724 protein-coding genes, 7 tRNA genes, 4 pseudogenes and 1 riboswitch (2 of these 736 only partly in view) are annotated in these 922,746 nt (G+C 36.0%); of the genes and pseudogenes, 425 read left to right on the top strand and 310 right to left on the bottom strand.

The window, feature by feature from the left end; translation table 11 throughout:
• The 6 genes from ccoG to ALGA_RS06175 all read right to left on the bottom strand — a co-directional run.
• Nucleotides 1–1,205, bottom strand: the 5' portion of a protein-coding gene (gene ccoG, locus ALGA_RS06200) for a cytochrome c oxidase accessory protein CcoG (RefSeq protein ID WP_096428503.1). It extends 196 nt beyond the left edge of the window; only the first 1,205 of its 1,401 coding nucleotides appear in the window; it begins with the start codon at nt 1,203–1,205; its stop codon lies beyond the left edge, outside the window.
• Nucleotides 1,206–1,285: 80 nt separating this feature from the next.
• Complete coding sequence (locus tag ALGA_RS06195; RefSeq protein WP_096428502.1) at nt 1,286–1,852, bottom strand: cbb3-type cytochrome c oxidase N-terminal domain-containing protein; 567 nt, start codon at nt 1,850–1,852, stop codon at nt 1,286–1,288.
• Between the two features lie 22 nt (nt 1,853–1,874).
• Nucleotides 1,875–2,075, bottom strand: coding sequence for a cbb3-type cytochrome oxidase subunit 3 (locus tag ALGA_RS06190; protein ID WP_096428501.1), 201 nt, complete (start codon nt 2,073–2,075; stop codon nt 1,875–1,877).
• 209 nt (nt 2,076–2,284) lie between these two features.
• Complete coding sequence (gene ccoN, locus ALGA_RS06185; protein ID WP_096428500.1) at nt 2,285–4,414, bottom strand: cytochrome-c oxidase, cbb3-type subunit I; 2,130 nt, start codon at nt 4,412–4,414, stop codon at nt 2,285–2,287.
• Between the two features lie 4 nt (nt 4,415–4,418).
• Complete coding sequence (ccoS, locus tag ALGA_RS06180; protein WP_096428499.1) at nt 4,419–4,631, bottom strand: cbb3-type cytochrome oxidase assembly protein CcoS; 213 nt, start codon at nt 4,629–4,631, stop codon at nt 4,419–4,421.
• A gap of 7 nt (nt 4,632–4,638) precedes the next feature.
• Nucleotides 4,639–7,125: a heavy metal translocating P-type ATPase gene (locus tag ALGA_RS06175; RefSeq protein ID WP_096428498.1), complete on the bottom strand. Its 2,487-nt coding sequence runs from the start codon at nt 7,123–7,125 to the stop codon at nt 4,639–4,641.
• A gap of 32 nt (nt 7,126–7,157) precedes the next feature.
• Here ALGA_RS06175 and ALGA_RS23450 point away from each other — a divergent pair, with 32 nt between their 5' ends.
• Nucleotides 7,158–7,289, top strand: coding sequence for a hypothetical protein (locus ALGA_RS23450; RefSeq protein ID WP_262496458.1), 132 nt, complete (start codon nt 7,158–7,160; stop codon nt 7,287–7,289).
• A gap of 3 nt (nt 7,290–7,292) precedes the next feature.
• Here ALGA_RS23450 and ALGA_RS06170 read toward each other — a convergent pair whose 3' ends face one another.
• The 3 genes from ALGA_RS06170 to ALGA_RS06160 form a co-directional block, all read right to left on the bottom strand.
• Complete coding sequence (locus ALGA_RS06170; RefSeq protein ID WP_096428497.1) at nt 7,293–8,213, bottom strand: c-type cytochrome; 921 nt, start codon at nt 8,211–8,213, stop codon at nt 7,293–7,295.
• A gap of 12 nt (nt 8,214–8,225) precedes the next feature.
• Nucleotides 8,226–9,566, bottom strand: a complete 1,341-nt coding sequence (gene nrfD, locus ALGA_RS06165) for an NrfD/PsrC family molybdoenzyme membrane anchor subunit (RefSeq protein ID WP_096428496.1) — start codon at nt 9,564–9,566, stop codon at nt 8,226–8,228.
• A 68-nt stretch (nt 9,567–9,634) separates the two neighbouring features.
• The gene (locus tag ALGA_RS06160) at nt 9,635–10,570 is read right to left on the bottom strand and encodes a 4Fe-4S dicluster domain-containing protein (protein WP_096428495.1); all 936 of its coding nucleotides are present in this window, start codon (nt 10,568–10,570) and stop codon (nt 9,635–9,637) included.
• A gap of 652 nt (nt 10,571–11,222) precedes the next feature.
• Here ALGA_RS06160 and ALGA_RS06155 point away from each other — a divergent pair.
• From ALGA_RS06155 to ALGA_RS06140, 4 genes are all read left to right on the top strand, one after another.
• The gene (locus tag ALGA_RS06155; RefSeq protein WP_162845393.1) at nt 11,223–11,582 is read left to right on the top strand and encodes a two-component regulator propeller domain-containing protein; all 360 of its coding nucleotides are present in this window, start codon (nt 11,223–11,225) and stop codon (nt 11,580–11,582) included.
• Nucleotides 11,583–11,691: 109 nt separating this feature from the next.
• Nucleotides 11,692–12,780 (top strand): chorismate mutase, encoded by a 1,089-nt coding sequence (locus tag ALGA_RS06150; RefSeq protein WP_231706069.1) that lies wholly within the window; start codon nt 11,692–11,694, stop codon nt 12,778–12,780.
• Nucleotides 12,781–13,184: 404 nt separating this feature from the next.
• On the top strand, nt 13,185–15,128 hold the full coding sequence (locus tag ALGA_RS06145; RefSeq protein WP_096428493.1) for a DUF3857 and transglutaminase domain-containing protein: 1,944 nt from the start codon (nt 13,185–13,187) through the stop codon (nt 15,126–15,128).
• On the top strand, nt 15,125–15,964 hold the full coding sequence (locus ALGA_RS06140) for a CPBP family intramembrane glutamic endopeptidase (protein ID WP_096428492.1): 840 nt from the start codon (nt 15,125–15,127) through the stop codon (nt 15,962–15,964). Before ALGA_RS06145 ends, ALGA_RS06140 begins: the two co-directional genes overlap by 4 nt.
• Before the next feature lie 72 nt (nt 15,965–16,036).
• Here ALGA_RS06140 and ALGA_RS06135 read toward each other — a convergent pair whose 3' ends face one another.
• The gene (locus ALGA_RS06135) at nt 16,037–16,792 is read right to left on the bottom strand and encodes a CDP-alcohol phosphatidyltransferase family protein (RefSeq protein WP_096433458.1); all 756 of its coding nucleotides are present in this window, start codon (nt 16,790–16,792) and stop codon (nt 16,037–16,039) included.
• A 126-nt stretch (nt 16,793–16,918) separates the two neighbouring features.
• Between ALGA_RS06135 and ALGA_RS06130 the strand changes: the two genes are divergently transcribed.
• On the top strand, nt 16,919–17,983 hold the full coding sequence (locus ALGA_RS06130) for a putative type IX sorting system protein PorV2 (RefSeq protein ID WP_096433456.1): 1,065 nt from the start codon (nt 16,919–16,921) through the stop codon (nt 17,981–17,983).
• Between the two features lie 25 nt (nt 17,984–18,008).
• On the opposite strand, the gene ALGA_RS06125 is transcribed toward ALGA_RS06130, so the two are convergent.
• The gene (locus tag ALGA_RS06125) at nt 18,009–18,815 is read right to left on the bottom strand and encodes a mechanosensitive ion channel family protein (RefSeq protein ID WP_096428491.1); all 807 of its coding nucleotides are present in this window, start codon (nt 18,813–18,815) and stop codon (nt 18,009–18,011) included.
• Between the two features lie 97 nt (nt 18,816–18,912).
• On the opposite strand from ALGA_RS06125, the gene ALGA_RS06120 reads away from it, so the two are divergent.
• The 4 genes from ALGA_RS06120 to ALGA_RS06105 all read left to right on the top strand — a co-directional run bounded on the left by ALGA_RS06120 (nt 18,913) and on the right by ALGA_RS06105 (nt 22,629).
• Nucleotides 18,913–19,677, top strand: coding sequence for a glycerophosphodiester phosphodiesterase family protein (locus ALGA_RS06120; protein ID WP_162845392.1), 765 nt, complete (start codon nt 18,913–18,915; stop codon nt 19,675–19,677).
• 20 nt (nt 19,678–19,697) lie between these two features.
• Nucleotides 19,698–20,726: a PGAP1-like alpha/beta domain-containing protein gene (locus ALGA_RS06115; protein ID WP_096428489.1), complete on the top strand. Its 1,029-nt coding sequence runs from the start codon at nt 19,698–19,700 to the stop codon at nt 20,724–20,726.
• A 498-nt stretch (nt 20,727–21,224) separates the two neighbouring features.
• Entirely contained in the window at nt 21,225–21,770 is a 546-nt protein-coding gene (locus ALGA_RS06110) for a hypothetical protein (protein ID WP_096428488.1), read from the top strand.
• A 19-nt stretch (nt 21,771–21,789) separates the two neighbouring features.
• On the top strand, nt 21,790–22,629 hold the full coding sequence (locus ALGA_RS06105) for a DUF4349 domain-containing protein (protein WP_162845391.1): 840 nt from the start codon (nt 21,790–21,792) through the stop codon (nt 22,627–22,629).
• A gap of 46 nt (nt 22,630–22,675) precedes the next feature.
• On the opposite strand, the gene ALGA_RS06100 is transcribed toward ALGA_RS06105, so the two are convergent.
• The 6 genes from ALGA_RS06100 to rsfS form a co-directional block, all read right to left on the bottom strand.
• A complete protein-coding gene (locus ALGA_RS06100) occupies nt 22,676–23,452 on the bottom strand; it encodes an SDR family oxidoreductase (protein WP_096428486.1) in 777 nt (258 codons plus the stop codon).
• A gap of 4 nt (nt 23,453–23,456) precedes the next feature.
• A complete protein-coding gene (locus tag ALGA_RS06095; protein WP_096428485.1) occupies nt 23,457–24,326 on the bottom strand; it encodes a YncE family protein in 870 nt (289 codons plus the stop codon).
• Between the two features lie 95 nt (nt 24,327–24,421).
• On the bottom strand, nt 24,422–25,081 hold the full coding sequence (locus ALGA_RS06090) for a phosphatidylserine decarboxylase family protein (protein ID WP_096428484.1): 660 nt from the start codon (nt 25,079–25,081) through the stop codon (nt 24,422–24,424).
• A gap of 27 nt (nt 25,082–25,108) precedes the next feature.
• Nucleotides 25,109–25,930 (bottom strand): phosphatidate cytidylyltransferase, encoded by an 822-nt coding sequence (locus tag ALGA_RS06085; RefSeq protein ID WP_162845390.1) that lies wholly within the window; start codon nt 25,928–25,930, stop codon nt 25,109–25,111.
• A 214-nt stretch (nt 25,931–26,144) separates the two neighbouring features.
• Nucleotides 26,145–28,181, bottom strand: a complete 2,037-nt coding sequence (gene ftsH, locus ALGA_RS06080) for an ATP-dependent zinc metalloprotease FtsH (protein ID WP_096428482.1) — start codon at nt 28,179–28,181, stop codon at nt 26,145–26,147.
• Between the two features lie 28 nt (nt 28,182–28,209).
• The gene (gene rsfS, locus ALGA_RS06075; RefSeq protein WP_096428481.1) at nt 28,210–28,581 is read right to left on the bottom strand and encodes a ribosome silencing factor; all 372 of its coding nucleotides are present in this window, start codon (nt 28,579–28,581) and stop codon (nt 28,210–28,212) included.
• Nucleotides 28,582–28,914: 333 nt separating this feature from the next.
• Between rsfS and ALGA_RS06070 the strand changes: the two genes are divergently transcribed.
• Nucleotides 28,915–29,664, top strand: coding sequence for a biotin--[acetyl-CoA-carboxylase] ligase (locus ALGA_RS06070; protein ID WP_096428480.1), 750 nt, complete (start codon nt 28,915–28,917; stop codon nt 29,662–29,664).
• A gap of 20 nt (nt 29,665–29,684) precedes the next feature.
• Here ALGA_RS06070 and ALGA_RS06065 read toward each other — a convergent pair whose 3' ends face one another.
• From ALGA_RS06065 to pyrE, 4 genes are all read right to left on the bottom strand, one after another.
• Nucleotides 29,685–31,955, bottom strand: coding sequence for a TonB-dependent receptor (locus tag ALGA_RS06065; RefSeq protein WP_096428479.1), 2,271 nt, complete (start codon nt 31,953–31,955; stop codon nt 29,685–29,687).
• Between the two features lie 121 nt (nt 31,956–32,076).
• Complete coding sequence (locus ALGA_RS22735; protein ID WP_145957576.1) at nt 32,077–32,400, bottom strand: hypothetical protein; 324 nt, start codon at nt 32,398–32,400, stop codon at nt 32,077–32,079.
• A gap of 77 nt (nt 32,401–32,477) precedes the next feature.
• Complete coding sequence (locus tag ALGA_RS06060) at nt 32,478–32,978, bottom strand: hypothetical protein (protein ID WP_096428478.1); 501 nt, start codon at nt 32,976–32,978, stop codon at nt 32,478–32,480.
• An 87-nt stretch (nt 32,979–33,065) separates the two neighbouring features.
• Complete coding sequence (gene pyrE / locus ALGA_RS06055; RefSeq protein WP_096428477.1) at nt 33,066–33,698, bottom strand: orotate phosphoribosyltransferase; 633 nt, start codon at nt 33,696–33,698, stop codon at nt 33,066–33,068.
• Nucleotides 33,699–33,790: 92 nt separating this feature from the next.
• Here pyrE and ALGA_RS06050 point away from each other — a divergent pair, with 92 nt between their 5' ends.
• Entirely contained in the window at nt 33,791–34,390 is a 600-nt protein-coding gene (locus ALGA_RS06050) for an NUDIX domain-containing protein (RefSeq protein WP_096428476.1), read from the top strand.
• Nucleotides 34,391–34,409: 19 nt separating this feature from the next.
• On the opposite strand, the gene ALGA_RS06045 is transcribed toward ALGA_RS06050, so the two are convergent.
• Nucleotides 34,410–35,108, bottom strand: coding sequence for a Crp/Fnr family transcriptional regulator (locus ALGA_RS06045; protein WP_096428475.1), 699 nt, complete (start codon nt 35,106–35,108; stop codon nt 34,410–34,412).
• A 154-nt stretch (nt 35,109–35,262) separates the two neighbouring features.
• Here ALGA_RS06045 and ALGA_RS06040 point away from each other — a divergent pair, with 154 nt between their 5' ends.
• Nucleotides 35,263–35,727 carry an OsmC family protein gene (locus ALGA_RS06040; RefSeq protein WP_096428474.1) on the top strand — a complete coding sequence of 155 codons (465 nt, stop codon included), beginning with the start codon at nt 35,263–35,265 and terminating at the stop codon, nt 35,725–35,727.
• Nucleotides 35,728–35,772: 45 nt separating this feature from the next.
• On the opposite strand, the gene ALGA_RS06035 is transcribed toward ALGA_RS06040, so the two are convergent.
• The 15 genes from ALGA_RS06035 to ALGA_RS05965 all read right to left on the bottom strand — a co-directional run bounded on the left by ALGA_RS06035 (nt 35,773) and on the right by ALGA_RS05965 (nt 52,955).
• A complete protein-coding gene (locus tag ALGA_RS06035) occupies nt 35,773–37,176 on the bottom strand; it encodes a TlpA family protein disulfide reductase (RefSeq protein ID WP_096428473.1) in 1,404 nt (467 codons plus the stop codon).
• Between the two features lie 24 nt (nt 37,177–37,200).
• Nucleotides 37,201–38,337 carry a serine hydrolase domain-containing protein gene (locus ALGA_RS06030; protein ID WP_096428472.1) on the bottom strand — a complete coding sequence of 379 codons (1,137 nt, stop codon included), beginning with the start codon at nt 38,335–38,337 and terminating at the stop codon, nt 37,201–37,203.
• Nucleotides 38,338–38,344: 7 nt separating this feature from the next.
• Complete coding sequence (coaD, locus tag ALGA_RS06025) at nt 38,345–38,821, bottom strand: pantetheine-phosphate adenylyltransferase (protein ID WP_096428471.1); 477 nt, start codon at nt 38,819–38,821, stop codon at nt 38,345–38,347.
• Between the two features lie 61 nt (nt 38,822–38,882).
• Nucleotides 38,883–39,683 (bottom strand): helical backbone metal receptor, encoded by an 801-nt coding sequence (locus ALGA_RS06020; protein ID WP_096428470.1) that lies wholly within the window; start codon nt 39,681–39,683, stop codon nt 38,883–38,885.
• Nucleotides 39,683–41,905 (bottom strand): APC family permease, encoded by a 2,223-nt coding sequence (locus ALGA_RS06015; protein WP_096428469.1) that lies wholly within the window; start codon nt 41,903–41,905, stop codon nt 39,683–39,685. Before ALGA_RS06015 ends, ALGA_RS06020 begins: the two co-directional genes overlap by 1 nt.
• 67 nt (nt 41,906–41,972) lie before the next feature.
• Nucleotides 41,973–43,109: a DUF4369 domain-containing protein gene (locus ALGA_RS06010; RefSeq protein ID WP_096428468.1), complete on the bottom strand. Its 1,137-nt coding sequence runs from the start codon at nt 43,107–43,109 to the stop codon at nt 41,973–41,975.
• A 47-nt stretch (nt 43,110–43,156) separates the two neighbouring features.
• A complete protein-coding gene (hydF, locus tag ALGA_RS06005; RefSeq protein ID WP_096428467.1) occupies nt 43,157–44,377 on the bottom strand; it encodes a [FeFe] hydrogenase H-cluster maturation GTPase HydF in 1,221 nt (406 codons plus the stop codon).
• Between the two features lie 37 nt (nt 44,378–44,414).
• The gene (locus ALGA_RS06000; RefSeq protein WP_096428466.1) at nt 44,415–45,860 is read right to left on the bottom strand and encodes a lyase family protein; all 1,446 of its coding nucleotides are present in this window, start codon (nt 45,858–45,860) and stop codon (nt 44,415–44,417) included.
• Between the two features lie 2 nt (nt 45,861–45,862).
• Nucleotides 45,863–47,026 (bottom strand): sigma-54-dependent transcriptional regulator, encoded by a 1,164-nt coding sequence (locus tag ALGA_RS05995; RefSeq protein ID WP_096428465.1) that lies wholly within the window; start codon nt 47,024–47,026, stop codon nt 45,863–45,865.
• Between the two features lie 2 nt (nt 47,027–47,028).
• Nucleotides 47,029–47,997, bottom strand: coding sequence for a Ppx/GppA phosphatase family protein (locus tag ALGA_RS05990; RefSeq protein ID WP_096428464.1), 969 nt, complete (start codon nt 47,995–47,997; stop codon nt 47,029–47,031).
• Between the two features lie 250 nt (nt 47,998–48,247).
• Nucleotides 48,248–49,588, bottom strand: a complete 1,341-nt coding sequence (locus ALGA_RS05985) for an ABC transporter permease (RefSeq protein WP_096428463.1) — start codon at nt 49,586–49,588, stop codon at nt 48,248–48,250.
• Nucleotides 49,589–49,606: 18 nt separating this feature from the next.
• Nucleotides 49,607–50,530: an ABC transporter ATP-binding protein gene (locus ALGA_RS05980; RefSeq protein WP_096428462.1), complete on the bottom strand. Its 924-nt coding sequence runs from the start codon at nt 50,528–50,530 to the stop codon at nt 49,607–49,609.
• A gap of 33 nt (nt 50,531–50,563) precedes the next feature.
• Nucleotides 50,564–50,776 (bottom strand): hypothetical protein, encoded by a 213-nt coding sequence (locus ALGA_RS05975; protein WP_096428461.1) that lies wholly within the window; start codon nt 50,774–50,776, stop codon nt 50,564–50,566.
• Between the two features lie 384 nt (nt 50,777–51,160).
• Entirely contained in the window at nt 51,161–52,312 is a 1,152-nt protein-coding gene (dnaJ, locus tag ALGA_RS05970) for a molecular chaperone DnaJ (protein ID WP_096428460.1), read from the bottom strand.
• A gap of 28 nt (nt 52,313–52,340) precedes the next feature.
• Nucleotides 52,341–52,955: a nucleotide exchange factor GrpE gene (locus tag ALGA_RS05965; RefSeq protein WP_096428459.1), complete on the bottom strand. Its 615-nt coding sequence runs from the start codon at nt 52,953–52,955 to the stop codon at nt 52,341–52,343.
• Nucleotides 52,956–53,275: 320 nt separating this feature from the next.
• On the opposite strand from ALGA_RS05965, the gene ALGA_RS05960 reads away from it, so the two are divergent.
• The gene (locus ALGA_RS05960) at nt 53,276–53,719 is read left to right on the top strand and encodes a hypothetical protein (protein ID WP_096428458.1); all 444 of its coding nucleotides are present in this window, start codon (nt 53,276–53,278) and stop codon (nt 53,717–53,719) included.
• 47 nt (nt 53,720–53,766) lie between these two features.
• Here the strand turns inward: ALGA_RS05960 and ALGA_RS05955 are convergent, their stop codons facing one another.
• The 4 genes from ALGA_RS05955 to ALGA_RS05940 form a co-directional block, all read right to left on the bottom strand.
• Nucleotides 53,767–54,315 (bottom strand): TlpA family protein disulfide reductase, encoded by a 549-nt coding sequence (locus ALGA_RS05955; protein ID WP_096428457.1) that lies wholly within the window; start codon nt 54,313–54,315, stop codon nt 53,767–53,769.
• 81 nt (nt 54,316–54,396) lie between these two features.
• Complete coding sequence (gene murA, locus ALGA_RS05950) at nt 54,397–55,707, bottom strand: UDP-N-acetylglucosamine 1-carboxyvinyltransferase (protein WP_096428456.1); 1,311 nt, start codon at nt 55,705–55,707, stop codon at nt 54,397–54,399.
• Between the two features lie 117 nt (nt 55,708–55,824).
• Entirely contained in the window at nt 55,825–56,469 is a 645-nt protein-coding gene (locus ALGA_RS05945) for a DUF4290 domain-containing protein (RefSeq protein WP_096428455.1), read from the bottom strand.
• A 267-nt stretch (nt 56,470–56,736) separates the two neighbouring features.
• Nucleotides 56,737–59,055, bottom strand: a complete 2,319-nt coding sequence (locus tag ALGA_RS05940; protein ID WP_096433454.1) for an ATP-dependent helicase — start codon at nt 59,053–59,055, stop codon at nt 56,737–56,739.
• A gap of 288 nt (nt 59,056–59,343) precedes the next feature.
• Here ALGA_RS05940 and ALGA_RS05935 point away from each other — a divergent pair, with 288 nt between their 5' ends.
• A complete protein-coding gene (locus ALGA_RS05935) occupies nt 59,344–60,705 on the top strand; it encodes a gliding motility-associated C-terminal domain-containing protein (protein WP_096428454.1) in 1,362 nt (453 codons plus the stop codon).
• 62 nt (nt 60,706–60,767) lie between these two features.
• On the opposite strand, the gene ALGA_RS05930 is transcribed toward ALGA_RS05935, so the two are convergent.
• Entirely contained in the window at nt 60,768–62,924 is a 2,157-nt protein-coding gene (locus ALGA_RS05930; protein WP_096428453.1) for an elongation factor G, read from the bottom strand.
• Between the two features lie 402 nt (nt 62,925–63,326).
• On the opposite strand from ALGA_RS05930, the gene rpsL reads away from it, so the two are divergent.
• The 34 genes from rpsL (at nt 63,327) to eno (ending at nt 82,811) form a co-directional block, all read left to right on the top strand.
• A complete protein-coding gene (gene rpsL / locus ALGA_RS05925; protein ID WP_096428452.1) occupies nt 63,327–63,707 on the top strand; it encodes a 30S ribosomal protein S12 in 381 nt (126 codons plus the stop codon).
• A 129-nt stretch (nt 63,708–63,836) separates the two neighbouring features.
• Entirely contained in the window at nt 63,837–64,313 is a 477-nt protein-coding gene (gene rpsG / locus ALGA_RS05920) for a 30S ribosomal protein S7 (RefSeq protein WP_096428451.1), read from the top strand.
• A 25-nt stretch (nt 64,314–64,338) separates the two neighbouring features.
• Nucleotides 64,339–66,453, top strand: coding sequence for an elongation factor G (gene fusA, locus ALGA_RS05915; protein WP_096428450.1), 2,115 nt, complete (start codon nt 64,339–64,341; stop codon nt 66,451–66,453).
• A gap of 25 nt (nt 66,454–66,478) precedes the next feature.
• Complete coding sequence (gene rpsJ, locus ALGA_RS05910; RefSeq protein WP_096428449.1) at nt 66,479–66,784, top strand: 30S ribosomal protein S10; 306 nt, start codon at nt 66,479–66,481, stop codon at nt 66,782–66,784.
• Between the two features lie 35 nt (nt 66,785–66,819).
• On the top strand, nt 66,820–67,437 hold the full coding sequence (rplC, locus tag ALGA_RS05905; protein WP_096428448.1) for a 50S ribosomal protein L3: 618 nt from the start codon (nt 66,820–66,822) through the stop codon (nt 67,435–67,437).
• Nucleotides 67,437–68,069 (top strand): 50S ribosomal protein L4, encoded by a 633-nt coding sequence (gene rplD / locus ALGA_RS05900; protein WP_096428447.1) that lies wholly within the window; start codon nt 67,437–67,439, stop codon nt 68,067–68,069. The genes rplC and rplD overlap by 1 nt, the downstream gene beginning before the upstream one ends.
• 9 nt (nt 68,070–68,078) lie before the next feature.
• On the top strand, nt 68,079–68,369 hold the full coding sequence (gene rplW, locus ALGA_RS05895; protein ID WP_096428446.1) for a 50S ribosomal protein L23: 291 nt from the start codon (nt 68,079–68,081) through the stop codon (nt 68,367–68,369).
• Between the two features lie 7 nt (nt 68,370–68,376).
• Entirely contained in the window at nt 68,377–69,201 is an 825-nt protein-coding gene (rplB, locus tag ALGA_RS05890; protein ID WP_096428445.1) for a 50S ribosomal protein L2, read from the top strand.
• Nucleotides 69,202–69,219: 18 nt separating this feature from the next.
• Nucleotides 69,220–69,489, top strand: a complete 270-nt coding sequence (gene rpsS / locus ALGA_RS05885; RefSeq protein WP_096428444.1) for a 30S ribosomal protein S19 — start codon at nt 69,220–69,222, stop codon at nt 69,487–69,489.
• 41 nt (nt 69,490–69,530) lie between these two features.
• Nucleotides 69,531–69,950, top strand: coding sequence for a 50S ribosomal protein L22 (gene rplV, locus ALGA_RS05880; protein WP_096428443.1), 420 nt, complete (start codon nt 69,531–69,533; stop codon nt 69,948–69,950).
• Between the two features lie 5 nt (nt 69,951–69,955).
• Complete coding sequence (gene rpsC / locus ALGA_RS05875; protein ID WP_096428442.1) at nt 69,956–70,666, top strand: 30S ribosomal protein S3; 711 nt, start codon at nt 69,956–69,958, stop codon at nt 70,664–70,666.
• 26 nt (nt 70,667–70,692) lie between these two features.
• A complete protein-coding gene (gene rplP, locus ALGA_RS05870) occupies nt 70,693–71,124 on the top strand; it encodes a 50S ribosomal protein L16 (protein WP_096428441.1) in 432 nt (143 codons plus the stop codon).
• Nucleotides 71,125–71,126: 2 nt separating this feature from the next.
• Nucleotides 71,127–71,324, top strand: coding sequence for a 50S ribosomal protein L29 (gene rpmC, locus ALGA_RS05865; RefSeq protein WP_096428440.1), 198 nt, complete (start codon nt 71,127–71,129; stop codon nt 71,322–71,324).
• A 5-nt stretch (nt 71,325–71,329) separates the two neighbouring features.
• Entirely contained in the window at nt 71,330–71,584 is a 255-nt protein-coding gene (rpsQ, locus tag ALGA_RS05860; RefSeq protein ID WP_096428439.1) for a 30S ribosomal protein S17, read from the top strand.
• A gap of 2 nt (nt 71,585–71,586) precedes the next feature.
• Nucleotides 71,587–71,952 carry a 50S ribosomal protein L14 gene (gene rplN, locus ALGA_RS05855; RefSeq protein WP_096428438.1) on the top strand — a complete coding sequence of 122 codons (366 nt, stop codon included), beginning with the start codon at nt 71,587–71,589 and terminating at the stop codon, nt 71,950–71,952.
• A 19-nt stretch (nt 71,953–71,971) separates the two neighbouring features.
• Nucleotides 71,972–72,295: a 50S ribosomal protein L24 gene (gene rplX, locus ALGA_RS05850; protein ID WP_096428437.1), complete on the top strand. Its 324-nt coding sequence runs from the start codon at nt 71,972–71,974 to the stop codon at nt 72,293–72,295.
• Nucleotides 72,295–72,849 carry a 50S ribosomal protein L5 gene (rplE, locus tag ALGA_RS05845; protein WP_096428436.1) on the top strand — a complete coding sequence of 185 codons (555 nt, stop codon included), beginning with the start codon at nt 72,295–72,297 and terminating at the stop codon, nt 72,847–72,849. The genes rplX and rplE overlap by 1 nt, the downstream gene beginning before the upstream one ends.
• Before the next feature lie 4 nt (nt 72,850–72,853).
• The gene (gene rpsN / locus ALGA_RS05840) at nt 72,854–73,123 is read left to right on the top strand and encodes a 30S ribosomal protein S14 (RefSeq protein WP_096428435.1); all 270 of its coding nucleotides are present in this window, start codon (nt 72,854–72,856) and stop codon (nt 73,121–73,123) included.
• A 75-nt stretch (nt 73,124–73,198) separates the two neighbouring features.
• A complete protein-coding gene (rpsH, locus tag ALGA_RS05835) occupies nt 73,199–73,594 on the top strand; it encodes a 30S ribosomal protein S8 (protein ID WP_096428434.1) in 396 nt (131 codons plus the stop codon).
• A gap of 15 nt (nt 73,595–73,609) precedes the next feature.
• Nucleotides 73,610–74,164, top strand: coding sequence for a 50S ribosomal protein L6 (rplF, locus tag ALGA_RS05830; protein WP_096428433.1), 555 nt, complete (start codon nt 73,610–73,612; stop codon nt 74,162–74,164).
• 19 nt (nt 74,165–74,183) lie between these two features.
• A complete protein-coding gene (rplR, locus tag ALGA_RS05825) occupies nt 74,184–74,540 on the top strand; it encodes a 50S ribosomal protein L18 (protein WP_096428432.1) in 357 nt (118 codons plus the stop codon).
• A gap of 5 nt (nt 74,541–74,545) precedes the next feature.
• The gene (gene rpsE / locus ALGA_RS05820) at nt 74,546–75,058 is read left to right on the top strand and encodes a 30S ribosomal protein S5 (protein ID WP_096428431.1); all 513 of its coding nucleotides are present in this window, start codon (nt 74,546–74,548) and stop codon (nt 75,056–75,058) included.
• 11 nt (nt 75,059–75,069) lie between these two features.
• Nucleotides 75,070–75,246, top strand: a complete 177-nt coding sequence (gene rpmD, locus ALGA_RS05815; RefSeq protein ID WP_096428430.1) for a 50S ribosomal protein L30 — start codon at nt 75,070–75,072, stop codon at nt 75,244–75,246.
• 29 nt (nt 75,247–75,275) lie between these two features.
• The gene (rplO, locus tag ALGA_RS05810) at nt 75,276–75,722 is read left to right on the top strand and encodes a 50S ribosomal protein L15 (RefSeq protein WP_096428429.1); all 447 of its coding nucleotides are present in this window, start codon (nt 75,276–75,278) and stop codon (nt 75,720–75,722) included.
• An 8-nt stretch (nt 75,723–75,730) separates the two neighbouring features.
• Nucleotides 75,731–77,074, top strand: coding sequence for a preprotein translocase subunit SecY (secY, locus tag ALGA_RS05805; protein WP_096428428.1), 1,344 nt, complete (start codon nt 75,731–75,733; stop codon nt 77,072–77,074).
• A 21-nt stretch (nt 77,075–77,095) separates the two neighbouring features.
• Nucleotides 77,096–77,863, top strand: a complete 768-nt coding sequence (gene map, locus ALGA_RS05800; protein WP_096428427.1) for a type I methionyl aminopeptidase — start codon at nt 77,096–77,098, stop codon at nt 77,861–77,863.
• 17 nt (nt 77,864–77,880) lie between these two features.
• A complete protein-coding gene (infA, locus tag ALGA_RS05795) occupies nt 77,881–78,102 on the top strand; it encodes a translation initiation factor IF-1 (protein ID WP_054714084.1) in 222 nt (73 codons plus the stop codon).
• A gap of 11 nt (nt 78,103–78,113) precedes the next feature.
• A complete protein-coding gene (ykgO, locus tag ALGA_RS05790; RefSeq protein WP_054714088.1) occupies nt 78,114–78,230 on the top strand; it encodes a type B 50S ribosomal protein L36 in 117 nt (38 codons plus the stop codon).
• A gap of 37 nt (nt 78,231–78,267) precedes the next feature.
• On the top strand, nt 78,268–78,645 hold the full coding sequence (gene rpsM, locus ALGA_RS05785) for a 30S ribosomal protein S13 (RefSeq protein ID WP_096428426.1): 378 nt from the start codon (nt 78,268–78,270) through the stop codon (nt 78,643–78,645).
• A gap of 10 nt (nt 78,646–78,655) precedes the next feature.
• Nucleotides 78,656–79,045, top strand: coding sequence for a 30S ribosomal protein S11 (gene rpsK / locus ALGA_RS05780; protein WP_096428425.1), 390 nt, complete (start codon nt 78,656–78,658; stop codon nt 79,043–79,045).
• Between the two features lie 125 nt (nt 79,046–79,170).
• Entirely contained in the window at nt 79,171–79,779 is a 609-nt protein-coding gene (gene rpsD / locus ALGA_RS05775) for a 30S ribosomal protein S4 (RefSeq protein WP_096428424.1), read from the top strand.
• A gap of 20 nt (nt 79,780–79,799) precedes the next feature.
• Nucleotides 79,800–80,792 carry a DNA-directed RNA polymerase subunit alpha gene (locus ALGA_RS05770; RefSeq protein WP_096428423.1) on the top strand — a complete coding sequence of 331 codons (993 nt, stop codon included), beginning with the start codon at nt 79,800–79,802 and terminating at the stop codon, nt 80,790–80,792.
• A 6-nt stretch (nt 80,793–80,798) separates the two neighbouring features.
• Nucleotides 80,799–81,332 (top strand): 50S ribosomal protein L17, encoded by a 534-nt coding sequence (gene rplQ, locus ALGA_RS05765; protein ID WP_096428422.1) that lies wholly within the window; start codon nt 80,799–80,801, stop codon nt 81,330–81,332.
• Between the two features lie 195 nt (nt 81,333–81,527).
• Nucleotides 81,528–82,811, top strand: coding sequence for a phosphopyruvate hydratase (gene eno, locus ALGA_RS05760; protein ID WP_096428421.1), 1,284 nt, complete (start codon nt 81,528–81,530; stop codon nt 82,809–82,811).
• Between the two features lie 71 nt (nt 82,812–82,882).
• Here the strand turns inward: eno and ALGA_RS05755 are convergent, their stop codons facing one another.
• Nucleotides 82,883–83,392 carry a response regulator gene (locus ALGA_RS05755; RefSeq protein WP_096428420.1) on the bottom strand — a complete coding sequence of 170 codons (510 nt, stop codon included), beginning with the start codon at nt 83,390–83,392 and terminating at the stop codon, nt 82,883–82,885.
• A 206-nt stretch (nt 83,393–83,598) separates the two neighbouring features.
• Between ALGA_RS05755 and ettA the strand changes: the two genes are divergently transcribed.
• From ettA to hisS, 3 genes are all read left to right on the top strand, one after another.
• Nucleotides 83,599–85,287, top strand: coding sequence for an energy-dependent translational throttle protein EttA (gene ettA, locus ALGA_RS05750; protein WP_096433452.1), 1,689 nt, complete (start codon nt 83,599–83,601; stop codon nt 85,285–85,287).
• An 811-nt stretch (nt 85,288–86,098) separates the two neighbouring features.
• On the top strand, nt 86,099–86,452 hold the full coding sequence (locus ALGA_RS05745) for a DUF4870 domain-containing protein (RefSeq protein WP_096428419.1): 354 nt from the start codon (nt 86,099–86,101) through the stop codon (nt 86,450–86,452).
• Between the two features lie 648 nt (nt 86,453–87,100).
• Nucleotides 87,101–88,468 (top strand): histidine--tRNA ligase, encoded by a 1,368-nt coding sequence (hisS, locus tag ALGA_RS05735; protein ID WP_096428417.1) that lies wholly within the window; start codon nt 87,101–87,103, stop codon nt 88,466–88,468.
• Nucleotides 88,469–88,533: 65 nt separating this feature from the next.
• On the opposite strand, the gene ALGA_RS05730 is transcribed toward hisS, so the two are convergent.
• From ALGA_RS05730 to ALGA_RS05705, 6 genes are all read right to left on the bottom strand, one after another.
• Nucleotides 88,534–89,004 carry a hypothetical protein gene (locus tag ALGA_RS05730; protein ID WP_096428416.1) on the bottom strand — a complete coding sequence of 157 codons (471 nt, stop codon included), beginning with the start codon at nt 89,002–89,004 and terminating at the stop codon, nt 88,534–88,536.
• Between the two features lie 10 nt (nt 89,005–89,014).
• Nucleotides 89,015–89,395 (bottom strand): hypothetical protein, encoded by a 381-nt coding sequence (locus ALGA_RS05725; protein WP_145957575.1) that lies wholly within the window; start codon nt 89,393–89,395, stop codon nt 89,015–89,017.
• A gap of 62 nt (nt 89,396–89,457) precedes the next feature.
• Entirely contained in the window at nt 89,458–90,015 is a 558-nt protein-coding gene (locus ALGA_RS05720; protein WP_096428414.1) for an RNA polymerase sigma factor, read from the bottom strand.
• A 150-nt stretch (nt 90,016–90,165) separates the two neighbouring features.
• Nucleotides 90,166–92,226 carry a transketolase family protein gene (locus ALGA_RS05715; protein ID WP_096428413.1) on the bottom strand — a complete coding sequence of 687 codons (2,061 nt, stop codon included), beginning with the start codon at nt 92,224–92,226 and terminating at the stop codon, nt 90,166–90,168.
• A gap of 156 nt (nt 92,227–92,382) precedes the next feature.
• A complete protein-coding gene (locus ALGA_RS05710; protein ID WP_145957574.1) occupies nt 92,383–93,702 on the bottom strand; it encodes a vWA domain-containing protein in 1,320 nt (439 codons plus the stop codon).
• 296 nt (nt 93,703–93,998) lie between these two features.
• The gene (locus tag ALGA_RS05705; RefSeq protein WP_096428411.1) at nt 93,999–95,042 is read right to left on the bottom strand and encodes a transglutaminase domain-containing protein; all 1,044 of its coding nucleotides are present in this window, start codon (nt 95,040–95,042) and stop codon (nt 93,999–94,001) included.
• 178 nt (nt 95,043–95,220) lie between these two features.
• On the opposite strand from ALGA_RS05705, the gene ychF reads away from it, so the two are divergent.
• The 4 genes from ychF to ALGA_RS05685 all read left to right on the top strand — a co-directional run bounded on the left by ychF (nt 95,221) and on the right by ALGA_RS05685 (nt 98,960).
• Entirely contained in the window at nt 95,221–96,321 is a 1,101-nt protein-coding gene (gene ychF, locus ALGA_RS05700) for a redox-regulated ATPase YchF (protein ID WP_096428410.1), read from the top strand.
• Between the two features lie 147 nt (nt 96,322–96,468).
• On the top strand, nt 96,469–96,846 hold the full coding sequence (gene crcB, locus ALGA_RS05695) for a fluoride efflux transporter CrcB (RefSeq protein WP_096428409.1): 378 nt from the start codon (nt 96,469–96,471) through the stop codon (nt 96,844–96,846).
• A 12-nt stretch (nt 96,847–96,858) separates the two neighbouring features.
• On the top strand, nt 96,859–97,209 hold the full coding sequence (locus ALGA_RS05690; RefSeq protein WP_096428408.1) for a DUF190 domain-containing protein: 351 nt from the start codon (nt 96,859–96,861) through the stop codon (nt 97,207–97,209).
• A gap of 125 nt (nt 97,210–97,334) precedes the next feature.
• Entirely contained in the window at nt 97,335–98,960 is a 1,626-nt protein-coding gene (locus tag ALGA_RS05685) for an alkaline phosphatase family protein (RefSeq protein ID WP_162845389.1), read from the top strand.
• A gap of 43 nt (nt 98,961–99,003) precedes the next feature.
• On the opposite strand, the gene ALGA_RS05680 is transcribed toward ALGA_RS05685, so the two are convergent.
• From ALGA_RS05680 to mutY, 5 genes are all read right to left on the bottom strand, one after another.
• Nucleotides 99,004–99,654: a 4'-phosphopantetheinyl transferase family protein gene (locus tag ALGA_RS05680; protein ID WP_096428406.1), complete on the bottom strand. Its 651-nt coding sequence runs from the start codon at nt 99,652–99,654 to the stop codon at nt 99,004–99,006.
• Nucleotides 99,655–99,670: 16 nt separating this feature from the next.
• Nucleotides 99,671–100,252 carry a gliding motility lipoprotein GldD gene (gene gldD / locus ALGA_RS05675; RefSeq protein ID WP_096428405.1) on the bottom strand — a complete coding sequence of 194 codons (582 nt, stop codon included), beginning with the start codon at nt 100,250–100,252 and terminating at the stop codon, nt 99,671–99,673.
• Nucleotides 100,253–100,311: 59 nt separating this feature from the next.
• Nucleotides 100,312–101,550 (bottom strand): gliding motility-associated protein GldE, encoded by a 1,239-nt coding sequence (gldE, locus tag ALGA_RS05670; protein WP_096433450.1) that lies wholly within the window; start codon nt 101,548–101,550, stop codon nt 100,312–100,314.
• A gap of 124 nt (nt 101,551–101,674) precedes the next feature.
• Nucleotides 101,675–102,100: a single-stranded DNA-binding protein gene (locus ALGA_RS05665; protein WP_096428404.1), complete on the bottom strand. Its 426-nt coding sequence runs from the start codon at nt 102,098–102,100 to the stop codon at nt 101,675–101,677.
• Between the two features lie 63 nt (nt 102,101–102,163).
• Nucleotides 102,164–103,222: an A/G-specific adenine glycosylase gene (mutY, locus tag ALGA_RS05660; RefSeq protein WP_096428403.1), complete on the bottom strand. Its 1,059-nt coding sequence runs from the start codon at nt 103,220–103,222 to the stop codon at nt 102,164–102,166.
• Nucleotides 103,223–103,372: 150 nt separating this feature from the next.
• Here mutY and ALGA_RS05655 point away from each other — a divergent pair, with 150 nt between their 5' ends.
• The 4 genes from ALGA_RS05655 (at nt 103,373) to ALGA_RS05640 (ending at nt 109,168) form a co-directional block, all read left to right on the top strand.
• Nucleotides 103,373–103,657 carry an HU family DNA-binding protein gene (locus ALGA_RS05655; RefSeq protein WP_096428402.1) on the top strand — a complete coding sequence of 95 codons (285 nt, stop codon included), beginning with the start codon at nt 103,373–103,375 and terminating at the stop codon, nt 103,655–103,657.
• Between the two features lie 248 nt (nt 103,658–103,905).
• The gene (locus ALGA_RS05650; RefSeq protein ID WP_096428401.1) at nt 103,906–105,462 is read left to right on the top strand and encodes an Rne/Rng family ribonuclease; all 1,557 of its coding nucleotides are present in this window, start codon (nt 103,906–103,908) and stop codon (nt 105,460–105,462) included.
• Nucleotides 105,463–105,582: 120 nt separating this feature from the next.
• The gene (locus tag ALGA_RS05645) at nt 105,583–107,562 is read left to right on the top strand and encodes a protein-disulfide reductase DsbD family protein (protein WP_096428400.1); all 1,980 of its coding nucleotides are present in this window, start codon (nt 105,583–105,585) and stop codon (nt 107,560–107,562) included.
• A gap of 214 nt (nt 107,563–107,776) precedes the next feature.
• Complete coding sequence (locus ALGA_RS05640) at nt 107,777–109,168, top strand: NAD(P)/FAD-dependent oxidoreductase (protein WP_096428399.1); 1,392 nt, start codon at nt 107,777–107,779, stop codon at nt 109,166–109,168.
• 58 nt (nt 109,169–109,226) lie between these two features.
• On the opposite strand, the gene ALGA_RS05635 is transcribed toward ALGA_RS05640, so the two are convergent.
• The 6 genes from ALGA_RS05635 to ALGA_RS05610 all read right to left on the bottom strand — a co-directional run bounded on the left by ALGA_RS05635 (nt 109,227) and on the right by ALGA_RS05610 (nt 113,005).
• Nucleotides 109,227–110,321, bottom strand: a complete 1,095-nt coding sequence (locus tag ALGA_RS05635; RefSeq protein ID WP_162845388.1) for a sensor histidine kinase — start codon at nt 110,319–110,321, stop codon at nt 109,227–109,229.
• A 145-nt stretch (nt 110,322–110,466) separates the two neighbouring features.
• Entirely contained in the window at nt 110,467–110,766 is a 300-nt protein-coding gene (locus tag ALGA_RS05630; RefSeq protein WP_096428397.1) for a substrate-binding domain-containing protein, read from the bottom strand.
• Nucleotides 110,767–110,929: 163 nt separating this feature from the next.
• Entirely contained in the window at nt 110,930–111,229 is a 300-nt protein-coding gene (locus ALGA_RS05625) for a two-CW domain-containing protein (protein ID WP_096428396.1), read from the bottom strand.
• A 180-nt stretch (nt 111,230–111,409) separates the two neighbouring features.
• Nucleotides 111,410–111,970 carry a DUF4269 domain-containing protein gene (locus tag ALGA_RS05620; protein WP_096428395.1) on the bottom strand — a complete coding sequence of 187 codons (561 nt, stop codon included), beginning with the start codon at nt 111,968–111,970 and terminating at the stop codon, nt 111,410–111,412.
• Nucleotides 111,971–112,375, bottom strand: a complete 405-nt coding sequence (locus tag ALGA_RS05615) for a nucleoside 2-deoxyribosyltransferase (RefSeq protein WP_096433448.1) — start codon at nt 112,373–112,375, stop codon at nt 111,971–111,973.
• Between the two features lie 60 nt (nt 112,376–112,435).
• Complete coding sequence (locus ALGA_RS05610; RefSeq protein ID WP_096428394.1) at nt 112,436–113,005, bottom strand: hypothetical protein; 570 nt, start codon at nt 113,003–113,005, stop codon at nt 112,436–112,438.
• Between the two features lie 928 nt (nt 113,006–113,933).
• Here ALGA_RS05610 and ALGA_RS05600 point away from each other — a divergent pair.
• Both ALGA_RS05600 and ALGA_RS05595 read left to right on the top strand, forming a co-directional pair.
• Nucleotides 113,934–114,638, top strand: a complete 705-nt coding sequence (locus ALGA_RS05600; RefSeq protein ID WP_096428392.1) for a VIT1/CCC1 transporter family protein — start codon at nt 113,934–113,936, stop codon at nt 114,636–114,638.
• 21 nt (nt 114,639–114,659) lie between these two features.
• The gene (locus ALGA_RS05595; RefSeq protein ID WP_096428391.1) at nt 114,660–115,160 is read left to right on the top strand and encodes a hypothetical protein; all 501 of its coding nucleotides are present in this window, start codon (nt 114,660–114,662) and stop codon (nt 115,158–115,160) included.
• A 479-nt stretch (nt 115,161–115,639) separates the two neighbouring features.
• Here the strand turns inward: ALGA_RS05595 and ALGA_RS05590 are convergent, their stop codons facing one another.
• The 11 genes from ALGA_RS05590 to ALGA_RS05540 all read right to left on the bottom strand — a co-directional run bounded on the left by ALGA_RS05590 (nt 115,640) and on the right by ALGA_RS05540 (nt 124,845).
• On the bottom strand, nt 115,640–116,686 hold the full coding sequence (locus tag ALGA_RS05590) for a hypothetical protein (RefSeq protein ID WP_096428390.1): 1,047 nt from the start codon (nt 116,684–116,686) through the stop codon (nt 115,640–115,642).
• 62 nt (nt 116,687–116,748) lie between these two features.
• The gene (gene lnt, locus ALGA_RS05585; RefSeq protein ID WP_096428389.1) at nt 116,749–118,272 is read right to left on the bottom strand and encodes an apolipoprotein N-acyltransferase; all 1,524 of its coding nucleotides are present in this window, start codon (nt 118,270–118,272) and stop codon (nt 116,749–116,751) included.
• A gap of 1 nt (nt 118,273) precedes the next feature.
• Complete coding sequence (locus ALGA_RS05580; protein WP_096428388.1) at nt 118,274–119,140, bottom strand: DMT family transporter; 867 nt, start codon at nt 119,138–119,140, stop codon at nt 118,274–118,276.
• A gap of 21 nt (nt 119,141–119,161) precedes the next feature.
• Nucleotides 119,162–119,701: a DUF4924 family protein gene (locus ALGA_RS05575; RefSeq protein WP_096428387.1), complete on the bottom strand. Its 540-nt coding sequence runs from the start codon at nt 119,699–119,701 to the stop codon at nt 119,162–119,164.
• Nucleotides 119,702–119,727: 26 nt separating this feature from the next.
• Nucleotides 119,728–120,105, bottom strand: coding sequence for an RNA-binding S4 domain-containing protein (locus tag ALGA_RS05570; protein ID WP_096428386.1), 378 nt, complete (start codon nt 120,103–120,105; stop codon nt 119,728–119,730).
• 27 nt (nt 120,106–120,132) lie between these two features.
• The gene (gene pth, locus ALGA_RS05565) at nt 120,133–120,786 is read right to left on the bottom strand and encodes an aminoacyl-tRNA hydrolase (protein ID WP_231706066.1); all 654 of its coding nucleotides are present in this window, start codon (nt 120,784–120,786) and stop codon (nt 120,133–120,135) included.
• 164 nt (nt 120,787–120,950) lie between these two features.
• Nucleotides 120,951–121,523 carry a 50S ribosomal protein L25/general stress protein Ctc gene (locus ALGA_RS05560; RefSeq protein ID WP_096428385.1) on the bottom strand — a complete coding sequence of 191 codons (573 nt, stop codon included), beginning with the start codon at nt 121,521–121,523 and terminating at the stop codon, nt 120,951–120,953.
• A 119-nt stretch (nt 121,524–121,642) separates the two neighbouring features.
• Nucleotides 121,643–122,575: a ribose-phosphate pyrophosphokinase gene (locus ALGA_RS05555; RefSeq protein WP_096428384.1), complete on the bottom strand. Its 933-nt coding sequence runs from the start codon at nt 122,573–122,575 to the stop codon at nt 121,643–121,645.
• Between the two features lie 174 nt (nt 122,576–122,749).
• Nucleotides 122,750–123,364, bottom strand: coding sequence for a ribosome biogenesis GTP-binding protein YihA/YsxC (gene yihA / locus ALGA_RS05550; RefSeq protein ID WP_096428383.1), 615 nt, complete (start codon nt 123,362–123,364; stop codon nt 122,750–122,752).
• Between the two features lie 152 nt (nt 123,365–123,516).
• Nucleotides 123,517–124,494: a type I phosphomannose isomerase catalytic subunit gene (locus ALGA_RS05545; RefSeq protein ID WP_096428382.1), complete on the bottom strand. Its 978-nt coding sequence runs from the start codon at nt 124,492–124,494 to the stop codon at nt 123,517–123,519.
• Between the two features lie 48 nt (nt 124,495–124,542).
• Nucleotides 124,543–124,845 carry a Dabb family protein gene (locus ALGA_RS05540; protein WP_096428381.1) on the bottom strand — a complete coding sequence of 101 codons (303 nt, stop codon included), beginning with the start codon at nt 124,843–124,845 and terminating at the stop codon, nt 124,543–124,545.
• 90 nt (nt 124,846–124,935) lie between these two features.
• On the opposite strand from ALGA_RS05540, the gene udk reads away from it, so the two are divergent.
• The 3 genes from udk to ALGA_RS05525 all read left to right on the top strand — a co-directional run bounded on the left by udk (nt 124,936) and on the right by ALGA_RS05525 (nt 127,603).
• Nucleotides 124,936–125,550, top strand: coding sequence for a uridine kinase (udk, locus tag ALGA_RS05535; protein WP_096428380.1), 615 nt, complete (start codon nt 124,936–124,938; stop codon nt 125,548–125,550).
• A 105-nt stretch (nt 125,551–125,655) separates the two neighbouring features.
• Nucleotides 125,656–126,378: a 3'-5' exonuclease gene (locus ALGA_RS05530; RefSeq protein WP_096433444.1), complete on the top strand. Its 723-nt coding sequence runs from the start codon at nt 125,656–125,658 to the stop codon at nt 126,376–126,378.
• A 106-nt stretch (nt 126,379–126,484) separates the two neighbouring features.
• Entirely contained in the window at nt 126,485–127,603 is a 1,119-nt protein-coding gene (locus tag ALGA_RS05525) for a hypothetical protein (protein WP_096428379.1), read from the top strand.
• A gap of 55 nt (nt 127,604–127,658) precedes the next feature.
• Here the strand turns inward: ALGA_RS05525 and ALGA_RS05520 are convergent, their stop codons facing one another.
• Together ALGA_RS05520 and ALGA_RS05515 are read right to left on the bottom strand one after the other, a co-directional pair.
• Entirely contained in the window at nt 127,659–128,468 is an 810-nt protein-coding gene (locus ALGA_RS05520) for an alpha/beta fold hydrolase (protein ID WP_096428378.1), read from the bottom strand.
• A 138-nt stretch (nt 128,469–128,606) separates the two neighbouring features.
• On the bottom strand, nt 128,607–129,320 hold the full coding sequence (locus ALGA_RS05515; RefSeq protein WP_096428377.1) for a pyridoxine 5'-phosphate synthase: 714 nt from the start codon (nt 129,318–129,320) through the stop codon (nt 128,607–128,609).
• A 112-nt stretch (nt 129,321–129,432) separates the two neighbouring features.
• Here ALGA_RS05515 and ALGA_RS05510 point away from each other — a divergent pair, with 112 nt between their 5' ends.
• The 8 genes from ALGA_RS05510 to murI all read left to right on the top strand — a co-directional run bounded on the left by ALGA_RS05510 (nt 129,433) and on the right by murI (nt 137,393).
• Nucleotides 129,433–130,098 (top strand): CBS domain-containing protein, encoded by a 666-nt coding sequence (locus ALGA_RS05510; protein WP_096433442.1) that lies wholly within the window; start codon nt 129,433–129,435, stop codon nt 130,096–130,098.
• A 197-nt stretch (nt 130,099–130,295) separates the two neighbouring features.
• The gene (locus tag ALGA_RS05505) at nt 130,296–131,180 is read left to right on the top strand and encodes an NAD kinase (protein WP_096428376.1); all 885 of its coding nucleotides are present in this window, start codon (nt 130,296–130,298) and stop codon (nt 131,178–131,180) included.
• A 211-nt stretch (nt 131,181–131,391) separates the two neighbouring features.
• On the top strand, nt 131,392–132,057 hold the full coding sequence (gene porG, locus ALGA_RS05500) for a type IX secretion system protein PorG (protein ID WP_096428375.1): 666 nt from the start codon (nt 131,392–131,394) through the stop codon (nt 132,055–132,057).
• 3 nt (nt 132,058–132,060) lie between these two features.
• On the top strand, nt 132,061–132,807 hold the full coding sequence (locus tag ALGA_RS05495; RefSeq protein ID WP_096428374.1) for an isoprenyl transferase: 747 nt from the start codon (nt 132,061–132,063) through the stop codon (nt 132,805–132,807).
• A 24-nt stretch (nt 132,808–132,831) separates the two neighbouring features.
• Complete coding sequence (gene bamA, locus ALGA_RS05490; protein WP_096428373.1) at nt 132,832–135,357, top strand: outer membrane protein assembly factor BamA; 2,526 nt, start codon at nt 132,832–132,834, stop codon at nt 135,355–135,357.
• Nucleotides 135,358–135,433: 76 nt separating this feature from the next.
• Nucleotides 135,434–135,955 carry an OmpH family outer membrane protein gene (locus ALGA_RS05485; RefSeq protein WP_096428372.1) on the top strand — a complete coding sequence of 174 codons (522 nt, stop codon included), beginning with the start codon at nt 135,434–135,436 and terminating at the stop codon, nt 135,953–135,955.
• Nucleotides 135,956–135,985: 30 nt separating this feature from the next.
• On the top strand, nt 135,986–136,501 hold the full coding sequence (locus tag ALGA_RS05480; RefSeq protein WP_096428371.1) for an OmpH family outer membrane protein: 516 nt from the start codon (nt 135,986–135,988) through the stop codon (nt 136,499–136,501).
• Nucleotides 136,502–136,565: 64 nt separating this feature from the next.
• The gene (murI, locus tag ALGA_RS05475; RefSeq protein ID WP_096428370.1) at nt 136,566–137,393 is read left to right on the top strand and encodes a glutamate racemase; all 828 of its coding nucleotides are present in this window, start codon (nt 136,566–136,568) and stop codon (nt 137,391–137,393) included.
• Between the two features lie 79 nt (nt 137,394–137,472).
• On the opposite strand, the gene ALGA_RS05470 is transcribed toward murI, so the two are convergent.
• Nucleotides 137,473–138,009 (bottom strand): gamma carbonic anhydrase family protein, encoded by a 537-nt coding sequence (locus ALGA_RS05470; protein ID WP_096428369.1) that lies wholly within the window; start codon nt 138,007–138,009, stop codon nt 137,473–137,475.
• A gap of 446 nt (nt 138,010–138,455) precedes the next feature.
• On the opposite strand from ALGA_RS05470, the gene ALGA_RS05465 reads away from it, so the two are divergent.
• The 10 genes from ALGA_RS05465 to ALGA_RS05420 all read left to right on the top strand — a co-directional run bounded on the left by ALGA_RS05465 (nt 138,456) and on the right by ALGA_RS05420 (nt 158,204).
• Nucleotides 138,456–141,623, top strand: coding sequence for a SusC/RagA family TonB-linked outer membrane protein (locus tag ALGA_RS05465; protein ID WP_096428368.1), 3,168 nt, complete (start codon nt 138,456–138,458; stop codon nt 141,621–141,623).
• Nucleotides 141,624–141,641: 18 nt separating this feature from the next.
• The gene (locus ALGA_RS05460; RefSeq protein WP_096428367.1) at nt 141,642–143,234 is read left to right on the top strand and encodes a RagB/SusD family nutrient uptake outer membrane protein; all 1,593 of its coding nucleotides are present in this window, start codon (nt 141,642–141,644) and stop codon (nt 143,232–143,234) included.
• Nucleotides 143,235–144,061: 827 nt separating this feature from the next.
• Nucleotides 144,062–147,235 (top strand): SusC/RagA family TonB-linked outer membrane protein, encoded by a 3,174-nt coding sequence (locus ALGA_RS05455; protein WP_096428366.1) that lies wholly within the window; start codon nt 144,062–144,064, stop codon nt 147,233–147,235.
• Between the two features lie 12 nt (nt 147,236–147,247).
• The gene (locus ALGA_RS05450; RefSeq protein ID WP_096428365.1) at nt 147,248–148,819 is read left to right on the top strand and encodes a SusD/RagB family nutrient-binding outer membrane lipoprotein; all 1,572 of its coding nucleotides are present in this window, start codon (nt 147,248–147,250) and stop codon (nt 148,817–148,819) included.
• 27 nt (nt 148,820–148,846) lie between these two features.
• Nucleotides 148,847–149,545, top strand: a complete 699-nt coding sequence (locus ALGA_RS05445) for a BT_2262 family domain-containing protein (protein WP_096428364.1) — start codon at nt 148,847–148,849, stop codon at nt 149,543–149,545.
• Between the two features lies 1 nt (nt 149,546).
• Nucleotides 149,547–150,212 carry a lipid-binding protein gene (locus tag ALGA_RS05440; protein ID WP_096428363.1) on the top strand — a complete coding sequence of 222 codons (666 nt, stop codon included), beginning with the start codon at nt 149,547–149,549 and terminating at the stop codon, nt 150,210–150,212.
• Nucleotides 150,213–150,974: 762 nt separating this feature from the next.
• Nucleotides 150,975–151,715, top strand: a complete 741-nt coding sequence (locus ALGA_RS05435) for a DUF6261 family protein (RefSeq protein ID WP_096428362.1) — start codon at nt 150,975–150,977, stop codon at nt 151,713–151,715.
• A gap of 370 nt (nt 151,716–152,085) precedes the next feature.
• Nucleotides 152,086–153,930, top strand: a complete 1,845-nt coding sequence (locus tag ALGA_RS05430) for a 2-oxoacid:acceptor oxidoreductase subunit alpha (protein WP_096428361.1) — start codon at nt 152,086–152,088, stop codon at nt 153,928–153,930.
• 2 nt (nt 153,931–153,932) lie between these two features.
• Nucleotides 153,933–154,973 (top strand): 2-oxoacid:ferredoxin oxidoreductase subunit beta, encoded by a 1,041-nt coding sequence (locus tag ALGA_RS05425; RefSeq protein WP_096428360.1) that lies wholly within the window; start codon nt 153,933–153,935, stop codon nt 154,971–154,973.
• A gap of 255 nt (nt 154,974–155,228) precedes the next feature.
• Entirely contained in the window at nt 155,229–158,204 is a 2,976-nt protein-coding gene (locus tag ALGA_RS05420; protein WP_096428359.1) for a PEP/pyruvate-binding domain-containing protein, read from the top strand.
• 52 nt (nt 158,205–158,256) lie between these two features.
• Here ALGA_RS05420 and fabD read toward each other — a convergent pair whose 3' ends face one another.
• Both fabD and folE read right to left on the bottom strand, forming a co-directional pair.
• Nucleotides 158,257–159,147: an ACP S-malonyltransferase gene (gene fabD, locus ALGA_RS05415; protein WP_096428358.1), complete on the bottom strand. Its 891-nt coding sequence runs from the start codon at nt 159,145–159,147 to the stop codon at nt 158,257–158,259.
• A 177-nt stretch (nt 159,148–159,324) separates the two neighbouring features.
• Nucleotides 159,325–159,954, bottom strand: coding sequence for a GTP cyclohydrolase I FolE (folE, locus tag ALGA_RS05410; RefSeq protein ID WP_096428357.1), 630 nt, complete (start codon nt 159,952–159,954; stop codon nt 159,325–159,327).
• Between the two features lie 112 nt (nt 159,955–160,066).
• On the opposite strand from folE, the gene ALGA_RS05405 reads away from it, so the two are divergent.
• Nucleotides 160,067–160,756 (top strand): hypothetical protein, encoded by a 690-nt coding sequence (locus tag ALGA_RS05405; protein ID WP_096428356.1) that lies wholly within the window; start codon nt 160,067–160,069, stop codon nt 160,754–160,756.
• Here the strand turns inward: ALGA_RS05405 and ALGA_RS05400 are convergent.
• Nucleotides 160,753–162,054 carry an MATE family efflux transporter gene (locus tag ALGA_RS05400; RefSeq protein ID WP_096428355.1) on the bottom strand — a complete coding sequence of 434 codons (1,302 nt, stop codon included), beginning with the start codon at nt 162,052–162,054 and terminating at the stop codon, nt 160,753–160,755. The two genes, ALGA_RS05405 and ALGA_RS05400, sit on opposite strands and share 4 nt — an antisense overlap.
• A gap of 188 nt (nt 162,055–162,242) precedes the next feature.
• Here ALGA_RS05400 and ALGA_RS05395 point away from each other — a divergent pair, with 188 nt between their 5' ends.
• Both ALGA_RS05395 and ALGA_RS05390 read left to right on the top strand, forming a co-directional pair.
• Nucleotides 162,243–162,845, top strand: a complete 603-nt coding sequence (locus ALGA_RS05395) for a superoxide dismutase (protein WP_096428354.1) — start codon at nt 162,243–162,245, stop codon at nt 162,843–162,845.
• A gap of 127 nt (nt 162,846–162,972) precedes the next feature.
• Nucleotides 162,973–163,554, top strand: coding sequence for a superoxide dismutase (locus ALGA_RS05390; protein WP_096428353.1), 582 nt, complete (start codon nt 162,973–162,975; stop codon nt 163,552–163,554).
• Between the two features lie 104 nt (nt 163,555–163,658).
• Here the strand turns inward: ALGA_RS05390 and ALGA_RS05385 are convergent, their stop codons facing one another.
• Genes ALGA_RS05385 through ALGA_RS05370 form a run of 4 tightly spaced genes read right to left on the bottom strand, consistent with a single transcriptional unit; the run spans nt 163,659 to nt 166,766 of the window.
• A complete protein-coding gene (locus ALGA_RS05385) occupies nt 163,659–164,102 on the bottom strand; it encodes a GNAT family N-acetyltransferase (protein ID WP_096428352.1) in 444 nt (147 codons plus the stop codon).
• Nucleotides 164,103–164,106: 4 nt separating this feature from the next.
• On the bottom strand, nt 164,107–165,063 hold the full coding sequence (locus tag ALGA_RS05380; RefSeq protein ID WP_096428351.1) for a glycoside hydrolase family protein: 957 nt from the start codon (nt 165,061–165,063) through the stop codon (nt 164,107–164,109).
• A 12-nt stretch (nt 165,064–165,075) separates the two neighbouring features.
• Nucleotides 165,076–166,044 (bottom strand): glycoside hydrolase family protein, encoded by a 969-nt coding sequence (locus ALGA_RS05375; RefSeq protein WP_197705715.1) that lies wholly within the window; start codon nt 166,042–166,044, stop codon nt 165,076–165,078.
• Nucleotides 166,041–166,766 (bottom strand): WbqC family protein, encoded by a 726-nt coding sequence (locus tag ALGA_RS05370; RefSeq protein WP_096428349.1) that lies wholly within the window; start codon nt 166,764–166,766, stop codon nt 166,041–166,043. Before ALGA_RS05370 ends, ALGA_RS05375 begins: the two co-directional genes overlap by 4 nt.
• A 594-nt stretch (nt 166,767–167,360) precedes the next feature.
• Here ALGA_RS05370 and ALGA_RS05365 point away from each other — a divergent pair.
• A complete protein-coding gene (locus ALGA_RS05365) occupies nt 167,361–167,933 on the top strand; it encodes a nitroreductase family protein (protein ID WP_096428348.1) in 573 nt (190 codons plus the stop codon).
• An 18-nt stretch (nt 167,934–167,951) separates the two neighbouring features.
• Nucleotides 167,952–168,665 carry a peptidase associated/transthyretin-like domain-containing protein gene (locus ALGA_RS05360; RefSeq protein ID WP_096428347.1) on the top strand — a complete coding sequence of 238 codons (714 nt, stop codon included), beginning with the start codon at nt 167,952–167,954 and terminating at the stop codon, nt 168,663–168,665.
• A 51-nt stretch (nt 168,666–168,716) separates the two neighbouring features.
• On the opposite strand, the gene ALGA_RS05355 is transcribed toward ALGA_RS05360, so the two are convergent.
• Entirely contained in the window at nt 168,717–169,628 is a 912-nt protein-coding gene (locus ALGA_RS05355; protein WP_096428346.1) for a proline dehydrogenase family protein, read from the bottom strand.
• 315 nt (nt 169,629–169,943) lie between these two features.
• Between ALGA_RS05355 and ALGA_RS05350 the strand changes: the two genes are divergently transcribed.
• Together ALGA_RS05350 and ALGA_RS05345 are read left to right on the top strand one after the other, a co-directional pair.
• Complete coding sequence (locus ALGA_RS05350) at nt 169,944–170,534, top strand: OmpH family outer membrane protein (protein WP_096428345.1); 591 nt, start codon at nt 169,944–169,946, stop codon at nt 170,532–170,534.
• Between the two features lie 220 nt (nt 170,535–170,754).
• Nucleotides 170,755–172,020, top strand: coding sequence for a family 2 glycosyl transferase (locus ALGA_RS05345; RefSeq protein ID WP_096428344.1), 1,266 nt, complete (start codon nt 170,755–170,757; stop codon nt 172,018–172,020).
• A 30-nt stretch (nt 172,021–172,050) separates the two neighbouring features.
• Here the strand turns inward: ALGA_RS05345 and ALGA_RS05340 are convergent, their stop codons facing one another.
• The 6 genes from ALGA_RS05340 to ALGA_RS05315 all read right to left on the bottom strand — a co-directional run bounded on the left by ALGA_RS05340 (nt 172,051) and on the right by ALGA_RS05315 (nt 179,273).
• Nucleotides 172,051–172,356, bottom strand: a complete 306-nt coding sequence (locus ALGA_RS05340) for an FtsB family cell division protein (protein WP_096428343.1) — start codon at nt 172,354–172,356, stop codon at nt 172,051–172,053.
• Nucleotides 172,357–172,627: 271 nt separating this feature from the next.
• Nucleotides 172,628–174,259, bottom strand: a complete 1,632-nt coding sequence (gene pruA / locus ALGA_RS05335; RefSeq protein ID WP_096428342.1) for an L-glutamate gamma-semialdehyde dehydrogenase — start codon at nt 174,257–174,259, stop codon at nt 172,628–172,630.
• A gap of 165 nt (nt 174,260–174,424) precedes the next feature.
• Entirely contained in the window at nt 174,425–175,879 is a 1,455-nt protein-coding gene (gene nhaC / locus ALGA_RS05330; RefSeq protein WP_096428341.1) for a Na+/H+ antiporter NhaC, read from the bottom strand.
• A 493-nt stretch (nt 175,880–176,372) separates the two neighbouring features.
• Nucleotides 176,373–177,347, bottom strand: a complete 975-nt coding sequence (gene bioB / locus ALGA_RS05325; RefSeq protein WP_096428340.1) for a biotin synthase BioB — start codon at nt 177,345–177,347, stop codon at nt 176,373–176,375.
• 17 nt (nt 177,348–177,364) lie between these two features.
• Nucleotides 177,365–177,724: a hypothetical protein gene (locus ALGA_RS05320; protein WP_096428339.1), complete on the bottom strand. Its 360-nt coding sequence runs from the start codon at nt 177,722–177,724 to the stop codon at nt 177,365–177,367.
• Between the two features lie 259 nt (nt 177,725–177,983).
• Nucleotides 177,984–179,273 carry a type IX secretion system plug protein gene (locus tag ALGA_RS05315; RefSeq protein ID WP_096428338.1) on the bottom strand — a complete coding sequence of 430 codons (1,290 nt, stop codon included), beginning with the start codon at nt 179,271–179,273 and terminating at the stop codon, nt 177,984–177,986.
• A 207-nt stretch (nt 179,274–179,480) separates the two neighbouring features.
• Between ALGA_RS05315 and ALGA_RS05310 the strand changes: the two genes are divergently transcribed.
• From ALGA_RS05310 to ALGA_RS05280, 7 genes are all read left to right on the top strand, one after another.
• Nucleotides 179,481–180,836, top strand: coding sequence for a Na(+)-translocating NADH-quinone reductase subunit A (locus tag ALGA_RS05310; protein ID WP_096428337.1), 1,356 nt, complete (start codon nt 179,481–179,483; stop codon nt 180,834–180,836).
• Nucleotides 180,837–180,859: 23 nt separating this feature from the next.
• On the top strand, nt 180,860–182,044 hold the full coding sequence (locus ALGA_RS05305; protein ID WP_096428336.1) for an NADH:ubiquinone reductase (Na(+)-transporting) subunit B: 1,185 nt from the start codon (nt 180,860–180,862) through the stop codon (nt 182,042–182,044).
• 19 nt (nt 182,045–182,063) lie between these two features.
• Nucleotides 182,064–182,774, top strand: coding sequence for an NADH:ubiquinone reductase (Na(+)-transporting) subunit C (gene nqrC, locus ALGA_RS05300; RefSeq protein ID WP_096428335.1), 711 nt, complete (start codon nt 182,064–182,066; stop codon nt 182,772–182,774).
• A gap of 7 nt (nt 182,775–182,781) precedes the next feature.
• Nucleotides 182,782–183,426 carry an NADH:ubiquinone reductase (Na(+)-transporting) subunit D gene (locus ALGA_RS05295; protein WP_096428334.1) on the top strand — a complete coding sequence of 215 codons (645 nt, stop codon included), beginning with the start codon at nt 182,782–182,784 and terminating at the stop codon, nt 183,424–183,426.
• 20 nt (nt 183,427–183,446) lie between these two features.
• Nucleotides 183,447–184,064, top strand: a complete 618-nt coding sequence (gene nqrE, locus ALGA_RS05290) for an NADH:ubiquinone reductase (Na(+)-transporting) subunit E (protein ID WP_096428333.1) — start codon at nt 183,447–183,449, stop codon at nt 184,062–184,064.
• A gap of 55 nt (nt 184,065–184,119) precedes the next feature.
• The gene (gene nqrF, locus ALGA_RS05285) at nt 184,120–185,379 is read left to right on the top strand and encodes an NADH:ubiquinone reductase (Na(+)-transporting) subunit F (RefSeq protein ID WP_096428332.1); all 1,260 of its coding nucleotides are present in this window, start codon (nt 184,120–184,122) and stop codon (nt 185,377–185,379) included.
• Nucleotides 185,380–185,476: 97 nt separating this feature from the next.
• Complete coding sequence (locus tag ALGA_RS05280; RefSeq protein ID WP_096428331.1) at nt 185,477–186,484, top strand: FAD:protein FMN transferase; 1,008 nt, start codon at nt 185,477–185,479, stop codon at nt 186,482–186,484.
• 124 nt (nt 186,485–186,608) lie between these two features.
• Here the strand turns inward: ALGA_RS05280 and ALGA_RS22920 are convergent, their stop codons facing one another.
• Together ALGA_RS22920 and ALGA_RS05275 are read right to left on the bottom strand one after the other, a co-directional pair.
• Complete coding sequence (locus ALGA_RS22920) at nt 186,609–186,770, bottom strand: hypothetical protein (protein WP_153244839.1); 162 nt, start codon at nt 186,768–186,770, stop codon at nt 186,609–186,611.
• 99 nt (nt 186,771–186,869) lie between these two features.
• Nucleotides 186,870–187,112, bottom strand: coding sequence for a hypothetical protein (locus ALGA_RS05275; RefSeq protein WP_096428330.1), 243 nt, complete (start codon nt 187,110–187,112; stop codon nt 186,870–186,872).
• Between the two features lie 362 nt (nt 187,113–187,474).
• Here ALGA_RS05275 and ALGA_RS05270 point away from each other — a divergent pair, with 362 nt between their 5' ends.
• Together ALGA_RS05270 and ALGA_RS05265 are read left to right on the top strand one after the other, a co-directional pair.
• Nucleotides 187,475–189,919, top strand: a complete 2,445-nt coding sequence (locus tag ALGA_RS05270; RefSeq protein WP_197705714.1) for an alpha-ketoacid dehydrogenase subunit alpha/beta — start codon at nt 187,475–187,477, stop codon at nt 189,917–189,919.
• 322 nt (nt 189,920–190,241) lie between these two features.
• Nucleotides 190,242–190,725: pseudogene (locus tag ALGA_RS05265) on the top strand (N-acetyltransferase family protein).
• A gap of 197 nt (nt 190,726–190,922) precedes the next feature.
• Here ALGA_RS05265 and ALGA_RS05260 read toward each other — a convergent pair.
• Nucleotides 190,923–192,869: a Na+/H+ antiporter NhaC family protein gene (locus tag ALGA_RS05260; protein ID WP_096428329.1), complete on the bottom strand. Its 1,947-nt coding sequence runs from the start codon at nt 192,867–192,869 to the stop codon at nt 190,923–190,925.
• Between the two features lie 147 nt (nt 192,870–193,016).
• On the opposite strand from ALGA_RS05260, the gene ALGA_RS05255 reads away from it, so the two are divergent.
• Nucleotides 193,017–193,610 carry a YqgE/AlgH family protein gene (locus ALGA_RS05255; RefSeq protein ID WP_096428328.1) on the top strand — a complete coding sequence of 198 codons (594 nt, stop codon included), beginning with the start codon at nt 193,017–193,019 and terminating at the stop codon, nt 193,608–193,610.
• Nucleotides 193,611–193,626: 16 nt separating this feature from the next.
• On the opposite strand, the gene ALGA_RS05250 is transcribed toward ALGA_RS05255, so the two are convergent.
• The 8 genes from ALGA_RS05250 to ALGA_RS05215 are packed head-to-tail and all read right to left on the bottom strand — an operon-like array spanning nt 193,627 to nt 201,153.
• Nucleotides 193,627–194,478, bottom strand: a complete 852-nt coding sequence (locus tag ALGA_RS05250) for an aminotransferase class IV (protein WP_096428327.1) — start codon at nt 194,476–194,478, stop codon at nt 193,627–193,629.
• A gap of 2 nt (nt 194,479–194,480) precedes the next feature.
• Complete coding sequence (locus tag ALGA_RS05245) at nt 194,481–194,978, bottom strand: D-glycero-alpha-D-manno-heptose-1,7-bisphosphate 7-phosphatase (RefSeq protein WP_096428326.1); 498 nt, start codon at nt 194,976–194,978, stop codon at nt 194,481–194,483.
• Between the two features lie 3 nt (nt 194,979–194,981).
• The gene (locus tag ALGA_RS05240) at nt 194,982–195,587 is read right to left on the bottom strand and encodes a rhomboid family intramembrane serine protease (protein WP_096428325.1); all 606 of its coding nucleotides are present in this window, start codon (nt 195,585–195,587) and stop codon (nt 194,982–194,984) included.
• A 9-nt stretch (nt 195,588–195,596) separates the two neighbouring features.
• A complete protein-coding gene (locus ALGA_RS05235) occupies nt 195,597–197,681 on the bottom strand; it encodes an OmpA family protein (protein ID WP_096428324.1) in 2,085 nt (694 codons plus the stop codon).
• Between the two features lie 4 nt (nt 197,682–197,685).
• Nucleotides 197,686–198,648: a PorP/SprF family type IX secretion system membrane protein gene (locus ALGA_RS05230; RefSeq protein WP_096428323.1), complete on the bottom strand. Its 963-nt coding sequence runs from the start codon at nt 198,646–198,648 to the stop codon at nt 197,686–197,688.
• A 2-nt stretch (nt 198,649–198,650) separates the two neighbouring features.
• Nucleotides 198,651–199,325 carry a T9SS type B sorting domain-containing protein gene (locus tag ALGA_RS05225; protein WP_096428322.1) on the bottom strand — a complete coding sequence of 225 codons (675 nt, stop codon included), beginning with the start codon at nt 199,323–199,325 and terminating at the stop codon, nt 198,651–198,653.
• Between the two features lie 45 nt (nt 199,326–199,370).
• Complete coding sequence (holA, locus tag ALGA_RS05220; RefSeq protein ID WP_096428321.1) at nt 199,371–200,372, bottom strand: DNA polymerase III subunit delta; 1,002 nt, start codon at nt 200,370–200,372, stop codon at nt 199,371–199,373.
• A gap of 10 nt (nt 200,373–200,382) precedes the next feature.
• A complete protein-coding gene (locus ALGA_RS05215; protein ID WP_096428320.1) occupies nt 200,383–201,153 on the bottom strand; it encodes an AMP nucleosidase in 771 nt (256 codons plus the stop codon).
• 64 nt (nt 201,154–201,217) lie between these two features.
• Here ALGA_RS05215 and ALGA_RS05210 point away from each other — a divergent pair, with 64 nt between their 5' ends.
• Complete coding sequence (locus tag ALGA_RS05210) at nt 201,218–201,682, top strand: type I restriction enzyme HsdR N-terminal domain-containing protein (RefSeq protein ID WP_173803992.1); 465 nt, start codon at nt 201,218–201,220, stop codon at nt 201,680–201,682.
• On the opposite strand, the gene ALGA_RS05205 is transcribed toward ALGA_RS05210, so the two are convergent.
• The 4 genes from ALGA_RS05205 to recR form a co-directional block, all read right to left on the bottom strand.
• Nucleotides 201,663–202,244, bottom strand: a complete 582-nt coding sequence (locus ALGA_RS05205) for a GNAT family N-acetyltransferase (protein WP_197705711.1) — start codon at nt 202,242–202,244, stop codon at nt 201,663–201,665. The genes ALGA_RS05210 and ALGA_RS05205 overlap by 20 nt on opposite strands.
• Complete coding sequence (locus tag ALGA_RS05200; RefSeq protein ID WP_096428318.1) at nt 202,201–205,206, bottom strand: PD40 domain-containing protein; 3,006 nt, start codon at nt 205,204–205,206, stop codon at nt 202,201–202,203. The genes ALGA_RS05205 and ALGA_RS05200 overlap by 44 nt, the downstream gene beginning before the upstream one ends.
• A gap of 324 nt (nt 205,207–205,530) precedes the next feature.
• Nucleotides 205,531–206,850: a dihydrolipoamide acetyltransferase family protein gene (locus ALGA_RS05195; RefSeq protein ID WP_096428317.1), complete on the bottom strand. Its 1,320-nt coding sequence runs from the start codon at nt 206,848–206,850 to the stop codon at nt 205,531–205,533.
• Between the two features lie 343 nt (nt 206,851–207,193).
• Complete coding sequence (recR, locus tag ALGA_RS05190; protein ID WP_096428316.1) at nt 207,194–207,817, bottom strand: recombination mediator RecR; 624 nt, start codon at nt 207,815–207,817, stop codon at nt 207,194–207,196.
• Nucleotides 207,818–207,957: 140 nt separating this feature from the next.
• On the opposite strand from recR, the gene ALGA_RS05185 reads away from it, so the two are divergent.
• Complete coding sequence (locus tag ALGA_RS05185; RefSeq protein ID WP_096428315.1) at nt 207,958–209,394, top strand: sodium:solute symporter; 1,437 nt, start codon at nt 207,958–207,960, stop codon at nt 209,392–209,394.
• A 1,145-nt stretch (nt 209,395–210,539) separates the two neighbouring features.
• Here ALGA_RS05185 and ALGA_RS05175 read toward each other — a convergent pair.
• The 5 genes from ALGA_RS05175 to ALGA_RS05155 all read right to left on the bottom strand — a co-directional run bounded on the left by ALGA_RS05175 (nt 210,540) and on the right by ALGA_RS05155 (nt 217,906).
• Nucleotides 210,540–212,147 carry a TonB-dependent receptor gene (locus ALGA_RS05175; RefSeq protein WP_096428313.1) on the bottom strand — a complete coding sequence of 536 codons (1,608 nt, stop codon included), beginning with the start codon at nt 212,145–212,147 and terminating at the stop codon, nt 210,540–210,542.
• A 75-nt stretch (nt 212,148–212,222) separates the two neighbouring features.
• Entirely contained in the window at nt 212,223–213,605 is a 1,383-nt protein-coding gene (locus tag ALGA_RS05170) for a hypothetical protein (RefSeq protein WP_145957573.1), read from the bottom strand.
• Between the two features lie 56 nt (nt 213,606–213,661).
• The gene (locus ALGA_RS05165; protein ID WP_096428311.1) at nt 213,662–215,245 is read right to left on the bottom strand and encodes a cytochrome c3 family protein; all 1,584 of its coding nucleotides are present in this window, start codon (nt 215,243–215,245) and stop codon (nt 213,662–213,664) included.
• A 353-nt stretch (nt 215,246–215,598) separates the two neighbouring features.
• A complete protein-coding gene (locus ALGA_RS05160) occupies nt 215,599–216,930 on the bottom strand; it encodes an NAD(P)-binding domain-containing protein (protein ID WP_096428310.1) in 1,332 nt (443 codons plus the stop codon).
• A gap of 106 nt (nt 216,931–217,036) precedes the next feature.
• Complete coding sequence (locus tag ALGA_RS05155; RefSeq protein ID WP_096428309.1) at nt 217,037–217,906, bottom strand: hypothetical protein; 870 nt, start codon at nt 217,904–217,906, stop codon at nt 217,037–217,039.
• 239 nt (nt 217,907–218,145) lie between these two features.
• On the opposite strand from ALGA_RS05155, the gene ALGA_RS05150 reads away from it, so the two are divergent.
• The 4 genes from ALGA_RS05150 to ALGA_RS05130 are packed head-to-tail and all read left to right on the top strand — an operon-like array spanning nt 218,146 to nt 220,496.
• Nucleotides 218,146–218,625: an FKBP-type peptidyl-prolyl cis-trans isomerase gene (locus ALGA_RS05150; RefSeq protein WP_096428308.1), complete on the top strand. Its 480-nt coding sequence runs from the start codon at nt 218,146–218,148 to the stop codon at nt 218,623–218,625.
• 43 nt (nt 218,626–218,668) lie between these two features.
• Nucleotides 218,669–219,511 carry an FKBP-type peptidyl-prolyl cis-trans isomerase gene (locus tag ALGA_RS23150; RefSeq protein ID WP_197705710.1) on the top strand — a complete coding sequence of 281 codons (843 nt, stop codon included), beginning with the start codon at nt 218,669–218,671 and terminating at the stop codon, nt 219,509–219,511.
• A 43-nt stretch (nt 219,512–219,554) separates the two neighbouring features.
• Nucleotides 219,555–220,004, top strand: a complete 450-nt coding sequence (locus tag ALGA_RS05135) for an FKBP-type peptidyl-prolyl cis-trans isomerase (RefSeq protein WP_096428307.1) — start codon at nt 219,555–219,557, stop codon at nt 220,002–220,004.
• A 33-nt stretch (nt 220,005–220,037) separates the two neighbouring features.
• Nucleotides 220,038–220,496, top strand: coding sequence for a cupin domain-containing protein (locus ALGA_RS05130; RefSeq protein WP_197705709.1), 459 nt, complete (start codon nt 220,038–220,040; stop codon nt 220,494–220,496).
• Between the two features lie 218 nt (nt 220,497–220,714).
• On the opposite strand, the gene ccsA (ALGA_RS05125) is transcribed toward ALGA_RS05130, so the two are convergent.
• Nucleotides 220,715–223,792, bottom strand: a complete 3,078-nt coding sequence (ccsA, locus tag ALGA_RS05125; protein ID WP_096428306.1) for a cytochrome c biogenesis protein — start codon at nt 223,790–223,792, stop codon at nt 220,715–220,717.
• A 522-nt stretch (nt 223,793–224,314) separates the two neighbouring features.
• Here ccsA (ALGA_RS05125) and ALGA_RS05120 point away from each other — a divergent pair.
• The 5 genes from ALGA_RS05120 (at nt 224,315) to ccsA (ALGA_RS05100) (ending at nt 229,972) form a co-directional block, all read left to right on the top strand.
• Nucleotides 224,315–225,571 carry an alginate export family protein gene (locus tag ALGA_RS05120; RefSeq protein ID WP_096428305.1) on the top strand — a complete coding sequence of 419 codons (1,257 nt, stop codon included), beginning with the start codon at nt 224,315–224,317 and terminating at the stop codon, nt 225,569–225,571.
• A gap of 37 nt (nt 225,572–225,608) precedes the next feature.
• The gene (nrfH, locus tag ALGA_RS05115; protein WP_096428304.1) at nt 225,609–226,208 is read left to right on the top strand and encodes a cytochrome c nitrite reductase small subunit; all 600 of its coding nucleotides are present in this window, start codon (nt 225,609–225,611) and stop codon (nt 226,206–226,208) included.
• A 19-nt stretch (nt 226,209–226,227) separates the two neighbouring features.
• Entirely contained in the window at nt 226,228–227,739 is a 1,512-nt protein-coding gene (gene nrfA, locus ALGA_RS05110) for an ammonia-forming cytochrome c nitrite reductase (RefSeq protein ID WP_096428303.1), read from the top strand.
• Nucleotides 227,740–227,887: 148 nt separating this feature from the next.
• Entirely contained in the window at nt 227,888–229,144 is a 1,257-nt protein-coding gene (locus ALGA_RS05105) for a cytochrome c biogenesis protein ResB (RefSeq protein WP_096428302.1), read from the top strand.
• A 42-nt stretch (nt 229,145–229,186) separates the two neighbouring features.
• Nucleotides 229,187–229,972, top strand: coding sequence for a cytochrome c biogenesis protein CcsA (ccsA, locus tag ALGA_RS05100; RefSeq protein ID WP_162845386.1), 786 nt, complete (start codon nt 229,187–229,189; stop codon nt 229,970–229,972).
• A 925-nt stretch (nt 229,973–230,897) separates the two neighbouring features.
• Here ccsA (ALGA_RS05100) and alaS read toward each other — a convergent pair.
• Entirely contained in the window at nt 230,898–233,531 is a 2,634-nt protein-coding gene (gene alaS, locus ALGA_RS05095) for an alanine--tRNA ligase (RefSeq protein ID WP_096428301.1), read from the bottom strand.
• Between the two features lie 130 nt (nt 233,532–233,661).
• Here alaS and ALGA_RS05090 point away from each other — a divergent pair, with 130 nt between their 5' ends.
• From ALGA_RS05090 to ALGA_RS05070, 5 genes are all read left to right on the top strand, one after another.
• Nucleotides 233,662–234,630 (top strand): M23 family metallopeptidase, encoded by a 969-nt coding sequence (locus ALGA_RS05090; protein WP_096428300.1) that lies wholly within the window; start codon nt 233,662–233,664, stop codon nt 234,628–234,630.
• 150 nt (nt 234,631–234,780) lie between these two features.
• Nucleotides 234,781–235,116, top strand: coding sequence for a MerR family transcriptional regulator (locus ALGA_RS05085; protein ID WP_096428299.1), 336 nt, complete (start codon nt 234,781–234,783; stop codon nt 235,114–235,116).
• Nucleotides 235,117–235,129: 13 nt separating this feature from the next.
• Nucleotides 235,130–236,230 (top strand): Nif3-like dinuclear metal center hexameric protein, encoded by a 1,101-nt coding sequence (locus ALGA_RS05080; RefSeq protein ID WP_231706064.1) that lies wholly within the window; start codon nt 235,130–235,132, stop codon nt 236,228–236,230.
• Nucleotides 236,231–236,235: 5 nt separating this feature from the next.
• The gene (locus ALGA_RS05075; RefSeq protein ID WP_096428298.1) at nt 236,236–237,072 is read left to right on the top strand and encodes a zinc ribbon domain-containing protein; all 837 of its coding nucleotides are present in this window, start codon (nt 236,236–236,238) and stop codon (nt 237,070–237,072) included.
• A gap of 140 nt (nt 237,073–237,212) precedes the next feature.
• Nucleotides 237,213–237,536 carry a thioredoxin family protein gene (locus ALGA_RS05070; protein ID WP_096428297.1) on the top strand — a complete coding sequence of 108 codons (324 nt, stop codon included), beginning with the start codon at nt 237,213–237,215 and terminating at the stop codon, nt 237,534–237,536.
• A 37-nt stretch (nt 237,537–237,573) separates the two neighbouring features.
• Here the strand turns inward: ALGA_RS05070 and ALGA_RS05065 are convergent, their stop codons facing one another.
• The 4 genes from ALGA_RS05065 to porU all read right to left on the bottom strand — a co-directional run bounded on the left by ALGA_RS05065 (nt 237,574) and on the right by porU (nt 243,592).
• Nucleotides 237,574–237,933 (bottom strand): CoA-binding protein, encoded by a 360-nt coding sequence (locus ALGA_RS05065; RefSeq protein ID WP_096428296.1) that lies wholly within the window; start codon nt 237,931–237,933, stop codon nt 237,574–237,576.
• 162 nt (nt 237,934–238,095) lie between these two features.
• The gene (gene ispF / locus ALGA_RS05060; protein WP_096428295.1) at nt 238,096–238,575 is read right to left on the bottom strand and encodes a 2-C-methyl-D-erythritol 2,4-cyclodiphosphate synthase; all 480 of its coding nucleotides are present in this window, start codon (nt 238,573–238,575) and stop codon (nt 238,096–238,098) included.
• 1 nt (nt 238,576) lies between these two features.
• Nucleotides 238,577–239,755, bottom strand: coding sequence for a type IX secretion system outer membrane channel protein PorV (gene porV / locus ALGA_RS05055; protein ID WP_231706063.1), 1,179 nt, complete (start codon nt 239,753–239,755; stop codon nt 238,577–238,579).
• Nucleotides 239,756–239,812: 57 nt separating this feature from the next.
• A complete protein-coding gene (gene porU / locus ALGA_RS05050; RefSeq protein ID WP_096428294.1) occupies nt 239,813–243,592 on the bottom strand; it encodes a type IX secretion system sortase PorU in 3,780 nt (1,259 codons plus the stop codon).
• A gap of 362 nt (nt 243,593–243,954) precedes the next feature.
• Here porU and gldJ point away from each other — a divergent pair, with 362 nt between their 5' ends.
• The 3 genes from gldJ (at nt 243,955) to sugE (ending at nt 247,188) form a co-directional block, all read left to right on the top strand.
• Nucleotides 243,955–245,472, top strand: a complete 1,518-nt coding sequence (gene gldJ / locus ALGA_RS05045; protein ID WP_096428293.1) for a gliding motility lipoprotein GldJ — start codon at nt 243,955–243,957, stop codon at nt 245,470–245,472.
• 97 nt (nt 245,473–245,569) lie between these two features.
• Nucleotides 245,570–246,859: a UDP-N-acetylmuramoyl-tripeptide--D-alanyl-D-alanine ligase gene (locus ALGA_RS05040; RefSeq protein ID WP_096428292.1), complete on the top strand. Its 1,290-nt coding sequence runs from the start codon at nt 245,570–245,572 to the stop codon at nt 246,857–246,859.
• Between the two features lie 2 nt (nt 246,860–246,861).
• A complete protein-coding gene (sugE, locus tag ALGA_RS05035; protein WP_317044268.1) occupies nt 246,862–247,188 on the top strand; it encodes a quaternary ammonium compound efflux SMR transporter SugE in 327 nt (108 codons plus the stop codon).
• Between the two features lie 15 nt (nt 247,189–247,203).
• On the opposite strand, the gene ALGA_RS05030 is transcribed toward sugE, so the two are convergent.
• From ALGA_RS05030 to ALGA_RS05005, 6 genes are all read right to left on the bottom strand, one after another.
• A complete protein-coding gene (locus ALGA_RS05030) occupies nt 247,204–248,226 on the bottom strand; it encodes a glycosyltransferase family 2 protein (protein ID WP_096428291.1) in 1,023 nt (340 codons plus the stop codon).
• Between the two features lie 31 nt (nt 248,227–248,257).
• Nucleotides 248,258–249,142, bottom strand: coding sequence for a lysophospholipid acyltransferase family protein (locus ALGA_RS05025; RefSeq protein WP_096428290.1), 885 nt, complete (start codon nt 249,140–249,142; stop codon nt 248,258–248,260).
• Between the two features lie 54 nt (nt 249,143–249,196).
• Nucleotides 249,197–249,997, bottom strand: coding sequence for an inositol monophosphatase family protein (locus ALGA_RS05020; RefSeq protein WP_096428289.1), 801 nt, complete (start codon nt 249,995–249,997; stop codon nt 249,197–249,199).
• A gap of 11 nt (nt 249,998–250,008) precedes the next feature.
• A complete protein-coding gene (gene mtaB, locus ALGA_RS05015) occupies nt 250,009–251,343 on the bottom strand; it encodes a tRNA (N(6)-L-threonylcarbamoyladenosine(37)-C(2))-methylthiotransferase MtaB (protein ID WP_096428288.1) in 1,335 nt (444 codons plus the stop codon).
• A 141-nt stretch (nt 251,344–251,484) separates the two neighbouring features.
• Entirely contained in the window at nt 251,485–252,390 is a 906-nt protein-coding gene (locus tag ALGA_RS05010) for a Ppx/GppA phosphatase family protein (RefSeq protein ID WP_197705708.1), read from the bottom strand.
• A 152-nt stretch (nt 252,391–252,542) separates the two neighbouring features.
• Nucleotides 252,543–253,874 (bottom strand): PhoH family protein, encoded by a 1,332-nt coding sequence (locus ALGA_RS05005; RefSeq protein ID WP_096428287.1) that lies wholly within the window; start codon nt 253,872–253,874, stop codon nt 252,543–252,545.
• A gap of 267 nt (nt 253,875–254,141) precedes the next feature.
• Between ALGA_RS05005 and ALGA_RS05000 the strand changes: the two genes are divergently transcribed.
• From ALGA_RS05000 to ALGA_RS04990, 3 genes are all read left to right on the top strand, one after another.
• Nucleotides 254,142–255,428: a bifunctional folylpolyglutamate synthase/dihydrofolate synthase gene (locus ALGA_RS05000; RefSeq protein WP_096428286.1), complete on the top strand. Its 1,287-nt coding sequence runs from the start codon at nt 254,142–254,144 to the stop codon at nt 255,426–255,428.
• Between the two features lie 58 nt (nt 255,429–255,486).
• Nucleotides 255,487–255,561: transfer RNA gene (locus ALGA_RS04995), tRNA-Val, on the top strand.
• Nucleotides 255,562–255,714: 153 nt separating this feature from the next.
• The gene (locus ALGA_RS04990; protein WP_096428285.1) at nt 255,715–256,371 is read left to right on the top strand and encodes a redox-sensing transcriptional repressor Rex; all 657 of its coding nucleotides are present in this window, start codon (nt 255,715–255,717) and stop codon (nt 256,369–256,371) included.
• Between the two features lie 73 nt (nt 256,372–256,444).
• Here ALGA_RS04990 and ALGA_RS04985 read toward each other — a convergent pair whose 3' ends face one another.
• The 3 genes from ALGA_RS04985 to ALGA_RS04975 form a co-directional block, all read right to left on the bottom strand.
• Nucleotides 256,445–256,696: a DNA-binding protein gene (locus ALGA_RS04985; RefSeq protein ID WP_096428284.1), complete on the bottom strand. Its 252-nt coding sequence runs from the start codon at nt 256,694–256,696 to the stop codon at nt 256,445–256,447.
• 97 nt (nt 256,697–256,793) lie between these two features.
• Nucleotides 256,794–257,990, bottom strand: coding sequence for a sensor histidine kinase (locus tag ALGA_RS04980; protein WP_231706060.1), 1,197 nt, complete (start codon nt 257,988–257,990; stop codon nt 256,794–256,796).
• Nucleotides 257,991–258,141: 151 nt separating this feature from the next.
• Nucleotides 258,142–259,521, bottom strand: coding sequence for a sigma-54-dependent transcriptional regulator (locus ALGA_RS04975; RefSeq protein ID WP_096428282.1), 1,380 nt, complete (start codon nt 259,519–259,521; stop codon nt 258,142–258,144).
• 247 nt (nt 259,522–259,768) lie between these two features.
• On the opposite strand from ALGA_RS04975, the gene ALGA_RS04970 reads away from it, so the two are divergent.
• The 11 genes from ALGA_RS04970 to ALGA_RS04920 all read left to right on the top strand — a co-directional run bounded on the left by ALGA_RS04970 (nt 259,769) and on the right by ALGA_RS04920 (nt 286,505).
• Nucleotides 259,769–261,019 carry an efflux RND transporter periplasmic adaptor subunit gene (locus tag ALGA_RS04970; protein ID WP_096428281.1) on the top strand — a complete coding sequence of 417 codons (1,251 nt, stop codon included), beginning with the start codon at nt 259,769–259,771 and terminating at the stop codon, nt 261,017–261,019.
• A gap of 4 nt (nt 261,020–261,023) precedes the next feature.
• Nucleotides 261,024–263,372 (top strand): ABC transporter permease, encoded by a 2,349-nt coding sequence (locus ALGA_RS04965; protein ID WP_096428280.1) that lies wholly within the window; start codon nt 261,024–261,026, stop codon nt 263,370–263,372.
• 24 nt (nt 263,373–263,396) lie between these two features.
• On the top strand, nt 263,397–264,080 hold the full coding sequence (locus ALGA_RS04960) for an ABC transporter ATP-binding protein (protein ID WP_096428279.1): 684 nt from the start codon (nt 263,397–263,399) through the stop codon (nt 264,078–264,080).
• A gap of 85 nt (nt 264,081–264,165) precedes the next feature.
• The gene (locus ALGA_RS04955; protein WP_096428278.1) at nt 264,166–266,604 is read left to right on the top strand and encodes an ABC transporter permease; all 2,439 of its coding nucleotides are present in this window, start codon (nt 264,166–264,168) and stop codon (nt 266,602–266,604) included.
• 36 nt (nt 266,605–266,640) lie between these two features.
• Nucleotides 266,641–266,928, top strand: a complete 288-nt coding sequence (locus ALGA_RS04950) for a hypothetical protein (RefSeq protein WP_096428277.1) — start codon at nt 266,641–266,643, stop codon at nt 266,926–266,928.
• Nucleotides 266,929–267,015: 87 nt separating this feature from the next.
• Complete coding sequence (locus tag ALGA_RS04945) at nt 267,016–268,272, top strand: hypothetical protein (protein WP_096428276.1); 1,257 nt, start codon at nt 267,016–267,018, stop codon at nt 268,270–268,272.
• Between the two features lie 312 nt (nt 268,273–268,584).
• Nucleotides 268,585–278,109, top strand: a complete 9,525-nt coding sequence (locus tag ALGA_RS04940) for a T9SS type B sorting domain-containing protein (RefSeq protein ID WP_096428275.1) — start codon at nt 268,585–268,587, stop codon at nt 278,107–278,109.
• Between the two features lie 32 nt (nt 278,110–278,141).
• A complete protein-coding gene (locus ALGA_RS04935) occupies nt 278,142–279,197 on the top strand; it encodes a PorP/SprF family type IX secretion system membrane protein (protein ID WP_096428274.1) in 1,056 nt (351 codons plus the stop codon).
• A gap of 154 nt (nt 279,198–279,351) precedes the next feature.
• The gene (locus ALGA_RS04930; RefSeq protein ID WP_096428273.1) at nt 279,352–283,341 is read left to right on the top strand and encodes a BspA family leucine-rich repeat surface protein; all 3,990 of its coding nucleotides are present in this window, start codon (nt 279,352–279,354) and stop codon (nt 283,339–283,341) included.
• A gap of 754 nt (nt 283,342–284,095) precedes the next feature.
• Nucleotides 284,096–285,451 carry a choice-of-anchor Q domain-containing protein gene (locus tag ALGA_RS04925; protein ID WP_096428272.1) on the top strand — a complete coding sequence of 452 codons (1,356 nt, stop codon included), beginning with the start codon at nt 284,096–284,098 and terminating at the stop codon, nt 285,449–285,451.
• Between the two features lies 1 nt (nt 285,452).
• Nucleotides 285,453–286,505, top strand: a complete 1,053-nt coding sequence (locus ALGA_RS04920) for an endonuclease/exonuclease/phosphatase family protein (protein ID WP_096428271.1) — start codon at nt 285,453–285,455, stop codon at nt 286,503–286,505.
• Between the two features lie 42 nt (nt 286,506–286,547).
• Here ALGA_RS04920 and ALGA_RS04915 read toward each other — a convergent pair whose 3' ends face one another.
• Both ALGA_RS04915 and ALGA_RS04910 read right to left on the bottom strand, forming a co-directional pair.
• The gene (locus tag ALGA_RS04915) at nt 286,548–287,996 is read right to left on the bottom strand and encodes a monomeric [FeFe] hydrogenase (RefSeq protein WP_096428270.1); all 1,449 of its coding nucleotides are present in this window, start codon (nt 287,994–287,996) and stop codon (nt 286,548–286,550) included.
• A 126-nt stretch (nt 287,997–288,122) separates the two neighbouring features.
• Entirely contained in the window at nt 288,123–289,571 is a 1,449-nt protein-coding gene (locus ALGA_RS04910; protein ID WP_231706059.1) for a CCA tRNA nucleotidyltransferase, read from the bottom strand.
• A gap of 189 nt (nt 289,572–289,760) precedes the next feature.
• On the opposite strand from ALGA_RS04910, the gene trxA (ALGA_RS04905) reads away from it, so the two are divergent.
• The 6 genes from trxA (ALGA_RS04905) (at nt 289,761) to ALGA_RS04880 (ending at nt 296,158) form a co-directional block, all read left to right on the top strand.
• Nucleotides 289,761–290,120 (top strand): thioredoxin, encoded by a 360-nt coding sequence (gene trxA / locus ALGA_RS04905; RefSeq protein WP_096433422.1) that lies wholly within the window; start codon nt 289,761–289,763, stop codon nt 290,118–290,120.
• Between the two features lie 164 nt (nt 290,121–290,284).
• Nucleotides 290,285–290,728: a thioredoxin gene (gene trxA, locus ALGA_RS04900; protein WP_096428268.1), complete on the top strand. Its 444-nt coding sequence runs from the start codon at nt 290,285–290,287 to the stop codon at nt 290,726–290,728.
• 89 nt (nt 290,729–290,817) lie between these two features.
• Nucleotides 290,818–290,914: riboswitch (TPP riboswitch) on the top strand.
• A 61-nt stretch (nt 290,915–290,975) separates the two neighbouring features.
• On the top strand, nt 290,976–293,441 hold the full coding sequence (locus ALGA_RS04895) for a TonB-dependent receptor (RefSeq protein ID WP_096428267.1): 2,466 nt from the start codon (nt 290,976–290,978) through the stop codon (nt 293,439–293,441).
• 54 nt (nt 293,442–293,495) lie between these two features.
• A complete protein-coding gene (gene pnuC, locus ALGA_RS04890) occupies nt 293,496–294,086 on the top strand; it encodes a nicotinamide riboside transporter PnuC (protein ID WP_096428266.1) in 591 nt (196 codons plus the stop codon).
• 51 nt (nt 294,087–294,137) lie between these two features.
• Complete coding sequence (locus ALGA_RS04885) at nt 294,138–294,755, top strand: thiamine diphosphokinase (RefSeq protein WP_096428265.1); 618 nt, start codon at nt 294,138–294,140, stop codon at nt 294,753–294,755.
• Nucleotides 294,756–294,898: 143 nt separating this feature from the next.
• Nucleotides 294,899–296,158 carry a DcaP family trimeric outer membrane transporter gene (locus ALGA_RS04880; RefSeq protein WP_096428264.1) on the top strand — a complete coding sequence of 420 codons (1,260 nt, stop codon included), beginning with the start codon at nt 294,899–294,901 and terminating at the stop codon, nt 296,156–296,158.
• Nucleotides 296,159–296,412: 254 nt separating this feature from the next.
• On the opposite strand, the gene ALGA_RS04875 is transcribed toward ALGA_RS04880, so the two are convergent.
• The 5 genes from ALGA_RS04875 to ALGA_RS04855 are packed head-to-tail and all read right to left on the bottom strand — an operon-like array spanning nt 296,413 to nt 302,185.
• Nucleotides 296,413–298,278 (bottom strand): sensor histidine kinase, encoded by a 1,866-nt coding sequence (locus tag ALGA_RS04875; protein WP_096428263.1) that lies wholly within the window; start codon nt 298,276–298,278, stop codon nt 296,413–296,415.
• Nucleotides 298,279–298,319: 41 nt separating this feature from the next.
• Complete coding sequence (dacB, locus tag ALGA_RS04870; protein ID WP_162845384.1) at nt 298,320–299,744, bottom strand: D-alanyl-D-alanine carboxypeptidase/D-alanyl-D-alanine endopeptidase; 1,425 nt, start codon at nt 299,742–299,744, stop codon at nt 298,320–298,322.
• Nucleotides 299,737–299,937, bottom strand: a complete 201-nt coding sequence (xseB, locus tag ALGA_RS04865; RefSeq protein WP_096428261.1) for an exodeoxyribonuclease VII small subunit — start codon at nt 299,935–299,937, stop codon at nt 299,737–299,739. Before xseB ends, dacB begins: the two co-directional genes overlap by 8 nt.
• Entirely contained in the window at nt 299,930–301,348 is a 1,419-nt protein-coding gene (gene xseA / locus ALGA_RS04860) for an exodeoxyribonuclease VII large subunit (protein WP_096428260.1), read from the bottom strand. The genes xseB and xseA overlap by 8 nt, the downstream gene beginning before the upstream one ends.
• 36 nt (nt 301,349–301,384) lie before the next feature.
• A complete protein-coding gene (locus ALGA_RS04855; protein ID WP_096428259.1) occupies nt 301,385–302,185 on the bottom strand; it encodes a toxin-antitoxin system YwqK family antitoxin in 801 nt (266 codons plus the stop codon).
• A 328-nt stretch (nt 302,186–302,513) separates the two neighbouring features.
• Between ALGA_RS04855 and ALGA_RS04850 the strand changes: the two genes are divergently transcribed.
• The 5 genes from ALGA_RS04850 to ALGA_RS04825 all read left to right on the top strand — a co-directional run bounded on the left by ALGA_RS04850 (nt 302,514) and on the right by ALGA_RS04825 (nt 308,109).
• A complete protein-coding gene (locus tag ALGA_RS04850) occupies nt 302,514–303,200 on the top strand; it encodes a hypothetical protein (protein ID WP_096428258.1) in 687 nt (228 codons plus the stop codon).
• A 1,072-nt stretch (nt 303,201–304,272) separates the two neighbouring features.
• On the top strand, nt 304,273–305,835 hold the full coding sequence (locus tag ALGA_RS04840) for a carboxypeptidase-like regulatory domain-containing protein (RefSeq protein WP_096428256.1): 1,563 nt from the start codon (nt 304,273–304,275) through the stop codon (nt 305,833–305,835).
• A 258-nt stretch (nt 305,836–306,093) separates the two neighbouring features.
• Nucleotides 306,094–307,002 carry a hypothetical protein gene (locus tag ALGA_RS04835; protein WP_096428255.1) on the top strand — a complete coding sequence of 303 codons (909 nt, stop codon included), beginning with the start codon at nt 306,094–306,096 and terminating at the stop codon, nt 307,000–307,002.
• Nucleotides 307,003–307,217: 215 nt separating this feature from the next.
• Nucleotides 307,218–307,727, top strand: coding sequence for a hypothetical protein (locus ALGA_RS04830; protein ID WP_096428254.1), 510 nt, complete (start codon nt 307,218–307,220; stop codon nt 307,725–307,727).
• The gene (locus ALGA_RS04825) at nt 307,714–308,109 is read left to right on the top strand and encodes a hypothetical protein (RefSeq protein ID WP_096428253.1); all 396 of its coding nucleotides are present in this window, start codon (nt 307,714–307,716) and stop codon (nt 308,107–308,109) included. The genes ALGA_RS04830 and ALGA_RS04825 overlap by 14 nt, the downstream gene beginning before the upstream one ends.
• A 295-nt stretch (nt 308,110–308,404) precedes the next feature.
• Here ALGA_RS04825 and ALGA_RS04820 read toward each other — a convergent pair whose 3' ends face one another.
• The 3 genes from ALGA_RS04820 to ALGA_RS04810 all read right to left on the bottom strand — a co-directional run bounded on the left by ALGA_RS04820 (nt 308,405) and on the right by ALGA_RS04810 (nt 316,680).
• Nucleotides 308,405–313,858: a leucine-rich repeat protein gene (locus tag ALGA_RS04820; protein ID WP_096428252.1), complete on the bottom strand. Its 5,454-nt coding sequence runs from the start codon at nt 313,856–313,858 to the stop codon at nt 308,405–308,407.
• Between the two features lie 158 nt (nt 313,859–314,016).
• Nucleotides 314,017–314,667 carry a response regulator gene (locus ALGA_RS04815; RefSeq protein ID WP_197705707.1) on the bottom strand — a complete coding sequence of 217 codons (651 nt, stop codon included), beginning with the start codon at nt 314,665–314,667 and terminating at the stop codon, nt 314,017–314,019.
• 6 nt (nt 314,668–314,673) lie between these two features.
• Nucleotides 314,674–316,680, bottom strand: coding sequence for a tetratricopeptide repeat-containing sensor histidine kinase (locus ALGA_RS04810; RefSeq protein WP_096428251.1), 2,007 nt, complete (start codon nt 316,678–316,680; stop codon nt 314,674–314,676).
• Between the two features lie 208 nt (nt 316,681–316,888).
• Between ALGA_RS04810 and ALGA_RS04805 the strand changes: the two genes are divergently transcribed.
• From ALGA_RS04805 to ALGA_RS23055, 10 genes are all read left to right on the top strand, one after another.
• Nucleotides 316,889–317,314: a hypothetical protein gene (locus ALGA_RS04805; RefSeq protein ID WP_096428250.1), complete on the top strand. Its 426-nt coding sequence runs from the start codon at nt 316,889–316,891 to the stop codon at nt 317,312–317,314.
• A 649-nt stretch (nt 317,315–317,963) separates the two neighbouring features.
• A complete protein-coding gene (locus tag ALGA_RS04800) occupies nt 317,964–318,401 on the top strand; it encodes an Hsp20/alpha crystallin family protein (protein WP_096433418.1) in 438 nt (145 codons plus the stop codon).
• A 79-nt stretch (nt 318,402–318,480) separates the two neighbouring features.
• Complete coding sequence (locus ALGA_RS04795) at nt 318,481–318,921, top strand: Hsp20/alpha crystallin family protein (RefSeq protein WP_096428249.1); 441 nt, start codon at nt 318,481–318,483, stop codon at nt 318,919–318,921.
• Between the two features lie 31 nt (nt 318,922–318,952).
• Entirely contained in the window at nt 318,953–319,405 is a 453-nt protein-coding gene (locus ALGA_RS04790; protein ID WP_096428248.1) for a hypothetical protein, read from the top strand.
• Between the two features lie 7 nt (nt 319,406–319,412).
• The gene (locus tag ALGA_RS04785; RefSeq protein ID WP_096428247.1) at nt 319,413–319,658 is read left to right on the top strand and encodes a hypothetical protein; all 246 of its coding nucleotides are present in this window, start codon (nt 319,413–319,415) and stop codon (nt 319,656–319,658) included.
• Nucleotides 319,659–319,901: 243 nt separating this feature from the next.
• Complete coding sequence (locus ALGA_RS04780; RefSeq protein ID WP_096428246.1) at nt 319,902–320,834, top strand: DnaJ C-terminal domain-containing protein; 933 nt, start codon at nt 319,902–319,904, stop codon at nt 320,832–320,834.
• A 33-nt stretch (nt 320,835–320,867) separates the two neighbouring features.
• The gene (gene trxA / locus ALGA_RS04775; RefSeq protein ID WP_096428245.1) at nt 320,868–321,167 is read left to right on the top strand and encodes a thioredoxin; all 300 of its coding nucleotides are present in this window, start codon (nt 320,868–320,870) and stop codon (nt 321,165–321,167) included.
• A gap of 233 nt (nt 321,168–321,400) precedes the next feature.
• Nucleotides 321,401–322,087, top strand: a complete 687-nt coding sequence (locus tag ALGA_RS04770; RefSeq protein WP_096428244.1) for a CPBP family intramembrane glutamic endopeptidase — start codon at nt 321,401–321,403, stop codon at nt 322,085–322,087.
• Between the two features lie 599 nt (nt 322,088–322,686).
• Nucleotides 322,687–323,076 (top strand): hypothetical protein, encoded by a 390-nt coding sequence (locus ALGA_RS04765; RefSeq protein ID WP_096428243.1) that lies wholly within the window; start codon nt 322,687–322,689, stop codon nt 323,074–323,076.
• Between the two features lie 354 nt (nt 323,077–323,430).
• Nucleotides 323,431–323,679: a hypothetical protein gene (locus tag ALGA_RS23055; protein ID WP_162845347.1), complete on the top strand. Its 249-nt coding sequence runs from the start codon at nt 323,431–323,433 to the stop codon at nt 323,677–323,679.
• On the opposite strand, the pseudogene ALGA_RS04760 reads toward ALGA_RS23055, so the two are convergent.
• Both ALGA_RS04760 and ALGA_RS04755 read right to left on the bottom strand, forming a co-directional pair.
• Nucleotides 323,606–324,184, bottom strand: a pseudogene (locus tag ALGA_RS04760) (IS1595 family transposase); the annotation flags it as partial. The gene ALGA_RS23055 and the pseudogene ALGA_RS04760 overlap by 74 nt on opposite strands.
• A 155-nt stretch (nt 324,185–324,339) precedes the next feature.
• A complete protein-coding gene (locus ALGA_RS04755) occupies nt 324,340–325,218 on the bottom strand; it encodes a helix-turn-helix domain-containing protein (RefSeq protein ID WP_096428242.1) in 879 nt (292 codons plus the stop codon).
• A gap of 364 nt (nt 325,219–325,582) precedes the next feature.
• Between ALGA_RS04755 and ALGA_RS04750 the strand changes: the two genes are divergently transcribed.
• The 16 genes from ALGA_RS04750 (at nt 325,583) to ALGA_RS23445 (ending at nt 352,890) form a co-directional block, all read left to right on the top strand.
• Complete coding sequence (locus ALGA_RS04750) at nt 325,583–328,525, top strand: SusC/RagA family TonB-linked outer membrane protein (protein ID WP_096428241.1); 2,943 nt, start codon at nt 325,583–325,585, stop codon at nt 328,523–328,525.
• Nucleotides 328,526–328,541: 16 nt separating this feature from the next.
• The gene (locus tag ALGA_RS04745; RefSeq protein ID WP_096428240.1) at nt 328,542–330,008 is read left to right on the top strand and encodes a RagB/SusD family nutrient uptake outer membrane protein; all 1,467 of its coding nucleotides are present in this window, start codon (nt 328,542–328,544) and stop codon (nt 330,006–330,008) included.
• Nucleotides 330,009–330,175: 167 nt separating this feature from the next.
• Nucleotides 330,176–331,003: a LamG domain-containing protein gene (locus tag ALGA_RS04740; protein WP_197705706.1), complete on the top strand. Its 828-nt coding sequence runs from the start codon at nt 330,176–330,178 to the stop codon at nt 331,001–331,003.
• A gap of 33 nt (nt 331,004–331,036) precedes the next feature.
• On the top strand, nt 331,037–332,575 hold the full coding sequence (locus ALGA_RS04735) for an arylsulfatase (RefSeq protein WP_197705705.1): 1,539 nt from the start codon (nt 331,037–331,039) through the stop codon (nt 332,573–332,575).
• A 332-nt stretch (nt 332,576–332,907) separates the two neighbouring features.
• Nucleotides 332,908–334,074 carry a glycoside hydrolase family 130 protein gene (locus ALGA_RS04725; protein ID WP_096428238.1) on the top strand — a complete coding sequence of 389 codons (1,167 nt, stop codon included), beginning with the start codon at nt 332,908–332,910 and terminating at the stop codon, nt 334,072–334,074.
• A complete protein-coding gene (locus ALGA_RS04720; RefSeq protein WP_162845383.1) occupies nt 334,074–335,279 on the top strand; it encodes an AGE family epimerase/isomerase in 1,206 nt (401 codons plus the stop codon). Before ALGA_RS04725 ends, ALGA_RS04720 begins: the two co-directional genes overlap by 1 nt.
• Nucleotides 335,280–335,336: 57 nt before the next feature.
• Nucleotides 335,337–337,133, top strand: coding sequence for a glycoside hydrolase 5 family protein (locus ALGA_RS04715; protein ID WP_096428236.1), 1,797 nt, complete (start codon nt 335,337–335,339; stop codon nt 337,131–337,133).
• Nucleotides 337,134–337,226: 93 nt separating this feature from the next.
• Nucleotides 337,227–338,609, top strand: a complete 1,383-nt coding sequence (locus tag ALGA_RS04710; RefSeq protein ID WP_096428235.1) for an MFS transporter — start codon at nt 337,227–337,229, stop codon at nt 338,607–338,609.
• A 108-nt stretch (nt 338,610–338,717) separates the two neighbouring features.
• Nucleotides 338,718–341,936 (top strand): glycoside hydrolase family 2 TIM barrel-domain containing protein, encoded by a 3,219-nt coding sequence (locus tag ALGA_RS04705; RefSeq protein WP_096428234.1) that lies wholly within the window; start codon nt 338,718–338,720, stop codon nt 341,934–341,936.
• Nucleotides 341,937–341,947: 11 nt separating this feature from the next.
• Nucleotides 341,948–343,783 carry a sulfatase family protein gene (locus ALGA_RS04700; RefSeq protein ID WP_096428233.1) on the top strand — a complete coding sequence of 612 codons (1,836 nt, stop codon included), beginning with the start codon at nt 341,948–341,950 and terminating at the stop codon, nt 343,781–343,783.
• Nucleotides 343,784–343,826: 43 nt separating this feature from the next.
• Nucleotides 343,827–346,283 (top strand): glycoside hydrolase family 3 N-terminal domain-containing protein, encoded by a 2,457-nt coding sequence (locus ALGA_RS04695; RefSeq protein ID WP_197705704.1) that lies wholly within the window; start codon nt 343,827–343,829, stop codon nt 346,281–346,283.
• Between the two features lie 86 nt (nt 346,284–346,369).
• The gene (locus ALGA_RS04690; RefSeq protein ID WP_096428232.1) at nt 346,370–347,833 is read left to right on the top strand and encodes a carbon starvation CstA family protein; all 1,464 of its coding nucleotides are present in this window, start codon (nt 346,370–346,372) and stop codon (nt 347,831–347,833) included.
• Nucleotides 347,834–347,845: 12 nt separating this feature from the next.
• Nucleotides 347,846–349,414 carry a sulfatase family protein gene (locus tag ALGA_RS04685; protein WP_096428231.1) on the top strand — a complete coding sequence of 523 codons (1,569 nt, stop codon included), beginning with the start codon at nt 347,846–347,848 and terminating at the stop codon, nt 349,412–349,414.
• 75 nt (nt 349,415–349,489) lie between these two features.
• On the top strand, nt 349,490–351,613 hold the full coding sequence (locus ALGA_RS04680; protein ID WP_096428230.1) for a beta-glucosidase: 2,124 nt from the start codon (nt 349,490–349,492) through the stop codon (nt 351,611–351,613).
• A gap of 738 nt (nt 351,614–352,351) precedes the next feature.
• Entirely contained in the window at nt 352,352–352,603 is a 252-nt protein-coding gene (locus ALGA_RS04675) for a hypothetical protein (protein ID WP_096428229.1), read from the top strand.
• A 161-nt stretch (nt 352,604–352,764) separates the two neighbouring features.
• Nucleotides 352,765–352,890: a hypothetical protein gene (locus ALGA_RS23445; RefSeq protein ID WP_262496452.1), complete on the top strand. Its 126-nt coding sequence runs from the start codon at nt 352,765–352,767 to the stop codon at nt 352,888–352,890.
• A 380-nt stretch (nt 352,891–353,270) separates the two neighbouring features.
• On the opposite strand, the gene ALGA_RS22915 is transcribed toward ALGA_RS23445, so the two are convergent.
• Nucleotides 353,271–353,429 (bottom strand): hypothetical protein, encoded by a 159-nt coding sequence (locus ALGA_RS22915; protein ID WP_153244838.1) that lies wholly within the window; start codon nt 353,427–353,429, stop codon nt 353,271–353,273.
• Nucleotides 353,430–353,474: 45 nt separating this feature from the next.
• On the opposite strand from ALGA_RS22915, the gene ALGA_RS04670 reads away from it, so the two are divergent.
• Nucleotides 353,475–353,900 (top strand): VF530 family protein, encoded by a 426-nt coding sequence (locus ALGA_RS04670; RefSeq protein WP_096428228.1) that lies wholly within the window; start codon nt 353,475–353,477, stop codon nt 353,898–353,900.
• A 206-nt stretch (nt 353,901–354,106) separates the two neighbouring features.
• Here the strand turns inward: ALGA_RS04670 and ALGA_RS04665 are convergent, their stop codons facing one another.
• From ALGA_RS04665 to ALGA_RS04600, 14 genes and pseudogenes are all read right to left on the bottom strand, one after another.
• On the bottom strand, nt 354,107–356,146 hold the full coding sequence (locus ALGA_RS04665; protein WP_096428227.1) for an MGH1-like glycoside hydrolase domain-containing protein: 2,040 nt from the start codon (nt 356,144–356,146) through the stop codon (nt 354,107–354,109).
• 5 nt (nt 356,147–356,151) lie between these two features.
• On the bottom strand, nt 356,152–359,304 hold the full coding sequence (locus ALGA_RS04660; protein ID WP_096428226.1) for a glycoside hydrolase family 2 TIM barrel-domain containing protein: 3,153 nt from the start codon (nt 359,302–359,304) through the stop codon (nt 356,152–356,154).
• 94 nt (nt 359,305–359,398) lie between these two features.
• Nucleotides 359,399–361,030 carry a dipeptidase gene (locus ALGA_RS04655; protein WP_096428225.1) on the bottom strand — a complete coding sequence of 544 codons (1,632 nt, stop codon included), beginning with the start codon at nt 361,028–361,030 and terminating at the stop codon, nt 359,399–359,401.
• Nucleotides 361,031–361,087: 57 nt separating this feature from the next.
• Nucleotides 361,088–362,395 (bottom strand): S28 family serine protease, encoded by a 1,308-nt coding sequence (locus tag ALGA_RS04650; protein ID WP_096428224.1) that lies wholly within the window; start codon nt 362,393–362,395, stop codon nt 361,088–361,090.
• Between the two features lie 61 nt (nt 362,396–362,456).
• On the bottom strand, nt 362,457–363,839 hold the full coding sequence (locus ALGA_RS04645) for an aminopeptidase P family protein (protein WP_096428223.1): 1,383 nt from the start codon (nt 363,837–363,839) through the stop codon (nt 362,457–362,459).
• A 397-nt stretch (nt 363,840–364,236) separates the two neighbouring features.
• Nucleotides 364,237–366,435 (bottom strand): alpha-N-acetylglucosaminidase, encoded by a 2,199-nt coding sequence (locus ALGA_RS04640; protein ID WP_096433410.1) that lies wholly within the window; start codon nt 366,433–366,435, stop codon nt 364,237–364,239.
• An 83-nt stretch (nt 366,436–366,518) separates the two neighbouring features.
• Nucleotides 366,519–366,596, bottom strand: a pseudogene (locus ALGA_RS23550) (hypothetical protein); the annotation flags it as partial.
• 62 nt (nt 366,597–366,658) lie between these two features.
• On the bottom strand, nt 366,659–369,394 hold the full coding sequence (locus tag ALGA_RS04630; RefSeq protein WP_096428222.1) for an alpha-amylase family protein: 2,736 nt from the start codon (nt 369,392–369,394) through the stop codon (nt 366,659–366,661).
• A gap of 71 nt (nt 369,395–369,465) precedes the next feature.
• Nucleotides 369,466–370,071, bottom strand: coding sequence for a lysine exporter LysO family protein (locus ALGA_RS04625; RefSeq protein WP_096428221.1), 606 nt, complete (start codon nt 370,069–370,071; stop codon nt 369,466–369,468).
• Between the two features lie 57 nt (nt 370,072–370,128).
• Nucleotides 370,129–370,422 carry a LysO family transporter gene (locus ALGA_RS04620; RefSeq protein ID WP_197705703.1) on the bottom strand — a complete coding sequence of 98 codons (294 nt, stop codon included), beginning with the start codon at nt 370,420–370,422 and terminating at the stop codon, nt 370,129–370,131.
• Nucleotides 370,423–370,612: 190 nt separating this feature from the next.
• The gene (locus ALGA_RS04615) at nt 370,613–372,139 is read right to left on the bottom strand and encodes a RagB/SusD family nutrient uptake outer membrane protein (protein ID WP_197705702.1); all 1,527 of its coding nucleotides are present in this window, start codon (nt 372,137–372,139) and stop codon (nt 370,613–370,615) included.
• 16 nt (nt 372,140–372,155) lie between these two features.
• Nucleotides 372,156–375,590: a SusC/RagA family TonB-linked outer membrane protein gene (locus ALGA_RS04610; protein WP_096428219.1), complete on the bottom strand. Its 3,435-nt coding sequence runs from the start codon at nt 375,588–375,590 to the stop codon at nt 372,156–372,158.
• 123 nt (nt 375,591–375,713) lie between these two features.
• The gene (locus ALGA_RS04605; protein ID WP_096428218.1) at nt 375,714–376,886 is read right to left on the bottom strand and encodes a FecR family protein; all 1,173 of its coding nucleotides are present in this window, start codon (nt 376,884–376,886) and stop codon (nt 375,714–375,716) included.
• A gap of 71 nt (nt 376,887–376,957) precedes the next feature.
• A complete protein-coding gene (locus ALGA_RS04600; protein ID WP_096428217.1) occupies nt 376,958–377,533 on the bottom strand; it encodes an RNA polymerase sigma-70 factor in 576 nt (191 codons plus the stop codon).
• A gap of 62 nt (nt 377,534–377,595) precedes the next feature.
• On the opposite strand from ALGA_RS04600, the gene ALGA_RS23730 reads away from it, so the two are divergent.
• Both ALGA_RS23730 and ALGA_RS23335 read left to right on the top strand, forming a co-directional pair.
• Nucleotides 377,596–378,024 (top strand): ISAon1 family transposase N-terminal region protein, encoded by a 429-nt coding sequence (locus tag ALGA_RS23730; protein WP_449405338.1) that lies wholly within the window; start codon nt 377,596–377,598, stop codon nt 378,022–378,024.
• Nucleotides 377,999–378,967, top strand: a pseudogene (locus ALGA_RS23335) (ISAon1 family transposase). Before ALGA_RS23730 ends, ALGA_RS23335 begins: the two are co-directional and overlap by 26 nt.
• Nucleotides 378,968–379,596: 629 nt before the next feature.
• Here ALGA_RS23335 and ALGA_RS04580 read toward each other — a convergent pair.
• The 10 genes from ALGA_RS04580 to dnaK form a co-directional block, all read right to left on the bottom strand.
• Nucleotides 379,597–380,220 (bottom strand): hypothetical protein, encoded by a 624-nt coding sequence (locus ALGA_RS04580; RefSeq protein ID WP_096428214.1) that lies wholly within the window; start codon nt 380,218–380,220, stop codon nt 379,597–379,599.
• Nucleotides 380,221–380,296: 76 nt separating this feature from the next.
• A complete protein-coding gene (locus ALGA_RS04575) occupies nt 380,297–381,202 on the bottom strand; it encodes a relaxase/mobilization nuclease domain-containing protein (RefSeq protein ID WP_096428213.1) in 906 nt (301 codons plus the stop codon).
• Nucleotides 381,192–381,554: a plasmid mobilization protein gene (locus tag ALGA_RS04570; protein ID WP_096428212.1), complete on the bottom strand. Its 363-nt coding sequence runs from the start codon at nt 381,552–381,554 to the stop codon at nt 381,192–381,194. Before ALGA_RS04570 ends, ALGA_RS04575 begins: the two co-directional genes overlap by 11 nt.
• A gap of 107 nt (nt 381,555–381,661) precedes the next feature.
• On the bottom strand, nt 381,662–382,387 hold the full coding sequence (locus tag ALGA_RS04565; RefSeq protein WP_096428211.1) for a hypothetical protein: 726 nt from the start codon (nt 382,385–382,387) through the stop codon (nt 381,662–381,664).
• Nucleotides 382,341–382,733 (bottom strand): hypothetical protein, encoded by a 393-nt coding sequence (locus ALGA_RS04560; protein WP_096428210.1) that lies wholly within the window; start codon nt 382,731–382,733, stop codon nt 382,341–382,343. Before ALGA_RS04560 ends, ALGA_RS04565 begins: the two co-directional genes overlap by 47 nt.
• Nucleotides 382,730–383,083 carry a helix-turn-helix domain-containing protein gene (locus ALGA_RS04555; RefSeq protein ID WP_096428209.1) on the bottom strand — a complete coding sequence of 118 codons (354 nt, stop codon included), beginning with the start codon at nt 383,081–383,083 and terminating at the stop codon, nt 382,730–382,732. The genes ALGA_RS04560 and ALGA_RS04555 overlap by 4 nt, the downstream gene beginning before the upstream one ends.
• A gap of 111 nt (nt 383,084–383,194) precedes the next feature.
• Nucleotides 383,195–383,872 carry a mobilization protein gene (locus ALGA_RS04550; protein ID WP_096428208.1) on the bottom strand — a complete coding sequence of 226 codons (678 nt, stop codon included), beginning with the start codon at nt 383,870–383,872 and terminating at the stop codon, nt 383,195–383,197.
• Nucleotides 383,873–383,922: 50 nt separating this feature from the next.
• Complete coding sequence (locus tag ALGA_RS04545; RefSeq protein ID WP_096428207.1) at nt 383,923–385,182, bottom strand: site-specific integrase; 1,260 nt, start codon at nt 385,180–385,182, stop codon at nt 383,923–383,925.
• 11 nt (nt 385,183–385,193) lie between these two features.
• Entirely contained in the window at nt 385,194–385,763 is a 570-nt protein-coding gene (locus ALGA_RS04540) for a helix-turn-helix domain-containing protein (protein ID WP_096428206.1), read from the bottom strand.
• Between the two features lie 220 nt (nt 385,764–385,983).
• A complete protein-coding gene (dnaK, locus tag ALGA_RS04535; protein WP_096428205.1) occupies nt 385,984–387,882 on the bottom strand; it encodes a molecular chaperone DnaK in 1,899 nt (632 codons plus the stop codon).
• A 353-nt stretch (nt 387,883–388,235) separates the two neighbouring features.
• On the opposite strand from dnaK, the gene panB reads away from it, so the two are divergent.
• Both panB and ALGA_RS04525 read left to right on the top strand, forming a co-directional pair.
• Nucleotides 388,236–389,054, top strand: a complete 819-nt coding sequence (panB, locus tag ALGA_RS04530) for a 3-methyl-2-oxobutanoate hydroxymethyltransferase (RefSeq protein ID WP_096428204.1) — start codon at nt 388,236–388,238, stop codon at nt 389,052–389,054.
• Between the two features lie 119 nt (nt 389,055–389,173).
• Nucleotides 389,174–389,872, top strand: coding sequence for an RluA family pseudouridine synthase (locus tag ALGA_RS04525; RefSeq protein WP_096428203.1), 699 nt, complete (start codon nt 389,174–389,176; stop codon nt 389,870–389,872).
• 73 nt (nt 389,873–389,945) lie between these two features.
• Here ALGA_RS04525 and ALGA_RS04520 read toward each other — a convergent pair whose 3' ends face one another.
• Nucleotides 389,946–390,431 (bottom strand): cytidine deaminase, encoded by a 486-nt coding sequence (locus tag ALGA_RS04520; RefSeq protein WP_096428202.1) that lies wholly within the window; start codon nt 390,429–390,431, stop codon nt 389,946–389,948.
• 313 nt (nt 390,432–390,744) lie between these two features.
• Here ALGA_RS04520 and ALGA_RS04515 point away from each other — a divergent pair, with 313 nt between their 5' ends.
• Nucleotides 390,745–391,680, top strand: a complete 936-nt coding sequence (locus ALGA_RS04515) for a glucosaminidase domain-containing protein (RefSeq protein WP_096428201.1) — start codon at nt 390,745–390,747, stop codon at nt 391,678–391,680.
• A 688-nt stretch (nt 391,681–392,368) separates the two neighbouring features.
• Nucleotides 392,369–395,662: a WD40/YVTN/BNR-like repeat-containing protein gene (locus tag ALGA_RS04510; protein WP_096428200.1), complete on the top strand. Its 3,294-nt coding sequence runs from the start codon at nt 392,369–392,371 to the stop codon at nt 395,660–395,662.
• Nucleotides 395,663–396,193: 531 nt separating this feature from the next.
• On the opposite strand, the gene ALGA_RS04505 is transcribed toward ALGA_RS04510, so the two are convergent.
• Complete coding sequence (locus tag ALGA_RS04505) at nt 396,194–396,574, bottom strand: hypothetical protein (RefSeq protein ID WP_145957572.1); 381 nt, start codon at nt 396,572–396,574, stop codon at nt 396,194–396,196.
• 33 nt (nt 396,575–396,607) lie between these two features.
• Nucleotides 396,608–397,168 carry an RNA polymerase sigma factor gene (locus ALGA_RS04500; RefSeq protein ID WP_096428198.1) on the bottom strand — a complete coding sequence of 187 codons (561 nt, stop codon included), beginning with the start codon at nt 397,166–397,168 and terminating at the stop codon, nt 396,608–396,610.
• 535 nt (nt 397,169–397,703) lie between these two features.
• Here ALGA_RS04500 and ALGA_RS04495 point away from each other — a divergent pair.
• A complete protein-coding gene (locus ALGA_RS04495) occupies nt 397,704–398,075 on the top strand; it encodes a DUF6249 domain-containing protein (protein WP_096428197.1) in 372 nt (123 codons plus the stop codon).
• Nucleotides 398,076–398,380: 305 nt separating this feature from the next.
• Here the strand turns inward: ALGA_RS04495 and ALGA_RS04485 are convergent, their stop codons facing one another.
• The 9 genes from ALGA_RS04485 to ALGA_RS04450 all read right to left on the bottom strand — a co-directional run bounded on the left by ALGA_RS04485 (nt 398,381) and on the right by ALGA_RS04450 (nt 409,565).
• Entirely contained in the window at nt 398,381–400,165 is a 1,785-nt protein-coding gene (locus ALGA_RS04485) for an acyl-CoA dehydrogenase family protein (protein ID WP_096428195.1), read from the bottom strand.
• Nucleotides 400,166–400,253: 88 nt separating this feature from the next.
• Entirely contained in the window at nt 400,254–401,429 is a 1,176-nt protein-coding gene (locus ALGA_RS04480; protein WP_096428194.1) for an acetyl-CoA C-acyltransferase, read from the bottom strand.
• Nucleotides 401,430–401,460: 31 nt separating this feature from the next.
• Nucleotides 401,461–403,863 carry a 3-hydroxyacyl-CoA dehydrogenase/enoyl-CoA hydratase family protein gene (locus ALGA_RS04475; RefSeq protein ID WP_096428193.1) on the bottom strand — a complete coding sequence of 801 codons (2,403 nt, stop codon included), beginning with the start codon at nt 403,861–403,863 and terminating at the stop codon, nt 401,461–401,463.
• Between the two features lie 23 nt (nt 403,864–403,886).
• Entirely contained in the window at nt 403,887–405,656 is a 1,770-nt protein-coding gene (locus tag ALGA_RS04470; protein ID WP_096428192.1) for an AMP-dependent synthetase/ligase, read from the bottom strand.
• 287 nt (nt 405,657–405,943) lie between these two features.
• Entirely contained in the window at nt 405,944–406,909 is a 966-nt protein-coding gene (gene fmt, locus ALGA_RS04465) for a methionyl-tRNA formyltransferase (protein WP_096428191.1), read from the bottom strand.
• Between the two features lie 6 nt (nt 406,910–406,915).
• Nucleotides 406,916–407,083, bottom strand: a complete 168-nt coding sequence (locus ALGA_RS23050; protein WP_162845382.1) for a DUF5522 domain-containing protein — start codon at nt 407,081–407,083, stop codon at nt 406,916–406,918.
• A gap of 1 nt (nt 407,084) precedes the next feature.
• Entirely contained in the window at nt 407,085–407,555 is a 471-nt protein-coding gene (locus ALGA_RS04460) for a nuclear transport factor 2 family protein (RefSeq protein WP_096428190.1), read from the bottom strand.
• On the bottom strand, nt 407,548–409,005 hold the full coding sequence (locus tag ALGA_RS04455) for an LptF/LptG family permease (protein WP_096428189.1): 1,458 nt from the start codon (nt 409,003–409,005) through the stop codon (nt 407,548–407,550). The genes ALGA_RS04460 and ALGA_RS04455 overlap by 8 nt, the downstream gene beginning before the upstream one ends.
• 185 nt (nt 409,006–409,190) lie before the next feature.
• Complete coding sequence (locus ALGA_RS04450) at nt 409,191–409,565, bottom strand: START-like domain-containing protein (RefSeq protein ID WP_096428188.1); 375 nt, start codon at nt 409,563–409,565, stop codon at nt 409,191–409,193.
• A 333-nt stretch (nt 409,566–409,898) separates the two neighbouring features.
• On the opposite strand from ALGA_RS04450, the gene ALGA_RS04445 reads away from it, so the two are divergent.
• From ALGA_RS04445 to tsaA, 4 genes are all read left to right on the top strand, one after another.
• Nucleotides 409,899–409,972 (top strand) — tRNA-Met (locus tag ALGA_RS04445).
• Between the two features lie 399 nt (nt 409,973–410,371).
• Nucleotides 410,372–410,445 (top strand) — tRNA-Met (locus tag ALGA_RS04440).
• Nucleotides 410,446–410,672: 227 nt separating this feature from the next.
• Nucleotides 410,673–411,185: a DUF4494 domain-containing protein gene (locus tag ALGA_RS04435; RefSeq protein WP_231706057.1), complete on the top strand. Its 513-nt coding sequence runs from the start codon at nt 410,673–410,675 to the stop codon at nt 411,183–411,185.
• 166 nt (nt 411,186–411,351) lie between these two features.
• Entirely contained in the window at nt 411,352–411,849 is a 498-nt protein-coding gene (tsaA, locus tag ALGA_RS04430; RefSeq protein ID WP_096428186.1) for a tRNA (N6-threonylcarbamoyladenosine(37)-N6)-methyltransferase TrmO, read from the top strand.
• Between the two features lie 137 nt (nt 411,850–411,986).
• On the opposite strand, the gene ALGA_RS04425 is transcribed toward tsaA, so the two are convergent.
• The 10 genes from ALGA_RS04425 to nifH all read right to left on the bottom strand — a co-directional run bounded on the left by ALGA_RS04425 (nt 411,987) and on the right by nifH (nt 422,389).
• Complete coding sequence (locus tag ALGA_RS04425) at nt 411,987–413,105, bottom strand: homocitrate synthase/isopropylmalate synthase family protein (RefSeq protein WP_096428185.1); 1,119 nt, start codon at nt 413,103–413,105, stop codon at nt 411,987–411,989.
• Between the two features lie 35 nt (nt 413,106–413,140).
• Nucleotides 413,141–413,446 carry a (2Fe-2S) ferredoxin domain-containing protein gene (locus ALGA_RS04420; protein WP_096433404.1) on the bottom strand — a complete coding sequence of 102 codons (306 nt, stop codon included), beginning with the start codon at nt 413,444–413,446 and terminating at the stop codon, nt 413,141–413,143.
• 44 nt (nt 413,447–413,490) lie between these two features.
• Nucleotides 413,491–414,750 carry a radical SAM protein gene (locus tag ALGA_RS04415; RefSeq protein ID WP_096428184.1) on the bottom strand — a complete coding sequence of 420 codons (1,260 nt, stop codon included), beginning with the start codon at nt 414,748–414,750 and terminating at the stop codon, nt 413,491–413,493.
• Nucleotides 414,751–414,822: 72 nt separating this feature from the next.
• Entirely contained in the window at nt 414,823–416,220 is a 1,398-nt protein-coding gene (locus ALGA_RS04410; protein ID WP_096428183.1) for a nitrogenase component 1, read from the bottom strand.
• 5 nt (nt 416,221–416,225) lie between these two features.
• Nucleotides 416,226–417,557 (bottom strand): nitrogenase iron-molybdenum cofactor biosynthesis protein NifE, encoded by a 1,332-nt coding sequence (gene nifE, locus ALGA_RS04405; RefSeq protein WP_096428182.1) that lies wholly within the window; start codon nt 417,555–417,557, stop codon nt 416,226–416,228.
• A 184-nt stretch (nt 417,558–417,741) separates the two neighbouring features.
• A complete protein-coding gene (gene nifK, locus ALGA_RS04400; protein ID WP_096428181.1) occupies nt 417,742–419,124 on the bottom strand; it encodes a nitrogenase molybdenum-iron protein subunit beta in 1,383 nt (460 codons plus the stop codon).
• 14 nt (nt 419,125–419,138) lie between these two features.
• The gene (gene nifD, locus ALGA_RS04395) at nt 419,139–420,770 is read right to left on the bottom strand and encodes a nitrogenase molybdenum-iron protein alpha chain (RefSeq protein WP_096428180.1); all 1,632 of its coding nucleotides are present in this window, start codon (nt 420,768–420,770) and stop codon (nt 419,139–419,141) included.
• A gap of 10 nt (nt 420,771–420,780) precedes the next feature.
• Entirely contained in the window at nt 420,781–421,149 is a 369-nt protein-coding gene (locus tag ALGA_RS04390; protein WP_262496494.1) for a P-II family nitrogen regulator, read from the bottom strand.
• A gap of 30 nt (nt 421,150–421,179) precedes the next feature.
• Nucleotides 421,180–421,506, bottom strand: a complete 327-nt coding sequence (locus ALGA_RS04385; protein ID WP_096428178.1) for a P-II family nitrogen regulator — start codon at nt 421,504–421,506, stop codon at nt 421,180–421,182.
• Between the two features lie 58 nt (nt 421,507–421,564).
• A complete protein-coding gene (gene nifH, locus ALGA_RS04380) occupies nt 421,565–422,389 on the bottom strand; it encodes a nitrogenase iron protein (protein WP_096433402.1) in 825 nt (274 codons plus the stop codon).
• A 515-nt stretch (nt 422,390–422,904) separates the two neighbouring features.
• Between nifH and ALGA_RS04375 the strand changes: the two genes are divergently transcribed.
• Nucleotides 422,905–424,461, top strand: a complete 1,557-nt coding sequence (locus ALGA_RS04375) for a sigma-54 interaction domain-containing protein (RefSeq protein WP_096428177.1) — start codon at nt 422,905–422,907, stop codon at nt 424,459–424,461.
• Nucleotides 424,462–424,509: 48 nt separating this feature from the next.
• Nucleotides 424,510–424,989, top strand: coding sequence for a GNAT family N-acetyltransferase (locus ALGA_RS04370; RefSeq protein ID WP_096428176.1), 480 nt, complete (start codon nt 424,510–424,512; stop codon nt 424,987–424,989).
• Nucleotides 424,990–425,044: 55 nt separating this feature from the next.
• Here ALGA_RS04370 and hemH read toward each other — a convergent pair whose 3' ends face one another.
• The 4 genes from hemH to ALGA_RS04350 all read right to left on the bottom strand — a co-directional run bounded on the left by hemH (nt 425,045) and on the right by ALGA_RS04350 (nt 429,187).
• Nucleotides 425,045–426,058 carry a ferrochelatase gene (hemH, locus tag ALGA_RS04365; RefSeq protein WP_096428175.1) on the bottom strand — a complete coding sequence of 338 codons (1,014 nt, stop codon included), beginning with the start codon at nt 426,056–426,058 and terminating at the stop codon, nt 425,045–425,047.
• Nucleotides 426,059–426,195: 137 nt separating this feature from the next.
• Complete coding sequence (hemF, locus tag ALGA_RS04360; protein ID WP_096428174.1) at nt 426,196–427,089, bottom strand: oxygen-dependent coproporphyrinogen oxidase; 894 nt, start codon at nt 427,087–427,089, stop codon at nt 426,196–426,198.
• A gap of 36 nt (nt 427,090–427,125) precedes the next feature.
• Entirely contained in the window at nt 427,126–427,437 is a 312-nt protein-coding gene (locus tag ALGA_RS04355) for a DUF6787 family protein (RefSeq protein WP_096428173.1), read from the bottom strand.
• 217 nt (nt 427,438–427,654) lie between these two features.
• Nucleotides 427,655–429,187 (bottom strand): peptide MFS transporter, encoded by a 1,533-nt coding sequence (locus ALGA_RS04350; protein ID WP_096428172.1) that lies wholly within the window; start codon nt 429,185–429,187, stop codon nt 427,655–427,657.
• Nucleotides 429,188–429,497: 310 nt separating this feature from the next.
• Between ALGA_RS04350 and ALGA_RS04345 the strand changes: the two genes are divergently transcribed.
• Both ALGA_RS04345 and ALGA_RS04340 read left to right on the top strand, forming a co-directional pair.
• Nucleotides 429,498–431,009, top strand: a complete 1,512-nt coding sequence (locus ALGA_RS04345) for an NAD(P)H-hydrate dehydratase (RefSeq protein ID WP_096433400.1) — start codon at nt 429,498–429,500, stop codon at nt 431,007–431,009.
• A 79-nt stretch (nt 431,010–431,088) separates the two neighbouring features.
• Nucleotides 431,089–432,231, top strand: a complete 1,143-nt coding sequence (locus ALGA_RS04340; protein WP_096428171.1) for a DUF4831 family protein — start codon at nt 431,089–431,091, stop codon at nt 432,229–432,231.
• Between the two features lie 88 nt (nt 432,232–432,319).
• Here the strand turns inward: ALGA_RS04340 and ALGA_RS04335 are convergent, their stop codons facing one another.
• The 6 genes from ALGA_RS04335 to ALGA_RS04310 all read right to left on the bottom strand — a co-directional run bounded on the left by ALGA_RS04335 (nt 432,320) and on the right by ALGA_RS04310 (nt 440,368).
• Nucleotides 432,320–433,591, bottom strand: a complete 1,272-nt coding sequence (locus ALGA_RS04335; RefSeq protein WP_096428170.1) for an adenylosuccinate synthase — start codon at nt 433,589–433,591, stop codon at nt 432,320–432,322.
• A 243-nt stretch (nt 433,592–433,834) separates the two neighbouring features.
• Nucleotides 433,835–434,293: a Fur family transcriptional regulator gene (locus tag ALGA_RS04330; protein ID WP_096428169.1), complete on the bottom strand. Its 459-nt coding sequence runs from the start codon at nt 434,291–434,293 to the stop codon at nt 433,835–433,837.
• A 100-nt stretch (nt 434,294–434,393) separates the two neighbouring features.
• Nucleotides 434,394–436,640 carry a RelA/SpoT family protein gene (locus tag ALGA_RS04325; protein ID WP_096428168.1) on the bottom strand — a complete coding sequence of 749 codons (2,247 nt, stop codon included), beginning with the start codon at nt 436,638–436,640 and terminating at the stop codon, nt 434,394–434,396.
• A gap of 182 nt (nt 436,641–436,822) precedes the next feature.
• Complete coding sequence (locus tag ALGA_RS04320; RefSeq protein ID WP_096428167.1) at nt 436,823–438,139, bottom strand: M16 family metallopeptidase; 1,317 nt, start codon at nt 438,137–438,139, stop codon at nt 436,823–436,825.
• Nucleotides 438,140–438,141: 2 nt separating this feature from the next.
• Nucleotides 438,142–439,380, bottom strand: a complete 1,239-nt coding sequence (locus ALGA_RS04315) for a M16 family metallopeptidase (RefSeq protein WP_096428166.1) — start codon at nt 439,378–439,380, stop codon at nt 438,142–438,144.
• 34 nt (nt 439,381–439,414) lie between these two features.
• Entirely contained in the window at nt 439,415–440,368 is a 954-nt protein-coding gene (locus tag ALGA_RS04310) for an NAD(P)H-dependent flavin oxidoreductase (RefSeq protein WP_096428165.1), read from the bottom strand.
• A gap of 371 nt (nt 440,369–440,739) precedes the next feature.
• On the opposite strand from ALGA_RS04310, the gene ALGA_RS04305 reads away from it, so the two are divergent.
• From ALGA_RS04305 to ALGA_RS04295, 3 genes are all read left to right on the top strand, one after another.
• Nucleotides 440,740–442,515: a chloride channel protein gene (locus ALGA_RS04305; RefSeq protein ID WP_231706055.1), complete on the top strand. Its 1,776-nt coding sequence runs from the start codon at nt 440,740–440,742 to the stop codon at nt 442,513–442,515.
• 341 nt (nt 442,516–442,856) lie between these two features.
• Nucleotides 442,857–444,632, top strand: coding sequence for a chloride channel protein (locus tag ALGA_RS04300; protein WP_096428163.1), 1,776 nt, complete (start codon nt 442,857–442,859; stop codon nt 444,630–444,632).
• A 159-nt stretch (nt 444,633–444,791) separates the two neighbouring features.
• Nucleotides 444,792–446,567 carry a chloride channel protein gene (locus ALGA_RS04295; protein ID WP_096428162.1) on the top strand — a complete coding sequence of 592 codons (1,776 nt, stop codon included), beginning with the start codon at nt 444,792–444,794 and terminating at the stop codon, nt 446,565–446,567.
• A gap of 147 nt (nt 446,568–446,714) precedes the next feature.
• Here ALGA_RS04295 and ALGA_RS04290 read toward each other — a convergent pair whose 3' ends face one another.
• Both ALGA_RS04290 and ALGA_RS04285 read right to left on the bottom strand, forming a co-directional pair.
• On the bottom strand, nt 446,715–447,221 hold the full coding sequence (locus ALGA_RS04290; RefSeq protein WP_096428161.1) for a hypothetical protein: 507 nt from the start codon (nt 447,219–447,221) through the stop codon (nt 446,715–446,717).
• 36 nt (nt 447,222–447,257) lie between these two features.
• The gene (locus tag ALGA_RS04285; protein WP_096428160.1) at nt 447,258–447,740 is read right to left on the bottom strand and encodes a hypothetical protein; all 483 of its coding nucleotides are present in this window, start codon (nt 447,738–447,740) and stop codon (nt 447,258–447,260) included.
• Between the two features lie 432 nt (nt 447,741–448,172).
• Here ALGA_RS04285 and glyA point away from each other — a divergent pair, with 432 nt between their 5' ends.
• Nucleotides 448,173–449,453 (top strand): serine hydroxymethyltransferase, encoded by a 1,281-nt coding sequence (glyA, locus tag ALGA_RS04280; protein WP_096428159.1) that lies wholly within the window; start codon nt 448,173–448,175, stop codon nt 449,451–449,453.
• A gap of 206 nt (nt 449,454–449,659) precedes the next feature.
• Nucleotides 449,660–450,430 carry a sulfite exporter TauE/SafE family protein gene (locus ALGA_RS04275; protein WP_096428158.1) on the top strand — a complete coding sequence of 257 codons (771 nt, stop codon included), beginning with the start codon at nt 449,660–449,662 and terminating at the stop codon, nt 450,428–450,430.
• 1 nt (nt 450,431) lies between these two features.
• Here ALGA_RS04275 and ALGA_RS04270 read toward each other — a convergent pair whose 3' ends face one another.
• The 5 genes from ALGA_RS04270 to ALGA_RS04250 all read right to left on the bottom strand — a co-directional run bounded on the left by ALGA_RS04270 (nt 450,432) and on the right by ALGA_RS04250 (nt 458,583).
• Nucleotides 450,432–451,385, bottom strand: coding sequence for a cell envelope integrity protein TolA (locus ALGA_RS04270; RefSeq protein ID WP_096428157.1), 954 nt, complete (start codon nt 451,383–451,385; stop codon nt 450,432–450,434).
• Between the two features lie 9 nt (nt 451,386–451,394).
• Nucleotides 451,395–451,787, bottom strand: a complete 393-nt coding sequence (locus ALGA_RS04265) for an ExbD/TolR family protein (protein ID WP_096428156.1) — start codon at nt 451,785–451,787, stop codon at nt 451,395–451,397.
• 7 nt (nt 451,788–451,794) lie between these two features.
• The gene (locus ALGA_RS04260; protein WP_096428155.1) at nt 451,795–452,505 is read right to left on the bottom strand and encodes a MotA/TolQ/ExbB proton channel family protein; all 711 of its coding nucleotides are present in this window, start codon (nt 452,503–452,505) and stop codon (nt 451,795–451,797) included.
• A gap of 121 nt (nt 452,506–452,626) precedes the next feature.
• The gene (gene nhaD / locus ALGA_RS04255; protein WP_096428154.1) at nt 452,627–454,015 is read right to left on the bottom strand and encodes a sodium:proton antiporter NhaD; all 1,389 of its coding nucleotides are present in this window, start codon (nt 454,013–454,015) and stop codon (nt 452,627–452,629) included.
• Nucleotides 454,016–454,182: 167 nt separating this feature from the next.
• Complete coding sequence (locus ALGA_RS04250) at nt 454,183–458,583, bottom strand: translocation/assembly module TamB domain-containing protein (RefSeq protein ID WP_096428153.1); 4,401 nt, start codon at nt 458,581–458,583, stop codon at nt 454,183–454,185.
• A gap of 190 nt (nt 458,584–458,773) precedes the next feature.
• On the opposite strand from ALGA_RS04250, the gene tsaD reads away from it, so the two are divergent.
• Nucleotides 458,774–459,796: a tRNA (adenosine(37)-N6)-threonylcarbamoyltransferase complex transferase subunit TsaD gene (gene tsaD / locus ALGA_RS04245; protein ID WP_096428152.1), complete on the top strand. Its 1,023-nt coding sequence runs from the start codon at nt 458,774–458,776 to the stop codon at nt 459,794–459,796.
• Nucleotides 459,797–460,355: 559 nt separating this feature from the next.
• Here tsaD and ALGA_RS04235 read toward each other — a convergent pair.
• The 5 genes from ALGA_RS04235 to ALGA_RS04215 all read right to left on the bottom strand — a co-directional run bounded on the left by ALGA_RS04235 (nt 460,356) and on the right by ALGA_RS04215 (nt 467,856).
• Nucleotides 460,356–460,898: a class IV adenylate cyclase gene (locus tag ALGA_RS04235; RefSeq protein ID WP_096428150.1), complete on the bottom strand. Its 543-nt coding sequence runs from the start codon at nt 460,896–460,898 to the stop codon at nt 460,356–460,358.
• Between the two features lie 123 nt (nt 460,899–461,021).
• Nucleotides 461,022–461,588: a chemotaxis protein CheB gene (locus ALGA_RS04230; protein WP_096428149.1), complete on the bottom strand. Its 567-nt coding sequence runs from the start codon at nt 461,586–461,588 to the stop codon at nt 461,022–461,024.
• Nucleotides 461,588–462,430: a CheR family methyltransferase gene (locus ALGA_RS04225; RefSeq protein WP_096428148.1), complete on the bottom strand. Its 843-nt coding sequence runs from the start codon at nt 462,428–462,430 to the stop codon at nt 461,588–461,590. The genes ALGA_RS04230 and ALGA_RS04225 overlap by 1 nt, the downstream gene beginning before the upstream one ends.
• 9 nt (nt 462,431–462,439) lie before the next feature.
• A complete protein-coding gene (locus tag ALGA_RS04220; RefSeq protein ID WP_096428147.1) occupies nt 462,440–464,035 on the bottom strand; it encodes a response regulator in 1,596 nt (531 codons plus the stop codon).
• A 77-nt stretch (nt 464,036–464,112) separates the two neighbouring features.
• Nucleotides 464,113–467,856 (bottom strand): response regulator, encoded by a 3,744-nt coding sequence (locus ALGA_RS04215; RefSeq protein ID WP_096428146.1) that lies wholly within the window; start codon nt 467,854–467,856, stop codon nt 464,113–464,115.
• Between the two features lie 310 nt (nt 467,857–468,166).
• Between ALGA_RS04215 and ALGA_RS04210 the strand changes: the two genes are divergently transcribed.
• From ALGA_RS04210 to ALGA_RS04170, 9 genes are all read left to right on the top strand, one after another.
• Nucleotides 468,167–468,703: a hypothetical protein gene (locus tag ALGA_RS04210; protein WP_145957571.1), complete on the top strand. Its 537-nt coding sequence runs from the start codon at nt 468,167–468,169 to the stop codon at nt 468,701–468,703.
• On the top strand, nt 468,675–469,232 hold the full coding sequence (locus ALGA_RS04205) for a PepSY-associated TM helix domain-containing protein (RefSeq protein ID WP_096428144.1): 558 nt from the start codon (nt 468,675–468,677) through the stop codon (nt 469,230–469,232). The genes ALGA_RS04210 and ALGA_RS04205 overlap by 29 nt, the downstream gene beginning before the upstream one ends.
• Nucleotides 469,233–469,417: 185 nt before the next feature.
• Nucleotides 469,418–470,461, top strand: coding sequence for a tetratricopeptide repeat protein (locus tag ALGA_RS04200; protein WP_096428143.1), 1,044 nt, complete (start codon nt 469,418–469,420; stop codon nt 470,459–470,461).
• Between the two features lie 247 nt (nt 470,462–470,708).
• Entirely contained in the window at nt 470,709–471,287 is a 579-nt protein-coding gene (locus ALGA_RS04195) for a TetR/AcrR family transcriptional regulator (RefSeq protein WP_096428142.1), read from the top strand.
• Between the two features lie 130 nt (nt 471,288–471,417).
• Complete coding sequence (locus ALGA_RS04190; protein WP_096428141.1) at nt 471,418–472,497, top strand: efflux RND transporter periplasmic adaptor subunit; 1,080 nt, start codon at nt 471,418–471,420, stop codon at nt 472,495–472,497.
• Nucleotides 472,494–475,547: an efflux RND transporter permease subunit gene (locus tag ALGA_RS04185; RefSeq protein WP_096428140.1), complete on the top strand. Its 3,054-nt coding sequence runs from the start codon at nt 472,494–472,496 to the stop codon at nt 475,545–475,547. The genes ALGA_RS04190 and ALGA_RS04185 overlap by 4 nt, the downstream gene beginning before the upstream one ends.
• Before the next feature lie 12 nt (nt 475,548–475,559).
• Nucleotides 475,560–476,924 carry a TolC family protein gene (locus ALGA_RS04180; protein ID WP_096428139.1) on the top strand — a complete coding sequence of 455 codons (1,365 nt, stop codon included), beginning with the start codon at nt 475,560–475,562 and terminating at the stop codon, nt 476,922–476,924.
• A 90-nt stretch (nt 476,925–477,014) separates the two neighbouring features.
• Entirely contained in the window at nt 477,015–477,209 is a 195-nt protein-coding gene (locus ALGA_RS04175) for a hypothetical protein (RefSeq protein WP_096428138.1), read from the top strand.
• A 130-nt stretch (nt 477,210–477,339) separates the two neighbouring features.
• Nucleotides 477,340–478,281 (top strand): adenylate/guanylate cyclase domain-containing protein, encoded by a 942-nt coding sequence (locus ALGA_RS04170; RefSeq protein ID WP_162845381.1) that lies wholly within the window; start codon nt 477,340–477,342, stop codon nt 478,279–478,281.
• Here the strand turns inward: ALGA_RS04170 and ALGA_RS04165 are convergent.
• The 10 genes from ALGA_RS04165 to recG form a co-directional block, all read right to left on the bottom strand.
• Entirely contained in the window at nt 478,250–481,105 is a 2,856-nt protein-coding gene (locus ALGA_RS04165) for an ATP-binding protein (RefSeq protein ID WP_096428136.1), read from the bottom strand. The genes ALGA_RS04170 and ALGA_RS04165 overlap by 32 nt on opposite strands.
• Nucleotides 481,106–481,309: 204 nt before the next feature.
• A complete protein-coding gene (gene rsxA / locus ALGA_RS04160) occupies nt 481,310–481,882 on the bottom strand; it encodes an electron transport complex subunit RsxA (protein WP_096428135.1) in 573 nt (190 codons plus the stop codon).
• A 12-nt stretch (nt 481,883–481,894) separates the two neighbouring features.
• Nucleotides 481,895–482,470, bottom strand: a complete 576-nt coding sequence (locus tag ALGA_RS04155) for an RnfABCDGE type electron transport complex subunit E (protein WP_231706053.1) — start codon at nt 482,468–482,470, stop codon at nt 481,895–481,897.
• 1 nt (nt 482,471) lies between these two features.
• Nucleotides 482,472–483,089, bottom strand: coding sequence for an RnfABCDGE type electron transport complex subunit G (locus ALGA_RS04150; protein ID WP_096428133.1), 618 nt, complete (start codon nt 483,087–483,089; stop codon nt 482,472–482,474).
• A 2-nt stretch (nt 483,090–483,091) separates the two neighbouring features.
• Nucleotides 483,092–484,087, bottom strand: a complete 996-nt coding sequence (locus tag ALGA_RS04145) for an RnfABCDGE type electron transport complex subunit D (protein ID WP_096428132.1) — start codon at nt 484,085–484,087, stop codon at nt 483,092–483,094.
• 94 nt (nt 484,088–484,181) lie between these two features.
• Nucleotides 484,182–485,510 carry an electron transport complex subunit RsxC gene (gene rsxC, locus ALGA_RS04140; protein WP_096428131.1) on the bottom strand — a complete coding sequence of 443 codons (1,329 nt, stop codon included), beginning with the start codon at nt 485,508–485,510 and terminating at the stop codon, nt 484,182–484,184.
• A gap of 15 nt (nt 485,511–485,525) precedes the next feature.
• A complete protein-coding gene (locus tag ALGA_RS04135) occupies nt 485,526–486,476 on the bottom strand; it encodes a Fe-S cluster domain-containing protein (protein WP_096428130.1) in 951 nt (316 codons plus the stop codon).
• Between the two features lie 3 nt (nt 486,477–486,479).
• Complete coding sequence (locus ALGA_RS04130; RefSeq protein WP_096428129.1) at nt 486,480–486,908, bottom strand: SoxR reducing system RseC family protein; 429 nt, start codon at nt 486,906–486,908, stop codon at nt 486,480–486,482.
• Between the two features lie 832 nt (nt 486,909–487,740).
• Nucleotides 487,741–489,135 carry a hypothetical protein gene (locus ALGA_RS04125; RefSeq protein WP_145957570.1) on the bottom strand — a complete coding sequence of 465 codons (1,395 nt, stop codon included), beginning with the start codon at nt 489,133–489,135 and terminating at the stop codon, nt 487,741–487,743.
• A gap of 134 nt (nt 489,136–489,269) precedes the next feature.
• Nucleotides 489,270–491,375, bottom strand: coding sequence for an ATP-dependent DNA helicase RecG (gene recG, locus ALGA_RS04120; RefSeq protein ID WP_096428127.1), 2,106 nt, complete (start codon nt 491,373–491,375; stop codon nt 489,270–489,272).
• Between the two features lie 249 nt (nt 491,376–491,624).
• Here recG and ALGA_RS04115 point away from each other — a divergent pair, with 249 nt between their 5' ends.
• The 3 genes from ALGA_RS04115 (at nt 491,625) to ALGA_RS04105 (ending at nt 493,340) form a co-directional block, all read left to right on the top strand.
• Complete coding sequence (locus tag ALGA_RS04115; RefSeq protein ID WP_096428126.1) at nt 491,625–492,392, top strand: hypothetical protein; 768 nt, start codon at nt 491,625–491,627, stop codon at nt 492,390–492,392.
• A gap of 96 nt (nt 492,393–492,488) precedes the next feature.
• The gene (locus ALGA_RS04110) at nt 492,489–493,049 is read left to right on the top strand and encodes a cob(I)yrinic acid a,c-diamide adenosyltransferase (protein WP_096428125.1); all 561 of its coding nucleotides are present in this window, start codon (nt 492,489–492,491) and stop codon (nt 493,047–493,049) included.
• A gap of 69 nt (nt 493,050–493,118) precedes the next feature.
• A complete protein-coding gene (locus ALGA_RS04105; RefSeq protein ID WP_096428124.1) occupies nt 493,119–493,340 on the top strand; it encodes a DUF2795 domain-containing protein in 222 nt (73 codons plus the stop codon).
• A gap of 13 nt (nt 493,341–493,353) precedes the next feature.
• On the opposite strand, the gene ALGA_RS04100 is transcribed toward ALGA_RS04105, so the two are convergent.
• The 5 genes from ALGA_RS04100 to ALGA_RS04080 form a co-directional block, all read right to left on the bottom strand.
• Nucleotides 493,354–494,946, bottom strand: a complete 1,593-nt coding sequence (locus tag ALGA_RS04100) for an OstA-like protein (protein WP_096428123.1) — start codon at nt 494,944–494,946, stop codon at nt 493,354–493,356.
• A 6-nt stretch (nt 494,947–494,952) separates the two neighbouring features.
• On the bottom strand, nt 494,953–495,918 hold the full coding sequence (locus ALGA_RS04095; RefSeq protein ID WP_096433398.1) for an AAA family ATPase: 966 nt from the start codon (nt 495,916–495,918) through the stop codon (nt 494,953–494,955).
• Between the two features lie 78 nt (nt 495,919–495,996).
• Entirely contained in the window at nt 495,997–497,349 is a 1,353-nt protein-coding gene (locus tag ALGA_RS04090) for a peptidylprolyl isomerase (RefSeq protein ID WP_096428122.1), read from the bottom strand.
• Nucleotides 497,350–497,359: 10 nt separating this feature from the next.
• Nucleotides 497,360–498,202: a hypothetical protein gene (locus ALGA_RS04085; protein WP_096428121.1), complete on the bottom strand. Its 843-nt coding sequence runs from the start codon at nt 498,200–498,202 to the stop codon at nt 497,360–497,362.
• Between the two features lies 1 nt (nt 498,203).
• Nucleotides 498,204–499,835, bottom strand: a complete 1,632-nt coding sequence (locus ALGA_RS04080) for a peptidylprolyl isomerase (RefSeq protein ID WP_096428120.1) — start codon at nt 499,833–499,835, stop codon at nt 498,204–498,206.
• Nucleotides 499,836–500,233: 398 nt separating this feature from the next.
• On the opposite strand from ALGA_RS04080, the gene ALGA_RS04075 reads away from it, so the two are divergent.
• The 8 genes from ALGA_RS04075 (at nt 500,234) to ALGA_RS04040 (ending at nt 510,590) form a co-directional block, all read left to right on the top strand.
• A complete protein-coding gene (locus tag ALGA_RS04075; RefSeq protein WP_096428119.1) occupies nt 500,234–502,141 on the top strand; it encodes a RecQ family ATP-dependent DNA helicase in 1,908 nt (635 codons plus the stop codon).
• 100 nt (nt 502,142–502,241) lie between these two features.
• Nucleotides 502,242–502,871, top strand: a complete 630-nt coding sequence (locus tag ALGA_RS04070) for a DUF5063 domain-containing protein (protein ID WP_096428118.1) — start codon at nt 502,242–502,244, stop codon at nt 502,869–502,871.
• A 44-nt stretch (nt 502,872–502,915) separates the two neighbouring features.
• Nucleotides 502,916–503,500, top strand: a complete 585-nt coding sequence (locus tag ALGA_RS04065; protein WP_096428117.1) for a 3'-5' exonuclease — start codon at nt 502,916–502,918, stop codon at nt 503,498–503,500.
• A 145-nt stretch (nt 503,501–503,645) separates the two neighbouring features.
• Nucleotides 503,646–504,833 (top strand): class I SAM-dependent rRNA methyltransferase, encoded by a 1,188-nt coding sequence (locus ALGA_RS04060; RefSeq protein WP_231706051.1) that lies wholly within the window; start codon nt 503,646–503,648, stop codon nt 504,831–504,833.
• Between the two features lie 123 nt (nt 504,834–504,956).
• Nucleotides 504,957–506,150 carry a DEAD/DEAH box helicase gene (locus ALGA_RS04055; protein ID WP_096428116.1) on the top strand — a complete coding sequence of 398 codons (1,194 nt, stop codon included), beginning with the start codon at nt 504,957–504,959 and terminating at the stop codon, nt 506,148–506,150.
• Between the two features lie 29 nt (nt 506,151–506,179).
• Nucleotides 506,180–507,382, top strand: a complete 1,203-nt coding sequence (locus tag ALGA_RS04050; protein WP_096428115.1) for a protoporphyrinogen/coproporphyrinogen oxidase — start codon at nt 506,180–506,182, stop codon at nt 507,380–507,382.
• A 27-nt stretch (nt 507,383–507,409) separates the two neighbouring features.
• Nucleotides 507,410–509,542, top strand: coding sequence for a Tex family protein (locus tag ALGA_RS04045; RefSeq protein WP_096428114.1), 2,133 nt, complete (start codon nt 507,410–507,412; stop codon nt 509,540–509,542).
• Between the two features lie 811 nt (nt 509,543–510,353).
• A complete protein-coding gene (locus ALGA_RS04040) occupies nt 510,354–510,590 on the top strand; it encodes a hypothetical protein (RefSeq protein ID WP_096428113.1) in 237 nt (78 codons plus the stop codon).
• Between the two features lie 142 nt (nt 510,591–510,732).
• Here ALGA_RS04040 and ALGA_RS04035 read toward each other — a convergent pair whose 3' ends face one another.
• The 6 genes from ALGA_RS04035 to ALGA_RS04010 form a co-directional block, all read right to left on the bottom strand.
• Nucleotides 510,733–511,458 (bottom strand): head GIN domain-containing protein, encoded by a 726-nt coding sequence (locus ALGA_RS04035; RefSeq protein WP_096428112.1) that lies wholly within the window; start codon nt 511,456–511,458, stop codon nt 510,733–510,735.
• A gap of 194 nt (nt 511,459–511,652) precedes the next feature.
• Entirely contained in the window at nt 511,653–512,471 is an 819-nt protein-coding gene (cobA, locus tag ALGA_RS04030) for a uroporphyrinogen-III C-methyltransferase (protein WP_096428111.1), read from the bottom strand.
• 364 nt (nt 512,472–512,835) lie between these two features.
• Nucleotides 512,836–514,539, bottom strand: coding sequence for an NADPH-dependent assimilatory sulfite reductase hemoprotein subunit (locus tag ALGA_RS04025; protein ID WP_096428110.1), 1,704 nt, complete (start codon nt 514,537–514,539; stop codon nt 512,836–512,838).
• Nucleotides 514,540–514,598: 59 nt separating this feature from the next.
• Complete coding sequence (locus ALGA_RS04020; RefSeq protein ID WP_096428109.1) at nt 514,599–516,374, bottom strand: assimilatory sulfite reductase (NADPH) flavoprotein subunit; 1,776 nt, start codon at nt 516,372–516,374, stop codon at nt 514,599–514,601.
• A gap of 33 nt (nt 516,375–516,407) precedes the next feature.
• On the bottom strand, nt 516,408–516,890 hold the full coding sequence (locus ALGA_RS04015; protein WP_096428108.1) for a precorrin-2 dehydrogenase/sirohydrochlorin ferrochelatase family protein: 483 nt from the start codon (nt 516,888–516,890) through the stop codon (nt 516,408–516,410).
• Nucleotides 516,891–516,901: 11 nt separating this feature from the next.
• A complete protein-coding gene (locus ALGA_RS04010; RefSeq protein ID WP_096433394.1) occupies nt 516,902–517,132 on the bottom strand; it encodes a DUF2061 domain-containing protein in 231 nt (76 codons plus the stop codon).
• Nucleotides 517,133–517,854: 722 nt separating this feature from the next.
• Between ALGA_RS04010 and ALGA_RS04005 the strand changes: the two genes are divergently transcribed.
• The 5 genes from ALGA_RS04005 to ALGA_RS03985 all read left to right on the top strand — a co-directional run bounded on the left by ALGA_RS04005 (nt 517,855) and on the right by ALGA_RS03985 (nt 520,081).
• Nucleotides 517,855–518,091, top strand: a complete 237-nt coding sequence (locus tag ALGA_RS04005) for a hypothetical protein (RefSeq protein ID WP_096428107.1) — start codon at nt 517,855–517,857, stop codon at nt 518,089–518,091.
• 124 nt (nt 518,092–518,215) lie between these two features.
• Nucleotides 518,216–518,470: a hypothetical protein gene (locus tag ALGA_RS04000; protein WP_096428106.1), complete on the top strand. Its 255-nt coding sequence runs from the start codon at nt 518,216–518,218 to the stop codon at nt 518,468–518,470.
• A gap of 76 nt (nt 518,471–518,546) precedes the next feature.
• The gene (locus tag ALGA_RS03995; RefSeq protein ID WP_096428105.1) at nt 518,547–518,735 is read left to right on the top strand and encodes a PspC domain-containing protein; all 189 of its coding nucleotides are present in this window, start codon (nt 518,547–518,549) and stop codon (nt 518,733–518,735) included.
• A 306-nt stretch (nt 518,736–519,041) separates the two neighbouring features.
• Entirely contained in the window at nt 519,042–519,422 is a 381-nt protein-coding gene (locus ALGA_RS03990) for a pyrophosphohydrolase domain-containing protein (protein ID WP_096428104.1), read from the top strand.
• Nucleotides 519,423–519,508: 86 nt separating this feature from the next.
• Nucleotides 519,509–520,081, top strand: coding sequence for a pentapeptide repeat-containing protein (locus tag ALGA_RS03985; RefSeq protein ID WP_096428103.1), 573 nt, complete (start codon nt 519,509–519,511; stop codon nt 520,079–520,081).
• Between the two features lie 68 nt (nt 520,082–520,149).
• Here ALGA_RS03985 and ALGA_RS03980 read toward each other — a convergent pair whose 3' ends face one another.
• The 3 genes from ALGA_RS03980 to ALGA_RS03970 all read right to left on the bottom strand — a co-directional run bounded on the left by ALGA_RS03980 (nt 520,150) and on the right by ALGA_RS03970 (nt 523,446).
• Nucleotides 520,150–520,701 (bottom strand): carboxymuconolactone decarboxylase family protein, encoded by a 552-nt coding sequence (locus tag ALGA_RS03980; RefSeq protein WP_096428102.1) that lies wholly within the window; start codon nt 520,699–520,701, stop codon nt 520,150–520,152.
• Nucleotides 520,702–520,844: 143 nt separating this feature from the next.
• Nucleotides 520,845–521,684 (bottom strand): helix-turn-helix domain-containing protein, encoded by an 840-nt coding sequence (locus ALGA_RS03975; protein ID WP_096428101.1) that lies wholly within the window; start codon nt 521,682–521,684, stop codon nt 520,845–520,847.
• 91 nt (nt 521,685–521,775) lie between these two features.
• A complete protein-coding gene (locus tag ALGA_RS03970; RefSeq protein ID WP_096428100.1) occupies nt 521,776–523,446 on the bottom strand; it encodes an alanine/glycine:cation symporter family protein in 1,671 nt (556 codons plus the stop codon).
• 253 nt (nt 523,447–523,699) lie between these two features.
• Here ALGA_RS03970 and ALGA_RS03965 point away from each other — a divergent pair, with 253 nt between their 5' ends.
• From ALGA_RS03965 to ALGA_RS22730, 4 genes are all read left to right on the top strand, one after another.
• On the top strand, nt 523,700–524,581 hold the full coding sequence (locus ALGA_RS03965; RefSeq protein WP_096428099.1) for a M90 family metallopeptidase: 882 nt from the start codon (nt 523,700–523,702) through the stop codon (nt 524,579–524,581).
• A gap of 58 nt (nt 524,582–524,639) precedes the next feature.
• Nucleotides 524,640–525,314, top strand: coding sequence for a hypothetical protein (locus tag ALGA_RS03960; protein ID WP_096428098.1), 675 nt, complete (start codon nt 524,640–524,642; stop codon nt 525,312–525,314).
• A gap of 122 nt (nt 525,315–525,436) precedes the next feature.
• Nucleotides 525,437–527,944: an endonuclease MutS2 gene (locus tag ALGA_RS03955; protein ID WP_096428097.1), complete on the top strand. Its 2,508-nt coding sequence runs from the start codon at nt 525,437–525,439 to the stop codon at nt 527,942–527,944.
• Between the two features lie 198 nt (nt 527,945–528,142).
• The gene (locus tag ALGA_RS22730) at nt 528,143–528,346 is read left to right on the top strand and encodes a hypothetical protein (RefSeq protein ID WP_145957569.1); all 204 of its coding nucleotides are present in this window, start codon (nt 528,143–528,145) and stop codon (nt 528,344–528,346) included.
• Nucleotides 528,347–528,505: 159 nt separating this feature from the next.
• Here the strand turns inward: ALGA_RS22730 and ALGA_RS03950 are convergent, their stop codons facing one another.
• Nucleotides 528,506–529,441, bottom strand: a complete 936-nt coding sequence (locus ALGA_RS03950) for a lysyl endopeptidase (protein WP_096428096.1) — start codon at nt 529,439–529,441, stop codon at nt 528,506–528,508.
• 164 nt (nt 529,442–529,605) lie between these two features.
• On the bottom strand, nt 529,606–530,784 hold the full coding sequence (locus tag ALGA_RS03945) for a CD0519/CD1768 family membrane protein (protein WP_096428095.1): 1,179 nt from the start codon (nt 530,782–530,784) through the stop codon (nt 529,606–529,608).
• Between the two features lie 243 nt (nt 530,785–531,027).
• On the opposite strand from ALGA_RS03945, the gene recQ reads away from it, so the two are divergent.
• The 6 genes from recQ to ALGA_RS03915 all read left to right on the top strand — a co-directional run bounded on the left by recQ (nt 531,028) and on the right by ALGA_RS03915 (nt 540,153).
• Nucleotides 531,028–533,142 (top strand): DNA helicase RecQ, encoded by a 2,115-nt coding sequence (gene recQ / locus ALGA_RS03940; RefSeq protein WP_096428094.1) that lies wholly within the window; start codon nt 531,028–531,030, stop codon nt 533,140–533,142.
• Between the two features lie 159 nt (nt 533,143–533,301).
• A complete protein-coding gene (locus ALGA_RS03935) occupies nt 533,302–535,419 on the top strand; it encodes a S9 family peptidase (protein ID WP_096428093.1) in 2,118 nt (705 codons plus the stop codon).
• 83 nt (nt 535,420–535,502) lie between these two features.
• A complete protein-coding gene (locus tag ALGA_RS03930; RefSeq protein WP_096428092.1) occupies nt 535,503–536,270 on the top strand; it encodes a LytR/AlgR family response regulator transcription factor in 768 nt (255 codons plus the stop codon).
• A 400-nt stretch (nt 536,271–536,670) separates the two neighbouring features.
• A complete protein-coding gene (locus ALGA_RS03925) occupies nt 536,671–538,380 on the top strand; it encodes an efflux RND transporter periplasmic adaptor subunit (protein WP_096428091.1) in 1,710 nt (569 codons plus the stop codon).
• 70 nt (nt 538,381–538,450) lie between these two features.
• The gene (locus ALGA_RS03920) at nt 538,451–539,311 is read left to right on the top strand and encodes a BT1926 family outer membrane beta-barrel protein (RefSeq protein WP_096428090.1); all 861 of its coding nucleotides are present in this window, start codon (nt 538,451–538,453) and stop codon (nt 539,309–539,311) included.
• A 71-nt stretch (nt 539,312–539,382) separates the two neighbouring features.
• The gene (locus ALGA_RS03915) at nt 539,383–540,153 is read left to right on the top strand and encodes a LytR/AlgR family response regulator transcription factor (protein ID WP_096428089.1); all 771 of its coding nucleotides are present in this window, start codon (nt 539,383–539,385) and stop codon (nt 540,151–540,153) included.
• 725 nt (nt 540,154–540,878) lie between these two features.
• Here the strand turns inward: ALGA_RS03915 and metG are convergent.
• Nucleotides 540,879–542,921, bottom strand: a complete 2,043-nt coding sequence (gene metG, locus ALGA_RS03910) for a methionine--tRNA ligase (protein WP_262496493.1) — start codon at nt 542,919–542,921, stop codon at nt 540,879–540,881.
• Nucleotides 542,922–543,111: 190 nt separating this feature from the next.
• Between metG and ALGA_RS03905 the strand changes: the two genes are divergently transcribed.
• Both ALGA_RS03905 and ALGA_RS03900 read left to right on the top strand, forming a co-directional pair.
• The gene (locus ALGA_RS03905; protein WP_096428087.1) at nt 543,112–544,035 is read left to right on the top strand and encodes a S66 peptidase family protein; all 924 of its coding nucleotides are present in this window, start codon (nt 543,112–543,114) and stop codon (nt 544,033–544,035) included.
• A 2-nt stretch (nt 544,036–544,037) separates the two neighbouring features.
• Nucleotides 544,038–544,403 (top strand): YraN family protein, encoded by a 366-nt coding sequence (locus ALGA_RS03900; RefSeq protein ID WP_096428086.1) that lies wholly within the window; start codon nt 544,038–544,040, stop codon nt 544,401–544,403.
• Here ALGA_RS03900 and ALGA_RS03895 read toward each other — a convergent pair.
• Nucleotides 544,400–544,804, bottom strand: a complete 405-nt coding sequence (locus ALGA_RS03895) for a response regulator (RefSeq protein WP_096433392.1) — start codon at nt 544,802–544,804, stop codon at nt 544,400–544,402. The two genes, ALGA_RS03900 and ALGA_RS03895, sit on opposite strands and share 4 nt — an antisense overlap.
• Before the next feature lie 1,155 nt (nt 544,805–545,959).
• On the opposite strand from ALGA_RS03895, the gene ALGA_RS03885 reads away from it, so the two are divergent.
• The 12 genes from ALGA_RS03885 (at nt 545,960) to ALGA_RS03830 (ending at nt 566,324) form a co-directional block, all read left to right on the top strand.
• On the top strand, nt 545,960–546,322 hold the full coding sequence (locus tag ALGA_RS03885; protein WP_096428084.1) for an MmcQ/YjbR family DNA-binding protein: 363 nt from the start codon (nt 545,960–545,962) through the stop codon (nt 546,320–546,322).
• Nucleotides 546,323–546,374: 52 nt separating this feature from the next.
• Nucleotides 546,375–547,556 carry a C1 family peptidase gene (locus ALGA_RS03880; protein WP_096428083.1) on the top strand — a complete coding sequence of 394 codons (1,182 nt, stop codon included), beginning with the start codon at nt 546,375–546,377 and terminating at the stop codon, nt 547,554–547,556.
• A gap of 217 nt (nt 547,557–547,773) precedes the next feature.
• A complete protein-coding gene (locus ALGA_RS03875; RefSeq protein WP_096428082.1) occupies nt 547,774–548,328 on the top strand; it encodes an RNA polymerase sigma-70 factor in 555 nt (184 codons plus the stop codon).
• 112 nt (nt 548,329–548,440) lie between these two features.
• Nucleotides 548,441–549,619: a FecR family protein gene (locus ALGA_RS03870; RefSeq protein ID WP_162845380.1), complete on the top strand. Its 1,179-nt coding sequence runs from the start codon at nt 548,441–548,443 to the stop codon at nt 549,617–549,619.
• 96 nt (nt 549,620–549,715) lie between these two features.
• Nucleotides 549,716–553,423: a SusC/RagA family TonB-linked outer membrane protein gene (locus tag ALGA_RS03865; RefSeq protein ID WP_096428080.1), complete on the top strand. Its 3,708-nt coding sequence runs from the start codon at nt 549,716–549,718 to the stop codon at nt 553,421–553,423.
• Between the two features lie 11 nt (nt 553,424–553,434).
• Nucleotides 553,435–554,910 (top strand): RagB/SusD family nutrient uptake outer membrane protein, encoded by a 1,476-nt coding sequence (locus ALGA_RS03860; RefSeq protein ID WP_096428079.1) that lies wholly within the window; start codon nt 553,435–553,437, stop codon nt 554,908–554,910.
• 17 nt (nt 554,911–554,927) lie between these two features.
• Nucleotides 554,928–555,833, top strand: coding sequence for a substrate import-associated zinc metallohydrolase lipoprotein (locus tag ALGA_RS03855; protein ID WP_096428078.1), 906 nt, complete (start codon nt 554,928–554,930; stop codon nt 555,831–555,833).
• Between the two features lie 97 nt (nt 555,834–555,930).
• Nucleotides 555,931–557,199, top strand: a complete 1,269-nt coding sequence (locus ALGA_RS03850; protein ID WP_096428077.1) for a DUF4302 domain-containing protein — start codon at nt 555,931–555,933, stop codon at nt 557,197–557,199.
• A gap of 828 nt (nt 557,200–558,027) precedes the next feature.
• A complete protein-coding gene (locus ALGA_RS03845; protein ID WP_096428076.1) occupies nt 558,028–560,580 on the top strand; it encodes an NACHT domain-containing protein in 2,553 nt (850 codons plus the stop codon).
• A gap of 184 nt (nt 560,581–560,764) precedes the next feature.
• On the top strand, nt 560,765–564,769 hold the full coding sequence (locus ALGA_RS03840) for a tetratricopeptide repeat protein (protein ID WP_096428075.1): 4,005 nt from the start codon (nt 560,765–560,767) through the stop codon (nt 564,767–564,769).
• Nucleotides 564,770–564,809: 40 nt separating this feature from the next.
• Nucleotides 564,810–566,042 carry a nucleoside recognition domain-containing protein gene (locus tag ALGA_RS03835; protein WP_096428074.1) on the top strand — a complete coding sequence of 411 codons (1,233 nt, stop codon included), beginning with the start codon at nt 564,810–564,812 and terminating at the stop codon, nt 566,040–566,042.
• Nucleotides 566,043–566,117: 75 nt separating this feature from the next.
• Nucleotides 566,118–566,324 (top strand): RNA-binding S4 domain-containing protein, encoded by a 207-nt coding sequence (locus ALGA_RS03830; protein ID WP_173803989.1) that lies wholly within the window; start codon nt 566,118–566,120, stop codon nt 566,322–566,324.
• Nucleotides 566,325–566,413: 89 nt separating this feature from the next.
• Here ALGA_RS03830 and ALGA_RS03825 read toward each other — a convergent pair whose 3' ends face one another.
• Nucleotides 566,414–566,797: an SRPBCC domain-containing protein gene (locus ALGA_RS03825; RefSeq protein ID WP_096428073.1), complete on the bottom strand. Its 384-nt coding sequence runs from the start codon at nt 566,795–566,797 to the stop codon at nt 566,414–566,416.
• Nucleotides 566,798–567,015: 218 nt separating this feature from the next.
• Here ALGA_RS03825 and ALGA_RS03820 point away from each other — a divergent pair, with 218 nt between their 5' ends.
• The 8 genes from ALGA_RS03820 to ALGA_RS03780 all read left to right on the top strand — a co-directional run bounded on the left by ALGA_RS03820 (nt 567,016) and on the right by ALGA_RS03780 (nt 581,983).
• Nucleotides 567,016–568,320 carry a dihydrolipoamide acetyltransferase family protein gene (locus tag ALGA_RS03820; protein WP_096428072.1) on the top strand — a complete coding sequence of 435 codons (1,305 nt, stop codon included), beginning with the start codon at nt 567,016–567,018 and terminating at the stop codon, nt 568,318–568,320.
• A gap of 3 nt (nt 568,321–568,323) precedes the next feature.
• On the top strand, nt 568,324–570,420 hold the full coding sequence (locus ALGA_RS03815) for an alpha-ketoacid dehydrogenase subunit alpha/beta (protein WP_231706050.1): 2,097 nt from the start codon (nt 568,324–568,326) through the stop codon (nt 570,418–570,420).
• Nucleotides 570,421–570,445: 25 nt separating this feature from the next.
• Nucleotides 570,446–570,955, top strand: a complete 510-nt coding sequence (locus tag ALGA_RS03810; protein WP_096428071.1) for a flavodoxin — start codon at nt 570,446–570,448, stop codon at nt 570,953–570,955.
• Between the two features lie 675 nt (nt 570,956–571,630).
• Complete coding sequence (locus ALGA_RS03800; RefSeq protein WP_096428069.1) at nt 571,631–572,425, top strand: glycyl-radical enzyme activating protein; 795 nt, start codon at nt 571,631–571,633, stop codon at nt 572,423–572,425.
• 129 nt (nt 572,426–572,554) lie between these two features.
• Entirely contained in the window at nt 572,555–574,918 is a 2,364-nt protein-coding gene (gene hypD, locus ALGA_RS03795) for a trans-4-hydroxy-L-proline dehydratase (protein WP_096428068.1), read from the top strand.
• Between the two features lie 168 nt (nt 574,919–575,086).
• On the top strand, nt 575,087–577,267 hold the full coding sequence (locus ALGA_RS03790; protein WP_096428067.1) for a S9 family peptidase: 2,181 nt from the start codon (nt 575,087–575,089) through the stop codon (nt 577,265–577,267).
• Nucleotides 577,268–577,609: 342 nt separating this feature from the next.
• Entirely contained in the window at nt 577,610–580,408 is a 2,799-nt protein-coding gene (locus tag ALGA_RS03785) for a hypothetical protein (protein ID WP_096428066.1), read from the top strand.
• Between the two features lie 609 nt (nt 580,409–581,017).
• Entirely contained in the window at nt 581,018–581,983 is a 966-nt protein-coding gene (locus ALGA_RS03780; protein ID WP_096428065.1) for an L-lactate dehydrogenase, read from the top strand.
• 177 nt (nt 581,984–582,160) lie between these two features.
• Here the strand turns inward: ALGA_RS03780 and ALGA_RS03775 are convergent, their stop codons facing one another.
• Nucleotides 582,161–582,706, bottom strand: coding sequence for a DUF2179 domain-containing protein (locus ALGA_RS03775; RefSeq protein ID WP_096428064.1), 546 nt, complete (start codon nt 582,704–582,706; stop codon nt 582,161–582,163).
• Nucleotides 582,707–582,941: 235 nt separating this feature from the next.
• Between ALGA_RS03775 and ALGA_RS03770 the strand changes: the two genes are divergently transcribed.
• The 14 genes from ALGA_RS03770 to ilvA all read left to right on the top strand — a co-directional run bounded on the left by ALGA_RS03770 (nt 582,942) and on the right by ilvA (nt 601,258).
• A complete protein-coding gene (locus tag ALGA_RS03770; RefSeq protein ID WP_096428063.1) occupies nt 582,942–583,316 on the top strand; it encodes a NifB/NifX family molybdenum-iron cluster-binding protein in 375 nt (124 codons plus the stop codon).
• Nucleotides 583,317–583,664: 348 nt separating this feature from the next.
• A complete protein-coding gene (locus ALGA_RS03765) occupies nt 583,665–585,644 on the top strand; it encodes a GNAT family N-acetyltransferase (RefSeq protein WP_197705699.1) in 1,980 nt (659 codons plus the stop codon).
• 291 nt (nt 585,645–585,935) lie between these two features.
• Nucleotides 585,936–586,202, top strand: a complete 267-nt coding sequence (locus ALGA_RS03760) for a YtxH domain-containing protein (protein ID WP_096428062.1) — start codon at nt 585,936–585,938, stop codon at nt 586,200–586,202.
• Nucleotides 586,203–586,272: 70 nt separating this feature from the next.
• Nucleotides 586,273–586,641: a hypothetical protein gene (locus tag ALGA_RS03755; RefSeq protein WP_096428061.1), complete on the top strand. Its 369-nt coding sequence runs from the start codon at nt 586,273–586,275 to the stop codon at nt 586,639–586,641.
• Nucleotides 586,642–587,729: 1,088 nt separating this feature from the next.
• A complete protein-coding gene (ilvD, locus tag ALGA_RS03745) occupies nt 587,730–589,565 on the top strand; it encodes a dihydroxy-acid dehydratase (RefSeq protein ID WP_096428059.1) in 1,836 nt (611 codons plus the stop codon).
• A 93-nt stretch (nt 589,566–589,658) separates the two neighbouring features.
• Nucleotides 589,659–591,395, top strand: coding sequence for a biosynthetic-type acetolactate synthase large subunit (ilvB, locus tag ALGA_RS03740; RefSeq protein WP_096428058.1), 1,737 nt, complete (start codon nt 589,659–589,661; stop codon nt 591,393–591,395).
• Between the two features lie 28 nt (nt 591,396–591,423).
• The gene (ilvN, locus tag ALGA_RS03735; protein ID WP_096428057.1) at nt 591,424–591,942 is read left to right on the top strand and encodes an acetolactate synthase small subunit; all 519 of its coding nucleotides are present in this window, start codon (nt 591,424–591,426) and stop codon (nt 591,940–591,942) included.
• A 113-nt stretch (nt 591,943–592,055) separates the two neighbouring features.
• Complete coding sequence (gene ilvC / locus ALGA_RS03730) at nt 592,056–593,102, top strand: ketol-acid reductoisomerase (protein ID WP_096428056.1); 1,047 nt, start codon at nt 592,056–592,058, stop codon at nt 593,100–593,102.
• Nucleotides 593,103–593,588: 486 nt separating this feature from the next.
• Nucleotides 593,589–595,082: a 2-isopropylmalate synthase gene (locus ALGA_RS03725; RefSeq protein WP_096428055.1), complete on the top strand. Its 1,494-nt coding sequence runs from the start codon at nt 593,589–593,591 to the stop codon at nt 595,080–595,082.
• 51 nt (nt 595,083–595,133) lie between these two features.
• Nucleotides 595,134–596,534: a 3-isopropylmalate dehydratase large subunit gene (gene leuC, locus ALGA_RS03720; RefSeq protein WP_096428054.1), complete on the top strand. Its 1,401-nt coding sequence runs from the start codon at nt 595,134–595,136 to the stop codon at nt 596,532–596,534.
• A gap of 69 nt (nt 596,535–596,603) precedes the next feature.
• Nucleotides 596,604–597,191, top strand: coding sequence for a 3-isopropylmalate dehydratase small subunit (leuD, locus tag ALGA_RS03715; protein WP_173803987.1), 588 nt, complete (start codon nt 596,604–596,606; stop codon nt 597,189–597,191).
• Between the two features lie 11 nt (nt 597,192–597,202).
• Nucleotides 597,203–598,768 carry an alpha-isopropylmalate synthase regulatory domain-containing protein gene (locus ALGA_RS03710; RefSeq protein ID WP_197705698.1) on the top strand — a complete coding sequence of 522 codons (1,566 nt, stop codon included), beginning with the start codon at nt 597,203–597,205 and terminating at the stop codon, nt 598,766–598,768.
• A gap of 75 nt (nt 598,769–598,843) precedes the next feature.
• Nucleotides 598,844–599,914, top strand: a complete 1,071-nt coding sequence (gene leuB, locus ALGA_RS03705) for a 3-isopropylmalate dehydrogenase (RefSeq protein WP_096428053.1) — start codon at nt 598,844–598,846, stop codon at nt 599,912–599,914.
• Nucleotides 599,915–599,998: 84 nt separating this feature from the next.
• The gene (gene ilvA, locus ALGA_RS03700) at nt 599,999–601,258 is read left to right on the top strand and encodes a threonine ammonia-lyase IlvA (protein ID WP_096428052.1); all 1,260 of its coding nucleotides are present in this window, start codon (nt 599,999–600,001) and stop codon (nt 601,256–601,258) included.
• A 211-nt stretch (nt 601,259–601,469) separates the two neighbouring features.
• Here the strand turns inward: ilvA and ALGA_RS03695 are convergent, their stop codons facing one another.
• The 8 genes from ALGA_RS03695 to ALGA_RS03660 form a co-directional block, all read right to left on the bottom strand.
• On the bottom strand, nt 601,470–602,195 hold the full coding sequence (locus ALGA_RS03695) for a LytR/AlgR family response regulator transcription factor (protein ID WP_096428051.1): 726 nt from the start codon (nt 602,193–602,195) through the stop codon (nt 601,470–601,472).
• On the bottom strand, nt 602,192–603,262 hold the full coding sequence (locus tag ALGA_RS03690) for a sensor histidine kinase (protein ID WP_096428050.1): 1,071 nt from the start codon (nt 603,260–603,262) through the stop codon (nt 602,192–602,194). Before ALGA_RS03690 ends, ALGA_RS03695 begins: the two co-directional genes overlap by 4 nt.
• A gap of 167 nt (nt 603,263–603,429) precedes the next feature.
• Nucleotides 603,430–603,762, bottom strand: a complete 333-nt coding sequence (locus ALGA_RS03685; RefSeq protein ID WP_096428049.1) for a hypothetical protein — start codon at nt 603,760–603,762, stop codon at nt 603,430–603,432.
• A gap of 55 nt (nt 603,763–603,817) precedes the next feature.
• A complete protein-coding gene (locus ALGA_RS03680; RefSeq protein WP_096428048.1) occupies nt 603,818–605,038 on the bottom strand; it encodes an ABC transporter permease in 1,221 nt (406 codons plus the stop codon).
• Between the two features lie 26 nt (nt 605,039–605,064).
• The gene (locus ALGA_RS03675; protein WP_096428047.1) at nt 605,065–605,823 is read right to left on the bottom strand and encodes an ABC transporter ATP-binding protein; all 759 of its coding nucleotides are present in this window, start codon (nt 605,821–605,823) and stop codon (nt 605,065–605,067) included.
• Nucleotides 605,824–606,064: 241 nt separating this feature from the next.
• Complete coding sequence (locus ALGA_RS03670; RefSeq protein WP_197705697.1) at nt 606,065–606,901, bottom strand: YbhB/YbcL family Raf kinase inhibitor-like protein; 837 nt, start codon at nt 606,899–606,901, stop codon at nt 606,065–606,067.
• 57 nt (nt 606,902–606,958) lie between these two features.
• Nucleotides 606,959–608,269 carry an efflux RND transporter periplasmic adaptor subunit gene (locus tag ALGA_RS03665; protein WP_162845379.1) on the bottom strand — a complete coding sequence of 437 codons (1,311 nt, stop codon included), beginning with the start codon at nt 608,267–608,269 and terminating at the stop codon, nt 606,959–606,961.
• Between the two features lie 11 nt (nt 608,270–608,280).
• Complete coding sequence (locus tag ALGA_RS03660) at nt 608,281–609,612, bottom strand: TolC family protein (protein WP_096428044.1); 1,332 nt, start codon at nt 609,610–609,612, stop codon at nt 608,281–608,283.
• A 334-nt stretch (nt 609,613–609,946) separates the two neighbouring features.
• Here ALGA_RS03660 and ALGA_RS03655 point away from each other — a divergent pair, with 334 nt between their 5' ends.
• Nucleotides 609,947–611,647 carry a DUF6377 domain-containing protein gene (locus ALGA_RS03655; RefSeq protein WP_096428043.1) on the top strand — a complete coding sequence of 567 codons (1,701 nt, stop codon included), beginning with the start codon at nt 609,947–609,949 and terminating at the stop codon, nt 611,645–611,647.
• A 139-nt stretch (nt 611,648–611,786) separates the two neighbouring features.
• On the opposite strand, the gene ALGA_RS03650 is transcribed toward ALGA_RS03655, so the two are convergent.
• Complete coding sequence (locus tag ALGA_RS03650; RefSeq protein WP_096428042.1) at nt 611,787–613,862, bottom strand: prolyl oligopeptidase family serine peptidase; 2,076 nt, start codon at nt 613,860–613,862, stop codon at nt 611,787–611,789.
• A gap of 597 nt (nt 613,863–614,459) precedes the next feature.
• Here ALGA_RS03650 and ALGA_RS03645 point away from each other — a divergent pair.
• From ALGA_RS03645 to ALGA_RS03625, 4 genes are all read left to right on the top strand, one after another.
• Nucleotides 614,460–616,574 (top strand): glycoside hydrolase family 97 protein, encoded by a 2,115-nt coding sequence (locus ALGA_RS03645; protein ID WP_096428041.1) that lies wholly within the window; start codon nt 614,460–614,462, stop codon nt 616,572–616,574.
• 770 nt (nt 616,575–617,344) lie between these two features.
• Nucleotides 617,345–620,620, top strand: coding sequence for a S41 family peptidase (locus tag ALGA_RS03640; protein WP_096428040.1), 3,276 nt, complete (start codon nt 617,345–617,347; stop codon nt 620,618–620,620).
• A 500-nt stretch (nt 620,621–621,120) separates the two neighbouring features.
• Nucleotides 621,121–621,708: a hypothetical protein gene (locus ALGA_RS03630; RefSeq protein WP_197705696.1), complete on the top strand. Its 588-nt coding sequence runs from the start codon at nt 621,121–621,123 to the stop codon at nt 621,706–621,708.
• A gap of 24 nt (nt 621,709–621,732) precedes the next feature.
• Nucleotides 621,733–623,151, top strand: coding sequence for a flotillin family protein (locus ALGA_RS03625; protein WP_096428038.1), 1,419 nt, complete (start codon nt 621,733–621,735; stop codon nt 623,149–623,151).
• A 246-nt stretch (nt 623,152–623,397) separates the two neighbouring features.
• Here the strand turns inward: ALGA_RS03625 and tnpA are convergent, their stop codons facing one another.
• Nucleotides 623,398–623,850: an IS200/IS605 family transposase gene (gene tnpA / locus ALGA_RS03620; RefSeq protein ID WP_096428037.1), complete on the bottom strand. Its 453-nt coding sequence runs from the start codon at nt 623,848–623,850 to the stop codon at nt 623,398–623,400.
• 630 nt (nt 623,851–624,480) lie between these two features.
• On the opposite strand from tnpA, the gene ALGA_RS03615 reads away from it, so the two are divergent.
• Nucleotides 624,481–627,312, top strand: a complete 2,832-nt coding sequence (locus ALGA_RS03615; RefSeq protein WP_096428036.1) for a M16 family metallopeptidase — start codon at nt 624,481–624,483, stop codon at nt 627,310–627,312.
• A gap of 176 nt (nt 627,313–627,488) precedes the next feature.
• On the opposite strand, the gene ALGA_RS03610 is transcribed toward ALGA_RS03615, so the two are convergent.
• From ALGA_RS03610 to ALGA_RS03585, 6 genes are all read right to left on the bottom strand, one after another.
• Nucleotides 627,489–628,790, bottom strand: a complete 1,302-nt coding sequence (locus tag ALGA_RS03610) for a S28 family serine protease (RefSeq protein ID WP_096428035.1) — start codon at nt 628,788–628,790, stop codon at nt 627,489–627,491.
• A 57-nt stretch (nt 628,791–628,847) separates the two neighbouring features.
• Complete coding sequence (locus ALGA_RS03605; protein ID WP_096428034.1) at nt 628,848–630,230, bottom strand: aminopeptidase P family protein; 1,383 nt, start codon at nt 630,228–630,230, stop codon at nt 628,848–628,850.
• Nucleotides 630,231–630,630: 400 nt separating this feature from the next.
• Nucleotides 630,631–631,236 carry a lysine exporter LysO family protein gene (locus ALGA_RS03600; RefSeq protein WP_096428033.1) on the bottom strand — a complete coding sequence of 202 codons (606 nt, stop codon included), beginning with the start codon at nt 631,234–631,236 and terminating at the stop codon, nt 630,631–630,633.
• Nucleotides 631,237–631,358: 122 nt separating this feature from the next.
• Nucleotides 631,359–631,643 carry a LysO family transporter gene (locus tag ALGA_RS03595; RefSeq protein WP_197705695.1) on the bottom strand — a complete coding sequence of 95 codons (285 nt, stop codon included), beginning with the start codon at nt 631,641–631,643 and terminating at the stop codon, nt 631,359–631,361.
• 183 nt (nt 631,644–631,826) lie between these two features.
• Complete coding sequence (locus ALGA_RS03590; RefSeq protein ID WP_096428032.1) at nt 631,827–632,837, bottom strand: aldose epimerase family protein; 1,011 nt, start codon at nt 632,835–632,837, stop codon at nt 631,827–631,829.
• 177 nt (nt 632,838–633,014) lie between these two features.
• Nucleotides 633,015–633,287 (bottom strand): hypothetical protein, encoded by a 273-nt coding sequence (locus ALGA_RS03585; protein WP_096428031.1) that lies wholly within the window; start codon nt 633,285–633,287, stop codon nt 633,015–633,017.
• A 257-nt stretch (nt 633,288–633,544) separates the two neighbouring features.
• On the opposite strand from ALGA_RS03585, the gene ALGA_RS03580 reads away from it, so the two are divergent.
• The 3 genes from ALGA_RS03580 to ALGA_RS03570 all read left to right on the top strand — a co-directional run bounded on the left by ALGA_RS03580 (nt 633,545) and on the right by ALGA_RS03570 (nt 639,194).
• Nucleotides 633,545–634,666: an efflux RND transporter periplasmic adaptor subunit gene (locus tag ALGA_RS03580; protein ID WP_096428030.1), complete on the top strand. Its 1,122-nt coding sequence runs from the start codon at nt 633,545–633,547 to the stop codon at nt 634,664–634,666.
• A gap of 6 nt (nt 634,667–634,672) precedes the next feature.
• Nucleotides 634,673–637,837 carry an efflux RND transporter permease subunit gene (locus ALGA_RS03575; RefSeq protein ID WP_096428029.1) on the top strand — a complete coding sequence of 1,055 codons (3,165 nt, stop codon included), beginning with the start codon at nt 634,673–634,675 and terminating at the stop codon, nt 637,835–637,837.
• Between the two features lie 73 nt (nt 637,838–637,910).
• Nucleotides 637,911–639,194 carry a TolC family protein gene (locus ALGA_RS03570; RefSeq protein ID WP_096428028.1) on the top strand — a complete coding sequence of 428 codons (1,284 nt, stop codon included), beginning with the start codon at nt 637,911–637,913 and terminating at the stop codon, nt 639,192–639,194.
• Between the two features lie 57 nt (nt 639,195–639,251).
• Here the strand turns inward: ALGA_RS03570 and ALGA_RS03565 are convergent, their stop codons facing one another.
• On the bottom strand, nt 639,252–639,713 hold the full coding sequence (locus tag ALGA_RS03565; RefSeq protein ID WP_096428027.1) for a PaaI family thioesterase: 462 nt from the start codon (nt 639,711–639,713) through the stop codon (nt 639,252–639,254).
• Between the two features lie 146 nt (nt 639,714–639,859).
• On the opposite strand from ALGA_RS03565, the gene ALGA_RS03560 reads away from it, so the two are divergent.
• The 26 genes from ALGA_RS03560 to ALGA_RS03430 all read left to right on the top strand — a co-directional run bounded on the left by ALGA_RS03560 (nt 639,860) and on the right by ALGA_RS03430 (nt 691,401).
• Nucleotides 639,860–643,990 carry a hybrid sensor histidine kinase/response regulator transcription factor gene (locus ALGA_RS03560; RefSeq protein ID WP_096428026.1) on the top strand — a complete coding sequence of 1,377 codons (4,131 nt, stop codon included), beginning with the start codon at nt 639,860–639,862 and terminating at the stop codon, nt 643,988–643,990.
• A gap of 269 nt (nt 643,991–644,259) precedes the next feature.
• Entirely contained in the window at nt 644,260–646,083 is a 1,824-nt protein-coding gene (locus tag ALGA_RS03555) for a right-handed parallel beta-helix repeat-containing protein (protein WP_197705694.1), read from the top strand.
• Nucleotides 646,084–646,114: 31 nt separating this feature from the next.
• Nucleotides 646,115–647,698, top strand: coding sequence for a sulfatase family protein (locus ALGA_RS03550; RefSeq protein ID WP_096428024.1), 1,584 nt, complete (start codon nt 646,115–646,117; stop codon nt 647,696–647,698).
• A gap of 2 nt (nt 647,699–647,700) precedes the next feature.
• Entirely contained in the window at nt 647,701–649,089 is a 1,389-nt protein-coding gene (locus ALGA_RS03545) for a sialate O-acetylesterase (RefSeq protein ID WP_096428023.1), read from the top strand.
• 58 nt (nt 649,090–649,147) lie between these two features.
• Nucleotides 649,148–650,089, top strand: a complete 942-nt coding sequence (locus tag ALGA_RS03540) for a glycoside hydrolase family protein (RefSeq protein WP_096428022.1) — start codon at nt 649,148–649,150, stop codon at nt 650,087–650,089.
• 83 nt (nt 650,090–650,172) lie between these two features.
• Nucleotides 650,173–653,640: a sialate O-acetylesterase gene (locus ALGA_RS03535; RefSeq protein ID WP_197705693.1), complete on the top strand. Its 3,468-nt coding sequence runs from the start codon at nt 650,173–650,175 to the stop codon at nt 653,638–653,640.
• A gap of 48 nt (nt 653,641–653,688) precedes the next feature.
• On the top strand, nt 653,689–655,146 hold the full coding sequence (locus ALGA_RS03530) for a twin-arginine translocation signal domain-containing protein (RefSeq protein ID WP_096428021.1): 1,458 nt from the start codon (nt 653,689–653,691) through the stop codon (nt 655,144–655,146).
• A gap of 21 nt (nt 655,147–655,167) precedes the next feature.
• Nucleotides 655,168–657,606: a beta-galactosidase GalB gene (gene galB / locus ALGA_RS03525; RefSeq protein WP_096428020.1), complete on the top strand. Its 2,439-nt coding sequence runs from the start codon at nt 655,168–655,170 to the stop codon at nt 657,604–657,606.
• A 29-nt stretch (nt 657,607–657,635) separates the two neighbouring features.
• Nucleotides 657,636–659,189 carry a sulfatase gene (locus ALGA_RS03520; RefSeq protein WP_197705692.1) on the top strand — a complete coding sequence of 518 codons (1,554 nt, stop codon included), beginning with the start codon at nt 657,636–657,638 and terminating at the stop codon, nt 659,187–659,189.
• Nucleotides 659,190–659,213: 24 nt separating this feature from the next.
• Nucleotides 659,214–661,706 carry a glycoside hydrolase family 2 TIM barrel-domain containing protein gene (locus tag ALGA_RS03515; RefSeq protein ID WP_096428019.1) on the top strand — a complete coding sequence of 831 codons (2,493 nt, stop codon included), beginning with the start codon at nt 659,214–659,216 and terminating at the stop codon, nt 661,704–661,706.
• Between the two features lie 267 nt (nt 661,707–661,973).
• Nucleotides 661,974–663,497 carry a sulfatase family protein gene (locus tag ALGA_RS03510; protein WP_096428018.1) on the top strand — a complete coding sequence of 508 codons (1,524 nt, stop codon included), beginning with the start codon at nt 661,974–661,976 and terminating at the stop codon, nt 663,495–663,497.
• A gap of 696 nt (nt 663,498–664,193) precedes the next feature.
• Entirely contained in the window at nt 664,194–667,226 is a 3,033-nt protein-coding gene (locus ALGA_RS03505; RefSeq protein ID WP_096428017.1) for a glycoside hydrolase family 2 TIM barrel-domain containing protein, read from the top strand.
• 14 nt (nt 667,227–667,240) lie between these two features.
• On the top strand, nt 667,241–668,425 hold the full coding sequence (locus ALGA_RS03500) for a glycoside hydrolase family protein (protein WP_145957567.1): 1,185 nt from the start codon (nt 667,241–667,243) through the stop codon (nt 668,423–668,425).
• 43 nt (nt 668,426–668,468) lie between these two features.
• Nucleotides 668,469–670,391, top strand: coding sequence for an FAD-dependent oxidoreductase (locus ALGA_RS03495; RefSeq protein ID WP_096428015.1), 1,923 nt, complete (start codon nt 668,469–668,471; stop codon nt 670,389–670,391).
• Nucleotides 670,392–670,504: 113 nt separating this feature from the next.
• Nucleotides 670,505–671,521 (top strand): hypothetical protein, encoded by a 1,017-nt coding sequence (locus ALGA_RS03490; protein ID WP_145957566.1) that lies wholly within the window; start codon nt 670,505–670,507, stop codon nt 671,519–671,521.
• A gap of 183 nt (nt 671,522–671,704) precedes the next feature.
• A complete protein-coding gene (locus tag ALGA_RS03485; protein WP_096428013.1) occupies nt 671,705–673,051 on the top strand; it encodes a sulfatase in 1,347 nt (448 codons plus the stop codon).
• Between the two features lie 14 nt (nt 673,052–673,065).
• Nucleotides 673,066–674,541: a sulfatase family protein gene (locus ALGA_RS03480; RefSeq protein ID WP_096428012.1), complete on the top strand. Its 1,476-nt coding sequence runs from the start codon at nt 673,066–673,068 to the stop codon at nt 674,539–674,541.
• A 24-nt stretch (nt 674,542–674,565) separates the two neighbouring features.
• On the top strand, nt 674,566–676,905 hold the full coding sequence (locus tag ALGA_RS03475) for a glycoside hydrolase family 2 TIM barrel-domain containing protein (RefSeq protein WP_096428011.1): 2,340 nt from the start codon (nt 674,566–674,568) through the stop codon (nt 676,903–676,905).
• 559 nt (nt 676,906–677,464) lie between these two features.
• Nucleotides 677,465–679,354, top strand: coding sequence for an alpha-1,3-galactosidase-related protein (locus ALGA_RS03465; RefSeq protein ID WP_096428009.1), 1,890 nt, complete (start codon nt 677,465–677,467; stop codon nt 679,352–679,354).
• A 284-nt stretch (nt 679,355–679,638) separates the two neighbouring features.
• Nucleotides 679,639–682,728, top strand: coding sequence for a SusC/RagA family TonB-linked outer membrane protein (locus ALGA_RS03460; RefSeq protein WP_162845378.1), 3,090 nt, complete (start codon nt 679,639–679,641; stop codon nt 682,726–682,728).
• Nucleotides 682,729–682,743: 15 nt separating this feature from the next.
• On the top strand, nt 682,744–684,543 hold the full coding sequence (locus ALGA_RS03455; protein WP_096428007.1) for a RagB/SusD family nutrient uptake outer membrane protein: 1,800 nt from the start codon (nt 682,744–682,746) through the stop codon (nt 684,541–684,543).
• A gap of 17 nt (nt 684,544–684,560) precedes the next feature.
• Complete coding sequence (locus ALGA_RS03450; protein WP_197705691.1) at nt 684,561–685,046, top strand: DUF5018-related domain-containing protein; 486 nt, start codon at nt 684,561–684,563, stop codon at nt 685,044–685,046.
• Between the two features lie 329 nt (nt 685,047–685,375).
• Nucleotides 685,376–686,578, top strand: coding sequence for a glycoside hydrolase family 27 protein (locus ALGA_RS03445; RefSeq protein WP_096428006.1), 1,203 nt, complete (start codon nt 685,376–685,378; stop codon nt 686,576–686,578).
• A 367-nt stretch (nt 686,579–686,945) separates the two neighbouring features.
• Nucleotides 686,946–688,490: a sulfatase family protein gene (locus ALGA_RS03440; RefSeq protein WP_197705690.1), complete on the top strand. Its 1,545-nt coding sequence runs from the start codon at nt 686,946–686,948 to the stop codon at nt 688,488–688,490.
• Nucleotides 688,491–688,523: 33 nt separating this feature from the next.
• Nucleotides 688,524–689,957, top strand: coding sequence for an arylsulfatase (locus tag ALGA_RS03435; RefSeq protein WP_096428004.1), 1,434 nt, complete (start codon nt 688,524–688,526; stop codon nt 689,955–689,957).
• A 25-nt stretch (nt 689,958–689,982) separates the two neighbouring features.
• Complete coding sequence (locus tag ALGA_RS03430) at nt 689,983–691,401, top strand: arylsulfatase (protein ID WP_096428003.1); 1,419 nt, start codon at nt 689,983–689,985, stop codon at nt 691,399–691,401.
• Nucleotides 691,402–691,983: 582 nt separating this feature from the next.
• Here the strand turns inward: ALGA_RS03430 and ALGA_RS03425 are convergent.
• The 3 genes from ALGA_RS03425 to ALGA_RS03415 form a co-directional block, all read right to left on the bottom strand.
• A complete protein-coding gene (locus ALGA_RS03425) occupies nt 691,984–692,598 on the bottom strand; it encodes an ankyrin repeat domain-containing protein (protein WP_096428002.1) in 615 nt (204 codons plus the stop codon).
• A 249-nt stretch (nt 692,599–692,847) separates the two neighbouring features.
• Nucleotides 692,848–693,318: a PPC domain-containing DNA-binding protein gene (locus ALGA_RS03420; RefSeq protein WP_096428001.1), complete on the bottom strand. Its 471-nt coding sequence runs from the start codon at nt 693,316–693,318 to the stop codon at nt 692,848–692,850.
• A gap of 306 nt (nt 693,319–693,624) precedes the next feature.
• Nucleotides 693,625–694,812 carry a class I SAM-dependent methyltransferase gene (locus ALGA_RS03415; RefSeq protein ID WP_145957565.1) on the bottom strand — a complete coding sequence of 396 codons (1,188 nt, stop codon included), beginning with the start codon at nt 694,810–694,812 and terminating at the stop codon, nt 693,625–693,627.
• A gap of 470 nt (nt 694,813–695,282) precedes the next feature.
• Between ALGA_RS03415 and ALGA_RS03410 the strand changes: the two genes are divergently transcribed.
• Nucleotides 695,283–696,104 carry a hypothetical protein gene (locus ALGA_RS03410; RefSeq protein ID WP_145957564.1) on the top strand — a complete coding sequence of 274 codons (822 nt, stop codon included), beginning with the start codon at nt 695,283–695,285 and terminating at the stop codon, nt 696,102–696,104.
• A 281-nt stretch (nt 696,105–696,385) separates the two neighbouring features.
• Here ALGA_RS03410 and ALGA_RS03405 read toward each other — a convergent pair whose 3' ends face one another.
• The 5 genes from ALGA_RS03405 to ALGA_RS03385 form a co-directional block, all read right to left on the bottom strand.
• Nucleotides 696,386–696,736: a PPC domain-containing DNA-binding protein gene (locus tag ALGA_RS03405; RefSeq protein WP_096427998.1), complete on the bottom strand. Its 351-nt coding sequence runs from the start codon at nt 696,734–696,736 to the stop codon at nt 696,386–696,388.
• Nucleotides 696,737–697,126: 390 nt separating this feature from the next.
• Nucleotides 697,127–698,188, bottom strand: a complete 1,062-nt coding sequence (locus ALGA_RS03400; protein WP_096427997.1) for a restriction endonuclease subunit S — start codon at nt 698,186–698,188, stop codon at nt 697,127–697,129.
• A 20-nt stretch (nt 698,189–698,208) separates the two neighbouring features.
• Nucleotides 698,209–700,257, bottom strand: coding sequence for an HsdM family class I SAM-dependent methyltransferase (locus ALGA_RS03395; RefSeq protein ID WP_197705689.1), 2,049 nt, complete (start codon nt 700,255–700,257; stop codon nt 698,209–698,211).
• 259 nt (nt 700,258–700,516) lie between these two features.
• Nucleotides 700,517–701,476 (bottom strand): HTH domain-containing protein, encoded by a 960-nt coding sequence (locus ALGA_RS03390; RefSeq protein WP_096427996.1) that lies wholly within the window; start codon nt 701,474–701,476, stop codon nt 700,517–700,519.
• Nucleotides 701,477–701,639: 163 nt separating this feature from the next.
• On the bottom strand, nt 701,640–702,299 hold the full coding sequence (locus tag ALGA_RS03385; protein ID WP_096427995.1) for a S24 family peptidase: 660 nt from the start codon (nt 702,297–702,299) through the stop codon (nt 701,640–701,642).
• A 95-nt stretch (nt 702,300–702,394) separates the two neighbouring features.
• On the opposite strand from ALGA_RS03385, the gene ALGA_RS03380 reads away from it, so the two are divergent.
• From ALGA_RS03380 to ALGA_RS03330, 10 genes are all read left to right on the top strand, one after another.
• Nucleotides 702,395–702,589 (top strand): hypothetical protein, encoded by a 195-nt coding sequence (locus ALGA_RS03380; protein WP_096427994.1) that lies wholly within the window; start codon nt 702,395–702,397, stop codon nt 702,587–702,589.
• Nucleotides 702,590–702,602: 13 nt separating this feature from the next.
• Nucleotides 702,603–702,860, top strand: a complete 258-nt coding sequence (locus tag ALGA_RS03375) for a MerR family transcriptional regulator (protein ID WP_096427993.1) — start codon at nt 702,603–702,605, stop codon at nt 702,858–702,860.
• Nucleotides 702,861–703,372: 512 nt separating this feature from the next.
• On the top strand, nt 703,373–703,624 hold the full coding sequence (locus tag ALGA_RS03365) for an ASCH/PUA domain-containing protein (RefSeq protein WP_096427991.1): 252 nt from the start codon (nt 703,373–703,375) through the stop codon (nt 703,622–703,624).
• A 196-nt stretch (nt 703,625–703,820) separates the two neighbouring features.
• Nucleotides 703,821–705,191: a hypothetical protein gene (locus tag ALGA_RS03360; RefSeq protein WP_096427990.1), complete on the top strand. Its 1,371-nt coding sequence runs from the start codon at nt 703,821–703,823 to the stop codon at nt 705,189–705,191.
• Nucleotides 705,188–705,391 carry a hypothetical protein gene (locus tag ALGA_RS03355; RefSeq protein ID WP_096427989.1) on the top strand — a complete coding sequence of 68 codons (204 nt, stop codon included), beginning with the start codon at nt 705,188–705,190 and terminating at the stop codon, nt 705,389–705,391. Before ALGA_RS03360 ends, ALGA_RS03355 begins: the two co-directional genes overlap by 4 nt.
• A gap of 5 nt (nt 705,392–705,396) precedes the next feature.
• Nucleotides 705,397–705,603, top strand: a complete 207-nt coding sequence (locus ALGA_RS03350; protein ID WP_096427988.1) for a hypothetical protein — start codon at nt 705,397–705,399, stop codon at nt 705,601–705,603.
• Between the two features lie 114 nt (nt 705,604–705,717).
• The gene (locus ALGA_RS03345; RefSeq protein ID WP_096427986.1) at nt 705,718–705,915 is read left to right on the top strand and encodes a hypothetical protein; all 198 of its coding nucleotides are present in this window, start codon (nt 705,718–705,720) and stop codon (nt 705,913–705,915) included.
• 112 nt (nt 705,916–706,027) lie between these two features.
• Nucleotides 706,028–706,672, top strand: a complete 645-nt coding sequence (locus tag ALGA_RS03340) for a recombinase family protein (protein ID WP_096427985.1) — start codon at nt 706,028–706,030, stop codon at nt 706,670–706,672.
• Nucleotides 706,673–706,676: 4 nt separating this feature from the next.
• Nucleotides 706,677–707,075, top strand: coding sequence for a hypothetical protein (locus ALGA_RS03335; RefSeq protein ID WP_096427983.1), 399 nt, complete (start codon nt 706,677–706,679; stop codon nt 707,073–707,075).
• An 84-nt stretch (nt 707,076–707,159) separates the two neighbouring features.
• Entirely contained in the window at nt 707,160–707,606 is a 447-nt protein-coding gene (locus ALGA_RS03330; RefSeq protein WP_096427981.1) for a hypothetical protein, read from the top strand.
• A 211-nt stretch (nt 707,607–707,817) separates the two neighbouring features.
• Here ALGA_RS03330 and ALGA_RS03325 read toward each other — a convergent pair whose 3' ends face one another.
• Nucleotides 707,818–708,495, bottom strand: a complete 678-nt coding sequence (locus tag ALGA_RS03325; RefSeq protein ID WP_096427979.1) for a hypothetical protein — start codon at nt 708,493–708,495, stop codon at nt 707,818–707,820.
• A 409-nt stretch (nt 708,496–708,904) separates the two neighbouring features.
• Here ALGA_RS03325 and ALGA_RS03320 point away from each other — a divergent pair, with 409 nt between their 5' ends.
• The 13 genes from ALGA_RS03320 (at nt 708,905) to ALGA_RS03260 (ending at nt 719,236) form a co-directional block, all read left to right on the top strand.
• The gene (locus ALGA_RS03320) at nt 708,905–709,480 is read left to right on the top strand and encodes a hypothetical protein (protein WP_096427977.1); all 576 of its coding nucleotides are present in this window, start codon (nt 708,905–708,907) and stop codon (nt 709,478–709,480) included.
• Nucleotide 709,481: 1 nt separating this feature from the next.
• Nucleotides 709,482–711,632 (top strand): hypothetical protein, encoded by a 2,151-nt coding sequence (locus ALGA_RS03315; protein WP_145957563.1) that lies wholly within the window; start codon nt 709,482–709,484, stop codon nt 711,630–711,632.
• A 33-nt stretch (nt 711,633–711,665) separates the two neighbouring features.
• The gene (locus tag ALGA_RS03310; protein WP_096427974.1) at nt 711,666–712,166 is read left to right on the top strand and encodes a hypothetical protein; all 501 of its coding nucleotides are present in this window, start codon (nt 711,666–711,668) and stop codon (nt 712,164–712,166) included.
• Between the two features lie 63 nt (nt 712,167–712,229).
• Complete coding sequence (locus ALGA_RS03305) at nt 712,230–712,826, top strand: hypothetical protein (RefSeq protein WP_096427972.1); 597 nt, start codon at nt 712,230–712,232, stop codon at nt 712,824–712,826.
• A gap of 7 nt (nt 712,827–712,833) precedes the next feature.
• A complete protein-coding gene (locus ALGA_RS03300; protein ID WP_096427970.1) occupies nt 712,834–713,163 on the top strand; it encodes a hypothetical protein in 330 nt (109 codons plus the stop codon).
• A gap of 4 nt (nt 713,164–713,167) precedes the next feature.
• Nucleotides 713,168–713,497, top strand: coding sequence for a hypothetical protein (locus tag ALGA_RS03295; protein WP_096427969.1), 330 nt, complete (start codon nt 713,168–713,170; stop codon nt 713,495–713,497).
• Nucleotide 713,498: 1 nt separating this feature from the next.
• Nucleotides 713,499–713,681 (top strand): hypothetical protein, encoded by a 183-nt coding sequence (locus ALGA_RS03290; protein ID WP_096427967.1) that lies wholly within the window; start codon nt 713,499–713,501, stop codon nt 713,679–713,681.
• A complete protein-coding gene (locus ALGA_RS03285) occupies nt 713,675–714,232 on the top strand; it encodes a hypothetical protein (RefSeq protein ID WP_096427965.1) in 558 nt (185 codons plus the stop codon). The genes ALGA_RS03290 and ALGA_RS03285 overlap by 7 nt, the downstream gene beginning before the upstream one ends.
• Nucleotides 714,233–714,235: 3 nt before the next feature.
• On the top strand, nt 714,236–714,853 hold the full coding sequence (locus tag ALGA_RS03280) for a glycoside hydrolase family 108 protein (protein ID WP_096427963.1): 618 nt from the start codon (nt 714,236–714,238) through the stop codon (nt 714,851–714,853).
• Complete coding sequence (locus ALGA_RS03275) at nt 714,850–715,245, top strand: hypothetical protein (RefSeq protein WP_096427961.1); 396 nt, start codon at nt 714,850–714,852, stop codon at nt 715,243–715,245. The genes ALGA_RS03280 and ALGA_RS03275 overlap by 4 nt, the downstream gene beginning before the upstream one ends.
• A gap of 84 nt (nt 715,246–715,329) precedes the next feature.
• On the top strand, nt 715,330–715,572 hold the full coding sequence (locus tag ALGA_RS03270; protein ID WP_096427959.1) for a hypothetical protein: 243 nt from the start codon (nt 715,330–715,332) through the stop codon (nt 715,570–715,572).
• Between the two features lie 3 nt (nt 715,573–715,575).
• Entirely contained in the window at nt 715,576–717,414 is a 1,839-nt protein-coding gene (locus tag ALGA_RS03265) for a zincin-like metallopeptidase domain-containing protein (RefSeq protein WP_096427957.1), read from the top strand.
• Nucleotides 717,401–719,236 (top strand): hypothetical protein, encoded by a 1,836-nt coding sequence (locus ALGA_RS03260; RefSeq protein WP_096427956.1) that lies wholly within the window; start codon nt 717,401–717,403, stop codon nt 719,234–719,236. Before ALGA_RS03265 ends, ALGA_RS03260 begins: the two co-directional genes overlap by 14 nt.
• A gap of 222 nt (nt 719,237–719,458) precedes the next feature.
• Here the strand turns inward: ALGA_RS03260 and ALGA_RS03255 are convergent, their stop codons facing one another.
• Both ALGA_RS03255 and ALGA_RS03250 read right to left on the bottom strand, forming a co-directional pair.
• Nucleotides 719,459–720,655 (bottom strand): site-specific integrase, encoded by a 1,197-nt coding sequence (locus ALGA_RS03255; protein WP_096427955.1) that lies wholly within the window; start codon nt 720,653–720,655, stop codon nt 719,459–719,461.
• 151 nt (nt 720,656–720,806) lie between these two features.
• Nucleotides 720,807–720,882 (bottom strand) — tRNA-Pro (locus tag ALGA_RS03250).
• Between the two features lie 177 nt (nt 720,883–721,059).
• Between ALGA_RS03250 and trxB the strand changes: the two genes are divergently transcribed.
• Nucleotides 721,060–722,052 (top strand): thioredoxin-disulfide reductase, encoded by a 993-nt coding sequence (trxB, locus tag ALGA_RS03245; RefSeq protein ID WP_096427953.1) that lies wholly within the window; start codon nt 721,060–721,062, stop codon nt 722,050–722,052.
• Between the two features lie 109 nt (nt 722,053–722,161).
• On the opposite strand, the gene ALGA_RS03240 is transcribed toward trxB, so the two are convergent.
• A complete protein-coding gene (locus ALGA_RS03240) occupies nt 722,162–723,412 on the bottom strand; it encodes an aminotransferase class I/II-fold pyridoxal phosphate-dependent enzyme (RefSeq protein ID WP_096427951.1) in 1,251 nt (416 codons plus the stop codon).
• 171 nt (nt 723,413–723,583) lie between these two features.
• Here ALGA_RS03240 and ALGA_RS03235 point away from each other — a divergent pair, with 171 nt between their 5' ends.
• From ALGA_RS03235 to ALGA_RS03195, 10 genes are all read left to right on the top strand, one after another.
• Entirely contained in the window at nt 723,584–724,387 is an 804-nt protein-coding gene (locus tag ALGA_RS03235; RefSeq protein WP_096433368.1) for an outer membrane protein assembly factor BamD, read from the top strand.
• A gap of 23 nt (nt 724,388–724,410) precedes the next feature.
• Nucleotides 724,411–724,746, top strand: coding sequence for a DNA-directed RNA polymerase subunit omega (locus ALGA_RS03230; RefSeq protein ID WP_096427949.1), 336 nt, complete (start codon nt 724,411–724,413; stop codon nt 724,744–724,746).
• 64 nt (nt 724,747–724,810) lie between these two features.
• Nucleotides 724,811–725,368 (top strand): flavoprotein, encoded by a 558-nt coding sequence (locus tag ALGA_RS23330; protein WP_231706049.1) that lies wholly within the window; start codon nt 724,811–724,813, stop codon nt 725,366–725,368.
• Nucleotides 725,369–725,382: 14 nt separating this feature from the next.
• On the top strand, nt 725,383–726,015 hold the full coding sequence (locus ALGA_RS23325) for a phosphopantothenoylcysteine decarboxylase (protein ID WP_317044272.1): 633 nt from the start codon (nt 725,383–725,385) through the stop codon (nt 726,013–726,015).
• 59 nt (nt 726,016–726,074) lie between these two features.
• Nucleotides 726,075–726,977 carry a type IX secretion system protein PorD gene (gene porD / locus ALGA_RS03220; RefSeq protein ID WP_096427947.1) on the top strand — a complete coding sequence of 301 codons (903 nt, stop codon included), beginning with the start codon at nt 726,075–726,077 and terminating at the stop codon, nt 726,975–726,977.
• Nucleotides 726,978–727,037: 60 nt separating this feature from the next.
• Nucleotides 727,038–728,693, top strand: a complete 1,656-nt coding sequence (recN, locus tag ALGA_RS03215; protein ID WP_096427945.1) for a DNA repair protein RecN — start codon at nt 727,038–727,040, stop codon at nt 728,691–728,693.
• Nucleotides 728,694–728,811: 118 nt separating this feature from the next.
• The gene (locus ALGA_RS03210) at nt 728,812–729,651 is read left to right on the top strand and encodes an enoyl-ACP reductase FabI (protein WP_096427944.1); all 840 of its coding nucleotides are present in this window, start codon (nt 728,812–728,814) and stop codon (nt 729,649–729,651) included.
• A gap of 172 nt (nt 729,652–729,823) precedes the next feature.
• Nucleotides 729,824–730,432 (top strand): adenylyl-sulfate kinase, encoded by a 609-nt coding sequence (cysC, locus tag ALGA_RS03205; protein ID WP_096427942.1) that lies wholly within the window; start codon nt 729,824–729,826, stop codon nt 730,430–730,432.
• Between the two features lie 82 nt (nt 730,433–730,514).
• Nucleotides 730,515–731,420 carry a sulfate adenylyltransferase subunit CysD gene (gene cysD / locus ALGA_RS03200; RefSeq protein ID WP_096427940.1) on the top strand — a complete coding sequence of 302 codons (906 nt, stop codon included), beginning with the start codon at nt 730,515–730,517 and terminating at the stop codon, nt 731,418–731,420.
• 50 nt (nt 731,421–731,470) lie between these two features.
• Nucleotides 731,471–732,745 carry a sulfate adenylyltransferase subunit 1 gene (locus tag ALGA_RS03195; RefSeq protein WP_096427939.1) on the top strand — a complete coding sequence of 425 codons (1,275 nt, stop codon included), beginning with the start codon at nt 731,471–731,473 and terminating at the stop codon, nt 732,743–732,745.
• Between the two features lie 114 nt (nt 732,746–732,859).
• Here the strand turns inward: ALGA_RS03195 and ALGA_RS03190 are convergent, their stop codons facing one another.
• Nucleotides 732,860–734,335: an OmpP1/FadL family transporter gene (locus ALGA_RS03190; RefSeq protein WP_096427937.1), complete on the bottom strand. Its 1,476-nt coding sequence runs from the start codon at nt 734,333–734,335 to the stop codon at nt 732,860–732,862.
• 170 nt (nt 734,336–734,505) lie between these two features.
• Entirely contained in the window at nt 734,506–736,035 is a 1,530-nt protein-coding gene (locus ALGA_RS03185; RefSeq protein WP_145957562.1) for a hypothetical protein, read from the bottom strand.
• Nucleotides 736,036–736,136: 101 nt separating this feature from the next.
• On the opposite strand from ALGA_RS03185, the gene proS reads away from it, so the two are divergent.
• From proS to pepT, 3 genes are all read left to right on the top strand, one after another.
• Complete coding sequence (gene proS, locus ALGA_RS03180) at nt 736,137–737,612, top strand: proline--tRNA ligase (protein ID WP_096427934.1); 1,476 nt, start codon at nt 736,137–736,139, stop codon at nt 737,610–737,612.
• 96 nt (nt 737,613–737,708) lie between these two features.
• Entirely contained in the window at nt 737,709–738,392 is a 684-nt protein-coding gene (locus ALGA_RS03175) for a hypothetical protein (protein WP_096433366.1), read from the top strand.
• Between the two features lie 140 nt (nt 738,393–738,532).
• Complete coding sequence (gene pepT, locus ALGA_RS03170) at nt 738,533–739,759, top strand: peptidase T (protein ID WP_096427932.1); 1,227 nt, start codon at nt 738,533–738,535, stop codon at nt 739,757–739,759.
• A 215-nt stretch (nt 739,760–739,974) separates the two neighbouring features.
• On the opposite strand, the gene ALGA_RS03165 is transcribed toward pepT, so the two are convergent.
• Nucleotides 739,975–740,292 carry a winged helix-turn-helix transcriptional regulator gene (locus ALGA_RS03165; protein ID WP_096433364.1) on the bottom strand — a complete coding sequence of 106 codons (318 nt, stop codon included), beginning with the start codon at nt 740,290–740,292 and terminating at the stop codon, nt 739,975–739,977.
• A gap of 137 nt (nt 740,293–740,429) precedes the next feature.
• On the opposite strand from ALGA_RS03165, the gene ALGA_RS03160 reads away from it, so the two are divergent.
• From ALGA_RS03160 to tilS, 5 genes are all read left to right on the top strand, one after another.
• Nucleotides 740,430–741,428 (top strand): YhdH/YhfP family quinone oxidoreductase, encoded by a 999-nt coding sequence (locus tag ALGA_RS03160; protein WP_096427930.1) that lies wholly within the window; start codon nt 740,430–740,432, stop codon nt 741,426–741,428.
• Between the two features lie 338 nt (nt 741,429–741,766).
• Entirely contained in the window at nt 741,767–742,285 is a 519-nt protein-coding gene (locus tag ALGA_RS03155) for a hypothetical protein (protein ID WP_096427929.1), read from the top strand.
• 736 nt (nt 742,286–743,021) lie between these two features.
• Nucleotides 743,022–743,429 (top strand): DUF6265 family protein, encoded by a 408-nt coding sequence (locus ALGA_RS03150; RefSeq protein WP_317044271.1) that lies wholly within the window; start codon nt 743,022–743,024, stop codon nt 743,427–743,429.
• Nucleotides 743,430–743,660: 231 nt separating this feature from the next.
• A complete protein-coding gene (pabB, locus tag ALGA_RS03145; protein ID WP_096427925.1) occupies nt 743,661–744,971 on the top strand; it encodes an aminodeoxychorismate synthase component I in 1,311 nt (436 codons plus the stop codon).
• Between the two features lie 63 nt (nt 744,972–745,034).
• Entirely contained in the window at nt 745,035–746,357 is a 1,323-nt protein-coding gene (gene tilS / locus ALGA_RS03140; protein ID WP_096427923.1) for a tRNA lysidine(34) synthetase TilS, read from the top strand.
• Nucleotides 746,358–746,892: 535 nt separating this feature from the next.
• On the opposite strand, the gene ALGA_RS03135 is transcribed toward tilS, so the two are convergent.
• From ALGA_RS03135 to ALGA_RS03115, 5 genes are all read right to left on the bottom strand, one after another.
• Nucleotides 746,893–747,165, bottom strand: coding sequence for a hypothetical protein (locus tag ALGA_RS03135; RefSeq protein WP_096427921.1), 273 nt, complete (start codon nt 747,163–747,165; stop codon nt 746,893–746,895).
• A 383-nt stretch (nt 747,166–747,548) separates the two neighbouring features.
• Nucleotides 747,549–749,084 (bottom strand): acyl-CoA carboxylase subunit beta, encoded by a 1,536-nt coding sequence (locus tag ALGA_RS03130; protein WP_197705688.1) that lies wholly within the window; start codon nt 749,082–749,084, stop codon nt 747,549–747,551.
• A gap of 86 nt (nt 749,085–749,170) precedes the next feature.
• Nucleotides 749,171–749,680: a biotin/lipoyl-containing protein gene (locus ALGA_RS03125; RefSeq protein ID WP_096427920.1), complete on the bottom strand. Its 510-nt coding sequence runs from the start codon at nt 749,678–749,680 to the stop codon at nt 749,171–749,173.
• 23 nt (nt 749,681–749,703) lie between these two features.
• Nucleotides 749,704–751,227 (bottom strand): acetyl-CoA carboxylase biotin carboxylase subunit, encoded by a 1,524-nt coding sequence (gene accC / locus ALGA_RS03120; RefSeq protein ID WP_096427918.1) that lies wholly within the window; start codon nt 751,225–751,227, stop codon nt 749,704–749,706.
• 456 nt (nt 751,228–751,683) lie between these two features.
• The gene (locus ALGA_RS03115) at nt 751,684–753,012 is read right to left on the bottom strand and encodes an SO_0444 family Cu/Zn efflux transporter (RefSeq protein WP_096427916.1); all 1,329 of its coding nucleotides are present in this window, start codon (nt 753,010–753,012) and stop codon (nt 751,684–751,686) included.
• 240 nt (nt 753,013–753,252) lie between these two features.
• On the opposite strand from ALGA_RS03115, the gene ALGA_RS03110 reads away from it, so the two are divergent.
• Together ALGA_RS03110 and ALGA_RS03105 are read left to right on the top strand one after the other, a co-directional pair.
• Complete coding sequence (locus ALGA_RS03110) at nt 753,253–754,425, top strand: hypothetical protein (protein ID WP_096427914.1); 1,173 nt, start codon at nt 753,253–753,255, stop codon at nt 754,423–754,425.
• A gap of 85 nt (nt 754,426–754,510) precedes the next feature.
• Entirely contained in the window at nt 754,511–755,059 is a 549-nt protein-coding gene (locus tag ALGA_RS03105) for an FMN-binding protein (RefSeq protein WP_096427912.1), read from the top strand.
• On the opposite strand, the gene ALGA_RS03100 is transcribed toward ALGA_RS03105, so the two are convergent.
• From ALGA_RS03100 to ALGA_RS03075, 6 genes are all read right to left on the bottom strand, one after another.
• The gene (locus tag ALGA_RS03100) at nt 755,056–755,622 is read right to left on the bottom strand and encodes a manganese efflux pump MntP (RefSeq protein WP_096427910.1); all 567 of its coding nucleotides are present in this window, start codon (nt 755,620–755,622) and stop codon (nt 755,056–755,058) included. The two genes, ALGA_RS03105 and ALGA_RS03100, sit on opposite strands and share 4 nt — an antisense overlap.
• 105 nt (nt 755,623–755,727) lie before the next feature.
• Nucleotides 755,728–757,842: a tetratricopeptide repeat-containing sensor histidine kinase gene (locus ALGA_RS03095; RefSeq protein WP_162845377.1), complete on the bottom strand. Its 2,115-nt coding sequence runs from the start codon at nt 757,840–757,842 to the stop codon at nt 755,728–755,730.
• Nucleotides 757,843–758,308: 466 nt separating this feature from the next.
• The gene (locus ALGA_RS03090; RefSeq protein ID WP_096427908.1) at nt 758,309–760,456 is read right to left on the bottom strand and encodes a tetratricopeptide repeat-containing sensor histidine kinase; all 2,148 of its coding nucleotides are present in this window, start codon (nt 760,454–760,456) and stop codon (nt 758,309–758,311) included.
• 389 nt (nt 760,457–760,845) lie between these two features.
• Nucleotides 760,846–761,697: a carboxylating nicotinate-nucleotide diphosphorylase gene (gene nadC, locus ALGA_RS03085; protein WP_096427907.1), complete on the bottom strand. Its 852-nt coding sequence runs from the start codon at nt 761,695–761,697 to the stop codon at nt 760,846–760,848.
• 12 nt (nt 761,698–761,709) lie between these two features.
• The gene (gene nadB, locus ALGA_RS03080; RefSeq protein WP_096427906.1) at nt 761,710–763,293 is read right to left on the bottom strand and encodes an L-aspartate oxidase; all 1,584 of its coding nucleotides are present in this window, start codon (nt 763,291–763,293) and stop codon (nt 761,710–761,712) included.
• Between the two features lie 178 nt (nt 763,294–763,471).
• Nucleotides 763,472–765,679, bottom strand: a complete 2,208-nt coding sequence (locus ALGA_RS03075) for a bifunctional alpha,alpha-trehalose-phosphate synthase (UDP-forming)/trehalose-phosphatase (RefSeq protein ID WP_096427905.1) — start codon at nt 765,677–765,679, stop codon at nt 763,472–763,474.
• Nucleotides 765,680–765,780: 101 nt separating this feature from the next.
• On the opposite strand from ALGA_RS03075, the gene ALGA_RS03070 reads away from it, so the two are divergent.
• Nucleotides 765,781–767,592 carry a glycoside hydrolase family 15 protein gene (locus ALGA_RS03070; protein WP_096427904.1) on the top strand — a complete coding sequence of 604 codons (1,812 nt, stop codon included), beginning with the start codon at nt 765,781–765,783 and terminating at the stop codon, nt 767,590–767,592.
• A 74-nt stretch (nt 767,593–767,666) separates the two neighbouring features.
• Here the strand turns inward: ALGA_RS03070 and ALGA_RS03065 are convergent, their stop codons facing one another.
• The 4 genes from ALGA_RS03065 to purL all read right to left on the bottom strand — a co-directional run bounded on the left by ALGA_RS03065 (nt 767,667) and on the right by purL (nt 776,890).
• On the bottom strand, nt 767,667–768,038 hold the full coding sequence (locus ALGA_RS03065; protein ID WP_096427903.1) for a hypothetical protein: 372 nt from the start codon (nt 768,036–768,038) through the stop codon (nt 767,667–767,669).
• A gap of 501 nt (nt 768,039–768,539) precedes the next feature.
• Nucleotides 768,540–772,469, bottom strand: coding sequence for a PKD domain-containing protein (locus ALGA_RS03060; RefSeq protein WP_096427902.1), 3,930 nt, complete (start codon nt 772,467–772,469; stop codon nt 768,540–768,542).
• A 196-nt stretch (nt 772,470–772,665) separates the two neighbouring features.
• Complete coding sequence (locus ALGA_RS03055) at nt 772,666–773,079, bottom strand: hypothetical protein (protein ID WP_096427901.1); 414 nt, start codon at nt 773,077–773,079, stop codon at nt 772,666–772,668.
• Nucleotides 773,080–773,200: 121 nt separating this feature from the next.
• Nucleotides 773,201–776,890: a phosphoribosylformylglycinamidine synthase gene (gene purL, locus ALGA_RS03050; protein ID WP_096427900.1), complete on the bottom strand. Its 3,690-nt coding sequence runs from the start codon at nt 776,888–776,890 to the stop codon at nt 773,201–773,203.
• A 529-nt stretch (nt 776,891–777,419) separates the two neighbouring features.
• On the opposite strand from purL, the gene mce reads away from it, so the two are divergent.
• The 7 genes from mce to ALGA_RS03015 all read left to right on the top strand — a co-directional run bounded on the left by mce (nt 777,420) and on the right by ALGA_RS03015 (nt 784,874).
• Complete coding sequence (mce, locus tag ALGA_RS03045) at nt 777,420–777,824, top strand: methylmalonyl-CoA epimerase (protein ID WP_096427899.1); 405 nt, start codon at nt 777,420–777,422, stop codon at nt 777,822–777,824.
• 34 nt (nt 777,825–777,858) lie between these two features.
• Complete coding sequence (locus ALGA_RS03040) at nt 777,859–779,415, top strand: acyl-CoA carboxylase subunit beta (RefSeq protein ID WP_096427898.1); 1,557 nt, start codon at nt 777,859–777,861, stop codon at nt 779,413–779,415.
• A gap of 11 nt (nt 779,416–779,426) precedes the next feature.
• Nucleotides 779,427–779,780 (top strand): OadG family protein, encoded by a 354-nt coding sequence (locus ALGA_RS03035; RefSeq protein ID WP_096427897.1) that lies wholly within the window; start codon nt 779,427–779,429, stop codon nt 779,778–779,780.
• 5 nt (nt 779,781–779,785) lie between these two features.
• Nucleotides 779,786–780,208: a biotin/lipoyl-containing protein gene (locus tag ALGA_RS03030; RefSeq protein WP_096427896.1), complete on the top strand. Its 423-nt coding sequence runs from the start codon at nt 779,786–779,788 to the stop codon at nt 780,206–780,208.
• Between the two features lie 31 nt (nt 780,209–780,239).
• The gene (locus tag ALGA_RS03025; RefSeq protein ID WP_231706048.1) at nt 780,240–781,874 is read left to right on the top strand and encodes a sodium ion-translocating decarboxylase subunit beta; all 1,635 of its coding nucleotides are present in this window, start codon (nt 780,240–780,242) and stop codon (nt 781,872–781,874) included.
• Between the two features lie 230 nt (nt 781,875–782,104).
• On the top strand, nt 782,105–783,331 hold the full coding sequence (locus tag ALGA_RS03020) for an aldolase/citrate lyase family protein (protein ID WP_096427895.1): 1,227 nt from the start codon (nt 782,105–782,107) through the stop codon (nt 783,329–783,331).
• Nucleotides 783,288–784,874, top strand: coding sequence for a citrate lyase subunit alpha (locus ALGA_RS03015; protein ID WP_197705687.1), 1,587 nt, complete (start codon nt 783,288–783,290; stop codon nt 784,872–784,874). Before ALGA_RS03020 ends, ALGA_RS03015 begins: the two co-directional genes overlap by 44 nt.
• Before the next feature lie 50 nt (nt 784,875–784,924).
• Here ALGA_RS03015 and ALGA_RS03010 read toward each other — a convergent pair whose 3' ends face one another.
• From ALGA_RS03010 to ALGA_RS02995, 4 genes are all read right to left on the bottom strand, one after another.
• Nucleotides 784,925–785,149, bottom strand: coding sequence for a (2Fe-2S)-binding protein (locus ALGA_RS03010; RefSeq protein WP_096427893.1), 225 nt, complete (start codon nt 785,147–785,149; stop codon nt 784,925–784,927).
• A 115-nt stretch (nt 785,150–785,264) separates the two neighbouring features.
• Nucleotides 785,265–786,044, bottom strand: a complete 780-nt coding sequence (locus tag ALGA_RS03005; protein WP_096427892.1) for an HD domain-containing protein — start codon at nt 786,042–786,044, stop codon at nt 785,265–785,267.
• 143 nt (nt 786,045–786,187) lie between these two features.
• Nucleotides 786,188–786,985: a sulfite exporter TauE/SafE family protein gene (locus tag ALGA_RS03000; protein ID WP_096427891.1), complete on the bottom strand. Its 798-nt coding sequence runs from the start codon at nt 786,983–786,985 to the stop codon at nt 786,188–786,190.
• Between the two features lie 105 nt (nt 786,986–787,090).
• Nucleotides 787,091–788,554, bottom strand: a complete 1,464-nt coding sequence (locus ALGA_RS02995) for an aminoacyl-histidine dipeptidase (RefSeq protein WP_096427890.1) — start codon at nt 788,552–788,554, stop codon at nt 787,091–787,093.
• 518 nt (nt 788,555–789,072) lie between these two features.
• Here ALGA_RS02995 and ALGA_RS02990 point away from each other — a divergent pair.
• From ALGA_RS02990 to ALGA_RS02980, 3 genes are read left to right on the top strand one after another with little or no spacing between them, the layout of a single operon-like run.
• A complete protein-coding gene (locus ALGA_RS02990; RefSeq protein WP_096427889.1) occupies nt 789,073–792,267 on the top strand; it encodes a SusC/RagA family TonB-linked outer membrane protein in 3,195 nt (1,064 codons plus the stop codon).
• Nucleotides 792,268–792,284: 17 nt separating this feature from the next.
• On the top strand, nt 792,285–793,724 hold the full coding sequence (locus ALGA_RS02985; protein ID WP_096427888.1) for a SusD/RagB family nutrient-binding outer membrane lipoprotein: 1,440 nt from the start codon (nt 792,285–792,287) through the stop codon (nt 793,722–793,724).
• 14 nt (nt 793,725–793,738) lie between these two features.
• Nucleotides 793,739–794,872, top strand: a complete 1,134-nt coding sequence (locus ALGA_RS02980) for a hypothetical protein (protein ID WP_096427887.1) — start codon at nt 793,739–793,741, stop codon at nt 794,870–794,872.
• A gap of 270 nt (nt 794,873–795,142) precedes the next feature.
• Here the strand turns inward: ALGA_RS02980 and ALGA_RS02975 are convergent, their stop codons facing one another.
• The 3 genes from ALGA_RS02975 to ALGA_RS02965 form a co-directional block, all read right to left on the bottom strand.
• Entirely contained in the window at nt 795,143–797,533 is a 2,391-nt protein-coding gene (locus ALGA_RS02975) for a TonB-dependent receptor plug domain-containing protein (RefSeq protein ID WP_096427886.1), read from the bottom strand.
• A gap of 116 nt (nt 797,534–797,649) precedes the next feature.
• Nucleotides 797,650–799,302, bottom strand: a complete 1,653-nt coding sequence (locus ALGA_RS02970) for a Zn-dependent hydrolase (protein WP_096427885.1) — start codon at nt 799,300–799,302, stop codon at nt 797,650–797,652.
• A 299-nt stretch (nt 799,303–799,601) separates the two neighbouring features.
• Nucleotides 799,602–801,725, bottom strand: coding sequence for an HD family phosphohydrolase (locus tag ALGA_RS02965; protein ID WP_096427884.1), 2,124 nt, complete (start codon nt 801,723–801,725; stop codon nt 799,602–799,604).
• Nucleotides 801,726–801,914: 189 nt separating this feature from the next.
• Between ALGA_RS02965 and ALGA_RS02960 the strand changes: the two genes are divergently transcribed.
• On the top strand, nt 801,915–802,709 hold the full coding sequence (locus ALGA_RS02960; protein WP_096427883.1) for a C40 family peptidase: 795 nt from the start codon (nt 801,915–801,917) through the stop codon (nt 802,707–802,709).
• A 32-nt stretch (nt 802,710–802,741) separates the two neighbouring features.
• A complete protein-coding gene (locus ALGA_RS02955) occupies nt 802,742–803,185 on the top strand; it encodes an NUDIX domain-containing protein (protein WP_096427882.1) in 444 nt (147 codons plus the stop codon).
• On the opposite strand, the gene ALGA_RS02950 is transcribed toward ALGA_RS02955, so the two are convergent.
• From ALGA_RS02950 to thrS, 7 genes are all read right to left on the bottom strand, one after another.
• Nucleotides 803,165–803,812, bottom strand: a complete 648-nt coding sequence (locus ALGA_RS02950; RefSeq protein WP_096427881.1) for a WbqC family protein — start codon at nt 803,810–803,812, stop codon at nt 803,165–803,167. The two genes, ALGA_RS02955 and ALGA_RS02950, sit on opposite strands and share 21 nt — an antisense overlap.
• Before the next feature lie 103 nt (nt 803,813–803,915).
• Nucleotides 803,916–805,304 (bottom strand): signal peptidase I, encoded by a 1,389-nt coding sequence (gene lepB, locus ALGA_RS02945; RefSeq protein WP_096427880.1) that lies wholly within the window; start codon nt 805,302–805,304, stop codon nt 803,916–803,918.
• Nucleotides 805,305–805,363: 59 nt separating this feature from the next.
• The gene (gene dapB, locus ALGA_RS02940) at nt 805,364–806,077 is read right to left on the bottom strand and encodes a 4-hydroxy-tetrahydrodipicolinate reductase (protein ID WP_096427879.1); all 714 of its coding nucleotides are present in this window, start codon (nt 806,075–806,077) and stop codon (nt 805,364–805,366) included.
• A 231-nt stretch (nt 806,078–806,308) separates the two neighbouring features.
• Complete coding sequence (gene rplT / locus ALGA_RS02935) at nt 806,309–806,662, bottom strand: 50S ribosomal protein L20 (protein ID WP_096427878.1); 354 nt, start codon at nt 806,660–806,662, stop codon at nt 806,309–806,311.
• Nucleotides 806,663–806,755: 93 nt separating this feature from the next.
• Nucleotides 806,756–806,944 carry a 50S ribosomal protein L35 gene (gene rpmI / locus ALGA_RS02930; RefSeq protein WP_449405337.1) on the bottom strand — a complete coding sequence of 63 codons (189 nt, stop codon included), beginning with the start codon at nt 806,942–806,944 and terminating at the stop codon, nt 806,756–806,758.
• A gap of 43 nt (nt 806,945–806,987) precedes the next feature.
• On the bottom strand, nt 806,988–807,542 hold the full coding sequence (gene infC / locus ALGA_RS02925; RefSeq protein ID WP_096427876.1) for a translation initiation factor IF-3: 555 nt from the start codon (nt 807,540–807,542) through the stop codon (nt 806,988–806,990).
• A 22-nt stretch (nt 807,543–807,564) separates the two neighbouring features.
• A complete protein-coding gene (gene thrS, locus ALGA_RS02920; RefSeq protein WP_096427875.1) occupies nt 807,565–809,517 on the bottom strand; it encodes a threonine--tRNA ligase in 1,953 nt (650 codons plus the stop codon).
• 255 nt (nt 809,518–809,772) lie between these two features.
• Here thrS and ALGA_RS02915 point away from each other — a divergent pair, with 255 nt between their 5' ends.
• The 3 genes from ALGA_RS02915 (at nt 809,773) to ALGA_RS02905 (ending at nt 812,382) form a co-directional block, all read left to right on the top strand.
• Nucleotides 809,773–811,986: a S9 family peptidase gene (locus tag ALGA_RS02915; RefSeq protein WP_231706039.1), complete on the top strand. Its 2,214-nt coding sequence runs from the start codon at nt 809,773–809,775 to the stop codon at nt 811,984–811,986.
• Nucleotides 811,987–812,178: 192 nt separating this feature from the next.
• Nucleotides 812,179–812,254: transfer RNA gene (locus ALGA_RS02910), tRNA-Gly, on the top strand.
• 55 nt (nt 812,255–812,309) lie between these two features.
• A tRNA-Gly gene (locus ALGA_RS02905) sits at nt 812,310–812,382 on the top strand.
• 833 nt (nt 812,383–813,215) lie between these two features.
• Here the strand turns inward: ALGA_RS02905 and ALGA_RS02900 are convergent.
• From ALGA_RS02900 to ALGA_RS02880, 5 genes are all read right to left on the bottom strand, one after another.
• Nucleotides 813,216–814,499, bottom strand: a complete 1,284-nt coding sequence (locus ALGA_RS02900) for a DUF3570 domain-containing protein (RefSeq protein ID WP_096427873.1) — start codon at nt 814,497–814,499, stop codon at nt 813,216–813,218.
• Nucleotides 814,484–814,678 (bottom strand): DUF4266 domain-containing protein, encoded by a 195-nt coding sequence (locus ALGA_RS02895; RefSeq protein ID WP_231706037.1) that lies wholly within the window; start codon nt 814,676–814,678, stop codon nt 814,484–814,486. The genes ALGA_RS02900 and ALGA_RS02895 overlap by 16 nt, the downstream gene beginning before the upstream one ends.
• Before the next feature lie 10 nt (nt 814,679–814,688).
• A complete protein-coding gene (locus ALGA_RS02890; RefSeq protein WP_096427871.1) occupies nt 814,689–815,744 on the bottom strand; it encodes an FAD:protein FMN transferase in 1,056 nt (351 codons plus the stop codon).
• Nucleotides 815,741–816,187 carry a thioredoxin family protein gene (locus ALGA_RS02885; RefSeq protein WP_162845376.1) on the bottom strand — a complete coding sequence of 149 codons (447 nt, stop codon included), beginning with the start codon at nt 816,185–816,187 and terminating at the stop codon, nt 815,741–815,743. Before ALGA_RS02885 ends, ALGA_RS02890 begins: the two co-directional genes overlap by 4 nt.
• A 582-nt stretch (nt 816,188–816,769) precedes the next feature.
• Nucleotides 816,770–817,318, bottom strand: a complete 549-nt coding sequence (locus tag ALGA_RS02880) for a hypothetical protein (RefSeq protein WP_096427869.1) — start codon at nt 817,316–817,318, stop codon at nt 816,770–816,772.
• A gap of 148 nt (nt 817,319–817,466) precedes the next feature.
• Here ALGA_RS02880 and ALGA_RS02875 point away from each other — a divergent pair.
• The 10 genes from ALGA_RS02875 (at nt 817,467) to galE (ending at nt 829,888) form a co-directional block, all read left to right on the top strand.
• Nucleotides 817,467–817,550 (top strand) — tRNA-Leu (locus ALGA_RS02875).
• Nucleotides 817,551–817,910: 360 nt separating this feature from the next.
• Nucleotides 817,911–819,137 carry an ROK family protein gene (locus tag ALGA_RS02870; RefSeq protein ID WP_096427868.1) on the top strand — a complete coding sequence of 409 codons (1,227 nt, stop codon included), beginning with the start codon at nt 817,911–817,913 and terminating at the stop codon, nt 819,135–819,137.
• Nucleotides 819,138–819,486: 349 nt separating this feature from the next.
• Nucleotides 819,487–820,386: a nucleotidyltransferase family protein gene (locus ALGA_RS02865; RefSeq protein WP_096427867.1), complete on the top strand. Its 900-nt coding sequence runs from the start codon at nt 819,487–819,489 to the stop codon at nt 820,384–820,386.
• A gap of 234 nt (nt 820,387–820,620) precedes the next feature.
• Nucleotides 820,621–821,889 carry a sugar MFS transporter gene (locus ALGA_RS02860; protein WP_096427866.1) on the top strand — a complete coding sequence of 423 codons (1,269 nt, stop codon included), beginning with the start codon at nt 820,621–820,623 and terminating at the stop codon, nt 821,887–821,889.
• A gap of 269 nt (nt 821,890–822,158) precedes the next feature.
• Entirely contained in the window at nt 822,159–822,332 is a 174-nt protein-coding gene (locus ALGA_RS22910) for a hypothetical protein (protein ID WP_153244837.1), read from the top strand.
• Nucleotides 822,333–822,518: 186 nt separating this feature from the next.
• A complete protein-coding gene (locus ALGA_RS02855; RefSeq protein ID WP_096427865.1) occupies nt 822,519–824,846 on the top strand; it encodes a glucosamine-6-phosphate isomerase in 2,328 nt (775 codons plus the stop codon).
• Between the two features lie 63 nt (nt 824,847–824,909).
• The gene (locus ALGA_RS02850; protein ID WP_096427864.1) at nt 824,910–825,593 is read left to right on the top strand and encodes a carbohydrate-binding family 9-like protein; all 684 of its coding nucleotides are present in this window, start codon (nt 824,910–824,912) and stop codon (nt 825,591–825,593) included.
• A 143-nt stretch (nt 825,594–825,736) separates the two neighbouring features.
• A complete protein-coding gene (locus tag ALGA_RS02845) occupies nt 825,737–826,696 on the top strand; it encodes an ROK family protein (RefSeq protein WP_096427863.1) in 960 nt (319 codons plus the stop codon).
• A gap of 61 nt (nt 826,697–826,757) precedes the next feature.
• Complete coding sequence (locus tag ALGA_RS02840; protein ID WP_096427862.1) at nt 826,758–828,344, top strand: beta-N-acetylhexosaminidase; 1,587 nt, start codon at nt 826,758–826,760, stop codon at nt 828,342–828,344.
• 518 nt (nt 828,345–828,862) lie between these two features.
• Entirely contained in the window at nt 828,863–829,888 is a 1,026-nt protein-coding gene (gene galE, locus ALGA_RS02835; RefSeq protein ID WP_096427861.1) for a UDP-glucose 4-epimerase GalE, read from the top strand.
• A gap of 182 nt (nt 829,889–830,070) precedes the next feature.
• On the opposite strand, the gene ALGA_RS02830 is transcribed toward galE, so the two are convergent.
• A complete protein-coding gene (locus ALGA_RS02830) occupies nt 830,071–831,480 on the bottom strand; it encodes a M64 family metallopeptidase (RefSeq protein ID WP_096427860.1) in 1,410 nt (469 codons plus the stop codon).
• A 475-nt stretch (nt 831,481–831,955) separates the two neighbouring features.
• Between ALGA_RS02830 and ALGA_RS02825 the strand changes: the two genes are divergently transcribed.
• From ALGA_RS02825 to ALGA_RS02810, 5 genes are all read left to right on the top strand, one after another.
• Nucleotides 831,956–833,506 (top strand): sulfatase family protein, encoded by a 1,551-nt coding sequence (locus tag ALGA_RS02825; RefSeq protein WP_096427859.1) that lies wholly within the window; start codon nt 831,956–831,958, stop codon nt 833,504–833,506.
• A gap of 445 nt (nt 833,507–833,951) precedes the next feature.
• A complete protein-coding gene (locus ALGA_RS02820; RefSeq protein ID WP_197705686.1) occupies nt 833,952–835,160 on the top strand; it encodes a glycoside hydrolase family 117 protein in 1,209 nt (402 codons plus the stop codon).
• A gap of 75 nt (nt 835,161–835,235) precedes the next feature.
• Entirely contained in the window at nt 835,236–837,779 is a 2,544-nt protein-coding gene (locus tag ALGA_RS02815) for a glycoside hydrolase family 2 protein (protein WP_197705685.1), read from the top strand.
• 88 nt (nt 837,780–837,867) lie between these two features.
• Nucleotides 837,868–838,005 (top strand): hypothetical protein, encoded by a 138-nt coding sequence (locus ALGA_RS22905; protein ID WP_153244836.1) that lies wholly within the window; start codon nt 837,868–837,870, stop codon nt 838,003–838,005.
• A gap of 126 nt (nt 838,006–838,131) precedes the next feature.
• Nucleotides 838,132–840,096: a T9SS type A sorting domain-containing protein gene (locus ALGA_RS02810; protein ID WP_096427858.1), complete on the top strand. Its 1,965-nt coding sequence runs from the start codon at nt 838,132–838,134 to the stop codon at nt 840,094–840,096.
• A gap of 75 nt (nt 840,097–840,171) precedes the next feature.
• On the opposite strand, the gene ALGA_RS02805 is transcribed toward ALGA_RS02810, so the two are convergent.
• Nucleotides 840,172–844,362, bottom strand: a complete 4,191-nt coding sequence (locus tag ALGA_RS02805) for a hybrid sensor histidine kinase/response regulator (RefSeq protein WP_096427857.1) — start codon at nt 844,360–844,362, stop codon at nt 840,172–840,174.
• 268 nt (nt 844,363–844,630) lie between these two features.
• Here ALGA_RS02805 and ALGA_RS02800 point away from each other — a divergent pair, with 268 nt between their 5' ends.
• The 15 genes from ALGA_RS02800 to ALGA_RS02730 all read left to right on the top strand — a co-directional run bounded on the left by ALGA_RS02800 (nt 844,631) and on the right by ALGA_RS02730 (nt 864,167).
• Nucleotides 844,631–847,750 (top strand): SusC/RagA family TonB-linked outer membrane protein, encoded by a 3,120-nt coding sequence (locus ALGA_RS02800; protein ID WP_096427856.1) that lies wholly within the window; start codon nt 844,631–844,633, stop codon nt 847,748–847,750.
• An 18-nt stretch (nt 847,751–847,768) separates the two neighbouring features.
• Nucleotides 847,769–849,541 (top strand): RagB/SusD family nutrient uptake outer membrane protein, encoded by a 1,773-nt coding sequence (locus tag ALGA_RS02795; RefSeq protein ID WP_096427855.1) that lies wholly within the window; start codon nt 847,769–847,771, stop codon nt 849,539–849,541.
• Nucleotides 849,542–849,570: 29 nt separating this feature from the next.
• Entirely contained in the window at nt 849,571–851,130 is a 1,560-nt protein-coding gene (locus ALGA_RS02790; protein ID WP_096427854.1) for a hypothetical protein, read from the top strand.
• A 447-nt stretch (nt 851,131–851,577) separates the two neighbouring features.
• Nucleotides 851,578–852,591, top strand: coding sequence for a zinc-dependent alcohol dehydrogenase (locus ALGA_RS02785; RefSeq protein ID WP_096427853.1), 1,014 nt, complete (start codon nt 851,578–851,580; stop codon nt 852,589–852,591).
• Nucleotides 852,592–852,656: 65 nt separating this feature from the next.
• Nucleotides 852,657–853,427 (top strand): SDR family NAD(P)-dependent oxidoreductase, encoded by a 771-nt coding sequence (locus tag ALGA_RS02780; RefSeq protein WP_096427852.1) that lies wholly within the window; start codon nt 852,657–852,659, stop codon nt 853,425–853,427.
• A 44-nt stretch (nt 853,428–853,471) separates the two neighbouring features.
• Nucleotides 853,472–854,929: an aldehyde dehydrogenase gene (gene aldA / locus ALGA_RS02775; RefSeq protein ID WP_096427851.1), complete on the top strand. Its 1,458-nt coding sequence runs from the start codon at nt 853,472–853,474 to the stop codon at nt 854,927–854,929.
• 102 nt (nt 854,930–855,031) lie between these two features.
• Complete coding sequence (locus ALGA_RS02770; RefSeq protein WP_096427850.1) at nt 855,032–856,123, top strand: mandelate racemase/muconate lactonizing enzyme family protein; 1,092 nt, start codon at nt 855,032–855,034, stop codon at nt 856,121–856,123.
• 144 nt (nt 856,124–856,267) lie between these two features.
• A complete protein-coding gene (locus ALGA_RS02765; RefSeq protein ID WP_096427849.1) occupies nt 856,268–857,317 on the top strand; it encodes an aldose epimerase family protein in 1,050 nt (349 codons plus the stop codon).
• Nucleotides 857,318–857,363: 46 nt separating this feature from the next.
• Nucleotides 857,364–858,377, top strand: coding sequence for an L-rhamnose/proton symporter RhaT (locus ALGA_RS02760; protein WP_096427848.1), 1,014 nt, complete (start codon nt 857,364–857,366; stop codon nt 858,375–858,377).
• A gap of 126 nt (nt 858,378–858,503) precedes the next feature.
• Complete coding sequence (locus ALGA_RS02755) at nt 858,504–859,184, top strand: DUF554 domain-containing protein (protein WP_096427847.1); 681 nt, start codon at nt 858,504–858,506, stop codon at nt 859,182–859,184.
• Nucleotides 859,185–859,427: 243 nt separating this feature from the next.
• Entirely contained in the window at nt 859,428–860,867 is a 1,440-nt protein-coding gene (locus ALGA_RS02750) for a RapZ C-terminal domain-containing protein (protein ID WP_096433354.1), read from the top strand.
• 205 nt (nt 860,868–861,072) lie between these two features.
• Nucleotides 861,073–861,795, top strand: a complete 723-nt coding sequence (locus tag ALGA_RS02745; RefSeq protein ID WP_197705684.1) for a nucleotidyltransferase family protein — start codon at nt 861,073–861,075, stop codon at nt 861,793–861,795.
• An 85-nt stretch (nt 861,796–861,880) separates the two neighbouring features.
• Nucleotides 861,881–862,753 carry a diacylglycerol/lipid kinase family protein gene (locus ALGA_RS02740; RefSeq protein WP_162845375.1) on the top strand — a complete coding sequence of 291 codons (873 nt, stop codon included), beginning with the start codon at nt 861,881–861,883 and terminating at the stop codon, nt 862,751–862,753.
• A 22-nt stretch (nt 862,754–862,775) separates the two neighbouring features.
• On the top strand, nt 862,776–863,453 hold the full coding sequence (locus tag ALGA_RS02735; protein ID WP_096427845.1) for a phosphatase PAP2 family protein: 678 nt from the start codon (nt 862,776–862,778) through the stop codon (nt 863,451–863,453).
• A gap of 84 nt (nt 863,454–863,537) precedes the next feature.
• Nucleotides 863,538–864,167 (top strand): transporter, encoded by a 630-nt coding sequence (locus ALGA_RS02730; RefSeq protein ID WP_096427844.1) that lies wholly within the window; start codon nt 863,538–863,540, stop codon nt 864,165–864,167.
• 125 nt (nt 864,168–864,292) lie between these two features.
• Here the strand turns inward: ALGA_RS02730 and mnmA are convergent, their stop codons facing one another.
• Nucleotides 864,293–865,489 carry a tRNA 2-thiouridine(34) synthase MnmA gene (mnmA, locus tag ALGA_RS02725; protein ID WP_231706035.1) on the bottom strand — a complete coding sequence of 399 codons (1,197 nt, stop codon included), beginning with the start codon at nt 865,487–865,489 and terminating at the stop codon, nt 864,293–864,295.
• Between the two features lie 181 nt (nt 865,490–865,670).
• Between mnmA and ALGA_RS02720 the strand changes: the two genes are divergently transcribed.
• The gene (locus tag ALGA_RS02720) at nt 865,671–866,552 is read left to right on the top strand and encodes a DUF3078 domain-containing protein (protein WP_096427842.1); all 882 of its coding nucleotides are present in this window, start codon (nt 865,671–865,673) and stop codon (nt 866,550–866,552) included.
• Nucleotides 866,553–866,630: 78 nt separating this feature from the next.
• Here ALGA_RS02720 and ALGA_RS02715 read toward each other — a convergent pair whose 3' ends face one another.
• Nucleotides 866,631–867,029 (bottom strand): DUF6146 family protein, encoded by a 399-nt coding sequence (locus tag ALGA_RS02715; protein WP_096427841.1) that lies wholly within the window; start codon nt 867,027–867,029, stop codon nt 866,631–866,633.
• Between the two features lie 262 nt (nt 867,030–867,291).
• On the opposite strand from ALGA_RS02715, the gene ALGA_RS02710 reads away from it, so the two are divergent.
• The 4 genes from ALGA_RS02710 (at nt 867,292) to ALGA_RS02695 (ending at nt 873,379) form a co-directional block, all read left to right on the top strand.
• On the top strand, nt 867,292–870,618 hold the full coding sequence (locus tag ALGA_RS02710) for a UvrD-helicase domain-containing protein (protein WP_096427840.1): 3,327 nt from the start codon (nt 867,292–867,294) through the stop codon (nt 870,616–870,618).
• A 58-nt stretch (nt 870,619–870,676) separates the two neighbouring features.
• Nucleotides 870,677–871,459, top strand: a complete 783-nt coding sequence (locus ALGA_RS02705) for a toxin-antitoxin system YwqK family antitoxin (protein ID WP_096427839.1) — start codon at nt 870,677–870,679, stop codon at nt 871,457–871,459.
• A gap of 143 nt (nt 871,460–871,602) precedes the next feature.
• The gene (locus ALGA_RS02700) at nt 871,603–872,844 is read left to right on the top strand and encodes an isocitrate/isopropylmalate dehydrogenase family protein (protein WP_096427838.1); all 1,242 of its coding nucleotides are present in this window, start codon (nt 871,603–871,605) and stop codon (nt 872,842–872,844) included.
• Nucleotides 872,822–873,379 (top strand): HDIG domain-containing metalloprotein, encoded by a 558-nt coding sequence (locus ALGA_RS02695; protein ID WP_197705683.1) that lies wholly within the window; start codon nt 872,822–872,824, stop codon nt 873,377–873,379. The genes ALGA_RS02700 and ALGA_RS02695 overlap by 23 nt, the downstream gene beginning before the upstream one ends.
• Nucleotides 873,380–873,434: 55 nt before the next feature.
• Here the strand turns inward: ALGA_RS02695 and ALGA_RS02690 are convergent, their stop codons facing one another.
• The gene (locus ALGA_RS02690; RefSeq protein ID WP_096427837.1) at nt 873,435–874,004 is read right to left on the bottom strand and encodes a DUF2284 domain-containing protein; all 570 of its coding nucleotides are present in this window, start codon (nt 874,002–874,004) and stop codon (nt 873,435–873,437) included.
• 186 nt (nt 874,005–874,190) lie between these two features.
• Here ALGA_RS02690 and ALGA_RS02685 point away from each other — a divergent pair, with 186 nt between their 5' ends.
• From ALGA_RS02685 to ALGA_RS02675, 3 genes are read left to right on the top strand one after another with little or no spacing between them, the layout of a single operon-like run.
• Complete coding sequence (locus ALGA_RS02685; protein WP_096427836.1) at nt 874,191–875,972, top strand: SLC13 family permease; 1,782 nt, start codon at nt 874,191–874,193, stop codon at nt 875,970–875,972.
• Between the two features lie 44 nt (nt 875,973–876,016).
• The gene (gene cysQ, locus ALGA_RS02680) at nt 876,017–876,829 is read left to right on the top strand and encodes a 3'(2'),5'-bisphosphate nucleotidase CysQ (RefSeq protein WP_096427835.1); all 813 of its coding nucleotides are present in this window, start codon (nt 876,017–876,019) and stop codon (nt 876,827–876,829) included.
• 36 nt (nt 876,830–876,865) lie between these two features.
• On the top strand, nt 876,866–879,685 hold the full coding sequence (locus tag ALGA_RS02675; protein ID WP_096427834.1) for an alpha/beta hydrolase family protein: 2,820 nt from the start codon (nt 876,866–876,868) through the stop codon (nt 879,683–879,685).
• A gap of 160 nt (nt 879,686–879,845) precedes the next feature.
• On the opposite strand, the gene ALGA_RS02670 is transcribed toward ALGA_RS02675, so the two are convergent.
• Nucleotides 879,846–880,820: an NAD-dependent epimerase/dehydratase family protein gene (locus ALGA_RS02670; RefSeq protein ID WP_096427833.1), complete on the bottom strand. Its 975-nt coding sequence runs from the start codon at nt 880,818–880,820 to the stop codon at nt 879,846–879,848.
• A 189-nt stretch (nt 880,821–881,009) separates the two neighbouring features.
• Here ALGA_RS02670 and ALGA_RS02665 point away from each other — a divergent pair, with 189 nt between their 5' ends.
• From ALGA_RS02665 to ALGA_RS02655, 3 genes are all read left to right on the top strand, one after another.
• The gene (locus ALGA_RS02665; RefSeq protein WP_096427832.1) at nt 881,010–881,471 is read left to right on the top strand and encodes an Lrp/AsnC family transcriptional regulator; all 462 of its coding nucleotides are present in this window, start codon (nt 881,010–881,012) and stop codon (nt 881,469–881,471) included.
• A gap of 110 nt (nt 881,472–881,581) precedes the next feature.
• Entirely contained in the window at nt 881,582–884,956 is a 3,375-nt protein-coding gene (locus ALGA_RS02660) for a PAS domain S-box protein (RefSeq protein ID WP_096427831.1), read from the top strand.
• 155 nt (nt 884,957–885,111) lie between these two features.
• Nucleotides 885,112–886,005 (top strand): hypothetical protein, encoded by an 894-nt coding sequence (locus tag ALGA_RS02655; protein WP_145957561.1) that lies wholly within the window; start codon nt 885,112–885,114, stop codon nt 886,003–886,005.
• A 7-nt stretch (nt 886,006–886,012) separates the two neighbouring features.
• Here ALGA_RS02655 and ALGA_RS02650 read toward each other — a convergent pair whose 3' ends face one another.
• Nucleotides 886,013–887,443, bottom strand: coding sequence for an ATP-binding protein (locus ALGA_RS02650; protein ID WP_096427829.1), 1,431 nt, complete (start codon nt 887,441–887,443; stop codon nt 886,013–886,015).
• Nucleotides 887,444–887,458: 15 nt separating this feature from the next.
• Nucleotides 887,459–888,904 carry a bifunctional metallophosphatase/5'-nucleotidase gene (locus tag ALGA_RS02645; RefSeq protein ID WP_096427828.1) on the bottom strand — a complete coding sequence of 482 codons (1,446 nt, stop codon included), beginning with the start codon at nt 888,902–888,904 and terminating at the stop codon, nt 887,459–887,461.
• A gap of 238 nt (nt 888,905–889,142) precedes the next feature.
• On the opposite strand from ALGA_RS02645, the gene ALGA_RS02640 reads away from it, so the two are divergent.
• Entirely contained in the window at nt 889,143–889,778 is a 636-nt protein-coding gene (locus ALGA_RS02640; protein WP_096433348.1) for a 7-carboxy-7-deazaguanine synthase QueE, read from the top strand.
• A 158-nt stretch (nt 889,779–889,936) separates the two neighbouring features.
• On the opposite strand, the gene ALGA_RS02635 is transcribed toward ALGA_RS02640, so the two are convergent.
• Nucleotides 889,937–890,689 (bottom strand): TorF family putative porin, encoded by a 753-nt coding sequence (locus ALGA_RS02635; RefSeq protein WP_096427827.1) that lies wholly within the window; start codon nt 890,687–890,689, stop codon nt 889,937–889,939.
• Nucleotides 890,690–891,237: 548 nt separating this feature from the next.
• On the opposite strand from ALGA_RS02635, the gene rbr reads away from it, so the two are divergent.
• Nucleotides 891,238–891,816: a rubrerythrin gene (gene rbr, locus ALGA_RS02630; RefSeq protein WP_096427826.1), complete on the top strand. Its 579-nt coding sequence runs from the start codon at nt 891,238–891,240 to the stop codon at nt 891,814–891,816.
• A 44-nt stretch (nt 891,817–891,860) separates the two neighbouring features.
• Here the strand turns inward: rbr and trmD are convergent, their stop codons facing one another.
• Nucleotides 891,861–892,538, bottom strand: a complete 678-nt coding sequence (trmD, locus tag ALGA_RS02625; RefSeq protein WP_096427825.1) for a tRNA (guanosine(37)-N1)-methyltransferase TrmD — start codon at nt 892,536–892,538, stop codon at nt 891,861–891,863.
• 269 nt (nt 892,539–892,807) lie between these two features.
• Here trmD and ALGA_RS02620 point away from each other — a divergent pair, with 269 nt between their 5' ends.
• From ALGA_RS02620 to ALGA_RS02510, 23 genes are all read left to right on the top strand, one after another.
• Nucleotides 892,808–893,242: an Hsp20/alpha crystallin family protein gene (locus tag ALGA_RS02620; RefSeq protein ID WP_096427824.1), complete on the top strand. Its 435-nt coding sequence runs from the start codon at nt 892,808–892,810 to the stop codon at nt 893,240–893,242.
• A gap of 317 nt (nt 893,243–893,559) precedes the next feature.
• Complete coding sequence (locus ALGA_RS02615; RefSeq protein WP_162845374.1) at nt 893,560–895,623, top strand: DUF349 domain-containing protein; 2,064 nt, start codon at nt 893,560–893,562, stop codon at nt 895,621–895,623.
• A 258-nt stretch (nt 895,624–895,881) separates the two neighbouring features.
• On the top strand, nt 895,882–897,480 hold the full coding sequence (locus tag ALGA_RS02610; protein WP_096427822.1) for a CTP synthase: 1,599 nt from the start codon (nt 895,882–895,884) through the stop codon (nt 897,478–897,480).
• Between the two features lie 93 nt (nt 897,481–897,573).
• The gene (yidC, locus tag ALGA_RS02605; RefSeq protein ID WP_096427821.1) at nt 897,574–899,427 is read left to right on the top strand and encodes a membrane protein insertase YidC; all 1,854 of its coding nucleotides are present in this window, start codon (nt 897,574–897,576) and stop codon (nt 899,425–899,427) included.
• 433 nt (nt 899,428–899,860) lie between these two features.
• The gene (locus ALGA_RS23725) at nt 899,861–902,125 is read left to right on the top strand and encodes an NADP-dependent malic enzyme (RefSeq protein WP_096427820.1); all 2,265 of its coding nucleotides are present in this window, start codon (nt 899,861–899,863) and stop codon (nt 902,123–902,125) included.
• 786 nt (nt 902,126–902,911) lie between these two features.
• Nucleotides 902,912–903,439, top strand: a complete 528-nt coding sequence (locus ALGA_RS02595; RefSeq protein WP_096427819.1) for a UpxY family transcription antiterminator — start codon at nt 902,912–902,914, stop codon at nt 903,437–903,439.
• A gap of 15 nt (nt 903,440–903,454) precedes the next feature.
• Nucleotides 903,455–904,750 (top strand): UDP-N-acetyl-D-mannosamine dehydrogenase, encoded by a 1,296-nt coding sequence (gene wecC / locus ALGA_RS02590; RefSeq protein ID WP_096427818.1) that lies wholly within the window; start codon nt 903,455–903,457, stop codon nt 904,748–904,750.
• Between the two features lie 119 nt (nt 904,751–904,869).
• Nucleotides 904,870–906,093 (top strand): non-hydrolyzing UDP-N-acetylglucosamine 2-epimerase, encoded by a 1,224-nt coding sequence (gene wecB, locus ALGA_RS02585; protein ID WP_096427817.1) that lies wholly within the window; start codon nt 904,870–904,872, stop codon nt 906,091–906,093.
• A 10-nt stretch (nt 906,094–906,103) separates the two neighbouring features.
• Nucleotides 906,104–907,564 carry an MOP flippase family protein gene (locus ALGA_RS02580; protein ID WP_096427816.1) on the top strand — a complete coding sequence of 487 codons (1,461 nt, stop codon included), beginning with the start codon at nt 906,104–906,106 and terminating at the stop codon, nt 907,562–907,564.
• Nucleotides 907,543–908,712 carry a DegT/DnrJ/EryC1/StrS family aminotransferase gene (locus ALGA_RS02575; RefSeq protein WP_096427815.1) on the top strand — a complete coding sequence of 390 codons (1,170 nt, stop codon included), beginning with the start codon at nt 907,543–907,545 and terminating at the stop codon, nt 908,710–908,712. The genes ALGA_RS02580 and ALGA_RS02575 overlap by 22 nt, the downstream gene beginning before the upstream one ends.
• A gap of 4 nt (nt 908,713–908,716) precedes the next feature.
• Nucleotides 908,717–909,964, top strand: coding sequence for an ATP-grasp domain-containing protein (locus tag ALGA_RS02570; protein WP_096427814.1), 1,248 nt, complete (start codon nt 908,717–908,719; stop codon nt 909,962–909,964).
• A gap of 1 nt (nt 909,965) precedes the next feature.
• The gene (locus ALGA_RS02565) at nt 909,966–910,940 is read left to right on the top strand and encodes an aspartate aminotransferase family protein (RefSeq protein WP_096427813.1); all 975 of its coding nucleotides are present in this window, start codon (nt 909,966–909,968) and stop codon (nt 910,938–910,940) included.
• A gap of 4 nt (nt 910,941–910,944) precedes the next feature.
• Entirely contained in the window at nt 910,945–911,907 is a 963-nt protein-coding gene (locus ALGA_RS02560) for a glycosyltransferase (RefSeq protein WP_096427812.1), read from the top strand.
• 21 nt (nt 911,908–911,928) lie between these two features.
• Nucleotides 911,929–912,702: a WbqC family protein gene (locus ALGA_RS02555; protein ID WP_096427811.1), complete on the top strand. Its 774-nt coding sequence runs from the start codon at nt 911,929–911,931 to the stop codon at nt 912,700–912,702.
• Between the two features lie 85 nt (nt 912,703–912,787).
• Nucleotides 912,788–913,993 (top strand): ATP-grasp domain-containing protein, encoded by a 1,206-nt coding sequence (locus ALGA_RS02550; RefSeq protein WP_096427810.1) that lies wholly within the window; start codon nt 912,788–912,790, stop codon nt 913,991–913,993.
• Nucleotides 913,994–913,996: 3 nt separating this feature from the next.
• A complete protein-coding gene (locus ALGA_RS02545; RefSeq protein WP_096427809.1) occupies nt 913,997–914,953 on the top strand; it encodes a hypothetical protein in 957 nt (318 codons plus the stop codon).
• Between the two features lie 2 nt (nt 914,954–914,955).
• Nucleotides 914,956–916,215, top strand: a complete 1,260-nt coding sequence (locus ALGA_RS02540; protein WP_096427808.1) for an O-antigen ligase family protein — start codon at nt 914,956–914,958, stop codon at nt 916,213–916,215.
• Nucleotides 916,216–916,218: 3 nt separating this feature from the next.
• Entirely contained in the window at nt 916,219–917,292 is a 1,074-nt protein-coding gene (locus ALGA_RS02535; protein ID WP_096427807.1) for a GNAT family N-acetyltransferase, read from the top strand.
• Nucleotides 917,293–917,453: 161 nt separating this feature from the next.
• On the top strand, nt 917,454–918,443 hold the full coding sequence (locus ALGA_RS02530) for a GNAT family N-acetyltransferase (protein ID WP_162845373.1): 990 nt from the start codon (nt 917,454–917,456) through the stop codon (nt 918,441–918,443).
• Between the two features lie 60 nt (nt 918,444–918,503).
• Nucleotides 918,504–919,586 carry a GNAT family N-acetyltransferase gene (locus ALGA_RS02525; RefSeq protein ID WP_096427805.1) on the top strand — a complete coding sequence of 361 codons (1,083 nt, stop codon included), beginning with the start codon at nt 918,504–918,506 and terminating at the stop codon, nt 919,584–919,586.
• Nucleotides 919,573–920,508, top strand: coding sequence for a polysaccharide deacetylase family protein (locus tag ALGA_RS02520; RefSeq protein ID WP_096427804.1), 936 nt, complete (start codon nt 919,573–919,575; stop codon nt 920,506–920,508). Before ALGA_RS02525 ends, ALGA_RS02520 begins: the two co-directional genes overlap by 14 nt.
• A gap of 31 nt (nt 920,509–920,539) precedes the next feature.
• On the top strand, nt 920,540–921,622 hold the full coding sequence (locus ALGA_RS02515) for a glycosyltransferase family 4 protein (RefSeq protein WP_096427803.1): 1,083 nt from the start codon (nt 920,540–920,542) through the stop codon (nt 921,620–921,622).
• On the top strand, nt 921,579–922,746 hold the 5' portion of the coding sequence (locus ALGA_RS02510) for a phenylacetate--CoA ligase family protein (RefSeq protein ID WP_096427802.1). 152 nt of this gene lie beyond the right edge of the window; 1,168 of the gene's 1,320 nt are visible here — the first part of the coding sequence; the start codon lies at nt 921,579–921,581; the stop codon falls past the right edge of the window. Before ALGA_RS02515 ends, ALGA_RS02510 begins: the two co-directional genes overlap by 44 nt.

Below are 922,746 nucleotides of genomic sequence, written 5' to 3'. Positions count from 1 at the left end.
ATTTTAAAATGAATAGGAATATCAACAGAAGTTTTATTAACGACTTTGAAGTTGTACATATTACTAATTTTGCCATTATCCTGATCTTGATACATCAAACCAGGAGCTCGTAATATGATTGCTTCTAAATCACTTCGGGAAGCAAAAAGTGCTGCAACAATTCCCAATAAAATGCAAAGAACGACTGTGTATGCAATCTTACGGGCCGGCCATTTTTGTTTTTTGCCTTCGGCTATATTTTTTTCAGAATCGAATCGAATTAAGCCTTTCGGTTTTCCGACCCATTCCATAACAGAATTGCATTCATCTATGCAGGCAGTACAGTTGATGCATTCCAATTGAGTGCCATCACGAACATCAATCCCCGTAGGACAAACATTAACACATTGATAACAGTCAATACAATCTCCTTTGCCATCTTCTTTTCGATCTTCACCAGCCTCAAGGGGAGCTCTTTCTTCCCCTCGTTTGTAGTCGTAAGCAACAACAATCGAATTGGAATCTAATAGTACACCTTGCAGTCGTCCGTAAGGGCAAATCATCGAGCATACTTGCTCGCGCAATTTGGTGAAAACAAAGAACATAACGACTGAAAATAAAACCGACACAGTAAATCCAACACTGTGTTCAGAGATCGGAGCTTTCATTATTTCCAATAGCTGATCAATGCCAATGATATAAGATAAAAAGGCATTGGTAATTAAAAAGCATATTGTGTAAAACAGAATTAGTTTTAGACTTTTCTTCCAAAACTTTTCGAAATTCATTGATTGGGAATTTAACTTACGTTGTTGGCTTGGATTTCCTTCAATTAAGTACTCAATTCTTCTGAAAATAAATTCTAAAAACACAGTTTGCGGACAAGTCCAACCACACCATATTCGCCCATAGCTAACAGTAAACAGTACCACAAATACAAAAAGTGTAATCATGGAATACAGAAAGAGATGAAAATCCTGAGGCCAAAATTGAACCCCAAACAAAATAAATTTACGCTCCAGAATATTCAATAATAAAAATGGCTCACCATTTAGCTTTACAAACGGAATTGCAAAGAGCAGAAACAGCAGGGTATAGCTAACGAGATTCCGATAGTTGTATAATTTTCCTTTTGGTTTTTGTGCGTATACCCATCTGCGATTTCCCGACTCACTTAGAGTAGCAAGTTGGTCGCGATAGCCAGTATATGGATTTTTTGGCGCCATTATTGTTTTATTTATGAATTGGTTATAAGCTCCAAGTTGAATTACTCGAAGCTTGTAACTAATAGCTTGAAGCTTACATATTATTCTGCCAATTCACCTTGAGCCTCTTTTCCGTTTGCCGGATTTGTTCCTTGCAAGCTCAAAGTATAGCTGGTAACTTGAAGCATCTGTTCAGGCGATAATTGGTTTTGCCAGGCTAACATACCCTTCATAGGTTTTCCTATTTTAATGATTTGGTAAACATCTTTAAGACTGCCACCATTCAACCAATATTTGTCGGTAAGGTTTGGTCCAATTGCATTTCCTTCACCTACAGTTCCATGGCAGGCAATGCAGTTTTTGTCGTAAATGGCTTTTCCTTTTCCAAGATTTCCTGCATCTGTCATTAGAACAAGTGCGTTTTCATCAAAGGAAGCCTTCGGTTTATTAGCTTCGGCAAGAGCCATTTCTTTATTGTATTCATCTATTTGTAAATCGTCACCAAACACATGATAACGAAACATGTATACTGCTGAAAAAATGATTGTGATATAGAATAAGTAACGCCACCATGTTGGCATTGGGTTGTTTAATTCTCTAATTCCATCATAATCATGATCGCTCATTAGATGCTCGTTTTCTTCTAAGAATTTATCTTTTTTCTCCATTTTATCTCGATTTTGGGCCAATTTATTCTTTTGCTTCCGATGATGGATTTACACCATCCTCGTCAAGGGCATAACTTTCCATTTTTGTAAAGAATTCTTTGTTGCTTTTTCTAAAAACCCACCAAAGCATTCCTATAAAAAACAGGAAGAAAATCAGTAAAGAGATGCTTGGGAAAAATCCTACATCTGCAATTCCCTGTAAATAATGACTAACTATTTTCATCTGTTTATATTTTTTATTTTATGGTCAGATAGCCTGTCCCGATTTATCGGGAGAACTTTCTATGAGTAAATAATCATTCTCGTATGTGAGTTAATAATTATTTAATCATTGACGTTCCATATTTATTCGTTTTAGATGAGAGATATGAGAAGTGAGATAAAATAATTATAAGAGTATTTTTCTCAATTCTCATATTTTAAATCTCATATCTAGTTTCCAACTGAAATATCCCGACCCAAACGTTGCAAATAGGCAATTATAGCGAGTATTTCTTTGTCACTTGCTACTTCAACACCTGAATTTTTAAGATCGGCAGCAATTTCCTCTGCTTGTTTTTGTAAATCATCATTTGCAAGCTGATCGTAACCTGGCGCATAAGGAACACCTAAGGTAGTCATCGCTCGAATTTTTGCAGGAGTCGATGAAATATCCAACTTATCTTTTATCAGCCAAGGATATTTTGGCATGATGGATTGAGCATTCATTTTTTGTGGATCCAACATGTGGTTATAGTGCCAAACATTAGTCTTGTACATTTTTCCACCAGGAACCCCCTCGCGAGCCAAATCGGGTCCGGTACGTTTCGATCCCCACAAGTGTGGATGATTGTAAACTGATTCCCCAGCTTTGGAATACTCACCATATCGTTCTGTTTCCGAACGGAATGGTCGAACCATTTGAGAGTGACAAGTGTTACAGCCTTCGCGGATATAGATGTCCCGCCCCTGTAACTCCAGAGGAGTGTATGGTTTTACGCTCTCGATTGTCGGAATATTTGATTTGATTAAATAAGTAGGAATAATTTCGAATGCACCACCAATTAAGATCGCAACAGTAGCTAAAATCATAAATTGAATAGGCTTTCTTTCTAACCAACGGTGTAAACCTTCGCTTTGACCACGTTTTGTGTCGGTAACAATCGCAGGAGCCGAAGCTTCTTCATTATCTACACATTTACCTGATGCTGCAGTTTTCAATAGATTGTAAACCATTAAGAATAATCCGGAGAAATAAAGAAGTCCGCCAAACACCCTTGCATGATACATAGGTAAAATCTGTGTGAGAGTCTCTAAGAAATTAGGATAAGCCAGTAATCCATCGGGAGTAAATTCTTTCCACATTAAGGTTTGAACAATAGCTCCCCAGTATAAAGGAAGAGCATAAAAAATCATTCCTAATGTGCCAATCCAGAAGTGTGCATTGGCTAATTTTTCTGAATACAATTTTGTATTCCACATTTTTGGGAATAGGTAGTACAACATTCCGAATGTTAGGAATCCATTCCAGCCCATTGCGCCAATGTGAACGTGAGCAATTGTCCAGTCGGTATAGTGAGTTAATGAGTTTACCCATTTAAGAGCCATCATTGGTCCCTCGAAAGTGGACATACCGTAACAGGTTACTGCTACAACCATAAATTTTAAGGTTGCGCTATCGCGAACTTTATCCCAGGCGCCACGAAGTGTTAGCAACCCGTTAAACATACCTCCCCACGATGGAGCAAGAAGCATAATTGAGAAAACAACACCCAATGATTGTGCCCAATCTGGTAAAGCAGTATAAAGTAAGTGATGAGGACCAGCCCAGATATATAGGAATATTAATGCCCAGAAGTGAATGATCGATAAGCGATACGAATATATGGGACGATTAGCAGCTTTAGGTAAGAAATAGTACATCAATCCTAAATATGGAGTGGTCAGAAAGAAGGCAACCGCATTGTGTCCGTACCACCATTGTACCAAGGCATCCTGAACACCTGCGTAAACCGGATAAGATTGAATCCAACTATATGGCAAGGCAATAGAATTACCAATATGAAGAACGGCAACGGTAACAAAAGTGGCTATATAGAACCAAATGGCCACATACAAGTGATCGGCTCTTCTTCTTAAAATGGTACCAAACATGTTCCAACCAAAAACAACCCAAATTATAGTCAGAGCAATATCGATTGGCCATTCCAGCTCAGCGTATTCTTTACTTGTTGTGATCCCTAAAACAAAGGTTACTGCAGCCGAAACGATAATGGCTTGCCAACCCCAAAAATGGATCCAACTCAGTCTGTCATTAAACATTCTGGCTTTAAGCAAGCGCTGAAGAGAATAATATACTGCGGTAAATATTCCATTCCCTACAAATGCGAAAATTACCGCATTGGTATGAACTGGACGAATTCTACCAAAAGAAGTGTAGGCGAAGTTGAAATTGAAAATCGGGAATGCCAATTGTAAGGCTGCCAAAAGCCCTACCGACATTCCAACTACTCCCCAAATAATGGTTGCGTAGGCGAAAAATTTCACGATTTTGTTATCGTACGAAAAATGTTGTGTTTCCATTAAATTAAGATTTATGGTTTTTCTTAGTTGTTTCCTTTTCTATTTGTTGTTCTTTTTCTTTTTTTTGTGCTTCTTTTTCCTGATCGTCGAATAAAATCCGAACAGATGGAGAATAAGTATCATCATATTGTCCTTTTTTCACAGCCCAAAGAAATGCGATCAGAAATCCTCCGGCCACGAGCATGCTAGCACCAATTAAAACGAACAATACACTCATTTTCTATTTAATTTAGTTGAACCGGTTTTCTCGATGAAGAGATTGTTTTAGCAAACTCTACTACTGATTCGTTATTTGATTTATTGTTAGTCTCTTTTGATCTTGCAATATAATTGGTTGTAAAAGTTGCAAATGCCACTACCGAAATGGAACTAATTGGCATCAACAATGCTGCAACAATTGGAGATAATACACCTTGTACTGCGAAATACAAGCCAAATAAATTGTAAAGAAAAGAGAGTACAAAACTTAGTTTTACGACTAAAACACTTTTCCTTGATATTTTTAGGAAGTACTTTAATTGTTGAAATTTTGAAGCTTCCAGAATGGCATCGCAAGCAGGTGAAAAATGGTAAATGTCATCTGCTATTGAAATTCCTACATCACTTGTTTTTAAAGCGCCGGCATCATTTAATCCATCACCAATCATCAGAACACGCTTATTTTCTTTCTTTAAATTATTGATGTATTCTAATTTATCGTTTGGCGACTGATTGAAGCGAATAATTGATTTGCTAGGAAATATCTGCTTCAAGTTTTCCATCTCCGAATCATTGTCTCCCGAAAGAACGTGCAAATCATACTTGAGTGCTAATCCATTTATGAGTTCCGATAAACCAGATCTGTATTGATTACTCAACGCGAAATGTCCTTTGATTTTTCCATCTACCGAAAGGTAAACTTCTGTATTTAGCGAACTGGTTTCGGTATTCCCCTCATGAATAAATTTAGCGGAGCCCAGTTTGATTTTTCGGCCATTAATTGTGCCTGAAATTCCCATTGAAGGCAATTCTTTATAGTCTACAACGGTTTCAGGTGGAATGCTTTTGTAATACTCATACAAGGTGGAACTTAGCGTATGTGTAGAATGTCTTGTTAACGATTTTACTGCGATTTTATCAGTATCACTTAATGCATCTCCATGAAAATTAACTTTTACTTCGTCGGCTTGTGTTATCGTTCCGGTTTTGTCAAACACAATGCTTGTAATTGAATTCAATTTTTCAACTACGTCGGAGCTTTTTAGATAGATGCCCATTCTTCCCATTAATCGCATGGTATTTCCTAAAGCGAACGGAGCTGAAAGAGCCAAAGCGCAAGGGCAGGCAACAATTAAAACTGATGTGAAAGCAAAAAGTGCTTTTGTAGAATCATTCAACAACCAATAAATACCAGCAAACATTCCAATGGCAATAATCGCTATGGTGAAATATTTACTAATTTGATCAATTAATGAGTTAAGCTTGGTGCTTGAAGATTCTGTCCCTTCAAATTGATTCCACAATTGAGTCAATCGACTTTGAATTACATCTTTTTCAATTGTTAATTCAATGGCACTTCCCATTTGCTTACCACCAGCAAAGATATGATCTCCGCTTTCTTTAAATACTGGTTTCGATTCACCGGTTACAAAGCTGTAATCAATTTGGGCTTCTCCCTTAATTAATACACTATCAGCAGGAATCAATTCCTGATTTCGGATTAATATGATATCGCCTTTTTGTAACTTTTCGATTGGAGTGCTTACCTCAATGCCTTTATTCAATTTACTAACCGCAACCGGAAAATAGGAACGGTAATCCCGTTCGAATGAAAGAGCTTGATAGGTTCTGTTCTGATACCATTTTCCAATTAAAAGGAAAAAGATTAATCCGGTAAGGGAATCCATGTAGCCCGAACCAGTTTGTGTAAAAATCTCTATGCTACTTTGAATAAATAGCATCAATATTCCCATTGAAATAGGAACATCAATATTAATGAATTTGTGTTTTATTGCTTTACCGGCAGATAATAGATAATCACTTCCGCTGTAAAAGAAAACAGGTAAAACGAGAAAGAAATTCATCATGCCAAAGAATTCTTTGAAATGAGCTTCCAAATACTCGTGGCCTGGTACATATTCAGGCAGGCTCAAAAGCATGATGTTTCCAAAACAAAATCCAGCAATACCAATTTTATATAGAAGCTTTTTGTTTACACCTTCATTTTGTTTTTCCTGCAGTTTATCCAATGTGATTTCAGGAATATAATGAATTGAAGATAGCAGTTCAGCCAATTCCCGAATGGAAATCTCATCGGAATTGAAAGTAATGGATACTTCCTTTTTAACGAAATTAACCATCGATTTAATAACTCCCTGATTCAAAATACTAAGATGTTCGAGCAACCAAATACAGGAACTACAATGTATGCTTGGGATATAAAAGCTTAGTTTACGGATATTTCCTTCAGAGAATTCATAAAGTTGATCAGCAATTTCATCATCGTCTAAAAAAGCAAATTTCTCCTTGTATTTTCCTGATTCAATCTTAATTCCTGGGTTGGATTCAAAATCGTAATAGGTACAAAGTTCATTTTCGTGCAGAATTTGATATACAGTAGAACAGCCATTGCAACAAAATGGCTTCTCATCCCAAATAACGGGATGTGAACCACAGTCATCGCCGCAGTGCACACAAATGTGTTTTTTTGTTTCTTCCTGTATTTTAGCCATCTTGCAGACCTCTCAGTCTTAAATTATTAGATATGAATAACGATTCAACTCTTATTTACATTGTTGCTGGAATTACAGCTTTACACTTTTTAGTGGGAATGGGATACCTGCTATATAAGTTAGGGCGTTCACCAAAATCAAAGAAAGATGAGGGTGCCAAGTAAACTTTACTCCTCGGTTTTTGCCAACTTAGGTAATTTCATCAGTTGAAAAAGTACAAGGAATATAACACCCCAAATGCTGATTACTCCACCCACATAGCTTAAAACAATCCAAATAGGAGCATTCGCTCTGGTTCCCCACATAGCTCTTTCGTCTAACGGATTTACCGGGTCGGTTGGTAATCCCAGACTAGCAATCCTGTCAACATTCACTTCTCCGTAATAGGCATCATCGGTAACTTTAACTAAAAGATCTACATGTCCTTCACGATCGCCTGGTAAATCTTCTGGAAATTGAACATTAACTTCACCTTTTTCGTTGGTGTATGCATCGTCGCCCGAGATATCTAAATATCCAAAGCTTCTTTTAACTTTTATGCTTAGTTCAATGCCCTGCAAGGCTACGCGATCTCCTTTTTTCGTAAGTCCCGAGAGGTTTGCGATAATTCGTTTATCCTCTTTATTAATGTCCAAAAGAATTCTAACATCGTTTACTTCAGGGTTTATTACTTCAGCAATTTTCTTACTTGCCTTTTTGTTTTGGTCGAAAGATCGCAGATAGGTAATTACCATCCATTTGTCCTCGTCGCTTAAGGTTTTTTCGAAAGTTGGCATTGCTCCATTGCCTTTGTTTACCTTGTAATATATTTCTCCATCAGTCTGTATTAAAAAAGCTTGCGATCCTAAATCGGAAGGAGCAACTGGTTGAAGAGGCAACATGTTTCCTAGGGTAGCATCACCATGACAGGACTTGCAATTAATATTGTAAATCTTTTTACCTGAGCTTATATTTTTAGTGCTGGCCTCGTATGGGTTTTGCTTCTTTTTTGCAGATGCCGGAACCGACCATTCTTCGGCCTTTACAACAGCAGTTGTGAAGGTGAAAACTAGAAATAGGCAGGCAATTATTTTGATAGCATTTTTCATTGTCTTTGTCTTTTAAGCATCAATTTTGTAATCAATTCCATTATTGTCGGCAGTTTCGCAAATTGGTACAATCGGGAAAATTTTAGATAAAACTGTGATAATCAAGAGTGCCAAGGCAAAACTTAAAACAGTTACCGAAATTTCTATTGCGGAAGGATAGTAGTGTACAAAATTATCGGGTACATTCTGAATGGGTAAATGTGGATGAAGTAATGTTGGAATAACAATTACATATCTTTTAATCCAGGCTCCAGCCAAAATGAAAAGTGAAATAATCATTAGCGGTAATGGCTTCCTGAATTTTTTTGTAACCAATAGCATAACTGGAATGATATTTCCTAATAATTGTGAAGACCAGAACATTATGGCCCAATGACCTGTAAACAATTCTTTTAGGTGAATGTCATCTCCGGTTTTCATCTTATAACCCGGAACTAAAAATTCATTCAGGTTAAAGTACAAGTACACCAAACAAACAGCTACCATTAGCTTGCCCATTTTATCAAATTGTAAATCAGTAATATAATCCTGAAGCTTATAACTAACCCGGAAAAAATACATGGCAACGACTAAGGCTGCAGAACCAGCTACAAATGCACCTGCAACGAAATAAGGTCCAAAAATTGTTGTATCCCAGCCGTTACGCAAAGTTGCCGCAAACAGCCAGGAAGTTACTGTGTGAATTGCCAAACCTACCGGAACAATTATTACCATTAATGTTCTAATCATTTTGTGTAAATGCTTGTGCTGACTAGGTGTGTTAATGTAACCAAATGATAGAATATTGTACAGCTTTTTCAGAACAGGAGAAGTTTTCTTCAACTCATTCTTACAGATCGCCAAATCGGGAATCATGGGTAGAATCAGTAGTAAGACACTTATTACCAAGTATGTTGTTACTACGGTTATATCCCAAAGAATTGGAGATTGGAAGCGACCATGGATGAGTACGTTAACGACTCTGTCGGGGCGTCCCATATCCATTATAATTACTAAACCAGCAACTGCAACAAAAGCTACGGCTATTATTTCAGCAATTCTTGATATCGGCGTGATCCATTCTATTCGGAGCAAACCCAGAATCGACGAAATAAGCATTCCAACCAAACTTACGGCAACAAAAAACACAAAGTTGGCAATGTAAAGTCCCCAGGATACGTAATCACGCATACCGGTAACTCCCAATCCATCGCGTAATTGTACGTAGTACGCCCAGGCGCAGACACTAATTACTGTTATTAGGAACGCAATCCAAAGTTCTAATCCTTTGTGGTTTTGCATTGGACGTAGAATGTCTTCTTTGATCTTTTCAAACGAAAGAGTTGTTTCTTTCTGTTTTGGTAAGTCATTCATAAGATTAAATTATTTAGGGCAAATAAAATCTGTTTATTAGTTGTTTTTTGAAAGTGAAATCAATGTTTTCAATGAAGATTTTCTTCATTTAGAAGATCACCATTAAACTCAAAAGCTCTGTTTTTAGGAGGCAGGTAGTAAACGCGAGGTTTCGTTCCTAACTCCGGCAACAGCGTATATCCTGCATTTTCTTCTATCAATTGAGAAAAACGAACGGTTTCGTGAGTCGTTCCGTTTGTAACAGCATCTTCATTTTGATCACCAAAATAGTAAACGCCATTCGGACAGGAAGATACGCAAGAAGGAAGTTTGTTTTCGCGAAGTCTGTCGGCGCTAAACAAACACTTGCTTATGGTACCTTTCTTTTGAGGAACGTTAGCTTCGATATTGTAGGTGAGGTCTTTATATTTTTCAGCATCCTTAGGTTCTGTCCATTGGAAAATACGCGCTGAGTATGGGCAAGCTGCAATACAGAATCTGCAACCAATACATCTTTCATTATCGATCAAAACAATTCCATCCTGACGTTTAAAAGTTGCATCAACAGGGCAAACTTTGGTACAAGGAGGATTATCGCAATGTTGACAAGGTTTTGGCATGAAATAAGGAGCAGTGTGTTCTGCATCCTGCATTTGAAGAACATTAATATGGTGTTGATCGGGTCTTAGCTGGTGATGATTTTGACATGCATCCATACATTTTCTTGCATTTCGACATTTACTAAGATCAATTACCATTACAAAAGATTTTCCAGCAATGCCTTCACGGCCTCTTTTTTGCAATTCAGTAAGAGGTTCGCTTACTGTTGGGCGCAATTGATTTTTATCAACTTGAACAAGTTGTCCATCTTGTGTTAACAGATTTACAGTTTCTCCTGGTTCTTGTGCTACAGCCTTTGCTGCGCCAAGAAGAGAAAATCCACTAACAACACCGGCAGCACCAACGGTAAGTCCAACACTTTTTAGGAACTTTCGTCTGCTGTTGTTTGATGTTTCTTCTTTCATTATGCAATTAGGTTAGTTTTCTGTTTTAGTATATCCATTTTACCGAACGGAAAGAAATTAAAATGAGAATAAAAACACTCTTTTAAATGATTCTAAATAAGCATTTAAGATCATCGGGTTCAGGCCATTTAACCTGTGATTGTTTAATCCTTTTATGTTTCACATACGATTGCGTGGTAACTCAAATATAAATAAATAATTCCATTTTACAGGTCTCTCAAAATGGGCCGGTAATTGACTGATTTTAATGTGTTTCTACTATTGTTAGGAGTAGGTAGTGTTAATGCATTGATTAAGTGGATCTTAATTAATGTAAAGTGGTGGTGGCTGGTGATTTTAGATATTACGTGAAATAAAACACATGAATTAGCAATAAGCAGCTGCATATTATTGGAGACCTTTAAAATCAATGAGTTTGAAGATTATTTGTTTTCTTATTGGTGCATCAACTGGTTGTGAATTAAATATTTATTGATTTTCTATATGACTGTATAAAATATATCTATAGGGATGATGTTTTTCTTATTGCAATTTTTTCACCTATGTTATCTGGAAGATTTTGTCAAACAATTCATTTTAATTCTAAGCTGATGAATTATAGCTGTTTAGTGTAAAATAAATATCTTTAAGTAAATATTGAATGACCCTTGACATGAAAAAAACTTTACTTCTTCTTTTATTAGGTTTTATAAACCTTTTTAGCATTTCAGCTCAGGATAAGTGGATCAATTTGGATTATGCAACAACTAACACTGGGGACAATGGTTTGATTGGTTCTTGGGTTCAAGTTATTTTTGAGGATAGTAAAAATAACTTATGGATAGGAACAGAGTCAGGGATTAGTATAAAGAAAGGTGGAGAATGGAGTTCCTTGACGGAAAAGGACGGACTAGTCGTTAATGAAGTAGGAGATATAGAAGAAGATAGAAATGGATTAATCTGGCTTGCTACAAATGAAAGTATTCTTAAATATGATGGAGTGGATTTTATAAGCTGGATTTTTTCACTTTAATAAGTCACAGATGTTAATTCTCTTTTGTGCATTTCCCGATGTCATTTAAAAGTGTATTTTTGTGGTGATTACTATCAGCTTTGATATTAATCAGCCTTAAAATGAAGATATGAGTGGATTGGAGAATTGTAAACCAATGAATACTTGGTTTAAAAAATTGGATACAAGACCAATAGTGATAAGTGGTCCCTCGATTGTCGAGTCAGAAGAACAATTATTGAATACTGCCAGAGAACTTAAAAAAGTAGATCAGGTTAAAATATTTCGAGCGGGTGTATGGAAGCCGCAAACCGCAACTAAAACTTATGGAGATAGAGGTTTAGATATTTTACAATGGTTGAATCAAGTAAAGCAGGAAACAGGTTTGCTTACAATGGTTGAGGTGGCATCACCAAAGCATGTTGAAATGTGTTTAAGGCATAATGTTGATATTTTATGGATTGGCGCAAGAACGAGCTCCAACCCTTTCTCTGTTCAGGAACTGGCTAGTGCTATGCAGGGAATGAGTGTTCCGGTAATGGTAAAGAATCCAATAAATCCTGATATTAATTTATGGATTGAGGCTTTGGAAACAATTAATAAAGCAGGTATTTCCAGATTAGCTGCTATTCACAGAGGATTTTATCCATTCGAAAAAACAAGACTTCGTAACATTCCTAAATGGGAAATTCCTATCGAATTAAAATCACGATTTCATAATCTTCCTATTATCTGTGATCCCAGTCATATTGCTGGAGCAAACAAATATGTTCAGGAAATGGCGCAAAAGGCAATGGACTTGAATATGGATGGTTTGATGATTGATAGCCATTTTAACACTGCTGATGTGATAAGGGATCAAGACCAATTAACACCTGCGGATTTAGATCTGATAGTAAGGAGTTTGGTTTGCCGACTGCCTTCTGTTGATGATATTACAGAAAACCGACTTGAAAAGTATCGCGACCAAATAGATTCTGTGGATTCTCAGTTGATAGAATTACTTGCACAACGGATGAATATTGTTGAGGGAATTGGCGAATATAAGGCTGAGAAGAATATGACAATTCTTCAACTTCAACGATGGGAAAAGGTACGTGAAAAGGGAGTTGAATTGGGAAAATCCTTAGGGCTGTCAGAACCGTTCCTGACGCAATTATTGCGAATGATTCATAAGGAAGCCATCTTGAAACAAAATGAAGTAATGAATCGAAAATAATTAATCTATTGAAATTATACAATGGATAGGAAAGAGTATAACGAAGGTTGTTCCCTTTTTTTGCGCAGTCAAACCAAATCTCACCTTTGTTTTTTCTTTAAAGCATGCAGAAATAGCCAGGAATAAATAAAACAAAACAATATTTTTAATTATGGTTTATTCTATTAGAGGTTTTTCGCAGTACTGGGCTAATCAGTAAAAACGATTAGTCATATGCCGTTTATTACGCATTGATTCATGGAAAGTTCTTGATTTAATTTGTTCTGAATTGTTATGTTCTGTGGTTTTTGTAATTTTTAATAATTCTATATTACTGATATTGAGTAGATTTTGAGAAGAAAGAGGATTAGATAGGTGAGAAGTATAAATATTCTGTTTATTTTGAATCCTCTAAATCATTTCTTATGAAAACTATTTTAAGATTAGTATTACTCTTGATTTTTTCACAGCTTACTATCTGTACGTTAAATGCACAAAAAATTAGATATGGTAAAATATCTAAAGATGAATTTGCCTTAGAAGAGTGTTCTTATGAAAAAGATGCTTCTGCGGTTATTCTCAGTAGAACTTGTACCGTTGATTTGAGTTACACAGCAATCCGTTATTTTTATCATGTGCGAATAAAAATATTAAAGGAGGAAGGATTTGATCAGGCGAATATTAAATTGTCCTACTATCGAAAAGATCAATTGGAAAATATTTCTGGAGTAAAAGGACAAACAATTAATTTGAGTGATCGGGGTAAATCTGAAGTTAGTGAGATTTCGAAAAAATCAATATTCGATGTAGATGTAAATGAGAATTATGGAGAAGTGAGATTTACAATGCCTAATGTGAAAGTGGGATCCATAATTGAATACCAATACAAAACGAGCTCTCATTTCTATTCTTATTTAGACACGTGGTATTTTCAAGATGAAATACCGACCTTTTATAGCTCTTTGAAAGTAAATATGCCTGAGACATTTCGATATAATTTGGTAATGTTTGGGAGTAGAATTCAGGGGAAATATCCCGATTCCAAAGAAAATGAATGGATTTTGACTAATTTGTTGTCGATAAAGGAAGAGGCTTATGTGAATGGTTATCATGATTTTGTTGAGCAGATACGTTTTCAGTTGGCAGGTTATTATACACGAGAAGAAAGTATCAGAGGTGGTTCTCCAAAATTTGTAAACTCGATGATGACATATGAAAACTTGGCCAAAGAATATATCGAAAGGATTCAGTTTTTAGGAAGAAAGGGTTTTGCAAAAAAACAATTGGAAACTATTTTGGATGGAAATGAGAACAATTGGGAGAAAATTGAAAAGATCTATGATTTTGTTCGCACTAAGGTAAAATGGAATGGTGAGTATCGAATTTATCCTGTAAAATCAGCACCCAATATATTGGAAGAGAAGGAAGGGACTAATTCTGAAATTAATTTTTTACTTGTACTGCTCTTGCGTGAAGCAGGATTGGAGTGTAATCCTGCCTTGGCCAGAACCAATACCCGTGGATTAATTCAAAAAGATTATCCGTTGTTAAGTCAGTTCGATCAGGTTTTTGCGTGCGTAGAGCTATATGGCAAACAACATTTTCTGAATGCTACATCTTCATATCGCCCTTATGGATTGCTTGCAGAAGAAGACTTAAATTTTCATGCTTTTGTATTGCGGAAAGAAAAACCATATTGGGCTAAAATTGTTCCCAATGATAAGAATCATGAGGATATAATTATAACCTATGATTATTCTGATTTATTGAAACCTACTTGTAGTTTAAAATTACGGGAAACAGGTTATTTTGCGGCAAATAGCCGAAAAGAATTGGCTGAATCTGGTTCTGAAACATGGATGTCTGATTTGTTTGATCTTGAAAAGTTTGACTTTCAAGTAGATTCGCTTCAATTTAAAAATGAAGAGAACGTGAATCTCTCATTGCAAATGGAGTGTAATTTAAAATTGGAGGATGGTTTGGATGAAGATACTGAGTTTAAATATATCAGTCTGTTTAAAAATAAGGATTTAAAAAACCCATTCTTAAAAGAAACAAGGCAATACCGAATCGATTACAATTATCCTAGAACCAAAACTTATATGGTGAAGTTTATTCTTCCAGATGGATATCAGTTTGAGGATTATCCAAAAGGCAAGAGTATTGCTTTACCGGAAGATTCAGGAAGTTTTAAGCTTAGCTCTCAATTATTGGGTAAGGAACTAACGGTACGAACGTCATTCTCCATAAATGTGGTGGCGTTTACGAAAGAGTATTACGAGGTTTTAAGAGAATTTTACAGTAAAATGATTGATACAATGGGCGCTCAGGTTATAATCAGAAAAAGTGATAATATATCAGAAAAATGAATGGAATTATAAAAGAAACTAAAGTTGAAGAAGTACAGTTTGAAGCAGAAATGGCTTATCCAACAATTAAACAGGGATGGGGGATTCTTGGATTATTTTTAGCAATTACCTTTGCTTACTTTATTCCATTAACAATGATTAGCCTTTTCGGCATTGATATTCAGCACGGTCCTTTTTTGGTGTTAAATTATGCCGTACCTGTTATTATTCTAATTTTTATCACAGGAAGATGGTGGAAAAAGAATCCTCGGAATACTGAGGTTCTCAAGCTTCAATCTTTTCCGTCGGTCCTTTTGCCTGTCGTAATTGTTATGACATTGGCAATCGTCATTATCGATTCTGAAATTGGCAGTTGGATACCCATGCCCGATATTCTGATGGAGATGTTTAAAGAAATGCTACAGCCAAATATCTGGGGATTTTTGACCGTTGTGGTAGCTGCTCCCATTTTGGAAGAACTCTTGATGCGCGGCATAGTGCTAGATGGCTTATTGCGCAACTATTCGCCATGGAAAGCCATTATTTGGTCTTCAGTATTTTTTGGTGTGATACACTTAAATCCATGGCAATTTATTACCGCCATGATTGCGGGAATTGCAATTGGCTACCTCTATTGGAAAACTAAATCGTTGTTTTTATGCATGTTCATTCACTCTTTGAACAATGGCATTGCCTTTTATTTAATGGTTCGTTATAGCGATACGTTCGATCTTGTTGAGCTTTTTGACATAGGAATCCTTGAACGAATAGGATTGTTTGTTGTTGCTTCGGCAATTCTTTGGGGTTCGTACCGCTACTTCGAGAATTTTTTTAGTAAAAGCAAACAGGTGGAATAGGCAAAGAAAAAAGACTAAAATGAAATCATCATTTTAGTCTTCTTTTTATCTTGTATCTGCAAAAAGCTTTGTTTATTTTTTACTGATCATGTTGTTAATCAATGAGAAGATAATGTAAACGAATAAGATCATCGGAATCACTAACCATTTTAAAAGTATTGCTAAAATTAGCAAGCTGATTAGAAACAAGTATTGTATTTTATTTTCTTTCCAGGCAAGGTTTTTTACTTTAAGTGCAAACATTGGAATTTCAGCAACCAATAAGTAAGATGTTATTAGTACAGCTCCAATTATAATGAACTCATTAGATAATAATTCTTTAATTAATGGATAATCTCCATAGAACATTACCAGTGGGAGAGAAGCCCAAAACATAGCATTTGCTGGAGTTGGGACGCCAACAAAAGAGGAGGTTTGTCTGGTGTCTACATTAAATTTAGCCAATCGTAAGGCTGAAAATATTGGGATAATAAATGCGGATAATAAGATTACTATTTGCAAAGAACTTAAATCAGCGGGAATAAAATCTGCTGAAACACTGCCAAGAACAGCACCTTTTAGGTAAGCCAAGGCAATAACTCCAGGAGCAAAACCAAAGCTAACCATGTCAGCGAGTGAGTCGAGCTCTTTTCCCATAGGAGAATACGCTTTTAGTGTGCGAGCAGCTAAGCCGTCAAAAAAATCGAATACTGCCGCTAAAAGAATTAGAAAAGACGCATAAATCAGATAGCCTTCCATAGCCATAAGGCTTGCTGTACATCCTGATAGTAAGTTCAAACAAGTAATTGAGTTTGGAATGTGTTTGATAATCCCTTTTGCTTCTGACATGAAATAGAATTTTGTAAAGTACCGCACAAAAATAATGGATTTTTTTCGAAACTCATGATTTTTTTCATCTCTATGCATGAGTTAAAAAAAAGCATAGTATTTTTACCTGTCAATGAAATTAAATATATGTTCAGAATAATTGCATTTTTTGTTTGCTTATGTGTTGCTGGTTCAGTGTATAGTCAGACTTCAGCTCCTACATATAGTAATGAATTCCTGTCAATTGGAGTTGGTGCAAGGTCTTTTGGAATGGGAAATGCGACAGTCGCTTCTCAAAAAGGTATTGAATCGTCTTATTGGAATCCTGCTAATTTAGTAGATTTAAGAACAAAATTCGATGTTTCGGCAATGCATGCGGAGTATTTTGGGGGATTGTCGGCATATGATTATTTGGGATTTGGCATGAAAATCAATGAGAAAAGTGCGGTCGGATTAAGTCTGATTCGTTACGGTGTTGATGATATTCCGAATACTTTGGAATTGATTGATAAAGATGGAAACATTCGATACGATTTAGTGACAACCTTCTCGGCCGCTGATTATGCATTCCTTTTTTCCTATTCGCGAAAAACTCGGGTTGAAGGATTAAGCATAGGGGGAAATGTGAAATTGATTTATCGACATACTGGTGATTTTGCTTCGGCCTACGGTTTTGGGTTTGATATTGCAGGAACTTATCGAAAAGGAAAATGGCGAGCAGGAGCAGTTCTGAGAGATGCAACGAGTACCTTTAATGCCTGGGTATTTAAAACTGGTAATTTAGAAGAGGTGTTTGAGTTAACGGGCAACGAAATACCTGAGAATTCAACTGAAATTACCCTGCCAAGATTGATTCTTGCCCTAAGTAGAGAATTTTCTATTTCAGATAAATTCTCATTACTGGCCGAGCTCGATATGGATATGACTTTTGATGGACAAAGAAATGTGTTGATTCAAGGAGATCCAATCAGTATAGATCCTCACATTGGAATGGAAGCTTCCTACAAACAATTCATATTTCTTCGCGCCGGAATAAGTAATTTTCAGGAAGAAACAGATTTTGATCAAACTAATTCGTGGACTTTTCAACCAAATTTGGGATTAGGCATTCGGTATAAAAATTTCCAACTCGATTATGCTTTAACAGATATAGGAGATCGATCCATAGCAAAATATTCTAATGTGTTTTCAGTGTCCTACGCTTTCGAATAAGTATTTAAACGAAATAGTTTCTTATTTATTCGCCGCTTATTTCGGCCGCACAGGTAATCATCCAGTCAGGAAAGGAAGAGTCATGTTCCTTAATTCGAGCTACTAGTTCCTGCTTAAAATTTGTTTCAATTAAAGTGTATCGCGATGGCCAAAGCTTGAATACGATTCTGATGATTTCTTTTTTATTATTGGTTTTTATTGGTTCCAGAATACTAGTTTTACCAATAAAGTAGGAAGGGTATTGTTCTTCAAAATCCCCAACCATCTCAACTATTATTTGAGATGTAATGGCTTTCTTATTTTGCTCTTGAGGCAAGCGAACATCTACATAGTAATTAATTTTGCCGTATGAATAGTTAGTCACATTGCTTATGGTTCTATTGGGAATATAAATAGTTGCCTTATGGGCATTTTTTATGGTGATAAATCTCATTGTAATATTTTCTACATAGCCAGTTTGTCCGCCTATCTCCACCAAATCCCCTATATCAAGAAGATCTGAAAAAACCAGTGTCATGCCAGTTACCACATCCTGAACTACACCTTGCGAGCCAAATGCAACGGCCAAACCAATTACCGATGCGCTTGCAAAGTAAGTGGTTAGAGAGACATCAAATTCTTTTAAAATCTGACCAAAAGCAATAAAATAAATCGTGAAAACAAGAATGCTCAGGCCCAAGCTGGTGAAGCTAAGCCATTTAGTTTTCTTGCGGTTGTGAGATTTTTTAATGACTTTGCGATGGATAAATTTCACTAAAAGAGCAATTGCATGGCCACAAATGGCTATAACTAGAATGAAAAGAATTTTTTTTAATTCAAATGTAAGATCCATATAGTGAATTTTTAAAATTTTAATTCTTATAAAAATAGAAAATTAAATATCTAAATGATAAACAATTCTTATTTTCACCATGGATTTAAGGAATTGTATGAAAAATGTGAACGATATAATTATAGCTCATCGGGGTGAATCTTTTGATGCTCCGGAAAATACTTTAGCGGCAATCAATTTAGCATGGGAACGTGGAGCATCTGCGGTTGAAATTGATGTTCATATGACCAAAGATAAGCAGATTGTAGTGATTCACGATGAGGATACGGCTAGGGTTTCCAATAGGAAGATGATTATAAAAAAATCCTTTTTCAAAGAACTTAAAGAACTGGATACTGGTTCTTTTAAGAATGAGAAATGGAAGGGTGAGCACATTTCTTCATTACAGGAAGTCTTAAAAACGGTTCCCGGTTATGGAAGATTGATTATAGAAATCAAAAGTAATTCAGATTTATTGGATCGCTTAAAGATTGAATTGGCTAAGTCGAAGCTTAAAAATTCACAGATAGAAATCATCGCTTTTGACAGTAGTACCTTAGCTAAAGCGAAAAGAATAATGCCGGAATATAGAATGCTATGGTTGCTGGATCTTGATTACTATTTGCCATGGTGGCTTATTTGGAAGTCTAAAAATAGTCTCATCAAAAAGGCGAAACAATTAAATTTTGATGGCGTAGATGTGTGGGCAGGAAAACTGCTGACTAAAGATTTTATTACAGCGTTTAAAAATTCTGATTTGTTGGTTTACACCTGGACTGTTAATAGTCCGCAAAAATCAGAATTACTAATTAGGCAAGGGATTGATGGGATTACAACCGATCGGGCCGCATGGATTACTGAGCAAATAAACAAGAATTTATAAACAGAATAGGATAGTTCGTAATGGCAAATGTTATCATTCAAATTCATGGTTTAGGGAATAAACCACCAAAAGACTTATTGGAACGTTGGTGGGAACGAGCCATGATTGAAGGCTTAAAAAAATATAATTATAAAACGGATTTACCGAAACATGAAATGGTTTATTGGGCTGACATTTTGCACGATAAACCATTAAATCAGTTCGAAAAGGATAAAGAAAGTCCTTATTATTTGGATGAAATTTATGAAAAACCAAGTAAAGAACACTTGCCGGAGAATCATGATACAAGAAAAAAGATCATTGGTTTTTTAAACCGACAACTAAAACGAATTTTTCTAAATGAAGATTTTACTTTAAACTATTCTTTTATAACTGATAGTATTTTAAGCAATTACTTTAAGGATTTGGAGACCTACTACAAAGTAGAAAGCATTGTTGAGACAGGATCTACCACCAAAATAAAAGATCTGATAAGAGAGAGATTATTAACGGTGCTCGAAAAGTATAAGAATGATAATATCATGTTAATCGCTCATTCAATGGGATCGATTATTGCCTTTGATGTATTGACATTTTTAAACGATCACATCAATATTCATACCTTGTTAACAATAGGTTCTCCTCTGGGATTACCAATAGTTGTCAGTAAAATTGCAGCAGAGCAAAGGCGAAAGTTAAATGGACAAAGTTTTATGATTACGCCTAGTGGAGTGAAGAATAATTGGTACAATTTTTCAGATATTCTAGATAAAGTGGCTTTAAACTATGAATTAGCTGATGATTTTTCTGAGAATGAATTTGGTGTAAAACCTGTCGATTTTTTAGTTGTAAACAACTACGAAATTAATGGAATTCCCAATCCTCATAAATCCTATGGCTACTTACGAACCGCTGAATTCGCTAAAATCTTAAATGAGTTTAATATTTCGGAACGATTAACATTCCAAGAAAAAATGACTCGAAGAACTGATAAATACTTCAAAATAACAAAATTGAAACTTTCCATTCAAAAAAGAAAAGTGCAAACATGGTTGCGCCGAAAGAGATAAGATACATTTTAATAGGTCAATATTGCTGGCGCTGATAAATTTGCTGACTTCATGGTATATCCGGATTATACCAGATTTAGCACTTCGCAAATACTATCAAATTCAGGAATAAGTAATAATTTCAGTTCTTGGGAATGTGATTATTGGTTTTGGGTGTGAAAATGCAACTCAAAACACTCCAAATGCAGCTTCTGGAAATCTGTCTGTAGTGCAAGTTTGTGCGAATGTAGCTAAAGGGAATTCGTATGTAGGTTGAGGGACTGGAAATGTAATTGTAGAGATTTTGTATGAGTTTGTAAAGTTTACCGCACATTGGTTAAATTATTGCAGCAGAAAAAGGGGCTCGTAAAATTTTCCGTAGAGGATAAATACATCAATTTATTTGGAATTTTGTTTTATTCTAAACTAAACAGATATGATCATGGTTAGAAGCATTATAAATGCATATAAGGATTAAATTGATTAAATTCATGTAGTAATAGTAAATTACTGAGCGTCATGAAAAATTTAATCGTAAACATTCTGTTTCTGATTAGCAGTCTTTCTGCTTTTGCCCAAAAACAAGTTATAATTCTTCATCCCGTTGTGGGAGATACTATCGATTTAGCTGAGAAACAAACTTATTTGTTGTTTGCTAATGTTGAGGATTCCTCTTTTGAGTTTGCTCAAATTATGAAAGAGGGAGACAACTATTTTTTGAATGTGCATTCTCAATCTGGTAATCAACTAATGGAAGTAGATCAGTCGAAATTGCAGGAATATCATACCAACATCCAAAAATTATTGGCTTACTATTCTTATTTGGAGAATCCCGACAAATTAAAAGTGGCACCGCTTGTAGTTTTAAATCAGAAAGATACCTGTGCCTTAGAAATGGATATTGAGTATCTAAGTCCGAAAATGCGAAAGAAACTAAAATATGATTCTTACCAATATCAAACTAAAAAATCTACAGCTGAGGAAATGGAGTTTTGGTTTACCGATAAAAGCAATTATATCCACACTTCCGGCTATTTTGAAATTTTAGAATCCAAAAACAAATAGTTTTATTAAGATGATGAATATGAAACAGATACTATTACTTGTTTTCACCATTCTTTGTGTGACTTCCTGTGATTTGGGAAGTACAGATTCTCTTAGGATGGAGATGGCAGAAGAAGAAATGACTCCGATGACAAGGCAGGCAGTGAATGCTTCTTTACTGCCATTGCCCGAACTTAAAAATGTAGAAATTAGCAAAAAGAAAATCATCAAAGATGGTCGTATTGTTGTTGATGTTGCTAACCTGAAAGAAGCAAAACATCAGGTGGATAGCTTACTAAAGATTTATGATGCATATTATGCAAATGAAAGTTACAACGATGGTTATAAAGAATTGTCGTACGAATTAACAATTAGGGTTCCTTTTGTAAATTTTGAAAGTTTGATTGCTAATATTGAAATGGGAAGCGGCAAGCTAACCAGTAAAGAAATTGAAGCTCGAGACGTTACAGATCAGTTTATTGATTTGGAAAGTCGATTGGTAAACAAATTGAAGTACTTGGAGAGATACCGTGATCTTTTAAAATCAGCTAAAACAGTAACTGATATTATTGAAATCGAGGAGAAGATACGAGTTATTGAAGAAGAAATAGATAGTACCGAAGGACGTTTGAAATACTTGAGTGATTTAGTAGGTTACAGTACTCTTCGTTTGCGTTTAAATAAAGAAAAGACGATTCAATTAAGAACTAAGAAACAAGCCAAATTTGCTTTACGATTTAAGCATGCAATATCTAATGGATGGTTTGGGTTTGTTGATTTTTTTATAGGGATAATTCACTTGTGGCCTTTTGCTATTGTAATTGGGATATTGTACCCTTTGCTAAGATGGTTTAGAAAAAGAAGGAAAGGAAATAAATAGTTAATAAAACAAACTCCCAAAGAATTAATTTCTTTGGGAGTTTGTTTTATCCGTGTATACCTAATATTTGCCCGCCATCAACGCTAATTGTTTGGCCAGTGATGTAGCCGGAGGAAGGGGAGAGAAGCCATGTTGCTAATTGTCCCAAATCCTCAGGGTTTCCCATTCGTTTCATTCTGATGCCCGAGGCAATTTTATTTTTTGCTTCCTGAGAAGTAATATTTTCCTGTTCAGCTTTTTTGTCTAATAAACGATTGATTGCCGGGGTTTCATGATATCCAGGCCCAATAATATTTAGTGTTACTCCCGATTCTGCAATTTCCTGCGAAAGAGTTTTTACAAAACCGACAACCGAAAGGCGCAGGGAAGTACTTAAAACCAAATTATCAATGGGTTGTTTTACCGAAGAGCTTTCCAAAAAAACCATTCTGCCGTAACTCTCTTTTATCATCAAAGGAACAAGAGTCTGGGTCAATTCTACTTTCCATCGTAATAGCTGATGATAGGCATTGTCCCAATCTGCTAGTTTTGTCTCCATAGTCTTCATCGCAGGCGGACCACTAGCGTTCACAAAAGCACCAGAGAGCTTTCTCTTGCCAATTTTCTCCATCAACAAGCAAATGGTCTCCGATTGAGTGATGTCGCCACAAAAGGCTTCTATTTGATCTGTATTCGATTTTTGCAATTCATCCAGTTTTTCCTGTCCGCGAGCAATTGCAATCACTTTAGCACCATCGGTAAGTAAATTTTTCAGCACGGCATTCCCAAATCCCGAAGTGGCACCGCAAACTACAAATAGCTGATCTTTAATATGTAAATCCATAAATTTATAATTTCAATTGATAGGCAATTACCCGATTGTTGTGAAATGTAGGAACTAAAATAATTTTTTGTTCGGGAATAAAGCCCAGATCGGCTGCATTTATTTGCTGTTCGGCTGAACTAAGCAGTAGTTTAATTTCTCCGTGGTCAATCATTTGGATGTTACCAACCCAATCGGAAGTAATCCAGCTATTGTCACCAATACTCAGCAAACCATCAATGCTTTTTGTGTTATTAACAAGAGTGTTGATAAGTTTCGTGTCAGTCTCAATTTTGAGAATTTTGTTGAGAACACCTGCATAAAGAAAATCATCTTTAAAGGTTAATCCATTTACATGATCCAGTTGATCGTCTTTTAACCAGACTGAAAAATTTCCATTTTTAAGACGGTGAATACTTCCTGTCATATTATCGGAAACATAAACAGTACCAGTTTTCGGATTAATTGTTACATCATTTAGGAAGATGGCTGTTGGGGCAGGATATTTCTTTACGATTTCACCTTTCGCAATATCAACCACCACTAAATCGTTAATATCGCTAACAAAAAGGAAATTGCCGTATTTGGCCATTCCTTTCGGAGCATCAAGTCCGGTAACCCATTTGTGACTGGTAATTTCTCCTTTTAGATTGAGCTTTGAAATATAGCCATTTGCATCCTGATTGCTAGGAGTGCCTTTAATATTGGAAACATATATACAGGCATTATCAGCATCGTAAAATACCGATTCAGGAATTTCAAGAGATTTTTCGCTCTCCCAAACAAATTCAAGTTTTGTGCAAAGATATGCAGGAACGTCTGTTTGTTGTCCGAAACTTGCAAAGGATGATATGCAAATTAAGATAATCGCAATAAATCGAATAATTTTTGTCATGATATTGATCATTAAAAGTTCGCAGTTTTGAAGTTACGACTTTTTACAGATCAGACCTGAAAAATTATTACCAATAAAGAAATACTTATTGCAAGTTAATCGGAAAAACGACCAATTATGGTTTGAGAACCAGTTACTTTCTGTCTTAATTTTACATCAATTTTTGTTCCTAAGGGAAGATACAAGTCAACTCTTGAACCAAATTTAATGAAACCTTCCTGCTTGCTCTGATCTACTTTTTCTCCCTCTACCGAGTAAGAAACAATTCTGCGGGCAAGCGCACCGGCAATTTGTCTCATTAAAACAGTAATCTTTTCATCTTTCTCAATCACGATTGTTGTTCTTTCGTTTTCTGTAGATGATTTTGGCAACCAGGCTTTTAAAAATAAACCGCTATGGTGTTTGACATATTTTACCAATCCTTGCACAGGATACCAGTTGATATGTACGTTTAGCGGGGACATAAAAATAGAAACCTGAAGTCTTCTGTCTTTAAAATATTCCAATTCTTCAGTTTCTTCAATAACAACCACTGTTCCATCTGCCGGAGCAATAATCAAATTATCTCCAACTACAGGAATACGTTTTGGAACCCTGAAAAAGGAAACAATTAATAAGAAAAATACGATAGTTACAACTAAAAAGCTATTGAGTAAAAGACCGGAACCAGCGGTAAAATAAATTAGTGCATCAATTGCAGCCAGTATTAAAAAAAACACTGTAATGATTCCGTATCCTTCCTTATGAATTGTCATGTTTTGATTTTAATTTTTGCAAATTTACTAAAAAAATTCTTTTATTGCTTGTAAGAATACAAAAACCATTGGAGATACTAATAAAATGGCATCAAAACGGTCCAGAATTCCACCGTGCCCCGGAAGAATATTTCCCGAGTCTTTAATGTTAATACTTCGTTTGAAAAGGGATTCAACTAAATCCCCAATTGATCCAAACACAAAAATGATAACAGCAACAATAAGCCATTGTATTAGCGTTAAATCGCTAAGGTAAGTGGAACAAAGCCAGGCAATTCCTATCGTTGTAATCGCTCCGCCAATACTTCCTTCCCATGATTTTTTAGGGGAAATTCGTTCAAATAATCTGTGTTTTCCAAAATTAACACCAACTAAATAAGCTCCCGTGTCATTAGCCCAGATCATCACAAAAACACCTAGAAGAATTTCATAGTGAAATTGTTGATCATTAAATGGGAAAACCATGTAATTTAATAAAGAGAAAGGAAGTGCGACGTATAGTAAGCCTAAAAATGTAAAGGCAATATTTGCAAATGGATTCTCTTTTTTTCGATACAATTCTATTATTGGGATCATCACAAGCGTTACTGAGAACACTAGAAAAACACTTGAGCTATTTAAATAGGTGTTTGCAAAACAGGCTAAAAATAAAATTCCCGCAGCAATCATACCAGTAATACATTGTGGTGAGCTGTTTGCTTTTTTAGCCAACTTATAAAATTCAAAGGTTCCCATTAGGGTAATTCCAAGAAAGACAGCTAAAAAGCCAATTGGATGCAGGGTAATTCCCGCTAGTAAAACAATTGCAAAAATGGCAGCTGATAATGTTCTCTTGATAAAGTTCCCCACTTGATATATTTTAATAATTGAAATTGATCCTAACCTGCAAATTTTGCTTCTTTTAATAAGCGATTCCAAAAATAGTGTTTTTTCAGCACTTATAAGAATCGAATCGCCCGAGCCGCTAATTTGGGATGAATCAAGAAAAAAGGATTAAAAAAAAGCTAAATTACTGAGCAGTTCCCAGTAATTTAGCTTTTTGATTTATTAGGATGAAAGCTACTTAAACAGCTTTACTCTCATTTTCTTCACTTGTTTTTTCTGCTTCAGGTGTTGGAGTTATTTTTTTTCCTTCAAAATCTTCAGGCTGACCAAATTTTCGTTTACCAAAGATTTCTTCTAAATCTTCACTGAAAATAACTTCACGTTCCAACAGTAATTCTGCAAGTTTACAGTGTTTTTTACTGTTATCTTTAAGAACTTGTTTGGCTCTCTTGTAGCTGGTTTCAATTAATATTTTCACTTCGGCATCGATTAATTCTGCAGTTTTTTCACTGTAGGGTTTTGAAAAACCATAATCCGATTGTCCAGAAGAATCGTAATAACTTACATTTCCAACTTTTTCACTCATGCCGAAAATTGAAACCATCGCCATTGCTTGCTTGGTAACCTTTTCCAAATCGTTTTGAGCACCAGTTGAAATTTTAGCAAAAGTTATTTCTTCAGCAGCACGTCCTCCCAATGCAGAACACATTTCGTCCAACATTTGTTCTTTGGTTGTAATGCTTCTTTCTTCAGGTAAATACCAAGCTGCACCTAATGCTTTTCCACGTGGTACAATGGTCACCTTTACTAATGGATGAGCATGTTCCAGCATCCACGAAATAGTGGCGTGTCCAGCTTCATGATAAGCAATGGTTTTCTTTTCCTGAAGAGATATAATTTTATTTTTCTTTTCCAATCCTCCAATAATACGGTCAATTGCATCTAAGAAATCTTGTTTCTCAATAACTTCTTTCTTCTTTCTTGCTGCAATCAGCGCCGATTCATTACACACATTTGCAATATCAGCACCCGAAAATCCTGGAGTTTGCTTAGCCAGAAATTCTTTATCAAGATTTGGATCTAATTTTAGAGGACGTAAGTGAACATCAAAAATTTCTCTACGCTCATTTAAATCAGGTAACTCAACATGAATCTGACGATCGAAACGACCGGCACGCATTAAGGCGCGGTCCAAAATATCAGCACGGTTTGTTGCCGCTAAAATAATTACTCCCGAGTTGGTGTCGAAACCATCCATCTCAGTTAGTAACTGATTCAATGTATTCTCACGCTCGTCGTTCGAGCCCATGTTAGGGTTCTTGCCACGTGCTCTACCAATTGCATCAATCTCATCGATAAATACAATACATGGAGCTTTTTCTTTAGCCTGCTTAAACAAATCTCGAACACGACTTGCTCCAACACCAACAAACATCTCAACAAAATCGGAACCCGACATGCTAAAGAAAGGAACGTTTGCTTCACCGGCAACTGCTTTTGCCAATAATGTTTTACCCGTTCCAGGAGGTCCTACAAGTAATGCACCTTTAGGAATTTTACCTCCCAATTTAGTATATCTTAGTGGATGTTTAAGAAATTCTACAATTTCCTCAACTTCCTGTTTTGCCTCTGCTAAGCCAGCAACGTCTTTAAAGTTAGTATTGACATTCGATTCTTTATCGAATACTTTGGCTTTTGATTTACCAACGTTAAAAATGTTTCCTCCACCGCCGCCTCCGCCGGAACCTTTACTCATTCTTCGGAATACATAAAACCAAATACCAATAATTAAGGCGAATGGAAGTATCCAGCCAATAAAATCACCGAAATAATTTTCTTCAGTAGTGTACTCAGGTTCAATTCGGTCAAGATCAGAGACATTCTCCTGAGCTTCGCTTAATTGCTCTGCAAATTGTTCGATGGTTCCAATTGGGAAAGTGTAATGAGGACCTGCTTTTGAAGGGGAATCAAAACTGCTTTCGAAAAGAGATGGATATTTGTCAAGGCTTTCCGATTTGAGGAAAACATTTACTTCAAGAAGATTACGAACGACCACAATTCTGTCAACATCCGAGTTGTGAAGCATTTCATTTTTCACCTTTTGCCAGGAGGTATCCTGTGGTTTTTGCCCAATGTTTAGAAGATTAAGAGCAATGAATGCTACGGCAATTAATCCGTAAACCCAATATGCGTTAAATTTTGGTGGCTTAAGCATGCTATTGCCATTCTTTCCTTTTTGGTAAGGAGATTTATTTTGATTATTATTCTCTGTCATTCTTTTTAGTTAACGGTTATAGTATTGGCTATGCGTTCTTAATTTTTGTAACAGTAGCATCTGCCCATAAACTTTCTAGTCGATAAAATTCTCTGTATTCTTTCTGGAAAATATGTACAACAACATCAGCATAATCTAATAAAATCCATTGCGAATTCTGTTGCCCTTCTATTCTCCACATCCTTTCATTAATTTTTTCTCTCACATACTCTTCTGCCGATACGGCTATTCCGTTAACATGAGTTGATGATGTTCCATGGCAAATAAGGAAATACTTGCAAACAGAACTTTCAATTTTTCTTAAGTCAATCTTAACTATATCTACTGCTTTATTTTCATGCAATCCTTCAATTAAGGTCTTAACGAGTTCTTCTGTTGTGTTCCCCTTTTTATCTGTCATACTTATATTTTAATTACAAAGATAATTTTTTTTCAAACGAATAAAATTTCTTTTTAAAATAGATTTGAATTAGATCTAAATTTTATTGCATTTAGAAGTAATTCATTAGAAGTCAACTTTTTGATCTTATTCTTGTTTCTCGTTGAATTTAACTTTCTCGTTAGAAACCCCTTTTTAAGCTTTATTGCTTGATAACTTCTTAAAAAGTTGAACGAAATCTAAATTTCATATTTAAGGTTCATAATGCAAGGTAATGATTAATTTTACCAAAGTTTCCAATTCAACATTTGTTAACAGAATACCTAATCTATTTGAAATTAATAATTTTTATTCATGAATCGATGTTTATTTTATCCCAATCTATTGATACGCAAAAGCGAATTGCATTCAACCAATGATTTTGCATTAGGCTTAATTAAAACGCAAAAGCCGTCAGGCGGGACTGTCGTTTTGACATTAAGTCAGACAAAAGGCCGCGGACAACGCACAAATGTTTGGGAAAGTGAAAGTGGCAAAAACCTTACCATAAGTATCATCCTTACTCCTGAATTTCTTCCAATACCACATCAATTTCAAATTTCTTGTGTGATTTCCTTGGGAGTATACGATTATTTGAGTGAATATTTAGAGGATGTCTCAATTAAATGGCCAAATGATATTTATGTTGGAAATGAGAAGATTGCAGGGATTTTAATCGAGCATTCAATAATGGGATCTACCTTAAGTCATAGTATTTGTGGTTTGGGTTTAAATATAAATCAGATCAAATTTATCTCTGATGCTCCTAATCCAACCTCATTGGCAATTAAAACCCATAAGGAGTATGATTTGGACAAAGAACTGACAAAATTGTTGAGATGCATAGAAAACCGATATTTTCAATTGGAGGATGAGAAATCAGAAGAACAAGAGAGGGATTATTTGAAAGCGATGTATTGGATGAACGAGACACATCTGTTTTCGGATGAACTTGGAGAGTTTGAGGGTGAAATTGTAGGTATTACTGAATACGGACAATTGCGGGTTAGGGCCAATAAAGGAGAGCGCATTTATAATTTCAAAGAGGTGAGCTTTATTCGTTAGCCCACCTCTTTGTTGCCTGTTTAGAATTTTACAGAAAATTTAATACTAACGTTTCTTCCTGGATTGTAGTAATTTAAGGGCTTCAAACTCGATAAATGATCGATATATGTCTCATTGAAAAGGTTATTTGCACTAAGGACTAAACTCGTTTGATACTTCGCTAATTGAAAATCTGTTCCTGTCTGAATTGCAATTAAGTCGTAAGCAGATGTTTCACTTTTAAATTGTGAAGGATGATTCTGTTTAAATGCATGTTTCCAGCTTAAGCTGATGAAAGGAGATGTAAATGTTTGATTTCCTTTAGCAAATAATCGAACAGAAGTATTTAGCTTGTGCTGAGGAATAAAAGGCAAATGGCCATTATCATTTTGTTTTGCAATCACCATGGCGTAGTCCGAATGTAATTTTAAAAAAGATGTTGGTGCTACATTAATAGACAGTTCACCACCATACAATTTGGCATCTTGTTGTTGGTATGAATATACAAAACCGCTTCCTTCAGGCGCAAGTTCATTGGTTAGTGCCATATAAATGTAATCGTATACCTTGTTGTAAAAAAGCGAAAAATCGATATTGTGACTATTGGTATGATAGTGAACTCCCAAATCGGATTCCAAACTTTTTTGAGGATACAGCTCAGGATTCCCTTCTTCAAATCGATTTCCGTGTAAACCATGCTGCGTTAATTCTGCCAAATTTGGTGCACGATAACCTGTTGCTAAATTGGCGCGCATAAGCAAATCATTTGTAATCTGAAATGTAGCTCCTAGTGATGCATTTAAGTTGTCGAAATTTCGATTGATATGAACGACCTCTTCTTCATGTTCACCATTCACTACCGCTTCATCGTGAGAATGTCCTGCGGCAACTTGTTCGGGTACATATAATGCCCGATGGTCATATCTTAGTCCTAATTGAAGATTTACAATATTTATTTCTTTCTTTAAAAGGGAAAAAACGGAGAAATCATCTGTTTGAGCATTTGGAATAATATGGTTTGGAGCTTCATGATTTGTGTTGGATTGATGCATTCCCTGAATTCCTATTAGATATTCGCTCGATTCAGAGCTTGGGAAATACAATTTACCATCGTATGTAAAAGTATTTAAATCCATATCTACTAACCTGAAAATAGCGTTTTCAGGATTACCGTTTAATCTTCTTTGATTGAACTGGTAAGCTGCATTTAATTCAAGTTTATAGTTACCGATAAATAGCCGGTTTCTCGACGAAATTAAATGTTGAGTCAAATTTTGATACCAATAATAATTTTTCCGATTGCCAGGATTTACCACTTCTATTGATTCCTCATTGGTCATGCCAAGTTTGGGTTGAATGTAGTCGTAGTAAATTTTAAAACTCCCAAAATTATTTTGTAGGCCTAAACCCAATTGCACTCCATTTGAATTAAAACGGGTATTGGGAACGTAATCACCTTTTCCATCTTTATAGTCTTTGTGTGATTGTTGATTCATACGCAACATCCAAAACCAGTTTTTTTGAGAAGATTTCACCCCTATGTTGGTCGAATATCCATGAGTTGCACTGTGGTATTCGCTTGAGATATCTGCTTTTAAAGTGTTGGCAGGTGCTGGTTTCTCGCGCACGATATTTATCACACCTCCCATGGCATCCGATCCATAAAGCAGAGATGCCGGACCTTTAATTACTTCGATATGATCAGCTCCCTCTTCGTTAATCAAAAATGGATGATCAGTCGAAAACTGAAAATTCTCCAAACGCACACCGTTATTTAAGAATAGGATATTGTTCAAGGAAAGCCCGCGAATTACCGGAGTGCTAACGCCAGGACTTCGGGAGATTACATCAACCCCTGGTATACTTGCTAATTTTTCACCCAAAGATGGTGTTGACAGCATTTCCAATTCTTTGTTGGAAAGCACTGAAATTTTAACGGTGTTTTCGTGTTGTGATGAAGGAAAACCGCCCGAAACAACAACGTCTTGTGTAGTAACCGAAGTGAAAGGCAAGCTAATGTTCAATTCCGTATTTTCTTTTGCTATCGAGACCGTATTAATAGAACTTTCGTAACCAATGGAGGAAAACTGAACGGTGATTTTGCCATTGGGCAAATTTTCAAGTTGGTAGGAACCATTAGTATCACTAACTGTTCCTTTTTGCAGTTCGGGAATAAATATACTAACCCCTGGAAGTCCTATTCCATTATCTTGATCAGTGATTTTTCCATTCAGTTTATTGTTTTTTAGTTCACCCAAACCATAGGTGAATTGAGGCAATAGAATAAATATTGCCAAGATATATCGTATCATGATATCGTAGAGTTATATTGATTTTTATAGTGAAATTTAAAACACATAGATTTACTAGATGAGCTTTTGAAAAACTCATCCACAGTATATCTTCTGATATTTTTCAATCAGATCAATAAATTTAACCTACGATAATCGGTGGAGCTCTTAAACTATAGGGAAGCTTTGATGCGTAATACGGTTTTTGGGTTGATTCGACTCTTGGATTTTCGAATTTTAAAACTACAGAGACAGGAATAATTGCAATATCTGCCGGTGTAAAGAAGAAATAATCGAACGCTAGAATCTCACAAATATCCTCAATCGCAGTCGTGTTGTTTGAACACGAATGAAAGTGATGTTCGTGATTTGGGAACAGTACATGTTGGGTTTTTATCAGTATTGGCAATGCAAAAGCCAATGATAAAAACCAAGCCAAAATTCGATGTCTTCTATTTAGAATCATTTAAAACAAAGCTATCTAAAAAAATGAAATGCACAAAAAAGCTGTTGAGATTTTCAACAGCTTTAGAAAGAGATTTCTTACGATTCAATATTTTGAAGCATATTGTACGGTATTCGTGTAAGACCTTCAACCAATTGATCAATTCCTTTTTCCAGTTTCTTTTTTAGCATCATTTTCATCATGGCATTCAACTCCGCATGAACGGTCAGTTTGATTCTGGTATCGTAAGCATCTTTTTCAACCAATTGAATCCAAATATAGAATTCGAAAGGACTTCTGCCATATCCAGTCATTTTCAGCATTTTGTTTTCTTCCTTCTCAACAAATTCCAGTCCGGCCTCACCAAAACCTTTAATCACGAAAGTGCAGTTGTTTTCAGTAGCTTCCCAATGCTCAATGTATTCTTTGAAATCTACCTTTTTCTTTGCCTGAGTTTCGATTTGTTCCTGAACCTGAGGGTTGTTGGCAGCCAGTTCGAATATATTGGCAATTTTTCTGAAATCAGAAAAGAAACCGTATACATCAGTTACTGTATGTGGAATCTTTTTTACTTCACTAATTATTTTTGTTGTCGACATTTATCTTTTTCTCCTTTAGAGTGCAAAAGAGGGTATTCGCGAAGAAATACTCTCTTTTAGCTATTGTTTTTTATAAAAAATGGGCGCCTATTTTCTCCAGTTTGCCGGATCTTTTCTCCATTCTTTTAACTGATCTACATCTTCTGCTTTAATGTATCCTATTTCCTGAGCACGATCGATCATCACGTTGTAATTACTCAATGTGTCTAATTTACAGTTTGCTGCGGTGAAATTATCCGTTGCGGTTTTAAAACCGTAAGTGAAAATAGCTAGCATCCCCAACACTTCGCAATTTGCTTCGCGCAATGCTTCCACAGCTTTTAAACTGCTGCCGCCGGTCGAAATTAAATCCTCAATAACTACAACTTTTTGTCCTGCCTTAATTTCACCTTCAATTAGGTTGGTCATTCCGTGGGCTTTCGCGGATGAACGAATGTAAACCATTGGTAGATTCATTTCTTCAGCCACCAAAGCACCTAGTGCAATTGCTCCTGTTGCAACACCTGCAATAACTTCCACGTCAGGATATTTTGCCAATACTGCTTCTGCAAAAGCTTTTTTAATGTAGGTTCTAACTTCAGGATACGAAAGTGTTTTACGGTTATCGCAATAAATTGGCGACTTCCATCCCGAAGCCCATGTAAAAGGGTTTGTCGGTTCTAGTTTAATTGCTTTTATTTGCAGCAAATATTCAGCGACTTGTTTGGCAGTGTCTTGCATTCTTTCAATGGATTTATGGATTGTTAAACGAATTCAAAAAGCGGAAATTCAGTTGATTGTGTTTTTCTGCGTTTTTTAAAAATCTACCGCAAATGTATAAAGTATTTTTTAAAGATCGAATCATTTTTTTAGGAGATAAAAGTGAGAGTGTAAATTTCGAGGGAATGGTTTATGCCTGGATCGAAGACCAGTCTTTGGAAGGTCTCATTCTTGAGTTTGATGAAGATGAAAGTAAGGAAGCCATTTTTATTGTTGCTGAAGATTTGGATCTTCTTTTTCAGCACTTTGTATCCTGTTTTAAATACATCGAAGCCGCCGGTGGAAAAGTGTTCAATCCTAATCAGCAAATTCTTGCAATTTACCGACTCGAAAAATGGGATTTACCCAAAGGGAAGGTAGAAAAAGGCGAGTCGGTTCGCGAGGCCGCAGTGCGCGAAGTAGAGGAGGAGTGTGGTGTTACTGATTTGAAAATTGAAAAGGAACTAAATTCCACCTATCATACTTATTGGATGAAGGATAAACACATTCTGAAACGCACCTATTGGTACCAAATGAGCTACTCAGGTTCAGAAACTCCGGTTCCTCAAACCGAAGAGGACATACAGGAAGTAAAATGGCTTTCGCCGGATAAATTGGACGAATTCAAAGCAAATACCTATGCCTCTATTTTAGAGGTTGTGAATGAGAAATAGGAAGTTCACTTCACCGGGATTATCCATTTTTGATAATCAATTTTAAATTTTCGGGGTTTAGAATTTTGATGTGTTTGTCTTTTATTTCGATAATTAAATCAGTGTGAAATTTAGCAAGAGTGTTTATTGTGCTTTCTTTTGAGCAGCCTGCCAATGAGGCAAGACCAATTCTGGTGACTGGTAAGGTAAATTCGGCACTGTGATAAATTTCACTTAATTCGAGCAATATTAACGCAAGAGAACCCTCAACATTCTTGTTGTACAACCGACTCGTACGATGAACCATACTATTTGTGTTTGAAGACATGTGCCGAATTAGTTTAAGTGCAAATTCGCCATTCTCTTTTATCAGACTTAAAAACACATCCATATTTATCATTTTTATGCTTGTGTCCTCAAGTGCTACAGCCGAAAAATCAAGACTTTTACAGGCAAAACTGCAAACAATCCCAATAAATGAATCATCACCCAATAGTTTTAGTGTCGAAATTTTAGAATCATTAGTGACATCGAGTTTTACCAAACCTTTTTCGAGATACAAAATGTGAGATGCCACAAAACCTTGCTTAATGATTGTTTCTCCTTTTGTAAATTGAAGTAGAGTGGTGGAGTTTTCCACCATTATTTTTTGATCAGGAGTTAAGGCCTTGAAACAATCGTGCGCACTAATTAACTCTTGGTCTGTGTGATACCTTTCGGCTTGATATTCAAAATTCATTAATAGAAATTAATTTGTTTCAAAAAGTATTCGGAAATGATGCTAAATTCCACCAAATATAGTGATTCTATACTTCGTCTAATAGTTTTATCCTTACTGAAGTTGTGGCATTTTTAAAGTGATTAATAGGTTTGAATAATAAAATTATAAAGAAATGTCTGATTTAAAATTTAGAGTACAAGCGCATAGCGAAAACCCAACCAAAACAGTTGTTAAAGCAAGAGGGTTTGAAATTATTATTGATGAGCCCGCAGACTTGGGAGGTACAAATGAAGGAGCTAGTCCTGTTGAATATATTCTTGCTGCTTTTTGTGGTTGTATTAATGTGATGGCTCATGTAATTGCCAAGGAAATGGATATAGAATTACGATCGGTTAAAATAAAGATGGCCGGAGATCTAAACCCTAACCGTCTTTTTGGAACTTCATTCGATGAGAGAGCAGGTTATAAGGGAATTGAAGTAGCTATTGAGCCTGATTGTGATGCCAGTAAAGAGCAACTAACTAAATGGTTAGAGGCAATTGAGGATAGATGTCCTGTGTCCGACAATTTAAAAAATATTACGCCTGTGAATTTAAAACTGAAATTTAAAAAAGTAGCAATTTCTCAGGTGGAGTAAAGCCGTTTTTCACCACAATTTAATGGATCTCGGAACTCCCGACCATTATTTTTTGTAAGCCTTTCTAACTGCATCTCTGGCAATCTTGATGAATTCCAATTGAATATTTTCCTTTGGACCTTGAGCAGGAGCTTTCATTATTTTGCCTTCAGGATTGATAAGAATGTAAGTCGGAAAGGCTTTCACATTGTACTCTTCAAGCAAATGTTGTTGATCTCCAATATGAATAATTGGCCAGTCAAGATTCTTTTTTGATTCAAAATCAAGATACTTGATTACATCCCAATCGCAGGCAATACTTAAAAATTCGATGTGCTCACCAAATTGTTTTTTCAGTTTTGTTATTTCTTTAAAATCCTGTAAACAAGGATAACTTTCAGTGTTGCAGAAATTCAGATACAGATATTTCCCTTTGTAATTTTCCAGTTTGTATTCCCCAATCGAGAAATCAGGAGCAGGGTAATTTATTTGCAGATGAGTGATTTTTCTGATGTAGTTTTCGCACAAATCATGATTGTATTGGTTCGTACTATGCTCCTTTATTTGAGATAGAATTTCGATAGTTTTGTTTCGTCCATAAAATTTTCGGGTATATGCATCAAATACAGATGTTGCAATAATTAATTCTCTAAATTGTGTGTTTTTATAAGCGGGATAGTTCCGCATTAGTTCATAAATATCCCGATAAGTATTTTCTGATTTTAACGCATTGGATAGTTCTGAACTTTCCAATTGACTAAAATATCCAGTAAGAAAATTACCATATTGCTTTTTGTACAAACTAGTATAGGCCGAATTGTTTAGTTTCACCTCTTGATTTTCAAAATACTTTTCTTCAATTTTAACAAACGAACTTGGATAGGCAAGGTATTCTATAAATCCCAAACGATATCTTAGATAATCTTCAAAAAAGCTGTTCTTTACATCCTTGTATTCCGATTTTAGTTCTTCTGTGAAAGCAATACCTACAGAATTCTCTTTTTTTCTGTAAATCTTGTTAAAGTTCTGATTAATAAAAGAATCTATTTTGTCATCCAGTTCACGAATTAGGATGTTAATGTCTTTTGAGTCGGTATTCGCAACACCAATGAGAAGCTCTTCCTGTTCAAAAAAAGGATTTAGTTTTTGAACGGGGGATAAATCTTTTTTAGGAGGTAATTTGATTTCGTACTCCTTGCCTGGCTCTAAATATAGATATCCTTTGTAAACACCTAGAGGTAGAAATACTAAGGTAACTTCGTTCAAATCGAAATTAATCGAAAAGCTTCCATCAGCCTGAACTTCAAATTCTGCAACTATTTTTTCTGAGTAGGTAAATACATCAGCATGATACTTAATCTCAATTTTTGATCCTGCATAACTTGTATTTGTACCATATATTCGCACATTATCTGCCAAAGAGACAGAAATTAAGCTGAGCGACAAAAACAATAGTAGAAGTGTTCTCATTTAGGCAAATGATTTGTGATGTATTTACTTGATTATCTTCAGTGCGATGTCTATATATTTGGGAATATCCAAAGTGATCTGTCCTTGTTTAATTTTGTCTTTTTGTTTTCCTAAACGAACAACAACTGCATTTTTTTCAGCAATACTATAAATGTACTGACCGCGATGTCCTCTCATGTATGGAATATTCATTCTCGAATAAGGAAGAACCCAATATTGAAAGCCATAAAAATTTAAAGCTTCGGTTTTATCTTCATTTAAAAGATAAGATGCAGGTTTTGTTGCTTCCTGAATATAAGCCTCCGAAACTAACTGTACTCCATTCCAGCTTCCCTTGTTTAAGATCAGTTGTCCAAAACGAGCCACATCTCTGGCATTGGAGTTGAAGCAACAAAACGCTTTTTCATCTCCATCTTTTTTATCCACACTCCAAAGTGCTGCTTGAGTTGCTTGCATTGGCTTCCAAAGCATCCGTTCGGCATATTTGGAAATGGTTTCACCTGTTGCTTCTTCAACAATAAAAGCTAAAAGTTGGGTGTTGCCACTTTGGTATCTAAACCGAACTCCAGGTTTTTCAACTAATTGCTGATCGGTTGAAACTTCTCTTAGATTTTTACCATAATAGGCTTTAGTTGTGATTGATGTTGGGCTGCTGTATGCTTCATCCCAGTCTAAACCAGAGCTCATGGTAAGCAAATTTTTAATTGTTATATCACCTCGTTTATCTCCTGAAAATTCGTTAAGATATTTGCCGATGGGATCATTTATCGAATTAATTTTTCCTTGATCAATAGCAATACCAATTAGTAAACTAACGATACTTTTTGTAGCTGAAAAAATATTCGAAAGTGATTCTGTACCGTATTCATCCCAATATTCTTCATATAATACTTTGCCATCCTGAATTACCAAATAGGCTACCGTTTCGTGATCTTCAAGATAAGCCCGATCAACAGAGTCAAGCTTATACTCGTTATAGGCTGAATCTTCCGGCCAGTCTTCACCATTTTCGACTGATACTTCTTTATTTTCAAAAATGGTGTAATCATCAATATTGGCATACCAGTAAATCAGACTTGTTCTAAGGTAATTTGGAGCAATAAGCATCCAAGCACCAGCTAAAATAGAAATAATGACGAGTATCTTGATGAATTTAGACATAAGGCTATTATTTTATTTGGTAGGCTTCAGGATCTTTCACTTTGGGTAAAAACTGCAAGGCATCTCCACCATGGCGGATGATATCCCTTACAATGGTTGAAGTAATAGGAGTATGCTCAGAAGTGGTTAACAGAAATATGGATTCCAATTCGTGAACCATTTTTTTATTGATTTGAGCAATGGCTCTTTCGTATTCAAAATCGGCAGCAGTTCTAAGTCCGCGCAGTATAAATTTTGCATTTTTAGATTGGCAATATTCGACCGTTAATCCGCAAAATGATTCTACCTCAATCTTTGGATTGTTCCCAAATGCCTCTTTTATCCACTGAATTCGCTTTTCAATAGGGAAAAACTGTTCCTTTTCTGAATTGTATCCGATGCATATGATGATTTTATCAAATAAAGGCAATGCTCTGGTTACAATTGATTCGTGGCCTATGGTAAAAGGGTCAAATGAACCCGGGAATATGGCAATGTGTTTCATTAAATAGATTTTAAGTACTAGGCAAAAATAGTAAGAATTATTGTAATGAGTTTTGCTTTGACTAAGAGTTTATTTTTTGATTTAAATCATTAAAATACGTTCCTGCTTTAAGTAGATGAGATTCAAACCAGGAGAACATTTCCCCATCAACCAGTTCAATTTTGGTGTTTGGTAACAAGTTTTGAATATCTTGTATATGTTTCTTAGTAAAAGGAAATGGCTCTGATGATAAAAAGATCAGGTCAGGATTAAGATCAATAATTTCTTCCTTACTTAGTTTTGGATATCTTGAATCAATATCTTCAATGGCATTTCTAAATCCACATTTTTCAATCATCGAATTAATGAATGTGTCTTTCCCAACTGCCATATATGGGTCTTTCCACACCAAGTAAAGTACAGAACATGAATTCGAATTGATCGGTAATTGGTTAAACCTGGCATGAATTTTATTGGCTATTTCATGTGATTTTGGCTCAGCGCCAACTATTTTACCTGTATTCAATATATTTTGAAGAGCTTCATCGTAATTGCGAACTTTGCATACATAAACTGGAAATTCTTTAGCTAACTCTTCTATTTGAATCCTGCTGTTTTCCTCCTCGTTGGCCAATATTAAGTCGGGATCGAGTAACCTGATTTTATCAAAGTATAAGTCTTTAGGGCCACCAATATTAGGAAGTTTAGCTATTTTATCTGCTGGGTATTTGCAAAATTTGGTTCTGGAAATGACTCTGTCGCCTATGCCTAAATCAAACAAAAATTCGGTTGTTGATGGCACTGTAGATATTATTCTTTTAGGAGGGAAAGGAATATTTATTTCACGCCCTAAATCATCTGTTGCTTTTAAAAAATCAGCCATTATTTAATATTTTTTTCCTTATATGAACTTACAAAGAGAATATTTCCCATGTCTTCGAAGCCAGTGAATAATTCGGCTCCTTCTTTTTCAACATCTTCATGATTAAATCCAAGAATACTTAAATCAGCATCCATCGAATGTTTCATAATTACTTGTTTCTTATTCGCATCGTTGGCATTAATTAGCTCAACGTTGCTTGGCGAAATCGGTAATCGTCCAGATTTGATTAATCCCAGCAATATTTCCTTCTGAGTATCTAGTTGATCTTCGGGGTATATTGCAAAAATCTTGATTGTTCCTTTTTTCCAATCGGGATGTCCCTGAATGATGTAAGCGAGTAATATCATCAAATTTGCATTTTCAAGATCTTCGGCTCCAATCCAAACATGAACTTCCTTGTGATAACCAAATCCTTTGTATGATGTATTTAGAATGCAAACATCAAAATCGGTAGATTTAAGCAGATTGTAATTGTCTATTACATAGTTTAATCGCTGAGCTTTAGTTCTCGAAAATTCAAATAAGATGGTGTTGTATCCTGTGCCCGAAATTCCAGATAATTGCATAACCTGTGCAATAGCTGATGTCATCGAAGGACTGATGATTGTGTCGAGGTAAACTTTGTTTTTGCTTCCCGACGCCAGATTAATCAGTCGATTCATTACTTTTTTCGATTCAAGATTGGTTTCTTCGTTTAAGTAGCCTTCCAAATAATGAATGTAGGTTCCAAATCCGTATTTGTAAGATATCCATCGAAGCAAATCGAAGGCTGAACGACGTTTAAAGGAGTCTTCGGAGATGCAGATGGCGAAAGGTCGCCAACTTAATTCTCTATCACCTCTCTCTGCCCTTTGAGCAAATATTTGCAGATATCTGCTCAACTGAAAAACAACGCCTCTAAATAGTTTGGCAAGTCCTCTTTGACCTTTCGATGTAACGTTAAATCCGTAATAGATACCTCCCATTATCAATAATGATAAAATAGCATAGCCCATGTTCATTTGAAACATGATCCAAAAGGACAGAATTGCACCCAATAAAGATAAGTACCATTTTGATCGGAATGTTGGACGATAAGAAGGATCTGCAGCAAAATGCTCTAAAAAAGAGATCAAGCAAATGGCGCCATAGGTAACCATGAAGAACATCGATATAATTTGAGCAACAAAATTCACATCACCAATAAAAACAAACACAAAGGCAATAATTATTGATATTACAGATGCATTAATTGGTTCATTGTTCTTTCTGTTTTCGGATTTTAACCATTTATTCAAACCTTGTTGAGGGAAGATATCATCCATGCCAATTGCTTGTAAGGTTCGGGGGGCTACTATTATAGAACCTAATGCAGAGGAGATTGAAGCCGCAGCCAAACCTATTGGGATAATTGGTCCCCAGATGGCAATTCTACGCATAATAAGCTGGTCGCTTACCAAATCTTCCGGACTGGCAGATACCGTAAATTTATAGGCGGCAAACAGATAAATAACAAGCCCGGCAACGGTTGCCCAGATGGTTCCTTGAGGTATCGATTTTCGTGGGTTCTTTAAATCTCCTGAGAGCCCTAATCCTGCTGCTAAGCCTGTAAATGCTGGGAAAATAATGGTAAATACATAGAAGAAACTTTTGGGATTATCAATGGTTGCATCCATGACCATTTCCTTTGGAGCAGCATCTGGTGATCCAAGAAAAAATAGGGCTAAGGCCACTCCTAAGATTCCCACAACCACATACAATGCTTTCATCCCCAAATTCGCACCTCGGCTAAGAAATAGTCCGGATAAGAGCGCCATGGTTGGAATACTAATTGCTCTTTTATCGTAGATTAACCAACCGTAATTATCAGCAATCCATTGAATAAGCGGGTCGAATGCCTCTGCGAATGCGATCACATAAAAGGCAACAGATATGGCTTGTGAAAGGTAAAGTGTTATACCAATGGCGGCGCCAATATTCAAACCAAAAGATCGCGAAATAATATAGTAAGCTCCACCTCCTAATACTTTCTGATTGGTTGCAATTTCGGCTACAGCCATTGCAGTAGGGATGGTAACCAAATGTCCCAAAATAATAATTCCAATCATGCCAATAAAGCCTACATTTCCCACAGCCCAGCCGAAACGAAGGAATAAAATAGCACCTAAAATAGTTGATATTGCAGTTAAGAAAACAGGAAAAGTACCAAAATTAGCCTTGGCTTTAAGTAGTTTATTGGGCATAGATGGTTAGTGTTTATTTCTGGTATCAATCTTATAAATATAGTTAATCAGAACTAAAATATAATCTTTAAGGCATTGAAACAAACTTCGCAAGTTCAGATATCAGTAAATTGGTATCAAAAGTAGTTTGATGATAAAGGATTTTACCTTCGGAATTTACTATGAATGCATGAAAATTACGATCCAGATATTTAATAAGATCAACACTGTTGTCTATGCTTTCTATTTCGATATATTCATGCGATGGATCAAGCGTTGGTCGCCATTGTTTCCACTTTTTGGCCCCCTCTGCAGGAATCATGTTGTAAGATGAATTCCGAATCAGACTAACCAATTCAATACCAGTTGTCTTACAGTTAATCTGCAATTGATTCAAAGCCTGATAATGCGATTTGTTCTTATCAGGTGTCCAGGCTCTCCAGATATAAAACAAGTGATATTTTGCTTTTCGATCTGCAAAATTAAATTCTTTTCCTTTAAGCGTAATTGAACGAAGATCAGGGAATTCATTTTTCATGAAAATTTGTTCTATTGTTTCAACACGTTTATTTAAATTTTTTACATACATGCCGTTTGGGTTGGCTATGTTAAGAGTTTTGAGGTACTCCTTTACGTCATCTAGACTACACTTGGCCCCAAAATATTCCTGGAAAATTAAATAAGAAACAACCGGTGAAGATGCGTAATTGTGAAAATATTCTTTCTTGAATTTGTTCAGTCTTTTGTACTTCGCAAGTAAGGTGTTTTTTTTAATTGAATCGGAATAAACTTCGCGCAGTTCAAGATCATTGGCTATTTTTAATTTTTCATGATTGTTTGTTTGCAGTTTAAATTCATAATCTTCGTATCTGTTTTGAGTTTCAGAACCAGTAAGTTTTTTGCTTAAAAAATCATCTTTTAATTCATCTTTATGAACTAAAAGATTCATTTTTGATGGGGATAAGAAAATCTTAGCCCGCCTGCTTTTAGCCAATCCGATTTGAGCAACAAAAGGGTGTTCCATTTTTCCTGAAAATTGAAATTCACCGTTTTTAGTCATTACAGAATCAAGCAATATTACGTTTTCTCCGGTTTCCTGATAAAGAAATAATGTTTCATCCTGAATGCCACCTATCATTCCTGATAGAACAAATTCTTTTTCTTGTGAATTAGCCTTGAAAATACTGATTGAGATGAAAAGAGATACTAAAAATAAATTTTTCATGTTCTTATTGTTTGGGCTTTCGGTTTGTCTTTTTATCTAGAATACTGCTAAAGATAGTCTGTATTTGATTCCCTTGTTTTGGCAAAAGGAGCAACTGCACGATTGTAAATTCCCTGAACGTAAGCAATTGCCATTCCGTAATTTGTCACGGGTATTCCTGCATCAATGGCAGGTTGAAGTCGGTTACCCAACTGTTTTGGTGTAATCATGCATCCGCCACATTGAATCAAAAGAGCGTAATCTGATATTTCTCCCGGAATTTCATCAAGTCCGGCAGTTACAACAAACTCTAGTTTCTTGCCAGTGAAGTTCGAAATCCAGCGAGGGATTTTTACCCTGCCAATATCATCACAAGAGCTGTGATGAGTGCAACTTTCTAACAATAAAACCTTATCACCATCAACCAGTTCCGATATTTTTGGTGTTCCTTTTAAATAGGCATTAAAGTTTCCTTTAAAGTGTGCCAGCATGATACTGAAACTTGTTAAAGCAATATCCGATGGAATCGAAGCTCCCGCTTTTAAAAATACCTGACTATCGGTAACGACCAGTTTTGGTTTAATTCCTGTTTTTCGTAAAAAAGCATCAACTTCCCGCTCTTTTAAAACAATGCATACTGCATCATTATCCAGTATGTCTCTTATTGCCTGAACCTGTGGCAGAATTAATCTTCCTTCAGGAGCTTCAATATCAATGGGCGTAATTAAAAGAACAATATCACCGTAGGATATCAAATCGCCCAAGAGGGAAGGAGTGGTATATGCGGATTCAGGAATCGTTGTTTTTATACTTTTTACAATGGGTTCTATGTTGGCTCTGGAATTGGAAAAATGAAGAATGTCTTTCGTGCCATTCTGTTTCAACAAATTAGTTGTTTGCTGATTTAATAGTTCAAGATCTTCTTTGTTGTGTACCGCTATGAATGGAACATCTTGTTTATTGAACTTCTCGATAAGACCCAATTCAAAATCGCCAAAGGTATTTTGAGCGATAACCAGAATAGCGAGATCTATAATTTTTATGGTTTGATTGGTTTTTGTAATTCGTTTCTCACCCAACTCACCTGTATCATCAATTCCTGCGGTATCAATCAAAATAACAGGGCCGAATCCTGTGATTTCGAAAGATTTTTTAACAGGATCGGTAGTTGTTCCGGCAACATCCGAAACAATGGCAATATCTTGTCCTGCAAGAAAATTAATTAAAGTACTTTTCCCGTTGTTTCTTCTTCCAAAAATTCCAATATGAGGACGTCTTTCTCTTCCCATGTTTTTCAGTTAACAGTTATCAATGAGGAGTAATCAGTTATTTGTTCAAAATTTCCCCAATTCGAAATCCCATTTTCAGTAATTCTTCTGGTTGAATTAGTTTGCTCAGTAATTCTTCCGTAACTAAATTTAGTTTGGCATTGGCTTCACGTATAGAGAATTGATTCATTTTCATTTCTTTGGCAAGCTTGGCTGCCTGATGATATCCAATATATGGCGATAATGCAGTTGCTACAGAAGGATTTTTTAAAATACCTTCCTCAATTGGCTTGGATATTATTTCCAATTTGTGAAATAAATTTTCAGCAAGACTATTGTTGGCCGCAATTAGTAATTTAATGCTGTCGAGCAAAGCATGGCCAATAGAAGGTAAATAAGCATTTAGTTCCAAACATCCTTGTCCGCAAAGGCTGCTAATCATCACATCATTGGCGTAAACCTTATGAGCAACACTAATTACAAACTCAGGAATTACCGGATTTATTTTTCCAGGCATTATAGAACTACCGACCTGTTTTTGTGGTAAATGCACTTCGCGGTTCACAAATAAATCAGATCCTAGTAAACGAAGATCAGCAACCATTTTTTCCAAATTTACAGCGTGTGCTTTTAAAGTTGCGTGAACCTCAACAAAAGAATCCTGATTTGCAGTTGCATCAGATAGGTTTTCTGATCGGGTTATGGGTAGTCCTGTTAATTTTTGAAGGTTTGGAACGACTTCCATGATAAAAAATCGAGGAATTGATAATCCCGTTCCGATTGCACCACCACCTAAATTAACTTCTTTAATTCGTTCGAAACACTTTGATACTCTCCACCAATCTCTCGAAAGAGCATTGTTGTAGGTACTGAATAATTTATCGTAAGAGGAAGGAACAGCCGCTTGCATTTGAGTATAGCCTTGTCGCAATACATTTCGGTATTTGCTTTCAGTCTTTTCCACCTCCATGCGAAGACTGTTGATCGACTCTTCCAGTTCTTGTAACAGACGGATAGCCGCGACCTTTAAGGACGTTGGAATAACATCGTTGGTAGACTGAAATACATTTGCATGCTCGAAAGGATCAATATCTTGATATGAACCGGCAGGTTTCCCAAGTTTTTGAAGTGTGCGATTGGAAATTATCTCGTTTACATTCATGTTGATGCTTGTGCCGGCACCACCTTGAATTGCCGGTACAATAAAATGTTCGAAATGTTTTCCTTCATTAATTTCAATAGAGACCTTTTCCAATTCTTCAATTAAATTGGATTCGATCAATTTAAAAGGAAATTTTTCATTCGGAAATTTGTCTTGAATCGCCTTTAGAAAACTGGAATAAGTTTGGTAACAGGCCTGCTTTACGATACCAATTGCCATAAACCACTCTTTATGAAAGGCAGTTTGGTCTGGAAAATTTTCTTTAGCCCGAAGAGAATGAATTCCCCAAAGAGCATCCTTTGGAATTTCCCTTTGTCCTATAAAATCAGATTCGGTTCTCATAATCAGCTTGAAGATTTGGTATAGGATTTTACATCCTGTACCGAAATACTTTCTTGGCCCAGAATGATCAATCGTTCAATAATATTTCTGAATTCACGTATATTTCCAGTATAATTGATTTTTTGCAATTCGCTTATTGCTTCTTCATCAATACTTTTTTGTGGTACTCCCATTTCTCCGCAAATCGTTTCAATAAAATGATTTGCTAACATAGGAATATCTTCTGTTCTCTCGTTTAATGTAGGAACAGAAATTAAGATTACACTTAATCGATGATATAAATCTTCACGGAAATTATTGTTTTCAATTTCTTCTGCCAGATTTTTATTGGTAGCCGCAATAACTCTAACGTTTACCTTTATTTCTTTGTCTCCTCCAACACGGGTAATTGTATTTTCCTGCAAGGCTCGTAAAACTTTTGCCTGTGCAGATAAACTCATGTCTCCAATTTCATCCAAAAAAAGAGTTCCTCCATCAGCAAGTTCAAATTTTCCTTTACGCTGCTTTATTGCCGAGGTAAAAGATCCTTTTTCATGACCGAAAAGTTCACTTTCTATTAATTCCGAAGGAATGGCAGCACAGTTAACTTCAATAAACGGACATTTAGAACGGTTACTTTGCTCGTGAATGCGATGAGCAACCAGTTCTTTCCCAGTTCCGTTAGGACCTGTAATTAGAACTCTTGCATCAGTAGGAGCAACTTTGTCAATCATTTGATTAACCGATTCCAATACACCCGAAGAGCCAATCATTTCATATTTCTTACTAACCTTTCGTTTCAGAACTTTGGTTTCTGTGATTAGCTTCGATTTATCCATGGCATTTCGGATCGTAATCAAAATACGATTCAAATCCAGAGGTTTCTCAAGAAAATCAAAGGCTCCTTTTTTTATGGCATCAACGGCAGTGTCAATATTTCCATGTCCCGAAATCATGATAACAGGAGTATCTAATTGAAGTTCTTGGGTTTTTTCAAGAACTTCGATTCCATCCATTTGTGGCATTTTTATGTCGCACAAAATAACATCAAACTCATCTGTTTTCGCTAATTCTATGCCTTCAAGACCGTTCTCGGCAAGACTTACTTCATAATCTTCGTAACTCAATATTTCTTTAAGGGTATTACGAATACTTTTTTCGTCGTCGATGATTAGAATTTTGGACATGCTTACTTTTTTGTTTCAACAGATAGATTTTTATCTGTTGGATGGGTACTTTTTTCAATAAATTCAAAAAGAGCTCCCTCTTTAAGAGAAAAAGAAGATTGGAATAATTTACTAAATCCGGCTTCTTTAAACAGATAATTAATGAAAATACTGGCAATAACTATTAATTCAACACGAACAGGATCCATTCCTGGCATTTGTTTCCTTTCTTCAAGACTTGAAGCCAAAAATACCTGATGTAATTTGAAAAAATCTTTTAGTTTAATTTCAAAATGGCTTGTTGGAAAACCATTTATTCCTGGAGTGTTAGCTACCAATACTTGTTTGAATGTGTCGAATGAACCCGAGGATCCAATTAATGTTTTAACAGAGTGAATGTCTAAAGCTTCAAATAAATCGGACATTTCTTCTTTTAGAAACAGTTCAATATCCTTCACCATATTTTTATTAATAGGATCAGTAGGATTGAATTTCTCCAATAAACGAGTCATTCCCAAAGGATAACTGTTTTTCCAAAATACCTTTTCGTTATTTGCTATGATTATCTCGTTACTACCGCCACCAATATCAAGTATTGCAACAACTTCATGATTTAATTCAATGGCCTTTTTTGTTCCGGTAAAAATCAAATCGGCTTCTCTGTCTCCCGAAATAATTTCAATATCGATATGGTATTTTTCTTCTATCATTTCCACAAAAGCGGCCCCATTCTCTGCTGATCTTATAGCCGAAGTTGCGAATGCAATTGTTTTAGATACCTCAAATTGATTTGATATTTCTGTTATCGTATCAAAGGCATTTTGCGCTCTTATGATGGCTTCATCGGTGATGATGTTGTTGTTGATTCCGCCTTGCCCTATTTTTGTTGCATATTTTGAACGGTTCAGAATTTTTGGGATTCCTGTTTCATCCCACTCGGCAACAAGCAAATTAAATGTATTCGTTCCTAAATCTATTACAGAAATTCGCATGAATTACTATTTGAGTTGAGTTAATTGTCTGATTGATTTGTGTTTCTTGAAAAAGCTATTTAACTTTAACAAGTGTCAATGCAAAACCGAAGATACTAAAAACTTTGTTCTCGATTTATAATTTTTGACCAGGATATTCCGATGATAGTATTTTTTAACTTTTAAAGTTCTCTTAAAAATTATTTCAGATCGTAATTTGTGAAAAATGCCTCATAAAATGAGGCATTTACAATGTTTATGCTGTTTATTTTTAATTGTGATAACGCAACCACTTCCAAATTTCTTTGTAAGAAACTTTTTTACCATACATCAAAATTCCGGTTCGGTATATTTTGGCAGCGATCCAGGTAATTAGTAAGAATGTACCAATTAGTATAGTCATTGATAACAATAATTCCCAAATTGGAACTCCAAAAGGAATTCTTACCAACATTACAATTGGCGAGGTAAAAGGAATCATTGATCCCCAAAAAGCCAAGCTGCTTTCTGGATTTCGGGCGACTGCAAAACCAATGTACAAAGCCAACACCAGAGGTATGGTTATTGGTATCATAAATTGCTGTGTTTCTGTTTCATTATCAACAGCACTGCCAACAGCGGCAAAAAGAGCTGCGTATAATAAATAGCCACCAAGGAAAAAGAAGACAAAAGCACCAAGAATTCCTGCAATATATCCGAGATCAAAAGTACCTAGTATTTCTTGAGCCATCTTAAATTGATTGGCATCTAAAGAAGTTGAGCCTTGAGGTAATTCGGAAAGAGTTTTAGCTTGTTGTAAAGAATCCATATCAATGCCGGGAAGTACTAGTGCAGAACCCACCGTGATGATTACGCCTGATAGGATTATCCACATAATAAACTGTGTTAATCCAACCATAGCAACACCAACTATTTTTCCCATCATTAATTGAAATGGTTTCACCGATGAGATGATAACTTCTACAATGCGATTAGTCTTTTCTTCGATTACACCACGCATTACTTGAACTCCATACAAGAAAATGAACATGTAAATTATAAAGCTGGCTACAAAACCAATTCCCATTGCAATCTCTGTGGAACTTTGTTTCACCTCTCCATCTTCACCAAATTTGATGGTTTTCATGGAAATTGGAGTTTCTGTTGCGGCAAGCTTCTCTTCCAAATCGGGCATTCCGGCTTGAGCGATTATTTTAGATCGTTTTATTTTCTCAATATGATTTCTAATTTGCGAGCCAGCCTCCGATTTCACTTCTATTGTTACCTGTTTGTCCGAGAATAATTCGGCCATTTTACTATCCAGAATATTCTCAGGAATTACAAGAATGGCATAGTAATCCATTTCTTCCATTTGTGATTTCGCATCTTCAAAACTGGTGTCGTTTAAGTATTTGAAAGTCGTGAAATCCGCGCTTTTAACAGGCTCTACCAATTGCGACTCATTAATAACAGCAATGGTTCTTTTCTCGGTATCGTCTTTAAGCATCATCCAAATCATGAATGCATAAATACCAGCGATTAAAACAGGAGTTAAAAAAGTTAATATTAGGAATGATCTTTTTTTAACTCGAGAGAGATATTCTCTTTTTATAATGATGAAAATTTTGTTCATTTTAAATGGTGTTTCGGGTTAAATCTTTTTGTTTTCATTCACAACTCGAATGAATATATCATTCATGCTTGGAATGATTTCACTATAGGAAATTATATTTAAATAGGGAAGTAGTTGCTCCAATAATTCATTGGATGTAGCACCATTATTCAATCTTATTTTAAGAGTATTGTATTCAAGACTTTTGTTTTTCTCAATAATCTCAAAATCTGAGTTAAGAATTTTTTCCAGCTTGTCGAATTCGCCGGTATAGGTTACCTGATAGGTATTCGTTCTGTATTTTTTCTTTATTTGATCAACCGGCCCGTCAAGAATTTTTTCTGATTTGTTGATCAAAGCAATGTGATCGCAAATCTCTTCAACCGATCCCATATTGTGAGTTGAGAAAATAATCGTTGCTCCTTTGTCTCTAAGTTCAAGGATTTCCTTTTTTAACAGGTTTGCATTGATAGGATCAAAACCACTAAATGGTTCATCGAAAATCAGCAATTCCGGTTCGTGCAGAACGGTAACAATAAATTGTATTTTTTGCTGCATTCCTTTCGAAAGCTCTTCTACTTTGTTATCCCACCATTGAAGAATGTCAAACTTATCGAACCAAACTTTTAATTTTTTAGTCGCTTCCTTTTGTCCCATCCCTTTCAGCTGAGCCAGGTAAACAGCCTGTTCTCCAATCTTCATTTTTTTATACAAACCTCTTTCTTCTGGAAGATATCCAATGCGGGCAGTATCGTTTGGAATTAATGGTTTTCCATCAAAGAAAATTTCACCAGAATCAGGACCAGTTATTTGGTTTATTATTCTGATTAGGGTGGTTTTACCTGCCCCATTTGGGCCAAGGAGACCAAATATACTTCCTTTGGGAACAGAGATACTCACTTTATTTAAAGCTTTGTGTCCTGCGTATTGTTTAACTATGTCTTTTGCTTCGAAAAATGCCATGTATAATTTTGTTTGGTGACACTAAAATTTCAACTAAAAACTAAAGTAATCAATTTTAAGAATCTCAACATAAAAAATCGATGTAAAGTAGATTGAACCTGTTTTTAATTTGGTTTCGTACGATGTAAATTTATAATCGATTTCTTTAAACAGAGCACATGAATATTTCGATGAATCAGAATCATTTGTATTTAACTCATAGGTTTCCTTCTGTGGATAGGAAATTCCCTGTTTATTAAGGATCATCCTCGCTTTTTAAGGGATACGTGCCTCTTTAATACAGCAGCTTGCCTATGGCGAAGGGAATATCCCCTGGCCGAGTGGGAATCATGCTTCTGATTCGGAGAAACTTGCCTGTTTGGACCGGAAACTTGCTGTTATTTCGGGTAAATTTCCTGCATGGGTAAGGAAGTTTGCCTTACAGGATAGAAAGAATGCTTTAACATGTTGAATGCTTGCTTTGGCAAGAGGGGCATCGCACTCTCAAAACAGGATGCCCGCAACTTGAAGTGGGTAATTTGCTGTTTTGTTCAGGAATTTGGTCTCCTGATTGGCTGTTTAGACAGATGCAAAAAGAGATCACCCGGTATGGATGATCTCTTTCTGTATAGATTCTATAATCTTGTCTTCTTAGTCGAAGAAGTTCTTCACTTTTTTGAAGAAGCTTTTTTCCTGAGCTGTAGGATTAGGTGTAAAGCTTTCAGATGTCTGTAATTTCTCTAAGATTTTCTTTTCATCTTTCGATACATTGTTTGGCACCCAAATATTAATTTTCACCAGTAAATCTCCTCTGCCATATCCGTTAATATCAGGTAAACCTTTTCCTCTTAAACGAAGAATTTTTCCAGATTGAGTTCCTGCATCAATTTTCACTTTTACCTTATTTTGGATGGTAGGAATTTCAACAGCAGTACCTAAAATTGAATCAGGAATGCTAACGAATAAATTGTATAAAAGATCATTTTCATCACGAATTAATTCCGGATGTTCTTCCTCATGAACAAGAATCAATAAATCACCATTTACTCCACCGCGACGGGCAGCATTACCTCTTCCGCTAACCGACAGTTGCATTCCTTCGGCTACTCCGGCAGGTATATTAATGGTAATTACCTCTTCGTCCTGAACAGTTCCTTCTCCCGAACAACTGGTACATTTATTTGTGATAATTTTCCCTTCGCCACCGCAGGAAGGACAGGTGGAAGCTGTTTGCATCTGACCCAGAATCGTATTCTGAATACGGGTTATCTGACCAGAACCATGACAAGTTGAGCAAGAGGAGAAAGATGATCCGTCTTTTGCTCCTGATCCATTACAGGATTTACACTCAATATGCTTTTTTACCTTTATTTTCTTTTCAACGCCTTCCGAAATTTCTTGCAATGTTAGCTTAACCTTAACTCTAAGGTTGCTGCCGCGATTTACTCTTCTCGAGCTACGTCCGCCGCCACCGCCAAAACCGCCGCCAAAACCACCACCACCAAAGATGTCACCAAAATGAGAAAAGATATCCTCCATGTTCATTCCGCCACCACTGTAACCACCTCCTGCAGAGCCGCTCATTCCAGCATGACCATATTGATCGAATCGCTGACGTTTTTCTGGGTTACTCAATACTTCGTATGCCTCTGCTGCTTCTTTAAAGTTCTCTTCAGCTTGCTTGTCATCCGGATTTTTATCAGGGTGATACTGTATTGCTTTTTTACGGTATGCTTTTTTTATTTCGGTCTCCGAGGCTGACTTGGCAACTCCCAACACTTCATAATAATCTCTTTTCGACATCTTTTTTTCAGCTTAGATTTTGAATTCTTTATTCTCCAACAACAACTTTGGCAAAACGAATTACCTTGTCGTGAAGGAAATAACCTTTCTCAACACAGTCAACAACTTTACCTTTCATCTTCTTGGTTGGAGCAGGTATTTTTGTTATCGCTTCGTGGATGTCAGTATCAAAAGCTTGATTCACAGCTTCAATTTCTTTCACTCCATTTTGAGTAATAAATTCTTTGAAATTGCCATAAATCAAATGGACACCTTCTTTAATTGCGTCAACATCTTTTGTTGCATCAATTGATTGTAAAGCGCGTTCGAAGTTATCCATCACAGGAAGAACGTTAATGAGAATTTTTTCTCCAGCTGATTTTGTCAACTCCATTTTTTCCTTTAGAGTTCTTTTGCGATAGTTGTCAAATTCAGCTGACAAACGTACATACTTGTCATTCATTTCCTGAAGTTTGATTCCTAATTCTTCCAATTCATCAACCTCTTTTTCCTCTGGAGATTTCTGGTTTTGTTCACTGTCGGCAGTTTCGTTAGCCTCTGGTTCTTCCTTTTTACAAGTTTCTTCTACTGTTTGGTTTTCAGTAGTTTCAATATCTTTTTCTTCCAATTTTTCTTTTTTTGATTTGTTCTTATCTTTTGTCATTTTTCAATGATTTTTTAGCGTTCGCTTTTTATAACAGGGTACTAATTTACAAATAGTCTGCCAATGTACTGTCTCCCGACAAATTGGCACAAAGATAGAAGTTGTAATGGTAAGTTTTTCAGTTTTATCTTTTTTTGGAAAATGAGGATGCCCTATTAATGATGTATTTATTTATAGACAAGCCTTTGTCGTAAGCTTCGATTGCTATACCTTGAAATGTGGCATGATTCAAATAAATTGTTGGATATTCTTCTGTAAATCTTATATTTAGTTTTAATCTTGTTGAACAAGTATGCTATTATAACCTAAAATTTACGGGGATGAAAATTGCAATTGATAATGATGATTTTTCCATTCGAGTATACTCTAATGTAGCGTATCTTAAAGTTGTTGGAATGCAAAATGAGGAGGCGGCTAATTTTTTCTCTGATGCGATTGATCAAATGTTAGAAGAGTATTCGTACAAAGATTTGGCGTCTATCTGCGATCTGAGCGATTTAATTATATCGTCACCTGCAATTGCTCGAATAATAAATAATGCAATTCGAAAACTCACCTATCAATTAAAGTTTAAATATAATGCGGTTATCGTTAACCCCAAGTTTGGGCAAATTGTAAAAGCGTATCTCTTTGCTTTTTATTTAAGGGATACAAATTTAAGTACACATGTATTTAGTCGGGATGATAAAGCTATTGAATGGATTGAAAGTAAAGGCTTCTGTGTAGAAGAGATTAAGCAGTTTTTAAAGAATTATCAGGATTGAGAAAACCACTCCCAATCAGGAGTGGTTTAAATACATATTTCGAACAATTACTTTTTTTCGTAGTGCTGAAGAATTAATTCTAATTTCTCACCTCTAAGGTTTTTAGCTAAAATAATTCCATTGCCATCAATTAAGAAATTGGATGGGATAGAACTGATGCCAAATTTATTCGAAGTTGGAGATTTCCATCCCTTTAATTCACTTACGTGATAATCCCAATTGAGTTTATCTTTAGCAATTGCTGCTTTCCAGTTTGCTTGTTTGGTGTCGAGTGAAAAACTATAAATGGTAAACCCTTTTCCATTTTTAAAATTTACGTTTTTAAATTTATTGTAGGCATTTACTATTCTTGGGTTTTCTGCACGACAAGGAGGACACCACGAAGCCCAAAAATCAACTAAAACCAATTTGCCTTCCAATGAGCTTAACTTAATATCGTTTCCTGCAATCGACTTTGCCTTAATATCTGGCAGTCTGTCTCCTATTTCATAACCTTCTTTCACGTCTTTTCCATCAGCAGGATTTGAAGCTCCTGCAAAAAAGGATAATGAAAAAAGAAAAGAGAATAATATCAAGCTTAATTTTATATTTTTCATATTACAAAAATTTAACTATTACTAAGAATTTCTATTTGTCTAAAGTAATTAGATATCCTTACTTAAAATGTTAATAAATAGTTAATTACTGATTCTTTTGATGTTAGCGCCAATTGCATTCAAGCGAAGGTCAATGTTTTCGTACCCTCGGTCGATTTGATCTATGTTGTGAATTATACTTTTCCCATCCGCAGAAAGTGCTGCTATTAAAAGTGCAACACCGGCTCTAATATCCGGAGAAACCATTGTGGTTGGCCGTAAACCCTGCTCTTGATTTAAACCAATAACTGTAGCTCTATGTGGATCACAAAGAATAATTTGAGCTCCCATATCAATTAGTTTATCCGTAAAGAACAAACGACTTTCAAACATTTTTTGATGGATAAGCACACTTCCTTTAGCTTGAGTTGCTAATACAAGAAAAACACTGAGTAAATCAGGAGTTAGTCCTGGCCAGGGAGCATCTGCAACGGTTAGAATAGATCCGTCGATGAAGGTTTCAATTTGATAATTTTCTTGCTTTGGAATATAAATATCATCACCTCTTAATTCCATTTTTACACCCATACGTTTAAATGCATCGGGAATCATACCCAATTCATGGTAGGCGACATCTTTTATGGTAATTTCTGATTTAGTCATTACTGCAAGCCCAATAAAACTTCCTATTTCAATCATGTCTGGAAGAACTCGGTGCTCACATCCCGATAGGGATTTAACTCCTTCAATCGATAATAGATTAGAGCCAATACCACTTATTTTTGCACCCATCGATATCAACATCCTACACAATTGTTGTATGTAAGGTTCGCAGGCTGCATTGTAGAGTGTTGTTGTTCCTTTGGCCATAACTGCGGCCATAATAATGTTCGCAGTTCCTGTAACCGATGCTTCATCAAGTAACATATAGCATCCTTTTAGCTCACTGGCCTCAACACGGTAAAAATTTTCACCAGGATTAAAATTGAACTTTGCGCCCAGTTTTTGAAATCCTAAAAAGTGAGTATCCAAACGTCTTCTTCCAATTTTATCTCCTCCCGGGCGAGGAATATATCCTTTGCCAAATCGAGCTAGCAAGGGGCCGATAATCATTATTGAACCTCTTAACGATGATCCTTTACTTGCGAATTCAGGGGAATTTAGATAGTCAAGATTAATGTTTTTTGCTTCGAAAGAATAAGTGTTTTTTGATTCTTGGCAAACGCTGACTCCAAGCTCAGACAGTAATTCAATTAATTTATTAACATCAAGTATGTTCGGGATATTATGAATTGTTACCTTTTCTTCAGTTAAAAGAGTGGCACATAAAATCTGAAGGGCTTCATTTTTTGCCCCTTGTGGAGTTAATTCTCCCTTTAACGATTTGCCCCCAATAATTTCGAAAGTGCTCATTAGCTAATTATTTTTGGTGTGTATCAGATTTTAAAGATAATTATAAAAAGCGTTCGAGAAAGTGAAATTTGGATTGGTTTTGACACAAAAAAAACCGGTTTGGAACCGGTTTTTGTTTTATATTCTTGGTTTATTGAACTTTCGATGATCGTTTTTGTTGTCGTTGCGATTATCAGTTCTGGGATTTTTTTTCTTTTTAATTTTCTGAACGTATTCCCTTTCTTTCACCTCGGCTAATTTTAAATTCTCCGGAATTTCAAGTTTACCTTTCGATAATGCAGTTATATCTTTAAATATTTTTTCGTCAGGCACACTATCTTTATTCCAAGTAAGGAATGACTTTTTCATGTGATTGGCAATCATTAAAATGAGTGCATCTTTTTCCTTCGGATCTTCAATTTCAATGGCTTTTCCAATTAAAGCTTCTACTGTGCGACCATAATGACGATACTTAATTCTTTCATTATGGTAGGGTAATTTATCAGGCTTTTCAGCTAGCTTTTCCCTGGTAGGAGCTTCGTAAGGTGAGTCTATGTCTAATTGAAAATCAGACATAATAGTAATATGATCCCAAAGTTTGTGTCTGAAATCACTTACATCCCTAAGGTGAGGATACATATTCCCCATAATTGCAATAATACTTTTTACTACACGGTTTCTTTCGTCCTTATCCTCAACAGTTAGGGCGAAATCTACCATTTTGTGAACATTTCGTCCATATTCAGGAAGAATAAGATGTTTCCTGCTTGAATTATAATCCATTTATTTTATTGTTGTTTTTATCTGGTAATAACAATTTTTTATGCGATAGGCAATTTAGCGAACTTGTAAGAATGTAACGCAATAGCACTAAAAAATTGAAGATAGTTATTAATATAATTGGGTGATCTAAGATTTCATCGGTTTTACTAAACGAAGTAGAAAAGAAGCTTTTATGAATTGTTTTAATGATTCAAACAGTTACAGAAAATCTTAGAACTAATCACAAATGTAACAGATTTCTTCTTTCAATACAAATAGTTATGGTATTTATCCTACAATTTTAAGTTTTGCGAATTTTAATAATAGTTGTTTTTGTCCAACATTTTGAAAAAACACAGTTGCTTTAATATTTGGTTTGTTGCCTTCCATTTGCAAAACCTTACCTTTCCCGAAGCGTTGGTGTTCCACAATCATACCCGATTGTATAAGTTCTGGGTTCGTAGGAATAAAATTAGGATCGTTATCCTGATTATTACTATTTCGGTTACGAGTAATCGGTTGATTTAGTTTTGGTTTGGAGGAAAAACTTTGTTTTGTTTCAAATTTTTTCGGTTGGTTAACTACTTCAGAGTCGCTCCTGCTTAGTTGGTTAGCATCTCTGAAACCTGAAAAATCTGGTTCTGTATCAAATTGTAGGTCAACAAATTTTTCGTCTATTTCACTAATGAATCGACTTGGACGAGGATAACTCACGTTTCCCCATTTATATCTCGATTTTGCGAATGATAAGGTAACCTTAGTTTCTGCTCTGGTTAAGGCAACATAGAATAATCTTCGCTCTTCTTCTAAATCCTGTGGTGTAGTCGTTGCCATTTGGGAAGGGAACAGATCTTCCTCTAATCCTACAATATGTAAGTGCGGAAATTCCAGTCCTTTTGCCGAATGAATTGTCATTAAGGTAATTTTATTTCGATCTTCATCTTTATCCTTGTCCTGATCGGTTAAAAGAGCTACGTCTTCTAAGTAATTTGCCAACTGTAATTCTTTGCCTTCCTCTAATGAGTTTTGGGTAAATTCCTGAATACCATTTAAAAGCTCCTGAATATTTTCATGTCTGGATACCCCTTCCGGTGATCTGTCGTTATAAAGTTCTTGTACAATACCTGCTGTTTTTGCCACATGGTTTGCCAGATCTATAGCTGAATCGATGTCTTGTCTTTTTTGAAAGTCAGTAATTAAAGTCGCAAATCTCATCAATTTTGAAATTGTTCCGGAATTGATTCCGTAGGGTCTTTGATTTAGTCCGCAAATCACATCCCACATGCTGCATTCATTCTGTGTGGCAGCATCCTGAAGTTTTGTTATCGTTGTGGCACCAATTCCTCTTTTGGGGTAATTAATTACTCTTTTTATTGCTTCTTCATCATTTGGGTTTACCGTAAGGCGAAAATAGGAAAGGAGGTCTTTAATCTCTTTTCTCTGATAAAAGGATAAACCACCATATATTTTGTAAGGTAGGTTTAGTTTACGCAGCGACTCCTCAAAAATTCTCGATTGAGCATTGGTTCGATAAAGAATTGCGAAATCTTGATATTGAAGATGCTCACGCATTCTTTCCTCGAAAATTGCATTGGCAACAATATATCCTTCTTCGTGATCGGTGATAGCTTTTACAACTTTTATTTTTGCACCTTCTTCGTTTTCAGAAAAAGATTCTTTCTTTATTTGTTCGCGATTTTTGAGAATTACACTATTGGCTGCATTAACAATGTTTTGTGTTGACCTATAGTTTTGCTCTAATTTATATAGTTTGTAATTTGGATAGTCGTTTTTGAAATTAAGGATGTTTTCAATTTTAGCACCGCGGAAAGAATAAATACTCTGAGCATCATCACCAACAACACAAACATTTTTATGATTTTCGGCAAGTTTTTTTACAATTAAATATTGAGAGTAGTTTGTATCCTGGTACTCATCAACCAATAGGTACCTAAATTTATCCTGATATTTCGATAGAATTTCCGGCTTGGTTTTAAAAAGGATATTGGTTTGCAATAACAAATCATCAAAATCCATAGCGTTGGCTTGTCGGCACCTCTGACTGTATTTTTTATAAATTTCAAATATAAGTGGGCGTCGGTTGCTTGCATCAATCTTTTGAATATTGGAATTTTGAGCATAAGCATTAGCCGTGACCAAATTGTTTTTTGCTGATGAAATTCGATTCAATACTTCGTTTGCCTTATAAACTTTGTCGTCAAGTTGCATCTCTCTGATGATGGCGCGAAGTAAATTTCTTGAATCCTGAGTATCGTAAATTGTGAAATTTGAATCAAAACCCAAATGTTCAGACTCGTATCGTAATATTTTCGAAAATATGGAGTGAAAAGTCCCCATCCATAACGATTGAGATTGTTGTTGATCAACCAGCTTACCAATCCTCTCTTTCATTTCTCGAGCTGCTTTATTGGTAAAGGTTAAAGCTAAAATGGAGTAGGCTGGAATATTTTGATTTAGAAGATGAGCAATTCTATAAGTTAAAACTCGTGTTTTACCCGATCCGGCACCGGCAATAACCAGTGAGGCTCCATTTATATTCTCAACGGCTTCTCGCTGTACCTGATTTAATTCGTTTAAATATTCCATTCTATGCTTTCCAATTATTTTGAACCCCAAAATTAGTATTTGAACTGAAATTCTCATCAGTTTTTTGAATATTACTCCAGAATTAAATTAGTTTGTAGTGTTCACGAGGGGTATATTTAGTATTGTTTGAACGCTCTGTTTGTCTAATTAGTATAGCTTGTCGAAGATTCTTTTAAGCTTGTAATATGTATTTAGCAAATAAAGATAATCGTTTAATAGTAGAAAAAACGACTTAATTTTTTTAATATTGTAAATCAAGTTATATCATAAAATTATTCACCCAACAATATGAAAATTAAGTCCGGCTTACTAAATTCGATGGCATTTTATCGCTTTTCACTTCTTGTGATATTTGTAGTTTTGTCAAACCCAATTTTCTCTCAGATTACCGCTGCAAGCGCCAGCCATAAATCATTAACTCAATATTCAAGCTCGCCTCAAGATTCTGTCTATGTCTTTTGTGATATTATAGGGTCTGATGTTGGGGTATTAAAAGCTACACCGAATGATGGAACATCTGGATGGGTTTTCACTTGGACAAAATGGGATGCTTTAACTTCTGATTTTACAAATCCCGTAACATCAGTTGATACTCCCACAGAATCAATATTGACTAGTTTACCTGATGGATTATATAAGGTTGAAGCGACTAATGGTGTTGATTCTTTTAATGATCAGGCTTGGGTTTTGAACAATTCCAATACTAATCCAAGTTTAACTCTTAGTTTGATGGATTGTGTTGGGTTACATTTTCTAACATCATTTTTGCCAGCTGATTTAAGGTATAATGATATTCGATCTGGAAATACAAGTGATATGATAAGTGTTTTAGATGAAACAACGGATCGGGTTGTGAAATTTTCTATGGCAAGAAATTCTGAAGTGATTTTAAGTGCGACACAAAACTTAGGAGTGTTGCCTACTGTACAAATAGACAAACGTTTTATTGATCAGGAAGCCTTTCAGGGTGAATTAACTTATGTGGTAACTGTATTAGATCAATATAATTGTGAGTTTGTATCAGATCCTATTTCATCATCAACATATGTTGCGAAAGCTGAATTTTCTGTTGATCCAATGATTGGTGAAGCTCCTTTGGAGGTAGCTTTTAATAACGAATCTGTGAATGCTGATGATTTTGAATGGTTTATATATCAAGATTTTGATAGAATTGAAATTGGAGCAACTACTGTTGAGGACAGTCTCTTGGTTGATGGGATAATTACTGACGAGGATCCTCTTGCTTATACATATTTACATCCAGGCAATTACTTCGTGAAGTTGATAGCTTCTTCTGATAAGGGCCCTGAGACATGTTCTGATGAGTTTTATTTAAAGACCGAGGGAAAGCCAATTGTAGTGGATACCTCATTGGTGCAGGTTCCTAATGTTTTTACTCCAAATGGAGATGGTCGAAATGATGTGTTTAGAGTGAAATCTCAGTCGCTTAAAAGTTTTAGTGCAACGATTATTAATCGATGGGGAAGAGTTGTTTATTCCTGGAAAAATCCGGACGAAGGCTGGAATGGAAAAGTTAATGGAAAATGGGCTACTCCGGGAACCTATTTTTATGTGATTACTGCAACAGGTAGAGAGGAGCCAAAAAAGAAATATACCAAGAAAGGATCCTTTATGCTGATCAGAAAATAAACCTACAGTATTTTAAATGAAAAATATAAAAAAAAAGGCCTCACATTGAGGCCTTTTTTTTGTTATACTTCAGCAGTTTCTTCTTGGTAAGCTGCTAAAAGTTCCGATTGAACTTCGTTCGGAACTTTTTCGTAGGTGTCAAACTTCATCGTAAATTGAGCACGGCCTCTGGTTAATGAACTCAATGTAGTTGAGTATTTATTCATTTCCTTTAAAGGTACTTTTGCAAGTATTTTTTGGAATCCTTTTTCTACTTCCATGCCCATAATCATTGCTCGGCGAGTTTGCAAATCACTCATTACATCACCCATTCGATCTTCCGGAACCAATATTTCTATATTATACATTGGCTCAAGAATTTTTGGACCCGCATTCTTAAAGGCTGCGCTAAATGCATGTCTGCCCGCAAGCCTAAAGGAAATTTCATTTGAATCTACAGCGTGCATCTTTCCATCGTAAACAACCACTCGAATATCTCTGGCGTATGAGCCTGTAAGTGGCCCTTCATCCATTTTTTCCATGATGCCTTTTTGAATAGCAGGAAGGAAGCGTGTATCTATAGCGCCACCAACAATACAATTACAGAAAACTAATTTTCCGCCCCAACTGAGTTCGGTAACATCAGTCCCCCTAAGGTTTACCTTCATATCTTTACCTTCCAGTTTATACATTACCGGATCAGGCATTCCTTCTGTGTACGGCTCAATAATCATGTGAACTTCTCCAAATTGACCAGAACCTCCAGATTGCTTTTTGTGACGATAGTCACCCTGAGCAAGTTTGGTAATGGTTTCGCGATATGGGATTTTTGGAGTTAAAAAATCAATTTCAATATGGTCGTTATGACTCAATCTCCATTTAAGAGTATTCATATGAAATTCACCTTGTCCGTGTAGTATAATTTGTTTTAGCTCTTTCGAATATTCAATTAGTATTGTAGGATCCTCTTCGTGCATTCTATGTAATAATTCACCAAGTTTTTCATCATCAGAATCATCATGAGCTTTTACAGCTGTTCTATATTTTGGTGCCGGAAATTTTATATCCTTGTATACAAAATCACAATCCTTACAATTTAAAGTGTGATTGTTTTTTGTGTTTTTTAATTTTACAGTTGCTCCAATATCACCGGCAACAAGTTCACTAACTCTTTCTCTGTTTCGACCTGCAATAACATACAATTGAGATACTCTCTCTTTTATACTATTATTGATATTGGTTAAATCATCACCTTCTTTTATTTTGCCTGATATAACTTTAAAATAGCTTACCTCTCCAATATGTGGTTCTATTGATGTTTTAAATACGAAAACAGAAGTTGGTGCGTTAGGATCACATTTTGCTTCTCTGCCACTTATTGTTGGTATCGCTGGCATTTCTGTTACATTGGGAACGATATTTCCAATAAATTCCATTAATCGACGCACGCCCATATCTTTCTTCGCTGAAACACAGAAAACAGGAAAGAAATCACATGCGATCATTCCTTTTTTCATTCCCTCCCTCATTTCATCTTCTGTTAAGGTCCCCTTGTCGAAATACAATTCCATTAGGGCTTCATCATTTTCGGCTGCCGATTCCACAAGTTCGTTGTGGAATTCATTTGCTTTATCAATTTCAGAATCTGGTATGTCAAGTATTTCAGGTTCTCCTCCATCTGCTCCCCATTGATACATTTTCATTTTAAGAACATCAACCACTGCGTTAAAATTTACGCCAACGTTTACGGGATATTGTACAATTGAAACTTTACTTCCAAAATTAGTCTTGGCTGATTCAATGCATTGCTCAAAATTTGCCTTGTCGTGATCTAATTGATTAACTACAAAAATCAAAGGCTTATTTAATTCTGCTGCTCTTCGTCCTATAATTTCGGTACCCACCTCTATGCCATTTTGTGCATTAATTAGCATCAAGCCTGTGTCAACAACGTTAAGAGCCGAAATTACTCCTCCCGAAAAATCATCTGCCCCGGGAGTATCTATAAAATTAATTTTCTTTCCTAGCCATTCAGTGTAAAGAACCGTTGAGAAAACTGAGTTCTTATATTCGTGTTCTACAGGGTTGTAATCAGAAACGGTGTTATTATCTTCCACGTTTCCGCGTCTTGTAATAACACCGCCTTCAAATAGCATTGCTTCAGCAAGGGTAGTTTTACCCGAGCCGGCATTGCCAATGAGGGCGATGTTTTTAATTTCATTTGATTGATACACTTTCATAATGGTATTTTTTTGGGTTTTAAAAAATATATTAACTAATTGTGAAGTTGAAACACTCTATTTGGGTTGTATGGTTTTCTAAATTAATTAACTTTTTAGTTAGATGCAATATACATTAAGTATTAGCTGGGGATAAAAATTCACATAGACGAAATTTGATTGTGTTTTTACAATTGGCTCTTGTTTTTGCTGAGAGACGTGACTCTTATTGAAATAAACACGAATAGCTTATTTTTTTGATAGCGAATAACTTGTCTTTTTAAAAGGCTTTCTCTACCTTTGTGCGCTGGTTTTAAGGCGTTTTTATGAAATCAAGCATGCAAATGGCTGTTTTTAAAAAATAAATTATACCTTTGCAAACCAATTTGTTAAAAATATTTAATTAAAAAAGTAATTGTTAATATGCCTACAATTCAACAGTTAGTTAGAAAAGGAAGAACCAAGCTTATCGATAAAAGCAAGGCTCCGGCATTGGATTCTTGTCCACAAAGGAGAGGGGTTTGTGTTCGTGTGTATACAACTACACCTAAGAAGCCTAACTCGGCTATGCGTAAAGTAGCTCGTGTTAGATTAACTAACGGAAAAGAAGTGAATGCTTACATTCCAGGAGAAGGACACAACTTGCAGGAGCACTCGATCGTTTTGATCAGAGGTGGTCGTGTAAAAGACCTTCCAGGTGTAAGATATCACCTTGTCCGTGGTGCACTAGATGCTTCAGGAGTAGAAGGTCGTATGCAACGTCGTTCTAAGTATGGTACTAAGAGACCAAAAGCTAAAAAGTAATTAATTCTAGTTTTTAAAACTGTGAGTTAATGTTTATGTGTTGTTCTCTATTAAGTTGAGTAAATGATCGTGAGATTTTTGAAGACTGAACCGGGCAGCTACAACGGATAACTCGTAAACTAAGAGAAAATGAGAAAGTCAAGACCAAAAAAGAGGGTTTTATTACCAGATCCTAAGTTCAATGATATTCTGGTAACAAGATTCGTAAATGACTTAATGGTTGATGGAAAGAAAAATCTTTCTTTTAAAGTATTCTATGATGCTTTAGATATCGTTAAGGAAAAGACAGAGAAAATTGAGAAATCTCCACTTGAGATTTGGAAAAAATCTTTGGAAAACATCACTCCAGCTGTTGAGGTTAAGAGCCGACGCGTAGGTGGAGCAACCTTCCAGGTTCCTACAGAAATTCGTGCAGAAAGAAAAGTATCAATCGGTATTAAAAGTATGATACTTTATGCACGTAAAAGATCTGGTAAATCTATGGCTGAAAAATTGTCTGCGGAAATTCTTGGTGGCTACAATGAAGAAGGTGGAGCTTACAAGAAGAAAGAAGACACACATAGAATGGCTGAAGCTAACCGTGCTTTTGCTCACTTTAGATTTTAATAATTGTTAAGCGATTCTTAAAGAAATGGCAAAAAGAGATTTAAAATACACCAGAAATATTGGTATCATGGCGCACATCGACGCCGGTAAAACAACTACAACAGAACGTATTTTGTATTATACCGGAGTTTCTCACAAAATTGGTGAGGTGCATGATGGTGCGGCTACTATGGACTGGATGGAGCAAGAGCAAGAGCGAGGTATTACAATTACTTCTGCTGCAACTACCTGTTTCTGGGATTACGATAGCCAAAAATATCAAGTAAATATTATTGATACTCCAGGTCACGTTGACTTTACTGTTGAAGTAGAGCGTTCATTGCGTGTGTTGGACGGTGCTGTTGCATGTTTCTGTGCAGTTGGTGGTGTTGAGGCACAATCAGAAACAGTTTGGAGACAAGCTAATAAATATAAAGTACCACGTATGGGCTTTGTGAATAAGATGGACCGTTCTGGTGCTGACTTTTTCAAAGCTGTTCGTGAAGTAAGAGAAAAATTAGGAGCTAATCCAATTCCTGTTCAAATTCCTATCGGATCAGAAGAGAGCTTTAAAGGTGTGGTTGATTTAATCTCAATGAAAGCTGTTATTTGGTATGATGATGAGAATGGAACTAACTATATACTTGAGGAAATTCCTGATTATTTAGTTGCAGAAGCTAATGAGTGGAGAGAAACACTTGTTGAGGCTGTTGCAATACATGATGAGGACATGATGGAGCGTTTCTTTGAGGATTCAGATTCAATTACTGAAGAGGAACTTATTGCGGTTATTCGTAAGGCTACTATTGCTATGGATATTGTCCCAATGCTATGTGGATCAGCATTTAAAAATAAAGGTGTTCAGCGTTTGTTGGATGCAATTATTACTTATATGCCATCTCCTCTGGATGTAGAAGCTATTGTTGGTAAGGTTCCTGGAACAGACGAAGTGATTTCAAGACAACCTTCTGTTGATGAGCCGTTAGCTGCTTTAGCATTTAAAATTGCTACAGATCCATTTGTAGGTCGTTTGGCATTTACACGTTTGTATTCTGGTTCTATTGATGCAGGTTCTTACGTATACAATGTTAGAACAGGTAATAAAGAACGTATTTCACGTTTGTATCAAATGCACTCAAACAAGCAAAACGCTATTGACCGTGTTGAAGCTGGTGATATTTGTGCATGTGTTGGTTTTAAAGATATCCGTACTGGTGATACATTGTGTCATAAGGAATCACAAATCGAACTTGAGTCGATGGATTTCCCAGAGCCGGTAATTGGTATTGCAATTGAGCCTTTAACACAGAAAGATTTGGATAGAATGGGGATGGCTTTGGCTAAATTAGCTGAAGAAGATCCAACATTCCATGTTAAGACTGACGAGGAATCAGGACAAACAGTTATTAGTGGTATGGGTGAACTTCACTTGGATATCATTGTTGATCGTTTGAAGCGTGAATTCAAGGTAGAGTGTAATCAAGGTGCACCTCAGGTTGCTTATAAGGAAGCTATTAAAGGATCTGTTAGTCACCGTCAGGTGTTCAAAAAACAGTCTGGTGGTCGCGGTAAATTTGCTGATATCGTTTTCGAATTATCTCCTGTAGATGCAGATTTCGAAGGTGAAGGATTACAGTTTGTTGACAAGATTAAAGGTGGTAATATTCCTAAGGAATTTGTTCCTTCTGTGCAGAAAGGTTTCAAAGAAGCAATGAAAAATGGTGTTTTGGCAGGTTATTCTGTTGATACATTAAAAGTTGTATTGCTTGACGGATCTTTCCATCCGGTTGATTCTGATCAGCTTTCTTTCGAGTTGGCTGCTAAGCAGGGTTACCGTGAAGCTTGTGCAAAAGCGAATCCAATACTTCTTGAGCCTATCATGAAAATTGAAGTTATTACTCCTGAGGAATACATGGGAGATATTATTGGTGACTTGAATAAGCGTAGAGGTCAGATTGAAGGAATGGAATCTAAGCATGGAGCACGTGTTGTTAATGCTACAGTACCATTGTCAGAACAATTTGGATACGTTACTGTTTTAAGAACCTTATCTTCTGGTCGAGCAAATTCTTCTATGGAATTTGATCACTTTGCTGAAGTGCCAAAAGGTATTGCAAAGGAAGTGGTTGAGAAGGCCAAAGGTAAAGTAGAATTATTATAGTTTATATCGTATAATATTAAATAATATGAGCCAAAAGATTAGAATTAAACTGAAATCTTACGATCACAACTTGGTTGATAACTCAGCTGAGAAAATCGTAAAGACAGTTAAGGCTACAGGAGCAGTAGTAAGTGGTCCTATTCCACTTCCTACTCACAAAAGAATTTTTACCGTTCTTCGTTCAACTTTCGTGAACAAGAAATCAAGAGAGCAGTTTCAACTTTCTTCTTTCAAACGTCTAATTGATATTTACAGTTCTACTGCAAGTACAATTGATGCTCTGATGAAACTAGAGTTGCCTAGTGGAGTAGAAGTAGAGATTAAAGTTTGATAAACTGTTAGATTTATTTTAAAAAATAAAGAAAAATGCCAGGATTAATTGGAAAAAAAATCGGAATGACTTCCGTTTACAGTGCCGAGGGAAAACATATTCCATGCACTGTTATTGAGGCAGGTCCATGTGTTGTAACCCAGGTCAAAACTATTGAGACTGATGGTTACGAAGCACTTCAGTTGGCTTTCGAAGAAAAGAAAGAAAAGCGAACAACGAAGGCGCTAGATGGGCACTTTAAGAAAGCAAATACGACCCCTAAGAGAAAGCTTGTTGAATTCAGCGATTTCGAAGCTGAGTACAAATTAGGTGATGTAATTACTATTGATCTTATCAAAGAGTCTACTTTTGTAGATATTACAGGTATATCAAAGGGTAAAGGATTTCAAGGGGTAGTGAAACGCCACGGTTTTGCCGGCGTTGGAGGACAAACACACGGTCAACATAACCGTTTGCGTGCTCCAGGTTCTATTGGTGCGGCATCGTATCCTGCTCGAGTATTTAAGGGCATGAGAATGGCCGGACGTATGGGTGGAGACACAGTGAAGGTTCAAAACCTTCAGGTTCTTAAGGTGATTCCTGAGAACAATTTGTTATTAGTTAAAGGATCTCTTCCAGGGTCTAAGGGTTCATACGTAATTATCGAAAAATAATGGAATTAACTATATTAAGTACATCTGGAGAAGATACAGGCAGAAAAATTGAGTTAAATAACTTAGTTTTTGGAATTGAACCAAACGAACACGCAATCTACTTAGACGTTAAGCAGTATTTAGCTAACCAACGTCAGGGAACTCACAAATCGAAAGAAAGAGCTGAGATCTCAGGTAGTACTAGAAAGATTAAGAAACAAAAAGGTACGGGTACAGCTCGTGCTGGTAGTATCAAATCTGGAGTGTTTAGAGGCGGAGGACGTATTTTTGGTCCACGTCCAAGAAATTACAGTTTCAAATTGAATAAGAAATTGAAGCAACTAGCTCGTCGTTCAGCTTTAACATTAAAAGCTCAGAATAACTCATTGTTAGTAGTGGAAGATTTCAATTTTGAAGCTGTAAAGACAAAAAGTTTTGTTGAACTTCAAAATAACTTGAAAGTATCTGATAAAAAAGTGCTTTTAGTGTTAGCTGAAGACAATAAAAACATATATTTGTCTTCTCGTAATTTGAAGAATGTTGAAGTTGTACGTGTTTCTGATCTTGCAACTTATGACATCATGAAAGCTTCAACTTTGTTATTTGTAGAGAGCTCAGTAAAGGGGCTCGATGAAATGTTTAAACTAAATTAAGTTTAAAAGATGGAAATTTTAATCAAGCCGATCGTTACTGAAAAAATGACAGCCCAAGGCGAAAAATTAAATCGCTTTGGATTTGTTGTGGATCGTAGAGCAAAGAAGATCGAAATTAAAAAGGCAATTGAGTCAATGTACAACGTTAAAGTAGCGGCTGTCAATACCATGAATTATCAGGGTAAGCAAAAGAGTCGGTTTACAAAAGCGGGTGCAATTGAAGGAAGAACTGCTTCTTTTAAGAAAGCGATCGTGACTTTAGTTGAGGGTGAAAAAATAGATTTTTATAGCAATATTTAATTAGAAAATGGCTGTACGTAAATTAAGACCTGTAACACCTGGTCAAAGGCATAAGATTCAGAATACCTTTGAGCAGGTTACTACAGATAAACCTGAAAAATCATTGTTAAGACCAATGAAAAAGACCGGAGGTAGAAATAACTCTGGTAAGATGACAATGAGATATATAGGTGGTGGTCACAAAAGAAGATATCGAGTTATTGATTTCAAAAGAGACAAAGATGGCGTTCCAGCCAAAGTGGTTTCGATTGAGTACGATCCAAACCGTACTGCACGCATAGCTTTGCTAGTGTATGCTGACGGTGAGAAACGTTACATAGTCGCACCAAACGGACTGGAAGTTGGTCAATCTTTACTTTCTGGCGATAAAATTTCTCCTGAAATCGGAAATTCAATGCCATTATCTGATATCCCATTAGGTACTATAATTCATAATATTGAATTAAGACCCTCTCAAGGAGCAGTAATGGCTCGTAGCGCTGGTGCATATGCTCAACTCGTAGCACGAGCTGGCAAGTATGCATCCATCAAATTACCGTCTAGTGAAGTTAGAATGATTCTTGTGACCTGTAAGGCAACTATCGGAACTGTTTCAAATACCGACCATGGGTTGGAAAGAAGTGGTAAAGCTGGTCGTTCTCGTTGGTTGGGTAGAAGACCAAGAGTACGTGGTGTGGTAATGAATCCAGTAGATCACCCAATGGGTGGTGGTGAAGGTAAATCTTCAGGTGGACATCCACGCTCTAGAACAGGTGTTTTAGCGAAAGGTTTCAAAACCAGAGCTAAAAAGAATGTTTCTAATAAGTACATTGTTGAAAGAAGGAAAAAATAATTTGATAATTAGATTGTTATGAGTCGTTCATTAAAAAAAGGACCTTTTATCGATTTCAAACTGGAAAGACGAGTATTGGGACAAAACGAATCAGGTAAAAAGACAGTTGTCAAAACCTGGTCAAGACGTTCAATGATCTCTCCGGATTTCGTAGGTCATACGATTGCCGTGCACAACGGAAACAAATTCATTCCTGTTTATGTTACTGAAAACATGGTAGGACATAAATTAGGTGAATTTGCGCCAACTCGTACTTTTAGAGGACATGCTGACAAGAGAAAACGATAAGCATGTTATTGGTTTTAATTAACATTTTGAATTTGTAAAAAATGGGTGCAAGAAAAAGAATAAAAGCAAACCAGATAAAGGAGGAAAACAAGAGCAAAGCATTTGCTAGCTTGAGAAATGTTCCTACTTCACCTCGCAAAATGAGACTTGTTACCGATATGGTAAGAGGTATGGAGGTGAATCGAGCTTTAGATGTACTTCGTTTCAGTCCGAAAGAAGCGTCTAATCGCGTTGAAAAACTATTGCTTTCTGCTATTGCCAACTGGCAAGCTAAGAATGAAGGGCAAAGAATTGAGGAGAGTGCATTATACGTTAAAGAAATTAGCGTTGATTCTGCAAGAATCCTTAAACGTCTAAGACCTGCCCCTCAGGGAAGAGCACATAGAATTAAGAAGAGATCTAATCATGTAACTATATTGTTGGGTAGCAAGACTGCTGAAACCGATAGTACTAAAGAATAGTTAGAATGGGACAAAAAATAAATCCAATTGCGAATAGATTAGGAATCATCCGAGGATGGGATTCTAACTGGTTTGGTGGGAAAAACTACGGTGAAAAGCTTGTTGAAGATACCAAAATTAGAAAGTATCTGAATGCTCGTTTAGCTAAAGCAAGTATTTCTAAGATCATTATCGAAAGAACTCTAAAATTAATTACTATCACTGTTAACACTGCTCGTCCTGGTATTATTATCGGGAAAGGTGGTCAAGAGGTTGATAAATTGAAAGAAGAGTTGAAGAAGATTACTGACAAAGAAGTACAAATTAACATCTTTGAAATTAAGCGTCCGGAAATGGATGCAGTAATCGTTGCTAATAATATCGCACGTCAAATTGAAGGTCGTATCGCCTATCGTCGTGCAATTAAGATGGCAGTTGCTTCTACTATGAGAATGGGTGCAGAGGGAATAAAAATACAAATTTCTGGTCGTTTGAATGGTGCTGAGATGGCCCGTTCTGAAATGCACAAGGAAGGACGTACCCCGCTACACACCTTTAGAGCTGATATCGATTATTGTTTAGCCGAAGCATTAACAACTTACGGTTTACTAGGTATCAAAGTTTGGATCTGTAAAGGTGAGGTTTACGGCAAACGTGACCTAACTCCTAACGCAGGAATGCGTGATGGAAGAGCTCCAAAAGGAAAAGGTGGTTTTAATAGAAGAAAAAAGAAGTAGTCTTTAAATTTTAAAGAATTAGTACGATGTTACAACCAAAAAGAACAAAATTTAGGAGACAACAAAAGGGACGAATCAAAGGGAATGCCGGTCGTGGTACAGAACTAGCATTTGGATCTTTTGGGATCAAATCACTTGAAACTAAGTGGATCACTGGTCGTCAAATTGAAGCTGCTCGTGTGGCAGTAACCCGATATATGCAAAGACAAGGTCAAATCTGGATCAGAATTTTTCCAGACAAGCCAATCACTAAGAAGCCTGCAGAGGTTCGTATGGGTAAAGGTAAAGGTGCACCGGAAGGATTCGTTGCTCCTGTTTCACCAGGAAGAATGTTATTCGAATGTGAAGGAGTACCTTTTTTAGTAGCAAAAGAAGCTTTACGCTTAGCTGCTCAAAAATTACCTGTAACTACCAGATTTGTCGTAAGACGTGATTATGTAGAAAATTCAAATGATTAATCATGAAGAATTCAGAAATTAAAGAGTTAACAACAACGGAAATAGTAGAAAAGGTAGATTTTGAAAAATCTACATTAACTCGATTCAAACTAAATCACGCTATTTCACCTTTGGAAAATCCTTTGCAAATAAAGGTAACCCGACGTAACATTGCTAGACTTGTAACTGAGTTGCGTCACAGGCAATTAACTGATAAGTAAAAGTGATGGAAAGAAATCTTAGAAAAGAACGTATCGGGGTTGTGTTGAGCAATAAAATGGAAAAATCCATTACGATTGTTGTGCATACCAAGGAAAAGCACCCAATTTACGGAAAGTTTGTGACCAAGTCGAAGAAATTCACTGCTCACGACGAGGAAAACACCTGCAATGAAGGTGATACCGTAAAAATCATGGAAACCCGACCTATTAGTAAAAATAAGAGTTGGAGATTAGTTGAAATTATTGAAAGAGCTAAGTAAACATGATACAAACAGAAAGTAGACTAATAGTTGCTGATAACAGCGGAGCCAAAGAAGTTCTTTGTATTCGTGTGTTGGGCGGTACTAAAAAGCGCTATGCTTCGATTGGTGACAAAATTGTTGTTACCGTAAAGAATTCTATAGCCGGTTCCGAAATGAAAAAAGGAACAGTAACAAAAGCGGTTGTTGTTCGCACCAAAAAGGAGATTAGAAGACCAGACGGATCCTATATTCGCTTCGATGATAACGCATGTGTATTATTGAATACAACTGGTGAAATGAGAGGAACCCGTATTTTTGGACCTGTTGCAAGAGAATTACGCGATACTGATATGAAGATCGTTTCTCTGGCACCAGAAGTTTTATAATCTTTGTAAACCTAGAACAATGCGAAAAAAATTACATATTAAAAAAGGTGATACCGTTATTGTAAATTCGGGGGAATCAAAAGGTATGGAAGGTAAGGTATTAGAAGTTTTAGTTGACAAGCAACGAGCAATTGTTGAAGGAGCTAATATGATTTCTAAGCATACTAAACCTAATGCTGAAAATCCTCAGGGCGGTATTGTTAAAAAAGAAGCTGGAATTCACATTTCGAATTTAAATGTGAAAGATGCTTCTACCGGAAAAGCTACCCGTGTTGGTAGACGTATCGGTGATGACAATAAATTAGTTAGATATTCTAAAAAGTCAGGGGAGGAGATTAAGTAATGAGCTATATACCGACTCTTAAAAAACAATATACAGAAGAAGTAATTCCTACTTTAATGAAGGAATTTTCTTACAAGTCTGTAATGCAAGCACCTCAATTAACGAAGATAGTAATTAATCAAGGTGTTGGCTCGGCAATTGCTGATAAGAAAATCTTAGAATTTTCGGTTAACGAAATGACTTCGATCACTGGTCAAAAAGCAGTTCAAACTCTTTCTTCGAAAGATATCTCGAACTTTAAACTTCGTAAAGGTATGCCAGTTGGTACAACTGTTACTTTACGTCGTGAGCGCATGTATGAATTCCTTGAGAAATTAGTTCGTGTTGCCTTGCCACGTATCCGTGACTTTAAAGGTATCAATGCTAAATTTGATGGTAGAGGAAACTATACTTTAGGTATCGAAGAACAAATTATTTTTCCTGAGATTGTTTTGGATGAAATAAACAAGATCATGGGTATGAATATTACCTTCGTTACAACTGCAAATACCGATGAAGAAGCACTTGCTTTATTAAAGGAATTTGGGTTACCATTTAAAAATCTAAAAAAATAAGACGATGGCTAAAGAATCAATGAAAGCTCGCGAAGTTAAGCGTCAAAAGCTTGTTGAAAAATACGCAGCAAAAAGAGCTCAACTAAAAGAGGAAGGCGATTACATCGGACTTAGTCGTTTGCCAAAAAATTCTTCACCTGTTAGATTGCATAACAGATGTAAAATTACTGGCCGTCCTAAAGGATACATGAGACAATTCGGTATTAGTCGTATCACTTTTCGTGAAATGGCTTCTTACGGATTAATCCCAGGTGTTAAGAAGGCGAGTTGGTAAACAGTTTAGTTTGTAAAAACAAATTTTGTTGAATATTGTCCCGAGCGATCGGGATCAATTTAATTTTTTTTAAAAATGACAGATCCAATAGCAGATTTTCTTACACGTTTAAGAAATGGGATTATGGCAAACCACAAAGTGGTTGATATTCCTGCTTCTAACGTAAAAAAAGAAATGACAAAAATTCTTAAGGATAAAGGTTATATCCTTAATTACAAGTTTGTTGATGATGGGGTTCAAGGCACTATTAAAATTGCTTTGAAATACAATCCGGAGACAAAAATCTCGGCAATCAAAAATCTTAAAAGGGTAAGTAAGCCTGGTTTGAGAAAATATTGTGGAGCAACTGAATTACCTCGTGTACTAAACGGTTTGGGAATTGCGATTCTCTCTACTTCTCAGGGAGTAATGACTGACAAGGAAGCTCGTCAGAAAAACGTTGGTGGCGAAATATTGTGTTACGTTTATTAATAAAGGAGGATAGAAATGTCACGAATTGGAAAATTACCTATCAATTTGCCTGCAGGAGTAAGCGTCACGGTGAATAAAGATAATTCAGTAACAGTTAAAGGCCCTAAGGGTGAATTAACACAACAAATTGATGTTGACATCAAGGTATCTGTTGAAGAAAATACAGTTGTATTGGAACGTCCATCAGAGCAAAAAAGACACAAAGCTATGCATGGTTTGTATCGCTCGTTGATGAACAACATGGTAACTGGTGTTACTGAAGGTTACAAATTACAGCAAGAACTTGTTGGTGTGGGATTCCGTGCTACTTCAAAGGGTCAACTTTTGGAACTAGCTTTAGGTTATTCTCACCTTATTCACCTGGAAATTGCTCCAGAGGTACAGGTAACTGCAGTAACTGAAAAGCGTGCTAACCCGATCATTACATTAGAGAGTTGTGATAAACAACTTGTTGGTCAGGTAGCGGCTAAAATCAGAGCATTCAGAAAACCAGAGCCGTATAAAGGTAAAGGTGTTAAATTTGTTGGTGAACAGCTAAGAAGAAAAGCTGGTAAATCTGCGGGTAAATAATTTCTTAAAACAGTAAATTATGGCTTTAACTAAGCAAGATAGAAGACTTAGAATTAAAAGAAGAATTCGTAAGTCAATTGCTGGAACTGCTGATAGACCTAGAATGTCAGTTTTTCGCTCTAACAAGCAGATTTCAGTACAAATTATTGATGATTTATCAGGACAAACTATAGTTGCATCTTCCTCTCTGATTAAGGAAATCTCGGAGAAGACGACAACTAAGCTTGAACAAGCTGAACTAGTAGGTAAAGCAATTGCTGAAAAAGCGGTTGCTGCCGGAATTACTAGTGTTGTATTCGATAGAAATGGTTATCTATACCATGGTAGAATTAAATCTTTAGCGGACGCTGCTCGTAATAGTGGCCTTAAATTTTAATAATTATGGCAGATAATAAGAATATTAAAACTAGCGATGCAGATCTAAAAGATAGGCTTGTTGCTATTAACCGTGTTACTAAAGTAACTAAGGGAGGTAGAACTTTCAGCTTTTCTGCAATTGTTGTTGTAGGAAATGAAAAAGGATTAGTAGGTTGGGGACTTGGTAAAGCAAACGAAGTAACCACAGCTATTTCAAAAGGTGTTGATGCAGCTAAGAAAAATTTGATTAAAGTACCTGTTTATAAAGGAACTATTCCTCATGTACAATATTCAAGATTTGGCGGAGCAGAGGTTTTCATTAAACCTGCTTCTCATGGTACCGGAGTGAAAGCTGGTGGTGCTATGCGTGCTGTATTGGAGAGTGTTGGAGTGACAGATGTACTTGCTAAATCAAAAGGTTCATCAAACCCACATAACCTTGTAAAAGCTACTATAGGTGCATTGGCTGAATTGAGAGATGCACATACAGTTGCTGAACACAGAGGGGTATCATTAGATAAAGTGTTTAACGGTTAAGAAATAAGGAAATGGCTAAGATTAAAATTACTCAGGTAAAGAGCAAAATTGGAAGCACTGATCGCCAAAAGAAAACCTTGGAAGCATTGGGATTAAATAAGATCAATGCGACTGTTGAACATGAAGCCACACCTCAGATTAAAGGTATGGTGGCGAAAGTACAACACCTTGTTTCCGTTGTAGAATAATTATTGTTAATATTTAGTATTAAATAGATATGGACTTAAGTAACTTAAAACCCGCAGAAGGATCAACTAAGACTTGTAAAAGAATTGGTCGCGGACAAGGATCTGGACGAGGAGGAACCTCAACCAGAGGACATAAGGGTGCAAAGTCAAGATCTGGATACTCTAAAAAAGTTGGTTTCGAAGGTGGTCAAATGCCTTTACAACGAAGAGTTCCTAAGTTTGGATTTAAAAACATTAATAGAAAAGAATATAAAGCTATTAATGTTGATGTTTTACAAGCCTTGGCAGAAAAAAATAGCATTACTATAATCGATAGAGACGTTTTAATGGCAGCAGGTATGGCGTCAAAGAACGACAATATTAAGATTTTAGGACATGGTATTATTACTGCGAAGCTTGAAGTTAAAGCTCACGCATTCTCGAAATCGGCTATAGCAGCGATTGAAGCAGTCGAAGGAACAGTTGTTAAATTGTAAGTTTAGATATGAAAGGTTTAATAGAAACATTGAAGAACATCTGGAAGATTGAAGATTTAAGATCTAGAATCTTAACTACTCTCGGTCTTGTGTTAGTGTATCGTTTAGGTACCATGGTTGTGTTGCCAGGGGTTGACCCTGCGCAGTTAGGTGCGTTAAAAGCGCAAACTCAAGACGGAGTTTTGGGATTATTAGATATGTTTTCCGGAGGAGCGTTTTCGAATGCATCAATCTTCGCATTGGGAATCATGCCTTATATTTCAGCTTCGATTGTAATTCAGTTAATGGGAATTGCGGTTCCTTATTTTCAGAAATTGCAACGTGAGGGTGAAAGCGGTACTCGAAAAATCAATCAGATCACAAGGTATCTAACTGTTATTATACTTGTACTTCAAGCACCTGGATATCTATTAAACTTACATTCACAATTGCCTGAGACAGCCTTTATTCTTAAAGGCTCATTATTTACAGTGTCTTCTGTGATGATTCTTGCAGCAGGATCGATGTTTATTATGTGGTTAGGAGAGAAAATTACTGATAAAGGAATTGGTAACGGAATCTCTATCATTATCATGATCGGTATTATTGCACGATTACCATTTTCATTCTTTGCAGAATTACTTTCAAAAATTGAAGGTCAAGGAGGAGGTTTAATTTTACTTGTATTAGAAATAGTAATTTTATTCCTTGTTTTTGCAGCAACAATATTGTTAGTTCAAGGAACACGGAAGATACCTGTTCAGTATGCAAAACGAATCGTAGGAAACAAACAATATGGTGGGGTTCGCCAGTACATTCCTTTAAAAGTGAATGCTGCTGGTGTAATGCCAATCATCTTTGCGCAAGCAATTATGTTTTTACCTATGGCGTTTGTAAACTATGCTAGTTCGGATGCTTTAACTGGAGTAGCTGCAGCATTATCTGATTTTACTGGATTTTACTACAACGCTTTATTCTTTGTAATGATTGTATTATTTACTTATTTCTATACTGCTATTACAGTAAATCCAACGCAAATGGCTGAGGATATGAAAAAGAATGGTGGATTTATACCAGGTATTAAGCCGGGTAAAAAAACTATCGATTTTTTAGATACTGTAATGTCTCGCATAACTTTACCGGGATCTATCTTTTTAGGTTTGGTTGCTATTATGCCAGCTTTTGCAATGATAGGTGGAGTGAATAACCAATTTGCACAATTTTATGGCGGTACTTCTTTATTGATTTTAGTCGGTGTTGTATTGGATACTTTACAGCAAATAGAGAGTCATCTTTTGATGCGTCACTACGATGGATTAATGAAGTCTGGTAGAATAAAAGGTAAATCTCCAGGAGGAGCTGCGGCTTTTTAAAATATTTTTGCTTTCTTTGCAATGATTTTTTACAAAACAGAAGAAGAAATAGAGTTGCTCAGTATGAGCAATTTGCTGGTGGCGAAAACTTTGGGTGTAATATCGAAAGAAATAGCTCCTGGAATATCAACTTTGAAGTTGGATAAAATTGCAGAGGAGTACATAAGAGACAATGGCGGTAAACCAGGGTTTCTTGGTTACGATGGATTCCCGAATACTTTATGTGTTTCTATAAACAGTGAAGTTGTTCATGGAATTCCATCTAACTATGAGTTGAAGGAAGGAGATATTGTTTCCTGTGATTGTGGTGTTTTGCTAAATAGTTTTTATGGCGATTCAGCTTATACATTTACTGTAGGTATAGTAGCTCCTAATGTTCGGCAACTGTTGAAGGTCACTAAAGAGGCTCTTTACAAAGGCGTAGAGCAAGCTGTCGAAGGTAATCATTTGGGCGACATAGGTTTTGCCATTCAAAGGCATGCAGAACAGAATTCATTTTCTGTAGTTCGAGAAATGGTAGGACACGGAATTGGGAAAAATCTTCATGAAGATCCGCAAGTTCCGAATTATGGAAAAAAAGGACGCGGATTGAAATTGAGAGAAGGACTGGTTTTGGCAATTGAACCAATGTTTAATCTTGGGAGAAGAGATATTTACCAAGATAGTAATGGATGGGCAATTGTTACTGCTGATGGGAAACCTTCAGCGCATTTCGAACATACAGTGGTAGTTCGGAAAGGAAAAGCTAAGATCTTATCCAGTTTTGAATTTATTGAAGATATACACTAATATAATTTAATGAGCTTATGGCTAAACAGCCTTCAATAGAACAAGATGGTACAATTACCGAAGCATTGTCTAATGCTATGTTTCGTGTAGAACTTGAAAATGGACATGTGATAACAGCTCACATTTCCGGTAAGATGAGAATGCACTACATTAAGATCTTGCCAGGTGATAAGGTAAAGGTAGAAATGTCACCTTATGATCTTACTAAAGGCCGCATTACTTTTAGATACAAAAATTAAATTCAATAATAATGAAGGTAAGAGCATCTGTAAAGAAACGTTCTGAAGATTGTAAGATCGTTAGAAGAAAAGGACGTTTGTATGTGATTAATAAGAAAAATCCTAAGTTCAAGCAACGTCAAGGATAATTTAGTAAACTATTGTAATAGATAAATATTTTAATTTATGGCTAGAATTGTTGGAGTTGATTTGCCTCAAAATAAAAGAGGGATAATTAGCTTGACCTATATCTACGGTATCGGTAGAAGTGCAGCTCGTCAGATTTTGGACGAAGCAGAAGTTCCTCACGATAAGCAAGTAAAAGATTGGACTGATGAAGAGTCTAATCGTATTCGTCAAGCTATTAATGCTAATTTGAAGGTTGAAGGAGAATTACGTTCTTTAAATCAACTAAATATTAAGCGTTTGATGGATATTGGTTGTTATCGTGGTATTCGCCACCGTATTGGTTTACCAGTGCGTGGTCAGAGAACCAAAAACAACTCACGTACTAGAAAAGGTAAGAGAAAAACAGTTGCGAACAAAAAGAAAGCGACTAAATAATTGTTAAGTTATGGCAAAAAAGTCAGTATCAGTTAAAAAGAGGGTAGTAAAAATTGAACCTGTTGGACAGGCGCATATCCATTCATCTTTTAACAATATTATCATTTCCTTAACCAATAGCACGGGACAAGTTATTTCTTGGTCTTCAGCAGGTAAAATGGGTTTTAGAGGTTCTAAAAAGAATACTCCTTATGCTGCCCAGCAAGCTGCAACAGATTGTGGAAAAGTTGCTCACGACCTAGGGTTGAGAAAAGTGAAAGTATATGTAAAAGGTCCTGGAAATGGTCGTGAATCGGCTATTCGTGCGATCAATTCATGTGGAATCGACATTGCGGAAATCGTAGATGTTACTCCATTACCACACAACGGATGTCGTCCTCCTAAGAGACGTAGAGTTTAATAAAAAATGCTATACAAGATTTTGAATTAGTTTTATTGATATCCTCTCTAAAAAACGCGGCACTTTTATAATTCAAAACTTATGGCAAAGTTTCTATTGTTAGAAAAATTTAAATTTAAGAAGTAATGGCTAGATATATTGGACCAAAGAGTAGAATTGCTCGTAAATTTGGTGAAGCAATTTTCGGACCTGACAAGGCATTTGAAAACAAAAACTACCCTCCTGGGCAGCACGGTAATAGCCGTAGAAGAAAGAAAATGTCTGAGTATGGCGTTCAGCTAAAAGAAAAACAAAAAGCAAAATACACTTACGGTGTATTGGAGAAACAATTCTCAAACTTATTTGAAAAGGCCGCGAGAAGTAAAGGTATTACTGGTGAAGTTTTATTACAACTTTTAGAATGTCGTTTAGACAACGTAATTTTCAGATTAGGTGTAGCTCCAACAAGATCAGCTGCTCGTCAGTTGGTTAGCCATAAGCACGTAACTGTAAACGGACAGGTTTGTAACATTCCTTCATTGTCAGTAAAATCTGGGGATATCATTGGAATTCGTGAAAAATCGAAGTCTTTAGAAGTTATTACCGATTCTTTATCTACTGCTAGATATAACCAATCATCTTGGTTGGAATGGGATCAAACCTCTCTTAGTGGTAAGTTCCTTAATACACCAGAAAGAACGGAAATTCCTGAAAACATCAAGGAACAGTTAATCGTTGAATTGTATTCTAAGTAATAATAGTTAATCAGTAATTTATGGCAATTTTAGCTTTCCAGAAACCGGACAAAGTTATCATGCTCGACGCAGACAATAAATTCGGTAAATTCGAATTTCGTCCATTAGAGCCTGGGTATGGTATAACAATTGGTAATGCCTTAAGAAGAATACTACTTTCTTCACTAGAGGGATTTGCGATTACGACTATCAAAATACAGGGTGTTGATCATGAATTTTCTACTATACCAGGAGTAATCCAAGATGTTACTGAGATAATCCTGAACCTGAAGCAAGTTCGGTTTAAACAAAAAGTTGAAGAAGTAGACAGTGAATTGGTAACAATTACTATCTCTGATCAGGATACTTTTACAGCTGGCGATATTAACAAGTTTCTAACAGGTTTCGAAGTGTTGAATCCAGAGCTTGTAATTTGCAAGATGGACAGCTCTGCTAAGTTACAAATGGATTTAGCTATTAACAAAGGTCGTGGTTACGTACCTTCTGTTGAGAACAAACCAGTTGATGTAGAATTCGGAGTGATTCCGATTGATTCGATTTTTACACCAATCAAGAATGTTAAATATGCTGTTGAGAATTATCGTGTAGAGCAAAAAACTGACTATGAAAAATTGGTTTTTGATATTACAACAGATGGTTCAATTCACCCTAAGGATGCTTTAAAAGAAGCTGCAAAAATTCTTATCTATCACTTTATGCTATTCTCAGATGAAAAGATCACTCTTGACTCTGACGAGAAATTTGCAAACGAAGAGTTTGATGAAGAAGTATTGCATATGCGTCAACTATTGAAAACTAAACTGGTAGATATGGATCTTTCAGTTCGTGCTTTGAATTGTTTGAAAGCTGCTGATGTTGACACTTTAGGTGATTTGGTACAGTTCAACAGAAATGATCTTCTGAAATTTAGAAATTTTGGTAAGAAATCCTTAACCGAGCTGGATGATCTATTGGTATCCTTGAATCTTACTTTCGGTATGGATATTTCTAAGTATAAATTAGATAAGGAATAAGGGAAAATGAGACATAGAAAGAAATTTAATCATTTAGGAAGAAAGACAGCGCATAGAAAAGCTATGCTTGCAAATATGGCTTCTTCCTTGATATTGCATAAAAGAATCTCGACCACTACTGCTAAGGCTAAAGCTTTAAAAATGTATGTTGAGCCTCTAATTTCAAAAAGTAAAGTTGATTCTACTCACTCAAGACGTATTGTTTTTGGTTATTTGAAGCAAAAAGAAGCGGTTACTGAGTTGTTTAGAGAAGTTTCACCAAAAATCACTAACCGTAACGGAGGTTATACCAGAATTTTAAAAACTGGTAACCGTTTAGGTGATAACGCAGAAATGTGTATGGTTGAATTGGTTGACTTTAATGAGACTTACTTAACTGAAAAGAAAGCTGTAGCTAAAAAATCAACTCGTAGAAAACGTGGTGGTTCTAAAGCTTCAGAAGAAGTAGCAACTGAGGTATCAGAAGTAAAAGCTGAAGAGGTTAAGGCCGATAAAGCACCTGAGGCTTCAACGGAAGCAACTAAAGAGGAAGAAAAGTAAACTTCCTTTTAATATATAAAAGGGATAAAGTCTAACTTTATCCCTTTTTTAATGCCCTAAAGATTTTTCTAACGTTTGCGTAATTACAACATATGGATTCGGTATTTGTTATTGAAAAATATTACTTAAATTGGTAGTCTTTAGAGCTTAAATTTAGAATATAGTCTAATATAAATAACAATAAAACATTTAGTTATGTCAGAAATTGTAAAAGTTCATGGTCGTGAGATTCTTGATTCACGTGGAAATCCAACTATCGAAGTTGAAGTAACACTTGCAAGTGGTTATATGGGACGCGCTGGTGTCCCTTCCGGAGCTTCTACAGGTGAAAACGAAGCCTTAGAGCTACGTGATGGTGATAAATTACGTTACTTAGGAAAAGGTGTGTTAAAAGCTGTCGAAAATGTTAATAACGTAATTGCTCCAGTTATAATGGGTATGGATGCTACTAACCAAGTAGCTATCGACAAAGCAATGATTGCTCTTGACGGTACTAAAACAAAATCTAAATTAGGTGCTAACGCAATGTTAGGTGTTTCTTTGGCTGTTGCTAAAGCTGCTGCTGAATATTCGGAATTACCATTATACCGTTATATTGGTGGTGCTAACGCTAATGTTCTTCCTGTTCCAATGATGAATATTATCAATGGTGGTTCTCACTCTGATGCAACAATCGCATTCCAAGAGTTTATGATTCGTCCTATTGGTGCTCCTTCATTTCGCGAAGCCTTAAGAATGGGTGCAGAGGTATTTCATGCTCTTGCAAAAGTTCTTAAAGGTAAAGGTCTTTCTACTGCAGTTGGTGACGAAGGTGGTTTCGCTCCAATGTTAGGTGGTACTGAAGAGGCTATTGAGTGTATCCTAACTGCTATTAAAAACGCTGGTTACAAAGCGGGTCGTAAAGAAGATGGTGGTGATGTTTCAATTGCTATGGACTGTGCTGCTTCTGAATTCTTTAAAGAAGGTGTATATGACTATAGTCTTTTTGAGCCAAACGGAGCTAAGAGAAACTCTGATGAGCAAGCTGCTTATTTAGCTGAGTTGATTTCTAAATACCCAATCGATTCTATCGAAGATGGTATGGACGAAGGTGACTGGGATGGATGGGTTGCTTTAAATGCTCTTATTGGAGATAAGTGTCAGATTGTAGGTGATGATTTATTCGTAACTAACGTTGACTACTTGGCTAAAGGTATCAAGCTTAAGGCTGCTAATTCTATCTTGATTAAGGTAAACCAAATTGGTACTTTAACTGAGACTTTAAATGCTATTGAAATGGCTCACCGTGCAGGTTATACTTCAGTAACTTCTCACCGTTCAGGTGAAACTGAAGACGCTACCATCGCTGATATTGCGGTTGCTACTAATTCAGGACAGATCAAAACTGGTTCTTTGAGCCGTTCTGACCGTATGGCTAAGTACAATCAATTACTTCGTATTGAAGAAGAATTGGGTGAAAATGCAATTTTTGGTTGCTAAGCCAAATTAAAATATATTAAAAAAAGGGATCTGTTAAGATCCCTTTTTTTTATATCTGTTATCCGTTATTTCTAAATGTATTCTTGCATTAAACCAAATAGTGTTTTGCATTGAAATGGTTTTGAAAGATAAGCATCCATCCCTACTTCAATTGATACTTCTTTATCATCTGAATAGAAATTGGCAGTAAATGCAATAATAGGAATAGAGAATTCACGCTCTTCTTCTATTTTCCGCATGCGTAATGAGGCTTCAATTCCTCCCATGATTGGCATTTGCAGATCCATAAGAACAATATCATATTGTTCTTTTTCAAAAAGTTCAACTGCTTGCTTCCCGTTTTCAGCAATATCAACACTGCCAACTTTTTGCTTTAGATAAACTTCAATTGTTTTTCTATTGCTCGGTTGATCTTCTACCAGAAGAATTTTCGCGTCTTTTATGGGAACATTTCTCTTGTTCGGATGAGTTTTTACAACAACGGAAGAATCAATTGTTTCTTCCCAATATATTTTCTTCTTTGTTTCGATGCCTATTTGCTCCAGTAACTCCGAAAGTTTTTTATTTGCTGTTCTCTCCATAATAACCCTAGTATTTAATCCTTAAAAATACATTATTTTAACTATAATAAAAAAACAAATGTTCAATTTTAGATTATAAAATGAGAATATTGGTTTTGTCATGCTGAAAATTAAGAATTCTAAAGAAAATGTAATTGATAAATTTTCAATGCAATTTTTCTATTTTTACAGATCAGGATTTGAATGAAATAAATAAAAACGAAATAATGGCTGACGATAAAAAAATTATTTTTTCGATGGATAGGGTCAGTAAGACCTTTTCATCACAAAAAAAAGTATTGAATAACATTAACTTGTCTTTTTTCTATGGAGCTAAGATTGGAATTATTGGACTTAATGGTTCAGGGAAATCTACTCTTCTAAAGATAATTGCAGGCTTAGAAAGTTCATTCGACGGACATGTTGTTTGGTCGAAGGAGCATAATATTGGCTACTTGGCTCAGGAACCAATATTAGATGATAGCAAAACGGTTAAAGAAATTGTTGAAGAGGGAGTTCAGGAAATCGTTGATACTTTGAATGCATACGAAGCGGTTAATCTGAAGTTTGGTGATCCGGAAGTTCTTGAAAATGCTGATAAGATGCAGGCCGTAATGGATGAACAAGCTGATCTTCAGGAAAAGATTGATCATTTTGATGCTTGGAATCTGGATACTAAATTGGAACGAGCTATGGATGCATTGCGTTGTCCGGAGGGAGATGAGTTAATTAAAAATTGTTCTGGTGGAGAAAGAAGACGTGTAGCTCTTTGTCGATTACTATTGCAGGAACCAGATATTTTATTGCTGGATGAGCCTACCAACCACCTTGATGCTGAATCGGTGGAGTGGTTGGAACAACATTTATCACAATACAAAGGGACAGTAATAAGTATTACTCACGATAGATATTTCCTTGATAACGTAGCAGGATGGATTCTTGAGTTGGATAGAGGAGAGGGAATTCCCTGGAAGGGTAATTACAGTGCTTGGTTGGATCAGAAAACCCAACGCATGGCAATGGAAGAGAAGACTGCTAGTAAGCGCCGCAAAACCCTTGAACGGGAATTGGAGTGGGTTCGAATGGCTCCTAAAGCTCGTCAGGCAAAAAGTAAAGCTCGTTTGAGTGCTTACGATAGCATGATGAATGAGGATTTAAAAGATAAAGAAGAAAAACTGGAAATATTTATTCCTAACGGTCCTCGTTTGGGAAATAAGGTGATTCAAGCACAAGCTGTTTCAAAAGCATTTGGGAGTAAATTGTTATATGATGATTTGGAGTTTGAATTACCACCAGCAGGAATTGTTGGAGTAATTGGTCCTAATGGTGCTGGTAAAACGACACTTTTCAGGATGATTATGGATCTTGAGAAACCGGACAAAGGAACTTTTGAAGTGGGAGACACAGTTAAAGTTGGTTACGTTGATCAGCAGCATGCTGATATAGATCCTGAGAAATCGGTGTATGAAGTAATTTCAGGAGGTGGTGATTTAATAAATGTAGGTGGTAGAACTGTAAATGCCAGAGCTTATGTTGGGCGTTTTAACTTTAATGGTGCCGATCAGGAAAAAAAATGCGGAGTATTATCAGGAGGAGAGCGTAACCGCTTGCATTTGGCGTTAACTTTAAAAGAAGAAGCGAACGTATTACTTCTCGATGAGCCAACCAATGATATTGATGTAAACACACTTCGGGCTTTGGAGGAAGGATTGGAGAATTTTGCGGGTTGTGCCGTTGTAATTTCCCATGATCGATGGTTCCTGGACCGTATTGCAACACATATTTTAGCTTTTGAAGGCAATTCACATGTGCAGTTTTTTGAAGGTGGATATTCTGATTATGAGATAAACCGGAAGAAACGCATGGGCGATGAAGGTCCTAAGCGAATAAGATATAAAAAGCTGCTTGCTGATTAAAGCATAAAAGGTGAAAGCTCTGTTTTGAAGCTTTCACCTTTTTTAATTTTATGATTTGCTACCGCCGATTTGCAATTGGCCGGTTGAGAGTGGTGGGTTTTTAATCCATAGGAGTGAAAATAGATGTATCTGGAATCGGATTAAAAATCCGAAACACCTTACTACAGACTGCAAAATCCGCAGAAGCACGGGCCGTTAACATATTATAATGGCTTGCCTAAGCCTTTCGTGGAGTCATTAACAAATTATAATGGACGTTTTATCATTTAGTGAAGCCATTAACAAATTATAATGGCTCGCCTAAGCCTTTCGTGGAGTCGTTAACAAATTATAATGGACGTTTTATCATTTAGTGGAGCCATTAACAAATTATAACGACCTTCCTTATTTTTGATATTTTTTTATAGAATGCCTGTTAATTAAGCTTCCTGTGGGGTTTCGTGGTAAATTATTGTTAATAAGCCAGCAGGTTTGAGGGAGCTAAATATATGATTGGTTGATTGTATGTTTTGAGAAATAGTAACAATTGTTGTTATTTTCATGTTGGTAATTATTACAAGCGGACACATGGATATTTTGTCACCAGATCAGGTCTATCGACTATAATTTAGAGGATTTGTTAGAAAAAGACAGAAAGCTCCGGCCTTTTAATACTGGTGAAATTCAGATTTTTAATCCACAGGAGTGAAACGGAGAGAGCCTTATTTAGAAAATCCTAAGTGCTTAATCTGGGGATAAAAATGAAAGAAAGCAGATTGGTTTTCTTCCCTTTGTTTTTGTAATTTTGATTTACAAATTAACACTCAATCCCATGAATCAATTTGCAACACCTACTGATGAGAAAAATTGGGCAATGTTTTGTCATCTATCATCTTTTGCAGGAGTTATAATACCTTTTGGAAATGTAGTAGGTCCACTTATTTTATGGTCGATGAAAAAGGATTATTCCGAACTGGTTGATCGGGAAGGGAAAAAGTCTATTAATTTTCAGATTTCGATGTCTATATACATTTTTGTATCAGCAATATTGGTATTTGTAGGGATAGGTATTTTATTGCTGATAGGGCTTGCCTTGGTAAATTTGATTTTTGTTGTTATGGCAATTGTAAAAACCTTAAATGGGGAAGATTATGAATATCCTCTGAGTATTAAATTTCTAAATTGAAAAAATGAAATCTTTTTCTGTTTATAAGACAATCTACTATATTGGGGTTGTCTTTATTGTTTTCGGAGGTATCCTATTAATAAAGCATTTATCGTATGGTGAAGTGTTTTTCTCAATGGGTATTCTATTGTATTCTTGGATACAAATAAAATTTTTGTTCTTTAAAAGTTTGAGGGATTGGTTGACTATTGATTATTTAAAATTATCAGTGAATGTTTTTTTTCTTATTTCAATATTTCTTCTACTTGTGCTTGAGATGAAACTTTGGTATTATCCATTTGTTTTAGGTATCCTTATCGATTTTTTCACCAACATTCTTCGTAGAATAAAAAGAATATAGAATAACACCGATTGGATAAATTAGTGAGCTACATTTTCACGAATACTCACGAAGGTATTTTCTTTACTCGGAACAGGCTATGAGCTCGTTTGATTCGGTACGCCATGTTCAACAGAGCTTCCTGTTTATTTCATCGGCATTAGACCGAGTTTATTTCGTTCGCCATGGCTCCTGAATTATTCATAAGGGTGTAAGTAGTTGTTCTATTTTTGTAAGTCAATTAGAGATCTCAAGAGAATACTGTGGTATCTGTCAAATAATTTGATAATTTTGTAGCTCTAATAAAATAACCAAAATAAAAATTTAAAATGGCTCAAAAACCGTCTATTCCTAAAGGGACAAGAGATTTCTCTCCTGTTGAAATGGTAAAGAGAAACTATATTTTTGATACCATAAAAGAGGTGTTTCAGTTATATGGTTTTATGCCAATAGAAACACCATCAATGGAAAATCTTTCTACTCTAATGGGAAAATATGGAGAAGAAGGCGATAAACTATTGTTTAAAGTGCTGAATTCTGGTGATTATCTATCAAAAATCAATGAAGATCAAATTCGGGAAAAAAATTCTGTAAAATTAGCCACAAAAATAAGTGAAAAAGGACTTCGGTACGATCTGACTGTTCCTTTCGCACGTTACGTTGTTCAGCATCGTAATGAAATTGATTTTCCATTTAAGCGTTATCAGATACAGCCAGTATGGAGAGCCGACAGACCTCAGAAAGGGCGCTATCGTGAATTTTTTCAATGTGATGTTGATGTGATTGGCAGCAACTCTCTTTTAAACGAGGTTGAGCTTATTCAAATTGTTGATCAAGTATATAAAAGACTTCAGTTGAATGTTGTGGTGAAGTTGAATAATAGAAAGATTTTAGCTGGAATTGCCGAGATCATTGGCGAGGCTGAGAAGATCGTTGATATTACCGTTGCAATTGATAAGCTGGATAAAATCGGCTTGGAAAATGTGAATAAGGAATTGGTTGATAAAGGAATTCCGCAAGAAGCAATCGATAAACTTCAACCAATAATATTGTTATCAGGTTCAAATTCGGAGAAACTTGCCAAATTAAGAGAACTTCTTTCTTCTTCGGAAGTTGGAATGAGTGGGATTGAAGAGCTGGAAACAGTTTTTACTTATCTATCGCAGATTGATGTAAAAACAGAAGTTGAATTGGATTTAACTTTGGCCAGAGGATTGAATTACTATACCGGAGCCATTTTTGAAGTGAAATCGAAGGATATGGAATTTGGAAGCATCACCGGCGGTGGACGATATGATGATTTAACCGGCATTTTTGGATTGAAGGATGTTTCGGGAGTTGGTATTTCTTTTGGTGCCGATCGTATTTACGATGTGCTGGAGCAAATGGATAAATTTCCGACTAATACGGGTATAACAACGAAAGTGTTGTTCATCAATTTTGGCAAAAAAGAGGAGGCATTTTGTTTGCCAATTCTGGCGAAGTTAAGGTCAAATGGAATTAATGCTGAAATATTCCCCGATTCTGCTAAAATGAAAAAGCAGATGACTTATGCCAATAATAAAAATATTCCTTTTGTGATTTTGGTAGGAGAATCTGAAGTAGAGGAAGGTGTTATTAGTTTAAAGAATATGGAAAGTGGAGATCAGGAAAAGCTGACTCCGGATCAACTAATTGATAGATTGGTTTTGTCTTAAAAATATTCCAAATAAATATAAAAAGGGCTGTCGATTTCAAACTGACAGCCCTTTTTCTTTTAATTTTATTTTTCGTGTTGATGCTTTCCCCGTTCTTTTATTTGCCTTAACAGCATGCTTTGAAATTGTCTTTCGGAATGATAAAGCGTAAGAATTTTTTTAGCTGAAAGTATCTTTTTATATTTTAGATGGTATTCTTTTTGAAGGTGGGCTTCCTGCAATTTAAGCTCAATCAACTCGTCACTTATATCACCTAACTCTTTATCTGATAATTCTTCAGAGTTGTTTCGTAGTTTTCTGAAAAGAGTTTTAGCTTGTTCCCTGTTTTCTTTCTTCTTTTTTCCCAATTCATTGTAAAGAGGCCAAAACAATTGAGCTTCATCAGGTGTCAATTCTAATTTTTGAGTAATGAAAGAGATTTTTTGAGCTTCGAATCGTTCACTCATCTGATGATGCATACCATGTTCTTTTTCCTGAGCAATACCTGATGTACTAAAAGTAAGCACAAGTGTTAATATGATTAAAGTTCGGTTCATGTCTTGTTTGTTATAAGTTTGCTAATAAAGATTCTGAATCGATATCAAAATCAGAAAGATATTCAATTATTTCATCAGATGTAGCCTCAGTAGTTTCATCAGAGAACCAATCCAGCTCATTCAAACCAGTACTCGTCTTTTGAGTATCAATAGCTGTACTTTCTGTTTGAGAAATCTGTTGGATTTTATAATCGTTAGAAACAGAGGTCGTCAGCACAATTTTGGCAATAAAAACGATGCCAATTATACTTGCAGCCATCCAGAAGTATGGTTTTAATACTTGTAAAAGTCTTTTATTTGGATTTTCTTCTGTTGTAATTCTTTCCTGAACCCGATCACTTAGGTTTTCAAAGTAATCCTCAGGAACCTTAAATGGTTGATCGTTTTTCATGTTCGACAGATTATTCATGTTTATTGTAGTATTTAGACTGTCAGAAGTGTAATAGGTTTAATTTACACTTCGTTTAGGCTCAAGAAAGATTCGATTTTTTTAACGGCATGATGATAGGAAGCTTTTAAGGCACCGACTGAAGTTTCTAATATTTCAGACATTTCAGTATATTTTAAATCATCGAAATATTTCATATTAAATACCAAACGTTGCTTTTCCGGTAACTTCAGTATGGCTTTTTGTAACTCCAACTGAGCTTTGTTTGCATCAAAATAAGGATCTGCTTCTAAATTTGCTAAAAGCATATCTTCCACTTCGCTATTAGCGTATCCCAAATGTTTTTTCTGTTTGTCCTTAAGAAATGTTAAAGCTTCGTTAGTTGCAATTCGAAATATCCAGGTAAACAATTGGGAATCGGATCTGAAATTTTGTAAGCCCTTCCATATTTTCACGAAAGTATTTTGCAAAACATCATCCGTGTCGTCGTGCAAAAGAACTATTTTTCTGATTTGCCAATATAATCTTTCCTGGTATTTCTTCACTAAGAAGGAAAATGCCTGACTTTGCGTATTTTTATCGCGAAAAAGTTCCAGTATTTCTTCGTCAGATTTGTTGTTCATCAATTAGCATTCAAGTAATGGATTTTAAAAATAGCTATTTCACATTTGTTATGCGTTAGGTAAGACTATTTTCTTTGCAAAAGGTTTAATATAGGGCCAAAAAAAATCCGGAATCGAAATGATCCCGGATTTTTTTATTTGCAATGTATATTATTTTTGAAGTAAAGCTTCTACTTCTTTAGCAACATTTTCAGCAGTGTAACCAAATTTTTCATCTAATACGCTAGCTGGAGCTGAATAACCAAAATGATCCAATCCAATTGATTTGCCAAGAGGGCCAACCAAGCCAAGAAGAGTTACAGGTAAACCTGCAGTTAATCCAAGAACGGGAATTCCAGCAGGAATGACTTCGTTTTGATATTCTGCAGATTGAGTTCTGAATAATCCTTCTGAAGGAACAGATACAATTTGTACGTTCAATCCTTTTTCAGCACGTAATATTTTAGCACCTTCAACTAAAGTTGCTACTTCAGATCCACTTGCTAAAAGAACAACATCAGGAGTAGTCTCAGGTTTCTCAACAATGTAAGCACCCTTTTGAGCTTGAAGAGCTTCCTGATAACGATTTCCTTTTGATGGAAGTTTTGTTATGTTCTGACGCGAAAAAATCAAAGCAGTAGGAGTTTTTGTGTTCTCCATTGCCATTTTCCAAGCTACAGTTGCTTCGTCAGCATCAGCAGGACGAAGAGCCATTAAACTCATTTGCCCGGAGTGATTTTTCAATTGTTCCAGTAAACGAATTTGAGCTTCTTGTTCAATTGGCTGATGAGTTGGTCCGTCTTCTCCAACACGGAATGCATCGTGAGTCCAGATGTATTTTACAGGAACTTGCATTAAAGCCGCTAAACGAACTGCAGGTTTCATGTAATCAGAGAATACAAAGAAAGTTCCACAAGCTGCAATAACACCACCGTGCAGAGCAATACCATTACAGATAGAAGCCATTGTTAATTCTGCAACACCTGCTTGAAGAAATGCTCCGGAGAAATCACCTTTAGCAAGAGCTTTGGTGTTTTTCAAGAAACCATCAGTTTTATCAGAGTTACTTAAATCAGCTGAAGACACAATCATGTTATCAACATTTTTAGCAAGCTCACCCAAAACTACCGATGATGCTGAACGAGTTGCATCGCCTGATTTTTGAACAATTGCTTCGTAGTCAAGTTCTGGAGCTTCGTTGCTAAAGAATTTCTCTAATTTAGCTGCTAATTCAGGATTCGCTTTTGTCCATTCAGCTTGTTCAGCTTTTTTAGCATCAGCAAATGCCTGTTTTTTCTTTAAAACTTCGGCATAATATTCTTGAACTTCAGGGAAAATCTGGAATGGATTTTCAGGATTTCCACCAAGGTTTTCAATTGTTTTTCCGATTGATGCACCTGCTGCTCCTATAGGTTGTCCGTGAGTCGAAACCATATTTTCGAAACTTGTACCATCTGCAGTTACTGCACCTTTACCCATAAGAGTTTTTCCTATAATAAGGGTTGGTCTTTCAGTTTCTTTGTTCGCTGCAGCTAAGGCTTCACGAATTGCTGTTGCATCGTTTCCTTTAATAGTAATAACATTCCAGTTCCAAGCTTCGTACTTTTTAGCAGTATCTTCAGTAGTAACTTCTTCAACTTTAGTTGAAAGTTGAATGTTATTTGAATCGTAGAACATGATTAGATTGCTTAGACCTAATGTTCCTGCAATTCGACCTGCTCCCTGAGAAATTTCTTCCTGGATTCCACCATCAGAAATGAAAGTGTAAATTTTGTGCGACATCCAGTCACCAAAACGAGCTGCTAGAAAACGCTCTGCAATTGCAGCACCAACAGCCATTGTATGACCTTGTCCTAAAGGACCGGAAGTGTTTTCAACACCTCTTGCAACTTCAACCTCAGGATGACCTGGAGTTGGACTTCCCCATTGTCTGAAATTTGCAAGCTCTTCCATTGTATAATTTCCGGTTAAGGAAAGAATGGAATACAACATTGGTGACATGTGACCTGGGTCAAGGAAAAATCGATCACGATTAATCCAATTCATGTCAGTTGGGTCAAAGTTTAAAAATTCAGAATAAAGAACGTTGATAAAATCAGCACCGCCCATAGCACCACCTGGATGTCCGGATTTAGCTTTTTCTACCATTGCAGCTGAAAGGATACGAACATTATTCGCAGCCATGTCAGTTGCTGTCAGATCCACTCGGTTTTTCTTTTCTTTTAGATCCATTTTTGAAAATGAGATTTTAGATTATAAAAACTTGGTAAGGTTTTATTAATGCCTGCAAAGATATACAAAAATGCCTTTTAGCATCATGTAAACAATTATAAATAGCTTTTGAAATGTGGTTTTTTTTAATATTTAGAATATTGTAAATCAATAAGATTACAAGCGTACTGGTATTGATTTACCTGAAGTAATCACGAAACTTGTTTTTCTGGAGCTTTGTGACAGATAGGCATTTTTGTTTCTGAAAATTAAATGATACGTTCCAGGTTGAAGTGTCAAAGTTTCTCTCAATGTTTTTTCCGGGATATTATGAATCCATTCTAATTTACTTCCTTTTTGAACAAACAAACTACATGGACCAGATGTTGGTTTAAAAATAGTAACTAAACCCGGTTGAGGAATTTTGATAGATGTCGTTTTACTTTGATTAATTTCAACATCAGGAATTGAAATTCTAGGCAGACTTAAAACTTCTAAATCGTATTTGCCAGTCAGGTATTTTGTTACTTCATTAGGTATTTGAATATTAATAATCTCTTTGTTTTTTCTGATAAGAATTTTTAAATCTTTGTATAAGGTTGTTCTGGCAGAAGCAATTTTCAACATCCCCTGAGGAGCATCAAATCCAATCGCAGTGTGCTTACCTGCAACAATACTTATGCTGTCGCGATGCAATTCAGGGATCGTGTGAATTGTAATATCGTAAGTAAGTAACGGATCAAGAAATAAAGTGTCCGGATTTCCTTTTGCATTCAGGGTATGCATAAATTGATATCTTACTTTACCCGAAACAGAGTTATAGAACGTCATGGGAACATCAGTTTCCGTTGGAGAACCATTGGCATCAATTAAATTTATTTGTACCGAAGTTTTGTTCAAAACCTGAGAGATAACATACTCCAACGTTCCTCCGAAGCGTTCTTCTTTCTTTACTTCAATAAAATTTCCAATGCATTCGAAACTACTTTTAAAATCAACATCTAAACCTATTCCAATAATGAATGGTTTTAAAAAGATTCCTTTTTTTTGCAGTTCTAATGATACTGCACATGGATCGCCATCACAAGCCTCTACACCATCGGTAATAAGAATAATTACATTACGGGTCAAGGAATTTACTTCAGGAAAATCATTCGCTGCAAGTTCTAAAGAATGAGCAATCGGGGTTGTTCCTTTCGGGGTGATATATCGTAACGTTTGTCTTATTTCACCCGCATTTCCAGGTTTAAAGGGCACCTCTAATTTGGTGTCGTTGCAATCCTGTGGTGGGACAACACTTTGATGACCATATACTCTTAAAGCCAGTTCGACATTGTCTTCATATTCCAAACTGTCAATCATTTGAATCAAAAATCTACGGGCTATATTAATCTTTTTTGATTCTTCCCAGTAACCATTCATGCTTTGAGAAGCATCGAAAATAAATAATATTCGCGTTTTCTCATTTTTTTCGTGCGAAACTTGAGAAAACGCCAATTTTGAACACAATAGTATCAACAAAAAGATTGAGAAATATTTAAGATATGATTTCAATAGATGGGAGTTATTTATTTGGTAAGTAAAGATAGTTATTGTGCTAAAGAATTAAAATTGATTGTTCTTATAATTTTAGTTTAATTTACAGATGTTACTATTTTGATAACCTTATTAAGACTTTTATTTATCAAGAATTCGATGAATAAGGACCATACCATACTTTTTCTTTACTGATTCTATTTTTGATATTCCAGAAGCTTATAATAAGCTTGCGCTAAAAGAAGTTTTTAAATAGCTTATTTTAAATATCTGATCTGTTTTTTTGCGGAAATAATTAATCTATCAATATTATCAATATCGGCTTTAACTTGCAAAAGCATAATTTGCGAGGAGATGTCGGAAGAGGATTTAAATAGATCAATTGCTAATTGCATTTTTCCCCGAGCTTTTATTAATCTAGAATAGTTTCGAGGATCTATTTCTCCATCAAAATTCTTCATGTTTCTAGCATATCTGTAATACTCGATGGCAAGATTGAATTTATTATTTGGGTTTGTTCTGTATATTTCATGAGCCGTTTTTAACCTTTTATTGGCTCCAGACATCCGGTTGAATTGAATTAAAGTATCGGTATAATTGTAATTGGCAGGAGCACTATTCATATATTTTTTGATGGGCTCTTCCCCGGCATTAAATATTTGTATTGAAATTGGGGTGTTTAAAAATTGCCACATCGGTATAATTGGTAAATGGCTTACAATGAATTCTTCAGGAGAAACCATATAAAACTCATTTGTTTTACTCTTAATTCCCGAATGATGAAGAATTGCATTGGCCCAACTTAAATCAAAAAAGCGCCATTCATCATTTATTTTCACAACATTCCAGGAATGGGTTGCTCGATCTTGTAAGGCGCCATTCTTTGAGATATACCCTCCGATGGTATAGGATTCTAAACCTGAATAAGTACAAAAAAACTGAAACAATTTTGAAAACCCTTCACACACTGCTTTCCCTTTCTTTAAAACACAAACGGGCGATGAGCAGTTATTTGATCCCATATAAAAAAGCAGGTTCGAATCATACATTAATTCTACTTGATCTTCATATTTTATATTCGTAATGATCCACATGTAAAAGGCTCGGATTTTATCTTCATTACTTTCTGCAGGAGCTACTAAATAATTGTGCAGTAAAACAATATTCTGGGATAGGCTATCGGGTGTTCTTTTTACATATCGGTCGATATTTCCATATTTACCGAATGTTGGTTCCTGAGCTTGCACCAACTCAAGAGACGCTAATGCTAAAATAATAATGATTGTTAACTTTTGATACATACTGCTTTGCCTATGTTTAAAGCTAACGAAAATATGAATAAACCTTAAGATGATTCTTATTATTTAACATTTATTTAGGAGTTAAAACCTTAAAATTGGCACAACGAAAATTAAAATGTACTTTTGCACAGATTTTTAAAAATAGAATAGTAGCAAATCATATAATATATAAATAGCCATGGCTTTACAGTGTGGAATTGTAGGATTACCAAATGTTGGAAAATCCACCTTATTTAATTGTTTGTCGAATGCAAAAGCACAATCGGCAAATTTCCCCTTTTGTACGATAGAACCTAACGTTGGAGTTATTAGCATTCCTGATGATCGTTTAATTAGATTAACTGAATTGGTAAAGCCGCAAAGAATTCAGCCATCTGTAATGGAAATTGTTGATATTGCTGGTTTGGTAAAAGGAGCAAGCAAAGGCGAAGGTTTAGGAAATAAATTCCTTTCAAATATTCGTGAGACTAGTGCTATCATACATGTTTTGCGTTGTTTTGAGGATGATAATATTGTTCACGTTGATGGTTCTGTAAATCCAATTCGAGATAAAGAGACTATCGATATCGAATTGCAATTGAAGGATTTGGAAAATGTTGAAGCAAGATTGCAAAAGGCAGCTAAATTGGCGAAAATTGGTAAAAATCCTGACGCGGTTCGTTTAACTGACGTATTAGGAAGATATAAGGAAGTTTTAGAGCAAGGCAAGTCTGCTCGTGTGGTTGAATTGAGTGAGGCTGATGAGAAGGTAGCCGCGGATCTTCATTTACTAACTACAAAACCTATTTTATACGTTTGTAATGTTGATGAAGCTTCTGTTGTGAATGGAAATGTTCATGTTGATGCAGTTCGAGAAGCGGTTAAAAATGAAAATGCTGAAGTAATTGTTGTTGGTGCTGGTATTGAAGCAGATATTGCAGAGCTGGAAACCTACGAAGAAAAGCAAATGTTTTTGGAAGATTTAGGTCTAAAGGAACCAGGTGTTAATAAATTGATTAAAGCTGCATTTCGATTACTTGAACTTGAAACTTATTTTACCGCAGGCGTTAAAGAAGTGAGATCATGGACTTATCCTAAAGGAGCTAAAGCACCACAGGCAGCTGGTGTTATACATACCGATTTCGAAAAAGGTTTTATTCGTGCAGAAGTAATTAAGTACGAAGATTTTTCAAATTTAGGTTCTGAAGCTGCTTGTAAGGAAGCTGGCAAGATGAATGTTGAAGGAAAAGAATATGTAGTTCAGGATGGAGATATCATGCATTTCCGATTTAATGTGTAATCGAATTCTTTAAAAATATATAGATGGCTGTTCAATTTGAACAGCCATTTTTTTTGAACCTATTTTGTAAACCAAGATTTGTATCTTTAGCATTGGTAACGACTTTAGATTGTTCATTACTAAATTATACATTATTACTTATATCGTATGCTTCGTACAGTTTTATTGGTAGGATTAGGAGGTTTTTTGGGGAGTATTTCTCGTTTTTTGGCTGAACAAGGTCTTCATCGTTATTTTGATACTGTTTTTCCGATTGGAACCATGACAGTAAATATTGTGGGCAGCTTTATTATTGGAATCGTTTATGCAGTGGCAGAACGGGATAATTTGGTGAGCCCCGAAATGAGAATGTTTTTAGCGGTTGGCTTTTGTGGAGGCTTTACAACTTTCTCTTCGTTCGCTTTTGATAATCTCAATCTTTTAAAAGACAGTGGTTTTTTGTATCTTTCATTATATGTGACCGGGAGTGTATTTCTTGGATTGCTTGCAGTCTACTTCGGCACACAAGTTCATAAACTATTCTAAAACTATATCCATATGAAGCTGAAAGGCAAAGCCAAATTACTTCGGGTATTTGTTGGTGAAGCCGATAGGGTTTATCAGAGGCCACTTTATGAAGCAATTGTTTATGGCGCGAAAAGATATGGTTTAGCTGGAGCAACTGTTCACAGGGGAATCATGTCTTACGGTGCAAACTCACGAATTCACTCTTCAAAAATATTTGCTTTATCAGATGATTTGCCAATTATCATTGAGCTGGTAGATTCAGAAGAAAAAGTTAATGGTTTTCTTCACATTATAGAACTGTTAATTGAAAAATCGGGTGGTGGTGGAATGATTACTATGGAACAAGTCGATGTAATTCGATATCAGCCACAGAATAAATAGCTGTTTGAATACTGGTTTAAGCGTCAAATGTTAAAGATCCAATAATATCAAATTCAATTTCTTTTTTATCAAATCGAATCGGTTATATTTGTGGCGAATAGTTAATAACCACAACGAGAATGATAATGAGTAAAAGATTTGTAAGCCTGTTATTTGCAATATTAGTATTTACTATACAATTTTCAATTGCACAAAACGCACGAAAAATCCCATCAGAAAAGCCAAAGCTTGTTGTAGGTATTGTTGTAGATCATTTACGTGCCGATTACTTTTTTCGTTATTCAAATTTGCTGGGAGATGGGGGGTTCAAGCGATTAATGAATCAGGGAACCTATTGTAAAAACGCTAAATTTAGTTACTTGTATTCTCAAACAGGACCCGATCATGCTTCTATATTTACAGGTACACCTCCAGCTTTTCATGGTATTATTTCTAATGGATGGTACAATCGTTTATCAGGTAAACTGGAATTTGCCAAGGATGATTCTGATACCAGACTTGTGGGAATTGAATCAAAAGAGAAGGGGAGTTCTCCGAAAAAATTACTGGCAGCAACATTAGGTGATGAGATTAAGCTGTTCAACTCACACTCGAGAGTGGTAGGGGTTGCTTTAAATTGCGAGTCATCCATGTTTTCTGCTGGTCATGCTGCCGATGGAGCTTATTGGATGGATGATCTTTCAGGGAAATTTATAACATCATCTTATTATCAGGATACTTTATACAATTGGGTTAAAGAATTTAATGAAAAAAAGTTTGCTGATTTTTATTTAAATCGTGTTTGGACACCTTTTAATGGTGGTAATAAGGCAAGTGTATCTAATAAATTACTAGGGAAAGTTGGTTTGAATAATGAGTTTTTCTATGATTTAAATAAGGAAAAGAGAGAGCACGGATATAAGGCGATTAAAACGACACCTTTTGGGAATATGTTGGTAAAGGATTTTGCCATATCTGCAATTATTAACGAGAACTTAGGTAAGGATGATGACTCCGATTTTTTATCTGTAACTTTTTCTTGCTTAGGAGAAAAGAATCGGGATTTATCTCCTTTTGCGCCCGAAATGCTTGATAACTTTATTCGATTAGATCAGGAGCTGGAACATTTCCTTTCATTTTTAGATGAGCAGATTGGAATGGAAAATGTGTTGGTCTTTCTAACTGCAGATGAATCGGCAAACTATACTCCAGAGAATCTTGCGGAACAAAACATACCCAATGGTTACTTTAGTAGCTACAATGCAATTGCCTTGTTAAAATCTTATTTCAATATTATATATGGGAATGGAAAATGGATTTTAGGATATGATTCGCAACAGGTTTATTTGAATCATCAGTTGATTGAGGATTCGAAGCTGTCGATTACTGTTTTGCAGGAGAAGGCCGTTGATTTCTTGATTCAATTTTCGGGAGTGGCTACAACTACCTCTGCAAACAGTTTGGTGAAATCGAATTATACACATGGAATATTGCAAAAAGTACAGCGCTCATTTAGTCAAAAACGATCGGGTGATATAATGCTTACTCTGGAGCCAGGGTGGATGCATAAGATTAAAGATGAGCGCGATGAGATAGCACAATACTCTTATACCAATCAGGTTCCGTTATTTTGGTATGGGTGGAAGATTAAAAGATCAGTAATTTCTCGATCAATCTATATTGAAGATATTGTTCCTACAATTTCAAGTTTTTTGAATATTTCTATTCCTTCCGGTTGTGATGGAAATCCGATTGAAGAGTTGGTGAACTAGAAAAAGATTCACTTTAAAAATATATAACGCCAGTGGTAATGGATTAATCTATTGCTGTTGGCGTTTCTTTGCAGGAATAAACAAGCAAATGATTATCGAACTGCAGATAATGAAAGGTGTAGTTTTCTGAAAAATCGGTTCTGCAAACTTGACCAAGGAAATGAGAATCGCTTGAGGAAAAGGGAGCGATTTTTAATTCATCAATTAAATGAACATCTTTTTTGCCGTACATTTTAATCAGACATTCTTTGGCGCACCAATGTTGGTATAGGTGTAGAATTTTATTTTCATCTTCAATATTATTAAGCTCTGATTTTGAGAGAAATCGGCTGGCAATTCGATTAACGCGATCCGATAAGTACTCCATGTCGAGAGCAACAGAATATTTGTCTCCAATTAGAATTCCAACGTACGATTTTGTGTGAGAGACACTAATATTTAAGTTAGAATTGATTAAATGAGGTTTTCCATGTTCATCATTTTCAATTAGAACCTCTTGACCAAGGCTAAATTGTACAAGACAACGTGTTGCAACAAATTCAATTTTGCGGGATTCACTGCCAAATGAGTTGAGTCGTGCTAATTCACTCGCGGTTAAATGCACATTTTGAAGAAGTTCCTTTAAGGGTTCGGTGGTATTCCAAACGATTAATCTGCAGGAATCATTTATTTGTATTTGTTTGCAAATTGGCATGAATTACAATATTAGCTTATTTCCATTTCAGGCTTTCCATCAGTCTAACGATGTCTTTATCGATGAATTGAATTACCGGTGCTAAAGAATCCTGATTAGGATGTTCCCGAAAATACAATGCCCCTCTTAAAAAATGTTTGGTGCTATCTGTTGCCACAAATTGAACGGATGATGCCGCGTTGCCTCTTATTCGGTAAATCATTCCATAAACCTTTTCTTCACTATTAATGTAAACCTGCTCGGCAATGGCATCCGCTACAATAGAATGCTTGTATGCCATTTTTCTCGAATCTTCAAGATATTCTCCTAAGTTGTTGTCTACATTTTTATAGCTAAGATAAATGGTTGCACGGTATTCTGGATATTGAATGTTGGCCCAATATTTTTCAGCTCCTTTAGTCGCATCTTTTTCAATTTTAGTCATCGATAAACGATCAAAACTGTAAGGAAAATCTGTATCCCAGTTCTGATATTCCTTTTTCGGGAAATCGATTCTATAATATGCTTTCGGTTTTGGAGTATATTTCTTTTTGCATGAATTAGAACCTAAAGAAATAAGAATAAAAAGAAAAACTGAAAGAATGCGATACAATTTCATAAATTAAAGATGTAGATGCAAATGACGCCTAGGAATATTTGCTGATTGATGATTTTGAATTATTTTTTTGTCGAGATTTTAGGCAGTATAAAACGAATTTTTTTGATTCGTCGATTATCTACAGCTTCCACAATAAAGCGATAATTTTTAAATTTGAATTCTTCTTTTTTCCGCGGAATTTCACCTTTTATCTCAAGAAGCAAACCCGCTAAGGTTTCAGCATCACCTTTTATCTTATCAAAACTATCCGTATTAAGTTCTGTAATTTTAAAAAAATCGTTGAGCGAAGTCTGTCCTTCAAAAAGGTAGGAGCCATCTTCCTCTAGTGTAAAAGTAGCTTTATTGTCATCCGATTCATCGGTAATATCGCCAATAATTTCTTCAAGAATATCTTCCATTGTTATAATCCCTGAAGTTCCTCCATATTCATCAACAACAACGGCCATATGATTTTTTTGAATTTGAAATTCCTCCAGTAAATCATTTATTTTTTTGGTTTCAGGGACATAATAAGGGGGGCGAATTACAGATTGCCAGCGAAAGGTATTTGGTTTGTTATGGTGAGGAAGCAAATCTTTTACATATAGAATTCCTTTGATGTTGTCAAAGCTTTCATCAAAAACAGGAATTCGTGAAAACCCGGATTCAATAATTATCGATTTTAATTTACTGAAGCTAGTGTTTATATCTACGGCTATCGCGTTTACTCTGGATATCATGATTTCTTCAACATTAATATTCCCAAAGTTGACAATTCCTTCCAGAATTTCCATTTCTTCAGATATTTCGTCAGCAGTTAGTTCCAATGCTTGCGAAAGATCCACCATCGAAATATTCTGCTTTTTAGAAATTCGATTGTTAACGATCGAGGTCGATTTAATAAGTAAGGTTGAAAAAGGGCGGAATAATATCTCTAAATAAAAAATTGGGTAGGCAACGAACTTAGAAAACTTCAAAGTGGTTTGAGTCGCATATACTTTGGGGATAATTTCACCAAAAAGCAATAGTATAAATGTGATGGCGATAACCTGAACCACAAATCCCAGAGTAGGAGCGTTCGAAAAATCGACTAATGAGTTTGTGATGTAACTCGATAAAATAACAATTCCAATGTTCACAAAGTTATTTGCGATTAGTATAGTGGCAAGTAATTTTTCAGGTTTTCGAAGAAGTTTTAAAAGTTTTTTGTTTTTAGAACTGTCTTCGCTTTCAAGATCGTTTATGTCTTGGGGTGAAAGGGAGAAAAGGGCTACTTCTGACCCCGAAATCACGGCAGAACAAAATAAAAGAAGTACCATTATAAGTAAATTTATAATGGTACTTATATTTAAAGCATGAAAAGCAATGTCGGTATTGCTTAAAAAAAGTTTTGTGAATTCTTCTGTTTCCAATTTTGAGTGAAATTAGTTTCCAATAGAATGCCTAGAAAGGAAGGTCATCCGTTTCATCTGCCACCGGTGATTCCGAAGCTGCTGGCTGTGGCGCTGCATTACTTGTTTTTGATTCAGATACATTTTCAGCTTTACGACCTAACATTTGCATGGTAGTACCAAAAATCTCCGTCGTATATCTTTTTATACCATCTTTGTCTTCCCAATTACGTGTTCTAATTTGTCCTTCAACATAGATTTGCATTCCTTTTTTAACGTAACTTTCTGCAATTTCTGCGAGTTTACGCCACAATACAATGTTGTGCCATTCTGTTTGTGTAACTTTTTCACCGTTTTTATTGTTGTAGGTTTCGCTTGTAGCAAGAGAAAAGTTACAAACAGCAACACCATTGTCAAGGTATTTTACTTCTGGGTCTTTCCCAACATTTCCAACAAGAATTACTTTGTTTACTGACATATTTTGATTTTTAAAATTTAACAATAGTTTAAAGATACAACTTAATTCGACATCATAATGTAATTATGTGTTATTTTTCACAATCATATTAAGGTGATCTTCAATCAGTTTAGGGAATGGGTAATTCGGGATCTCTGAATAGTTTATGATTTTATAGTCAGTGTTTTTTTTCAATTTTTTAATATCCATTTCAATGTGAATGAAAGTGGTGTGTAAATTTTGATGACTTAATTTATGCAACACATTTCCAGATACCGAGTGAATAAGCATGTTCTTATTCCCAAATAATTCTTTCCATTCCAAAGTTTGTAACAATTCATCCGTTGGAATTGGTTTATTGTATTCAATTAGAGGGTATTGGAACAAGTTCTCCCAAATGTCTTTTTTCTCTCTTTTTTCGATTAAAAATTGACTTTTACAAGATAGAAACAAATAGTAAAAATATCGGTTTTTAGTTTTAATTTGTTTCGATTTAATTGGTAATTGATCAACTTGGGCATTATTATATGCAAAGCAATTTGCAAAAAGCGGACAAATATCACATTTCGGATTACGAGGAATACATTGTAGAGCGCCAAATTCAATAATTGCTTGGTTGAAGATTTCTGGACGGGCATTCCCCATCGTTTCACTTGCAATACTCTGAAAATATTTTTTCCCCTCAGTGCTGTCAATTGCTTTATCGATACCATATATTCGTGATAATACGCGGTAAACATTCCCGTCAACAGCAGCATGTGGCAAGTTGAAGGCAAATGAGGCAATTGCCGCTGCGGTGTACGACCCAATTCCTTTTAATTTAAGAATTTCTTCATAGGAGTCCGGAAAAATACCGTTATATTGCGATTGAATAATTTTTGCTGTCGCATGTAAGTTTCTTGCACGGGAATAGTAGCCTAATCCTTGCCAAAGTTTTAGAACTTCTTGTTCTTTTGCTTTAGCTAAATCCGAAATTGTTGGGAATTGTTCTATAAAGCGATTAAAATAATCAATTGCAGTAGCAACTCTAGTCTGCTGAAGCATGATTTCTGATATCCATATTTGATAAGGATCTTTTGTTTCTCGCCATGGTAATTCGCGTTTATTCTGCAAATACCAGTTTATGATTTGGTTACTAAGCATCTCGAAATTATTTGTCTTGAACAATTTTTTTCAAATTTGGGAAAAATTAATGGTATTCGATTTCATTAATCGCTAGAAATCATATATATTTGCATTCTGATTTGAGAAAATGATGATGTAAATAATTGATAATTAAAGATTTTTTAAGAGATGACTAAAGCAGATATTGTTAACGAGATTTCTAAAAACACAGGAATTGAGAAAATTACAGTACAAAAAACTGTTGAAGCTTTCATGGATACTATCAAAGTTTCTTTGGTAAAAGGCAAAAATGTGTATTTGAGAGGTTTCGGGAGTTTTATCGTTAAGAAAAGAGCAGAGAAAACTGCAAGAAACATTTCTAAAAACACAACAATTATTATTGCTGAGCACTTTATCCCAGCTTTTAAACCAGCTAAGACATTCGTTAGTAAGGTTAAGACTAACGTAAAGTAGACTTAGATTGTAATTAATTAAAAATATTGAAGATATGCCAAGCGGAAAAAAAAGAAAAAGACATAAGATGGCTACGCACAAGCGTAAGAAAAGATTAAGAAAAAACCGTCATAAGAAAAAGAAATAAATTCTTTTGAATTGATTGTTTGTAGAAACAAAATAAATAAACCTAAAGAACTTTTTAGTACTTTAGGTTTATCTATTTGTAAGAACTGATTATCTTTAATAAAAAATAAGAGAAGAAAGTAGTGAGTAACGAGCTTGTAATTGATGTAACCCCTAATGAAATTGTAATTGCTTTATTAAGCAATAAACAATTAATTGAGTTATCCAGAGAAAAGAATAACCTTCAGTTTGCTGTTGGCGATATCTATCTGGGAAAAGTGAAGAAGATAATGCCTGGATTAAATGCTGCATTTATTGATGTAGGATATGAAAAAGATGCTTTTTTACATTATTTAGATTTAGGCCATCAATTTAGATCCCTTAGTAAGTTCTTACAACAAGCTTTAGCAAAAAATGGTCGTAATCTTTCCATTTCTAAAATGAAACTGGAGCCGGATATTGACAAGAATGGGAAAATGTCTGAGACCCTAAAGTCCGGGCAACATATACTTGTTCAGGTTGCTAAAGAACCTATCTCCACAAAAGGTCCCAGATTGTGTTCCGAAATTTCTATTGCCGGAAGAAATCTGGTTTTAATGCCTTTCTCTGACAAAGTTTCAATTTCTCAAAAGATTAGTTCTACGGAGGAAAAGCTGCGACTAAAGCAACTTCTTCAAAGTATTAAGCCTAAAAACTATGGAGTAATTGTTCGTACGGTTGCCGAAGGAAAAAGGGTGGCTGAGCTTGATAAGGAATTAAGATCTCTTGTTGAAAAATGGGAGGAAAGTTTTGAGCACATACGAGATTTAAATCCTCCTAAGTTGGTGTTGGGTGAAATGGATAGAACATCTGCTATTTTGCGTGATATCTTGAATTCTTCATTCGAGAATATCTATATTAATGATGCCAATGCAGCAAAGGATATTACAAACTACATTACGAGTATTGCTCCTGAGAAATCAAAAATTGTAAAGTATATTACGGGTGATGTGCCTATTTTTGATCAGTTAGGTATTGATAAACAAATTAAATCTTCTTTTGGAAAGACAGTTTCCTTTAAGAATGGTGCTTACTTAATTATTGAACATACTGAAGCTTTTCATGTTGTTGATGTAAATAGTGGGAATCGTTCGAAAGCAGGAAACGACCAGGAATCAAGCGCTTTAGAGGTAAATTTAGCTGCTGCCGGGGAGATTGCCCGCCAACTTCGCTTGCGCGATATGGGTGGAATCATTGTAGTTGATTTTATTGATATGCACTCTGCCGAAAACCGACAGAAAGTTTTCGATAAGATGAAAGAAGTAATGGGATTAGACCGTACGAAGCATAACATTTTACCATTAAGTAAATTTGGTTTAATGCAGATTACTCGTCAACGCGTACGTCCCGAAATGAATGTTGAGATTCAAGAAACATGTCCAACATGTTTAGGATCTGGAAAAATAACTCCTTCTGTATTGCTTACCGACCAGATTGAGCAAAATCTTAAGCGGGTAGTTGCTCAGCAAAGTGATAGAAAACTTACTTTAAAAGCACACCCTTTTGTAGCTGCATATATCAACAAAGGAATATGGAAAACGCTGCGTAGAGAATGGCAGTCGGAATTGGGAATTAAACTTTCAGTTCGTGAAATTCCTTCCTACGATATGTTGGAGTATAAATTCTTTGATAAAAATAACCAGGAAATTGAATTGATTTAATTGAGTTGAGAAAATTCCAAATCTGAGAATTTTCGAAACTTTGTTATCGTTTTGTTAAAGGCTTTGTTAAGGTGCTTTATAATACTAATTTTATGTGTTAAAGCAACTAAATTAAAGCACATGAAACAGAAACTTCTTATTTTATTAATTGGAGTTTTCCTTTGCAGTATAATCTCAGTTCAGGCTCAAATTCGCAAAACGGTATCCTGGGATTTTTCAACAGAACAAGTCAGTAGTAACGAAGTTAATTTGGTTTTCACAGCCAAAATTGACAATGAATGGCATCTGTATTCCCAACATTTTCCTGATGGAGGACCAATTCGGTTCAGTGCAACTTTCACCGATTCAGACAATTACGAATTAATTGGGGATTTGGAAGAGATCACTAAGCCAAAATCAGAATACGATGACATTTTCGAAATGGACATTCAGTATTTTGTGGGTGGGGCAGTTTTGAAACAAAAAGTCAAATTGCTATCCAAATCAGCATTTTCTGTTGAAGGGGAAATGGAATATCAAACTTGTCGTGAAGGTGAGTGTGTGATGTATACCCCTGATTTCGAATTTAAACTAAACGTTGGAAAAAAAGCCGCTTCTATTGAGTCAAGTGCGCAAGTAAAAGAGAAAATAAATCCGATGAAGAATCCTCGAAAGGAATATACTTCATTGTGGTCTTTGTTCTTTATTTCTTTTTCTTTCGGATTAATAGCCCTTCTTACACCTTGTGTGTTTCCAATGATTCCAATGACGGTTTCTTTTTTTATGCACAGCTCAGAAAACAGACGAAAAGCAATTTTTAATGCCATTGTTTATGGTGTTTCAATTATTGGTATCTATACCATTATTGGAACCATTGTTGCTGTAACTTTAGGACCAAGTTTTGCCAATTGGCTAAGTACTCATTGGATTCCGAATATTCTATTCTTTATAATATTCTTGTTTTTTGCGTTTTCATTTTTCGGAATGTTCGAGATTACCATGCCTAGTTGGATTGTAAATAAGTCGGTATCGAATGAAGATAAAGGAGGAATTGCAGGTTCATTTTTTATGGCTTTCACCTTGGTGTTGGTTTCATTTTCTTGTACCGGACCTATTGTAGGATCTATACTTGTTCAATCGGCAGGAGGCGAGGTTTTGGAACCAATTGTAGGAATGTTCGGTTTCTCTCTTGCCTTTGCATTGCCATTTACGCTGTTTGCTATATTCCCGTCGTGGTTGAATAACTTGCCAAAGTCGGGTGGTTGGTTGAATTCAGTAAAAGTGATTTTAGGATTTTTAGAACTTGCATTGGGATTAAAATTCTTAAGTATTGCCGATCAAACTTATGGATGGGGACTATTGGATAGAGAAATTTACTTAGGAATATGGATCGTTATTTTTACATTGATGGGATTCTATCTATTGGGTAAATTAAAGTTTAGCCACGATAGTGATGTTAAGTTTGTATCTGTACCTCGTTTAATGCTGGCGATTGCCTCGTTTTCATTTGTAGTTTTTATGATTCCGGGAATGTTTGGAGCTCCTCTAAAAGCAATATCCGGTTATTTACCGCCACAAACAACTCAGGATTTTGATATTTCTGCCATTGTGCGTAATCAGTCTGGAGCAGTTAGCGAGAATGAACTTTGTGAAGCACCAAAGTATGCTGAAAGGCTCCATTTGCCGCATGGTTTAAAAGGATATTTCGATTTTGAGCAAGGAATAGCTTGCGCAAAAGAACAGAATAAACCAGTCTTTATTGACTTTACAGGTCACGGGTGTGTGAATTGCCGTGAAATGGAAGCAAATGTTTGGTCTGATCCTCGTGTTCAAAAAATATTAAGAGAAGATTATGTGATTATTGCATTATATGTGGATGATAAGCAAACATTGCCTGAGTCGGATTGGATAACATCAAGTTACGATGGGAAAGTGAAAAAGACTTTAGGTAGGAAGTACGCCGATTTTCAGATTACCCGTTTTGGGGTAAATGCACAACCTTATTACGTGCTTCTGGATAAAGAGGAAGATACTTTGGTTGACCCTCGAGCGTATGATTTAAATGCTGAAGCATTTGTTGAATTTCTTGAAAACGGGAAAAGGGAATTTAAAAATCGATAAAATATTTAGACACAGGTTAAAGAGGTCGGGATGAGTAATCATTCCGGCCTTTTTATTGTCGGTGTAATTTCAATTTAGAATTCGTAATATTTATAATCATTATAGAGAGTTACATGTAATTTGAATGAAAAGAATGCCTATTTTTAGAGGTTTGCCTGTTCGAAAATTGAAATTAGGTGAGCCGCATTAATCTAAAGGAAATTAAATAAAACGTATGAAGAAATACGATGTGATTATTGTCGGAGCCGGTCCTGCCGGTATCTTTTGTGCTTATGAATTAGTAAAGAACAGAGATGATTTAAACATTTTAATCCTTGAAAAAGGGAGAGGAATGGATAAACGAAAATGTCCAAAACATACTAATGGAGGAAAATGTGTGCATTGTAAGCCTTGCAGTATTACAACAGGATGGGCTGGAGCAGGTGCCTTTTCTGATGGGAAACTTTCATTATCACCCGAAGTCGGAGGAACTTTACCCGAATATTTAGGAGTTGAGGAAACAATCAAATTAATTAAATATACCGATGAGGTGTATATAGAATTTGGTGCAGCTTCCGATATTCATGGCGAAACACTAACGCTGGAAATGGAAAAGATCCGGAAAAAAGCTATCGAGGCAAATTTAAAATTGGTGCATTGTCCTGTACGTCATTTAGGAACTGAGAAAGCGCAGGAATTGTACCGTAAATTATACGACTATGTTACCAAGAAAGGAGTTGAGGTCCACTTTAATTGTGCCGTTGAGAACTTGATTTTAGATGGTGATAAAATCAAAGGGGTAAAGAATGGTAAGGGAGATTATTTCGCCGATTTAGTATTGGTATCTGTTGGCCGCGATGGAGCCGATTGGCTGATGAAGGAGTGTAGTAAAGAGAGCATATTAACGGAAGTTGGTGTTGTTGATATTGGGGTTCGGTTGGAATGTAGGAATGAGGTGATGAAGGAAATTAACGATAATTTTTACGAAGCTAAACTAGTTCATTACACAAAGACTTTTGATGATAAAGTAAGAACGTTTTGTTCAAACCCAGGTGGTTTTGTATCATCGGAATATTACGATGATAACTTGGCGGTGGTGAATGGACATAGCTTCAAAGATTTTAAAAGCGACAATACGAACTTTGCTTTATTGGTATCGCAGAAGTTTACAGAACCTTTTAAAGCGCCTATTGAATATGGTAAACACATTGCCCGTTTGGCTAATATGCTTACAAATAATCAAATACTGGTACAACGATTTGGAGACTTGCTAAGAGGTCGTAGAACTACCTCAAGCCGATTGCTTCGAAATAACATTATACCAACCTTAAAAGATGCGGTACCAGGAGATTTAAGCTTAGTTCTGCCACACAGAATAATGAAAGATATTGAAGAAATGATTTTGGCATTAGACAAAGTAACGCCTGGATTAGCATCTGATGAAACTTTATTATATGGCGTTGAGGTCAAGTTTTATAGTAACATCACTAAAGTGGATAATGGTTTTCAGTCAACATCCGTTGAAAATCTTTATTTGGGTGGTGATGGAGCAGGAATTACACGAGGTTTGATGCAAGCTTCGATAAATGGAGTTGTAATAGCCAGAGAATTCCTGAAAAAGTTATAATTAAAGTGGTTTTATTGGTTGCTGATGCATTTGTTATTAGCAATCAATAAAATATATTTTAGAGTAAATTATCCTGAGAGTGAGGTAGGTAAAAACTAAAAATACTCCCTTTGTTTGGGGTACTTTCAACTTTAACCCAGCCGTCGAGTTTTTTAATAATTCGCTGCACGATTGATAATCCTAAGCCATGGCCTTTCACCAGTCCATCTCCTAATTTATGTGGATCGACAAAAATGATATCGCATTGTCTTTCATCAAGTCCTATTCCGTTGTCTTTCACCCAGAATTTTTTGTAACCATCTTCAGCTATTGAGCTTCCAATTTCAATATTGGGAGGAGTTCCACCATACTTAATCGCATTTCGAATGTAGTTGTACCAAACTTCTTCTATCCATGGTCCATAGCCAATCGAAGGCTCAAATTCCTTAGCGATAAATATTTTTGCTGTTCCTTTTTCAGATTCTGAAATTCGGTTAACAGCCTCTTCAACAATGTCCTTCATTGAGAGATGGGTTTTTACTATTTCGTCTTTTTTCAGATTTGAGAAAAGAAGCATTTCCGTAATAATACTGCTCATTTTGAAGCCACTGGAAACAATAATCTCTAAAAAGGAATTGCGTTTCTCTTCGCTCATTTCCTTATCAGTAAGAATCAGCTGACTAAACCCGATGATACTATTTAATTGGGAATGCAATTCATGAGCAATCGTATGACCAAATGCGTCTAATTCAATGTTTCGTATTTTAAGTTCATTCTCAGCCTTTACTCGTGCCGAGATATCAGTAATAAAAGCAATACCTATTAGTTCCTTGTCCGTATTGATAAAGCTTAAACTAATTTCAAGAGAAAAAAGAGTTCCATCTTTTTTTATTCCGGATAGTTTTGAGTTGGCATGTCCCATAGGACGTGCTTTGGGAGCTGAAAAATAAGTAAGTAGATGGGTTTTGTGCTGTTCTTTATGTCTGTTTGGAATTAATTTTTCGATTGATTGACCAATTAGTTCATTGGTTTCATATCCAAATAACTCGTTAGTTGTTTTATTTACCAACAATATTTCACTTCTCTTATTAATAAAAATGACGCCCTCGGCCATGGACTCAATCAGTGATTGAACAGAAATGCTATTTTTGAAAATATCTGAAAAATCCATCATCATTGTTCCATTAAATTCATATTTTCCTTGTTAGGCAAGAAACTCAGAGCTTTAAAAAGCCAAGTTTATTTTTAAGATTTACCTAAAATACCGAATAATTACGGATAATCAAATCTTTTATTATTACATGTGGAAGTTTAGAGAGCTATTTTTGCGTAGAATCTCTTATAATTAATCTACTTGACAGATTTATTGTTTTGGGTTCTAATATATTTTTTTCATGAATTCTTTGAAAAAGTCTTTCTGTTGCAATTTCCCCAATTTCCAGTCCCATAGGATCAATAGTGGTAAGTGATGGGTTATACATTTTACTGAATGTGTTTTCACAAAATCCAATTACTCCAAGATCTGCAGGTACTTTAATTTTTTTCGAATAAACCACTTTCATGATACCTGACATGCTAAGATCACTAATTGCTAAAATAGCATCAGGTTTTTCTTTCAAATTAAAAAGTTTATGAGCTTATGTCTCTGTTTCTTTTGTTGATTAGAGATTACAAGATTTGGATAAAAGTGAATATCAGGTTGAAGTAAATTAAAGCTTCATATTATTAATATTGCTTTGGGATAAGCATTTGAGAAGAATAGCTTGTTGATGATTCGGCAACCTATTTATTTTGAAGTGTTCCTTCTGATAGTAGTGTGAATTCTCTTCCTTGTTCGTAGTTTACCAGTTTAAAGAAACTACAATTGATGCAGTTCAGTAGTTTATCTTCCAAGTCACCTTGAACTTGATCATTACAGATAGTAGCTTTAACTGTCCAACAATACCTGCCAGAGTTTGATCCTCCGTTAATTCCATGGTTATATTTAAGCGTACTTGCCGGACAAGTACCTAATTCGGTACTATTTATTCCACCTGCTTCCCGACCACACTTGTAATATTCCCAACAGTTTAATCCTTCCATATCTTCAAAATATTGACTAAAGGTAGGGTGTAAACTCCTGATAGTCGAATTTTATCGTGTTATAGCTGTTCCTATTTGGTAAACGAATTGTAATCGGAGGTAAACATTGAATTTTCTTATTCGTAAGCGCAAGATTATTTTGTGTTGTCACCTGATATACTAGTAATTACGATCAGTGATTTAGCTTATGTTCCAGTGTTGTAGTATTTCAGTGTCAGTAATGCCTTCCATGTCTAATAATTGTTGATATGGATCACCATCTAATTTTAATAATTTGGCAAATGCAGGTTCTGTTTTTAGACCTTCTTTTTTTAACTGAATTACTTTTTGTTTAAAATCCTCGCCCAGTAATTGCAGAATACGATGCTCAATCAGCATATGACGATATGAGTTTTGATCTGTGCCTGGGAAGAGTGAGCCAAATATTTCAAATGGAAAATCCTGGTAGGTAAAACTTGCCACGACCACCCAGTATCCGTTTTTTTCTTTTTGTTGTATTTTGAATTCTTTTTGTTCTCCAAACAGGCTTTTCATTTTCTTCTCGAAATTGTCCGCATCCATATATCTGCAGGTAATATCTAAATCACTTGATTCTATTGAAATGCCGATGGGAATAGTGCCGGTCAAAATTGGAGAATACTCTGCGAGAAGATTATAAATCTGAAGTTTCATTATACTTTTATATGCTCTTCTCTGAATTGCCGAACCCGAATTTAGGTAGGAGATATCTTGCCAGTTCATCTATTTGGTTTTAAGTTGTGTCTTCAATATTTCTTTTGCTTTCGATATGTTGGAGTATTCAAAACATTGTAATTCGGAACACCCGCGAATCATTGCCGAGGTAGATTTGCCATTTATGGTTCTGTACAAACAAATAATTGGCTTCTTCATGTCAATAGCCCGGCCAATTTCGTAGCCTACGCCAAGCGAAGGAACAGTTACTTCAGCAATCACAACATCCGATTCTTTTACCCACATCACATCCCGATCGTGTATTTCCTGATCGGTCATTGTGGTATCGATCGTTTTTGATCCAATGTGCTCGGTTAAAACGGTTCCGTATTGCTTTAATTCTTGAATCAATTCTGCATACAAATCCGTGTCTTGCTGGCCACCTCGTATCGATCCTGAAAAATAAATCTTCATATTGTATTCTTGTTTAGCCGTGTATCCTGTAAAAGGCACTTTACTGTACTATTTCAGGGCTTAATTCAACTGCTCTTGTACTTTGGCTGGAATCAATCTTTTTAATCCTTTGGCCTGTGGCGAATTCACATCAATGTACTTCCAATCATCCGATTTCTTATCGGCAACAGCTACCATCGATCGGTGAGCCTGAATGGTAAACGAATTTGATGTTTCGTTATATTTCACATTCTCTTTGCCAAATTCTTGTTCGAACTGAGGTTGCATTAACGAACTTCCTTGCGACATCATTCCGGTAAGTCTCACTTTGATTACTCCGTAGTATTGAATTTTGCAATATTTCTCTTTTCCATAATCTACTACTTCTGAAATATTGTCAATTGATTTAAAATCGGTTGACATTTTAACGCCCAGATTATCCATTTGCTCCAAAACAAGTAACATGTTATCCTTGCTCATCATCTCAAACATGGGCGGATACATCATTTCCGTAACCGTGTTCCACTGTTTGTTATTAAAAGCTGTTGTATAATTTCGTAGATCTTTTTCGAAATGTTGTTTCAGTTGTGTTTGACTAAATCCTGTCGTTATTGCAAAACTTAGTACAAGCAGTATGGCTATTCTCTTCATGTTGTTCATTTATTAAATTCTGAGGAAGATAAGAAAAAGCTTTTAGCAATTGGAATTAAAAATTGTTAAAACAAGAATTTTCCTGTATTATTTAATCAACTTATTGCTTCTGTTTGGTAGAATTGCTGCGAATAAGTAAGTGAAATTATTGACGATGAATCCAATCAAATTCGAGCGTGATACTTCCTTTTTATTCGGAACTATTTCGGCTAATGAACCAATCGTTTTCCTGATAAGTAAATGAGTTTCTACCCAAATTGATGATCTTTTTACCTTGCAAATGGGGACTTCTATTTAAGTAGATGGTCTTTTATTCCACAAGAAATGAACTAATACTCAAGTGGATGATTTCTTTTTCCTTGCAAAATGGACTTCTATTCAAGTAGATGGTCTCTTTTTTACTAGAAAAGGGACTCTTACTCAAGTATATGGTCTCTTCTTCCTTAATAAATGGACTTCTATTCAAGTATATGGTCCCTTTTTCCTCAAGAAATGACCATCTATTCAAGTATCTACTCTCTTTTTTACCAGCAAATATTCTCCTGGTATTTTGCATGTTAGGCACCTGATAATAATTTATTGACGGCTCTTTTTTGGGTGGTATAACTGTACGCTAATAAATCTGAAGTTTAACTTGGCTGCCTCATAAAAGAGAATTAATTTAGATAAACGAAAGGAAACATCTACTGTGCCCCTTACTATGGAGAAAGATCTTTTATATCCTGTGATCACAGGAAAGAAAAACAAAGAAACACCTCCTGTGGATGATACAATTTACAAAGGGACCATCACTTTAAGTTATCGAAGAAAAAAACTGCAGAGAACCGATCGATCATGAGAAAGAATAAGAGTTTTATCTGTGGCCAAATTAAATGTATACTTCTTAAGATATTGTAGCTTTTAAAATACAGACGATTAGAAAATTAAAATGACAGAACAAACGGATAATTATTTAGACAATCATTACATACATAGAAGTAATTGGTTAAGGGCAGCAGTTCTTGGTGCTAATGATGGAATTTTATCAACTGCGAGTCTTGCAATTGGTATTGCGGCGGCAACTGATATCAGAGAGCCTATTGTGCTGGCAACTGTAGCGGCATTAGTTGCAGGGGCATTGTCTATGGCAGCAGGAGAGTACGTTTCGGTAAGTTCTCAAACCGACGTGGAAAAAGCGGATATTGAAAGAGAAAAACAAGAGTTGGAAGAAATGCCGGAAATTGAATTGCTGCGATTGGCTGAAATTTATGAAAAAAGAGGATTGAAAAAACAAACGGCATTAACTGTTGCAAAAGAATTGTCGGAGCACGATGTATTAGCTGCGCACGTTAGAGACGAATTGGGAATAAATGAAATGAGTCAAGCCAAACCAATACAAGCTGCTTTTGCCTCAGGTGCAGCATTTAGTGTAGGAGGAGTGTTACCACTTGTGGTGACTATCTTTTTGCCTTTAAAAAACATGGAGTATTCTCTTTACTTTTTTGCGATCTGCTTTCTGATCATTTTAGGTGCATTAGCGGCTAAAACTGGTGGTTCAAGCGTAAGTAAGGCAATTATTCGAATTACATTTTGGGGAACCATTGCGATGGGATTGACGGCGGTTGTTGGTTATTTATTTGGAGTTGTTGTTTAATTAAATCTTAAAATAGAAACGATGAACGGAGCACATTGGCATTTAGCCATTAATCATTTACCGATTATCATACCAATAATTGGTTTGCTTATTATGCTGGGCGGTCTCTTCCTAAAATCAGAAATATTAAAGAGAGCTGCATATTGTATTTTCATACTAGGAGCAATTACTGTTATTGCTGCTTTTGCAACAGGCGAAGGTGCCGAGGAAGTGGTGGAAGGAATACAAGGCGTAGATAAACACTTTATTAAAGTGCACGAAGAAACAGCCGAAGTTTTTTCAATATTACTCTATGTTTTGGGTGGTTTTTCCCTATTGGGATTATGGGCAAATTGGAAAAAGAAATCCTTTTCGGTACTAATGCCTTTTTTAACAATTGCGTTATCAGTAGTTACTCTTTTGTATGCAAAACAAACGGGAACTACGGGAGGAGAAATAAGGCATACCGAAATAAGAACTGCTGACAAGTTCAATAACACAATAACGAACCAAAACAGTGTGCAAAAAGAAGATCTTAAATAGAATTCAATATAGACTCCAAATTTTAAGATGGGCGAGGCGTCAAAGCATTTTAGACACCTCCTTTTTTGCTGAGAAGCACTGTAAAGCATTTTATAGTGCTCTTTTTTTGCACAGAAGCATTCCAAAGTATTTTATAGACCTTCTTTTTTGCTCAGGAGCAGCATAAAATGATTTAAGAATGTGTTCTAGGACGGTTTAGATACAGTTTCGTGAACAGTTTTAATATATCCAATATATCCTCGTAGGAGAGAGCTTTCGGAATACCGATTAATCTTTCGTTGTAAATTATAAATTTGCAAGCTCATCTGCGACCCAACTCAAGATACATTGGTCTGATAGCTTTTGGCTTTATAGCCAAGACCAAAGTCGATTTGGTTTAATCCTACTATTTATGGCGTAGCAAACTAAAGAACAAAAGACCAACTCCGCGCGGAATTGGTCTTTTGTTTTTATGTCTTTTTATGTCAGAGGTAAAATTCTTACTGCAATCTGATCTTGCAATTGTTGGCTCTGATGTTGAGTTTCGAGAATGCTTTTTTATCGCCAACACGCCCTTTGGCTACAAATGTCTTTTTATCGGCAGTTGCTTTGTTTGTTAAGGTGAAGTCTTTTGAGTTATCGAATTTTACCGATTTGTGATTAATTTCATAATCGATTTGTGCGCCTGCCATAAAACTAAGGCCAACATCGCCATATTTCGAATCTATTTTTACAAACGAAAACATGTTGTTAATATTGAAAATATTGATGTGTCCGAATTTTTGATCGTAATCAACTTCGCCACCCATTTGGCTAATTTCAACTTTGCTAAAGTTCGACGATCCGTAAAGATATTCCAGTTCTTTAATATCGAATTTATCGCGGGCCGAGGTCATGCTAATGTTATCAGCAACGCCAATAGTAAATTCAGAATCGCGACTCTCTCCAGTTAACTTGTTTGCATTTTCGATAGTCACTTTCGAGTTGGCAACATTTAACTTAGAATCACTAAGTTTTTGGGCTTTAAAAGTACATCCTGTAATGGTAAGGCTGTTTTCGCCGTTTAAGCTTTGAGCCGTAAAATTCCCGTTTGTTAAATCAAGAGTCAAATTGCCATCATGACTATCCAAAAAAACATCTCCATCTTTCTGAATGATGTCTAAATTCACATTTGGAGGCAACTGAACGGTATATTGTATTTTTATTTCTCCCTTGTTAAAAAGAGAATTGGTGAGTTTTTTAAGTGAGAAAAAATCGCCCATAACTGTTTCTGCAGTTAATTGAGATTCCCCTTCAGTAAAATTGATATTAATATTATCGGTTATTTTTTTTGTTTTCTCGTCATTCGAACCTTCAACACTAATCAGTACCTCAAATTTAATCTCAGTTTTGTCCCAGTGTTTAATTTGAATTTTACTGAATTTCGATTCAATTTTAAGATTTTCGACAGACTCAAAAGTCTTCTCAATTTTTTTGTGTTTAGTGATCGCATTTGCTGATCCAACAAAAAAACAAATTCCAAGAAGTGCAAACAGTAATCGTCTCATAGTATTTATATTTTTAGAATTATTTATAAGGGAATCTTAATCCAATAGTAAATGTAAAACTTTTAACTCCTTTTAGTGACATTAGATTGTGTTGTCACACGAATTTTAACAAAGATTAATAAAAGAGTGGCGATAAACAGACAAACCCGGCCAATGTAATCTCCATGTTCCGAGTAAAATGTTTTTTCTTTTATCAGTTTTAACTCGCCTGTCAGTACTGATTTTTCCCACCACATGGTTTTCGCAACAATCGTGCCTTTAGAGTTGATGTAAGCCGAAATGCCATTGTTGGCCACCCGAATGTAGTCTCTGCGGGTTTCAATGGCTCTTAATCTGCTAAAATTGAAATGATGCTTATATCCAGGAGTTGTTTTCCACCATCCGTCGTTGGTAATCATACAAAGAAAGCCAGGCATTTCCGGAACTCTTTGTGCGCAGTAATCTCCAAAAATTGATTCGAAGCAAACAACAGGCACCAATGCTATGGAATCCGACAGAAAATAGTCAATGTAGTTTTTACTGCTGTATGTTCCTTGGTATCCTCCAATTTCAAGCGAATAATCCTTTAAAAAGCTTAGGTATTTATCGAATGGAACTCTCTCAAATAAGGGTACAAGTTTTGTTTTGTGGTAAAATTCGGGAGCTATTGTATCAGTTAAAAATAATGCTGAATTGAATGATGCTGATTCGATATTGCTGTGCGTTCCAATTAGTATTTTTGTTTTAGGATATTTCTTTTTTAAATCGAGTAAGCGCGAATAGTAGGAGGATTGCATAGGCTGATTTTCATCGATAGATGTTAAAATAACGGTTTCGGGTGCAAACAAGAAATCGGGATGGTGACTACTGCAAACAGAGTCTGCTGTAGTCATAAAATCTGCAAAGTGTTTTCCTTCGTATTCGGGAATAAATTTTTCGGTGTACGGATCCAAATTTGGCTGGATGAGAGCAAAGCTCTTAAAGCCGGTTACATTCTCCTTTTGGTGATACAAAAAAACAGAGTAGAGGAGAGGAATACCTATCAAAAGGATCATTCTAACTGAGTTTAATGCAATTCTATTTTTCGGGTTTTTTATTATTGAATACAACCCAATATTTATGAGAATCACCCACAAGCTGCCGCCACGTGTTCCTGTAAATTCATACCATTGCACCCATTTGGGAGCTGAGGCAAAAGCATTTCCAAGATTCAACCAAGGCCAGGCCAAATCCCACCAGGTATCGAAATATTCAAAGCCCAGCCAAATAAGCAGGAAAGGGAAGAGAATCTGAATTTTCAAGTGCTTTCTTGATCTGCTGATCATCCAAAAAATCAGCGCAAGCAAAAGAGAATTAATAAGTATGATGAGGATTACACCCGTGATTTGAGCTTTGCCAACCCACCAATATGCCAGAATGTTCCAAACTAAAAAACTGAGAAAAGAATAGTTGAAAAGTAAGTAGGGGTTGTGATGATTTATCGTTTTTTCTTCCAGCCACAAAAGGGGGATCCAGGCAAAAAAGATGAGGGGGAAAAGTTGTGGAACACAAAAGGGCATGCCCAATAAAAGACCAGAGGCAATAGCAAGAAGAATATTTTTATTCACGTTATCGATTCGTTAAATGAACTCCAGCTAAGATAATAATTATTGATGCGGTTTGAGCAATGGAAATATGATCGCCACCAATTGCAATGCCCCAAAATATGGCTACAATGGGAATAATGTAGGCGATGGATGCCGCAAAAACATACGATGATTTCTTGATTAGCTGATTGTACATGATAACTCCGGCGAAAGTTAAGATCGCGAGTAAGCCAAGCATGATTGCACTTTTTGTTAACGTTTCAGATGCCAAAGGAGCACTTAAATCGGTGAAAGCCAGAAAGATTCCAGCCGCGGGACCCACAAAAAGAAATGCTAAGGAAGCAATTTCGGTTCCGGTAAGCTTTGGCAACGAAAAACTAACAATATTTATGCTGATGGCTACCGATAAAATGGCCATAAACACATAAAAAACGCCCCAGAAATAAGACGATCCAAAAGAATCTCCTGAAAAGCTAAGGATAAGCGTCCCTGCAAATCCCAGTAGAATTCCACCCATTACTTTTTTGTTTGTGCTGGATTTAAAGAAAAGGATGGCAATTAGTAAGGTAAGCATGGGTAACATGGCATTTAGCATACCGGCAACCGAAGAGCTGATTTGAGTTTGTGCTTTGGCGAAAAAATAGGCGGGACCTATGTTTCCTGTTATTCCAGAGAGTAGAAGTGGTAATATATTCTCTTTCGAAAGTTTTCTGATGTTTTTAGCAATCAGAGGAATAAAAAGTAAAAATGAGAAGAATACCTGAAAAGCAGCCACCTGATTGTGGCTGAAGCTTTCCAGAGCAATTTCTCTTAAGATATAAGGACTTCCCCAAATGAAAGAAACTAAAATAAGTAATATCCAATTGGTGTATTTGCTTGGCAGAGTCATTGGTATTGGGGAGTTGTGGATTTATTCTTTATCTTCTTCGAAAGTCTTGTATTTTACCGTTAATTCAGAAATCATTTGGCTGAAAGTGGTAATTGCCGCAAGTGTATCTTTCGAGATTTTTTTTTCCTGAAGTTTTAGCATCAAAATTCCATACAAAGCAGTAAGGCAGACTTCAATATCATTATTTTCCTGAGTAGCATTTGATCTTTCGCGAAACTCAGAAATATTACCAAGTGCCTGCTGGTAATGACTGTTGTATGCTGAATCTTTACCCTTTGTTAAAAGAAATACATGATAGTCATACAATTCGTTAACATTGTTTTTAAGGATTTGAAGATGTCCCATTTTTTCAATCTTCTCGATCTTCATCATTTCAATCAGATTTTCATACCAAGCCTTGATTTCGTTTCGTTTATCTTCTGGCTGATTGAATTGTTTGATGATATTTTCGTCAATTTTATCAATGTTGAACTCATAAGCTCTAATGATATCCTCAACTTGCCACATGTAAAGTATGTATTCGGCTAAATTGGTCTGCTTTTTTTCTTGTGCTATTATCATATTTTTTCTTGTCGGTTCCGATGTGTTTATTCCTGTTTAAGCTTATCAATTAATCTTCGATCCAATTTTGTTGGTCTTCCAGTTCCTCTGTCTCGAGATTCAAAGCCTCGTGTTTTAGTCGCATCCAATAAATCCAATTGATCCTGAGCTGTTACGTCTTTCACAAAATCGACAGCTAATTTAGCACCCATCCGGTTGCCGGATATGGCTGTAACTAAATAACTTCTGGTTATGGGAGGCACTCTTATATCTATTTGTTCGTTTAGTCTTATTTCGCGTGAAGGTTTAATGTGAACGCCACCAATGGAAACTTTCCCTTTTTTACACGCTTCTGATGCCATACTTCTGGTTTTGAAAATCCGAACAGCCCATAGCCATTTGTCTACTCTAACTTTTTCATTCATGGCCTTATTTTTAATTGGAATATCGCCTTACTCGTTTATTTCCTTGCTGATTTTCTTTGTATTATATGCTGTCATGGTTCTTTGAACACCAATGGTGCTCATGCCTTTAATCATGTTAATACAGATTTTGTATAGCTCAGGTAGTTTCTCCAGTTCCTCAGGCGACCATTCACCCAAAACGTAGTCAATCTGCTGTCCTTTGCTAAAATCGGCACCAATACCAAAACGCAGGCGGTTGTAATTTTGGTGACCAAGTATCTCGTTAATATGTTTTAATCCATTATGGCCGGCAGCACTTCCTCCCGGACGCAATCGTAAGGTTTCAAACGGCAATGCAATATCATCAACCAAAACCATCATGTTTTCAACAGGTATTTTTTCTTTCTGAAGCCAATAGTTAACCGATTTCCCACTTAGGTTCATGTAAGTGTTTGGCTTTACAAGTACAAAGATACGTCCCTTAAACTTGTATTCAGCAACGGCTCCATATCTGGCATCCTTAAATTCTATATTAGCTGCTTCGGCAAGAGCATCCAAAATACGAAACCCGATGTTGTGTCTTGTGTTCGCATATTCAGCACCAATGTTGCCAAGGCCGACAATCAGATATTTCATCTCAATATTATTTTCTTGTGGCAGATGTTTAGTCTGCCCAAATAGTTTTTTTAGAAATTGTATCATAACAAATCCAAAGTTAGAATATTCGGAGCATTTTCCATGAAAACTTAGCACCCATTCTATCCTTCATTTTTGGATTGAGGGATATTAAAAAAACCTCCCATTGTTCAATAAATGGGAGGTTATATTTTTTTGCTTCATTATGCTGAGCAAAATAGTGTTGAAATCTATTTTGCAGCCATTGCAGCAGCACGAGCAGCTCTTGTAAGCTTAACTTGTACAACAACAGTGTTTTTAGAATTCAATAGTTCAATGTTCTTATAGGTAAGATCTCCAACCTGAATAGTTTTACCAAGACCAAGATCGGCAACTTTAATAACAAGGTTTTCTGGAAGATCAGCCATTGCACCTCTAACTTTTAATTTTCTTGAAATAACAGCTAGTTTACCACCAGCCGCAATTCCTTTTGCAAGACCCTCAACTAGAATTGGTAATTCTACTTCGAATGCTTTGTCTTCAAATACCTGATAGAAATCAGCGTGTAAAGCTCTATCATTAACCGGGTGGTACTGAACTTCGCTTAATACACAAGAGAATTTTTTTCCTTCAATATCTGCATTGATGACATATACTTCTTGTGTGAAAAGTAATTTTTCCAATATCTTTTTGTCAACAGCAAAGTGAATGTTATCACCACCACCATATACTTCACATGGTACCATTTCTGCTTTTCGAAGAGCTTTGGTTGCTTTTTTTCCTAAATCTGTTCTTAAAGAACCTTTTAATTCAAAAACTTTCATTTTCTTGAAATTATGTGCTACTCAAAATAAACTTCATCACCTGGTAAAAAAAAGTTCAGTTTATTTCCCATTACACGTTTATAAAACTTTTACCGAAAAAATCTGCGCAAAGATATAAATTATAATATAAAATTGGAACTAATTGATTCGCAATTGTAAACATTAAGAATTGTTTTTGCGAAAATGTTAGCAATTGTTAACTCTTTGATTTTAGAGCCTTCCTTTTTTAAAGGAATAGAATCAGTAAAAACAACCTCTTCTAAAGCAGATTCTTCAATTCGTTCGTAAGCAGGACCCGATAAAACAGCATGTGTTGCAACTGCGCGAACACTAAGAGCTCCTTTTTCCTTTAGCATATTTGCAGCTTTGGTAATTGTGCCAGCCGTATCAATCATGTCATCAATAATTACAACATGTCTGCCTTCAACATCACCAATTGCAGTCATTTCACCAACAACATTCGCTTTTTCACGAGATTTGTGACAAATAGCCAGACCTGCATTTAAATATTTTGCATAAGTATTGGCTCTTTTGCTACCACCCATATCAGGAGAGGCTACAACCAGATTATCCAATTTTAAGTTCACAACGTAAGGAAGAAGTACAGATGAACCGTATAGGTGATCGACAGGAATGTCAAAAAATCCTTGAATTTGATCAGCGTGAAGATCCATTGTCATCACACGATCAACTCCTGCTGCCATAAGTAAATTGGCAACCAGTTTGGCTCCAATTGCAACTCTGGGACGATCTTTTCTATCCTGACGAGCGAATCCAAAATATGGAATTACTGCAATAACTTTGTACGCAGATGCTCTTTTTGCTGCATCAATCATTAGTAATAGCTCCATCAAATTATCAGCTGGGGGATAAGTTGATTGAATAATGAATACTTGAGCTCCTCTTACTGTTTCTTCATAACAGACTTCAAATTCACCATCACTAAATCTAGTAATACTTGATTTTCCTAATTCCAATCCTGCGGCTGCTGCAATTTGACCTGCTAAATACTCACTGTTCGAACCAGAAAAGATTTTAATTGGGGCTTTCATTAAAATATTATTTGTTTATAAATCAGATAACTATTGTACTGTGCAAATTTATGAATTATTGCGTCAAAAAACTGATTTTAGTCAAGTTGTCGCAATTTATTTTATCCATTTAAAAGGATAATCTTTTTTATCTAAAATAAAAAAGAAGATGTCTTTACGAGATCTTCCTTATTTCTATTTTCTTTTTTGAAGTAAAACCGTTTTGTTGGTTTCATCAATAGAATTTAATATTTCTTCTTTCCCCAGACCACTCGATGCCGAGCTAATAAAAAAAGGAGGCATTTCTTCCCACGAATTCAACAATTCCTTTTCGTAGGCTTTAACGTTTTCAGATAATTTTTGCTTGCTAAGCTTATCTGCCTTCGTGAAAATGATAGAGAAAGGGATTCCGTTAACACCTAACCATTCCATAAAATCAACATCCTTAGTTTGTGGTTCGTGCCTACAATCGACGAGTACAAATAAATTGATGAGATTGGGACGGCTTTCGATAAAACTGAAAATTAATTTTGAAAACCGCTGTTTGGTATTCTTTGCAACCTTAGCAAAACCATAACCAGGCAAATCCACCAAATACCATTGATCATTAATTAAGAAATGATTAACCAATTGAGTCTTACCAGGCTTGGTAGAAATTTTCGCCAAACCTTTATGATTGGTCAGCATATTTATAAGTGATGATTTTCCCACATTCGAACGTCCAATAAAAGCATATTCTGCCTTATTGTCGATAGGACATTTTTTTATATCCGAGTTGGACATCACAAATTTTGCACTAGTAATATTCATGGAGTATTTTTTTTACGCTGCAAAGTTATACAGATTCTTATCTTTTCCGAAAAATGCTTCAACTTTATTGACCGATCATGTTATTTGGATGGGGAATAAAAAAATCCTCTTTTCAAATGTATGAAAAGAGGATAGGTTCATTTTTCAAAAGCCTATTTTATATAGATTTCAAGAATTTTTGTTTTTGATTTCGGAGTAAGAGTCAAATTGTTAATAATTGCAGGAATCAAAACACTTTCTCCCTTTGCAACACTTAATGAATCTTCTCCATAGGTTATTTCCAAATCACCTTCTAAACACATATAGATTACAAAAGAATCTAATTCCAAATAATCTTTTTCTACTGGTTGATCAAATTCGAGAATATTGGTGGTGAAATACGGACAACGAACCAATTCCGAAGCTTTATTTATTTCGGTCTCGTAAGTAGTTTCATATTTTTTCTCGTAACTGTAGTCAATTGCATCAACAGCAAGTTCGGTATGCAGTTCTCTAGGGTTACCGGCATCATCAGTTCTGTTGAAATCGTACATCCGATAAGTAACATCTGATGTTTGTTGAATTTCCGCCAAAAGAATTCCTTTTCCAATTGCATGAACACGGCCAGCAGGAATAAAGAAACAACTTCCTTCTTTTACAGGTGCATTGTTTAAAATATCTTCCAACTTGCCCTCTTCCAACTTCGCTAAATATTCTTCTTTGCTGATGTCCTGATTAAAACCAACAATCAATTCAGATCCTTTGTCGGCTTCAATAACATACCACATTTCGGTTTTGCCATAAGCATTGTGCCTTTCTTTCGAAAGTTCATCATCAGGATGCACCTGAATGGAGAGTACATCATTGGCATCAATAAATTTGATCAACAATGGAAATTCAATCCCGAAATTTTCATAAACCTTATCTCCAACAAGGTCGCCCATGTAAATTTCAATGAGTTCTTCCAGATCATTTCCTGCTAAAAAGCCATTACTAACAACTGAAATATCTCCCTCTACACCTGAAATCTCCCAACTCTCACCGGCATTAGGCAGCGGCGAAAAATCTTTATTCAATACTGTTTTTAATTTGCTTCCACCCCAAATTTTATCTTTAAGGATGGGCGTAAATTTTAATGGATACAAACTCATTTTGTACAATTTTTTAATTTGATTGCTAATTATGGCTTTTGGATAATTTTAAAATTCGTAGTCGATTACTTTACGTTCTGCTACCATTTCTTTTACAATAGAGACTGCTTTTAAATGCTCAGGATGGTTCGCGTATAACGGCAAAGCGTCCATGTTTTCGATGTCAACATTCACAATAAAATCAAATGAAGCATCGGAATGCAGTTGGTCAAAACCAATTTGTAAAAATTTGATTTCAGGAATTTTTTCTTCCAGTCCATCAAAGGCATTTTGTAATCTATTGTGATATTTTTCTTTTTCTTCAGCCGAATCGAAAGCTTTAAACTTAAACATTGCAATGTGCTTGATCATTTTAATTCTTTTTTAAATTATTAGTAACTTTCCCGCCGAAGTTAATGCAAAATTAGCATTTTTGAATCAAACATCTAAATATCATACAACATGTTGATTATTGGAATTGCTGGCGGAACAGGCTCCGGCAAAACTACAGTGGTTAGGAAAATCATTGAAAGATTGAATCAAGGGGAGGTTGCCGTTTTACCACAAGATTCTTATTACAGAGATAATGTCGAGCTCACATTAGAAGAACGTCAGGAAATAAATTTTGATCATCCAAGATCAATAGAATTTGAATTGTTAATTGAACATGTAAAGAGCTTAAAGCAAGGCGAGGCAATAAATCAACCCATCTATTCCTATATTACCTGTCTGCGTTCCGACGAAACGATTAAAGTTGAACCTAAGGGGGTCGTTATTGTGGAAGGACTTTTAATCCTTACAGATCCGGTTCTTAGGGACTTAATGGATTTAAAAGTATTTGTTGATTGCGATGCAGATGATCGATTAAATCGTGTAATTAAAAGAGATATTATAGAGCGGGGCAGGTCGGTTGAAAGGGTATTGGATCGTTACGAAAAAACAGTAAAACCAATGCATCTTCAGTTTATTGAACCAAGCAAGCGTTATGCAGATATTATTGTACCTCAGGGTGGTGATAATATTGTAGCCATAGATATTTTGACTCATTTTATTCAGAAAAACCTGATAATTAGTTAGTAAGATGTTATCTTTTGTTTCTGATTTAGAAAAATAAAAATGGAGACTTTGTTACTGTCTCCTTTTTTTATAACTTTTCGTTTTATTTATGATAAGTCTTTTGTTATGTTGAATCAAATTAAAGTCGAAAATTTACTTTTTGTAGATATTGAGACTGTATCCGGGAATGCTACTTTCGAGGAGATGTCACCCAAATTACAGGAGCTGTGGGAGAAAAAATCTAATTATTTTCGAAAGGAAGAGGAATCACCATCCGAAGTGTATGGAAGAGCTGGTATTTATGCCGAGTTTGGTAAAATCGTGTGCATTTCAACGGGCTTGGTCACAAAAAAGAATGGAGTTAAAAAATTTGTTGCGAAATCGTACTATGGCGATGATGAAAAACAATTGCTAGAGGAATTTGCTTTGATGCTGAATCGTTTTTGCAGCAAGCCAAACCGTAATTTGTGCGCACACAACGGAAAAGAATTTGACTTCCCATATATCGCCCGAAGAATGCTGATAAACGGAGTTGTGTTGCCTCCTGTTTTAGATATTGCAGGTAAAAAACCTTGGGAAGTACAGTTTATCGATACCATGGAGCTATGGAAATTCGGCGATTACAAGCACTATACTTCTTTGGCCCTGCTTTGTGAGATTTTTGGAATCCCTACACCCAAAGATGATATTGACGGATCGATGGTTGGCAAAGTGTATTGGCAGGATAATGATTTGGAACGAATTGCCATATATTGCGAGAAAGATATCCTGGCCACAGCGCAAGTGTTTTTGCGTTACCAAGGTGAGGAATTAATTCCTGAAGCTAATTTTGAGCGTGTATTGTTATAATTGTCTTGCTAATGTACAATAGTTTCGCTTTTTTCGTGTTTATGTATCGGGATGTGAATCCTAATTTGATTAAGAATTATTTTAAAAACTAAAAAATAGAAAATTGATGAATACTTCATTTTATAATAAATTATCCTTTGCGATAATGATTGTTGGAAGCCTATTTTTAACCTCCTGCGGAAGTAGTAGTAATGGAGGAGGAGATGAGGAAGAATTTGAATTTAACTCTTCCGATCTAACCAATAAGTATTGGTATGCGAATCCGTATTTATCTTCTGATTATAATCGTAATGATGCTTTGATTGTGTATCGATTCGAAGGAGGAGGAGTTCTGAAAAAACAAGAATTTAGCGGGAGAAGAGATGAGGTTGTAGGAGATTGGAGTTTGGTTGATAATCAGTTGGTGATTCAAGATGAATCTATATCGGCTAATGACAGACAGGAGTGGTTCGTTCAGACAAGCTCAACCAGTTCTTATTTGAAGCTTAATAGTTCGACGGGAACCAGAGAGTTTTATACCAATATTGATGAAGTAAATGATGTTACTGCTGATGCTTATGTGGTAAATGATTTGCGTCTGGTAAATAATACATATGTATCATCTTATAAAATGGAATATGCGGTATATGGTAATAAGTTAAGTCAGGTTCACGCACTTACCAATGCCTCTACTAGTTTCGAATTGGAAGATTTTACCGATTTTCAAGGAGAGAAAGTGTATTATTTAAAGGAATCTGACCGTGCTAATTATTTTGATATTTTTGATGGTGCTAGCCTTGTGAAATTTTATCTGAAATTTGATGGCGGAGAAAACTATAAGCTTGAAGAGCAGGTTTATGGATCTGATATTGCTGCGTTGGATAATTTTTCAACCACAGCTACTCACGCTAGTGGTGCTGGAAGCGTAACTATAAAATGGAATGCAATTGATGAGGATGATATTTATTACTTCGTTGAAATTTTGGACAAAAACGCTAACGAGTATTTACCAAAATTTAGAAGTACTCGTCAATCTGCTGATGCAGGTGAGGCTAAAGAGTTGGAAATTGATAATTTAACCGCGAGTGAATTTGAAGCATTGGATGAATTGGCCATTGGAGAAGATTATTACGTGAAAATATCAGGATTTAAATACGAAGAGGGTATCGATCCGGATAACAGTTCAAATAAAGAAATAAATATTCAGGCAGTAACCCGCTATATTTTTAAAGCTGGGGCATGGTAGCATGAAAATAAGAGAATTTCAAACCCGAGACAGATTTCTGTTTCGGGTTTTTTATTTAATCCAAAACGAAATACTCTACTGTTTTTATCAAAAGGCTTGGTTGTTCTGCGTGCACCCAGTGTCCGGCATTAGGAATAGTCGTGATTTCCGCCTTAGGGAATATGGTTCGTATTAAATTGTGGTCGTTATCGGAAATGTAATTCGATTTTTCGCCGCGAATAAACAGAACCGGAAATGCTGTAATTCCTTTTCCCTCAGCAAAACGATCACCATCAATACCGTCCATTATTTCGGGCAAGTAATCGTGAATAGTTTTAATATTTAGTTTCCAGATAAATTGTTTGTTCTCGTCTCTTTTTAAGTTTTTAAGAAGAAATTGACGAACCCGTTTACTGGTTATACTATCTGATAATTTTTTATCAATCTCAGTTCTGTTTTTGAAAACCGATAAATCCAAATTAAGCATGGCTTTCACTATGCCAGAATGATCGATTGTTTGTGGGGTGTAATCAGAAATTTTGCTGTAGTTTTTAGGAGCAATATCAACAACAAGTAAACTGCTGACTCTTTCCGGATAATCAGCAGCAAAAAACATCACCGTTTTTCCTCCCATCGAGTGCCCAAGCAGAATTGCTTTTTCAATTTTGTGATCGTCCATAAATTCCAGTAGATCTTCTTTTAAATCCTGATAGGTATGTGAATCGGCATGAGGAGAGTCTCCGTGGTTTCTTTGATCGATAATATAAACTTCGAAGTTCTCTGAAAGCTCTTTGGCAATGCTTAGCCAATTGTCCGACGCACCATAAAGGCCATGAAGAATTAGTAATGGATGACCTTCACCAAGTTTTTTGTAATTGAGTTTCATTTATCGGGAATTGATTTAAAAAATAAAGATAAGAACCAAATCGATAAGGTGATTGGCTAAATTTAGTTTTTTAAGAAGATTCATAAATAGCAAAGGATGCTTTGTGAGCATCCTTTAAGTAATGTAATTCGTTTCGAATTATTTCAAACATCTTAAATACATCTGAATGGTGTTTTCCAAACCATAGTACAATGCATCAGAAATAAGAGCATGACCGATTGATACTTCGGTTAAATTCGGAATGTTATCGTTAAAATATTTAAGATTTTCCAAGCTTAGATCATGTCCGGCATTAATTTCCAGACCTAATTCGTGAGCCTTTTTTGCTGCTATTACAAAAGGGCGAATTGCTTCTTCTTTATTCTTTGGAAAATCAGTAGCGTAAGGCTCAGTATATAATTCAATGCGATCTGTTCCTGTTGCAACAGCACCTTCAACATTAGCCAGGTTTGTGTCAACAAAAATAGAGGTTCTGATTCCGGCAGCTTTAAATTCCTTGATTATTTCGATCAAAACATCGCGGTTTTTAACCGTATCCCATCCTGCGTTAGAGGTTAAAGCCTCTGGCGGATCTGGAACAAGAGTCACCTGTGCCGGCTTTGCTTTTAGTACCAAATCGATGAAATCTCTGGTTGGATATCCTTCAATATTAAATTCGGTCGTAACTAAAGATTCTAAATCCCGAACATCCTGATAACGAATGTGTCTTTCATCAGGACGAGGGTGTACGGTAATGCCTTCCGCTCCAAATCTTTCACAATCTAAAGCAACCTTGCAAACATTAGGAGTATTCTCTCCACGGGCATTTCTTAATGTTGCAATTTTGTTTATATTTACACTAAGTCTGGTCATTTTGTATAACTTTATTGGTAGAATGATTGGTGAAATTAATTACAAACTTCCTGTCTGTAATTGTGTTCTCCTTAAGACAAAATTAAAAGTAATTCCTAGAAAACAGGTATGTATGATAGCAAAAGATTTAATTTCTGATGTTGTTCCAGTATTAAGGGAAACCGATACAGGAATTCAAGCTCTTAATTGGATGGAAATTTTTAGGGTTTCTCATTTGCCAATTGTGAAGGGGGATGAATTTCTTGGGCTAATTTCAGACAATGATATTTACGATTTAAATAAGGCAGAAGAGCCTATTGGGGACCAAAAATTGTCCTTGTTTAGTCCGTACGTAAACGAAAACTATCACATTTATGATGTAATAGAGATAATTTCGAGGTTAAAGTTGACTGTTATTCCTGTTTTGGCGGATGAAAAAACATATGTTGGTCTTATTACTTTAAATGATTTGATGCAATACATTGAAAAAATATTTTCGGTTCGCGAACCTGGTGGAGTTATTGTCTTAGAACTTAATTCAGTTGATTATTCTTTAAGCGAAATATCAAGAATTGTGGAGAGTAACGATGGGAAAATACTCAGTTTGTACGTGAGATCATCTGCGGATTCAAGAAAAATTGAATTGACAATTAAAATAAATAGAACCAATATCACGTCCATTATACAAACTTTTTTACGTTACGATTATACCATAAAAACCACCTATGTACGTGAAGATGATATGAAGGATTTTATGGAGGATCGTTACAATTCGTTCATGAGGTTTTTGAATATTTAAAAATATCATTTCAAGTTTTCTTTTCCTGTGTAAAATTCTTGCCACTAAACAGATTAATCTATATTTGTGCTAAACATTACTTGCTCATTGCACTTGTTCTTAAATGATGCAGGTTTAATCGATTTTTAATGTTTTAAGAAATGGAATATTTCTGAGCTATTCAGTTCTGAAATAAACAAAACGCAAATTTGTGAAGTATGAAAATTGCACTTTTTGGTAGATCATTTAATGAAAGTTTTACAGAGAGCTTTGTTTTAATGTTTGAGGTTTTTACCAAGCACAATATTGAGGTGGTAATTTACGAGCCTTTTTATGATTTTCTGATTAGGGAAATTAATTTTAAACCACCAGTTAATGGTTGTTTCCATAATCATGAAGATTTAAATAAAGAGGTGGATTTTTTCTTCTCTGTAGGTGGGGATGGGACCTTCTTGGATGCCGTAACCTTCGTTCGTGATTCGGGAATTCCTTTGGTTGGCATTAATAGTGGGCGTTTAGGTTTTATGGCTGATATCGCTCAGGAGGAAATACCTCAAGCTTTGGCCGATATTCTGGCAGGAGAATATAGTTTTGAGGAACGAAGCCTGCTGCAATTAGAAACATCTCGAAATGGCTTGTTTGAAGAATTTAATTATGCTTTAAACGAATTTACGGTTCATAAAACCGATTCGGCATCCATGATTACCATTCATACTTATTTAAACAATGAATATTTGAATTCATATTGGGCCGATGGTTTAATTATAGCCACACCAACCGGTTCCACTGCATATTCATTAAGTGTTGGGGGACCAATTTTAATTCCTAACACTCAAAATTTTGTTATATCACCAATCTCTCCTCACAACCTTACCGTTCGACCAATTGTTGTGCCAAATCATCATGAAATAACTCTTCGGGTAGAAGGGAGAAGTGATAGCTATTTGGCTTCTCTTGATTCTCGATCAACAACCTTTGAATCATCCATTGAGCTTAAAATTAAGCGGGCAGATTTCCAGATTAAGGTCTTGAAATTAAAAACTCATAATTTTTACGGAACCTTGAGAAACAAGCTGATGTGGGGCGTTGATAAACGTAATTAAGAGTTCGTTTTTTCTCGTTTTTGATTTTAACAAAATTTAACTGCGGGTTGGCGTTATTTTTTTTCATTGATATGGTTTTTTAAGATTATATGTTACTTTTGTAGCTTGCGAATAAATTCAGGGGGCTTGCACGCTCATTAAACCAACGGGTTTAGGAGTTTAAGCGTAGGTTTTTATTTGTTTGCAACATAAAAAACACAAACTTGATTTCATGTATAAACTGATATTAGGAATACTGTTTTTTGCGATTGGAAATTCAGCCTTTTCGCAGACCAAAGCAGAGTTAGGCTTCTTTGGTGGAGTCTCCTATTATTTGGGGGATATTAATCCACAAAAGCAGTTTTATTCAAATTCGGTTGCGTTGGGAGGAATTTACCGGTATAATTTCAATTCACGGTATGCCTTACGGGCTAGCATGTTGTTTTCAGGTTTGGAAGGAGAGGATAAGGATTTTAATAATTCCTATCAAAAAGCAAGAGGCGCATCATTCAAAACAGATTTAGTTGATCTATCCTTGCAGGTAGAATTTAATTTCCAATCTTTTTGGTCACCTAAAAAAGCGAAGAGTAAAAATCTTGTTCCTTATATCACAGGAGGAATTGGATATATTGCTCCAAGTAGTACAAGTTCTTCATTCACTATTCCGATGGGGGTTGGTGTAAAAACAAACTTAACAGGCAGGTGGACTGCTGCTTTGGAATGGAGTTTTAGAAAAACGTTTACCGATGATCTGGATCATCTCGATGACCCAAATAATCTTAATACGAGTACATTAATGCACAATAACGATTGGGCCTCATTTTTTGGAGTAATGATAAGTTATAAGTTATTTCCTGATAATGCAGAATGTCATTCATACGATCGATTTGTAAAATAAAATATGTCAATTAAAAATAAAATAATAAAAGAAAAGCTACCTACTCATCTTGCCATAATAATGGACGGGAATGGGCGTTGGGCAAAAATGCGGGGAGAACATCGCATTGTTGGTCATCAGCACGGAGTGGAGGCAGTCAGACAAACTGTTGAAGCTGCAGGAGAGCTTGGAATTTCTTATTTAACCCTTTATGCTTTTTCCACAGAAAACTGGAATAGACCTAAAGATGAGGTTCTCGGACTGATGTCTTTATTGGTTGAAGCGATAGAAAGTGAAACTCCTACTTTGATGAAGAACAATGTTCGCCTACAAGCAATAGGCGATCTGGATAGTTTACCATTAGAAGTAAGAGAGAAATTAGAAGGTACAATTTCTACAACATCTAATAATTCGGGCTTGACTTTGGTTTTGGCACTAAGCTATAGTTCCAGGTGGGAAATTGTAACTGCAGTTAAAAATATTGCAAGTCAGGTTCAAAACGGAGATATTTCTCTTGACGAAATTGATTCAGACTTGTTCTCTAGTCAGCTTACCACAAAAGGAATTCCCGATCCGGAACTTTTGATTAGGACGAGTGGAGAAAACAGAATTAGCAATTTTCTTTTATGGCAAATAGCGTACTCTGAGTTGTATTTTACTGAATTGTTCTGGCCTGATTTTAATAAAGAGGAGCTTTATAAGGCACTTCTTGATTATCAGAACCGAGAACGTCGATTTGGTAAGATAAGTGAACAAATAAACGATAAATAAGCATTAACCATTATAATTCAAGTAATGATTAAACCATTAATTTTCTTTTTAACTCTTTTCTTAAGTTTTAGTGCATTAGCACAAGAAACTGATACTATTTACAATCCAAAGGTTTACTATTCCGCTCCAAAGTCCTACGAGTTAGGTGGGGTTACCATTACAGGAGTAAAACATTTGGAAAATAATGTTCTGGTGCAGATTTCTGGTCTCCGCGTAGGTTCTACGATTGAAGTCCCTGGTGAAAAGGTTACTCAGGCAATCGACAAATTGTACAAACAAGGTCTCTTTTCGGATATTCAAATATCAGCCACTAAGGTGATGGATAAAAAGATTTATCTGAATATTCAACTTCAGGAGCGCCCTCGATTGTCTCTTGTAAATTACAATGGAACATCAAAGAGTGAAACTACGAAGCTAAAAGAACGGCTGAAGCTTATGAAAGGTACTCAGGTTACTGATTATCTAATCACAAACGCGACAACCATTGTTGAATCATATTTTAAGGAGAAAGGTTTTTACAATACGACTGTATCTATTATTCAAAGGGACGATATTTCTGAAGAAAATAGCGTGATTCTTGATGTAAATATTGATAGAAATAATAAAATCAAGATTAAGCATATACTTATTGAGGGAAACACGGCTTTTTCAGATAAAAAGGTGAAAAAGGCGATTAAGGATTCAAAAGAGAAAACGTTAATGAATTTCTTGAAATCTTCGAAATATATTGAAGAGAAATGGAATGATGATAAATTAGCTTTGATCGAGAAATACAATGAAAAAGGTTATCGCGATGCGGTTATTGTATCTGATAGTGTTGAGCCCGTTTCAGCAGATAGAGTAAATATTCACGTGAAGTTGAAGGAAGGGAAACAGTATTTTTTCAATAATATCGATTGGATTGGGAATACGGTCTATCCAGGTGCTTGGTTGCAACGGGTTTTGCAAATTAAAAAAGGGGATGTCTACAATCAAACCTTGCTTGACGAAAGATTAACCAGCGACGATGATGCCGTTAGTAACCAATATCTTGATAAAGGGTATTTATTCTTTAATGTTAACCCGGTAGAGACGGTGATTGGTATGGATTCGATTAATTTGGAAATGAGAATCGTTGAAGGTAAACAAGCAACAATAGATAGAGTAAATATTATAGGAAATACTAAGACTCATGAACATGTTGCTCGTCGAGAGCTATATACATACCCAGGGTCATTATTTAGTAAATCTGATATTATTCGAAGTGTTCGAGAACTTGCTCAGTTAGGTCATTTTGATCCAGAGGCTATTAGTCCTGATGTTAAGCCTCACCCTGAAAGTGGGACAGTAGATATTAATTATAGTTTAGAAGAAAAAGCCAATGATCAAATTGAGCTTTCTGGAGGATGGGGTGCAGGTATGATTATCGGTACTGTTGGTTTGAAATTCTCTAATTTCTCAATTAGGAATATGTTTAATAAAGAAGCTTGGAGTCCGCTTCCAACCGGAGATGGTCAAACCTTGAGTATTCGAGCTCAAACCAATGGTTCGTACTATAATTCTTACAGCATGTCATTCACTGAACCATGGCTGGGAGGTAAAAAACCAACATCCTTAAGTACATCAATTTATTATTCGCAGCAAACAGGTTATAGCCGCTCTTATAGTAATAGCTATAGCAATTATGGTGGAAGTGGGAGCAATTCAGATCAAAGTCAGAAAGTATTTGGAGCAAGTGTTGGTTTGGCTCGTCGTTTAAAGTGGCCTGATAATTACTTCTCTTTGTATAACGAGGTTAGTTATCAAAACTATAAATTGAAAGATTGGCAGTATTATTTAATTTCTGATGGAACATCTAACAACTTTAGTTTTACAACTACATTATCAAGAAGTTCTATAGATAATCCATTATATACCAGAAGAGGATCGTCATTTTCTCTAAGTGTTAAGATTACGCCTCCTTTCTCAATTTTTGATAATATTGATTACGGAAGTGATAATGTTAGTGATCAGGAAAGATATAAATGGATTGAATATCACAAATGGGTATTTAAGGGGAAGATGTACTCTTCGTTGTTGAATAGTACCGATAAGTTGGTTTTGTATACTGGAACTGAGTTTGGATATTTAGGCTTTTATAATGAAAATAAAAGATCACCTTTCGAAGGATTTGAAGTTGGTGGTGACGGTATGTCTGGATACAGCATGTATGGAAGTGATAATATTGGTTTAAGAGGATACGAAAATGGTTCTTTAACACCAGTAGATGAAAATGGCAGACGTTTGGGTGGAAATATTTATTCAAAATTTACAGCAGAGGTTCGTTACCCGTTATCACTAAGTCAATCGGCTACAATTTATGCTCTTGCATTTGCTGAAGCTGGTAACGCTTGGTATGATTTTGAAGATTTTCAACCATTCAATTTAAAGCGTTCTGCGGGTGTAGGACTTAGAATTTTCCTACCTATGTTTGGATTGCTTGGAATTGATTATGGATATGGCTTTGATGAAGCTAATCAGGCTGGGCAAAATGGGGGACAGTTCCATTTTGTAATTGGACAACAATTTTAACATATTTTAAGGTAGAGGTGTTGGGAGCTATTATAATTTAAGTTATTTTAGATCTTTATTACGAAATAATAATCGAATGAAGCGTTTAGTATTAATAATTGGATGTATATGTGTATTGATTGGGAATTTGTATTCTCAACAACGATATGGATTCGTTGATACAGAATATATTCTCAGTAAAATGCCGGATTATAAAAATGCTCAGGAACAACTTGATCAGATATCAAATAATTGGCAAATCGAAATTGAGAAAGTAGCTTCGGAAATAAAAGAATTGCAAACAAAGTTTAGGGCTGATGAGGTTTTTTTATCCTCAGAAATGAGAGAGAAACGTGAAAAAGAAATTTTCAACAAGGAAATTTCTGCACAAAAACTTCAGCAGAAATATTTCGGAATAAATGGAGATCTTTATAAAAAACGTCAGGAATTAATTAAACCAATTCAAGATGATATTTATGAGGCCATAAAAGAAATTGCAAAAGACGGGACTTATGGTATGATTATTGATCGTGCTAATGGACCAACAATAATATACAGCAATCAAAAGTTTGATTTAAGCGATAAAGTGCTGTATAAGTTAGGTATTAGAACTAATTAAAATTTAAAATAAAAACTAACTGAGTATATTATGAGACATTTTGTTAAAGTAACTTTATTAGCCATTATCCTATCCGCAGGTTCAAGTACATTTGCTCAAACCTTAAAATTTGGCCATATCGACTCAAATAAATTATTGTCGATTATGCCTGAGAAAGACGAGGCGCAAATCAAAATTAAGGCTATTGCTACTGAGTATGATGCTCAACTGAAATCGATGAACGTTGAATATCAATCACTTGTTGCCGCATATGTGGAGAAAAGAGAGGCTCTTTCAGAGGTGGATAGAGCTGACAAGGAAAAAGAAATTCAAGGTTTACAGAAGCGTATGCAGGAATATGATGGCTTTGCTCAGCAAGATATTCAAAACAAGCAAAATGAATTGTTGAAACCTATTTTCGATAAGGCTTCTACAGCAATTAAAGCAGTAGGTGCAGAAAATGGATTTATTTATGTTTTTGATATCAGTACCGGCGTAATTTTATTCAACTCAAATAATAGTGTTGATATTATGCCATTGGTAAAAGCAAAATTAGGAATTCAGTAATTAGTTTGCAAGATATTGTGAAAAGGTGGTATTTTTAATACCACCTTTTCTTATTTTTACTAGAATGATAAAAAATAGTCAGCCAATTGGTGTTTTTGATTCAGGATACGGTGGTTTAACCGTATTAAACGAGTTGCTTAAAGCGCTTCCTGAGTACGATTTTGTTTATTTAGGAGATAATGCCAGAAGTCCGTATGGTACACGATCCTATGATGTCGTATATGACTACACATTAGAGGCCGTAGAGCAGCTTTTCTCAATGGGTTGTGAGTTAGTAATACTTGCGTGTAATACTGCTTCTGCAAAAGCATTACGAACGATTCAACAATGCGATTTACCTAAAATTAATTCCAATAGAAGGGTGTTGGGAGTCATTCGGCCTAGTGTTGAAGAGGTTTCTAAAATCACCAAGACACATCATATCGGCATAATGGGAACCGTTGGTACAATTCGATCGAATTCGTATCCGCTGGAGATTGCTAAATTATTTCCTGATGTGGTGGTGTTACAGGAGGCCTGCCCAATGTGGGTTCCTTTGGTTGAAAATAACGAGATTGACACGAACGGTGGAAGATATTTTATTAAAAAGAACATCGATAGTTTATTGGCGAAAGACCCTCTTATTGACTCAATAATTTTAGGGTGTACACATTATCCTTTAATGCAAACCGAGATTAGGAAAATCCTACCAGATCACATTCAGTTGATTTCTCAGGGGGAGATTGTTGCACGAAGTTTAAAAGATTATCTTTTCCGACATCCAGAAATGGATGAGAGGTGCTCCAAAAACTCAAATTGTGAATTCTTTACGACTGAATTTGTAGATAGTTTTGAGGAGAAAGCGAGTCGTTTTCTGAATATAAGTTTAAAAGCTCAGCATATTAGCTATTAAATATTGCAGTCGATTTAGTATAAAAGCAGAGCCTTTCAATAAAATTAATTGAAAGGCTCTGTTCTTGATTGAGCTTAGCTTACTCATTCAAAGTTTGTTCATCTTCTTTGTACCAACTGGCATACATCGCATAGCTGTTGGCAATGCGATTAATTTCTCCTTCTAACAGTTCCGGACTCAATTCCTTTATTTTTTTTGCAGGAGCACCTGCATATACACTACCTGATTCCACATGTGTACCTTTCGTAACAACTGATCCTGCAGCAATAATAGCGTTGCTTTCAATAATAGCATCATCCAAAATAACCGCAGCCATACCAATAAGAACGTTGTCTTTTATCGTACAGCCATGAACCACCGCATTGTGGGCAATAGAAACGTTATTTCCGATGGTTGTTGGCGATTTTTTATAAGTCGCATGTATAGTCGCATTGTCTTGTACATTTACATTGTTCCCAAGACGGATAGAGTGAACATCTCCACGTAAAACAGCACTGTACCAAATACTGCAATCATTACCCATTTCAACATCACCAATTATTACTGCAGTCTCAGCTAAAAAGCAATTACCTCCAAATATCGGAGTTTTTCCATTTAAGTCTCTTATAAAAGCCATTCTTATTTAGTTTAATTATAAATACAAAGATAATTAAAAAAATATTTGAGTGATCTTTTAAAAATATGTTATAAAAAAAGTTATGCAAACGTTAACGTGAATGAAATTGAAAATGAGTATGTTAACTAGGAGAGCAATTGTAAGTAAATTTGCTATTTATCTTTTGAATTGCAATCTAGTTCGTGTTCTTTTATTTGAGTTTTAAAGGTTTTTGTGAAAAAATGTTTGAAAATTTAACTTTTTTTCACACTTTTATATACTATAAAGTAATTATGGTACTTAAAATCTATCATTTTTAACAGAATTTAACTGATAGGAAGAATATGATTTTTAGTCGAAACAATTCAAAAGCGTGCATTTTGTTGCTTTTATTTCTTTAATTTAAGAGATAAATGGATTTATATATAAATGTGTATTAATGTTACTTAACCACTAACTTAAAGTTTATGAAAAAAAGTTTATTTTCGATGTTAATCCTATTTGCTATAGGATTACAGAGCGTTCTAGCTCAGAGTCGAGAAGTTTCAGGGATGGTTACATCAGCCGATGATGGGCTGTCTATCCCTGGAGTTTCCGTAATTGTAAAAGGTACAACCTTAGGAACTACTACTGACTTAGAAGGTAATTACTCCTTAAATGTTCCTGCGGATGGGAAGGTTTTGGTTTTTTCTTTTGTTGGAATGACTATGCAGGAAAAAAAAATTACTTCTTCTACGATTAATGTTGTAATGGCATCCGAGTCCATTGGTATGGATGAAGTGATTGTAGTGGCTTATGGTACTTCTACAAAGGGTTCTTTTACTGGTTCTGCTGCAGTGGTCGGTGCTGAAACACTTGAGAAACGTCAGGTTTCTAATGTTTCGCAAGCCTTATCAGGTTCAGTAGCTGGTGTGCAAGTTCTTAGTAATAATGGACAGCCAGGTGCTGATGCAACTGTTCGCGTACGTGGGGTTGGTTCTATCAATGCGGGTACGAATCCTTTATATGTAGTAGATGGTATTCCTTTTGATGGTGATTTGAATACTATCAGTTCTACCGATATTGAATCGATGACTGTATTGAAAGATGCTGCTTCTACAGCACTTTATGGTGCTCGTGGAGCCAATGGTATTATCATGATTACAACTAAAAAAGCTAAGGCTGGTAAGACAAGAGTTAATTTTGACATGAAAGTCGGAGTAAACTCTCGTTCTGTTAAAAATTATGATGTGTTAACAAGTAAGGAAGAATACTTAGGGGATACATATTCAGCAATATACAATGCTGGTATCTATAATTTGGGTTATACTCCAGAAGATGCACATGCTTATGCAAATAGTAAGATTTTAACTAACACTGAAGGTGGTACTGGTTACCAAGTTTATACTTTTCCTGACGGTGAAGGATTGATGGGAACTGATGGTAAGCTTAATCCGAATGCAACTTTAGGTTATAGCGACGGCGATTATTATTATACACCAGACGATTGGGAAGATGAAATGTTCCAAAATAATACAAGACAAGATTACAATTTGTCTATTTCAGGTGGTAATGATAAAAGTACTTATTACCTATCTTTAGGTTATCTTGATGATAAAGGTGTTGTTTCTGGATCCGGTTTTGAGAGAATTTCTGGACGTTTTAAGGGAGATCACCAAGTTAAAGATTGGTTAAAAGTTGGAGCAAATGTAAATATTAATAATATTACAAGTGCTGATCCAGATGAGCAAACAGAGGTCTCTTCTAGTGGTAATGCTTTCTTTATCGCAAATTACATTGCACCAATATATCCAATGTATGTACGTGGACTTGACGAAAATATTCTTCTTAATAAAGGACGTAAGGTATATGACTATGGAGATGGTCAGAGTACAAACATGAACCGTTCATTTATGTCGATTGCTAATCCAGCAGGGGATTTAACGTATAACGATGAAAAGTATAGAAGTGATGTTATTAATTCTACATGGTACGCTGAAATTGCCCCAATAGATGGATTAACGGTGAATCTTCGTTATGGATTAAATGTTAACAATAAACGTAATGGTAGCCTAGGTAATGCTTACCAGGGACAAAGTGCTTCTTATGGGGGAACTGCTGGTCAGGAGCAAACAAGAACAGTTGGTTTTAATCAGCAATATGTAGCAAATTATCAGTTTGCTGCAGGTTTTGATGGTCAATTTGATATTACTGCAGGTTATGATGGTTATAAATACGAAACTGAAAACGTTTATGCTAATGGGCAAAATCTATATAACCCTGAATCGTATTATGTAGATAATGCTATTGATCAGATTCAAGGTGGTGGTTCAAAAGACACTTACTCAACTGAAGGTATGTTTACTCGTATCAACTATTCTCTTAAAGATACCTATTTCTTTAATGTAGCTTATCGTCGTGATGCATCATCACGTTTTAGTCCAGACAATCGTTGGGGAGATTTTTGGTCAACTAGTGCCGCATGGATTCTTAGTAATGAGTCATTCATGGAATCGACTTCTTGGGTTAATATGTTGAAATTAAAAGCTTCTTTTGGTGAGCAAGGTAATGATGATATAGGTAATTACTATGCTTATCTTGACCAGTATACGGTTTCTGGAGCAGATGGTGTTTTCTCTGATGGTACTTTATCTTATAAAGGAAATCCAGATATTTCTTGGGAAACTTCGGTATCATATAATGTAGGTGTTGACTTTGCATTGTTAGATAATAAATTAATGGGTACATTAGAGTATTTCGGACGTAAGTCTTCAGATATGTTATACTACAAGCCAGTTGCTGCTAGTTTAGGATATACTTCTCTTCCAATGAATATTGGGTCAATGACCAATTCTGGTGTAGAGGTTGATTTATCGTATACTATCCTAAAAAGCGACAATTTTGATTGGACATTTACTGGTAATGCTACATTCATTAAGAATGAAATTAATGAGTTGGCTGCTGAATTGGAAGGCGAATTAATTGATGGCACTAGAATATATTCTGAAGGTGAATCGATGTATCGTATGTACTTAGTTGACTATGCTGGTGTAGATGCTGCTACTGGAATGGCTTTATATTGGGCTGAAGATGAAGCAGGCGAACGTTATAAAACAGAAGAGTATTCTATTGCTTCAGAATACAAAGTAGCGACTGATAACCTAATGCCAGTTGTTTATGGTGGTTTTGGTACTTCTTTTAAAGCTTATGGTTTTGATGCATCAGTGCAGTGTGCTTATCAATTGGGTGGTAAAATTTATGACTCAGGATACCAGCGTTTAATGCATGGTGGTAATGCAAGTAATGCAGGACGAAACTATCATACAGATATTAGGAACGCTTGGACTCCAGATAATACTGATACTAATGTTCCTCGTTTGGATGCTAATGATAAGTATGCTAATTCGACTTCAACACGTTTTATAACAAGTTCAGATTATTTAAGTCTTAATAATGTGACAATTGGTTATTCTTTCTCTGATGAATTTGTTCAGAGATTACACATTGAAAAACTTCGTATTTATTTCGCAGCAGATAATGTGGCATTGTGGACAAAAAGAAAAGGTTTAGATCCTCGTCAAAGTTATACATCAGCTACAACTGCTCGTTATACACCAATACGAACAATTTCTGCTGGTATTAATTTGTCGTTTTAATAATTTTAAATGATTGATATGAAAAATAAATATATATATGCTTTGTTAGTACCCGTTTTACTAACATTCTTTGGGTGTGAAGATCTAGATACAGCGCCTTTAGGAGAAGATATTACAACAGAGCAAAAAGCAGAAGTTGTAGAAAACGATCCTTCAAAAGCTGCAGCTGGGGTTAATGGTATTTTTGCTCAGTTTTCTCAATATGCACCTAATGAAGATGCTCTAGGTCGAGTTAATCATTTTGATATTGGCTATGGATCTGTAATGATGTTCTCTGATGCTAATGGTTGTGACGTAGTACAAGAGGATAATGGTTATAACTGGATGTCAGGTTCTCTTGAGTATTCAGATCGTGATTATACATCAAGAGAGACACAGATTATTTGGAATGATATGTACGCGATTATTAGTAATTCTAATAATGTAATTGGTTCTATTGATCCAGCAACAGAAGAGCCTGTGACTCAGTTTTATCTAGGTCAAGGTTTGGCAGCACGAGCTTTTAGCTATTGGGTTTTGGCTCAATTGTATCAGTTCAATTATGTTGGTCATGAATCAGCTCTATGTGTTCCAATAATTACTGCTGAAAACGCAATTGAAACGTCTTTGGCTGGTGGTGCACCACGTGCTACAGTTGAAGAGGTTTATACTTTAATGTTAAGTGATCTTAACACTGCTATTACATTATTAAAATCAGCAGAAGAAGGTGGTTCTGTGCGTTCAGATAAACGTTACGTTAGTTTGGCTGTTGCTTATGGACTTCGTGCACGTGTAAATCTAACGATGCATAAGTACGCTGAAGCTGCAGCAGATGCAACTAGTGCAATTGCTGCCAGTGACGCTACGCCAGCGAGTATCGATGAAGTAAGTGATCCTTATTTTTCGAATATCGAAGACTCTAACTGGATGTGGGGCGTTTTTGTTGCTGAAACGGATGATGTGGTTGCCTCTGGTATTATCAACTGGATTTCTCATATGGGTTCTTTTAATTATGGGTACTGTTGGTATAGTGGTGGTAGACAAATTAATAAGGCGCTTTATAATAGTATCTCAAGTACTGATATTCGTAAAGGATGGTGGACTGATGAAAATTCATATTCAGCTAATTTAACTGATATAGAAAATGCATTCATGGTGGATTATCAATACAGACCTTACACTCAAGTGAAATTTGCACCTTATAAGGGTGAGATTGAAACTTCTACAAATGCAAATGATATTCCTTTAATGAGAATTGAAGAAATGTATTTGATTAAAGCAGAGGCTGAAGCTATGAGTGGTGCTGATGGTATAAGTACACTTGTGGACTTTGTTACTACTTATCGTGATGCTTCTTATTCATTTGCAGGTGATGTTCAGGAAGAAGTGTTCCGTCAACGTAGAATTGAATTATGGGGTGAAGGTATGAACTGGTTCGATATTATGCGTTTAAACAAAGGTATTGACCGTCGTGGAGGAGGATATCCAAATGCTACCATGATATTCAACATTCCAGCAGGAAGTGACATTTTATTGTGGAGAGTACCTGAAGCTGAGATTCAGGCTAACCCTGTAATAAGTAATGGTGATAATAACCCTGCAGCAGTAGCACCATCCCCAGTTTCTGAATAAATTTATTATTGATTCAGGTTTTATTTTAAATTATATGAAAATTAGTATCGTTAGAATATTTGAATTACCTGCGTTTTATAAGTAATTCGAAACCTGTATTTTATAGTAAGGCCCTGAAGTTAACTTCAGGGCCTTTTTTTGGTGTGCCGTGTATGGCGAATAACTTTAAGATAAAATTCTGTTTGGGGTGTTTGTAGTTTCCAAACATTGGTCAAGAGAAAAGATATGTTTAGTGAGGTTAAATATGACGGACGTTGGCAGTAAATTTTCGGTTCGGAGTAAACGAATATCATATGGTAAATATAGTCATGAACATCAGCACGCAAGACAGCTCTGTGCCAATTACTGAAGATTTTCCATCTAAATACAAAAGTAAAAGTCATTCTTATTTAGTTTGATTTTAAATAAAAGAAGAATTAAAATAATATTCGAGTTATCTTTTCTAAATATGTTTGAAAAAAGTAACGCAAACGTTAACGTGAATAAAATTGAAAATGAGAATGATAGCCTTGTGTTAATTTGAAAGTAAATAGTGTTTCATACTAGTAATTTGTTAGTTCCAAAGTCCACTTTAACTTAAATTTAAAAGGTTTACGATAAAAAAGGTTTGAAAATTTAAGTTTTTTTCACACTTTTGAGTCCGCAGATATAAATAGGGGTATTTTGAAATCTGCGATTTAAGAGGTTGTATTTAGTGATTCAACTAAAATCTCTTCTTGAAGACCATTCTAAAGGGTGCATTTTATTGCTTTCATCTCATTTTAATGGGGTGAATGAATTTATATATAAATGTGTATTAATGTTAATTAACCACTAACTAAAGGTTTATGAAAAAAAGTTTAGTTTCGATGTTAATTCTATGTATTATAGGATTACAGAGCGTTTTAGCTCAGAGTCGAGAAGTTTCAGGGGTGGTTACTTCAGCCGATGATGGGCTGTCTATCCCAGGAGTTTCCGTAATTGTTAAAGGTACAACCATCGGTACCACTACAGATTTCGATGGTAACTTCTCCTTAAATGTTCCTGAAGACGGAAAGATCTTGGTCTTTTCTTTTGTTGGAATGAAAATGCAGGAGCATGAAATTACTTCTTCTACTATTAATGTTGTAATGGAATCCGAGTCTATTGGTATGGACGAGGTTATTGTAACTGCAATGGGTGTAACTCGTGAAAAGAAAGCATTAGGATATGCTGCAACTTCTATAGGGGGAGATGAGATTGGAAAATCTCAGGTAGTTAATCCAATGAATGCTTTACAAGGTAAAGTTGCTGGTGTTGACATTTCAACAGCTCCAGGACCAGGTGCTACTCAGAATGTAATGATTCGTGGTGCTTCCTCTTTTGGAAATAGCCAGCCTCTTTATATTGTTGACGGAGTACCTATTACCAATGTACAAAACCAATCTGGTAATGCTCTAAATTCACAAGTTGATTTTGGTTCTGGTATCAATGCAATTAATCCTGATGATATTGCAGATATGACAGTATTAAAAGGTGCTGCGGCAACTGCATTATATGGTTCTCGTGCTGCGAATGGTGTTATCATGATTACTACTAAGTCAGGTAAAAATACTGATGGAAAGATGCGCGTTTCTTATAGTGGTTCAACTACTTTCTCTAGAGTTGGTCGTCTTCCTGATGTTCAGAAGCAATTCGGTCAAGGATGGAGCGGTGAAAGAGCTTTGGATGAGAATGGCAACTGGGGTCCTGCTTACGATGGGAAAGATAGAGTATGGGGAAATATTGTTGACAATAGCCAGCAAGTTAAGCCTTATGTATTCTTAGAAGATAGAGTGCGTGATTTTTATGAAGTTGGTAAGAATCTTAAAAACTCAGTTTCTTTGAGTGGTGGTAATGAAACTACAACCTTCCTATTGTCTTTGTCTCAAAACTCGGTTGATGGTGTAATGCCAACTGATAGTGATTCTTACGATAGATATACAATCGCAACTAAAGGATCTCATAAAGCTGGAAAATTAACCATAAGCGCTAATGTGAATTTCAGTACAGAGAAAACAAAAGCAGTTGCTTCTGGTCAAGGTACTTCTGTATTTAGATCTCTTTACGAAAGTCCCAATGATGTCTCTATCGTTGATCAGAAGGATTATAATAATAAATTCAATAATCTGGATAATTATCTTACTCCTTATGGTGTAAATCCTTACTATGTATTGAATGAGAATGCTGCCGAGCAAAATAAGAAAAAACTTTTCGGTAAATTTCAATTAGACTATGACTTTACTGATGATTTGAGATTGAGTTATCGTTTTGGTGGTGATTATGAAGTTGCTTTAGGCGAAACACACACTGCGATTATTGGTTTTACTCCAGGTTCTCCTAACGATGGATCAAGTGTTGCTAATCCGGGTAACTTTACTGAATCAAGAACTGAAAGAATTCAGATCAATCACGATGTGATGATGACCTATAAGAAAAACCTGAATGAGGATTTTACATTAAATGCTATTGCAGGTATGAATGTTAACGAAAGAAGCATGACTTACTTAGATGGAAGTATTAATTCTATCGATATTCCTGATTTTTATAATTTAGCGAATAGTTTCTCTCCTTCTGTTTCTACTCATGAAAGTTCAAAACGTCGTTTAATTGGTGTTTATGCTAATGTTGACTTTAGCTACAGAAACTATGCTTACTTGACATTAACTGCACGTAATGACTGGTCATCGACTTTACCACTTGAGCAAAATGACTATTTTTACCCAGGTATTACAGGAAGTTTCCTAATTACTGATTTCTTAAAGTACAATGATATCGATACTGGTATCTTAAACTTTGCGAAAGTTAGAGCTGCTTACGGTATGACTGGTAATGACGCTGAGGCTTATGCAGTTTATGATCGTTACGTATCAGCTTTTTCAAATAATCCAGGTTATCCAAATATTGATGATTTGACCTTCCCTATTGGTGGCGTTAATTCATATTCTGCTTCGAACCGTTTAGGAAATCCTGATTTGAAGAATGAGTTAACTAAAGAATTTGAACTTGGTTTCGAGGCTCAATTTTTCAATAGCCGTTTAGGTTTCGATGTGTCTTACTATAATCGTTTAACTGAAGGATTGATAGCTAATCTTCCTAAAGATCCATCATCGGGTTATACTACTCAGGTAGCCAATTTAGGTGATGTTCGTAATGAAGGACTTGAAATAGCTGTTAATTTCACTCCTGTTAGGACTGCGAATTTTTCATGGGATGTAGCATATAATGTTTCATTAAATGAAAATACAATTGAGTCTTTAGACGTTGAGGAGGTATATCTTGATGGTTTTGGTGGTGCATCGATTGTTGCTGTAGAAGGAAAATCTATGGGACAGTTTAAAATTGCCTCGGTTAAAAAGGTTGATATTGATGGAGTAATGCATACTGTCGTTGATGGTAGTGGTAATCCACAACCAACCACTGAAACTGAATTCATCGGAAAAGATGTTGATGCTGATTTCAGAATGGGGTTAACCAACACCTTTACTTATAAAGGATTTAGCTTAGGCACAACTCTGGATCTTAGTTATGGTGGATATATGTATTCATATACTAAGGATTATTTACATTGGACAGGTTCTTCTCCTGAATCTGTATTGAATGATAGAAAAACTTTCTTGGTTCCTAATTCTGTTGTTTCTGACGGACAAGGAGGCTGGGTTGAAAATACAACGGCTGTAGATCCTACTGGCTTGCATAAATTTTATGGTGATGGCGGTGGATTCGATGGTGATGAAGATGCTATTATCGACCGTTCTTACTTGAAACTAAGAAATGTAAATTTATCTTATGCGTTACCTAAAAGTTTCTGCAGTAAATTACATGTTAGTTCTTTGAGCTTATCATTAAGCGCTAGCAATATTCTATTGTGGACCCCAAATGAAAATGCTTATATCGATCCTGAAACAACTACTTTTGGTAATGATATAGGTGCTAAATTCGGTGAGTATGGTGCAGGTCCAAGTAACGAATTTTATACTTTTGGTTTAAATTTCACTTTGTAATAAAAAAAAAATATGAAATATAAAATTATAGCATTTTCACTTGCCTGTTTGTCTGTATTTGGCTGGGGCTGTGATAATTATTTAGATATAAATGAGGATCCAAACGTATTACGAGATATTCCGGAAGCAAAGGTAGTTTTGCCTGCTGCTGAATTAAATTTGGCTAATCAAATGATGGGTTGGGATTTTGGTTTTGGAGCCGGTTTTTGGTCTGAATACTGGACTCAAGCTTATGATGCATCTCAATTCAAATTTTTATGCGAATATGAGCCAACTGATTTTGGTACAGCATATAATGATTTAACTGCTGGTGTTCTTTTAGATTGTAAAAGAATGAAAACTGTTGCAACGGAAAATAATAATACGGGTGTATATTATGCTGCCGAAGCTCTGTCAATATTCACATGGCAAATTACGACCGATGTGTGGGGAGATATTCCTTATTTTGAAGCTCTAAAAGGAGATGAAGGAATTGTATCACCAAAATTTGACGAAGGGAGTGCTATTTATGCAGATTTACTTGCAAGAGTTGATGCATTGCTAGCTGTGGATATTTCTGAAGCTTCTTTGCCTGCGTCTTATGATTTTTATTTTGGTGGTGATTTAGATCAGTGGAAACTTTTTGCAAACTCGCTTAAGTTGAAATTGATGATTCGTCTTTCTGAAACTTCAACTTATAATAATGCTGCTCTTGTTTCTTTTATCGAATCAGCTGAGTTTATTAAGAACAATGCTGGAATCAGCGGTTCTACATGGTCTGATAAAGTAGAAGGTAAACGTCACCCTATGAGAGAGTTTGAAGAAGGTGAAGCTGGTTATTTAAGTGGGAACGTGATTGCCTCTAAAAACTTTTTGGATTATCTTGAAATGAATACTGATCCTCGTCTTGATGTTCTTTTCGAAATGACTGGTGGTTATCATCTGGGTGCCTTTTTTGGTGATTTTGCCTCTAAAGAAGATTCTGATGGGAATGGTGATCTTGATGAAGATGAAGATTACAGTCAAGCTGTATTCTCTCAAAATCAAAGTCTTGTAATCATGTCTGTCTGGGAAGTTAATTTCTATATCGCTGAAGTTTATGCTCGTGCTGGTAACAATGCTAAGGCTAAAGAGTATTATGATCTTGGGGTTCAGGCTTCTATGAAAATGCACATTAATGATATAGATGTAGATTTAGATAAGGATTTAGCTTTGGCTTTAGCTGCTACTTTAACTGATGATATCATTACGACAGGTTATGCAACTTGGGTTGATGGTACAATAGAAGAAGGAATTAAGCAAATTGCAATGCAGAAATGGGTTGCGAATGCGAACTATCAGCATATTGAGTCATTTTTAGAGAGAAACAGAACCAAGTATCCAGCTGTTAACACGATCGATATTCGTAAAGACCGTGCTGATGCTTATGCTAATTTTCCTCTGGGAGATTTAACTATTGCCATTGAAGGTAGAGGTAGAACAAATGCAAAATTGCCTGCTTCTCCTATTTATCCTGATGCCATAATGACTCGTAATGAAAATGCTCCTGCACAAAAGGAGGATCTTTTAGAGAAAGTTTGGTGGAATCTGAAATCTGGATTGTAATTTAAATTTTAAGTAAAATAAAATAACATGAGGAAAAATATAATGTTATGGGCTATAATTTCGTCTCTATGCTTTTTTACAGCTTGTGATGAAGTTGATACTGAGGGTATCTCGGTAGAGTATAGTTTTGATTTGACAGATGGAGCGGATTTAATAGTTCAGTTAGGTGATGCTTATACTGATCCTGGATATAAGGCAACTTATGATGGAGCTAACGTAACTGATAAAGTTGTAGTAGAAGGAATTGTTGATCCTAATATAGTGGGATTTTATAAAGTTAAGTACACTTATACACCTCCGAATGGAGCAGGTATTCCGCGTGAGCGCCAAGTTATTGTTTCTGATAAGTCGATAACGACTGATATTTCTGGAAAATATACAACTCAGGATGGTACTCATAGAATCCGTGACGGTGCTCGAACAGATTATAGTGGAATTGAAGTTGAAATTGAACAAATTGCACCTGGGTTTTTTAGTGTTTCCAATTTAATTGGGGGATATTATTCTGACTATGTTGGTTATGGTGCTAGATATGCTGCGGCTGGTTATGTTCAGTTAAAAGCGGATAATTCAATATCTGTACTTTCTAGTTCGGTTTTAGGATGGGGTGACTCATTAGATTTTTTGAATAATGCTGCATATACTCCTGCTGATAATACGATTTATTGGGAAGCTGGATATGCTGGTATGGTTTTTTATGTAAATATTAAAATTAAGGAGGAATAATATGAAGACATTATTATATATACTCGCAGTGGGTTTTATTGGATTGACTGCTTGCGATGATACAGAGCTTGAAGATTGGGATAGTGCAGTGCTAGATTATTCCGGGACTTACCTTTATCAAGTCTCAGATCTTGATGGCAATCTTCTTGTTGATTATGACAATGAGGATAAATTGGAATTTTACAATACATCCGCTGATGTTGCCAATGAACTTTGGATTGACGATCATGATAAAGTTTTCGAATTGAGAAGTAAATTCTTTTTTGATGGTGATGCAAGTAGTTTTGCATCTAAATCTATTGCTTTTGCTGATTTAACGAATAATGAAAAAGCAATTGTAGTTCCAGAGGATAAACCTCTTAAATTGGATACTATAACAGTTGTGGCACGTGATTATATTAGAGCTGCAATTGTTGAGGGAAAGATTGTCAAAAATGGAGCCACTACAATTGGTGAGAATATTACTGACAGTTTGTATGTTAGTATTGTATTGTATAGTGGAACCGTTTCTTTTAAAAGTGAAGCAGTTCCTGTAGAGTACAGATCTAATCCTGACAAAGAGGAATTTCAATGGGTTCTTGATGATGTAGTTTATGATGCTACAAAGGACGATTCTTATCTTATTTCAGGTCACCGTTATACAGGTTTCACTGAAGATGATTATTAGTAAATAATCACATTCTAAATATAGTAAAGGTGTCTCATTAATTTGAGACACCTTTTTTTTGACTTAAATTAGTCCCTGCTGCGATGTCTTTTGCACAAAGCTTAAATCTGTCGGTAGAATGCCGGCAGATATTTGACAATCAGTATCAAGCTTTCGTAGATAGGGATTATTTTAAATACTAATCGGTATTACCTGCTTTGGCCTAGAATTTGGCATCCTCCCTTTTATCTTAAGTTGGCCCCTCCCAATTTATGGGCATCCCCCTTTCACCTAAAGTTAACAGCTCAAAATTTATAAACATCTCCCTTTCTGCTAAAAGCAAGAGGCTGAAAATTCTCATGGCTTATTCTTTAGTTCACATTAGCAGTTAAAAATTTTTGGGGATCATTGGGTGAGCTGTTCCGATATTGTTTAAGAATTGGCTGGTGAGGATCTGAGTTCAGCTTATTAGCTTCATTTTTGTTGGGGACATTCTGTTAACGTACATAATGATGTTTTCCTTTTTACTTGCCTTCAAATAGCTGCAGTTTTGTTATTGTAAGTAAAGCCCACTTAAGTAAATCGCTGTTGTTTACAGACAATACTTTTAGTTCTAAATGCTGTGAGCATTCTATTTTACTTGTAGCTTAGTTAATTGGCATAGTAGTAAAGCAAGTTAGCTATCTAAATTAGATTGATATTTGTTTAAATTTTCATTGACATTGATCTCAGAAGATATTAATTTAGCTATCATATTATTTTTAATAACTAATAGAATGTAAAATGCTAGAAAGAATTAATTATGCCCGATTAACTAATAATGAGTTATACACGCTTATTAAAACCATTCTCTCAATTCTAACCGGAGTCGATCAGGAAGCACTAAATTTAAAAGGCTGGTTTGATAAATTACTAATTCCATTCAAAAAGCTTGAGTTGTCGGTAGGAATGGATAGAGGCAGTCAGTTCACCCTACTTATTGCACAAGACGATGATTTGCGCGATAAATGTTTTAAAGCCTTTAAAACCTATGTAGAGGCTTGTTTGCTTCGGGATAATGATGATTGGAATGCTGCAGGAGAATTACTTTGGCGGATTATAAATAGTCATGGTTTGTATCTCCACACTGAGAGCTATTCGAAAGAAAGTGCTTTACTGGATAAGCTTATTCTTGAACTGGAAACGAATGCTAAAGCCCGGGAAGCTATTGTACTGATAAAGGGAGAGGAATGGTTCTTTGAAATGAAAAACGGTAGAGACAGGTATAAAGCGCATTGGAACGAAAGACGCGAAGAGCAAGCCAATAAGCCTGCCAGTGAGAGCGAAGAAGCCAGAAAGGACATCCGAATCAGCAGCCAAAACTTATTTCAGTTTATCGATCTAATGTTTATCTCCGAGGGAGGAGAAACCTGGTTGACTCTAATTCATAATATCAACGAAGAGATTATTAAATCGAATACCATTGTAAAGGCTAGAACTACCCGTCGCGAAAATAGTAAAGAAGAAATTATTGAGAAACAATAGCAGCCCTTATAAATATCGGTCAAAGTATAATCCGAAAAGCATAGACTTGTTTTTCGGATTTTTTATTGGGAGTAGCGAGGTGTTTACAACAGTTGCCTAAAATCACCATTCCCCTTCCTTTTTTTCCTCTTATCAAGACTTAATCAACTCTTAATCAACTCCGTTTTTAACTTTAAGTGAGCTGTAACTTTTTAAGATACAAACGTTTGCAAATAGTCTGTAAATTTTTCAGTCTTTGCTTGTCTAAAAACTGGGAAACGCTACCTTTACCATGCTATGTAACATGATTTTAGCACAATCTTGTATCATCAAAATTTAAAATCAACTAACTAAATAAAGGAATTAATACCAAGCTTAATTCAAAACAGTTATGACTCAAAAGATAAAAATCATTGAAAGAGAAGAAGTTGTAATTCGATTTTCCGGAGATTCGGGGGATGGCATGCAACTCACAGGAACGCAATTTTCGGATACGTCCGCATTGTTCGGGAATGATGTTGCTACTTTTCCTGATTATCCAGCTGAGATTAGAGCTCCTCAAGGAACAGTTGGTGGGGTATCCGGTTTTCAATTGCATTTCGGGCACATGGAGGTGAATACTCCTGGTGATTTTGCCGATGTGTTGGTGGCAATGAACCCAGCAGCATTAAAAGCAAATTTAAAATGGGTGAAAGCTAGTGGAACCATCATTGTAAATGAGGATAGTTTTACTGCAAAAGGCATTGAAAAGGCAGGTTATGATTCTAATCCGTTAGAAGATGAAAAGTTGGCAGATTACAATCTGATTAAAGCACGGGTAACTTCACTAACTAAAGAGTGCTTAAAAGATTCTGGATTGGATCAGAAAAGTATTCTTCGCAGCAAGAACATGTTTACTTTGGGTATGGTTTATTGGATGTTTGATCGTCCGTTGGATCATACGGAAGAATTTCTTGAAAATAAATTCAAAAAATATCCATTAGTTGTTGAAGGAAACAAGATGGTGTTGCGGGCAGGATATAATTTTGCAAAAACCATTGAAGCTTTGCCTTATAATTTTAGTGTGGCACCAGCTAAGATCAAGAAAGGAACCTATCGCAATATCACGGGAAATAAAGCAACAGCATGGGGATTAATTGCCGCAGCTGAAAAAGCTGGTTTGGAGTTGTTCTGCGGATCGTATCCAATTACTCCGGCCACCGAGATTTTTCAGGAATTGGCAGCTCGCAAGGATTTAGGAGTGAAAACATTTCAGGCTGAAGATGAAATAGCAGGTATCTGCACATCAATTGGTGCAAGTTTCGCGGGTTGCTTTGCGGTTACCACAACCTCTGGGCCGGGATTGGCTCTTAAGACAGAAGCTGCAGGTTTAGCCGTTATGACTGAATTGCCTTTGGTAATTGTGAATGTTCAGCGTGGTGGTCCGTCAACAGGTTTGCCTACAAAAACAGAGCAATCAGATTTAATGCAGGCAATTCATGGTCGCAGTGGAGAATGTCCAATGCCGGTAATTGCAGCTAGTACGCCATCAAATTGCTTTGAGTATGCTTTTAGAGCCGGTAAAATCGCTTTGGAGCACATGACCCCGGTTATCCTATTAACCGACGGATTTATTGCGAATGGTGCCGAGCCATGGAGAATACCAAAAATGTCCGATCTATCTCCTATTAATGTGCCATTGGCCAAAGAGGGAGACGATTATCAACCATACGCAAGAGATGCTGAAAAACTGAATCGGAGATGGGCTGTGCCTGGCACAAAAGGCTTGGAACATCGTATTGGTGGTTTGGAGAAGATGGATGTAACAGGAGAGGTTTCATATGTACCGGAGAATCACCAGGTGATGACCGACATTCGATCTGAAAGAATTCGACGAGTAGCTAATTATATCCCAGATCTTCCTGTAAAGGGCAATGAGGAAGCTGATGTTTTAGTAGTAGGATGGGGTGGGACATATGGTCACTTAACCACGGCTGTACGAGAACTTCAGAAAGAAGGTAAGGATATTGCATTAGCACATTTTCATTATATTTTTCCACTGCCTAAGAATACTGAAGAGGTTTTAAAGCGTTATAAAAAAGTTATTATTTGTGAATTGAATGAAGGACAATTTGCCGAGTATTTAAGAGCAAGTTTTCAGGATATCAAATTCAAACAGTATAATAAATTACAAGGATTACCTTTTACGGTGATAGAATTAAAAGAGAGGTTTAACCAATTATTGGAGGAGAAATAATCATGACAGATACAATTCTTAAATCATTTAGGCCTGAGAAATTGACTCCAAAAGATTTTAAAAGTGATCAGGAAGTAAAATGGTGTCCCGGATGTGGTGACCATGGAGTGTTAAATTCGGTGCAAAAAGCAATGGCTGCCATGGATGTTCCGAAAGAAAAGTTTGCGGTTATTTCGGGTATCGGGTGTTCATCTCGTTTTCCATATTATATGAATACTTACGGTTTTCATACAATTCATGGTAGAGCTGCAGCTATTGCTTCAGGTGTAAAATCGGCTAATCCCGATCTTGAAATATTACAAATATCAGGAGATGGTGATGCGTTAGCAATTGGAGGTAATCATTTTATCCATGCTATTCGTCGTAATATCGACATGACAATCATTCTTTTTAATAATGAGATTTATGGTCTGACAAAAGGTCAATATTCACCAACATCAAAACAAGGAATGGTAACTAAAACGTCTCCATTCGGAACAATCGAACAACCATTTCATCCTGCTGAATTGGCTTTGGGAGCTCAGTCTAAATTTTATTCAAGAACAATTGATACAAATATTAAGTTGACTACTGAATTAATTTTAGCTGGATCGAAACACAAAGGAACATCTATAATTGAAGTTCTTCAAAATTGTGTAATCTATAATGATGGTGCACATACATTAATCACAGACAAGGAAACGAAGGACGATTTTCAATTGCTTCTGCATCATGGCGAGAGAATGATTTTTGGAAAGCAGAGGAATAAAGGATTGGTTTTAGGTGGTAACGGAAAGCTAATTGTAGTTACGATTGGTGAATTTGGGATTGCTGAACAGGATGTTCTTATTCACGATGCACACAATCCAGACCCTCATATGGCTTGGTTATTATCTAATATGTCGGCACCGGAGTATCCTGTGGCACTAGGTGTAATTAGAGATGTTTCAGCACTTTCTTATGAGGAGAAATTGGTTCAGCAAATTAAAGATGTTCAAGCAACAGCAACAATCAAGTGCATGGATGATTTGCTGAATAGCGGTGATACCTGGGACGTTAAATAACACAAAGTGAAATTTTAATTTATCATTAATAAAAAGAGGAAACCATGAGTTTCCTCTTTGTTTTTTATTCGTATTTTTTACTATTTGCGATATCATTTAAAAGGAAAAAGGAAATACTGAAAAATGATTTTCCTTTTCAGTATTTGATTTTGAATGAAATCAGGACTCGTTATAAAAAGGTTGATATCAAACCGGATATTTATCTTATTTTGTATTTTTAAATAAAGACAACAAAAAACATTTATACCAATTGACATGGAAGAAGTTTCAATTTCCAAAATATACAAACGGAAAAAGAATGATAGGGATATTTTTCAGGAATTGATGCCTTTTAAAGTGAAGGAAATTCTTTTGATCGCAACCTATTATGATGCTTATACAATTGTTCGGGAAGGACAATTCTCAGATAAAATTGTAGGAGAGTATTTGCAATTAAATTTATATGCAGCTCCGCGATTTACGAGTGTCTCCACCAACGATGAAGCATTGGAAGCCTTAAAAAACAGGACTTACGATGTGGTCATCTTAATGGCAGGCTTGGATAAGGAATCTCCGCTGAAATTAAGTCAGGAAATTAAATTGGATCATCCCGAAATTCCTGTTTTGGTTTTGGTGAACAACAATAGCGATTTGGCTTATTTTGACAGAGCTGCTGACAAGATAAAGAACAATATTGACAGAGTTTTTGTCTGGAATGGCTCAACCAAGATTTTTATGGCCATGACCAAGTATGTTGAGGATCGAATGAATTTGGAAACCGATACCAAAAGTGGAGATGTAAGAGTCATTTTGTTGGTTGAGGATTCGGTAAAATATTATTCCAGATATCTGCCATTGTTGTATACATCAGTAATGACCCAAACCCAAAAAGTAATATCGGATGAAGGTGATATTGATGAAATGCATAAGATTTTGAAAATGCGGGCCAGACCAAAAGTTATTTTGGTGAGCACGTATGAGGATGCAGTTGAAGTTATAGATAATTACTTGGAAAACCTGTTGTGTGTAATTTCTGATGTTCGTTTTTCAAAAGATGGCAAATTAGATGATGATTCGGGGGTAGATCTGATTAAATATGTGCAGGAAAAAAACATGAAGATTCCATGTTTAATGCAATCGCATGATACAGATAATGCGATTCGTGCCATGCAGGTTGATGCTGATTTTATTAATAAAAACAGTGACACACTGGCTTTAGATATCTACAATTTTATTTATACAAAACTCGGTTTTGGTGATTTTGTTTTTCGAAACCAAAGTGGAACTAAGGTTGCTATGGCAAAGTCCATGGAAGAATTTGAAGAAAAACTTAAATACGTTCCTGATGAATCACTACTTTTTCATTCAAAAAGAAATGGAATTTCGACCTGGTTAATGGCACGTGGAGAAATTAATATTGCCAAAAAGCTAAGAAGATATCAGATTGAGGATTTTAAATCAGTAAAAGAATTACGTAAATTTTGTTTGGATGTATTTGAATCTTCACGCATAAAACAGTTACGTGGGCGTATTATTAAATTCAGACCCAATATTGTAAATTCGAACCACTACATTGTGCGTTTGGGACAAGGCTCTTTAGGAGGAAAAGGTCGTGGATTAGCTTTCTTGTGTAATTTTATAGAGAACATTTACTTCACTAAATTAATCAAGGATATTAATATCTCGATTCCTAAAACAGCAATTATAGGTGTTGATGAATACGATAATTTTATTGAGAAAAATAACCTTTACGATAAGATTTACATAGATAAAAATTACAAAAAAGTTAGAAATTTATTTGCGAAAGGCGAACTGTCAGATAAATTAAGACGAAGACTTCGACAATACCTAGAGGAAATGACTTGTCCAATAGCTGTACGATCATCAGGATTGTTTGAAGATTCATTGATGCAGCCATTTGCAGGTGTTTATGCAACTTATTTGCTGCCAAATAATCATCCGGATATTGAGGAGAGATTTCGTCAGTTGGTAACCGCGGTTAAACTTATTTACGCTTCTATTTTTACGCCTGAGGCTCAATCTTATTTTAGTGCGGTAGACTATAAAATTGAAGAAGAAAAAATGGCTGTCATTATTCAGGAGGTCGTTGGGCAAGAAACCAATGGAAGGTATTATCCAAATATCAGTGGTGTTGCGCAATCCTATAATTACTATCCTTTTTCTTATATGAAGCCTGAGGATGGTTTTGCTGTTATTGCCATAGGTCTTGGAAAGTATGTTGTTGGTGGTGAGAAAACGCATCGTTTTTGTCCCGAACATCCAAAATTGCAATTGGCTTCAATTGAAGATCAGATGAAAGATTCGCAAAAGTATTTTTATGGAATCGACATGCATAAAGATGTTTTTGATCTGGTAAAGGATGGGGAAGATGCCATAACCACTAAGTATCAACTTGCAGATGCCGAAAAAGATGGAAATTTATTGCATTGCGCATCTGTTTACGATTATCAGAATGATAGATTGGAGCCAGATTTGAATTTACGCGGACCAAGAGTGGTGAATTTCGCAAATATTCTGAAATACAATCAAGTTCCGGTTGCTCATGCCCTAAGTGTACTTTTAAATATTTTTAAGCAAGCGATGGGTGCTCCTATTGAAATAGAGTTTGCTGTTGATCTTTCAAAAGGAAAAAATAACTTCCCAACTTTCCAGCTGTTGCAGATTAAACCGCTTATTCGTCAGGAAATGAGTATTGATATTGATATGAGCAAGGTTGATAAGAATAAACTTGTTTTACTGGCAAGTAAAGGTATGGGGAATGGAAAGGTTGATCATGTGCGGGATATCGTTTATATGGATATTGATAAATTTGACCGGACTAAAACCGAAGAGATGGCTCTGGAAATTGAAAAATTGAACCAGAAGATGAAAGAACAAGATCGTCAATATGTACTAATTGGTCCTGGACGATGGGGAACAAAAGATAAGTTTACTGGAATTCCTGTATTGTGGTCTCAAATATCCAATGCAAAAGTGATTGTGGAACAAGGTTTAGAGGATTTTCCGTTAGATGCTTCCTTAGGTTCTCATTTCTTTCACAATGTGACTTCGATGAATGTGGGGTATTTTTCGGTGAGAAACAATACCGAACAGAGTTTCGTGAACCTTGATATTCTTAGTAAACAGAAGGTCGTAGAACAAATTCATTACTTTAAACACGTTCGATTTAAAGAACCATTGGAGATTTTAATGGATGGTAAAAAACAAAAAAGTGTAATAAGCTTTAAATAGCAAAAAGCCGTTTCAATAAGTATTGAAACGGCTTTTTTTATGAATTGTATTTTTATCCTTGAAATGAATCTACACCTGCAGTTTCCATTTTACGGTCAACTTTTTTTACCAATCCTTGAATAACTTTTCCCGGACCTACTTCTGTGAATAAGGTCGCACCATCAGCAATCATATTAACCATGGTTTGAGTAAATTGAACCGGAGCAGTCAATTGAGAAACCAAATTTTTCTTGATTTCATCAGGATCTGAAACAGGCATTGCATTTACATTCTGATATACCGGACAGATTGGAGTTGAGAAAGTCGTATTCTCAATAGCTTCCTCCAATTCTACACGCGCAGGCTCCATTAAAGGAGAATGAAATGCACCACCTACTTTTAAAGGAATAGCTCTTTTAGCACCAGCCTCAAGTAGTTTTTCGCAAGCAATCTCAATGCCTTTCATGCTACCGGAAATAACCAATTGTCCAGGACAGTTGAAATTAGCAGGGACTACAATTTCGTTAATTTCTCCACATATTTTTATTACAGTTTCATCATCCAATCCGATTATTGCGGCCATGGTTGATGGTTCAATTTTGCAGGCTTTTTGCATTGCTACAGCACGCTGAGAAACCAATTTAAGACCATCTTCGAAAGATAAGGCTCCATTAGCAACCAAAGCAGAAAATTCACCTAATGAGTGCCCAGCTACCATTTCTGGTTTGAAATTCACACCAAGAGTTTCAGCTAAAATTACAGAATGCAAAAAAATCGCAGGCTGAGTAACATTAGTTTGACGTAAATCTTCATCAGTTCCTTCAAACATCAGGTCGGTAATTTTAAAACCTAAAATATCGTTGGCTTGTTCAAAAAGATCTTTGGCAAGGTCTGAATTTTCGTACAGGTCTTTTCCCATACCAACAAATTGGGCTCCTTGCCCTGGAAATACATATGCTTTCATATTCTTCTTCAATTAATAATTCCCAATTCATCAATAAATTTAAGGTAATGAATTGATTATCACGGTAAGATTTAAAATATCCCAGGCACAAAGATATCTATTCAATTTACAATGTGCAATTTTAATAAGAACAATGTAAATTGGTAAATCTTTGATTCTTAGGAATACTCAACTTAATTAGTAGTTAGATTTAGTAGAAATCAAACGAATAAACTCTTCTCTTGTAGCAACCTTTTCAAAGGCGCCGGTAAAATCAGATGTCGTTGTAATTGCATTTTGTTTTTGAACTCCACGCATGGACATACACATGTGCTGAGCTTCAATAACTACAGCAACCCCTAATGGATTTAGAGTGTTTTGAATGCAGTCTTTAATCTGCGTGGTTAAACGCTCTTGTACCTGTAATCTTCGAGCAAAAGCATCAACAACCCGGGCAATTTTACTCAATCCGGTAATGGTGCCGTTTGGAATGTATGCAACATGTGCTCTACCCACAAAAGGCAACATATGATGCTCACACATAGAATAAACCTCAATATCTTTCACAATTACCATTTGGCGGTAATCTTCCTTAAATATAGCCGATTTTAAAATATCTTCTGGGTTGTTATGGTATCCTTGTGTTAAGAACTGCATTGCTTTAGCAACTCGTAACGGGGTTTTTAAAAGACCTTCGCGTTCGGCATCTTCGCCTAACAATTCAAGAACTTTTTTATAGTGAAACATTAGCTGTTCTGTAGTATCTTGATTGTATTTTTCTATTTTTGTGAAACCGTTATGACTGTCTCCGTTGGTTGAAAATTCCATCTGTATTTAGTGTTTTAATTCAAGTCGTAATATTGACTTTCAAAAGTAAGTATAAATTTCACCTATATAACAAACTTTTCGAAAGTTTTGTTCTGGCTAAGTTATTGCATCAATGGAGATATTAATAATAGCAGGCGCTTTTTCAGCCATGCAAAACTTTATTAGTCAACTGGTTTTAGTTGAAAATTTAGGGAAGAACTATGCACGTTTTAGCTATCAGGAAACGGAGCTGGATATTCTTATCTCTGGAACTGGTGGAAGTGTTACATCCTATTCTTTGACCAAATCGCTGAATAATAAAAAGTATGATGTTGTTATTCATTTGGGAAGATGTTTTTCATTAAAGGATCAACAGGAATCGGGAATTGTAATCAATTTAATTGATGATTATTTTGGCGATTTAGGTTTTGAAACTGAAGACGCATTTTCCTCTGTATTTGATTTGGGGATACGGAATAAAAATGAATTCCCATTCGCAAATGAAATTCTTGAAAACAATTTACGCTTGCCTGAATTTCAAACACCACATATTAAGGCAAGTGGAATTAGTTGTAATTGCATTCCTTCCAATTTGTTCGGGATTGCTAGCATGTATCAAAAAAATCAGCCCGATGTAATTAGTCGGGATGGTGCCAGTGTATTGTATGTTTGTTTGGAAGAGAACGTGAAATTAATTCAGCTTTTTTATGTGGTCGATCGACTTGAAAATGCGAGTGAAAACTATAATATTGAGGAAGAAGAAGTTTTAAAATTAACGGAAGCTTTGCAACTCACACTAGCTGGGGTTCTGAATCTGAATTAATTGAATTTTAAAAGTATTGCCTTTTTGTAATATATAGTTTGAAATACTCCGCGAGCCAGCATGAATCCAAGCATGGCCATCCATAATCCATGATTTTGAAAGCTGTTACTCAGAAAATAGTAACTGGGTATAAAAACAAATAAAGTTGCTGCGATCATTGTTTTCCTCATATAGACCGAAGCGGTTGCACCGATAAAAATTCCATCCAGTAAAAAAGAGCTGAAACTTAGAATTGGCAATAATACAATCCATTTTATATAGGCTTGTGCTTCTAATATCGTCGATTCACTATTTGTTAATGCTGCTAAAATCCAATTACTGCTTGTCGCATAAAAAATAGTGAAGGCGAGGCTTATTCCAATTCCCCAAATAAAAAGCAGACGAATTACACTTCTCAATCCAGTTTGGTTTTTAGCTCCAATAAATTTCCCCACTAAAGCCTCGGCCGCAAATGCAAAGCCATCCATAAAGTAAGAGAAGATGAATAAAAATTGCAGGAGTAGTGAATTTACGGCCAGAATGGTTTTGTTTGTGTTAGCCGATTCTGTTGTGAAAAATGTGAACACGAATATGATGCAGAGCGTTCGAATGAAAATATCCTTATTAATTGCAATGAAGTTCTTCAATTCTTTAATTTGCATCATCCCTTTTCTACTCCAGTAGTGAAACAATCGACGGTAAAATCGAAGGATGAAAAACAGAGCCATAAATAATCCGCAATACTGGGCAATTACAGTTCCTAAGGCAACACCACGAGCATCTAAATTCATTCCATAAACAAAGTAGGTGGACAACGCAATGTTGATAATATTACTCACAACGGCAATTATCATTGGGATCTTCGAGTTTTGCATACCAATAAACCATCCCGTTAAGGCATACAAACCAATTGTTGCAGGTGCCGCCCAAACTCTAATGTAATAGTACGATTTAGCTATTTTCTCCACCGATGCTTCACAGTCAAACACATAGAAACTTAAATCAGCAATTGGTTTTTGTAGTAATAATATAACAATACTTCCAAGTAGTGCAACTAAAAGTGCTCTAGACAAGGACAGAATTGTTTCGCTCAGATTTCTTGCTCCATAGGCTTGGGCAGTTATTCCTGTTGTACCCATGCGCAAAAAGGCAAATCCCCAATAAAGAAAATTAAAAATGGTTCCTCCCAAGGCTATGGCACCAATAAAATCAACTTTTCCCAAATGTCCCATCAAAGCCAGATCGACAATACCTAAAAGGGGAATGGTAATATTACTGACAATATTTGGAAGCGCTATTTTGAGAATTCGTTTGTTCACTGGTTGATATTAAGAATATTTTAAGGCACGAAAGTAGCTAAAAATCTTTTAGCTAACAGGCTTTTGGAAGTGTTGAAAATAAAAGACAAAAAAGTCTTTAATTTAATTGGATTTAGTCCAGATAAAAATTAGCTTTGTTTTAGTGTTACGAAAATAGATAATAATTACAATTAAAATAGATACAAGATATGGCATTTGAATTACCAAAATTACAATATGCTTACGATGCTCTCGAGCCACATATTGATGCAAGAACAATGGAAATCCATCATTCAAAACATCACGCAGGATATACAAATAACTTGAATGTTGCTATTGCGGGAACAGATATTGAAGGACAAAGCATAGAAAATATATTAGCAAACATTTCGAAGCAATCAGTTGCTGTGCGAAATAATGGAGGTGGATTTTTCAACCACGATTTATTTTGGAACGTAATGTCTCCAAATGGAGGAGGAAATCCTTCAGGTTCATTATTAGCTGCAATTGAAAAAGATTTTGGATCGTTTGAATCATTTAAAGAAGAATTTTCCAAAGCTGCTGCTACTCGTTTTGGTTCAGGTTGGGCTTGGTTGGTGAAACAATCAAATGGCAAACTTGTTGTGAGTTCAACTCCAAATCAAGATAATCCACTAATGGATTTAGCAGACGTAAAAGGAACACCAATTTTAGGATTGGATGTTTGGGAACACGCATATTATCTGAAATTTCAGAATAAACGACCAGATTACATTTCAGAATTCTGGAATGTAGTAAATTGGGAGGAAGTGGCTAAACGCTTTCAGGATTAGTTTTGTTTATTGTTTTTTTGATTTTGGGACCGGCTTTCTTTTGAAAGCCGGTCTTTTAGTTTTGTCAATTATTGAATATGTGGAAAATTATGTTGAAATTGTATCGTAAATCAAAAAAAACAAAGATATGATACACGAACTACCGCAATTACCTTATGCTTTAAATGAGCTTGAACCATCAATTAGCCAAAGAACATTAGAGTTTCATTATGGAAAGCATCATCAGGCCTACGTTACCAATTTGAATAATTTAATTAAAGGAACTGCCTTTGAGAAAGCTAGCTTAGACGAAATTGTTCGTCATTCCGAAGGTGGAATTTTCAATAATGGGGCGCAGGTTTACAATCACACTTTTTATTTTATGGCTTTAAGTCCAAATGGAGGAGGAGAACCTAAAGGGAAATTAGCTGATGCATTAACCGAAACATTTGGATCATTAGCTGCATTTAAAGAAGAATTTTCGAAAGCTGGTGCAACATTATTTGGATCGGGTTGGGTATGGCTGGTAGCCGATTCTCATAACAAATTAAGAATTGTGAAGAAAAATAATGCCGGTAATCCACTTACTGACGGCATGACACCAATATTAACTATGGATGTTTGGGAACATGCCTATTATTTGGATACACAAAATGCACGTCCGAAATACATTGAGAACTTCTGGAATTTGGTGAATTGGGATGTGATTGAAAAACGATTCGAGGAATAATTTTTTTTTAAAAAATTCTAACCTGTCATCCCTAAATAATCTTAGCGATGACAGGTTTTTTTTGCCTGTAAATTCTGTATTATATATTTCTAAATATTTTAAGATTAATTCAGGTTGTGTTTCATAATAATAAAATCATTCTTGTCCTCTATTTTTAGGAAGTTTAATTTCTCATACAAATGAATGGCGCCGGTACTCTTTTTACAAACCTCTAAACTAATTTCCTTGATTTGGTTTTCAAAAGAATATTTAATACAAGCTGACATTAACTCTAAAGCAACCCCTTTTCCAGTATAATCCTTGGTGACACTTACATTGGTTATGAATCCGGAATGATTTTCTGAATAATTAAAATAAGCAGCAACACATCCAATAAGTCTGTTCTCAACCCAAGCTTCGAATGTGATCGCTTGATTATATATTTTTCTCGAATAGTCCTGAAGGCAGACTGTTTTGTCGAGCGGAGGAATGAAACGATCTTTACACTCAATTAAATGATTGTGAATGTCTTGCTCATTTGCACTTTTTATTTTGTAGCTTATCTTCATCTTGTTACAAGTTTTCTAGAACAGCAAGTCCAAAGCCATAACGTCCAAATTTATTTCCATTATATAAAAGATATATTTTCCCATCGCAATGGAACATGTGCGGGTAGCATTGCATTTCCGAGTCCCAGCCATCCATAGAGACATCAATACCAACTTGGTCATCCTTGCGAATCCAGTTTTTCATGTCCTCAGAGAAAGCATATCCAATCCGATAAGCTCTTTGGCTGTTATTCCTAAAATTAGTTGCTTCCCGGTAACAAAATACCATGTGGTATTTGTTATTGTATTTGATGACACTTGGCAGTGCCTGACATTCATTGGTATTTAGTTTGTTGGTGATTAGCTGTTTGTTGTGCTTTTGCCATGAAATTCCATTATCAGATGTGGCATATCCAATTTTATAAACCCGTTGAGGTTCATCTGTACCTTCGGGCTGAACCCATTTGGTTCCGTATATATACCACATATGATAAATGTCGTCGAAAATGGCAACGAAAGGATCTCCAACCAGGTAAGGCTCGTGTAAAGATGAAGTTAAAACAGGTCCATCTCCAATTCTTTTAAAAGTTAGACCGTTATCAAAACTTTCAGATAAGCCTATGGAGGTTTCAACTGATACTGATACTCTTCTGGTCCATCCTCCAATATAGCCTAGGATTTTATCCTCGTCTCTCACTACATTTAAAGGAAATATCCCATGCTCGTCGTAACATCCTAGTTTGCCTAAGCTGATAACAGGTTTTGATGAGATCTGGATGATTTTTTTCAAGCTTTTATCAAAATCGGCAAAAGCAATATGGCTTAAAAATTTTCCGTTTTTATCTATTTGCCTTGTTGAAAAGTATATCCGAACAAAGTCATCAAAAACAATGGCTTGAGGAGATTGGGCAAACTCAAGGCAAGCATTGGGGAGCTCATGTTCTGTTGGATCAAAAATTTTTCCTAGTTTTTTCCATTTCATAATACGATTCAATTATTCCGATTTATATTGCTCAAGTTCTGCCAGACCAAATCCATATCTTCCAACCTGATTTCCAAGATAAAACATATAGATTTTATCATCCAATTCAAAAACATGAGGGTAAGCAATCATTTCTGAATCCCAACCTTCATCTGAGATGTCGATTCCCACTTTACGATCATCCCGAACCCATGTGATTAAATCATCCGAAGAAGCATATCCTATTCTGTATCCACCTTCTTTGCCTCTAAAATTTAAACTGTATCTATAGCAAAAAAACATATGGTATTTGTTTTTGTAGAAAAACACATCGGGACTGGCCTGTGCTTCATTTTCTTCAAGCTTGTTTTTTATTAAATCCTGATCTTGTTTTATCCAGTGGATACCGTCGGAAGAACTTGCCATTCTGATTTTATAAACTGGTTCGGGTTTCCCATTGTTTTTGATCCATTTGCTACCTGCTATATACCACAAGTACCATTGGTTGTTAAAGCGTCTGATTTTTGGACCACTTAGAATAAATGGCTCATTTATGCTGTAGGAAAGAATAGGACCACTTCCCATTTTTGTAAAAGTTTCTCCATTGTTATTGCTCACTGCCATACCTATCGCTACATTAAATGGAACCGATTCGCATCTTGTCCAGCCAGCATAATAGGCGAGAACCTGGTTTTCATTTCTGATGACAGAAGTTGGATATATGCCAAATTCATCAAAAGTTCCTTTTTCACCTAAAGATAAAATGGGTTCTTTTGCGATATTCAGAACCTCAAATAAATTGAACCGATTCAAATCAACATAGCCTGTATAGCTTACATATTGTCCATTTTCATCAGGTTTTGGTCTGCAGGAAAAATAGACACGTATAAATTTATCAAAAATAAGAACAGAAGGAGCTTGAGCAAATTCATTCAACCAACTTACGTTCTCTACATCCTGAGGATTAAAAACCCTTCCTAGTTTTTTCCATTTAAACATCATGAATAAATTTTATGGCTTTTCTCTGTAACAAGAGAAAATCTATTTTTTATAACATCAATTACATCAGCTTTAGAATTAAACATCATAACGTCCAGTATCGATAGCCATGGTACAAATTCGTTCTTAAATTGTTCGTAAGTAAAGGGATTGGATTTTAAAAAAAATATTTCAATATTATTTTTATTAAATTCCATTGTAGAATACAAATTGATGCCTCCTATGGGATTGATATAGATAGATGAATTTAACTGCTTACAAATAGCGATCACTTTATCACTTTTTTTTAAATCATGATTAATATTGATGTCTGCAGATTTTATGATTTTAGTTTTTATATCTAAGTGATTACAGGTTAGATTGACTGAATTGAGAATATAATTGAAAAGATTATTGCTCTCGAAGCCTACTATTTCTTCCAGTAGAGGGAAAGTATGTTTAAAATGAGGCGCTTTTCTATAAGCGTTGGTAATTTGACTTAGAAGTTTTTTCTTGTCAAAATTATTAGAAATAGATTTTTCCTTGATGGATAAATAATTTGAGCTTCTATTGATTGGAATAGTAAAATATGAATCCTTGCCATTTAACATATACCTGTTTCGATTGATCCATCCTTTTTTTGTGTATTGTATGTTGTCATAAATCACAAAAATATCAACCAAGTTTATAAGCTGAAAATACCCAATATAGGGTAAGAAATAGGGTTGCATGATGGCGGTTTTCATAGGTTAAGTGGTTTTAAGCTTAGTATTAGCAAAGGGAAATATAAACCTTAGCTCCCAGGTGGTGGAGTTATATGGGGCAAACTTTATGAAAAAGAAGAGTTTTGTTTTTGCATAGATCTTCGGATTATAAAAAATAACATACAAAATAAAATAGGTCTATTAATAAATTTATGGAAAATCTACAGAGCGCACAAATTTTTTAACAGAGTGATATTCTTATTGCATAATCTGCAATTGATTTTTAAAAAGATACAATGAATTATAGTGTAATAAAATAGTTGAAAAGCTGTGATCTTACTAATTGAGATTACTGCTTTTTTTATCGGGTTAATTTATTTCTGCATGTAGAGTGTCGGTCAGCATCAATTAGATAATTATTCCTTGATTTTAGTTCAGGAAATCTGATTCCTGTTCATTATTAGATACTTGCTCAGCATATTAGTTTTGTTTCAATAATTGTGTAATTTCAACTTTAGATTAAATCGTAAAAGGATTGTCAAATTTCTTGACAGATAAGGAAAATTCCCTTAATTTAATGAATATTCTAGCTTTTGATTTGGATAAATTCATCTACTAAATTCTTATTATTATCAAATGTTAAAAGAACTTGTTTTAAAAAACAGAAGTTACCGAAGATTCTACGGAGAAGAGCAAATTTCTCTTGAAAATATTCGACAATGGATTGATTTGGCACGAATGGGTGCATCAGGGCGTAATGGTCAAACTATTAAATATCAAATCGTTTTAAGTGAGAAGAAACGAGAAGAAGTATTTGAGACTTTGGCATGGGCCGGTTATTTATCAGATTGGGATGGACCTGTAGAAGGTGAAAGACCAACAGCTTATGTCATCATGCTTAATGATGAAGACTTAGGGAAGAACTATTTTAGTGATGATGGAATTGCTGTTCAGAACCTTTTGCTTGGAGCTGTGGAAAGTGGATATGGCGGATGTATTATTCGCGCTTTTAAGGAAAAACAAGTAAGGGAAGTGTTGCAAATTCCGTTGAATTATAAAATAATACAAGTTGTGGCGTTAGGAAAACCAAAGGAAGAGGTTGTGATTGATGAAATGAAGAATGGTGATATAAAATATTGGCGGGATGAAAATCAGATTCATCATGTTCCAAAGCGGAATTTGGATGATTTGATTATAGGAGACTTATAGAGAGAAAAATTTTGAGATATGAAAAAAAACGTATTTAGTTGTTTGGTTGTACTTCTGTTTCTTCTTATAATAGAAGATGTAAGTGCACAAAAAATTAGAAATGATTCCATCTTTTTTACTGGTGCAGTAATGGATCAAAAGGAATTATCTCCTTTGCCTTATTCTCATTTTCGGGTAAATGAAAAAAGAGCAGGTACCACAAATTCTTTCGGAAGATTTTCATTTTGGGTAAACTCTGGTGACACCATACATTATACTTATGTCGGATATCATGATGTAAAAATAATAGTGAGTGATAGCCTAAAACAGAATGCTTATTTGTTTGGGGTATTTATGGCAAAGGATACGATAGCTTTGCAGGAAGTACTTATTTTGCCTCGTTTTGGTGATTTTAGGGAAGCTTTTATCAATGCAAAAGTGAATACTCCGGAATATGTTAGAGCTAAAAACAATATCAATTCGGCCACTTACGAAGCTCTTACCAAGGCTCCTGAAAAAATGGATGCTAAGGCAAATACCGATTTGTTGATTAAGAATCATGTGGTGATGAATGAGCATCATGTAATGGTGCCCCCTGATATGATGGTAGGAGTCAGCATGTCTCGAACTTTACCTGAGATTAGCAGGATGAAGAGGAAGCGAGATTTGAAAATTCCTGATAATTTGGTGACCGATAAGGAGATTACTACTTTAAAGCAAATGTATAAGTATAGTACAAAGAAAAAAGAATAAAAAAAGCGGTGATATTTCACCGCTTTTTTGTTGCCAAAACTCAGAGAATTTTCACCCTCTTCTAAATAAAGCCTTTATAATCAGCATAGCCATTTTAGGATTTTCCTTCAACCTTCTGGTTGAATATCCAAACCAGTCTTTTCCAAAAGGAACGTAAACCCTCATGGTATGTCCTTTGTCAATTATCATTTTTCTAAGTTCAGGAGTTACTCCATAAAGCATTTGAAATTCATACTTATCCTTAGGGACATTGTATTTTTCGATTAATTCGAATGCAGGTTCAACTATATTCCTATCGTGAGTTGCAATTCCCGGGTACACGTTATTTTTTAACATGAATTCCAATCCTTTTATGAAGTTTTCATTAATCTTATCGTACTTTTTGTAAGCAAGCTCATCTGGTTCAACATAAATACCTTTACAAAGGCGATAGTTTAATTTGGAGATACCGTTTTGCATGTCCATCATATTGTCCAAATCATTTAATGTTCTTTTTAAATAAGCTTGAACAACTAAGCCTACATTATGAGGGAATTCTGCTTTTAATTTTCTAAAAAGTTTAATTTCTTTGTCTACACATGGAGAATCTTCCATATCAACACGAATAAAGTTGTTGTACTCTGCGGCTTTCGCTACAACAGTGCGGATATTTTGATAACAAACGTCTTCATCAATTAATAAACCAAAAAAGGTAGGCTTAATCGAATAGTTTCCATCAATTTTATTTTCCTGAAACGCTTCAATGATTTCAATATAAGCCTCTTTGTTTTCAGTAGCCTGACTTAAATCTTTAATAAATTCACCCAAAAGATCAACGGTAACTTTAATACCTTGGCTGTTGAGTTCTTTTGAAGCCGCAATTGCGTCATCAATGGTTTCACCGGCAATGTATCTTTTCGAGAAGATCCAAACTAGCTTTTTGGGCATATATGGCAGGGTAGCCGCTATTAATTTATTAAACATAGGGTTAGGTTTTAAATTGTTATTTGGGTTTCTTTATGAGTTCAATGTATATAGTATTCCAAAATAAAAGAATGACGTTTATCAGTAATTAATTTTTCCTACACTTTAAGTGGATAAAGGAATCCTGAATAATAAATATGATGACGCAGTATTTTTTTAGTTTCCTTTTTAAGCTTATATTTGTTAGGCAAAATCAAAAAAAATAAATCCAACCCGTAATGAGTATGATGTTCGAAAAGGGATGAAGTTTTATTCTGACTCAACATTTTCAACAGATCGGGAAATAATCTTGAAAAATTAATTTTATAAATACCTATGAAAAATTTATCTATTGTTTTAAATGCAGTACTAATTGTAGCAGTTGGAATTCTGTACGTACTTCATTTTTCTAATTCATCAGCAGATTCGAAAAATTTAAAATCGGTAGCAGGTGAAGGTGCTGTTGTATATATTAATACAGATTCGTTATTAACCAGCTATAATTTTTCTCGTGATTTGAATGAGAAATTTTTGAAGAAGCAAGAAGATTCAAGAACTGATTTTAACTTTAAAGCTCAGAAGTTAGAGAAAGAAGCAGGTGAATTTCAATATAAAGCTCAAAATGGAGGTTTCTTAAGTCGTGAGAGAGCAGAAGAAGCTCAACGTAAATTAATGGCCAAGCAACAGAATTTACAACAGTTGGATCGTGAGTTGTCAAACAAATTAATGGGCGAACAACAAGCAAATAGCAAAAGATTGTTCGATAGTGTTACTAACTATTTAAAAGAATACAATGCGGCTCATAATTATAGTTTAATTTTAAGCACAACCAAAGGTGGAAATGTTCTTCTTTCTCAGGATGGACTGGATATTACCCAAGACGTTATTGTTGGTTTGAATAGCAGATATACTGCAAAACCTGAATAAATAATAAAATATCATATTTGAAGGGCAGATTAGCTATGCAAGCTATCTGCCCTTTTTTATATCTTTGCGTTTACAACAGATTTGAGATATCGGATGTGAGAAGTTCGATTACGGAAGCGATGAATAAGCTCCAATCTACTTTTTCTCTTAAAGTTAAGGATGAAAATGTATAGCAATCTCTCATTTCTCAAATCTCTTATCTCACATCTAAATTAATAAAATGGCTTTCGCTGATAAATACCTGAAGAAACAACGTCTATATCCTGACTATATTACTGATACAGTTTCCGATCAATTGAATATCATTGTAACTATTCCCTGTTTTAACGAGCCTGACTTAATTCCAAGTTTGGAAGCTTTGTGGAATTGCGAACGTGCGAATTGCCTTGCAGAGGTAATTGTAATTGTGAATTCAGGAGAGTTGGCAAGCCAAGACGTTTTAGCCCAAAATGAGAAGACCATAGCAGATGTTACTGTGTGGATGGATTCACATCAGGATGAGAAGTTGAAGTTTTATTTGATTCATCAGCCCAATTTGCCAAAGAAATTTGCAGGTGTTGGTTTGGCGCGAAAAATTGCCATGGATGAGGCGGTAAGTCGTTTCAATAAAATTGATAAGCCAAATGGGATCATAACTGGTTTCGATGCCGATTCGGGTTGTGATACCAGTTATTTTATTGAAATTGAAAAATTGTTCAACAAATATCCGAAAGCCAATGGTGCCAATATTTTTTATGAGCATCCATTGGAGGGAACAGAATTCGAGCAGCCAATTTATAATGCCATTGCGCAGTACGAGCTGTATTTACGATACTATATGTTGGCCATGCGTTTTGCCGGGCATCCACATGCATATCATACGGTAGGGTCCAGTTTTGCTGTTTCGGCAAATGCCTACATCAAGCAAGGTGGTATGAATCGCCGCCAGGCAGGTGAGGATTTCTATTTTCTTCAGAAAATAATTGCCTTAGGGAAGTTTTATGAACTTAACACCACTCGGGTAATTCCATCTCCCCGAGAATCGGATCGGGTTCCTTTTGGAACAGGCAAAGCCATTTCCACTTTCATGGATGAAGGAATTATCGATTACAAAACTTACAATTACTCTGCCTTTAAGGATCTGAAAAAATTCTTCGATCGTGTCGATGACTTTTTTGGTGTCGATTACGATACTTATTTAAATAAATTGATTGTTGGTCTTCCTGGACCCGTGCGTTCTTATTTAAAAGAGGATAATTTCTTTGAAGTTTTGGATGAAATCAATCGGAACTGTTCCAGTATCGAGTCATTCCGAAAGAAATTTTTTGGAGCTTTTAATGCCTTTAAAGTATTGAAATATATGAACAATGTTCACGAAGAATTTATTGATGAGGAGAGCATTGTGGTTTGCGCCAAACAACTGTTAGTCGATTTGGGCATCGAAACAAAAGGGATTTATTCTGCGAAAGAGTTGTTAGAGATTTATCGGGAATACGAAAAAAAATAGGAGAGCCATTGCATACAACGGCCCTTCTTATTATTCTTTAATCATTATAAATATATCTTCGTTATCCTTCTTCATCAGGTATTGTTCACGAGCGAATTTTTCGAGATTTTCCCGATTGGTTTTCAGCTCGTCAATCCGATTCTTGTCAGTTTCAATCTTTTCAATGAAGTAAGCCTTTTCTTTTTCCAGAGATTCAATTTTATTTTCATGTTCCATTCGTTCCCAAACGGAGCGTTGGTCAAAAAAGAACAGCCAAAAATAAAAGCCCACGAAGGTGATTACGTATTTGTTACGTATGATTTTTAGAAGTGTATTTTGAACGTTTTTCTGATCCATTTTGTTACTATTAAAGTGCTAAATTACAAAGAATATATCAAAATCTGAAAATCGAACGCTCGAAAAGACAAATGACCAAAGACTCAATAATAGAGGACATAAAAAACGACCGAAGAGAACTCCGGTCGTTGTATTCAAAATATGCATGTAATAATTGAAGACTGGCAGAACCAGTATATCTTCTTTTTTTTGTTTTATTATCAGAAATCTTGGTTCGAATTGGAATTAATTTTCTCAAGTCTCACTGCTTAAATCTGATCTCTTACTGGGATTAATCCTCTAAAAAGTTAGGATACATATAATCTGTAGCTGGTATAAATGTTTCTTTGATTGTGCGAGGAGAAACCCAACGCAATAGGTTAATCATAGAACCTGCTTTATCGTTAGTTCCAGAACCTCTACCACCACCAAATGGCTGCTGTCCAACAACAGCACCAGTAGGCTTATCGTTAATATAGAAGTTACCTGCTGTGTGAGTTAAACGCTTCACTAATTTTTCAATAGCATAACGATCATCAGCAAATATAGCACCTGTTAAAGCATACATTGAACCTTTATCCAAAATATCAAGTGTCTCATCTACTTTATTGTCATCATATACAAAAATGGTCATAACAGGACCGAATAGTTCTTCTCTGATACTAATGTAATCAGACTTAAGAGCTCTGATAATAGTTGGAGCAATAAAGTAACCAACAGACTTGTCGTATGTTCCACCTGCTACAATTTCAGCATCTGGTGAAGCCTTAGCCGCATCGATAGCTGAAGCTAACTTATCGAAAGAAGCCTCGTCGATTACGGCATTCACGAAATTTGTGAAATCTTCAGTTCCACCCATCTTAATCTTGCTTAAATCTTCCTTAACATATGCCATCACCTCGTCGTATTTGCTTGCTGGAATGAAAGCACGAGAAGCAGCAGAACATTTTTGTCCTTGATATTCAAAAGAACCACGGGTAATTGCTGTAGCTACATCTTTAGTAGGAGCAGTAGGATGCATAAAGATATAATCCTTACCTCCTGTTTCACCTACAATGCGTGGATACGATTTGAATTTATGAATGTTGTCGCCAATATTTTTCCAAATGTTTTGGAAAACGGCTGTTGATCCTGTAAAGTGAATACCTGCGAAATCAGGAGAACTGAATAGTACTTCTGAAGCAGCAGGACCCGATACGTAAACCAAATTGATAACTCCGGCAGGAACACCTGCTTTCATGAAAATTTCCATTAAAACCTGAGCTGAATAAACCGCAGTTTTTGATGGTTTCCAAACAATACAGTTACCCATCATAGCAGGAGCTGTAGGCAGGTTACCAGCAATTGCAGTAAAGTTGAAAGGAGTTAGTGCAAACACAAATCCTTCCAACGGACGATGTTCAACTCGATTCCAAATTCCTTTTGAGGATACAGGCTGTTGTTTGTAAATATCAGTCATATATTGAACGTTGAAACGCAAGAAATCAGCAATTTCACAAGCAGAATCGATCTCAGCTTGAAATGCATTTTTCGACTGTCCCAACATGGTCGCAGCATTTAATTTCTGACGGTAAGGACCGGAAATTAATTCTGCAGCCTTCAAGAAAATTGAAGCACGGTGCTCCCAAGCCATTGCTTCCCAAGCTGGTTTCGCAGCTAAAGCAGCATCAATAGCCATTTGTATATGTTTTTTCTCACCTTGGTGATAATGACCCAATACATGCTTATGATCGTGAGGAGGAGTCATTGCAAATAAATTGCCTGTACGAACCTCTTTGCCACCAATATACATCGGCACATCGATTTCTTCAGAACGCATTTTTTTAATTGTTGCTTGCAATTCTGCTCTTTCAGGAGAACCTGGAGCATAAGATAAAATTGGCTCGTTAGTTACGGCTGGAACGTTGTATACACCTTTTGACATATCGTTGTGGTTTAAAGGGTTATTTTATAATATTCTTTCACTCTGAGCAAATGTAGAAAAAATAATAATACATCATTTATGAGTATTATCATACTTTCAAAAAAGCGTAAAAATCCCGCAGGTTAAGAATTTCACAAGTATTGAACGAATCGCTTATTTTTATACTTATGATGATTTAACGACTGTATCGGATGTTCTCCTGATTTTAATATTCAGATAAGCCATTGCTATGGTCATAATAGGGCTGATGATGTTGAAAAAACAAAAAGGGGCGAAGGCCATAGTTGCCACACCTAAAGCTCCAGCCTGAGCAGCTCCACAAGTATTCCACGGAACCAGTACCGATGTAACAGTTCCTCCATCTTCAAGAGTTCGGCTTAACACTTCAGGTTTTAAATTCCGATCTTTGTACGATTCCGAAAACATTCTTCCGGTAACTACAATAGAAATGTATTGATCGGAAGCAGTTAGGTTCAAAAATCCACAACTGAAAACTGTCGTTGTTACCAATGATCCGGTCGAGCTAACCGCTTTCATCATGGTTCCTGTAATTTTGTGCAGAATACCTGCTGTTTCCAGGATACCGCTAAAAACCATTGCCGTTAAAATCAGCCAAATCGTATTTAGCATTCCGGCCATTCCTCCGGTCGATAATAAATCTTGTATATTTTCATTTCGAACAGGAATACTAATATCCGTAAAGATGGATTGCATTACCGTATGATAGCAAGCTTGTATGTAGGAATCACTTCCTGAAATTTGTTGAATGATTTGTGGCTGAAAAATAATGGCAAATACTCCTCCGATTAAGGTACCCGCAAAAATGGCAGGCAGGGCAGGAACTTTTTTGCTAATAATCACAAAAAGTAATATTGGGACTAAAAACAGCCAAGGTGTAATGGTAAAGGTTTCTTTGATTGCAAGCTGAACTTCATGAATGCTCTCCGGATTAATTTCTCCTTGCTTATTAAAACCAATTGCCAGAAAAATAAGCAGAGTAATAATGATGGAAGGTATCGTTGTGTACATCATATAACGAATGTGTACAAATAAGTCGACCTCTGCCATTGCGGAAGCCAGGTTGGTTGTATCGGATAAAGGAGAAATTTTATCGCCAAAATAAGCGCCGGATATAATTGCACCTGCCACAATTGCATTATTGTATTCCATTGCGTTGCCAACACCCAATAAAGCAACTCCGATGGTTGCAATGGTAGACCATGAGCTCCCTGAAACGACCGAGACAATTGCACATATCACCACCGAGAGCATTAAAAACAACTTCGGATTTAAGAATTCTAATCCATAGTAAATCATTGCAGGCACCACACCGCTGATCATCCATGTTCCCGCTAAAGAACCAATTAACAGCAATATCAGCATCGATGGCATTGCAGTGCCAATACTTTCTACAATGCCCTTTTGTAGCTCATCCCATTTTTTTCCGTGGCGGAGAGCAATTAATCCACCAATTGCAGCTGCAATTAAAAGTGAAAACTGGTTGGCGCCTTCAATGGCTTCATCGCCAAAAACAATGGCATTAATACTAAGGAGTGCAATTAATAGAACAATAGGAATAAGAGATTCCCCAAGAGAGAGGGATTTAGTTTGTGGCTTCATGTTTGATCTAATGGGCTTGGTTAATTAAGGACTGAAATTACGTAAAAAAGGTTGGGAAAAGGAATTGTCTGTTTTAATTATTGGTTTTTACCAATAGCGTCCTAATAAAATAAGGATTCGTTTCTCATATTTATCAGGAAGATTTTTTAAAAAGGATGTAAAATAAATGCCAGCCAGTATAGAATATAGATTTTTTAGTCCGGAGTACAGAAAAATATCAAGAAGCGAAGGAAGATGGTACACGAGTTCGGGAAAATTAATCAAGAGGAGAGAAAAGTAGTGAAAAACGCAGGGAAATTGCTCAGGAGTGAAATAAATTGATGGAAAGCTGGGGAAACTGCTGGAATATGACAGAAAGTCGCTAAAAAGCAAAATAAATTGATTAAAAGCTGGGGGAACTGCTCCAAAGTGACGGAAAGTCAGAAAAAGCAAATAAAAAAATAGGGACATGCTGTAAGCATATCCCTTCTAAATATAATATGTTGGTATATTTCTATTCCTCCAAAGTAGTCAACTCCTGATAACGGGTTGGAACAATTCCAAGCGTATTAAGTAAGTGCTGATCTTCGTTCACAGTCATGTTTTTTACGGTAAGCAATTTATCTCCAAAAAAGATAGAGTTTGCTCCGGCAAGGAAACAAAGTGCTTGTCCTTCCTGACTGTAATGCGTACGTCCGGCAGCAAAAGCAATAACTGCTTTTGGCATTAGAATACGGGCAGTTGCAACGGCACGCACCATATCAAAAATACCAATGGTTTCTTTACCAAAAAATGGAGTTCCCTCAACAGGTACTAATGAATTCAACGGAACATTGTAAGGGTGTTTTTCCTGATTGGATAGCGTACGAAGCATTTCGATTCGATCTTCGTTGGTTTCGCCCATTCCTAAAATACCGCCCGAGCAGTAAGAAATTCCAGCTTCCTGAAGGTTAGCTAATGTTTCTAAACGTTCCGCATAAGTTCTAGTCGTTGTAATGCTTGGATAGTAGCGCTCCGAAGTGTCCAGATTGTGATTAACTGCAGTAATTCCCAAACCAGCCAATTTCTTTGCTTTTTCTTTGTTGATCATTCCCATGGTACAACAAACTTCGAGTCCAAGCTTTTTTACTTCCGTAATCATTTCAGCCATTTCGTCGAAACGATCATCACGGTTGCCATCTCTTCCCGAAGAACTTAAGCATACACGTTTCACACCGTTTTCTTTGGCTATTTTGGCTTCTGCTAAAACGTCCTCTAAACTTAGTTTCTTTGGTTTTACATGGGTGTCGTAACGAGCCGATTGAGCACAATATTTACAATCCTGAGAACACGCTCCGGTGCGAGCCGAAATCAGGGTGTTCATATTCATTTTTGTAGAATCGTGGTGTTTGCGGTGGAGGTTGGCTGCTTTGTTCACCAAATCCAGTAATGGAAGGTCGTAAATTGCTTTAACTTCTTCGTGTGTCCAGTTGTTTCTGATATCACTCATAACTTAGGTTCTTTTTTTTAGTTTCTAAAATTGCGGGAATAAGAATTAGTAGAAAGAACCTTTATTACTTCACGATGAGGTTCAATCTGACTGGTTTTGGTAGTGCTCTGATTTTGCAACACCATCACTTGCATGAGTTCGAAGCGCAAGGCTTCCAATTCATCAGTCTCATTCTTATCCCTGCTGTTTAAGGGTACATAGCAAAATCCGGAAAAGCCGCATTCGGTAGATGGAACCAGCAAATTATAACTGGTATTGATACAGGAAATTTTAATTTCCTTGTTCATGCTGGCAAAAGCAGCATAGCCTTTTCGGCTCCATCGTCTGAATACCTGCGAGTCCGATTTGTATCGACCTTTGTTTGTAACAGGGTTCATATTTATATTTTTTGTTTATTTAAAGAGAACCAAGATAGTGATTCTCCCTAATTCGGAGTCAAAAGTATTCTTTTTTTTTGACTTGAATGTGATTCTATAACATGTTGGATGCAGACGCAGATATTTATGATTCTTACGATTTAGGCAGATGAAAATGGGAAGCTTAAAGGGAAAAATCAATATGAAAAAACAGATCAACTCAAGAGATTTTGGACCTTTATAAATCCTGATTATCATACGTGATCTTGCTTGTCGGTATCTAAAATTTCGCTGTAGAGTTAAGGGTTTTGTAACCAATAAGCATGTCGTAGTTCAAGGCAATATCATGGTAATAAACGTAAATCACATAGTCGTTTTCTGTTTCCCAATGAGAGCCTTCAATATAAGTTAGATCTGGAGTTTTCTTCCCATTTTCAAGTAAGGCGAATTGGTAATTGTAGTATCCCTGCTTCAAAAATATAGTCTTGCGATAGCTGCCGGTATCAAAATCGTATTCCATTTTATTTTTATCCGAACAAGTCCAGTTACAGAAATCACCGTACACATAAAGGTTGCCGTGTTTTATCTCATTATCGAACGGAAGCCAAAAAGTAATGTAACAATAATCCGCTTCGGTTGAAGGTTCGTCTCTTTCCTGAACATCAATTAAAAACCGGCCATTTAAATCCTGTTCGTAGATGTATTGCTTAAAATGGCGGTTGTTTCCAGCAGTAAGCAGAATATGTGTTTGCTCCTTCTCTTTATAAATTTCTTTGATATATCGGGTTTGGTACCTTAAGCTTTTTAAATCGAAATTTCGAAATTCATTTCCTCCGGGGAAAACATTTTCCGTTTCGTAATCAAAAACCAGTTCATCTTTACGGATAAAAATAGGCTTCAGATTTTTTTCGCTTCCATCCAATCTGTTATTTTGGGTCAGCACAACTTGTAAATCCGAATGAGGATTGTCAATAGTAAAGTTAGGATGAAGAATGCTAAAATCGACCTCCTGATGTGTTTCTCTTAAATCAATTGCAATTGGATGTTTCACCTCTCCTATAACTTCTACTTTCGAATCTAAAAGCATGAATCGTTGGCGAATAACAACTTTATCAGGATCAAAATCTTCAAATATTTCAAGGATATAATTGCCCGATAATTTCAGTTGTATCTCATTATTGGGGATTTTTAATGAATAATGAACATAACCTACATTGGTAGTAAAGGAATGTTCGTAGTCTTGAATCTGGTTTTCGGTAAAACCATCAATAAAATCGAACTCACTAAGGTAGGAATTTTGCCAATTTGCTGTGCAATGGATGATTTTGTAGGAGTAATCCTGAATATTTTCCGTAATGTCGTCAAAAGAAAAAAGGAGTTGATTATCTCCATTAAGTTCTATAATGGGTTCGGTTAGTTCCCAATCCGCCGGATGCATTTGAACAGTGTGGATGCTTTTTTTCTTTATTTCATTGAAATAAACAGTTTTAGAATCGGAATTGTAAGCAAACAATATCTCTGGAATGATAATGAATACAATACTTATGGAAATAACGAAATTTTTAGGCATGTGAATATGTATATGTACTGGTTAAAAATAGACCAAAGCATTTCAAAAATACAAAAATGCTTTATATATTTGTGTTCGAATTTTTTACAGCCTCTTAAATCGATAACTATAGCGTTATGAAACATGTAGTGTATCGGAACAAAGATTGTGAATTAGAGATTAAATTAGTTATTTTTGATGCAAATTAATAAATTCAAATAGTTTAACATGTCTGAAGTTAAAAAGATCAAAAAAGGCTTAGATATTAAGCTGGCAGGAAAGGCTGAGAAAGTACTTGAGAAAGCTGATCGTTCTGAGACATACGCAATTAAGCCAACCAACTTCCCCGGATTAACACCTAAATTAAAAGTTAAGGTAGATGCTGAAGTAAAAGCAGGAGATTCCCTGTTTTTCGATAAGTATTGCCCTGAAATTAATTTTTCTTCTCCGGTTAGTGGTAAGGTTATTGCCGTAAATCGTGGAGAACGAAGAAAGATTCTGGAAGTAGTGATTCAAGCAGATGCTAAGATTCAATACCAGGAGTTTAAAAAGGCTGATCCTAACGGACTTTCGAGAGAAGAGATTAAGGAAGAGTTGTTGAAAAGTGGCCTTTGGTCATTTGTTCGTCAACGCCCTTATGATGTGATTGCAAAACCTAAAGATACTCCAAAAGCAATTTTTATTTCAGCTTTCGATACTGCACCATTGGCTGCAGATATTGATTTCCTTCTAGAAGGAGAGTCGGAAGCATTTCAGGCAGGTTTAGATGCATTAGCAAAACTGACTGATGGAAAGGTATATTTAAATACCAACCCAAATTTCAATCAAAACAAAATTTCTTCTGAAGCTAAAAATGTAGAGGTTCGCCAATTTTCAGGTGCTCACCCCGCAGGAAATGTTGGTATTCAAATTCACCACATTAGCCCAATGAATAAAGATGAAGTTGCTTGGGTAATTCGTCCGCAGGAAGTTGTTTTTATCGGAAGATTATTCACAAAAGGCATTTATGATGTAAGTCGTAAAATTGCACTTTGCGGATCTGAAGTGAAAAATCCATGTTACTTTGAAACAATTCAAGGAGCATCTGTGCGAACCTTATTAAAGGGTAAGTTGAAAGATGATGAGAAGATTCGTGTTATCTCAGGTAACGTTTTAACAGGAGAACAAATCTCTGAAGATGGATTTATTAGTTTCTACGATTCCCAAATTACAGTTATTCCAGAAGGAGATAAATTCGAATTTTTAGGTTGGGCATTGCCTGGCTTACAGAAATTCTCAATGTCGAAAACATTCTTCTCTTGGTTAACTCCAAATAAAGAATTCCGTTTAGATGCCAATCTTCATGGGGAGCATCGTGCTTTCGTTATGACTGGTGAGTACGACAAGGTATTGCCAATGGATGTGCTTCCACAACAATTGATTAAATCCATTATGATTGAGGATGTTGATCAAATGGAGCAGTTAGGGATATATGAAGTTGCTCCGGAAGATCTTGCCTTATGCGAATTTGTTTGTACATCGAAAATTAATGTACAGGATTTGGTTCGTAAAGGAATTGATCTGATGATTAAAGAAATGAGCTAAGAAAAAACGGATAATATTATAAAATGAAAGCACTAAGAAAATTTCTTGATAAAAAGAAGCCCTTATTTTTAAAGGGTGGGAAGTTTGCAAAGTTGCAATCGTCTTTCGAGGCTTTTGAATCTTTTCTATTCGTTCCCGATATTACATCTCATAATGGAACTCACATTAAGGATGCTATCGACTTGAAGAGAACCATGTCTATTGTTGTCATGGCTTTAATTCCAGCATTGTTATTTGGGATTTACAATACAGGATATCAGCATTTCCTTTCACTAGATCTAATCAATACGACTAGTTTTATGGATATCTGCATTTATGGTTTGATCGAAATTCTACCTATCATCATCGTTTCATACGTAGTTGGTTTGGGTATTGAATTTGCTTTTGCACAAATGCGCGGTCATCAGGTAAATGAGGGTTTCCTTGTTTCAGGTATGTTAATACCTTTAATAATGCCAGTTGGCGCACCTCTTTGGATGGTTGCAGTTTCAACTGCATTTGCTGTAGTTATTGGTAAAGAGGTATTTGGTGGAACAGGAATGAATATTTGGAATCCGGCATTAATTGCCCGTGCATTCTTCTTCTTCGCTTACCCATCAAAAATGTCTGGTGAAGCAGTATGGATCGCTGAAAAAGCAGATAGCTTTTCGGGAGCAACACCATTGGCTCATGCAGCCAATTTGGTTGATGCGACTAGTACTGAAGCTGCTAATATTTATCAAACACACCTTTCAGATGTTTGGAATATGTTTGTTGGTTTAATTCCGGGATCAATAGGAGAAACATCTACTATAGCTATTCTAATTGGGGCAGTAGTTTTAATTGCAACAGGAGTTGGTAGCTGGAAAATTATCGTTTCGGTATTTGCCGGAGGATATGTAATGGGAATGCTTTTCAACCTAATTGGTGGTAATGCTTATATGGAGTTGATTCCAGCATGGCAACATTTAATTATGGGTGGTTTTGCGTTTGGTGCTGTATTTATGGCTACTGATCCGGTATCGGGAGCTCAAACTGCTCGCGGAAAAATAATTTATGGTTTCCTTATCGGTTTCCTTGCTGTTTTGATTCGTGTATTGAATGCAGGTTTCCCGGAGGCGATGATGTTAGCAATCCTTTTCATGAATACTTTTGCTCCACTTATCGATCATTATGTGGTTCAAGGTAATATCAAAAGAAGATTGAAACGAGTTAAGGTGAGTGCTTAAACAAATAATCAACTAGAAAATGAATACTCAAAGCAATACATATACATTTCTTTATGCCTCCGTTATGGTGGTGATAGTTGCGGCGGTTCTTTCTTTTGCTGCTTTGCAACTTAAGCCACGCCAAACGAGAAATATAGAAATAGAGAAAAAGCAAGACATTTTAAAAGCTGTGAATGTTGCTTCTACTCCAGAAAACGCTGAGGAGCTTTACAGTAAATACATTGTGAAAGCTTTAATTGTAAACTCAGAAGGAACTGTCACTTCAGACGACAAGAATAAAACTTTTGGCGTTAATTTGAAAATTGAGAACAGTAAAAAAAATGTGGTAGAAAGGAAACTACCTGTTTTTGTGTTCGAAAAAGAAGGAGTAGGGGAGAAAATGATTATTCCAATTTTGGGTAAAGGAATGTGGGGACCTATTTGGGGCTTTATTTCTTTGGAACCTGATGGGAAAACCATTTACGGTGCTACATTTGGGAATAAGGGTGAAACTCCTGGTTTAGGTGCTGAAATTTCAAAATCTGAATTTCAGGAACCATTTACTGGGAAACAGATTTTTGATGAGGCAGGAAAGTTTACCTCTTTAGCTATGGTTAAAGGAGGAGCAGCAGACGGCAACCCACATGAATTTGATGCAGTATCTGGTGGTACTGTTACCTCAAAAGGTTTGGAAGCAATGCTTCAAGATAACCTAAGCAGTTATGAAAAGTTTTTAAAATCTTCTAAATAAGCACGATATGAGCGATAAAGAACCTTTATTCTCCGCTAAAAATCGGAAATTGCTGAAAAATCCATTGGGAAGCGACAACCCGATTACCGTTCAGGTATTAGGAATTTGTTCAGCTTTAGCGGTTACAGCAAAATTGGAACCGGCAGTGGTGATGAGCCTCTCGGTTATGGCCGTATTGGCACTTGCTAACGTAATTATTTCATTAATTCGAAATACTATCCCTTCACGTATTCGTATCATTGTTCAGCTTGTAATTGTTGCTGCTTTGGTAATTGTTGTGGATCAAATATTAAAAGCTTTTGCTTACGAGGTAAGTAAACAACTATCAGTATTTGTTGGTCTTATTATTACAAACTGTATTATCATGGGACGTTTGGAAGCATTTGCTCTTGGAAATCGTCCATGGCCAGCTTTCCTTGACGGAATTGGTAATGCTGCAGGGTATGGTTTGATCCTGATTATCATTGCATTCTTCCGTGAATTGTTAGGATCCGGATCAATATATGGTTTCAAGGTTATTCCTCAAGCATTTTATGACATGGGATACCAAAATAACGGTTTAATGATTCTTCCTCCAATGGCATTGATTACTGTAGGAATTATTATTTGGGTTCAAAGATCCAGAGATAAATCTTTAATTGAGTCGAATTAATTGTAAAGAAAAATCGAAACATGGAAAATCTGATTAATATATTTATCAAGTCGATTTTTATCGACAACATGGTGTTCGCATTCTTCTTAGGAATGTGTTCGTATCTGGCTGTTTCAAAAACAGTAAAAACTTCAGTTGGTCTTGGTATCGCTGTAATTTTTGTTTTGGGAATAACCGTTCCTTTAAATTACTTGCTAAACAAATACATTTTAGTTAGTGGAGCTCTTACTTGGGTAGATCCTTCATTTGCGGATGTTGATTTAAGCTTTTTAAGTTTTATCATGTTTATTGCAGTAATTGCTTCTCTGGTACAGTTGGTTGAAATGATTGTAGAAAAATTTGCTCCGACACTATATTCTTCTTTGGGTATTTTTCTTCCCTTAATTGCTGTTAATTGTGCAATTTTAGGAGGTTCTCTTTTCATGCAGGAAAGAGACTACGGAACTTTAGCAGAGGCAACTTCATTTGGTCTTGGATCAGGTCTTGGTTGGTTTCTTGCTATTATTGGTATCGCTGCAATTCGTGAAAAAATTCGTTACTCAAATATTCCTGCTCCATTACGTGGACTTGGAATTACATTTATTGTAACAGGATTAATGGGAATTGCTTTTATGAGCTTTATGGGGATCAAACTCTAAGCTGAAAGAAGAATAAAGTAAAATTGAATTTTCAAAAAATTTAATCGGAATAGAGATGATATTATTAACAACACAGGGAACAGTTATTGCCACAAGTATTGTGATCTTCCTACTTGTGATCCTGGTACTGGTTTCTATCCTTTTGTATGCAAAACAGAAGCTTACTCCATCGGGAGAGGTGACTATTGATATTAATGAAGGAAAACTAAAATTGGTTGTAGACCCGGGTAATACCCTTTTGGGAGCTTTAGGTGCTGAAAAAATCTTTTTACCATCAGCTTGTGGTGGTGGAGGTACTTGTGGAATGTGTAAATGCCAGGTTCATTCAGGGGCAGGAACTATTCTACCAACAGAGACAGGATTTTTCACTAGAAGAGAAGCTTTAACTGATTGGCGTTTGGCTTGTCAGGTAAAAGTAAAAGAAGACATGAGCATGGCGATTCCTCAGGAAATTATGGGAATTAAGAAATGGGAGTGTGAAGTGGTTTCAAATGGAAACGTTGCTACATTTATTAAGGAATTTGTAGTAAGGTTGCCTAAAGGTGAAATTATTGACTTTAAATCGGGAGGATACATTCAGATTGATGTCCCTAAAATCGAGGTTGATTTTAAGAGCATGGATATCGACGAAGAGTATCTCGAAGATTGGAAGAAGTTTAAGATGTTTGATCTTACAATGAAAAACCCTGAGCCTACCTATCGTGCCTACTCAATGGCTAACCATCCTGCCGAAGGAAATATTGTAATGTTGAACATTCGTATTGCAACTCCTCCATTCGATCGTGTAAACGGTGGTTGGATGAAAGTGAATCCTGGAATCTGTTCTTCGTTTATTTTCTCACGTAAACCAGGCGATAAAGTTACTATTTCCGGACCTTACGGTGAGTTCTTTATTAAAGAGACCAATAACGAGATGATGTTTATTGGTGGTGGTGCTGGTATGGCTCCAATGCGATCTCACATCTTTCACTTGTTCCACACCGTAAAAACTGGTCGAAAGGCTACTTTCTGGTACGGAGCCCGTTCATTAAAAGAAGTGTTCTACGCAGATCAGTTCGATGCTATCGCTGCTGATTTCCCTAACTTCGAATGGCACTTAGCTCTTTCTGAGCCTCAGCCAGAGGATAATTGGGAAGGACCAACTGGATTTATTCACCAGGTAATTTATGACAACTACTTGATCAATCATGAAGAGCCGGAAGATGTTGAATATTACCTTTGTGGACCTCCAATGATGAATTCAGCGACTACAAACATGCTGTATGAATTAGGAGTACCAGACGAAATGGTTGAATTTGACGATTTTGGATCGTAATATAATTAAACAAGCCTCGAATTTTCGAGGCTTGTTTGTTTTTACAAGCTTAGTTACATTTGTTGCATTAATTATCCATTATCAATAGTAGTAAGTCATGAAAAAATCACTGAATTTAATTGTTCTTTTTTGCGTTCTGATCTTTACTTCTTGTCAGGAAAACGGTAAAAAGTATTATTTCGATGAAGGCCCAATTTTCGGAACCTTTTATCACATCGTTTATGAGTACAAAGGTGATGATAATCTTCAGGAGGATATAATGGCTAAACTAACTGAATTCGACCTTTCCTTGTCTACCTATAAGCCTCAATCGGTAATCTCGAGGGTGAACAATAACGATACAAGCGTAGTGCTTGATCACTATTTTCTAACAACCTTTAAAAGAGGAGAAGAGATTTCCCGGATTACTGAGGGTGCATTTGATATGACTGTTGCTCCTTTAGTGAATGCATGGGGTTTTGGATTCAAAAATAAGCTTGATCCTGAATTGATTCCTGTTGATAGTCTACTTCAAGTTGTAGGATATACCAAAGTTCGTTTAGAAGACGGAAAAGTGGTGAAAGACGATCCTAGAATCATGTTTGATGCAAGTGCTATTGCAAAGGGATATGGTGTTGATGTTGTAGCCGATCTTTTGGAACTAAATGGGGTCGTTAATTATATGGTTGAAATTGGTGGTGAAATTCGTGCTAAAGGTAAAAATGACAAGGGCAGAATTTGGAGAGTGGGTATTGATAAACCAATTGATGATCCTTCAACGATGTCAAGAGAGATACAAGATGTAATTCAGATGGAAAATGGAGCACTCGCTACTTCCGGAAATTACCGACAGTTCTACATTAAGGATGGTAAAAAGTATGCCCACACCATCGATCCTCGTTTGGGATATCCAGTTCAACACAGCTTACTTTCGGCTTCGGTATTTGCTCCTGATTGTATGTCGGCAGATGCCTATGCAACCAGTTTTATGGTGTTGGGATTGGAAAAAAGCATAGAGTTAGTCGGAAAAGACTCCCTTCTGAAAGCCTATTTTATTTATAGCGATTCACTTGGCAATTATAAAACCTATATAAGCGAAAGGTTAAAGGAATCAATTATAGAATAACTTGAATTTATTGGAAAGAGTTGTAAAAAGTTATCGGTTCTTAGATTTCCGCAGCTCGGAAAATAAGTAGTTGTTATGAAATAATACAAACAACAGAGACCAAAAAACCGATAACCTATTTCATTTATTTGGTTTCACAATTTTCTTCATCCGGATTGGTGCAAGCACAAGAGCCACAGCTACCACCAGTGAACTTCGCATTTTTATCGAATAATAGCTTAATGCCCATTCCTAAAAAGGCCAGTAGCAATAAAAAGAGTGATAAAAGTAATATCTTGAAAAACATCGCCATTTTTATTTAGATTTAATAAAGTAACTCAAAGTAAATACGATTCTAAGATTAGATTGTTATATATCTAATGTTAAAATTTAAATTTATTTTGAGTTAGAGCGAGTTTACTTCTTTATCTAAAAGCGTAAGTTGCTTAAATTGATGCGATCTTTTGGCTTTAGCTTGCTCCATTTTATCTTGAGAGGTGGCACATCCAATCCCTCTTTTTTTCAAATCTTCATTTTTTCCAAGATGAAGTTCAGGAAACTTACCATTTTTTTTAATCAATATTGTAATTGCAAAACCAGCAAAGCTAATTGCCAGAAGAATAATTGTTATAAGTAAGACTGTAATCATTTGAATATATCTTGTACTATTTATAAAAAGCTTGAGCTACGAAAAGCGTCGAAATTATTTTGTTGTATTCCTAATTTATTATTTGTTGGCAACAACAAGTGTATTACATTAGTGATACAAACAAAATAAGAATCGCTATTAATAATTTACTAGCAAAGATATCATTTCGATATTGTTCTTCCAAACAAAAGAAGATCTTAAGGTCTGTAAATACTTGGATGAATTATTCTTATTTAGAATTATTCTTACTAAATTTGATGTAAGTTTAATTAGAGAATATTCTGTTAAATAAACGCACTAACACATATTAGTTTCCAAAGCAAGGGGGAAAATTGTTTTGTTGACTAAAAACGCAAAATTATATGTCAGAAATGGTAAAAGAAAATAAGGATACAAATAAAGAGAATTTGTCATTCAATGATTTTACATCTGAAGTTCTTGAGGATTATCGAATTGCCAATGTCAGTCGTCAACTAAGTATTTGGGGTCGAAAAGAAGTTTTAACCGGGAAAGCCAAGTTTGGAATATTTGGTGACGGAAAGGAAATTGCTCAAATTGCAATGGCTAAATATTATAAAAATGGTGACTGGCGCTCAGGTTATTATCGTGATCAAACCTTTATGCTTGCCTCTGGAATGTTATCAAGCGAGGAATTTTTTGCTCAATTATTTGGGGATACTAAGCTCGACAAAAATCCAGCCAACGGAGGTCGTTTAATGAATAACCATTATGCTTCCAGAAGTTTAAATGAAGATGGGAGTTGGAAAAACTTAACCAATCAGAAGAATTCTTCCGCGGATATTTCGCCTACAGCAGGTCAGATGCCTAGATTACTTGGCTTGGCTTATGCATCCAAAATTTTCAGACAGAACAAAGAATTGCATAATTTCCCTGAGTTTTCAGACAAGGGAAACGAAGTGGCTTTTGGTACAATTGGCGATTCCAGTACTTCCGAAGGTCATTTTTGGGAAACCATAAATGCGGCAGGTGTTCTGCAAGTACCAATGGCCATTAGCGTTTGGGATGATGGCTGGGGAATTTCTGTTCCCAACAAATATCAAACCACAAAATCGAATATCTCCGAAGTTCTTAAAGGATTTGAACAAGATGAAAAGGGGGATGGCTACCTAATTTATAAGGCTAAAGGTTGGGATTATCCTTCGCTTTGTAAAATGTATATGGAAGGTGTCGAACTTTGCAGGAAGAATCATGTTCCTGTTCTATTTCACGTTTCGGAAATGACTCAACCTTTAGGTCATTCCACTTCTGGTTCACATGAGCGATATAAAACCAAAGAACGTTTGGATTGGGAAACGGAATACGATCCAATCAAAAAAATGAAAGAGTGGATTCTTTCTATGGAATTAGCGAAAGAAGAAACTCTGGATGAAATTGAAAATATTGCTTTGCAAGAAGTAAAGGAAGCAAGAAAAGCTGCTTGGAAATCTTTCATCGATCCGATTATTGAAGAAAGAGATGCCCTGATTGAATTGGTAAAGAATGCAGGTTGTGATTGTAAGAAAACGGAACGAATCGACAAAATAGTAAGTGATCTGAAAAAGATTATTCATCCGATTCGAAAGGATAATTTTACGGCAGCAAAGAAAATACTACGATTTATTTGCAGCTCATGCGATAGCTTCAAACCTTTAAAATCGCAACTACAGTTGTGGCTCAAAAATTCTCTTGCAGAGAATCATGAACGATACAGTAGTCATTTGTATAGTGAGACTGATTTAAAAGTGCAAAATATCAAGTCCTGTAAACCGGTCTATTCTGAGCAATCTAAAATGGTAAACGGGCGAGAAATATTACGGGATAATTTTGATAAACTTTTCAGCAAATATCCTTTGCTGTTAACTTTTGGAGAAGATACCGGATTTATTGGCGGTGTAAACCAGAGTTTGGAAGGAATGCAGAAAAAATACGGTGAGCTGAGGGTTACCGATACTGGAATTCGTGAGGCTACAATTATAGGACAAGGAATTGGTTTGGCAGTTAGAGGATTGCGTCCAATAGCCGAAATACAATATTTCGATTACCTGCTATATGCCTTGCAAACCATGAGTGATGATTTAGCTACGCTGCACTACAGAACAAAAGGGGGTCAAAAGGCTCCGGTAATTATTCGTACTCGTGGTCATCGACTGGAAGGAATTTGGCATTCAGGATCTCCTCTAAGCATGGTCATCAACTCTATACGAGGAATTCATGTTTGTGTGCCAAGAGATATGACCAAAGCGGCAGGCTTTTATAATACGCTTTTAGAATCGGATGAGCCGGCATTAGTAATTGAACCACTTAATGGTTACAGACTGAAGGAAAAATTACCTGATAATTTAGGCGAGTTTAATACACCATTAGGTATACCTGAAGTTTTGGAGGAAGGAACCGATATTACATTGGTAACTTATGGGTCATGTGTGCGAATTGCTGAAGATGCAGTAAAGCAGTTGAAAGATTTTAATATTTCTGTTGAGTTAATTGATGTTCAGACTTTATTGCCATTTGATATTAATAGTCGAATTCTTGAATCAGTAAAGAAAACCAATCGAATTGTATTTTTCGATGAGGATGTTCCTGGAGGAGCTACAGCTTTTATGATGCAGAAAGTTTTAGAGGAGCAGAATGCTTATTTCCATTTGGATTCAGAACCAAGAACAATAACTGCTAAAGATCACCGTCCAGCATATGGTACCGATGGAGATTATTTTTCAAATCCCAATGCCGAAGATGTATTTGAGATTATTTACGATATCATGAGAGAATCAAATCCTCAAAAGTTTACTGCTATTTATACCAATTAAGAACGAATTTTCTTTCTTTAAATATGAGAAGAGGCTGATTTTGAAAAAAATCAGTCTCTTTTTTTGTTACTAAAAGTTAAACATGAGATTATTCTCATATTGTTGTCACCCTTTTCTCGGATTAACCTGTTATAGTATTGTTCGAGAGGATCTATAGGGGAGAATCTTGAATATTTTTAGTTAATAATTGTTGGATGCATGTGGTAATTTGACTGACAATTCAATTTTTAAGGGCTTCAAGATATCTTGAGGAACCAGCCATCTCGTAAGGGATGGTTTCTCTTTTTTTGTATCTTTAAAGTGATCTGAAAATCTAACTAATATGATAAGAAGTGTATTCTCTTCAGATGCTGTGGAAATTTGTGAAATCTACAATCACTACGTAAAAAGCTCCGCGATTACTTTTGAGGAGATTGAAGTTTCTCGGGAAGATATGAGATTAAGAATTGCAGGAGTTACGGCAGAATTGCCATGGATTGTTTTTTATGAAAATGAAAGGATACTTGGGTATGCCTATGCAAGTGAATGGAAATTAAGATGCGCTTATAAATTTTCTGTTGAAACTACAGTTTATTCATTTGGATGCAACAGGCAAAGGAATTGGCACAAAATTGTATCAAGAATTGATAGAAAGGCTAACTAAATTAGATTTACATGTTGCAATTGGGGGGATTTCTTTGCCCAATGACGAAAGTATCGCATTACATGAAAAATTCGGTTTCGAAAAAGTTGCACACTTTAAGGAGGTTGGATATAAATTTAATAAATGGGTAGATGTTGGATATTGGGAATTGATCTTAAATTAGTGGTGTTAAAAAAAGTTAAAACAACAGGAGGCTTGTCACCTTTTATTGAATAAAGCTGTCTATAGAGTATAGAACTTTTAGTTAGTGTTGATTTGATGCATTGTGGTTAGTGGTATAATTGTCAAATTTGATAATTGCAAATCAGCATAGGATTTATTCCCGACATATTTGGTACCAACCATTATATGTCGGGTTTGTTATTCCGTTTTCTTTCCTGCATATTTCACAATTAAATAAAGAAGAGTAAAACCAACTGGAATTAAAATCCATGAAGGAACTCCATAGGCAGCGGGAAGCAGTCCTGCAAAAATAGATACAAACCCAACAGTTAAAGCATAAGGTAATTGCGTTCGCACATGTTCTATGTGATTACAAGAGCTTGCCAGAGAACTAAGGATGGTCGTATCGGAAATAGGAGAACAATGATCGCCCAATACAGAACCTGCTAATATCGCCGATACGGTAATATAGAAAATGTTCATGCTTTCAAGATCATTCATTCCGGCAGAATGACACAAAGCCCATGATGCGGGCAAGATTAAAGGATATAGAATTGCCATAGTTCCCCATGAAGAGCCTGTTGAAAATGCAATTAAAGCTGACAGGATGAATGTAAAGGATGGCAAGAGAAATGGTGAAACATTACTTGCAATTAGAGTATTCGAAATGAAATCTGCAGTATGCATATCTTTGGTGATGTCGGCCAGAGCCCATGCAAGTACTAAAATAAGAATTGCAGTCAGCATAGTTTTAAAGCCACTTACTAAAGCATCAATAGCCTTACCCAGACTAAGTATTCTTTGACTAAGAGTAAGCGCCATGGCGACTAAAACGGCCGAAAGCGACGACCACAAAAGAGCAAGGTAAGAATCTGATGCTCCAATAATGTGGGATAGTTTTTTGCCGAAGGCAAGATTTGTATCATTCCAAATGTTTGCATCCCATCCAGTATAAACCAATCCTGCGAATGTTCCTAAAATTACAATTAAAACAGGTATGCCTGCATTGTACCAACGGGTTGGAGTATCTTTATCAATCTCAATTTCTTTCAATTCAGATGAAACCATTACGGGTTCCGAAGAATCTGAAGAATTTGATTCTTTTCTGCATTTCTGTTCTGCTTTTAACATGGGACCAAAATCTTTCTTCAATATTATTAGCATCAAAATAAAGAATAGGGTAAAGAAAGGATAGAAGCGCGTAGGTAAAGAATTCAGGAAAATACTGTAAGGACTTTCTGTTATATTGATTTGAACTGTTGCAGATTGAATGTAGCTTAATTCAATACCAATCCAGGTTGTGATCATGGCAATAGATGCTACAGGAGCGGCAGTGGAATCAACAATGTAGGCAAGTTTCTCTCTTGATATTTTTAATCTGTCGGTAACAGGACGCATTGTATTTCCAACGATCAATGTATTGGCATAATCATCGAAGAAGATAAGAACACCTAAAAACCAAGTTACGAACTGACCAGACCTCGGACTGCTAGCAAATTTGGAAAGTTTGTTAACAATTCCTTGCATGCCACCATTTTTGGTAATTAAATTCACCATTGCGCCAATCAACATCGAAAATAGAATAATGGAAATATGTCCGGTGTCGGCTAAAGATTGCAGAATGTAAGTATCTGATATGGCGAATATAGATTTAAAAAATGCGGTAAAAATCGAAGCTTCCTGATAGGAATAGATTAGCAAGGTTCCGGAAAAGAGACCTACGAATAATGCAGAAAAGACTTCTTTAAAAAAAAGGGCCATAAGAATGGCTATAAGTGGTGGTAGTATTGATAACCATAAAGGAATTGGATTAATTACCCTGCTGTAATTTTTGTTTTGAAAACTGATTTGAAGTACCCTTTTTTTCTTGAAAATATGATGAAATACAACTTGCCTATTTTCAACTTTAGCCAAGATGTTTTGTGTGTTTACACGAACCCAGATGCTATCATTCTCATTGATACTACTTTTCTCTTTATCTATTGAAATTTTAATTTTTGTCGGAATATCAGCCACTATGATCTTTGGAAGTTCAACTCTTAGTTCTTCTAAGGCTTCATTATATGCCTGATTTGATGCCTGAGTTAAAAAAGGAAGTAAGCTGAAGAGGAATAGGAGTAAGGTAGAATTTATTCGTTTGTGCATGGAACAAGTTTTAGGGCAGCTCTAATATAATAAATTTGTAATATTTATGCTAATTGAATTGATTCCGTAAAGCACAAGGCTAATTCCTGAATTTCTTTTTTTAATCAGTAAAATTGGTTAATTTGGAATTATAAATAAGTAAGAATTATGGTGGACGAGACATCAGATTTTTTTGGAAGAGGAAAGAATAACATCAATCCGAAAAAGGGAAAAGTACTAATTGCTGAGCCTTTTTTGGAAGGTCGTTATTTTAAACGATCGCTCGTTTTATTGGCAGAATGTAACGAGGATGGTGCTATTGGTTTTGTCCTTAACAAGCCAATTAACCTAACTATTGATGAAGTGCTAATTAATATTGCACATTTTGAAGGGGACGTTTTTGTTGGAGGTCCAGTAGATATAAATCGGATCTATTTCATTCACACAATACCTAATTTAATTCCGAACAGCATTCATATATTCGATAATTTGTATTGGGCAGGCGATTTTATGGTGTTAAAAGAATTGATTGAGCAAAAGGTGGTTCGACCAGAGCAAGTGCGTTTTTTTGCCGGGTACTCGGGCTGGAGCATTGGCCAGCTTAGCGAAGAAATCAATGAAAATTCTTGGTTGGTAAGTCAACTTGATGTTTCGGAAATCATGAATTGTAATAATGAAAAATTATGGGAACAATCTTTGCGGCGAATGGGCGGACGATACAAAATGTGGTCTAATTTTCCGGAAAATCCGGGTATGAATTAGCTTCGGTGTTTACCTGTTAGTCAAAGGCCTTTCGGTTCAATTCTTCAATTAAAAGTTTAGCTGTTTTGTTAAAATATCTTCTTTCCTGATAAGCAACAACCCATTGAATACCACAAATTGCATTGGTGAGGAAAATTTCATCCGCATTTAAAATATTTTCATGATTGATATTGCAATCATCAAAAACAGTAAGGTTCAAGTTAGTAGCAATTTCAATTATTTGCTCTCTCATAATTCCTGAAACGCCACCATTTTCAATCGAGGGAGTCAGCAAAACACCATCTTTTACAAGGAACAGATTCGAACTTATACTTTCAGCAATATTTCCTCTCTCGTTTAGCAAAAGGCAATCATCCCAATTCATTTTTTTACGGTAGTTGGCAGCAAGAATAAAAGGAAGTGAGTTGCCTGTTTTGTATCTCGATACAATGCTGTACGATTTTCTCATTTCCTCGTAAATCCCAATTTTTAGTCCTTTTCGATTTAGCAAATAGTGAGCATTTTCAAGAACCGATGTTTCAATTACATAGGAAATGGAATTATCGGTTGGAGTGTACAATCCACCTTCTTTTCGAAAAATGCTTAGACGAATTCGAGTGCCTGCAAACGCTTTGTTTTTATTGATTAAAAAAATAATATTTGTTTTAATCTTTTCACGAAATCCAGAAGGAATAATCATGCCTAAACAATCCATTCCTTTCGTTAATCGATTAAGATGTTCAGGAAGAAATTGAATTTCAGTACCGTTTGTGTGAATGGTCTCAAATAGCGAATCACCATAACGAAATGCTCGGTTTCCTGCACCAAAAAGCAGTGTGTCTTTTGGGTATAATTTACCGTCTAAACATATTTTTTCAACTGTATCCATTACTAAATTTCTCCTTTTACTATTTGATCACAATAAACACTAATGTTTTCGTTGGATTGAATTTTGATTCCTTTTATCCCTGCAGCTTCTGCCGCTTGAATATCTCTCGGACTATCACCAATCATATACGATTTAGTTGAGTCGATATTGTAATCGATAATGGCTTTTTTTATGAAATAAGGATTTGGCTTGCGGCAATCACACGCTGCCACACTTTCGTGATGAGGGCAGAAGTAGATTTGTTCGATGTGGATGTTTTCCTTCTCTAATATCGAAAGTAAATGATCATGAACCATCTCTACATCCGATTCGGAATAGATTCCTTTGGCAATTCCTCCTTGGTTTGTTACAATAAATAAGAGATATCCTGCCTCTGTAATTTTTTTTAAGGAAGGAATGATGCCTTCATTGATTTTAAAATCTTCAATTTTATAAATATAATAATGTCCTTCGTCAGAGTTTATTACACCATCACGATCAAGGAATAAAGCTTTTTGCATGTTCTAGAAATTGAGAATCTGCTTCAAAAATAAGGAGAATAATTGGGGTTTAATAAGGATAGGAAATAGAAATCCGAAAAGAGCTCCATAGAAATGAGCGCTATGACCAATATTATCCAAGTTCTTTTTGCTCATGTAATAGGAATAATACAGATAGCCTATTGCAAAAACGATTCCTGGTATTGGAATAAAAAACATGAAATAAATCTTCTCTAAGGGAGCAAAGAAAATAGCAGCAAAAACAACCGCCGAAGTGGCACCCGAAGCACCAACAGCATTGTAATGATAATGCTCACGATGTTTCCTTAAATCGTAAAGAGTAGAAAATACAAGAGCCCCAACATACAAAAGAATAAAATAGAGAACAGCAGAAGCTCCAAAATAGTAGTTGAAATAGGTTTCAAGCACTCTACCAAAGAAGAAAAGCACCACCATATTCACCAATAAATGATCCCAATTGGCATGAAGAAACCCATAAGTAAATATCCTATACCATTGGTTTCTTTTGACTATTTGGTAAGCATTAAACTGGTATTTGTACAATAACTCAACCTTCTTAAAGGCTGCTATTGATATTAGAGCAGTAATGGCAATTATAATAATGGTCATATTTTTAATTTAGAATGCCTCAGATAATTTTACAACTAGAGCTGACCTGCCAGAATCGTATCCGGCTGATTTGTATTGAACACGATTTGGAGTTATGCCTTTGGATATAATATATTCTGTGGCAATTTTAGCTCTTTTTTCGCAAAGTAACCTATTTTCTTTTTTCCCTTTATCCTGAGTAGTAAAGCCATTTATTTCAACCGAAATATGAGGATTTACTTTTAATAAACCAGCAAGGTTATTTAGTTCTGCAATTGTGTTTTCCTTTAATTCCCATGAACCTGCATCGTATTCAACTCCATAAAGTTCCATGTATTGATTTCCAGAGTATTTTTGAAGTTCTATTTGTTCAAATTTATTAGCTTGAAACTTGTAATTGTTAATCACTTTAGTGAAATAACCTTCTTTCTGGATAATAATATTGTAGGTTTTTGAAGGATCAATATCCTCTGTAAAGTCACCATATTCATCACTAAAACATAGAGAATTACTTTTGTAGGTTTGATTAATTATCTGAATTGAAGCTTCTTCAACAGGACGAGCAGAAAATTGATCAATAATATTACCCTTGAATTGAACCCAATGAGTTGTATCCATCGCAATATTTAATTGTTTTGGGGCTGTTTGTTCACTAGATGGGAAATAGAGAATTCGTTTTGTTTTGTAACCAGGTTTGCGAACAATTAAACTGTAATTTTTGCCTTTGAAAATATCAAAAGAAAAAAGTCCGTTTTTGTCCGATTTAGTTGAATTCTCCTTCGATAAATTATCCATAAGAATAAGCTCAACATCTTTCAAGGCTTCTTTGTTGGTACTAGCAATTAATCTTCCTTTTAGATTTTGTATTTTATCTGGATTTTGATGAAATTCAAAAATATCATCACTGCCATTTCTGTTTGAAGAGAAATAGCCTATGTCTTTATTTTTTCTGATTAGGTATCCAAAATCATCTTTTGATGAATTGAAAGGAGGTCCTAAATTTACTGGATAGGTCCATTCGTTTTGCTCAAAAATTGATTTGAAAATATCCAATCCACCAAATCCGATATGGCCGTCGGAAGCAAAATAGAGATAACCATCTTCGGCAATAAATGGAAACATTTCGTTGCCATCGGTATTTATTGAAGACCCGCAGTTAATTGGACGACTCCAGGCAAAACCAATTTTTTGACAAACATAAATATCCGTACCTCCATAGCCTCCATCCATATTTGAAATAAAATAAAGGTGTCTTCCGTCCTTAGAGATGCTGGGATGTCCCATGGAATAGCTCTGACCCGAGAATTGGAATAGTTCTGCTTTGTCCCAGTTATTCTCATTGTGCCTTGCAGTATAAAGGTTTAATTCCGATTTACCTTGCAGGTTTAGAGTTCCTTTATTTCTGGTGAAGAAAATAAATTTTTCATTGGAGCTAAAACAGGCTGGGCCTTCGTGATATTTCGTGTTAAAATCTTCAGAAAAAGGAGTAGGAGGTAGAAAATGATCTCCCGACTTTTCTGAATAGTACATATCCAGGTAATATTCTCCACTTCTTCCATCAACTTGTCTTGATGTCCGGTTTTTACGCCCGGAAACAAATACAAGTCCGTTTTTATAAAATGCTGAGGCAAAATCAGATTGTGGTGAATTAACACTTATTGGTTTTATTGTATACAATTGATTATCCTGCAGTTCATTTATTAAATTACAGGAAAGAATCAGTTTTGCTATGTTTTGATCTTCGGGTTTTAATTCGGCATACTTTTTAAAAAAGACCTTGGCTTTTTCATAGTTACGTATTCTCTTTAGAAGATTTGCATATTGTAAATAGTCGTCAGCATTTGCTTCAGGACTTGCAACAATATTCTCTAATAAATAGTTCGCCTCTGTATCTTTTTGAATTTTAAGGTAACAATCAGCAAGCTTTCTTTTTACCTCTATATCTTCAGATTTTTCAAGCTGTTTTTCGTAGTAGCTGGTTGCTGCCGCATACTCTTTGTTTTCGTATAAGCGGTCGCCTTTTACAATTAGATGAGCTTGCGCTAATGATGAAGAAACACCAGTAAGAGCAAATACAATAACCAACAGAAAATATATGATTCGACTTCTATTCATATTACTAGAAATATCTTGGTGATGTAATTTGACTTTTACGTAATGATAAATTGTAATTTAGTATTATTTCATGATTTGTATAGCCTTTTGTGGGATATTTTCCAAAAGATTTTTCATAAGAGTATGAAAATCTTAGTTTTTGAGTGAGCTGATAACCAAGTAAAGCCGCCCAGGTTCGATCACTTCTGTAACCTGCTCCAACCGATACACCACTATCGTGAATAAAATCGAGATTTACATTTATTAAATTCGATGTTTTATGTGACCCCACGAATAAAACGGAAGGAGAGAAGTCTATTTCGCGATTTAAAGGCAGTGTTACACCAGCACCTAAATAGTAGAAGAGAGATTTGGAATCAAAACTTACATTATTAGATATTCCTTCGGTGGATGGTTGGTTATTGGAAAGTAATCGTGGAATTGATGCGCTAAAATAATAATCGGGTGTGTAGTAGTAAAATCCGACACCAAAATTAGGCACCCAGGTCGAGATGTTCTTATCTGGAACGATGTTGTCGCTTTCTTGAAGATTACTGCTGATATTAGGATCGTAAAAGTTAAGTTCAGCCCAGTTTATTTGTTTGTTGATAAAACCAGCCTGCAGTCCCATTGATAATTTACCTTCGTAACTGATTTGAATTTGGTAGGCGTAATTTAAAAAAATGGCAACGTCCGATTGAATTCCAAACTGATTGCGATATGCAACAGCTCCTACACCTGAATTGGTGTAATTAATTGGTGCCTGGAATGAAACTAATGCTGTTTCCGGTGATCCTTCAATACCCACCCATTGGTTCCTGTAGGCAAGTACAGCTTCCATAAAACCACTACTCCCAGCGTAAGCCGGATTGTAAAATAGTCGATTGTATTTATGATTTGAAAAGCGGATTTCTTCCTGTGCCTGTATCTTTAAAGAACACAGAAGGATACATACAAAAAGAAGAAAAGGGGTGTATTTATGACTCATTATCAGTACTTAATAACAATATATCCACTTTTCACATACTGTTTGTCGCTAATAATCAACTTAAAGAAATACGTTCCTTTGGGTAGTTTATCTCCAGGGCCTAATTTTGCCCCGGCTTTATTATATCCACCATCCCAAGCGTCATCATTAGTATAATTCTTTTTTTCAAATACCTTGGTTCCCCATCTGGAGAATACAATGAATTGATTCTCAGGATAATTTTCAATTCCATTGATGTAGAACTTCTCATTAGCTCCGTCATTATTCGGGGTAAAGGAGCTTGGAATTAAAAGTTCAACCTGATTTGGATCAATAACCTTTACAACTACAAATGCCTTACTACACTTATTGGCTTCATCGCAAATCTGATAATGAATTGTATCTGTACCAAATGAATTTTCATAAGGATAGAAAATCATTAACCTGTTGTTTTCGATCAAATGCATTTTTCCATATTGATCGGATTGCCTTAAGATTGAGATCTTGAGTTCATCAACATCAGAAAATTTATCATTTTCTAAAAAATCAACTTCTATATATACCACCTCGTTTGCTACACTGTTATTGGTTATTGAAACCGTATCGTTTTGTGCAACAGGAGTAATCTGTCCAAAACTTTCTGAGAAGTTTAGACAAAAAAGTATGGAAAGCAGTAAAACGGGTAGATAAAATCTCATAGTTGGGATTTATGTACAACTTAATATTTTTTTTTAAATAAAATGCTAATGAAGAATTTTAAAGATCAATTCTTTTAATAAATCTCCATGCTTCGTACTTGCATCTCCAATTCCTTTCGATTTAAGATCATATTCCCGCAGCAATGCAATTATAGATACCAGTTTTTTAGGATTATAATTTTTTGCTGCTTGTTTATAGTCTTTTACAAAATATGGATTAACGTGTAAGCTTGTTGCAACCAATTTATCGTTGGTTTTATTCTTGATAAAATAATACTTTAAAACTTTTGAGAAATACGAGTGTAATAAGGCAATGGTTACAACCATCGGATTATTTTTTTCATTCGTAGCAAAATAGTTTATGATTTGATTGGCTTTAAAAACCTCTTTTTTGCCGAGAGCATTTTGTAATTCAAAGTTATTGAAATCTTTAGAGATTCCGATATTTTTTTCAATGTCACTTGGCGTGATGGTACTATTTCCTGTAATATTTATGGTTAATTTGTCAAGAGCATTTGTAATTTTGCCCAGATCGTTACCTAAAAATTCGGCGAGTAGAAAGCACGCTTTTGAATCTATTTGATAACCTTGTTTACTTGTATAATTTTTAATCCAATCGGGAACTTGATTTTCATATATTTTTTTTGAATCGAACAAGATTCCATTTTTGGCAACCTCTTTCGTAAAGTTTTTTCGCTTGTCTAAGGATTTATATTTGTAGTTAATGACAAGAATTGTAGAATGCAAAGGATTTTGAACATAGGATTGAAGTTGTTCTATGTTTTTAATATTTTGGGCTTCTTTGACTACAACCAGCTGTTTCTCGGCCATCATTGGAAACCTTCTGGCTGTTGTTACTATGGTCCCGATATCAGTATCTTTTCCATACAATATTATTTGATTAAAATCTTTGTCAGATTCATTCAAAGCATTTGCAATAATGTAATCGGTAATTTGATCGATAAAAAAACTTTCTTCTCCCATTAAAAAATAAATCGGAGCATATTCTTTCTTTTTTAAGCCTTTAAGGATATCCTCAAATGTCATATGTTTTGTTTTAGAAGCGCAAGTGTTTAACCGACTGCTTATTATGCATTATTTCTTTTAAGGATTCAATTCCTATTTTTATGTGTTCCTCAACAAAATTAAGTGTTACACTGGCATCACTTTCATCTGTTTTTATTCCATCCGAAATCATAGGTTGATCGGAAACCAAAAGCAAAGCACCTGTTGATATTCCATTATAGAAGCCAACAGTAAAAATTGTTGCCGTTTCCATATCTATGGCCATGGCTCTGGTCTTGGATAAATATTTCTTGAAACGTTCGTCGTATTCCCAAACCCGCTTATTGGTAGTGAAAACTGTTCCTGTGTAATATTCTCTATTTCTGTCAGAAATTACCTGAGAAACGGCTCTTTGAAGGCTAAAGGCTGGCAATGCTGGAACTTCCGGAGGAAGATAGTCATTAGAGGTTCCTTCGCTGCGAATTGCTGCTATGGGTAATATCAGGTCGCCGAGTTTGTTTTTGCGCTTTAAACCTCCGCATTTGCCTAAAAAAAGCACTCCTTTGGGTTTGATTGCACTTAGTAAATCTAAAATGGTTGCGGCATTCGGACTTCCCATCCCAAAATTAATGATGGTAATATTATCAGCAGAAGCATTTGGCATTGCTTTATCTTCTCCAATAATTTCAACATTATGCCATTTCGCGAAAAGCTCAACATAGTAACTAAAATTAGTTAGAAGTATATATGGGCTAAAATCAGAGAGTTCTCTGCCAGTATATCTTGTTAACCAGTTTCTAACAATTTCCTCTTTTGTTTTCATGTGGATTTAGGAATTAAATATCAGGAATAATCTTCTACCTTTGTAGACTATTATAGCAATTTTCATGGAAAACTTAAATTTACCAACTTATTCCTTTAAAATAAAATTGGAACTGCAAAGAAAACTAATTTTTGACAGTATTCGAAAGAAGTATGTGGTATTGACTCCGGAAGAGTGGGTCAGGCAAAATTTCATTCAATATTTGGTTGATGAAAAAGGTTATCCGGGATCTTTAATTGCAATTGAAAAGAAAGTTGATGTTAATCTTCTTCCTCAACGAAGTGATATTGTTTTGTACAATAATAATGCACAGGCTGTTATGATTGTTGAATGTAAATCGGTAAAGGTGAAACTAACCCAGGATGTTTTCAATCAAATTGCACGTTACAATATGAAACTAAGAGTTCCTTTTTTAGTTGTTACCAATGGCCTGCAACATTATTGCTGTCAAATGGATTATGAGAAAAAGAGTTTTAAATTTATTCCTGAAATTCCTTTGTATGCAAGTCTTAAAAACTTTCAGGATTAATTTTCTGCAGGCTGTATTCATCTATCCATCCATTTTTGGAGCGAATCCAATCTTTTTTATTCCCAATAATTTCAAATCCTAGTTTTGTAAAAAGGCGAAGACTAATTTCGTTGTTGGCAGTAATGTTACAATACAACTGGTGCACTTGCAAAGTACTGAATGCATAATTGCAAAAAATCTCCAAAGCCTCGGAAGCAAATCCTTTATTTTTATTTTCGGCACTATTTATTAAGATTCCAACTCCTGCTCTTTGGTGGAATGGATCAAAATCGAAAAGATCTATTAATCCTATGGCTGTATTTGTATCAATTAATTCAATGACTAAACGGAGTTGTTTGGTCTCAAAAATATCCAAATGTGATGATTCCAGATATTGTTTTAAGATAAAAATTGAAAATGGTTTTAAGGTATGACTCACCTCCCAAACAGTAGAATCGTTCTCCCATTTGTAGAGTAGTTTTAAATCAGTTGGTTCGAGAGCTCGTAAACGAATATTTTTGCCTTCCAGGATCTGCATTTTAGTGTTTATTGTACCATTTAATTTCCCTTGTGAAAGCATCATAATAGCCTTTTTTCGCTACTGAAGAAAGTCTGCTTTTTGCTTTTTCGAATGATGAATACTTTTGAAAAGCATATCTTGATAAACCATCATTCCCCTTATAGATTCGAAGGTTATCTGTACCTAAATTTTTGAAGTAGGAAAGAGTTTTCGCATTGCGAAGAGCCATTACCTGAATAGTGTAGAAGTTATCTGTTTCATCGGTGTTAAAATTCAAAACATGTTCTCCTTTTAGTGATTTTCTTACGAATGCATCCCAGTATCCTCTTTTAAGAACAAATCCTAATTTCGAAATAGCTTCTCCTTTATTTTGATATGTTCCAAAGGTATAGCGATACAAGCCATCTAAATCTGAGAATACTTTTACATTGCCTAAATCGGCAAAGTAAGATAGAGGTTTCGGAAATCGAAGTGCCATTACCTGGATGGTGTAAACGTAATTTTCGGAATATTTCATTCCAGAATAAAGCAACTGGTCACCGATTACTGTTCGAACAAATGCATCCCAATACCCCATTCGTATCAAACGGTTCATTTCTGTAATGGCTTCCTGATAGGATGTGTATTTTTTATAGGTATATCTCGTAAAACCATCCCCACCAGGAAAAGCTTTTACATTATCCAGATTATCAAAGAATTCAGCTTCAACAGAAGATTTAAGCGCCATTATTTGAATCGTGTAATAGGTTTCCCCACCTTTTCGTTCCTTGGTTAGATTATCGTTCGATAAAATTCTAATTTTTGAACTGGTAAATCCTTTTGATTCAATATCTTTTTGTGCTTTAACAGCTTTCTTGTAATCTTTAAATTTGCCGTATGTGTAATGGTATTTTTTATCGGAACCTATTGTCTCTTTAACACCTGCAAGCTCTTCAAAAAGTTCAGGTTTCGGAGAATTAAAATTCCCTAAATCTAATGTGAAAGCTAAGTCGCCAGAATCCAATGTCTCAATTTGGGAGTCTTTGGAATCAGGTATTGATTTCTTAATCAGTTCAGATTGTTCCCCGATTGCAACATCTTCGGTTTTTGGAGTTGGTGCATTTTTCTTAGCTTCTGGAATTATAAGTGGATATTTTATTGCATCCACCTTCTCTTCAGAAATAATTGTTTCAGTATCACTCTCCGTTTTAGGGCTAATAATAGCCTTTTTAGTTTCTGCCGGTACATCAGAGTCTATTGTAGTTTCTGCTGGTACAACAGAGTCTATTTTAATTTCCTCTCGGGCACTTATTGTATCATTTATAACTTCAGGAGTAATAAACTTTTTATCCTCTGGAATAGTATCCTTAGTAGTAGGCAGTTGTCCAGTTTCACTTAGTTTACTTTTTTGATGATCTATTAATTCCAAGGTGTTTGGATAGTCTGGTTCATCTTTGGTTCTTAAGGTTAATGGAAGCAGGGTAATCACACTGTGATTTTCCTTGTTGGCAAATTCAGGTGGAATATTTAAAACGGTACGAAGAGTTCTGTATCCTTCAGCAACAATTTCGATATCGTATTTTTTACCGGCATCAACAATAAATAAGAATTTACCAGTTGCTGCATTTGGTGTATATATTCCGATTACATTTCCATCTTGACTCACTGTGATTTTAGAATTTATAACCACGTCGCCACTTGAATTAATAATCTTCCCTTTTAAAACAAATAATCCCACAACATCTTCGTCAGGAGTTTTGATTAAAAAGATGTCCGTTCTTCCAAAACTTCCTTTTCTGTACGAAGCAAAATACGCTCTTTTACCATCGGGTGTTGGAGTGTAATAAATATCATCATCTGTTGAATTAATTGGATAACCAACATTAACTGGTGAAGTCCAGCGACCGTTGATGTTACTACTTTTGAAAACATCTAATCCTCCCATTGTTTTATGGCCCGCCGAACTGAAATATAGGGTTTTACCATCCGGATGAATGAATGGCGAATCTTCGTCGTATTCGGTATTGATTGCAGGACCTAAATTTCTTGCCCGTCCCCATTTGCCGTTTGGAAGTTTGGTAACGGTATAAACATCCATGCCACCAAATCCTCCTGGGCGATTACTGGAAAAGAATAACGTTCTGTTATCTGCAGAAATTGAAATATGACTTTCCTTACTTGATGAGTTAATAACAGGGGCCAGTTTTTCAGGTTGGCTCCACTCCTTACCATTTAATTTACTCCTGTAAATATCTCCACCTTCCGATTCCCGACTGTTAATAAATCCAGCTTTGTAAATATAAAGTTCCTGTCCGTCGGCTGAAATGGAGATGGAGGCATCGTGGTCTATTGTATTCAGCTTTGCAATACCAATGGGATCCGACCAAATTCCATTTACTCGATGTGAGATATAGATATCTTCAAAATATTGACCATCAGAATCTATTTTGCTTCCGGTACCGTTTCTGCGGGATGTGAAAACCATGGTGCTTTCATCAGCAGTAACTCCAGGACTATGCTCCGAGTATTCTGTGTTTATTTTATTTCCTAAATTGATAATTGAGATATTCACTGGATTCTTCATCAACTCAATACCATTTTTACACATCTCGACATTTCGCTGAATGTCATTCCTAAAGGAAATATTTCTAGGTGAAATAATCTGTAATAAATCTTTGTATACTTTTAGTGCTTCGTTAAATTGGTAGTTGGCATGATATGCCTTGGCCAAATTGAAGTATACATCCATCGAAACATTGTTCTTGGAACTCGTGTATTGAATTGCTTTCTCCAATAAGGCAACAGACTTTTCTTTTTCAGAAACAATGTTCAAATAACACAATCCCAATTTAAAATTCAAATCCGCATTTCGTGATGACTCATCAAGTAACTCCTTGTAAATGAGAGCTGCTTTTGCGTAGTTTCGATTGTTCAGGAATTTTTCGGCAATTTGATATTGTCTTTTCGATGTGATTTTTTGTTTTCGAGGAGAAGCGAAAAGAGAGTGAGAGCTTATTATCCCTATAAAAATAGAGATAAGTACCATAAAACAAACCTTTAACGCAAAAGGTGTTTCTTTGTTCAGTTTATGGGCTGTTGAACAGGTTATATGGTTTAAATTAATTAACAATAACTAAATATAGTAGATAAGGGTTAAACTCCAAAAACAAATGTAATAAAAAAGCAGAATTGTTAATAAAAACTTATTCTTTTCTCTTTTTTATTTAATTCCTGCTAAAGTAGTGAAGAATAAGCATTTTTACTGTACAGAATAAATAATTTTGTTTGGTGTTTTGAGTAATAGTCAAGAAATTGATGCAAAAAAGCCATTGAAGAAGATTCAATGGCTTTTATTCATTGTTTTTTGAGCTTATATTGTTCTTTTCGTATCGAAGTTTTCGAGATTTTCAGCAATTCTTTTTAGAAACATTCCTCCAAGACCTCCATCAACTACTCGATGATCATAAGAAAGTGATAAAACCATAATGTGTCTAATTCCGATTGTATCTCCGTGAGGGGTTTCTATAACCGCGGGCTTCTTTTTAATGGCACCAACGGCAAGAATTGCTACCTCTGGTTGGTTAATGATTGGCGTTCCTGTCGTACTGCCAAAAGCTCCAAGGTTTGTAATGGTAAACGTGCTGCCTTTTATTTCGTCGGGCTGAAGTTTATTCTTCCGTGCCCGATCTGCCAGATCATTTACTTTTGTAGTAATCCCAATAAGATTTAATTCATCAGCTGCTTTAATAACCGGCACAATTAAATTACCACTCGGAAGAGCCGTTGCCATTCCGATATTGATATATTTTTTGCGAATAATCCGATCACCATCAACAGAAATATTAACCATCGGATAGTCTTTCAAAGCACCGGTAACGGCCTCAACAAAAATAGGAGTGAAGGTTAGTTTTTGATTTTCCTTTTTAAGAAATTCATCTTTCACTTTGTTTCTCCACTGTACCAAACCGGTAACATCTACATCAATAAAAGAAGTGACGTGAGGAGAGATCTGCTTGGAATTGACCATGTATTGCGCAATTAGTTTACGCATGCGATCCATTTCAATGATTTCAACATTTTCGCCATCGTAGCTTTTGTGAGCAGGCACTGCCGCAGAAGGTCCGGAGCTAATTGGTGCGACTATTGGCTCTGCAGGAATGATTTTGGCAGGTTGTGATTTTTTATTTTTCAGATATTCAAGAATATCTTTTTTCGTGATTCTGCCAGCTTCTCCTGAACCTGGAATTTGATTTAATTCATCAGTTCCAATATTTTCAGTCTGAGCAATTGTTCTCACCAATGGAGAAATAAAATTACCATCTTCAGTTTTATTGCTGATTTGAGGAGCTATTGTTTCTAAAAGAACAGGTGCTGCAATGTCTACAGTTATTGGTTCCTGTTTTTCCGGTTTTGGGCTTACTTCAATTTCTTCAGTATCCGTTTCTTCTCCTTCAGTAGCAATAATGGCAACTACATCTCCCACTTGAGGAGTGTCGCCTTCGTTAAAAAGAAATTTAATGATTTTACCTGCTTGAGGAGTTGGAATCTCAGAATCAACTTTATCCGTTGCAATTTCCATGATGGAATCTTCTTCCTCAACAAAATCGCCAACTTTCTTAAGAAATTGAGTAATTGTTGCTTCAGTAATTCCTTCACCCATTGCGGGAATCAGGATTTCTATTTTAGCCATGTTAGTGTTGTGTTTTTGTTGTTGTGTTTATTTAGTCTAAATACTACACGAAATTAATAAAATAACAGAAAAGGACAAATACATCCGAAAAGGGATAAGTTTCAAGTATCAAGTATCAAGCAACAAGTAACAAGTAACAAGGAAAAAGTAACAAGTGTCAAGTAACAAGGAAAAAAGTAACAAGTTTCAAGGAAAAAGTATCAAGGTACAAGATTCATGTAACAAGTAACAAGGAAAAAAGTAACAAGTTTAAAGTAAAAAAGGATCAGAAAATCTTTTCCTTTTAGTACGGATCTCCGAAGTTTGCCTAACTGCTAACTGCTAACTGCTAACTGCTCACTGCTTATTGTAAATTATGATTAAATGGAGTTCGGTGTAATATCGATCTTCCCAGTGTGATTTCATCGGTATATTCCAATTCATCTCCAATGGAAACTCCTCTTGCAATTGTTGTTATTGGAACTTCAAATTTGTTCAGTTTTTTGAAGAGGTAAAAATTGGTTGTATCTCCTTCCATGGTAGTGCTCAAGGCTAAAATAATTTCCTTTGCTTTGCCTTCGCTTACTTTCTGAATTAATGGCTCAATTTTCAGATCGCTGGGACCAATTCCATCCATAGGGGAGATAATTCCACCCAAAACATGGTAAATACCATTAAATTGCTGTGTTCTTTCAATTGACATCACATCGCGGATGCTTTCTACCACACAAATGGTTTCATGATCGCGCTTTGGGTTGGCGCAAATGTCGCACAAAGCAGTGTCGGAGATGTTGAAGCAGGAATTGCAATGCTTAATTTCATTGCGCAGTTGTATAATTGAAGAACCAAATAGATTGACATCCTCTTTGGGTTGGTTCAGTAAATGCAAAACAAGACGCAATGCTGTTTTTCTTCCTATACCAGGAAGTTTTGAAAACTCAGCAACAGCATTCTCAAGAAGCTTGGAAGGGAAATTGGTGTAACTCATTTTACGATCGATTCTTTAGTCTACTTCAAAAGTAGCAAAATCCGAGGAAAAAAGACTTGGAATTCTCTTTTCAGCAACAAATGTTGTGGGCAATATGGAATGCTTTCTCTATTTTTGATCTACATTTTAAAATTTAGCCTGTGTCGCCAGTTTCTATTCTGCTTGTTGTAGTTGGGTATTTCTGCCTTTTACTACTCATTTCTTATTTTACGGGTCGAAAGGCCGATAACAAAGGATTCTTTGTTGGCAACAAACAATCGCCATGGTATGTGGTGTCGTTTGGTATGGTAGGAGCTTCGCTTTCCGGCGTTACTTTCATCTCGGTTCCGGGTTGGGTAAAGTCTATCGATTTCACCTATATGCAGATGGTTTTTGGCTACATGCTGGGTTATATTGTTGTGGCAAATATTCTGTTGCCACTTTACTACAAGCTAAATCTTACCTCAATCTATTCCTATTTGGATGGCCGGTTTGGTAAGACTTCGTATAAAACAGGAGCCTCTTTCTTTTTATTATCCCGAACCATTGGTGCTTCTTTTCGATTGTTTCTGATGGCAAATGTTCTGCAAATTACAGTTTTTGATGCTTGGGATGTGCCGTTTTTTGTAACTGTTTTAATTACCATATTGCTGATATGGCTGTACACGTTTAGGGGCGGAATTAAAACAATTGTTTGGACCGATACACTTCAAACTCTCTTCATGCTTTTGGCGGTTGGAGTTAGTATTTACCTGATAATGGATAAGCTAAATATGGATATCTCTGGTTTAGCCAATACCATCAGCAAAAGCGATTATTCAAGAGTTTTTGAGTTTGGAGATTGGAAAAGCACCCAAAACTTCTTTAAACAATTTTTCACAGGAGCTTTTATTACCATCGTAATGACAGGTTTGGATCAGGACATGATGCAGAAAAACCTAAGTTGCAAAAATCTGCGCGAAGCCAAAAAGAACATGTATTGGTATGGCTTTGCTTTTATTCCTGCCAACTTTTTATTTCTGATTTTAGGTGCTTTGTTACTGATTTTTGCTCAGCACGAAGGCATTGCAATTCCTGAAAGAGGAGACGATCTATTTCCAATATTGGCAACACAACATTTAGGACCAGTGGTTAGCTTGTTCTTTTTAATTGGACTGATGGCTGCCGCATATTCAAGTGCCGATTCCGCATTAACATCACTAACAACTTCTTTTACTGTTGATATTTTAGGTGCAGATGAAAATGATGAGGTTCAGACCCGAAAATTAAGATTCCGATCGCACATTTTGTTTTCATTGTTACTGCTCGTAGTTATATTAATCTTCAGAGCCATTAACGACGATTCCGTAATATCTGCTATTTTCACCATTGCTGGATATACTTATGGTCCATTGCTGGGATTATATGCCTTTGGCCTGTTCACCAAACTGCAGGTGAAAGACAAACTAGTGCCTTTTATAGCAATATTAGCTCCAGTTATTTGCTACGCGATTAAAGATATTGCAATGACAAAATTTGGTGTTCCTATTGGATTCGAATTGTTGATGATAAACGGACTCTTAACCTTCGTTGGCTTGTGGTTGATTCGTAAGAAATAATGCCGGCATCTTCCCTTATATAAGGAAGGATTCATTTATTGAGCTGTTTCTCCCTTTTTTAAGGGGAGATGTCCGAAGGACAGAGGGGTGTGGTTTTTGTTTGCCCCAACAAAAGCAGTAAACAATTCTGTTAATTGTAATTTTCACACTGCACCCTTTCGCCTGCCGGCACCTTCCCTTAAAAAGGAAGGATTTATTTGTTGAGGTGTTTCTCCCTTTTTTAAGGGGAGATGTCCGAAGGACAGAGGGGTGTTTTTTTTGTTTGCCCCAACAAAAGCAGGCGACAAATGATTTGATTACTTCCTTATTAATTAAGGCCTTCAGACACAGTTTCGTGAACAATCTAAAATATTTCCTTGCACTTGCAGCCCGCGAGAGCTCCAAAATCTAATTTTCTGGCACTTGCAGCCCGCAAGTGCTTCAAAACCGAATTTCCTTGAACAATGCAGGCCGCGAGAAGCTCAAAATCTAATTTCCTGGCACTTACAGTCCGCAAGTGCTTCAAAACCGGATTTCCTCGCACAATGCAGGTCGCGAGAGCTCCGAAATCCAATTTCTTGGCACTTAGCCCGCAAGTGCTTCAAAATCTAATTTTCTGGTGTAATGCAGTCTGATGTTGAGTTTGTCGAAACATCTTATTTTAATGAATAGATTCTTCGTCCCGATAGTTATCGGGATCAGAATGACAATCGTTTGGTCTTTTCCTTTGTCCCCTGCTTCAGCTGGGGCATTAAAAACACATCTCTTATAAAACCTGACAGGTCTATTTGCATCATGTATATAGACCTGTCAGGTTTCTGTATTAGAAGAGCTGGAGTAAGAAATTTCTAATTTCTTTTGTTTCAAATCGGATTGTAAATCCTAAGCACCTTAGCTGTAAATTGCAAATTTACAGGAGCGAATTGAGGTGAATTGTCTAGCTACCTCATCCTATCCTTCTCCTGAAGGAGAAGAGAAAACAGCTTTGGTTTTTAAACTCCCTCTCCTTCAGGAGAGGGCCGGGGTGAGGTTTAAGAACAAATGATTCGGTCTTATTTCCTTTTGTCCCCTGCTTTAGCTGGGGCATTAAAAACACATCTCTTATAAACCAGACAGGTCTATTTACATCATGTAAATAGACCTGTCTGGTTTGTATTGCACTCAAATTAAAACCTCTTAATCAAATTCAAATATAGCCTTGAGTAATTCTGCGACGATTGAAATGTGCCTTCGTAATTGGCCGAGAAGGAGAGCTTTTTATCGATTCGCCACGATATATTTGCTTCACCAATGTGCTGAATCAATTCGCTATCGTTGAATTTGTATTGATAATTAACATAGCTGTAGTTGATGCCTCCAAATAGTTTGCCCGGAATAATATCTCGGGAAAGTCTTAGTTTGTATATCTGTCCATCTAAATAATGAGTCTGCAAAATGGAGCTTGATAAAGTAGCATTGCTGTTAATTCCCGGAATGTTGCGATAAGAAACAAAGGCATATAAGTTTTTAGAATCTTCCACTTCGCTTTTTCGGGAACGATGACCGATATTTGCCCCCAGCGAAATACGATTCGTTGGGCGGTAGTTTACCCGAAAGCGAATTCCCTGACGTGTTTCATTTTCCAATATCTGAAAAGCCAGACTTTTAAAGGTTTCGTAGTAAACCACGTTCTTGCGCCTATCGAGTGAACCCGAAAGCGATAACTGTTTCGTTACCCGATATCGCAAAGAAAGATACATGCTGGTTAAATCGAAAGTGTTTTTCGAAACTTCTTCTTCCAATTTGTACAGGTCAACTTCAAAAGAGGCAAACAGGAACAAATTCTTCAAAAGAGAATTGCTGTGCTGATAGTAGGCAAATCGTCTGTCGGTATTCGATTTGTATTTTTGTTCGAAGAAGGATACTGTGTTTTGCATGCTTCCCACTTTTGTTTTGATGCTATGCTCCAGATATCCTCCAAACTGCATCAAATCAAAATTGAAAGAATAGTCTTGGTAATCAGGCCTCGAGCCTGCAATAAGTCCCAGCGAGAAATTGCCAAATTTCTTTTCTGCCTGCACACCATCAACGGCGCCAATGTTAGAAACTTTCCGATTAATTTTTCGCCCCAGCCAAATGCTGGTGCTCTCGTTGGCATCGTAACGTATGGCCAGATTGTAAATTTTTAGCGCATTAAAAATATCCGACTTTACTTCATCCCACTCGCCTGAATTGTGCGAAAAGCGAATGTAGGTTTCGGCAGAAATTTTAGAATTGTCGATGTTTTTAGCATTCATCGATAAACTATATCTCATACGGTGATTACTGCCACCCGATGAACTGGACAAGTTGGAGTAGGATGAGGCTGAAATTTTACCCTTGATTTGTTCCTCCCGGTTCAATTCTTGTTTGGTTCTGGGTGCTGGTGTTGTTTTTTCAACAACCTCAATATTATATTCGGAATCTTCAGTCAGAATAATATCTTTTTCGGGTGTTTTTTCATCTGCCGTAAAGGCAATGATTATATCGCCTTTGGCAAGCTTGATGCTTCCAATTGCAATTCCAATTACCGATATGGATGATTTATTATTGACCAGCAACACGGGAACGAAATCAGAATCCTTTTTAATATATAGCGTATCGCCAATGGAAAGTGCTTCGGTATTTGAAAATTTCACATAGGTATTTTGCGAGCTTTGGTAGGAGACTTCACCTTCCAAAAACTTTTCCTGTGCCCTAAGCGAGGGGCTTAGGCAAAGCAAAATAATCACGAGAATTGCTGGTAAAGTTTTCATTTCTATCTCCGTTTAACTCTATTAATTTTCTCTCTCTTATATTCTGATAATCAATTTTATCCTCTTGAATCACTTTTAGTCACTGTCTCCGTTCGGATGACAGGATAAGCAAGAGGTGCTTTGGTACACGTAGTCGTTCACTTCGTTGTGATCATCATCGGTGTCAGCCTGATTGTGTTCATGACAAGTAATGCACGAGAATATGGCGTAATTGCTTGCGTTGGTGTGACAATCGACACATGAATTCCATTCGTTTTGATGCTTTCCGCTGTAAATCGGGAAGTACTGTCCATCGTGATCGAAAGTGGAAGGTTCCCATGCATTTTCGTTATGGCATTCAGTGCATTCCGTTGGAAAATTAGCTGCTTGATGAGCCGGATCGGTTGTTTGATTGTAATCATCGGAATGACAACCGAAACAAGTGTTTGGAGTATCAATATAGCTTCCCTGATGACAGGCAAAACAATCCGTTGCAATGCTGGTATGTGCACCTTGTATCACATAATAATCGTTGTGATTTAAAGCCGCAGGTTCCCAGGCGTCCTGAGAATGACAGGTTTCACAATCGGTAGAGAAACCAGATGTAATGTGTGCCGGATCTGTGGTCTGATTAAAATCTGCCTGATGGCATCCAACGCAGGAATTTGGCGTGTTGGAGTAGGAGCCTTCATGGCAGGCAAAACAATCGCTGGCAATCCTATTGTGCGCTCCCTGTATCACATAGTAATCGTTGTGAGTGTCGAAACTGGCGGGTTTCCAACCCACTTTTGTACTGTGGCACAATTCACAATTTTGTGGCAATCCGGATGAAACATGGTTCGGACTTGTGCTCGAATTGTAATCTGTTTGGTGACATGAAAAACAATCGGTGGAGAGCGATGAGAAATTATTATTTGTGTGACATTGGAAACAATCGCTAATGGCATGACCTTCCGTTAAAGGGAAAAAATCGTGGTTGAAACCGCCGGATGACCATTGGAAAGCACCCATTTCGTGACAATCTTCACAGTTGGTAGAGTAATTTCCTGCAACATGATTGGGTTCGGTTGCCGCCGCATAATCTTGTCGGTGGCAATTGATGCACTCCACCTGCAAAGGCTCGAATTGCGCAAAGTTATTGGAAGTATGGCAATCGAAACAATCGGCTAAGGCATGAGCACCAAAAAGGGGGAAGCTGGTTTGCTGATGAATTTCGGTAATATTGGTCACCAACCACGATTGTGAAGTATGACACTGCGCACAATCGGAACCCAGCGTACTGCTGTGAACATCGGTATGACATTGCATGCATTCATTTTGTGCTTCGGAAAATACCAAATTAGTATGGCACGATTTACAATCAGTTACCTGATGTTGACCTTCGAGCAGGAAGTTTGTTTTCCGATGATCGAAAGTAAAAGTCTTTGGGTTAACCTCCCAGCCTTCCTGAGTATGGCAGGTTTCACAATCCATTTTCATGTTTTCCCCGTGTGGTGATTGGGAAAATACATTGAGCGAAAATGATAAAATCAAGATTATTGATGACAAGTAGCGCATGAGAAATCTTTAAATTTATATTGCGTGTAAAAGCTTTGATTCATTTCCAGAGGCTTATGACATGCCGAACAAGCAGCAGTGGCATGTTTTCCTTCCAGTTTAAAGTCGGTCTTATCATGATTAAAATTGGCGATCTTCCAATCCTCATGATGGTGGCAGTTTAGGCAATCGGTTTTGCCTTCTTTTTCGAATTGCTTCTGATGTTCATCCTTATGGCAACTCAAACATTGATTATTAAATCCACTAAATTTTTGTGTGGCTTCGCCCTGATTGTTCTTGCTGAAATGACAGGCGCGACAGTCTTTTTTACTGTGAGCTCCTTTCAATTTAAAGGCGGTTAAGTTGTGATCAAATTCGATCTCAGTCCATGCATCTTCCTGATGACAAACTGTGCAGTTTTGATTGGGATAAAAACCATCACTAATCAAGTTTTTGTGAATGTTGGTGTGACAATCGACACAGGTTTTACCGATGTTTCGGAATTGCCATTTTTCATTTTGTTGATGACAGGCAAAACATGGAGTGGCCAAATGTGCTCCCCGCAAAGGAAACTCACTTTTGTTGTGCTGATTGATGGTATAACTTGAACCAACAAATCCATTTACGCTATGGCAATCCCTGCAATCTGGCGATGCACCTTTATTGGCGAACTGCCCTTTGTGATAATCCTGATGGCAGTTGGAACAACGGTTGTGTGCAATTGGTGCAGTGTAAGAAGCTTTGTGACAGCTTTTGCAATCTACATTTTGATGTTTGCCGGTTAGTTTGAAATCGGCAATGTTGTGATCGAAATTGCTTAGTGCTGTTACCGTTCTGAATGAGTTAACGGTATGGCAATCGGTACAGTTTGGCCCGAATTTGTTATTGTGAACATCGGTATGGCAGGAAGTGCAGGAATTGAATTTAATGCCTGCGAACTGCTGAAATTTCTTCTTGTTTTTTGTATCCACCTGATGGCATTTTTCGCAGGATACATTTTCATGTTTGCCCAACAAAGGGAATTGGGTGCTTTTATGATTGAATTTTGAAGCAGGCGCAAACTGATTCTGATCATGACAATCATTGCAATTATTCGAAAGCGTTTGCTGATGAACATCTGTGTGGCAAGTCGCACATTTGGGCTCCAATCCCATGTATGTATAATCTTTTTCGGCAATCTTCTTTTCAGCGATGAACTTGCTTTGATGGCATTCTTTACAATTTAGTTTCAGATGCGCTCCCTGCAATTCGTAACCTGTTAAGTCATGCTTAAAGGTGTTTTTGTCGAAGCGAATCATTTCAAATTTTCGCCCGTGATGATCGCTGTGACATTCAACGCATTCTTTCCCCTTAATATCGCTCGATGCATGATAACCTTTATTCGAAACAATTCTTTCTTTGAGTAAAGTATGACAATCCAAACACCTGCTGTTATTTACCTTTTCGCCCAAAATATGACACTTGGTGCAATTCGAAAGTCCTTCTAAGTTGGCATGAGGCTTTGCTAAATCACCCGGCGACAATTGAGCAAGAACAACTTGTGAAACAAGCAAGAGTAATATGAAGAGGGTATGTTTTATCATTTATTCGACTGTTTGACTGTTTCGATTGTTCGACTGTTCGGCTGTTTTGACTGTTCGACCGTTCGACTGTTCGACTGTTTTGACTGTTTCGACTGTTCGACCGTTCGACTGTTTTGACTCTTCGACTGTTCGACTCTTCGACTCTTCGACTGTTTTGACTGTTCGACCGTTCGACTGTTTTGACTCTTCGACTCTTCGACTGTTTTGACTGTTTGACTGTTTCGACTGTTCGACTGTTTTGACTGTTTGACTGTTTCGACTGTTCGACTGTTCGACTGTTTTGACTCTTCGACTGTTCGACTGTTTGACTGTTCGACCGTTTTCGACTCTTCAAGACTCTTCCAGACTTTCCTTCAATGTTTCAACATCGCATCGCCAAATTTCTTGGTGATTTGTATGCCCGAGTTTTTCAGGAATTGAGAGGGTAATTCGCCACCGGCAAAAATGTAAACCAAATCGTTATCAATGGCAATTTTATCTTCCGAATCAGTAATCGAAAGCGTAAGAGAATTTTCCTTTATCAGATCAATATTAGAATTGTAGATTACATCGATACTGCCTTTTGAAATTGCAGTTTTAATTTGCTCACTGTTTTTAGGCTTTAGCCTGTTAAAGGATTCTTTTCGGTACGATAAGCTCACTTTGTTTTGATCTGCTAAAAGCAGAGCCGATTCAATGGCCGAATCGCCACCACCCACCACCAAAATATTCTTGTTGGAGATATTTTCAGGCTCAAGCAATCGGTACGCAACCTTTTCCAGATGTTCCCCGTTTACATTCAGCTTGCGCGGACTACCACGCCGGCCAATGCTAATTAGTACTGTTTGGGAGGTATATTCTTCCCCATTTTTTGTGCGAATACTAAAAAAATCGTGCTTCTTTTCAATTGCATCAACCTTTGTGTTTTCGCTTACGCTGATTTCGTTTTTACCAAGTACATCTTCCCATAATTCGAGCAATTCTGTTTTGCTTGTTTCGTACAACTTTACTTTTCCGTAAAGGGGAAGATCCATAGGGGAGGTCATTACAATTTTCGATCGCGGGAAAGAAAAAACGGTTCCACCAAGGCTATCTTGCTCCAAAGTGATGAACTTCAGTTTGTTTTTCTTTGCCATTAAGGATGCTGATATTCCCGCTGGTCCTGCTCCAACAATAAGTACATCGTATTCGGCTTTGCTATTTTTTTTGATGCTCTTGGTCAGATTCTCGATGGCTTGTCTGCCTTGCTCAACTGCATTTCTTATTAGGCCCATGCCACCCAATTCGCCGGCAATAAAAATGCCTGGTACATTGGTTTCAAAATTCTGATCGACATGAGGCAATTCGAAGCCACGTTTTTCGGTACCAATACACAAACTAATGGCTTGGGTAGGGCAGGCATGAAAACACGCACCATGACCAATGCATTGAGACGCATTAATTACGGTAGCCTTCCCATTTCGGATTCCCAGAATATCTTTCTCCGGACAAACCGTTATGCAAGCACCGCTCTTTATACAGGAATGCTGATCAACTACCGGATGAAGTGATACCGGTTCATACAATCCATCAGCTTTGGCTTGCGTAATTTTTTGCTCAACAATGTTCGATTCTCTTTTTTGCTTTCGGATGTAAATGAACACAACCAACAAACAAAGCAAGAATACGGAGCCGTAAATTATTATTTCCTCAAGTAATAAATTCATTTTTTAAGCTTCTGTTTTAGGACGAGGTATTTATTCTATAATCTGAGGAGCAAATTGCAATCAGAGATGAGATTGTTTATTTTTAATTACTAATTACTTCTAATAATCAGAATATCCACTTGTATCCGAAAATGATTGTAACTGCTACATGAATGAGTAAAATAACCAGCATAACCAGTGCAAATGGCAGATGGGCAACATGCCAGTACTTGAAAAGTTTCTGCATGTAGTTTAATCGATCAATTTTTCGATTTAGTACAATTTCATTAATCACTAAACGCTTAATTTTCTTTCGTTCGGTGCCAGAGAGTTTGTTTCGTTTCAGTTCTGAATCTATTTTTTTATAGGTTTTTCGATCATGATTCATTTTTTTGATCAATCGAAATAGGAGTAATCCCGATGTGTTATTTGAATTTCCAGCCACCGATGCTACAATAATTTGATGGCTTTCCTCATTCAAATTGTACTCTTTCTTCAGCAGTTCTCCTACGTCGGTTTTAGTATCTCTTACTTCTAATAAACTCAATTCCCGACCTTCTATTGTTCTGGGAATTTGAATATATATGAATCGCCCAATAATTCCGCTGATTACAACTGCCACCATACTCCAGAACGAAATGGAGACAATGCCTCCAAATTTAAAGGCTGTATGGAAGAGGATCAGAACAGGTCCTAGCGAGCACAAAAAAATATGAAATTCGAGCCAGTATTTTAGTACGCCAATTCTCGAAAACCGGGCAATTCTCTTGCGAACCATATACAGAAACACACCTGTAATAATCAGTAACGAACCAATAATTCCCAATCCATGCCCGAGCACTCCGCTTGGTCTCAGCAGCTGATGATCGGAATGATAGAATCGTTCTTCAATGTTCAGATGATAGTACGTGAATCCATAATAACTTAGAACTACAATTGCTGCTACTACAATAAGTACAAACAAGACTAAGGACAGAACGTGTATAGATCTCGACATAAGTGCGGTTTTAGATGAATTTACGGCAAATCGTTTGGATTGTTGTCCTTCACCGATAATTTAAAAAGTGTCTACATATAAATAAGGGTGAAGGTGTAGTGGTAAAAAAGAGGTGTGAAACAGTAAGGACATGCCATGGTGTTTCCTAAAAATTGCAATCTTACAAGCACAATTTTGAGATTAGTAAGCAGCATTCCCACTTTTTACTATATTTGTTTTTCTTACTAAAATAGATAGATATGAAGTATAGCTTATTAGCCCTGTGTTTTGCCTTTTTAGTTTCTTGCGATCTCAGCAGCAATATTGATAATAGTGAACCACAAGAGGAGATTGATTACACAGAACAAAACGAGGCAGATATAGCCGCCTATGTTATTGCCAACAATTTAGATGCAAGCCGAAGCGAGTCTGGTTTGTATTACGTTATTGATGAACTGGGAACGGGAGAACAGCCAAACGGAACTTCTAATGTAACAGTGGCCTATAAAGGTTATTATTTGAATGGAACAGTTTTCGATGAAAGTGGCACAAATGGTGTTTCTTTTGGTTTGGATCGGGTAATCGAAGGTTGGACTGAAGGTATCGCCTTTTTTAAAGAAGGTGGTAATGGAATACTTTTAGTTCCAGCTCATTTGGGCTACGGTAATTACGACTATTCAACGATACCTGGTGGTTCTGTTCTTATTTTTGATATTAATTTGATCTCGATTAATGAGTAGTTCTTATTTGAAAAAGTAGATCTTACCATAAATATTAAATAAAATGAAGTATAGCTTATTAGCCATCGTATTTGCCTTTTTGGTTTCATGTTCGAGTTCGGATGATGAAAAAGATTATAGGGTAGAGAATGAAGCAGAGATTGTTGCTTATGTGGCGGAACATGGTTTAAATGCAACAAGAAGTAATTCTGGTTTGTATTATGTAATCGAAGAAGAAGGTGCTGGAGCACAAGTAACAAGTACATCTGATGTTGCCGTTACCTACAAAGGGACTTATACCAACGGTACAGTTTTAGATGATAGCAAAGGAGAATTGGTTTCGTTTAATTTGCAGGGAGTAATTGCAGGCTGGTCAGAAGGACTTAGTTATTTTAAAGAAGGAGGAAAAGGAACGTTGTTAATTCCTTCTTATTTAGGATATGGTAGCAAAGATAGCAATGGAGTTCCTGGTGGATCTGTTCTTGTTTTTGAGATTACTGTGTTTTCTGATGAGATGATTGCAGATAGAAACCAAGCAGAAATTGCAACTTATTTAGAAGATAAAGATTTGACTGCAGCAAGAACGGATTCTGGTTTGTATTACATTATTGAGGAGGAAGGAACTGGAGAATTTCCAACAGAAACATCTACTGTTACTGTTTCTTACATAGGTTCATTTCTTGATGATACCGTTTTTACTGAAAGCAGTGTTAGTGGTCGTCAATATGATCTTGCAGAGGTAATAAAAGGTTGGACCGAGGGAATTCCTTATTTTAAAGCAGGCGGTGAAGGGAAATTAATTATACCAGCTCATTTGGCTTATGGGAGTTATAGTGATATTTACTATGGTATTCCAAGTGGTTCAGTTCTTATTTATGAAGTGAAGCTAATTTCAATTGATGAATAGGTTTTCAATATTACGCTAAGCCATAAATTAAATTTTAGAAAAAATGAAGTATAGCTTATTAGCCATCGCATTTGCCTTTTTGGTTTCATGCTCAAGTGGTCCTGAGAAAGATTTTTCGCTTATAAACGAGAAGCAGATTACGGATTATATAAAGGCAAATAAACTGGAAGCAACAAAGTGTGAGTCTGGTTTATATTATGCGATTGATGAGGCCGGAGAAGGAGTAAAACCTACCAGTGCATCAACTGTTCAGGTTGCCTATAAAGGATATTATTTAGATGGGGAAGTTTTTGACGAGAGTAGTGAGAGAGGTATTTCATTTCCATTGAAGGGAGTTATAAAAGGATGGACCGAAGGAATCACTTATTTTAAAGAAGGTGGAAAAGGAACGCTTTTGGTTCCTGCCCATTTAGGATATGGAAATTATGATACCAGAGGCATTCCTGGAGGTTCTGTTTTAATTTTCGATATTCATTTGATTTCTGTAAACTGACAGCGGTCGTAAACTCCATTAGATAGTATGATGATGAAAGACGCAAATAAAGTCTTGGAAGCCGATGAGGTAATTGATATTGTATCGAAGTACATCGATCTTTCGGTAATACCATTTGGTCAGGATAAAAGATCAGTTGTACGAGTAGATCCTCGTCAGCCAATGTATGGCGGTGAGGGGATCGTTTACCTCTTGCAAATGTTCGATGCAGGTGAGTTGATCAATAACAGGATTGGTTGCTTCATGGTTTTTTTGAACAAGCACGATCAGGCCGGATTTCACGATCATGGCCCAAGAGGAGAAGAAGAGGTTTATGTGGTGATGCATGGTGAAGGTAATTATTCCGATAAGGCTGGTGTTGATGGAGAAATAAGAACGACCAAAATCACGAAAGGAAATATCACGGCAGTGAGCAAGGAGGGATTTCATTCGTTGCAAAATACCACCGACGAGCCACTCATCATTTTTGTGATTACAACGAATAAAGCATAAATACAAGCTTGAAAAAGACAAAGCGGGAATCTGAAAAGATTCCCGCTTTTTTTTTGTTTTCTACACCTTTTAAGGGGTGATGTCCACAGGACAGAGGGGTGAGTAGCTTATTTTACGGATATATATTGATTATTGTCTCAGGTATTAATCCCTAGGAAATGGCATAAAAAAAGAGCCTCACGCAAGTGAAGCTCTTTAAACTTTGATATGTGTTTTTCTTATGCCTCCACCTCTTCAGGTTCAGGCTCAGGATTGTGCTTTTTATAGTTGTAGTAAGCAGTGAAGCTAAGTGCCAGAACAATTGCAACCGAGTAATACACCCAGGTTGGAACCGGAACAGGATCTCCTTTTGCGTATGAATGCATACCAGCCAAATAGTAGTTTACACCAAAATAGGTCATTAAGATTGAGCTGTAGCCCCAAATTGAAGCAATATTAAAGGAGTAAACCGATTTTAAGCCGGGAATAAAACGCATGTGCAGTATAAAGCTATATACCAAAACGCTTACCAGTGCCCAAGTCTCTTTTGGATCCCAACCCCAATAACGTCCCCACGATTCGTTGGCCCAAATACCACCCAGAAAAGTTCCGATGGTAAGGAAATACAAACCAATGGTCATGGTCATTTCACTAATACGAGTAAGATCTGTGACAGTGCTCTTAATTCTATCGATGTTATTCTTGTTTTGTAAATTGAATAGAAAGAGGTTAATCATTCCTAAAATCGCCGCCAGGGCAAGAAATCCGTAGCTGGCAGTAATAATGGCCACGTGAATGGTTAGCCAGTACGATTTAAGCACCGGAACCAAGTTGGTAACCTCTGGACTCATCCAGCTTAAGTGTGCTACAAAAAGAGTTAAACCTGCAAGAACAGATGTTGCCGCTAAGGCAAAATCCGATTTCTTTACAAATATGAATCCTGAAAGCAAACAAGCCCAGGCTACATAGGTCATCGATTCAAATCCATTACTCCAGGGTGCATGACCGGAAATGTACCATCTGGCAGCTAATCCGGAGGTATGCAGAATAAAGCCAATTCCTAATATCAGCATGGCTGCACGCATAATCCACTTCACCGAGAATTTAGGATTGATAATCTGGATGACCAGAAACACGATTAAAAAGAAACCAATTAGTAAATAGTATGGGAATAACCTTTTAAAAATGTTGGTGTTGTTGTATAGAATCTCAACTTTTTGCTTGGTTGGAGATGGAATCACATTTTGTCCAAATCGGTTTTGATAAGTCTTAATTCCCGAAATGTAACTATCTGCATTTGCAAAATCGCCGTTGTTTAATGCTTGTCCTAGCAAGAGGATTGACTTTTTTACAAACAAAGAATCATCGCCGGTAATAGCTAGTTCCGCAGTTGGATTGTACCAGGCATGCATGTCGTCGTTCGGATCAGGGAATATTTTTAAAAATTCACCTGTAAACACCATATAGCTAATGTTAACCCTTTCGTCAACCGAAATTATTTCCTTGTCGTAACCTGTACGTTGTGATGGTTTTCTTGAGTAAGCATCCTGTACTTTCTTTGAAAGCTTGTATTGACCTTGTGCGTCTAAAAAGTGTCTAAACGATCCATACTTACCTGAAATACCAAGTTCTTTCGCCAATTCAGAATTTCCAACCTTAATCATATCAACAGTTTGCCACTGCTGAGGATTTACAATCATGCTTAGAAAAACTTGATCGGCAGGATATCCTTGAAATTTATTCTTCTTGGTGATTTTTCGAATCACTTCGCTTGACATGGTGTTTATGGGTTCGAAACGACCTCCATTATCCTGCACCAACAGTTTCCCAAAATCTTGCGATTGCTTTAGGGGTACAATTGGCAGCACCTGATTTTGTGCCGAAGCGGGTAGTAAACTTCCAAGAATAAGGAAAGCTGAAAGTACTACTGTTTTCAAACTTTTCGATTTATTCCCTAGTGCTTTAAAGCGGGTAGCCGGACTAATCAGTGACCATGCCATTCCCAGCATCAAAACAAAATAACCAAAGTAGGTAATCAGCATTCCCCAAAGGTCATGATTTACCGAAAGAACGGTTCCTTTTTCATCGGTATCGTATGATGCCTGGAAGAATCTGAAGCCTTCGTGTTTTAGTATGTTATTCATGTAGATGCGGTGATCTTGTTCAATGCCTTTTTCATTATCCACAAGAGTTACTTCACTTGCAAATGATGATGGACTGTTTGAACCAGGATATCGATCTAAGATGAATTTATTTAGTTTTAAAGAAAAAGGGAGTTCCATGGTTTTGGGACCGTAAGCTACGGTAACATTAATGCCATTAATCATCAAATTGCTTGGCGTACCAACATAATTACTGGCCCCTTTTACAATCAGATCTTTTTGCTCATTTCCGCTTTTCACATCAAATACCAATACCGTAGGAGCATTTTTATCTTCACCTTGTATGTATTTGTATTTCGCAGCAGGGAAAAAGTTTTTGATTACAATTTTAGATCCTTTTAAATCGTATAGTTTTTTCGGGGATACAACATGCCATTTGTTGGCCGTCATAGGAATTGGATCTCCACCCATCATGTTCACTTCTGAAAATTCAAATGGGCTGATCATTCTCAAACTATCCGAGTAATCGAAAACAATAGAATTTGCATTGGGATTACCTCCAAATGCTAAAAGATTACCACCTATGTTTTTTTGCTCATTATAGCCTAGAGTAAAATCCTGAATTCCCGCCATACCGGCATTACCAACTGAAACCATCTCCATAATCGGCGCACCGTTCATGTCTTGTGAAATGGTTGACTGAGCATTGGGAATCATTGTTTTAAGTGTTACCTCAACATTTTTATTGTTGATATTCAAATCATCACTATACTTGGTTGTTTTTACTGATGATACAGTGATTTTCTCACTGGTTTGGCTGATCTTGCCATTCGCTTGCGCCTGAACATCGATGTAAGAACTCGATGTGGTAATCTGATTGGTCGTTTGTCCTTCACGAATGTGCATATTGCCTTCATAACCAATATATCGTGTTACACCAGCACCAACAAAAATGATAATAAACGCTGCGTGAAACAGTAATATTGACCACTTATCTCTTTTGTAGAGCTTGTATCGGAAAATATTCACAACCAAATTAATGGTTAGTAAAAGCAACATTAACTCAAACCACCAGGCATCATAAACCAAGGCATGGGCGGCAGGAGTTCCAAAATCATTTTCGATAAAGGTTGCTGTTCCAATTGAAAAAGCAAATAAAATGATGAGAACTCCCATCATTTGCATAGAGAATAGGAAATTCAGAAACTTATTCATTGTTGTGATATTTTATTTCGGTTAAGGAATTTAAGTGCTATTCGGAATAAAGCCTTATGTTTCGTCAGTTTCCGAATATGGGAGTTCAAGATACGCTTTTCTTTATAAATTCAAAACACTGCAATTTGGCTTGTTAAGCACATTTTATGAGGCTTTTTCATGTGAATCATGTAACTTGTTGTGAGTAAGATGATCTCTTTACGAGATTCTGATATTTGTCTGCATTATAGAAGATAAATGTCTGTAATACTTGTCAGTTAATTCTTTGGATGTTTCCATGTGTGCCTTATGTTTATTAAGATTAAAAATAAATTACTTTCATGCTATACTTGTCCTTATGGATATGAATAGCTTGAATATCAAGAATATTAAAAGATAAAAAGATATTAAAATTTAAATATAATAAATTTAAATAGTCTTTTCATATTGAAATAAAGCTTTAATCTACTTAGTATTGCATTCTAATCTATATAATTACTGTGGTGAAACACAGTTGTTTGAATTCCTAATCTAACCTAAACTATGAAAAAACCATTTCGCTTATTCTTAATCCTGTTTCTGGGATTAGTGCCTATGATTTCAATGGCACAGTTGACTTTCAAAGGAGAACTTCGTCCACGTACTGAGTATCGTCACGGCTTAAAGACATTATTTAATTCTACTGATGATGCTGCTTTATTTACCTCTCAGCGTACGCGTCTTAATTTAAACTACGATGATGCGAAATTTCGTGTTGGATTGTCGGTGCAGGATGTGAGAGTTTGGGGAGATGTTGCACAGTTGAACATGTCTGATGAAAATCAATTGATGCTTCACGAAGCTTGGGGAGAGATCTTATTCAATGAGAGTTTGTCTTTAAAAGTAGGTCGTCAGGAATTGGTTTATGATGACTCAAGAATTTTAGGCAATGTAGGTTGGGCGCAACAGGCCAGAAGTCACGATTTGGCTTTGTTAAAGTTGAAAACAGATGAAAATGGTCAGTTCCATGTTGGTTTGGCTGTTAATAACGATTCAGAAGATCTTAAAAGAACATTATATACTAGAAATTATAAGAACATGCAGTTTGCATGGTACAACCGTAAAAGTGATCAGTTCGATTTCAGCTTGTTGTTTATGAATGTTGGTATGCAAACAGATGTAAGTACTACCGAGCTTGATTTGGAGACAAGATATAACCAAACTTTCGGTACAATCATGAATTATCGTCCGGGTAAAATTTCTTTCACAGGTTCAGTGTATGCCCAAACAGGAGAACATGTTTCTGGTAAGGATTTAAGTGCTCACATGTTTAACTTGGGAATGAATTTCCCTATTGGTGCTGGTTGGAAAGGGAATGTTGGCGTTGAAGTTCTTTCGGGAACAGATTCTGATGAAACTGATGATTATAACTCATTTACTCCATTATTCGGAACCAATCATAAATTCAACGGTCACATGGATTATTTCTATGTTGGAAACCATGTTGGGAATGTTGGACTTCAGGATATTTATGGTGGTGTAAACTATGGAAAAGACAAGTTCTCTTTTGCTACTGCTGTTCACTTATTCTCTTCACAGGCTGATTTGTATAGTGGATCTGAGAAGCAAGATAAGTATTTAGGTACTGAGGTTGATCTTTCTGTTGGTTACAAATATTCAGATAATGTAGTATTTAAAGCAGGTTACTCTCATCTGTTTGCTGCCGATTCAATGCAGGCATTAAAAGGGGGCGACAAAGATGAAACTCAGAACTGGGGATGGGTAATGATTGTTTTTACTCCTGATTTCTTAAAAAAATAATGCCAAAAGCAAACCCAATATTTCTAAACTTTTGCTAATGAGAAAACTATTCAAATTTCTAACACCGCCTCCACAATGGAAACTACCGGTTTTGGTGTCTCTGGGAATATTTGTCGGACTTGGCTTTTATGTGCTCTACCTTTCAAAGGCAGCATCATACTTGTCCGACAAGCCTGAGACTTGCGTGAATTGCCATGTTATGGCTCCGCAATTTGCCACATACCAGCACAGTTCCCATCGCGAAGTTGCTACTTGTAACGATTGTCATGTTCCGCATAACAATGTATTTAACAAGTACTTTTTTAAGGCAAAAGATGGCTTGCGTCATGCAAGTATGTTTGCCCTGCGAATGGAACCGGAAGTAATTTTTATTTTGGAGGAAGGCAAGAAGGTGGTTCATAAGAATTGCATTCGTTGCCACAGTCAAACGCTTACTGATCCCAAACTAGCCGCACTGGTGCCAAATCATGGCCACAACACACAAGATCGTGTCTGTTGGGAATGTCACCGAGAGGTTCCTCACGGTCGGGTAAATAGTCTGTCTAGTGTTCCAAATGCTAGAGTGCCACTGCCTCAAAGTCCGGTGCCGGATTGGTTGCAAGAATATATGAAAGAATCAAAATTAAAAAACAAATAAAACCTAAAACCTAAAGCATATGAAACCAATACAAGAATCTATAGGCAAAAAACCAATGTTGGGATGGGCGATCTTCCTGGTTACATTGGTGGTTGTATTCCTGCTTGGATTGCTAGCTTCATCAATAATGGAACGTAGAGCAGAATCAGTATTTGCTTATACTCCACAAGTAAAGCACGATCAGTGGGAGCCACGTAACGAAGTTTGGGGACAAAATTTCCCAAGAGAATTCGAAACCTATTACGAAACAGCAGATACTACTTTCCGCAGTAAATATAATGGTAGTGCAATGATTGATATGTTAGATGTTGATCCTAGATTAGTGGTTCTTTGGGCTGGTTACGGCTTTTCAAAAGAATACAATCAAGGGCGTGGTCACTACTATGCAATTGATGATGTGAGAAATATTTTACGCACCGGCGGACCTACAGATGAAAATGATGGTCCTATGCCAGCAACTTGTTGGACTTGTAAAGGTCCGGATGTACCACGTTTGATGAACGAAATTGGTGTTGCCGAATTCTACAAAGGAAAATGGGCAGGAAAAGGATCCGAAATTGTAAATCCTATTGGATGTGCAGATTGTCACGATGCAGAAACTATGAATCTAAGAATTTCCCGTCCAGCTTTAATCGAAGCTTTTGAGCGTCAGGGAAAAGATATTAGCAAAGCAACTCATCAGGAAATGCGTTCTTTAGTATGTGCTCAGTGTCATGTTGAGTATTACTTCGATAAGAAACGTGTTGAAGGAGCTAATTATCTAACTTTACCTTGGGATAAAGGTACTAGTGTAGAGGCAATGGAAGAGTATTACGATGAGATCGAGTTTAGTGATTGGACTCATAAATTGAGTAAAGCGCCTATGTTGAAAGCTCAGCATCCGGGCTATGAAATTTATTCGAAAGGGATTCACGCCGATCGTGGTGTTTCTTGTGCTGATTGTCACATGCCGTACAAATCAGAAGGTGGACAGAAATTTACTGATCACCACATTCAATCTCCATTGAATAACGTATCTAATTCTTGTCAGGTTTGTCACCGCGAGGAGACTGATAAATTGATTCAGAACGTATATACCCGTCAGGATCAGATTATCGGAAATCGCGATAAATTAGAAGAATTACTAGTGCGTGCTCACGTTGAAGCTGCAAAAGCCTGGGATTTGGGTGCTACTGAAGCGGAAATGAAGTCTGTACTGATGGATATTCGTCATGGACAATGGCGTTGGGATTATGCTGCGGCTTCTCATGGTGGATCTTTCCATGCACCAACAGAAATCGGACGTGTAATTTCTACTGGTATCGTTCGTGCTCAAGAGGCAAGAATTTCATTGGCAAGAATTTTCGCCAAATACGGATTTAACGAAGAGGTTTCTTACCCGGATATTGCTACTAAAGCAAAAGCTCAGAAATTTATTGGTCTTGATATTGATAAATTAAACAAGGAGAAAGCAGAATTTAAGAAAAATCTTATTCCTGAGTGGGAGAAAAAAGCGAAAGAACGCGAAAGTACCTATGAAGTAAAAATGTAGACTCAATTTTTGAGTATAAATAGATTTTTTATTGAATGTGCCGTCCTGTATGGGCGGCATATTTTTTTATATTTAAACTGTCGATGTGCTTTTATCGGATTCAAATTCCTAAGACTTCACACTATTTACTAAATCATCTTAAATCAATATGACTAAAAATACAAAAACCTTATGGCAATCACCTTGGGGATATTCCGAGAGTTTTTTGTTGGCTTTTGGCTTGCTCCTTATCGGATTTGCTCTGGAATTTACTGTTGGCAGTGCTTCTTTTGGTTCACTCGTATTTCCTCAAAATTTGATTCTTGGAAGTGTTTATATTTTATTGATTGCGATGGTGTATGTACTGATCAGGAAGAAAGCAATATTCAAATTCCTTTCGGGGATTCCTGCTTCCATAGGTGCCATAGCTGCTCTAAGCTTTTTGGTTGTTATCATGGGTGTAACCTCTCAAACGCCAATGGAAAACAGAGAATTAGTGAGCAGACTTGGCTTGAATCGATTGACAAGTTCGATACCGTTTTTGATCATTAATTTTTATCTGCTCTTTGTTTTGGGAATGGTGGTCATTCAAAAACTATTTCCTTTGAAATTGAAAAACTGGGGGTTTATATGCAGTCATTTGGGATTGTGGATTACCGTTTTTGCTGCAGGATTAGGCTCGGGAGATCTTCAGAGGCTTCGAATGGATTTGAATGAAAATCAAATTGAAGGAAGAGCTTACGATGATAAAGGAAACTACATGGACTTGCCATTGGCTATAAAACTGAACGATTTTAAAATTGAAGAATTTCACCCCAAATTAGCTGTGATTGACAACACAACGGGATCACTTTACGAAGCGAGTAAACCATCTCTGATCATGATCGAGGATGGTTTAAAATGTAAGCTTCACGATTGGGAAATTATTGTTGATGAGTTTTTTGTGACATCGGGGCGGGCAGGAGACAGGTACTATTTTCTGGTTGATTTGGGAGCTGCACCAGCTGCAAAGGTGAGAGTGATTACCCCAGCTAAAGATACCATTTCAGGATGGATCAGTTGCGGTAGCTTTAATCGACCTCATGAATCTTTAAAAATTGATGAACGATTTTCAGTGCTGATGACTGTACCCGAACCTAAAAAGTTTTCATCAGAGGTCAGCATTTATACGCCCGATGGACAAAAGCAAGAACAAACTTTGGAAGTGAATAAACCTTTCACTGTTAACGGCTGGAAAATATATCAATTAAGCTACGATGAGAAGATGGGGATTTACTCTACCAAAAGCATTGTGGAAGTGGTAAAAGATCCATGGCAAATATTTGTCTACATCGGTGTTTTTATGATGATGATTGGTTCGGTATATATGTTTTGGCGGGGCAATAAAGTGAAAAATGAGGAAACGCTTACCGGTGTTTCAAATTAAAATGAGCAGGTTTTTTAATTGTTGTATTTAAAGTTTTGACCCATGATATGGAATCATTTTTTATTGGCGGCAGGAGTTAGCGCAAGTACTTGGTTGCTGGCTGCTTTTATTCCCAAACGCGAACTAATTAGAAACGGATTGGTGCTGTTGGGAATTGCAAGCATTGCCATTTTTATTGGCTTTTTATGGATTAGTTTGGAGCGGCCTCCAATGCGAACATTAGGCGAAACCCGTTTGTGGTATGCATTTTTTTTGCCAGTAATTGGCTTTATAACCTATTGGCGCTGGCGTTACAACTGGATGTTGTATTACAGTCTGGCTTTATCATTGCTCTTTCTTTTTATCAACTACATACATCCCGAAAATTTCTCTAAAACCTTAATGCCTGCATTGCAGAGTCCGTGGTTTGTGCCACATGTAGTAGTCTATATTTTTGCCTATGCATTTTTGGCTGCATCTTCCTTGGTAGCCATGCGGGGCTTGTATCAGGAATACAAAGGACAGCTGCAGCCTAAAATTATGCTGATGGCAGATAATCTGGTATATCTAGGCTTTGCTTTTCTAACGCTGGGATTGCTTTTCGGAGCTTTGTGGGCAAAAGAAGCTTGGGGACACTATTGGACATGGGATCCGAAAGAAACGTGGGCATTCATCACCTGGCTGGGTTATTTGGTCTACATTCATCGTCGACTCCATATGCCATCAAAATTTAAATCTTCTTTATGGATTCTTGCTTTGGCTTTCGTACTGTTATTGATCTGCTGGTTTGGAGTTAACTACCTTCCATCAGCACAATTCAGTGTTCATACTTACAGTCAGCAAGCTTAATTGGGTCGGCAATTTGTGAATTGTCTCGGATCCGCAGATCTCATTGGGAAATAGAACTGACCGCTTTTCCTTATTCAAGCCTGAATACATTCATAGATGCTTACACTCTTCGGCATTGTGCCTTTCAGTACCAATGCGAGTACTTCCTCTTCGGCAATGATCGATTTGATGGCAAATTTGGGTGTTTCTGATGTGAAATGGGCGATTTGAAGATAAATGTGATCAAATTCTCTTCGGCATTGTGCATTTGAATATCAATGCGAGTAATTTCTCTTCGGCAATGATCGATTTGATGTCAAATTTGGGTGTTTCTGATGTGAAATGGGCGATTTGAAGATAAATGTGATCAAATTCTCTTCGGCATTGTGCATTTGAATATCAATGTGAGTAATTCCTCTTCGGCAATGATTGATTTGATGGTAAATTTGCGCGTTTCTGATATGAAATGGGCGATTTGAAGATAAATGTGATCAAATTCTCTTCGGCATTGTGCATTTGAATATCAATGTGATCAATTTCTCTTCGGCAATGATCGATTTGATGTCAAATTTGGGTGTTTCTGATGTGAAATGGGCGATTTGAAGATAAATGTGATCAAATTTTCTTCGGCATTGTGCATTTGAATATCAATGCGAGTAATTTCTCTTCGGCGGCATGCAATTCACTGCAAAATCGACTGTTTATTGATAATAAAAGGGGTAGTAGCATGCTAATACGTCCGTTTTTTGTTCCGAATTGCTAATATGAGTTCATTTGAAGATAATCAATCAATAATTTTCAATTTACAGACAGGCTTAGGGCATCAATGCCGATTTTGTTTTTTCCCATATTTTAATCTGTAAAAATAGGATGAGTGAACAGAGCAAAACAAAAGCGACCCCCTTTCGGCAGTCGCTTTCTATATCTCTAAAATTGAGCGCTTAATTTATCCTTCAATCTTATGAAGAACCATTTTTTTGGCAACTTCAATGGCTTTTTCTAATCCTTTAGGATCTTTACCACCAGCTGAAGCAAAGAAAGGCTGTCCGCCACCACCACCTTTAATTTCTTTGGCAGCTTCACGAATAATTGCTCCGGCATTTAAATCGTACTCTTTTACCAAATTATCCGAGAACATGATGGTGATATTTGCTTTTCCATTTAAATCGGCACCGGAAATAAACACAAGATTGTCTACTTCTCCTTTTAGTTGAAAGGCGATATCCTTAATGTCTCCTGCGCTGCCAACAGTAATTGACTCAGCAATAATGTTCACATCTTTTAGTATTGAAATATTCCCTTTCAAATCATTCTTAACGATCTTCAGGCGATCTTTTACAAAACCGTCCAAATCCTTTTTCAAACCTGAATTCTCATTCATCAAATCAGTAATGTTTTTAATCAGATTCTGATTTGATTTAAAGATGCATTCAATCTCCTTTAAAGTATTCAACTTATCGTTGATAAATTGTTCTGCTTTTACAGATGTAATCGCTTCAATTCTTCTAACACCAGCGGCAATAGCACTTTCCGATGTGATTTTGAAATATCCAATCTGACCAGTGGCTTTCACGTGAGTACCACCACAAAGCTCTATCGAATCATTAAATTTGATAACACGAACCAAATCGCCATATTTCTCACCAAACAAAGCCATTGCACCAAGGTTAACCGCCTCGGCCATTGGGATGTTGTTCTTTACTTCGATAGAAATATTCTCGCGAATTTTAGTATTCACGATTTGTTCTACTTTGGCAATTTCTTCTTCGGTTAGCTTTTGGAAGTGTGAAAAGTCGAAACGCAAATGATCAGGATTTACTAATGATCCTTTTTGCTCCACATGCTCACCCAATACTTCACGAAGTGCGTGGTGCATTAAGTGAGTTGCCGTATGATTGTTTGCAATTTGAGTTCTTTTGCTTTCGCTGACTACTGCTTTAAATACTACAGTCGGATCTTCTGGTAATTCTTTTGTGAAATGAACAATTAAACCGTTTTCTTTTTTTGTTTCAACAATAGAGATTTTTTCTCCATTTGCTTCTATATATCCAGTATCTCCAACTTGTCCGCCACTTTCACCATAGAAAGGAGTGATGTTGAAAACCAATTGAAATTGATCTTTATCTTTCGAAGATATTTTACGGTAACGAGTAATTCTTACATCAGTAGTCAGGTAATCGTATCCAACAAATTCTTCTACATCATCTTTCAAAATCTCAACCCAATCGCCGGTATCAACAGATGTTGCTGAACGGGAACGATTTTTCTGAGCTTCCATTTCATCGTTAAACTCTCTGCGATTAATAACCAAACCGGTTTCTTTCAAAATCAATTCAGTCAAATCTAAAGGGAAACCATAGGTGTCGTACAATTCAAAAGCCACCTTACCTGAGACAACTTTGTAATCTTCCGATTTAGTTTTATCAATAATTTGATCCAAAAGGCGAATTCCGTTTTCAAGAGTCCGTAAGAAAGAGTTTTCCTCTTCCATCACTACCTTTTCAATTAAGTTTTGTTGTTTCACCAGTTCAGGGAAATGATTTCCCATCACCTTAATTAGTACCGGAATTAAACGATACATAAATGGCTCTTTAAAGCCAAGGAAAGTATAGCCGTAACGAACAGCTCTTCTTAAAATTCTTCGTATTACATATCCCGCTTTATTATTCGATGGTAATTGTCCATCGGTAATGGCGAAAGCAATGGTTCTAATGTGATCAGAGATTACTCTAAGAGCAATGTCAATTACCTCATCTTCTCCATATTTCTTAGCGCTCATTTTTGCAATTGTCTGAATAATTGGCTGGAACACATCGGTATCGTAGTTTGATGTTTTCCCTTGCATAGCCATGCACAAACGTTCAAATCCCATACCTGTATCAACATGCTGATGAGGCAAAGGTTCCAAAGAGCTGTCAGCTTTACGATTGTATTGCATGAATACAAGATTCCAGATTTCAATTACCTGAGGATGATCTTGATTTATCAAATCACGACCGGCAACCAACTTACGTTCTTCATCGCTGCGTAAGTCAACATGAATTTCGGAACAAGGACCACAAGGACCGGTTTCACCCATTTCCCAGAAGTTGTCCTTCTTGTTTCCATTTATAATTTGTGAGGTAGGTAAGAATTTGCTCCATAATTCTGCAGCTTCATCATCACGACCCAACTTATCATCATCACTTCCTTCGAAAACAGAGGCGTACAATCTATCTTGAGGCAGTTTAAATACCTCGGTAAGAAGTTCCCAGGCCCAATTAATTGCATCTTCTTTAAAGTAATCACCAAATGACCAGTTACCCAACATTTCAAACATTGTGTGATGGTAAGTGTCATGACCAACTTCTTCTAAATCGTTGTGTTTCCCCGAAACGCGCAGACATTTTTGAGAGTTGGCAATTCGTTTGTACTTAATTGGTGTATTACCCAGGAATATATCTTTAAACTGATTCATTCCAGCATTTGTAAACATTAAAGTCGGATCATCTTTAATTACCATTGGTGCCGAAGAAACAGTTTTATGTTGTTTGGAGGCAAAGAAATCCAAAAATGCCTGTCTGATTTCGTTAGAATTCATTTGCATAATATTTTGAGTCAATGTGATTTGTATCCTAAGCTTGCAAAGTTAGATTATTTCCTTAATTTTGTTACCTGTGTAGAAAGAAAAGTTTAGGCTTTTTTCTATAAACTCAATCTAAAAATATTACATGGCGAAGACTAAGTATCAGTTTAACCCTGAGTCTATTAGTTACGAAAAAGTAGAAGTCAATTTTAAGACGAAGATAATTAACGTCCTTAAACACATGGCTTCAAGTTCAGTACTCGCAATTGTTATGGTTGTTGTGTTGTTCTATTTTTTCGGTTCACCAAAAGAGAGATCTCTAATTCGTGAAAATCAACAATTAGTTACTCAATATACTCGACTTAATTCAGAATTGGCAAAACTTCAAAACGTTTTAACTGATCTTGAGCAAAGGGATGATAATATTTACCGAGTAATTTTTGAGGCAGAACCCATTCATTCAAACATCCGAAAAGCGGGTTATGGTGGTGTAAACCGATACTCTAACCTGGAGAATCTGGAAAATTCCGAATTGGTTATTTCTACCAACAAAAAGATCGATCGTCTCGCAAAATCAATGTATGTTCAAACTAAATCATACGATGATGTTGAGGTTATGGTGAAAAACAAGTTTAAAATGCTTGCTTCCATTCCAGCGATTATGCCAATTGCGATAAAAGATTTTGGAAGAATTTCATCTGGTTACGGTTGGAGGATTCATCCAATTTATAAAACCCGTAAATTCCACGATGGGATGGATTTTAATGGGACAATTGGAACGCCTATCTATGCTACCGGTGATGGAGTAATTGTTCATTGTAGTTCTGAAAGAGGATATGGTAAAAAAGTAGTTCTCGATCATGGTTATGGATATAAAACGGTTTATGCCCACCTTAGCGATTACAACGTTAAAAGGGGACAAAAAGTTAGACGTGGTGAGGTTATTGCATTCCTTGGGAATACAGGCTCCTCAACCGGACCGCACATACACTATGAAGTAAGAAAAAACAATAGGACAATTAATCCAATTAACTATTATTTTAATGATTTAACAGCCGATGAATACGACAGTATGGTTGCTTATGCAGCGAACACTGGTCAAACAATGGATTAGTTCTATCTAAATAAAATAGGAAAACATAAAAAAGTGGCACGGGAATTATTATTTCGTGCCATTTTATTTGTTACTTTAGTTGATAAATAAATCTAATTTATTCATTTCCATACAGTTTATCTGGTTTGTGAAATCTAAATCTTAACATCGGTGCCTTACAAAGAAAAAAAAATCGAAAAACTATATTACGCCATTGGCGAAGTAGCTGATATGTTTCAGGTAAACACATCTTTGATTCGATTCTGGGAAAAGGAATTTGATATTATAAAACCGAAAAAGAATAAGAAAGGAAATCGATTTTTTACCCAAGTAGATATTGATAATTTTCATTTGATATTTCATTTGGTAAAAGAAAGGGGAATGACTCTTAAGGGAGCTCAGCTTAAGCTGAAAGAAAATAAGGAGGATACAGAGAATAATTTTGCTGTTGTTACCCGCTTGCAAGAAATAAAAAACCTTCTTTTGGAGATTAAAGAAGAATTATAAAAACTAAATTTAATTGAAATTGAAAGTAAGAGATATTGTTTCATCTATTGAGGAAATGGCTCCTTTGACTTATCAGGAATCGTACGATAATGCAGGTTTGCTTATTGGAAGTTATGATTCGGATGTTGCAGGTGTCCTTATTTGTTTGGATGTAGTGGAAAGTGTTGTTGAGGAGGCTGTAAAAAAAGGAGCGAATTTAATTATTGCTCACCATCCAATTGTTTTTAAAGGATTAAAACGTTTTAACGGGAATAACTATGTGGAAAGAACAGTAATTCTTGCCATTCAAAATAATATTGCCATTTATGCCGCACACACTAATTTAGATTCTGTAAAAGGCGGTGTTAGTGATCGTATTTGTGATTTAATAGGACTTCAAAACAGAAGAATCCTATCGCCTGTTAGCGAAGATCTTTATAAGTTGGTTACCTTTGTTCCAAATAATTATGCTCAGAAAGTTAGAGATGCTTTATTTGTAGCAGGAGCTGGAAGCATTGGGAATTACGATTCGTGCAGTTATACTAGCGAAGGGATAGGAAGCTTTCGAGCTGGAGAAGGGACAGACCCGTTTTTAGGCGAAAAAGGAAAACTGCATCTTGAACCGGAAGTTCGTGTAGAAACTGTTTTTCCTAAACATCTAAAGAATAAAATAACTTCTGCATTGCTCAAAAGTCATCCATACGAAGAGGTCGCTTATGATCTTTATCAACTTGAAAATGACAACAATCAAGTCGGATTAGGCATGATTGGGGAACTTTCAGTGTCAGAAGAGCCTCTGTTATTCTTAAAAAGAATAAAGGAGATTTTCGGGTGCGCTTGCATAAGGCATACCGAAATATGTAAAAAGGAAATAAAAACTGTTGCCGTATGTGGAGGGAGTGGAAGCTCCTTATTAAGCAAGGCTATCAGCCAAAAGGCTGATGTTTATGTGTCGGGAGATTTTAAATATCATGAGTTTTTTGATGCCGAAGGAAGGATAATAATTGCCGATATCGGACATTACGAAAGTGAACAATTTACGAGAGATATTTTTTATGAGATAGTTAAGAAAAAATTCCCTAACTTTGCGGTCTATATTTCAGAAATAAATTCGAATCCAATAAATTATTTGTAAAACATATGACTACACAAAATCCAAAGGCTTCAGATTTTAAGGATATTTCAGTAGAAGAAAAATTACGCACAATGTACGAGATGCAGTGTGTCGATTCTGAAATAGACCAAATTAGAACGCTAAGAGGAGAACTTCCATTGGAAGTTCAGGATTTGGAAGATGAAATCGCTGGTCTTGATACTAGGATTGCCAATCTAAACAATGAAGTAAAAGATTTGGTTGAAACTATTGCGAAGAAAAAACAAGAAATTAAAGAAGCTGGATTACTGATTAAAAAGTATGAAGCTCAACAAATGAATGTTCGCAATAATCGTGAGTTTGATTCTATTTCAAAAGAAATTGAATTTCAAAATTTAGAAATTGAATTGTGCGAAAAGAGAATTCGAGAGTTTACTTCAGAATTAGCCACCAAAAAAGCTGTAATTGAAAACTCAGATAAAGTTTTTTCTGATAGAAAGGTTGATTTGGAAGGCAAAAAAAATGAGTTAGATGCAATTGTATCAGAAACTCAAATTGAAGAAGAAAAACTAGTTGAACAGTCTGTTTCTTTTAGAAAAAAAATAGAAGCGCGTTTATTAACAGCTTATGCTCGGATTCGTTCAAATGCAAGAAATGGTCTTGCCGTTGTAACTGTTGAGCGTGATGCATGTGGAGGTTGTTTTAAAAAAATTCCACCACAGCGTCAAATGGATATTCGTTCTCGTAAAAAAATTATCGTTTGTGAATACTGTGGACGTATTTTAGTAGATCGTTTTATTGTTGATTACGACAATAGTTTAGAGGAAGCTGAAAAGGCTGAACAAGCTGAAAAGCCAAAAAGAAGAACTCGTAAAAAAGAATAATACTATTCTTAATAAGATATAAAGAAAGCTGTTTCATTTTTTGAAACAGCTTTTTTTATGAGTTGGATTTTTCCTGCTATTTTTGAGTCACACTTGTCTTTATTAGTATATTTATTTCTGTTTTAAAGGAAATTAGCCTTATGAATTTATCATTGTCCGAATTGGAAGTATTGAAAGAGAAGAGGGAATCTTTTTACATCTATTTTTCCGCACCTTCTTGTGGTGTGTGTCAGATATTGTCACCCAAAATAAGTGGTATGATGCAGGAAGAGTTTCCTGAATTGAAAGCTTTCCATATCGATACTGCGCAGCATCCGGAAGTTGCGGCACAATTAGGTTTGTACACTAATCCTAGTTTATTGGTTTATCTGGATGGTAAAGAATTATTACGGAGAAGTCGGGCAATTAGTGTCGGGCAAGTTGAAGAGGAGATTAGACGAACGTATAACCTCCTCTTTGATTAAAACACGCTGATTGCGGTGTCTCTCTTCTGTTAGTCGACTAATAAACTCCGGTACGAAGCATTACCAAAGGACATGCTTCTTCTGTTTCTATGCCTAAAGCATTTGCTTTTCGATAGAAAACTGGATTTTCTGTTCCCGGAGGAAATAAGATTCTTTCCGGTTTCAAACCTATTATGTAATCGATATACGATTCTTGATTTTTTGGAGATAGGTAAACAGCAACAGTTTCAACTTTGTCTGCAAAAGGCTGGCCTACAATTATTTTAACATCTGCAATTTCACCTTCTTGGTTTCCAACAGCAATGGTTTCGATATCATTTTCCCGCAGCAAACGCACACATTGATTTGAATATCTTTCCTCGTTTAAGCTGGCACCAATAACAACTGTCTTTCTCATTTTGGAGCGAATTAAGTATTTATATATCTATATACAACAAATATAGCAAAATGGGGAAATTATCAAATAGCAATTGGCGATAATGCTAATTTATTTTTCACAAAAAAAACCTTCCTGAAATTACTTCATGGAAGGTTTTTAACTAATTAAAATTACTGAGTATTATAATTTTTGGATTAAAACGGTAGCATAAGCGGCAATGCCATCTTCGGTGCCAACAAAACCAAGTTTTTCCGTTGTTGTTGCTTTTATCGCCAAATCTTCTAAATCAATCTCCATTACATCCGAAAGCACCTTTTGCATTTCAGGAATTAAAGGCTTTATTTTAGGTTGCTGCAAGGCTATTGTTGCATCAATATTTCCAATTGAAAATCCTTTGTCGGTGATTAGTTTAACCGTTTTCTTCAAAAGGATTTTACTGTCGATGTTCTTAAAGTCACTTGATGTATCAGGGAAATGAAAACCAATGTCACGCAAGTTGGAGGCGCCGAGCAGTGCGTCGCAAATAGCATGAATTAAAACATCACCATCTGAATGGGCAACGCAACCTTTACTGTGCGTTAATTGGATGCCTCCGAGCCAAAACTCTTCACCTTCGGCTAATTGATGAACATCGTAACCAAATCCTACTCTAATCTTCATCTTATTTTACAATTTTATCAATATTTGCGGTAATTGTGAAGCGCAAAGTATTCTTTAGAGGATTATTTTGAGTTGAAGGAATCAAGTACGAAAAATCCAAATCAAACATGTTTAGTTTCACTCCTAAACCGGCAGTATAATATTTTCTATTTCCTTTTTCTTCGTTCTCATAATAGTAACCTGCGCGTAAAGCAAATTGATTTTGATACCAATATTCAAATCCCAGTGACCAGGTCATTTCTTTAAATTCCTCACTCATTCCGCCTGGAGCATCAGAAAATGAACCGAAAATGCCACTCATAACAGATTTATTGGAAGTTTGACCGCCAACAATAACAGTTCCGTCATCCTCACCATTCTGAAGAGAACCATTTGCTGGGGTTGGAACTAATAATTTATTGAAATCGGCAGCAATTGTAAGTGAATTATATTGATCCAGTTCAAATTTAAGGGCAGAACCAAATCTAAGATTTGTAGGAATAAATTCTTTCTCATCATCGGTGGTATAGCTGATTTTAGAACCGATGTTTGAGATATTAAGGCCCCATGACCATACCATATCTTTTCGATTCCTTGTAAATTCTTTTTGATAGTAAACGGAAATATCAGCTGCGAATGCATTACCAGCCTGCGTTTCAACTCCTGCAACATATTGAGCTTGGGTAAGATCCGAGCGTATGTACCTAAATGCTATAGCTCCTGATATATTATCGGTTAATCTTCTTGAATAGGCAATATCAAAAGCCCACTCGTTTGGGTTTCTTGATATAGGTGTTGCGTCCTGGCTTTCTAAAAAGATTATTTCACCCAAAGTAAAATATCGAAGAGAAGAAGCAATTACCTGATTCTTATCCAAACGATAGTATCCGGTTAAATAGGCAAGGCTCATGTCTTCAACCAAGTCTCTTAACCAAGGAGTATAGGATGCTGCCACTCCATAGTTGCCATCAATCATGGCAAATTTTGCCGGATTCCAATGCATCGAATTAGCATCAGGCGATGTCGCAACACCAACATCACCCATCGCACCTGCGCGTGAATCCGGTGTAATTGTTAGGAAAGGAACGGCCGTCGAAATGTAATTGGCCCCTGATGTTGAGCTTTGTGCCCAGCTAGTTTCCATGTTTGTAAATAACAAAATGGCTAGCAGGCTTGTGATTAGAGTTAGCTTTTGATTCATAATAGTATATGTAATGGTCTGCAAATATATTCAATAAACTGTCAAACTTGGCTTTTATTATTTTAGGATCACTAATTTTTGAAATTTATTCACCACTTTTCCATCATCGGCCCTAACCTTTACACGATAGAAGTAAACTCCACGACCAATGGAATTGCCAAAATCATCTTTCCCGTCCCATTGAATTGGTCCAACACGATTTCCCGCCGAATTTACAGTGGTTTCAATAGTCTTAATTAATTTTCCTGATACGGTGAGTATTTGAATCAAAACATCTAGTTCTCTGGAGGCTTGATTGTGTTCAAAATAGAAACCCGTGTTGGTTGTAAATGGGTTTGGATAGTTTAGTACATGTTTCAGAATAAGATCGGCATTATCTGCGACAATAAATTCGAGCACATTTTCCGATGAATTATTTACATTGTCCCAAACTTTGATTTGAATTTCATGTTCGCCTGTTTCTAAATCCGAAAGGCGGTAGCTAATTTTTCCTTTTTGATAATTATCTAATTCGGATTCATAGGAATCGTTTAATTCATACGGCTGATCTGTTTTTTGATCCAAAACGGCAATAATATCATGCCCAATGGAATTACCAACGGTATTTATGCCACTGGAGTCCTGTACAATAGCTAACAACAGGGGAGACGAGCTAGTCATTCCTCCTGGAGTGAATTGCTCATCGTCCATGTAAAGTTCAATTTCAGGACCAATTTTATCATTATCTGCATTCGGATTTGTTCCTCCAACCACAATACTATTGGTGTATCCGAATGCATCTGAGTTCATGCTGTTGGCATAATAGGAAATTTTACCATTTCCATATTGATAATTGATGTCTTTTGGAACAAAAAAGCTAAAATTAAAATCACCATTGGTAACACTGGCTTTTCCTTTGAAAAGGATACTGTTTTGGACTGTATACTCAAATGGATTCTCATCATTTCCCCGAGTGGATTTAGTTGTTGCTTTGTCATATACTGTTGAGAAAACCGTTCCTGAAAAATCATTCAGTTTCTCACCTGTGTTTGCAATTATCTGACCAGAAATTTGAACCTTACTCAATGCTTTTAAAGTGTCTGTTGGCTGGCTGATATCTACATTGTTAATCTGTATTGTTTTGGCCGAATGAGTTGGGTAATTCAGTCGAAGAGCCGGATCTCCTAAAAGAGTAAAATTCCTTTTGTTGATTCCCGATCCGGTTTCATTTTTCGTTTTTCTCATGATGTCTCCTAGGCAAAGATGCTTTCCTTCAGAGTCGAGATCAAATACATGATGATAAAAATTTTGGTTCAAACTGAAATTGGGTGAGGAGAAAACCAAACGAGTTGTGGTGAATAGACCTATGCCACCGCCGTTATCACGAAGAAGAATCATTTCTCCAGATGATAGTTTTTTGTAATTATCGAAACGACTGAATTCGCAAGTAGCAGTCATGAATAAAGGAAGCTTAGTAGGATTTTTCCAGCTTAAAATATCGTCGAGCATTAATATTTGCTCATGTGCCAGCCCGTTCTCATTACCATGGCCAGTGTAATTCATAATCAGGCTTCCTTTGTTTACGCTTGCGCTGATTTCCAGATTTACATCAGGATATTCCTGTCCGGCAGAACTGGTAATTTGTTCATAGTCATCGAGAAAGATGCGTTTGATTTTATATTCTGGATAATCTGTTTCCACCTGCACCGCTAATTTGTTGGCATCTCTCATATGTGTGCTATTGTCTTCGTCATCGCCAATAAAACAGACCATGCTTCGCCAGTCTCCCCATTCTGAATTGTTGTAGTTTAAAATTTTATTTGTGACAATTTGCGCTTCCTCGGTGGTGTTCACAGGAAAGCGGCCAATTCCAAGATCTACCATTCCCGAAGCTTCTCCTTCATCATCATCAAGCAGGCCGAAGAAATCATCCGTAACAAAAGACTGGGTGGGAATTAAAGAATTTTCAGACTGATAGGTGAGAATTTGCTTGGTGTTGTTTTCCCGATCGGATTTGTTGTCAAAGGAACCATCACCAAAAAGTAAAAGATATTTAGGCATATCGGATTCGTCTGTTGATCGATCGTAAAACATTTTCACGAAATTACGAATAGCACTAACATCAGGAGAACCTGAGGAAAATTCGTTGTAGATATCTTCAGGATTAACAACAGTTACTTTTAAATTATCCTTGGATTTATGAAAATCTGCAATTTGACTAGCTTGTGATAGAAATTTTGAAGGGCTAATTATCAACATATCCGTTTGGTCCAAAGCATGCAGGTTTTGATTTTGAACCGAACCGATCACGCTAGGAGTTGGGAAATTACCTTTTGGGTCACAGGCAATATATTCTCTCAAAATACTGGCGTCTACTATAAATGAACTTGTGTTGTTACTGAAATCAGCAGATAATGATTTAATAGATTGAGGATTCGTAATATCCCAGATTAGAGTCTGGTTATTCGTGTTTTGGAGGTCGAATTGTGCCTTGTTGGCAGCACCTATAGTTTTAGAATCTCTAAATGCCATTTGATCGCCCGTGAAAAGTAAATTTCGTCTGGCGTTTACACGAATAAAATTCAGCCATCCTTTTGATGAAGCAGAACTTTTCTCATAGTCCAGACTTAATTCAAAATTAGACGAGGAAGGTGTGAAATTATTGAATACTTGTTCGATATTGGAAGCATAACTTGCTGTATAGCTTCCCGTATTAACCGCCGGAATTTCTATTTCGCCAATTGAACTTGTTCCGGAAAGCAGTGTGAATTTTGTTGCGGATGATGATCTGGCCACCAAATTAGTGCTCACTAAAACAGGTTCCCCAGTTTTTAGATTAGGGAAAGAAAAATTGAACGAATAATTTGTTGTAACATCGAAAGTACTGCCAAGCCAAAGTCTGCCACTCTCCAAAAGATTGGTGTCGTCCTGATCAAATACAGCATAATCATCAAATCCGGAAACGGTAATATTGGAAGAAGGCAAAGAGCTTACCGATTGAATGAGAGTTGGACTTCCCATATCAGAAGTAAGAAAATAGTGAGAGAAATCAGAGTAGAGATGATTTTCGTGAACAAATTCATTGGAGATTTCATCAAATTTCCATGATCTTGGTCCTTTGGCATAAAAAAGTATGAAATCACCAGAATTAAAAATACCGTCAGTTCCCTTATCCATGTAAATGGAATTGTTTGGTAAATCATCGATGCTGTTTTCCGAGTTCATCTTTGGAAGCATTCCACCACCCGAACCATAAACCCGGATGTTTTCCGGATTGGAAATTCCCATATCAATTAATTGGGAGTAGGTAATTTTATGCACTGCTGATGTGTTAACTGCAATTTTCACCCATTTTCCTGATTGAAGAACAGAGCTGGTGAGGTAAGATTTTGATTGTTTTACAGATTTAGGCTGGCTTTTTCTCTGAAACTTCAGAGAGAATCGAATGAGTTTTTCATATTGTCCCGTTAATGAATTCTTGCGAATGGGAATGAATTTAACTTGCAGGTAGTTTTGTTTTCGAATACTAACCGATTGAACTGAGGGGTTTATGCTATTAGAAATTGTTTTATTTCGTAAAACTTGCCTTTCAGTGGAACTTAACAATTCAAATTCCGTATCAAATAACTCAACGGTGAATATTTGGTTGGTTGAACCTGTTAATTGAAGGTATGAATATTCTGGTAGCCAAGAGTTATGCTCATCTAATGAAGCTCCTGTAAAAGTTAGGGTGTTAATTTTTTCTCCATTGGGATAGACAATTAAATTTTCTGTCCAATTCAAATTAACTGGAGTTGTAGTTTGTGAAAATAAACTAACGCTAATAAGGGAGAATAACAATATTACCAGATAACGCATAGATAATTACAGGTATTTTACGTTTAAATTAAACCAATTGGCAATTTGCGAGAATTGCAAGTATGCAAAATAAGCAAAACTTAAGACAAAGTCGAGAAAATAGATTAAGATAAAGGGAAGACTTTTCTTAGGGTTTAAAGCTTATGCTTTTTTAAAGTTTGTTTTGTATCAGACAGTTAGAGTTATAGAGTTGTTTGGGAGGTCGTGCAACATGCGATCAATGATTTTTTTGGAACTGAATTATTCACTGTAAATGTTAAATATTTTTGTAAAAAAGTAAAATTAAATACAATAAACTCTGTACTCTTTTAGTTATATTTGTTGAGTTAAGTATTTTTGAGATAAACTACATTCAATCTATTATGAAATTAAAATCGAGCATTATTCTCTTTGTTTTTGCAATTTCACTGATGATTTTACCATCTTGTTCGAAAGTGAAAAGTCTTGTAGGAAAGGGAGAAAAATCGAAAACCACAGGTTGGGCTTATAACGAGCCTGAGAATGGAGGTTTTGAATATCATAGCGGTTTTCAGCAAGAAACTGGTCCTGGTCTGAAATTTATTCAGGGAGGTACATTTACTATGGGAAGAACACAACAGGATGTGATGTATGATTGGAATAATGTTCCAAGAAGAGTTACGGTTCCTTCTTTTTATATTGATGAGTCAGAGGTTCGTAATGTTGATTATTTAGAATACTTACATTGGATTAAGAGGGTATTTGTTTCTTACCCTGAGGTTTATAGAAAAGCACTGCCTGATACTTTAGTTTGGCGCGATGAACTGGCTTACAACGAGCCTTACGTAAACAATTACCTTCGTCATCCTGCTTATGGAGAATATCCTGTAGTTGGTGTAAGTTGGGAACAAGCAGTAGACTTTTGCGAATGGCGTACCGATCGTGTAAACGAAAGAATCCTTATCGATAGAGGAATCTTGAATGAAGATCCTACTCAGCGTGATGAAAATAATTTCAATACAGAATCATATTTAGCGGGACAGTATGAAGGTGCTGTTAATAAAAATCTTACAGATTTAAATCCTGATAATGAGGAAAGATCGGTTCGTTGGAGTGATGGTATGTTGCTTCCTAAATATCGTCTTCCTTCTGAAGCAGAGTGGGAATATGCCGCAACTGCTTTAATTGGAAATTCACAAGATGAAAGAATTACAGATCGTAAGATTTTTCCTTGGAATGGACATTGGGTTAGAAATGATGACAAAAAATCTCGTGGTAAGATGATGGCTAACTTTGTTCGGGGACGTGGTGATTATATGGGAACTGCTGGTGCTTTAAATGATGCTGGAGATATTACGGTTCCGGTAAATTCATTCTGGCCTAACGATTTTGGTTTGTATTGTATGGCAGGTAATGTTAGTGAATGGGTTGCTGATGTTTATCGTCCTATGTCTTCAGAAGATATTTCGGACTTTAATCCTTACAGAGGTAATGTTTTTAAAACTGCTGTTCGCGATGAAGAAGGAAATATTGCTGAGAAAGATAGTTTAGGTAGACTTCGTTATAGAAATCAGAAAGATGAAGAATTAGTAGGTCGTGAAAACTACAAAACTGCTGATAATAGAAATTATCGCGATGGTGATGTTGAATCAAGTATTGTTTCGGATTATACCTGGAACAATCCAGAACATCAAGCGGCAGGTTCAAGTCGTATGTATGTTCAAGGCAGAGGTCAGGGCGGAAGTGATTTCAGTTCAATGGTAACCGATGATTCCCGCGTTTACAAGGGAGGTTCATGGAAAGATCGTGCTTTCTGGATGTCTCCTAGTGCTCGTCGATTCTTAAATCAGAAAGAAGCTCGTGATGATATAGGATTTAGATGTGCAATGACACATGTAGGACATCCTGCAAATCAAAAGTAGTTACTTTAAAATATTTTGAAACCCCATCTCTAAAGGATGGGGTTTTTTGTTGGAAATTACTAATTTTGTTCGTTGAACAAAATCAGAAAAACACACAATGCAATTGTCTAATATTTATCTTCTATTTAAGGAACATCCAATTGTGGTAACAGATACCAGGAAGATTGTTCCGAATTCAATTTTCTTTGCTTTAAAAGGGGATAATTTTAATGGGAATAAATTTGCTTTGGCCGCAATAGAAAAGGGCTGTAAGTATGCCATTGTCGATGAAGAAGAATATGCAATAGATGATCGCTTTATTTTGGTTGAGGATGTTTTGTTGACACTTCAAAAGTTAGCCCGAGAACACCGAAGACACCTAAATATTCCCATTATTGCCATTACGGGAACTAATGGGAAAACCACCACAAAAGAATTGGTTCATGAAGTTTTGAAACGGAAATTTCGAACAGTAGCTACAATTGGAAATTTAAATAATCATATTGGAGTTCCCTTAACGCTGCTTTCGATGAGCGATGATACCGAATTTGGGATTGTGGAAATGGGAGCGAATCATCCTGAAGAGATTCAGCAGTTATGCGAAATTGTTGAGCCAAATTATGGAATAATAACGAATGTTGGGAAAGCGCACTTAGAGGGGTTTGGATCTTTTGAAGGTGTTGTAAAAACAAAAAAAGAACTGTATGATTTTCTTTATCGGAACGAAGGAAAGGTATTTATAAATGCAGATAATGATTATTTGGTTGGAATGTTGAATGATCAGGAAACGATTAGCTATGGAAATTCGGAAAAAGCATTTTCTAAGGCAAAATTTCTACAGGCTGAACCATATCTGGTTATAGAAATTAGATCGTCAGTTGGGAAATTATACATTAAAACTAAGTTGATAGGTGCATATAATTTCGAAAATGCATTGGCTGCCGTCACTGTGGGAAGATATTTTAAAATTGATGAAATAGAAATAAAGCAAGCATTGGAGGAGTATGTGCCAAGCAATAACCGATCGCAATTGAAGAAAACTGAGAAAAACGTTTTGTTTTTGGATGCATATAATGCGAATCCGACCAGCATGAAGGCTGCAATTGAAAATTTTGCAGGAATGTCTCGAAAAAATAAAGTCATTATTTTGGGTGACATGTTGGAGTTGGGCTCTGATTCTCGTAAAGAACATTTGGATTTACTGCAATTGATTCAAGATCGAAATCTGCAAAATGTATTTTTGGTTGGAGATATGTTCACGGAAGTGAATTCGAACAAACAGTTTAAAACATTTAAGAGCACTTCCGACTTGATTACAGAGCTTGAGAAGGCTGAACTACTTAATCAGTATATTCTGATTAAAGGATCAAGAGGAATTCGTTTGGAACAGGTAATTGAAAAATTGTAACTATGGCTATTGCGTGGATTTATTTGATTATTGCGGGATTATTTGAAGCCGTTTGGGCTGTTGGACTAAAATATGCAGAAGGCTTTACTAAGCTTTGGCCTAGTTTAGTGACGATTGTTGCCATGGCAATAAGTCTATATTTTCTTGCTCTGGCGATAAAAACCTTGCCTTTAGGCACTGCTTATGCTGTGTGGACAGGAATAGGAGCATTTTCGACTGCTATTTTAGGAATCGTTTTATTCAGTGAGCCTATTCACTTCTCAAGAATATTCTTTTTAATTCTTTTACTTGTGTCAATTATAGGTCTTAAATTTACCGCAGTTAGTTAATTTGAAATTTTCTTTTTAGAAAGTAATATCTGAGAATTCTTTTTTCTTTTTCAAATAGAAATCAAACATAATACTACTTTTGTACATTTCTTTGTGCTCCTTTTTAATTACAAGAGGAACTAAATGTTTTCGTTTTTGTCTCATTTTTGGTAACATGGAGTAGTAGGAGAGATGAGCTTTAAATACTGCTCTAAAATTTAAAAATTCGCCACTTAAAAGAAATTTAATTGCCGCGATGCCATCCAATATCATTCTTTGTAAGAGAATAGAGTAGAATTTATTGCCAGGTAAATTTTTATGCAACATGAATAGATTGTTGCGGAAATTTAAAAATAATTTATTTGGACTGTTATATGGTAAAGTGGCTCCACCAACATGATAGACTGTAGATTTGGGTTCTACAATAATTCTGTAACCTTGGTTTTTGATTCTCCAGCACAAATCAATTTCTTCCATGTGTGCAAAAAAATCACCGTCTAATCCACCCGTTTTTTTATAAATATCAGCACGAATAAAGAGGGAAGCGCCACTTGCCCAAAAAATATCTGTTGCTGATTTGTATTGACTTGTATCTGTTTCGATCTGATCTAGTATTCTACCTCTGCAAAATGGGTAGCCCAAATAATCTATGAAACCGCCAGAGGCTCCTGCATGTTCAAACTTTGTTTTGTTGTGAAATGCTTTAATTTGTGGTTGAGCCGCAGCAATGCTTAGGTCTTTTTCGAATTGATGGTAAATGGGATCTAGCCAATTTTGGGTAACCTCAACATCTGAATTTAAAAGAACGAAATAAGTATGTGAAAGTTGGTTCAATGCTCTATTGTAACCCTCTGCAAATCCATAATTTTTATCCAGTTGGATAACTTGAAGATCTGGATATTCTTCTGCTAAAAATGCGATGGAATCGTCAGTTGAAGCATTATCTGCAACAATAACATCAGCCCATTCTCGCTCTGAGTGAGCAACAACTGATGGCAGAAATTGTTCTAGTAATTTTTTTCCGTTCCAGTTTAGTATTACGATTCCAATTCTATTCATTTTATTCTTACCGATGTTTTTTACTTGTATTTTATTTATCTGAATCTTCTTTTTTGTGCTTCCATCTTCTATGTGACCATAGCCAGTAAGCAGGATCTTCCTGAATAATTTTCTCTAAAACACGAGTGTGTTTTTCAGTGATTTCAAATTCAGCTGTTTCTTTAGGATTTTCAAAAAGAGGAATAATGTTTACTTCATAATATCCTCTCTTCACTTTCTTCATGTGAATAAACACAACGACCTGATCCAACTTTTTAGCAATGCGCTCGGTTCCTAACAAAACAGGAGTATCCTGATTAAGAAATTTTGTCCAATAGTTAAGGTTTGCTTTGTTTGGTGTTTGGTCACCAATAAAAACAGTAGCCGTATATTTATTTTGATTACGGTAAGAAATCATCGTGCGTAAAGTATCATCTTTAGCAACAGGCTTGGCTCCAAATCGAGCTCTAATACGCAAGAACATTTTGTCAAAAACCTTGTTGTGCAGAGGTTTGTAAATTGGCAGATAGTAGGCATCTTTCCATACAGCAAATGATGTTAGCCACTCCCAATTCCCATAATGTCCCAATACGGTCATAATGCTTTTACCAGAGGCTTTGTAGGCGTCAAAAATATCTGGATTTAGGAACTTGCATCGTTTTCTCATTTCTTCTTCACTTATCGTCCAAAGTTTAATGGTCTCGATAAATGTATCACAGAAATGACTGTAAAATTCTTTTCGTATTGTCTGAATTTCTTTTTCGGATTTCTCTGGGAAAGAATTTTTAAGATTACTTGTAACAATCTTTCTTCGATATCTGAGTATGTAATAAACAAATAGATAAATAATGTCGGAAAAAATGTATAGAATGGTGAATGGTAAGTAGCTAATCAGCCTTACAAGACCATATACAATATAGGAAAGAAGCTTTATCATTTAGATGAGATATATTTTTTATTATCTGCAGAAAGCAAGGATGAAATAATCGGCTTACTTACTCATGTATTTATTAACAATGGTTTTAAATTCATTGTGAACCAGGTTATTACTGGCAATTATTTCTTTTCCATAAATGAATTTGTTACCTCCTTTAAAATCACAAACCTTACCTCCTGCTTGCGTAACTAGAAATGAACCAGCTGCAACATCCCAAGGATGAAGATTATATTCGTAAAAGGCTTCGAATCTGCCACAAGCAACATATGCCAAATCGGTAGCAGCAGAACCAAGTCGACGAACACCATGGGAATTAATAATGAAGTACTCCAATGATGCCATGAATTTTTTTAATTGATCGTAATCGCAGTATGGAAATCCTGTAGCAATTAAACTTGCATCGACAGACTTGGCTTTCGAAACAGAAATTGTTTTTCCATTTAGGTAGGCTTCAGGTGCTCCTTTCCAAGAATAAAAGCATTCGTCAAGGCTAATTTCATAAACCACGCCCAATACAATTTCATCGTATTCTTGCAAAGCAATGCTAACTGCAAATGGCGATAATCCGTGAATATAATTGGTTGTGCCGTCTAGCGGATCAATAATCCAGTTATATCTCTCTGCTCGATGAGTCTCTGTTCCTTCTTCGGCTATAAATCCAGCATCAGAAAGAATCAGTTTCAATTCGGCTACAATCTGTTTTTCCGCTGTCTTGTCAACATAGGTTACGAAATCGTGTATTCCTTTAACTTCTATAACATCAGATTTGATTCTGCTTTGTTGTTCTTTTATGAATGTGCCAACTTTTCTGGCTATGTCATTAGTTTTAAAACAAAGTTCTTTAAGATCGATCATGTGTTTGTAATTTATTGCAGAATAGGTTTAAGTTTGAATCGGATTTTATCAATTACAGCACCTAAAATATTACCATTCGAATTTACCTCTTGCAAGTTAACAAACGTAAGCTTGTTGCGAAGGTTTTGATTGTATGGAATTTCAACTTTCAGGTAATTTTTCGTGAATCCATACATTTTACCATGATCATTATACGATTCGAATAGAACTTCTTCTGATTTGCCTAAATTTTCCTGATAAAAAGCGTTCAGTTTTTTATCTGAAAGGATATGCAATATTTTAGCTCTTCTTTTTCTTTCCGGTATGGTAACTACTTCTTTTATTTCCAACGCTTTTGTTCCTTGTCTTTCAGAGTATGGGAATACGTGAAGTTGACTAATTGGTAAATCTTTGATGAAAAGGTAGGCATCTTCAAAATCCTGCTCGCTTTCTCCTCGACTTCCGGCAATTACATCAACGCCAATAAAGGCATCAGGTAGTAGGGTTTTAATTTTCTCAATACGTTGAGCGAATAATTCTCTGTCGTATCTTCTCTTCATCAGTTTCAATACTTTGTTGGAACCTGCTTGAAGAGGAAGGTGAAAATGGTTTACAAATTTTTCAGATTGAGCAACAAATTCAATAATCTCATTGCTTAGAAGGTTTGGTTCGATTGAAGAAATACGAATACGGCTAATTCCTTTTACCTTTTCTAGTTCTTTAATTAAATCCAGAAAGGTTTCGTTCGTGCTTTTTCCAAAATCACCAATATTAACTCCTGTTAAGATGATTTCCTTAGCTCCTTGTTCTGCCACTTTTTCAGCTTGCTGAACTGTTTCTTTTATGCTCATGTTGCGGCTGTTGCCGCGAGCAAATGGAATTGTGCAATAAGTGCAATAATAATCGCAACCATCTTGAATTTTAAGAAAACAACGTGTTCTATCGCCCATAGAATAAGAAAAGTGGAAGTCTTTTATGGAGGCAATCTCGCAGGGATGAAGTTCTCCCGTACCTTTTTTCTCCAGATGATCAATGTACTTAAGGATATTGAATTTTTCATTAGCACCTAAAACAAGATCAACACCGGGAATCCCAAGAATTTCATCTGGTTTTAATTGGGCGTAACATCCAATTACAGCAATAAATGCATTTGGATTGGTTTTTATGGCCTTTTTGATTGCTTGTCTGCATTTTTTATCTGCATGATCCGTAACTGAACATGTATTCAGAACATAAATATCAGCTTTCTCGGTATGTTTTACCGTTTCGAAGCCCATTTCTTTAAATGAACGACCAATTGTAGATGTTTCCGAAAAATTAAGTTTACATCCTAATGTGTAGAATGCGACTTTTTTACCTTGCAACATAGTTTCTTTCCTTACTGATGGTTAGCTAGATGCTGATATTCAGTATTTAGCCAAAATAAATGAACTATCTCAAATCAAATTTGAAATAGTTCAAAATATAAAAATTATTTACTGCGCAAATTTAGGAAAAAGAATTGCTTTTTAATCAATTAAAAGACTGCTTGAGCTATATTCCTTGTATAATTGATGAATAATACCATCGGTAACACCAATTTTAGGAACATGTATCTTTTCGGCCTTTGCCCATTCCATTATACTCAAGAAAATTGTTGCTGCAGGAATGATAACATCGGCTCGGTCAGGATTCATGTCATAATTAATCATTAATTCTTTGTAGCTGTATTTTTTAAGCTCATAATAAATACTTTTAAATTCTTGGTATGCTATGAATTTTTCCTTTTTAGGCGCCGCAAGTTTTACTAATCTGTTAATATTACCTCCTGAGCCTATGATTTCAATGTTTTCACAATTCGGACAGATGTCCAATAAGCATTCCTTAATTCGGATAAATTCACCCATTGGCACACAATCCCGAAGAATTTTAATTGTTCCTACATTAAAAGATGCAGAAAAACGGCAAATTCCTTTTGAAAAAAGAGTCAATTCTGTACTTCCACCACCAACATCAACATATAAGTAATCTTTAGAAGGATCAAGTGTATCTGCAATTTTATTATCAAAAATAATGCTTGCTTCTTCCTTTCCATCGATAACATCAATCTTAATGCCTGATTCCTTTTCAATTCGTTGAATGATCTCAGCACCATTTGTAGCCTCCCTCATTGCCGAAGTTGCACAAGCTCGATAATTCACAATCTCATGAACCTGCATCAGATTACTGAACGCTTTCATTGATTTAATTAATTTCTCAGCCTTTTCATGAGAGATGAATTTATCAATGAAAGTATCTGTTCCTAAACGAATGGGAACTCTTATTAATGATGATTTTTTAAAGTATGTATTACTGCCATCCTCAAGCACATTCATAAACAACAATCGGATTGCATTTGATCCGATATCTATGGCAGCAAATTTCATTATTTTCATAAGAGTATGTTTAGATTTTCAGTGAGAGTAAGTAAGTCATATTACCTATTTGATTTGAATAATATAAGCCCTTTACGATAATCTGAAGTGCGTTTCTAAGTATTTGATTTATTTAATTTAAATGAAATTTTTCAGTATTGCAATAAATAGATTTATAGAAGATTACTTGCCAGTTCGGCAAGATGACTTCTTTCTCCTTTTATTAGGTTAACATGTGCGAATATGTCTTGTCCTTGCATTCTGTCCGACAGGTATGCTAATCCATTTGATTTCTTATCTAAGTAGGGAGAATCTATTTGTTCAAGATCTCCGGTAAAGATCATTTTTGTTCCTTCGCCAGCACGTGTAATTATCGTTTTAATTTCGTGAGGAGTTAAGTTTTGTGCTTCATCAACAATGAAGAAAGTATTGGAAAGACTTCTGCCTCTGATGTAAGCCAAAGGAGTAATTTGTAATCTATCATCTTTCAATAACTCATCGATTTTAAGGTACTCTTTACTGTGAATATTAAATTTGTGTTTGATTACACTCAAGTTATCGAATAGCGGCTGCATGTATGGCCCAATTTTTTCTTTTGCATCGCCTGGCAGATACCCAAGATCCTTATTTGCTAACGCAACAATAGGTCGTGCAAGAAAAATTTGATCGTACATATCAATTTGTTGCAGTGCAGTTGCCAATGCTAATAATGTTTTTCCGGTCCCGGCTCGACCGGTTAATGCTACTAATGAAATTTTGGGATCCAAAAGAGCATGCATCGAAAATGTTTGCTCGGCATTTCGAGGAAATATTCCATATGAATTCGGTTTTTCAACCCGTGATATTGTTTTTGTTATTGGGTCGAAATGTGCAAGAACGCTGGATGAATTGCTTTTAAGAATAAAATACTCATGACCAGTAATCGTTTTATCGAATCCAAACTCTTCTTCTGTAATCCCTTCGTTAGAATTATACAGGGAGGAGATCTTTTCGTCATCAAAATTTTCTAAAGTTGTAATTCCTAGGCGAATCACATCATCAAGATCTTGAACTTGATCATTTTTATAATCTTCGGCAGGAATGCCTAACGATTTGGCTTTCATTCTAAGGTTAATGTCCTTAGAAATTAGAATCACCTTTTTTTTGTCTTTTTTATTATGTAAGTATTCTGCAATAGCTAGTATTCGGTGATCTGGAATATTATCTTGGAAAGACCTTTTCATTTGAGGAGAAAATTCTTTTCCCGTTTCAATAGATAGTTTTCCTAAATTTTTACCCAACGGCACACCTGAAGTAAAGAGTGAATCTCCTGAAATCCGATCTAATTCTCTATTGAATTCACGTGCATGGTAATTAATTTGGTCATTTCCTTTTTTAAACTTATCAAGTTCTTCAAGAACTGTTATTGGAATAACAACATCATTTTCTTCAAAATTATAAATGGAATTAAAATCGTGAAGAATAACATTTGTGTCGAGAACGAAAATCTTTTTGAGTTTAGCCATAATGAATGGTGTTAGAGGTTAATTTAGACAAGCATAAAATATCGACGTTTCTTTTAATTATAAACTGCTTGTGTTTAATTTGTTATATGTTTAAAAGTCTTTAAAAATCGTTGTGTTTTATGAAACCGACTTGATGTTTTAAATTAAACGGTGGTATTTAATAGTTTTAATTTAGCAATTTTTGTAGGAAGTTCAACCTGGTAACACAAAATTTAAGAAATTTTATTCTTCCTTTGCAAAATCATCAGATTTACTAGCGTGTTGAAAATGAATTATAAAGAAACTTTAGATTATATGTTTACTAAACTTCCCATGTATCAGCGTACAGGGAAGGCTGCTTATAAAGCTAATTTGGATACAACTTTAGCTTTGGATGAATATTTTAATCATCCACATAAAAAGTTTAAATCGATTCATGTTGCCGGAACAAACGGCAAGGGGTCCGTTTCACATACTGTTGCTTCAGTATTACAGTCGGCAGGTTATAAAGTTGGTTTGTATACCTCACCTCACTTGCGTGATTTTCGAGAGAGAATAAAGGTAAACGGAGAGCTTGTTGTGGAAGATTACGTGGTTGATTTTGTAAGAAAGCATCAATGCAAGTTTGAAGAATTATGTCCTTCTTTTTTTGAGATGACTGTTGCAATGGCTTTTGATTATTTCGCTGAGCAAGAGGTTGATGTTGCTGTAGTAGAGGTTGGTCTTGGAGGCAGATTAGATTCCACCAATATTATTACACCATTACTTTCTGTGATCACTAATATCAGTAAAGATCATACAGGTCTTTTGGGCTCCGAACTTTCCCAAATAGCTGGAGAAAAGGCTGGGATTATAAAGGAAGGTATTCCTGTGATTATTGGTGAGAAACAGAAAGAATTGATTGATGTTTTTAAGGGGATTGCTTCCGATAAGAATTCTGATTTGTTATTTTCTGAAGATCAGTATGAGATACAATCGTATGAATTCGTTGATGGCAAACGTAATCTAATTTATAAAACATGTACTAATAATTCAAGTGTAAATTTGTTATGTGATTTGTTAGGGAGTTATCAGATTAAGAATATCAGAACGGCTCTGTGTGTATTTGATGAGCTGAATAGACAATCCTGGAATATTTCAGAAGAGTCGGTTAAACAAGGCATTGCAGAAGTCGTAAATAAAACTGGTTTGTTGGGACGTTGGCAAACAATTGGTAGTAACCCAAATGTAATTTGTGACACCGGTCATAACATTGCTGGTATTAAAGAAATATTAGGGCAAATTGAATCGATGGATTACAGAAATTTGCATATTGTTTTTGGTATGGTTGATGATAAGGATATTGATGAGATTCTTGAACTAATGCCAAAGAATGCAAGCTATTACTTTTGTTGCGCTGATATTCCCCGGGCATTAGATCAAAATATTCTAGCTGCAAAGGCAAAATCCTATAGTTTAGTGGGGAATTCATACTCATCTGTGAAAACAGCATTAGAGGCCGCAAAGGCAAATGCACACGAGAATGATCTTGTTTTTGTTGGAGGAAGCACCTTTGTTGTCGCTGAAATCGTGTAAACAAAACTACTGTTTTTATTGCTGTGTAATTTTTTCTGTTTATATTTGCACCCGTTGAGGGCGATTAGCTCAGTTGGTTCAGAGCACTTGGTTTACACCCAAGGGGTCATAGGTTCGAATCCTATATCGCCCACGTTTACAAAGAATTAAGATGTTATTCTTTGCAATGTCCCCAGCGCCATTTATTTAAGAATTAGATTTGTATAACAAAAAATCATTAAGGAATTATTTCTTTAATGATAGCTTGGTTATTTTTGTTTTCATTTAAGGTGTAAGTTAAGAAATTATGGTTCAAAGTTCTAAGAAAATTCAGGGGGTTCCTGAGCCAACTATTAGGCGGATGCCGTCATACCTGGCATATGCTGAAGGCTTATTAAGAAAAGGGCAACAGTTTGTTTCATCTACTCAGATTGCAAACTACATGAATATTGACCCCACACAGGTTACAAAAGATTTATCCTATACCGCCATTGTTGGGAAAACCAGGGTGGGTTATGAAGTTAAAGCATTGGTTGATGTGTTGTCTGATTTTCTAGGATTTACCATTATGGATAATGCTTTTCTTGTTGGAGCCGGGTCTTTAGGATCTGCATTGCTGCATGATAGCGGATTATCACATTTTGGTTTAAATATTGTTGCTGCTTTTGATGTTAATTCTTCAACCATTGGTAAAAAAATTAACGACATTGAAGTATTCCACATTGATCAGTTCCGGGATTTGTCGCAAGAAATGAATGTGATAATGGGGATTATTACTGTACCTGCTGAAAATGCACAAACAGTTGCCGATTTGATGGTAGCTTGGGGAATTAAAGCAATTTGGAATTTCACTCCGGCAAGAATTAAAGTCCCTGAGGATATTATTGTTCAGAATACTACGCTTTATTCCAATCTGGCAATTATTTTTAATAAATTGCATAGTGAAAGAAAAGAAGCTCTTTAAGATAAGATAGGAAATAACAAAGAAGGGCTGTTGAAATTATTCAACAGCCCTTCTTTTATTTTTGGTGCATTAATTAATAAGGATTTTCCAGCATTGTAATCGCATGTTCTAGAATAGTTGTATCATCGAGTTCAACAATGCCTCCATAAGGTCCTTGTTCAACATGCATTCCTGTACTTTGACCTTCATCAAAATTGGTACCTCCAAAATAATTTCTAACGGTTTCTACTTCTAATTCTAAATCTTTCGCAATCCTTTGCATACTTCCTTCCGGCAAACGATCTTTAATTTCTCTTAACTCATTGAATGTGATTGTCTTAGTCATACGCTATTAAGTTTTAATTAAAGGTTAGAGATTGATCTGCTCTATAAATTTAACGAAAGTAATTGTTAATTTAAAATTATTGGCGTGTTAAAACATGTTAAAATGTGAGAGTGAAACTTGTTTTTTCGTTTGGAATTGATTGTGCCGTAATGGTTCCTCCATGTAATCGCAATATTTGTTTTGAAAGACTAAGCCCAATTCCAGAGCCTTTTGGCTTTGTTGTGAAAAATGGAATAAAAACCTTATCTAGTACCTCTTTTATAATACCTTGTCCGTTATCACTTATTTGAATTGATATTCGGCCTCTTTTGTTCATAAAGGCTTTTAGTTCAATTTTAGGATTCGCTGTGTGTTCCAGCGCGTGAATCGAGTTTTTAATTAAATTGATTAGAACTTGTTCAAGAAGCTGTTCGTCGGCCGAAAGTTCAAGACTTTCTGGATTGATACTAATCTCACATTCTATGCCTTTTCTCTTAATTTCTTCCTGCATTAAACGATGGATATTGTCGAAAAGCTTTCGTACCTGAAAAATACCAAAATTTGGCTTTGGAATTTTGGTGAGATTGCGATAAGTGTCAACGAAATGCAAAAGGCCGGAACTTCTTTTATGGATTGTTTCAAGTGCCAGTTTAACCTCGTTTAGAGTCTCCAGATCTTCATCTTGAAACTTGTTGGTGTTGTTCTCGCCAAAATCATCCAGAATTGTTGTGAGGGTGGTTGAAAGGGAAGAGATAGGCGTGATTGAATTCATGATCTCATGAGTCAATACTCTTATTAGTTTTTGCCATGATTCAATTTCCTGTTCTTCTAATTCGTACTGAATATTTTTTATAGAAACGAGTATGACTTGCCTGTTGTTAATTTTAAACTCGGTAGCATAAATTGCAAGCTTTAAAATGTCTTCATTATCTACAACTTTAACAAGTGTGTTTTCTCCATGCTTAAGACTTAGTAGGCAGTTCACCAGTTCCTCGCTAAAACCGCTTAAATCCTGAATCATTTTCAGGTTACTAACCTGAAAAAGCTTTTTGGATGCATTGTTAATCATTTCCACTTTTCCATCCCTATGAAAAGCAATTAAACTAATTCCAATGTGTTGAATTACAGTTTGCAGGTAGAAATAATGTTCTTCCTTTTCAGCTCTTATTTTTTGAAAATCAGTAATTACGGCATTAAAAGATTCTTGCAGTTTGTCGAAAGAACTCCCAAGACCTTGTACTTGGAAATTTCGTGTAAAATCAGAATACCGTATGGATTCCAGAAAATTCTTAAGCAAGCGGTTGGTTTTTTCCACGTACTTAATAATTTCATAAATCTGATAGATAATTGCAATAAAAGTAAGGCTTGCTGTGAAGTAGAGGCTCTTTTTTGCAACTAAGTAAAATAGTAAGAATATCGTTGCCGAGAGGACGATAATTCTTATTATAAAATTAATCCGGAAGCTTTTATAAACCATATTTTTCTAGTCTTCGATAAAGAGATGTGCGCGTAAGACCTAATTCACCGGCCGCTTTGGAAATATTTCCTTTATTTGTTTTTAAAACTTTCTGAATGATATTTTTTTCAACTTCTTCAAGGTTATACGAATCAAACTCAACATCTTCTTGGCCATTTCTTTCAACGCTAACTTGGAAATCGGATGGATCCAGATTTCGATCATCGGCCATAATTATTGCTCGTTCCATTAAATGTTGCAGCTCTCTTACGTTTCCAGGCCAACTGTAATCATATAATTTATTCAGACAGGCTTTTGATAGTGGATTGATCGCTTTCTTATATTTTTTAGAATAGATATCCAGAAAATGATTTGCCAGAAGTGGTATGTCCTCATATCGTTCCCGTAAAGCAGGAAGACTAATTTCAACTGTATTAATTCTGTACAAAAGATCTTGGCGATATCTGTCTTCAGATGCCATCTGTTTCAGTTGCATGTTGGTTGCGCATATTAAGCGAATATCGATTGGGATTGTCTTATTCGATCCAACACGAATCACTTCTCGTCGCTCTAAAACCGTTAACAGTTTTGCTTGCATAGGCAAACTTAGATTTCCAATTTCATCTAAGAAAAGTGTTCCTCCAGAGGCAATTTCGAATCGACCGGGACGATCGGCTCGAGCATCTGTAAATGCACCTTTTACATGTCCAAACAGCTCGCTTTCAAATAGATTCTCATTTATTGAGCCAAGGTCAACACTGATGAAAACTTCATCTTTTCTGGGAGAGTTTCGGTGTAAGGCTCTGGCAACTAATTCTTTTCCTGTTCCGTTTTCTCCAAGAATCAATACGTTGGCATCTGTTACCGCTACTTTTGTGATGGTTGAGAAAACCTGTTGCATTTCAGGAGATGTGCCAATAAAATCGTTAAATGGCTGATCGAGAACTGCATTTAATTCTTTTTGTTTTGTCTTTAACTCGCTTACTTCATCTTTCGATCTGCGAAGTTTTATTGCAGACGAGATTGTGGCAAGAAGTTTTTCGTTCTGCCATGGTTTTAATATGAAGTCGGTAGCTCCAGCTTTAATTGCTTTTACCGATTTTTCGATATCACCATATGCCGTAATAAATAAAACTACTGCCTGAGGATCAATTTCAAGTATTTTATTTAGCCAATGATATCCTTCCTGACCACTAATTGCATCTTTGGTGAAATTCATGTCAAGTAATATAACATCGTAATGATCCTGTTTCATGAGTTTTGGAATCAATTCCGGATCAGATTCGGTGTTTATTAATTCAACATGTTGTTTAAGAAGCAGTTTTAGGGAAAACAGGATATCTTCATTATCATCAATAGCTAATATCTTTCCGTTTTTTTGATTTGCCATAATATGAATTAATTTGTCGTTTCAGGTTTCAATGCTCAATAGGGAATCAAGTTATCACTAAAATTTTAAAATTAAAAGGAAAATGTTCGAATACGTACAGTGTTTGTATTGTTTTCGTTCACAGATGTATGTAGATCAAGGAGTTTGTGTTTTTTAAAAAGTTGTTAATCAATGTTAAAAGTGTTTTGGCATGAAAGTGGTTATATTGCGGATGTGTTTGAGAAAGGATTAAAAAAGTCAAATTATAATGGATAGAATTATTGAAAAGAAACCCTGGTATTTACTAAGGAAGAATTGGTATTTAGCCGGAACTGTTCTGGGTGTTATTATTTTATATACCGCATTTTTGGGGGAGTCAGGATCTCGTTTACGCGTTGATGTAGAGAAAATTTCAATCGGAGAAGTAAAAACTGATTATTTTCAGGAATACATTGCGAGAACAGGAACAGTAAATCCAATTACTACTGTTTATTTGGATGCTGTAGAAGGAGGACGCGTAGAAGAGGTGTTGCTGGAAGAAGGAAGTATGGTTAAAAAGGGCGATGTAATTCTTCGTTTGAGTAATTCAGAATTGAATTTACAAATTTTAAATTCTGAAGCTGGTTTCACTGAGCAAGTAAATCGATTACGGGATACTCGTTTGAGTATGCAACAAGATCGTTTGAATGTAAGAAGAAGTCTGTTGGATATAGATTTAAGTTTATCAAAGAGTAAAAGAGCTTATCTGAGAAATAAGATTTTTTTTGAGAAGGATTTAATTTCCCGTGAAGAATTTGAAGAGTCGAATGATAATTATAATTACTATCGAAAAACAAGAGAGTTGCTTTTAGAGAGACAGAAAACAGATTCTTTATCGCGTACAATTCAAATTCAACGATTGGATGCTAATTTGATAAACATGGAAAACAATTTGGAACTGGTTCGCGCAAAGCTCCAGAATCTGAATGTAAAAGCACCTGTTGATGGTCAATTAGGATCGTTAAATGTTGAATTGGGAGAGTCTAAGTCGAGAGGTGAGCGTTTAGGACAGGTTAACGTATTGGATAATTATAAAATTAATGCACTTGTTGACGAGCTTTATATTGCACGATTAACTAGAGGGTTAAATGCTAAGTTTAGTTTTAGTGGAATTGATTATAATTTAGTAGTTTATAAAGTTTATCCAGAGGTAAGAGGTGGACAATTCGAAATAGATATGAAATTTGTGGGTGATCTTCCTCCAGGAATTAGAACAGGCCAAACATTTAGAACAAAAATTGAATTGGGAGAACCACGTGAAGCAGTTTTGATTCAAAGAGGCGGCTTTTTTCAAAGTACAGGAGGACAATGGATATTTGTTGTTGATCCTAGTGGTGATTTTGCCACAAAACGAGCTATTAAGTTGGGGAATCAGAATCCGATGTATTATGAGGTTCTTGAAGGATTAAAACCAGGAGAGAAAGTTGTAACGAATAGTTATGAAGCTTATGGTGATGTTGACAAATTAGTCTTAAAGTAAGTGGATGTTAAAAATTTTATTGAATACCGTTTTACGAAGTTTATATCGGCAAAAGTCCTATTCCTTAATGAATATTTTTGGATTAGCGACTGGTGTAACATGCACTTTACTCATTTTGATATGGGTAGAATATGAAACGGGATTTGATAAATTTCATGAAGATATAGGGCAGGTTTACAGTGTGTTTGAAAATCAGAATTATGCTGATGGAGATGTTTTTTCAGTATATTCTACACCTGGACCATTGGCGAAATCAATAAAGAAAACGTTTCCTGAAATTAAGTATTCTACAAGAATGGTTACAACCTGGGGGCAATTGACTCTTTCGGTAAATGGTAAAAGTTTTGTTGAAGACGGAGGTAAAATCGTTGATGAAGATTTCTTTAAAATATTCAGTTTCCCAATCGTAGATGGAGATGAGGATAATCCATTTAATGGGGTAAATTCAGTTGTTCTCACGGAAAGACTTGCTCGGAAAATGTTTGGCGATTCTGATCCCATTGGAAGAGTGATTGAGATTAATTCAAAGTTTAATTATCAGGTTTCGGCTGTGATTCAGAATCCACCGAAAAATTCTTCAATAACATTCGACTTTATTCTTCCATTTCAATTTTTTGAGAAGTTGTGGGAATATGATTTAAATGATTGGGAGGCAAATACTTTTCATACATTTATTAAAGTAGAAGATGGAATTGTATCGAATCAATTGTCGGATCAACTAAAAACATATATAAAAGACCGGACTAAGAATTTAAATGTTGAGTTGGATCTTCAGGCTTTTGCCAGATATCACCTTTATGCTATTGATTCGAATAAAATGGGGCCAATTTGGTATGTGAGAGTATTTCTGTTGGTAGCTGTATTGATTCTTTTAATTGCCTGTTTTAATTACATGAATCTGGCCACAGCCAGATCAGAAAGAAGAGCCAAAGAGGTTGCCATTCGAAAAGTAGTTGGAGCTCAGCGAAATGGGTTGATTGGGTTGTTTCTTGGCGAATCGATATTTTTCACACTAATAGCCTTAGGAATAGCTGTTGTTTTGGTTGAGTTGTTATTGCCCGGGTTTAGTGATTTAACAGATCGGGATTTATCCTTGGGGATAAATAATATAAATTTCTTGTTTAGTGTTTCTGGAGTGGTGCTCATAACTGGTATCATATCTGGAAGTTACCCTGCATTATTTTTGTCTTCCTTTATACCAATTCAGGTGATTAGAGGAGTGTCGAGAAAAGATTCAGCTCTACTAAGAAAAGTGTTAGTGGTTATCCAGTTTTCTATGTCGATAGCCTTGTTTATTTGTTCAGGCATCATTTATCAGCAATTGGAATTTTTGAAAAAATCGGATGTTGGTTACAATAAGAACGATCTGGTTTACATTGAAATGGGAAATGATTTTAATTCAATTTATCCTAAATTAAAGAGTGAGTTGATTAAAATACCAGGAGTTTATTGGGTAACTGCGGCAAATCAAATGCCTGTTAATTTTACTAATTCTACATGGGATGTTGATTGGCAGGGAAAAACGAAAGATTCTGAAGATGTGCTGTTTCAATTGTCTTTTGTGGATTATGATTTTATTGAAACATTTGAAATGGATGTAATTCAGGGAAGAGGATTTTCCAAAATGTTCGGAGAAGATAGTTTGAAATTTATTATTAATGAATCGGCTGCCGAAAAGCTGAATATGGTTCAAACAATAGGTGAGCCATTGTCTATTTGGGGTTATTCCGGCGAGGTGATTGGCATTGTTAAGGATTTTAATTTTAATAGTCTTCAGGTTGGAGTTGAACCTCTAATTATGATGAGAAATCCGATTGCATTTAAATACATTGGAATTCGAATTGGGGAAGATGTCGACCTCATTCTAAATAAGATAAGAAAGGTTTGGGATTCAACAGTTCCCGATGTTCCATTTACCTACCGTTTTCTAGAAGACGATTTTAAGTATTTCTATAGGGCTGAATCGCGAATGAGTAAAATATTTGCATCGTTTACGCTGATCGCTTTTATTATTTCATGTTTAGGTTTGTTTGGACTCGTTTCCTTTATTACTGAACGGAAATCTCGTGAGATGGCTCTTCGGAAAGTTTTCGGGGCGGATATGGATATTGTCTTTCAGCTGTTGTTGAAAGAATTTTTTAAGTGGGTAATGCTTTCCAATGCCATTGCTTGGGTAATTTCGTTTTTTGCGATGGAGTGGTGGTTGAAAGGATTTGCATATCGAATTGATATTGGAATAGGGATTTTTATTCTGTCGGGATTTGTATCTCTATTGATAACCTTTATTACAGTTTATCAGCAAATATGGAGGTTGGCATTAAAAGCACCGGCACGAGTACTAAAATATGAATAAGTGAATGTTTAAATAGATATGGCTATGATCAACACTAAAAATTTAATTAAGGTTTTCAGAACCGATGAGGTGGAAACTACGGCATTAAATAATGTCAATCTGGATATTAATAAGGGCGAGTTTGTTGCAATTATGGGTCCTTCAGGATGTGGGAAGTCTACCTTGCTCAATATTATTGGATTGCTTGATAATCCAACTGAAGGTGAGCTTCATTTTAATGGATTTCAGGTAGAGAATTACACCGAAAGACAAAGAACAAACTTGAGAAAGGAGAACATTGGTTTTGTTTTTCAAAGTTTTAATTTGATTGATGAATTAACTGTTTTTGAGAACGTAGAGTTGCCTCTTTTGTATATGAAAGTATCTGGTTCGGAGAGAAAAAGAAGAGTAAATGAGGCTTTGGAAAGAATGAGTATTGCTCATAGAGCTAAGCATTTCCCTCAGCAATTGTCAGGTGGCCAGCAACAAAGAGTCGCTATTGCAAGAGCAGTGATCTCAAAACCGAAACTGATTTTGGCGGATGAGCCTACGGGTAATTTAGATTCGGCTAATGGAGAAGAGGTAATGAATCTATTAACTCAACTAAACGAGGAAGGAACCACGATTGTCATGGTAACTCACTCACCATCAGATGCTGATCGGAGTCATCGTATTATTCAGCTTTTCGATGGTCACATTGTAACCGAGAATATGAGGCAAAAGCTCTAGAAAAGTAGAATTCTTTTGCAGTTATGATTCAATTTTTTGGTTACTCTTCTGAAAATTGATTTCGTATTAATTTAATTGAACAAACATGTTTAAGAATTTTTTCATTACCCTTTTTCGAAACTTTTCTAGAAACAAGTTCTACACAACAATAAATATTGTTGGCTTGTCGCTTGGGTTAATGTGTACAATTCTGATTCTGCTATTTGTTCAGGATGAATTATCATACGATAAATACAATGTAAATCATGAACGGATCATTCGTTTGGGATCGGATTTTACATTGAGTGGAAAGAGAGACCGTGTTGCGACATCACCTTTGCCATTTGGACCAACCTTTGCCGAGGAATTTCCTGAGGTAGAGCAATTTGTTCGTTTTCAGGGCTCAGGAAGGCAGCAGTTTAAATATGATGATAAAGAGTTTTATGAAGAGCGTATCGCTTTTGTTGATTCTTCGGTATTTACCATTTTTAGCTTTCCATTGCTAAAAGGAGATCCCGATAAAGCTCTTACTCAGCCTTACTCAATAGTCTTAAATGAAACTCTGGCTGATAAGTATTTTAACGGCGAAGATCCTATAGGAAAGTTGTTGCTTGTTGGTGAAAATGTAGCCTATACTGTTAGCGGAGTAATGAAAGATCTTCCTTCGAATAGCCATTTTAAATACAATGCTTTTTATTCCATGAAAACATTGGAAAGCATTCGGGGAGCAGAGCAATTTAACAGTCAGCAACCAATCTCATTTTGGTCATTTAACAATTATACTTTTCTGCTTTTAAAAGAAAACTCAGAGTCTGATGCCATCTTGGAAAAATTTCCGGCTTACTACGAGAAATACATGAAGGAGCTTGGCGATCAGTTGGGTGTTAAGTACAAATTAATTATACAACACCTTGGTGATATTCATTTAAGATCGCAGTTGCAATGGGATGCCCCAACCGGAAATATAAAATACATTTATATCCTTACAGCAATAGCCATTTTCATATTGTCCATAGCCAGTATAAACTATATGAATATGGCAACTGCACGATCAACGAAACGGGCAAAAGAGGTTAGTATTAGAAAGGTTGTAGGTGCGCAGCGCGAAAATATTATTCGTCAGTTTATGTTGGAGAGTGTATCGCTAACTGTATTCGCTCTTATTGTTGCTCTTATATGTGTTGAGTTAGTATTACCTCTGTTTAATCAATTAGTAAATAAGGATTTAATTTTAAGTGTTGTGGATACCCCGGAGGTAATCCTGTTTAATGTGATTCTTGCGGTTCTAGTAGGTCTTTTCTCAGGAAGTTACCCTGCTCTTTATTTGTCCTCCTTTCAGCCGGTATTTATTCTAAAGGGAAGGAATGGTAAAAGTGGCGCAAATGGATTTCTTCGGAAAATACTTGTGATTTCACAGTTTACGATTTCAGCCATAATGATCAGCGGAACTATAATTGTTGCATCTCAGTTTCTATATATGAATAATATGGATTTGGGATTTAATAAAAAAGATGTTCTTGTTGCTTCAATTCGAGATACTGTATTTCGTACCAGAATGGATGCTTTTAAAATGGAGTTGAAGAAAAATCCAAATATTAAAGGTGTCACAACTTCAAGTTCTCTAATTGGTTTTGGAGGTTCGAAAACTGTTCATTTGTTCGAGAGTGATGAAGGAATGGCACAGTATGCATTAAATTTTAATGTCGTTGATTTCGATTATATCGATGTGATGGAAATGGATGTACTGAAAGGGCGGAAATTTAATAGGGAGATTCCATCGGATACGGCGAATTCATTTATTGTTAATCAGGCTGCTGCGGTTAAATTTAATTGGGGTGATAATTCCTTAGGGAAAAAACTTCAGTTAGGATTGAAGATTGAAGGCGTTGAAGATGGTGGAGAGGTTCAATTGGGAGAAGTGATTGGAGTGATAAGAGACTTTAATTATCAGCCGCTTAAAAATTTAATTGAACCAATGAATCTTGTTGTTTCGGAGAATCCTGATTATCGAAGAAATTTACACGTGAAAATAAATTCTAAAAATAGAAAAGAAACCATAACATATATAGAGAAAGTTTGGAATCAATTCTGTCCAAATATGTCTTTTGGATACTTCTTTTTAGATGATCGGATGAAAGAAAATTACGAGCCGGAAGAAAGATTAACCTGGATTTTTTCAATTTTTTCTTTGATAAGTATCTTGATTGCATCTATGGGACTTTTTGGATTGTCTTCTTTTATGGCTGAACAACGTAACAAGGAGTTGGGGATTCGAAAAGTGTTGGGTGCGCCGGTAGTTAAATTGGTGTATCTGCTAACGGGTGAATTTATAAGATTAATTCTGTTTGCTAATTTAATAGCAGTACCGATTTCCTATTGGGCGTTAAGTGCTTGGTTAAACGATTTTCCATATCGTATATCAATAGGCATTTGGGTGTTTGTCGCGACTCTTATTATTTCCTTGGTTATTGGTTTGTTTACAGTTGCGTGGCAATCGTTTAGGGCAGCAAATGCAGATCCAATCAAAGCAATTAAATACGAATAAACTCAATATTGTAAAACGTTCTAAAATCTTTTACTCATGAGAGAAATATGTGTGCCAATACCATTAGGTGATGATAATGAAGTTGCAGAAGTGGAAGTGAAACTGGTGAATAAGAAATTGTCTGTGTTCTTTAGATTGGAATCATTTTCATGGGATGTATCCAAAGAGTTGGACGAAAAATCTGATACTATTACGGAGAAATTACTCAAAATTTATAATCTGAAAAAGGTGATTGCGGAGTACGATTCGGATTGGGAGTTGATACAAATTTTTACTCCAACAGAATCATCAAAGAACATTCAGGTACTGTTTCGTAAAAAATAGCTGAATAAATTATTTGCTTCTTGTGTAACTTTTGTTGTGTCTGTTCGTCATACGAGCGGAAAGTACCAATAAATTAAATCAGGAAGTATGGATTATTTAGCAAAAAATCTCTTGTTCTTTTTTCTTCTAGCTCAACTATTCCTAGGCTCATTTTCAGCTTCAGGCCAAACATATCCTTGTTATTTATACGGTAGCATTACCACTGTTGATGGTGATGTGTATCAGGGTGCCATTCGTTGGAATGATGAGGAGGTGTTTTTATCTGATGTGTTTAATGCTGAAAAAGAAGAAAATCCTTATCTGAAATACCTACCGGAATCCAAAGAAAGAATTAATTACGAGAGAAATAGCAAGAAAAGATATTGGGATCGTTTCGAAGTCACAATCAATGATGAAAGACGAAACACAACAAGTATATACGATCGGAAATTTCAATGTCGCTTTGGCGATATAAAATCAATCTCTGTAACCGGAAGCGAATCGGTAAGTTTGGAGCTTAAAGATGGGAAGTATATCAATCTTTCTGGAGGTTCGAATGATGTAGGAACCAAAGTTTGGATTATTGATCAGGAATTAGGTTTGTTGAAAATAGATTGGGAGCGTATTAAAATTGTGAATTTTGAAACGCCGGCTACAAATAAAGTGGAAACTTTCGGTGAGCCGATATATGGGAAATTATCAACAACAAAAGGTGAGTTTACCGGTTTTATTCAGTGGGATCATGACGAGCGGCTGGCTGGTGATATATTGGATGGAAGAGGTCGTGATGGTGACTTGGCAATTCCTTTCAATAAAATTAAAACAATTGAAAAAACGGAAAGAGGTAGTCTTATTACTTTGAGCTCCGATCGACAGTTCGAATTGACTGGTGAAAATGATGTAAATAAATACAACAGAGGAATTGTTGTGAGTATCCCGGATGTTGGACGCATTGATTTCCCTTGGAGTCACTTTCTTTCTTTGGAGATTCTTCCTCGTTCAAAAAGCAATAATGATTGTTTATCAGAATATAGGGTATCTGAAAGGTTGTTCGGTACATTAGTTACAAAGGGAGGTGAATCGTATAAAGGTGTTATTGTTTACGATTTAGATGAGGCGATGGATTCTGAAATTTTGAATGGCTTAAATGATGAACTGGAATTTTTTGTTCCATTTCGAAATATCAGAAGTATTGAACCTGTGGCTTATAATTACTGCCTTGTTGAACTTAAAAACGGTATGAAACTATATTTGGGCGATCAAACTGATGTTTCGAATAAAAATGCTGGAGTAATCGTTTTTGTGAACGAAGGTGAATACCAAAACTTTAAGTGGGAAGATATTAAACGAATCGATTTTATGTGAAAATATCATATTTAGAATTGATATCCCATTTTGACTTTTCAAAAATGGGGTATTTTTTTGTAATTAACTGATATGGTTATGCTTACTGTTGTTTAAATTAATTTAAATGGAACTCTCACGCATATAATGTGTTAAAATAAAGCTTTTGTTGTACGAAATATCAAGGAATGATAAATAATATGTTGAAATTTTTCGCCAAATTTGAAACTTATTTATTTTTCTCTCGTCAAAACAAAAGATTCTTTAATGCACAGAATATATGTTTCTGCCTAAGTCTTTTAAAGATGTCGATCTATAGGAAAACCAATTGTTATGAAAAGAAATGGAGTAAGTCTACTATTAATTATTTTTTTACAGCTATTATATTTATCCGCCGAGGCTAAGGATTTTTATTGGATTAGCGGTTCTGGTAATTTCAATGACATACAACATTGGAGCGATCAGCCGGGCGGTAAGATTAATCCAGGAGCCTTGTTGCCAGATAAAGATGATAACGTCTATTTTGATGAATTTTCTTTTCCTGATGCAGGAGCAGAGGTTGTAATCACTAGTGTTGCACGTTGTCTGAATATGCATTGGGGCAATGTACAAAACACACCTACTCTGAAAACGGATAATAATATTGCTCATTATTTGGTGATTTACGGAGGTGTGAAATTCAACACTCAGATGATTATCGACCTTGATCGTCCTCTTTATTTTAGAGCAAATACCTTAGGAAATGTAATTGATTTTGGGGGGAATTCATTTAATGGTGATTTCTTTTTTGAAAACAATGGTGGTTGGAGAGTTACCAGTGATCTGTATTTATTTGATAATACAGTCTATTTTAATCAGGGAACTTTAAGTATTGAAGCAGAATTGACTTGTGGAAGTCTTGTTTCTGAGAATCCTGTTTCTAGAGAACTGTATTTAAATTCTGCGACTATTAATCTAGATGGGAGCGGAACAGTTTTATCTATCCAAACAGATAATTTAAATCTGTATCCTGGGGATTCAAAAATAATTGTTAGTGCTACGAATTCAACGATTGAAATAACCGGAACTAAACGAGTAGATTTTTACGATGTCCTATTTACAGGAAACAATGGTGTGATTGAAAGTTCTAATATCCTGACGTCTTTCCATGATGTAAATTTTGATTTAGACGGTAGTCTGCAAGGAGAAAATGATTTTAATGATTTAACCTTGACTGCAGGACAGACCTATTCTATTAATAATGGGACACAGAATATAAACGGAATATTTACAGCACTTGGTGAGTGTTATGCATATATTAATTTGATTGGGGATGCTGCAGGAGGAAATATTTCGGCTACAGCAGTAAACCTTAATCATCTAAAAGTTCAAAATATCAACGCAAGTGGAGATGCAATTCCTTTTGTGGCGAACAATTCATATAATTTAGGTGGAAACAATAATGTCAATTGGACTTTTAATGCTCCTCCTTCGGATGATTACATATGGTTAGGAACCGCTGGTGATGGCAAGTGGGGAACACATTCTAATTGGGATAGTAATTGCGTACCATCCAGAAATAATAATGCAATAATAGGGGCAGGTTATACGGTAGAAATTGATGTTCCTGCCGAATGTAAAAGCCTTAGTATTGATGATGCTGCAATTTTACAAGGATCTAATAATTTAGGAATTTTCGGATCTCTTGCTGCAGGGAATTGTACTTGGGTTTTTGATGGCGAAATACAGTTTGATGGAGATAACACAACAAATAGAATAGCAATAAACTCGGTTTTTATTGGACCAGTTTCTTTTATTGGTGCTGGAGAGTGGACTGTTGATACGGACATTACTGTTACAAATAATTTAGAGTTATTTAAAGGGAAATTGCATGTCAATGGAAATAGATTAACTGTTGGGCAATTTATTTCAACAAGTACTTATAATCGAGAGTTAGATTTGACTAATTCGAATATGGATATTAATGATGGTGTTTCCAAAGCATGGAATATTGCAGGTAGTAATTTTGCACTAACGAGTAGTAATTCTGAAATTAAATTATTATCGGATGGGGCTGAATTTTATAACAATACCTCAGATTATCTTACGTATGGAAGTGTCGTTTTTAATTATCCTGATGGTCAGGTGTTTTTAACCAATGAAGGTGAAGATCCAGTTTTCAAAAAATTGAATTTTAACGGAAGTGCAAAACTATCCGGGGATCATCAATTTGAACAATTGGTTTTAAATCAGGGAAAAGAATATTTGTTTCAGTCGGGAAGTACACAGAAAATTTTAAATGCAGATGGATTGCGTGCACATGGTACTTGTTATGAGTATATTACATTAAAAGGTGATGGTGGTATTGCTTTCTTCGATTGTGATGTGTCGTCAAGCGATTTGATTCGTTTAAGAATTGAAGATGTAAATGTTAAGGGTGGGTATATTACTTCTGGCAATTTATTGGAAGCAAAAGAATCAATTGGTATTTCAGGATACGATGGATGGTTTTTTCCTAATGATTTAACCGGAACAACAATAAAATGGACAGGAAATGTAGATAGTGACTGGTTTACAGCTGGTAACTGGGAGGGTGGTTGTTTACCAAACCGATTGGATGATGTTGTTTTCGACGATGCAAATATCTTAAATAGCTATGAAGTAAATATTTCAAAAAAAGCATCTTTAGCAGAATGTCATAATATGACTTGGACGAATGCTAATTCAATGAGTTTTACTGGAGACCAACCAATATCTATTTTTGGAAGTCTTGATTTTTCAGAAATGCTTAATGCCAACTACGACTATTCTGGAGATTTTTATATGAAATCAGAAAATCCTGCAACTATTGATGCGGGAGCAGTGGAATTAATTAGCGATCTGCTTTTTGAAGGAACACAACAAGATGATGATACTTGGCTTGCTGGAACATGGACATTAACAAGTGCATTGAAAACATCTGGTTTAATTCGGTTGGAGTATGGAGGTATCGTTTCAAACGATCAGGAGATGGAAGCGGCTAGTTTTTTATCCCCTTCTGATAATGCAAGATCATTGACATTAGGATCGTCAATTTTTAAATTAGAACGATTTGAAATTTCTCCTGATGGCTTTACTTTCGATGCAGGTACGTCAGAAATAATATTTACAACAGAAGGAAATTTAATTATATCAAAAGGTGCAGTTCCTGTTGCATTCAATAATGTAACTTTTGAAGATGCAGATGGGAATTCTCATCTGAAAAATTATTCTGATGATGTTTCATTTAATAATTTGGCTTTTAATGGCAACACCTATTTTGAACAAGCAAATGATTCAAAAATTAATTTTTCGGCTGAAAGTATCGAACTTGCAATCGGAAAAACTTATGTGTTCGAGAGTGGTCAGACCTATATATTTGGAGATGTAATTGCAAATGGAGCTTGCGAAGGAACTATTGATATTACAGCTTCTCGTGCTGATCAGGCAATATTTCAGGCAAAAACAGGTGTTACTAATATCACAGTAAATTCAGTTAATATCTTAAATGTAAAAGCAGAACCTACTGATGTTTTTGTAGCAAAAGCTTCTATTAATTTAGGAGGAGCCGATGGATGGAAATTTGAAGATGAACCAGCAGGAATAGATTTATTTTGGATTTTAGGAACTGGAAATTGGGATGATCCTGGCCACTGGGCTACCACATCAGGAGCTCTTATTGCTGATGGTTGCGTGCCAACAGCAAAAGATAATGTATTCTTCGATAATGGTTCATTTACCGATACAGAACAAACCGTATATACAGGGGCTAGTGATATTCGATGCAGAACAATGGATTGGACTGGTTCTGAGGCTGCAAGGCCATATTTTGAAATGGGTACAACCGATATTACAGGTGTTTATATTTATGGATCTCTTATTTTTAATTCCGCAGTAGAAATTGATCTTTCACCTATGGTTGATTTCTACTTCAGAGCGACCGAACTTCAGGAAATCAATTCTTTTGGTTATGTGTTTCCAAATATTGTTGAATTTGATGGTAAAGGGGGAGAGTGGAAATTGCTGGATGATATGATCATGGAAGGTGATTGTTTTATTCGTTACGGTAAGTTGATCACAGATGGAAATGTCTTGGAGTGTAAAAGTATAACATCTACAGATCCGCCAGAGGGAATTAATTCCAGAAGCTTAGACATTCAAAACTCGAATGTAACAATTAATGGGAAAGATGATGTTTTTGGGTTTTCATTAAATTTGAATCTAGCTGATTTTAACTATGATCAGGGATTTGAATTTTTATCAGATAATAGTACAATTACTTTTACAAATGATGCAAAAGTATCAATTTTAGGTACTGCGACTCATAGCATTAACTTTAATAATGTTGTTTTTGAAAAAGAGGGTGTTTTATCAGCAAATAGTGTTACTGGATTTTTACCTTATGTAGAGTATCTTAATTTTAAGAATAATGGTAACGTTAGTGGGAATTATAAATTTGGGACAGTTGAATTAGGACGAGGGTTCGAATTTAAATTCCAAAATGGGAAAATATACGAAATGGGTTACCTTCTTGCTGATGGTAGTTGTTTTGCACCAATTTCACTGCATTCTGATAAAGACACAAAACAAACTACAATACTTGCTGCTAATGATGTTACAGGTAATTTTCTCGAATTAAAAGATATTGTAGGTGATGCTTCTAAAGGAGCAAGCTATACCGCAACGAATTCATTTGATCTTGGTAACGTTACTGGCTGGATTATTGACGGTGCTATTGATCCGATAGCTTTGTATTGGACCGGAAATGGTATTGACGATAGTTGGGACAATCACGAAAACTGGAGTAGAACTGAAGATGGTAGTGAAGAGGGTTGTAAACCTACCTTAAACGATGATGTTTTCTTTACTTCGAATTCATTTTTAGGAAGCAAATTGGTCGAATTGACTGCAGATGGTCAATGTCACAATATGACATGGTATGATGATGTGGATCCCGGTGCCAACTTTACTGTTGACGCAAGTCTTCAAATTGGTGGATTCATGGATTTGACAGCGACTATGTCGTTGAGTATGCGAGGTGCTTTTGACTTTATTGGTGACGGCTTAGCAGGAGATAAAATTGTTGATTTTGCGAATAAATCGATGGATGGAGATGTGATCTTTAATGGAGATGCACAATCGTGGATTTGGAATTCAAGCCTGATCACTTCCGGGGATCTGTATTTGGAAAGTGGTTCTGTTAACACGGGAGGGAACAAATTTACTGTGGGTAGATTTAGCTCTCTTTCTAGTGCTGTTCGTCAGTTTGATATGAGCGATTCTCAAGTGACTGTAACCTCTGATGAGCCTACTGGCTGGAACATGATAATGAATACCGCTGGCGGATTGGATTTTATAGCAACAGATACTAAAATTACATTTGCCAATGGTGGAGGTATTTATTGCAAGACCGATAATGAAGTGACTTTTGGTTTTATTGATTTTATGAATAATGGGATTATAAAAATCATAGGTCTAGGAAAAGGATCTTTTGGTTCCGTATCATTTTTCGAACAAGGTCAAATTTATGGAGACAATACGTTTACCAATTTGGAATTCACGCTTGGATATGAAAATAATATTATTGAATCAGGGAAAACAATTACTGTAATCAATGATTTAAAAATGGAAGGTGTGCGTTGTTCCTATGTATTCTTGAAAGCAAGTACTCCTGGTAGTAAAGCATTTATAAATAAGCCATCAGGATTGTATAGTAAAATTTTTAATACTTCATTTACTGATATTGCCGGATCATCAGGTTCTGGTGGAGATCATCCTGTTCGCTATAAATATGATGATAATAGTGGAAGTAGTACCGGTTTTTATGAATTGACTGAAGATGCAGATGGGGATGGTATTGATGAGGAAAATCCACGTTCTTTTGAATCAAGTTTTGAGAAACAAGAATGGTGCAGCAATGTTGCAATTATAGATAATGTAACGGGTTTCCCTATTAATAGTAGCACGACTTTTCAATGGCTTTATAGTATTGATGGGTCTTCTTATGTTGTAATAGATGGAGAAACCAATGCTGTAATTGAAGTGACCGAAAGTGGTTTCTACAAAGTTAAAGTTATGTATTCTTTAAGTAATGAAGCTTCGAATTGTGAAATTGAGTCTATTGCAGAAGTATTACTTGGAACGGTTTCAAATGTATCCCTTGAAATTACGGCCAATAACGTGAAGTGTTATGGAGAAGGAAACGGGTATATTATTGCAAAAGTAAAAGAAGGAGCCGATGGGAATTATCCGGATTATACATTTTTATGGAAAGATGAAGCAGGAAATGACCTTATAGATTCTCCTGATGAAATTAATTGGACAAGTACAGTGACAAACTTAACACCTGGCAAGTACAATATTACGGTTGCTGATAGTAAAAATTGTGATTTTGATACTATCGTAAATATTTTTGATGCTTACGAATTGATAGTTGATGATATCACTCCAAAATACTTGACTTGTTTTACCATTCCTACAGGAGAGATTTTGGTTACGGCATCCGGTGGTACTGGAAACTTATCTTACTTCTTAGATAATGTGGTACAGTCAAGTGAAAATATTACCGGATTATATTCCGGTGATTACAAAGTGCATGTTTCAGATGCAAACTTGTGTTTGACTCCTGATCAGGATATTACTTTGAATTCAAATCCTGAGATTGTAATGGATTTGAATGGTTCCGATTTACTTTGTTATAATGATAGCAATGGAGAATTTGTTCCTATTATAACAGGTGGAGTTCCAGATTACACTTATGCATGGACTGGTCCTGCGGGATACACAGCTACAACAGCTAATATTTCTGGTTTGGCAGGAGGAACATATGAATTAACTCTTACCGATGCAGTTAACTGTCCTTCAGCATTGAGTCATCTGTTAGTTGAGCCGCAGGAATTAATCACAAAAGAGTTAACAATTGAGGCTGCAAATTGTAATGGTGAAAAATCAGGTGAAATATTTGTTGAAGCAACTCAAGGAACTCCAGGCTATGAATATTCTTTAAATAGAGATGAAGATACAACAGATAAATACGAAAATACAACTGGTATTTTCTCAGATTTGGCACCGAAAGATTATACACTTCGTATAGTCGATGCAAAAAAATGTGAATTCGAATCAATTGTCACTATTGCAGAACCAGGAGAAATAGGTTTCTTAGTTGAAGATATTGTATTGCCAACCTGTAAGAAAACTGCCGATGGAATTATACTAATTACTCCTTACGGTGGAAATAGCGGTTACAAATACAGTTGGTCAGGCCCTAGCGACTACCGATCTTATTCTCAGAATATTGAAAATATAGAATCTGGTGATTACAGTTTGCTGATTACCGATAAAAACAATTGTTTTTCAGAAGGTAAAGTTGATTTGAATTTAGGATTAACAATTCAATTAGGTTTGGTTGTAGAACAACATATTAAAGTTGCAGGAATCAAAAGTGGTATTCTTTCTATTGAAACTTTGGAAGGAACAATTCCTTATAGTTTTACTGTAACTGGTCCTGGTGGCTATTCATCCGTTAGCCCGGATAATTACGACGACAACAGTTTCTTGATTGAGAATTTAGCTGCAGGTGTATATACTGTTGTTGCAACAGATGCTTCGGGATGTTCAACTGTTGAAAAATCAATAATCATTAAAGAACCTGGAGCTGCTTTTACTTATATTGAGGAAAAACAAGCGGTTGGTTGTGTAGGATCTCCAGTGGGAGAACTAAGAGCACATGCTACTGGTGGTGATGATATTTTTACTTACAATTGGTCTGGTCCTGGAGCTTACACAGGTACAGGAGAAACAGTTTCAGGTTTAGCCGAAGGTGTTTATACAGTTACGGCAACATCGGCAGGTCAATCGGCGACTAATACTTATGAATTATTAGCTCCGTATCCAATAAATGCAAGTCTTGCAAGTGTTAAAAATGTAAGCTGTAATAATACTGCTGATGGGGAGATTGAACTGGATGTTGATTTTGGTTCTGCAGATTATACCATAGCTTGGACTAATGGAGCTGGGTTTTTATCCTCAGCAAAACACATACTTGATTTGGAACCAGGAACCTATGATTATACCATAACTTCAGAATATGCTTGTTCTGTTTCTGGAAGTGCAACAATTACGGAACCAACACAGCTTGCTTTAACAGTAACACCTTTTGATATTTCAGCAGAAGGAGAGCGTGATGGAGAACTTTCGGCAACGGTTACAGGTGGTACTCCACCATATATTTTCATCGTTTCCGGACCAAATGGATATTCTTATTCTGAATCGGCAAATGCATCGGGAAATATCTCGGTTAATGGTTTGGAGATGGGAGTTTACGAAGTGGTTGTTTTGGATGCAAATGAGTGTAGAATTGAAGATTCAAAAAGGGTTCACGAACCTGCAAAATTACTGCTGTTTGTGACTTCAAAGACAGATGTTACTTGTCCTGATGGCGATGATGGTGCAGTCACTGTTGATTATTTAGGCGAAAGTGATCCTGCAAATTTATCTTTTTCATGGACTGGAGATCATTATTTTAGAAGTACGGATAAAGATGTTAAAGATATGAAGGCTGGTACTTATATCGTAACGGTATACGATTCATTAGGTGATCCTGGTTATGAACGTCAGAGTCTTCAGGTAATAGTTGATGAACCCGAAAAGCTGGTGCCGGAATTCTGGAAGAAAGATATCTCTTGTTTTGGACTGATTGATGGTTACATCAATTTGCACCCCAAAGGAGGAACGCCGGGTTATACTTATTTATGGGGTGGCCCTGGTGTTGTTGGAGTAAATGAAGATCAACAAGGACTTTCGGCAGGAACTTATTCAGTTCAGATAACAGATTTCAATAATTGTAAATCGGAAATTGCAACAATCGAAATTGTAGAGCCAAAGGAAGTTCTGGTTACAGTAGCTGGTTTTTCGGAACCAACCTGTTATGGCTTGGAAGATGGCTGGATTCAACTTGATATCTCGGAAGGAACAGAGCCGTATTTGGTAAATTGGGATAATTATGGTAGTATCACTAAAGATATATTTGACATAGAATCTGGTGATTATTCGTTTGTAGTTGTTGATAACAATGGTTGCGAGACAGTGGGATCTAAGCCATTGAGTCAGCCAGATACCTTGATTGCAGAAATTATAGATTTTGAAGGTCCAAATTGTCATGGGGAAAATTCTGGTAGTGCATTAGTTGATATTTCAGGCGGAACGCCAAATTATTTAATTGAATGGTCGGATGGTCAGGAAACAGATATTGCTTCTGATTTAAGGGTAGGCACTTATGATGTAAAGGTTATCGATGAGCACGGTTGTTTTGATGTGTCCAGTGTCGAACTGATACAGCCAGAGGAATTGATTGTAGAAGTTGAAGCGAGTCGTCCAACAACAATGGATGCTAATGATGGTTCCATTCGAATTGATGTTAGCGGAGGAGTTCTTGATTATTCTATTGACTGGGTTGATCAGGATTTGAATCCTTACTATGGAACAAGCATTGAGGATTTAGGAAGAGGAAGATATGACTTAACTATAATAGATCAGAATGGTTGTCTGCGAGATTCAACAATTGTACTTGAATATTTATATGAAAACAGAATAAAAATACCAAAGGCATTTACGCCAAATAATGATAGTTATAATGACTTTTGGGATATTGAAAGAATTGAGTTCGTGCAAAAACTTAAGATTGTAATTTACGATCGATGGGGGAAAGCAGTCTATATATTTAGTGGAACAGGTAATCAGTATCGCGGTGATCCTTGGACAGGTGCCGATGGAAATACAAATTTACCGATTGGTTCATACTATTATGCAGTAGAACTTGATGATGAAAAGCCAATGATGGGAACTGTTACAATTCTCCGTTAAACGATATTATTAAACCTGACCCCTATATTCTAATGAGAATAACTATAATTCTGGGAGTGTTGCTCTTCGCATTCACTCAAGGAAAAGCACAACAACTACCACTGTATAGCCAGTACGTGGAAAATGGATTTCTACTCAATCCTGCTATGGCGGGAAGCCGGATGTATTCACCTCTGCGTTTAAGTTTACGTCAGCAGTGGTCGGGAGTAGAAGGGGCTCCTGAAACACAGGCCTTGAGTTTTAATAAAAATATGAGTAATAATTGTACTACTTGTAATGTTAAAGGAAACCCATTATCACGACGAAATAAGACCAGTGGTGTTGGTTTGGGGGCATATTTTTTTAATGATAAAGCAGGAGAGGTAGCAAGAACAGGTATTGAGTTTTCATATGCCTATCATTTGCAATTATCAAAAAGCACACTTGGACAATCAGGAACAAAGCTTTCTTTTGGTCTTGGAGGTGTGTTTTATCAGTTTAAATTTGATAAGAGATACATTCCTGTCAATGACCCTAAATATGGTCCGGATATCGTTTCGTATGTACCAGATGCAAATTTTGGGGTTTACTTATATAACGATGATTATTTTGTGGGTGCATCGGCTGCACACTTATTTGAGTCTTCAGTAAAATTAGGTGATGATGGAGTTCAGGGAAATATAATGTCACGACATTTTTATGCTACAGCGGGTTATACTTTTCACTTAAAAGACCTTGTTGATCTGGAACCTTCTGTAATTGTTCGAAAAACCATGAATTCTGATATTTATTACGATTTGTCCGCTAAATTATATATTCATCATTTTTGGATGGCTGCATCCTACAGAACAAACGATCAGATTGTAGGTATGGTAGGTGTCAATTACAATCAATATTACATCGGATATTCATATGATCATTACACAAATAATTTAATTGCTGATAGTAGTGATGGAACTCATGAAATTACATTGGGAATCAATTTCGACATTCCGAATAAGATGAAAAGGGAAAATCGATTGAGAGAAAGAAGAGCGGCCGATCGAAATTTCAGTAAAACAAAAACCTCACGTCACAAGAGGAACAGCAAAAGTTATATCTTCTTCTAGAAAATATTTTTCGAATGATGCATCTGCTTGCTGATTAGTATCTCTGTTATCATTTTTAAATAGTAAATCGAAATAATTGATTTCCATTGTGTTTTGTGTCATGGTGTATTTCTTTATAATTAAGAACGTAAGGATTGCACAATTCTCTTAAGATATGAATAATAGGATTTTAGTATTGTTTATACTGTTTGTAAGTATAAGCTCATTTACCTGTTCTGGAAGCAACGCAAACATATATATTGATAAGAATCTGAAATCAAAAGAATGTTTAAGTAATCTACCAAGTACTCCGGAATCATTTCAATTGTTTAGCCATGGCCGGGCAGGCGAATTGCTAATTGATGGCGAATGGCTTACTGCACCTCAAATAGCCACATGGTTGAAAAAAAGCAAACTGCTAAAAGGAATCACACACATAAATATATATGCCTGTGAATTTGGCAAAGGTGTAAAAGGCCAAAATGCAGTAGCATACCTCGAAAAATTACTAAACATTACACTTGCCGCCTCCGATGATATTACCGGGGCAAATGGCGACTGGAATTTAGAAGTAGGAACACGAAAAGATGTTCTGGAATTCCCCAACTATCCATATTCCCTGCAAAACGAATTCATAACTACATGGGAAGTTAGTGCGGGAGATTTAGAGATAAGTATTCCTGTTTGTGGGTGGGGCTTTACTTATAATTATGTGGTTGATTGGGGTGATGGAATGCCAAATAGTACAAATCAAACAGGAGATGCAAAGCACACTTATGCTAAAACTGGTGTTTACACAGTAAAAATTTCAGGAACATTCCCCGCAATCTACTTTAATGATAGAGGAGACAAGGATAAAATTAAAACCATAGAGCAATGGGGAGATCTTATTTGGGAGTCTATGAATTATTCTTTTTCTGGCTGTTCCAATCTTACGATAAGGGATGGTATTGAACCCCCGAATCTGAGTTTAGTTAAAGATATGTCATGGATGTTTAGAGACGCAACTAGATTGGATGCTGATGTTAATGAATGGGATGTAAGCTCTGTTACGAACATGAGTTATATGTTTGTAGGAGCAACTTCATTTACTGGTAAGGGAATTGATAAATGGGATGTCGGTAATGTGAATAAGATGTATGAAATGTTTGGTAGTGCAAAGAAATTCGATGCAGATTTAAGTGGATGGAATCCCATTTCGGTTACCGACATGGGATATATGTTTTTTTTCGCTGAATCATTTCAGGGTGTAGGACTCAATAATTGGAATGTCAGTACGGTTTCTAATATGAAATATATGTTCAGTGCTGCGAATTCTTTTATTGGAGACATCAGCAATTGGAATGTTTCCAATGTAACTCAAATGGACAATATGTTTCAGTTTGTAACTTTATCTCCTACTATTTATACTTCTTTATTAAATTCATGGGCTAAATTACTAGTGAAGAATAACGTGAGATTTAGTGGGGGAAATAGTAAATATTGTGACGATTCGGGTAAAAATATTTTAGTTAGCAAAGGCTGGATAATTAAAGATGGTGGTAAAATAGCATCTGTAACAGTTGATTTAGGTACAGATCAAATCAATTGCAAAGGGAATACAATCATTTTAGATGCAGGAAATCCAGGAGCGACTTATTTATGGAATACAGGAGAAACCAGCCAAACAATATCGGTAAATACCATGGAAACTTTTAATGTGGAAGTGAGTTTTTCAAATGGATGTTCTGCAAGTGATACGATAAAATTTATTAGTGATATAAAGATTGATCTTGGAGCAGATCGGAATATTTGCGAGGGTGGAACTCCTGCTGATCTTACAATTACGCCTGAGGCTGGTTGGGGACCCAATCTTTATTACGAGTGGAGTACTTCTGTAACAAATGTAATAATTCCTGTTCCGGCATACGGGCAAACAATTTTAACAACCGATAAAACAGGCGATTATACATTAACGGTTACCGATCAGAATGAATGTAAAAGTACAGATGAAATACATCTGGAAGTGTATCCCAAACCGATTGTCGATATTAATATTTCTGATAAAAGTTCACCCATGTGTTTGGGGACAACTTTCGAATTGGATGCTGGAAATTCAAGAGCGGCGTATGTTTGGGGAGGGAAAGCAACAGGAAAAACAAGTCAAAAGATTACTCATATATTAAAAGATCCTGCAGGAGCAAACTTTGATGTAGAGGTAACAAACGAATTTGGTTGTATAGCCAGTGATAATATTCATGTTATAGCAAAGGTTGATCATATTGTACCAACCATTACTTTTCCGGCACTGTCTGATGATAAAATAACGGCTTATACCGATCCCGGACGAAATGTTTCCAGTACTGTTAGTTGGGGCACGCTTGACGTTACAGATAATTGTCATATTAAATCAATTACCAATAATGCACCTGTGACAATGGAATTTCCAGTTGGGGAAACTAAAGTACTTTGGCAAGCAGAGGACTTTTCTGGGAATATAGAGGATCATACAATTACTGTTATTGTAGTAGATATTGAATCTCCTGTCGCACCAGTCTCAGCCGATCTCACCGGAGAGTGCAGCATCACAGCAGTTTCGCCAACAACAATGGATAATTGTTCGGGAACAATCACAGGCACAACCACCGATCCATTAAGCTATACTATGCAAGGAACCTATGTCATTCAATGGATATTCGACGATGGCAACGGGAACAGTATCACAGTCCCTCAAAATGTAATTGTTGATGATGTAACAGCTCCGGTGATCCCAAACCTGCCTGATCTCACCGAAGAGTGCAGCATCACAGTCGTTTCGCCTACAACGACAGATAATTGTTCGGGAAAAATCACAGGAACCACTACCGATCCGTTAAGCTATACTACTCAGGGCATTCATGTCATTAATTGGACGTTTGACGATGGCAACGGGAACAGTATCACAGTCCCTCAAAATGTAATTGTTGACGATGTAATAGCTCCCGTAATCCCAAATTTGCCTGATCTCACCGAAGAGTGCAGCATCACAGCAGTTTCGCCAACAACAATAGATAATTGTTCAGGAACAATTACAGGCACAACCACCGATCCGTTAAGCTATACTACTCAGGGAATTCATGTCATTAATTGGACGTTTGACGATGGCAATGGGAACAGCATCACGGTTCCTCAAAATGTAATTTTAGATGATGTAACTGTCCCCATCGCCCCGGTTTTGGATGATGTAAGTGGCATGTGTACCATTAGTCTTATAGAGCCAATGGCAAGCGACAATTGTGCAGGAGAGATACAGGGAACTACATTAGATCCATTGACCTATAACACCGAAGGCAGCTATGTCATCAACTGGACATTTGACGATGGCAATGGCAACATCAGCAATACTGCACAAAATGTAGATGTGTTCACCATTGTGGAAGAAGTAGAATTAAATTCTTCAGCAACAGAATTAACCTGCGATGTAAAGAATATTGATTTGACAGCGAGAGCGAAAGTACAGGGGGAAGCTCATTACAAATGGTTTAAAGATAATGACTTAATCCTCGGGGAAACGGCTTCCGTTTTAGAGATAGAAAATGGAGAAGAAGGGGAGTATTCAGTAGAAGTTTCGGATAAAAATCTCCAATGCAATGTGCTTTCTGATCCAGTACTTATTACAGAAGATGTAGTTGTTCCGATGGTTTCACTTTCTCCGCTTTCAGGAAGTTTATCCTCTGCTGAAAGTATAATAATCAGAGCCACAGTACTTACAAAGGGTGAGGCAGCTTATGTTTGGTCTACAGGGGAAATCACTTCAAGTATAGAGGTTAAATATCCGGGCGAATACAGTGTTGAAGTAACAGATAATGCCAACGGGTGCAGTGTTAATTCTGCTGATATAGGGCAGGAAGCAATAATAATGAATTATTGGGAAGAAAACCTTCTTAGAGCTTTTACTCCTAATGCCGATGGGTATAATGATAGCTGGCGCATTGAACGGGTTGAATTGGTGCAAAAATTGAAAATTGCGATATACAATCGATGGGGTAAAGCAATTTATAAGTTTAGTGGCTCGGGAAATGAATACAAGGGAACACCATGGAAAGGAACCGATGGGAATGGTAATTTACCGATTGGCTCGTATTATTATGTTATTAAAATTGATGATGAAAAACCGATGAAAGGAACAGTTACAATTTTGAGATAAAACAGTTACAATTCAATTTATACATTCCAAATAAAATGAAACGCGAAAATCGATTGATATCGATTGTTGTTTAGTTTGAATCATAAATTCGCAAGCTCATCTACGACCTAACTCAAAATACATCGGTACTATATCATTCTTACTTAAATGTACTTAACAGTCGTAAGTAGGTAGAGAACCCAATTCGACAGGTGTAAAAAAGAACCACTCTACATAATATGGATTGAAATATTACGGACAGGATGGTGCATTGTTGAAAATTACCTGTACATAATCCATTTTTAACGCTGGTGTGACCATTCTGAGTGCCCTGAGTCCATTCCAACACCCGTTTAATCGATTTTGAGTCCAAATACGTCCATTTCAACATCAATTTCTTTCATTTTATTGCTCCTGAGTGCATTCTGAGTGTCAGGAAGCCAATTCGAAAACCCAATATATCCATTCTAAGTCTACAGAATACATTCTTACCCTTACAACCGATTTTGACCGTCCAGAGCTCATTCTAACTCTTGTCAGTAAAACAAAAATCTCAGGTTATAAGAGGAATAGTGAAAAGGGTGTTTTTTTAATGCCAATTTCTCATCCGAAATTTCCTGCCTTTATAATTGCATCTATAGGACTAATAGATTCTTTTCTTGTTTCTCCGGGGGAGTAGGAGTATTTTTATATCAATTTTAGTGTAATGCATAATGAATAAACTTGAATCCAGTATTTTTTATATCTTCAAGTTTGATTTAAAAATTAGTACAGCATGCAATTATCTCGTTTTCTATTTATTATTCTACTTTCATTTGTCGTTATTTCCTGTGACGAAGATGAGCATTTTACAACCGATCCTAATTTTAGATTGACATTTTCATCGGATACAATAGCATTTGATACTTTATTCACTGGTTTTGCTTCAACAACCAAGCAATTAAAGGTGAAAAACACTTCTGCTGATGCGATTAGTATCTCGCACTTATACCTTCAAAATTCAGAATCACCATATCGATTGAATGTGAATGGAATTCAGTCGAATGATTTGATGGATGTTGTACTGGATGCCAAAGACAGCCTTTTTATTTTTATTGAAGTGGGGCTTGACCCAAGAGATGAGGACGCTCCCAGACTTTTGGCAGATCAGTTAAAATTTGAATTGAACGGGCAATCGCAAGAAGTCATTTTAGAGACATTTGCGCAAGATGTACATGTGATCGATGCGGATATTTCAGAAAACACCATTTGGACAGGAGACCGCCCTTATTTACTTACTAAGTCTGTTTTTCTTGCTGATGGTGTTGACCTAATCGTAAACGAAGGAGCAAGGGTTTATTTTAAGAAGAATACGGCACTGCATATAAAAGGGAATCTTGAAGTTCATGGAAGTTTTCAAAGACCTGTTTATTTCGGGAGTTCACGATTGGAAGAATTGTACGATAATGTTCCCGGTCAATGGGATGGAATCTATTTCTACGATGAAAGTACAACTACATTTCTCAGTCACTTTACTGTGGAAAATGGTATAAATGGTTTAAACTTTACCAAAACGATATTGAATAATAATCCAATAACAATTGAGTATGGAATAATTCAAAATTTCACCAGGAAGGGATTGTTTGCCTCAAATTCGTCTATTGTCGCACATGATTTGTTGATTACTAATTGTGGCGAGGAGTGTGTTCGAATAGAAGAAGGTTCTTGTGCGATTTCACACTCTACTTTGTATAACTCATGGTTTTTTACGCCACGATCCAGTGCTCTTATTTCTTATCAAGGAGTTGGTGAAAATACTTTTACGATTAATAATAGCATTGTATACGGAACTCGAACAGATGAGCTTGAATTGGAGTCGCTGCTGAATGTTTCTATTGACAATTCACTATTGAAAATTGGAAGTTCAGCCCAGACTAATTATTCTTCGGTGTTCACTAACTGTCTGTTTAATGAGGATCCTGATTTTCTTGATTTGGAGGAGTTTAATTTTGCATTAAATGCAGAATCTCCTGCTGTAAATAATGGCAATATTGAATTCGTATCCACTTATCTTTTTGATTTGGCAGGCAATCGAAGAGACTCTGATGCAGCTCCGGATATGGGCTGTTTCGAATTTTCAGAAACAGAATAATATGAAGCGCTCTATTCTTTTACTCTTCTTTTGTGCATGCTTTAGAATCTGTCAGGCTCAATCCGTGTTAGATGGATCGGAGGAAGGGAAGAGAGGTGATTTCAGACTGATGTTTTACAATGTTGAGAATCTCTTTGATTGTTTTGATGATACCCTTACCCTGGATAATGAATTTCTTCCAATGGGAGTACGAAATTGGACGTGGGAAAAATATAAAAAGAAATCACAAAAAGTGGCTAAGGTAATTTTAGCTGCAGGAGGTTGGGAGTTTCCCGATTTAATTGGTCTTTGCGAGATCGAGAATCGATTTGTTTTGGATGGAATATTTAAGATCGGATATCTTAACAATACAGGGTACGAAATCATTCATCGCGAATCTCCTGATAGAAGAGGGATCGATGTTGCTTTAGTTTATCAACCGGAAACTTTTCATCCAATTGACACTTCATTTTTGAGATTGATTTACGAAGGAGATTCCATCTCAACTACTCGTGAAATTCTCTATGTAAAAGGAAAAACACATACCGAAGATACCTTGCATATTTTTGTAAATCATTGGCCTTCGCGCTGGGGAGGACAGCTGGAATCTGAAAACAGAAGGATATCTGCAGCGAAATTATTGAAAGAGAAAGTATCCGAAATACTTGCTGATAATAGCAATGCTTTGATCGTTATTATGGGAGATTTTAATGATTATCCGGATAATAAATCCTTACACAACGAATTGAATGCCATGTCACCCGAAAAAGAGATTTGCAACAATAAATTATACAATTTGGCTCATCCTTTTTTGAATAAAACGGGAATCGGCAGTCATAAATATCATGGGATATGGGGAATGCTCGATCAATTTATAGTATCCGGAGCATTACTAAATAAATCGGGGGTTTTGTATTGCGAACCAAATAATATGAGTCTGTTTAAACCAGCATTTTTATTAGAAACGGATCATACCTATTTCGGTCAAAAGCCTTTTAGAAGTTTTGTCGGCTATAAATTCAATGATGGTTTTAGTGACCATCTTCCCATTGTTCTTGATTTGTGGAGAAAATAAAATGGCTATCAATATCTTTTGATAGCCATTTTTCTATTTTATTTATTCAGTTATAATAATATCTGAAAGGTTCTTCTCGTAGACTTTACTACCGGTTTTCGGATCGAAATTTGAACTAGGTCCAGAAATACAACCACCTTCACAAGCCATAACTTCAATAAAATTACCACTGGTTTTACCTGTTTTAGCAAATGCTTTAAGCATATTAATCTTCTTTTTATCAAGACCATTCACAATAACAGGTTTAATGTTAACGTAAGGCTTAAGTTCAAGTACCGATTGAGCTACACCACCACTTGCGGCATAAGCTCTTCCATGGTTCAAAATACTTTTATCAAGATTAACTGCATTCTCTATTTCTATTTCAACTTTCCATCCTTTGAAAAGAGCCGACAATTCTTCAAATGTCATTACGTAATCAACGTTCGGATCATTCATTCCTTCGCGACGTTTTGCAATACAGGGTCCAATAAATACAATTTTCGCCTTTGGATATTTTGCACGGGCAATTTCGGCAGTATAATACATTGGGCTCTTGGTGTGCGAAATGTATTTTTTCATTTCAGGAATGTGTTTGTCTACTGCAGATACATAAGCCGGACAACAAGAGGTTGTCATAAATGGAGCTTTTGCTTCTAATCGTTCCAGTAATTCGTCAGCCTCATTTGCGGTAGTAATATTTGCACCTTTAGCAACTTCAATCACTTCAGAGAAACCCAGCTTTTTGATCGCTCCTAATACATTCTCAATTTTAGAGCGGAATTGTCCAATAACAGCAGGAGCAACAATGGCAACGATTTCTTCGTCTTCCTTCTTGATGGATTTCATCACATCCATTATCTGAGAATTCTCCATAATTGAACCAAAAGGACAAGCAGTAATACATTTACCACAATCAATGCATTTCTCTTCATTTATTCGTTCAATACCGTACTCATCTTTCGAGATGGCTCCAACCGGACATGCATTTTCGCAAGGAACAGGCATATATATAATAGAATGATAAGGGCATACACTCATGCAAATTCCACAATTGATGCAGGTTTTAGGATCAATTTGAGCTTGACCATTTGCATTCCAACTTATGGATTCTTTGGGACAGTTCATCATGCATGGATGCGCAACACAACCTTTGCAAAGATTGGTTACGATATAACTGTTCTTTACACAAGAAGTACATGCTTCATCAACAACCGTCAATATTTTATTGATTGGATTTTTTCTTTTAAGAGCATCTTCAGCATACGAAGCAAGAGTTTTCAGCTCGTCGGTATATTCATCTAAATCGAAGCCTAATAGAGGAATTAATTTTTCTTTAATGATTACACGTTCTCTGTAAATACAGCAGCGATCAGATTTAGCACTTCTGCGTGGAGCCATCTCAAGAGGAATTCTATCAACTTCGGCAATTAATTTCCCTTCGTTAAAAAGATCTGCCATTCTGGCCAAAAGATCTCTTCTGATGATCATTGTATTATCAACGTATGCCATTACTAAAGACTTTATTTGTGGTTAGTATACTCGTTTTTTTCAGCGTGCAAAGTTAGATAATATTGTTTGATTTCATAATGCTAATTATTATGCAAAGGTTATAGGAACAAAAAAAAAACCTTTGGACTAATCCAAAGGTTCTTTTTTGTTGGTTTTACGGATGGGCTCAAGACCCAATTCTTTTCCTTTTTCAAGCATAAATTGATAGGCCGCATCATGTTCATTGGGGATCAGTCCATCAAGAATGGCTTCTTTTATGGCGATTTTAATATCACCAATCATTTTGCAGGGTGATAAATTAAAAATATCAATAATCTCTTGTCCATCAATGGGTGGCTGAAAGTTACGCACAGAGTCTTTTTCTTCCACTTCTTTTAATTTCCTTCTCACCAATTGAAAGTTCGCAAGGAATTTTTTTACTTTTTCTTCATTTTTCGAGGTGATATCGGCCTCGCATAATTTCATTAATTCATCCACATCATCACCAGCATCAAATAACAACCTGCGAATAGCCGAATCGGTTACTACCTCTTGTGCTAATACTATTGGACGCATATGAAGCAGCACCATTTTTTGAACAAATTTCATTTTTTCGTTCAGTGGTAATTTCATATTCTTAAAAATACGAGGAATCATTTTTTCACCAATAAAATTGTGAGCATGGAAGGTCCAGCCAATTCCATCAATAAATTTTTTGGTGTTGGGTTTGGCAATATCATGCAGTAATGCTGACCATCGCAGCCAAAGATTATCCGAATGGGGAGTTAATTGATCCAATACTTCAAGAGTATGGTAGAAATTATCTTTATGACTGATACCATTCCTTGTTTCTTTTCCTTTTAGCTTTACGAATTCAGGGAATATTAATTTTAGCAATCCTGTTTCTTCCAGTAATTTAAATCCAATAGATGGCTTGTCAGAAAGAATGATTTTATTTAATTCTTCAATAATTCGTTCTTTTGTGATAATCTCAATGCGATCTTTATTGGTACGGATTGCCTCAAGAGTTTCTTCTGATATGGTAAATTTAAGCTGAGTCGCAAAACGAATTGCTCTCATCATTCGCAACGGATCATCAGAGAATGTTATCAATGGTTCCATGGGTGTTTTAATGATCTTTTGATTTAGATCAACAACTCCATTAAATGGATCCAATAATTCCCCGAAGTTATCTTTGTGTAGACTTAGAGCCAGAGCATTCATTGTAAAATCTCTTCTTTTCTGATCATCTTCAAGGGTTCCATCTTCAACGATAGGGTTTCGTGAACCTCTGTCGTAAGATTCTTTTCTGGCACCAACAAACTCTATCTCCAGATCTTTATACTTAAGCATTGCTGTTCCAAAGTTCTTAAAAACAGAAACTTTTGATACACGGGCTTCTTTTGCTACTTTTTTGGCAAGTTCAATTCCACTGCCAACAACAACAATATCAATGTCTTTTGATCCTCGTTGTAAAAATAAATCTCTTACAAAACCACCAATTACATAACACTCAAGATTTTCTTGAGTAACAATTTTGGAGATTATAGAAAATATAGGGTGTTTTAAATGTTCTTTCACTGTTCTTTTTTTCAAATAGTTTTTGCTAATCCTGCTTCTTAGGATTATTCATTCTCAAATTCTGAGATTTTTCACTGACAAAATTACAATTATTTAGATGGAATCTATAAAAACAAGAATATTTTGAATTTGGCATATAAATTGCAGGGATAAATGTATATATTTGTATATATTAATGATTGTATTATTTTAATATTGAAAGTTATGGTAGAACATTTAACGGTAGCGACATTTAAAGCTAAGGTATTTGATTTCGAACAAAATAAAGATTGGAAATTTGCAGGTGAACGACCATGTGTGGTTGATTTTTATGCCGATTGGTGCGGTCCATGTAAAACTGTCGCTCCTATTTTGGAGGAATTAAAAGAAGAGTATGGCGACAATATAGATATTTATAAGATTGATACTGAAAAAGAACGGGAATTGGCTTCAATGTTTGGAATTCAAAGTATTCCATCATTGTTATTTATTCCTAAAGACGGTCAACCACAAATGTCACAAGGTGCGATGTCGAAGGAATCATTTAAGCAGGCATTTTCTGAGGTACTTGGAGTAAACAAATAATTCAAATTCTACTTGCTATTTATTTGAATGCTTAAAGTTTTGTTAAAGCTCAGGGGAAATAATGATGCTTTAAAAAAAAAGATCATTTTTGTAAATAGTAATAATGAAAAGGAAGTTGAACGAGGGGTTTTTTCTTAATAGTATGCCTCTATAAAGAAATGAAGATGAAAAAGATATTTTTTGTGCTGTTTGTAACAATGCTGAGTCTAAGTGGATTTTCCCAAGCTACAAATGAAGTCATTCACTTGGATGATAATAGTTTTAAAGAAAAAGTGTTTGATTTTGAAAATGGTAAGGAATGGGCTTTTAAAGGTGATAAACCTGTAATCGTAGATTTTTATGCAACATGGTGTGGACCTTGTAAACGAGTTGCTCCGGTATTGGAGGAACTTCAAAAAGAATATGGAGATGACATTCAGATTTATAAAGTTGATACAGATAAATCTCCATTAGTTTCAGGTGCATTTGGCATTAAAAGTATTCCAAGTTTTCTTTTTATCCCTGCAAAAGGAAAGCCAACAATGGCAAAAGGAGCTTTACCAAAAGAAACTTTTGTGAAGGCGATAAAAGATGTTTTAGGTGTTAATGCACCTGAATCAATTAAATAGGATTAGAAAAGTGAAAGTTTAGGTTTAGTTTAAAGTCGGCATTTTGCCGACTTTTTTGCTTTTGAACAATTTCAGATTATCTTTGACCCAAAATCACAGTGGGGTGCCTTAAATTACAGGCTGAGATCATACCCTTTAACCTGATCCGGATAATGCCGGCGTAGGGAAAAATTGCGAATTAACTTTTCGCCCCTGATCTTATTACAACCTCATTGCAATATTTTATTAACGTTTTAACTTATAAACAATGTTTACAAGAAAGATGAACTGTGTTTTGCGCAGATCAACACTGTTAATTGTATTGCAATTTGTATGTTTTATCGGATTTTCTCAATTGGCCGTAAATGGCACAATTACCGATAAAGCTGGAAAAGCACTTCCGGGTGCTACAATTGCAGTGAAAGGAACTTATTTAGGTACTGTTGCCAATTCGAATGGCAATTACAAGTTTCAGAATTTAAAGGAAGGAAATTACAGTTTAGTGGTTTCATTTTTGGGGTATCAAACAAATCAAAAAGAAGTGAAATTGGTAAAGTCGAAAAAGATTGACTTTAGCTTGGAGGCATCTGCCATTATGGCTGATGAAGTACTGGTTGCGGCAACACGTGCCGATAGAAAAACCCCAGTGGCATTAACTAATGTAAAAAAAGAAGATATTGTTGCGCGTAATTTAGGACAGGATATTCCTATGATTTTGTCGTCTACGCCTTCATTTGTAACTACTTCCGATGCAGGTTCTGGTGTTGGTTATACTGGATTTAGAGTAAGAGGAACCGATGCGAATCGAATTAATGTTACCATTGATGGTATTCCTTTGAATGATTCCGAATCTCATGGTGTCTATTGGGTGAATATGCCCGATTTTGCTTCTTCGGTAGAAGATATTCAAATTCAGCGGGGAGTTGGAACATCTACCAACGGAGCTGCAGCTTTTGGAGCAACAATAAATCTTCAAACTTCAAAAGTAGCTACTGAAGCATACGCTGAAATCGCGAGCTCAGCAGGATCATTCAACACTTTTAAAAACACTGTTAAAGTGGGAACCGGACTTGGAAAGAATGGATTTTCCTTCGATGCTCGTTTGTCTAAAATCACCTCTGATGGCTACATTGACAGAGCAACATCTGATTTGCAGTCTATTTTCCTATCAGGAGGATACTATGGTGAAAAAACAAGTATTAAAGCCAATTTTTTTACGGGGAAAGAGCAAACTTATCAGGCCTGGAATGGTGTTCCTAGTGTGAGATTAAATAATGATGAGGCTGGAATGCAGGAATATGCCGATAACTGGCTGATAAGTCAGGAAGCTGTTGATTTTATGAAAGCTTCGGATAGCAGAACCTACAATCTGTATACCTACAAGAATGAAACCGATAACTACTGGCAAAAACATTCGCAATTATTCTTAACTCATTTGTTATCAGAAAATACGAAACTGAATATTGGTTTGCACTACACCCATGGCGAAGGATACTATGAACAATTTAAACCAAACGATAAATTGAGCAAATATGGTTTGGATCCGATCGTAATTGGAAGTGAGAGCATCACCAAAACAGATGTGATCAGAAGAAAATGGTTGAATAATGATTTTTACGGAGCTGTTTTTTCTTTGAGTCATTCGTTCTCCAATGTTGATTTGGTTTGGGGGGGTGCCTTAAACAAATATGAAGGGGATCATTACGGAAGAATTCGTTGGATGAAAAATGCCGGTGATGCTTTTCTTGATCAGGAGTATTATGCAAGTACAGGAACCAAAACAGATTACAATACTTATTTAAAAGCCAACATTGCAATTTCTGAACAATTTAATCTTTACGCCGATATGCAGGTACGAGGTATAGATTACAAAATTGAAGGGATTGATGATGACTTTCGTGATTTGACCCAGCAACATGATTTTGTGTTTTTTAATCCGAAATTGGGCTTAAATCTCCAGTTGAATAATAATAACAGATTCTTTGCTTCTCTTGCAATTGCAAACAGAGAGCCAAACAGAAGTAATTATACTGATGCTGAGCAAGGTAAGACACCAACAAGTGAACGGTTATTCGATTATGAAATGGGTTACAAATTTACTAGCTCAAAAGCCTTTTTCGAGACAAACCTTTACTTCATGGACTATAAGGACCAATTGGTACTTACCGGACAAATTAATGATGTTGGAAGTGCTATAATGGTGAATGTTGCTGATAGTTACAGAATGGGAGCCGAACTTAGTGGAGGGGTTAAAATTTCTAAAGAGTTTGACTGGAGTGGAAATATCACTTTAAGTAAAAATGAGATTAAGAATTTTACAGAATATGTTGATGATTGGGATAATGGAGGTCAGATTGCAACAGATTTAGGAACTACAAATCTGGCTTTTTCTCCTGAAGTGACAGCAAATTCGATGTTTACTTATCAAAAATCAGGTTTCACTGCCCAGTTATCTTCTCAGTTTGTTGATGAGCAGTTCATTGATAACTCTTCGAGCAATGACAGAAAATTGGATTCTTATTTTGTGTCAAATCTGAATTTATCGTACGATATAAAGAGTAATTTATTTAAGAGTATGAGAGTGCATCTTCAGGTAAATAACTTATTTGATGAAGAGTATGAGTCGAATGCATGGGTCTATAGTTACAATACCGGAGGGACACGTTATAAAATGGACGGGTATTTTCCACAAGCAGGAATTAATTTCCTAGCTGGCGTAACTGTAAGATTTTAAATAAATTTGTAGGGATACAGGAAGTTGTGTCCCTACAAAATACATCTCAATAATATGAATTGGATACTTGATAATATCGTCGAAATAATTGGAACCATTGCCGGTTTAATCTTTTTGTACTTGGAGATTAAACAGAACAAGTGGTTGTGGCCAGTGGGTTTAATCACCTCTGTAATGTACATTTATGTGTTTTTCATTGCTAAGTTGTATGCAGATATGTCTCTTCAATTCTACTATGTTTTCATTAGTATTTACGGATGGATTGTATGGTCGAAAGGAGAGAGTAAAAAAGAACTTCCGGTAACCAGATTATCCAAGGAATTGTTCTTAATTCTCTTTGGAATGAGCATGTTTATTTATGCGATTATCTCCTATATATTGGTGATTTATACCGATGGTTCTATTCCATATTGGGATGCTTTTACAACAGCTTTGAGTATTGTTGCTACTTGGATGCTGGCAAGGAAAATATTGGAACAATGGCTGGTTTGGGCGATTGTAAATGCAGTTTCTTTGGGCTTATATATCTACAAAGGATTGTATCCAACCTCTGTTCTGTTCCTTTTTTATACTGTTTTGGCGGTAGTTGGCTATGTTCAATGGAAAAAAGATATGCTACTTTCTAAAGCAGTTTCAAGCAATTAGTTACTTTTGCGGGAGTAATTAAACAAGTTCTGAAAGTTTAGATCAATAAACATGCAAAAGAAAGCGGTAATTCTGGCAAATGGCTCGTTCCCAACGCACGAAATTCCTTTAAACGAATTAAAATCCTCAAAATACATTGTATGTTGCGATGGTGCAATCAATAAATTAGACGATGCTGGCTTTGAACCCTATTCAATTGTTGGAGATCTGGATTCTTTAAATCCGGAAATGAAATGGAAATATCGTGATATTATTCACCATTTTGCCAATCAGGATACCAACGATTTAACCAAGGCTATTAATTGGTGTTTGGAAAACAACTTTTCGGAAGTTGTTATTGTTGGAGCAACCGGACAGCGCGACGATCATATGATTGGAAATGTGTTCTTATTACCTGGATTTGCTAAAAAAATAAAGGTGAAAATGCTTACCAGTTATGGTTGTTTCACACCTATTCTTCGATCAAAGAATTTCGACAGTTATACTCGTCAGCAAGTCTCAATATTTTCCCCAAACTCGGAGACTTTAATTTCTACTGCCAACTTACGATATGCATTAACAGAACAAAAGCTGGAAATGATGTATCAGGGAACCTTAAATGAATCGATGGGAGACAGCTTTCGAATTGAATTTGACGGAGGCCCATTAATTATCTATCAGGAGTATTAACATTTTTTTTGTGTGTAGTAGTGGATTCTTCTCGTAGTTGTGTTTTTTTTGTTCGGGTAAGACAAGTTGTAAAGCTGTTTTATAATATCCTTAAAAATTAATATTCCTGTTTATCTTTGAGGCGCAAAAAACTAATACTATCTATGAAACAAATTAACTACCTACTATTGTTAGCACTCTTCTGTGTTGGCATACCAAATCTGAATGCGCAAGAGAAGAAAGATGAAATTAAAGTGAAATTTGGAGGCTATGTGCACTCTTTATTTACTTATGATACTCGTCAAACAGTTAGTGCCCGCGAAGGATTCATCTTACTATATCCAAAAGACGAACTTTTAGATGGAAGTGGAAAGGACATGAATAAAGGGGCTGTTTACAATATGGCTGTTATTCAGTCGCGTGTAAATGCAAAAATTACCGGACCTGAAATTTTGGGAGCAAAGACCAATGGATTATTGGAAGCAGAGTTTATCGGTAATGCCGAATCGGATGTGAATGGATTGCGTTTGCGTCATGCTTTTGTGAATTTAGATTGGGGAACAACATCCTTGTTGATTGGACAAACATGGTCGCCTTTATTTAATGCTGAAATCTTTCCATGCACAGTTGGCGCCAATGCCGGATTGCCATTCAAAGCTTTTGCGCGAAATCCTCAGTTACGTTTAACACACAAAACAGGGAATTGGAAATTTTTAGCCGCGATTGCTTCCGAACGCGATTACACAAGCACCGGACCTGATGGAGCAAGCAATAAATATTTAAGAAATTCAGGATTACCTATTCTTCAGGGACTGGTTCATTATTATGCAGGAAAACATGTATTTGGACTAAGTGGAGAGTTTAAAAACATCAAACCATCTTTAACAAGTACAACCGGATCTGCAGAAGATGGGGATTTAACGAGCTGGAAGAATGATGAAACACTTTCATCGTGGGCCGTGGTTGCCTCTTATAAGTTGAATTTAAAGCCAATTACTTTCAAGACCCAAACTACTTATGGTACCAACTTAACCGATGTTCTAATGTTGGGCGGTTATGCTGCTAAAAGCGTAAACCCAATGACCAACGAGGCAAGTTATACAGGAATTAAGGTTTTAGGCACTTGGGCTGATATTTCATATAAAAAGAACAATTTTGAACTGGCATTATTGGCAGCTTACTCAAAAAATATGGGTGCTGAAGATAAAGTAATATCAGGAATGATTTACAGCAGAGGGAAAAATATTGGCGAGTTGTATCGCATTGCACCAAGGGTTTCGAAACGTTTCGAAAATTTTAAAATGGAATTAGAGGTAGAATATACTGCCGCTGCTTATGGTGATGTAACCGAAATGGCCGAAGTGGAGAATACGCACTGGGTTGGAAATACAAGAATTTCTGCAGGTTTTTATTACTTCTTTTAAAAAGAAATTGATCCAAAATACAGAAGGCGAACAGTAATGTTCGCCTTTATTTTTTCACACGAGTTCGATATAAAATTTATTGATTGCAGGTAAATGGCATTTTGCTTAGTAAACAATTACCTTTTGGTTCTTAAGGTTTAGTTTTTGAAGATCGTTCGGAGAAAAAGGCTTTAAGATAAAGGCTAACAGCTTGTTCGAGCAATAGCATAAGCTCAAATTACTTGTTTATGTTGCCTTAGACCGAACTCAGCTTATTAGAAAGGTATGGTGAAATAAAAAGTGGTTCCCTCACCAGGTTTCGATGTAAACCATATTTCTCCACCTAGCAATTCTACCAGGCTTTTACTGATTGCTAAACCCAAACCAGTACCGCCATATTTCCTTGTGTCTACATTTAAATCGGCTTGACGGAAACGGTCGAAAATTATCTTTCGTTTGTCTTCGGCAATACCAATTCCCGTATCTTTTACAAAAAAACGAAGGAAATCTCCTTTAATATCATAGCCAATTTCAATTGTCCCTAAGGCCGTAAATTTGATTGAATTTTCTATCAAATTATTGAAAACCTGAAGCAGTCGCATCGTGTCGGTATTGAATTCGGTGATGCTTCTATCATCGGGTAGCGTAGTTGTGAATGAAAGTTTTTTGTTGTCATGCAATTCCAGTATTGCTTCGTATATTTCGTTCAGATTTACGAACAAATCATCCAGCACGCATTTACTTTTTACAATCTTTAATTGATTGGTTTCAATTTTAGATATATCTAATATGTCGCTAATTAAGCGAAGCAAGTGTTTTGTGTTTCTTTGGATGATTGAGATAAATCGATTCCGCTTTTCGATTTCGATATTTTTTCCTGCCAAAAGATCCGTAAAGCCTAAAATAGCATTCATTGGAGTGCGTATTTCGTGAGACATATTGGCTAAAAAGGCCGATTTTAATCTGCTTGATTCTTCCGCAGCCTCCTTGGCAATCATCAAACTTTCATGATTGGCTTGAATCTCCAACAGATGAGTCTTCTCTTTTTGAGCACGAACTTTTCGTAAATGAATATTAATGGTCATTACAATAATAATAATTGTAAGGAGAATCAGCACTGTAAGGGTCAGAACAACAATTTCTTTATTTTCGCGAACAAAGCTGTAGGGTTCATTAATAATGTAAGAATCTTTTGGAAGTTTAGATCTGTCTATATTAAAATGAGTTAGTTGTTTGTAGTCAAAACAGTATTCATATTCAGCCAGTTTTGGTGGCAGATCGTTAATGTTGGCTCCGGCAAGAACTTTCTTTGCCATTTCCGAAACCAGTTTGCCCTGATTTCTTCCCGTAATTAAAGCACCACCAACAGCACCTCGGTTCATATAAAAATCCCAAACGCAATAAATTGGTACAGAGCAATAGGGTTTAGCTTCTTTAAAGCTATCCTCGTAGGTTACATAATTCCCCTTAGAGTCACGATTGTAAACCAAATAAAAAACGATACTGCCTTTCGAAAGAGAGCTTAACTGAATTTGTAAATCATTTATGTTATCTGGTTGAATGAACCGATACCGGAATGCTTTTTTCATGTGCTCAAAATCATTTTTTAGAGCATTAGCAGCAGTTTCCCCGGTCGTACTATGATCACTCACAACAACAATTTCTTTGTAATCTGGATGATTGTTTTCAATAAGATGAATAGTAGAACAATAGTTCGTGTTTTCAAAAACCCCGCTGTATCCTTTCGGAACATCAATAATTGAGTTCAGACCACAAAATAAAACAGGTACATCACCAAAAATTTTCTCTTTATATTCAAGCAAGAAATCGTAGGCATTGTTATCTGTTGATATAATTAAATCGAATTTTTTATTCTGATATTTATCCTGATAAAAGCGGGCAAGAATATTCAGATATTCCTTTGTGAAATTCCTTTTCGTATCCATATCCTCTATGTGAAGAGAATAAGATAATTCTGATGAGAATTCTCTTTTAATGCTGGTTACAATCGAGTCGGTCCAACTTAAGCCATTGTGATAGGAATTTAAGACTAAAATATCTTTCTGATTAGACGAAAAACCTTTTACACAGAAAAGTAAAAGAAGGAGTAGAATAGGTAAGGATTGCTTTATAATTTTCATAGAATCTTATATTGGAATCAGCAAACAGATGCAATTTGAAGTTAAGAATTATAAAGTTTATTTAAAAGAGTTAAAAGTTTATTATTTATAGTAGAGGATGAGCAGAAATAATTATTAATTAAAATAGTTACTGCATATTCTTTTCCTGATTTTGTCTGTAGATAGCCGCAATAAGTTCTTACGCCAGTCATCGATCCTGTTTTGGACTTCCAATTCCCACGTAAATCACTATTCTTTCCAAAAGATTTTAAAGTTCCTGATATCCCGGCAACGGGCAATGACGAAATAAATTCATTGGCATACTCGCTATGGTACATGACTCTTAAAACCTGATCGAAGAAATCTGCAGGAACAGCATTGAAGTGGGAGAGTCCGCTTCCATCGTATAGTGAGATGTATTTTGTGGCAAGGCCTTTTTGCTCCCAGAAATTATTCACCGCCTCGATTCCATTTTCCCAGCTTGCTTTCCCAAATTCTTTATTGCCAATTTCAAAGAGTAGATGGTCAGCAAACAGATTAATACTTTTTTGATTGGTAAGCTTTACGATCTCTTTTAGTTTCGGAGAATTAAGACTAATAAGCAGTTGCATGCCTTCACCTGAAAATGTCTTATTCTCCAGCTTGATTCCGGCATGCCGAAAAGATTGATTCAGAGTTTCAGCCAAACTGTTTTTAGGATGTAAAAGAGCTCCTTTAACCCTAAAATGGGCTCTGTTTTGCGGAATACTGCCTTCAATTCGCCTTTTATTACTGGTGTTTCCGCCAAAAATGTAGGCTAAATCGCGGTTTATGCTTGAACTTACAACGTGATTGTCGAAAAGCAATCCGGTATTTTGTGGTTCTGTCTTTACTAATCGGCTTGTACTTCCAGCCTTTCCCGATGAAAAGAACAGCGTGTATAGGTTGTCATGAAAGCTAAGTCCATTGGGAATTGCACCGTAGTAATTGGCAATATCTTCCCAGATCCAGGTCGAGGGAATTTTTGGATTTATATAGGAATCATCAGTGATGATTTTCCCTTTAATCTTATTGATGCCAAGTGCTTTAATTTTCTCAGCAATTAAAAGCCCTACAGATTCGTTATCGGTAAAATATTTTGAGCCCAATGTTGGGTCACCAAAGCCTTTTACAATCAGATTACCTGTAAGAGTCCCATTCGCAAGAAGCTCTCCGTCGGTTTTGATTTGCGTTTTAAATTGGTAGTTACTGCCCAAAATTTCTAAAGCCGCGGCCGTAGTAATTAATTTTTGAGTAGATGCGGGAGTCAAAGCCAAATGAGCTTGATTGGCTGCTAAATTTTCACCTGTTTTCACATTCGAGATTACAATTCCCAGACCTGCTGATTGAAAACAGCTATCCAAAGCAAATTCATCTACATAAGCCTGTAATTTATTCGTCTCAGTTTTCTGAGCCTCGCAAGAAATCCCCAGTAGGGAAATAATGAAAACAAGCAGCAATTTATTCATCCATTTCATTTAAAATTTTCTCAACTTCTTTTTCCGTATTGTGAAGCTTCTCTTTGCAAATTACAAGAAGTTCAGAAACCCTTTTTACCTTTTCAGATAATTCATCCACATCCAATTCATCATTTTCAATGGAAGCAATGGTTTCCTCTATTTCGGTAATTGCATCGCGATAGCTTGTTTTCTTTTTAGCCATTGGTATTTAATTTAGTATTTCGATTTTCCTTTTTTTTATTGATTTTCTGAACCTGACTCTCAACGCTTCCGTTTGCAAATCGGGTTTCGATAATATCCTGGGGCAATAGCTGATCAATATTTTTTATTATTTTCCCTGCCTTCAAACTTAAAGTATACCCTTTTTTCAGAACGTTTTCTGGATTGAGGTATTTTACTGAATGCTCAAATAGGGAAATGTTGTGTTTTTGTTGCTCTAATCGCCTTTTAATTTTCGTTCGCAGGTCAATGGTAGTCTGATCAAGCCGAGTCTTTCGGTTTTCAATTCTTCTCTTGGTTGAATACTGAAACTGTGAATTTAGCTTTTGCTGATAATGTTCCTGATCGGCCAGTAAATTTTTGCCTGCAGTTTTTAATCTCTGCTTGGCTAAGCTCAAGCGACTCGATTTCCGTTCCAGTATTTGACCCACCATGGGCGAGAATTTGTTCGTTAAAAATACGAGTCGTTCCGATGAGGATAATAGAATTTCATTCACCTCTTCTAAAAATTGTTCTCTTAAATTATTCTGATATTCTTGGCACTTGTCGAAACAATCAATTAAGAATTCCGCAGCAGCCGTTGGTGTCTTTACTTTAGTGTGTGCTACCAAATCAACAATTGTTTCATCTCTTTCGTGTCCAATACCCGAAATTACCGGTAGCGGAAACTGAGCAATATTAAAAGCCAGCCAATAGCTGTCGAAGCAATTTAAATCGGACTGCGAGCCACCACCGCGAATAATTGCAACAACATCAAAAATAGCTTCGTTCTCGTTAATTTTATCGAGTGCTGCAATAATCGATTCTTCGGCATTGTTTCCCTGCATAATAGCAGGAAATAATTTGTAATGGAATTTATAAGCGAAGGGATTGTTCTCGAGCTGATTCGTGAAGTCGTCTAATCCTGCTGCCGTGGGCGACGAGATAATGGCGATGCATTTTGGAACCTCAGGAAATGCCAATTCCTTATTCATTTCCAACACACCTTCTTCATCCAATCGGGATATGATTTCTTTTCTTCGCCTGGCCATATCACCTAAAGTATAGGTGGGGTCAATGTCTTTGATATTTATAGAGAATCCATAAATTTCATGAAACTCAACACTAACATTTACCAATACTTTTATTCCCGATGAAAAAGGCTGACCTGTTGTTGTTTCGAAGTAAGGCTTAAGCATTCGAAAGGTATACGACCAAATGGTTGCTTTTGCTTTCGCAATAATCTGATCGCTGCTTTCATCTTTTTCGACTAGTTCCAGGTAGCAATGTCCATTCTGATTGTAGCGCAGTTCACTAATTTCCGCCACAATCCAAATGCCCGAAGTAAATGTTTCGGAAAGGATATTTTTTATTTGCTGATTCAGCTGAAAAAGGCTGATTCCTTTTTGGCTCATACGGGCTAACTTAGTGATTTTGTACGTTTAGAATACTTATTTATTGTAGGTTCTAAGATAAGAATCAGGATCGTTAACAAATTTTTCAGGATCAGTTAAATGTGAGTTATTCTTCTCCAGATCCTTCAATTTATCTTGCTGAATTTTATCCAATTCATCCTGATTGTCGGCAACACCATTTTTGTAATCAATGCTGAATTGTAGTTCACCTTTGTTGGAATAAAAATCCCATTTGCCTTCACGTTTGTTATTTTTGTAGGCACCACTGTATTCAATTACGCCATTAGAGAAATACGACTGAGTAATGCCATCTAACTTTCCTGAACTATAATTTGCTTCCAAATAGGATTTCCCATTTTCGAAAAAGCGTTTCCACTCACCATTTCGTTCACCATTTAGGAAGTTAAGCGTTTCGGCTGGTTTTCCGTTTTTAAAATAGTAAACACTTTCACCACTCTTACTACCCTTATCGAATGTTTCGCTTGCGCGGATGTTTTTATTTTTATCGAAATATACCCAAACGCTATCCTTTTTCGATTGAATAAAATTTCCTCGTGCAATTAATTGTGCCGATTCATTATAAAGCTTCGCTTTGGCTTTTTGTCCATTATCACTAAAGAATAATTCTGCTTTTAAATTGCCGTTTTCGTGATATCGATTCATTTCCCCAATCGGATAATTGTCTTTAAAAGTTCCGGAATAGTTAAGCTTGCCATTGGCGTGCGATTTTTCCCATACACCCTGTTTGTTCCCGTGCTCGTCGGTTCTATTAATTTGCTGGGCAAAGTTTAACAGTGGTAAAAGAATAAAGGCAAGTAATAGTATTTTTTTCGTCATCTTATTTTTATCGGGTCTATACAAAACTAGTAAAAGATTGGTTGATGCTAAAAAAAACAGACAGCTTTTCCTATTAAAATCAAGACCCTTCAATGAGCTGTTCTGAAAACATGTTGTACATCATTTTCAATATTTTTCCGATCGTACTGATTTTTCGTATTTTATGAGTCTGAAATGATATTGATTCGTGTAATTATGTAATGAATTAACGAAGTATTATTTCTGAATTATTCAGTGCTGTTTCAAAAGATTCTGTAGGTGGTGAGATAGAATACAGTAAAGAATGAGAGTATTTAAAATGTAAGCATAAACTAACAAAATTGGTGACATGGAAACAATAGATTTTCCTTTTAGTTTTGATGAAATGCCGGTGGCGGCAAAATTCCTATTGGAGTCTTACTCAAGAGATATGGATGATTTCAATAGAATGTATCCGGTATTCGATGAGACTTTTAAGAATCGTGTAAGCGAGCAAATTCAGCGGGCAAAAGAATACGTGTGTTGTGGTCCCGAGGGAATGCAAATTCAAAGCCTGCGATTTGGTATTTATAAGCGAATAGAAAATCTGAACAACATGATACTTGAAGTTCAGGATAACTTTCCAGTATCTCGAATTAAGGAATTTGAGAAGATTATAGAGATCATTGAAAAGAAGGATTTGAAAGCCATTCTAACAGTGATTCCAAAATTTGTAGTGCAATTGGAGGCGAATATTCCCAGGGAAAATGCAGAAGTTACCCAAACGATAATCGATCGGATATTGACTCTTTTTCAGGTTCTTAAATTAAATAAAATAGAACTCAATCGATTGCTTAACTCGAGAGGTTTACTTAAAGAAGAAGTGTTTCGTTGCTTAAATCATTTGTGGGCAACTATGCAGGATATCATGGAAATAGGACAGGTTTTGTATAAAAAATCAGATCCAATGAAATGTGTGGAGTATGAATCGAACTATTTAAAAATGAAAGTAAACAGTTTTTTTATGCATGCCAATGAGGATTTGGTAAGCATATAAATCCAATTCAGTGCCTACTTATTTCAATAAAATACAAAGCCCATTTTGATTTTCAAAATGGGCTTTGTGCTGTCAAGTAATATCTGTTTGGCACTCAAATTATCTCCTGACGATTTGTAATACCGATTAGAATCTATGATTACGCACTAATTTCTTCCCATCAATTGGAATTATTAGTGAGCTTTAAATAACTATCGGTAGGATACCAGTAGGCAAATTTATGTGTGAAATGATAGTCAGTGTAGCTCCAAATTAAACGGTTTTAAATTTTCTTATTTAACAGACATTTTTCCTATCCAGAGGGGGAAATTCCTATCCAGAGAGAGAAACATGCTATCGGGAGAGGGAAAGTTCCTGTTCTGAGAGGGAAGCTTGCTATTCGGAGAGGGAAGTTCCCTATCACAAGAGGGATGATTGCCCAAAAAACAGGCAATTGTGTCCTGCAAAGAGGCCTGAATCCCTATCAAACAGGCATGCTTCCTGCTTTTTACTCCAATCCTGCTTCTTTTATAGGGAAGTTGGTAGCACAAATAGGGAATGTTCCTGTTCCGAGAGGGAAGTTTGCTCTTACCAATAGGCAATTGTGCCCTGCAAAGAGGCATGAATCTCTTTGAAACAGGTGTACTTCCTGCTTTTTACTCCAATCGGGTCTCTTTTATAGGGAAGGTGGTACCACAAAAAGGGAATGTTTCTATAAATGCAAGCAATTGTGTCCTGCAAAGAGACATGATTCCTTCACGAACAGGCATCTTTAATTGCCTAAGTGGCTTGTAGTAATCTTGCTAATTTAGATCGTGAATTTTCCAATTGATTAACTATAAAATAGGTGCATGTTTACTTTGTTGCACTCATATTGTTTTGTAGATTTGAAACGGTAAATCCAAAAAGGTGCACAATACACGCCATATGGGTATGTATTGTGCACCTTTTTATTTGATATAGTAGAAATAAGTGCACCAGTGCACATATAAAGAAGTTGTGCTCAATGCTGAATTCTAGTAAGATTAATTCCTGCTAGCAAGGAAATATGTAAGCTAAAGTCCTAAATATTAAAATTTAATAATTTCCACCTATGTCTAATGTAAAAAACTCTTCCAGCAAAAACAATTGGAAAAAAATATACAGCTCCCTTACTTTTATTTTAATCCTATTTTCACATTTCACGGTGTACTCTCAATCTTCTGATTTTATCTATGGGAAATTAATTGACTCAGATAGCGGTGAAGGAATCCCTTTTGCAACAATTACGGTTAAAGATTTGGGGAAAGGTGTAATCTCTAATGCTCAAGGAGATTTTTCAATTCCTAAAACAATTCAAAATATGAATGATACTCTTATCATATCCTGCCTCGGTTATACATCAAAGTATGTTAATTTAAAAAACTTGAAAAAACAAGAATTGAATACGATTGCCCTCAAGGTCGCTATCATATCGTTGGATGAAGTTATGATAAAAGCGAAAAAAGTAAAATCTTTGTCTCCTAAAAAAATAGTAAAAAGATCCATCGAACAAATACCAAAGAATTATTCCCAAAGTCCTTTTTCTTATGTTGCATATTATCGTGACTATCAGACGAAATCAGATAATTATATCAATCTCAATGAATCATTAATTGAAGTTTTTGATGATGGTTTCAATACCTGTGACCGTATGGATACTAAAATCCGTCTTTTGGAATACAAAGTTAACCATGAATTTGAACGAGACTCAACACTTGAAATCAACTATGACAATTTTGACAGTAAATTCATACCAAATGCTCGTATTGACCCTAGTGGAGGGAATGAACTGACAATGCTGATGATTCATGATGCCATAAGAAATTACGAACAACCTGCATACTCTTTCATGTACATAATGAAAGAGGATTTTCTAAAAAATCATAAATTCAAGCTAGCCAAGATTATTAAAATGGAAGGTGGCTCTTTTTATGTTATTGACTTCAAATTATCAAATCCTCTATCTGTTGATAATTATCAAGTCTTTGGTCAATTGTTCATTAATAGGGACACTTATGCCATTCACAAATTATTCTATTCTCTATTCAATACTCAAAAAAAAGAAAAGCAGCTCATCTTCAATGCACAAGTTGAATACGCAAAGCATCAAGACCTTATGTATCTCAATTACATTTCCTTTAGCAACGTGTTCGAAATGCCAAACCCCAAAGATTTTGCTATTACAGAAATACTGTACGACTCGAAGAAAAACTTACTGTTTGTTACATTCAACAACCCTTATTCACCTGACGTAGTATCGAAACTATCTAATTATAAGGTCAAGGTTGATAATAAAAAAGTGGACGTGAAAGAGGTCGTTAAAGATTCTTTAAACAACAAAAAAATCAGCCTTATGCTAGATGATGTCTCTGACTTTCCTAAAATTACAAATGATGATTCAAACAGGTTAAAGATTTATATTAAAAATTTAAATGACACAGAAGGTCGCATATTGGGCGAGCGAACATATTTGAATTATAAACAATATCGAGAAATGTTTGTGCAACAAGTACATATAAGCTGGAAGGAAAAACCGATATTTATTATTGACAAGTTTTTGCCTTTGAAGGACAACAAAATCTCTAAATCTACAGAAACTCAGGAATATTGGATGAACACACCATTAATGAAATAGATTATTCAACAAATGATTATTATGAAGCCGTTCTCAAAGAGACAATACCATAATTAATGAACTATTAAAAAGATAATAAAAAACAAAAACACTGAGCACAACACTTTGCATATTCCATAAGGGGTTCAGTGGTATGCGAGCAGCGGGTGTCCGCTCAATCTCTCGTCCGTACCCGGACAGAGATTCACACGCAAACCCTTACGTAACATGCAATTTTCCGTTATGCACAATATATAGGAAACTCAAATATAAAATTGAATGGACAATAATGAAAAGTTAAGTTCTCACGATCTTAACACAAACCGTTTAAAGGAAATTGCGGAAAGAGAGAAAGAATTGAAACGGGAAAAATCGATGCTTTTGAGGGATAAACCTTGGTACACTAAAGCTTCAAATTGGATTGCAATTTTTGCAATAATTATATCAGCAACTCTTTCAATTTACACCTTAAATAGGACAGATAAGAAAAAGCAACTTACAGTTTCCTATTCAAAAACTAGCTCTCTTTTTACTAATATCTCTAGAAACGAATATAGTTTTCAATTGCTTTATGATAGTCTCACTATTGAGAATTTATCAAAGCTTTCTGTCCGCATGACTAACACTGGCGAGAAATCAATCTCATCTGATGATTTTAAGGATGGTCCTATTAGAGTCATTTTCTCAAATGATGATATTGACAAAAATGAAACAATTCCAACAATAATAGATATAGTTACAAAGCAGAGGGCAAATCAAACAAACGATAAGATTATCTACGATAATAAATTGAATTCGTCTTTTGAATATTTACCAAGTTTATTGAATAAAGGAGAATCTATCGAGCTAGAAATTTATTTATCCTGCACTTCCACTTCTGTTTCAAATATTATTGGTAAAATAACAGACGGAGAATTAATAAATACGGGATTAAGCAGTAATGAAAAGAATCAAAATGAGAATTTGTCTTTTAATACAATCTTTAAAAGTTTTTCGAATGCAGTTGGAAGTAAAACCTTATCAGTAATCATACTGATAATTCTATCAATTACAGCTATAATATATCTCGTTTTAGAACTTCCATTAGTAGGTTTTGATGACAAAGAAGATACAGTTATAAGTATTTCTGCTATGACAATTGGTCTTTTCCCGATACTATTATTGTTTCTTCAATTAATTTATGGATAATTTGGAAAAAATAAAGTGCATAACAAAAGCTATATGTAATGCGGGGGTCAGCGGGTAAATCAACCGCAGTTCTTCGTTGCAACACCGCCAAATCTTTGATTTGACGATGGATTTAATTTATGGAAAATAAAAGATTTGGCTAATTGCGGATTTGAAAGTAAAGTGCTTCGAAATCCCGCAAAACACATAGCAAGCCCGTTGTATGCCATTAGAAAATGAGATTTGAATTAGAACCACATATTGGAGCAGGAAAAATAAAACTTGGAATGACGAGAGATGAAACTCGAAAAATTCTTGGTAAGCCTGAATACTCATCAGAAAAATCAGTAATGAACTATGGAGATTTTTCAATGCCTGTTCCAACAAAAGATGGCTACTTCAAAAATGAACTACAGATAACATTTGATGATAACAACAAAGCTGATTTTATTGAGTTCTCAGGTAAGGATTCTGAATTTACTGAAGTATATCTAAGTGAAATTGAAATTTTTAAGACTCCTGCTCCACAATTAATAAAGGAGATATCTGTTTCGACAAATTCTGATTTTGATAATGAAGAAGAGGAAATCCCATATTCATATGTTTTCCCCTCTATAGACTTAGCAGTTTGGAGACAAGTAATTCCCGAAATGGATGAGCAAACGGAAGAAATCCCAGAATCTGATGAAGGAAAATACTTCTGGACAATTGGAATAGGAATAAAAGGGTATTATGAAAATGAATAAGTCACTAAAAATAGCGGTTGAAAAAGAGAGTGAAGAAGACTTGATTAATTGTCTAGATTTCAGAAAAATAAAAGACATTGATTCGAGTCAATATGACTTGTTTGAAAAAGCTCTTACTGGAAGGTGGCATAGTCAACACGAAGACCTAGTGAATACCATTTATCTAGAAAATCTCACGGATGACCGATTCGTAGAACCAATTCTCGATATCGCCTTGGATAAAGAAATTTTTAGACCGTACGATGATGAATTAGAATCGACTTTAAGAAAATGTGTACACGCATTAAAAACGATTGACTCTGAGAAATCAACTGCTGCGCTGAAAAGATTGAAAGAACTTAATAACGACAATGTGGAAAACGCATTGGAAATGTATAAATAAAAAAAACGGCATACAACACGCGTAACCCTTGCACAACCAAATAATATTTCTAAAAAATAAGATGGGAGCTTTTAAAACTTCTTTTATTGGCTTAATAATCCCGAAACTTAAAATTAGTGAAGGCATAAAAAGGAATTAAATGCGCCAAATTGGTTCATTACAATAGAAAAATAGCTAATGGCCTGATTTACCATTATCTCAGTCTTTTGTAAGCAATCCAACTAGATAATTGTAAAAAAAAAGGAGGTGCCCATTTAGCCCCTCCTTTCCTGATTCCATTAATAATTATCAGATGTTACAATTTAATAATTTTAGTCCTTCTGTTATCTACAATAATAAAGTATATTCCTGCATTCCAGTTGGCTACAGAAATACTCATTTTACTACCATAGTCACTATTTGAATAAATAATTTGACCTGAATTATTATAAATAGAGATCTTATGCTCTTTACTATAGTCTGCATTATCGAAATCTATAGTAAGAATATCTCTAACAGGATTTGGATACACACTATATTCTGTATTGGTATTTATTTCTATGCCTGTAGTTATATCATATTGGGCAGTAACGGTAATATTATCTGTTATATCATCAAAGATTACATCCCAAGCTGTAAAAGTATATCCGGTACGAATAGGGTTTGAAGGAGCCGAAGCAGCATTACCATATTCTACATTTTCTGATGCTAATTGAGTACCGTCCCAATCTTCAAAAGTTACCGTGTAGGTATTAATGGTGTATTGTGCTGTTACGGTACTGTCTTCTGTAATATTACTATAATCACTATTCCAATCAGTAAAAGTATATCCGATACGAATAGGGTTTGAAGGAGCCGAAGCAGCATTACCATATTCTACATTTTCTGATGCTAATTGAGTACCGTCCCAATCTTCAAAAGTTACCGTGTAGGTATTAATGGTGTATTGTGCTGTTACGGTACTGTCTTCTGTAATATTACTATAATCACTATTCCAATCAGTAAAAGTATATCCGATACGAATAGGGTTTGAAGGAGCCGAAGCAGCATTACCATATTCTACATTTTCTGATGCTAATTGAGTACCGTCCCAATCTTCAAAAGTTACCGTGTAGGTATTAATGGTGTATTGTGCTGTTATCGTCATATTTGCTGTTACATTACTGAAATCGCTATCCCAACCGGTAAAGGTATATTCGGTACGGGTGGGGTCTGAAGGAGCAAAAGCTGCACTACCATATTCCACACTTTCTGATGCTAATTGAGTAGCATCCCAATCTTTAAAAGTTACCGTGTAAGTAGTAGTGATGGTGTATTGAGCCGTAATAGTAATATCTTCTGTAATATTATTATAATCGCTATCCCAACCCGTAAAAGTATATCCGCTGCGGGTAGGATCTGAAGGAGCCGAAGCGTCACTTCCATAATTTACGCTAACTGATGTTAGTTCTGTTCCGTCCCAATCTTCAAAAGTTACCGTGTAGGTATTAATGGTGTATTGTGCTGTTACCGTCATATTTGCTGTTACATTACTGTAATCGCTATCCCAACCGGTAAAGGTATATTCGGTACGGGTGGGGTCTGAAGGAGCAAAAGCTGCACTACCATATTCCACACTTTCTGATGTAAGCAATGTACCGTCGTAATCTTCAAAGCTTACTGTGTATGTATTAATTAGATACTCTGCAGTAACGGTAATATTATCTGTTATATTATCAAAGGTTACATCCCATCTGGTAAAGGTATAACCTGTACGTGTTGGGTTTGACGGCGCAATAGCAGCTGCATTATAGTTAATGATTTGTGATTCAAGCAATGTGCCATCATAATTCTCGAACCTTACTGTGTATGTATTAATAACAAGCTCTGCTGTAACAATAGTATTAGCTGTTATATTATCAAAGGCTACATCCCAACCAGTAAATGTATAAGCTGTACGTGTTGGGTTTGAAGGAGCCGTGGCAGCTGAACCATATTCAACACTTTCGGACTTCAGCAATGTGCCATCATAATTCTCGAACCTTACTGTGTATGTATTAATAACAAGCTCTGCTGTAACAATAGTATTAGCTGTTATATTATCAAAGGCTACATCCCAACCAGTAAAGGTATAACCTGTACGTGTTGGATTTGATGGTGCCGTTGCGGCTGAACCATATTCAACACTTTCGGACTTCAGCAATGTGCCGTCGTAATCCTCGAACCATACGGTATATGTATTGATTGAATACTTTGCAGTAACGGTAATATCCTCTGAGATATTTTCAAAGTCTACATCCCAACCAGTAAAGGTATAAGCTGTACGTGTTGGGTTTGAAGGTGCAATAGCATCCGAACTGTAGTTAACACTTTGAGATTTAAGCAATGTACCGTCGTAATCCTCGAACCATACGGTATATGAATTAATTGTAAACTCTGCTGTAACTGTAGTATTAGCAGTAATATTATCAAAGGCTACATTCCATCCGGTTAAGGTATAACCTGTGTGCGTTGAATTTGATGGAGCTGTGGCAGCTGAACCATAATCAACAATTTCCGATTTAAGTAATGTACCGTCGTAATCTTCAAACCTTACGGTATAAGTATTGATTGAATACTCTGCAGTAACCGTAATGTTTGCTGTAATATCATTAAAGGCTACATCCCAAGCTGTAAAGGTATAACCAGTACGTGTTGGGTTTGATGGTGCTGTGGCCGCTGTACCATAATCAACAATTTCCGACTTAAGCGTACCATCGTAGTCTTCAAAGCTTACTGTGTATGTACTAATTATATACTCTGCTTTAACCGTAGTATTTGCTGTTATATTATCAAAGGCTACATCCCAGCCCGAAAAAGTATAACCTGTACGTGTTGGGTTTGAAGGAGCAGTGGCTGAACCTTCAGGTACCACTATTTGAGTTTTTAAAACAGTAGCATCATAATCTACAAAATTTGCAGTATATACTAAGTGGTGGTAGTAGTAAGATGAACTCGATTCTATTTTTGTAATCTCAGTACCTGGTGTATAGTAATAAGACTTATTCCAAATACCTGTGTCTGGCAAATCAATACCTTCATCAGGAACACTGTTAGAAAAAGCACTTTTACCAATCGTAAGAAGTCCAGTGCTCAATACAACACTTTCCATATTGTTATTGCTTCTGAAAGCTTCTGCTTCAATTTTGGTAATGCTATTCGCCATTTCTACAGAAAATAGTTTATTACTGTAGAAAGCTTTTTCACCGATAATTTTAACAACTACTTGTTCGCCGTCTATAGCAAAACTTTCAGGAATAATAATATCGGAAGCTTCTCCAATATAATCAGTTATGGTACCAGTAGTTTCATCAAAAACAATGTCATCGAGCGTTACCGTTTTTTTGTAGCGAGCAAAGCAACCTTCCTCATCATTTAAAAATCCACTACCTGCAATATATACAGTACCATTGTTATCGTAGTAATTAATAAAACCAGTTATGCTACTTGTTGGTAATACGATAGGATCATTTAGGCCATCGTTATAATAAAAAGCAACTTCCCCAATAAATTGAATATTAGATTCACTCTCGAATGTAACAGATGTTAAATCGCCAAAACTAAAAGCATAGCTTCCAATGTATTCAATACTTGCAGGGAAAGTAATCGTTTTTAAATCATTATAAGTAAAAGCAGACCTACCAATATATTTCAAAGTATTAGGAAAAGAAACTTCGTCAACATATGTTGAACTAAAAGCATTAGAATAAATATGTGTTAACGAAGCAGGTAAGTCTATAGAGGATAATCTATGATTACTAAATGCAGAAGAGTCAATTACAGTAATGCTATTAGACAGAAAGTCTATCACACTTTCGGGACCACCATAGGATGTAAGTTTGGTATTGTCCTTTGTACCATCTTCATTTAAGCCATAAAATACACCATCAGAAGCTACACCGTTTACGGATGTAATTTTATTATCTGCAAATGCCCCTCCACGTAATTCCAAACTTTCATTAAGATTTACCTCCGTTATCTGATTACGAGAGAATGCCGCTCGATTCACTAAAACAACGGAATTTGGTATGCTTAGTTTACTGATTTTATTATAGTAAAAAGCACCAAGTCCTATGTCTTCTAGTCCCTCGTTTAAAGTAAGTGTTGTGATATCATTGTATGCAAAAGCCATTGAACCGATTGTTTTAACCGAAGCAGGAATGTTTAGTTCGATAATATCGTTATACGAAAAACATGTAGAAGGTATTTCTGTTATACCTGCAGGGATGGTAATGGTTTTAAGTTTATTTCTACCAAAACATTGTTCACCTAATTCACAACCTTCAGGTATACTAATTTGCGATAGACTATTCCCGTAAAATGCCTTTTCACCCATTTTTTGTATGGTTTCTGGCAATACAACAGAACTAATACTTGAACCGGTAAATATAGAACTTTCAAAGGTGTTGTCTGCAATTTCGGTAATAGCATATATGCTACCATCAACAGTAAAGCTTTCAGGAATAACGATATCAGTAGCTGTACCAATATAATTACTAATACTTCCGGTTGTGCTATTAAAGGTTACATCATCAATCGTTAATGTGGCTACTATTTTAGCACGATAAGCTATTGTAAAATCAGTAATATTTTCTCCTACTAGGTACTCAACTCCATTTTCATCGGCATATGAATTACATTGAGCATTAGCATGCGTTGGCATTTTAATGGCAGTTAATAAAGCATTATTGCTAAATGCATTTGCACTTATAGATTCAAGATGACTATTTGCTTCAAATGTAACAGAGCTGAGTTCATTACTTGAAAATGCGGTAGGTTGAATAGATGTTACACTTGCTGGTATGGTAAGTGTAACTAGTTTATTGTTTTGAAAGGCATAATACCCGATTTCTTCTAAACCTTCATTTAATGTTAATGAGGAGATTTCATTATTTTGAAATGACCCCAATGAAATAGTTTTTAAACTATTAGGTAGTGTAACTGAAGTTAATAGGTTGCCCTTAAATGCATCATTTTTAATGCTTGTCACTCCTTCAGGTATGTCAATTGACGTCAGTAGATTATTTTCAAAAGCATAATACCCAATGCTTGTTAGGTTTTCAGAAAGCGTTACCGATGTTAGTTTATTGTCTGAAAACACGCGACTGTGAAATGTCGTAACACTATTGGGTAAAACAAGCGTTGTTAATTCGTTTCCCTGAAATGCACCATCGTGTAATTCTACAACGCCGTCGGGTATTTCTACCGAGGTGAGCCCACAATTGGCAAAGGCATAGGATTGAATAACAGTAACGGTACTAGGAATAAAGTCAATTTCCGTGGCTGTTCCTCCAAAACATACGAGTTGGGTATTATCTTCGGTTCCATCCGCATTTAATCCTAAGAAAATACCATTAGAAGCTTTTCCATTAATTTCGGTAATGCTATTATCGGAAAAAGCACCTTTCCCTAATTCTGTCAAGTTGGGTGGCAGAGTAACCGATGTAAGCAAGTTATCGGCAAAAGATAGAAACTTTATTGATGTAAGTGTATTGGGGAAACTAACGCTAGTCAGTCCCTTATTTCTAAAAGTATAATATTGTATGCTCTTTACTGTTACCACTGTACTATTTACCGTAAAGCTTTCGGGTATAATAATGTCAGTAGCGGTGCCGCTATAGCTGGTGATTTCACCATTTACAGCATCAAAGCTAATATCATCAATAGTAATGGTTGTTTGAGCGTAAGTTGTGCCACTTAATGTAAGCAGCAAAACAAAAATAAATTGTGATAAGAGTATACGTTTATTCATATTTTTAAATTGTGTGGTTAATATTACCTATGGAAGATACCCATGTGAATAGTTTATATTTAGTTTATTTTTCACCTCAAAAATCAATGTAAGCCATAATTATTTTTATTCTAATTGATGATTGTGATAATGTATTATATGCTGATAACTAGAATGATTCAATATTCTAAGAGATTATTTTTAATGGCCATTTTTATTAAGCCTGCTACATTTTTTACATTCAATTTTGAGAACATATTTTTACGATGTGATTCAACAGTATTCTGACTTATAAAAAGGTGGTCTGCAATTTCTTTTGTTGTGTATTCATCTCCTATTAATTTAAGAACTTCTTTTTCTCGCTTACTTAGTTCTGGAATGGAAGAATAATCACTCTTACATGAACCTTCATTGTATATGTCACTTACCTCTTTAGAGAAATAGTTTTCTCCGCCAACAATAGTTTTTACTGCTATTAATAGCTCTTCTTTTTCTGCATTTTTTAATAGATAACCATTTATATTTTGCTTTATTAACTTCGAAATTATTTGTGCATCACTATGCATACTTAAAACCAGCGTATATATGCTTGGATACATTTTCTGTATGCTTGCAACTAAGCTACTTCCATCAATATCAGGCATACTTAGGTCGGTTATTACAATATCTGGTTGTTTGGTATTAATAATATCTAAAGCTATTTTGGCATTAGAAGCTGCTCCAACAACCTCTATGTTTTTTTCATTTGCAAACAGCGATTGTAAACCCTCCAAAAACATCAAATGATCATCAACAAGTAATACTTTAATTCTATTCATTTTTTCTATCATAAAGATCTAATTAAGAGGAATTTCAATATTTACCAGGGTCCAGTTTCCTAGGGATGATTCTATTCTGCAAATACCATTTAAGGCTGCAATTCTAGAGCGGATGTTTTTTAAGCCTATTCCATTAGTAGCTTTAGTAGTATCAAAGCCCAAACCGTTGTCTTCGAGCATTACATTCAGATATTTATCGGCTCGGAGTATTTGTATATCAACAACATCGGCTTTTGAATATTTAATCACATTACTCACTAACTCTTGAATTATTCGATATAATTCAATTTTAAGCTCATTAGGCAATTTGTCTAGCTCTGCTTCGGGATAAAGATTTAGGTTAAGCTTTACCATTTTGCCCACTAATATTTCATTCAAAAACTTTTTCACCAAATAAGAAAACGAATGATTTTGTATTTTAACCGAGATGAGATTATGAGAAATATCCCTAATCTCTTTGCACGTATCATCAATGTTGCGCATAACAGCTTTCAATTTTTCATCGGAATTACCACCAATTATATTGGCTAAATTCAGTTTAATACTAGCTAGGTTTCCTCCTATACCATCGTGTAACTCTTGAGCTATTCGTTTGCGCTCATTAGCCCGCCCTTCAATCTCTGATTTAATTGCATTCACTTCCTGTTCTTGTAGTAATGAATAAATTTTCTGCTTATTTATTTCTTCAATTTTATGCGCTAACAGCTGTTTACTATTCAGCTTCTGTCTGTAAAATAGGACTAAAACAAACACTGCTATAACACTTAATATTGACACAATTATGGTTGCATTTCGTATAGTTATATTGTTTTTAAGATCACGTTCATTAACCTGTAATTCTTTTTCTTGTAGTTCTCTCTCTTTTTTCAACAATAATATTTCGTTCTCTTTTCTTCCTGCTTCAAATTCAGCCAATAAATTTTCATTGTATTTTACTTTATCAATAGTGAACAGACTATCTTTTAGGGAAGTGTATTTTTGATGGTACTGCAGTGCCTTCTTATAATATTCTTTTTTTGTATAAATATCACTTAGGCAAGAGTATGCTAATAAAAGCTGATCGTTTGTTTCTGTTTCAATTGAAAAAACAATGGATTTATTGAAGAAGTGTATTGCCTCATCATAATTTGGCATTGCTTTGTAAGCAGAAGCAATACTCAAATAGGTGTGTGCTAAATCCCGTTTGTTATTTTCGCCCTCTTCAAATTCGGCGATCTCAAATAAATATTTCAAGCCTTTTTTATAGTCCAAATTATCTATCAGTTCGTTTGCGATATTTTGCAATACATCATTTCTATAGTAATCGGCTAAATTATTATCGTCACATACTTTTAAGGCCTTCTGATAATAGATCATCGCTAAACTATCCTGATCCTTGTCTTTATAGGTGCCTCCAATATTAAGCAGTATAACTTGTTTTCCAATGGTGTCATTTTCTAGTTCATAGCTCTTAAACAAATATTGTAATGCTTGGTCATACTTCTTCATATTTGAAACTACAACAGCTAAGTTTGAATATACATCAGCTAAACGAGTTGATTCGATTCTTTCCGCTATTTCAATTCCTTGCGTATAGATCTCAATCGACTTTTCATATTGACTAAGATTTTTATAGACTATCCCTAATTCGTTTAGTACGAGTACCTGTCTGTCTTCATTTTCTAATTCATTGTAAAAAGACAAAGCCTTATCATGATATTTAATAGCCGTTCTATTTTCTCCTTTAATTCTGCTGTAAAATCCCAAACAGTAATTACCAAAAGCGGATACCTTAAGACTATTCTCTTGATTTAGTAAAAGTGCTTGTTCTACATTTAATTTTGCTTGCTCTGCACTATCTGTAATTAAATAGGGGAAAGTACTAACCAATGAGTCCACTATAGATATCGATAAAGTATCTTTGGCTTCTTCTGCATGAACTGTCTTGATACCAATACTTACTAACAGAAGTGCCATTATAATGGGTCTATTAGTAAGCAATAGAAAAGCCACTACTTTGTTCAAAATGGTTTTAGAAAATAACATGACGCAAAAGTATCTTTTTATATGACTATTCTTGTCACGGTTTTCCGTGATTTAAGCCTAACAAAATTCACTTTTAAAATAAAATGATTTTCATTTTTATGTATGCTTAAAACCGCTAAATTTAAAACTTAATTGAGCCGTTTAATAAGTTTTTAGACAGACTGTAGTTACCAGTCATTGCACTCAATAAATATATTAAAAACACGTCATGGAAAAGAGAGTGAAATTATTAGCCATAATACCTGCCATTTGGGCAAGTCTTTTTGATATAGTGATAACGACTATTTACCAGCCAACAGAATATTGGAATGGAAATTTGAATCTTGCTAACGAAGCTAATCCTATTGGGGCTTTTGTCATGAAAAATCATGTCTCGGGATTATTTGTTATCTCTGTTTTATGGTTGATTTTGATTGCAATCTTGGGATATTATCTGCCTAAAAAGATATCGAGAGTTTTTCTGTTATTCATTTTGATTGTTCATAGCTGGGCTGGTTCGACTTGGATAAGTGGGCACTTTGGATTTTGGTTTGTGATGATCTTTCTTCTATTTAATTCAATCTTATATCTTAAAATTGACGATATGATTAACCTTTATAAAAAACGAATAATACCAGTAGTTGTGAAGAGTTGATGAAAGTAGAGAAGAGCGTAACACTTAAAAAGGTTTGTTTGAATGATTTGAAATGTTAGATGGTATGAGCAACGAAATGGTAATAAAAGCTAAATTATCATGGGCGTTGACCCCGATGTGTTTCTAAATCGCCACCTTTGGGTAGCTGCAAACCGCTGTATGCAAGGCCGACCAAATACACAGAAGTAATCTGACTGGAAATTTGAAAAAAGGATAGATTATATTGATTCATTTATTGAAGGTTGGTGCAAGAAAAAAATAGTTTTGCCAGCTCGCTTCTGTCCTTTGGGACAGCTAAGAAAACCTAAGCATATTTCACATATTTGCAAATCGTATTGACTGACACACAGATCAATACTTCCTCCTCAAATTATAATTTGACATTTGTTTTTTTTGATCTAAAATGACAAAATAGCAAATGTAAGATGTCTTGAAAAACGTAAAAATGACATGATGACACATGTAAATTCAGTGCCTGTCATAATAACATCTTTTTTCAAATCTGCTGCTGTTTCAATTTACGTATATCATTCAGTAATTCAGTATTTTACGTAATCTATTCCATGTGGTTCTATTCCATTTTGGCATGTCATTTGAAAAATAGTTAATGTAAATGTATTGTTTAACTAAAAGTATGGAGGATAAAATTATGTCTCTAGTAAGATTTTCAAACCAAATGCCTGGTTTGTTCGACCGCTTTTTAGAAAATGATTTATTTGATTGGTCGAACCGCAATTATTCAAACACTAACACTACGCTTCCTGCTGTAAATATCAAGGAAGATGAAAATGGTTTCGAAGTTGAAATGTCAGCACCAGGTTTGGACAAAAAAGATTTTAAAATCGAATTAAACAACAGTGTGTTGACCATTTCTTCAGCAAAAAAGGCAGAAAACGAAACCAAAGAAGGTGAAAAGTTTTCGCGCAGAGAGTTTAGCTATCAATCGTTTAGTCGTTCATTCACCCTTCCTGAAACAGCTGAAGGGGACAAAGTTGGGGCTAAATATGAAAATGGAATCTTAAGAGTAAGCATTCCCAAAAAAGAAGAAGCTAAACCAAAGCCTGTAAAACAAATTGAGATTAAGTAATTAAACTAAATTCAGCCAGCTAATATTTGGCTGGCTGAATCAATGCAAGTAATTATTAATCACTTAGAATTGTACAGCCATGAAACTATTTAAATGGAATATTTCAGATATAAAGCCCAAATTCCCGAATGTAATTGAAAAGTTTTTGGGTAAAAAAATCACCAACGAAGCTGCAAATAACGAATACGTATCTGTAGTTCCTTCGGTAAATATTGCTGATGTTGATAAAGCTTTTGAAGTAAGCCTTGCATTACCTGGTTTAGATAAAAAAGATGTAAAAATTGAAATTCAGAATGATAGTTTAATTGTATCGTCAGAAAAACAGTACGAAAAGGAAGATAAAAACAAAAACTGGATGCGCAGGGAATATGCTTATGCCTCGTTCCAGCGAAAGTTTCAACTTCCGGAAAGTGCTGATCAGGATAAAATACAGGCAGAGATGAAAAATGGAGTTCTATTGATAAAGCTTGCAAAAAAATCGGATTATATCGAAAACAAAAAGCAAATTGTCATCGAATAACAAATTGTGTAACCCTATAAAATGTAAGATTATGAAACGTATATGGTTATTACTCATTGCAGGTACATTAATTACAAGTGCTTGCAATGGACAGGAAAAACAATCAAAAGATAAGAAAGTAAGCGATGTGAAAAATGCACCGAAAGAAGACATCACAGTAAACAAGGAATATGATAAGCATGGCAACCTGATAAAGTACGACTCAACCTATACCTACTTTTATTCAAATATTGAAAACGACACGATTGCAGAAGACAGTATTTTCACAAATTTCAAGAAAATGTTTGAGTTACAGTATCCTTTCTCTAACAAACCATCTTTTGATAACTTTTTCTTCAGGGACAGTTTAATGAAATATGATTTTTACAAGGAAGACTTTTTTATTAAAAGATTTAGGCAAAACATGGAACAAACTGAAAAAATGTTTCAGGAAATGGATTCCCTAAAGAATAATTTTTTCATGGAGCAATTTCATAAAAAATAATTTTGGTATGAATAGGTGTTGTCATGATAACACTAAATATTTATTAGCACTTCAGACAATAGGAATTATTGCCGGATGTAAGAATAAAAACGAAAAGCCCGAAACCACTCAGGCTGGTGAGAAAGTACGCATGGAAAAGCCAGGCAAGCTGGGCATGTCGCAAGATTCTCTATATGGGAAGGTCAACGAAGAAGCAATCAATTCACTTGAGTCAGAAAAATCTGAATTAGTTGAAGAAGCGGTTTCTTCTTAGGAAAATGTAAATAATGTATTGTCTGCGATCGAACTTGGCGAGAGGATATTGAAATAGCTTGTTTGTTAAAGGGGATTGTTTTAATAAAACACAGTCCCTTTTTTAGCAACCTTTAAATTAGTAAATTTATTATAGCCTCTCAAATAGAAATAATTACTCGGCATTATAAAAATTGTTCACAATGTAGGAAGAAAAAGGAGTTGTTAATTGTTGCTCAACTATCAAATAATTGCACCAGAAATTATGGAATACAAAGATTACTACCAAATACTTGGAGTAAATAAAAAAGCCTCTCAGCAAGAGATTAAAAAGGCTTACCGTAAGCTTGCAATAAAGTATCATCCTGACAAAAACAAGGGGGACAAGGCGGGGGAGGAAAAGTTTAAAGAGCTTGGCGAGGCGAAGGAGGTATTGAGTGACCCGGAGAAACGCAAATTGTATGACGAATTAGGTTCAAATTGGAAACAATATCAACAAGCTGGTTATAATCCGAGTGCAGGTAGGAGGTATCAACAACAGGGTAGTCAGTACCATACTTTTGAAGGAGACCCTTCCGGATTTTTTGGCGGAGGCTCTGGTTTTTCCGATTTCTTTGAATCATTCTTTGGAAGCGGTTCTGATAGAGCTAGCGGATTTAGAGGCTCACATGGTTTTGGCGGTGTTAATGCCAATATTCCGGGCAGCGATTTATCAGGTGAAATAAGAATTTCGATTCAGGAAGCTTTTTCAGGTACCGAACGGATTTTGGATACAGGAACAGGAAAATTAAAAGTTAAAATTAAGCCCGGTGCTTATGATGGATTAAAACTACGGGTAAAAGGGAAAGGCGAAAAGGGAAAAGGTGGACAGGACGGAAACCTCTACCTGACCATTAAAGTTCAGACCAATAGTATTTACGAGCGCAAAGGCAACGATTTGTATATGGAAGTTCCGATCGACCTTTGTATAGCCCTTTTGGGAGGTAAGCAGGAAGTTCAAACCCTTTCGGGAAAAGTGAGTGTGAGCGTAAAAGAGGGTACACAAAACGGAAAGCAATTACGGCTTAAAGGAAAAGGGATGCCTGCTTATGGCAAAAACATACAAGGAGATTTATATGTGAAACTATTTGTGAAATTACCCGAAAAATTAAATGCGAAACAAAAAGAACTGGTAAAACAATTAAGAGATAGCTTTTAGTAACAAAGTGCATAGCGTTCAAAACATTAAACAATGAAAGAGAATTTTCAAAATATTATTAACAGCAGCCAGCAGACACTGGTGGATTTTTATGCCGATTGGTGTGGACCTTGCAAAAGTCAGACTCCTATACTGAAAGAGCTCGCTGCCACAATTAAGGGAAAAGCACGCATCATAAAAATTAATGTCGATAATAACCAGGCCCTGGCAGCAAAATTCCAGGTGCGTGGAGTGCCCACACTCATTTTATTTAAAAATGGTCAGGTGGTTTGGAGGCAATCGGGTGTAGCCACAAAACAACAGCTATCTGATTTAATAAACCAAAATTTATAAAATACAGAATTTCATGAAACTGAAAAATTAATGGAAATTCAAGTTGATCATATCATGCAGAATAAAAACGAATTTATTGACAGATAAAATAAAGCTAGAATCGCTAAGAATGTTTAATTCATATGGGTTTAAGAGGTTTTTGAGTCTTATCACCCGCATTAATTTTGGGTGGTAATTCGGAAGCTGAAAATTTACCGTTGGTCAGAATAAGATTAACAATTCAAAACCAAAATATGGGCATTAGAAATTACATAGGCATTAAATCATTAACTGCGGAAAGAAAGAAACCTTTGATTTTTGCAGTTATATTCTTCATTGTTTTCTTCTGTGCGCTTATTCTTGGCTCGGAAATACAGAAGACATTGAATTTGGATTTAAAGATGGGATGGGGCCAGGATATTGTAAGTGCCGCAGCAGTAATTCTTTTAGCCTTCTTTTTCAAAGCACCTAAACAACTATTGGCATTAGAAAAACCTAAACATAAAAATTGGTTGAAATACACGATTATTATTGGTGTTGCAATTGCCTTATGGAATTTTGGTAATCAAATTTTATCAGACGATCCAAATTTCAACCGTGGGCTTGAGTATTACCTATTTGAGCTAACAATGCCAAGCATTGCAGAAGAAATTGGTCTAAGAGGTGCGGTACTTGGTTTTTTATTGTACTATGCTAAGCAATCCTGTTTTTCAAATGCTAAAATATGGCTAATTATAGTCATAATGGCGATACTTTTTGGAATTGCTCATCTATTAGGTGCGGAAAGTTTTATAGAAGGATTAAAAGCATTTCTTATGACATTTTCTGCCGGACTCGGATTAAGTTGGTTGAGAATTAAGACAGGTTCAATATTTCCCGGAATAATTGCACATAGTATAATGAATGTTTTTGATAATATGTTGGGGTATTTATTGTGGTAATGAAAATGACTATCTGCTAACTATTAAGCGTTTGTGTGTTAAGAACTTCCCAGTAGGGACGATGGGTTGACTTAATCATGTTTTTCTATCTCAAGAACGACTTTATGGAGTTAAATTAAAGAAAAATTAAATTTTAAGCACTTTAAAGAATTTCCAATAGCAATTAGCGTGTGGTTTATCTCATTTAGTAACTCAGCAAGCCAAATAGGCTAAACACCTTCATTATTTATATCCTTTCTTTATTTAACAACACAAGCTTTCGATAATAAAATAATATGTAAATTTATTGGGCTTGATTTCTTGCGCTTTGACATGGCCTCTTTTTGAATTCGCCCAAGAAATTTAGCAAGGCCGTCAGACTGTTTAAAAAGTAAAACTAATTCGTAATTTATTAAGGTAGTGGTCTGTGAAAATAAAGAAATGCAACAAGTAAAAATGCAATTCTAAGGCAGAATAAGGTAATTTAACTTGAAAATACGCCCAATGTAACGAAGGAACATAAAAGTAATGTTAGCAGTACAATTAACCACGGAATTAGAAGATTGTCGGTAGGAGATAAGCAATTTTAAAACGAATAATCATTAGTTAATAAACATCGTATGGATCTAATCATTAATGGCAAACGGGTTGATAAATCTCAACTATTATATTTTTTGGAAAATCAGCAAAAGCTGGTTGCGGTAAAATTCATTAAAGATCGAACAAATATCGGTTTGCAAGAATGTAAAGAAATTGTCGATAATTTAGAATTAAATCCAGACTATTATAATGGGGTAGAAGGGATTATAAAAATAAACCGCAATTTCCATGAGTACGAAACGTCTGATTTGAAACCGAATTCTATCCAAGATTTGAAAGAGCCAGAAGTGACAAAAACTCGCAAAGGGAATTACCTAAAGGATAAGGCTGATACAAAATACGATGCTTACATTATTTTATTTATCGTGTTTGTTGTGATTGTTACAGCTTACATTTATTACAATAAATAAAAGCTTTTTGACTAAAATAAGATTATTAAAAAAACAGAGAGTGTTTTTGCAGGAGTATCCGTTTTAGCGAAGGTCACAAAAGGAACCATTGTACTTTAGGGCAATATTTAATAAAAAATGGCGGTCAAATTAATTGACCGCCATTTTGATTTTATTTGAAGTTGAATTACTTAACTTCTTCAAAACTAACGGACGCTAGTTATCAGTCTCTTATGGTATTGTCGTACAAATTTGGTACAAATGAGCACTTTTTCATTATTACCGTGAAACTGTTGTTACCATACAAATTTATACAAAATATAGATTCAAATTAGCTTCACCACTATGAAATAAGCAAACTACAAAAAAATAAAAATGGAATACAAAACTATGAACCGAAAAGAGCTTGTCATGGAATTAGATATTTCCACTTCAACTCTTTGCAAAAAAATGAAAAAACTTGATCCTGTCTTTTTGGAACACATCAAAGGACATAATCTCTTACTTGAAAACAAAGTCAAATTCATTCAAAAAAATGTGGAATGGAGAGTCAAATGGGAAATTGGCATACTCGATAAAAAACACACCAGTAATAAAACACATCAAAATAACGATCGATATTAAACTCACTTATCCAAGAATATGTCGTTCTAATCCAATATTTCACTTGATGTATTACTGTGTGTAATGCTTTGAAGTTGATTCCGCCAGCACTTTCTATTTGTGTGATATCGTAATCTTTAAACAAAGGACGATAGCCTTTCCATAAATCTGTTGTTACTCTTGCTTGTTTGTCTATGTGTTTCGTGAATATTTTTTCTAGTTCTTTAGACGAATAATTATCAATCTTTTGAGCGTACATTCGTTTGATTTTCCCCCTGCCTGTAAGCTGTACTGCACAAACAACTTTCTTTTGCTATTATAGTTTCTTCCGACTTTACCTTTTTCCTTACCTCCAACAACAAACTCATCGACATTTATTTCACCATTCATAGGGTAATTCCCACTTGATTTCATTGCAACACGCACTTTATGCATAAACAAGCGTGCTGTTTTTTTCTGTAACACCATAGCGAACACCCATATAGCTTGCAGATAAACTTTTTGTACTGGTTGGCATTTGACAAATTACCTTGTAATCATGCATGGGTTTTAAAAATCGAGAGGTAGGTTCTTCTATGAAGTTATGTCGTTCTAGAAATTCAGTTTCTACATTTCCTCTGTGAGTATTGATAAATAGAAATAATGATTCAAAGGAGAAAGTAGTATTTTTAACAATGAGTTTTAAAATACATTTCGAGTTCCGTTAAAGTTTGTTCTAAATTCAGAAGGAGTACAATCCTGTCTTTTTTTGAATATCCGGTTAAAGTTAGAAATGTTGTTAAAGCCACAATCGAAACAGACTTCAGCTATACTCTTATCGGTTTCAATTAATAGTTGAGTTGCCATACCGAGGCGAATTTCAATTACGAAATCAACAAATGATTTTCCAGTCCTTTGTTTAATCAGTCTACTAAAAGAAATTACAGTCATGTTTGTCAATTTTGCAGCATCTTCAAGTTTTAATTTTTTGTGATAGTTTTCCTGTACGTATTTATAAATACGTTCAATGCGTTCGCTATTGTGAAAATCACTTTGTCTTTGGAAAGACATATTGGTAAGTGTCTGTTGATCACGAGAAATGGCAAGATCATATAGTAGTGACTGAAATTCCAGATAGCTGTCGAAGCCTCTTTTTTGGCTTAGTGCTAATAGTTTAGGTTCGACCATCTTAATGGTTTCATCAGAAAATAAAACTCCTCTGCTAGCATCGTTTAATAATTCCCTGATTGGTTTAAGCATGTTTCTCTTAAGTATGTTTTCGTCAAAAAGCTCTTTTGGGAACTGAATTGTTATTTCGTGAAGCAATTCTTTGCCTGTGTTTTTATAATTATCCCATCCATGATAAAGGTTCGGGCCAACAATGACTAATTCCTTCTCTCTAATTTCTCCAATGTGATCACCTATAATGCGTTTGCCTCCTTTGGCATTTTGAATATAGGTAATTTCAAATTCCGGATGGAAGTGAATTGGAAATGTGAAAGCATTTCTTTCCCGATCGAATATCAAAAAACAATCACTCCCCTGAAGTGGTGTTATTTCCCTGTGAATCTGGCTTTTCATTTGTCTTGTTTTATAAAATATTACACAAAATGATAAGATAGTATAATAGATGATGCATTAGAAGTATTATAATTGGGTGTAAAATAGTATTTAATTTAGATTTTAACCGATTTTATTGGGTGTTTATTCTTGGGATTGAGATTGGGATTTGTCTCTCGTCAGAGTAATAGTTTGATTATGAAGGTGTTGGAAGTTGATTATTCTGTTGTTAATAATAGTTTAATTAAATGATAATAAAGTATCATGTTTAGATGTAATACTATTTAAGTTGGATTGATTTCACCTTTATATTTGTAATATAATTTGTTTACGAAACTTTATAGGTGTAATTATTTAAGTAATATTCAAGTAAAAAAGATGTTTTATGAAAAGGAATTTGCGATTACTCTTAGTGTTGTTTTTGTTATTCATCTCGTGGGTAACAAATGCGCAACAAAGAACTATTAGTGGTACGGTTTACGACTCAGAGAATGAGACGTTACCGGGTGTTTCCATTGTAGTTGAAGGAATAACCAATGGAACTACAACCGATATTGATGGGAGATTCCAGTTAACGGTTTCTCCTAGTGAAAATGTACTTATTTTTTCATTTGTTGGTTTTGAAACCCAAAAAATCAGCATCCTTGGAAAAGATAATGTTACTGTACGTCTGGTTTCATCAACTCAAGGGTTAGATGAAGTTGTTATTGTAGGTTATGGTTCTGTTAAGAAAAGTGACCTGACGGGTTCTGTTTCGTCTGTAAAGGCTGCAGATATCGCAGCTGTACCAGTAAGTTCAATAGGTCAAGCTCTTCAAGGTAGAGCGAGTGGTGTAAGTGTAACCCAAAACAGTGGTATTCCTGGTGCACCTACTACCATTCGTATTCGAGGAACAAACTCAATCATAGGAGGGAATAAGCCTTTGGTAATTGTTGATGGCTTCCCAGTAGTTGGAGGATTAGAAAATATAAATCCTGCAGATGTTGAAAATATTGAAATATTAAAAGACGCATCTTCTACAGCTATTTATGGCGCCAGAGGTAGTAACGGTGTTATTATTGTAAGCACTAAAAAAGGTAAAGCGGGTAAATTTACTGTTGATATTGATTCTTACTATGGTATCCAAGAACAGTCAAAGAAAATAGACTTATTAAATGCGCAACAGTTTGTTCAAATCGCTAACGAAAGAGCAGTTAATGATGGTTCAGCAGGCTTGTACTTTCCGAACCCGTCAGATGTTACCACCAATACCGATTGGATAGATGAATTATTTGATGCGTCTCCTGTGCAGAGTCATACCATAACTATTACAGCAGGAAACGAGCGTATCAAAACATCGCAATCATTTAATTATTTTAACCAAGATGGTATTCTTAAAAATAGTGGTTTTGAAAGAGCAACCCTTCGTAACAATACGGAAGCAAAAATGAGTGATTGGCTTACTGTAGGCAATAGCTTAATTTTGTCTCGTTCTGATAGACAGTTTAGTGGAGATGGAGGAAATAGAGCCGTTATTGAGGCGCACATAGCCTCTCCAACCGAGTCTGTATATGATGCGGATGGAAATTATAACGATATTACTCTTAATGATTACTCTAGTCTTAGTTATGCGCCTACTGCCTTAGATAACCCAATGAAATGGATAAATGAATATAGTGATGAAATACTTACGACTAAGATTTTTGATAATTTTTATGGCTTGTTTACATTGACTCCTAACTTAACGTTTAAATCTTCAATAGGTGTTGATTATTCTACAGCTCGAAGTAATAGATATTTGTCAAGATTACTTTTAGATGGCACGCCAGGAGGCAAGGCTTATAGAGGTTCATCAGAGAGTTATTCTATCTTAAATGAGAATATACTTAATTACAAAAATGAATTTGGAGATCATAGTGTAAATGCCATTTTAGGGTATAATACACAGACGTTTAAAAGTACATTTATTTCAACTTCATCTTCTGATTTTGTAACTGATTTACTTGGAGCAGAGGTATTACAAGATGGTTCTCTTCCTGGAGTACCAAGATCTGGGAGTTCAGAATGGGGATTGGCATCATTATTAGGTAGGGTTAATTACTCCTATCAAAATAAATATTTGGTGACACTAACAATGCGTTCAGATTGGTCTTCTCGTTTTGTTAAAGGAAAACAAAGAGCTACATTTCCTTCTGCAGCATTTGCTTGGAAAGTGTCTAACGAAGATTTCATGAATGATATCGACTGGATGTCTAACTTAAAGCTTAGAGCTAGTTGGGGTATTACAGGAAATCAAGCGGTTAGTCCATTCCAGACATGGTCAAGTGTTGTATCTGCACCTGTTGTGTTAGGAGGTTCATTAGGTGTTGGTTTTGTGCCAGGAGCACCTGCTAATCCTGATCTAAAGTGGGAGACTACAGATCAATATGATTTTGGAGTAGATTTTGGTATTTTAAATAATAGTGTTCGATTTACTTTTGATTATTATTACAAGAAAACCTCTGATTTATTAGCACAAGTAAATCTACCATCTTCTGTTGGATTTAGCGAAATCACTCAAAATATTGGGGAGATGGAAAATAAAGGAATGGAGTTTAGTATCGATGCTCATATTGTGAAAAGTAAAGATTTAAACTGGAATACATCCTTCCAATTATCAAGAAATAGGAATAAAGTTTTAAAGCTTAGCAAAGGAGCTGATGTATTTCCTGGTCCGGTTAACAATTTAATTTCAGAGTTTCATATTATTAGAGAAGGATTGCCAATGTCATCTTTCTATGGTTATGTGAATGATGGATATGATAGTGAAGGGAATAATCAATATGAAGATGACCCAAGAGTAATTGGGAATCCACATCCAGATTTCACTTTTGGATTTGGTAACACATTGAAGTATAAAAATTTATCATTGAATGTATTTATTGAAGGAGCACAAGGTTTCGATATCGTGTGGGGATCTAAATTTTTGTTAAGAAACTCATTTTCTAGAGGTGCTAATCAGTTAGCAGAGGCGATGAATCACTGGACACCTTCAAATACTGCAGGCGCAACGAGTCCTAAAATACAGAGTAGTGGCGAGTTTAGAGGTTCTACAGAGTTTATTGAAGATGGTTCTTACATTAAAATAAGAACAATAAACTTAGCTTATGATATTCCAACAAATAAAGTGTCTTGGCTAAATAGTGCACAAGTATATATTAATGCTCAAAACTTCTTCACGTTTACTAAGTATTCGGGTTATGATCCAGAAGTTCAGGCTTATGGAGACGGAGATTTACGTTTAGGAGTAGATAACAATGTATACCCGAGTACTAAGACCATATCAATGGGAGTAAGAGTAGGGTTTTAATTAAAAAAGTACAGATATGAAAACAAAGTTTATTTTAATAATTCTTATTGGATTGTCTTTGGCATATACATCTTGTGAAGATGTTTATACAGAAGAACCAAGTTCATTTTTAGCTCCTGAAGAATTGAACTCTGAAGGAGGAGCCTTAGCCTTACTAAAAGGAGCTTATGGAGGTTTACAATTACGTAGCTACTATCAACAAGATTTTTTAATGCAAGCCGAAGTGCGTGGCGAGTATATGTTAGGTACGGGAAGCTGGGCCGATGTTGGTCGATTTGAGCTTATTGCAAGAAGTGTAAGTAGAATCAATGATGCTTGGGATGCGATGTATAATGCCGTAAATAGAGCAAATACAGTTATTGCCTCTGTGCCAACTTTAGATATTGATGAAGCTCTTAAAACACAATATGTGGCAGAGGCAAAAGCTCTGAGAGGATTGCACTATTTTAATATCGTACGTTCTTGGGGAGAGGTGCCTTTACGTCTTGAACCATTAACTAGTTTAAATGGTATTGGATTGGCTAAATCTAGCGTGAGTGATATTTACACTCAGGTTGTTAAAGATTTAACTGATGCTATAAATTCCAATGCATTGCCTGCAAAATTTACAGGTAGTAATCAAGGTAGGTTAGGTTTACATGCTGCGAAGGCAATTTTGGCTCATGTATATTTAACACTTGGGCAATATGCTGAAAGTGCAGCAATCTCTAAGTCTATTATAGATTCTGGTGATTTCCAGTTAGAGCCTGATTTGGCTACTATATTTTCTCCAGAAGATAATGCGACACATTCTGGTGAACTATTATCGATTATTTGGGTTCGAGAAGGCAATAGTGGGATGAGGTTACCTAGCTTCATGCATAGTTCGGCAACGGGGTATTCTTCTGCTGGATGGAGAACATTTACAGGGAATATAAATAGTCCGATGGTTACAAGCTTATGGGATGAAGCCGATTTAAGAAAAAACTTCAACCTATATAATACACCCGAAGAAGTTGCAGTATTAACAGCGGATAGACCCATCTTATTTAAAAAATATATTGATGAAAATGGAGCGGGACAAAACGCCCATGGAAATAATCAATCAATATACAGATATGCGGATGTGTTAACGATGTATGCTTGGGCAGATGCTATGGTAAATGCAAGCCCTAGTACTGATGCATATGAAGCATTAAATCAAGTTCGCCGCAGGGGTTATGGGGTAGATATTACAACACCAAATGCTTCTATTGATTACTCTGGATTAAACCAAGATGAGTTTATGAATGCAGTATGGAACGAAAGGACTTGGGAGTTTATTTTGGAAGGAAAGCGTTGGTACGACTTAAAACTTATGCCTACGGAAAAAGCAATAGGTATTATAACTGATGCTCAGTTGAATGGGTCTTTTACAGATACAGATTGGTTATATCCTATACCACAGCAAGAGATTGATAACAACGATGCATTAACAGAAGCAGATCAAAATCCAGGATATTAGCATTAGTTAAATATGATTAGTTAGAGGTTAGTGATTAACTCCAAAGTATCCAGAATGTATTTTTTAAAGAATGGAGACTGGGTCTTTGGAGTTTTTTATGGAAATTGTCAACTGTTAAATTGGTGATAATGTGAGAGGGCATAAAAAATAATATAATGAGAGCTGTGATGAAAAGGTATAATTTATTTATGTTTTTGATCTTGAGTATTTGCTTGTTTGCTTGCGCTACAATAGGAGGTAAAAAAGTAACAACTAAAAATGTTATTTCTTCAAGTGAAGCATATAAGGGATTGGAAGGAGTTGTGTGTGCCTGGGATTTTAAAGGGGATGAACCTTTAAAATCAAAAGTAGGCGAACCCTATTCGTTGACCTTAGCCAATGAATTAATTAACGTTAGTGCAATAGAAGGTGAAACATGTTTGAGTATTAAAGAAGGTGGTTATGCAGTAATTCCAAGGGCAGATTGTCCCGCCTTAAATTTTAGCGGTAAACATTCCACGTTTTCTATTTTGGCACGTATTAATCGTAAAGATAAGGCTTACAAGCAATGTGAAACCATTGCTGGAATGTGGAACGAAACGGGTAAAAAACGGCAATATTGTATGTTTATCAATTTATTGCAAAAGAATAGTGCAAATCAGGTTTGTGGTCATGTTTCTGATGTGGGAGGTCCTACTCCTGGTCATAAATGGGCTAGAGATGCTTCTATAGGAAGTACGCCTGTTGAATTCGATAAGTGGACAAGTATTGCGATTACATTTAATGGTGAAAGTGTAAAATCCTATTTTAACGGCAAGCTTGATTACCGTGAAGGCTTAAATCCTTATGCCTATTCTCATGAGTTATATGATGGTGGCGAAATTGGATCTGACTTTACGATCGCAGCAGTAGATCGTTTGGAGGAAATGGGCAATTTCTTTGTGGGTGGCATTTCACATTTAGTTGTATTCAACAGGGCTTTGAGTGATGAGGAAATTGCGACTTTTAACTTTTAGTAAAATATTATGGGTTATATAATTACTAATATAATGCAAAAAACTTTATCAGTTTTTCTTCTATCCTTTTTTATCTATTCCTGTGCTGAAAAGAAAGAGGAAAGACCAAACATTATTTTAATAATGGGAGATGATATTGGGATTTCAGATATTGGTTCTTACGGTGGTGAAATTGAGACTCCAAATATTGATCGCTTGGCTAATGAAGGCTTACGGTTTACAACATTTTACAATATGGCCAAATGTAATCCTACTAGGTCATCACTACTTACTGGTTTGTATACAGGTGGAAATGGAGCTGTACACCTTGCTAATTTGACAAAGAAGGCAGGCTATTTTAATATCATGAGTGGAAAGGAGCATTTTGATTCCTGGGTACCTGAATATTGTAAGGCAGAAAATGTATTTGATCATTCGTTTTATTTTTGGGCAACAACAGAATATTTTTTACCTCCATCAGGTGAGTTTGAACGACCTTTTTTTCTTGAGGGAAGGGAATTAAATGCTGCTGAAATTGAGTTCGAAAAATCACCTATGTACAAGACGGATTTCATTACGGATTATGCCTTGAAATGGTTAGACGAAGCATTTCAAAAAAAGGATCCCTTCTTTCTCTATCTACCTTATCATGCGGCTCACTACCCACTTCAGGCCAGGCCGGAAGATATTAAAAAATACAGAGGGAAATATTTAAAAGGGTGGGATAAAATCCGTCAGGAACGTTTTGCGAAAATGCAAAAGTTAGGAGTGCTTCTAAAAGCTGCAAAGCTAAGTCCAGCTGAAAATAACTTGAATAAACTTCGAGGGCCGCTCATACCTGACTATACAGACTATTATCCATGGGATAGTTTATCTGAATCTCAAAAAGATTCTTTGGATCTTGAAATGGCAGTGTATGCTGCAATAATTGACCGAATGGATCAAAATATTGGACGTGTTTTAAAAAAGTTAGAGAAAGATGGTCAGCTAGAAAATACATTGATCATGTTTTTAAATGATAACGGATCATGTCCATTTTACTCAAATAAGATTACAGATGTTCAACCAGGTCCTGCCAACTCCTATTGGAGCTTACGTACCGCCTGGGCAAACTTGGGAAATACGCCATACCGACAGCACAAACAATGTGGTCATGAAGGAGGAAGTCATACCCCTTTTGTAGCCTATTGGCCAAACAAAATAGCACCAAATACAATTAGCCATCAACCAGGGCATGTCGTAGATATTGCCCCCACTTTTTTGGATGTATTAGGAATACAATATCCAGATTCAATAAAAGGTCATACTACTTTGCCGCTTCATGGTAGTTCGTTATTGCCTGTTTTTATGGGAGAAAAACGTAAAGAACCAGATTATTTCGTTTCAGGATTGGAAAATTTCAGGATGTTTAGAAGTGGTGATTACAAAATTGTCAGATTAAATGGCGGAGAGTGGGAATTATACAATATTATTGAAGATCCCACTGAACTTGTAAATTTAGCTGTTTCATTACCAGGAAAAGTTATTGAATTAGCAAATTATTATGAAAGCACCCCAATTGGATCAAAATTAAATATTTCCAACAAAAGATAAAATGCATTCTATCAATAGAGAATTTGAAGAATGATTGGAAAGAAGCTGCATACAGTGTTTCCCAAAGTGGATTCCTAATGTAGGTAGAGTGCTCGGAGTATCAATGGTAACAGAGCGTTATTGATTAGTGAAGTGGCAGGCGCCTGATAATCCGATTGTTGAGTATGAGCTTTACGAGCACGAGGTTGATCCTCAAGAGAATTTTAATTTAATAAATGAGCCACATTATAAAAGGATAGCAGAGAAACTTAAAGTTGAACTGAATAGCGGGAAAAGAAATGTGTTAATTGATAACAGCCTGATAAGTACAACGAAATAGGAAGAATATTGAAATGAGAAAAGAACGGTTAGAACTATTGAAAGAAGAACATCAGTCACTATTGGTAAAGGTGAATAATACGCAACCTAATTCCAATGGTATTTATGATAGATATTTAAATCCTGTGTTAACACCTGCGCACATTCCTCTTGAATGGCGTTATGACTTGAATTTAGATACAAATCCTAATATGTTGCAACGTATAGGAGTGAATGCTGTGTTTAATTCTGGAGCAATCAAATGGAATGGAAAGTATATCCTAGTTGCTAGGGTTGAAGGATGGGACCGTAAATCTTTTTTTGCAGTCGCTGAAAGCCCAAATGGACTTGATAATTTTAAATTCTGGGATAGGCCAATAAGTTTACCTCAAACTGAAGAGCCAGATGTTAATGTATATGATATGCGTTTAACGGCTCATGAGGATGGTTGGATCTATGGTATCTTTTGTACAGAAAGGAAAGATTCAAGCGCTCCTGCTAATGACACAAGTTCAGCTACTGCTGGTGCAGGAATTGTTCGAACTAAGGATTTAGTAAAATGGGAACGTCTTCCTGATTTAGTCTCAAATGCTGGGCAACAAAGAAACGTCGTATTACATCCTGAATATATAAAGGGAAAATATGCACTTTACACCCGTCCTCAAGATGGATTTATTGAAGTTGGTGGTGGCGGTGGTATCGGAATAGGTTTTATTGATAATATGGAAAATCCGATAGTTCAAGAAGAAAGAATTTTCCAGAATAAAGCGTATCACACTATTTATGAACTTAAAAATGGTCAGGGACCAGCTCCAATAAAAACAAAAGAGGGATGGTTGCATATGGCTCATGGTGTTCGAAATACCGCTGCAGGCTTGCGTTATACTTTGTACGTTTTCATGACTAGCCTAGATGATATTACTAAAATTACGCATCAACCAGGAGGTTATTTTATGGCACCTGAAGAGAGTGAACGTATTGGTGATGTATCGAATGTTTTGTTTTCAAATGGTTGGATTTGTGATGAAGATGGTAAGGTTTTTATTTATTACGCATCATCAGATACGCGAATGCACGTGGCAGTGTCCAGTGTCGATCAATTAGTTGATTATGCTCAGAATACGCCTGAAGATGGCTTGAGATCTGAGAAGTCAGTTCAAAAAATTAATGAATTAATTACGAGTAACCTTAATTTAGGATGATGGATTTTAATCTAAAAACGCTTCAAGGTGAATTGGGAATTGTGCTTCAAGAAAATATTTTGGACTATTGGGAAAAATATAGTGTAGATGATTTAAGTGGCGGATTTATTGGTCAAGTAAATGCTGATAATACTAAAAGTTTTGAAGCAAATAAAGGCCTAATTTTAAATGCACGTATTCTTTGGACATTCTCAATTTCTGCCGTTGAAATGAGATCTGATGACTATCAAAAATTAGCAGATAGAGCTTACACTTATATTCAAAAATATTTTCGTGATCCAATTTATGGAGGAGTCTATTGGGAACTTGATTATTTGGGTATTCCAACTCAACGAAAAAAGCAGATTTATGGGCAAGCCTTTACAATATATGCTTTAAGTGAGTATTATTGTTTAACGGGTATTCAAGAAGTTCTTGATTGGGCTATTGAAATATACAAGTTGATGGAACAACACAGTTATGATGATAAATATGTTGGGTATATTGAAGCTTTTGGCGAAGATTGGTCATCGCTTAGTGATGTACGTCTAAGTGAAAAAGATGCGAATTACGAGAAGACAATGAATACGCACTTGCATGTTTTAGAGGCGTATACATGTTTGTTGCAAATATGGCCCAATGATCAATTAAAATTAAAGTTAACGGCTTTAATTAATGTGTTTCTTGAACGGTTTATTAAAAGCGATGGTCATTTGAGCTTATTTTTTACCCGAGATTGGGTATTAAGTGGAAATACAATTTCTTATGGTCATGATATTGAGTGTGCTTGGTTACTAACTGAAGCTGTTCAAGAAATAGATGATGAAGATCTTATTGAAAAAGTAAGACTTGTTGCGGTGAAAATTGCAAACGGGTTTATTGAAGAGGGGATTGACTATGATGGAGGAGTGATTAATGAACGAGAAGGTTCTAATGGTAAGTTTGATTACGATAAACATTGGTGGCCACAAGCTGAAGCATTGGTAGGCTTAATGAATGCCTATACTATAACTAAGGATCCTAAATATGTTGATGCACTGTTAAAGGTTTGGTCATTTGCTAGAAAATACCATATCGATCATGAAAATGGGGAATGGCACTGGTTGGTCAATAGAGAAGGGAAACCGGATTTAAGTAAAGAAAAAGTCGGATTTTGGAAATGTCCATATCACAATGCCCGCGCTTGTTTTGAGATGATCAATAGAATAAAGCATGTAAAAAAGTAAATATTCAAAAAAAATATAAATAGTATGAGGGTCTTAAGCAGAATAATTGTCCTGTTGATGTGTATATTACCATTGCTATCAGTAGGTCAGGAGAATATAGAGAATTTTATTTCTGTAAAAGGAAATAAATTAATGAATGGCGATAAGGAATTTAGATTTGTTTCATTTAATATTCCAACACTAAATTACAACGAGGATGTCTTTGAATTTGATCGCCTACATCCTTACAGTTTACCTGATGAGTTCGAAATCAGAGATGTAATGGAAACGGTGAAACAAGTTGGAGGTCAGGTAATAAGAATGTACACACTTCCTGTTCGTATAGAAAATGAATCTAACACCGCCCCTACTTATATTGAAGGACCTGGTCAATTTGTGGAAGAGTCATTTAAAACCATGGATTTGGTATTGGCACTTGCTAATGAATACAACATTCGAATTGTTTTTTCAACATTGAATAACTTCCGTTGGATGGGTGGCGTTCCTCAATATTGCGGTTTCAGGGGCAAAGATAGAGGCGTTTTTTATACCGATCCAGAGATTATTGCTGATTATAAAGCAACATTAAACTTCGTAATTAATAGAAAGAATTCTATAACTGGCGAATTTTACAAAGATGATAAAGCCATTTTATGCTGGGAAACAGGTAATGAACTTTATTCAACACCTGAATGGACGAATGAGATTTGTGGATATATAAAAAGTTTAGATAAGAATCACCTTACTATGGATGGTTTCTTTGCTTTCGATGATCGTCCTGTAATGGAAAGTTCAATAGGCAATCCAAATGTTGATATCATTTGTTCGCACCATTATGAGCTTAATCCAGCGGAATTTGTGAGAAACGTTAAAAGAAATATTGAGCTTATTGATGGTAAGAAACCATACTTAATCGGAGAATGTGGTTTTGTAAGTACTACTGCTTTGGAAATGTGTATCGACTATGTCATTAATTCTGACATAACAGGTCTTCTCGTTTGGGGAATACGTGGTCATCGTTCTGAAGGTGGATTTTATTGGCATTCAGAACCTTTAGGTTATGGACGTTACAAAGCTTACCATTGGCCAGGTTTCGAGAGTGGGAGTACATACGATGAAAAGAATCTTTTTGCAATGATGCGCAAACAAGCTTCTAAAATTAGTGGCAATAAAATGCCAGAACTTTCAGCTCCAAGTATTCCTGAATTATTACCAATTGCACATGTTTCAACAATCTCTTGGAAAGGTTCAACGGGCGCTTTGGGCTATGATATATATCGTTCTGAAAAGAAGAAAGGACCATATAAGTTGGTTGGTTATAATATTTCTGATGCAGTAAATCAGTATGTTCCATTGTTTGAAGACAACACAGCAAAAAAAGGGAAGTCATACTATTATAGAATAAAAGCAAAAAACGAATATGGTAGCTCTGATTATTCTAACACTGTTGGTCCAGTAAAAGTGGAAACCTTAGGACTGATTGATAACATGAATAATTTCGGGAAAGTGTATTTCTCTACTGAAAATGTTAGTTTGGAAACTGATAGAGATCGTGTCTTTAAAGAAGATATGTACCGCTTTAAAGCAGGTCCTGAAGAAAAAATGATTTACTACGTTCCAGGTAACATCAAAAGAATAAGAATTTATAGTTTTTGTCAGCAAGCCGTTAGCAATTTAAGGTTATTAACCTCTAAGGATAACGACAACTATAAGAGTGTTGACGTACAGCCGAACATTTATGATAATGGAAAAGGTGATTATGGCTACTGGGTACCAATTGTACATGATGTAGAGGTAAATCAAGAATCTTCATATTTAAAAATTGAATTCAATCTAGAATCTCAGATTAGTAGAGTTGAGTTATATTATGAGTAGCTGAAAACTATCGTACTGCCTATAATCTAGGCAGTGCGATAATTTTTTATAAGTAGAAATTGTATTTCGGTTTTATCCGATAAAAAAAGCTTTATGTGCGATCAGAAAATTAAACTAAAAGAGAAAATTGGGTACGGGTTTGGAGATTTTGCTTCTTCAATGTTTTGGAAGTTATTTTCCATGTTCCTGATGATTTTTTATACAGATGTATATGGAATATCACCAGAGTCAGTGGCTACTATGTTTCTTCTTGTCCGACTATGGGATAGTATTAACGATCCATTAATGGGCGTTTTATGCGATCGTACAAATACAAAGCAGGGTAAATTTCGCCCTTACCTGCTTTGGGCAGCAGTTCCATTTGCATTAATAGGTATTTCAACTTTTATGACCCCTGATTTAGGAACAACAGGTAAGTTAATTTATGCCTATGTAACATATACTTTAATGATGATGGTATACACAGCGGTAAATGTGCCGTACTCATCTCTAATGGGTGTCATGTCGTCAAGTCCTGCAGAACGTACTTCATTAGCCTCATTCCGTTTTATTGGTGCTTTCTCTGGAGGGATCTTTGTAACAGCAACAGCAGCTTGGTTTATTGGTATGTTTGAGGAAAGTGGTGTTTCTGAAGCACAAGGGTATCAGTATACGGTTTCAATTTATGCGGTGTTAGCAGCTTTGTTTTTTATGCTGACTTACAAATTCACTAAAGAACGCGTAAAACCAGCAAAAAAAGAGAAGTCGTCTATCAGAAATGACTTCAAAGATTTGATGAAGAATATACCATGGTTCATTATGGTGGCAGCTGGTATTGCTTCTCTTATCTTTAATTCCTTACGTGATGGTTCCATGATGTACTATTTTAAATATTTCGTTAGAGATCAAGAAGTAGGAGGATTTGGATTAGTCAACTGGGAGGCTTTAGCTTCAGCTTATATGACTTTATGGCTTATCTCTAATATTATTGGTGTTCTTTTGGCTAAACCTGTGTCAGCAATTATCGGTAAGAAAAAAACATTTTTGTATGCCATGATAATTGCGGGAATTACCAGTTTGACACTTTTCTGGATTCAGGCAGATCAAATCTATTTGATGTTCGGAATTAATGTCATCATTGGAATTTCGGCAGGTATTGTATTTCCTCTTATTTGGGCAATGTATGCAGATATTGCTGATTTTTCTGAATGGAAAACAGGACGTCGTGCCACAGGTCTTATCTTTTCGTCCTCTTCTATGTCTCAAAAAATGGGATGGACAATTGGTGGCGCTATAACGGGGTGGATATTGGCTGCTTATGGATTTGAAGCGAATGTTGAGCAAACAGTCGAGTCCACTAAAGGTATTAGGTTGATGCTGAGTCTTTTTCCAGCAATTGGTGCCTTCTTAGCGGCTGTTTTCATCTATTTTTATTCTCTAAACGAAGTGTTTATGAAGAAGATAGAAGAAGAACTTATTACCAGAAGAAATGGGTAAGAAATAATATTATTTGTTGGAGAGTTATCACTCTTCAACAGATAATTTATTGAATAAGAAAAAAATAAATACGATTGATTTTTTGTTGTATAATTATTTAGATTTCTCATGAAAAATTATAAAATCTTTAAGAGAACAAAAAGAGTATTTTTGTGTGTTATTTTTACATCGATATTTATTTCTTCATGTAAGAGTAAATATGAAAATATACCCTACCATGATCAATTACCTCATGATTGGGAAAATCCTGCTATTTCTCAAATAAATAAAGAAGTGCCACGTGCTTCTTTTATACCTTACGCTACTTATGATGAATTACAGTCTGAAGATCAATGGTCATCATCTTTAATGCAATCCCTAAACGGCATTTGGGATTTTCATTTGGCTAAAAATCCTTCCACAAGACCAGCCTGGTTTTTTAAAAATAATTTTGACATTAGTGATTGGGGTACAGTTAGAGTACCTGGTAACTGGGAAACTCAAGGCTACGACTATCCAATTTACACCAATGCAAAATATCCGCATGCCAAAACACCTCCTACTATTCAAGCCAATTATAATCCTGTAGGTTCCTATAAACGAAGCTTTAAATTGCCCGAAGAGTGGAATGAAAAAGAAATAATTCTGCATTTTGGAGCGGTAAGTTCGGCTATGTATGTTTGGGTAAATGAACAAAAAGTAGGCTACAGTGAAGATAGTAAACTACCTGCTGAATTTAATATTACAAAATATTTAAAGAAGGGAAAAAATACATTGGCCGTTGAAGTATATCGATGGAGTGATGGCGCTTATCTCGAAGATCAGGATTTTTGGCGAATGAGTGGTTTGACACGAGATGTGTTTTTAATGGCAAGAGAGAAACAGCATATTCGTGATTACAGATTAACTTCTAGTTTGGATGAAAACTATAAGGATGGCGTTTTTTTATTGAATATTGTATTGGCAAATATTGCTGGAAAAGCAAAAAAGATAACGCTTGAAGCTCAACTATCAGATGGTAACTCTTTATTAAAGAAATTCACAAAAACTATTGAGTTGGATAGTGTTGAGAATGAAATCTCTTTTGAGGCGAATTTTAAGAATGTAAAAAAATGGTCGGCAGAGCAACCTAAGCTCTATGATCTAACTCTTATCTTAAAAAATGAGAAGAATGAAATTCTGGAGCTTATAAAACAGGATGTAGGTTTTAGAACTGTTGAAATTAAGGATGGAGTGCTTCTCGTGAATGGAAAATACATTTATCTGAAAGGGGTGAACATGCATGAACATCATCCTGTTACGGGCCATTATGTTGATCGTGAAACGATGCTAAAGGATATTACATTAATGAAGCTACACAACATTAATGCTGTACGAACCTCACATTATCCGCAACCTGAATATTGGTATGAGTTGTGCAATAAATATGGTATTTATTTGGTTGATGAGGCAAATATAGAATCGCATGGGATGGGTTATGGCGAAGAATCTCTTGCTAAGGATTCAACATGGATGGATGCGCATCTATATCGTACAAGAAATATGTATGAAAGAGATAAAAATCAACCATCTGTGGTTATTTGGTCATTAGGGAATGAAGCTGGAAATGGCGTAAATTTCTTTGCGACCTATGATTATTTAAAAAGCGTTGAAAAAACTCGACCTGTTCAGCACGAACGTGCCATGAACATTGATTATAATACAGATATTTATTGTGCTATGTATATGTCTGCCGAGCGCATGATTAAGTATGCAGAAGCACCTTATAACAAACCACTAATACAATGTGAGTTTGCACATGCTATGGGAAATAGCCTTGGCAATTTTCAGGATTATTGGACAATAATTGAAAAATATAGAGCCTTACAGGGCGGTTTTATTTGGGATTGGGTAGATCAGGGTCTATTAACTAAAAATGAGCAAGGAGAAGATTTTTGGGCTTATGGCGGTGATTTTGGACCTGATACAGTTCCCTCTAATGGTAATTTCTGTAACAATGGCTTAGTAAATCCGGATCGTGCTATTAAACCGCACCTTTTGGAAGCAAAAAAGGTTCATCAATGTATTGGTTTTAACCCAATTGATTTGGAATCGGGAAAAATTGAAATTCACAATAAGTATGTTTTTACCAATTTGTCTGAATTTGATTTTTCGTGGGTTGTCGAAGGGAATGGGCGAGTTGTAGAGCATGGAAAACTAGATGATTTGAATGTAGATTCTGGTGAAAAACTAACAATAAAATTGGAGTACGGCGTTCAACCAAAATCAGGTGTTGAGTATTTCTTAAATATATCAGCTAGGCAAAAGAAAACGAAAGGATTGATTCATAGAGGATATGAAATAGCAAGAGAACAGTTTAAATTACCATTTTCTGAGAAAGAAATTAAGCCTCGAATTAAAGAATTATCGCCTATCTCTTATGTGAAAAATATTAATAAGCTTGTTATTAAAGGCGCTCCTTTTGACCTTGTTTTCGATTTAGAGAATGGGAATATTACTAGTTTTTGCAGTGAAGGAGTCAACTACTTGAAATCAGGTTTGACACCTAATTTTTGGCGAGCTCCTATCGATAATGATTTTGGTAATAATTTGCATAAGCGATCAAAAATATGGCGAAAAGCTTGGGATAATAAAGTACTTAATAATACGACTATTGAGCAAAAATCAGAAAATGAAGTATTCATTAAATTCCAGTTTAGTTTAATGAGTGATACCATTGGAGAAATTGCTCAATGCACAACAAAATATACGGTTTCCTCTTTAGGCGAAATAGAGGTGGAAAACGCTTTCAAAATGGCAAATATTGATCTTCCAGAAATTCCTCGTATGGGAATGAATCTCGTTATGCCAAGAGAGTTTGATCAAATGACATGGTTTGGGCGTGGTCCTCATGAATCCTATTGGGATAGGAAAACAAGCGCATTTGTAGGCTTGTATTCCGGAAGTGTAGCCGATCAATACTGGGTTTACTTACGACCACAGGAAAATGGAAACAAAACCGATGTGCGCTGGGTGAGTATTACAGATAGTATTGGAAATGGATTAAAGTTTATTGGTAAACCTTTATTGTCGGTAAGTGCACACCATAACATTATGGAAGACTTCGAATCGCTTGAAAGGACAGATGGTAGGGCAGGAGTCATTCCTAATAATCGACATACTACCGATGTGAAAGCTCGAAACCTTACTTCAGTAAATATTGATTACAAGCAGATGGGCGTTGGAGGCGATGATAGTTGGGGGAAATTTACACACCCTGAATATCGTTTGACCGAAAAGAATTATCGATACTCTTTTGTTATAAAACTAGTATCGAATACTTCGAATTTGGATGATAATAATGACTAAATACATATATTATGAAATTATCAATTAGTTTGCTATTTCTTGTACTATTAGCTTCTTGTTCTGTTAAAACAACTAATAAGCCTAATATTCTTTGGATTACAAGTGAAGATAATAGCCCGTTGCTGGGATGTTATGATGATGCATTTGCAACGACGCCTAACCTTGATAAGCTGGCTTCGGAAGGCTTTTTATATACCCATGCTTATGCTAATGCACCAGTGTGTGCTCCAGCACGTAATACGATTATTTCAGGTGTTTATGCCAATTCTGCGGGTAATCAGCATATGCGTAGTTACAACAATAAGTCTGATTCTGTGCGTCTTTATCCTGATTATTTGCGCGAAGCAGGTTACTATTGTACAAATAATAGAAAAACAGATTACAATATAAATAAGCAACAAACCAGTGAGCTTTGGGATGAGACGAGTGATAAGGCACATTATAAAAATAGAAAACCTGGGCAACCATTTTTTGCCATTTTTAATATTGGAGTTTCTCACGAAGTAACCATTCATCGTTCTCGACCTTCGAGCGAGCTACGCCATAGTCCTGATAGTGTTCCATTACCTCCATACCATCCAGCAACTGAAGAAATGAAACATGATTGGGCGCAATACTACGACCAAGTGGAAAATATGGATACTAAGGTTGGACAGTTTTTGGCTGAATTAGAGGCCTCAGGTGAAGCTGATAATACCATTGTCTTTTATTATAGTGATCATGGTGGAGTGTTGGCACGAAGCAAACGCTATGTTTATGAAACGGGAACTCATGTTCCATTTATTGTTCGAATACCTGAGAAATTCAAACATCTTTTTCCTGAATCAAATACTGGAAGTAAAGTCGATCGTATAATTAGTTTTGTCGATCTGGCACCAACCTTATTGAGTATTCTTAATATTCCTATTCCTGATTTTATGCAAGGAAATGCATTTATGGGCGAACAAAAAACGGAAGATCCTCAGTATGCGTATATGTTTCGTGGGAGAATGGATGAGCGTTACGACATGTGCCGTGCAGTTCGTGATCAAAAATACCGTTACATCCGTAATTACATGCCATACCGATCACATGGACAGCATTTAACTTATTTATGGAATGCACCTTCGGCACGCTCTTGGGAACGAGCATATAAAGCAGGAGAATGTAATGAAATACAAAGTGCTTTTTGGAAAGAAAAACCTTTTGAGGAGTTGTATGATACTGAGAATGATCCTTGGGAAATAAATAATTTAGCAAACAATTCAGAATATAGCGAAACACTGATACGCATGAGAGCTGCGGTAAAAGACTGGTCGCACAATATACACGATGCAGGTTTTATTCCTGAAGGAGAAATGTTATCGCTTACCAAGCAATCAGCGCCTTACGATTTAGTAAGATCCGCTAATATGCCACTAGATACTATTATTAATGTTGCGGATATTGTTACTCAAGGTTTAGTTAAAAACAGAGACTTGTGTATAGCATATCTTAAAAATGAAAATAGTGTGATCCGATACTGGGGAGCAACTGGCCTATTAATTCTTAAAAATGAAGCAGCCATAGCAATTCCAGAATTAAAACTAGTATTAAATGATGATTCGCCAAATGTTGCAATTGTTGCGGCTGAAACACTTTATAATTTAGGCGAAAAAGAATTAGCACTAAAATCGTTAAATACATTAGTAAACCATAATGTCCCTGAGATACGTTGTCAGGCTTTAAATACTGTCGATTGTTTGGGTGTAGATGATGAAACAATTAAAGCGAGTACTTTGCAGCTTATTGCTAACAGTCCTAAGAAAGAGAAAAAAAGCGAAGATCTTAGAATGGCCGAATGGTTAGTTCAAAAATGGGAATTGTAAAATACAATATTAGAATAAAGTTGATTAAATAAATAGGACAGGAATGGGACAAAGATCTTTAATTGCATGTGGCATTATAATGCTTTTGGGAATAGCCGATGGGTTTTCGCAAAAGTTGTTTATTCATGGGAAAAAGGAAAAAACATTATATCATGATGGTTGGATAGATTTCAATAAAAACAATAAAAAAGATGTTTATGAAGAGGCTTCGGTTGATTTGGATAAAAGGATCGATGATCTTTTATCGCAAATGACGCTTGAAGAAAAAACCTGTCAGATGGTAACCCTTTACGGTTATGGACGAGTTGCCAAAGATGAACTTCCTACCGAAGAATGGAAGAGTGCATTTTGGAAAGATGGACTTGGGAATATTGATGAGCATCTAAATGGGGTTGCACGCCACAAGGAGGCCGAAACTCAGTATTCGTGGCCACCATCGAAACATGCCAGAGCTATTAATGAAGTACAGCGGTTTTTTGTTGAAGACACACGACTTGGTATTCCGGTTGATTTTACCAATGAAGGAATCCGTGGGTTGTGTCATTCTGGAGCTACCGGATTTCCGGCACAAATAGGGATTGGTAGTACCTGGAATAAAGATCTCGTATCAAAAATTGGACACATAACAGGTAAGGAAGCCAAGGTAACAGGCTATACCAATGTATACTCTCCTGTTTTGGATTTGGCACGTGATCCGCGATGGGGACGTGTTGTGGAATGCTATGGTGAAGATCCATACCTGGTTTCGGAATATGGCAAACGAATGGTAACCGGCATACAATCTCAAGGTGTTTCTTCAACTGTGAAACATTTTGCTCTTTATAGTATTCCCAAAGGAGGTAGAGATGGTGATACACGTACAGACCCTCATGTTTCGATACGTGACATGCACCAACTTTATTTAGCTCCATTTAAAAGTGCGATTAAGGAAGGTAAGGCTTTGGGTGTAATGAGTTCATATAATGATTATGATGGTATTCCTATTTCAGGGAGTCATTATTTCCTTCAAGATTTACTAAAAGATCAATGGGGATTTAAAGGTTACATTGTTTCTGATAGTTGGGCTGTAGGTGGATTAAAAGGTCGTCACTACATTTCTGAAAATTATAAAGAAAGTGTATATATATCTGTAATGGCAGGACTCAATGTTCGTACCAATTTCAATGCTCCTGAGAATTTTGTTTTGCCTCTTCGCGAACTAGTGAATGAAGGTCGAATTCCAATGGAGGTTATTGATAGTCGAGTTCGAGACGTACTACGTGTGAAGTTCATGCTTGGATTATTTGATCAACCTTATGTGGAGAAACCAGATTTGGCTGATAAAGAATACTCTAATTCAGAAAATGATTCTATTGCTTTACAAGCTTCACGTGAGTCTTTAGTATTATTGAAGAATGACAATTTTCTTCCTTTAGATAAAGAGAATATTAAATCGATATTAGTAACAGGACCTAATGCCGAAGCTGTTGATCATTCAATAAGTCGTTATGGTCCTTCTGAAATTGATGTGATTTCGGTTCTAAAAGGAATTGAAAATTTTGTTGGAGAAAATGCAAAAGTAGAATATGCTTTAGGTTGTGATTTCTCAGATGAAAATTGGCCTGAAAATGAATTGTATACGATCGCTCCTTCAGTAGACCAGCAGGCTTTGATTGATGAAGCAGTAAGAAAGGCAAAAGATGTAGATGTAATTGTTGTTGCTATTGGCGATGATGACCGTACCGTAGGAGAATCTAGATCACGAACTTCATTAAACTTACCAGGCAATCAATTGGATTTAGTTAAGGCACTTCAAAAAACGGGTAAGCCTGTTATTGCTGTACTTATAAATGGTCGTCCGTTATCGGTTAATTGGATGAATAAAAACGTACCTGCGATTATTGAAGCATGGTTTCCTGGTGTTTATGGTGGGCAAGCAATAGCAGAATCTATTTTCGGAGATTATAACCCCGGAGGTAAATTACCTGTAACATTTCCTAAAACAGTTGGTCAGGTATTACTTAATTTCCCTTGCAAGAAAAGTTCACAAGGCGGACAACCTGCTCGAGGACCTAATGGCACAGGACATACTCGTGTGCTAGGTGAGCTTTATCCTTTTGGTTACGGTTTGAGTTACACAACATTTGAGTATAGTGATATACAGTTGTCGTCAGATACATTGAGAAAAGGAGAGGAAATAGAAATCTCATTTAAGCTGACCAACACTGGCAAATATAAAGGAGATGAAGTCCCTCAATTATACATTGAAGATGTGTACAGTAGCATCGTAACCTACGAGAAGATTTTGCGTGGTTTTGAACGTATCACTTTAAATCCTGGGGAAACACAAACAGTTATGTTTACAATTAAACCGAAAGATCTAACAATCTTGAATAAAGAGATGAGAGAAGTAACTGAAGCAGGTGTTTTCAATGTTTTCGTTGGCAGTTCATCAAAGGATACTCGCTTAGAGAGTCAATTTTCAGTTGGTCAGGATATCAAATTCGATTTGATAAAGTAAGTTATAGATTAAGCCTTTATAGTGAATCTATAGAATGTTGCGGGCAGAAGGGCTGATCTTGATGGAAAATATTTAAAAAATATAATATGATATCGTTTTTTGTTGCCTTAGGGGTATTGATATTTGGTTACCTATTTTATGGTAAGTTTATTGCAAATACAATATTCAAATTAGAACCTCAAAGAGAGACCCCGGCTGTTACAATGTCTGATGGTGTTGACTATATGATGATGCCATGGTGGAAGGTCTTTTTGATTCAGTTTCTGAATATTGCAGGACTAGGACCTATTTTTGGAGCCGTCGCTGGTGCCATGTGGGGACCGGTTGCATTCATCTGGATTGCTTTGGGATCAGTCTTTGCTGGTGCCGTTCATGACTTTTTCTCAGGTATGCTTTCCGTTCGCCATAAAGGCTTGAGTATTTCCGAAATTGTTGGAATTTATTTGGGAAAGACTGCTAAAATAGGCATGCGCTTTTTCACTGTGCTTTTAATGGTGATAGTGGGTGCGGTATTCATTATGGGACCAGCTAAGATATTATCTGGTCTTATGCCAGACTTTGGTTCGATGAATCTGTGGATCTGGATTGTATTTATTTACTATATACTAGCAACAATTCTCCCTGTCGATAAAATTATTGGTCGCATCTATCCAATTTTTGGTTTTGCATTAATATTTATGGCAGTAGGTTTATTTTTGGCTTTGCTTTTTGGTGACTTCACAATTCCTGAAATTAGTTTTGAGAATCTACATTCGAGCCCTTCAAAATTCCCGATTTTCCCAATGTTATTTATCACCATTGCTTGTGGTGCCATATCTGGTTTTCATGCTACTCAATCGCCACTTATGGCTCGATGTATTAGCAATGAGAAATATGGTAGACCCGTATTTTATGGTGCTATGATTTCCGAAGGTGTTGTGGCTTTAATTTGGGCTGCTATCAGTATGAGTTTCTTCGGTGGTGTTGGCGAGTTAAATGGCATTATGTCTGAGCATGGTGGAAATGCTGCTTGGGTGGTAAACGAAGTCTCTAACTCTTTGCTTGGAACTTTTGGAGGTATTCTTGCCTTACTTGGAGTTGTTGCAGCACCTATTACATCTGGCGATACTGCATTTAGAAGTGCTCGCCTAATCGTTGCTGATTTTCTAAACTTCAATCAAGCATCTAATAAAAACAGATTAATAGTAAGTATCCCTCTATTTATTGTGGGTTTCCTTCTTACTCAGATCGATTTTGCAATTGTATGGCGATATTTTGCCTGGTCAAATCAGACTTTGGCAACCATTGTGTTATGGGCAATAACCGTCTTTTTGGTGCAGAGCAATAGGAATTATTGGGTAACCTTAATTCCATCTGTATTTATGACTTCGGTAATTACAACTTATTTATTGTTTGCTCCTGAAGGATTTGGATTACCTTATCAATTATCCGTTTACGGAGGCATTTTATTTGCTGTTTTCACCATAGTGCTGTTTATGCGATGGTATCGTTCTAGAAAAGTTTCCACCAATTGCTTGGAGACAGAAAAAGTGTATGTGACTAATAAATAATAAAGCGGAATAATGAATATCAGAAAAAATACAACCTGGTTTTTGAGCTTACTAATTTTACCATTATTCATACAGTGTTCTCAAACTAAGGAAGAGCAAAAGCCCAATATTCTATTTATAATGGCCGACGATCATACGTCGCAGGCTATTTCGGCATATGGAACCATATTTGGTGATTTATTCACAACACCTAATATTGATAAATTAGCAGATCAAGGTATGTTGTTTACCAATGTTTTTGCAACCAATGCTATTTGTGGACCAAGTCGTGCCGCTATTTTAACAGGTAAATACGCTCATGTTAATGGCTATTGTAAAAATGAAAAAGGAGGAAAGTTTAATGCCTCTCAATGGACATTTATTAGCGAGTTTAAAAAGCAAGGATATCAAACTGCATTATTTGGAAAATGGCATTTAGGGTCTGAGCCTGAAGATTTTGATTATTATAAATTTCATGTAGGAAATGGACAGCAAGGAAATTATATTGATCCCGTTTATAACGATAATGGAAAACATATAAAGGAAACAGGCTATGCGACAAATTTAACTAGCGATTTCTTTCTTGATTGGATGAAAGGTTTGCGTAAAAAGGATAAACCCTTTGCAGCCTTGTTACATTTTAAAGCTCCCCACAGACCTTGGATTCGTGATGAAAAATATAAAGATTTGTTTGATGGGGTTGAGATGCCGTATCCAAGCAATTTTAACGATGACTATAAAGGAAGAGAAAAAACAGCAGGAGATACTTGGATGACTATGGACTTTCTGAATCATAGAGATAGTAAAGTTACTCCTCCAGAAGGATTAGAAGGGAAAGCCCTGTCAGACTGGACGTATTATGGGAATAAACCTAATCAGGCGTGGATGCCAGAAGGATGTACAACTTTAGAAGAGGCTAGGAAGTGGAAATATCAGCAATACATTAAGGACTATTTGTCGTGCATTAAAAGTGTAGATGACAATGTTGGAAGGGTATTAGATTATTTAGAGGAGAATGGATTAGCCGAAAATACGATTGTGGTTTATACGGGCGATCAAGGTTTTTATTTAGGCGAGCATGGCTGGTTTGATAAGCGTTTCATGTACGATACATCATCAAAAATGCCATTTATAGTTCGATATCCTAAAGAGGTAAACAAGAAATCAAGAAACAAGGATATTATAACAAATGTCGATTTTGCGCCGACTTTATTAGATTTAGCAAATATTGAAATACCTGCAGATGTACAGGGGCACAGTTTTGCTCAAAATCTAAAAGGGAATACGCCTAATGATTGGAAACAATGTATGTATTATCAATACTATGAATATCCAAAATGGCATCATGTGCAACCTCATTATGGTATAAGAAACCAAAGGTATAAGCTGATTCATTTTTACTATAATATAGATGTTTGGGAATTTTACGATTTGGAAAAAGATCCTCAGGAAATGAATAACGCGATTAATATGCCAGAATACCAGAATATTATTACGGAAATGAAGGCAGAAATTGTTGTACAACAAAAAGATTTGGGTATTAATGGTTCGTTGGAAGCTATGCGAGCCATTACCGATGCTGATATGGGAGAAGTGGAATAATTGAATTAGGTGTAGAGCTAATCTATACTAGATTGCAATTGATGAGATGAATAGAAAGTTTTTTAAAAATATAATATGAAGAAGTACATTTTAATTATCCTTACTGGAATACTATTATTTTCGTGTAAGCCCGAGGTGAAAATTGATTTAACTGATAGAGTAGAAGATAAAATTGATTCCTTAATAAACCTAATGACTTTAGAAGAGAAAGTAGCTCTTTGTCATGGTAATACAAATTTCACTTTGCCTGGAGTTCCTCGTTTGGGAATACCTGAACTGACCATGGGAGATGGTCCACACAGTATTAAGTTCGATTTTAAAAAAGATTCATGGGAGCATGCCGATAGTAAGGACTCATCAACTTATTTGCCATGTGGAGTGGCATTGGGAGCAACATGGAATCCTGAATTAGCGTATGAGTTTGGAAGTGTTTTGGGGCGTGAAGCTCGATTTAGAGACAAGGATGTGCATTTGGCTCCAGGCATTAATATCATTAGAAGACCACTATGTGGACGTAATTTTGAGTATTTAAGTGAAGATCCGTTGGTATCCGAAAAATTGGGTGTTGAATACATTAAAGGGGTGCAAAAATATGACGTAGCATCTTGTGTGAAGCATTTTATTGCTTATAACGATAAAAGGCATCCTAATGTATGGATGAGCGAAAGAACACTGAATGAAATCTATCTGCCAGCTTTTATTGGAGCTATTGACGAGGCAAATGCTATGTTGGTAATGGGATCGTACAACAAGTATAAGGGTGAGTACATGAGTGAAAATTCATATATGCTTCAACATGTATTGAAAGATAAACTCAAATTTAAAGGAGCTGTAATAAGTGATTGGAGTGCTGTTCACAACACGCACGAAGCTGTTTATAATGGTTTGGATATTGAAATGGGTACAGAAGGCGTAGGTGGTTTCGACAATTACTATATGGCCGATGCATTTCTTAAACTGGCAAAAGAAGGTCATGTCGCAGAAAATTTAATTGATGATAAAGTGCGACGTGTCTTACGTATCTATTTTAAAACTCGATTAAAGGAAAACAGACCTAAGGGAGAGTTTATTACTCAAAGGCATTTTGATTTTGCCCTTAAGGCTGCCGAAGAAGGCATTGTATTGCTTAAAAATGATAAAAACTTATTACCTATCGACTTCACAAAAGTTACTTCAATAGCGGTGATTGGAGATAATGCGACGGCCGTTCACGCCGAAGGAGGAGGAAGTTCAGGAACAAAAGCCTATTATGAAATTACACCTTTAGACGGAATAAAGAATTTGCTTAAGGGAAGTTCTGCAAAAGTGTCTTTTGCTAAAGGTTATAAAACAAAGGATGGCGAAAACGAAGCGAAACTTATGGCTGAGGCTTTGAAATTGGCTTCAGAATCAGATGTGGTTATTTATGTTGGAGGTCTGAATCATGAGTTCGATGCCGAGCGTCAGGATAAGATAGATATGATACTACCCTATAATCAGGATAGACTTATTAATAGCCTTGCTGAGGCTAATAAAAACATGGCTGTAGTCATGTTATCTGGTTCATCATTCGAAATGCATAAATGGCTCGGCAATGTATCAAACCTTGTGTTAATGGCCTATTCGGGCATGGAAGGTGGAAATGCCTTGGCTAATGTGCTAAGCGGTAAAGTAAACCCTTCAGGTAAACTTTCATACACATTACCATTACATTTTGAAGATGCGCCTGAGTATGCATTTGAGTGTTACGATGAGAAACGTAAAACAGATTATTACAAAGAAGGTGTGTTTGTAGGATATCGATATTATGACACTTATGGCGTAAACACTCAATTTGATTTCGGTTATGGATTATCATACACCTCTTTCGATATTAAAAATGTGCAGTTGAGTCAAACTAAAATGACAAGTACTGAGGTCATGAAATTAGCTGTAGAAGTTGAGAATACAGGAAAGTTGGAAGGAATGGAAGTCGTTCAGGTTTATATTGGTGATGTTGAATCTTCGGTAAAAAGACCACTAAAAGAGCTAATGGCTTTCGAGAAAGTGAAACTAAAGTCTGGAGAAAAGAAAACTATTGAATTCGCTATTGAACTTAAGGATCTTCAGTTTTTTGATGAGCTATCTAAATCATGGATTAGTGAGCCGGGTAAATTTAAAATATATGTAGGTAACTCCGTAGAGAATATTCTTGTGGAGAAGGAAATTGAACTGCTATAAGAAATTTTAATATCTGTTTTTTTCCCTTTCACATTTTTAGTTTGGTCGACCATTAGCTTTTGCTTCCTATGTCAATTCCTGTTGCATTGGGATTGACAACTTTTAAACTCATTCGCTTTTTCTCCATATCTTAAATGTTTAAAAGGTGAAAAAATTTCAGGGAATGTAACTTTAAAACTTTGAAAATATTCTGATCGGGATCCTGTCAACTAACAGATCACTATTAAACTCTAACCTAGGTCAGTAAAAAAAATCACTGACTTTTCACATTATAAGCTTGATTGCGCTCGGATTTATTAAACACCATTGCTTAAACCGGGCTTAACTCGGAGTTTAATACAAAGATAGTACGTTAGCATAAAAACTCAACTGTTTTTATGACCAGTAGGAGGATTGTGGTGAACAAAGTGGGTTCTGAAATTTGTTCACATGAGAGTACCCCTTCCTATTACCTTTATTTATAATAGAATGAATTGTGAGAAAACAGAAAAGACTGTAAATTAGTAGATTTACAGTCTTAGGATTAGGGTGATTCCTAAATTGCGGAGAGAGAGTAGAACCAATAGGTTAGTATGGAGTTGGAGTTGCTATATTTACAAGGACAGTGAGTTAAGGTATAATTATTCTAATAATTTATATCTTAGGAAATGGAAAAAGGAAGATGCAAATTTAGCAGAGAGTTTAAATTTAATGCTGTTGAGTTATGTTGCTCAAGAGCCAACATAAGACAGCTCGCACATGAATTGGATTATACGTCCAAAACTAATTTGTCGCTGGCGTAGTGAGTTTGAAAACTATCAGGGAACAAGTTTCCCTGGCAGTGGTAAAGCTAAGCTCACAAAAGAAGAATCTGAAGTATCTAGCTTGAAGAAAGAACTTGCTGAGGCAAGAATGGAACGAGATATATTAAAAAAGCAGTTCACATCTTTTCCAAGAGCGTTGGGAGATTTACCAGTTCATAAGAAATCACATAAATATGTTTCCTATTGAAATGATGTGTCGGGTTCTAGCTGTTAGCCTTAGTGGTATTACATGTGGCTTAAATTAGAACCGAGTCAAAGAGCTAGAAGAACGATTTCGCATCAGCAAGTCAGCTGAAGAAAAGAGTATCACAGAGATTAATGCTAACTTAGTGGGCTATATGAACATCTATGGTAAAGGTAAAGCCTGCTAGCTGCGAGGCTCGTGGCAAAACGATTGCCGAGTTGATAGATAGGAAAAATGAATTGGTAAAATGGCGTAGCAAAATAGACGAGGTAAATACCGAATTAGTATAACACAAACATAGGAGTAAAACTCTGCTAGGATATGACTGTGTAAAACAAGGGAGACATGTACGTAAGTGTCTATTTTAAGATCGATAAAAGAAATATAAATACACATTCACAATCATTGTAGCTCATATAAAAAGATTTGCATATGATAAAAGTACTAGGAGATATTCACTTACCAAAAATTCTATATAAATATCGTGATTGGAATTCTAAATTTCATGGCGTTGCCCCGAAGTCTTGTGGCAGACTTTGAAAGTTTAGTGCGATTAATAAACGCCAGTAAGCCCTTTTTTTAATCACGAATACCTTTGAAATAATTATTAGTGAGTAACTAAATGTGCTAGCTTAAGGTATAAATTTATGTGGCTTGCTTATTTAGCGGTTTACTCACTTCGTTTCGTGATCTCCCTTTGGTCGGTAGAGAAGGCAACTCTTTGAAATCGCTCACGAAACAAAGCAAGATCGTTACCAAGCATGAGATTGAACAGGCTTGCGATTTTCCTGAAAATATTACCATTCTTTACCGCACATTCGGAATTCATCGGATTATCATTTAATAAACGAATCCAACAAAACATTTACCAATAATGGACATAAAAAACAATAATAATAATAATAACGAGTCTATTGATAAACCGAAGCAATCAGATGAACTTTTGAATGCAGAGTTTAAAGCAAAGACGAATGAAGAGCTTAATGAAAAGAAACCTGCTAGGCAAACCAGGAGACAAGCTACCGAAGAAGAATTAAGTAATCCCTTACATGGAGTGAAGCTGGTTCAGATCTTAGAACGTTTGGTAGTGTATTATGGTTGGGCGTATCTTGGAGATCGTGTCAATATTCGTTGTTTCATGTATAATCCTACAATGAAATCGAGCCTCGGATTTTTAAGAAGAACGCCTTGGGCCCGAGAGCATGTTGAGGACATCTATTTGGATATGTTGGAAGAAAAAAAGATCGAACATGTTTTTTTAATGAAGGATAAAGTTGATAATAACTTGAAGGCTGATTGATTTAAGTATTTATTGGCTTCGTTTGAAACATTTTTTATACTCTGAACATCTCCCTGTATTCCCCTTCAAAAGTGGGACTTTGAAAATTCCCCTGTGGACTACGTCGATTACTTCGTAATTGAAAGGGGATAAAGGGGAGTGTTTTAGTTTGATACAAAAAAAAAGGTATTTCAAAATCTGAAATACCCCTTTTTACTAATCGTAAATTACTTATCGTTTTCGTCACTAAGCAGCATCAGATAATGTGCGGCTGACCAAGAAAAGTGATTTGCATTTAAACCTTCGCCACTGATCGGGTGGTAATTCTCTCTAATAGGTGAATCCCCAAGTAGACCTTCGGCGTTTTGTATAAGCTTCTTACTTAATGCGTCAGCTTCCTTATTGTAGCCATATCTTTCTAAAGCTTTAATGCCAAAGTAAGCTTGATCTAACCAAACTGGACCTCTCCAGTATCCCTTAAGGGGATTGAACTTTTTATGATCTGCAATTAAAGTTGGAAAGGGAACTTTAGTGGCAAATTTCGTCGAATCCATCAGAATCGAAACCACTCTTTTAGCTTGCTCTTTTGTTGCAATGCCAGTGTAAAGAGGAATCCAGCCTTCAGGTCCTTGTTGTACAGTTAATAGTTTACCTGTTACAATTTCTCTATCGTAGAAAAAGCCTGTTGCTTCGTCCCAAAAGTCAGAAGAAATCCTTTTACTTAAAGATGAAGCTTCCTGCTTATATGTTATAGCTTCTTCAGTTAAATTTAGAATTTTGGCTAGTTCTGCTAATTGTTCTTTTTCAGCTTGTAGGTAAGCATTTAGGTCTACCGATTCCTGATTCATCGACCATCCATGCTCATTGTTTTTTAACATTTTAGAATCATCGAAACGAACAGCATTATCCATGCCTGATTCCCATTTGGCAGCAATGAGTGTGCCATCAGTTGATCCATATTCACATAAACCATTTTGATCGTTATCGCGATACTGATACCACCAGTTGTGATATTTCACCAACTTAGGATACATTTCTTTCACAAACTCAATATCAGAAGTTGCTTTGTATATTTCTAATACCGCCCAACTAGCCAATGGAGCTTTGGTATCGCGCCAGTTGTTTTCTTTCGGATCGAAATAAACACAGTCGGCAACCATTCCCATATCGTCCTGATATTGGAACATGGAGTAAATGTTACTTTTGGCTAATTCTGGATTGAATCGAACAAGTGCAACAGCTTGCTTCCAACTATCCCACGACCAAAAGCCATAAAAACCTTGATAAGCAGCCGAAGGGAATACGCCATCGAACTTTAAATCGCCGGCAGGTGAACGCCAGTTAGTAGTAAGCGTTTCCACACATTTTATAGCTAATGCACAATTTTCTTTTTTATTCAGTAGGGCATTATTACTTGTTAATGCTTTTGTCAAATAGCCATTCCAACGCTCATTATTGGCTTTGAAAACAGCCTGTGGATTTTGCAGCCATTCTGCCAGTATATCAGCTTCTACATTTGCTTCCTGCTGATTAAAATAATGGGAGTGAAGCAGGTTTACACTTACCGATTCACCAGCGGGGACTTCAATCTGATCTTTTAAAATCATTCGGTACGATAAAGAATCAGGTGATATCATTACATCTCTCGCTTTATCGGTATGAATCAGAAATTGTTCTGTGTCATCCTTAAAATCTACACTTATGCCGTTGGTCGATTCGCTTAAGCGCAATCCTTTTTCGAAAAGAGAACCTTTCCAACCAACAAAAATGTTAGCAGTGTGTTCCTTCTTATTGCTGATTTTGGTTTCGATTAAACTGCTGCGATTGCTTACAAATATCAGGCGAATATCAATTGTCCAATCTTCTAATTCGAGTACCTGAGTTAACATGCCGGGCTTGTAAATCATTTCAGCTTTTGCTTTGCTCAAGTCAATGGCTTTCATTGTTGCGGCATCGGTCAATTCCAGCTGACTCAGGTTTTTCCCCAGCCATTGTCCCCACATTTTCATGCTCAATGGTCCTGAAAATCCGCCGTAGTAAGCAGTGCTGTCCTGATGCGGCAAAGCATATCCGTGCCATGCACCTAAATCGGAAAATCCGAAGGGTTCCAGTTCAAATTGCCCTTGCGGGATTCCCTGAATGTTCAGGACGTTTGTATAAAGGTTTTGAAGATCTGTTTCTGAATCGATATTTTCTTTATCGGCGCATGATGCAAGAGAAAGAAGAACGGTTAGCAACAGGTAGATATTTATTTTTAGTTGTTTCATGATTTTTATTTAATTCTAGTCTTACTTAATTCATTCAAGTTTTTTTCTGCATTGATTGGTCGTAATATAAAACTGTAAGTATATTCCTCAGCCGGAAGTGAGTATTCTGCATGCACCGGAGCACCCCAAGAGTTGTCGCCACCTACACCCATTTGCTTGTAATCAATTTGAAAGCTGATGATCTCTCCTTTTTTGATTTCATTTCCATGTTTGTTGGGCTTTCCCTTTCCGGGATGATACAATTCCTGGTAATCGAATGCCAAAGCCGATGAGGAAAGTAAAGGAGCACCAATGGCCATCAATCCTTTGCCATCATTATTTGTTAACGCGATCCACCGAACATCGGTTTTGTTGCCCGTTTCCTGCGGACGAACATAAGGGTGATATTGTTCCCAAACTGTTCCTTTGTAATGATCCACCAACGCTCCCGATTTACGATCCCACATGCTTTCCTGCGGTCCCCGACCAAACCACTCAATATTTGAGAAGCTCCCCGGCAATTGCATTTGCATTCCCAAACGGGGTATCATTGACAAGTCGTTCGATTCTGGAGTAAAATGATTTTCGACTTCAATATCACCATTTCCCGAAATCAGGTAACGGGTTTTGTATTTGCTCGAAGCACTTGCCAGATTTAGTTGAACCACAAGTTCAATTTGTTGTGGACTAATTTGAGTGCTGGTAAAGGAAATTAACTCTTTCTCTTCTCCGGCATTTTTCCAAAGCTTGCATTTGGCAGGCGTTCCATTTCCTAAGTCATTATCTGTAACTGCCCGCCAAAAGAAGGGTATTAAAGCTTTTGTAATCATTTCTGTTCCTGCAATCTGATACGATTTTAAACTTCCCTCAGTCTTTGAGAAGATCATTTTGAAGTTTTGACCTTCAATTTTTAGCTCGCAGTCCGTTTCTTGCATTTTTAAAGACGGTAGAGATGTTGATTCAATTGCAATTGGTTCCTTAGCCATGGGTAATTGAAATTGTTCCCAAGCAATAGTATGTCCCTTAGGAATCATGGCTTGCTCAATGGTACTTTTGGCTTCGAATAGCAGGAAGTATTCTTTGCCTGCTTTTACTTCAAAATCAGGAATGTTGATGCCGAATTCTTTACTCTGATGTGCTGCACATTCTGAGGCATCTACTTCTCCATTTGCAATGATAGTCGCATCTTCTTTCAGATTCCAGCTAATTTTAACATTATCAAGATTCACAAAATCATATCGATTCAATATTCTAAAGCCATTGGTGGTATGATCAATTTTTTCGAAGGCAATAGGTTGATACACCTTTTTTACTTCCCAGATGTGCGGGTGAAGTTTGCGATCGGCAGAAACTAGTCCATTGGCGCAAAAGTTGGAATCGTTTGGCACTTTGTACACTCCCATATCGCCGCCATAGGCAAAAATAGTATCGCCTTGTTCTGTTACTTTCCTGAATGTTTGATCGACCCAATCCCAAATGAATCCACCTTGCAGCTGACGATGTTTGTAGATTAGATCCCAGTAATCCTGTAAATTCCCAAGGCTGTTGCCCATTGCATGTGCATATTCGCATTGAATTAAAGGGCGTTTCTGCACGTGCTCAACATATTTTACCATTTCCCACATGCGATCGTACATGGGGCAGAAAATATCAGTATTAAATTCCTGTCCCGAGTCTTCCGATTGAACCGGACGGCTTTTGTCTCTTTCTTTGATCCAACGATAAGTTGCTTCGAAGTTTTGACCACGACCAGTTTCATTTCCCAATGACCAAATGATGATGGATGCATGGTTTTTATCACGTTCTACCATAGAAATGGTTCGATCCATGAACGCTTTTTTCCAGTTTTCTTTGTTGGCCAAAGTTTTCTCCTTGTTGTAAGGTTCAGCACCATGAGCTTCAATATTGGCTTCATCAACCAGATATAAACCATACTCATCGCACAGCTCATACCAGCGTTCTCGGTTAGGGTAGTGTGAATTTCTCACCGCGTTGATATTGAATTGCTTCATGAGTTGAATATCCTGAATCATGGATTCTTCGGTAATTACTCGGCCATTTTCCATATCGTGCTCGTGGCGGTTTACTCCACGAATTGTTACCGGTACCCCATTTATTTGCAGCAAGCCGTTTTTGATTTCGCTGGTGCGGAAACCAATTTTTCGGCGAATAACTTCTGTGGTTTTATTTCCTGATTTTAATTCAATTTGCAGTGTGTATAAATTTGGTGTTTCTGCAGACCATTTTTTCACATCAGGTAAATTTGATGAAAAAGTTATGGAGTTACTTCCTTTTTCAAGTATTGTTTCTTTGTTAAGGGTACACACCTGTTTATCTCCATCCAGAATTTGAATTTCAAGCTTTCTTTTAGTTGCTTTATCAAAAGGATGATTAATCATCGTATTTAATGAGAAAACACCAGTATCATATTCTTTATCAAGATTCGCAGTCACAAAGAAATCTTCAATATGTGTTTTCGGACGTGCGTATAAGTACACATCCCGTTCGAAACCACTCACTTTCCAGTAATCCTGATCTTCCAAATAACTACCATCGCTAAAGCGGTAAATTTCTACTGCCAATTGGTTTTTGCCAGGTTTTACATATTTAGTAAGATTAAACTCTGCGGGTGTTTTACTTCCTTGACTATAACCTACTTTTTCACCATTTACCCACAAATACATAGCAGAACGTACACCACCAAAATGAATGTAAATTTCTTCACCCTTCCAGTCTGCTGAAATTTTAAATTCTCTTTTATAGGAACCAACAGGATTGTAATCGTGTGGAATATAGGGTTCGTTGTTAGGAAAAGGATAGGAAACATCAGTATAAATAGGAACACCGTAACCTTCCAGTTCCCAATGAGCGGGAACTTTTATATCCTTCCAACAGGAAACATCGTAATCGGTTTTGTAGAAATTCATGGGGCGGTCGTCAGGTTTCACCACCCAATTAAATTTCCAAATACCATTTAGGTTCATGAAATAGGGAGAATTTGTTTTTTGATTTTGAACGGCATTTTCCTGATTTCTGTAAGCGAAAAAGGAAGCCCGGGCTTTCTCCTTGTTGATCCCCACAACCTGTGGATTCTCCCAATCATTATTTATTTCAGGTGTTTGAGCTGAAAGTACAGTCGAAACCAATGCCAGAAATATTGCAATACTAAGCTTTCTCATTTGTATTATTATCTGTTAAAATTGTTGAGAAAGAAGATTCCGGAAAAGATATCCGGAAATCTCCTTCTCTAGTGTTAAGGAACTTAACTGTTAATTAAGATCCTTGCTTGTTGTTTGTGTATTTAGTAATTAATAGATCCCTAATCTTTGTAAACAAATCAACCACAGATTGCATGTTTTCATTGCTTTTTTGGGTTAGGAATTCTTTTGCCTTTTTAGGACTTATATCGTAAAGTTCTTTCGCTTTTTTGTCGGTAGCTTCCATATTGTCGAACAAAGTTTGCTGGAAAGGATCACGGTATTCCTGCATGTCCTTAACAGCATCCTGCCAGCGTAAATACATTAGATTATCTACAAAATCGATAGCCCATCGGGCCGAAGCCGGATTGTAATGTTCGGGGTCATAGTTCTTATACGACTCATGAATTTCTTGTGTTCCGGCATAAATAGGAACATAAGGAGAGGTAAATTGATTGTCCTGAAATACCCAGTATACACCGCCAATGGCATCAGGCAACCATGACCGCAATTGACAAATCATACCATAATTGCCTTTCGAAACATTTCTTCGGTTGGTAATGTCGAGTAATTCGCGCATTGCAGTTGTAGGAAAAGGTGTAGTTAGCGGACTCTTTACCAATTTGCCTTCTTTATTTGGAACGTACCAGTCGGGGTCAGAGGTTTTATCGTAAATGGTTCCCTCAAATGTTGATCGCTGAAAAGCCATAATATCCTGAACGGATATTTTTTTCTCAGGCTTTACCGAGAAAGGGTAGATGGAAACATCTTCCACATACTGATGGTATGCATCCTGACCTTTGAACGGATCGCTCAATTTTCTATCAGGCCATTGCTTTAAATTTGGGGCAAACTGAGAATAAAACAACCAGAATCGGCCACTGGCCCATTCCCGAAAACAGGGACTGTAAGCTTCCTGCCAGATAAATGGTTTGCCTGAGTCTGGATTGTACCAACCATGATCGATAGCAACCTGCTGGTAATTTTCAGATGCCATGAACCATTCAGGTTTACTTAAATCTATCTCTTTAATGATACTCCAGTTGGGCACGATGGCTATGTGATCGTCGGGAACACGTTGCGCTGCCCAGATGGCTCCTGATTTTCCTGATTCTGGAGTCCAGTTTTTACCAACAGCAACAATTTCCAGTACCCAGACTTCATTCGGATCGGCAATGCAAAGAGCTTCCGATTCGGGACCGCAGGAAGGCAGAAAACCATATTGATCCATTAGGGATGTTATTAATTGAATGGCTCCGCGTGCTGTTCTGCAACGCTGCAAGGCAAATATTTGAGCCTGCTCCACAGTCATAATTTGCTTACCGGTTTCACGATCAACCTGTAATTCGTCTTTTTGACTTAAGGTACTTTCTGCAATCGCCAATTGAAATTCGTTCGTATGGGAATAAGCAGAGTGGAAATAGGTGTAGGTTTGTTCCACTTGAGGAATTTCGCCAATTACCTCACCATAATTATTCAGTGAACCATTAATTTCTTGCAGTCCATAATAAACAGGAGTCATACTCCCCAAAGGGAATTTTTGACCATGAACAACACGTATTCGGGTATCGTTTCCTCCGTAGGTGTGCGATGTAATCACCGAACCATCAACCGTTGCTTTTTTACCGGCAACAATGTCGGTGCAGGCAGAGGCGTGCTGCCAAATTGCTGTGCACACCAGTAATGGAATTAATAGTAGTTTTTTCATGAACACAAAGTTTTCTGTTATCAATTGTTGGGAGTAATAGCTGATCAGTAGATGAAATTATTTCTGTAATAAAGATTCCTCATTAATTTCTATTTCTAGCCAAGCTTCCAGCGTCTGTACAATTTTAGCTTGTTTTTCCGGACTGAAATTTCTTATTCTTGTACCGTGAGAACCTTCAGGACGAATGAATTTTCGGCATTTTAAATTGTCTTTTAGATGAACTTGAGTTGCCGACCAGGTATCATATTCCCCATAAATAAAAAGTATTTTGTCTGCATCTGTTTGCAACCATTTATTCACAGCCAGCATACTTTTTTGGTTAAATGTTCCATCAACACCTTCGGGAAGAGTGAAGTCGAAAGTCAGGTCTTTATCGTAATTAACGTATTTTTTAAAAGGAGCTACTTCGTAGCTGTACATCCCAATTTCAGTTAATGCCTGATAGAAAAAAGGCTGTTGCTGTATAATTCCTGCACTATCGAAAAAATTAAATGGAGACGTTTTGATTAAGTGTGAGAATAAGTCGTTTGCTCCCGCATTTGAGTCTGGGATTTCATCACAATTCGTATTTCCCCACTGCCAAAAAGCGAAGGAGTATTCCAGAATGTTTAAATCCAATGCTTTTTCAAATCCCATGGGAAATTGATATTTGTTTTTTTCCGCATGCTCTTTTAAAAGTGGCAATAGTTCTTTTCGATTTTCGAAACAAGCCACCTGAAAATCTTTTACTTTGATACGTGATTCTTCACTTCCGACTTTTGCTAAATGCTCGTGTATTCTTTTGTCTTCACGTTCCAGATTCAATGGTGCAACATAGGCAATACTTACATCAACATCATTTGGATAAAAATATCTGTGATAGATTGTTGTTTGTCCGCCTTTGCTTATTCCTGTTGATATCCATTTGTTCTTGTAAATGGTTTTTAAGGCTTGAATTACAGCATGCTGATCGGCAGCAGCTTGTTTTATATTCAGGTATTTCCAGTCCAGACTATCAGGACGTGAATTGTTAAAGTAGCGATGCTCGATGGTAAGCTGGTTGGCATCCAGTAATTTACTTAATTCTCCAGCCTTTTCAGTCCAGATATTATAACCTTGAATTTCAACAAGCATAGGTCGGTCAAGAGCATGATGACCTAATAAGACTCTTTGTTTAAAAGTACCCAATCCAGGATTTTCATGATCTATTGGTTGTGTAAACCACATTTCGTAGTAGGCTGCGAAAGTTGTATCTCCTTGTATCTTTTCTAAAGCAACACAAGGCAATTCTTTTAACCTGCTTTCAAGATCTTTTGTTTGTATGCAAGATACGCTGCCTACCAAAAGAAATGCAAGCAATAGGTTTGTGATGTATTTTATTTTCATTGATGAGTCGTTTTCAGGCATATAAATGTTAGTTATTATTGATAAAGTGTGTTAAACAACTTTAAATTCGTTCTCTTTCCACATCAGCAATGTTTTTAGGAATTGGTTTTCCTAGTAAGCGTGCACCATCAGCAGTAATCAAGAAGTCTTCTTCGTTTCGGCAACCACCAAAATCTTTGTATTGCTCAACTTTATCGTAGTTGATGAATTGATTGAATCGTTTTTCCGCTTTCCATAGGTCTATCAGTTCAGGAATAAAATAGATTCCCGGTTCAATCGTCAACACAAATCCCGGTTCAAGTTCCCTGCCCAATCGCAAGGATTTTAATCCAAATTGAGTGCTTTTGGCTTCGCCATTGTACCCAACACAAACCTCACCTAAATTTTCCATGTCATGAACATCCATTCCCATCATATGACCAGTTCCGCATTGGAAAAATAAAGCATGAGCACCTTGTCGGATTGCATCGTCAAGGTCACCTTTCATGAAACCCATTTCTTTCATTCCTTCGGCAACAGTTCGACAAGCAGTAAGATGTACATCTTTGAATTTCACACCAGGTTTCAACTGATCAATTGCCGCATTATGAGCATTTAAAGCAATTTGGTAAATTTCTTTTTGGCGGGTTGTAAAAGTTTTATCTACCGGGAAAGTGCTCGACATATCTCCGGCATAATGCATCTCATTTTCGGCACCACAATCGAGTAAAAGCATATCTCCACTTTTTAATGTGTTTCCGTGGTAATGGTTGTGAAGAGTTTGTCCGTTAATTGTTGCGATTACTGGAAATGATAATTGCCCGCCCGAAGCAATTGCAACTTGTTGCACTGCTGCAGCAATTTCCGATTCCTTCATTCCCGGGCGAGCCATTCGCATGGCTGCAAGGTGCATTTCTCCGGTGATGTTTACAGCTTGTTCTAATTGAATAATTTCTTCATCAGACTTGTAGTTTCTTTGATTTACGACGGCCTGAATAAATGGTAATGATGCGTTTTCCGATGCAAGATTTGGATGTATCTGTAATAAATCGAGTAGTTTAATTTGATGTTCTGGTCGGTAAGGTGGCAGATGATGAATGGTTCTTGCTTTTACTGCGGCTTTATCGAGGTAGGTTTTTAAATCGGATATTGGCGCTGTTTCTCTAATTCCAACAGCTTCACTTTTTTCCTTAATTGTTGGCTGCGAACCCATCCAAACAATATGGTCGATTGTTAATTCATCGCCGAAAATAATTTCACGATTTTCATCGATATCAATAATGGCATTTAGTCCGGCATAATCCGAACCAAAGAAATATAGAAAGGTGCTATCCTGACGATAATGATAGGTATTGTCGGCATAATTCATTCCACATTCATCGTTACCAAGAAAAAGGAGGATTCCTGATTGAACTTCTGCTTTAAGCTTATTTCTTCTGTTAATGTAAGTTTCTTTTGAGAACATCTTAAGGAGTTTTGGGTTTATTGATGTTATGGCGTAAGAAGTTATTTTATGCGCAAATTAATAATCACAAAAAGGATGTGGCTCATTTGTTCAACGAGTAAATTTTAAAATTATATCTACGAGGATACACTAATCCCATTAAAGAATATAATCTATCTAAAATTTAGAGAACAAAATAAGTTGTGAAAGGGGATACTGGGGAAATTTAACAAATCCAACATTCGTACAAACCTTTGTACGAACAATTGTATAGAAGTATGAATTTGTTATAGTATAACATTCTAAATGTATAGTTAGTTGTGAAGTAAAAGTATGAAAAAATGGGTAATGTATTTTGCTTATCTACTTTAAAATGAGTTTAAACTGTTTATTATTGACGATTTGGATCAATGGTCGTTTATTTTTTGTTAGCATGTCGTTCTTCTTCAAATTTGAAATACATTTTAGCTGCAACTTTTAGTGGATCATCATAAGCTTTAATTTTTGATAAACCTGGAGTTGTTATCCAGTTCTCTTCCCATTCTCTCATATTTTGCTTTCTTCTATCAGAATTATCTTTATAATATTCTTGCCATCTAGGTACATAGTAATCTCGAATTAATCCGCTCCATACTCTACCAGAGTAATCATTAACAGGATCGCCTCCCCATGTTGTAACAATTCTTTTTGCGTCGGATTCGTAATAGTTTTTTTCTTGAGATGTATCTCCCCACTTACGTGAAAAATTTAACCAGTTTTCTAATTTGTAATTTGGATGAGTAGCGAGTAACTTATCAATAACTAAAAGAGTTTTCATAATCTCATCGAGTTCAGAAGAATATTTTTGTTCTCCTGATTCTAGGAACTTCATTAAACGTTGGTCCACTTCTAAGCCTAAATATTGAACAACAATTTCTATTGCGTCAAATGTATATAGATTACTATCTTTTAGTTCGTTTGAACAACAGATAAAGGCTCCAACAGCTTCTCTGAATTCTTCAGAGATATGAACTGTTGCATGATTTTCGACGCCTTCAGGTTTTTTATAAGGTCTAAATTGGTAGCGGTGCATAGGATGATCAGTAAAACTACCATAAGCTGATTTATTCAATAAATCGTATGCTTTCTTCATGTTCGAAGGATAAGCTCCGTAACGTTGCTTACAGTAGTTTTCGATCCAATTATCTAAACTGAATTTTTTCTTTTTCCATGCAACATCTGATAAGAGTTCATAAATAATTTCATTATTCTCAATACCTTCAGGAGCAAATCCAAATCCTACTAAATTCTTTTTATTCTCATAATTTAAAGCGTCAAAAGGAATAGAAGCATATACATCTAGTTTACCATTTAAAGGGATTTTGCCTCCCATGTTTGGTATAAAAGAATAGATCCATTTTTTTCCGAAAAAGCCGTTATACATTTTCCATGATGGATCGATCTTCCAAAACACATGATTGTATTCATTAGCCAAATCTAGAATTAGGAGTTTATCATCAGGGACTTCTTGCACTAAAGCACCTAATCTTTCTGGTGTCCAAAATAGTTTTCCATTTTCATCTTTGTGGTATGGGAATGTCCACCCTTGCATAACCCAAGTTGCATCGGGATTTGCTTCTTTAATCGATTGATAAACTGAAGCTCCATATCCTGCTAGTTCTTTTAATGCTTTTGTTGAATCTTTTGAAAGAGGAGCATCCATTTCATTAAAACTATCTGCTAGATAATATTCCCCTTTTCCAAACTCTTTTTCCCATTCTTGAATGTATAGAGTGCCAATTTCTTTAAAAAGTGGACTAGTGGGCGAAAGTATAAAACCATTGTTTTTCAGAGGTAAACCGCCTCCCCAGGCAAGTTCACGGATTTCTTCATTGGGATATAATCTCTTAAGTCCTTTTGGAACAAAACCTGCAAAGGCATGCACTATAGGAGACATACCCAAGGTTTCCATTCGGGTTAACATTTGGTGTGTTAATGTAATTTGTTTTTGAAAATAGGATTTAGGCAAAGGACCATCCCATCCATTTAGATTACCCATTCTGTTCCATGGGAAATATGCTGGTCCAGAAAAGTATTGATTCATTTCTGATTTTGATAATCCTAATTTTTGAAAAACTCTTGCCAAAATAGCTTCATGTGCGCCACCAATTAAAGGCATATTAATTCCATGAACAGCCATCCAATCTATTTCCTTTTCCCATCGATTCCAATCCCAGTAAGGGGTTGTATAACCATGCGTTACTACATTAAAGTAATATCGGAATTGGTAAGGGCTTTCTACTGTTCTATCAACTTCTGGTAAATGTTCTGGAATAGATATTTTAGATCCTGACCAGCTAATTATACTATTGCATTCATTTTTCAGATAATCGTACACACCTCTACAAAGAGCTATTTGTGAATTACCTTTTACGATAATTTTATTTTCCTTTTTTTGTAAATTAAACCAATCAGGAGTTTTGTCATCAGGTTCTAATTGAAGCTCAAAATTGGTAAGGTTTTCCTCACCAATACTCCTAGATAACACGTCAATTGACGCTTGTTTTTCATCATTACTCTGATTATCACAGGATAATATACATATTGATATTAAAAATAATACTAAAACAAATCTCATAATTTTCATTTTTTGTAAATGCATGTTAATTGTCATGATAAAGAACCGTTTTAATCTTTTTTATTTCTTATTATCGATTTTACTTATACTAGAATTTCACATTCTGAAATTTGATTATTTCGAATGATAATGTCATCTGCTCCAGAAATGTATATTCCATATTTAGCGCTATTGGTCTATATTTATTCTTATATTCCAAATGATTAATACTAATAACTAGTTATTAATATTTAATCACACCAAGTTTTGTATTTCTTTTTATTTCTCCAGATTCAAATATACAATGGGGTAGAGTCCTTTCCTTTTTAAGAGCATTTGTTTCAAGCTTAATTGTTTCGAATTTATTCTGTTCTATACTCATTGACCAAATATTTATCGTTCCATTCCAATCTGTTTTCATATCAAGGTCTATATGATTTTTACTAGAACCAAGTTCTATTGTGTACCATCCTGATGTAAGTCTTGGCATTTTGAAATTTTCATCAACAAGCTTCCCATTAAAATTTGATTTTATTTCTTTATTATTCTTCTTAAAATCTATTAAAGGTAATTTCAACTTCTTATCAGTTTCCGAAATTAACAGAAAGCCTAACTTTATATCACACTGATTGCTATTTATGTCAATATCCACAGTTAGTTTTGTTCCTTTTCTTTTACTAGAAAAACGACTTACTACTGGAGTGTGTTCTTCGAAAGAAGTAGGAAGTTGATTTGAATCTAATTCTTTTGTTCCGAGGCTAATTTTTTTAATACTAGCTTTGTTTAATAGTTTTGGAGCTATCGATGTAGCTTGATAGTTGATAGTCCAACTCCCATCATCATTTAAGTTTGAATTAAAGATCGCTCCAGCAATTAAAGGTTCATTGCATTCTTGGAGTGGATAAATTTCATATATCGCTGTTTCGTAAGCATCAATAGGCAAGCTTATTTTATCACCATGTTTATATAAATCGGGATATACAAAGCGGTATGGATAAACTTTTTCAATCACTAAATCTTTGGCTGTAGTATCGATCCCATTTGCCACCGAAATTTCCACTTCTAAATTTTGTTTCTTAATGAAGGGGTTTCGTGCAGCAATAACCCCTTTGTTTCCTTTCAAGTGTAAATAAGCATAGGCCTCTTTCTTTTCGGGGTTTCCGCCTATCATCTCGGTGTTCATAAGAACATCGAAGTTTTTGGTTGCCCATTTATATGATTTGGCAATAATTTTCCATTCAGCTTCTGACATAATATCGGGACTGGTGTACAGTTCGAACATAGAAATACCACGAGCAAAATATAATATAGCATTGTCAGAAAATTTGTCTAATGGCTCTTCTACGTGCAAATTTTCTAACTTCCCTTTAATAATACCATGGGTCATCATGTTACTTACTGGAAACCAGAAATTATTCGATTTAAGATCCTTATATAAAATCAAATCACGGTAGGTTATGGCTGCATCTCTTGAATTATAAGAGGGCACATCAGCATATCCGTAATCTTCACCTTGCATCCATATTTGATTGGCATATTTTAACCACCAAGGACTTAGCCAGGTTCCAGATGTTACACTATGGTAAACATTAGAATTTAATTTTCGGGTATTTTCAAGTGTCGAGATCAAAGTATCTAAAATAGCAACTTGTGAATATAATCCAATTGGATGACCATGATCAGGTTCACTACAAGAAAATTGGATTCCATCTAATTTAAAATATGAGATTCCTTTCTCAGCAAAATCGCTGGTACGTTTTTTAAAAACAGAACTGTAGTTTTTACCTGCAAGACATAATTGAGCTCCTCCCCATTTTTTTTCTGTGCCAACTACTTCATATCCATTCTTACGATACCAATTTATTCTCTTCATACGTGCAGAATATCCTCCTGTGGGACCAAACCAAATACCTAAATCAATATTATTCTGATGGAATTTCTTAATAATTGGTGATAAGCCATTGGGAAACTCCTTCTTGTTTAATTCCCACGCACTTTCATATACATCCCAGCCATCATCTAATACAAATGCATCTAATTGGATATCATATTTTTTGGTGAAATTCTCTTGAAAAGCATCATATAAACGTAAAACATTTTTTTCATTCATATAATCTATAGCTTGTAGTTCTTTCACATAACTACCTACAGGGTAATGGTCTCCTCTCAAATCATACCATGAATTATATAATAAATATGGTCTATCAATAGCCACTTTAATATCATTAATATAATTCATGAAGTGTTTTTTTACATAAATATCGGGGCTAAGACCAAATATAACCCAATCACTTTCAAGCCAATTGTTTGTTATTTTTTTACCTGAATATTTGGCACAGTTGAAATGATATTTATTTTTTCCTTTTTGTTCAAATGTATTTCTAGATATTGGTGATTCTAAACCATAAAAAAGTCCATTCTTAGAAAACTGCAAAGCAACAGGTTGACCAAAACCTCCTTTATTTAGAATTTTAACTGAATCTGTTATGGTAACTTCAGAATGAAAAGCATTTATTTTGTGCAATAAATGTTTTTTGTACAATGTATCTCTTATGGCAATTTTCCGTTTGTAATAATGTTTGTCGGGTTCTATCAAATAGGTGATTATCAATTGTAAATGTTGGTTTTTTCCTTTGTAATATGTTTCAAGTTGATGAAGACCATTTGTTATATTTGATTTCTTTGAATGTGTAAATTCGAAATCGTTCTTTGTAAGAATTGCTGGGTTTTCAGCATTATTACTCATTCCTGGAGCTAACCAATCAGTCCAAACAATCTCAAATGAAAAATTACCATCAAAATTAATTGTGCCATTAGATGTGTCATTTTTTATGCTAAAATTTTCTGAATACAATTGTTTGTTTTGTAGTTGAATCTCTACTTGAACTTGATTATTTTCGATAAGTAGATTTCGATTTTGTTGTGCTAAACTAATATGACTTATTACTAATAGAAGAAATAAGATGTTAATATCTTTCATTTTATGTTTTTTATTATTCTTGATAAATATGAAACACAACAGCTGTTTTTATCTGAATTATAGAGACTGTTTTATAAGAATTGAAGGATTAGAGGAACTATAATTGGAACTAAAATTGTTAAGACAATACCACTAAAAACGGCAATAATTGCATATTCTTTACCGGAATATTGCACAATAATTGGCATGGTTGTATCCATAGCTGTAGCACCACCTGATGCAATACCAGCAAGTTTACCAAAATATCGAACAAATAGAGGCGTTGCAAGAAGTGTTAATACTTCTCGGATGATATTTGAGAGTAAGGCGATCACGCCTAATGTTTCGCTATGAAATTCAGTAATTATAACTGATGATAGACTGTAATAACCAAAGCCCGCACCAACAGCCATTGCCTCACCAAAGTTGATGTCTGATAATAGAACAGATACGGCTGATACGCCAATTAGAGACCCTACTATTACTGATAATGGAACAAGTACAATTTTAATATTGACTTCTCTAATAACTTTCCAAGAATCACGGTCGGTTCCAATACCAATTCCGACTAAGAACATGAGTAGGTAGAGTGCATATATACTAAAGTCTCCTTTTAATAGCGAGCTAGGTAAAAATTGTGCTAGTCCAAGAATTAGCCCAAGAACAAAAAAACTGAGAATGATTAAACTGCCTTTCATAGAATAAATGATGTGTGGTTGCGGAAATTAGATTTAGATATCTATCAGGTATTGAGTTTATTCTGATTTCTTTGTTTGAAAGAAAAATTTGTATGTAGCCCAAGCGCAAATTAAAGATCCCAGAACTGCTCCAAGAGTAAGGACTAATGCTTGTATTCCGATCGTATGTAGATTACTGATTATTTTCTCATTGGTACCAACACCTATTCCAAGAAGGAAGAGTAGAAGGAAGATAGAGAATGATGTTAAAGCACCTACTATTTTTATTATTTTAGGTCTATTTCCAATAAATAGGCCAATGCCTATTCCTAAAATCATAATAGCTAGTACGATGATGATATCTTGTAGCATGTTTATTATGAATTATTATCGATTAATAATTAACAATTTATCCTGCAGATTGTATTTTGAAATTCCATCATAAAGAAAATAACAATTCTGATAACTATTAGAGTATAAAATATTTCTTCTTATATATATTGAGCGAAGCTAATTATAACTCCGCTCAATAATCTAACGGCTCACTTATGAAAACTAATTTCTAATCAATAGCGTTATTTGAGTTGATTTCACTTTCAGGAATAGGGAAGAAGTGGCTTGTATCACTAACTCCTATTCTACCATGATCAGTCATTGTTGAGTTTAATTTACCCCAACGTCTTAAGTCATGAAAACGTGAACCTTCCATAGCCAACTCACATACTCTTTCGTGCTCTATTTGATTGGTTACATCTGTTTTTGACGAACCAGTCATTGCAGGCATACCTGCACGTGCTCTTACAGCATTAATATAAGGGATTGCAGCAGAAGTCTCATTCAGCTCATTAAGGGTTTCTGCATACATCAATAGAACATCAGCATATCTAAGCAATGGAATATTATTACCTATGCTATTTGTATTTAGTTCTTCTAAAGTTTCAGGTAGATATTTTCTAAATCCTGTTTTATTCCGAGGAGTACCAGATTCATCCCACCAAGAATTAAAAGTTTTACCGTAAATACGAGGATTTGCAATATCGTTGAAATAGTCATCTTCGAAGAATAATGTTTCGTATAAGCGGTGATCGAATCGACCATCTGTTGCCGTTTTACCTTCTTTTTTAAACTCTTGCAATAGAAAATCACTACCAGCAATTTCATCCCATCCACCCATGCCTGCCGGTTTTAACCAACGGTGATAAGGGAATTTGAAAAATGCGCCATTATCTGTATTTGATGTTAATTGTAATTCGAATAATACTTCATCAGAATTCTGATTTATACCATTGAACATTGAAATAAATGATGATTCTAAGCTGTAGTTACCACTTGTAATTACTGATGTAAAAGCTGTTTTTGCTGCTGTGTACTTTGTAGCATCAGCATTTTCACTAGCATAGTAAAGATTAGCTTTTCCAAGATATCCTAGTGCAGTCCATTTCGTAGCACGACCAATATTATCAGTAGAATTACTTTCTGATAATTTTGTAGCAGCAGCTTCGAAATCTGCAATAATGAAATCCCAACATTCAGATCTTTCACTTACGCCTTTATCAATACTTGATAGGCCTTTAGGATAATCATCTCGAAGAATAATTTTCTCCCAGTTTAGAAGCAGCTTAAGATGATAATATGCTCTTAAGAAGCGAGCCTCTGCAATAATTTTGTCTTTAGCAACTGTACTGATTTGCTCTTCACTCATATCACCTACTTTTTCAATCACTTGATTGGCATAGTTGATACCTTTATAGTGAATGTTCCAATATTGTGTCGTTTGTGTATTACCGGCAGTAGAGTTAAAGTTGAAAATAGAGAACCAGTCTTCATAGTTTAAGGCATCATTACCTAGTTTAATCAAATCTGAAGGGAATAATTCTACCGTGAATTTAATTTCGGCAAAGCCCCAATAGCTGGTCGCACATTCAAGTTGAGAATAAGCGGCTGCAAGTCCTCCTTCAGCATCACTTTCGTTTCTCCAAAAATTTTCTCCAGTTAGTTGATCAGGAGACTTTACTTCTAGATGGCTTTCATCGCAAGCAGTGAAACTCAATCCAATGCAAATGAAGAATAAGTATATATATTTGTTCATTTTTTTCATGTGTTTGTTAGAATGATAATTGTACGCCTGCAAAGAATGATTTATTGATAGGGTATAAGCTTCTATCAATTCCTGTATTTAGAACATTGCTACGTCCTACTTCAGGATCGATACCTGAGTAGTCGGTAATTGTAAATACATTCTGTGCGTTTATGTAGATTCTACATTTGCTAATTCCTAAACGATTGATCATTGATTTAGGTAGTGTATAACCTAGTTCGATATTTTTCAAACGAAGGAAAGAGCCATCTTCAAGGTAACGATTAGATTCGCGAGTGTTTGTATTGGCATCACCTATTACGGCTCTTGGCGTATTGGTGTTTGTGTTCGTTTCAGTCCAAGCATGTATTGACGAAGCCAAGAAGTTCTGTCCAGCTGACATGTTCTCTAAATAATAGCGATTACCGTTATAAAGCTCGTTGCCTTCAACGCCGTAGAACATCATAGAAAAATCAAAATCTTTGTATGAAGCATTAAAGTTGATTGAGTAAGTGAAATCAGGAATACCTGATCCTGAATACACCTTATCTTTTTCATTTAATTCATCATCACCATTTGTATTTTTAAAGCGAATATCACCTGGTTTGGCATTTGGTTGAAGTAAATCTCCTTTTTCATTTTTATGTGCATTTACTTCATCCATTGATTGGAATAAGCCATCAGTTTGATATAAGAAGAATGCACCTATTTCATAACCAGCTTTAGTTTGAGTTGGAAAATGCGAGTCTCCATACTTTAAACCTTCTCCAAATAAAGTTTGATCTTTACTTGCTAAAGCAACAACCTCATTTTTAGTTGTTGTGAAAGTTGTATTGATACTATATTTGAAATCACCATCTTGTTTGTAATAGCCTAATTCAAACTCAAGTCCCTTATTATTGATTTCACCAACATTCAATACCGGGCTGTCAAGGCCAGCAGAACCTGGTAGTTGACGATAAATTAACATATCTTCAGTTGTTGTATTGTAGTAGTTGATTGTACCATTGAACTTGTTTCCAAGGAAAGTGAAATCCAATCCTAAGTTTTTCGAGATTGTTGTTTCCCATTGAAGTTCCCTATTTTCAAGCCCTGTAGCAATAGATCCTGTCCATGGATTTGCTCCAGAACCGCGAACTGCTCCTAGTGCATAGTCATTCCCTGTACTAATTAAAGCTTGGTGGTCATAGTATCCAAGTGTAACTTCATTTCCTAGTTTACCCCAACTAGCTCTTAATTTTAAATTATCGATAAAGTCATAATCAGACATGAAATCTTCTTGAGTAATTCTCCATCCAAGTGCAACTGAAGGGAAAGTTCCATAACGTGACTTAGAACCAAACTTTGAAGAGCCATCTCGACGAGCCGTAATTTGTAGTAAGTATTTGCTGTCGAATGAATAGTTTACACGACCTAAAATTGAAGTTCTGGTGTACTCATTTTTACTTCCTGAAACGTTATAAGTACCACCTTTACCTGCATTTAAAGTTTTCCAGCTTGGATCAAGGAATCCTGCAGCCTCGTCTTTTGTGATTACAGTATCATCTTCAGCAGAATAGACCGTGGTTTTACCCGTAACGTTTGCTTCCATCCAATTGTTAGTAGATTTTGAAGCGGTATATCCAATTACTGATGATATCGAGTGTTTACCAAATTCTTTTTGAAAGTTTAATAAATGCTCCATTATTTGGTTACGGTAGTTTTTTCTGCTTTCTCCATAGTAGATCCAGTCTTCACCACCTTTTGCCGATTTGTCATATTTTGGATGGTAGTTCCACATATATGTATTGCTATTTATTAGACCAAGGTTAACCTGATAAGATAACCAATCTGTAATTTTTAGGCGACCAGTAATATTTGCAGAAAAATATTGGAGATCAGTTTCGCCTTTTTGGTTTATGTGATTAGCATATGGATTTTCATGTGATGGCATATCACCATATGTCAATTTCACATTTCCATTTTCATCAAAAGGAGAAATAAGAGGTGTTAGCTTATAGGTGTCTGATAAGGAGAATTTCATATCTTGATTGGTGGTTTCAGCATAGGAAATGTTGGCATCAACGTTTAGGCGACCTTTCTTCATTCCTAATTTGGCACGAAGAGTTTTCTTAAGGTATTCACTACCAATTAGAGTTCCTTCTTCGTCGTTCCAACTACCCGAAATACCATAGTATCCTAAGTCGTTACCACCATTAATACTTAGGCTATAGTTTTGTTGAAGTGCAACACGAGATACCTCATCTTGCCAATCAGTGCTAGCTGTAATAGGAGCAGTTACGTAATCTGGTAAAGCTTGTTTGTCAGAATCTGCGGCATATTGGTTGTAGTTATCGTACATCATTTTATGCACTTTCACATAGCCTTCAGAGTCCAAAAGATTAAGCTGATCAATTGCTTTTGTTTGTCCCATATACATGTTGAAATCAACACTTATTTTACCCTTGTTACCTTTCTTTGTTGTGATTAGAACCACACCATTGGCAGCACGTGAACCATAGATGGCAGCGGCTGCACCATCCTTAAGGATTTCGAAAGATGCAATATCATCAGGGTTAAGTAATGACATTGATCCGGGTAAACCATCGATAATGTAAAGAGGTTCGTTGTTACCAACAGTTCCAATACCACGAATAGTAATACTAGATCCTGCTCCTGGAGCTCCACCATACTTAGTAATGGTTACACCAGCAACTCTACCTTGTAAAGCATTTACTGGGTTTGATGATGGTGTTTTTGCTAAATCTTTTCCTTTTACTGAGGAAACAGCACCTGTAAGGTCACTCTTTTTTTGAGTTCCATAACCAACAACAACAATCTCATCAAGGCCTAAGTTTTCTGATTCAAGTACGATGTTTAAAGTGTTGCCAGTAACAACAACTTCTTGTGCAGTCATCCCTACAAAAGTGAAAACAAGCGTTTCTCCTTTTTCAACAGGTAAGGAAAATTTACCATCGAAATCGGTACTCGTACCATTTGATGTTCCCTTCACTACAATTGAAACCCCGGGAACAGAAAGTCCATCGTCAGCAGATGTGACAATACCTGTTACGATGTTTTGTTCTTGAACTTGTACTGGAACGACTATTACTGGTTTTTCAACTTTAGGTTGAATAATAATGACTTTATCATGAATTTCATAAGTAGAACTAGTGCCTTCTAAGCATTTATCTAGAATTTCCATAACTGTAGCCTCTTCAAAATCATATTCTAAATTGCTAACATCTTTTACATCCGAAGAATTATACAAAACTGTGAATTCAGTTTGCTTTCTTATTTTTTGTAAAACATTTTTTAAACTAGAATTATTTAATTCCATTGACAACTTAGTCTGCTGAGAATAAGATCCTGTAGCAAATAAATTCATGGAAGAGACTAGCATTAAAATGATCAAATTCTTCATAAAGAATAGGGTTTTCCTTTTGAACCAATAAGAATCATGGTTCTCTAGCATTTTTTTCATAAATTTGTTTTTTTAGGTTAACATTTTGTTCAGATAATAGGATGTAACTTAAACAGGGGGAATGTTAGAGCATTTCCCCTATCTTATTTTTCATAATACATCCCTAGGATTTATATATAATAGTTACTCATACTTTTTAACAAGAATAGCATCCTCCTTAACTAAGAACTTAACCGACTTGGTTAGCTCAAAAAGTTCAAGTAATTGATTTAGATTTTCGTAACGCTCTAATCCTCCCGTAAATTGAACCTTTTTTAAATCAGATGATTCATAAAAGATCTTCAAATCGTACCAATGACTTAATTCATCAAGAATATCACTTAACTTTTCATCTTCGAAATTGAACATACCCTTACGCCAAGCAATTTCTTGATCCACATCTATTATTTTCACTCTTAACTTAGGTGATGTTCCTGAAATCGCTTGCTCATTGGGTTTTATCACTACATGATCTCCAAGACCATTATCAATAAGAACTTTTCCTTCAACTAGAGTGGTAAATATTTCATCTTGCGATTTATAAGCTTTAACATTAAACACTGTACCCAGAACTTGAATTTTAGTAAGACCTGTTTCAACAATAAATGGTTTTTCCTTATTATGTGCCACTTTAAAATGAGCTTCGCCAGAAATTTTTACTTTACGAACATTAGTAGTAAATTGTACAGGGTAAGTAATACTCGATTCAGCATTTAACCACACCACTGTACTATCCGATAAAATTACTTTGAAGTTTGTACCTCGAGGTACATTTATGGTATTGTAACCCTCATGTTTTTTCTTCTCCTGATTAAATGCTAAGTAATCAACAGTATTTTCCTCTTTTTTAATATTAACTTGACTTTCGTTGATCAATCTTTCACCTTCCTTTTTTATAAATACCTTTTCACCCGTAGAAAGTTGAAGTTCAACTTGACCAGCTTTAGCTTTTATAGGTGCAGTCTTTGCAAGACTATGAAAATCAGGGACAGGATTTAAAACAAAATATCCAATAATTGAAGTGGTCAGCACGAGAGCAATGGTAGCTGCTACTTGCAATTGTCTCATTCTAAAATGAGATTTTACTTTTGTTTGTTTCACAAAAGCATTAAAAGCAGGTAAATGATCTATAGCTTCTGGAGTACCAGCGTGTTTTTGTTTTTCATGGAATTTTTTTGCCTTCACAAAATAATTTTGATTTTCAATGGCATCTACCAACCACGCATCAAACTCAAACTGATCTGATTCGTTAAGCTTTTGATCTACCGCTTTACGGAAGATTCTCCAATTGATTTCGATGTGTTTTTTTATCTTCATTTACCTATTAGTAAACTATAGGCAAAAATAGGGTGACAGGAAAGTAAATTATTTTTTAAAATAACTGATGCCTAGAGAAATTTATTTAGAGCATGCCAAACCAATACAGAAGTTAACATCTCTTTAGACAACTCCATTTTTAGGCGTTTGTATGCACGTTTCATATAAGTTTTTACTGTATTTGCGGAAATATTAAGTTCTTCTGCAATTTCTTTGTATTTCAAGCCACTGAAAGAATGAAGTTCAACAACTTTACGCATCTGCGGAGAAAATTCTTCAAAAATGCTATGGAACTTTTCTTTCAACTCATCCTCTGGTAAAGATGAATAGTCCATAGCATACAAGATCGCTTCTTTGACCTGATCTTGGTGTTTATCTATAAGCTTGAGTTTTTTAATTCGATTAAAGGTTTTATACTTGACACAGGAATACAGATAGGTCTTTATGCTACTGTTAATCAATATGTTTTTATCCTTATTCCAAAGATCAAGAAATACTTCTTGAACAATATCTCGAGCCTCTTCCTCATCAAACAAAATACCTTCTGCAAAACGAACCAAAATCTCATAGTAATCCCTGTATAGCATTTCGTAAAAGCCAGTATCCTTAGGTATTAGCATTTGTTCTTGAGGGTTTTTTAGGGTCATTTAGGCTTGTTTTTCAAGCTAAAATTAGAATTAAAATTTAAGAATACAAGTTTAAGGGATCAATTCGAAAAGTTGGTGGAGCAAAAGGAATAATTTATTTTTGTTGTCTTAAATTTAGACTATGGATTCAACAAAAGGTCACTACAAACTCTTACTTCAAGCTATTTTACCAGAAGAGATTTGAGATCACTCAAGTTATTATCGATGAAAAGCGATTGGATGTTCATCTAGATGAATTACATCAATTCCCAGAAGAATTTTCATCTGAAAAGCTAACTTCAAAAGGCTTTCAGTCAGCAGTGGTGATTCAAGATTACCCTATTCGAGAACGAATGGTTTATTTGCATGTTCGCAAAAGAAAGTGGCTCATATGTTCTACGGGTCAGATTGTAAGTAGAGATTGGGATTTAATTGCAAAGGGAGCTCGATATACAAAAGGGTTCGCTTCTTTTTTAAAAGAATTATTTGGACAAATACCCGATCAGCAGTAAAAGCCTTAAAAAGCATTACCATATCGATGGGAATCAATTTTCCGAGCAATACAAGGAACACTTAAGTGATTTTAATCAGTGGGATCAGAAATCTCATGCTCACAAGTGGATGATTTTTCCTGAAAATATTGGTCCTAACCTAAGTATTGATGAATCAGCCTTAACTAATGGAGAGCTTTATACAATAATTACCAATAAAGTAGCTAAAGGTCGAAAAGGAGCACTAGTTGCCATGATTCAAGGTACTCGATCTGAAGATATTATATCAATCTTAAAGAAGATTTCTGGGAGTATTAGAGGTTTTGTCGAAGAAGTAACTCTGGATATGGCAGGAAGCATGAATAAAATCGCACAAAGAAGCTTTCCCAAAGCAAGCAGGGTTATTGATCGTTTTCATGTCCAGAAATTAGCTTATGACGGTTTACAGGAAATGCGAATAGCTCATCGTTGGGATGCTTTAAATGAGGAATCTAAAGCAATAAGAAAAGCAAATTACAGGGAAGAAAAATATCAGTCAGTCGTATTTGATAATGGGGATTCTAAAAAGCAACTTTTAGCAAGAAGTAGGTATTTACTTTTTAAATCTGCAAACAATTGGACGAGAAGTCAGAAAAAACGTGCAGAAATTTTATTTGCTCAATATCCTGATATATAAGAAGCATACATGTTAACACATAACCTGAGGTTAATATTCACACAAACCAAAGAAAAAGGTATTGCTTACACAAAATTAGCTCATTGGTTTAGAAAGGTTGAAGAGGCTGGATTCAAGGCCTTCACAAGTATTAAAAATACTATCCATGATCATTATCAAGGTATTTTAAACTACTTCGAAAATCGAAGTACAAATGCTTCTGCTGAATCTTTCAATGCAAAAAACTCTAAAATCTTGCTTTCGCCCTTTGCAATCAATTCTGGTATTCTCATTTTACTTTTTCCTTAATGCCCAAAACAACTTATCCACTACTTTTATTCTAAAAGCAGGTACCGTTTCTCAAACTGATTTAGATAGTTCACTTTTGGCAACCTTTATCTCAGAATCTTCCCATTCGAGGTTATTTTGTTTTTGTATAAGTTTTTCTATTTTATCTTGAATACAAATTTAGAATTATAATATGATACTTCTTTATTAAATAAAATATTAAGAAGAGTGTCTAATGAAAACCATAAATAATGGCATTTTTTTGGAATGATTATGAACTGTATTTTTTCAATTATCCAGTTGGATGAAATAATTTATTAATTCCCAAATCTTAAACACCCCAAACTTAATTTCATTCAAATTACAAAAGGAATCGGAATAAATGGAGTAGGAGAGTTGGAGGCAAATTAATGTTCAAGTGTTTTTACCGCTTATTTGCAATGAATTTGCTTTTCGAAGAATGAGAAAGGTATATTCATTGCAAAAAGGAAAGCTTTTTCAAGAAACTCTTGAATATTGATTTGTAGCGTTTATGCCGAAGTCTTTTGTAACCGCAGGCTTGTTTGGATTAAATTGAACTTCTTTGTTTGCGATTTGGGATTAACTTTAAACTAAATGCATTATTAATGTTAATTCTATTCCTGAAGAACTTATTGTTCGGGATTGCGACTAGTTTCCTTAGATACCAATTCCTCTTTAGCTTTTAATTCATATTCTTCTACATCTTTGCGCATGCTTTTTATTAATTCCTTGTTTCTGCTGATATGAAATATCGTTTCGATATTTTGTAAGTCAGTTGAATTTACACCACGATTTGAGTGAATGTATCTGAATTTTAAATCGCTGTCTGAAAGCCTATAATTCTCTACTTTTAATACGATAACACAAAATAGTAGCAACATGAAAACGATTATCGAGCCGATTTTCCAAAGTTTAAAATTGTTTATTTCGGTGTTTTTTTTATTCTTGTTAGGGTAACACTTTAAATTCTTCAAATCAATATGTAAATCATTAATGCCCTCCAAAAGCTCTTTTTTGGAGTTTTGGATTAGGGGAATAGCTTGTTGAAATTCTTTTTTAGTAGAATAAATTATAGCTTTTTGTATCAAGCTTAAAAGTTCCTCTGTAGTAATTGTCTTAGATTTTTCTTCTTTTTTAGCAGAAAGCTCTGCTTGGGTTCGAGGGGTGTCATCTTTTTCTAATTCTTTCGCGATAACAGAAATCTGACTTTTGATTTCTTCAAATAGGGCAGTAATAAAATTATCGTTATTCATCTTATTATTTTATTTTATGATAAAAGATAGAATTTGTCTCAGTTTATAGGGATTTGTTTTATTTTTAATGCTTTAATTATCGTCTCAAACCTTTTTTCTTTTTCTTTCGTGCTTTCTGTTTTAAATGTTCTGCATAATCTTGATTGTTGGAGGTCGATGAATTCAGTGAATTGAGCAAACCTCTTATAGAAGCATGTCCTCTTGTAATACTCAGCTTGTTCTTAAGGCCTGGTTCTGATTGAATCTTCGTGGACAATTCATTTTGTTGCAGGCGGTAAGTAATTTTGGAATAGCTAAATGCGCGGTCAACTTTAGAACCGTTGAGTTCATATTCGTTTTTGCCAAAGCGAACTCCTTGAATTTTGTCAGTATTCCCATTTTTTCGTAATTCAATGGTAATACCCGATTTTTGAAGTGCAGCTTTAAGCTCTTGCCAATTCACGCATTTAGGAATAGCTGATTGAAGTGTCTGGTAAATTTCATATTTGGTTTTATCGGGTTCTCTTAGCCGATGTTCTTTTACATTTTCCTTCCCCGAAGCAATATATAAACCGTAACTTTTTGTCAGTTCTAGGCAAACTTTTGTGTTCCGTAACTTTTCTTTTTTATCGGAGATTCTGTTTCCATTGTTATCAATACGATTAATTATGAGGTGTAGGTGGGGATGCTCAGTGTCAAAGTGACGAACAATAATGTATTGTGTATTTTCATACCCCATTTTTCCCAGGTATTTATTAGCAACATCAATCATGAATTGATCCGTTATTCGGCTTTTGTCTTGTGCTGAAAAATCAAGCGAGATGTGTGCCACTGGTTTTGAAATTTTTGGTCTCATTTTACTTTGGGTAATAAAACTTTGAATGATTGATGTTTTATCTTTTAATCGTACTCCTTCCCCATAAAGTAAGCGAGCATCTTTTTTATCCAGAACATAGTTCACTGCTCCCCGAAATCCCCTTCCCTGAACTATTTTAGCAATCATTTTCAATGCGTATAATTAATTGATCTAATTGTTCATTCATAACAAGGCATCTATTGTGTACATCTGAATATCCGGAAGTATTGGCAGTGCGAGCAATCTGATTTACATTGTTTGCCATACCGCAAAGCTGACGAATATACCCCATTAGTTCGGGCGTAAGTCGCTGTTTTACCAAACTGGAGCGAATACACCGACGAATAAATTCACTACGGTTAATTCCTGCAAAACTAGCTTTGGCTTTCAGGGTATAAAATTCTTCCGTAGCCATTTTAACAGTTACTTTATACCCCTTCTTTTCCGAAGGTCTTTTGACTGGTCGGCCATTTGTATTTCTGTTTTTTATTGTTTTCATATTTATTAGCTAATTGAGACCGGCGGGATATTTATGTCTCGTAGAGCAAGGTTTTGGTCAGACCAAAACACAAACTTGCTCCCCTAGAAATTTACACGCCTGAAGTTCTAAGTTCTCCTGCTTTCACCTTCCAAAGTGATGAAGTTGAACATCATTTTCAGACGGTCGCCAATCATTTTACCATAAAATTCATCAGTTGAAAGTGTATTCAGAGTAAAATTTGAAGTTGCATGTGTAAGAGCTCCCATATCGCTTCTCAAACTCAGTAATTCAGATATTGGGCGAATAACATTTCCATAATCCTGAATTGTTTTTGATTCACGTCCAAACTCATCTATAATCATTGGACGGCGTACAAAATTATTCGCCGATAGCTTTTGGATTTTCTCTTGCAATTCCACAGCTTTGATAAACAAAAGCAGAGGATGATTCAGATCAAATTTTGTTACAATATGGTTATGAAGCAATGAGTAGGTTTCAAGGAGTATGGTTTTTCCACATCCATATTTGCCTTGCAATAATATCCCTTTGGTCAAATTGCCCGTAAAAGCGGAATTATTGGTTGAGTAATAGTGAAGTTGCTGTATAACAGGTTCATTGTTTTCATCGATAACAAAGTTTTTGTTCTGGTGTCGTTTGTGTAAACAAGCAGTACCGAACATGATAAACAAGCTTCTAAATTCGGAATACTTGAATGGCAAAAGAAAACGCCGTTGCCGAATCTTATTCTTTTCAACAATAATAATTTCTTTAGCATCATTTTGCAATGCTTTAATAGCATTTTGTCTAATCAAAATCACTTCCTGTATGGACAAATCCTTTTTTCTTTCCATTTGAATTCATCTTTAAGTTTTTGTTTTTAGTATTAATATAGTAAGGTGAGTGTTTAAGTTTGGGTTTAGGTGTCAGAATCTGATACTTAGTTTTAACCCTATAACCGCCCCCAGGAATATAGTTTAACAGTTCAGCTTCTTTCAGTCTTTCTCTGGCAGATTTCAATACTTGTAGGGATATATTGGCATTGGCCACCATACGTTTGTCTGCAAATTCAATCCACTCTGCCCAAAACGAGCGATTTGCTAAATGAATTAGAAAAAAATACAAACGGGTTTCATTTCCGGTAAAATTCTTTTGTTCATCTACTCGCCAAAAATTGGCCAATAATTCAAATAAATTCATCTTCGGATACCTTTAGAACGTTTTTTGAATTCTATTTCTGCCTCGTTTTCAATCTCTTTCAAAGTTTTCTTTTTGCCGCTGGTGATCCAATTTAGTAGTTCATCTTCAAAAAAATAGAGCTTCTTGCCATTTTTGTAACAGGGGAGCATGCGTTTTTGGACAAGTGCATAAATCGTAGGTTTGGCTTTTCCAATGACTCGACAGGCCTCTTCAATGCCTATTGGGATACGTTTTTGAGGTAAAGTAGGTGCTTGACCTTTTTCAACAAGAAGTTTCAGCTTTTCCACTTCATTTACCAAATGAGCAACTGCTTTTGGTAAATTTTCAAAAGAAATCTCATTTACATTCATAACTATCGTTTTTAATGGTTATGGTGTAAATAAATGATGTGTTTCTGCTGTGTTTTACTACACTGGAAAAAACACAATAAAAACACAGGAAATAATGATTATTATTTGTCGTTATTGTTCTGAAATGCTTTTTCGAATTTTAATGATGCCTTTCAGTTCATCATCTTTTAAGTGGCTTTTTATGGTATCGGTTTCAACATCTTTCAGGTAATTCGCAAATACGCTTTTGAGAAAAAAAGAAACATCTTCTTGTTTGCTCACTCTAAAATGTTTCCAGATATTCCATCCAAAATGATAAAAATCAAGATTCGATAAACCATTAGTAATTATGGGTTTTATGCTCTGTAGAGATTTCGTTTCTGCATAAAATATTACATATTGACAAAGCAAATCCAAGTCTTGTTCTGAGCAATAAGCAGCAAACTCATTTTGAATGTACTTAATGGCAATATCTTTTTTATCCTGCTCATTTTTATCTTTCAACAGTTGCTGCACGGTTCTAATCTCTTCAAACTTTTCTGAAATATTAGATTTTTTATTAGACAGGCTTGAGTGCTTCTTTTTTCGAAAAAATGTCCGGACAATTGAAGAAAAAAGGCCATCAATTAAAAACGCAAGAATGGCGTAAATTAGTACACCAAATAAAGTAACTACGCAAAATACAATTCCAGCGGTGAACTCATCTATTCCAATATTAATTACAAACATTCTTGCAACAGTACCCAACAATATACACGCTAACAGAACAGACAAATAGATTATGATATATTCAAAATGTTTGGGATGCATCTTTTGTTTTATTTAAATGGGTCTTTGTTTGTAATAGTTTTAATAACTGCTTATAAGTCCGTGTATTTTATATTATCCAATTTTATGGTTTGTGCTGCTTTATTTTTCTTCTCGTCTATCACTTTGGCATAAATTTGTGTGGTTTTCACATTTGTATGTCCAAGCATCTTGCTAACTGTATAAATATCAGTGCCATTTGATATTTGCAAGGTAGCAAATGTATGGCGAAAGCAATGAAAAGTAATTTCCTTTTTAATTCTTGCTGTCTTAATCCAGTGTTTAAGTGGTCGGGAAATCCAAGAAGGATTGGCCAAATCTTCAAATACTAATTGCTCGGGCTGATCAGGTTCTCCACAAAGCTGCAAAGCTTGTTCCGAAATGGGCATATACTCAACACCTTTTGTTTTTTGTTGAGTAAAATGAATTCTTGCCTGATTACCGTTTATTTTAATTTCACTCCATTTAAGATTCTGAATATCGACATGTCTCAATCCTGTGAGGGCAGAGAAAAGTGCCGCTCTTTTAAGAACATCACTCTCGCAAGGTGTAGCTACAAGCGTATTCAATTCGTCAATTGTCAAATATTCACGACGTGACTCTTTCTCCTGAATTCCTTTAATTTTAGCAGATAAATCACCTTCTAGATATCCATCAATAAAGGCTTGTTTGAGGGCCGCTTTAAAAATTGAATAATAGGTTGCAGCGGTATTTTGAGAAATAATACCGCTTTTATTACCTCCCTTAGGTGCTGATAGAAGGAAAAGCTTAAAATCTTCAGCTATTGCAACATCTAATTGAGAAAATAAAAGTGTATCTCCTGCAAACTGCTTTAATAATTCATTTGAACGTTGCCAATTAAATTGAATAGATTTCGAGCTATTAGTGTGGCGTTTAAAAGTTACTTTTTCAAAATATTCAATGAAATTATGTTGTAACCGTTCCTTTCGTTCAACTTGAGCATTTTCTGTATTATTGTACAAATCTGCATGATCATATTCACGTTGGCGAAGCTTCCGAATACCATCTGCGTATAACATACTTTCACTATCAATTTCACTCCGGCATATAATTATGCCATTATCATTACGTTTGGGTTTGTAAGTTTTCTTACCATTTGGATTGGTGCGGGCAGTCCGGTTCTTATTCAATTCAATAGTGGTTACACTTCTGTTCAGATATTCCCTAATGCGTTGAGGAGTAGTTTTGCCTGGAACAAATACCGGGTAACTTTCCAAATAAATAGACCATTCTTTTCGGTCTTCTATTTTACGAAGCCTAACGGTTACTTTTGTTTTTGAAAGTTGTTTCATGGGATGTTAGCTTAGTTTGTTGAAAATAATTTGTCAATTTGCTCCTTCGGCACATACACAAACTTTCCAACTTGTCGTCTTGGGATGCCGTACCGACGAATTGTGTTGTTTACTGTAGAAGGAGATATTCCAAATTTTTCGGATATTTCACCAATCTTATAACATTCGTTTGTTTCATAGTGCATTCTTACTGGTTCTTCTTTGGGCTCTTCTGGCAAATCTACAGCGGTAAACATAGCTTCCATATGCAAACGACTAATCCTAGTTAATCGCTGCCCTAGGTTAAAAGCTGGAATTTTACCGGCAATAATAAGGCGACGAATTGTATCTTTTGATATCCCAAAAAGAATAGTCGCTTCTGTAATAGAAATATAAGGACGGGTTTGAATATCTGCAATTTTATCAATAGACTTTTCCAGTAATGTTTGTTTTTGTTCTGCTTTCTTTGCTTGTTTTTTTTTCTCTTTTCCTGATTTATTTGCACAGTAAGGACTACAAAAGCGAGTGGCTACAGTTTTGGCTTCGAAAGGCTTTCTGCATTGCTCACAAAGCTTGGGTATTTTCAGATTACTTTTCGCCATAGATTTTCACTTATTTGTCACGTCATTTTAATTAAGGTGTGATAAGACCTTTTAACGCGCACATAATCACCTAATAGCGCGCGGTACTAATATGGTACAAATGTAGTGCAAAAATCAATAGAAAACCATTAATTTTTACATTTGAATAAAAAAGAAAACCCCAGTAAAGTGTTGCTTTACTGGGGTTTAGTTGTTTTTATCTATCGTTTGTGATAGTGCTTTACTTAACTTCTTCGAAGTCTACATCAGTAACTTCGTCATTTTGTTTTGCATCAGCATGAGCTTCTTCACCATCTTGTCCGGCTTTAGGATCTTTTGCCTGAGCATCATACATCTCTTGAGAAGCTGCCTGAAATACAGTGTTCAACTCTTCAACTGATGTATTACATGCATCAACATCCTGAGCTGCGTGAGCTGCTTTCAATTTGGCTAAAGCATCTTCGATAGGTTGCTTTTTGTCAGCAGGAAGTTTATCGCCGATTTCTTTCAATTGCTTTTCAGTCTGGAAAATCATACTGTCAGCTTTATTCAAAGCATCAACTTTTTCTTTAGCTTCATTATCAGCAGTCTCGTTTTCTTTTGCTTCCTGTCTCATTCTTTCGATTTCTGCATCAGATAATCCCGATGAAGCTTCGATACGAATACTTTGCTCTTTTCCTGTTCCTTTGTCTTTTGCAGAAACATGAAGAATACCATTCGCGTCAATATCAAAAGTTACTTCAACTTGAGGAACTCCACGAGGTGCTGGTGGAATGCTGTCTAAATGGAAACGACCAATTGTTTTGTTACCATTCGCCATTGGACGCTCACCTTGAAGAATATGAATTTCTACAGAAGGCTGATTATCAGCAGCAGTTGTAAAAGTTTCAGTTTTCTTAGTAGGAATAGTTGTGTTCGACTCAATTAAACGTGTCATTACACTTCCCATTGTTTCAATACCTAAAGAAAGAGGAGTAACATCTAAAAGAAGTACATCAGTAACATCACCAGAAAGAACACCACCTTGAATTGCTGCACCAACTGCAACAACCTCATCAGGATTAACTCCTTTTGAAGGAACTTTTTTGAAGAAATCTTCAACAAGTTTCTGAATAGCAGGAATACGAGTTGATCCACCAACTAAAATTACTTCGTCAATTTCTGAAGTTGAAATACCAGCATCTTTAAGAGCCAATTTACATGGCGCAAGAACAGCTTGAATCAATTTGTCAGACAAATTTTCGAACTGTGCACGAGATAATGTTTTAACAAGGTGCTTAGGAATACCATCTACTGGCATAATATATGGCAAGTTGATTTCAGTACTAGTAGAACTAGAAAGCTCAACTTTAGCTTTTTCAGCAGCTTCTTTCAAACGCTGAAGAGCCATTGGATCTTTACGTAAGTCAATATTCTCGTCAGCAATAAATGCTTCAGCCAACCAGTCAATAATCACCTGATCGAAATCATCACCACCAAGGTGAGTATCACCGTTAGTTGATTTTACTTCGAATACACCGTCACCTAATTCAAGAACAGAAATATCGAAAGTACCACCACCAAGGTCAAAAACAGCAATTTTCATATCCTGATCTTTTTTATCAAGACCATATGCCAATGCTGCTGCTGTTGGCTCGTTAATAATACGTTTTACTACAAGACCAGCAATTTCTCCAGCCTCTTTTGTAGCCTGACGTTGTGCATCGTTGAAATAAGCAGGAACAGTAATTACTGCTTCAGTTACTTCTTGTCCTAAATAGTCTTCAGCAGTTTTCTTCATTTTTTGAAGAACCATAGCTGAGATTTCTTGTGCAGAATATTTACGATCGTCGATAAGAACACGAGGTGTGTTGTTATCACCTTTGATTACTTTATAAGGAACGCGACTAATTTCTTTCGTCACTTTATCGAATCCTTCTCCCATGAATCTCTTGATAGAAGAAATCGTTTTAGTAGGATTGGTAATAGCCTGACGTTTTGCAGGATCTCCAACTTTTCTTTCACCGTTTTCTATAAAAGCAACAATTGATGGTGTTGTTCTTTTACCTTCGCTATTAGGAATAACAACAGGCTCGTTACCTTCCATTACAGAAACACAAGAGTTAGTAGTTCCTAAGTCAATTCCAATTATTTTACCCATTTCAATATTTATTTAATGTTCTAAATTCTATTAATTGTTTGGGATGTTTGTTTCATCCGTTAGCATTTAATCAAAGCTTGTGCCATAATTCATTTTGCCAAAAGAAGTGTAATTCTGACATCGGAAGACAAATATTTACCCATTCGCATGACATGTTTTCTGCCAAAAAGACAGAATAGGCTAGTTTGGGATTAAGAATTATAAATTACAAATTCAGTTCTGTCGCGAAAAGGATTTTAAGTTTCTCTCTTAGTTTTAAAACATTTACCTTTCTTCTTTTATCTTGTTGCTTTTACCTTATTTTATAACTTTGTAATTCGAAATTTGCCAAACTAATATCAAAATTTTAAAAAATGTCAATCCATAAAGAATCCGCAAAGAGAGTAACCACACATGTACTTGCGGAAATGAAATTGAAGGGAGAGAAAATTTCTATGCTCACTTCTTACGACTATTCTATGGCAACTATTGTTGATAGAGCAGGAATAGATGTAATTCTGGTTGGAGATTCGGCCTCGAACGTAATGGCTGGTCACGAAACAACTTTGCCAATTACTTTGGATCAAATGATTTATCATGGAGCATCCGTAGTAAAAGCAGTTCAGAGAGCTCTTGTGGTTGTCGATTTGCCTTTCGGAACTTATCAGGGGAACTCAAAAGAAGCATTAAATTCGTCCATTCGAATTATGAAAGAGGCCAGTGCTGATGCTGTGAAATTAGAAGGTGGACGTGAAGTTTTGGAATCGGTAAATCGAATTCTTTCTGCAGGAATTCCTGTAATGGGGCATTTGGGATTAACTCCACAGTCTATTCATAAATTTGGAACTTACGCAGTTCGTGCCAAGGAGGATGAAGAAGCTGAGAAATTAATTGAAGACGCTAAAATGCTTGAGGAAGCAGGCTGTTTTGCAATTGTGTTGGAGAAAATACCAGCGATATTGGCTACGAAAGTTGCCCAGAGTGTTACCATTCCGATTATTGGAATTGGTGCCGGTGGCGGTGTTGATGGTCAGGTTTTGGTAATTCATGATATGTTGGGAATTACTCAGGAGTTTTCACCTCGTTTCTTAAGAAGATATCACAATTTGTTCGATGAAATAAAAGGAGCTGTGGAAAATTATATCAGTGATGTGAAATCAAAAGATTTTCCGAACGAAAAGGAGCAGTATTAAGACGTATAAAAGGAGGGCTAAAGTTAAAGGCATCAAGTATTATCCGGATGATAAGTATCAACCTTTTTTTCTTATCTTTGCGCGCTTTCATTTGAAAATTAAATAAATAAGGACTACCAATGGCGAAAGAACAATTGGATATATTATTCGAAGACAATCATATAATTGCGATCAATAAGAGGTGTGGTGATATTGTACAGGGTGACAAAACGGGGGATGAACCTTTAAGTGAAAAGGTCAAAGCCTATATAAAGGAGAAGTACAACAAACCTGGAGATGTTTTTTTAGGTGTACCGCATCGTATCGACAGACCTGTTAGTGGTGTTATTATATTTGCTAAAACGAGCAAGGCTTTAACTCGCTTAAGCCTGATGTTTCAGCAAAAAGACAAGGAAATCAGTAAAATATACTGGGCGATTGTTCAAAACTGTCCAAGATTGGAAGAGGAAACATTAACTCATTTTTTGTTGAAAAACGAGGAGAAGAACAAATCCAATGTGTACGACAAATTAAAACATGGAGCTAAAGAAGCAAGTTTGGAATATAAGTTAATGACTCGGACTCAGAATTATTTTTTGCTCGAAGTTAAACTGCACACTGGACGTCATCATCAGATTCGTGCTCAGCTGGCCAAAATTGGAGTTCCAATTCGTGGCGATTTAAAGTACGGAGCACCTCGCTCAAAAAATGGCGGAGGAATTGGTTTACATGCTCGTGAAATATCTTTTATTCATCCTGTAAAGCAAGAACTTATTCGAATTGTTGCTCCAGTTCCTCAGAATGATAATCTTTGGAGAGAATTGGCGAATCAGTTATAGGTAAAGACCTCTTAAAAAGAATATAAAATGGCTAAATCATCAGCAAGCGCTTACGATTTAGCCATTTTTAATATTATTCATCCAGCATTTCTTTTTCAAAATACAAGGGAAGCATTTCTTTTATCGTTTTAACGATTTTGATTTTTTTCTCACCAAACAATATCAACTTAATTGGCTGATTAAATCTTTCTTCTGTTTCCAATAATACCTGTCGGCATGAGCCACATGGTGGAATTGGGTTTTCTGAAAATTGACCATTAGTTCGAGCAGTAATTGCAATCGTCTTTACAGGTACATCAGGATATTTTGAATTGGCGTAAAACATGGCAACACGCTCGGCACACAATCCTGACGGATAAGCCGAATTCTCCTGATTATTCCCTTGAATAATATCCTTGTTCTCGAGCAGAATGGCTGCGCCAACGCTAAATTTTGAATAAGGTGAATAGGAACGAAGAGCTGCTTCTTTGGCATTTCTCACCAATTCTTGTTCTTCCAGAGATAATTCATCTATTGAATTGTATTCGAATACAGTTGTAATTATTTGGGTTTTCTTCATTGTTATTCTGTTTGCTCAGATTGTTTACGGATTATTGTTATTCCCGGTGTAAGAAATGAAAGCTTGTATCCATCTCAAATGGCAATTAAATTAATACTTTCTGAAATTTAAACATTTTTTTAATAATTGTAATAAACAAGCAAGAATAGGCGTTTCAATACATCAGAAACAAATTGTTAATTAAATTAATTGTTTAAAGTAACGGAGGATAACAGGATTGTTATATTTTTATGGTTGTTTTGGAAATCACGACTAATATATACATAAATAGAATGATTTCCCATTTTTACACGATTCAAAAAATCTAAACCGAATGAAGAGAGTTTTAATATATATAGTACTTAGTTTTATTTTGGGTTCATCTGTGTTTGCAAAAGGCTTAACCAGAAAAGAGTACATCGAAAAATATAAGGAACTAGCTGTTCGTGAAATGCAGCGAACAGGGATTCCTGCCAGTATTACCTTGGCTCAAGGGTTACTTGAATCCGGGAACGGAAATTCATTACTGGCTACAAAAGGGAATAATCATTTCGGAATTAAGTGTCACGATTGGACGGGTCCGAGCATGAAAATGGATGATGATCATAGAAGAGAGTGCTTTCGAAAGTATGATCATCCGTATGATTCTTATAAGGATCATTCTCAATTTTTAACCTCACGATCGCGTTACGCGTTTTTGTTTAAATACAATTCAGATGATTACAAGCATTGGGCTCATGGATTGAAAAAAGCAGGATATGCTACCGATCCTCAGTATGCTCATCGGTTAATAAAAATAATTGATGAGGAACATTTACACAAGCTTGATATAAAAGGGAAAGGTGATGATTTCATTATTGAAAGACCTACGGGAACCGATCTGGCAGATATTGATTCTGGTTATGAAATTGATCCATTTGGAGCACGATTGGAAATAGCGAACGGAGTACATTATATAGTTACTAAAAAAGGCGATACATTCTATAGTATTGAGAAAAGCCTAGACGTAAACCGGAGGAAACTGTTGAGGTATAATGATCTTCCTAAGAATTACATTTTGCAACTCGATCAGCGATTGTATTTGCATAAAAAGCGCAGGAAAGCAGCCAGAGGTTACAATTTTCATAGGGTGAAAGAAGGCGAAAGCTTGTATGGTATTGCACAAGAATATGGAGTTCGATTGAAGAGGATCCGAAAAATTAATGATGTAGATAAGAATTATAAGCCCGTGCTTGGAGAACGAATATGGCTAAGACATAAAAAGAGATAAATAATTAAATCCGGTTCGAAAGAATCGGATTTTTTTATTGTTGTACCATATTGGAATTTATTTTTATTTTGGGCGTTCCCCTTCGGGTCGGGTCATCCGCTTTTACTCCTCGCTCGTACCTCACTGCGGGGTAACCGCTTCTACCCCTAACGCAAAGTCATAGATGAAAGCAATTAGTTTTAAATATAAAACAATTCCGATAGCTCCAGTGAATTTATAGGTCTAGAGTATTTTGATTTGTAACATTGATAAAATTGAATATTACGGTGCTCTGCACCTTATCTTATGTGGTTACATTACTTTCTACAAATATATTGCACACCTCTGGTGCTTAAGGAAACTGAATGCTTTGTTAAGGTGCAGAGCACCGTAGTCTTTGTAGCAATTGTGGACATTGGAAATCAAAGGTGCAGAGCACCGTAATATATCAGTAATTATACCTTTTAGATTTTGCAATCACTTACAAAGTCAACGAAATAATGAGCATTCTTTTTATCGAATTGAAAATTTAAAAACTGCAGAATTGATATCTGGATGAATAGGATATAAGTAATAATAGAGTTCTGATCTAGGAATTTTAATTGGAATCCCGTAAATTCAACAGACGATATAAAACACACTTAAACAAGTCTGATAGTGAATGGTTTACTTGCTTTGTCAGTTCTTGTTACACCTTAAACTATAACTCATGAATATCTTAACACATGGCTTGAAACGATCAGGCTTTTTCCTATTGCTCGCAGGGATGTTAATTCAGCCCGGATTTCTGCAGGCAAAAAAGAAAACAACCGAACCGGTTGTCGATTCATTACTTAACTCGAAACTGGTAAACGGTTTAAAATTCAGAAATATAGGACCTGCCACAACCTCGGGTCGTATTGCTGATTTTGCCGTAAATCCAAACAATCACAGCGAATACTACGTGGGAATTGCCAGTGGTAATATTTTTAAAACCATCAACAATGGAACCACCTGGCAACCAGTTTTTGATAAATATGGTTCGTATTCCATTGGAGTCGTTACTATGGATCCGAATAACAGTAATGTGGTTTGGGCAGGAACTGGAGAGAACAATCATCAAAGAGCTTTGGCTTATGGCGATGGAGTATATAAAACCATGGATGGCGGTAAAAGCTGGAAGAATATGGGTTTGAAAGAGTCTCGTCACATTGGTGGAATTGTTGTTGATCCGCGAAATTCAAATATCGTATTTGTTGCCGCAGAAGGTTCCGTTTGGGGACCAGGAGGCGATCGTGGTTTATACAAAACTACTGATGGAGGCGAAAGCTGGAATAAGGTGTTGGAAATAAGCGAAAATACGGGTGTTAATAATGTGATCATCGATCCCGTTGAGCCAAATATCATGTATGCCACATCAGAACAACGTCGCCGTCATGTGTATGCAAAAATTAATGGAGGACCCGAATCTGCAATTTATAAGTCCACTGATGGAGGAGAGAATTGGAGAAAACTAAAATCAGGATTGCCTGAAGTTGATATGGGAGGAATGGGAATTGCCGTTTCGCCGGTGAATCACAATTACGTGTATGCTATTATTGAGGCTGCTGAAGACAAAAGTGGATTTTTCCGCTCAACCGACAGAGGTGAATCGTGGACGAAAATGAGTGATTATGCAAGCAGCGGACAATACTATAATGAGATTTATTGCGATCCTCTTGATATAAATAAAGTATATTCGGTTGAAACCCGCTCTCAATTCACCGAAGATGGTGGAAAGACCTGGACTCGAATGGGATTAAAAGATCGCCATGTTGACGATCATGCACTTTGGATTGACCCGAGTGATACCAATCACTTCATGATTGGTGGTGACGGAGGAATCTACGAAAGTTTCGATGCGGGTGATACCTATCTTTTCAAATGCAACCTTTCTGTAACACAGTTTTACCGGGTTCAGGTTGACAATGCCTTGCCATTTTACAATGTTTATGGTGGAACTCAGGATAATAACACGCTTGGCGGGCCATCTCAAAATATCAGTAAAAAAGGAGTAACCAATGCCGATTGGGAACCAATTTTGGGTGGAGACGGATTTTGGGCACAGATCGATCCAACCGATCCAAACATTGTTTATTGCGAATATCAGTATGGTAATTTGTATCGTTACGATAAAAAAAGTGGTGAGAAAATTGAGATTAAAGCCCGCGAGCCAAAAGGCGAACCTGCTTACAAATGGAATTGGAACGCTCCGGTTATTCTCAGTCATCATTTAAATACCCGATTGTATGCCGCAGCTAATAAACTGTTGCAAAGCGACGATCGTGGAAACACCTGGAAAGTGATCAGTGGTGATTTAACAACGGGTAAAGATCGTGATTCATTTAAGGTAATGGGACAATATTGGTCGGCCGATGCAGTGAAAAAGCATGTATCAACCTCTCAGTTCGGAACGATAATTTCATTGGCAGAATCTCCACTAAAAGAGAACTTTCTGTATGTGGGAACTGATGATGGATTAATTCAGGTTAGTGAGAATGGCGGAGAGCAGTGGGTGAAGTATTCTTCATTCCCGGGAATACCTCAATACACATATGTGAGCGACTTATTGCCTTCGAAACACAACGAAAATGTGATTTATGCTTCGTTTGATAACCGCAAACGCGATGATTTTAAACCATACATTTTAAAGAGTTCTGATAAAGGAAAAACATGGACGAACATAGCCGGAAATCTTCCTGAAAATGGAACGGTACATACCATCGAACAAGATTTTATCGATCCTGAATTGTTATTTGTAGGAACAGAGTTTGGTGTGTTTTTCACCAAAGATGAAGGTGAGAATTGGATTCAGTTAAAATCTGGGATTCCAACCATTGCTGTTCGCGATCTTACTATCCAGAAACGCGAAGGCGATTTGGTAGCTGCTAGTTTTGGTCGCGGTTTCTTCATTCTGGATGATTATTCACCTTTGCGAAGTGTAACATCTCAAATGATTGAACAAGAAGCGCAGCTTTTCCCTGTAAAGGATGCCTTAATGTACATTCAAAAAGGAGGAAAAGGAAGCATGGGATCAACCTATTTTACTGCTCCGAATCCTGAGTTTGGTGCTGTTTTCACCTACTATCTTAAGGAAGTACCAAAAACAGCCAAACAAATCCGTCAGGAGAAAGAGAAAGAGCTTACCAAGGCAGGTTCTTACATTCCACAGCCAAGTTGGAAAGAGATGGAAGATGAGGCTAAGGAAGTGGCTCCATACCTTGTTTTTGTTGTGAAAGATATGGATGGGAATGAGGTAAGAAGAGTGGCTGATAAAGCTCAGAAGGGAATTAATCGTACCCATTGGGATCTTCGCTTCCAGTCTTTGAATCCTATAAAAGACAACGAATTCAAGCCAACCAAAGAAGCAAAATCGGGCATGTTGGCAATGCCGGGAGCTTATCAGGTTGAAATGGGAATGGTGAGGAATGGAGAATACAAATTGTTGACCGATGCCGTCTCTTTTAAAGCCGTAACCTTAAACAACACAAGTTTACCAGCCGAAAATCGTGCTGAATTGGTGGCTTTCCAGCAAAAAGTGGCAAATATGTCGAGAGCCATTCAGGGAAGCATGCAACTTAGCAATTCGTATAAAAGCAAAATTAATGCAATTAAAATGGCTCTGTTGCAAACACCGGGTGCCGGTGCAAATTTAAGTGCAAAAGTTAAAGACCTGCAGCAGGAAGTAGATGCAATTGATTTCCTGTTTAATGGAGTAGAAGCTCGTGCCAGTGGCGAAGAAATTCCACCTGCACAAATTCCAATATCAAACAGAATTGATAATATTATTGGAGCACATTGGGCCAGCACATCGGGTGTTACTCAAACGCAAAAAGAACAATTCAAAATTTTAAAAGAGGAATTTCCACTTGCATTACAACGACTTCATGCTGTTGCAAAAGAAATGAAGATGATTGAAGCAGAATTGGAAAAAGTGGGTGCTCCCTGGACACCAGATCGTCTTCCGGTTTACGAGGTAGAATAACAGAACGACCTGACGGCGGTTTTTTCAGCTCCGTAAGAGTCTTTTTTCAAGTACAAAATGGGGCAATCCAATAGCGGATTGCCCCATTTCATTTATTATCTCATTCCATCCTTCTCCGTTAGAAAAAGCGGCAGGGAAATGAGGTTCTTTAGTAAATTAAAAATTATTTGTCTGTATTTGCTTATGGTGTTCCGACTCCAAGTCGAGGTATCAATAATAAGGATGGGTTAAAATGAGATATTTGGAATCCAAACTAAAGTAGGAAACCCAAGAGTGAATAATAAAACCGTTTTATAAAATTGAATATAACGGTGCTCTGCACCTTATCTTTTGTGGTTACATTATTTTCTACAAATATTAGCACCTCTGGTGCTTAACGAAATTGAATATTTTGTTGAGGTGCAGAGCACCGTCATCTTTGTAGCAATTGAGCACATCGGGAATTAAAGGTGCAGAGCACCGTAATATTGCTAATTTATTTATCTGCACTTCACCTTTAGGAGAAGGGGCTGGGGATGAGGTTCTTCTAATCTATTGATCCAATTGATCTTTAGTGCGACTTAGCAGAAATGTGTCGGCTACCTGAATCGAAAGAATGCACAGCACACCAAACAGAATCGGATATTTGTAGGTGAAAACCAAATCCAGAATCAAATCTACTTTCGCCGATTTTAAATAGTAAAGCAGGCCAAAAGCGATTCCGGGAATTCCAATATAGCCCAAAGTCATCATTAGCATACGCAACAATGCCTCACGAACCGATTTGCGTTTTTCCACTTTCTCAGTCACTAAATCCGCAAAATCAGTAGGTATTGAAACCAATAAATCTTGCTCAAGACTCTCCTTAAGCAGCTCATCAATCAGCTTCAATTCATCTAAATTCCATTTTTCTTCTGTATTTTCGAAATTCATATTCATACTATTTCTTCCTCTCCTATTTGCGATTTAAACATCTTGGGTCAATTCGCTTTTCTCCAACATTTCTTTCAGCATTTTCCTGGCTCTAAAAATATAGTTTTTCACAGTTCCCTCGGGCAATCCTGTAATTTCAACAATCTCATTGTATCCATATTCCTCCAAATGATACAAACTCAAAACCGTTTTGTACTTAGCCGGCAGTTTGTCAACCATTTGTTTAACCATCTCTTTCAACTCTTTTTTCTGCGTCAACTGCTCTGGGTTTTCATCCGAAACTCTGCTGTGTTGAAGCAGTTCATATTGCGATTCGCCAATATCTACATCGGGCTTTCGCTTTCTTAAATGATTCACCGATACCCGGTAAGCGATGGTTGCAATCCAGGTCGAAAGTTTCGAATCACCTCTAAATCCGGGCAGTTTCTGATGCACCTTTATGAAAACCTCCTGCGCCACATCCTCCAAATCTTCCTGTTGATTCAACAATCTTCCGGCTACATGAAACACCAATCGCTCATATTGCTTCACCAAATATCGGAAAGCTTGAGGATTGCCATTACATATCTGTTGTATCAGCTCGGTTTCGTTCATCTTTGAAAGAGTAGACAAGTACTCTCATTTATTTGTTGCACGATATCGGAATTAATTTTCATTTTATTTTGGGCGTTTCCCTTCGGGTCGGGTCATCCGCTCATACTCCTCGCTCGTACCTCACTGCGGGGTAAGCGCTTCTACCCCTAACGCAAGGGCATACGCGAAAGCAATTAGTTATAAATATAAAACAATTCCAATAGCTCCAGTGAATTTATAGGTCTAGAGTATTTTGATTTGTAATCCCATTGATAAAATTGAATATTACGCACCTCTGGTGCTTAACGATATTGAATATTTGGTTGAGGTGCAGAGCACCGTAATATTTATAAAAGAATGACCTGTCAGAGTTCGCAGTAACTGACAGAGTCAACAAAATGATCTGCAATAGACAATTCTCCGAATTAAAAATTCTCAACTCTAAAAACCCAGATTACAAATCTGGGTCAGCAAAAAAAATAAGACTTTTTGCAACATTCTGCAAAGCACTTTGGTCTAATAGGCAAAATAGATTCAGAAACTTAAAACTTAAAATATGAAATTAGATGAATTATTAATGGTTGCCGTGGTGTTCTTTAGTATCATCACCTTTGTGAAAATCTTATCTGCACATTTTTTAAAAAGAAAACTGATTAAAGCAGGCCATTTCGAAAAGGCAGGTATTTTGGAGCAGGATGCAGAAATTGAAGTAAAGAAACAGGTAAAATACGATCAGTATCCAGCTTTAAAATGGGGTCTGGTAGCATTTTTTGGTGGACTTGGATTCATTGTTATGGAATTGTTGGCGGCTTCAAATCCAATGTTTAAGCAGTATGATAGCGCAATGCCTTACGGAATCTTTTTTGTTTCTATTTCAATTGGTTTTCTGCTGTATTACCGAATTATGAGCAGAAAAGTAAAAGAGTAAACTTCTTTAAGAGATCATAGTCAATGTAAAACCTCCGGTTGCTAATAATTTGCAACAGGAGGTTTCTTTGTTGACATGCTAATGTCTAAATTTTTAATTAATGCAAGCTTTCGCTTTCGAACTATGGTATTTTTATCACCCAAAAGGGACCATCTACTTCGATGGATGACTATTTTTTCAGTAAAAAGGGACCATCTACTTCGACGGATGACTGTTTTTTTAATAAAAAAAGGTCTTCTACTTCGGCAGATGAATGCTTCTTCACCAAAAAAGAGGGCTTCATTTGTATCAAATCTCATTACTGGTTAGAAACAATACTTGTTCTCGTCAATCAATTTTTCCGCTATTAACCGGCGCTTAGCTTTACTGTTGAGGCCAGAGTGTTTGGTGAATCGTTTCAAACCTAAAAGCATCATTCTTAATTCGTCGCCCTGCGCAATTGCATTTGTAGCATCTTTCGCATTTTTATGAATCCTATCTGCCGCATCATAAAAGAAAACTTCACACATGGCTATTTGTTCTGTGCATGCTTCTTCTCCTTTCAAGCTAATCAGCTTTTTTACCCGCAATAAAAGTGATTCTGCCTGATAGCAATCAATAATGATATCAGAAATATTCATTAAAATTTCCTGCTCATCGCTTAGCTTTTGCATGGACTTTTGAGCTGCGGCACCTGCTATTAACAGGGCACTTTTCTTAAAGCCGACTATTAATTTGCTTTCCCGGGCCAAGAGTGATGTATCTTCCTCTCCAAATTCAGGAATTGCCATTAATTCTTTAACAACATCTTGGGCAGCCGAGAGCAGAGGCAATTCATTTTTGAAAGCTTTGCGCAACAAGAAGTCTACAATCAGCATTCGATTAATCTCATTGGTTCCTTCAAAAATCCGATTGATACGGGAATCGCGGTAAGCCCGTTCCATAGGTGCTTCGGAAGAATAGCCCATTCCTCCATAAATCTGAACGCCTTCATCGGTTACATAGTCTAAAACTTCGGATGCGGCCACTTTTAGAATGGCTGCTTCGGCTGCAAATTCTTTTTGAGCCTGAATAACAGCTTTTTCTTTCGGCATTCCTTCTTCGATTAAGTGAAGCATTGCATTTTGTATGTCGTTGCTGCAACGGTAAATGGCCGATTCAACCGCATAGGTTCGAATTGCCTGTTCTGCAATTTTGTATTGTATGGCACCAAAATTACCAATGGTTTTTCCGAATTGTATTCGCTCATTGGCATAAGTAATTGAATGGGTAATTACCTTTTTGCCAGCTCCTAAAACAGCGGCGGCCAATTTTATTCGGCCATTGTTTAAAATATTTAACGCGATTTTAAATCCTTCGCCCCGTTCGCCAAGCAGATTTTCTGCCGGAATCTTACAATCTTCGAAAAACATCATACAGGTCGATGAGCCTTTAATGCCCATCTTTTTTTCTTCCAGTCCGAGTTTTATGCCATTAAACGTTTTTTCAACAATAAATGCACTTAGGTTTTTATCATCATCGATCTTGGCAAAAACGGTGTAGATATCTGCAAAGCCAGCATTGGTGATCCACATTTTTTGACCGTTTAAAACATAGTGAGATCCGTCAGCCGAGAGAATTGCTTTGCTCTTACCTGAGTTGGCATCTGAGCCGGCTCCGGGTTCAGTTAAGCAATAGGCTCCTTTGTATTCTCCGCTTGCCAGCATTGGTAAATATTTTCCCTTTTGTTCCTGCGTTCCGTAATACAAAATTGGAAGGGTGCCAATTCCCACATGAGCTGCGTAAGCAACAGCAAAAGAGCTGTAAGTTCCCATTATTTCGGTACTCAGCATCGATGTATTCAAATCCTGGCCGAAACCACCATATTCTTCCGGAACGGCAATTCCCAGTAAACCCAACTCGCCCGCTTTATCCATTAAAGAGGTCATTAATCCTTCTTTCTGACTGTCGATTTCGTCCAACAGAGGAAGAATTTCCTTTTCCTGAAAATCATGGCAAGTTTCCATGATCATTTTTTGCTCCTCTGAAATTTCTTCAGGGATGAAAATATCTTGAGGACTGGTTTCTTTCACCAAAAATTGTCCGCCTTTTACTGTTTTTATCTTTTCCATATTATTTCAATTATCAGTAAACAGTTATCAGTAAATAGTAAAATATATTGTGGTGCTACTTGTTGATTGAGACTTGTTCCTTGGGACTTTACATCATCTCGAAAATTCCTGCAGCTCCTTGTCCGGAACCAACACACATGGTAACCATGCCGTATTTTTGCTTTCGTTTTCTCATCTCGTGAAGCAGTTGAACTGTTAATTTTGTTCCGGTACAGCCAAGGGGATGTCCCAGAGCAACGGCACCACCATTTACATTGGTGATTTCAGGATTTAGACCCAACTCTTTTATCACGGCAAGTGCTTGTACTGCAAAAGCTTCGTTCAACTCAATCTGTTCTATTTGATTCATTGCTAAACCAGAGCGTTTCAAAACCTTTGGAATGGCCTCTACCGGCCCAATTCCCATGTGTTTGGGTTCTACACCAGCTACCGAGTAAGAAACGAAGCGGGCTATCGGCTCTACATTCAGTTGTTTCAACATCTTTTCAGATACCACCAAAACAAATGCAGCACCATCAGAGGTTTGTGATGAGTTACCGGCGGTAACACTTCCGCCCTGTGCAAAAACAGGTCTTAATTTGCTCAAAGCCTCTTCTGTCGTTCCCAATCTAGGGCCTTCATCCAAAGTAATTATGTGCTCTCTGCTTTGAGCTTTGTCGTCTCCATTAACAAAAGTCTCTATCACTTTAATGGGAACTATTTCATTCGCAAAGCGATTTTGAGCCAATGCTGCCAGGGCTTTTCGGTGAGAATGGAAAGCGAAGGCATCTTGTTCTTTGCGAGATATATTGTACTTCACTTGCAGGGCTTCGGCAGTAATTCCCATGTTCCAGTACCAATCGGGATGAGATTTTGCAATTCCCAGATTAGGCACCAAGCGCCATCCTCCCATCGGCATTAGTGACATCATTTCAACACCTCCGGCAAAGATACAATCGGCCATACCAGCCTCAATTTTTGAGGCAGCAATGGCGATGCTCTCCAATCCCGATGAGCAATACCGGTTTACGGTCATACCCGGAACCTGAACATTGTCTAATCCCATTAGCGCAATCATTCGACCAACGTTTAAGCCTTGTTCCGCTTCAGGTGTTGCATTTCCTACAATCACATCATCTACCATTGCAGGATCTAAATTTGGAAACTCTTTCATGATGTGTTGAACCACCTGGGCTGCCAGATCATCGGGACGAATGAATCTTAGGTTTCCTTTTTTTGCTTTGCCTACAGGGCTTCGATAGGCGGCTACTATATATGCGTTCATCTTTTTGCTTTTAGTTGTTAGTACCGGGTATTTAGTTTCGAAGAATTTTACCTTTTTGCAGCAGACTTTGCATTCGCTCTAAGGTTTTCTTTTGCTGACATAGTTTCACAAAAGCAATACGTTCCAGATTCAAAAGGTAGTTCTCGGTAACTTCTGCCGGTTCGCTCAGTTCTCCGCCGCTCAATACTTTTCCAAGTTCTATGGATAGATATTTATCGTACTCCGAAATGTAATTGCCAACTTCCATTCCATCTGCTCCGGAATAAACCAAAGCAAGTCCTTCGGCACCTAGCACGCGAATATCTTTGGTTGGCTGAGGAGGAGTGTAGCCTTTTTCGCACATCAAAAGAGCCGCTTTTTTTGCATATGACAATTGATGCTTTCTGCTTACAATTACTTCATCTACGTCTTTTCGCAGGTATCCCAATTCAAAGGCTTCATATCCTGATGTTGATACTTTTGCTTGTCCGATAGTCAAGAACTTATCCCGGAAACGGTTGGTTCTAATGTCATCTGCAGCCATTTCTTTCGACAGGCGATAGGCAAATTCTTTGGTACCACCACCAGCCGGAATTACGCCAACACCCAATTCAACCAATCCCATATAAGTTTCGGCATGAGCAATCACCTTATCCGAGTGCATGCAAACTTCGCATCCACCACCCAAAGTCATTCCATGCGGAGCGGCAATAACCGGAACCGATGCATATTTTAGTTTCAGCATGGTATTTTGGAAGGTTCGAACAACCATGTCCAGTTCCTCGAATTCTTGTTCAATGGCAAGCATAAATACCAAGCCGATATTTGCCCCAGCCGAGAAGTTTTCTCCTTCGTTGGAAATGATGAGGGCTTTGTATTCTGTTTCGGCTAACTCAACAGCTTTGTTGATTCCCTGAATAATTTCACTTCCAATGGTATTCATTTTGGTGTGGAATTCCAGATTTATTACTCCATCACCCAAGTCAACAATACTGCATCCTTCGTTACTCCATATACTATGTGTTGGACGAATATTGTTGAGCAATATTAATTCTTCAGTTCCTGGAATTGTGAGATAATTTTGACTTTTGACATCATAGAATTGCTTATTGCCATCTTTTAATTGATAGAACTTTAAGTCTTTCTCGGCCATTTTATAAATCCATTCTGCCGGTTTAAATCCCAACTCTTCCATCATTGGAATGGTTTTTTTCAATCCTATGGCATCCCATATTTCGAAGGGGCCCATTTCCCAGGCAAACCCGGTGCATATAGCTTCATCAATTTTGTAAATTTCATTTGAAATTTCAGGAATTCGGTTCGATACATAGGCAAACAATCCCAAAAATAATTTGCGATAGAATTGACTGACTTTCCCTTCTCCTTTTAACAGCAATTTAAATCGGTCGTTCAGATGAGGAATGGCTTTGGCTGCTTCAAATTCAGCAAATTTAATTCTCTGTTTGGCCTGATATTCAAAACTGGATAAGTTCAGGCTAAGGATCTCACTGATTCCTTCTTCATTTTTAATCTTTTTATAAAAGCCTTGTCCGGTTTTTGACCCCAGCCATTGGTTTTCCATTAATTTCTGAATGAAATCAGGAATCTCAAAAACATCTTTGGATTCATCGTGCGAAAGTGCTTTTTTTAGGTTTTGAGCCACAAGCACTAAAGTGTCCAATCCAACCACATCGCAGGTTCGGAATGTCGCAGATTTTGGTCTCCCAATAATTTGGCCCGTTAACTTATCTATTTCTTCCACCGAAAAATCAAATTCTTTCTGAAGATGAAATACTGACATCATGGAATACACTCCAATTCTATTCGCGATAAAGGCAGGTGTATCCTTACAATTCACTATAGATTTGCCCAAATGTCTTTCTCCAAATTCAGTGAGGAAATTGATTACTTCCTGAGAAGTGTGTTTAGAAGGAATGATCTCTAGAAGTTTTAAATATCTTGGAGGGTTGAAAAAATGCGTACCGCAGAACGATTGTTTAAAATCATCCGATCTGCCTTCCAATAACATTCCAATCGGTATTCCTGATGTATTGCTTGTAATTAAGGAACCTGGTTTTCTAAACTCCTCGATACGGGTATATAATTTTTGTTTGATCCCTAAATTTTCAATAATGACCTCTATGACCCAATCACAATCTTGAATTCGAGAAAGATCATCTTCAAAATTTCCTGTTAAAATTCGCTCCGCAAAACTTTTCAGATACAAAGGGTCTGGGTGCATTTTCACTGTCCTTGCAAGCAGTTGATTTACAATTCTATTTCTCACTTTAGCATGTGCAAGAGAGAAGCCTGCTTTTTCTTCATCAGCGTTTAATTCTTTTGGAGGGATATCCAGTAAAAGAACTTCCATTCCAATATTTGCAAAATGACAGGCGATTTGGGCACCCATAACACCGGCTCCCAAAACGGCAACTTTCCTTATTTTACGATGCATATATCTTATTTTTTAAGTGTGTGTTAGGAATAAATTTCATCAACAAGCAGTTGATATTTATTTTTTAAAACTTTTCTTTTTAATTTTAGGGTAGGAGAGAGTTCACCACTTTCAGGAGTCCATACATCGGCAACCAAGCGAAAGCTTTTAATTTTTTTAGGTCGATCTAAATTGAGATTCGTTTTCTCAATTTCTTTCCAGATACGATCCCGTATTTTTTCTTCTCTTATGACCTGTGCCGTATCGGTAAATGGAATTTTCTTTCGCTTGCAGTATTCTTTTAAAAATTCAAAATTTGGAGATATCAGTACTGAAGGGAAACGTTTTGATTCCCCACAAACAATACTTTGATCAATAAATGGTGATTCCTTAAGCTTGTTTTCAATTTCCTGCGGCGAAATATATATTCCTCCGGATGTTTTAAACATTTCTTTTTTACGATCGGTAATTTTTAAAAAGCGTTCATCTTCCCAGCAGCCAATATCTCCAGTGTGAAACCAACCATCTTCGTCAAGTACTTCCTTTGTTAATTCCAGATTTTTGTAGTAGCCAAGCATCACGTTTGGTCCTCGGGCCAGAATTTCACCATCTTCTGCAATTTTAACCTCTACACCTTTTAAGACTGGTCCCACAGTACCAAATCTTACGTTGGGATAAGAATTTTGATTTGCCGAAATAATTGGTGATGTCTCAGTTAATCCATATCCCTCTTGAACAGGAATGCCTGCAGCCCAAAATAGTCGCTCCAGACGAACTTGCAATGGGGCACCACCCGAGCACATGAACTTGATGTTGCCACCTAATGCCTCCTGCCATTTTCTGAAAACTAGTTTGCGGGCAATTTTTAATTTGAATTCATACCATCCGCCATTAGCACTGTTCAATTCATATCTTTGACCAAGCTTAACAGCCCAAAGGAAAATTGCTTTTTTCAAAAAGGGTAAACTTTTCCCTTTTGCCATTATTTTATCATATACTTTCTCGAGCAAGCGGGGAACTGTTGCAAAACCATGAGGTTTTAGTTCCCGTAAATTATCTCCAATGGTATCCATACTTTCGGCGTAGTAAATACTAATTCCTTTATATTGATATTGGTAATTTACCATTCGTTCGTAAACATGATTAATTGGGAGGAAACTCAATGTTTTGTGAGATGAATCTAAATTTAAGCTGGTAGCAGACGCCAAAACATTGCTCATAAAATTGTTGTGCGAAAGCATAACACCTTTAGGATTCCCTGTTGTTCCCGAAGTATAAATAATAGTTGCTAGATCATCTGGTTGAATACTGTCTTTTATCGCCAACAGCGTTGTTTTCAGTTTGCTTTCAGCTTCTTTGCCAATTTCAAGTAAGCGACTCCAGTGGGCAACTGATTTTATTTTCTCAAAGGAATACACAAACTTTACCGATGGATGATTTTTTAGCAGAGGTGCAATTTTTTCGTATAATACAAGATCGGACACAAAAATAGCAACTGGCTTGCAGTGGAGGATAATGAAATCGTAACTTTTAGCATTTATTGTTGGATACAAGGGAACATGCACAGCGCCAATTTGCGCTAAGCCCATATCAACAAAATTCCATTCAGGTCTATTATTGGTTATTGTAATAATACAATCATTCTTTTTAATCCCATTTTCCAGCAAAGCATAACTTATATAATCAGAATAAGTAAGGTATTGTTCCGTTGAAAATGGTATCCATTCATCTTTTCCTTTTTTTGCAAAGGCATCTCTTTTGTCCGGAAAATTTTTTCTGTAATTGTTTAATAAGTCAAAAATGCGCGTTACCATAAATTATAAATTTAGGTAGGTAAGATATTATAGCATATCAAAATGTAGAATTGGCACATGATGAGGCGCAAAAGAATATAGTCTCTATAGGGAAGAGGTGAGAGGATGAGGTTATAATTCTGGTAGCTGTGTGTATATAATCTAATTGGTAATTTAACTTGTTGAAACCAAATTAGATCTATATAGAATTTACGAAAAGGTTTTCGAAAATAAAAGAATAATTGGTGAGTATCCTTTTTTATTTGGTGAGCGTAAAAAAAGGAAGCTGTTAATAGCTTCCTTGTGTTTTATAAATGATAATTCTTTATTTGTTGAAATCCCCTGAGGAAATCTTCAACCTTCATTCGTTTTTTGCCTGCTTGCTGGAGCATTTTGATTAAAATGAAACCTCCTTTTACAGCTATCTTCAAATAAGTTTTGCCATCGGTAATAATACTGCCAATTGCTTCATCGTGATTTGTTTTTTCTTTTTCGCTTGTGAAAATTTTAAGACCAATGGCTTTTCCTGCTTCATTGGGAACTAGTTCGGTCCAGGAAGCAGGGTAAGGGCTTAATCCACGAATAAGATTATGGATTGAGTTTAGGTCCTTAGTCCAATCTATTTTGCAATCTTCTTTGAAAATTTTTGGGGCTGATTTTAATTCAAGTTCTTTACCAGATAGATTATCTTGAGGGATTTGAGGATATTCACCTGCCTCGATTGCCTGAACCGTTTTAACAACCAATTCAGAACCAATGGTCATCAGTTTATCATGAATAACTTCTACGTTGTCATTCTCACCAATGGAAACTTTTTCCTGGAATAGAATGTTCCCGGTATCAATTTCGTGCTGAAGCAGGAAAGTAGATACACCAGTTTCTCGATCCCCATTTATAATCGCCCAATTGATTGGAGCTGCACCTCTGTATTGAGGAAGAAGTGAGGCGTGAAGATTTAAAGTTCCATATTTGGGCATGTTCCAAACTATTTCGGGAAGCATTTTAAATGCCACAACCACCTGTAGGTCGGCTTTTAATGATCTAAGTTCTTCCAGAAATTCTTCATTTCTGAATTTTTCAGGCTGAAGAATTTTCAGGCCTTTTGCTACGGCAAATTTTTTCACTGCAGCTTCCTGAATTTGTTGTCCTCTGCCGGCTGGTTTGTCAGGATTGGTAATAACACCAACAACATCACAACCTGCATTTAGTAAGGCTTCAAGAGGAGCGACAGCAAAATCGGGCGTACCCATGTATACAATTCGAAAATTATTCATATTTCCTTACTCTTTTAATGTTCTGTTTCCTTTGTTGTGTTTTGGGAAATAGGGACAGTTTTTGCATCCGTTTCCACAGCAATATCCTCTTTCGGTCAAATACTTTTTTGTAAGTATTCGATATCCATCCGGACTCATTGTATAATCTATATCTGGTTGTAAGTCGTCAAACATGCTATTCTTGATTGATTAGTAAAAATTCGGTCACCTTTTCATTCTTGATAGTGACAGAAAGATGATAGTGAGAAATTTTAAGTTCTCCATTTTCAATAGTAATAACACCAGATCCGCGGCAAACTCCCATCCATGTATTGAGTAATTCATCAAACCAGATGGTTTTGTTATCATCCGAGAAATGTATTTGTCTGTCGAAAGGTTTGAAATTCCAGGTTTTTCCTTTTAGAAAGTGAGGCTCGCAAAATGCATAAAATTCCTTTTTAGTCCAACGTTCACTTGCATCGGTGCCAATGTAAATGGCATTTTCACTCATCACATCAAAATACTCTTCAAGTTTTGATTCTGCAGCAGCAATATGCCATTTGTTGATAAATTCTTCAACATCTTTATTTTGCGGAGGTGCTGAATTACTGCACGAACCAGATATAAGGATGAGAAAAAATCCAAAAATGAGCTTTAGTTTATGCATCCTTTTTCTTAAAAAGATTCAATGGATTAATTTTCTTAAAGAAGTCAATATAGTTTTCGATATTGAAAACAGAGGAATCGGTTGTTGCTTTATACGTAAGAATTATTCCTAAAGGCAGAACGACAAGTGAAGACATCCACATGCCCCAAACTGGTTCAATTACTAATTCTTTTGAAAATCGTTCTGCAGTCATTGAAATAATGTAATAAATAATAAAGAACAAAATTGAAACAATTACCGGCATGCCCAATCCTCCTTTACGGATAATGGCTCCCAGAGGTGCTCCTATAAAGAAAAAGATAAAGCAAGCAAAAGGTAGTGTGAATTTACGATGCCATTCGTTGGTGAATTTTCTTTGCCATTTAACTTGTGCAGACAGTTCGTTGTTTTTTCTGGAAATCGTCTCTCTGGTTTTTCTTCCTTTATCCAGAGCATAACTAATTGTTGTTTGTCTTTTTAATAAAGAAAGGTTACTAAATAATGAATCGGCATCAAGAATTTTTTGTTTAACCAAAACCGATTTAACCGAATCCTGTAATAAATTTCTTGGTTCTTTTTGAAAGTACTTTGAGGACAATGATTTAGCGAAAATATGTTTGTCCTCGTCTAGTTTAAATTTGAGTGTATCTTCCTGTTGGTCTAATTGCTTCAAATTCAGCATTCTATAGCTGTTTTTGTATCTGTTTTCATCGGATCGCTTTAAATCCGTTCCGGGTAATGAAATGTTTTGTTTGAATACCTGAAATTTTATTCTTCTCGATGGATGATTTTTATTTCTATTACGTGGCTTTTGTTTCACCTCTTGATAGATGTTTCCGCTATATAGTGTAAGATTCAAGGTTAACTTGTCTTTCGAAGTTACCATTGTTCCCGAATCAGCAATAGTTACATCTGTATTTCCAAGATTTTCACGATGATCATAGATCAAAAGATTATACATCATTCCCGTGTTCTTATCTATTTCACCAACCTTAACACTAAACTTAGGTAAGTCGTTTGTGAATATACCTTCTTTTAGTATTAATTCAGGGTTTTGCTTTTTTATATCGATAAGTAATGTGGTTGTTTTAAGTGAAGCAACGGGCATTATATAGTTTGAAAAATAAAATGCACCTAAACTAATGAGGATTATCAGAATGATAAGAGGTTTCATGATTCTTTGCAAGGATATTCCCGCAGCTTTCATGGCTGTAAGTTCATAATTCTCCCCCATATTCCCGAAGGTCATTATAGAAGCTAATAATATGGCTAGAGGCAAAGCCATTGGAACTAAAGTTGCAGAAACATAAAAAAGGAACTCGGCAATAATTGTCCATTCCAAGCCTTTTCCTACCAATTCATCTATGTATCTCCATAAGAATTGCATAAGCAAAACAAACATGCAAATAAAAAAAGTAAACGCTAGCGGCCCTAAAAAGCTTTTTAAAATAAATGAATGTAATCTTTTCATTCCTTGCCATTTTGGTTGATAAATGGAATTTAAAGTATTTTTCAACCAGATTAGTAAATCATATTTGTTGAAACTTCACGATTTGTTCCATACAAAACAAGACCAATAACACGATGAGACTGGCCTTGAGAAATACAAAAATAAGGTATTTTAATTAGGTTTGGTAAATGTAGAGTGTTAAAAAACTATATTCCTAAAACTTGTTTTAGGCTTGAAATCTGTGAATCCCATAATTCAATACCTTCATCTACTTCATCTTCTTCGGCATAATCAGTAATTATTAAAGATAAATCGTTCGTAAGAGCATCAATTTCAATTTTGAATTCGAAGAAACTTTCATCGTCTTCACTGTCTAACCAATGAAAACGAACTTGGCGATTATCTTTTTTTAACAGCAATTCTGCTTGTTGTTCTGAGCCTTCCCAAATGAAAGAAAATATTTTGCCTTTTTGATTAACATCATCAGCAAACCATTCTGCTAATCCACTTGCACTGCTTAGTCTATCGTAAATTACTTTCTGTGAGGCATGGAGCACATATTCGAGTTCAAATTGTTGCATTGGACGGGCTTTGATTTAATAAAAAAAAATAGATAAAATATGTAAAAACCATTGATACAGGTTGATAGTTTTTGCATTTAACCCAAAATAGAGGTTCTTTTTTAACTAAAAACATGAATTGTAAGTTGCTACTGAAATTTTGCGCAAGATACTTAAGAATATGGAATTAAAAAAAAACGAGCTCGAAACTTAGCATGTTTTCATATTGTTCAATATTATTTGTTCTTTCAATAGTTTAATTGTAGTAATATAGGGAAAATTTAAAGAAAAAAATAGGCGGGGATTTTTTTTAAATGAAAAAGGATTTTATATTTGCACTTCGTTAGAAAAAACGGCGAGGTAGCTCAGTTGGTTAGAGCGCGTGATTCATAATCACGAGGTCGGCGGTTCAAACCCGCCTCTCGCTACAAAAAGGGAATGACTGAAAAGTTATTCCCTTTGTTTTTACTACAGATTTTTGCAAATGGCGAAAATTGGATTTGATACGGAAGTATTTGAGGATTTGAAATACTTATCGGTTTTGGTTTATTCTGATATTTATTGGCAAGATTGATGGTTTCTTATTCAAATATGGAACATATATACCTGTCTTTTGCTACTAAAATGAACTTTATTTGTTCTGATTATTGTGAAATTTTGAAGTAAGAATTGCTTTTTCGAAAAAAAAATAAAGAATTTTTGAATGCAATATTTCTGTAATAGAGATAGTTTGCGATATTAGACTCGAACTGAATGTGGTTTTTCAATAAAAAGATTTTTTTTAGAACTAAAATGCATCTATATTTGCACCGCAATCCAGCAAAAATGGCGAGGTAGCTCAGCTGGTTAGAGCGCGTGATTCATAATCACGAGGTCGGCGGTTCGAGCCCGCCTCTCGCTACAAAAAGGATGTCCTAACAGACATCCTTTTTTTTGTATAGAACAATTTAAAATATAAAATGCAGTTTTAGAGGAGGGCGCTGTTTACGCATGTCTTCGGCACGTGTCTATGTTTCCCATAACTGGAGGAGAAATGAGAAAGAATTTTTCCTTTTTTTATTTTAAATCTAATCATGATTACTCCTTGGTTAGTTTATCTTTGTTAACCTTTAAAAAAAATAAAAGAATATGATGACAAATAATTGGTTTGAGTGCAAAGTAAAATATGTGAAAATTGATGAGGTATCTGGAAAAGAAAGAAAGGTGTCTGAAACATACTTGGTTGATGCTGTATCTTTTACAGAAGCAGAAGCAAGAATTCACAAAGAATTGGAACAAATGATTGGTGGTGAATTTAATGTAACAAACATTAGTAAATCAAACGTAACGGAATTGTATCCAAATGAGAATGGAGATCGTTGGTTTAAGGCTAAGGTTTCCTTTGTAGATGTTGATGAAGCTTCAGGAAAAGAGAAAAAAGCGACTCAGTATATGCTTACTCAAGCTAATAATGTAAAGCAGGCATATGAGTTTTTGGAAGAGAGTTTAAGTACAATGATTGTGCCTTATGAAATTCCAGCAATTTCAGAAAGTGCATTAATGGATGTATTCCCATACTTTAGTGATGATGTTAATGAAGAGATTCCTGAACATTTAAAACCCGTTGTTGAAATGGAAGCAAATAGTGACGATTTTGAATAGATCAGAATTCTTAAATAAATTTTGAAATTCACAATTTATTTAACTTGAAAACTATAACTCCTAGTAAGAGTTAAAAACAATAGAGAGGTTGCTTCGTTTATCGAGGTCAACCTCTTTTATTTTGGTGAGAATTGTTAATTTTAATATTTACTTTAAAATTGCAAGAATGACCAAAATTAAATTTGAAACCATAGGTCTTATAAAGACCTCATATAAAACTCTTGAAAATATGCCAATACAGCCAATGGGAGCGAAAGGAGTAAAGGCTAGTATTGTTTTAAAGCCTGAATTTGTTGATGGATTAATGGATTTGGAGGAGTTTTCGCATGTAACACTTATTTATCACCTGCATAAAGTAACTGATTACAAATTAAAAGTAACTCCATTTATGGATACCGAAGAGCATGGTGTTTTTGCGACCCGTTCGCCGCGCAGACCAAATGCAATTGGTCTTTCAACGGTGAAATTGATAGGTATAGAAGGAAAAGTTCTTCATATAGAGGATGCTGATGTTTTAGATGGAACACCGTTGCTGGATATTAAACCATTTTTTGGAAGGTTTGATAATCGCGAAAAGGTAAAATCTGGTTGGTTAGATAGAAATTGGGATGAGAATCATAAAACATTGAAATCTGATGAGCGTTTTAAGACATCAATAGAATAGATGAAGATTTTATAATCAGAAAAAAACCACCAGACTTCCATTTTACCGGAAGCCTGGCAGCAACCTAATTTACCACATATTACCACTGAATTGACTTTTGTATGTCTGTCTTCTGATTCGGTATTTTTGTGTTGAAATTAATTCGTGTAGCAAAATAAGTTATTGTATAATTGTTGTAATTCATTACTATTTAGTTCTGATTTTTTTTTGGCTGAGAGCTTTTTTACAGCGTCTATAAATAATTGGCTTTGCTTATCGTTTAATTGAATTCCCATTTCTTTTAATGCATCTTTTAGAACAGCCAACCCAGTGTGTTTGCCTATAATAAATTGGCTTTTTTTGCCGATTATCTGCGGATCAAAAGCATGATAACTCATTGGATCTTTAATAAGACTGTTGCAATGAATTCCGGATTCATGGCTGTAAACCTTCGTCCCGGAAATGGGTTTTGAATCCGAGTTTTTTCGACCTGATGCCTTTTCAACGAATTCGCAAAGCTGTATGCATTTCTTTAGGTTGATACTACTGGCATCTGAAAGTGAAAAAGCCATGGCTGCCACTACTTCTTCCAAGGCGGCATTACCTGCTCGTTCTCCCAGACCATTTACGGTTACCGAGGCTGCATTGGCTCCTGCATTTAAAGCGGCAATAGTATTTGCTGTAGCCATACCCAAATCATTGTGAGCATGAAATTCCAATTCTGTTCCGTCTAAACAATGTTGATATCTTTCAAACATATTTTGCACTGACATGGGATTCATGATGCCTACCGTGTCGGCCAATCGAATGCGGTTCACGTTTAGGTTTCGAGCTGCAAAAACAAATTCATCAAGAAGATCAGTTTGACAACGCGAAGCATCTTGTGCGCCTACCGAAACGAATGCAAACATATTTTGTGCTTGTTTAACTATTGTTGATAAACTGCTGAGCATCCAAGTCCGATCTTTCCCAATCGAAGCCAAGTGAATTGCCGAAACCGGGAAGGAGATGTTGATTCGAGAAACACCTGTTCGGGCAGCGGCTTGCAAATCACTAATACAAGCGCGCGCCCAACAGGTGGCATTGAAACGAAATCCTTGATCAGCAATGATCCTGATGTCTTTTTCATCTGCCAAGGAAATGGCAGGTGTTCCAATTTCCAATTCTTTTACACCAGCCTCATCCAGTAAAGCTGCTATTTTCAGCTTTTCTACCAGAGAGAACACGACTCCCGGTGCCTGTTCTCCATCGCGAAGAGTGGTATCGATGATGTGCATGGTGTTTTTTTTAATTAAAGCGTTATTCTTAATTTTTACTCGGCAATTAAATATTCGGTTACGGCTTCGCCTTCTTCCAAAGCATCGAGAATTTCATCAATTCGATCGGTTGTTATACCACCATACCATAAGTTGTTTGGATGAATCACCATTACCGGACCTTGTGAGCAAACATTAAGGCAACCAGTGGTGGATACTGTTGCATCAAGTCCTCTGTCGGCACACTCTTCAGTAAGGTATTGGACCATTTCTACAGATCCGTTTTTATTACAATATCCTTGTGCTTCACCTGCTATTCTGAATGAATTGCAGACTAAAATGTGAAATTCAGGTTTTTTCATGATGATAAATATTTTAAGTGTTTTTAATTTATTTTGCTCTGTTATCAACCACATCCGTTAGCAGCACCTGTACATCCAGTTCCACATTTAGTCATGTCTGTTTTGCAAAGTGAACGAAGTTCGGTGCCTTTGTAAACAGAATCCAGTCCTTGGTCGATTAAACCGCTCATTTCTACGATTTTGATACCGCTTCGGCCTAGGATTCCTGCAGGTTTTTTGCCGATTCCACCAACTAAAATTGCGCGGCAGTCAGCCAATGTTTCCGCTAGTTTTTCCCAGCGGGAATCGCCTTGATTTGTGTCGGGTGTTGCCCTAACATTTACTAGTTTGTATCCTTTGGGTGTTTCGCGAAAAACGTGGATTCGTGCTGCCTCACCCAAATGCTGATTTACTAATATTCCTTCCATTGAAGCAACAGCAACACAGGGTCTTTCTTCTCCTTTTTCTACGGTTAGAAGGGCTGTTTCAGAAAGTAGTTTGGCTGCTTCGGCTGAATCTTTTCCGAGTAATCCTGCGGCATCGGCTCTGCATCGTGCACAATGCGTCATGGGAGGAAGAAATGCTTCTACTTTTTTACGCAGCGATTTCATGAAATCCGGAGTCGGTTCCTCCATGTTTTCCATTAGCGTATCTTTTACTGGAAACAAAGGAATTGTGTTCATCAAATCCACTCCTAGGGAGGCAATTTTTTCAGCAATTTCAGCAATTTCATGATCGTTAATTCCTGGCATTATAATGGTATTTACCTTTACGGTAATTCCTGCTTTTTTTAGTTTGACGATTGCTTCTAATTGTTTTTTAAGTAGATATTCTCCAGCTTGTGCTCCAAAATATCCTCTTTTGTCGTGTCGTAACCAACTGTACACTTTCGCTAAAGTTTCGGGACGTAAACTGTTCAATGTGATTGTAACATGCGATACGTCCAGTTCTTTTAATTCATCGATATAAGGTGCTACATTTAAACCATTTGTTGATAAACAAAGCAGCATATCTGGAAAGTTATCCCGAACCAAATGAAGGGTTTTCATGGTTTGGATAGGATTGGCAAATGGATCGCCTGGTCCTGCAATTCCCACAACTTTAAGTTCCGGCATAATTTTCACCAATTTAATAAGATAGCTTAATGCTTGATCTGGTGATAAAATGCTGCTGGTAACTCCTGGGCGACTTTCGTTCACGCAGTCGAATTTCCGATTGCAATAATTGCATTTTACGTTACACGATGGGGCTACGGGCAAATGCACCCGAGCATATTTATGATGTGCGTCTTTGTTGAAACAAGGATGAGTTGATAAATCTTTCATGATGCGACTTTTATGTGAGATTTCTTACCTTTTATTTTATTAATTATAAATGAGGCTAGTTATTAGCCTCTTTTACATGTATTTATATCCGATAGGAGAATTATTTTGTTTGTATTCAATCATTGCGTTGACCACTTTATCAAACAATTTCTGTGTACCCTGATATCCAAGAAGAGTAATTCGTTGGCCTCCAATTCTATCGTGGATAGGGAAGCCTACTCTTATGAGCGGAATGTTAAAATTGGTAGCGATGTAATTTCCTTTGCTATTTCCGATTAGAAAGTCTGGTTTAATTGTATTGCAAGCTTCGTTGATTTGTTCAAAGTCGGAATCACTTATTACTTGGATGGTTTTTCCATGTTCAGGACAATGCTTGATGATTTTCTTTTGAAGTTTTCCGCTATTGGCTCCCGATGCAGCTAAAACGACTTCAACTCCTATTTCATCAAGAAAGGAACACAAGCCCAGTACTAAATCTTCTTCGCCGTAAATCACGGCCTTTTTTCCAAAAATATACTTGTGTCCATCGGCATAAGAATCCAACAAACGACCTCGTTGCATTTGATATTTTACAGGAATGTCTTTTCCACTGACTTTACTTAAAATATCAAATAAAGCATCATTGCCGTTCATGCCAATGGGTAAAATGCATTGGTGATTTTTCACACTGTGTTCACTTTCCAACCACGATGCTCCGCTGATTTCTTTCCCTCCATTTTGCCCGCCTTGTTTTACAGATGTAAAAACACCCAATTCAATAGATGCATAAGCTTCGGCCATTTTTTCAAGCTCGGATATTGGTGTGCCTCCTTTTGGTACACGATAATATTGATCCCAAACAGGGTTGTCCAAGGTATCCGAGTAATCGGGTAGAATAGTAGTTTTAAGATCAAAGTCAGCTACTATTTCTTTGATATGTCGAATATCTGAAGGTGAAACAAATCCAGGAAAAAAATTGATTTTATCTGCAGATGGCAATTTTTTTGCAAAGTTTTTGACAAGAGCCAATACCGTAGCATGAAATCCATCCAAGTGAGTGCCCTGATAACTGGGAGTTGAAACGGTGAACAAACTTGGCAAATTGGAATTTGTGCTGTCGTTTCTTATGTGACTTAGTTGGGATGCAACGTCTTCTCCAATGGTTTCACTCAGGCAGGTTGTAGCAACGCCAATTGCCTTAGGCTGATATTGATTGGTAACATTTGTAAGTGCAATTTTTAAATTTGCTTCTCCTCCAAAAATAGTAGTCTCTTCGCTAAAATTAGAAGAGGCAATATCAACAGGTTCTTTGTAATGACTAATTAGGTAACGACGAATGTAAGTGGCACAGCCTTGAGAACCGTGAATTACCGGAACGCAACCTTCAATGCCCTTTATAGCAATACAGGCTCCCAAGGGTGAGCACAGTTTACACGCATTTCGTGTTGATACAAAGGGTCGGATATATGATAATGTTGGGATTTTTTCCATGTGTGTTAGCGTTTAAAGAATTTCCAAACAGGACTGGTAACCGAGGCGTAAACCTCGTTTGCAAAGTTTAGCATGCCTTCGAAACCAGCTAATGCTTCTTTTCTTTCGTGATTGTGATCGCAGAATCCTATTCCTAATTTGTAGGCAATCGGGCGTTCTTTTACGCCACCAATGAAGAGGTCTACTCCTTTTTCTTTTACAAATTCGGAGAGTTCGTTTGGATTCGAGTCGTCAACGATAATGGTTTCTTTATCGCACAATTTTTGAAGCAAATTGTAATCGTCTTTATTTCCGGTTTGCGAACCGACCATCACGGTTTTCATTCCAATCAATCGAAGTGCTTTTACCAAACTGATTGCCTTAAAGGCTCCACCAACATATATCGCGGCCTTTTTTCCTTGCAACTTCTCTTTGAATGGTTCCAAAGCGGGCAGTAAAGTCTTAATTTCTTCTGAAACTAACTCTTTTGCTTTTTGAAGCATTTCCTCATTCTTAAAAAAGCCAGCCACTTCGTAAAGAGCATCAGCCATATCTTCAATACCGAAATAGGATACTTTTATGAATGGAATGTCGTATTTTTCTTCCATCTCTTTGGCCAGATGCATCATGGAACCTGAACATTGAACCACATTTATGGAGGCTTTGTGTGCTTGACGGATTTCATCTATTCTTCCATCGCCGGTAAGGCAAGTAATAATGTTTACGCCGATTTTTTCGTAATATTCTTTTAGCATCCATAGTTCTCCGGCCAAATTAAAATCGCCTAAAATGTTTATGCTGAAAGGAGGTGCCTGAAAATTATTATCGGTGCCAACAAGTTTGGATAGAGCATCGCAGGCAGCTTTGTATCCATCTTTTTTTGTCCCTTTAAAACCTTCTGCCATAACTGGCAATACATCAATTTTTTGTTCTGCTGCTACTTTTCTGCAAACCGCTTCTACATCATCACCAATAACTCCAACAATACAGGTCGAGTAGACGAATGCAGCTTTGGGCTTGTAGGCTTCAATTAATTCGGTAAGTGCAGTATAGAGTTTTGGTTCTCCACCAAAAACTACATCTCGTTCGCGTAAATCGGTCGAAAAGCTTAATCGATGCAATTGTGGACCCGATGATAATGCTCCGCGAATATCCCAGGTGTAAGCAGCACAGCCAATTGGACCATGGATTAGGTGCAGGGCGTCGGCAATGGGATAGAGTACAACCCGCGAGCCGCAAAACACACAGGCGCGTTGGCTAACACTTCCTGCTAAGCTTTTCTTTTCACAATCTAAATCGTGAGCTGATGTACCTATTGTGTGTACCTGAGTGGATCGTTCTTTGATTATTCTCTCCATTGTCGTTAATTATAGTTGTGCAATGCACAGGTTTATATTGAGAGTGAAGAAATTTTTTCTTCGTTTGAATTCTTATTTGATAGGAGTGATAAAAATGAAGGAGGCGAGAGACACTTTATCCTAGCTATGAGAAAAGGGTATGATTTGCAAATTAGCTAGTTACCTCCTTCATTTCATCGCATCACTACATCACTAGTTCGAATGATTCTTCGGGACAAGTAGCATCTTGCTTATCCATAAGTGCCGAAAGAATTTTCTCTAAAATTCTCAGTCCTCCCATATAGCCTAATGTTGGAAAATAACTGTGTCCAATACGATCGATAATAGGGAAGCCCATTCTTACAAACGGAATGTTTTCATCTCTAGAAATGTATTTTCCATAGGTATTACCAATCAGTAGATCCACTGGGTTTTCTTTGATCCATTGGTGCATTAATAGCATATCTGCATTAGCTCCGTTTTTGTATTTGGCTTCAGGTACACTTTCACCAAGAATCTCTTCCATTCTTTTATTGAAGTTTTTACCAGGAGTTCCAGAAACAATATAAACAGGTTTCATATCCATGTCTACCAGAAACTCAGCCAATGGAATCAATTGATCGGGATCGCCCCACAATGCGACCCGCTTACCATATAGGTATTGGTGCATATCAGTAATCACATCAACCAAACGACCACGTTCATCGTTAATGGATTCGGGAACAGAAACAGAACCTGCTTTCGCTATTGCTTGAATAAAACGGTCAGTAGCCTGAATACCAATTGGCAGATCTGTCATACTGAATTTTACTTTACACTGATTATCGAGAGTGATGGCTGCTTTTTCGGTAGCCCATTCACCTAAGGCAATAGTATGTAAGCTATCGCCCATGCTTACCATTTCAGGAATTGTGGTTCCTCCTTTTGGATACATTTCGAATTTTCCCGTCATGGGTGAATCCAAAACATCAGAGGTGTCAGGAAGCAAAACATTTTTCACTTTCATCAGTTTTAACATCCTTTTTAATTCTCTCATATCAGAAGGTTCTACCCAACCCGAGAGAATATTTAACTGATTTTTAAGCTCATCGCTTTTTTTAGCAAAATATTTTACGATACCTTCCACCATATTGGCATAGCCTGTAACGTGACTTCCAACGTAGCTAGGGGTTGGAGCCTGAATAACATGCTTTCCTTCTGGTATTTGTCCTTCGGAAGCTGCTTTACCTACAATTTGACTTAAGTCATCGCCAATGGTTTCCGACAAGCAAGTGGAATGCACTGCAATTATATCTGGCTCGTATATTGTAAAAATATTCGTGATTGCCTGCAGTAAGTTTGACTGTCCGCCAAAAACGCATGCACCTTCAGTAAAAGAACTGGTTGCAGCCATTACAGGTTCTTTGTAATGACGGGTTAAAGTGCTTCTATGGTAAGAACAGCACCCTTGTGAGCCATGACTGTGAGGCAAACATCCGTGTATTCCTAATGCCGCATACATTGCACCAATAGGCTGACAGGTCTTCGCTGGATTTACCGTTAAAGCCTTTCTTTCTACTATTTTACTTGTTGTATGATTTAATAACATGTATTTGTCCTCCTTTATTCGTTAATGGCAAAACTTCCAACAATTTCAGGGTCGGTTTTCCAAGGTGTAGTCACCATTTTCCAGATTCTGGTACAGAGCATGCGCTCCATTTCCAAATAGAAATTAATGGCGCCTTCATAGCCGGCATAGGGTCCACCGTAATCGTAACTGTGTAATTGTTTTAATGGAACTCCTGATTTTTGCACTACATATTTTTCCTTAATGCCTGCACAAAAAAGATCAGGTTTATAGTATTCAATTAGTTTTTCAGTTTCCCAGTGGTTGATATCATCAATAACCAATGAGTTCTTTTTCATTTCAGGCATCATACCGTCATAGTTGCTGAATTCGTAACCACTTTTAAGTAGTTTTTCTTTTTTTACAGCTAAATCTTCACGATATAATTCAATGTCTTTTTCAACAGTTAAATCTTCAATGTTTCGGGTGTCGGCATCAATTTTAATGCTTGGAATAACATCTCTACCTTCATAATCGTCACGGTGAGCAAATTCATATCCCGCCGATACTGTGGTTACACCGATCTCTTTAAATAAATCCTGATAATGGTGAGCTCTAGAACCTCCAACGAACATCATGGCTAATTTGCCTTCTGTTTTTGCTTTCACAGCTTTTCTAACTACTTCCACTTTCTTCATCTCCCGCTCAATAATCTCTTCTACTTTCGCACTTAGCTTAGCATCATCAAAATATTCAGCGACTTTTCGAAGAGCTTTAGTGGTTCCTTCTGCTCCAATAAAACTAACTTTCACCCAAGGAATGCCATATTTTTCTTCCATCATCTCAGCAATGTAATTGATGGATCGGTGACACATAATTAGGTTCAGATCGGCCGTGTGGGAGTACTCCATGCTTTCGATAGTCGAGTTTCCACTAAAAGTGGATAACAAAGTGATTCCTGCTTCATCAAATAATCTTTCCAGCTCAAAAGCATCACCGCCAATATTGTATTCACCCAGCAGATTGATTTGGAATTTTCCGATTCGATCTTTGTTGTTGTTACCTATTACATTTTTGAAGATTCCATTGTTTGCAATGTGGTGACCGGCCGACTGAGATACTCCACGATAACCTTCGCAACTGAAACCAAAAATATTAATTCCCAATTCCTCTTTCATTTCACGGGATACGGCATGCACGTCATCTCCAATCAGACCAACAGGACAGGTCGAGAAAATACCAATTGCTTTGGGTTTAAATATTTCGAATGCTTCACGAACTGCATCTTTTAGTTTTGCTTCACCACCAAATACAATGTTTGAATCTTGTATGTCAGTAGAAAAACTGTAGGTAATGAAGTTATCTTCTCCTTCAGCAGGTCTGGTTTGGTTTCTTCTTGTCAGCCACGCGTAAAAACTGCAACCAATAGGCCCGTGAACCAGATTGATCACATCTCTGGTTGGGCCTAAAATCACCCCTTTACATCCAGCGTAAGTACATCCTCTTTGAGTAATAATTCCAGGAATGGTTCTTACGTTCGCTTGAATTTCTTTTCCTTCACCAGGTTCGTTAATTACCAATGATTTTTGGCGTTTTCTGGCAATTTTTGTAGGGTATTTTGCCAATATTTCATCCATCACTTTCGAAGGATCAGGCAAGCCCTGTGTTATATCTAATTTTTTTACCATAGCTTTTCGTTTAATTATCCAGAACTTGATCACCGCTTTCTGCAGTTCTTACACGTATCGCTTCATTTACAGGCAAAACGAAAATTTTACCATCTCCTGGGGTTTTTGATTGGTTTGCTTCAATTATTGTTTCAATACATTCTGATACTTTATGGTCTGGAACAACAACTTGAAGTACGCGTTGAGGGCGAAGTCTTGGTTCTTTTCCTAAAAGCTCTAATGCTTCCGGTTGATCATTCTTCACACCTTCTAAAACTTTAGCATCCCAAAGACCTTTGCCACGTCCGAAAACACTACCTGTTGCAGTCATCGAAGAAAATCCGGCATCACGTAAAGCCCTTTTGGTTTTGTTCATTTTATTAATTTTGATAATGGACATTATACACTTCATACCTTCGAGTTTTTAGATTTATAATTCTTTGGTGCCTCTACTTATTGTGTAAGCTTCATCAACTGGGGATACAAATATTTTCCCATCACCAAAGGCTCCTTTGGGTGATGATTTGGCAGCATCCAGAATGGTACTGATGGCGAAGTCTTTGTCTTCATCTTTTATAACCATTATTAGCATTTCCTTAGGTAGTTCATCGTAAGTAACATCACCGATTTTTATTCCTCGTTGCTTACCGCGACCAACCACTGGCATTTTTGTTACAGCGATGTATCCTGATTCGAATAGAGCTTTTAAGACTTTATTGGTTTTTTCAGGACGAATTATTGCTTTTATCATTAACATAGTCTGTATTGTTTTAAATGTTTTGGATTATGTGTTTTGTTAATTTGAGTAGGATTTATTAGGCGTCAATACCAAAATCGATTAGAAGTTTTTCAAGTTCTTCCATTTCCAGAGGTGTCGGAATTATAAACATTTCATTAGAATCTATGGCATTGGATAATTTACGATATTGATCTGCCTGACCATGTTCTGGCTCATATTCAATCACTGTTTTACGATGAATTTCAGCTCTTTGAACAACATTGTCACGAGGAACAAAGTGAATCATTTGTGTACCTAATTTTCGAGCTAATTCTTCAATCATTTCACTTTCGTGATCAACATTACGCGAGTTGCAAATTAAACCTCCCAAACGAACAGCTCCATTCTGTGCATATTTTTGAATTCCTTTACAGATGTTGTTTGCAGCATACATGGCCATCATCTCACCCGAAACAACAATGTAAATTTCTTCCGCTTTTCCTTCTCGAATCGGCATTGCGAAACCACCGCAAACCACATCACCAAGAACATCGTAGAATGTGTAGTCTATTTCGTATTTTTCATCCCAGGCACCTAGTTGTTCCAGCATGTTAATCGAGGTAATAATTCCACGACCAGCACAACCAACGCCTGGCTCAGGTCCACCTGATTCTACACATCTTACTCCACCGTAACCTGGAATAACAATATCATCCAAATCAACATCTTCTCCTTCTTCACGCAGTGTGTCCAGAACTGTTTTTTGAGCCAATCCTCCAAGCAATAGTCGAGTAGAGTCGGCTTTTGGATCGCATCCAACAACCATGATATTTTTTCCAGCTTCAACTAAACCTGCAACTGTATTTTGTGTGGTTGTTGATTTTCCAATTCCACCTTTTCCGTAAATGGCAATTTTTCTCATATCAATTATATTATTTGTTAATAGTTGACAAACCGTATTCATAAAGCGTACCATTTGCTTTTTGGAGTTGGCTAATCCTGGTGCTTTGTAGTCTGTAATATAGTGTATGCGAAATAGTTATGTGGGTTTACTGGAGTTTGGTGTTCATTAATCGCGCGTCGAAATCCTACAGAATTGTAAGAAATTTAGTTTTTAAGTACATATTTGAATCTTAGTGTATTATTGTTGATTCAGTAAGGGATTGCTATCTATTTTATTATTTTTTTCATACAAAAATGTATTTATACAAAATTTGAAGTGAGGACTCGGAACTCTATTAAAAGCGGTTCTTATGTATTAGGGGTTGTTTTAGTGGGGCGCTTGTTGTAAAAGGCATATCATTAACGCCTGACAACCCCCTAAGGAAAGGGTTGGTATTTAAAATAAGCATAAATAAGCGAAGTGGGGTGTGTTTTGGATAAGTGGGTCTTATTTTTTATGTAATTTTGCAAGAGTATCCCCTTAAATATTCGAATATGAGTTTAAAATGTAATAAAGCTGGCGACGAATGTTATGGTTTTAGTGAGATGTCTCTTCTTTTCGATATAAGCCAACGACTTTTAAACAGTAATGAATTAAAAAAGGATTTGTCACCAATCTTATCCTGTTTGGTGAAACACTTGAATGCCGAAAGAAGTTTTATCACCATTTTCAATCGGCACACAAACCGAATGATGATTGAGGCAGCATATGGTTTAAGTGTGTCGCAGCAAGCAAGAGGAAAGTATGATTTGGGTGAAGGGATTATTGGTAAGGTTGTTGAATTGGCCAGACCAGTTGTAATTTCAGAAATATCAAAATCGAAACTTTTTATCAACAAGATTAAAACGGAGCTTACTAAAGATGGACAGGAATTAACATTTATTTGTGTGCCACTTTTGCTCGATAATGTGGTTACTGGAGCTTTAAGTGTGGTAAGAATTTACAATTCCAACATTTCGGTTAATGAGGATATTCAACTATTAAGTATTGTTGGATCGATGATTGCAAAAACGGCTCGTTATAAGCAAGGTAAAGTTGAAGAATTAGAAGCATTACGAGAGCACAATAGAGAATTACAAAGTCAGCTCGATAGCCGTAAGCCGCATAACATTATTGGAAACTCGGGTAAGATGTGTGATTTGTACGCTTTGGTAAATCGGGTGGCTCAAACAAATAGTACGGTTTTATTACGCGGTGAAAGTGGGATTGGAAAAGAGCTGTTTGCAGAGGAAATACATAATAAAAGCAAACAAAAGGATCATAAGCTTATTAAAGTGAATTGTTCGGCATTGCCAGAAAGCTTAATCGAGAGTGAGCTTTTTGGACATGAAAAAGGGGCCTATACTGGAGCTGATCAAATGCGAAAAGGAAGATTTGAATTGGCTGATGGCGGTACATTATTTCTCGACGAAATAGGTGACTTGCCTTTATCTACGCAAGTGAAATTGTTACGGGTTTTACAGGAAAGGGAATTTGAACGAGTGGGTGGTTCTAAAACCATTAAAGTGAATGTGCGAATAGTAGCTGCAACAAATCGTAATTTGGAGGAGCTAATCGAGAAGGGTGATTTTAGAGAGGATTTTTATTATAGGATAAATGTTTTCCCAATATTCATACCTCCTTTACGACATAGAAGAGATGATATTCCCATTTTGGTGGATCATTTTATCGATAAATTTAATCGGAAGAATAATTTTCAAATTAAAAGAATAACAACATCTGCATTAAATATGTTGATGGTTCATCGTTGGCCTGGTAACATTAGGGAACTTGAAAATGTAATTGAACGATCGTGCATTATGGCCAAGGATAATGTAGTTCATAGCTATGATCTGCCTCCAACTCTTCAAACGGCAGATTCAACAAACAGTACAATGGAAGGTGGTATGATGGTTGTGGTTGAACAACTTGAAAAACAATTGATTCGTGACGCACTTACTACAACGTCGGGGAATGTGACGAAAGCGGCTGAATTACTTTGTGTTACAGAAAGAATGTTGGGAACAAGAGTGAAAAAATATGAGATTGAGACCTGGCGTTTTAAAGTGTAAATTTTAAAATTAGTACCGAAACGATAAAGACTTTTACAAACTGAAAATATGACCACACTTTCTTATTCCTTTGTAGAGTTGAATCTTGATGATCAAAATCATCAGACTGCATTGTTCAATTTAATGAATACGTATATGTTGGATCGGATGGGTTGTGAAAAACCCTTGCATGTTGATTCCTTTCAAGATTTAGTAAAAGGTTTAAAAAATCAGGCCAATTATATTGGTGTGTTAGTGAAAATTGATGGGGGATATATTGCTTTGGCCAATTGTTTTGTGAATTTTTCTACCTTTCAAATGTCTTCCCTTATTAATATTCATGATCTCATTGTCTTGCCAGATTATCGTGGAAAAGGAGTGGGGAGGTTCTTAATGCAGTCTGTTAAGGCCATTGCCAGAAACAGAGATTGTTGCAAAATAACTTTAGAAGTTCGCAACGACAATCAAACAGCTCAAAATCTTTACCTTTCGGAAGGCTTTAAGGAGTGCAGTCCGTCCATGTATTTTTGGGAGTTTTCGCCGATTTAGATAAAATTATTTTAAATAATCTGAGACTGATTTAAGCTGTTTTTAAGTATCGTGATTATGCTTTTAAAACCAAATCCTTTAAGGTGGCAATCCATTTCGGATGATCGTTTAGACTTTCAACCAAAACTAATTTCTCTCCACCATTTTTTTCGAAAATTTCTCTATATTCAATCCCAATTTCAACTGTTGTTTCCAAGCAATCAGCAACAAACGCAGGACTGAAAACAAGAATCTTTTTAGCTCCTTTTTTGGCTTTTTCTTCCACAATCTTATCAGAGAAAGGTTCCAACCAGTTTTTGTTCAATCGGGATTGAAAAGAAACCGTGTATTTTTCTTTAGGAATAGATAATTTCTCAGCCAATAAGCGACTGGTCTCGAAGCAGGTCGAGCGATAGCAATAGTAATCTGTTTCCGGAATGAACTTTTTGTGACAATCGCATTTAAAACAATTCCGGTTAGGATGAACTTTGTTTATTTGGCGAATTGGTAAACCGTGGTAGGAGAATATAAAATGATCAAAATCGTTTAAATCATTCTTTTGTGCATTTTCAACAATAGTTTCCAGATATCCTTCATGGTCGAAGAATTGATTAATAAATCTGACATCAGGAATAACTTCCCATGATTTGATAATTTCCATTGCCTTCTGAAAAGTTGAGCCTGTTGATGAGGAAGCGTATTGCGGATACATTGGCAGAATAATTAGCCGCTGTGGCATATCCTTTTGTATTTTATCCAGAACGCTCTTCATTGATGGTTGTTCATAGCGCATGGCCAATTCAACAGTAAAATTGGAATCCAGTTCCTTTTGAAGCAAATCTTTTACTTTCTCGCCATAAATTAGTAATGGTGATCCATCTTTTGTCCATACTTGTTTATAGATTTTTGATGAACCTTTGGCTCGAAAAGGAACAATAATAAGGTTCACTAATATTTTGCGCAATAACCATGGAATGTCAATTACTCTCGGATCATTTAGAAATTCAAAAAGATATTTACGAACATCAGATACGTTAGGACTTTTTGGTGTTCCTAAATTAAGGAGTAAAACAGTAGTTTTTTTTGACATGATAATCGCGTTAATTATTGAGACAAAAGGGAAATGTTATGCTATTTCCCAGCTTAAAGTAATAAAATTTTTCTTCCACTACTAAACAAATCAAACTGCGATTTGTTTTTTGATTTGAGAAATAATAGTGATTGCACTTATTCCACCCAATTAATTCCTTTTTTTAGAAGAGAAAGTGTTAGTTCTTCTTTGGAATCGCTTTCAATTGTGTATTGGTAGGTCCATTTCACTTCAGGAGGCATGCTGATCAAAATCGATTCTGTTCTTCCATTGGTGTCTAATCCAAATTTGGTTCCCTTGTCAAGCACCAGATTAAATTCTACATATCTTCCTCGTCGGTGCAATTGCCAGTCTTTTTCTTTTTCCGAATAGCTTTCCTCTTTGTTCTGGCTCATTATTCCGCAATATAGAGGTGCGAATAAATTACCTACATCCATTATGAAATTAAAAATCTCCACTTTACTTAAACCATCTGTTCCATTTAGTTGATCAAAGAAAATACCTCCGGCACCGCGTGTTTCATCCCGAAAGGGTAAATAAAAATAATCATCGGCCCAGTTTTTAAATTTAGAATAATATTCAGGATGATAACGATCGCATACTTCTTTCAGTTTCCGGTGAAAATATTTGGCTTGATCTACATTTATATAAATAGGAGTAAGATCAATACCACCACCAAACCAATAGTTGCCATCCTCTAATTCGAAGTAACGAACATTCATGTGAATAATTGGTACATGTGGGTTTTCGGGATGCATGATTAGTGATACCCCTGTAGCAAAGAAATTTGAATCGGAAAGTTTAAGTTTGGTTTTTATTTTCTCTGGTAATTCGCCGTGAACAGCAGAGAATTGAACTCCGCCTTTTTCAATAATTTCCCCATTCTTAATTACCCGACTCCTGCCGCCACCACCTCCTTCGCGGTCCCAATTATCTTGAATAAAAATAGCTTTCCCATCGGTTGTTTCAATGGCTTTGCATATTCTATCTTGTAATTGGCGAAATTTTTCGGCGATTATTTCTTTATTCATATGAGTGTGATTGTGTTCTGGTTCAGTATCGTTTTTCTAGGATAGCGGTTGTTCTTTCTTTTTCGGAATAAAACGGCTCAGCATTTTCTTCTCGAATTTCCAAAAAAAGCGGAATTGACCTAACAGACTGCCAACAATTAGTAAGAATACCTGATAGGTTGGGGTAATGATTAAAATACTCATGAAAACTTTAATCAGGAGGTTGGTATCTGGTCCAATGGACATGTACTCAAAAACGGGCTTGCGAACCATAACAGAAAGACTTCCGGTAACCGAAAAGGTGATAAGAATAAGAATTAATTGGATGTTAGAGGTGATCTCCCAACGTTTTTTAAGTTTTTCAAACATGTGTTTTATATGATTTTAAAATTAAATATCTATCGGTATTATTTAGAATAGTTTTGAATAGGGACAAATATAATATAAAATACCTTTATGTCTGAAATAGGATGAAAGAATTCTATTTGATTTTATTGATTGGTGTATAGAATATTTGATTGGAGAGTTGCAGGCATAAAAAAAACCGCCCCAATGTGAGGCGGTTTTAGATATATTTCTGATTAGTTTATTTAGAAACTCTTTCTAACCATTTTACCATAAAAATAATTGTAAACATCGAGATTGCTGTAGCGATAACGAAAATACTCCAAGTCATCCAAACTGGGATAGTCTGATATAATACTGCGCCGATCCATAATAATCCATTTCCTAGTGCAGTAGCACCTAACCATCCACCTTGCATCAGCCCTTGGTACTGAGGAGGGGCAACTTTAGAAACAAAAGAAATACCCATTGGGCTGATAAAAAGTTCAGCAACAGTTAAAATGAAATAAGTTCCTAGTAATAGGTAAGGAGCAACACGCTGAGAATCCATAAGTGGAGTACCACCTGCAGATGGAGTAATAGTTTCCCATAATGGTAAACCGAATGAGCCTAACATCATAACAACAAAAGCCAAACAAGCGATCCCCATACCTATAGCGATTTTCTTTGGAGTTGAAGGTTCCATACCTCTAGCTCGTAACCAACCGAAGATACCTACTAAAATAGGAGTTAATCCTACTACAAAGATTGGATTCATTGATTGGAAAATTTCTACTGAAAAATCCCAGCTTCCTATTTGAAGTAAGGTGTAATCCTTAGCAAATAATGTTAATGTTAATCCATTTTGGTGGAAAGAGAACCAAAAGAAAATAACAACAGAGAACACAGCTAATAAAGCATACATACGTTGTTTAATTTCCTTAGCTTCCATCTTTACTTCCTCTTTAGTATAACCGGAACCTTTTGCAGCTTCCTCTGATCCTTTTGGATTTGGAAATTGTTTTTTGTTTTTGATGAATACTAAAATTGAGATAACCATCGCAAAAATTGCCGTTCCAAAAGCATAATGGAAACCAGTGTTAAATACATTTAAGTACCTATTTGCAAATTCAGCTAAATCAGCAACAGGTGCTCCACTTGCTTTATCAGCAAACTCTTGAAATGTAGCCATTGAAGCATCAGAAATATTACCATTAATGAAACTATGGCAATATTCAGGTAAACTTGCATCATATTGTAATTGATTTTTACCTAACCACCAGTTTCTCATCACAATAGCCGCAATTGGAGCAAAAATACCACCAACATTGATAAACATATAGAATAATGAGAACCCAGAATCTCTCAGTTTTTCATACTCAGGAGAATCATACATTTGGCCAACTAAAGCTTGAAGGTTTCCCTTAAAAAGGCCATTACCAAAAGCAATTACAAATAATCCAATTAATGTAATAGTTAGGTAAAATGGAACACTGGCTACTGGTGTAGGTGTAGGTATTGCTAGAATAACATAACCAGCAGCCATCATAACTAAACCAGTTAGAATGGTACCTTTGAAGTTGTTAATTTTATCAGCGATAACACCTCCGACTAATGCTAAGATGTAAATCGAAAAATAGAAAATAGAGTAAATAATACCAGCATTAGCTCCATCTAAATTAAATTTTGCTTGTAAAAATAATACCAAAATAGCCATCATGGTGTAGAAGCCAAATCGTTCTCCCATGTTTGCTAAAGCGGCAGGAATAAGTCCTTTAGGATGTCCTTTAAACATAAATGTTAGTTTTTAATTATAAAAGTAAGTTTCGGTTTTAAGATTGACAAATATATAGAAAAAAACAGAAGAGAGTAACGATTTGTTACCAAAATGAATCTATTTAAAACGTTTTCGTAAGCATATTCAATTATTGAAAGTTTAGTATCTTTGATAGTTGTACCCAAACCTTAATGAATTGAAACGAATATGCTGTAGTGAAAGCAAGCTTAAATTTAATGCTTGAAGTATTTAATTCATGTCAGATTTTACATCTCTGTTTATTAACTTAGGAATAGTGTATCATTTTACAATTAAAAACTTGATAACAATGAAAATATTTACTGCCAAACAGGTTGCCGAAATTGATGCTTACACCATTATAAATGAACCAATTTCTTCTATTGATTTAATGGAAAGAGCTGCTGGTGAAATTTACAAATGGATTACTGATCGTTTTCCTGCTCCGCAAAATTGCAAAATCTTTGTCGGTCCTGGGAATAATGGTGGTGATGGATTGGCCTTGGCGCGCATGTTGGCAGGTGGAAATTACTCAGTTGAAGTATTTGTACTTCAAATTAGTGATAAAATATCGGCTGATGCGGAAGCTAATTTGGAATGCATACGGATTTTAAATACTTTGGATTTGTATGAAATGACATCTATTGATTCAATGCCTTGGCTTTTTAAAGACGATATTGTTATTGACGCAATTTTTGGATCGGGATTATCGAGACCAATAGAGGGATTCGCTTTGGATGTTGTAAATGCAATTAATGCAAGTGATGCAAATGTTGTTGCAATTGATATTCCATCGGGCTTGATGGCAGAGGATAATTCAAAAAATAATTTGAGAGGTATTGTTCGTGCTGATTTTACTTTAAGCTTTCAGTTTCCAAAATTGGCTTTTCTTTTTCCTGAAAATGAAATTTATGTAGGAGAGTGGGAAATAATATCAATTGGTTTGCATCCTGACATTATCAGTTCAAAAACAACTGCTTACAAAGTCTTGAGTAAAGAGTTTGTGAAATCTTTACTGATGCCAAGAAAGAAATTCGATCATAAGGGAACCTACGGTCACGGATTGCTGATAAGTGGCAGCTATGGAAAAATGGGGGCAGCTATATTGGCCTCCCGAGCTAGTTTACGGTCAGGAATTGGTTTGTTAACATCGCACATTCCGCGTTTGGGTTATCAGATAATGCAGACAGCCGTTCCCGAAGCCATGGTTAGTATCGATCGATCGGATATTATTTTTACAGAGTATCCGGAGTTAAGCCAGTTTAAAGCGGTAGCCATTGGTCCAGGAATCGATAAAAAGCAAAATTCTTTTCGGGCAATAGTTAATTTGTTGAAAGAGGTAAAAGTACCGCTGGTAATAGATGCGGATGCTATAAATATTATTAGCGAACATCCAGAATTAAAAAAAGAATTGCCAATGGGTAGTATTTTCACGCCTCATGTTAGGGAGTTTGAACGCTTGGTAGGTAAAAGTGGTGATAGTTATACCCGTAATTGCATGCAACGTGAATTTGCAAAGGCGCACGGACTAACCTTGATGTTAAAAGGTGCATACACGGCTATTTGTTGCCCCGAAGGAAGTTGTTATTTTAATCCTACAGGGAATCCGGGTATGGCAACTGCTGGTAGTGGTGATGTGTTAACTGGAATAATATTATCTTTACTTTCGCAGGGATATTCATCTCACATTGCAGCCATAATCGGTGCTTATTTGCATGGTTTAGCGGGCGATTTGGCTTCCGTTGATGTTGGAGTGGAGGCATTAACTGCCAGCGATATTATCGATTATTTGCCAAAAGCATGGTTGTATTTAAAAAAATGATAATCTCTGCATATTAGTTATTCAAAAATCAACGTTAGTTTTTATTAGTTAGTTGTAAACAAAAAAAATATAGATTGTGATGAACCGAATGATTCTTAGACCTTTATTGGTATTGCTTGTTGTAATTTTTTGTCAGTGGAACACCAGTGCGCAAAAAAGAAGAACATTGGAAACTCCAAGTACAGTAGTGTATGCATTGCCTCAAACAGTGGTGAAACTTAATGTTACGGCAGAAAAAATAGTTTTAAAAAGAGGTCCTTTTGCCGATTACGCAAAGAAATACCTGAATATTTCGGATGTTGTTACTGCCGATGGAGTAGAGTGGGAACTAAAATCGATTGATGTTTCTACTCATGGAGAAGTAGATCCGGAACAATATCATAAAATCACCACTTCCGTGGATTATGAACCAAGTTTAATTTCTTTAACTCCTGCTGGATTAATAAGAGGTTTTAATTTGGATAAAAAAATGATGTTGAAAGAAGAAAAAGAATTGGTTTTCATTACTGATGATAAGATTAATATAGAATACGGAGAATTCTCAATTGACCCAGTAATAAAATATAAAGAGGATACTGTTTTTAAAGTGTTGGAAACTGATACCGCTTTTGTAAAAGTTCCGGTACTGGAAAAGCAAGCCTTGGCAAAAACAATCGAGGAAAAAGCAGAAGAAGCCGCTCATCAGATATTTAAGTTAAGAAAAAGAAGGTTCAAAATATTAACTGCAAATTATGAGGTATTACCTCCGGACGGAATGGCTTATGAGATAATTATTAAAGAATTGGAAAAATTAGAAAATGATTACGTGTCTCTATTCATTGGTAAGAAAGTTGGCTTTTTAGAGAGTTTTCAGTTTTTATATACTCCTAAAAATGGTGAAAATGGTGGCGTGATTTTCCGAATGTCTCCGCAAGATGGTCCGGTAGGAGTCAATGACTTGGGAGGAAGACCAATTCGTGTCGATTTTAAAAATTTGGAAGTAACAAGAGAGTTGGTAATTATCCCAAATGTTGAGCTTATTCCTCAAAAGCAAATATTTTACCGAATTCCAGGAATGGCAGATGTATCTATTTTAAATGGAAAAGAAATTTTATTTAAGAATAGAATGTCGATTGCACAGTTTGGAAAAATAGTTAGCATGCCTGCAGAAGTATTGCTAAACGAAAATTACGGCATCGAATTTTATCCGGATTTAGGATCAATTAAGAGTGTGAGTAAATAAAGAAATGAAAAAGGATATAAAAAAAACCTGTTTGATAGTTCAAACAGGTTTTTTTGTGAGTCTTATTAGACTCTATTCTTGTGCTTAATTAATCAAGCATTCTTTCAATAGTTTGAGCTCTGTTTGGACCAACAGAAACAATTTTCACAGGTACACCTGTTTCTTTTTCAATAAAATCAATATAAGAATTGAATTCTTCTGGAAATTCATTTTCATGAGCAACAGCAGTCATATCTGTTTTCCAGCCCTTAAACTCTGTGTAAACAGGTTTAATTTCCGCTGTCATTTCATAAGGAATGTGCTCAACTTCTTCACCATTTACAATATACGAAGTACAAATTTTAATGGTATCAAAATCGTCCATTACATCCGATTTCATCATAGTCAATTCGGTAACACCGTTAATCATGATTGAATATTTCAAGGCAACTAAATCCAACCAACCGCATCTTCTGGGACGTCCTGTTGTTGATCCAAATTCATTTCCTTTAGCTCTTAGTAAATCTCCATCTGCATCGAAAAGTTCCGTTGGGAATGGTCCCATACCGACTCTTGTACAATAAGCTTTAAAAATACCAATTACTCTACCAATTTTATTTGGAGGAACACCTAAACCAGTACAAGCTCCGGCACAAATAGTATTCGATGAAGTTACAAATGGATATGAACCAAAATCAACATCTAACAAAGTTCCTTGAGCACCTTCAGCAAGGATTGATTTTCCTTCTTTAAGAGCATCATTAAGAAATTGCTCGCTATCTATTAATTGAAATTCAGCTAAAACTTTAATTCCTTCGAACCACTCAGCTTCATACTCAGAAAGATCGTAATCGAACTCGTAAAGTTTGTCGAGCATTAAACGATGCTTGCCAACTAAAGAATCGTATTTTTCCTTGAAGTTTAAGTTGATGTCTCCTACACGTAAACCGTTTCTACCGGTTTTATCCATATAGGTTGGTCCAATTCCTTTAAGGGTTGAGCCAATTTTCGATTTTCCTTTTGCTGCTTCTGATGCTGCGTCAAGAATTCGGTGAGAAGGTAATATTAAATGAGCCTTCTTCGAAATAAATAAGGTTTTGGATAGATCGATTCCAAGTTTTTTTATTCCTTCAATTTCTTTTTTAAAAATTACTGGATCGATTACAACACCGTTTCCAATAACATTAATCTTATCATCACGGAAGATACCGGAAGGGATAGTATGCAGAACATGCTTTATTTTATTAAATTCTAAAGTGTGTCCGGCGTTGGGTCCACCCTGAAAACGGGTGATAAAATCGTACTTTGGGGTCAGTACGTCCACAACTTTTCCTTTACCTTCATCTCCCCATTGGAGGCCTAAAAGTACATCAACTTTCATCTGTCTAATAATTTGATAGTAAATCTTAACAAGTAAATATCCAAACCAATATTATTTTGAATTTATAAAACGGCTCGTGTAATTATGTTAAAGCTTGAAGAATGGTTACAAGTTTTAACAGTCAAAGGTAATAATTATTTTCATTTTGCCGTTGGGAAATGACTGTTGTTAATAAGTCAATCACAGGCATAAAAAAACCTCTTGTTTAAAGAGGTTTTTGAAAGATATTAATTGTTGATAAACTTAGTCGTTTTCTAGTTTTCTACATTCTTGGCAAATTCCGTAGATATATAAGGAGTGATGTGAAACTTTAAAGTCCATATCATCGGAAACATTCTTACGAACATCTTCCAAACGAGTATCACAAAACTCAAGAACTTTACCACAACGAGTACAAATTAAATGATCGTGCTTGTTGCTGTCATATGCTTTTTCGAATTGAGCAATGTTTTTACCAAATTGGTGTTTAACAACCAATTTACAATCCAAAAGAAGATCTATAGTGTTGTATAGCGTCGCTCGACTAACACGATAGTTTTTGTTTTTCATAAAGATATAAAGAGATTCAATATCGAAGTGTCCTTCCCGTGAATATATCTCATCAAGTATGGCATATCTTTCGGGGGTCTTTCGATGTCCCTTTTTTTGAAGATATTCTGTAAACATCTTCTTAACAATTTCTTTAGTGTCTTCGTTGCTCATATCAAAAATAACCTATTTGTTATCTAATCTAATTTAAAATAATGGGTCTAAAATACTGATTTTTTTTAGAACTAAAAGCTTATTTAGAATAAATTTTAATTTAGCTGTATTCTTCAATATTTTCGATACGTTTCACATTATCAAGACCTTTTACCTTAATTAGTTTCAAAATTAAATTGTTAAGATCTTCAGTATTGTGAACATAGAGATGGATTAAGCCCTCAAACACACCATCATGACTTTCAAAGTGCAATGATCGCATATTTACATCATGATCTTTTGAAATAACATTTGTAACTTCATTCACAATGCCAATTTTATCGATTCCTGTTAATTCGATAATGGCCAAAAAAGACATTAATCTATGACTGGTCCAGTCTGCGGCAAGAATCCGATCACCTTGGCTCGACATTAATTTTAATGCATTGGGACATTTCCTTTTATGGATGGTCACATTATTGGCCATGTCCAGATAGCCAAGAACTTCGTCGCCAGGTATTGGCTTGCAACAAGTTGCTATTTTATAACTCTCGTTAGTTGCTAATTCTGTAAGCATAAGAGTTTTCTTTTTATCAAGTTCTGGTTTTGTGTCAGGAATTTCAAGAACTTCTTTTTCATTATTCCCCTTCGAGTCACCAAAAAACTGAAGTTTCCAATACTTAATGAATTTACTTTTCGATTTTTTTCGAACTACGCCATCAATTTCATTAATATCTATTTTTCCTAATCCAACCTTGTAAAACAATTCTTCTTTATTCGAGAGTTTGTAATATTCCAGCATTTTGCGAAATGCATTCGCATTTAATTTAAGACCACTATCCAGCAATTGATCTTCAATCATTCGAACCCCTTTAAAGGTGTATTCTTTTCTCTCTCTTTTAAAGGCTGATTTAATTTTCGACTTTGCTCGGGCGGTGATTACAAATTCGATCCATTCGTATTTTGGCACCTGTTTTTCAGAGGTTAAAATTTCAACCTGATCACCACTTTTTAATTCATGGCTCAATGGTACCAGTCTATGATTTACTTTCGCACCAATACAGTGATTTCCAATATCGGTATGAATGTCGTAGGCAAAGTCAAGTATTGTAGCTTTTTTCGGTAATGTGCGAATGTGACCTTTGGGTGTAAAAACCTGAATTTCCTTTGAAAATAAATTCAATTTAAATTCGTCCAGAAAAGCCATAGCATCAGCTTCGGGATTATCTAAAATTTCACGAACATCGGTAAGCCATTTGTCTAATTCTGATTCGCCAGAGCCACTTGTATTGTATTTCGAATGAACAGCAAAGCCTTTTTCTGCAATATCATCCATCTTCTCTGTTCGGATTTGAAATTCGATCCAATCTCCTTGAGGCCCCATTGCTGTTACGTGCAATGCTTGATAACCGTTGGCTTTAGGCGTACTAACCCAATCTCTGATACGTTCAGGTTTAGGTTTGTAAATATCAGTAATGAGTGAATAGATATTCCAGCATTGATTTTTCTCCGAGATATTTGGATCAGGTTTGAAAACAACTCGAACAGAAATAAGATCGTAAATTTCTTCAATACTCTTGTTCTGAGTTTCAATCTTATTCCAAATTGAGAAAATTGATCTGGGTCTGTTCTTAATGGTGCATTTAATATCTGCTTCTTTAAGTTTCGCCTTAATAGGAGCTATTATCTTTCGAATTATTTTTAGTTGTCTTTCTTCTTGCTCTACTATTTTTTTCGAAATATTTTCAAAATCATCAGGATGTTCATATTTCAGACTTAAATCTTCCAATTCCGATTTAATAGCATATAAGCCCATTCGATGTGCCAAAGGAGCAAAAAGGAATAGAGTTTCTCCGGCAATTTTCATTTGTTTGCGCAAAGGCATGGAGTTCAGAGTACGCATATTATGCAATCTGTCCGCCATTTTTATCAGAATAACCCTTAGATCGTCCGATAGTGTTAAAAGCATTTTTCTGAAATTCTCTGCCTGCATCGAAGTTTGTTGATCAAATACGTCTGATATTTTGGTAAGACCATCAACAATTTGAGCTATTTTTTCGCCAAAGTGATTTTGAATATCATCGAGAGTGTATTCTGTATCTTCAACAACATCATGCAACAACGCTGCTACAATGGATTTGGTTCCCAGGCTCATTTCTTTAGCCACAATTTGAGCGACCGAAATAGGGTGTAAAATATAAGGTTCTCCAGATTTACGGCGCACACCTTTATGAGCTTCCCATGCAAAATGAAAAGCCTTATCTATTATCTGCTTACTTTCAGCTTCGCGACTTCTTTTGCAATGCTTTAAAAGTTCCTCGTAAGCATCAAGTATTAGTTGTTTATCTTTTTCGGTCTCACCACTCATAAAAACCTATTTATTTCGCGTTGTTTATTGCTTTGCTTAAATGTACCGAAATCTAATAATTTTCTAACATTAAATAAAGGACTTGTTTGCCTTTTTTTAATATTATAATCTCAGATATATGAAGTTTTACAACAATTTATTAGATGTTAAATCAATAAATAATCTTGTTGGTAAAAAAAGGATTACTTGGGAAATACAATTGCTTCTTCACATTCCTTTGGTCCACTTACTATCAGGTATAAATCTTCAGGTTTTAAATATTCATTTGCCAAATCAAGTAATTTTTTAGCTGTAACTGCCTTTAGATCTTTAATAAACTTCTGGAAATAGCTGTTGTCAAAGCCAAATGGTAAGTTTCCTCTTAAACCATCTGATAAGGCAAAAGGGCTGTCTAAATTCCTAAGCATTTCGCCGGAAATATAGTTTTTCACTAAAGTTAGTTCTTCTTCTGAGACGATTTCTTCCCTTAGTCGTTCAATTTCAATGAATATCTCTTGAACTGCAGCTTTACAAACTTCGGCACCAACTTCAGTAACAATCGTAAAATGGCCATCTTTTAAATGTGAGATTATAATGGAGTTGATTCCATAGGTATAACCTTTGTCTTCTCGGATATTTTGCATTAAACGCGATCCGAAATAGCCTCCTAATATTAAATTCAGGAGTTGCATTCCTGTATAGTCCGGATGAGTTTTTGTAAATAGTTTTCGACCAATTCGAATCGTAGATTGAACAGCATCATTCTTGCACACGAAGGCTGATTTTTCTTTTGATTCTATGATTTCATGCTTACAATCAGCAGATTTACTTTGATCTGTCCATTTACCTTCACCAAATAAATAATCAACCTGAGCCAATACATTATCATCCACCTTACCAGCTATTATTATGAGGCAATTGCTAGGTGTGTAATGTTTTTTGTAGAAATCAATTATATCTTGTCTTTTGCAATTATCAAATTCACTAATGTCATAGGTATTTGAGTAAGGATGATTTCCTCCATAAATCATCTGTGTAAACTTCTCTTTAGCTAAAACATTTGTTTTCTGATGTTCAATTTGATATTGCTGTTTCTTATTGGTTAGAATTGTACTGAACTCTTTCTCTGGAAAAATGGAATCTTTAATCAGATCTGCGGTTAAAGTAAGAGTCTCCGAAAAATGTTTTTTTAAACTGTATAGCGTAACATTTGCATCATGTTTGCTGGCTGAAAACCCGACGTGAGCTCCTAAAAAATCAAATTTTTCTGCAATTTCAGATGCCGTCATCGAATTGGTTCCTTCGTTAAGCATTGTGCTTGTTAAAGTGGCAATTAACGGCTTTTTCTGATGCCAAATTCCAGCATTAAAAATGAATTCTATTTTTACAACATCCTGACTACCACCGCTGATAATGTGAACGGGAATATTATTGCTCAACGAATGTTTTTGTGATGGTAGAATTTCGATGCTGTCTACCGTTTTGAATTTCGGAGCTGTATTTCTATGTAAATTTTCCATTCCTATTTTTTTGAGTAGTAGTAGAGTGTAGAACAATTTTCTTTTCTGAAAAGTTTGGCTGAACTATTTAAAATATCATCAACACTTACTTTCTGATATTTATCTACTTCTTTATTAATATCATCGGCTTCGCCAAGTAATTCATGTGTAGCTAAAGTCATAGCCTTGTTCAAGTAGCTGATTTCTGAAAACACCAAAGTCGATTCCACCTTGTTTTTTACTTTCTGAAGTTCGTACGCATCAACTTTTGTCGTAGCTATTCTATTCAATTCTTCCCAAATGGCTGCTTCTGCATTTTCCATGGTAACTCCTTCAACAAGTTTCCCTGTTACCAAAAATAATCCTGGCTCAAATTCACCAGTGATGTATGCATCAATCGAGGAGAATAAATTCTTCTCTTTTACTAAGGATTGGAAAATTCTGGAAGATTGTCCGTTGGATAATACATCGGAAACCAAGTCAACAATATAGAAATCTTCATCCATTCTTTTTCCCATATGGAAAGCCATATAAATGGCATCGAAAGGAACATTACTGTCGATTCGTTTACTACGAAATTCATTTTGAACCGGTTCTACAGGAAGATTTCTTTCAGGAACCTCTCTTCGTTCAATTGGAGCAAACCATTTTTCAGATAGTTCTTTTACTTGTTGAGTATCTACATTTCCTGCAACAACCATTATTGCATTGTTAGGTGCGTAATGGTGAAAAAAGAAATCCTTAACTTCCTCTAAAGTAACTTTTTCAATATGATCGATAGATTTTCCTATTGTTGGCCATTGATAAGGATGCTCTTTATAAGCCAGAGGGCGAAGATGCAACCAAACATCACCGTAAGGCTGGTTGAAATATCGTTGTTTAAATTCTTCGATAACAACACTGCGCTGTACTTCAAGACTTTTTTCGCTAAAAGCAAGACTAAGCATTCTGTCGGATTCCAACCAAAAAGCCGTTTCTAAATTTGCCTTGGGAACAGTCAGGTAGTAGTTTGTAATGTCATTGTTAGTCCACGCATTATTATCACCGCCAACCAACTGTAAGGGTTCATCGTAGTTGGGAATGTTAACCGATCCTCCAAACATTAAGTGTTCAAAAAGGTGAGCAAATCCGGTTCGTTCAGGATTTTCATCTTTCGCTCCAATATTGTATAATATATTTACGGCAGCCATTGGGGTGGTTTCGTCGCGATGCACAATTACCCGCAAGCCATTCTTAAGTGTAAATTTATCAAATTCGATCATATTTTTTCTTTTGTGATTTAAGAATGGATACGTCTTAAAATGTATATTTATCTGATTGCAATTGAGCCAGACTTTCTTGATACTCTTGTTTTATTTGATCTATAATTTCAGAAACCGGTTGTATTTTATTGATTAGGGCTGAAACCTGTCCAATCTCCAATTCGCCTTCCTCTAAATTTCCTTCAAACATGCCACTTTTAGCACGGCCTTTTCCTAATATTTCCTTCATCTCTTCCGGGGATGCACCTCTGCATTCCGCTTCATTCACTTGATTGAAAAAATGATTTTTAACCAAACGAGTAGGAGCTAACTTTTTTAGAGCCAGTTTTGTTCCGCCTTCACTTAGTTCCAGTACCGATTTTTTAAAATTTTCGTGAGCCGACGATTCTTCAGATATTGCAAAACGGGTTCCTATTTGCACACCATCAGCCCCTAACACCATCGCCGATAACATGCTCTCTCCAGATCCTATTCCGCCTGCTGCAATCAATGGCAATTGAATCGCTTTTCTAACCGAAGGAATTAATGTTATTGTAGTTGTTTCCTCTCTTCCGTTATGACCTCCTGCCTCAAAACCTTCGGCAACAACTGCATCAACACCAGCATCTTCACATTTTTTAGCGAAAAATGCACTTGATACTACGTGCACTACTGTAATTCCATGTTTCTTTAAAAAAGGAGTCCATTTTTTAGGACTTCCAGCTGATGTAAATACAATTTTAACACCTTCCTTTACGATGATATCCATTATCTGGTCTATTTCAGGATATAGCAGAGGAACATTAACACCAAATGGTTTGTTGGTTGCAGCTTTGGCTTTCCGGATATGTTCCTGAAATATATCTGGGTGCATCGATCCGGCACCAATTAATCCAAGTCCTCCAGCATTACTAACTGCTGTTGCCAGTTTCCAACCTGAACACCAAACCATTCCACCTTGAATAATTGGCAATTCGATATTAAAAAGAGATGTTATTCTATTTGTCATTATCTATAAAATCTAAGGTGATTCAATTAAAAAAAGACACAAGAACAAAGATTGTATGCTTGTGTCTATTGATAGGAATAAAGTGTGATGCAAATTTAGAAAAATTCTCGATAAGAATAAGACTTCGAAGTATGATTTTAAGCATACACTATAAGTTGTTGTTAATTGAGGCATACTAATGAAAATAGGATGGATGTTCTTTAGATCTATTATATATTTCAAAATAGAAGGTATTATTATTCCTTTTTGGGAGTTGCTTCTTGTATCTTGAGCGAGATATTCCTTATTTTAAGCATCATTAAGGTGAAAGTGACTAACATTTGTCAATTAAATAAGTTCATATTTTAAATTGACATTATTATCTTGTAAGAGTGAAGAAAAAATCATTATTGGGTCGTTTTTTAGTTTGGCGTTTAAAGCACATTAGTATCCGCCAGTTTATTATGATGTTAGCCGTGCTTATTGGTATAACCTCTGGAATTGCAGCTGTTATAATTAAACATTTGGTTCATTTTATTAGTTCTCTACTTCAGAATAATTCTTCTCCTGAATATAAAAATATATTATACGTCGTTTATCCCACTATTGGAATTTTGATGGCCGTTTTATTTATAAAATATGTAATAAGACGTCCGGTGCGGCATGGTATTCCTAATGTATTGTATGGCATCTCTAAAACAAATGCTCATATTAGCCGTCACAATATGTTCTCGTCAATTGTAACATCTGCTTTTACTGTAGGATTTGGTGGTTCTGTTGGTTTGGAGGGACCGTCTGTAGCGACCGGAGCAGCTTTGGGATCAAATATTGGTCGCTTATTTCATTTAAATTACAAACATGTTACATTACTTTTAGGTTGTGCTTGTGCGGGAGCAATGGCGGCTATTTTTAAAGCTCCAATTGCGGCAATAGTATTTGCATTGGAGGTGATCATGCTTGATTTGACCATGTGGTCTTTGGTTCCTCTTTTGCTGGCATCAGCTTCTGCTGTAATTACTTCTTACTTCTTTTTAGGAATGGATGTTTTGTATCCTTTTAAAGTAGAGAATGTATTTGATATGTCGGATATCCCATACTATATTGCTTTGGGGATTTTCACAGGTTTGATAGCAACTTATTTTACGAAATGTTACATGTTTATACATGGTATTTTCGAGAAAATTGAATCAACTTATAAAAAGTTAATTTTTGGAGGTTTATCTCTTGGACTTATTATCTTCTTTTTTCCGGCTTTATTTGGTGAGGGATACGAAGCTATAAACTCATCACTTTCAGGTGATTATTCATATTTATTCAATAATTCATTCTTTTATCCTTTTAAGGATGAATTTTGGATGGTTGTTGTTTTGTTGATTCTGGTAATCTTTTTTAAAGTAATTGCTTCTTCGATAACTTTTGGAGCGGGTGGAGTAGGTGGAATTTTTGCACCAACACTTTTTATGGGTGTCAATGCGGGAGTTTTGTTTGCCAAAATTGTGCAGTCCTTAGGGTTAAGAAATCTAGAGGTTAATAATTTCGCTCTTATTGGAATGGCCGGAATGATTGCGGGAGTATTACACGCACCCTTAACAGGATTGTTTTTAATTGCAGATATATCAGGTGGTTATCAATTATTTGTTCCCTTAATGATCACGGCTACTATCTCCTACGCAACAGTAAAAACTTTTGAAACTCATTCTGTGTATACTATTCAATTGGCAAGGCGTAAAGAATTAATGACTCATGATAAAGATCAAAATGTATTGTCGTTAATGCGGGTTACTAAGTTAATTGAGAAAGATTTTAATACTGTAAATTCAGATGCAACTTTAGGAGATTTGGTAAAGGTAATTGCCATAGCACATCGAAATATTTTTATTGTAATTGATGAAGAGAACAATTTCCAAGGCATCGTTAAGTTGGATGATATTCGTGAAATCATGTTTCAGCCTGAAAAGTACGATAAAGTTTTTGTGCGGGATTTAATGATCATTCCTGAGGTTGTAATCCAGCACGACGAGTCGATGGCGGATGTGGCTAGTAAATATCAATATTCCGATAAATTTAATCTGGTTGTTCTTAATGAAGGTAAGTATTGTGGATGTGTGTCTCGCGCGCAAATTTTTTCGACTTACCGACGCATGTTAAAACATTTTTCCGAAGATTAATAAAATCGAAATTCAAGCTTGTTTCTGAGCCTTCATTCATAACAAACGTTTGCTTTGTTTGCTCTATATATCAATGCATTAGTGGTGTTGATGAAAAGTTTTTAAAATTTACTCTCAAAAGGTTTTCTCCTTATTAATTATCCATTACTTTTGCACTCCATTTGAAGAGCTGTTATGTAGGTGTTTTGTCTAATAAGCTCAGATAATCAATGGGATACATAAGATTAATATGATCGCTGGATTTTTTTATGTAATTCTCTATTGGGTCGCCTGACTTCTTCAGCCATTCGACCTATACGTATTAATAATGTCGTTAGACGTAAACGTTTATTTTTTTTGAAATGAAGAATAAAAGCTTGCTTTCCCGGTTTTTAATTTGGAGAGTGAAGAACATCAAGGAGCGACAATTCGTTCTGTTATTAAGTTTTTTAGTTGGTCTTTTAAGTGGCATAGCAGCACTTGTATTAAAGAACACCATTCATTTTACACACCACTTTTTAACTCACCGATTGCATGTAGATTCTGCTAACCTTTTGTATTTGGCTTATCCGGCAATAGGAATATTATTGACCGTATTGTTTGTGAAATTTTTCGTGAAGGATAATATTGGACATGGAGTTTCTCGTATTTTGTATGCTATTTCGAAGAAAAATTCTCATATAAAATCACATAATAATTATTCATCCATTATTGCCAGTACTTTAACTATCGCTTTTGGAGGATCGGTTGGATCGGAGGCACCAGTAGTGTTAACGGGAGCATCTATTGGTTCCAATTTGGGACGTATGTTTCACATGAACCAAAAAATTATTACACTAATGGTTGGATGTGGTGCCGCAGGAGCAATTGGAGGTATCTTTAATGCGCCAATTGCAGGTATGGTTTTTACCTTAGAAGTCTTAATGTTAGATCTAACAATGGCTTCTCTAATACCTTTGCTGATATCATCGATTAGTGCAGCCAGTGTATCCTATTTCTTTATGGGAAAAGTGTTTTTGCTATCTTATGCTGTAAAAGAGCCTTTTGTAATTAATAACATTCCATATTATATTATTTTGGGAGTTTTTGCAGGTATGGTTTCTCTATATTTTACACGTTTCTCAATGTATTTGGAAACGATTTTTGATAAGATAACCAATTGTTATCGTAAAATGTTGGTAGGAGGCATTCTACTTGGGGTTATGATCTTTTTATTTCCTTCTCTTTATGGGGAAGGTTATAATACCATTCAAGCTCTTCTTAATGGCAATTATACTGAATTAGTAAATAATAGTATTTTCTATTTTTTAAAAGATCATTACTGGTTGTTACTTGGTTATGCTGTTTTAATTATTGTTTTTAAGGTTATCGCCTCAACAGTTACCACGAGTAGTGGTGGGGTTGGAGGTATTTTTGCCCCATCTTTGTTTTTGGGTGGTATTTCTGGTTTTTTTCTAGCGAGAGTAATCAACGGATTCAATTTAGTTAAGTTATCGGAAAGTAATTTTACTTTGATTGGTATGGCAGGTGTTATGGCAGGTGTGTTGCATGCTCCGTTAACAGCTATATTTCTTATTGTTGAAATCACAGGGGGGTATGCTTTGTTTATTCCCATCATGATAACAGCAACAATAGCTTACCTTACTATCATGTATTTTGAGCCTCACTCAATTTATACCAAGCGATTAGCAAAACGAGGTGAATTGATTACTCATAATAAGGACAAAGCGGTTCTGACACTGATGAAAATGGGTAAGGTGATAGAGACGGATTTAAAACGAGTGGATCCGAATGCTACTTTGGGAGAATTGGTAAAGATTATTTCCCATTCTCATCGAAATATCTTCCCTGTTGTTGATGAGGATGAAAAATTGTTAGGAATCGTACTTTTAGATGATATCAGAGACATCATGTTTAGTCCGGAGATGTACGATAATACATTCGTGTGGGGCTTGATGATAATGCCACCTGCCATCTTGGATGTTGATGCTCCAATGGATAAGGTAATGCGTAAATTTGAAGAAACAGGAGCCTGGAACCTACCGGTTGTACAGGATGAAAAATATTTGGGCTTTGTATCAAAAGCGAAAATCTTTAATGTTTATAGAAGGGTTTTGGTACATTTTTCAGATGAATAGTAATTTAGGATTAGTTATTAGATTTTTAAAACCCATTTTGCAATTGTAAAATGGGTTTTTATTTGGTGATAATTGATGCCGAAATTGAATGATTTCAATAATACAGCTTTCCTTTTAACATTCAATTGATTAAATTAGGAGTTAAACCATATAAATTTCATGATCGGAAACACGCGTTGGCGTCGATTTCTAATATGGAGACTTCGTCATATCAACAACCAAAGCTTTATTTTAATTCTGAGCGTACTTATTGGTATTGCTTCAGGAATGACAGCGCTTGTTTTGAAGACAGCAGTTTATCGTGGAAGGGAATTTTTATTGGAAGGAATCAATTGGAGTTATCAGAATTATCTATTTTTTCTGTATCCGATGATCGGTGTTGGTCTTACCTTAGTATTTAAAAAGTACATCATTCGTGATCTTGCGAAACACAATGTTACATCGCTGTTACATGCAATATCAAAGAGAAGTAGTATTGTGAAATTTCACAAAACCTATTCGTCTATTATTGGTTCGATTATCACTGCAGGATTTGGGGGTAGTATTGGTTTGGAGTCTCCTATTATTTCTTCGGGAGCAGCGATTGGGTCTAATATGGGTCGTAATTTTCATTTAAATTATAAGGAGATTACTTTGATGTTGGCTTGTGGTGCATCTGGAGCCATTGCAGCTATTTTTAATACTCCAATTGCTGCAATTGTTTTTGCACTGGAAGTATTACTGATTGATTTATCCAGATTCTCATTGATTCCCTTATTAATGGCTTCGGTAAGTGGCGCAATTACCACGAAGCTATTTTTAGATGAGAATATATTGATTGAGTTTACGATTATTCACCCTTTTGAGATAAGCGATATTCCATTCTTTATTTTATTGGGTATTTTGTCTGGATTAGTTTCTGTTTACTTCAGCCGAACATTTCTTTGGATCGAAAGCCGATTCGAACAGATTAAATTTCTAAGAAACAGAATGCTGATTGGAGGAATCTCTTTAGGAATACTTATTTTTTATTTCCCCGCTTTGTATGGTGAAGGTTATAATATAGTAAAGGCTTTAATGGGAGGTGACCTGCAAGAGGTGTTTCAATCGAGTTTGTTAGAAAATTATACTCATGTTTGGTATGTCGTGATTCTATTTATTGGAGCTTTGGTTATTTTTAAAGTAATTGCTGCATCAATAACTTTGGGAGCAGGTGGAATTGGGGGAATATTTGCACCTGCTGTATTTACCGGAGCAATGTTAGGTTTCCTGTTCGTATTTGTTTACAACCATTTTCAATGGGGAGAACCTCTTTCCGAAAGCAATTTTACACTGGTTGGTATGGCCAGTGTTTTAGGGGGAGTATTGCATGCACCATTAACCGGAATTTTTCTGATTGCAGAAATTACCAGAGGATACGAGTTAATTGTTCCATTGATGCTCTCAACTACTATTTCTTTTATTACAGCGAAGAGTTTTCAAAAGGAATCAATTATCACAGCGCAATTGGCAAAAAGAGGAGAGTTGATTACTCACAATAAGGATCTTGCCGTTTTACGATTTATGCAGCTTTCAAAAGTGATAGAAACGGATTTATTAACCATTTTAGAAGATAAGAATTTAGGAGAATTAGTGAAAGTGATATCTAAATCGAAAAGAAATATATTTCCAGTACTTACCGAGGAAGGTTATTTAATTGGAATCATTCTGCTCGATCAGGTTCGTGAAATCATGTTCAACGATGAAATGTACTCGACACCAATAAGCAGCTTCATGATTATGCCTCCCGCCTCAATTTCCTTAACCGATTCTATGGAGAGGGTATTAAGCAAATTTACGGAGACAGGAGCATGGAATCTACCTGTTTTGGATAAAGGTAAGTATGTAGGATTCGTGTCAAAATCCAAATTGTTTTCTGCTTACCGGCAGCATTTGGTTGAGATCACTGCCGATTAGTATCTGGATACTAAAGGAATTTTACTTGTATTCGTGTTTACAAATTGATGGATTTGCCTTTTTTTATTCCGAGTTAAAAGATTTTAAAAAGTATCAAAAAAGCCACCCGAATGGAGTGGCTTATTTATTTTTATCTAAATGGATTTACTATTCCATGTGTTTTAGATTTAAAGCATAAAGAATAATAAATAGGACTGTAAATCCACCTCCAATCATGGTTAAGAACATTGTTGCATCAAAATCAATTAGAGCTAAAGGCACTAGTAAAGCAAATAGATTAGCTACTAAATAAAGATAAAAACCATTTCTCTTTAGTTTGAACATCAGGAAAACGCCGATTAAACTTAGTAATGCAAAAAAACAAGTAGCACCTGTAATTGTTCCAAGATCTTGTGATTTTTTTTCTAAAATAATAAGATTGTTTTCAGTAAATTCATACATAAAACCGGAATCCATTCCTGCATCACTCATATTTTCTAAACCAGTAGACATTTGTTCATAGGTTGTTTGATATGTACTTTCAAATGTCGCATATTCATAAATAGGGGCTAATAATCCAAAACCTCCACTACCTATAAAAGATAGGATACAAAGAACTGTTAAGAAAGTTGGTCTTTTTTTAGGAGCTTCGATAGTTGTTACATTTTCTTCCATAATTAGTTTGGTTTTTTAGGGATTTAGAAATATTAATTAATTCATTTTTTTAAGGTTGATAGCATAAAGGGCAATAAACAAGATGGTAAATACACTTCCGAACATCATTCCGATATTCACAAATAGGTTAAATCCGATAAATGCGGGAGTTACAAAAAGGAGTAATACCTGAGCTGCTGTGTAAATGTAAAACCCGTTTTTCTTTAATTGGAACATCAGAATGGCACCAGTTAGGCTGGCCGCATACAATATGAATTGAGTCAGGGAAATTTCAAAAATATGCTCGATCCCTTTCTGAGCTATTTCAAAAGCTTGTTCAACAAACTTCCTGGCAAACTCATCATCGACATTGTCCAATGCAGTTTCGAAGAACTCAGGATTAAGAAAGTTCTTTATTGGGGACATAATCATTCCAAAGATGTTGTTTAAAACACCAAATCCACTTCCTATAAAAGTAAGAATGCACAAGGCTGTTAATAGTCCGGGTCTTTCTTTTGGGTTTGTTTCTATAATTTCCATTTGTTAGCTTTTTGGGTTATTCTCAATGTTAAATTTACAATAAATGATTTACCTAGTAAAATGAATATGTAGAATTTAGATTTTATGTCTTAATTGAAAGGTGAGTTGTGATTTTTACAGGATGATTATTGCTTTTTTTGTCTCATCAACTTTCTAAGTTTGGTATAAGCTTAGGTATTTGGAAAGATCTTCTTTCTATATGCTTTATAAATATTCATTTAAGGATGAATAATCCAACAAATAATTTTTTTAATATGCCGATTTGTCTAATTTTGGATTTGCACTTTTTAGGAGTATATAATTATTATTTTTTAGAGGTGCATCATCTTTTCAAGGGGGAATAAATACTTTATCAATAGGGAATTATATTCCTTTTAAACACTAACAACTCATTAATTCATTTCGAGTAATTTCGGAAAAAGACAAACAACAATGGAAAGAGATATTCAAATTTTCGACCTTATTGATCAGGAATACCTACGTCAAAAGAATGGTATTGAATTAATTGCTTCTGAGAACTTCGTGAGTCAGCAAGTAATGGACGCAATGGGCTCATGCCTAACAAATAAATATGCTGAAGGATATCCAGGTAAGAGATACTATGGTGGATGTCAGATTGTAGATCAGACAGAACAATTGGCTATTGACAGAGCGTGTGAATTATTTGGTGCAGAATATGCTAATGTGCAACCTCATTCGGGAGCTCAGGCAAATGCAGCTGTTTTTTATGCTTGTTTGCAACCAGGTGATACTTTCTTAGGATTGGATTTGTCGCACGGTGGTCACTTATCACACGGATCACCTGTAAACCTTTCTGGTACTTTGTATAATCCTGTTGCATATCATGTAAAAGAGGAAACAGGAACAGTAGATTACGATGAGTTAGAGCAATTGGCTATAGAAAACAAGCCTAAGATGATTGTTGCTGGAGCGTCTGCTTACTCCCGCGATTGGGATTTTGTTCGTTTGCGCGAAATCGCCGACAAGGTAGGCTGTTTGCTTATGGCTGATATTGCTCACCCTGCAGGATTAATCGCAAAGGGATTGTTGAGTAATCCGGTTCCTTACTGTCATATTGTTACTACTACCACTCATAAAACGCTTCGCGGACCACGTGGAGGTTTGATCATTATGGGAAAAGATTTTGAGAACCCATGGGGACAAACAACACCAAAAGGTGAAATTAAAATGATGTCTCAGGTTATAAATTTTGCTGTTTTCCCAGGACAACAAGGAGGACCACTTGAGCATATTATTGCTGCTAAAGCGGTTGCTTTTGGAGAAGCTTTAACAGATTCATTCAAGCAGTATGCGGTTCAAATGCAAAAAAATGCAAAGGTAATGGCGGCTGAATTTATGCGTTTGGGATATAAAGTTATTTCTGATGGAACTGATAACCATTCAATGTTGGTTGATCTTCGTTCTAAATTTCCTGAAATTTCGGGTAAGAAAGTAGAGAATGTATTAGTGAAGGCAGATATTACCATTAATAAAAATATGGTTCCATTTGATACCCGTTCGCCATTTGCTACATCTGGTTTACGTGTTGGAACTCCGGCAATCACAACTCGTGGTTTAAAGGAGGAGCATATGCCGGTTATCGTTCAAATGATTGATGAGGTAATTAGTAATATTGAAAACGAGGAAGTAATTGCTTCTGTTCGCGAGCGTGTAAACGAAATGATGTGTGAACGTCCTATGTTTGCTTACTAAACCAATTTATAAAATACGAGTTGAAAGAGGAGGAATTATTTCTCCTCTTTTTTTGTTCTATAATAAGTAAGGTGCTTTACTTTTATTGATTTTGTAATGCCTGTACAACATGTTGTTTGAATTCAATTCCCAGAAATCTTTTGTTTTTAAACATATTTCGATTCAATTTTTATCTTTAGTTTACGCATCTAAAAAAAGATGAAATTATGGAATGGTATTATTATGTTTTGGTTGTATTAGTAGGCGTTTTTGCTGGGTTTCTAAATACGCTGGCAGGTAGTGGATCAATAATTAGCTTGTCTCTGTTGATGTTTATGGGACTTCCTGCAAATGTCGCAAATGGAACCAATAGAATTGCTATATTATTGCAGAATATGGTTGGAGTTAGCAGCTTTAAAAAGCAAAAGGTATTTTCCTTTAAAGAAGGGATATGGCTTGCACTTCCAGCTATTGTCGGATCTGTAATTGGAGCAAGCCTGGCCGTGGAAATCAATGAGGCTATGATGGAGAAAACGATTGGAGCTTTGCTCATATTCTTGTTTTTCATTGTGCTTTACAAACCAGATGCTTGGGTGAAAGGACAAGCTGGTTTAATCCGATCTAAACCAAGTATAGTACAAGTTATAATTTTCTTTTTTATTGGATTGTATGGCGGTTTTATACAAGCTGGAGTCGGGTTCTTTCTTCTTTCAGGTTTGGTGCTTGGTGCTGGTTTTGATCTTGTAAAAGCGAATGCAATTAAAGCGTTTATTATCCTTCTTTATACTATATTTGCCTTAGGCATTTTTATTATGAACGATCAGATCGATTATAAGATTGGTTTTATTCTTGCTGCAGGAAATATGATTGGAGCTTATATTGCCGCTAATTTTGCTGTTAGTTTAGGAGCTAAATTTGTACGTTATATTCTTCTGGCGGTAATTATTTTTGCCTCTCTCAAGTTTCTTGGAGTCTACGAAATGCTTGGATTGATTTAAATCAATCCAATTGAAAATGATAGGTGATTGAACCCTGTTGAAACGCAGAAGCTTTTGGGTCAGAATTGAAAATGGCTTTCATTGCGGCCTTTCTGGCGGCCTCAAATAGGGTAGAGTTACTGGTTGTAGAACCCGGCATTCCTGGTCTTGCATTTACTACTTTACCATTTCGGTCAACAGTTATTTCCACCACAACTTTTCCGCTTTCTTGTAAGTTGTATTGTGGCTTAGGTATAGATATCGAGTTTCGGCCTTGTAAATCGTAGGAAACGCCTTTATTTCCTAATCCTGAACCATTGTAATTATCAGAGTCGGGAGATCCGTTTGGAGAACCTTGATTGCCCGATGGAAATGTTTTGCCCTGAGATGAATTTGTAGAAGTTCCCTGACCAAAAACATTTTTTGCTTTGTTGTTGATGTTGGTAATTTTCGCCTGCCTTTCTGCTTCTTCTTTTCTAAGTTTTTCAATTTCAGCCAAACGTTGTCTTTCAGCTTCTGCCTCTTGTTGCTGCTTTATTTCTTCCTGACGCTTCTTCTCAATTTGAATTTTCTTCAGGCGGTCCTGTTCAGCTTTTATTTTTTTATTTTTCTCAATTTCAGCCTTTTTTTTAGCGATCTCCTCTGCTGATGGAATCGCAGGAGCATCTTCGCTATCCTGTGTAAGAATTTTTTCGTTGGCTGAGCTAGTTGTTTTTTCAGGTTCCGATTGAGTTATTTGTGGTTTTGGTTTTTCTGCAGGCTTAGAAACAGCAGTAACTGCTGTGTTCGATTTGGAAGGAGCAGGATCTTCTTTTCCTAATCCTTGATCTGTATTCCCAAAATTAACTAAAATGCCTTCTTCTTCAGGCAATGGAAGTGGCGTATGAAAGCCTAAATAAAATAGTAAGGCAAGTAATCCAACATGGAAAAATATTGTCCCCACAAATCCAATTCGCTTACCTTTTGAATTGCTCATTTAATAAAATTATTTAGCTCTTGTAGCCAATATTAACTTGTACTTATTGTTTTTAGCGATATTCATTACTTTAACCACTTGTTCCATAGGTACGGATTTGTCAACGTGCAAGGAGATAGTTGGATCTTCCTCTCTGGCCAAACGTTTTTGCAGACGATTTTCCAATTGTGAAAACGGAACAGGTATCATTTCAATAAAAAAGTTGAATTTTTTATCGATAGAAACTGTAGTTATCGGTTTTGCCGCCGTTTGATTCTTACTTTTAGGCAGAAGTAATTTTAGTGCATTGGGAGCGATAAGAGTTGATGTTACCATAAAAAATATGAGCAACAAGAACACAATATCTGTCATCGATGACATACTAAAATTAGGATTTACCTTATTTCTGGATTTTAATGCCATTTGATAATTACTTAATTGGTTCGTTCAATAAATCCATAAATTCGGTAGTGGTTGCTTCCATCGTGAAAACGACTTTTTCAACTTTTGCCACCAAAATATTATACGCAAAATAAGCGATTATCCCTACAATAAGACCTGCAACTGTTGTTACCATTGCTGTATATATACCGTGCGATAGGAGAGAAACATCAATGTTGTTACCTGCAGTCGACATATCGTAAAAAGCCTGAATCATACCCATAACTGTTCCAAGGAATCCAATCATTGGAGCCGCACCAGCAACAGTTGCAAGTGTAGGGAGGTTTTTTTCAAGCTTAGAGACCTCTAGATTACCAATGTTTTCAATAGCGGCATTAACATCATTTAATGGTCGTCCGATCCGCTTAATTCCTTTCGAAATCATTTTTGATACAGGAGTATCATTCGACTCACAAAGAGCTAATGCGGAATCCATTTTCCCTTCATGAATGTAATCGCTTATTCTATTCATAAAATTTGAATCTACCTTTGTGGCTTTTCGAATTGCGTAGAATCTTTCGAAAAAGATGTACATGGCAATAGCCGATAGTGCGATAATGGGAACCATAATCCATCCTCCTTTAAAGGCTAGATCAATAAAATTAAGAGAAATTTCGGTGGCTTCCGCTCCTTGTCCTTCAAGTAAGGCTTCATTTTGTGCCGCCGTTTGAATCCCAGCTAAAATCAAAAGATAATTCATATTTACTATTTTCAAGTTAAATCTTACACATAAAAAAACGAGATATAATACAGAATATTATATCTCGCTAAATTAATATTATTGTTTTTGATATATCATACAAAAACAGGAAATTCTAAATTTAATGCAATAAGACTGCTTCAAGATAGTAAACTCCAGCACCAGCAAGGTATCCGGCTAAAGCAAGAAGTGAAATATTTTTCATATACCAGATGAAATCAATTTTTTCCATACCCATTGCAGCAACACCGGCAGCAGATCCAATAATCAAGATACTTCCTCCTGTACCAGCACAATATGCTAAGAACTCCCAGAATAAACCATCTTGTACAAAATTGGCTGCGTAACCAACAGCTCCAGCGGCTTCGATAGAATACATTCCCATAGCACCTGCTACTAAAGGTACATTGTCTACAATCGATGAAAGTACTCCAATAATTAGATTAATGATGTAGATGTTATGAATGTTTTCATCCATATATCTGGCTAGAATATCCAAATGCCCTGCCGATTGTAAACTGGATACGGCTGACAATATACCTAAAAAGAAAAGTACGGTTGGCACATCAACTTTTTTCAAAATACCAGTTACCATTAAACGTCTTTTGGACTCATCTCCCTTGTTCCTGTGCATAAGTTCTGTAACAACCCATATTACTCCCAAACCAAATAGCATTCCAAGGTAAGGAGGAAGATGAGTAACTGTTTTAAATACAGGAACAAATAATAAGGCTGACACACCTAGACAAAGAATGAAAATTTGTTCCTTATGGGTAGTGTATTCTTTTTCATCTCCATTTGTAGTGGTAGGACGCGTAATGTTTCCTTTCATCCAGAAGGAAACGATACCTAATGGAACAAGCATTGTAAACAAAGAAGGTAGGAATACTCCGGTGATGATTTTTAAAGTTGTTACTTGTCCGCCAATCCAAAGCATAATTGTGGTAACATCACCAATTGGCGACCATGCCCCTCCAGCATTAGCAGCTAATACAACCATAGAGGCAAAAAACCATCGATCTTCCTTTGCATCAATTAATTTTCGGATCAAAGCTACCATTACGATAGTCGTAGTAAGATTATCCAGAGCCGCAGACATGAAAAAGGTTAAAATGCTGAGTATCCAAAGAAGTTTTATCTTATTGGTTGTTTTGATCTTATCTGTGATAATTTTAAACCCTTGGTGTTGATCAACAATTTCAACAATAGTCATTGCTCCTAAAAGGAAGAATAGAATTGTAGAAATCTCAGATAAGTGATGTAAAACCTCGTGATGGGTTATGAAATCAAGCATTCCCTCATGAGAATCTGCACTTGGGTTTAATGCAACATATTCGTTCCAAGCTCTACTAACACCTGATGAAAGAATATCAACTCCTCCAAATACGTAAAGAGTCCAGGTTAAAACTCCGATTAATAGAGCAGGAGCTGCTTTGTCAATTTTTAGTGGATGTTCCAGTGCGATAGCCGCATAACCGAGAACAAAGACCACAACCATTAATGTAAACATAGTAATAGATTATTTTTGAATGAATTAATTTTTATTAGAAGGATACTAATATAACAATATTTGCTAACCAATATCCTTGGCAATTAAAGAAAAAAACCTCTAATTAATTCTGCTTAAAAACATCGAATGTGGTATTTTAGAATACTTCTTTTACTGATAACGGCTAGTTATTTTTTTTTATCTTTATTTGATTTGAGGAAATTGAGGTATCTTTTCATTAATCCCGAAAAGGTGTTGAAGTCTTCTTTGTAAAAAATACCGATTCCTTGGGTATTTCTCGTCTCCTCGTACACTAAATATTCATTTGAACGAGTGAAAGCTTTGAGTTGTAACTTTCCTTTCTTGTCCAATCTAAAGTTTACATCAACATCACCAATAATATCATTATTGCTGGTCTGACTATTTCCAGTACCTATATTTCCATTGATAGTTATTCTGTCGTCAAAAACCTGTGTGGAAAGAGCCAGGTCAATTTCATCGCTGGTCAGGTTGTCACCTGGTCGGTAGCTTACACCAATATCAAAATCGTTACTGATTTTACTAAGCCAGTTTGATAATTGATTGGAAAGCATTTCGCTTGCAGTGACTCCAACGGCATAACTTGAATTTTTATTCTCAAAATCAGGATCTGTTGATCGAAGGTACTCGGGAGTAAAAAATCGGTTTAAAACAAGTAAGGATAGAATTTGTTTATTCATCTCATCTTCAGTCGAAAATAGTCCTTCCAGAATGCTTTGTGTTTGCTGATCTAAAGTAGGAAAATTAATATCAAATCGAATAAGTGGATTTTCAAGATTTTGACTTAGGTTCATATTGCATTCAACGGGTACCTTCTTGGTATTATCTATGTATGGAGTATTTAAAAGAAGATCGTATAAGGTTGTTTTAACACTGTAAACGGCATTAATATTAATGGTTGCGTTGTATGGATCACCATTCCATTTAATGTTTCCTCCGTTTGATAAATCAAACTTTTTATTAATAACATTCTGCAAGGTGAAAAGATAACTTCCTGTTTTAATTGTATAATCTCCAAATATTTTAAAATCACCTTTGGTATCGATTTGTAATTTTAAATTTCCTTCTCCTTTGGCTTTTAGTACATCCCCAATTTTTGAGTCGAAAATAATTTGAACCTCAGTTTCCGGAGTAATCTCCAAATCGCAATTTAGTCGGATACCGGATAGATCAATTTTGTATTCTTCTTCCTCTAAATTCGCATCGTCGTTATGATTTGAATGAACAAAAGTGATGAAATTACTTTCTTCAATATCTCCACTGTTGTTAAGAGGAACATATAATCTGGTGTTTTTATCTGTTTTTGCCCTAACCTCAATATCCAAATCATTCACCGGACCAAAGAGTGTTGTAATTCCGGTAACGTAGGCTTGACCGTAAAAAAGTTCGTTATCAGTTATTTTCGTATTTAGAATATTAAAAGAAAGAGCATTTACAGCAAGGTCTAAATTAAAGTTTTTGAATTGATTGTGAGAAATCACGCCATAAATACTCGCGGAGTTATTATCTGAATCGATTAGTTTAAATTGGTTAAACTGTAATTCTGAGGGTGTTATTTTAATGCTGTCATTACAGGAATAGGTTGTTTGGAGCTCGTTTATTTTGAAACTTGCATTTTCTAATTTAAGAAAACCTGTTGATTTTGGTTTACTGGATGAACCTTCTATATGTACATGACCAGAGGCATTACCTGTTATGTTGGAAATATTTTCTTGCAAGTAAGGATTTAATAGTCCCAGACGCATTTTATCAATGTTTATATCCATGTTTAAGGAATCCAACCCAGGGTAATAACTTCCTTGTAAATCCAGCTCTTTGCGAGAGTTGTAGTCAGTGTAGGATGAGAATGAGAGTTTTTTGTCGAATTTATCCCAATTACTAAGCAGGTAGAAGTTGCCTAAAGTATCATTATTTAGAACAAGGTTTTCCAGCATTAGGTCAGAGTTGGATAATCGATCACCATAAAAGTCAGAAACTTGAACGTAGCCCCGAACTATCCCATCAATTCCAATGTTCTGTTCTCGGGTTAAATCATTTAAATTCTTTAAGCTAATGTTCTGAATTTGAAAATTAATGCTGTCGCTTGGATTGGATGAAATCTTACCATCTAAACCAAAGTATTGATTCTCTCTACTGATTCTAAAATTATCAATAGCAAAACTTGTGCTGTCAATAACCAGTTTGGATTGCTGAATAGACCAAATACTATCAGCCATGATTAAACTACTCGGGAGTAGATTAATATCCCAAACAGGATTGTTTGATTCTTTCGACTTTTTTACACTCGCCTTGGCGGTAATAAAACCACTATAGGTAACCGGATCCCAGTTATTCCAGAGCAGGTCTAAACTAATATTATTATTACAGGCAGTAATTTTTTCCGATAGATTGTATAATCTAAAATTATCCGAAAAGCTAAATTTATTTGTACGTCCTTTTATAACAAGCTCTTTATCATCGGTAGTAAGATCTAATTTGAGTTCTTCAAATGATTTGTCCTGTATACTTAGAAGTGGTGAATTAAAATGCATTTCGATTAATTGCTCTTTTGCATTTAAATTTCCTGTTAAGCTAGTATTTGGAGCCAATTTAATATCTGGATACAGGAGCTTTGTAATGGGTTCTGTTTCTTTTAAATTTATTGAGAAATTAAAATTATTTGTACTGTCGGTATTCACAAATTCTTTTTCTGGTGCGTAGGCTGGGAAATAAACATAGGCCATATTCGCAACCGATGAAATTAATTGGGCAACTTCATAATTCCCTTCTATTTTAGCATCAGAAATATCAGAGTTTACTGTTAGTCTTTTAAAAGCAGGAGAGGAAAATGAGTTGATGGTAAATTTGTTGAGTGTAAATTCCCCTAAACTATTTTTATATTCTGTATTTGTAATTTCAATGATACCATTTGCATTATCAAATCCTTTTCCTTCAAAATTAGCATCAATAGATAAACTAAGTTCTGATTTAGGCTCTTTTGTGTTTAAGTGCAGCGGGTAGAGTTTTGCATTACGAAGATGAGAACTAAATTTCATGCTTGGCATTTCTTTTGAAAAGTCAATGTTTCCGGTAAAATCAAATCCTATATTAGGATCTTCAATAGAAATTTGTCCATCAAATCGTGAATTAGCAAAGAATCCATCTAGTGCAAGGTTTTTATATTCGTAATCGTAAAAATCTACTTTACTAATATTACCTTTCATTACACCTTGGGTAGAATTAGTTTCGGTAGATCCGTTTACTTTAACATTTAAGGATACATTACCGACCTTTTCCTGATCAATAAAGCCTCCTAAATCAAAATTATCTGCTTTAAGGTCTCCTTTAAAGTCTAATTTGCTGGTTCCAGGAATAGGCTTAAAGAGAATATCTGTTTCTAATTTTCCTAATTCGGTTTCAAAATCACCATAAAAAACGAAGTCATTAATAAATCCATTAAATTGTCCATTATAATGTATCAAACCTAAGTTGTTGAAGTAATCAGGCAAGTTAAAGTATTCCTTTTCATAACCCGGGATATAAACTTTTTCGACATCAGCAATCGTTGTTGTGAGTTCCTCAAAATCCGCCTCTAGATAAGCATCTTTTATGTAGGGGAGTCCATTCATGTAAAATTTCCCTTTAAGCACTGTGTTGGCCCCATAAATAATGTCAATATCACGACCTCTTAAATCAACAATAGTACCATAAATATGGCCGGAAATAAATCCTGTCTCCCTAAATCCCTCAAGTACATCATTAAAATAGGCAACATCTAAAAAACTTATGCGAGAGGATGTAATTTGAAAATCCAATTTCATTTTTTTAGTGAAATTCTGCCAGTATTGTTTGCCCGATTCGTAGTCGAAGTACAGATGTTCAGCCTCTAATTTACTGTTCGGGGCTGTAATATTGACATCTTTTAATCCCCATTGATGATTCGTGATCCATGTTCTGGCTTTAAAATCAATAATTTGAAAGCCAGATTTTTCAATACAACTCATGTGTTGAACCTGAAAATCAACAGAATCACCAACTATTTGGATGTCTCGGGCTTGAAGGTTAAGTTTTGAAACATAAATGTGGTTATAATTCATGCCAAATTCTTGTGGAATCGTATCAGGTGCGCTATATCCAAATTGGGAATTAATGAGATCAATATTAGCCACTGAAATTCCCCACGGTTTTTGAACTGTGCCAGTTCTTGTCTTCTTGGCACCCCTATTTGATAGTGAATCTAAAAAAACATCATAGTTAAACAATCTGTTTTCATCTTCATTAAGATTTACATAAGCTCTTTCTAAAGTAAGTTTGTTGATATAAATCTTTTGACGTTTTAAGCTGAAGGAATCAATTTTTGCTGTTAAGTTTCCAACATAAACAAGAGTGTCTTTTTGATAATCTTCAATATATAAACCTTTTAGTATAATGCTCTTGAAGGGGGATATGTTTACGCCTTTAATAGTAATTGGAGTGTTGGTTAATTCAGACAGATATTTTGCAACTTTTTGGCTCGCGTAGGTTTGAACCCGGCTATTCAAAAATACCAAATAGGTCAATATGGGTATCATAATGATAACCACTAGTGTCCAAATTGATATTTTGAGAAATTTTTTGATAATTTTGCTTTTTTATGAGTTGCACAAAATTAGCTAAAAAGTAGAAGAATATTACACCTATTATTGTGTTTGCAGTGTTTTTTGATTTTTTTAACTTTTTTGGTGTGTAAAGGCATTTTTATTCTGATTTAAATTAAAATTAATGAGTATAACCATATTAGGAATTGAGTCATCTTGCGATGATACTTCAGCGTCAGTATTAAGGGATGGAGTAATTTATTCAAATATCACAGCTAACCAAGATGTGCATATGGATTATGGCGGAGTTGTTCCAGAGTTAGCTTCCAGAGCTCATCAACAAAATATAATTCCTGTTGTGCATCAAGCAATGCTTAAAGCTGGAGTTACAGCAGATGAAATTGACGCCGTTGCTTTTACTCGGGGGCCGGGTTTAATGGGATCATTGATGGTTGGAACTTCTTTTGCTAAAGGTTTTGCCCTTTCTAAAAATATTCCATTAATTGAAGTGAATCATCTACAGGCACATATACTTGCCCATTTTATTGATGATCTGAACAGCAAGTATGATCATCCTGGTTTTCCGTTTTTGGCTTTATTGGTATCCGGAGGTAATTCTCAGATAATTGTGGTTAAAGATCATTTAGAGATGGAAGTAATTGGTGAAACCATTGATGATGCGGCGGGTGAGGCTTTTGATAAATGTGCAAAAGTGATGGGCTTGCCGTATCCTGGAGGCCCAATAATTGATCGAAATGCAAAATTGGGTAATCCGCTTGCTTTTGAATTTAGCCGTCCCAGAATTCAGGGATTAAACTATAGTTTCAGTGGCCTTAAAACGTCATTTTTATATTTTGTTCGTGACAGGATAAAAGAAAATCCGAATTTTATTGAAGAAAACATGAATGATTTGTGCGCCTCGTTGCAATACACCATTGTTGATGTTTTAATGAACAAAGTTAAAAAAGCAGCAAAAGAAACCGGGATTAAGCAAGTTGCAATTGCCGGGGGAGTCTCGGCCAACTCTGGCTTGCAAAATGCATTGAAAGAAGCTGCTGATAAGTTTAGATGGAAAGTTTTCATTCCTCAATTGGGATATTCTCTCGATAATGCCGCAATGATTGCCATTACGGGATATTTTAAATATCTGAAAAATGAATTTATTGAACAAGATGCGGCTCCTTTTGCAAGGATGACCATTAAATAATAAACAGAAAACGGAAGAAATAAAAGTCTTCCGCTTTTTATACATTCAAATAGTTTTTCAATATCGTGATTGCATTCTCGCTAAAACAACAGAGATTGACAGGTATGATTTCTTTACTTTTTAGTACAATTATTAGTTTGTGATCTGTAATTGTAAAATCTTTTATATCCTTTAAATAGATTTTTATTTTTTTCTTTCCCCAACCTGTTTTATAGGTTAATTTTCTTGCGTTAATAGTTAAATATTCTTTAGGATATAGGAATTTACAACCTAAGAGTAACCCAATAAAATAAAGTGAGCCGATTATAAAAACAAATAGAAGATATTCACTAAAAGGAAAGAAGTCTAGATAGTTGATGAAAACATAAAACAAAGCGGCGCAAATCAAAAAAGAAATTCCTAAGGCAAGTTGGATTCCTTTCGATTCGTTATTGTTAATTTTATGGTCTCGTATATCAAATTCAAACTGCAGCATCAATACCTAGCTTTAATTTTCTATTTTAAAGTTAGTGAATAGTTAGAATATATATGTAAAAAAACACTCCTGATTCCAGATTATTTATTCATCAACCAAAATCTGACTAAAGAGGTTATTTCGTTGCAACAGATCAGAGTACGATTCTGAAATTAAATCTTTTGCGTTGATTTCTAGTTCTTTAATGTATTGATTGCATTGTTTATGCAGTTTTTCAATAGAAATACAATTAGCACTGTCCATAGCTTTAACTTCAACAAAATCGCCCAATCCATCAACTGTATCAATGTGGAAAATTACATTATCAAGAAAGTAATTTTCTCTCGTTTTAACGACTACACATGCTTTGCCTACGGTCTTTTCAAGAATTTCTTTTAAGGTAGAATTGAGTGTTGTGGGATAGATGTTAACCTTACTTTCTTTAGCGCCTTTTTTGTCTTCTCTAATGTAATGAATAAGATTATTCTCATTGTTTTCTTCTCTAAACATGAGTATGCCTGATTTAGAATGAAAATAAGTGTCTGTTTGTTGATAGTTACCATTGCTTTTGGCACCAATTGATAGGAGTATTTTTCTGATTTTCTCCTTGTTCTTACAGTATGCTTTAAGCTCGATGTTAGTTAGCATTTTCTTTAAAATTAGTAGGGGCGAAAGTTCGGAAAAAATATTGATTTTTATCCTGAATCAGTAAAATCTGCTCTATTAATAACATATTAATGAAAGAAGAGCATGATAGATTTTATGAATAACTTAATCTGATTCGCTTAGCTCACTTATTTTTCGGAAAATCTGATCCAAATTTAAAATGTAGTCTGGTTGCATAATTTCGATTGCCGAAGCAGGCATAATTGTAGCGATAGCTGTTTCGGGATTTTCGACTATAGTAATTCCGCCATATTTTTGGATTTCTTTTATTCCTAAAGCTCCATCATGATTTAGGCCTGTTAAAAGAATTCCAATCAATTGATTTTTATAATGCCAGGCTGCTGATTCAAACAAGACGTCAATTGACGGTCGGGAGTGGTGAATTTTAGGATCTGCAGATAGGGCAATGGTTGAATCGTTTTCAACAAGTAAATGATAGTTTGGTGGTGCAAAATAGACTGTTCCGGCTTTTATTTCCTCCTTTTCTTCGGCTTCTTTTACAGGTATTTTACTCTTTTTATTTAAGTAATTAATGAAAGAGTCATTATTGTGATCACCAATATGAAGTACAATTAAAACTGCCAAAGAGAAGTCTTTTGGTAAATGAGTGATAATGGCCTTTAAAGCTTCTAACCCACCAAATGATGTACCTATTACAATGGCTTTAAGCATTAATTGATTCTCTTTTTATAAATTTTCTGTGAGGAATCGATGTTCGCGAAATCGCTTTCTAGTTGTGTAAACCGAAGACTCTCTTTTGTGCCTAAACACAAAAATCCGCTGGATGATAAACTTTGGTAGAATAAGTTGATCACCTTGTTTTGCAAATCTTTATTAAAGTAAATTAATACATTTCTGCACAGTATTAAATTAACTTCAGCAAAAACAGTATCGGTAACTAAATTGTGATCGGCAAAAACAATTTTTTTTGATAGGGATTGATCCAATTTAAGGGAACCATATTTGAGTGTGTAATAGTCAGAAAGACTGTTCTTGCCTCCAGATTCAATATAGTTGCGATTGAATTTTTCAAGGCCCTGAGTTGGATAAATTCCCAATTTAGCAATATCCAAAACTCTTCGGTTAAAATCTGTTGCATAAATCTGACATCTGTCTAAAAGATTTTCCTCTTTTAAAAGAATTGCAAGTGAGTAAACTTCTTCTCCCGTTGCACATCCGGCGTGCCATATTTTAATAAACGGATAGGTTCTTAGATTTGGCACAACTTGTTCACGAAAAGAAGAGTAAAATTCCGGATCCCGGAACATTTCAGTAACATTAATGGACAAATCTTCAAGCAAGCTGATAAAAAAACTTTTGTCTCGCAGAACTTTATTTTGTAATAGGGATATGGAATCAAATTTGCCAATTGCCATACGGTGCATTAAACGTCTTTTGATATGCGCTTTTGAATAATCTCTAAAATCGTAACCATATTTCTGAAATATAGCTTCCAACAACAAAGGAATTTCAATATCGATATTTTCAAGATCTTCAAGTTGGTTTGGATCCATTTTAATGCTCTATAATGCTAAGCTTTTTGATGCTTCATTTAATATTTTTCGAAGTCCATCTTCTTTGAATGGTTTACTAAGGAAATCGTTCATGCCAGCTTCGAGACATCTTTGTTTGTCTTCGATAAAAGCATTGGCCGTAAGCGCAACAATATATGTTGGTTCTTCAATCGTCTCAGATTTCTCGAAGCTTCTTATTTTCTCAGTGGCGCTAATCCCGTCAAGTACAGGCATTTGCATGTCCATAAGAATGACTTGATGACGATCTTTCTTATACATTTCGAGTGCTTCTACACCATTTTTTGCAATATCACAAGTCAATCCCATCATTCGAAGAGTAAGCATAACAACTTTTTGGTTGATAGGATTGTCTTCTGCTACTAATATAGATAAATTGTAAGGAGGTTTAATATCCTGATCCTCAATCATATTTATTTGTTTTTCTTTGTGTCCAAATCTCAATTCAAACATGAATTCTGAGCCAATTCCAAGTTCGCTTTCGACTATAATTTTGCCTCCCATTAATTGGGTGAGGTTTTTTGAAATGGCAAGGCCTAAACCTGTCCCTCCATATTCTCGGGTAATCGATTTGTCTGATTGAGTAAATTCCCTAAAGAGCTTTGTTTGTGCATCCTTCGATATCCCAATTCCCGAATCTTTAACAGAAAAGAATAAAGATACTTGTTCTTTTGTCTTTTCAATGCATTTTACTGATAATGTAACATAACCATTTTGCGTGAATTTTAGCGCATTGTTTGCTAAATTCATTAGTATTTGATTTAAACGAAACGAATCTCCAATTAAATTTTCAGGAATTATCTCATCTACTTCGATTTTAAAATCCACATCTCTTTCAATGGCTTTGTAATTTAAAAGGTGGAAAATTGTGTCGGTTACTTTTCGGATATCAAAATCAATATTTTCAATTTCAATTTGTCCTGCTTCAATTTTCGAATAATCTAAAATGTCATTAATGATTTGAATTAAATTTTCGCCTGATCTAGCCATAACATCGAGCATGTCTTTTTGTTCTGAATCGAGATTTGACTGTTGTAAAAGTTTGGAAAGTCCCAAAATCCCATTCATCGGAGAGCGAATTTCATGCGACATATTAGCCAGAAACAATGATTTTGATTTGGTTGCTTCCTCTGCTTTATTCCTTTCAATAATTAATTCTTCATTCTTTTTTTCTAAATAAACCAAAAGGAGATCCAATTCTTTACGTTGACGATATAAATCAAGAAATACACTTACTTTACCTTTTAAAACTTCAGGAATAATAGGCTTAGGAATAAAGTCGACAGCTCCGGTTTCTATGCCCTTTATAATGTGTAAATCACTCTGATGAATTGCAGAAACGAAGATCACCGGTAAAAGTTTGGTCTTCTTCCTTTGTCTCATTAACTCCAGGGTTTCATAGCCATCCATACCAGGCATTTGCACGTCAAGTATAGCCATTGCAAATTCGTCTTTCAGTGTGTGTTTTAGTGCATCCTCACCAGATGATGCACGAACAAATTCGACATGAAAATCGCTAAGAATTCTTTCAAGGCTAATTAAATTCTCTTCCTTGTCATCAACGATTAATATTTTGTCTCTTTTCATTTTCCCTTATTGATTGTAGTCGGTTAGCTATGTTGTTTGTGTTTTCGGTTTTAGTTGAATTAATTTAAAAAATCAAATCAATTGTAAAGCCAGATCTTCAACATTGGAAATAATTTATTTTCATCAATTGGCTTGGATAAATAATCATTAGCGCCCGAGGATATAGCTTTTTCATAATCTTCTTTCATTGCTTTGGCTGTAAGGCAAATTATCGGAATGTTACAGATTTCAGGAGTTTTCCTTATGATGGTCATTGCTTCATATCCATCCATCTCCGGCATCATTATATCCATAATCACCAGGTCTACGTTTTTGTTTTCTTTTAAAACATCAACTGCAATTTTACCATTTTCAGCCTCAAGAACTTCAATTTCCTTGTCTTCAAGCATCTTACCCAAAGCAAAAACATTTCTGATTTCATCATCAACGACCAGCACCTTTTTCCCTTTAAAAATAGAATCGTCTATTTCGGTTTTCTGTGCTTTAGGATTATCCGGAATTGTTGTAGCTACATGATGAAGAAATAACGTGACTTCGTCCATTAACCGCTCATCAGACTTTAATCCTTTTAAAATAATCGAATTGGTGTATTTGCTTAGTTTACGGTGTTCTTCCCGAGATAATTCCTTGCCTGTATAAATGATTGTATTTGGTATTTTTATATTGGCTTCGGAGAGTTTTGTTAGTAGTTCATTGCCTGTGAAATCGGGCAGTCCCAAATCTAAAATAACACAATCGTAACTGTTTTGTTTAATCAACTTAAAGGCTTCAATAGCTGTTGAAACTTCCTCTATTTCAGCATTCGTTGATTTTAAAAGAGATCGGATTATTTTTCTTGTAACTTCATCATCTTCAACGATTAGTATTTTTTTATATTCTGAAAATAATTCTTTTTGTATTTTTTTAATGGCACTTGTTAAATCTGTAGCATTAACTCTTGGCAGTTCTTTTATTTCTCTTTCTCTAATTCCCTCAACCGGATTTACAATATGAATCGGCAAATTGGATGCATATGGGTGTGACCGCAGGATATCTAACTGTGCTTCCCCATTTTTCATTAGAAGTTCAATCCCTATTATTATTGCAGAAGGTTGATGCGCTTCAATTAGGAGAATTGCATCTTCAACATTTGATGCTACCAAAGCATGAAAACTACTTTCTTGAATTTGATAGTATAACAAAGTAGCTTCTTTTTGATCAGGATGAATTATTATTACAGTAGAACCCGTATGTGGAATGTCTCTATCATCATCAATGAAAATAGGCAGAACAACTGGTTTTTCTTCAAATGTCAACTCCTTGTTTTTTGATGAAGGATTTTGGGCTTTTGCCGATTTGCTTGCTTGTTTTACAGGTACAATTAGAGTAAAAGAAGACCCTTTTCCAGATTCACTTTCTAAATGGATTTCACCACCAAGCATTCTTGCCAGTTCTTTAGAAATTGATAATCCTAATCCAGTTCCTCCATATCTTCTTGAAGTGCTTCCGTCAGCTTGCTGAAATGCTTCAAAAATAGCTTCCTTCTTTTCATCTGGTATTCCAACGCCAGTGTCAGTAACTACAAAGGCACATGTTTCAGCATCATTTAAATCAGCGCGTCGCAGAATGTTCTTGTCTGTAACCATTTTCATAGACACAGAAATGGAACCTTTCGAGGTAAACTTAAAGGCATTGGAAAGAAGATTTTTTAAAATTTGCGACAAACGCAACTGATCTGTTTCGATATTTTTCGGAAAGTTTTTGTCAATATCGATCATGAAATTGATTTTTTTCTTCACCGCTTGATGCTTAAAGTTCATCAAAATTTCTTGAGCGATACTGTCGGAACCTAGGTTTTCAAAATGGACAGTCATTTTACCAGCCTCAATTTTCGAAAGATCAAGAATCTCATTGATAAGCTGAAGCAGATCTTTACCACTTCTATTAATGATTTCAACTGATTCAATATCTTCTTCATCTAAATTGCCTTTTTTATTTTTAACGAGAAGACTTGATAGAATCAATAAGCTATTTAAAGGAGTACGCAACTCATGAGACATATTTGCGAGGAAATCTGTTTTATATTGACTTGTCTGCTCCAATTCACGTGCTTTTGTTTCTAATTTTCCGTGAGCTTGAGATATGTTAATGTTCTTGTTTTGAATTTCTTCTTTTTGAATTTCTAATTGTTTGGTGTGTTCTTCCAATTCTTCATTGGCCACTCTTAGTTCTTCTTGTTGAACCTGAAGCTTTTTCTCATTTTCAATTAGTACTTTTGTTTGTTCGGCTAATTCTTCGTTCGCTACTCTAAGTTCTTCTTGTTGAACTTGAAGCTCGCTCGCTTGTTTCTGAGTTGTATCCAATAAAGTTTCAAGTCTGATACGTGCTAATGTTGAGGCAATTTTAACTGTAATGCTTTCACGAACAGCTTTTATAAAATCAATTTCCGATTCCTTAATTTTTTTAATAGAAGCTAATTCCAGTACTCCCCAAAGAGTATCGTTAAAAATTAAGGGTACTATAACCAGATTGGTTGGCTTTATTTCTCCCGTTCCTGAGAAAATTGTAAAATAATCTTCAGGAACATCTTTAAGATGTTTTAGTTTTTTAGTTTGAGCCGCCTGACCAATTAAACCATGGCCTAAACGAATGGTTTTGTATTGGTTCTTATCGGGTATTCCAATAGAGGCCTTTAGCAATAAGGTTTTATTTTCCTCCTGATAAATGTAAATTGCACCAAGCTCAGCTCCTAAAAATTCAGTCATAAACAGTAGAGAGTGATCAGATACTTTATTTAAATTTTGATCACCTTGAAGGACCTCATTTAATTGATTCACACCAGATCTGAACCACAATGTTTCATCATTTATAGCTTTTGAATCCTTAAGTGTCTTTACCATTTGATTTAAGGACGTGGATAATTTATCTTCTATGGATTTGGGCGTAAGACTAATACTTAAATCACCTTGTGCAACTTTTTGTGTATAGTTAACAACATTCTGGAAATCTTGTTGGATAATATTGAAGGAATTAGCTAAAGCACCAATTTCATCTGTGGAATTAATATTTAGAGGCGTTTGAAAGTTTCCTTTGGCAATTAATTTAAAATTGTTTACCATTTGCTCAACAGGAACAGAAATCGATTTTGAAATATATCTCGATAACAAGAGAATGGTTACGGCTATCATCAATGCAATTCCAAGCATCGTCCAATTTAAGGCAGAATTGGTTTTTTCCGCCAAAGCATTAACTTCCGAACTGATTTTTGCATAGTGTTGTTGAATTTCCGATAGTTGCCTATTGGTTGAGTCAATGTTTATATTTTCTCGTTTTGAAAGTAATTCTTTTTTTATCTTTTCAACAAGATCAAGGGTTTTACTCGCATGATTTCTTGTGTCTTTAATATTACTATTATTTACTTTCTTAAGGGTTCTTAATCGATTAACTAATAATCTTGCATTACCAATCTCATTATTATAGATCTCAGGGAAATCTTTGAACAAATTATTGGCAATTTCATCATTGTTTTTTGATGAAAAATCATTTTCAATTTGTATAAACTCTTCTGCTAATAAATTTGCCCGGGTTAAATATTCGGCAGATTTATCAAGATGTTCAACTTCTTTAAAAAACTTGAAGTTGTAAAGTTCCTCTGTTGCATTTTGGAGTAGAGTTTGATGAACACGTACTCCATTAATTATTATGCTGAGAGTTTTATTGGTATTGAAAAAATAACTGGAAATAAGACTTAAAAAAACGATACTGGTAATGGTGAGAAATGTTAGCAGTAAAAGCTTGCTTTTTATCTTCCAATCTTTAAATTTTTTTAATATCCTATGCATAATGTTTTGGCCGTGTTTAAGTACTTTATGAACAATTTTGCTAGTATTTTTTTTTGATCCCTAAGTGTACGGTATTACCTGCGAATGGTTACTAAAGTAATGTGAATGTTTCTTTTATTTACATCAATTTCAAATTTAGTGCCTTTTTTGCTTTTTAGCATCTAAACCATCATATATATTATTTTTATTTTGTATTTATTATGGAAATAAATCTTGTTAATGAATTGTTATTTTGTTAGGATTTATATCTTGGTACTCATAAGTTTGTAGGAATCAAAACAAACAATAAATAGTCCTAAAAAGAAACATAATGAAATACGTAAGCATCATTGCACTTTGTTTTTTGTGTATGTCTTGTAATTTGAAACAAAAGGATACAAAAAAAGATAATGTTGAAGAAAATCAGTTGGTCCAAAGCGAAAAATCAGTTGTTACAATTGATCAGTTAATGGTAAATGCGGAGCAGTTGGTTGGAAAAGAAGTTCATTTTAAAGGTTTAGTAAACCATGTTTGCGCACATTCTGGTAAGCGTTGTATTTTAAAAAACACAACAGGAAACCTATCTATTCGTGTTGAAGCGACTGGAGGTTTGGACGGTTTTGACAAGGAAATAGCTGGTAACGATATTAAAGTATCAGGAATTCTTCGTGAAAAACGACTTGATGAAGCATCAATTGATGAATGGGAGACAGAGTTAAAGGCTAAACATGCTTCGGAAGAAGGCGGAAAGCATTGTAGTTCGGAAATGGCAAATATTAAAGAAATGCGTGACTGGATGAAGGATAAAAACAAGAATTATTATGCAATTTATTATGTAGATGGAGATAGTTATGAAGTTGTGGAATAATGTAAAGCTTAGAAAATGGCTCCGTTTTATACATCGTGATTTGGGCTATTTTTTTGTAGGAATCACCATAATTTATTCTGTTTCCGGGATCATTTTAAATCATAAAAAAAATGGAGAAGATCCGGCCTATCGAACCGAATACAAAACGATACAATTGGCTTCGAGCTTAACACCTGATCAGTTAAAGACTTATTGGCAAAAAAACCTTACGGATTATCCTCTAAATCGAATCCTTCCTGATGATAGCAAATACAATGTTTATCTAAAAGGAGGATTGGGAAATTACGACCCAGTAAATGGACGTTTGTCGTTTGAGATGTATGAAAAAAAAGAATGGGTTTATTTTATCAATAAACTTCATTATAATAGCCGAAAAGGCTGGACACTTATGGCGGATATATTTGCTGTAGTGATGATTGTTTTTGCTTTATCGGGTATGTTTATGGTTCCAGGTAAAAAAGGAATAACAGGAAGAGGAAAATGGTTGGTGCTTATTGGTATTATCATTCCATTTTTATTTTTTTTATAAAAAAACAGATAGAGTTCGGAAGAGTTCATTATTCGGATTTAGGGTCCAATTAATGATTTTTTTTCGTTATTCATTTCTAATGAGTTTTGGAATGGTAATTGACTAAACAATCTTGTTATTTTAAATAGTCATTTTGTTAATCAATTTATTCCTGTAAATTGCCCATTCTAAAATTGAATTAAGCCATGAATAGAATACTTGTTACCTTATTACTGATCCTTTTTCATTTAAGTTCGATGAGTCAAAATAAGGAATTGAAAAAATTATTTTCGAAGGGAAAGTATGATCAGGTAATTGATAAAGCACAGGTTTTGTTGCAAGGAAATGCAACTGATCCTGATTTGAATTCAATTTTAGGTCGTGCCTTTACGGATTCGAAACAATTCACAAAAGCAATTCCTTATTTGGAAAAGTCGATTGCCTCAGATATAGGATCTAATGAAATAAAAGCTGTGAGTAAGGCTTATTTGGCAAAGTGCTATTTTATAAATAGTGAAGAGCAAAGAGCTGTTGCCATGTTAAAAGAGTGTCTGAATGACAGTGAATCAAAAGAAGCCACAAAATATGCTCATAAATATTTGGGTTTGTTTCAGACTGGGATTTATTACAAAGCCTGGGAATTGATCGAAACAGATAATATTCGATTTCATTTTCAGGATAAAACGAAATTGAAGAATGCCGAAGAATACATGGATAGAATCAATCTTAACTTTAAAAGAATTACTAAAACGTTAAATGTTGAACCAACTAAAAAGGTGGATTTCTTTGTGTGGAGTGATAGAAAGGAGGCATTTCGAAAATTTGATCGTCCGCTTGGATTTCCAAATTCGGATTTGTGTATTGTAAATGTATGGCAAAATCAAACGCGAGACTATGAACTTTGCCACATGCTTAGCCAGTTAGCATTGCAGTCTAAGTTTAAGACGATGTTGATTAGTGAAGGATTGGGAGTGTACTTTGATCAGATGGATCAAAATTTATTGAAGCTTGCAAGACTTGAGGTGCCAAAGGATAAATTTTCATTATTGAAGTTGTGGGAAGACCCCACCAAATATGAAAGGGATTTGAGTTATCCTGTAGGAGCGGCTTTTATAGAATTTTTAATTAATAAAGGTGGAAGGGAAAACTTGAAGGAGTTTTTATCAATGCAAACCATAAAACATGCAAGGGAAGTTTATCCGGATTTTCAGAAATGGGTGAACTCATTTGAAGCCATGTTGATGCAATAGAATTCCATAAAAAGGAATAGTGAAAACCGCCTCCCGATTTGTTCGAAAGGCGGTTTTTTGTGTTTTTGAGAATTTAGTTAGGTATTTAATGAGACTTCATGCAGGTACGATATCTTTTAAATTGCTACCGAATAAACAAACTCTGTTTAGATTACAATTTTAAATAATCGTTAATAATCTATAAAGTGTATCGTGTGAGTATATTTTTTACATACATTTGCACTCAAAATACCAAAAGCGTTCACTTATGGCAAAATCAGATAGGGTTGAGATTCAGGAGAGAGTTACTAAGGTAGCTATGGAAATGCTGCTAAAATTTGGACTTAAAGGTTTAAATATGGTTGAGTTAGCTCGGGAGTGTGGGCTGGCGAAAGCAACCTTGTATAAAATTATTGGTACAAAAGAGGATTTGATAAGAGAAATTGCTTTTGGAATATTCAATGTGAATATTATTAAAATTCTAGAGCCGTATAAAACTATTGATGATCCGGCAGAAGCAACACAGGAATTTTTAGATAATTATTTGAGTTATGCCATTGCAGGACAGAAGATACTTATACAGCAAATTTATAAAGAGTATCCTTTAATACAGAAGGATGTTGATGATAAATTCGAGGATGAAATGAGCAGTGTTTATAAGAAATATATGGAATGGCAAGAACAAGGCCTAATTCGTCAGGATATTAATGTTGAGTATTGTCTTGATGCGCTACAAAGTTTGAATGATGTTTATGTTACAGGACATTATTCGGAAAAAGAAACGATTGATAGATTACGAACAGCTTTTCGTTGTTTAATAAGGGGAATGGGAATTCTTTTAAAATAAAGATTTACGAAGACTTTTAAAGTCTATTTTGAAATATAAGAGAGTGTGTGAAACTGTTGAGGTAGGAGTACCTCTATATTTTTTTGGTTAAAATGAACTTAATGAACGGTTATAGTTCAAAAGCAACAGTATGAAAATGATGAAACTAATGAAAATTGTAATTCTTACGGTAATATTATCAGTAGGGATTTTTGCATGTAAGGAAAAGGCAGAGCCCAAAACGGAAATTATTCAGCCAGTTAAGGTGTTTGAGGTTGGGACTGGTACCAATGATGCTTCTGTTAAAGTATTTACAGGCTTGGTAAAAGAATCACGAGAAGTGAAATTGGCTTTTCAAATTCCGGGACCTTTGGTGAGTTTGAATGTAAACGAGGGACAGTTTGTTAAAAAGGGTGAATTGGTGGCTGCTTTAAATGAACGTGACTATCTGGTACAATTAGAATCGGCTAATGCCAATTTTGAGAATGCAAAACTTCAGGCTGAGAGATATACTTCTCTGTACGAGAAAAAAAGTACCTCGAAAAGTGTCTATGATCAAATTCAGGTGGCTTATAAATTGGCAAAAGCTCAAAAAGAAGCTGCCGAAAATGCTCTGAATGACACTAAAATTTACGCTCCTTTTTCGGGATATGTGCAAGCCATGTATGCTGAAAATTTTGAGAAAGTTGGAGCTGGTCAACCTATTGTTTCTCTTTTAGATTTAACTAATTTGGAAGTTGCAGTAGCTTTAAGCGAAAATGATTTTTTTCAATATAAATCATTCATGGGTTTCAATGCTAAATTCGAAAATTTCCCAAATATTGATTTCAATTTAAAATTAATTGAGATAGAGAAAAAGCCAAACGGTGATAATTTTTTCAGAATGAGATTGAAAATTGATACTCAGGATAAACAAATTGTTCCTGGAATGGTGGCAAGTATTACCACGAAATTGAAATCAACAGATGCATTAGGATGTAAAATCCCAGTTGAGTCTGTTTTTAGCAAAGAAGGAAAATCATATGTGTGGGCTTACAATCTTAGCTCAAATTGTGTGAAAAGTAAAGAGGTGCAAATGAAAGGTTTTGACTCTATGGGTATGATCAACATTAGTAAAGGTCTTTCAAAGGGAGATTTGATTGTTTCTGCTGGTGTGCATAGTCTTCGAGAAGATCAGGAAGTAAAGCAACTACAGAGTAAGTCAAACTCTAATATTGGAGGTCAATTATGAGTTTTACAGGTGCTGTGCTAAATCAGCGGAAAGTATTACTTTTTGTATTGATTGCGATTGTATTTGGAGGAGTTGTATCCTTCCTAAAAATGTCAAAGCTTGAAGATGCTGAAATTAGCATAAAATCAGCTTTAGTTATTACTCAATATCCGGGGGCTTCTCCACATGAAGTAGAATTGCGTGTTACTGATGTTTTGGAAACTGCAATTCAATCTATGGATAATGTTGATTTTATTGAGTCCAGATCGATGGCTGGATATTCTGAAATTACTGTTCATATTGAATCTTCGGTAGTTACAAGTTTGTTACCTCAAGTTTGGGATATTTTGAGAAGAAAAGTAACTGATGCAAGCGTTTATTTACCAACAGGGGGATCACATCCAATGGTATTTGATGATTTTGGAGATGTTTACGGTATTTTTCTTGCTATAAGCGGTGATGGTTTTTCGAATGAGGAATTGAAGGATTATTCACAATACATGAAAAGAGAACTTCTTTTGGTGCCGGGAGTGAAACGAATTACCTTATTTGGAGAACAACAATCATGCGTTAATATTGAGGTATCGCAGGAGAAAATGGCTTTTTTGGGTATTCATCCCTATAAAATAGCTCAAATTCTGGATAGTCAGAATAAAATTGTTGATCCGGGAACTTTTAAGGTCGGGAGTAGTCGGGTAAGAATTGCATCTGATGGTAGTTTTCATGAGCTTGATGATTTAAAGAATTTGTTGATTTCCGGGAAAGGTAAGAATGCTGTTCACCTTAAAGATATTGCAAGTGTAACGAAAGATTACTATACGCCCTACACCAATAAAATGAAATACAATCAAGCTCCTGCCATTGGTTTGGCAATGGCTATGGAAAAGGGAGGGAATGTAATTGAATTGGGCGAGCAGGTTCAATCCAAAATTGATGCGTTAATGGTAAATGTACCTGTAGGTATCAATGTGAATAAAGTCTTTTATCAGCCTGAACGTGTTAGTGTTGCTATTGAGCAATTTATGATAAATTTAATTGAATCCGTTTTAATCGTGGTGATTGTATTGCTGCTGGCAATGGGATTTAGAACGGGTTTATTGATTGGTAGTGGCTTAATATTTACGATTCTTGGTACGTTTATTTTAATGCTAAGTTTTGATATTGCATTGCAACGAGTAAGTTTGGCCGCTATTATTATTGCGATGGGAATGTTAGTGGACAATGCCATTGTTATTGCCGATGGTATTTTAGTAGATCTGAAAAAGGGAGTCAGGCGTGCTGATGCTATGACAAGAACAGCTAAGCAAACTGCTATGCCATTGCTTGGTGCTACACTGGTTGCTATTCTTGCATTTTTGCCAATTTATTTATCACCGGATAGCACTGGAGAATTTTGTGCAAGTTTGTTTCAGGTAATCGCAATTTCATTGTCGATAAGTTGGTTGTTAGCCTTAACGCAAACACCATATTTTTGTGATTTGTTCCTTAAGGGGAAAAAATATGCCAAAAACGATGAGGATGTTGATCCTTACGGAGGTAAAGTTTACCAGCACTTTCGTCATTTCGTAAAATATTCCTTACGACATAAAACGGCAATAATTGTATTCATGGTATTGGTATTTGTTTCCTCAATTTTTGCTTTTAAAAACGTGGAGCAACTGTTCATGCCAAATCTTGCATACAATCAGTTTATTGTCGAGTATTTTTTACCTGTAGGTTCGGATATTGAAAATGTTGAAAAAGATTTATCAAACATTGAAGCATATTTGCAAAAACAGGAAGATGTTTTAAATGTAACAACCAGTTTAGGTGCAACTCCTGCCAGATATACACTGGTTCGTCCTTTTACACTTACTAATTCTAATTACGGTGAATTAATAATTGATACGAAGGATTATGAAACAACAAAGAGATTTGGAAAAGAGCTGCAGGAATATTTGAATGCCAATTATTACTGGGCGAGAGCCAGAGTAAAATATTATTCTCCAATATTTGCAGAGTACATGATTGAGGCGAAGTTTTCCGGACCCGACCCAAAAGTATTACGGGAACTGTCTGATCAGGCGGAAAAAATGATGGAGTCGGAGCCAACAGCAATAAAGGTGACTAACAATTGGAAAAATCCTGTGAAGGTTTGGAATCCAGATTTCTCACAAGCACAATCAATGGTTACTAATATTTCCCGACTAGATGTATCGAATGCTTTGGCATGTGCAACGAATGGTCTGCCAATTGGACGTTTTTACCAAGGGGATGATATGATGCCGATCATTTTGAAAACAAAGGCTAAGGAAGAGAACTATATCGAAGCTTTGGAAAACACGCCTGTTTGGGGTAATGCTGCGCACAGTATTCCTCTTCGTCAGGTAGTTTCTGATATTAATATTGGTTTTGAAAATCCGATGATTAAGCGTTACAACCGGCGAAGAGCAATTAAGGCTCAATGCGATCCGGCACCAGGCTATAATGCACCAGATACATTTAAGAATCTTCGGGCAAAAATTGAAGCGATTCCATTACCTGAAGGTTATGATTTTGAATGGCTGGGAGAGCATAAATCGAGTACTGATGCAAATGATAATATCAATAAATTTTTGCCACTTGCATTCCTGCTAATTGTAATTATTATTGTGATGTTGTTTAATAATTTCAGACAACCGATTATTATTCTGTCGATTCTTCCGCTTGCATTTATTGGTGTAAGTTATGGATTGTTACTAACGGGTAAACCTTTCGGCTTTATGCCGGTATTAGGAACGTTGGGTTTAATGGGAATGATGATTAAAAATGGTGTTGTCTTACTCGATCAGATCAATATGGATATAAAAGAAGGAAAGGATATGCTTGTTGCAATTATCGATTCAGCAGTTTCAAGAATGCGACCGGTTCTTATGGCATCTTTTACAACCATACTGGGTATGATTCCATTAATCAGTGATGAATTATTTGGAGGAATGGCAGTAGCCATCATGTTTGGATTATTGATTGGTTCCCTTATTACTTTGATTGTTATACCTGTTTTGTTTGCGATTTTTTACAGGGTTTCAACAAAAAACGTAATGGATTTATAAGTTTTAGCAGATATGAAAAATAAAATACTTAGTTTTTTGATCTTTTCCCTGATTGCTTTTCAGGGATTAGCTCAAAAATTGACATTGGACGAGAGTCGTTCTTTGGCATTAGAATACAATCAGAAAATAAAAATTGCCGATCAGATGATTGCAGAAAATGAGTCGAATGTTCGATTTGTATTCACTCAGTTTTTGCCAAATTTAAAAGCAAGTGGGTCTTACAATTATTATCATGATATAGATGATATTAGTTTGGCGGGTTCGTTTTTGCCAACAGCCAATAGCTTGGCTGAAGCACAGCAGGGAACTTTTAGCGGAACAAGCGATGTTTATTTTCCCGGATTTAATGTGGAAATGGGGAATATTGATTTCGTTTCGGCTAGTTTAACTCTCTCTCAACCAATCTATTTAGGGGGTAAAATCAGAAGTTCCTATCAAATGACCAAGATGGGAAAAGAGATTGCTGTTTATAACAGAGCTTTGCAGTCGTCAGATGTTTTGTTAGAAACTGATCAGGCGTATTGGAATCTTGTTTCAATAAATGAAAAAGAGAATTTAGCGGGTAAGTATGTCAAGTTACTTTCAGCTTTGGTTCGGGATCTGCAAAATGCATTCGATTTAGAAATCACAACAAAAAATGAGTTGCTAAAAGCTCAGGTTCAGTTGAATAAAGCAAAATTGGATTTATTTAAAGTTCATAACTTTCAGGTTTTATCAAAAATGTCTTTATGTCAGGTTATTGGGAAGGATTTGAGAAGTGAGATTGTTGCTACTGATACAACAATTGCAATTTCGCAGATTGCAATTGGTGCTGATTATATGCAAAAAGCTTTGCAACAACGGCCAGAACTTTTAATGTTGGGAAAACAAGTTGAAATTTCTCAAGAGCAGGTGAAACATACTCAAGCAGATTATTTGCCTCAACTGGGAGTTGGTGCATCATATAGCAGCATAAGTAGTATTGGGGATTTAGTGGGATCCATGAATTTTTTGGCGGTACAAGCTAACTTGTCCGTTCCTATTTTTCATTGGCAGGAACGTAAGCATAAAGTGGCGTCTGCACGATTTAGAAGCAAACAAAAGGAATTGGAAATGGAACGTACCAGAGATTTAATTAGTCTGGATGTACAGCAGTCCTATTTTAAATTGCAGGAGGCATATCAACAAATCCAACTGGCAAAAGTTTCAATGGATCAAGCCAATGAAAATTTGGATATTACCCAGAATAGTTTTCACGAAGGTTTAGCAAACACGACAGAACTATTGGATGCTCAAGCTTTTTGGCAAGGTGCACATAGTGAGCTTATTGATTCCGAAATTAATTATAAGCTTAAGGAAATTAGCTTCTTAAAATCGATAGGAGAATTAGCAATTTAATAGTGGGTCGGAAGTGACCGGGTTAACCAGTAGGATGGGGCAGATGATACTTCATTGGTCTTTAATGCGGTCACTCTTTTTATATAGCTTATGATAGTATTAAATACGAAACAAGATCGTGAGACATTGTTTCAATTCGGGATTGCCAAATTAGGCATTGCATCAAAGGAAAATATTAAAGTATTAGAGAATCATTTGTTCCGATTAAAGGTGAATGAGGAGTTCGTAATTAATTCCTATAATGAAGTGGAGGAGTTGGTACAATATCTTAATGATAATGAATAATAGTACTTTAAAAAGGAAAACTCGGTCTGTTGGTATTTATTTTCTGACAATAATACCAGTTTGGGTACTTGCACTCTTTTTCTTAATGATTTTCCAAGTAGATGAATCAAGTCATTGGTCTGTTTACAAGATGCAAAATATTACAAATGTATTGTGGTCTGGTATTATTGCAGGAATAATTTGGGGCGTGATATTTAAATTGGCAAAATCTATTCGCAATCAAATAACTACTTATTTTCTTTCAATAACAGTTAGTTTATTGGTAAATGTTAGCAGTGCCTATTTGCTGATTTATTGTATGTATCATATGGGGGAATTATTTCCAATAGATGATTTTCCGGCAACCTTTCCTCAATTATTGTCTTTGTATCACTCCCAGTTATTTTACGCCATATTGGTCTACTTTTTTATAGTAGGTAGCTTAATTGAAATTTTCCACGAAATAGATCGGAAATTGGGTAAAGGAGTTCTATTGAAATTCTTGTTGGGAAGATACTACAAGCCAAAAGAAGAGAAGCGAATTTTTCTGTTTATGGATCTTAAATCTTCTACTTATTACGCCGAAAAGTTAGGACATTTTAAATACAGTAGACTCATTCAGGACTGTTTTAAGGATATTTCGGATGCTGTTCGAGATAATCAAGCTCAGATATATCAGTATGTTGGTGATGAGGTTGTGTTAACGTGGAAAATAAATGATGGAGTAAAAAAAATGAGATGTCTGCAGGTTTTTTATGACTTTTTGGATATTCTGGAGAAGAAAAAGAAATATTATCAAAAGACTTATGGAATGGTGCCGATTTTTAAGGCCGGAGTGCATTCAGGTAAAGTTATGGTAGCAGAAGTTGGAGAGTTAAAATCCGAAATTGCTTATCATGGCGATGCCATAAACACTGCTTCAAGAATACAAGGTCTATGTAATTCTTACGAATCACGGCTACTAATTTCCGGAGATCTGCTGATAGAATTAAATAAGAAGAACGCGAAGGTTGATGGATATACTTATTTGGGGGCAGTATTATTAACTGGAAAAAAAATACCTACTGAATTATACTCTTGTTTGGTGAATTAGCGCTTACTTTCGTCCCATTTATAAGGTATTTATTAATTGTAGCCAGCAATTTATTTTCATCAAATGGCTTTGCGATAAAATCATCACATCCTGCCGCAATACTCTTATCTCGATCTTCTCTAAAAGCATTTGCTGTTTGAGCAATTATTGGAAGATTATCTCTCATCTTTTTTATGGATTGAGTTGCTTCCAAGCCATTTATATCCGGCAATATTAAATCCATTAACACCAGATTAATCGTTGGGTTCCGCAGACTTAATTCAATAGCCTTATTGCCTGATATCGTATGTAATATTTTAACTTTTGTGGGCTTTAGAGCTGCCTCTATGCACTTGAAGTTGGTTACATCATCTTCTACAACCAGAATTAGTTTATCATCCCATTTGTAGCCTTTTTTTTTCGTCTTTTTTACTGTTGCTACACTTGTACCTACAGGCTTGTAGGGTATCGTGAAGTAAAAGGTCGTTCCATTGTCTTCAGCGGTTTCCATTCTTATTTGTCCGCCCATTAATTCAACAAAGCCTTTCGAAATTGCTAAGCCCAGTCCTGTGCCACCATATTTACGGGAAAAAGTTTCTTCAACTTGTCGGAAACGCTCAAATATAATTTCTTGCTTTTCTTTAGGGATTCCAATCCCGGTATCCTTAACATAGAATTCTAAGAAATTATTTTCAATTAAATGATATCCATATTCGATAGAGCCGGCAGAAGTAAATTTAAATGCGTTATTAAGTAGGTTAGAAAGTATTTGTCGTAATTTTCTCTCTTCCGTAAGCACAAGTGTTTCTTCATTTGAAAGCGTCTTGTTAACTATGAATTCAATTCCATCGTATGAACTGTTATCTCTGGTGAATTGTGAGTGCAGTTCATCTAGGATAACATTCAAAAAGCATTTTGATTCCTTCATAAAGGTTTGACCGGAATCCAGTTTCGAAATATCAAGAATATCATTTATAATTTTGAGAAGTTGATTCGAGCTTTTGTAAATAATATTAATGTAAGTATCGCTTTGAGCTGGTGTTCTATCGGGTCTGCGAAGCATATCAGCAAATCCAATAATACCATTCATTGGAGTTCTAATTTCGTGCGACATATTGGCAAGAAAGGCAGACTTCAGATGATCACTTTCTTCCGCTTTTTCTTTGGCTTTCACCAATTCTTTTTGTGTGGATATAATTTTAGAAATATCATTGATAATAATCATTGAAGAAGTGTCGAATGGCACCATAAAGAATTCACAATGACGGGTTTCGCCATTTTTTATCGTCATGTGAAATTCCTGTTTTGCTATGTCGGTATTTTCCAGTTTAGCCTTAGCTATAGCTTCCTTCCAGGTTTGTTTTACTTCATCGCGATAATTTCGCTCAGGAAAACAGGATTTATACCAATCATCTGCAGTTATGATATCATCTAAAGTGTATTCAAATAACTCAATAAACTTATCGTTAAAGTATTCAATATTTTGTTTTACATCGGTAATAACAATTGGAAGGGGAGACTGATGAATCATTTTTTTCAGCCTTCGCTCACTCTCCACAACTGCCTGTTGTGCATGTTTACGTTCCGTAATATCTCTTGATGTTGATAAGATTACATGTTTTCCCTGAAGTGTAACAAGCTGACAAACAGTTTCCATTGGGGTTTGTTTCCCATACTTCGAAATAAAGATTTGTTCGTGAGTAAATTGTTTTTCCCGAGTTAGTCTTTTTATTGAATCAACTATATAATTATCCGGAAGATCTTCAATATAATTAGCAGGCGAAAGTTTAAAAAGTTCATCTCTGGTGTAACCAAGCACCACGCAAGACGTATCATTCGCCTCTATTAATTTTGAGGTGCCATCGCCAAGATATTCATTGACTAAAATAATGTCGTTGCTTCCATTAATTAGGTTACGGTATTTTTCTTCACTTACGGCTAAAGCTGTTGTTCGTTCAATTACCCGCTCTTCCAATTTTTCATTAAAGAGTCTTAGTTTTTCCGAATAATCGTGAATTTCCTGGTACTGCACCCGAATAGTATCCTCTCCGCGCTCTCGCTCCTTAATTTCACTCTGAAGTTTTGCATAGGTTTGCGTCAATTCTGTCACGGAATGATCCAATAGTTGTTCTTCACTAATGCGTCGTGAATCATTTCCTTGTCCTTGATAGATAGCCTGTGCCTTATAAATGAATTTTCTAATTGGTCTGGAAATACTTTCCGAAACTACATAGGTGATTAACACACTGGCAAGTACGATTAAAATTGATATAATGGTAAACAGATATAGTTTTCTCGTGTGAGTTGCAGTTGCTTCTTTATATATTGAATTAGCCTGATTCTCGGCAAAATCAGTCATCACCTTTGTTTTTTCTTTTAATTTATTGAGGTGTTCGGCAGCAATTCCATCAACCATTTTTTTGGCACTAATTTCTTTGCCACTAACTTTTAAATCGATTATCTGATTACGAAGTTCTTCCCATTCTATAAAAGTATGGTAGGCAATTCCAACATCGCGTTTATCGCCCAAAAAACGATTAAAAACGGTGTCGAATTGGGTCATTGCTTTTATGTGATATAAATTAATTGTATCAATGGCCTGATCGAACTGTTGTTGTGTTTTGGCTAGAAGTACATCCTTCATGGCACTTTCCATGGTTTGGATATATGTATTTATATCACGAACAGAGTTGCTTACCGTATAAGTGTGAGTATAAATGAATTCTGATTCGTTGCGAAGATCTTTTACCTGGAGAATAGAGAGGATAACAAATGATACCGTAAACAGTAGTATTAAACCGAATCCGGCAAGCACTCTAGTGCGGAATTTCATTTTATTTAGCATGAAATTTCAACGGGTTTTAAGGTGTAACTTAGTGGTTGATTTTGATCCTCATTGATTGCATTCGACTTCAAGTTAATTATTATTACGGATTTTCACAATAATTTTGATAAAAGGTAAATATTAATGCGTGTAGAGCTGATATAGTGCAATAAAAAAAGCAACTCTTTACGAGTTGCTTTTTAAATATAATGAATTGTGTTTTGATTATACAATACCTGTAAATCCCATAAAAGCCATTGCTAAGAGTCCTGCAACAATTAAGGCTGCGGGAGTTCCTTTTATGCCTTTTGGCAAATCAACAAGATCAAGGTGTTCGCGAAGGCCTGCGAATATAACCAAAGCAAGACCGAAACCGATAGCCGTAGATCCTGAGAAAACAACCGCTTCTAGTAGATCATAGTCTTTCTGAATTGTTAAAATAGCAACACCCAGGATTGCACAGTTGGTTGTAATTAATGGAAGAAAAACACCCAATGCCTGGTACATTGCCGGACTAACCTTTTTAAGGATGATCTCAACCAACTGCACCAAAGCTGCAATAATCAGGATAAAGGTGATGGTTTGCATAAAACCAATACCGAAAGGGTCCAATATATATTTTTGAAGCAGATAAGTTACAATAGTAGCCAGAATCATTACAAAAGTAACGGCACTTGACATACCTACTGCTGTTGATACTTTCTTCGATACTCCTAGAAATGGACAAATTCCTAGGAATTGAGCCAAAACAACGTTGTTTACGAATATGGCAGATATAATAATTATAATATAATTCATGATGATTTCTCTTTAGGCTTTTTTAATGCGGTTAATAATAGCAATAAGATATCCTAATGCAATGAAAGCGCCAGGGGCTAATACAAAAATTAGCATGCCGTAAGTATCACTAAATATAGAAATACCAAAAACTTTTCCACTTCCTAATAGTTCACGAACAGATCCTAAAAGTGTTAAGGCCATTGAAAATCCTAATCCCATTCCAGCTCCGTCCAATATTGAAGGCAATATTTTGTTTTTAGAAGCAAATGCTTCGGCACGCCCCAATACAATACAGTTTACAACGATAAGGGGAATAAATACGCCCAATTGTGCATGCAATGCTGGAGTGTATGCCTCCATTAGAAAACTAATAATAGTAACAAATGCAGCAATGATAACAATGAAAGAAGGTATTTTTACTTTCTCAGGAATCTGAGAACTTACCATTGAAATTACCATGTTGGACATGATCAAAACAAAAGATGTAGCCAAGCCCATTCCCAGCCCATTGATCGCCGAAGAGGTTACTCCAAGTGTTGGACACATACCCAGCAATAAAACGAATACGGCATTCTCCTTAAAGAATCCTTTGGTGAAATTTTGCATGTTATTCATTACTATTTCCTCCTTCTTTTTGATTTTTCATGTACTCTTTATAGGCTGTTTGAACAGCATCTAAAAAAGCTCTGGAGCTGATGGTCGCAGCAGTAATGGCATCAATATCGCCACCATCTTTACTGACTGTAAAGTTTGTTGCTCCTGGGTTTTTATCAAGAACACTTGCTTTTGCTTTGGCAGGATCGGTAGGTTTAAACCAATTTGTCATTTTTGAGCCCAAACCAGGTGTTTCCTTGTGTTCCAATACCGAATAGTTGTGAATGGTCCCGTCTGGTTCAAATCCAACCATAAGCCATATATATCCTGAAAAGCCATTCGTAGTAAAAGTTTTAACAGCAGTACCTACTAATTTTCCATCCTTTTTAGCAGGATAAAATTCCAGAGTATCTTTGTCGTTTACACCAACTTTGTACATCTCATCACTGGGATTGTTCGTAAAGTCAGGAACAACTTCTTTTATGGCATTCAGTTTTTTCTCCAATTTTGCTTTAGCAATTGGTTCTTTGGTAATTTCGTATACCGCACCCAAAGCAGCAGAGGCTATTAGTGTTATTATAAACAACACCAACACCATATTTATAAATGTAGATTCTTTTTTCGCAGCCATAATTATTTCCTTTTTTCGCCGAAACGTTTAGGTTTAACATACACATTAATGAGTGGTACAAATGCATTCATAATAAGAATTGCAAATGAAACTCCTTCTGGATAAGCTCCGAATACACGGATGATTACAGTTAGAAAGCCGATTCCAATACCATATATTAACATTCCTTTGTTCGACATAGGAGAGGTAACATAGTCGGTTGCCATAAAAATAGCACCTAGTAATAAACCTCCTGTAAGAAGATGAAATAACGGACCAGCATATGCTTCAGGATTAGCCATGTGAAGAATACCGCTAAAAACAGCTACTGTTCCAAGTACAGCAACAGGAATGTGCCAGGTAATGATCTTTTTGAATAGCATGTAAGCCAAACCAAGAAGTAAAGCAGCACCGGCAACTTCCCCCATAGATCCACCCATGTTTCCCATTAGTAAATCCAGATTACTGGGTACGTCGTGCATTAATTGAGACAATGGTTCCCCGTTTTTTAATCCTTCTTTAATAATAGCCAATGGCGTAGCACCGGTTTCTGCATCTAAATAGGATGTGTTGAAGCCTAAAGCTTTTGGCCAGCTGGTCATTTGAACCGGGAAGGAAATCAATAGAAATACACGACCTACTAAAGCCGGGTTAAATACATTGTTTCCTAAACCTCCGAATGTCATTTTGCCAATACCAATAGCAACCAAAGCTCCAATCAGAATAATCCAGATAGGTAGGTTGGCTGGCACGTTAAAGGCCAACAGAATACCTGTGATTAATGCAGAACCATCGGTAATGGTTGGAACTTTTTTAAGCAGGTATTTCGTAATTAAAAATTCGAAAAGATAACAAGATGCTACGGCAGTTAGGGTGACAATAATTGCACCCATGCCAAAGTAAACGAACGAAAAAATAAGTGCCGGAAGCATCGCAAATACCACTCCATACATGTTCTTTTGTATGGAATCTCCACTATGAACGTGTGGAGACGGGGCGATTAGTACTTTGGTGTTCATATCTATTTGTAAATTTGTTTATTAGTAATAGGATGAATGAGTATGCAAATGAATGTGTAATCCGTCATTCTTAACCCATAATTCCTAATTGATTTTATTTTCTTGATCTCATGATTTGTCCAACTTTACCTTTTCCTAATCGGATGTAATCCAATAATGGACGGTTTGCAGGACAAGTAAAACTACAAGAGCCACACTCAATACAATCCATAACAGCATCGCTTTCCAAACGCTCGTATTCTTTTTTGTCGGCCAAAACCATTAGTAAGAATGGTTCAAGTCCCATAGGACAAACAGAAACACATTTGCCACAACGAATACAAGGCTTAGCTTCTTTACGGGCAGCTTCTTCGCGAGGTATAAGTAATAAGCCTGAGCTTCCTTTGGTTAAAGGAACATCAATTGTTGTTAATGCTTTTCCCATCATCGGACCACCGCCTATTATTTTACCTGTATCTTCAGGTAATCCTCCGGCAGCATCAACCAAATCTTTAACAGGAGTTCCTATTCGGAATAGCCAGTTTGAAGGATTTTTTAATGATTTCCCGGTAATGGTTGCTACCCGTTCGAAAAGAGGTTTGTTTTTCTGAACAGCTTCGTAAACAGCAAGTGCTGTTCCAACGTTTTGAACCACTGCACCTACTTCAATAGGAAGAGCTCCCGATGGAATTTCACGTTTTATTGTAGCCGAAATTAATTGTTTCTCACCACCTTGAGGGTATTGTGTTTTTAACGGGCAAATTTCAATTCCCTGATAATTTGCAGCAAGTTTTGTCAAATGAGCTATTGCATCAGGTTTGTTGTTTTCAATGCCAATAATGGCTTTATCAACACCTAAGGCTTTCATTAAAACCTGGGTTCCAACCAATACTTCATCCCCTTTTTCGAGCATAACCCGGTGGTCAGAGGTAAGGTAAGGTTCGCATTCCACTGCGTTAATGATTAAAACGTCGGCAGTTTTTCCCGGAGGAACCGATAGTTTTACATGAGCAGGGAAGGTTGCTCCACCTAAACCAACAATTCCAGCTTCGGCTATTTTTTTTACAATTTCTTCCTTGCTTGCGCTGATTTCTTTTACCAAATCTTTGCTGCGATCAATTGTTTCCATCCATTCATCGCCATCAACTTTAATGATGACACATGTTCTGCGGAAACTACTTGCATCAATAATCTCATCTACTTTAAACACAGTTCCTGAAACGGAAGAGTGGATGTTTGCAGATACAAATCCTGATGATTTAGCGATTAATTGTCCTACTTTAACTTCGTCGCCCTTTTTAACGATCGGAGTAGCCGGAGCACCAATATGTTGAGAAATTGGAATACTTACTATTTCGGGTATTGGCAATACCTGGATTGCGCTGTTTGCCGACAATTTGTTTTCGGCAGGATGAATACCTCCTAATGAGAATGTTTTTAACACTGATGATCCTCCTATTTATTTGTTCTCAGTTGTTTCGTCATTTGCAGTTGGCTCTACTTTCGGAGCCTCTTCTGTCTTAGCCTCAGCTTTTGGTGCTGCAGCAGGTTTTACCGTTGCGGCAATCGGCTTTTCGGCAGGCTTTTCTTTACGAGGTGGAAAATTCAACTCGTGAATAGCATGCGTTGGGCAAACAAGTACACACTTTCGGCAAAGTTTACATTTGCTGTAGTCGATGTAAGCAAGGTTGTTTTCCAAAGTGATGGCATCAAAAGGACATTCCTTAACACACTTGCCACAACCAATACAGGCAACGCTACAAGCTTTTTTAGCTACACCACCTTTGTCCTTATTTACACAAGACACAAAGATTCGTCGACTTTTTGGCCCTTTGTTACGAAGCTCAATAATGTCTTTAGGACAAGCTGCAACACATGCACCACAAGAAACACATTTGTCTTCGATAATAACAGGAAGACCTGTTTCCTTATCCATATACATGGCATCGAAATTACAGGCATCAACACACTCACCTAAGCCTAAACAACCATACTGGCATCCTGTTTCACCGCTGTAAAGAGAAGCTGCAATTGTACAAGACGCTGCACCATCATACTGATTGGTTTTAGGTCTGTTTTCGCAAGTTCCGTTACAACGAACAACTGCAACAGTAGGTTCGGCTGCTTTTATTTCATGTCCAAGAATAGATCCAACTTGCGACATCACAGAATTCCCACCCACCGGGCAGTTCATTTTTGAAATGTCGTCAGCTTTTACCAATGCTTCGGCAAATGCCCTACATCCAGGATAACCACAACCGCCACAATTCGCGGCAGGTAATGCTTCTTCTACCTCGTCGATGCGAGGATCTTCATACACTTTGAATTTTTGCGCTACAAAAAACAGAATAATTGCTGCTGTTACTCCAATAGCACACAAAGCCAGAATAGTGATAACTATAATGTTCATAGCTTAAATGTTTACGATTTTTTCGATTGTAAATGAAAAAGTTTTCTTAAAATGTCTCTTGAAAAAGGACAGAACTATATAGTAAGGTAGTAATATGGCTAATGCCGATATTCCACTTATTAATTCATTGCTTGTAATTGTTGTTGCAAGGATAAGGGCAAGTACTACTAATACAAATGGCAGCACATAAGCAAGGAACATAGCCAACCATCCTAAGGATTCCCGATAGCTTAGGTTTACCTTTTCTCCAACTTTAAATTTGTTACTGTAATCAATAACATCAATCGATTTGTCTTTCATATCAGACATGGAGCAAGCACCTTTGGCATGACAAGCAGAACAGGCAGAGACATTTACAATGCCTACCGTAATCTTACCCTCCTCTATTTCAAGGATAGTCCCTTCGTGATCAATTTTATTGGGATCTTGCATTTACTTTTCCCTTTTTTGTCGTTTATACTCGAAAACTCCTGCCTAAGCAGATGAGATTTATACATGTAACATTCACCTAGTCATGTTGGTAGTAAATGGATGTTATTTAACACAGCGCAACAAAAATAGTACTTTAGATTGCATTCGATTCGGGTAAAAGTCAATTTATAGTGTGTTTAAATAGAGGGAGTTCCCTACTTTTGTAAAGTAGAGATTACAATTTTTCTTGTATCTCTATTGAATACAGATAGTTTGGGCTATTATTGAAAAAAATCGGTAATATGAGTCTGTTTTGCAAACGTATTAATTTAGATTCATTATGAATAAAATGGGTAGGGAAAGACTTTGGTCAAGAAATTTTGACTTTTTCTCAAATACAGCGGATAATCAAATTTAAGTTCGCCTCAAATAAAACAAATCAGATGAATGCAATTGTTCGAATTTCGATATCCTCGAGCTGATTTTTTAGCGATTGTTGTTTTGAAATAATCGGCCCGTGTCTCATTTCAATTGCTTTATTTTTGTGTCATTCGATGATTCGGATTTTCAGATGGGAGCCTTGCAAAAAATGTTGTTTTTACAATTCGTTTTTATCTCATTATCCTTAGAAATGAGATAAAAACGATTCTGTTTTGTTGCCTTTTTCAAAAAATGTTGTTAAAACGATTCTGTTTTGTTGTTTTTTTTAAAAAATGCTGTTAAAATGATTCTGTTTTGTTGTCTTTTTTTTAAAATGCTGTTAAAACGATTCTATTTTGTTTCCTTTTCAAAAAAATGTTGTTAAAATGATTCCTTAGGTGAAGATGCTTTTGTAGATATGTCTCAATATTTATTAGAATTGAAATCTTAGAGCCATATACGGCATTACAGAATTGTCAGCTTTAAACGATCCATCTGCTTGTTCGCTCCAGCTCCAGCGATAATCAACGCCAGTTACTAAAATTGGAGTTATTTTGTAGGCAAACCTCATTAAAGCAAGTGAGTTTGAATCAAATTTAAAGGTGTCACCTATTTTTGTCAGATTTCCTTTGGTGTAGTAACCTTCAATAATGATTTTATCAAACAAATCCTGAGTTCTTAAATTTAATTGCAGTGTAGCTGGAGATTCAGCACTTACATTGTCAGGTAGCAGCAAATTACCGCCAAGCATTATTTTATCGAATACCGAAGCTGTTAACGATCCATAAATTCCTTGTTGACTCTTAACATTACCCAAAGCTGCAATTTTAGCATCTTTATTTACTTCATACATCGCATCGAAAAATTGTGGTATGTAGTTGTCGCTATACCAAAGCCGCTCAATTCTTGAATTCAAACGGAACAAATTTCCAATTACATTCATATTTGCATTAAAACCAATTCCTGTTCCTTTTCCAGCATCATATCCTTGTGTTGGTGGTATTAGTTGGTGGTATGCCATAAGAGAATCCGATTTTACTTTGCCTAGTCTGCTATAGTGTGCATATCCGGTAAGGTTAATAAAACCAGAGTTTATGATGAGGATTCCCATATCTAACCCGTAGGCTTTTATTCCATCAGATAGAAATTCATTAACACCAGTGTTCTTACCAAATCGATTGGTCTGATCATTGTCGGTGATGTAACTAAATCCAAAATCAAGTGTTTTAACAACAGGAATTCCACTGGCACCAAAAGGACGAACATATGGCCGAACGGCAAATAAATTACAGGATTGCGTGTTGAAATCGCTGTACATTCCTTCTACACCATAAATCTTTTTAATACGGATATCATAACTTAAGCCGACTTTTCTTTTCTCGAAGCTGGGAGAGTTGCTGTAGTTATTCAATAAACTACCATATCCTAACGATTCGCCTTGCAGTTGACCTAGTTTTAAATAAACCGGATCTTTCTTTTTTCTTCCGTAACGCAAGTAGCTAATCAATCGAAGAACTCCGGTTCCGCTTTTGAATTCATCGGTGTAAAAATCACCATTGTCCAAGTTAAAATAAACAGGAACATCCATACCTATGCCTACTTTTCCAAAGCTTAAATCGGGTTGGAACCGAACACCTGCATAATTTTCACCACCAATTTGCGCAAAGGCAAATGCTCCGGTAAACATGCTTATTGAATCTGGATTGCTGAGGTTCGTAAAGGAATTATCGAAACCAAAAGAAGGATAATTATCCTGAGCTTTACTTGTACCGATTAAAAGAAACAACATAAGCGTTACTAAGGCGGGTAGTTTTAGCGTTTTTTTCATAATAGATTTATAAATAGTTACTATTAGATAGTACCGCAAAGAGGCGGTTTCCCCCTATGTTGCACTTTAAATTGTTTGGATTCAGAAATTCATTGCCTTTAAATTAAGAATTAATTATAAGTATGGGTAATTTATTAACTGATAACACTCCAATTTATTTTTGTTTTGCTAAGTCGTTTTACCTGTTTTGCGAGCGTAAAGTTTTCTTCCTTATCCAGTAATGGATCATTGTCGAGTATTTCCTGAGCAATATCTCTTGCATATTGAAGTATTTGACCATCCTTGCCAAGATTGGCAATTTTCAGGTCGTAAGAGATTCCGCTTTGCTGAGTTCCCTCAATATCTCCGGGGCCACGAAGTTTAAGATCTACTTCAGCAATTTCAAAGCCATCGTTCGTGCGCACCATTGTTTCAATACGCTTTCGCGATTCGTTTGAGATTTTGTAGGAAGACATAAGAATGCAGTAGGATTGTTCGGCTCCACGTCCTACGCGACCTCTCAATTGGTGTAGCTGAGATAATCCAAAACGTTCGGTGCTTTCAATAATCATTACAGAAGCATTGGGAATATTAACGCCAACTTCAATAACTGTAGTCGCTACCATTATTTGTGTTTCTCCTTTGGCAAATCGTTGCATTTCCGCTTCTTTTTCGGCCGGTTTCATTTTTCCATGAACCTTGCTGATGCTATATTTTTCAGAGGGGAAGTATTCGGAAACACTTTCGTATCCTTCTTCCAGATTTTTGAAATCCATTTTTTCAGATTCTTTAATCATTGGATAAACCAAATAGATTTGTCTCCCCAAATCAATCTGCTTTTTCATGAAGTCGTACACTTGTTTTCTCCTTTTTTCAAAGTAATGAACCGTTTGTATCGGCTTTCGTCCGGGAGGGAGCTCATCAATTACAGAAACGTCCAAATCACCATAAAGAGTCATGGCAAGTGTTCTTGGAATAGGCGTTGCAGTCATCACTAAAATGTGAGGAGGGACGTTGTTTTTTTTCCACAAGCGCGCACGCTGAGCAACACCAAATCGATGTTGTTCATCGATAATTACTAAACCCAGGTTGTTGAATTGAACAATGTCTTCTAACAGCGCATGAGTTCCAATCAAGATATGCAACTCTCCATTTAGTAGTTGTTCATGAATAATTTTGCGGTCTTTCTGTTTTGTTGATCCGGTAAGCAAAGCCACTTTTATATCAAGACCTTCTAAATATTCACTAATGGATTCCATGTGTTGAGTTGCTAAAATCTCAGTGGGAGCCATCAAACAAGACTGACAACCATTGTCAAGTCCTATAAGCATACACATCAATCCAACCATTGTTTTGCCACTGCCCACATCTCCCTGTAAAAGGCGATTCATTTGTTTTCCGCTACCCACATCTTTTCGAATTTCTTTGATAACCCTTTTTTGAGCATTGGTAAGTTCGAAGGGAAGTTTGGTTTGAAAAAACTGATTGAAATTCGCACCTATTTTAGTGAACTGATGACCGCGATAAAGCACCTTGCGCTTCATCTTCATTTTAAGAATGTTTAGCTGAATGTAAAACAGTTCTTCAAATTTTAAACGGTAGGTGGCCTTTTTTAATACTTCCGTATCACTCGGAAAATGAATCTGTGTAAGCGCTTCGTGAAGATTTATTAATCCTATCTTTTTTGTTAGGCTTGCAGGTAGGGTTTCCGGTATTTTTCCATTCAAGGATTGCAAAGCATTTTCCTGAAGTTTGTGAATGGCTTTCGAATTGATAAAACTACTTTTCATCCTTTCGGTAGTCAGATAAAAAGATTGCAACGAAGCATTCAATTTTCCATTTTTCGCCTCACTCTCTTCAAGTTCAGGGTGAACAACATTTATTTTTCGATTGAATTCGGAAGGTTTACCAAAAACAATATATTCTGTGTTGGGTTTAAGACTTGGCTTAATGTATTTAATTCCCTTGAACCAGACTAGTTCCAATACGCCTTTCCCATCGGTAAAATGTGCCACCAACCGTTGCTGGCGCTTTTCGCCAATTACTTCGATACTGGTAATTTCACCTCTTACTTGAATATATGGCAGTTTTGAATGAATTTCACTGATTTCGTAAAATTTAGTTCTGTCGATATATTTATAGGGGAAGTGGTACAGTAAATCTTCGTAACTGTAAATGGATAATTCCTTATTGAGAATAGCAGCCCTTTTGGGGCCAACACCTGCTAAAAATTTAATATCGAGTCCCGCTAATTCTGACATTCTAACTATTCTAATCTATTTTAAAAGGAAAGGAATTTTTTTCCCTTTTGTGTAAAACTCTTCAAAAACCTAAAAGTACAAACAAAAGTAAATTGAAAAACTTAAATTTTAAAGAAATGAAAGCTTAATCTTTTGCTATATTATAACTAATATTATTACGATTATCAGTGCAACAGGCGATATCTTGCTTGAAGAATTTGAAGAATTCAAATTTACGATTAAATTCGCCAATTCTATTTACTAGTCATCATGGGTCGAATCCACTACAAATTAAAAAAACGTTTTTACCGATTAAAAGCTTTTCGCCGAAAAGGGTTTGGAGTTCATTCTCCCTTTACTTTTCATTTGATTGTTAATGTAATTGAGGCAAAACTGTCTTACTATGCATTTGGTCAGTTGTTTCCTTATCGAAAGATTATTGTGAATGCATTAAAATCAAAAATTGAAGTTGGAAATATTGACAAGGATTTGGTAAAGAAGTACAAAGAGGAAATTCAAATCATAAAGTCAAGTGAGGCACATGATAGATTGCTGTTTCGCTTAATGAATTTTGCGCGGCCAAAAAAATCTGCTTATTTTGGTGATGGAGTCGGTTTATCCATAGCCTACATGGCAAAACTTGATTCACGGAATGAAGTTTCGTGCTTGGGCCAAGGAGATGTATTTAGAGACTATTCCGACGATATTTTTCAGAATTACATGGGAATTAAAAATTATAAGAGTGTTGACTACAGCAGCATTCTTGAGGGAAAACCAGAATTCGATTTCCTCGTGTTTTCTGAAAATACAAGTGAAGAAATTCTATCTGATTTTGTTTTCAATAGTGAGCGGATACTTGCAAAAAATGGTATGATTGTTATTCAACATCCACACAGAAATGATTCTATACATCGCTTCTGGAATCAGATGAAGAAAGCCGAGCGTATTTCTGTGAGTCTGGATTTATTTCACATGGGAATACTGATTTTGAGGGAAGGAATGCAAAAGCAAGATTATGTAAGGAAGTATAGATTTTAACTATTGCATACTTTCAGCGAAATTTTATCTTTGTAGTAGCACAACTATTTGAGATAAAAATATCAGTTTAATAGAGGATCAAAAGAAACAAACACAATGGATAAATTTAAAGTGTATACAAAAACAGGCGACTCAGGTACCACTGGTTTGATTGGTGGCACAAGAGTTCCAAAGCATCATTTTCGATTGGAAGCTTATGGCACTGTTGATGAATTAAATTCTTATATCGGATTGATTCGTTCGCATGATATTGAAGCTAAATCAAAAGAAATTTTACTGCAAATTCAAAATAAACTTTTCCTGATTGGTTCAAGATTGGCAACCGATGATGAAAAATCTGACATGAAAGAGAAATTGCCAATTGTGGAAGCCGATATTCTTTTATTGGAAAATGAGATGGATCGGATGGATAAAGAGTTAGCTGAACTTAATAATTTCGTGTTGCCCGGCGGTAGTTTGGCCAATGGATTTTGTCATGTTGCAAGAACAGTTTGCCGAAGAGCGGAACGCCGGGCCATTCAGTTATCAAAGGATGTTGATGTAAATCCACTCTTGTTGAAGTATTTAAATCGTCTATCTGATTATTTATTTGTTCTCTCACGTAAGGTTTTACTTGATGTTGGAGTAGATGAAATTAAATGGAAGCTTGACTTGTAAATTCAAAAAAAAAAATTATATTCGCAGAATATAAAAAGGATATAAAAAAACAAAAAAAACATTGAATATATGTACTGGACACTAGAATTAGCCACTAAATTAGAAGATGCACCTTGGCCTGCATCTAAAGACGAGTTAATTGATTATGGAATTCGTTCTGGAGCTCCGTTAGAAGTGATTGAAAACTTACAGGAAATAGAAGAAGAAGGTGAAATTTTTGAAAGTATTGAAGATATTTGGCCTGATTATCCAAGCAAAGGAGATTTTCTATTTAACGAAGATGAATATTAAAAAAAGGGACTTTTTATAAAGTCCCTTTTTTTATTGGCTTTTTTATTAGTTTTTTTGGCGAAGCATTTAATTCTCTAATTGGGATGTATTCTTTCCAAATAAATATTTCTTCCTTTGATTTAGGTTGATATTCTTCCAACCATTGAAAGTCTTTAAGGAATTTCATTTTTTCATCTATTTTAAATAATGGATGCATATTGCCATCAGGCTTTTTTAGAAAGATGATTTTATCGATTTTATTATTCTCGATAAGAATACTGATGTTGCTGCTTTTAGCAATATTCATCCCCATAATTATCCCTTTGTCTTCAGGATAGTATAGAGTCTCTCCATTTCCTTTGATATCAAGCTTGTATAGCTTATTGTCTTTAACATGTCCTAGCATGTTTTTACCTTTAATCTGATTGTAAAAGGTCGTATCTTCTTTTGCTGTTAAAAAGGACGAACCTCTAAAATGCAGGTAACGAATTGCTTCATTTTGAGTTTCAATACCAATTGTATCAGCCACCATTTGATTTCCTTGTGCCCAAATAACAGGATCGTTGAATAATCTGATGGTAGAATCCTGCATGGTATAAACCAAGGAATCACAAATCCCCTGCATGTCTGTGCGATAAAATTTTACATGATGAAAAGCCTTGATACGTTCAAAGTGAGCTGTGTCTTTATCAATTTTAAGAGTGTCGGAATGAAGAAAGAGAGAATCGCCTTCGGTATACTGAATAAAGACTGCTGAATCAGTCATAAGCGCTTCTTCGTTGTTCTTAAAAGTTTCAAGAAAATTGCCCTTTAATATCAAATTGTTTGCGGTGTCGCGCAATTCTACATTATCAAAGATACGTGCCAGTTCATTGTTCCTGTCCAAATAAATACTATCACCTTTTATTTGATACGATTTAGTGTCGAGCCTTGTATTTTTAAAAAACTGGGAGATATTTGATTCTGTATTGTACCATCCATCTTCTGAATACAGGGTTTCCTTTTCTCCAACAATTTTAGTTGGACCCAAAATAAAGGCAACCTTGCTTACCGTGTTGTATTTTAGTGTATCCGAATATAAAGTATAATCAGTAGTTACAGCTTTAACGCTATCCTTGAAAAAAAGCATTTCTTGCTTCGTGTAGTACCTTCCGACAACACTGGTTAAGATATTATCAGCATCGACAATTTTACCACCGTTAAAATAATATCCAACACTTTCGGTCATGTCAAAATCAAGAAATTGTGTAGTAACAGTAACCGATTTGTTTTTCAGTTTCACGTTATTTCTTAATTCAGCATATTTTGTATTTCCATAATATTTTAGGTAATCTCCATATATATGAACGGTGTCGGCGTTAATAATATGAACCTTACCAAACGCTTCCAGCGTGTTTGTTTTATCATATTGATAGGCACTATCGCAATACATTTTAATATCACCATGTACAATAAAAACATTGCCTAGGAATTTATTCAAAGTCGGATCCGAGTTTCTGACAAACTGAACCACGTCTGAGTTTTTGATATCTACTTTTGATTTTTTTTGAGCAGATGCCGAAAGGTTATACAAGCAAATAATGCTTGTGAGTAGTATAGATATGTATCGGTTAGCAGTGCTAATCATTTCGTTTTACTTTAATAATTCTTGTATAATATCTTCGATGCTGATTCCTTCAGCCTCAGCTTTGTAATTCTTTATGATTCTGTGTCGAAGAATTGACACAGCAACTTCCTTAACATCCTCAATATCCGGAGAATATTTCCCGGATAGCAAGGCATTGGTTTTAGCGCCTATCACTAAATATTGCGATGCTCTTGGTCCAGCTCCCCAGTTTACGTACTCATTCGCCATTTTATGAGAATGCTCTGTGTTTGGTCTTGTTTTGGCGGCTAAATGTACTGCATATTCCAATACGTTTCTATTAATTGGAACTTTCTGAATCAATTTCTGATAATACAGTATCTGATCTGCCGACATTATTTTATCAAGTACAATTTCTTTGCCAGAAGTCGTATTTTCTACAATTGCCAGTTCGTCTTCAATTTTTGGATAATCAAGATAGATGCTAAACATGAATCGATCCAGTTGAGCTTCAGGAAGTGGATAGGTTCCTTCCTGTTCGATTGGATTTTGGGTCGCAAGCACGAAAAACGGTTTTTTAATCTGATAAGATTTTCCGTTTACCGTCACCATTTGTTCCTGCATAGCTTCCAAAAGTGCTGATTGAGTCTTAGGAGGAGTCCTGTTAATTTCATCAGCAAGAAGGATGTTTGCAAACAAAGGGCCTTTAATGAAAGTGAATTTTCTTTCGTTATTCAATATTTCAGTTCCAATTATATCCGAAGGCATTAAATCGGGAGTGAACTGAATTCTTTGATAATTTAAATCCAGCACCTGAGATATTGTGTTCACCAGCAAGGTTTTGGCTAAGCCAGGGACGCCAACAAGTAAGCAATGTCCATTGCTGAAAATGGATATTAATACTTTTTTGATAATTTCATCCTGACCATATATTTTTTTTCTGATTTCAGCAGTTAGTTTTTGGTAATCTGCTTGCAGGGCATTTGCGGCTTCTACTTCAGTGGTAAAATTCATAGGATTCATTATTTAATATTGCCGTTAATAAATCAGACACAGCATAGGCTGTGTCTGAGAATAATATTGGTATTTTATTTACTTTATCCAGCCTTTGAATCGGAATTTAGCATTTTTAAAGGAGTCGTCAACGTGAACGTAGGTCTTGTCTTGTTTCTCCACGATCCATTTGTTTAGGATTTCTTGTTGCTTTTGACTTGTCAGCATATTTTCAAATATACTCCAATCATCAGTTAAATTGGCCTTATGCGCTTTTGTCTCCGATTTAATTTTAATCACTTTGTAAGCATCTTTGCCTCCTGTAACATCGAGAAAAGCGGAAGATATTTCATTTAATTTTAGATCGTTTGTTACTTTAGCTACAGCAGGAGGAAGATTATCTCTTTCGAATTTTGAAGTGCCGGTATAAGGGTTTACAAGTAATCCTCCATTATTTCTAGTGTCTTCATCATCAGAGAAAAAATAGGCAGCCTGAGTAAAATCCATTTTATCTTCACGAATTAAATCGGCAATACTATCCAATTTAGTTATTGATGCAGTTCTTTTTTCAGTTTCAATTTGAGGTTTTAGAAGAATATGTCGAACATTAATGCGTTCCCCTTTTCTATCTATTAGCTGAATAATATGAAATCCAAATTCGGTTTCAACAATTTTCGAAACTTTGTCGGTTTTTAAATTAAAAGCAACATTTGCAAATTCAGGAACTAAATTAGCTCTAGGCATATAACCTAGTTCTCCTCCTTTTTGCGCACTTCCTGGATCTTCGGAATATAGTACAGCTAAAGTAGCAAAGCTATCTCCACTTAAGACTCTTTCACGGTATTCTCTTAACTTGTTTCTGATTCTGTCTTTCTCATTCTCAGATATTTTCGGGTATTTTACAATTTGTTGAATTTGAAGTTCTCCTGGAATCGTTGGTAAGCTATCCTGAGGAATCGTCTTGTGAAATGCTCTGATTTCAGCAGGAGTAATGTGAATGTTTTTTGTGATTTCAGCCTGCATTTTTTCTTTAATACGTTCATCGCGGGTATCATCACGAAGATCGTTTTTCATATCAATAATGCTTTTATTGAAATATTGTTCTAGTTTTTCCTTGGATCCAATACGTTGAATATACATATCCATCTTACGTTCCAGTTGATCTTCAACTTCCTGTTCTGTTACCTCGATACTATCAACTTGTGCTTGGGCAATCATTAGTTGTTGAATCAAAAGGTCTTCAAATATTTCAGTCTTTAAATCAACGCTGCCCGATGTGTATCCCTGAGCCTGGAAGCTTAAAAATCTGTTTTCAACATCCGATTTTAGAACCACTTGATTCCCAACGACAGCAATTACCTTATCTACCATATTGTCCTGAGCATTGGCTGAAAAAACACCAATTAAAATCAAGGCTAAAAGAGTATTGAATTTTTTGAAAATGTTATGCATATTTTATGGTTTAATAAATTTTGAATTTGTTCTTGGATTCTGCATCTCTATATATGTTTTCTTCCAAATTTTTAATGAACTGAATTTTACGTTTGTTTAATAATATTTTTTTAATGTCTTCCCGAACAAAAGGTAAGGGAGCAAGATTGTTTTTAAATTCTACTTCATCAATCTTTATAAAGTAATGATGTGTGGAGTCACTTGTTTCATAATGCTTTGTATATCTCAGAAATCTGTCTTCATTGCTTATGTTGCCCGGAAGTTTATTCAGTATTTCCTGAGCGTAAATCCAATGATCGCTAAAATTATCAAATTTTGTGGCATTCTGAAAACAGTAATCCTCTAATTCATTCCAATCGTCTTCTTTTTCTGATTTATAAAGCTTTTGGAGCTTCTTTAGGTTGGGAACAGGTATTGGTACTTTAATATATAAAGCCTTAATAATATTTCTGTTTAAAATAAAATTGGCAGAGTAATCTTTGTAATAGTTCTCAATTTCGAATTGACTGATAAGAGTGTCAATTTTTTGCTCGATTAACTGTTGCTGGTATTTGTGAATAATAAGCGATGATCTGTAATCTTCTACCATTCTGCTAACATCCTTGTCTTCTTCGGTTAAATTAAGTTCCGCTTTTGAAATAATTAGTTGTTTCTTGATCCACTGACGCGTATAATTTTCAGCAATAAGAAGACTGTCCTCTTTCTTTGTGCCATTTTGTATAAAGTCTCTAACGGTACTCAAATATAGAATCTTGTCGTTTACTTTTGCAACAGGTTTGTCATCCTTTGCTTTATTCTGATTACAGGAATAAAAAAACACAAGAAGTAGTAATAGTAAGGAATATTTAGTCATTTTAATGTTGAACAATTTTGTTTAATGTCGATTGTGAAATTTCAATTTTATAATTTTTACGCAATTGATTTTCCCAGGTCTCTTTTAAATACTTTTTATAATCAGAAGCTACTTGCTTTTTAATGCTTTCGAAATTACTATTCTCATTATATCTATTTCTTTGATTCTGAAAGAATTCAAATAAGCTTGTACTGTCGTTTTTTGCAGGTAACAAAATATTTTGTTTTGTAATGTAAGAAACGAAGATCCTGTTTTCATAATTCCGAATCAAATTTACGAGATCATTATTGGTCTCGAGCAACTTTTTTTTGTAGAAGGCTAAGATACTATTGTTTGAGAAATTATCGTAAATTCGGTTGATGTATTCTATAAAATTCTCATAAATATCTTTTGACGCTTGCTGTCCAAGATAATCGGCAAAATCTTCCTGAGTATATTTCTCTCCATCTATTGTAAATAACGGATCCCACAAATCAGCATAGGCATAATCTAAAATGGAATGAAAATTAGAAAGAAGTTCTTTGTTTTCTTTAAACTGATAGTCTTTTTTTATTTTAGATATAAGTTGAGCGGTACTTATTTTTGACCGATTATCTCTCGCGATTAGCTGTTGAATTTCTTTTCTGCAATGATCTAATGAAGAGTAGTCTTTTTTGTCGATTAATTGTAAGATATGATAGCCGAATTCAGTTTCAATTGGTTTTGAAATTTCGTTGATTTCCTTTAGCTGAAAAGCTATTTTCTCAATTTTAGGATGTGTTTCAAAAAGGCCAAACCACGGAAGAATTCCACCTGATTGAGCCGATCTTTTATCTGTAGAGTGCTTTCTAGCTAATTGGGCAAAATCAGCACCCTTTATAAGCAATGAGTAAAGGGAATCAATTTTATGTTTTGGTCTCGATTTATTTCCAGCTTGATACTCGAGAAGGATGTATCTGATTTTTATTTTTCCCGGATTTGGTATTTTTTCTAGAATTTGAATAATGTGGTATCCAAACTGTGTTCTTATGGGGGGTGAAAATTCTCCAATCTTTAATTTGTAAGCTGCTGATTCAAATTTGTAATCCATGTCGAAAGCGGTAAAATATCCTAATTCTCCATGGTTTGCTTTTACAGACTGATCATCAGATTGATGGCGCGCTATCTTTTCAAACGATTTTCCTTTTAAAAGATCTTGGTAAATATCCTGAGCCTCCTTAAAGGCAGCAAGTGTGTCCTGAGGGGTGGACCGTTTATTTGTTTTTACTAAAATATGTCTGGCTTTTAGAAAATATTGGATCCGTTTGAAAGCTTCCTGAATTTTTTCTTCGGTGACTATTGTTGGGTAAAGGAATGCGTTAAGAGCAATATCCTTGTTAATTTGCAATTCATTTTTTACTTCCGGTAGTGTATCTATCCTTGTTCTTTTTGCTTCTCTTAATTTCAGATGGAAAAGAATGTAAAGATCCAAAGCCTCTTCTATTGAAAGATTATTTCGCCTTGCAAGTATGTTATCCTGATAAAGTTTACTGAACTCTTGAGAAGAGTACGCTGTATTATTTATTGTGAAAAGAGTATCCGTTGGACTTGATTGTCCAAAGCTTGCCAATTGGCAAAATAACATTATTGATAGATATAATAGAACTCTTTTCATTTAGCAGATTAAATGTGATCACTGAATCTCAAAAAAAATAGTAAGTTGTTCAAAACAGGCTACTATGAAATATCAGCTCGTAGTCCTCCAACTAATTGACAGATTACTTCATAAAACGTTCTTTTAGCTCTAACTAATACTTCCGAGTATGCAGGAACTCAAAGTACATCATCCAAAGTAAGGCCTTCTGAAATAATTTTACCAGATACAAATGACATTCTGCAATAGTTTTAGATCTTAATTGCATGCAAAATTACAAAAAAAATAGTGGAACAGGATTGTTCTAAATTCTAAAAAGTGTTAATTAGTTGATTCAAATTAGAAGTTACTATTTTAAATTTGTTTTTTGTCTTGTGTAATCATGTTTTTTTAATTCAAATTAGTTGTAATTCAGTTCAATGGATCGTTTTAAAGAGATTCTGAAAAAATATTGGGGATATGCAGAGTTCCGACCATTGCAGGATGATATTATTAAATCTGTTGCTGATGGAAAGGATACTCTTGGATTGATGCCGACAGGAGGAGGAAAGTCTCTAACTTTTCAGATTCCTGCTTTGGCAATGGAAGGGATATGCATTGTTGTCTCTCCTTTGGTTGCCTTGATGAAAGACCAGGTACAAAATCTAAAGGCTAAAGGCATTAAGGCCGAACTTCTTTATTCTGGTTTATCGAGTAAGGAAATTGAAATTATTCTTGATAAATGTTTATTCGCTAATATAAAGTTTCTGTATATCTCGCCAGAGCGAATTCGTTCGGATCTGTTTCAGATGAAATTACAGCAAATGAATGTTTGTTTGATAGCAGTTGATGAATCGCATTGTATATCGCAGTGGGGGTATGACTTTCGACCTGCTTATCTGAAAATTACAAACTTGCGGGAGTTACTTCCGGGCGTGCCAATACTTGCTTTAACTGCCACCGCAACTCCCGAGGTGGTTGATGATATTCAGGAAAGGCTGGAATTTAAGGAGAAGAATGTTTTTCGCAAAAGTTTCGAGCGAAAGAATTTAATTTATCTGGTTCGTGAAGTCGAAGATAAAAAGAGGTATCTGTTAAAAATATTTAGCAAGCAAGGTGGCAGTTCTGTTGTGTATGTTCGAAGTAGAAAGAAATGCAAGGAGTTGGCCGAGTTTCTAAAAACAAATAATATTAGAGCGGAATTCTATCATGCCGGTTTACAAAATGAGGTGAAGGATTTTCGTCAGAACAGATGGAAAAGTGGTGTTGTGCAGGTGATGGTTGCAACCAATGCTTTCGGAATGGGAATTGATAAAGCGGATGTGCGAACTGTGGTGCATATGGATTTGCCCGATTCTTTGGAAGCCTATTTTCAAGAGGCTGGTCGCGCAGGCAGAGATGGGGAAAAGGCTTTTGCTGTTTTGCTTTATTCAAAGCCTGATAGAGTCCAATTGTTGAAGCGGATTTCAACATCCTTTCCCGAAAAAGACACCGTAACAAAAGTGTATCAATCGCTGGGTAACTTTTTGCAAGTTGCCGAGGGCGCAGGAAAAGATGCGGTTTTTGATTTCGATCTGGGCTTGTTTTGTCACAACTTCAAATTTAATGTATTACAAGCTTTTAATAGTTTGAAAATTCTTCAAAGAGCCGGTTATATCGAAATAACGGATGATTTGGAACACGAATCAAGAATTCATTTCCGAATTCAAAGAGATGAATTGTATAAATTTCAAGTCTCGAATAAAGATTTCGATGTGTTTATTAAGATTCTTCTCAGATCTTTTACTGGTTTATTTACCGATTTTGTGCCTGTAAACATCGATTTGTTAGCCAAACGGACCAAAATATCGAAGGAAGTAATTAGTAAGTATTTGAAAGAACTATCTAAATACAAAGTGATTCAGTACATTCCCAGAAAAAAGACTCCATTCATTATTTATACTCAGGAACGATTGCCTCTTAGTTTTATAAAATTATCTAAGGAAGTTTATCAGGACAGAAAAGAAAATTTAACTCAAAAAATTAATTCGGTAATTAATTACGCCGAAACGAGTACAATATGCCGGTCGAAATTTTTGTTGGAATATTTTGGACAAGGACATGCTCCGGTATGCGGGCAATGTGATATTTGCAAAGAGGCCGAAAAGATGGGGCTAAGCAAGGCGGAGTTTGATGAGATTCACACAGAAATCACCAGTGTTTTAGGCAAAGAGGATGTAAGTGTGGATGAGATTATTAAAAAGTCGAAACATTCCGAAGAAAATGTGCTGGAGGTAATTCGTTTTTTAAAAGACAATGAGGAGATGGAGTCTTTAGATGGGAATAGGGTTCGTTGGATATCCTTATAATACCTTCTTTTATTCTTTTGTAAGCAGTAGTATCTTGCTATTCTGCCATTATATTCGTAAAATCTTGTTATTTTTGCATTCTTATCGTATTAAATAGAAAATGAAAGATCAGTTTGACCATATTGTTTATTCAAAAAATGTTATTGAGTTTGTAACAATTGCAAATGAGTTTTGTTCGATGTTGGAAACCTGTGCTAAGGTATCAAAGATTGAATTTATTGAAAAATCTCAGAAATTATTGCCACTCCTTTATCTAAAGGCATGTTTGTTACCTAAAAATGAAACAGACTTAGAGGAAGAAATTGAGAAATTTGTTTCTGAATCAGATTGGGCGTTTATTCATTCTTCTGTTCAGAGTAAAATGGGAGCTCACGATCAGTATCTTGAAGTTTTTGAAGACGATATGGAGTATAGCGAAACTCCTGTTATTATTTCGGTTTCAGAAAATTTTGCCGATATTTATCAGGATTTAAAGGATTTCCTTACCTCGTATCGAATTGGTACAATGGATGTGATGAACGAAGCATTGTGGGATTTAAACAATAGTTTTTATCAACACTGGGGACAAAACTTGGTAAATTCATTGCGATTTATCCATAGTTTAGTGGCCAAAAACGAAAATCTCGATGAAGAGATAGACGATTCTAATGACTCAAAATCAGAGAATATCGATTTAAGTAACTCAATTTTTTCGCAGAGGAAAAGAGAGTGGGGAGAAGACGATCAGTAGATCAGGAAAATAAATTCATGTTTTCCATAGAAAAGGAGTACTAAATGTTACCATTTCAGAAATCAATTACAAGCGAAGAAGTAAACGAATTGCCATTACAGGCTTTTGATGGGGAAATTGTTTTGGTCGATCAAGACATGGAACTGGACGAAGCGGTTCATTATTTGAAAAAATTTCCAATTTTGGGATTCGATACAGAAACACGTCCTTCGTTTAAAAAGGGAAGAGTGAATGATGTTGCCTTGCTACAATTAGCGGCAAATTCTAAAACTTTCCTTTTCAGGATCAATAAAATCGGATTGCCGGTTCAATTAATGGATCTTCTTGCTGATCCGCAAATCATAAAGGTGGGTGCAGCTATCAAAGATGACATCAGAGGTTTGCAAAAATTAAATGATTTTGACGCCAATGGCTTTCTTGAATTGCAAGAGTATGTCTTGAAATTTGGGATCGAGAGTTTTTCATTGAAAAAGCTTTCTGCTATTGTTCTTAATTTCAGAATTTCGAAGCGTCAGCAAGTTTCCAACTGGGAAGCAGAAGAGTTGAGTGTCGGACAGTTGAAATACGCAGCTACTGATGCATGGGTGTCGTTGAAAATATTTGAAAAGCTAAAAACTTCAATTAAGTAAGAAGTAACGTTTTAGTGAACGAATTATACCGCAGTACGCTTTTAAAGTCGTTGAATTTGAGTAATTAAAGTTAAGGGGCTGGTCGATAGGGAAACTTTTCCCGATCAGATTTGTCTCCATTCAATCAGAAAAAGAAATTTCCAAAATGATAAATTACCCAAAAGTGATCCTTAAGCAAGGGAGAGAATATTCTATTAAACGATTTCATCCCTGGATATTTTCAGGAGCCGTAAGTAGAGTAGACGAAGGCTTGGAAGAAGGTGATTTGGTTGCTGTTTATTCGGCAAATGAAGAGTTTTTAGGGATCGGGCATATTGCCATCGGATCTATCGTGGTGAGAATTATTTCCTTTGAGGAAACCGAAATCAATCTTGATTTTTGGGTGAGTAAATTCGAATCGGCCTGTAAAGTGCGAAAAGCGATTGGCTTGTATGGAACTGCCAACAATAATGTTTTTCGTTTGGTTCATGGCGAAGGAGATGGATTATCAGGACTGATTATTGACTTTTATGCAGGAACTGCTGTCATTCAATGTCATTCGGTAGGTATGTATTTGCATCGCGAAGATATTACCAACGCATTATTAGCCGTTCTAGGTGATGATTTAAAAGCTGTTTACGATAAATCGGAAGGAACAATCCCTTTTAAATCAGGAATTGAACCTAAAAATGAATATTTGTATGGAGAGGTAGATTCGTTTGTTGCTTTAGAAAATGGATTGAAATTTAATGTTGATTGGTTAAAAGGACAAAAAACAGGCTTTTTTATCGATCAGCGTGAGAACAGAAATCTTTTCGAGCAATATGCAAAGGGACGTTCGGTACTAAATATGTTTTGCTATACCGGTGGATTTTCGTTTTATGCCATGCGTGGTGGCGCCGATTTAGTGCATTCGGTAGATAGTTCGGCACGAGCCATTGAGATCACAAAAGAAAATGTTGAATTAAATTTCCCGGGAGATACCCGACATGAAGCTTTTTCAGAAGATGCATTTAAATATCTTGATAAATCAGGAGGGAAATATGACTTGATCGTTTTGGATCCACCAGCTTTTGCGAAACACAAAAAGGTGTTAGCGAATGCTTTGAAGGGATACCGACGATTAAATACAATAGGATTTGAAAAGATCAAAAGTGGTGGTATCATGTTTACTTTCTCTTGTTCGCAGGCGGTTAGTAGAGAAGATTTTCGCAAAGCCATTTTTGAGGCGGCTGCCACTGCAGGAAGAACCGTACGCATTCTTCACCAGTTAACACAACCGGCTGATCATCCTGTTAATATTTACCATCCCGAGGGAGAATACCTGAAAGGATTGGTATTATATGTAGAGTAGCATAGATATTTTTACACGGGAATTGGTGAAGAGATTTCACTTTTTTGTATCTTCCCTGTCGCTTGATATATAGTTGGTTTTCAGTGTAGAGAACCCAGTCACGAATAAGTAAATCGAAAAAAATTGAAATTTTCTGAATTTAACTTTACGCCTGAATTAATGGATGGACTTGATTCCATGGGGTTTGAAACTCCTTCTCCAGTTCAGGAACTTGCTATACCGCAAATCATCGCCAATAAGGATTTAATTTGTTGTGCACAAACAGGCACCGGGAAAACCGCAGCCTATTTGTTGCCAATAATGGATAAAATACAAAAAAATAAAATTGATGGTTTCAGTACTTTAATTTTAGTGCCGACCCGTGAACTGGCCATGCAAATTGATCAGCAAATGGAGGGTTTTGGCTATTTTGTATCGATCACATCACTTTCTGTTTATGGAGGCGGAGATTCCTCGGTTTGGGATCAGCAGAAACGGGGATTAATGGAAGGTGCAGATATCGTAATTGCCACTCCCGGACGAATGATCTCTCATTTGAGTTTGGGGTATGTAAACACAACGAAATTAAAGCATTTAATTTTAGATGAGGCGGATAGAATGCTGGATATGGGATTCTTTGACGATTTAATGCAAATCATAAATTATTTGCCAAAAGAACGCCAGAATCTAATGTTTTCGGCTACCATGCCATCCAAAATTCGCGAGCTTGCGAATACCATGATGAATGAGCCTGAAAGTATCAATATTGCCATGTCGAAGCCGGCAGCAGGTGTTTTGCAGGCGGCATATATGCTTTATCCTGAGCAAAAAATTCCTTTGATAAATCATTTGTTGAAAGGCAAAGACATCAAAAGTGTTATTATTTTCTCTGCCACCAAGCTGAATGTAAAAGCAATTACCAAAGAGCTAATAAGGAATAAATTTAAAGCGGCAGGAATTCAATCCGATTTGGAACAAAAAGAGCGTGAAGATGTTCTTCGGGATTTCAAAAACCGCAAGTATCAGATTTTGGTGGCTACCGATATTATTGCCCGGGGAATTGATATCGATTCAATCGACTTGGTGATTAATTTTGATGTACCCCACGATGCTGAGGATTATGTGCATAGAGTTGGACGAACAGCCAGAGCGGAAACCGAAGGTGTTGCGATTACCTTAATAACTCCGAAAGATCAGAGTGATTTTAAGAAAATTGAAGAACTTATAGAGTCTGAAGTTTATAAAATTCCCGTACCCGAAGAGTTGGGAGAGGCTCCGGTTTACAATCCAAAGACTTATAGCGGTGGAGGAAAGAAGAGATCTTTCAAAAAGAAATAAAGCCAAACTAACCCAAACAAACCCAAATCATGACCCACACTAAAGTATACGACATGATTGTGGTAGGCGCCGGCATTAGCGGACTAAGCCTCGCCTATCAAGTTGCCCAAAAAGGGAAACAAGTACTGGTATTAGAAGGTGATAATCGAATTGGCGGTTGTTTAAATACCCATTATCATGATAAAAATGATTTTTGGGTTGAAATGGGAGCACATACCTTTTACGCTTCTTACACAAACCTGATTGGTCTGATTCAGTCTTCAGGTTTGGAGCCAAGCATTGAGCCAAGAGCCAAGGTGGGCATGAAAGTTTTCACCGATAAACATGAGAAAATCATGTCGCGGGTTAGTAAATGGGAATTGCTGACATCAGGGCCAAAGCTGTTTTTCTCGAAGCGTGACGGAAAAACGGTAAAAGAATACTTTGGGAATATTGTTGGCAAAAAGAATTACGACAAGGTTTTTAGCCGCATGTTTAGTGCCGTAATAGTTCAAAATGCAGATGCCTTTTCTGCAGAATTCTTTCTGAAACGAAGAAAAACAAAAAGCAAGGAGCATCCTAAAAGCTTTATCCTGAAAAAGGGAATGCAAAGTTTTATGAATGCATTGACCGAAACTGAAAATATAACTGTTCTTACAGGGCAGAAAGTTGTTGACGTTCAAAAAGAGAATCAAGTGAGCGTTACAACAGAATCAGGAGAAAAATTTACCGCCAAAGATATTGCCTTTGCAGTCACTCCATCGGTTGCCGGAAATTTATTGGCCGGCATCAACTCCGAATTGTCTTCGAAGCTGAAAGAATATACCACCAAAAATATTTTATCAAGAACCGTTGTTCTGCCAAAGGAAAAATTGGCGTTCGATCCGGTTTCCTTTATTATTCCTTTGCAAGGCACATGCCTTTCGATGGTAACAAGGGATGTGATGGAGCATGATGAATCGAGAGGATTTGCATTCCATTTCGAAGAAAACAATATCCCGAAAAGGGAGCAGGAAGCTTTAATGGCTAAAATGCTAAGTGTTGATGAATCTGATTTGGGCGAAACAATTGTCGCCAATCATCGATTGCCTGTGCTCGACTTGGGACACGGGAAAAGAATTCAGGACATCCAAAGCCTGATTGAAGAAACTGGAATTTATTTGACTGGCAATTATTTTAACGGACTTTCGTTAGAAGATTGTGTTGAGCGTTCGGTGAATGAATGTGAGCGATACATGAAAAATAACAGCTAAAAAGTACAGTCTTATTATCAAAATAACATGACACGAAAATACGTAGATCACATTAAGAAAAGCTTGCAGTTGCAGGCTTTTCAGGTCGAAAACACCTTGCAACTTCTAAGCGAAGGGGCTACTCTGCCATTTATTTCCCGATACAGAAAGGAGATGACCGGCAGTTTGGATGAAGTTCAAATCGGCGATATTAAAGATGAAATTGGCCGCCTAACGGAGCTGGATAAGCGTCGCGACAGCATACTTGATTCCATTGAGAAACAGGACAAGCTGACCGATGAATTGAAGCAACGCATTATGGGTTGTGGAGAGCTAAATAAGTTGGAAGATATCTATTTGCCCTACAAGCTAAAGCGGAAAACCAAAGCCGTAAAAGCCAGGGATAAAGGACTTGAGCCATTGGCGAAAATCCTGATGAAGCAGGAGGAACGTGATGTTGAAGCTCGTGCTGCAGAGTTTTTGTCTGATGAAGTGCCAAACACCTCGGAAGCACTGCAAGGCGCGCGCGATATTATTGCCGAATGGGTGAATGAGAATGAAGTGGCCCGAAATTCGGTCCGCAGTATATTTCAGCGTCAGGCGGTAATCCGCTCCAAAGTGGTAAAAGGAAAAGAGGAGCAAGGCGAGAAATTCAAAGACTATTTTGAGTCGGAAGAGCCTTTGAAACGTGCTGCTTCTCATAGAATACTGGCATTGCGAAGAGGCGAGGGCGAAGGCGTTTTGCGTGTGAGCATTGCCCCCGATGAGGAGGAAGTATTGGATCGTCTGGATCGTATTTTTGTGAAAGGAAATACTGCCGCTTCACAACAAGTTGAACTTGCGGTAAAAGATGCCTATAAAAGATTGTTGGGATCGTCACTGGAAACTGAATTTGCGAACAGTTCCAAAGAAGCGGCTGATAAGGAAGCCATTCGGGTGTTTTCAGAAAACCTGAGACAGTTGCTTCTGTCATCTCCGCTGGGCCAAAAACGGGTTTTGGCTTTAGATCCGGGATACCGAAGTGGTTGCAAACTGGTTTGTTTGGATGCTCAGGGGAATATGCTGCACAACGAAACTATTTATCCGCATCCGCCGCAAAATCAGGGCAGTATGGCGGCTAAAAAGCTGACTCATTTGGTGGAGGCTTATAACATTCAGGCCATTGCCATCGGAAACGGAACTGCGAGCAGAGAGACTGAGAAGTTTGTGACCAACCTTCATTACGATCGCAAGCTGCAGGTTTTTGTGGTAAGTGAGGCGGGAGCTTCCATTTACTCAGCGTCGAAAGTGGCCCGCGAAGAGTTTCCCGAATATGATGTTACCGTACGCGGTGCGATTTCCATTGGCCGCCGCTTAATGGATCCCTTGGCCGAGTTGGTGAAAATTGAAGCCAAATCCATAGGTGTTGGGCAGTATCAGCACGATGTCGATCAGAATTTACTGCAACAAAGCCTCGATCAGGTCGTCGAATCTTGTGTAAACAAGGTGGGTGTTAATTTGAATACTGCGAGCAAACACTTGCTGAATTATGTTTCGGGGTTGGGGCCACAGTTGGCTCAGAATATTGTCGATTATCGTGCCGAAAACGGCCCTTTCAATACTCGTAAAGAGATCTCCAAAGTGAAACGAATGGGCGCAAAGGCATTCGAGCAATGTGCCGGTTTCCTTCGAATTCCCAATTCCGATAATCCGCTGGATAACTCAGCCGTGCATCCCGAATCTTATGGCATTGTCAAGCAAATGGCGAAAGACCTAAAATGTTCGGTGGCCGATTTAATTGCCGATAAGGAATTGCGTAAGCAAATCGATCTGAATAAATATGTGAGCGATGAGGTAGGATTGCCTACCCTTAAAGATATTATTGATGAACTGGAAAAGCCGGGCCGCGATCCGCGAACCATCATCAAAGTGTTCCAGTTTAAGGAAGGAATTTACAAGGTAGAGCAGCTGGAAGTGGGCATGGAATTGCCCGGTATTGTGACCAATATCACCAATTTTGGCGCCTTTGTAGATGTTGGTGTGAAGCAGGATGGTTTGGTTCATATCTCTCAACTGGCCAATCGATTTGTGTCCAACCCGGCCGATGTGGTTCAGTTGCATCAGCACGTAAACGTGAAGGTAACCGAGGTCGATGTGGCCCGAAAACGCATTCAACTATCCATGAAAGATTGCGAGCAGTAATGCCGATTTAAAATAAAAATGACTTGTCCCTCGAATGAATAATTCGGGGGATTTTTATTGCAGATAATTATTTGGGGGTTCCCCTTCGGGTCAGGCTTTCCATTCCAACTCCTCTCTCGTTCCTCGCTGTGGGGTTTCCATTTCAATCCTTAACCCACCGATGCGGGCCTTGTGCAACTAATACCAACCAATATTCTTTCCTCGGGGCCATGCTCCAAGTTCCGATGTGTCAGGCCTTCAGCCTGATTGAAATTATGATTTGGGAAAGTTTCAGCCGAAAATAAATGACCTTTCCCGTATTGGGTAAAACTTCAGCCAGAAAAAAAAGGGCTTTCCCGTGTTGGGGAAAGCTTGAAATCAAAAAAAGAGACCCTTCCCGAACAGGGGAAAGTTTGAAATCAGAAAAAGAGACCCTTCCCGAACAGGGGAAAGTTTGAAATCAGAAAAAGAGACCCTTCCCGAACAGGGGAAGGTCTGAAATCAAAAAAAGACACCCTTCCCGAACAGGGGAAGGGCTGAAATCAAAAAAAGACACCCTTCCCGAAGAGGGGAAGGGCTGAAATCAAAAAAAGACACCCTTCCCGAAGAGGGGAAAGCTTGAAATCAAAAAAAGACAGCTTTCCCGAACAGGGGAAGGTCTGAAATCAATGAAAGCAGAGCATCCCGTTATGGGGGAGGCTTTGAACTAGATAAAAGAAGAAGCTCCCGGACTTTTTGCATGCTGAAACGGGATTTTTTTCACCTATTGGATAGGAGGAATATTCCAATTTTTCCAATACTTTTGTCAAGCAAGACTTAAAATTAAGAAAGTATGGAATTTAACGATCATGAAGTAATAGTTGATTGTCCGCATTGCAAGTGCGAAATCATTGTAAATATATTAGAGATCACCAATCACAAGACAGTAAGTTGTCCAAAGTGTTTGGGTAAAGTTGATTTGATGGCGAACGATCCTTCAGCAAAATTGGGTGTTCCTAAAACTCACATGCCTTTTGAAGGATTGGGTGACTATCTGAAACAGGTTGAAGAGAAGAAAAATAAGAAATAATACGAAAGGAAATTTAAACCACGGATGCAATTACCTCTGTGCACCTCTGTGCTCTCTGTGGTAGAAAGAAAACGATTTCCTATCTCAATAAGTCCTAAGAATTAAAAGAGGCATTCCTTTTCGGGAATGCCTCTTTGTAGCTCTAACGACGATTAACATCTCCACCGCTTGAGTCACTTACGTTTACTTTTGTAGGATTGCCATAGTAGCTAACATCTCCACCAGAACTGGCGTGAGCCTCAATTTCTTCTTCAGCATAAACAGTAACGTCACCGCCACTGGAAGCTTTCGCTTTACAGATTTTTGCGATTAGTTGTTTTGCTCTTAAATCGCTGCCACTGCTTGCTTTTCCAGCAAAATAATCAGCTTTTCCACTAAGGGTCGCATTAGCACCAGAGCTGACAGTGCAACTTAATTCTTTTGCGTTTAATTCCATTTTGGCATCAGCACCACTGCTTACCGAAATATCTAATTTATCTGCGTTTATCATGTCTCTGGTTTCGAAATCGGCACCGCTTGAAACGTGAATTTCAGTAACATTTACCAGGGTTACATAAACATCCATTTTAGTGGCCTTGCGAATAGTACCATCTACCTTAAGAACCAGCTCGTTTCCTTTTACTTTGGTAACAATGTATTCCATCAGGTTTTCGTCTGCTTCAACACTTACCGATTCCTTATCGCCCTGAAGTACATATACATTAAGACCCATACTTGCAGATATTGCAGTGAAAGCTCCAATTTCACGATCTTGTGTTTGAACATTACCATTCCCTTTTTCGCCCCAGAATTGAGCATTTGTATTTCCTGCCAACAGGAAAGTAAGACCTACAATTAGAAGGGAGGCCTTTTGAATAAATTTTTTCATTTGTATTGTGTTTTAAGTGAAAATGTTAATCAGTATATAAGACGCTGTGAGTAATAATTAAGTTACAGCTTAAATAAAAAAAGCAGAAATCCATATGGTTTTCTGCTTTTTCTGTTTCGGAATAAAGACGATGAAATTGATTGTAGCGTTGCATAGATTTTATTCGTGAAGCCTAAATGTTTTCAACGGATCAATTAAAACAGGTTCAAAAATGCCTGTCTTGCAAAACTTTTAATTCTTGTTGAGATGGCCACTTTTCCTTTTTCACTTGATTCGGATTTTCTCGGAATTTGGGTATGGTTTCCCAATACAATTACCGCTGGTGAAGCCGGCAGTTCGTGGTTCTTTATTTTACTGAAAAACTTTGTGTTCCCGCTTATCACATCGCTGTCTTTATAGCTCACCTTCGAGATTACATTGATGTTGGTTTCTTTAGACAATCTTCGATGAAGTTCGTCAGCCATCCCCTTTAAATGCTCCAGCCCCATATAGATTACAACGGTATCGTCGTTCTCAATTTCGCGAATAATTTCGTTTAGAGCACTTTTTTTACCACCCACTTTTACGGCCGAATGAAAATGTATTCCTGATGATTTGCCTCGTTCGGTAAGCGGAATCCAAAACTCGTTGGAAGCAGCCATAGCAGCACTAATTCCGGGGATTAATTCGAATTCCAAACCGGTTTCCAACAAGAAACGAATCTCCTCAACACCTCTGCCATAAACCATCGGGTCGCCCGATTTCAATCTCACTACCTCACTGCCTAGTAAGTAATACATCAGCATTTGGTCGTGAATATATTCTTGTCTGGTTACCGGATTTTTACCATCGCCCGAACGTTTTCCTACATCAATAAGAATTGCTTTGTTGGGAAACAGAGCACGCACTTCATCGGTAATTAAGGCATCGTATAAAATTACATCCGCATTCTGAATGCTTCGTAAGGCTTTTATTGTGAGCAGATCGGCAGCACCAGGTCCGGCACCAACAATCCATATTTTTCCGTTTTTCATATACTTATATTTTTTAACCACAAAGGACTCGAAGCACAGCACAAAGGATCACTAAGATTTATGGCTCTCCTTTTTGTTTCTTTGTGAATAACCCGGCTGTTGTGACGATTAAATTGTTCTCTATTTTGACTTTTCTTACCCCTATCCCGAAAGCCTTCGGGACCCCTGAAGGGGATTTTTAGTCATTGCATAAATTAAAGAGAGTACCATTAAATTGTTGAAATAAAGAGATGTGTCTAAATTAATAGACTAAAACCAAGAGCTGTAAATCAAAGTCCCCTTTAGGGGTCCCGAAGGCTTTCGGGATAGGGGTTTCAAGACTTTTCGACTTTTTGACTTTCGACTTTCGACCTTCAAGACCTTCTTAATGCTTAAAATCCTTAGGATTCACTATTTCAGCAACGTATTGTTTACGGATCACGAAATCGCCAAATTCTTCTCCTTTGGTTCTGTTTTCAGAATAATCTTTCAAAATGGGTCGAAGATCTTTCAGAATCTCTTGCTCGTCCACATTTTCGCGATAGAGGTTATTCAAACGTGTTCCTTTAAAATCACCACCCAGATAGAAATTATATCTTCCCGGAGCTTTTCCGATGAATGCGATTTCTGCTACGTAAGGTCTTCCACATCCATTGGCACACCCAGTCATTCTAATTACAATTTCATCTTTAAACAAACCAAACTCTTGCAAGCCTTCTTCAATTTTATCGATTAATGAGGGAAGGTATCTTTCTGCTTCGGCAAAAGCCAAACTACATGTGTTTAGCGCAACACAGGCAATCGAGTTGGCTCTTATTCCCGAAATAGCCTGAGGTAAAAGGTGGTGCTTTTTCAGAATCTGATTGATTTTAGCCTTGTTCTCTTCCTCAATCTTCCCCAGAATCAGGTTTTGATTTCCTGTCAGGCGAAAATCAGAAATGTTTAGGCTTGCAATTTCCTGCAGGGCCGATTTTATTTTTACCTGATCAACATCTTTTACTCGTCCGCCTTCAATGAATAAGCCCAGATACCAAAGGCCATCTTTGGCTTTTTGCCATCCGAATTTATCGCCGTTGCGTACTAATGCATAGCTTCTTTCCGGCTCTAATGAATAACCAAGCTTCTCATTCAGGAGTTCCTTAAATGCATCAACTCCAATTCTGTCGATGGTGTATTTTAAACGGGCATTCTTTCTCACTTTTCGATTCCCCAGCTCCTTTTGCAAGAGCACCACTTTTTCCGCAACATCTACAGTGTTCTCAACCGAGATAAAACCCAGAACATTGCCTAAACGGGGATAAGTTTCAGCATCGCCAAAAGTGGTTCCCATTCCACCGCCTACCGCAATATTGAATCCTTCCAGCACACCATTGTTTTCAATGGCAATAAATCCCAAATCCTGAGTGAAAATATCCGTATCGTTAAAAGGGGGAGTGGTAAATCCAATTTTGAACTTTCGAGGCAAATAAACCGGTCCGTACAAAGGTTCTACTTCGCCGGCACTTCCTGCCGCCACCTTCTTTTGGTCGAGCCAGATTTCGTAATATGCCGGAGTTCTTGGCGTTAAATGATCGCTCACTTTACCCGCTAATTCCTGAACCTGATCGAAAACTTCCGATGCATACGGATGAGGACTGGCCATCACATTTCTGTTTACATCACCACAAGCGGCAATGGTATCGAGCAATGCCTTGTTTATGGATTGAATACTTGGCTTCAGGTCTCCCTTCAACACACCGTGAAACTGGAATGCCTGTTTGGTGGTTAATTTGATGGTACCATTGGCATATTCATCTGAAATTTGATCGATTTGCAGCCATTGCTTCGCGTTCACAACTCCACCTGGCACTCGCACCCGAATCAAAAAGGAATAATCGGGTTCCAGTTTGGTTTTTCTTCTTTCCCGTTCATTATCCCGATCGAATTGTTGGTAAATGCCATGAAACTTAGAGACCTGACGATCATCGAGGGCAATGGCTCCTGTAATTGGGTCAGCAAGACTGGCCTCCAATGTTCCGCGCAAATAGTTGCTCTCGCTTTTTATTTTTTCGACTTCGGACAATTCTGCCCAGTTGATATTATCTGACATAGTTGGTTTTGTTTAAAACCTGACAGCGTCGTAAGACCTGTCAGCGTTTGGATGATTTTTTAGTAGACATCAAGCAGGAACCGCTTTTCTCTTTTCAGATTCTTTAGATATTCCTCCGCTTTTTCAGGAGTTATTCCACCTTCGTTCTGAATGATTTCCAGCAAGCTTGTTTGCACATCTTTGGCCATGTGTTTTTTGTCTCCGCAGATGTAAAAATGAGCACCGTTTTCGAGCCATTGAAATACTTCTTTCCCATTTTCCTTCAGTCGATGCTGCACGTAGGTTTTTTCTTCCTGATCTCTTGAAAAGGCAACATCTAATTTCTGCAGAGTTCCTTTCTTGAGGAATCTTTGCCATTCAAGCTGATATAAAAAGTCTTTTTTGAGTCGTTGATTTCCAAAGAACAACCAGTTTTTCCCTTTTGCGCTATTTTGTTCCCGTTCTTGCAAAAAGCTTCGGTAAGGAGCCACTCCGGTTCCTGCACCCACCATTATTAGTGGTTTGCTTTCGTCATCCGGTAAACGGAAAGATTCATTTTTATCGATGTAAATGGGCAAATGGTCGCCTGCATTAATTTCATCGGTGATGTAAGAGGAACAAGCTCCGTTTCTGTCACGTTTTTTGCGATTGTATCGAACCGAGGCAATGGTAATGTGAACTTCTTCGGGGTTTGAACTCGGACCCGAGGAGATCGAGTAGAGGCGTGCATATAAAACCCGAAGAATAGATATAAATTGATCGCTGGTAATTTCTCCCGGGTAATCTTCCAATAAGTCATAGGCATCAGCTCCGTAAAGATATGCTTCCAATTCATCTTCATTATTCAGCAGCAATTCAAGATCCTTATTTTGAGTTATGGCCTTGTACTTTTCAAGAACTTCGCGGTTCAAAACGGTTAACTCCAGCTTGTTTTGTAAAGCCCGAAATAAACTGATTTCTTTCTCTCCAAGGGTAACAATTCGTTCCGGATCGTCTTCCAACTTGTCAATGAGCAAGTCTACCAAATCGATAGGATTGTTGGGAAGAATACCAATGCTGTCGCCCGCTTTATATTCTATGCCCGAATCTTCCAATGAGATTTCAACATGGTAGATTTCCTTTTCAGAATCGGAGGTGGTAATTCTCACTTTTTCCAATACTTCAGCATAGTATGGGTTTGATCGATTGAATTTCTTCTTTGTAATCGCAGTGCTGGCAGATAGGGTTGAAGCAGTAAGTTCGGGTACTAAGTTCTTCAATTCACCAATCACTTTTTCGATCCATTGTTCAGCGACTTCTTCGTAGGCAACATCACTGGTTTGAACAGGGATAATCGCTTTAGCTCCTAATTTGCTGAAAGTCTGGTCGAAATCAATGCCTGTCTGGCAATAATTCTTGTAGGTTTTGTCACCCAAAGCAAGTACAGCATATTTGGTGTCTGGCAGTTTTGGAGCTCTTGTGCCATGCACATACTCGTATAATTCTTCTGCCTGAATCGGAGCTTCACCTTCACCATGTGTACTTACGATCAGGAAAAGGTATTTTTCCTTTTTCAAATCATTTTTCTGGTAAAAGTCAAGGCCTTGTATCTTAGCATCGAAGCCCAGTGCCAAAATTTTATCGTGAAGATCCATGGCTATCTCCTTGCTATGTCCGCTATGTGTGCCAAATAAAATAGTGATGCTTTCAGAAGATTTTTGACTCGAAATTACCGGAACATCAACAGCATTCGGTTTTCCATTGATAATCCCTGATAGGTATCCATTTACCCAAACCAATTGCTCGGCAGATAAATTTTGAATCAGCTGATTTAGCTGAGATAATTGTTCTTGATTGATTTTAAATTCTTTTCCCATGTTCTTTCAGTTATAGAAAATATTAAGCCTTTGTTAGTTAGCAATTAGTTGTTTTTGAAGCTGGTAATTTTCGAAGTAATCTTTCAGTTGATTCCGAACACGAATCGATTCGTAAACATCTTCACCATTTGAACTTACAGCAACGCTAATGTTCGATTGTTTGTAAATAGCCGGAGAAACAAATTCACAAAAATCTGGTTGATCGTGAACATTTAGTAATACGCCGGCTTCTTTAGCATCTCTTATTAATTGTCTTACAAAAGCAGGGTCTTCAACACAGCTGTATATCAGGAAATAATCTTTTAGCACTTCCTTGCTGTATTGTTTCTCGTGATAAATCACACCTGCATTTTTAATCCAGTTAATGATTTTTGGAGCGATTACCTCGATTAAATTTGTGCTCCGTTGTAATATTTTAAGCTTTTTATAAGCATCTTCATCGCCTCCAATAATTAGTATTTTTTTATTGGTGATATCTAAGGCTATCGGTAAAAATTGTTTTTTCTGTTTCGACATGGTTGCTCTTTTTAAATGTGATAATCAATGGGATGTTTTTTCTCTCTTCCTAATTCGATCTTATTCCATGTTCGTTCATGAATAAAATAGAGGCCCATTTTTGTAAACAACTCAACTCCACCAATCGACATGGCCCATTTCATATCTCCAATCACTAAATAGGAGATTAAGATGGTATCAATTGTTCCAATCGTTCTCCACGAAATGGTTTTTAGTACACTTCGGTATGTTTTTTCCTTCATTTTAATCGACTTACAAGAATAAAAAAAGTCCTTCTGCGTTGCAGAAAGACTCGATATGTAATGTTCATTTAGGTACATAACGAATTCTGCTAGGGTGGATTCCATAACATACACATACAACAACATATTGCTACATTGATTCTGTTCTTTGTATGATTTGAATTTATTTTCATCCTTGTGCGAAAAAAATATTCTTGATATGATTAAGTCTGTCGTTGAGATCATTTTGTCGAATAAAAAAAAAGCCTTTTTGCTGTTGCAAAAAGGCTCTTGAGAATATTCTAATATCTAATTCATCAATTTAAGCTCATCCTTTTTGCATAACAAAACTGTCCATACACATACAACATGTTGTACACATACACAAAGACATTTTGTTATTTTGAAGAAATTTGCTCATTGCTAAATAAGGATATAATGATCTGTTTATCGATGACAAGTTTAGGCAGATATTTTGACTAATCCAACAAATAGAGAATAAAAAAGACTCGCGTGTCTTTTTCTTATTTAGAATAAACGTTTGCGAGGGGGATTGATAAATGAGCGTAAGTGTTTTTTTATGAGTGTATTGTGTTTTTGTTTTGGGCGAGTGTTATTTTAATGTTGTTTTTTGACAAGAATATATTTTAAAGATTCAAAGGAAAACTTACTGTAATTTTAAGGATAGCTTAATAAGCAAAGCACAGTTTTGTTTTAAACTTGACGTATCAAATTATTCGATTATGGCAAAGAAAAACAGAATTGTTAGTTTTAATAAAATGGAACCAGAGCTATTGAATCTGGTTCGAAAAACATTCCCTCTTGGGTACGAAGAGATGGTTAAATTATTCAATTTAGGAGTTGGAAGGAGTTTTTACGCTTTCGATTTGATAACAGAAGAGTGTAATTATCTAATTAAAGTAGATGTGGATGTTGATTTCCCAGTGATTGGGAATGATGATGAAGCAACTAAGGATTAGGATTCTGATTGATAGTAAGCTTGCTTAAAAAGTGGAAAAATAGTAATCGTAAATAGTTAAGTCTATTTTGTTGCTTGGAACTCAATCTCTTCCTATATTTGCACTGTAATTTAAAATTAAAGTTATGCTCCCAAAGTTTTTATTAGCAGACAATTCACAAGAGTTACCTGATACTCTTTTTATCATCCACACACGTTCTCCAAAGTGTATTGTAGAATGTGATGTTGAGGATTTCAACTCAAATCAAACTATTCATTGGTTAGAAAAAACGCCTGAAGATCAAAATCTGATCGAAGATTTGATGGATGAGGCTGAAACCTTCTTTAATGATGAGTTAGAAAATCAGGAAGATCTTTACGACGAAGAGTTTGACGATTAATTTTGAATAATTATTTTGCCGTGTAAAATTTAAGCGAAGTGAGCTTAGATTGAATTGTAACAATAAAAAGCACCTTATGACAAAGAGAATGAAACGATCATCAGATAAGATGATTGCAGGCGTATGTGCAGGTATTGCCGAGTATTTTGGATGGGACGTTAGTCTTGTTCGGATTGCTTTTGTACTACTCTCACTATTTAGTGTCGTATTTCCAGGTCTGGTGGTTTATGTTATTCTTTGGTTCATAATGCCTGATAATAATTAGAAAGTTTATTGATAGTATATATTTAGGGGAAGAGCAATAGCTTTTCCCTTTTTTTATGGTGTAAATCCATGCCATTTATTGAGGATTACCGCAGGTAATTTACAGTGTTTCATAACAGTCGGTAAAGAAGATGTTTATCATGATTTGCGCTTTCTTTTCTTCTGTTTTTGCAACAGGAGTGAGACTAAAGATGAGGATAAAAGGATTTTTATAATGGTCTTTTTTTACTGATTCTCGACAATTATAAAAGAATTGGTGATATTTACACTTTCAAGCCGATTTAATGAAAAATTGAATAAATAGAGTATGACAGCATTAGAAAAGGTGAATGAATTTCACAAAGCATTTGGGGTAAATATTGAAAAAGCACCAACCATTCCTGCAAAAGAAAGATGTGAATTAAGGCAAAATATTATTCAGGAAGAAGTGGATGAGTTGAAGGCTGCGTGGGAATCGGGTAATTTAGTTGAGGTTGCTGATGCTTTGGCAGATATTCATTATGTAATTATGGGAACTGTATTGGAATTTGGTTTGCAAGATAAATACCCTGAGATTTTTAGCGAAGTTCATCGAAGTAATATGAGCAAGCTGGATGAGCATGGGAAACCGATTTATCGGGAAGATGGAAAGGTGATTAAATCGGATTTATACAGCAAGCCAGAGATTGAGAAGATCATCAATCACTAAAAATGGCCCTACAGATTTGAAAAGAACCAAAGGTTTTCGTGCAGGAGAACTGGATATGGAACCAACAAGTAAAAAGAAGAAGAAAGATGCCAAAAGTATATATAGAGGATCAGGTTTTTGAAAAGAAGGATTATTCAAAGGAGAATTTGCCAAAGGGAGAATATGAGAATTGTCGTTTTGTGAATTGCTCATTTGCGAATAGTGATTTGTCGGAGGATCTATTTTTAGAATGTGAATTTGAACAATGCGATTTAAGTCTGGCCAAATTAAATTACACAGCTCTCCGCGATGTGGTTTTTAAAAGCTGTAAAATGGTAGGGGTTGGTTTTCAGGATTGCAATCAATTATTGTTATCAGTTCAGTTTGAAGATTGCCAGTTGAAATTGGCTTCTTTTTACAAATTAAAACTAAAAGCGACTCAATTTGTCAACTGCAATTTACAAGAGGTAGATTTTACAGAAGCTGATCTTAGAGGATCGACAATGGATAATTGCGATTTGAGCAGAGCTGTTTTTGAGTATACAAATATTGAAAAATCAGACTTACGAAGTTCCTTTAATTACTTGATCAATCCTGAAGTCAATAAAATTAAAAAGGCAAAATTTTCATTGCATGGTGTGGCTGGTTTATTAACTCAGTTCGATATTGAGATAGAATAAATAACAAAGGCTGTTTCAAACTAATGAAGCAGCCTTTGTGAAAGTATAATAATTAACCCATAAATATATTAAGCGGCTTTTTGACTTAAAACTTTCGCTTTAGGAAAATCCACCGGAACCTTTGTTAGGTTATGCGCATAATTGGTAAATGTAATTTCTACAACTACTGCCAGAAAGTCGATCAATGCTTTTTCGTCAAAACCAGCTTCAAAAAAGTTTTCTTTTGTTATATCGCTTGCATTGCCTCTATTTTGAGCAACATCGGCAGCCAAATTACTGAGTGCTCGTAAGCGAATGTCGGTAATACTACCATCTCTTAACTGAATTGTTTCTTCTTCGGTAAATCCGTTCATTTTTGCAATTGCGGTGTGAGCGGCTAAACAGTATTCACATCTGTTTACTTCCGATACTGAAAGTTTGATCGCTTCAAGTTCTTTGCTCGAAAAACTTCCTTTACCTGCTTTACTTGAATAGGCTAAATAAGTTTCTAGTGTGTCGCTTGAATAGGCAATGGTTGCATAAAGATTAGGAACCATTCCCATTTGACTTTTTACTTGACCTAAAATCTGTTGCCCTTTTGCATCTAACTGTTCTATTGTTGGTACTGTAATTGTTCTCATCTTCTTTAATTTTATAATGATTTATAATTTGATCTGTTAACTGTTATTGGTCTTGTGATCTAATGACACTGCAAAGATGGAGTATAAAAAAGCGGGGAAGAATGGCTATTCTTCCCCGCGACATGACGATTTTTCCTTTTGGTTTATAAAATTGATGTTTTTTTGAATTCGGTTGGATTTTTTCCAGCTATATTTTTAAATAAACGACTGAAATGCGCGGCATCATCAAATCCTAATTCGAAGGCTATTTCTTTGGCACTCTTGTCGGTATATAAAAATAAGCGCTTAGCCTCAAGAACAATCCTTTCCTGAATTACTTGCAAAGGATTCTTGTCATTGTATTCTCCGAATAGGTTCGACAAGGTTTTAGGAGACTTATTTAATAGATCTGCATAATCCGAAACTTTGTGTATGTTTTTGAAGTGCATTTCAACTAAAACATTAAACTTGCGAATCATATCAAGCTTATCTTGGTTTATCTCAGGGTTTTTAAGAATTTTTCGTGCTAGTCGAGTACTTTTAATTAAAAATCGTTTGAGTAATACTTGAAGCATTTCTCCTTGAATCTGATCATTGTTGTCAAATTCTTCCCTCATAACCTGATAGAGTAGATCAAAACTAACTTGCTCACTTCGATCCAAACTAACAATGGGCACATCCGATGATCCAAAGAATAAATACCCATAACAGGAGACTTCCTGATCGTGTTGCTGAATGCAATAAAACTCCCGGTTAAAAACCAGACTAATAATTTCAGTAGGTGTATTTTTAAGCTCAAGCTTATTTAATGGAGTCAAAAAAATGATCTGATTTTCTTTAAGTTTATAGTCTATCCCATCAACTGTAACACTGGCTTCTCCTTTTTGCAACCATAGTATCCTGTAGTATTTATCCTTTTCAAATAGGAATTTTTTACTCGTGCTTGTATTATTCGCAATTGAAAATAGAGCATTATCACGATCGTTTATATATGTATCATTCATTTGGCACTTCAGTTTTTATTGGCTGATTCTTATTGTGGAAAATACAAAAAAAAGAGACTCACTTGAGTCTCTTTAAGAAATATTAGATGATTTAAATCTCACCGGGATATTCTTTGTTGAAATCATCAAGGTATTTATTCATGGTTCCCTTCATGTCTTTTCTAAGGAGTAAAATACCAATTAAGTTAGGAAGTGTCATAAGAACAATGGTGATTCCTGAAATGGTCCATATAATTGTTGTATCGGCAAAAGATGCAATAAAAAATCCAATGCAATAAATAATTCGATAGGGTAGAACTCCTTTTGTGCCAAATAAATAGGTTACCGATCGATCGCCATAGTATGCCCAAGCAATAGCGGTTGAAAATGCAAACAGAAGTAGCCCTAAGGACACAATCCATCGTCCCCATTCACCTAGAAAACTGTGGGTAAATGCTTCAGCAGTTAGTGGTGCCGAATGCATGAGAGAATTGCCATAGAAGTAGGTGTCATTTTCGTTGAGGTGCTTGCCATTTTCAATGGGAACACTTCCATTGTATAATTCGTTCTCGTTATTATATACAAGAATATCTTCGGCTATGGAGCGAGAATTGATTATGGATACAAGATTTTGAATGACTCCATTCACAACGGTCAAGTTTCCAGAGAATAGAGGCAGTTGTTCTTTTTCTACTAAAAAATTAGCGAGTTTAACTTGATCTTCTGGAAGAGTATCGTCATACTGATCGGCCAAAATGGTCATATCGGAAGTTTGAAATTGATTGGGTAGTTTTTCGGTCCAGACTCCCGAAGAGAGAATCACCAATCCAGTGAGTGTACAAATTATAATGGTATCAATGAAGGGACCTAGAATGGCAACCATTCCCTCTGCAATAGGTTCTTCGGTGCGAGCGGCAGCATGAGCGATAGGAGCAGATCCTTGTCCAGCTTCATTACTAAACAAGCCACGGTTTACCCCTCGGTTAAAAGCGTAGGAGAATCCCGCGCCTAGAAAACCTCCTGTTGCAGCAGTTCCGGTAAATACATTCGAAAATACAGAAAGGAAGGATGGAATAATATTTTCGTAGTTGTAAAAAATTACTGACAAGGCACCAATAACGTAGATGATGGCCATGCTAGGAACTAGCTTATCTGTTACTTTTACAATTCTTTTGATTCCACCAAGAATCACGAAGGCTAGCAGTATGGCTAGTACAGCTCCGGTAAGCATTTTGTTGAATCCAAAAGTAGAGAATAGTGAGTTGGAAATAGAATTCATTTGTGGAAGACTTCCGGTTCCAAAAGAGGAAACAATGGTCATAGCCGCAAAGAAACCAGCTAACCATTTCATGTTCAATTTGTTTTTCATGTAATACATCGGTCCTCCGGATATAAATCCTTCTTCGTCAGTTTCGCGATATTTATGCGAGAGAGAAACCTCAACAAATTTTGTGGTCATCCCTAAAAAGGCAGTCACCAACATCCAAAATAAAGCTGCTGGTCCACCCAAAAAAATGGCAAAAGCAACACCAGCAATATTTCCTGTTCCTACTGTTCCTGATAAAGCGGCGGTTAGTGCTTGAAAATGGGAAGCATCTCCTTTTTTGTCGGGTTTGTCATATTTTCCGCTTACTACTTTTATGGCATGTTTAAAAAAGCGGATTTGTGGAAATTTTAAGTAAAAGGTAAAGAAGATTCCGGTTCCTAAGAGTAAAAGAGTGAACCATAAGCTTCCTCCTAAGTAGATTTCAATTCCGGCTAAAAAGTCGTTTAATCTGTGCATAAAAAATAGGGGGTTAGTAATTTAGGGGTTAATAGATTTATTTAAAACCTTCCTAAGATAAAGGATAATTTTGAATTGTCTAAAGTATTGGATGAACTAATTGAAACTGGGTATTACTCTATAGGCAGAATTTAGAACATCTCCGTATAATCATAATTTATTGAAATAACCACCAACATAAGAATTGTATTTATTACATTTGGGCTATGTCGGGATTATAGGAGTTTTCTCGTCATCATTAGAATATTAGATTATGGATGTGATTATTATAATAGCTGTTGCCGCAATACTTATTTGGTATTTATTGCACAGAAAGAAGAAAAATAATTGGCGTACTCCTTCAAGAGTGTTTTCTAAAGAATGGAGACTGATTTTGGAAAATAAAGTTGTGTTTTATAATGCGCTTTCTGCGGAAGAGAAAAGCAGATTCGAATTCAAAATTCAGGAGTTTTTATTGAATTGCAGGGTAACGGGAATTAATGTAGATGTTGATGTTACCGACGAGATATTGGTTGCTGCTAGTGCAATTATTCCCATTTTCGCATTTCCGGAGTGGAAATACACCAACCTTTCTGAAGTGCTTCTCTATCCGGGTAGTTTCAATGATAAATTTGAAACAACTGGATCAGATACCAATATTTTGGGGATGGTTGGAACCGGATATATGGAAGGGAAAATGATATTGTCGAAACCGGCTCTTCATCATGGTTTTGTAAACGAATCCGATAAGAAAAATACTGCCATTCATGAGTTTGTGCATTTAATTGATAAAATGGATGGAGCTGTTGATGGACTTCCTTCCATTTTGTTAGAGAGGCAATATGCTATTCCTTGGATAGATTTGATTAATAAGAAGATCGAGGAAATCTACGAAGATAAGTCTGATATTAATCCATATGGAGGAACTAATAAAGCTGAATTCTTTTCCGTTGCCAGTGAGTATTTCTTCGAAAGACCAAAATTATTTGCCAGAACTCATCCTGAATTGTACAAATTAATGAGTGAGGTGTTTAATCAAGACATGCAGGTTCGTGATATGAAGAAAATGAACCAACTACTTGGGCGGAATAGTCCATGCCCTTGTGGCAGTGGCGTAAAATTTAAGAAGTGTTGTGGTAAACCGCATTACAACTAAATAGTAAAAAGAGTTTGCCGAAAATGGTAGGAGTCGGCGAAATAATCAAAAGAATAATATGAAACTAACAATACCATCTCTCTTATTACTAGTTGCTCTTCAGTTTACTACGAAAGCACAAGTTTACGACGTTTCTCTTGCTGATAGCAATAAGGCAATAGAATTATACAATCTTGCAATTGAGAATAACAAGAATAGTAGGGTGAGTGAAGCATTTGAACAATTTGCGGAAGCGATTTCGGTAGACTCAACTTTTCGCAAGCCTTATCTGCAATTATATACCGTCTCAATGTCGGATTCTAGTTTTGTGGATCAATCCATAAACATTCTTCAAAAATCAAAGAAAATATTTCAGCAAGATGATGAGATATGTTACTATTTGGGCGAAATGTATAAGGCTAAAGGAGAAGTGAAGAGAGCAATGGCAGAGTATAGTATGGCAATTGCTTACAGTAAAATGAATGGTGAAGATTTTTCCTTGGTTCCTCATTATTATTTGAACCGAGCTAATATTTGCCTGGCAAAAAACATGATTAGTACTGCAGTTTTGGATTATACCTACGCACTTAATTTAAAGCCGGATTATAGCATTGCATTTGCAAATAGAGGAATCTGTTTCTTTAAAATGGGCGAAACAGAAGCCGCGTGTAAAGATTGGCAGAAAGCTTTCGATATGGGAATTGTTCAGGTTGAGGAGTATTTAGAGGAGAATTGCAGAGAGAAATTGAATTGATAATTTTTAAAATCAATGATATTAAAAAGAGGAATAGCACAAGTGTGTTGTTCCTTTCCTTTTGTGCATCCAAGTCTTTTACTAATTTTGCAGAATAAATAATTAAGATTGTAGAGCAGCGCGTGATATATCCAGAAAATTTTGAAACAAAAATACGGTTCGATAAAGTAAGAGAACTGGTTAAAAAGCAATGTTTAAGTTCATTGGGACGTGATTTGGTCGATGCCATTCAGTTTACCAATTCATTTAGCATGGTGAATCGTTTGGTGAATGAAACCAACGAGTTTAAAACCATTTGTTTAGATGAGGATAATTTCCCTTTGGGTTATTTTATTGATGTTCGTAAAAGTCTTGAAAAAGCAAGAATTGAAGGAACTTATCTGGAATTGGAGGAGCTTTACAATCTAAAAAGATCGCTGGAATCTATTTCGGCCATCCTTCGCTTTTTTCAGGGCAAAGAAGAAAAAGAATATCCGTATCTGAAAAAACTGACAGGGAATGTGAAAATGTATCCTTTCATATTCGATCGGATTAATTCGATTATAACAAAAAATGGTAAAATAAAAGACAATGCATCGCCAGCCTTGCAAAAGATTAGAAGTAGTTTGATTCAAAAGCAATCGACCATTTCGAAGCGAATGCAGGTTTTGTTGCGCAATGCACAGAAAGAAGGTTGGGTCGATCAGGATGTTGTCCTTTCTATTCGCGATGGGAGAACTGTTATTCCTATTCCATCGGCTCACAAACGAAAAGTAAATGGAATTGTTCACGATGAATCGGCAACAGGAAAAACCAGTTATATCGAGCCATCGGAAATTGTGGAAACAAACAATGAAATTCGTGAATTGGAGTATGCTGAGCGCCGTGAGATTATTAAAATACTGCAGGAATTTACAGCACAACTGCGCCCCTATATCGATGATCTTTTTAGAGCATTTGAGTTTTTGGCAAAAATGGATTTTATTCATGCCAAGGCCATGTTTGCGATACAGGTAAATGGGGTGTTGCCTAAAATGGTGAAAACGCCAACCGCTCTTTGGGAGAATGCGATTCATCCATTGCTTTATCTTACGCTTCAAAATGAAGCTCGAAAGGTGGTTCCTCTAAGTATTGAGATTAACGACGAGCAAAGAATGGTTTTAATTTCCGGGCCAAATGCTGGAGGTAAATCAGTTTGTCTTCAGAGTTTGGGATTGCTGCAATATATGTTTCAGTGTGGATTGTTGGTTTCCATGGATGAGGAATCGAATGTAGGGATTTTTGATAATATTTTCATGGATATGGGCGATGAGCAATCCATTGAAAATGACTTGAGTACCTACAGTTCTCATTTGATGAATATGAAGCATTTTTTGCGTCATGCCAATACCGATACAATGATTTTGATTGATGAATTTGGTACGGGTACCGAACCTGCTTTGGGTGGAGCCATTGCCGAAGCCATATTGGATAAGCTGAATCGAAAGAAGGTAAGAGGCGTAATCACCACTCACTATTCAGGATTAAAGCACTTTGCATCAGAGGCTGATGGAATTGAAAATGGAGCCATGTTGTACGATTCGCACCAGATGCAACCTTTGTTTCAATTGTTGGTTGGTAAGCCAGGATCATCTTTTGCATTCGAAATTGCTCGTAAAATCGGTTTGCCCGAAGAGATATTAAAAGATGCAACGGAAAAGATTGGTGAAGATCATATCAATTTCGATAAACACTTGCGTGATATTGTTCGCGATAAGAGGTATTGGGAGAATAAACGGGATAACATCCGAAAAAGTGATAAGAAACTAAATACTCTTGTAGAGCAATACGATAAAGAGCTGAAAGAAGCCAGCAAGCTTCGAAAGGAAATTATTGTGAAAGCGAAAGAAGAAGCTGCTCAATTACTAAATAGCGCGAACAAATCAATAGAAAAAACCATTCGCGAAATCAAGGAGAGCAAGGCTGAAAAGGGACGTACCCGCGAAATTCGTAAAGAATTTGAACAGGTTAAGGTTCAACTAACCCAAGGAGAACTGAAAGAGGAGGAGAGAATTGAAAAGAAGATTCAGAAGTTAAAAGATCGGGAGAAAAATCCGAAAATAAAGAAGGAAACAGGCGATGAATCCACAACATCGGTTGCAACAAAAACAATAGCGAAAGAAAAAGTTCAGTTTAATCCTGATGTGATTGAAAAAGGTGATTTTGTAAAGTTGGATAATCAATCAACAGTAGGAGAGGTGATTGAAGTGAATAGCAAAACGGCCGTAGTTGCTTTTGGAAGTATTCTTACTTCGGTTAAGGCGAATCGCTTGACGAAAGTGAGCCGGTCACAGATTAAAAAAGATGAGAAAACCTACAACAGAACTTCGTCCTTAATTCAGGAAAAAATTTCGACACGAAAATTGAGTTTTAAGGCCGATTTAGATGTGCGAGGCATGCGTGGCGAAGAGGCATTGCAGGTGGTAATCGATCATATTGATGATATCATCATGTTGGATGTTCGTGAATTTAGAATTTTACACGGAACAGGAGGCGGAATTCTTCGCCAAATGATTCGCGAATATTTGCAAACGGTAGATTTGGTAGAACACTTTCGTGATGAAAAGCTACAGATGGGAGGCGCAGGAATCACCGTGGTCACCATGGAGTAAGCTTCTCGCAAGTCTTTAAGCCCTATTATTTCTTGTCGTTTGCTGTCCTGCAAAGCTGCGAGCCTGCAAATTTCTATTTGGATGATTTCCTGCATAAGTGTTAGCCCCCAATTAAAATGACGGAATGATCCCTGCAAATCTGTGATCCTTGTTCCTGTCTGGAAATTGTTCTCTCGCAAGCGTGTTTACCTGTAGATTGTGCATAGTTTGGTAGCATGCAGCGATGAAGTACCTCAAACAACTAGTCGTGTTGCCAACTGCACGTGTGCAGGGGCACAAGCGAATAGTGCCGGTGAGGCTATTACTAATGCAAGGGGTGTTCGTTCTGTCGCTGGCAAGGCTTTTAATACATGTATTATCATGTCTTTTGAGTTTTGCGGTCATTCCAGTCAGGTGGTATGATAGAAAATTCTTAGTCAAATAAGCCTTTCACCATTGTTAGAGGCCAAAATAAAAACAATTTAGGAGTAAGCAGATTCGCAAGAATGTTAATTAATAGGCTTTTATTAAGATTGCAAAATGCGATAGTAAACTTCGGAAAAGGAATTCCAAATAAAGAATTTACTGAAGACCTTTATTTATGGCTCGTGCATAAGAACTGCTTGTTCCGTAGGCCGCACATTTCTGAATGTCGTCGTACAACCAGATAAAACCACCTGAAATATTCCCTGCATCAGTTTCGATTTTACTTTCAATTTCCGAAGGACTATCCCCATTCACGCAGTTGTTCCCGTTTCGGCACCATAAACCCATCGAAACTTTCAAGTCTCCAAAATGTTGATTCCAGATGGCAGGTTTGTTCGAATAGCCACCAGCATAGCATTGCAGATAAACACGATCAATAGATTCTGGTTTTTGGGCGTTTACTTGTTCGTAAACCAATTTCCAATAGTTAATCTGATCAAATGGACAAAGGCTGATTTTGTAGCCCATATGAGCGAGCATCAAACTAAACTGAACGGTTGAAGCAACATCATAAGTTACTTCATCGTCAAAATTAATAGCTGTTGCACCAGTTATCTCCATCAATTTTTGAAACGATTGATAGAGTTTGCTTTCCTTCCCTGATCCTTCAGTTTCGATCATGTTTTTTATGTTTTCCCACGATTGAGCACCCCAGGCACCTACTCCAATTTCAATGCGATCAACCGATGTTGGAGTTTCCAGTAATGAGCTTAATCGATTGGTCCACGACGGGTCACCAATGTATTCCCCATTCGAATCGATTACTTTCTGATCGTTAAAATTCATGCTGCCATCTTCCCCCACATGTATTGTCCATAAGATTACTGTCGAAAATCCAGACGATTTTAAATCAACGATTACTTCATCTCCACCAGAGTAGAAAGGGCCACCACCAAAAATTGCCGAGTATTTATTGGCTGGAGGATTTGTAGGTTTTTGATTGGAAGGATCTGTATTCTCGGAGTTATTCTCTGAGCAGGATATGGAAACAATAAAAAGGAGGAAAAATGCAAGAGACTTAAAAGATGTCATTAAGTTAATTTTAGTGTGAATAATATCTAAATGTATAAAGAGAGACTTAACACATCAGTTAATTTTATATTAATAGCGGGAATTCAAGTGTTAATCGAGCATATTTACTAAAAGGAAATGCCATCTGCAGGAGATGGCATTCAAAGTAGAGGTGTGAAATATATTTATTGTAATAGACTTACAAGGACATAAAGGTAATGGGCAAATGTACCCGCAAAAATCCCTCCAATTGTGTGTGAAAGCAAGGCTTTTGATGTTAATTCACGGTAGTTAAGAGTATCGAGCATTGCGGTGTGAGTACTTAAATAACCACTCCAGCACATCCCCATTGAGGTAAATACAGCAATAACATTACCATCTATAATTCCTTTGGCAATAAATGCTTTAACTAAAGATAATGCGGCACCAACAGCGCCCAAGGATGTTACAGGGAATGCAATTAATTCAGGATGCTTAAATCCGAATAATCCTTCGAACAACCACCAGATGTGTCCGGCCAGTTCAGGCAGTAAGGGCACGCCTTCGTAGGCAATTCCCTGATAGCCCAAAGCCGCATCTTTAGGGCCGAAGGTTAGCATCATTACCATGGTCGAAATAATAAGTACGCCGGGAATAATAGATAAGCCTAAATCAACACCCGATTTTCCTCCATCCAAAATAGAGTTCAAAAATCGAAGAAATACGCCACCTTCCGATTTGAAACTGATTATTTCAGTAGCTCCCTCGTAATCATCATCTTTTTTAATAGCAATGTGACCTTTTATTAATCGTTGCATTAATCGTGTCGAAACAATAGCACCTACCAAAGCTCCAACGAGGCCAATTAGTGCAGGTATGAGCAAATTTTCTTCATTTCCCGGTATTCTAAGAGTTGACATGAAAGTGATTACGATTAACCCCATGCCGAAAGCAGTCCCGAAATTGGTCAAGGAAACAAGTTGATAATTTTTAAAATATTTACTGAAATTTTTATCATTAGCCAAACTGATAATGGCAGGATTGTCTGATAGGAAAGTTAAAAGTCCGGCTAGAGCTGCAACGCCTGGAAGATTAAACAGGGGTCTCATTAAAGGAGCAAGAATTTTCTCCAGTAAGCGAACCACTCCAAATTCAATCAGTAATTTTCCTAAAGCTCCTGAAAGTACAGTGATCCCCATAATATAGAATACGGTGTTCATCAGTAGATCCCATGCCGTATTCATAATGGTATTTAGCATGTTGGCGACTCCCATGTAGTGACCAACATAGCCGAAAATTCCAAAGAAGGTAAGAAGAAACATTACGGCTTCATACCTTCGTTTCTTAAGGAAATCAGTCTCCTTAATCGACTTAATTGCGTTCATATCTTTTACTTGTGTGTTTGTTGTTTGTGTTTCGCAGTAAAAGTAAATTTTTGGCCATTTAATGGCCTGTTTTTGTGTATGATCTTTATCAGGTTTTAGATTTTATTAATATGTTATAAAAAACACTTTTGAGAATATTTTTTTCAATATGTTATTGATGAATTGAGACCTGTTGTGTTGATAAAATCTTTTTTGTGCTATGCACAATTGTATTAGCTTTGTTGTCCCTTTTAAAATTGATCCATGACAACAGCCAAGCGCGCATTAAAAAAATATTTTGGATATGACCATTTCCGGCCTTTGCAGGAAGAGGTTATCAAATCCGTACTTCAGGGTGAAGATGCCTTGGTTATTATGCCTACGGGTGGCGGTAAATCCATATGTTATCAAATACCAGCATTAATAATGGATGGCGTAACTGTGGTTGTTTCACCACTGATTGCCCTCATGAAAGATCAGGTGGAAGGTTTGCATGCCAATGGTGTGGATGCGGCTTTTTTGAACAGCTCGCAGTCTTCCCAGCAACAGGCTGATGTCATGGAGAGAATCAACGAAGGAAAGTTAAAGCTTCTGTATGTTTCTCCTGAGAAATTAGTTAGTCACGATTTTTATTACCTGCTTTTACAGCTAAAGGTGAATTTATTTGCCATTGATGAGGCACATTGTATCTCTGTTTGGGGACACGATTTTAGACCGGAGTATGCAAAAATGGCTTATTTGAAAAAGCAATTTCCTCATGTTCCTGTAATTGCTTTAACCGCTACGGCGGATAATTTAACACAGAAAGATATTGTTAATCAATTGGGTCTTGCAGATCCTAAGAAATTCAATTCTTCATTCGACCGACCCAATTTAAGCTTGAACGTGGCTCCCGGTAAGGATAAATTTAAAACCATTCTTGGTTTTCTGCGTCAACGGCCACATCAGGCAGGAATTATTTATTGCTTAAGCAGAAAGGCGACCGAGGGTTTAGCCGAAAAACTTAGGAATGCAGGAGTGAATGCCTCCTATTATCATGCGGGTTTGCCAACCGAAGAAAGAGCCCGGCGACAAGAAGATTTTATTAATGATGAAGTGCCAATAATATGCGCTACCATTGCTTTTGGAATGGGAATAGACAAGTCGAATGTGCGTTGGGTAATCCATTACAATCTTCCGCGAAACATAGAGTCTTACTATCAGGAGATTGGTCGTGCCGGCCGAGATGGATTAAAGGCCGATACACTTTTGTTTTATAGTTTCTCAGATGTAATTGTTCATCGTAGATTTATTGAGCAGTCAGCACAAAAAGAGGTTGCACATGCCAAATTGGAACGAATCCAGCAATTTTGTGATGCTCAAATATGCCGGAGAAAGATTTTACTAAATTATTTTGGTGAACATTTGGAAGAAAATTGCAACAATTGTGACGTATGTAAAAAGCCACCTCGTCTATTCGATGGAACCATAATCGCCCAAAAGGCATTTTCGGCAATTGTTCGATTGAAAGAAAAGGTTGCATCGGGAACATTAATTGATGTCATTCGGGGCTCTTCCCGTCAGGAAATTTTAAGCCGAGGATATAATAAAATCAAAACCTATGGGGTCGGAAAAGATATTGCCTATCAGGATTGGCAACAATACATGTTGCAGCTTTTAAACTTAGGTTACATTTCTGTTGCCTATGATGATGGAAATGCGCTGAAGTTGACCGAGCAGGGGAGAGAAGTGCTTTTTGGGGAAAGACTTGTGAATTTGGTTCGTTTGGCTACCATGAAGTCCGATCCTGAAATAAAGCCAATTTTAAAGACAGGCAAGCAGGAGGCAAGAGAGGGATTATTCGAAGCATTGCGAAAATTACGTTTGCAGATAGCCCGTGAAGAGAATATTCCTCCATATTTGGTATTCTCCGATGCTAGTCTATTAGAAATGGCTCAGGAAGAACCTGCTAGTGAGTTCGAATTCAAAATGATATCGGGCGTGGGTGTTCGGAAGTATCAATTGTATGGCGATTTGTTTATTAATGAGATTGTAGTGTTTAGTCAGAATAAGAATAAGGAAGCCAAAAAGAGTGGTGAATCTTTTTATCAGACTTATGAATATTACAAGCAAGGTTTCTCTGTGGAAGAAATTGCAAGTATTCGAAAAATCAATCCAGTTACCATATATTCTCATTTGGCTTCTTTGTATGAAAAGGGCGCTGATATTGATTTGACAGAGTATTTGAATCCTTCAGAATTTGAACTGATTGAAAATGCTTACCGTTCTTTAAATGAGACTGATAATGTTAAGGATCTCTATATGTTCATGAAAGAAGAAATAGAATATTATAAAATTCGTCTTGGCATCTCCTATCTAAAAGTGCTTTCATCCAGTTAATAGTAGTCTTAATCGTTCAAATATCCTTCGCATCGAAATTTTGCTGTTTAACTATTTATTTTTCTTAGATTAGTTGTTGATTTTTAACAAACACGATTTTTTTATTATCAATAGAATTTAATTGTTTGTGAATCTTACACCTTTAAATAGCTTACTAATATGAAATTTAAATTGTTTTTCAGCATTGCTGTAATTGCAGCTTTAGCAATGTCTTGCGGTCCAAAAGTAAAAACGCCGGAACCACCCATTGCACAAAAAATAGCAAAAGAACTTACTGTTCACGGAGATACTCGAATCGATAATTATTATTGGATGAATCAGAGGGAAGATTCAGCTGTAATTAATTATCTGAATGCAGAAAACAGCTACACCGATGCAATGATGAAGCATACCGAAGCATTTCAAACAAAGCTGTTTGATGAAATGATTGCCCGTATTAAAAAAACAGATGAATCTGTTCCTGCTAAATCCAATGGATTTTATTATTACAGCAGGACTGAAGGAGATGCTGAATATCCTTTGTATTGTCGCAAAGAAGGATCATTAGAAGTCAATGAGCAAATTATGCTCAACGTTCCCGAAATGGCGAAAGGATTTAGTTTTTTTAGTATTGGAGATTATTCTGTTAGTGAAAGCAACAAAATTCTGGCCTATTCAGAAGATACTGTAAGTCGCAGAAAATATACAATCAAATTTAAAAGTTTGGTTGACGACAAGGTATATGCTGATGAGATTGGAAATACAACAGGAGGTATTACTTGGGCAAGTGATAATAAAACTGTTTTCTACACCGTTAAGCATCCCGAAACTTTACTGCCATATAAAGTGTTCAAACACGTTTTGGGTACAGCTGTTGATCAGGATGAACTGGTTTATGAAGAGAAGGACAATACTTTTTATACATCCTGCTTCAAAACAAAATCGAGGAAATATATTGTAATTGGTTCAACCAGTACCTTATCTTCTGAATACAGGTATATCGATGCTAATTCGCCTAACAGTGAATTCAAAATGTTTCAGGCTCGCGAGAAAGATCTAGAGTATGGAATTGATCATTATAAAGGAGATTTTTACATCAGAACTAATTATCAGGCAAAAAACTTTCGTTTGATGAAGACTCCGATAGCCAAAACAGCTAAAGAGAATTGGATTGAAGTGATTCAGAATCGTGACGATGTATATTTAAGCAATTTTGAAATATTTGAAAACTACCTCGTTGTAGAAGAAAGAAAGAATGGCTTAAATCAGTTGCGAATTAGAAATTGGGCGGATAATAAGGAACACTATCTCGATTTTGGCGAAGAAACCTACACTGCCTGGATTTCAACAAATCCTGAATTTGAGACCAAGGTTCTTCGTTATGGGTATACTTCATTAACCACACCATCTTCCACTATTGATTACGACATGAGCACCAAAGTGAAGACGGTAATGAAACAGCAGGAAGTTATTGGTGATTTCGATAAGTCTAACTATGAAGCCAAGCGAATCTGGGCCACGGCCGAGGATGGAACCAAGGTACCTGTTTCACTGGTTTATCGTAAGGATAAATTCAAAAAAGGAACAAATCCTCTTTGGTTATCGGCTTATGGTTCATATGGTAGCAGTTCCGATGTGTATTTTAGCTCAGTTCGATTAAGTTTGTTGGATCGCGGTTTTGTTGTTGCGACAGCACATGTTCGTGGAGGACAAGAAATGGGACGCTATTGGTATGAGGATGGCAAGCTATTAAAGAAGAAAAATACGTTTACTGATTTTAACGCTTGTGCGGAGCACATGGTAGCAGAAGGCTATGCTGCAAAAGATAAAGTTTTTGCTTGGGGAGGAAGTGCCGGAGGGCTACTGATGGGTGCAATTAGTAATATGCGACCAGATCTTTACAAAGGCATTATTGCCGCAGTTCCTTTTGTTGACGTGGTAACAACAATGCTTGATGAATCAATACCCTTAACTACCGGTGAGTTTGATGAGTGGGGTAATCCAAAAGAGAAGGAGTATTACGATTACATGCTTTCTTATTCTCCTTACGATAATGTGGAAGCTAAAGAATATCCTGCTATGTTAGTTACAACAGGTTTGCACGACTCTCAGGTTCAATATTGGGAGCCTGCAAAATGGGTGGCTAAATTACGCGATATGAAAACAGATCATAATCCTTTGCTGATGAAAATTAATATGGATTTTGGTCACGGTGGAGCTTCCGGGCGATTTGAACGTTATCACGAAGTTGCATTAGAATACGCCTTTGTTCTTGATCTTGTTGGAATTAACAAATAGTTAGACATAAATATAAAAAAAAGCACTCCAATTGCAGTGCTTTTTTTTATATTTATGATCCATTTTAAAGTATATAAATACAAATGATAAAAGCTCTGATTATTGACGATGAGTTAAAAAGCCAATCAACTCTAAATAAGTTGCTGGAAATGTATTGTCCGGAAGTAGAGGTGATTGGTTTTGCACATAATGTTGAAACAGGAATAGAAGCAATTGATAGTTTAAAGCCAGATTTGGTTTTTTTAGATATTTCGATGCCCGACGGGGATGGCTTTGAAGTCTTGGAAAGAGTCAAAGATCGTGATTTTGAAGTGGTTTTCACAACCGCTTTTAATGATTATGCAATTAAGGCTTTTCAGTTTGCCGCTTTGCATTATTTGTTAAAGCCTATTAATTATATTGAATTACAGAGTGCTGTAAAACGTTGTAAGCAAAATCATCAAGATGTTGATTTAAATGAAAAGATAAAGATCTTGTGCGACAGTTTAAGTAATCATCATCAGAAAATTATTCTCCCTACATCAAATGGTCTCCGCATTATAGAATTAAACCAGATTCTTCGTTGCGAAGCCGATGGTAGTTACACCAATTTTTATTTGAGTGATAATACTGTATTGATGGTTTCCAAAGTATTGTCAAATTTTGAGGAGTTATTGCCCGAAGAAATATTCTGTAGAGTTCACAACAAGCATTTGGTCAACCTAAATTACATTAGTCAGTACATAAAAGGGCGTGGGGGACGTATTATTTTAAGCTCAGGAAAAGAGGTTGAGGTTTCAGAAAGTAAGAAAAAAGATTTTCTGAAAAGACTCAAGTATCTTGCTCATTCATTAAACACGGTAAAGAAATAGTATAGACTAATTTTGGGAATCAGATTATAAAGGGAAGCTTATTAAGTTTTCCTTTTTTTTATTATTAGGAAAAATGAACATAAGGCATTAGGTTGAGCTTTAAAGCTTATTAAATCATCCATAATAAATTGAAACATAAGGTATTTAGATCTTTCGCAGATTGTTTTTGTTTTGTTAAAGTGTGTTTTGTTGGTATCTGTATTGTGTTTGAAAACTACGCAGTTATGTGCTTAAACAACTTGGTTGTGATGTTTGGCAACGTATATACATAATAGTGGTAGGTGGTTTCGTTTATAAGTATTAAATTCGCGGTGAATAAAATATATTGGTGTTGCAAAAGTAAAACGCTTAATATGTTTTATTATTAATGTGAATTTTTAATTATAAAACAAAAACCGTTATGAAGTTAAAATTTTTATCTCTTGGGTTGTTGGCACTTAGTTTTGTTGCTTGTGATTCTTACGAAGAGTCTGATTCTGTTGCTGCTATGCGAAATGCTAGAGCCGAAGTTTTCCAATCTGAAGCGGCTATTAACCTAGCAAAAGCCACATTTGAAGAGGCGAATGCTGCCTTTAGAAATGCTGAAGTAGCTTATAAGAATTTTGAAGCTGCTCTTTTGGAAGCAGAAGTTAAAGCTGCACAACTTGCGAATGCTAAAACTGAAGCTTTAGATGCAATGGAAATTGCAACAGCGCAAGCAGATTATGATTATGCTATGCTTGAGATGGCGAATGACAAAGTTGAGTTAGCTAACGCATTAATGAGTCTTGAAAATGCTAAAATTGTTTTGGACGGACAGAAGTTACAAGCTGAATATGCTTTTTCTGTTATAGCTAATGGTTTAGTTACTGATAAAAATGATGATTTAAATACTGCATTTGGTCTTTACACAGGTGCTTATGGAGATTGGGATACAGCAACAAATAATTTGTTAGATGCAAATGCTGATTTGGTTACTGACAAATATGCATTGGCTGGTTATAAGTATGCTTTTGACAATATGGATGTTCAAGGTGATAAAGAAGCAGAAATTGCTCTTTTAAAAACTTCTAACGCTGAATATGTTGCTAGCTTAAAAGTAGTAAGCGACTTAAAAGCAACCAATGATTGGGATGCTTTTATTGCTTCAAGAGATGCTAAGGTAGCTGAAAAGTTGGTAGCTGTGACAATTCAAACTAATATGACAAATGCTGATGTAGCTAGTACTATGGTTGCTGAAGATGCTGCTGCTGAAGCTGCTGATAAAGCTGCTACTGTTGCAGATGATGCTGCCGATGCTGTTACTGCTGCTGGTGATGTTGTTACTGCTGCATATGATGATATTACGACTTGGGTAGCAGATAATGCTGGCGCTGCTTCTAGCTTTGAAAAAGGTATTTATTTGACCGTTTCGGCTAGACAAAATGGTCTTGATGCTGCTAAAGATGCAACCTCAGCTGCTAAAGATGCTATGGATGCTAAGCAAGATGAACTTGATGCTGATGATTTAACTACATATGAGACAGAGTTATTAGAAGAAGAGTTAGCTGCTCTAACTGAAGATTATAATGATAAAAAAGCTATCTCTGATGCTTTCGAAGCTACTTTTGATGCTGAGGTTGAGGCATTAAATGAAGCGTTTGCTGATGCTAAAGATGCTGAAGATGTTGCTGGTGATCTTGCTAAAGATGCTACTGATGCTAAAGATGCTGCTGATGTAGTTGCTACTGATGCAGCTACAGCTGCTGATGCTGCAACTACTGCTGAAGCTGAAGCTATTTCTGTAATTAAAACAGAGATTGATCGTTTGAATGCTTTAGTATTTATTTATAATACTTCTACAGCAGAAACAACATCAGCGACTCTTGGCGATATGACTGATAACATTGATGATGCAATTGAAGCCTTAGAAGAGGATATCAAAGATGTTGAAGATGATATTTACGCTGCAGAGAAAACTCTTGCTGAAATTGTGGCTGGAGATTATGGTCAAGCTGAAGCAGTTCGAGATCAAGAATTAGCTATCGTGAAAGCAGAAAGTAACATTGAAACACTTAAATTATTGGTTGCTGAAGCTAAAGCTGACTTAGATGCTAGACAAGCTGAATACAATGCTTTATTAGAAGACTAGAGATAAAGAAAAAGGAAGTTTCCTCAGATAAGGAGGCTTCCTTTGGAATTAAAATTTTAAAACAAAGATTATGTATAGAAAAATTATTTCTTTGATTTCCTTATCTCTTCTAGTAAGTTCTGTTTCTTTTTCGCAAGTTACATCTGAAGATATCAACTCATATATACCAAAAAAAGGAAACCTAACAGTTTCGGCGGTATTGGGAAGTAATGATGTAACAGCTATAAATCCTAATGTTTTGCCTGACTTTGGCAGCAGTAGTTATGTTAGCAGGTTGGGAGCTGATGATAATTTCTCAACTAAGGAACCATCTTCAATTACCAATTTAGCAGGTGTTTCGTTAAACTATTTTTTAACCGATAAGATATCATTAAGTTTATTTGGTTCTTATGGTTTTAAATCGAAAGATGGGGCAGATGCTTACGAAGGAATCAGTGCTGCAACAGATTCAGATGGAAATCAAATTGCCGGGAGTGGAATTCCTGCGATACAAGGTACTCCAGAAACTAAGAATTATAAAATAAATATTTCTGCTGGTGCCGATTATCATTTTGATTTTAATAAAGATCAAAATGCTCTTAAAAACGTTGACTTTTATGCAGGTGCTCGTTTTAACTTCATGTACGAACGTTTGGAGAAAACTCAAATTTCGTGGTTACAATGGGATAATGGTGATTATATTCTAAATACAGATGGTGATACCGGAACAGCAACAGCTGAAGCTACTGGATTTGGAGGATCAATAGTTGGTGGAGTTGATTATTATTTCACGAATGCTTTATTCATTGGTTTAGAGGTTAATATAGTTAATTTCATGTATCAACATACCGAGACAGTGATTATGCCTGGTGTGCAAGGTGCAGATCAGAATACTACATTTGTGAATGCATTTTCTTATCCAAAATTAAAGATAGGATTTAAGATTTTCTAAATAAAAATGTGATTCTAAATTTTATAATTCCCGGTTTCTCATTGCTGTGAAACCGGGAAAATTTTTAAAACATGATCCTTACAGATAAAATTCGCTCACTTATTTTTCATTGCAATGAAAATGATATCAAGACAGTTGACGATTTGTTAACTGTTAATTGTGAGGATGTTATTGTTTTGGGAGGTCATACCTCAACTGATGGAATCGGAAAATTACTTGAGATTCATAAGCCTGATATTGTATTTATTAGTTCAAATCTGGCACAGGAGAGTTCATTTGATTCTATTCTAAAAGGAGAACGTAGCTTTGAAATTATTTTCATGACCGAAAATGATGAGTTTGCGATACAAGCCTTTAAATTTTCTGCTCTTTATTGCATAAGTAAACCATTCTCAAAAAAACAGGTGATGGAAGGAATTGTTCGTTTTAGACTTAAGTCTTCTCATCATGCTTTTAATCGATTGGAATCGTTATTTCTTGAAAAAAAGGACAATGAATATCGATTAGTTCTGCCTGATGCAATTGGCTTTAGGCTAGTGAATGTGAATGAGCTCACTAGGTGCGAGGCCGATGGATGTTACACCAAGTTTTATTTAATTGGGGAGGAGCGATGCGTTGTTTCTAGACCTCTTTCAAGCTTTATAGACTTGCTACCTAGGCATTTATTTTGTCGGGTTCATAACAAACATCTTATCAACTTAAATTTTGTAAAACAGTATGTGAAGGGACGCGGAGGTCACGTTATCCTTCAAGATGGAAGCAAAGTGGAGGTGTCTGAGAGAAAGAAGAAAGAATTTATCGAAAGGTTAAAATATTTTGCCTATTCCTTTCTGGAAGCGTAAAACCAGCTAATGAATAGTGCGTGTGCATGTTATTTTACATGATTTTCAATTTGAATGACTACTTCCCCAGAGGTCATTATTAGTTAAAACAATGTAGATGTAAATTTATCTTCATAGGAGATAAATTTTGGATTGCCCCGTTGAGATTGCTTACCTACATTCGTCAGAAATTTGATCGGAATCACTACAACAAATTACTACGGCAATGATTGAATGGATCAGGAGATAATTTTGCATCTTGTTAAAATCAGTCATAAATTTTAGTCAAGCGAAACAGGAAGATTTTTACATTCGTCCTTTTGTTATCCTTTTTCTCGAGCCTGAAGGGCTCAAATAGTTTAGCCAGGGGGAAATGAGGACAGCAAATGCCACTTTGGGATATTAATGTGGCGGTAAGTACCGGCGGAGGTGAAAAAAAATATTTGGAAAGCAATTCGTATTTGCATTGGAATAGCAAAAGGAAGATCGTCGAAGCTTGAAAAGTTGAAATCCGAACCTTGGGACTGTCCCGATAATTCGTGAGTTTAAGCTTGATTTTAGGAAGGTTTCGGGAGTTGAGATAAGCTTTTAGCTCCTAAAAGTTGTCATGTTTTGATGAATAGTAGCTTTTTTAGAAAACCTCACTCTTAATTTATCTTCTTGAGGAGAAGGAAATTGGAACCGAAAACAGAAAAGAGAATGCCCTAATTTTGGACACTCTCTTTTTTATAATCTTAAATAAGGCCTTATCTAATTTCAGAACCTGGTTTTATGGCTTGGTCAGGAGAAACAAATGATAATTTACCATCGGCATCTTCAGCCATCAAAATCATCCCTTGAGATTCAATTCCTTTTAGTTGTTTTGGTTCCAGATTTACTAATACACTAACCTGTTTTCCAATGATCTCTTCAGGTTTGTAGTGTTCTGCAATACCCGAAACAATTGTTCTTTGGTCAATTCCTGTATCAACAGTTAACTTTAGAAGCTTTTTTGTTTTGGCCACCTTTTCAGCAGCAGTAATTGTTCCTACACGAACATCTAATTTCATAAAATCATCAAAGTTGATGTTTTCTTTTACCGGAGCAACAATTTTTTTCTCTGCATCATTAGCCGCCTTTGTAGCCAAGAGTTTATCAACCTGAGCTTGTATTGTTTCATCTTCAATTTTTTCAAAAAGTAAAGATGCTTGATTTATCTGGTGGCCATCTGCAATAACCTTGGCACCAATTTTTTCCCAGGCAATAGGCTCAATATTAAGAAATTTACGAAGCTTGTTTGCTGTGAATGGTAAAAAAGGCTCGATTAAAGTTGTAAGATTAGCCGTGATTTGAAGACTAATATTCATGATCGTCTTTACTCTTGCTTCATCCGTTTTTATCAACTTCCAAGGTTCGGTATCGGCTAAATACTTATTTCCTAAACGAGCTAAATTCATAGCTTCTTTTAGAGCTTCACGGAAATGGTAAGTTTCAAGATTCTTTTCAACATTTTCTTTAAATACTGGAATTTGAGCTAAAGTTTCTTTATCGAAATCGGTCAATTCTCCTTGTGTAGGAATAATTCCAGTGTAGTATTTATGAGTAAGAACCAAGGTGCGATTCACAAAATTTCCAAGAATCGCAACCAACTCATTGTTGTTTCTTGCTTGAAAATCCTTCCAGGTAAAGTCATTATCTTTTGTCTCCGGAGCATTCGCAGTCAAAACATATCTAAGAACGTCTTGTTTGTCAGGAAACTCTTCTAAATATTCGTGCAACCAAACCGCCCAGTTTCTACTCGTCGAGATTTTGTCACCTTCAAGGTTTAGGAATTCGTTCGCAGGAACATTCTCTGGTAATATATAAGATCCTTCAGCTTTTAGCATTGCAGGGAAGATAATGCAATGAAATACAATATTATCTTTTCCAATGAAATGAACCATTTTGGAATCATCAGCTTTCCAGTATTTTTCCCAATCGGGAGTTAACTCTTTTGTTGCTGAAATATAGCCTATTGGAGCATCAAACCAAACGTATAGTACTTTTCCCTCAGCGCCTTCTGCAGGAACAGGAACACCCCAACTTAAATCGCGGGTTACCGCTCTTGGATGTAATCCTGTATCTAACCATGATTTACATTGTCCGTAAACATTGGGTTTCCACTCTTTATGATCTTCTAAAATCCATTTTTTTAGTTGGTCCTCATATTTATCCAAAGGTAAATACCAGTGTTTGGTTTCCTTTAATTCTGGTTTATTTCCAGTAATGGCGGAAGTAGGATTAATTAAATCGGTTGCATTTAGAGAAGTTCCGCAACTTTCGCACTGGTCACCATAAGCACCGTCATTGTTACAATGAGGACAAGTTCCCGTAATGTATCTATCGGCAAGGAATTGATTTGCTTTGGAATCGTAATATTGCTCATTTGTTTTCACGATAAACTCACCTTTGTCATTTAATGTCTTAAAGAATTCGGAGGCTGTTTCGTGATGTATCTTTGAGCTGGTTCTTGAATATACATCGAAAGTAATTCCAAATTTTTCAAATGAATCTTTAATGATATTGTGATACTTGTCAACAACATCCTGTGGGGTAATTCCTTCTTTTTGCGCCTTAATAGTAATAGGGACACCATGCTCGTCAGAACCTCCAATTAGCAGTACATCCTCTCCTTTCATTCTAAGATATCTTGTGTAGATATCTGCAGGAACATATACTCCTGCTAAATGACCAATATGAACAGGTCCGTTTGCATAAGGTAAAGCCGTAGTTACAAGTGTTCTATTAAATTTCTTCATCTGAGATTTTATTTTATTTAAGGAATTGCCTTTTATTGTTTTGAGATGAAGGATTCCTCTGTTATTTTTGTTTACTAATTATTGCTCAAAATTGCGACTTTAGGTCGAATTGTTTGCAAAGATAAGATAGAATTGGCAAAAACGTAGTTATCCATTTGTATTTTATTCTTAATTTGTGCTTACTTCAAAAAACTAAAGAGATATGTATCAACCGGCTGCTTTACTAATAGGAGATAAAATTGGGATTGTTTCTCCTGCAGGAAAAATTGATCCTGAAAAGGTTGGAATTGCCGTGGGGAAAATTGAAGATGCTGGATATAAAGTTGTTTTAGGGAACCATGTTTTTGATGAGGAAAATCAATTCGCAGGTAGCGATATGAATCGGTTATGTGATTTGCAACTCATGTTAGATGACCCTGAAATAAAAGCGATTATTTGTGCCAGAGGTGGATATGGGAGTGTGCGAATATTAGAGCATCTAGATTTTGATTTGTTCATTCGTAAGCCTAAATGGCTGGTCGGATATAGTGATATTACTGTATTTCATAGTTATTTGAATAATATATTAGGTGTAGAAAGTTTACATGCTACAATGCCAATTAATTTCCCTACAGATAATTTTGATGATAAGTCTACCATAACACTTTTCCAATCATTAACAGGTGTTTTTGAAAACTATGAAATTTCTTCCCATCAATTAAATCGAAATGGAATAACAGAAGGAGAATTAACAGGAGGGAATTTATCGATTTTATATAGTTTGCGTGGCACGGCATTGGATTTTGAAACGGATGGGAAAATCCTTTTTATTGAAGATGTTGGAGAAGAGTTATATCATCTGGACCGAATGATGTTGAATTTGAAAATGGGTGGCAAATTATCAGAACTTCAAGGCTTGATTGTTGGAGGAATGAGTGATATGAAAACTGGAAATCCTGATTTTGGAAAAACAGCCTATGAAATTATTCTAGAGTCCATTGATAATTATTCTTATCCGGTTGTTTTTGATTTTCCCGCAGGCCATATCAAGGAAAATTGGGCATTACCATTTGGCCGATTTCTAAAATTAGATGTAAGTGAAAAACGAGTGAAATTCACCTGGGATAAAAGTTCTGTAATCAATTAATTATGGCCGAGCACAATGATTTAGGAAAATTAGGTGAAGATGTTGCAGCAAAGCACCTTCTAGAAAAAGGCTATAAAATCCTAGATCGCAATTGGATTTATCAAAAGAAGGAATTGGACATTGTAGCCTTAAAAGATGATATATTGATTGTGGTGGAGGTGAAATCGAGATCTACCGATTATTTTGAGCATCCGGCAGATGCCATTACCTTATCGAAAATAAAGCATTTAGTAAACGCAACACAAGGCTATGTCGATTCAAAAGAAATTGAACAAGAAGTAAGATTTGATGTTATAAGTGTTATAAAACGAGATTCAAAATTTGTTATTGAACACATCGAAGATGCATTTAGTGCACCTGTTGACTAATCTGCAAGATATTTATCGATAGTTGATAAAAGTTCTTCAAAACGAATTGGTTTGGATAGATAATCGTCACATCCGGCATCAAGAATACGTTCTTTATCACCTTCAAGGGCATATGCCGTTTGTGCAATAATTGGAATTTGTTTATGGTTTTTTTTAATTCTTCGAGTGGCTTCACAACCATCCATTATTGGTAATCTTATATCCATTAAAATTACATCAATATCATCAGAGCTTTCTATGATATCAACAGCTTCCTTGCCATTTTTAGCCCACAACAGTTTGGATTCAGTTCTACTAAGAGCTGCATCAAAAAACATATTATTTATCTCTTCGTCTTCAACTATGAGAATTCGTTTGTTTTTCCAATTATATTTTTCAGCGTATCCTGTCTCTTTCATCATTACATTTATATATTCAATACTTTTCTTAAAATAAATATACGCAATTGAATTAAGTAAAAAAAAAATCATTTGCATCATTAGTCAAAAACACCTTACTGCTTTTTGCTTAAATAAGAGTATGTAAGGGATTTATAATAGGTCTTGTGAGGGTAAGTTGTGGCCTGATTTAAGCAGGAAGGAGCATTAAATTTTGAATGTTATTATTTTTTTTTTTGAGCAAGATGATTGATTAAATTGTAAGTGACTGAGAATTGAAAAATGGAACCTGTATGAGGATAACTTATTGCATTAATTTCCCTTTTCATCAGCAATACCAATTGTTTGCAAATTGCCAGGCCAAGTCCTATTCCAGTATCCTTAACTTTAAAAATATCGCAAAATATTTTGTGAGATTTTTAGTTTTCCGAAGGTTGGTATGGTAATTTTATGCTCTTTTTGAAATTCTTCAACCAAGATGGTGAAGTATTGTTCAGTACATAGTTGGTTTAAATTTTCAAGTATACTTTAACGGATGAGAAAATTCAACAGTACCCAAATGTTTATTTTTATATCTGAATGGGTATATAATTCGATAGTCTGTAAATAGTTTTCCATTTTAAAATCCTTTGATATTTGTTTGTTGGATGTTTGCAAGCTCTACCGAAATTTGATTATCGAATAAATTAGTTCCAAATTGATTGATTTGATATAAAGCAAATGAATTGTTCTCCATCTTGTAAATGTATTTAAAATTTTCGGATTCCGAGCTTGTTAAGCTTCTCATAAATATTGCCGTACATGTTTATGATACTGTCTCTAATTAGACTAATATTCTCAGGCTTGCTTGAATAGACTCTTCTCATAGCGTCAAGGAATTTGTTGTTATTTACCTCATAATTAAAGATGTATTTTGATAATTCCTCTGAGTATGCAGTTACACAGTTGTATGATCTTTTATCTCGGAAATTTTGGATTGATTATAAAGGGGGAGGACAAATTCTTTAAAATAAGAAGAGATCCAATCAACAGCCCAAGAGGAAATGAAAATTATCATTAGTTTAGGCTTCTCAAAGCAAATACTTTTAATACTTATGAAAACAGGAATTTAACTTGTGTTCAAAAGTATTTATATTTGTTTGCCTCAGGTTTGGGTAAAACTTAACAAAGTATTAAATAATGAATATTGAAGAGTTAAGAGAGTATTGTCTTTCAAAAAATGCCGTAAGCGAAGGATTTCCTTTCGATGAGGAGATCTTGGTTTTTAAGGTGCTTGATAAAATATTTTTACTCACAAATATCAATAGTGAGCTAAGAATTAACGTGAAGTGTGATCCGGAAAAAGCCATTGAGTTACGAGAAAGGCATTCATCAGTACTCCCTGGATATCATATGAATAAAAATCATTGGAATACGGTTGTAATTGATGGAAGAGAATCTGATAAACAGTTGAAGACGTGGATAGATGATTCATATGATCAGGTTGTTGGAAAGATGACTAAAAAGAAGCAAATGGAATTAGAAAATTTGAAATCAACTTAATAAATGAGTTCCTTTAGATATTAATTACTAACAACACATACTAACGAATACGATGAGAAAAATATTTTTTACAATCATTATTGTGGCCTTTTTCAGTATAAACCTGACCATGGCACAAGAAACAACAAAAGAGGAAAAGGTTTTTACTACTGTGGTAGATATTCCAACTACATCGGTTAAAAATCAGCAAAGTACTGGTACTTGCTGGTGTTTTGCCGGAATTTCATATATCGAAACAGAATTGCTTCGCTTGGGAGCGCCCGAAATTGATTTGTCGGAAATGTATATTGTTCGATTGGCTTATACCGAAAAAGCCAAAAGGTATTTTCGTTATCATGGCAAAGGAAATTACAGTGAAGGAGGGCAAGCTCATGACGTTCTAAATGTCGTAAAAGAAAATGGCTTTGTTCCTGAAAGTATTTATTCCGGGAATAAGTATGGCAGCGATTTTCATATCCATAAAGAGATGGTGCAATCGACGAAGGCTATGATGGATGAAATTGTTAAAAATCCAAATAGAAAAATTACACCGGTTTGGGAAGAATCTGTAAATGCGGTGTTGGATACTTACATGGGAAAGACTCCAAGCAGTTTCGAATTGGAAGGAGTTAAATATACACCAGTTTCTTATGCTGAAAAACTAGGTTTTGATGCGGATGATTACATTGAATTGACTTCATACAATCATCATCCTTTCTATGAGATGATGAATTTAGAAATTCCTGATAACTGGTCGGATGATTTGTATTACAATGTACCAATGGATGAGATGATAGATGTTATTAATTATGCTCTAAATAAAGGGTTTTCAGTTTGCTGGGACGGAGATGTGAGCGAAAAAGGCTTTTCTCACCGAAATGGTTATGCTGTATTGCCAGCAAGCAAAACAACAGATATGACTGATTCGGAAATTGCGAAGTGGGAGAAAGATCTTGCGAAAAATGAAAAGGAAACTACTAAAAAAGGTGTTGAGCCTGAGGTAGATCAAAAGCTTCGCCAGATTACTTTTGATAATTATGAAACAACAGATGATCATTTGATGCACTTAACTGGAATTGTTAAAGATCAGGATGGAACGATTTATTACAAGACAAAAAATTCATGGGCTGCTAACAGCAATGAGTTTGACGGATTTTTAAACATGAGCGAAGCCTACGTGAAGCTAAAAACAGTAGCAATAATGATTCACAAAGATGCTGTACCTAAGGAGCTAAAAAAGAAATTAGGAATATAATATAATATGAATTATATACTTAGGGTGTCCAATGGGCACCCTTTTTTATTATCCGGAAATACTGAAAGTTAAGTCTCCGTTAGTTATACTGAATTATTAATATTTAAGGAGTTGTTTAAATAATAGATCTAAGAAGTTATTTCATAATATGCATTATTCTAAAAAATAATTTATACTATTGTTAGCCCTATTTTAATATTATTAACCACTACGACCCATGAAAACCTTCGACCAAACTTTCCTGAAGTTATTTAGGAATGGTAATCAGAACTCATTTAAAGACTTGTACAATAAGTATTTTGATGTCCTTTACCTTTTTGGTCATAAGTATATTTTGGCACAAGATATTGTTGAAGATATAATTCAGGAAAGTTTTATTAAGGTTTGGGAAAAACGAACCTCTTTTTATCACGAAGCCGCGTTACGAGCATTCTTGTACAAAACAGTCCGTAATTCCTGCTTAAATCAAATTGAACATCAAAAAGTTCGCAAATCTTACGAGGGGCAGGTAGATAAAAATATATGCGATGATAATTATTTTCTTCATAATGTGATTGAAGAAGAGGTAAACAGAGTTGTTGCGGAAACTGTTCAGAAATTACCTGAATCAGCCAGATTAATTTATTTATTAAGCTTAAAGGGATTGAAGAATGCTGAAATAGCTGAAGATTTAGATATTTCCATTAACACAGTTAAAACGCAAAAGCAACGAGCAAGCAAGTTTTTAAAGGAGAGTTTAAAGGATTTGTTTACGATACTATATTTCATCTAGAATATGAAAATAAGTAAAGAATGAAAAAAGGGTAATAAAAGTTAAAACTTTTGTCACCCTTTTTTTCATGTTACCTGTTATAGTACTTGTTAATCACACACAGAATATTGATATGAATAATTTACCATCTGGGTTTAAAATTGCAGATTTAATTGTGAAGAGGCTTGAGGGGAAACTTAACGCAGAGGAAGAGCAATTTTTGGAAGAATGGAAATACGCGGAGGAGAAAAATCTTGTTCTTTTTCATAAACTTTCTCAAAATCCGGAGAAACAGTACTTCAAGAGAGAATCAAAACTTGAAGGTGCAAATAAAAAAGATGTTTGGGATCAAATCCAAACTAGAGTAAAAAGAGACCGACGATTTCAAATCAAGCAACAGATAATGAAGCTTGTTGCCGTGTTGGTTTTTGCCATTAGTGTTGGTGGTTTTTTGTATACTATTAGCGAGAATGCTGTACCTGATGCTCCAGCGACTATCTTGCCTGGTAAGAATCAAGCCTTGCTGGTTTTAGGAGGTGGTGAGAAATATCAGTTGAGTGAAAGAGTGGAGTTGGAAGAAAAGGGTATGCAGATATCTAATCATTCAAATGAGCTGGTTTATAGTAAAGGATCTGAAAATGCAAAAGCCGATCAGATAACATACAATACTCTAATTATACCAAAGGGCGGTGAATATAAACTAACACTTTCAGATGGTACAAAGATCTGGTTGAATTCAAATTCAAAATTAAGGTATCCTTCTCAGTTTGGAACAGGTGTTCGAAAAGTACAATTGGAGGGAGAAGCCTTTTTTCAGGTAGCCAGAGATGTGGAGCATCCTTTTATTGTTGATGTTACAACGGCAGAAGTTAAAGTTTTGGGAACATCCTTTAATGTAAATGCATATAACGATCAGGATGAGATTTTCACCACTTTGGTGGAAGGAAAAGTGGAGGTAAATGATGACTTCCGGGGAACCAGTCAGGAGTTGTTACCGAATGATCAATTGTGTTTTAATAAATTGAATGGTAAAACTTCGAAAAAGGTTGTTGATACGCGATTGTATACAGCATGGAAAGATGGACGCTTTGTTTTCGAAAATAGGAGTTTGGAGGATATAATGATTAGGCTGTCGCGATGGTATGATGTTGATGTGTTTTTCTTAACGAATTCAATCAAACAATTAAAATACACTGGTGATGTTGCCCGCTATGATGACATAAACAACATTCTTGATATGATAGAAGTAACTGAAAAAGTAAAATTCACAATAAAAGATCGCAGTGTTATGATCGAAGAAAATAGTAAATAAAAAAAAGCCGGAGTTTGCAGCCACAAACCCCGGCAAAGTCAATAAACATTTCTTTTTGAGGAGAAATGTAGTACTAACCAAATCACATTCAAAATTATGAAAAAAAATCGGGAAAAGTCTTTTCTGCAGAAAAGAAAACCATTTCTTGCAAAAAGACTCTTGCTTTTGTTTCTTGTTGTTAATGTCTTTAGTTTTCAGGGCTTAGCAAATCTTCAGGGCGAAATTCTGGAGTTGGAAATGACAGGAGGTTCATTAGTTGAGGTTTTCGCAAAAGTTAAGGCGAAAACCAATTACACATTTCTTTATAATGTTGATGACATTAAAGATGTGAATGACGTGACTATAAGTGCTTCACCCAAAAGCGTAAAAACAATTTTAACAGATTGCTTGAAAAATACAGGACTTACCTACGAAATTCGAGACGAGGTTATTATTATTAAGCCAGTCGCTAAACCAACTCCTGCTAGGAAGGAAACAAAAGCGGTTCAAGAGGAAAAAAAAGTGAGCGGTGCTGTAACTGATAATACAGGAGTTGGATTACCAGGTGTTTCTGTTTTTATTAAGGGTACCAGCATCGGAACTACTACAAATATTGACGGAAAATACAACATTCAATTGCCGGATGGTTCGAAGGATATTTTGGTTTTCTCTTTTATTGGAATGGATACCCAGGAAATCACTGTTATAAATCAGAAAGTAATAGATGTTGTTCTTGCTGCCGGTTCTGAACAAATTGACGAGGTGGTTGTGACCGGATATCAGAAAATTGATAGAAAGCTATTTATTGGAGCAGCAACAAAGCTAGAGATGGCGGACGTGAAACTGTCAAGTGAATCTGATATTTCAAAATCTCTGGAAGGACAGGTTGCTGGTGTATCAGTACAAAATGTATCCAGTACTTTTGGTTCAGCGCCAAAAATTAGAGTTCGTGGAGCCTCTTCATTATACGGGAACCAGAAACCACTTTGGGTAATTGACGGTATTGTGTTGGAAGACGCTGTTAACGTTTCAATGGATGATTTAAATTCCGGAGATCTATCTACGATTATCAGTTCGGGTGTGGCTGGATTAAATATGGATGATATAGAATCATTTCAAATATTGAAAGATGTATCGGCGACTGCACTTTATGGAGCACGTGCAATGAATGGTGTTATTGTAATTACTACAAAAGAGGGTAAGAAAGGCGATATTAACATTAACTATTCAATGGGGCTTACCTTAAAACCAAGACCTTCTTATGACGATTACAATATCATGAATTCTAAGGATCAGATGTCTGTTAATCGTGAATTGTATGAAAAAGGCTGGACAAATATTGCCAAAACCCAATTTGCTTCCAAACACGGTGCTTATGGAAAAATGTTTGATAAGATTAGCCGTAATGAAATTGACTGGGCAAGCAATAATGACGGAATAAATTCTTTTTTAAGAAAATACGAAACAGCCAATACAAATTGGTTCGATGAGTTATTTCAAACAGGAGTGCAACAGCAGCACACTCTAAGTATTTCCGGTGGTGGGAAAAAATCTACATTTTACACTTCGGTTGGGTATTTAGACGATAGTGGTTGGACTATTGCTGATAATGTAAAAAGATACACAACTTTATTAAAAGGAACTTACCATATTACTGATAAGTTTACAGTTACAGCTTCCTCCAATATGTCTTTCCGTGATCAGGAATTATCTGGTGTTACCAACAGTAAGGAAGATGGAGGACAGAAGGTTAATCGATATACGGGAAGAGTTCAAAGAGATTTCGATAACAACCCATTCATGTATGCCATGACTACCAGTCGAAATATTCGTGCCAGGGATGAAAATGGAGATTTGGAATATTTCAGAAGAAATTATGCCGATTACAACGTGATTGACGAATTAGGTAAGAATAAAACGGGTGTAAAGGTCAAAGACATGTCCTTTTCAACTGATTTTAATTACGAAATACGCAAGAATTTAATCTTGTCATCGAGAGTGTCAGCACGTTATTATAATGCCGAAACTGTTCGTAAGATACATGAAAACTCCAATGAAGCCAATGCTTACCGTGCTGGAACACGTCCTGGTGATTCTGAAGTATTAAGAGATGCGAACCCCTTACTTTACGAAAGACCAGGAAGTACTACTGGTATACTGCATAGTATCTTACCTGAAGGGGGTATTTATGAAGTCCGTAATAACAATATGGAGAACTACTACTTTAATGGTTCTATCAATTGGAACCCTAGAGTTGGCGAAGACCATATGTTTACATTCTTAGGCGGGTCTGAAGTTAGATACATTGATAGGGCTTTTAATTGGAATAAGGGTTATGGACACTTTTATGATATGGGGAACATTTCAAAACCATCTCCTAATTATATTGAATATCTGTCGATGGGACTCGGCGCTCAGCCGGAAGACAATACCTATTTTGGTAAAGAAGAAACTTATGATCGTTTTGTAGCCTACTATTTAAACTATGGCTACTCTTATAAAGGAAAATATACGATTAACGGAACTGTAAGATACGATGGATCGAATCGTTTGGGAAAATCGAATACTGCCCGATGGACACCAACCTGGAATATTGGTGGAAAGTGGAGAATGAAAGAAGAAGGGTTTTTAAGCGAAACAGATTGGTTAAATCAATTTGATATCAGATCATCATATGGTTTGAACGGTTCACTTGGAAGTGCTTCGAATGCGACACTGTTAGCCTATTCTTCTGCAACACAACGACCATTCCAGCCCAGCGCTTCTCAATTACAAATCGGAATAAACGCCCTTGGGAACAACGACTTAAGCTGGGAGAAGCAATACGAATTTAATATTGGTGCCGATTTTGCAATTTTCAACAATAGAATTGCCGGGGAATTCAATTATTATAATCGAAAAGGTTTTGACTTAATTGGAGAATATATTGGTAACGGAGTTGGTGGAGAACGCAGCAAATGGGGAAATGTAGCCGAAAAGGATGCCTATGGATATGAGCTTTCGTTAAATTTAGTTCCAATTAAATCAAAGGATTTCAAGTGGAATTTAAATTTTAACTACTCTTATAACAAGAGTGAAATTACCAAGTTATTATCGACTCAATGGTTTGCCGAAGCAACCAGTGTCTTTGGCGTACCCGTAATGGGCGATGCAGTAAGAGGGATTTATTCTTCTCGATTTGCAGGTCTTGACAATAGAGGAATTCCTACTTTTTACGATAGAAATGACGAGAAAGTCCATTATTTAAATGTTCAAACAGCTGACTACAGCGACTTTACCTATTCAGGAAATATTGAGCCTACTACAAATGTGGGTATCTCAAATCGGTTTTCATACAAAGGTATCAGCCTGTCGGTATTGGTTAGCGGACAATTTGGTCATAAAAAACGTGTGATGCAGGACTTTAGCTATAAATACACCGATGCGCAGGCTTTATCATCACACCTGAAAAACAGATGGAGGGTTAGCGGTGACGAAAATAAAACCAATATCCCGGCTATTCTGGATGCTGATGTGATGAACAGGACAGGTAATAGCGAGATAGCAACAGCTTACAAATTGTTTGGCATGTCGGACTATTGGATTGCTGATGCTTCGTTCTTAAGACTTAAGAACATTTCTTTATCATACCAATTACCAAATAAGTGGGTGACTAAATTTGGACTGAAACGTGCCCGCATTAGTACGCAGGCTACAAATGTTGGTTTGTTATGGTTAGCCGATAAAGAGAAATTAAATGGTGAAGATCCTGAGTTTGTTTGGTCGGGAGGTACCACCATGCCAATTTCAAAACAATTTACTTTCACACTTAATGTTGGCTTTTAAAAAATTGAATCATGAGAAAATATAAAATTTATAATTCAATCCTATTATTAGCATTGTTTTTAGTTAATGTAGGGTGCAGTGATCTATTGGATGAATCTCCTGATGAACGTTTGGAGGTGAATTCTTTGGATAAAGTCTCAGCTACTTTAATAGGAGCCTATCAAAACGACAGAGGATACAGGTTTACTCATTTTTGTACCGATAATGTTACCTTGACACAAAATGTATTTGACAATCATCCGATTATTGAGGATTTGTACAGCTGGAGCAGAAACTTCCGCAACCAAACACATCAGGATTCACCCAGTGCATTTTGGGTTGCCTCTTACGGTTCTATAGCCAATGTTAATCTTGCCTTGGAATCGCTGGATAAATTGACAATAAACTCAGAAATGCAGGCGCAAGCCGATGCAATTAAAGGCGAAGCCCTTATCATGCGTTCGTATTGTCATTTTATGTTGGTCAACCTTTTTGCCAAGCATTACGACCAAACAAGCGCTTCTTCCGATTTGGGTGTACCCTATGTTACCGAAGTTGAGGATGAGTTGATTGTTGATTATGAGAGAGGAAACGTAGAAGACGTTTACAATAAGGCTGAAAAGGATTTATTGGAAGGAATAGCACTACTGGAAAAGGATAGTAGGGAAGTAAACAAAAACAAATATCGCTTTACATACCCATCCGTTTACCTTTATGCCTCCCGTTTCTATAATTACCGTAACCGCGATGAAGCGGATGTAACACAAACACTGGCTTATGCAAACAAGGCTATAGAAGCTTTTGGTGGTGCAGATGTTATGAGAGCCTGGAGCGAATATGGCTCAGATAATAATGGTCCAATTGATATTGACCAACAGGAAGTTGGTTTTGTACAAACATCATCTACCTGGACATCATTTAACTGGACATACCAGATGACCAGTGATATTAACTCATCTGAATTATCGAAAAACCCATTCAATAAAAAAGACGAACGGGTGAGTGGTGGCTACAAAAGATCGGGTAATATCTTTACCCCTACAGGCTTTTTTGTTTATGTTCCGGGTTATTCAGAACAGACAGCAAGTGATATCTTCCCTATAGCTGAAGCGATACTGAATGTTGCTGAAGCATCAATCAGATTAGGTGATTATGTAAAGGCTAAGGAGATGTTGGAGATCATTGGTTTACATACATATAGTATGGATGCAGATCTAGATGAAAATCCAAGAGGACCCTATGATCCGGCAGCACTAACTACAGATAAGCTAAAAAGCTTTTATGGGCTTGAAAATGACAAACAGGCCTGGACTGAATATCTTTTATTCGAAAGACGTAATATGTTTTTACTGCGTGGATTCCGTTGGTTCGACATCAAGCGATATGCATTGGATGTGGAACACCTGTTGGAAGACGGAACTACAGTGAAATTATCAGATGTGGCTCCCGATAAAGATTTCCAGATTCCAGTTTTTGCAATCGATGCGGGAATGCAAGCAAATCAATAACCTATAAAATTACGAAAATGAAATATTTAAAATATTTTGGTTTGTTAGTCATGATCGGTCTATTCGTAGCCTGTTCGGATGATGATGAAACATTAATACCTTCAGATCAGGATCTGTTTCCTGCTAAAACCAATTCTGAAATAGATCTAAAATTGAGAGAACTGTTTTCTCCCTATAATACCATTGTGGAATACAGATATATCAAAAACTTTTTGGATGACGAATGGTATTCCATTACACCTGCAAAGGAAGAATTGGTTGTTCCCATGGGAAATTTCCTGATTGATTTCTGGGTGAATCCACTGAAAGTTGGATCATCTGCAGACTTTGTAGCTGCGAATTTTCCTAAAAAAATTATCCTGGTAGGATCAGCAGCCTATCAACTTAATGGTTCCAGAGTTCTTGGACAAGCAGAGGCGGGTACACTGATTCGTTATACAGAAGTAAATGATTTTGATTTAAGCAATTCTGTTTGGCTAACTACACAATTAAACACTGCCTTTCACGAGTATGCTCACATTCTGCATCAGACATTTAAAATGCCTGACCAGTACCGGAAAGTGACGCCTGACAGCTATACCAAAAATGGATGGAGGGCTGTCTCACAAAGCAATGCCATAGAGCGAGGCATGGTTAGCCCATATGCGACCAATAGTGTTGCGGATGATTTTGCTGAATTATTTTCACGCTACATTACTCATAATGACACTATGCTTGAAGCTTTATTATATGATGAGCTGATAAACACCGATTCTGATAAGGGGACTGTAACTGATCCGGAAGAATTTTTAGGCATCGTAAAACGTAACGAAGGACGTGCATTCATTCGTACCAAATTGGGTATTATGAAGAAATTTTTGTCTTCGGTTGGTTTCGATTTAGAGAAGGTGCGTGAAGCGGCACAGGCTAAAATAAATGAATAATGGTTTGTGAATTAGTTTATTATTAATAAATGTCAATACCACAAAGCATATAAGATGTTCTTGTATGCTTTAGTGGAAGACATCTAAAAAGATAAAAATGAAAAAAATATTATTATTCATATCCATACTTTCCCTTGCACTTAGTTCGTGCGAAAAAGAGGATGTTGACGAGATATTCAATCAATCTCCCGAGCAGAGAGTCAGCGAACAACTGAATGCCGTTCGTACCGATTTGAAGAGCAATGAAATGGGCTGGCTTACAACTTATACTTGCGACGAAGGCGCTAGGGAATTGGTTCTGGTAATCAAATTTATAGATGATAACAGAGCTGAAATCAGTGCACCAGGGTATGACATGAAACAGGAATCCGGTTATGTTCTAAATTACACACAACAAGTAGACTTGGTTTTTGACACCCACAGTTTCCTTGCACTATTGGTTGATCTAAAATGGAAAGCCGATTTCCGATGGGAGTTGGATAAGCAGGAAGATGGTCAGTATTTCTTTAAGAGCGTAGGTGGTCAGAGTGAAGGTGAAAGCGAGCTGAATATGGTTAAAGCAACACCTGAAAAATTGCAATTAGCAATGGAGATTCAGGCATTTAAAGCGAAGATGAGGGCAAATGATAATATCTCATATTTTAGGGTCTTAGAGTTGAATTCAGGAGAAAGGTATGATTATTCGTTCATTGATAACAAAGTTATATTTGAAAAGCCAATCGAAGAATCGGTGATTCGTTTTGAATCTGAAATTACAATTAAAGATAATAGCTTTGTCCTTACAACGCCTTTACTTGTAGATGGCAAATCAATATCTGAGTTTGAATATGATGAAGCCACTGGAAACTTCAAAATAATTAACAGCGATGACGTAGAGGGGGGAATAAATTTTGTGAATTCACCTGCGATATACCCACAAGCGTATATGGAAATAGGAACTAATGTGACAGATTTAAGATTCTACCCGTGGCATTCATCAGATTCAAGTAGTGAAAATTTCCAATCTTTCTTTACTAATACCCAGGAATCATTAGCGGCATCTGGTTATGAATTTGAGTCCTTCCGAATCCAATGGGGATATGCAGGCAAATACAATCTTGTGTGGGCTACTATAGATGGTGAAGATGAATATTTCATGTTTGATATGGTCCAAAAAGATGGTAAAATAATTTTTGAGCTAACTGGCTACAGTATTGAAGATGAAAACCTAATTAATGGTTTAATGCCATTTATAAACTTCTTCTTCTACGAAGAGGGTTTTTATGTGAAATTCAACGGGAACTTCAAACAATACAGTAACCTTACATATCTATTAATTAGCGCTAAAAATGCTTCATTCGGGATTAATTTTATTGAGTGGGGATAGAAGACGTTTGAAAATACCACTATAACTTAATTTTAAATATAGTTGTTGTATAATAAAAGGGGAGCTTACTGTAGTTTGTAAGCTCCCTGTTTTGCCGCAAAATCGGAACTGTACTCAAATAAGTTCTGAAAGCAGAGACAAAATCTAAATGTAGTTTTTGTATGTAGTTGTTATAGTAAAGGAGATCACAATTTATTTTGTGGTCTCTTTTTGTTTTACGCCTACCAATATGAATGTGTCATGAGTTGAGTGTTTTAAATCAATCCTGCAAAACGTTTTATACCAAATTGTTTTGATTTTAAAATTGTATAAGCTCACAACCGACCGCTTATCTATTACTAGGTGGTCGGTGAATCAGTCTTTTGTAAAAATAGAATTGCACAGATACACTTGATTGTTCCGATAAGGATATTAAAATACAGAGTGAGAAAATTTCATATATTATGAGCTCATTGGTCTTAATATGTGATGACTTCAATACAGGTGCATGCACAACTAGAGCTCAAGATCAAAAGCTATAAAAAATCAGATCCTGTCGAACTTAAGTTTGACAGGATCTGATAATAATTTGTAACGCTTATTTATGACTAGTCAAGAAGTTTTTTATTGCAACTACTAGTTTTGTAAGATGTGAAGTTTACTGATTTGACCAGTTTTATGGATGTAATTGCCTTTTTGACCGTTTGTTGAATCACGCTATTATGAGCTGAAACAACGCAGATATAAATTTATTGTCCCTGAAGATAAAATGTGGATTGTCCCGATGAGATTTCTTACCTACATTCATCCGAAATTTGATCGAAATCACTACCACAAACTACTACGACAATGATTGAACGACTAAAATCGGAAGTTTTAAAGAAGTTTGGTTCAGAGCTAATGTATACGAAAGCTTGTCGTGTTTTAGCTGATGAAATTTGTACTGAGACAGGATTTCGAGTAAGCACTACGACCATTCGCCGAATTTTTGGGTTCTTAAAAACGAGCGCTACACCTGCAAAATTCACTTTAAGTACGCTTGCTATTTATGTTGGCTATGCAACTTGGGAGGAGTTTTGCACATCACAGGGTGATGCTATAAAAGCTCCCAATAAGCAGAAAAGAAATTGGAATGACCTGTATGAAAAATCCCTTGAAATCAGTAAGGAAACTTATAAGTTAGTTATTGGACAGTCTGGAATTCCATTTCACTCAGTAGTTAGCCGATCGCATGCGGAAGAACGAATTACTTGTTTTTTAAACTCATCAAAAATGGCAACAGGTTTTGTTGCCCCAGGAGGTTTCGGTAAATCCAGCATGTTAGCCAAGTGGTTTGAGAAAAATTGGATCAGAAAGCAATCTGATGATGTCATTTTATTTTTGAATGCATCATTCATGCTAAGTTTTTTAAATAAGGATTTTAGATTGGATCGTTGGATTCAAGATCAATTAGATTTTGCACAGACCGATACTTTGAAATATTTCCTTAAAAATCCGCAGGATTGTGAAGCTCGTATAATATTTGCTATTGATGCACTCGATGAAATTACATACGATAATGTGAAATTAGAAAGGTTGTTTCTTCAGTTAAAACAGTTCATATCAAGTTATAAGGATTCAGGTAAAATTAAATTAATAATAACTTCTCGTTGCTCAACTTGGGAGAAATTTGCCTTGCCTTTCGTAATTAAAGGAAATGCCATTCAAAATAGTTGGTACGAATTGGGTTTGAAAGTCGATTCTCAAGATCATCAGAATTTATATCCACTATCAAATGATGAAATCCAACACGTTATTGATGGCACAATAAATAATAATTTTTCATCTAAATTGTCGGTTAATGAATTATCCTTCCAACAAAAGAAAATGATTTCGAATCCTTTCTTTTTGGAATTATTTATCAAACTATATACTCCGAATAAACACTATGGTCATTATAATGAACAAGAATTGCTGAATGAATTTTTGCGAAATAAGGTGTTTTATTCTAGATTTTCAGAAGAGAAGATGGATATTTTGCATGGTGTTTTGAAATTGATGGAGCATGGAAAAAGTGGAACTGCGGCAAAGAAAATGGAATTGCGTGATGTATTTCCAATCCATCTGAAAACTGCCGGAAATTATTTTAATGCCTACGAGGAATTGATTTCATATGGTTTGTTAACCGAATTTATCACCATAAACGAACACAATACTTATTGTAAGTATGTGAAAATTACCAGCGATCAGTTATTTGAGACATTGATAGGTATGGATATTGTGCAGCAGAATGGAGGAGTAGATTTTAAATTGATTCAAACTGTTGAAGAGGAGTATTCTGGTTTTGAGATTAAAAATAGACTAATTAGCTTTTTGTATACAACAGCTTTCTATAATGGCAAACATTTAGAATTAAAAAACTTTTTTCAATTAAGTGACGAAACACTTTCAGATCGTGACGTGATTGATACGGTACTTAATTCAGCTATCTATTCCGATGATCAGCAAATAAGGTTGATGGAGCATTTTGTAACTCAGGAAAGAGCTGAAAAGTATTTGTTCCGTGATTTTCCTGATATCTACAATGTTGGTAGAGGGGATCGGATTATTTTGGAAATATTTGCAAGAAAAGGAAGATCTAAAAGTGTACGAATAAAATCACTTTCAGTATTGTTGTTGGACTCTGTATTCACTCTGAATCTAGAGAATACTGCGCAATATTATCAGGATTTAAATGCGGAAGAGATAGATTCGTCATGCACCAGCTTTGATATTTCAATAAGGCTTGGAAGTATTTTAATCTATAATCATTTCATTGATAAGGAATCTAATGAGATCGAAATTTTAAAGATGTTTTACTATAGGGAGATGGCTTATAAGCAGACAGGTGAGTATTGCCGATCCCTGAATGGTGAATTTGAGCTTATTCTTTGTTTGGTATTGATTTATATGAAATCCTTTCATAAGGTTCTGCAATTAATTGATGATGTTGAGCATTTGTACAAAACTGACAAATCAAAAAAATCAAATCTGAATTACTGTATTTTGCAATGCTATAAATTATCGGCACAGCATAGTTTAGGAATGGAAATGAGCAAAACTCAAGTTGAATTTTTAAAGTCTTGCGAAAGCGAAATCTCCGCATCAAAAAATTATTTCTTGCAAATATTTTACCATTCATTTCTAAGTTCTGTGCAGTTTGCAGAAGGGAATCGCACTCAGGTGGAAAGACATTTTAATGAAGCTCTGGAACTTTGTGAGAATGCCAACTTCGGATTGTGTTCTTCAGGCATCTTAAAGAAAATGGCAAAATACTATAATGAATGGGGGGAGAAAACAAAAGAAAGCATTTGTTTATCTGAGGAAAAGGAAATTTTAAAAAATGTAATCTCAATATTCGATACTGAAACTCTTTTTGTTTAGATGTAAAGAAAAATATTTAATAAAGCTATTTGTATCTGCAAATAGCTTTATTTTATTTATAATCCTGTGTTTTCATTTCAAAATTTTAACTTTACAAATATTGCATTAGATTTTATTAATTTTAAAAGAGAGGCGACTGATAGGTCTATTTTCTTTTGTGGTAAAATAAAAGTATTTTTTTGATATGAGTAATTCTTCAAGCTTTCAATTAGTAAGAGTTTTTTCAATATTCTTATTTTTCCTGTTTTTTATTCCTGATTTTGCAATTGGGCAAAATAAATATTCTGTTTTTGGAAAAGTGAAGATTGAAAATGGAGATATTGAGAATACCCGGATAACCATATTGAAAAATGCGGAGAAAATGGAATCGGGATTTGTTGATAATAGTGGCAAATTTGAATATAATCTGGATTTTGGAAATGAATATATTTTTGAATTTTCAAAAGATGGATTTGTTACAAAAAGAGTAAGTGTTTCAACTTTTGTCCCTCTGGATGTACTAAGCAGGGATAATCAATTTCCACCCTTTAAATTTATGGTTTCTTTATTTCCAGCATACGAGGGACTTGATCTTTCTGTTTTTAATCAACCGATGGGAATGATCATGTATAATAAGGAATTAGATGACTTTGATTATGACCGTGATTATGATGCTCAAATTAGAGATGCAATAAAAAAAGCAGAAGAAGAAGCCAGAAGAAGAGCTGCTGAGTTAGAGGCTCAAAGACTGGCAAAAGAAAGAGATTATAAGGCCGCAGTGCAAAGAGGAGATATTAATTTTAATGCAAGAAAATACGACCTGTCAAAAGTAGGTTATAACGAGGCGTTAACAATTATGCCGAAAGAGGAGTATCCTAAAACTCAATTGCAGAAAATTGATGATTTGATTGGACAGGAACTTGCTAATACTGAAGAAAAAGCTCGTTTGGAAGCAGAAAAAAAAGCATTGGATGAAAAATATAAAATTTTAATCAGTCAGGCTGATAATCAATTTACGTCCAAAGATTATGAGCTTTCTAAAACTAGTTATACAGATGCTTTAGTTGTAAAACCAAATGAAGCATATCCTACGAATCGAATTCAGGAAATTGATAAATTAGTAGCTGAGCAATTAAAATTAGCCTCACAAAAGAAAGCTTTGAATGAGAAATATGCATCAATAATCACACTGGCAGATTCACAATTCTCATCTGGCGATTATCAGTCATCTAAAGCCAGTTATTCGGATGCTTTGAATCTAAAGGCATCAGAAGGATATCCGAAAACTCAAATTCAAAAGATTGATGAGATCTTGTCTACCCAGCAAGAAGAGGCTGATGAAGCAACGCGATTGGCTTCTCAGAAAAAAGCATTGGATGAAAAATACGCATCGATTGTTAAATTAGCCGATTCACAATTTTCATCAGGAGATTATCCATCATCGAAAACCAGTTATTCTGATGCTTTAAGTCTGAAAACTGAGGAGGTTTACCCAAAGGCACAAATTCAAAAGATTGATGAGATTTTAGCTAGTCAGCAAGCAGAAGCAGATAATGAGGCTCGTTTGGCTGCCGAGAAAAAGGCTTTGAATGAAAAGTTTGCTGCTATTATTACTTTGGCAGATTCACAATTTTCATCTGGCGATTATCAGTCATCTAAAACCAGTTATTCAGACGCCTTGAATCTAAAGGCAGCGGAAGCATATCCAAAATCTCAAATTCAAAAGATTGATGAGATCTTGTCTAGTCAGCAAGCAGATGCTGATGAAGCAACTCGATTGGCTTCTCTGAAGAAAGCATTAAATGAGAAATATGCTTCAATTATTAAATTAGCCGATTCACAATTCTCATCAGGAGATTATCCATCATCGAAAACCAGTTATTCAGATGCTTTAAGTCTAAAAGCTGAGGGAGTATATCCAAAATCTCAAATTCAGAAGATTGATGAGATCTTGTCTAGACAGCAAGCAGAGGCTGATGAAGCAACACGATTGGCTTCTCTGAAGAAAGCATTAAATGACAAATATGCTTCGATTGTTAAATTAGCCGATTCACAATTCTCATCTGGTGATTATCAGTCATCTAAAACCAGTTATTCAGATGCTTTAAGTCTAAAAGCTGAGGAAGCATATCCGAAATCTCAAATTCAAAAGATTGATGAGATCTTGGCTAATCAGCAAGCTGATGCAGATAATGCTGCACGTTTGGTTGCCGAGAAAAAAGCCTTGGATGAAAAATATAACGCTATAGTTAAGTTGGCTGATTCTCAATTCTCCACGGAAGAGTATGAATCGTCTAAAAGTAATTATACGGAAGCATTAACTCTAAAGGCTACTGAAGCATATCCAAAATCTCAAATTCAAAAGATTGATGGAATAATGGCTAATCAGCAAGCTGATGCAGATAATGCTGCACGTTTGGCAGCAGCGAGAAAAGCTTTGGATGAAAAATATAAAGCCGCAATTAAGTTGGCTGATTCTCAATTCACATTAGAAGAGTATGAATCATCTAAAAGTAATTATACAGAAGCATTGAGTCTGAAGGCTAGTGAAGCATATCCAAAATCTCAAATTCAAAAGATTGATAAATTACTGGCTAATCAGCAAGCTGAAGCTAATGAAGCAACTCGATTAGCTGCTCAACAAAAAGCTTTGGAGGATAAATATGCTTCCATTATTTCATTAGCTGATTCTCAGTTTTCAACGGGAGATTATCAGTCGTCTCGAACAAGTTATACCGATGCCTTGGAATTAAAGGCTAAAGAATCTTATCCAAAATCTCAAATTCAGAAAATTGATGATATTTTTTCTGAACAAACGCGATTGGCTGAAGAACAGGCTAAATTAGCCTTGGAGAAAAAAGGATTGAATGAGAAATACAATGCATTTATTGCTTTAGCAGATTCTCAGTTTTCTTCAAAGACTTATGAGTCAGCAAGAAAGAATTATACTTCAGCTCTACAAATCAGGAATGAAGAGAGCTATCCCAAAACTCAGATTCAGAAGATTGATGAAATTGTAAATCAGTTAAAAGCTGAGGCTGATGAAGAAGCCAGAATAGCTGAGGCATTGCGGGCTACGGAAAAAGAGTACAGTAATTATAGAGCTCTTGCTGATAAGTATTACGAAGGCAAAAGATGGCAGTCGGCAATAAACGAATATGAAAAGGCTCAAAAGGTAAAACCACAAGAAGTTTATCCGCCTAACCAGATAGAAGAAATTAAATTGATCTTGAGTGAATTGGAGAAGTTGGAAGAGGAGAAGGCAACCACGCAATATCAGTACAAGGCATTGATAGAGGAAGCAGATCAATTTTTCAACAAGGAAGAGTATGCATTTGCAATCGGAAAATATCAACGAGCTTTGGATTTAAAACCAGCAGAATCGTATCCTAAAAATCAGATAACAAGAATTGACGTTTTATTGGAACGACTAGCATTAGCAGATCGAAAGCAAAAAGAAATTGATCAAAAATATGGCGAAGAACTGGAAGCCGGAGATAAATTTCTTAGGGAAGAGCAATTTAGTGTAGCGCGTTATCATTTCAACGCTGCTTTGTCTATAAAGCCAAAAGAGGAATATCCTAAAGAAAAGTTGGCGGAAATTGCAAAACGAGTGGAGGCATTAAAATTATCTGATGAGGAGGTTCTCGCCAATAATCCGACTAATTTTGAAGCTAAATTGTCTATTGCCAAGGAACGTGAATATGCATCAATAATTGCGAGCGGCGATGAGTCATTTAAAGCATCGCATTATACTGTCGCTATAGTGATGTATGAAAGAGCACTTGACTTGTTTAACAGAGAATATCCTAAAAATAAACTCAAGGAAATTGATAAGTTGATAAGAGAAGGTAAGAATTCTGAACTAATAGAGGAATATCGTAAGTTAATTGCACGTGGAGATAAGGCGTTAACCAATAAGAACTATTCTGTTGCGAAATTCTATTATCAGCAAGCGAAAGAATTAGAGACTTCTGATAAATATCCAGATGCACAGTTGGATGAAATTGAAGAATTAATAAATTCGAGAAAGAATCAAAAGCTTGAGCTTGAGTATGAAAGTGCAATTCATAAGGCCGATAGTGCATACGATAAGGGAAATTATTCAGTTGCCCGATTTTATTATAAGAAAGCTGAAAATTTAAAGTCGAATGAATCTTATCCGGAAGAAAGATTAAAATTGATACAAGAGAACCAAAACAAGAAGTGATATTATTATTATGCTCTAAAAAAATATTAAAATAAGTTATATGGCCTTAAATTACCTTTGGATTTTCTTTTTCGTTGTTGCTTTTGTTGTTGGATTATTCAAGTTGATTTTCTTTGGCGATATGGAAGTATTCCCAAATATGGTGAATGCCACATTCGATATGGCTAAAACGGGATTTGATATTTCTCTTGGTTTAACTGGAGTACTAACCTTGTGGTTGGGAATTATGAAGATCGGAGAAAATGGGGGAATTGTAAAAGTTTTTTCCCGTTTGATTGGTCCTTTTTTCAACAAGTTGTTTCCTGAAATACCTAAAGGACACGCAGCACATGGTTCGATAATGATGAATTTAGCCGCTAACATGCTTGGTTTGGATAATGCTGCTACGCCTTTAGGATTAAAGGCTATGAAGGAAATGCAGTCGGTTAATCCTACGAAGGATGTTGCTTCCAATGCACAAATCATGTTTTTGGTGCTGAATACTTCTGGATTAACGATTATTCCAATATCCATTATGGTTTATCGAGCGCAGTTGGGAGCCGTAAATCCTTCTGATATATTTATTCCAATTTTATTGGCAACGTATTTTTCAACCATAGCCGGTTTAGTAAGTGTTGCTATTGTTCAAAAAATTAATCTTTTCGATAAGGTTGTGTTGGCCTACTTAGGTGGGTTAACGGCTTTTATTATTGGTTTGATTGTTTACTTCTCGACCTTAGAGAAGGATCAAATCACTCAAATATCCACGGTAGTTAGCAATGTGTTTTTGTTTTCCATTATCATTGCATTTATTCTTATGGCAGCGCAGAAAAAGGTGAATGTTTACGAGAGTTTTATTGATGGAGCGAAAGAAGGCTTTGCTATTGCCGTAAAAATAATTCCCTACCTGGTTGCTATATTAGTTGCGATTGGTGTTTTTAGAGCATCAGGAACTATGGATTTGGTGATTGAAGGAGCACGAAGATTTTGTCTTTATATTGGTGTAAACTCAGATTTTGTAGAAGCATTGCCTACAGCATTAATGAAACCATTAAGTGGAAGTGGTGCCAGAGGAATGATGGTAGATGCTATGCAAACACATGGTGCAGATAGTTTCGTTGGTAAATTGGCCTCAACACTGCAGGGAGCGACCGATACTACTTTTTATATCATCGCCGTATATTTTGGAGCTGTAGGAATTAAGAATACCCGATATGCTGTTACTTGTGGCTTGATTGCTGATTTTGCTGGAATTATTGCAGCAATTGCAATTGCTTATCTATTCTTTCATTAATCCATTATAAATTCAATACAGATCGGTATAAGACGTAAAAAGCATTACTTTTGACGTTAAAATAAGGAGATAGATATGATTAAATTTAAAATTGAGACTGAATATATTGAGTTAATAAAGCTGATTAAAGCAACTAGCATCAGTGAAAGTGGAGCTCAGGCTAAGATTTTTGTTGAAGATGGAATTGTATTTCGAAATGGAGAAGTGGAATTGCGTAAAAGAGCAAAAATACGGCCAGGTGATAAAATTGAAATTTTCGATGAAGTGATTATCGTAGAATAAGCTTACTATATTGTATACTGCATAAAAAATCAGCAAGTAGATTAATTCTGCTTGCTGATTTTTTTTATCCTAAAGTGAAGATTTTCTTTCTAATAAAACTCCAGAAAGTTTTTTAACGATCCTAAGTAGTATTCTTCCCAACCAACAACAATTTCATCATAGGCTTCATCAGGGATGTTGGTGTGAGTCAGCTCTAGTCGAGTTTTCGAACCTGCTTTTTTAATAAGCAAACTAACAATTGATGGATTTTCAGTTTCTCCAAAAAACCATTCCTGTACAATTTTGTAATCCTTAATGATCTCAATATTGCAACCAGTAATATCTCCTTCCCAAAGTGAGAATATTGTTCCTGGGTTTTCGTCCATTACAGCAGGATAACCAGTCCAAAGTTCAATTTGAAAAGAATTGGTTAGGGCATTATATACTTCTTCCTGCGAGGAATTGATTTCTAGGCTAAATGTGAATTCTTTCATATCATGTTATATTTCTGTCTCAAAATTAACCTGAATAATAAGAATTTGGTAACTTCAGAGAGGAATTTTTTTCCTTATCAATGAAATCTATACCATAATAAAAAATTGTAATGTCGAGATAGCAATTATTTTAACTTTAATCAGTCTAAATAAGAATAAATTTTTATATTTGTATAGAAACATTTAAATAAGATTATAAATATTAAACTATAAGTTATATGTCTAGCTTTGAAATCATAATGCCTAAATTGGGCGAGAGCGTACAAGAGGCCACTATCACGAAAATGTTCGTGAAGTTGAATGATCAGGTGGAAGAGGATGATATGCTTTTTGAAATTGCAACCGACAAAGTGGATTCTGAAATTCCTTGTCCGGTAGATGGGAAAGTAGTCAAAATCTTTTTTAAGGAAAACGATGTTGTTCCCGTTGGCGAGGTTGTTGCGATCATTGCCTTGGGCGATGCAGACGATGTGGAAGCACCAGTTCAAGAAAGTGTGAGTGCAAGCGTAGCTGCAAGTGCAATTCAAGAACCTGCAGAAAGTGTAGGTTCCTCCGATATCGAATCCGCTTCAGACCGTTTTTATTCTCCCTTAGTAAAAAGCATTGCGAAAAGTGAAAATATTTCGGTTCAAGAGCTGGAAACTATAACTGGACATGGAACCGAAGGCAGAGTTCAAAAACAAGATGTTTTGGATTATTTGTCCAGCCGTAATGGATCAGCAGTTTCTGCTCCAGAAGTTAAAACTGTTGCTGCACCGACTCCTAGTGCTGCTCCTACAGCTCAAAAGGCAAAAGTTTCTATGTCGATTGGAGCTCAGGATCAGATTGTGGAGATGGATCGTATGAGAAGAATTATTGCCGATCACATGGTGATGTCGAAACAAACTTCTCCGCACGTTACGGCAATGGTTGAAGCCGATGTTACTGATATGGTTAATTGGAGAAACAAAGTAAAAGATGAATTCTTTAAAAAAGAAGGAACTAAAATTACTTATATGCCAATTATCATAGAAGCTGTTTCTAAAGCTTTACGTGACTTCCCTGGTGTAAATGCTTCTGTTGATGGTTATAATGTTATTCTTAGAAAGAATATTAATGTTGGTGTTGCAGTAGCTCTTCCTAGTGGAAATTTAATTGTTCCCGTAATTAAAAATTCGGATCAGAAAAATTTAATTGGTTTGGCAAATGACATGAACCGTTTGGCAAATGCAGCCCGAAACAATAAATTGGGTCCTGATGATATTTCTGGAGGTACATTTACGATTTCTAATTTTGGATCCTTCAAAAATGTAATGGGTACTCCGATTATCAATCAGCCGCAGGTTGCAATTTTAGCTGTTGGAACTATCGAAAAGAAACCTGCTGTAATTGAAACTCCAGCTGGTGATGCAATTGTGGTTCGTCAGAAAATGTTCCTTTCTCTTTCCTACGACCACCGTGTTGTAGATGGAGCTTTGGGTGGAGCATTCTTACGGAAAATTGCAGATTATTTGGAAGAAATTGATAGTAACAGAACATTTTAAATCATGGAAATACTGGAAATTACCTCCGTAGATAGTACTACGAATAAAACTAATAAGATGACTGAAAATAAAAAGTTTAGCATTAAAAGTACATCGAAAGACATGCTTAGTCGTTGGTTTCATCTGATGACTTTAGGTAGAGCATTGGATGAAAAGGCGCCAAATTACTTAAAACAAGCTATTGGATGGTCATACCACGCTCCCTATGCTGGTCATGATGGTATTCAATTGGCAATAGGACAAGTATTCGATCGAAAAGCAGATCATTTATTTCCCTATTACAGAGATATGCTCACCTCCATTTCTGCAGGTTTAACAGCAGAAGAGATCATTCTTAATGGAATATCAAAAGATACAGATGTAGCAGGTGGCGGTCGTCACATGTCGAATCATTTTGCAAAACCAGAATGGAATGTTCACAATGTATCTTCTTGTACAGGTAATCATACTTTGCATGCTGTTGGATTAGCCAGAGCCGTAAAACAATACAAGAGCAAAGGGGTTGTTTTTAGTTCTCAGGGAGAATCTTCGGTGTCCGAAGGGTATGTGTACGAGGCTATAAATGGAGCGACAAATGAGCAACTTCCAGTTGTGTTTGTATTTCAGGATAACGGGTATGGAATTTCTGTTCCAAAGAAGGATCAGACAGCGAACAGAAAAGTGGCTGATAACTTCCGTGGAATGAAGTACCTGAAAATTATTCATTGTAACGGAAAAGATGTTTTTGATTCGATGAATGCGATGACTGAAGCAAAACAAATTGCTTTGGAAACTTCAACTCCGGTAATTGTTCAGGCCAACTGTGTTCGTATGGGGGCGCACTCCAATTCCGATAAGCACGAGTTGTACCGCGATAATGCTGAATTGAATTACGTGACAGAATACGATCCATTGGCGAAATTTCGCAGATTATTGGTTCGATACAAGCGTTTTACTGAAGAGGAATTGTTGGCTATTGAAGCTGAGGTGAAATTGGAAGTTAAAAAAGCTCATAAAGCTTGTTTAAGTGCACCGGATCCCGATCCGGCTTCTATTCACGATTTTGTAATTCCGGAATCCTATGTTTCTGAGAAATATCCCGAAGGATTACATAATTTCACCGGCAACAAAAAAAAGTTGATTGAAGGATTGAATGAAACACTAAAAGCAGAATTTCGTCACAACCCGGATACTTTTATTTGGGGACAGGATATTGCCAATAAAGATAAAGGTGGGATTTTTAATGTTTCCAAAGGGATGCAACAGGAGTTCGGTAAGGAACGTGTATTTAATGCTCCAATTGCCGAAGACTACATTATGGGAACAGCAAATGGAATGAGCCGCTTCAACGATAAGATTAGAATTGTTGTTGAAGGAGCTGAATTTGCCGATTATTTTTGGCCAGCCATGGAGCAGTTTGTTGAAACTACTCACGAATATTGGAGAACAAAAGGACAGTTTTCACCGAATATCACAGTTCGTTTAGCATCTGGTGGATATATTGGTGGAGGATTGTATCACTCTCAGAATATTGAGGGAGCTTTAGCAACTTTCCCAGGTGTTCGTATTGTTTATCCGTCTTACGCGGATGATGCAGCAGGTTTGTTGCGGACAAGTATTCGTTCGAAGGGAATGACAGTATTTATGGAGCCTAAGGCTTTGTATAATGATCCGAAAGCGTCGGCAGCTGTGCCTGAAGATTTTGAAGTTCCATTTGGAAAAGCAAGAGTAAGAAGAGAAGGTGCTGATTTAACGATCATAACTTATGGAAACACAACGCATATGTGTGTTGAGGTTGCTGATAAGTTGGCCGAAGACGCAGGCAAGCAGGTTGAGGTTATTGATCTTCGCTCGCTGGTGCCATTGGATATAGAAACAATTCTGAAATCGGTGGCAAAAACCAATAAAGTAATGGTTGTTCATGAAGACAAAGTTTTCTCAGGATTTGGAGCTGAAATTTCGGCTACAATTACCGAAAAAGCTTTTGATAAATTGGATGCTCCGGTAAAACGTGTTGGTTCTGAATTTACACCTGTTGGTTTTAATCGTATATTGGAAAAAGCAGTTCTTCCAAATAATGATAAAATTTATGCAGCCGCAAAAGAGCTATTAGCGTTTTAAATCTCATCTTCTAAAAAACGAACATATGAAAAAAATAGGTTTATTCTATAGTTTCAATACACATAAGACAGCTAAAAATGCTGAAAAAATAAAAAAGGCTTTTGGAACTTCGGCAGAAGTGGAAAGTGTAAATGTTGAGGAAATTGACGAAGATATTTTCGTAGCCTACGATAATATGATTTTAGGTGTTCCAACTTGGTTTGATGGAGAACTTCCTAATTACTGGGATGAGTTTATGCCAGCAATCGAAGATCTAAAACTAAAAGGCAAAACTGTTGCTTTATTTGGTTTAGGAGATCAGGTCGGATACCCTGAAAATTTTGTAGATGCACTTGGTCTTTTGGCAACAGCCTTGGAAGATCGAGGAGCGAAAGTGATTGGATTGACTTCTCCGGAAGGCTATAAGTTTGAAAAATCTGTAGCTTTACGCGATGGCAAATTTTTAGGTTTGGCTCTTGATATTGAAAATCAGGCAGGTTTGTCTAACGAAAGAATAGAAGCTTGGGTTCAGCAATTAAAAAAAGAGTTTAAATAAGATTCCTTTATTGTAATGTAATATTGTCAAGAGCTTCTTCGAAAGGGGAAGCTCTTTTTTGCGATTTTAATTTTAATGAAAAATAGAATTTAAGCACGAAGGAAAACCGAGTACAAGCCAAAGATACACAATGAATACCGAGCCTGACGGGCTTAAATATCAATAGTCAGGAGTACTTATGGACGATGCAAAACGTCGCAAAGGAAATTGTAAACAAAAGAGTAACAGTTTCTCGCGACGGAATAGGTGGTAAATATCCCCCAGATTACCCCAAACCCCTAAAGGGGCTTAAAAAAACAACAAAACGACAAATGAAGGAGGAAGTCCCCTTTAGGGGATTTAGGGGTAAATACCTGTGGGGAGTATAAGTAAGACAATTACTAATTTGGATTTTTAACTATTCTTTTTAAATTCCAAGGGATTACGTAGAACGATTTTAAATCAGTCACCTAGCTAATTTTCCTTATTTGTAGTTCAAAAAAAAATCATAGATTTATACCGAGCAAGAATGAATTTATGAATAGAATTATTCCCATACTGCATAAACATTCCTACAAAGGACTATATGAATGCTGGATTTGTTGATCCAAGCCTACCTATTTATTGCCCCAATTCTCCTGATGTAATTTCCAATCAGGGCACTATCTACTAGATTTTTTATTTAATATCAGAAATATGAATGGTATCGTGTTTGATATCAAGCGATATGCTGTACATGATGGTCCGGGAATCCGAACCACTATTTTCATGAAAGGCTGTCCGTTGCGCTGTTTGTGGTGTCACAATCCGGAAAGTTTTTCTCCGAAAATCGAAGAATTCAATCAATCTAATAGGTTGGCTGAAAAATTGGTTGAAGAGAAAGTTAATATAGGAAAGGAATACTCTGTCAGGCAATTAATTAAAGAAATTGAGAAGGATCAATTGTTTTTTGATGAATCGGGTGGGGGAGTTACTTTTTCGGGAGGAGAGCCAATGCTTCAAATTGACTTTCTGGACGCCATGCTGAAAGAATGTCGATCAATGGACTTACACACAGTGGTCGATACATCGGGCTTTGCACCAAAAAAGCATTTTGAACGAATAAGTAATGATGTAAATCTCTTTCTATTCGATCTAAAGCATATGGATGATGTAGAGCATCAGAAACTAACTGGAGTTTCGAACAAACAAATACTCGAAAACCTAAAATTTCTGATTGAGAATGGGAAAAATCTGATTATTCGATTTCCTATGATTCCAGGTTTCAACGATTCTAAAACCAATATCATGAAAATGGTATTTTTTTTAACAGACTTAACTTCCCTGTCGGAAATTCATATTTTACCTTATCACCGAATTGGAAGAGATAAGTATGATCGTTTCAACAAAGAGAATAGCATGCCTGATATTCCTTCCTTGAATGAAGAGGATACATTTTGGGCAAAAGAACTTTTTGAGGAGGCAGGATTTAAAATAAACATTGGTGGATGATAAGTATTGAGTTAACAAATATCAGTAAAACATTCTGAAACGAATTCTCCCTTTTAGGGGAGATGTCCGACAGGACAGAGGGGTGTTAGTCACAAATAAATAAACAGAACAATCATAACTTATTGAGCTATGAACAACAGAATAAAACAATTACGCGACCAAAGTATAAATGCCATTAATAGCATTTCACCGGAAAGAGCTTTGTTAATGACTGAATTTTACCAATCCGATGAAGCTCAAATGGTATCTACGCCAGTAAAAAGAGCTTTGTCTTTTAAATACATATTTGCCAACAAGAAAATCTGCATTAACGACAATGAATTGATTGTTGGAGAGCGCGGACCAGCACCAAAATCGTGTCCTACATTTCCCGAAATTTGCATTCACTCTCTGGATGATTTGACGATTTTGAGTGATCGGGAAAAAGTTTCTTTCCAAGTGGATGAGGAAACGAGAAAGGTTTATGAAGAGACGATCATTCCATATTGGAAAGGGAAAACCAATAGAGATAAGTTAATTGGAAACATGACTCCTGAGTGGTTGGATGCTTATGGAGCAGGAATATTTACTGAATTTCAGGAACAAAGAGCTCCAGGACATACTGTTTTGGGAAAAAAGATGTTTCAGAAAGGATTTTTGGAAGTAAAAGATGAAATTCAAAAAGCCATTGATCAATTGGATTTCTTTTCCGATGCTAATGCCTACGAAAAACAGGAAGAGTTAAAAGCGATGGCAATTACTTGCGATGGAATTATTCTCTTTGCAAACCGTCATGCTGAAGAATTGGAGCGATTGGCGAAAATTGAAAAAGACGCAACGCGCAAAGCTGAATTGGAACAAATGGCAGCAGTTTGTCGCAGAGTTCCTGCACATGCGCCTGAAACTTTTCATGAAGCATTGCAACATTACTGGTTCATTCATTTGGGAGTTATCACAGAATTAAACCCTTGGGATTCCTTTAATCCAGGACGATTGGATCAGCATTTACAGCCTTTTTACGTGAAAGAAGTCGTGACGGAGAAATTGTCGAAAGAGGATATGTACGAATTGCTTCAGGCTTTTTGGGTGAAGTTTAATAATCATCCGGCACCACCAAAAATGGGCGTTACTGCCAAAGAAAGTAATACGTACACCGATTTTTGCCTGATTAATATAGGCGGACTAAAAGAAGATGGTTCCGATGCCGTGAACGACATGTCGTACGTGTTGTTGGATGTAATTGAAGAGATGAGGTTGTTGCAACCCAGTTCAATGGTTCAGGTGAGCAAAAAAAGTCCTGATCGATTCCTAAAACGAACGCTTAAAATTTTGAAAACAGGTTTTGGGCAGCCTTCCATTTTTAATACCGATGCTGTTGTTCAGGAAATGCTTCGACAAGGGAAAAGTATTGAAGATGCGCGTAATGGCGGATGCAGTGGTTGTGTGGAAACTGGTGCTTTTGGAACCGAGAATTACTCCCTAAGTGGTTATTTTAATCTCGCCAAGATATTGGAAATTACTCTTAACAATGGTTACGATTCGCGCACAAAAAAACAAATTGGTTTGCAAACAGGTGCTATTACTGATTTTTCCTCTTACGAAGATGTTTTTACAGCTTGGCAAAAACAAGTGAACTACTTTGCGGATATTAAGATTCGGGGAAATAACGTGATTGAACGCTTGTATGCCAATTATCTGCCGGTACCATTTCTTTCGGTTTTGGTAGCGGATTGCATCTCAAACGGACAGGATTACAATGCCGGCGGAGCGCGCTATAATACCAGTTACGTTCAGGGTGTTGGATTGGGGAGTTTAGCAGATATGTTCAGTGCCATTAAATATCAGGTTTTCGATCAGAAGAGAATTTCGTTAGAACAACTGAAATGCGCTATGGATCAGGATTTTGTAAATCACGATCAGTTGCGTAGCGATTTGGTTTACGACACACCAAAATATGGGAACGATGAGGCTTATGCGGATGATGAGGCAATTGCCATTTTCGAGACTTTTTACTCAGCAATAAACGGGCGTCCTTCTTCAAAAGGTGGCGTTTTCAGAATTAATATGTTGCCTACTACTTGTCACGTGTATTTTGGAAATGTAATGGGCGCTTCCGCGGATGGTCGTTTGGCTGGGAAACCACTTTCCGAAGGGATTTCTCCTTTTCAGGGAGCGGATACAAAAGGACCGACAGCAGTGGTGAAATCAGCATCTAAAATTGATCATTTGCGAACAGGAGGAACACTGCTGAATCAGAAGTTTAGTCCTTCGTTTATGGATAATGAGGCTGGAATTACTCAGGTGATGAATTTAGTTCGTTCCTATTTCCGCATGGATGGGCATCACATTCAGTTTAATGTGGTAAGTGTGGATACTTTAAAGGCTGCTCAAAAGAGTCCGGAAAATTATAAAGATTTAATTGTTCGTGTAGCCGGGTATAGTGATTATTTCAATGATTTGGGAGAAGATTTACAAAACGAAATCATTCAGCGTAACGAGCACAAAGATTTTTAATAATTAAATGTGTATAGGTAAAATGAATACCTCTTTCTATCTCTCTTCTGAAGGAGAGGAGAAAACAGCTTCGGAATAATATGATTTATATTTGTTTTCTAATCCTTTAGGAGAGGGCTGGGGGCGAGGTTTTAAGAACTAATTGCATCATACTCAAACTAGCAAACAATGAAAAGGCTAACACTAATCTTATTTGCTCTGCTAAGCCTAACTATAGTGAAGGCGCAAAAGAGTTTCACGCTCGAGGATATCACCACCAAAGGAACCTTTAGGGCTCGTTCCGTCTATGGATTACGTTCCATGAATAGTGGGGAATCCTATACGGTTTTAAAACAGGGAATTCGAATTGAAGAATATGCCTATGCAACCGGCGGTAAGGAGGACGATATTTTCGATTTAGCAGAAGTTGGAATCGATAAAATTAAAAGTATCGATTCGTATCAGTTTTCTTCCGACGAGCGGAAAATTCTCATTGCCAGCAATCGTCAAAATATTTATCGTCATTCTTATTCAGCCGAATTTTACGTGTACGATCGTGATAAAAAGACTTTGAAGGCTTTGTCGACAGGAAGACAGCAATTGGCTAATTTTTCACCTTCCGGCGATCAGATTTGTTTTTTTAGAGACAACAATCTCTTCTTGAAAGATCTTCAGAAGAAGAAAGAGACTCAGATTACATTCGATGGAAAATACAATCACATTATTAACGGAGCGCCGGATTGGGTTTATGAGGAAGAGTTTTCCTTCAGTCAGGCCTACCAATGGTCGCCCGATGGCAGGCGAATTGCCTTTATGCGTTTTGATGAGAGCAGGGTGAAACAGTTTAATATGACTGTTTTTAAGGGAACGAATCCCGAGAAAATAGAGAATGCCTTGTATCCTGAAAATTATACATTTAAATACCCAAAAGCCGGAGAGGATAATTCAATTGTGAGTGTTCATGTGTATAATTTGCAATTGAAAGCAACACAAAAAATGGATATTGGAGAGGAAACCGATCAGTACATTCCAAGAATGCAATGGACTCAGAATCCAAAGGTGTTAAGTATTGTTCGAATGAATCGACATCAGAATCATTATGAGCTTTTGTTGGCTGATGCAGAAAGCGGAAAATCTAGATTATTGTACGAAGAGAAGAATGCAGCATGGATTGATATCAACGATGATTTGAGTTTTTTGAAAGACGGAAAGCATTTTATTTTTACCAGTGAAAAATCAGGATTTAATCATATTTACTTGTACGATTTGAATGGAAATCCGGTCAGGCAAATAACCAATGGCAATTGGGAAGTGACTAGATTTTTAGGTTATGATGAGGCTAAAAAACTGTTCTATTATCAAGCTGCAACAATTTCTCCACTGCAACGCGAAATTTATACTGTAGGTATCAAAGGAAAGAAAACCGTTTTGCTTAGCGCAGATAAGGGAAGTAATACAGCAAATTTCAGCAAAGGATTCAAATACTACATTAACGATTTTTCGAGTAACGACCAGCCTACTTTGGTGACTTTGCACAATGCAAAAGGAAAATTGATTCGCACGTTGGAGGAGAACAAAGATTTGCAGAAAAGAATGCAGGAGTTTAAATTGCCAAAGCGTGAATTTTTCACTTTTACTACATCTGAAGGTGTTGAACTAAATGCCTGGATGATGAAACCAGTTAATTTCGATAGCACTAAAGAATATCCTGCATTGTTGACTTTTTACGGAGGACCTGGCGCACAGGAAGTCTTGGATCGTTACCAGTTCAATTGGTTCGATTATTTGGCACAAGAAGGATTTGTAGTGGTTTGTGTTGATAATCGGGGAACAGGTGGGAGAGGAGAAAAGTTTAAGAAGTGTACTTACATGCAACTTCAGAATCTGGAGGCTCTCGACTTGATTGAAACAGGAAAGTACATGGCGAAACAACCTTTTATTGTTGCTGATAAAATTGGTGTCTATGGTTGGAGTTTTGGCGGACAAATGTCTTCTTTGTGCATGTTTCGCGGTGCAGATGTGTTTGCTGCAGGAATAGCTGTTGCACCAGTAACTACCTATCGCTACTACGATAGTATATATTCTGAAAGATACTTGCGCACACCTCATGAAAATGCGAAGGGATACGATGAATATGCACCTATTTACTTCGCAGATCAATTAAAAGGTAAGTTCTTATTGGTTCACGGAACATCTGATGACAATGTGCACATGCAGAATACTTTGGAGTTGGCAGAAGAATTGGTACAACACAACAAAAAGTTCCAAATGCATTTGTACACCAATCGAAATCACGGTATTTATGGTGGACAAACCCGTTTACACCTGTTTGGCATGATGACTGATTTTTTAAAGGAGAATCTTAAGTAAGAAGGAGAACGTGTGATGTGCAAACGTGTTTCTTACCACAAAGGAAAACGAAGTGTCGCACAAAGAACACAAGCCTGAATGGCTCATATTTATAGCCCGTGGCATCGCCACGGGTTAATTTTATCATGTAAATCTGTCGCATGAGATTGTGTTGATTTGGGAGTTTAAGATTCCTGCGACGGAATTGTACCTCAACCCGGCACGGGAACCAAAAGGAGAAAAGGAAAAGAATTGGTGGCGTAAAGGTATAAAAACGACTAGCAACTAAGTTTTTTTTTATTTCGTTTGAATAGTCAGTAACTTACAGAGAGTGTAAGTGAGCTAGTTACTAATCAGTTCGATATGGATGATTTTTACCTCCCCAAAATGAAACGGTTCATTGTAGCAATTATCTGTCTGTTGGGTATTCTCAGCAGTACTGGTCTTTTTGCTCAGGAAGACGATGTTTGTATGATGTGCCACGACGATCCTTATCTCACAAAGGAAGTGAATGGTAAAGCTCAATCTGTCTGGGTTGATCTGCCCATAATAACGAATTCAATTCACGGGAAGGTAACCTGTATTGAATGTCATCCCGAAGCAGCAGTTGAGGACTGGCCCCATCCTGAAACTATGCAACCAGTAAATTGCGGGAATTGTCACGAGCAGGCCGCTGATAAGTACAATAGGGGTATTCATGGCAAAGCACATCGGAAACAGGCCAGGTATGCGCCTGATTGCAAGGAGTGTCATGGAAAGCATGATATTCTTTCTCACACCAATATTAATTCCCGAACCTATAAAATGAATATTCCCGTGTTGTGTGGTAGATGTCATCGCGAAGGTGCACCGGTTGCACGAACCTATCAAATAACCGAGCACAATATTTTAGAAAATTACAGTCAAAGTATTCATGGCAAAGGATTGTACAAGAGTGGCCTGATTGTTACAGCTACCTGTAACGATTGTCATGGAAATCATTTGATATTGCCCCATACCAATCGGCTTTCAAGCATTTCCCTTAAAAATATCGCAGCTACCTGCATGAAATGTCATGCCCGAATAGAGCAGGTGCATACTAAGGTAATCAATGAGCAACTATGGGAAAAAAAACCGGGAGCTATTCCTGCCTGCACAGATTGTCATCCACCACATATTGTAAATATCCAGAATATTGTTGAAAGCATTTCCGATCGTTCTTGTCTGGTGTGTCACGAAAAAAAGGATGTTCATAAAATTGTTGAAGGGGATACCATATCTCTTCAGGTTGATGTGAATCATCTTACAAATTGGGCTCATAACAACATCACCTGCGTAAAATGTCACTCTGATGTATCCGCAAAAAAATATCGCCCTTGCGAAACAGCAGGTAAAGTGGATTGTTCCGGTTGTCATGCTGAAATTTCTGAGATCTACATGGCGAGTGGGCATGGGGCAGCTTATTTAGAGGGAAAAGAATCCGCACCCTATTGCACCGATTGTCACGGAACTCATATCGTAAAAGCTAAAACGGATGAAACTTCGCCTGTTTACCGGCTTTCCATTCCCAAACTTTGTGGCGGTTGTCATAAGGAAAATGGTCGGGCAATTCAGCAAACAGTTCTAAAAGAAGTGGATGCGTACCACGATTACTCGATGAGTGTTCATGGTAGAAGCATGACCCAAAAAGGACTGATTTCGAGTGCTGTGTGCATCGATTGCCATACTGCCCATTTCATGCTGAAAGACAGTGACGAGAGGTCTTCGGTTTATCCGCAAAATATCCCCACGACTTGTGGCAATTGTCACAAGGGAATTTACAATGAATACATCCGCAGCGATCATTCAATTGCAAAAAACAATGATGGGCAAAAATTCCCTACCTGTACGGCCTGTCATTCGGCTCACCTTATTTCCGAAATCGACAAAGATGAGTTTATGAATGAAATAACCCATCAGTGTGGTCTCTGTCACAAACATTTGTCTGAAAGCTATATGGATACCTATCATGGAAAAGCCTATCAACTGGGTTATTTAAAAGCAGCGCGATGTTCCGATTGTCACGGGGCTCATTCCAATATGAATGTGAAGGATCCGAACTCAGCGGTTGGCTACGACAATATTGTGGCTACCTGTCAGAAATGTCACGAGGATGCAAACATGCGGTTTACCGGATTTTTAACTCACGCAACACATCACAACCGCGATAAATACCCAGTTTTGTATTTCACTTTTTGGGGAATGTCATCGCTGTTGATCGCTGTGTTCGGTTTTTTTGGTTTGCACACTCTTTTATGGTTGCCCCGATCCTTGCGTGAACGAAGGCGGAAGAATCTTAAACCTCATTTTGGCAAGGTTGTTTATATCCGACGATTTACCGATAGCCAGCGAATTACCCATGTGTTTGTTATTTTAAGTTTTGTGATATTGGCCCTAACAGGTATGATGCTTAAGTTTGCAAATATGCAATGGGCCAGACATTTGGTCGACTTATTGGGAGGTGTCGAAATGGCAGGTGCATTGCATCGTTTGGGTGCGGTAGTCACTTTTGGATATTTTGTATTTCACCTTTTTTCGCTTATCAAAAGCAAGAGGAAAATGGGTTTTGGATGGTCGCAATTTATATTTGGCAAACATTCTCTACTCTTTAACCGACAAGATGCTAAAGATTTTTGGGCAAGTATGAAGTGGTTCGTGGGAAGAGGAGAGCGACCAAATTACGGACGATGGACTTATTGGGAGAAATTCGATTATCTGGCCGTGTTTTGGGGTGTGGCCATTATCGGTTTTACCGGATTAGTGTTATGGTTTCCCGAGATGTTTACTAAGTTTATGCCTGGCTGGCTGATTAATGTGGCTCAAATCATTCATAGCGATGAAGCCTTGCTGGCAGTTGGTTTTATTTTTACTATCCACTTTTTCAATACTCATTTTCGTCCGGAATCTTTTCCCATGGATACTGTAATTTTTACAGGTCATGTGCTGTTGGAAGAATATAAGGCCGACAGACCCAGAGATTATGAAGAATTGGAAAAATCGGGCAAGTTGGATGAACTTGTTGTAGAAATGGAGATCCCTAAGGAAAAAAGGCGTATCGTGAAAGTATTTGGTTTTGTTTTTCTTTTCGTAGGATTCCTTTTAATCGCTTTAATTATCTATTCCTTGCTTTTTGGATCCAGTTAAACGCTCTTTTTTAAAAATGGAATAAGAATCAATACAAAGAGACGCAAGGAACACTGAACCTGTGGAGTAAAAGAATTTAACCACTAAGGAAAATGAAGTGCATCACCAAGGAACACAAAGGAAAATTGAGGGAACGGAGCCTAAAGGGCTCAAACATCTGATGAAGTATCAGCAAAAATCGATGAGTTAAAAGCTAAAAAAGAATCAGTCGAACATCATGTTAAGTCTTATTATGACCAAGCAATAAAAACTTTAGAAAAAAAATAGGCTGAAATACAAGCAAAGTATGATGATTTAAAGAATGCAAGCTAAGACAAATGGGAGGAAGCTAAAGAGGCTTTTTCATCTGCTTCCGATTCGTTTAAAGATGGGCTTTCTAAGATTTCTTCATTATTTTATTAAAACTCGAGCAGTACATCCCTAAGTGTATTGTTGGGGCAATTTGGCTTAACACAAATCTGTATCATCACTATTGCGAGTTGAAATGAAAGTTAATCTTTTGGGCAATTGTCTGACTTGAATAAGGCTTTTGTAAATGTTTATTTATTACGAGTAAATACTTTATTGTATCTTAAAAAATAATTTATCTTTTAGCTAAAAAGGAAGAAAATGGTAACAAATAGTAATACTAAAACAAAAAGTAAAGTTGTAATTGTTGGCACAGGAATGGTTGGCATGAGTTATGCATTTTCATTAATAAATCAAGGTACAGTTAAAGAATTGGTTTTAATTGATATTGACAAAGAACGAGCAGAAGGCGAAGCCATGGATTTAAATCATGGATTATCATATGCTCCAAGAAAAATGAAAATTTATGCTGGTGAATATAGCGATTGTAAAGATGCAGATATCGTTGTAATTACTGCGGGAGTTCCACAAAAAGAAGGGGAATCGAGAATTGATTTATTAAATAGAAATGCGACAATAATGAAAATTGTTGTTGGTCAAGTGATGAAAAGTAAATTTCGTGGAATTATATTGGTTGCATCCAATCCGGTTGACATCTTAACCTATGTAGCCTGGAGAGCATCAGGACTTCCACCTTCAAAAGTAATTGGTAGTGGAACCTCTCTTGATACAGCAAGACTTCGATTTGAGATTGCACAAAAAATTAATATTTCCGTTAAAAACATTCATGCATATATCATGGGCGAGCATGGTGACTCTGAATTTGTATGTTGGTCGCAAGCCTATGTTGGAGCAAAGCCACTTGTGGATGTGATTGAATCTATGAAAGAGATTGAATTCAAGCATTTAGAAGAAATTCATAACTCAGTGAAGAATGCAGCTTATGAAATTATTAAACGCAAAAAAGCAACTTATTACGGCATCGGTATGACTTTAGTTAGCATCACCTCCGCCATTTTAAATGATGAAAATAGAATTATTCCAATCTCTGTTTATAACGATGGAACTTATGATACGGTTAAGGACTTATATATTGGATTACCTGCTGTGATAAATGCTGAAGGCGTAAACTATGTTATGAAATTAAAGCTTAATAATAAAGAACAAGAACAGCTCAATCATTCAGCAAGCATTTTAAAAGGTGTTTTAGACCAAATGGAGTTTTGAAAATAGTTGATTGATAATGACAGAATAAAAGACACAATGCCCTGCTATTTTCCATAAGTAATGGCAGGGTAAGTTGTGTAACTCTATATTTAGCAGTTGAATAATAAAGCTCAAACTCATTTTAGCACACAAATTAGGACTCAGTTTAATCGGAACTTACATTGCTTATTTGGTTTATTATTTATACTGGGTTTTGGTCGGTTGCAAATAGGTCGGATCAGCAACAAATCGGATGTCTTCTATCGTATAGTATGCTTTTGGATTGTATTGCTTCACGATCGCAATTACTTCTCGCGTAACTTTCCTTTTCAAAATTAGGAAAACAATGCCTACAGCACCATTTTTTCCTTCACCAACTACACTGGTTACTGTATATCCTTTTTGACGCAATACACTCACCAAGTCATCCACTTCCGTGCGAGTAATAATTCGCAATAGTTCATATCCCATTGCAATTTTTTCTTCAATACGCATTCCAATATAAGTACCCATACCAAATCCGGCTGCATAAGCAATATAAGTTAGCCAATTGTCAAGGTTTTCCATGATTCTGGTAATTGTAATAATCCAGATCAGAACCTGAAAAAAACCTATAAGTGGAGCATACTTACGGTATCCTCTCGAGACCATGATTACCCGTATCGTGTCAAGGGATACATCACAGATACGTGCCATAAAAATTAATAATGGCAGTACTAAATAGTCAAAATAAATAGAGTCCATATTTCTGGTTATAATATTGCGTGGTAAAGTTACTATATAATTTCATCCTCTCATGTCTCTAAAATTAATACAGATAAATAGTATTTCTATTTTTAAAAGCAATACTGCAATTTATACATCCCTTATTTGGAACTATTCTGAGAATCAAAGTCTAGAGTTCTAACTAATGTTTTATTAATTTTATAAAACCAAAAGATAAAATACTTTTGTGTTAAATCAGTTAAAAAATATAAAAATGAAAATAGCAGTTCCAGTAACAAGCAGTAATCAAATTGATGGCCATTTTGGTCATTGTGAATTTTACAATGTGATTACAATATCAGAAACAAAGGAAATTGTTGATGTACAAAAGATGGAATCACCACAGGGTTGTGGTTGCAAATCGAATATTGCATCGGTTTTAGCCGATGCGGGTGTAACTGTAATGCTGGCAGGCGGAATAGGCAATGGAGCAATCAATGTCCTTAACAATTCCGGAATTGAAGTCATTCGGGGATGTTCGGGTGATGTAACCGAAGTAGTTAAACTATATGTTGAAGGTGCGGTTGCAGATAGTGGTTCGAGTTGTCAGCATACTCATGGTGAGGGAGATCATCAATGCAGTCACTAAAAATTCATTTTTCTAATGAAAATGGCGATATCAGATTGTAACATATTTTGAACTTTGGCTAAACAGGATACAGATAGGAGTATTTAACGATAGAATAAGCCAATTTTAGATGGCTTAAAATAGAACTTTTAATAACGAATAAAAGACTTATAGTTAGCGCTATAGGTCTTTTGTTGCAATAGGGGTAAGCCTTGATTGTCAATCGATAAATTTAGTTATTAAAAAGGGGGCAAATATTTTGTAAATAATAAATCTTCAATCACTTTTATTGTTTAATTTGCAATAGTAAGTAGTGTTTGTATTTAAAATAAGAGGTAAGCTTAGGCGATTATTAATCAGTGTAATAAAATGACTGTAAATATTGTTATGAATGTTAAGATAAGAAAATCCGATAGTAATGATTTTAATTTTTTAGTGAAATTAGAAGAGGCATCTTTTCCTGCTTATCAACGAAGCACAAAACAGGGTATCAAACATGGTATTCAAAGTGAGTTTCAGGAGATTTTGATTCTCGAAAATAAAGATAAGAACAAAGTTCAGTTTGGAGCTTTAGTTTTATTTAAATACAGTAAGTCATTACGAATCTATTCCATAGGTATACTGCCTGAATTTCAAAATATGGGTTATGGCGATTATCTGCTTAAACATGCATTTGAATACGCAGATCGCCAGCATTTTGAAAAAATATTGATTGAGGTAAGTGCTAAAAACACGAAACTAATTGATTGGTATAAGAACAGGGGATTTAATTCTTTGGAAACAATAGTTGACTATTACGGTGAAGGTGAAGACGCTGTAAAAATGGAGTTTAAAACCAATGTTGCTTCATGTTCTACAAAAACAACTAATATTATTGTTATTAATCAGCCGCATAAATGGACATTCCTGGATATAAATGCGAAGATTATTTCAGTAAAAGAATACATTAGTAACCCAATTTATCAGACCAATACTGATTTCAGAATATTTAACTTGTGTAGCAGCTATAAGTATCAAAGTTATGGGTACTACATTTCTTTACTTGCTTCTGCACGTGGGCAACGCATTATACCAAGTACAATTACCATACGTGATTTTCGTATCGTAAACGTGATTCATTCTATTGCTTATGATATTGAGGAATACACCAATAAATCATTGCATAAGGAGAAGGGAAATTCTTTTTCTCTGAATGTTTATTTTGGACAAACCAATACCAAAGGTTACAATACTTTAGCAGGCAAGCTTCATCAATTGTTCGAGGCTCCCTTGTTCAAAGTTGATTTTATTAAGCATGATGAAAAGTGGATTATTAAAAAAGTGCAGGTATTAACACTGAATAAGGTTGCAGAGCAGGATTTGAATTATGTGTACGAATTCGCTAAAAAGTATTTCAATAAAAAAAGATTCAACAGTACTAAACTGGTTAACTATAAGTATGATATCGCCATACTTATAAATCCAAAGGAAGAGAATTCACCTTCTTGTCCAAAAGCATTGCAGAAATTTAAAAGTGCAGCCAACCGAAAAGGATTATACTTAGAGTTTATTACAAAACAAGACATTGATAAAATCAATGAATTTGACGCCTTGTTTATTCGGGAAACAACAAGTGTAAATGATCATACTTATGAATTCTCACGTACAGCTTATGCCGAAGGTTTGGTTGTAATTGATGATCCCTGGTCTATTTTGAGGTGTTCCAATAAGATTTATCAGAACGAAATATTTAAAAAGCATAAATTATTAACCCCCGAAACAGAGATTTTCACTAAGAATTTATTTGATCCGAAGGTGTTGAATCAAATGAATTTCCCCTTGGTGTTGAAACAGCCAGACAGTGCTTTCTCATTGGGAGTGATAAAGGTTGAAGATAAAGCGGAGGCGCTAGTCGAAATAAATAAGCTTTTCAAAATTTCTGATATGGTTGTTTGTCAGGAATTTCTTTACTCCGATTTTGATTGGAGAATTGGAATAATTGATAATACGCCACTGTTTGCATGTAAGTATTATATGTACAAAGATCATTGGCAAATTTACAATTGGAAAGGCGAAGAGGATGATAAATCGGGTAATTCCGAAACTGTTACCATTGAATCGGTTCCTGAAATTGTGGTACAAACAGCTTTAAAGGCTGCTGCTTTAATAGGAGATGGTTTGTATGGTGTAGATTTAAAGATGATAGATGGTAAAGTTTATGTTGTTGAGGTAAATGACAACCCGAATATTGATGATGGTATTGAGGATTTTGTGTTAAAGGATCAACTGTACGATACAATAATAGATTCGATATACCAAAGAATAGAAATAGCCAAAAATATTCAGAAAATAGATTTTAGACGGAAATAAGGTCTGAATTTAAGTTGTGTTATGTAAATAATTTAAAAATAAAATCTAAATAGCAGAACTGCTGAGCAGATTGCTTCTGTAGCTATACTTTCGGTATATGAATGTATTCGTGAAAGTTTTGCTTGTGCTGATTTTATTATGTTTGCGTACAAATAAGATTATTTGGTAAAAAAAGTGCTTTCCAATCAATTAAAAAATTGACTGTTGCCGTAAAATTTCTTAACTTGATGTAAGGTGTTACACATCAGATTATTATATTCAATTTATTGTTTCATTTAAAAATTATATGCTATGTCAAGTACAGGAGGAATTATTGCGGGATTGCTAACTGGCTGTGCAATAGGAGTTGGTTTAGGGATTCTTTACGCTCCCGATAAAGGGGAGGTAACTCGTGAAAAAATGAAAGTGAAAGCAAAAGAAAAAGCAGAGGAAATTGAGGTTGCTTTCGATAAAAGCATGACACAAATGCGTGAAAAAATGGACGAATTAATTGTGGAATTGGAAAAGAAATTAGAAGATTTCAGAAGAAAAGAAAAGGAAGAAGAAGAATTCGTTTAATCCGCTTACTTGCAATTGAATATTGCAAGAACTAATTGAGGAAAAATTAATTTGCTAAATCAAAAAGGTATTGGAAAAAATCGCCGAGCAATTCACGCAATTAAAAGAATTACTAATTGAGTATTTCGATTCCAATGTTGAATATTATAAATTTACTGGTTTCGAAAAATTAATGCGACTCGTTGTAGCAATAACCTTTGTTGGTGTTGTTTTCGTTCTGATTGCGCTTGCCATGCTTTTTTCTGGTATTGGTGTTGCAATTTGGCTTGGTGATTTGTTGGAGAATGAAATTGCTGGCTATCTGTGTATTGGTCTCTTTTACCTGCTTTTGTTATTTTTGGTTTATCTTCTTAAAAAACCATTGATTGAGCGCCCTTTAATTAAATTTTTCCATCAGTTTCTCTTCAAAGATGAGATTAAAAAGGAAAATCAAAATTGAATTCTATCGGTTTGAACTCTAAATCGGGAAATGATTATTTTACGCATTGTCACAATTACAGATGCCTGTAAGAAAAAGATACAATATGAAACGGTTTCATTCATTAAAAGATATAAGACAGGAAAGGTATCGTCTATATTTAGAAAAGGAGTTGACCGGTTATAAATTGAAACATTTTTTTAGAAATGCTAAATCTAATTATTCTATTGAAAATCTTTTTCAGGAAAGGATTAGCAATTGGGTGGGCAGGTTCATTGGACGATTGATATGGAAAAAGTCTACGCCTACAAAACCTATGGATTCTAATAGCTAAAGAAGGTGATTTTAGAGGCTGTTGAAAATGGAAATTTCAATAGCCTTTATTTTTTGTAGTACATTTAAGTTGGAATTACGAAGGTGTTTGTGGATGTTTTGTGTCATAAGCAAGAGGCGCAAAGCTTTGCATAAAGTTATTTTAAGATTATTCCACTTGTTTTTTGTCAATTGAAAGTTACATTAATACGGGATGTGTTTTAAAATTAAAAATACTGACAGTCAATACGTAAGGCTCATTGTTTAGACGATATTTAGATAGAAAATAGCAATTGGGAATCGTAAGATTTGGAAATTGGGGATTTTTCTTTTTATATTTGTCGCATAGATTTGTCAGCGTAATCAGATCGAAAGAGAGATTGTAAATGTTCGTTGACAAAGTTAAAAACAATATGAATCTTTAGAGGTTCAAACTAGCAAAAAAAATATGCAATTTAATTCAGTACTTATTATTAGTGTCATTATTCGCGTCCTTCTGGACACGATTCGAGGCCAAGCATATTTAAATTAAACGAATTTAGTTTTACAAAATATCTAAAGCCTCTTCCAAAACGAAGGGGCTTTTTTTTGATCCGGTTATTGTATGTTATCATTTAAGGTAGTCATTATCGTCATTTTTATTTCAATCGTCATTATTAGAATGATGATGAGGGGAGACGTGCACACACAATAACTTTCGAAACAAACGAAATTATTTAGCGCTCTTTCCAACGAAAGGGCGTTTTTTTTGCCTCAAACTGAAACAAACAAGATTAACCATTAACGAATTAACCAAAATGTATAAAAACAAATTACGCAGTGATCAGACCACAAAAGGCCGAAGAATGGCAGGAGCAAGAAGCTTGTGGCGCGCAAACGGAATGGAAGAAGAGATGTTCGGAAAGCCGGTTATTGCGGTCGTGAACTCTTTTAGCCAATTTGTACCTGGACATGCACACTTGCAAAATGTGGGGCAAATGGTGAAAAAAGAGATTGAAAAATCTGGCTATTTTGCTGCTGAATTTAATACAATTGCCATCGATGATGGAATCGCAATGGGACACGATGGAATGCTTTATTCCTTGCCATCACGCGATGTTATTGCTGATAGTGTTGAATATGTTTGCAATGCACATAAGGTTGATGCGATGATTTGTATTTCTAATTGTGATAAGATTACACCTGGAATGATGATGGCAGCTATGCGATTAAATATTCCTACTGTTTTTGTGTCAGGCGGACCGATGGAAGCTGGTGAGTCGAAAGGCGAGAAGCTTGATTTGGTTGATGCCATGGTAAAAGCAGGCGACGAGAGTGTAAGCGACGAGCGCATGCAGGAAATTGAAGAATCTGCATGTCCGACTTGTGGCAGCTGTTCGGGAATGTTCACAGCCAACTCAATGAACTGTTTGAATGAGGCTTTAGGATTGGCTTTAGCAGGAAACGGAACATTGTTGGCTACTCATAAACTTCGTAAGGATCTATTTATGGATGCAGCTCATTGCATTGTAGATATCACAGATAAATATTATAGAGAGGGTGATGATCGTGTTTTGCCAAGATCAATTGCCACAATAGATGCTTTTAGAAATGCAATGACCTTGGATATTGCAATGGGAGGATCGACAAATACGGTACTTCACTTGTTGGCGATTGCCAATGAAGCTGAGGTAGATTTTACAATGAAAGATATGGATGAGCTATCTCGTATCACACCAAATTTGTGTAAAGTCGCTCCTAATTCTCCTAAATATTACATCGAAGATGTGAACAGAGCAGGAGGAATCATGAGTATTCTTGCTGAATTGGATAGAGGGAATCTTTTAAATACTGATGTGTATAGAGTAGATTCTGCCAATCTAAAAGAAACATTGGCACTAAATGATCTTTGTTCTGATAAACTGACCGATAAGGCATTGGAAATATATCATTCAGCGCCAGGTCAGTCTGGAAGAAATTTAACTTTTGCTTCTCAGAATATGGCTTTTAAAGAGCTGGATAAAGACCGAAAAAATGGTTGTATCCGAAGCATTGAAAATGCCTACACCAAAGATGGTGGATTGGCAGTTCTTTTCGGAAATATTGCGCCTAATGGAAGTATTGTAAAAACAGCAGGTGTTGATGAATCAGTTTTTGATTTTACAGGTACTGCAAAAGTATATTATTCGCAGAAAGATGCTTGCGAAGCAATTCTCACAAAACAAATTAATGCTGGTGATGTTGTTGTGATTCGTTACGAAGGACCAGCGGGTGGACCCGGAATGCAGGAAATGCTGTATCCAACCTCTTACCTAAAAGCAATGGGATTAGGTGCTAAATGTGCACTAATTACCGACGGACGTTTTTCTGGTGGAACTTCAGGATTATCAATAGGTCATGCGTCGCCCGAAGCTGGAGCCGGTGGACCAATTGCCTTAATTCAGGATGGTGATAAAATTGAGATCAGCATCCCTAAAAGAAGTATTAACGTTTGTATTTCGGATGAAGAATTAGCAAAGAGAAGAAAAGACGAAGAAGCATTTGGTGACGAAGCATTTGTACCAAGAGGGCGTAATCGTCAAGTTTCAAAAGCGCTTCAAGCTTATGCAAGACTTGTGTCTTCGGCAGATAAAGGAGCCATTAGACAATTATGATTTATTAAGGATTAAAATCGGATCCAAAAATTTAGAGGAGTTCAGGGCTTAAAGCTTTCAACTTTTACCTTTTGGCTAAAAACAGCAAACAGTATGGAAATTGCAGCAAAAACAAATAATACGAATGGAATGACTAAAACCATTGAGAATATATCGGGAGCACAGATATTGGTTCGAAGCCTAATTCAGGAAGATGTAGATACCATGTTTGGATACATCGGAGGTGCAATTATGCCTGTATACGATGCGTTGTACGATTATCAGGATGAAATGAAACAGTACATGTCGCGACATGAACAAGGAGCAATGCATTCTGCCCAGGCTTATGCACGAATCAGTAAAAAACCAGGGGTGTGTTTTACAACTTCGGGTCCTGGTGCAACAAATGTAATTACCGGATTGGCCGATGCATACCTGGATTCAACTCCTATGGTTGTAATAACCGGTCAAGTAGCCAGTGGTTTATTGGGAACAGATGCTTTCCAGGAAACAAATATGATTGGTTTGTCAATGCCGGTCACAAAATGGAATTTTCAAATTACACGAGCTGATGAAATTGCCAAGGTAATCGCTAAAGCATTTTATATTGCTCGTTCTGGTCGTCCGGGACCAGTTTTAATTGATATAACAAAAGATGCTCAGATTGCAGCAGCAGATTTTGACTATAAAAAATGCGAAGGAGTTCGTTCTTATCAGCCGGTTCCAAAAGTGAATCAATCCGAGATAGAAGCTGCAGCAGCACTAATCAATGGTGCAAAGAAGCCATTGATTTTGGCTGGACAGGGAATTTCTCTTTCGGGAGCTGAAAAAGAATTAATGGAATTTGCGGAGAAAACTCAGATTCCTGTTGCTTGTACCTTATTGGGATTATCATCATTCCCTACCGATCATCCATTGTATGTTGGAATGTTAGGAATGCATGGAAACTATGGTCCAAATATGAATACCAACGAATGTGATGTTTTGATTGCTGTTGGTATGCGTTTCGACGATCGTGTAACTGGTAATACAGCAAAATATGCCAAACAGGCAAAAATCATTCATATTGATATCGACAGGTCGGAGCACAACAAGAATATTATTGTTGATGTGCCTGTACTTGCTGATGCTAAACAAGCTTTTGTCGAATTGAACAAGTTGGTTAGCGGCCAGGAAAAAGTGGAGTGGATGAAGTCTTTCAAAGATTACTATCAGCTTGAATTTGATAAGGTAATAAGTAAGCAGGCTTATGCCAACAAGGAAAATATTAACATGGCCGAGGTAATTCGTTTGTTATCGGAGCAGACCAACGGAGAAGCCATTTTGTGTACCGATGTAGGTCAGCACCAAATGACAAGTGCCAGATATTACGAATTTAAAAAGCCAAATACTCAGATCACATCAGGAGGATTGGGTACCATGGGATTTGGTTTGCCTGCAGCCATTGGAGCTCAAATCGCTGATATGAATGCGACAGTGGTATCTGTTTCGGGAGATGGCGGATTCCAAATGACTTTACAGGAACTTGCGGTAATCAAACAGTATCATTTGCCGGTTAAAACAATCGTATTGAATAATTCATTTTTAGGAATGGTTCGTCAGTGGCAGGATTTGTTTTTCGAAAAACGATTTTCAAATACACAGTTAGAGAATCCTGATTTTGTAAAGATTGTTGATGGATACGGAATAAAAGGAAAAAGAGTATCCAAGAGAGAAGATTTGGATGCTGCAATAAAAGAGATGCTCGAAACTCCGGGAGCTTTCTTTTTGGAAGTAATTGTTGAGACGGAGTGTAATGTGTTGCCAATGATTGCACCAGGGGCTGCAGTATCGGACATGCGATTAGAATAAACTTATTTAACAGAGAAATATCATAGACATGAAAGAATATACAATAACAATTTTTTCTGAAAACGACATCGGTTTGTTGAATGAGGTAACCATCGTTTTTTCCCGAAGAAAAATAAATATTGAAAGCTTAACAGTTTCCGAATCGGAAGTAAAAGGGGTTTCCCGATATACCATCGTTGCTTTTATGGATGAAATGCGAGTTGAAAACGTGGTTCGTCAAATCGAAAAAATTATAGGGGTATTCAAGGCCTTCTATTTTGAGGATGATGAAATTGTGCATCAGGAAGTGGCACTCTTTAAAATTGCCAATTCCCCAACATTGAACGGGAATCTGGAGGCTATAATGAGAAGTCAAAATGCAAAAATACTAACGGTTCACCCGGATTTCCTTGTAATTGAAAAGGTCGGGTACAAGGCGGAAAATCAAGAGTTGTTTAATGAGCTAGAACAATTTGGTGTGTTGCAGTTTGCCCGTTCGGGTAGAGTTGCTGTATCCTGTCAGCATAAAGAGTTTACCAGTTATTTAAAAGAATTATCAAATAATTAATCAAATTTATAATAGATGTAAGATGATAGAAATGAGATGTGAGAAAATAGTAAAGGTCACATTTCAATCTCAAAATCTAATATCTCAAATCTAATATCTAAAATAGAAACAAAATGGCAACAATAAACTTTGGTGGCGTTGAAGAAAAAGTAGTTACACGTGAAGAATTTTCATTGGAAAAGGCACGTGAGGTAATGAAAGATGAAACCATTGCGGTTATCGGATATGGTGTTCAAGGCCCTGGTCAATCATTAAATTTAAAAGATAACGGTTTTAACGTAATCGTTGGTCAGCGTAAAGCTTCTAAAACTTGGGATAAAGCTATTGCAGATGGCTGGGTTCCAGGAGAAACTCTTTTCGAAATAGAAGAAGCATTGGACAGAGCTACAGTTATTCAATATTTATTGTCGGATGCGGGACAGATTGCTGTTTGGCCAACTGTACAAAAATATTTGAAGCCAGGTAAAGCTCTTTATTTTTCTCACGGTTTTGGTATCACTTACAAAGAGCGTACAAATATTGTTCCTCCAAAAGATGTTGATGTTATCTTGGTTGCTCCTAAAGGATCAGGAACTAGTTTAAGAAGAATGTTCCTAGAGGGACGTGGATTGAATTCATCTTATGCAATTTTTCAGGATGCAACAGGAAAAGCTTTTGATCGTGTAGTTGCTTTAGGAATTGGTGTGGGTTCAGGGTACTTATTCGAAACTACTTTTAAAAGAGAAGTATATTCTGATTTAACAGGTGAGCGTGGAACCTTAATGGGATGTATTCAAGGAATTTTTGCAGCTCAGTATGATACATTGCGTGAAAACGGACATACTCCTTCTGAGGCATTTAACGAAACAGTTGAAGAGTTAACTCAAAGTTTAATGCCGTTGGTTGCTGAAAATGGAATGGATTGGATGTATGCAAATACTTCAACAACAGCACAGCGTGGAGCATTAGATTGGTGGAAGCCTTTCCGTGATGCTACTAAGCCGGTTTTCGAAAAATTGTACAAAGAAGTTGCTGCAGGTAATGAAGCACAACGTTCTATCGATTCAAATAGTCAGGACGACTATCGTGTGAAGTTGGATGCTGAGTTAAAAGAACTTCGCGAGAGTGAAATGTGGAGAGCTGGTACAGCTGTTCGTAAACTAAGACCAGAAAATAACTAAATAATATAGTGATGAAATTGGGTTGGACTTGATTCAATCCGATTTCATCATTAAATAAGACAATAATATTGGTTTTAGGGAGCTTTTAACCACTTGTTGGCTATCCCATTTTCCCGAAAATTAATCTTATTGTAATTCATAGACTGACAGGTGTTTGTGTTTCTGTGGATGTATTTGAATTGGTTTGAATATCGTAGTTGTAATTGAATAATTGTTTTTCCTAAAGGCCTTAAGTTTTTAGGTTTGTTGAGGATTGGGAGATTTCTCCTGCTATTCTGAATTAACACCAAACTTTAGTAAGATGATTTATGAAAGTATTCTTAATGGTTTAAACCTGATTATTGATCTCATTATTGGAGAATCAACAAGGAACTCTGTTTAATATTCTAACTAAGGTGAGGTTATGATACAAGGTTCTTCCAAAGACAGGAGGAATTTTTTTTTGCAGCAAACACTAGTAAAGGCATACGTAAAAACACAAATACAATGAGTGATAAAATATTTATTTTCGATACCACACTTAGAGATGGTGAACAAGTTCCCGGCTGTCAGTTGAATACAATTGAGAAAATTGAAGTTGCCAGGACTCTTGAAGCTTTGGGAGTGGATGTTATCGAAGCAGGATTTCCAGTTTCAAGTCCAGGGGATTTTAATTCAGTTGTCGAAATATCCAAAGCGGTTAGTAATCCTATTATTTGCGCGCTTACCCGTGCTGTTGAAAAGGATATTGATGTTGCTGCCGAGGCTCTTAAATTTGCAAAAAGAGGGAGAATTCATACCGGAATAGGTACTTCTCCTTATCACATAAAATCAAAATTAAATTCGAATCCAGATGAGATACTTGATCGTGCTGTTCGTGCGGTAAAATATGCCAAGCGTTATGTCGAGGATGTTGAGTTTTATGCTGAAGATGCCGGTCGTTCGGATAATGAATATTTAGCCCGCGTAGTTGAAGCGGTTATTAAGGCCGGAGCTACAGTTATTAATATTCCTGATACAACAGGATATTGCCTTCCAGGAGAATATGGTGCTAAAATAAAGTACTTAATGGAAAATGTTTCCAACGTTCACAAAGCAATTTTATCAACTCATTGCCATAATGATTTAGGAATGGCTACTGCTAATTCTTTAAGCGGTGTTCTTAATGGAGCTCGTCAGGTAGAGGTTACCGTAAACGGAATTGGAGAACGAGCAGGAAATACTGCATTGGAAGAGGTTGTGATGGCTATCAAGACTCATCATGGTTTGCCTTTTCATACCAATATTAATAGTCAGGGAATTTTTGATGCGAGTCGTTTGGTTTCTTCTTTAATGAACATGCCTGTTCAGGCAAATAAAGCCATTGTTGGAAGAAATGCATTTGCTCATTCATCAGGAATTCACCAGGATGGAGTCTTGAAAAATAGAGAGAATTACGAAATTATCGATCCTGTTGATGTTGGGATTAAGGAATCGGCAATTGTTTTAACAGCCAGAAGCGGTCGTGCTGCATTAAATCATCACCTAAGTCAAATGGGTTATACATTAACTAAAGAACAGTTAGATGATACTTATAATAGATTCTTAGTGGTAGCTGATCAGAAAAAGAATTTGAGTGAAAAAGATCTTTCGGAATTAATGGGTGATGCCAATGATCTACAAAAATCAGTGGAATTGGAATTACTACAGGTCGTTTCAGGTAAATCGACCCTGCCGATGGCAATTGTACATTTGAAAATTAAAGGGGTGAGTTGTGCGGCAACTGCGGAAGGAAATGGACCTATTGATGCTTGTTTTAATGCAGTTAAAAAACTCATAGAACAGGAATTTACATTGGGCGAATTTCTTGTTCAGGCTCTTACTCGCGGAAGTAATGATTTAGGAAAAGTTCACGTTCAGGTTGAACACAAGGGGCGTGTTCATTATGGTTTTGGTGCAAATGTTGATATCATTACGGCTTCAGTAGAAGCTTTGGCTGATGCACTTTCCAAAATAATATAAAACATATTTAGTAAAAAATATTCAAATACATAATCGTATTAAAAGAGTTATATGGAACCAAAAACACTATTTGATAAAGTTTGGGATGCTCACGTAGTTGAGACAATTGATGGAGGTCCTAGTGTATTTTATATTGACAAGCATTTGATTCATGAGGTTACTAGTCCTCAGGCATTTTCGGGATTAGAGGCAAGAGGAATGAAAGTTTTTCGACCTGAAAATACTATTGCAACTCCCGATCACAATATTCCGACTGAAAATCAGCACTTAACGATTAAGGATGAATTGTCGAGAAAGCAAGTTGAGACTTTAATTGCGAACTGTGAGAAAAATGACATTACACTTTACGGCCTGAATCATCCTTACAATGGAATTGTTCATGTTGTAGGACCAGAACTGGGACATACCCAACCGGGAATGACTTTAGTTTGTGGTGATAGTCATACTTCAACACACGGTGCTTTTGGAGCTGTTGCTTTTGGTATTGGTACTTCGGAAGTGGAAATGGTTTTCGCAACACAGTGTATTTTGCAGCCGAAACCTAAAAAAATGCTGATTACTATTGATGGTGAATTGCAAAAAGGCGTTACGGCAAAAGATCTTACACTTTATGTGATTGCGCAATTGGGAACAGGCGGAGCAACGGGATATTTTGTTGAATATGCAGGATCGGCGGTTCGTGCTTTGAGCATGGAAGCTCGTATGACTGTTTGTAATATGAGCATCGAAATGGGAGCTCGTGGCGGAATGATTGCGCCAGACCAAACAACTTTTGATTATGTGGAAGGTCGTGAATTTGCACCAAAAGGTGAAGATTGGACCAAAGCGCTTGCCAAATGGAAAAAATTGAAAACCGATGACGGAGCTAAATTTGATAAGGAGTATGCGTACAAAGCTTCAGATATCGAACCAATGCTTACTTATGGAACCAATCCTGGAATGGGAATTGGAATTTCAGGATGCATTCCTTCAGAGAAAGATATAGATCCAACAGAATTGCCAACTTTCAAAAAGTCGTTGCACTATATGGGCTTCGGTTTGGGTGACAAATTGATAGGAAAGAAAGTAGATTACGTTTTTGTGGGTAGCTGTACCAATGGTCGTATCGAAGATCTTAGAATGTTAGCCTCTGCAGTAAAAGGAAAGAAAAAAGCAGATTCAGTTACTGCATGGATTGTTCCTGGCTCAAAGCAAGTCGAAAAACAGGCCATAGAAGAAGGTTTGGTTGAGATTTTGGAGGAAGCAGGATTTAAAATGCGTCAGCCTGGATGTTCTGCATGTTTGGCCATGAACGATGATAAAATTCCAGCAGGAAAATATAGCGTTTCTACATCAAATAGAAATTTTGAAGGAAGACAGGGACCTGGAGCAAGAACAATGTTGGCCAGTCCGCTTACAGCTGCAGCTGCTGCAATAACAGGAGTTGTTTCTGATCCAAGAGAATTGTTTTAATCCAAGCGTAGCAATTGTATTAGACTTTAATTGGTTCTATTGCAATTGTCACATATAAAAAATAAAAGTATGCCAATAGATAAATTTACCACATTGGAATCGACATATGTACCGCTTCCTGTTGAAAATGTGGATACAGATCAAATTATTCCTGCACGTTTCTTAAAGGCGACAAGCCGCGATGGATTTGGGGAAAATCTTTTCCGTGACTGGAGATACAATTCTGATGGAAAAGAGAACGCAGATTTTGTTTTGAATAAATCAGAATATTCAGGAGAAATTTTAGTTGGAGGAAAGAATTTCGGAAGTGGTTCATCAAGAGAACATGCAGCATGGGCAATTCACGATTACGGTTTTAAAGTTGTTGTGAGTAGTTTCTTTGCTGATATTTTCCAAAATAATGCCTTGAATAACGGAGTGCTTCCGGTTATTGTTTCGCCTAAATTTTTAGTGAATATATTCGAAGCTGTAGAGAAAAATAAGGAACAAAAAATCGTAGTTGATTTGGAGAAGCAAAGCATCAGCTTGAATGGAGAAAGCGAAAGTTTTGTAATTAATCCTTACAAGAAAAATTGCTTGTTGAATGGATTCGATGATATCGATTTCCTTCTCGCAAGAAAAGAAAAGATAGAGGCTTTTGAAGCTAATAACAAATAGAATAAGCAAAGATGAACGACCTGCGTAGCTTAGAAATAATGGACACCACTCTTCGGGATGGGGAACAAACTTCTGGAGTAAGCTTTAATTCCGAGGAAAAGTTAGGCGTTGCAAAATTATTGTTGCAATCCCTAAAAGTCGATCGGATAGAGGTAGCCTCAGCAAGAGTATCTGAAGGAGAATTTCAAGCAGTAAAGCGAATTACCAAGTGGGCAGAAGAAAACGATTGTCTGGACAAGATTGAAGTCCTGGGTTTTATTGATGGAACTGCTTCTCTTGATTGGATTCACGCAAGTGGAGCAAGAGTAGTAAATTTGCTGTCGAAAGGTTCATTAAAGCATTTAAAGGGACAGCTGAAAAAATCACCCGGACAGCATGTTCAGGATATAAAAGATGCTGTGACCTATGCATCAAATCTAGGTATCAAGGTAAACCTATATCTTGAGGATTGGTCGAATGGGATGATTTCTTCAAGAGATTACGTTTGGTATTTGATGGATGAGCTTCAACATGAAAACATTCAGCGTTTTATGTTACCCGATACTTTGGGAATATTGAATCAGGTTCAGTCTTTCGATTTTTGTTATGCTTGTCGCGAAAGGTATCCAAAACTGCATCTCGATTTTCATGCTCATAATGATTATGACTTGGCTGTGGCGAATGTTTATTCTTCAATTTTAGCTGGAATGAATGGCATTCATACAACAGTGAATGGTTTAGGTGAAAGAGCAGGAAATGCTCCTTTAGCTTCTGTAATAGGAGTGATAAACGATCATTTGTCCCGAAAAATAAATGTAGATGAGAACAAAATTAATATAGTAAGTAAAATTGTAGAGACTTTTTCAGGAATTCGGATTCCTAGAAATAAGCCTTTAGTAGGAGAGAATGTTTTCACACAAACCTGCGGTGTTCATGCCGATGGGGATTCAAAGGATGGTTTGTATTTTAATCGTTTGATGCCCGAAAGATTTGGCCGTGAACGCAAATATGCGCTTGGTAAAACATCTGGTAAGGCGAACATTAAAAAGAATTTGGAGGAGCTGGGAATTACCCTGGAAGAAGAAACTATGAAACTGGTTACACAGCGGGTAATCGAATTGGGTGATAAAAAAGAAGTGGTTACCATAGACGATTTACCTTACATCGTTTCTGATGTTTTGAATCAGACAATGGATGAGATGCCAATTCAGATCAAACATTATTCCTTGTCTTTATCCAAAGGAATGCGACCCTTTGTTTCTATTAATTTAGAAGTAAATGGGAAAATGTACGAAGGAACATCTTCTGGCGATGGTCAATACGATGCTTTTATGAATGCCATTTGGAGCATTTATGACAAATTGGGTAGAAATCGACCAATACTTACCGACTACTTGGTTCGAATTCCTCCGGGAGGAAAGTCAGATGCTCTTGTAGAAGCTTTTATTGCATGGAATTATAAGGGAAAGGAATTTAAAACCCGGGGATTGGATCCAGATCAGATCGAAGCCGCAATAAAGGCGACTCTTCGAATGCTGAATTTGATTGAGCAACATGACAATGTACTCGCAGGGCAATTATCAGATAACAATAAATAAAAACTTAAAATGTGTAATTGGATTTTGATAAAGTTAAATTTTCTCAAATCTGATATCTAAAGATCATATCATAAAATGACGTACAAAATAGCAGTATTAGCCGGAGACGGAATCGGACCGGAAATCGTAGCACAAGCAAGAAAAGTAACAGATGCAATTGTTCAAAAATTCGGACATGATTTTGAATATACAGAAGCTCTTGTTGGAGCTGTGGCAATTGATAAAGTTGGTAATCCTTATCCTGATGAAACGCATGAGTTGTGTATGAATTCGGATGCGGTTTTATTTGGTGCAATTGGACATCCTCGATTCGATAATGACCCTACTGCAAAAGTTCGTCCGGAGCAAGGTTTGCTTGCTATGCGTAAAAAATTGGGCTTGTATGCTAATCTTCGTCCTGTAACGACCTTTAAGTCATTGATTCATAAGTCGCCATTGAAAACTGAATTGGTTGACGGTGCTGATTTTATGTGCATTCGTGAACTAACCGGAGGAATTTATTTTGGTCGTCCGCAAGGACGTTCGGAAGATGGACAAACAGCTTACGATACTTGTGTTTATTCTGCAGATGAAATTGAACGAATTGTTCGTTTGGGATTTGAGTATGCAGGAAAACGCCGCAAAAAATTAACCATTGTCGATAAGGCAAATGTATTGGCTACATCAAGATTGTGGAGAGAAGTTTCTCAAAGAATTGAGCCTGAATTTCCTGAAATTGAAGTAGAATACATGTTTGTTGATAATGCTGCGATGCAGTTAATTACCTGGCCAAAACGTTTCGATGTAATGGTAACCGAAAATATGTTTGGTGATATACTTACCGATGAGGCGAGTGTAATTTCAGGTTCTATGGGAATGTTACCTTCTGCATCTGTTGGCGTTCACACTTCAGTATTTGAGCCAATTCATGGTTCTTATCCTCAAGCTGCAGGTAAAAACATTGCCAATCCTTGTGCCACAGTTCTATCCGCTGCCATGATGTTCGAGTATGCATTTGCTTTGATGAAAGAAGGCGCTTTGATTCGTGAAGCAGTTGATAAATCATTGGAAGCTGGTATTGTTACTGAAGATATTGCTGACGGTAAAAAAGCTTACTCAACGAGTGAAGTTGGAGATTGGTTGGCCAATTACATTAAGAATGCTTAGTTAATACACATCATAAGTAAAAATAAGCCTGAAGGAATTGGTTACTTTCAGGCTTATTTATTTTATATAGAAAAAGGGGGAGTCATGTCAAAAGAAAATTATTATCCGCTTATGGCGGATATCGTAAAAGCGAGTAAGTTGGTTCAGGAGGTTGTGTTTGAAACTCCTTTGCTTAAAAACTTGAATTTATCATCTAAATACAAAGCGAACATCCATCTGAAAAGGGAGGATCTGCAATTGGTTCGTTCTTATAAAATCAGAGGAGCTTACAATAAAATATCCAGTCTTTCGAAAGAGGTTCTAGCCAAAGGAATTGTGTGTGCAAGTGCGGGTAATCATGCTCAGGGAGTCGCATATTCCTGCAATAAACTAAAATGTTTCGGGAAAATATACATGCCCGAAACAACTCCTCGTCAGAAAATTAAGCAAGTGAAAATGTTTGGTGGTGATCAGGTGGAAGTCATCCTTACCGGTGATACTTTTGATGATGCCTCGGCAAAGGCAAATGCAGATGCCAAAGAGCTTGGACAAGCCATTATTCATCCGTTTGATGATCCCAAAATAATAGAAGGACAAGGAACCATTGGTTTGGAAATTCTGCAGCAATTTAATGACCCCATCGATTATCTGTTTTTGCCAATTGGCGGAGGTGGTTTGGCTTCCGGAGTGGGAGCATGGTTTAAAGAATTTAGTCCGAATACAAAAATTATTGGTGTTGAGCCCGAAGGTGCTGCTTCCATGAAAATGGCATTTGAAAAAAAGGACAATGTAGCTTTGGATACTATCGACCGATTTGTAGATGGTGCTGCCGTAAGAAAAGTGGGCGATCTCACCTGGAAAATATGTGAAAAGGTTCTGGATCGGATTCTGGTTGTTCCCGAGGGGTTGATCTGCTCAACCATTTTACAGATGTACAATGAGGATGCAATTGTGGCTGAGCCTGCAGGAGCCTTGTCTATTGCCGCTTTACAATTAATGAAAAAAGAAATAAAAGGGAAGAATGTGGTTTGCGTACTAAGTGGAAGCAACAACGACATTACCCGAATGGAGGAAATCAAAGAAAGAAGTCTCTTATATGAAGGTTTAAAGCACTATTTCATGGTTCGTTTTCCACAACGTTCAGGCGCTTTAAAAGAATTTGTAAACGATGTATTAAGTCCTGGTGACGACATCACACATTTCGAGTATTACAAAAAGAGCAGCCGTGAGAAAGGCCCGGCAGTGATCGGAATCGAAGTGCAAAATCCTTCCGATTTACAGCGTCTGAAACAACGAATGACCGAGCGTAACTTTATTTTTAAATACCTGAACGATAAAACGGATTTGTTTCAGTTCATAGTCTGAAACTTTAGTTGATAACAATCAGAAAAAGCAATAGCCTGTAATTGGTTATCGCTTTTTTACTGTAGAAAATGTAAATATAAAGGAGGGGTGAGAAGTTTCCCGCTAGGCTAATAATCTAGCGGCAGCTTACTCGACTTGTATACCGTGTTTTAATTTATAGGAAACGAAGTTCGGTGAAGCAATTATAATTTAGGTTGGCTGTGCAGGCAGACTAAAGAAACTTCTTTTTTATAAATTCATCAAATACTTCTTTATACTGCTTGCTGATTGGGATACGTTCTTTCCCAAAAAGAATGCGGTCGCGCTCTATGGTCTTTATTTTATCGAGGCTCACAATATAGGAACGATGTATTCGCATAAATCTGTCTGTTGGTAATTTTTCTTCCAGAGATTTCATTGTGGCATGAAAAACAATTGGTTTCGATGAACTTAGGGTATGTAATTTCACATAATCTTTTAATCCCTCAGCATATAGAATGTCATCATACTCAATTCGCTGTATTTGGTAGTCTGCCTTTACAAATAGATAGTTTTCATCCGTTTCAGTTGAATTAGTTGGAGCTACTGATTTTACTAAATCAAAATGCTGTTTTGCATGTTTCACAGAAGTAAGGAATACCTCATAACTAATGGGCTTTAACAAATAATCGAGTGCATGAAGTTGAAAGCCTTCTACAGCATATTTATCGTATGCCGTTGTGAAAATCACTTTACAATCTTCATTCAGTGTTCGTGCGAATTCCACGCCTGTAAAATCAGGCATCTGAATATCTAAAAAGATCAGTTGCACAGGATTTTCTTGTAAAAACTCCATCGCATCAATAGGATTATCGAACTCTCCTTTCAATTCCAGATAGGGCGTTTTTATGATATAAGACACCATTAAGCCTAAGGCTAAAGGTTCATCGTCAATTGCTATGCATGTAATTTTGTTCATACTTCTAATTCTAATGGAATCGTTAAATGAACCATATACTGGCTTGTGTCCTTATCTATTTTTAGCTTGGCCAGATTACCATAAATGAGTTCTAAACGCTTTTCTATATTTACAATGCCAATTCCACCTTTTATGTGGGCGGATTCCTTTTTGTTTTGAGGAATACTATTTGTGCATTCAAAAATAATTTCATTCTTTTCAGCCTTAAGGGATATCGAAATAAATGAGTTTTCGCGATAGCTTATCCCATGCTTAAAAGCATTTTCGATAAAAGGAATGAATAGCAAAGGTGGTATTTTTGCAATGGGCAATTTATTATCTATGTTCACATTTAATTCTATTTTTGAACTTAGCCTTTGTTGCATAAGATCAATGTAGTTTTGCATAAATTCAAACTCCTTTTTTAATTCAACAGTTTTAATATCCGATTCGTAGATTAAATAACGCATTAACCCAGACAATTTTTCAACGGCTTTTTGAGCTTTATCTCCATCAATCGCAATTAGCGCATATATATTATTCAATGAATTGAAAAAGAAATGAGGACTGATTTGATTTTTCAAAAAGGCTAACTCAGTATTAAGACGAGCTTTTTCAATTTCTTTCTGTTCATTTTCATTGTTTTTTAAGCGTTGTATGTTAGCCATTCCAGTGCTAAAACCAAGTACAACTAACATTAAATAGAAATTATCGACCAATTTAGGATGCAAACCAAAGGTCCTTTTCGGGGGCATAATTTTTCCACCAATCATGTTTACATGCTTCAAACTGTCTATCTGTAACAGCTCGTATAGATATTGCGATGCGATAAGCAATAAAACAGCGAACAGCAATATGACACCAAAGAAATATATTTTTCTCTTTTCGAAGAAAAAACGAGGTACAATGATTAGATAATTAACGTAGAAAGCTACAATCATAAATAGTAATTGATAATAGTAGCTATACATCCAAAAAATATCCCGGTCATTATTTCCATCAAATACAAATAGTGGGAGAATGGAAAAAAGTAATAAGCCAGCAATATGTGGCAAGCATTTTTCTATTCTGTTTTTAGAAATATTCATATTGTAAATTTACTATTTTTAAAGAACGACTGATACAATGCTCCTAAATGATTTTATTGCTTTTGTGTTTTAATAATTCAGACGAGTAAGCCCCAATAAATAATTTAATAGCTTACGATATTTATAAATTATCTATCTGGGATTTTCCCTTACTCTAATTACTATTCTTATCTTCTTTTATTAGGTCTTGCTGGTGGGGGTGCAAGTTCTCTAATTTTTTCAAAATCAAAACCTGCATCAGTGATTGCTTTTTCGACTCCTTTTCCTCCAGGAATTTTGGACTCTTTGATTTCTTTCATAAGGGCTTTAGCATCATTTGCTGATAAAGATTCACTATTGTAATCAGCTAAAATTTTGTTCACCGTTTTTATTTGTTTGGTCGTAAGTGTTTCTACTTGCTCTTGTCGTGGTTTTCTGTCTGGTTGTTCCTGAGCCATTAGGGCGCTGAAATTTAAGGTTATAAAACCTACGAGTGCAATAATAAAAAAATGTTTTTTCATTTTACTAAAATTTAAAGATTATAAATATATTGATAATTATAATGTCCAATTAAACTTATTCGTGTCGTAAAGCTTCAATGGGTTCCATTCTTGCTGCTTTGCGAGCAGGATACCATCCAAAAAACACCCCAATGAAAGTGCAAAACAAAAAGGATAATAGAATAGAATCTACTGTAATTAATACAGGCCATCCCAATACACTTTCTACAATATTTGTTGCGGTAATACCCAATACAATACCAATTATGCCACCCAAAACGCTCAGCATCGTAGCCTCTAAAAGAAACTGCTGTAAAATATCTTTGCCTTTACCTCCAATGGCCATCCGTAAGCCTATTTCGCGTGTTCGTTCGGTAACCGACACATACATAATGTTCATAATTCCAATGCCACCTACAATTAAGGATATGCCCGCAATGGATCCTAACAAAACCAACATCATTTCTGATATGGAACCAAAATTGCTAATGAGTTCTTCTTGAGTTCTAATTTCAAAATCATCGTCTGCGCTCTCTTTTAATTTATGAGATAAGCGCAACAGTTGAGTTATTTCAGCACTTGTTTCAGCAATCTGATCTTCCGATTTGGCCGATATAACAATAGCGCGTAAATACGTTTGTCTGTTAATACGTTTCATTACCGTCGTATAAGGTGCAAGTATCATATCATCCTGATCTTGCCCAAACGTATTGTTGCCTTTCTCCTTTAAAGTACCAATGACTTTAAACGGAATGTTATTAAATCGTATGCTTTTACCAATAGGATCTTCACCATCGGTAAATACATTCTCAATTATTGTTTGTCCGACCAAGCATACCTTAGCAGCCTTTTTTATTTCTTGCGAAGTGTAAATTCGTCCAGTTTCAACTTCATATTTTTTAATTGAAGGATACTGCTCATTTCCACTATAAATTTGAGTAGGCCAGTTATTTGAACCATATACAATTTGACCGCTGTCATCAATCTCGGGAGAAATGGCACTAATCAGTTCGCTGTTATTTTCCAAATAGTAAACATCGCTTACTTCTAATTTTTGTGAGTTGGATTGCCCTTGATTTACCCCGCCACGGCTTTGGCTTGCCGGCTTTATACTGATAAGGTTGGTTCCCATTGAGGAAATTGTATCGCGAATACTCGCATTCGATCCCTGGCCAATGGCTAACATGGCAATTACAGCACCTACACCTATTACAATACCGAGCATGGTTAAAAACGAACGCATTTTGTTTCGAATAATGGCTGCTATGGCGATCTTAAATAAATTAATCAGTCTCATCGTTTTTAATTTTTATTGCGAAAAATTTAATTGCCAAAAGAATACGTTTCTTCTTTTAATTGAGCAAGAACATGAAGTGCATTTTGTCTGTTTGTTATCAGGTTGTCTTTAATAATAAGACCGTCACGAAAAAGGACATTTCGCGTGGTAAATTCTGCTATCTCTGGTTCGTGAGTAACAAAACAAACGGTCATTCCATTCTCATTTAATTCCTGAAAAAGAGCCATAATCTCAAGGGAAGTCCGGGTATCGAGATTTCCTGTTGCTTCATCGGCAAAAATTACCACCGGACTATTTACCATTGAACGAGCAATAGCAACTCTTTGCTGTTGTCCGCCCGACATTTGATTGGATAAATGTTTCATTCTATCTTTTAAACCAACGGCAATTAATGCTTGCTCTGCCTTTTCCCTTCGTTCGGCATTACTAACTAGCGGATTGTATAATAAAGGCAATTCTACATTCTCAAGTGCCGATGTGCGAGGTAAGAGGTTGTAGGATTGAAATACGAAACCCAATTTTTGATTCCGAATATCGGCCAGCTGGTTTCTATTTAATGATTTCACATTTACGCCATCCAAAAAATAGTCACCTTCAGAAGGCAAATCGAGGCATCCTAGTATATTAAGTAGAGTTGATTTGCCAGAACCACTTGTGCCCATTATGGCTACGAATTCGCCCTTTGTAATGGATAAATCCACACCTCGTAAGGCCTTTACGGTTTCCTCGCCAGCCTGATAATTTTTATGCAGGTTTTTTATTGATATGATTTCTTTGTTGTTCATTTTCAATGATTCATTAATTCGCTTATACCTTATTATACCAGTACGCAAAATGATTTCCCTTTTACCCCTGCCCCTAAAGGGTGAGGGACAATCAATTTGTTCCCTTTAGAGATGGGCTAACGAATTGATTCAGTGAACTTTTATTTTCCACTGGTATAAAAGTGTACTAGCATATTCATTAATTTCTCTTTTAAATTCAAATATGAATCTTCATTCACGGAATCCTATGATTCCTGATGTCTTATTCCTTTCCCCTTTCGTAGGTATACTCCAGGGTGCATTCATCAAGCGTAATCCCCTTTATTGCTTTTAATAAATCGGAGCGTTGAACCTTTTTGGTGCTGAAGGTCGGCTTTGCTGAGAGCGCGTAAATTGTCAGATTGTATTTCTTAACACCAGGTCCTTTCGACTTCATAGGATCATAGCCAGTGTTATCCTTATCGTTGTAACCATCAATTCCTAACCCTTTAACATCTTCAGGGAGCTGACGCACATCAGCTGGAATATTGTAGATCACCCAATATGATTTTACCTTGTTAGGTTCTGACGAAGGATGAGGAACATGCCACAGATTCAGTGCAAAAAACTTTGTGCCTGCTGGTACTTTTGTCCACTCAAGTGGCATAGATACGCCTCTGCCATCGCCCGTAAAGTCAGACATTAACGAACCATCTGCTTTCACTGCCGAACTGCTAACTGCGAAGCCTGTTTTTCCCTGAGCTGGATGATCTGTGAGCCGCGTACTTCCGTTGTCATCTCTCTTGTGATCACCTTCCATGTCTGGTGGCGGAGCTAAGTCGCGCAGTTTATCTGGATCAAAACCAGTCTCTCTGATGGCATCTGCTGTTGCCGGGCCAGCACGAAGGCCTGCCTCACGAAACGCCTTATGAATAGCCTTGGCATTTTCGGCTGTGAGTGAATGGGAATCGTAATTTGATAGAATGCTTTTAAGTTTCCCTTTCTGTGTATCTGTCAAGGTCTCTATTTTTTCCTGTCCTTCTTCACGTGCATTCTCTTTCTGTTGTGCAAACCCATGCAGGCTTGTGGCCACAAAGAGTACCATCATTAGGATCGTCAATTTTTTCATATCACTTATCTTTTTATTCGTTTTATAGCTCACTTCTCCATTCTAAGATTAACGAGGACCGCCTCCTTGGCCAGCTTTATGTTTGGGTCTCTCTTGAACAAAGGGACTTTTCTGCTCCTCATCCTTTTGCGATGCAACTGCTATCTCAGAACCATCGGCTAATTCAAAAGAAGTAACAAGTACACTCCCTTCCTCTAAGCCTGATATGACTTCAATATTTGAATAATCATCAATGCCTACTTCAATGACTTGTGGATGTATTTCATTCCCATTTTTTATCCAAACCCTTTTGTGTGAATCGTCTAATTCCTGCATGTCTCTTTTTGGAGGCTTAGGTCTACTTTCATCATTTCTTGTATTGGATTCATTCAAAAGTGGTTTTTCTTGATTCTCTGATAAGCTACTCATATAGTCATCTAGTAATTGTTGGTTGGGGCTAAAACGAGTTGCTTTTCCTGCTATTAACAGAACATCATTTGCTTCCTCAACATAAGTGGTAATACTTGCTGTCATTCCTGGTTTCAATTTTAAATCAGGGTTGCTTACCGTAATAATTACGATGTAGGTGATTACATTAGAAGATTCGTTTGGCTGTAATCGGATCTCCGATACTTCACCCTCAAAATTAAGATCAGGAAATGCATCCACAGTAAACTCAACACGTTGCTTTTCTTTTACCATGCCTATATCTGCTTCATCAATATTCGCTTCCACCTGCATTTCTTTTAAATCGTTCGTAATCGTGAATAGTTCAGGTGTATTCATGCTGGCTGCAACTGTTTGACCTGCTTCTACCGCGCGGTTAAGCACAATTCCATCAATTGGAGAATAGATGGTCGCGTAGCTTAAATTACGAGCAGATCTATCCAAATTAGCTTTTGCAGATTTTACGGATGCCTTGCTTTTTTTAAAGTTGTAAACTACTAATTCGTAGTCGCTTTGCGCTAAAAGATCTTTATCGAAAAGAACCTTCATTCTTAGGTAATTGGAATTTTGGTAATCATATTCTGCTTGAGCGTTATCTAAATCAGCTTGGGCATTTTCAAGACTCGATTGCAATGTATATTTATCGAGTTCGGCAATCAATTGACCTTTTTTAACTACCGAATTAAAATCGACATACAGTTTTTCAATAACTCCCGATACTTGTGTACCAACCACAACAGTATTGGTAGCCTCCAGCGTTCCTGTCGCAGTAATCGTATTGCTTAGCGATCCTTTTTTTACAATTTCAGTTTCGAAAACATATTCATGCTCGCTTTTTACCCATGAGATATAAGTGATTGAAACAATCGCAATTATGAGTATTCCAACTATTGATAGTAACAGTTTTTTGTGTGGAAGATTTATCTTTTTCATCATCATTTTATTTAAAATAATATTGTATTGCCTAAATAGTAATCAATAATTTTATTTTGCAGTAGCACATTATATTTTGCTTGTGTTAGTTCGTTCTCAGCACTTACTAAATTGTTTTTCGAAGTCAGAAAATCAACCGAATTGATCATACCTTGTGTAAACATCTCATTGGAAAGATGGTAGGATTCATTTTCTGCATCATACTGCTCTTGAAGTGCCAGATAGTTACTGCTTGCTATTTGAGCATCAATGCAAGCCTGCTCGATATATTTTCGTAGATCGTTTTTCAAATCGACTAAACTAAGTTCCTCATTTTGAGTTTGTATATTCGCAATGGTCACATTGGTCTTTATTTTTTTTCGTTGAAAAATTGGAACGGATAAGGACAGTCCGATGGATGGATTAATTTGATTGGAAAACTGTTCGCTAAAATTAACCTGATCTAAACCAGAATTATATCCGGTACTAATACTTCCGCCCAAGGATAATTGTGGCAATGCGTCAGCTTGTGCAATTTTTGTATTCATTCTTGCACTTTCCAAGTTCAATTCAGCCGATTTAATGGTTGGTTGTATCCCTAAAGCAATCTTGTAAATTAAATTAGCGTCCGATTCAGATGCAACTTTTAGTAAGGCATCAATATTGGGTTCTTGTATGGTAAATGAATCGTTAATAGGCATATTCATTAGTTGCATTAGAGCAACGTAATAGATTCGAAGTGTATTTTTGGCATTAATAAATGCAGCTTTATCTGAAGCATATTGAGATTTAATATTTAAGAAATCGGAAGTCGAAATAATCCCAGCCGACTTACGTGCTTCTGTCAATTCGAATTGCTTTTCAGTTGACTGAAGTTGAGCTTCGGAGTTTTTAACATTCTCAATCACTAGCAAAGCATTAATATATGCCGATAGTATATTTAAGCTAATTAATTCCTTTTCAGTTTGAATATCCGTTTCTGAGGCAGCAAGCTTCGTTTTATTTTGAGCAATGGTGTTTTTAAGTTTTGCTCCATTATACAGGGTGATTTCAGAATTTAAGGAAACGGAAAGATTGGAGTTCGAACTTCGGTTCCAACTTCCATCTGTATCGCTATTCTCGTAACTTCTAGTTGAGCTTACTGTTTGGCTCCCATTCAAGAATAAATTAGGTTCCCGATCCGCTTTTGATTGAGCCAAATAAGCATTTTGGATACCAACACTATTACTTGCCCTGCTAATTTCGGTACTGTTTTCCCATGCGTAATTTATGCATGCTTCTAATGTGTATGCTTGTTCTTGTGCTTTTAGGAATCCAGGAATAATAAGTATTAAAAACTGAATTAAAATTAGACGCTTTATCATTTTACCTTTGTTTAAATTTCAAAACAAAGATTCATGTAATAATTGTGCACAACAATTCGTTTAGACCGTTGCCGGGTTATTTTAGAAGTTTGATTGTTTTTTATCGATGAGTGTTTTGGGAAGATTACTCAATGATTGTAGTTTTTATTTGTATATGAGAACTCATATTAGTCCATTGCTTGAAAACAGGAACAATAAACACTCTGATTTTCTACTTATATCAGTAAATGCTTTTTGTTTTTTATCTATTGCAGTTTGGCTTTAGCCAACTGAAATTAAAATATTCCTAGTGTTTTAAAATAAATAGGACAATATTGATTTGTAACAATCAAAAATGCCACAGTCAGTAATTGCTTCTCGCTTTTTTGCTGCAGAAAATATTAATCTTACTTTTACTCGTTGTTCGGCAAACCTAGATCTAATAAGCATGTACAGAAGTATCATTCTAACGTTTTTTGTTTTCATAAGCCTGAATTCTTTCGGCCAAAATGATTCTCTTGCATTTCAGTTTGCTGAGACAAATAGATACCTTGAAAGTAAAGACAATATTGTTCAGGTAAAAAAGAATAAAATCGCATTGCTGACAGACTCCCTTCAACATTCTAATTTTGAGGATCGAAAAAACGAGGAGTATAAACTGTTGGTGAAATTGACCAAAGAATACAAGTATTTTGTTTACGATTCGGCATTTCATTATGGGAATTTAGCATTGAAAACGGCCTATCATTTAAAGGATGCATCAAAAATTGCAGAAGCCAAGTCAAATATTTCTCTGATTCTTCTGCTCCGAGGATTATACAAGGAAACCATAGACAGCATTCAGACCATTGATCCGATGGTGTTGGATCAACAAAAGCGCATTGATTTTTATTCTGTAGCTTATCGTGCCTATTACGATTTATCCAATTCCCGCTGGGGATATTATGCGCCCAAATACAGAGAAATTGGGAATTCATATGTGAAGAAAATTGTTGAAGAGGGCGATCCTGATTCTTTTGATTATATTCTGGCTTTGGCATTAAAAAGTCAAAATAACAGCGCCAGTTACGATGTTCAAAAATATTGCACATCCTTACTAAATAAAAAAGATTTAACCCCTCATCAGATTGCCATTGCCAATTGTATATTGGGGATTTCTTATTTAAAACTACAGGATAAAGAAAAAGCAAAGTATCATCTTTGTAAAGCTGTTGTTGGTGATATTCAGTCTACCACAAAAGAGACTTTGGCTGCAAGAGTATTGGCGGAACTCCTTTTTCACGACGGGGATTTAGAGAAAGCCAATAAATTTATCTCCGAAGCTAAGAAGGATGCTGAATTTTATGGCAGCAATGCCCGACAGTTAGAGATATCCTATATTCAACCCGATATTGAAGCGGCTGTTTTAAAAGAAGTTGAGAAAGAGAAAGATTTGGTATTTACCGTTAGCATTATTATTTCCATTTTTACTTTGCTGTTAATAACTTTTGCAATAATCATTTACCGCCAGGTAAGTGAATTAAAAAGAGCCCGAAAAGAAATTTTGGAGAGTAACACTAATCTTCGAAAGCTTAATGAAACACTTCGGGAAGTGAGTAAAATAAAAGAAGAGTATGTGGGTTACTATTTTAATTTTAGCTCACAGTTCATTGAAAAATTGGAAGGAATGAAAAAAGCAATTTCCCGCCAATTAATGACCAAGCAATACGATGCGATAGAACAGGAGTTGAAAAATTACAATTCTAAAAAGGAACGTGAGAATTTGTTCGAAGATTTCGATCGGATTTTCCTGAAATTGTTTCCAGATTTTGTGAATCGATTCAATCTCCTTTTTGAAGAAAAGGATAGCCTCATTTTAAAAGATTCTCAGTGTTTGAATACTGATTTACGGATTTTTGCTTTGATTCGATTAGGAATAAACGACAATGAAAAAATTGCAAGTATTCTTAATTTTTCGGTCAACACAATTTATACTTACAAAACCAAAATTAGGAATCGCTCATTGATATCAAATGAAGTTTTCGATGAGAAAATCATGGAGATAAAGTCGGTTTAATCCATTTGGTTTCAAGACAAGAAATGATGTCGAGTTTGGGCGGATAGCCCCAATACAAAAAAACAAATAGGATAATATTAGTTTGTAACAATCAGAAAAGCAATAGCCGGTAATTGGTTATCGCTTTTTTTTGTAATAATTAATTCATTAATATTCTCATAATAAATCCATACAGGTCAGATTTACTATCAGTAAAAGAGACGTTTGTGATGGCTCCTGAGTGTCCAGCATCTTTTTCAACTCTCAGTAAAATAGGATTGGTTTGTGCACTTCTATTTTGCAATTCTGCAACAAATTTATATGAATGAAACGGAGGAACCCGATCGTCATTTTCAGATGTCATTACAAGCATGGCAGGATAATTTATATCCTCTTTAATGTTGTGTAAAGGGGAATAGCTCTTTAGGTTTATAAAATCAAGAGAATCTTTTACGGTACCAAATTCATCAATATGGAAATTTCCTACGGTAAAATGCTCGAAACGAAGCATATCCGTTACTGCAACAATAGGAACTACTGCGGCATATAAATCGGGTCTCTGAATGGCTGCTGCTGCAACTATTAACCCCCCGTGTGAAGAACCGGTTATTCCTAATTTATTGGGGTTCGTGTATTTTTCATGAATGAGAAATTCTGCGGCAGCATTAAAATCGTCAATTGAATTTTGTTTGTTTAATCGTCTTCCTTCTCTGGCCCATTTTTCACCAAGGTCACCACCTCCTCTGATATTGGCAAAAGCATATACTCCTCCTTGGTTTATAAAGTAAACCACACCTGAATCAAAAGAGGGTGATGATATTGCACCAAATCCTCCATAAGCCTTTAGTAAGGTCGGGTTATTGCCATCAAGTTTTAGTCCCTTTTTGTAAACCAAAGTAATTGGAATGCTCAGGCTGTCATTTATTTTATATTTGAGAGGTTTGTATTCAATATCTTTAAAATTGTAATTTATTATCGTGGTTTCTCCTGGTTTTATTTTGAATGTGGTAGTATTAAGGTGGTATTGAAGAGGTGGAGTCGTATATTGTTGATTGTAGAAGAATATTTCATCATTATCAATGGCACTGTTCACATTCGTAATTGAGCTAGCATCAGGTAATTCCAATTGACGTAGTGCTTTTCCTTCAAAATTGAACATTTTTAATACCGGATGTTGATTGCTTTGGTACATACATAGGATTCCATTCTCTTTTATTTTACAATTTAAGAGAACTCCATCAAAACATGCAGGAGCAATTTCTCTCCAATTATATGGATGATAAGGATCAATTTCAACAACTGAACCACCATTATTATTCTTGAAGGTTTTTGCAATTATTTTATTGTTATGACTATCTATAACCGAAAAACCGGATTTTTGTTTCATTAAAAGTGGCCTTAGGTATGGGCTTTTGGATGAGTAATCGATAAAAAAATAGTTGTAACACGATTCGGTTTCTTCTTTCAGGATAAAAAACTTTTCATTAGATGTTGTTGAAAAGGAAAATTGAATATTTGGATTTTTTCTTTTAAAAATTAGTTGGTCCTGAGATTGCTCGTCTCCAAGTTTGTGATAGTAAACTTCTTCACTAGAGGTCATTGAGAATTCTCCGTTGTATGGATATTTTGAATAGAAGAAACCATGGCCTCGCCATGAAATAGATGAATGCTTTATACCGGTTAAATGATCTTTTTTTTGGATTCCAGAAGGAAGACATATTACCTTAGCTTCCATCCAGTCAGTTCCGTCTCTATTTATTAAGTAGCACAAAAACTTTGAATCTTTAGATAAAGAAAAATCTTTAATATCAGTTTTTTTGTTCTTTGTATTAAAATTAGGATCCACTAGGAGTTGGTTAATATCATCCATTTTAGTGCCCATATAGAGTCCTGCAGAAGCAAATTTGTTACGAACATAGTAGGAGAAATAGTAGGGCCCTTTTTTTTGTGCTCTGATTGTCTTCATGTAAGAATATTTCTTAATAAGCTGTTTCGTCATGTATTTTGCAGAGGCTTTCCCGGTAAATTTATCTGAGAGTTTATTTTCAGCTTTAATCCATTCTACCACGCTATCACACCTCACATTTTCCAGCCATCTATAGTTTTCCGAAATGGTATATGCATTAAAAAAGGTGTCCACAACAGTTTGTTTAGGACAAATTGGGTATTCATATTTTTGAGCTATACTAGCTGTAGTTGTTACTGTTAAAAGCAAAAGTATGATTAGGTATTTCATGCGTTTAAGATTAATCGTGATATCATAAAAAAAAAGATGTTTAAAAGTAGTGTAATTTTTATTGATTACTATTTATTTATTTGAATAAGAAAATAACTTTAATTAGAATTGATGAATAATTGGTGTCTGGTGCTATTTAAATAAAGTTTTTTTTCCTGAAAAATGAAAATCTTATTCAAGGACTTTCGCTTTTTTGCTTACTTTTCTCATCTAAGGTACCGAGCTGTGCGAGATCATGAATACCCGTGCAAATTATGAATGAATAAAAAAGTGACAGTCCGCCTGACTTAAAGGCAAGCAAAATTAAATCTCATTGATCTAATTCAAAAATTGAAATTATTATAGGTTTAGTAGACTGTTTACGTTGACTAAACCTTAGTTTACCTTGATATATAGTCTATATTTCCTGAAGAATATTTATGACGTAACTTTCATTAAATTAATGTATTATTGTTTTAATAAGATGAAATCCATCTATATTTTCAATTAGTATTTAGCTAATCCTCTTATTCTCTACTTACTTTGGTATTAAATTCTGAACTTGCTCAAAGAGGAGATTTTGTTTGAGAATTTTATATACTAATCTTTAGCTTCAATATGAAAAGTAAATCAATTCTTTACCTGATTGCTGGTTTTGCAATGATATTGACATCTTGTGCCAATAGCAAACCAGTCCAGAATGTTGAATCGCCGGATGGAAAAATTGGCGTTCAATTCAGTATGGTGGAAGGACAAGCCACTTACGAGGTTTTATTCAATGGTGAAAAAGTAATTAATCCTTCTACTTTGGGTTTCGATTTTCAGAATATGCCTTCTATCGAAAAAGGATGGAAAATTGTTGACTCCCAACTTTCATCAAGTAATTCAACTTGGGAAATGCAGTGGGGAGAGAAACGAGTTGTGAGAGATCATTACAATGAATTGAGTTTGGCTTTAGAAGAGCAAAAGGCGCCAAACCGAAAAATGAATTTGGTATTTAAGGTCTATAACGATGGGCTAGGATTTCGTTATGAGTTTCCGGAACAAGAAGCCATGAAAGAGGCGATTATTACCGACGAAAACACACAGTTTAATCTTACCGGAGATCATAAGGTATGGTGGATTCCGGGTGACTGGGATATTTACGAACATTTGTATCATACAACTTCACTAACGGGTATTGATGCTCTAGCTTTGCGAGCCAATGATAATTTGGCTCAATCTTATATCCCTGAAAATGCTGTGAACACTCCTGTTACTATGAAAACAGCAGAAGGTGTTTATTTGAGTTTTCATGAAGCAAATCTGACTGATTATGCAGGAATGACCTTGAAGGTAAACAAAGAGAAGTTGATGCTGGAAAGTGAATTGGTAGGTTCGGATATAACGGGCTACAAAGTAAAAAGAGCCGTTCCTTTTAATACACCTTGGAGAACCATTCAAATTTCTGAAAATGCAGGAGGTCTTATTGAATCCGACTTGATCGTTAATTTGAACGAACCCAATAAAATTGGATCGGTGTCTTATTTTAAACCCATGAAATATGTTGGTATCTGGTGGGATATGCATTTGGGAACAAAAACCTGGGATTACGGAGCATCTCAGGATATGAATACCGCAACAGGTTTGAAGCCAAATGGCCGACATGGTGCCACAACCGAGTATGCAAAAGAGTTGATCGATTTTGCTTCGGAAAATAACATTGGTGGTATTTTGGTCGAAGGATGGAACACAGGTTGGGAGCATTGGATCGGTTTTGAGGATCGCGAAGGAGTATTCGATTTTGTAACACCATACGACGACTACGATTTAAAGGAAGTTGTTCGTTACGGAAAAGAAAAAGGTGTTGAGTTGATCATGCATCACGAAACCTCAGCAGCTCCCAGAACTTACAACCAGCAAATGGATACAGCCTATCAATTGATGAATTCATTGGGAATTCACTCGGTAAAAACAGGATATGTTGGTAAGATTATCCCGAAAGGAGAATATCATCACGGACAATGGATGGTGAACAATTACCGAAGAGCTGTTGAAACTGGTGCTAAATACCAGGTTGCGGTTAACGCTCACGAGCCAATTAAAGCAACAGGTTTGCGTCGTACCTATCCAAATATTATTTCTCGTGAAGGATTGCGCGGACAAGAATTTAATGCATGGGCAAGCGATGGAGGAAATCCGCCGGAGCATTTATCAATTGTTGCGTTTACTCGTATGTTGGCAGGTCCTATTGATTATACGCCTGGTATTTTCAATATCAAGTTAACACCATATAAACCAAACAATCAGGTGAACACAACTCTTGCTCAGCAATTGGCTTTGTATGTGGTTATTAACAGTCCGATTCAAATGGTGCCCGATTTAATTGAGAATTACAAAGGAAACGATGCATTTCAATTCATTCGTGATGTAGCTGTTACCTGGGAAACCAGTAAAGTTTTGAACGGTGAAATTGGTGATTTTGTGACCATTGCCCGTAAAGATCGTAATTCTGAAAATTGGTTTGTAGGATCAATAACGGATGAAAATGCACGTGATATGGAGTTCAGTTTAGATTTCCTTACTCCAGGTAAAAAATACAAAGCAACACTCTATTTGGATGGGGAAAATGCTCATTGGGATAAGAATCCTACGGAATTTAAAATTGTTGAAATGGAAGTAAGTAGTACTTCAAGTTTAAAGTATCATTTAGCAGAAGGTGGTGGCGCAGCCATAAGCCTTATTGAATTATAGTTTTAGATTTATTACTGGGTTTAAAGTGGCATTCCTTTTTTAGGTTTGCCACTTTTTTTATAGCTTCACGAAAACTTATATATTTATGAGTCAATTACGATCTAAAGATTTTTGAGGAGTCGTTCTAATTTATTCGTTTAGATCGAATTAAAGCAAATGATTACTTTTTTGGATATTATTTAGATTGCCGGTTGACTGGCATCTATTAGGACACTATTAATGATGAATGTTTAAAATTAAGAATGCTATTTTTGCCATACATTCTTTAGAAGCTGTTTAAATTTGTTTTTTGAAATTTTTATCGAAGAAAAAAGATCTGTAATCAAGCAAGATTAGATGCCTGTAGTGGTTCTGTTTAAAAATGCATTAACACAATAATGCGGCTTTTAGCTTAAGGGGAAGGGATAAATTTTAAAACAGTTTTTTAGTTTCGGAGTGTTTTTGGTGATTTTAGTAAAACTCTCTTAAATTCATTAAAACCTTTGGTGAAAAAACGAAAGCTTTACTGAATTTATCAAAGCTTTCGTAAAATAATGAAAGCTTTTAATAAAATGACCAAAGCTTTCGTAAAACCAGTTAAGCCTTTGATAAAAAAACCAAAGCTTTACTGAAATAAGCAAAGACTTAGTGAAATCATTAAATTTTAAAACAGTTTACTACCTATTATGAATATTTTAAATTAATGAATGCTATTTTACCATACTTTCTTTAGTACAGAGAAAGACCAAAAGTTTACACCTAAAGTATATTCACACAAACTTTTAATTACAATGCTAAAATTTAATGTAAAAATTGCCGCAATTTGTTTTGTTTTATTGGGGATGATTGGAAGCGTTCAGGCGGAAAATGATGTTCGCCTAATGCGATATCCTGATATCAATAAAAATTTAATTGCTTTTGTTTATGCAGGGGATATTTGGACAGTAGATTCCAATGGAGGTGATGCCAAAAGATTGACTTCGCACAAGGGAATGGAATTGTTTCCTAAGATTTCACCAGATGGGCAATGGATCGCTTTTTCTGCCGAGTATTCAGGCAGTCGTCAGGTTTATGTGATGCCTTCAACAGGAGGTACGCCTAAGCAGTTGACCTATTACAATTCAGTTGGACTGATGCCGCCTCGTGGTGGATTCGATGATGCTATTTTAGACTGGAATCCGGATAGTAAATCCATTTTGGTGCGTATGAACCGTACTCCTTTTGGAGAGCGCAACGGAACCTATTATCAGGTAAGTATTGATGGTGGATTGGAACAGGCTTTACAGATTCCTGAAGGAGGATTTGGAGTGTTTTCTCCGGATGCCAAAAAGATGTGTTTTGCTCCAATTAGTCGTGAGTTTCGTACTTGGAAGCGCTACAAAGGGGGTCGTGCCGCCGATTTATGGATTTATGATTTAGAAAAGGATTTATCAGAGAGAATCACAACATTTGTGGGTTCCGATCAGATTCCTTCCTGGTATAAGAATGCTATTTATTTTGCATCAGATCGTGATTTAAAGTTGAACATCTACAAATATGATGTTGATAGCAAAGAGATCACTCAAATGACTCATCACAAAATATTTGATGTGATGTGGCCTTCTGGGGAAAATGGACAGATTGCCTACGAGAATGGCGGTCAGCTATTCAAATTAAATCTGGAAACAGGAAAAGAGGAACGTGTTGTTGTTAACATCAGCTTCGATAATCCGAATACGCTGCCTTACTATAAAAATGTAAAAGATTTTATTAATGGAGTTGCAGTATCTCCTTCAGGAAAGCGTGCTTTGTTTGATGCTCGTGGCGATATATTTTCCGTTCCTGCTAAGAACGGACCCAGTATCAACCTAACACAAACACAGGGAGTGCGTGAAACTTCTCCAAACTGGTCACCAAACGGGAAATACATTTCTTACTACTCCGATGCTACGGGTGAATACGAAATTTATCTTTTAGAGAATAAAAAAGGAGCAAAAGCGAGACAGGTTACTTTTGGTTCATCGTCTTGGATGTATGATGCCAAGTGGTCGCCTGATAGCAAGTACATGCTGTTTTTCGATCGTACTCTACAATTAAAATATTTAAACGTTGAAAGTGGAGAAGTAAAAGTTGTTGATACAGCTAAGAGAAATGAGATTACAGATTTTTCATTTTCACCGGATTCGGAATGGATCGCTTACGTTAAAGACAGTAGTAATGATCAAGGAGCTATTTGGGTTCATCAGATGTCTACTGGCAAAAATTTTCATTTAACAGATGATACTTTCGGTGATTCGTCACCTGTATTTTCAAAAGATGGAAACTTTATCTTCTTTTTGTCGAATCGTGATTTTAATCTTGATTTTTCAAGTTTTGAGTTCGATTATTTATACAATAAGGCGACTCGGATTTTTGCAATATCGCTAAAAGCAGACGGTCCAAAATTGTTTGCTTTGAAGAATGATGTTGAAGAGGTGAAAGAAGATAAGCCTCTTATTGAAGAAAAGAAAAAAGAGAAAAAAGAGGAAGCGAAAGCGGAAGAGAAGGTAAAAGTTGAAATTGATTTTGAAGGAATTCCAAATCGAATTACAGCATTGCCATTATCATCGGGTAATTACAATAATCTGGAAGCCGTTGATGGAGGAATTCTTTACATTAGTGAGGGAGCCTTACATCATTATATCATCGAAAAAGAAAAAGATGAGGTGATTCTGGATCGTGTTTCTGGTTATTCATTAACTGGGAATGGAGATAAGATATTGTATTACGCCGGTTCTACTTACGGTATCACCGATTTATCATCTGGTCAGTCGGCAGATGTTGGCAAATTGAATTTGGACGATTTGGACATGAAGATTGATCCTAAAAAAGAATGGAATCAGATTTATACCGACGGATGGCGTATTTTTCGTGACTTCTACTATGTTGCGAATATGAATGGTGTTGATTGGGATCAGATTAAAGCCAACTACAATCTATTACTGCCATATGTGAGTCATCGTGCCGATTTGGATTATATATTGGGTGAGATTATAGCTGAAACCAACACAGGACACTGCTATGTGAATTATGGTGATTTTGAAAAGGTGAAGCCTGTTGAGACTGGATTGTTGGGCGCAAAATTGAAAGCTGACCCTAAAACGGGTAAGTATATCATCTCTAAAATATATCAGGGCGAAAATTGGACTCCAAATAGACGTTCTCCATTAACAGAGCAAGGAGTTAATGTGAAGGAAGGAGATTATTTGCTAAGTATCAATGGTCACGATTTAAGTACTGATGTGAATCCTTACTTGTATTTGGAAAACCAGTTGGGTAAATTGGTCGAAATCACCGTGAATAGTGTGCCGAGCCTTGATGGAGCAAAAAGCTACACCATTAAACCAATCGAAAGCGAATTGGAATTGATGTACCTGAATTGGGTAAATGAGCGTCGCGAAATAGTGAATAAATTATCCGGAGGAAAGATTGGATACATACACGTGCCAAATACTTCGTTTGAAGGGAACCGGGAATTAAACCGCGGCATGTATGCTTATCACGATAAACAAGCCTTAATTATTGATGATCGTTACAATGGCGGAGGATTTATTCCCGATCAAATGGTCGATCTTTTAGATCGTAATGTATTGTCGTATTGGCATCGCAGAGGTCTTGTGGCTAATCAAACACCTGCAGTTGCTCACGATGGGCCAAAGGCAATGTTGATCAATTCTTACTCATCTTCAGGGGGTGATGCGTTCCCATATTATTTCAAAAAGAAAGGTCTTGGGAAACTAATCGGAACTCGTACTTGGGGTGGTTTAGTTGGAATGTCAGGAAATGCTGGTTTGGTTGATGGGGGTTACATCTCTGTTCCTCAATTCGGTATTTTCGACGAGAATCAGAAATGGATCATCGAAGGAGTTGGCGTATATCCTGATGTTGAAGTTTACGACGAACCACATTTGGTTGCCAAAGGAATCGATCCATCGCTGCAAAAAGCAATTGAAATGCTACTAGAAGAATTGGAGACTAAATCTAGTGATAAAGTTGTCGCTCCTGCGGATCCAAACCGTTCCAATTGGATTGAAGAGGATGTAAAATAAGGTAAAAGGTAGATTGAGAAAATCAATGAAGCTTGATTCAAGAAGCCTTATAATAGTCACAGAAAAGGAGTGCCGTTTGGTACTCCTTTTTTTAATTCCCCTCTCGAGAGGGGATAAAGTGAGTGTTTTTTACATTTTCGAACAGGATAGATCCCCCCGAATCTCCCTTGAAAATGGGCCTTGCTTCTTCCAAAATAAAGCTGGACAAATTCCCCTCTTGAGAGGGGACAAAGGGGAGTGTTTAGAGTGTTTCATGATTAGTATTTTATTCTTTTTGAAGAAAATAGTAAATTGAGGGATGAGTCAAGTCAATTGCCTTTGATTTAGTAATAAGGGTAGCGTTTAAGACTGTTTTAATAGACGTGATTTTTTATCGGTTAAAAATGACTCATAAACATGTGAAATTTTGGATATAACTAAAAAGAATAATTCCATTGAGCATAATTGAAAATAGGTCGATATTTATTATTATTTTCATCCTTAAATAAAAAACAATAATTATGATACTACAAATTTCAGATTGGTGGGGTTCAATGGAAATGGTGGAAAAAATTTACTGGAGCATTTCAATTCCATTTTCTCTTTTGTTTATAATTCAGATCGTACTTACATTCATTGGTGGTGATATTGATGACATGAGTGCTGAAGGTGATGCCGATGCTGCTGTGGAAGGAGATACCGGAATTGACTTTCAGTTTATAAGCTTAAAAAACCTAATTGCCTTTTTTGCAGTGTTTGGTTGGACAGGTATTATTTGTTTGGACATGGGTTTCGGTGCTGGTGTTTCTACATTAATCGCCACTCTTGCTGGTTTGCTTATGATGACAATAATGGCTTCTATTTTGTATTTTATGGGCAAATTGGTCGAAGAAGGAACCTTAGATCTTAATAATGCCAAAGGAAAAGTTGGCAATGTATATTTATCGATACCTGCCAATAGAAAAGGTATGGGAAAAGTACAAATTGAAGTACAGGGAGTTCAAACTTTGGATGCGGTTACTGATAGTGATTCAGACATTGCTACAGGTTCGGTTATTCAGGTTGTAGATGTTCTAAATGATCAAATTTTAATTGTAAAACCTTTTTAAATAAACTTTTAATAATAAATTATTATGGGAGAATATGTTGTTCTGTTAATTGCGGTAGTTGTAATTGCAGTCTTTGCTTTAATTGTATCGTTTTTTAAGAGATATAAAAGATGTCCATCCGATCGCATTTTGGTTGTGTATGGTAAGGTTGGTAAAGGGCTCGATGCAGAATCCCGCTCAGCCAAGTGTATTCATGGTGGAGCAGCCTTTATTTGGCCAATCATTCAGGATTATGCTTTTTTGGATCTAACTCCACTTTCGATTGAAATCAATTTGACAAGTGCCTTGAGTAAACAAAATATCCGTGTGGATGTGCCTTCTAGATTTACCGTTGGTGTTTCAACAGAAGGTGGTGTGATGACCAATGCTGCGGAACGTTTGTTAGGATTGTCTCAGTCAGATATTAGTAATTTGGCTAAGGATATTATTTTTGGTCAGTTACGTTTGGTGGTTGCGACCATGGATATTGAGGAAATCAATAGCAATCGTGATAAATTTCTTGCTGCTGTATCATCCAATGTGGAAGCTGAATTGAAGAAGATCGGTCTGAAACTGATTAATGTGAACGTAACCGATATTAACGATGAATCGGGATATATTCAGGCTTTGGGTAAGGAAGCTGCCGCTAAGGCAATTAATGATGCTAAAAAGAGTGTAGCTGAGAAAAACCGTGATGGTTCTATTGGTGAAGCAAACGCACATCAGGCACAACGTGTGCAGGTAGCGGCGGCAGATGCATCGGCTGTTGAAGGAGAGAATACGGCAAAAATTACCATTGCTAATTCTGATGCACGTAGAAGAGAGAGAGAAGCAGAAGCGGAACGTTTGGCATCTGCTGCTGAGAAAGTAACTCAGGCTCGTGCTTTAGAGGAAGCTTATGCTGCTGAACAATTGGCTGAAAATGCTCGTGCAACTCGTGATAAAGCAACGCAGACTGCTAATGTCGTGGTGCCTGCTGAGATTGACAAGCAAAAAATTGAGATTGCTGCTGAGGCAATTGCTGAACAAACCCGTCGTCATGCGAAAGGGGAGGCTGATGCGATTTACATGAAAATGGCAGCCGAAGGTAAGGGTATTTTTGAAATTTTGAGCAAGCAGGCTGAAGGTTTCGAGAAGCTTGTTCATGCTGCTGGCAGCGATGCCAAAGATGCAGTAATGTTGATGATTGCTGATAAGTTACCTGAATTGGTTAAAACTCAGGTTGACGCGATCAAGAACATTAAGATTGATAAAGTTACTGTTTGGGAAAATGGCAATGGAAAAGACGGTAAAACATCTACCGCTAACTTTATGCAAGGCATGATGGGATCTATTCCTCCAATGGAAGAGCTATTTAAAATGGCTGGAATGGAACTGCCAAACTACTTGGGTAAAAAAGTAGCAGATGAAGAAACAGTTGAATTCGATGAGGTTTCGGATACCAAAAAGAAAGACGAAAAATAAGCAGAATTCTGTTTAAAATAGGAAAAGGAGTGCCGAAAGGTGCTCCTTTTTTTTGTTTGTCTTTATCTGGCTGGTTGATAATTTAGCATACGATTCATAGGCTTTCACTTTATTCAGATACAAACAACTCTTAATGGAAATTTTCTAAGAGTACATATTCTGTTTGGCCTGAAAGGCCTAAAGCATTAGCTGGGCATCGCCCGTTGTAATGATAGATGATAATTTAAGCCCTGAAAGGGCGTAAGCTTAATTCCAGATATATTTCTCGTCAAATTCTACATTGTATTTTTTAAGAAAACCTCTTAACTCATCCTGAAATGATTTTTTTGAGTGATGCTCATTTTGGTTTTCGATATAATCAACTACCAAATCAATTTCTGAGGGATTGACAGAAAAAATTCCATAGCCATCTTGCCAATAAAAATTATTGTATTGATTTCCTTTTGATTTAACCCACTTTGAAGATTGTTTTTTTACTTCTTCGAGCAATTTAATTTGTGTTATTTTTTTAGACAATAGGCATAATATGTGGATGTGGTCAACATAGCCACCCACTCTGACCGGAAAACATTCTAAACCATTGCAAATTCCTCCAATATATTCGAATAAGGAATTTTTAATTTTTGAATCAATTAAAGCTTGACGGTTTTTAGTACTGAAAGTGATGTGTACATAAACTTTTGATAGTGATTGAGCCATAGAAAATTGCTTACGCCCTTACAGGGCTGATTGATTGTTTTGGATTTTATGCATAGGGTTTCACCCTATGTTGATGCTATATCCCTTTCAGGGAAAATATTACGTATTCATTTATTATTTCTAAATCTACCAAATTTCAACATATAGTATTTGTTAAATCGCGGATATATTAATTGGTGAGTAAGCGATTGCTATATTGTTTACACATTTATATGGCTGATTGATTGTTTTGGTTTTATTCATAGGCTTTCACCCTATATCTGAGACGATCAGTTTTTTATGGTAATTTTCTAAAAGTTCATTTTCTGTTTGGCCTGAAAGGCCTAAAGCATTAGCAATGGGCAACGCCCGTTGTAATGATAGATGATAATTTAAGCCCTGAAAGGGCGTAAGCTTAATTTCAAACCCACCAAATTCCAATACATCGTATTTGTTAAATCGAGTATGTGTTAATTGGCGCGTAAATTATTCTATGTAATGCTATTTTTAAAATGGAAGTGTAAGCACAGTAATTACATAGTGTTAAAAATCATTAAGCTATTTGTTAAGTAGGTAATTGTTTGCTTACTTTAAGCAAGACTTGCACTTATGTTGTGTAAGTTGAAACCAAATCACTAAAATAAATCACAAATGATTAAAAATTTATTTAGCAAAATCAGTCTTTGTACTGTTTTGGCCGTAACAGGAACAGGTATGTTGTCGGCTCAAAACAATACGAATGCTAAACTTCCTATGGATCCGAATGTGAGAACAGGAAAACTGGACAATGGTCTTACCTACTATGTTCGACACAATGAAGAGCCAAAAGATCGGGCAAGCTTTTACATTGTTCAGAATGTGGGGGCGGTATTGGAAAATGATAGTCAGAACGGATTGGCTCATTTCCTGGAGCACATGGCTTTTAATGGAACTGAACATTTTCCAGGAAAAGGCGTTCTGAATTATTTAGAAAAATATGGCGTAGCATTCGGACGTAATATTAATGCATACACCAGCACTGACGAAACGGTTTACAATCTAAGCAATGTGCCTACTACGAATGAAAACCTTCTGGATTCGACCCTTTTAGTACTGCACGATTGGTCGAATTACTTAAGCCTCGATGGAGAGGAAATTGACAGCGAACGTGGGGTTATTCATGAAGAATGGAGAACTCGTCGTTCAGGTGGAATGCGTATTTATTTAGAAAAAAATAAATTAGTCTATCAGGGCTCTAAATATGCAAAACGTGATGTTATTGGAGATCTTGATGTGATTGATAATTTTGATCATCAGGTAATCAGGGATTTTTATCATGATTGGTATCGTACCGATTTACAGGCAATTATTGTTGTCGGAGATATCGATGCAGAGAAATTTGAGCAGAAAATAAAGGATATGTTTGCACATATTCCAGCTGTTGAAAATCCAGAAGAAAGAGTGTATTTCGATGTTCCTAAAAATAAGGAACCAATTGTAGGTGTAATTACAGATCCTGAAGCCAGTAGCATTGGTTTTGAAATTGTTTACAAACACAATGCGACTCCTTTTGCCGAAAAAAATCTTGACTATTACCGCAAGCTTTTAATCGAAGATCTTTATTCAAGTGTAATTGGAGATCGCTATAACGAACTACTCCAAAAAGGAAATGCACCATTTATAAGTGGCTATGCAGCATACTACAACAAAGCCCGAAAAATGGATGTTTTTCAAAATGGTGTTACTCTTAAAGAGGAGAATATTTTGGGCGGAATTGAAGTTCTTTTGCAGGAAACAGAAAGAGCCAAAAGATATGGTCTTGTAGCTTCGGAATTGGAACGTGCTAAAACAGCCATGTTGAGCCAAATGGAAAGAGCTTACCAAGAGAGAAACAAACAAAACAATGATAGATTGGTTCGTGGCTATCAGCAAAATTACTTAACCAATGAGCCGGTTCCGGGTATTGAGTTTGAGTTTGAAGCAATGAAACAATTATTTCCCGGTATTAGTGTAGAGGAAGTAAATGCAATTTCAAAAGAATGGATCACCGATGAGAATGTAGTTATCACCTTATCGGCTCCTGAAAAGGAAGGATTAGAATTGCCAAGCAAAGAACAACTACTTGCAGTGGTTGCTAAAGTGAAGCTGATGGAACTAACACCTTATGAGGATAAGGTTATAAACGAACCTTTACTTTCAGAACAACCTAAGGTTGGGAAAGTTGTAAAAGAATCGAACTTGAAGAGTTTAGATGCTACAGAATGGACACTTGCTAATGGAGCAACTGTAGTTGTGAAAAAAACAGATTTCAAGGAGAATGAAATTAATTTAAAGGCTTTTAGTAAAGGTGGAAATTCATTATATGAGGTTAAAGATTTACCTTCTGCAGAAATGCTTGGTGGCTTTGTTTCTAATTTTGGATTGGGGAAATTTGATCAGGTAAGTCTTCAGAAATTATTGATTGGTAAAGAGGTTAAGGTATCACCATATGTAGGTGAATTATCTGAAGGACTTAACGGGAATTCATCCGTAAAGGATTTTGAGACCTTATTGCAATTGGTGCACATGTATTTTGAGCAGCCACGATTCGATCAGGAAGCTTTTAGCGCACTGAAAGGACGATATATGGCCTATGTTGCCAATATGGGGGCTGATGTGAATAAAGCGTTTAGTGATTCCGTATCAATGACATCTACCAATCATGATCCAAGAACAATTTTGTTTGACACAGATATGATTGATAAATTGGATTTTGAAACCATGAAACGCATTTATCAGGAGCGATTTGTTGATGCAAGTGATTTTACATTTGTTTTTGTAGGAAACATAGATGCAGAGCAGGCAAAACCAATGATTGAAGCTTATTTGGGAAGCATTAAGGATATCGACCGTGAGGATAATTGGAAAGACAATGGTGTTGACTATCCTGAAAAAGATACTTATAACCATTTTGAGAGAGAGATGGAAACTCCAAAGACAACGATCAATATTGATTTTCACGGAGATATTGAATATTCCAGAGAGAATTCAGTGATGATGGATGTAGTTGCCAAACTTTTAGATAAGAGATATCTTGAGGTGATTCGTGAAAAAGAGGGGGGATCTTATGGCGTAGGTGTTCGTGCAGGAGTAGATAAATTTCCACGTGAAGAATACAATTTACTGATTCGTTTTGATACCGATCCTGCGAAAGCTGAAAAATTAAAAGGTATTGTTTATAACGAGATTCAGACTCTTTTTAACGAAGGTGTTAATGAGGATGACTTACACGAAACGAAGGAAAACTTCATTAAGGTACGTCAGGAAAATCTTCGTAAAAATGGCTATTGGTTAAATGCTATCAATCGTTATTATGTGTACGAAGAGGACATGATGAGTACTGAGGATTACGAAAAAATGATCAATTCGATTACGAAAGAGAAAATAGAGAAATTTGCCAAGAAATATTTTGCAACACCTGCAAAAATTGAAGTGGTAATGTCTCCAATGAAAAAGGCGATGTAATTTCATTGCAAGTTGATAAAGCAAAACGGATGCTCAGTATTGGGCATCCGTTTTTTTAATTCTTATGTCTTGTTCCAAATTCTCTTCTCGATAGGGAATATTGGAGCGGATTTAATTTCGATTATTCTCAGTATTTGATTCGTTGGGTACTTCTAATATATTATCTACAGTAATGATTACTGTTCATTGTTAACTGATAGCTGTACATTCAACCATTCCTCCAAAGTGCTTACAATTTCTTTCTTCATTTCGAGAGGGAAGCTATTGATTCTTGTTTTGTGAGAACCTTTAGGATTCACAAACTTTTTGCATTTTTCATTTCCTTTCAGATCAACAGCTGTTGCCGACCATGTATCGTTCTCGCCATAAATGAACAATATTTTTTCCGCATCTGTTTGCAGCCATTTGTTAATTTTAATCATGGATGAGGCATCAAATTTCCGGATGGGTTCATTAGGGAAAGTAAAATCGAAAGTGATATCCTTCTCATCATTCAAGTATTGTTTGAAAGGAGCTACCTCATAGCTATACATTCCAATCTCGCTTAGTGCCTGATGATAAAATGGCAGAAGTCGTTTGATGCTGCTTACATCAAAAAAATCGATACTTGATACTTTAAACAAATGCTCGGAAAGCTCTTGAGAATTGGCATTATTATCGGGAATGCTGTCAATTCCACCCCATTGCCAATGGGCAAATGGATATTCCAGAATACTTAAATCAAGTGCTCTTTCTAAGCCCATCGAGAAAGAATAGTTCTTCTCTTTTGCGTATGCATCAGCAAGAGGAAGTAATTTTGTTTTGTTTTTGAAGCAAGCCAATTGAAATTGATAAATCTGACCTCTGGTTTCTTTACTGCCAACAGTGGCAAGGTGTTCGTGGATTCTTTTGTCTTCACGAGCCAGATTTAGTGGAGCAACATAAGGAACACTAACATCAACATCATCAGGATAAAAATATCTGTGAAAAATGGTTGTTTGTCCGCCTTTACTGATTCCGGTCGATATCCATTTCCCAGGATATATTTTTTGCAAAGCTTGAATGATAACATGCTGGTCGGTAGCAGCTTGTTGGATGTTTAGGTATTGCCAATCCAAACTGTCAGGCATTGAATTTTTAAAGTAACGATGCTCAATGGTCAATTGATTTGCATTCAGTAATTTGCTCAATTCTCCAGCTTTATCAGACCAAATTTTATAACCTTCCAGTTCCACAACCATAGGCTGATCGAAAGACTGATGCCCCAATAAGACTCGTTGTTGAAATGTTCCCGCTTTGGGATTTAGATGATCAAGATCCTGAGTAAAATAAAGTTCATAGTACTCCAAAAATATGGTGTCTCCGGCAATTTTTTTCACACTTACACCTGGGATTTCCTCAAGTTGGTTCAGCAGATCTTTTGGTTTTGTTTGTTCGCAAGAGATGCTGCTAACTATAATAAATCCAATCAGAAGGAATGTGATTTGTTTAAGGTTCATTGATTAGTTATTTTAGAAAACATGTGGAGTGTAACTGATAATGTTTGTAAAATAGCTTTAGTTTCTTTCTTTTTCTACATCAGCGATGCTTTTAGGAATTGGTTTTCCCAACAAGCGAGCACCATCAGCAGTAATCAAGAAATCTTCTTCGTTTCGGCAACCACCAAAATCTTTGTACTGTTCTACTTTATCGTAATTGATAAATTCCTCGAAACGTTTTTCCGCTTTCCATAGGTCTATTAATTCAGGAATAAAATAGATTCCCGGTTCAATTGTTAGCACAAATCCGGGTTCAAGTTCTCTGCCCAAGCGCAAGGATTTTAATCCAAATTGAGTGCTTTTTACTTTGCCATCGTAGCCAACGCAAACTTCTCCTAAGTTTTCCATGTCGTGAACATCCATTCCCATCATATGGCCGGTTCCACATTGGAAAAATAGCGCATGAGCACCTTGTTGGATTGCATCGTCAAGGTTTCCTTTCATGAAACCCATTTGTTTCATTCCTTCTGCAATAGTGCGGCAAGCGGTAAGATGAACATCTTTGAAGCTAACTCCAGGTTGTAATTTTGCAATGGCTGCATTGTGAGCATTTAAAGCGATCTGGTAAATTTCTTTTTGACGGGTTGTAAACGTTTTATCTACAGGGAAAGTACTCGACATGTCTCCTGCATAATGCATTCCATTTTCTGCACCACAATCAAGTAAAAGCATATCACCACTTTTTAATGTGTTTCCATGGTAGTGATTATGAAGAGTTTGTCCGTTTATGGTGGCAATTGTTGGGAAAGATGCTTGTCCTCCCATGCTAATTGCTATTTCCTGAACTTTAGCCGCAATTTCATATTCCTTCATTCCCGGGCAAGCCATTCGCATGGCTGCAAGATGCATTTCTCCGGTGATGTTTACAGCTTCTTCTATTTGAATAATTTCTTCATCAGACTTGTAGTTTCTTTGATTTACAACGGCCTGAATAAATGGTATTGACGCATTTTTAGATGCAAGATTTGGATGTATTTGTATTAAATCGAGTAGTTTAATTTGATGTTCTGGTCGATAAGGAGGCAGGTGATGTATAGTTCTGGCTTTTACTGCTGCTTTATCAAGGTAGGGTTTTAGATCGGACATTGGCGCTGTTTCACTAATACCAACGGCTTGGCTCTTTTCCTTTATTGTTGGCTGCGAACCCATCCAAACAATATGGTCGATTGTTAATTCATCGCCGAAAATGATTTCACGATTTTCATCGATATCGATAATCGCATTCAATCCGGCATAATCCGAACCAAAGAAATATAGAAAAGTACTATCCTGACGATACTGATAGGTATTGTCGGCATAATTCATTCCACATTCATCGTTGCCAAGAAAAAGGAGAATTCCTGATTTAACTTCAGCTTTAAGCTTATTTCGTCTGTTAATGTAAGTTTCTTTTGAGAACATCTTAAGTAGTTTTGGGTTTGTTGATGGTTGTGGCGTAGTAAGTCAACTTACGCACGAATTAATAATCACAAAACGAATGTGGCTAATTTGTTCAGCTGGTAAACTCTTAAATTACATCTATTGGAATACAAGAATTCCAAAAAGAATATAATCTTTTAAAAATAGGGTGAACAAAATAAGTTGTAAAAGGGGGAGCTGTATAGATTTAACAAATCCAACACTCGTACAAACCTTTGTAGGAGCAATTATATAGAAGAATGAATTTGTTATAGTATAACATACTATTTGCTTTGTTAGTTTGAGGTAAATGTAAAAAAAATAGATAAGTTATTCTCTATATCTTCTTTAAAATGAGTTTAAACTGAAAGCAGTCAATGCCTTGATCTCATTTATGAATCAATTATAAGAATTGAAGAATTAACGGCACAATTACAGGAACAAGAATGGTTAGTACAATACCACTAAATACAGAGATAATGGCATACTCTTTTCCAGAATATCGCACAATGATAGGTAGTGTAGTATCCATTGCTGTTGCACCGCCTGAAGCAATTCCTGCCAATTTGCCAAAGTATTTAACAAATAAAGGCGTCGCTAACAGCGTTAAAATTTCTCTGATAATATTCGAAAGCAGGGCAATAACGCCAAGCGTATCGCTATGAAATTCTGTTATCATTACGCTCGATAAACTGTAGTAGCCAAAACCGGCACCTACTGCCATAGCTTCCCCAATACTAATATTAGAAAGGAGAGCGGAAAATGCAGAAACGCCAAGCAAAGAACCCACAATAACCGAAATGGGAACCAATACAATTTTAATATTAATCTCACGAATCACTTTCCATGAGTTGCGATCGGTACCAATTCCAATTCCGACTAAAAGCATGAGAAGATAAAGAGCATAAATACTGAAATCTGATTCCAAAAGGCTTTCTGGAAGAAAGCGGGTTAGTCCGAGAATTAATCCTAAAACAAAAAAACTGAGTATGATTAAGCTACCTTTCATATGATTATAATTTGTTTTTGATTTGCCATATGGAACTTACCAAGCTGGAATAATCATCCTCCTGTGTGTCAAAATCACTTTAACATGGACGTTTCATATGATTATAATTATAAGTTTTTGTCTTATTTCTTTTTGAAAAACAGATTGTAAGTAAGGTATGCACAAATTAGTGATCCAAGAATGGCTCCCAATGATAGAACAAGAGCTTGGATTCCAATAGAATCAAGATTGTTTATTATTTTGTTATTTGTACCAACACCAATGCCTAAAAGGAAAAGCAACAGGAAAATTGAAAATGAAGTTAAAACACCTACAATTTTAATAATCTTGGCTCTGTTACCAATGATAAGTCCAATTCCGATTCCTAAAACCATTATGGCGAGAACAATGATGATATCAGTTAGCATAGTTGTGATTAGCTTATTAAATACAAGTTTGAAATCTGAAGTCGCAATATTAGTTTTTTCTTTCAGATAATAAAATTGTACTTACAGATTGTTTATTTTTTTGAAGTCAAGCTTTTCTGAAAACACGATTTTTTTGTCAAGAAAAAAAGGCTGAATCTTATCGAAACAGCCTTTGATATTTTATTAGAAAATAAGTTTGTAGTTTGTTTGATGTTGGTAGACTTCACCAGGTTTTAACCAGCCATGTTTAAAGTTCTTATGGTTTGGAGCATCAGGATATCCTTGAGCTTCCAAAGCAACTCCTGAGAATGGTCCGAATTTTCCTGCAGTGATGTATTTTCCGGTATAAACCTGTAATCCAGGTAATGTTGTCGCAATCTCCATCGTTACAACATCGTCTTTATCGGAAAGTTCAGCTACTTTTCTAGGAGTCTCAGTCGATTCTCCAAAAGCATAGCAATCATCGTAATTCTCGATATCTTCAATATCTCTGTCAATCGATTTTTTTGTTTGAAAGTCGAAAAGAGTTTTTCTGATATCATATATTTTACCACTAGGAATCAAAAAATCATTGGTTTCTAAAATGAATGCCGTATCAACCTGAAGTTTGTGGTTCAGAATACTTTCAAAATTGTTTGATAAGTTAAAATAAGAGTGCTGAGTTAAATTGATTGGAGTTGTTTTGTCAGTTACTGCTTTGTAATGAATCTGTAACTCATTTTCATCAGTAAGTTTATAAATCACCTCTGTACTCAAATTACCCGGAAAATTTTCTTCCCCATCAGGACTCAGGTAACTTAATTTTAAATCTTCATTATTAATGACTTCGGCTTTCCATACTTTTCTGTCAAATCCAATGTTACCACCATGTAAATGATGCATGTCATGATTGCAGGGAAGTTGGATTTCTTCCCCATCAAGGGTAACTATACCTTTGTTAATTCGATTTCCAAAACGACCGATTAAAGCCCCAAAATAAGGATAGTTACTTAGGTAATCATCACTTGTATATTCTTCAAGAGAGTCAAAACCTAAAACAATATTTCTTTCTTCATTTGGCAATGGAAGAATGAATGATGTAAGTATTCCACCGTAATTGGTGATTTTTGCTGTTAGTCCGTTTTTATTTCGAAGGGTGAATAGTTGTACTTTTTCTCCATCACGAGTCAATCCAAAATCAATTACATCTATCATTTAATAAGTTATTAGTTTTTTAATCATTTATTCGAAAGTAGAACAATTTATTCATTTTTCATTTCAGATGTAGAATATTTAAATTGTTTTTTTAACTAAATGTTAATCAGGAATGTGTGGGCTTATTGAATCCTGGCAATGTCAATATTTAATTTAGATTTAATAAAAGGCTTTTAATTAAAGAATCACTATTCCTTCAATGTCTTGGGCACCGATGTAGATATCGATTACAGCATCAGCCGATTCCATTGTTTTTTTTACCGTTATTCCAATGAATTTAAGATCTTTTGAAGTTTTAAAAGCAAATTTAGTCTTTGGCGGAAATAGGTTCTTTATAGCATTCACTTTTTCATCAGAATTGGGAATGATAAATTTAAACATGTACAATGAAGGCCATGTGCTTGACTCCATTAGTTGATATCTAAGTTTACTGTATTTCTCTTGTTCCATTTTAGTGTTCAAATAAATTAAGTGCACAAAAGTCGGAATTATTTTTGAAACCGCCTTTTGTAAGTCCTACTATTTTGAAAAAAAGCATAAAAATACAAATGTGTTTTACTTATTATTTTGAATCAGGGAATTGTGAATTTTTTGTTAAAAAATAATTATCGTTCATAAAACTATTAAAGATGATTATATTTGAATAGTACGATTTCTGAGTATTAAAATCATCCCTAAAAAATAAAATACCACTAACTAAAATATCGATGAAGAGAAAAGTAATTATTGTTTTGCTGGTTCTAGCAACATTGGCAGTAGGTTTTTTAGCCATGGAAGGCTTAAGCAGCTTAAAAAAAGCTCCTAAAAAGAATTTGGACAAAATTAAGCTGCCTGTTGTTAAGGTGAAAGTTGTGGATTATGATAATCTTTCTTCTCCTATTGTTGAAAAGGGGAGATTGGCTTCTAATTTAGAAGTGAATTTAAGTTCTGAAGTAGCAGGCCGTATCGTTGACACTGGAGTTCCCCTAAAGGTGGGACAGAAGTTTAAAAAAGGGCAGTTGTTGATTCGTATTTATGAAGAAGATGCAAAAATGGATTTACGGGCTCAAAAGAGTCGTTTCTTGAATAAACTAGCTGAAAATTTGCCAGATATAAAAGTAGACTATGCTGATAATTTTGACGTGTGGATGGCATTTTTTAATGCCATTAATTTAGAGGAAAGTATTCCGGAACTGCCAAAGCTTAAGTCAGATCAGGAAAAAGTTTTTATGGCGAGCAGAAATGTTTTAGGCGACTATTATGCCATTAAGAGTGAAGAGGTTAAATTGAACAAAAGAAAAATATACGCACCATTCAATGGTTCTTATGTAGAGGTAAATGCGCAAATTGGATCGGTTGCAGGCATGGGATCGAAACTGGCAGGTATCATCGAATCAAATAATTTAGAACTACAAGTTCCTATTGAGTCGAATGAAATTTCCTGGTTGCATTTGAACGAGAAGGTAGATATTTTAGATTCGCGTGGAGACGTAATATTAACCGGGAAGTTAGTACGTAAGTCTGATTTTGTTGATCAGGGAACACAATCTATTTCTGTTTTTGTAAAGTTGGAGAACACAACTGAAAAGGAATTGTTTCAAGGACAGTTTTTAACTGCTCGATTTAACGGTAAAATGATTGCTAATGTCATGGAAATCCCTAGAAATGCTGTTTTTAGTTCAAATAAAGTATTTGTTGTTGAAGGAGATATCCTAAAAGAAAAAGTAATTAATGTTGTGAAGCGCAATGAGAATACTTTGGTTTTTAACGGATTGAAGGAGGGTGAATTATTAGTTGTAGAACCTCCTGTAAAGGCTACAGAAAACATGCAGGTACAAATCAAGAAATAGCGTAAAATGAGAAATATAATATCACAATTTGTAAGATATCCGTTTTACGGAAAAATGATTATTGCTGTGGTGCTTATTGCCGGATTTACCTCCTTAGGATTTATGAAGAAATCATTTTTCCCTGAGACAGAATCTAAAATAATTACTGTTTCCATGGTATTTCCAGGAGCTTCACCAAAGGAGGTTGAAGAAGGCATAACCTCACGAATAGAGGATGCTGTGAGAGGAATTGTTGGAATTAAGGAAATGAATTCTGTTTCGTCGGAAGGCTTTGCCAGATTGACAATTACCACTACAGGAGATTATGACTTGGATGAAACATTAGCCGATGTAAAGAATGCGGTTGATGGGATACCTAGTTTTCCTTCTGGAGCCGAAAAAGCGGTTATTGCCAAGCGAAGGTCTACAACACCAGCAGTTCGTCTGTCGGTTACCGGTGATACCGATTTAATAAGTCTGAAAAAATATGCCGATATCATCTATGACGATTTAATGCGCTCAAAGGTTATGTCACAAATTTCTCTTTCCGGTTTTCCAAATTTGGAATTATCGGTAGAGGTAAAAGAGGATGATTTAAGGCGTTACAATCTTACTTTTAGTGAGATATCAATGGCGATAGCCAATAATAATATTGATATTTCGGGAGGCGCAATTAAGAATGAGGTTGAGGAGATTTTAATTCGATCACGCAACCGTTCTGTCAATCCCGAGGAAATTGGGGAAATTATTTTGAAAGCCAATCCTGACGGAAGCTACATTCAAATTCGTGATGTAGCGAATATTTATTTTCAGTTTCAGGATGTACCAAATGCAACATTTGTCAATAGAAATCCGGCTATCTCCATTATGGTGAACAAGCTGAATGATGAGGATCTGGAAGAAATATCGGAATACTGTAATAAATATGCTAAAGAGTTTAATGAAAAATACACTGATGCCACTTTAGAAATAGGTTTCGATTTTGTTAATCTCTTACAATCAAGATTAAGCTTACTCTATAAAAATGGAGGTTATGGATTGTTATTGGTTGTTATTTCATTAGCACTTTTTCTCAGCTTTCGATTATCTCTCTGGGTTGCCTGGGGAATACCTGCTTCCTTTTTGGGGATGTTTATTATTGCGAACCTAATGGGAGTTACTATTAATATGATTTCTCTTTTCGGGATGATCTTAATTATTGGTATTCTGGTGGATGATGGGATTGTGATAGGCGAGAATATTTATTCTCATTTCGAAAAAGGAAAAAGCCCACGAAGAGCAGCTATTGATGGTACGATGGAAGTTGTTCCTGCTGTTTTGACTTCGGTAACTACAACAATGGTCGCTTTCTCGCCACTTTTGCTTGTTACAGGAAATATGGAGTTTTTATACGAAATGGCCTTTGTTGTAGTGGCATGTTTAAGCATGTCTCTTTTCGAAAGTCTTTTTGTATTACCAAGTCATGTTGGGAACGAAAAAGTATTACAGCGAAATAGAAAAGATAATTTTTTTAACCGTTTCAGGGGGAAAATTGAAAAAGGAATAGGATATGTTAGGGATCGTGTTTATGCGGGAACTTTAGATCGAGTAGTTCGTTGGAGATGGTATGTTCTTTTTATTCCTGTGGCTCTTTTATTAGTTACGATGGGTTTGTTTAAAGGCGGATTTATTCAAAGTACGTTTTTCCCCAATGTAGCCTTCGATACTTTCTCGATGAACATTGCTTACAAACCAGGAAGCAACAAGGATATCACAATTGCCAGATTAAAGAAATTTGAAAATGCAGTTTGGGAGGTGAATGATGAACTGATGGAAGAATTTCAGGATACTGCCAATTTTATTAAGTACACAAGCCTTTCATCGGGGAATGCATTTGGCGGACAGGAAGTTGGTCCTCATGCGGGAAATCTATCTGTAACTCTTCGGGATATGGAAGGAGCACCGGTTTCAAGTTTCGATATTTCGGGCCGGGTAAAAGATAAATTAGGAGATGTTTCCGACCTTGAGAAATTTACGATTGGAGCCAATAACCGTTGGGGAGCTCCGGTTTCGGTTAGTTTACTGGGAAATGATTTGGACGAACTCAATCAGGCCAATGATTATTTTCAAGGAGAGTTACGAAAAATGTCCTCTTTATATAATATTAACGATAACAACCCCTTGGGAAGTCGCGAGGTAAGATTGAAATTAAAACCCAAAGCATTTTATCTGGGGATGAATTTAATGTCTATCACATCTCAAATTCGTCAAGGCTTTTTCGGAGGACAAGCTCAACGTTTGCAGGAAGGAAAAGATGAGATTAAGGTTTGGGTTCGATATCCGAAAAGTGACCGTGTTTTTATCGGGCAAATGGAAGACATGAGAATTCGTACGCCAAAAGGTGAATTTCCACTGTCTGAATTAATCGATTACGAGATTTTACGTGGCCCTGTTAGTATACAGCGTTACAATGGATCACGAGAAATTCGTGTTGATGCGGAAATCATTGATCCAAGTGAACCTGTTCCTCCAATTTTGGAGTATATCGAGACTACAATATTACCAGATTTGGAAGCCAGATTTCCAAGTGTTCGTCCTGAATTTCAAGGCCAGGCAAAAAGATCAGCCGAAGATATTGCAGAGCTAAAGATCTATTTTAGCATCGCTTTCATGTTAATTATTTTTATTGTGATGATTCATTTCCGAAGCTTTACACAAGGAATAATTGTATTGATGATGATTCCATTGGGCTGGCTTGGATCGGCTTGGGGACACGGGCTTGAAGGATTTCCGGTATCCATGTTAAGTGTTTGGGGAATGGTTGCTCTTTCGGGAGTAATTATAAACGATGCTGTGGTATTTCTGTCCAAGTACAATTCATTAATTCAAGAGGGAATGGAACCTGAACCTGCGGTGAAGGCAGCAGGGAAAGCAAGATTTAGAGCCATTATTTTAACAACAATAACAACCTCTGTAGGTTTGTATCCATTGATTTTAGAAAATTCCTTTCAAGCTCAATTCCTAATTCCGATGGCTATTGCCTTGGCATACGGTGTATTGGTTGGAACCTTGTTTCTTCTCTTATTCTTCCCTGTATTAATTTTAATCTTGAATGATATAAGACGAATATCGAAGAGCATCTGGGAAGGTGAAGAAATTTTGGCTCGCGATGTTGAGCCTAAGGTTAAGGAATCAAAAGTAAGTTTGGATTAAAAACATCAATTTTTCTGTAGTAATCACCCCTAACTTTTGTCAGGGATCGGGAATCAAATAAAGAGCAAAACAAATGATCAGAAAAGTATCATTATTCATAGTCTTCATCTTGTGCTGTCAATTTGGGCAGGCACAGGAAGAATTAAGTTTGTCCAAAGCCATTGAGGTGGGATTGGAGAACAATTACCAATTAAAAATCTTCAGAAAATCAGAAGAGGTTTCTGACTTGAATAATTCATGGGGAAATGCCGGTAGGTATCCGAGTGTGGCATTTAATCTTGCCTCTCGAAATATAATCGATTACAATGAGACGCAGGATTTTAGTCGAAATAGTTTGATTCCTTCATTGGATGTAAACTGGACCTTATTTGATGGTTTTGCCGTGCAGATCCGAAAAGATAAGTTCGATGATCTGGCGCAATTATCAAAAGGAAACACTGTAATTGCTGTCGAAAACAAAATTGAACTAATCATTCTTTCCTACTACAAGGTATTGCTGGAGAAAGAGCGCATGGAGGTGAATCAAAAAATCATGCAGTTATCTTCCGATAGATACGAGAAAGTAAAAGTTGGAAAAGAGCTGGGCAGTTCGGTTACTTTTGATGTTTTACAGGCTCAAAATGCGTGGTTGCAGGATCGTTCTTCTTTTCTGATTCAGAAAGTAAATTTCAACAATGCGGTTCGGGATTTGAATTTTCTGTTGGGGGTTAAAGAAAGTGAAACTTATACTTTTGCGGATGAGTTTTTACCGGTAAGCGAAGAATTCCAGATGGGAACATTGATGGATAAAATGCTTTCTGATAACAATACGCTTAAAAACAGATACATTCAGGAAATGTTGTTGAAACGAGATGTTGATATGGCACGTAGTAATTTTTATCCTCAAGTTTCATTAGGTGCTGGTGTGCAGGAAAATTCGACTCGTTTGAAACTTGATGGTTTGCCATCTTCAACTACTGATTCGCATAACTTTTATGCCAATGTGAGTTTGAGTTTCTTGATTTTTAATGGAAATTCGAACCGAAGAGCCATGCAAATCGCGAAAATTCAGGAAGAGATTGGACAGGTAGAAACTGAAGATGTAAAACATACCTTAACCAATATATTGGCTCAGCAATTTGAGTTGTACGAGGTGCGAAGAGAGCTGTATGATCTTGCCGAAGAGAATCTGGCTGCAGCAGAGCTTAACCTCACTATTTCAAAGGATAAATTTGAATCGGGTAGTATCAATTCCTTCAATTACCGTGATATTCAAATAACTTATCAGAATGTAGCACTGGCACGCGTAAATGCTATTTTTAATCTGATTCAATCGAGAACAGCCTTGGTACGAATTACCGGAGGAATCTTAAAATAAGAGAATTGAGCGAGTGAAAATATTTGGCCATCAGGATTTTTCTGATGGCCTATTTTTTTACAGCCCAAAATTATCAGGAACTAAAACCGAAATAACTTCACCAACCACGCAAAGCACTCCATTTGCATATAGTTCGGCTTCTACAATTACTTTTCGTTTGCCAATTTCTTTAATTTTCCCTTTTATTTCTAATTCTCCACCAATGGGTGTTGGTTTTAGATATTTCACCTGTAACGAGGCGGTAACACATCTTGGTGCATTTGTATCGGATAGTTCAATGCCTTGATCTTTTGCCAGAGCCAATGCTGCAGATCCGGTTCCATGACAATCGATCAGCGAGGCCAGTAAGCCGCCATATACAAATCCGGGAATCGCTGTGTGATATTCTTTTGGCACAAAGCGGGTAAGAGTTCCTTCACCATCCCAAAATGTTTTAATCTGATGTCCATGTTCATTTAACCTGCCGCAACCGTAACATTGCGCAAAATGGTCGGGGTAGTAATCTTGAATGCCTTTCATTTCTAATTTGTTTTTATTTTAAATTGTTATTACTGATAGTTTTTATCTGAAAAATGATTTTTTATTTTTTGAGCTGTGTTTTCATCAAGGATTGATTATTTTAGTCCTTTAAATATTATTTACAGTGTTATTTTAAGTTGAAGAGAATGTCCAATAAGATCTGTGTCCTTATAATATTACTAATTTTTACTTTGACTGAGTCGTTTGGCTTAGTTAAAAAACTGGAAAGTTCTCAACAACTTACTATTTCAGAGGGGTTAGCACACAATGGAGTAACCTGCATTTTGGAAGATTCCCGAGGCTATTTGTGGTTTGGAACTTACGAAGGCCTTAATAGATATGATGGATATGAATTAGAAATATTTAAGAATACCCTGGATCAGGATTTGTTAGCCAGTAATCGAGTGAGGTCGATTGCCGAAGATAGTAAAGGGAATTTGTGGATTGGAACCGATGAAGGAATTACTATTTATAACTATTCCCAAGAACAATTTAAAAATATTTTCACTAACAAACTTTTTAACAAAGGAGTTCGTGGTCCAATAGTTCGAGACATTCTGATTAATAAAGAAAATGGGATTGTCGTTTGTGCAACTGAAGGAGATGGAGTTCTTATTTTTAATGATGATACTTCATTCGCTCAACAATATTTACCACCATATAATGATTCTGACGTTAATGTTGAATTTTATGATGGGACTGAACTTGATAAATCGAATTACTTATTCGCAACATCAAATGGTCCAATGCATCTCAATTTGGAAACAAAGGAAATGTCTCCAGTTCTCGAGAATGAATTGACATTTAACTACTCAATTACAAAAATCGACTTAAATACAGTTTTATTTACCTTGGATGATGGTTTTGCTTTGGTCGATTATCGCAAAGGTAATGAGGGGTTTAGTTTTGAATTTAAAGGCGTTTATTTAAAATCAGAACAATTCAAGACAGCATCAATCGATAAGTCAGGTAATCTTTGGTTAGGTACCTTAAGTGATGGTATAATTTATCTTGATGATCTTGACTTACTGCAGGATAATAAAGAATACAAGATCTCGCGTTTCAATGCTGGTAAATCAACCTTACGATCAAGTTGTTTTGCTCCAAACACTAACAGTGGGTGCTGGTTCGGGACCTTTAATGAAGGTCTGTTTCAGTTTGATTTGGATATCAATCCTTTTGGAAAATTCAATACCGAGATGAACTATAAATTTGGTTTGTCATCAAATCTGGTAACCCATTTTTCTGTATTAGATGATCATCGGGTTTTTGTTATTGCGACTCGCGGAGGTATTGCTCTTTTTAATGTAACTGAAAATAAGTTTGAACCTCTTCCTTTTCATTTAAGCGAAGAAGAGAGACTACAGATTACTTCTGTATTTGTTGACTCAAAAAAGAATATCTGGATGAGGAAAGCTGATGCAGGTGGGCTTTTTAGGGTAAAAAAAGGATCTAAAACAGTTCAGAAAGTTATTGATGGAATAATAGATGAGGGAATTGTGATCCGATCGTTTTCTGAAGATAAAAAAGGAAATATATGGGTTGGAGCATTTGATAATGTATATAAAATATGTTTAGAGAGTGATGGTACAGTTGATGATATCATTTTATTAAATGATCATCCATTTTTTAAGAAGAATAAACTCTCACTCATTCGCTTTGTTTATGTTGATCCGGTTTTCAATTTCATTTGGTTAGGTGCTGATTCTGATGGATTGTTTCGAATTCAAACCAAAGGAGATGGTGGATTAGAGGATCTTACAATCAAACAGTATGTTAAGGATAAAAACAACAAACTATCCATTTCAGGAAATTTTGTTACTTCAGTTATCCGTTTGCCAAATAATGATTTGTGGGTTGGAACTGAAGGAGGTGGAATCTGTAAGGTAATAAATAGTAATACGGAACCGGAATTTATTGCATTTTCAGAAAAAAATGGATTGTCTAACAATGCAGTTAAGAACATATTATATGATGATGAGTATAACTTGTGGATTACGACAAATGTTGGATTGAATAAGTTTGATACTAAGGATTTTAGATTTCGAAAGTTCAGTTTAGTAGATGGTTTACCATTCGAAGATTTTTGGTTTGCATCCTGTAAACTTCCAAATGGCGTGATGATGCAGTCTGGATTGGATGGTTTTTGTTATTATAATCCTAAGGATTTGCCTGATAAAGAAGATCTTCCTGTGCTGGAATTTGGCGATTTTAAATTGTACAATAATCTGGTGTTGCCAGGTGATACTGTTGAAGGAAGAATACTCCTAGATCGGCGATTGAATGAACTGGAAGAGATTGAGCTGAATTATGACGAAAATGTATTCTCCATTGAGGTAAAATCCCTCCATTTTTCAACACCAGATAATCACTTTATTAAATATCAGCTATTACCTGTTAATAATGAATGGGTAGAAGTAAGTTCTGATCAAAGGAATATTTACTACAGTGGTTTGCAAGCTGGTGAATATGAGTTAAATGTAATGGTTTCTAATTCCATAAAGCAATGGACAGAACCACGAAGATTAAAAATAATTATAACACCTCCTTTTTGGGAAACGACACCAGCTTACATCTCTTATGTTTTACTACTGATATTGATTGTTTATTTGGTGATGTTTTATGTATTAAGATTTCAAAGCTTAAACCATAACTTGCAAATTGAGAAATTAGAAAAAGACAATGTAAAAGAGGTTAATCTTGCCAAACTTCGGTTTTTTTCGAATATTTCTCATGAAATAAAAACGCCGATTACCTTAATATCAGGACCAGTTGATTTGTTACTGGAACGTTTTAAGAATAATTCTGATGTAAAAGAAAAACTTGAATTGGTACAAAGACAATCAAAAAAGATTTCAAAGCTTGTTGATCAGGTGCATGATTTTCAAAAATCAGATGCCAACCAACTAAAAATTCATTATTCAACATTTGGGTTCCAATCATTTTTAAGTGACTTGCTTTCTGATTTTGAGTTTATGGCGAATAATTCTAATAAAAAACTACAAGTGACCTTTGATTGTCCCAATGTATATGTTACTGTTGATAAAGATAAATTAGAGAAGATTTTAAATAATCTTTTGAATAATTCATTCAAGTTTACCGAGCAGGGAGATACTATCCAAGTTGAATACACTTGTGTGGATAGAAATCTGATTCTTAAAGTAACAGATACAGGGCGAGGCATAACGGAGGATGATTTACCATTTGTTTTTGAACGATTTTATCAGTCGAAGCTTAAACACAGCGAATATACCGGTGGTTCTGGTATTGGATTGGCTTTCACGAAAAGACTTGTAGAAATGCATTATGGATCTATAAGTGCCGAGAGTGAACTGAATAAAGGAACGACCATAACTGTTCGTTTGCCAATAATAGATGAAAATGTATCTGATGATATTAAAGTCAGGGAAAAAGAAATTTTAGCAATAGAGAAAGAACATGATGAGGCTGTTTCTATTTCGAATCGCGACCATCTTTCAGAAATTAAAATTGGTGGAGATTTTTCGGATTCTACCATCTTCCTTGCTGAGGATAATGATGATATGAGAAGTTTTGTTTCTGCAAGCTTATCCAAATTCTTTAAGGTTGAATCATTTTCAAATGGGCAGGAATGTTTAAAGGCAATGGAAGAACAGTGGCCTGATATTGTGATTAGTGATATTTTGATGCCTGAGTTAAATGGACTGGAATTATGCAAACATATTAAATCGGATATCAAAACCAGTCATATTCCGGTAATTTTACTAACAGCTTGCGCCACAATCGAAGATCAAATAAAAGGAATAAAAGAAGGTGCCGATGCATACATCAAAAAACCTTTTGATATGCAGCATTTAGTCGCAAGAACTGAGTTTTTACTGCAGAATAGAAAACAGTTACGTCAGAGATATCAAATTGATTTTCCTTTAACTTTAGATAAGAATAAAGACAAAGGAAATGATGCTGTCTTTTTAGAGAAGCTTTACGAATTAATGGCAAAGAATCTGGACAATCAGGAATTGGATTTGGACAGTTTTGCTAAGGAACTCTACCTTAATCGTACTCATTTTTATCAAAAAGTAAAGGCTCTTACCGATCAAACCCCATTTGAACTATTGAAAGTTTACCGATTGAAAAAAGCTGCCGAATTTTTGGTGCAAAATCAATTGTCCGTTAACGAAGTTTATTTGATGACCGGTTTTAAGAGCAGAACTCACTTTAGCAAATTATTTAAAGAGAAGTACAATGTTACTCCGGGTAAATTTGCAGCCGAATCCAGTAAGAAATATTTAGATTAATATCTATTAATCAGAAGTATATCAGTTAGCCTTGCTCGGTTTTACATCTATTCAATTAGTATTATTATTTACGTTCAGACACACTAAATAAATCCTCAACTACATAAGTAAGAGGATTAATCAGGTACTTTGATTTCAGGATATTAAAGTATTGATATCAGAATATTGTTTTCAGTTTTCGTTTAATGAAATGAATGGGAACGATTTCAAAGGACAAATTAGGCTTACTATTTTTAAGTTTTTGTTGATAGATGATAAGAGGTGTTAAAATGAATAATTGTAAAATGAGTAAAGGAAGTAGGATTGGGAGATTAGTATTGTTATTGATCTTATTTGTTTCGTTTGGAGCGAATGCAAAAGAAGTAATTGAGATTAAAAAATCCGATAAGGATATGACTCCAATACTTCGGGAAGCTTTGGAAAATATTTCAGATTTGGACGTGAATATTGTATTTGAAAAAGGGATATATCATTTTAAACCGGATTATGCTTTTGAGAAGTACTGTTTTATTACCAATCATGAAAATGGTTTAAAGAGGATCATCTTTCCTATGAAAGGTTTTAAATCTGTTGAGATAGAAGGTAATGGAGCCGAATTTATTTTCCACGGACAAATTTTTCCTTTTCAGTTCGAAGGATGTGAAAATGTAAGTGTTAAGAATCTTAGTATCGATTGGGATATTCCTTTCACTTTTCAGGGAGAAGTGATTGAATGTAATCCGGAAGAAGAATGGCGTGATGTAAAACCATTTACAGAAGGTTTTTCATGGGAATTGCACAATGGAAGACTTGAATTCCCAAATGTTGATGGATTTAATTACAGCGAAATGGGCAGTACTCTCGCTTTCGATGCTAAGGAACAACGTGTTGTTCATGGTGGGTTTGATGTGTTTAGTACTCCTCGTTGGATTGAGAAAAGGGATGGTGGAATTCTGCGTTTTCATGAGAAATTAAAGAATTATCCTCCAGTTGGATCCATTTTACACTCAAAAGGTGGCAAGGAAGAAAATCGATATGCTCCTGCTTTCCAAGTTATCTCATCCAAAAATACTCGATTTGAGAATATTGTTGTTCATTCTGCATTAGGCATGGGATTCCTGTTTGAACGCTCCGAAAATGCAGTTATAAGCAAATGTGGAATTTATTTACGGGAAGGATCAAACAGAGTGGTTACTACAATTGCTGATGCAACTCACTTTTGCAATTGCAAAGGTGACATTTTGATAGAAGATTGCCGATTTGAAAATATGTTGGATGATGGGACCAATGTTCATGGGACCTATGTTCAGGTTGATAAAGTGATGGATTCTCATACCGTAAGAGTTGGTCTTAAACACGGACAACAGCTTGGATTTGAATTTGCTGGAAAAGATGATGTTATCTGGTTTGTACATAAACCAAGTGTAAAACGTGCTTCTGAGAATACAGTTACTGCAGTTTCTGTTGTTAATGATCAATATATTGAGCTTACTTTTAAAGATCAGTTGCCTGGGAATTTGACACCAGGAGATCTACTCGAAAATAAAACATGGAATCCTACATTTACGATGCGTGGATGTAAAATTCGCGATCATCGTGCTAGAAATATTGTATTAAAAACGCCTTTAAAGATTGTAATCGAGAATAATAATTTCTCGTCAATGATGTCTTCCATTTTATTTCGTGGGGAGTCTTACTATTGGTTTGAATCGGGGGCGGTAGAAGATGTTTTAATTAGAAACAATCATTTTGAATATTGTGCATATAGTGGTTCTGAGCACGCAGTAATGTATATCACTCCGCGTTTAGGTGCTGAATTTAATCAGGATGAGTATTACGATCGTAACATTCGTTTTGAAAATAATACCATTAAAAACTTCGATAATCGAATTGTTTGGGCCGATCGTGTGGATGGTTTGATTATTAAAGGAAATCAGATCACAAAAACGAATGATGCGAAACCTCTCCATCCAAAGGCACCACTTTTTGAGTTCGACAATTGTCGTGATGTTCAGGTGATTGATAATGTTTATAAAGGAGATCAGAAAAATGCTATTGTTGCTGATGAAGCAACTAAGAAAAGTCTGATTGTTGAGAAAAATATGGGATTTTAATTGAGTTCATTTCTATAAAAAGAAAAGTATCATGAATAAGTTATTGACTTTTGTATCTGGTATTGCCTTATTGGCAAGTGTATCGTCTTGTCAACCAAAACAAGAGGAAGTTAAAAGGCCGAATATTCTGTTCGCTATTGCGGATGATGCATCATGGAAAACTTTTGGTGCCTATGGTTGCGACTGGGTGAAAACACCGGCATTCGATAAAGTTGCTGAAAGAGGTCTGCTATTTTCAAATGCCTACACACCAAATGCAAAATGTGCACCTTCCCGTTCTATTATATTAACCGGGCGAAATAGTTGGCAATTGGAAGAAGCGGCGAATCATGCACCTTATTTTCCGGCAAAATTTAAAACCTATGCCGAAGCTTTGGGCGAAAATGGTTATTGGGTTGGAAGTATAGCAAAAGGTTGGGCTCCGGGAGAACCTGGATCAATAAATGGAAAACCCAGAGAGTTAGCGGGTCCAAAATTCGATATTCATACTGCAACACCTCCGACCACAGGAATCTCGGATAACGATTATGCGAAAAATTTTGAAGCTTTTTTAGAAGCCCGACCTAAGGGAGAACCTTTTTGTTTTTGGTACGGAAGCAAAGAACCTCATCGGAGTTATGAATTTAAGACGGGAATTACCAAGGGTGGTAAAATTACGTCTGAAATTGATGAAGTGCCTACATTTTGGCCTGATGTTGATAGCGTTAGAACGGATATGCTTGATTATGCTTTTGAAATTGAACATTTCGATTCTCATTTGCAAAAAATGTTGAAAAAGCTAGAGGAGATTGGAGAGTTGGATAATACAATAGTGATCGTAACAGCTGATAATGGAATGCCTTTTCCAAGAATCAAGGGACAAGTTTATGAGTATTCCAATCATTTGCCTTTGGCAATTATGTGGCCAAAAGGAATTAAGAAACCGGGGCGTGTTATTAGCGATTTTGTGAACTTTAATGATTTTACACCTACCTATCTGGAATTGGCAGGGTTGACGGCCAAAGGTGCAGGAATGCAACCTGTTACAGGAAAAAGCTTAACGGATATCTTTTATTCTGAGAAAGATGGAAAAGTAAGTGCTGACAGAGATCATATTCTTGTTGGAAAAGAACGTCATGATGTTGGAAGACCGAATGACGAAGGATATCCGGTAAGAGGAATCTTTAAAGGCGATTTTCTTTATCTACACAATTTTAAAACGGAGAGATGGCCACAAGGAAATCCTGAGACTGGATATTTAAACTGTGATGGCAGTCCTACTAAATCATACATTTTAGATACTCGTCGCAAGAAAGGGCAAATGGAATATTGGCAGATGAATTTCGGAAAAAGAGTTTCCGATGAGCTGTACAATATTAAAAAGGATCCTTACTGCATGAAAAACCTAATTGAGGATACAGATTTTGCAGAGTTAGTATTGAGCATGAAAACTCAAATGGAGACTGAGTTAAAGGAGCAAGCCGACCCACGTATTTTGGGCAATGGCGATATATTTGATGAATATGAATATTCTGGTCCGGTAAAAGATTTTTATAACCGTTATATGAAAGGCGAAGATATTCCTACTCATTGGGTGAACAAGAGTGATTTTGACACTTACCTAAAGGAGAAATAAGGATGAAAAAAGGACTTTTATTTAGTATTCTGGTTTTGAGCGTGTTTTTTTCACAGGCTCAAACAAATGTATCATCTATGTTTAGTAATCATATGGTGATGCAACGAAATTCTGAAGTTGCAATATGGGGAAAGGATAAGCCCAATACTAAAATTAGTATTGATGCTAGCTGGGGAGAACAAGTCACTGCTTACGCCGATACTGAAGGCAAGTGGAAAACTTTTCTTACAACTCATGATGCAGGAGGTCCTTATAAATTAGATATTAAAGGTTCTGTGCAAATACAAATAAGTGATATTTTGCTTGGCGAGGTTTGGCTTTGCTCAGGACAATCAAATATGGAAATGCCGTTGAAAGGTTTTATCGGACAACCTGTTTATGGAAGTAATCAGGAAATCTTGAACAGCTCAAATTCTCAACTTCGTTTTTTTGAAGTAGAACGAAATATAAGTACCAAGCCACAGGATTCCTGCAATGGAAAATGGGAGTTGTCCACACCCGAAACTTCTGCTGAATGGAGTGCTGTAGCTTATTTCTATGGGAAAATGTTGCAAGAACAATTGAAAGTTCCTGTAGGATTAATTTGTAGCAGTTGGGGGGGAACTCCCGCCGAAGCCTGGACACCCAGAAATGTTATCGCGGCTGATTTTAAAGAGTTTGAGACTGTTATGAACGAGGAGTCTTCTTATCAGCAGAGAACACCAACCGGTTTGTTCAATGGCATGATTAATCCACTCATTCCTTTTACAATGAAAGGTGTTATTTGGTATCAGGGAGAAGGAAATAGATTCAATGCCGAACAGTACACCAAATTGTTCCCCGCAATGATTAAAAGTTGGAGAGACCGATGGAATTTGGGTGATTTCCCTTTTTATTTTGTGCAAATATCTTCCCTGGAGTGGGGAGGAGAACAGTGGGTAGAATTACGAGAATCTCAATTAAAAACAATGCTTACAGTTCCCAATACCGGAATGGCTGTAACACTCGATATCGGTCAGGAATATTGCATACATCCACCTAAAAAGAAAGAGGTTGGGGAACGATTGGCATACTGGTCTTTGGCTAAAACTTATGGCTTTAAGGGAATTCAATATTGCGGACCTGTCTACAAATCAATGGAAATAAAGGATGCCAAAGCTTACATGTCTTTCGATTATGCTCCTGATGGTGTATGTAGTATGGAGAATGAACTTGAAGATTTCGAAATTGCTGGTGCCGATCAGGTTTTTCATCCTGCGAAAGCAGAAATAAAAAAAGGCCAATTGATTGTTTGGAATGATGAGCTTAAAGAGCCAACAATAGTCCGTTATGGATGGAAGAGTTATTTGAACGGCTGTCTGTTTAATACAGCTGGTTTGCCGGCTTCCTCTTTCAGAACAGATCATTTTTAGATCGCGGTATTATAAAATAAAACATTAGTAAAAATTGCATTAGTTAACTTCCAAACTCATGAATTTATTCACAAAGGTTTTCATTTTTTCGGTTATCATCGGTCTAAATTCTTGTGGGCAAAAATCGAAAAATATTTCATTGGTGAATATACAAGCCGAACTCAATCTGAATGCAGGAATTAGTCAAAATCATCCGGATTGCGACTCTATTAAATATGGTTTTGAAAGTGGCGATGTGAAAAAGCTGGGTGATACCTATCATATGATTATTAATGAGAGGTTTAGTGATTTACCAACTGTTAACAACCGTTTTGGATATTGGCAAAGTGCAGATGGAGAGCAATGGGAACGAAAAAGCACTTTACTGCAATTTGCATACGATACAACTGGTGTAGTACCAAATTCATGTATTTACAATCCGAAATGGGTTTATTCCAAACAGGATCAGCTTTGGTGTTTGTTTTATATCCAATACAAATCGTCTCCATCAAGAACTGATGCTTTTTACCTTCGTTACGATGGCGCGGTGATGTGTTCCAAATCTCAAACGAAGGGAATTGATGGAATCAGTGGACCATTTGCCAAAGGGGAACTTGTATTTAAGAGATCTGAGCATAGTAAGTGGGAGGGTTTACAGGGAATTACCGGGTTTTCACCTTATCAGATAGGAGATAAATGGTACGCCTTGTATGGCAGTGCGAATACTGAAAATAAGCCTTGTTCCAATTGGAGAATTGGAATGGCAACAGCAGATCGTTTAACCGGACAATGGAAATCTGTAGTTCCCAATAAGCCCCTAAATTTACCCATAAGATATGAATCGCCTCATGTTTTTAAAGTTGGTGATCAATATTTGGCTCTTATTGATGAGATTGGAGGCAATGAAAATTTCAGCTTACTAATTTCTGAGAATGGAATGGAAATGGAAAGAAGTTCGTTCTCCTATCGGATTTATTCAGAACAAGGGGACATTCTATACCTACTTCACAACTTACTATAAAAACACCGATTTTGCTCCCGTTCGACAAATTCAGTTTAGCTTAACTGAGAATCCTCACCAATAAATATAAAATCTACATTGTAATGAAACTACTCAGCCTGATTTTAATCGTATTTCAAATCTCGACTTCAATTTTCACCGCAAGTGCAAAGACGAATTCTGAAAAAGTCATTCGGGTAGTTTTACTCGCAGGTCAGTCGAATATGGCAGGAGCTGGTAATTTTGACGAATTGGAGGAAGCCACAAAGAATAGAATTGAAAAAGTGGCAGAAAGAGTAAGTTTGAGTGTAGATGGAAAGATACCAATACCGCTTTCTTTTGTTTTTTCACAATATCAAAAAGACAAACGTGGTTTTGGGAATGTATTTGGCCCCGAGTTGTTTTTAGGCTTGACTTTGGCTGAAGAAAATCCAACACAAGAATACTTGTTTGTTAAAACGACTCAAGGAGGAACTGCATTGTATGGTGCTTGGAATCCAGAATGGACTGCCGAAAAAGCAATGGCGGTAGAAGCCAAAGGATTTAAACGGAATCTGAAACTTTATAGACTTCATCAATCTCATATCAAGCAGAATTTGCAAATACTAATAGATGCAGGTAAAGATTATAAAATTATAGGCATGTGCTGGATGCAGGGTGAAAATGATGCAGCAAAAGAAGTTAGTGCCCGCTCTTATGAAGAAAGTCTGGCAAAACTGATAAAAGGATACCGCAGAGAGTTCAACTTACCCAACATGCCATTTGTACTCGGACAAATCAATTCCACCTATGGGAGTTTTCCCGAAGGTCCGCAAATGGTAAGAAAAGCAATGGTAAAGGAGGCAGATGCTGACCCGAAAGTTTCATGCATTAAAACATCAACCGATACAAGTTGGAGTGATTATCCCAAACATTCGGATAATGTACATTACAATACGGAAGGTCAATCTCGATTAGGAAGAGCTTTTGGTCAGGCATTATTAAATTTAAATGAGACAAACACAGCAAAGCAGAGGTTTTCAACTGCCGGATTTTACGCTGTTGATGATAGTCCGCGATCCGTTTGGAATTTTAATCCAGGATGGCGATTCTATAAAGGAGATGTTGACGGAGCAGAATGTGTGAGTTTTGATGATCGCAATTGGGAAGCTGCAAACTTACCGCATGGATTGGAAATATTGGGAGAGAATGGTAGTGGAGGTCGCAATTATCAAGGTAAAGCATGGTACCGAAAGCAATTCGAGATTCAAAATCAAGATGAAGGAGGGAGAACTTTTCTATATTTTGAAGCCATTATGGGCAAGTGTAAGATTTGGGTGAATGGCAACTTGTTGGCTGAGCATTTTGGAGGTTACTTACCAATCGCAGTTGATATAACTGATGTGATTAACCCGAAAGGAGAAAGTAATATTATAGCTGTTTTAGCTGACAATAGTGACGATAAGACTTATTTACCGGGTAAGAATCAAAGTGGACTTGATTTTGCTTATTTCGGTGGGATTTATCGAGATACTTATTTAATACAAACTTCTTCGGTGCATTTTACCTTTCCCGAATTGAGCAAAACAGTAGCTGGTGCTGGAGCTTTTGTTGCTACTATGGATGTGAATGGGAAAGATGCTAAAATGGAGGTGAGAACAGAGCTTTCGAACAAAAGTAAAAAAGCTGTTGATGCAACGGTAAAGATTATATTAGAGAATGAAGAGTTGCAATCTATAAAGGAAGTTTCGCAAAAAGTAAAATTGGAAGCTGGTTCCAAGCAACAATTGTCAAATAAGTTCGTAGCTGAAAATGTACATTTATGGCATCCTGATGATCCATATTTACACTTTGTTCGTACCGAAATTATTATAAATGGAAAAATAGTTGATCAGATGCGTACTCGTATTGGAATTCGTTTGTTCGAAATGAGAGGTGCTGAAGGTTTATTTATTAATAAGAAGTTCTACGATCAAAAATTAATTGGTGCCAATCGTCATCAAGATTATAGTTACATCGGAAATGCTCTTCCGAATTCAGGCCAATGGCGAGATGTTAAATTACTTCGTGAGGGTGGCTGTCGAATTATTCGGGCTGCACACTATCCACAAGATCCTGCTTTTTATGATGCTTGTGATGAATTGGGCATGTTAACAACTACGGCTAATCCTGGTTGGCATTTCTTTAATTTTAAGAACCCCATTTTTGAAGAACGATTGTATAATGACACCCGAGAGTTGGTGCGAAGAGATCGAAATGTAGCTTCCATATTAATGTGGGAGACAGCCTTAAATGAAACACCATCCCAGCCTGATCATGCAATGCATAATATGCATCAAATTGCACACGAAGAATATCCTTTTCCAGGAATGTTTACAGTTACAGATCATCAAGAAGCTAAAAAAGGCGGATTGGATATGTATTATCATGGAGATGATAAAAATGTGAATTCATTTAATCGTGAGTATGGTGATGGTTGGGAGGTTGATAACTGGCAATCTCAAAATGCAATGAGTCGTGTTAAAATGGAGTGGGGAGAGAAAGCCATGTTGACTCAGGCATTAAGACAAGCAAAAGAATTAAATGATAGATATCCTACACCTAAAGTTCGTCTTGGTGGAGCCAAATGGGCAGGAATTGATCATCAGAGAGGTTATCATACAGATCCATTCTGGGGAGGATTACTAAACGGCATTCGTTTGCCTAAATATGTTTACTATGTGTACAAAAGTCAATATGATGTGGACTATAAGGTGAATGGAATTGAAACTGGGCCAATGCTGTTTAATACAAATGAATTAACTCAAGTTTCACCTAAAGATGTTGTTATTTTTAGCAATTGTGATGAAATACGTTTGTATTGGTTAGGAGAATTGGTGGCAACTCAAAAACCTTCAAGCGAAAAAGCTTACGCAGATATGCCGCATCCCCCATTTGTTTTCGAAAATGTATTCGATTTTGAGGTGATTAAAAGTACTTGGCGAAGAAAAACAAAAGAGGTTGAAATGATTGCAGAAGGCTTAATCAATGGCAAAGTTGTGGTAAGGGATGTGAAAAATTATCCAGAACAATCAGCAGGTTTAAAATTGAGTATTGCTGATGAAGGAATGAATTTAATAGCTGATGGCTCTGATATTATTCCTTTTTGTGCTACAATTGTTGATCCTGATGGTATGAAAAAGGTGTTAGCCTCTGAATATGTCTATTTTGAAGTAGATGGTCCTGCCGAAATTATTGGTGGAAAATTCAACATGGGAAATCCAGTGAAAACTGAAATGGGAATTGCTACGGTTTTAGTTCGTGCCACAACAAAAGCTGGATCGATAAAATTGAGAGCTTATTCAAATGGATTGAAATCAGATTCTCTGACCATTGAGTCTGAACTTTCAGGTTTGAAAATGCTTTTTAATAATGAATATCAAAAAGCTTCAATAAAAACAAATTCAGAGCAAACTGTAATCATTCAAAAAGACAGGAGTGACATGCCTATGGATATAATTGAACTTCATAAAGAAATAAAACTGCTTCGTTTGGAAAAAGTTGGCAAAGAGCAGGAGATCATGGAACTAAGAAGTCAATTGAAAGAGGATTAGTCTCTCTAGTATATGGTACTGAGAATTGAAAAAAAAATAGATACTTAAATGAGTAATAGAAGAGATTTTATAAAAAAGGCGGGAATGGGATTTGCATTGGCAGGAATCTCAGGAAGCTCTATGGCACAGGTTGCTGGATCGGCAATAAAACAAGGATCGACTACTGATTTTAATGTTGTGAATGGCGCCGAAAAAGTCGTGCTAAAAGTAACTAAGCCTTTGTTTTGTCCTTATTACAGTATATCTACACCTGCCGAAAAAGGAGGAGGAGCTCACTATTACAGAAATGATGCATTTAATCACAACCCATTTACGGTACCTGCCAGTGGTATGTCTGGTTCCCCGATTATCATGGATGCAAATGGTAAATTTGTAGGTTTCATGACAACTTTCGCTTTTGAAAATTCGACTTTTAGCTTTGATGGTGTGGAGACTTTAACGATTACTGTTCCTCAAGGACAGGAATTATTTATTGATGAGAGCGGAATAGGTGATGAAGCATGGAAGGCGTACAATTCAGAAATGATGAGCCGATTGGATATCAAGCCAATGATAGATCATCCTCGTTTTTGGGCTGATGTTGAATATTGCACTTGGGTGGAACAGAAATTCTTGTCTACAAAGGGGCATGAACATTTTAACTTGCTAAATCATAATTTCATTGCCAACTATTTGGATAAGATTATTGAATATGGTTATCCAAAAGGGAAAATGACTTTAGATCATGGTTGGGGAACTTTTCCTGATGGAACAATCAATTCTGGTTTTGGTTCATGGACACCTGATCCAAAGAAATTTCCTGATTTCAGGAAAACAATGGATATGATTACTGAAAAGGGTTTTACTCCGGGACTTTGGATCGGATTTCCAAAGATTCATGCTGCAAGTACTATGGCAAAAAGAAATCCTAATATGCTGGGAAGTTGGAGAGCCGGTGAAGATTCTAATAAATCAGATGATATTCGCTGGTTAAATCCGAAATCAGATATATTTGAATATGCATCGGAAACTATTGATCGTTTTTATAAAATGGGGGTGATGAAATTCAAAATTGATATGTCATACAATACCAAATCGGACATGCTTCACATTCACAAAGAATTGTACAAAGCAGCCAAGTGTATTGATGAAAATATTGAAATGGAATTTCATGTGCCGGATATTTTCTTCACTAAATTTACCGATGTTACCCGAACAAATGATGTGTGGTTGAATGATAAGTTCGACTGGCCAGCACGTGTGAAGACTCATTATGCAGTGAGTTTAAAATCATCTCCAGGGCGAGGAATCAATCTCGATCATATTGGAGGAAACGATACGGGAGCACTCACCGAAGAGAAATACTTGCAGCATTTAGAAATGTACAAATCCAAGATTGGCTATCCTTGTATTTCCCTTTTACCACATCATATCAGTCAGAAATGCGTTGATGAAACTGGTAAGTATTTGTGGGCTTATGAAAATGGAAATAAAAAAATAATTTCGGATTTTTACAATAAAAAATAGTCTTTGATAAAGAAATAATCGATGAAAAAATATTTAGTTGTAATTTGTTTACTGATTTCACTTACAGCTTGTTCTAAGGGTGTTGTAGAACAAGGGAGACAAATTGAAACCCTTAAGAAAGGATGGAAATTTACCAAAGGAGAAGTCGAAAATGGCGAAGCCATTAATTATGATGATAGTAAATGGGAAACGGTACGTGTGCCTCACGATTGGGCCATAACTGGTCCATTCGATCCGAAAAACGATGCTCAAAGCAAAAAGGTTGTTGCCGATGGTGAAAAAAAGCAAAAGTTGCGATTGGGAAGAACTGCAGGTTTGCCTTATATGGGCATTGGCTGGTATCGGAAATATTTTGAAGTTTCAGCGGATAATGCGGATAAAAAACTAAGCGTAGAGTTCGATGGAGCTATGAGCAATGCCAAAGTCTATGTGAATGGAAAATTTGTTGGGGAATGGCCTTATGGCTACACTTCATTTGCTTTTGATATCTCTGATTTTGCAAAAGTTGGGGAAAATGTACTTGCCGTGAGATTGGAGAATTTGCCACAAAGTTCCCGCTGGTACCCAGGAGCAGGCTTGTATCGTAATGTACGTTTGGTGACTACCAATAGCGCACATGTAAAGCATTGGGGTACTTATATCACAACACCACAGGTTACTGATAACGAGGCTCAGGTAAATATAAAAACAACTTTTGTTGGAAGTGAAAAATGCACCCTGCTAACCGAAATATATGATTCTAATAATCAATTGATAGCTCAGAAAGAATCCGGAGCTATTTCAGGCAATGAAACAGTCCTTAAACAAGACTTTCAAGTTAATAATCCGAAAGTTTGGTCTATTGAGACGCCAGTTGTTTATAATGTTTTGTCGAAAGTTGTAAGCAATGGGAAAACCGTAGATGTTTATAAATCAACATTTGGAATTCGGAGTTTTGAATTTATAAGCAATGATGGTTTGCATTTAAATGGAAAAAGACTGCAGGTGCAGGGGGTTTGTATGCACCACGATTTAGGTCCTTTGGGTGCTGCAGTTAATGTTTCAGCTTTACACCGTCAGTTGCTTATTTTAAAAGAAATGGGATGTAATGCCATTCGTACTTCTCACAATCCACCTACTCCCGAGCTGTTAAGCATGTGCGATACCATGGGTTTTTTGGTTATGGATGAGGCTTTTGATGAATGGAAAAAGGGCAAAAATAAAAATGGTTATACCCATCTTTGGGATGATTGGGCAGAGAAAGATTTAACAGCATTGATTCATCGGGATCGTAATCATCCATCCGTATTTATGTGGAGTGTTGGTAATGAAATTTTGGAACAATTTACGGATGATGGATGGAAACGCGCTAAGTTTTTGGCGGATATCACTCATCGAGAGGATAATACACGACCAGTTACTATCGGAATGAATAGAGAAGCTCCGGCGGAGAATAATTTCGCGGCTCAATTCGATCTAAAAGGATGGAATTACCATACACATCTCTATCCTTGGTTAAAAGAGCAACATCCCGATTGGAGTTTTATCGCAAGTGAAACAGAATCGACCGTTTCGAGTCGTGGATATTTTGATTTAGATGCGGTACCTAGAAAGCATTATACCCGAGAAAATCTTCAATGTTCTGATTATGGATTGGATTACTGCAATTGGTCCAATACACCTGATGTTGGTTTTGCCATGCTTGATGATAATCCGCATGTAGCGGGCGAGTTTGTGTGGACAGGTTTTGATTATTTAGGCGAACCATCTCCTTACAATGTCGAATGGCCAACTAAAAATTCTTATTTTGGAATTGTCGATTTATGTGGATTTCCAAAAAGCATATACTACCTGTATAAAGCAAGGTGGACGAATGAAAATGTGTTGCACATTTTACCACATTGGAACTGGAATCAGGAGGAAGTTAAAACTGTTCCTGTGCACGTATTTACTAACTTTAATTCTGCTGAATTATTTGTGAATGGGAAAAGTTATGGTATGAGAACTAAAAATACAAAAAAAAAGGTTTATGAGCGATATCGTTTGGTCTGGGATGAGGTAAAATACGAACCAGGAGAGGTCAAGGTTGTTGCTTTTGATGAGAATGGAAAACCAGCAATGGAGAACTCCATAAAAACAGCCTCGGAGCCATATACCTTGCAACTCGTGACCAAGTACACCAAGATAAAAGCAGATGGAGAAAGCCTTTCTTTTGTTGAAGTAAATGTAGTTGATAAGGATGGTGATTTCTGTCCAACAGCGAATTTTCCAATTAAATTTACTGTTGAAGGCGACGGAACTTTTCATGCCGCAGGGAATGGAAATTCCACAGATATTACACCATTTCAAAGCAATGAACGAAATTGTTTTAATGGAAAATGTTTGGTTATGATTCAGTCTACTGAAAAAGCAGGAACGATCACTTTAACAGCCTCTTCTGATAATTTGAAAGCCGCTGGTATAGAGGTGTCTACTTATTGAAATATTACTGCAGTTATCGTGCTTTAAAAATGAAAAAATACCTAATGAATCAATCGATCTTGAAAAAAATAATATTCAGATTACCGCTTGCTCTATTTTTAAGTAGTGTAATTATGGGTGGTGTTTCCTGCAGTAAAAGTTCTCCGATAAAACCAAATATTGTATTTATTTTGGCTGACGATCTTGGTTATGCTGACGTTGGATTTAACGGATCAAAGTACTATGAAACTCCTGCATTGGATAATTTGGCAAAACATAGTTTGGTAATGGATCAATCGTATATGTATCCAACTTGCTCTCCCTCGAGAACGGCTTTGTTCACAGGAAAACAATCATTTCGAACAGGGGTTTATACGGTACCGGTTTTGGAAAAAGGGAATGATCAGGAGAATATTTTTTCACGCTGGACTGTTGAGAAAAAACACCAAATTTATGCTGAACCTTTGGCTAAAGCTGGATATAAATCGATACATCTTGGAAAGTGGCATATTGTAGGTCCTTATCCTGAAGAGGAATTAAAGAAGACCTTTCCTCTCACAGAAAAGTTAACACAACCTGATCCCGGTGATTACTCCTGGGTTGCAAAACACAAGACTGATGAAATAATGCAGTATTATCCAGAGGGAAGAGGTTTTGTGAAAAATGTCGGTGGAACATTTCGTGGAGATCCAGCCTTTGAAGAGGGCGGATATAAAAGTCATACTGGTGGTTACAGAGCTCCATTCAGTAATCCTTTTATCGAAGCAAAAGCAGATGATGAATGGCTTACAGATCGATTGACTTCAGATGCAATTGAGTTTATGGATCAAAACAAGAAAGGTCCGTTCTTTGTGAATTTGCACTATTATGCAGTTCATCGTCCAATAAAAAACCGCAGTCCTAAATTGTACGAAAAGTATATGAATAAGGAAGGTGATACAATCACCGGACAAGGAATTGGCAAGCGAAAAGAAACAATGGCTGGTTATGCCACAATGGTTGAATCGGTGGATCAAAATGTGCAGCGCATTGTTGATTATCTGGATGAAAATGGATTGCGTGAAAATACGATCATTATTTTCTCTTCCGATAATGGTTACAATGGCGGACAAAGCAGCAATGATTTGATGCGCGGTTCTAAAGGATATATTTATGAAGGTGGAATTCGTGTTCCAAGTCTTATAAACTGGCCTGGTAAAGTGCTGGCAAGAAGAACATCTGAACCGGTTACTTTATTAGATTATTTCCCAACACTATTAAGTGTCGCCGGAATTACTGATTATAAAGGTCAGTTGGATGGGAATTCCATGACTGATCTCTTTGAAGGAGATTCCGAGCTTTTTGCAGAGAGACCTTTGTTTTGGCACTTGGCGAGCATCAATAAACATGGAACTTGTTCTGTTATTCGTAAAAAGCAGTATAAATTAATTCAGTTTTTGGCAACAGGTAATCTCGAATTGTATAATTTACAATCTGATCCAAAAGAGTCGAATAATTTGATTACTGAAAATCCTGAATTAACAAAAGAATTATTGGATGAGTTGGTGGTATGGCGTAAGGCAAATCATGTTCCACTTCCTCCTAATGCCTCAATGTTGTATTAAATTATCTTTCCCAAATGATTAAGTATGAAATGTAAAATTGTAAATCGAAGTTTTGTTTTACTTGTAATGGTTTTTTGTGCAGGAAGTACTTTTGCACAAACTTCAAGTGGCAAACTTCACCAAATTGGCTCACAGTCTGCAGTTATTAACGATAACTGGCTTTATCTTGAAAAAGATAGCGAAGAAATTCCCTCTGAAGCGGATGAATATTACCAGCAAATATCACTTCCTCATACTTGGAATGCACTGGATGTTTTAGAAACTAAAGATTACCGACGAGCAGGTTCCTGGTACAGGAAATATTTAACTTTTTCAGAAGCCCAATTCCATCAGCGTCAGTATTTAAAGTTTAATGCGGCTGGTCAGCAAGCGAAGGTATATCTGAATGGAGAAGAACTTATTCATCATATTGGAGGTTACAGCGCCTTTATCTGCGAGCTAACCGGTAAACTGAATCTAGGGAAAAATAAGATTGATGTTTGGGTTTCCAATGCAGATAGTCAGAATATTGCTCCACGAAGTGGTGATTTCAATTTCTATGGTGGTTTGTACCGATCTGTGGAACTAATTTCTTGCCCTAAATTGACCATTTCAAAAAAATATTTTGCCAGTTCGGGAGTACGGGTGTGGAGCGAAAAAGTAAGTGCCGATTTGGCCGATTTACATGTAAGTGCAAGAGTAGACAACGGAACAAATAAAAGAAGCAAAATAGAGATTGTTGTCAGTGTTCTGGATAAAAAGGGTAATGTCGTTTCTTCAGGGAAATCAGCATACAAAGTTGATGCGGGAAAAACAGAACTCGTTAAAGTGGCAATGACAGATGTTGCAAACCCAAAACTTTGGAGTCCTGAGTATCCAGAGCTTTATCAGGTGAAAATAGAATTGCAAACTAAAGGGGAAACGATTGATGAGGTTCTTGTGAATCACGGATTCAGATGGTATGAGTTTACTGCCGATAAAGGATTCTTTTTAAATGGGAAACCTTACAAATTAAAAGGTTTGAATCGTCATCAGGACAATTACCGACAAGGAAATGCCGTGAGTTTGAATCATCATTTAGAGGATATTAAGCTAATGAAAGAATTGGGCGTTAACTGGTTGCGTTTGGCTCATTATCAGCAAGATAATTATGTCCTTCAATTGTGCGATGAAATGGGGATATTGGTTTGGGAAGAAATTCCGTATGTAAACAAAACATCCTTTGAACCTGAATTTGAACAGAATCTTCAGTTGATGATGAAAGATTTAATCAATCAGCATTTTAACCATTCTTCCATAATTTTATGGGGAATGGGAAATGAAGTTTGGATGAGCGATCGAGGAGATGGTAAAGCCAATATTTACGATATCGTTAAAAATTTAAATGATCTAGTTCACAGTGAGGATCCTGTTCGAAAAACCGTTTTTGTAAATGGCGATAACAACAGACCAATCGATTATAAAGTATATGAAATTCCTGATGTATTCGGTTATAATTTGTATCGTGGATGGTATGGCACTCATCACAATACTTTTACCGAAAGGGTGAACGAATTGCATGCTATGATGCCAAATAAACCGTTAATAATTTCTGAATTCGGTGCCGGTTCCGATGTTCGTGTACACACAGAAAATCCACTTCGACAAGATTTTAGTATTGAGTATCAAAATGAATTTCTGGAATCGCATTTGCATCAAATCGATAAAATGGATTGGTTGTGTGGAGTGAACTGGTGGTCGTTTGCCGATTTTGGCGCAGCCCATCGTGGCGACACCAAACCACATATCAACCAAAAAGGATTGGTAACATTCGACAGACAGAAGAAAGACGTTTTTTATCTTCTAAAATCGAAATGGAGTAAGGAACCAGTTCTTTATTTAGAAACGCCTACCTGGCAAGAACGAGGTGGTGATGCCAATAAGATTTATCGCGTTTTCACCAACATGAATGAGGTTGAATTGTTTCACAATGGAAAATCATTGGGAAAACAAACAAAAGAATTTAAGTGGAATGTCGTTTTAACAAAAGGGGTAAATAAGCTGAAGGCATTTGGTGTAAGTGGTGACGTGGTGAGAGAACACGGGTTTGAGCTTTCTTATGACAATTCCGTTTCGGAGTACGCAATAAAAGCAAGTTGTGAATCTGATGAGAATCCTGCTTCCCATGTTCTTGATGGAAAACCCGAAACATATTGGAGCGCCAAAGGGGAGTGTTTTATTCAATTGGATTTGAAACGAATTCGCTTGGCCAATGGAGTGAAAATTCAATTTAGGAATCTCGATAAAACGTCTTACAAACTAAAGATTAAAGGTTCTGCGAATGGTAAAAACTGGAAGGAGCTATTTTCCGGGACAAGCAATAAAAATTCTCAAATAGAATCCTTTATTTTTTCAAAACAAGAGGAAATCCAATACATTAAAATTGAAGGTTTTGGAAACAATGTAGATGATATGAGCAGTTATTGTGAAATTGTTCCTATCCTTAGTCTTGAGAAACAAGAAAAGAATTTGTACGAAAAAGTGGGTGCTGGAGAGTAATTGTTAGAGACTGAAAAAATATCATTAATTGAAAATAAATGATGTTTTTTTTGCTCAATAGCTGCATGTTTCGAGACAAAATAACTCAGAACGACATGTATTTTACTACGAAATACTCTTTGGATGCCTGTATTTCTTTTCTTTGATAGAAGAATTTAAAAAATATAAAATGAAACGTCCATGCCAAAGCGGTTTTGACACACAGGGGGATGATTATTCCCAGCTTGGAAAGTTCCATATAGCAACTAAAAAACAAATTATAATTATATGAAATCAATCTTTTCCAAGTTGTTACTACTAACAGCAGTGCTAAGTATTTTTGCTTCTACCAATACAGAAGCTCAAACCAAAAAGCCAAATATTCTATGGATTGTCGCAGAAGACTTAAATCCAAATATGGGCTGTTATGGAGATGTCATCAATAAAGGGCATACGCCTGTTATTGATAAGATGGCAACAGATGGTGTGATTTTTAAAAGAGCTTATGCAACAGCACCTGTTTGTTCAGCTTGTCGTTCTGCTTTTATAACAGGTAAAATGCAAACCACAACAGGTACTCACGAGCATCGTTCAAGTCGTACGACTGATGGAGAAGTGGTTCCTGAAGATTTGAGAATTTACTTGCCAGACGGCATGAAAACTTTGCCAGAATTAATGAAACAGGCGGGTTATTTTACTTTCAACAGTGGTAAAGACGATTATAATTTCTTTTACGATAGAACCAAACTTTATGATGTAGGTAATGCAAAAGATTATATACCTGGAATGAATGGTTGGCAAGGAAATCATGCGGAGCATAACTTGTCGTGGACCGAAGATGTGTGGGGAGCGAGAGCAGATAAAAGCCAAGCGTGGTTCGGTCAGATAGAAATAATGGGTGGAAAAAGAGATTACCAATATGTTCGTGAAGGAGAAGAGTTGGCTGCTTATGATGTGGCTCTACCTCCGTATTTCCCGGATATAAAATCTCAGCGTGAAGCCTGGACTCAGCATTATAATGCGGGTAGAGGTTCAGATGCTCGTATTGAGTTGATATTGAAACAGCTGAAGGCGGATGGTGAGTTGGAAAATACGATTGTATTCTTTTTCTCAGATCACGGAAGTCCTTCTTCATTGCGTCACAAACAATTTTGTTACGAAGGTGGATTGCATGTACCTTTGGTAGTCATTGGAAATCATCCGTCAATTAGACCAGGAACAGAAGTTGAAGACTTGGTGTCACTATTGGATGTAACTGCTACAACAATGGCTTTAGCCGGATTAGACGTACCTGACTATATGGATGGACAAGATTTATTTGCAAAAGATTACAAGCCAGCAGAATATGTTTTTGGTGCTCGTGATCGTTGTGATTTTACGATTGACAGAATTAGAACTGTACGTTCAGACAAGTACCGTTACATTCGAAATTTTTGGCCAGAGCGTACCATGTTACAACCTGGTTATAGAGATTTAAAACCGATTGTTAAAGATTTTAAGCAAGCTTACGCTGATGGAAAATTAACTCCTTATCAAGAAGCTTTCTGGTTTGGCGTTCGCCCAGAGGAGGAATTGTATGATATTGAAGCTGATCCGAATCAAATGAATAATTTGGCGATAGATGCTAAATACAAATCAATACTTAAAAAGCATCGAAAAGTACTTAATAAATGGATTAATGAAACGGATGATAAAGGGCAATACCCAGAAGATCCTGCTCAATTAGAAGCTACTTATGATCTTTGGAAAAATCGTCCTCAATTTAAAAATGCAAAGGTGAATCCGGAGTATGATCAATTTAAAACTAAATAAGCTTAAGAGGAAGCTAGAGATACATTAGATAATTTCTTGAAAGAGCATTGCTGAGTATGTAAAAATACTCTGTAATGCTCTTTTTTTCTGAGAGTCTTTGTGTGCGAGATAATAAATTTGAAGCTTATGCGATGCGGATTATTAGGATGTTTATTGCCTTTATGGTTTTTAATAAAATTCTTTATTGATCTGAAAAAATAGAATGTTCGAACTTTAATTTCGTACCGATGGTACTTTTTATTTCTTTTCGCCTTTTAAGTAGCATAATTACATCCCTCTGGGATTTCGATTAGCTCGATAAGGGTTGATAATATGGTCGTTGGGATATATATTCGCTCCATTAGGAGCGATAATATGGTAGTCTTGTGTAATACTGAAAATAAATTCACGCAGGTGGCGACATAATGTTAAAATGCAGTCTTAATTTTACCAGACACCAATGAATAAATAGTTTTCAACGATTGAAAAAACGTTTTCATTTTTATTGATGGTTTTTTTTCTTAGCTGATTTCTTCTGCGGGTTAATCGGTATTATTTACTCTGAAACACATTCAATAAACTGTCAAAAACATTTAATCAAACGTTTTCAATTAGTTTCGAATATTAATTAGAAGTAAACTGATTTGTTCAAAAGCTGTAATTTGAGAGCAGAACATCAAGTCGTATATTAGAATATTAAATAAAGCCAACTATAAAATGAAGAAACTATTATTTCTGATATTCTTTGCAATAAGTATGAATTTATTGGCTCATGAGCGAATCAATTTCAATTCAGACTGGAAGTTCAAATTGAACGATCAGCTTGGAGCCGAAGCTGTGTCATATGAAGATGATTCTTGGCGGATATTGGATTTACCGCATGATTGGAGCATTGAGGGAGAATACAATGAAAATAATCCAATGGGAGGACAGTGTGGTTATCTGCCATCTGGAATTGGATGGTATCGTAAAACAATTGCCGTTCCCGCCAATTGGAAAGGCAAACAGGTTGAGGTGGCTTTCGATGGTGTATTCATGAATAGTGAAGTTTGGGCAAATGGCAGAAAATTAGGTGTGCGTCCTTACGGCTGGATATCTTTTGCTTACGACATCAGTAAGGAAACCCTAAGTTCCGATTCAATCACTTTTGCAGTTCGTGTGGATAACGACAAGCAACCTTCGGCACGTTGGTACACCGGAAGTGGAATTTACGCCAATACCTGGATCGATGTAAAAGAACAGGTACATGTAGCTAATTCCGGAATTTTTATTCGCACCAAAGGATCAACTGTTGAGATAGATACCGAAATTGCAAATCAACTTTCAAAATTGACAAAAGCTAGTTTCACTACCAGTATTAAAGATCCAGGAGGTAAGATTGTTGCTGCAGCACAGAATAAATTAAAAATTGAAGCGGGAAAATCAGAAAAAATCACTCAATCAATTAAGCTTGAAACTCCTCAGTTGTGGTCAATAGAAAATCCAAATCTTTATACTGCAGTTACTGAGGTAAAAGTTGGTAAGAAGGTAATGGATGTTGTGGAAACCCATTTTGGTGTTCGTGATATTGAGTGGAAGGCAGAAACCGGTATGTGGATTAATGGCAAGAATGTGAAATTACAAGGAGTTTGTAATCATCAGGATGCCGGAGCATTAGGAGCTGCCGTTCCCGATAAGATTTTACGCTTTCGAATTCAGCAACTCAAAGACATGGGCTGTAATGCAATTCGTACAGCGCACAATCCGCAAACGCCTCAGTTTTACGATATGTGCGATGAAATGGGCATGTTGGTAATGGATGAGATTTTTGATGGTTGGATGAAAAAGGCCGCTAATGATTATGGAGCTCATTCATTCGATGAATGGTGGAATCGCGATTTGACAGATTGGATCAAACGCGATCGTAACCATCCTTCGGTGGTGATTTACAGTGTCGGAAACGAAACCCATGGTGAAATAGGTAAAGATATTGTGGCTCGTTGTCACGAATTGGATCATACTCGACCTTTAACTTCTGGTCATTCAGGTTCAGAATATATGGATGTATTTGGGGTGAATGGAAGCAGCGAAAAAATGGGCTGGTTCGACACAATGGAAAAGGATCGTGTTTTTATCGGTACAGAGAATACGCATACCTGGCAGGTAAGAGGTTTTTACAGAACCAAAACCTGGTATCGTGATGGTTATCCAAACAAGCGTCAGAAATCTTATTTCTATCCGGATTTAACCGAAGAAGAAGTGTTTTCTTATGATTGGACAAATGCTGCCGGACGAAATAATTACAAACAAATATTCAACTCGAGCTACGACAATGGAATGGTGCGATTAACTTCACGTCAGAACATTGAACAGTTGCGTGATATTCCCTACTACGCAGGATCATTCCGTTGGACTGGTTATGATTACATTGGTGAAGCAACCTATGTGCATGGAGGATGGCCATTTAAATCTTTTATGGGAGGTGCTATCGATATGGCAAATTTCGAGAAAGATTTATTTTACCTGTATCAAAGCCAATGGACTTCGAAACCAATGGTTCACATCCTTCCACACTGGACTCATCCAACATTAAAAGAAGGAGTTGAAATTCCTGTTTGGGTTTACTCCAATTGCGATGAAGTTGAGTTGTTCCTCAATGGAAAATCATTGGGAAAACAAAAGCCAGGTTTAACTTGGGATAAAATGCAATGCCAATGGATGGTTGGCTGGACACCAGGAGAATTAAAAGCGATTGCCTACAAAAATGGGAAATCGGTGGTTGAAAAAATAATTAGAACAGCTGATGCTCCTTCTCGTATTGCCTTATCGGTTGATGGTGAAAATATGGACGATGAGAACAGAGATATCGTTCAACTTCGTGTAACTGCTACTGATGAAAAAGGAGCGTTTTATCCTTATGGGGAAAACAGAACCTATTTCCATGTAATTGGATCAGGAAAAATTCGTGCATTGGATAATGGCAGTCCGATTGATGTAGAAAAGCATTTTGAAGCAACAAATCGTATTGCCTTTTTTGGATTAACACGTGCATACATCGAATCGACGGATGAAACAGGAGATGTAGCTGTGTTGGCTTCCTGTATTTTGGGTGAGAAGAAGCAGATTAGCTCAAATAAGGTGAATATTGATGCTGAATTAATCTCCCTTAGAGGCGAGTTACCCAGTGCGGATATTCAAATTTATTATACCCTGGATGGCAGTGTTCCAAGCACAAAATCAAATTTATACGAAAAATCATTTGATGTTGAATTGGGAACAAGCGTTAAAGCTTTGGTGCTTATGAATGGTAAGGAAATTCAGCAAATGGAAGAACGCTTTGCTAATGATGAGGGATTTGTATGGAATGCTGCAGTTGTTGCAGCAAATCCAGGTGGCGATCAGGCTGAAGATGCTTCTTTTGATGGAGCCAATATTGAATCCAATGGAAGTGATTTTAAAGGAAAAGGATATATCGATTTTGGAAGAAACAGTGGCGGATACGTAGAATGGTATCAGGAAAATGATGGTAGTCCGGGAGAGTTTACTTTGCAAATTCGATACAGTGCGAATGATAAAATAAGACCTGAATATAAAGCATTATTGACTATTAATGGTAAAAAACAAGAAGTAGTATTACCAGCTTTAACTAATTACAGAAAAGATTGGGCAGTATTTGAGCTAAAAGCAAAATTGGGGTCCGGAGCAAATACAATTAGAATTACAGCTTTGGAAGATGATGGTTTGAGTATTGATGAATTATTGGTAAAATAAAAATGATGTTTGGTATGATACAAGGGAATTCATGGGAGATGCTTGTTAAAAGAACGCTTTCCTTTAGCTTGTTTAGCATGCTAACGATTAGCATTTCATTTGCTCAGGTAGACAAAACATTAATCGATTATTTTCTGCCAATTCCCATTCAATCAGTCTTAGTTTCAGAAGGCACGTGGGGAGAAACGAATGTCTTTCCGCGTGATACAACAAATGGTTTGGAAGATGCGACGCTTAAAAAATGGTGCTATTGGGACGGTAGCATTGTAAAAGATGATGAGGGGTTGTATCACATGTATGCAAGTCATTGGACACAGGAAATGACACATCGTGATGGTTGGCACATAGGCACAAAAGCAATTCATAGCGTAAGTGAAAATGTGTTAGGTCCGTATGTTGAAAAAGGCTTGGTGTATCCAAATTGGAAAGAAGGTTTAGGGCATAACACTGTTGCTTTACGAACTCACGATGGAAAATATGCAGTAATTATAAGCGAAGTCACAAGAGGAGAAATTTTTATTTCTAATTCTCCCAACGGGCCGTTCAAATTACTTGGCGAAATTAAAGTAGATCCAAATGGTTTTGATCCTGGCTTGGCCCGTTATGGCAATAAAAATGCAGGAGCAGTTAGAGGTGGCGTTGTTGGACATATGTCGAATGTTAGTCTTCTTTTACGTCCTGATGGAAATTACATGATCATACCGCGTTCTACTGCTCCTATGATCAGTGAAAACGGAATTTTAGGGCCTTATAAAATAATGGGTGATAAAATTTATAAGGGAATGGAAGGGATTCCTCAGGAAAAAATGGAAGATCCAACAGTTTGGTACAGTGGAGATATGTATCATATGGTTGTGAATCACCATGGTGTTGACTCTTCCTATCATTTTACATCACCAGATGGTATTCATAATTGGAAAAGTAGAGGGATCGCATTTTCAAAAAATGCAGCTATTTTTAAGTACACCAATGGAATTGTTAATCAATGGAGTATCGTTCAAAGAATGACCGTGTATGTTGAGAATGGGCATCCAACTCATTTTCTTTTCTCGGTTATTGATGTACCAAAAGGAAAGGATCGACAAAATGATAATCACGGCAGTAAAATCTTGGTGGTTCCATTTGATGGAAAAGCTTTCGATAAAGACATGAGAAAGCTGGTTCAATCAGAGAAAAAAGGCGGACGGAAATCCAATTAACTGCAATTTGGAATAGTAAGGAGTAAAACTCAATTTGAATAAGATGAAAAGAAGAGATTTTTTTGTAAAAGGTGCATTAGGAGTTGTTGCAACAGGATTACTTCCAGTTATTGCAAATGCTGCTCCGGCGATTATAGATAATGCTACGAATGATCGATTGAAAGACAATTGGTTGCAGGTAGCTATAGGAAAAAAGGGAATTCCAAGCAGAAAGCAAACCCTGAATTCTGATGTTGTTGTGATTGGTGCCGGAATGGCAGGAATTTCAGCTGCTATATCAGCTGCAAGAAATGGGGCAAAAACAATATTAATTCAAGACAGGCCTGTTTTGGGCGGGAATGCTTCCAGCGAAATGCGTGTTACTGTAAATGGTGCTCCACAGGAACGGGAAACTGGAATCGTGGAAGAAATACTCATTGAAAACTGGGTTTATAATAAGCAGGAATCATATCCTGTTTGGGATCATGTTTTGTATAATTTTGTTGTTCGTGAACCCAATTTGGAATTAATGCTAAACACACAGGCTGTTGATGCTGTGATGGATGGTACTACCATAAAATCGGCTATTTGTTGGGGAGGAACTACAGAAACAGAATTCACTATAAATGCCACTCAATTTATTGATTGCTCGGGCGATGGCCTTCTGGCAGCTATTGCTGGTGCCGAATATCGTACTGGCCGAGAAGGCAAAGAAGAGTTTGGGGAATCTTATGCTCCAGATCAAGCTGATGGCTGGGTGATGGGCGATTGCATCATGATGGTTACTAAAGATATGGGACGTCCGATGCCGTTTAAAGCTCCGGCTTATGTCATTCCATTCGATCACGAGACTGCTTTTAAAGACAAGCACCGTAGAATCAAACAGGTGAAAGAAGGATTTTGGTGGGTTGAAGTAGCTAGTGATTTTGATATTATTGTCGATCGTGAAAAGAATCGTCACAAGCTGATGGCTTATTTTTATGGAGTTTGGGATTATATCAAGAATTCAGGTGATTTTCCGGAAGCTGATAATATTGCATTGGATTGGATTGGTTCAATTCCTGGTCGTCGTGAATCGCGTCGTTTTATGGGCGATTACATCTTAAAACAGAATGATATTCTTGAAGATTCTCATTTTGAGGATGCTATCGGTTTTGGTGGTTGGTCGTTAGATGAGCACAATCCTGGAGGAATTGAAAATTTAGAAGAACCTGCAAGTTACTTTCATGACCGTTCAAAAAATGTGTATGAGGTGCCTTATGGAATCTTGTATTCTAAAAATATTGATAATCTTTCTTTTGCTGGTCGAAATGCAAGTTTAACTCATATTGCACTCTCTTCAACTAGAATTATTTCTACTTGCTCTTTGATGGGACAGGCAGTGGGTACAGGTGCTGCGATCTGTCTGAATAAAGGAATTAATCCGCGGGAGTTGCGCAACAAGCATATTAATGAATTACAGGAACAATTGATGCGTGATGATGTTTTTATTCCAAATCGTATTGCTGTTGATGAGAATGATTTGGCTAAAAAAGCGAAGGTGATTATGGGATCTTCAACCGTTTCGGGTGATTGCAAATTATTGGTGGATGGTGTTTCTCGTGATCGGACAGATGAAATCCATCATTGGGAAGCAAATGGTGTTAATGCTGAGCTACAGTTAGAGTGGGAAAAGCCGGTGGAAATTTCGAAGGTAGAATTGAAAGGGGATACCAATGTTTTGCGAAGAATGATGATGCATAAAAATCCGCAGAAAAACATACAAAACAAGCAGGTTCTTGATGTTCCACCAGAGTTAATCAAAACAGCTTCGGTTGAAGCCCGAATAAAAGGGCAGTGGATAGAAGTTGCTCAGATTAATGAGAACATTACGCGAGTAATAAAAACCAGTTTTAATCAGGTGAAAACGACTGCTATTCGTGTTAAGCTGAAAGAAACTTGGGGATATAAAAACGCCAAATTATTTGAGATACGTTGTTATTCATGATTTTTATAGAGTTTAGGAATATACTGTTTTGTTTATGTCTGCTGCTGTCTTTTAATAAGATTGCAGCAGCAGACATACTTTTTTCACCTCAAGGTGAAAAAAGTATGTCTGTTATGTACACTCATCCGGGACTTAAAGATTCCGCCCTAATAAAATACAGCCTTTTTGAAACTCCTGATAAAGAGTTTTATCTGAATGTTCCGTCCGTTTATTGTGCAGATGATATCTGTAAAATTGACACTGTAAAAATTTTTTGGAATGACATTGGAAGCTATCAACGATTTGAATTAAAACCAGATGTTCATCTTGAAAAGGCAAAGGGAGAGTTATTTACAGCTCATGATTATAAAAAACTTCATCTGATTTTAAAAGATGAAAATTCTCCATTTAAAACGGTTCATATAGATAATATTGTTAGTACTCAAAATGAACAGAATGGAGCTGTTGATATACATTCGAGTGCTACTGTTCTGGATATTGATGAAAGTACATATGTAAAAGGTGCTGTCTTAACCTGTTTTACTCTTTGGCATTGGGCGAACGGACAGTTGCAGGAAATTATTAAAAAGATAACTGGTGATTCGGCAAATAATCAGGATTTTACAGATTATTTGAATCATGGAGATATTGCTCACAAACTTTTTACAATAAAGCTTTTAATCAGTCGGAAAGACTACGAACCGCAATTGCTTAACTTGGTTAAAGAACAATACAAACTGGAATCTTCAAGTGTAAAAAGGAGTGTGATAAGCTATTTGGAGAATGCACCGGAAGAAATTTATTGCCGCTCTATTCTGGATCTGTTCAATTCTGATGATTCAGAACAAAGAGTGGCTTGTTTGCAATCATTGGTTCATAGCAAGGCAAATCTTACTCCTGATTTTTACAGGAAGATATATGGACAATTATCTAATTTGAAAACTTATCACGAAGTCGATTTACTGTTGACTCTACTCGATAAAAATGATCAAAATTCCGAAGAGATCATAAAGCCATTGTTTTCACTCCTTACTCACTCCAATATTTTAATCTCACGCAGAGTTTTCTGGTTTCTGGGAAATCAAAAGCTAGATAAAAAACAAGCTGAAATTCTAGAGCGATTTTCAAAAAAGAACAGCGAATATTTATAAGCTTATAAAATAGCTGTAGATTTTTTTAAGGGAAGATTTTAGCGCTTAAAAATATATTGGTAAGCGTTAAATCCACTTATTTCTATTGATTTTACGGAGAAATACAAGAACTTAACTTGGAAAGACAAAACAGGACTTAAAAAATGTAATATTCGTACTTAGATATTTTAAAAAAGCAAAATAATGATAAAACAGGTAATTATAGCATTTATTTTATTGGCAAGTTTGCACGTAGCAGCAAAGGATAAACCAAATGTAGTTGTGTTTTTTGTAGATGATTTAGGATGGGCAGATGTTGGATATATAAATCCGGAATTTGAAACGCCTAATATCGATCAGCTAAAACAAGAAGGTGTAAATTTTGAAAGAGCATATATTACAACGCCTACTTGTAGTCCAAGTCGTGCGTCTCTGTTAACTGGGAAAGAGTCCATTCGCTTAGAAATGCCTCGACACATTACCGAAGAGGACAAATTTGGAAGGAATTCTAAGAAATACAATTATTGGAAAAATGATCCTGTTCAAATGCCTTCTATCAACTGGTTACCATTGGAGGAAGTTACTTACGCTGAACGTTTAAAAGAGCTGGGTTACTACAACCTGTTTATTGGGAAATGGCATTTAGGTCACGAACCCTATCATCCAATTCACCAAGGATTCGATGAACAATATGGAACCAGTAATTTTGGACATCCTAAAGGTTACTATCAGCCTTTTTTTAAAGAAAATAATCCTTTGGAGGATATTCCTGACGATCAGTATTTAACGGATGTTTTAACAGATAAGGCGGAAGATTTTATTAAGAATTACGATAAGAAACAACCATTTAGTTTAACTATGTGGCACTATGGTGTTCATGGGCCTCAGGTAGGTCGAAAAGATTTAATTGCTCAGTACAAAGCCAAAGGCTGGGAAGATAGATATGCTGAATATGGCGCGATGGTTACTGCTGTGGATGAGTCATTGGGAAGAATTCGAAAAGCTTTAGAGGAAAAAGGCCTTGCCGATAATACGGTGATCTTATTTACATCTGATCAAGGAGGTTATTTCACGAATTTCCCGCTTAGAGGGAAAAAGAATGGTGGAAATACGCTTGGAGAAGGTGGCGCCCGCGTACCTTTTGTCTTGTATTATCCTGGCGTTACCAAGGCGAATACTACGTGCGAAACTCCTATTCAGACTCTCGATGTGTATCCAACTTTAGTTGAAATAGCATCAGGAAAGAAATGTGCCGAGAAACAAATACAAGGGAAAAGTCTGCTTCCTCTTCTAAAAGGAGAAGAATTTAAAGAACGTAATCTATATTTTTTCCGCTCTTACGAAGATCAATATGCAGCAATCATTTCCGGTGATTGGAAATTAATTAAATACCATAGCGGATTATTGCAACTGTATAACGTTAAGGAGGATAAGGGAGAAGTTAACAACTTGATTTTTGTGAAAACGGCCATTGCTAAAAACTTGGCAAAAGAGTTAAGTGCTTGGGAACAGGAAGCTGTACCCAATAAGGAATCATACTATACTAATTAAATTTCGATCTTATCATGAATAAAGTATTGTTGGCGTGTTTGTTTTCTCTCACATTAATTAGTGCTAAGGCGCAGGAAAAACCGAATATTATTTGGTTGATGGCCGAAGATATGAGTTTGGATTTGGAGTGTTACGGCATGCCAGCAGTAAAAACACCGAACTTGAATAAAATGGCGGAGCAAGGAGTCCGATTTGACAATTGTTTTGTCACCAATCCAATTTGTTCTCCGAGTCGATCGTCTATGATGGTTGGTACGCATCAGTTAAAAATTAATGCTCAAAATCACAGAAGTAATAGGGATGTGCCATTGAATCAAAATTACAAACCATTCACCTCTTTACTACGAGACGCTGGTTATACTTGTATTTTAGGGAATCATGCTGTAATGAAAAAGGGGCGCAAAATTGATGTGAACTTTAAACATGAAGCTATAGGCGAATGGAATGGTAAAACCAAATTCGGTCTATTCGATAAGTATGATAATTTCGAAAAAGAAGATGAACCATTTTTTGCTCAAATACAATTGGTGGCAAGTCATCGAGGTGATTGGTGGACTGAAGTACGAAACAATTCTACACACCCGGTTAATCCTGATTCGGTAGTGATGCCTGCATTTATGGCCGATCATCCAGTGATTCGATTAGATTGGGCGAAGTATTTGGATCAAATTGAATTTCTGGATAACGAAATTGGTTTGATATTCAAAGAATTGGAAGATAAGGGAATTGCCAAAAACACCATCGTTATTTTTATTGGAGACAATGGTCGATGCAATATCCGCGGAAAAGGATATTTACAGGATCCTGGTTTACGAATTCCTTTTATCGTGTATTCTCCAAATGAATTGGCAGGTGGGAAAATAAGAAAAGATGTTGTTGCATCAACAGATATTACAGCTACAGTGCTTGATTTTGCAGGGATTGAAACTCCTGATTATATGACTGGAAAGCCAGTCTTCCATCCGGAATTTAATAGAGAATACGTTTATGCTGCCCGAGATTTATGGGACGAAGTTCAGGAAAAAATTCGCGCGATAACTTCGGACGAATGGAAATATATTCGAAACGATAAACCTGAGATTCCTTACGATGCTCATCAGGCATATCTGGAATTTTACCGACCAGCAGTTCATATTATGAGAACTTTAAAGGAAGAAGGAAAGCTGACTCCTGCTCAGGCATTCTTTTTTGCAGACTCTAAGCCCAAAGAGGAGTTATACAATTTAAAAAATGATCCACAGGAGTTGAATAATCTGGCAGAGAATCCTAAGTATCAAAAGGTGCTTGAGAAAATGAGAAAGGAAACTCTGGAGTTGGATACTCTAAACGAGCCGGTAAGTGATGTTTTTCATCCTGTTTATCCTGGAGCTGTTGATGTATTGGAGTGGGTGAAAAAAGAAAAGCCTGAATTGTATCAACAAATGATAGATGGAGTTGAAATAGGTTTTCATACTGTAACGGGTGAATACAAAAAGTCCAAGAAGAAGTAAATCTTGAAATTAGATTAGAAAGCAATGAAACAAGCTATATTTTTAGTGGTGTTGTTATCAGGGATCGTATTTCTTGGATCGTGTGAGCAAAAACAAGAAGAGAAAATCAGGATAAATGCGGATTGGAAGTTTAAATTAGTTGATGAGTCGAGTATTTCGGAGGATCAATTTCATCTTTCAGACTACAATGATTTGGCATGGGAAGACGTTAGTTTGCCACATACAGCTCACTTAGAGCCATTGGTGGTTAATGATCAATGGCAAGGAACATGCTGGTATCGTAAAAACTTTACTGTTTTGGAAACCGATGAAGACAAAAAGATAATTCTTGAGTTGGAAGCCGCAATGAGTCATTCTAAAATTTGGTTGAATGGAGTGCTTCTGACAGTGCATCAGGGAGGCTATTTGCCTGTAGTAATTAATGTTACTAAATATGTAAAAAAAGGAGCGGAAAACATTCTGGCTATCCGCTTAAACAATACCGATAATCCGATTACAGGTCCTAAACCACTAAAGAAGTTGGACTTTAATATGTATGGAGGTTTGTACCGAAATGCGTGGCTGATTTTTAAAAATAAAATTCATATTTCTCACCCAGTCCTGGCCAATAGAGTTGCAGGTGGTGGCGTTTTCGTTACTTTTCCAAAAGTGTCTGAAAAAGAATCTGTACTTAAGGTAAAGACGCATGTTGTTAATGAAAGTAAGGAAGATCGAAATATTGAGTTACTTCATTCCATATTTTATGCTGGCGAATTAGTAACAAAGCTGAGAACGAAATCTTTTCATCTTAAATCGAATGGAGAACATGAGTTTGTGAAAGAAATTTCCATGCCAAATGCGAAATTGTGGTCGCCCAAAAATCCAAACTTATACAAAATTGAAACTTGTGTAATAGCTGATGGTGAAGTGCTCGATAAGGAGATGACTCGGGTTGGAATTAGAGAGTTTGCTTTTGAAAGCAATGAACTGTATATCAACGGCAAAAAAACATTTTTGAGAGGAGTTAACCGGCATCAGGAATATCCGTTTATTGGGTATGCCTTATCAGACAATGCACAGTATCGTGATGCTAAAAAAATTAAGGATGCTGGTTTCGATTACATCCGACTATCTCATTATCCGCAATCGCCTTCTTTTATGGATGCCTGTGATGAATTAGGAATTGTTGTGATTGATGCTATTCTTGGCTGGCAGTATTATTTGGACAACGATCTATTTAGAGAGTATTGTTATCGTTCATCGGCTGAATTAATTCGCCGTGACCGTAACCATCCTTGTGTTTTGGCTTGGGAAGTGTCTTTAAATGAAACGGCAATGCCAATTTTCTTTATGGAGGAATTGGATAGAATTGTTCATGCTGAATATCCTAGTGAAAACACATACTCTTGTGGTTGGATGGACGATGTCTATGATATTTTTCTACAAGCACGTCAACATAGAATAATTCATGAATATGAAGTTCAAACTAAACCATATGTGGTTTCGGAGTATGGCGATTGGGAATATTACTCTAGTAATGCAGGTTTGAACCAAGATAAATTATCTAAAAATAAGAGATTCGAAGCGAGCAGTAGACAGCTTCGTGCTTATGGGGAGAAAAGATTGCTACAACAAGCAAAAAACATACAGGAATCTCATAACGATAATTTTAATACAACAGCTTTCGCTGATGGATATTGGGTTATGTACGATTACAATCGAGGATATCATGATGATATTGAAGCTTCGGGTATTATGGATATTTATCGACTGCCTAAATTAAGCTACGGATTTTACCAAAGTCAAAAAGATACAGATGAGGAAGTCGTTTTGGAAATTGCGACTTATTGGAATGAAAAATCTCCTTTGGATGTGAGTGTATTTAGTAATTGTGATCGGGTGAAATTGTTTTTGAATGACAGTTTAATTGCCGAACAAAAACCTGATGACAATAACATTTCCAATAATTTAGCTCATGCTCCATTTACATTTAAAGTGGACAGGTTTAAAGCAGGAATGCTTAAGGCAGTTGGGATATTAGATGACCAGCAAAGCATTGAAAAAGTTGTTAGGACTCCTGAGAAAGCTACAAAATTAAAGCTGTGGCTCGATGAAAGCGGAAAGGCACCGCAAGCCGGATGCAAGGATGCACTGTTCTTATATATTGCCGCTGTGGATGACAATGGAACTGTGATTCCTGATTATTCTGAAGTTGTTAATCTAACAACAGAGAGTGATGTTTCAATAATGAATGTAGGCGAAATTAGTGCAGAAGCAGGTATTGCAACAGCTTTAATTAAAATAGGTGATTCTAAAGGGAAAATATCCTTCTCAGCAAACTCGGGTCAATTGAGCTTAGAGGTTTTTGAGTTCACGGTACACTAAAATAAGAATATAATTTACAGATAAATAAGTTTTGAGTTTAGATTAGTTGATAATGCCAAATAGATTGTTGCGCTGGCTAGCATATATGCAATAGTTCTGTTTGGCATTTGTTTTTTTGTGTTTCCTAAGTCTCGAAATTAGGTCAGTACGCGTTCGTGAACTGTCAATAGCTATTTAATAGTCCGTCTTTTCTTCCAAATTTGAAGTCACCCAATAACATGAATTTTATGAAATTTGTCCTAGATGAATATACAATCGGAATAGGAAGCTGTTTGCATCAATCTGATTACTCCCTTCAAGGACGAAGATCGTTTTATTGTCTTGTTCTTTTGGAAAAACTAGAAATCTGAAATCAGGTATAACTGCCTGATTGTCTGAAAGTAATGGCATTGCATTTTTGGTCATATCATATAAATATACTCATAGATACATTCTTTTTACTCAAAGTCACCTTTTCTTTTAGTAAAAAATGAATTTTTGTACATAGTCTGTTAACGATTGCAGAAGAGAAGTCGAAGTTGGATCGTTAGGGTTATTTAAAATTCAATTTTTATATAGAATGAAAAGAAACAGAACAATTGTTAGCGTACTCTCATTACTTGCAGTAATACTTTGTGTGAGTTGGGTGAATCGTGCAGAAGAAGGAGAAAAGGTGTTATTCACCAACAGCATAAGTGAGGATGCAACTCCTGCTGTGTTGGCAAGAATTATGCAGGCGAAGGAGAATTCAATTTCGGAAATCAAATTTGAAAAAGGAACCTATCATTTTTATCCTGATAAAGGACAAGAAGAATTTTGTCACATATCCAATCATTGCGATGTGATGGTAAGTACAGCTTTCCCAATTCGCGATTTTAAAAATTTGACTATCGATGGACAAGGCTCAACTTTCATCTTTCATGGAATCATGATTCCTTTTTTAATTGATCAAAGTAAAAATATTACGGTGAAGAATTTGTCTGTTGATTGGCACGAGCCTTTTTACAGTGAAGGATTAATTATTGCGAATGATGAGGTGAAGAAAACTTTCGATATGCAGATATCTGAAGCATATCCTTATGAGATTCGTAACGATCAGATTTATTTCATTAAAGAATATTACGAGCATAGTTTAGGACAAACCATCCTTTTCGATCCTGCAAGAAAAGCAATTGCCTACAATACCGAGGCATATACCAATTTAACTACAGTAAAGAAAGCAAGCGTATCCCGGTATACCGAAAATATTAAATACAAATACGAAGTTGATTTAAGAAGTCCGGAGTATAAAAATTTAGGACGTGAAAATCGCTTGTTTGTTGAGGAATTGAAGCCTGGAGTCGTTCGTATTCATAATCATGGCAAGAAAATGCCACAAGTGGGAATGATCTTAACAGCAAAGGGAGAACAAGGTTTTAATCGTGTTGCTCCGGCATTCAGAGTCACTCATACTTATGGTTTTAATGCTAATAATGTAACTGTCCATCATGCAGGAGGAATGGGATTAATTGCTGAAAATTCGGCTGATTTAATTCTTGACCATTTTAATGTGACACCGTCAAATGGACGTATGGTTTCGACAACAGCTGATGCCACACACTTTGTAGGTTGCAGAGGAAAAGTGGAGCTTAAGAATTGTATTCTTACCAATCAGTTGGATGATGCTTCGAACATTCATGGAACTTACCAAAAAATTGTAGATGTATTGGATGACTATCGTATTGGTGTACGCATGGGGCATTCACAGCAACAAGGATTTCAAATTGGTATACCTAAGGACACATTGGGTTTAGTACGATTGAGTAATTCGTTTTTCCCATACAATCATCTTACCATCAAAAGCACAGAGTATATAAATGGAAGGTATCAGATTATTACTTTAAATGAAAAACTTCCAGTAGAAGTTCAAGTAGGTGATTTAATTGAGAATTTGACCGCTTACCCTGAATTGTTGGTTGAAAATTGCATCATCAGCGGAAACAGAGCTCGAGGATTGTTGCTGTCTACACCAAAGAAAACAGTAATTAGAAACAACTTTTTTAGTACGGAAATGGAAGCCCTTCTTATTCCGGTTGAAAGTGGCCATTGGTACGAATCGGGTAACGGTGCCAATATAAAGATTACTGGTAATGTATTTCAAGATTGTAATCATAGTGGATTAAATCGAGGTATTATCCGCTTCGAGACCGATGATGATAATGAAAATATTGCATTTAATAACATCGAAATCACAAATAACAAAATCAATCATTTCGACAATTTGATTCTCGAAATTTCAAATACAAACAACCTGATATTCAAAAACAATACAATTGTTAATTCAGGAACATTCCCTATGCTTTATCCCGAAAATCCGGCGATTAAAGTAAAATCCTCTAAGAACATTGTTTTTGAAGACAATACCTACTCGGGTGATGCGGAATTAATACTGGCATCCGATGAGTCAATTCCGAATTTAAAATTTCACTAATTTTTAATCTCTAACCGTTATGAAAAAAACTATTTTTTTATTTAAAAAGCCAGACTCTGGTTAAAATATGGCTTTGATCTCTTCTTTCAACTTACGAGAGAAAATAGGAATCGATTTAATTAAAATTTTAAGATTCATTATTACTGATAATTGAAATTACTAAAATCTAAAACCGAAAGAAATATAAATATTAACTTACGCAATTGTTTGCGTTTGATTTTTAGAAAGAAAGATCGGTTTAGGAGAGTTAGAAAGTAATACCTAATCAAATGAAAAATAATAATATGATAGTATTAAAAAAAGTGTTGGGGCGATATCTGCTCTTAACTTTATTTGCTCTGCTGTTTTGTGGTTTGGGAGCAAAAGCTCAGGAACTAACAGTATCCGGAACTATATTAAGTACCGAAGACGGAATGGGTATTCCGGGTGTTAGTGTTGTAATAAAAGGAACAACAACAGGAACCGTTTCGGATATGGATGGACATTATTCTCTAATTGCATCAACGGGGGATGTTCTTCATTTCAGTTTTATTGGAATGAACGATCAGGATATCACGATTACAAAGGCTTTAATAGATGTTAGTATGAGTGCCGATGTGGTTGGCCTTGATGAGGTTATTGCAATTGGTTACGGTACAACAACAAAACGTAAATCAGTAGGAGCTATTTCTACCATGAAAGCCGATAAACTGGAAGCAACACCTTTCGCAAATGTAGGAAATGCTTTGCAAGGACAAGTTGTTGGTTTGGTTGTGCAAAATAATGGAGGTGGTCCTGGTAGTGCACCATCCATCTCAATTCGTGGAGGAGGAGAACCTCTTTATGTTATTGATGGAGTTATCACTACAGCGGATGATTTTAACGCTTTAAATTCAGATGATGTTGAATCAATTAGTTTCCTTAAGGATGCATCAGCAACAGCAGTATACGGATCAAGAGCTGGTAATGGTATTGTGTTGGTGACATCAAAAAAAGGAACTAATGGTAAAATGAAAATCAATTATTCATACAACTACCAGTTGAGTGAGCCTACTGTATTGCCTGAAATGCTAAATTCATATGATTTTGCTACACTTCAAAATGCGGCAAATGTTTATGATGGTACGCCTGCAACTTTTAGCGACGAGGAATTGGAGACAATCAGGACACATAGTGATTTGGATACTTATCCAGATAACAACTGGCCAGATTTAACCCTAAAGAATTTTGCTACAGAGCAGCGTCATAATTTGTCACTTAGCGGAGGAGATAAGAAAACAAATTATTTTGTTTCTCTTGGATATATTGATCAAGGTGGTATTTTGAAGTCGAATGCTGTTAATTACGAAAGGTTCAATATTCGAAGTAACATGACTACAACATTCGATAAAATTGGTCTTGAAGTAGGTGTTAATTTAAATGCAAGTGTAGAAGATTACAAAGAGCCATCTGCAGGTATGTATACCCTGTGGAGAGCTATAAATCAGAATACAAATCCATTGTTTAGGGCTTATAATGCCGATGGAACTTTTGCCGGTGGAGGAAATGGAGAGCATCCAATTGCAATTTCAAGTAAAGATGCTGGTTATAAAAAAAATCGTGATAAGTTTATAAATGCTCAGGTTCATGCCAATTGGTCTATACCTTCTGTAAAAGGATTGAAATTAGGTGTAATGGCCAATTACCGCGACGGAGACGGATGGGGTAAATTGTGGGCGAAAAATGTGCCTTTGTACATGCAGGATGGTTCGGTACAGGCTCAACCTGCCCCTTCTTTAACTGTAGATTCATATTACAGCAGACGATTGTATTTCGAAACAAGTGCATCCTACGCAAATACCTTTGGTAAACATGGTGTGGAGGCAACTTTTGTTTACAATCAAAGCACAAGTAACTATGAAGAAATGTCTGCTTATCGCAGAGATTATTTGTCAGGTGCGGTAGATCAGCTTTTTGCAGGTCCTGTGGATGGTAAGGATAATGACGGAACTGAAAAAGAAAGCGCTAATGCAGGTTATGTATTTAGGGTGAAATATGATTACGACTACAAGTATATTTTCGAAATGAGTGGTCGTTACGATGGAAATGACAATTTTGCCAAAGGAAAGAAGTGGGGTTTTTTCCCAGCTACATCAGTAGCCTGGAATATTTCTGAGGAAAACTTCATGGAAAGTCTAAGTGATAAGAATATTATTAATAGATTGAAATTAAGAGCTTCTTACGGTGAAACAGGTGTTGTTGAAGGAGTTAATCGATTTGGCTATATTCCTTCGTATAATTTAGAATCGAGTGCTTATAATATTGGCAACTCATTGGTAAATGGTTATTCTGAAGGAGATTTGGTTGATCCTGATCAATTAACCTGGTACACAAGAAAATCACTTAACTATGGACTTGATTTCTCGTCTTTAAACAACAAATTAAGTGGTAGTTTTGAGTATTTCTTCTACAAAACAACAGGTTATTTACAGAGTCCTGAAAATACCTATTCTCAGGCATTGGGTAAAGATTTACCTCAGATTAAATCCAAATCGGAGCAACGCAGAGCAGGATATGAAATATCTCTTCGTTACAAAGGAAAAGTGAACGAACTGCAGTATGAAGTGGGAGTGAATTATTCTTACTTTAATCAATTGTGGAAACGTCTGGATACTGAAGATGAGGCTACTTTAAAGAATCCTTATTTGAGAGAAACGAACAGAACCGACTACTGGGCTGGTGGAGAAGTTTATTTATCTGATGGTTTGTATCAGAACAGCGATGAGTTTTTAAATGCACCTCGCTTACCTGGCTCTACTCAAACACAAAGTGGTGATATTCGCTATCAGGATGTGAATGGTGATGGTAAAATTGATGAGCAGGATAAGCGAATTGTAGGTTTGCCATCTCAGCCACACGGAAATTATGGAATCGATTTTAGCTTAAAATATAAAGGCTGGTTCATGAACGGTTTGTTTCAGGGAACAGGTAATCGATACATGGCTTTTGATAATTTCATGGTGGTCGAAGCTAAGAGACGTACCTATGAATACCAGAAAGATTTTTGGACTCAAGACAATCCGAATGCATTGTACCCACGTGTTTCTCATTTAGAAGCTGTGAATGGTGGTAACAATAGTAATACGGATAATAAATCAGATTTTTACTTGAAAAATGCCAAATACTTTAGAATGAAAAATCTTCAGATTGGTTACGATATGAAAAATACAGTGCTAGCGAATGTTTCCTGGATTTCGTCTTGTAAGATGTATTTAAATGGAACCAATTTGTTTACAATATCTGATGTAATGGATTATTTTGATCCGGAACAAAAAGGGGAAGCAAATACAGGGGCTCAAACATATGGATACCCTGTGCAGCGTACTTATTCCTTGGGTATAAATGTTGGATTTTAATAAAAACTAGAAGCGATGAAGAAAATATTATTATATATACTAATAGCATGTACAGGTATCTTAAGCTACTCGTGTAGTGACAGTCTGCTTGATACCAAACCACTGGATAAGTTTACTGAGTTAGACGTTTGGAACGATGTAAATTTGGCTCAAGGATTTGTTTACAATACTTATGGCTCTGTAATTCCTGAGCTGTTCGTGAATCCTAATGATCGTGATCCTAGAATGGGAGGCGTAAGCAGCGATAATTACACCGATAATGTATTGAACGATAAGTCGGATAATGTAGCCAGAGATTTAATCGATAAATATTTCGATGCGGGTTGGGCTACTAATAATTCATACTACTGGTATGGTGGAGCACCTTTAGGAAGAAAAAATCCTATCAAGGAGAATTCTTTTGAAGTGATACGTGATTGTAATTTGATTATTCAAAAGGTTGCTGCTTCCGAAGGAATAAATGAGGTGGATAAGCCAAGCTTAATTGCGCAGGGAAAGATGTTACGTGCCTTGATTTATTTTACAAAAGCACGTTTATTTGGAAAGTACGTAATCGTTGATAAAGTACTTACCACTGAGGATGAGTTAAAGTTGCCACGTACCGAAACCATTAAGGAGACTTACGATTTTATCATCAAAGATCTTCAGGAAGCGGTTGTTGATTTGCCAGTGACTGGAGCCGCAGGTAAATTAACTAAAGGTGCTGCCTATGCTATGTTAGCAGAGATTTCTTTACATGGAGCTGCTTACATTGAAAGTGGTAAAGAAGAATACTATCAGATTTCAAAAAAGGCAAGTGAAGATTTATTTGCTTTGGGATATGATTTAGATGATGATTATGAAGCTTTGTTTAACGACTATGGCAAGGCTTTAACTTCTAGTGAAATTATACTGGCACAATACAAACATATCGATGCAACTTTATTTGTAATGACTCCAGTGCAAGGCCGGATGCCCAATATGGAAGTGGCAAGAACTTCTGGAACACCAAAACTGAAAGAGTCGTTTTTAGGATGGACAAAAAATTGGCCTTCGTCAGACTTTGTTGATGATTATTTGGTGTCAGATGTTGATGGAATTGCTAAAAAATACGATGAGACTACTTACTATCAGGATTTTCTTACTAATGGAGGTTACGTTTCTGAAGCAGTGTATGGTCATAGAGATGCTCGTTTTTATGCTTCAATAGTAAGCGATTCTACTCAATTGCTTTCTAATATGGTTACAACCCGTATTGGTGGAAACATGCATTATAAGCAAAGTAACAAAGGGGTAAATATGTCTACTCCATCAGGTTATTTTATAAGAAAAGGAATTTCTAATTCTATACTTGGATATAAGGCAGTTGTAAATACAAATTACCATCAGACTATTGCACGTTTGGGAAGATCGTATTTGAATTATGCAGAGGTATTATTACGACTAAATCAGCCTGCTTTAGCAGTTGATTACATCAATCGTACAAGAACCAGACATGGAAACTTGCCTGCATTAGCTGCCGGTTTGAGTATCAATGAGGTTTGGAAGTGGTACAAGATCGAGCGTAGAGTAGAATTGTTCCTTGAAAATGACAGATACTGGTCATTATTGCGTTGGGGAAAAGAAGCCGGTGGTGGTGTAATTTCAGAGATTAACAATACTGTACATACTTTCTTTGAGATTGCTGCTGATGGTAGAAGCTTTGAAATTAAGGATCTTGAAATTCATATTGCCAATCAGGAAAAGAGATTCTCTCCAAGACGTTATTTATTTCCTGTTCCTCAGAATGAGAGAGACTTAAACGAGAAGTTAGACCAAAACCCGGGTTGGGAATAATTAAAAATTTAGATCAGATGAAAAAGATATTTAAATATATGCCGGTTTTGTTTATCATGTTGTTATTCACATCATGTTTAAAATCAGGCTTAGATGATTTACCAGCATTCGAAGAAGCAAGCATTGAGAGCTTTAAATTCGAATATAGATGGGTGATTAAAAATGTGGATAACGATCAGTTAAAGTTGTATCAAATGGAGGTAGCAACAACAATTGATGAGGAAGCTAATACTGTAATGTGTGAGATAACTGTTCCAAATCCAACAGATGTGGGAGCAGAACCAACAAATGATTTCCCTACAGCAATTAGAGATCAAGTTACACTAACGGAACTGGTTGGGTATTGCAGTATTTCTACAGCAGCAACAATAGCTCCTATTGGAGGTGCTCCCGAATTGGGTGTAGTTGCTGACTTTAGTGCAACACCAATACAGTATGAGGTAACTGCTGCTGATGGAACATCTAAAATTTGGACTGTAACAATTTCCGATTTTATTAAGTAATAGGTTAGAATAGATTACTTGAAGATGAGTGAAGGGGTTGGAACCAAGGTTTCAATCCTTTTTTTTTTAATGATTTTAATGCTGAATATAAGTTAGTTTGTAAAAGAATTGCATCTATATTTTTAAAGTAAATTGAGTGGTATTACTGCTAGTTACCTGTGATAAAGTAATGTATCCTGTATCAATAAAATATTGCTTTAAACCCTGGTGTGCAGGTACTCTCTTTAATGGAGCTGGACCTCCTGTATCTTTATTCAATACAGATAATTGAATTGATCAAAAGGTAAATGGTCGTCTGACTAAATTACAAAACAATAAATCAAACTAAAATGAAAAGTTTTTTAAGATTACTATTAATTACGATTTTTATATCGAGCGTGACTGTTACTTACGCTCAAAAAGTGAAAAGGATTACACCTACACCACCTATGGGTTGGAATAGTTGGAATGCTTATAAAAAGAAGAAGGTAAATGAACAAGTTATATACAAGACAATAGATCTAATGGTTTCAGACGGTTATAAAGCAGCTGGATATAACTATGTAATCATCGACGGTGGATGGAGAGGTGACAAATTAGATAACAAAGGAAGAATCACTGTTGATACTATAAAATTTCCACATGGGATCAAAGCAATGGCTGATTATGCGCATTCAAAAGGTTTAAAATTTGGTTTGCATGTAACTCCTGGGACTCAAGATTGTGGAGGAGATGAAGTGGGAATGTATGGACATGAAGAAGCAAATCTCAAACAATTTGAATACTGGGGATTAGATATCCTTAAAATTGACCGCTGTCAGATGAATGGAGCATCTGATAATTGGGATGAAGAGGCAACACGTGAAGTTTATTTGAAATGGAGTAAATTATTATCTCATGCTTCACGTCCTATATTATTTAGTATTAGTGCTTATGTATATCGTCCTTGGTATCCTCGTTATTGTAATATAGCTAGAACCACAGGTGATTTATGGGGACTTTCTCGTTCTCATTTTGATGGAGATCAACATTCGATAATGAAAATTGCAGATTTAAATAATGAGTGTGCAGATTTTGCTGGTGATGGATACTGGAATGATCCAGATATGTTAGTCGTTGGCAATCCAGTACTTACTATGGATGAACAGAAGACACAATTTGCATTGTGGTGTATTATGACTTCACCATTGATGATGGGAAATGTTTTAAACGAAACATCGCCTGAAGTAATTGATTTATTGACAAATAAAATGGCAATACGTGTAAACCAAGATACTACAGAGCAAGGACGTCGTATTTTCCGCCGTAGCATTGTAGGAGCTGGTAATGAGATGTGGCTTAAGCATTTAAATGATGGTGGTGTTGCAGTGGTTTTACTTAATCGTAGCGATGAGGCTAAGTCTCAAAATCTATATTTTGAGGATATCAAATTATCTGATCATGTAAAAGTATATGATATTTTTGGTAAAAAATCTATGGGCACGATGAGTGAAAAAATATCAGTAAGCCTAGATAAACATGCCTGTAGTTTTTTTATACTTCATGATAATTAAAATTTATTCAGTGTTAAAAACTAAATAAGGTCGCATTCCAATTGCCAAAATCATTTAGGGCAAGATTGTGTGGCATTAATGTTTGCTAATGTTTAATTTTTTTATAAAAGTTCTTTTGTATTGGATTGTATTCAGTTTGAACTGATAAATACATAAAATGTACTAAGAGTTACCTTGAATTCTTCTTTAATAACAATCTTTGTTATAAGCTGTGATACGATTTGTAGTTCTATACTAAAATAACAAAATCAATATCATTAGCAGATTTTAAAAATCTAATTAGGATCAGTAATTCCAAATGAATTACGATCCAGAAGAAAATAGTTCGAAAGTATTTTGTGTTGATTAAGAAAATAAGTCTATGAAAATGAAAAATTTAATCTGGTCGATTTTATTGGTGCCGATTTTAATTAGTGGATGTCAACCAGCTAAAAAAGCAGTTGAAGAGTCAGGAGTAAAACCAAATGTAGTGGTTATCTATATGGATGATTTGGGCTACGGCGATTTAAGTTCGTATGGTGCTACCGAATTACAAACACCAAATATCGATGCGCTTGCAGCAGGTGGAAACCGATTCACCAATGCTTATGCGTCTTCGGCAACTTGTACCCCTAGTAGGTATGCATTACTAACCGGTTCTTACCCATGGCGCAATAAGGATGCAAAAATACTTCGGGGTAGTGCTCCATTAATAATTGGAGTCAATCAACCTACACTTCCTAAAATGATGCAAGCAAATGGATACTATACAGGTGTAGTTGGCAAGTGGCATTTAGGTTTGGGTGATGGTGATTTGGATTGGAACAAACACATAACTCCTGGTCCTAACGAAGTTGGTTTCAATTATTCATATGTTATGGCTGCGACTCAAGATCGTGTTCCTACAGTGTTTATTGATAATGGAAATGTGGTTGGAGTAGATCCAAACGATCCTATTGAAGTGAATTACAACGAGAATTTTGCAGGTCAGCAAACAGGACTTGAGAATCCAGAGCTTTGTAGATTGAAATGGCATCATGGTCACAACGGGACTATCGTGAATGGAATACCTAGAATTGGATTCATGAAAGGTGGGGAAAAGGCGAAATGGGTTGATGAAGAAATGTCTGGTCACTTTTTGAAATTGGCTCAGCAATATGTACGAGATCATAAAAGTGAACCCTTCTTTTTGTATTACGCATTGCAACAGCCTCATGTACCTCGTACTCCAAATCCTGCTTTTGTTGGAAAATCGGGAATGGGTGCACGTGGAGATGTGATTTTGGAAGCAGATTGGACAATTGGCGAGTTCATGAAAACCATGAAGGAAGAAGGTTTATTGGAAAATACATTGATTGTATTCTCAAGTGATAACGGTCCGGTGTTGAATGACGGTTATGAGGATGATGCACTAGAAAAATTAGGAAAGCACAATCCTTCAGGACCATTTAGAGGTGGAAAATACAGTTTATTCGAAGCAGGAACAAGAATTCCATTCGTTACCTATTGGAAAGGTAAAATCAAGCCACAAGAATCAGATGCTTTGGTTTGTCAGATGGATTTAATGGCTTCAATCGCTAAGTTAATTGGAGTAGAAGCACCCAAAAACGATAGTCAAAACCAATTGAGCCTATTAATGGGAGAGAGCAAAACAGGAAGAGAAAACTTGATTATTGAGGCGACCTCAAGAACAGCGATCCGTCAAGGAGATTGGTTGATGATTCCTCCATACAATGCGAAACCAGTAAACGAAAAGGTGAATATTGAATTGGGAAATTCACTAGAATTTCAATTGTATAATTTGAAAAATGATGAGGGAGAGCAAAATAATTTAGCAACAAGCAATCCTGAAAAATTGAAAGAAATGTTAGAGAGTTTTGTGGCTTTACGTGGTAAAGATTACTCGAAAATTGAAAAAATGGAATTGAAATAAGTTTTTTGGAAATCAGATAATTAGACATATAAGATGAAAAATAGACTACTATTATCGGCTTTGGTCATAACTGTTTCTTTAATTTCTTGCTCAGCAGGAAAAACCAAAAAGGAGCAGGAAGTTAAAAAGCCAAATATCATATACATTTTGGCAGATGATTTAGGGTATGGCGATTTGAGCTGTTACGGGCAACAAAAATTTCAAACACCAAACATCGATAAATTAGCCGAGCAAGGAATTAAATTCTCACAGCATTATTGTGGTGCGGCGGTATGTGCTCCTTCCCGTTCTACATTATTATCCGGTCAGCATACTGGACATACACCAATTCGGGGAAATAAGGAATTGGATGGTGAAGGTCAGACTCCTATTCCTGGAAGTACTGTTACCTTGGCTGAAATGCTAAAAGATGCTGGTTATAAAACGGGTGCATTTGGTAAGTGGGGACTGGGTTTTCCCGGTTCAGAGGGAGATCCCAACAATCAGGGATTCGATGAGTTTTATGGCTACAACTGTCAGCGAATGGCACATCGTTACTATCCTCCATATCTTTGGCACAATCAGGAAAAAGTGGCTTTAGAGGGGAACGATTGGACCAATACAGTGACTTATGCTCCAGATGTAATTCAGAAAGCAACCTTACAATTTTTGGATGACAATAAGAACAATACCTTCTTTGCTTATGTGCCTTTTGTATTGCCACATGCAGAGTTAATTTCTCCAGATGATTCAATTCTGGCAAAATTCAAAGGAAAATTTGAAGAAGTTCCTTATGGGGGTGATTATTCCTCCGATTATGGTCCTGATATTATCACAAAAAAGTATTGTACACAAAAAAGACCATTTGCCGCATTTGCCGCTATGGTAGCACGAACAGATGCTTATGTTGGCCAAATTATGGCTAAGGTTGAAGAGCTGGGGATTGCTGACAATACAATCATCATGTTCGCCAGCGATAATGGTCCTCATGCTGAAGGTGGTGCTAATCCTGAATTCTTTAACAGCGCCGGTGGTTTAAGAGGAATAAAGCGAGATTTGTACGAAGGCGGTATTCGAACCCCTTTTATTGCTGTTTGGCCGAATAAAATTAAAGCGGGTTCCACATCCGATCATGTATCTGCTTTTTGGGATGTTTTGCCTACTTGCGCAGCTATTGCTGATGTAAAATCGGTTGAGGGAATCGATGGGATTTCATTTTTACCAGAACTACTTGGGCAAGAGAATCAAAAGCAACACGATCATCTTTATTGGGAGTTTGCTCATCAAGGAGGCCGTCAGGCCGTTCGCATGGGCGACTGGAAAGCTGTACTTTACGGATTACATAAAAAGGGTGAGTTGGAACTTTATAATTTGGCCGAAGATGTGACTGAAACAAATAATGTTGCCGATCAACACCCAGATATTGTTGCTAAAATGAAAGAGATTCTGAAAAAAGAACATGTTGATTCAGAAATCTTTCCTCTTTAGTTATAACATAAAATAAATCGATAAAATGAATCAATTAATTCTGTTATTACTTGTCACTTTTTCCTTCTCTGCTTGTACCGAAAAGGAGATGACAAAGAATCAAAAGCCAAACATTGTTTACATTTTGGCTGACGATTTAGGTTATGGTGATTTGAGTTGTTATGGTCAGACTAAATTTGAAACGCCAAATATTGATCAGTTAGCGGCCAAAGGAATGAAATTTACACAGCATTATAGTGGTGCAGCGGTATGTGCTCCTTCCCGTTCTACTTTAATGACTGGTCAGCATACTGGGCATACACCAATTAGAGGGAATAGAGAACTCGATAAGGAAGGACAAATACCAATGATTGGAAGTGCACTTACGGTAGCCGAGATCTTGAAAGATGCTGGTTATAAAACGGGTGCTTTTGGTAAATGGGGATTGGGATTTCCCGGTTCCGAAGGTGATGCGAATAATCAAGGCTTCGATGAGTTTTATGGCTACAATTGTCAGCGAATGGCTCATCGATATTATCCACCTTATTTGCGTCACAACCAGGAAAAGGAATATTTGGAGGGGAACGATTGGACAAATACGGTGACTTATGCTCCCGATAAAATTCAGGAGGCAACCTTACAATTTTTAGAGGATAATAAGGATACCTGCTTTTTTGCTTACGTTCCTTTGGTTTTGCCTCATGCAGAACTGATATCGCCAAACGACTCCATTCTAAAAATGTTTGAAGGTAAATTTGACGAAATTCCTTACGAGGGATTATCAGGTTCTGATTATGGACCTGATATGGTGAAATCTAGGTATTGCACTCAAAAAACACCATTTGCTGCATTTGCTGCTATGGTAACCCGAATGGATATTTATGTAGGACAAATAACTGCAAAGCTAGAAGAATTGGGAATTGCTGATAATACAATCATCATGTTTACAAGTGATAATGGCCCACATGCTGCAGGTGGAGCTAATCCTGCATATTTTAATAGTTCAGCAGGCTTTCGTGGTATTAAGCGGGACTTATACGAAGGGGGAATTAGATGCCCTTTTGTAGCTGTTTGGCCCAATAAAATTAAGGCAGGTTCTACATCCGATCATATTTCGGCTTTTTGGGATTTCTTACCTACTTGCGCTGAGATTGTCAATGTAAAAACTCCTGGAAATATCGACGGAATTTCATTCTTACCGGAATTACTAGGACAGGATAATCAAAAACAGCACGATCATCTTTATTGGGAGTTTGCGCATAAAGGCGGCCGTCAAGCAGTTCGCATGGGCGACTGGAAAGCTGTACTTTACGGATTACATAAAAAGGGAGAGTTGGAACTTTATAATTTGGCCGAAGATGTGGCTGAAACAAATAATGTTGCCGATAAACACCCAGATATTGTTGCTAAAATGAAAGAAATCATGAAAAAGGATCATGTTGATTCTGAACTGTTTCCATTGTAAAGATTAAAATATAGATTAGTGTTTAGTTATTTGTTTAAGGGGCAGTCGCTGTAGGGGTGGCTGCTCTTTTTTTTTGTGACTATTACTACCGAATTATCCCTTGAAAATTCAAAAGCATGTTTGAAATCTTACCTGGTCAGGCTCTGACTATAACCAAGCCGTTCCTATCAGGGGATGACTTTGATTCCAAATCTTAAAAATATTTTTCCTTCACGGATGATAAAAACAAAACCCGACTGGTATAGTCGAGCTGTTATTTTGTTGCTTAAAGCAATCAGGTCTAAACGGAGTTTTTCTATCCATCAGAACAATTTGATTCTAAGAGTCAGTAAAAATCTGATTTTTGTCCTCATCTATAATCTCTACCAAGGAAAATATAGGTTCTAAATATACTGGGCAAGGAATTCAGAATTTTTAATCCGATTAATATCCTATTTTCTACTTCGGGATAAGTTCGATTAGCTTAATCTATACAAAAAGCGACCACATGGAGTGCAGTCGCTTTGTAATTTTACATTATTGGGTCAAAAAAACTTTGAGATTTTAGCCTTCTTAAAAAGTTAATGTCTTTTTAGAGCATTTCTATTTAAGTTGTGTTTTAATATAATTAGCCATATCAGTATATCCCTTTGAATTGGCAAAGCCTAGACATGTATCTCCATCAGCATCTATCATTTTTAAATCTGCTCCGTGCGCAACTAAAACTTTAAGAACCTCAAGCTGACCTTCGGAGGCAGCCATCATTGCAGCGGTCCAGTTTTGCTCATTGTCCATCATATTAGGTTTGGCTCCTGCTTCTAATAAGCTAAGTACTGTAGGTACAGATGAACCTGTAGATGCAAACATTAATGCCGTTCTATGGATGGTATCTGTTAAATTTACATCGGCCCCTTTGTCAATTAATAATTTTACTATTTCGTCGTGACCATTGTAAGCGGCTAACATCAGTGGGGTGCGCTTATTAAGGTCTGTGGAGTTTACATTAAAGCCGTTATTCAAAGCGTCTTTCACCATCTCGAGTTCACCGTTTAAAGCACTTTGCATAACTAGGTTAATATCAATTGTCTTAACAGCAACAGGTGTTGTCTTTTCTGTACTAGTAATATTTGTATCGCTCCCTTTACCAGGCTTTGTGTTGCAACTGTAGGTGGATAATCCCATAATCGCAATAGCGGAAAGTAATTGTAGTTTGTTCATGATTATATATTTATTTCTATCAACTCGATGTTAAAGGTAATATAAGAGAGTAAAATAGTAAACATTTTAAACTGTAAATTGAAAGATGTCTTTTTCACTCAGCTTTCGTAGATTTTCAGGTCTGGTTTACAATCCGTTTTACACCTAATTTTCTAGTCTAGTAAATGATTTCTGCTTGGCAGAAAGATTACGATACCATGTGTCTTGGATAAATGGCAATTTTAAAAGTTTACTTATGAGTTTTACAAGCTAGTTTTCCTCCACTTTCAATTCATAATAGGTTGTTTCAGGATCTACAACACGTGTGAAGTTCATGGCTTTATTATTGAGAAGGACAATCTCTGCAGTTGTGTAAATGATATTGCCATCCACCAGATGACCACCAATAGTATTGCCTGTGCTATCCGATACCGAGATATGAATATGATTGTTTTTACCTTGGTCTGCAAATGTTCCGGTAAGTGAAACAATCTCGTAATGACCTTGTAAATGCAAAAGCTCTTGTTGATTTGCTGGCCGAATAATCAGTTCTCTTAAACTGCCCACACAGGTAGAAATTGATGCCGACTGCAACTGATTGGTTTCAACAAATTGTGTCAATTCTTGTTTTAGATCCATCCCGGGTTTTAATCGCAGGGCATAGGTTTCAACATTATTTTGTTGACAGGAAATCAAACTGATAAAACTTGCGAGTAGGATAAGGGTTTTAAATTTTAACATAGATAAATTTTCAGGAAAATGTAAAATTAAAAAATATAAAAACTTTTAGAGCCAACAGGGGACTAAAAGTTTTCACGGAAATGTTCATGCAATTTCATGGACGATTGACGGCAAATTTAAAAGGCTAAAATAATTCCAAAACCACCATTCATTATCGTTTGAACATTTTTCTACAAATACTGAACTTGTTTTTTTAGACATAAAAAACACCCCAAATGTTGTGTCCAACTTTTGGGGTGCAGTTTATTAATTCGATATTGAACTGTTCGTGAAAAGTGATTTTTGTCTTGTTGTTCTCAAGTAGATTTACTTAATGCATTTGTAGACAATGAATTTTTTGTCTTCATCTATAATCTCTACCAAGGAAAATATTGGTTCCAAATGTACCTTGTAATTTAAATGTTTATTGGCGACAATTTGTAGATTTCCGCCTTCTTTCAAGCATCGATAACATTCTCTAAAGAGTTGAATTGGGATTTGAATATTTATCTCAAATTCGAAATGAAAAGGAGGGTTGGTTACAATTAAATCGAAAGTCTCATCATCAAAAATGGATAGCTCATTATTAAAATGATGATGTATGTTTTCCCCTTGAATATTTAATTTAGCCGATGCAACAGCCAGGTAAGAATCATCAATTAAATGAATTTCAGCATCAGGCAACTGTTTGAATATTTCATTGCCAATAATCCCATTTCCAGAGCCTAAATCCAAAATACATTCATCGGCATCATCTATTTCAAGCTGTTCCAGAAAAAACTGAGTGGCATAATCAATGTGTTGTGCTGAAAACACGCCCCAGAACTGTTTGTAATTTTGCTTGTTGTAATCAAGAGTGGTGATGAGTTCTTTTTTAAGGGTGCTCTTCTTTTTTGTTAGCACTACCAATCGTGCTTTTTTTACCGCTCTGCTTTGTTCAGCGACTTCAAAATATTCCTGCGCTATTTGTAATAACTTAGGCGTAAAATGACGGGTCATAAATGCACAAATCACAGTAATGTCCTCACTCGAATTGCATGCAATTTGTTCTAGGTAAAGTTGAAAGAGCTCTAACGATTTAGGCACATTTACCAAGGCGAAATCCATTTCACGTTCAAGTGGCGAAAGTGGGTCTGAATAATTTAGCAAAGGAATATTGTGCGCTTCCAAATTGGCATCAATGGCTTTTTGCTGACTTTTTTTGGTAAATACCAGAGTAGGAGTAAATGAATGTAAATTACAGCCCAAAAAACCGAATCGGTCACCATAAATGCCCAAATGATTTGGTTTCTTTTCTAAATCAGTAAACGCTTGTAAAAGATATTCGTCTGCCGCACTCCATGCCTTTAACGATCTATCTTCCGATAAATCATATCTTTTAATATTATATTTATTCTCTTCAGATCCCATGTGATAATTTGCCTTAGTATAGTGATTTGTAGTTGATAGTACGCTTCGTGTTATTTGTTGTTTATTTTGGATTGATGCTCCTGATTCAAATAAGAAAAAGTGCAATTGCAATCAAAATTAACCCGTGAGTTACCGAGCTGCGAAGATAGAGATTAGATGCGACAAATTGACAAGACTATCTGCTTTCTACTATTTTTTGAATTTATTACAAATATAATGTGAACTCTCTCACAAATTGAAATCAAACGAACGCAGGAATGCCAAAAAGGAGGAAGTACACAAGCTAAAAATAGTGGTGTGCACAAGGGGAGAAAAATAGCTTCGAAAAATAAAAATTTAATTTCTCCTGGTGGAAAAGATCCAAATATTGAAGCCATTTTACAATCAGATTTGAGCATATGTATCACCGTTTCGGCTAAAGGCGTGAGTCGAAGCAAAGAAAATTAGAAAAGAATATTTTGAAAATTGATGGTTATATACTACATTCAGCACCAATGTCAATATGGATTTTATATTGTGCACCTTTTAATAATAATATAATTGCATATTCTAACAAGTTATCCAACATTATGAAAATGAAAATAATATTTAGCCTATTCGTTTTGGGATTTATCTTTTCTTGTTCTTCTACAAAAAATACGAATAAAGAAAATTCCAAAATGTTTAACACAATTTTAGAAGCTTCTTATGGCTCAAAACAAAGTGGAGCATTAGTAAGAGAAATAGCTTTAAATCAAGAGAGTAGTAGGAAAGAATTTTATGACGAACAAGGAGTTTTAGTTGAATATTGGAGTTACGAAGTTGATGCAACACTTTATGAAAAAACAAAACTTATAACAAATAAGGATGGAGAAGTAATTAAAAGTACCACTTATGACAAAGACGGAAATCTGGAAAAATACACAACAAGCGAATTTGATAATAATGGGAAAATTATTGAGTCGAGAACCTTTAACTCGAAAGATGAATTAATTTCCACACAAAAAAACAAATACGACATTAATGGAAATCAAATATCAATGAGCAATACGATTTCTGAATCAAATATAACTTTTAAAACAACCAACGAATATAATTCCAGAAACCAAAAGAGTAAAGAAATAGAGTTTGAGCCTGATGGAAGAATAAAAAATACGAGAACTTTTACCTACGATAGAAAAGGCAATGAAATTGAATCCGAGTTAATAAGACCAAATGGTGAATACACAAAATTCATCTCCGAATATGATAGAGCAAATAATATAACAATTCAAAAATGGTATGATAAAGAGGGGAAACAAATACATCAAACCTCATTTGAGTACGTTTATGATGAAAATAATAACTGGATAACCAAAAAAAGATATTCTGATGGCAAATTAGGTTTCGTTTGGGAAAGACAGATTGAATACAAATAATACGCTACATTTCATTTACCAAGCATTATACTGTCTAAAAAGTAAAAGGTATTCTGGGAAATGAAAAACGCCCCCGTAAATCATGAAATTTACGGGGGCGTTTTGGGTTTTCGTCCGGTCTTTAACAGTTTAATTCATTTAGATATCTTTCTGTGACTCTCATCTGTTTTTCAGTATTTATAAAGCTTACAGAGCAATATTTACTGTCTGGTCTTTTACCTATTATGGCTTCCCCGCATACTTAACAGTCCATATTTTAGTTCATTTCTTAGCTTTACAAGCTAGTCCTTCAGCACCTCTAATTCATAATACGTTGTTTCAGGATCTTTTACGCGAGTAAAATTGATGCCTTTATTGTTGAGGAGTACAATCTCAGCAGTCGTGTAAATAATATTACCATCCACCAAGTGCCCGCCGATGGTGTAGCCTGTGCTATCCGATACCGAAATGTGAATATGATTGTTTTCGCCATGGTCTGCAAAGGTTCCGGTAAGTGAAACAATTTCGTAATGACCTTTTAAATGTAAAAACTTTTGTTGGTTGGCAGGACGAATAGTTAGTTCTCTAAAACTCCCCACACAGGTAGAAATCGATGCCGATTGCAACTGATTGGTTTTAAAGAATTGTGCCATTTATTGCTTTAGATCCATTCCCGGTTTTAATCGTAGGGCATAGGTCTCAACACTATTTTGCTGACAGGAAAACAAACTGATAAAGCTTGCGAGAATAATAAGGCTAACTAATTTCAATAGATATAAATTTTTAGGAAAATGTAAAATTAGAAAATACAAAACTTTTAGACTCAACAAGAGGAATAAAAGTTTTCATGAAAAAAGACCACGCAATTTAATGTGTGGCCTTTCCTTTGCTTTGTCGGGGCGAGAAGATTCGAACTTCCGACCCCACGCCCCCCAGACACAACCGCTTCATTGTTAATTGTCAGTAAACCAGTGGTTGCGAGAGGGTGGGGTTTTGGATTTGCACGTTTTTTGCACGTTTTTCGTTGCGATATCATTCCTAAACTAGGCGTGTTGATTGATTCTATTTTTTTTATCAGTATATAAAACCACATCCTTTATAACTAATTTATGAATGGCAGAAATAATTGTCTCCATAGTTTCATAATCTGGTTTTTGTCCTTTTAGTGGAAGTGAAATATCTAATGTGTCAGCGTCTTTTGCGTAAAAATTTCTCCCGTAATTAAATTGGCCATTATAAGATGATTTATGAATTGAAGTTGTTACAAATATTGATGCTAGTTTTGGTAATTTTTCAGTATGTACAACTGCAATATGGTCATCTCCACCATATTTAAAATTCCTGTATTTTGCTGAACCAAACATATCAATTGTTGTAGTATTTTCAGAAAACACATTCACTTTGTTACCTATAAAAGCAGAAACACCTTCATCCGTTTCTCCTGCTGTAATGAAAGGTAAATTGCCCGATATTCTATCCGTACTTTTAAGCCGTTTTCCACGTGTAGATTTTCCAAACAGCTTTTCAAGATTAAAAATATTCCAATTAAGGTTTTCAAAATTCTCTAAAGCTTGTTTTTCGTTTTCGGTTAAATGGTAATTAGATAATCCATTTTCTATTAAGTAATCGTCTAGTTTTTTAATGCGTTCTGCTTCTAAATCAGCTACAAAACTTTCCATAAATTCAAAATCTATCTTCCCGTTTTTGGTAGGTAGTTGCATTTTGAAATTTAAACTTTGGGAGCTTCTTAATTTTTTTCCGTAATCAAATTTTCCAAACAGGGATTTCTCCATTGATATTGCAAAAAAAAGCATTGTTTTCTTGGTGTATTCTTTTTTACTATTCCAATAAACACCTGTATCATCACCTGCACCAAAATTATAATCTCGATAAAAAGTATTGCCAAAAATGTCTATTGTTATAGAATTTTCAGGAAAGTTTGCCACAGGATTGGAAATATAATCTACAATACCTGTATTTGTTGTTCCAGCCATTACAAATGGGATATTGCCTGAAATTTGGTCATCTTTTTTGAGTCTTCTACCTTGAGCAATATTGTTAAAAATGCTTTTAAAGGAATATTCACCCCACTTAACTTTTTGCAATTTCTTGTTAAGTGGGGTGTCTACTTTCCCAGCTCTTGCTCAAATGTATTTTGCTTTAAAAGAGTGTTTATTTCCCAAGAGAGATAATCGCTTACGGTTTTCTTAAAATCGTGTATGTTTGGTTTTGTATCTGATGGGGCTGTTTGGTTCCAGTCCGCACCATTATTGGGGTCGATAGTTCCTTCATAATATTCTCGCTCAGTAAATATATTGAGTTTGCTTTTTCCAAAACGCACCAAGTTTACTACTTCTTCATAACGTTCTTTTGCTTGATTCGTGTCTTTTAGGTTATTGCTTGCTTTTTTTCGGTTGCTACGTGTGTAACCGTCATTAGTGAAATCTATAAATTTTACAATATCGTCTTTGTGGTGTTTTTCATTTACTTTAAAAACATAAATGTTGGTATTAACACTTGATTTACCAATGAAAATATCCACAGGCATTTTAATACTGGCTAAAAACGTATGTTTTGCCAAAATTCTTTTGTTGAAGTCAATAGCTTTACCTGAACCTGATGAGTTTTGAATAATGATTGCTCCATAACCTCTGTTCATCATCCCCAATGCTTTTTCTACGAAGTTCATTCCATTACCTAAAGCAGAATAGGGCGGATTTAATATAAAAGCATCCGCAGGGAATTTGCTGTCGGTTTTTCCAAAACCATATTTACCGTCAAAATCTTTAATTGAGTCAATGTTCAAGATGTTAGAACTTCCATCACCCATTAAAATCATATTGAGGATAGCCAACATATAAACGCTTGAAAGCAACTCTAAACCGAGCAGTTGTTCAGCTTTTATTTTGATTTCTTTTTGGGTAAGTTCTTGGGGCGAAGTAATGTTGTTTTTAGCATCATTAAGCATTTCATTCATAGCAGCTACCAACAAACCTGCTGAACCTGTTGCAAAATCCCATACATAAGAATCTTTGTTTACTCTTGCTAGTTTTACTAAAAGGGAAGCAACATAGTTAGGTGTAAGTACCACATCATTTAGTTTGTCTTGCGAAAACCCAAGCCAACCGTACATTTCATTAAAGAGTTTACCTGTAAAGTCAGTCGTTAAGCCTATTTTGTAGTAAATTCCTAAATCATCAACAATTTTGGTAAAAACTCTTTTAAGTTGACTTTCTCCGTTTTCAACTTTGTTTATATTTTCTGTTGTAAGTGTATTTTCTAATGTTCTTAAAATTAGATTTTTCTTTTCGGAGGGTATGTCTTTTTCTTCTAAAAAGGATTTAATCTTTCTTACGATGATGTCACCGTCTTTATTACCTTTTTCGGTAGAAGATCTTAAGTCCGATTTTTCAAGAGGTGTAACTTTTCCAGGTATTCCAAGTGTTGCAATAATTGAAGCCGCAACAAGGTAAACTCGGTCATTTTCTCCTAGTCCTTTTTCATTTTGGTAAATGTCGTTGTTTAGTTTTACAAGGCTTTGGTCAATTTCTCTTTCTCGTTGCTCTTTTAATTTGTCAAGTTCTTCTTGAGATAATTGAAGTGTTTTAACTTTCTCAATAAAAGCATCAAAATTTTTCGGTACTAAAAATGAAAAATCCGAATATTCGTCAATTTTTTGACCTGCTCCCAAATTGCTTTTAGAAACATAATAAACTCCTATTTCGTGATGAATTTTCCCTGTATCATCTTTGTAGCCTGTCATACCGATAGCGATAATATCGGTGTAATTTGTGTGATGAAGTAAAGCGTTTGCATAGTGCACCGCACCATTTACAGCATAAGAATTTATATTTTTAAAATGTGGCTCATTTTTATTGGTTCGATTTTCAACTTGTTTGTTAGCATCCAGTTTTACGAGTTTGTCTTTATACCCTTTGTATTCAATAAGAATAGGGAAGAAGTCTAAATTTTTATCTTGAAGTAATATTTTTGCATCTGGCCGATTTGCACCTGTTCCACCATTTTTAGTGAAATAGTCAGAAAGTGCTTTGTCAATTTCGGTATTTACTGTTTCTTGTTCTAATTTATAAGGTAATTTATCTGATTTAAGCCAGCCATTAGCTAAATCTGCAATATTTGGTTCTATTGATTGTGCTATTTTTTTTCCTTTCATTATTTCAATTTTCTTAAATCTTTTTAATGTTCAAAGATGCAATTTTTAGATGACTTATTTGGTTTGCTTTTTCCATCAACTTAAGGGGATGGAATCGGGCTTAGGTGCTATTGTAAATTTTGTTTGTGTCTTTTTTTTAAAGGTGTCGTTGTTCCTCCGAATACAGTTGTATGAGAACATATAACTGTGTTTAGTCTTCTAATAACTCCTCTGCGAAATTAGCCCAATTACCTTATAAATATTCCTGTTTTCTAGTGTTTTAAATTTCTTCAAAAGGGATGTTTTTCTCTTGGCAGTATTTCTCAATTTCGGAATCCGTTTTGAAATATTCATCGCAAAAATTTTCAAATTCCATTCGAGTTCCTTTTACATATCTCTCTTCAGCTGTAAGCAACATTTCTGTTTTTTCAATAAATTTGGTGAAATCAGTATTTATTTCGCAAAGTTTGTCAATTGTTTTAAAATCAAGTTCTCGATACTTAGACGTGAATAAAACTTTACTTTCAAATGGGTTTGCATTCAATTCGATTACTCCAATACCAAAGGATTGATTAAGCCGTTCCATTTCGTCTAAGAGATTTTTACTTATTTCAATAGCTACTAGGTAGCCATAGTTAGCCCAACTTGAATTTGATACAGCCTGAAAGAAACATTGTTTAAGTTCATAATCTGATTTTATTTCCTTTTTAAGCTCATAAGAAATCAGGTCGAATGCATCAGCTTTATTGATTACTTTTAAAAGAGCATTACTTGATTTATTTTGAAGATTAAGGAAATTTATTCCAATCATATCTGGGTGTATCCATTTCTGATGATTGTCTTTGCTATTTGAAGACTTTTCATGGAAAATTGTTTTTGAATACGTATTCTGATTCTTTAAATAACTACTCAAAAGAATGTGTAGATCTCTTTCCTGATATGTTTTTGATTTAGGTACTTTTTTACCTTCTCCTTCTTTTTCTATTATTTCTGATAGGTTTAACTCATTTTCATATTTTGACAAATAATATTTGAAGCCTTTTTTACCCTTTACACGTTTGACTCGTGTATCATTTTGTCTAATGAAATGACCTAGTTGAGCACCAATGGTATCAGAAGGAGTCTTTGCGTTTGTCCAGTTAATATAATTTTCAGTATCAATTTTTTCTAGTACTTCTAAATAGGTGAATGCTTGTTTATTATCTTCCAGAATTTTTAAAATAGCTTCCTTAATTGTCATTTTTAGAAAAATTAATTAATGATGGTTCCAATTATATTTTGAAATAAAGGTTGATAATTCTTCTGTAGTACTATCCCAAAAACTTTACTTTGGATTATATACAAAACAAACCCTCTGTATCTCCATAATATAAGCTCTGAAAATTTTAAATTTCGGGTGATTATTACATCGCAAGTCTAGAAATTACCCCTTTAACTTGGTAAAATGAGCGTATGTTTTTAATATGAAATTCCCTATCCTCGTATAGTTGATTTTCGCTAGCTAGTATCACGTGGGTATCATCCTTGCCTTTTCGTACATACTTTAAATGTACATCGCCGTTTTTCAACACCACAACAAAGGGATTGCCAAAGGTCAAATAAACATATTCAACCTCTTTAATGCCAATGATTTCACCACTCTGGAATTTTGGGTACATACTATCACCAAACACATTTATAAAGCTCAAATTTTCACCCCAATAAGGAATAGTAACAGGTATTTTTTCAAAGCCATTTCCGTTAGTAGCAAAATTTAAGCCTGCCGAAGCATCTACGTTCGGGTAGTAGTATCCGGCTAGTGTTTGTTTATCTGTTTCCTCGGTAGTATGGCTATTCTCCTCTTCACTTAACAGCATTTCGCCTTTTCCTGTTAGTAGCCAATTAGGATTGATGTCAGGAAATGCATTAATCAAAGATTCTAACATTTCGAACTTTGGTTTGCTTTTTCCGTTGATTATTTTTCCAATAGCCACATCGGAATAGCCTAAAAGTGCCGAAAAAGACCTTTTGTTTAATTTTTTTTCAAGTAATAATTCACTTATTCTGAGCGATATATCTGACATTTTTATTTTATTTCGAACTTTAGGTTCTTAGTCCGAACTTTAGTTCATATATTTGTTGCGTAATAACATTAGTAATAACAAATTTAAGCTTTAAAATGGAAATTCAAACAAAAACCACTTGGTCAAAAACATTGCGCCAATTTACCGTTGGCGAAACTCATCAGTTCAAACTTAATGCCAAAGACATAGGCAACGCCCGAATGGCCGCTTCGCGAGAAAAAAAAGCAACAGGTTTGGTGTTTTCTACTACCACATTAAACGATGGAATTGAAATAAAACGAATCGCCTAAATCCTATTTTATTATGACTAAACCAGAAATTATTTGCGATTTGAATCAAAAGAAGTGGTTGAATCTTCAACATGCTATTACTTATCTGGGATTTGGTTCAAAAGACACTTTCCAAAAATGGAGAGAGGGAGTACAGGTTCATCCAAAAAGTAATAAGATAATTTTTTTAAAATCTTATAAAACTGGAAAGAACATAGTTTACAAACGAACTGATATTGATGAGTTTATGGAAGAATACCAAAGAGTAAAACTTCATCCCAAAACAGCCTAAGTATGAGTTCTGAAAAAACAATAAACAAAGCATTTCGGGTGCTATTCCTATTTCTTGCCTGCATGGCCTTAATTGGGATTATCATAGGTGCATATCAGCATATAGTTACCCTGATTATGTGTTTAGTGATGCAGTCGTGTTTTGCAGCTCCCAAAACTGTAAAATCATGACAAGACAGCAAAAAATAGACAGGGCTCTAGTCCTACATAAATCACTTGTTGAAAAGATCGCTTTTTATAGTGATTTGGCTGTAAATGAAAGTAATGGAAAGCATACTCTTATTCACTGGTCAAAATTTAATATGTATAGAGAATTATCACAAAGAGCTTATAAGCTCACAATGAAATTATTAGATACTCCAAAATCATGAGAAGAAAATTTTACAAGGCGTTATATATAACTGCAAAAATAGCTTTTGTTGGCTCTATTATATTAGGTAGTAGTTTAATGGCTATTGCTTTTTTATTAGTAAGTGGAATTAGTTATGCGAACCTTCCAACATTCCAGAGTATATGAAACATTTATTAAAGATTTTACCTGAATACTTCGAGGAAGTTGTAAAGGGTACAAAGACTTTTGAAGTTCGCAAAAATGATAGGGGTTTCAAGCTTGATGATATTTTAATCCTTGCAGAATACAGCATTTCTTTACAATCATTCACAGGCCGAGTAATCGAAAAGAAAGTCATCTACATTTTAAAGGGTGGAAGCTTTGGAATTGAAAAAGGCTTTGTAGTTATGGGCTTACAAAACGGTTTTTCCTAAATCGGCCACATGTACATATTTTACTGATAATTCAGAAGGAAGAACGCAGTAAAAAAGGGTACGAATACACAGGCTTTTGAAGTCTGTATTTTTTTCAAAATTTCCATTTTAGGAAAATAAAAACGCACGTCTTTAGGGTACGCATACACATACTTTTTAAGGCAATTAACTCACCATATTTCACTCATCTACTCCATTGATTGACGGCATTTCCATAGAGCTTTTAAATTTCAATCCTAAGGTTTGGGAACAATTACCAGAACTGGAATTTCGGGTTTTAACTGTAGTTGGTTCTAAAAAAGAGCTTGGAAGTAGAAAAGCTCATTATAGGGGTTTAGATTTCATTCTTGAACCAAGAGGAAAAGCCAAGCTTAAAGGCTCAATTCATAAGTTTTACAACAACGGACAAAACAACGCAAACCGCTTTACCTATGAGGATTTGCAGAAAGCAGTTAATCAATTAAAAGCTTTTGGCATCGAACCAGAAAACACCAAGTTAAAAAGTTTCGAGATAGGTTTAAACCTAGATACAACAAATAGTAAAATTGATACAAAAACTTTCCTTGAAAGTATCCTTTATTGTCGAGGGGCGGAACGCTCCGATATGGAGCTAAACGGAAAAATAGGCTACGGATATACCTACAATACCACCAATGCCACTTACAAATTTTACGATAAGGCCGAGCAATCAAAAATACAGGCAGAATTATTAAGGATTGAAACCAAATTCACCCGAATGAGAGCGGTGGAAAGCTACAAAATTTTTACACTGAACGACCTTTTAGACAGGGAAAAACTAAGCAAATTGATATTAGATAAGTTCCTGAAACCCATCGATGAAACCATCTTCTTTGAATGGGAACAAATCAAAACCACCCGAAAACTACCAGCCAAATACAAAAGTAAGTTTAAAGACCTCCGTAATCCCGATTGGTGGATAAAAGACGAGCGAAGCAGAAAAGAAAGGCTTCGAAATAAACTACTGCTTGAAAAACTAATTGACAAGTACGCAAACCGCAACATTAAAAACATCCTGAAAGCCTTGATATCATTTGAATTGAAAGGATTTACACGCAGTAAAAAAGGGGACGATTACACCGAGTTTGAAGCCCTTGAAAACTGGAATTTTACAGAAAACGCAGTAAAAAAGGGAACGAACACCCATCGTATTGTATGTGCGGATTCAACCGAACAAAGTGAGGTGAAAGAAAAAAAATATTGTTTGTGTTGTGGAGCGGATATTTCCCATCAGAAGAAAGAATCAAAGTATTGTTCACACAACAGGAAATGCAGGGACAAAGCCTACAACCTTAAAGTATCCGAGAAAAGACAAGCCAAACGAACTGAAAAAGAAAAAGAGATACTACACCTGATAAAAGACCTAGGTAGTGAACTGAGCTTAGTCAGGACTACCAACCCCAATAGAAAAAAGATAAAAGGAGTTCCTAGCCGAAAAACTTCAATAGTGGTGACCATAGGAGGAAAGAAAAAATATTACCACGGTTCACAGGCTAGATTCTTCCTGAATGAATTTGAAAAGAAAACTGAACCACAATCTACGCCATGAGAGAAATTGTATTAAAAACATTGGAACAGATTACCAAGGAAAAAGAAGATGCTCGAAAGTTTCCTACTCATGTGATGTATGTGGAGTTAATCAATGAATTAGGAAGAGAAATAAATCCGGTATTAAGAGAGCTTTTGAACGAAGGAAAGATAAAAGCTGGTAATACTATCAATGATAAGTTTATAAAATTACTTAAATAAAAATCATGACTACAGACGAATTAAAAAAACTACAGGCTGAAATGCCAAATGATGTTTTAATTAAAAAAGTTAGACATCAAATATCTGAAATGGCTAGAACAGGTGGGAGAAGTCACATAATGTGTGTTCCTCCTGAAATTACTGATACAGATATGATTTTATCCGAATTAGTTGATCGATACGAAAAAGCATTAGGAAATGAAATTGAATAATAAAATATCTAATCATGAAGTTTTTGAGACTTGCACCAATTGTGGGGCTCAGATTGATATAAAAACAGAAAACACTTGTTCATTTTGTAAAACCCAATTAAACCCTAAATAACTATGAAATACAGAACAATGAATAGAAAAGAGCTTGCATCAGAATTAGGATATTCGAAATCTACCCTTGGACGAAGAATGGCGAAACTTCCTTTGGAATTTAGGGAAGCAATTGCACAAAGGTTGTTGTATGAGCATGAAGTAAAATACATTCATGAGAAATTAACAGAAATGAAAATTCTGGAATCGGGTTCAAAGTAGGGTATGCCCTACTTTGAACCCAGAAAAACACAAAAAAAGCATTCAAAACTAGCAAAAAGAGACGGTTTTGAACCCACCCCAAATTTGAACCCAAAAAACAGAAAGATTCATCATGAAAAACAAAATATACAAATATGCTAGAGTTTCAACCGTAGAGCAAAACGAATCCAGACAGACGGAAGGATTAAGCGAGGGTGAAGGTGAAATGATAGTAGATAAAATTTCCGGAAAAATTGCATTCGAAAAAAGAACGGGTGGAGCAAAAATTATAAAAGAGGTAAAAGCTGGTTTAGTTTCAGATTTGATAGTTTATGATATTGATAGGCTTGGACGTGACACAATCAATATATTACAAACTCTAGAATTCATGAAAGAATATGAAGTTTGTGTTACAGTTCACCAACTAGGAGTGAAAAGCATAACGGACGGAAAAATAAGTCCAGCCTTTGACTTAATCACGACCGTAATGGCAAAGTTGGCACAAATGGAAATTGAAAGAAGTAAAGAAAGACAACTAGAAGGAATTGAGGCGGAAAGAAAAAAAGACGAAAACAGAGCTTTTAAAGATAAAGCTTATAAAGGTCGAAAAGCAGGATCAAAAAATAAAGGAAGTAAAGATTTAGTTGAAAAATACCCAGACGTAAAGGCTTGTTTAGATAGCGGTATGAGTATTGGTAAAACAGTAATAGCAACCAAAATATGCGAAAGTACAGTTAAGAGAATTAGAAAGGAATATTTTAAACAATTTAAAAATTAATGAAATGATTATAAAAAAAGGAGATATCCTATATCAAGCTTGGATAAATGTTGAGTCGGATTTAAAAGAAAAATCAACCGTCGAATTTTCTGAATATCATGTAACAACAGTAAACAAAACAGGAATTCACTTAAGACAAAAGTGTTATTCTACATATGGAAAACTATCTAAAAAGAATGGTGATTTTGGGTGGTTGCCACTTTCCTCATACGCTCGAGAGTATTGTGTTCATAAATTCAAAGACCAAGAGGATTTTGATAAAAATGGTCAGGGCAAATTTTTCAAATCTAAATCCGGAGCTTATCGTGGAGTATTGGCAGAGGCGAAAAAATATAAAAAAGATGCTTCAAGAATATTAACACAAGTTGAAAAGGCAATTGATAAACACACCAAAAAGAAGTGATAGCCAAAAGCAAAACAAGTATTGAGGCAAACAGTGCAAAATGTAATAATTGCAAAGTCCGGCTGGATTGGAGTAAGATTGAAAATGATAAAAAAAGCAACTGATATGAATCGAACAAGCATAATTGAGCATTATAAAAATTTTCATGGCATTTTGGAAATGACCGAAGATTGTCAAATCGATATTGACTGGGCGGAAGCATTACTTGAGGATTCCTGTAACGGCTTACCGTTACAAGAAAACAGAAAAAAATGTCCTGCATGTGGTCAAATGTTCACTGCTAGAAATAAGCAACAGGAATTTTGCAATGGAAATTGTCGGGTCCGTTTTCATCGGGTAAATACCCAATTGCAAAAATTCAATCAAAAAGTAAAAACTATTTTGAGAAATGAAAAATTCTTAGTCGAACAAATAATTACCAGTGAGGGCAAATGTCCGTTTGTTGTTTACTGCAATGGAGAAAAATACCAATCAGATAGTACAAAGAGCTTATTGAATCAAATTAAAAATAAAAACCCTATTAAATCATAATGTGATTATTGAATATTTTTTTATACATTTGATTTTAAACCTCATATAGAATATACTAAAACTACATACTAAAAACTGAAAAAAAGCCTGATACTTATTAAGTGTTAGGCTTTTTGATTATTTATAACAGATTAAACAGGCTTAACCAAACACCCCCGTAAACCATTAGATTTACGGGGGTGTTTCGGGTTTTAGTCCAGTCTTAAACGGTTTAGATATCGTCTTTTTCATCTGGTTGAGACATGTAGGCATGAAGCGAAGTAAATATTCCCATTTGCTCTTCGTGTGATTTTGCGAATAACACATACAACATTTGGCACAAGTAGCCCTGTGCATCGGGTTGCATTCTTCGGATTGCATCAATAATTTGTCTTTCCTGAACATTGAATTCATCCACGCCATTTAGTCCAGTTTTAGGGCTGGGAATCATACTACTGGCAAGAGTTCCCAATACGCTTTGAATTGCTGGCATTTGACTAATTGCCTGAACCGTTTCCTTGGTTGTGCTGGTGTTGGCTTGGGCTATATCCTTGGAATGTTTCTCCATAAGATCAGTAATTTTGTCTTTCAGCTTTTCAATAGTGAATTCACTTTTTAAGTTTTCGTTCTCCAAAGCTCTTATTTTGTCCCCGTACTCGCTTCTTAGGTTTAGAATGGTGTTGAAATTCTCCTTTTCTATGGCTCTTAGCTCGTTTATCCCTGTTTTTTCCATGTTTTGCTCTTTTTGCTCATTTTCTTCATAAACAGGTTTAAACCCGTTTAATTCATCTTTTTCTTTTTCCGTTACTCTTTTGCGTCTTGCCCTGCCTGCACAGCTTGCAGAGCAATACTTGCTGTCAGCACGTCTGTTTCTAATGGGTTTTAAACATACCTCACATTTTCTGGTCATAGTCCTGTCTGTTTACTGGTTTTTATATAGGTTAAAATGCTTTTAATCAAAGCTTTGTTTGTGATAAGTGGCTTGTTTTTCATAAAAGACAGGTTTAAACCCCTTTAGTAACCGGTTTATTTTTGGTTAAAAATCTAAAAATCAATTGTTTGCAAAATTTATTTTAGTCATTTTCTGCTTAGACCTGTTTAAACCCGTTTAAAGACAGGTTTAATCCCTATTAAACAATTGATAATCAAGCATTTTACCTGTGTCTGAAAATTAGCCATGTCTTATGGGGGTAAAAGTAGGACAAAAAGCAAGCTGTTTGGTGTTCCAAAGTGTTTCAAGATGTTCCAAAATGTCTCAAAGTGTCTCAGTCAGAGGATTTTATGCCTTTGAGGTGGTTTAATGTTCCTATGTTTGAGGCATGAAAACAGGACACATAATACTCATAGGTGGTGTCGTAACCGCTTTAGTTTTTAAAGACAAGATTATCCCTTACGTAAGTAGTAAGGCAGGTGAGATTGAAGATAAAGCAATAGCATACCTAACCAATAAAATAAATATCCAACCCAGCGGACTGCCAAAAGTCGGGGTGAATTTTGTAAAAGGGGCGGTAACCCTTGGCGGAGTTATTGATTTGACATCTAAGACAGGGTTTACTGCAACTTTAAACACCTACCAGATTAAGCTTGTTCTGGAAAAAGGAGCTCAAAAAATCATACTTGCGAGCACACCGATTCAAAACCCCAATAAGGTGATTGTAGGAAATACCAAAACCCCTTTAAAGTACAGTTTTGCAATTCCCTTGGAGAGTATTTCAAAAATCATGGATACCAAGGATGTTGAAGGTTTTCAGCTGAACATGTATGTGGATCATTTAAAGGTGAATAGTGTGGATGTTCCCAGCACAAAAATAGATATAAGCAGAACTTGGCAAGATATGGCCAAAACCATCAAAAACCCTGCTTCTTTGATTACTGACATTTATAATGGGTTATAAAATGGAAACCGTTTCAAGAACTACAAACGAAAGGGGAAATGTAGCTTTCCGTACCTCAAAAAATGAGATTGTAAACCAAGGCGAAAGGGTTATAAAATCAGGCGTTGAGTACAATCATTTGATTAATACTAGCGATGTAAAATTTACCAGCACATTTACTGAAGGGACGGTAGATGATACCGTTTCCATCATGTGCGAAATCATCAGGAATCACCACGGGCAGGTAAAGGAATTAGCCAATTTTTTAAAAAAAGACAGTGAGATAGCCACTAAGCGGGCGATTTGGAATTTTGTTTTTAATCATATCCAATACAAAAGGGATTCTCCAACAGTTGAGCAATTGAGCACACCTGCGAGAATATGGCTAAACAGATCAATACCAAACACGCCTACTGATTGCGATGATCATTCGATTTTTGTCGGCTCACTTCTTTACTGCCTTGGTATTCCTTTTTGCATTCGCATAGCTGGTTACGGTGGCAAAGGCTATTCTCATGTCTATGTTGTTGCTGGTTCTGTTTGTATCGATACGGTTTTGCACAAATTCAATTGTGAAGCCGAGTACACATCTAAAAAAGATACAAAAATGATGAAAATTGAAACTTTAGCGGGTCACGATACAGGGGCGGTTAATGGTTTGGATGCTTTACAATCTTTACATGACAGCGGGGAATTGTATGATGCTGAAATGGAGCAAATAGAGCGATCTGAACAAATCAACGGGGTTGGTGACAACGAATTATTTGATGCCGAAAAAACCCTAAGAAGGATGAGTAAAACCCAGCTGGAAACAACTCTTCGAGAGTATATTCTAGAGCCTGAAAAATACCATGCTTTGGGATTTGGGAAGAAGTATTGGGAGTACATGCAAAAGGCTTACGATGCACTTTGTCAGAATGAAAGCCTTGAAGGTATTGTTATAAAGCTTTCAGATGGAGCAGACTGGGAACGTGCCAATTTATCGCCACTTAACGGTTACAATACTGCAAGCGGGGAAACAATTGGACTACTGGGTGCACTGGAAGGATTTTTCAAGAAGCTGGTTAAGAAAGTTAAAAATGTTGCCAAAGGAGCTGTGAAAATAGCGGGTAAGGCAGTTAAAGCAATTGGAAGCGTATTCAAAAAAGTTGGTTTGTTTTTGCAGAAAATCAATCCTATAAATATTGCTATTCGTGCCGTTTTACGTGGCATGATCAAAAACAACAAAAAAGGCTTAGCTATTAAAATGGGCTACGGTCTTTTAACTGAAGCGCAAGCAAAAAGCCTAGGTGTAAACCTTGAAGAATGGAAAGAAGCTCGAAAAGCTTACGTGAAATTCGCAAAGAAATACAAGTTCCTTGGCGGGAAAGAAAGCAAGTTAAGAGAGGTTTTGCATGATGGCTGGCAAAAGGCAGCTAAAAAATCAAATCTACCAACTGTAAATTTATTAGGTGGTCTTGGTCTTTTTGGGAGAAGAAAAAGAAAGAAAAGAGCAAAAGCAAGAGCGAAAAAAGCAAAACAGGCAGGGAGAACAGTAATTAAGCCAAAATCATTTAAGGAAATGATTGCTCTAAAGGCTAAAATGAAAGCAGGTCAAGCCCCAGTGAAAGAAGAGCCAAAAATGTCAGCTGAGGAAAAAGAGCGTATTGATTTTTTAAAATTGGTTCACGCTGATGAAGCAAAAGAGGCAGGTTTGGGAGTTGTTGCCACTGGCACAGCCGTAATCTTGGGTAAAGTTGCTTTGATTCTTGCACCTATTTTGAAGATTTTGAAAAAGCTGGGTTTGGGTAAAGTAATCACCAAGCTAAAGGAAAAGCACATTGAAAATCTTTCTGCAAAAATCACCAATGAGTTAGACCCTGTTGCCAAACAAAAGCTGATTGACAGAAAGCAAAAAGCTGAAAACAATTTGGCAATTTTTAACAGTGTTGCAAAAAAGCCAGCATTACCACCTTCTAATCCAGAATTACCATCACCAAGAAACATTACGGAATCTCAGGTTTTGCCAGACGGTTCATATCCGTACAATCCTGAAATGACAAACACAAGTCCAATGATGGCGCAAAAGCCACAACAGGCAGGATTTGGTACAATTGGCATTGTAATGATGGCTTTGGTTGGCGGAGGTCTTTTGCTTGCGAATTCAGGCAAAAAGGAGAAAGCAAAAAAATAATTAACGGAGTAAAATCAATCTAAAAAAAAGGAAATGAAAAACCAAAGTAAAACCATCACAACGGGTGTGGAAGTTTTAAAAACTGTTACAGGGGTAGTCGTTGGGCGTTATGCAACTATTATGGGTGGTAACGTATTGAAAATCGCTGAAGAAGCAGACCCAAAGAAAGCGAAAATGAAAAAACTTGCCGTTGGTGGTGGAGTCTTAGCCATTGGCACAATTGGAGCTATTAAAGCACCCAACCAATTCAAAAGCGTTTTTGCTGGTATTGCAACCGCTGGGGCACTTGCAATAGCCACACCATTTGCAACCGATGATAAAGGTTTTATTCCTGCTCTTCACGGTTCATTAGGTACAGCAACGATTGAGGATGAAGATGATGAAAGAATCCTTATGGAATTAAACTCGCCTTATTCTGAATTGTTAGATCAGGAGGAACAAGAAGAGGAAGAAAATGATTCTTATTATCGATCAGGTCGTCGGGTGTCGGGTGTTGATACCGATTTTGAGGAAATGAATAACGAAATGAACTAAGCTAAATAGTTCAAATACAATTAATTAAACTGAGTTTAGTCACAAGAAAAAAATATAATAATTATGAAATCTATTGTAAGCACATTAGCCGAAAAACAAGCCATTAGAGCATTAGTAGCAGGAAGCTCAAAAACAACTTCAATTAAGGCAGAAACAGCCCGAATTGAAAAGGATGTTATTTACATGCGTAAAGCCATGAAAGGAAGTACTGGAATCATCCAGATTTTAAAATCAGAAGATCGTCAAATGGATGGTGTTCGAAATATCGATTCAGGTCGTTTGACTGGAAACACCGCATTTGTTGTGACTGGCATTTTAATTTCTACGGCAATGTTTGCTAGTGTAATCAAAAGTGAGAATGAAATCCAGCAAGCGGAATTTGTGGTTGGTGCTGAAAATAATGTTCCTTTTCACAATAGTGAATTGTCTTTGAAAGTTGGTGGAGAGGAAAAAGTAAAAGCGGTTTTACGCCACTTGGTTCCTCATATTTCAGGTGATGATAACACCTTGGATATGGCTTACGAAGTGAGTCCGTTCATTATTGCACCGAATCAAACCATTCTTCCTGAATTAAAAGTTTTTGCAGACCCAGCAGGATTAAACGAAGATTTAGTTTTGGAAATCGCTTTGGTTGGTTACAAAGTAACTCAAAACAACTAATCGGTAAATGCGAAGATTCGTTTACAACATTAATAAGAAATCGACAGACGTAAGCACCACATTTAACGATGTGGTGACGTTTGACGATCACAACCGTGTGTTGGCGGTTGCGTGGGTGGGTAGCCACGGAAATAATTTAGACCTAGCGATAAAATCGCATGATGGCAGAGTTCCCTTTATTGATCAGGTTTCAGTTGAATATTTTAAACTTGGTTCAGGCAGGGAGGAGATGTTGTTAAATCAGGATATTTCAAACAATCAAATCAGGGTTGTTGGAGCGTTTCAAACAGGGGCGGACATCAACGGTTCTTTAGTATTCACAGTAGAAAAAGTTTAGTTGTATGAGGCTATTTGTCGATGTACAAAAAGTTTCGGAAGCTGGTCGCAGGGTTACAGTCAGTGTGCCAGCTTCCAAGGCTTTAGTACTTACTAATAAAACAAAAGCACCCATTTTAATTTTTCATGAACAGGGTGCAAAGGTTGGCTATCCTTTAGAGATTCAGGAGAGCTTGGAAGTGGAGACAGTAACAGAAACCTGTGATTTTTTTGTGGAATTACTGGATACTGAAATCGAAGAAAACGAGGGTTTATTCATCGTTTCACAAACAGAAATGATGGAGGGAACTGCAACTACAAATAACATAGTAATTAACCAACAAAAAACTACTTAAGATGCCTGATAAAGAAACATTCAATGCAAAGGAAAAAGCGGAGGTTTTAAAGTCTTTTGGTGAAACCCTAGACGATAGATCTTTGCGAATACTTAAAGCCTTAAAATCGGAGTTTGGGAACAATCCAAAGAAAGACCTGAACATGATGTTAGATAAGGCTTATTCATACCGTGGCCTATGTTAGGAGTCCACGGAATTGCTTCGATTAAAAAGGTGCAAGCTGGTACACGGGTGTATCAAGACCTAAACCAGCAAAGTAAAAATGTGACCAATATCGCAATGGGAATCGGAGCAATTGCGGTTTTATTTGTTGGTTACAAACTCGTTTCGGGTGTTGGGGATGCTTTTAAATTCGCAACGGGTCAGCAGTGGAGTGAGGAACGCAAAGCCGAGGAAAGCCGAGACAAAGCCGTTTTACAGCAACATTTGGATAAGGAGGCCGAAACATCGACCCTGACAGGGGATGAAGCCCAGAATTTAGCGACTAGTTTTTACAATGCCTTTTTAAATACCCAGCCTGAATGGTCAAGTAATCTTTGGGATGAAGGAACGGACGAAAATTCAATTTATGAAGCTTTGAAAGTTTTGAAAAACAGGGCGGATTGGTTGCAGGTTTCCATCAAGTACGGAATGCCAAGGCGCAGAAGTTTAGCCAGTGAATTAAACTATGAGTTGTCGGCTGGGGAGATGGGAAAAGCAAGGGCAATTCTTGCTAAAATCAATGTGAAAATCTAAACTATGGCAAACTTTATTAAAAGTTACACGATAACGGAAAAAATGGAGGGCGGCTATTCGAACAATCCAAACGATAAGGGAAAAGAAACTTATTGCGGAATATCGAGAGTCGCCTTTCCTGATTGGAAGGGCTGGGCGTTTATAGACAAGCAAGCCCACCCGATACAGAACAATGCAAAGTTTTCCTTCCTAAGCAAGGATGTAGAACAGTTTTACAGGACTGAATTTTGGAAGAAATTAAGCTGTGGTTTAATGACTCAGGATGTAGCGAACCAGCTTTACGACTATGCAGTGAATTCAGGTAAAATAAGAGCCGTTAAAAGCTTGCAAACAGTTTTAAACAGCAAAGGTGCTTTTCTTGATGTGGATGGGTTAATAGGGCTTAAAACATTGAATGCTTTGAAACGCTTTGATTCCTCAGACATCGCAAAAGCTTTGTTTGTTGAGCGGGAAAATTTCATAAACAAACTAATCGTTTCACAGCCTTATTTTAGGCGGGCTTGGTTGAATCGCTTAAGTTACTTACGATCATTTTTAACTGTTCAAAATACAATGTTTCCTGTTCTTATTGTTGGCTCATTTGCCTTGTTTTTTTTTTTAACTAAAAACAATACGAAATGAGTGGGACATCAGAAATAACGGGCTTTTTCTCTAAAGAACACAAACTTTTGGTTTTCCTTATTTGCTTGTGTTTGTATGGTCTTTGGACTGTGCACACTCAACAGCAGGAAATGCTATCAGAAATTAAATTAATCAATTATCGACTGGATGGAGGAAAAAAGAGAGCCGATACGGACAAAATGGCTAAAAGCGACCTTTCAGGATGTGAAAGGAAATCCAAGTTTCAAAAGGCAGATTACCCTATTCTTGGTGCTTTTTATCGTCGTTGGTGTAATGTGCAGAATACCGATCGAATACATTCAGCAAATGGTAATACTGGCCTGTGCTTTTATTGGCTCAGTAGCTTCGGAGCAATTTACCAGCACTACACCGAAAGCAATGTAATCAACTAATAAAAACAACACTCCATAAGCCTTACAATGACGGGTGTCAGAGTGTTGTTTTTTTATTCACGAAACTATTAAAAATACTTACAGATGTTACGAAAGAAAATCACAATACTATCAGCCATTCTACTATTTACAACGGGTTTAGGTTTTGGCATGGCCATAGGCTATAAGTATGGAAAAAAAGAGATTCCAGCCCAAAGCACAAGCATTCAAATAAAGGATATCAAAACCAAGAAAGGCGGACATATCGAAATTGAAACCAAAACTGATCAAGATCAGAAAAACAACAAAAAGGAAGAGGAAAAAGGATTTTTTAACCGTTTATTTTAAGCTATGATTGGATATTTTGAGAAAATAAAGGAGGAGAAAAGGACGGTTAAAACAAGAGTGAAAAAGACTGTAAAGACTACCGTAAAAAAAGCAAAATTGAAAGTAAGCGAAATCCTGAAAGGTTTGTTTGATTTCTCTCTGGATGGTTGGAAAGATGACAAAGAAAAATTTCGATTGGAATTGATCAATGACATCAAAACATTCTTGTTTACCAAATGGGAAAAGCCTTGGATTGCTGGGCTGATCTTTGATGAAGAGGGCAAAATATTAAGCGGGTTTAGGAATATTTCAGGGCGACTCTACAAGAACAGTATTAATCTGTTATCAATGGAGCGAAACGCAGGGAAAAGCCCGTTTTTTATTACTATTTCAGCCCTTTTAAAACAGGGCGGGAAATTGATTGATAAAACCCGTGTAATTTCTGTTTTGTCATACATTCCCATGTTTAAAGATAAGGAGAGTAAAACACCCAGACGGCCTGACTGGATGCTTCCAAAGTTACACCTTGCGGTTAATGTGGATTTTTGTGAGGGAATTAAAAAGCCAATCATTAAAGAGATTGAATTTAAAAACCATGAGTTAAACCAGTATGTAGAAAGTTTCCTTAAAGAGCTGGTTAAAAGGAAACGGGTTCCCAAAATATTTAATGATCAGGCAGATCGATGCTTTTACCGTCATGGTAAATTTGATTATTCGATTGAGGATATCCACATGGTTGATTTTAAGCAATTCCACCAAATAGAGGAATACTATTCAACTCTTTTTCATGAAATCACCCACAGTACACAAAACCCAGCACGTTTAGGACGTGGAAAGCTGGGAATTAGTGCCTCTCTGGATTATGCCAATGAGGAATTGGTTGCAGAAATGGGCGCAATGATTCTTTGTACTGAATTGGGTTTGAAGTACAACCGACAAAATGGAATTACCTATTTGAAAGGCTGGTTAAGTAATGCAAAAGGGGATGTAGATAAAAACCTTTTGGAAGCTTACGGTTATGCTTGTGATAGTGCAGAGTATTTGTTAGAAGGAATTGATCTTGCAAAATTAGTTCCTGACTCTATGAGTAAAAGAGCTGAACAAACCTCGCCCGAAAAACAGCTAATTAGCCAGGAAACAAAGAGTCGAAAAATAGTTCCAAAAAGAAAGGGTAAAGCACCTATAAAACAGGAGGTGAAGAGTAAAAAACAAAGCAAGCCAAAAGAACAGTTATCACTTTTTGGACATGACAGCAAGGTAATTCACCTAGACAAATGGAAACCAAACACCCACATAACCAAGTTGAAAACTGATTTAGGGCTTTTTCTTGGTGGTTATGAAAGGAATCAATACGCTTTAGTCTTAAGAGGTGAAAAGGGAGCTGGGAAAACCAGATTTCTATGTCAGGCAATTAATCTGTTTGCCAACCAAAATTTAAAATGTTTGTTCTTGTCTCTGGAAGTATCGCCACAAAGCGAGCTTTTCGGAACCTACTCAGCCTACATTAATGCCAACAATAAAAAAAGAGTAGATGTTAGTTCTCAAAATTCCCTTGCAGAGCTGGAAAGCTACGCAAAGAAATATGATGTGATTGCAATTGATAGTTGGGGCAAATTAAAGGGGATTTCTCAGGAAACATTCGGACAGCTTTTAGTAAAATATCCAAAAGTTGTCTGGTTGGTAATTTTCCAGAGTACAACGGCTGGAACTGCAAGGGGTGGAATCATGTCGGAGTATGACGGTTCTATTGTGGTGCAGATTGAAAAAGGTGGTTTTGCAGTGTGTGAAAAAAACCGATACAATTCATGTGATTTAGTTTATAACGTATTTGATAAAAAATTAGTGAAAAATGAGAATATCTAAACCATCTACGAAAGGAGAATCAAGCTATGAAATTTTTCAAAACATAGCACTTCGGAACCAAGCCTCTGAAAAACTAGAAGACGGACAGGAGGTAAAAGTATTGGATGCAAGCGGTGACCCAGCCATAAAAAGCGGTTGGGCTATCTATAAATTCAGTAAGGAAAGCAATTTGTTTGATCTACTGGAAAAGCAGGAACAACCGATAATTCCTGCACCAACGGTGATTAATACCGATGAGTTTACCATCTTCAAAACGGAAAACGATAAACTAGTAGTTCCTGAGGTGATGATTGGAACCAGAGTTGATATGCGTATTCTGGAAGATTTTGACTTTTCTTTGACTTACGATGGAAAAGACATGCAATTGGTTCCCTTTGGTGGAGTAAGAACAATTCCGATAATGTATGGAGGAATTAAACGGTTTTTAACCATTAGCAATCAGAGATTATCATTTGCATTTTTTGATAACAGAGGAAAAGGAAAAAGAGTTAACTGGGTAGTGAATGCAAATGTTTCTGATACAAATTTACCAGTTACCACCAATGTATTAGGCTTTATTGACTCAGGGGAAACGGTACCTGTAAAGCCAAATTCAAGTGATGTTCAATTACAAATCATGCAGGTATCTGTTTTGGTTCCAGTGGACGGTTCAGCCCCAAAACCTGAAAGTTTTGTCATTCATAAGTACTGGAAAAAAGCACTTGCACCCGCAGAGGAAAGGATAAAACCAACAGCATCGGAAGCGGTTGGAATTGACAATTACACCATTGAGAAAAACGGGGAAGTACTTACTGTTCCAGCCTCATTGAATCCGATTAGGCACAATTACACCATTCGAAAAAACTTTCAGCTTGACTTAAATTTTGATGATAAGAATTTTATTCGTGTAACACCGAGGGGTGCAGATGAAAACGGCTTTCTTCAAATTCCGATTGAAATTTCCAGTACAGGGGCTATTTATGCTCTTCAGCTAGGAACGGTTGATTTGCCGGTTAGTGCTTTTACCGGTTCGCCTGAAATGGTTCATTTCGGTATAATGGCAAAGGTTGAAAGTGATCAGGCTCCTAAAGTGGCTTGCGAATACATTGTAGAAGCAGACGGCTCACCCATTAAACTGCAACCAAAACAAACCGATTTACAAATATGTATTGCTCAGGTCAGAGCAAAACTACCAGTAAACACAGACGGATGGAGAGAGGAATTTGTAACGATGTGGAGGTATTGGGAAACGGCATTGCTTGAAACATTTGGTGAAACCCCTGTTGACGGTTACGGGGCTGAATACATAGAGAATAATGGTCTAAAGCAAATTACCTCAATTGGGGCAATGACTCCGAACTATTACAATTTAAGATATTTGCAGGATTTCGACTTTGATTTTAAAATCAGCTACAACAAAACAAACAACGATCTTAACTTTGTTGGTATTCCTATTGGTGGAGACCGAACAATCAAGATCACAAGAGCAATCGGAGACGGTAATGCAGACGGTACGGTATTGCCAAAAGAAACGCTTTTCGGAAGCATTAAAACTTTCAGCGGTACAAGAAACAACCCCGAAAAAGGCAAGTATTTATATCTTCATCTTAGAACGAATATGAATACAATTGAAGCAATTCAAAACGTTGATATTTTAATCTCTACGATTCCTCAAATCAAACCGCAAAACAATTATATGGTAACTTATGGAGTGTTTAAGATTTACATTCCTACCGATGAAGAGCAATTTGATTACGGCAAAGTGTTTATCTACAAATATTGGAAAAATGCTTTGGTCTCGTTTGATGAATTAATGCAAGATTATAAGGAAAGAAATCCTTAAACGATAAAAGAGAGCTGAACGGCTCTCTTTTTTTTTGTAAGTTTAATTGTTTTATTTGTATGGTGATCTTAAGGTATGTAATGAATATGAAAAAGACTAAAAAGAAAATTTTCGTGCAATTAATCCGCATTTATTGGATAAGCTTTGGGAGGCTTTTATATCCAATATCTCAAAGTGATGAATCTGAAATAGATAAAGAGGAAAAATAAAAGAAGTTCTAGCTTATTCTTTATTTTGATTTAGTAAGTCAAGTACTTTTCTATTTAAATCATCAACCAGCTCATTATCGTAATCAAAATAAGTATCGGTAACCGTTGTTTTGCCGTGGCCAAGAGCCTGAGCAATTACTGGTTTTCCTGCTCCAATTGGTTTTTTAGCTGCTATTCCTGCCCAAGAGTGGCGAGCGTGGTACATTTTAAGATCAGGAACTTTGATTGTTTCATGTTTACCCAGTTCTTTTAGGTGTTTATTCATTTGTTTGGTAAGGTTCCTTGCATTTGCATATCGTTCCTGATAAATCAAAAAAGAATCTTCTCCTTTTCTTCGCTCAATAATTTCCATTGCTTCAGGTTCTACCTTTATAGAGTAGGCCTTTTGAGTTTTATTCCGATCGTAATCTATTCTTCCGTCAATAATATCAACAATATCGAAAATGTCAGAATTGTTCATGCCAATTAGGTAAAAAGATAGCATGAAGAAATCGCGAGCCAAAGCAATGTATTTATTGTCGGTCTGAAAATCCCGAATCAATTTAATTTTGTCAGCTGGTAGTCGTAAGTTTCGTGGTTTGCTTTCTGCAAACTCAAATTTCCTAAAAGGATATGTTTCTTGTCCGATAATCTCATCAAAATCAATAGCTCTATTAAATACAGCTCGAATATTTCTAAGATCAATATTTGCTGTTGCTGCACTTGCTTTTTCTTGTCTGTGTTCTTTGTATCGATTAAGCCATGCTTTTGTAATATCATCGAAGAAAAGTAAATCGGCATCGGCGTACTCTTGTAATTTTACTAGAGTAGTTTTATATTTTTCTTTTGTATTGTTGTTTTTTATTGTGGAAGTGTAATTTTCTAGATATTCCAGAAAATTAATTGATGCATGTTGTTGTTTTCCACCGTTTTTAATGTAGTCTGCTATTTGTGAAGCACTCATAAAATCAACTCTTCTACGCTCTTCTAATTCTGCTATGAAATCATTAGCATAGAATAAAAGAGCCGCTAATTTGTTGTTGGCAATTCTGATATTTTCAATGTCAGGACAGCCTCTTTTTATACGTCCATTGTCCCAATATTTCTCTGGGATTGAAAAGTTTCCACTTAAATAAGATGTTTTAGTTTTGTGAGAAATTGCTAACTTTATCGGAAAAGTACCGTCTTTCTTAGCTTTTCGGTTGTCTAGGATCAATTTTGCAGTAGCCATATTCGGTGTTTTTTTTTGCAAGTTTTTTGCAAGTTTTTACACTTTTAAAGCTACAAAAAGCATCTTAAACCGCAATATACAAGTGAAAATAAAGCAAAATAAAAGCGGTTACTGGAGGTGTAACCGCTTAATAATCATTGTCTTTACATTGTCGGGGCGAGAAGATTCGAACTTCCGACCCCACGCCCCCCAGACGTGTACTCTAAACCTGGCTGAGCTACGCCCCGATATTGCGACAGTAAATATAGTTTATGCAAAACAATTGTCAAAATGAAAAGAGCTGAAAGATTCGAGTAAATTGATGTTAAGATCTATTAACTCTATTAATAAACACTTGTAGTTATTTAGATATTTTGTAGATTTGCTACTCGAAATCTTATTTAGAAACAGAATAATTAACACATATGGAATTTAAGTCATTGAATTTGAAGGATAAAAATCCTGCTACACCTGAGGGGGAAGTGGAAAAAGTAAAATGTCTGATTGTTGGGTCTGGTCCTGCCGGGTATACTGCAGCAATTTACGCAGCAAGAGCAAATTTAAGTCCAGTGTTAATAGAAGGTTTGCAACCTGGAGGACAATTGACTACGACTACCGAAGTTGATAATTTTCCTGGGTATGCCGATGGAGTTACTGGCCCGGCTATGATGGCTGACTTAAAAAAGCAAGCGGAGCGATTTGGTACAGATTGTCGCTGGGGACTTGTTTCTTCAGTTGATTTTTCTGAATATCCATACAAAGTAATTGTTGATGAGAAAAAAGTAATTGTTGCTGAGTCGGTTATTCTGGCAACAGGAGCAACAGCTAAATATTTAGGATTCCCAACCGAAGAAAAGTACATGGGCTCGGGCGTTTCTGCTTGTGCTACTTGTGATGGTTTCTTTTACCGCGGATTAGATGTTGCCGTAGTAGGTGGTGGTGATACCGCTGCCGAAGAAGCAACCTATTTGGCTGGCTTGGCTAAGAAAGTATACTTAATTGTACGTAAAGATTATTTAAGAGCTTCTAAGGCCATGCAGGATCGTGTAGCCCGAACCAAAAATATCGAAGTTTTGTACGAACACAATACCAAAGAGCTTTATGGCGATGGTGTAGTGCAGGGGGCTAAGTTGATTAAGAGAATGGGAGAGGCCGACGAAACAGAGGTAGACATCAAAATTGATGGTTACTTTTTAGCAATCGGACACACACCTAATTCAAAAATATTCAGCGAATATGTGAAAACAGATGAGCAGGGTTATGTATTAACAGAGCCGGATACTACCAAAACGAATGTTCCTGGTGTATTTGCTGCAGGCGATTTAAAAGATCCTCATTACCGTCAGGCAATTACTTCTGCCGGTTCAGGCTGTATGGCTGCTATGGATGCTGAAAGATTCCTTTCCGAAAGAGAATAAGAAGTAATTTCAATATATTAATTGCCCGGCTAAATTCTAGTCGGGTATTTTTTTGCACAAAAAAAACGACATCCTTTCGAATGTCGTTTTGATTGTATTGTTTAGAATACTATTGATTGAAAATATCAGCAAATTTATCATTGCTGTATTTGCCATCGGTTAATTTCTTCGAAACTTCTTTAAATGCGTTAACAGTATACTCAACATCTTCTAAAGTGTGCATTGCAGTAGGAATCAATCTAAGTAGCAATTGTCCTTTAGGAATTACCGGGTAAACCACGATAGAACAGAAAATATTGTAATTCTCTCTTAAATCCATAGTTACCTGAGTTCCTTCGGCAACACTACCCGATAAGTAAACAGGAGTTACAGGAGATTCTGTTACACCAATGTTTAGTCCGGCTTTAGTTAAACCTTCTTGCAAAGCCTTAGTTACACTCCAAAGATCCTCACGCAATTTAGGGGAATTTTGAAGTAACTCCAAACGCTTCAATGATCCTTCTACGATAGGCATTGGCAATGATTTCGCGAAAATTTGAGATCTCATTGTATATCTTAGGTAAGTACCAACTTCTTCACTGCAAGCGATAAAAGCTCCGATACCAGCCATTGCTTTTGCAAAAGTACTAAAGTGTAAATCTACTTTGTCTTCAACACCGAAATGCTCGATTGTACCAGCACCGGTTTTTCCCATTACACCAAATCCGTGTGCATCATCAACTAATAAACGGAAGTTGAAATTGTCTTTAAGAGCACAAATCTCATCCAATTTACCAAGGTCACCAGCCATTCCGAATACACCCTCAGTAATAAGAAGAATTCCACCGCCGGTTTTTTCAGTCCATTTGGTAGCTCTTTCCAATTGCTTGGTAAGATTTTCCATGTCGTTGTGTGGATAAACGAAACGTTTTCCAGCATGAAGTCTCAAACCATCCATGATACATGCATGCGATTCCGAATCGTAAACAATAACATCATGACGGTTTACCATAGCATCAATGATTGACACCATTCCCTGGTATCCAAAATTCAATAGGAAAGCATCTGGCTTTTTAACGAAATCGGCCAATTTAGCTTCCAACTCTTCATGACGACTTGTTTGACCAGACATCATACGAGCTCCCATTGGATAGGCTAATCCCCATCTTGCAGATGCTTCAGCATCTTCTTTTCTTACTTCTGGGTGATTTGCTAATCCGATATAGTTGTTTAAACTCCATGTTAAAACTTCTTTTCCACGAAATTTCATTCTTGATCCGATTTCGCCTTCCAATTTAGGAAATGCAAAATATCCATGAGCTTGCTTAGCGTATTGCCCTAGGTTTCCTTTTTTTGAGGTAACTTTGTCAAATATATCCACAGTGTATGCTTTATTTTTTGAAATGTTTTAAATGCAATTGTGCAAAAGTAATGTTTTTTGGAATTTTAGCAATAAATTATAAAGAATTGTATAATATGAGTAGAAAGTATCCTATTTTTCGCTCGAAATCCATATATTTGCAAAATGCAAAAAAATAGAGTAGCTATACCTATGAAGAAAATTGTTTATGTTTTTTTATTGTTTGCCTTTGTTTTAGGTGGATGCAGCGAATATCAAAAGCTATTGAAAAGTAACGATAATCCTTTGAAATACAAGAAGGCTATTGAATACTACAATTCGGAAGACTATGTGAAAGCTGCAACTCTTTTTGAGGAGTTGTTACCAATTTATCGTGGAACGAGTAAGGCGGAAACAATTAGTTACTATATTTCGTACTGCTCCTATGGATCTGGAGATTATATCGGAGCTGGATATTATTTCAGAAATTTTCTGAAAACTTTTCCTGATAGCCCATACTCAGAAGAGAGTTTGTATATGAGTGCTTATTGTTACTTTTTGGAATCTCCTAAACCGAGATTAGACCAAACGTCAACCAAAGATGCGATTGACGCTTTGCAATTATACATCAATCGTTATCCGAATTCAACCAGAATTCCAAAATGTAATGATTATATTGATGAAATGCAGGATAAGTTGGTGTATAAATCTTACTTAAGCGCAAGAAACTATTACGACAGAGAACATTTTCCTGCAGCAATTATTTCTTTGCAGAATAGTATTAAAGATTACCCGGGCTCATCATATCGTGAAGATTTAATGTTTATGTTGTTGGAATCACGTTACGAACTGGCATTTAAAAGTGTTGCAGATAAACAACGAGAAAGATATAATCTCGCAAAAGAAGAATATTTTTCTTTTGTAGATGAATTCCCTGAAAGTAAGTACCAAAAGCGTGCTGAAAAAATGATTGAAGGCATGGAAGCCTACTTGAGTAAGTTTAATACGAATAATTAAAATAGATCTAATTCTTTTATAGTATGGATTACAAAAAAACAAATGCAGCAAGTTCTACAATTACCCGTAACATGACTGAGTTAAGTGCGGAAGTAGGTAATGTTTACGAATCTGTAGTGATTATGGCAAAGCGTTCTAATCAGATTGCTGTTGAACTGAAAAGTGAACTGAATAAGAAGTTGCAGGAGTTTGCATCTTATACAGATAACTTGGAAGAGGTTTTTGAAAATCGTGAACAGATTGAAATCTCCAAATATTACGAGAGATTACCAAAACCATCTTTAATTGCAGTAGAGGAATTTATTAATGGAGAAATCTATTACAGAAATCCTGCGAAAGAGGCAAAAACAGAAGATTAATTGCTAAATAGTTTATTAGTTCCCTTTGTTACAAAAGGGAACTTTTTATTTTTAAGTTTAGTTTATGTTAAAAGATAAAAATATTATTCTTGGAGTCACTGCAAGTATTGCTGCTTATAAAGCCGCTACTTTAGTGCGTTTGTTAGTAAAAGAAGGAGCAAATGTAAAAGTAATCATGACTACCTATGCAAAGGAGTTTATCTCTCCGGTAACCATGGCTACACTATCCAAGAATACCGTTTTATCTGATTTCTTTAAACATGATGATGGAACATGGAATAGTCATGTAGATCTTGGCATTTGGGCCGATTTATTGGTTATTGCTCCAACTACAGCGAATACAATGGCCAAAATGGCTCATGGTATTTGTGACAATCTACTTTTAACCACTTATCTTTCTGCGAAGTGTCCTGTTATGCATGCACCTGCAATGGATCTGGATATGTTTAAACATCCGGCAACAATACGAAATATGGATATTTTGAGATCCTATGGCGATTTGTTTATTGAACCATCAAGTGGTGAGCTGGCTAGTGGACTTCACGGAAAAGGAAGAATGGAAGAGCCGGATTTAATTGTGAAGGAAATCATCGGTTTTTTTGAATCTAAAAAAAAAAACTAACGAATAAAAGGGTTCTGATTACCACAGGGCCAACCTACGAGAAGATTGATCCTGTTCGTTTTATCGGTAATTTTTCATCTGGGAAAATGGGCTTTTCGATAGCCGAAGAGTTAGCCTCACAAGGTGCTCAGGTTGTTTTGATAAGCGGACCTACTTCTTTAAGTACTCAAAATCCAAATATTGAACGTATTGATGTTGTTTCCGCTCAGGAAATGTACGAGGCATCGCTACTGCATTTCCCAGCTTGCGATGGTGGAATTATGACCGCAGCAGTGGCCGATTTCACACCGGTAATCACTGAAGATAAGAAGGTGAAACGAGGCAAGGAGAACTATTCCATCGAGCTAACTCCTACAAAAGATATTGCAGCGTCTCTTGGTGCAATTAAAACTACCAATCAATTTTTAGTGGGTTTTGCATTGGAAACGAACAACGAAGAATCCAATGCAAAATTAAAACTAGCAACGAAGAATCTGGATTTTATCGTTTTAAATTCTTTAAATGATAAAGGGGCCGGATTTCAGTATGATACCAATAAAATTACCTTGATTAATAAGCTTGGAGAGTGCAAGAAATTCGAATTAAAAAGCAAAACAGAGGTTGCGAAAGATATCGTTTCTGAATTGATTGCATATTATGAAGAATAAAAGTTGGTTCACTTCCGTTTAAATTTTTAACTTTAGCTGTTAAATTTTGAAATCTAATTATGCGAAAACTCTTCATATTACTATTTGCTTTTTTTATTTCTATTCCGTTATTTTCTCAGGAGTTGAGATGCAATGTGCAAATTGTAAGTCAGCAAATTCAAGGAACCAATAAGCAGGTTTTTAGAACCCTTCAAAGTTCGGTATATGAGTTCATGAATACCAAACGATGGACAGATCATGTTTATACTTACGATGAAAGAATTGAATGTACAATTCTAATTAATCTAACCAGCCAGTTATCATCTGATGAATTTAAAGGAACCGTTCAAGTTCAGGTAAGCAGACCAATATACAATTCATCTTACAATAGTGTATTGCTAAATTTAAAAGATGATGATGTACAGTTTAAATATGTAGAGTATGAAGCTATAGAGTTTAACGAGGCGACTACACCTTCAAGTTTAACTGCATTGTTATCGTATTATGCCTATATAATTTTAGGTTTGGATTACGATACCTATTCCATGGATGGTGGGAGTGTTTACTTTGCCAAGGCCGAAGAGATTGTGAATAAAATGCAGAATTCCAATGTAAAAGGTTGGAAAGCATTCGAAAGCAGAAAAAACAGATATTGGTTAGTCGAGAATATATTGAATAATGCCTATAGTCCCGTTCGTGAGTGTCTTTATCGTTATCACAGGTTAGGATTGGATAATATGGCCGAACGTTTAACGGAATCGAGAGCTGAAATTGCTGAGAGTTTACGTTTGCTTCAGAAAGCATATCGAGCAAAGCCAGGATCTTTTATTCTTCAAATATTTTTTGATGCAAAAGCCGATGAGCTGGTGAATATTTTTTCTGAATCCTTTACGGATGAAAAGAAAAGAGTTTATAATATTCTAAGTGAAATCGATCCTGCAAATATTTCAAAATACAATAAAATAATAGGGCAAAAGGAGTAATGATTCTATTTTGGAATAAATTCGTTTTGACAACTTACCAATATCATTTTATAGATACCTATGCTTCAATCCATATCCATTCAGAATTATGCTTTAATTACTAAGTTAGATATTGAATTCTCAGATGGGTTTTCAGTTATAACAGGTGAAACTGGTTCTGGTAAATCAATTTTGTTAGGAGCCTTGTCCTTAGTTTTAGGCCAAAGGGCGGAGGTGAATGTTCTTAAAGATAAAGGACAGAAGTGCATTATTGAAACCTCATTTTCTATTGCCAGATATAAATTGAAACAGTTTTTCGACGACAATGAATTGGAATATGAGGAGGATACCTTATTGCGAAGAGAGATTCTTCCTAATGGTAAAAGTCGGGCTTTTATAAACGATTCTCCTGTTAGCGCGAAACTTTTAAAAGAATTAGGCTTTCGCCTGATTGATGTGCATAGTCAAAATCAGAACTTAATAATTGGAAGTTTCGAGTATCAGGTCGGTATTGTTGATACTTATGCTGGAAACGTTTCGATCTTAAAAAAATATCAGGAATGCTTCGATCAATTTCAGAAGCTAAAGCAAGAACTTCGTAAGCAAGAAGAAATAGCGGCTAAGGAAAAGGCTGATCTGGATTATTATCAGTTTCAGTTAGAGCAATTGACCGATGCAAAATTAATTGCAGGAGAACAAACTGAAATGGAGGCAGAATTGGCAAAATTAACTCATGCTGAGGAGATTAAGTCGGCTTTGGTGAAAGCGTATGGAAATCTTTCAGAAGGAGAATTTCCTATTGTTACTCAACTGAAAGAGGCACGAAATGCCATTGCTCAAATTCAAAACGTATACCCCGATGCTCAGAGTTTCTTTGAACGTTTAGAGAGTGCATATATCGAATTGCAGGATCTGGCGGAGGAATTGGATCGAAGTAACGAATCGGTGGATTTAGATCCTTCAAGAATTGAGTTTTTGAATCAGAAATTAGATGCAATCTATTCTTTGCAACAGAAGCATCACGTGAATTCGGTGGAGGAATTGATTGATATTCGAGAAGAATTGACCCGGAAAGTAGATAAAATTGTTTGTGGAGACGATTTTATTGAAGATTTGAAGAAGCAATTAAAACAGAAGGAAGAATTGCTCCTTGGTTCAGCCGAAAAGCTTACAAATAGTAGGTTGAAGGTGATTCCAGCTATTGAGAAAACAATCGTATCTCAGCTGGTGCAGCTCGGTATTCCTAATGCAAATTTTAAAATTGACACACAGATTAGAGAAGATTTTCAGTATTACGGGCGCGATTATTTAGCTTTTCTGTTCAGTGCGAATAAGAATGGACAGATAGAGGAAGTGCAGAAGGTTGCTTCAGGGGGAGAGTTGTCTCGATTAATGTTGAGTATCAAGTATTTAATCTCGTCATCGACCGCTTTGCCATCCATCGTTTTTGATGAAATTGATACGGGTGTTTCCGGTGAAATTGCAGCTAAAATGGGAACCATGATGAATAAAATGGCAGAAAATATTCAGGTAATCAGTATCACTCACCTTCCTCAGATAGCAGGAAAGGGAAAGAATCACTACAAGGTTTATAAGGCAGATGATGAGCTTGAAACCTACTCAAACATTGTACTTCTGGATCAACAAAGCCGAATAGAAGAGCTTGCTAAAATGCTTAGCGGGGCAGATCTTACTCAGGCAGCCTTGGATAATGCTAAAGTGTTGCTAGGTAATTGATTGAATCTCTAAAAAACGCATTAAAGAATTTATTCAGTCTTAATTAATGATCCTATTTAGGATCATTCTTAATTTAATGTGTTATATTTGAAGCTGAAAAAAATGATAATTATAAAGTATGTCGTATAATTTATTAAAAGGAAAAAAAGGGATTATTTTTGGTGCCTTGAATGAAATGTCTATTGCATGGAAAGTTGCAGAACTTGCCGTGGCAGAAGGAGCTGAGATTGTCTTAACAAATACTCTTGTTTCTATCCGAATGGGTACAATTGATGAATTGGCTAAAAAATGTAATGCTCAAGTAATTCCTGCTGATGCTACAAGTCCTGAGGATTTGGAAGTGTTATTCACCAAATCAATGGAGATTTTTGGTGGGAAAATCGATTTCGTTCTTCACTCAATTGGTATGTCGCCAAATGTTCGTAAGGGACTTCCTTACGACGAATTGAATTACGAGTACTTGAAAAAAACATTGGATATTTCTGCTATTTCTTTTCACAAAGTATTGCAAACAGCCAAAAAGTTGGATGCAATTGCAGAGTGGGGATCTGTAGTTGCCTTAACTTATGCTGCGGCACAAAGAACCATGTATGAATACAATGATATGGCTGATGCCAAATCAATGTTAGAATCTATTGCCAGAAGTTTTGGTTACATCTACGGACGTGAAAAAGGAGTACGTATCAATACTATTTCTCAATCACCAACCATGACAACTGCTGGTAGTGGAGTGAAAGGATTCGATTCTTTAATTGATTTCTCGGAGCGAATGTCACCTCTTGGGAATGCTACTGCAGAAGAATGTGCTAATTATTGTATCACTTTGTTCTCAGATTTAACTAAGAAAGTTACCATGCAGAATTTATTTCACGATGGAGGTTTCTCAAGTATGGGCATGAGTTATAGGGCTATGAGTCAGTACAATAAGAGTTTTAATCCTTGCGATTGTAAAGAATAATAAAAAGCTAAATATTATCTTTTAAATCCGGATTGTAAAATCCGGATTTTTTTTTGCAAAAAATCCTGAATTGAGAAATACATAGATTTTTAAAATCTACTGATAATATGTACATTTGCCCTTACTTTTCAAAAAATAGAATCGTAGTAAAAAAGCAAAACAAAAATAGTTGATGACCACAAAAGCAACAAATATCCATCCTGTGTTTAATCGGATTTTGGGAAGGGAAGATAAGGAGAGGGTTTTAAATCAAAATTCTAAGGTTATTTGGATGACTGGTCTTTCTGGATCAGGCAAAACAACAATTGCTATAGGATTAGAGAAAGAGCTTCAGAAACGAGGATTTTTGACACAAATTCTTGATGGAGATAATATCCGTACAGGGATCAATAAAAACTTGGGTTTTTCGGAAGAAGATCGAACTGAAAATATTCGAAGAATTGCTGAGGTATCTAAATTGTTTTTGAATTGTGGAGTGATCACAATTAATTGTTTTGTGAGTCCTACAATTGATATTCGAGATGTTGCAAAGGAAATAATTGGGGGAGAAGATTTTATGGAGGTGTATGTAAATGCTTCCTACAAAGTATGTGAAGAGAGAGACGTAAAAGGATTGTATAAGAAAGCCAGAAATGGTGAGATTAAAAATTTCACCGGATTGGATGCACCTTTTGAGGCACCTGAGAATCCTTTTTTGGAAATCAAAACCTCTGAAATGACACCTGAGGAGTCGGTAGAAAAAGTAGTTAGCGCTATTTTACCTCGGTTAATAAGAAATTAGTGTAGTTACAAAGTAAGTAGACTTTATTGTGTATGACTGTTGAAATAAATAGTCTGTTAGAAAGCAAATAAAATATTTTCGAATGAAGGAATACAATATTAATCATTTAAGAGAACTGGAAGCTGAATCGATTTTTGTGATTCGTGAAGTTGCGGCCCAATTTGAAAATCCGGTCATGTTATTTTCTGGAGGAAAAGATTCTATTATCATGTTCCATTTGGCTCGTAAGGCTTTTGCTCCTGCAAAAGTACCTTTCGCAATGATGCATATTGATACTGGACATAATTTTCCTGAAACGATCGAGTTTCGAGATATGTTGATGGAGAAAACAGGAACACGTATTATTATTCGTTACGTTCAGGATTCTATCGATCAAGGAAAAGTTGCTGAAGAAACTGGAATTAATGCCAGTAGAAACAAGTTACAAACCGTTACTCTTTTAGATGGTCTCGAAGATTTAAAAGTAGATTGTGCAATGGGCGGTGGTCGTCGCGACGAGGAAAAAGCAAGAGCAAAAGAGCGTTTTTTCTCACACAGAGATGAGTTTGGTCAGTGGGATCCAAAAAATCAGCGTCCTGAATTGTGGAATCTGTTTAATGGTAAGAAAAATATGGGAGAACATTTCAGAGTATTCCCTATTTCGAACTGGACTGAAATGGACGTATGGCAATACATCTACCTTGAAAATATTGAAATTCCTAATTTATACTTTTCTCACGAACGTGAAGTATTTCAAAGAAATGGAACTCTTTTAGCAAAAAGCGATTGCATACCAATGCGACCGAACGAAAAGACTGAGAAAAGAATCGTAAGATTCCGAACCATTGGAGATGCTACTTGTACCGGAGCTGTAGAATCGAAAGCTGATACTTTAGAGGAGATTATCGAAGAAGTTGCTGCGACAAGAACTACTGAGCGTGGAACCAGAGCCGATGATAAAAGATCTGAAGCTGCGATGGAAGATCGTAAGAAAGAAGGGTATTTTTAAAATTTGAATGTAAAGCTAAAGGCTAATCGCTAAAAGCTAAAAATATAGACATGGCAGAGAAAACAGCAGGATATTTAGATATGGAACTATTGCGATTCACCACAGCAGGAAGTGTTGATGATGGAAAGAGTACCCTTATCGGAAGATTATTATACGATAGTAAAGCCATTTTCGAAGATCAAATGGAAGCTATCGAACTCAGTAGTAAAAAAAGAGGCGACGAAGAAGTTGATCTTGCATTATTAACTGACGGTTTACGTGCTGAACGTGAGCAAGGAATTACTATTGATGTTGCTTATCGTTATTTTGCAACACCAAAACGAAAGTTTATTATTGCCGATACTCCAGGGCACATTCAGTATACCCGAAATATGGTTACTGGTGCGTCTACTGCGAATGCAGCATTAATTTTGGTTGATGCACGTAATGGTGTCATTGAACAGACACTTCGTCATTCGTACATTGCCAATTTATTGCAAATACCACATATTATTGTGTGTATCAATAAAATGGACTTGGTTGACTATTCTCAAGAGACTTACGATAGAATTAAGGACGATTACCAAAAAAAGATTGTTGATAAACTGAATGTCAAAGATGTTCGTTTTATACCGATCTCGGCAAAATTGGGTGATAATGTAGTTGATGCATCAACGAATATGGACTGGTATTCTGGTACACCTTTGTTGGATTTATTAGAAAACATTAAAATTGTTGATGATCGTAATCATGGAGACTCAAGATTGCCTGTTCAGTATGTGATTCGTCCGCAATCTGATAAATTTCACGATTATCGTGGATATGCAGGTAGAGTTGCAAGTGGTGTTTTTCATCCTGGAGATAAGGTGCGAATACTGCCTTCAGGAATTGAAACAACTATTGAAGCTATCGATTCTTTTACCGGAGAGCAGGAGGTTGCATTTACGCCTCAATCAGTAACATTAAGATTAAGTGACAATATTGATATTTCAAGAGGAGATATGATTGTTGATGCGAATAATGTGCCGAATGTGAGTCAGGAGTTTGACGCAATGCTTTGTTGGATGAATGAACGAGCTATGATGCCTCGTGGAAAATATACCATTAAACACACCACCAACGAAACCCGTTGTATGATTCGTGATGTGAAATTCAAGGTGAATGTGGATACTTTAGATGAAGTTACAGATGATAAGTTGGTTGGATTAAATGATATTGCATGTGTATCTTTTAAAGCTGCTAAACCATTGTTTTTCGATTCCTATAAAAAGAACCGCTTAACGGGTAGTTTCATCCTTATTGATGAAGGTACAAATGAAACTGTTGCCGCAGGTATGATTTTATAAAATCCACTCGATGGATTACTAAATGGGTGAGACGATTGTTTCAGCCATTTTTTTGTAATAAAAAAGGAGATTGCTTTAATAGCAATCTCCTTTTTAAATATAGTAGTAGTGTTCTTAAAATTTAAATCCAAAGGTCATTCGAACCTGATGGTTTGTATTGTTCAATCTAACGAAATCATCAACACTACCATCATACATTACGAAATCTTCATTGTATTCTTTGTATTGGTATGCCATATCGAAAAAGAAGTTATTTTGTTTAATTCCAAAACCTCCTGAGTAAGTGTCGTAACCTTCATTAACAGCACTCTTGTAAGGATCACCAATTTTAGCATATCCACCTCGTAAACTGAAGTTAGGGGTTATACGATATTCAGCACCAATTCTTAAGTTAGATGTTGATTGGTATGTGTCAGCAATTTTTTGATTATCCTCCATTGAATCACTAACATCACTATCATTAAATTCGGTATTCGAGTAGTCAATCATTTCATAATCTACACTAAGAATAGCTTTCTTTCCAAATAGATAGGCCGCACTTAGAATTGTTCTGAAAGGAGTTTCAAAATCATAATTTGCTATTGCTGTCAGGTCCTTGTTATTAATGTCTGCTGAATAATAACTATGAGTCGCTTCTCCGTCTTCCGGAAATCCATCAGGAATACTAGGTTCAAATGTAGAACTTAGCGATGTGTAATATTTCTCTTCAAGATTATAAAATGTAGGTGTGTGAATTGCTGCACCCAATCGTAAACTGTTTGTCACTTTATAAATTGCTCCAAATTTCAGATTAACACCAACACCAGATGTCGTCATGTATTCATTAAAGGTAAATTCGTTCAAGGATGTAATGTTATCCATAAGAGAAAATTCGGAATATGATGTTGTTGACTTATGGTATAAATCTTGAATACCAACAGTAGCACCTAAATACAGTTTGTGTCCATAGTTGGCACCAAAAGATAATACGTATTCACCAATGTATCCTTTCTCGTCAATACGTTTTTGTTGATCCATACGATCTCCCTCAAAAAGAACAGCTTGGTAGTTCCCTTCATCATTAATGTTGATAAGGTAAGTATCGTAAGCAAGTTTTTCTTCAAAAGGGTAAAGTTCGTCGGATTCACCGGATGCCAGGCTGGCCCATCTGTCAAGCAATGATGTTCCTGAATTTAAATTGAATAAATAACCTTCGCGATTGAAATTTGCAATTCGATTGTATCCAATTCCAAAGTTGAAATTTTGCCATCCTTTTTCAGGTGCCATTCTAGGAATAAAAGTTGCTACATAGCCAACATTTCCCATGGTAAAACTGTACTTGTCCTCTGAGAACCCGCTGTTTTTTGATTCAGTATATTCAATCGAAGGAGTAAACGTAAATTCAGAACTTCGGTAAACACCAATACCACCAGGATTGATACTTAGACTTGAAAAGTCGCCGCCTAAGGCTCCAAAAGCTCCTCCCATTGCGGTTGAACGTGCGGTTCCACTAAACTCTTGTCTCGAATATTTTAGTGCATTATCTACACTTTGAGAATATGAAGTTCCTGCTATTAGGGACAAGATGAGCAAAAAAGTATATCGTTTCATAAAAATGTATTTTTAAATGTCTCATGTTATTCTGATAAAAATTGCAACTATCCATTCTCTAAGTAAGTGAGTTGAAAAGTGATATCAGATTTAGGTAATTGTAAATTTCGTTTTAGTTATTTCTGTTATATCCACCGGAGTGTGGAGGACAAAACTCCGGTGATTAAATTTTATCTTCTTTTTGTACTTCCTGAGTTACTTGACTTGGAACTACCGCTTGATGATCTTGAACTTCCACTTGATGATCTCGTAGAGCTACCTGATGATCCTGAACTGCTTCTGGAAGAACGAACCGATGATCTTGTTGTTCCCGACGATCCCGACGATCTTCTTGTACCACTGTAATTTGACCTAGAGCTAGAGCTGGAAGAACCAGATCGGTATGTTGGTTTAGACGAAGTGCTTTTCACTTTAGAATAGGAAGATCTGGTTGCCGATTTTGAATAATTTGAATTACCCGAATTTGATGATCGGTTATAAGAAGGTCGCGTATTCGTTTGTGGTTTGTTGTAACTAGGAGACGAACTCCTGCGAGTGTTAGAATAGCCATTCGTATTTGTTCGATTCGTAGTCCCGTTCGAATAATTACTCCTTGTGTTAGTTCTCGTTCCTGTGGTGGGAGTGCTTCCGTAAGTGGATCTTCTTCCCGAAGTCCCATTTAGTACAGTTCGTCTTGTTCCGTATGAGTTTCCATTTCCAGAGCTATAACGGGCGGCTGCATTACTTCTCCTAATGTCATCAGCAGTAGAGCTTGTTGTTCTTCTGCTTGTACTAACCGCACCCGCTTTTGTACTTGAAGCGGATGATCTACGGGTTGATGCCGAAGTAGCATTTGTCCTTCCGGTAGCAGACGCATTTGTTACTGTTCCTGCTTTATAGTTATTGGATCTTCTTTTTCCGTTATATCTTGAAGCATAGTTATCATTGTTATATCCGTTATGTCCATAATAGCCATGATGACCATGGTGTCCGTAATATGGATAGTAACTTCCGTAGTAGTGATTCGAGAATCCCCATCCGAAATTTAAATCCCAATACCAGCTATCACCAAAGCCCATGTTAAATCCCGAATAGGAATTATAGCCATAGTTTCCGTATGGAGAGTTGTAAGCAAATGTTCTGCCGTATCTCGTAGATGAAAAATTATAGTCATTGTAAAAGCGATAATTAGTCCAGGTAGGTGTCCACCATACATTGTTTCCATCCACGTAAACATTCCAGTCAGAATCTCCGGCTAACCACATAGCAGTATTGTAACCACTGTTATCGTAGTAACCAAATCCCTGAGGATACATGTCCCGTAAACGTTGAGCTTCTTCCTGATCTCGGTCGGAACCTGTAAATTCACCCAAGTAGTAACCCGAATCACCTTCGTAAATCAAAGTATCAACACTACCAATCGACTCATCATTTAATATATCAGTGTATTTTTGTTGCAATGCATCAAAATTACGATCCTCAAGTGCTTCCGTTCCAGTATTTGGAATGGTTTTTGTTGAAGATTGAGTTGCATTTGCCGGAGCTAAAGCATTGCTTTTTTTCACGGCTGGGGATTTGGCTTCAACTTTTTGAACTAATAAAGGAGCCTCGTTGGGATTATAATACAGATCATCTTCGTAAACCGCTGTTCCCATATAAGATGGGGAGCAACTAGTTGCGAAAAGAGCAGAAATTAATAGAATTTTAAAATAGGTTTTCATCGTGTGTCCTCCAATAATGAATTATCTAAGATTATTCCTTACTTTTGTAAGGAATTATTACTACCCTAAAAGTAGCAAATACCATACCAAAACGATATATAATGGCAAAAGTTTTAACCAGTAGAAGCGAAAATTATTCGCAATGGTATAATGATCTGGTGATCAAGGCAGATTTAGCAGAAAACTCTCCGGTAAGAGGATGTATGATTATCAAACCTTATGGCTACGCTATTTGGGAAAAGATGCAGGCACAATTGGATCAAATGTTCAAGGATACCGGTCATCAAAATGCATATTTCCCTCTTTTAATTCCAAAATCATTTTTGAGTAAGGAAGCTGATCATGTGGAAGGCTTTGCAAAGGAATGCGCAGTAGTAACTCATTACCGTTTAAAAAATGATCCGAACGGAAAGGGTTTAATTGTTGATCCGGATGCGAAATTGGAAGAAGAGTTAATTATTCGACCTACTTCTGAAACGATTATTTGGAGTACTTATAAAAATTGGATCCAGTCGTATCGCGATTTACCAATTCTCATTAATCAATGGGCGAATGTTATGCGTTGGGAAATGCGTACCCGTTTGTTCTTGCGTACAGCTGAATTTTTGTGGCAGGAAGGTCATACAGCGCATGCTACCAAAGAAGAAGCATTAGTTGAGACCAAACAAATGGTTGATATATACGGTGAATTTGCTGAACAGTGGATGGGAGTTCCTGTATTGAAAGGACATAAGTCTGAATCGGAACGTTTTGCGGGAGCATTAGATACCTACTGCATTGAAGCCTTAATGCAGGATGGAAAAGCTCTTCAGGCTGGAACATCTCACTTCTTAGGTCAGAATTTTGCAAAAGCATTTGATGTGAAATTCACCAATAAAGAAGGCAAAGAAGATTATGTTTGGGCAAGTTCATGGGGAGTTTCCACTCGCTTGATGGGTGCTTTGGTAATGGCTCATTCCGATGATAATGGATTGGTATTGCCTCCGAAATTGGCTCCAATTCAGGTTGTTATTATTCCTATTTATCGCAAAGATGAAGAATTAGCGAAAATTGCAGAAGTGATAGATCCTCTTGTCGCAAAATTGAAAGCCAAAGGTATTTCAGTGAAATTTGATGATAGCGATAACCGCAAGCCAGGATGGAAATTTGCTCAATATGAACTAAAGGGTGTTCCTGTTCGTTTGGCAATTGGAGCTCGCGATTTAGAGAATGGAACCGTTGAGTTAGCTCGTCGTGATACTTTAACAAAAGAAACAGTTTCGATTGAAGGAGTAGAAGATGTAATTGAAAATTTAATGGTAGAGATTCAGAATTCAATCTTTCAAAAAGCTTTGGATTTTAGAGCCGAAAAAACGACTAAGGTTGACACTTACGATGAGTTTAAAGAACTATTGGAAAGCAAAACCGGATTTTTTCTGGCTCATTGGGACGGAACAGCTGAAACAGAGGCGAAAATTCAAGCTGAGACTAAAGCAACTATTCGTTGTATTCCTTTTGAAGGAGACGGTGAAGAAGGGGTTTGTATGGTAACAGGGAAGCCTTCGCTGCAGCGAGTTGTTTTTGCAAAATCATACTAACATAAAAGTAAATTTTTTTAATGTTATCAAACAGTCATCAGTTTTCTGATGGCTGTTTTTTTGTATATTTACTTTTCATATTTAAACAAACAATCAATGAATATATTAAATACAAAAGCCGCAATTCTAGCAACAATTATGGACAAAGCTTCTTTAAAGCAAGTTGTTTGTAAAAACACCAAGGAAATATTTGAAGATTTACGAAAGGTGGTTCAGAGCTTAATCGCTGAGTATAATAATGAATTGGGAGAGGTTGATGAAAATGTTTTATTGTCTTTTGAAGACAAAGGAGAATTCGAATATCAAATTAAGATTGCATCTGATATTTTAGTATTTAGTTTGCATACCAATGTATTTCAGTTTAATAGAGATCATAATGTATGGAAGCAATCTTACGTGAAAACAAATCCTGATAATGCTTACTCGGGCATTATTAATGTTTATAATTTTTTAGCAGATTCTTTTAAATACACTCGTTATGAGGATTTAGGTTATTTGGTTGCCCGTATTTTCATTAATCGTGAGAAACATTATATTGTTGAAGGGAAAAGACAATTGGGCTTACTGCAAACCGATTTATCGCTTTCTACTGCCGATCATGATAATTTGCGTAATATTGTTGAAACAGCTATTAATTACTCCTTAAATTTCGATTTATTGGTTCCTCCATACGATACTGTGAAAATTATGTCGGTAGGTCAAATGTTCGAAAAAATTGAGAATGCAAGAATTCCAACAGGAAAACGATTGGGTTTTCAATTTAAATCTGATGATATTTAAATGAGTTTTAGTTCTGAAATTGCAGATAAGAAACTCCCAGCCAAATTCATTTTATAGTATCATTTTAGTAATATTGCAACGTTTCACCACATAGGTTTGTGAAGTGTTTATTTATGCATCAATTAAATACAAAACTAGATATGAGTACCTTAATAGATAAGTTTATACAATACGTAAAGTTTAATACCGAATCGGATACAGAAACAGGATTAACTCCCAGTACTCCAGGTCAGATGATTTTGGCTGAAGAATTGACCAAGCAATTGGAAGAAATGGGATTGGAGAATGTCAGTCTTGATGAGAATGGATATGTTATGGCTGTGCTTCCATCCAATTTGGATCATAAAGTACCTACGGTTGGTTTTGTAGCTCATATGGATACCAGTCCTGATTTTTCGGGAAAACATGTGAAGCCTCAGTTTTGGGAGAATTATGATGGTAATGATATTCTTTTGAATAAGGAACAGAACATTGTAATGAAAGTGGTTGATTTTCCAGAGCTAAAACAATACAAAGGTCAAACGATAATTACCACCGATGGAACTACTCTTTTAGGATCAGATGATAAAGCCGGTGTTGCCGAAATCATGACTGCAATTGAATATTTATCCAATCATCCGGAAATAAAACACGGTGCTGTTCATATTGGCTTTACACCTGATGAGGAAATTGGAAAAGGAGCTGATTTCTTTAATGTGAAGAAATTTGGAGCTGATTTTGCCTACACGCTTGATGGTGGTGAAATTGGAGAGTTGCAGTATGAGAATTTCAATGCTGCATTTGCAAAAATTAGCTTTAAGGGTCGCAATGTTCATCCAGGAATGGCAAAAGACAAAATGATTAACTCGATGTTGATTGCCAATGAGTTTTTGACTCGTTTACCAAAAGACGAAGTGCCTGAAAAAACGGAAGGATATGAGGGATTCTATCATCTGATTTCGATGTCGGGAAGTGTGGAGAATTCGAATCTTCAATACATTATTCGTGATTTTGACATGGATAAGTATGAGGAGAGGAAACAATTTGTACAATCTCTTTGCGATGAATTCTGTGAGAAATATGGAGAGGGAAGTGTAAGCCTTGAAATAACCAATCAGTATTACAACATGCGCGAAAAAATTGTGCCGGTAAAATACATTGTAGATATTGCTGAGGAGGCAATGAAACAAGTTGGAGTTGAGCCAATGATTATCCCAATTCGTGGCGGAACCGATGGAAGTCGCTTATCCTATATGGGTTTGCCTTGTCCGAATATTTTTGCTGGAGGTCATAACTTTCACGGAAGATTCGAATACGTTCCCGTAGAATCGATGGAAAAATCGGTAGAGGTGATTCTAAAAATTGTAGAACTGATTTCCAAGCAATAATTCAGTCATCATATAAAAATAAAGGCAATCGGTTGATTGCCTTTTTTTATTTGGTGATTATAGGTATAATATCGATTTGATAAATTAGTAGGCTACATTTTGCCGCGTGGTTTTGGTCAACTCTGGTCGCCGAGAGCATTTTGCCAATAGAAATTCCAGTTTGCCAGCAAATTTTAGATTAAAATTAACTAAAATCGATTGTGTAAATTAATGGGTTATTCTTCCGTTAATCTTTCAAAAATCCGACCACCTAGAAACATGGCTTTTAAAATCGGATGAATCTCTTTTCCCAAATCGGTAAGGCTGTATTCAACCTTAGGCGGAACTTCAGGATAAAGCTTACGGATCACCAAACCATCTTCTTCTAATTCTTTTAGATTTTTACTGAGCATTCGATCGCTGATATCTGGTAACAGTTTCACTAATTCATTGTATCGTTTGGTACCCTGCATCAAATGCAAAATGATGGTTGCTTTTCGCTTTCCCTTAACGTAATTGATGAATGTATCGATGGGACAATCTCCTTTTTTCAAAATAAAAAAGTTTTTTACGTGTTGATAATCAGTAATTCCGAACAAAATGTTAGTAGCCAACCAAAGTGTAAGTTCTTGATTCTTAACTAAAAAGCTTGTAGCTTCGTTGCAAGATAAGAATTAAATTAGGATAAGATATGGATACTAAAGCAGAATTTAAAGCACTTCGTATTTACGAAGAAGATGGAAAATTTATTAGAAGAATTGAAAAACGGAAAATCGAAGATCTTCCGGAAGGAGATGTAATTGTGAAAGTGAAGTATTCTTCTTTGAATTTTAAAGATGCACTTTCGGTTACCGGAAACAAGGGAGTAACAAGAAAATACCCTCATACACCAGGTATTGATGCTGCCGGAGTTGTGGAGCATTCGGAAAGTGATAAATTTAAAGTGGGCGACCAAGTGATTGTGACCAGCTACGATTTGGGCATGAATAGCGATGGTGGTTTTGCTGAATACATTCGAGTGCCGGAAGCATGGGTAGTTGCCTTGCCAAAGGATTTGAGTTTGAGACAAGCCATGATTTACGGTACTGCCGGATTTACTGCAGCCTTATCGGTATATAGATTGCTTGCAGCCGGACAAACTCCAGAGATGGGGCCAGTAGTTGTTACAGGCGCTCTTGGTGGAGTAGGTAGTATTGCTATTAGTATATTGGCTAGTTTAGGCTTTGAAGTAATTGCAGCTACTTTCGAGAAAAGTGGTGGTGAAGATGAATTACACGAATTAGGCGTTGCTAGTCGTATTAGCAGTGAAATTACCGACGATCAATCGGGCAGACCCTTGTTGCGACCATTATGGGCCGGAGCCATTGATGTAATTGGTGGAAATACTTTGCATACTCTTCTTAAAGCTTGTAAGCCAATGGGGAATGTGACCTGTTGTGGTAATGTTGGTTCGGGAGATTTGGCAATGACCATGTATCCTTTTATTCTAAATGGAATTAGTCTAATTGGCATCGATTCTCAAAAATGCCCAATGGAGTTGCGCCAAAAAGTTTGGGACAAGTTGGCTGCCGAGTGGAATGAGTACAATAATAATGAGCAGGTTATTGAATCTTCTTTAGAGAATTTAGATATTTACATCGACTTGATGTTGGCAAAGAAGAGTCGCGGTAGAGTAATTGTAAAAATTTAGCTTAAGCAAAAATAGTTAGATGTAAAGGCAACCATACGGTTGCCTTTTTTATTTTAAAATATTTTAGGATTGACTCAATGAATCAGCGGGGTCGTCAATATTCAGGCTGAAAGCAACTATTTTTTCGTATCTTGTGATCAGGTTATTCAAGAAAACAGGATGATTTCAAATCAATTAATAAGTGTAAATTATTGGGGAAATGAAATGTTCCAACTAAGACTTGTTGATGAGAAATAGACACCATTTTAAATTTTTGAGAACTATACTTTTTTAATTCATAGGTTTATTGCTGAAATAGACACAATGAAAACGAATACTTATATTGAATTTTTATTAGGATGAATAAAGTACTTATAAATCAATTGGTTTATTTTAAAAGAGTGAATATCCCTAAATATATTGAAGCCAATATTCAATTGATAGCATTAAAGCATCTTGATTTAGCAGACATGGGTAAATTGAGGGATAGAGTGGAGGGTGATTTATATTATAGTAGTTTACGAAATGATATATTTTCAGAATATGCTTTTGAGAATCTGATAGGTCTTCGGAAATTTGATTGGGATAAGCGAACTAAAAAAAACTATTCGAGAAAGAAATATATCTTCGAGGATAAGATGCTGAATTTAATCGTGTTTGTGGGTGATTCATTGCCTAAATTTAGTGCAGATCATGTGAGTAACTGTATTTTCGTTTATGTAAATACTGATAGTCGAGTTCTTGTTAGTGGATTGGCTACAAAGAGTATGATAGATGAGGTGGTTGCAGAAAATAATTCTAAAATTATTGAGTATACCGATTTTAAAACTCTGATTGAATATGGTTCCGTTGATGATTTAGTTGTGAAAATGGAGTAATAATTAAGGATCACCGGTAAAAGTTGGGTCTGAGATTTGAATTAGCTATTTTTTAGTTCATGAATATGCAAAATCGCAATTCTTCGAGGATGTAGATTTGACATTGAGTCCGGAGATCGGGACCCGTTTAGTGAAGAGAGCGTTAAGAACAAAAAGCTGTTTGAGCGTAGCGAGTTCTTTTTGTTTAGCAATCGAACTAGTAACGGGTGATTGAGGACGTTGTCAATGATTTTTTGTCTACTTTTTCATCTAAGGAAAAAGTAGAAGCCCGTCTGGCTAAAGGACAAGCAAAAAACAATGAGATTTACTCCATTTATTGAAAATTGGTAACATTCGAAACCATCCTAAAAACAAGTTTTGACTCACTAATTATTGGGACTGTCCTAAGGTTCGGATTTCAATTTTTCAAGCTGTGAGGGAAAGCCTTTTGCTATTCCGACGCAAACTCGAATTGCTTTCCAAATGTTATCTTTACCTGCGCCGGTACTTACTGCCACATTAATATCCCAGGGTGGCATTCGCTGTGCTCATTTACCCCGGGCTAAACTATTTGAGCTCCCGATAAGGATCGGGACCGAGAAAAAAATGATAACAAAGGGACAAATGTAAAATACTTCCCTTTTCGCTTGACTACAATTTATGCATGATTAGTAAGGAGATCCAAACTTATCTCCTGATCCAGAATTATCTCAAAATTGATTAGGATGAAAGCTGTAAGTGTCTTTTTTTTAGCTTAATCTGCATTTGTTGTACTTCAAACGAACTTTCCAAACTCTATTTCCTAGAAGGGACTTGGAAAGTAGAAGGAAAAGAAAAATTTGAGGTGTGGGAGCGGGTTGGCAGCTCAGAATTAACAGGATTTGCATACAAGCTGGTTGACGGACAAAAGAATATTACTGAAACTCTTCGTATTAAAATAGAGGGTGGTTCAATTGTTTATCAGGCTACTGTTCCTGATCAGAATGAAGGCGTTTCCGTTTCATTTGTCTTGAACGAGTCGGATAATTCTTGTTTCTCATTTGAAAACAAGAAGCACGACTTTCCTAAAAAAAATCAATACAAAAAAGTTACTAAAACGAAACTTGAAATTCAGGTTTTGGGAGATCAGGATAAAGGCTTTTCCTTTGTTCAAAAAAAGGAGTAATTGGCGTTTTATTCTGAAATAGAATAAAAAAAAATTGACTGAATTTCAGATATTAAGTCCAACGAACAAAATGTCTTCTATGAGTTTCAGATAAGCCATTCAAACAAAATGATCATATATAGTTCAGGGAAGGTATCCTAAAATTAATATTCACTTCATATCGTATTTTAATATTTCGTCTATTTTGCAGGATAGATGCGAATCTATGTATCTTTTCCTTAAATTTGCGCCATGCGAAAAAGGCTTACTTTCCACATATCCGATACATCGAAATTTAAGGAGCAGTTACTGTTTTGGAGCAAGAAGTTTCAATACGTTAGTATTCTCGATAGTCATGAGGTGAATCAAAAGGCGAACTCGAAAATGGAGTACAATACTTACGAGTTGGTTGCTGGTATTGATGCCCTTCAGATTATTGAGCCTGTGCAAAATTGTTTCGACGCTTTAAAAGCGGAGGTCGATTCAGCAAAAGATTGGTGGTTTGGTTATTTCGGCTACGATCTTAAAAATGAGATTGAGAAGCTTACTTCTAAAAATCAGGATCGCTTATGCATGCCGGAAATGAATTTTTTCCGTCCTCGGTGGGTTTTCCTCTTAGATGTAGATACTTTATTAGTTCATTATTACGATGAGGAATTTACCGAAGAGGATATTTATAATTTGGTAAAGAATATCCAGCATTTTACTGTACCGAAAGAGAAAGATGTTGCTGTTTCGGAGATTCAATTAAAAATCAGCACAGATGAGTATTTAAAAGCGATTCAGCAATTGAAAGAGCACATCCGCAGAGGTGATATCTATGAAGTGAATTTTTGTCAGGAATTTTATGCTGAGGATACCTATATCCCGCCAAGGCAAACATTTCGGAAATTAATGAAGGTTTCGCCAACGCCATATTCCTGTTTTTACCGCATGGGCGAGAAGTATTTGTTATCGGCTAGTCCGGAACGATACCTTAAAAAGGTGGGACAAAAAATTATATCGCAACCCATAAAAGGGACTGCAAAGCGAGGAGCTAACGAGGAGGAAGACAAGCTGATTAAAGAGAGTTTGTTTTCTGATCCGAAGGAAAGAGCAGAGAATATCATGATCGTAGATTTGGTTCGTAACGATTTATCGCGAACAGCAGAGAAGAATTCGGTTATTGTGGAGGAATTATGTGGTATCTATTCATTCCCGCAGGTGCACCAAATGATATCAACTGTAGTTTCTGAATTGAAAGAAGGTATTCATTTTATAGAGGCAATTCGTCAGACTTTTCCTATGGGATCGATGACCGGAGCACCAAAAGTTAGGGCCATGAAATTGATTGAGAAATATGAATCGACTAAGCGAGGACTATTTTCAGGTGCAGTTGGTTATATTACACCCGATGGAGATTTTGATTTTAATGTGGTAATTCGAAGTATTCAGTATAACGCTATGAATCATTATTTGTCTTTTATGGTGGGTGGGGCTATTACCATGCAGTCAAATCCTGAAAAGGAATATGAGGAATGCATGTTAAAAGCAAAAGCCATAATGAAAGTGCTAAAAGAGTAAGGGATTTCTTAACTTTAAATCCTTGTAATTCAAAACTCATATTAAATCATTAACTCTTAATTAATGCTGCGTAAAATTGTCCGTTTTGTAGAAGAAGAAAAATTATTTTACCGTGATGAAAAAATATTGGTTACGGTAAGCGGTGGAGTAGACTCCGTTGTTTTGCTCAATCTTCTTTGCGAAATGGAGGTTGAATGTGGAGTAGCGCATTGTAATTTTCATTTGCGAAGCGATGAATCGGATGGTGATTTTGAATTTGTAAAGAATTTGGCAAGGGAGAAGGGCCTGCCTTTTTATTCAAAAGATTTTGACACTAAAACATACGCTGCAGAGAATAAAATTTCTATTGAAATGGCTGCTCGGGATCTTCGTTACAAGTGGTTTGAAGATTTAAGAGAAGCTTTTGATTACAAGTATATTGCCATAGGTCACCATGCCGATGATGTGGCCGAAACGGTGCTTATTAATTTGGCTCGGGGAACGGGTATTCATGGCTTATCAGGAATCAAATCGAAGTTAGGGAAGATTGTTCGTCCGCTACTGCCATTTCCTCGTAAGCAATTGCTAAAATATGCAAAAGAGAATTCGATTGAGTTTAGAGAGGATTCTACGAACGCCGAAACCGATTATGTTCGGAATAAAATCCGTCATCAGATAATGCCTGTTTTGGAGGAGATAAATCCGGCCATTCGTACTACTATGACGGAGAATGTTCAACGCTTTCGTGAAGTTGAGCAGATTTACAACCTGGTTATTGAAGAGAACCGCTTGCATTTGGTTTTTACTCGGGAGAATCAATTGTTGATATCAATTCCAAAACTTAAAGAGTTGCTTGCCCCTGTTTCTAATTTGTTCGAGCTTTTATCTCCATATGGTTTTCATCATCGTGATGTTCGTCAGATTGCAGAATCTATTCATGGAATTTCGGGGAAGTTATTTTATTCGGCAACACATCAATTGCTTCGCGACCGGGAGTATTTAATTCTTACTGAGATTTCGGAAAGCAATAAAAATGAATATTCTATCGCTGAGGAGGATAGCCTGCTAAAAATACCTCTTGAAATAAAAATTTCAAAATTGGATAGAACAACAGGATTTAAATTTCCCACTGATCAGAAAATTGCATGTTTAGATTCGAATCTTCTTAAGTTCCCGCTAATTTTAAGAAAATGGAAAGAAGGGGATTCTTTTCGTCCAATTGGCATGAAGGGTAAGAAGAAGATTTCCGATTTCTTCATCGATCAAAAATTCTCTATGCAGGATAAGGAAGACACTTGGTTATTGATTTCGGGCAGTAAAATTGTGTGGGTTGTTGGTCATCGCATGGATGACCGCTTCAAGATCACCAAGGCTACAACCAAAATATTTCGATTGGAATTGGCGTAGTTGATGCTAAATTGATATTACAGTGCTTCGCACCTTCTTTCACAAACAAGTTTTGGTACTACAAATATTCTCGGTGCTCTGCAGCTCAATGTATTCGTAATCAGAATTGCTACAAATATTTGGGTGATCTAAACCTGCCTTTATTAAAAAACTTCCATACTACAAATATTAGGGTACTCTGTACTCAATGTACACATGCCAATAGGTGTAGAGCACCGATAATATTTAACGTTTACCTCTAATGCCTAAATTCTGTTTAGTAAACGTTTTTTTATTAGCTTGATTTCTCAAATAATCCATTTTGAATAGGAAACATTCAAGGATGTGGCTGGAGGATATTCCTTTGATAGAATGGATACCAAAAAGGCTAAAGAGATTCGAGTGAAGATCTATTAATTTATGGCAAAATAATTGGATCCAAATCAACTAATAAATTCTGTAAAGGAATTGCAAAAAGCAGAATATCGTTTTTAAAGGAGGAGAAATGGAAAAGAGCTTGTTCATAATTGGACAAGCTCTTTTTAATTAATTTTTTTTAAGCTTCAACTTTTTGAAGTAAGCTTTCTTTTAAATTTTTCAGAAGTACTTTTTTTACTTTGCGTGGTTTATCAGCACTAATTTCTTCGAGAGCAGCAAGGGCAAGGTGACCAATTTCGAATAGACCAACAGGGTTTTTATCGTAGTTATAGCTACCAATAACGTACTCTAATTTTGATTTTAATTCATCGTATGCTCCGTTTCCTGGCTTATTTAGACAATCTAATGCTTCAACACAAACATCTCTAAGTTCTTCATTTTTAATATCCATAGCTTCTGGGTTAAATAGTTAATTTCTATCTAATTTACGAAATCGCTGATTTAGGAGAGTTATTTATATCTTAGCTTTTTGTGTTTAATTTACGTAGCTCAATATTTATCATGTCGAAATTGTTTTCGTCATTGACCACAATCGTTTGCTCTGATGATGAGAGTGTGGCAAGCGTGGATTTATATATTTTATTGGTTACGATATGGTGCCATACAAAGCTTCTCTAACACAGATCATCAGAATTCAGAAAAATATTCAGTAAGGTTTTTAGTTCTTTGCCTGATTTTATTAATTGTGTTTAATTCAATTTATGAATACATTGGGAAAGAAAAAGCACAGCCAATATTGCTGTGCTTCCTTTTCATGAGTCGTTTAATCCTTTTTTATAATGGTATATTACCATGTTTTTTAGGTGGGTTTTGTTCGCTCTTATTGGCACACATATCCAAAGCCTGAATCAATTTATAACGGGTTTGTTTAGGCTGAATAATTTCATCGATATATCCCAATTCAGCAGCTTTGTATGGATTTGCAAACTTATCACGGTAATCTTCAATGGCAGCTGCTCTTTCCGATTCGGTGAGTCCTTTGTTCATAATATTCACAGCACCTTCGGCACCCATAACGGCAATTTCGCCCGTTGGATAGGAATAATTGATATCCGCTCCAATGTGTTTCGAAGCCATTACATCATATGCACCACCGTATGCTTTACGTGTAATCAAAGTGATTTTTGGAACCGTAGCTTCTGCAAAAGCATATAATAGTTTCGCACCATGCTTAATAATTCCACCAAATTCCTGAGCTGTACCTGGCAGAAATCCTGGAACATCCACGAAAGTGATTAATGGAATATTGAAAGCATCGCAAAAACGCACAAACCTAGCGGCCTTAACCGAACTGTTGATATCTAAAACACCAGCCATAAACGCTGGATTATTTGCTACAATTCCTACCGGTTTTCCACCTAGTCTGGCAAAACCAATGCATATGTTTTGAGCATACAATGGCATTACTTCAAAAAAGTTGTGATCATCAACCACGGTCTCAATAATATCTTTAATATTGTATGGTTTGTTTGGATCAACAGGAACCATTGTCTGAAGCTTCTCATCTTCACGATGAATATTATCGGTACAAGGCTTTATTGGCGGATCTTCCATATTATTAGAAGGAAGAAAGCTAATCAGTTCACGAAGCATCATCATGGCTTGTTCGTCGTTATCCGCAGTGAAATGAGCAACACCACTTTTAGAATTGTGAGTTATTGCTCCTCCCAGTTCTTCTTTGGTAACTTCCTCGTGAGTTACTGTTTTTATTACATCTGGTCCGGTAACAAACATGTAGCTTGTATCCTTTACCATCATTATAAAATCAGTAAGAGCGGGAGAGTAGACAGCACCACCGGCACAAGGACCCATAATAGCAGAAATCTGCGGAATTACACCTGATCCTCTAACATTTTGATAGAAAATATCAGCATAACCAGCTAAACTCTGCACACCTTCCTGAATTCGTGCGCCACCGGAATCATTCAAACCAATAATGGGAGCTCCCATTTTCATGGCTAGTTTTGTGATTTTAACAATTTTATCAGCGTTGGCGCTACTCAACGACCCACCAAAAACAGTGAAGTCCTGAGCGAAAACATATACCAGTCGGCTATCAATTTTACCGTAGCCACAAACCACTCCATCACCAGGTATTTTGTTTTTTTCCATGCCAAAATCGGTGGAACGATGTGTCACCATCTTATCAACTTCTGTAAAAGTTTCGGGATCTAAAAGATCCATGATTCTTTCTCTGGCAGTTTTTTTGCCATCAGCGTGATGTTTGGCAATTCTATCTGCACCACCACCTGCTTCGGCGGCTTTATTTAATTCTTCAAATTTTTTGATTTTGTCTTCAAGTGTCAACATTTCTTGTAACTGTTTTTGTTATCCAAATTCGTTTTTGATTAAAAATATGGGTAACAGGTTGTTATTAAAAATTTAACCTATTTGTCTTAGTCAATAAACACTAATGGTTGATTTCCGTCAATGATATCTTCTTCACGAACAAAGATTTCTTTTACAATACCATCTTTCATGGCTTTGTATTCACTTTCCATCTTCATGGCTGATACAATAATTACGGTATCTCCCTTTTTGACTTCGCTACCCAATTCAACGGGAATTTTTACAACTTTTCCTGGCATTGGTGAAGTAATTGTACTCTCTGCAGCTTCCAGATTACCAGAATTTCTAGCTTGCAGATATTTTGTTTCTGCATCAATAATTTCTGCATCATAAGAATGATAGAAAGTGTTGACCGAATACTTTTTATGTGATTCGGTTTCAATTAATTCCACATTATACGAACGGCCTTTATACAGTACAGAGTAAACTCCATTTTCAACCTGATGCATGTCCAGATCATATTCCTTGGAATCGACCATTATTTTGATCTGATTTCCATCTTCGGCAAGAAGTTCGACTTTTGCCAAGCGTTCTCCTAATTTTATTTCTATTGCCATCTTATTATTTTTTTGTTTATCCTTTAATTTTCACTTGCTCTAAACATTCCTCTTCTGCGTCCAAATTCTTTCCACTTACTGTGTGTTGCTGAGTTAGAACTAATTTGAGTGTTTTTAAGTTTGCGGTGATAGTCGATAAAGGCAGTAACTATGGCGAGATCTTCAAAAGATTGCTTTGCTTCATCAGGAGCCAGAAGAAAATCTTCGTTGTCTTGAATAAAGTGAGTATTATACGTTCCGTTTCTAAAGTCGGGACAATCCATGATTTTTTCCAGGTATTTGATTGATGTTTTTACACCGGTAATTTTGTATTCATATAGAGCTCGGCGCATTCTTTCGATTGCTTCTTCTCTTGTTCTTGCCCAAACAATTAGTTTGGAGATCATAGGGTCGTAGTGAATTGGAATTTCATATCCTTCATAAACGTAGCCATCTGTTCGAACACCAAGTCCCATTGGTTCGGTAATGTGGGTAATCACGCCAGGACTCGGCATGAAATTGTTGTCGGTATCTTCAGCATAAATTCTGCATTCGATTGCATGTCCAAACTGAAAAACATCTTCTTGCTTTATTTTTAATTCATGACCTTCAGCAATTAAAATTTGCTGTTTCACAAGATCGTATCCGGTTACCCTTTCGGTGATAGGATGCTCTACTTGTAATCGGGTATTCATTTCGAGGAAGTAGTAGTTGTGGTCATTGTCTACTAAAAACTCGATGGTGCCAGCACCGTGATAATTAACAGCCTTTGCAGCAGCAACTGCATGCTCACCCATTTGCGCTCTTAATTCAGGGGTCATTAGCGGAGAAGGAGTTTCCTCTACAACTTTCTGATGTCGCCGCTGAACCGAACATTCTCTTTCGCAGAGATGAATTACATTCCCGTGTTTATCACCTAAGATTTGAAACTCGATGTGATGTGGAGACGAAATGTATTTTTCGATATAGACAGCATCATCACCAAAGGAGGCCATGGCTTCCGATTTGGCCGCTCTTAGTCCTTCCAGAATGTTCTCTTCTTTGTCGATCATTCGCATTCCTTTTCCGCCACCACCAGCCGAGGCTTTAATCATTACGGGCAAACCAATTTCACGAACTGTTTTAAGTATTGTAGATTCATCCTTAAGGTTTTCTTTAGTGCCGGGAACTACAGGTACACCGCTTGTAATCATGGTTTTGCGAGCGGTTATTTTGTCTCCCATCGTCCCAATTACTTCAGGAGTTGGACCTATGAAAATGATTCCTTCTTTCTCACAGCGTCTGGAGAATTCAGCATTTTCGCTTAAAAAACCATAACCCGGATGAATGGCATCTGCTTTTACACGTTTGGCCGCGTCTATAATTTTGTCAATATTCAAATAACTTTCTGCTGATGTTGCCGGTCCAATGTGAATGGCCTGATCCGCATATCGAACATGCATAGAGGTTCGGTCCACATCGGAGTAAACAGCAACAGAAAGAATTCCCAATTCCCTACATGAGCGCATGACACGCAGAGCAATTTCTCCTCGATTTGCAACAAGGACTTTTGAAATCTTCTTGATCATATTTTGGTCTTCGTTTAAAAGCCTGTAACAGCTTTGTTTTTAATCAACTAATCCTTCTGATAGTTAGAGAAATATTTCCCCAAAAAGAATAATGTACAACAGGGATGTGTTGTAGAACATTTAAAAGTAATCAAAATTTCGAAGTTTTCAAGTAATTAAATATAAAGATGTCTGTATGTGACGATCATAAATAAGCACCTTGCAGTATCGTCACAGACCACTATAGGTCAACGCATTAGGATGAGTTAATCTAACCGTGTAGCCGCTATTTTTTAAGAGAATATCGAAAATAGGTGAAAATGGGTAAAAATCGCCAAGTGTGTTGAAGAACAAGTAAGGGATTTTTAAGGAATTGCTGAAATTAGACTATGATAGATCCAAAATAGAGACTTTTTTAAGCAAAGTTTGCACGCGTAATCCTTGTAAAAGGAATTTTTGCTTATTGAAAGTGATTTTTTAATCCTTTTTTACTTCTCCTCCAAATTCAAAACCAAGACTTTCGATTTCTTTTTTAATGATTTTTAAGCTGATGTTTTCACCTTTTATTCGTAAAAGTTTTTGCTCTAGATTTACTTCGGCAACAGCAACATTTTTTATAGCTCCAATGTGTTTTTCCACACTGTTTTTACAGTGATTACAGCTCATTCCATTTACAGTAACTAATTTTTCATTACTAATTGTATTGGTTTCAACAGCTTTAGGTTCACTTTTTCCGGAAATATACTTTTGGAAATAGCCATTAATTATCAGTAGAACTAATGAAATACTGCTTCCCCACTGAAGCCATTTAGGAAGCATCCAATGTCCTTCATGTGCTCCCATGTGATCATGCAAAGGTCCAATAGTGAACCATTCCCTTGGAAATACATTATCAATTAATAGTCCGAAAAGCAATGCACCCAAAATAATTGAAATTAAGTAAGACCACATTGTTTTTTTACCTAGAACTTTATTTAGTACTGTGATGGTAGCTGCATTGGTCGCCGGACCCGCCATCAGGAATACCAAGGCGGCACCTGGAGAAATACCTTTCATCATTAAAATGGCTGCTACGGGAACCGATGAAGTTGCGCAAATGTAAAGAGGAATAGATGCGACAAGAATTACCAGCATTCCAATAAAATCATTTCCAATATAACTTGAGAAAAAATCGTCAGGAATTAGCACTGAAATTACAGCAGCCAATAAAAGTCCAATAATCAACCACTTCGAAATGTCTTGCAGGAAATCTACAAAAGCATATTTAAACATGGTGTAAATTGGTGATCTTTTCTTTGTCGAATCGGTATTACAATCTTCATCACATCCACAGTCCGATTCTTTTTCGCTTGAACAACAAGATTCTGTACTTATTTCAGGTATTGGCTTTTCATCTTTATCAAAATAATTGGTGAGCAGTCCACCAAACAGCCCGGTTAGTAAGGCTATAAATGGGCGAATAATTGCAAAAGGCAAGCCCAATAGCGAGTAAGTTACTAAAATAGAGTCGACACCAGTTTGGGGTGTTGAAATCAAAAAAGAAACCGATGATCCCTTGGATGCACCGCTCTTGTAAAATGAAATGCCGGTAGGGATAACTCCGCAAGAGCACAAGGGGAGAGGAATGCCAAGAAGTGCGGCATATAAAACGGATTTTCCATTTTTTGGACCTAAATATTTGTCGATAAATTTCTGAGGGAAAGCTACTTTCAAGATTCCTGCAAATAAAAAACCTAGCATTAGGTAAGGGGACATCTCATTTAAGATATCTATAAAATCGATAAAGAACTGATTGATATATTCCATAGTTGAGCTTCTCTTAGTAACCGAAATGCTTTAAGTAAATAGCGAATTCGGAGCATATTCAGACTCAAAAGTATTAAAATATTTGGATAAGTATATCAGGTATATCAGTAATAAAAGAGCTGACAGTCTAAAAATACCAACATGTAGGTATTTCTGTTTATTTAGTCTTAGTTTAATTTAGCCGATGAAATAATGCTCATGATTTGAGCAATGAAACTAAAACCTAATTGTTTTAAACTGATGAAAAAAGGATTACTATTTGTGGCGATGATTGCTGCTTTTTATACAACTAAAGCACAGGATGCTCAGGAGACTAAAAGTATTGGGACGACTATTTTAGAAAGAGCTAAAGATGAGAAATTAAGTATTGGGGGATACGGTGAGATTCACTACAATCAACAAGTTAGCGGTAATACCCGCTACAATGGGAATATGGATGTTCATAGAATGGTATTGTTTTTTGGTTATCAATTCAATGATAAAACATCATTTGTAACTGAAATTGAATATGAACATGTAAAGGAATTGTACGTTGAGCAGGCATTTTTAAACTATAATGTTCGTCCAAATACGAATTTGAGAGCAGGTTTAATGTTGGTGCCAATGGGAATTGTAAATGAATATCACGAGCCAACTACTTTTAATGGTGTTGAGCGTCCAAGTGTAGATAATAAAATTGTTCCTACTACATGGCGAGAAATTGGTGTTGGAGTTAGCGGACGTATGCCTTCATTTCCTTTAAAGTACCAATTGTATGTAATGAATGGATTTAATGGTTACAATGATGGAGGAGTACTTCGAGGTTCCGATGGATTTAGAAAAGGCCGCCAGAAAGGTGCCGAATCTACTTTTACATCACCTTCATTATCAGCTAAAGTTGATTACTATGGCGTGAAAGGTTTAAATATTGGTGTGGCTGGATATTTCGGTAAAACTCAATCATCTGCGTTCAATGGATTGGATAAGAATGATGATTTTGCTGAGGCTGTAGCAGATTCAACTCGTGTTGGAATCAGTATGTTTGGAATGGATGTGCGTTACAAAGTGAACGCTTTGCAATTAAAGGGTCAGTACATACATTCTTTTATTAGTGATGTAGCTGAATACAATGACAAAACAGGTAAGGATCTTGGAAAGCAAATGCAGGGTTATTACTTAGAGGCAGGATACGATTTATTGCATGGCAAAGAGCAGGCTTTAGTTCCGTTTGTGCGCTACGAAAATTACAACACTCATCACAAAGTGGCAGGTAATATGGTAGCAAATAAAGCTTACGATCGGGAAGAAGTGTTTTTGGGAGTAAGTTATCATTTGGCAAAGGGTGCAGTTGTTAAAGCTGATTATCAAATGTCAAAAGACGGTAATGATGTGAAAAAGAATTTTGTAAATTTTGGTGTAGGCGTTTGGTTCTAAGTCAAAAGCAATTTAAACTATTGTACTTCAAAGCAATCTGGGTTTTCATTTTGCTTTGAAGTTTTTACATAAAGGAGATTTATTGATGAAAAGATTGAGAGATATTATTCAGCTGGTAGTTATTTTAGTTTTGATGAGTGGAACGTTTGGCGCAATGGCTAGTAGCTTTCCTAAATCCGTACAGAAAAAAATTGATAAAGAAGTTCGAAAAATATTTACTGTTGAAGATTTTACAATGGATGATATTGAAAATCTAAATTTGAATACTGTCAATGGTGACGGGCTAAGAAATTTGCATTTGAGTACACTAAAAAGTGCTGATAAATCAATTGGGTTTGCATGTTTTGCATCATCAAAAGGAAGGAATGATTTTTTCGATTACATGGTTGTTTTTAATGAAAAACTGGAAATTCAAAAAGTTGTAGTCTTAATTTATAGATCTTCCTACGGTGGTGAGATCATGGCTAAATCGTGGTTGAAGCAGTTTATTGGAAAGGTAAAAGGCGAGGAAATGGAATTTGGAAAAGATATTGATGGAATTTCCGGTGCTACAATTTCAGCACCATCAATGGCAAAGGGAGTAAAAGCAGTAAGTTTACTGGTAAGTGAGTTGAAGGAAAATGGGAAAATTTAAAATTGAAAAAACAGATGATCAATGAGAATTCGTAATCCAATAAGAATTAGAACGACGCCACCAATTATTTCGAATTTCCTGCTCATTTTCCTGCCAATTTTTTTACCTAGCAACATCCCCAGCATCGAAACAACAAAAGTTATGATACCAATTACAATTGCAGGAAACCAAATAGCAACATCAATAATAGCAAGACTTAATCCTACCACTAAAGCATCAATACTTGTAGCTATTGAAATGCCTAACAAAACGATTAATTTTAGCGGATTGAAAGATGCATCTTTTTCTTTGCAGTTTATACTTTCGTAAATCATTTTACTTCCTAAACCTGCCAGTAAGATAAAGGCAATCCAATGATCGTAATCTTTAATCAAATCTTTTAATTCCGATCCTGTAAACCAGCCTATTATTGGCATTCCTCCTTGAAATAAGGCAAGAAAAAAAGCAATTTTAACTGCCTGAAGGAAATGAATCTTTTTAATGGCTAATCCACTGCAAACCGAAGCAGCAAAGGAATCTACAGATAAGCCAAGTGCGAGAAATATAATACTAATAAATTCCATGTAAATGCGTTAAGCCTGCAAATATAAGTTCTTATTGTGAACATCAAAAAAAAAAGGCCAAGTTCTGTTGTAGAAATTGACTTTTGATATCATATTAAAAAGAATTTAGGCCGATTTTAAGGAGAAAATAAATTTACTGCCTTTATTTTCTTCACTTTCAACCCAAATTTTACCGCCGTTTTTCTTGACAAATTCTTTGCATAGTATCAGACCTAATCCACTTCCTGATTCATCTTTGGTACCCATCGTTGTGAAATTGCCATCTAATCGGAATAGTTTATCCTGATCGTTTTTACTGATTCCTATGCCGGTGTCTTTAACAGAAAGATAAATGAAATTACCATCTGATATTGTAGATAGAAATATTTCACCATTTTCATTAGTGAATTTTAAGGCATTACTAATTAGGTTTCGAATAATGGTATTTACCATATTTACATCACCGAAAGCCACAGTGTTGGGTTTTATATCGGAAAATAATTTTATTGATTTATCAGTGGCTTTCAATTTGAAAATCGTAAGATTAGATTGAATTAATTCGTACAAATCAATTTGAATGGGAGTAAATTCGAGTACTCCACGTTGATCATTTGCCCATTGCAATAGATTTTCAAGTAAAGTAAACAAACTCTTTGCCGATTCATTTATATTGGCATTGTAATCTTCTATTGTCTTTAGGTCTTTCCCACTTTTCACTTCATTTTTGATCAGTTCTGAAAATCCCAAGATGGCATTAAAAGGTGATCTTAAATCATGAGCAATAATTGAAAAGAATTTATCCTTTGTAGTATTCATGATTTTTAACTTGGAGTTTGAATCTTCAAGTAGACCATAAACACGCTTCATTTTATTATGAGTATTGATCTTTGATCGAAATAGAGTGACTATTAGAATTATTACAAAAAGAGCCAAGATGGAAAATATGTAAAGGAAGTTAGATTTTGTTTTCTCTTGTTCAAGCTTATCTTGAGTAATCTGATTTTTCACTCTTAGAATCTCATTTTCCTTTTCTTTTTTTACGGCTTCAAATTTTGCTTGAAGTTGGGCAATTTTGGTAGATTTTGCGTCATTCCTTACACTATCTTTAAGAGCATTAAAGGCTAACATTGAAGAGTAGGCCTTTTTGTTATTTCCTATCTTGTTATAGTATTCTGCTAATAATTTCAATAGATCGGATCTTTTCCCTTTAATTTTAAGTTTTTTACTTAAAGTAATTCCTTCGTTCAAACATTTAATAGCTTGTTTGTAATTTCCGGTTGCTAAGTGTATTTGAGTTAAAACTTCTAAGTTGTAAATTATTTCGGTTTCTAATTTTAGATGCCTGTGGGTAGTTAATGATTCGCGTAGAAAAATAATGGCATTCTCGTAATCTTTCAATAGGAAATAATTCTCTCCAATATTATTTAGGGTTATAGCGATACCATCTTTATAGCCTTTACTTTGTTCAATTTCAAGACTTTTTTCGAAATAAATTTGTGCTTTTGTGTAATTTTTTTCCTCTTGGTAAAGGGTTGCCAGATTGTTGTAAATAGTAGATAATGTTTCTTTATCATTAATTGTTTCTGAAAGTTCTTTTGCTTGATTGTAATAAGATTTTGCTTTTTCTATTTGATTATCATCACCATAAATATTACCCATATCAATAAGTAAACTAAGCTTTATATCATTGTCTTTTATTGCTTCGGAATACTTAGATGCTTCTAAGTAATTATTTAAAGCATTTTCAAAATCACCTCTTTCATAATATACTTCCCCTATGCCAATTAGCGTTTGAATAGTATTTGTTTTGTAATCAATAAGATCACTCAGTCTTCTAGATTCATTGTAATGAATAATAGCACTGTCAAATTTGCTGTTTTCAGAATAGAAAGCACCTAAATTTAAAAGAATATCACAAATCTGAGTGGTATCTGAAATTTTATAAGCTAATTTTTTCGCATTGTATAAAGAATGTCTTACTTCTTTCGAATTTGAAGTAAGCAAGTAGTTGTAATAAAGTTCAATATATGATTCAAGCATCAACTGATCATTCTTGTTTAATTTTGATACAAGAAGAGCTTCTTTGGCATAATAAAGGGCACTGTCATTATTATTCGCATAGTAATAATGATCAGATAATTTCAAATAAAGCTTAGCCTTTTCACTCTTAGAACTGTTATTAATTTGTGTTCGAAGCTCGCTAAGAGATGATTTAGCATGCAATGTATTTACGAATAACAAAAGGCAAAATACTAATAGTAAGGGAAAGCGCATTATGAATTGAAGTCTTAAGTTTAGTTGTTTTAAGTGATTTCTATGTTATTTGCGTACTGTTTGGTAGTTTCATTGAGATGATATTATCATAAGTATCTGTTATGGAGGGCAAATATAACGATATTAATTAGAAAGTTTCTGTTTGAAACAAAAGGATTTTGTTTTTGATAAATAACTTATCATACGTGTTTTACATTGTTATATTGTTCTCTAATAAAGAGTTTCCATTACTTACATGAAATGATTCTTTTTATGGACAATCCGTTACAAACCGAGCCGTAAATAAGGCAACGACTACTCCAAGGACAAGAAGAGGCATACTTATTCGTTCCATATAATCGAGTTTTGGAACAGCAAAGGTAACTACTTCTTATTAAGAGGGGGGAAGCAATCTCCGGTAAAGAAATTACCTATTTGAAATTATTCTAAAAAGTTAAGCCGATTTTAAAGAGAAAATAAATTTACTGCCTTTATTTTCTTCACTTTCAACCCAAATTTCACCGCCGTTTTTCTTTACAAATTCTTTGCATAATATCAGACCTAATCCACTTCCTGATTCATCTTTGGTACCCATCGTTGTGAAATTACCATCTAACCGGAATAGTTTATCCTGATCGTTTTTACTAATTCCTATGCCGGTGTCTTTAACAGAAAGATAAATGAAATTACCCTCTGATATTGTAGAAAGAATTATTTCACCATTTGCTTTTGTGAATTTTAAGGCATTACTAATTAGGTTCCGAATAATGGTATTTACCATATTTACATCACCAAAAGCCACAGTGTTGGGTTTTATATCGGAAAATAATTTTATCGATTTATCAGTGGCTCTCAATTTGAAAATAGCAAGATTAGATTGAATCAAATCGTACAAATCAATTTGAGTGGGGGTAAATTTCAGTATGCCACGTTGATCATTTGCCCATTGTAAGAGGTTTTCAAGTAATGTAAACAAGCTTGTGGCCGATTCATTTATGTTGGCATTGTACTCTTCTATTGTCTTTAGGTCTTTTCCGTTTTTCACTTCATTTTTGATCAGTTCCGAAAATCCCAATATGGCATTAAAAGGTGATCTTAAATCATGAGCAATAATTGAAAAGAATTTATCTTTTGTAGCATTCGTGATTTTAAGGTTGGCATTAGACTCTTCTAATTTACCATTGAAGACTTGTATTCGGTTGTGAATATTAATCTTAGATCTCAAAAGAATAAATATTAGAATGATAACAGCAAAAGCTAAAAATGAAAAAAGAAAAAGATAATTTGTTCTTATTCTCTCCTTGGCAAGTTTTTCTTGGGTAAATTGGTTACTTATTCTTAAAATCTCATTTTCCTTCTCTTTTTTCTCAGAATCGAATTGAGCTTGAAGCTCTACAATTTTATCCGTACGTGATTTTTTTTGTATGCTGTCATTTAGAGAGTTGTAGGCAATAATAGAGGCGTAAGCTTTTTTGTAATTATCTGTTTTATTGTAATACTCAGCAAGAAGCTTCAATAAATCACTTCTTTTGCCTCGTGTTTTTAGTTTTTTAGTTAAGGCAATTCCTTCTTCAAGATATGAGAAAGCTTGTTTAAAGTTTCCAAGGCTTAGGTGTATTTGGCTTAAGGTCTCCAAATTGTAAATGATTTCAGTATCTAATTGTAGCTCACGGTTGGAGGATAAAGCTTCGAGCAGGAATACAATTGCCTTATCTGTATTCCCCATCTTGAAATAATTTTCACCAATATTGTTAAGACACAATGCAATGCCTGCCTTATTATTTGCTTTTTTTTCTATTTCGAGGCTTTTCCCGTAAAATAGTAATGCTTTATTAAAATTTAAATTGTCCTGATAAATTATGGCTGAATTATTGTAAAGAACAGATAAGGTATCCTCATTCTTTAACTCTAAAGCGATCACCATAGCTTGGTTGTAATAGGATATAGCCTTTTCATTTTGATGTTCTCCAGCATAAATATTTGCCATGCTAATGAGAAGATTCAGCTTAGTTTCGTCGTTTTCTTGTACTTCATTATATTGAAAAGCTTCAATATATTTACTTAGAGCTAATTCTAAATCGCCTCTTTCATAGTACACATGACCGAGTCCTATTAGATTGCTTATTTTATTTCTATTATCCTTTTGTGACTTACAGAATTCCAGAGATTTATTGTATTGATAAATGGCACTATCGTATTTGCTTGTTAGTGCATAATGGTATCCTAAACAGGAATGAACTCTGCAAATACTTAATGAATCATTTAGAATATAAGCCATTGCTTCGGCTTCATTTAGAGCTTTTCTGGCTTTAGCCATATCGCTATTTATCGAGAAATTGTAAAAACATTCAAGCTGTGATTCGATGATTAGCTTCAGGCTATTGCTGTTTTGTGACAATTGCAGCGCTTTTTCGGCGTAATAAATAGCACTGTCTGTTTTTACAGTATAGTATTTTCGGGACAGATTCAGATAATGTTCAATTTTGAGACTATCCTTGGTAATAGATGTTTGATTTTTTGCATCATTTATTTTTGCATTTGCAGATATTGAAGTAATGGATAAAGTAAGTAAAAGCAAAGCAAGTTTTAAGGGGAGTTGCATTATGGGTTTTTTGTATATTTAATTCGTATTCTGTTAAGTAAATTTATTCTTAAATGAATCGTTGTTTTTCCTAAATATCTATTGGGGAGGCGAAATATAACGATATTTATTAGAATATTTCGGTTCGAAACGATAGTGTTATATTTTTGATCAATTACTTTTTAAACGTGTTTTACATTTTGATTTTATTCTGTAAAAAGACCGGTAAAGCAGGTGAAATGTATTTGTTACTATTTAGCTGATTTTATATGTTTTTTATTGGAGAGATTACCTAATTTAGGATTTGGTCATGAATTTTTACACCTAACTGTTCCATTTAAATCGTTTCACTCATCTACAAAGTTATTATCAAACAATAACTTTGTGGATGAGTGAAATATAAGTTTGAGCTATTTGATAATTATGTTTTGGCTGATATCTAAAGCCACAACAGAATGTGTAAGAGCACCTATTGAAATGAAATCGACACCGGTTTTTGCTACACCTGAAATTCGCTCTAAATTCATATTTCCTGACGCTTCAACCAAAGCTCTTCCACTAATATAGTCAACAGCTTCTTTCATTAATTCATTACTCATATTATCAAGCATGATGATATCCGCGCCAGCGTTAACAGCTTCTTTTACCTCTATTAAGTTTGTTGTTTCTACCTCAACTGTAATCTCTGAAGAAACGGCTTTGCGAATCTGTTCAACAGCAGCTGTAATACTTCCGGCCATCATTATATGGTTGTCTTTAATCATAACCATATCATATAAGCCAATGCGATGATTGGTTCCTCCACCCATTTTAACAGCATATTTGTCGAATGTCCGTAGGCCTGGCACGGTTTTTCTTGTGTCAAGAATTTTCACCTTTGTTTCTTTTACCGCAGCAACATATTTAGCTGTCTCGGTTGCAATTCCCGACATTCTTTGCAGCAAATTTAATGCTAATCTTTCTCCGGTTAAAAGAGCTCTGAATGTTCCTTTCATTTCAAGAATAACATCTCCTTTAACTACACGATCACCATCTATAATTTTGGGGTTCCATTCCAGATTTTCATCTAATTTCCGAAATATCATTTTCGCGATATTCAAACCCGCTATTATTCCATCAGCTTTGGCTGTCATACTTGCAGCAGCTAAAGTATTTTTAGGGACAATATTATTTGTTGTAATATCGCCACTTCCTATGTCTTCCCGAAAAGCATGATTTATGATGAGCTCAATTTCCTGAATGTTAAATTCTGATTCTTGCATATATGTGATAATTTAATCTTGAGATCGATGATCCACAGGGATATAATGTATTTCTTTATTAATTTGTTGAATCGAATGGGTGAGAAATTTAGCTTCCTCTTTTTGATAATCTTCTCGGTAATGTCCTCCACGACTCTCTTTTCTTGATAATGCAGCAGTTGTTAGTAATTTGCAAACTCTGATTAGGTTTTGCAAACGAACACTGTAATATTCATAGGGCTCAAAAGGAAAAGAATTTTCGATTGATTCTATAAGTGAACTAATTTCTGTAAGTTCTTTCTGATTTCGAACTATTCCTGCTTTCAAATTCATCTCATTTGCAATTTCATTGCTATGATTTAGGAACAATTGTTCAAGTTTCAAATTGACATGCATCTCGTTTTTATTCAACGAAAATATTTTTTTAACAGAAGATGAAGCTTCAGCATGATCAATAGCCCTTTTGCCAAACACCAAACATTCAAGCAATGAGTTAGAAGCGAGTCTGTTGGCGCCCATTACTCCCGACGAAGCTACTTCCCCGCAAGCATATAGTCTTGATATATTGGTTTCCCCATTAAGCTTTGTTTTAATCCCACCAACCATATAGTGAGCGGCAGGAGCAATTCGAATTTCCTGACTCATATCAACGCCAGATTTCTCGCAATTTTTATTAATGCTTGGAAACCTATTTTTTATCTTGTTTTTATCCAGATGTTTAAGGCTGAGAATCACATAATTGCTTTGGCTTTGTTTCATTTGATCGAAAATGGCTCGGGCTACAATATCACGGGGAGCTAGTTCGGCAAGAGGATGAATTGCCAACATGAATCGTTCCCCTTTTGAATTCAGAAGATAAGCACCTTCTCCTCGAACGGCTTCGCTAATTAAAAATGTATATCCTTCCTCAGAATAAAAAGAACTCGGATGAAATTGAATGAATTCCATATCAGCCATTTCGGCTCCGGCCTTATAGGCCAGATTGATTCCATCACCAACTGTTGTGTGTGGGTTCGTTGTCCTTTTATACACTGCCGAGGCGCCACCCGAAGCAAGTATCGTATTCTTGGCTTCAATAAGTAAATTGGTGTTATTTATAATATTGTAGCTTTTTGCTCCGGCACAAATTTGATCTTCAATCAGTAATTCAAACACCATTTGGTTCTCAAACACCTCAATATTATCATTATTCAATACTTTATCAATCAAAAAAAGAGTTGTTTCCTTGCCTGTCGAGTCGCCACCAGCATGAAGAACCCTTCTTCGGTGATGTCCTCCTTCAAGTCCAAGTGCCAATTGACCGTTTTCTTTATCAAATTGCATTCCCAATTCAATTAAATCTTGAATACGATCCGGACCTTCGTTAACGAGAATTTCCACAGGAATATAGTCGCATAAACCACGGCCGGCGGTTAAAGTATCTTCTAAGTGATATTGCGGAAAATCTTCAGGATCGGTTACAGCGGCAATACCGCCCTGAGCGTAGTAAGAATTACTAACATCAAGCTTCGATTTCGTTAAAATGGCAACTTTTCCAAAGCGGGACGCATAGTAGGCTGAATATAAACCAGCCAGTCCACTTCCGATTACTAAATAATCGAATTGTTTGTGTAGCATTATTAAAAATCTTGATTCGTGCGAAATTAGGGATTTTCATCTTATTTTGTTGCAAAAATATACGATTTTTAACGAAGAGGAAGGTAATTGTAAATTTCCAGTGAATGAATTGCTGAATTTTAGGGCAAAAAAAAAGCGGCAAATATGATATTGCCGCTTAGTATGAGAACAGAGAATATTATTTCGTTAAATCCAGTAGTAGTTTTCGAACCGAAGCCACAGATTCAACTTTATATTTTGCCGCTGTATTTTTAAGTCCAACCTTTATGGTATGAGCTGATTCAGGAAGTTCACGGAACATGTATTCATCCGTCCAGTCATCACCAATAGCTAATATGAAATCAAAATTTTGGTTTTTAAGAAATTGCATGGCCGCAATTCCCTTGTTAATTCCACCACTTTTTACTTCAATCACTTTATTACCCTCTAAAATCTCAAGGTTATGATTGGCGATCATTGTCGTCAACTCATCTCTAAGCTCATTTGCTCTTAGTTCGCCTTGCTCGGGTTCCGCTTTTCGGAAATGCCAAACAAGAGAATAATTTTTCTCCTCGATAAATGATCCGGGTGTTTGATCTACAAATGTTTCGAGAGTAGGGCGGATGTTTGGTTTCCATACATCCGAAGCATTACTAAGCATTTTCCATTCTTTCTGATATTTTCGAAGCCAAACACCATGTTCAACAATTAAATTGATTTTATGTCCTTCGAACCATTTTTCTAAACTATCTCTATCCCTGCCACTAATAATAGTAATTACATTTCGAGGATCTTCTTCAAGTTTGTAAAGGATTTCATGAAGCTCCGCATTGGGTTTAGCGTCATTAGGATTCGTTTTAAAACCAGCTAATGTCCCATCGTAATCAAGAAATATGGATCTCTTTTCTGCAGATTTGTATTTGGCAGTAAGCTTATCCATTATCTTACTATTTATTTTCTTCGCATAAAAGGAGTTTTGAATCTTTTCAACTTTCTTTAAAGACTTTACGAATTCGCTCGACCACTTGAATACATCGTATCGTTTTATCCTGTCCTGAAGAAAGCTCATTCGTTCCCGTTGCTCATCAAGAGGCATGATTAAGGCCTGATTAATTGCATCTGCAATTTCCTTTGTATTGTTCGGGTTAATAATTATTGCTTCGCCCATTTCTTTGGCTACGCCTGCCATTTCACTTAAAATAATTACACCTGTACTATTTGTTCTTGAGGCCACATATTCTTTGGCAACCAGATTCATTCCATCACGCACAGGAGTCACCAGGGCAACATCACAAGAACTGTATAATTCGATTAGGTTTTCGAAGGGTAACGAACGGTAAAAATACCAAACTGGGGTGTAGTTGATACTACCAAATTTACCATTTACAGTTCCAACCAATTCATCCACTTCTCTTTTTAAATTGATGTACTGCTCTACCGTTCCGCGAGAAGGAACTGCCAACATGATCAATGTAACTTTGCCTATAAATTCAGGGTAATCTTCCAGGAATCTGGAGAATGCACGCAAGCGGTTTGGAATTCCTTTCGAATAATCCATTCGATCGATAGATAGAATCAGCTTTCGATTAGGAGAAATCAGAAAGTATTTTTCCAGTTCACGATGAAGTTCCGATTTTTCTTGAAGAGGTCTTTGGAAGATTTGAGTTGAAGCGTCTCTAAATTTGTTGTAGTCAATTCCCATTGGAAATGAATCAACAAGAATAATTCTGTCTTCAATGTGAATTTGATTGAATGAAATTTCATATCCCATTAAACGACGCACTGAACTGCAAAAGTGTCTTTGATAATCAAAAGTATGAAAGCCAATCAAGTCAGCACCCAACATTCCTTGAATTAATTCTTTTCTCCAGGGTAAAATTCGAAAAACTTCGAATGACGGAAAAGGAATGTGAAGAAAAAAACCAACGGTAACATCTGGCTTTTTAGATTTTATCATTTCCGGAACCAGTAGCAATTGGTAATCGTGAATCCAGATGGTATCACCTTCTTCTAAAGTTTCCAAAGCTTTATCAGCAAATTTTTGGTTTACACTTACAAAAGCATCCCATAATTCATGATCGTAATCAATGAATTGCGCAAAATAATGAAATAATGGCCATATGGTTCGGTTGCTAAAACCGTCATAGTACAAGTCTATTTCTTGTTTTGATAAATGAACCGGTACACAGTCTTCTTCAATTAGTTTTTGTTCAATCCTACCGGTTAATTCTTCATCGAGGTCATCACTTGGTAAACCTGGCCAGCCTATCCACTTTCCATTATACTCCTTATATACTGATCTCATTCCTGTAGCCAATCCTCCTACACTTGGAATTAATTCAATAATATCATTTTCTATGTTTATATTAACTGGGAGTCTGTTGGAAACAATGTGAATTCTATTCATAAAATGTAATTTAAATTTTAGTTTAAAAACTATCTAATGTCAGGAATTATCTTTATTTTCCGACCAGTTTTTAAAGTGAAGCTCTAAAATAGCATTTTTTTATGGGAAATTTAAATTACGGAGTAATAGGAAATTGCAGAAGTGCGGCTCTTATTTCAGAAAAAGGGTCTTTAGATTGGGTGTGTTTACCTCAATTTGATTCATCTTCGGCATTTGCTAAGTTGTTGGATGAGAATAAGGGAGGTAGTTTTGAAATTTTGCCCGAGAATGCAACAAATATTATACAGGAGTATGGAAAAAACACGAATATTTTAAAAACACGTTTTGAATGTGTCGATGGAGTTTTTGAAGTATTGGATTTTATGCCAAGATATGTAACAGATGAAAATAATTATTACATGCCGCCGGATGTAGTTCGTTTTTTTCGATTGGTTTATGGAAAACCAAAGTTTCGGATCAAATATAATCCAAAACTCGATTATGCCCGAAACGCTACCGAAAACAAGGTGTCAGGCGTGGAATTCCTAAAATCCTCTACAACATCAGGAAGTTACGATTCGTTGTATTTGTATTCTAGTTTTAATTATGCTGATATATTGAATCAGAATGTAATTGAATTGGACAAAGATGAATTTTGTGAGGTGAGTTACAATCAAAAGTTGTTGGAACAAACTCGTGATCGAATCTATCTGAAATTACAACGAACAAAAACATATTGGTTAAACTGGAGTGAAAAAACAAAAGTACTTCCTAAGTATAATGAGGAAGCCAATAGAAGCGCGCTGGTGTTAAAATTGTTAAGCTATCAGAAAAGTGGAGCTGTTATGGCTGCTATAACCACATCTTTGCCCGAAACAATAGGGGAGGTGAGGAATTGGGATTATCGCTTTTGCTGGATTCGTGATGGCTCTATGGTGGTTAAAATTCTGACTCAATTGGGCCATTTTAATGTAGCAAAACGCTACCTGAATTTCATCATGGATATCATTCCTAAAAAGAATGAGAAAATCCAGATAATGTATGGTATTAATGGAGAGAAAAAGCTTTCGGAATATGAGTTGGAACACCTTGCAGGTTATGAAGGGTCGAAACCGGTTCGAGTAGGAAATGCAGCCTACAAACAAAAACAGAATGATATTTATGGAATTTTGCTGGATTTGATTCATCAGCATTTCGAAATATTTGAAACTTCCTTGGAGCATAGTGAGGAATTGTGGACCATTGTAAGAAGCATTGTGAAGGTTGTAGAAGAAAATTGGAAAAAGCCAGATCGTGGTATCTGGGAAATTCGTGGGAAAAGTCTTCATTTTACCTTTAGCAAAGTGATGTGTTGGGTGGCGTTTGACCGGGCGGTTAAAATTGCAGTACTATTGAAGCGAGATGATTATGTCGGAAAATGGACTGTTCTTAGAAATTTGGTGAAAGATGATATCATGAAAAAGGCCTGGAGTGAAAAGAAACAGGCATTTACGCAAAATTATGGATCTGAGGATATGGATGCTTCGGTATTGTTAATGGAAAGCTATGGTTTTATTGATGCAGCTGATGAAAAGTATAAATCGACAGTGTTCACCATTCAAAAGGAATTGGAGCATGATGGTTTGATGTACCGGTATAAAAATCAGGATGATTTTGGAACCCCTAAATCGGCTTTTACGATTTGTTCTTTTTGGTTGATTAACAGTTTGTATAAAATAGGCAAGAGGAGGGAAGCGAAAGAAAAATTTGATAAGTTATTAACTTATTCGAATCATCTTGGATTGTTTGCTGAAGATATTGATTTTGTCTCGAAACGGATGCTCGGGAATTTCCCACAGGCCTATTCGCACTTGGCAATAATCGAAACAGCTCTAAACTTTTCAAATACCAATTTCGACGATGAGGATAGTTTATTGGATCAGCTGAATAGTTAAATCTATTCTCTGCCTACAAAAAGCAAATAGCACCAGATTTGAACATCTCAAATGGGTGCTATTGGTTATTTATTCTAATCTTTCAACAAATGAATAACTTCTTTTAGGGTTTTGTTTTCATTTTCCAGGAGCTCTAATTGCTTGCATTTTTCTTGCAGTTCTTTCTGGATATTTATATACTCAGCCCCATCAACATTATCAACATTATTTTGTGTTTCCTGCTCATAGCTATTTGCAATCTCCTGGAAAAAATTGATTTTCATAGCATGACAGATACTCCAAAGCCGATTAACCTGCAATGTGGGTCTATCCAATTGCTGACGCAGTGTAACAGGCCTGATGTTAATTTTTCGGGCCAGAGAACTTACCGTTTCTCCTTTTTCATGAAGCACATTTAAAATATTTCCGTTAATACTAAAAAGTGCATTTTCTGTTGTTCCACTCATGTTTATATTTTTCGAATTAAAATTTAGCTTCTAATGGCGCGTGCTTTCATTGATTTCAGCTCATGAAACTTGTAATCAATACCCATTTTATTTTCTTAGTATGTAAGTTAGTCATTTTTAGGTGCTAAATCAATTCTAAAGTAGCTTAAAAAGCTTATTGTGAATGCTTAAAGAGTCCGTTAAGTAGCAAATTGCATCGGTAGGGTATCTAAAAGCATCGATAGGGTAAGAAATAACATCTATTGAGTAGTATAATGCATCGGTGAGGGGGCAAAAAGTATTGGTAATGTAGCAAAAATAGTCTGTAAGGGTGTGAAAAGCATTTGTAGAGTAGTATAATACATCTAGTTAGTCGTAAAGTGCTTTTTGGTTGGCGAAACGAATGTGGAATAAGTTAAAGACCATTATTTTTATTGAGAAAGTGTTTCAGAATCTCGTTACGCAAAAAAAAAGAGAGCCTGTTGCGGGGCAACAAGCTCATCCATTTTTAGTAATTTTTTCTTATTTCACCAGTAGTTTTCCTTTGTATATCTTCTCACCCGAAAGGTTGATAATATGAATACCGGGTTTTAATTGTTCCCGATTTATAATCACATTGTTCCCTGTGATGTTTTCAATGATCCGAACCACCCGGCCACTTGCATCTATAACCACCAATCGGTATTTCTGATTGGTCTTGTTCGGAAAGACCACATTGCTTTTGTAAACCATCGGGTTGGGGAAGATCTTTAATTTTCCAACCTCTTTTAGAAGTATATCATCTTCTATTCCTAGTGCTCCAGGATCATATCCAACCAAGGCCTTGATCGCAAGCGAGGTGTTGTTTCCAAATACCTCGCTGTAAGGACTCCACTTGTTATTATAATACATGTAAGCAGAATTACTCCATTCTGCATCATCTTGCAAAGGAAGGTGCGCAACGGCAAAAGAATCTACAGGATTTTCATATTTAATCTCGTAACTAACAAAGAAATCTTTTTCAACCGCAACCGAATAATTTAAATCGATCGTATTAAATTGGCCGGCAATTAATTCTGAGTAAGGAACCGACATACTGTATACTTCATTTGTAGGTTCCGATGTTCCATTCCAAATCTTGAGAATAAATTCTGGATCTGATGAGTTAGACTGCAAAACAGAAGGTTTAATCTGTACCTGTTTAACTGCGTTTAAATTAGGATTTATCAATTCAAATTTTTCCGCGTATTTATCTATTTTCAGATTAGTATGTCCTGTCACATACCCGTCGTTATCGCCTGTGAATATGAATTGGACCAGTTGGTCTTCAAATTCAGAAGGCACATTGTAAAGTAAATCATCATCAAAATCATCTGGATTAAGAACTGTAATGTATCCAATTTTCACTTCTGTATCCTTGTATTGAGCATCATTAATGGTTAAGCTAACATCAAATGCTCCTACAGTATTGTAGGTAACAACTGGATTTTCATCAGTAGAGTTTTCAGGTGAACCTCCAGGGAAACTCCAATTGTATGTTAGTTCCGAGCCTGTGCTTTGACTTGTGAAAGTAACTTCTGTACCAATATTTACATTGGTAGAGCTTGCTGAGAATTTAACCTCAACTGTTTTTACAATAATTGCAGAAGTAATCGTTTGAGTATTCAAACCTGCCGCATTGGTTGCTGTTAATGTTACCGAAAAAACTCCGGGAGTTTTGTAAATAACCGCTCGGGGATGTTCTTCTGCAGAACTTGCAGTTTCTGCTCCTTCAAATGTCCATTCCCACTTGGTAAACCCATCGCCAATACTTCTGTTCATAAAATCAACTGATTCTCCAATTTGAATGGTGTCTTTTGTCATTCCAATTAATGCAACTGGTGCTGTCGAACTAAAATCATCATCGGCAGTAAAAATTCCATTTCCATGAGTTGCTGACGCAATAAAACCATCACGTCTGCTTTTAATCATGGCAACTACAGTGGTTCCTATTCTGTCAATTGCTTCTTGAGTCCATGTAGTTGATGTGCCATCAAGTTTTGTTGTGCTATATAATCCAGTACTTGTTCCGGCATAATAGGTGGTATCGGTTGGTGATACCATGAAGGATACGGATCGAATTGATGGACCATTGTCCGCTCCATTTATTTCTTCCAGATTTCCACTAACAGGAGTCCAGCTTGTTCCGCCATTAGTCGTGCTAAATATACTTTCAATTCCGTAATTGGAAAATCCAACCAATACTTCGTTTGCATTTAATGGGTTTGCATCAATAGAAATAACATTTCCGGAAGGCATATTGGAACCTGTAAGATCTGTCACTTTTGCCCACTGAGAATGTGAATTCACTATTTTAAATACTTTTCCTGTTGAAGTACCGTAATATAGAATATGAGCCGGGAAGGTGGAGGAGGCTAAGGCGGATACAGTTCCTGTTGTCTTTGATATTTTTAGTTTTTCCCAGTTCGTAGTTGATTCGCTATTCTGCATACGGGGAATATCAAAAATATTGGAGTTTCGCCAAACATAGTTTCCTGCTGCGTAATATAAAATTTCACTGTTGTTGGCATCTTCAACAAAAGGATTGATAAACAATTGTCCTTCGGCTCCTTCAGGATCAACACGGGTCCAATAGTAACTTAGGTCATCAGTAACGTTATTTTCAAGGTAAGTGGTGCCGCTTTGTGATGAGGAGAGTATACTATTTCCTAAATTGAATATGCTGCAGTAACTTCCGTCACCAGAACCCCAGGATAACCAATCTTTATTTGGATCAGAAGTTTCGGCAAGCCAGGTGCCATTGTCCTGAAATCCGGAAAGTAATGTCGTGTTTGTTCTTATGTCGTTATCTATCGCGATAGTATATGCTTGTGTGGTTAAGTATCCATTGTTCAGAAAAGTCCAGTCAACAGGAGTGCTGGTGTCATTTTCTGAAGAGGTGTCAATTGTTTTTTTATAATTAGTCGTACTACTAATACCTCCATCGTGTCCGCAAAGCAGAGTTTTGTTATCACTTTTAAATGTTAATGCATGAATATCAGGATGATGATTTGGATATTGAGTCACATTATTTTCGGTTGCATAACCTCCAATCCAATAAGTATTAGACTTATCAGTATCATTTTCAATACCATCGTTTAAGAAAAGTTCATCACTTAAAGAACTTGCCCTAGTCGCAAAAGCATCATCAGAACGATATAAGTTAGTACCCCCAATAAAAAGCATATTTTCATTGTCCGGAGCAACTTTTATTACCATATTGTACGATCCTTGTGAGTTGTAACCATTTACATCTGTGTCTTTTTCACCACCTTCAGGTAGATTTTGAGAACGGTCTTCCCAGGTGTAATCTTCGGTAGTATTATATGTTAATTTCCAGAGACTGTTACCTTGAAAGCCAGCACCTATTGTTTGCCCTAACACATAAACGATATCGCTGGTTAAATTACTTGGAGCTTGGGCAATTACAATTCTGTTATAATCGGTAGGGAATCCTGTTGGGGTTATATCTTCCCATTCTCCCAAATTTCCAGTCAAAGACCTGTAGATCCCCTTAGTTGTACCTTCAGAACTTAAAGAAGCATATTTAATCCCGCTGGGAGTACAAATAATATCTTCATAATAGGAATCTGATGTGATTACATCGGTCCAGCTGGTTCCTCCATCAGTAGAGCGCTTAATTCCATCTGCTGTTGCAACGTATACATCGCTGTTGTTTGGGTCTACGCAGATATTCCAGCCATAATCAAAAGGATCGAATATTTCAGAGGTATTGGAAGCTGTTGATGCCAAAGATATCCAGTTGTCGCCATTATCGGTAGATTTAAACAGACCATTTCCCCGGTAACGGGCACCATCTTCACCTGCTGAGCCAACTAGTTCCCCAGTGGTATAATACCAGATTGCAGTGTTGTTTGGGTCTTGCGCAATGGAAGTTACACTTGGGTGATCTTCTAATTTAGTTGTTCTTGTCCAGCTGGTACCATTGTTTGTTGATTTCCACATTCCACCAGTAGTTCCTCCCGCCAGTATTGTGCTCTCATTTGCCATATCAATAGCCAGCGCTCGTGTTCGGCCACCCACATTCTTTGGGCCACTGTTTGTAAAACTTAAGCCACCGGTTTTTAATCTGCTCTGCAAACCAGAGGCTGATGAAAGAACATATGCCTTTTCGAGCTCTTTAATATTTAAGGGGATCTGTCCCGTAAGCGGGTTTTTTAGTATATCTATTTCGTATTGGGCTCTTGCAATAGGATCATCTGCCCGTTTTGGTTTTCCGTCTTCTTTATCTGCAATTTTAGCTAGTTTTCTTTTGTTTAATGAGGGATTGGTTAAATCGTTGTATGTTTTTTCTGTTATTACAATATCTTTTACACCTAATGTAGAGTGCTTTTTTGCCGTTAGTTTTTTATTTTGAGCAAGCGTTGTAAAGGAAATCGCCAATGCGAGTAGTATATTGAAAATTGATTTCATGTGTTTTGATTATTTAGTGCAGAATACATGCAAATTAAGTTTCCTTATCAAAGAGGAGTAAGGATATTACGTTTTTACAATTTATTTGTTAGTTGAAAAGTAATATTTATTTCCAATTTTAAATTACAATTGGGGCTGTTCTCCTGTATTCTAGGAGCCAATATGTAAAAGATAAAGCAATCTATTGAAATTAAGCTTATTGTTTGTTTTCTGATTTAAAATCTACTAGTTCGTAAATGGGCTTCTTGTTCAATCCTTCGATGTTGGAGATTAAACAGGAAATAGTTTTTACGGATTTCAAATTAATAAATTGTTGTTCTGTAATTTTTATTTGAATGGTTTGTTCTTTTTCGAAAGTAGAGGTAAAGCCGGCACCATAAGCTTTTATGGAAATTATTTTTCCGTTCAGCAAGAATTTATTGTTCTCCGATAAAAATTTGAAGTCACCGATTGCAAGAGAACAAGTACCAGGGGCAATTTGTTTTTCTATATGAATTGGTTTTTCTTTTTGGATTGAGTCTTGCGTTTTTTCAATAGAAGCAAGTTTGTTAGGTGGGGCACATGCTAAGCTTAGTCCCAAAATGGCAATAAGGGGTAAAAAATGTTTCATATAAGTTGTGATTTTGTTAGTTGCCACAAGTTATGAAAAAAAATATTAGTTTTTACTTCGCCCAATGGCAAAAAAAATACCCCCTTTAAAAAGGAGGTATTTTATATTTAATTGCTTGATTTTATTTGTGTTCCATGATCCATTTCTTCGCATTCACAAATGCTTCAATCCAAGGAGAAACTTCATCGTCAACACGATTCTCATTGTAATGAGCCCAATTCCATGGATAAGTTGCTCGTTCCAAGTGAGGCATCATTGCCAAATGACGACCATCATTTGATGAAATGGCAGCCGTTGCAAATGGCGAGCCGTTTGGATTGGCAGGGTACTGATCAATATTGTATCTCATAGGAATCTGATACTTGTCTTGTCCGTATGGCAATTCAAATTTACCTTCCCCGTGAGCGACCCAAATACCTAATTTACTTCCAGCCAAAGAAGAAAGCATAATTGAGTTATTCACTGGTATCGATACACTTACAAATCCTGATTCGAATTTGTGTGATTCGTTATGAAGTAGTTTTGGATGTTTTTCATGATCAGGATAAATTAATCCCAGCTCAGAAATCAACTGACATCCATTACATACTCCAAGGCTTAAAGTATCTTTTCTTGCGTAGAAGTTATCAAGAGCTTTTTTAGCTTTTTCATTGTAAAGGAAAGCTCCGGCCCATCCTTTTGCAGAACCCAATACATCGGAGTTAGAGAATCCTCCAACAAAAACAATCATGTTCACATTCGATAAATCTTCACGTCCGGCAATCAGGTCAGTCATGTGAACATCTTTAACGTCCATTCCAGCCAAATGCATCATCCAGGCCATCTCACGATCTCCGTTTACACCTTTCTCACGAATGATTGCAGCTTTAACACCTGATTTTTCTTTTCTTTTAGGATCAATTCCGAATTGTTCAAATTTCCCGGTAAAGTTCTCGTTGAATTTGAATTCCAATTCATTCTCTTTGTAAGACTTAAATCTTTCCAAAGCTAATTCTTTACCTGCTTGGCTTCTATCTAATAGATATGAAGTTTTAAACCATAAATCACGCAGAGAAGCAATATCAAGATCAAGAACCTGATCCCCTTTTGATAGTAGCATTTTTCCAGCTTCAGCAAGTGAACCAATAACATGGAAATTAATTCCTTTATCGGTAAGAACCGTTGATATGTTTTCAAGATCTTTCACCTGGAAAATAACTCCTGGGTTTTCACTAAACAACACTTTAACCAAATCGCTTTCTTCAATTGATGAAAGATCAATTTTGGCTCCAAGTCGATTGTCTGCAAAACACATTTCCAATAATGCGGTAATCATACCACCAGCAGAAATATCATGACCGGCAAGAACTTTACCATCCAATATTAATTGCTGAAGAGTTGTAAATGCATTTGCAAAATATTTTGAATCCTTAACATCAGGAGTCTGTGTACCTAATTTATTTAAGATCTGAGCAAAGCTACTTCCTCCCAATTGAAAATCATCTTTCGAGAGATCCATATAGATAAGATGAGAATCTGCTTCATTTTTTAGAACAGGAGAAATTATTTTTTTGATATCAATGATCTCACCAACAGTTGAAATGATAACTGTTCCCGGAGAATAAACAACATCGTCTTTTCCATATTTTTGGGTCATGGAAAGAGAATCTTTTCCGGTTGGAACATTAATTCCCAATTCAATGGCGAAATCACTAATGGATTGAACAGCCTGATACAAACGAGCATCTTCACCTGGATTTTTACAAGGCCACATCCAGTTTGCGGATAATGAAACACCTTTCAATCCTTGTTCAATTGGAGCCCAAACCAGATTGGTTAAAGATTCAGCAATAGATAATCGACTGCCATTTTCCGAGTCAACTAAGGCTGCAATTGGAGTATGTCCAATAGAGGTTGCAATTCCTTTTTCTCCTTGAAAATCAATGGCAACAGCGCCTAAATTATTCAATGGCAATTGAAGAGGACCAGCACATTGTTGCATGGCAACTTTACCAGTTACCGATCTGTCAACTTTATTGGTTAACCAGTCTTTACAGGCAACAGCCTCAATTTGAAGAACATTTTCGATGTATTCTTCTATTTTATCAGCGTCATATTCAACAGCTTCAAATTTTTCATTTGAAGTGGTATCTGTTAAGACTGTTTTTGGTGGTTTTCCGAACATTTCAGATAAGCCCCAATCAATAGGGTTTTGTCCGGTTTTTTTATCTTCAAAAGTGAATTTCATATCACCAGTTGTTTCACCAACCTGGTAAATAGGAGCTCTTTCTCTATTTGCTATGCGAGTTAAAAGGGCAACATCTTTTTCTTTAATAACCAATCCCATTCTTTCCTGAGACTCGTTACCAACAATTTCTTTAGCCGAAAGAGTAGGGTCACCAACAGGAAGCGCATTCAAATCAATTTTACCGCCAGTTTCTTCAACAAGTTCCGATAAGCAATTTAAGTGTCCGCCTGCTCCGTGATCATGAATCGAAACAATTGGGTTTTCATCAATTTCGGCCATTGCTCTAATCGCATTGCAAACTCTTTTTTGCATTTCAGGATTTGAACGTTGAACTGCATTTAACTCGATAGAGTTTGTGAATTCGCCGGTTGCAACAGAGGAAACGGCTCCACCGCCCATTCCAATTCGGTAGTTGTCTCCGCCTAAAAGAATTACTTTATCGCCTTTTTCAGGAACATCTTTTTGAGCTTGTTCAAATTTGCCATAGCCAATTCCTCCGGCTTGCATGATTACTTTATCGTAACCGTATTTTTTGTTGTTCTCGAAGTGTTCAAAAGTAAGAACCGAACCACAAATAAGGGGTTGACCGAATTTGTTTCCAAAGTCACTTGCTCCGTTCGATGCCTTAATTAGAATTTCTTCAGGAGTTTGATACAGCCATTCTCTGGCATCGGTAGCATTTTCCCAAGAACGGGAAGCTTCCAGTCTAGGATAGGAAGTCATGTAAACAGCCGTACCAGCCATTGGAACGGATGCTTTTCCGCCTGCCATTCTATCTCTAATTTCACCACCTGTACCTGTAGCAGCACCATTAAATGGTTCAACAGTAGTTGGAAAATTATGTGTTTCCGCTTTAAGCGAAATTACAGTCTTAATATCTTTGGTTTGAAAGAAATCTGCTTTATCGTGAGTGATAGGAGCAAACTGTTCCATTTTTGGTCCTTCTAAAAATGCACAATTGTCTTTGTAGGCAGAAACAATTCTGTTATGGTTTATATTTGAGGTCTTCCTTATTAATTGGAATAGAGAAGATTCTTTTTCTTCTCCATCAATAACAAACAAACCGTTGAATATTTTGTGGCGACAATGCTCCGAATTAACCTGAGAAAAGCCAAATACTTCTGAATCGGTTAGTTTTCTGCCAATTTTTTTTGAAACGCCATCTAAATAATCGATTTCTTCACTGCTAAGAGCCAGACCTTCTTGTTGGTTGTATTCGGCAATGTTTTCAATATTTAGAATTGGTTCAGGTTGTTTCTCAATGGTATAGATATCTTGACCGATTTTTTTGTAAGAAGCTTGTAGCATTGGATCATATCCGGCTTTCTCGCTTTCCACCAAATGAAACTCTTCAATTCGGAGAATCCCTGTTATACCCATGTTTTGAGTGATTTCAACCGCATTGGTGCTCCAAGGAGTAATCATTTCCTTTCTTGGGCCAATAAAAAATCCCTCTATCTCATCCTCTTGAATTTTTGTGGCGTCTCCGAATAGCCAGGAAAGTTTGTTGAAATCCAATCCATTCAATTGGTTAGTTGTCTGAACAACAAAGTGTACTTCGTCTTTTTGGAAGAATAGTATCATCTTAGAATCTACTTATGAAATTTATAATAATGGTTGAAACCTGTTTCAAAATGCAAATATAGGTAAAAAGACTTTACACAATGTAACAAATTGAGGTCTCTTAAACCTTGGTCTTTTTTTTTGTACAATATTAAATGGAAGAAGATTAAAATGAAATTTTGCAACAAAAAGTAGTTGTGGAAGAATCTTCTTGCTTCTTTATTTATAATAAAAGGGAAATTCATGATTAGATATGTTGAGGAATGGTAAAAAACAGTTCTGTTTTGTATGAAAAGAGATTTCTTTTTTCTCGAAAATGCACGGGGAATTTCTTAGTTCTAATTTTTACGCAAAGGTTTTCGGGCTTTTAATTTCTAAATATGGAATTTTTTAAAAGGGTTTTATCATATTTGTTTGATTTTTAGAATAAAGTGAGATATTCCTGTTCTGAATACATGTTAAAAAACAACTTTAATAATGTTACAGATCATTGATTGACATTTTTCAATTCGATATTTTTGTCATCTACATTAATTAAAATATATCTATAATGAAACCATCGCATATTGAACATATCGGTATAGCTGTAAAAAGCTTAGAGGAGGCAATTCCATTCTACGAAAAAGTATTGGGTTTGGAGTGCTACGCAGTTGAAGAGGTCGTTGAGCAGAAGGTTAAAACAGCTTTTTTTAAGGTTGGAGATACCAAAATTGAATTGTTGGAGTCTACAGATCCTGAAGGCCCAATTGGTAAGTTTGTTGCAAAAACAGGTGGCGGAATGCATCACATGGCATTCGCAGTTGAAGATGTTCAGCAAGCATTAAATGATGTTCAGGAAGCTGGTTGTCAGGTGATCGATAAGACTCCTCGCAATGGTGCAGAAGGTTTGAAAATTGGATTTTTACATCCAAAATCAACTCAGCGCGTTTTGACTGAGATTTGTGGCAATAAATAAGAATACTCAATAAATAATAATAACTCAATTGGTTATGGCTAGTCAGGATAAAATTAAAAAGTTAATTGATTTAAGAACGGAGGCTAAGCTTGGTGGAGGTGAGAAAAGAATCGAATCTCAACACAAGAAAGGCAAATTTACAGCTCGTGAAAGAATCGATATGCTTCTTGATGAGGGAAGTTTCGAGGAATTTGACATGTTTGTTCAACACCGTTGTACTAACTTCGGTATGGAGAAAACGAAATTCTTAGGCGATGGTGTTGTTACCGGTCAAGGTACAATCGATGGTCGTTTAGTATTCGTATTTTCTCAGGATTTTACTGTTTTTGGAGGGTCGTTATCAGAAACCTACGCTCAGAAGATTTGTAAAATTATGGATATGGCCATGAAAATGGGTGCACCGGTTGTTGGAATGAACGATTCAGGTGGAGCTCGTATTCAGGAAGGTGTTACTGCTTTGGCAGGATATGCTGAGATCTTTGAAAGAAACATTCTTGCTTCAGGGGTAATTCCTCAGATTTCTGCGATTTTCGGTCCTTGTGCAGGTGGTGCGGTTTATTCTCCAGCGCTTACCGACTTTATCATGATGACAGAAGAAAAGTCATACATGTTCGTAACAGGTCCTAAGGTTGTTAAGACTGTAACAGGTGAAGATATTAGCGTAGAAGATCTAGGTGGTGCTAAAATGCATGCTTCGAAATCAGGTGTGTCTCACTTCATGGTAGATGATGAAGAAGAAGGTATCATGATCATTCGTAAGTTGTTGTCTTACATGCCATCAAATAATTTGGAAGAAGCTCCAATTACAGCTTGTTCTGATCCTATGGATAGAATGGATGATATCCTTAACGAGATCATTCCTGCAAATCCAAACATGCCTTACGACATGAAGGATGTAATTTATACAATTGCTGATGATGCTGAATTTCTAGAAGTTCACCGTCACTATGCTAAGAACATTATTGTTGGTTTTACTCGTATGGGTGGAATGTCGATAGGTGTTGTTGCAAATCAGCCTAGTTTCCTTGCTGGAGTACTTGATATTGAGTCTTCAAGAAAAGCGGCTAGATTCATTCGTTTCTGCGATTGTTTCAATATTCCAATTTTAACCTTGGTTGATGTTCCTGGTTTCTTACCTGGATCAAGTCAGGAGTTTGGTGGTATTATTACTCATGGAGCGAAATTAATGTTCGCTTATGGTGAGGCTACTGTTCCAAAAGTAACTATTACTCTAAGAAAATCTTACGGTGGTGCTCATGATGTAATGTCTTGTAAGCAACTTCGTGGTGATTTAAATTATGCATGGCCTACTGCTGAAATTGCGGTTATGGGTGCCAAAGGTGCAATTGAAGTACTTCACGGAAGAAAAATGGCTGAGTTAAACGATGCTGATAAAGTGAAATTCATCGCTGAAACTGAAATTGAGTACAACGAGGCATTTGCTAATCCATACAATGCAGCATCATACGGTTATATCGATGATGTAATTGAGCCACGTAATACTCGTTTTAGAGTGATTCGCGCATTTCAGTCTCTTCAGACTAAAAAGCAAGTGAATCCACCTAAAAAACATTCTAATATTCCATTATAAAAATTAGTTCTATGTTAATGAATATTTTATCCATAGGAAGTCAAGGTGGATGGACTGTTGCCATAGTAGGTTATTCCATTGTATTTGCTGCATTGGTACTGCTGGTAATTGTTTTTGTCAATTTGCCGAAACTTTTACATCTTAACTTAAGAAAAAAGTTGATGAGGGAAGGTCGATCTGGCGCTGATACTGATGATTTACACATCGAGGGAGGCGTTAATGCTGCTATTGCAATGGCCTTGTACATGCACTTACAACAACAAAATCACGATGATGAAAGCAATATCATCACAATTAAAAAAGTTACTAAGAATTATTCTCCATGGAGTTCTAAGATTTATGGAGTAATGAATCAACCAAGATAAGCAAAATGAAGAAGTTCAAATTTACAATACGAGGGCAGGAATACGATGTTGAAATCAAAGATTTTGAAGGATCGAATGCCAAAATTGAAGTGAACGGAACGAGTTATGATGTTGATGTGCATGTTGCAGAGAAATCATCAAAAACTCCTAGATTGGTTCGCAAGCCGGTTGTTAACAAACCAGGTGAAGGTAGTATCAAGAAAAGTGGAGTTGGTGCTTCAACAGTTAAAGCGCCACTTCCAGGTAGTATTATTAAAATTAACATTGCAGTTGGTGATTCTGTCAACCCTGGAGATACTCTCTTGGTGATGGAAGCAATGAAAATGGAAAATAATGTGTTGGCCGAAAAAGGAGGAACTGTTAAAGCCATAAAGGTTGCAGTTGGCGATAGCGTACTTCAGGAGGACGTATTAATTGAAATAGCATAATATTTCAATACTAAAACGCAAAAACTATATAATGAGAAAACTTTGTTCATTGGTATTCTCAGTGATTTTGGTAATGGGGTTAGCTTTTAACTCCATTGCTCAAAAATCATCTGATACCGCAGAAAAATTGACAACAGGAAAATGGGTTAATCATGAAGATGGTTATATCCCAAACCCTGTTGGAGATTCCGATATCACAGTAAAAAGATATAAGATTTTCGAATTCAAAAGTGATAACACATTTATCATGGATTCGGTAAAACAGCGTTTTACTGGTAAATGGGAAGCACAAGGAGTAAATGTAATTTTAAAATTTAATCCTAAAGTTGTAACGCATTTATTTAAAAATCTGGATCCGAACTCTGGTTCAAATAATTATCTTACAACAACAGAAAATTTGGAGCTTGGTTCGCGTATAGCCAAGGTTGATGGTGCTTTTCTTAAGTTTGCTAACTCTAGTCTTAATTGTGAAAACAACTCAGGTGCGGTAGTAGGTTTAATGAATTTTTATGAATTCACAGGTTTCGCAAACGTTACACCTGGAAACTTGTTAATGGTGTTAATTGGTTTGGTTTTCATTTTTTTAGCTATTAAATATGACTACGAACCCTTATTGCTAATTCCAATTGGAACGGGTGTTATCATCGGTAATATTCCAATGTTTCAAGCTGTAGATTTTAACCTGAAATTAGGTATCTATGAGCCAGGTTCTGTCATGAATATACTTTATTCAGGAGTTGTTAATGGTTGGTATCCTCCTTTGATATTCTTAGGAATTGGTGCAATGACCGACTTTTCATCGCTTATTAGTAATCCAAGATTAATGATTTTGGGTGCTGCTGCTCAGATAGGTATTTTTATTACTTTTCTAGGTGCTCTTTGGTTGGGCTTTGCTCCTCCAGAAGCAGGTGCTATTGGAATTATTGGTGGTGCTGATGGACCTACTGCTATTTTCCTTTCGTCGAAACTGGCAAATGGAATGAATGTGATGGCTAATGGAGAAACGGTTAAAAACTTAATTGGACCTATCGCAATTGCAGCCTATTCTTATATGGCTTTGGTTCCGGTGATTCAGCCGCCAATTATAAACTTATTGACCACTAAAAAAGAGAGAAAAATTAAGATGAAGCCACCACGTTCGGTAACTCGTCTTGAAAAAATAATATTCCCTATTATTGGATTGTTATTAACTGCATTTATTTCTCCAACAGCTTTACCTCTTTTGGGTATGTTATTCTTTGGTAACTTATTAAAAGAATCAACAGTAACAAATCGTTTGGCTGATACTGCAAGTAATGCATTGATTAACACCATTACGATTTTATTAGGTGTTACAGTTGGAGCATCTACTCAGGCAGATGTTTTCTTAACCAAAGATTCGATCTTAATTTTTGGATTGGGTGCAGCTTCATTTATTGTAGCGACTGCCGGAGGAGTTATTTTTGCTAAAATAATGAATTGGCTTTCACCAAAAGATCGTCCTATTAACCCAATGATTGGTGCAGCAGGAGTGTCGGCAGTGCCGGATAGTGCTCGTGTTGTTCAAACAATGGGATTACAAAACGATCCTACAAATCACTTGTTAATGCACGCCATGGCACCGAATGTTTCAGGAGTTATTGGATCAGCAGTAGCAGCTGGTATTTTATTGAGTTTCTTGATGTAGAAAGTCATCATTTTAGATATTTTTAAAGGGTTGTCGTTTGCGGCAACCCTTTTTTTAGTTATAAACTTGAGTATAGTCATTTTTTTATTTCATCTAAAATGGTATATTTAGATACATTAATTAATCAGATGTAAAATGGGAATGAAAGGGAGCGGTAGGAACTGATTATTTGGGTTCTTACTTCTCCTTTTTTTTTGTTTGATATTTTGGCAATCTAAATCTCATTAAATATGGAACTTGGAGGACAAATTGGTACGGCAGGAAATTTTGATGCTAATGGTAAAGGAGACTGTTTTGTTAGCATTGAGTTAAAGCAATCCGAAGGGATTATTTTCAAATTGGAATCAAAGGTGAAAGTTTTCTATGGGAAGTCAATTGAAGCCTTATGTAGATCAATCTTAAGTTTTTTCTCTGTAGAGAATGCATTGGTCGTAATTAATGATAGTGGTGCCTTACCCTATGTCATAGCCGCACGACTCGAGTCGGCCATAAAGCAGGTTGTTAGTTCTAATAAAGATTTTCTCTTTGATTTTCTTCCTGATAATTTATATAAATCCAATAAGGATCAATTTAGATTTTCCAGACTGTATCTTCCTGGAAACACGCCTTACATGATGCTTAATGCAGGTATTCATAAACCCAATGGTATTATTCTCGATTTGGAAGACGCTGTAGCTGTTTCCAAAAAAAATGAGGCGCGATATATTGTGCGTAACGCATTACGTTCTCAAAACTTTTACGGTGCTGAAAGGATGGTTCGAATTAATCAAGGGCAATTCGGTCTTGAAGATTTGACTTTTATTGTTCCTCATAATGTTCATCTTATTTTAATACCCAAATGTGAATCCCGTGCAGAGATTGATAGAGTTGAAGAAGAAATTGCTAAAATTAAACAAAAAGTAAATCTCATACGGGATATCTTTTTAATGCCAATTATAGAGACTGCGCTTGGTGTTGAAAATGCTTATGAAATTGCATCAGCTTCGCGTAATATTGTTGCTATGGCAATTGGTTTGGAGGATTACACAGCTGATTTAGGAGTTCAGCGAACTAATAGTGGCGCCGAATCACTATATGGAAGAATGCGGGTTGTGAATGCTTGTCATGCTGCAAAAATACAAGCAATAGATTCTGTTTTTTCTGATGTTGGAGATATGCAGGCATTGGCCGAAAATGTAAAACGATCAAAATCATTAGGGTTCCAGGGGATGGGTTGCATACATCCTCGACAAATATCGGTAATACATGAGAATTTCGCCCCAAATTGTGATGAGATAGAAAGAGCAAAGAAAATAGTGAATGCTTTTTATGAAGCTGAAAGTATGGGGTTATCTGTGGTTTCAGTTGGAACCAAAATGGTGGATCCTCCGGTGGTGAAACGACAATTAAAAGTTTTGGAGTTGGCAATTAATCTTGGAATACTACCTAAAGATTGGAGGAGTGATTATGTCGGTTAAATTAATTAAAAATGCAGTTGGACGAATGGTTCCAACTCAAATTAATGGGGAAGAGGCAATCCCTTTTATGGGAATTGGGATGTTTGTTCCTAAAAATCGAAAATACAACTCTAAAATCCCGACCAATGCAAATTATCCAGCCGATGGTAACAAAAAGGGTAAGGATTTAAAAGATGCTTTGGTAAAGGCTGGTTTGGCTAATGGCATGAGGATTTCTACCCATCATCATTTTCGAAATGGAGATTTATTGGCAAATAAGATATTTGATATCGCTCATGAGTTGGGGGTGAAGGATTTAATTTGGTTCCCATCGGCTTCATTTCCATGTCACGAACATCTTATTCCCTACCTTGAAGATGGTACGATTTCTCGCATAGAGGGAAGTATGAATGGTCCTTTGGGAAAGTTTTGTTCAGAAGGGAAAATGAAAGGTATTGCTATTCTGCGTTCTCACGGAGGCAGGTATCAGGCTATTCAGGATGGAGAAGTTCATATTGATATCGCGGTTATTGGAGCGGCCTGCGCAGATTCTTTCGGAAATGCCAATGGTCTTGCAGGAAATTCTGCATCAGGTCTACTCGGATTTGCTTTAGCAGATTCACAATTTGCCGATAAGGTTATTGTGGCTACAGATAATATGATTGCCTTTCCTTGTGTCCCATGGCAAATTCAGGGGAATTTTGTTGATTTTACGGTTGAAATGGATCAGATTGGAATTCCCGAAGAAATTGTTTCAGGAACGACACAAATCACCAAGAGTCCGGATCGTTTATTTATAGCCGAATTAACAGCAAAATTTTGCGAAGAAGCAGGTATTATTAAAGATGGCTTTTCATTTCAGGCAGGAGCAGGAGGTACTTCACTTGCTATTAGTGAATTTTTTGGCAAAATAATGAAAGAAAAAGGCATAAAAGCTCGATTTGCAAGGGGGGGGAGTAATAAATATCTCGTGCAAATGCTCGAAGAGGGACTTGTGGAATACATTTTAGATGGTCAAACTTTCGATCTGGAAGGAGTGCGATCGATGCGGGAAAATGCAAATCATGTATGGACTAGTCCTTTTACCAGTTATAACTATCATAGTAAAGGGAATTTTGCAGGAATGGTGGATGTTGCAATTCTAGGGGCTACTGAGGTTGATGTTAATTTTAATGCAAACGTAGTGACTCATTCAGATGGTTATTTATTGCATGGAATCGGAGGGTGGCAAAATTGTTTGTTTAGCAAAACAGTAATTCTACCAATACCATTATTTCGAAATAGAATACCAGTTGTAAGAGATGAGGTGACAACAATATGTGGTCCTGGTGAATTGATAGATGTTATCGTTACCGAAAGAGGAATTGCTATCAACCCCTTACGAAAAGATCTGTTGGAAAAATTGAAAGGAAGTTGTTTGCCCATTAAATCAATTGAAGAATTGAAGAAAGAAGCGGAAGCTATTTGTGGTGTTATGGATGAGCTGGTTTTATCAGATGAGATTGTAGCTGCTATAAAATGGGTTGATGGAACTATTATCGATGTAGTTCGAAAGGTATTGTAGAATGAATTTTGAATCAAAAAAAGCTTCGGTATTTCCGAAGCTATATGGTTTTACCAAAGTTTAAATTTACTTGGTGGTGAATTCTCTACTTTCACTGCAATTTTAGGAACTTCAGTATCTAATATGCTGTTTATATAGCCAATACATTTACCACAACCAGTATTAGCTCCGGTGTATCTTCTGATTTCTTCAATTGTGGTGGCGCTTTTTTCGTGAATAGCCTTATCTATGGTTTTTCTGTCTACCATCTGACAGTTACAAACGATATCTCTCATTGTTTATGGTCTTTTAATAATAATCTTTTGTAAATATATACATTATTCGATTTAAATCGTCGAATCTAAGATTATTATTTTTAATCATTCTACATAAGCTTTAATGTAGTTGATTTTATAGTTGATTTTCAAGGTGTATTTTCATTTGCCTGTACATATCAATTACAAGATCTTTTTTTGGTAAGGTTTCGAATATTTGTTTTAAATACGTTTTTTCACTGATGATTTTATAGCTCTTTTTAAAGTTAAGATTAAATATAAGAGACATTTGATAAAGCTTTAGATCGTTAATCGTAAGAACATCCTTAAAGTTTACAAGCTTTTCACCAATAATGCTTTGGTATACTTTCTTTGAAATTTCCGGTTTGTCGGATAAATCCATTTCCAGCCTTTTGTTGTTTCCTTGTTTATTGTTTGAATAATAATCTGCAACAATATAAAGAATATCAATTTTGTCTGCATCCCTTAGTATCTTGATAAAAGGCAATAGTTGGGAGTCTATCGTTTTGGGTAGTTGTAATTCATTATGGTATTTAATGCTTTCAATTACAATATTTGATTCTTCCTCTGTGAGTTCAGATAAGATATTGTTTTCGGTAATGGTCGAGATCCCAAGCTGAATGTGATTAATTTCTTCAGTATCGGAAAATGTACCATAATTAGCCAATTGCTCAAATCTTCCTAAATCATGCAATAAAGCAGATATCTGAGCCAAGCTTACATCCTTCTCATCCATATCTGTTTCTTGGCTAAGTTCTTTAATTAATTCGACCACACGAAACGTATGGTTTCGTTTTAAATTAATATTGAGCTTAATTTCTTCGATCTCAATTTCAAACCCGGCAATATAATTATTAAACCATGTTTCTATATTATTGTAGGCTTCTTGTTTCACGTCTTAGTCGTTAAAATTAGTGCACAAAACTACTCTTTTTATCTAATTTCGGAAAGGTTTTTTAGCAGTATTGATTTATGAAAAATTAATACAAATATGGGTACTTGACCAATGGTTTCGATATTGGTGTCAACGCGCTTTATTTAGAAGTGAAAGAGGTTTAAGGCTCGAATACAAAAAAGAATAATTATAAGCATTAGTATCCATCTAATAAAATTAGACCCCCAATTTAGCGCAAAACGGGAGGCAACATATCCACCCAATACGTTACCTATTGCAGCAATTGCTCCAATTCCATAATGTATTTGATCATTCATCATGAAAATGATCAATGCAAATGGGCTGTATAATAGTACTATAAATACTTTTAAGGCATTTGCCCTTACTAAATCGTAACCCATTTGAAGAACTAAAATGCCTATCAGGAAAATGCCAACTCCGATATGGATAAAACCACCATATATTCCAACAGCAAAAAAGATGATGAATTGTTTGAATCCAAATTTCTTGCTTTGAAGAAGTTTAGAACCTGTAAGCCATTGTTTTGGTTTGAAGAATAAGAAGAAAGCCATAACAAGCATAACGGCTGCTATTAAAATCTCAAACAGATCCTTGTCAATACTAATGGCTATTTGTGCTCCCAAAATAGATCCAAGAACAGTAGGAAATGCAAGTAAGACTCCTTTTCTGAGATCAAGAATATTTTGTTTTTTAAAATTATATGAGGCGACTAATGTTTGCATAATCACACCAAATCGAATTGTTCCATTGGCAAATGGCGCGGAGAGACCTAAAAACATAAATAAGGAATAGGAGATTACAGTTCCGCTTCCGGCAATGGTATTAATTATGCCCACCGCGAATCCAGCTAATAATAGTAAGCAGATAATGGGAAAGGAGTAGATATCCATTTCCTGAAAATTAGCTAGTAATTCAGTCACGACACATAAGTTTAAACAATGAATAAATTGATTGAAGATAAAAAAAAACGGCGACCTGAATTCAGGACCGCCGTTATATTAATAGTAGAGGACAATAGTTCTCTTTTATTTTAAAGGTGAGTTTTGGACAATGTCGAGTAGATGTTTCCAAAATTTATCCACCGTTTCAATATTTATTTGTTCATCTGGCGAATGCACATCTTTAAGTGTAGGTCCAAATGAAATCATATCCATGTTTGGATATTTCTCAAGAAAAAGGCCGCATTCAAGTCCTGCATGAATGGAACGAACAACTGGTTCTATTCCAAAAAGTTTTTTGTAGGAATTTACCGCAGTAGCTAATATTTCGGAAGAAGGATTTGGAGCCCATCCAGGATATCCATCGGTGTGTTCAATTTTCGCATTTGCCATGCTTAGGGTAGTGCCAACCATTTGAGAGATGTTGTATTTTTCGCTATCTACATCACTTCTTTGGGAGGTGGTAATTTTGATTTTATTCTCTCCTGAAAATTTAACTGATGCTAAATTTGTTGAAGTTTCAACCATACCTGGCATTTTTGAACTCATGGAAAAAACTCCATGCGGGCATGCGTAAATGGCATCCATTAAGTTTGAGGAGCTTTCCTTATCAATCACAAATGCCGGAGTGTCGGTAGATTCTAATGATATTTTTAGTTTGGGTTCACTAACACTCCATACATCTTCCATTTCTGCAGCGTAAATATTTAAATCTACACGAACATTTTCTTTGAATTTAGAAGGTAAGGTGATGATTGCATAGGCTTCGCGAGGAATTGCATTTCTTAAATTTCCACCATCAAAACACGCAATTCGAATATCATATTTCTTATTTATCTGCCAAAGAAAACGATTTAAGATTTTGTTTGAGTTGCCACGACCTTTATTTATTTCATCACCCGAATGACCTCCAAGAAGTCCTTTTACATCAATTCGAACAGGGAAATGTCCATTGGGGACATCTTCCTTAGAATATTCTATTGTTGCCAAGGTGTCAATTCCTCCGGCACAACCGATAAAAATTTCACCTTCATCTTCCGAATCCAGATTTAATAGAATTTCTCCACTAATAAATCCGGGTTGTAAAGCAAATGCACCGGACAGACCAGTTTCTTCATCAACAGTAAAAAGGCACTCTATAGGACCATGTGCAATATCAGTTGAGCTAAGAAGAGCCATTTCTGCAGCAATACCAATTCCATCATCAGCACCTAGTGTGGTTCCTTTGGCTTTCACCCAACCGTTATCAATCCATGGAATAATAGGGTCTTTATCGAAATCGTGCTTTGTTTCACTGTTTTTTTCACAAACCATATCCATGTGAGATTGTAAAACAATCGTTTTCCTGTTTTCATTACCTGGAGTAGCTGGTTTTGAAATTAAAACATTGCCAATTTCATCTCTCTTTGTTTGCAAGTTGTGCTTCTTGCCGAATTCCATCAAAAAGTCGATTATTCGATCTTCTTTTTTAGATGGTCTTGGAATTTGACAAATATCTTCGAAATGTTTCCAAATTTCTCTCGGCTGTAATTCTGCTAGTATTCTTTTCATTGTTGTTTAAATTTTATCAAATGTAGCAATTCCGAAAATTGGTTCTAGGTCATTCTTTTGATTTTTTTTGATTCTTACCAGAAAAGGAATCTAGTGTTTTTCTACTTGTATTTCACAACACCCCCTGTTTATTATAATGTGGTGATGTAATGTTGCATTTTATTAATGGTTTGATTTGTTTTTTTAGGGGTGTGAGTGCTTTTTTGCTGCCATTTTTATGATGTGTGTCGGTTTTTTATAAAAAAAACACTTTATTTTTTTTATTTTTATTTCAATATGTTTTATTCGTATATTGAATGCTATCGTGTTGATTTTAAAACTAAAAAGAATAAAGCTGTTGTTGCTTTCTTTAATTGAAACATCTTAAACTCTCTAAAACATGATTTAAGTCATCATTATGTATTTGTTAAAAGGCTGTTAATTTTTGTTAAAAGCGTTTTAAATGCTATTTTTATAATCTATAATTACCATTAACCATTTTGCATCTTTACTTAATTACTAACTAAAAAGTTTTTTTTATGAAAAAAATGATTGGACTATTTGTATTACTCATTTTTATGGGATTACAAGTAGTAACTGCGCAAAGCAAGCAGATAACTGGTACTATTACCAGTGCTGAAGATGGTCTGGGTATGCCCGGAGTATCTGTTGTTTTAAAAGGTACTACGATTGGTGCCAGTACTGATATTGATGGGCGATATTCCCTGGAAGCTAAATCTACAGATATTTTGTTGATTAGTTTCGTGGGAATGATTACTCAGGAAATTAAAGTTGGTGACAAAACCGTCATTAACGTTGTGATGGAAACTGAATCCATAGGTATGGATGAAGTTGTTGTAACTGCTTTAGGTGTTACTCGTGAGAAAAAATCCCTTGGATATGCCGTAACTGAGGTTAGTGGCGAAAGTATTAGTGAAGGCAAAGAATCAAACATCGTAAATTCTCTTTCTGGGAAAGTAGCTGGTGTTAGCATTCGTCAAGCAAATACAATGGGTGGATCTGCAAATATCCTAATACGTGGTAGTGCTTCGTTGATGGGAAACAATCAGGCTCTTTTTGTGGTTGATGGTGTACCTATGGATAATTCCAACACTAATACTGCTGACCAATCAAGTGGTCGAGGAGGTTATGATTATGGTAATGCTGCTTCTGACATCAATCCTGACGATGTTGAATCGGTATCTATTTTGAAAGGTGCTGCTGCATCTGCTCTTTATGGATCACGAGCTGCTAATGGCGTAGTTTTAATTACTACCAAGAAAGGTAAGAAAAGGAATGGTTTTGGGGTGACTGTGAATTCAGGTATCACTTTTAATACTATTAATAAAGAAACCATGCCTGAGTACCAATACGAATATGGTGCAGGTTATTCACCAGACTGGAGTTTTTCAGGTAGTGATGGCTTGAACGGCAATATTGTAGTTAATACTAATGATGATGCTTCATGGGGTCCTGCATTTGATCCTAATTTGCAAGTTGTTCATTGGGATGCATTAGATCCTAATGCTGATAATTATGGTGAAACAAGACCATGGGTTGCTCCAAAATCTACTGTTTACGATTTCTTTGAAACAGGTGTAAAATACACTAATAGCGTTGCCTTAACTGGAGGTAATGACTTCGGAAGCTTTAGATTATCATTTACGAATTCTGATGAAAGTGGTATTCTGCCTAATTCTTCGATTAAGAAGAATAGTATGTCTATTAAATCTGACTATAAATTGACTGAAAAGTTGAAGGCTAGTGCGAGTGCTAACTATGTTAACACAAAGGGTAAGGGACGTTTTGGAACAGGTTACGATGATAATAACCCGATGCAAAATTTTGCACAATGGTTTCAAACAAATCTAGATTTTGATAGATTAAAGAAAAACTATGAAAGAGGTGATGGTGGTATGTTAACGTGGAATGCTAGCAATCCAACTGATTTAGCGCCAGCATATGCTAATAACCCTTATTGGACTCGTTATAAGAACTACGAGGATGATGAAAGAAATAGATTGTTTGGTTATATTGCCTTAGATTATGAGTTGAACGATATGTTTTCTTTAACTTATAGAACTTCTATTGACTTTTATCAAGAAAGACAAAATGAAAGAATTGCTGTAGGATCTAATACTCAGTCAAAGTTTTCTAGTTTTGATAGAACATACTCTGAGTGGAATTCTGATTTGATGCTGAAATTTAAGAAAAGAGTTAATGATTTTAGTCTTAATGGTTTAGTAGGAGTTAACTATTTAGATAGAAATATCCAAACAATATCTGGTGAAACCTCAGGTGGTTTAGTTGTTCCTGGCTTATATACCGTTGCTAACAGTGTAGTGGCAAAGTCTCCAACAGAAACTCTTCTTGAGAAAAATACAAAATCAGGTTACGGTAGTTTTTCAGTCGGTTATAAGAATTTCGCTTATTTTGAAGGTTCTTTTAGAGTTGATCAAACATCTACTTTACCAACGAATGAAAATACTTATTTTTATCCTGCTGTTTCTGGTAGTTTAATCCTTTCAGAGTTGGGTGCTATTAAAGACCTATCTTTCCTTTCTTTTGCTAAGTTAAGAGCTAATTATGCTGAAGTTGGAAATGATACAAATCCGTATAATATAAGATCGGCTTATAGCCAGTATGTCAACTGGGGAAATAAAGCTTCTTTTTCTGTAAATGGTACTTTAAAGAATCCTGAATTAAAATCTGAGCGTACTGAAAGTGTCGAACTTGGTTTAGAGGCAAATTTCTTCAATAACCGATTTGGTTTTGATCTTGCTTTGTATAAGTCTAATTCTTTCGATCAAATTATGGATGTTAATGTTTCGACAGCTAGTGGATATTCACGTGCTTTTGTAAACTCTGGTGAAATTGAAAATAAAGGAATCGAATTGGGTATCAATATTAGTCCTGTTAAATCGAGTGATTTTAACTGGGATATGAACATTAATTGGGCTAAAAACAAAAATGAAGTTATAAGCCTATATAATGGTGTTGATAACATTCAGATTTTATCAGCATGGGATATTACTATGAATGCGACTGTTGGTGAAGCATATGGGGTTTTGAAAGGAACCGATTTTGTTTATACAAATGGTAAGAAAACGGTTGATGCTAATGGTTACTACACAAAAACTGCGGAAGATGATAAGGTAATTGGTAATATTCAGGCTGATTGGACTGGTGGAATTACGAATACCTTTTCTTATAAAGGTATTACTCTTCGAGCTCTTGTGGATATTCAAAAAGGTGGTGATATTTATTCTGTAGACCGTAAGTATGGTTTAGCTACAGGTTTATTTAAAGAAACTGGTGGATTGAACTCAAAAGGAAATCCTAAGCGTGATGCTGTTTCTGATGGTGGTGGTATTTTACATGCTGAAGCTGTTAATATTGATGGAACACCAAATACGACTTTTGCGAGAGCAAATTCTTGGGGTGGAGATCAGTATTATGGAAGAACACCAACTGCAAGATATATTTATGATGCTTCGTATGTTAAGCTTAGAGAAGTTGCTTTATCTTATACTATTCCAAAAAGTATCTTGAGTCAAACATTCTTCACTAAAGCTGTTGTTTCTGCAGTGGGACGTAACCTATGGATTATTCATAAGAATACGCCTGGATTTGATCCTGAAACAGGTCAGAGTTCTGGTAATGAGCAGGGTATTGCTAACGGTTCATACCCAACTACTAGAACGTATGGTTTTAATGTTACTTTAGGATTTTAATATTAAAGAAAAATAAAATGAAAAAAATAACATATTTATTATTAGGGATTTTTTCTACGATGGGAATTGTTTCGTGCGAATTGGAGGACAATATTGATCCAAAGCACGCAAGTGAGGTTCCTGTAGAAACCTTATTTACTACTGCTGAGATTGCTTTTGTCGATCAGTATAACAATATGAATGTAAATTATAACATTTCTCGTATGTTAGCTCAGTATTGGTCTGATGTTACCTATACGGATGGATCTCGTTACGATTTTCAGGATCGTGGTATTCCAGATACTTTCTGGGCAGAATTCTATCGAGATGTTTTAATGGATCTGGAAGAATCTAAGATTGTTATAGACAATGCTGGTTATGTTGGGGCTTTAGCTAATAAGGCTATAAACCAAAAAGCCATCATTGAAATTTTAGAGGTTTACACTTATTCAGTTTTAGCTGAAACTTTTGGTGATATTCCTTATAGTGAGGCTACTATTGGTGCTGAGAATTTTGCCCCAAAGTATGATGATGCTGAGACTGTATATCTTGATTTATTCGTAAGATTAGATGCTGCGATTGCTGCTTTAAATTCTAGTTTCGATTCATTCGGTGGTGAAGAGTTGTTATTTGATGGGGATATTGCAGAATGGAAAACCTTTGCAAACTCATTAAAACTGAGAATGGCTATGCGTATGGCTGATGTGCCAGCTTTTAACTCTCAAGCTAAAGTTGAAGCTGCTGTTGCTGCAGGTGTGTACAATAGCAACTTAGAGGGTGCCTTTTTTGAATATATTGGTACGGATCCTTATGTGAATACTATTTATGATGGGTTTGTAATTGATAACCGTAACGACTATTGTCCTTCAAATACTATAATTGATAAAATGGTTGCACTAAACGATCCTCGTCTTCCATTATGGTTTACTCAAAAGGATGGTGCCTATGTTGGAATTCCTTTCGGATTAGTTGATGGTGTTCCTTACAATAACTATTCTCAATTTACAGAACACTTTTATGACCCAAAACTTGAGGCTATCCTTTCTGATTATGCTGAAATGGAATTCTTTTTAGCTGAAGCTGTTGAAAGAGGCTGGAATATTAGTGGCACGGCTGAAGAGCACTATAACAATGGAATTACTGCTAGTATTCTATATTATGGTGGAACACAAGCTGAAGCTGACGCCTACTTAGCTCAAGCATCTGTAGCTTATGCTACTGCTGGAGGAACTTGGAAAGAAAAAATTGGTACTCAAAAATGGTTAGCGATGTATAATCGTGGTATCGAGGGATGGTCTGAATGGAGAAGATTGGATGCACCAACTTTAAATCATCCTGTTGGAATAGACTATGCTGATATTCCAACTCGTTTTCCATATCCTTATTCAGAAAAAAACAAGAATCCTAGTTACTATGATGCTGCTGATGCAATTGGTGGGGATACCGCAACAACAAAACTTTGGTGGGATAAATTCTAAAAAAGATAAAAACTATGAAAAAAAATATTTTAAAATATATTTTAGTAATGTTTCTTGGGATTACACTTTTCTCGTGTGATGATTTTGACCAGGAAATTAACTATTATGATTCCGTTAAATTGGATTTATCGGCTTCAAAGTTTACGGTTCTGGATTCAGAACTTGCTACTACAATCGATTTTGTATCAGAGTCAAAAACAGTTACAGATGTAGTTGTATTGATGGATGGAGCTTCTTTATACACTGGAACTGCTTCAAATAATACATTTTCATTTACTTTGCTTCGTTCAGATCTTGGATTGGATGCTATAGGTGATGCACAGCGTATTTATGTGAATGCAACAGTTGATGGGAAAGTTAAGGAGATGTACACAACGATTAGTATGACATCGGCCACTTCCATTAAGGATCCTTTTTATGAGGATGTTGATGAAGATGGAGAGGACATTGAAGTGTCTGACCCTATTTACGAACTTTCATCTGTTGTTAAGAATATCACTTATAAAGTTTCTCCTAAAACTTCGACTGTTGGTAATGTGAAGGCAGAAGTTAAGGTTGGTGAAGAAGGTACTTGGGCTGATCTTTGGACAAAGCCATATAGTGCTTCTGACTTAAACATTGGCGTTAAAGGATCTGATTACATGCTTGGAGATACTGTATTTGTTCGTTTAGTCGCTTTTGTTGGTACTTTTACTGATACTGTTTCAACTTCTTTTATGTTGAGCGAATATCTTCTTGGTGATGTAGCTGAAGGCATGGTTAATGTACTTAAGCCTGGTTATGATTTAGTTGGGGATTCAATTGCGGATGTTGCTAATCCGGAGTGTACGATTAAGTTTACAAGTAATTTTGCGCAGTTACATCAAGGGATTACTGCTCTTAATTCTACAGGTCTTGTTCTAATTACAGACGAAGATTTAATGGAAGAAGGTAATCTGCCACTTTTAAAAGTAGCTTATGATGCTGGTACTGTAGAGACTGTAATTGCTAATGTAACAGTTGGTGATAAGTACATTGTAAAAACAACTCGTGATGCAAAAGATTATTATGGCACTTTAGAAATTACTGCTGCTAATGATACTAGAGTTGAAGCTGATGATTTCGTTTCTTTTCATGCTGTTGTTGAAGAGTATGATATAGAAAAATAATAATCAGGATTTGAGGTCATTACTTTTTAAATGACTGATATTTTGAAATGCATATTGAAATCCAGTGGACTAAGGTTCACTGGATTTTTTTATTTCTCATATTTCCCAATGACATGAGGAACAAAAGAGTTAGCCTATTTTCTTTATAAGTGAAAAGGGAGTAAGAATGTTGTGCTAGGATTTATTGCAAACAATTGTTGCTCCTACAAATTCATTGTAAGGAGAGGATTAAATTATCATTTTAAAAGGCCTAATGATTTAAAGAGTTATTTACAGCCCATAAGAAACCCCTACTATAAAATTCCTGCCACTAGCACTAATTCCCGATGAATAGGGTCTGTATCGTTTATTAAGGATATTTTCCACACTTATATTAGCGTGTAGTTTAGTGTTGATCTGAATTTGATTGGTAAAGTTTAGAATTAACCATGCAGGGGAATAGGGCATCCCATTATTGTCCTTGGCATAAAGATAGGCTTTGTCTCTCTCGGAATCTGCAAGGTTTTCATAGCTGATTTCATCATTATATTCTAAGCTTAGTCTAGATGTCCAGTGTTTCGTTTTGTAGATGATCGATGTGTTTCCAAATATTGGAGGAACATGTCGAACCGGGCTGCCATCCTTGTATTTGCCTTTTGTAATTGTAAAACTAGAATTGGCTGATAAATGATCAGAGAACTTCAATATTGCATTAAAATTTCCACCCCATATTTTTGCATTGTCTGCATTTACGATGGATTGAATCGTACTTTCTTCACCATCATAAATTAGAGTGCTTTGTCCATCAAAGGAAAAATCTTTTCTGACCATAGCCTGATCTAAAAAGGAGTAGAATCCATTGAGATCTAGAAATAGTATTTTAGAGAAATTTTTGCTTAAGTTTATTTCAAAATTATAGACTGTCTCAGGTTTTAAATTTTGATTTGGAACCACAACTTTGCCTGGTTCCGAATCAAATACTTTTGCAACATCATCAATGTTTGGAGCTCTGAATCCTGATGTGGCATTTAGTTTAAGCAACCATCCTTTATCTGAAACATGGCTTAGGCCAATTCCTCCATTTAGAGATCCCGTAGTTAAGTTAAGATTGTCGAAGGGGAAATTGTAAAAGCGATTATCCAATTCAGATTTAATCCAAACCTGTGAATATCGTATTCCGGTGTTCATGGTCCATTTTGAGTTTAGTTTCCATTTTAAATTGGAGTAAAATGCCAAACTGGAGTACTTTGAATGATCAGGATAACGACTTGCAATTTCAAGTTTTTCATTAGAATCTATATCCATATTATTTCCGAGAGAATTAAGTTTGTTGTAAGTCCATTCACTCCCGTAGAATAGCTGCATGGAGGAATTGATTTGTTTTTCCGCATCAGCATTCACAGAATAGATGTTCAAATTCTCTTTTCGATTGGTAAGAGTTGAGGAACCAAATTTTCTGCTGTGTCGGCTCTCTTGATAATTTTGATAACCGGCTATTATTTTAAACGAGTTATACAGAATTGTCGGTTTGGAGTTGTTAACTTTCAAAGAATGCAATTGAAGTTTTTGCGGTCCGTAAAACCATTCAGCATATTTTAACTGATCGTCTGAATATTCAATTAGTCGGTCGTATCTCGGAATATTAGAAGTTTCTGAGTGTTGGAAATTGTACTGTATATCTAATGTTTCTGAAGCTTTAAAGCGAATTTTTTGTAATAGATTAATCTGAGAGTAGCCACTGTATTTTTGCCTCTCAGGATTACTGTTTTGAATGATTTCATCTACACCATTTTTACTGATAACATATTCCGGTCGTAAGTATTCAGATGGACCCTGTTTTCCCATTTTTAAATCCGAGAAATCGGAATAGCTAATACTGCCGGCAAAACTCAATTTCGAAGTGCCATAATTATATTTGCCGTGATTCATCATTTCGTTATTCGCAGACGAGTATCTGGATTTATACGAATAGCTTATATTTGGCGCTTTTGAAGTAGATAGACGAGGGGTAATGGTGTGAAAATCCATTACTCCACCAATTGCATCACTTCCATAAATAATGGAGCCTGGACCCAAAATTACTTCAGCCGATTCAAGACTGTTTGGATCAATATTGATTACATTTTGAAGGTTACCACTTCTGTAAATGGCATTGTTCAGACGAAGGCCATCTAATACAATGAGAACTCTGTTTGCTGCAAAGCCTCTAATCATCGGACTACCTCCACCCAATTGACTTTTCTGAATGTAAACTTGATTGCTCTCCTTTAGCAGATCGGCACTGGTTTGCGCAGTACTTTGTTTTATTTGTTCTTTGTTTATAAGAACAACTTTTAGTGGTATTTCATTGATGTTTTCTTCCCATTTATTGGCCGATATTACCACTTCGGATATGGGGACGATAGTAGATTCTAATGAGATAATAAATGAGTGATTTCGTATCTCGGAGAAATCAAGGTGAAGATTTTTATAGGATGGGTGTTGAAAGTATACCAGACCCGTTTTTGCGAATTCTGTTAAGCTTGCTTCCCCCTGATTATTAGTCACTGTAGAATTATTTGAATCAAAAATGTAAACATTTTCTATTGGCTTGTGAGTTTTATCATCCGTGATTTTGATTGTTTGAGTAAATCCACTCAGGCAATAAAAAAGAGGAACAATACAGAGAATTAGACGAATCATTTGTGTGTGAGTATCAGGATTGAGATTAAAACTCAAATATATGATAAATCTTTCACCTAAGGAATGGAAATGAAAAAAGGCAACTTAAAATGCCTTTTTTGTTGTTAGTATGTGAATTAATTATTGGAAATCATAACTTTTTCACCTTGATCATAAATAAGATCTTTAGGAACTTTAGCTCGTTGAATTCGATATAGATCATGCAGCAATCCATTGCGAATAAACCCCTTCTCATTAATTAATCGATCCGCAGCCTCATAATCACCATTTCCCTGTATTTCAAGAACCAATTTTGATAATGATTCAATGGCTTTTCTCATTTTGTAAACATTAACCTCGTAAGTGCCACTTTTTGTATTGTATTTAAAGGCTCCATTTTCTTCGAAATAGTAAAATCGAATCATGTTAGCCACTCCTTGTGAATCCTTTACTCCAAAACGAATAGATCTAAATACATCTGCCATATAAGTAACGTAATTATCCATTAACTGAATATCATGAATCTCATGCATATCATGAATTTTGCCAATAAAAAACATCCGAAGCACATCATTTTTTAATTCATTTATTACATTGTAATGTTGTTTTAAAGCTTCTTTCACACTTTCTTTTCCATTTATAGTTTGCGAAATTCCCAAACCATCGCTTATCTCATAGAAAATTGTATTTAAAAAGAACGATTTGAATAATACATGTTTACGCTGTTTTTCATCAATAACCAGATTCGTAATTGGCTGTAGAATTTGATCAAATTTGGCCTGCATTACATTCTTGAAATGTAACTTTTGGGTATAGCTTGTGTTGGAGCTACCAATAGGCAGGTTTAAACCAATTAGCTTATTACCTGCATTGCAATACCCCGAATTGTATAAAACATCGTAGATGGCAATATGTGTACCTTTGGAAAGAGTTTCTGTCTTGTACTCATCAGCAACAGGTAGGCTTTTTTGTAAGTAAGGAATTAGTAATGAGTATTTCTCAACATCCTTGGTCCATTCCTTGTTCCTTAACAAGATAAAAGCCCCATAGGAATATTTTGTCCAAATTAAATGATCCTCGGTATTTGAAATTGGTCCTGCAATAAAATCCAAAGGATTATTTTTTAATTGCATCCATAAATGATCACTTTTTTCGAAGTTGTCCGAAAGTAAATCTTCGGCACGTTGCAATAAGTAGTCTTTAAATTCTTCGGTTTCACATAGTAGAGAAGCACTTTTTAAGGCTGAAACAGCATCGTTTATTTGGTTTATGTAGGCTACATGGTATGGTAGTACTTTTAGCAATCCATTTTCAGCACGGGTTAGTATTGTAAAGGCACTGTATTTATTGTCATTTTTTAAAGCGAAGAATTCTTCTTGATTGATGTCGCTAGGAAAAAAACCGATGCCTAAGGGACGAGGAGGGAAATCATCGGTGAATGGAGTAAATCCATCTAATCGATCCCAAGGACCATAGTTAATCATTGCGTATTCTCTCATGTCAGGATCAGTAATCTCATTCAAAAGTTGATTTTTGTCGCCATATGCTTGAAGCCAATAAATTTCATCAATAGCATTAGATACTCGAATTAGTTGAGAAAAAAGCTTTATCTGATTTGGAGTAAGATTACTTAAGTCGGCAGAGAGCCTAACTTTTGCGTAATTTGTTAATTTTCGTTGCATCACAGAATCGTATTTTTCCTTTTCCTCAGTTTTTTTATTGGGTTGGCACGAAAAAGTAAATGCAATTGAAATGATGAGTCCAAATAAAAAAATGGTTTTCCGAATCATAATAGTAGGGTTTTGAATTTTAAATACTGTGATTAGCCTGTATGTAAATTTTAATTTGTCCCTTAATTGGTCAATACGGATAACTCTTCAAGTTGGTTTTGAAGATTACGACTACTGTTTATAAGTTACGAAAAAATGAATTGGTAAAAAAATAGAAATCGAGAAGGTGATATTGTTGCATTTAGCTCAATAGTAGGTTGTTGCGCTATCTCGATTAGGGGTGAGGTTTATCTGTAAGAATTCAATCTATTTTCACGTAAAAAAATAGATTGAATTCAAAATATGGATAAAATAAAGAATTATTTATTCTCCTTTGGATACTCAATTCGTGCATGATACACGTTGATAAGAGCATTTGTGAAAATTTCTTTAACCTGATTGATGTTTTTAAAGGTTATATCGGCATTTTGAAAGCGATTTTCAGCTATTTGCTTATCAATGATTTTATCTATAAGATTTCGAATAGTTTCAGGAGTTTTCTCTTTTAAACTACGTGATGATGCTTCTACAGAATCAGCCATCATTAATACCGCTGTTTCTTTTGTAAAAGGATCGGGACCTGGATAGGTGAATTTCTCCTCGTCAATTTCTTTGTCTGGATATTTATTTTTAAATGAGGTGTAGAAGTATTGAACTTTACCTGCACCATGATGGGTTTCAATAAAATCAATAATTAATTGAGGAAGCTTGTGCTTCTTTGCAATCTTCACTCCATACTTAACGTGATCAGTAATGATCTGAGCACTTTTATCAAATTCTAATTTATCATGAGGGTTTGAGTTGGTTAGTTGATTTTCGATAAAATAAGCCGGATGTTTCATCTTTCCAATATCATGATATAAAGCACCGGTACGAACCAGTAATGGATTTCCTCCAATTTTGTTGATCGCCGCCTCAGCTAAATTAGCTACCTGTAAGCAATGCTGAAAGGTTCCTGGCGAATGCAGCAGCAGTTGGCGTAAGAGTGGATGATTTTGATTCGAGAGCTCAATTAGTGTAACATCAGAAAGAAAACCAAAAAGTTTTTCGAAAATGTATATTAGTGAATATGAGAATGTAATGAATAAGCAATTGATAGCAAAGAACATGAAGTTTACCCATTTAATGTCAGCGATATTTGTTTCCTGAGTTAGGGCAAATGCGAAGTACACAATACTATAGGTTATGAAAGTGATTATTCCTGTTAAAACCAATTGTCCGCGACGCTCTAATCGAGGTAGACTATAAATAGCCATAATACCGGCGGAAAGCTGTAGAAATACAAATTCGAAGCCATTTGGGGCTAAAAATCCTGTAAGTAAAACAGTAATAATAAAAACAAAGAGAGCCGTTCTACTATCCATTAAAGTTCTAACAACTATCGTAATTAAGGCAAATGGGATAATGTAGATATTTATTTTAGGGAATTTTAGTACAAGAGTTGTAAGAGCAACATATAGAAGTACAAATAAAAGTATAAAAAGTAGTTTCTTATTATCATGCAAAATCTGTTTTCGAAAATTCCGGAGGTAAAGAAAGAGTAATACAATGCAAGAAATAATTAGCATGCACTGTCCAATGACTATCAGATAATGGTTCTGCGACGATCCTAGAATGTTTTCATAGTCTTTCTTTAGTGATTCTAAAACAACAAAAGTATGATCATCAATAATATCTCCAACCAGAACAATTCGGGTTCCCGATTCAACAATGCCTTTTGAAATAGAAACCATAGATAACATACTGGTTTTTACTTGCTCAGACATTGTTGCAGCATAAAATAAATTGGGTTGTAAATAGGAATCGATGTTTAGATCCTGAATGAAGCCCTGATAAGCAGCAGTGGGAAAATCTTTTTTTAATTGATTTGAAATATATTGGTATGCACTTTTAGGAGTGTAGATATACTTAATACTTACAACTTCGTTAAGATTATTTACAGATTTATTAATGAATTCGGGACGTTTAAAGCCTAAATCTTTTTGTTCATTTTGAAAATCAGTTATGCCAAATTCATAAATTTTATTAAGATTTAGAACGAGGTATTCTTTTAATCGATTGAATTGTTCATTTGTTGTTTGATTGGAATGATTCTCTTTTTTATATGAATCGGAATTTTTAAATTTGCTCCATTTTTTATCAAAATCGGATTTGAATTTATTCGTAACGTTAACAACTACTGCAGTATCCATTTTGAAGAAAGGATAGAATTTCTTCAAAATACTATCTTTCTCCTGTGAAATTTCGCTTGCTGTTTTTAGAATAGCAAAATCAAAAGGAGCAATTAAGGTTTCGTGCATCCATGGTTTTCCTTTTTGGTATTCGTATTTGAAGTTACCAACATTGGGAAACAATAGAGTGATAAGAATAATGGTCATTGATGTAATCAAAAACCTGTAGATATTATTTAAATTCTGTCGAATCCACCTGAAGTATTTATTCATTTCGGCTTTCTATTTGTGTTCGGTTTTTTTCTGAAATTCTGTTCATAAAAATAATGTAATATTTTGTGCTAGAAAACTATTCACCATTTCTTTTAGATGACCTATTTTATTGGCAATTTTGTGAAAGCAAATGTAAAAACATAATTTAATTCTTTATATTTGATTTGTAAGCTAAAAATAGAACAATAAATGAATTACGGAATTTCCGATCTTAGTATTATACCAGTCCGAAAAGAGCCAGCTGAAAGAAGTGAAATGGTAACTCAATTATTGTTTGGGGAACATTGTGAGATTCTGGAAGAGAATGAAAATTGGTCGAAAGTACGATTAGCTTTTGATAATTACGAAGGATGGGTTGACAGTAAAATGATTACTGGAATTGACGAAGCACTTTTTCAGGTTTTGAATAAAGAGCTTCAAGTTGTTGCTAATGATACCTTTAATTTGGTTTTTCAGGATCAGGATTATTCCAATAAACTGATTGTGCCAGGAAGTTCATTCCCTTTTTGCGATTTGGAGAAAAAATCATTTAAAATAGCTAATAAAAGTTATTTCTATCAGGGTAAAGTTTCTGAAAACTCCTATGGTGAACACTTGCGTGATTCCATCATCGAAAGTGCCTTAAAATATTTTAATGCTCCATACTTATGGGGAGGACGAACTCCTTACGGTATTGATTGTTCGGGTCTAACGCAAATTGTTTATAAGCTGAATGGCATTGTTTTGCCTAGAGACGCAAGTGAGCAAGTTATGGTAGGAGATACTTTGACCTTTGTCGAAGAGGCTCTGCCTGGTGACTTGGCATTTTTCGATAACGACGAGGGTAAAATCACTCATGTAGGTATTATTTGGGATCGACATAAGATCATTCATGCTTCGGGTAATGTTCGTATTGATAACGTCGATCACCAAGGGATATTTAATGTCGATAAAAAGCGTTACACGCATAAACTAAGAGTGATAAAAAGAATTATTCAGCAATAAGTTGTTCTCAAGATTTTTATTGAAATTTCAATATGTATACTTATCAATATCCAAGGCCAGCACTAACGGTAGATTGTGCAGTTTTTTGCAAATTCAATTACAAACTCTATGTTTTGTTAATTCAAAGAGCTAACCCGCCATTTCAGAATATGTGGGCTTTCCCCGGAGGTTTTGTTGATATGGATGAAGATATTGAGGTGGCTGCTTATCGTGAATTGAAAGAAGAGACACGCTTTGTTGGTTTTGGTTTAAAGCAATTTAAAACGTATGGAGGGGTAAATCGAGATCCTCGCGGCAGAACTGTCTCTGTGGTTTATACAGGTGTAATGGAATCAGAGGAATTGCCCCTTGTAAATGGTGCCGATGATGCAAAGCAAGCAAAATGGTTCGCAGTTGATCAATTACCACCTCTTGCCTTCGATCATGATCTAATCATGTCCGATCTCCTAAAACAGTTATCGTTTAGTAATACTTGATTCAAGATAGTTTAAGCTATCCGGTCCCAGATTAAAGATCAAATCCAATATACTCAGGTTTTCAATAAAACCAAATTTATCTCCAAATACTTGAGTGTATTTGTTCGCAATGAATGCATTGTCGGTTTCTGATTTTGATGCTTTTGGATGAATTATTTCCCGGAAATCATCAAACTCATTTGGGCCAAATTCAATAAAATCATCCGTGAAGTGAATGTTTGGTTCAATTTCCAGAATGCCGAATATTTCTTTCTGAATTTCATTGTTGTATTCGAGCAAATAATTCCACTTTTGAGTAAAGAAACGCTCCAAATCATCAATGTAATATTCATAAAAAGGAGAAGATTTGTAGGCTGCTTCTATTCCCTTCCAATGTAACTTCTGCCAATTAGTATCATGTGATATTTTTACATCCTTAGTAAGCACCTTTTTATTAGTCGCCTTAGCCACTGGAATTGATAGGGGTAAAACTCCATTAGCGCCCAAAATATTACAACGGTTTCTGTATGACTGCTTTGAGTAATTCTCCCATTGTTCAATTGTAATTTCAGGGTATTGAATCAACTTAGAATAATATTGAATGGGTGCAAAAAAAGAAGTTGCCAATAAGGCTTTCGAGTTTTTCATAGGGTATTTCGATGCTATTAATGCAAGACTACAAAAATAGAAAATATGGAAAAGAAAAAGACACCACATCGGGTGTCTTTTTTATAATTTTTATTTTAGTGGATTAGTGAATCCATTTAAAAACTCTGTCCCATCTAATCTTGTTAAAAGAACTTTTGTCTTTATCTAACGAAAGCCATAAGAATGAAGCTTTGCCAACAATGTGATCTTCAGGAACATAACCCCAATATCTTGAGTCGGCCGACATATGTCTGTTGTCACCCATCATCCAGTAATAGTCCATTTTAAACGTGAAATCTGTTGCAATTTCACCATTGATATAAATGGTAGAATCCTGCACTCTTAAAGCATTACCTTCATAAGCGTTAATTGCTCTTTCATACAAAGGAAGTGTTTCTAGGTTAAGTGAAACTGTTTGCCCTTTTTTAGGAATAACGAGAGGACCAAAGTTATCTCGATTCCAGTTGTAGTATGAACTAAATGGAAATACATCTTCAGGATATCCTTTGCTTGAATTACGGCGGATAATAGAAACTACATTACTTAGCTTTTTTAACTCTTCAACTTTTTTCGTTGATAAAGGTAAATTATACACTGAGCCATTATGATTACGATCAGCTTTTGCAATATTGAGCTCTTCAAGTTTTCTTGGATTTATTGAAGATCCATTGGTTCTGACTTCATAAATAAATTGTAATTCTTCAATCAAATCTTGTTTTTTTCCATTGATGAATAATTGCCCATCTATGGATAACAGTGTATCACCAGGTATCCCTACACATCGTTTAATATAATTTTCCTGCTTATCTACAGGTCTGGTAGCAATTGTATTTTGAGTGGATAAATATTTTCGCCCCATTTTGGTGTATTCTTGATCTGATTGAAGCTCCCGGCCTTTTTTCATATCAGCTTCCTTAAATAAGGTAGAATAACTTCTTAATTGCGAATAATAGTCTGGATTTTCTGCTCCAACAACAATCGTATCTCCGGCAGGGAAGTTGAAAACAACTATATCATTTCGCTTTACTTCGCTTATGCCAGCAAGACGTTTGTATGGCCATTGAATCCATTCCAAATATGATTTTGTTGATTTGGTTAAAGGCATTGTATGATGAGCAAAAGGGAATGATAGGGGAGTATTAGGGATTTTTGGTCCGTATGCTACTTTGCTCACAAAAAGATAATCACCAACTAACAATGATTTCTCCATTGATGAAGTAGGAATTGTATATGCTTCAATAAAGAACATTCTGATTAGGGTAGCAGCAATAACAGCGAATATAATTGCATCAACCCATTCAACTGTCGCACTTTGTTTTTTTACACCTTTTTTTTTCCAGAAAGCCCAATGTACTTTTTTACTGATATAAACATCAAAAAGAATAGGAAGGCCTAAAATTAGCCAGTAATTACCTATCCAGATAATCATCAATAGGCAGATAATTAGAGCTATTGAAAATTTAAACCATTTATTTCTTAGTATGCTGCTCATTCAATTTTTTTTTAAATGATTATTTATTTTTTTTAATTGTTGCGGTAAGTTATTCTAAACTATAGGTTTAAAAGATCTTTCATGCCAAAAAAGCCTTTCTTTTTAGGCATAAATTCGGCTGCTAGAACTGCACCAAGAGCAAATCCTTTTCGACTGTAAGCCAAATGTTGGATGTTTATTTCGTCAACTTCAGAGTGCCAGGTGATTGAATGAGTGCCAGGAACAGCACCATGTCGTTTCGCGAAAATACTAAGTTCGTCCTCCTTTGTGCTTGCAGCTTCAATCCACTTCGTTTTTCGAGGATGATTTTCAATAATTCCCTCGGCAAGAGTAATTGCGGTTCCACTTGGCGAATCTAGCTTATGAATATGATGAATTTCTTCCATGTCGGCATTGTATTCGCTGAAAGGAGCCATTAGTTTGGCTAGTTTTTTATTCAATTCAAAGAACAGATTTACCCCTAAACTAAAATTAGAAGCATAGAAAAATCCATTTCCTGATTGACACCTCTCTTTAACTAAGTCAATTTTATCCAGCCAACCGGTAGTCCCTGAAACAACAGGAACATTTGCTTCAAAACAAATTTGATAGTTGTCAAAGGCTGATTTTGGATTTGTAAATTCAATGGCTACATCTATGTCTTTAAGTTTATCTGGAATTAAATCATTTTGATTTTCCTGATCAATTATCAATCCTATTTCATGGCCACGGTCAATCGCAATTTGTTCAATTTCCTTGCCCATTTTTCCATAACCGATAAGTGCTATTTTCATGTGTGGTTTTTTTGAGGAGCTTGTATGGTTAATCGTTTTTCTCCTGTTTTATGATTTCAAAAATAATAAATCCAATGCGTAATAAACTAACAAGAGAGGATTATTGTCCAATCAGAAAAGGCTTTTTCGATAAGTAGCATCATGCGCCCAATAAGCATTTAGATTTAGGAGATAAACAAAAAAACGGGATTGTAAAAAACAATCCCGTTCTAAAGTAAATAATTTATAGTATTATTTAGCTGTTTGTGATTTTCCTACAACAGCTTTAAATGCTTCAGGATGATTCATTGCTAAATCGGCTAAAACCTTACGGTTAATTTCGATGTTAGCTTTGTGCATCAAACCAATTAATTGTGAATACGACAAACCTTCTAGTCTGGCAGCAGCATTAATACGCTGAATCCACAATGCTCTGAAGTTTGATTTCTTCTTTTTTCTATCACGGTATGCGTACTGCAAACCTTTTTCCCATGTATTCTTGGCTACCGTCCAAACGTTAGCTCTTGCACCAAAGTTACCTCTGGTTTGTTTTAAAATCTTTTTCCTTCTAGCTCTTGAAGCTACAGAATTTACTGATCTAGGCATTGTTTCTGTTTTTAGAATGTTAGCGTTCCACTTAAGGACTCTTTTATTGCTAAATCACTCGGTTAATAAACTTTAAAAATCAAATACTGATTCTTACAACATGTTAAGCATTAACTTAACATTTTTCTGGTCTGATTTGCTTACAGTACCAAAGTAAGTCAGATTTCTCTTTCTTTTAGTGCTCTTTTTAGTCAAAATATGACTTTTAAAAGCGTGCTTTCTTTTGATTTTTCCAGATGCAGTCAAAGTAAATCTTTTCTTTGCGCTGCAATTTGTTTTCATCTTAGGCATTGTACAACTAATTATTGATTATATATAAATTACTTTACTTTTTCTTCGGAGTTAAAAACATGGTCATACGTTTTCCTTCCAATCTTGGAAGTTGTTCAACCTTACCAAGCTCTTCCAGATCTTGAGCAAATCTTAACAAAAGAATTTCACCTTTGTCTTTAAAAAGAATTGATCGACCTTTAAAGAAAACATAAGCTTTCACTTTCGATCCCTCAGTTAAGAATTTTTCGGCATGTTTAAGTTTAAAATTGTAATCATGTTCGTCGGTGTTTGGTCCGAAACGAATTTCTTTAACTACAACTTTAACCGTTTTTGCCTTCAATTCCTTCTGTTTCTTTTTCTGCTGATAAAGAAACTTTTGGTAATCAGAAATTTTACAGACTGGTGGATCGGCGTTTGGTGAAATTTCAATTAGGTCTAATCCTTGATCCTCGGCAAATTTAAGTGCTTCGGAAATTGAATAAACTCCTGGTTCTACGTTCTCTCCAACCACGCGAACGCTGCGGGCTCTAATTAACTTGTTAATTTTATGTAGAGCTTCTTGAGGTTTTCTTGGGCCTCTGTTGTTTTTATGGTGAAATCCAGCTATGTCTAGGTCCTCCTAAATTTAGTTAATATTTTTCAATAGAAGACATTTGATCTTCTACTTCCTTATTTATGAAATCTGTAAATTCTTGAATGCTCTGAGAACCTAAATCACCTTCTCCTTGTCTGCGAACAGAAACAGTACCTTCGGTAGCTTCTTTTTCTCCTACAATAATAAGGTAAGGGGTCTTTTTCAATTCGCTGTCACGAATCTTACGACCTATCTTCTCGTTGCGATCATCCAATACGGCGCGAATATCGGAATTATTTAACGAATTTAAAACTTTTTTGGCATAATCATTATATTTTTCACTTATAGGCATAATTACTGCCTGTTCAGGTGTTAACCACAATGGAAATTTGCCACCTGTGTGTTCCAGTAAAACTGCAACAAATCGTTCCATAGAACCGAATGGTGCTCTGTGGATCATGATAGGGCGATGTTTTTGATTATCACTGCCAACATATTCCAATTCGAAACGTTCTGGTAAGTTGTAATCAACCTGAATAGTTCCCAACTGCCATTTACGACCAATAGCATCCTTGATCATGAAATCGAGCTTAGGACCATAAAAGGCTGCTTCGCCATATTCAATAACTGTATTTAAACCTTTTTCTGCAGAAGCTTCAATAATTGCCTGCTCTGCTTTGTCCCAGTTTTCATCGCTGCCAATATACTTGTCCCGGTTTACCTTATCGCGTAAAGATATTTGAGCAGTATAGTCTTTAAAATCAAGCGCCTTAAAGATGATGAAAATGATATCAATTACCTTTTTGAATTCATCTTTCAATTGATCCGGCGTACAGAACAAATGAGCATCATCTTGTGTAAAACTTCTAACACGAGTTAAACCATGCAGTTCACCACTTTGTTCGTAACGGTAAACAGTTCCAAATTCGGCATATCTTATAGGAAGATCTTTGTATGAACGAGGTTTGAACTTGTAAATCTCACAATGGTGAGGACAGTTCATCGGTTTTAGTAAATATTCTTCTCCTTCTTGCGGAGTTTTAATTGGCTGAAATGAATCAGCACCATATTTTTCGTAGTGACCTGAAGTCTTGTACAAGTTTATGTTTCCGATATGTGGGGTAATAACCTGCTCGTATCCGAATTTTTTCTGTACGCGTTTTAAGAAATTTTCTAAGTTTTCTCTTAATTGAGCTCCTTTTGGTAACCACAATGGCATTCCCTGACCAACATTTTGAGAGAAAGTGAATAATTCCATTTCTTTCCCAAGTTTTCGGTGATCACGTTTTTTAGCCTCTTCCATCATTACTACGTATTCATCCAGAAATTTCTTTTTAGGGAAAGTAATTCCGTAAACACGTGTCAATTGTGGTCTTTTTTCATCGCCTCTCCAGTAGGCGCCAGCAACTGAATTCAATTTAATAGCCTTAATATAGCTAGTGTTAGGCAAGTGAGGTCCTCTGCACAAATCGGTAAAGTCTCCTTGTTTGTAAAAGCTAATTGTGCCATCCTCAAGCTCATTGATTAATTCGAGCTTGTATTCTTCGTTTTTCTCTTTAAAAAACGAAAGAGCTTCTTCCTTGCTAACATCCGTGCGAATATATTCATTTTTGCATCGTGCAAGTTCGAGCATTTTTTGTTCAATCTTAGGAAGATCTTTATCGGAAAGAATGGTTCCGTTTCCTAAATCAACATCGTAATAAAAGCCCATTTCAATAGCAGGACCGATACCAAATTTTACGTCAGGATATAGTTCTTGAAGAGCTTCTGCCATAAGGTGAGCAGAACTATGCCAAAACGCATATTTACCTTCGGCATCATCCCAGGTATGTAATTTAATGCTTGCATCTTCGTTAATTGGACGAGCAATATCCCAAATGTTATCATTTACAGTTATGGATAAGACTTCTTTGGCAAGGCTATTACTTAGACTTCTAGCAATACCAAGGCCAGAAGTCCCGGCTTCAAACTCTTTTACAGTGTTATCCGGAAATGTAATTTTGATCATTATATAATGTTATTTTTATTCGTAATTTTTATTCAATTCACAAAGGTATAATTTTCTCCCTGATTTGTAGTGAAATTTGGCAGGCAATATTCAGGAATTAAAAGAATTATATTGAAAGAAACGACTCTATTGTCTTTAATGTATAGGAGTAGTAGTCAAAATTAATCGGCAAGGAATTTTTCTTTTCTGTAAAAAAAATCGAACCTTTGAAAATTAATGAGCAACTTATACTAAACACAAAATAAATTGAAAATTATGAGGATTAGTCGAAAGATATTTACATTGTTTATGATGATTTGTTTTGGTTTTTCAGCCTTCTCCCAGGTTGGTAATCAAAAGATAAGCATGGAAGATTTGATGCAGGATGGTACTTTTAGTCAGAAATCTGTTAAAGGTTTGCTATCGATGAATGATGGTATTCACTACACTACTTTAGAAGAAGATGGAACTAAAATAGTAAAGTATGATTACGATACAGGTAAGGTTGTGGATACTCTATTGAATTTAAACACAATGAAGGATGCTGAAATTAAAAGCATTAAGGAATATGAATTTAGCGCTGATGAAAGTCGTATTCTGCTAATGACGAATCCTGAGAGGATTTACCGACGTTCTTTTACTGCTGATTATTTTGTGTTCTCTTTTAAAAATAAGGAGTTGGTTCCTTTGTCGAAAAATGGAAAGCAACGTTTGGCTACTTTTTCTCCAAATGGAAATAGAATTGCTTTTGTAAGGGATAACAATCTGTTCATTCATAATGTTTTGTTTGGTTCTGAGATTAGGATTACCAATGATGGAGAATGGAATAAGATACAAAACGGAACACCTGATTGGGTTTATGAAGAGGAATTTGAATTTAATAAAGCATTCGCATGGTCGCCGGACAGTGATTTTCTTGCCTATATGAAATTTAATGAGAGCGAAGTGAAGGTGTTCAATATGAACAAATTCGAAGGTTTGGAACCAAAGGTGAAAGAGAATGCTTTATATCCAGAGAATTACACCTATAAATACCCAAAAGCGGGAGAGAAGAATTCCAGTGTTGAGGTATTTGTTTATAATGTTGAAGATCGAATTACAAAGAGAATGGATGTGGGAGAGGAGAAGGATCAATACATTCCTCGTATTAAATGGACTCAGGATCCTAAAATGCTAAGTATTTATCGATTGAATCGTCATCAGAATAAGTTGGAGTTCTTACTTGCTAATGCAAGAACCGGTAGTTCGAATGTAATGTATTCACAAGAGAACAAGTATTACATTGAAGAAGGGAATTTTGATTATTTAACCTATTTGAATGATGGTAAGCATTTTATTTATTTGGATGAGAAGGATGGCTTTAATCATTTGTATTTGTATGATATGATCACTGGGAAATCTGTTCAGCAAATTACTAATGGAGATTGGGATGTTACCGATTTTTTAGGTTTTGATGAAGATAAGCAGGTTTGTTATTATCAGTCAGCGGAAGTATCGCCAATGGATAGAAACGTTTATTCGGTGAAGTTGAATGGTACATCAAAGGAGTTGCTAACTCCTGAGAAAGGGACTAATAGTACCGTTTTTAGTAACGGATTTAAATATTACATCAATTATTTTTCCAGTGTTACTCAGCCGAATACGGTTAGTTTGTTTAGTCATAAAGGTAAATTGATTCGTGTGCTGGAAGACAATAAGGAGCTGGTTGAAAAGTTAAAAGGATATCAGTATTCGCCAAAGGAATTTACCATGGTGCCTGCTGCTGATGAAATGACGATGCTGAATGCATGGATGATCAAGCCATTCAACTTTGATCCAAGCAAAAAGTATCCTGTGGTAATGACTCAATATAGTGGTCCAAATTCGCAAAGTGTGAATAACTCATGGAGTTTCGATTGGTACCAGTATTTAGCTCAGGAGGGATATATTGTAGTTTGCGTTGATCCTAGAGGTACAGGCGCCAGAGGTGAGATTTTTAGAAAATGCACCTACATGCAATTGGGTAGATTGGAGTCGGATGATCAGATTGCTGCTGCACGTTACTTAGCCAAAGAAAATTTTATTGATGAGAATAGAATTGCTATTTGGGGATGGAGTTACGGTGGATTTATGTCTACCCTATGTTTAGAGAAAGGGAATGATGTGTTTGCTGCAGCTATAGCTGTTGCGCCAGTTACCAACTGGAGGTATTACGATTCTGTTTACACTGAGAGATTCATGAGGACTCCGCAAGAAAACGAAAAAGGTTACGATGATAATTCACCAATTAATCATGTAGATAAATTAAAAGGATCTCTTTTATTATGCCACGGAACAGCTGATGATAATGTGCATATTCAGAATACTTACGAGTTGACAGAACGTTTGGTGCAGGCAGATAAACAATTTGAAATGCAGATATATACCAATAGGAATCATAGTATATATGGTGGTAAAACAAGATTGCATTTGTATAAACGATTCAATAAATTTTTAAAAGATAACTTGTAGATATCTGCAGGTGGTACAAAATAGATGGAGGAAATTATTTTTGATAATTTCCTCCATCCTTTTGCTCAAATAGTCAGGTTTTTAGGTGTGTTTGTATGCTTTTTTTGATTTTTTTTTTGAAAAAACATTTGTCAAAAGCGAGGGAATATCTATATTTGCAGCGCAGGAGTTAATACATTAACTCTTTTTAATGCGAGAATAGCTCAGTTGATAGAGCACAACCTTGCCAAGGTTGGGGTCGCGAGTTTGAGTCTCGTTTCTCGCTCCAGGATTATTGAAGTTTATCCTTTCTTTCAGTAATAGAGTTTTGTAAAAAGGAAAATGCGAGAATAGCTCAGTTGATAGAGCACAACCTTGCCAAGGTTGGGGTCGCGAGTTTGAGTCTCGTTTCTCGCTCAGCTAAAACTGTTTCATTCATATGGAGCAGTTTTTTTGTGCTTTATAGTTTGTGGCGTTTTCGCTATGGATGCATCCTGAGTCAGGAGATAATTTGGGGTTTTGTTAAAACCAGGCATAAATTTTAGAGAAGCGAAAAAGGAAGTATTTTACATTCGTCCCTTTGTTAACCCTTTTTTCTTGGTCCCGATGCTTATCGGGAGCTCAAATATAATAGCCCGGGGTAAATGAGCACAGCGAATGCCAGCCTGGGATATTAATGTGGCAGTAAGTACCGGCGCAGGTTAAAAAAAGCATTTGGAAGCAATTCGCGTTTGCGTCGGAATAGCAAAAGGCTTATCCTCGAAGCTTGAAAAGTTGCAACCCAAAGCTTAGGACAGTCCCAATAATTCGTGAGTCAAAGCTTGATTTTAGGATGGTTTCGAATGTTACCAATTTTCAATAAAAGGAGTGAGCCTTATTATTTTTTGCTTGTCCTTTAGCCGGACGGGCTTTTCATTTTTTCTAGGATAAAAAACGAAACAAAAAATCATTGACAACGTCCTCAATCACCCGTTATCAGTTCGATTGCTAAACTACCGAACTTGTGAGATCATGAACTCCTATTTATGAAATTTATATGTGAATCAAAAGAACTCGCTACGCTCAAACAGCTTTTTGTTTTTAACGCTCTCTTCACTAAACGGGTCCCGATCTCCGGACTCAATGTCAAAACTGCTTCATTTTTTTTTGAGCAGTTTTTTTGTGCTTTATAGTTTGTAAGGTATTTTTTGATTCAAAAAAAATGGGCTGCTTTATTAGCAACCCATTCATTATTAATGTTGTATTGGTGTTTAAAATGTAAATGCAAAATCTAAACTTACCAACCATGCGTTTAAACCATCGCTTCGGTCATAATATGCAGTTCGTAATCCAATGCTTTTTAGTTGCGCCGTTTTTCCTTTTCTTAATGGAGATTTGAAATTACTAATTCCCGTAACTGGTGAATATTGGAATCCTACCCCAACTTTAAAACTGTCAAATTCCGATAAATCGTAATCAGAAGTGTAAAATTCGGCAGTAGAGCTAGCTTGTCCAAATTCATAAAAATCGTCGGCAGCTGTTTGTGTGTGATACCTTGCAAATGGTGAAATGATAAATGATGGACTTACCATCATTGGAAGTTCTACACTTGCTGTGTGGGCTGAAATTCCCCAACTATCCGAATAGTAACGATAGAATGTTTTTAATCGAATAAAATCGCTTATATAGTAGTTCCAACGCATTGAGATAGGTATTTTGATTCGACTGTCATCAAGTTGCTCAATGTGACTTCTTGTTGCCAGCTCGTTTTTGTCATTTGCGAAAGCAAAAGCATCATCAAAAAACACACGGTGGAATGGAGTGGATAATAGTCCGCTTTGCGAAACTACTTCCATTGAAAATAAGGCTTGCGAACGCTTATTAATTACTTGTGAATACGATAAACCAAATTTTAAGGTTGTACGCACGTCATCTTTAAGATTTGCATCACTACTTCCTCTTAGCTCCGTAGGATAAAGTAATTTCCAGCTGTCATTCATGTACAATCCATCAATGGTAAGAGATCTGTTCTGATCTTTCGAATTAAGGGTGTAAGAACCACCTGCATGATAAGAACTCACATCATATTCCTGTGAAAATCCGGCAAGAACACTATAGTCATTTCCTGATTTTAGCAATTTGTGTGAGTAGTATGCATTAATATGAGCTCTGGCATCCATGCCCGAAGCAGATGATTTGTGCGTATCAAAATAATCGATATTATCGGTTGAAGCCGAAGAATAAATATCTATTCCAAAATTCAAATCCAAACTCGATAAGGAATCAACAGGAATGTGAACTACAAAACTAGGAGCTACATTCGTTAATTCTTCGGTTCCTTGTCCACCGGTAACAGGAGAATGATCGCCGTCTTGCTCGTAATAGTTAAGCAGGAAATTCACTTCGGTCTCTTGGTAATCTTCCGATAATTTTACTTTTTTGCGACTGTCTTCTTGTTTGTCGTCGATGCTATTTTTATCTGTTTGGGCATTTACTGCAAATGTAACTGACAATAGTAATAGTAGCGATAGAATAGTTTTTAGTTGCATCCGCATCCTCCTCCTGATTTTCCTCCATTGGCACCTGCCGCACCTTCACGGTAAGCCTGGAAATTAGATTCATAAACTTCAAGTTTTTTAGCCTGAAGTGCCATTTCTTCATCATTCAAATAGGCTTTTTGATAAGCTGCAACCGAAACGCAGCTGTTCATTGCAATAACTGCAAATAAACCCATGATGAGTAAGTTAATTTTCCTGTTGTTTTTCATTGGTTTCTCCAATTTGTATTTGATATTTATTTTTCTTTGCGTCATTATATTCGAGTTTTAGATTGTTTGAAGTAATCAGTTTCTGATCATCAGTAACTAAAATGCACTCGATACCATTTAAATGATTGATTAATTCGAGTCCCTTGTCTTTTCCCAGAATAAAAACCGAAGTTGCCAAGCCATCAGCCAGTTCTGCATTTGGACAAATAACCGTTACGCTGCTTAATCCTTTTACAGGATAACCGGTTCGGGGATCAATAATATGACTGTATTTTACACCATTGAATTCTACAAATTTCTCATAGTTTCCGGATGTAACAACGGCTGTTTCATCAATGCTTAACCAGGAATAAATCTGATCTTTATTTTTTGGATTTGATATGCCGATTTTCCAGTCGTTTCCACCTTCATCTTTTCCCCAGCTTATTAAATCTCCTGATGCATTTACAAGTGCACCATCCAAATTCATTTTAGCCATCAATTCAAGAGCCTTATTTGCCGCATATCCTTTTCCTATGGCCCCAAAACCTATTTTCATTCCTGACTCTTTCAAAAATACGCTGTGTCTTTCTTCATCAAGAATAATGTTCTTAAAATTTATTTTTGATACAGAAGAAGCAACACTTGCCGAATCGGGCATACTTTTCATACTGCCATCAAATCTCCAGATTTTATCCATAGAGGCGTAACTAATATCAAAGGCTCCGTGAGTAAGCTTCGAAATTTTAATTGATCGTCGAATCAAATTAAAAAGCTCCTGATCTACCACAACAGGTTTTATTCCTGCATTGGTAATTATTTTACTGGTTTGCGAATTTGGATCCCATGATGAGATTAATCGTTCAATTCGTTGAATTTCTTCAATTCCAGTGCTTATTGCTAGTCTTGCTTGGTTTTCATCGCTTCCCACAGCAGTAATTTCAAAACGTGATCCCATCAGTAACAATACCTCGGTATACGATTTGTTATTTTGAGCAGAAGCTGAAAACAGGAATCCTGTTGTCAGAATTAGAAAAATGCCTAATTGCCTCATTCTTTAATAATCGATTTGATGTGTTCGATGTAGGCTTCGGGAGATATTTTCTTGTAGCCTGTTTTCCCAAGTACTTTCTCATCTGAATCTAAAAGCAGGATGGTAGGGAACTGGCCATTTGAATTGTATTTTTCGGCTAATGCTTCATTCATCGCTGTTTGTTCGTTCGATAATTTATTCTTTTTTAATCTTGGAAAATCAACATCAAGAATCACCAATTTTTCATCGGCAAATTTCTTGAATTCCTCTGTGTTTAGAATTGTTTTCTTAAGCAGAATGCATGATCTGCACCAGTCCGATCCGGAGAAGTTAACGAATACGGTTTTGTTTTCAGTTTTTGCTTTTTGCAAAGCCTTGTCTAAATTATTTTGAGCTGCCGTGCTCAAAGAACTAAGTAGTATCGTGCAAAAAAGAAGGAACGATAGTTGTGCAATTTTTTTCATAAAATAAGAATCTATTTTGTGTGGAATCGTTATTTGAATGTAATGATTATTGTGTGATGAGACAAATCTAAAGAAAATATGTCTTGCGCGATACATTTAAGATGTTAAAAGATGCGAAAATATACATATTTATATTAGATGATTAATGATTGCCATGATCTTCGGAGATCTTGAAAAGGCTCTGTAATGAGGAGGAGTCTACGTCAGTTTTGCTGATCCCGAGTATCGGGAACGCGGCAATCTGTTTCAATTTAGTAGTAGCTTTTTTTATTTTTAACGCCTACTTTACTAAATGGGGCCCAGTCTCCGGACTAAATTCCGAAACTTGGAGATGCTAGCGTTGTTGCAATTCCAGTGTTTTAAAGCCCCTTTAGGGGTTTGGGGTTATGCGTTCGACGTTTAAGCCTTTTACTTTGTTGGATTTTAGCTTTCCCAACACAAACCCTTTTATTCCCCCCTCAATGGGGGACTTGGCAGCTTCGACTTCCAGCTCTGTTGGTCACGAGTCCGCGATAGCTATCGGGATGAGATTCGATCTTTAGACTTTAGACTTTTTAGACCTTTCAAGACTTTTTCTCCTTCTTATAAAGTAACGCCGTTGTTGTGTAAAATACTTTTTACCTCGTTACCAATTTCCGACTTTAGTAGAGAAATCAATTTGTCAATTTTTTCATTGTTAATATCCAAAAGGCCAAGAAGTATATATGCCGACTTACGATCGAGTGGTGCATCCTTTACCAATTCGATTAAGATTCTTGCTCCGGAACTAAATTCTTTATTGGAGATAACAGATAGGTTCACGAAAAATTGACTTGCTGTTCTGATTACATCACCTTCTTCCTCAACTTGAATAAAAGGAAACAAACCCATGATTGCTTTTGGTTTGTTTTTTCGGATGAAAGCACTTAAAGCTGTTAGCATCTTAATTCTCTCTACGCTACTGGTGCTCGATTGAAGATGATCGTACATTTGAAATAGAATAGGAATCATCTTCTTATTTTGACTTTCACCATATAGAAGACAAGTTTTAAATGTCATCACTTGAAATTCATTTTTGTCTAGTTCATTCCATTTTTCAGGTTGAACAGCCAACTTATCCAGGTAGGAGTAATCTTTTTTATTTTCTGCCATGTTCTATTTCTAATATTCGGCAAAGATAGAAAATGAATTTCATCTCCAAAGGGCAATTGATAAAGCCTGTTCAATTTTATTTATATATTTCGACGAATGTTCAATTTTCCTTTGCATTTGCATCTTTTTTGTTAATTTTGCTGGCCCTGCCCAGGTGGCGGAATTGGTAGACGCGTCAGCTTGAGGGGCTGGTGGCCGTATGGTCGTGAAAGTTCGAGTCTTTTTCTGGGCACCCTATTATTGTTAGGTAAAATTAAAAACGCTTATTCTTAAAGGATTAAGCGTTTTTTTTTGTTTTCTGAAGTGTTTCTTTTGTGTAGCTTCATTTCAGAGTCAGACACAAAAAATAGTATAAAGCCCAAGCTTATTAAATAAGATGGGCTTTTTTTTATCCGAAATTTACGAAGCTTATTACAAATTGGCAGCCTGATCTTTTTGTACCCTATTTTGTTGCAATTCCATCACGAAGAAAAACACACCCGCGTTATTATACAACTACTGCATTCTTTTAAAATATATTATAAAAGAATACAGTTGTTAGTAAAAAACATATACTTTTACATCACGAGATTACATTAATTAATATTAGGCAATGAAACTAGAATTTCTGTACGAAAAAACACTGACTGGTACTCTTAATGCGAAAAAGAGAAAGCAGGAGCAGTATCGTAAAATTGTATCTCATTTGTATTACAATGGCGCCTCTTCCATTGCCGAAATTGTAAAAACCGCAAAAATCAGTCAGCCCTTGGTTGCTTCACTTGTTGAAGATCTTCTAGGTTTTGGGGTAATTCTTGAAAATGGCATTGGGGAATCAATTGGAGGAAGACGTCCAAATTTATTTTGTATTAATGCTGAATATCAATATGTAGTTGGTGTTGATATAAATTTACATAGACTCAATTTAGCTGTTTTCGATATGAATAACCATTTGGTGTATCGCGAGGAGTTTAAAGAGTTTGAATTGGAAAACAACAGTGAGTATTGTCAGGCATTGGCTGAAAAAGTCAATATTGCGCTTGAGACTATAAATGTTAGCCGGGAAAGGGTGCTGGCTGTTGGTATTTCGATTCCTGGTTTGGTTGATGCCGAAAAAGGATTGACACATACCCATTTGAGTTTTGCTGAAGAAGGTGTGTGTGCTTATCTGAATCGGAAACTTGGATTTTCGATATTGGTGGACAATGATGCACGGGCAATGGCATTGGGTGAAAAGGCTTTTGGAAAAGCCAAAGATAAAAAGAACGTATTGTGTTTGAATTTAAGCAATGGTATTGGTTTAGGCATGATCTTAAATGGTGAATTGTACAGTGGTAAAAATGGATTTGCGGGGGAGTTTGGTCATATCTTGATCGATCCGGAAGGAACACTTTGCAGTTGTGGTAAAATTGGTTGTTTGGAAACCTTAACATCCGGCAAGATTTTGGTGCGGCAAATAAGAGAAGGGATTGAGAATGGTCAGGAAAGTTTTTTAGCCAAATATGAGAAGGAGGGGAAAAAGATCGACTTGAGAGCTGTTGTTGATGCAATTTTAGCCGGCGATCAGTTTGCCATTGACCAATTGAACAAGATGTGCGAATATTTAGGGAAAGGTTTGGTGACTTTGATTCACTTGCTAAATCCTGAAATGATAATTATTGGAGGAAGATTGGCTCAGGCCGGAAAGTATATTATGAGCCCGGTAAGTATGTGGATGAATAAATATGCGATGGATAAAATTAGTTCGGAGATGGAGCTGGTAAATTCTGATTTATTAGATGATGCCGCTCTTATGGGAACAATGGCAAACGTTATGAAGAAAGTCGTAAGTAATAGTTAGTGGATTAGTTAAGAAAAAAATTGTCTCCCTGTTGTTTTCAACTTGCGTTGAAGATTTTTGTAGAAGTAGTGTTCTTACAGGGGACAATTTTTATAAAGTATTGTGACCATCTGCCTTTTCTAAAAACCTTTGGAACATTGTAGTAGTAGTGATGCATGGCAGATGGTTGCTTTTTTATCGAGAATATCTTTACCCGAATGTATTGGTAAAGAGAAAATTGCAGACTGAAAATTGATTTTATTATTTATAATTAGATAAGATATGAAACGTCCATGTGAAAAGTGCTACACACAGGAGAATGAGTGTAATTTGGGAGTTCCATATGACAAAAACATAAAATTATAAACATATGCAACCTAGCTTATTGGTATTAGCCGCAGGAATGGGAAGTCGGTATGGGGGATTAAAGCAGATCGATCCGATTGGGCCAACGAATGAAACCATTATTGATTATTCGATACATGATGCAATTGATGCCGGTTTTGGCAAGCTCGTTTTTGTGATTAGAGCGGGTTTTGAGGAAGAATTCAGAGCGCTTTTTGATGCAAAACTAGCTGGGAAGATTGAAGTTGATTACGTAATTCAGGAAATCGGAAAGGTTCCTGAGGGATCCGTATATAATTTGGAACGGGAAAAACCGTGGGGAACGGCTCATGCCGTTTTAATGGCAAAAAATTCTATTAATGAACCTTTTGCAGTAATTAATGCCGACGATTACTATGGAGCTGAGGCTTTCACCACTATGGCAGATTATTTGACTCAGTCTGTTACTGATGAAGAATACTGCATGCTTGGCTACCAGTTGGGCAATACCATTTCGGAAAATGGTTCGGTATCAAGAGGAGTTTGCGAAACAAATGAGAATGATTTCCTGACTACTGTTGTTGAGCGCACACATATTGAGAGGTTGGAAAATGGAATTGCCTGCAGGGAAAATGAAGAGTGGATAAAGCTAGCTCCGGACACAATTGTTTCCATGAACTTTTGGGGTTTTACGCCCAAAATATTTGATCATTTGGAAGCTCAGTTTAGCGTTTTTCTGCAGGAAGAAGGCCATCAGTTGAAGTCAGAATTTTTTATTCCTTCAGTAGTTGCCACTATCATTAAAGATGGAAAAACGAAGGTTAAAGTTTTGAAGTCGGATGCTCAGTGGTTTGGCGTGACTTATCGGGAGGATAAAGAAAAAGTAATTAAAGCGATTGGGAAATTGATCGAGAAGGGAATCTATCCTTCTAAATTGTGGGCCTAATTTTAGAGGAAAGTGAAACAAGAGGAATAAAATTAATATCCCAAAAGGGTGGGTACATATACGAAAAGCCAATTCCGAAAAATTATTCGCATTTGTGCGGAAGTTACAACAGGAAAGTAGGCTAAGGATTTGATCGAATGTGTGAAGCAAATAATGAATAATAAAAACGAATAAATACGAATCTGACTTATACCATGAACTATGGTCTGACTCTAACCTTAAATCAGTTATAAAATGCGTACTTCTCAATCTTCATTCAAGAGCTTTGTTCTGCCAATGATTATCATTGGAGCTTTGTTCTTTATTTTTGGCTTTGTTACCTGGCTAAATGGAATTCTGATTCCATATCTGCAAATAGCTTGCGATTTGTCCGATTTTCAGGCCATGTTTGTCGCTTTTGCCTTTTACATTGCTTACACCATTATGGCACTGCCATCGGCTTGGGTGATAAAAAGGCTGGGTTTTAAAAATGGCATGATGGTCGGTTTATGGGTAATGGCAGTGGGAACACTGATTTTTATCCCTGCAGCGATGTCGAGAACTTACCTGACTTTTTTAACGGGTCTTTTTGTTATGGGTACTGGTCTTGCAATTTTACAAACAGCATCAAATCCATATGTAACTGTGATTGGACCTAGGGAAAGTGCTGCTCGTAGAATCAGTATTTTGGGAATTTGCAACAAATTTGCAGGAGCTATGGCCCCTCTGATTTTAGCGTACTACGTTCTTAACGATGGCGATGCATTTAAGCTAAGTCTGGAAACTATGGATGCTGCTTCTCGTGTTGTTGCTCTTGATGCTTTAGCTGCTCGCGTTATCAACCCATACATTGTGATGACCATCGTTCTTTTCCTTATGGGATTTGGCGTTCGCATGGCACCACTTCCTGAAATTGACGTAACAAAGAATGGTGATGGTGAGGCTGATGATAATTCGAACAAGAAAAGTATTTTCGGTTTTCCTCATTTGATTCTAGGTGTTTTAGCTTTGTTCTTCTATGTAGGTGCCGAAGTTGTAGCGGGTGATACTATTATCCGTTACGGAATCTCTTTAGGCATTGAGATGAATGTTGCCAAAGCCTTCACATCTTATACAATGGTGACAATGGTTGTAGGTTACTTACTGGGAATCACACTTATTCCACGTGTCATTTCTCAACGTTTTGCACTACAAATGTCAGCCATTTTTGGTATTATTTTCTCATTGGGAGTGATCCTAACATCAGGCATTACCTCGGTTCTGTTTGTTGCTTTATTTGGTTTTGCAAATGCTTTGGTTTGGCCAGCTATTTGGCCACTTGCATTGTCAAATTTAGGACGTTTCATAAATACAGGTTCTGCTTTGTTGATCATGGCTATTTCAGGTGGTGCAATTATGCCATTGGTATGGGGTGGTTTATCCGATGCATTCGGAAGTCAACAAGCTTATTGGGTAATGGTACCCTGTTACCTGTTCATTCTTTTCTATTCTGTTAAAGGATGCAAGTTGAAATCGTGGAAATAAATGGCATACTAGCTAATTGATAGGTTTAAAAGTTTGTTGCACTCCGCAGGAAGCTTTCTACAGGTCATGTAAATGTCCCTGCAGTTTGCAGCAAGCTTTACACAGGTTATGTAAATGTCTCTGCAGTTTGCAGGAAGCTTTGCACAGGTTATGTGAATGTCCCTGCAGTTTGCAGGAATAATTATAAAGAATGAGAAGGCCTATTTTACGAGATTTTCAGTAAATGATACCGATTCGTGTTTTATTTTTAAAACGGATACTAAGAGCAAATGAGTAAAGACCTAAACTATATCGTATCGAAGTTTCAGTTAGAGGGGGATATTGAAAATATTCGTCCTCTGGGTGAAGGCTTTATAAACGATACATTTTTTGTGAAAACGTTTGGTGATACACATCCTGTCTATTTGCTGCAAATTACTAACAAGCATGGAAGAACAATATGAGCAGATGAAGCAAGTGGTATCAAAATACAGCAAAGAATTATCAGTGTAATAAAAGGAATTTTATTTCTGATGCCGAACCCGGTATTTAATCGTGTGGTAGCGTAATTTAAAACGAACAGTTATTTTCTCACGAAAGTGACGTGTTTTAAACGAGTAAGGTTAAGAGATTATAGAAATAAAAAGAATATGAAAACATTATTTACATCAAAAGTAGAGCAAGCATTTCATGAATTATCTGGAGTGCCGGAAATTACAGCCAAAATACCTTATGTAACGGTTGATAATTTTCCGAAATTGGGTTTGATGACTTCACTTCGGTTTTTGGAGTGGGCAGAACAGAATCCTCAGGGAGTAATTAGTTTGCCAACAGGTAAAACACCAGAGTATTTTATCAAATACACTCAGTTTCTTCTTGAGAATTGGAACAAGCCTAAGGGAATGGATATCCGCAGTAAATATGGACTTGGAAACATGGCGAAACCCGATTTGAGTGGTTTGCAGTTTGTCCAGATTGATGAGTTTTATCCAATTGATCCGCGCCAGCACAATAGTTTCCACAACTATGTGATGAAATACTATATTGATGGTTTTGGCTTGGATATATCCAATTCATTGCTAATTAATTCAGATGAAATTCCATTGGTAGATAATAAGCATTTTCTGGAAGTTTTTCCTGATTACAATATTGATTTGTCGCTTCGTTACCGCGAGGCAACAAGTGTTGTGGAAGAGATGCAGCAGAAATCAATTTTCATGATTGACAACTGGTGTACTTCTTATGAGCAAAAAATCCGTGATAAAGGGGGCATCGGCTTTTTCTTGGGAGGACTTGGCCCTGATGGTCATATTGCCTTTAACACCCGAGGATCGGATCATTTTTCGACTACACGATTAACAAAAACAAATTTCGAGACACAGGCAGTTGCCGCAGGTGATTTGGGCGGGATTGAAATATCAAGAAACCGTTTGGTGATTACCATTGGCTTGGATACGATTACTCACGATTCAAATGCTGTTTCCATTATTTTTGCTGCAGGTGAAGCCAAAGCTGAGATTGTAAAAGGATCACTGGAAAGTGCGCCAAATGCTATTTATCCAGCTTCGGTGCTACAGCGTCAGAAAAACAGTCGTTTTTACTTAACAAAGGGTGCGGCCTGCAAGTTGACCGATAGTGTGAATCAGTTTTACAAAACAGGAGAGTGGACTCATTCAAAATCAGAAAGATCAATAATTGATCTGTGTCAGAAAATCAATAAATACGGTCATCATTTAACTTTGGAAGATTTAAAGGCTGATCCTTACACCAGTCAGATTCCTAATTTGAATGCGGAAACTGTTCATACTGTTATCGATTCCATCAAAAAGAAGATGGAAAAGGGAATGAAACCTGATACCAACGAGGTAATTTATCATACCGGTCCTCATCACGATGATATCATGCTGGGAATTATGCCATACACCAACCGGCAGATGCGTTCAGCAACCAACGACGTTCATTTTTCTGTTCTTACATCTGGTTTTACTGCGGTTACAAATGATTTTGTAATTGGTGTGTTGAAAGAATGTCAGGATTATATTGCAAAAGGTGAAATTCAAATGCTGGATTATCCTGATTTCTTCGAAGTAGGATATAGCAAAAAGTGGGACAAAGATGTGTATCATTTCTTGAATTCAGTTGCGGCCCGCAATCAAAACGGAAAGCGAAGAGGTTTGTGTCATCGTGTAATTCGTTCCATTGTTGAAGTTTGGAGTGTTCGAAATAAATCACATTTAACTGAAGAAATCGCAAGTATTATCAGCGATTTAGAAAATAGCTACGACGGAGGAAAAAATTCTCCTGAAGTTCAGAAAATGAAAGGAATGATTCGTGAGTTTGAAGAGGAGTTGGTTTGGGCTCACTTCGGTACTCCGGTTAAAAATGTTCATCACTTGCGTTTGGGCTTTTATAAAGGTGATGTGTTTACAGAAAGCCCTGAAAAGAACAGAGACATGCTTCCTGTACTGGAAGAATTTAGAAAACACAAGCCAACAATTATTAGTTTGGCAATGGATCCGGAAGGAAGTGGACCGGATACACATTATAAAGTATTGCAAGCTATTGCTGGTGCAGTTAAGGAGTGGAAAGAAGAGGAAGATTTATCGAAACTTCGAATTATTGGTTACCGAAATGTTTGGTTTAAATACCATCCTTCCGAAGCCGATTCTATTGTGCCGGTTTCACTGAATGCTCTTGATGTTATGGAAAACTCATTTAGCGAAAGTTATTTAAGTCAGGTAAATGCATCCTTTCCAAGTTATGAGTACGATGGCAAATTCAACGAGTTAACTCAAAAGATTTGGGTTCAGCAGTTGAAACAAATTCAATTGCTGTTAGGCAAGAATTTCTTCTACGAAAACAATCATCCATTGGTACGTGCTACTCATGGTTTGGTTTATATGAAGGAGATGACTGCTGACGAGTTTGTTGCTATGGCACAAGACTTAGAAAAAGCAGTTGAGGAAAATCCGTTTTAACTACCACACATAAATACCCCGGATCGGGAGACAATTGTCTCTCGGTCCACTTTTTTTTAGTAAATGACTGAATATATCGTAAAAAGAATAAAAGCCAATATGTTGAACCTTACTGGGGGACAAATGCATCCTGTTTGGGAAATGGCAAATATCAATTCAGACTTCTCTTATCCCTGGGAAGAGGAGAAAGAACCTAAGACCACTTTTAGAGCTTTGCATGATGATAATAAATTATTTTTCAGGTTCGACGTAGAAGATGAGAATGTATTGACTTACGTTGATGAAGATCACAAAATGGAGGTAGTCCAAAGTGATCGCGTTGAGATTTTTTTTAGACAAAATGAAAAATTAAATCCGTACTACTGTTTGGAAATGGATGCCCGAGGACGTGTCTTGGATTATGTGACCCGATATTATCGCGATTTTGATTACCAATGGGAATGGCCTGAAGGAAATTTGGAGGTGAAAGCTTCGGTAAATCCAAAAGGATATGTGGTGGAAGGTTCAATTAAACTTTCCTCTTTGAAAGAGTTAGGATTGTTGAAAAAAGATAGAATAGAGGCTGGTTTGTATCGTGGGTATTGTATGGGTTTGCCAGATGGAAACAAAGAGGCGGATTTGAGATGGATTTCCTGGGTGAAACCAGATTCTGAAGAACCGGATTTTCATATTCCATCATCATTTGGTACGTTTAAATTAGAAGCCTACTATAAAGACTATAAAGAAAGAACTAGCTTTGCTTCTTAATTTAGCTAGCATACTTGCTCTGTTTGGACTCAATAAGTAAATATGTTTTGTTTTTTTACGGCCAAATTAGCAGTAGTGCTGGTTCAACAACGGGACTAGCATCACGATCATTTTTATTTGAAAGCAAATTAGAATAAATTGTAATGACAGATATAGCAGTAGGTATAGATATAGGAGGAACCAATACCGTTTTTTCATGTGTTGACGCAAACGGAAAATCCTGGGGAAATGGAAGTATTCTCACTCAGGAGCAAGAACGATTTGAGGATTTTCTGAATGACTTGTGTAATCTAATGGATAAGACGATTGAAGATTCAAGTGAGAATCTTAAATTAATTGGGGTTGGTATTGGAGCTCCCAATGGAAATTTTCATACCGGCACAATCGAAAATGCCGCCAATTTAAGGTGGAAAGGATGCTTGGAAATTTCCCGTTTGGTGAAGGAACGCATGAATGTCCCCGTAAAACTTACCAATGATGCCAATGCTGCGGCTTTGGGTGAGCGTATATTTGGAGGTGCAAAAAACATGACTGACTATATGATGATTACTCTGGGTACTGGTTTGGGAAGTGGTATTGTTGTAAACGGCGATTTGCTTTACGGACATGATGGATTTGCCGGGGAAGTTGGACATATTATTGTAAGGCCGGAAGGACGGGAATGTGGTTGTGGCCGAAGAGGTTGTTTAGAGACATATGTATCTGCTACCGGAGTAAAACGAACTGTGTATAAGATGTTGGCAAAACATTTGGGCGATAGTCCTTTGCGAGAAATCCCGTTTAATAAATTGACTGCGAAAATGGTTGCCGACGCGGCCAATGACGGGGATTTACTAGCAATGGAAGTCTTTGCCTATACCGGGAAAATGTTAGGGGAAACTTTGGCGAATATTGCTACGGTAACTAGTCCTAAAGCTATTTTCTTTTTTGGAGGATTGGCAAAGGCTGGAGAACTTCTTTTTGAACCTGTTCGTGAGGCAATGGAGAAGAATTTACTGTTTCTGTATAAAAACAAAATTAGCCTCTTGCCTTCAGAATTAGGCGATGATGCTGCAGTACTTGGGGCGGCCGCTTTAATATGGAACGATCAAAGCCGAAAGTGAATTAGATTTTGTGGGAAATCAAGCAATATTAGGGAAATATTAACAAACAAAAAATGATAATATGAGTAAATTCTTACAATTTGGATTGGCATTACTATTCATTCCTATGATGTTGTTTTCTTGCAAAAAACCGATTCCTAAAGATTTGAATCAGGAAAATCTGATCCCTAAGCCAGTAAGTTTAACTGCAACAGGAAGTTCGTTCGAATGGACAAAGAATACTCAAATTAATATTCAAACAGGAAAGGAAGAAGTAAGAGAAATAGCAGCCTATCTGGCCGATTTCATCGCTCCTTCGACAGGATTCAAGACCGAAATAAAAGAGTTGAAGAAACCCTTGGGAAGTAGAGGAATCTCTCTGATTATAAATGAGAACCAAAAAGATTTGGGTGAAGAAGGATATAATTTGATCATTGAGTCTAAAAAAATCACTCTGGAGGCTTTTAAACCTGAAGGTATCTTTCGTGGAGTGCAAACAATTCGGCAACTTTTACCTGCAAAAATAGAATCAGATAGTTTGCAGAAAGGTCCTTGGTTAATTGCCAGTGGAACAATTATGGATTATCCGCAGTATGGATATCGCGGAGCCATGTTGGATGTGGTACGACACTTTTTCGGTATTGAGGATGTTAAGCAATACATTGATTATTTGGCTGCATATAAAATGAATGTTTTGCATCTGCATCTTTCCGATGATCAGGGATGGAGAATTGAAATAAAATCGTGGCCTAAACTAACAGAAATTGGTGGAAAGACACAAGTTGGTGGCGGGAAAGGTGGATACTACACACAGGAAGAATATCAAGAAATTGTGCAGTATGCCAAGGAGCGTTACATTACAATTATTCCTGAAATCGACATGCCAGGTCACACGAATGCCGCTTTGGCTTCTTATGCTGAATTAAATGCTGATAATAAAGCTTGTGAATTGTATACAGGAACACGAGTTGGATTCAGCACTTTGGCTACTGATAAAGAAATTACCTACCAATTTGTTGATGATGTGATTCGCGAATTGGCTGCTATCACTCCTGGTGAGTATATTCATATCGGAGGAGACGAATCGCATGTAACCAAAAAGAAAGATTACATCAAGTTTGTGAATAGAGTGCAGAAAATTGTTCAGTCTCATGGTAAGAAGATGATGGGATGGGCTGATGTTGCTGCTGCATCTCTTGATGAAAGCTCTGTGGCTCAGTTTTGGCAAACCAAACCAGAAAATGCAGTAAAGGCCGTAAAGCAAAACGTAAAAGTTATAATGTCTCCTGCTTCACTTGCTTATATGGATATGCAGTACGATTCATTATGTCCATTGGGTCTGCACTGGGCCGGTTTTGTTCCTGTTGACAAGGCTTACAATTGGACTCTGGAAAGTATTGTAGAAGGAATAGCTAAGAAGGATATTCTGGGGATTGAAGCTCCTCTTTGGACTGAAACAGTTGAAACTATGGATGACATCGAGTTTCTTGTGTTTCCACGTCTTCCAGGTTACGCAGAATTAGGATGGTCTCCTGTTGAAAACCATTCATGGGACGAGTATAAATTTCGCCTTGGAATGCAACAAGAAAGATTTGAATTTATGAATATTAACTACTATAAATCAGAATTGATACCATGGCAAGTTCTTAAAAATAAGGAGTTGAAATAGATTTTAAATGAGCTTGTTACCATAAGCCTGTCCAGCAGAGACAGGCTTTTTTAATTCGGGCCACTTCCGGGTTTGGGTATCTCTTTTGAAATAGAAGCCGACGCAATTACCTAAGATTTAGGTCCCAAATACATATCAGAATTTATCGTTTCTTCCCAACTTACTTCTTTTTTAGTTTCAGCTGAAATTTTTCCCTTGATACTGGAAAGGCTTGATTCCGCAGTTTGAAATGCTTCACTTATTGGTTTCTCAGTACGAATGGCTTATTTTTCTTGTGGTGCATGAAAAACAAATGGACCAATAGATTTAAAATATGAAAGAAGGGGGAACAACAGAAGTTTAAAACTTGATAAAAGCGAATTCTACAGAATAAGTAAACATTCAGTAAGAAGATTACAAGCTTAGTTTAATTAATTGTGAAGTTATCTGCCTTTATCAACTATTAGACTTCACTATTATTGTTTTTGAAAGTCAACTAATGTAAATTTGTTTTTATTGTTAATCCTAAATTAAACTAAATGAGCAAACAAATTCTTGTTACCGGAGGAACCGGTTTTATAGGATCACATACCGTTGTGGAATTGCAAAACAGTGGCTACGATGTTGTGATTGTTGATAACCTTTCGAATTCAAAAATTGAAGTGCTGGATCAGATTAAGAAAATATCCGGCATTCGACCAAAATTCGAGCAGTTTGATTTAACGGACAAACAAAAAGTAAAAGATTTCTTTCAGAAATATTCAGATATAGAAGCAATTATACATTTTGCTGCATCGAAAGCGGTTGGAGAATCGGTTGATAAACCATTGATGTATTATCATAATAACTTGAGCTCTTTACTAAATATCATGGATTCAATGATTGAGTTTAATGTATCTAATCTTGTGTTTTCATCTTCTTGTACTGTATATGGACAGCCAGAGCATTTACCGGTAACGGAGCAAACACCAAGAAAAGAAGCTGAATCACCTTACGGAAATACGAAAGTTATTTGTGAGGATATCATTCGAGATACGATTAAAGCATATCCATCATTAAAAGGAATCGCACTAAGGTATTTCAACCCAATTGGGGCACATGCAACTGCTAAAATTGGTGAGTTGCCATTGGGCGTACCCAATAACTTAATTCCTTTCCTAACACAAACTGTGGCTGGTATTCGTCCAGAGTTGAGTGTTTTTGGTAATGATTATGATACCGCCGATGGTTCAGCCATTCGCGACTACATTCATGTTGTAGATTTAGCCAAGGCACATGTAGTAGCTATTGAAAGGCTATTAAAAAACAAGAACAAGGAAAATTACGAATATTTTAATATTGGAACAGGTAATGGAGTTTCTGTTCTTGAGATTATTAAATCATTCGAAAGAGCAACAGGAGAGAAAGTTCCTCATAAAATAGTAGCTCGTCGAGCTGGCGATATCGAACAAATATATGCCGATACCACCTTAGCAAATGAAGAATTAGGATGGAAAGCAGAGAGTACTCTTGATGCGACCCTTCTTTCAGCCTGGAAATGGCAATTGAATATCGGCAAGATGTAAATCGTATTTAAAAAGAATTAAAAAATATCCCGGCCTCAAAGAAGTCGGGATATTTTATTGTAGAGGTTGTATGTGTTTGGAAATAAGAGTTGAAAGGCTTGGGTCTACTCTTTTTGAGAGGTATTAAAAAAAAGCGATTCATTTAAATATGAATCGCTTTTTAGTTTATCCAGCTTTCGTTTTTACTTCGTGTTTTGATCGATTACCAGTTTGATTGCCCGTTGGCAGGCAGGGCAAAATTTATCGTGACGGGTAAACATGATGCAATTTGCAGCACTTCGGTACAAACCTTTTGACTTGTATTGAGCTCCTTCGAAAGCACCTACTTTACCACTATATTTCATATTGGATAAAAGCTCATTATCCCATGCTTTTTGTTTCAGAAAGAAATCTTCCATTACTTTTTCATCAACTTTAGATTTTCGTAACTCAACACGCTTTTTCTGAACGGCAATGCTGTTCTCATCGTATTTTTCTTTCTCCCATGGAGTTGGAATTGGTGTGCCAGGAGTAACGATGTCTTTCCATTTAATTGTTTCGGGATCAGCATTGGCCGTTACATTTAGTTCCCAAGGTTCCAAATGCTTGGCGTCCATTTCGTAAGCTGTTGCAGATGTGTAATACTCGTCAGCCAAATCAGCAAAATGATGACCAAATTCATGAACAAACAAGTATTCCTGAAAAGCATTATCAACCGCAGCAGTGATGTATAAGTTGTAGATACCGCCACCACCATAAATGGAGTCATTCATTAAAATGGCCGTAAATTCATAGGGTACTGCTGCTGCTGCGTTCCGAATGGTTTTATTATCGAACCCAAGCGCATATCGTTCCGAATCAAAAGCTCCGTAGGTAACTGAAAGAGCTGATCGGGTGTGGATATCCTGATGAGAATGATTCACGCCAGAATCGGGAGATGGAGTTTCTACCGCTCTGATCGAAAATTTATCCTTAAATGAAGCATAAGGTTCGGTATTTAAAAGAACTTCAGCAAAGCGCTGTGCATCCTTTTTAAATTTCCCCATATCTTCTTTTGCGTAACCTTCTCCTAAAACAACAATGTCAACTTGATGTTCAGGTTTTCCGTTCACTACAATATCAATTGTATTGTAATGATTTTTTACTGGGCTGGAGAATGAACGGTAATGTTTTGGATTCACATTATAAGTCCATATGGGATCGAAGCCATTGTTAATATTACGTTTTGATATTGTGACAGCCACCTCATTTTTAGGCCAGGGAAAACGAAGAGATTCATGAAAACTTCCCCATTCTGTTTTTGCTTCCGGTGTAGTTTCCCATTCGCCATAAATACTTGCAAATCCTCGTGAGTAGAGCAGTGTACCAGTTTTAGAGTCTTTTACTTCGAAAAAATATTTTCCCAGTTTCAGATTGTCAAGTAAAACAGTTTTACTGCCTGCCCAGTCGCCATCATTCACCATTTGATCGAAAGCGAAGTGTTCTTCACCCGAATTTCCCACATGGTTATAGTCCAGACGCATTGTAGCACTTGTAAAATAATCAGCATATTGAGCCATGGATGAAAAGGAGATGCCAATTAGTACAAGGGTAAATACAAAAATATTTTTCATATGTTTATAATTTTAAGTTTTTGTCATATGGAACTTACCATATAATCATCTCCCTGTGTGTAGAAAGCTTTATACATGGACGTTTCATAGTATTTTGTTTCTTTTTAGTGTTTTGTAGATGCTACAAGATAAGGATTATCTGTTTTCCGAAAAATGCGATTCGTCATATCTCTACTAATTCTGTAAAGGCAAGTTTATGTAATTAGTTCAAGCATTGTAGTTGTAGATGTTTAGGAAATATCAAATGCCCCCTTAAAAATTGTTTATATACCACTATTATGACAGGTTCATAATACCTACTATTGTACTAAAAAGTATCGAAGGTATAATTTTTACTCATTAGGAATGTATTCGGTATGTAGAAGGCAAGTGAAATAAGTAAAGGGTAAGAATTAATATAGGTAATCAGAAATGATTCACCGCTCAAAATAATAATAGCTCAAAAGTATTTATTGCTGATTAAAAAATGAAGTTTATGAAAATGAAAAATTTAATCTGGTCGATTTTATTAGTGCCAATTTTAATTGCAGGATGTCAACCAGCAAAAAAAACGGATGAAGAGAAGAGTGCAAAACCAAACGTTGTGGTTATCTATATGGATGATTTGGGCTACGGCGATTTAAGTTCATATGGCGCAACTGAATTGCAAACACCAAATATTGATGCAATTGCCGAAGGAGGAATCCGATTCACCAATGGTTATGCATCATCAGCAACTTGCACGCCAAGTAGATATGCACTGTTAACAGGATCTTATCCTTGGAGAAATAAAGATGCAAAGATACTTGCTGGCAGTGCTCCCTTATTAATTGGTACAGATCAACCTACACTTCCTAAAATGATGCAAGCAAACGGATACCATACAGGTGTTGTAGGCAAGTGGCATTTAGGTTTGGGTGATGGTGCTTTGGATTGGAACAAACACATAACTCCGGGTCCTAACGAAGTTGGATTCGATTATTCGTATATTATGGCTGCGACTCAAGATCGTGTTCCTACTGTATTTATCGATAATGGGAATGTTGTTGGTGTAGATGCTAATGATCCCATTGAAGTAAGCTACAAAGAGAATTTTGCGGGTCAGCAAACCGGACTTGAGAATCCAGAGCTTTGTAGATTGAAATGGCATCATGGTCACAATGGGACTATTGTGAATGGAATTCCTAGAATTGGATTCATGAAAGGTGGCGAAAAGGCGAAATGGGTTGATGAAGAAATGTCTGGTCACTTTTTGAAATTGGCTCAGCAATATGTACGAGATCATAAAAGTGAACCCTTCTTTTTGTATTACGCATTGCAACAGCCTCATGTACCTCGTACTCCAAATCCTGCTTTTGTTGGAAAATCGGGAATGGGTGCACGTGGAGATGTAATTTTGGAAGCCGACTGGACCATAGGAGAGTTCATGAAAACAATGAAGGAAGAAGGCTTATTGGAGAATACTTTAATCGTTTTCTCAAGCGATAATGGTCCGGTGTTGAATGACGGTTATAACGATGATGCCGTTGAGAAATTAGGAAAGCACAAACCTTCAGGACCATTTAGAGGTGGAAAATACAGTTTATTCGAAGCAGGCACAAGAATTCCATTTATCACCTATTGGAAAGGTAAAATTAAGCCGCAAGAATCAGATGTTTTGGTTTGTCAGATGGATTTAATGGCTTCAATAGCCAAATTAATTGGTGTCGAAGCTCCAAAAACAGACAGTCAGGATATGCTAAGTGCATTATTGGGAGAGAGCGACAAAGGAAGAGAAAACCTGATTGTTGAAGCAAATTCTAAAACTGCATTTCGTAAAGGAAATTGGATAATGATTCCTCCATATGAGGGTACTCCGATTCTAAAGCAAGTGAATATTGAGATAGGGAATTCAAAGGCTTATCAACTTTACAATATTAAAGAAGATATTGATCAGCAAAACAATTTAGCAACGACTAATCCTGAGAAATTGAAAGAAATGCTTACTGAATTTGAAAATATCCGCGGAAAAAATTATAGTAATATAACAGAAGTGGAACTAAAATAATTGGATCTACTTATTCTAGATTATTTTGATAATTTTTACTAAACCTGTCCTATTGGGGCAGGTTTTTTTTTACATGAAACGTCCATGCCAAAGTGATTTTGACACACAGGGAGATGATTATCTCAGCATGGTAATCCCGAAAGCTTTCGGGGCCATATGACAAAAACTTAAAATTATAATCGTATGAATATTTATTCTTTTTTAGTCCTTCTAATTGTTTCTATACCTACTTATTTTGAAGTTGGTAACTTTTAACGAGAATTAAATTTTCTGGAATTGTTAATTTAAAAACGATACTTCATCTCATCTACCCCCTATATATTATCAAATACGCACCTTATTATCAAATACACACTGTTTAAGTAGCTAAATACGTGCTGATACGCTCATGTTTTCTTCTTAACATTGACTCGGAAACAAATACAAATTTTAGTTTAAGGTCGATATGAAGAGAATACTTAATTTCATAGTTGTTGCTTTTTTTATGACATTCATTGGATGTACGAGTGACAAGCATACTCAGGAAGAGTTTGATGTAAGCCAATACAGTGAGCAGGATTTTGATCGTTTGGGCATAACTGATAAGGATCATTTAAGCGCTGCATCAAAAAGAGCTTTAAAGTGGGATAAATTAGGGAATGAATGGTTTATTGAATTTGAAGTTTCAGATTTAAAAGGCGATTTGGCCTATGAAGAAGGTGTCGTGAGAAGAGACCCAAGTGCTCTTTTAAAAATTGATGGTAAATACTATGTGTGGTATACTAAAAGTACCGGGCCAACACAAGGTTTTGCTGGTGATATAGAAAATGAAAAAGTATTTCCTTGGGATCGATGTGATATTTGGTACGCAACATCAGAGGATGGAATAACCTGGAAAGAAGAAGGCTTAGCGGTACCAAGAGGCCCCAAAGGAGCTTATGACGATCGTTCGGTTTTTACTGTGGAAGTAATGGAATGGGAAGGAACTTATTATTTGTCTTATCAAACTGTAAAGTCGCCTTACAATGTGCGTGTAAAGAATCAAGTAGGTTTGGCATGGTCCAGCTCACCTAATGGTCCTTGGACGAAATCAGAAGAGCCTATTTTAAGTCCGGCTGATAACGGTGTTTGGAAAGGCACAGACGATAATCGCTTTAATGTAATTAAGAAAGGTGATTTTGATAGTCATAAAGTTCATGATCCATGCATCATTCCTTTTAATGGTAAATTTTACTTGTACTATAAAGGAGAACAAATGGGAGAAGAAATTACTTTTGGAGGACGTCAAATTCGACATGGTTTAGCTATTGCTGATAATCCTAAAGGACCTTACGTAAAATCTCCTTACAACCCAATATCTAATAGCGGACATGAGATATGCGTTTGGCCATATAATGGTGGTGTTGCATCATTGATTACTACAGATGGTCCTGAGAAAAACACAATACAATGGTCTCCGGATGGAATTAATTTTTCAATCAAATCATCCATAAAAGGAGCTCCACATGCAATTGGATTAAACCGTTCTGCTGATATAGAAAAAGAACCTACAGAAATTCTTCGTTGGGGATTGACTCACGAGTATATGAATTCAGATTATCAATACATTAGACGATTTACATCAAGAAGAGTAACAACCCACGTGGCTATAGGTGAGGCTCCTAAAGCCAAATAGATATTAGATTAGTTGGATTTAGAGTTAGTGTGTAGGGGTTGTTTCAGAACGTAGTTGTGAAACAACCTTTTTTTTATGAAAAAACCTAATACTGAAAATATGATAAGAATGGCCAAATGTTTAATTATAGCCTTGTTGAGTGCAATCTCATGCTGTAATTTATATGCGCAACCAGGGTCGATCAACTCACATAAGGAGAACAGTCAGGTTGTACGCGATCTGAGTGGCATGCGTTGGAAAATGAAAATGATGCTGCCAGGCGAGGGAGTTAAGCAAGGATTACATGAATTACCACCTGAGGATATTGAAACTCTGGTTTGGAATATTGCTGAAGTACCTGGTGATGTTTTTACAGATTTATGGAAAATTGGTGCCATTGAAGATCCTTATTTTGGACGTAATAGTGTGAAGGCACAATGGGTGCAACAATACGAATGGTGGTATTCCATACAGTTTAATGTAACCGAGGACATAAGCGATCAGGTAGTTCGTTTGGATTTTGAAGGTGTTGATTACAGTTGTGATGTGTGGTTGAACGGACATCATTTGGGGCGTCATGAAGGTGCTTTTTCACCATTTTCATTTGATATTAATGATGCGTTACGAGTTTCGAAACATCGCTTGGAGAGCACTAATTTATTGATGGTGAAACTCGACCCACCACCACAAGTGAACGCGAAGGTGGCTGGTAAAAAAACACCCTGGTTTGGCGATTACTGGCGCGATTTGATTCCTTTTGGAATTTGGCGTCCCGTAAAAATGGTTTCGACAGGCAAGGTTCGTATCAAGGATGTATATGCCAATACGATTATTAATGAGGATGAAACAGCAGAAGTTGGTTTAGAGTTGAGTGTGGAAAATACCAGCGATGTTCCAAAGGAAATGACTTTTATAGCATCTATTGAAGGCAAAAATTTTGAATCGAAGAACATTACAGTCGAACTAACAAAAAAGGTGAAACCTGGATTGCATAAATTTGTACAGAACATCCATGTCGAAAAACCGAAGCTTTGGTGGCCTTGGGATTTAGGGAAACCAAACCTCTACAAAGCGAGGATCTCAGTAAAAGAAGGACAGGTTAATCATGACTTTAGAGAAGTAACATTTGGTATTCGAGAAGTTACAATGGCTTGGAATCCTGGCTTCACGAAAGATGAGGTTAGTTTTCCTCGTACAACATTAATAAATGGGAAAAACCATTTTATCAGATCAGCTTGTTGGGGTGGACCACCGGATATCTTTGTAGGACGAACATCCCCTGATGAATACGCAACTTTAATTAAGCTGGCCAAAGAGGCAAACATGAATAATATTCGTATTTTCGGATGGCATCCACCCGAAATTCCTGAATTTTATGAACTTTGCGATGAGGCTGGATTAACCGTTTGGCAAGATGTCGTTCCTTTAGGAACAGGCAATCTACCTAGAGATCAAAAATTATTGGATGATATCATTCATGAAGCGGTATTGGTGATTAAAGAACGCCGAAATCATCCTTCTTTGATTATGATGGAAGGTGGTGAGGAGATGCTGTTGCGCACGGCAGATCCGTTGTTTGCTGTCGGTTTTCTGGAGGCATTGGGAGATTCACTGCAAAGTTACGTAAAGTTACCTTTCGTACCCGATTCACCATTAACTTGTGAAATGTCTCAAAAGGCAGGCTTTAAACCAAAAGAGGCCGTGCATGCACTAAAATATTTCTACAGTATGGGCTTTGCATTGATGGAAGATTGGTATCAAACGCTTGATTATCCTATTGTTCCGGAGTTTGCAATCACTTCGGTTCCATCTGTTGAAAGTCTTAAGAAATTTATTCCTGAAGACGAAATGTGGCCTCCAGGATTGAGTTGGGGACACCATTGGGCAGATTTGGATCGCTTAAAAATGCAAAATTTCGACGTGTTTGGGGAAGAAAGAATTGGCTCTTTAGAGGAATTTGTGAATGCCACTCAGGATGCTCAAGGTATAATTTTCCAGAATGGGATAGAGTATTTTCGTCGTCATAAACCACGTTTAAGTGGAATCGCACTCTGTCATTTTATTACTTATTGGCCTGATATGAAATGGGGAATCGTTGATAATTATCAGCAACCGAAACGTTCTTACGATTTTGTGAAAAAAGCGTATCAGCCACTCTTGGTTAGTTTCAACTTTAAAAAACGACGTTGGCATAATGATGAAGCTCTGAAGGGTGAGATTTGGGTGATTAATGATTTCTACACCAATTACAAGAATTGCAAAATCAAATTTACCATTGAGGATGATAAGGGTAAAGTGCTTACATCGAGTAATTATGATGTTGCAGCGATCGCTGAAAATAGTGCTAAAAAGTTCTTTGATATTGACGAGGATATTTTAAAATCTGTTGATAAGAAGTTTTTTATAAAGCTTCAGTTGATGGATAAAAAAGGAAACGAATTATCTGCTAATGATTATTTCTTTTTAATTGGTGATCAGGCTACGGCTACAAAGCAGTTTAACGGAATGAGGGAAAAGATGCAGAAGAGAAATGGAAAGTACACCTATGGTAATTACTTGCGCTTCTTTGATGACATGACTCGTCAAAATGGGAAGGATTACAAGAGTGGGGTGGAAAAACCAAAAGCAAGTGATTATTAAACTGCAATGTTCTCATGATATTCGTTTTGAATAGGTATTGGAGTTTGTATCATCATTATTATTACTATTTGAATTCAAATTTTGCATTATGAATAAAATCGGTTTACTTCTATTTGTTTGCGCCATTTCTATTGGTGGAGTGCAGGCGATAGAGCCAGAGGATATTACTATTGATGTCAATTTAAATGTAAAACGAAGCCTGGGTAATGTAACCAGCTTCGATTGAAATAAATTCGTTGCAATTCATTCTGATATAAGTGAGCAAGAATGGGATGGTACTAATTTTACTCCAGACCTTCAAGATCATTTTTTGAATGGTTATGATGTTTATCTGGGACGAAATACGGGAGGTATGGCCTGGAATTTGAATCAGGTTGTGCTTGAAGATCCCGATAGGACTGGATTTGCGAGTCCTGCCAGCATTACTTCTTCGGGAGAAAGTAATAAGATAAATTACGGGAGTAAAACTCAGTATCATGCCTATGAGTTTCGGAACGATCAGATTTTGTGTGCTCAACTTCATCCTTTCTGGCCTGATGGGCAGGAAACAAAAAAAGGATGGGCTCTTTCACAAGTAGATACAGATACAGAACCTTTAGGAACAGCTACCGGAGAATACATGGGAAGATACATTCGTGATACATATGGGACAGGAGGAACTACTGGCAAACCACAACCAAAGTATGTTGAAATTATTAATGAGCCTTTGTATTGGTTGGTTGATCACGGAACGGATCAGCCTGAAGAAATATTTAAATTTCACAATTCCGTTGCAAAAGAGATCCGAAAATACAATCCAAATTCAAGCATTCAAATTGGAGGTTTTTGCACCGCCTTTCCTGATTTTGAAAAGAATGATTTCAAGCAATGGGAAGAGCGTTGGAAGTTGTTTCTGGATATGTGCGGTGACAATATGGATTATTGGACCATTCACTTATACGATTTCGCAGCGCAAGGCGGAAAGCAAAAGTATCGAAAAGGAAGTAATATGGAAGCTACTTTTGACATGATGGAACAATACAGCTATTTGTCATTTGGTAAGGTGAAACCATTTATGGTTTCAGAGTTTGGAGGCGTATCTCATGATTTGAAAGGAGCATGGTCACCTCTTCGGGATTGGCATCATATGAAATCGGTTAATTCCATGAGAATGCAATTTATGGAGAGGGCTGATATCATCAACAAAACCATTGATTTTCTTCCTATTAAAGCAGAGTGGGGAACTACGGATGTTAATAATACTTACTCGCATAGACTAATGCGAAAAGAAAATGAACCAAGCAGTTATACCGGCGATTGGGTGTATACCGAAATGGTAAAAGTATATCAGTTGTGGTCTGATGTAAAGGGAATCCGAGTTGATTCTAAGTCTACAAACCCTGATGTTATGACGGATGTTTACGTGGATGGCAACAAGGCTTATGTGATACTGAATAACCTGGAGTTTACTGCTGTAAATGTTAGTTTGAATATTCAGGGAGCTAGTCAGGATTTACAGTCACTAAAAATAAAGAACTTGTATTTGGAGGGTGATAAACCGGTTCTGGATGAGTCTGTTGTTAGCCTTGATCCCAAAGATTTTACTTTAGGAGCTGAAGGAACAATGATTCTTGAATACACGTATGCTTCAGCAATTGATATTGATGAAACATCAGACGAGCTTAAGTATTATGCGAGTACATATTATAAGCCAATACTTGCCAACACTCCTGAATCATTCACAATTAGTGGTGTTGAAACCGGAGCATATGGAGAAGCTGTTCTTCGTTTGGGAATTGGACGTGCTCATGGAAAATCTTTACATCCCAAAGTCATGGTTAATGGAGTGCAACTTTCCGTTCCGGAAAATTTTAGAGGAGGTCTTCAGACTCAGCGAGAAAGCTTTTTTGGAGTGCTTGAAATACCTGTTCCCTATCCATTACTTAAAGCAAACAATACGATTTCTGTTGAATTTACTGAAGCAGGTGGTTACATCAGCAGTGTTGCGATGAGAGCTAATGAATTTAGCAAAGAAATTGTACGTGCCGAGAATGTTACTGTTGGAATTTTCGATATACCGTCTTCCAATACTTTGGAAAATTCGAAGGTGAAATTGTATCCAAATCCAACCTGTTCTATCCTAAACGTGGAGCTTGGAGAATCAAATGATTTTAATGGGTTCGAACTTGTTTCCTTAAATGGTAAAGTTGTTTTTACATCGGATATTTCAAATTTATCTTCCAAACTTCAAATTGATGTTAACTTTTTATCAAAAGGATATTATGTGTTAAGGCTTCGCGGAAATACTTTTCAGTCATTCCCCTTTGTTAAAAATTAAAGAATTGTTTATCTAAGGCTAATAAAGGCAAATTTGAACTCATTAGTGCTCAAATTTGCCTTTTTAATGTCTATGTTAATTCTCTGAGTTTTTAGAATACTCGGATGGACTCACTCCAAATTTATCTTTGAATCTGGTCCTGAAAGTGCGTAAATCATTGTATCCAACTTGCCAGGTTACTTCCGATACAGTAAGTACATTTTGCTTTAATAATTCAGCTGCATGCTTTAATCGAATGTTTCTTAAAAATTCATTCGAGGTTTCACCGGTAAGTGCTTTTATTTTACGGTTTAAGTAAATTCGGGAAACACCATATAGACCTGCTAGTTTTTCAACTGAAAAATCCGAGTCAGAGAGATTTTTTTCGATGTGTGAAAGTATTTGGTCAAGAAATTTGGCATCTGCGGGGGAATTAGCAATAATCATTGGATTAATTTCTATTTCCTTTTGGAATTTCTTACGAAGATTTTCCCGGTTGTTAATTAATGAGATAACTCTGGCTTTAAGAATATCTGCGTTAAAGGGTTTGGGAATATAAGCATCTGCACCTGTTTTGAACCCCTCTAGCTGAGATTCTATTGTATTTTTAGCGGTTAGTAATAAAACGGGAATGTGACTGACAGCTTCTTCTTCTTTTATTTTGCGACACAATTCAATACCATTCATATTTGGCATCATCACATCACTAATTATTACATCAGGATGATTATTCATGCATTTCTCGAAGCCTTGAACTCCATCATTTGCCTGAAAAACGATAAAGTAATCGTTAAAAATATCAGCAATTACTTCTCTTAAATCGATGTTGTCTTCAACCAAAAGAATTTTGTAATGATTTTTTTTGATTACCACATCTTCAGCAAGGGCTAATTTAACAAGAGATTCTTCTTTTTCATCTTCAAAATGTACCTGTTCTGTTTGTGGTGATACAATATCTAAAGTGTCAATTTTCATCCAACTTTTCCCCTTATGTAGTTTTACCGAAAAGCTTGTGCCTTTATTTTTTTCGCTGGTTACTTCTATTGTACCTTTGTGCAAGTCAACTAGTCCTTTGCAAAGAGCTAAGCCTATTCCAGTACCTCCATATGATTGTTTGTCTTTTTTGGTCGATTGATAGTATCTCTCAAAGATTAGTTTTTGTTCATTCGCAGCAATTCCAATTCCTGTATCTGAAATGAAAATCCGCACACTATTATCTTGTTCCGAATCTTCAATTTCAATAGTAATAGATCCGTTTTTTGGTGTGAACTTAAATGCATTGGATAATAAATTATAAATTACCTTCTCAATTTTTCCAGCATCAGCCCAAATCGTTAAATCATTATCAGTTCCTTCAAACAAAAAGGTGATATTCTTTTGCTCAGCCAAAGGCTCAAATGTTTTGATGATATATTTTACAAACTGATTTAATTCTATGTTCTCTAATTTTAATTCAATCAGATCTTGCTCCAAACGCCTAAAATCCATTAGTTGATTAATAAGTCGAAGCATAAAATTAGCATTTTGATTAATGAGATTGTAATTTTTAAGTCGTTCGTCTTCAGAAAGCTCTTTGTTTTTACTAATTAGTTTTGCAAGTGGAGTTGTTATTAAGGTTAAGGGGGTTCTAAACTCGTGTGAAATATTTGTGAAAAAGCGAAGCTTGATTTGAGCAATCTCCTCCACCTTCTTTTTCTCCATTTCTGCAATTAAAAATTCTTTTTTTCTTAGTGTAGCCAGTCTAAATACCCGATATGCTATGTAGCCACCAATAAAAATTAGTAGTACATAAAATAGATAGGCATAAGTACTTAGATAAAAGGGAGAATTAATTTTTATTTTAATTGCGACAGGTTTTTCGACCCAAATATTATCACTATTCGATGCCATCACCTTAAAAGTGTACTCTCCTGCAGGAATATTTGTGTATTTGGCAATTCGATACGATGCTGCAGCACTATACCAATCTGGGTCAAAACCTTCCAGTGTGTATTTGTATTTGTTTTTCTGAGGTGCATTGTAGTGTAAGCCTAAAAAACCAATCGAAAAACTATTTTGCTGATAGTCTAATTCAATATTATCGGTATGTTCAATACTATTTTTAAGGATTGTTTTTCCATTGATGTTTTGTCCGGGCTCAACAATTTTATTTAAGATATAAAAATCAGTTAAGAACAATTTAGGCGGTACGCTATCTTTGGTAATTTGTTCCGGGTTAAATACATTAAAGCCATTTATTCCACCAAATATTAATTGGCCATTGGATCTTTTATAGGCACAAATCTCACTAAATTCATCATGTTGTAATCCATCTGCCGAGTCATAATTTACAATATCACCATTTGCAGGGTTGTATCTGCTAAGCCCCTTATTTGTTGCAAGCCACAGATAGCCTTTATCATCTTCCAGAATCGACTTGATCGTATTATTAGGTAAGCCATCTTTTTTAGTTATTTTAGAAAAATGATGTTCTGACTTGTTATTGTCATAGGAGTAGGAAATAAGTCCACCCCCCATACTGCCCATCCAAAGTTTTCCATTTAGAGTCTCATATATTTGCAGGAAATAATCATTGTGTATTACTTTCTCATTTTCAAAGTTTTGTATCAATGGATCTACCTTATTCAATTCTTGAGCACTTATCCTATTTAGCCCCTTATCCGTTGAAATCCATAAGTTATCATGTTTATCTAAAAGTAAGTCCCTAATAATTCGTGATGAAACGTGTGATTTTGATTTCTTTTCAGGAGTGAAATTTTTATACTTAGTGATATCTCCATTTTTATCAAGACTAAATTTCCATAAACCCTCACCATAAGTTCCAGCCCATAAAACGCTGTCTCCCTGAGTTTCCAGTGAAAATACAAATCCAATATTGGAAATAAAACTGGGCAAGGATTTCTTTTCCAGACTAACAGGATCAATTGCAACAAGATTAGTTGCGTGGCTCGTTCCAATCCAAATAAGACTTTTGTGAATTTTGGATTTTGGAGTAAGGGTTTCTTCAATACAATATGCCCTGTTTTCAAGAGAATCTGGATTTATCTGGATGTGTTGAAAGCGATTTGTATAGTTGCTGGAATTTTTTCGTGAAAGGAAATTGACCCCATCATCCTCGGTGCCAATCCAAAGGTTTTTTGCATGATCTTCAAATACCGCCTGAATAAAATTACTACTCACGGACCCTTTATTGTCTGTTTTTTTGTAATGATGGAATTTCTTTTGGGTTAAGTTGATGGTATAGATACCACCAGCTCTTGTTCCAGCCCATATTTGACCGCTTTCGTCTTCTGATAAACAGGTCACGATATTGCTTGGGAATTGATCTTTTAAACTCTGCTTGTTTAGTTGTAGTTCAATTTGCCATCCTTTCTTAGGCTTGTATTGTAAACATGTAATCCCGAATCTATTTCCCAACCATATTTTTTGGTTTTTATATACCATGGCATTAGTGGTAATATCCATAATAGGGCTTATTTCATAACTTCCGTCAGCTTGCTTTTGAACAGCACTGATACTGGGGCCACCTATTAAAAAGCCATCTTCGTATTCGCAAAAGTTTTCAGCCTGACAATCAAATGATTCATATTTCATTTGATCGTTATTGGCGTATGGGGTTAATAGTCTAATCAATTTTCCGTTTGTCCCTATCCAAATTTGTCCACCCTTATCCTGATAGATTTTTTTCACAACAGTGAAATCGTCTCTATAGATTTTTCGGGTAATATTTAAATCGTTTTTTGAGATATTTTCAAGTGAAATAGTGATAATCTCTGCAATAGCATCAGATTTTTCATCAAGTTTTATTCGCGTGTAACCATACCAATTCCCAATCCAAATAACATCCTCCTTATCAATAGTCATGCAGGTAATGTCATCGCTATTTATTCTGTAACCATCTTTTCCGGTAGTATGGTAAATAGTGAATTTTTCAGTAATTGGGTTTAGTTTGCAAATTCCCCGCCCATAAGTGCCTATCCAAATATTTCCTTTACTGTCTTCAGCAATATCTATAATCATATTGCTGCTAATACTCTCAGGTTTATCAGATATTTGGTAGGTCTTGTAGGAATATCCATCAAATCTATGGAGTCCATCTAAAGTTCCAATCCACATAAAACCTTTACTGTCTTTATAAATACAGTTAACATCATTTTGAGGTAATCCTTTTAATTGAAAAAAAGAATAGGCTTCTTTATTCTCAATATTTCCATAAGATTTATTGGGTAAAAAATACGCTGTTAGAATACTGACTAAAATAAGATACTTGTATAATTTTTTTATCATGTTCAATGTGGATTTAGGCGGAAATTATCTACAGAAAGTAAAAATAATCAAATTTTCCCTTTTAAGCCATTGGGGTTTGATATAAGATATCGCAAACGTTATCAAACACCACCGTCAAGTTATCGATTTTGCCCTTTGTTATCAAATACACATATAGTTTACAGTGAAATAGGTCCGTATTCACAAAACAAAATCAAATAGATTTGGGTCTAGTCTAAAAAGTAACGTTTTTTTTTAATCCTAATCTGTAAATGAAAAATGCTTTCTTATGAGAGAAATTATTAGAATTAATGGAAAGTCAATATTGTTATTGGCATTCCTATGTCTGTTTTTTGCAGCAAGTACTATTGCTCAAGAAAAAAGAATTACTGGTACTGTTTACGATTCCTCAGATGGAACTGCGCTTCCTGGCGCAACCGTTGTCGTAAAAGGAACAAGTATTGGAACAACCAGTGATATTGATGGTGTGTTTAATATAAATACATCAGAAAATAGTACACTTATTGTGTCCTTTATTGGTTATGTGACGCAAGAAGTCGCTCTTTCGGGTGAAACAAGTGTGAAAATTGATCTTGCACCTGACTTCGCCGAACTATCCGAAGTTGTTGTAGTCGGTTATGGTACACAAAAGAAAATTGAATTGACGGGAGCTGTTTCATCTATTAAGTCAGAAGAAATGTCGCAGATCGTGTCATCTGATTTCACCAAATCACTGCAAGGGAAAATTGCGGGTGTTAGTGTAGTCGAAAGTAGTGGACGTCCAGGAGATCAGGCCAATATCCAAATTCGTGGATTGGGTTCTATTTCCAGTGATTCCGGTCCATTATATGTTGTAGATGGAATTCCTTATAATGGAAATCCAAACCTTGCTTCGGAAGATATTGAAACTGTTGATATCTTAAAGGATGGAGCATCGGCTGCGGTATATGGTACGCGTGCATCGAATGGTGTCATTTTAATTACAACTAAAAGAGGTAAAGAAGGAAAAACAAAGGTGAGCTTTTCTTCTTACTATGGTATCCAGAATATTACTTCTGGAACAGAACTATTGAATACTGCAGAGCATCTATATGTAGATGAGCAAATGCAGGTTATGCAGGGCTCACACTCTAGTATATTGCATTACAATCCGAATGCAATGGATTATGATACCGATTTTGTGGGTGCAATTACAAATGATAATGCATCTGTTCAGAGTCATAATGTGAGTTTTTCCGGTGGACGTGATGGTATTACTTTTAATGTAAATACCAATTACTTTAACCAGGATGGTATTCTTCGTCAATCGGGTTACGATCGTTTTACAACCCGAGCAAATGCGAGTCTGAAAAAGGGTAAATTTGATGCCTTTGTTAGTATTGCTATGATGCATTCGAATAAAGAGCAGGAACCATGGGGATTGTATGAATTTGCGATGTTTCAGGGACCCTATCGTCAGCCTCTTGGAAGTTTAGAAACGACTACTAATTCTGTTATAATTCCAGGTAATAATCCTGATCATGTTGGGTATTTATCTAAATTATTAAAGCAAAAGGATGATCGAATCGAAGATTCTTACAATCTGGCAGCCAATCTAAAATATGAAATTACAAAAGGTTTAACCTACCAAGTTAATTTAGGTATGAATCATTGGAATTATCACCGTGAATTCTGGCAACCACAATATCTTGTTTACGATGAGGATGGTGCAATTAATAAATTAGGAAGTCGTGAAGATGCTATTTTGACTGAAGACTTTTCCTCTTCAAATAAGTATACAATGGAAAATCTTCTGAATTATACGAAGACATTTGACAAACATACTTTCTCCGCTTTAGTTGGTTATACTGTTGAGAAAACAATAAAGGATAATGTATCTACACAAAAAAGAGATTTTATCAGTAATGATGTTTCTGTTTTTGATGGAGGTGCATCAAATACTGCCATTACGGGCAATGATTCAGAACATGGAATTGTGGGTAAGTTAGCACGTTTGCAGTACAACTATGACGATCGTTATCTTTTTAGTGCGAGTGTTCGTTACGATGGATCTTCAAATTTTGGTGAGGATAACAGATACAAAGAATTCTATGGTGCTTCCGCAGGTTGGAACATTAGTGAAGAAAAATTTATGGAATCAGTTACCAGCATTGATAATTTAAAACTTCGATTGAGTTATGGTGAAGTGGGTAACCAGGGAATTTCACCTTATTTGTATGCCGCTTATGTAGATGCTAATATAGATTATGTATGGGGACCTGAAAGTGGTGATGAATTGGGTTCTGGAGCTATTCAAAGAGGTTATGGTAATCCAATGGTACAATGGGAGACAAATATTTCTCAGAACATTGGTGTCGATTTATTAATGTTCGATGGTAAATTTAGTTTGACAGCTGATGTGTATAAGAACGACAAGCAAGACATGCTTTTAAATGTTCTTTTACCTGCTTCATCAGGGACAACAATAACTGGTGATTGGGGAAATTACAATTCAATAACTTCCAATGTTGGTAATATGGTGAACAAAGGTTTTGAGATTGGTACTTATTACAAAGAGAGAACAAGCTTTGGAATGAACTGGCAAGTTTCAGGTACTTTTACACGTAACATAAATGAAATTACCGATTTAGGTGAAGATTTAGAAAAAATTGCATTGGCTGATAGTAAGCCTGGTAGCTGGCGTGCAACTCAGCAGGATATGACAACTTATATGGTTCCGGGTTACGAGGCTGGTGCGTTCTTTTTGATTCCTACAGATGGAATTTTTAAAACAGCAGAACAATTGGCAGCTCATGTGCATACCAACGAAGATGGTTCTACATCAGCGATTCAACCCAATGCTCAGTTGGGTGATCTAATCTATATCGATACTGATAAGAATGGAGTTATTGATGATGATGATCGTACTTACCAAGGTTCTGGTCAGGCTAAATTCGAGGTTGGTTTAAATCTTACTGTTGATTATAAAGGATTTGATTTGAGTACACAGTTGTTCTATTCGAATGGAAATAAGGTTTTTAACGGAGCAAAACTATTTGCTTACTCAATGGGCCGTCATAAAGATCTTGCTCGGATGTGGACACCACAAAATCCTGATTCTGATATCATGTCATCTAGATCGAGTTCAGAACACGATAATTTTCGTTCCCGTTCAAATTACTTCCTGGAAGATGCTGATTTCTTGAGAGTACGAAATATTACCTTAGGTTATACACTTCCTAAAAAAATTACAGGAAAGTACTTTGATAAACTGAGAGTTTATTGTACCGCTCAAAATGCATTTACATTCACGAACTATGACGGTTACGATCCTGAAGTTGGTGGAAATGGTGTCTCAACCAGAGGTATTGATAAGGGGAGTTACCCTGTTACCCGTAAGTTTTTAATGGGAGTACAAGTTGATTTTTAATATCAAAAGAATTATAAAATGAGAAATATATTAAAATATACGTTGATTTTCGTACTCTTACTAAGTACGTTAAGTGGTTGCGAAGATGAATTGCTGGAGCAGGCAAATCCAAATGCAGTTACAACCGATTCCTTTTGGAAGACGGCTGAAGATTTTGATAAAGCTACAAATGCATTATATAGCTCACTGCAATTTGCTTCGGTTAGTGGGCAAGGGCTTGTGAAAAATATGGTTCGAAGTGATTTGGCAGGATCGGAAGGTTGGTATCCAGATGTTAAGTATTCTAACTTAATTTGGAACGATGCATCAGACAATGTGGTCCAACGTTGGTCTGAATTATACATTGGTGTTTATAGGGCGAATCAAATTTTATACTATATCCAAGATGTCACTTTTTTAACAGAACTTGAGAAAGAGTCGATTATTGCTCAAACACGTTTTTTAAGAGGCTTAAATTACTTCTGGTTGATTCAGTCCTACAATCAGGCAATTATTCATGATGTTTTACCTATTGAGGTTGCAGATATGCATAAACCACTAAGCACAAGAGAGGAAGTTGTTTCTACAATGATAATTCCTGATTTGACTTATGCTTATGATCATTTACCGAAAAAATGGGCTGATAATGGTGATAAAGGTAGATTTACATGGGGCGCGGCAGCAGCGATGTTAGGAAAAACTTATTTGTATGAGAAAGATTGGACAAACGCGGCTATGTATTTTAAAGAAGTAATTGATGCTGCAGATAATGATGGACTTTACGCATTGGTGCCTAACTATATGGATAATTTTACCATTGAAAATGAGTTTAACTCAGAGTCTATTTTAGAAGTTGCCTATTCAGATAATTATAAAGAAGGAGCTAGTGGTGCCCGAACAGATGATTTAGGGACTACTCCAGGATCGGAAGGGACTTCTATTGCCAGTTCGTTTGCTAGTATTACTGGTGCGGGTGGTTACAATACATGTTTGCCAACTTACTGGCTGCAAGAGTTATTTGTTGCGGGAGATTCAATTGATTTGAATAATCCGGTGAATGCAGGAATGCGTTATTCTCAAAGAACATTTGCATCAATCGCTGTTGAGTTTGGTGATGGAGATTATTATCAAGCTCCACTTACCCCTACTGCTACAGAAAAGAGTAAGGCTAATTTTTCTTACGGACAGGGTTCTAAAGTGAAAAAATGGACCAGTTGGTATTACAAGGATAGTGAAGATACCTCAACTGGTGCCCGTTCTGGAATCAACTTCCGTCACATACGTTTGGCTGATGTTTATTTAATGTATGCCGAAGCAGTACTTGAAAAAGATGGAAATACTACAGAAGCTCTTAAATACATTGAAAAAGTAAGAACCAGAGCAGGGGTATTGTCTTTGCAACACTATATGGATAATAATGGTGGAATGATTCCTGTTTTGGATAAATCAAGATTTGCAAATGGTTTGGTTCAACATGATTTAGTTGCTCTTACGACAGAATCCTTACTGCATCACTTAAGAATGGTAGAAAGACCATTGGAGCTTGCATTCGAAGGACACCGTTGGTACGATTTAGTACGCTGGGGAATTATAGCTAATACTTTTACTGAACGTAAAGCGGAAGAGGATTTAATCAAGGCTTTGTTATTGGATCCAGTAACGAGCGTTATGCTTGGTGCAAAATTTTTCCCATTGTATTTAAATCAGCGTGTACGTCCGGATTGGGTAAAACCTGCAGCGAATTACAATAGTTCAGTTCATGACTATTATCCAATTCCATCCATTGAAGTACAGTCAAATAGAGAGTTGTAATCATAGAGGAAAAACTTAAAAGACTAAAAATGAATAAGATATTTAATAAAATCGGATTATTTCTAGCAATGACCCTCTTGATTCTAGGGTCGTGCGATGATGATTATGAAGCACCGGGAACGGAACCAAGTCATGTTTATGCAACAACATCATTTGGTGATACAGAAAATAGAACGCAAGTAAATAGTTTAATGTCATTTATTGACCTTTCAGTAGGTATTGAAAATCGTACATGGACTTTTACCGATGACGCAATTGATGCGGGTTATGCCAAGATAAGTACATCTACTGACGCTGTTGTTAAGACAAGATTTACTCAGTCAGGTGTGCATAATGTAATGTTATCACAAACCTTTGCTAATAATGTGTGGGTAGGAGAAGGGCAAAAAACAACAACAGTATATGATACCATTATTTCGGTAATTGTATTGGATAGTGTTAAGGCTTCTTTTAGTGCTTCCCGTGTAATAGAGGGTACTGCATTAATTAACCAGGATGGTGCACTTAATGATGTAATGGCCGGTAGAGAGATTCAATTTACACAAACTACAGCTGAATTGATGGGAGCTACTGATTTTCAGTGGTTCTTTACAAAGCAAGGTGGGTTAACAAGTAATTATGATGAAGGAGTAATAACTGCTAAATTAAGTAGTGTTGGTATCTATGATGCAATGTTCGTTGCTTCTAATGCATTTAGCAGAGATACAATTACCTACAAATCTTATATGAATGTAGGTCCTTCTACCGATCCTGTTGAGCTATTAGGAATTATGGCTGAGGGTGGATTAAGACTTAGCTTTGGGCGTGATATGGAATATCCTACTACATGTGATCCTGCATCATTTACATTATCTGTAATTAATGATGGAATTCCATATCCTATTGCTGTAACAGAAGTAAAGAGAGATGCCTCTGAAAAAAATATCATCATACTAAGCTTGGATAGCGATCTATTTAATAGTGACGACGTATTAGTAAGTTATGATGCGACAGTAGGTAATTTAATTACTTCCGATGGAATGTTAGCGACATCTTTTAGTGACGCTAAAGCCGGATTTATTCCAGGAGTGAATCTTCTTGTATCATCTGCTTATGATTATGGTTTAGAAACTTACTCTACGGATAGTTGGAAATACCTCTGGTGGGGTGCACCTTGGGATGCTTACACATTTGAAGTATCCGATGCACAATTATATTCTGGTAAGAAGAGTGGTCATGTAACTATGGATGCAGCTGGAGGAATGATTATGGGACTAAAAAATGCTGACAATACTGCGTTTGTAACTTTCCCTACAGAATCTGGTAAGTTATATGAATTAGGTTGTTGGATTTATATGGAATCGATAGGAGATAGAGCTTCTAGTCCTGATTTGCGCTTTTACTGGCAAGCAAGCACAGATTGGAGTGTTGGTGGTGCTGTATTTGATCCTGAATTTGAAGAGGGAAAATGGGTTTATACTTCCTGGAAGGTGAAATCTCCTGGTGATGGAAATAATAGTTTCCTAATTAGAGGTGACAATCAAGGGAACTCTGAAGCATGTTCTTTCTATATGGATGATATATCCATGTCGATATTAGATGTAAGATAATAAATGATCCTATTGATAAATTGATCGTAAAATAGGTTAGAATGTAAATTACGGGATAATTTAATAAATGGGAATGGGAGGGCACAATGCTCTCCCATTTTTTTATGAGTAGCAATTCTTATTTTGGGGATGTCAGATAGATGAATTGATTGTTTTTATAATCAAATTAAACATGTATTTATCAGGATTTATTCAATTCGACCTTATATCATCTTGTTTGAATATGTCTATGAGTACCTAAAATCAAATACCCCTGTTAAGGTTTTCAAAATCCCCCCTTGTTATCATACACCCCTAGCTTTTCATTCTCACCACCTCCTGCTTACATGTGCATGTAATCATACATTTGAGGGTGGGGAGTAGTTAACGGATTTTGTGTTTTTTGAAATACGAAATCTATTAAGCTATTATCTGCAATGGTTTTAAATTTAATAGCATATAAAAAGTATGAAAGCAACAGTATACGCAGGAAATAAAACTTTCTCGGTAGTTGAAAAAGAAATAGAAGCACCAGTAGCTGGTGATGTTAGAATCAAAGTAGCCTATTGTGGCGTTTGCGGAACAGATGTTCACATTTATCACGGTATGATGGACAAACGAGTTCAGATTCCACAAATCATTGGACACGAAATGTCGGGTATTATCGATGCTGTTGGTGATGGGGTAACCGATTTTAAAGTTGGTGATAAAATTACAGTTCGTCCTTTGGATAATCGCGGGGAAGTTGATTCAGATAAAGGGTATAGCCATATCGCTAAAAAGCTGAAATTTATCGGTATTGATAGTCCTGGAGCTATGCAACAGTATTGGAATGTTCCTGCATTTACATTGCACAAATTGAAGGAATCAACAGATTTAAAACTGGCGGCCTTAATTGAGCCTCTTTCTGTTGCTTGTCATGATGTGCGCAGAGGTGGATTAAAAGCAGGAGAAACAGCTGTTGTTTCGGGTGGCGGACCCATTGGTTTATTAGTGGCCTTGGTTGCTAGAAGTAAAGGAGCCAATGTAATTATTTCTGAAGTTAATGATATTCGTGTCAAAATGGCTGAAGGAATGGGATTTGATGTAGTAAATCCAATGAAAAACAATCTGGTAGAGTATGTTGATAAAAAGACTAACGGAGCTTTGGCTGATGTTGTGTTTGAAGTTGCAGGGGTACAAGCATCATTGGATATAACAACTGAGGTTGTAGGTATTCGAGGACGTATTGTATTGGTTGCGATCTACGGCGAGGCCAAGCCAGTGAATTTGTTTAAATTTTTCTGGAAGGAATTAACATTAATCGGAGCTCGTGTATATGAAAAAGAGGACTACGAAGAGTCAATCCAATTAATTACCGAGAACAAATATCCTTTTGAAAGAATTATTACTGATACAAAACCATTGGATCAAATCCAACAACTTTTTGAAAGTATCGATACGACTCCAGAGGGAATGAAGTTTTTAGTAGACTGTCAATAAGAATAGTCAAAGAGAAAATAACAAAAGAAATTAATTGTTCACAATAAAATAATAAACTATTCATAATGAGCGTTTTAAATAATTTTAGCGTAAAAGGAAAAGTAGCTTTAGTAACAGGTTGTAAAAGAGGTATTGGAATGGGAATGGCAATTGCCTTAGCTGAAGCTGGTGCTGATATTATCGGAGTTAGTGCTTCTTTGGAGAAAAAAGGAAGCAAGATTGAAAAAGCTGTAACTGCTTTAGGTCGAAAATTTACTGCTTACACTTGTGATTTTAGTGATAGAGCATCGCTTTACGAATTTATTAAAGAAGTTAAAGCTGATCATCCGGTGGTTGATATTTTGGTGAATAATGCAGGAACAATATTGCGTGCTCCTGCAGCAGAACATCCAGATGAAATGTGGGATAAAGTAATTGAAGTAAATCAAAATGCTCAATTTATTTTGACTCGTGAGTTTGGAAAAGAAATGGTTAAACGTGGTTCTGGTAAAATTGTTTTTACCGCTTCTCTATTAACTTTTCAAGGTGGTATTACAGTACCTGGATATGCTGCAAGTAAAGGTGCAATTGGACAAATGACAATGGCTTTTGCTAACGAATGGGCATCAAAAGGTGTTAATGTAAATGCGATTGCTCCAGGTTATATCGATACCGATAATACCGAAGCACTTCGGAATGATGCTGTACGTTCAGAGCAAATACTTTCTCGTATTCCTGCTGGAAGATGGGGTAAACCTGTTGATTTTGCTGGTCCTACTGTTTTTCTTTGCTCTGAAGCTGCATCATACATGCACGGTAGCATTTTGTTAGTTGATGGAGGCTGGATGGGGCGATAATTTGCCTTAAATTCTAAATGAACTTGAAATATAATAAGATCACTATGGGAAATAAAGTAATAAAATTCAGTCAATATATAAATGGTGCTTGGGTAGAATCCAAAAGTGGAAAAACTGCTGATGTATTGAATCCGGCAAACGATGAGTTGGTTGGTATTGTTGCCAACGGTGATGAAGCAGATGCTGTAATTGCTTTAGAGGCAGCAGAAAAGGCACAAAAATCATGGGGGAAAGTTCCTGCCAGAAAACGTGCCGAATTGCTTCGTGCCTTTATTCAGGAAATTCAGAACAACAGAGAAGAGTTGGCTACTGTACTTACAAAAGAGCAGGGAAAACTTTTTAAGGTAGCTCAGTTTGAGGTAGATGTTTGCTGTTCTTTTATTGAGTACGCTTGTGAGTGGGCTCGTAGAATCGAAGGAGATATTATTCCTTCGGATAATGAGAATGAACAAATCTGGATTCAGAAAATACCTCGTGGTGTTGTTGTTGCCATTACAGCCTGGAATTTCCCATTTGCTTTGGCTGGACGTAAGATTGGACCCGCCTTGGTAGCAGGTAATACAATGGTTATTAAACCGACAACAGAAACTCCGTTAAGTACATTAATGTTGGGTGAACTGGCAAAAAAAGCTGGTATTCCTGATGGTGTTTTAAATATTCTTACCGGACCAGGTAGAACGATGGGAATGGCTTTGGTAAAGCATCCAATCACTAAAATGGTGACCATGACAGGTAGTACTCCTGCGGGACAAGCTATTTTTAAAGCAGCTTCGGAGAATTTAGCTCATGTTCAGCTTGAACTAGGTGGTAAAGCTCCATTCATCGCATTCGATGATTGTGATATTGATGCCGCAGTAGCTGGTGCATTGCACTCTCGTTTCGATAATTGCGGACAGGTTTGTACTTGCAACGAACGCATGTATGTACATGAGGATATTTACGATGAGTTCATGGAGAAATTCCTGGCTAAAGTAAAAGAGATTAAGGTTGGCGATCCGTTTTCTGCTGATTCTGATATGGGACCAAAAGTGAATAAGTCGGAATTGAAGCACATGCACGAGTTGGTTGCAGTTAGTTTAAAAGAAGGCGCAACATTGGCTTATGGCGGAAAAGTACCTGAAGGTGCTGAGTTCGAAAAAGGAAATTGGTTTGAGCCTACTATTCTTACGGATGTAAAACAAGAGATGACCATTGTTCATGAAGAATCTTTTGGCCCAATTCTGCCGGTTATTAAATTTTCCACTTTCGACGAGGTGATGAAATATGCCAATGATTGTGAGTTTGGATTGGCGGCTATGATTTATACAAATGACATGAGTCGTATCATGAACTGTAACAGTGAGCTTGATTTTGGTGAGATTTATGTGAATAGAGGCCATGGTGAATTGCATCAAGGATTCCACAATGGATATAAAATGAGTGGAACCGGTGGTGAGGATGGAAAGTATGGTTTCGAGCAATATCTCGAAAAGAAAACCTTTTACGTAAGATTTAAAGGATAGTTAAACCCATAGTGTTGTCCAAAAACTATATTTTCGTCATTCCCAATAACTTGGGGATGACGAAATTTTATTCCGAGGATTTACATTCACAATTAATTTCGAATGAGCAGTAGTATTTCAAAAATAAAAGTACAGTTGTTTAAAGTACCTCTTCCTGAGGTTCTTTCTGATGCTAAACATGGTGATCATTATCATTTTGAATTGGTTACCGCAACTGTTGTGTTGGAAGATGGTAGCGAAGGAACAGGTTATACCTACACCGGTGGTAAAGGTGGTCATGCAATTAAAGCCATGATCGAACATGATTTTGCTCCTGCTATGATTGGAAAAAATGGAGATAATATAGATGAGATTTATGATTTCATGGAATGGCATATTCATTATGTAGGAAGAGGAGGAATCGCTTCTTTTGCTATTTCGGCTATTGATATTGCCCTTTGGGATATCAAATGTAAAAAAGCCAATTTGCCTTTATGGAAAATGGCTGGTGGCCATTCAAATAGCTGTAAAGCATATTGTGGAGGTATCGATTTGTTATTTCCACTTGAAAAATTGTTAGGGAATATAAAAGGATATCTGGCTTCAGGATTTAACGCTGTTAAGATAAAGATCGGGCGTGAAAATCTCGAAGAGGATATTGAAAGAATTAAGGCTGTTCGCGAATTGATAGGACCGGATGCGACTTTCATGGTAGACGCTAATTATTCCATGAGTGTTGAAAAGGCCATCGAAGCTGCAAATGCTTTTAAAAAGTATGATATTCTTTGGTTCGAAGAGCCTACCATTCCTGATGACTATTTAGGTTTCGCCAAAATAGCGGATGCTACTGGTATGCCTTTGGCTATGGGAGAAAATCTTCATACCATTCATGAATTTGAATATGCCTTCGAACAAGCTAAACTGTCATATATTCAGCCTGATGCTTCAAATTGTGGAGGTGTTACAGGATGGTTAAAGGCGGCTAAATTGTCACAGAAATACAACATGCCTGTTTGTTCTCACGGAATGCAGGAACTACATGTAAGTCTGGTTTCATCACAAGTTAATTCCGGTTGGCTCGAAGTACATAGCTTCCCAATCGATGAATATACAACACGCCCATTAGTTGTTGAAAACCACAGAGCAGTCGCTTCAGATGCTCCAGGAGTAGGTGTTACCTTCAACTGGGGAAAGTTGGCTCCTTATCAAATTTAATATCCATTTGCTTATTTATCAGCTTCTCTTTTGCGAAATAAATAGGCAAGTTTTATCAATACTTGTCGAGTTGGTGGCAAGTTTGAATTAGCTCAAACGTTTGAATAAATTATTTAACGCGTAATAATTCTTAGCCCAGTAAATATGAAAATTCAGAAAACCTACTTTGGAGATTATCAGGAAAGTAAAATAGATTTGTTTGCATTGGAAAATGACAATGGAATGGTTGTGAAAATTATGAATTATGGAGCAACTATAACTTCCATTTCTATTCCAAGTACAGATAGCTCAGAAAGAACTGAACTTGTTTGTGGTTTTGAAAATTTGGATGCTTACTTTTCAAAAGAGTATATTAATAACTCACCTTATTTTGGCTCTACTGTAGGTCGATATTGTTCTCAAATTAAGAATGCGAAATTTTCTTTGGACGGGAAAGAATACCAGCTGTCAACTAATTGTGTCGATAATAATTTACATGGTGGTAAAATTGGTTTTGATAAGAAAGTATGGCAGGCAAAATCAATAAATAGTGACAATGCAGTCGGAGTGGAAATGACAGTAGAAAGTGCAGACATGGAGGAAGGTTTTCCTGGAAATGTTGAGGCTTCTGTCACTTTTCAATTAACGAATAAAAATGAAATAATCATTAGCTATAAGGCTACAACAGATAAGATAACGCCACTTTCATTAACAAATCATACTTACTTTAATTTGTCAGGATTTGAAAAGGACATTACAAACCATAAAGTATCTGTACTAACAGGGAAACGTTTGGAAACAGATGCTACTGGTGCTGCTACTGGCCTTGTATTGAATTTGGATAATGCAGAGGATGATTTAAGAGGCGGTAAAACCGTTTCGGATGTTCACAAGGCAATGGGAAACGGTTTCGAACACTTTTATGTATTTGAAGATGCAAAATTCGAATTGCAAAAAGTCGCTGAAATTGTTGAGCCTAAGAGTGGCCGTAAATTGGAAGTAGAAACTACTGAACCATGTATGCTATTCTACACAGGCATGCATACTTCCGATGAATTGAAACGCGAAACAGGTGATCAATTTGGAAAATACCGTGGGTTTTGCTTCGAAACTCATCGATACCAAAATGGACCAAACATTCAGGGTTCCCCAAAAACGTTTACTAAACCAGATGAAATATTTGAAAGTCAAACCATTTTTCGATTGACATTCTAATCAAACAGACAAATAAGTGCTAATCACCTAATAAAATATTAATATCATGATTGAAGGAATTATTTGGGCAATTTTTGCTGGCTTAATGCTGGGAACATATGCTTTACCTGAAAAATTTACTAAAGATTTTGCATTTGAGAACACCTGGGGACTCATGTTTACATTAAATATGTTTTTAATCCCAATTATCTCAGCATCCCTATTAATTAAAGGTTTTGGAGGTGTTCTTAGTGGAATTCCAACCGATATTTTATTGAAAATGGCAATTGCCAGTATGATGTGGGGTTTAGGTGCTATGATGTGGGGAAAAGCAATCAACTATATTGGTCTCTCCTTAGGATTTTCAATTTTTATCGGAACTGTAATATTGGTTGGTTCTTTATTACCATTCTTGGTTGATGGACTTCCTACTAGTAATGTACTTGTTTATATTCTTTCAGGGATAGCCGTTGTATTGATCGGTGTTGTTATGAATGGAAAAGCCGGTATAACAAGAGAGTCGGATGAAAAGGCCGATAGTACAAGTGAAAAGGTATCAATGACTAAGGGAATTGTAATTGCTGTAGTTGGTGGTTTATTAGCTACCGGATTTAGTTTCGCCAATGCATTGGGTCGTCCTTATTTACATGAAGCATGTCAGGCTGCAGGAAACCCGGAATGGGTAACATCAGTGGCAGTAATGTTTGTAATTTATGTATGTGGAGGATTGGTGGTAACGCCTTATTTCATCGTTAAATTGACACAACAGGGATTGTGGAAGAATTTTAAAACAGCTCACTTAGGAAAGAATACATTGCTTATTCTTGGCATGGCCGTTTTAAATTTTGCGGCATCAGCAACATTTGCTTATGCTGCCTTTAAGCTTGGAAAAGCAGGAAATACAGTTGGATATGCAATTTTTAACACCACCTCAGTAGCTGTTGCAATTGTTGGCGGTTTACTTACCCGAGAGTGGGTGAAAGCATCGGGGAAAGCAAGATTGTATTTATACATAGGGCTTGCTTGTATGATTATTGGAGTTGTAATTATTGCCTTAGGTAATAGTCAGGGAGTAATGTGAAATTTTTTAGATATAGTATATAGTTAGTTGACCGAGGCCTATTTATTAGGTTTCGGTTTTTTTGTTTCAAATCGTTGACTTTACTGTTTTTCTATTAAATTTAGTCTTTCAAAATAAAATCATTTTATGATCGGAACTCTGGTAAATGTAGTTGCCATTTTAGTAGGCGGAAGTTTGGGACTGATATTTAGAACCAGAATTCCCGAGCGCATGTTTAAAATCGTTTTTCAAGCCATTGGAATTTTTACATTATATCTTGGTGTGAGTATGGCTCTAAAGGCTAACGAGTTATTGATTATGGTGTTCAGCTTAGTTGTAGGTGCGCTGATTGGTGAGTTTTTGCGTTTAGAAGATCGTGTTGAAAATTTAAGTGAGTTGTTAAAAAAGAAAATTGGAAGTAAAGACGATAAGTTTTCTACAGGTTTTGTTACCTCATTCATGTTGTTTTGTTTGGGCGCCATGACGATTTTGGGAAGCATGGAAGAAGGAATGGGAAATGAACCTACTCTTCTGTTAACCAAATCGATGATGGATGGATTTTCGGCCGTTGCATTAGCTGCTGTAATGGGAGTTGGAGTACTATTCTCTGTAATTCCCTTATTGATATATCAAGGAGGATTAACCTTATTGGCTGCTTTGTTTGGAGGTGTAATTCCTGAAGTAATAATTACCGAAATTGCTGGAGTTGGCGGCGTTTTAATCATAGGCCTAGGAATAAGTATTCTTGAAATAAAGAAAATAAAAGTGTTAAATATGCTTCCAGCCTTATTGGTGGAAGTTTTGTTGTGTTATATATTTTTACGCTAAAATGAGTTTGGAAACTTTATTTTGAAAGATTACGAGCTAAGTACATACCAGCATTATTATACCATTTTGAACAATTAGTGAGCCGAGGCGAGCGAAAAAAACTCGGTCTAATGCCGATGGAATAAATAGGACGCTATGTTGAGCGTAGCGAAAGTAGCCCACTAATTTATCCAATCGGTATAAGATCTTTTTGTAGATTTGTATCCAGAAGAAAACGCCAAAGGCAATCAAAATATATACGATTTGAAAGAAGAAACAAAAATCGCTCTAATTCAACTGTTTGAAGATTGGGCAGATGATAAAGTAGTTGAAACAGAAATTTTACCTCAATCAGGTTCCTATCGTGAATACATTCGATTAGTTGGTGAAAAAAGAACCGCTTTAGGTGCTTATAATGCAGATAAAAAAGAGAATACTGCTTTTCTTAGTTTCAGCAAATATTTTGCATCCAAAGGCTTATCTGTTCCTGAAATTTATTGCGAGAATAGCGAACAAGACATCTATCTTTTACAGGATCTAGGCAATACCACCTTGTTTGATTACATTTTACATTTGAGAGTTGGTGAGGGTTTTGCCAACGATTTAATCGTGATTTATAAAAAGATTATTTCTCAATTGGTACGTTTTCAGAAGGAGGGGGAAAAGGGGTTGGATTATACCGTTTGCTATCCTCGAGATAGTTTCGATAAGCAATCGATGATTTGGGATTTACATTATTTCAAATACTATTTCCTGAAATTGGCAAAAATTCCCTTTGATGAGCAGTTGCTCGAGAATGATTTTCAAAAATTCTCAGATTATTTGTTAGATGCTCCCCGGGATTATTTTTTGTATCGGGATTTTCAATCGAGAAATATCATGCTGGTAAATGGTGAACCATGGTTTATAGATTATCAGGGAGGCAGAAAGGGAGCTCTTCAATACGATTTGGCCTCATTGCTTTACGATGCTAAGGCTGATTTACCACAAGAAGTGCGCGACGAGTTGTTGGCATTTTATTTGGAGGAGATTCAAAAAGTACAGGAAATAGATCCAAAAGCTTTTGTTTCATTTTTCCAGGGCTATGTTTTGATTCGAATCATGCAGGCAATGGGAGCGTATGGATTCAGAGGTTTTTATGAGAGAAAAGATCATTTCTTAAAATCGATTCCATTTGCGCTGAAAAATTTGGAAACCATATTGGACAGAATGGATATTCCTGTAGAACTACCGGAATTGGTGAAAGCACTTAAATCTGTAATTTCTTCTGATTTTTTGAAAAGTGTAGGCAAGGAAGATAAGCCAAAACTTCATATCGAAATTAATAGTTTTTCGTACCGAAGAGGAATTCCATTAGACAAAACAACCAATGGAGGAGGTTTTGTTTTCGATTGCCGAGCCATTCACAATCCGGGAAGATATCAGGAATATGTTGAGATGACCGGGAAAGATCAGCCAGTAATTGAATTTTTCAAGGAACAGAGCGAAATGGATGAATTTTTAAGTTCTGTATATAGTCTTATCGATATGAGTGTGGATAAATACATCAGTCGAAATTTCGCCAATTTACAGGTGAATTTTGGTTGTACAGGAGGTAGGCATCGTTCGGTTTTTTCAGCGGAGAGTTTAGCAAAACATTTGCGTGAAAAATTCGATGTGAATATCAGCTTAAAGCACATTGAACGAGAAATAGAAGGGAAATAGCATGGGCAAGAAACGTTGTAAATTATCTCCGGAGGAGTATGCAGAAGAAATTTGCAATGCGGAGAATTTTGTCTGTAAAAAATGCAATCGTGTGGCTAAGAAAGCCAAGAGTTTGTGCGATTCGAAAAAGAAAAAGTAATAACAGAATCCAGTAAGCTGATAATTGACAACTGCTCACTGAAACTGTTCACCGATAACTGTAAAGATGTTGAATGCAATGATTTTTGCTGCAGGTTTGGGCACGCGCTTAAAACCTTATACCGATTCGAAACCAAAAGCTTTGGTTGTGTTGGCAGGAACACCCCTTTTGGAAAGAGTAATCTTAAAATTAATCGATCTTAAAGTCGATCGTATTGTAATAAATGTGCATCACTATGCAGATATGATTGAGGATTTTCTTCGAACGAATAATAATTTTGGTGTAGATATTCGTATTTCAGATGAAAGGGAAGAGTTGTTGGATACAGGAGGAGGCTTGAAAAAAGCAAGTGATCTATTTATTCCTAATGCTCCGGTATTAATCTACAATGTGGATGTGTTTTCTTCGCTGGATTTATCCAAATTAATCAATTCTCATAAATTATCCGGGTCTTTGGTAAGTATGGTTATGCGTGAGAGAACAAGTAGTCGGTACTTATACTTCAATCAGGAAAATCAACTAACAGGTTGGAAGAATTGTAAAACTGGTGAAATCAAGGAGGCTAGGGAGGATATGAATGATTCAGAACCACTTGCTTTTAGTGGAATTCATTTGGTTGATCCGAAGATATTTTCGCTAATTCACGAAGAAGGAAAATTCTCCATTATCGATTTGTATTTGCGATTGGCAAAAAATGAAAAGATTCTTGCCTTTAAAGACAGCTCTAAAATATGGACAGATCTTGGTAAACCTGCGGATTTGGCCTGGGCACAGAAACATCTAAAATAAATCGTCTGTTTTTGGCACAAAATAAGTCGGGTTAATGTTAGTTTCTCATTATCAGAATACACTGAACCTTGCTTTAATCGTATATATGGAAAAAATAAGTTTGCAAGATATCATCTTTGTTATCAATCCTCATTCGGGTACCAAGTCAGGCAAAATTCTTGAGCAATTTAAAGAGCTTGCTCCCGAAATAGATTACTTTATAAGCAATACTCTTAAAGAGTTTGATGCGTTTGTAAATACGAATGCCGAGAAATACAGAGTTCTAATTATTTGTGGAGGCGATGGTACTATCAATACGACACTTAAATATCTTATTAAATATCCTAAACTTAAATTAGCCGTTTTGCCCAATGGTTCAGGCAATGGTTTTGCTCGTGAGTTGGGTTTTAATGGCAACATACAAGAATTATTGGATTCTATTTTAAGAGATGGAACTGAGATGGTTGATGTTTTAAAAGTGAACGATGAACTAAGCTGTAATATGCTTGGTTTGGGTTTCGATAGTTATGTGGCAAATGAGTTTGACAAGATGCCTGCGAGAGGACTAAAAACTTATGTTGTATGCACAATTCAGGCTCTTTTTAAATACAAACCGATACAAGCGAAAGTAACTGTTGATGGCTCTGTTATTGAAGGGAAATATCATATGATTAACATCGCAAATACAAGACAATTTGGGAACAATGCTTTAATTGCTCCTCAGGCTATTTACAATGATGGTTTGTTTGATTTGGTTTTGATCAAAAAGATTCCTTTTTATGTCGTGCCAAGCTTTGTAGTTCGTTTGTTTTTAGGAAAGTTGAAGAATTCTAAATATGTACAGTTTGTAAAAGCAAACAGTTTGGTAATTGATTCAAATTCTGAAACATACCATGTGGATGGAGAGCCCAAAGCCTTAACAGAAACTTTGAATGTCGAAATTTTGAAGCAAATTGAAGTTGTGAAAACGAAATTGTAATGACAGTATAAAATAGAGATTCATGTTAGATTGGTTGCTTAATTTAGACAAAGAATTGTTGTTGCTATTAAATGGTCAGCAAAATTATTTTTGGGATTATTTAATGAGATTGATCTCTGAAAAAGAGATGTGGTATGTATTTTATATCGTTCTTATGACTTGTGTAATCAATACATTTGGATGGAAAAAGGGTGGTTTAATTATTCTAAGTTTAATTTTAGTTATTGCTATTAGTGATCAGATTGCTTCAGGAATTTTCAAACCATTATTTAAACGTTTTAGACCTTCCAGAGATCCGGATTTTAGTCATTTGGTTAATTTAGTAAAAGGATATACAGGGGGTAAGTATGGATTTGTTTCATCGCATGCAGCGAATTCATTTGGATTAGCAGTTCTTGCATCATTAATTTTAAAGGACCGGATAACAGGTGCCTTTTTGATATTTTGGGCAGTATTAGTTTCTTATTCCCGCATTTATTTGGGTGTACATTACCCAAGTGATATAATTGGGGGAGCCATCGTTGGAATTTCAATGGCTTATTTAAGCTACTTTTTGTTACGGAAATATTTTAAGTCAAGTTTACTTAAAAAACCTGTGGAACAAACTCATCCTATAGCGAGATTGTATCAAATTTCCTTGTTGGGAACTTTGCAAATAATAATAATGGCTTTCTCTGTATATTTCTGTTTTAATCGTTAATTATTAAATTAAAAAGATATGTCCTTTATGAAATAAGGGAAGCATTGATTAGAAGTGAAAAAAAATTATAAATATATTATCACAATGAATCTAAAACCAATTATTTATGCTGCTGTTCGAGTAGTATTGTATGCCATTCCTGTTGCAGCCTCCGCATTAATAATAAAAAGTGATGCTGGAATTGTTATTGATGGCCTTAAGTTTGGAGAAAGTTCGCAAACCGAATGGATGCAAGAATTATTTTTGTTGCTAACCAGTTTAATATTTATTTTGGCGGGTTTTCGGTCGAAGTCACATAAGGCAATTTCCTATTTGTTTGGAGGAGGTGCTTTTGTCGCTTTAATCAGGGAATTGGACGTTTATTTCGATCAAATTTATCATGGAGCTTGGTTTCCTTTTGCTATGCTTGTAATGGTTGTTGCTTTGTTTATGGTATATCGTCAGAAGAAACAAATTTGGGGAAATCTCGAAGAATTTTTTACGACACCTGCATTCGGAACTTTTATTGCTGGTTTCTTAAGTGTATTTGTTTTTTCTCGTTTGTTTGGAACAAAGAAAGTGTGGTTAGCTTTATTTGATGTTGATACACTGGAACCAGTGCAACGTTGGGTGAAAAATGCAGCAGAAGAAGGAAGTGAATTATTCGGTTATGCTTTGCTGTTTATTGCAGCCGTTGAGTTTTTCGTTTACGTTTCGCGAAAATTTAAAAAGTAATTTATTACGATATACGAAAAAAAGAGCAACCTATTGGTTGCTCTTTTTTATGCATATTATCTCGTTCTGAAATGGATTGACTTTAAAACGACTTAGTTCAGAACGACTTGTATCGTTTTTATGTCTTAATCAATCACACCCGAGCCAATTAGTTCTCCTTCATCGTACCAGGCAGCAAATTGCCCCGAAACTACAGCTCTTTGTTCTTCATCAAACAGAATGTAAATACCTTCTTCTTTGAAATAAATTGTTCCCTTTTGCAAAGGCTGTCGGTATCTTATTCTGATATCGTATCTTCTTTCGCATTCTTCAGTAGGCCTTAAATCTTCGCGTATCCAATGCACTTCTTTTTTAGGAATGAACAGAGCTTTTCGTGCCAATAATGGATGCCCGTGTCCCATACCAACGTAAACAATGTTTTTCACCACATCGGTTCCAATAACGAACAAAGGTTCTTTTTTGCCTCCTACGTTTAGGCCTTTTCTCTGACCCACAGTAAAGAAATGAGCTCCAATGTGTTCTCCAACAACAGTTCCGTGTTCTGGTTTAAAATGATAAGGTTGTGAAATATCTGCTAAAGCTTCTGATTTTGGGATGATCTCATCTGCCTTATCGGCCATAATTTCAATAATCTGTCCCTTCATCGCTTTTAGCTTTTGCTGAAGGAAGACTGGAAGATCGACTTTACCAACAAAGCAGATTCCTTGAGAGTCTTTTTTCTCGGCAGATGCCATTTTTTCGCGACGGGCAATTTCCCGAACCTCAGGTTTTACAATGTGCCCGATAGGAAACATTGCTTTAGACAATTGTTCCTGCGATAATTGACAAAGGAAATAACTCTGATCTTTATTCTTATCCTCTCCAGCAATTAAACGGTAAATTTCTTTGCCATCTTTTATAATAGTTTCCTTTTGGCAGTAATGACCGGTAGCTACAAAATCAGCTCCCAGTTCAACTGCTTTTTTCAGGAATACATCAAATTTAATTTCACGATTACAAAGCACATCCGGATTCGGTGTACGTCCTTTTTCGTATTCCGAAAACATGTAATCAATTACTTTTGCACGGTATTCCACACTTAAATCCACAAAATGAAATGGGATTCCCAATTTCTTAGCCACCATTTGAGCAAACAGCACATCTTCCTCAAAGGGGCATTCTTCGGATTTTAATCCAACAGTATCGTTCCAGTTCTGCATGAAAAGTGCTTCCACCTCATATCCCTGCTCAATAAGTATGTGAGCAGCAACACTGGAATCCACTCCACCCGATAATCCGATTACAACTTTTTTCTTCATCACTAATAAATCCTCGTTTTTCACGATGCAAAAGTATTCAATTTTTGGCTTAGTGCCAATTGTGCCTGACGAATTGCTTCGAACTTAACATCTAAATATCGTTATGTATTTTTTTTGGATGAAAAAATGATTTAACTTAGATCGAACATAAGTAAGGATCGTGTTTTTATGGTCTGTTACTCTATTAACCTAAAATTTAAAAAAGATGAAAAAAGTTACACTTGCACTGCTGTTTATCTGCATGGCTATATTTGTTTCCGCACAGGAAAAACAAGATACCTCGTATTGGAAAAAGGGAGGTATGGCATCACTAACGTTTTCTCAAACATCACTTACTAATTGGTCTGGTGGTGGAGATAATGCAATTTCGACCAATGCCATGTTGAATTTATTTTCGAATTATAACAAAGGAAAGAACAGTTGGGAGAATACTTTAAATCTTGAGTACGGTATGATTAAGCAAGGCGATCAAGGTGTTCGGAAAAGCATTGATAAAATTGATTTTGTGACTAAATACGGACATAAGAGTGGTGGTAATTGGTACTATAGTGCCTTATTCGATTTTAAAACACAGTTTGCCAAAGGATATAATTATTCCAATGATGGTGGTGTTGATCAGAAAGTATCTAATCTTCTTGCGCCGGCTTACATGACCTTGTCTTTGGGTATGGACTACAAGCCAAGTGATGTATTTTCAGCTTATTTATCTCCCTTAACTTCTAAAATGACTATTGTTAATGATGATGATTTATCTGATGCAGGGGCTTTTGGGGTTGATCCTGGAGATAAATTTAGAGCCGAGTTTGGTGCGTTTACCAAAATGACATTGAAAAAGGATTTGTTCGAAAATGTAAATCTGAAGAGTAGCTTGGATTTATTCACAAATTACTCTGATAGTTTTGGGAACATTGATGTATTGTGGGAGGTAATGGTGAATATGAAAGTGAATGATTTCCTAACAGCTACAGTTAGTACATCTTTGGTTTACGATGATGATGTCGATTATATAACTGCTGATAATATAAATGAAGGTCCAAAAATTCAGTTCAAAGAAATTATTGGAATCGGATTGGCTTACAAATTCTAAGACAAACTATTAGTAGGAAATATACTTCTTTAATGAATAAAAAGCGGAAGAATCAAACAAATGATTCTTCCGCTTTTCTTATCTCCGAACTATTGATATGCCAGTTTTTTCTTCTACAAATTGAAAGTAATTGTAAAGTTTGTAATTAATTTCGAGACCATATTCTTCAAATTGATCATAGTCGATATAATTATCAATATTAGGATTTCCTTGCATGTACAATTGATTCCATTCCAATACGTAAATTTGATTCCAGTTTTTGTAATAGGCATTTGAATGTGCAGTTGCAATATTGTTTCTGCTTGCAAACCACGATTCAAATCCAGTATCAAGAATTAATAACTCATATTCGACACTATCCGTTACCGCGATTTTATTTTCTTCATCCTGAATCGGAACAGGAGTTTTAAAAGCAGAATACGTAGAACATCCATAAACAACGGAGAGTATGAATAGTATATATACGATCTTTTTCATAATCCTGTTTATTAAAAGGTCAAACAGATAGAATAATAATGTTGAATTAGATTTCTACAGTCTGTTTTAATTGTAACGTGTATGGTAATGAAAAGGTTACGTTGTCTGCTCTGGTTTTGTATATGAAAAAGGACAGGTGTTGAAACCTGTCTTTGAATATTTAAACAGAAGAATTATTTACAGTTATGATAATTGATAATGTTCTTACATCTAGTTATTATTTAGAATAGTAAGTAGGTTTGAGCTTAAATGATTATTTTATTTGGATATTGTTTCTTACAGCAGAATTATTATTGCTATTTTCGGATTAAATATAGATTTGAATATGTCCGAACTTTCCATATATCGAGCTTCTGCGGGGTCAGGAAAGACCTATACGCTAACCAAAGAGTATTTAAATTTGGTTTTCGAAGATCCGTTAAATTATAAAAGTATTCTTGCTGTTACCTTTACGAATAAAGCTACAGATGAGATGAAGTCCCGAATTGTAAAAGAAATTTATCTTTTATCACAATCGGATGATTCGCCTTATGCCAAAGAGTTATGCGAAAAGCACAATCTGAATTCAAAAGAATTAATTCTTCGAGCAAAAGAGATTTTAAATAGATTGCTTCATGATTACTCACGGTTTTCAGTTACTACTATTGATAGTTTCTTTCAGAAAGTGGTTCGATCTTTCACTCGTGAAATTGGATTGCAGATGGGGTATAATATTGAATTGGATCAGCGCCGGGTATTGAATGAGGTTGCCGATTTACTGTTTAATGATGTAGATAAGGATCCGCAGTTAAGGTCATGGCTCACCGATTTTGCCGAATCAAAAATCCGAGAAGGTAAAAACTGGAATTTTAAACAGGAAATTTTAGAAGTTGGAAATGAAGTTTTCAAAGAAGATTTTAAAAATTTTTCAGATAAATTAATTGATAAGCTGGCAGATAAAAAGTTCTTGAGTTCCTATCGTAAAACCTTAAAAGAGATAAAAGACGAATTTGAGACTTTTTTCAATAAGGTTGGAGAGGAGACTAGAGGAATATTGGCTCAGCACGGATTGGATGTTACGGAGTTTGCTTATGGGAAATCAGGCGTTGCAGGTTATTTATCGGGTTTAGGAAACGGAGGAAAAATGGATCCTGGTATCAGAGCCCGATCGGCAGTCGATACTCCTGAAAAATGGACAACAGGTAAAGCAAGTACTTCGACCAAGCAAGCGGTTGGAGAGGCTTGTAGTGCGGGTTTAAATGATTTATTGAAGAAGGCCGTAAATCATTACGATGAGCAGTCGATGTTATACAAGTCAACGGATAAAACACTTAGTTACATTTATACATTAGGGATACTTACAGATTTATCAAAAAAGGTTCAGCAGTATTCCGAGAGCGAAAATATCTTTCTTCTTTCAGATGCGAGTCGATTACTTCGAAGTATCATTGGTGATAACGACACACCTTTTATATATGAGAAAATTGGGAATGTGTATAAGCATTTCATGATTGATGAATTTCAGGATACTTCGTCGATGCAGTGGGAGAGTTTCAGACCATTGGTGACAAATTCATTGGCTGAGGATAAGCATTCTCTGGTTGTAGGAGATGTAAAACAATCCATTTATCGATGGCGGAATGGTGACTGGAAAATATTATCGGAACAATTAGATGAGGATTTTAAGGGTTTTGGTGTTAATGGAATGACATTAAATTACAATTGGCGCAGTTCAAAAAACGTGATCAATTTTAACAATGCGCTCTTCGCGCTTGGAGCTCAGGCATTGCAGAATGATTACAATGCTTCCATTCCACCTGAAATTTCGGAAGGATTAAAAGAGGAGCAAGAGAAAATTATAGGTGCTTATCAAGATGTGTATCAGCATTTTCCTGGTAATAAAGAAAAATCTCCCGGATATGTAAAAGCCAATTTTATTGAGAAAGAGACTGATTCAGATTGGATTGAAAAAGTTTTAGAGGATTTACCTTTACGGATTGAGCAATTTCAGGAAATGGGTTATCAGGCCCGGGATATTTCCATTTTAGTGCGAAATGGAAAAGAAGGTGGTCTGATTGCTGATGCGTTAATGGCCTATCGCGCAAGCGAAAATGTGAAAGAAGGAATTAATTACGATGTAATCTCGAACGATTCTCTTTACCTAAAGAATTCTTCTGTTATTAGTTTTTTAGCTCATTTATTGAGCTATTTTGTATATCCAGATGATAAAATTAATCTTGGATTCTTAAAGCAAGAATATCAAGTTTACATTAAAAATCAACAGACCGAAGATAAGGATCAATTGTACGCCATTTCTAAAGATGAAAATACATTTGAATCCGATTTCCCTGATGAATTCACTTCGAATATACCTGAATTGAAAAGACAGGCATTGTATGATTTGGTAGAGAAATTGATTTATATTTTTAAACTGAATGAACGTCCTCAGGATTTTCCTTTTTTAGAAGCTTTTCAGGATTTAGTTTTAGGATTTACCAAAACGGATGCTCCGGATTTAAATTCATTCGTGAATTACTGGGAAGAGCGAAAAAATAAGGAGGTGATTTCAGTCTCGGATCAGCAGGACGCGATTCGAATCATGACCATTCACAAGTCGAAAGGTTTGGAGTTTAAAGTGGTGATTTTACCATTTTGTAATTGGGATTTGGACAATACACGACACACAAACATATTATGGTGTCAGCCGAAAGTAGAAGGTTTTAATGTTTTAGATGTACTTCCCGTTCGTTACAGTAGTTCATTAAAGGAAACCATATATTATCAGGAATATTTTACTGAAAAATTACATTCGTATATTGATAATTTGAACCTTTTATATGTTGCATTAACAAGAGCAGAGGAGGCTTTTATAAGCTATTCTCCACTTCCTGCAAAGCGGGATTTGAAAAATATCTCTGATCTGCTTTTACACGCGTTTGAAAATTCGGATAATTATTCTTCGGATTTTAATGGGAACAAAATAGTGTCCTTAACTCAGAATTGGAATAAAGAAGGTCATTATTTCGAATTGGGTGAATTAAAAGCCACTGCTTCCAAAGTGCTTCCAAAGCCGAAAGAGAAGCGGAGCGATTATCCTGCTTCTTTGCTTGACGATCGTTTAAAGCTGCGGTCGCATTCTGCAGATTATTTCGATTTCTCGGAAGCTGTATCAGTAGAGACATTTTCTCCGGTAAGCAGAGGAAATATTTTACATCAATTATTTCAATTAATAGAATACAAAGAAGATATTGCCAAGGCGGTAAGTCAGTTGCAATTCGAAGGGAAATTAGATCAAATTCAGGCTGAAGAGGTTTCACTGTTTGCAAAGGAGTTATTGAGTGAGCCTACGGTAGCAGAATGGTTTTCAAAAGGCTGGACGGTTGTGAATGAAAGAGATATTCTTTTGGGGAAAGGTGAGGTGCTGCGACCAGATAGAGTAATTCACAAAGGAAAAGAGGCAATTGTTATCGATTTTAAGTTTGGTAAGAAAAAAGAGAAAAGTCACAAAACGCAAGTTTTGGCGTATAAAAAATTAATCGAACAATTAGGTTTCGAAAAAGTAAGAGCCTTTGTTCTTTATGGGAAATTAGCTGAAATAGAGGAAGTCTAAAATTTATTGCATCCAAAATGAATTCCTATTACCTTTCAGAATCAAAAAAAATAATTAAATGAAAAATATTGCATTACTGGTAAGTGTCTTACTACTACTTAACTCTTGTGATTTACTGACAGGTAATTCTAAAGAAAAGGTGGAGGGTAAGGAGATTCAAAAAAAAGTGGTCACTGCTCCTAAAGTGAAAAATGGAACTAAAAAGTATCACTTTAATACTGGGGAATTGAAATCCATCGTTCAGTATAAGAATAACAAAAAAATGGGTACTAGTGAGACCTTCTATAAAACGGGTGAAAAACAATATGACATTCCTTATTTGGATGGAATGAAGCATGGTGTTGTGAAGTGGTATTATAAGGATGGAAAAGTATATCGGGAAACCAATTATGTGAAAGGTAAAAAAGATGGGTATCAGAAGAAATTTTGGGAAAACGGTAAGATTAAATCCGAACTTCTTTATAAAAATGATTTATTGGCGCTTGGTTTAAAGGAGATTGCTAAATCAGGAAAAGAAAAATCAGTCCCCTCTATTAAAGTGGAGAAGATAAACTTGATGAAAACAAAGGAAGAGTATGTTCTTAAATTTCGATTAAGTAATGGGCATAAAAAAGTTGAATTTTATCAAGGGAATTTGATTGAAGGAAAATATTTTCCGGAAAATGGCCGCGGATTTAAAGAATTAGAAACCAAGGCGGGTGTTGGCGAGTTAAGAATTCCAGTTCCGAAAGGATTTAATATTAATAAAGATATTCATGTGGTGGCAATGGAAACGACAGCCTATCAAAACAAACGGATTTTGGGTATTGTTGTACCTGTTTCTATGAGGAATCCAAACTAAAAATTAATTTCTTTATCGATATAAAGCTCCTTTGGGAGCTTTTTTTGTTTGGATAAAAACTGATTTTATTCATGATGTAAACGTTCGTAATTTCTTATATTTAAGGTAGATGTATCAATCACTAACTTTAAATGTCTAAACTTATGAGCAAGAGAACTATTGTTACAATGCCCGGTGATGGAATAGGCCGGGTTGTTCTTGATGAAACTATTAGAATATTAAATTCTGCCGGATTTGATGCAGAATATGTGGAAGGTGATATTGGCTGGGAGTTTTGGTGTAAAGAGGGGAATCCTCTTCCTAAACGTACCATTGAATTGCTTCAAAAGCATAAAATCGGATTGTTTGGTGCAATTACATCCAAGCCAAAAGATGATGCAGCAAATGAATTGTCTCCTACTTTGCAAAATAAAGGATTGGTCTATTCAAGTCCAATTGTTGGTTTGCGTCAACATTTCAACCTCGATATTTGCATTCGTCCCTGCAAAACGTACAAAGGGAATCCGTTAAATTTTATCCGCCGGGGAAAAGGTGGAGTTATTGAAGAACCAATAGTTGATGTGGTGATTTTTAGGCAGAATACGGAAGGGTTGTATGGTGGCGTAGAGTGGTCTAATCCGGATAATACGGTTTATGCAGCACTAACCTCTCATCCTAAGTTTGTGAAGAATTTTGGCACGGTTCCAAGAGAAGATTTATCCATTTCGACAAGGATATTTACAAAAAGTGCAACTACAAGAATTTTAATGGCGGCTTTCGAATACGCCAAAAAAAATGGATATAAATCAGTTACAGTATGTGAAAAGCCAAATGTTATTCGCGAGACTTCGGGAATGATGTTTAAGTTGGCACAGGAGATTCAGAAAAAAAAATTTCCTGAAATTGAACTGTGGAATACAAACATTGATGCTCAAATGATGTGGCTAACCAAAAATCCAGAAAACTATGGTGTAATCGTTGCAGGTAATATGTTTGGCGATATCGTGTCTGATGGATTTGCCGGACTTATTGGAGGATTGGGTTTTGCGTGCAGTGCACAAATGTCTGAAGACGGAATTGCAGTATTTGAGCCAACTCATGGTTCTGCTCCAAAATATGCCGGTTATGCAACTTCAATTGTAAATCCAATAGCTATGGTTGAGTCTGCTTGTATGATGTTGGATTATCTGAAGGAAAAGGAAATGTCAGCAAAAATTCGAAAAGCAGTTGCTCAAGTGATTCAAGAGGAAAAGGTACAAACCTATGATATGATGCGAATGACAGGCAGTGCAGATGTCCTTAATCAGGGGGCAGCATCTACTCAGCAAATGGCTGATGAAATTATCGGAAAATTGAAAACTAAATATTCTAACAATCCTGATTATGAATATGAGAAAAATAGTTAAGGAATTGTGGACAGAACTGGATTGGATACAGAATGATGAATTAAGAGAGAAAACAACACAGGTTTGGGAACTTGCTTTGGAGAGAAGCGTATTGTCTGCCGAAGATCTTCAACGAATTCCGTTTACATTATTGTGTGGTCCCGATCTAAAAGTGAGTTTTATGGATCACAAGCAATGCGTAGTGCACATCGCTAAAGAGAGTGGTGAGAAAATGAATTCTTTTTTTAAGGATCAACTACCTGTGGATATGGATGTGGTGATTTCCGGAGCCATACTTTGCGATGTTGGGAAGTTATTGGAATATGTTTTGGATGAGGATGGGAATGCCGTTCAGGGAACTTACGGAAAATACATTCGGCATCCATTTTCAGGTGTTTCGTTGGCCGAAGAGTGCGGTATTCCGCCCGAAGTTTGCCACATTATTGCAACGCATGCAGGCGAGGGGAATATGGTGAAGAGAACTACCGAAGCCTACATTGTGCATCATGCAGACTTTATGACTTTTCTTCCTTTTAAAGAAAGATTAAAAGTATAATTATCAATGATATTAAAATTGCAGGAATTAAGTTCGGCAAGCTAATTTGCCGGACTTATTTTTTTAGTAAGGCTCCAACGCTACTTACAAAATCGGGGATTTGATCTTTTGAAGCCCACTTTAATTCATGTTGAAACAGATCAGTCATTATTTTGCTAACATTAAACCCAAAAGCAACCAAATTGTAGCGCATTTTATCCGGAATATGACATTCCTTTCCTAACACAAGTCCGCAGGTTGTGCACAATTCACAACTATTTGCTGCAATCATTTTACCATTTTCAGGTTCAATTTGGCGCAGATAAGATTGTAGTTCTTCTTTAATGAAATTGTAAGCAAGCAAGGCTTTGTCTTCAACTTCTTTTAATTGATTTGGAGATGTGTAAAATAAGTAAAGAGAAATTTTCGAATAATCTTTGGCATAATTTTCAAAGCTTGGACAGTTTGGTGGGCAGGTCCATTTTTGAGAATGATTTGGACAACCATTTTTGCAGTAAGCGTTAAATTCTGTTGGGTTTAAGTAAGATGAAATTTCAATTGTGTTAATTTCAAGCTGCTTGTAATGAATGGTTATTTGGGTGTTGTTAAGTTGTTTTGTAAAGGAGCCTGTTTGGTAAGTATTCATGTTCTAAATGTTTAAGGACTCGTAAATTTAGTCAGTTTGATCGCTTTTCGGACATTCGTGTTGTAGGTTTAAGGACATAAATTCTAATTGTTTGCAAATTTCGAAATGCAAAGGATTGAAAAAGGAGTTTTCTCCTTATACTATTTTCGTATCTTCGTAGTTTGAACACAATCCAAAACCCTATCTATGCTCTCATTTGATGCGATAATCGTATTAATCGTATTGGTTTTTATTCTGATATCATTCTATAAAGAATGGGTTGGCCCAGCGTTTACATTCTTAATTGGTGTTGTCGTATTGGGCATTTTTGGAATTTTAACTCCTTCTGAAATACTCGCCGGATTTGCTAATGATCAGGTCTTTGTCATCTTAATGCTTTTACTTATAGGTGATATTATTAGAGATTTGGGGATTGTAGAAACTCTTTTTGATAGAGTGTTCCAGAAAGCCACTACCTACCGGCAATTTATGGCTCGTATGATATTTTTGGTTGCTGGTTTTTCTGCTTTTTTAAATAATACGCCTCTTGTTGCCGTTATGATGCCATATGTGCATAATTGGAGCAAGCGGAACAATATTTCTCCATCAAAATTATTAATTCCACTATCATACGCAGCCATTTTAGGTGGATGTATAACTCTAATTGGTACATCAACAAACTTGATTGTAAACGGTATGGTAATCGATCAGAAGATTATACCTGCATTGGATTCACTTGATATGTTTAGTTTCGCATATGTTGGTATTCCAATGATGTTTATTGGATCCATTTACCTTATGATTGTAAGTAAAAAGTGGTTGCCGGAAAAGGAGGATGTATTGGGTGAGTTTTCTGAAAATTCTCGAAAGTATATCGTTGAAGCGCACGTTAAATCCAATTCGGGTTTAATTGGAAAATCAATTGAAGAGGCTGATTTAAGAAATTTGAAAGGTCTTTACCTTTTTCAGATTAACCGGGGCGATGTTCGAATTGCTGCAGTTTCACATGAATACAGACTGGAAGAAGGCGATCGTTTATTATTTGCAGGCGATACCGAAACTATTGCTGATTTGGTGCTTCCTAATTCAGGACTAACACTTCCAGCAGTTGGTATGTTAACGCATAAAAAGCACATCGAGGTTGTTGAAATTGTAATATCTCATAACTCAACCTTGATATCCAAAACAGTTAAGGATGCAAACTTTAGAGGTCATTTTGATGCTGCAGTTATTGCAATTCATCGAAATGGAGGCAAAGTAAGAGGGAAAATTGGAGAAGTAAAACTTCGTGCGGGTGATGTGTTGCTGTTATTAGGAGGAGATGATTTTGTTGATCGTTCATATCTGGTTCAGGATTTTTATTTTATATCGAAAGTCAAAGAATTTAGGAAGCAGGAAGCTTATAAAATATGGTTGCTGCTTGGAGGAACAGTATTGGCTGTTGTTTTGTCAGCCTTTAAAATTGTGCCTTTATTCATGACTTTAATTGTGATGATTATTGTTATTTTGGCTTTGAAAATTTCTAATCCTAAGGATATTGCATCAAGGATTGATTTTAATTTGGCTTTAATCATCTCTCTTGCTTTGGCATTTGGTACTGCCATGATAAAATCAGGATTAGCAGATATAATTGCTGACCTTTTAATCTCAGTATTTATTCCAATGGGAAGAGTTGGAGTCTTGTTTGGAATTTATTTGATTACATCAGTACTTGCAGCTTATATTACCAATAAGGCAGCAGTAGCCATTGTGTTTCCTATTTCACTTACAATAGCTTTAAATCTTCATTTAAATCCGGAACCTTTTGTTTTGGTCGTAGCATTTGCGGCAGCTGCAAATTTCATGACTCCAATTGGTTACCAAACTAACTTAATGGTATACGGACCAGGAGGTTATACTTTTAAGGATTTTTTCAAAATAGGATTTCCCCTTACCATTATCTACATGTTTGTTACCGTATTAATATTGTCATATATGTATTTTTATTAATTGATAATTCCACAATCCGATGTGATTGTTAAGCATAAATACCTATGAATTTAAGTAAAAGAAAAGAGCTTCTTTCAGCAGCCATTACGGCTTCATTAATTGCTGGGAAAGAGATATTAGAAGTCTATAATTCTCAAGATTTTGAAATCCAGACAAAATCCGATAATAGCCCTTTAACCATTGCCGATCAAAGAGCACATCAGGCAATTGTTTCAATCTTGGACGAACTTGGCATACCTGTTTTAAGTGAAGAAGGTGAACATTTGGGTTACGATATCCGGAAAAATTGGGACTATTTATGGATTGTTGATCCCTTAGATGGTACAAAGGAGTTCATAAAAAGGAATGATGAATTTACCGTAAATATTGCTCTAATAGAAAAAGAAACATCAATTGCAGGAGTTATTTATGTGCCTGTTTACAAGCAATTGTATTTTTCCGATAAGGAATTGGGTGCCTTCAGAATGGATGATATTGTTGAATGGTCTGGGGATTTGGATCAATTAATAGGTGAATCTAAAATACTCCCTCTTTCTCAAAATAGAAATTCTATTCGTGTGGTTGCATCTCGTTCTCACATGAATCAGGAAACCAAAGATTTTATCTCGAAGCTGCAAAAGGAGCACGACGAGGTTGAGCTAATTTCAAAAGGGAGTTCATTAAAACTGTGTATGATTGCTGAAGGAGAGGCAGAGGTTTACCCTCGATATGCTCCAACAATGGAATGGGATATTGCTGCTGGTCATGCAATTGTATCAGCTTCAGGAGGAAAGATTTTACATCTTAACTCAAATGAAGAAATAGCATACAATAAAGAAGATCTTTTAAATCCTTGGTTCATTTGTAAAATAGGATAGGAAATAAGCACAACAAATAAACAACAAACACTTAGAATGAAAAAATCAATACTTGCCATATTGCTTTGTCTCGTAATTGGCAGTTTAATGGCGCAAAATAGTAAAGTCCCATTGAGTCATGCCGACTACGATAATTGGAAGAATCTTAAAAATCAACTCATATCTTCAAACGGTGATTGGATCACTTATGAAGTAAATCCTCAAAAGGGTGATGGATATCTTTACCTGTATCAGGTAAGCACAGGTAAATTGGATTCAGTAGCCAGAGGATACAAAGCAATATTTTCTCCAGAAAGTGAAATTTTAAGTTTCAATATTAAAGCTCAGTTTGATACCATCCGACAAGCGAAAGTGAAGAAGATTAAAAAGAAGGATTTGCCAAAAGATTCCTTGGGAATATGGAATTTGAAGGAGAATAGTATCCTGCGTTTTCCAGAATTGGAATCGTTCAAGATGCCTAAAGAAAAGGGGGACTGGATGGCTTTTTTATTGAAAATGCCAAAGGAAGAAAAGGATTCTTTGATTACCGATTCAATTGAAAAGCCTGAAACAAAAACCAAAGATGAAAAGGGAACGAAGGACAAAGAGAAAATTGAAAAAGGAGAGCTCGTTATCTTAAATTTCTTATCAGGGAAAGAGTACCGTCGCGAAGATGTTTCTGATTATGCTTTATCTGAAAATGGAAATGCTGTTTCTTTTGTTCAGGTTGAAGGGGATAGTATACAAACTTCGAAGGTAAATTGGTTCACTTCTAAAGATGAACAAGTTAAAACTATTTTCGAACAAGAAGGACTTGCAAAAAAAACAGCTATAGCTCCTGATGGGGATCAGCTTTCTTTTATTTTTTCTGCAGACACTCTCAAGAATAAAACTTTTGCCTTGTATTATCAAAATGCAAAATTGGTTCAGCCAAAAGTATTGGTGGATACGATAAGTAAGGATATTCAGAAAGATTGGACGGTAAGTGAGAATGGAGACATATATTTCTCAAAAAATGGAGAGAAATTGTTTTTTGGCGTAGCACCAAGACCTATTAATGAGCCAAAAGACACATTGCTTGATGATGAAAAATATCATGTTGATGTATGGAACTGGAAAGATCCTTTGTTGCAGCCTCAACAGAAAGTACAAGCCGAAAAAGAGAAGAAAAGAACTTGGTTAGCTGTGTATCATGCGTTAGACGATAAAGTTTTGCAATTAGGTAATAAAAATTTACCTGATGTGAAATTGTACGATGAGGGGAATTCCAAATTTGCTCTTGGATCCTCGTCATTGCCTTATCAGCAATTAGCTTCGTGGGATGATTGGTATTCGGATTACTATGTGGTAAATACAAAATCGGGAAAGAAGGATTTGGTGCTGGAAAAGAAGAATTCACGTGTGAGTATTTCACCTGCTCAGAAGTACTTGATATGGTTCGAAACTCAGGATAGTATTTGGTATTCGTATCAAATAGAGAATCGTAAGACTGTGGCATTAACCAAAAATATTAGAGCTAATTTTTACGATGAAATTCACGATACTCCAAGTGATCCTAGTCCATATGGAATTGTGGGATGGACAAAAGGAGATGCCGAAGTAATTATTAGTGATCGATATGATTTTTGGAAGTTGGATCCGACTGGAGTGAAAGGCTCGGAAAATTTTACCAATAGCTTTGGTCGTAGAAATAAGATTCGCTTTGATTACGTGAAATTGGATGAAGATAAATTATTTATTGATTTGAAAAAGCCGGTTCTTCTGAGTGCGTTTCATGAATTCACCAAGAAATCTGGTTTCTATCGCTTGCAAGAAGATGAAGAACCTGAAAAATTGGTTTTTGAGGATGCAAGTTTCAAAAGTCCTGTTAAAGCAAAGGATGCGAATCGATTGATTTGGACACGATCTACTTTTAAAGATTATCCAAATTTGTGGACTGGTAACATGAGATTCACAGACCCAAAACAAGTATCGGATGCGAATCCTCAGCAGAAAAATTATTTGTGGGGAGATGTTGAATTGGTAAAATGGACTTCGGGCGATGGTGAGGAGTTGCAAGGTTTATTGTACAAGCCGGAGAATTTCGATCCCAATAAGAAATATCCAATGTTGGTTTATTTTTACGAGAGAAGTTCTGATGCATTGCATCGTCACCATGTACCACAGCCTAACTGGTCAATTATTAATCCAAGTTATTGTGTGAGTAATGATTACCTGATTTTCATGCCCGATATTACCTACCATAAAGTGGGTTATCCTGGCGAAAGTGCATATAGTTCTGTCGTAACAGGAACTTTGAGCATGATGGATCGTTATTCCTTTATCGATAAGGAAAATATTGGTTTACAGGGGCAAAGCTGGGGCGGATATCAAATTGCTTATTTAGTAACCAGAACAAATTTGTTTAAATGTGCAATGGCTGGAGCTCCGGTAACTAATATGACATCGGCTTATGGTGGAATTCGTTGGGGAACAGGTATGAGCAGAATGTTTCAGTACGAGCATACTCAAAGCCGTATTGGGGGAACTCTTTGGAACAGCACATTGCAGTACATTGAAAATTCACCAATATTTTTTGCACCAAAAATTGAGACTCCCTTATTGATGATGCACAATGACCATGATGGTGCTGTGCCTTGGTATCAAGGAATTGAATTGTTTGTGGCGATGCGCCGTTTGCAAAAGCCATGTTGGTTGTTATCCTATAATGATGAAGATCATAATTTGAAAAAACGACCAAACAGAGTGGATTTATCAATCAGAACAATGCAGTTTTTTGAGCATTATTTAAAAGGAAAACCAGCTCCGGAGTGGATGGTTGATGGTATTCCTGCTGTTAAAAAAGGGACAACTGATGCTTATGATTTAAAGAAATAGATCTTAGTAAAATATTCAAAATGCGTTCTTCAGGGACGCATTTTTTGTATTCAGATTTTTCAGTCAATTGAGACAAAGAAAAAACACCTCAATTCCGGATGGAAAAGAGGTGTTCGAATTAGTGTTTGTAAGTGTGTTTGTTGTTGTTTTACTTCGGTTATTAACCTATATTTTCAAGTTCTGGTTGTTCTGCTTTGTACTGTCCTGTTAGCTTCTCAATCATTGTATTGGTTATTGCTTCCAAATCATATTCAGGCTTCCAGTTCCAATCTTCTTTTGCTTTCGAATCATCAATCGAATTGGGCCATTTTGATGCTATTTCTTGTCTGAAATCAGCTTCGTATTTAATTTTGAAATCAGGATAAATCTTTTGAATTGAAATAGCCATATCTGCAGGAGAAAAACTTACACCTGCTAAGTTATATGATGTTCTTACTTTTATTGATTCTTTTGGAGCGTCCATTAATTCTATGGTTGCGCGAATGGCATCTTCCATAAATATCATTGGCAATTCACAATCTTCGTTTAAGAAGCAAGTAAATTCTTCTTTTAAAACTGCTTTGTGATAAATATCAACTGCATAATCAGTTGTTCCGCCACCGGGTAAAGATTGGTAACCAATAATACCTGGGTAACGTAGCGATCGAACATCTAATCCGTAACGCAAAAAGTAATATTGTGCCCAGTTTTCACCTGAAGACTTGCTGATTCCATAAACTGTTGCCGGATTCAAAAAAGCATCCTGTGGTGTGTTATCCAAATCGGCTTCATCGCCAAACACAGCAATTGAACTAGGGTAGAATACTTTATCCAGATTATTCAATCGGGCTACCTCCAATACATTAAAAAGGGTTTTCATATTGATATCCCAGGTAGTCAATGGAGCTTGCTCTCCTTTTGCTGATAAAATAGCTGCTAAATGATAAATCTGGGTGATTCCGTATTTTGTAACAACAGATTGAATTTGTTCATAATCTGTGGCGTCAATTACTTCAAAAATACCGTTTAAATTAGGACTATTTCTCAAATCGGATGCAACAACACAATCTACTCCAAATTTCTCTTGAAGAGATTTTGTTAGAACGGAACCAATTTGTCCGTTTGCACCAATTATTAAAATTATTTCCTTTTTCATTTGATCTTTTCAATTTGTAAATTCATAGTCGACGACCGTGTTATTTGCTAGCAAAGTAAAGGTGTTTCCGTATTATTTCATATATTTCGAGAATAATTAAGTGTAAATTCCTGCATAATAGCGTTTTTTGCAGTGTAATTTACTTGAGGGGGTAATGCAAACGTTATAAAAGGAGTAATTTTTTCTGATATGGAGAATTTAGATCAAACGGATAAAACAATTCTGAGGATACTTCAGAGTGATTCAAAAAAAACAGCAAAAGAAATTGCGTCGATGCTGAGCCTGACAGTGTCGCCAGTTTATGAGAGAATTAGAAGACTTGAGAATCAGGGGTTTATTAAAAAGTATGTGGCTATTCTTGATAAAACGAGAATTGGAAAGACTGTTACCGCAATGTGTCAGGTTTCAATGCGATACCATAATGAGGCTTTTATAGATGAATTTGTAGAGCAGATTCAGGATTTACAGGAAGTTCAGGAGTGTTATCACGTGGCTGGCCAGGTCGATTTTATTCTCAAAATTCATGTCCGAAGCCTCGAAGAGTACCACGAATTTGTTCGATACAAGCTTTCTAAAATTAAGAATATTGGTAATTTAAACAGCACATTTGTAATCAAGGAAATCAAACAAACAACTGAGTACTACATATAGTAAGTGCTTTTTTGATCAATAATTTATACTTATTTCTGATAATTTCTTGCGGTGATTTTAGTAACTTGTGATATAAATAGTTTGGTTCTTGGTCATTTACATTTTAATTTATGTCTGATAACAATCAACACATGTCACCTGATGAATTCGAAAGAAAACTTTTCGAATACAAGGAAAGAATAGCAGAGTTGGAAAAGCTGGTTGAAGAAGTGAAGATGGAAAGAGATAACTTTTCACAAAGTCTGGAGAGCACAGATATTATTAAAAGAGCTGATATTCTCTATAATGCAACAAATCAGGGAATAATAATTAGAAACCATGAAGGAGATATAATATATGCAAATCCTTCTGCTTCAAAAATACTTGGTATTGAGAAAGAATTTTTATTAACCTTTGAAAGTTTTGAACCTCGGATAAATAATATACTTCCAGATGGTTCTATAATGACTAAAGAAACACATCCTGCTAGAATTGCAATAATTACAGGTAAGGAAGTTACGAATGCTGTCCTGGGAGTTTATAATCCTAAACAACAGGCTTACATCTGGATTAATATTACAGCAACTCCTATTATTAATAAGGAGACTGGACTGGTAGAACGGGTTTTTACCATATTTGAGGATATCACTGAAAGACTAGACGCCGAAAAACGGCTGAAAGAAGGTGAGGCAAAAGCGAAAGCATTGCTTGATACAATTCCAGATCTTATCTTAAGAATCTCAAGAGATGGAAAAGTGATAGATTTCCATGGAGAGCAAATTGGTTTATTTCAAAAAGGAAAGTCAATAGTAAATTTAAATATCCGTAAAGTATTTGATCCTGACTTAGCTCTGGAATTTATGCAATTCATGGAAGATGCATTCGATTCTGGAAAAGTACAGGTTTTTGATTATAGGCAGGATATTGAAGGTAGGGGAATATGTTTTTTCGAGTTTAGGATTAGTAGTAGCGGTGAAAGAGAAATTACTGCCATTATTCGCGATGTAACGGAACAGAAAAGGTTGCAACGTAAATCGATAGAAACTACAAGAAGACTAACAACTTTAATGAGGAATCTTTCTGGGATGGCATATCGATGTTTGGCTGACGAATCCTGGACTATGCTATATGTAAGTCATGGCGTGGTAAATTTAACGGGTTACACACCCGAAGAGTTGAATTATAATAGCATTATTGCCTACAACGATATTATACATCCTGACGACAAGAAATATGTAGCGGATGCGGTCTATGAGGGAAGTGTGAAAAATAAAAGGTTTTCCATTGAGTACAGAATAATTAGTAAAGATGGAGCTCTTAAATGGGTGTTTGAGCAAGGCATAACTGTAAAAGATAAAATGAACCAACCTTTATTTATCGAAGGATACATTGCTGATATTACTATCAGAAAACTTGCAGAACAAAAATTGATACAGAGTGAGAATAAATTTAGGATACTTTTTAATTATCTAAACGAAGCAGTGTTTGTTCATCCATGGAAAGAATCCAATTTTCAAAAATTCGTAGAGGTAAACGATACAGCTATTAAGCGTTACGGTTATTCTCGAGAAGAATTTTATAAACTCACACCTTCTAATTTGAGTTTTCGGGATGAATTTAGTGATATTAACGCAGATACAATAAGGAAAACTTTGAGAGATAAAGGGGCAATTTCTTTCGAAACTAATCATGTAACCAAATCAGGTAAAATTTTTCCAGTTGTGATTAATGCAAATCTGATAGAATTAAGTGGGGATAAATTTATCCAATCTATCGTTCACGATTTAAGTGACCGTAAAACATCAGAGGCAAAATTAAAGCATAAAACAGAAATAGAACAGTTGATGATTGGTATTTCTGCTGATTTTATTGGTTCATCAATTAAGGATGTTGATCAATTAATTGATCGTGCTTTAAAAAATATAGGTGAATTCACAAATACTGATAGGAGTTATGTGTTTTTAATTAATGAAAATGGAACAATCCTTAACATTACGAATGAATGGTGTCGTGATAGTGTCGTTTCGATGATTGAAAAATCAAAAAAAATACCAATAGAGGATTTTCAATCGTGGATTAAAAAGTTTCAGCAACGCGAACATCTGTATTTGCCTCAATCTAAACTATCTTCTGAGGCTAATGAGAAGCAGCTTGGTAAATTACATTCTGATCTTAAATCGTTGTTAGTACTTCCAATATTATCACATGAATCTTTGCTCGGTTTTGTAGGTTTTGATTCAATATTTAAGGATAAGGAATGGGATTCTGAAGATATTAATTTACTCTACACTTTTGCTGATGTTTTAGCGGGGGTAATTAGCCGAAGGAATTTTGAACAGAAACTCATCTTTGCAAAAGAAAAGGCTGAAGAAAGTGATCAATTGAAATCTACATTTTTGGCTTCTATGTCGCACGAATTAAGAACCCCTTTAAATGCTATTATTGGATTTAGTGGATTAATTAATTCAAATTCTCCGATTGATAAAATTGAAAAATGGAACGAGATTGTAAAATCAAGCGGACAACATTTATTAAAGATAATTGAATCGATTTTTGATGTATCCCTTTTTCAGGCAAAAGAGGCGAAAATTAGAATGGATGAATTTTCCCTAGCCGATTTGTTTTTAATACTTAAGCAATATGTAAAGGCCGAATTAAAGAAGAGTAATAAAACGAATTTAATTACTCGCTTGGAGTGTACTCCAAATGATGATAATCTGTATTTGAAATCAGACAAGACAAAGCTAATTCAGTTGCTTACCAATCTCTTGAATAATGCAATCAAATATACGAAATCAGGGAAGATTACCTATGGGTATCGGGTTGAAGATTCGGATATTACGTTTTATGTGTCGGATACTGGAATTGGAATTTTACCTGAGCATACAAAGGTGATTTTTGATATTTTCCGACAGATTGACGAACCAAGTTTTGGCATGCAATCAGGTGTTGGGTTAGGCTTGGCAATTTGTAAAGAGATTTCAAAATTGTTGGATGGTGAATTGTGGCTCTCGTCAGAGAAGAATAAAGGAACGAGTTTCTATTTTAGATTAAGAGGTGTTGTTCATTTACAATTGGGAGAGATAGAGACTACTGGAAAAAGATTTTCACCACCTTTATTAAGGGATAAGACCATTCTTGTTGTTGAGGATATTGAGTTTAATTATTTGTTGATTGATGAAATTTTGGCGCCCACTTTAGCAAAAGTAATTTGGGCAAAAAATGGAGAAGAGGCAGTGAAAATTATTGAGGCGAATACACCTGTTGATTTAATATTGATGGATATTAAAATGCCGGTTATGAATGGTTATAATGCTTCAAAACAGATAACTAATGTTAATCCAAATATTCCAATAATAGCTCAAACTGCATATGCAATGAAAGGTGATAAAAAGAAAATATTTGAGCTTGGTTTTAAAGGATATATTTCAAAACCGATCGATAAAATGGTTTTGTATCAGATTTTATATAAATTTTTGCAGCTTAATATTGTATCAAAAGATTGAAAATTAATTAAGTTTCGTTTATGGAAAAAGTAGGATCTGACTTATTGTAATTATTTCTCCATATAGAATGATATTATAGTAAAAACTTTCAAATCCAAATTTTGAGAATCAATTAATTTTAGACAGATTTGTTGTATTCTAATTTTAATGATATCGTGAAATACTTAATGCATTCCAGTTTATTCCTGATTCTACTTTTAGGTGCTTGTCATTCAACCAAAGAAGTAAAAGTTTCTAAATCATCGATAGTTTATCAGCCAGTTTTAGTTTCAGATTCGCTATCCGCTAAGGTAAATGAACAGTCGGGGATGATGTGGTACAAGAATTTGTTTTGGGTGATTAATGATAGTGATTGCGAACCTAAATTATATGCCTACAACAATACAGGCGAAATTAAAAATGAGGTAGAAATCACTAATGCCAAAAATATTGATTGGGAAGACCTAACCGATGATCATGATTACATTTATATTGGTGATTTTGGTAATAATCTTGGTAATAGAAAGGATTTGAGAGTATTGAGATTGGCAAAATCGGATATTGAAAATACCAATCAGGTAAAAACCGAAGAAATTGGAATTGAATGGACTGATCAGGAAGATTTTTCGAAGCGGTTACAAAAACATGATTTTGACTGCGAAGCTTTTTTATCATTTGGGGATTCTCTTTTCTTTTTCTCAAAAAACTGGGCAAATTACAAAACCAGAATGTACTCGGCTTCTAAGAATATTGGAGCTCACAAATTGAAAGTTAAGTCAGAATTTAGTATAAATATGCTGGTCACTGGAGCTGATATTAGTTCTGATGGAAAAGTACTGGCTCTAGTGGGTTATAAAGATTATCTTAGTTACTTGATCTTGTTTTCTGAATTTGAGGGGACTAATTTTTTCGGAGGTAAAAGTTTACGAATTGATTTGAGTCCTATGGGAGGAGCGCAGACAGAAGGAATTGTTTTTGGTGAAAACGACTCCTTGTATGTCTCGACTGAGCAAACCCAATTACCGCAATCTATTTACAGAATAGATTACAAACAATGGTTAGGTAAATAATTTAATATTATGATTGAGGTGTTGTGGGAATTCGAAATATAACTCTAGTCCCTTTGTTAATTTTACTTACTATTTGAATTGATCCATTGTTTTTTTCGATAAATTCTTTGCAAAGTAGTAATCCTAATCCTGTGCCTTTTTCATCATTAGTTCCTTTGGTAGAAACGCTTTCTTCTATTTTAAAAAGCTTATTAATTCTCTCTTCAGGAATTCCAACTCCGTTATCAATTATTTGGATTTCAGCAAACCCATTTTCTTGCTTTGCCTTAATGAAAATTACACCATTCTTTGGTGTGAATTTGATGGCGTTATTGAATAGGTTGGAAATTACGCATTGTAGAGTAAATGAATCGGAATAAATGAAAATTTCTTCAGGGACTAAAAGCTCAATACTTATTTTTTTCAGTTTAGAACTGGATAAATAAGCGTCTATAGCTTCGGTGATTGTAGATTTAAGATTGTGTTTTTGGACATCTAACATAATCCTATTTTGTTGTGATCTTGCCCAAAGCAATAAATTATTTAAAAGTTTAAACGAGCTTTTTGCAGATTCATTTATGTTGCTGATAAAATCAATCTGTTCTTCTTTTGAAAAACTATTATAATCTGTTTGAAGCAAATCAAGATAGCCTAAAATTGTAGATATTGGACTCCTTAGATCATGAGCAATTATTGAAAAGAATTTATCTTTTGTGGAAATAATTTTATTTAGTTCTTCATTTTTTATTTTAATTATTGAAAAATGTTTTTTAGTATTTATGTGGTACAATATAATACCTGCGTAGCCTAAAATAAGAATAATGAAATGTACAATGCTTAATGATAAAATTTGTTTGTTAACACCATTAGTATATGGCTCTGCAGGAAAAGAAATGCTGATTCCTCCACGAATATCACCTTCCTGGTAGCCTTGATGTGAATGACATTTCAGGCAGGATTTTTGAGTTACTAAAGGAGCCATGTACATGTACTCGTGAACAGTATCATTTTCGTGAAATTCAAGTTTTTCTTTTGCTCCCAACTCAAATTCGTTAAGAGCCTTCGCTTCATTTTCTGTTGCTTTATTTTCCGGACGAATTGGGTTTAAGCTGGTGATGTGAAACTGAAGATTGTAGTTGTTTTTATTAAGCTCGGCAATTTGACGAGTCATGTAGGATGGATTTATTTTAGTTAATTTAATTCCATCTGTACTCGTAATGTTTTTAAATGGATCTTTTAAATATGGATTTGGTTTCGTTTTCTCTGTAATTGGAACGTAAATTCCATTGTGTTCAGAACTCCATGCACGTGTAACTAATATTTGGTCGAAAAAAGATCTTGATTTATTTAACACTACCATTTGGTTGTTGGAAACAACTAAATGATAATTCCATGAAAAGGACATTCCCATAAGAAACAGCCAAAAGAGAAGTGATGCGATTAATTGTTTTCTTTTCATGAATTGGTGATTAAATTAATGCATTCTAAAATAGCGATTACAGACGGGATATTCAACTTGATCTTTAGTATTTAGTAAAAAGGAAATAATGGTCTCTGCATCAGTCATGTTTTGAATTTCACCATTCCCAGGGAAGTATTTGTCGTATACCGCAGGGATATAGTCATTTAAGCCAAGCCTTAGTGTGGTTTCATTAGCTAATGTTTGTCCTTGCATATTTCTTATTTCAATATCTTGATCCATCTGTTGAATTTGAATGCCAGAATAATAAAATCCAGAACCACTTCCTCGTAGAAATTTTTTAATGTCGAGAACTGTCATTTCATAAATAACTGTTCCGTTGTTAAAAGGAGATATTTCATATATTTCCCTTTTGGTGATATCGCCTTCGTTCAGGCCGGAACGAATTCCTCCAGTATTTTGAAAACAAACATCAACATTCATCTGAATTCGCAATGCGTCGGTGTAAAAACAACCAACCATGCCACTGTCGTGATATCTGTTGGAATAGCCAATCACATCAGTCAAATACTTCTGATTGTTATACTCATCTATTATTGTTTTTAATTCGGAATCGTACTCTTTGTATGTGTTTAAATCAATTAGTTCATCGCTTATTGATTCTATTTTTTTATTTTGAATAGTAACAGATATCTTTCCTAGATAGTTTAGATAGCTACCTGCCTGAAAAATAGGAATTCCATTTGCTTGAGTGTTTTCTTTTGAATGAGAATGTCCTCCAATAATCAGATCAAAAAAGGGGAATTTATTAGCCAATTGAATGTCTCCTAAAATAACATCATTCCCATTAAGACCTAAGTGGGTAAGAGCAATGTATAAATCTGACTTCTCCTCACTTTTCACACTAGAGTAAAGAGAAACAATGTCTTCAGGTCGGTCGAAATGAAATTGAGCAACTCGCCATGGGTGAGTTGATGGAATAGTTCCATCCTCTTTGCCATTGGTTTCCACCAAACCTAATAAAGTGATTTTTATATTTTCTTTAGTGATGGTTTTGTATTCATATGGTTCTGGAATGCTCGAGTTTTGCATGTCCACATTTGCGCAAATCCAATCAAAGTTTGATTGGATCATTCTTTTTTTCAAAAAATCAACTCCATAATCAAATTCATGATTCCCCAAAACCGCAGCGTCGAAACCAATTCGGTTCATCAGATCAATCATTGGATACCCTTTTTCAGGATGATTGTCAACCACAGGATTACCCGAGAATAAATCACCACCAGAAACCACAAGAACATTAGTTGATTCTCTTTCCTGATCTATGATGTGCTTTATTTTTGCAAAATTATCAATCTGTCCATGCACATCATTAACGCAAAAAATGGTTAATTCTTTTGGCGTTGAATCAATTGGAGTTTCGGGTTCATTTTTGTCTTTTGAACAAGAAACAAGTGCAAAAAACAGTATGTAGAGGAATAGAAAATTATAATTTTTCATTGTGTTATTTGATCTGTGAGTTTCATTGTTTGCTTGTGCTGTAAAATTATCAAAATTTAGACTTAATTATAATGTCTATATCTGAAAGGAATATATTTTTAATTAGTTGGGCTAAACGAGAATCATTTTAAATAATATTTCCATTTGATTTTGAAATCCTTAAAAAGCGTGTATTTTTGCAAGCCAGTTTGCTGAACAGCCAAAATTTAGAGTTTTATCATTGGTTAAGAAGAACGATTTGAAAGACAAGTACAAAGAAATATTCGATAAAGGAACAGATTTACCTCTGGTTGAGGATTTCTATACCATACAAGGGGAAGGGTATCACACAGGTAAACCAGCCTATTTTATTCGCATTGGCGGTTGTGATATCGGTTGCCAATGGTGCGATAGTAAAATTTCATGGAATCCAGCAGAACATCGTTTAATTTCCGTGGAGGAAGTTGTTCGAAAAGCGGTAGAATCACCAGCAAAAGCAGTTGTGGTTACAGGAGGAGAGCCTTCGTTGTATAACTTGGAACCATTGTGTACTGAGTTGAAGAAGCACAATATTGAAAATTTTCTGGAAACCTCAGGTGCTTACGAGATAAGCGGAGAGTGGGATTGGATTTGTTTATCGCCTAAGCGGAACAAGTTGCCAGTACCTACATCCTATCAAAAAGCAAATGAGCTAAAAGTGATCGTTTTCGATTTGGAGAAAGATTTTGAATGGGCCGAGGAGTTATCCAAAAATGTAGGAGATGATTGTTTGTTATACCTGCAATCGGAATGGAGTCAGTACGTTCACAATGTAAAACCAATTGTAGAATACGTAAAGAACAATCCAAAATGGAACATCTCTTTGCAAGCCCATAAATTTATGAGAATACCATAATGGCCAATATAAGATATTGAAAAAGCGGAATCGTTAAATGATTCAGCTTTTTTGTTAATTTATTTCGGGACAAGACATGAAAGAGAAAAGGCAATCAGAAATTCTGATTGCCTTTTTTTCAGCTTCTAAAGAAGCTTCTCTCGATGAAGTTAGTGTGGTTAAAATGATACTCCGAATACCAGGAATAAGTTTTCTGCCATTGGGTTAGCAATAACAGAAGCTGATACTGGTAAAGAGAATTTTTCAGTAATTGCAATTTCTTTTGATGCGGTGAATCCCATGTTTACAAAACCTGCAGTGTCTCCGTAAAAACCTGACTCGCCTTTATCTTCATCGGCATCAATTGGAGTAAAACCTGCAAATAAGTCAATAGCTACATCTTTATAAGTGAAACCATATCCTAATTCAATATAAAGTGAGTTTTGCTGATCGCCATTTGCGTCTTGGTCGGCACCCCAGAAATTCATGGCTGCTAAAATGCTAATTGGAAATCCGTCACTCCCATTAAAAGCTAGAGTAGCCTCCATGATATGTCCGGTAGATGCTTTCTTATAATCAAAATAGCTGTTGTTTACAGCGATCCCATCAGTTGGGAAAAAATAGTCTGTTACAGTAGCAGTGAATAAATCATCTGCAAATGTGTATGATGCATATAAATCAGCTTCAGCACCATCGGAACCATTTTGTGCGTAGGATCCCCAGGCTCCAATTGCGAATCCTCCATTGCTGTATTCTACGCCTGGTTGGATTACCGGTCCTGTCGAAAACTGAGTTCCTCTCCAAACATATCTGCTCATTAGGTCTGCACCGAACGAAATTTCTCCTTTTTCTGTTTCTTCTTGTGCGAACAGGCTTCCTGTTACAACAAGAGTGCATATAAGTAATGCGAAAAATTTTCTTGCTTTCAACATAGTAATAGATTTTAGATTAATAAATATGGTAAATGGTTAATATGAATAAAATGTGGTTTCTGTTTTTTTGCAAATTTGGCTAACACACCCCCTCTTTTGAAGGGGGTGATGTTGGCTTGAATCAACTAATTTCTATCCTAACCCAATTATGATGGGGTTTCGAATCCAAAAGTATAAAAAATATTTAAATAAGCTATTTATTTTAGGGGGTGTTGTTCGAAAAAAGTGCTTTTTTTTTTGACGCAAAGGTTTTAAATGAGGGGGTGGTGCGAAAAAAAAACAGTTTTTAAACGGAGTGAAGATTTGTATTGTCTTTTTTTAAGGGATTTTTAATGTTGTAAAATTATTTGATAGAAAACGATTCTTCTGTGGGGGATGGGGATTCATTTTTGCGTTTGGCTTTGTTTTTTTCTTTTGTTGATTGCTGTATATTGTTGATGGTATTTTTTATTGAATATAAATAATGATGTTTTTGTTGAAAAGCTTATTGTGTTTGTTTAAAAATCAGGATATTCGTATTGTGAAATGAAATTCAATAAATAGAAATAATGGAAAAATCGATTAAAGGAACTCAAACAGAGAAGAATTTATTGAAAGCCTTTGCCGGAGAATCTCAGGCAAGAAGCAGATATACTTATTTTGCCAAGCAGGCAAAGAAAGAGGGATATGAGCAGATTTCGGCTTTGTTTTTAGAAACTGCAGAACAGGAAATGCAGCATGCAAAACGATTCTTTGGTTTTTTAGAGGGTGGAGATGTTGAGATTACAGCGTCTTATCCTGCAGGAAGTGTTGGGACAACAGCTGAGAATTTGAAAGCTGCTGCTTGCGGAGAAAACGAAGAGTATACAGAATTGTATCCTGAATTTGCTCGTGTTGCTGAAGAGGAAGGTTTCAAAAAAGTAGCTTCTGCATTTAAATTGATTGCTAAGGTTGAGCAATTGCACGAAGAAAGATATCTTAAGCTATTGAAAAATTTGGAAGATGATTCTGTTTTTGAAAAAGAGGAGAATGAAAAGTGGTATTGCAGGAAGTGTGGATACGTTCATGAAGGGAAAAAAGCGCCAAAGAATTGTCCGGCGTGTGAGCATCCTCAGGCTTATTTCGAGATTAAAGGAGAGAATTACTAGATATAAAAAGAGACTCAATAGAGTCTCTTTTTTTTTATTATTTATTATTCGTTCAGTAAGTCTGGACGTAATCGTTTTGTTCTTTCGTAGGCTTGGTCTTCTTGCCATTTTTCAACTTTTTTGTGGTCTCCAGATAACAAGATCTCTGGCACTTTCCATCCTCTGAATTCAGCCGGGCGAGTATAGAGAGGTGGTGAAAGAAGATCATCTTGAAATGAATCGGTTAGAGCAGAGGTTTCATCGCCCATAGCTCCGGGAATTAGTCTAATTACGCTATCAACAATAACTGCTGCTGCTAATTCACCTCCAGTTAAAACAAAATCACCCATAGATATTTCCTTGGTAATAAAGTGATCGCGAATTCGTTGATCTATTCCTTTGTAGTGACCGCAAAGGATCATTATGTTTTCCTTTGTCGATAAGGTATTTGCTGTTTTTTGATTGTATTGGTCACCATCAGGGCTTGTGAAGATGATCTCATCATATTTTCTCTGATCTGTTAAAGATTCAATTGCTTTTACAATTGGTTCCAGTCGCATCACCATTCCAGCTACTCCGCTAAATGCATAGTCATCAACTTTTTTATGCTTGTCTTCAGAATAGTCACGAATGTTGTGAATATGTATTTCTGCTATGCCATTATCCTTTGCTCTTTGAATAATGGAGTGATTAAGTGGGCTCTCCAGTAGTTCTGGAACAACAGTAAGTATATCGATTCTCATTTTTTAAATTTTGTGTAAAAGTATGTAACGCAAGCATAGCTTGCAAGGAAATTTAAAAACAAGGCGTGTAATCCGCTAATAAAGACAATATGTCATTACTTTTGGCTTGAATCGGTCATTGTGTCATTACCGTAAAGCCTGTTTCTGTCAATTATCGGATAAATATCTCTTGGTACAGACTTTGGAAATAAGAGGATGAAAACAAAATTGAATTTTGGGATCCGGAGCCCAAAAAAAAAACAGTACTAAAAAAATAGGAGATAAACGTTATGACAATTTTAAGATATTCAAAAGGGACAAATGATTTTTTCACCAATCAATTGATGGATCAACTGTTTAGAGAACCAAAAGGAAGTTTGCAAAATGCTGCGAAAGGAGCTCATGCTTTTAGTTCATACGCCAATGTAGTCGATGAGAAGGAAAGTTTCGTAATTGAGATAGCCATTCCCGGCTTTACAAAGAAGGATGTTGTGATTAAAGTCGAAAATGGATTGTTAAAGATTGCTGGAAAGAAGCAGGAGAGTGAAGATCGTACTTACTTAAGAAGGGAATTTTCCGTAAATAATATGGAGCGGAGTTTTAAATTATCTGATGAAATTGATCAGGATAATATTGCTGCAGAAGTGCGCGATGGTATTTTGTTCGTAAATTTACCAAAAGCAAAGGTCGAAGAGCCAAAAGTTAAAGAAATAGCCATTCAGTAATTCGGATTTTAGGATTGCTGTATGTTCTTTTATCAGGTCGAAAATTGATAAATGAAAAGGAATAATCTATTCAAGGATTATTTTTTCACAAAAAAAAAACGAAAATGGTAGATTAGTTATTTTGTTAGTTTTACTTGAGAGGTTCGTGTGTCGCATGAACCTCTTTGTTTTTTAAGGAAAGAAAAATGTTGAAAATCTTTGAGGATTAACGCATAAATAGTTAAATTCGTAAGTAATGGACCAAAAATTCCTTACGAAAATTGTATTGTTAACAAGGCACTTAAATTATTAAGATTGCTAATCTAATGCAAAACCACATGAAAGCAAAAGATCTATCGAACCTCTCACATGAGAATGAATTGAATGAAAATTTAGAAACACCGGAAACAATTAGTGATTCTCAAGAAAATGAAATTGTTGAAGAAAAAACAACAGATGAGCAAGCCGTAACAATGGAGACTTCAGAAGCTGAAACGGAATCTACCGAAGTAAAAGATGAAGTGAAAGCAGAAGATACAGTGCCTGTAATGAAAGAAGCCAAGGATGTTGTTGCGGATTCTCCTGGCTCTGAAATTGAAACACCTTTGGTGGAAGAAGCTAAAAGGGAAAATGTGACAAACGTTTCGGAAAAGAAACCTGAGGTGGAAGAACTTCAAACTGAGCCGGATTACACGGTGATGGAAAAAAGTGAGTTGATTGATCGATTGACTCTTTTGTTGGAGAATAAATCAACAAAAGGAATTAAGGAAAGGTTAGATGCAATAAAACACAATTTTTATAAAAAGCATAATGAGGAAGTTGCCGAAGCTAAAAAGAAGTTTTTAGCAGATGAAGGCAAAGAGGAAGAGTTCGATTTTGGAAAAGATGAATTGGAACTTAAAATGAAGGAATTACTTCATAAATATCGAGAGAGTAGGGTTGTGCGTACTCGAAATTTGGAACATGAAAAAGAAGCCAATTTAAAAACAAAATATCAGATTATAGAAGATATTAAGGATTTGGTAAACCGAAAAGAGGCTTTTGATAAAACCTTTCAGGAGTTTAGAGATTTGCAGAAAAAATGGCATGAAACAGGTATGGTACCGCAGGCAGCTCTTAAAAATATGTGGGATAATTATCATCATCATGTTGAAAATTTTTACGACTATATAAAAATCAATAAAGAACTTCGGGATCTTGATTTAAAAAAGAATTTAGAGACTAAAATTCATTTGTGTGAAGATGCTGAAAAATTAGTGGATGATCCATCTGTTGTAAAAGCATTTAATACTTTACAAAAATATCACGAACGATGGAGAGAGGTTGGTCCAGTTCCTCGTGAGCAAAAAGAGTTGATTTGGGAGCGTTTTAAGGCAGCGACTACGTTGATAAATCGTAATCATCAAGAGTTTTATGAAGGACTGAAATCGGAACAGAAAACAAATCTGGAAAAGAAAGTAGTTCTTTGCGATAAAGTGGAGGTAATCGCTAATAGTGAGATAGAGTCTCATAAAGATTGGAATGCGAGCTCTAAAGAGATTTTAGATTTGCAAAAAGAGTGGAGGACTATTGGCTTTGCTCCTAAAAGTGATAATAATAAAATTTATCAGCGATTTAGAGCTGCTTGTGATTTGTATTTCGATAAGAAACGTAAATTTTATTTAAAGTTAAAGGATAAGCTCGGTGATAATTTGATAAAGAAAACTGAATTGTGTGAGCGGGCGGAGGCTCTTCAGGATAGTACTGACTGGAAGGATACAACGGATAAATTAATTGCAATTCAGAAGGAATGGAAAACTGTTGGGCCAGTTCCTCGTAAAGTTTCGGAAGAATTATGGGTTCGTTTTAGAGCCGCATGTGATCAATTTTTTAGTAACAAATCGAAACATTTCGATCATGTTGATTCCGATCATGTTGATAATTTGAAACTTAAAGAAGAAATAATTAATAAGATTAAGAATTTCGAATTGACTGAGAATGATGATGAGAATTTGTCTGTACTTAGAGGTTTGCAGAAAGAATGGACTCAAATTGGTCATGTTCCGTTCAAGAAAAAAGATAAAATTCAGGAAGAGTTCAGGGGGGCTTTAAATGCCATTTACGATAAAATGGATTTGGAAACAGGGGATAAGGAAGTTCAAAAGTTTCAATCGAAAATTGACAATTTCCTAAGTATGAATCACTCTGAAGATAAGATTATTGTTGAGAGGAATAAGATTGCCGGTAAAATCAGGCAATTGGAAACAGACATAGGTTTGTGGGAAAATAACATTGGATTCTTCTCTGCCTCGAAAACATCAGGTTCAATAGTTAAGGATATTGAAGAAAAGATTGAAAAAGGAAAAGAGAGCTTGAAACTTCTTCAGGAAAAGTTGAAAGTTATTGATGGATTGGTTTCATAGAATAAAATTATTGTAAAAATATCACCCTCCATTTTTTTAATGGAGGGTTTTTTTAGGAAGATTATTTTTTGGTGCTAGAGTTAGAATGTTCTAATTCTCAGCGGTATTTAGGGGCGATTCAGATGTCTGTATTTGCGTCTTTTTTATATGAAAAGTCCGAATCGATAAATTTGATCTTGTGAAACATGGAAATAGTTTCCAGAAAAGGCATAAATTAACTACTTTTGCAACTTTAATAATCCATAAAACGTTTAAAACGTGTCAACAACCAAATACATCTTCGTTACAGGTGGGGTAACCTCCTCATTAGGAAAAGGAATTATAGCATCATCATTGGCTAAATTATTACAAGCCAGAGGCTATTCCGTTACTAACCAAAAACTGGACCCATACTTAAATGTAGACCCAGGTACTTTAAATCCTTACGAGCATGGAGAGTGTTACGTGACCGATGATGGAGCGGAGACTGATTTGGATTTGGGCCATTACGAGCGTTTTACAAACTTCCCTACTTCTCAGGCTAATAATGTTACTACAGGTAGAATTTACCGTAACGTTATTAATAAGGAAAGAAAAGGTGACTATTTAGGTAAAACAGTTCAGATCATTCCTCATATTACCGACGAAATTAAGCGAAACATCAAAATGCTTGGTACTAAGCAGAAATTTGATGTGGTTATTACCGAAATAGGGGGTACGGTAGGTGATATGGAATCATTGCCATATATCGAGGCTGTTCGTCAGTTGAAGTGGGAGTTAGGACATGATGCTCTTGTTATTCACTTGACATTGGTACCTTACCTTGCTGCTTCAGGAGAACTAAAAACAAAGCCTACTCAGCATTCTGTAAAAGCATTGCTCGAAACTGGTGTTCAACCGGAAATTTTGGTATTGCGCACCGAGCACGAATTACCTACTGATGTACGTAGAAAAGTGGCTCTGTTTTGTAATGTTGAACCAAGAGCTGTTATTCAGTCGATTGATGTAAAAACAATTTACGAGGTTCCTTTGAAGATGAGAGAGGAAAAACTTGATGTGATTGTTTGCGAGAAAATGGGCTTAGATTTAAAAAGAGAACCGAAATTAAAAGAATGGACTAAATTCCTGGATCGTTTACAAAATCCAAAATCAGAAATTAATATTGGTTTAGTCGGAAAATACGTTGAGTTACACGATGCATATAAATCAATTGCTGAATCATTTATTCATGCAGGTTCGGTAAATGAATGCAAAGTGAATATTAAGTGGATTCATTCTGAGAAACTGACTGAAAAAAATTATCAGGAAGAATTGAAAAACCTAAAAGGTATTTTGGTTGCCCCAGGATTTGGTCATCGAGGAATGGAAGGAAAGATTTTTGCTGCGAAGTATGCACGTGAAAACAATGTTCCATTTTTAGGTATCTGTTTAGGAATGCAGGTTGCGGTTATTGAATTTGCCCGTAACGTATTAAAATTGGAAGATGCAGATTCGTTAGAAATGAATCCGAAATCTCCATATCCTGTAATTAACCTAATGGAAGAGCAGAAAAATGTAACCGAAAAAGGCGGCACAATGCGTTTGGGAGCTTACGACTGTAATTTGAAAGATGGTTCGAGAGCCTTAAAAGCTTACGGACAAAAGGAAATATCAGAACGTCACCGTCACCGATATGAGTTCAATAATGAATTTTTGGAGCAATTCGAAGCTGCAGGAATGAAAGCAACAGGAATGAATCTTGATACAGGATTGGTTGAGGTTGTTGAATTGGAAGGACACAAATGGTTCGTTGGAGTTCAATTTCACCCAGAGTACAAAAGTACCGTTATCAAACCACACCCTTTATTTGTAGAGTTTGTGAAAATGGCAATGGAATAGTTTTTAAAACTTGAACTGTAAAGAATTTAAATAACAATAGATTGTTAAAAGGGGGCGTGTTTTGAACCACTAACGACTATTAAAAAAACTAAAATGGATAAAAATTCGATTTATGGCTTGTTGATTATCGGAGCAATTTTGATTGGGTATACTTACCTGACGAAACCATCTGAGGAGCAATTAAGAGCAATAGACACCAGAGATTCAATTGCGCGGGTTGATCGCTTGCACAATGAAGAAGTCGAAGCCGCTAGATTGGAAGGCTTAAAGACTCAGTATGCTGAAGTAAAAGAGGATACTGTTGCAATGAAAGAAACCTATGGTGCTTTTGCAGGAGCGGTAAATCAGCAGGAAGAATTCATTACTCTTGAGAATGAATTGGTAAAACTAACCCTGAATACCAAAGGTGGACGAATTCAGAATGTTCAGTTGAAGGAATTCCAAACACACGATTCTTTGCCATTGTTATTATGGGCTGAGAAAAACAGTAAGTTTGGATTATCGTTCTATGCCGAAAACAAGCCGATGAATACTCAGGACTTGTTTTTTGAGGAAGCATATGGTGCAACTTCGGTAGATGCGACTAACTCTGAAAAAGGGGTTAGTATGAGATTGATGGTGGGAGACGATCAGTACGTTGAATACAAATATACTTTGGCTCCCGATTCTTATATGGTTGATTTTACAGTGAACCTGGTAGGAATGCAGAATGTGATTTCGCGGAATTCAAATTTCGTTACTTTCAATTGGCAGGCCGATATTCCTAGTCAGGAAAAAGGACGTAAGTTCGAAAATCAATATACAGGTTTGTACTATAAATTCTTCGAAGATGCGGTAGATTATTTATCTGCAGGGAGCGATGATGAGGAGGAATTAGCAACAAAAGTAAAGTGGATTGGTTTTAAACAGCAGTTTTTCTCTTCTGTTTTAATTGCTGATGAGGCATTTAAAGGAGTGAAATTGAAGTCTGTTGTTATGGACGAAAATGCTCCGATTTTGAAGAATTTTTCTGCAGAAATTTCATTGCCATACGAAGGATCTCAAATGGAATCTCATGATATGACATTCTATTTTGGTCCTAATAAGTTCCAAACTTTAAGAGATTATGGTAAGGATTTTGGAGGTAAGGATATCGAAATGCATAAACTGGTTGATTTAGGCTGGACTGTATTTGGATGGATAAACAGATATTTCGTGATTCCAATCTTTAACTTTCTGGAAGGATTTATTTCGAATTACGGTATCATTATTTTGATTTTAACCATCATTATTAAGTTGCTTTTGGCACCACTGACCTACAAGTCTTACATGTCTACAGCAAAAATGAAGGTGCTAAAACCTCAGATTGATGCGATTAATGAGAAAATTCCGAAAGACAAAGCAATGGAACGCCAGCAGGCAACCATGGCTCTGTATAAAAAAGCAGGTGTGAATCCGATGGGTGGATGTTTACCAATGGTGGTACAGTTCCCATTCCTAATTGCCTTGTTCCGATTCTTTCCGGCATCATTCGAATTGCGTCAGCAAAGTTTCCTTTGGGCAACCGATTTATCATCGTATGATTCAATCCTGGAATTACCTTGGGATATCCCTTGGTATGGTGATCACGTAAGTTTATTCTGTTTGTTAATGGCAGGTACTAACTTGGTGTACACTAGTATGAACGGACAGATGCAATCATCCAATCAGATGCCGGGTATGAAATACATGATGTATTTAATGCCGGTAATGTTCTTAGGATGGTTTAACAACTATGCAGCAGGTCTTTCTTACTACTACTTTATTGCAACTTTATTTACTGTTCTTCAAACTATTGCTATTCGTAAGTTTATGGTTGATGACGATAAGGTGTTGGCAATGTTAGAAGCAAATAAGAAAAAGCCAGTTAAGAAATCAAAATTTCAGGCACGTCTGGAAGCTGCCGCTAAGCAAAAAGGCAAAAAATAAAAATCGATTACATTGATATATAAAAAGAGCTCCATTATTGGAGCTCTTTTTTTTTGTACTACCCCGTCAGCGGTTTCTTGTCGTTTGTAATTCGCCCTTTCAATGGGGATGTTCATTTTTAAGGAACAACTTTCACTGAAAAAACACTCCCCTGAATCCCCTCTCAAGAGGGGACTTAAAATGCAAGATCTCCCCATATTGAGGGGGCGTATTTTAGCCAAGACAAATCTGTGAAAACATCCTCCTCTTATTTATGCTCCTATTTAGCTTTCTTCTAAGCAAATTTTGGCGGAAATTATATTCTGTAAACTCTAGTGTGTAAGCCAGTGAAGTTGGGTAGTTTTCAATATATCTCACCAAAGACTTCTGTCTTTTAGTCCTCTTCTCAGATATACAATAAACAAACAAACTCATTTCCAAAAACAAATTAGCAATGGCTAAATTTACCAAAGAGGATGCACTTCGCTACCACGAAGGCACACGTCCCGGAAAAATTGAAGTAATACCTACAAAACCCCATTCCACCCAATTGGATTTATCGCTGGCTTACTCGCCGGGAGTTGCCGAACCTTGTTTGGCCATTGAGAAGAACCCTCAGGATGTGTACAAGTATACCGCTAAAGGCAATTTGGTAGCGGTAATCTCAAACGGAACTGCAGTTTTGGGTTTGGGCGATATTGGTCCCGAGGCAGGCAAACCGGTAATGGAGGGAAAAGGATTGCTGTTCAAGATTTTTGCCGATATCGATGTGTTCGACATCGAGGTAGATACCAAAGATGTGGATGAGTTTGTGAAGATTGTGAAAGGAATTGCGCCAACTTTTGGCGGCATTAATTTGGAGGATATAAAAGCACCCGAGTGTTTCGAAATTGAAGATCGGCTAAAAAAGGAGCTGAAAATTCCCGTGATGCACGACGATCAGCACGGAACGGCCATTATTTCGTCGGCAGCTTTATTGAATTCGGCACAAATTCAGGGGAAAGAATTAGGTGATCTTAAATTGGTGGTGAATGGTGCAGGAGCATCGGCGGTTGCTTGCACACGCCTGTATATTTCGTTGGGAGTTAAGAAAGAGAACATTGTAATGGTCGATAGTAAGGGCGTAATTCACGAGTCGCGCACCGATTTAAGTGCCATTAAGAAAGAGTTTGTTACCAGTAAAAATGTACATACGCTAGCTGAGGCCTTGGTCGATTCTGATATGTTCCTGGGCTTATCGGTAGCCGATGTGCTCACACCCGAAATGATAAAGTCGATGGCCAGCAAGCCAATCGTTTTTGCCATGGCCAATCCTAACCCTGAAATTGCCTACGATTTAGCGATGAAAACACGCAAGGACTTAATCATGGCCACGGGCCGTTCCGATCATCCCAATCAGGTAAATAATGTATTGGGTTTTCCCTTTATTTTTAGAGGGGCTTTGGATGTTAAAGCAACAGCAATTAACGAGGAAATGAAGATTGCTGCCGTGCGGGCTTTGGCTGATTTGGCAAAAGAGGCTGTTCCTGATATGGTGAACATTGCTTATGGGGAGATGAATTTAAATTTTGGGAGCGATTACATAATACCAAAACCTCTTGATCCACGCTTGTTAACCGTAGTAGCCCCAGCTGTAGCGAAAGCGGCAATGGATTCGGGCATTGCACACGCTCCAATTACCAATTGGGAAGCTTACAAACTCGAATTGGAAGTACGCATGGGCCGCGATAATAAATTGCTGCGGGCTTTAACCGATAAAGCCAAACGCAATCCGAAGCGGGTAGTATTTGCTGAGGGGGCTAACTTTAAGGTGTTGAAAGCAGCTCAAACTGTTTTGCAAGAAGGAATTGCACAGCCTATTTTATTGGGGAATCCGGAGTACATCGAAAAGCTGATCAAGGAAAATGATCTGGATTTGGGAAATGTGCTTATTATTAATTGGCGGGGAATTGAGGAAAGAACCCGGAGAGAGGAGTATGCTAAAATTCTGTTTCAGAAGCGCAGTCGAAAAGGCTTAACCTATAGCGAGGCTCTCGATAAAATGACAGATAGAAATTATTTTGGTGCCATGATGGTGGAAACAGGAGAGGCTGATGCATTTATTAGCGGATCTACTTCGAAGTATGCCGATACCATTCGTCCTGCAATACAAACGGTGGGTATTAAAGCTGAAATCAATCATATTGCCGGAATGTATTTGGTAATGACTAATAAAGGGCCTGTTTTCTTTTCGGATACTACGGTAAATCCCCGTCCTGAAGCAAAAACTTTGGTTGATACTACATTACTAACGGCCGAAGCGGTCCGAAAATTTAATATCGAGCCTGTTATTGCAATGGTTTCTTACTCTAATTTCGGATCCATCCGTACGGGCAGTCCGGTACGAGTGCAGGAGGCCGTTAAAATATTGCATCGCGATCACCCCGAATTAATTGTAGATGGCGACATACAAATGAATTTTGCTTTAAATAGTGAGTTGCGAACCAAAATGTTTCCATTCTCGAAACTGGGGAACCGAAAAGTGAACACCATTATCTTTCCTAATTTGAGCAGTGGTAATATTGCTTACAAAATGATGCAGGAATTGGTTGGAGCAGAGGTGATAGGCCCTATTTTACTTGGAATGAAAAAATCAATTCACATTATTCCACTCGAAAGTTCGGTTCGCGAAATTGTTAATATGGTTACTATTGCTGTGGTTGATGCACAAAAGAAGTAACAAGTAGTAAGTGACAAGTAAGAAGTGCCAAGTAATAAGTGGAAAGTAAAAAAAGTAGGTGAGAGCGGTGGAAGCAGATCATTGTTACACTTAAAATTATTGCAAAGCTTCAGTTGAATATTTTATAATTTTCGATTGAAGCTTTTTTCCATCAATCGACTAATTTCTTAGGCGGCTGGTCGATAAATAACTATTTTTTTCTTTATTCAATACATGCCAGAAAGTGCTTAAAATCGATTTGTCTAAGTTTACTAATACAGGATTCCTAATGGATAAAAAAAATGTATTTTAAGATAAGGTAAACAAGGCGTACATGTTTAATTTTTCTTATCTATTGATTATCAGGTAAAAAGGCATGTTAATCAGTTAATAGTTTACTCTCACCAAAATTGTTTAGATTCCTTCTAAGTAAAGGGCCTTCAAATTTGTTCCTTTGCAAAAATGTCCCGAAATTTTATTTACCGTTTAAAAAATACTTGAATAGCATTAAAGGAAAATTGCCCAATTTTCTTTGCTAAATAATAACCAATTAGAGTATTTTAAAAACGAAAAGACCCTAAACAAAACTATCATTTTTCCTTTTGAAAGTTTTGAACTTTCTAAGAAATTAGTGTTTTTAAAAAATAACGGTACAACATCTTTCTGTAACCGAGAAAGCGAAGCTGTGCCACATTAGATAGATACCGAACACTCCTCCTAGAGAGTAGAAGTATAGTCTTCAACCAACTATAATCTATTTTCTTGCAGACCTTATTTATTCACTTGTCAACCTTAAACTCAACCAACATGCAAGCCTTTAAAAGGCCTTACTATTGGCATGCGATCTATACCCGATCACGAGCTGAAAAAAGGCTCTATCAAGAATTATGCTCGAAAAACATCGAGTGTTATCTTCCTTTACACAAAGAGCTTCGAAAATGGAGTGATCGTACGAAATGGGTCGAAGAACCCCTTCTTCGGTCTTACTTATTCGTGAAAGTCAGTGAAAGAGAATACTACGACGTAATTAACTCAAGTTATGCTGTCAGGTATGTAACTTTCGGTGGCAAAGCTGTGCCTATACCCGAACAACAAATTGAAGCACTACGACTTTTTCTGGAAGACGAAAATCGCAAAGTTGATTTATGTCCCGGACATTTGGAAAAAGGTGAGTGTGTCGAAATTGTTTGCGGACCACTAAAAGGCATCCAAGGTGAAATCATACAAATAAAGGGGAAGAGTCGGATTGTTATCCGTTTCGATTCCTTAGGAACTTGTGTTTATACAGATATCAGCCTGGATACAATTAAACAAGTTCAACCTGTAATGCGTTAAATCCCAGTAAATCTTATGAGAAAATATGAAATAGTTACGACAGTAGGTATGGGTTATATTGGCCTGCCTACAGCTGCTCTTATTGCCAAAAGTGGCATGAGAGTTAATGGAGTTGATGTGAATCCAAAGGTAGTTGAAGCTGTTAACCAGGGCCGGATTATTATTGTAGAACCTGATTTGGATTCATTGGTGAAACAGGTTGTGGAAGATGGTTTCCTGAGTGCTCACTTGCAAGCGAAAGAAGCTGATGTGTATACCATTGCTGTACCTACTCCTTTCAAGGGTAATCATGAGCCGGATATTTCTTATGTGCTTGCTGCATGCAATGCCATTATCCCTTTACTGAAGGCGGGTGATTTATTCATTATTGAATCAACATCTCCGGTTGGAACAACCGAAAAAGCAAGAGATTTGATTTATTCGAAGCGTCCGGATCTGAAAGGAACAATTTTTATTGCTTACTGCCCGGAGCGGGTATTGCCCGGCAACATTATTTATGAATTGGAGCATAACGATCGTGTGATTGGTGGTATTAATGAAGAATCGACTGAACGAGCCTGCGAATTCTTTCAAAAATTTGTGATTGGAGAATTGCACAAAACCAATTCCCGAACTGCCGAAATGTGCAAGCTGGTAGAGAATTCGTCTCGTGATGTACAAATTGCTTTTGCCAACGAGCTTTCGATTATTTGCGATAAAGCGGGTATTAATGTTTGGGAGTTGATCAAACTGGCAAACAAGCACCCGAGGGTAAATATTTTAACACCTGGTTGTGGAGTAGGAGGACATTGCATTGCAGTAGATCCTTACTTTATAGTTTCGGAATATCCTTTGGAAAGTCAGATAATTGGAAAGGCCCGGGAGATAAATAATTACAAGGCTTTTTGGTGTGTAGAGAAAATTAGGAACGCCAGTCTGCAATTTCAATTAAAGCATGGCTATGAACCCAAAATTGCTCTTATGGGAATGGCTTTTAAACCCAATATTGATGATTTACGCGAATCGCCTGCTAAATATATTATCCAAAAAATAATACAATCCGAACAGAATGGAATTATGGTTGTCGAACCAAATATTGATTCGCATCCCGATTACGAGCTCTCTGAATATCAAAATGCTTTTGATGCAGCAGACATGGTCGTTTATTTGGTGGCACACTCCGAATTTTACTCGCTGCCTAAAACAAAGGCCAAACTGATTCTTGATTTTTGTGGGGTGACGAATAGTCAAACCGAAGAATTCGAAGCAGTATCAGTAGAAGTTGTTGTAAAAGCCGCGATTAACAATTTATCAGTTAACGGTAAACAGTAATCAATATTCAGTTACTATTTATTAATGACTGGTTAGCAGTCACAATTGTTCCGTTCTTCAACAACCACCTTTTATGGAGCCGAACAGTAAATAAGATTCACTTTTAAACCAACTGGATTATGAATAGGAATGAAAAATATCGGGTTTTATTGGTTTTTGGAACCCGACCCGAAGCAATAAAAATGGCTCCTTTGGTAAAAGAATTTCAGAAGTATCCCAATGATTTTCATACGGTTATTTGTGTAACCGGGCAACATCGCGAAATGCTCGATCAGGTGCTTGATTTATTTGATATTCAACCTGATTATGATCTTGAAATCATGAAGTCGGGTCAGGATTTATACGACATTACCAGTAGGGTTCTGTTGGGAATGCGTGATGTGCTGAAAGAATCCAGGCCTGATTTGGTTTTGGTTCATGGAGATACATCCACATCTTCAACAACAGCTTTGGCTGCTTACTATGAGCAAATACCTGTTGCTCATATCGAGGCGGGTTTACGAACTAATAACTTGTATTCACCGTGGCCGGAAGAAGGCAATCGTCAAATTACAGGACGTTTGGCGCAATGGCATTTTGCACCTACCATTATGGCTCAGAAAAACCTGATGGATGAAGGGATCAGCAAAAATAGAATTGTGGTTACCGGCAATACTGTTATTGATGCTTTACAGTTGACTCTCACAAAAATTCATCGTTCTACACGAGTGGTAATGGATATCGTTAATGTGTTGCAAAGCAAAGGAATTCCAACAGGTTTAGTGGCCGATTGGGTCTATCGCACACGAAAAATGGTTCTGGTCACCGGGCATCGAAGAGAGAATTTTGGAAAAGGGTTTTTGAATATCTGTGAGTCAATCAAGTTTTTAGCTGCGAAATATCCTGATGTCGATTTTGTGTACCCGGTTCATTTGAATCCGAATGTGCAGAAACCGGTTTACGATATTTTGGGTAAGAATCCGGTTAACGGTGAAGCGGCACCAAAAAATATCTTCCTGATTGATCCGATTGACTATTTGCCATTTGTTTACATGATGGATCTTTCTTACCTGATTTTAACTGATTCGGGTGGAATACAGGAAGAAGCTCCATTTTTGGGAAAACCGGTTTTGGTCATGAGAGATACAACCGAGAGGCCAGAGGCATTATCGGCAGGAACTGTAAAATTGGTTGGCACCGACTCTTATCGAATTATTGAATCGGTAGAAATGCTTTTCAATGAGGAAGCCATTTACCGTAAAATGTCACAAGCAAGCAACCCTTACGGGGATGGAAATGCTTGTATCAAAATTGTTCAGGAACTGAAAAAAGCAATTGCAGTTCGGGTAAGAATTGTTGCTTAATAATTTATAAATGTCCGATTTAAAGAGTCAAACCATTAATGGCGTATTTTGGAGTTTCCTCGAAAAATTTGGAAGTCAGTTACTACTCCTGATTTCTCAGATTGTACTTGCCAGATTATTAGAACCGGAAGATTTTGGTTTGATAGGGATGCTAGCCATATTTATTGGTGTTTCACAGGCATTTATCGATAGTGGATTCGATAATGCGCTTATCCAGAAAAAAGATGTTAATCAGACCGATTATTCAACGGTTTTTTATTTTAACATCGCAATAGGCTTTTTGCTCTACTTACTACTATTTGTTGCAGCGCCTTATATCGCAGATTTTTTTCGCCAGCCATTGCTGGTAAATTTAACACGAGTTATTTGTGTTGTTTTGGCTATAAATGCTTTTGGCTTAATTCATTTGGTGAAATTTAAAATCGAGATGAATTTCAAAGCCATTGCTCAGGTGGTGGTAATTGCTAATTTTTTATCGGCTTTTGTGGGAGTAGGAATGGCTTTGCTTGGTTATGGAGTTTGGGCACTGGCAGGTCAAATAGTTGGGATCTATTTTTTTAGAACCGTTTTGTTCTGGGTGAAAAGTTCTTGGAGACCTTCATTGGTATTTTCAATTCAATCTTTTAAGCAATTATTTCGTTTTGGTTCCAAACTTCTGTTATCCGGAATAATCAGTCAAACATTCGAGAATGTTTACCTTATGGTAATTGGACGTATGTTTTCGGCATCAGCTTTGGGCTTTTATTCTCAAGCAAAAAAATTACAACAGGTTCCAGTTACAACATTAGCACAAGTAGTGGGAAATGTAACCTTTCCGGCATTTTCAAAAATACAGGACGATAACGAAAAATTAAAACAAGGATTTCGAAAGCTGATTAAACTTTTGGTTTTTGTTAATTTCCCTTTAATGCTTGGATTGGCTGTAGTTGCGGATCCTCTTTTAGTTTTAGTTCTAGGAGAAAAATGGTCACCATCTGTTCCTTATTTTCAGTTGTTGTGTATTGCAGGAATGATTTACACTTTGCATGCTTCAAATTTGAACATACTAAAGGTGAAAGGCCGATCGGACCTATTCTTGTACCTTGAGATTATTAAAAAATCCTTCATAGTAGTAGCCATTTTAATTGGCCTTAATTGGGGAATAATGGGCTTGGTGATAGGTCAAATCTGTACCTCATTTATTAGCTTTTTTATAAATGCATTTTATACAGGAAAATTAATTTCCTATACCATTCCCAACCAGCTAAAAGACATTAGTCAAACTTTTTATATCAGTTTAGGAATGGTTGCTTTCATGACAATTGGCTGGGTTTTCGAAAATCAGATTATTATTCTCTCTTTCCAGATACTAATAGGTATCGGATCATATTTGCTGTTGGCAATCGCTACTAAACAAGAAGCTTTGACCGATGGATTGCTGATTTTAAAAGAAGTAATACCTCTAAAAAGATGGAAAAAAATAAAATATTAGTTACTCGACCTCAATTGCCTCCACTACAGGAGTTCATACCCTTGTTAGAGGATATTTGGGATAGCAGATGGTTGACCAATAATGGCAAATATCATCAGGAATTTGAAAAGGCACTTGCTACTTTTCTTGGAGTACCATACGTGTCGCTGTTTTCCAATGGCACCTTGGCTTTAATGGCGGCTCTACAATGCCTGAAAATAAAGGGTGAAGTAATTACGACACCTTATAGTTTTGTGGCAACCACTCACTCTTTATGGTGGAATGGCATAAAACCTGTTTTTGTCGATATCGAAGCCGATTATTGCAATCTGGATATTAAATTGATCGAAGCTGCCATTACACCTGAGACAACCGCGATTTTACCAGTTCATGTATATGGAAATCCATGTGATGTGGAAGAAATTCAAAATTTGGCTGACCGCTATGGTTTACGGGTAATTTACGATGCGGCTCATGCATTTGGTGTGAAATACAAAGGAACTAGTGTTTTGAATTATGGCGATTTATCGATTCTAAGTTTTCATGCAACCAAAGTTTTCAATACCATCGAAGGAGGAGCTATCATTTGTCATGATTTAAAGACAAAAAAGCGAATCGATTATCTAAAAAATTTTGGAATTGCTGATGAAACAACCGTGGTTGCTCCTGGTATTAATGCTAAAATGAATGAATTGCAAGCGGCTTACGGTTTACTTCAATTAAAATATTTCGATTCAGCAATTGATGGAAGGCAGCACATTACTGAGAAATACCGTAAAGGTTTACAAGATATTCCAGGGGTTCGCTATCTCGAAAATCCTGTTGATGTGGATTACAACTATTCTTATTTCCCAATTTTTATTGATAAATCAGAGCTTGGTAGCTCGAGAGATGATGTTTATGAAGAGTTGAAAAATAACAACATATACGGGCGAAGATATTTTTACCCATTGATCAGCGAATTTCCCGCATACAGGGGATTGCCATCAGCCAAAGGTTTAGACATTGCCCATGAAATATCAAGGCAGGTAATTTGTTTGCCATTGTATCCCGATTTAGCCGATGAGGTTGTCGAAAGGATAGTGTCGATTATTGAAGGAATGGTTCGGGTTAAGGCCAGAGTAAGCCATTTGAAAGTATATAGTCAAATTAAGAGAAATATAGAATAGAGCGATGAATAAGAAACGAATCTTACTGCTTGGAGGATCTTATTTTCAGGTGCCTTCTGTTCTTGCAGCAAAGGAAATGGGATATCATGTAATAACATGTGATTATGTGCCTGAAAATCCTGGGCATCAATATGCCGATGAGTACTACAATATCAGTACTACAAATAAAGAATTAGTGCTCGAATTGGCTGAGAAATTGAAAATTGACGGCATAGTTGCCTACGCTTCAGATCCGGCCGCTCCAACAGCAGCATACGTAGCCGAAAAATTGAAACTGCCTGGAAATCCGTATCAATCGGTGAAAATTTTAGCTGAAAAAGATTTGTATCGCGTTTTTCTTTCGCAAAATGGATTTAATCTGCCAAAATCAATGGGTTTTGATACACTGGTGGATGTTTTATTGGAAATAGACGATTTTTCATTTCCGGTTATGATAAAACCAGTCGATTCATCGGGAAGTAAAGGTGTTTGTAAGATTAGTTCGGACAGCGAACTGGTAAGCGCTTTTGAGTATGCGATGAGTTTTTCGAGAGTCAAAAGGATTGTGATTGAAGAGTATCTTGTTAAAAAAGGGCCTCAGATTCACGGCGATGCATTTGTATTTGAAGGAAAATTATTCTTCAGTTATTTGGGTGATCATCATTACGATGAAAAAGTAAATCCATTTGTTCCCTATTCGACAACATTACCATCTGTTCATTCATCGGATATTATGAGCAGAATTGAATCGGAATTGCAGCGCTTATTCAATTTGCTTGATATAAAGCATGGAGCTTTTAATATTGAAGTGAGGATTGATGAGGATGACCGAATTTTTTTAATGGAAATTGGCCCTCGGAATGGTGGCAATTTGGTACCTCAGTTAGAGGAATATGCTTCAGGATTTAATATGGTGAATGCTACCCTTGGGGCAGCCATGGGCGAGAAAATTAGTGTAAATACGATTTGTAAAAAAGGTTTTTTTGCTTACTATGTTTTACACAGCGATCGCGATGGAATTTTAAAAGAGATTAAAATAGCTCCGGAATTGTATGAAAATATTTTAGAGAAGCATATTTTCAAAAATACAGGAGATTCTGTACAATCTTTTCAGGGCTCGAATGCAAGCATTGGGGTTTTATTGTTCCAATTTTCGTCGATGGATGAAATGATTGAAACAATAGATAATAGCGCAAAATACATTCAGATTGAACTCGAATCGGAGGAGATACGTCTTGTAAGTAAAATAAACACCCATAGACTAGCTATTTGAAATGAAAGCGATAGGTGGCTATTTTGAATTGGAGAGAGTGGACGGGCAGGAATATTATCCCGATTTACTCAAATTGAATACAGGCAGAAATTGTCTTGAATATTTGATTCGGGCGGGTAATTTCAAAAAAATATATCTGCCAAAATTCTCTTGTAAAGTGCTTTTGGAACCCATAAAAAAACTGAATGTTGAATATGAATATTATTCAATCGATCAGAATTTGAATCCTGTTCTAAGCAAGCTTCCCAAAATGGACGAGGTGCTTCTTTATATCAATTACTTTGGCGTTAAGGATCTTGCTGTTCGGGAGTTGAGTCATCAAATTGAGAATCTGATTGTCGACAATTCTCAAGCCTTTTTTTCGGATAGTGTTTCGTCCTTAGGAACATTTTATTCGGCACGTAAGTTTTTTGGTGTTCCCGATGGTGCTTATTTGCTAAGTAACTTGAATGTAAAGGAAGAATTAAAAATGGATTTTTCATGGGATAGAATGTCACATTTGCTGAAACGTCTGGAATTAGGTGCCGAAAGCGGATATTCCGATTTTCAGGACAATCGTGTAAAGCTCTCGAATCAGCCCATTTTGCATATGTCGGAGCTCACTCAATTCCTTTTAAGTCAAATCGATTACTCCAAAGCCAAACAACGTCGAGAAGAAAATTTTCTGTATTTGCATCAGCAATTTTCCGAGGTGAATCAAATTGATCTTTCAGTTTTAGATGTTAAGGGTCCAATGGTTTATCCTTTGTATTTGGAAAATGAAGATCTGCGAAAGGAATTGATTCAAAATAAAATATTTGTTGCCAGCTACTGGCCAAATATAATGGAGGAATGTCCTGCAAATAGTTTGGATTACAAACTGGCAAAATACATACTTCCTCTTCCGGTCGATCAGCGATATTCCTTAGAAGATATGGAGCGAATTTGTACTGTTTTACTACCTGTTTTAGAAAAAAATCATCAATTAAAATCCTAAAAATATGACAACCCCTTTTGTTAGTATAAAAACGATTACCTACAATCATGAAAAGTTCATTGCACAGTGCATTGAAGGAATCATGATGCAAAAAACCAACTTCTCGTTTGAATACATTATTGGTGAGGATTGCAGTACCGATAATACGATGAAAATTGTTCAGGAATATGCCGCTAAATACCCTGATGTAATTCGTATCATCACCTCTGAAAAAAATGTGGGTGCTGCGACAAATGATCATAGAACAGACCTTGCCTGCAAAGGGAAATACGTTGCTTTTTGTGAAGGTGATGATTTTTGGACCGATCCATATAAATTACAAAAGCAGGTTGATTTTTTAGAAGCGAATCATGATTACGGAATGGTACACACCAATCTTTCATGTGTTAAAGATGGAAAAACAATCAAGAGTCTTCGGGGTGAGGAAATGTTGCCAACGGGTAATGTTTTAGACGATGTATTAAAAGGAAATCACATGGCAACCGCAACGGTATGCATGAGAAATGAATTGCTTCAAAAAATTAATATTGGGAAGAAAATTGTTGATGAAAAATGGAAAATGGGTGATTATCCCTTATGGATTGAGATAGCAGCGGCTACGAAAGTTCATTACATGAAAGACGATACAATTACGTATCGGATTCACGACGATTCAGTCACCCATAAATTAGATTGGAATGGAGATTATCGTTTTTTTAAAGACAGATATCTTATAAAAAAATATTATATCGAGAAATTTGATCGAAAGCATTTACTGCCTTTTGTATCAAATATTTATCATAGAGAACTTTTGAAATATGCCATTTTCTTAAAGAAAGAGGATTTAAGACAGGAGTGCAGTACCTATTTTAAAGAAAAAGCGACAGGGAATGAATATTTGTACCGAATACTTTCCAGATACAAAATGTTCGATTCTATTTTCTGTTTCTTGTACACATCGAGGAAAAAACTTAAGATTATAGCTTAGCCTAAACAATGTAGTTCTCAGATGGATTACCAATCAGTAGCATACATTTCAACTGACAAGGAAAGTCCAAAGAATAAAGGGCTAATTGGGGCGGATATGCTTGCGATAATGCAGCCCTATGTATTTCCTTATATAGGATATTTTCAATTAATAGAGGCCGCAAGTGAAATTGTTTTTTATGATGACGTAAACTATATAAAGAGAGGCTGGGTGAACCGAAATCGGATTTTATTGAATGGTTCCGATTTCTTATTTACGATACCGGTGTCTAAAGGCAGCCAGAACAAGAAAATAAATGAGGTGAAACCAATCCCGGATGAAAAATTCAAAAGGAAATTATTTCTTCAGATGAAGTACTCTTATTCAAAAGCCCCTTACTATAAGGAGGTGATAGAACTGATAGAAAATGTTTGCAAAAAGGAGTATGAAAATATTGGTGATATGGGCATTGCTTCAATTCTTGCTGTTCATGAGTATTTACACAAAACAATTAAATGGAGTAAGTCATCAATTTGCTCTCCTTTAAATGCTGATAAAGAAAAGGCCGATAGATTAATTGATATCACTAAACAGTTTGGTTACAAGACTTATGTTAATACTGTTGGCGGACGGAAATTATATCAAAAGGAATATTTCAAGGATAAAGGAATTGATTTATATTTTATTAAAACAGGAAAAATAGAATACGCCCAGGCTGGAAATAAATTCATCCCTAATCTATCGATAATTGATATTTTAATGTTTAATGATAAGCAGACTATTTTGCGATTTTTTAAGAACTATATACTGATATAGCCTTTTGAATTGTAGAATGGAAATACAATTAAGTCTGCTGTAATTGTTAAATATTGTGCTGTAATGTGTTTAAAATAAAGGCGATATGTATTCGAAAGGAAAGAAATTGCTAATACTTGGAGGGGCTCCTTTTCAAATTCCCAGCATACTTTATGCAAAGTCTGCAGGATACTATGTGGTTACCTGTGATTATTGTCCGGAAAATCCGGCGCACCAATATGCCGATGAGTATGTGAATGTGAGTACGACTGATTTGAAAGCAGTGTTGAATTTATCTAGAAAATTGAAGATTGATGGGGTTTTAGCTTACGCTTCCGATCCTGCGGCACCAACAGCTGCTTACGTGTCTGAAAAAATGGGACTTCCAGGGAATCCCTACAAATCTTCGAAAACTCTTTCAGAGAAAGATTTGTACCGTAGCTTTTTGCTAACAAATAATTTTAAGACGCCTAAGTATGGCGGATACAGTACGTTAAAAGATTTTTCAAATTATTCAACAGAATTTACATATCCTGTTCTGGTTAAGCCTGTTGATTCTTCGGGAAGCAAAGGCATTTCAAAGGTGAATGATTTGTGGGAAATGGGGAAAGCAATTGATTATGCAATGAAATTTTCGAGAAGTAAACGTTTTATTGTCGAGGAATATATTGAGAAAAAATATCCTCATATCGATGGAGATATTTTTGTTTACAATGGTAAAATTATGGCATACTATCTGGGAGATCAAAGGAATAATATTGGGGTAAACCAATTTGTATCTTCCGGCATTAATTATCCTTCTCTATTGCCTAAGGAATTGCACGAAAAGATAAAATTGGAACTGCAAAGAGTAATTAATTTATTGAAAATAAAATTTGGGGGTTTCAATATAGAGGTAATTATTGATGAAAACGATCATGTTTATTTGATGGAGGTAGGTGCACGTAACGGAGGAAATAGCATTTCGGAAATTATAAAATGTGCAGGCAATGTGGATATGATTAAAATGAGTGTGGATGCTTGTATGGGTGTAGATCCTAATATTCAAAAGCAAAAGGAGATTGATAAGTATTTCACAACTTATGTGATTCATTCCAGTAAAGAAGGGAAATTCAGATCGGTAAAATTAGACGATTCGATTCGCGATTATGTGTTGGAAATTAAATTGATAGTTGAAGAGGGTGCAGAGGTGTTTAGCTTTTGCGGTTTCAATTGTGCGGTAGGCATAGGCGTATTGGAATTCCCTAATTTGGATACCAGAGAATTGATAATGAGTAATATTGAAGAGCTTATTGCAGTAGAATTGGAATAGAGTATGAGCAATAGAGAAATTGGTGGTTATTTTGAATTGGAAAGCAGATTGGAGTTTGAATATTATCCCGATTTTATCAGATTAAATTCAGGTCGCAACTGTTTGGAGTACATTTTGAGAGCTCGAAACTACAAGAAGATATATGTACCAGCCTATTTGTGTCCGTCCATATTGGAGCCTGTTCGAAAACTGAAAATTGAATTTGAGTTTTATCCAATTAATATACATTTGGAGCCTCTCGAAATTAGGGCTTTGGAAAATGATGAAGCCTATTTGATCATTAACTATTTTGGTCTAAAAGGAAATTTTATTCGTTCGCTAAGTAAGATTGTAAAGAATTTGATTGTTGACAATTCTCTGGCATTTTTTGAACAAGCCATTCCTAATGTTGATACTTTCTACTCAGCCCGAAAATTTTTTGGAGTGCCCGACGGAGCTTATTTAAGTACCAACTGTTTTCTAAAAGAAGAGCTGCCAACTGAGACTTCATGGAATAGATGTGAGCATTTAGTGCGTAGGTTGGAAAATGGACCCATTGATGGTTATCCTAGCTTTCTTGACAATGAGAAATACTTGTGTGGACAAGAAATTAAATCAATGTCCAATTTCACATATCGTTTACTTGCCGGCATTAATTATCGATCAGTAAAAATCCGACGAAATCAGAATTTCCAATATCTGCATTTAAAATTGAGAGCCAAGAATCGTCTTTCAATTATTGATACAGAACTTGATGGACCCATGATTTATCCATTGCTTGTTGAAAATGGAGACTTCAGAAGCGAATTAATTAAACAGAAAATATTTGTGGCCAACTATTGGCCGTCTTTCCTTGTAGAAAACAAGCAGGATAGTATTGAATATGATTTTTCGAAAAACTTATTGGCTTTGCCAGTTGATCAGCGATATGGTTTGCTCGATATGGACAAAATTTGTAGTGTGTTAAACTCTCTGATTTAAGTATGAAATACGTTGGAATAGGACTCTGGATGTTGGCTTTTTTTATTGCTTTTTTCTTAAAGAGCTATACTATTGGCGGTCAGGAAATGGTTTACATTTGGAAGCTTCCATTACTTATTTTTTTATTCGTTGGTGTTTTGGGTCAGAAAGTGCATTTCAATTTTTTGATTCTCGGCTATCTCTTTGCCATTAAGAACCTGGTAAACACATCATTTTTTGATTATCCGGTTGATTCAATCATCAATTTCTCCAAGTACTTAACCATCCCCCTGGTAATTCACTGGGTTTATTTGAATATAAATAGTGTTGAAAGCCTGAAGAAATTGCGAATGTTACCGGTTTATCTGTCTGGTTTTTTAATCATTTCAAATATTCCCTACTATTTAGGTGTTTTTGCGGCTCCAGTAAGTAAAACCATGCTTTGGATGGAGGAAGGCTCTTTGGATGGTTTGGTTGGGATTTTAGGCGCACCTCATTACACTTCAGCTTTACTGTCTGTTGCGTGCATTATCATTCTTGAGTTTGTAGTGAAAAAACGAGGAGATATGTTCTTAAATTTAATCTTGGGACCACTCTTACTTTTAGGATTATTCTTTCTGTTTAAAACCTACACAAGAACTGGATGGCTGATGTTTATCGTTGGTGTTATAGTTCTTTTTGCCCGGAAAATCTCATTTAAAGATGCAGGTAAGATTCTGGTTCTCAGTGTTCTTTTCTTTGCAAGTCTTGCGGTACTGTATCAAACCAATGAAGGTTTTCGAATGAGGGTAATGGATGACAGGGCAGGACAGGATGATAAATCGGCTTATGAGACAGTGGGTTCCGGACGATTGCAAATTGCGCAGGTGTATTTGGAAAATCTGTACGAAAGTAATTTCGTTACCTATTTAGTTGGAATGGGAATGCAGGAATCGCAAAACAGATATGAGAAAAAGGATGGAATGCCTCTCTTTGCACACAATGGATTTATACAAACATTAGTCGATAACGGAATACTTGGTTTTTTACTTTATTTGGTGTTTCTCTATTCTATTTTTAAAGAAATTTCCCGATCGAACAGCAGTTACAATCAATTAACGGTAGCAATCTTTTTCATGTTCATTTCCTGTTTGGTAACGCAACAGGCAAATTATTTTTTATTGGATTTTTTACTGTCACTATTCATTGGAACTACTTTGATCGAAAGCCGGATCAATAGTTATATTGAAATAAAACATCGGCTCTCATCAGCAGACTTGATGTCTGACTCACCTAGAATTTAAAATATGTATCGCTTTTGTTTTTTTACTCTAAATGACCTGAAGGAAATCGATTATACCGCGAATTTTCCAAGTAATCAGTTCAACTGGATTTACAATTGGTTTTCTGTTTTCGAGAAAGTAGAAAACAATGTACTTGGATATAGTAAGAAAGCGTATATCGTAGCTGCTTATAAGGATGATAAGCTGGTTGCAATTGTGCCATTGGTGAAATTGTACCGCACGTATTTTAAGCTGGTTAAAATTGAATTCTTAGAGTTTTTAGGACAACAGTGGTCTAATTTGGGTTGCGATATTATTACGCTTGATGATCTTGATGAAAGTTTTACATCTGAATTGGTTTCATGGGTAAAGTCAAATATTAAATTCCATTTTTTATTTTTAAAATACTTGCCAAAGAAATCGGTTTTGGCTACGAAATACCGATTGTTTAATTATTCGGGAGCACCTTTTATTGATGTGGGGAAACACAGGGATTATGAAGCCTTTTCGCAAGAAGTATACGAGGGGAAATTTCGCGAAGATTTGCGACGAACTTTACGAAAAATCAAAAGAGATGGTTTTGAGATAGAAGTCAGTTTTGAAGAGATAAATGAAACGAGTTTGTCTGAAATAAGAAGAATAGCGAAATCGAAAGAAGTTGATGGGAAAAGCTTTTTGTATGGAGATGTTGAAAAAACTCAGTTCCATTTGAAAATGTATGAATGTTTTCCCTCGCATGTGGTATTTGTAAAATTTAATCAGAAAGTCGTTGCTTATGGCACGGTCATCGATTGGAATGGTGAAAGAATTGGAATTGATGCTGCCTTTGATCGGGATTACAGGAAATATGGAGCAGGAATTCATTGTTTAGATGCAGTCATACAGAGAAGTTTTCTGGATAAAAAACAGAAAATGTCATTCGGTTTGGGATTGGATACCTACAAATTTCAGTTTGCGAATCAAATAGATCTCTACTATATGTGTTTTGATTTCAAATTTCGATTAAAAGCGATTTTGGCTTTGCCCTATTTTATTTACAGATTAAAGAAAGAGGAGAAGGATGTACAAGGCAAATTGCAAAAGTTACAGATAAATTAATTGGAGTTTTTGAAAATAATTATCCAACTGAATTTGAACATTATTCTTAGTCTTATCAAGAAATAATTCTCCCGGTTATGTATGAGTTTAGGAAGATATCCCTTCATGAATTAGAAAAATTTGAGAGTTGCAGTAATTTTCCCAGTTGTCAGTTTAAATGGATGGATACTTGGTTTTCCATTTTTAAGGATGTTGACAATAATGTATTTGGATACAAGAAAACCCCTTGCATTATTGGGGCTTATATGGAGGATGTTCTTGTTGCTGTTGTTCCTCTTGTAAAATTGTCGCGCACCTTTTTCAAATGTATTCGTCTCGATTTTGTGGAGTTTTTAGGACAGCAGTGGTGTAGCATGGGGAATGATATTATTGCCACAAGAGATTTGGATGATAATTTCACGGAGGACTTAGTATTTTGGATTAAAAAGAACGTTCATTTCCATTTCTTGTTTTTTAAATACATACCAAAATTATCGGTTTTAACTCGAAAGTTTCGAATGTTTAATTATGCCGGAGCTCCTTCTATTCAGGTGTCGGACTACCCCAATTATGAAGCATTTTCTTCGCAGGTATATACAAGCCGATTCCGATCGGATTTACGAAAAAGACACCGGAAAATTAAGAGAGAAGGTTTCGATTACGAAATTTTCCATGACAATATAAATGATAGTAGTCTGCAGGAAATTAGAAGAATAGCCAAATCGAAAGAGATCGATGGGAAAAAGTTTTTATATGGTGACAAAGAAAAGGAAGCTTTTCATTTGCAGATGTATAAGAGTTTTCCTTCTAAAGTGGTCTTTCTGAGTTTAAATAAGCAGAAAGTTGCCTATGGTACTTTTATTGATTGCAATGGGGAACGAATTGGCGTTGATGCCGCTTTTGACAGAGATTATCGAAGTTATGGGGTTGGAATCCATTGCACGGATTTGATTATTCAGAGCAGTTTTAAAGACGGGAAGAAGAAGATGTCTTTTGGAATGGGATTGGATAGCTACAAATTTCAATTTGCCAATCAAATAGATCTCTTTTACATGTGTTTTGATTTCAAATTTCGAATAAAAGCGATCCTTGCCTTGCCATACTTTTTGTATCGGTTAAAAAAAGAGGAGAGACAAGTACTAGAGAAACTTCGGCTAGCCGAAGTGAAATAACATTTATCCTATTTAAACTGTTCGATTCCCTATAAACACAAAGACCTAATCCGTAAAGCTATGTATGATTTTCATTTGATTTCGATTGACGAACTTAAGGAAATTGAGTACGATGGAAAATTCCTTAGTTGTGATTCCAACTGGATTTCTAAATGGTATTCAATTTTTAAAGATGTTGAAAATAATGTGCTGGGTTATAAAAAAACCCCTTATATAATTTCAGTTTATTGTAACGATAAGTTGGCAGCCATTGTTCCATTGGTAAAATTACAGCGGGTTTACTGCAAATGCTTTACACTGGAATTTGTCGAGTTTTTGGATCAGCAATGGTGCAGCATGGGAAATGATATTATCTCCTTAAAGCCTTTACATATTGCTTTTGCCAATGAGCTAAAACACTGGATAAGGAAGAATATCAGATATCATTTTTTATTCCTTAAATATCTGCCGAAAACCACCGTTTTGCACACTAAGTATAAGCTGTATCATTATGCAGGTGAGCCTATTATTCCAGTGGCGGAATATTCAGGATATGAGAATTTTTTGATGGAGTCGTATGCGAAACGGTTTCGGAAGCAATTGGATCGAACACTTCGGAAAATCGAAAGAGATGGTTTTGAATTTGAATTGTCAACAGAAGAAATTAATGAGTCAAGCTTTAAGGAAATAAAAAGAATTGCGAAATCGAAAATCGTGGATGGAAAGGGTTTTGTGTATGGAGATCCAAATAAAGAAAAGTTTTTTCTTCAGATGTTTAAAGCTTATTCATCTAAGGTTCTGTTCGTTAGTTTTAATAAAACTACAATTGCTTACGTTATCAATATCGACAAAAATGGAAAACGATTGGCTATTGATTGTGCTTTCGATAGGGATTATAAAACGTATGGGGCAGGAATTCATTGTATGAATTGTAACATTCAAAACAGCCTTACGTTAGAGCATGAAAAATTCTCATTTGGAGTAGGCTTAGATCCTTACAAATTTCAATTTACCCGACAGGCAGAACCATTATACATGTGTTTCGATTTTAAATTTCGTTTGAAATCTTTGTTAGCCTTGCCTTATTTACTGTATCGTGTAAAAAAGACGGATCGAACTGTTGTTAACCAATTACAAAAAGTACACTGCGATGTTGAGGTTTAAAAAAATAGCCGGAGATATTCTGGGTTTTGTTTTACTTCTCCTTTTCAAAAAAAAAGGATTGAAAAAGTTCGACAAATACGTTTTGTCCATTTACTTTCATAATCCCTCCTCTATTTTATTTAAAGGGATAATAGGATTTTTGAGGGCTAATAATTTTCATTTTATCAGTGAAAACGAAATGTATAAAATTGTTGTTGGAGAGCAGAATGTTCATGAAAGAAAAGTGTTCATTTCTTTTGATGATGCCTGGAAGGGAAATTTAAAATTGATTCCGGTTATTGAGAAGTATCAAATTCCAATTTCAATTTTTACGCCTGTGAAACCCGTTGTCTTGGGAAACTATTGGTGGGAATATGTACCGTATTTAATCAATAAGTATCCTGAAATAACTTGTGTTGAGGATTTGAAAAAGATGAGAAATGCAGAGCGCATGGAATATGTGAGGCAAGTTATGGCTGAACTTGAATTAAATAGGTCATCGGTAAATCGGAAAGAACTGGAATATTTACACAATCATCCTTTGGTGACTATCGGATCGCATACTTATCATCATCCAATTAGCATTAAATGTACCGATGAAGAACTGGCCTTTGAATATTCCGAGTCGAAAAAGATATTGGAAAGTTGGTTGAATACGAAAATTAATTCCTTCGCTTATCCTAATGGAGACTACGATGAAAGAGATTTTGAATTTTTGAGGAAGAATGGCTATAAAATGGCTTTTACCACGAATCCGAATCTAACGCAAGAAAACATGGGAGCCTACGAAATCGCCAGGGTGTCGATCAATACAATGGGAGGAAAATACGAGAACATTTCACGCATGTTGGGATTGTGGCATCAGTATATTCAACCTTTACAGTTGATATTAAAATCAGATAAAAAGACGCTTGTTGTTCAAATCATAGATCAGTATTCCTAAAAAGGGTAGTGTTCTCATACTTTATATATTCATGAAAGAAGTATTATTCATAGCTCCGGGGAATAAAAACAGCAAGGGGGGAATTGGTTTGTGTGTGAATAATTATTCGAAATACATCGACCCATTTAAATTGATTGTTACTCATCGCTTTCATTCCAAAGTGTTGAATACTATTTGGTTTCCTGTTTGCGTATTCGAATTGATACTTCGCTTGTTAACAGATTCTGAAATTAAGATCATTCATATTCACGGAGCATCGAAAGGCAGTTTTTATCGCAAATACATATTGTTTTCAGTCGTTCATAAATTGTTCAAAAAGAAGCTGATCTATCATATACATGGGGGTGGTTTTCGTGATTTTTATCTGGAGTCATCCTTTTTTATACAAAAAAGAGTTCGCTATGTAATTCAGTCGGCCGATGTAGTAATCTGTTTGTCTGAAAAATGGAAACATTTCTTTTCCAGTGCATTTCACCCAAAGCGACTGGTGATTTTGAATAATATGATTATTCCGCCTGAAAAGCCAAATGAGATTGTTTTAAATGGAAAACTTCAATTTCTTTTTCTGGGCTTAATAGGCGATAACAAGGGGATTTTTGATCTGCTAAAAACCATATCGAAAAACAGGGATGTTTTAGAAGATAAAATGATTTTGAAGATTGCTGGAAATGGGGAAACAGGCCGGTTAGAGAAAGCCATTTTAAATTGGAATTTGGAAGATATCGTGCAATTTGAAGGATGGGTGGATTCTGAGAAAAAAGACCAGTTATTGCGCTCATCGCACATTTTTATTCTGACATCCTATAAAGAAGGTTTGCCCTTGTCTATTTTAGAAGCAATGAGCTATTCCCTTCCAATAATATCGAGTCATGCAGGAGGTATTCCTGATTTAATACATAAATATAGGAATGGCATTCTGGTTGATGCAGGCAATCAGGAAGAGATTAAAAGTGCTATTCTAAAGTTAACCGACAATCAAAATCTAATTCAGATATACTCTGAAAGATCAGCAAAAGGAGTTGTTGATTTTTATCCGGACAGCGTTTTAAAAACTCTATTTTCAATCTATCATGAACTACAGAGGATTCAGGGATTACTTGTTAAGCAAAATTAAATTTGGTTCCCGTTTTACAAAGGAATTACACCGAATTACAGATTTATACTCAATTAGTGAGGCTCAATTATCAGATTTAAAAAACCAGGAATTTGTAAAGCAGTATCAAAATGCGTTCACCAATTCAAAGTTTTATCAAAACCTCTATCGGGAGCACGGATTGCATTTAAATTCAATTCAATCGACCGACGATTCTGAGCTAATCCCAATTATCACGAAAGAGGATATCCGTCATCGGGTTGATGAATTACTTACTTGTAAAAAGCTGTTTGTTTATACTGCTTATACAAGCGGAACAACCGGATCTCCATTAAAGCTTTATCGTGATTACGAATCAGTATGCAAAGAGTATTCCTACGGATATTATTATCAAATGTCGCACGGTTATCAGTTGGGCGACAAAGTGATTTCGATCAAAGGAGATTTGGATAAGAGTGAAATATGCAGATACGACCGTTCGTTAAATACGCTTCATTTGTCGAGCTATAATTTGAATGAGAAAAATATTAAGAAGTATTATCAGCTAATTAAAGATTTTGGACCTAAAGTCGTTAAGGCATATCCATCTTCCTTGCAAATTCTTTCAGTCGAATTGTACAAAGCAGGACTCAATTTGCAGATTCCATTGGCTTTTACCTCTTCTGAAGTATTACACAATTTTCAGAGAAGCATTATTGAAAAGATCTTGCACACAAAGATTTTCGACTGGTATGGAAATTCCGAGCAGACCATCTCATTGGGTCAGGTAAAGAAGGATTTGTATCAGGACATTCCTTTGTATGGTCATATAGAGGTTCGGGAAAAATGCATTATTACTACCGGTTTTATCAATAAGTCATTTCCCTTAATACGTTACAAAATTGATGATGTGATTAAGCTCAAGTGCGATAGTAGCTGTATTCGCTGTTGCACAAGCAGAATTTTAGGCCGGGATAATCAGTACGTTTTGTTAAAAAATGGTCAGCAAATTGGTCTTTTGGATCATGCATTTAATTTCAGCAATGTGAAGAACATTTTGGGAGCACAAATTGTTCAGAATGTACCGGGCGAAATTGATCTGAATATTATTCCTGATTACAATTTTACGGAGAATAATAAATCTGAATTAATTAAAAACTTAACTC

Source organism: Labilibaculum antarcticum (genome assembly GCF_002356295.1).
In the GTDB taxonomy this organism is placed as follows: Bacteria; Bacteroidota; Bacteroidia; order Bacteroidales; family Marinifilaceae; genus Labilibaculum; species Labilibaculum antarcticum.
Note: the sequence above shows the minus strand (reverse complement) of the source record. Positions and strands in the feature narration are given on the sequence as shown.

What these genes read in the sequence shown, in the direction of transcription:
- ALGA_RS03275 (WP_096427961.1), top strand. Translation starts at nt 714,850, where the DNA reads ATGAGTGGGACATCAGAAATAACGGGCTTTTTCTCTAAAGAACACAAA.
- ALGA_RS04370 (WP_096428176.1), top strand. Translation starts at nt 424,510, where the DNA reads ATGACCACACTTTCTTATTCCTTTGTAGAGTTGAATCTTGATGATCAA.
- fmt (WP_096428191.1), bottom strand. Translation starts at nt 406,909, where the DNA reads ATGAATAATTTTCGAATTGTATACATGGGTACGCCCGATTTTGCTGTC.
- ALGA_RS03760 (WP_096428062.1), top strand. Translation starts at nt 585,936, where the DNA reads ATGTCAAGTACAGGAGGAATTATTGCGGGATTGCTAACTGGCTGTGCA.
- ALGA_RS03785 (WP_096428066.1), top strand. Translation starts at nt 577,610, where the DNA reads ATGGATGATTTTTACCTCCCCAAAATGAAACGGTTCATTGTAGCAATT.
- ALGA_RS05175 (WP_096428313.1), bottom strand. Translation starts at nt 212,147, where the DNA reads ATGAAAACTTTACCAGCAATTCTCGTGATTATTTTGCTTTGCCTAAGC.
- ALGA_RS02785 (WP_096427853.1), top strand. Translation starts at nt 851,578, where the DNA reads ATGAAAGCAACAGTATACGCAGGAAATAAAACTTTCTCGGTAGTTGAA.
- ALGA_RS02915 (WP_231706039.1), top strand. Translation starts at nt 809,773, where the DNA reads ATGAGGATTAGTCGAAAGATATTTACATTGTTTATGATGATTTGTTTT.
- ALGA_RS06015 (WP_096428469.1), bottom strand. Translation starts at nt 41,905, where the DNA reads ATGCCCAATAAACTACTTAAAGCCAAGGCTAATTTTGGTACTTTTCCT.
- ALGA_RS03840 (WP_096428075.1), top strand. Translation starts at nt 560,765, where the DNA reads ATGAGTAATTCTTCAAGCTTTCAATTAGTAAGAGTTTTTTCAATATTC.
- ftsH (WP_096428482.1), bottom strand. Translation starts at nt 28,181, where the DNA reads ATGACAGAGAATAATAATCAAAATAAATCTCCTTACCAAAAAGGAAAG.
- ALGA_RS05105 (WP_096428302.1), top strand. Translation starts at nt 227,888, where the DNA reads ATGACTAAAAATACAAAAACCTTATGGCAATCACCTTGGGGATATTCC.
- ALGA_RS03575 (WP_096428029.1), top strand. Translation starts at nt 634,673, where the DNA reads ATGAGAAATATAATATCACAATTTGTAAGATATCCGTTTTACGGAAAA.
- ALGA_RS05240 (WP_096428325.1), bottom strand. Translation starts at nt 195,587, where the DNA reads ATGACCATTATTATAATTGCCATTACTGCTCTAATATCAATAGCAGCC.
- ALGA_RS02540 (WP_096427808.1), top strand. Translation starts at nt 914,956, where the DNA reads ATGAAATACGTTGGAATAGGACTCTGGATGTTGGCTTTTTTTATTGCT.
- ccsA (WP_096428306.1), bottom strand. Translation starts at nt 223,792, where the DNA reads ATGAATAAGTTTCTGAATTTCCTATTCTCTATGCAAATGATGGGAGTT.
- ALGA_RS06060 (WP_096428478.1), bottom strand. Translation starts at nt 32,978, where the DNA reads ATGTCGACAACAAAAATAATTAGTGAAGTAAAAAAGATTCCACATACA.
- ALGA_RS03425 (WP_096428002.1), bottom strand. Translation starts at nt 692,598, where the DNA reads ATGAACAAACTACAATTACTTTCCGCTATTGCGATTATGGGATTATCC.
- ALGA_RS04700 (WP_096428233.1), top strand. Translation starts at nt 341,948, where the DNA reads ATGAAATTATCAATTAGTTTGCTATTTCTTGTACTATTAGCTTCTTGT.
- ALGA_RS03435 (WP_096428004.1), top strand. Translation starts at nt 688,524, where the DNA reads ATGAAAAATAGACTACTATTATCGGCTTTGGTCATAACTGTTTCTTTA.
- nadB (WP_096427906.1), bottom strand. Translation starts at nt 763,293, where the DNA reads ATGCTACACAAACAATTCGATTATTTAGTAATCGGAAGTGGACTGGCT.
- ALGA_RS03915 (WP_096428089.1), top strand. Translation starts at nt 539,383, where the DNA reads ATGATCCTTACAGATAAAATTCGCTCACTTATTTTTCATTGCAATGAA.
- ALGA_RS04780 (WP_096428246.1), top strand. Translation starts at nt 319,902, where the DNA reads ATGGAATACAAAGATTACTACCAAATACTTGGAGTAAATAAAAAAGCC.
- ALGA_RS05470 (WP_096428369.1), bottom strand. Translation starts at nt 138,009, where the DNA reads ATGGCTTTTATAAGAGACTTAAATGGAAAAACTCCGATATTTGGAGGT.
- ALGA_RS02690 (WP_096427837.1), bottom strand. Translation starts at nt 874,004, where the DNA reads ATGAATACTTACCAAACAGGCTCCTTTACAAAACAACTTAACAACACC.
- ALGA_RS04165 (WP_096428136.1), bottom strand. Translation starts at nt 481,105, where the DNA reads ATGCTAAATAAAATGAAATTCCGCACTAGAGTGCTTGCCGGATTCGGT.
- ALGA_RS05595 (WP_096428391.1), top strand. Translation starts at nt 114,660, where the DNA reads ATGAACGGAGCACATTGGCATTTAGCCATTAATCATTTACCGATTATC.
- ALGA_RS05945 (WP_096428455.1), bottom strand. Translation starts at nt 56,469, where the DNA reads ATGGATTATAATTCAAGCAGGAAACATCTTATTCTTCCTGAATATGGA.
- ALGA_RS04790 (WP_096428248.1), top strand. Translation starts at nt 318,953, where the DNA reads ATGAAACGTATATGGTTATTACTCATTGCAGGTACATTAATTACAAGT.
- ALGA_RS03675 (WP_096428047.1), bottom strand. Translation starts at nt 605,823, where the DNA reads ATGAACAACAAAGAAATCATATCAATAAAAAACCTGCATAAAAATTAT.
- rplP (WP_096428441.1), top strand. Translation starts at nt 70,693, where the DNA reads ATGTTACAACCAAAAAGAACAAAATTTAGGAGACAACAAAAGGGACGA.
- ALGA_RS04555 (WP_096428209.1), bottom strand. Translation starts at nt 383,083, where the DNA reads ATGAATGTAAATGAGATTTCTTTTGAAAATTTACCAAAAGCAGTTGCT.
- ccsA (WP_162845386.1), top strand. Translation starts at nt 229,187, where the DNA reads ATGATATGGAATCATTTTTTATTGGCGGCAGGAGTTAGCGCAAGTACT.
- ALGA_RS04005 (WP_096428107.1), top strand. Translation starts at nt 517,855, where the DNA reads ATGGCAAAGAAAAACAGAATTGTTAGTTTTAATAAAATGGAACCAGAG.
- recN (WP_096427945.1), top strand. Translation starts at nt 727,038, where the DNA reads ATGCTTCAATCCATATCCATTCAGAATTATGCTTTAATTACTAAGTTA.
- ALGA_RS03285 (WP_096427965.1), top strand. Translation starts at nt 713,675, where the DNA reads ATGTTAGGAGTCCACGGAATTGCTTCGATTAAAAAGGTGCAAGCTGGT.
- ALGA_RS04035 (WP_096428112.1), bottom strand. Translation starts at nt 511,458, where the DNA reads ATGAAAAAATTTATTCAAAAGGCCTCCCTTCTAATTGTAGGTCTTACT.
- ALGA_RS02555 (WP_096427811.1), top strand. Translation starts at nt 911,929, where the DNA reads ATGGATTACCAATCAGTAGCATACATTTCAACTGACAAGGAAAGTCCA.
- ALGA_RS03920 (WP_096428090.1), top strand. Translation starts at nt 538,451, where the DNA reads ATGTATAGAAAAATTATTTCTTTGATTTCCTTATCTCTTCTAGTAAGT.
- ALGA_RS04225 (WP_096428148.1), bottom strand. Translation starts at nt 462,430, where the DNA reads ATGGATCCAAACCAACTTGAAGATCTTGAAAATATCGATATTGAAATT.
- ilvA (WP_096428052.1), top strand. Translation starts at nt 599,999, where the DNA reads ATGTCAAAAGAAAATTATTATCCGCTTATGGCGGATATCGTAAAAGCG.
- ALGA_RS05540 (WP_096428381.1), bottom strand. Translation starts at nt 124,845, where the DNA reads ATGATCAAGCACATTGCAATGTTTAAGTTTAAAGCTTTCGATTCGGCT.
- ALGA_RS04310 (WP_096428165.1), bottom strand. Translation starts at nt 440,368, where the DNA reads ATGACAAATAGAATAACATCTCTTTTTAATATCGAATTGCCAATTATT.
- accC (WP_096427918.1), bottom strand. Translation starts at nt 751,227, where the DNA reads ATGATCAAGAAGATTTCAAAAGTCCTTGTTGCAAATCGAGGAGAAATT.
- ALGA_RS03495 (WP_096428015.1), top strand. Translation starts at nt 668,469, where the DNA reads ATGAAAAGAAGAGATTTTTTTGTAAAAGGTGCATTAGGAGTTGTTGCA.
- ALGA_RS04125 (WP_145957570.1), bottom strand. Translation starts at nt 489,135, where the DNA reads ATGAAAAAAACGCTAAAACTACCCGCCTTAGTAACGCTTATGTTGTTT.
- ALGA_RS03295 (WP_096427969.1), top strand. Translation starts at nt 713,168, where the DNA reads ATGAGGCTATTTGTCGATGTACAAAAAGTTTCGGAAGCTGGTCGCAGG.
- ALGA_RS03640 (WP_096428040.1), top strand. Translation starts at nt 617,345, where the DNA reads ATGCTAAAATTTAATGTAAAAATTGCCGCAATTTGTTTTGTTTTATTG.
- ALGA_RS22915 (WP_153244838.1), bottom strand. Translation starts at nt 353,429, where the DNA reads ATGAATTCCGAATGTGCGGTAAAGAATGGTAATATTTTCAGGAAAATC.
- sugE (WP_317044268.1), top strand. Translation starts at nt 246,862, where the DNA reads ATGGCTATTGCGTGGATTTATTTGATTATTGCGGGATTATTTGAAGCC.
- rbr (WP_096427826.1), top strand. Translation starts at nt 891,238, where the DNA reads ATGGAAAAATCGATTAAAGGAACTCAAACAGAGAAGAATTTATTGAAA.
- nhaD (WP_096428154.1), bottom strand. Translation starts at nt 454,015, where the DNA reads ATGTTTACATTAATGGTTGTGGTCTTTGTTCTCGGTTATGCGGCTATC.
- ALGA_RS03115 (WP_096427916.1), bottom strand. Translation starts at nt 753,012, where the DNA reads ATGGAATATATCAATCAGTTCTTTATCGATTTTATAGATATCTTAAAT.
- dapB (WP_096427879.1), bottom strand. Translation starts at nt 806,077, where the DNA reads ATGAAAATAGCACTTATCGGTTATGGAAAAATGGGCAAGGAAATTGAA.
- ALGA_RS04835 (WP_096428255.1), top strand. Translation starts at nt 306,094, where the DNA reads ATGGACAATAATGAAAAGTTAAGTTCTCACGATCTTAACACAAACCGT.
- ALGA_RS03950 (WP_096428096.1), bottom strand. Translation starts at nt 529,441, where the DNA reads ATGACATCTTTTAAGTCTCTTGCATTTTTCCTCCTTTTTATTGTTTCC.
- ALGA_RS03365 (WP_096427991.1), top strand. Translation starts at nt 703,373, where the DNA reads ATGAAACATTTATTAAAGATTTTACCTGAATACTTCGAGGAAGTTGTA.
- pepT (WP_096427932.1), top strand. Translation starts at nt 738,533, where the DNA reads ATGAGTACCTTAATAGATAAGTTTATACAATACGTAAAGTTTAATACC.
- ALGA_RS02755 (WP_096427847.1), top strand. Translation starts at nt 858,504, where the DNA reads ATGATCGGAACTCTGGTAAATGTAGTTGCCATTTTAGTAGGCGGAAGT.
- ALGA_RS03465 (WP_096428009.1), top strand. Translation starts at nt 677,465, where the DNA reads ATGAAAAGAAACAGAACAATTGTTAGCGTACTCTCATTACTTGCAGTA.
- rpmD (WP_096428430.1), top strand. Translation starts at nt 75,070, where the DNA reads ATGGCTAAGATTAAAATTACTCAGGTAAAGAGCAAAATTGGAAGCACT.
- ALGA_RS04270 (WP_096428157.1), bottom strand. Translation starts at nt 451,385, where the DNA reads ATGAGCAATTCAAAAGGTAAGCGAATTGGATTTGTGGGGACAATATTT.
- rplV (WP_096428443.1), top strand. Translation starts at nt 69,531, where the DNA reads ATGGGTGCAAGAAAAAGAATAAAAGCAAACCAGATAAAGGAGGAAAAC.
- ALGA_RS02700 (WP_096427838.1), top strand. Translation starts at nt 871,603, where the DNA reads ATGAGCAAGAGAACTATTGTTACAATGCCCGGTGATGGAATAGGCCGG.
- ALGA_RS04940 (WP_096428275.1), top strand. Translation starts at nt 268,585, where the DNA reads ATGAAAAGAAATGGAGTAAGTCTACTATTAATTATTTTTTTACAGCTA.
- ALGA_RS03710 (WP_197705698.1), top strand. Translation starts at nt 597,203, where the DNA reads ATGAACGACCTGCGTAGCTTAGAAATAATGGACACCACTCTTCGGGAT.
- ALGA_RS05120 (WP_096428305.1), top strand. Translation starts at nt 224,315, where the DNA reads ATGAAAAAACCATTTCGCTTATTCTTAATCCTGTTTCTGGGATTAGTG.
- dnaK (WP_096428205.1), bottom strand. Translation starts at nt 387,882, where the DNA reads ATGGGTAAAATAATTGGAATTGACTTAGGAACTACTAACTCTTGTGTT.
- ALGA_RS03880 (WP_096428083.1), top strand. Translation starts at nt 546,375, where the DNA reads ATGAGAAAAATATTTTTTACAATCATTATTGTGGCCTTTTTCAGTATA.
- ALGA_RS23055 (WP_162845347.1), top strand. Translation starts at nt 323,431, where the DNA reads ATGGAATACAAAACTATGAACCGAAAAGAGCTTGTCATGGAATTAGAT.
- ALGA_RS04100 (WP_096428123.1), bottom strand. Translation starts at nt 494,946, where the DNA reads ATGATTAGCACTGCTAACCGATACATATCTATACTACTCACAAGCATT.
- ALGA_RS02995 (WP_096427890.1), bottom strand. Translation starts at nt 788,554, where the DNA reads ATGAAAAGAATACTAGCAGAATTACAGCCGAGAGAAATTTGGAAACAT.
- mtaB (WP_096428288.1), bottom strand. Translation starts at nt 251,343, where the DNA reads ATGTTGCAAGGTAAAAAAGTCGCATTCTACACATTAGGATGTAAACTT.
- ALGA_RS02975 (WP_096427886.1), bottom strand. Translation starts at nt 797,533, where the DNA reads ATGATTCGTCTAATTCTCTGTATTGTTCCTCTTTTTTATTGCCTGAGT.
- tsaA (WP_096428186.1), top strand. Translation starts at nt 411,352, where the DNA reads ATGACCAAAATTAAATTTGAAACCATAGGTCTTATAAAGACCTCATAT.
- ALGA_RS02985 (WP_096427888.1), top strand. Translation starts at nt 792,285, where the DNA reads ATGAAAAAAATAACATATTTATTATTAGGGATTTTTTCTACGATGGGA.
- ALGA_RS03480 (WP_096428012.1), top strand. Translation starts at nt 673,066, where the DNA reads ATGAATAAAGTATTGTTGGCGTGTTTGTTTTCTCTCACATTAATTAGT.
- ALGA_RS04180 (WP_096428139.1), top strand. Translation starts at nt 475,560, where the DNA reads ATGAAAAATAAAATACTTAGTTTTTTGATCTTTTCCCTGATTGCTTTT.
- rpsN (WP_096428435.1), top strand. Translation starts at nt 72,854, where the DNA reads ATGGCTAAAGAATCAATGAAAGCTCGCGAAGTTAAGCGTCAAAAGCTT.
- ALGA_RS02735 (WP_096427845.1), top strand. Translation starts at nt 862,776, where the DNA reads ATGTTAGATTGGTTGCTTAATTTAGACAAAGAATTGTTGTTGCTATTA.
- ALGA_RS04735 (WP_197705705.1), top strand. Translation starts at nt 331,037, where the DNA reads ATGCAAAAAACTTTATCAGTTTTTCTTCTATCCTTTTTTATCTATTCC.
- ALGA_RS04340 (WP_096428171.1), top strand. Translation starts at nt 431,089, where the DNA reads ATGAACCGAATGATTCTTAGACCTTTATTGGTATTGCTTGTTGTAATT.
- ALGA_RS05725 (WP_145957575.1), bottom strand. Translation starts at nt 89,395, where the DNA reads ATGAAAAACGATCAACCATTTAAGGTTCCTGAGGATTACTTTGAAAAC.
- ALGA_RS04580 (WP_096428214.1), bottom strand. Translation starts at nt 380,220, where the DNA reads ATGAATAACGATAATTTTATTACTGCCCTATTTGAAGAAATCAAAAGT.
- ALGA_RS03075 (WP_096427905.1), bottom strand. Translation starts at nt 765,679, where the DNA reads ATGAATAGAATTCACATTGTTTCCAACAGACTCCCAGTTAATATAAAC.
- ALGA_RS05150 (WP_096428308.1), top strand. Translation starts at nt 218,146, where the DNA reads ATGAAGTATAGCTTATTAGCCCTGTGTTTTGCCTTTTTAGTTTCTTGC.
- ALGA_RS03885 (WP_096428084.1), top strand. Translation starts at nt 545,960, where the DNA reads ATGAATATTGAAGAGTTAAGAGAGTATTGTCTTTCAAAAAATGCCGTA.
- ALGA_RS05170 (WP_145957573.1), bottom strand. Translation starts at nt 213,605, where the DNA reads ATGAAAATGGATTGTGAAACCTGCCATACTCAGGAAGGCTGGGAGGTT.
- ALGA_RS05935 (WP_096428454.1), top strand. Translation starts at nt 59,344, where the DNA reads ATGAAAATTAAGTCCGGCTTACTAAATTCGATGGCATTTTATCGCTTT.
- ALGA_RS04315 (WP_096428166.1), bottom strand. Translation starts at nt 439,380, where the DNA reads ATGATCGAATTTGATAAATTTACACTTAAGAATGGCTTGCGGGTAATT.
- ALGA_RS04850 (WP_096428258.1), top strand. Translation starts at nt 302,514, where the DNA reads ATGGAAACAATAGATTTTCCTTTTAGTTTTGATGAAATGCCGGTGGCG.
- ALGA_RS04970 (WP_096428281.1), top strand. Translation starts at nt 259,769, where the DNA reads ATGGATAGAATTATTGAAAAGAAACCCTGGTATTTACTAAGGAAGAAT.
- ALGA_RS06190 (WP_096428501.1), bottom strand. Translation starts at nt 2,075, where the DNA reads ATGAAAATAGTTAGTCATTATTTACAGGGAATTGCAGATGTAGGATTT.
- ALGA_RS05305 (WP_096428336.1), top strand. Translation starts at nt 180,860, where the DNA reads ATGAAAGCACTAAGAAAATTTCTTGATAAAAAGAAGCCCTTATTTTTA.
- hisS (WP_096428417.1), top strand. Translation starts at nt 87,101, where the DNA reads ATGGCTCAAAAACCGTCTATTCCTAAAGGGACAAGAGATTTCTCTCCT.
- ALGA_RS04630 (WP_096428222.1), bottom strand. Translation starts at nt 369,394, where the DNA reads ATGAAAGATATTAACATCTTATTTCTTCTATTAGTAATAAGTCATATT.
- ALGA_RS03505 (WP_096428017.1), top strand. Translation starts at nt 664,194, where the DNA reads ATGAAGAAACTATTATTTCTGATATTCTTTGCAATAAGTATGAATTTA.
- ALGA_RS03175 (WP_096433366.1), top strand. Translation starts at nt 737,709, where the DNA reads ATGAATATATTAAATACAAAAGCCGCAATTCTAGCAACAATTATGGAC.
- ALGA_RS02850 (WP_096427864.1), top strand. Translation starts at nt 824,910, where the DNA reads ATGACTGAATATATCGTAAAAAGAATAAAAGCCAATATGTTGAACCTT.
- ALGA_RS02695 (WP_197705683.1), top strand. Translation starts at nt 872,822, where the DNA reads ATGAATATGAGAAAAATAGTTAAGGAATTGTGGACAGAACTGGATTGG.
- ALGA_RS05270 (WP_197705714.1), top strand. Translation starts at nt 187,475, where the DNA reads ATGTCAGAAATGGTAAAAGAAAATAAGGATACAAATAAAGAGAATTTG.
- ALGA_RS06175 (WP_096428498.1), bottom strand. Translation starts at nt 7,125, where the DNA reads ATGGCTAAAATACAGGAAGAAACAAAAAAACACATTTGTGTGCACTGC.
- rplE (WP_096428436.1), top strand. Translation starts at nt 72,295, where the DNA reads ATGAGCTATATACCGACTCTTAAAAAACAATATACAGAAGAAGTAATT.
- ALGA_RS03135 (WP_096427921.1), bottom strand. Translation starts at nt 747,165, where the DNA reads ATGGATATTAAAAATGAAGAACTTAGAGATGTTTGTGTTGAAGCATTA.
- ALGA_RS03925 (WP_096428091.1), top strand. Translation starts at nt 536,671, where the DNA reads ATGAAGTTAAAATTTTTATCTCTTGGGTTGTTGGCACTTAGTTTTGTT.
- ALGA_RS03090 (WP_096427908.1), bottom strand. Translation starts at nt 760,456, where the DNA reads ATGCAACTCCCCTTAAAACTTGCTTTGCTTTTACTTACTTTATCCATT.
- ilvN (WP_096428057.1), top strand. Translation starts at nt 591,424, where the DNA reads ATGAAAGAATATACAATAACAATTTTTTCTGAAAACGACATCGGTTTG.
- ALGA_RS05275 (WP_096428330.1), bottom strand. Translation starts at nt 187,112, where the DNA reads ATGATTACAGTCTTACTTATAACAATTATTCTTCTGGCAATTAGCTTT.
- ALGA_RS05225 (WP_096428322.1), bottom strand. Translation starts at nt 199,325, where the DNA reads ATGAGATTTTATCTACCCGTTTTACTGCTTTCCATACTTTTTTGTCTA.
- ALGA_RS05515 (WP_096428377.1), bottom strand. Translation starts at nt 129,320, where the DNA reads ATGACCAGACTTAGTGTAAATATAAACAAAATTGCAACATTAAGAAAT.
- ALGA_RS06115 (WP_096428489.1), top strand. Translation starts at nt 19,698, where the DNA reads ATGGCAAATGTTATCATTCAAATTCATGGTTTAGGGAATAAACCACCA.
- ALGA_RS03585 (WP_096428031.1), bottom strand. Translation starts at nt 633,287, where the DNA reads ATGGAACAAGAGAAATACAGTAAACTTAGATATCAACTAATGGAGTCA.
- ALGA_RS03600 (WP_096428033.1), bottom strand. Translation starts at nt 631,236, where the DNA reads ATGAAAGGTAGCTTAATCATACTCAGTTTTTTTGTTTTAGGATTAATT.
- ALGA_RS05715 (WP_096428413.1), bottom strand. Translation starts at nt 92,226, where the DNA reads ATGGATCTAAAAGAAAAGAAAAACCGAGTGGATCTGACAGCAACTGAC.
- rsfS (WP_096428481.1), bottom strand. Translation starts at nt 28,581, where the DNA reads ATGACAGATAAAAAGGGGAACACAACAGAAGAACTCGTTAAGACCTTA.
- ALGA_RS04855 (WP_096428259.1), bottom strand. Translation starts at nt 302,185, where the DNA reads ATGACGAAAAAAATACTATTACTTGCCTTTATTCTTTTACCACTGTTA.
- ALGA_RS02545 (WP_096427809.1), top strand. Translation starts at nt 913,997, where the DNA reads ATGAGCAATAGAGAAATTGGTGGTTATTTTGAATTGGAAAGCAGATTG.
- ALGA_RS03530 (WP_096428021.1), top strand. Translation starts at nt 653,689, where the DNA reads ATGAGTAATAGAAGAGATTTTATAAAAAAGGCGGGAATGGGATTTGCA.
- ALGA_RS05460 (WP_096428367.1), top strand. Translation starts at nt 141,642, where the DNA reads ATGAAAAATAAATATATATATGCTTTGTTAGTACCCGTTTTACTAACA.
- ALGA_RS04410 (WP_096428183.1), bottom strand. Translation starts at nt 416,220, where the DNA reads ATGGAAAAAATCCCAACATTATCATATATCCGACCCTTTGTATCAACA.
- ALGA_RS05620 (WP_096428395.1), bottom strand. Translation starts at nt 111,970, where the DNA reads ATGAACTGGCAAGATATCTCCTACCTAAATTCGGGTTCGGCAATTCAG.
- map (WP_096428427.1), top strand. Translation starts at nt 77,096, where the DNA reads ATGATTTTTTACAAAACAGAAGAAGAAATAGAGTTGCTCAGTATGAGC.
- ALGA_RS04670 (WP_096428228.1), top strand. Translation starts at nt 353,475, where the DNA reads ATGGACATAAAAAACAATAATAATAATAATAACGAGTCTATTGATAAA.
- nifH (WP_096433402.1), bottom strand. Translation starts at nt 422,389, where the DNA reads ATGAGAAAAATTGCCATTTACGGAAAAGGTGGAATTGGAAAATCAACA.
- ALGA_RS04015 (WP_096428108.1), bottom strand. Translation starts at nt 516,890, where the DNA reads ATGTCGAAACAGAAAAAACAATTTTTACCGATAGCCTTAGATATCACC.
- ALGA_RS06170 (WP_096428497.1), bottom strand. Translation starts at nt 8,213, where the DNA reads ATGAAAAATGCTATCAAAATAATTGCCTGCCTATTTCTAGTTTTCACC.
- ALGA_RS04150 (WP_096428133.1), bottom strand. Translation starts at nt 483,089, where the DNA reads ATGGCTGCGAAAAAAGAATCTACATTTATAAATATGGTGTTGGTGTTG.
- ALGA_RS05385 (WP_096428352.1), bottom strand. Translation starts at nt 164,102, where the DNA reads ATGAAGATAAGCTACAAAATAAAAAGTGCAAATGAGCAAGACATTCAC.
- ALGA_RS05525 (WP_096428379.1), top strand. Translation starts at nt 126,485, where the DNA reads ATGAATACTTCATTTTATAATAAATTATCCTTTGCGATAATGATTGTT.
- ALGA_RS02800 (WP_096427856.1), top strand. Translation starts at nt 844,631, where the DNA reads ATGAGAGAAATTATTAGAATTAATGGAAAGTCAATATTGTTATTGGCA.
- ALGA_RS04485 (WP_096428195.1), bottom strand. Translation starts at nt 400,165, where the DNA reads ATGGAAAAGATAAAAACAGTAAAAGGCGGACAATTTTTGGTGAAAGAA.
- ALGA_RS04520 (WP_096428202.1), bottom strand. Translation starts at nt 390,431, where the DNA reads ATGAAGAAAACCCAAATAATTACAACTGTATTCGAATACAATTCAATA.
- ALGA_RS02720 (WP_096427842.1), top strand. Translation starts at nt 865,671, where the DNA reads ATGAAAAAAGTTACACTTGCACTGCTGTTTATCTGCATGGCTATATTT.
- ALGA_RS03960 (WP_096428098.1), top strand. Translation starts at nt 524,640, where the DNA reads ATGAAACTAACAATACCATCTCTCTTATTACTAGTTGCTCTTCAGTTT.
- ALGA_RS03975 (WP_096428101.1), bottom strand. Translation starts at nt 521,684, where the DNA reads ATGAATGATACATATATAAACGATCGTGATAATGCTCTATTTTCAATT.
- ALGA_RS05345 (WP_096428344.1), top strand. Translation starts at nt 170,755, where the DNA reads ATGGCTTTCGCTGATAAATACCTGAAGAAACAACGTCTATATCCTGAC.
- ALGA_RS06045 (WP_096428475.1), bottom strand. Translation starts at nt 35,108, where the DNA reads ATGAATTTTGAATATCAAGCCGAAAGGTATCACACAGACCAAGAGTTA.
- ALGA_RS04765 (WP_096428243.1), top strand. Translation starts at nt 322,687, where the DNA reads ATGGATCTAATCATTAATGGCAAACGGGTTGATAAATCTCAACTATTA.
- nrfD (WP_096428496.1), bottom strand. Translation starts at nt 9,566, where the DNA reads ATGAATGACTTACCAAAACAGAAAGAAACAACTCTTTCGTTTGAAAAG.
- ALGA_RS04540 (WP_096428206.1), bottom strand. Translation starts at nt 385,763, where the DNA reads ATGGCGAAAAGTAATCTGAAAATACCCAAGCTTTGTGAGCAATGCAGA.
- nqrE (WP_096428333.1), top strand. Translation starts at nt 183,447, where the DNA reads ATGGAAAATCTGATTAATATATTTATCAAGTCGATTTTTATCGACAAC.
- ALGA_RS03690 (WP_096428050.1), bottom strand. Translation starts at nt 603,262, where the DNA reads ATGAATATTTCTAAAAACAGAATAGAAAAATGCTTGCCACATATTGCT.
- purL (WP_096427900.1), bottom strand. Translation starts at nt 776,890, where the DNA reads ATGATACTATTCTTCCAAAAAGACGAAGTACACTTTGTTGTTCAGACA.
- holA (WP_096428321.1), bottom strand. Translation starts at nt 200,372, where the DNA reads ATGACATTTGAGGATATCCTTAAAGGCTTAAAAAAGAAAGAATATGCT.
- nqrF (WP_096428332.1), top strand. Translation starts at nt 184,120, where the DNA reads ATGATATTATTAACAACACAGGGAACAGTTATTGCCACAAGTATTGTG.
- ALGA_RS03375 (WP_096427993.1), top strand. Translation starts at nt 702,603, where the DNA reads ATGACTAAACCAGAAATTATTTGCGATTTGAATCAAAAGAAGTGGTTG.
- ALGA_RS05730 (WP_096428416.1), bottom strand. Translation starts at nt 89,004, where the DNA reads ATGAACCGAACTTTAATCATATTAACACTTGTGCTTACTTTTAGTACA.
- ALGA_RS05210 (WP_173803992.1), top strand. Translation starts at nt 201,218, where the DNA reads ATGGAAAACTTAAATTTACCAACTTATTCCTTTAAAATAAAATTGGAA.
- ispF (WP_096428295.1), bottom strand. Translation starts at nt 238,575, where the DNA reads ATGAAGATTAGAGTAGGATTTGGTTACGATGTTCATCAATTAGCCGAA.
- coaD (WP_096428471.1), bottom strand. Translation starts at nt 38,821, where the DNA reads ATGAAACACATTGCCATATTCCCGGGTTCATTTGACCCTTTTACCATA.
- nifE (WP_096428182.1), bottom strand. Translation starts at nt 417,557, where the DNA reads ATGGAGAGAATAATCAAAGAACGATCCACTCAGGTACACACAATAGGT.
- ALGA_RS06065 (WP_096428479.1), bottom strand. Translation starts at nt 31,955, where the DNA reads ATGATACGATATATCTTGGCAATATTTATTCTATTGCCTCAATTCACC.
- ALGA_RS05310 (WP_096428337.1), top strand. Translation starts at nt 179,481, where the DNA reads ATGTCTGAAGTTAAAAAGATCAAAAAAGGCTTAGATATTAAGCTGGCA.
- ALGA_RS04205 (WP_096428144.1), top strand. Translation starts at nt 468,675, where the DNA reads ATGGAGATAGTTATGAAGTTGTGGAATAATGTAAAGCTTAGAAAATGG.
- ALGA_RS04990 (WP_096428285.1), top strand. Translation starts at nt 255,715, where the DNA reads ATGGTTCAAAGTTCTAAGAAAATTCAGGGGGTTCCTGAGCCAACTATT.
- ALGA_RS03905 (WP_096428087.1), top strand. Translation starts at nt 543,112, where the DNA reads ATGTATCAACCGGCTGCTTTACTAATAGGAGATAAAATTGGGATTGTT.
- rplW (WP_096428446.1), top strand. Translation starts at nt 68,079, where the DNA reads ATGGAAATTTTAATCAAGCCGATCGTTACTGAAAAAATGACAGCCCAA.
- ALGA_RS03970 (WP_096428100.1), bottom strand. Translation starts at nt 523,446, where the DNA reads ATGCACAGATTAAACGACTTTTTAGCCGGAATTGAAATCTACTTAGGA.
- ALGA_RS04330 (WP_096428169.1), bottom strand. Translation starts at nt 434,293, where the DNA reads ATGAGCAACGAAGACACTAAAGAAATTGTTAAGAAGATGTTTACAGAA.
- ALGA_RS04600 (WP_096428217.1), bottom strand. Translation starts at nt 377,533, where the DNA reads ATGACCCTAAAAAACCCTCAAGAACAAATGCTAATACCTAAGGATACT.
- cysD (WP_096427940.1), top strand. Translation starts at nt 730,515, where the DNA reads ATGAAGGAATACAATATTAATCATTTAAGAGAACTGGAAGCTGAATCG.
- ALGA_RS05545 (WP_096428382.1), bottom strand. Translation starts at nt 124,494, where the DNA reads ATGAGTTTGTATCCATTAAAATTTACGCCCATCCTTAAAGATAAAATT.
- ALGA_RS06010 (WP_096428468.1), bottom strand. Translation starts at nt 43,109, where the DNA reads ATGAAAAATTTATTTTTAGTATCTCTTTTCATCTCAATCAGTATTTTC.
- ALGA_RS03850 (WP_096428077.1), top strand. Translation starts at nt 555,931, where the DNA reads ATGAAAAAAATATTATTATTCATATCCATACTTTCCCTTGCACTTAGT.
- cobA (WP_096428111.1), bottom strand. Translation starts at nt 512,471, where the DNA reads ATGAAAAACGGAAAAATATGGATTGTTGGTGCCGGACCTGGTGCTGCC.
- ALGA_RS05960 (WP_096428458.1), top strand. Translation starts at nt 53,276, where the DNA reads ATGAAAATTGCAATTGATAATGATGATTTTTCCATTCGAGTATACTCT.
- ALGA_RS05440 (WP_096428363.1), top strand. Translation starts at nt 149,547, where the DNA reads ATGAAGACATTATTATATATACTCGCAGTGGGTTTTATTGGATTGACT.
- ALGA_RS04115 (WP_096428126.1), top strand. Translation starts at nt 491,625, where the DNA reads ATGGGTCGAATCCACTACAAATTAAAAAAACGTTTTTACCGATTAAAA.
- ALGA_RS02705 (WP_096427839.1), top strand. Translation starts at nt 870,677, where the DNA reads ATGAAAAATATTGCATTACTGGTAAGTGTCTTACTACTACTTAACTCT.
- ccoN (WP_096428500.1), bottom strand. Translation starts at nt 4,414, where the DNA reads ATGGAAACACAACATTTTTCGTACGATAACAAAATCGTGAAATTTTTC.
- ALGA_RS03260 (WP_096427956.1), top strand. Translation starts at nt 717,401, where the DNA reads ATGAGAATATCTAAACCATCTACGAAAGGAGAATCAAGCTATGAAATT.
- rpmI (WP_449405337.1), bottom strand. Translation starts at nt 806,944, where the DNA reads ATGAAAACAAATTGCAGCGCAAAGAAAAGATTTACTTTGACTGCATCT.
- ALGA_RS04640 (WP_096433410.1), bottom strand. Translation starts at nt 366,435, where the DNA reads ATGAGATTTGTTTTAGTATTATTTTTAATATCAATATGTATATTATCC.
- ALGA_RS02865 (WP_096427867.1), top strand. Translation starts at nt 819,487, where the DNA reads ATGCAACCTAGCTTATTGGTATTAGCCGCAGGAATGGGAAGTCGGTAT.
- ALGA_RS03460 (WP_162845378.1), top strand. Translation starts at nt 679,639, where the DNA reads ATGATAGTATTAAAAAAAGTGTTGGGGCGATATCTGCTCTTAACTTTA.
- rplT (WP_096427878.1), bottom strand. Translation starts at nt 806,662, where the DNA reads ATGCCTAGATCAGTAAATTCTGTAGCTTCAAGAGCTAGAAGGAAAAAG.
- fusA (WP_096428450.1), top strand. Translation starts at nt 64,339, where the DNA reads ATGGCAAAAAGAGATTTAAAATACACCAGAAATATTGGTATCATGGCG.
- ALGA_RS03995 (WP_096428105.1), top strand. Translation starts at nt 518,547, where the DNA reads ATGACAAAGAGAATGAAACGATCATCAGATAAGATGATTGCAGGCGTA.
- ALGA_RS02950 (WP_096427881.1), bottom strand. Translation starts at nt 803,812, where the DNA reads ATGAAAAACTCGAAAGCCTTATTGGCAACTTCTTTTTTTGCACCCATT.
- ALGA_RS02840 (WP_096427862.1), top strand. Translation starts at nt 826,758, where the DNA reads ATGAGTAAATTCTTACAATTTGGATTGGCATTACTATTCATTCCTATG.
- ALGA_RS05090 (WP_096428300.1), top strand. Translation starts at nt 233,662, where the DNA reads ATGGCGAAGACTAAGTATCAGTTTAACCCTGAGTCTATTAGTTACGAA.
- ALGA_RS04130 (WP_096428129.1), bottom strand. Translation starts at nt 486,908, where the DNA reads ATGCAAGATCCCAATAAAATTGATCACGAAGGGACTATCCTTGAAATA.
- secY (WP_096428428.1), top strand. Translation starts at nt 75,731, where the DNA reads ATGAAAGGTTTAATAGAAACATTGAAGAACATCTGGAAGATTGAAGAT.
- ALGA_RS05255 (WP_096428328.1), top strand. Translation starts at nt 193,017, where the DNA reads ATGGTGGACGAGACATCAGATTTTTTTGGAAGAGGAAAGAATAACATC.
- ALGA_RS06150 (WP_231706069.1), top strand. Translation starts at nt 11,692, where the DNA reads ATGAGTGGATTGGAGAATTGTAAACCAATGAATACTTGGTTTAAAAAA.
- ALGA_RS03055 (WP_096427901.1), bottom strand. Translation starts at nt 773,079, where the DNA reads ATGAAACATTTTTTACCCCTTATTGCCATTTTGGGACTAAGCTTAGCA.
- ALGA_RS04420 (WP_096433404.1), bottom strand. Translation starts at nt 413,446, where the DNA reads ATGAAAAAACCTGAATTTCACATTTTAGTCTGCAATTCATTCAGAATA.
- ALGA_RS05245 (WP_096428326.1), bottom strand. Translation starts at nt 194,978, where the DNA reads ATGCAAAAAGCTTTATTCCTTGATCGTGATGGTGTAATAAACTCTGAC.
- galB (WP_096428020.1), top strand. Translation starts at nt 655,168, where the DNA reads ATGAAAAAATATTTAGTTGTAATTTGTTTACTGATTTCACTTACAGCT.
- ALGA_RS04060 (WP_231706051.1), top strand. Translation starts at nt 503,646, where the DNA reads ATGATAAATTACCCAAAAGTGATCCTTAAGCAAGGGAGAGAATATTCT.
- ALGA_RS06020 (WP_096428470.1), bottom strand. Translation starts at nt 39,683, where the DNA reads ATGGCTGATTTTTTAAAAGCAACAGATGATTTAGGGCGTGAAATAAAT.
- ALGA_RS04210 (WP_145957571.1), top strand. Translation starts at nt 468,167, where the DNA reads ATGAAATACGTAAGCATCATTGCACTTTGTTTTTTGTGTATGTCTTGT.
- ALGA_RS02795 (WP_096427855.1), top strand. Translation starts at nt 847,769, where the DNA reads ATGAGAAATATATTAAAATATACGTTGATTTTCGTACTCTTACTAAGT.
- ALGA_RS04000 (WP_096428106.1), top strand. Translation starts at nt 518,216, where the DNA reads ATGCTCCCAAAGTTTTTATTAGCAGACAATTCACAAGAGTTACCTGAT.
- ilvB (WP_096428058.1), top strand. Translation starts at nt 589,659, where the DNA reads ATGGAAATTGCAGCAAAAACAAATAATACGAATGGAATGACTAAAACC.
- ALGA_RS02825 (WP_096427859.1), top strand. Translation starts at nt 831,956, where the DNA reads ATGAAAATGAAAAATTTAATCTGGTCGATTTTATTAGTGCCAATTTTA.
- ALGA_RS02670 (WP_096427833.1), bottom strand. Translation starts at nt 880,820, where the DNA reads ATGAAAAAGGAAATAATTTTAATAATTGGTGCAAACGGACAAATTGGT.
- dacB (WP_162845384.1), bottom strand. Translation starts at nt 299,744, where the DNA reads ATGAATAAATTGCTGCTTGTTTTCATTATTTCCCTACTGGGGATTTCT.
- rpsG (WP_096428451.1), top strand. Translation starts at nt 63,837, where the DNA reads ATGAGAAAGTCAAGACCAAAAAAGAGGGTTTTATTACCAGATCCTAAG.
- ALGA_RS04385 (WP_096428178.1), bottom strand. Translation starts at nt 421,506, where the DNA reads ATGTTAATGATAAAAGCAATAATTCGTCCTGAAAAAACCAATAAAGTC.
- recQ (WP_096428094.1), top strand. Translation starts at nt 531,028, where the DNA reads ATGACAACAGCCAAGCGCGCATTAAAAAAATATTTTGGATATGACCAT.
- ALGA_RS03615 (WP_096428036.1), top strand. Translation starts at nt 624,481, where the DNA reads ATGATTAAAAATTTATTTAGCAAAATCAGTCTTTGTACTGTTTTGGCC.
- cysC (WP_096427942.1), top strand. Translation starts at nt 729,824, where the DNA reads ATGACCACAAAAGCAACAAATATCCATCCTGTGTTTAATCGGATTTTG.
- ALGA_RS03790 (WP_096428067.1), top strand. Translation starts at nt 575,087, where the DNA reads ATGAAAAGGCTAACACTAATCTTATTTGCTCTGCTAAGCCTAACTATA.
- nqrC (WP_096428335.1), top strand. Translation starts at nt 182,064, where the DNA reads ATGAATACTCAAAGCAATACATATACATTTCTTTATGCCTCCGTTATG.
- ALGA_RS02535 (WP_096427807.1), top strand. Translation starts at nt 916,219, where the DNA reads ATGTATCGCTTTTGTTTTTTTACTCTAAATGACCTGAAGGAAATCGAT.
- ALGA_RS04885 (WP_096428265.1), top strand. Translation starts at nt 294,138, where the DNA reads ATGCAAAAGAAAGCGGTAATTCTGGCAAATGGCTCGTTCCCAACGCAC.
- alaS (WP_096428301.1), bottom strand. Translation starts at nt 233,531, where the DNA reads ATGAATTCTAACGAAATCAGACAGGCATTTTTGGATTTCTTTGCCTCC.
- ALGA_RS04170 (WP_162845381.1), top strand. Translation starts at nt 477,340, where the DNA reads ATGCAAAATATTACAAATGTATTGTGGTCTGGTATTATTGCAGGAATA.
- ALGA_RS03825 (WP_096428073.1), bottom strand. Translation starts at nt 566,797, where the DNA reads ATGAAAGAATTCACATTTAGCCTAGAAATCAATTCCTCGCAGGAAGAA.
- ALGA_RS02805 (WP_096427857.1), bottom strand. Translation starts at nt 844,362, where the DNA reads ATGATAAAAAAATTATACAAGTATCTTATTTTAGTCAGTATTCTAACA.
- ALGA_RS04045 (WP_096428114.1), top strand. Translation starts at nt 507,410, where the DNA reads ATGACACGAAAATACGTAGATCACATTAAGAAAAGCTTGCAGTTGCAG.
- ALGA_RS05665 (WP_096428404.1), bottom strand. Translation starts at nt 102,100, where the DNA reads ATGTCAGTAAACAAAGTAATTCTTGTTGGAAATGTTGGGAAAGACCCA.
- ALGA_RS05995 (WP_096428465.1), bottom strand. Translation starts at nt 47,026, where the DNA reads ATGTCCAAAATTCTAATCATCGACGACGAAAAAAGTATTCGTAATACC.
- ALGA_RS03810 (WP_096428071.1), top strand. Translation starts at nt 570,446, where the DNA reads ATGAAAAAAATAGGTTTATTCTATAGTTTCAATACACATAAGACAGCT.
- ALGA_RS05070 (WP_096428297.1), top strand. Translation starts at nt 237,213, where the DNA reads ATGAATTTATCATTGTCCGAATTGGAAGTATTGAAAGAGAAGAGGGAA.
- ALGA_RS05405 (WP_096428356.1), top strand. Translation starts at nt 160,067, where the DNA reads ATGGAGATATTAATAATAGCAGGCGCTTTTTCAGCCATGCAAAACTTT.
- gldJ (WP_096428293.1), top strand. Translation starts at nt 243,955, where the DNA reads ATGAAATTAAAATCGAGCATTATTCTCTTTGTTTTTGCAATTTCACTG.
- ALGA_RS03595 (WP_197705695.1), bottom strand. Translation starts at nt 631,643, where the DNA reads ATGCTAACTGATATCATCATTGTTCTCGCCATAATGGTTTTAGGAATC.
- ALGA_RS23150 (WP_197705710.1), top strand. Translation starts at nt 218,669, where the DNA reads ATGAAGTATAGCTTATTAGCCATCGTATTTGCCTTTTTGGTTTCATGT.
- nhaC (WP_096428341.1), bottom strand. Translation starts at nt 175,879, where the DNA reads ATGAAGCCACAAACTAAATCCCTCTCTCTTGGGGAATCTCTTATTCCT.
- ALGA_RS05485 (WP_096428372.1), top strand. Translation starts at nt 135,434, where the DNA reads ATGAAGCGTTTAGTATTAATAATTGGATGTATATGTGTATTGATTGGG.
- pabB (WP_096427925.1), top strand. Translation starts at nt 743,661, where the DNA reads ATGCGAAAAAGGCTTACTTTCCACATATCCGATACATCGAAATTTAAG.
- ALGA_RS05200 (WP_096428318.1), bottom strand. Translation starts at nt 205,206, where the DNA reads ATGGTACTTATCTCTATTTTTATAGGGATAATAAGCTCTCACTCTCTT.
- rpsS (WP_096428444.1), top strand. Translation starts at nt 69,220, where the DNA reads ATGAGTCGTTCATTAAAAAAAGGACCTTTTATCGATTTCAAACTGGAA.
- ALGA_RS03265 (WP_096427957.1), top strand. Translation starts at nt 715,576, where the DNA reads ATGATTGGATATTTTGAGAAAATAAAGGAGGAGAAAAGGACGGTTAAA.
- ALGA_RS05205 (WP_197705711.1), bottom strand. Translation starts at nt 202,244, where the DNA reads ATGATGCTTTCACAAGGGAAATTAAATGGTACAATAAACACTAAAATG.
- ALGA_RS05770 (WP_096428423.1), top strand. Translation starts at nt 79,800, where the DNA reads ATGGCAATTTTAGCTTTCCAGAAACCGGACAAAGTTATCATGCTCGAC.
- xseA (WP_096428260.1), bottom strand. Translation starts at nt 301,348, where the DNA reads ATGAGCCAAAAAGGAATCAGCCTTTTTCAGCTGAATCAGCAAATAAAA.
- wecC (WP_096427818.1), top strand. Translation starts at nt 903,455, where the DNA reads ATGAGAAAATATGAAATAGTTACGACAGTAGGTATGGGTTATATTGGC.
- nifK (WP_096428181.1), bottom strand. Translation starts at nt 419,124, where the DNA reads ATGTTATTAAATCATACAACAAGTAAAATAGTAGAAAGAAAGGCTTTA.
- ALGA_RS02770 (WP_096427850.1), top strand. Translation starts at nt 855,032, where the DNA reads ATGAGCAGTAGTATTTCAAAAATAAAAGTACAGTTGTTTAAAGTACCT.
- ALGA_RS05075 (WP_096428298.1), top strand. Translation starts at nt 236,236, where the DNA reads ATGACTACACAAAATCCAAAGGCTTCAGATTTTAAGGATATTTCAGTA.
- ALGA_RS04050 (WP_096428115.1), top strand. Translation starts at nt 506,180, where the DNA reads ATGACCCACACTAAAGTATACGACATGATTGTGGTAGGCGCCGGCATT.
- ALGA_RS04665 (WP_096428227.1), bottom strand. Translation starts at nt 356,146, where the DNA reads ATGAAACAACTAAAAATAAATATCTACCTGTTGCTAACCGTTCTTCTT.
- ALGA_RS05155 (WP_096428309.1), bottom strand. Translation starts at nt 217,906, where the DNA reads ATGTCGAGATCTATACACGTTCTGTCCTTAGTCTTGTTTGTACTTATT.
- ALGA_RS05990 (WP_096428464.1), bottom strand. Translation starts at nt 47,997, where the DNA reads ATGCGAATTTCTGTAATAGATTTAGGAACGAATACATTTAATTTGCTT.
- ALGA_RS03510 (WP_096428018.1), top strand. Translation starts at nt 661,974, where the DNA reads ATGAAATCAATCTTTTCCAAGTTGTTACTACTAACAGCAGTGCTAAGT.
- ALGA_RS04655 (WP_096428225.1), bottom strand. Translation starts at nt 361,030, where the DNA reads ATGAAAAAACTACTATTAATTCCATTACTGGTGTGCACAGCAATTTGG.
- ALGA_RS04375 (WP_096428177.1), top strand. Translation starts at nt 422,905, where the DNA reads ATGAGTTTAAAATGTAATAAAGCTGGCGACGAATGTTATGGTTTTAGT.
- ALGA_RS06120 (WP_162845392.1), top strand. Translation starts at nt 18,913, where the DNA reads ATGAAAAATGTGAACGATATAATTATAGCTCATCGGGGTGAATCTTTT.
- ALGA_RS03990 (WP_096428104.1), top strand. Translation starts at nt 519,042, where the DNA reads ATGACAGCATTAGAAAAGGTGAATGAATTTCACAAAGCATTTGGGGTA.
- ALGA_RS04615 (WP_197705702.1), bottom strand. Translation starts at nt 372,139, where the DNA reads ATGAACAAATATATATACTTATTCTTCATTTGCATTGGATTGAGTTTC.
- ALGA_RS03985 (WP_096428103.1), top strand. Translation starts at nt 519,509, where the DNA reads ATGCCAAAAGTATATATAGAGGATCAGGTTTTTGAAAAGAAGGATTAT.
- ALGA_RS03590 (WP_096428032.1), bottom strand. Translation starts at nt 632,837, where the DNA reads ATGATAGATGTAATTGATTTTGGATTGACTCGTGATGGAGAAAAAGTA.
- ALGA_RS03660 (WP_096428044.1), bottom strand. Translation starts at nt 609,612, where the DNA reads ATGATAAAGCGTCTAATTTTAATTCAGTTTTTAATACTTATTATTCCT.
- ALGA_RS05600 (WP_096428392.1), top strand. Translation starts at nt 113,934, where the DNA reads ATGACAGAACAAACGGATAATTATTTAGACAATCATTACATACATAGA.
- ALGA_RS05260 (WP_096428329.1), bottom strand. Translation starts at nt 192,869, where the DNA reads ATGCACAAACGAATAAATTCTACCTTACTCCTATTCCTCTTCAGCTTA.
- ALGA_RS04320 (WP_096428167.1), bottom strand. Translation starts at nt 438,139, where the DNA reads ATGGAAAATTTACATAGAAATACAGCTCCGAAATTCAAAACGGTAGAC.
- ALGA_RS04570 (WP_096428212.1), bottom strand. Translation starts at nt 381,554, where the DNA reads ATGAAAACAATAAAAAACAGAAATACAAATGGCCGACCAGTCAAAAGA.
- ALGA_RS04470 (WP_096428192.1), bottom strand. Translation starts at nt 405,656, where the DNA reads ATGGTAACGCGCATTTTTGACTTATTAAACAATTACAGAAAAAATTTT.
- ALGA_RS04545 (WP_096428207.1), bottom strand. Translation starts at nt 385,182, where the DNA reads ATGAAACAACTTTCAAAAACAAAAGTAACCGTTAGGCTTCGTAAAATA.
- ALGA_RS05020 (WP_096428289.1), bottom strand. Translation starts at nt 249,997, where the DNA reads ATGATCGATCTTAAAGAACTTTGTTTTAAAACTAATGACATAGCCAGA.
- ALGA_RS02715 (WP_096427841.1), bottom strand. Translation starts at nt 867,029, where the DNA reads ATGAAAAAGATCGTATATATACTATTCATACTCTCCGTTGTTTATGGA.
- ALGA_RS04575 (WP_096428213.1), bottom strand. Translation starts at nt 381,202, where the DNA reads ATGATTGCTAAAATAGTTCAGGGAAGGGGATTTCGGGGAGCAGTGAAC.
- ALGA_RS05025 (WP_096428290.1), bottom strand. Translation starts at nt 249,142, where the DNA reads ATGATAAAGCTTCTTTCCTATATTGTATATGGTCTTGTAAGGCTGATT.
- ALGA_RS05555 (WP_096428384.1), bottom strand. Translation starts at nt 122,575, where the DNA reads ATGAAAGCCCCAATTAAAATCTTTTCTGGTTCGAACAGTGAGTATTTA.
- ALGA_RS03340 (WP_096427985.1), top strand. Translation starts at nt 706,028, where the DNA reads ATGAAAAACAAAATATACAAATATGCTAGAGTTTCAACCGTAGAGCAA.
- nadC (WP_096427907.1), bottom strand. Translation starts at nt 761,697, where the DNA reads ATGCAAGAATCAGAATTTAACATTCAGGAAATTGAGCTCATCATAAAT.
- ALGA_RS04915 (WP_096428270.1), bottom strand. Translation starts at nt 287,996, where the DNA reads ATGGCATACGTTGATAATACAATGATCATCAGAAGAGATCTTTTGGCC.
- fabD (WP_096428358.1), bottom strand. Translation starts at nt 159,147, where the DNA reads ATGAAAGCATATGTATTTCCAGGGCAAGGAGCCCAATTTGTTGGTATG.
- ALGA_RS03930 (WP_096428092.1), top strand. Translation starts at nt 535,503, where the DNA reads ATGATAAAAGCTCTGATTATTGACGATGAGTTAAAAAGCCAATCAACT.
- ALGA_RS03630 (WP_197705696.1), top strand. Translation starts at nt 621,121, where the DNA reads ATGATACTACAAATTTCAGATTGGTGGGGTTCAATGGAAATGGTGGAA.
- ALGA_RS04135 (WP_096428130.1), bottom strand. Translation starts at nt 486,476, where the DNA reads ATGAACATTATAGTTATCACTATTCTGGCTTTGTGTGCTATTGGAGTA.
- ALGA_RS04810 (WP_096428251.1), bottom strand. Translation starts at nt 316,680, where the DNA reads ATGTTATTTTCTAAAACCATTTTGAACAAAGTAGTGGCTTTTCTATTG.
- yidC (WP_096427821.1), top strand. Translation starts at nt 897,574, where the DNA reads ATGGATAAAAATTCGATTTATGGCTTGTTGATTATCGGAGCAATTTTG.
- ALGA_RS02675 (WP_096427834.1), top strand. Translation starts at nt 876,866, where the DNA reads ATGAAAAAATCAATACTTGCCATATTGCTTTGTCTCGTAATTGGCAGT.
- ALGA_RS04500 (WP_096428198.1), bottom strand. Translation starts at nt 397,168, where the DNA reads ATGAACGAAACCGAGCTGATACAACAGATATGTAATGGCAATCCTCAA.
- tsaD (WP_096428152.1), top strand. Translation starts at nt 458,774, where the DNA reads ATGAGTATAACCATATTAGGAATTGAGTCATCTTGCGATGATACTTCA.
- ALGA_RS04505 (WP_145957572.1), bottom strand. Translation starts at nt 396,574, where the DNA reads ATGAATTTCGAAAATACAGAAGAAAAATGGAATTTAGATGAATTGAAG.
- ALGA_RS02830 (WP_096427860.1), bottom strand. Translation starts at nt 831,480, where the DNA reads ATGAAAAATATTTTTGTATTTACCCTTGTACTAATTGGCATCTCCTTT.
- galE (WP_096427861.1), top strand. Translation starts at nt 828,863, where the DNA reads ATGAGCAAACAAATTCTTGTTACCGGAGGAACCGGTTTTATAGGATCA.
- ALGA_RS05635 (WP_162845388.1), bottom strand. Translation starts at nt 110,321, where the DNA reads ATGATGGATTTTTCAGATATTTTCAAAAATAGCATTTCTGTTCAATCA.
- mce (WP_096427899.1), top strand. Translation starts at nt 777,420, where the DNA reads ATGAAACCATCGCATATTGAACATATCGGTATAGCTGTAAAAAGCTTA.
- ALGA_RS22735 (WP_145957576.1), bottom strand. Translation starts at nt 32,400, where the DNA reads ATGATTCTAAATAGAAGACATCGAATTTTGGCTTGGTTTTTATCATTG.
- ALGA_RS04265 (WP_096428156.1), bottom strand. Translation starts at nt 451,787, where the DNA reads ATGGCATTAAAATCCAGAAATAAGGTAAATCCTAATTTTAGTATGTCA.
- ALGA_RS06195 (WP_096428502.1), bottom strand. Translation starts at nt 1,852, where the DNA reads ATGGAGAAAAAAGATAAATTCTTAGAAGAAAACGAGCATCTAATGAGC.
- ALGA_RS03895 (WP_096433392.1), bottom strand. Translation starts at nt 544,804, where the DNA reads ATGATGAAAGAGACAGGATACGCTGAAAAATATAATTGGAAAAACAAA.
- ALGA_RS02565 (WP_096427813.1), top strand. Translation starts at nt 909,966, where the DNA reads ATGAAAGCGATAGGTGGCTATTTTGAATTGGAGAGAGTGGACGGGCAG.
- ALGA_RS04830 (WP_096428254.1), top strand. Translation starts at nt 307,218, where the DNA reads ATGAGATTTGAATTAGAACCACATATTGGAGCAGGAAAAATAAAACTT.
- rplR (WP_096428432.1), top strand. Translation starts at nt 74,184, where the DNA reads ATGGCTTTAACTAAGCAAGATAGAAGACTTAGAATTAAAAGAAGAATT.
- ALGA_RS04080 (WP_096428120.1), bottom strand. Translation starts at nt 499,835, where the DNA reads ATGAAAAGAGTTCTATTATATCTATCAATAATGTTATTTTGCCAATTG.
- ALGA_RS05530 (WP_096433444.1), top strand. Translation starts at nt 125,656, where the DNA reads ATGTTGAATCAAATTAAAGTCGAAAATTTACTTTTTGTAGATATTGAG.
- ALGA_RS05575 (WP_096428387.1), bottom strand. Translation starts at nt 119,701, where the DNA reads ATGATAATAGCACAAGAAAAAAAGCAGACCAATTTAGCCGAATACATA.
- ALGA_RS04010 (WP_096433394.1), bottom strand. Translation starts at nt 517,132, where the DNA reads ATGAAGGAAAAAACATACCGAAGTGTACTAAAAACCATTTCGTGGAGA.
- tnpA (WP_096428037.1), bottom strand. Translation starts at nt 623,850, where the DNA reads ATGGCTCAATCACTATCAAAAGTTTATGTACACATCACTTTCAGTACT.
- ALGA_RS05160 (WP_096428310.1), bottom strand. Translation starts at nt 216,930, where the DNA reads ATGAATTTATTACTTGAGGAAATAATAATTTACGGCTCCGTATTCTTG.
- ALGA_RS22910 (WP_153244837.1), top strand. Translation starts at nt 822,159, where the DNA reads ATGAGTAAAGACCTAAACTATATCGTATCGAAGTTTCAGTTAGAGGGG.
- ALGA_RS03070 (WP_096427904.1), top strand. Translation starts at nt 765,781, where the DNA reads ATGGGAAATTTAAATTACGGAGTAATAGGAAATTGCAGAAGTGCGGCT.
- ALGA_RS02745 (WP_197705684.1), top strand. Translation starts at nt 861,073, where the DNA reads ATGTTGAATGCAATGATTTTTGCTGCAGGTTTGGGCACGCGCTTAAAA.
- ALGA_RS03325 (WP_096427979.1), bottom strand. Translation starts at nt 708,495, where the DNA reads ATGACCAGAAAATGTGAGGTATGTTTAAAACCCATTAGAAACAGACGT.
- ALGA_RS03500 (WP_145957567.1), top strand. Translation starts at nt 667,241, where the DNA reads ATGATACAAGGGAATTCATGGGAGATGCTTGTTAAAAGAACGCTTTCC.
- ALGA_RS03545 (WP_096428023.1), top strand. Translation starts at nt 647,701, where the DNA reads ATGAAAAAAGGACTTTTATTTAGTATTCTGGTTTTGAGCGTGTTTTTT.
- ALGA_RS05690 (WP_096428408.1), top strand. Translation starts at nt 96,859, where the DNA reads ATGAAGCTGAAAGGCAAAGCCAAATTACTTCGGGTATTTGTTGGTGAA.
- rpsM (WP_096428426.1), top strand. Translation starts at nt 78,268, where the DNA reads ATGGCTAGAATTGTTGGAGTTGATTTGCCTCAAAATAAAAGAGGGATA.
- ychF (WP_096428410.1), top strand. Translation starts at nt 95,221, where the DNA reads ATGGCTTTACAGTGTGGAATTGTAGGATTACCAAATGTTGGAAAATCC.
- ALGA_RS02665 (WP_096427832.1), top strand. Translation starts at nt 881,010, where the DNA reads ATGGAGAATTTAGATCAAACGGATAAAACAATTCTGAGGATACTTCAG.
- hemH (WP_096428175.1), bottom strand. Translation starts at nt 426,058, where the DNA reads ATGTCAAAAAAAACTACTGTTTTACTCCTTAATTTAGGAACACCAAAA.
- ALGA_RS03580 (WP_096428030.1), top strand. Translation starts at nt 633,545, where the DNA reads ATGAAGAGAAAAGTAATTATTGTTTTGCTGGTTCTAGCAACATTGGCA.
- ALGA_RS03190 (WP_096427937.1), bottom strand. Translation starts at nt 734,335, where the DNA reads ATGAAACGATATACTTTTTTGCTCATCTTGTCCCTAATAGCAGGAACT.
- ALGA_RS03855 (WP_096428078.1), top strand. Translation starts at nt 554,928, where the DNA reads ATGAAATATTTAAAATATTTTGGTTTGTTAGTCATGATCGGTCTATTC.
- panB (WP_096428204.1), top strand. Translation starts at nt 388,236, where the DNA reads ATGTCAATCCATAAAGAATCCGCAAAGAGAGTAACCACACATGTACTT.
- dnaJ (WP_096428460.1), bottom strand. Translation starts at nt 52,312, where the DNA reads ATGTCGAAAAGAGATTATTATGAAGTGTTGGGAGTTGCCAAGTCAGCC.
- ALGA_RS22920 (WP_153244839.1), bottom strand. Translation starts at nt 186,770, where the DNA reads ATGTTTTTCAAGATATTACTTTTATCACTCTTTTTATTGCTACTGGCC.
- ALGA_RS05495 (WP_096428374.1), top strand. Translation starts at nt 132,061, where the DNA reads ATGTCAATTAAAAATAAAATAATAAAAGAAAAGCTACCTACTCATCTT.
- ALGA_RS04175 (WP_096428138.1), top strand. Translation starts at nt 477,015, where the DNA reads ATGATAGTATTAAATACGAAACAAGATCGTGAGACATTGTTTCAATTC.
- ALGA_RS03315 (WP_145957563.1), top strand. Translation starts at nt 709,482, where the DNA reads ATGGAAACCGTTTCAAGAACTACAAACGAAAGGGGAAATGTAGCTTTC.
- ALGA_RS02960 (WP_096427883.1), top strand. Translation starts at nt 801,915, where the DNA reads ATGAATTACGGAATTTCCGATCTTAGTATTATACCAGTCCGAAAAGAG.
- ALGA_RS03605 (WP_096428034.1), bottom strand. Translation starts at nt 630,230, where the DNA reads ATGTTCTCAAAAGAAACTTACATTAACAGACGAAATAAGCTTAAAGCT.
- ALGA_RS23330 (WP_231706049.1), top strand. Translation starts at nt 724,811, where the DNA reads ATGTTAAAAGATAAAAATATTATTCTTGGAGTCACTGCAAGTATTGCT.
- ALGA_RS03335 (WP_096427983.1), top strand. Translation starts at nt 706,677, where the DNA reads ATGATTATAAAAAAAGGAGATATCCTATATCAAGCTTGGATAAATGTT.
- ALGA_RS04960 (WP_096428279.1), top strand. Translation starts at nt 263,397, where the DNA reads ATGATCAACACTAAAAATTTAATTAAGGTTTTCAGAACCGATGAGGTG.
- ALGA_RS03560 (WP_096428026.1), top strand. Translation starts at nt 639,860, where the DNA reads ATGTCCAATAAGATCTGTGTCCTTATAATATTACTAATTTTTACTTTG.
- ALGA_RS06030 (WP_096428472.1), bottom strand. Translation starts at nt 38,337, where the DNA reads ATGTCTAAATTCATCAAGATACTCGTCATTATTTCTATTTTAGCTGGT.
- ALGA_RS03350 (WP_096427988.1), top strand. Translation starts at nt 705,397, where the DNA reads ATGACTACAGACGAATTAAAAAAACTACAGGCTGAAATGCCAAATGAT.
- ALGA_RS03390 (WP_096427996.1), bottom strand. Translation starts at nt 701,476, where the DNA reads ATGACAATTAAGGAAGCTATTTTAAAAATTCTGGAAGATAATAAACAA.
- rpmC (WP_096428440.1), top strand. Translation starts at nt 71,127, where the DNA reads ATGAAGAATTCAGAAATTAAAGAGTTAACAACAACGGAAATAGTAGAA.
- ALGA_RS23445 (WP_262496452.1), top strand. Translation starts at nt 352,765, where the DNA reads ATGGTAAAGGTAAAGCCTGCTAGCTGCGAGGCTCGTGGCAAAACGATT.
- ALGA_RS05360 (WP_096428347.1), top strand. Translation starts at nt 167,952, where the DNA reads ATGAAAAAAAACGTATTTAGTTGTTTGGTTGTACTTCTGTTTCTTCTT.
- ALGA_RS03020 (WP_096427895.1), top strand. Translation starts at nt 782,105, where the DNA reads ATGGAACTTGGAGGACAAATTGGTACGGCAGGAAATTTTGATGCTAAT.
- nifD (WP_096428180.1), bottom strand. Translation starts at nt 420,770, where the DNA reads ATGGTAAAAAAATTAGATATAACACAGGGCTTGCCTGATCCTTCGAAA.
- ALGA_RS04625 (WP_096428221.1), bottom strand. Translation starts at nt 370,071, where the DNA reads ATGAAAGGCAGTTTAATCATTCTCAGTTTTTTTGTTCTTGGGCTAATT.
- ALGA_RS03800 (WP_096428069.1), top strand. Translation starts at nt 571,631, where the DNA reads ATGAATGGTATCGTGTTTGATATCAAGCGATATGCTGTACATGATGGT.
- ALGA_RS05445 (WP_096428364.1), top strand. Translation starts at nt 148,847, where the DNA reads ATGAGGAAAAATATAATGTTATGGGCTATAATTTCGTCTCTATGCTTT.
- ALGA_RS05295 (WP_096428334.1), top strand. Translation starts at nt 182,782, where the DNA reads ATGAGCGATAAAGAACCTTTATTCTCCGCTAAAAATCGGAAATTGCTG.
- ALGA_RS03515 (WP_096428019.1), top strand. Translation starts at nt 659,214, where the DNA reads ATGAAATGTAAAATTGTAAATCGAAGTTTTGTTTTACTTGTAATGGTT.
- ALGA_RS05065 (WP_096428296.1), bottom strand. Translation starts at nt 237,933, where the DNA reads ATGAGAAAGACAGTTGTTATTGGTGCCAGCTTAAACGAGGAAAGATAT.
- ALGA_RS05930 (WP_096428453.1), bottom strand. Translation starts at nt 62,924, where the DNA reads ATGAAAGTGTATCAATCAAATGAAATTAAAAACATCGCCCTCATTGGC.
- ALGA_RS04550 (WP_096428208.1), bottom strand. Translation starts at nt 383,872, where the DNA reads ATGCATCCCAAACATTTTGAATATATCATAATCTATTTGTCTGTTCTG.
- ALGA_RS04025 (WP_096428110.1), bottom strand. Translation starts at nt 514,539, where the DNA reads ATGTCAGATAATATCAACTGGGCAGAATTGTCCGAAGTCGAAAAAATA.
- ALGA_RS04605 (WP_096428218.1), bottom strand. Translation starts at nt 376,886, where the DNA reads ATGAAGATAAAAAAACACATCGAAATCAATTGGAGAATCTTCCGTAAA.
- ALGA_RS03130 (WP_197705688.1), bottom strand. Translation starts at nt 749,084, where the DNA reads ATGTTGACACTTGAAGACAAAATCAAAAAATTTGAAGAATTAAATAAA.
- ALGA_RS03610 (WP_096428035.1), bottom strand. Translation starts at nt 628,790, where the DNA reads ATGAACCTTAAACAAATCACATTCCTTCTGATTGGATTTATTATAGTT.
- ALGA_RS05615 (WP_096433448.1), bottom strand. Translation starts at nt 112,375, where the DNA reads ATGAAGATTTATTTTTCAGGATCGATACGAGGTGGCCAGCAAGACACG.
- ALGA_RS02685 (WP_096427836.1), top strand. Translation starts at nt 874,191, where the DNA reads ATGCTCTCATTTGATGCGATAATCGTATTAATCGTATTGGTTTTTATT.
- ALGA_RS06105 (WP_162845391.1), top strand. Translation starts at nt 21,790, where the DNA reads ATGAAACAGATACTATTACTTGTTTTCACCATTCTTTGTGTGACTTCC.
- ALGA_RS04525 (WP_096428203.1), top strand. Translation starts at nt 389,174, where the DNA reads ATGGCGAAAGAACAATTGGATATATTATTCGAAGACAATCATATAATT.
- ALGA_RS06130 (WP_096433456.1), top strand. Translation starts at nt 16,919, where the DNA reads ATGTTCAGAATAATTGCATTTTTTGTTTGCTTATGTGTTGCTGGTTCA.
- rplC (WP_096428448.1), top strand. Translation starts at nt 66,820, where the DNA reads ATGCCAGGATTAATTGGAAAAAAAATCGGAATGACTTCCGTTTACAGT.
- ALGA_RS03430 (WP_096428003.1), top strand. Translation starts at nt 689,983, where the DNA reads ATGAATCAATTAATTCTGTTATTACTTGTCACTTTTTCCTTCTCTGCT.
- ALGA_RS05370 (WP_096428349.1), bottom strand. Translation starts at nt 166,766, where the DNA reads ATGAAAACCGCCATCATGCAACCCTATTTCTTACCCTATATTGGGTAT.
- ALGA_RS02880 (WP_096427869.1), bottom strand. Translation starts at nt 817,318, where the DNA reads ATGGCAGAAAATAAAAAAGATTACTCCTACCTGGATAAGTTGGCTGTT.
- ALGA_RS04930 (WP_096428273.1), top strand. Translation starts at nt 279,352, where the DNA reads ATGAATAATAGGATTTTAGTATTGTTTATACTGTTTGTAAGTATAAGC.
- leuC (WP_096428054.1), top strand. Translation starts at nt 595,134, where the DNA reads ATGGAACCAAAAACACTATTTGATAAAGTTTGGGATGCTCACGTAGTT.
- ALGA_RS04795 (WP_096428249.1), top strand. Translation starts at nt 318,481, where the DNA reads ATGAAACTATTTAAATGGAATATTTCAGATATAAAGCCCAAATTCCCG.
- ALGA_RS04920 (WP_096428271.1), top strand. Translation starts at nt 285,453, where the DNA reads ATGAAGCGCTCTATTCTTTTACTCTTCTTTTGTGCATGCTTTAGAATC.
- ALGA_RS04895 (WP_096428267.1), top strand. Translation starts at nt 290,976, where the DNA reads ATGTTTACAAGAAAGATGAACTGTGTTTTGCGCAGATCAACACTGTTA.
- trmD (WP_096427825.1), bottom strand. Translation starts at nt 892,538, where the DNA reads ATGAGAATCGATATACTTACTGTTGTTCCAGAACTACTGGAGAGCCCA.
- rpsJ (WP_096428449.1), top strand. Translation starts at nt 66,479, where the DNA reads ATGAGCCAAAAGATTAGAATTAAACTGAAATCTTACGATCACAACTTG.
- ALGA_RS04070 (WP_096428118.1), top strand. Translation starts at nt 502,242, where the DNA reads ATGAAAGATCAGTTTGACCATATTGTTTATTCAAAAAATGTTATTGAG.
- crcB (WP_096428409.1), top strand. Translation starts at nt 96,469, where the DNA reads ATGCTTCGTACAGTTTTATTGGTAGGATTAGGAGGTTTTTTGGGGAGT.
- ALGA_RS02620 (WP_096427824.1), top strand. Translation starts at nt 892,808, where the DNA reads ATGACAATTTTAAGATATTCAAAAGGGACAAATGATTTTTTCACCAAT.
- ALGA_RS04260 (WP_096428155.1), bottom strand. Translation starts at nt 452,505, where the DNA reads ATGAATTATCTTTTGATTTTAGCTGGGATTCAAACGGCGGCACAAAAT.
- ALGA_RS04285 (WP_096428160.1), bottom strand. Translation starts at nt 447,740, where the DNA reads ATGGAAATTATAGAAACAAACCCAAAAGAAAGACCCGGACTATTAACA.
- ALGA_RS03385 (WP_096427995.1), bottom strand. Translation starts at nt 702,299, where the DNA reads ATGTCAGATATATCGCTCAGAATAAGTGAATTATTACTTGAAAAAAAA.
- ALGA_RS02810 (WP_096427858.1), top strand. Translation starts at nt 838,132, where the DNA reads ATGGCCTGGAATTTGAATCAGGTTGTGCTTGAAGATCCCGATAGGACT.
- ALGA_RS04825 (WP_096428253.1), top strand. Translation starts at nt 307,714, where the DNA reads ATGAAAATGAATAAGTCACTAAAAATAGCGGTTGAAAAAGAGAGTGAA.
- ALGA_RS03305 (WP_096427972.1), top strand. Translation starts at nt 712,230, where the DNA reads ATGAAATCTATTGTAAGCACATTAGCCGAAAAACAAGCCATTAGAGCA.
- ALGA_RS05955 (WP_096428457.1), bottom strand. Translation starts at nt 54,315, where the DNA reads ATGAAAAATATAAAATTAAGCTTGATATTATTCTCTTTTCTTTTTTCA.
- ALGA_RS02615 (WP_162845374.1), top strand. Translation starts at nt 893,560, where the DNA reads ATGAAAGCAAAAGATCTATCGAACCTCTCACATGAGAATGAATTGAAT.
- ALGA_RS06000 (WP_096428466.1), bottom strand. Translation starts at nt 45,860, where the DNA reads ATGAGAACCGAATCTGATTTTATAGGACAAAGGGAAATTCCAAAGGAT.
- ALGA_RS04710 (WP_096428235.1), top strand. Translation starts at nt 337,227, where the DNA reads ATGTGCGATCAGAAAATTAAACTAAAAGAGAAAATTGGGTACGGGTTT.
- ALGA_RS03865 (WP_096428080.1), top strand. Translation starts at nt 549,716, where the DNA reads ATGAAAAAAAATCGGGAAAAGTCTTTTCTGCAGAAAAGAAAACCATTT.
- ALGA_RS05235 (WP_096428324.1), bottom strand. Translation starts at nt 197,681, where the DNA reads ATGAATAGAAGTCGAATCATATATTTTCTGTTGGTTATTGTATTTGCT.
- nrfA (WP_096428303.1), top strand. Translation starts at nt 226,228, where the DNA reads ATGAAACCAATACAAGAATCTATAGGCAAAAAACCAATGTTGGGATGG.
- ettA (WP_096433452.1), top strand. Translation starts at nt 83,599, where the DNA reads ATGGCTGACGATAAAAAAATTATTTTTTCGATGGATAGGGTCAGTAAG.
- hemF (WP_096428174.1), bottom strand. Translation starts at nt 427,089, where the DNA reads ATGAATAAAGAAATAATCGCCGAAAAATTTCGCCAATTACAAGATAGA.
- ALGA_RS05030 (WP_096428291.1), bottom strand. Translation starts at nt 248,226, where the DNA reads ATGAATAGAATTGGAATCGTAATACTAAACTGGAACGGAAAAAAATTA.
- ALGA_RS03290 (WP_096427967.1), top strand. Translation starts at nt 713,499, where the DNA reads ATGCCTGATAAAGAAACATTCAATGCAAAGGAAAAAGCGGAGGTTTTA.
- ALGA_RS03820 (WP_096428072.1), top strand. Translation starts at nt 567,016, where the DNA reads ATGTCTAGCTTTGAAATCATAATGCCTAAATTGGGCGAGAGCGTACAA.
- rpsE (WP_096428431.1), top strand. Translation starts at nt 74,546, where the DNA reads ATGGCAGATAATAAGAATATTAAAACTAGCGATGCAGATCTAAAAGAT.
- ALGA_RS05390 (WP_096428353.1), top strand. Translation starts at nt 162,973, where the DNA reads ATGATACACGAACTACCGCAATTACCTTATGCTTTAAATGAGCTTGAA.
- ALGA_RS03845 (WP_096428076.1), top strand. Translation starts at nt 558,028, where the DNA reads ATGATTGAACGACTAAAATCGGAAGTTTTAAAGAAGTTTGGTTCAGAG.
- ALGA_RS03520 (WP_197705692.1), top strand. Translation starts at nt 657,636, where the DNA reads ATGAAAAAATACCTAATGAATCAATCGATCTTGAAAAAAATAATATTC.
- ALGA_RS04345 (WP_096433400.1), top strand. Translation starts at nt 429,498, where the DNA reads ATGAAAATATTTACTGCCAAACAGGTTGCCGAAATTGATGCTTACACC.
- ALGA_RS05350 (WP_096428345.1), top strand. Translation starts at nt 169,944, where the DNA reads ATGAAAAATTTATCTATTGTTTTAAATGCAGTACTAATTGTAGCAGTT.
- ALGA_RS05315 (WP_096428338.1), bottom strand. Translation starts at nt 179,273, where the DNA reads ATGCCTAAAAATTTCGTTATTTCCATAAGTATTGTATTCATTATCATT.
- ALGA_RS04450 (WP_096428188.1), bottom strand. Translation starts at nt 409,565, where the DNA reads ATGCAACAATTTGAACTCGAATATGTGCTCCATGCCTCACAGAAAGTA.
- ALGA_RS03625 (WP_096428038.1), top strand. Translation starts at nt 621,733, where the DNA reads ATGGGAGAATATGTTGTTCTGTTAATTGCGGTAGTTGTAATTGCAGTC.
- pth (WP_231706066.1), bottom strand. Translation starts at nt 120,786, where the DNA reads ATGATACAATTTCTAAAAAAACTATTTGGGCAGACTAAACATCTGCCA.
- ALGA_RS05000 (WP_096428286.1), top strand. Translation starts at nt 254,142, where the DNA reads ATGAATTATAAAGAAACTTTAGATTATATGTTTACTAAACTTCCCATG.
- ALGA_RS04770 (WP_096428244.1), top strand. Translation starts at nt 321,401, where the DNA reads ATGGGCATTAGAAATTACATAGGCATTAAATCATTAACTGCGGAAAGA.
- ALGA_RS03355 (WP_096427989.1), top strand. Translation starts at nt 705,188, where the DNA reads ATGAGAGAAATTGTATTAAAAACATTGGAACAGATTACCAAGGAAAAA.
- ALGA_RS05395 (WP_096428354.1), top strand. Translation starts at nt 162,243, where the DNA reads ATGGCATTTGAATTACCAAAATTACAATATGCTTACGATGCTCTCGAG.
- ALGA_RS02820 (WP_197705686.1), top strand. Translation starts at nt 833,952, where the DNA reads ATGAAGAGAATACTTAATTTCATAGTTGTTGCTTTTTTTATGACATTC.
- ALGA_RS04275 (WP_096428158.1), top strand. Translation starts at nt 449,660, where the DNA reads ATGGAATGGTATTATTATGTTTTGGTTGTATTAGTAGGCGTTTTTGCT.
- ALGA_RS02525 (WP_096427805.1), top strand. Translation starts at nt 918,504, where the DNA reads ATGTATGATTTTCATTTGATTTCGATTGACGAACTTAAGGAAATTGAG.
- ALGA_RS03185 (WP_145957562.1), bottom strand. Translation starts at nt 736,035, where the DNA reads ATGAAAACCTATTTTAAAATTCTATTAATTTCTGCTCTTTTCGCAACT.
- ALGA_RS02650 (WP_096427829.1), bottom strand. Translation starts at nt 887,443, where the DNA reads ATGAAAAGAAAACAATTAATCGCATCACTTCTCTTTTGGCTGTTTCTT.
- ALGA_RS02965 (WP_096427884.1), bottom strand. Translation starts at nt 801,725, where the DNA reads ATGAATAAATACTTCAGGTGGATTCGACAGAATTTAAATAATATCTAC.
- rpsQ (WP_096428439.1), top strand. Translation starts at nt 71,330, where the DNA reads ATGGAAAGAAATCTTAGAAAAGAACGTATCGGGGTTGTGTTGAGCAAT.
- ALGA_RS05005 (WP_096428287.1), bottom strand. Translation starts at nt 253,874, where the DNA reads ATGGCTAAACTCAAAAAGATTTTCGTTCTCGACACAAATGTTATTCTT.
- rpsK (WP_096428425.1), top strand. Translation starts at nt 78,656, where the DNA reads ATGGCAAAAAAGTCAGTATCAGTTAAAAAGAGGGTAGTAAAAATTGAA.
- ALGA_RS06070 (WP_096428480.1), top strand. Translation starts at nt 28,915, where the DNA reads ATGAATCGATGTTTATTTTATCCCAATCTATTGATACGCAAAAGCGAA.
- ALGA_RS04950 (WP_096428277.1), top strand. Translation starts at nt 266,641, where the DNA reads ATGAGAGAAATATGTGTGCCAATACCATTAGGTGATGATAATGAAGTT.
- ALGA_RS04740 (WP_197705706.1), top strand. Translation starts at nt 330,176, where the DNA reads ATGAAAAGGTATAATTTATTTATGTTTTTGATCTTGAGTATTTGCTTG.
- ALGA_RS03550 (WP_096428024.1), top strand. Translation starts at nt 646,115, where the DNA reads ATGAATAAGTTATTGACTTTTGTATCTGGTATTGCCTTATTGGCAAGT.
- ALGA_RS02760 (WP_096427848.1), top strand. Translation starts at nt 857,364, where the DNA reads ATGATTGAAGGAATTATTTGGGCAATTTTTGCTGGCTTAATGCTGGGA.
- ALGA_RS02645 (WP_096427828.1), bottom strand. Translation starts at nt 888,904, where the DNA reads ATGAAAAATTATAATTTTCTATTCCTCTACATACTGTTTTTTGCACTT.
- ALGA_RS06135 (WP_096433458.1), bottom strand. Translation starts at nt 16,792, where the DNA reads ATGTCAGAAGCAAAAGGGATTATCAAACACATTCCAAACTCAATTACT.
- ALGA_RS04720 (WP_162845383.1), top strand. Translation starts at nt 334,074, where the DNA reads ATGGATTTTAATCTAAAAACGCTTCAAGGTGAATTGGGAATTGTGCTT.
- ALGA_RS02660 (WP_096427831.1), top strand. Translation starts at nt 881,582, where the DNA reads ATGTCTGATAACAATCAACACATGTCACCTGATGAATTCGAAAGAAAA.
- ALGA_RS04335 (WP_096428170.1), bottom strand. Translation starts at nt 433,591, where the DNA reads ATGAAAGTTGATGTACTTTTAGGCCTCCAATGGGGAGATGAAGGTAAA.
- ALGA_RS04020 (WP_096428109.1), bottom strand. Translation starts at nt 516,374, where the DNA reads ATGGGAAAAGAATTTAAAATCAATCAAGAACAATTATCTCAGCTAAAT.
- ALGA_RS04965 (WP_096428280.1), top strand. Translation starts at nt 261,024, where the DNA reads ATGTTAAAAATTTTATTGAATACCGTTTTACGAAGTTTATATCGGCAA.
- ALGA_RS04230 (WP_096428149.1), bottom strand. Translation starts at nt 461,588, where the DNA reads ATGCTTAAAGCCATTGTAATAGGTACATCATTTGGTGGGTTAGAAGCT.
- ALGA_RS06100 (WP_096428486.1), bottom strand. Translation starts at nt 23,452, where the DNA reads ATGGATTTACATATTAAAGATCAGCTATTTGTAGTTTGCGGTGCCACT.
- ALGA_RS05355 (WP_096428346.1), bottom strand. Translation starts at nt 169,628, where the DNA reads ATGTTTAATAAATTAATAGCGGCTACCCTGCCATATATGCCCAAAAAG.
- ALGA_RS04800 (WP_096433418.1), top strand. Translation starts at nt 317,964, where the DNA reads ATGTCTCTAGTAAGATTTTCAAACCAAATGCCTGGTTTGTTCGACCGC.
- ALGA_RS04875 (WP_096428263.1), bottom strand. Translation starts at nt 298,278, where the DNA reads ATGAAAATTATAAAGCAATCCTTACCTATTCTACTCCTTCTTTTACTT.
- ALGA_RS04455 (WP_096428189.1), bottom strand. Translation starts at nt 409,005, where the DNA reads ATGAAAAGATTACATTCATTTATTTTAAAAAGCTTTTTAGGGCCGCTA.
- ALGA_RS02570 (WP_096427814.1), top strand. Translation starts at nt 908,717, where the DNA reads ATGAATAAGAAACGAATCTTACTGCTTGGAGGATCTTATTTTCAGGTG.
- ALGA_RS05985 (WP_096428463.1), bottom strand. Translation starts at nt 49,588, where the DNA reads ATGAACAAAATTTTCATCATTATAAAAAGAGAATATCTCTCTCGAGTT.
- ALGA_RS06035 (WP_096428473.1), bottom strand. Translation starts at nt 37,176, where the DNA reads ATGAGAACACTTCTACTATTGTTTTTGTCGCTCAGCTTAATTTCTGTC.
- ALGA_RS05465 (WP_096428368.1), top strand. Translation starts at nt 138,456, where the DNA reads ATGAAAAAAAGTTTATTTTCGATGTTAATCCTATTTGCTATAGGATTA.
- ALGA_RS02890 (WP_096427871.1), bottom strand. Translation starts at nt 815,744, where the DNA reads ATGAGGCAATTAGGCATTTTTCTAATTCTGACAACAGGATTCCTGTTT.
- ALGA_RS03255 (WP_096427955.1), bottom strand. Translation starts at nt 720,655, where the DNA reads ATGGCTACTGCAAAATTGATCCTAGACAACCGAAAAGCTAAGAAAGAC.
- ALGA_RS02790 (WP_096427854.1), top strand. Translation starts at nt 849,571, where the DNA reads ATGAATAAGATATTTAATAAAATCGGATTATTTCTAGCAATGACCCTC.
- ALGA_RS02855 (WP_096427865.1), top strand. Translation starts at nt 822,519, where the DNA reads ATGAAAACATTATTTACATCAAAAGTAGAGCAAGCATTTCATGAATTA.
- hypD (WP_096428068.1), top strand. Translation starts at nt 572,555, where the DNA reads ATGAACAACAGAATAAAACAATTACGCGACCAAAGTATAAATGCCATT.
- gldD (WP_096428405.1), bottom strand. Translation starts at nt 100,252, where the DNA reads ATGAAATTGTATCGCATTCTTTCAGTTTTTCTTTTTATTCTTATTTCT.
- ALGA_RS02860 (WP_096427866.1), top strand. Translation starts at nt 820,621, where the DNA reads ATGCGTACTTCTCAATCTTCATTCAAGAGCTTTGTTCTGCCAATGATT.
- ALGA_RS05965 (WP_096428459.1), bottom strand. Translation starts at nt 52,955, where the DNA reads ATGACAAAAGATAAGAACAAATCAAAAAAAGAAAAATTGGAAGAAAAA.
- ALGA_RS02765 (WP_096427849.1), top strand. Translation starts at nt 856,268, where the DNA reads ATGAAAATTCAGAAAACCTACTTTGGAGATTATCAGGAAAGTAAAATA.
- rplB (WP_096428445.1), top strand. Translation starts at nt 68,377, where the DNA reads ATGGCTGTACGTAAATTAAGACCTGTAACACCTGGTCAAAGGCATAAG.
- ALGA_RS04620 (WP_197705703.1), bottom strand. Translation starts at nt 370,422, where the DNA reads ATGCTACAAGATATCATCATCGTACTAGCTATTATGATTTTAGGAATA.
- ALGA_RS04155 (WP_231706053.1), bottom strand. Translation starts at nt 482,470, where the DNA reads ATGCAAAATTTCACCAAAGGATTCTTTAAGGAGAATGCCGTATTCGTT.
- ALGA_RS04715 (WP_096428236.1), top strand. Translation starts at nt 335,337, where the DNA reads ATGTGTATATTACCATTGCTATCAGTAGGTCAGGAGAATATAGAGAAT.
- ALGA_RS04355 (WP_096428173.1), bottom strand. Translation starts at nt 427,437, where the DNA reads ATGTTTGAAAAACTTAAAAAACGTTGGGAGATCACCTCTAACATCCAA.
- ALGA_RS04515 (WP_096428201.1), top strand. Translation starts at nt 390,745, where the DNA reads ATGAAGAGAGTTTTAATATATATAGTACTTAGTTTTATTTTGGGTTCA.
- ALGA_RS04085 (WP_096428121.1), bottom strand. Translation starts at nt 498,202, where the DNA reads ATGACTAAATATTCCTTACTATTACTACTTCTTGTGTTTTTTTATTCC.
- ALGA_RS05135 (WP_096428307.1), top strand. Translation starts at nt 219,555, where the DNA reads ATGAAGTATAGCTTATTAGCCATCGCATTTGCCTTTTTGGTTTCATGC.
- ALGA_RS04840 (WP_096428256.1), top strand. Translation starts at nt 304,273, where the DNA reads ATGTCTAATGTAAAAAACTCTTCCAGCAAAAACAATTGGAAAAAAATA.
- ALGA_RS04425 (WP_096428185.1), bottom strand. Translation starts at nt 413,105, where the DNA reads ATGCACATCATCGATACCACTCTTCGCGATGGAGAACAGGCACCGGGA.
- ALGA_RS04785 (WP_096428247.1), top strand. Translation starts at nt 319,413, where the DNA reads ATGAATAGGTGTTGTCATGATAACACTAAATATTTATTAGCACTTCAG.
- ALGA_RS05570 (WP_096428386.1), bottom strand. Translation starts at nt 120,105, where the DNA reads ATGAATGAAAAAGTTAGAGTAGACAAATGGCTATGGGCTGTTCGGATT.
- ALGA_RS03010 (WP_096427893.1), bottom strand. Translation starts at nt 785,149, where the DNA reads ATGAGAGATATCGTTTGTAACTGTCAGATGGTAGACAGAAAAACCATA.
- ALGA_RS03665 (WP_162845379.1), bottom strand. Translation starts at nt 608,269, where the DNA reads ATGAAAAAGATAAATCTTCCACACAAAAAACTGTTACTATCAATAGTT.
- ALGA_RS03770 (WP_096428063.1), top strand. Translation starts at nt 582,942, where the DNA reads ATGAAAATAGCAGTTCCAGTAACAAGCAGTAATCAAATTGATGGCCAT.
- ALGA_RS05645 (WP_096428400.1), top strand. Translation starts at nt 105,583, where the DNA reads ATGAAACAGAAACTTCTTATTTTATTAATTGGAGTTTTCCTTTGCAGT.
- ALGA_RS04145 (WP_096428132.1), bottom strand. Translation starts at nt 484,087, where the DNA reads ATGAACACCAAAGTACTAATCGCCCCGTCTCCACACGTTCATAGTGGA.
- ALGA_RS04820 (WP_096428252.1), bottom strand. Translation starts at nt 313,858, where the DNA reads ATGAATAAACGTATACTCTTATCACAATTTATTTTTGTTTTGCTGCTT.
- ALGA_RS23725 (WP_096427820.1), top strand. Translation starts at nt 899,861, where the DNA reads ATGGCTAAATTTACCAAAGAGGATGCACTTCGCTACCACGAAGGCACA.
- ALGA_RS03685 (WP_096428049.1), bottom strand. Translation starts at nt 603,762, where the DNA reads ATGAAAAAACATTTTTTTATTATTGCACTCGTAGGTTTTATAACCTTA.
- ALGA_RS03815 (WP_231706050.1), top strand. Translation starts at nt 568,324, where the DNA reads ATGGAAATACTGGAAATTACCTCCGTAGATAGTACTACGAATAAAACT.
- ALGA_RS05420 (WP_096428359.1), top strand. Translation starts at nt 155,229, where the DNA reads ATGGAAGAAGTTTCAATTTCCAAAATATACAAACGGAAAAAGAATGAT.
- ALGA_RS05455 (WP_096428366.1), top strand. Translation starts at nt 144,062, where the DNA reads ATGAAAAAAAGTTTAGTTTCGATGTTAATTCTATGTATTATAGGATTA.
- ALGA_RS05520 (WP_096428378.1), bottom strand. Translation starts at nt 128,468, where the DNA reads ATGAAACTCAATTACAAAAAACTTGGTGAAGGTCATCCATTACTAATT.
- ALGA_RS04200 (WP_096428143.1), top strand. Translation starts at nt 469,418, where the DNA reads ATGAATAGAATACTTGTTACCTTATTACTGATCCTTTTTCATTTAAGT.
- ALGA_RS03680 (WP_096428048.1), bottom strand. Translation starts at nt 605,038, where the DNA reads ATGAGACTGATTAATTTATTTAAGATCGCCATAGCAGCCATTATTCGA.
- ALGA_RS02955 (WP_096427882.1), top strand. Translation starts at nt 802,742, where the DNA reads ATGTATACTTATCAATATCCAAGGCCAGCACTAACGGTAGATTGTGCA.
- ALGA_RS04985 (WP_096428284.1), bottom strand. Translation starts at nt 256,696, where the DNA reads ATGACTAAGACAATCACATTCAATGAGTTAAGAGAAATTAAAGATCGT.
- rplF (WP_096428433.1), top strand. Translation starts at nt 73,610, where the DNA reads ATGTCACGAATTGGAAAATTACCTATCAATTTGCCTGCAGGAGTAAGC.
- ALGA_RS05980 (WP_096428462.1), bottom strand. Translation starts at nt 50,530, where the DNA reads ATGGCATTTTTCGAAGCAAAAGACATAGTTAAACAATACGCAGGACAC.
- ALGA_RS05380 (WP_096428351.1), bottom strand. Translation starts at nt 165,063, where the DNA reads ATGAAATGGAAAAAACTAGGAAAAATTTTTGATCCAACAGAACATGAG.
- ALGA_RS03410 (WP_145957564.1), top strand. Translation starts at nt 695,283, where the DNA reads ATGAAAATAATATTTAGCCTATTCGTTTTGGGATTTATCTTTTCTTGT.
- leuB (WP_096428053.1), top strand. Translation starts at nt 598,844, where the DNA reads ATGACGTACAAAATAGCAGTATTAGCCGGAGACGGAATCGGACCGGAA.
- ALGA_RS03270 (WP_096427959.1), top strand. Translation starts at nt 715,330, where the DNA reads ATGTTACGAAAGAAAATCACAATACTATCAGCCATTCTACTATTTACA.
- tilS (WP_096427923.1), top strand. Translation starts at nt 745,035, where the DNA reads ATGCTGCGTAAAATTGTCCGTTTTGTAGAAGAAGAAAAATTATTTTAC.
- ALGA_RS03900 (WP_096428086.1), top strand. Translation starts at nt 544,038, where the DNA reads ATGGCCGAGCACAATGATTTAGGAAAATTAGGTGAAGATGTTGCAGCA.
- ALGA_RS04935 (WP_096428274.1), top strand. Translation starts at nt 278,142, where the DNA reads ATGAGAATAACTATAATTCTGGGAGTGTTGCTCTTCGCATTCACTCAA.
- ALGA_RS04195 (WP_096428142.1), top strand. Translation starts at nt 470,709, where the DNA reads ATGGCAAAATCAGATAGGGTTGAGATTCAGGAGAGAGTTACTAAGGTA.
- ALGA_RS04815 (WP_197705707.1), bottom strand. Translation starts at nt 314,667, where the DNA reads ATGATAGAAAAAATGAATAGAATTAAAGTATTACTTGTTGATGATCAT.
- ALGA_RS02520 (WP_096427804.1), top strand. Translation starts at nt 919,573, where the DNA reads ATGTTGAGGTTTAAAAAAATAGCCGGAGATATTCTGGGTTTTGTTTTA.
- ALGA_RS03330 (WP_096427981.1), top strand. Translation starts at nt 707,160, where the DNA reads ATGATAAAAAAAGCAACTGATATGAATCGAACAAGCATAATTGAGCAT.
- murI (WP_096428370.1), top strand. Translation starts at nt 136,566, where the DNA reads ATGATAAAAAATAGTCAGCCAATTGGTGTTTTTGATTCAGGATACGGT.
- trxA (WP_096428268.1), top strand. Translation starts at nt 290,285, where the DNA reads ATGAAAAAGATATTTTTTGTGCTGTTTGTAACAATGCTGAGTCTAAGT.
- ALGA_RS03965 (WP_096428099.1), top strand. Translation starts at nt 523,700, where the DNA reads ATGGATGTGATTATTATAATAGCTGTTGCCGCAATACTTATTTGGTAT.
- ALGA_RS03320 (WP_096427977.1), top strand. Translation starts at nt 708,905, where the DNA reads ATGAAAACAGGACACATAATACTCATAGGTGGTGTCGTAACCGCTTTA.
- ALGA_RS03555 (WP_197705694.1), top strand. Translation starts at nt 644,260, where the DNA reads ATGAATAATTGTAAAATGAGTAAAGGAAGTAGGATTGGGAGATTAGTA.
- ALGA_RS03655 (WP_096428043.1), top strand. Translation starts at nt 609,947, where the DNA reads ATGCCACAGTCAGTAATTGCTTCTCGCTTTTTTGCTGCAGAAAATATT.
- ALGA_RS04745 (WP_096428240.1), top strand. Translation starts at nt 328,542, where the DNA reads ATGAAAACAAAGTTTATTTTAATAATTCTTATTGGATTGTCTTTGGCA.
- ALGA_RS02900 (WP_096427873.1), bottom strand. Translation starts at nt 814,499, where the DNA reads ATGCGGATGCAACTAAAAACTATTCTATCGCTACTATTACTATTGTCA.
- ALGA_RS02780 (WP_096427852.1), top strand. Translation starts at nt 852,657, where the DNA reads ATGAGCGTTTTAAATAATTTTAGCGTAAAAGGAAAAGTAGCTTTAGTA.
- rsxA (WP_096428135.1), bottom strand. Translation starts at nt 481,882, where the DNA reads ATGAATTATATTATAATTATTATATCTGCCATATTCGTAAACAACGTT.
- ALGA_RS06160 (WP_096428495.1), bottom strand. Translation starts at nt 10,570, where the DNA reads ATGAAAGAAGAAACATCAAACAACAGCAGACGAAAGTTCCTAAAAAGT.
- ALGA_RS03155 (WP_096427929.1), top strand. Translation starts at nt 741,767, where the DNA reads ATGAATAAAGTACTTATAAATCAATTGGTTTATTTTAAAAGAGTGAAT.
- ALGA_RS05720 (WP_096428414.1), bottom strand. Translation starts at nt 90,015, where the DNA reads ATGAACAACAAATCTGACGAAGAAATACTGGAACTTTTTCGCGATAAA.
- ALGA_RS04325 (WP_096428168.1), bottom strand. Translation starts at nt 436,640, where the DNA reads ATGAGTGGTGAGACCGAAAAAGATAAACAACTAATACTTGATGCTTAC.
- mutY (WP_096428403.1), bottom strand. Translation starts at nt 103,222, where the DNA reads ATGCTTAGTAACCAAATCATAAACTGGTATTTGCAGAATAAACGCGAA.
- ALGA_RS04235 (WP_096428150.1), bottom strand. Translation starts at nt 460,898, where the DNA reads ATGCTAACTAACATCGAGCTTAAAGCATACTGTAAGAACAAGGAGAAA.
- ALGA_RS03210 (WP_096427944.1), top strand. Translation starts at nt 728,812, where the DNA reads ATGTCGTATAATTTATTAAAAGGAAAAAAAGGGATTATTTTTGGTGCC.
- ALGA_RS04415 (WP_096428184.1), bottom strand. Translation starts at nt 414,750, where the DNA reads ATGAAAGATTTATCAACTCATCCTTGTTTCAACAAAGACGCACATCAT.
- ALGA_RS03780 (WP_096428065.1), top strand. Translation starts at nt 581,018, where the DNA reads ATGGTAACAAATAGTAATACTAAAACAAAAAGTAAAGTTGTAATTGTT.
- gldE (WP_096433450.1), bottom strand. Translation starts at nt 101,550, where the DNA reads ATGGTACTTCTTTTATTTTGTTCTGCCGTGATTTCGGGGTCAGAAGTA.
- ALGA_RS02740 (WP_162845375.1), top strand. Translation starts at nt 861,881, where the DNA reads ATGGAAAAAATAAGTTTGCAAGATATCATCTTTGTTATCAATCCTCAT.
- ALGA_RS02990 (WP_096427889.1), top strand. Translation starts at nt 789,073, where the DNA reads ATGAAAAAAATGATTGGACTATTTGTATTACTCATTTTTATGGGATTA.
- ALGA_RS05940 (WP_096433454.1), bottom strand. Translation starts at nt 59,055, where the DNA reads ATGGAATATTTAAACGAATTAAATCAGGTACAGCGAGAAGCCGTTGAG.
- ALGA_RS05250 (WP_096428327.1), bottom strand. Translation starts at nt 194,478, where the DNA reads ATGGATACAGTTGAAAAAATATGTTTAGACGGTAAATTATACCCAAAA.
- ALGA_RS03835 (WP_096428074.1), top strand. Translation starts at nt 564,810, where the DNA reads ATGGCCTTAAATTACCTTTGGATTTTCTTTTTCGTTGTTGCTTTTGTT.
- ALGA_RS04650 (WP_096428224.1), bottom strand. Translation starts at nt 362,395, where the DNA reads ATGAAAATAAAATACATCACAAACCTATTGCTTGCATTTCTTTTGGTA.
- ALGA_RS04290 (WP_096428161.1), bottom strand. Translation starts at nt 447,221, where the DNA reads ATGGAAGAAAATGTAACAACTATCGAAGCTCCTAAAAAAAGACCAACT.
- ALGA_RS03485 (WP_096428013.1), top strand. Translation starts at nt 671,705, where the DNA reads ATGATAAAACAGGTAATTATAGCATTTATTTTATTGGCAAGTTTGCAC.
- ALGA_RS04095 (WP_096433398.1), bottom strand. Translation starts at nt 495,918, where the DNA reads ATGAATTTTACCACTGAAGTAGAAGCCGCAAATGCCCTGCAAGCAGAT.
- ALGA_RS05610 (WP_096428394.1), bottom strand. Translation starts at nt 113,005, where the DNA reads ATGAAGAGAATAGCCATACTGCTTGTACTAAGTTTTGCAATAACGACA.
- ALGA_RS03125 (WP_096427920.1), bottom strand. Translation starts at nt 749,680, where the DNA reads ATGGCAATAGAAATAAAATTAGGAGAACGCTTGGCAAAAGTCGAACTT.
- wecB (WP_096427817.1), top strand. Translation starts at nt 904,870, where the DNA reads ATGAATAGGAATGAAAAATATCGGGTTTTATTGGTTTTTGGAACCCGA.
- ALGA_RS05625 (WP_096428396.1), bottom strand. Translation starts at nt 111,229, where the DNA reads ATGGAAGGATTAAACTGTTGGGAATATTACAAGTGTGGTCGGGAAGCA.
- ALGA_RS03195 (WP_096427939.1), top strand. Translation starts at nt 731,471, where the DNA reads ATGGCAGAGAAAACAGCAGGATATTTAGATATGGAACTATTGCGATTC.
- ALGA_RS03025 (WP_231706048.1), top strand. Translation starts at nt 780,240, where the DNA reads ATGAGAAAACTTTGTTCATTGGTATTCTCAGTGATTTTGGTAATGGGG.
- ALGA_RS23450 (WP_262496458.1), top strand. Translation starts at nt 7,158, where the DNA reads ATGAATAACGATTCAACTCTTATTTACATTGTTGCTGGAATTACAGCT.
- ALGA_RS04750 (WP_096428241.1), top strand. Translation starts at nt 325,583, where the DNA reads ATGAAAAGGAATTTGCGATTACTCTTAGTGTTGTTTTTGTTATTCATC.
- murA (WP_096428456.1), bottom strand. Translation starts at nt 55,707, where the DNA reads ATGAGCACTTTCGAAATTATTGGGGGCAAATCGTTAAAGGGAGAATTA.
- ALGA_RS05590 (WP_096428390.1), bottom strand. Translation starts at nt 116,686, where the DNA reads ATGAGACGATTACTGTTTGCACTTCTTGGAATTTGTTTTTTTGTTGGA.
- ALGA_RS02870 (WP_096427868.1), top strand. Translation starts at nt 817,911, where the DNA reads ATGAAACTAGAATTTCTGTACGAAAAAACACTGACTGGTACTCTTAAT.
- pnuC (WP_096428266.1), top strand. Translation starts at nt 293,496, where the DNA reads ATGAATTGGATACTTGATAATATCGTCGAAATAATTGGAACCATTGCC.
- ALGA_RS02575 (WP_096427815.1), top strand. Translation starts at nt 907,543, where the DNA reads ATGGAAAAAAATAAAATATTAGTTACTCGACCTCAATTGCCTCCACTA.
- ALGA_RS03860 (WP_096428079.1), top strand. Translation starts at nt 553,435, where the DNA reads ATGAGAAAATATAAAATTTATAATTCAATCCTATTATTAGCATTGTTT.
- ALGA_RS04945 (WP_096428276.1), top strand. Translation starts at nt 267,016, where the DNA reads ATGGATTATTTAGCAAAAAATCTCTTGTTCTTTTTTCTTCTAGCTCAA.
- trxA (WP_096433422.1), top strand. Translation starts at nt 289,761, where the DNA reads ATGGTAGAACATTTAACGGTAGCGACATTTAAAGCTAAGGTATTTGAT.
- ALGA_RS03935 (WP_096428093.1), top strand. Translation starts at nt 533,302, where the DNA reads ATGAAATTTAAATTGTTTTTCAGCATTGCTGTAATTGCAGCTTTAGCA.
- ALGA_RS03980 (WP_096428102.1), bottom strand. Translation starts at nt 520,701, where the DNA reads ATGAGAACAATTACAGTACCAACAATAGAACAGTTAGATGCAAAAGGG.
- ALGA_RS03455 (WP_096428007.1), top strand. Translation starts at nt 682,744, where the DNA reads ATGAAGAAAATATTATTATATATACTAATAGCATGTACAGGTATCTTA.
- ALGA_RS03300 (WP_096427970.1), top strand. Translation starts at nt 712,834, where the DNA reads ATGCGAAGATTCGTTTACAACATTAATAAGAAATCGACAGACGTAAGC.
- rpsH (WP_096428434.1), top strand. Translation starts at nt 73,199, where the DNA reads ATGACAGATCCAATAGCAGATTTTCTTACACGTTTAAGAAATGGGATT.
- ALGA_RS03540 (WP_096428022.1), top strand. Translation starts at nt 649,148, where the DNA reads ATGAATTTATTCACAAAGGTTTTCATTTTTTCGGTTATCATCGGTCTA.
- ALGA_RS05680 (WP_096428406.1), bottom strand. Translation starts at nt 99,654, where the DNA reads ATGCCAATTTGCAAACAAATACAAATAAATGATTCCTGCAGATTAATC.
- ALGA_RS02980 (WP_096427887.1), top strand. Translation starts at nt 793,739, where the DNA reads ATGAAAAAAAATATTTTAAAATATATTTTAGTAATGTTTCTTGGGATT.
- ALGA_RS04215 (WP_096428146.1), bottom strand. Translation starts at nt 467,856, where the DNA reads ATGCATAGGATATTAAAAAAATTTAAAGATTGGAAGATAAAAAGCAAG.
- ilvD (WP_096428059.1), top strand. Translation starts at nt 587,730, where the DNA reads ATGTATAAAAACAAATTACGCAGTGATCAGACCACAAAAGGCCGAAGA.
- ALGA_RS04645 (WP_096428223.1), bottom strand. Translation starts at nt 363,839, where the DNA reads ATGTTCTCAAAAGAAACTTACATTAACAGAAGAAATAAGCTTAAAGCA.
- ALGA_RS03650 (WP_096428042.1), bottom strand. Translation starts at nt 613,862, where the DNA reads ATGAAATACCTAATCATACTTTTGCTTTTAACAGTAACAACTACAGCT.
- ALGA_RS05505 (WP_096428376.1), top strand. Translation starts at nt 130,296, where the DNA reads ATGAAAATTGCACTTTTTGGTAGATCATTTAATGAAAGTTTTACAGAG.
- ALGA_RS05450 (WP_096428365.1), top strand. Translation starts at nt 147,248, where the DNA reads ATGAAATATAAAATTATAGCATTTTCACTTGCCTGTTTGTCTGTATTT.
- ALGA_RS04075 (WP_096428119.1), top strand. Translation starts at nt 500,234, where the DNA reads ATGGATCGTTTTAAAGAGATTCTGAAAAAATATTGGGGATATGCAGAG.
- ALGA_RS05130 (WP_197705709.1), top strand. Translation starts at nt 220,038, where the DNA reads ATGAAAGACGCAAATAAAGTCTTGGAAGCCGATGAGGTAATTGATATT.
- ALGA_RS03490 (WP_145957566.1), top strand. Translation starts at nt 670,505, where the DNA reads ATGTACACTCATCCGGGACTTAAAGATTCCGCCCTAATAAAATACAGC.
- ALGA_RS03280 (WP_096427963.1), top strand. Translation starts at nt 714,236, where the DNA reads ATGGCAAACTTTATTAAAAGTTACACGATAACGGAAAAAATGGAGGGC.
- trxB (WP_096427953.1), top strand. Translation starts at nt 721,060, where the DNA reads ATGGAATTTAAGTCATTGAATTTGAAGGATAAAAATCCTGCTACACCT.
- ALGA_RS03235 (WP_096433368.1), top strand. Translation starts at nt 723,584, where the DNA reads ATGAAGAAAATTGTTTATGTTTTTTTATTGTTTGCCTTTGTTTTAGGT.
- ALGA_RS05215 (WP_096428320.1), bottom strand. Translation starts at nt 201,153, where the DNA reads ATGAAAACAAAAGAGGAAATTGTTAGAAACTGGTTAACAAGATATACT.
- ALGA_RS06040 (WP_096428474.1), top strand. Translation starts at nt 35,263, where the DNA reads ATGTCTGATTTAAAATTTAGAGTACAAGCGCATAGCGAAAACCCAACC.
- ALGA_RS03230 (WP_096427949.1), top strand. Translation starts at nt 724,411, where the DNA reads ATGGATTACAAAAAAACAAATGCAGCAAGTTCTACAATTACCCGTAAC.
- ALGA_RS06110 (WP_096428488.1), top strand. Translation starts at nt 21,225, where the DNA reads ATGAAAAATTTAATCGTAAACATTCTGTTTCTGATTAGCAGTCTTTCT.
- proS (WP_096427934.1), top strand. Translation starts at nt 736,137, where the DNA reads ATGGCAAAAGTTTTAACCAGTAGAAGCGAAAATTATTCGCAATGGTAT.
- ykgO (WP_054714088.1), top strand. Translation starts at nt 78,114, where the DNA reads ATGAAGGTAAGAGCATCTGTAAAGAAACGTTCTGAAGATTGTAAGATC.
- ccoS (WP_096428499.1), bottom strand. Translation starts at nt 4,631, where the DNA reads ATGAGTGTATTGTTCGTTTTAATTGGTGCTAGCATGCTCGTGGCCGGA.
- ALGA_RS02595 (WP_096427819.1), top strand. Translation starts at nt 902,912, where the DNA reads ATGCAAGCCTTTAAAAGGCCTTACTATTGGCATGCGATCTATACCCGA.
- ALGA_RS06140 (WP_096428492.1), top strand. Translation starts at nt 15,125, where the DNA reads ATGAATGGAATTATAAAAGAAACTAAAGTTGAAGAAGTACAGTTTGAA.
- ALGA_RS03870 (WP_162845380.1), top strand. Translation starts at nt 548,441, where the DNA reads ATGAATAATTTACCATCTGGGTTTAAAATTGCAGATTTAATTGTGAAG.
- rplN (WP_096428438.1), top strand. Translation starts at nt 71,587, where the DNA reads ATGATACAAACAGAAAGTAGACTAATAGTTGCTGATAACAGCGGAGCC.
- ALGA_RS03060 (WP_096427902.1), bottom strand. Translation starts at nt 772,469, where the DNA reads ATGAAATCAATTTTCAATATACTACTCGCATTGGCGATTTCCTTTACA.
- ALGA_RS02895 (WP_231706037.1), bottom strand. Translation starts at nt 814,678, where the DNA reads ATGGGTTTATTTGCAGTTATTGCAATGAACAGCTGCGTTTCGGTTGCA.
- ALGA_RS04185 (WP_096428140.1), top strand. Translation starts at nt 472,494, where the DNA reads ATGAGTTTTACAGGTGCTGTGCTAAATCAGCGGAAAGTATTACTTTTT.
- ALGA_RS03945 (WP_096428095.1), bottom strand. Translation starts at nt 530,784, where the DNA reads ATGAACGCAATTAAGTCGATTAAGGAGACTGATTTCCTTAAGAAACGA.
- ALGA_RS04435 (WP_231706057.1), top strand. Translation starts at nt 410,673, where the DNA reads ATGATGACAAATAATTGGTTTGAGTGCAAAGTAAAATATGTGAAAATT.
- rpsD (WP_096428424.1), top strand. Translation starts at nt 79,171, where the DNA reads ATGGCTAGATATATTGGACCAAAGAGTAGAATTGCTCGTAAATTTGGT.
- rpsL (WP_096428452.1), top strand. Translation starts at nt 63,327, where the DNA reads ATGCCTACAATTCAACAGTTAGTTAGAAAAGGAAGAACCAAGCTTATC.
- rplO (WP_096428429.1), top strand. Translation starts at nt 75,276, where the DNA reads ATGGACTTAAGTAACTTAAAACCCGCAGAAGGATCAACTAAGACTTGT.
- ALGA_RS03830 (WP_173803989.1), top strand. Translation starts at nt 566,118, where the DNA reads ATGATTAAATTTAAAATTGAGACTGAATATATTGAGTTAATAAAGCTG.
- rplX (WP_096428437.1), top strand. Translation starts at nt 71,972, where the DNA reads ATGCGAAAAAAATTACATATTAAAAAAGGTGATACCGTTATTGTAAAT.
- ALGA_RS05435 (WP_096428362.1), top strand. Translation starts at nt 150,975, where the DNA reads ATGCTAGAAAGAATTAATTATGCCCGATTAACTAATAATGAGTTATAC.
- cysQ (WP_096427835.1), top strand. Translation starts at nt 876,017, where the DNA reads ATGAATTTAAGTAAAAGAAAAGAGCTTCTTTCAGCAGCCATTACGGCT.
- ALGA_RS05340 (WP_096428343.1), bottom strand. Translation starts at nt 172,356, where the DNA reads ATGGATCAGAAAAACGTTCAAAATACACTTCTAAAAATCATACGTAAC.
- ALGA_RS03645 (WP_096428041.1), top strand. Translation starts at nt 614,460, where the DNA reads ATGAAAAGTAAATCAATTCTTTACCTGATTGCTGGTTTTGCAATGATA.
- ALGA_RS06145 (WP_096428493.1), top strand. Translation starts at nt 13,185, where the DNA reads ATGAAAACTATTTTAAGATTAGTATTACTCTTGATTTTTTCACAGCTT.
- ALGA_RS03065 (WP_096427903.1), bottom strand. Translation starts at nt 768,038, where the DNA reads ATGAGTGGAACAACAGAAAATGCACTTTTTAGTATTAACGGAAATATT.
- ALGA_RS05165 (WP_096428311.1), bottom strand. Translation starts at nt 215,245, where the DNA reads ATGATAAAACATACCCTCTTCATATTACTCTTGCTTGTTTCACAAGTT.
- ALGA_RS03450 (WP_197705691.1), top strand. Translation starts at nt 684,561, where the DNA reads ATGAAAAAGATATTTAAATATATGCCGGTTTTGTTTATCATGTTGTTA.
- ALGA_RS04250 (WP_096428153.1), bottom strand. Translation starts at nt 458,583, where the DNA reads ATGATACCCATATTGACCTATTTGGTATTTTTGAATAGCCGGGTTCAA.
- lepB (WP_096427880.1), bottom strand. Translation starts at nt 805,304, where the DNA reads ATGAGCAGCATACTAAGAAATAAATGGTTTAAATTTTCAATAGCTCTA.
- ALGA_RS05230 (WP_096428323.1), bottom strand. Translation starts at nt 198,648, where the DNA reads ATGAGTCATAAATACACCCCTTTTCTTCTTTTTGTATGTATCCTTCTG.
- ALGA_RS04925 (WP_096428272.1), top strand. Translation starts at nt 284,096, where the DNA reads ATGCAATTATCTCGTTTTCTATTTATTATTCTACTTTCATTTGTCGTT.
- ALGA_RS04680 (WP_096428230.1), top strand. Translation starts at nt 349,490, where the DNA reads ATGAAGAAGTACATTTTAATTATCCTTACTGGAATACTATTATTTTCG.
- ALGA_RS04475 (WP_096428193.1), bottom strand. Translation starts at nt 403,863, where the DNA reads ATGCATCGTAAAATAAGGAAAGTTGCCGTTTTGGGAGCCGGTGTTATG.
- ALGA_RS03110 (WP_096427914.1), top strand. Translation starts at nt 753,253, where the DNA reads ATGAAAAAAGGATTACTATTTGTGGCGATGATTGCTGCTTTTTATACA.
- recG (WP_096428127.1), bottom strand. Translation starts at nt 491,375, where the DNA reads ATGTCAGAATTAGCGGGACTCGATATTAAATTTTTAGCAGGTGTTGGC.
- ALGA_RS02845 (WP_096427863.1), top strand. Translation starts at nt 825,737, where the DNA reads ATGACAGATATAGCAGTAGGTATAGATATAGGAGGAACCAATACCGTT.
- ALGA_RS03695 (WP_096428051.1), bottom strand. Translation starts at nt 602,195, where the DNA reads ATGAACAAAATTACATGCATAGCAATTGACGATGAACCTTTAGCCTTA.
- ALGA_RS04805 (WP_096428250.1), top strand. Translation starts at nt 316,889, where the DNA reads ATGGAAAAGAGAGTGAAATTATTAGCCATAATACCTGCCATTTGGGCA.
- ALGA_RS02815 (WP_197705685.1), top strand. Translation starts at nt 835,236, where the DNA reads ATGAAAAAACCTAATACTGAAAATATGATAAGAATGGCCAAATGTTTA.
- ALGA_RS02885 (WP_162845376.1), bottom strand. Translation starts at nt 816,187, where the DNA reads ATGAAAAAAATTGCACAACTATCGTTCCTTCTTTTTTGCACGATACTA.
- ALGA_RS04725 (WP_096428238.1), top strand. Translation starts at nt 332,908, where the DNA reads ATGAGAAAAGAACGGTTAGAACTATTGAAAGAAGAACATCAGTCACTA.
- ALGA_RS03345 (WP_096427986.1), top strand. Translation starts at nt 705,718, where the DNA reads ATGAAATACAGAACAATGAATAGAAAAGAGCTTGCATCAGAATTAGGA.
- ALGA_RS03035 (WP_096427897.1), top strand. Translation starts at nt 779,427, where the DNA reads ATGTTAATGAATATTTTATCCATAGGAAGTCAAGGTGGATGGACTGTT.
- ALGA_RS04480 (WP_096428194.1), bottom strand. Translation starts at nt 401,429, where the DNA reads ATGAACGCATATATAGTAGCCGCCTATCGAAGCCCTGTAGGCAAAGCA.
- ALGA_RS05010 (WP_197705708.1), bottom strand. Translation starts at nt 252,390, where the DNA reads ATGAAAATAATGAAATTTGCTGCCATAGATATCGGATCAAATGCAATC.
- ALGA_RS06155 (WP_162845393.1), top strand. Translation starts at nt 11,223, where the DNA reads ATGAAAAAAACTTTACTTCTTCTTTTATTAGGTTTTATAAACCTTTTT.
- ALGA_RS03725 (WP_096428055.1), top strand. Translation starts at nt 593,589, where the DNA reads ATGAGTGATAAAATATTTATTTTCGATACCACACTTAGAGATGGTGAA.
- ALGA_RS04565 (WP_096428211.1), bottom strand. Translation starts at nt 382,387, where the DNA reads ATGGAAAGAAAAAAGGATTTGTCCATACAGGAAGTGATTTTGATTAGA.
- ALGA_RS04880 (WP_096428264.1), top strand. Translation starts at nt 294,899, where the DNA reads ATGAAACAAATTAACTACCTACTATTGTTAGCACTCTTCTGTGTTGGC.
- ALGA_RS05195 (WP_096428317.1), bottom strand. Translation starts at nt 206,850, where the DNA reads ATGGCTAAAATAGAAATCCTGATTCCCGCAATGGGTGAAGGAATTACT.
- ALGA_RS03570 (WP_096428028.1), top strand. Translation starts at nt 637,911, where the DNA reads ATGATCAGAAAAGTATCATTATTCATAGTCTTCATCTTGTGCTGTCAA.
- ALGA_RS04295 (WP_096428162.1), top strand. Translation starts at nt 444,792, where the DNA reads ATGATCGGAAACACGCGTTGGCGTCGATTTCTAATATGGAGACTTCGT.
- ALGA_RS05365 (WP_096428348.1), top strand. Translation starts at nt 167,361, where the DNA reads ATGTTAAAAGAACTTGTTTTAAAAAACAGAAGTTACCGAAGATTCTAC.
- porV (WP_231706063.1), bottom strand. Translation starts at nt 239,755, where the DNA reads ATGAATCAAAAGCTAACTCTAATCACAAGCCTGCTAGCCATTTTGTTA.
- ALGA_RS05640 (WP_096428399.1), top strand. Translation starts at nt 107,777, where the DNA reads ATGAAGAAATACGATGTGATTATTGTCGGAGCCGGTCCTGCCGGTATC.
- ALGA_RS05425 (WP_096428360.1), top strand. Translation starts at nt 153,933, where the DNA reads ATGACAGATACAATTCTTAAATCATTTAGGCCTGAGAAATTGACTCCA.
- ALGA_RS02970 (WP_096427885.1), bottom strand. Translation starts at nt 799,302, where the DNA reads ATGATTCGGAAAACCATTTTTTTATTTGGACTCATCATTTCAATTGCA.
- hydF (WP_096428467.1), bottom strand. Translation starts at nt 44,377, where the DNA reads ATGGGAAGAGAAAGACGTCCTCATATTGGAATTTTTGGAAGAAGAAAC.
- ALGA_RS05320 (WP_096428339.1), bottom strand. Translation starts at nt 177,724, where the DNA reads ATGAACCCTGTTACAAACAAAGGTCGATACAAATCGGACTCGCAGGTA.
- ALGA_RS04690 (WP_096428232.1), top strand. Translation starts at nt 346,370, where the DNA reads ATGATATCGTTTTTTGTTGCCTTAGGGGTATTGATATTTGGTTACCTA.
- ALGA_RS04660 (WP_096428226.1), bottom strand. Translation starts at nt 359,304, where the DNA reads ATGAGAAAGCTTAGTATTGCAATATTTCTGGCATTGGTTTCGACTGTA.
- ALGA_RS04495 (WP_096428197.1), top strand. Translation starts at nt 397,704, where the DNA reads ATGAAATTAGATGAATTATTAATGGTTGCCGTGGTGTTCTTTAGTATC.
- ALGA_RS02515 (WP_096427803.1), top strand. Translation starts at nt 920,540, where the DNA reads ATGAAAGAAGTATTATTCATAGCTCCGGGGAATAAAAACAGCAAGGGG.
- udk (WP_096428380.1), top strand. Translation starts at nt 124,936, where the DNA reads ATGTTGATTATTGGAATTGCTGGCGGAACAGGCTCCGGCAAAACTACA.
- bioB (WP_096428340.1), bottom strand. Translation starts at nt 177,347, where the DNA reads ATGAGTGATATCAGAAACAACTGGACACACGAAGAAGTTAAAGCAATT.
- ALGA_RS04955 (WP_096428278.1), top strand. Translation starts at nt 264,166, where the DNA reads ATGTTTAAGAATTTTTTCATTACCCTTTTTCGAAACTTTTCTAGAAAC.
- pyrE (WP_096428477.1), bottom strand. Translation starts at nt 33,698, where the DNA reads ATGCAAGACACTGCCAAACAAGTCGCTGAATATTTGCTGCAAATAAAA.
- ALGA_RS05510 (WP_096433442.1), top strand. Translation starts at nt 129,433, where the DNA reads ATGATAGCAAAAGATTTAATTTCTGATGTTGTTCCAGTATTAAGGGAA.
- ALGA_RS02635 (WP_096427827.1), bottom strand. Translation starts at nt 890,689, where the DNA reads ATGTTGAAAGCAAGAAAATTTTTCGCATTACTTATATGCACTCTTGTT.
- porU (WP_096428294.1), bottom strand. Translation starts at nt 243,592, where the DNA reads ATGCGTTATCTGGTAATATTGTTATTCTCCCTTATTAGCGTTAGTTTA.
- ALGA_RS03775 (WP_096428064.1), bottom strand. Translation starts at nt 582,706, where the DNA reads ATGGACTCTATTTATTTTGACTATTTAGTACTGCCATTATTAATTTTT.
- ALGA_RS04110 (WP_096428125.1), top strand. Translation starts at nt 492,489, where the DNA reads ATGGATAAATTTAAAGTGTATACAAAAACAGGCGACTCAGGTACCACT.
- ALGA_RS03105 (WP_096427912.1), top strand. Translation starts at nt 754,511, where the DNA reads ATGAAAAGATTGAGAGATATTATTCAGCTGGTAGTTATTTTAGTTTTG.
- ALGA_RS05755 (WP_096428420.1), bottom strand. Translation starts at nt 83,392, where the DNA reads ATGGAGAGAACAGCAAATAAAAAACTTTCGGAGTTACTGGAGCAAATA.
- ALGA_RS05975 (WP_096428461.1), bottom strand. Translation starts at nt 50,776, where the DNA reads ATGATCCTTAATAAACAGGGAATTTCCTATCCACAGAAGGAAACCTAT.
- ALGA_RS04975 (WP_096428282.1), bottom strand. Translation starts at nt 259,521, where the DNA reads ATGGCAAATCAAAAAAACGGAAAGATATTAGCTATTGATGATAATGAA.
- glyA (WP_096428159.1), top strand. Translation starts at nt 448,173, where the DNA reads ATGGAAAGAGATATTCAAATTTTCGACCTTATTGATCAGGAATACCTA.
- ALGA_RS04560 (WP_096428210.1), bottom strand. Translation starts at nt 382,733, where the DNA reads ATGAATTTATTTGAATTATTGGCCAATTTTTGGCGAGTAGATGAACAA.
- ALGA_RS04390 (WP_262496494.1), bottom strand. Translation starts at nt 421,149, where the DNA reads ATGTCCATTATCAAAATTAATAAAATGAACAAAACCAAAAGGGCTTTA.
- ALGA_RS04040 (WP_096428113.1), top strand. Translation starts at nt 510,354, where the DNA reads ATGGAATTTAACGATCATGAAGTAATAGTTGATTGTCCGCATTGCAAG.
- porD (WP_096427947.1), top strand. Translation starts at nt 726,075, where the DNA reads ATGCGAAAACTCTTCATATTACTATTTGCTTTTTTTATTTCTATTCCG.
- ALGA_RS05705 (WP_096428411.1), bottom strand. Translation starts at nt 95,042, where the DNA reads ATGTATCAAAAGTTAACAATCATTATTATTTTAGCATTAGCGTCTCTT.
- ALGA_RS03420 (WP_096428001.1), bottom strand. Translation starts at nt 693,318, where the DNA reads ATGTTAAAATTTAAAACCCTTATCCTACTCGCAAGTTTTATCAGTTTG.
- ALGA_RS04675 (WP_096428229.1), top strand. Translation starts at nt 352,352, where the DNA reads ATGAATTGGATTATACGTCCAAAACTAATTTGTCGCTGGCGTAGTGAG.
- aldA (WP_096427851.1), top strand. Translation starts at nt 853,472, where the DNA reads ATGGGAAATAAAGTAATAAAATTCAGTCAATATATAAATGGTGCTTGG.
- ALGA_RS03475 (WP_096428011.1), top strand. Translation starts at nt 674,566, where the DNA reads ATGAAACAAGCTATATTTTTAGTGGTGTTGTTATCAGGGATCGTATTT.
- ilvC (WP_096428056.1), top strand. Translation starts at nt 592,056, where the DNA reads ATGGCAACAATAAACTTTGGTGGCGTTGAAGAAAAAGTAGTTACACGT.
- yihA (WP_096428383.1), bottom strand. Translation starts at nt 123,364, where the DNA reads ATGAATATTACTAGTGCAAAATTTGTGATGTCCAACTCGGATATAAAA.
- trxA (WP_096428245.1), top strand. Translation starts at nt 320,868, where the DNA reads ATGAAAGAGAATTTTCAAAATATTATTAACAGCAGCCAGCAGACACTG.
- ALGA_RS04065 (WP_096428117.1), top strand. Translation starts at nt 502,916, where the DNA reads ATGTTACCATTTCAGAAATCAATTACAAGCGAAGAAGTAAACGAATTG.
- ALGA_RS02580 (WP_096427816.1), top strand. Translation starts at nt 906,104, where the DNA reads ATGTCCGATTTAAAGAGTCAAACCATTAATGGCGTATTTTGGAGTTTC.
- ALGA_RS04610 (WP_096428219.1), bottom strand. Translation starts at nt 375,590, where the DNA reads ATGAAAAAAATGCTAGAGAACCATGATTCTTATTGGTTCAAAAGGAAA.
- ALGA_RS03440 (WP_197705690.1), top strand. Translation starts at nt 686,946, where the DNA reads ATGAAAAATTTAATCTGGTCGATTTTATTGGTGCCGATTTTAATTAGT.
- ALGA_RS02530 (WP_162845373.1), top strand. Translation starts at nt 917,454, where the DNA reads ATGGATACTTGGTTTTCCATTTTTAAGGATGTTGACAATAATGTATTT.
- ALGA_RS06125 (WP_096428491.1), bottom strand. Translation starts at nt 18,815, where the DNA reads ATGGATCTTACATTTGAATTAAAAAAAATTCTTTTCATTCTAGTTATA.
- nrfH (WP_096428304.1), top strand. Translation starts at nt 225,609, where the DNA reads ATGAGAAAACTATTCAAATTTCTAACACCGCCTCCACAATGGAAACTA.
- ALGA_RS23050 (WP_162845382.1), bottom strand. Translation starts at nt 407,083, where the DNA reads ATGTTTGACGACTTACAACCAGATATAGATTATACAATGAGTCCGGAT.
- ALGA_RS03405 (WP_096427998.1), bottom strand. Translation starts at nt 696,736, where the DNA reads ATGGCACAATTCTTTAAAACCAATCAGTTGCAATCGGCATCGATTTCT.
- ALGA_RS05480 (WP_096428371.1), top strand. Translation starts at nt 135,986, where the DNA reads ATGAGACATTTTGTTAAAGTAACTTTATTAGCCATTATCCTATCCGCA.
- ALGA_RS03565 (WP_096428027.1), bottom strand. Translation starts at nt 639,713, where the DNA reads ATGAAAGGCATTCAAGATTACTACCCCGACCATTTTGCGCAATGTTAC.
- ALGA_RS05745 (WP_096428419.1), top strand. Translation starts at nt 86,099, where the DNA reads ATGAATCAATTTGCAACACCTACTGATGAGAAAAATTGGGCAATGTTT.
- ALGA_RS04755 (WP_096428242.1), bottom strand. Translation starts at nt 325,218, where the DNA reads ATGAAAAGCCAGATTCACAGGGAAATAACACCACTTCAGGGGAGTGAT.
- folE (WP_096428357.1), bottom strand. Translation starts at nt 159,954, where the DNA reads ATGGAATTTTCAACCAACGGAGACAGTCATAACGGTTTCACAAAAATA.
- ALGA_RS03765 (WP_197705699.1), top strand. Translation starts at nt 583,665, where the DNA reads ATGACTGTAAATATTGTTATGAATGTTAAGATAAGAAAATCCGATAGT.
- rplQ (WP_096428422.1), top strand. Translation starts at nt 80,799, where the DNA reads ATGAGACATAGAAAGAAATTTAATCATTTAGGAAGAAAGACAGCGCAT.
- ALGA_RS03875 (WP_096428082.1), top strand. Translation starts at nt 547,774, where the DNA reads ATGAAAACCTTCGACCAAACTTTCCTGAAGTTATTTAGGAATGGTAAT.
- ALGA_RS06090 (WP_096428484.1), bottom strand. Translation starts at nt 25,081, where the DNA reads ATGACAATTCATAAGGAAGGATACGGAATCATTACAGTGTTTTTTTTA.
- ALGA_RS04705 (WP_096428234.1), top strand. Translation starts at nt 338,718, where the DNA reads ATGAAAAATTATAAAATCTTTAAGAGAACAAAAAGAGTATTTTTGTGT.
- ALGA_RS03535 (WP_197705693.1), top strand. Translation starts at nt 650,173, where the DNA reads ATGAAACTACTCAGCCTGATTTTAATCGTATTTCAAATCTCGACTTCA.
- ALGA_RS05280 (WP_096428331.1), top strand. Translation starts at nt 185,477, where the DNA reads ATGAAAAAATCACTGAATTTAATTGTTCTTTTTTGCGTTCTGATCTTT.
- ALGA_RS04510 (WP_096428200.1), top strand. Translation starts at nt 392,369, where the DNA reads ATGAATATCTTAACACATGGCTTGAAACGATCAGGCTTTTTCCTATTG.
- ALGA_RS05655 (WP_096428402.1), top strand. Translation starts at nt 103,373, where the DNA reads ATGACTAAAGCAGATATTGTTAACGAGATTTCTAAAAACACAGGAATT.
- ALGA_RS05580 (WP_096428388.1), bottom strand. Translation starts at nt 119,140, where the DNA reads ATGACTCTGCCAAGCAAATACACCAATTGGATATTACTTATTTTAGTT.
- recR (WP_096428316.1), bottom strand. Translation starts at nt 207,817, where the DNA reads ATGAGTTACACCAATTTCCCTTCCAAGCTTCTTGAGAATGCTGTTGCT.
- ALGA_RS04350 (WP_096428172.1), bottom strand. Translation starts at nt 429,187, where the DNA reads ATGTTTAAAGGACATCCTAAAGGACTTATTCCTGCCGCTTTAGCAAAC.
- infA (WP_054714084.1), top strand. Translation starts at nt 77,881, where the DNA reads ATGGCTAAACAGCCTTCAATAGAACAAGATGGTACAATTACCGAAGCA.
- ALGA_RS03030 (WP_096427896.1), top strand. Translation starts at nt 779,786, where the DNA reads ATGAAGAAGTTCAAATTTACAATACGAGGGCAGGAATACGATGTTGAA.
- ALGA_RS05430 (WP_096428361.1), top strand. Translation starts at nt 152,086, where the DNA reads ATGACTCAAAAGATAAAAATCATTGAAAGAGAAGAAGTTGTAATTCGA.
- ALGA_RS03100 (WP_096427910.1), bottom strand. Translation starts at nt 755,622, where the DNA reads ATGGAATTTATTAGTATTATATTTCTCGCACTTGGCTTATCTGTAGAT.
- ALGA_RS03040 (WP_096427898.1), top strand. Translation starts at nt 777,859, where the DNA reads ATGGCTAGTCAGGATAAAATTAAAAAGTTAATTGATTTAAGAACGGAG.
- eno (WP_096428421.1), top strand. Translation starts at nt 81,528, where the DNA reads ATGTCAGAAATTGTAAAAGTTCATGGTCGTGAGATTCTTGATTCACGT.
- ALGA_RS04190 (WP_096428141.1), top strand. Translation starts at nt 471,418, where the DNA reads ATGAAAATGATGAAACTAATGAAAATTGTAATTCTTACGGTAATATTA.
- ALGA_RS04105 (WP_096428124.1), top strand. Translation starts at nt 493,119, where the DNA reads ATGTACTGGACACTAGAATTAGCCACTAAATTAGAAGATGCACCTTGG.
- bamA (WP_096428373.1), top strand. Translation starts at nt 132,832, where the DNA reads ATGATTAAACCATTAATTTTCTTTTTAACTCTTTTCTTAAGTTTTAGT.
- ALGA_RS02730 (WP_096427844.1), top strand. Translation starts at nt 863,538, where the DNA reads ATGAATCTAAAACCAATTATTTATGCTGCTGTTCGAGTAGTATTGTAT.
- porG (WP_096428375.1), top strand. Translation starts at nt 131,392, where the DNA reads ATGTATAAACTGATATTAGGAATACTGTTTTTTGCGATTGGAAATTCA.
- ALGA_RS03380 (WP_096427994.1), top strand. Translation starts at nt 702,395, where the DNA reads ATGGAAATTCAAACAAAAACCACTTGGTCAAAAACATTGCGCCAATTT.
- ALGA_RS05040 (WP_096428292.1), top strand. Translation starts at nt 245,570, where the DNA reads ATGCAATTGTCTAATATTTATCTTCTATTTAAGGAACATCCAATTGTG.
- ALGA_RS04695 (WP_197705704.1), top strand. Translation starts at nt 343,827, where the DNA reads ATGGGACAAAGATCTTTAATTGCATGTGGCATTATAATGCTTTTGGGA.
- ALGA_RS06095 (WP_096428485.1), bottom strand. Translation starts at nt 24,326, where the DNA reads ATGACAAAAATTATTCGATTTATTGCGATTATCTTAATTTGCATATCA.
- ALGA_RS04300 (WP_096428163.1), top strand. Translation starts at nt 442,857, where the DNA reads ATGAAGAATAAAAGCTTGCTTTCCCGGTTTTTAATTTGGAGAGTGAAG.
- ALGA_RS22905 (WP_153244836.1), top strand. Translation starts at nt 837,868, where the DNA reads ATGAATAAAATCGGTTTACTTCTATTTGTTTGCGCCATTTCTATTGGT.
- pruA (WP_096428342.1), bottom strand. Translation starts at nt 174,259, where the DNA reads ATGTCAAAAGGTGTATACAACGTTCCAGCCGTAACTAACGAGCCAATT.
- ALGA_RS03445 (WP_096428006.1), top strand. Translation starts at nt 685,376, where the DNA reads ATGAAAAGTTTTTTAAGATTACTATTAATTACGATTTTTATATCGAGC.
- leuD (WP_173803987.1), top strand. Translation starts at nt 596,604, where the DNA reads ATGCCAATAGATAAATTTACCACATTGGAATCGACATATGTACCGCTT.
- ALGA_RS05685 (WP_162845389.1), top strand. Translation starts at nt 97,335, where the DNA reads ATGAGTAAAAGATTTGTAAGCCTGTTATTTGCAATATTAGTATTTACT.
- ALGA_RS05375 (WP_197705715.1), bottom strand. Translation starts at nt 166,044, where the DNA reads ATGATGTTTAAATGGAAAAAACTAGGAAGGGTTTTTAATCCTCAGGAT.
- xseB (WP_096428261.1), bottom strand. Translation starts at nt 299,937, where the DNA reads ATGGCTAAAAAGAAAACAAGCTATCGCGATGCAATTACCGAAATAGAG.
- ALGA_RS03310 (WP_096427974.1), top strand. Translation starts at nt 711,666, where the DNA reads ATGAAAAACCAAAGTAAAACCATCACAACGGGTGTGGAAGTTTTAAAA.
- ALGA_RS03395 (WP_197705689.1), bottom strand. Translation starts at nt 700,257, where the DNA reads ATGAAAGGAAAAAAAATAGCACAATCAATAGAACCAAATATTGCAGAT.
- ALGA_RS04685 (WP_096428231.1), top strand. Translation starts at nt 347,846, where the DNA reads ATGAATATCAGAAAAAATACAACCTGGTTTTTGAGCTTACTAATTTTA.
- ALGA_RS04090 (WP_096428122.1), bottom strand. Translation starts at nt 497,349, where the DNA reads ATGCATAACATTTTCAAAAAATTCAATACTCTTTTAGCCTTGATTTTA.
- ALGA_RS03160 (WP_096427930.1), top strand. Translation starts at nt 740,430, where the DNA reads ATGGATACTAAAGCAGAATTTAAAGCACTTCGTATTTACGAAGAAGAT.
- ALGA_RS05560 (WP_096428385.1), bottom strand. Translation starts at nt 121,523, where the DNA reads ATGAAAGTTTTTGAATTAAAAGGTTCTTTAAGAACAGATTTAGGAAAA.
- ALGA_RS02560 (WP_096427812.1), top strand. Translation starts at nt 910,945, where the DNA reads ATGACAACCCCTTTTGTTAGTATAAAAACGATTACCTACAATCATGAA.
- ALGA_RS04460 (WP_096428190.1), bottom strand. Translation starts at nt 407,555, where the DNA reads ATGCATAAACTAAAGCTCATTTTTGGATTTTTTCTCATCCTTATATCT.
- ALGA_RS06050 (WP_096428476.1), top strand. Translation starts at nt 33,791, where the DNA reads ATGTATAAAGTATTTTTTAAAGATCGAATCATTTTTTTAGGAGATAAA.
- rplD (WP_096428447.1), top strand. Translation starts at nt 67,437, where the DNA reads ATGGAATTAACTATATTAAGTACATCTGGAGAAGATACAGGCAGAAAA.
- ALGA_RS04220 (WP_096428147.1), bottom strand. Translation starts at nt 464,035, where the DNA reads ATGAAAAGAGACAAAATATTAATCGTTGATGACAAGGAAGAGAATTTA.
- thrS (WP_096427875.1), bottom strand. Translation starts at nt 809,517, where the DNA reads ATGATCAAAATTACATTTCCGGATAACACTGTAAAAGAGTTTGAAGCC.
- rpsC (WP_096428442.1), top strand. Translation starts at nt 69,956, where the DNA reads ATGGGACAAAAAATAAATCCAATTGCGAATAGATTAGGAATCATCCGA.
- ALGA_RS02550 (WP_096427810.1), top strand. Translation starts at nt 912,788, where the DNA reads ATGTATTCGAAAGGAAAGAAATTGCTAATACTTGGAGGGGCTCCTTTT.